This window comes from Peptoniphilaceae bacterium AMB_02 (genome assembly GCA_036321625.1).
GTDB lineage: Bacteria > Bacillota > Clostridia > Tissierellales > Peptoniphilaceae > Microaceticoccus > Microaceticoccus formicicus.
Window position 1 is genome coordinate 980,001 of sequence record CP143259.1, and the last position, 922,746, is coordinate 1,902,746.

Here is a 922,746-nt window from a genome sequence, read left to right on the forward strand (position 1 = left end):
GGGAGTGAAAATAAGTAGCGAAGAAGTAGACTCCATGCTGCCAAGAAAAGGCACTATCGAGTAATTAGTTACCCGTACCGTAAACCGACACAGGTAGGCGAGGAGAGAATCCTAAGACGCGCGGAAGAACCTTTGTTAAGGAACTCGGCAAAATGATCCCGTAACTTAGGGAGAAGGGATGCCGAAGAGTGTATAGACTATACGTCAAAAGCACTCATCGGTCGCAGAGCATAGGCCCAAGCGACTGTTTACCAAAAACACAAGTATCTGCTAAATCGAAAGATGAAGTATAGGTGCTGACACCTGCCCGGTGCTGGAAGGTTAAGGGGAAGGCTTAGCTTCGGCGAAGGCTAGAACTTAAGCCCCAGTAAACGGCGGCCGTAACTATAACGGTCCTAAGGTAGCGAAATTCCTTGTCGGGTAAGTTCCGACCCGCACGAAAGGTGTAACGATTTGGGCACTGTCTCAACAAAGGATCCGGTGAAATTGTAGTATGCGTGAAGATGCGCATTACCCACGACAGGACGGAAAGACCCCGTAGAGCTTTACTGCAGGCTGACATTGGATTTTGGAGCTAAATGTACAGGATAAGTGGGAGACGAAGAAGTGAGAGCGTCAGTTTTCATGGAGTCATCCTTGGGATACCACTCTTTTAGTTTTAAAGTTCTAACCAGATATCTTGAATCAGATATTGGGACACTGTCAGTTGGGCAGTTTGACTGGGGCGGTCGCCTCCTAAAGAGTAACGGAGGCGTTCAAAGGTCTGCTCAGAATGGTTGGAAATCATTCACAGAGTGCAAAGGCAAAAGCAGGCTTAACTGCGACACCAACAAGTGGAGCAGAGACGAAAGTCGGACTTAGTGATCCGGTGGTACCGCATGGAAGGGCCATCGCTCAACGGATAAAAGCTACCTCGGGGATAACAGGCTTATCTCCCCCAAGAGTCCACATCGACGGGGAGGTTTGGCACCTCGATGTCGGCTCGTCTCATCCTGGGGCTGGAGTAGGTCCCAAGGGTTGGGCTGTTCGCCCATTAAAGAGGCACGCGAGCTGGGTTCAGAACGTCGCGAGACAGTTCGGTCCCTATCCGTCGTGGGCGTAGGAAATTTGAGAGGAGCTGTCCTTAGTACGAGAGGACCGGGATGGACAGACCTCTGGTGTACGAGTTGTTCCGCCAGGAGCAGAGCTCGATAGCTAAGTTTGGAAGGGATAAGTGCTGAAGGCATCTAAGCACGAAGCCCCCCTCAAGATGAGATTTCCTTATAGAATCCACACAGAAAATGTGGTTGATAGGTCAGATGTGTAAGATGAGTAATCATTTCAGCTAACTGATACTAATAAATCGAATACTTGACCGGAAATATGTATTACTTTAGAAGTGAGAGAAGAGAAGTTAGAATAAGACTAACGAAAAATGCAAACACTTCAAAAATCTATCAAGAGAGAAGGAGTTAGAGTTGAAAACCAACTAGTGACAACTCATCTCTAAGAAGCTTGGCGCCGATAGCAGGAGGGATACACCTGTCCCCATCTCGAACACAGAAGTTAAGTCTCCTAGCGGCAATGGTACTAATTTGGTGACGAATTGGGAGAGTAGCACGGTGCCAGACAAACAGGTAGGCTGAGAAGCCTATCTTTTTAAAGAGGCAAGGCTAGCCTTTAAGAAGATTAAGGGCTAGTGAAACCCAGCCTGAATAATCCTAGGTAGCTCAATGGTGGAGCACTCGGCTGTTAACCGATAGGTTGTGGGTTCGAATCCCACCCTGGGAGCCAATAAGCCGGGGTGGCGGAACAGGCAGACGCACAGGACTTAAAATCCTGCGATCCCAAAGATCGTATCGGTTCGATTCCGATCCTCGGCACCATTAGTAATATATCGCGGGATGGAGCAGTCTGGTAGCTCGTCGGGCTCATAACCCGGAGGTCGTAGGTTCAAATCCTGCTCCCGCAACCATTAAACTAAATAGTTTACCATTTAAACGTGGCGGAGTAGCTCAGTTGGCTAGAGCATGCGGTTCATACCCGCAGTGTCAGGGGTTCAACTCCCTTCTCCGCTACCATTTTTTTTACAAGGCCCTATGTGACTAGTTGTGAGAGGTAAGTCGTGAGTGGTGAGTACGAGTTATTAAGAATACTAGAACAACTGGGTTAAAAAAACAATGTAGAAGAGAGTTATGTATTAAAGGTTTTACCAACTACTAACTACCAGCTACTAACAACTACATCACAAGGCCCTATGGTCAAGTGGTTAAGACATCGCCCTTTCACGGCGGTATCCCGGGTTCGAATCCCGGTAGGGTCACCATTTTTTTATAGTAGACAATGTAACTCGAATTGCTTATATTCTACTCTCATCCCGGGCGCATACCCTTCCCGCAAGATTTCACAAATGAGAAGATATTTGGAAATCATCCGGTTGGGCACAAGAACCTTTGAAAAAAGCGTTCAAAGGTAGCTCTATGAGCTCTGCGCATATAAGTTATATTGTAATAGTAGACAATGTAACTCGAATTGTTTTTATTCTAATATCATCCCGGGCGCATAGCTCAGCTGGGAGAGCACCTGCCTTACAAGCAGGGGGTCATAGGTTCGAGCCCTATTGCGCCCACCATTTTAGATTTTTACAATCAAATAAAATTATCTTAAAAGAACTACAATTTATTTAATTATGGCCTGGTAGTTCCCGGTAAGTTTCTAGCCCATCGGGAAAAGCGTCCCTCTTGGGAAACTGCGGCGCGAGACCTACCGCCACTCACTATCGTTCATGGGGTTAGGGCTACGAGTTGGTCCAACTGAACGCTTGATTTATACAATCAAATAATATAATCTTAATAGAACTACAATTAATTTGCTATGGCCTGGTAGTTCAGTTGGTTAGAATGCCAGCCTGTCACGCTGGAGGTCGAGGGTTCGAGTCCCTTCCAGGTCGCCAATTTTTTACTTTTATACTACATATGCGGAAGTGGCTCAGTGGTATAAGCTGAATTCGAGATGAATCGAGCATAGGATTTAAAGCGAAGATGAATCCGAAGATGCTTAGTCTTCAGTTTTTTCTGAAAAAAACGGAGCCTAGTAAAAGTAATTTGAAATCATAGATTATTATATAGAAATAGTTATTTACTACATATGCGGAAGTGGCTCAGTGGTATAAGCTGAATTCGAGATGAATCGAGCATAGGATTTAAAGCGAAGATGAATCCGAAGATGCTTAGTCTTCAGTTTTTTCTGAAAAAAACGGAGCCTAGTAAAAGTAATTTGAAATCATAGATTATTATATAGAAATAGTTATTTACTACATATGCGGAAGTGGCTCAGTGGTAGAGCATCGCCTTGCCAAGGCGAGGGTCGCGAGTTCGAATCTCGTCTTCCGCTCCATAAAAACTCAGAGAAATCTGAGTTTCTTTTAAATATTGTTTTGTGCCACTAGCTTAGCTGGATAAAGCATTCGGCTACGAACCGAAAGACCGGGAGTTCGAATCTCTCGTGGCACGCCAAAAAAGACCATATGGTCTCAGACTGAAGACAAACCCTGATTAAAAATCAGGGTTTGCTCTATTTTGACAAATCTATTAGCAAAGTTCAATATTTTTCTTAAAACACCATTATTTTTGGGTGGCTTTTTATCTCTTTTACTTAAGATTATTGCTAATTTTTTCATATTTAGGGTCGCAAAAGTAAGTGCTGCTTTCATATCCATTTTCTTTATACCTACCATATTGGTATATCTAAATCCATGATATTCCTTTGCACTCCCAAATTGCCTTTCTATTGTTTCTTTTCTCTTTTTATATTCTGCTTTCCCTTTATATGTATACCGGTATTCTTCTGAGATATCAAGATAATCTTGCCAGATATGTCTAGTTATTATCTTTTGGTGTTTTTTACTACTTGTACACCTTCCTAGGTACCCACAGTTTACACAGATCTTTGGGTTGCTCTTGTACTGCCTATATCCTTCTCTATTTGTGGTTGAGTATTCTAATACTTCATTTGCTGGACAAAGGTAACAGTTGTAGTATTCGTCATACACAAAATCTCTTTTGTAGAATGGGTTTTCTAGTTTTGCTTTTGTTTTTTGCCTGGTGTATGGAAATACTGGAAATACGCCACCATCTAACAGTTCTTTCGCTATTGCCGGGAATTTATAGCCTGCATCCATAACTAGTTTTTTAGGGTTCAATCGTTTTAACTTTTCATCAAAGAAATCTTTAAATGTTGTTCCATCGTGTAAGTTTCCAGGATATGATTTAAAACCTAATATCCATCCATTTTTATCACATGATGTCTGTACGCTATATGCAAATACTTCTTTATGTTCACCTTTATGGAATAGTCCTGCTTCAGGATCTGTTGTGCTTTTTGTTACTTCTTTTAGTTCTTCATCTTTATCTTTAGGATCAAATGGCTTTTTATCATGTTTTTTTTCTATCTTCGTTTATTTCTTTTTCTAACTTTTTTTGATAGTATTTTACCTCTTTTTTCACTTTTACTTTAACAACCTTATACTTATTGGCATGTGCTTTAACATGTGTTGAGTCAACAAATTGGATATTTGTATCAACTAAGCCTTCTTCAATGGCTTGTAGTAGTATGTTTTGAAAAATATCTTCAAATATGTTTGTATCTTTAAATCTTCTTCTGTAGTTTTGACTAAAAGTTGTGAAATGAGGTATTTTATCGTAAAAATCAAAACCTAAAAACCATCTGTAAGCAAGATTTACTTCAATATCTTTAATTGTTTGTCTCATGCTTTTTATGTTGAAAAGGTATTGGATTAAGGTAATCTTAAGCAAAACAACGGGATCTATACTAGGTCGTCCGTTATCAAGACAGTACAAATCTTCAACTAATTCATATATGAAATCAAATTTAATGTATTTATCTATTTTTCTAAGTATATGATCTTCGGGAACCATTTGATCTATTGAAATCATTTGAACTTGATCAACTTTGTTTTTAGAATTTTTAAATAGCATATTAACACCTCTCTCTTAGTGTTATATATACCCAAAACGGCTTAAACTACACATAATATGGCATTTTTAGAACAAAAAAAGCACAGCTAGAAATTTTTTTTAGCTATGCTTTGTCAACAGTCTGAGACCATATGGTCTTTTTTTATACCGGTGGTTTATCACAAATATGAGAAGGATAAATTGCATTGGATAGTGATATAAATTGTACTAAGTTGAGATTTATTACAATAAATGTTTAAAAAGATTTTTTTTGGGAATATATAACTATGTAGTGATATCCGGTGTGATTCGGATTATTTAAGTACTAATATGTACTACAGAAATATTCTAAAAAGATATATTTCATATTATATGTTTAGATTGTTTTTTTTAGGGAATATATAACTATGTAGTGATAAATATAGGTGGTGAATATGAATAAGAGCTATGGAATAGAAAGTGATATTAATCTTAAATTATGGGTTGTAAGTAATAGGTTTACTCTAGGAATCCATCGAGAACTACTTAAGACTTTTAAGAAGTATGGGTTATCGACTTCCCAATTCGCAGTTCTAGAAGTCCTTTATCATAAAGGGGATATGACTGTTGGAGAAATAATAGATAAAATACTAATATCCGGAGGAAATATTACTCTAGTAATTAAAAATTTAGAACAGAAGAATTTTCTTACAATTCATCCTGATTGTGATGATGGTAGAAAGAGAGTTATTTCAATAACAGATGAAGGCAAAGAAATTGTGTCAAAGGCTTTTTTAGAACATCTTGAAGTTCTAAATAATCTATTAGAAGTTTTTGATAATGAAGAGAAAGAGTGTTTGATAAAATTATTAAAACATGGTTATGAATACAGGAGGTAATTTATGGGAGCTGTAAAGATGGTTGTAAGAGGTGTACCTGCTAGAGATGGTGCAGGTGTTAATCTGGTAAGGGTACTTGGGAGAGGTACTGTAGTAGATTTTGATCCCTTCTTAATGTTGGATTCATTTGATAGTAGAGATCCTGACGACTATATAAGAGGATTTCCAATGCATCCTCATAGAGGAATTGAAACACTAACTTACTTGGTTAAGGGAGAAATTGATCATGAGGATAGTTTAGGCAATAAAGGAAAAATTCTTGATGGATCTGCTCAGTGGATGACTGCAGGTTCAGGAATAATGCACAAGGAAATGCCGCAACCTTCTGATAGAATGCTTGGAATACAGTTATGGATAAATTTACCAAGTGGTGAAAAACTTACAATTCCAAAATACTTCGATATACAGGAAGCAGATATTTCTAAAGGTAATTTTGATTTTGGGGTTATTAGGGTTATTTCTGGCGAATTACTAGATGTTAAGGGATTAAAGCCTAATCATCTAGAAGTAGATTTTTATGATGTAGAATTGTATGAAAATGAAACCATTGAAATACCAAAAATAACTGAAAAAAATGCATTTTTATTTTTACTTGAAGGAGATGTCGAAATAGATAATGAAAAATACTTTGAGAAATCAGCCCTTTTATTATCAGATGAATCATCAGTGAGTATAAAAGCATCAGGTTCAAATGCAAGGATTCTTTTTATTCAAGGACCACCGGTTAAAGAACCAATAGCATGGGGAGGTCCTGTAGTAATGAATACTCAAGCTGAGTTGCAAGAAGCTTATAGAGACTTAAGAGAAAATACATTTATTAAGCATAATATTTAAAAAGAAAAAATTTATAAAATATGGAGGAAAAAGATGACAAATTTATTAATCGTATACTATAGCCAAACAGGACATAATTTTGAAATGGCAAAATGGGCAGAAGATGAAGCAAAATCGAAAGGTGTAAATATTAGACTTAGAAAAGTAAGAGAATTAGCCGATAAGGCAAACATGAATCCGGCTTGGGAGAAGTATCTAGAGGATTCACAAGATATTGAGGAAGCATCCAGCGAAGATTTGGAATGGGCAGATGGAATTTTAATTTCTACACCTACCAGATTTGGAATCGTACCTGCTCAAATGAAATTATTTATAGATTCTCAAGGTGGACTATGGGCGGAAGGTAAACTAACTAATAAAGTAGTGTCTGCAATGACTTCTGCTCAAAACAATAATGGTGGACAGGAAATGACTTTAATGTCAATTTACGCTAGTATGATGCATTGGGGAGCAATAATTGTTCCTCCAGGATATACTGATACAAGTATTTTCAAAGCAGGTGGAAATCCATATGGAACCAGTGGAACAGCTACAAATGAAGGATTTGCAAATGATTTAGAAGATGCTGTTAGACATCAAGTTAGCAGATTAATAGAGATTACTAAGAAATTCAACGAATAAATAATAAAAGTCCCCTATTCCTTTACGGAATAGGGGACTTTTATTACAAGATTTTAATTTAGATATAATTAAATCATTTCAATAAATGCAGCAATACGAGTATTTAATTGACCGACATCGGATTGTGAATAATCTGTTTCCACACTCATGTATGGTACATTATTTTCTTCGTCAGATAGTCTTTTAATCTTTAATGATTCTACCTGGAACGGTTGGCAAGCTTGTAGATGCATGTCAATTACTCCGTCGACTTTATATTCATTAATTAGTCTGGATAATAGTTCTCTTCTATTTGGGTTAGGAGAGATGCATGCACAACCAATATTTATATACTTTTCTGCAATAGCATCATACATGTCAACACCCTCATCTATATGTACATTTCTATCTATTGCTTTTGCACCACCACAGTTTTCAAATGCTACTACCACACCACCGTTTTCTTCGACTGCTTCAATTACTTTTTCAGTAGCTGCGCCTATAGGACAACCTGTGATAAGTATCCTAGGTTTACCACTTATGTGCTTGTGTTCAGATAAGATCTTTTCTTTTAATAATTTTAGTTCTTGTGGAATAGATGCTCTATCAAAGTGAAATTGTATTCCGTTAAGTACATGCCAGAGTTCCAGCCCCATAATTGGAAGTTCATCTTCTTTCATCATCGAATAAAAATCTTTTACAGCACTTCTCTCTGCATTTTTTATTCGGATGCCTTCAAGTAATCTTTCTTCTGTAATTTCTACTCCAAATTGTTCTTCCAAAACTTCTTTTAATTTAATAATCTCAGATTTCCAAAGTTTGATGCTCTCATCAGTTTTTTTGTTTGGGAGTTCCATAACATGAACATTGAATGTTTCTCCAAGATATTCATACATTTTTTTCTTTCCGTCACAGGTTGTTTCTCCAACGACTAAATCAGAAAAATAGAAGAACGGACATTTATCAGTTATGGCAAATCCGTAGCTTGATTTTATAAGCGGGCATAGGTTTTTAGGTAAGTCTTTTTCAGCAACTGGGATGGTTTCGTCGCTTGTAGAACATAGAGAAACAGCCGTAGCTCCTATAGCCAGTGCTAATTCTTGAGGAAAGAAAGTACAGAACACTCCTATAACAGGAATATCTTGTTCCTTGATTTCCTTTACTTTTAAAAATGCATTTTGTCTACTTTCTGCAAAATCATTAAATATCTCTGGTAATTCTTTTTTAATATCGATCATATTGTACCTCTTTTCATAAATTTTTCTAAACCAATCATTGCAGCACCAATAGCACCTGCATATTTCCCAATGGGATCAGATAATATTGGTTTTCCAATTTTTCTACTCAAACTTGCTACAAAATCGTTATTGCAAGCAAGCCCACCAGTAAGTGCAATATCATTTTCAATACCCTGTCTTTGAGCCAACTGTACGACTTTTTGAACAACCGAATCCACAATACCTGCTGCTATATTCTCTCTTTTCTCACCACTACCCATTAAACTGATGATTTCCGATTCAGCAAAGACGGTACACATTGAACTTATCTTAATCAGTTCTCCTTTAAGTGCCAAATCAAATAATTCATCAAGAGTAATTCCGAGTCTATTGGCCATTATTTCAAGAAATCTACCTGTACCTGCGGAACATTTGTCATTCATTATAAAATCATTAACATACCCACCTTTAATAGATATAACCTTTGTATCTTGTCCGCCTACATCAACAACTGTCAAGTTATCAATGCCGTAAATATCAACGGCACCTTTTGCATGACAGGTGATTTCGGTTATTATCTTATTAGAGTATGGAACGCTGACTCTACCATATCCGGTTGATATAACTCTTGAATCTTGATTAATCTCGATATTATGCTCTTCTTTCAAAACATCGAGTATCTTCATAGCAGTTTCTTTGCTATTCCAACCGGAGGGTAAAATAAATTCTAAGGATTTTCCACCCCGAACAGCTACCTTACTTGCAGTTGATCCTATATCAATCCCAATAAAATTCACTGTACCAACCTCCAAATGGTATTATAACATAAATAAGATGGATAAATTCAAACGTATGATTCAAAATTTTTATGAGGTGATAAGGAAGTCTTATATTGACAAATAAATAAAGGAGCTGATGTAAAACAGCTCCTTAGATTCAAAAGACTCTTTCGTAGAGATAGGTCAAGTCTTATATTATTACTTATTATCTTATTAATTCTGACATACTAGCTTTTTATTCAGATTTATTTTTTATAAGGGGTTCTTTACCTTGTACTTTTGGAATTCCGATTCTGACATTAACCATATCATCGTACATAGGTCTTGTTCCTTGGTTTATGCCTACATCTCCTTGGAGAGATAGATAAATAAAAACGTCGGTTTGATCCCAGTTATAAACAGGTTTCATTAATCTGCATAATTCTTTTGATGCAATCATTAAAGATTCATCATAACTTTTACCTGTAGCATTAACATACCAATGTGATATAGTTTCAGTAATCGGCCAGTTAAGTTCCAAGTTTTTTATAATGCTTATTTTAGTAAGTACCTCACCGCATATTTCTATACCGGTACCGCAGATTTCACCATCTCCCATGGTTGCGTGAAGATCTCCCAATTGGAAAAGAGCTCCTTTCACTCTAATAGGAAGATAGACTCTTGATCCTTTTTTGATTAACTTGCTGTCAATATTACCGCCGTGATTATCTGCGTAACCACATGCGATACTTCCGGTTTCGGGTGCGGTTCCAATGACACCTACCATTGGATTTATTGGCCAATAGATATCATTATATTTTGCATATCCATCTTCTATAGGTATTACTTTTGTTCTAACCTCACTACCTTCATGTAGTGGACCGGAATTCGGGATGGAACAGGCAAACCCTATTGAACCAACAGTTATATCAAGTATATCGACTACAAGTACATCTCCTGGCTCGGCATCTTCGATATAGACCGGACCTGCAGCCGGATTTGCTTTAGTAAGGTCGAGTTCATGAACAAGTTGATTTTCAGAGCTGATTTGTCCACCAAAACAGTCTAGAGTTTTAAATAAAAGGATATCTCCTGGTTTTGCTCTTTCAATAGGTTCATTATCTTTGGAAAAATTGTACACCGACTTATCAATAATTTTCAAAACTTTCACTCCTTTAATTTTATTGTACGAAGTCATTATTTTACATTAATATATCATAAAGTTAATATAAACTCAAAATCTAAGAAATTAATTAGATAATTATATAGTGGATTAATATACTATTGTAATATCTCTATAGATTTAACGCAATAAATCTATTATAAGTAAAATAAAAACAGCATAATTTATATGCTGTCCAGACTGAAGACAAACCCTGATTAAAAATCAGGGTTTGCTCTATTTTGACAAATCTATTAGCAAAGTTCAATATTTTTCTTAAAACACCATTATTTTTGGGTGGCTTTTTATCTCTTTTACTTAAGATTATTGCTAACTTTTTCATATTTAGGGTCGCAAAAGTAAGTGCTGCTTTCATATCCATTTTCTTTATACCTACCATATTGGTATATCTAAATCCATGATATTCCTTTGCACTCCCAAATTGCCTTTCTATTGTTTCTTTTCTCTTTTTATATTCTGCTTTCCCTTTATATGTATACCGGTATTCTTCTGAGATATCAAGATAATCTTGCCAGATATGTCTAGTTATTATCTTTTGGTGTTTTTTACTACTTGTACACCTTCCTAGGTACCCACAGTTTACACAGATCTTTGGGTTGCTCTTGTACTGCCTATATCCTTCTCTATTTGTGGTTGAGTATTCTAATACTTCATTTGCTGGACAAAGGTAACAGTTGTAGTATTCGTCATACACAAAATCTCTTTTGTAGAATGGGTTTTCTAGTTTTGCTTTTGTTTTTTGCCTGGTGTATGGAAATACTGGAAATACGCCACCATCTAACAGTTCTTTCGCTATTGCCGGGAATTTATAGCCTGCATCCATAACTAGTTTTTTAGGGTTCAATCGTTTTAACTTTTCATCAAAGAAATCTTTAAATGTTGTTCCATCGTGTAAGTTTCCAGGATATGATTTAAAACCTAATATCCATCCATTTTTATCACATGATGTCTGTACGCTATATGCAAATACTTCTTTATGTTCACCTTTATGGAATAGTCCTGCTTCAGGATCTGTTGTGCTTTTTGTTACTTCTTTTAGTTCTTCATCTTTATCTTTAGGATCAAATGGCTTTTTATCATGTTTTTTTTCTATCTTCGTTTATTTCTTTTTCTAACTTTTTTTGATAGTATTTTACCTCTTTTTTCACTTTTACTTTAACAACCTTATACTTATTGGCATGTGCTTTAACATGTGTTGAGTCAACAAATTGGATATTTGTATCAACTAAGCCTTCTTCAATGGCTTGTAGTAGTATGTTTTGAAAAATATCTTCAAATATGTTTGTATCTTTAAATCTTCTTCTGTAGTTTTGACTAAAAGTTGTGAAATGAGGTATTTTATCGTAAAAATCAAAACCTAAAAACCATCTGTAAGCAAGATTTACTTCAATATCTTTAATTGTTTGTCTCATGCTTTTTATGTTGAAAAGGTATTGGATTAAGGTAATCTTAAGCAAAACAACAGGATCTATACTAGGTCGTCCGTTATCAAGACAGTACAAATCTTCAACTAATTCATATATGAAATCAAATTTAATGTATTTATCTATTTTTCTAAGTATATGATCTTCGGGAACCATTTGATCTATTGAAATCATTTGAACTTGATCAACTTTGTTTTTAGAATTTTTAAATAGCATATTAACACCTCTCTCTTAGTGTTATATATACCCAAAACGGCTTAAACTACACATAATATGGCATTTTTAGAACAAAAAAAGCACAGCTAGAAATTTTTTTTAGCTATGCTTTGTCAACAGTCTGAACAGCATAATTTATATGCTGTCATGTGTTTAGTGGTGGAGGCGGTGGGAGATTATACCATATTCCTATAAAGCATTCATATTGCAATATTCTTGAAGTCATTTTATTATAAAATATGTTTTAAATATGCTATTACAAAAATTGTTCTAAAACTACAACAGCATCTTCTTTCATTTCTGGCATAACATGTGTATAAATATCCGATGTGGTCCGGAATTCTTTATGTCGCATTAATGTCTGAACAGTTTTAAGGGGTACGCCAGCTTCAAATAATCTTGTGCAGTAACTATGCCTTATGCTATGAAAATCTTTTTCCTCTATCCCTAATTCTTTACATAGTTTTTTTACTCTTCGAGCGGGCCTCTTATGTTCAAAATAATTTCCTACATCATCTGCAAAAATAAGATTATTATTTTGATACTCTCTTCCTATTCTCAGTTTATGCTTATTTTGTTGAATTCTATGTTTTTTAAGAAGCATATCTATTGATTGGGGAAGAGGCACTATACCTTCAGAGCCTTCAGTTTTAAGTTCTTTTATTACAGCTTTTCTAGTTTTTATTCCATTATCAAAATTATACTCAAGTTGATATTGTTTATTTACATTTATACTACAATCAGTAAAATCATCCCATGTTAGAGCTAGTGCCTCTGACAACCTTAAACCTGTAGCGAAAGTAACTCTAATCATAAGATCTAATGCAGTATCTTCCAGAGCATCTATAATCATCCTTTGTTCTTCAGAAGTGAACACATTGTAATTCTTTTTCTTTTTTACCTTAGGAAATCTTAAGCCTTCTGCTGGGTTTTTTATTAATAGATTATCATGAATGGCAAATTTTAAACTAGCATTAATGTAAGTAAAGATTCTTTTTACATTGCTTGCAGATGTTTGTGTTAACATTTCATTCATGATCTCTTGTAGTCTAAGAGTTGTTAAGTCTTTCGTTTTTATAGAATTAAGAGGCGCCTTATTAATCCAATTTCTATAAGTGGTTTCGTATCTAGCAAAACTGTTACCTGAAATTTCATTTATTTTAAAAGCATACATCCATTTATAGAAAAAATCTGAGAATACAATTTCATCATCGTTATATATGTTTTGGTCAATTAGCACCTGGGCTTTACGCATTTTATCAGCTACTACAGAACGTTTAGCATTTCCAAAGGTTTTTCTTATCTGCTTTCCATCATTATCATAACCGATTGTTATTTGACCAACATAATAGTCTTTGCCATTTCGTTTTTGTTTTGATATCGTGCCTTCACCATATCCACGTTTCGCCATAATAAACACTCCTTATTTAATTAACTAGGATAATGTGTTATAATAATATATGCTTTATTGGGGTTAACACTCCAGTTGTCCCTCACTCTGCGCCAACAGGATGGGGGATTTTTATTTATTAATTGGTAAGTTCTAATACTTCATATTTTTCAGTCTTTACGTTATAAGTAATACTATATCTCTTTCCTTCTTTTGTTTCTGCTGTATATTCAATTTCCAATGGCTCTAGGTCAGTGTCTAACCCTGTATTTGGACCAAATGCAGAAAAATTAGGAGAAGTTTCTCCTGGTAACACAGTATCATAATTAGAGTAGTAGGTTTTTTCGTTTTTATCTTTCAATAACATTACTATACTAAAATTAGTTATAGTATGTTGGCTATTATTAGTAAATGTACCTTTACCATATACATTTCCTGCAGAATCTGGTTCTTCTAGCGTGATAGTATAAGGTAATTCTTCAACTTTCACAATTGGTTCTATACCAGTATCCATTTCATACCAGTCACTTACTTGATACTTTTTAGTTTTGAAATCATAAACTACTTGTTTAGAATCATCACCACGCTTTATAATGTAGGTCAGAGTTAAATATTCAAGATCATCAACTAATCCTGTACTGGGGCCAAAACTACCAAACTTTGCAGATGTTTCATTAGGTCTTACAGTATCAAATGTATTGTAATATGATTTCTCGTTATTATCTTTCTTTAAAACTGTAATATCATAAGAAGTAACTATATGATTGCTATTATTTGTAAAAGTTACTTCAGCATAAACATTACCTGCAGAATCAGGTTCCAATAAAGTTATGTCAAATGGAACTTCTTCAACCAATACTGGTGCTTCTTTTTTTCTTCCTTTGGTTCTTCCTTTGGTTCTTCTTTTACTTCTTTCTTAACCTCAGCCTTTTTTTCTACTTTCTCAGTCTCAGTTTCTTCTTTTTTTGGTTCTTTAGCCGGCGCTTCATTGCCCCCACATGCTGTTAGGATAAGTGACAATCCTAAAATAAGTAATAGTTTTTTCATGTTATTCCCCCTATAGAATATAATTTATTTAAACTGCTTACGCAGTTTTAGACTAATTAATAAAAAAATCTAAAGAATCAACTTTTATTTGCAGCAATCCTGCTATTTGTTGTTTGGTTAAGCCTTCAAGTTCTGTTTTATCTAATGTTATATTTAAAATTCTGATAGCAAAGTAATCTGCTTCTTTTTCTAATTTGTTTTTTATAGTAAATTTACTATATGCTGCATCCATTATATCTACATGTAATATTGCGTGACCCAATTCATGAGCCAATACATATTTTTCAAAAATAGCAGGTAAATTATCTCTAATTAAAATTGTCTCTACTCCGTCTATATTTCTTATGTAGAATGCATCTGAACTTGAAAGCAGTACATTCTTTGAATTATCTTTTATAGTTACAATGCCTAAATAGTCTAAGATGTCATTAATATCATTGGATCCTACTTCTTCAAGTAAACCTTCTATAATTTCATCTATCCAATAATAATTAGTACTCATTTTATTTCTCCCTTAACTTGTACTCGTTTCCGGCCATACGAATAAGCTCTAATACTTTATTAGCATATTCAATTTTATCTGAATCTGAAAGTTTTTCGATATCTAATCCTGTATAAGCAAAAATAACATTTTGCTCTAATAGAAATTTGACTGCATCCTCTGCTGTCGTGAATTCGGATACTGGTTCTTCTTCAACATCTTCCCATCCCATCAAATATGCGGGGGAGCAACCTAGTGCTTTTGCGAATACATTCACTTTTGATATGTTCAAGTCTATAATGCCACTCTCGATTTTTGAAATAGTCGCCCTATTGTCATATCCAGCAAGTCTTGCAAGCTCATCTTGGGACAAACCAAGCTCTAATCTTCTATTTTTAATTCTTTGCCCTAGCATCTTTATCACATCCTCGTAATACATATTATAAGCTAAGAGTAATTTAAAAGCAACAAAAAAGTAAATATATGTTGACAATAAAGCACGTTGATGTTATTATTAAAGTGTGAATATAAAGCAACATTTTTGGAGGTGAGCAAAATGAATTTAGAATCCTTGAATTACGTGATAGACAACTCAGGTATAAGCATTACTCTATTAGCAAAGAGACTAGGAATTAGCAGGCAACAGTTATACAAAAAATTATCAGGAGATGTAGAATTTAAGGTATCAGAAGCCAATGATTTAGCAGATATTCTACGATTAACAAAAGATGAAAAGGAGAATATTTTTTTTGCCAATCATAGTGCTTAAAAGGAAACATTATAAAAAGACTTTATCTATACTGAAAATGAAGGATTAAGAGGTATTTAATAAAGGGGGTGCAGAGATTGAATCAAAATAATGAGTATCAAAAAGTAAAGACCGCAGAAAATGTATTAGTAATAAGGACTATAGTAACAATAGGGGAAGGTACTGAAGAAAACCCCAGTAGATATTGCTATCAATACTGGAGTTTAGAGGGTGAATTATTGGCAGAGCGAGATACCATTAAATAGGAATTTAGATTTTATTAGTTTTTTCGTCGGATATTACTTGAATCTCAGACAAAAGATTATCTCTTTCATGAGGGATAATGTACCATTCTTTGATAAGTAATTCAACTAGTAAAAGTAGTTTTCTCAGCTTCACTAGGCTCTATTGGAATTATTTCATTTATGTTTTTTTCCATATGAGCGCCAATATTTCCTACTTTGCGGATAGCATCGATACCGGACCAAAGTTTATTGTCGACTTGATCTTTAATCGAATTTATTTCTTCGGCTAAGGTTCTTTTATTAACATTAAAAACATTTCTAATCATGCCCTGTATGCACCTTCGTGATAGAGTAGCAGAGGCTTTTGGACTTAAGTTAATAATTTTATGAGCTTCTTCGTAATCTTCTCTAATTGCTTGAGGTACGTAATCAGGATAGTTCTTGGCTTTAGAGCTTGGATAAAAAAAGGATTTGTAATTATTAGAGAACTGTTCACCTAGACCTTCTATTTTTATAGACGTTTTAAGGCAAGCAGGGCACTTATAGAAGATAACTGCAATTGAATCTGTTTTAAGATTGGAAGGGATCCATTCTAATGTAACACCATCAATTTTAAATGGTGGCTTATTTAAGTCTTTTGAGCCTGAAATTCCCATTCCATGTACTTTAAAACCTAGCATTGAATAATAATAAGTATCATCTGTCAAAGGAAAAGTACTATCACAAAAAGGACAGATAAAAGAACGGGGCATATAATCACCTCCAATCTATTTATAGTATTTAGACAATATCATTATACCACATATAGTGGTAAGACTGGAAGTGAAGACTATATGTTATGCAAAATGAAAGAATTAAGAATAAAGAGAGGGTTAACGCAAAAAGAATTAAGCGATTATGTTGGAATAAGACAAACCGCTTATAGTAACTATGAGCTGGGGATTAGAAAAATGTCAGTAGATATAGCTAAAAAGATAGCAAAAGTATTAGAAGTAGATTGGTGGGTTTTATACGAATAATAGGAGGTGTAAAAATGGAAAAAATTCTCATAGACATAAAAGAGTTCACGGAATTGACAGGGATTGGCGATGATAAAGCTAGAGAACTAGCTAGAAGAGAAGACTTTCCTAAAATCCGTGTAGGCAATCGAACTAAAATAATTGTCAAAGAACTAGATAAGTGGTTTATGGACCGGAAAGGCGAAATTTTCTGATGTGTGAAAAACTTGAGGAACACAGAAATCAAATCAGGCAGGAATTCCAGAACTGCAGGAGCATTTACGAAGTTTACAGAATTAGTATAGGGCTGCGACAAGTTTATCCATATTGGTTAGTAGATCAGGAGAGATGCAGACGAGTTCTGGAATTCACAATAGATTCTAAAACAAAAAACAGGAAGGTGACAAAATGAAAAAAAGATATACCTGGAATCCATGCAAATGGTATCAGTGGGCTATTGGAAGTGTTATCTTTGCCGGGCCTATCGTGCTCTTAATGTGGTCAATGTATGTGTTGTTGTGGGCAGCAAGCTTATGAAAAAGGATTTTTTAGACACCAGGCTTAAACAAAAAGTCGAACAACACACATACGCATGCAAAAGGATTAAATCTGCATTACGAGTTGTTGATTATTGGAAAACTATTGCAAAAGAGACACTTACAGAAATTGAAATGATAGAAAAAGAAACCCGCTAAGCCTGGCAGCTAATAAAGCGGATTTCAAATACTACTTATGCTAATTATAGCATGTTTGAGGAGGAAAACACAAATGCAAATAATTTTGAAAGAACTACACTTGCAGAACTTTAAAGGGATTAAGGACTTAAAAATCAACTTCCTAGGCGGAGTTAACAAAATCCAGGGGAGAAATGGTACTGGTAAAACAACACTGTTCGATGCTTATATGTGGCTGCTGTGGGGAACTGACAGCCTGGACAGGACAGATTTTGGAATAAAGACGTATGTAAAGGGTGGCGATACACTACACGGAGTCGACCATACTGTCACAGGAGTGATAGAAGTATACGGACAAGAGATAAAGCTGTCTAAGACATACAAAGAGGTATGGACTAAGAAAAGAGGGTCCACAGAGGCAGAGAGGACTGGAAATACTACAGATTATTATATAAATGATGTACCACTTAAAATGAAAGACTATACTGACAGGATTAGTAGTTTAATAAGCAAAGATGATTTTAAATTGTTGTCTAATCCACTTCATTTTAGTTCTAACTTAAGTTGGAAAGACAGAAGAGACGTACTGTTTCAGTCGTTTGGTAGTGTAACTGATGATGAGATTATACAAGCTAATCCAGATTTAAAATATTTGAATTTAGATAATTACAGTATAGACGAAATTGCAGCAATGAACAAAGCTACTAGAAGCAGGCTGAACGACGAACGAAAAGAACTGCCCATAAGGATTGATGAACTATCTAAGTCTAAAAAGGATTATGATTATGAAGCATTAGAATTTCAAAGAAGGTTTTTACAACCTACCCTAGAGGGGGTTATTAAAGAAATTCAAGGAATTGCTAAAAATTCAGCAGAATTAAAAGCAACACAAGATCAAATTCAAAAGCTATATGATGAAAAGACCGAAATAGAAGACCAGGTAAGCAAAGAATATCTGAAAGCATACGACGAGTACAACGAAGTTCAAATGCAAATCAAAGAAAAGCAAAATGCACTAGAACTAGCTAAACAAAGAGAATCAGTAAAAGAAAATAAAATAAAACTGCTAGATTATGAAATTCAAGAACACGAAAAAAAACTAGAATATTTGCGAGATGAGTGGATTTCAAAGAATGCAGAAGAATTTGACCAGGATACCTTGTTATGTCCAACTTGTAGGCAAGAATATCCTGAGGATAAAGCATTAGAGTTACAAGAGATGTTTAATCTAAACAAATCTAAAGAACTTGAAAGAATTACCGAAAAAGCAAACAAAACAAAACTGATAATCGATAAAGCTAACGAACAGAAGATAGAAATCAATGCAGAACACCAAGAAAATATTGTTCTGGAAGAAATTGAATCACTTCCAAGGCCAGAAAAAGTATACCCACAAAGATACTACGATATAGACAGCAAAATTAAAGACATCTCACAGAGCGAAAAAACAGCTTCTAGGGACACAAAAGACTTAGAGGATAGGAAGGCTAGGATAGAAAACGAAATAAGGGAACTGGATGTGAAACTGACTTCCAGGGAAGAAAATGAATCAATAGACAGACGCATAGAAGAGTACAAGATAAAAGAAAAAGAAATAGCACAATTATACGAAGAAGCTGAAAGAATGCTTTACCTGGTAGAAGAGTATCTGAAAGTTAAAGCTGAGCTTGTTAGTAATTCTATAAACAGCCATTTCAAAGGTATAGAGTTTAAGTTATTTGATGTACAAGAAAATGGCGGGATATCTGAAACGTGTGAGCCACTTATTGATGGAGTTCCATACAGTGATGCTAACAATGCGGCAAAGATAAATGCAGGACTAGAAGTTATAAAAGTGTTGTCCAGGATAAAAGAGTTATCAATACCGATTTTTATAGATAATGCTGAATCGGTAAACGAGATATTAGAGACTGAAAACCAACAGGTTAGATTAGTAGTAAGCAATGATAATGAATTAAAGATAAATTAGGAGGTTTGAATATGTTAGATGTAGATTTAATGGATATTGGTGCTAAAATAATGGGCATTTGTGATAATGAAGGACTGCAGTATGATTTCTTAATGCATAATTTTCCTATAATTGCAAGAATAACACCCACAGAACAAAGACTTGACCAAATGACGTTATTAGACGATGAAGATGAAAATGATTTTGTAAATGGAGAAATACTTTTTATTTTTGCTGATGAATTAACAGTTCAAATAAAGAATGATTTTATAATTTCTGATGATTTGATGAATAAACTAAAAAATAATGCAAAGAAAATGCATTATATATTTCTACAGAAGTATTTTAAGGATAGAAAAGAACGAGAAAACAATAAAACTAAAAACATAAATATTACACCACTGCAAATCCAGGAGGCTAAATAAAATGACAAATATAGTAAAAGCAGAAGACAAATTTATAACTGAAAAATCAATGACGGATGTTGTTCATAACAGGATTATTTCACTTCAATCTCAAAATGCAATAGATATGCCTACAAATTACAGTTTCAGCAATGCTCTTAAGTCAGCGTATTTGATACTTTCAGAGCAGAAGATGACGGATAAAAAAACTCCGGTTCTACAAGGGTGTAGTCAAGAGTCAGTGGCAAATGCATTATTAGATATGGTAGTTCAAGGATTAAACCCAAGCAAAAATCAGTGCTACTTTATACCTTATGGAAATCAATTGACACTTCAAAGGTCATACCTAGGCACTATAGCTCTTACTAAGAGACTTCCAGGTGTGACAGATGTAAAAGGTTATGCTATTTATCAAGCTGATAAATTAGAATTAGGCTTTGACTTCGTTACTGGAAAAACTACTGTAAAAGAGTTTATTCCGTCTACTGATAGAGATCCAACAAAATTAAAAGGTGCTCTGGGATTAATCATTGGTGAAAAAGACATCTTGCATGTAGAGTACATGGATATTAATCAAATCAAGGCTGCATGGTACCAGGGCTCAATGAAAGGCAACTCAGGTGCTCATAAGAATTTTAGTGATCAGATGGCGATTAAAACAGTTATAAATAGAGCTTGTAAGACTTATGTTAATACAGCTGATGACAGTGATAAGATAGCCCCTCTTATGAGCAAGTCTATTGAAGTAGTTGACAACGAAATGCAACAAGAGATAGAAGAAAATGCTGGAACTTTAGAAATTGAAGGGGAAATAGTTGATGTTGAAACCGGTGAAATATTAGATACTGAAGATACAAAGAAAGCACCGTTCTAATGAAGATTACATTATTAGCAAGTGGAAGTTCCGGAAATGCTTATAAGGTCAACACAGGTGAGACTACACTCTTAATTGAGTGTGGTCTGCCTTACAAAAAACTACAAGAAAAACTAAAGTACAAGATGACAGAATTAGATGCATGTTTAGTAACTCATGAGCATATGGATCATGCAAAAGCAAGTCAAAAACTTATTGAGAATGGCATTGATTTATACATGACAAATGGCACAGCAGAAGCTTTGAATTTAAATGGCCATAGACTTCATACATTTAGTAAGAATAGTATTGGATATGAACCAAAGGAGATTAAAGACACTACAGTTATTGCTTTCAAAGCAGTTCATGATGTAAGAGAACCAGTCAATTTCTACATTAAGGATAATACCACTAATGAGAAGGTGGTATTTATAACAGATACTGCTTATATACTTTACAAAATACCACCAGTTGACTATTTGATGATTGAGTGCAATTATGTTCAATCTATCATTGATGAAGAGGTTCAAAACGGAAAGATACATTTAGATTTAAGAAATAGAATTGTTAAGAATCATCTAAGCCTTGAACGGCTCTTAGATTTCTTTAAGAATTATAATTTAAGTAAAACTAAAGCTATATATTTACTACATTTGAGTTCAAATAATAGTGATCAAAAAATGATTTATAATGCAGTTGCTAAGGCTACAGGTAAACAAATTTATTTTAGTTAGGAGGTAAAAACATGGCATATGAAGGTTGGATTAAAATTCATAGAAAGATTTTAGAAGATGCAACTGTAATGAGAGATCCTGAGCATTTTACTATTTGGATGTTTTTGCTTCTTAATGCTACCCATACACAGATGGAAAAATATTTTAAAGGAGAAAAAATAATACTCCAACCTGGACAGTTAATAACTGGTAGGAAATCTATTTCAAAACAGTGCAATATTTCTGAAAGTAAAATTCAAAGAATTCTTAAATTATTTGAGAGTGAACAGCAGATTGAACAACAAACAACCAACCTAAATCGTCTAATTACCATACTTAGATGGAATGAGTATCAACAAAGTGAACAGCAAAGTGAACAACCAGTGAACAACAAAAGTAATTTTTTAAGTTGTAGTGAAGATGAAATTAAAAAAACACCAAAAAGTGAACAACAAATGAACAGCCATGACACAGTAACACCAAGCGATACAGAAGATAGTACTATAAATAGTGAACAACCAGTGAACAACCAGCGAACAACCAGTGAACAACCAGTGAACACAAACAAGAATGTAAAGAATGTTAATAATGATAAGAATGATAAGAACATCATCAATAGCATCACCCTTGATCGCCCGACCGGTGCCGACCCGGCAAATCATAATGCTAGTGTTGATGATGATTCTTGTTTTGAGATTATTAAAACTAGGTTTGAGGTTGATATTAAAAATGAACCAGCAGATCCCAGGGATTATGTAAGCATAACTAGTGCGATTAGGGATTATCCCGCTGAGTTTATTTTGCAAACAATACAAAGCTTAGTTGATCGTGGTGTTAAGAATATCAAGTCTTTTAATTATGTTGCTAAAGTCTTGGAAAGTGCTTGGGAAGAAAAGAACAAGCAAGCTAGGAAAAAGAAAAATATAATAAAACACGAAGAAACAACGATTGATGGTGAAAACTTTGATGACTTGTTAAAGCGAAAACAGAAAGAATTTCTACAAAACCATTTGGAGGGACTAAGTGAAAGAACAGGAGATACAGAATCAAATTAAAGACATAATAAATCGCTATTATGGCTGCTGCTGGAGAGCGAATGCGGGAATCTTTAAAAGCTTTGACTGTAAAAGAATTGTACATGGACTACCAAAGGGGTTTCCGGATTTGTTTGGATTTAGGAGAAGAGACGGAAAAATGTTTTTCTTGGAAGTGAAATCGAAACGAGGTAGAAGGACGCCGGAGCAAAAGCAATTTGAAGAGTTACTAAAACAGCATGACAATATCCTATATGGAGTGGTTAAAAGCCTGGATGAAGCTTTGAAGGCTTTGGAAGTGGGAGAGTATAAGGGGTGATGATTTGAACGTTATTGATTTAAAAAAGCAAAGAGATGAAACCTTTAAGGTGTGGTTTGAACGTTGGTGGAGAAATGAAGAGATAGAAAAGAAAATTATAATTGCTAACGCAAAAGGATATACGAAATATGAGCATAGAGCGAATATGAAACAACATCAAAGGCTTACTGATCCAAATTTTAAAAATGCAGTTCGTGATAAAATTGCAGGTATTAATGTATATGTAAATGTTGAAAATATCGGGACAATATTTGATGTGCTAGTGTGTTCTGTTTATTTTAAATGGGAGGACCAAAAATGAATAATGTAGTGCTAATTGGGAGGCTCGTAAGAGATCCAGAACTAAGATATACGCAATCAGGAACAGCAACAGCTCAATTTACTTTGGCGGTTGATAGAAATCTATCCAGAGAAAAAAGACAAGAGATGGAATCAAAAGGCCAACAAACTGCTGATTTTATTAGGGTTGTAACTTGGGGGAAAACAGCTGAATTATGCGGAAACTATCTTTCTAAAGGCAAAATGACTGCAGTTACTGGCAGAATTCAAACTGGTTCATATACAAACCAGCAAGGACAGATAGTATACACAACAGATGTAATTGCGGAAAATATAAAGTTTCTTGAATGGGGAGAACGGAGTGAAGAGCCAGCAACTAACAACGATAATGATTTTGTGCCATATAACGATAATAGCAAAATACCATTTTAAATACAGAATATAAAATGAAAATTAGTAAGGAGCAAAAGCATGAGAAAAGAAGAATGGAGAAGAAGATTATAGGAAGTGTAGAGTTTATTTGGATTGGATTTTAGAGGGGTAAAAGCGTGGAAACTATTATAGAGTGTATAGTTTATATACTTATATTGATGTTGTTTAGCTGGATTATAGACAAATATCCAGAGTTCGTATTTTTGATATTAATATTAATAATGTTCATATTATTAAAAAGCGTAGTAGCGATATATATTTAAAATAGGAGGATATTGGAGGGGTAGTTATGAAAAAATCAGTAGTAGATAGATTTTTAGGAAAAAAAATTAAGGTTAAATGCCAAGGTGGTAATGAGTATACAGGAATATTAGAAAAAGGGGACTTGTACGAAAAAGGATATTACCATTGTATAAATGAAATTAACGGACTTGATAATCACTGGTTTAGAAGCAGTCATATTAAATCTATTTTGATAGGAGATATACAACAAGGAGAAATAACTAATGATTGACTTTGAAGATTTGATTAGTAGAAAAAGAATAAGGTTTGAACTTGGAGAGTCAACTTTGCCTAAAAAATATAGGGATTTTTGTGTAAAAGTAATAGATGACGAAAAACTAACTCCTAGAGTATGTATATCCAGTCCAAGTGAAGATTTGAAAAACTGGATTATCGATTGTTGGGGCATTGAAGTTAAAGACAATATTGGAATTGCAACACAAACTATGATTATTGACGGGAAAAAAGATATTAAAGACGACCTAGAGGATAGGGAAAAGTTTATAGAGTTTATTTCCGAAATAATAAAAGAGGGAGTATTAAATGTTATAGATACTTATAATGGAGGGATTTAAGATGACATTGGATATTAACAAATTACATCAATCTATATTTTGGGTATTATGCAAAGAATACAATGGAGAAAAAGCATGGCAACAATGGCAGTCATTGGAAATATTTATGAAAATATAGATTTGTTAGAGGTGGGAGAATGCAAGAATTAATCAAAAAAATAGAGCGATATAACGATAATAGCAAAATACCATTTTAAATACAGAATATAAGATAGATTTAATGGAGGAGAAGAAGAATGAAAGTTTTTATAGTCATGGATACAACGGAAAATACTGGTCGAGAGTCAATTATTGGAGTGTTTGAGTCATTAGCAAATGCAAAATCTGCACTTGCTGATTATGTGTTAAACACAGAAAATGACAGAATAGAGCCTTGCTATGTGGATATTGTTGGAATTGAGGTGGAAGAATGATAAGAATGAGTAAAAACGCACCTTTTAGCAAACAAGAGTTAATAGATTTATTAAATTTAATTTTAGAAAAAGATGAGATTTGGCAAAGAAACACAACTATAAGATTTATAGAATCTAAGCAAGAAAAATTATTTAAAGATGTTGATAAACTACTAGAAGAACAAAGAATTTTAAATATAAAATATGCTACTCAATACAAAAAATGGAAGCAGATAGATAATGAAATTAAGAAGATTTATGCACAAATTGACGAAATTGGGGATTGTTGGAAAGTGGTTGAGGTGGGAGATGCAAAAATTAATTAAAAAAATTGAACAATGGGCAATTGACAGAGAAATTGATAAAAAAAGGAACAGTATGCGAGTGGTGTTATAAAAAAGAACGAGAAGAGGAGAGGGCAGTAAATCATGAATAATGTAGTACTAATTGGAAGATTAACTAAGGATCCAGAGTTACGATATACAACTGATTAGAAATAGTATTAAATGAATATGGACTATAGAGGAGGATTAAAAAATGACATTAACACAAGAACTTAAAAACGTAATAAAACAAGCAGAAGAAACACTTGAAGAGCTTTACGAAAACATCGAAGAGATGAAAAACAGGCTTGAAGAGATGGAGCTTGAGGAGAAGTGGGAACAAGAGCAAAAAACAATTTATAACTTGGAAAAAGGAGATACGTACTGGTTTATAGATGGATTTATACCGTTTTTAACCTTTTGGAAAGACAACAGCACAGACATCGCTCAATTGACACATGGCAATATCTATTTAACCGAGCAAGATGCTAAAGATGAAATCAAAGCAAGAAAACTTATTGCAAAAGCTAAGAAAAGCCAGAAAGGATTTAAGCCTGACTGGGAAAAGGACGATGAAGAAAAACACTATTTGTACTACAACCATTATCTGGTGATTGAAACTAGTACGTATACTCACAACGTACCTACCAAGCTAGGGTATTGGAGCGATTTTTACGACATGAGAAACTTCGTAAACGAAAACAAAGAAGACCTAATCTGGTTCTTTACAGAATATACAGGATGAAAGAGGATGAATTATAGAAAGTAGATAAAGATGACTAAAGAGGAACTATGGGATTTAATAACACTTAATAATAGAATCAACTCTAAACTTAAACAACTAGAGAATTTGAAGTATTTAAGAGAAGCCTCAGGATCCTTAGATTATTCAAAGGACCGAGTACAGTCGTATCCAATAAATAGAATAGAGAAACTAACTATAAAGATATTAGACCTCGAGAATGAAATAAACAAAGATATTGATGAGCTAGTTGATATGAAAGCAAGAGCTAGAGAATGTTTTCAATTGTTAGAAGGCAAGTATAATCTCATTATGGAACTTAGATACATGGAGTGTCTCGAATGGAGAGAAGTCGCAAGAAGAAGTTATTACTCGGAAAAGCATGTACATAAAATACATGGACAAGCTTTATTGTTAATCCAAGGGTATAAAGATGATACTAAATGATACCCTGACCTGTGCTATTATGATAGTGTAATATAGTTTAGAATCATACACCTTTCAATTTCAAACGCATCGTTCACTCCTGAATTTAAAGATTCTAAACTAAGATAGGCACACTATATCGGCGCATATAGTGTGCCTATTTATATAGGGACATTATGGGTCGTATACATCAAACTTAGAGCAGGGGCGGGAGCTTATGTATAAATGCAAAAAGGTTAAGCATTTTAAGTATAAAAAGGTTAGGCGAGGTTGGATTGTAATTAATTGTAAAACTGGATGCCATGCACATTTTAAATCAGAGTATGGGTGCTATCTTATTATCAAATTTATTTTAGCCGGGGTGTATCCGGACAACTCATACTTGCAAGAGAGCTTTGAACGATTAAAGGACTCAAAACAAAGAAAGCCGGGGTATGTGAACAATGACAAGACCAGACAGAAGAGGAGCGCACCGCTCGACGTTAGAAAGAAATAAGAAAAGAATTTTTGCAACACAAAATACATGTGGAATATGTGGACATCCAGTTGATATGAAGATTAAACCTCCGGCACCTTTAGCTCCTTGTATTGACCATATCATACCAGTGTCCAAGGGTGGACATCCTTCAGACATTGATAATTTACAACTTGCACATTGGAGTTGTAATAGACAGAAGTCTGATAAGCTATTTAGGAACTCTGAAAAAGTAGTAATAGGGAACCGTAATTTACCACAGTCAAAAAACTGGGCTGCTTATCGGAGCAAAAGTTAATAGGGGGCATACCTCCCTCCCCATGCGAGGGAGCGGACTTCATGCCGTCACTGTACATATTTTCTCGTGAAAGGATAGACTATGATTTACAAAGGACTAGAATATTTAAGAAATAAACTAAATAAACACAAAATACGTGTTGAAATGCGATACAAGCAATACGACATGACATATCAAGAACAGATGATAGGATTAACTATTCCTCCGGCACTGAGAGCACAATATAAGGCAACAATTGGTTGGAGTTCAAAGGCTGTAGATTGTTTAGCAGATAGATTAGTCTTTAGAGAATTCGAAGACGATAATTTTAATTTAAATGAAATATTTCAAATGAATAACCCTGATACGTTCTTTGATTCGGCGATTTTATCTGCTTTAATTTCTTCATGTTGTTTTATCTACATTAGCCAGGGTGAAGAAGACTTTCCGCGGTTACAAGTCATTGAAGGCTCTAATGCAACAGGAATATTAGATCCAATAACTGGTTTGCTCACGGAAGGCTATGCAGTCTTAGCGAGAGACGAATACGGCAATCCGTATAAAGAAGCTTACTTCACAGATTTGAGTACAACTTATTATGAAAATGGGAAAATGACATTGTCCATACCGAACTCGGCTTTTTATCCTCTATTAGTTCCTATCATTCATAGGCCCGATGCAGTTAGGCCATTTGGAAGGTCTAGGATAACCAGAGCTGCAATGTATTATCAAGCTTATGCTAAAAGAACTTTGGAAAGAGCAGATATAACAGCTGAATTCTATAGTTTTCCTCAAAAATATGTTGTCGGTATGAGCCAAGATGCTGAACCAATGGACACATGGAAAGCAACTATAAGCTCAATGCTACAGTTCACAAAAGATGATGAGGGTGAGAGTCCTAAACTAGGACAATTTACGCAACCAAGTATGTCACCATTTACAGAGCAGTTACGAACTGCGGCGGCTGGGTTCGCAGGGGAAACAGGACTAACTTTAGATGATTTAGGCTTTGTATCGGACAATCCAAGTTCAGCAGAAGCAATTAAAGCTAGTCATGAAACATTGAGAGTTGCAGCAAGAAAGGCACAGAGGAACTTTGGAAGTGGATTCTTGAACGTTGGATACTTAGCAGCTTGTTTAAGAGATGATTTTCCATACAAAAGACATCAACTCTATTTAACCAAACCTAAATGGGAACCCGTGTTTGAGCCTGATTCTTCCACGATTGCATTGATAGGAGATGGAGCGATAAAGGTCAACCAAGCGGTGCCGGGATATTTTGGGAAGAGCAATTTGAGGGATTTAACAGGCATTGAGGGAGCGGAATAATGAAGAAGGTGATATTCCTTTGTGGACTCATAGGTGCGGGGAAGACAACCTATGCGTTAAGCAATTACGACTATGTGACGGACATGGATTGCTTGCCAGAGTTTTCAAGAAAGGAAGACCAAATCAGATGGACGATGAATTTATTAAGAGAGCATGATGTGGTTTGCCACATCACTTGCTTACCAACCAAAGAGGAGTTGCACGCATTTCGAGGGATAGAAAGTGAAATTCATTGGATTAAAGCCAGTCTTAATCAAGCGAAGACAAATATTCTTATCAGGAATCGTCAAAGGGATATGGAGAATTTACAAAGAGTTTTTGATGCAAATGAGAAATATTTCAAGAGAGCGGTTGGAACGCAAAGAAAAATGAAGATTATAAATGTATATGGAGCTGAAGAATGAAAGATATAACCCCTGAACTGTTAGAAAAGATTGAGGACTCATTTCTTGAAAAGTACAAAGTTAATAGTAAAATTAAGATAATAGAGGGTATAATTAAATCAAAGCAAGCAACACATAAGGATTCAAATGACTATGCAATTGAAGTTGGGAAAATGCTATCTGAAGTATTTAAAGAACAACTTTCAGCGGAAGTACTCCCAGATGGAAAAATGTACTACAATATTGCTAACAGGATACTGAATAAAACACTAGGCAATAATTATAATTTAATAACCGGTGTCAGCGAAGTGGTACAAAAAGACTTAAATACTAAGGCAAATATAGGTTTAAATGCAGTAAAACCTCCATTAAATCAAAGTAGGATTGATGGCATCATAGAGAGAGTATCCAAAGAAGATGATTTTGATAAAATAAAATGGATACTAGATGAACCGGTTATAAACTTTAGTCAAGCGATAATTGACGATACAATTAAAACAAATGCAGAATTTCAATACCAAGTAGGGTATAAACCCAGAATTGTTAGAAAAGTAGTCGGTGGTTGCTGTGATTGGTGCCAAGCAGTGGCCGGCACTTATGAATATCCACATGAAGTGACAAAGGATGTTTATAGAAGACATAGATACTGTAGGTGCACAGTTGAATATCTACCAGGAGATGGTAGAAGGCAAAATGTTCACAATAAAAAATGGATAGAAACTGAAAATAATGATAAAATTAATAAAAGAAAAGAATTGTCAGATTTACCGAAAGTATTAAAAAAAGAAAACCTCCCAACAGAAAACTTTACAAGAGGCTCTGGTAAAAATTATCCGATAAAATTTGTTGGATCAGATCATGTAAAATTTGATTCTGATTTAGTGGAAAACATTACTGTAATTGCAGGAAACGGAGTTAGCAATGAAATAAGGGAATCTTTAACATTGCAAGAGCATTATGGACAGCCAAAAACTAGATGGCAAAAACTAAGTGGAATAAGCCATATTCGATACAAAGGTAAAAAAATCAAAGCTGAAATACATTGGTATGAAGCAAATGGTAATAGACATGAGGTAAAGATAAAGAAGGTGTTTAAGGATGAAGGTTAAGTATATAAAAAAGAGTGACGGAATATCACTTACAAAAGATAAAATTTATGAATGCCTGGGTTACGAACAGGGATTTATAAGAGTAATAGATGATACTGATGAAGATTATCTTTATGACCCCGATAATTTTGAAATAATAGATGATGAAACAAATGACTAAAGCACGCTAACAAAAGTTAGTGGTGCTTTTTTATTGGAGGAGATGTTTAAGATGTGGCAAAGACTAGACTAGGCAATCAAATACCAACGCAGTCGGTTATTTTGCCTTATAGAAAGAGTAAATACAAAGAAGCAATAGAAATCTATGAACAGTCAGGGAGAACGGCACAAAAGTGGCAAATTGACCTTACAAAACATATACTGGCTACAAATAAAGATGGACTATGGACACATACAAAGTTTGGATATTCTCTACCTCGTAGAAACGGTAAGAATGAGGTTGTGGCTATTCGAGAACTATACGGACTTATGAAAGGTGAGCTAATTCTTCACACAGCACACAGGACAACAACTTCACATGCTGCTTGGGAAAGACTTCTCAGAATGCTAGACAAAGCAGGCATAGAATATGATTCACTTAGAGCAATCGGAAGAGAAAGAATAGAACTACCTGACACAGGTGGAAGGGTTGAATTTCGTACCAGAACAAGCACAGGTGGTTTAGGAGAGGGTTTTGACTTGTTAGTAATAGACGAGGCTCAAGAGTACACAGACGACCAAGAATCGGCTCTTAAATACGTTGTAACAGATAGTCAGAATCCACAGACATTATTTTGTGGAACTCCTCCAACTCCTATTAGTTCAGGAACTGTATTTACAAATTTAAGAAATTCAACACTGGAAGGTAGTACTCCTAATGGTGGTTGGGCAGAGTGGGGAGTTGGAGAGCAATCAGATATCAGAGATAAAGAATTATGGTACTTAACAAACCCAAGCTTAGGAACAATCTTCACTGAAAGGTCTATTGAAGATGAAATCGGTTCAGATGAAGTAGATTTTAACATTCAAAGGCTAGGTTTATGGATTAAATATAATCAGAAATCTGTAATAAGTCAGACAGAATGGGAGTCGCTACAAGTTAAAAGATTGCCAAAACTCGAGGGCAAACTATTTGTAGGAGTCAAATATGGTCATGATGGTGCAAATGTCGCCATGAGCATTGCCGTTAAAACTGCAAGCAATAAAGTATTTGTTGAGTCAATAGATTGCCAATCGGTTAGAAATGGAAATGCCTGGTTACTTAATTTTTTAGGCCAAGCAGATGTTCAGACGATTGTCATAGATGGACAAGGAGGTCAGCAATTATTAGCAGCAGAACTCAAAGAACAAAAGATAAAAGGGTTTATATTACCAACAGTAAAGGAAATTATATTAGCAAATAGTAGTTTTGAACAAGGATTGTATCAGCAGTCCATATGTCATAAAGGACAGCCGTCATTGTCGCAAGTGGTTACGAACTGTGAAAAAAGAAATATAGGTTCAGGCGGTGGATTCGGATATAAGAGCCAGTTTGAAGATTACGACATATCACTTATGGACAGTATGATACTTGCTCACTGGGCATGTAGTGAAGCAAAACCACCAAGAAAACAAAAAATTAGGTATTAAAGCACTTAAGTTGTTCGGAAATTTCGAATAACTGAAGGTGCTTTTTTTATACAAAAATATTTACGTTGCCAAACGGAAGGAGTTATTAAATGGATTTTAAAGCAATTGAAACACAAGAGGAACTGGACAGGATCATTGGAGAAAGACTGGCAAGGGAAAGAGCGAAGTCGAGTGCAGATTATGACGCACTTAAAAATGAAAAGCTGCAGCTTGAAGGGGAGCTCACAACACTAAAAGCTACTCTTGAAACAACAAACACTGAATCACAAGGATTAAAAAAGCAGATTGAAGAGCTTAATGGTAAATTATCCGGATACGAAACGGAACAAATAAAGACTAAGATAGCACTTCAGCATGGTTTACCTTTTGATTTAGCTAGTAGACTTGTTGGAACTAGTGAAGATGAAATCAAATCAGATGCATTGAAGATGTCGGAATATCTGACAAGTTCAAAACCTGTTCCACCTTTAAGAACGACTGAACCAGAAAACGAGGGAAATGACCCTTACAAAAATTTATTAAGTAATTTAAAAGGAGAATAATAAAATGGCAGTATTAAGCAAAGGAAATTTATTTGACCCTGTAATCGTGCAGGACTTAGTTAGCAAGGTAAAAGGACATTCATCATTAGCAGTTTTATCAGCAAAAGAACCACTATCTTTTAATGGTAATAAGGAATTTATATTTACTATGGATTCCGAAGTAGATATTGTTGCAGAAAATGGAAAAAAATCACATGGTGGTGTTAAAATTGAGCCTAAAATAGTTACACCATTAAAAGTTGAATATGGTGCAAGAGTTTCAGATGAATTCATATATGCATCTGAAGAAGAGCAAATTAATATCTTAAAAGCATTTAACGATGGATTTGCAAAGAAAGTAGCTAGAGGTCTTGACCTTATGGCTATGCATGGAGTAAATCCTAGGACCGGGACAGCTTCAACTGTAATTGGTACAAATCATTTCGATGCTACTATCACCCAAACAGTTACATTTGATGCGGCACAGGTGGAAGAAAATATTGAAGCTGCTGTTGCGATGATTCAAGGTGCTGATGGAGATGTTACAGGTATGGCAATGGCACCTGCATTTAGTGGGGCATTAGCAACACTAAAAGTAAATGGAGTAAAACAATATCCTGAACTGGCGTGGGGTTCTAATCCAGCAGCAATTAACGGATTAAAAGTTGATATTAATAGAACTATATCTGATGGAACAGACGTAAAAGATAGAGCGATAATAGGGGACTTCCAGGACATGTTTTCTTGGGGATATGCAAAAGAAATACCATTAGAAGTAATTAAGTATGGTGATCCTGACAATTCAGGAAATGACCTTAAAGGTTATAACCAAGTATACTTAAGAGCAGAGGTGTATCTCGGATGGGGAATTCTAGACGCAGATAGTTTTGTTAGAATTGTAACCGTATAGGAGGTTCATAATGCTATATAAAAACATAAAGACAGGGGCTATTATGGATAGCCCTTGTGAAATTAAAGGTGGAAATTGGGAAAAAGTTGAAGATAAGAAAGTAGAATCTAAACCAAAGACAACTAAGAAGTAGGTGATATCATGACTACATTTGCAACAGTAGATGATGTTACTACTTTATGGAGAGAGCTTAGTAATGAAGAGATTGAAAGGACTGAAGCACTACTAGAAGTAGTATCCGACACACTAAGAATAGAAGCTAATAAAGTTGGGAAAGATCTTGACGAGATGAGAAAAAGCGAATCGTTCGCAAATGTTCTTAAAAGTGTTGTTGTAGATGTTATAGCAAGAACATTAATGACTTCAACTAATCAAGAACCAATGATACAGAGTTCAGAAAGTGCTTTAGGATATTCTTATTCTGGAACATTTTTAGTACCTGGTGGTGGGTTGTTTATTAAAAAGCAAGAACTCGCTAGGCTTGGACTGAGAACCCAAAGATATGGGGTGATTGATTTTTATGGGGAAGATTAGAGGAATAACAATCAAATTAATATCAAAGCAAATAACAGGTCATGACCCTTTTGGTGCTCCAATACTATCAGATGTCCCCATAATGGTAGACAATGTTCTAATTACACCAACAACATCAGAAGAGATTATTAATCGTCAAGAACTCTATGGAAAAAAAGCGGTATACACTTTAGCAATTCCAAAAAGAGATACAAATAAGTGGGAAGATGTAGAGGTAGAGTTCTTTGGAGAACGTTGGCGAACATTTGGTATACCAGAAGAGGGTATTGAACACCTAATACCTCTTGATTGGAATAAGAAAGTGACGGTGGAGCGTTATGAGTAATTTAAAGTTTGAGCTTAATAGTGCGGGAGTTAGAGAACTCTTAAAGGGATCTGAAATTCAGACCGTGCTAAATGCTAAAGCATCTGAAATAAGAAGTCGCTGCGGCAATGGATATTCTCAAGATTCACATGTTGGAAAAAGCAGAGCAAATGCCATGGTTTGGGCAGAGTCTTTTAAAGCAAAAAGAGATAACAAGAAAAACAATACACTTTTAAAGTCGGTGAAATAAATGATTGAGTTAACTATATTGAATTATTTAAAAATTAAATTATCACCTATTCCAGTTTATTTAGAACAGCCGACTGAAAAACCAAAGCAATATGTAATGTTTGAAAAAACAAGCAGCAGTAAAGAAAATCATTTAAAAGCTTCAACATTTGCATTTCAATCTTATGCAGAAAGTTTATATAAAGCAGCAGAATTAAATGAAATTGTAAAAGACAAAGTAGAAGAAATGATTGAATTAGATAAAATCAGTAAAATAAAACTTAACAGTGATTATAATTTTACTGATACAGAAACCAAAAGGTACCGATATCAAGCGGTATTTGATATTAATCATTATTAGATTAGAAAGGAATTAAATAGATGACTGATCAAAAAAATGTAACGTATGGGAAACCTAAAGTCACTGGAGCGGTGTTCACAGCTCCACTTGGAACAGCCTTGCCAACTAATGCTACAACAGAACTTGCAGAATCATATAAGGCTTTAGGCTATGTTTCTGAAGATGGCTTAGTGAATAAAAACACTCCCGAGTCAGACAAAATAAAAGCTTGGGGAGGAGATGTTGTACTAGTAACACAAACTAACAAAGAAGATGTATTTACTTTTAAGTTAATAGAAGCGACTAATGCAGAAGTATTAAAAAAAGTATATGGAATAGAAAATGTAACAGGAGATTTATCTACAAAAACCGGGCTAAAAATAACAGCAAATGCAAAAGAACTTGAAGAGCATGTACAAGTCTTTGATATGATTTTAAAGGGTGGATTGCTTAAGAGGATTGTTATTCCAATTGCTAAAGTTGCAGAAGTAGGAGATATATCCTACTTGGATAATGATGCTGTAGGATACGAATTAACATTACAAGCGTTGCCGGACGAAAACGGAAATACGCATTATGAATATATCCAGGACCCTAATGCAGTTTAGGAGTAAGTTATGATAAAAGGGAAAACAAAATCCGGTTTTAAATATGAAGTAAATTCTGATAGTTTAAACGATTATGAGCTAATAGAAATAATTGCAGAAGTAGATGTTAATCCTCTTTTGCTCCCAAAGTTAATTGTCAAACTACTGGGAGTAGAACAAAAAGACAAACTAATTGAACATATAAAAGCAAAGTCAGAAAATGGAATAGCAACTGCTGAAGCAATGGGAAATGAAGTTGCGGAAATATTTGATAATGTGAAATTAAAAAACTCTTAGTCCTCGCTCATATTTTAAACAATCACGAAGATATCTTTATCTGCGATATGGCAGAAACTTACAATATTTACGATTATAAGAAGCTACCAGCGTTAAAGGTGGCTTCTTTTTGTGTAGGTCTAAGAGATGATTCAAGAGTTAAGATGAAGCTTGCAAATACTAAATTAACAATAGAGCAATCTCTTTTAATGTCTATATTTGACCAACTGAACATTTTAATCTGGTCAAAAACTAAAGATGGGAGCAAGGGTAGGAATGCTCCAAAGTCTCTAATTATGTCATTTAAAGATTCTGATAATGACGAAATTAAGTATCTTACGAGCGAGGACTTTATGAAAGCAAGAAATAAATTACTAAGAAAGGACTGATTAGATGGCAACGGAAATTGGTAAAGCCTATGTGCAAATAATTCCATCTGCAAAAGGAATAAAAGGTTCTGTATCTAAAATATTAGATCCTGAAGCTAAAAGTGCAGGTCAGTCCGGAGGTACTGGACTAGGCTCTAGCTTAGTTGGAACTGTTAAAAAAGTAATTGTAGCAGCTGGAATTGGTAAAGCGTTAATGACATCGCTTAATGAGGGAGCTAATTTACAACAATCACTCGGTGGAATTGAGACCTTATTCAAAGATTCAGCAGATACAGTCAAGAAGCATGCTGAAGAAGCCTACAAGACAACAGGCATTTCAGCTAATGCATACATGGAAAATGTAACTGGTTTCAGTGCTAGTTTGCTCCAATCACTTGGAGGGGATACTGCCAAGGCAGCTAAGATATCTAACATGGCTATGATAGACATGGCGGATAACTCCAACAAAATGGGCTCATCAATGGAGTCAATACAGGTTGCATACCAGGGTTTTGCAAAGCAAAATTATACAATGCTTGACAACCTAAAGTTAGGATATGGTGGAACTAAATCCGAGATGGAAAGACTCTTGGCTGATGCAACAAAGCTAACTGGAGTAAAATATGATATTAATAATCTATCAGATGTCTATGAAGCAATTCATGCAGTACAAACAGAATTAGGAATAACAGGAACAACAGCACTTGAAGCAGAAGAAACATTCACTGGATCATTTAACGCAATGAAAGCAGCAGTATCAAATGTACTTGGCGCTTTGTCCCTGGGTGAAGGTTTAAGACCAGCATTAGAAGGTTTAGCTGATACAGTTATAAATTTCTTTTTCGATAACTTGATACCAATGATTGGAACAATACTGATGTCACTTCCGGAGGCTATTTTTGTATTTGCAGAGGCTATAATTCCAAGACTTGTTGAAGTTGGCAAGAATATTCTAGACGGTCTTGGGATTGGAGTCGGTGAGGGGTTTTCAGAGATGGTAAGTACAATCTCTGAATCAATCAATGCCTTGGTAGAATTTATTACTCCATTAATGTCAGGTTTTATAACTGGACTTGTTAGTACAGTTCAACAGTATTTGCCACAGATTAAAGAAATATTTAATAATACATTTGAATTGATTAAAACAATAGTTAAAGCAGTAACAGACTTTATAATGAATACGTGGTCCCAACATGGCGAAGCTATAACCAATAGGATAAAAGCTATTTGGGAAGGTATTAAGACAATAATTGACGGATCAATAAAAATGATCCAAGGTATCGTTAAAACCATTACAGCATTAATTAAAGGTGATTGGCAAGGTGCGTGGGAAGGAATTAAACAAATTGCATCGGGTGCTTGGGAACAGATTAAAGGAATTGTCAAAGTAGCGATTAATATTGTTAAAGGTGTCATAGACGGTGGAATGGCACTAATAAAAGGTGTTGTGGAAAGTGTCTGGAATGCAATAAAAGGTGTTACCTCTGCTGCCTGGGAAGATATGAAGTCTAAAGTATCAAGCATTGTTGATGGTATTAAATCTAAAGTATCTTCAGTCTTTGAAGGCTTAAAAGGTACAGTAACAAATATTTGGAATTCTATAAAAACAGCAATCACTAGACCGATTGAAGCAGCTAGAGATGCTGTTAAAGCTGCCATTGATAAAATTAAAAGCTTCTTTAACTTTAGTTGGAGTTTACCACCTTTAAAATTGCCAAGAATAAGTATATCAGGAAGATTCAGCTTAAATCCGCCAAGTGTTCCAAGCTTTGGTATATCTTGGTATAAAGAGGGTGGTATCTTCGATACCGCAAGCATCATAGGAGTTGGAGAAGCAGGTGAAGAGGCAGTCCTACCTACACACAAGCTTGATAAGTTTTTAAATGAAGCAGTGAGAAGAGTCCAGTGTGGAGATATGGGGATGACAGTAACCCTTGATTATATTGTCAACCTATTAGAAAAGATACTATCTAAAAACAGCAATGTATATATTGATAAGTACAAGCTTATTGGTGAAATCCTGGACGAGGTAGACGCTAGGCTTGCAGATAAGCAAGATATTAACGACCTCGCATTTGGAGGTGTTTAATGGTAACTATAGAATATAACGGAATAACAAATAAAAAATTTAATTTAATTGTTACTGAGTTTGAACAAAGAAAAAGAGCAGAAGAACATATCATAGAATATGAAGTTGAAGGAAGATCTGGAAGTATTGTTGATAGGTTAGGAACATATAAGAGTTATACCAGGTCATTCCAATTCGTGAACTACAAAAAAGATAACTATCAGAAAATTCATAAATGGCTGTCCGGTTCTGGAATTCTTAGAACTAGTGAAGATGAAAATGGATTTTTCTATGCAGATGTTATTAATGTTATTGATAGGGATTATGTTGGCCAATATAACGGGACTACAAATTTAATTAATGTAGCATTTAAAGTAGAGCCTTTTTTCTATTTTAATAAAGGACAATACATTTTAGAAGCTTTAGGCACTAAAAAATTAAATAATATTGGTTCTATTTATTCTGAACCAGTAATTAAAGTATTTGGCAATGGCACAGGCGAAATATCGATAAATGACAAGGTTTTGAGACTTACTAATATTAATGGATACCTAACAATAGACAGTCGACTACAAATCGCACATAAAGATAAGTTGCCAGCAGGAAGAAATATGGTAGGTGATTTTCCGGTCTTTAAAGAAGGAGAAAACATAATATCGTTTAATGGCGGAATCAGTAAATTAGAAATACAACCAAATTGGAGGGAGTTGTAATGATTAGATTATTTAATAAATCAGAAACTGATTTTAATCACAATGAACATATCCTCCAACCTTTGAAATGTGAAGTTATCGAAGAGGAAAACGGTCAATTTGAACTAGAGTTTGAATCATTACTAAATAATAAAATTGAAGTTGGTAGTATTATAAAGGCACCGACACCACGCGGTGAACAGCTTTTTAGGGTTTATAAACCTACTCATACATTAACAAAAACATCAGTAAGAGCAAGACATATATTTTATGACTTGCTCTCTAATTTTTTAGAAGACAGTAGACCTACTGCAACTAACGGGAGTGGAGCATTAGCAAGCATATTAGATGGAACGCTTTATCCACATAGATTTACTGGATTTTCAATACTAAGTAATATAGCTACTGCATATTATGTTAGAAAAAATCCAGTTCAAGCAATTTTAGGTCAAGACAATTCGCTGATTAATAGATGGGGTGGATACATTAAACGTGATAACTTTAATATCCGTCACATTGTTAATGGTAGGAATTATGGTTACGAAATCAGATATGGGAAAAATCTACAAGGGATAAGACAAGAAATAGATGACAGTAAAGTTGTCACGAAAATAATGCCAACCTGGGTAGTGGACAATGTGGTGCAAATGCTACCTGAAAAGTATATTGATAGTCCTCTTATAGAAAGTTATCCTTACCCTAAAGTCGGAGAAATTAGAATAGATGTTCCCGAAAGTATAACAAATAAAACAGAATATGTAAGGCAAGAAGCACAAAAATATTTCACAGATTATAAGATAGATAAACCACTAATTAATTACAAAATAGATTTTATAAGTTTAAGAAAGATATCAGAGTATAAAGATTATGTGTGGCTAGAGGAACTAGATCTCTATGATGAGGTTAACGTCATTGTTCCTAAAATGAACTTAGATCTAAAAGCTAATGTAATTAGTTATTCTTATGATTGCATTTCTGAAAGATTTAATAAAATTGAAATTGGAAACTTCACGAATTCTCTTGCAAAAAACACTTCGACACTAATCAAAGAAATAGATAATAAAATTGATGTAAAAGCGAGCGAGCTTGAAGCTAAGCAAAAAGAAGCCACGGATAAAATATCAGGAGTCACGGGCGGAAATATTGTGATAAGAAGTACAGCAGATGGCAAGCCCTTTGAGATTTTAGCCATGGACACAGCAGATATGGCAACAGCAAAAGAGGTTGTAAGGATCAACAAGAATGGAATAGGTTTTAGCCACAATGGAATATTGGGTCATTACAGCGTAGGAATTACGATAGATGGGCATATTGTAGCAGATTTTGTCGATGTTGGTACAATGACAGCTAACATTCTAAAATCAGGTATTCTTGCAGATTTAAAAGGTAAGTTTTTTATGAATATGGAAACTGGTGCTTTAAATCTTGGGAATAAGATCACTTATAACCCAGATACAAATGAATTTAAAATCGATGGTGCTCTCTTAGTTGAAATGATCAGAGGAACTTATTTAAAACTTAGTGGTAAAAACATTTCACTTGATGGCGACACTCAAGTACTTGGTTCTTTCTCTGTTCCAGGTTCATCCCTTTTTGGAACTGTGGATGCTGAAACTATAAACGTAAAAAATATGAATGCTTCAAATTTAAATAGAGGTACTGTCGGTACAAGCGTTAATAATTTAAGTGGTCATATGAGCAATACAAGTTATAGTGCAAGTATGTCAGGATCAAGTACAGGATTTAACGCAAATAGTTCAGATGTTGAGTTCGTATATGGTTCAGCACCAAGGCTGGTTGTTAAAGGTCGTATTGATGCAAATCCGCCGAATGGGCATCATACCTTTGAGCTTAATGGTATGAGCTTGAGCAATGTGTATGGAAGTTGTTCTATCAAACCCGCTGGCGGAGCTGTTACAAACTGTGAGGGTGGTGGAGCTTGGAAATTCCCAGGAGTTTTCACAAGCAGACTGCAACTAAATAGTAAAGAAGTTTATGTTGACGGAAATGGATTTTTGAAAGTTTAAGAGGTGAAATATGAGATTTGAAATTGTTGGTAAAAACTTAACGTTCGAAGAAGGTAAAATCGGAGAAGTGCAAAAGGTAAAGAGCTTAATGTTACAAACACAAACCTTGTCTCCGCCTTATGACGTGGTTCGAGGTGAGTTTTTGGTTGAGGGTGCAGAGTTAGAGGGATACATTAATGAGGGATTAACTTATGAAGAAATTGCCGAGTTAAAATTAAAAGCATTGCTAGAAATAGACGTTACTCCCTTAGATGCTCACCAATTTGCAAATATTGAAAAGCAGGCAATAAATGCAATTTCAGAAGTGAGAAATGCAAGAGAAGACGTTGATGTAGCGAAAGCAGAAATTAAGCAAGAAACAAAAAACTTAGTCACTCTTGCAAAAGCGGAGATTGAAGAAGCGGCAAAGAGTACGATTCTAGAAGAAACTGAAAAAGTAAGAAAGCAATTAAGAAATCTTGTCAAGATTGTTGATATTCCAACTGATAAGCTAAATGACTTAATTGAAATATATGACAAATGGGAAGAATCAGAAAATGTTGAAGTTGGTGAGATTAGACATTATGAGGGGAAGCTGTATGAAGTAATTCAAGCCCATACAACACAATCAGACTGGACGCCGAACGCAACTCCTGCACTTTGGAAAGAAATTGCTCCGGAAGTGACAGAGGACGGAGAGGAAATAATACCCGAGTTCGTGCAACCTACTGGGGCGCATGACGCATACAAATTAGGTGACAAAGTTATATTTGATGGCAAGGTTTACAAAAGTAAAATTGACAATAACGCCTACAGTCCGTCAGCATATTCAGCCGGTTGGGAAAGGGTGATTGAACAATGAGTCTATCACACGTAGGAATTAAAGATATCACAATCAACTTCGATGAACACGAACTTGAAGATTTGGTTATCGTACAGGGGGACACAGGAACAAGGGGATTTAGGGTTACTTTGACCAACAACATGGGAGAAATAATCCCAGCGAGTACGAGTTATGAGCTTAGATTGATTGGAGTTAACTCTAACTATCCCGATAAATCGTATTATACAGTCGCAGAAATTGAAGATGACAAATACCTTGCGCGAATAAGTTCAGATATGGCTAGTGCGAAAGGGATTCTAAGCATACAACTTGCATTGTACGAAGGAAGTACAAGGCTTATCCATACTCGAATTTGGGACTTGCAAGTTAATAAAGCACTTTCACAAGGTGGAGAAGTTGGTAAGGACTTGGTTGTAGACTTTACTTTACTTTCAGAGGCAATTGCGCGAACAGAAATGCTTGAAGGGGAATACAACGCGAGTCTTGCGCAACAGGAAGTCATTAAAAGCGATATCGACACTAAGCACGGCGAAGTAACAACAATGCACACCGAACTACAAACCACTCTCGACAAAGAATTAGAGCGACAATCCGCCGAAACAGCAAGAGCAACAGCAGAGGAAGCAAGAGACACAGCCGAGACTGCACGAAAAGAAGCAGAGACGGACAGACAAGGCAAGGAAGCTGCAAGACAGTCGACTGAGGCTGGTAGAGTTAGTGCAGAAAATACAAGGCTGACAAACGAAGATGCAAGGATCGATGCTGAAAATGCAAGGATCGATGCTGAAAATGCAAGGAATACCGCAGAAAATTTAAGGGCAACAGAAGAGACTAAAAGGAGAAATAATGAAGTATCTAGACAAGATGCTGAAGTAATTCGAGAGCAGAACGAAGAAACAAGGGTGACAACGCAATCCCAGAGAGATAGTATATGGCAATCTTGGCAAGGCTTAATCGAGGAACAGACTTTACCGCCAGCGACAGATATGGTTGCGGGAGTTTTAAAGATTGATAAAGCAGGGCAAGATACGGCAACTTCAACAGACACGTTTAATGCATTAAAAAATTTGGTTCAAAATGGACAGATTCCTAAAAACGCTATTAAGTTTAATTTAAACGAGGATTTAAACAATTATATTGAGGTTGGGTTTTATTATACCGACATATCGGTAGTTGCAAACAGCTTAGCAAACAAGCCTACAGATATTGCGTTTGGGATGACAGTTCTTAAAACAGCGGGCATTGTTCAGATTGCATATGAATACTCACAAAATCCAGAAAAACGAAATAAAATGTTTATCCGAGCATATTATAATCACTCAAACAAATGGAACGATTGGTGGGAAGTTGCAAGTCTACAAGAAGTGCAAAACTTATTAAACAATAAAGTTGACAAAGCATCGGGAATGGGATTATCCCAAAATTCATACACCACGGTCGAAAAACAAAAGCTTTCTGGGATTGCGTCAAGTGCGAATAATTACACACATCCAGCCAGTCATGACGCTAGTATAATAACCGAAAGCACAACAAGAAGATTCGTATCTGACACAGAAAAAAACACATGGAATGCAAAAATTGGAAGTCACGGGAGTATTGTAATTGAGAGAATCGCTGTAATCCAAGCGGGTGAGAGTACGGCGGAGATACCAAATAATACACTTATATTGGAGTTGGAGGTGGAGTAATGGCTAAGTATTACTATGAGAAGTGGACAATAAAGTGGAAAGATCCGATTACAGGTAGAATACTTGTGCCTAAATCAAGTTCACGTGTGGTATGGTTTGACTTTACGGAAAAACACCATACTTTACAAGCTCAAGCAGGCGATGTAGTTAAAGCTAGATATAACAACACATATATATATGTATACGTTGTAGAAGTGTTATCTACAGATTTAAACGTAAGATTCCGAAACATGTCGGATTTACCAATACTTGACAGATTTGTGAAATTAGAACTAATTGAAACTATAATCGCAGATGAAAGCGAATATCCCGAAGCATCAGTCGTTGAAGGAATGTATTTGCTTATTCGAGGCGAAAAAGCCTTTCCAACGCTTAAAATAAACGGCTTAAACGTGGCGAGTGCAAGGCTTAAGCTAACATACGGAGATTTAAACATAGGAAATGTTTATTATAAGGACTTAAATGGAGAGGTAAAAAATCTAAAGTAAAGTAGGTGAGGGTTATAGAGTTTGCAAAAATGGCTATCGAAAATGGAGTAGTGACAACAATTGCAATTGTCTCCATTTTAATAGTTGTCAAGTCGTATTTTGATTTTTTGCCCGAGATAAAAGAATGGCGAAAAGAGAGGGTAAACGCAGAAGAACGTGAAAAAACAATGTTAGATGCAATTAAACAAAATTCAATTGCAATGCAGAACATGACAACGACTTTAAAAGAAATTGCAATAACATTAAGAAACTTAGAAGAAGATAGAAAACTTGGAATTCAAAGCACAATCGGACTTGGCAAGATTATAGAGGTAATAATGCTGGATACCAAAGATACAAAAGAGGATGTAAAAAAAATCGATGATAAAGTTGATAGACTACACACGCAAGTCGCTAGAGCGAATGCGAAAATGGAGTTATTATTGACAAATAAAGGTGTAGATATTAACGAAATTGAAAAGAAAATTAATGAGTAAAGGAGTTCATAAAAATGACAAATAAAAAAGAAATTACAGAAATTGGGAACATCGTAGAAGTAATTAAATTCGATAAAGAGCTATACAAAAAGAATCTAGAAGAATACGACTGGGATTCTGTAGAAAAAGAAGATGGTAAAGGAGATAATATAGATGCAAAATCTTAATATCAAGCAGTTAATGATACCTTCTAATAGATATTGGTTAAAATCTCCTTTCACAATGCAGCCTAAAGGGATAACAATCCATAACACTGCTAATTCCGTCAGCGCTATCAGAGAAGCTTCCTTTTCGGCTGGCAATGATTGGGAAGTTTCTTCGCATTACTATGTCGATGAAAGTGAAGCAATACAGTCTTTGCCTCTTAATAGAATTGCTTGGCACGCATCTGATGGGAGCGAAGGTTTTGGAAATCGCAATACGATTTGTATTGAGATTTGTAGAAGTACTGGAGACTTAGAGCAATTTAAGCAAGCGGAATTAAATTCGGTTAAATTAACATTAATGCTGATGAAAGAGTTTAATATTCCTCTAAGCATGGTAAAAAGACACTATGATTATGCAAGAGATAAAAAATATTGTCCGCACAAAACTATGGATTTAGGCTGGCAGCGATGGCTAAACTTTATACCTAGTATAGATTCTATAAAAGTAGATAAAACAGCTGATTTTATCGAAAGAATAAAGTTAGGTGCTATTTCAGGGTGGAAGACACATGAAATATTACCATCGCTAACAATTGCCCAGGCTATTTTAGAGAGTGCATCGGGAACATCTGAATTAGCTACTAGGGCAAATGCAATTTTTGGAATCAAGGCACACACAGATCCAAAGTGGCCAAAGACATACGAAAAAGACACTCAAGAGTGGGTTAATGGAAAACTTGTAACAGTAAAAGCTAAGTTCAAAGCCTATAATAGTTGGGATGAAAGTATAAGAGATAGATTAAAATATTTAGTAACAAGGAATATATCAGGTAAATATATCTATGCTGATGTAGTGGGTGAAAAAGATTACAAAAAAGCTGCACAAAAAATATATAAGGCTGGATATGCAACTGACCTACAGTATCCATTTAAATTAATCAAGATTATTGAACAATATAATTTACAAAAATATGATAATATAGCAATTTCAGAGGAGAATAATATGAAAACTAATAGAATAGTAATCGGTTACCAGAATGATGGTGATTTAGCAAATGCCCTTGCCTTACTAAATGTGTTAGGTAATAGGGCATTATTAATTAAAGGAACAGATTTAACAGAAATAAAAGCACCTGAAATTATCCAGGTAGGTGGAACAGAAATAAAAGGTGCAACTAAAATAATAAAGGGTGCAACTAGAAAAGAAACACTATTAGAAATATCAAAACATTTGAAGGAGAAATAAAGTGAGAGAACTATTATTACAAGAAATATTAATACCGGTTATAACAAGTATAGTACTTGCAGGACTATCATATCTAATAGCATATACAACAGGAGTTCTTTCTAATATTAAGGATAAGAGGGTAGCATATCATTTATTCAGAGCTACAGAGATAGTAGAGCAAGCAGTAAGGACTGTCAATCAGAATTGGGCAGACCAAATGAAACAAGAAGGTAGCTTCAATAAAGAATCTGCAATGAAAGCATTCCAAGAGGCTATGAATTTATCTAGAAATCTAATCAGTTCAGAAACACAAAAAGTTATTGTAGATGCACATAAAGATTATCAGCTTTGGTTGCAAACTCAAATTGAAAAGCAAGTAAGCTTATCGAAGGCTAATAAAGAGTTAATATTAACAGAATACGAAGAAACTAGGCCATAGTAAAGTATAGCTTGGCATTAAAAAACGGCTTACAGGGCAACCTGTAAGCCGTTTTTTATTCGTTATAATGAATAAATTTCAATACATCAATTATTATGAAAATATGTTTAAAATATGCTATCAACTCACTAAAACTCCGAGAATGTCAGATAATTATGAGAGAATTAAATTTACTGAAAAGCTATTTTCTAACGTTTTAGAAAGTTATAGCAAAATATAAAATAGTATGGTGGAGGCGGTGGGATTTGAACCCACGTCCGAAAACACTTCTTTGGAAGCTTCTCCGAGTGCATTCAGTTTTTTAGTATTCCCATCCATAAACTCCAACTGAAAGGATTTTATTTCAGGTAGCTTCATATTTTCCGTTTATGACTCAAAGCTTTGTCATACGCGGTTCCCCGTTAAAGTTGAGACCAGCTATGGGTCACGGGACTCCCATAGGTGATCATATAGCTGCTATTAAGCAGCTAATGCAAAATTATTTTTTTCTGCGTTTAAAATTTAGTTGTCAATTTTAACGATGTTTGACGGCATCGACTCGCTACTTCCATCTCTGTATCCCCGTCGAAACCAGGTTCGCCCCCTTGTGTATATATTAACATAATATTACACTTTTGTCAATTCAAGATGTTTTTATCCTATATAAATTTATAATTAATTTTCATATTTTTACATAGAATCTATGAAAACGTGAAAATTAAGTGGTATATTAATATACAATTGGTTAAATATGGGTATATATTATATAGTTGAGTACGATAATTAGATAAAGTGGTATTTTGAGAAAATATGAAGTTATATTTTCTTAACATTGCAAATACATTAATTTTATCAATTTTTGATATTTTAAGAATATGAAGGAGGATCAGATGGGAAAAGAGGGCTTATTATTTCATTATTCGGAAGATTTATCATTATATGCACATATTTACCATGAAGGTAAAAATGATAAATCTTATGAATTTTTAGGTGCACATTTTATCGATGATGAAGGGCGAGATGATGTCGTTAGATTTGCTGTATGGGCACCAAATGCAAAGTTTGTAAATCTAATAGGTGATTTCAATGAATGGCATGAATTTAATTTACCTATGAAGAGAATTTCAGGTAGCGGAATATGGGAGATTACAGTTCAAGGGGTAAAAGTATTTGATGCATATAAATACAGAATTGTGACTCAAAATGATGAGATTAGGTATAAAGCGGATCCTTATGCTTTTCACGCTGAGGAAAGACCGAAGTCTGCATCGAAGGTTTATGATATTAGGAACTATGAGTGGAATGATTTGAAGTGGAAAAATCGTATGAAGAAGATCGATTTATATAACACTCCAATATCTATTTATGAGGTAAATCTTTCTTCATGGAAGAAGCATCCAAATAATGCAAACTATTCGTATATTGAATTGGCAGATGATCTTGTAAAGTACGTCAAAAGTATGGATTATACTCATGTTGAATTCATGCCGATTACAGAATATCCGTATGATGGATCTTGGGGGTATCAAGCACTAGGCTATTTTGCGCCTACATCGAGATTTGGAACACCTAAGGATTTTATGTATTTAATCGACCAACTTCACCAAAATGGTATTGGTGTAATAATAGATTGGGTTCCAGTTCATTTTTGCAAAGACGATCATGGTTTAGCTAGATTCGATGGAACTAATTGTTATGAGAGCGTTAATGAAGAAAAAGCAAATAATATTGCATGGGGTACATTAAATTTTGATTATTCGAAAAAAGAAGTCGTCAATTTCTTAATTTCGTCTGCATTGTTTTGGCATGATTACTATCATATTGACGGTATAAGAGTCGATGCAGTTGCATATATACTATATACAGATTTTAGTAATCCTAATTTAAAAAATGAAGATGGTACAAATATAAATAAGGAATCTATCGAATTTATCAAGAAACTCAATACCAAGGTATATGAGTACTTCCCTAATACGATGATGATTGCTGAGGAATCTACTGCGTATCCTCATATAACTATGCCTATTGACAAAGGTGGATTAGGTTTTAGTTTTAAGTGGAATATGGGATGGATGAATGACATAATAAAGTATATGAATATGGATCCTATATTCAGGAAAGACCATCACAATGCGCTAACATTTACAATGACATATGCTTTTTCAGAAAATTATATTCTTCCTTTTAGTCATGATGAAGTTGTCCATGCAAAAGGGTCTATGTTAAATAAGATGTTTGGAGATTATAATAATCGTTTCAAACAACTACGACTCCTATATACTTATATGTTCACTCATCCGGGTAGAAAACTACTCTTTATGGGAAATGAGTTTGCACAATACGATGAATGGGACGAATGGAGTGAACTTAGTTGGGAGTTATTAGATTTTGAGTCGCATGCTAAAATGCAGGCTTTCGTTAAAGATTTGAATAAACTTTATAAAAAGGAAAAGGCATTATATGAAGTCGAAAATAGTTTTGACGGATTTAATTGGATAGAACATGAGAATGCCAAGGAGTCAATAATAGCATATGAAAGAATTGATAAAAAAGGAAACAAAGTAATATGCGTTTTCAATTTTACACCTGTAGATAGACCGGCTTATCCAATAGGAGTAGATAAGAGTGGTAATTACAGTATAATCATCAATTCTGATCATAATAGGTATGGAGGGGATACAAAAAGGAATAAATACTTTAGATCTATAGATGAACCGATTCATGGAAAGGATTATCGAATTAATGTAGATATTCCGGCTTATGGAGGTTTTATTATCAAACGGAAGATCAAATAGTGTATGCAAAGTTAAGGAGGGAAGGTATTATGAGAAATAAAAACAAAGTTGCTGCAATGCTCCTGGCAGGCGGGCAAGGATCACGATTAAAAGCCATGACTAGAGATATTGCTAAACCGGCCGTACCATTTGGAGGTAAGTATAGAATTATCGACTTTGCCTTAAGTAATGCTACAAATTCTGATATTAGAGACATAGGAATCCTCACGCAATACAAACCGTATTATTTACATGAACATATAGGTATCGGATCCAGTTGGGATTATGATAGAAACTATGGAGGGTTAAGAATTCTTTCGCCTTACTCAACTGAAGCGGGAGGAAGATGGTATGAAGGAACTGCTAATGCAATCTATGAAAATATTGATTATCTAGACAAGATAGGACCGGAATATGTATTGATATTATCAGGTGATCACATCTACAAAATGGATTATAATAAACTATTATCTTATCATAAGCAAATGGGATCGGATGTAACAATTGCCGTAATGGAAGTTCCTTGGGAGGAGGCATCCAGGTTTGGTATAATAAATATAGATGAGGAAAATAAAATTGTAGAGTTTGACGAAAAACCTGAAGTTCCAAAGAATAATTTAGCATCTATGGGGATATACATGTTCAACTGGCCGACTCTTAGAGCTGCTCTAATCAGTGACAGTAAAGATGAGAATTCTAAGCATGATTTCGGTATGAATATTTTGCCAGGTTTATTAAATAACGGACATCCTATGTATGTTTGGAAATTTGATGGTTATTGGAAAGATGTAGGAACTGTTAAATCATATTGGGAAGCCAATCTAGACTTATTAGATCCTAATAATAGTTTAAATGTATACGATAAGAGTTGGAGAATATATACAAGAGGTAAGAACTTGCCACCTCATTATGTATCAAATAATGCTATTGTTAAATCAGCGTTGGTAAATGAAGCTTGTGAAATATATGGTAATGTTGAAAATTCCGTACTATTTTCAAGTGTTATAATAGAAGAAGGAGCCAAGGTGTACAATTCAGTTCTATTACCAAATTCCATTGTACGGAAAAATGCAGTTGTTTATAATTCAGTTATCTTGGATGGAATTGTGATAGAAGAGGATGAGGTAATTGGAAAAGAAAATGATGAACATGTATATCTAATCTCTGACCAAGGAATAAATGTCGAATAGGAGGTCAATATGGAAAAGTGTATAGGAATTATTAATAGTGGAATAAATGCGGGTACTTATGGAACTTTATGCGAAACAAGACCTGATTATATGCTTCCATATGGAGGTAGATATAGAATAATAGACTTCTCATTATCTACTATGACCAACCATAATATATCAAATGTCGTAGTATATGGTGGGAAACATATTAGGTCTACCTTGGATCATTTAGGTATAGGTCAACCTTGGGAGTTAAATAGAAGAAGAAATGGATTGGTTATCTTTCCGCCCGTATATGATTCAGATTTAGTCCAGCCTACAAATATTGCGACATATTATAAAACTCTACCGTTTTTTGAGTATTCTAATTTGCAAAAAATATATATGGATGATCCTATGACCATTATTAAAATGCAAATGGACGAAGCATATGAGAAATTCATTGAGGAAGACCTGGATGTTCTATTGTTTTACAAGAAACAAATAGATACAGAAGGGAAATATTTGAATGCTCGCAAAATGACAGTTGACAATGATGGGAAGCTTTTAAATATAGGTCTAAACCTAGGAACTCAAGACGAATTCAACCTATTCTTAAGTAAGTTTTTTATTAAGAAAGATGTTTTTATTAAACTCGTAAAGGAAGCTGTAGAAAAAGCAAATGCTTTAACTTTAAGACAAGCAATTTTAAACAATAAGGATAAACTAAAAATAGATATATACCATATTGATGGACATGTTGAAGTAATTCGAGACCTTTCTTCGTATTATGATGCAAATATGAATCTATTAAATAAAGATATATATCATGAAGTATTCTTTGATAAAAACTTGATATATACTAAATCCAAAGATGAACCATCAACTCTGTATAAAGACTATAGTAGAGTTAATAATTCTCTGATTGCTAACGGATGTATTATAGAAGGAGATGTAGAAAACTCTATATTGTTTAGAGGTGTCAAGATAGGAAAAGGAACCATAGTTAGGAACTCAATAATCATACAAAAAACAGAAATAGGCGAAGATTCTGTCGTTGTAAATGTTATTTCGGACAAATACGGTGTAATTGACGATGGAGTAACAGTAGTAGGACATCCAAAACAACCATATGTTATTAGAAAAGGTCAAAGGATAAGGAAGGTTGAAGAATGAGAGTTTTATATATCGCATCGGAGGCATATCCCTTTATCAAGACAGGAGGACTTGCAGATGTAGCAGGTTCACTTCCGATAGCATTAAATGCTAAGGGTGTAGATACAAGGGTAGTAATGCCGCTATATAGCAAAATAGATCAGAAGTATAGAGAAAATATGAAGTTTCTCGGTTACTATTATGTAGACCTAGATTGGAGACATCAGTACACGGGAGTATTTGAACTGGTTCATGAAGGTACAGTTTTTTATTTCATAGACAATGAACAGTACTTTGGTAGATATAACCTATATGGCGAAACTGACGATGGAGAAAGATTCATATATTTTTCAAAAGCGGTCGCATTATTGCCGAAGTTCTTAGACTTTAAACCGGATATTGTACACAGTAATGATTGGCATTCGGCAATGGTTAATGTATTCGTTAAAGACTTTGCAAAAGGCGATGATTATTATAGAAATATAAAATTATTATTTACTATTCACAATTTAAAATATCAAGGTTTATTCCCTCCGACTCTATTACAATTGGCAGGTCTATCACCTGAGTATTTTAGCGAGGATGGTCTGAAATTTTATGATGTTATTAATTTTATGAAAGGTGGAATAGTTTTTTCTGATGCTTTTAATACAGTATCGGGAAGTTATGCATTAGAGATTAAAAACAGTTATTTTGGTGAGACTTTGGATGGGGTTATCAGGAGATATGAATATAAATTATCCGGAATCGTAAATGGTATAGATTACGATGTATGGAATCCTGAAACTGACTCGTTTATAGATTTTAATTATTCAGCTAAAGACTTAAATGGTAAGTATAAAAATAAGAAGGTAATTCAAGAGATGTTTGGTTTACCACAGAGAGAAGATGTGCCTATTATATCTATCATATCCAGATTGGTTGAGATGAAAGGAATAGATCTGGTATCTTATATTTTAGACGAATTATTACAAGAAGATGTACAGTTTATCGTACTAGGAACGGGTGATAAGAAATACGAAGACATGTTAAGATATTTCGAGTGGAAATACCCCGATAAACTCGCAGCGAGGATTTATTACAACAATGATGAATCTCATAAAATCTATGCTGGAAGTGATTTCTTGCTTATGCCATCTCTTTCTGAACCATGTGGAGTATCACAACTTATTGCAATGAGATATGGAACCGTCCCTATTGTTAGAGAAGCAGGAGGATTAAAAGATACTGTAATTCCTTATAGCGAGTTTAATAATGAGGGCACTGGATTCAGCTTTGCAAATATCAATGCCCATGATATGTTATTTACCATTAGACGAGCTTTATCCTATTACCATAGTAGTGAATTTGAAACCATCATCCGTAATGCAATGAATGAACAAAATAACTGGGAAGAATCCTCTAATGCATATATAGAATTATATAAAAGGATCTGAGGATCAATGAGATTAGATAGCCATGATTTAAAAGAAAAATTAATCAATTATTTGTACTCTATTAGAGGCAAAGACTTAAAAACGGCATCAGAAGAAGATGTCTATATAGCTTTGAGTTTTATACTAAGAGAGATAATAGGGATGAACTGGGAAAACTCAAAGGTTAAATATAATAATCTAAAAACCATTTATATTCTGTCCTTTGAGTATTTGCCAGGCAAATTGTTAGAAAAGAACTTGATATATTTAGGTTTAAAAGAAAATATAGAAAAAGTTTTATCTGAAATAGGATATAGCTTGGACGATATACTACGCTATGAATCCGAAATGGGGATAGGTCATGGAGGACTTGGCGTTATTTGCGATGCTAATATTGACTCTTTATCCACATTCCAATTCCCGGGATTTGCTTATGGGATGCGTTATAAAAGAGGATTAATGATGCTGAGATTGGTGGATGGACTTCAAGTTGAAGAACCGGATAATTGGCTGAAGAACTCGAATGTATGGGAGTTAAAAAAACCATATAGTCATGAGATAAAATATAAAGATTTCAGTGTTAAAGCACAAGCCTATGATTTTCCATACCTGGGTTATGACAACTCTTCCGTAAATACACTTAGATTATGGGATGCTGAACCAATTCAAGATTTAAAATTCGATTCGTTTTCTAAAGGAGATTTAATCGATGCATATGATAATTATGTTCGAGCGAGATCCATATCTGAGTTTTTATATCCCAATGATTCTACACGAGCGGGCAAAAAGTTTAGGCTAATGCAGGAATACTTCTATGTATCTGCAACCATGCAAGACATTATAAGAAGGTATTTTAAGTATAAAGACGACTTGCTGCAAATGGGTAAGAAAATATGCATTGAAATCAATGATACACATCCAATTTTGGTAATTCCTGAGTTTATGAATATATTGAACCGTGATTACGGTATAAGCTTTATGAAAACACTTGAAATTGCAAGAAACCTCTTTAGCTACACAAATTATACGGTATTGTCGGAATCATTTGAGATTTGGGATATGGCATTGATTAATGAAACTATTCCTCAGCTTGAAAAAGCGATATTCTTTTTAGATGAAAGCTCAAAAAAGGAATTTAGGCAAGCTAATATAGATGATGAATTAATTAATTCAATGAGTATAATTAGAGATGGATATCTTCATTCTGTAAATCTCGCTACTTTTGTGTGTCGTAAAATAAATTCTGTTTCTAAAGCACATGAGATAATATTGGAAAAAGATAATTTGAAAGGGTATTATAAATACTATCGAAATAAATTTGAAGTAAAAAATGGCGGAATTAACCACAGAAGATGGTTGAGTGTCGGGAATCCTAGACTATCTAAACTCCTCAACGAAACAATAGGGGATGGATACCTCAAAGACTCTTCAAAACTCATCGAATTAATGGAATATAAGGATAATCTTGGTTTTTTAACAGAACTTGAAAGAGTTAAATTAGAGAATAAGACTGAGATAGCAAATTGTATTAGAAAAGAACTAAAAATCAACATAAATCCTCATTCTATATTCGATATGCAAATGAAGAGATTTCATGAGTTTAAAAGACAGCTTTTGAACGCACTTAGAATAGCCTATGATTATTTTAAACTCAAAGAAAATAGCAATTATAATATAGTGCCAAGGACCTACTTTTTTGGTGGAAAAGCAGCTGCAGGTTACTATACTGCTAAAGAAATTATAGCGTTTATTAATGCTCTTATGAAATTAATAAACAATGATCGATTTATCAAAGATAAAATTAAAATTGTATTTATTGAGAATTATAATGTAGATAAGGCAGAATACCTATTTAAAGCCGGGGATATAAATGAAAGTATAGCAACAGCTTCAAAAGAATCTCTCAGTCTTTCTACTATAAAATTTATGCTAAACGGTGCTGTAACAATAGGCTCTAAAGATGGACTAAACATGGATGTACTAAAAAAGATTGGACCATCTAACTTTTTTGAATTTGGGATTTCTAAAGAGGAAGCCCTGGATATTTCCTTAAATGGAGGATATAATGCATATGAGTATTATAATTCATCGCCTAAAATAAGGAATCTAATTAATAGATTAAATAATCTACCCTATAGTGAATTTCCTTTTGACTTTAAGGTAATACACAATTTATTAATTAAATATAATGACAGTTTTATGGTCTTGAAAGATTTCTTATCCTATGTTGAGGCACATGAGATGATAGATAAAATTTATATTGACTATAATAAATGGAATCAAATTGCACTGACAAATATTGCTCATTCCGGTTTGTACTCATCTGACAGGACGATACTGGAATTTGCAGACAGAGTTTGGAGAATTAACAATGAACACATTCATACAACCTAAGCATAATAAATTAGGTATAATTTACAGTACTTCATCTACCAAATTTAGAGTATGGGCACCGATTAGGAATAAAATAAAATTGTTGATTTATGAAAACTATAATCATGTGAGAAGAAGAGAATACCCAATGTACAAAGATACAAATGGGATATTTTCTGCGGAAATAAGCGGAAATCTCGATGGTAAGTATTATACCTACTTAATTGATGACATGTATGAGGTAACAGACCCGTATTCGATAGCTTCGTCAATCAATAGTGAGAAATCTGCTATTATAAATCTTGAATTAACTGATCCAGAAGGCTTCAGGGAACATGCAAGTCCTAATATTAAATACAAAGAAGCCATTATATATGAAGTCCATGTAAAAGACTACTCGGTTTGTATGTCGTCGGGAACTCTCAATAGAGGTAAATACTTAGGGTTTATCGATAATAAATCAAACTACAAAGGATTTAATACCGGGATAGAACATTTGAAGGAACTTGGAATAACTCATGTGCATTTGTTACCTATCGCAGATTTTATTACGGTACGGGAAGAACCGGGTAAATTTTTAAATAGTGATAACTATAATTGGGGCTATGATCCTGAACTTTATAATGTTCCTGAAGGCTCATATTCTTCAAATCCCTATGATCCGAAAAGTAGGATTTACGAACTTAAAAAACTGATAATGGAGCTGCATAAAGCGGGGATCGCTGTTGTTTTGGATGTAGTATACAATCACACTTACAGAACCAATGATTCTAATTTCAACACTCTTATGCCGGGATATTATTACAGAAAGTTTAACGGCGCATTTTCCAATGGATCGGGATGTGGAAATGAACTTGCCACCGAGAAAACCATGACGAGAAAATTCATCATAGAATCATTAAAATATTGGCAGGACGAATACCGAATAGACGGATTCAGATTTGATTTAATGGCACTTATAGACAATGATACCATATACGAAGCCATAGATGAACTACGGAAACATGACCCTAATATACTAATTTATGGGGAACCTTGGACGGCTCAAAGTTCGCCTCTACCTCTAAATAAAAGGTCGGGATTTGGCTCACAGAGAAACCGAAATTTCGGAATATTCAATCCTTATTTTAGAGACGCGATTAAGGGAGATGGAGATGGAGTTAATCGTGGGTATGTTCAAGGTGATGGTAGCCTAAAGAATAAAATTGAAACCGGGATAATAGGTTCAATTAATATGGACAAAGACCATATAGGATTTTGTGCTGAACCTGATGAAACTATCAATTATTATAATTCACATGACAATTTAATTATCACAGACAAATTAAAGCTTTGGTTTGGAGATGTTCCTGAATTGGAGGATATGAGTATGCTTTCTATGTCCATTATTATGACTTCTCAAGGTATACCTTTCATCCATGCCGGCAATGAATTTTTACGTGATAAAAAACTTGTAAGTAATAGCTATAATTCTGATTTAAGCGTAAACGGAATAAATTGGGAGAATAAGAAGAAGTATTTAAATATATTTAAACATTCAAAAGACATTATAGCAATACGTAAACAATACCTCGATTTTTTCACTTTAAATGCATCTGAGATAAGACGTAGTATAAGGTTTGTACAAGGTCTACCTGATCATGTAATTGCTTATACCATTAAGAGGAAGGATGCAATACTCTTGATAATTCATAATTCCGGTTGGGATAAATTTACTCTTAATATTGCAAATACCATTGAAAAATTAAAAGTAACGAACAAAAACAATAAATATAAAAAAACAGAGATATTTAATAAAACCGGAAAAGTTAACAAAATAATAAATGATATAACAAAATATAAAATCGATAGAATATCTACCAGTATAGTGAGCATTGAAAATGAGTAAATTAAACTTAAAGCATGAGGATGTATTGAAATTTAGCGATGGTTATTTTGGTGGTAACCAAATTTGGTTTAGTGATAGATATGGTAAAAAACATCATAGTAGAACAGGTTGTGGTATCGTAGCTGCTGCTAACAGTATGGTTTATTTAGCTTTTACCAGAAGTGAATACAGAGATTTATATCCATTTGAATCTTTAGATAAAAAATCATTCTCAGAGTTTATATTATTGTTATCCCGATACATTAAACCTAGAATTTATGGTATACCTACTACATCGATTATAATAAGAGGTATTAAAAGATATACGAAGGGGCATGGGGTGAGTATAAGCAATCATAATTTATCGAAGATTACCGATAAAAGAAGAATTATAGAATTCATAAAAACAGGTTTAGAGATGGATACACCGGTATTAAATGTTAACTGGAATCATAAAAATAAAATACTACACAATCATTGGATAGCAATAACCGGGATCAATGAAAACCTGAATCAAAATAATATAGTTTTATCGAGTTGGGGAGAAAAGTATGAGATAAACATGAATGATTACTTTTTCAATACTATTTATAATGGGCTGTTATACTTTATATAATGATAAAATAAGGGGGCTAGAAAAATGGACTATATGAAAAATTATTTAGAATGGATGGAGAATCCTATTTTCGACGAAGAAACCAAAATAGAACTAAAAGAACTTACCGATGAAGAGGAGATAAAAGACAGGTTTTATCAAAACTTGGAATTTGGAACAGCAGGTTTACGTGGTAAAATTGGAGCCGGAACAAATAGAATGAATCAATACACGGTAGGATTAGCAACCCAAGGGTTTGCTGAAACCATTCTAAAGAGGGGCGAAGAAGCAAAAAAGAGGGGAGTTGCAATTTGTTACGATGTAAGGCATAAGTCAAAAGAATTTTCCGAACTTGCCTCAAGTATCTTTGCTGCTAATGGGATCAAAGTATATCTATATAAAACGATTAACCCAACTCCTGTTTTATCATATACGATTAGAAAACTAAAAACAATTGCCGGGGTAATGGTAACCGCAAGTCATAATCCAATGGAATATAATGGATATAAAGCATATTGGGAAGAAGGCTCACAAATTTTAGAAGGACTGGCAGACGAAATACTTAAAGCTATAGAGGAATTGGGTAGCTATGATAAAGTCAAAAAGATTCCGTTTAATGATGCTATGGCCAGTGGAATGGTAGAGTATATAGACGATTCAGTATATGAATCATATATAGAAGATGTATTAAACTACTCCATAAACGAAGATATAGATAAAAATGTAAATATAGTCTATTCACCACTCAATGGAACCGGTAATATTCCGGTTCGAGAAGTGCTTAGAAGAAGGGGATTCACAAATATCAATATAGTTAAAGAACAGGAATTGCCAGATCCGGATTTCACGACGGTAGGATATCCTAATCCTGAAGATCCAAAGGCATTCAAACTTGCCATTGAACTAGGTAAAAAAGTCAATGCAGACCTCCTACTAGCAACAGATCCGGATTGTGACAGAGCAGCAATTGAGGTATTAAATAAAGATGGCGAATACGAGTTTGTTAATGGTAATAAAATTGGTGCTTTATTAATAAACTATATACTAAGTCAAAGAAGCAAATTGGGCAATTTGCCAGAAAATGGTGTAATTGTAAAATCAATAGTTACTGGAGATTTATCAAAAGCAATAGCAGATGAGTATGGAATAGAAGTGGTTGAAACATTGACCGGATTTAAGAACATAAGCGGTAAGGCAAATGAGTATGACATAACAGGAGATAAAAAGTTTTTATTCGGTTATGAAGAAAGTATAGGATACACATATGGAGACTCCGTTAGAGATAAAGACGCAGTGAATTCATCGATGATGATTGCTGAGATGGCAGGATATTATAAAAAACATAGTCAATCGTTGCTTGATGTTCTAGAAGATCTCTATAAAAAACATGGTTACTATAACGAGGATTTAATATCAATTGTATTGACTGGACTAGACGGACAACAGAGAATCAGCAGAATAATGGAAGAATTTAGAAAAAATCCTATTCGAGAATTAAATGGTATAAAACTAGTTAAAATCATTGACTACTTAAATGATGAAACCGGAAATCCGAAATCCAATGTATTAAAATACTACTATGAGGATGGAAGTTGGTTTGCATTAAGACCATCGGGTACAGAACCAAAAATAAAACTTTATATCTACTCAGTAGGAAAAACATTAGAAGACAGTGAAGATAAGATTAAATGCATTAAAGAAGTGGGAATAAATAAAATTGAATCTGTAGAATAATAAAAACAGAGTGACTTATTTTTAAGTCACTCTATTCTTATTAGCTCTTCTAAAATCTTGAATGACAATTGCTTATTCAATATAGAGAGAATCTGCAAAATAAGCAAATAAAAAACCCTCTTGCTGTGCAAAAGGGTAAATCTATCTAGAATTCTCTTGGAGTATCTTCTTTAATAATTTTTCCGTTTTCATCATAAGACATTCTAGTTAAGTTGATAAGGTATGGAACATTATCAATCTTTCTACACTCTAGAAGAGTTACAACTTTAGAATTGTCTTTAGTGGTTTTATATCCTTTTTTCATGATTTTCATAATAGAATAAGGATGCTCTGGTTCTTTAAGAGTAACTAATGAAGCTCCTTCTTGCTCAAATGCTTTTTGGATTACAGCTTCGAAATCAACATCATCACCTAGACCAGGAATTAAGTAATATTTTGCAGCTTTATCTATTGATTCTTCGTTTTTAACTTGAACAGAATCGTATTGACCTTTAGCTATAGCCATACAAGTAGCCATGAAAACTCTAACTCCTGATGATCTATGTCCTGAAACTATTAATGATTCACCGTTATCGATAGCTTCTTGGATATAGTTACCTTGCTCTTCTGTGATAAAACCACTATCAACATTCTTTTTCAACATTGCATGCATATAAAAAACCTCCTAGTTTTATTTAAGGAAACATGTTCCTCTTATATAGTTTAAAGGAATCAATATAGAATATTATAAATTGACCCCCACATCATCATTCATTATACTACATATTTGCATTTAATGAAAGAGTGAAGTATTATTAGAAGTGACAGTAATTAAATTTGATTAATAATTTTAAAAATGGAGATATCGGATGCAATCATTAAAAGAACGAATACTTAGAGATGGAACTGTATTAGATGGCAATATCTTAAAAGTAGACAATTTCATAAATCATATGATAGACCCGGGTTTATTTATGGAAATGGGCAAGGAATACTACGACTACTTCAAAGACAAAAATATAACCAAAATAATTACTATTGAAGTTTCCGGTATTGGACTTGCTGTAACTACAGGATATATTTTTCAGGTACCTGTACTATTTGCCAAAAAGACGATTTCCAAAACACTATCTGAAAACTGCTATGAAACTAAGGTTTACTCTTATACGAAAAAAACCACATATACAGTAAGAGTTGATAAGAGGATGCTTAACAGTGGGGATAATGTGCTTATAATAGACGATTTTTTAGCAAATGGGGAAGCATTAAAAGGTCTGATAGATATAGTTGAACAGGCGGGAGCCAAAGTGGCAGGTATAGGAATAGCGATTGAAAAAGGATTCCAAAAAGGCGGAGAACTAATAAGATCTGAAGGATACGATTTAAAAAGTTTGGCTATAATAAAAGAGTTCAAAGATGGAAGTATAATATTTGACCAAAATAAGTAAGGGTTGTTTCAAAATAGTTCTAAATAAAAGGACCTATCACAATGATAAGTCCTTTTTTATGATCAAATCATAACTAAATAATACCTAACTTAGAGGGATTTAATCCCATTTCTATAAACTAAAAGGATTGTGTCAGAGTTTATGTTATTCTGTCACGCTACCTATTTAATTAAATTCCGGTACAAGCTCCGGAACAGCTGGAAACGGTAAACTTGCTACCCGTAGGTGTTATTGCCAAACCTCCAAGAGCCGTTTCTCTTAAACTTGCCGGAAGCGAGTTTCCAACAGAATACATAGCTTCTACAACTTCGTCAAATGGAATAATAGATTTTACACCGGCCATTGCCAAATCACAAGAGATTATAGCATTGGTTACTCCGGAAGCATTTCTAAGAGCACATGGAAATTCAACCAAGCCTGCAATTGGATCACATACCAATCCAAGTATATTTATTATTGCAAATGATGCTGCATTTATAGCCTCATCCACACTGCCTCCATTTAATTCCACCAATGCTGCTGCCGCCATAGCTGATGCAGCTCCTGTCTCTGCTTGACAACCACCTTCTGCACCGGAGATAGTAGCATTCATCGCAATCATTCCACCTATAGCTGATGCAGTTAAAAGACCGTTAATCATTTCGTCATCAGTTAAACCCTTCTTGTTTTGAAAGGTAACCAATGCTGCAGGAAGAATACCTGAAGCACCCGCAGTTGGAGCGGCTACTATTTTTCCCATAGCACCATTTACTTCTAAAGTAGATAATGCCCTAGCCATAGCTTCCAAGACAAAATCATCAGAAACTGCTTTACCCGAACTTCTGTAATCATTAACTCTTTTTCCGTTACCACCTGTGATACCGGACATAGTTATGACTTCATTTTCAATACCCCTAGTTGAAGATTCTTTCATAACCTGATAGCTTTCTCTAAATCTTTCGATGAAATAATCTCTGTCTTTTCCGGTATCTTCGACTTGTTTCCTTAAAACAGCTTCGCTAATATTAATATTTTCATCATGACAAATTTCTAATAATACTTCTGATTTATTAAACATAATTTACTCCTTTATAATGGCTTAATACCGATAATTCTTGTTATTTCAGGGAATGATTTTATAGATTCAATAACATCATCGTTGAAAGTTTGATCTAATTCCATGACCATCTGAGCAATTTTTTCATCTCTTGTAACTCTTAAGCTGGCAATTGAAATATTATTTCTGGTAAGCACTAATGAAATCGCAGCTATCATGCCAAATTTATCTTTATATTCTGCAACAATTGTAGGGTATTCTCCGGTAAATCTTACATTAATACTGTTTATATCAATAATCTCAATTTTACCGCCACCAATCGATGAACCGGTTATATAAAACTCTTCACCTGTTTCAGGATCTTCAAACAATACTTTTATAGTATTAGGGTGTACATATCCTAGGTCAATAGTTTTGAACATATAGTCTATACCTTTTTCTTTAGCATCTTCTAAAGATCCAACGAGTCTCTCATCATCTGGATCGTAGCCTAAGACGCCACCGACCAGTGCTCTATCGCTTCCATGACCTTGATAAGTAGTTTGGAAACTGCCATGTAGATAAAATGTAACCTTTTTTATTTCTTTACCATATATGGTTTTGGCCATCTTACCGATTCTGGCAGCACCGGCAGTATGAGAACTAGAAGGACCTATCATAATAGGGCCCATTATGTCAAAAATATCATATTTTTTCAATTAAAACACCTCCAGCTTAATTTTAACATATATTGTTCGTATGTACCATGAGTATAATTCAAATAAAAAAACTGCAAATTAATGCAGTTTATATCTCATCATCATACCATTTACTTCTTTCATTGTGAATATTGTATTTTCCGAAATGTGGGTTCTTGGGTATTATCATGGCAGCAATAAAATATATAATTACAGGAAACCCACTAAAACTCATAAGTACCCACACAAGCCGAATTATTGTTGGATCGATATTGAAAAATTCACCAATACCTCCACAAACACCAAATATTTTAACATTACTATTGGATCTTCTAAGTACTTTCACAGCAAATCTCCTTTCCGAATATAATATATTTACAGCTCAAAATTTTAAGTTTTATGAAATTTAAAGGAAATGATTAAGTTAAGTTTCCTTTCGTATACTTTCAAGTATCTTCTTAATATATTATAGCATTGATAATGTCATTATATCATAACAATCTTGTAAGAATATCGGATTATATTTTAAATTATTCTTAAATATGGTAATATGTATTTGAGGTGATTTTATGGAGAGGTTTTTTAAGACTCTTGAAGGCATCTTTACTATTAAAGTATTCGGTGATTTTCAGCTTTATGAGTTGATATCTACTATATTTAAATATATATTTGTATTTATAATATTTTACTTTATTTATAATATTATAAAAATGATTTATTTAGATATTTCAAGCGGAGAAAACATTGGTAAAGAATCTGATACTTATTTAAAACTTATAAATAGGAAGGAACAACTGCCTTTCAAAGTTATGGAGCATTATTATCTATCGAATAGTGTGAATATCGGTAGAGAAGACTCCAATGACATAGTTATTAAAGATAGATTTATTTCCAAGAGGCATGCTCACATCGTGAAAGATGAGGGGATTTACTTCTTAGAAGATTTAGGGTCTGCAAATGGTACTTTTTTAAATGGACAAGAAATTCATGATGCTATTGAATTAAAAGATAAGGATATCATCGATATTGGACAAGTTGAATTCTTGTTTGTAGATGGTGGTTATTATGAGTAGAATAAAAAGTCCTGGCTCGGCAATTGAGCTGAGATCAAAGAATAAAACAAATGTAATTAATATAAAATCTCTAAGAAAGCTAATCTTTATTTTTCAGGTTTTAGCATTAATTACCGTACTCTTCTTACATCCTGAGGTCAGCTATACTAATAGAATTATATTTGCCGTTGTTTTAGTTGGGGGAGTATATGCAGCCAATTTCTTTAATCCTAGAATAACCAATGGAGACAATTATATTCTATTGATAGCTCTACTCTTGTTTTCAATAGGATCTATAATGATTTATAGATTAGAGCCGACATTAGCTGTGAAACAGGTTATCTGGTTAGGTGCCGGTCTTGCAGGATTTTTTGCCACATACTTTATTTTGAAATTTTTAAAGGGTTGGGAAAAGAGAGGTCTATTATATTTTATTGTCATACTTGGATTATTCGTGATAACACTTGTTTTTGGTTCAGTTAGAGGTGGAGCTCAAAACTGGATAGTAATCGGTGGTGAAAATGGATTTATGATACAGCCTACTGAGTTTATCAAGATTGTACTTGTATTCTTGGTTGCTTATAATTACGCAAATTATAATAAAGTTTCGGAAATTACTATAAAAAATTACAAGGTTGGCAGTTATCTGTTAATGGCTGCAGTTTATATCTTTATAGGTATGTTATTCCTACAAGCGGAACTTGGAACTGCACTTATTTTTTATGCCCTACTATTCATTAATCAATTTATTTATGAAGAGAATAAAAAACAAATAATAATAAATCTTGTGCTTGCGATAGTTGGGGCTGTAGTTGCATATATACTTTTTGACCATATCAAGGTAAGAGTAAACACCTGGCTGGATCCATGGAAAGATATAGATAATACCGGCTATCAGATAACTCAATCATTATTTGCTATTGGCAGTGGAGGTTTTTTTGGAGCAGGCATAGGAATGGGGAAACCCGACTTAATACCTAGAGCTTACACTGATTTTATTTTTTCTGCAATTTGTGAGGAAATGGGAATATTTGCCGGTATTGGAGTTATAATGCTATTCTTAATCCTAGTATACAGAGGATTTAAAATTGCACTATCTCAGGAGAATAAGTTCTACTCCATAGTTGCACTTGGTATTTCGATAAACTTTGCAATACAAGCGTTCATAATATTTGGCGGGGTAATGAAATTAATTCCTCTAACGGGTATAACTGTGCCTTTTGTAACTTATGGCGGAAGTTCAATTTTAGCAAGTTTTATAGCATTAGGCGTTTTACAGTACACTTCTGAAAATATAGTGAGTCTGGAGGTGCCAGATGCAAAAAGAGAATAAAAGAATTATCATAATTCTTTATGCTATGGTAGCTATGTTCATTTTTATGGTGCTTTATTTGGCATACTTCCAAATTGTAAAATCAGAAAAAATAGTCAATAATCCTTACAACTCAAGATTATGGGTAGATGAAACCAAGTATAAGAGGGGTAAGATAACCGATAGAAATGGAATTGTCATCGCTGAGTCCATAAATCAAGAAAATGGTGAACAGAAGAGAAATTATCCTTTTGCGAGTTTATTCTGTCATGTTCTTGGTTATACATCAAAAGACTATGGCAAGACCGGTTTGGAACAATCATTTAATTCAGAACTGTTAAATATGACTAGGACTACGCCGATAGATGATATTAAAAACTTGGTGATTGAAAATACAATAGGTAATGACTTAAGAACTACCTTGGATGTAGAACTACAATCACATGCTAGTTCGCTACTGGAAGGTCATAAAGGATCCATTATAGTAATGAATCCGAAAACTGGTGAAATTTATGCGATGTTTGCCAACCCGACCTTTAATCCAAACACCATATCTGAAGATTGGGAGTCGCTGATAAACAATTCAAATTCACCATTATTAAACAGATCTACTCAAGGTCTTTATACGCCCGGTTCAGTAATTAAAATTATTACTGCTACAGCGATTATGGAATCCACTGATACTATTGATTTAAACTACAACGATCAAGGCAAAACTGAAATAGAGGGATATACTATCAATAATTTTGAACATCAAGCTCATGGAGACATAAATATGATGTGGGCTTTGGTTCATAGCTCCAATACCTATTTCGTAGATAAGGCTATAGAAGTTGGATCACTGAAGATGTCCGATATCTTTGAAAGATTTATGTTCAATAGAAAGATTGGTTTTGACCTGCCTGTGGAAGTATCCAAATCACCGTTCAAAGACGGAATGAGTAAAACGGATTTGGCTGCAGCTGCATATGGACAGGGAACTACGCTTGTTACTCCATTAAATATGGCTATGTCAGTATCTGCTATAGCTAATGATGGTAAAATGGTTAGGCCTATACTAGTCAACAGGATAATCAAAAAGGACGGGGAACTAGTTAGAGATGTAAATACTAATGTGCTATCAGAGGTAACTACTCCTGAGATAGCAAATACACTCAAAGAGTATATGAAGACAGTTGTTGAAAACTATCATACTGCTCAGATTCCTGGTCTTGAGTCGGGAGGAAAAACTGGTACAGCTGAAACAGCATCGGGATTAACTCATGCATGGTATGTAGGTTTTGCACCGGTAGAAGATCCGAAATTTGCTGTTGCAGTAGTACTGGAAGAGGATGGTACATTAGGAGGAACAACAGCGGCGCCTATTGGGGCCAGCATGCTACAAAAAGCTTATGAAATAATTAAATAAAATAAGGAAGGTTGCCGCTCAGCAACCTTCCCTTGTTTTTTATAGGAATTTGTCCTTAATATTAATCCAATACCATCTTGGATTAAATACCAATTTATTAATATATCTTTTCGCTATTTTAAACTCAAACTCTTCAGCTATTCCGGTATCTGTAACATTTCCATCGGTTATAAGTTGGAGATTTTTTAAGTCATCTACATCGGGAACAATTTTCAAGATGCTGGTATCCGGCATTACAATTGAGTTCATAAGAGATCTGTATGCTCTCGAATTAATAGGAGCAATTGGAGCTAATTGATACCCTTTTAGTTCATGGTATAAAACCGAGCCACCAACGGAAAAATTATAAGCAGTACTACCCGAAGGTGTAGAAATGATAAGACCGTCTCCGGCAAATCTTTCCAAATGATAATCATCAATATAAACATCTAAATGAACTATACTGCTATTTTTTGATTTTATAACAAATTCATTTAAGGCATATAGATCATATTCATTTGTTTTCGGTTTTCCAATGCCTTGCAGTAGAGCAAGTTTTGATATGCTGTAATTGTCGTTAATAAAATCGTCTATAAAAGTATCTATTTCAGAAATCAATATCTCCTGATAAAAACCAAGATGTCCCGTGTTTATCCCTACAAACGGTACTTGGGAAAACTTTGAATCGTGGACCGCTCTTAAAAAAGATCCATCTCCACCTATGCAAATGTTTAATAATGCATCTTCGGAAGGGTTATAGATTACACTATACCCTTTATTTAAAAGCTTACTTACCAAAACATCTTTTATTAAGATGGATTTGGTATTGATATTAGAGAAAATACTTATTGTTTTATCCATAATTAATGACCTCACTTCTTATATAAGATTATATCATTAGAGATGTTTAATTAAAAGGAATTAGATAAGACTGAAAAATATACTATTACAGAATTTTAACAATTGTTAAAATTCTGTTCTTAGTGATGCTTAATATCTACAATATAGTATACATCAGACATACAGATACTATACCGCGATAAATCACAAAAAGACTTAGAAAGTATATTAAATCATAAATAGTTTAGATAGCAGTCTTAGTGGAAAATGATTTCATTAAACTTGAAAGATAGGAAGAGATAGGTTATAATAAAGTTGTTCTCAGATAGATTGTTAACCTGAATAAATAAAACCTACGCTAATTATAAGGGACAGCCGAAGTTTGAGAGTGGATGACATGCCGTCTATGAACGGACGTCAGCAAACGATTGACAGCTAACCCACCTTCACATACAGAAGGTCTTTAATTTAAAAGGGTTAGCAATCACTGAGAATGTGCATAGAACTCGATTGCCGATTTAAATGGTAAGTTGACAGTTTTGTAAGCAAATTATAACAATGGGGAATAGACCAATTTATTAAAATCAAATCATTTAAAAACCAATATTTAGATTTACTATGCGAGTCTATTTTTTATTGCTAAAATGGTAAAAAGAACTTTCCCGCACATTATTAATTTGCTTATGTAACTGACAATTTACCAAAAAAACAGCAGATGAATTCATGCATATAAAATATTAACTAGGGGGTATAGTATGAAACGAAGATGGATAATGCTTCTAGCATTAGTACTAGTTTTCACGATGGTATTTGCAGCTTGTGGACCTAAACAGGAAGCGCCAACTGAAGACAAGAAGACTGAAGAAACAGAAAAACCGGCTGAAGACGCTAAAAAAGAAGAGCCTAAAGAAGATGAGAAAAAGGAAGATGAGAAAGAGCCGGCTGAAGAACCTAAAAAAGATGGTGACTACTGGACAAAAGCAACTCAACCTGACCTTAATCCACAATTAGCTACAGGTAGAGGTAAAGAAACTCTAGTAGTTGGCTCTGCACAGTTTAATGGAGTTTTCAACCCATTTTTCAGAGATACTTCATATGACCAAAACATTATAGATCAAATTTTTGATACAACACTCAAAAACGATCCTGAAGGAAACATAATCGATAATGTTTGTAAACTTGATATAGTATCAGCTACAGAGTACAAACTTACTATTTTACATGATGTAAAATTCTCTGATGGAAAACCTGTTACAGGTGACGATATTAAATTCGCATACCTATTAGCGGGACATCCAGATTTTGATGGAATTGCTAACTTTGACGATGCTAAAATCGTTGGATATGCAGCATACCAAAAAGGTGAAGCTGAAGATATCGAAGGTATCGTAGTTTCTGAAGATAAAAAAGAAGTAACTATTACTCTAGAAGAAGGTAATGTACTGTTCAAATTTGATACATCAGTTCCAATTTATCCTTCACACTACTACGCACCGGACGGAAAAATTGACATAGCTTATATTAGAAGCTTAAATGAAGCACCAATGGGATCTGGCCCGTACAAATTTGTATCTTATACAGCAGGTCAAGAAGTAGTTCTTGAAGCTAACGAAGATTACTGGCAAGGAAAACCTCAAATTCCTAATATAATATTCAAAATAATTTCTTCATCAGCAGAACTTTCATCAGTTCTTACAGGTGATGTTGATATTATGGAAATAAATGCTACAACTGACAATAGAATGGAAGCTGAAAAAGCTGGATTCTTAGATCTATGTGTTTACCCAACAAATGGATACGGATACGTAGGAATGAACCAAAAAGCTAATCCAATTTTAGCTGACAAAACTGTTCGTCAAGCGATAGCACACTCAATTAACAGAAAAGGCGTTACTGAAGCTGTTTATGGTGAATTCGGAAATGAAATTAATATAGTTCAGTCAAGAGTTTCTCCATACTTTACAGATGAAGGCGTTAATAAATACGAATTTGATTTAGCAAAGGCTACTGAATTATTCAAAGAAGCTGGTTGGGAAAAGAATGCTAACGGAATCTTAGAAAAAGATGGTCAACCTCTAAAAATCAACTTCTTAGGAATGGAAGACAACCCAGTACAACAAATACTTGTACCTGAAATGATTAAAGACTTCAAAGAAGTTGGAATCGACTTTAGCGTTGAGTACGTAGACTGGGCAACTCTATCAAATAGAGTTACAGAACAAGAAGCTGAAATGTGGTTCATGGCATGGGGACTTTCAATTAACCCTGACAATGCTAATATCTATGGAACAGACAGAGACCAAAATAGATTAGCATACTCAAACCCAGCATTAGATGCTCTTTATAAAGAAGCATATAAAGAGACTGATGAAGCTAAAGAAAAATCAATTTGGGGCGAAATCTATAGAACAATCAACGAAGATGCTCCTGCAATTCCAATCTATCAAAGATCTGATATGATAGCTGCTAATACAAGAGTTCAAAATCTTGTAGCATCTCCATATTATAGAGTTTATTGGGATCTATGGAAAGCAACAATCGAGTAATTAATTAATTAACTTTGAACGAGCCCAATTCGTTTGGGCTCGTTTATAACTTAGGAGGTCAAAATGCTTCAATACATAGGAAGAAGATTAATACAAACTATACCTATGCTAATAGGTATTAGTTTAATACTATTTATAGTATTCTCTTTAATGCCTTCAGATTTTATTGATTTACAATATGCCAATGTAAAAATATCAGCTGAAAGGCTAGCAGAGATTAAAGAAAAACATGGTTTGAATGATCCAACTCATATCAGATACTTCAGATGGGTGTCTAATATGTTAAAAGGAGATTTTGGAGAATCTTCTCAATTTAAAAAACCGGTAACTACAGTAATTGGAGATTATATATGGAATTCATTTTTACTAGCTGTAGTTGCTCAAATTTTAGCAATCTTAATAGCCGTCCCCATTGGGATTTATTCTGCCGTTAAACAATATTCTATATTTGATATGTTATTTACGGTTTTTGCACTTATAGGAATTTCAATACCCGCATTCTTCTTCGGCCTTGTTTTGCAGAAGATTTTTGCGGTGGATTTAGGTCTATTACCACTGATTGGAATGAGAACAGCAGGTTCAAAACTTACAGGATTTGCTGATGCGCTTGATGTAATGAGGCATATGGTATTACCTGTAGTCGTACTAACTCTGATCAGTGTTGGAGGTCTAATGCGTTATACCAGAACTGCAATGCTTGAAGTAATAAGACAAGACTATATACGTACAGCTAGAGCAAAAGGTCTTTCTGAAAACGTTGTTATCTACAAACATGCATTTAGAAACGCTATGATTCCACTAATAACTCTTTTAGGATTTATGCTGCCGGGACTTTTTGCCGGTGCCATACTGACAGAAAGTATCTTTGGTTGGCCGGGGATTGGTAGAGTCGCTCTTCAATCAATTAACCAAAGAGACTACTTTTTCCTTATGGCATTTAATGTCTTGATGTCAGTGTTAACCTTGGCAGGAAACCTGTTAGCAGACTTACTTTATGCTGCAGCCGATCCTAGAATTAGATTGCAATAATGGAGGCCTGAGATGACAGATATAACAAATAGAGATAAAAGAGAACAGAAACAAATAATCGAATCTCCTTGGCGTATGGCCTTTAGGAGACTTAGAAAAAATAAGCTGGCTATGTTCGGGGGACTAATTTTAGTGGCCTTAATTTTGGCTGTTATCATAGGACCAATGTTCATGGATTATACTGTAGAATACACAAGCTTGGTAGATAGATACAAAGCACCATCTGCGGAGCATAGGCTTGGTACCGATGAAAATGGTAGAGATATTCTATACAGATTATTAGTCGGTGGAAGAACTTCTATGATGGTTGGGATTGTAGTTATACTTATCCAGGTATTCCTTGGAACTTTAATCGGTGGTGTTTCAGGATTCTATGGTGGATGGGTAGATTCAATTCTAATGAGATTTGTTGATATTGTAATGTCCATTCCGACATTCCCACTATTGATTGTATTAGGGGCTCTTATGAGCGACTTGAAAGTCGACCCTGGTAAGAGAATCTATGTCGTAATGTTTATAATAGGTATAATTTCTTGGCCGGGTCTATCAAGACTTATAAGAGGTCAAATCTTATCATTTAAAGAACAAGAATTCATTTTGGCTACAGAAGCTTTAGGAATTAAAGACAGTAATAAGATTTTAAGACACTTAATACCAAATGTCGTCCCTACAATTATTGTAAATGCTACGCTTGGACTTGGTGGAGCTATAATGCTAGAATCTGCACTTTCATTTATAGGACTTGGAGTTGCACCGCCGTATCCAACTTGGGGAAATATGATACAAGCAGCTAACCAGTATATAAATATGTCTCAAAGACCTTGGCTATGGATACCGCCCGGAGTATGTATTTTCTTAACGGTAATGGCTATTAACCTATTCGGAGACGGTTTAAGAGACGCTTTGGATCCAAAGTTAAAAAGGTAGGAGGACAATATGACTGAAAATAAGAATATTGTAGCTTACAGTGGCAGACCTGCTACTGAAGATACATTAGTACAATTCAATAATCTCCATACATTTTTCTATACTGAAGGTGGAACTGTAAAAGCGGTTAATGGAGTATCATATAATATTAAAGAAGGCGAAACAGTCGGAGTAGTAGGAGAGTCAGGATGTGGCAAGTCGGTTACTGCGATGTCGTTGATGGGATTAATTCCATATCCACAAGGACAGGTAGTAGAAGGTAATATATACTTTGATGGTAAAGATGTTACTAAATTCACTACAGATGAGTTTAGAAATCTTCGAGGTAATGATGTTGCTATGATTTTCCAAGAGCCGATGACTTCATTAAATCCCGTATTTAAAGTTGGTGCTCAAATTATGGAAGCAATCATGCTTCACCAAAATTTGGATAAAACAGCAGCAAGACAAAAAGCTATTGAAATGATAGAGCTGGTAGGAATACCAAGAGCAAATGAAATTGTTGATGCATATCCTCACGAATTATCTGGAGGAATGAGACAAAGAATTATGATTGCTATGGCACTTTCCTGTAATCCTAGACTTTTAATTGCCGATGAACCGACAACTGCACTAGATGTTACAATTCAAGCACAGATTCTTGACCTTATGAGAGATATTAAGAAAAAGCTTGGTACTTCAATAATGCTAATAACTCATGACCTTGGTGTTGTAGCTGAGATGGCGGATTTTGTGGTAGTAATGTATGCAGGTAAAATTATAGAACAAGGTGATGTTAGAAGCGTATTTAAGAATCCTAAACATCCTTATACAGTTGGATTGCTCAATTCCAAACCTGTTGTAAATCAAAGAAAAGATGTTCTATACTCCATTCCGGGTCAAGTACCTAACCCAATAGGAATGCCTGATAATTGTTATTTCCATGAAAGATGTTCAGAATGTATGGAAGTATGTACACAAAAGATACCTAAACTTAAACAGGTAGGAGATAATCACTATGTAGCATGTTTCTTATATGGGGAGGAATCTGAGAATGACTGATACTTTAATAAAAGTTGAAAATCTTAAAAAGTACTTTCCAATCTATGGCGGATTCTTCAAAAAACATGTAGGAGATGTAAAAGCTGTAGACGGAGTATCTTTTGAAATAAAAAGAGGGGAAACACTGGGTCTAGTAGGAGAGTCAGGATGTGGAAAATCAACCGTTGGACGTACTTTGATAAGATTATATGAAAAGACTGGCGGAGATGTTATAATCGATGGGGTAAATATCCATAATTTATCCAGAACCGAACTTAGAAAATTTAGACCTAATATACAAATGATTTTCCAAGATCCATACAGTTCCTTAAACCCAAGGATGACTGTTGGACAGATTGTTGGAGAAGCGTTAAAAGAACACGGAATCGTAACTGATCCTAAAGAGATTAGAAAAAGAGTTATCGAGACTCTACAAGAATGTGGATTGGCATCATATCATATAGACAGATATCCTCATGAGTTCTCAGGCGGTCAAAGACAGCGTATAGGACTTGCGAGATGCTTGATTTTAAATCCTAGTTTTATAATAGCGGATGAACCGATATCTGCGCTAGATGTTTCTATTCAAGCTCAGATAATAAATCTAATGGTTGAACTACAAAAGGAAAGAAACTTTACTTATCTTTTCATTTCTCACGATTTATCAGTAGTTGAACATATTTCAGATAGAGTGGCTGTAATGTACTTGGGTGACATAGTTGAACTAGCAGGTAGAGATGACTTATATCAAACACCACTACACCCTTATACACAAGCATTATTATCTGCAGCTCCAGTGCCTGATCCTGATGCAGAACTAAATAGAATTATCCTAAAAGGTGATATTCCATCACCTGCTAACCCACCATCAGGTTGTAAATTCCATACCAGATGCCCTGTTGCAATGGAAATCTGTAAAACAGTAAAACCGGAATTTAAAGAATATGACAAAGAACACTTTGTAAGTTGTCATTATGTAGATAAGAATTATAAGGAGAAATAGTTTGAAATTTTTTACCAACCCATTTGATTATGAGGAAAGAGAAAAGAGAAGAAAAGAGCTCGAAAAATATAAAAATTTGAAAATGCAAGGTAAATTAACCAAAAAAGAGTTTTGGGCACTTTGTAAAGCTCAGTATGCAGTAATCTTTCCTGTAGTAATTGGGATAAATATATTTTTCTTCTTAGTAATCTTAGCTATTCTTAAGCTTTGGTGGAAAGTTTAGTAATTTAATAAGAATATTAATAAAGTGGAATAATTTACTATATTCCACTTTTTATTATAAAATCAAGGTTTTACGAACATATTACTTATATTATTAGTTGATGCAGTAAATAAAAGTAAAATATAAGTTTAATATTTGATAATTAGATAATATAATATAGTTTAAACAAATTATACTATGGGTATACTTATATTATAGATATATAAATATTAAGGAGTGATGAACTGTGAATTTAAGAGATATTTTAGAGGCTAAAAGAAAAGAGAGAGAAAGAGCTTTAAGAAGAGAAGAAATGCGAAAGGTTAAAAAAGTTGCAGCAGGAACTATTGTAGGTTCAATTTTAGGTGCTGCAGCTGGTATATTATTTGCACCTAAAGCCGGAAAAGAGACAAGAGCAGACATCAAAAAAATGGCAGAAGAAGGATTGGAAACTGCACAAGTTACGCTGAATGAAACATTAGATACAATTAAAGAAAAGTCTTCCGAAGCCGGCGATCAGATTAAAGAAAAATCTAAAGAATTATCTGATACTGTTAAAATAAAGTCTAAAGAATTAACAGAATCAGTAAAAGATAAGTATCAAGAATTTACTGATAGAAATATGATCGATATAAGTGATGCAAAAGATGAGGCAAAAGAATTAGTTGAGGATGTAAAAGAAGACATTAAAGATGGTCTTGAAAAAGCTAAGGAAGTAAAGAAAGATGTCAGCGAGGAAGTCAAAGATAAGGTTGACGAAGTCAAAGACAAAGCCGAAGATTTAAAAGAAGAGGCCAAAGATAAAGCTGAAGATGTTAAAGATGATGTTAAAGACGGCATCGCAAAAGGTGCTGAGAAAGTAGAAAAGGCTGCTGAAAAAGTAAAAAAAGACATGTCTAAATAATGGAATCGAAAAATAAAGGAGTGATTTTATGGGTATGAGTATAACCGTAGGAGATTTATTCCTAATACTTTTATCATTAGCAGGTATTGCTGCACTTACGTATTTAGCGATTCTGTTTGTAAATCTAACCAAAACTGTTAAGTCAATTAATACCTTGGTTAAGAATAACGAAACTGAACTTGACACTGTAATCAAGAACCTACCCGGTATTACAAAGAATATAGGAGAGATAACTGAACAAACTAATGCAATGATTGCAAAAGTTGAGCCTGATATTTCCTCCATTACCAATAAGGTATCCGGAATTGTCGAAAAAGCTGAATCTGCTACCGGAAGTGTTACAACTACAGTGGATTATCTTTCATCATCCGTTGTCGATACCGCCGATAATATCAAATACGGTATCAACTCTGTAACAGATTACTTAGCTTTATTCTACGAAATAATTCAAGTGTTAAAAACTGCTCTTAAGAAAAGATAGGCCATGAAAATCAAATACTGATTTATTAAAGTTATGATTTATACGATAAGAGAGCTTTTAAGCTCTCTTTATTGCTTAATATGAGTATTTATAGTAATATAAGATAATGGTATCATTAGAGGTGTAAAAATGAAAATTAAATTTATAATAAATCCATCTTCCGGATTCCAGGATCATGAAACACAATTAAACAAAATCTCTGATTTAATTGCTGTGGATCATATAGTTGACAAGTATTTTACAGAAGAAAAAGATGATGCTAAAAATGAAGCAATTAGTGCAATTAAAGACAATTACGATCTGCTCATTGTATCCGGTGGCGATGGAACTGTAAATGAGATAGCTAATGCGGTAGGAATAATGAAATCTAAAATCCCCGTGGCAATTTTACCCAATGGTACTGTTAACGATTTCGCGAAGTATCTAAATAATCCGACAGATCCTCTTCAATTTGTCGATATGGTGTTGGCTCAGAAGACTGTAGATGTAGACTTAGGATGTATCAATGGATATTTTTTTGCAAATGTAGCGGCTATAGGAACGATTTCAGAAATAGCACATGATGTAGATAAGGAAACCAAAGCGATACTGGGTAAGCTAGCATACTATATAGAGGGAATTAAAAAAATCCCCGATATTTTTTCGAAGACTACCAATTTAAGAATTGAAACGAGAGATGCTGTATATGAGGAAGATGCCATTGTTGCTATAATATCAAATACTGCATATATAGGCGGTTTTAAAAATTTAGCTCCTAGAGCGCAGATAACGGATGGATACTTTGATGTTATAGTGATTAAGAAGACGGATTTATTAGGTGCTACCGACGTCTTTATTAAGACACTTACCGGAGATCATATAGATAACGAAAATGTATTGTATTTCCATACAGATAATTTAAAAGTAACAGGACTATCCACTGAAGATATACCATTTGACATCGATGGAGAATATGGAGGGATACTCCCTGTAGAATTTAAGGTAATACCTAGGCAGTTTAGAGTGATAATTGATGTAAAGCTTGAAGGAGAGTGAAAGAATGTCATCACCAACAATTAAAGATGTAGCTAAGTTAGCAGGGGTTTCGATTTCAACTGTTTCGAGAGTTATGAACGAATCAAAACCCGTAAGTCCGGAATCCAGAAGAAAAGTTGAAGATGCTATTAAAAAATTAGATTTTAAGAGAAATGAATTGGCAAGAAGTTTAGTAATGAAAAGATCTAATGTTATTGGAGTCATAGTAAAAGATATTGGAATACCATATATGGCTCAAATAGTAAGAGGGGTAGAGGAAGTAGGAAGAATGTATAAGTACGACATACTACTATCTTCATCATATGGTGATTCTGAGCAAGAAAAGAAACTCGTTGACTTCTTGTTTAGAAAGCAGGCAGAAGCAATCTTATTGGTAACAGAGAATGTAAATGCTGAAGTTGTGGTTAAGCTTAAAGAAAATGATACACCATTTATACAATTGGATAAATTCTATGAAGGTGACTTCTATACAGTAAGTATTGATTACTCAGAAGCAGCTTATAGAATGACAAATTATCTTATTGAATTGGGGCATAGGGATATCCTATTCATTAAGGAATTTAATAACAGTAAAGTAGGAAATGAGAAGTATAATGGTTATAATAAAGCCATAAAAGAGCATGGATTAAAGACGCATAGCATTACGGTTGAAAGTAACGAAGTCTCGGATGGCTATGATTTAGGCGATGAAATCGTCGACATAGTAAGCAAAGAAGATATTACGGCTGTTTTTGCAAGTGAGGATAATCTGGCAATAGGATTTATAAACTATTGCTATGATAAAGCTATAACAGTGCCTGATGAATTAACAGTTGTAGGATTTGGAGATGAATATCTAGCATCAATTTATAGACCAACTATAACAACAGTACAAGAACCATATTATGATATAGGTGCAGTTGCTATGAGAAGATTGATAAAAGCACTTAAAAAAGAGGAAGCAATAGATAAAACTATCTACTTACCAACTCAGATAATGCAAAGAGAATCCAGTTCTGAAGTTTAAAAAAATAGCATCTTAGCTTAAGCTAAGATGCTATTTTTCATCATATTCAAAATAAAGGATTTAAAGATTTTATTTATAGGTACATACTGCATATCGGTATTATACACGAAATAGAAATGTCTTTTTAAATTTAAGTCCTTAAGTTTATATTTTTTTATTTTATTATTTTCTACTATTGAATCGGCTTCAAATTTAGAAATAACGCTGCAACCCAAGCCACATTCAACCATCTGTAAGATTGTAGAAGGATCTTCAATTACTGCAAATAGGTTTAATTCAGAAACATCAATACCTAAACGGTTTAACTCATTTTCCAATATTGATCTGGTACCGGAACCTTCTTCTCTCATAATTATTGGATATTTTACAATGTCATCCAAACTAATATTCATGTCTTTGTCATGTCGAACGCTAAGTTCTTCAGATGCCACCAAGACTAGTTCATCTTCCATAAGTTGATGGTAAGAAAGTTTTGGAGAATCCACTTTAATACCTACGAAACCAAAGTCTGTTTCACCAATCATAAGCCCATCCAGTACCGTTTGAGAATCGTCATTTACGAGTGAATAGCTTACATTAGGATATTTTGCCGAAAAATCCTTTAATAGTTTAGGTAATAAAAATTTTCTGGGAACAGAACTTGCATAGATATTTAAGTGACCTTCAGTATTTTGATTATACGACTTTAATTCTGAAGTCATTGTCCTATATGCTAAAATAATGTTTTTTGCATGCTCATAAAGAATATTACCTGATTTTGTCAAGGTTACATTTCTCTTAGTCCTAATAAATAATACAGTGTCTAACTCTTTTTCTAAATTACTAATATGATTTGAGACTGTTGGCTGAGACACGTAGAGCATTTCAGATGCTTTTTGTGAAGCTTTTGTTTTCAACAACAGCTACAAAAGTTTCTAATTGTCTTATATCCATAATATCATCCTCCAATTTACTATTAGTCAAAATTATATAACATATTAAATGTATTATCAAATTAGTTATGAGTTTAAAACTATGAATGGGGTATATATTCAATAAATACATTGGAAACGATTGATTTTAACAGTGATATTTGATAGAATATCTATAAGGTATTCATTTAAAACAAATTAAGGGGGTAAAATAAATGGTAGAAAAAACTATTATTGTAAAAAATGAAACTGGACTTCATGCTCGCCCTGCAGCATCCTTAGTTCAATTTGTTAAGAATTTTCCAGGATCAGTTGAAATTGTAAAAGACGGAAAAGTAGCAAATGCAAAAAGTATATTCAATGTAATGTCGTTGGGAATCTCAAAAAATACTGAAATTATTGTAAGAGTTAGTGGAGAAAACGAAGAAGAAAATTTAGAGAAACTAGTTGAGTTTATTGAAAAATTAAGTGAATAAAACGATGATAGGATGTTTAAAATACATCCTATTTCTTTATAGAATTATAGGGGGTAACTTGTGACTGAAAGAATAGTAAAAGGTATAGTAGCTTCGGAAGGCATAGCAATTGGGAAGGTATATAAATTCGAGAAGGTAAATCTACAAGTACCAACTCATACGATAGTCGATGATGATATTGTTTCTGAAATTGATAAATTTAAGGAGTCTATAGATTCTTATATAGGGTATCTTAATCTTAAAATAGAAACAAATCTAAGTCAAAGTGAAATCTTTATGGCACATATAGGTATGCTTGAAGATCCCTTTTTGATAGAAACTACAGAAAATAAAATAAAAGATGAAAAAATGAATGCAGCAATGGCTTTAAAGGCTACAGCTGACGAAATAATTTCAATGATGGAGTCACTTGAAGACCCTTATTTAAAAGAAAGAGCGGCAGATTATAAAGACATAAAAACACAATTATTACACAGAATTTTGGGTATAGAAGTACCCGATTTATCTAATATGACTGAAAGGGCAATTATTGTAGCGGAAGATTTATCACCTTCTGACACTTCTACTATGAACGTGGATCTTGTAGAGGGCATAGTAACCGATTTAGGTGGAAAGACTGCACATACATCAATAATAGCGCAAACTTTAGGGATACCTGCACTTGTCGGTTTAGGTAGTATTTCTAATAAGCTTAATAATGGACAAGACATAATTGTCGATACTGATAAATCCATATTGATTATAGACCCTTCTGATGAAACTAAATCCTGTTACCTGAAAAAAGCTGAATTAATGAAAGAAGAAAAAGCAAGACTTGAAAAATACATGTTCCAAGAAGCGATAACCACAGACGGAAAAGATATAGAAGTATTTTGCAATATAGGGAATCTCTCCGATTTAGAACTTGGAATATCTCAAGGAGCTGAAGGAGTAGGACTGTTTAGGACGGAGTTTCTATACATGGAAAGTACGAGTTTTCCGGATGAACAGTCGCAATACGAAGTGTATAAAAGTGCAGCAGAAATGCTTAAAGGTAAGCCTCTTACTATAAGGACTCTAGATATAGGTGGGGATAAAGGTCTGCCTTATTTTGAATTTCCTAATGAAGATAATCCATTTTTAGGATGGAGAGCTCTTAGGATTTGTTTTGATATGCCGGAGGTGTTTAAAACTCAACTAAGGGCAATTTTGAGAGCCTCAGCGCATGGAAAAGTACTCATACTTTTACCTATGGTTATAAGTGTAGACGAAATCAAAGAAGCTAAAAAGTATATTGAAGAGTGTAAAGCGGAACTTAAATCAGAGAATATTGCTTTTGACGAAAAGATAGAAGTAGGAATTATGATAGAGACACCTGCTTCGGTAATTGTAGCAGAAGATTTAATTAAGTATGTTGATTTCTTCTCAATAGGAACCAATGACTTAACACAGTATATGTTAGCTGCAGATAGAGGAAATCAGAAAGTATCCAATTTATACAATAGTTATAATCCTGTCGTTTTAAGAAGTATAAAAAGAGTTATTCAGGCATCGCATGATGCGGGTAAATGGACCGGTATGTGTGGTGGATTTGCAAGTGACACAAAGGCTACAAAGCTTCTACTAGGCCTTGGATTAGACGAATTTAGTGCAGTAGCAGGTAATATAGCAAAGATTAAAGATGTAATAAGGAAAAATTCCATAGAAGAGAGTAAGAAATACGCAGATCACATTCTTAGTTTAGAATCTACTTCGGAGATAGAAGAGTACATCGAAAAATATAGTTAATAGTATTCTAGACAAAGACCGGATATTCCGGTCTTTTTATTTAGTGGCAACCTAATACTTAGGAAAAAAAGAAGGAGTAAGAAATGTTAAAGCTTCTATTGACAAGAAACCAAGAAGAAAATATACGATATATTTATAATGACATAAAGAAAAACTTAGAAAATGGGATAGTATCATATCTATTTGTTCCTGACCAATACACCTTGCTTTCAGATATCAATCTGATGAATGCACTAGGCGTTGATTCTATTATCGATGTCAAGATTAAGAGCTTTACAAGTTTTTCGAACGAAATCCTTGAAAAATACGGCGGGATTAAAAGAGACATAATTTCAGATTCAGGAAAATCAATGCTAATTAAGAGCATACTCATTGAGCATAGTTCAGATTTGAAATTGTATTCTAAGAATATCAAGTCGAGAGGTTTTGTCGGTGAGTTAATTCAGACGATTAATGAACTTAAAGAAAATAATATCAAACCTGATGATTTAAAAGAGAAGATTAAAGCAGGTAATATAGACGCTAATTTGGTAAAAAAGCTGGAAGATCTCATCATCGTATACGAGGCTTATAATGAAAGACTGAAAGACCATTATATAGATAATAATGACAGACTTGAGATATTGAGCGAAAAACTTGAAGACGCTAGAGAATTAAGCGATTATAAGTTTTATTTCACTTACTTCCACGATCTTAATGCGAAAGAATTAAGTATTATAGATAAGCTTGTAAAGCTTGGAGTAGACATTACATTTTCATTAATACTGGATCCGAGGATACCTAAAAATGGGCAAATTGATTCAGTAGACGATGGGGAAATCTTTATCACGACATATAAGCTCTACAATAAACTGTATAAGACTTGTGAGAATTGTACAGAAGTTATTAATCTTAATCTTGAGCACGATGATGAATTCAGCCTTCTGGCCAATAATCTATTTTCATATAAACCTGTGACATTTAAACATGTTCCAAAAAGCATTTTTTTATACGATGCAGCATCTACTGAAGATGAAGTCAGGTTTTTGGCTGAAACCATAAAAAAAGGCGTGATTGAAAATGGTGATTGTTTTTCGGATTTCAGCATTATTACAACTGATGAGAGTGAATACGATAGATTAATTTCAAGGGTGTTTTTTGAGGAAAACATACCCGTTTTCTTGGATAGAAAGAAAAAATTGTCTAATAATCCAATAGCCAAACTTCTCATCTCGATACTCAGCTTGGTGGGGAACAAACTTAACCAAGATGATGTAATGCATATTGTAAAATTTTGTTTTATAAAAGATTATAGAACTGATGTGGAATTATTTGAAAAGTTTATTAAGTCAAGAAAAATACGTGGAAATATGTATTTCGAAGACAAATACTTTGAGGTAGACAAGGAGTATTTTGAAAATTTAAGCCCTAACTCTAAAGGGGAAGTAATTAGACTTTACGAGTCAACTATTAAAATCAGAGAGATGTTTATAGATTTAATCGATGATTATTACTTAGGACATAAAGAGGTTAAAACAATAAATGAGCATATTAAAAATCTATTTAGGTTCTTAAATAGCGATACAATAGGAAGAGCAATTAATGATTTTATTGAATCGCAGGAAGAAGTTCAAGAACTACATTCTCAAAACACACAAGTATGGGATATGTTTATTTTTGCTATAGATCAACTTTCTGAAATATCGGGAGACTTGTCTGTTAACTCGGATCAGTTTACTCAGCTCCTAAAAGACGGATTGGAAGAACAAAAAATAGGGATTGTACCTCCATCACAAGATGTCGTATTGGTAGGAAGCATATTAAGAACCAGAGCAAATGATTCGAAAACAGTATTTATAGTTGGATTAAACGATACCTATATTCCTAGACGAATTTCCAGTGCGGGAATTATTTCAGATGAAGATAAATTAAAGCTCTTGGAATACGACATTGATTTGCCAATAAAGGAAATTGAGTATAGACATGAGGAAATGCTGAGTCTTTATTTGAATATTCTACGAGCTGGTAGAGTTTTATACATGACAAGATCTACGATGAACTCAGCAAACGAGGTCATGTCTCCTTCTATCTATTACAAGCAGATACTAAAGATTTTGCCAAATATAACTAGAATAACGAGCTATGATTTTATGGATAGGATTAAATATTCAGAAGGATATATGGTAAAAAGATTAATTGCAGATTTAAAAGATATCAATAATCAGCAAAAAGAGGTTAAGGGCGACCATTATAAATATTTAGGGCTTTATAATTATTTGAATCAAAACAACTTGCATTATAATAAATTAAATGGAATGAGATTGGGTCTTCAAAGCAGTGAACTGGAGAGACTGACTACAAACACTTCAGAAAAGCTATTTGAAAGAGTAAAATCCATGTCTATCTCCAGAGTTCAGACATTTTCAAGATGTCCTTATAAACACTTTATAAGATACTCTATAAAACCTAAAGAAGAATTAGATTTTGATATAGATTATTTTGAAATAGGAAATCTAGCACATGGCGTTATGTCAAAATATATTAGAGATTACAAAATTAATCCGGCTAAATATAATGTATTAGAAAAAGAGGATTTTAATGATATAGTGGAAAGCTATATGGCGGATGATATTAGGACCTTAATAGATAATCAAAGAAAAGAAGATCCTAAAAATAAAATCATCTTAAGTTTTGCAAAAAAGAGTATCTCAATGGGTGCCTACAATGTAACCAGACAATTGTCATTGAGTTCATTTACTCCAAAGGTCGATGAGGTGGTATTTGGTAAATCAAGAGAAATCCCAGGCTTGATAATCGACATAGGTGACAAAAGGGTTATTCTGGAAGGGATTATTGACAGAATCGACAGCTTGGAAGTGGACGGCACAGAGCATCTCATGGTTTTAGATTATAAAACCGGAAAGCAGACATTTAATTTAAGCTTAGCACTAGCAGGAATTGATGTCCAGCTGCCAATATATTTGAAAGCTGCCCTAAATGACACTTCAAGCGTGAATCCTAAATCACCTGCAGGATTTTTCTATCTACCGATAAGAGAAGAGCTTATTAACACAGAAATTGACGACGAGGATGAGATTCTAAAACAAGTACTTCAAGAGTTAATGATGGATGGTGTCGTTATTAGAGATGAAGAGATTATAAGGTCCATAGATAAGGATATAGATACTAAGTCTTCGGTAATCAGATTTAGGGGTAATAAATCAAAATTTATGGAAAAGGATAATGTTATAGAAGGACCAATGCTACATGAACTTTTAGATGATGTTGTCAACAATACCATAGAACAAGTTAAGAAGATGATAGCAGGGGATATTAGAGCATTTCCATATATCCAAAACAATATCAGTGAATGTGCTAATTGCGACTATGACAAATTCTGTAAATTCTCACTGAGAAAACTAAAAAAATACAGACATATTGCAAATAGAAAATGGGACGAATACAAGGTGATCGATGATGAGTGAGATTAAATTTACAAAACAGCAGCACGAATCGATTTATTCCAGGGGAGAAAATCTATTAATCTCTGCAGCAGCGGGATCAGGTAAAACTCTGGTTTTGGTAAAGAGGATTATCAGCATAATGCTTGAAGAAAAAGTAGATATTGACAAAATGTTGATAGTTACTTTTACCAATGCAGCTGCAAATCAGATGAAGGAAAAGATTAGGGAAGAAATTGAAAAGCTCCTTGAAGATCAAAAAGAAAATACACCTTTTTTACGAAGACAATTAAGAAGATTAAGTTATGCGAATATATCGACTATGCATTCTTTTTGCATAGATTTATTAAGGAAAAACTTTCAATACCTGGGAATAGATCCTAATTTTAAAATAATCAATACTGCATCGGAAGTAGTATTGAAAGACAGAGCACTGGCTGATGCACTTGAGCTTGAATACTTGCAAGGAAATGAAGATTTCAAGACATTTGTTGAAGCATACGGAGGGAGAAAAGGAGAGAGGATTTCAGAAATTATTGAGTCGCTCTACCTAAAGATACAATCTGAAATAAATCCTATAGAGTGGTTAAATGAAAATGTAAGCAATTTAAATACTGACGAGATTATTGAAACGGTAATTAAATATATTGGAGAGAATCTAAAAACAGCTAATGAAATAATCCACGAAGCAATTCGTATCGCTGAACACCCCGAGGGGCCTATTAATTATTTAAATGCACTAGAGGATGATTTAGGGCTTATAGAAAGACTTTTAAGCTTCAATGGAACAGGTGAATACGATAATCTGATTAATAGTCTGAAAAATATTGTTTTTACTAGACTAAGTTCGAAGAAGGCTCAAAACGAAGAATTAAAAAACAAGGCTAAACAATTAAGAGATGAAGCAAAGAAGCTTTTGACAGAACTCAAAGATGATTTCGGTTCAAAGAACTTTGACAGAATTGACGAAGAAGTTAAATTATCACAAAAATATTTGACGGTAATAAATAGAATAATTATAAACTACCACACTAAACTCGAAGTGCTTAAATCGGAGAAATCAAGTCTTAGCTTTTCTGATGTGGAGCACTTAAGCGTTCAGTTATTGGAAAATGAAGAAATCAGGAGTAGTATAGTTTCTGCTATAGAGTATATTTTCTTTGATGAATATCAGGATATTAATCCTCTACAGGAGCATATTATAGAGCAGCTAAAACGTGATAACAATCTATTTTTCGTAGGCGATATCAAGCAGTCCATATATAGATTTAGATTGTCAGATCCGGGACTTTTTAATGCGAGATATAGAAGGTATAAATCAGAGACTGCAGATGGCAGATCTATAGATTTATCTCAAAATTTCAGATCCAGTCCGGTGATTTTAAAATACCTTAATTTTCTCTTTAGCGCTCTTATGACTGATGATCTTGGAGAAGTTGATTATAAGGCTGAAGGTCAGGCTTTGGTTCCCGGTCGTGAAGATTTGATAGAAAACGGATTTGTGTCTGTGGTTATAAATGAAGATTCCAAGGATGAAAATCCCAATGATATAAATCCGAATGCAGAATATGTAGCCAAAGAGATTAAACATTTAGTTAATGATTGTGGGTACGAATATAAAGATATAGTCATACTGCTTAGAACTGTAAGAAATAGAATCGAAAAGTATGAGGATATACTACGTAATAACTCAATTCCATATTTTTCAGATTTTATAAATGTTAGTTTAAATGATCCGGAAGTAAGTATTTTTATAGATATGCTTAGAATAATAAACAATTACAGAGATGATATGGCGTTGATATCATGCCTCCTAAGTCCAATGGGTGGTCTAGATGAGGATGAAATTGCAACTATAAGAATGATGGATTCTAATGTAGAATTTACTGAATGTGTCGAGAATTATGCTGTTGATATAGACGATGACATATCTTCAAAACTGCATACTTTTTTCGAAAAACTGAAAAGGTATAGAGTAGAACTCAGTAAATACAAACTTTCCGATTTCGCTTACTATTTAGCATCTGATACAGGATATATTTCTTATCTGGAAGCTATGTTCTTGGGGGATCAAAAGATTCAGAATTTAATGGCTTTTATACTTAGAATTGAAGAGTTTGAAGATTTTTCGCACTCTGAACTATCCGGCTTTTTAAATCATGTGGACAGACTTTTAAAATCTCCTTCAGAATCTCTTGAACCTACTCAGCTTTTATCCGGTGCTGATAATGTAGTTAGAATCATGTCTATTCATAAAAGCAAAGGTTTGGAGTTTCCCGTAGTATTTATAGGAGATATGGAAAGACAATTGACTCTGCAGGAACTTAAAGATCCATTTATAGTAGACAAAGAAATGGGTATAGGGACAAAGGTTGCAAATCTGGAACTCGGATCAATTTATTCCTCAACCCATAGAAAACTCATTCAAAGAAAAATGTATGATGAGATGAAATCTGAAGAGATGAGACTTTTATATGTGGCAAGTACGAGAGCTGAAGAAAGATTGTACATGGTTGGAAAAGTTAAAGATCTTGAGAAGTATATAAATAAAAGTATTACAACACCATTAAATGTCAATATCAAGAGGTCCAAATCCATGTTGGACTGGGTTTCATCGATTGCCTTTAGGGATGCTGTACATCAAGACGAAATAATTGCGTTTTCCGATATAGAAGAGGAAACTGATTATTTTGTAGGGGATGAGAACAAGAATAAGTACAAACTTGAATTAAACCGATTTGGTAGATTAGATACTCTTCAGATAAAAGAAGAAATTACAATCGATAATCTTCCGATAAGTGAACTGAAAAGAGAAGAGTATGAGGAGTTAAGTAAAGTTTTCTTGTTCAAATATCCAAATGAGAGAATGATAAATACACCTTTCAAAAAGACGGTTTCTGAAATAACGGCGAAAAACATAAGTAAAACCGACGATACTACTGATTTTCCAAATTATTTTATACCCGAACGTTATGAGATAATGAATAAGGTTCCCAAACTGCTTATGTCTGAAGAACTCGTTTCGAGATCTCAGTTGGGGACTCTAATACATTTCATATTTCAGAATATATCGATTAAAGCTCATACAATAGAATCCGTAAAAGATGAAATTCAAAGGATGTTTTATATTGAACTGTTAACTGAGAATGAAGCTAAGCTGGTAGATCCTAATATATTTGTTAAGTTTTTCAGTTCAAAACTTGGGAAAAGAACCATAATGAACTCGAATACTTTAAAAAGAGAAACTGCTTTCACGATGAGATTTGAGGATATCTTTTTAGATGGTCAAATAGATTGTTATTTCATCGAAGATGGCGAAATAGTCTTATTTGATTATAAGTCGGATAGTACGATTTCGTTGTCAAAATACGAAACTCAGCTGGGTCTCTACCAAGAAGCCTTGGAGAAGGCAACGGGACTAAAGGTTAGAGAAAGGTATATTTATTGGACTTCTCACGGAAAAGCTACAAGATTATAAACTTGTAAATAAAAAAAGTTAATGATACAATGATTCCACTAGGGGTGCCTTACGGCTGAGAACTTATGTAACCCTTTACCTGATCCGGATAATGCCGGCGTAGGGAAGTGCTTATAACTATTAGACCCCATTCTTTTTGAATGGGGTTTTATTATTAGGAGGAATAATGAATAAAAAAACAAGGCTTAGAATGATAGTTGAAGGAGGTATTATGATTGCGCTGGCATCGGTATTGAGCATGGTAAGACTATACAAAATGCCGCAAGGCGGTTCTGTAACAGCAGCTTCCATGATGCCTATAATGTTGTTTGCAATGAGATGGGGAGTTCCTAAGGGAGTTTTAGTCGGAACTTTATATGGTATTTTACAATTTATTTTTGAACCATATATGGTCTCACCGATACAAATGCTCTTAGATTATCCTATAGCTTTTGGTGTTTTGGGACTGGCAGGAATTGTTAGATACTCACTTAAAAACAATAAACAAAGAGTACAATGGGTTGTTTCCGGCTGTGCACTTGGGATGTTCTTAAGAACAGTATCACATGTCATATCGGGAGCTATCTTTTTTAAAAAATATGCGGGAGTAATGAATCCCTGGCTGTATTCAATTCAGTATAATGCATCATATATGCTAGTCGAATTAGTTATGACTTCGATTATTATATATTTTATTTGGCAGCCGATAGAAAAAGCGGCTCCTGCTGTTGATAAATAAAGCATTATCTATTAATATCTTAATTATAAAGAATTATTAAATTCAGCCGTATTAATAATAATATGATATGATATTAAAAGTGGTGGTGGTTAGTACTATGAAAAGAAAACTGATTGTTTTATTTCTACTGTTTTCATTCTTATTAAATACTGTTGCATTTGCAGATAAGGAAATCCCAATAACAAGAGTCTCAGGCAGCAATAGATTTGAAACGGCAGCAAATATAAGTAAAAAGACTTTTGAAAAGTCAGAATATGTATTTTTGGCCAATGGTTACAATTATGTGGATGCATTGGCAGCATCGAGTTTAGCAGCTCAGCTAAAAGCACCTATACTTTTAACTGATAAAAATGAATTACCCAAAGTTACCATCCAAGAAATGGAAAGACTTAGTGTCAGTAAGGTAATAATACTGGGCGGTACGAGTACGATTTCTTCATCAATTGAAAACAGCATAAGCTCAATGGGTTATGAAGTATCCAGAATCGGTGGTGTAGACAGATACAATACATCTGAACTGATTTTTGAAGAGTTGGTTAAGCATACCGAAATTTTCGATTGTATGATAACTACAAATGAAATAGATGCTCTTGCATCAAGTGTAGTCAGAGGGGATAATATCCCACTTATAATGATAAATAAATACTCTCCATCTAAATTTGCTATTGACCTGAAACTCAACAAGATAGTTATAGGTGGGGAACTTCAAATTGATAGTAATCTATACTCAAAACTAAATGCTTCAAAAAGGATAAGTGGTTCTAACAGATACGAAACAGCCATGCAGTTAGCTGAAGGTATTCAAACTGATACTGCAATTATAGTTAATTCTACGAATTTAGTAGATGCTTTTACAGCTTCATCATTTGCAGTTGCAAATAAATATCCGATACTGTTAAGTGCTCAGGATAAAATAGATAAAAAGACAAAGAAATATATTGAAGACAAGAAATACAATAATCTCATCTTAATTGGTGGAGAAAATATGTTAAGTAGTAATCTACTACTTGAAAACAAACCTGAAAGAGTTCCAAAAAACAATAAGATAAAAAGAAACTCAAGTGGACGATTTGATATAGATTATGCTTATTTCGGAGGTTTTAACTCAAATGGTACCGAATGGTGGTTTAAACATCCTACATCCTACTATAACGGAACCAAGGCAACTATTGAAGATTATAGAAGAGTTGTTGTAGATAAGCATAATGCACTTTGGCAGGCGCCTGAAACCGGTAAAAAGACAGTATATCTTACCTTTGATGAAGGTTATGAGTACAATAATAATACTGCCAAGCTCTTAGATATTGCAAAAGAAAAAGGCGTAAAATTCACTTTCTTCCTGACCGATGCTTATTTAAATCAAAGTCCTGAGGTAGTTAAAAGAATGGCCAAAGAAGGACATTTGGTCGGCAATCACTCCATGAGACATGACAAAGGTTCAGTTTTAGCCAATGTCTCAGTGGAATCAGTAATCGATGAGTACAATCTTCTAGAAGTTAAATATGAGCAACTAACCGGAATGAAAATGAGTAAATACATGAGACCGCCTTATGGCGATTATTCTGAAAAATACCTAGCAATCCTAGATGAATTGGGATATGTACCTGTATTTTGGAGTTTTGGTTATCATGATTGGGATATACATAATCAGCCTGGTCATGCATTTGCTCTTGATAGCATACTTAAACAAATACACGATGGTTCTATTTTATTACTTCATACGGTTTCAAACACAAATATTGAAATAATGCCAAAACTTATCGATGAAATAAAAGCTAAAGGTTATGCAATTGAAACGATTGATAAGATAGATTTAAAGAATAAATAAATCTGAAACTCGAATTATTGTACACCGGGAGGTAAAGTACATGAAAAAACTATTGTTTGTGATTTTACTCTGCTTTGCACTAGTCGGATGCAATGATAGTTCAACTAAAGATACTGAAACGAGTTCCGAATCAAGTGATAAAGTGGAAAAAGAAGAAAAAGCTGTAGATATTTTAGATGACTTAGATAGTGAAACTGATTCCGAGGATGCGAAGGAGGTAAGTAAATCTGATAAAGTCGTGGATCCTAATCGATTACCTGAAAAAGTAGGGAAGTACAAAGATTTTAACGATATGGTTACTTATGCGGAAAACATAGTTATAATAGAATTTATATCGGATAATGGAATTGAAGATAAAAACCATAACTATGAAGTTAAAATTACTAAAGTTATCGTAGGAGATGCGAGTGAAGAGGACACACATACATTGTCACTAAATACGGATACTATAATGGGAAGTAGAGAATTCAAGGATGGAGACAGTGCATTATTGATGTACAAGGAAACAGAAAACAATGTCTTGGTGCCTATGGATCCTGATTTATCGATGTTTGTGATAGAAAAGCGCAAAATTTTGTTTGATAAAAACACTGTAAAATTATTTAGAGCTCCTATGTCCGCTACACTACCACTCAATCAAGTAATCACTAAAATCAGAACCGGTGAATAAAACAAAAAGCCTCAAATTGAGGCTTTCAGACTGAAGACAAACCCTGATTAAAAATCAGGGTTTGCTCTATCTTGACAAATCTATTAGCAAAGTTCAATATTTTTCTTAAAACACCATTATTTTTGGGTGGCTTTTTATCTCTTTTACTTAAGATTATTGCTAACTTTTTCATATTTAGGGTCGCAAAAGTAAGTGCTGCTTTCATATCCATTTTCTTTATACCTACCATATTGGTATATCTAAATCCATGATATTCCTTTGCACTCCCAAATTGCCTTTCTATTGTTTCTTTTCTCTTTTTATACTCTGCTTTCCCTTTATATGTATACCGGTATTCTTCTGAGATATCAAGATAATCTTGCCAGATATGTCTAGTTATTATCTTTTGGTGTTTTTTACTACTTGTACACCTTCCTAGGTACCCACAGTTTACACAGATCTTTGGGTTGCTCTTGTACTGCCTATATCCTTCTCTATTTGTGGTTGAGTATTCTAATACTTCATTTGCTGGACAAAGGTAACAGTTGTAGTATTCGTCATACACAAAATCTCTTTTATAGAATGGGTTTTCTAGTTTTGCTTTTGTTTTTTGCCTGGTGTATGGAAATACTGGAAATACGCCACCATCTAACAGTGCTTTCGCTATTGCCGGGAATTTATAGCCTGCATCCATAACTAGTTTTTTAGGGTTCAATCGTTTTAACTTTTCATCAAAGAAATCTTTAAATGTTGTTCCATCGTGTAAGTTTCCAGGATATGATTTAAAACCTAATATCCATCCATTTTTATCACATGATGTCTGTACGCTATATGCAAATACTTCTTTATGTTCACCTTTATGGAATAGTCCTGCTTCAGGATCTGTTGTGCTTTTTGTTACTTCTTTTAGTTCTTCATCTTTATCTTTAGGATCAAATGGCTTTTTATCATGTTTTTTTCTATCTTCGTTTATTTCTTTTTCTAACTTTTTTTGATAGTATCTTATCTCTTTTTTCACTTTTACTTTAACAACCTTATACCTATTGGCATGTGCTTTAACATGTGTTGAGTCAACAAATTGGATATTTGTATCAACTAAGCCTTCTTCAATGGCTTGTAGTAGTATGTTTTGAAAAATATCTTCAAATATGTTTGTATCTTTAAATCTTCTTCTGTAGTTTAGACTAAAAGTTGTGAAATGAGGTATTTTATCGTAAAAATCAAAACCTAAAAACCATCTGTAAGCAAGATTTACTTCAATATCTTTAATTGTTTGTCTCATGCTTTTTATGTTGAAAAGGTATTGGATTAAGGTAATCTTAAGCAAAACAACGGGATCTATACTAGGTCGTCCGTTATCAAGACAGTACAAATCTTCAACTAATTCATATATGAAATCAAATTTAATGTATTTATCTATTTTTCTAAGTATATGATCTTCGGGAACCATTTGATCTATTGAAATCATTTGAACTTGATCAACTTTGTTTTTAGAATTTTTAAATAGCATATTAACACCTCTCTCTTAGTGTTATATACACCCAAAACGGTTTAAACTACACATAATATGGCATTTTTAGAACAAAAAAAGCATAGCTAGAAATTTTTTCTAGCTATGCTTTGTCAACAGTCTGAAAGCCTCAAATTGAGGCTTTTTTATTTTGATATAGTATTTGTAAAAGCATATTTCGAATCGAGTGGAACCGGTTCGTCAATTAACATACTTCCTAAACAGACTTCTCCATCATATATAACTGCAACCTGTCCGGGAGTTATTCCTTTGAAGGGTTCAAATTCTAAGAGTGCTCTATCATCAGATAATAAGTTCATACTGATTTCTACATCGGGCTGTCTGTATCTGAATTTTGCAGTAAGATTTTTACTAACAGGTTTTTGTCCTGATATCCAATGTATATTGTCTGCATATAAAGCTACAGAATAGTTAGCCGGGTGTTGTTCTGATTGAGCAACATAAACTTCGTTTTTTTCCAAGTTCTTACCTACGACAAACCAAGGCTCACCTGAGCCGATACCACCTATGCCAAGTCCTTTTCTCTGTCCATTGGTGTAGTGAATAATTCCGGAATGATCTCCGACTTTTTCCATCGAATCAACATCTATAATATCACCCGGCTTAGTGAATAAATACTTGTCTAAAAACTCGTTAAAATTACGCTCACCTATAAAACAAATCCCAGTAGAGTCTTTCTTTTTAGCTGTAACCAAATCATTTTCTCCTGCTATTTTACGAACTTCGGTCTTTAGTAAATCTCCGATGGGGAATATGGTTTTATTCAACGCTTCTGAAGTTATCCTGGATAAAAAATAGGACTGATCTTTAGAAGTATCACTACCACGAAGGAGTAAGCCTTCTTTTTGATTGACTCTAGCGTAGTGTCCCATGGCTATATAATCGCCTTCAATAGTCATTGCATAGTTTAGAAATGCGTTAAATTTTATCTCTTGATTACACATGACATCCGGATTGGGTGTTCTACCTCTCTTGTATTCACTTAAAAAGTAAGTGAATACGGTATTCCAATATTCTTTTTCAAAATTTATAGTATAAAATGGGATGCCAAGCTGATGAGCAACTCTTCTTGCATCATCTGCATCATCCGTTGCAGTACATACACCATCAGGGTCTAATTCATTCCAGTTTTTCATAAATAGACCTATAACTTCATAACCCTGTTCTTTAAGAAGTAGTGCAGCAACTGATGAATCAACTCCGCCACTCATACCTAAAATAACTTTTTTCATATTATCACCTTCTTTGTAACTATGTGTATTATATAAAATGAAAGTTTAAATAGCAAGTAAGAGATTTTTTGAAAATGTAATGTAATATAAAAAAATCCCTAAAAACTACTAATTAATACTTAATTATGATATTATTTAATTGTAGAATTGTTTTAATGGAGGCAAAAAAATGAATAAAACATTTATAAAAATTTTCATAGCTTTATTGATAGTTTATTTAATAGGAGCAGGTGTGTTTACAATTATGACCTACCCAAATACAACTGTATCCGGAGAGGATAAGAGTTTTAGCCGTTTGGACAATGCCCTTTACAGGGATTATCAATCCAGAAAACTGGAAATTAAAGGACGCAATAATAAAACTGCAAACTTAAATGCACCTCAGATAAGTTATACTGAAACTGTAAAGTCAGGAGTTAAAATTAACCAAAACCAGTTTATCTGGCCGGTAGCAGTTTTTCAAAATCATGTCCACAATCCCGAATATGATTATGCTTATAATGAACAGCAATTGGAAGATTTTATCAACGCTTCAGATTTAATGAAAGATGCTAAACTACCTGAAAATGCAAGTCTTCATGTGGTTAATGGAAAATATGAGATAAATGCGAGTAATCCGGGAGATACGCTTGATTTAAAACTTGCTAAAGAAAAAATAATCAGTGCATTTTTATCCGGAGAGAAATCCATTACTCTGGAAGATGAATACCTCAAACCGGAAATTACGGAAGACAGTGAAGCACTTAAGAAGAAAATGGAAGATGTCAATAAGATAATCACCATGAAAATCAGCTATGATTTTGGTGAAGACAAAGAGGTTTTAGAAGGTGAGAGATTATTAGATTTTTATAAATATACAGGTGAAAAATACGAGCCTATACGTGAACAAGTGCATGAATATTTAAGACAACTTGCAATAAAATATGATACCTATGGTGAAAATGTGGAAAGAAAATTTGGAAGCTACAGGTATTGGTCAAATTACGGTTAAAGGAGGAATCTACGGATGGCAAATGGATGTAGACGAATCTACAAATGAATTGATGAAAGTATTAAGTGCATATGAATCAAAGGATTTGGTACCTGTTTTTCTAAATGAAGGACTACAAAGAGGACTAAACGATATAGGAAAGACTTATATTGAGATAGACATAAACAGACAACACCTATGGTATTACAAAGATGGAGAATTGATGACGAATACTCCAATAGTTACCGGCGATCCAACGAGAGGAGTCGCAACTCCTAAAGGCGTTTGGAAAGTATGGTCAAGAGAAAAAGATAGATCTTTGGTAGGTATAGTTCCTGAAGGCTCAGCAGATTATTCTTCTTATGTTGATTTCTGGATGCCTGTTAACTGGAGCGGTGTTGGAATACACAATTCCAGATGGAGAACCGAGTTTGGAGGAGGGATTTATAATGGTAGCGGTAGTTATGGATGCATAAACTTACCTTATGATCCTTCTAAGATAATCTTTGACAATGTAGAAATAAATACTCCGGTAGTAATATATTAATAAAACCGTAGTATTGAAACAAAAGTTTTGGGCTGCAGATAAAATAATAAAGAATAAAGATAATGAAAAAGTCGGGAGATTATCCCGACTTTTTAGTATTAGTTGTCCAGTAAATCTGTCAGTTCTGTCAATCTGTCTTCTTTGAGCTTATGAGCCATTGTTCTGGCAATATTTCTGAGTCCAATGATATCTTCGTCACATGCAGCGCATTTTGCTTCAACTACTTCAGGAATCATATCATATTTTCCTTTTTCTCCAAATTCCTTAAGTGCTTTTACAGCTCCACCGCTCCAGCTATAGGATCCGAACACGCCAAGTACATGATTTTCAATTTTGTTCATATCTAGGATATTAACAAGTTTGGTCATAAGTGGGAACATGTAGTTATTGTAAGTACAAGATCCTAAGATTAAACCTTTGTATCTCCAGATTTCACTGAGTATATATGATTCATGTGTTTTTGAAACATCAAAAACTTTTATATTACTTATACCTTGAACAGCAAGTTCTCTGGCGATAACTTCAGCCATTCTTTGAGTATTTCCGTACATGGATCCATATACTATAATTACTCCTTCTTCAACTTCGTATCTAGACCATTTGTCATAAAGCTCTATTATTTTTTCAGGATGAGATCTCCAAATAGGACCATGTACCGGACAAACCATAGATATTTCCAAACCGGCTAATTTCTTTAAAGCAGATTGTACTTGCTTGCTGAACTTTCCTACGATATTAGAAAAGTATCTTCTGGTTTCAGAATGGTAGAAGTCCAAGTTGATTTCATCGTCAAAAATAGTTCCGTCAAGTGCACCAAAACCACCAAAAGCGTCTTGAGAGAAGAGAATCTTGCTCTTTGGTTCATAACTAACCATTGATTCAGGCCAATGTACCATTGGTGTAGTATAAAAAGTTAAAGACCTGTCGCCAAGATCCAGCGTCTCTCCGTCCTTTACTTCCAAGATGTTTTCAGTTATACCATAAAATTCTTCAAGATATTGAATCGTTCTCTTATTTCCAACAATTTGCACATCGGGGTAGAGTTCTCTAATTGTAGAGACTGCTCCGGAGTGATCGGGTTCCATGTGATGGATGACTAGGTAATCCAGATTTTTATCCCCGAGAGCTGCTCTAAGTTTTGCAGTAAAATCTGAGACCTTAGTTATTTTAACTGTATCGAGAAGTGCAGTTTTTTCGGCATTGATGAGGTATGAGTTATATGATACACCATTCTCAAGCGGCCATAGATTTTCAAAAAGATGTGTATCTCTGTCGTTAACACCAACATAGTGTAAAAAATCGTTAATTCTTACGGATATTAGTTCCATTGCTACCTCCTATATTTGTCTTATATTATAATTGTATAATAAATAGCATAAAAAGCAAGTGAGATATTAAATAAAAGAATTATTTATGACTTGTCTTTGAATTTTAAACGAAATTATTGTATAATATAACAAACTTATATTTAGAGGAGAGGAGTTAATATGAAAAGATTTTTTAGTATTATTATAGCGATTGGAATTATGGCATTACTACTTGTCGGTTGTGGACAAAAGGCTGAAGATAAGCCAAAGACTGAGGACAAATCAAGTACTGAAACTACCGAAAATAAAAAGGAAACAGAAAGTACTGAGGACAAAGATACTTTTGTCGTAGGAATGGAAGCGGCTTATGCACCATTTAACTGGACACAAATAGATGACAGTAATGGAGCTGTTCAAATTGACGGATTAAAGGAATATGCCGGTGGATATGATGTTGAAATAGCTAAGATTATAGCCGAGAAACTTGGTAAAAAACTAGTTATAAAGAAAATGGAATGGTCAGGATTACCATTGTCAATATTATCAGGTAAAATTGACGCTGTTATAGCTGGTATGTCTCCTTCTGATGAAAGAAGAGAACAGATGGATTTTACAAACCATTATTATACTTCTGATTTAATAGTAGTGGTCAAAAAAGGTGGGCCATTTGAGAAAGTAACCAGTATAAAAGAATTTAAGGATGCTAAGATTACAGCTATGCAAGGTACAATTCACTATAATGTAATTGATCAATTGGAAGGTATTCTAAAACTTGAACCAATGGACGATTTCCCTGCAATGAGAGTGGCATTAGAAGCAGGTAAAATCGATGGTTATATTAGTGAAGTACCTGAGGGGAAAAGTGCTAGTCATGCAAATCCTAACTTCACTTATCAAGAATTAACTGAAGGTTTTGAAGTAAAAAATCCTGAAGAAGTATCAATAGCTGTTGGTGTAGCAAAAGGTAGTGATTTGGTAGAAAAGATAAATAAAATATTATCTGAAATTTCCGAAGAACAAAGAACAGAAATTATGAATCAAGCTATAGTAAATCAACCTGCAATGAACTAATGGAGGGTAATTAATGGACTTTCAAATAGTCAAACAGATTGCTGTGAATAACTGGCCCATGTTTCTGAGAGGAGCATGGGTCACTCTCTATATATCTATAATATCTACTATAATCGGAACTATGATTGGTTTTGTCGTAGGTGTTGTAAAAACTGCTCCAAAACCGAAAAAATTATTAGGTAGGATAATTCTTAAAACAGTTAAGATAATATTTGATATTTATGTAGAGGTTACGAGAGGAACTCCGATGATGGTACAAGCCATGGTATTTTTCTATGGAATGCCATTATTATTAGGAATAGACATACCTCCATTTGCATCTTCGTTAATAATCGTTTCTGTCAATACAGGAGCGTATATGGCAGAGATAGTTAGAGGTGGTATTATCTCGATAGACAAAGGTCAGTTTGAGGCCTTTGATGCACTAGGGATGAATCATGTACAGGGGATGTTATATGTAATACTCCCTCAAGTTTTACGAAATATACTACCTGCTACGGGTAACGAATTTGTAATTAATATTAAAGACACATCAGTATTGAATGTAATTCAAGTAACTGAACTGTACTTTCAAACGAAATCTATTGCAGGAGCAAACTTTAGATATTTCGAAAGTTTCTTAATAACTATGGTAATATATCTTGTGATGACATTTACTGTTACGAGAATATTAAGGATGATAGAAAAGAAACTCGACGGACCTGCAAACTTTATTATGTCCGGAAATCAGATGCAAGTAGTAGTACCGGAGGTGAAACCACTTGAAAGAGAATAGTATATTAAGAGTTGAAGGATTGACAAAATCTTTTGGTGAACACCCGGTACTAAAAGGTATCAATTTTGAAGTTGTACCAGGTGAAGTAGTGTGCGTTATCGGTTCATCCGGATCCGGTAAGTCGACACTATTAAGATGCATTAATAGACTCGAAGAACCAACAACGGGTAAGGTATTTTTTAACAATTTAGATGTGGTAGAAGACCAGGAAGAAATTGGAAACTTTCGAAGTAAAGTTGGGATGGTTTTTCAAAACTTCAACCTTTTTGCTAATATGACCGTATTAAAGAATTGTACTATTGGTCAGGTTAAAGTACTAAAAAAAGATGAAAAGAGCGCCAGAGAAACTGCGTTGAGATTTTTGGAACTTGTTGGAATGGCGGCTTATATAAATGCAAAGCCAAAACACCTATCAGGTGGTCAAAAACAAAGAGTTGCTATTGCCAGAGCACTAAGTATGGAACCAGATTTAATGCTTTTCGATGAACCAACTTCAGCACTTGATCCTGAAATGGTAGAAGAGGTTTTAAAGGTTATGAAGGACTTGGTGGATTTGGGCATGACTATGATCGTAGTTACCCATGAGATGGAATTTGCAAGAGATGTTTCTTCTAGAGTTATTTTTATGGATGATGGTGTTATCTGTGAAGAAGGGGATCCGAAAGAGATATTTACAAATCCGAAAAATGAAAGAACTAAAATTTTCTTACAACGTGTATTAAAATAATTGTTACGATAATGTAATAAAAGGTGTTATAAAAAGACAAAAATCAATATGGCGTTGTAACCAATTTGTAACCTTTGTAAAATACTTGTATTGAGAATTGCGATAAAAACAAAATAGTTACAAAAATGTTACAAAGTAATTAAAGTATATAAAAAAACAGTCTATAAAGGCTGTTTTTTTGTTTTTTCACCTGCTTTAATTGACTGGAAAATTTACTTAATCTAAAATATTTCTGTATGGAGGTTGAATAAATGAGAAAAATTTTAGTTGGAGTCTTAGTACTCTTTTTATTTATCACACAGATAAATTCGATTGCTTTAGCCGATTCCGGAGAAAGTGTAATAATAAATACCGAAAACGACGAAGCATCTCTTATTAGAAAAATATCCAATAGGTCTGCACAAGCAGATTCTAAAATCTTCCTAACATCTAATACTACTTTCGCAGATAGTTTAGTAGGTGGAGTACTGGTATCAGAAAAAAATAGCAGATTATTTTACTATGAAGACATAAACTCAGACGTTGATCTTGATATGTTAAATAGTGCTGAATCTATAAGTCTATTAGGCGGTAAGGATAGATTAAATGCCGAAGAAATCGAAAAATTAGATAATTACAAAGAGAGAATCAGTGGCAGTGACAGATATGAAACAGCAGTTGAAATATCGAAGCAATTGGGTACTGACAGAAATTTAATAATTGCAAGTGGGGATGTATTTCCTGATGCCTTATCAGCTACAGCGCTGGCAAAGGTAGAGCATAGAAATATTTTATTAGTTTCAAAAGATACACTTCCTAAGACAACGGAAGCTTACTTAAGAGAATATGGAATTGGTAAAAATATAATATTCGTCGGTGGTGAAAACACCATAAGTAGAGAAGTGAAAGAGCAAGTTGTTAGAATTGTAAATCCTGATTTGAATATTGATGCTGTAACACTAGCGGGTAAAAACAGATACGAAACATCTTTAATGATAGCTAATAGATTTAAAAATTACAAATCACTTGTTTTAGTAGATGGAAACAATTATCAGAAAGCGCTGATGTCATCAGTACTGGCTGCTAAAGAAAATTCTCCTTTAATATTAGCAGACAAAGGAAGAGTAGATATTTCTTCAGTTCTATATCTAACTACTAATGCGAAACAGGTTTATGTCTTTAATAGTATAGGCAATATTGACTACGATTTAGTAAAAGCATTCCACGATTATTATTCAGATGGAGAGAATGTGATTGAGGATTTAAACGGTCAAGAAGTTCATATAGAGAGTCTAAAGGCAAGTGAATCAGCGGCTGAGAGTGAAGCTATTAAGGAAGAAAAAACTGAAACTGAACCGGCTGACGAACCTAAAGAGAGCGCTGAAGATAAGAAAAAAGAGGAAGCAAACAATAATATAGTCATGCCATCAGGAGATATTATAAATCCTGATAATAAAACTATAACTTTAAAAGACGGAACCGTTAGAAAATATAAGCAAATCATTAGGATGAATTCAACATCTTATGATGCTTCACCTGAATCGAACGGACCTTGGGGACCGATAACTGCTCTTGGTACAAATCTTAGACCGGGTGTTGTTGCCGTAGATCCTAAAGTAATACCTCTAAAGACGGAGTTATATGTAACTTCAACTGATGAATGGCCATCTTATGGTATGGCTATTGCAGAAGATACCGGTGGTGCTATAAAAGGTAATAAAATTGATTTGTTTTACGAATCTTCAGAGACTGTACATAAGTACGGTAGAAGAGATGTAATTGTATATGTATTAGAAGATTAAAACCGGCATATGCCGGTTTTTTTACTTAAGCTTACAATACTGTAGTGTTTAAGTGATAAATTTAGGTTATAATAGTCATGAACAATGAGTTAGGAGGAAATTATGTTTAGAAAATATAAAAAGTTAATCATATGTTTGTTAGCTATGCTGATTTTAATCCCTTCAACGGCATTTGCTATAGATACTGAAGTAATCGATGAAAAGTGGGGTAAACCTATATATGTCTATGGCTCAGGTCTTAACGAAGAAGAAATAAAATCTACAGCTAAATTACTTGGAATAAGTGATTTTAATAATGTTAATATCAAACATGTTACAGGTGAAGACGAGATTAAGTACTTAGGTCAAGGTAGTGGAGATTCCTCTGCAATGATTTCATCTGTTTTGGTAAAGAAAACAGATGAAAAATCCGGTATTAGTGTAAAAATACAAACGCCGGATAAAATAACACAAATAACTGAGGATCAGTACAGAAATGCAAGTATCACTGCCGGCGTAAATAATTGCGATATCGTAATTGCTTCATTGAAACCAGTAACAGGAGAATCGGCTTTAACGGGTATTTATAAAGCTTTTGATGCCAATGGAGAAACTCTTGATATAAAAAGGATGAAGGTGGCTCAAATCGAGCTGTCGACAACTAATGATATTGCACAAGAGAATAAAGAAAAACAAAATTTCAGTATCAATAAACTTAACCAAGTTATAATCAATATCAAGCAGGAAATTAATAATTATTACAATGAAAATGGGCAGAATCTTGATGCACAACAAATCGAAAAATTCATTCAGGATTCTATAAAAAAATATGATCTTGAATCTGTTATGACTTCAGATCAAGTTAAAAAACTTACTGAGCTATTTAATCAGTATAAAGAAACTGATGCTGTTGATAGTGAAGAAGTAAAAGAACAATTGGGTAAATTAGCCGGTGAAGTTTCAACAAAGGCTAAAGAAATTTTTGAAGATGCCAAAGAAAGCGGACTTTTAGATAAAATTGCTGAGTTTTTCTCAAGAATATTCAAAGCAATATTTAGCGCTTTCAAAAAAGATAATTAATTACGATTAAGTATAAAGTTAAAGTGAGAACGCAGATAAGTTCTCACTTTTTTTGGTATGACGGGCATGTCTCAATGCTGGGGTGAAATTCCCTAAAGAGCGTAGTTATCGACGAATCTGATAGCGACTTGCAAGCTTCATATCGTGAGATGTGGGGGAGAAGAAGCAATAGCGAAATCGTGGCTTGACGGACAGGAACAGGATATGAGGCGTAAAAGGTGGGCAAGTTGGCCAAAGGCAACAAAGTCCCGAAAGATAACCGTAAACCCAAAGCGTAAATCCTGCAAGTAAACGATGAAAGTACTGAGACTTATCCCGTGAGGTCTCATAGACGAAAAAGTAGTAACAACGAACTATGAGAAGTCAGCAGAGGTCATAGTACCGTGTGAACGGGAAGGACTGAACAATTAATCGCACCAAGTAAAATGTATGTGGATTAGGAAAATTTGACAAAGTACAAACCATAACGTATACGTGGTTCAAGGCTTGAAAGATAAAATATACTAATCCTGCGGAAAGGAGCAAAGTGCAGCAATGGAAAGAAAGCTAATTGACGAAATTCTAGACAGGAAAAATATGTATGCAGCCTTAAAACAAGTAGTATCAAACAAAGGAACATGCGGAATAGATGGAATAACCGTATTGGAAATAGAGGCATACATTAGAGAAAACTGGAAAGAAATAGAAAAGTCAATAAGAGAAAGAACATACAAACCACAACCAGTATTGAGAGTAGAAATCCCAAAACCAAATGGTGGAGTTAGGAAACTAGGTATCCCAACAGTAATGGACAGAATAATACAACAAGCAATAGTCCAAGTAATAAGCCCAATATGTGAAAAAGAATTCTCAGAATATAGCTACGGTTTTAGACCAGGTAGAAGTACACAAATGGCAATAGAACAAATACTATACTACCTAAATGAAGGATATGAATGGATAGTTGATATAGACTTAGAGAAATTTTTCGATGAAGTGCCACAAGATAAACTGATGAGTTATCTGCACAACATAATAAAAGACCCTGATACAGAATCACTGATTAGGAAATACCTAAAAGCAGGAGTAATGAACAAAGGTCAATACGAAGAAACAAAGAAAGGAACACCTCAAGGAGGAAACCTATCACCACTACTAAGCAACATTATGTTAAATCAACTAGACAAAGAACTAGAAAAAAGAGAATTAAGATTCACTAGATACGCAGATGACTGTGTGATACTAGTCAAAAGTGAGAATTCTGCCAAAAGAGTTATGAGAAGCATAACAAACTGGATAGAAAAGAAACTTAGTCTAAAAGTGAATGCCACAAAGAGCAAAATGACAAAACCAATAAATCTAAAATATTTGGGATTTGGATTTTGGAAAGACAAGCAAACACAAAGATGGAAAGCAAGACCACATCAAGACTCCATAAGGAAATTTAAGGACACGATTAAAACGTTAACAAAGAGAAGATGGTCTGTAGACTTTTCACTCAGACTATCAAAACTAAATGACGTCATACGTGGATGGGTAAACTACTTCAAAATAGGGTCTATGAAATCAGCAATGAATGAGATTAGTGAGAGATTAAGAACCAGACTTAGAATGATTATCTGGAAAATGTGGAAAGTACCAAGTAAAAGACAATGGGGACTACAAAAGCTAGGAATAGGAAAAGATCTAGCGAGATTAACCTCATATGTAGGTGATAGGTACTACTTTGTATGTACTAAAACATGTGTAGTTAGAGCAATAACAAAAGAGCTACTAATCCGACGAGGATTAGTAGACCCTTATGACTACTACATGAGAAATTGTTAGAATTAATTGAACCGCCTAGTGCCGAACGGCATGCTAGGTGGTGTGAGAGGGGCTACTAGTTAGCCTCTACTCGATTTTGTGTTCTAATTATGATAATATATAGATACTATCACAAATATTTAAAATTTAAACTTAAGAATAGAGTTTAAACTGTAAAAATCGAGATCATTAAAAATTAGAAATTGTGCAACCAAAACATATATAAGTTGTCTATATGGGTGAGGAGGGGATATTATGAAAAAACCGGATGAAGAAATGTTAATAGATTTATATTGGAAACGAAATGAAGGTGCGATAATAGAGACTCAGCGCAAATACGGAGCTTATGTAAGAAAGATTATTAATAATATACTTAAATTGAATAGTGATGTAGAAGAATGTGTCAATGATACTTATTTAAGTGTATGGAACGATATACCAACAACTATTCCGCTAGTTTTTTCATCATATATTGCCAAAATATCCAGAAATACGGCCATCAATAGATACAATAGTCAAAGAGCACTTAAAAGGGGAAAGGGAGAAGTAGATTATGTTTTAGATGAGCTTTCAGAACTGATTTCAGGTAAAGAGGATGTAGAAAGTACCTTTGACTATAATGAATTGGTCAGACATATAAATGAGTTTCTATCTTTTCAGCCTGTAGAAAAACGAAAATTATTTGTGCTTAGATATTTTTATACCGAAAGTATAAAAGACATTTCTGAGCGAACAAATTTTACTGAATCTAAAATCAAATCGAGTTTGTTTAGAATCAGGAATGAACTAAGAGATTTCCTAATCAGTAAGGGGGTGGAGCTATGAAATCTATAGATATTTTTAAGGCCATAGGAGAAATTGATGATAAGTTTGTTGCTGAAGCTATGGAACATAAAAAAGTTGAAAAGATCTCTTACCGTAGAACATTTGCTATGATTGCCGCTTGCTTATTGTTAATGGTCGGTGTTTATGCAATCTACAATATTATAAATAAAAAAGAAGACATAGTAATAAGAGAAGAAAAAATAGAAGAAAAAGCAGAAACTGATGATATCAAAACTGACAATAAGGTAGATGAGAAGGATGATGAGATTTCTGAAAAACCTATAGAAGTAGTTAAGAGAAAACCGTTACATGCAGCAGAGTATTTTCAAGGGATGGGAAGAGAATCGTTTTTTGCTAATATACCTGAGGATCTAATAGATTCAAATCCATGGAAATCCGACATAAAAATTGATGAACTGCCTGTCTATACACCTAAATTCGTAGTATTCAATGATGATGGAAGTGTAATGCCGCCAAATACTGTAAGGATGAAAGAGAAATTACTTACCGTCATAGAAAGACTGGGATTTAACCAAGATGAATTCGAAATAAGTTTAAACGAAGAGAATCCTGAATATATAAAGAGTATAATAGAAGAGTATAAGAATAAAGGTAAAAATGCACCGTATCATATTTATGGTAGTAGTTTTTATGTAGCAGCAAATGATGATATTGAGATTTCTATATCCAGCAGTATGAAAGCCAAGATATCTTTTAAGAATATGCCTAAAATGGATGAAGTTAATTTGGACGGTGTAGAATCTGAAGTAGAAAAACACAGAATTGTCGCAGAGTATTTAAAAGAAAAGTACAAAGATGTTATGGCTTATGATAAACCCGAAGTAGCTATAAATTCAAAAGGATTTAATATAGATGGTATAAAGAGATTTGATATGGATGTATACGATGGTGCAGGAAGTGATATAAATAGAATTGTAAATTACTCACTAAAGAGTACTTATCTTGGTGCCTCTTTAGAACATGGACTCGTTGCAATCCATTTTGATAATTTCGATGATTATGAAGTTTATGACAATTATCCGGTAATTGATGTCGAATCCGCAAAGACAAAACTTTATGATGGAGATTATGTATCGAGTAATTTTGAAAAAATTGATAAATCAAATAGTATCATAAGTGTTTCAATCGTATATAAAGGCTTGCCACATAATCCTCAGATTCCTTTTTATAGATTTGTAATGGACATGAATACCGAAGAAAATGGATACAAGGTTTATTCTGCATACTATGTCTGTGCCATAGATTCATCATTCTTTAAAGATGGAGAAGTCTATAAGGGAGAGTTCAATTATTAAGTAAAATATGGAAATAAAAAAGGAATCCTGTTCTTCCAGGACTCCTTTTTTATTGAACTGCTCAAAAAAACGGTATAGCTTATGCCATACCGCGATTTAATAAATGTAACAACTACATTGGTCTTTCTACTTTTCCTGATTTTAAACATCTAGTACATACATTTATTCTTTTAACTGACCCATCAACTACAGCTCTAACTTTTCTAATGTTTGGAGCCCAGGATCTATTTAATCTTCTATGTGAGAAAGTAATTTTGTTACCGAATTGTCTAGTCTTTCCACATAATTCGCAAGTTTTTGACATTTCAACACCTCCATTAAAAATGTTCTATAAAGACTTTAATAATTATAGCATAAGAACATATTACTTTGCAAGATATTCTTTTGACTGGTATAATAATATTGTGAAAATATAAATTCTGAAATATATTGATTGGAGGATGGCGATGACATCTAATTACACTAACAAATATGGAACGATTACCATTAACGATTCAGTAATTGCTAATATAGCATCAGAAGCTGCAATGAGCAGCTATGGTATAGTAGGGCTGGCATATAGGAATGCTACTGATGGACTTATGACCCTATTAAAAAAAGAAAATATGTCAAAAGGAGTTAGAATTGAGAGTAATCCTGATGGCATAACTATACATTTAGATGTTGTGCTGGAATACGGAATTAGAATAGGAACTGTAACCGAAAATATAATTGATACAGTTAAGTACAAGGTAGAGAATATTACCGGGGTGACTGTTAAGCACATTAATATTTATGTACAGGGTATAAGAATATAGTGGTGAGGTAGAGTAATGGTGATGAAAACTATTGATGGACAGATGCTTAGTAGGGGTTTTAGAGTATCTGTACAAATGTTAGAAAACAAGAAAGAAGAAGTCAATGCATTGAATGTATTTCCGGTTCCTGACGGAGATACAGGTACAAATATGTCTTTGACAATAGCATCTGCATTAAAATCGGTAAATGCTGTAACTGACTTAACAGTTGGTAAAGTTTCAAAAGCTGCAAGCTCAGGATCCTTAATGGGTGCCAGGGGCAATTCTGGAGTAATTCTTTCCCAGCTTCTAAGAGGTTTCAGCATGGGATTAACAAATCTTGAAGAAGCGAATATAACCGATTTAAATAGAGCTTTTAATGAATCTGCTCGTATTGCTTATAATGCGGTTATGAAACCCACTGAAGGTACTATTCTTACAGTCGCCCGAATGATGGCGGAATTTTCTGAAAAAAACCATAATGATTACGATGATATAATGCTGTTTTTTCAAGATGTTATTAAAGAGGGATATAGAGTATTGGACTTAACTCCTGATATGCTACCGCAGTTAAAGGAAGCAGGGGTTGTCGATGCCGGTGGTAAGGGTTACCTAATTATTTTGGAAGGATTGTTACAAGGATTGATATCTGATGATTATGATTACAAACCAACCGTAGATAGTTTTAATACCTTTGCCAATAAAGCTCATTCTGAATCAGAGAATATCGAATTTGGTTATTGTACTGAATTTATGATTAATAGAAGCGACGGAAAGTATCTTGAATTGCGTGAGACTTTATCTAATTATGGAGACTCTTTGATAGTTGTCGCAGATGATGAAATAACCAAAGTTCATATTCATACTAATAATCCCGGAGAAGTGCTAGAGCTGGCTCTAAAAATTGGACCACTTTCAGATATTAAAATTGATAATATGAGACTTCAAAATGAAAAGCTCCAAGATGCCGGTATGTATGAAGATAAAAAAGAAGTTGAAACTGAAAAAAGCGAATATGCATTTATTGCGGTATCATCCGGTGATGGTTTAAATGATGTGTTTAAGGACTTGAATGCTAAGAAAGTTATATCCGGTGGACAAACTATGAATCCGTCTACGGAAGACTTTCTAAAGGCTATGGAAGAAATTAATGCCGAGAATATTTATATACTTCCAAACAACAAGAATATAATTCTTGCAGCTAATCAAGCGGTTGAATTAACAGACAGAAACGCCTTCGTAATAAAGACTACGACTATACCTCAGGGTTTTGCTGCACTATTGAGTTTTGATCAAGATGCATCGGTAAAAGAAAACTTAAAAAATATGAGTGAAGCAATAGAGGAAGTAAAGACTCTTCAAGTAACTTATGCAGTTCGTGATTCAGAAAATAATGGCATAAAGATAAATAAAGGAGATTTTATCGGCTTATTAAATGGCAATATAGTTCTTAGTACTTCAGAAATCTTAGAAACTTGCCTAAGTTTGGTCGATAAGTCTATTGATGAAGATGATTCACTAATAACTATATTCTATGGCGCAGATACAGACGAAAAGGTTGCCGAAGAACTCGTCAAAAGAATTGAAGAAAAGTATGGTGATTTTGATGTGGAACTGGTCAAAGGAAACCAACCTGTTTACTATTTTATAATTTCAGTAGAATAAATGTTTAATAATATAAAAGGAGTTGGCCCTAAAAAGGCCACTCTTTTAAATAATATGGGAATATATAATCAAAGCGAGTTAATCAATTTATTCCCAAATGACTATGAAGACAAAAGAAACGTCTCAATCCTAACAGAAGACACAGGAGATAGAAAAGCTCTATATAGACTATGTATCAAATCCAAAACAAAGCCAATCAGGACGGCTAAAGGAACGCTAACATCCGTAAAAGCATTTGATGAGTCGGATAAATGTGAAATTATATATTTTAATGATATTTATAGTCCGAGAAAACTGGAACTAGATGTGTATTATTATTTTTATGGCAAGGTAGTTAGAAATGGTAATTTAAAAACCATCTACAATCCTGAAGTATCTACCGAAAAAAATTTCGAGTTTGGACTTGTTCCCATTTATCCCTTGACTAAAGGACTATTTCAAAATGAACTAAGGAAATTCATTGAACAAGCCTTGAAAATAACGAATGTAAGGGAGTTTCTCTCTGAGGATTTGTTATTTTTGAGAGGACTTATAAAACTAAATGAAGCTTATAAAATGATACATAGTCCAAAAAATTACGAGGATATTGTAAATTCGAAGAAAAGGTTTGTTTATCAAGAACTATTCTTATTGATACTGTCTTTGAACTATATTAGAGAAATGAATGTTTTGTCGAATTCAGCTCCTATTAATACGAATAAAGAAAAGGTCATTGATTTTATAGATAGCTTAGAGTTTACTCTAACCTTAGATCAAAAAAAAGTGGTAGATGAGATTTTAGAAGACATGAGTTCGTCCAAACCAATGAACAGACTACTACAAGGTGATGTGGGATCCGGAAAGACGATAGTTGCGATATTAGCAGCTATTTACTGTGTAAATAATGGATATCAATGTGCATTTATTGCTCCTACTGAGGTCTTGGCAAATCAGCATTATTATAATTATTGCGAAAAACTCAAAACTATCGGTATCAAGTCTTCGGTATTAACCGGATCAATATCTGAACGTGACAAGAAGTCACTTAAGAGCATGATTGAGGATGGAGATATAGATATTGTATTTGGCACACATGCACTGATTCAAGAAGATGTAAGTTTTAAAAAGCTGGGCTTGGTAATCACTGATGAACAACATAGATTTGGTGTTAAACAAAGGGATAATCTTATTTCAAAAGGAGATAATCCTCATGTTCTGGTTATGTCAGCTACTCCAATACCAAGGACATTGGCGCTAACAATATACGGGGATTTAGATTTATCCACTATCAATGTACTTCCCAGCGGTAGACTGCCGATACAAACTTTTGCTGTTAATATGTCTTATGAAAAAAGGGTTTTTTCTTTTATAAAAAAAGAGATCCAAAGTAATAAACAAGTATATATTGTCTGTCCGACAATTGATGACAACGAACTAAATTTAAAATCCGTTTACGATATCCGGGAGAGATTAATACAATATGGACTTGATGAACATTCTGAGGTTTTGCATGGGAAATTACCAAAACAAGAGCAGCAAGAGATAGTTGATTCATTCAAAGATAAAAAGATCTCCATACTAATATCTACAACGGTAATTGAAGTAGGAATAGATATTCCAAATGCTTCAACTATAGTGATATATAATGCTGAGAGGTTTGGACTTGCTCAACTGCACCAGTTAAGAGGCAGAGTAGGAAGAGGCAGGCATCAATCGTATTGTATACTGATATGTACTTCCAATTCGAAAAGTGCAAGAGAGAGAATGAAGGTACTTGAAACTAGTAATGATGGATTTATTATAGCTGACAAAGACTTGGAACTGAGAGGTCCGGGAGAAATTTTGGGGTATTTTCAGCATGGCAGTTCAATACTGAATGATCTAGATTATAACTTCAAAAACATCTTGGAATGGGCGAATAAAGATGCTAAACGATTAATTGAAAAAGATCCGACTTTGGAGTTGGAAGAAAATTCAGAGATAAAAAATAAGATAAATGATGTCATAAGCAAGATAATTAGAACAAAATCATTGAATTAGCTTTATTAATTTGAAGAATTCTGATATTATAATAAGAGGATAATTATGCGAATTATTGCCGGTAAAAAAAGGGGACGAAAACTTATTTCCCCAAAAGACAAAACAGCAAGACCAACCGAAAATAGAATTAAGGAAGCACTTTTTAATATCATTTCTGATAGCATAGATAATGCTGTCGTCTTAGATTTATTTGGTGGTAGTGGTGCACTAGGCTGCGAAGCACTTAGCCGTGGAGCAAAAAAAGTCTATTTCAACGAATTAAGGTCTGAAAATTATAAGATTATCAAGACTAATCTTGATAATTTGGATTTTAATGACTCTGCAATAGTCAATAGGGGAGACTATCGTAATTACCTAAAAAAGCTATCAGGCAAAGAAGTGTTCGACATAGTATTTTTAGATCCTCCATATGGAAGAGGATTTGAGTTTAAATCATTGGAGTTAATCCGTGAGTATGATATTTTAAGCCAGAATGGATTTATTGTACTTGAAACAGATGAACATATTAAAGAACTAAAGGGATACGATATTATTGATGAGAGAAGATATGGAAATATTTACCTTTTCTTTCTGAAAAAGGAGGTTTTTGATGATAGCAATATACCCGGGTAGTTTCGACCCAATCACATATGGTCATCTTGATATAATAACCAGATGTTCTAAAAAATTCGATAAAGTAATCGTGGCTGTATTAAACAACCAAAACAAAAAAGTTGTATTTTCTATAGAAGACAGAGTTGCTATGATCAAAGAATTAACATCAGAATATCCAAATGTTCAAGTTGACAATTTCGATGGTCTTTTGATAGACTATGCTAAAAAGAAGGAAGCAGATGTAATTATTAGAGGACTTAGAGCCGTTTCAGATTATGAGTATGAAATGCAGATGTCATTATACAATAAACAGCTTTATCCGGAGATAGAAACTATGTTTTTAGTATCCGATACTAAGTACTCATATTTAAGTTCAAGTATAGTAAAGGAAATAGCTTCCTATCATGGAGATATTTCAAGTTTTGTTCCGCCACTTGTAGAAGTGAAAATAAATTCAAAATATAGATGTGAATAGGGAGGATTTTAAAATGGATATAGTTCAATTAATTGAAGAAATTGAAGATTTAATCGAAGATGCCGGTTCAGTACCATTCTCAAAGAAGGTAATGGTTGATGCAGATGAGTTATATGATATTATTCATGAAATGAGACAGAATTTACCTGAAGAAATCAAACAAGCTGCTTGGATAACTGAAGAGAGAGAAAGAATACTTAGTGAAGCACAAAGAGAGGCAGATGTAGTTATCTCAGAGGCTCAGAAAGAATCTGAAAGAATAGTTGATGAAGCAAGACAAAAATTTGAAGGAATGGTTAATGAGCATGAAGTAGTTATTGAAGCTAGAAACAAAGCTCAATCGCTACAAGCGAAAGCAGAACAAGCTGCCAGAACAATGAAAATTCAAAGTATTACTTATGTAGACGATATCTTAGCACAAACTCAAGAAAGACTAAAAGGCGTTTTAAACGTATTGGAAGAAAACAGAGAAGAGCTTAGAAAGAACTAATATAAGCAGCTAATCATCACTGATTAGCTGCTTTTTAAGTGTATTGGACTTTTTAAAAAGTCTTCATTTACTATTCTTATACCATGCAGTAAATTATAAAGATTACTAGCTCTTAATTCTAATTCCAAAAGTGGATTATTACATTCACTATAGAAATCAGAAAACTTTGATACCAGTGGCAACTGAGATGAGTCTTTGAGTAAGCTAAGAATCTTTGCACCCATTTCGTTAAAACAAAGTGGTCTAATATATAGATTATCATAATCAAAGCTCATGTCAGAACTTATATTTAAGAGGTAGTTAAGGATGAACCTCTTTATTCTGGAAGCAGTGTATCTTCTTGAAGTAAGTTTATCTATCAGTTCTTTTAAATTTGAAGAAGTTTTGAGATTATTTATAATTAGATTATCCATTCCGGCTTCAAATCTTGAAATAGTACATAAATTTCTTTTTTCAACAAATACAGTAAATAAAAGGAGATTGAACAATAATTCCTCTGCAAAAACATTATTTGCAGGATTCAAGCTTTCAAGTAACTCATATACAGAACCGGGAACATAATCTCTGACAGATTTAAAATCATTTTTTGTAATTATTGCATTTCTAATGGCGGTTGCAGAAATAAACTCATCATCAGTCGAAAGAGATAAATAATCAGCTCCCTTTCTCTTTATTGTTATGGGTACTAAATTTGAATTTTTAGCCGCTTTAATATACTCAATTGCCAGTATGTCGTTGGAATTGATACTTGGCAATTCTATATTTTTGCTTTTTGCTGCTTTGATGATTGCATTATTGCTGGCTGATGAATAAGATAATCCTAAATCCATACCTTCGTTTAAATAAGTACTATATTCACTTGTATTTATAATGTTTACAATACTTTTTAAAGTCTCAATGGAGCCGATTTCAGATCCGAATACCAGATAATCTACAATGTTCAATCTTTTAATTATTTCTATAGCGCCTGATGCAAAAAACTCGGCACTTTTAAGAGTAAAATAAGTGGGAAGCTCCAGAATTAAATCCAGGCCGTTCTCAACAGCGTTTCTTGCCCTTGTATATTTATCTAAAATTGCCGGTTCTCCTCTTTGAACAAAAGACCCTGACATAATGCCTATCATTGAATCGATACCGTATTCATTCTTTGCTTTGTAAACTTGATATAGATGCCCATTATGTAATGGGTTATATTCACATACTATTGCTCCTATTTTCATAATACACCTCATGTTGATTATAACATAGTAGTTATATTAATATTATATAGTATAATATATCTCAAAGTTTTACAGAATTTTAAATTTTTTTCAGTCAAGTCCAAATTAGTGTGTAAATTGTTTTATCTTACCTTTTGATTAGCAGTTTCATTTTTTTGATTTGTTGTAGATTTGGAGCCTGAGGTATTACATCAGCCACCCGAAGGGCTTGGCCTTATGGCAAGTACTTAAAAAATGGTACACTAAAAAAACGAAGGATAATTACACCATTTTGTTGTGAGTTTATCGCCTTCGGTGGTTAACACTTACCGTTTTTTAAGTTCTTGGTGCAAGGCTGGCGGTGCATTAGCTTAAACTCAGACTTATGCAACTACCTTTGTAGGTTCAACTTGTTGAAGCTCGGCTTGATCTTGTTTGGATTCATGGTATTCATGCATATCCAACCATATTCTCCCGCTACTCCATTTCTCATCTAAATCAATTAATATTGCCCCAATTAAACGGTTCATGGATTCATCGTTTGGGAATATTCGTATTACTCGTTCTCTACGACGAATCTCTTGATTTAGACGTTCAATGATATTTGATGTCCTTAATCTTTTTCGATACTTTATTGGAATATTTAATACTTGGGTTATGTCGTCAAAACCAGCATCTAGTAATTCCATAGCCTTTGGTGCAGTATTTGAGTATTCATCAAGGATATCATTTAATACTGTTCTGGCAACTTCTGTAGTTGGCGCATCATAAAGCTCTCTTAATCGATTTTTTATCTCAGGCTGTAGTCTAGTAGGACATACATCAAGTATGTTTCTACTAAAATGTGTTTGACACCTCTGCCATGAGCTGCCTTGAAACTCTTTAAGGATTGCAGATTTTAAGCCTTTATGTGAATCACTAACAACTATATCAACATTTGATAATCCTCTATCCTTTAATGATGAAAAGAAGTTTCTCCATCCTAGTTCAGTCTCACTATCACCACACATAAAACCAAGAATTTCACGGATACCGTCAGAGCGAACTCCTATTGCAATCATTAGAGCTTTGCTTCTAACTTTTCCTGCATCTCTTGATTTTAAATACATAGCATCAACTACGATAAAAGGATATTGTGACTCTAATGGTCTGTTTCGAAACTCATCAACTAAAGGATCCAAGTTTGAACAGAGGTTTGATACTGTTGATTTTGAAAATGATGTTCCACATAATTCTTCGGTGATTTTTGTTACTTTTCTTGTGGAGACACCCTGGATTACCATCTCCATCATAGCCAGTACAAAAGCTTGTTCATTTCGTTGATATCGATTGAATAAATCAGGAGAAAACTCACCACCCCTAACTCTTGGTACTAGCAATTCTAACGTTCCTACACGAGTTTTAATTTGTCTAACTCTAGAACCGTTCCTGTAACATGTACGTTCTTCAGTACGTTCATAAGGCTCAGCTCCGATTGCCTCAGTAACTTGAGCCTCTAAAACTTGGTTTAAAATTGATTCTAAGAGTTTTGCAATAGCATTTTCTTTAGCTGAAGCTGAAAATAAACCTTTAATTATTTCTGAATCTAGTGTAAAATATAGCCAGACCATCTCTTTTACCTCCTGGTTAGTTTTGTGGTGAAACTATTATACCAAAAGGTTGGGGATGGTTTATATTTTTTTGTAAAACTAATTTACACCATTATATAGACTTTATCTTTTTTTCAAATATGATGTCTAAAAATATTGATTTATTGTATCATTTAGTATAATATATAATAGGTGAGAGACAAAAGAACTTATTTAGGAGGTAATTCTTTGAAAATACTTGTAATTAACTGTGGAAGTTCATCGCTTAAATACCAACTGATGGACATGGAAGATGAAAGCATAATTGGTAAAGGATTAGTTGAAAGAATCGGTATTCCTGGTTCAAGAATTATCCATAAAGTGGATGGTCAAGAAGATTATGTAGTAGAAGAACCTATGGAAAATCATAAAGATGCGATAAAGTATGTTTTTGATGCTTTAACTCATGAAAAATACGGTATAGTTAAGTCACTAGACGAAATAACCGGTATTGGACATAGAGTACTTCATGGTGGAGAGAAATTATCAGAGCCGGTAATTGTCACTGAAGAAGTTAAAGAAATAATAAGAGATCATATCAAATTTGGTCCTCTTCATAACCCAGGTAACCTAATGGGAATTGAAGCATGTGAAGAAATAGTACCTGGAAAACCAAACGTAGCTGTTTTTGACACTGCATTCCATCAAACTATGCCTGATTATGTGTACATGTATCCAATCCCTTATGAATATTATAAGAAATATGCAATAAGAAAATATGGTTTCCATGGAACAAGTCATAAATACATTTCATACAGATTACCTGAAATCATGGGAGTAGACAGAGAAGACATGAACTTTGTTTCTCTACATTTAGGAAACGGATCAAGTCTAGCTGCTATAAGAAAAGGAAAAGTTTTCGATACATCAATGGGACTTACTCCACTTGAAGGATTGGAAATGGGTACAAGATCCGGTAACGTAGACCCAACTGTAGTTACATTCTTAATGGAACAAGAGAATTTAACTCCACAACAGATGAATGAAATTTTAAACAAAAAATCAGGTGCTCTAGGAGTATCAGGATTGAGCTCTGACTTTAGAGATCTTGAAGACGCTGCACATGAAGGACATGAAAGGGCAGAATTAGCACTTGATATGTTTATAATCAGAGTAAAGAGATTCTTAGGGGCATATATTGCAGAATTAGACGGTTGTGATGCAATAGCATTTACAGGCGGAATCGGCGAAAACTCAAAAACAATTAGACATTTAGTTTGTAAAAACTTAGAACATATTGGAATAGAACTAGACCAAGAGAAAAATGATGTTAGAGGTAAAGAAGCTTTAATTTCAACAGAAAACTCTAAGGTAAAAATTTATGTAGTACCTACCAATGAGGAATTGATGATTGCTAGGGACACTAAGAGTTTAATCAGCTAATTTATAATTGACATATGTGAAAGCTAATTGTATAATATATTAGCTGCTTTCATATAATAAACAACTAGATTAGCTTAGTCATAAATTAGTGATGTTGTAATATGTTGGCTATATTCACTAATAGGGAGGTGTCAAAATGGCTGTACCTAAAAGGAGAACATCCAAAGCGAGAAGAGATAAAAGAAGAGCATCGTCTTATAAATTACCAAGGGTTACAATAACAGAGTGCCCAAACTGCCATGAGCCTAAATTGCCTCATAGAGTGTGCAGAGCTTGTGGTTACTACGATGGAAAAGAAGTTATCGTTGTAGAATAGAAAGGATAGTGGGCACACTATCCTTTTTATTTATAAAAAAATAGTTGAGGTAGAAATGAAAATAATAATAGATACTATGGGTTCTGATAAGGGAATGGAAGTAATTGTCAAAGGTACATTAGATGCAATGGCCGAGAAAGATTTTTATCCCATATTTTGTGGACCTGAAGAAGAGTTAGTGAAGTTTATTCCAAAAGAATTAATCGAAAATGATAAGATTGCTATTATAAATGCTGAGGATGTAATCGAAAATACTGACGAAGCAGCATTAGCAATAAGAAGAAAAAAAGAATCATCTATGGTCAAAGGTCTTAGAAGTTTAAAAAATGATGAAGCAGATGGCTTCATATCGACTGGAAGTACAGGCGCACTACTTGCAGGTGCAACCTTAATAGTTGGCAGAATCGAAAACATCGATAGAGCTGCTTTAACAGTTTCCATTCCGGGGGTTAAAAATCCGACAATAGTTCTGGATGTTGGAGCAAATATGGACTGTACACCTGAACTTATAAGGCAATTCGCTATTATGGGTACCTGTTATGCAAAGACTGTTTTTAATAAGAGCAATCCAACTGTCGGACTTCTAAATATAGGTAGTGAGGAAGGCAAGGGGGACACACTTACTAAAGAATCATTTCAAGTACTTTCAAATGAAAAATTGAACTTTGTAGGCAATATTGAACCTAGAGATATACTGGATAATGATGTAGATGTCATTGTGACAGATGGATTTAATGGAAATATTATGATTAAGACCATTGAAGGGGTAGCATCTACTATGATGCAATTATTAAAAGAAGGTATTATGTCATCTACAATGACTAAGATTGGCGGAATGCTTGTCAAACCTGCACTTGGTGGCATTAAAGAAAAACTGGATTATAGGAACTTGGGCTCAGCTCCAATGCTAGGGTCTAAAAAACCTGTGTTCAAGGCTCATGGCAGCTCGGACAGTCTTGCTATCAAGAATGGTATTTTTCAATTGATAAAATTTATTGAAGATGATGTAATTAACGAAATTACTGATATTATGAGGGGGGGATCAAAATGATAGAAGATAGAATATATGAGATCATCAAGGAGCGATTTGGAATAACTGAAGTTTCCAATGATATGGTTTTAAGAGAGGATTTTGATGTCGATTCCATTACTCTTTTAGAGTTAATAATGGATGCTGAAGAAGAATTCGGCGTTGAAATAGAAGATGAAGATCTCGCAAAATTTATCACTGTTGGAGACATAATAGAATACTTTAAATCCAGATAGGAAGTACAAAATGAATGCGACAAGAATAAAACAACTTAAAGATTTTGAAAATAATATCGGTTATAAATTTAAGAATCTGGAAGTCCTAAATCTTGCTTTTACACATAGCTCGTTTTCCAATGAGCATAAAAACTTTTCCGATCATAATGAGAGACTGGAGTTTTTAGGAGATTCCGTTGCGAATTTAGTAGTGACCGATTTATTATTTCAGGAACTTGGCAGTGTACCTGAAGGAGTAATGACTAAAATAAGAGCGACTATCGTATGTGAAAGCTCATTTGCATGTGCTAGTAGAGAATTAGGGATCCCCAAGTATTTATTATTGGGTAAAGGGGAAGAACTTAGTGGTGGTAGAGACAGAGCCTCTCTATTAGCAGATGCATTTGAAGCTTTTTGCGGCGCCCTTTATTTGGATGCCGGTTTTATAGTGGTAAGAGAATTTCTCTTGTCAAGATATAAGGACAAAATCCTAAATGATATAAAAAACGATAGGGTTTCAACGGATTATAAAACTACATTGCAAGAATTTTACCATAAAAAGTATAGAGGAAAAGTTAAGTATCGATTAGTGAAAGAAGAAGGTCCTGATCATAATAAGGTTTTTCATGTGAATGTAGTCTCTAATGATAAGACCATTGGTAGTGGAATAGGTAAAAGTAAAAAAGAGTCCGAACACAATGCTGCAAAAGATGCATTGGTGAAACTGGGTTATTTAAATGACTAAGAAAAAATATATTATTCCTATTTTTATTCCTCACATGGGTTGTATGAACGACTGTATTTTTTGTAATCAAAGGAAAATTACAAAGATTAACAGTGCAGTAGAACCCGGCTTTATCAAGGAAGAAATAGAAAAATATCTGAAGTATTTTCCTGAAAATGCAACAGATATAGAGCTTGCGTTTTATGGAGGAAGCTTTACAGGTCTTGGAACCAATACAATGATTTCTTATCTGAGTGCAGTTAAACCATTAATAGAAAGAAAAATGATCAGTTCTATTCGATTGTCTACAAGACCTGATTATATAGATGAGTTTAGACTTGAAATATTAAAACAACATAATGTAGAAACAATCGAACTAGGTGTACAATCGATGGTGGACAGCGTACTTGAATTTAATAAAAGGGGTACCTCATCATCTGATGTAGTAAGAGCCGTTGATCTGATAAAAAGATATAAATTTAAATTAGGATTACAAATGATGACGGGGATGGCAGGTTCTTCAAAAGAAAATGATATTTATACTGCTGAGAAAATAATATCTTTAAATCCCGATTTTGTAAGAATTTATCCTACTATGGTAATAGAAAATACGGAACTTAAACATCTATATGATTCAGGTAAATATAAACCTATGGAGCTGGACGAACTCATTATCCACTTGAAGGATATAGTGTCACTTTTTGAGGAAAACAAGATTAATATTATCAGAATAGGTCTGCCTGAGGATGGAGATTTTGAGGATACTGATTTTATAGGACCTTCTCATCCATCTCTTAGACAGATTGTTTATGGTGATTTATTTCTCGATGCTATTAAAAAAGAGCTGGACAAGCTAGATATCAAAAATAAGTTAACCCTTTATTCAAATAATTCGGAATTATCTTATCTCGTCGGCTATGCTGCTAAGAATAAAAAATATTTAAAGAGTATTTTTACAAGCGAAATTAGTTTTAAAACGGATAATTTAAATGATGGTTGTTTTATACTAGAACAAGACGATAATATAATTAAAATTGATATGAGTAATTTTTATAAGAATAGAAACAAAGAGGTTGGAATTGAGACTAAATAAATTAGAAATACATGGATTTAAATCATTTGCAGATAAAACTGAATTAGTATTTGACAAGCAATTTTCTGTTATAGTTGGACCAAACGGAAGTGGAAAATCGAATATTTCTGATGCTATTAGATGGGTTCTTGGAGAACAAAGTGCAAAATCACTTAGAGGTTCTAAGATGGAGGATGTCATCTTTACCGGAACTGAGAATTCCAAACCTATGAATTATTCTAAAGTTTCAATCACTTTTGATAATGCCAAAGGGATGCTACCGGTGGATTATAAGGAAGTTGTAGTATCCAGGAAAGTTTTTAGGGATGGAGATTCGGAGTACACAATAAATAAAAATAACTGCCGGTTAAAGGATATCAGAGAGCTATTTATGGATACCGGAGTAGGTAAAGAGGGGTATTCAATAATTAGTCAAGGAAGAATAGATGAAATACTAAGCTCCAGACCTGAAGAAAGAAGACTAATATTTGACGAAGCTTCTGGAGTTGCCAAGTTAAAATACAATAAGGAAGAATCTGCAAAAAAGCTTAAGAAAACTTTAGAGAATTTAACTAGAATCAAAGATATAATAAATCAATTAAAGGATAGGACCAATTATCTCGAAAAAGAATCTCAGAAGGCTAAAGAAGGACTTAAGTATATCGGTGAGTTGGAAACACACCAGCTCAGCTATTATAAAAAGTACTTAAGGGATTCTGAAGGAGAGATGAAGTCTATAAAACATAAGTTTGAAGAATTGGGTGATTCAAAGGACATATTAACTAAAGATTTAGAGTCTATCAATGAGTCAATCAATCCTTTAAAGACATATATCGAATCGCTTGAAAGTGAGTTAAATAACAAAAATTCCGTATATGAAGAGATTACAAATAAGATAACTTACTTGGATGCGCAGTTGATAGTCCTGAAAGAAAAGATAGGATTAAAAACAAGAGAACTAAATAAAGCTGAACACGAGATCTCTTCAGAAAAGATGTCCATTGAAAAAATCAATAAAACAATTGATAATGAAGAGATTAAAATAAGTGAACTGAATTCAAAAATAAAATCGACTGAAGAATTGTACAATGAAAAACAGTTGCAACTCGAAGATGTCGATAATCGAATTATAGAAATAAAGAAAAATCAGCAAGAAATTGTTGAAAAAATTAGTAAATTTAATCAAGACTTATCTGAAATGCTATTGGCGAGAAATACCAATATCGGTTTATCAAAAAACTTTATACAGGATCTTGAAAAACTTAACAATGAGCTTAATGAATTAGAGATAAATAAAAAAGACATAGAGGAAAGTCTGCTAAATCGTGAAATTTCATTAAAAGAGCTGGTTAAAGAACGGGATTTAAGGCTTAAACAATTTGAAGATTTGAAAATCAAATATTTAGGTTTAGAAAAAAAGATTTCTGACCTGGTATTTAAAGAAACTAAAATTACAGCTCAAATTCAACAACAAAAATCAAATCTTGAAATTATCAAAAATATACATTTAAACTATGAAGGATTCAATAAATCGGTACAAAGACTTATTAAAGCCGGTCGTACTAATCCGGAAGTGAACAAGAGAATAATCGGTACCCTTGCTGAGCTCATCACTGTTAAGGATGAGTATCAAAAAGCAATTGAATTTGCACTGGGTCAATCACTTCAAAATATAGTTACAAATACCGGAGAGGATGCAAAATACTTAATATCCTTTCTGAAGTCTAATCGTCTAGGTAGAGTTACTTTTCTTCCTATAGATAGATTTGAGAAAAAGTCACGCAGCTTGCATGAACTCGATACCAAGGACTATTTAATAGTTGCATCGGATGCAGTTGAATGTAGTGATAAGATTAGAAATATCATAGAATACCACCTTAGCAGAACTCTCATAGTCAGAAATATGGATGAAGCATTAAAGGTATCATCTATTAATAAAAATAACCGTATTGTGACGCTTGAAGGAGATATTGTCAATACATGGGGTTCAATGATTGGGGGTTCGGTTTACAAAGGTACCGGTACTAGCCTTATTAATAGAAAGTCTGAAATGGAAGCGTTGTGCAAGAGCATTCTCGAATCTGAGGAAGACCTCATCTCAACTAAAAGGGAAATTAAAGAGATGACTGAAGAGCTTGATCATTTGAAATCAAATTTAAGCCAATTAGACAATGCTCTTAAAATGAGTGAAACTGATTTAGATAGACTTAATTCCGATATCAATGAGAAGTCCATAAAGTTTAATCTATGTTCAGATAGAATTGAAGATATAAGTCTTGAGATTAAAAATAAAAAGGAACGACAGGCCAATCTTTCTAAAGTCAGTGAGGATGAAATCAAGGATTTAGAGCTAACAATAAAAAAACTTAATTCTGAAAATGAGTCTATAGATAATGATAAACGTAAACTATACGATGCTAAAATGAATTTGGATGTCGAGTTATTACAGTTTAATAACGAAAAAGAACTGCTGAAAAGAGATAGATTAATCTCCGAAAATACTATTGAAGACAGTAAAGTAAATTTAGAGTACACTCTAAATTCAATTGAGAGAAATGAACAATTTGTAATTGATTGTGACTCTGAGATTAAAACTCTAGAGAAAAATCTAACTGATAATAGTCACACCATTTCTTTAAGTAAGACTGAATTGGAAACTATCGATACTGAAATTGAAAACCTTAAAGCTGAGCTAAAAGAGGAAAAAATAAAGTATGATGAAATAGTTGAAAATAGACTGAGTATAACATCGGAAATCTCAAAATTAGATCTCGATATTACAAGGATTCAATCTCAGTTAAATTCATTAAATGAAAGAATTCAAAATAGAAAAGAGTCACTTATTGAAGAGTATTCATTTTCGGAAGAAGAATTGGAATTCAGACTGGATTCGCTGGTTGAAGTAAAGACGAATCAGAATATGATTAAAAATCTAAAGAATAAGATTAGAGATATCGGACATTTCAGCTATGATTCAATAGAAGAATTTCAAATAGTAAGTAATGAATATGAATTTTACAAAACTCAAAAGGATGATCTATTGAGTTCAAAAGCCGATATAGAGGAAATTATACAAAAATTGGATTTGAAAATTATCGATACCTTTAATGAGAGTTTTTCAGATATCAACGAAAGATTTAATAATATATTTTCGATACTTTTCAAGGGTGGAAGAGCAAGGCTCGTATTAAATACCGGCGATGTTTTAAGTTCAGGAGTTGACATTGAAGTTGAACCTCCAGGAAAAAAACTACAGAACCTATCCTTATTATCGGGTGGTGAGAGAGCCTTAACTGCAGTTGCGTTATTATTTGCTATCTTTGAAACCAGACCGGCACCTTTTTGTATACTGGACGAAGTGGATGCTGCCCTAGACGAGTCAAATATTGCTAGGTATGTTAATTATCTTAAATCCTTTAAGGGAATACAGTTTATTATTATAACGCATAGAAAGCTTACCATGGAAATAGCAGATATATTGTATGGTGTAACCATGGAACAAGAAGGTATATCCAAAATGTTGACCTTATCATTAGAAAATGCTTAGGAGGAAGATATGTTTAAAGGTTTTTTTAATAGAAACAAAGATGAGCAAGAAGAAAAAATCGAAGTCGTAGATGATGGAGAAAAAGCCATGGAAGTAGAGGAGAAAAAGGGGTTTTTTTCCGGATTTCTTAAAGGCTTAACAAAAACCAGGGAGAATATTTCAAAAAAGATAGATAATATTCTGGCGGGATTCACCTCAATCGATGATGAATTGTATGAAATGCTAGAAGATACTTTGATTCTTTCCGATATCGGCGGACAAACTACTATGGAACTCATAGACAGACTAAAAGATGTGGTAAGGGAAAAGAGAATTACCGATCCGTCACTGATTAAAGGCGAGATGAATAATCTTTTAAAAGAGATTATGAATACCGGACAATTGGATAATACAATGAATATCGAGGATACTCCTCTGATTATTTTGGTAGTCGGAGTCAATGGAGTAGGTAAGACGACTACAATCGGTAAATTATCTAAGAAATATAAGGATTCCGGCAAAAAAATCTTAATAGCTGCTGCCGATACTTTTAGGGCTGCTGCTATAGATCAGTTAGGAGAGTGGGCAAATAGAGTTGGGGTTGAAATGATATCACATAGTGAAGGAGCTGACCCGGCTGCTGTTATCTTCGACGCAATCGCTGCGTCGAAATCCAGAAAATCAGATATTATAATTTGTGATACTGCAGGAAGATTGCATAATAAAAAGAATCTAATGAATGAATTAAACAAAATCCACAGAGTTATAGAAAGGGAGTATCCTGAGGCAAGATCCGAATCGCTATTGGTTTTAGACGCTACGACAGGTCAAAATGCCATGAATCAAGCAAAAGAATTCAATCAAGTTGCCGATATCTCAGGTGTGGTATTGACTAAAATGGACGGTACTGCTAAGGGTGGAGTAGTGGTAAGAATCCAAAACGAAATGAATATTCCAATAAAGTATATTGGTCTAGGAGAAGGAATTGAAGATTTAAGAGAGTTTAATGTCAATGATTTTGTAGATTCCATAATTTCTTAGTAAACAAAAAACTTGACAAATGTCTTATAAAGGATTAAGATATTAAGGTCAAGTTTTTTAGTTGACCACTGAGAGGTGTGTATTATGGACGATAGAATGCAAGTAGTATTATTGCTGGACTATTATGGGAAATTACTTAGTGATAAACAATATAATGCGATGGTATCTTACTATTACGAAGACTTATCACTTATAGAAATAGCAAATAATCAGGATATTACCAAACAAGCAGTTTCCGATCTAATTAAACGCTCTGAGAAGAGATTGTATGAGATAGAGAAAGAACTGGGAATGGTTAAGAAAAATTCTGAAATTAGAAATAAATTGAGAGTTTTAAATACGCATTTGAGCGATATAATCGACTTAAATGAGGGTGAAGAGTTCACCGATACTCTTTCTGTTATTTCTGATTCACTAAATGAAGTTATAGGAACAATATAATTACGGGAGGTGTATATTATGTTTGAAAGTTTAGCTGAAAAGTTACAAGATATTTTTAGTGGACTTAAAGGAAAGGGCAAACTTTCAGAAAAAGATGTTGAACTTGCTCTTAGAGAGATAAGAATGGCTTTGCTCGAAGCAGATGTCAACTATAAAGTTGTAAAAGACTTTGTAAAATCTATCAAAGAAAGAGCTATAGGAAACGAAGTAATGGAAAGCTTAACTCCCGGCCAGATGGTAATTAAAATAGTTAATGATGAGTTGACTAATTTAATGGGTGAAAAGGAAGTTAAATTAAATATTTCTTCATCTCCGCCAACTGTGATATTATTATGTGGGCTACAAGGTGCCGGTAAAACAACTCATGCGGGTAAGCTGGCATTACATTTAAAGAAACAAAACAAAAGACCGCTACTCGTAGCTTGTGACGTTTATCGTCCGGCTGCTATTAAACAATTAGAGGTCGTAGGTAGTCAAGTTGGAGTGCCTGTATTTTCAATGGGAGATAAGATAAATCCTGTTGATATTGCAAAGGCGGGATTGGCTGAAGCTAAAAAACAATCAAACGATGTAGTTATTATAGATACAGCCGGAAGACTTCATATCGATAACGAGCTAATGGACGAGTTATTAGGTATTAAAGAGGCTACAAATCCCGATGATATATTGTTGGTTGTAGATGCAATGACCGGGCAAGATGCGGTTAATCTAGCTGAAACCTTTAATAATCAATTGGAGATTTCAGGTGTTATATTGACCAAGCTTGATGGTGATGCCCGAGGTGGAGCTGCTCTATCAATTAGACAGGTAACATCAAAGCCGATAAAGTTTATCGGTGTAGGTGAAAAACTAGATAATATTGAACCTTTTTATCCTGACAGGATGGCTTCGAGGATTCTAGGTATGGGCGATGTATTGACCTTGATTGAAAAAGCTCAATCGGCAATCGATGAAAAAAACGCCAAAGAACTTGAAGAAAAAATCAGATCACAGAGCTATTCTTTAAATGATTATCTACAGCAATTAGACCAGATGAGAAATATGGGGCCTCTTGAAGATATATTGGCTATGGTACCCGGTTTTAATTCAAAACAGTTAAAGGGTTTAAATATTGATGAGAAAGATCTCAAGAGAATAGAAGCTATGATTCAGTCCATGACAATGGAAGAACGTGAAAAGCCTGAAATCATCGATAATAGTAGAAAAAAACGAATTGCCGACGGTTCAGGAGTAACTACAGTAGATTTGAATCGTTTCTTAAGACAGTTCAAAGAGACAAAAAAAATGATGAAAAGATTTACCAGTATGGAAAAATCCATGAAAAAGCGAGGTAAATTCAATTTACCTTTCTTTAAATAAATAAAATTAATTTTAGTATTTAGGAGGAAAGAACATGGCAGTAAAAATTAGATTAAAAAGAATGGGTGCTAAAAAAAGACCTTTTTATAGATTCGTTGTTGCGGATTCTAGAGCACCAAGAGATGGAAGATTTATTGAGGAAATTGGATACTACAATCCACTAACTGAACCTAAAACAGTAAAAGTAGATGCAGAGAGAGTAAATTACTGGATTTCTGTAGGTGCTAAACCAACCGATACAGTTAACAGATTATTCAAAAACAATGGCGTATACGAAGCTAAAAAAGAGGAAGTAGTAGAAGAAGTAAAAGAAGAAACTAAAGAAGAAATAGTAGAGGAATAATATTGCTATTCATTCAGGAGGCATAAATGAAAGATTTAATATTGAATATAGCTAAACAATTAGTTGACAATCCTGAAAATGTTATAGTAGACGAAAGTAGAGAAGGAAATATTCTAACAATTAGGATTAATGTTGATCCATCCGATATGGGAAAGATTATTGGGAAACAAGGCAGAATTGCCAAGGCGATCAGAACCGTAGCAAAAGCTGCCGGAACTAAAGAAAATCTACAAGTAAATATAGACATAGTAGACTAATGGATTATATAAAAGTAGGACAAATTATTGGGACTTTCGGGATAAGAGGTGAGATTAAACTCTTCCCGATCACTTCCGATATTAATAGATTCGATAGACCTGTTGAATATTATATCGGAATAGACGGTCCGACTGTGACAGTTGGAAAGTACAGACAAGACAAGAATATACTGATTATTAAGTTCAATGAATTTGATAATATAAACCTTGTGGAACAATACAAAGGAGAATATCTCTATATTTCCTCTGATGATTTAATGGAACTAGAGGAAGATCAGTACTATCATCATGATATCTTAGGACTTAAAGTCTATGAGAATACTGAGCATATAGGAGAGATTATAGATATTATTGAGAATCCAAGTAATGACATCTATGTAGTTAAAACTACCGAAGGCAGGGAGTTTTATTTGCCTGCGGTTAAACAGTTTATCAAAAAAGTAGATTTAACCAATAGATGCATGGAAGTTAAATTGATTCAAGGTATGAAAGATGAGATTTGATATTATTACAGTTTTCCCATCTTTTTTTGAGTGCTTAAATGAATATGGCGTCATAGGCAAGGCAATTAAGGATTCAAAAATTGAAATTAATGCAGTTAATTTACGAGACTATTCTAATAATAAACATAAAAAAGTGGATGATGAAATCTACGGAGGTGGGCCTGGGATGTTAATGACACCCGAGCCCATATATAATGCCATTCAAGATCTTAAGATGGACAATTCCAAAGTGGTATTTTTGTCGCCACAGGGAAAATTACTGAATCAGCAGATGGTGGAAGAGTTTTCGGAAAGTGACCATTTGATATTACTATGTGGACATTATGAAGGTGTAGACCAAAGAATCATAGACAATTTTATAGACTATGAGGTTTCTATCGGAGATTATGTTTTGACAGGTGGTGAAATACCTGCTATGGCATTTATCGATGCCGTGTCAAGATTTATACCTGATGTGCTTGGCAATGAAGAGAGTGCAATATCTGATTCATTATATGACGGTTTGCTAAAATATTCGGTTTACACTAGACCAAGCGAGTTTATGGGGCATAAAGTCCCTGAAGTACTACTAAGTGGAAATCATAAGTTAATAGAAGAATGGCGTAGGGAAAGCTCCTTAAAAAATACTGAAAACAAAAGACCTGATCTATATAAGAAGTATAGTAAAGGTGAATAATTATTTCGCTTCAATTTGTAATTTTTTATTTGAAGTTGGAAAATGAATATGGTATAATAGCAAAGGTGAATACACACATCTCTTGATGGATTTGAGGTTGCCGAAAGGTTTCAATGAAGTGTGATGGAGATGGAGGAAAAAAACGCGGAGGTGCAAAATGTCAGTAATCACAATGAAAAGCTTATTAGAAGCAGGTGTTCATTTCGGACACCAAACTAGAAGATGGAATCCTAAAATGGCTAAGTTCATCTTCACTGAGAGAAATGGTATTTATATCATCGATCTTCAAAAAACAGTAAAGAAAATGGAAGAAGCTTATGCAGTAGCTAAAGAAGTAGCTGAAAATGGTGGTACAGTTCTTTTTGTAGGAACCAAGAAACAAGCTCAAGAAGCTATTGAAAATGAAGCAAAAAGAAGTGGTCAACACTTCGTAAGCCAAAGATGGTTAGGTGGAATGTTAACTAACTACAACACTATCAAAAAAAGAATTGATAGACTTCATGAACTTGAAAAGATGGAAGAAGATGGAGTATTTGATTTACTTCCTAAGAAAGAGGTTATGGCTCTTGTTCACGAGAGGGATAGACTTGAGAAATTCTTAGGTGGAATTAAAGAAATGAAAAAACTTCCTGACCTAATGTTCGTTGTAGATCCGAAAAAAGAGAAGATTGCAGTTAATGAAGCTAGAATCTTAGGAATCCCTGTAATCAGTATAGTAGATACAAACTGTGACCCTGATGAAGTTGATTATCCAATTCCTGGAAATGACGATGCAATCAGAGCAGTAAAACTTCTAACAGGTACAATTGCCAATGCGATAATTGAAGGTAATCAAGGTGAGCAATTTGACGATTACGATAAACCTGAAGCTGATGAAGTTGAAGATATAGAAGAAATTGAAGAAGTAGAAGAAGATACTGAAGACGAAGAATAAAAATGAAAGGGTAAGGGTTTAAAGAGTTTTTCTTTACTCTTACCTTTAATTATATAGGAGGAAAAAAATGGCATATACAGCAGCAGATGTTAAAGAGTTAAGAGCTAAAACAGGAGCAGGAATGATGGATTGTAAAAATGCTCTTGTTGAAACAGATGGTGATATTGATAAAGCAGTTGCACTTTTAAGAGAAAAAGGACTTGCAGGTGCTGAAAAGAAAGCCGGAAGAATTGCTTCTGAAGGTATAGTTGATTCTTATATCCACGGTGGAAGAATTGGTGTTTTAATTGAAGTAAACACTGAAACTGACTTTGTTGCAAAAAACGAAGACTTCAAGAGATTTGTAAAGGATATGGCAATGCAAGTTGCAGCATCAAATCCAAAATACGTTTCTAGAGAGGAAATACCGGAAAGTGTTGTAGCTAATGAAAGACAAGTACTTGTTAATCAAGCTATGAATGAATCTGCAGAGAAAAACATCCCTGAAGATAAAGCTAAGATGATTGCAGAGAAAAAAGTTGAAGGAAGAATGGAGAAATTCTTCGAAGATGTATGTATACTAGACCAACCATTCATTAAAGATCCGAGTAGAAAAGTTGGAGAAATCCTTACTGAATTAATAAGTGTGATTGGCGAAAACATCAAGATTAGAAGATTTATGAGATACGAAGTTGGCGAAGGATTAGAAAAGAGAGAAGAAAACTTTGCAGAAGAAGTTGCAAAACAAATAGGATAATAATTAAATTGGAGAACACTGGTTGTTCTCCATTGTCTTAATGTGATAAAATAATACTCAAGGGATGTACTCTAGGAGGATATACATGAATGGAAGTTATAAAAGAGTAATTCTTAAATTAAGTGGAGAAGCTCTTTCGGGTGGCAAAGGTCATGGTTTAGATGACAAAACTATAAACAATATCTGTTCTAAAATAGTTGAAATTAGCAAAAGGGATGTTCAAATAGCAATAGTTGTAGGTGGGGGGAATTACTGGAGAGGTAAATCCAGTACCATGATAGATAGATCTACATCTGACAATATGGGAATGCTTGGTACCGTAATCAATGCTCTTAGATTGCAAGCTTCACTTGAAGAAATGGGTGTAGAAACTCGTGTGCAAACTGCTATTGCTATGCAACAGGTAGCTGAACCTTATATAAGACGTAGAGCTTTAAGACATCTAGAAAAAGGAAGAATAGTTATTTTTGGAGCAGGATCCGGACTACCATACTTTTCTACTGATACCACAGCGGCATTAAGGGCTGCTGAGATTGATGCAGATGTTATACTCATTGGTAAACAAGGTGTAGATGGTGTATACGATGATGATCCGAATATTAATCCAGATGCTAAAAAATTCGATGAATTGACATATATTGACATACTTAATTTAGGATTGGGTATAATGGATTCTACAGCAACATCTCTTTGTATGGATAATAATATACCTCTTCAAGTTTTCGGTATAGATGATCCACAAAATTTAATCAGAATTTTTGATGGTGAAAAAATAGGAACAATTATTCGTTAGGAGGAATCACATGTATAAGCCGGTTATTACTGAATTAGAACAAAGAGCAAAAAAGACTATCTCAGCATTGAAAGAAGAGTTAACTCAAATAAGAGCTGGAAGAGCTAACCCTGCATTAGTTGAAAAGATAACGGTAGATTATTATGGAGTGCCGACACCATTACAACAAGTTGCTTCCATTTCAGCTCCGGAAGCCAGATTACTTGTAATCCAACCATGGGATGTAAATATTATTAAAGAAATCGAAAAGGAGATTCAAAAATCTGACCTAGGTATTACTCCGTCAAATGATGGAAAACTAATTAGATTACCTTTCCCTGTACTTACTGAGGAGAGAAGAAAAGATTTAACTAAGGTCGCCAAAAAGATTTCTGAAGATTCCAAAGTTGGATTGAGAAATTTAAGAAGAGATGCAATGGATCAGATTAAAAAAATGGAAAAAGAGAATTCTCTTCCTGAAGACGACAGAAAAGTTGCCGAGAATGAGGTTCAAGAAGTAATTGACTCATATAATAAGCAAATTGATGAAATCCTAAAAGCTAAAGAAGATGAATTAATGGAGTTTTAATTAAGTTCTCGAAGTTGGGTTAAAATCCAACTTCGAGATTATTTAATAGATTTCTAATACCAGCAAGTGGAGGTTATACTAATGAATGACAACAATACAAAGAAATCGGGTTTACCTAGACATATATGTATAATAATGGATGGAAATGGTCGTTGGGCTTCAAAAAGGTTTATGCCAAGACAATTAGGTCACAAAGCAGGTATGGATAGAGTTATCGATATTGTTGAATATTCTAGTAATTTAGGTATTGAATACCTTAGCCTTTATGCGTTTTCAACTGAAAATTGGAAAAGACCTGCCGAAGAAGTAAATGCCTTAATGGAATTGCTGGTAGTTTATATTAGAAATCAATTAAATAGTCTCAAAAAAAACAATGTAAAAATCCATATAATGGGGGATAAAAGTGCTTTACCCAATATAGCGAGACGTGAGATAGAAAGATCTATCAAAGAAACTGAAAATAATACAGGAATGGTACTTAATTTGGGTATAAATTATGGTGGAAGGGATGAAATTATAAAAGCCTGCAAAGAACTGTATAGACAAGTTCAAAACGAAAATATGGATATTGAAAAAATAGATGAAAATATGTTTTCGAATTATCTATATACTGCCAATCAACCCGACCCTGACCTTTTGATCAGACCCGGATCTGAACAGAGGCTTAGTAATTTTATGATATATCAGACTGCGTATACTGAACTTTATTTTACGGATGTACTATGGCCTGATTTCGGTAAAACAGAGCTAGATGAAGCAATTGATGAGTATAGAAAAAGGAAAAGACGATTCGGAGGACTTTAATGAATAAATTTCTAATACGCACGATAAGTGGAATAATTATTTTATTAATGGTTATTTTCTTCACTACAAGTGGTGGGAAAATGTTGCTTGTATCCGTTCTTTTGCTGAGTTCAATTGCATCTTTCGAAATGAACAAAGCACTCAAAAGGATAGGAATCAATTATCCGCTTATTGGGCAGCTGATTATTGGCTTTATCATAAATTTATTGGCTTATTACCATGAGTTTAAGTATCTTTTAATATTTTTGGCTTTCGTTGTTATATACGCGTTTATATCAGCTGCAGTAGGAAACAAGTACAGTTTTAACGATATGAATGGTTATCTATTTTCGATACTGTATGTAAACTTCTTGCTAAGTTTTATATTATTACTGGACAAGAAGGAGTATATTTACGTCGTATATTGCTGTGCATGGGGTACTGATACATTTGCTTATATTTTCGGAGCATTATTTGGAAAAAACAAATTGATTGAGAGATTAAGTCCTAATAAGACGGTAGAAGGTGCATTGGGAGGCATCTTGGGTTCCATAGTATTGGTGCTCTTAATAGTGTATTTAAGAGGCATGGAACAACCTATTATTTGGGCTATTTTTGCTGCAATCGGATCGGTGATTTCGCAAATAGGAGATATTTGTGCATCCGCTATTAAGCGTAAAGCCGGTATTAAAGATTATGGAAATATAATTGTTGGACATGGTGGTATACTGGACAGATTTGATTCGGTATTGTTTACGCTGCCCATTGTCTATATACTAAGTATTATTATAGGAAGGTGAGAAATGAGTTCTATTATATTAACGACAGTAACATCCGTAGTGGTTTTTCTGTTGGTTATTCTTATACACGAATTTGGACATTTTATAATTGCAAAAACAGTTGGCATACAGGTAAATGAATTTTCTATTGGAATGGGACCAAAACTATATTCTAAAAAGAGTGAAGAAACTCTCTATTCAATAAGAGCACTTCCAATAGGTGGTTATGTTGCTATGGAAGGAGAAGATGAGGAAAGTAATAATCCAAGAAGCTTTAGTAACTCTTCTGTTGGAAAAAGACTGGCTGTAGTTGTAGCCGGTGCTATAATGAATTTTATTCTAGCTTTTGTAGTACTATTTATTATGGGAATGATAATTGGTACTCCTGTAAATAAAATAGGTGGTTTTGTTGAGCCGTCGAATGCGAAAGAAGTGGGATTACAAGTAGGGGATAAGATTATTGCAGTTGACGGTGTTAAGACCAATAGCTGGGAAGCTGTAATAGAGAATATAAATAAAACAGATAGTAAAAGCTTAGAAATTACCGTCCAAAGAAATAATGAAGATCTAAAATTTGAAGTTAATAGAGATAGTGAAGGTAAAATAGGAATAATAAGAGCGTCCGAGAGATCAATTTGGGGATCTATGAAATATGGTTTCACAACCATGAAATTGCTTTTGAATGAGATGATAAAATTCCTGAGTAGACTCTTCACTGGAAAAGTAAGTATTAATGAAGTTTCCGGACCAGTAGGAATCATAAGGGAAATAGGTTCAGCGGCAAGAACCAGTATAATAAATGTTATGATGCTACTTGAATTTATTAATATAAATGTCGGATTTTTTAACTTATTACCAATACCTGCACTTGATGGGTCAAAGGTTGTCTTATTAATTATAGAATCCATTAGAAAGAAACCAATCCCTGTTGAAAAAGAGGGTCTAATAAACTTGATTGGATTTGTGTTTTTGATAGGTTTATTAATAGTAGTCACCTTTAAAGATATTATTCAAACCGGAATATTTGGAGGATAGATTGATTAATAGAAAAAAAACAAAACAAATAAAAGTGGGAAGTGTATTAGTCGGTGGTGATGCACCGATTACAATACAGTCCATGACGAATACAAATACCTCAGATATAGAAGCTACTGTGAATCAAATACTCAGAATGGAAGAAAAAGGCTGTCATATTGTTCGTTCGGCAATTAACAATCTAGAGGATGCCAAGGCTATAAAAGTTATAAAGGATAGAACAAATATACCTTTTATAGCCGATATTCAATTCGATTACAAGCTGGGGTTGATGGCTGTTGAGCATGGATGCGATTGCCTACGCATTAATCCCGGTAATATTGGAGCAGAATATAAGGTAAAAGAAGTAGTTGATATTTGCCGTAAATACGATGTTCCGATAAGAATTGGTGTAAACTCAGGCTCACTATCTAGAGAAATCATTGATAAATTCGGTGGCGTGAACACCGATAGTTTGGTTGCAAGTGCAATAGATCAAGTTCAAATGCTTGAAAAATACGATTTTGACAAAATTAAAATCTCTATAAAATCAAGCAATGTAAATACTATGATAGAGTCATATACTAAACTATCGAGTCTGGTAGACTACCCACTACACCTGGGAGTCACTGAAGCAGGACCTGTTTTGAAGGGGACGATAAAGTCCAGCATTGGTATCGGAACACTATTATATAATGGTATCGGCGATACTTTTAGAGTGTCATTGACAGGTGATTCCGTCCAGGAAGTAGTTGTTGGCAGAGAGATTCTTAAATCATTAGGACTTCTCAAAGAAGGCATAGATTTGATTTCTTGCCCTACATGTAGTAGAACAAAAATAGATCTGATTGACTTAGTCAATCGTGCTGAAAAAAGACTTGAGAATTTAAATAAGGTTGCAACTATCGCGATAATGGGTTGTCCCGTCAATGGACCAGGGGAAGCAAGAGAAGCCGATTTAGGAATTGCTTGTGGTGACGGATATGGAATACTATTTAAAAAGGGTAAGGTAATAAGAAGAGTTGAAGAAAAAGATTTACTCGAAGCTTTGATTAATGAAGTAGAAATGTTGTAGGTGGAATATGAAAAACTCAGAGTTCTGGAATAAAATAGCAAAAGAAGTTCCATCAATAGTTAATATTGATAAAGTTCAATACGATTCGCTTGACAATAGACTGATAATATCTTTAATCACAACGTCTGACTATGACAAGTCAGACGCTGATTTTATAGAGTCTAAAGTAAATGAAGCGATACCAAATTTAAAAATAACCATAAAACATGAGCTAAATAATAGGCAGAGACTAAGTGCCTCTTATATTGAAGCTCTTTTTAAGTCATATACAGGAAAATATCCTTGGCTTAATCATAAGGAGAATGAATGCTGTATAAAACTATTGGAAGATGAAGTAGTACTCGAGGTTCCAAATAATACTCTAGCTAATTTCATAAATAAGAAGAGAATTATAGAATGTTTAAAGGACGATATTTACAAAGACTGCGGGAACGATGTACAGGTGAAAATTGAGCTGGTAAAAGGCTTGGAAGTTGAAGAGTTCTTGGAGTTGACCGATAAACAGGAACAGGATATCTCCAAACTTATTTTATCCCAGAAGCCTCTCAAACAACCAAAGAAGGCTAGCGAAAAATCAGAGTCTGATTTCTATATTGGTAAGAAAATAAAAAACGAACCTCAAAACATCGATACACTAAATCAAGATACTCACTGGGTAACGATTGAAGGAACCGTATTCAATATAGAGCATAGGGAGATAAAAGATAAGAAATACATTGTAAATTTCCACATTTACGATGAAACGGGTGCAACATCCTGTAAAGCTTTCTGGTCGGAGGATTCTTTTAAAAAGTTCAGCGAGAATGTCAATGAAAACTCAAGGGTATTAGTAAACGGGAAATACGCTATGGACAGTTACGAGAAAAGGTATATAACGACCATAAACAGTATTACTCTAACCAAAGAACGTACAATACTTGACAATTCAGAAGTTAAAAGAGTTGAGCTTAGGGTTCATTCGCAGATGAGTACCTTGGATGGATTTGTTAAAATAGATGAGCTTTATAGTAAATTGTCAAAATGGAACCATAAGGCTGTAGGAATAACAGACAGAGATGTGGTACAAGCTTTTCCTTTTGCAATGGATCAAACCGATAAGACTGGGATTAAGACGATTTACGGCTTGGATGCCACTGTAGTTGAAGACTTTCTACCCATAATAAATAATACCAATGGTAAAGAACTAAATACCGACTCCTATGTCGTATTTGATATTGAAACGACGGGTTTATCACAATTGTATGATTCCATTACGGAAATCGGAGCGGTCAAGGTTAAGAATGGAAGAATAATAGAGCAATTTGGGGAACTTATAAAGCCTGAGAGGCATATTTCTGACAAAATAGTAGAGCTGACCGGTATAACAAATGAGATGGTTGAGAATAAACCTCTGATAGACAGTATACTGCCCAAATTCCTTGAGTTTTGTGAAGGTTCAACATTGGTTGCACATAATGCTGAATTTGATATTAGTTTTATAAGAGAATTTTCATACAGATTAAACTTAAATTTTAATTTACCATATATTGATACATTATATCTTTCAAGATTTTTAAATCCTGATTTAAGAAATCATAAACTTGATACATTGGCTAGAAAATATGATGTAAAGCTTTTAAATCATCATAGAGCTGTCGACGATGCTATGGCTACCGCAGAAGTATTTATTGCGATGCTAAATGATTTAAAAGACAGGAATATAGCTGTGGATGAAAATATCAATACTCATGAGACTGAATGGCCCAGAGCTGCAAATAAAGAAAATAATATGCTTATATTGGTAAAGGATACAATTGGCTTAAAAAATCTTTATAAGATTGTATCACATTCAAATACAGTTAATTTATATAAGACTCCAAAGGTCTTAAAATCATTTTTAGATTCTCATAGAGAAGGTTTATTAATAGGTTCGGGAAACTTGCTGGGACCATTGATCCAAAATATATTTGGTAGAGCAAGTGAAGAAGAAATAGAGCAGACTGCTAGTTATTTTGATTTTTTAGAAGTTTTTCCTCTGGATAATTTTGAACATCTAGTAGAAAATCCGGAATCAAGATACGCTATTAATTCACTTGAGATTATCAAAGATTTAAATAGAAAAATAATTGAGCTGGGCGAAAAACTAGATATTCCGGTAGTTGCAACAGGTGATGTTTACTACTTAAACTCCAAAGACCATTTATATCGCAATTTAATAAAAACAGTACAATTTACAAGAAGCGTAGATTTGTCTAAGAATTTATACCTAAAGACTACAGAAAAAATGCTTAATCAATTTGAGTATCTTGGTAGAGAGAAAGCTTATGAAGTCGTAGTTAAAAATACAAATTTAGTAGCTGATATGATTGAAGAGATAAGACCTATTCCAAAGGGGAAATATCCACCTAGAGTTGAGGGGTCTGATGAGGAGTTAAGAGAGCTTGCCTATAAAAATGCTAATGCAATTTACGGTGAAAACCTACCTCAAATAGTCGAAGAAAGGCTTGAAAAAGAGCTCAATTCAATCATTAATAACGGGTACTCAGTCCTGTATATTATAGCTATGAAACTAGTTTTAAAATCAAATGAAGACGGATACGTCGTCGGTTCAAGAGGTTCTGTTGGAAGTTCATTTGTCGCAACTATGGTTGGAATAACAGAAGTAAATCCGCTAGTAGCTCATTATATATGCAAGCATTGTAAGTATTCCGAATTTATTACGGATGGGAGTTATGATTCTGGGATTGATATGCCGGATAAAATCTGTCCTGAATGCGGTCAACCGTTGGAAAAAAATGGTCATAATATACCTTTTGAAGTATTTTTAGGGTTTGAAGGAAATAAAGAACCTGATATCGATTTGAATTTTGCAGGAGAATATCAGGCTAGATGCCATAAATATACCGAGGAACTCTTTGGGGCGGACCATGTATTTAGAGCTGGTACCATAGGTACAATAAAAGAAAACACAGCTTATGGATATATAAAAAAATACAGTGAAAAAATAGATAAAACTTATAATCCTGCTGAAATAGCTATGTTACAACATGGTATAGTCGGTGTAAAAAGAACAACCGGACAGCATCCGGGAGGAATCATAGTAGTCCCGAACAATATGGAAGTTGAAGATTTTACTCCGATAAGCTATCCCGCTGATGATCCTTCTTCGGGTGTCATCACAACTCACTTCACATATAAATCTGTAGAGGATACAATTCTTAAACTGGATTTACTAGGGCACGATGTTCCAAGTATTATCAAGATGCTATCTGATTTGACCGGTGTTGATGCAAACAATATACCTCTTAACGACTCTGAGACTATGGAGATATTTAGATCTACAGATTCACTAAATATTATAGAGGATTTCAGCAATAATACCGTGGGAAGTTTAGGCATACCGGAATTTGGAACCAGTTTCGTAAGACAAATGTTATTGGATACAAGGCCTGAGAAATTTGGGGAATTGGTTAGAATTTCAGGACTGTCACATGGAACTAATGTATGGCTAAACAATGCACAGGATTTGATAAGACAAAACCAAGCGGTACTTGGCGAGGTAATATGTACGAGAGATGATATAATGACATTCTTAATACAAAGAGGCTTGGAAGATAATATGTCATTTAATATCATGGAAAATGTTAGAAAGGGAAAAGGACTTAAACCTGAACATATTGAAGCAATGGGGAAAATTGATTTACCTAATTGGTATGTCGACTCTTGTATGAAGATAGAATACATGTTTCCCAAGGCTCATGCAGTAGCATATGTTCTAATGTCTTATAGAATAGCGTATTTTAAAGTACATCATCCGGAAGCTTTTTATGCAACATTTTTCACGATAAAACAAAATGATTTTCCGGGATCATTAGTGTTAAAAGGCATGGAATCTGTGAAAAGAGAGATGGAAAGAATCAGGAGTTTGGGCATGGAAGCATCTCCTAAAGAAAATAGCCAGTATAGCGTCCTTGAAGTTGCAGAAGAGATGTATGCTAGAGGAATAAAAATCAGCAATGTCTCACTTGGAAAATCAGGAGCTACAAAGTTTTCAGTTTCAAAAGAAGGAGAAATCATACCACCATTTTGTGCCTTAGAAGATGTTTCAGAACAGTGCTCGATAGAAATACACAATGAATTTAAAAAATCTCCATTCATTTCAATTGAGGACATGGTGAACAGGACAAGAGCTAATAAGACTGCAGTTGAGTCTTTAAGAATAAATGGAGTTTTGGAAAACTTACAAGAGACAAATCAAATTGATATGTTTTCTATGTTTGATGTGTAAGTATTCAGTTTTATTGCATATTTTCATAAAATATCTTATCTTTGACACCTAAAACAGCAAAAAACCTCTGTAAACATTAACAAATCAATGCTTTCAGGGGTTTTGATTTTGACTTTTTCCTGTAGTTCTACAAACCCTTTTTTACACCCGAAATAAGGGAATCTATTTCTGCGACGGTTATAAATCTTTTCGAAAAATCAACTCCAACTGTTTGACCTAGTTTCTCAATTATCTCATTAAAACAATCGAACATATAGTAGTTTTCGTCTAAATGAGTTCCTGTAATTTCACGCATTTCTTCTATAGCCTTCTCAATGCTGATATTTGATCCATCTAAATCTTTTTCTAAAAGTCTTAGTAAAACCAAAGTCACAAAACATATTAGAAAATGAGATTCTATTCTGTCTTTTCTCGATAAATATACCGGTCTTGCTTCTAATTGAGACTTTGTAATTTTAAACGACTCTTCTATCTTCCACAATCCGTGATATGCTTGGACTATATCCATATCCTTCATATCTAGTTCACTGGTATTTATGATGTAGTATCCATCATACTTTTCTTCTTCTTTAATTTTTTGAATGTCTAAAAAATCATTCTTCTTAGTCTTTAATATTTCACCGGTTTCTAGATCAATGAACTCCTTCTTAATATACTTGTAAGCGCTGGAATTTGGTCTATCAATACCTTTCTCAATTAACTTTAATGTCTTAAGAATAGTTCTTTCTCTATCCATCCTAGACTTCTTAGCATATTTTTCTGAATAAAATACAACTTGTTTCTGATCTATAGGAACCTTTTTTCTTTTGTTATGAATATCTGTAACCCAAATATCTTGAGGCACAATCCTTGATTTAATTTTGAACTCATCTGAATTATCAGAATAACCAGTTTGATCTAAAACAAAATCTTTCAGTTCTCTTGACGCACCTCTAACAGACCCGGAAAATATATAGCCATTCCCTTTAATGATATTGTAAGCCATGTTTTCACCACTATTCATAGCCTTATCCGCAACAACAATGACCTTACCAAGATTAAAATGTTTTTTCAACTTATTCAATGAAGGCATGAGAGTGATACTATCATTTGTATTACCTTCAAAAAGTTCATAGGAGATAGGAATCCCTGAATTATCCATTAAAAGACCCATTTGAATAATAGGATTAGGTCTATGCTCTTTAGAAACACCTCTTTTTCTAAAATCATCCTCATAAGGAATCTCAAAATAGTAATTAGTAACATCATAGTAGACTTTAGAAAGATCTCTACCATAGTATTGAATAATATTTTGATGAATCCATAGAATTAAATCATCCTTGTAAGGATAAAACTTAGATAAAGCTCTATAGACATCGTGAAGACTAAAATCGAATTTAGTAAAAAAGGAATTGATATAGTCAAAAGAAGCCTTTTTAGATGATGGATATAGAGATCTAGTAAAAACAAGTAATTGGAATACATGGTTAAGCAAAAAATCAGTACCGGAAGTTTTTTGTCTATTATTCCAAAACTCATGAATTTTAAGATTGTGGTAGAAATGAGATAATACAACATATCCTAAGTTTTTTCGATTAACCACATTAGACTTAATTACCTCTTTAGAATCAAAAGTGAAACTAAGCGGCAGATTAGCTAATCTCTCTTCTTCCGTTAGTCTAGCAGCAACTTCTTCAAAATGAGCAATAGGATCTTCATATTGGTCTAATAAATCCTCTAAATACCCAACTTTCATAACAGATTTATTTCTAGATTTTTTAGTAACAGGGTCACGATAGCCTTTAATAATGGTGAGATAAGTCTTACCATTGGCTCTTTTATCCTTTTTAAGAAACATCCAAATCACCACGCTTTTTTATTTAATTATACCACAAATCCCAACATATAACAACCCCAAAAAGTATTAAATTTGACATAAAAAAATCGCTGCACACATTGCAACGTCTAAGATATATAGGTTTAAAATTTTAAATTAGGTGTCAAACAACAGAGACAAATCAAATTGATATGTTTTCTATGTTTGATGTGTAAGTATTCAGTTTTATTGCATATTTTCATAAAATATGTTATAATATTTCTAATGTTAGGAGTGGGGGTTTCCCACTCTTATTTATTTAATAAACCGGAATAGGAGGGGATTTTATTGAGTAATTTGGTGAAGAAACTTGAGCCTGAAATTCAGAGAATCGTTGAAAAGCACAATTTATTTTATGTCGATACAGTTTTTGTCAGAGAAGATGGAAATAATATTTTAAGAATCTATATAGACAAAAAAGGTGGCGTAACCTTGGATGACTGTCAAAACGCAAGCAATGATATTAGTGATTGGCTTGACGAAACAGATCCGATTAAAAATTCATATTTTTTAGAAGTATCTTCGCCGGGATTGGATAGACCTATAAAAACGGATAGAGACTTTGAAAGATGCATTGATGAAGAACTCGAAGTCAATCTTTACAGTCCCCTAAATGGAAGTAAAAAACTTGTTGGAAAACTATTGAGTTTTGATAAAGACTCTTTTAAGTTAAATACAGGTGGCAATTCAGAAATTGAAATTAAAAGGTCACAAGCATCAAAAATTGTAAAACACATTAAGATAGGCGGTTAAGAAATGAATAAAGATTTTATACTAGCTCTTGAGGAAATAGAAAAAGAAAAAGGTATCTCAAGAGAGTCCATATTTGAAGCACTGGAAAAAGCACTTATAAAAAGCTATGAAAAAAACTTTGATAATAATGCAAATGTAAGTGTTGAAATAGACAGAGATAATGGTAAAATTAAGGTTTTCTCGGTGAAAACTGTAGTTGAAGAAGTCGTAGATCCGATAACTGAAATCGAACTGAGTGAAGCGAAGCAAACAAATATGGCATATGAAGTAGGGGACACTATATCACTTGAAGTAACTCCTATGAATTTTGGAAGAATTGCAGCACAGACTGCAAGAAATATTGTTATACAAAAAATTAAAGACATGGAAAGAGATATCATTTACAGTGAGTTTGTAGATAGGGAAAGAGAACTTGTAAACGGATCGATACAGAGGATAGATAGTGGATATTTATTTATCGATTTAGGAAAACTCGAAGGAGTTGTTCCGCCAAATGAACAAGTTCCCAATGAAGTTTACAAAGTAAACAGTAGGATGAAGTTTTATATCTCAGAGGTAAAAAATACAACCAAAGGGGCTCAAATTGTTCTTTCAAGAGCATCCTCCGGTCTAATTATGAGACTTTTTGAACTTGAAGTTCCGGAAGTTAACGATGGAACTGTCGATATATTTTCAATATCAAGAGAAGCCGGATCAAGGACAAAGATAGCTGTCTTTACAAAGGAAGAAGACGTAGATCCGGTAGGAGCATGTGTTGGATTCAAAGGTGCCAGAGTAAAGGCCATAGTTGATGAATTAAATGGAGAGAAAATAGACATCATAGTTTGGGATAAGGATCCTAAAATCTTTATTAAAAACAGTCTAAGTCCTTCAGAAGTAATTGAGGTCTATATCGACAATGCCGGTAAGAGTGCACTAGCCATTGTACCTGACGAACAATTATCACTAGCAATAGGAAAAGAAGGTCAAAACGTTAGACTTGCAGCTAAACTGACAGGATGGAAAATCGATATAAAAGGTAAATCCAATCTCGAAGAGTTAAAAGAATCAGGTGAATTAGACAAGTTTAATTCTCAAGAAGCTACAAAAGAGGAAGATGTAGTACAAGAAGATGAATTAAGCTTTGAAGTAACAGATGAAGTGGATTTATTCGAGAACGAAGATCTTGAACAGGGTGAATAACAGATAAATTATTTATACAGGGAGCTTGAAATGACAGGTAAAACAAAAAAAGTACCGATTAGAAAATGTGTGGGCTGTCAAGATAGTGGCTCAAAAAAAGAACTTATCAGAATAGTTAAAAACAAAGAACTTGGAGTAGTCGTCGATAAAACAGGTAAGTTAAATGGACGAGGTGCTTATCTTTGTAAAAACATAGAATGTTTAGAACTTGCTATTAAAAAGAGAAAGCTGAACCACGCTTTAAAATCTGAAATATCTAATGAAGTTTATAAGGAGATAAGAGATTATGTAGAGAGCGAAGACTAGGACTAGGGGGTAGTGTATGAAGAAATTAAGAGTCTATGAATTAGCTAAGAATCTAGGGATTCCTAGTAAAGAATTAGTTACAAAACTAAATGATTTAGGTGTATCAATCAAGAGCCATATGTCCGTGCTTGAAGGTGAGGAACTGGAACTTGTAGAAGAACTTTTAAGCGAAACGGATAAGAGCGAGGAAGCCGCAAAAAGTAAACAAGAGAAAACTAAATCAAATCAAGAACAGAACAAAGAGTTAAAAGATAAACCAAGAAAACACAAAAGTAGAGATAGTAAAAAGCAATCAGAAAGAGGTAATCATATAAAGAAAGATAATATTAAAAAAGACAAAGTAAGTACAGAAGTTCATAAGAAAAATGAAACTGTAGAGAAAGAAAATGAAGAAAAAGTAATCGAGTTACCTGCAAACATTGTGCTTAGAGAATTTGCCGAGTTAATAGGTGTAAACACAAATCAGGTAATTATGAAGTTTATAGATTTAGGGATAATGGCAAGTCAAAATCAAGAAGTTGATTTCGACTCAGCATCATTAATTGCCGAAGAATACGGTTTTACTGCTGTTAAAAGCAAAACTGAAGGTGAAGAGCTTTCCAGTGAGTTTGATTTAGACTTTGAGGATAAAGAAGAGGATCTAAAATTAAGACCACCTGTAGTAACTGTAATGGGTCACGTAGATCATGGGAAAACATCATTATTAGACAGCATCAGAAAAACCAAGGTAACAAAATCAGAAGCCGGTGGTATAACTCAGCACATAGGTGCTTCTACCGTATCTGTTGATGGAAATAAAATAGTATTCCTTGATACCCCGGGACACGAAGCATTTACCTCCATGAGATCAAGGGGAGCGCAAATAACTGATATCGCAGTACTAGTTGTTGCTGCTGACGACGGTGTAATGCCGCAGACTATAGAGGCTATAAACCATGCAAAAGCAGCAGAAGTTCCTGTAATTGTAGCAATAAATAAAATTGACAAAGAAACTGCAAATCCGGACAGAATTATGCATGAACTTACTGAACATGGTCTGGTACCGGAAGAGTGGGGTGGAGATGTTATTACCATTCCCGTATCTGCTAAAAATGATACAGGAATTGAAGATCTTTTAGAGATGATTTTAATGGTCGCAGAAATGGAAGAACTCAAAGCAAATCCAAATAGAACTGCAATAGGTACAATCATAGAGGCTCAGCTTGATAAAGGAAAAGGTCCTGTTGCAACTGTTTTAGTTCAAAAGGGTACTTTGAGATTTGGAGATATAGTGGTTTCCGGTGTTACTCACGGAAAGATAAGAGCGATGTTTGACGACAAAGGTAAGAGGATTAAGAAGGCAGGACCTTCCATCCCGGTACAAATATTAGGTCTTTCAGAAGTTCCTGAATCAGGTGACACTCTTTATGTAGTTGAAGATGATAAAACGGCAAGAAATTATGCCAATTCACTCAAGGATAGAATCAAAGAAGAAAAGGTTAAAGCCAGTGAAAATATTTCATTAGAGGCTCTTTTTGGAAAGATTAAAGAGGGTGAAATTAAAGATCTTAATCTGGTTATTAAAACTGATGTTAAGGGTACAATAGATGCAGTAAAGAACTCGCTTGAAAAATTAAGCAATGAAGAAGTAAGAGTTAATATAATACACTCCGGTGTAGGTGGAATAAGTGAATCTGACGTTCTACTGGCAAATGCATCCAATGCCATTATTATCGGTTTCAATGTAAGACCTGGACAAATTGCAACCGAGGCAGCTAAGAATCAAGGTATAGATATAAGAACCTATAGAGTAATCTATGATGCTATAGACGATATCCAAGCTGCTATAAAAGGTATGCTTGCACCTAAATTTGTTGAAGATGTAATCGGTAGAGCCGAAGTAAGAGCGGTTTTCAAAGTTCCTTCAATCGGTAATATCGCAGGAATCTATGTGTTAAATGGTAAGATTACCAGAAACTCAAAGATACGTCTTCTTAGGAATGATGTCGTCATAACTGAAGCTGACATTAACTCACTTAAGAGATATAAAGACGATGTAAGAGAAGTAAATACAGGATATGAAGGTGGAGTAGGTTTAGAAAACTATAATGATATCAAAGAAGGAGATATCATCGAAGCCTTCGTTATGAAAGAAGTGGAGAGGTAAACTATGAAAACTAAAAGGGTCAATAGAATAGCTGCTGAAATTAAAAAAGTAATTTCGGAGTTGATTTTGGATTCTTTAAGAGATCCTAGAATATCCGACATGACGACAATCTCTCATGTAAAAGTTTCTAATGATCTAAGTTATGCAGATGTGTATGTATCTGTGCTTGGTGATGAAAAAATCAAGCAAGACAGTATTGAAGGTTTAGAGAATGCCAAGGGATTTATCAAGAAGGAACTTGGGCAAAGACTTGATTTAAGACATATACCTGAAGTTAGGTTTAAGATTGACGATACTGTTGAAAGAGGATTGCATATAGAAGAATTGATTTCCAAGCTTAATGACAAGAGTCTTCAAAATGAATAAGCTAAACTATACTGATTTTTCGAATCAATTTAAGGACAAAATAATAAACTCCAAGAGCATCGGCATTTGTTGTCATGTAAATCCCGATGGTGATGCTCTTGGATCCATGCTGAGCTTATATGGAGCTTTAATTCAGCTTAATAAAAATGTCACCTGCATACAATCGGACGATATCCCGTCATATCTAGATTTTTTACCGGGACTGGACAGACTTACTCCATATAATGAGGATATGGAATTTGAAACACTTATGATTGTAGACTCCAGTTCTATTGATAGGATTGGCGATTGTATATCAATTTTCACTAATTGTAAAACTTCAATTTCCATAGATCATCATGTAACTAATGACAATTTTGCAGATTTAAACTTTGTGGACGAAAATGCGAGTTCTACATCGGAAATCGTATATAAGATCATTAATTGCATGGATATACCATATAATGCAGATATGGCAACCAACTCATATGTTGGTATATTAACCGATACTAATAGATTTTTATATAAAAATTCAGATTCAAAGACATTAAGAGTTGCTGCAGACTTGATTGATTTAGAGTTTGATAAAGATGAAATTCATTATAGATTGTTCCAAAAAAATTCAAAGGCATCCTTTTGTCTAACAGGTGAAGTTATTAAAAACACAGAGTTCTATTATGACAATAGATTAGCTTTATGTATAGTATATAGTTCAATGCTGGATTCTTGTAATGCCACCATAGAGGATACTGAAGAGAAAATTAATTTATTGAGAGATATAGATGGTGTAGAAGTAGCTTGTTTAGTTAAACAAATAGCTAAAGATGAATTCAAAATAAGTATGAGAAGTAAAAGATATGTAAATGTTGCTGAAATATGCGCTGAATTCAACGGTGGTGGACATATCCATGCCGGTGGATTTTCCTATAGCGGTACCAGTGAAATGCTAAAAAGAGATTTGATGAAGAGGTTCGATAATATTGAGTGGAATAAAGGTTAAATCCGGGATAATTAATGTATATAAGGACAAGGGCTACACCTCACATGATATTGTCCAAATTTTGAGAAAACTACTCAATCTTAAACGAATTGGCCATACGGGAACCCTTGATCCGGATGTTACAGGAGTCTTACCAATATGCATTGGGAGAGCTACCAGGCTGGTTGAATATATACAAAATGACGGAAAAGTTTATAATGGAACTCTTAAGCTTGGTATAGCTACTGATACCCAAGATATATCAGGAAAAATAATCGAGCAATCTGATAAAAGGATTACTCAAGCCGACTTTGAATTAATACTAAATAAATTCATAGGAGAGATTGAACAGATTCCTCCTATGTTTTCTGCAGTTCATTATAAAGGGCAAAGACTTCATGAACTTGCCAGAAAAGGTATTGTTGTCGATAGACCTGCCAGGAAAGTATACATTAAAGATTTAAAAATTCTGGATTTTAGTTTTCCGTATGTTAAGTTTGAATGTGCCTGCTCTAAGGGGACTTATATACGTACTCTTGCCGATGATATTGGAAGAGAACTGGGCTGCTTTGCGACACTGTATGATTTAGAGAGAATAGCTGTTGGTGATTATAGAGTGGATGAGTCAATTTCCCTTGACGAAATACGTAAACTCGTAGAAATAGATGATTACAGTTTTATAAGTGAGATGGATACATGTATTAATAATCTCGAAGCTATATATCTCGATGACAAGTATTATTTTGCACTTGTTAATGGTCAGAGAATTAACATGGAAGATGAATATAAGCCCAATACCCTACGTATTTATTGTAGAGATAGATTCATAGGTCTTGGCAAATATTTTAAAGACAGCGGGAAAAATTATATTAAGATTGAAAAAATGCTGTATCAGGAGTAATTATGAAAATAATTAATCTAAATAATAATATGCCCTATAATAATCCTACTATTATTGGATTGGGGAATTTTGATGGTATTCACAAGGGACACTTGGAATTAATGCATGAAGTTATTAACAAATCCAAAAGTTCAGATCTGGAATCATCGGTTATTTTATTTAACACCCATACTGAAGTTGTGATCAATAATAAAATAAATCAAAGTCAATTGACATCCCTTGATGATAAGATAGAAATACTGAAAGAAATTGGCATGGATAATGTTTTTATAATAGATTTTTCTGCTGAATTAAGAAATATGACGGCAGAAGGTTTTGTTTGTAAAATACTGGTTGATTTATGCAATGCGAAAGCCATCGTTGTCGGAAAAGACTATACTTTTGGTTATAATGCTTCAGGAAATGTTGAAAAACTTATAGAATTGTCAAAAGATAGATATGAAATTAAAATTATTGATGATTACAAGATAGACGGTTTTAGGGTTAGCAGTTCCAGTATAAGGAGCTTAATTGAAGATGGTAATATCGAATATGCCAATAAATTAATTGGAAGAAATTACAGACTTAAAGGTAAGGTAGTTAAGGGTGACGGAAGAGGTAAGAATCTTGGTTTTCCTACTGCAAATATAAATTTAAACTTCAATTACTTGGTTCCCAAAGACGGTGTTTATTTGAGTAATATCATCGTAAAGGATAAATCTTATAGAAGTTTAACCAGTATAGGCTATAATCCTACTTTCAACGGCTCTACTTTGCGAGTAGAAGTTTATATAGATGAGTTTGATGAAGACATATATGGTGAGGATATAATCCTATATTTTGTAAAGTATTTGAGACCAATGATAAATTTTAGCTCTATCGAAGAATTAATCGATCAAATGAATCTGGATTTAAATCAATTAAGAGGATAAAAAAGTTTACATTAGTGTTTATTAATGATATAATATACAAGATTAATACGATGGCGTTGTTACTGGATTAATCACCGTGACAATAGCTGTACGTGAATATTAGGAGGATTAAATGATTACAAAAGAACAAAAAGAAGCAATAATTAAAGAGTATCAAACCAAAGAAGGAGATACCGGATCACCTGAAGTACAAATAGCAATTCTTAGCCATAGAATCAACTATTTAACTGAACACTTAAAGAAACACAAAGACGACCATCATTCAAGAAGAGGAATGTTTAAGCTAATAGGTCAAAGAAGAGGACTACTTAAATATCTACAAAATAGAGATATTGAAAGATATCGTACTCTTATACAAAAGTTAAATATCAGAAGATAATAAGAGCGGCGGTATTGACCGCTCTTAATTTTATTGTAAGGAGGTAATAATGATTAGAGAATACACATATAATCTCCAAGGAAAAGATTTAGTTGTAACCATTGGTAAAGTTGCAGAACAAGCTAATGGAGCATGCCTGGTCAAAATGGAAGATTCTGTTATTATGGTGACTGCAACAGCGTCTGACAAACCAAGAGAGGGTATTGACTTTTTCCCTTTGAGTTGTGATTTTGAGGAAAAACTATACTCTGTTGGTAAAATACCCGGCGGATTTATTAAAAGAGAAGGACGTCCAAGCGAACATGCAATTTTAACATCCAGACTTATTGATAGACCTCTAAGACCACTTTTCCCTGAAGGATACAGAAATGATGTTCAGGTAATAGCTACTGCATTATCAATTGATTTAGAGAATTCACCGGAAATGCTATCTATGATAGGATCATCTATTGCACTTAGTATTTCAGATATACCTTTTATGGGACCTACTGCAGCTGTTACCGTTGGTTTAATAGATGATAAATTCGTAATAAATCCTACAACAGAGCAGAAACAATCATCTAAATTACATTTAACAGTAGCAGGAACTAAAGATGCGATCATGATGGTTGAAGCGGGTTGTAATATCTTAACGGAAGATCAAGTTCTAGAAGCCATTTTATTTGCGCATGAAGAAATTAAGAAGATTTGTGACTTTATACTTACAATTCAAAATGACATTGGACTTGAGAAAAAAGAAGTCATTATAGAAGAGATTAACCATGATTTAAAAGATAAAGTCGTATCATTTTCATATGATAAAATGAGTTCCGCTTTAAGAAATGCTGATAAAACACAAAGAGAAGAGCAAGTTAATATGGTTATAGAAGAAACACTTGCTAATTTTATTGAAGAATATCCTGAAAATGAAAAGGAAATTAAGGGATTTCTTGAAGATGTCATGAAAGATGAAGTACGTAGAATGATTCTTGAGGATCATGTACGTCCTGACCATAGAAAACCGGATGAGATTAGAAAGATATCCAGTGATGTCGGATTTTTACCTAGAGCTCATGGTTGTGGACTATTCACAAGAGGACAAACTCAAGTTCTTTCAATTACAACACTTGGAGCTCCAAGTGATGTTCAAGTGCTTGATGGATTATCTGAAGATGACAAGAGATATATGCATCAATATAACTTCCCACCATATAGCGTTGGAGAAACAAGACCTCTAAGAAGTCCTGGACGTAGAGAAATTGGTCATGGAGCTCTTGCAGAGAGAGCATTATTACCGGTAATACCTGATGAAGCAGACTTCCCTTATACAATAAGAGTCGTTTCTGAAGTATTAAGCTCAAATGGTTCCAGTTCTCAAGCCAGTGTTTGTGGATCTACATTGTCACTACTGGATGCCGGTGTTCCTATTAAAGGTAATGTCGCAGGTATTGCAATGGGTCTAATAAAAGCTGAAGATTCAGACAATGTTGTTATTTTATCTGACATACAAGGTCTTGAAGACCATCTAGGAGATATGGACTTTAAAGTAGCAGGTACTAAAGAAGGAATTACTGCAATACAAATGGATATTAAGATTGCAGGTATTGATAAGACAATCCTTAAAGAAGCATTAAGCAAAGCCAGGGAAGGAAGACTTTATATTCTAGGTAAAATGGAAGAAGTAATCGATACGCCTAGAGAAAGCATATCCGATTATGCACCAAGGATATTTAATATTAAAATAAATCCTGATAAAATACGAGAAATTATTGGACCTGGCGGAAAGACTATAAATAAAATCATCGATGAGACCGGTGTAAAAATTGATACTTTTGACGATGGCCAAGTTGTAATTACTTCTGACAATAATATTAACGGATCCAGAGCAATAGAGATGATAAACGAGATTATCAAAGAGATTGAAGCCGGAGAAACTTATCTTGGGAAAGTTACCAAAATTATGAATTTCGGTGCTTTTGTTGAAGTGTTACCGGGAAAAGAAGGTCTGGTTCATATTTCTCAATTAGCTCATGAGAGAGTTAATAAAGTTGAAGATGTATTAAAGGTTGGGGACGAAATAATGGTTAAGGTTACTGAAATAGATAAACAAGGAAGAGTTAACCTATCAAGAAAAGCCTTATTACCGAAGCCGGAAATTAAAAAATAATCAAAAAAACATAGACTTCGGTTTATGTTTTTTTATTAAGGAGAATAAATTGAAAATAGAAATAATTAATAAATCAAAATTTGGTTTACCTAAGTATGAAACATCAGGATCAGCAGGTATGGATCTCATAGCTAATATTGATGAGCCTATCGTTCTAAAGCCTTTAGAAAGACAAGTTGTACCGACGGGATTATATATATCATTACCGGAAGGATATGAGGCTCAAATTAGAGCCAGGAGCGGTCTTTCTTATAAACATGGCATCACTACTGCTAATGGTATAGGTACTATTGATTCAGACTATAGAGGCGAAATAGGTGTTATTTTAGTTAATCTATCTAATGAAGAATACACAATTAACTCAGGTGACAGAATTGCTCAGATGATAATTGCAAAATATGAGAAAGCAGAATTTATAGAAGTTGAAGAATTATCGGAAACTACAAGAAATGATGGCGGATTTGGTCATACCGGTTACTAACTCCACTTTGCTTATGTTATAATAAGAAGTAAGCATAATTTAGTTCTTAAATGATAATGTGAGTATTAGTTTTTATGCTTTAACTAATTATTATTTCATATACTAAATGTATTTTATTTATAGAAACAAATTGGAGGGGGTGCTATATGGCAGTTAAAAAAAAGAATGAAAAATTCAAACTACCGGATGTAAAATCCGTTAATCCAAAAACTATAATTATTGCAGCAATAGCCTTGACGGCATTTTGCTATTTATCTGTACTTACCGGTAGTTTGGGAGTAGTAGGTAAGTTTATTAAGCTTAAACTATTCCAGGCAATAGGTTTAGGTTCGTATTTTTTACCTCTCATTATTTTGATAAATTTAGTATTGGTTTTAGCCGGTTTGGTTAAGAAAGTTAAGATAAAGAATATCATTTTTGTTTACCTATTATCAGCCGTGGTATTATTGATAATAGACATGAATACATCCTCAGGCTTAACTCTTTCTTCAAGAATAAAAGAAAACTTGCTATTAGCAGAACTTAACAGAGGATCAGGAGTCATAGGAAGTGCTATAGGTTATGTGGTTCTGAAATATATAGGTAAACTTGGTGCATATTTAATTTCGGCAGTAGTTTTATTTTTTTCATTACTATCTTTTATTAATCTAAGTATAAAAGACTTCTTTATTGAAACAGGGATACTGACTAAGAAATTAATAAATTATCTTAAAGAGATGATAGATAAAAGAGCTGTTAAAGATCATAATGAGCAGGATGATTATTATATTGAAGAGTATGTAGAAGATGAAGAACCTGTATTTAAAAATGTTCCCGAAAGACAAGAGCTTCTAATCAATAATCATGATTTAAAAGAGAATAATGTCAATAAAAAACAGATGTCTGTTGAAGATTTTAATATAAAAATTGATAAAAAAGCAATAAATTATAAATTCCCTCCATTAGAACTATTAAAATCTAAACAAGTTTCTAATGACGATTCTTATATTGATGAAATAAGAAAGAATGCTCAGTCTATCGAAAAAACTATGAAGAGTTTTAAGATAGACGCAAAAGTAGTTCAAGTTAATAGAGGTCCTAGCGTGACATGCTATGAACTTCAACCTGAAGGTGGTGTCAAGGTATCGAGCATAGTAAATCTGGCTGATAACTTAGCTTTAAGCTTAGCAACATCGGGTATTAGAATAGAAGCACCAATACCCGGAAAATCTGTAGTCGGTATAGAAGTTCCTAATGAAAGTAAAGACGATGTCTATCTTAAAGAAATCATAGGTTCTAAAGAATTTAGAGAGAGTAAATCTGCTATGCCTTTAGCTCTTGGAAAGGATATTTCCGGTAACCCTATAATATCTGCAATAGATAAAATGCCGCATCTTTTGATTGCAGGCGCGACAGGATCCGGTAAGTCTGTATGTATTAATACCTTGATAACAAGTATACTCTATAAATCGTCACCTGAAGACGTTAAACTAATACTTATAGATCCCAAGATGGTCGAGTTAAACGTATATAATGGAGTTCCGCATTTGGTGATTCCGGTTGTAACAGATCCTAAAAAAGCAAGTGCTGCACTGAATTGGGCCGTTAAAGAAATGGATAGACGATACACAGTATTTTCTGAAAATTCAGTTCGAGATATTTCTTCTTATAAAAACAAATTCAAAGATAGTGAAGAAGAAAAGGAAAATATGCCTTATATAGTTATTATAATCGATGAGCTTTCAGATCTGATGATGGTAGCAGCACAAGAAGTAGAAGATCATATATGTAGACTCGCTCAAATGGCCAGGGCATGTGGTATACATTTAGTAGTTGCAACTCAAAGACCTTCAGTTGATGTAATAACAGGAACTATCAAGGCTAATATACCTTCCAGAATTTCTTTTGCGGTATCGTCTCAAATAGACTCCAGAACCATTTTAGACATGGCGGGTGCTGAAAAATTACTGGGAAAAGGTGATATGCTTTTCTATCCTTATAATTTCAGAAAACCACTGAGAGTTCAAGGAGCATTTATTAGTGAAAAAGAAGTAGAGAATTTAGTGAATTATATCAAGAGTCATGCTGATGTTCAGTATGATAAGGAAGTAATAACTGATATTGAGCAGCAACAAAAAGAAGTAAAAAGATTGGAAGAACAAGACGAACTATTGGCTCAGGCAATTGATATAGTACTGGACGAAGGTCAAGCCTCAGTCTCCTTAATTCAAAGGAAATTAAGAGTGGGATATGCAAGAGCCGGTCGAATAATTGATGAAATGGAATCTCTTGGCGTCGTTGGTCCTTTCGAAGGCAGCAAGCCTAGAAAATTACTCGTATCATATAATGTATTAACAGAAGGTGAGAATAATGAATATAGCGAATAAATTGACAGTTTTTAGGATAATATTGGTACCCGTACTGGTAATATCATTAATGGTATTCGGGATGGATAAATACATTTCACTAATCATTTTTGTAGTTGCAGCGCTAACAGATACACTGGATGGTCATTTCGCTAGAAGTAGAAATCTAATAACGACATTTGGAAAATTCCTAGATCCACTTGCCGATAAATTACTTGCGCTCAGTGCTTTTATTATGTTTGTCGGCATGGGAATTCTACCGGCATGGGGTGTACTCATAATTGTTGCTAGAGAAATTATAATTACAGGATTTAGAGTACTCGCAGCTTCAAATAATATAACCATTGCCGCAAGTCCTTTTGGAAAAATAAAAACTGTAACACAGTTCTTATGTATTTGCTTGATACTTGGAAATTTCCACTTTGGAATTAAATTGGATTTAATTGTGTTTTACATTGCGGTCATATTTACAATACTTTCAGGAATTGACTATATCATTAAAAATATTAAAGTATTGGATTTAGATAATATCTAATATGAACATAAATCTTGAGCGAGATTTATACATTTGACAATTATATATATATCGTATACAATAAATCCGAACATAAGTTCTGAGGAGGTTATAACTTTTTATGGATAATAATGATAAAAAACGAGCTTTAGATCTAGCCTTTGCAAAAATAGAGAAACAATATGGTAAAGGTGCCGTAATGAAACTTGGAGAAACTCCTAAAATTTCAATTGATTCCATACCAACCGGTGCTATAAACTTAGATATTGCACTTGGGATAGGTGGTGTGCCTAGGGGAAGAATAATCGAGATTTATGGACCTGAGTCTTCAGGTAAAACTACCGTAGCTCTTCATGTAGTTGCCGAAGCACAAAAGCTTGGAGGAATTGCTGCATTTATCGATGCTGAACATGCCTTAGATGCTGTATACGCTGAAAAACTTGGCGTAGATATTGATGAATTGGTTGTTTCACAACCTGATACAGGAGAACAAGCACTGGAAATTACTGAATCTTTGGTTAGAAGTAATGCAGTAGACCTTGTAGTTGTTGACTCGGTAGCAGCACTAGTGCCAAGAGCTGAAATTGAAGGTGGTATGGGAGATGCACATGTTGGTCTACAAGCTAGGCTTATGTCACAAGCTTTAAGAAAACTGGCAGGTGTTATTTCAAAGTCCAATACAACGGTAATCTTTATAAACCAATTAAGAGAAAAAGTAGGTATAATGTTTGGAAATCCTGAGACAACTACCGGAGGAAGAGCTCTTAAGTTTTATTCTAGTGTAAGACTGGACATTAGAAGAATTGACTCTATTAAAGATTCTGACAGTATTATTGGAAATAGAACTAGAGTAAAAGTTGTTAAGAATAAGGTTGCGCCTCCTTTTAAGCAGGTAGAATTCGATATAATGTATGGACAAGGAATCTCAAAATCCGGTGTCCTTTTGGATACTGCAGTTGATATGGACATTATAAGTAAAGCTGGATCTTGGTATAGTTATGGTGATGATAGGCTAGGGCAGGGGAGAGAGAATGTTAAGAAAACCCTGGAAGAAAATACTGAGTTATATCAAACAATTGACAAGCTGGTAAGAGCAAAAAGCGGCATAGGTTCTGAAGATATAGATACGGAAACAGTAGAAGAGTAAACTGTAAAATAAGAATTTTCTTGCATTGCATCTTTGTGAATATAATGCCATTTCACTTAAAACAGTTAAAATAATTATTGTGTTGAATAATAAATATAGGTTCTTTGTCAAATAGTGTTGGTATATAAATTAATCACAAACTATGGTTCTTTGTCAAATAGTGTTGGTATATAAATTAATCACAAACTATTAATGTCAGGCAGCGTTAGCTGCCTGACGTTTTTTTACACTTACAGTGTCTTTTGGTACTATCATTTTCTTGCAAATTAATATTCGATTCCTAAAATGATAGTACGACCTGTATCCGAAAGCAACTCTTTTTAAACACTTAATAAAATTATTAATACCTTCTAAACATCCATTTGTAACATTCACTTCTAAGCAATTTTTTACGTACTCAAAGTCCTTTAAAAGCGTGTTAATACTAGTTTTCATAGCATCTGATACCTCATCTGAATAATATTCTAAATGTGCCTTTAAGGAGGCAATATCTCCGTTTTCTACATCCTTTAAAAGAATCTGATAACAATCATAAGTATTTAGAAGTGTTTTGTTGACACTAATACTATCCATAACTACATCTCTAGCACTTTTCCATCTTTCAAAATGTATCCACTTTCTAAAACGTGTAGAATTAAGCTTTAAATAAGGCTTTTGTATCAGCTTCCAATACCTTTTTAACCTTTTGTATTCCATAGAATACTTAGAAAAACCATTCATAACTTCTATTCTTGTTTTGTTCAATGCTCTAGATAAGTGGTTAACTATATGGAACTTATCAAATACTATCTTAGCATTAGGGAAAAGATCAGAAATTAGACTAATGTATGGCTGATACATGTCTATACATATACTTTTAACTGATTCTCTAGCACATTCACTAAACCTAGAAAAATAGCGTTTAAGATAGTGTAATTGCCTGTTTTCAACAATATCGATAATATCATGAGTAATAGCATCACAGAAAATAAAGCTCATAGATCCTTTAGCGGTTTTTGTGGATTTAAACTCATCAAAACATAAATGTTCTGGTAAAAACTGATAATTAGGCTTAAACTGTTCAAAAGCTTGATCTACACATTTAGACACCGTAGAATGAGAAACATAATGTAAACTAGCAATATCTTTTTCACTTACTTTCATGGTCAAATTAGTTGTAATATGAGCTTTTACTCTATTAGAAATAAAACAATTCTTTTTAACAATATCAGTTTCAGCTATAAAAGTAGAATTACACTCCTTACATAAAAATCTCTGCTTTTTAAGTCTCAAGAAAGTAGGTTCGCCATTAAAAGGAAGAAGTTTAATATCAGAAGACTTAGTGCCGTGTTTAATAATGCTTGGGCTATGCACGTTACCACAAACGGGACAAACAGAAGCATTATAGGTAAGCCGGCCAAAAATCAAATTGTAAGAGATATTCTTCTTTTTAATCTTCTCGACATTTTCAAAAATCTCAATATTTTCATCTTTTAAATCTAATAAATTTAAGATATAATTACTAATAGACATAGTGGCCTCCTTATTTTTTTGTTGTAGTGATTAAATTATAAAGGAAATTGGTCACTATGTCTTTATTTTTTAAAAAGAAAATAGTGCCAGCAAAGAAACTAATATTTCTTCACCAACACTATAAATTATAGAGCCTAAATATAAAAAAGGCTCATTATTGAGTCTTTTTTTATTTAATAAATTACTATAGAATAGGATTTTACCTTATAATAAAACAAAATTAATTATATAAACCAATTTCTTAAATTCAAAACTATCTCAGATAAATGGGTAAACATCAAGATGGTATCTTGACATAAGATAATAAAAGGGATAAAATTAAGTAATGAACAACTATGTTCAGTTATTTATCGTAATTTGAAAATTTAATAAGGAGGTGTATTATCATAGGTGATTATTTAACAACAATTCTTGCTGCGCTTGTCACATTTGTAATAGGTTGTGTGATTGGTGTTTTTTATAGAAAAAATATTGCAGAAAAGAAAATTGGAACTGCAGAAGAGCTTGCAAATCAAATATTGGATGAAGCCAACAGAACTGCAGAAAATTCAAAGAAAGAAGCAATTTTAGAAGCTAAAGACGAAATTCACAAACTCCGAATAGAACAAGAGAAAGAATCTAAAGAAAGACGTTCTGAAATTCAGAGATTAGAAAAAAGAGTAATTCAAAAAGAAGAATCCATAGATAAAAAATCTGAAGCATTAGATAAAAAAGATGAAAAATTAGAAAAAGGATTGAAAAAGTTAGCGGATAAGGAGAAAGAGTATGAAGCATTGTTCCAAAAACAAGCTGAAGAACTCGAAAGAATCGCTGAACTTTCTAAGGATGAAGCTAAAGAAATTATTTTAAATGATGTTCGTAAAGATACTATACACGAATCGGCTATGATTATTAAGGAAGTTGAAGCTAAGACTAAAGAGGAATCTGAGAAAAAAGCCAGGGAGATTATCTCTACTGCAATTCAAAGATATGCAGCTGACCATGTTGCAGAATCTACAGTTACAGTAATATCTCTGCCTAATGAAGAGATGAAAGGTAGAATCATCGGTAGAGAAGGTCGTAATATTAGAGCATTTGAGACCTTAACAGGTATAGACCTTATCATAGATGATACTCCGGAAGCGGTTGTATTATCCGGTTTTGATCCGATTCGTAGAGAAGTTGCCAGATTGGCATTGGAAAAACTGATTGTAGACGGAAGAATCCATCCATCTAGAATTGAAGAGATGATCAAAAAAGCAGAATCTGAAGTTGAAGCTACTATTAAAGAAGCCGGTGAAGATGCTTGTGATGAAACAGGTATATTCGGTATACATCCTGAGTTAGTAAAACTATTGGGTAGACTTAAATACAGAACCAGTTATGGACAAAATGTGCTTAAGCATACCATAGAAGTATCCATATTATCGGGCATGATTGCAGCTGATTTAGGGGCAGATGTAAAAGTTGCTAAACGAGGCGGCTTACTTCATGACTTAGGAAAAGCTATAGACCACGAGATGGAAGGACCTCATGTTGAACTTGGTGTTATGATGGCCAAGAAATATAAGGAATCTAAAGAAGTTATACATTGTATAGAAGCTCATCATGGCGATGTAGAAACTGAAACCATTGAGGCATTAATAGTTCAAGCAGCTGATGCAATTTCGGCAGCGAGACCTGGAGCTAGACGTGAGTCTCTAGAAAACTATATAAGAAGACTTCAAAATCTTGAAGAAATTGCCAACTCTTTTGAAGGCATAGAAAAATCTTTTGCAATCCAAGCAGGTAGAGAACTTAGAATAATGGTTAAACCGGAAGATGTCAGCGAAGATCAAATGGTTTTAACTGCAAGAGATATAGCAAAAAGAATTGAAGAAGAATTAGAATATCCTGGCAATATTAAAGTAAATGTCATAAGAGAAACAAGAGCAATTGATTATGCAAAATAAAAACTAAAGACGGTTTATCCGTCTTTTTTTATTTTGGCAAAAATAAGTAGAAATGATTTGACAGGAGAGAGAAATCTATGATATTATAGCAATATAAAACATTGCACAAAATAATAATTTTGTGCAATAATGATTAAAATAAAATGAGGAGGTAAAAAACCATGGTCCACCCAATTATATTATCGGATTTTCTGGATTATATGAAAACAATAAAAGGTTCTTCAGATTTAACTATAAAAGAATACGGCTATGACATTTCCATCTTCCTCAAATACATGAAAACTAGATTTAACGGTCTGAGTTATGGTGATTTAGAAAATTTAGAAGAAATCGAAATTTCCGACGTCGATAAGACCTTCATAGAGCGCATTTCGATAACTGACCTATATTCTTACCTATCATACCTCGATAAACGCCGTGACAACGCTCCTAGGACGCGTGCACGCAAAGTATCGGCTTTAAAGTCGTTTTATGAGTTTCTATATGTGAAAACAGACCAAATTTCGGTAAATCCTACAGAAAAACTCGAATTACCAAAACAAAGCATAAGAAATCCGGTATATTTAACTTTAGATGAATCCAGAAGACTACTAGATCAAGTTAGGAAACAAAAAAATGATTTTATCATGAGACGAGATTATTGTATGATAGTTATATTTCTTAATTGTGGGATAAGACTATCTGAACTCGTAGGTATAAATATAGATAGTGTTAAAAATGATATCCTAACAGTAATCGGTAAAGGCAACAAAGAACGTACTGTTTATTTAAATAGAGCCTGTATTGTAGCTGTTAATCAGTATATCGCTGTAAGACCAAAGGTTAAAGACGAACCTGCATTATTTTTAAGTAAAAGGGAAAAAAGAATTAGTACGAGAGCTGTTCAGTACAGGATAGAAAAATACATTACGGAAATTGGTCTGGATCCTAGATTATACTCAGTGCACAAACTCAGACATACTGCTGCAACACTTCTCTATAAATACGGCGAAGTTGATATACGGACATTACAACAAATATTAGGACATGAGTCTGTAGCAACAACGCAGATTTATACTCACTTAGATGATGAGACATTAAAGAATGCAGTTAAAAAGAATCCGCTTAATAATTTGTTATAAAAAAAGACAATGGTATAAACCACTGTCTTTTTATTCTATTACCGGGAGTATTAAACTTTGACCGGGAATTAGATTTGCATCACTTAGATTGTTAATCTTTCTGATTTGATAAATATATTCGCGAATATCTATATTGAAATTTTCAGATTTTGCGATGTCCCAAAGAGTATCTCCGGACTTAACTATAATTGTATTATAATCTATTTTTTTGTTGGCTTTTGCACTATTTTGCAAGAAAAACATAAATATAAGTGCTAAAATAATTGTTAAAACCAGTAAAAAAGTATAAAATCTAAATCTATTCTTTATCCTATATGTTTTTTTAGTCATGCCCTACCTCCTATTTTAAGAACATCTGTTCGTTAAGTATAGTATACACGAATGTTTGTTCGGTGTCAAGAAAAATAGAACATTTGTTTGAATATTTGTTTGGATTATGATAAGATAACTGTAACGACATGAATATTAGATTAATTTAGTGATAAATATAAACTAAAAGGAGGTTTTTTTGTGTATTCAGATCTAAAAGATATACAAATCGATATATTTAAATTTATTAAGTATAAGATTGCTGAAACCGGATTTCCACCTTCCGTAAGGGAAATTGCAACCGGTCTTGGTATAAGAAGTACATCTACCGTTCATAATCACATCAATATACTCGCAAGCAAAGGATATATAAGAAAGGCTGATTCAAAAAATAGAGCAATAGAAATTTTGAGATTTGAAGGTGATTATGAGTTTTTACCTAAAAAAACAATGGATGTACCAATTGTAGGTAGAGTAACTGCCGGAGAACCGATTTTGGCCATAGAGCATATAGAGGACACCTTCCCTATTCCGTTAGAATACACCGAAGGTTCTGATGTATTTATATTAAATGTATCCGGTGAATCGATGATTGAAGCAGGCATATTAGATGGAGATCAGATAGTCGTCAGACAACAAAACTATGCAAAAAACGGAGATATCGTGGTCGCACTACTAGATGATTCGGCAACTGTAAAAAGGTATTTTAAAAAAGATGATCATATAGTTTTAAAACCTGAAAATTCAAGCATGGAACCAATAATCGTACAAGATGTAACTATACTCGGAAAGGTAATTGCTCTTTATAGATTTAATATTTAATAAAAATCTCTTCTTCTATCAATTGATAAAAGAAGAGATTTTTTTATAAGAAACCTTTTGATTCAAAATCTTCCAATACATGAACGAGTGCAAATTTACACTGGTCATAAGAAAGTCCACCTTGATAAAATGCAATATATGGTTCTCTTAGTGGTCCATCGGCGCTAATTTCAATAGAAGAGCCGTCTATAAAGCCTCCTGCCGCCATTATGACCTCATCTTCATACCCAGGCATACTCCAAGGATATGGTGTTACATGAGAGTCTACAGCAGCAGCTTTTTGAACTGCCTGACAGAAAGTAATTACTTTTTCAGGATCGTTAAAGATTATTCCTTGTACTATATCGGACCTTTCTTGATTTATTTCAGGGACGATAGCATAACCCAGTTTTTTAAATACATATCCGAAAAGTGAAGCTGCCTTTACTGCATTATTAACAACAATAGGAGCTAAAAAAAGACCTTGTAAGGTTGTTCTGGTTGTACCGAATGTCAAACCACAGTCTTTCCCTAAACCGGGTGCAGTAAGCTTATTTGCACATCTTTCGATTAGTTCGCTTTTTCCAACCAAGTATCCTCCTGATAGCGCAATGCCACCTCCGGGATTTTTGATTAGACTTCCTACAGTGATATCTGCACCAACATCAGAGGGCTCATCATAAGAAGTAAACTCACCATAACAATTGTCTACCATTACTATTGTATTTGGACTATATATCTTAACTTTTTCAATTGCTTCTTTGATATTAGAGATAGTTAAGGCAGCTCTGTCAGTGTATCCCATAGATCTCTGGATTAGAACAAGTTTGACATTGTCTAAGAGCTTAGTATTTATGGATTCTATATCGAGCATTCCGTTTTTTAACGGTATATCACTATATATTACGCCTTTTTCCATAAGATTACCGGGCTCAGAACCGGTTATTCCTATAACTTTTTGTAAGGTATCATACGGTTTATCTGACAAAGAAAGCATTTTATCTCCGGATAGAAGAAGTGCATCCAGTACAAGAGAAAGTGCATGAGTACCTGATGCAATAGATGGCCTTACAAGAGCGTCTTCAGTATTAAAAATCTTGGCATAAATACTTTCAACTTTTTCCCTTCCCGCATCTCCATAACCATAACCGGTATTCCAGTGAAAATCGGCATGTGAAAGTTTAACGGATTGCATTGCTTCTAGTATTTTTGCTTGATTGTATTCGCGTACATTATTCATTTTTTTAAACTGGTCTAGCAGCTCTGATTCGGCCGTGTTAATATATGACCAGTAGTTTGATTTAAATGGGTTCATTTAATCTCCTTTAATCATTTTTAAACATTTATTGATTATTGCATCAAGATTATCATTTCTTTCTATATCAAGAATGATTTTTGAAGGCTCTCTTCTAAACCAGGTCAATTGTCTTTTAGCATATCTTCTGGAATTTCTTTTTAAGAGATCTACAGCCTCATCATAATTTAGTTCATTTTCAATATAGGATACTATTTCCTTATATCCTATCCCTTGCATTGAAGTTAGGTCTTTACTATAACCCTTATCCAATAAGTCCTTAACTTCGTCAACAAGTCCATTACTAAGCATTATATCTATTCTTTTATTAATTCTTTCGTAAAGTTCTTCTCGATCTCTATTTAATACAATGTATTTAAACGAAAGATTATCATGGTACTCTCTGTTATAATCATTATATGAAGAAAAAGGTTTAGAGGTTTGGTCGAAAACTTCCAGTGCTCTTATAATACGTACTTCTTGGTTTGGATGGATTCTATCCGCACTGATAGGATCCACTTTTGAAAGGATATTATGAAGATAACCGGGACCATGCTTTAGGGACAAATTATTATAATAATCTCTTAAATGCTGATTTGGCTTCGCTATATTAAAATTGAGTTTGTAAATCAAAGACTCTATATATAAACCCGTTCCACCGACTATAATTGGGATATTTTTATTTAGGTTTATCGATTCAACAATACTACTTGCATCTTTTTTATAATCGTCAACTGTATAATCTTCATTTGGATAAACTATGTCAAGCAGATGGTGTTTTATACCTTGAGATTCTTCTTCTGTAACTTTTCCCGTTCCAATATCCATGTATTTATAAATCTGCATGGAATCAGCAGATATTATTTCCGTATCTAATATCTTTGCAAGCTCTATACTTAATGTAGTTTTTCCTATTCCAGTAGGTCCGGTTATTATAATTAACTTATTGGTATCTTTCATTTTATTCTGGAAAACTCCTTCTCCAACAAGTTTTGAGAATATACGATATAAGTTGGCCTTCCATGAGGACAACTAAGAGGATTATCGCATTTACTCAAGAGTTCTATCAGCATCTCAACTTCTTCTTTAGATATCCTATCACCTGATTTTATAGCTGTTTTACATGATTTTTTTATGATGATTTCTAAAATATACTGTGAATTTGCAGTTTTCTCAGATCTCAAAGCATCAATAATATCCGTAAACAATCTCTTATAATCGACGTCTACACCTAGAATAGGAACCTCTCTTATAAGAATTGTACCGGTTCCCATAGCATCGATAAAAAAACCCGTCTTTTCAAATTCACTTGCAAATTCCGAGAATAAATCATAGTCGGATGAAGTAATATTTAGCATTATCGGTGTGAGTAGAGGTTGTCTGTCTACTGAGTTTTGATTTATTTCACACAATAATTTTTCGTACATAACTCTCTCATGTGCTGCATGTTGATCCATAATAATCAGTGACTTGGTATTATAATTTTCAAATAAGAGATAGGTATCAAAAATAGTGCCTTTGTAGTTCAGATTATTTAAATCTTCATTAAAAGGGATATCCGTTGTTTCGCTGTCTATATTACTAATAATATCTATTTGTTCTATTGTTACTTCAATTGGGTACTCTTCGGTAACTGTTTCCTGACTTGCTTCTAAATCAAGGACAACTTCTTCTACTTGAATTTCATCTAAATCTTCATCCTGTGGTAGCTCGTTATCGTAATTATTTTCTTCTATATAGAATTTATCCTCTTTATTATATTTATCTAAAAGGTCCTTGTATTTGTCAACTTTACTATAATCACTAAATAGTTCAGTTTTCTGAGCAGTGTTTTTTTGAAAGCCAGTAACTTGTTTAAGCTGTTTAGGAATCAGTGCCTCTTTAACCGATAGTTCTAATTGAGATAATAGTTCATCGATTTGTCTAAACTTGATGATTTGTTTATTAGGATGCACATTGACGTCAATATTATTGGGATTTGTTTCAATAAACAATTGAAAAGCAGGAAATTTACCATTAGGTATTAGGTGACGATATTGTTTTTCAATAGTTCTACTGATTTCGTTTTCTTCAATATATCTACCATTAACGTAGATGTATTGAAGGGCTCTATTCCCTCTGTAGTATCTATTATCAGTAACAAATCCGGTATAAGTATAATTATCTGTTCTCCCGTTGATTTCAACAAAACTTTCTGTAAAATTACCACCAAGTACATCTGAAATCGAAGCAAGATGATTGCCGGAAGGTATGGTATGAAAGATGATTTTCGAATCTCTAATATACTTGATAGAGATATTTCTATTACCCAGTGCGAGTTTAGACATAAGATCATTTATGCTGTTTGCTTCGGCTACCGCAGATTTTAAAAACTTTCTCCTGACAGGGATACTTTCAAACAAGTTTAAAACGCTAATAATCGTACCTCTGTTCATAGCTATTTTATTTTTGGATACGATATTAGAGTTCTTAAATACGACTTTAGTTCCAAGTTGTTCTTCCTCGGTTCTGGTTTTTATTTCAACATCTGCAGCAGCTACAACAGAGGCCAGTGCTTCACCTCTAAAGCCCATGGAAGTAGTATTATATAAGTCATTAAAAGAATTGATTTTAGAAGTTGCATGTCTTTTAAAAGCAAGCTCTATTTGATCTTCCGGTATACCATAACCATCATCCGAGACTATAATACTATCTATGCCACCATTTTTAATCTCTACCAAAATGTTTCTAGCTCCTGCATCAATAGAGTTTTCAACCAATTCCTTCACTATTGAAGAAGGTCTTTCAATGACTTCTCCGGCTGCAATTTTTTGAACTGTTTCATTATCTAATAATTTAATCATTTAAATCATCTCCAATAAGTTTGGATTCGTCTATAATTTGAGATAGTTTATTTAGAGCGTCAATCGGCGATATATGATCTATATCTATAGCAGATATAGATTTTATAAATGCATCTTTCTGGTAGCTTGAAAAATCAACCTGTACGCTGTCCAGTTTGTTTTTATTGATTTCAAAAGAACTTGTCTTTTCAATTGATTTTAATACAGTTTTAGCTCTATTGGTGATTGTCTCCGGAAATCCAGCCAGTCTAGCTACTTCAATGCCGAAACTACGACTAGAACTTCCCTTTATTATTTTATGAAGGAAGATTATACCGTCTATTCCTTCTTCGACTTGTACACTTAAGTTTTTTACTTGCGACAATTTTTCGTCCAATTGGGTTAATTCTTGGTAATGAGTTGCAAATAGTGTTTTTGATTTAATTTTAGAAGCTAGATGCTCAACGATTGCCCATGCTATACTCAAACCATCGAATGTACTTGTTCCTCTACCTACTTCATCAAGTAAAATCAAACTTTTCTTTGTTGCATTTTGAAGAATATACGACATCTCCTTCATCTCAACCATAAATGTACTGTCACCAAAGAGGATATTGTCTGAAGCGCCGATTCTAGTAAATATCTTATCAACAATACACAGATCCGCACTTTCCGCTGGTACAAAAGAACCTATCTGAGCCATTATAACAATAAGCGCAATTTGTCTAAGGTATGTTGATTTTCCGGACATATTTGGACCGGTTATTATTTGAATGAGATTGTCTTCAGCACCAATTTCCACATCATTAGGTATGAAGTTTAAATCTCCAATTATTGTCTCGATTATCGGGTGTCTACCCTTTAAAATATTGATTGTATTGCTATTATTAAAGCTAGGTTTAACATAATTGTTTGTTTTAGCTATGATAGCCAGTGATAAAAGTGCATCTATAATCGCGATTTGGTGACAGACATTTTGTATCCTCAATAAAGAAAGTAGTATTTTCTCTCTAATATCGTTAAATATCTTCTCCTCAAGGATTATAGTATCTTCTTCACTTGTAAAAATCATACTTTCTATGACTTTGAGTTCATTGGTAGTATATCTTTCAGAGTTTGTAAGAGTCTGTACTTTGTGGTAATTCTCAGGAACGAGATTGGAATTTGATTTTGTAACATCAATAAAGTAACCGGTTTTCTTATTGAATACTATCTTAAGACTTCTAATTCCGGTATCTTCTTTTTGTTCCATCTCATATTGAACTAATCTTTCTTTACCCTTGATACTGGTATATCTCATTTCATCCAGTTCTTTAGAATAACCTTCTTTTATCATCCCACCTTCTTTAATACTTGTAGGTGGATCGTCAATTATAGACTCGGATATTAGTGTAAATATGTCAGTTAATTCATCGATAGTATCTCCATGTGATTTTAAAATCTTCATAGTTGATTCCATCAACAATTTTCTCAGTATAGGCAAATGTTCTATAGATAACTTTAATGCAATTAAATCTTTTGCATTAGCTCTAGAGAACGATAGTTTACCTATTAATCTTTCTATATCGTAAATGTTTTTTAAAACAAGATCTAATCTATTGGCAAGGTTTTGATCTTCTAAGAAAGCATCTATTACATCTTGTCTTTTTAAAATCTTGGAGATATCCAATAGTGGATTTTCAACCCAAGATTTAAGCATTCTCAATCCCATTGGAGTTGAGGTTTTGTCCAATACTTTAATCAGACTGTAATCACCGTCAGTACGATTTTGAGAGATCTCTAAATTAAATCTGCTTCTGGCATCTATAGCCAAGTAGTCTTGAGGTTTTATAAATATTGGATCATTTATATGCGCCAATTCGTTTTTTTGATATTTGTATACATAATCAAGCAGAATAGTCATGCTTATAGTTGCAAATGGCTTGTTTTTAAATTTAGACTCGACGACGCTTTTTTTGAAATATTTGACTAATTTATTATGATAGTCCTCAGGCGACTTTAAGTCCAGCTTATAATATGTCAGAAAAATTCCTTGTAGTGAGGACAATAACTTAACTATATTATTATTTAATTTTGAATCTTCATTGATTATAATTTCTGTTGGATTAACCTTTGTGATTTCATTTTCCAGATAATTCACAATATCATTTTTATCGGTATAAAGCTCGGTGAACTTTACTTCTCCGGTTGAAATATCTATATAGGATATACCTAAGCCGAGCTCATCTAATAATATGCACATCAAAAAATTGTTTTCTTTTGAAAACATTTCACTGTCTATTATAGTTCCTGGCGAAATTACTCTAACAACATCTCTATCTACAATGCCTTTTGCTAGACTGGGATCTTCGATCTGTTCACATAATGCAACTTTTAGACCATTGGATACCAGTCTATTTATATAAACATCTGCTACATGATGAGGAATTCCACACATAGGAGCTTTTTCCTCTAGACCGCAATCTCTTTTAGTAAGAACAATATCCAGTACTTTGGACGCTGTAAGAGCATCATCAAAGAACATTTCATAAAAATCACCAAGTCTAAATAGTAGTATGGAATCTTGAAATCTTTCTTTTATATCAAAATATTGTTGCATCATCGGTGTTAACTTAGATCTGTCAATATTATTCAATTAGCTCTCCCTCCAAGGCAAAAGAGTTATAATCAGTAATTTTGACATTGACAATTTCTCCAATATAGGATTCCTGACCTTTAAAATGAACTATACGATTGGTGTCAGTACGTCCGGTTAATGTAGATGTATCATTTTTACTCGTGCCTTCTACGAGCACTTTTTGAACTGTATTTAGATACTCAGAGTTCTTCTCGTAGCAAATGTCATTAACTCTATCCAAAAGTTTTTGGAATCTCTCTGAGGTAATATCCTTATCTACTTGGTTATTCATTTTTGCTGCTGTGGTTCCTATTCTTCTGGAATATTTAAACATAAATGCTTGATCGAAACGAACTTTTTCAATCATATTCATAGTATCATTGAAATCTTCATCTGTTTCTCCAGGAAAACCGATTATCAAATCTGTAGTAATTGCTATATCAGGAATAGCTTCCCTAAGTTTAACTATTTTTTCTAGATACTGTTCAGCAGTATATTTTCGATTCATTTCTTTTAGGATTCTAGTCGATCCCGATTGAAGAGGCAGATGAATATGCTTACATATCTTCTCTGTATTTTTCATGATTTCTATTAATTCATCACTTAAATCTTTAGGATGACTGGTCATAAATCTTATTCTTTCAATACTGTCAATTTTACTTATATTGGTTAATAGTGAGGGAAAGTTTGTACATGGATGTAAATTCTTACCATACGAATTAACATTTTGTCCAAGTAGGGTAATTTCCTTGTATCCTTCTTCTCCTAGTTGTGTTATTTCTTTTAGGATGCTCGATTCACTTCTACTGCTTTCCCTTCCCCTGGTATAAGGAACTATACAATAGCTGCAGAAATTATCACATCCATAGATTATATTTATATAAGCAGAATGCTTGTCTTTTCTTATAGCTTTTTGAAGTTCATCTATATCATCTACATCTTCAACATCGATAACTCTTTCGTTATATGTTAAATACTGATTTAATAAATACGGCAGCGATGAAAGATTTTTTGTTCCGAATACTATATCAACATGTTTGAATTTGTCTCTAATAACTTCCCTGGCTTCATCAATCTGCATCATACATCCACACACAGCAATAATTAGATTCGGATTTTTTTCTTTTAGAGCTTTCATAGCTCCCACATGACCATAGACTTTTAATTCTGCATTTTCTCGAATAATGCATGTATTGTATATGATTAAATCAGCATCATCGTATTTGTCTGTCTCTATATAGTTTAAATTATGAAGCATATATGACATTCTTTCAGAGTCATGCTCATTCATTTGACAACCATATGTTTTAATTATATATTTTTTAGTTTCCATCATATACCTTTCAATACAGTAGTTTAGTAGATTATAAAATAATGTAAATAAAGACAAATTAGTTAACTAACTTGTCTTTATCACAGATTTAAATTCAAATTAAAATTACTCTTCTTCTGTTAAATTATCAAAGTCTAACAGTGCTCCGATACTTGTATCAAGTTCTTGATTTCTAAAACCTTCAACCTTCTCAAAAGAATCATCTCTTTTTTCTCTTCTAGGTCTTTGAGTTTTCTTTTGTTCTTCTTGGACTGGTGCTTTTACATCCTTTGAAGGTTCTTTAGTTTCCTTTATACTTAATGCAATTCTCTTTTCTTCAGGATCTATATCAAGGATTTTAACTTCAACCTTGTCGTCAATATTTAATTCATCAGATGGTTTTTCAACATGCTCATCACTGATTTGTGAAACATGGACAAGTCCTTCAACACCTTCACTTAGTCTAATGAATGCACCGAAATCAACAAGATTAACAACTGTACCTTCTACAATATCCCCAACAGCATTGTTTTCAAGGAATGATTCAAAAGGTTTCTTTTGCAATTGTTTATAACCCAATGAAATTCTATTTTTCTCTTTATTTTTTCTAAGAACAATAACTTCTATTTCATCATCCTTATTTAGTACTTCGTTTGGATGTTTAATTCTATTCCAAGAAATGTCTGATACATGAACAAGTCCGTCAACGCCACCAAGATCAACGAAAGCTCCAAAATCGGTTAATCTAGCAACTTTACCTGTAACTACTTTATTTACTTCAAGAGTATCCCAAATGGCATCTATTTTCTTTTGGTTTTCCTCTTCTTCAATAACTCTTTTTGACACTACTAGTCTACGTTTTTTCTCATCAGCACTTATGATACGGCATTCCATATCTTGACCGATAAATTGTTTTAAATCTTGTACAAAAGTAGTTGTAATTTGAGAACCCGGTAAAAATGCTACTATTCCCATAACAGTACCCAATAAACCACCTTTTACTTCCTTGGTTACATGTACAGTTACGGTTTCTCCTGCTTTGTAGGAATCAAGTAATTTTTGCCAATTCTTAAGACCTTCAACTCTTCTTGTTGACAATACTACATTACCGTCACCATCATCTAGTTTGATAACATAGACTTCAATTTCTTGACCTTCTTCAAATAAATCTTTTGGTTTTGCATCTGGATCTGTTGAAAGTTCATCGAGCTTTACGATACCATCAGATTTATAGTTAATATTAACTATAACCTCATCGTCTGTAACATAGATGATTTCTCCCTTTACGATATCTTTCGGGTAGATCCTCGTCATACTACCGTCAACTTGCTCCATAAACTCGTCTTTACTATAGTTTTCCATAAAATTTGCGACCTCCTCTATAATCCAGCTAGGAGTAGATGCTCCCGCTGTTATCCCAATACTATTGTACTTAATAAACTCATATAAATCAAGGTCTTCGTAAGATTCTATCAAATATGTGTGTTTACAATGCTCTTTTGCAATATTATAGAGCTTTTTAGTATTGGAACTGTTTTTTCCTCCAATTACAATCATTGCATCTACCGTTTTGGACAGTTCCATACATGAATCTTGTCTTTTTTTGGTAGCATTACAAATAGTGTTGGAGACAATAACATTGTTATTATTATCTACTATTATATCAGATATTCTCTTAAAATTATCAAATATATTCGTAGTTTGTGAAATTAAATAAATTTTTTCTAGATTTTTTATCTTCAAGGCTTCTTCTTCGTTTTCTACAATGATGGCAGAATTCGAAACATGTCCATTTAGTGCAATAATTTCTGGATGTTCTCGGGAACCGAAAATCACAATTTGGTAACCATTATTATAATGATCTATTATCTTATCATATATACTTAAAAGTACAGGACAAGTACAATCAATCACAGTATTTCCTTTTGTTCTTAGTAATTCTTTATCACTGACTGAAGCGCCATGTGACCTGACAATTACATGCTTATTGATTGGAATATCTTGATCGTATTGCATTAATCCCTTCTCAGCCATTTTTTCTGTTACATGGCGATTGTGAACTAAATCCCCGGAAATATAAACATCTTTATATTCGGACAGTGTATCTTCTGTCATTTCTACCGCTCTTTTGACTCCGAAACAAAAACCTGCATTATCTGCAATTTTAATTATCATTACCTATTCCTCAATCTTATATATTGCTTTATAAATGTCTTCTGAAATATGCTGATTTATGTTCTCAGCGCTTAAATCATAATCTTCAATATGAATTATATCTCTAAAAAAGACATCGACTCTTGAAAAAAACTTGTAATCAGTGACAATATTTACCGGTTGAATATCACTTTTTCCTCTTGAGGCTAACAAGCCTACTCCCGGTTTTATATTATCTAATGAAACCGTAGTAACTCTTGTTCCTTCAGGAAATATTCCCAAGACTTTATCGTTTTTTAGAATTCCAAGTGCATCTTTTATAGCTTTAAAATCTGCTTTACTTCGATCGACAGGAAAAGCTCCAATTTTTCTAAATAGCCAATTTGTAAAACTATTTTCGAAAAGTTCTTTTTTTGCCATAAAGGATAATTGCCTATTAGTTGTAACTGCAAGAATTACAGGATCTAGCAGACTATTGTGATTAGAGCAAAGTATTAATCTACCTTCAGGAAGTTTATTATTACCATGTATTTTAACTCTAAATACTATTTTTACTATAATCGATATGATAAAAACTAAAACATTATATAGCATTGTTTTCTCCTAATATACAACCTAGCATTTTATCAATGGTCTCCTTTATTGTTAAATCTGTAGAGTCGATTATTGTTGCGTTCTTCGGTATCACAAGTGGTGAGATTTCTCTATTCATATCATAAGCATCTCTTCGTATGATATCTTTTAAAATCTCTTCATAGGTATCTGAACTGGAATCCTTATACTGAAGATGTCTTCTTCTCGCTCTTTCTTGTTCGCTGGCCGTTAAGTAAAACTTAAATTCAGCATTAGGAAGCACAACTGATCCTATATCTCTTCCGTCTAAAACTATATCAGTATTATCGGAAATCTCTCTTTGAAGTTCAACTAAAAATGTTCTAACACAATCATAACTAGAAACCAGAGAAACATTTCTGGTTACTTGTTTTGATCTTATATCCATATTGGTTTCAGAATCCAAGAGTTTAAACTCATCTTTTAGAGTTCCATTTTTCTGTATCAGTTTACATACCAGGTCTTTATTTGTTAAATCTATCTTATTATTTATTAAATAAAGTGTGATATAACGGTACATTGCACCGGTATCCAAATACTCATATCCTAGTCTATTTGCTAGTTTTTTAGCTATTGTACTCTTACCGGCACCTGATGGACCATCTATAGTTATTGCTGTCATTAATTATTATCTCCTTTCGAATGTGTTCCGGCGACATAAGCGGTTGAAAAAGCAATTTGTAAATTATAACCGCCTGTATTTGCATCTACATCAATAATTTCTCCGGCGAAGTATAATCCTGCTACTATCTTACTTTCCATGGTAGAGGGATTAATCTCATTAACATTTACTCCGCCACGCGTAATAATAGCTTCGTCAATAGGTCTTAAAGAACTAAAAGTCATTTTCATAGACTTAAAAACTTTCAACAAACTGATTCGTTCGGCCTTTGAAATCTGATGTACCGGTTTGTCGGGATTTATTCCAGACAGTTCGAGAATTATCGGTATTAAAGAACTTATTGTCAAATCAGAAAGTGCATTTTTAATAGCTTTATTCTTATATTTCTCAAAATCCCTTAATATTCTTTTATCCAAAATATCTTCGGCCAAAGCGGGCTTTAAATCCAAATAAAATTCGTAATCATGCTTAGGTTCAATATGATTACTAAGAGTTAGAACTATTGGACCAGATATACCATAGTGTGAAAATATCATCTCTCCAAATTCAGAGTATATCTCTTTATTATTTTCTACTAATGACAATTCAACATTTTTAAGACTAACACCTGTAAGAGATTTTACCCATTTTTCTTTTATTTCAATTGGGACTAAAGAAGGAAGCGGTTTAATGATTTCATGTCCAAGACTTTTTGCTAATTCATATCCGGAACCATCCGATCCGGTTCTAGAATATGACATGCCTCCGGTTGCGATAATACAGATATCAGAAATAAATTCTCCATCATTTGTATTTATTATAAAATTATCACCGGTCTTATTAATTCCGGTTACCTTTGTATTGAACACAACTTCAATCTTTCTTTTATTGAGTTCTTTCCTTAATACATCAATTACATCAAAGGCACTATCCGTTTCCGGAAAGACTCTATCCCCTCTTTCAGTTTTCAGCTTTAATCCATTTGTTTCAAAAAAATCAATTAAATTCTCATTAGTAAAAGTAAAAAATGGACCATACATAAATTCACTATTGGATATAATTTGAGATATAAAGTCTCCAATATAGGAACTATTTGTAAGATTACACCTGCCTTTGCCAGTTATTGCAAGTTTTTTTCCTAATCTATCATTGGATTCCAAGATTATGACTTTATTGTCTTTAGTTTTGGCATTAATTGCAGCAAACATACCTGCCGGACCGCTGCCTATAATTGTTATTGTTTTCATCAGTTGAGCCTTTCTATTGCGATGAGTTTTGGCGGATGATTCTTTTGGTTAATAAAATTAAAGTTCATAGCATTGAACTGCTTTTGATCCAATCCGTTAATAAATTCAATTAAGTCAGAGTACTCCTTTTCTCCACCTGCATGACCGGTATATGCGGTTATGAAAACCAGTCCATTTTTATTCAAAAATTCTTTCAAGATGGTATTTAAGCTTGTAATAGTTGATATTGAAGAGGTTTTAATGCTTTTATCTCCCCCGGGCAAATAACCTAAATTATAAATGACCAGGTCAACTTTTGAATTAAGATATTTACCGACATTCATATGATCGTCTAGGATTAATTTATATCTCGCCTTAGAATGCTCTTTTGATAAATACTTTTTACTATTATTTATTGCATTTTCTTGTATGTCAAATCCAAATAAAAATGCATCAGGATACTTAGTAAGTAGCTTAAATGCATCATTCCCGTTACCTAGGGTCATGTCCACGATTATATTGACATCTAAACTGTAATTATCTAATAAAAAATACATTAGTTCGGTTGCATTTGGTTGAAGGATACTATCCATGCTTACATCCTTTACAAGTTTTAACATCCAGTACAAACAAATCCTCATGAGATGTTGGTATAGTAAAATCTTTGAAGTATTCTCTTGTGAATATCTTTGTATATTTTACACTTAAGGTATAATTTAGTGATCTTATAAAAAAGTCTATCTCCTCATCATTTAGTGAGTTGCATGATAGATGTTCTATGATTGCATATTCATCACAAAAATTGATAAAAGCAAATGAAATCATCATATCATCTTTGATCAATACATAGAATTTCGGTTTAAATTCTATGTTTAAATCAAAGGTAAAACCTTTATCATTGACTATTTCGTATATTTCATCTAACTTCGCAAGTCTTACTTGGTACATTATAAATCCTCCAGGTATTTTATTTCAGATTCAGTTAAAAGTCGAAACTCACCGGTTTTTAAATCGCCAATGGACAATTCTTCAATAGCAACTCTCATTAAATCAATAACCTCATAACCTAAGGCTGCAAACATCTTTCTGATTTGTCTGTTCCTGCCCTCGGATATATAAACTCTATATCGGAAACCATTTTTACTTGGATGTACTTTAATTTTTGCTTTGCAGATATATTTATTGTCAATCATAACTCCGCTTTCAAGTTTTTTTAAATCCTCGCTATTAAGTTTTTTATCGATAGACACTATATACTCTTTAACTATATTGTTTTTTGGGTGAGTTAATTTATAAGTTAGATCGCCATCATTAGTTAACAAAAGCAGTCCATGTGAATCGACATCTAATCTGCCTATAGGATAAACAGTATTGTACTTTTCCGGAAGTAGGTCTATAACAAATTTATCATAATGTGGATCATTAAGTGATGACATATAACCAATAGGTTTGTTTAGCATTAAATAATCGTTATTATGAATAAGATTAATAATTTTATTCGATACTCTAACTTCATTAACTGATGGTTCTACTTGAGTTGCAGGATTACTACATACTTGACCATCCACAGTGACTAAACCATCAAAGATTAATTCATCGGCTTTTCTTCTTGAACAGTAGCCCGATCTTGCAATATATTTATTAAGTCTCATTAATATCACTATCCGTTGCACTGATTTGATCTATAGCATTTATATTCGGTAATTTTTCGATATTTTCCAATCCGAAAACCCTTAAAAATTCATCTGTCGTTCCATATATTATTGGTCTACCGATTCTGTCCAGCTTTCCTAGTTCTTTTATGAGACCTCTTTCTAAAAGGGTATTTATACTGCTATTACTCTTTACCCCTCGTATTGATTCTATCTCAACCCTCGTTACAGGTTGCTTATAAGCTATAATTGATAGAGTCTCCATAGCAGAATTGGATAGCTGTTTTTCATCTTCTTCAATCATAAGTTTTTTTATATACTGATTGGCACTGGAAATAGTTACTAATTGGTAGCTATTATTTATTTTTTTAATGCAAGTTCCCCTTTGATTATTTTGAAATTCATCGATTAGCTCTTCCATGAGAGTTGTAGCTCGCGTTTTTGTAATCTCAAGTATTTCTGATATACTCTCAATTGAAAGAGGATCTCCCCAAAAAAATAGTAGCGCTTCAATTATTGACTTATATTCTCTATCATTCATCTTCATATTCTACATACCTCAAAGATATCTCATCCTTATTTTGATCCGCTTTGATTCTGTTTTGTCTTACCAATTCCAGAATAGCTATAAAGATGGTGATAACTTCTTGCTTACAAGAATCACTTTTAATAAGTGAACTCAAGCTGATTTTTTTTGATTTTCTTACCAGTTTTGTAATCTTACTGATATAATCCTCAATGACATACTCATCTCTATTGATTATCTCCTGATCGAAAATAATCTCATCATCTTTAAAACTGGATCTTTTTAAAAGCTCAGTAAAAACGTCTTTTAAAATATTTATATCTTCTTCTAAATTTATATTTATTGTTTCTGTTCTAATGCTCTCTTCCCTAAGCTTTGATAATTGTAAGCTCGATTTTTCTTGCAAGTCTTTTAAGAAGGTTGAAATCAGTTTTACCTTCTTGTACTCAATTAGCCTTTGAACAAGTTCATCTCTGGGATCACTCTCTTCCTCTTCATCGTCTAAATTAGGTATTAATAATTTTGATTTTATTTCCAAAAGAGTTGAAGCCATTACGATAAACTCAGCGATATTTTTTGCATCGGTACTTATTTTTTCAATATGATTGATATACTGTTCTGTAATTTCTTTAATTGGTATATCATATATATTTATTTTATTCTTTTCTATCAACTTTAAGAGAAGGTCCATAGGACCTTCATATTTTTCAATATTTACTTCAATCATTTTATTATAAAACCTGCTGCTATATTTACAAAAATTCTAAAAATAGTTTGAACAACTGGACCGATAATCGTATTAATTGTCCTTGTAAAAACTAAAAACAAAAGTAAGAAATAAAAGTATTTTTCATACATGTAAAATTTAACTTGAAATTGCGTTGGGAAAAACGAAACTACAAGTTTTGAACCATCCAGTGGCGGTAATGGCAATAAATTAAACACTGCAAAAGAAATGTTATATATAAGTAATAGAGCGAAAAACTCTGAAAACAAAACATTACTTTTATGATACAGTGTGTATACATATCCGAAAGAGGCAAAGAAAGCTAATACAAGATTCATACTTACTCCTGCAATAGAAACTAATATTATGCCCAAACGGCGAGGTTTAAGTCGATTAAAGTTTATCGGTACTGGATTTGCCCAACCGAATTTAAATATTAGCAATGATAAAACGCCAGGTAAATTAAGGTGTGCAAGAGGATTTAAGGTTAATCGACCCATCCTCTGAGCAGTATCATCACCAAGTGCTAATGCCATATAACCATGAGCAAGTTCATGGAGTACGATAGTAATTAATAGTGCTACAGCTGTGACGATAATTGTCTCTATATTGAGATTACTTAGATTCATTTTTATTCCTTAAAATCTCTAAATATTGTGCACCGATAATTGCTTTAGCATCAAATAATTCATAATTGTGTAGTTTTTCTATTAATTCATTTAAATCTATTTTGACTATCTCTAAAAATTCATCTTCATCACAGACCATGTCGGACGGAATTAAGTCACTTGCAACAAAAACATTGATTCTTTCATCTGTAAATCCAGGTGATGTATAAAAATCATAAATATATTCTATTTTATTAGCAGTATATCCGACTTCTTCTTGTAGTTCTCTAAGAGCAGCTTCTTTCGGGTCTTCACCTGACTCTACCAAACCGGCAGGAAACTCAAGAACAACTTTATCGATGGCTTTACGGTACTGTTTAACCATTAGTACGGAATTATCGTCCATTATCGGTATTATAACTACACTGCTTCCGTGTTCAACTATTTCTCTTTTAGAATATTTTCTATTTGGTAACTCGACCGTGTCCACTCTCAGGTTCAATATTTTACCTTCATAGACACGTTCTGATTTCATTGTTTTTTCTTCGTAATACATACTAACTCCTTAATACTACTCTTTTTGTGCGCTATTTAGTTGTTCGGTAGCGCTAGCTAATACAGATTTTGTTATATTTTTACCACCGATGAGTCTAGCGACTTCATTAATTCTCTCGTCGTAATTTAGGACCTTTAGAGATGTTTTTGTTAGACCGTTTTCGGTGTATTTATCTATTAAAATATGATGCTTACCTCTAACCGCAATTTGCGGTAAATGGGTAACCAGTAAAATTTGATAATTTTGAGCAAGTTTGGATATAACTTCACCGACAACTTGTGCTGTTATACCACTGACGCCTGTATCAATTTCATCCAAAATTAAAGTATCGATTGTATCTTTTTCAGCAGTAATTATCTTTAGTGCCAGCATAAACCTGGATAATTCTCCTCCCGAAGCTATATCAAAAAGGGATCTGGGGTTTTGACCTAAATTAAATGATGCCAAAAAGTTGATGTCATCCATACCTTTTTTATCTATTATATTTTTTTCAGAAAAAACAACCTTAAAAATTGAATTATCAAAATTTAACTGTTTTAATTCGCTTTGTATTGCTTTTTCAAACTTTGGAAGCATTGGCTTTTCTTATATCAGAAATATGTTTTGCTTTTGTGTGAATTTTGTTCTCAATGTCTTTAAGTAGAAGCTTTAAATTAATTAAATTTTCATCTTTTTTTTGGTATGAATCCAATTCCTTACGTGCTTCCTGTTCAAAAGAGAGAATTTTTTCGATGGAATCTCCGTATTTTCTCTTCAGGTTCTCAATAGATGTAATAATAGAATCCAGCTCGAATAGTCTTTCTTCATTATCAGATAAACTATCGTGATAATCTATTATTTCAAATTTTAAGTCATTGACAATAGATTCTAAGTCCACCAATTGCTTCAATATCGAGTTTAATGAGTCATCATATTTAAGAATTGAATTCAGTTCCCCAATTGAAGAGGATACCAATGAACTTATATCTTTTGAATCGTAACCTTCTGAGAGAAAAAATGATTTTATCTTTTGCATTGATTTAGAAATATCATGACTATTAGATAATTTTCTATGCTCAATGACAACCTCGTCAAAGTTTAGGTTATCAAGATGAAAAGAGGAAATTTCACTTATTTGATATTGTAAAACGTCAATTCTTCTCTGTGTTTCAGAAGGGTCAATATCAAGTTTATCAATTTCTCTTAGAATTTCTCTTTTATTACTAAGCAGTAAATCAAGCTTTGAAAGTTCTTCGTCAAACTTATCGTCAGCCAATGAATCAATAATCTCAATATAATTCTTCTTATCTAATAAAATTTGACTGCTATGTTGTGAATGAATATCAATAACTGAACTCATAATATCTTTAATGGTTGATAAATTAGTTTGTCTACCATTTATTCTAGCTATTGATTTTCCGTTTTTATATATTTCTCTTGTTACAATTACGAAATCTTCAAGTACCTCAATACCAAACTCTTCATGCAAACGTGTTCTAATATTTTCGCTTAAATTAAAGACTCCTTCGACTACAGCAGAATCCGAGTAGCTTCCAATCAAGTCTTTATTAGCTCGAGCACCGAGCAGTAATTCAACAGCTTCAATAATTATAGACTTCCCTGCTCCGGTTTCACCTGTTATTATATTGAGTCCGTTTTCAAAATTTGCACAGGTTCGTTCTATAATTGCAAAATTTGATATAAAGATTTCATTCAGCATTTTATTTCACTATGGATTTAATTGAGTCAATTATTGAATCAATTTGTGTTTTATCATCAACAGCTATAAAGATAGTATCATTACCGGTTATAATTCCGGTAATACCTTTTAATTTTGCATTCGTTATTGCAAGTCCACAAACTGTAGCAGTATTAGATATTGTCTTTACTATAATTAAATCTTCATTTCTTTTTATTGATAATACAGCAGATCTAAATATTTTTTCTAGTCTTTCATTTAGTGAATCATGAACTGTGTCAATAATGGCATATCTATAATCTCCGTCAGAAGTTTGAACTTTAGAGATTCTAAGCTCTTTTATATCTCTGGAGATTGTTGCCTGTGTTGCTCTTACACCATTGTCTTTAAGGTAATCCGACAATTCTTCCTGAGTTTGAATTATGTTTTCTTCAATTAAATCTAATATCAATCTTTGTCTAGTATATTTCTTCATTGTCCCTCCGAATGATAAATGATACCTTTACTTATCATTTATATACATTAATATTTGTTTTAATTCTTCAGTATCTCTTTTGAATACTATCGATAATTGTTTTAAGCAGTTTAAAGCTTCATTATAATGCATTTCTGCAAGATGCCTACCTTCTGTCATTCCAAGAGAAGTGACAACGGTAATTTTTCCTATTTGTATATCTCTTTCATAGTCCATCAAATCATCTAAGATTTGGAACATCAAACCCAAATGGTAAGCAAAATCACTGATGTACTTCTGTTCAATATCTGAAGCTCCACCAATAATAGAACCTGATACTAAAGCAGCATTGAACAAGTCAGAAGTTTTTCTGTTGTACATATTGATGAGTTCGTCTAAAGACAAAAGTCCATCCTCAATATCTATTACCTGACCGAGTATCATTCCATCAATGCCTGATCGCTTGGAAATCAAATTCATGGCTTTTAGTTTTCTATCGCGTAAATCAAAGTCTTTTGTATTTAGAGTGTCATTTAACATAATCGTATATGCATGAGTGAGCAAAGCATCGCCTGTTAATATGGCAGTTGCTTCGTCAAACTTCTTGTGAACGGTTTGTAAACCCCTACGATAATCATCATTATCCATAGATGGCAAATCATCATGTATCAATGAGTAATTATGGATTAATTCAATTCCCAAAGCAAAGCTAAGTACATCATCATATTCAGTATTATACATAGAATACGAAGTTAGCATTAGAATTGGTCTTAATCTCTTACCACCTGATAATACACTATAGGTAATTGACTCTTTTAATCCATTATCTCTATGAATATTATCACAAAGAGCAACAAGAGATTCTTCAATTATATTTTTATACTTATTAATCAATTTGATAACCACCCATACTTTCAAATTTTCCGTCTTTGTATACTTTTAAGTTCCCTATTTCTGTATCCAGTACGTCTTTTAGGGAAATATAAAGTTCCAAGCCTTCGTTATATAAACTGATATTGTCTTTTAAAGGCAGGTTCTCATCTTCTAAAAGTCTTACTATCTCCATTAATCTGTTCAAATTTTTTTCGTAATCGATTAATTCTATTTTCATTTAGACTCCTTTGAAATAACCTCGGCAGTGAAACTGCCATCTTTCAGATAAATATCAACCTTATTTCCTATTTTTATTTTGTCTATACTATCTATAATTTCTTCATTAGATAAAGTTAAACTGTACCCTTTATCGAGCATCTGTTTATTGTCATAATATCTTAATTTATTGTACAATGTTTCCAAACTGTTATTCTTAATAAAAATGTTTCGCGTTATTAAGTTCGTTAAATCTTTTAGGCGTATATCTAAATCTGTTTTTTTATTTTCTAGTTTTAATATGGGTGAATTAAACTTCAATTCTTTTTCAATGTACTCATATTGGTTGTATTCATTATTAATTCTCGATACAATAGCATTAATTAATCTTTGGTTAAGAAATTCCAGTTCACTTCTTAAATTCTGTATATCCGGAGCTACCAGCTCAGCTGATTCAGTAGGAGTTGCTGCCACTATATCGGATACAAAGTCTGTAAGAGTTGAATCTACATGATGTCCTATTGCCGACACCACAGGTATCTTCGATTTATGGATAAACCTTATTAAATCTTCATTATTAAACTCATTAAGATCTTCAAATGATCCTCCACCACGTGAAATAATAACAAACTCCACTAAATTATTGTTGTCAAAAAAATTAAGAGCTTCTATAATCTCGGGAACAGCATTTATGCCTTGTACTGAAGCAGGATATAAATAAAGTTCACAAATTGGGTATCTCCTTTTTATAACATTTAAAATATCCCTTAATGCAGCTCCGTTCAGTGAAGTAATCAAACCGATTTTTGAAGGAATTTGTGGGATGGTTTTCTTAATACCGGGTTCAAAAATTCCTTCTCTTTGTAATTTTTCTTTTAACTTTAAGAAATTCTGATATAATTTCCCATCACCACCGGTTTCTACATCTCTAACTATCAATTGGTATGAACTGCCTAAGGCATAAGTAGCAATTGAACCTGTAGCTTTAATGAGTTGACCGTCAGAAATCTTATCAGTTAAGTTTAAACTATAATTTCTAAACACAATACATCTTAGAGAGGCTTTTTCATCCTTTAGATTAAAAAAAATATTTCCACCTGAGTTAGCAAGATTAGATACTTCTCCTTCTACTGTTATATTTGAGAGAAATGACTCTCTTTTCAGTAGACTGGAAATATAATTGCTTAATTGACTGACTGTAATCGATATACTCATTTTTTATCTTCTAAGGATCTATAATATGAACCTAAGACTCCATTAATAAACCTATAGGATTCTTCAGTAGAGTACCTTTTGGCCATATCTACAGCTTCATTTATAGATACCCCTACAGGTATATCTTCAAGGTTGTTTATTTCATTAATGGCAACTCTTAGAATTGCCAAGTCAATTCGCGGTATCCTACTAGTTGTCCATCCTTTTAAAAACTTCTCAATAATTGTATCAAGATTATCTACATTGGTGATTAAAAGATTTAATGACTTGTCTATAAATTCTCTATCATCTAAATCTATCTTTTCTTCTTCCAATAAAAGTTCTAAATCATTTAAGTTATATTCTTGATTTATATCCATTTGGTACATATACTTCATTACAAATTCTCTAGCGTCTTTTCTACTCATTAGTAAATTCCAATCGTTTTATTAAACTATGCCATTAATAATTAAATTAACTTCTACTACCTCTAAACCGGTCATAGTTCTTACTTGATCGATAATTGCTTCTTGAACATCTTTTGCAACTTTTGGTATATTATGATTTACATCAATCAAAAGAGTTAGCTCAAGATATATTTTATTATCGATTATTTCCATTTTTATTCCTTTATTGTCTGCTGATTGTTTAGTATAAGAGAACGAATCTTCATTAAAGCCCACAACTTCATGAACACCTTCAATATCTAAAGCAGCTAAACCAGCAATTTTTATTATAATAAAATTTGAAATTTTGACAGTGCCATTTTTATTCATAATAATCCTCCTCTTTTTTGTATATTGTATCAGATTTTGTATAATTTTTCAATTGTTACAAAGTCTAGACAAGATTGTAAAAGAGGCGTATTTACGCCTCTTTTGCTAATTTTATTCATTTGATTCGTCTTCGTCCTGATTATAATATTCCATATCATCTTCAAACTCATAAAACTCATCGTCTAGGTCCAAATCATCGTAATCTTCGTCTATTCCGAAAATCTCATCTTCCATGTCAGCAAGATCTTCATCTACATAAGTTACATATTCTTCTAATTCATCTTGAGCTTCGTATAGATCTTCCATAGCTTCAGCCATCTCTTCTAAAGTTTCAATAATCTGTACTAGAACTTTACCCTCTTTAGAAGCATTTTCAAGCTCTAAACCGTCTGCCAAACCTCTTAGATAAGAAATTCTTTGATATAAATAATCCATTTTTACCCCCTAATATTATTAAACTCTTGATAGATATTCATTTGTACGAGTATCTATTTTTATTATGTCTCCATTATTAACAAATAACGGAACTTGTAGTACTGCACCGGTTTCAACCTTAGCTGATTTTGTAGCTCCTGTTGCAGTGTCACCTTTTACTCCCGGTTCAGTTTCAACAACTTCCAATTCTACAAAGTTCGGTGGACTTACATCAAAAGCCTTACCTTGATAAAATCTAATTGTAGCAGTATCATTCTCTTTTATATACTGCATAGCTTCTTCGACTAAAACTTTATCAATAGGTAATTGTTCATATGTTTCATTGTCCATAAAGTAGTAGAGTTGATCGTCATTGTATAAGTACTGCATCTCTTTGTTTTCAATTCGAGCTAGTGGATATCTGTCACTCGGATTAAAAGTGGTGTCTCTGGTCCCTCCACTCATGACAGATCTTATTTTCGCACGAACAAATGCTGCGCCTTTTCCCGGCTTTACATGTTGGAAATCTATAACTTGAAATACGTCTCCGTCCATTTCAAATGTCATACCTTTTCTAAAATCATTAGGTGAAATCATTTAATACCTCCTTGGCATTTAATATCATAATTATTATATCAATTTAATGAATAATTCTCAACAGATTTAAGCTATAAGCTTTTGGTAATCTATGATTTGAGGACTTTTATAGCTTCTTCAAGTGATACAGTATTTTGTTCGCCTGTTGTCATGTTTTTCAAAGATACAGTATTATCATTCAACTCATTTTCTCCTATGATAATAATATACGGAATATTAAGCTTGTTTGCATAAGATAGTTTTTTTCTAAATTTTCCCTCTTCGAAATAGACTTGACCTATAATATCGTTATTTCTTAATTCATTTAGAACTTCTATACCTCTTTCGTAGCAGTTCTCCATTGGAAAAACAATAACATCCGATACAGGTTTTACCGGTAAATTTATCAAATCAGCATCTTTTAACTGATAAAATAGTCTGGTTAAACCTATACTTATTCCAACACCTGGCAATGACTTTTTGGTGTAATTGGATGCTAAATCTTCATACCTACCACCTGAACAAACACTTCCAATTGACTCATAATTATTTAAAAATGTTTCATATACAGTTCCGGTATAATAATCTAGTCCTCTCGTAATCGACATATCCAGTTTAATATTCTCGTCAGGAAGATTATAAAGTCTCATATATTTATATACATCTCTGAGTTCTTCGACACCTTCCATAAATAATGGGTTATCAATATTAAGACCTTTTAGATGCTCAATAGTTTCAGTATTAGAGCCTTTAAAAGTTATAAAGTCGAGTACAACTTCAACCTTTTCTTTAGAATTAAGTATTTCAAAAAGCATTTCCCTCATATCTTCTTCGGTAACTTTAGCTATCTTGTCTATGGCTCTTAAAACTGCTGTAAAGTCCATTATGCCATGGTGATTCAAAAAACCGTTAAGGACTTTCCTATTATTTATATGGAATCTCAAATCAGTAAATTGTAATGATTTAAAGATATCATAGATAACTACTGGAATCTCTGCATCATTTCTTATATCAAGAGTTTCGTCACCTATGATATCAATATCACATTGATAGAACTCTTTAAATCTTCCTCTTTGGCTCCTCTCTCCTCTATATACCTTTCCAATATGGTATCTTCTAAATGGAAATTCGAGCTCGTGATAGTGTTCTGCAACATATCTGGCTAGAGGAACGGTTAAATCGAATCTCAACGCCATATCACGAGAACTGCTTTCGATATGAAAAACTTGTTTTGATGTTTCTCCTCCACCTTTTGCCAACAATACTTCAGTTTTTTCAATAATAGGCGTATCGATTGGTAAATAAGAATATTTTTTAAAACATTCTTCAATATTTTTTTTCATTCCATTAAATAAGATTTGATCTTCAGGCAATAATTCCATAAAACCTGAAAGAATTGACGGATTTACAATTGTCATAATATCACTCCCCTAGTCTATTAATATAATACTTCCCAGATCAACAAGCTTTTCATCTTTTGGATAAACAGCTTTTATTTTAAGATCATCGAGAATAATCTTCAAGAATTCACCATGCTCATAAAGCTCTAAATCGCCTGATAGTAATAAGGTATCAGGGCTAATCATTCCTCCGGTGCCACCGATAAAACCGGTATCATATCCCTTAAGTTCTATACCACCTGGTGGAATAAGATAAGAATTTAAACCTTTTGAGATTATGGCTTTATGAATACCTTTGTCTGATGTTACTATTGTATCACAATTAAGTATTAATGTTGAGCATTTACTATACCCTTGCTTAACAGGTAAATGTTCAAACTTTAGATTATTAAACCACCTAATCAAATCATCTGAAGTGTAGTTATTATGTATAAAATAATTACCTATTCTAGATACATTTAATAGAGAATCATATGGATACATCTCCCCTAAAGCATCATTACTTGGAATAATATCTATGGGATAATTAGATAGTAAATCCTGATAATCAGAAAACACATTAACATCAACCATAAAGACGTTTGAATTAATCGGATGAATGCTCATATCCGGATGATCCGAAACCGGATTAGGCAATGATTTATTGTCTACAGACTCAATGATATTAATATTCAAATTTGTTATAAATAATCTTAACTTATCACTTATTTTATTGCTTATTAATATAGTTTTAATATTTTTTTTAGTTATAAATGGATTAATTTTACATTTCATAAAATTTACACCTCTTAACGCTTGACATAAATTATAGCTTATTGTATATTAAATAGGCAAGCAATGATACTTCAAGAAATTAAACACTCTTGTGTTTGTATAATTTCATAAAGTAAATTAATTGTTAATTCTATGTATGCGGAAGTGGCTCAGTGGTATAAGCTGAATTCGAGATGAATCGAGCAAAAGATATAAAGCGAAGATGAATCCGAAGATGCTTAGTCTTCAGTTCTTTCTGAAAAAAACGGAGCCTAAATAAAGTATTACAAGGGTTAATCCCTTATTCTACTATAAATGATATTAATTATTTGCGGAAGTGGCTCAGTGGTAGAGCATCGCCTTGCCAAGGCGAGGGTCGCGAGTTCGAATCTCGTCTTCCGCTCCAATATGGCGGCATAGCCAAGTGGTAAGGCAGAGGTCTGCAACACCTTTACCCCCAGTTCAAATCTGGGTGTCGCCTCCAAAAAACCCGTTAAACTGATGTTTAACGGGTTTTTGCTTGTAAAAATGTTCATAAAAAAAGAAGCGATCTCGCTTCTTTTTTTGAGCACAATAAAAGCCCCTTAAATAAGGGGCTCACTTCTAATATTATAATGTTATTATAACTTTACTACGTTAGAAGCTTGAGGACCTTTTTCGCCTTCTGTAATTTCGAATTCTACTTCTTGTCCTTCGTCTAGAGTTCTGAATTCACCTGTATCTTCTAAAGCTGAGTAGTGAACAAAAACGTCCTCTCCTTCTTCAGTAGAAATAAATCCGTATCCCTTTGTTGCATTGAACCATTTAACAGTTCCCTTTACCATTTAATACACTCCTTCAAAATAAAACTATTGTGACTGTTGCCACCGTGATTACTATAACATAGAACAACTACAAATGTCAAACCTTTTCTTAGATAATATGGTTAAATTTAATATTACATAGGTTATTATATTTTGTTAAAAGATATAAATAAATAAACTATAAATAGCATTAAAATTGGAGAGAAAGAAATAAACTCTTCAAATAAACTTATGTAATTATTAAAAGTTAGTTATTTTTTCCCATAGTAGTCTAAGATACTGATCTGTCCGGATATTTCATCACTATTCTCTCTTATTCTGACCTTGAGTCTATGTTTTGACTCAATAATGTCTATGATTTTATAGACTGGATATACCAATAGAATTGCTATGATAATAATCAGGAAACTAAATACTTGCAAATCAATTTTCGGCATATAAACTACATTCGTGCTGTTTAATTTGTAAAACAATAAGACCACTGAGAGTCCCATAAAATTATATACAAAATGTCCGATAATAGCCGGAATTATTGAATCCGATCTATCACAAATGTAGACTAAAAATACCGACAGCAGAAATGGACCAATGAAATTCTTTAAACTATAGTGCATTATGGCGAATATCAGGGAAATAACCAAGATGCGCGGTAACAAATTATATTTCCTAAATAGTTTACTTAGTATTCCTCTGAAGAAAAACTCCTCACAGATAGCAGGTATTACTGCGTATATTAATATTATTATTAAACAACTGCCGATACTGATATTCTGTATAAATTCATAAGAGATGTTTTGCCAAATGAGTATAGTTTCTTTATTAAAAATATAATTGATTATAGCAATCAATGGATATGCAAAAATCACCACAGTGATGGAGTACAAAACCATGTCAAGTGAAATCATGTGCAGCTTAATTGAACTGATTAAATCAAGTTTGTAATGCTTTAAATAAATTATCCCAGGGACAAGTAAAAAAAACAATTGGTAAAACAAAAATCCAAACAAGATATTTATCGAATTTAATTTGCCACTAATAAAAATAAAAATTATATTTAATATTAATATAAATAGATTTACTATGAAGATACTATTTTTCTTTAAATCAAGACTCATCATCAAAGGTGAAAATATACGGAACATTTCTATAATAATCCCCATAGTTTAGTCCATAACCGACTATGAATACATCTTCTATTTCATAACCTACAAAATCTGCCTTAATATCTTCGGTTCTTCTGGAGGGCTTATCTAGTAAGACACATGTTTTTATCGATTTAGGATTTCTTTTTTCTAGATGATCGACTACGTATTTCATTGTTTTACCGGAATCTAGTATGTCATCCACTAAAAGAACATGTCTGTCAGCAATGTTTTCTCTTAAATCATTTACTATTTCAACAAATCCTGAAGAAATTTTTTCGTTATCATAGGACGAAGTTGTTATAAAATCAATGGTAACCATGGAGTTTAGGCTTCTAACTAAATCCGAAGCAAAAATAAAGCTACCTCTTAATAGTGAAATTACAACAAAACTTTCAGAGCCATAATAATCATCTATCTCACTAGCCAATTCGACAATTCTATTGTGAATTTCATTTTCGTTAAATAAAATTATTCGTTTTTTTTCCATTATTTCTGCGCCTTTCGCTCTTTAGATTTCATGATACGACTTATATCTTTTAATTCACGTAATTCCAACAATATTTTATTAAGAGTATATTGAATACTGACGAGTATCATGATAAATAAAAATATAATTATAAACCTAACACTATCCATCTGACCACCTCTAATATATTATATCAGAGATGGCTATATTTGGATAATTTATTTATTAATTTCAAACAATTTTATTAATTCTCCGGCCATATATAGCGAACCAGTAAATATGACCAAATCATTAGTATTTGCTATTTGTTGACTGAATACTACCGCATCCTCAAGTTTGCTAAATGTATGATAGTTGACAGATGGGAATAAATCTTTTAATTTATTTTCAGGCATTGCCCTTTCATACTCAATTTTAGTGAATAGAACGACATCGGCCATGCCTATAAGTTCCTTAAGATTAGGTCCAATATCTTTATCCTTCATAATACCTAGACAGATAATTAGTCTTTCCCTATCTATGTGATTAATATTCTTAATTAGAGAATCGAAACCATGTTCATTATGAGCTCCATCTATTATGGTTATAGGTGATTTTTTTTCTATGGTCATCCTTGCAGGCCATTGAATATTTGATATGGCATTTTTAATTATATCATCATTGATGTTCAAATCAATTGATTTTATAGTCAATATGGCTAGAGATGCATTATATACTTGATGAATTCCAATTTGACGAATATGGTACTCCTCACCTGAGTAAATAAAATGACTGCCATTTAAATCAGAGGATATTATTTTTATATCATTCATGTCTAAAAAACAAATTTTAGAATCTTGACTTTCGGCTTTGTTTCTAATGATTTCATTTATTTTATTCGAGTTAAAATATGAAACGACTACTGAATTCTTCTTTATAATTCCTGATTTTTCAATAGCAGCTTCTTCTGCTGTATTTCCCAATCTTTCTCTATGATCAATTGAAATAGGTGTAAAAACTGAGGCAACTGCTGTTTTGATAATATTTGTAGGGTCTACTCTGCCACCTATGCCCACTTCCAAAACCACAATGTCTACATTGTTTTCTTTGAAATACAACATTCCAAGTGCGACAGTAATTTCAAAATATGTCGGTTTCAAGTCCTTATTTTCATGTAGAACATCTTTAATCCTAGTAATATAGTATGCAAATTCATCATCTTTTATTTGATTATGATTAATCTGAAATCTTTCATTTATAGAAAGAATATGCGGTGATGTAAACAGTCCGGTTTTATACCCTCCTGATTCTAAGATACTAGAAATAAAGTTTGCAGTAGATCCTTTTCCATTTGTACCTGTTAAATGTATAAATTTTAAAGCATCTTGAGGATCTCCTAGTAGTAATAGGAGTCTCGAAATAGTATCGAGACTCCTATTATGCCCTCTTTTATCATCCGAATCAATAAATTTTAAGGCATCATTATAGTTCATTTTTTTTATTTTCAACCTCTTTAATACTTTGGTTAATATCAGCTAATAGGGATTCATATTTTTCCAGTTTATCTTTCTCGGCTTGTACGACATTTTCAGGAGCTTTACTAACAAAGGACTCGTTATTTAATTTAGAAGAAGCCCTTTTTATTTCTGATTCAATAGTTTGTCTTTCTTTATTAAGCCTTTCCAGTTCTTTTTCATAATCGATCAGACCTTTTAACGGAATGAAAAGCTTATATCCACTTTTTATAATTGATATAGCGTCTTCTGTATATTCCGAGTCAGTTAGATGTGAATTTTGTATATTGGCTAATGAGTGAAGCATAGCATCATTGCCTTTAAAAGTATCGATATACTTTTTATCATTTGTGTAAATATATATATCAGACTTTTTAGATGGATGGATATTCATTTCCGATCTAATATTTCTAATAGATTTAATCGCTTCTATCATAGTTTCAATCTCAAATTCATCTTTCTCAAAAAGGAGATTCTTATCATATGCCGGCCATTGTGCATTAATTAAGAGACTATCAATATTAGGTAGATACGAATAAATCTCTTCTGTAATAAACGGCATAAAAGGATGCAGTAATTTTAATATATTTTTCAATACATATAATAGAGTGGTTTTAGCTGCTTCTTTGCTCTCTTGGTTATCAGAGAATAATCTATTTTTAACTAATTCAATATACCAGTCACAGAACATATCCCATATAAAGTCGTGTAGATTACCTGAAGCAATACCTAAATCATATCTTCCAAGATTTAATTCGACATTTTCTATAGTGTTTTGTAATTTGGTAATAATCCACTTATCTGAAGTTTCCAGTTTGACTTTATTAATATCATCAGAGACATCATCATCCATATGCATTAAAACAAATCTGGACGCATTCCAAAGTTTGTTAGCAAAATTTCTGGAAGCTTCGACTTTTTCGATATAGAATCTCATATCATTCCCCGGTGTATTACCGGTAACAAGCATAAATCTAAGTGCATCAGCACCATATTGATCTATGACCTCTAAAGGATCTATTCCATTGTTTAAAGATTTACTCATTTTTCTTCCCAATGAGTCTCTTACCAATCCGTTAAAGTAAACATCCTTAAATGGTAGTTCTCCCATTTGCTGAATAGAAGAAAAAACCATACGTATAACCCAGAAGAAAATAATATCATATCCGGTAACCAGAACATTTGTCGGGAAAAACTTCTTCAAATCTTGAGTATTTTCAGGCCAACCAAGAGTAGAAAATGGCCATAGAGCAGATGAAAACCAGGTGTCTAAAGTATCAGGGTCTTGGATAAATCTATCACTGCCACAATTTGGACATACATCGGGCATTTCTCTGCTTATTATGGTTTCATTGCATTCAGTACAATAATATACCGGCAATCTGTGTCCCCACCATAATTGTCTAGATATACACCAATCTCTTATATTATCAAGCCAATTTGTATAAACTTTTCCAAATCTATCCGGATATAATTTTAATTCACCATTTGTATAGGCTTCTTTCGCAGGTTTGGCAAGTTCTTTCATCTTGACAAACCACTGTTTTGAAATTAAAGGTTCGATGACGGTATTACATCTTTCACAATGTCCTACTGCATGACCATGATCTTCAATTTTCACTAGAAGGCCTAGTTTTTGAAGATCTTCCACAATCATTTTTCTGGCAACATATCTGTCTTTACCAGAGTACTCTCCATAACCATCAGAAATCGTAGCATCATTTTCAATAACTATGCATTGACCTAGATTATGTCTGTCACCTACTGCAAAGTCATTAGGGTCATGTGAAGGAGTAATTTTTACTGCTCCTGTTCCAAATTCTGATAATACATATTCATCGGCAATAAGAGGGATTTCCCTATCGACAAGTGGTAAATTCAATTTCTTGCCTATTATATCGACAAATCTGTCATCATTCGGATTTACTGCTACTGCAAGGTCACCCAACATAGTTTCAGGTCTGGTTGTGGCAATCATAACAGAGGCATCTTCCCCAATTATTGGATATTTTATATAGTATAATTTTCCATCCTCATCAACATGTTCAACCTCTATATCTGAAATTGCAGTTCCACAAGAAGGACACCAATTCACAATACGGTCTCCTTGGTATATCAAACCTTTATTATATAATCTGATGAAAACTTCTTCTACTGCCTTCGAGAGATGTTCATCAAGTGTAAAACTATCTCTACTCCAGTCGCAAGAAACTCCTAATCTTTCTAATTGATTTTTAATATTTCCGCCATATTTATGAGTCCAATCCCAAGCTTCTTTAAGAAATTCTTCCCTGGTCAAATCTTCTTTTTTTATGCCTTCATTTTCCAGTTTGGCAACTACTCTAGCTTCTGTAGATATACTCGCATGATCAGTACCTGGAACCCATAGTACTTCATATCCTGCCATCCTTTTCCATCTTATAAGTACATCTTGCAATGTATTATTTATTGCATGACCCAAATGTAGATTTCCTGTAACATTTGGGGGTGGCATTACAATACTATATGACGGTTTGTCACTGTTTGCATCAGCTATAAAGTGACCGCCCTCTTTCCATGTTTTATAAAGCCTGTCTTCAAATTTATCAGGTTCATATGTTTTACTAAGTTCTCTTATTTCTTTCATGTATCCTCCTAAAATAAAAAAATAGCCCTTCGTATAGGACGAAGAACTTTCGCGGTACCACCTATGTTCTGCATAATGCAGCACTCAATGTTAAAGACTCAAAGGCGACTTCACAAAACTCTTCCGAAAAACTCTCACCACACGTTTTCTCTCTGAACGGTTTATCTTGTTACTACTCCTCATCAATGTCCATATTCATAATATGAGTTAAGTATATTATTCATGAAATAAAAAGTCAAGAAAATCATCAGATTTAGTAAATATTGGGCAAGAATTATGTTCACAAGTGATTTTATAGGATATAATATAGTAAAAGAGCAATAAAATATTAAAAAGGGGTGGCAGATGAAATCTTTAACTATTTATATACTTAGTGATTCTATTGGAGAAACCGCAGAACAAACTGTTCGAGCTTCAATAGCACAATTCGAAAATTTAGAACATGAAATCAGGAAATTTTCTCACATAAGAAGTGTCACCATATTGCATAATATACTTGATGAAATAGTTGATATGGAAAACACCATTCTTTTTTATTCACTAGTAGATGAAACCCTACTTAGTGTAATTAAGAAGTTTTGCGATATTAACAATATTGCAAGTGTTGACGTTCTAACCCCATCTATTATCGCAATAGAGAGAGTTACGAATCTTAACCCATCTACTATGCCGGGGGCACTTAGAAAACTTGATGAGAACTACTTTAAAAGAGTAGAGGCGATTGAATTCGCGGTTAGGTATGATGATGGAAAAGATCCAAGGGGACTATTAATAGCTGACTTAGCTATCATTGGAATCTCAAGAACTTCTAAGACTCCCCTATCCATGTATTTAGCAAATAAGAACTACAGGGTAGCAAATATACCACTAGTACCTGAAACAGTTCCACCTGATGAGCTGTTCCAAATTCCTACTAAGAAAATTGTAGGACTTACAAATTCTCCGGAAAACTTAAATAAAATTAGAAAGGAAAGATTAAAATCATTAGGATTGCCATTGGGTTCATCCTATTCTAATTTAGAGAGAATCTTGGAAGAAATAGAATATGCTCATGTTATTATGAAAAAAATTGGATGCCCTATCATCGATGTATCAAATAGAGCAATAGAAGAAACAGCTGATATTATACTGACTTATCTGAAAAAAGCAAATAAAGCTATTATATAATATAGGAGGTAGAGTATGACGAAAAAATATGTTTATGACTTTAGAGAAGGCAACAAGGATATGAAATCACTACTAGGTGGTAAGGGAGCAAACTTAGCAGAGATGACATGTTTAGGATTGAGAGTTCCACCGGGATTTACTGTAACCACAGAAGCTTGTAATAGGTTTTATGACGAGGAAGAAGTGTTATGGGATTCTTTAAAAGAGGAAATAAAAACCCATATTCACGATATTGAGAATCAAATAGGCAAGAAATTTTCAGATGAAAACAATCCCCTACTCTTCTCGGTCAGATCAGGCGCTGTATTTTCAATGCCTGGTATGATGGATACCATTTTAAACCTAGGTCTAAATGACAAAGCAGTTATAGGTTTAGCCAGATCTACTGGAAATGAACGTTTTGCTTATGACAGTTACAGAAGATTCATCCAAATGTTTTCTGATGTAGCCATGGAAGTTCCTAAATCTTTCTTTGACAGTGTATTGGAAGAAGTCAAAGAAAAAGTAGGAGCAGAAAAAGATACAGATCTTAGTGCTGAAGACTTAAAGCTTATAGTCGATCAATTCAAGAAGATTTATGAAAGAGAAATCGGAGAAGCATTCCCACAAGATCCGCTTGATCAATTATATCTTGCAACTCAAGCAGTATTTAAGTCATGGAATAACTCCAGAGCTAGAATTTATAGAAGACTTCATGAAATACCAGATAATTTAGGAACAGCAGTAAATATACAGTCTATGGTATTTGGTAATATGGGAGACACATCGGGAACCGGAGTTGCATTTTCAAGGAACCCGGCAACAGGTGAAAATGAATTATTTGGAGAATTTTTAGTAGATGCCCAAGGAGAAGATGTTGTTGCCGGCATCAGAACTCCTGAGGAAATTCATGAATTAAACAGAATCATGCCTGATGTTTATAAACAATTTTTAGATACGTCTGAAAAACTTGAAAAACATTATAAAGACATGCAGGATTTAGAGTTTACCATAGAAAACGGTATACTTTATATACTTCAAACCAGAAATGGAAAGAGGACAACTCAAGCTGCCATCAATATTGCAGTTGATATGGTAAATGAAGGTTTGATTACAAAAGAAGAGGCTATAATGCGAATTGAACCTAATTCATTATCACAATTACTACATCCAAATTTCGATGAAAAAGAATTAAAAGAAAGCGAAGTAATTACAAAAGGTCTAGCAGCTTCTCCTGGAGCAGCTTCAGGCAGAATCTACTTCAGTTCTAAAGACTCTGTAGAAGCTGTTGAAAGAGGAGAAAAAGTAATTATAGTTAGACAAGAAACATCTCCGGAAGATATTGAAGGAATGATAATAGCTGAAGGAATACTTACATCACGTGGAGGAATGACTTCTCATGCCGCAGTAGTTGCAAGAGGAATGGGTAAATGTTGCGTTGCTGGTGCAAACGAAGTTAGAGTTGATGAAGCTCAAAAGATTATGAAAGCCGGAAACAAAGTCTATAAAGAAGGTGACGTAATCTCACTAGATGGAACAACAGGATATGTATACAACGGAGAAATTAAAAAAGTAGATCCTGAATTAGCCGGAAGTTTTGAAATCTTCATGGGCTGGGTAAACGAGCTTAAGAGATTGGAAGTTAGAACCAATGCCGACACACCAAGAGACGCAAAAGTAGCTCTCGCATTCGGTGCTGAAGGTATAGGATTGTGTAGAACAGAGCACATGTTCTTCCAGGAAGACCGAATTTTAGCCGTAAGAGAAATGATTCTGGCAAAAAACATTAATCAAAGATTAAAAGCACTAGAAAAAATTCAACCAATCCAAAAAGACGACTTTTACAATATCTTTAAGACAATGGCCGGTAAACCGGTAACAGTAAGATTACTTGACCCTCCACTACACGAATTCATTCCATCTTCCGAAGAGGATTTAAGAAAACTTGCTGAAGATTTAAATATGGATTTCAATAATATACTGGACACAGTAAAAGAACTTAGAGAAGTCAATCCTATGCTTGGTCATAGGGGTTGTAGACTTGCTATCACCTATCCTGAAATCTACAGAATGCAAGTTAGGGCGATTATGGAAGCTGCATTACAGCTCAAAGAAGAAGGAGTTGAAGCTGTAGTCGAAATAATGATTCCACTAGTAGGAGAAAAGAAAGAATTAGAATTTGTTAAAAGTGAAATAGTAGATGAAATTGCTTCAGTATTCGAAGAAAATTCAGACAGAATAGATCATAAAATTGGTACTATGATAGAAGTACCGAGAGCAGCATTACTTGCAGACCATATAGCTGAGGAAGCTGAATTCTTTAGTTTTGGTACAAATGACATGACTCAAATGACATTCGGGTTCTCAAGAGATGATGCCGGTAAATTCTTATCAGAATACGTTGAAAAGAATATTCTTCCTAAGAGTCCTTTTGAAACACTGGACAAGGATGGAGTTGGAATACTACTTGAAATAGCTGTTGAAAAAGGAAAATCAACCAGAAGTGATATACATTTAGGTGTATGCGGTGAGCACGGTGGAGATCCTGATTCAATTGAATTCTTCAACAAAATAGGATTAGACTATGTCTCCTGTTCCCCATTTAGAGTTCCAATAGCAAGGCTTGCTGCAGCTCAAAGTAATTTAAAATCTAAAGAATAAAGTAAAAAACAAAGAGAGCTTAACCGGACGGTTAAGCTCTTTTTAAACGTAAATCTATTTGAATAACTATATCAGCATTAACACCAAGACCAATATACCAACTATGATTCTATAATACCCAAACAATGTAAAATCTTTGGACTTCACATAATCTAAAAATTTCTTGATGGTAAAGTAAGCAACAACAAAAGAAACTATCGAACCTAATAGAATCAAAAGCCATTGATAAGAAGTATAGCCACCAAAATTTTTAACTACCTTCAATAAAGTTGCTCCAAACATGGTTGGAATAGCCAGGTAGAAAGAAAATTCAGTTGCAATTAATCTGCTGCTTCCAAGAAGCAATGCTCCTATTATTGTAGCTGCAGATCTTGAAGTTCCGGGTATCAATGCCAAACATTGAAACATACCTATCAAAAATGCTGTTTTATACCCCATTTTATTAAATGACTCAATTACAGGTACAGTATTCTTGTTTCTTTTCTCTATAAGGATAATAACTATTCCCCAAAAGATAAGCATTATTGCAACTGTAATTGGATTAAAAAGATACTTGTCTATTAAATCATCAAATAATAAACCTAGTACAACAGCCGGGATTAGTGCAATGATGATCTTTTTCCACAAGGATAATATCTCCTTATTACCATCTTTTAAAAGATAGTATATCTTAGACTGAAGATTTAATCTATCGAAGTTTCTTTTAATATTATCACTTAAATATGCCTTAGAAAAGGGATTTAATTTATTAAAACTTACTACCACCACAGACATAATAGCACCAAGCTGAATTATTACCTTAAATGCATTTGAAAATTCTGCAGGAGATAATTTTATAAATTGATCTGCTATAATTAAATGCCCCGTACTACTTATAGGTAGAAATTCTGTTATCCCTTCAACAATTCCTAATAAAATTACTCTAATAAAATCCATATTTTCACCTCACAAGTGATATAATAACATATGAGTTAACTTATGTTAAGAAAATATATTTAAAAAGGTGATATAATGAATAGAAAAATACTTTTAATAGAAGATGAAAAAGGAATATCTTCAATAATCAGTTCTTATTTACAAAAAGAAGGATACGAAGTTTCGCAAGCATATGATGGTGGCGAAGCTTTAAAATACTTTACAACACATGACTTCGACTTGGTTATCTTAGATAGAATGCTACCATTAATCAGCGGTGAAGAAGTTCTAAAGACCATTAGACAATTAAGTGATATACCTGTAATCCTCGTTACCGCTAAAGTTGAAGAGATAGATAAAATTGAAGGTTTCCAACTAGGTGCTGATGACTATGTAACTAAACCCTTTAGTCCCAAAGAGTTAATGGAAAGAGTCAGAGCAATCTTAAGGAGAATACGTAAAGATCCGGTAAACACAAATATACTTAGTTTTGATAATGGTAGACTGATAATAAACTTGGATAACTATACCTGTAAAGTAAATGGTAATGAAGTTACACTTACAAATAATGAATTCAGCATCCTGCAGGTTTTGTTTTCAAAGCCCGGCAAAATATTTACCAGAGAAGAAATAATCTCTATCGCTTTTGGTGATGAATACGATGCTTTTGACAGAGCTATAGATACGCATATTAAGAATATCAGACAAAAAATTGAAGAAAGTCCACGAGATCCAAAATATATTAAGACTGTTTATGGTGTTGGTTATAAAACAGGAGAATCACTATGAAACTGAAAAACAAATTATTACTATACATGTTTCAAGGAATAATTATAGTGATAATTGTACTTGGTATACTTTTTAACTTTATATTTGACAAGAACTTCAATTCGTATCTTTTTGATGTAAGACAAGACAGATTTGATCAAATAAAGTCACAAATTGGTTTACTATTAAAAATGAGTGATACAGACACTTTGATAGCAAGCCTTTCAGGGTACGCCGAGATGGAAGATATTGAAATAGAAATATTAGACAGCAATAATAAATCTTTGTATAAGTTCAACCCATTAAAAGAAGATAGAGAATTGATACAAAAATCTTATGAAATGCAAGAAGGTGGTAAAAAAATCGGATCAATTGTTATCTCGTATTATAATGACGGTTTTTTTGACGATATTGCTATAAGTTTTAAGAAGAATATTTTCATATCGCTATTATTGGCCGGACTGGTAGCTGTTTTTGCTGGTATGGTTGCCTCTTCTTTCATTTCAAGAAAAATGAGCAATTCGATTTTGGATATAAGTAAAATGGCTATGAATTATAAGAGTGAGAAATATGATCATATAGATGTAAACACAGATATAAAGGAACTATCCGATTTATCTGACAATATGAAATATTTAGGAGATTCTTTAAACAGACAAGAAATGCTTAGAAAGCAATATGCTCAAGATATCAGTCATGAACTGCGTACCCCATTGACTAATCTACAATTACAAATCGAAGCAATCAATGACGGTATAATTGAATTGGATGAAAACTCTCTCTCTACAATAAAAGAGGAAATAGTTCATTTGAATAAATTAATTGAACAGCTTAGAATGAGTTTTGATGAAAGTTCTAAATTATCAAAACTTAAAATTGAAACATTTAGTCTGTCAGAGATGCTTGAGAACACCACAAAAACTTTGACAACGACGGCAAATAAAAAAGGTGTTAACCTAAAATCTGATATTGCAGAAGACATAAGTATTACTTCCGATCCCGATAGACTGGTTCAAATTATGTACAATCTAATAAGTAATGCACTAAAAGCTTCTAGTGTAGAATCAAGCGTTATAGTAAAATTGGAAAAATTGAAAAACAATGTCAAAATTTCTGTGATTGATGAAGGCATTGGAATATCAGAAGAAAACCTAAAGAAAGTTTTCGATAGATTTTTCAAAGCTGATACTTCCAGAAATAGTCAATATGGAGGGTCAGGTTTGGGCCTAGCCATCACTAAAAAAATGGTAGAAACACTCAATGGAAAAATCTATGCTGAAAGTGAACTTAAAAAAGGCAGTACCTTTACTGTAGAACTACCAATAAATATAAATATTAAAGCCGGAGATTAATCTCCGGCTTTTTATTAAAATTTCTTTCTACTACCAGGTTTTACAAGCTCTACCCCGTCGTCACATAATGGACATTCTTCATCAAATGTTTTGATATCTAAATCAATTGCAGAGTAAATAGGATATTTATCAATTTGTTTTAGACCGCTTCTGTTAACCATGCATGCTAGTCCTATTACTTCAACACCATAGTTCTCAAGAGCCTTAATAGTTTCAAGAGATGATTTACCTGTAGTAACTACATCTTCGGCAATTAGTACTTTTTGACCTTCTTTAACAGTAAATCCTCTTCTCAGTGTCATTATGTCATTTTCTCTTTCGGTGAACATTGCAGGAAGTCCCAATTGTCTTCCAAGCTCGTAACTTACCATAATACCACCCATTGCAGGACCGATTACTACATCTGCTCCAAGATCTTTAACTTTATCAGTAACAATACTCAACACTTCCGCAGCTTTGTCCGGATACATCAATAACTTAGCACATTGGACATATCCGTCACTATGCTTCCCTGAAGATAATAAGAAATGACCTTGAAGAAAAGCTCCACATTCCAATAATAAATTTTTAACATCAACCATTGATACTCCCCCTTATATTATCCCTTTTATTTCATCTAGATTTTTAATACCTTCATTTTCCATAAACTCCTCCATACCCTGGATTATCTCTATCATTACCTTAGGATTGATAAAATTCGCTGTGCCGACTTGAATTGCAGTCGAACCAGCCATGATAAACTCTATGGCATCAGCAGCATTCATTATGCCTCCCATACCTACTACAGGGATACTAACGGACTTATAGACATCTCTGACCATCCTTAAGGCTATTGGTTTTATACAAGGTCCTGATAGACCGGCAGTTATATTATCGAAAACTGCTTTTCTCCTTTTTATGTCTATAGCCAGAGCATTAAAAGTATTCACTAGTGAAAGTGCATCAGCGCCGGCTCTTTCACATTCAGTAGCAACTCTAACTAAATCATCCGCATTGGGAGATAATTTTACCATAATCTTCTTGGAACTTACCTTTTTAATTTCGCTCACTACATAAAATGCAGATTCACATTTAATTCCGAAGGCCATTCCACCCTCTTTAACATTTGGACAAGATATATTAAGTTCGATTATATTGATATCTGTATCTTCCAGTAATAATGCACCATTAACATAATCGTCTATATTATTTCCACCTAGGTTAACTATAATCTCTGACTCGAAATTTTTCATAAAAGGTAGATCATTTTCGATAAATGATTTAACAGAAGGGTTTTGAAGTCCTATACTGTTCATTATACCGGCTGCAGTCTCGTGAATTCTTTGTCCGGTATTTCCCTGTTTTGAATGATATGTCAATCCCTTGGTGGAAATACCTCCAAGTGCATTTAAGTCTAGATATGGTTCGAATTCCCTACCAAATCCAAAAGTACCTGATGCAGCTATTACAGGATTTTTTAAACTTACTCCACACAAATCGGTTTTAAGCATCGAAAAACACCTCCGAAGAAGTAAATACAGGTCCGTCTACACATACTCTCTTCATTCCCTCTGTTGTATTCACTGTACAACCTAAACATGCTCCAATACCACAAGCCATGTGGCTTTCTAATGATAATTGAAGTTTCTCTTGATCCGAAACATTTTTTAGTGCATTTAACATGGGATTAGGTCCACATGCGTATACTTGATCATATTTATCATCGTTGTAAATCTCAAGCACATTCCCTTTATGCCCAACCATTCCTGTATCTGAAGAAAGGTAAATATTATCGACATACGGGCTCATTTCTTTAATAAAATAATCATAATCCCTAAAACCTGCATAAAGATCGACTTGACAGTTCAGTTTCTTGGCCAGATACAGCATCGGCGCAATCCCTATTCCCCCACTGACAATTGCAACTTTCTTATAATCGCCAAACTCGAAACCATTGCCCAATGGACCAAGTAAAGAGATTTTATCTCCTTTATGAAGGTCTTTTAATAATTTTGTTCCTGTTCCAACGACCAAGTACAAAAATGTTATCGTATCTGCAGTGATATCGCATATACTAAAAGGTCTAGACAATAATGGATGTAAATCCCAGTTCTTTAACATATAAAACTGACCAGGTTGTCCTTCAAAATTTCCACTTAAAACCAATTTGTATACATCATCACCGACTCTTTCATTAGATAAAATTTCCGCTTCTACATAACTATCTTTTTTCGCCATATATATCCTCCCTCATCGTAAGAGTAGCCTCTCTAGCATACTCTCCAACTTTAGAGTCTCCGTCTTCATGTTTCTTGAAATAGGTTATTATACCTCTTGAAGAATTTACTACTCCACCATTAAAATTGTTTAGATAATTTCGTATATCTTCACTGCTTGCTCCTTGATGACCATAACCTGGTATCAAGAAAAATGAATTCGCATATCTTTCTCTTATTTCAACAGCTTCTTCAGAGTGAGTTCCACCAACGACAAGACCAAGTGCAGAGTATCCTGATTTACCCACTGCATTCTTTCCGATTTCCACTAGATTATCACCAATTGTATAATATAGAGGTCTGTTATCGTGTTCTAAATATTCTATATCCTTAGCTCCAGGGTTTGAAGTTCTGAGTAGCACGAAAACTCCTTTTTCTCCGGATTCCAAATAAGGCATGTATGGAGTGATGCTGTCAAAACCCATGTATGGATTCAAAGTTATAAAATCTACTGCAAATTCTGATTCGAAATGAGCTTTTGCGTACATTTTTGCAGTTGCTGCGATATCCCCTCTTTTTACATCTCCGATAGTCAGTAAATCTTTAGTTCTAAGGTATTCAAGAGTTTTAACATAGGCAGACATCCCTTCTAACCCATAAGCTTCGTAATAAGCAATTTGAAGCTTGTAGATGCCGGCAATATCATAAGTAGCATCTATAATCTCTTTATTGAATCTAAACATTGCATCAGCAATGGATACATTACTTCTCATGCTTTCAGGAACATAATTATAATCCGTATCTAAACCGACACATACAAAGCCTCTTTCTTCAACTCTTTCATATAATTTATCTATTATCATTTTTGCCTCCATCATACATTATTTTTCCATGCCTAATAGTCATCTCTATATTACCTTCAAAATCATATCCATAAAAAGGTGAATTTTTACTCTTTGATTTGAAAGTAAACTCGTCAATTTTTGTCTTTTTATTTAAGTCAACTAAAACCAAATCTGCCAAAGCTCCAACTTTAATTTCTCCATGATCTACATTGAGAATCCTGGATGGATTATAAGACATCACTTTTGATAATAATTTTAAGTCGATTAAACCTTTAGCAACAAGTGTTGTATAGGAAATCATAAATGCTGTTTCCAGACCTATCATACCCGGAGCACCCTTTTCCTTATCCTCTTTGGAATGAGGTGCATGATCTGTGGCAATAGCATCGACAGTTCCATCCAAAATACCTTCTATAATACTTCTCGTATCGGAGAGTTCTCTAATCGGAGGATTAACTCTATAATCGACATCGTGGAGTAAAATGTGGTGAGGGGTAACTTCACAGGTAATATTTGCACCGTACTGTTTACCTAGCCTAATAGCATCGATAGAGTCTTTTGTGCTTACATGACTGAAATGAATTTTACAGCCGGTTGCTTTTGATAAATATACATCTCTTATCGTTATTAAATCTTCAGCTATTCTATAGTCAATTGGAGAAATCTCAGGTTCTTCAGCATGTATCATAATTCCTATATTTTTTTCTACTGCTTTTAAACAAGCTTCGTACATCAGTTTATTGGATAGTACTCCTTTTCCGTCATCAGAGATAAACTTTACACTATCGTCAAAACTGTCAAAATCGGTAAGCTCTTTGCCTTCGAGTCCTTTAGTTATAGTTATAATCTGGTGTAAATCAACTAAATCCAACTCTTCATTTCGTTTAATAATATCATTATAGATCTCAACATTGTCGCATACGGGTTTTGTATTACCCATCGCATAAACTCTAGTGTATCCGCCTTTCAGAGCAGCATGTGAACCGGTCTTTAAATCTTCCTTATAAGTAAATCCCGGGTCTCTGAAGTGAACATGTAAATCCACAAAAGACGGCATTAATACCTTATCTTTTGCATCGATTACTATATCGGCTGACATATTTAGATTAGGTTCGATACTCTTGATATATTGATCCTCAATTAGAAGGTCGGTGGTATAATCATCTTTATGGTCGACAATCCTACAATCCTTAAATAATATTTTCAATTTACTCCTCCATATTCAGCAAATGATCACAGTAAGCACATTTATAAATGGTCTTGTCCTCACTGACCAATTCAAATTTTTGAACTACATCTCTTTCACTACTTGTAATACATCTTGGATTCTTACATTTAAAAATACCTTCAAACATCTTTGGCAAATCAACTTCGATTTTTTCTTTTATCATTTCATCTTCTATTATATTAATAGTAAGATTTTTATCAAGAATTCCCAGCGCTCTTAAATCTAAATCAATTTCATTTTCAATTTTTATTAAATCTTTTCTTCCAAACTTTTTCGAATCTGCGTTGATAATGAGAGCTACTCTAAAATCAGCTTTATCAAGTTCCAATAATTTAAAAATTTCATATCCATTTCCCGGTGAAATATGGTCTATTACGATTCCCTTTTTTATGCTTGTTATACTTAACATACTTCGACCCCCATCAATTTTATAATTAAAGCCATTCTAGCATACATACCGTATTTAACTTGTTTAAAATACATAGCTCTTGGATCGTTATCAACCTCTACAGATATTTCATTAACCCTTGGCAGTGGATGCAGAACTATCATATCATCTTTTGCTTTTTTCATCTTTCTTGGAGAGAGTATATAACTATCTTTAAGTCTTACATAGTCTGCTTCGTTGAAAAATCTCTCCTTTTGTACCCTTGTCATATATAGTATATCTAATTGATCTATGACATCTTCCAGTTTTTCAACTTCAACATAATTATTTGAATTTTCATCAAATGCCAGTGTTTTTACATAATTGGGAATTTGGAGCTCTTCAGGTGATATTAGTACAAATTTATTTTTTTTGAATTTATTCATAGTCTTTAAAAGCGAGTGAACGGTTCTACCAAATTTTAAATCGCCACAAAGACCTACTACTAAATTATCAAAAGTACCCTTAGATTCCATTATCGTCAATAAGTCTGTTAAAGTCTGTGTTGGATGATAATGTCCTCCATCCCCTGCGTTAATTAGAGGAACAGAGGTATAATTTCCAGCAAGTTGTGCTGAACCTTCTTTCGGATGTCTCATAGCAATTATATCTGAATAAGCACCAACAGTTCTTATCGTATCAATTAAACTCTCTCCCTTTGAAGTTGAGCTAGATGCACTTTCTGAGAAACCTACTATCCCACCACCCAATCGAAGCATGGCAGCTTCGAAACTAAGCCTGGTTCTAGTAGAAGGCTCAAAAAAAAGAGTCCCTAATATTCTACCATTACAAACATTAGAATAATTATGTGGACTCTTAACTATTTTTCTGGCTAATTCAATAATTTCATAAATCTCATCAACATTTAAATCATCTGGATTGATTAAGTTTCTACCTTTTAACATTTTCTAGTCTCCTTTTCTTTGTTAATAGGATAACATAGAATTTCCCTATGGGTGTCTAAGTATCCTTTTTGAACTCACTGGTTCAAATTAAAGGCAATTCCTTCTTCTGCTATATTAACATAAGAAATGAAATGATGTCAATCTTAAAGTAGGTATTTATTAATTATAACTGCGACTGCATCTCTGTCATTGGTGGTAGTAATCTCATCAGCATACCTAATGACAGTTGGCATGCAATTAGACGGCGAAATCCCTTTACCTGCGAATTTGAGCATTTCAATATCATTCTCACCATCACCCATTGCCAAAATAGAATCTCTATCGATATTGTATAATTTTGCTATTTCCTTCAGAGATTCACCTTTGCCGACATCTTTACGAAATAGTTCCAGACAAAATGGTAGAGAGAATACTAAATTCAAATCATTTGAAACCTCCGACAATTGATTCTCTTTAACATTTATCAATTCTTCATATTCGTTTAGAAAAGCCATTTTGATAACCCTATTAAACAAATTGTTTGTTTTCAAGTATTGAATTGTATTTCCCATATGGATTAGAGGTCTTTCAGTAAATTTTTGTAAGATTTTAGCAAATGGATGATTTATATCTTCAACATAAGTATCATTATCGATGAAAATCGCTAAGATACCGGGTACAGACTTAGCTATATCTATTATTTTTTTAACCATATCAGCATCCATAAAATGCTCTATTATAATCTCACCTGTCCCGGACTTAAATATTACATTTCCGTTCATTGCACTCATATATCCATCAAGTCCAAGCTTCTTGGCAAAATTATTTAAAGTAAAAGCATCCCTGCCTGAGACAAGTGAAATCTTTATACCTCTTGCTGTTGCATCATTAATAGCCTTACGATTAGCATCTGAGATTTTACCTTGTTTATTTAATGTCGTGCCATCCATATCTAAGGCCAGTAGTTTAAATTTCTTCATCAAATTTCTCCTTTTTATGTTTTAAAATATAAAATATTTATAATAAAAATCGTATTTTACAATTATATCATAGTTTTTAATAAAAAAATGCTAAAGTATGGAAATTTTGGGTATAAGTAATCTAAGGAGGGATTGGTAAATGACTAAAGAAAATAAGGACAAATTTGTAGAAAGCATGGAACCGAATGAAGATACTCAAACAGACATCTATAGTAATACTGAGTATGTCAAGCCTGACTCAAATGTTGCCGTTCCAACGGAAGCAGCTGTAGAAGAAGCAAAAGAATGGGTAGATGATATCAATCAAAAATAATGAGTAAAGACCATCTTTGGAGGCAGTGCGAAATAATCTCTGTAAATTATTTATTTCCTATAATTAGTTAATGTTTATGAGGGTGGATTTTACTGCCCTCATTATTTATTTATATATCAAGCTTGATATATTGTCAATTTTTTCTTTGCAGAGCCTGAGGTAAATAATAAGAGGAGCCACCGAAGGGGACCATTGATAAGGGTTCTAAAAAATGGTACACTAAGCCGACGAAGGCAAAATACATACTTATCAGTCTTTGCTTCGCCTTCGGTATTTACCTTGCACCATTTTTTAGGTTCTTTGTCAATGGTGGCGGAGTGTGTTAGTTCTCTAAATCATGCATTATTCTCAATTCTCCTACTATTGATCCCCAACTTCTTAATGGAATATTCCATTTCTTTGCAATTATATTTGTAGCTAAGTATAGTGCTTTCATCAGTGACGTAGCACTTGGGAATACTGATCTATTACGGTTTAACCGTCTGTATGAGCTATTTAAACTCTCTATAGCATTCGTAGTATATATTATTTTTCTAACTTCCTTAGAATACTTAAAGATTGGCGTTATTGAATTCCACTCCCTTTCCCATCTATCCATTGATCCTGGATATTTTTTATCCCATGCTTCAGCTACTTTCAAACGATTCTTATTTGCTACTTCTTCGTCAGGTGCGTGATATATTGTTTTTAAATCATTTGCAAATTGTTTTCTATCTTTGTACGATACGTATTTTAATGTGTTTCTTACCATGTGAACTATACAGGTTTGCCACTCAGCTTTTGGATATGCCGCTGATATGGACTCTTCTATACCTATTAGTCCATCTGAACAGATGATGTAGATATCTTTTACTCCTCTGTTTTTTAGGCTATTTAGGACTCCTAACCAGTATTTACTACTTTCGTTTTGTCCTACATATATTCCTAATACTTCTTTAAGCCCATCTTCGTTTATTCCGAGTATTATATATGCTGCTTTCTTTGATATTAAACCCTCTTCTTTAACAGAAAAGTGAATAGCATCAATGAACACTACAGGATAAGTCTCTGACAGTGGTCTTTTTTGCCAGTCTTCTATTTCCGGCAGAATTTTGTCGGTTATGTCTGAAACCAGTCCATCACTAACTTCAAATCCATAGATATCATAGATTTGTTCAGATATTTGTCTAGTACTCAAACCTCTTGCATACATTCCTATTACCTTATTTTCTATCTCAGATATGTCTTTTTGTCTCTTTTTTACAATTTGAGGTTCAAAGCTTGAGTCTCTATCTTGAGGTACTGATATTTCAGATTCACCCATACTTGATCGTATTCTTTTAGTTTTGTATCCATTTCTAGAGTTTTCATTGTCACTTCTTTGGTTTGTTTCATATCCTAAATGGTGCTCCATTTCGGCTTCTAACATGCTTTCTATAGTATCTCCTAGTAAATCCTTAATAGCATCATGTATGTCCTTTGCTGACTCAATTTCATACTCATTGATTAGATAAGATATGATTTCTTTTTTTCCTTCACTTAATTTTTTTCTTCTTGCCATTTTAAAAAGCCTCCTATGTTATTTTTATTTTAACTAATCATAGGAAGCTATTCAATATTTACAGACTTTTTTTCGCAGTCTCTCTTTGGATGGTCTTTTTACACGTTTATATTGAGTTCTAACTGTAATTCTCTTATTGATTTATGGGAAATTTTACTTTCATCTACTTTAAGTAAATTAATTATCTGATTAAGTTTGTTAATGCTTGGTACCTCTATTTCAGCATAAGGATATGGATAAGTGTCTTTGTCCCAGATATCTATGTCAATTCTACAATCTTCCAACATATAAGAAATTCGATGCTTATATCCCCTACTATGCTCAGCATAACCTAAATTTTCCAAAATCTTTATTGTATTTTCAACGGAATCTATGCAGGTAGTATACTCATTATTTTCTCTGAGTTCTTTATTTTCTATCTTCTGTTTAAAAGTCAAATAATAGATTTTTTCATTATTGATATTATTATGAGTGCATCTGATTCGCAAATAAGATCCATCTGGAATTTCATTTTTTGAAATAGAATGAAAAAGTATATTTTCTTGATTTTCATCAGCTATCTTCTCTGCATTAAGACTGATGAGTTCTTTTTCTAATTCTTTAGGATCGATTTCGAGTAGTTTTACTTCCAATTCTTTTTCCATTTAATCTCCTCTAATCAAAATAGGTTTAAAATTAAGATAATCACTTGAGATACATTTATACTCAATGCCTTTAATATTGCCTTCTACGACTCCTGATAGACCTTCAGAGTGCAAATGTCCATATAGGCAGGTTTTAACGCCATACTCTTCCAATATACCTGCGAATTCGTTTGGTTTTTTATCTTTACTAAATGGTGGATAGTGTAGCATGGCAATAATCTCTCCATCCTTTTTTATACTGTCTAAACTAAGTTTTAGCCTTATTAATTCGCGTTTAAACACGACCTCATCTTCTACTGTGAATTCAGGATTATCACGTGACACCCATCCCCTTGCACCGATAATATTATATTTTTCGACATAGTAAGAATTATTCTGAAGGAATTCAATAGTTTCAAATCCTAAATTACGTAGCTTTTTCAATGACTGCCACCAATAGTCGTGATTTCCTTTTAAGATTATCTTTTTGCCCGGGAGGTTTTCAATCCTAAGCAAATCGGAATAAGCATCTTCTAATTTTAATCCCCAAGAAATATCTCCGGGTACCAGAACTGTATCATCAGCTTTAACAAGCTCATTCCAATTTGTAAATATTTTATTTTCGTAATCATACCAAGATTTACCAAAAACACTCATACATTTTTCGCCTGTATGATCGAGATGTAAATCTGCTATTGCATAGATCATTTTATTCACCATTAAATTCTTATTATATTATAGTCGTGATTTAAATCTTTTAAAATATCAATATCGGAACTTGAATTACTAAAGTATATAACCTGAGTATTCTCAGAAATTAAACTTAAGTATTTTAAAACCTGTTCTCTCCTGTCATTATCTAAATGATTAGTGACTTCATCAAGTATCAAAGGATGCTTGGAATCAGTATTTCTACTGATATTTAATGCTATGCTGAGGGCTAAATAAACTGTTTGTATGGTTCCGGTACTGAGTGAGTCAATTTCTACAAAATTATTAAGCTTATTATCATATACCAAAGGCAATAAGTTCTCGTCAATAATTAATTTTGTGTACTTGTCATCAGTAAGAAAAGAAAGTATATTACCTGCTTCATTAGATATATTAGAATTTATCTTCTTACTGAACTCAGAAGATGCAAATCTGATAGCATCCAATATGGTTTTGTTAATAATAACTTCTTCTTCCATATTATTTTTTTCAATATGAAGTTCTTTTAACTGTTCATTATAGCTTCTTATACACTTGATTGAATTCTCCAGGCTCTCTATTTCAAATTCTATTTTGCTGAGATTACGCTTGTTTTCTGCAAGACTTTGAGTTGATAAATCATATTTTTCTTTTGTGAATACATCCCATTCCACTAAAGGAGTAAAATTTAGCTCCTCTATCATTTCTTGAGATTTCATATTTATATTGGATTCTATCTCTGAGCTAAGCTTTGTATTAAGATGATTAAAATAGTCTTTTATGCTTTTTACATTTCTTTTTCTAAGTATATCGCTTTTTTCTTTTTCCAGCCGTGATATTTCAGTATTTAAAGCTTCTATTTCGTTTTTTGTCTCCATTGTACTTTCATCACTTTTGTTTGTTTTGTACTTTGAATTATAAAATAATAATCCAATAAAGGTCAGATTTAATAATAAAAAAGCAAGAGACTTGTGGAATAGTGATAGTTTGCTAAATAAGATCACTATATTAATTACGACTAAAAATATAGTTTTCAAATAAAAGAAGCTATTATTTTTACTTGGTTTAACCACTTCCAATATATCTTTTTTATATGAAATTGCTTCAAGTAAATAATTCTCAATTTCAAGTAAATAATTGTATTCATCTAGATTTAATTCATCTTGAGGCTTACTTATATAATTGGATTTTTGATTATTCACTATTTTATTTGATTTACGATTTTTTATAGAATAATCATATAACTTTTTAGAGTAAAAGTAAATTCTCTCTAACTCCTTTTTTTCATTTATTAAGCCTATTCTCTTTGTTCTTAGATCGTCTAAAGTTCTTATGGAACCGTAAAGGACAGACAGCTTTTGATTTAAAGCATCGATTTTTTTGTTAATAATTCCCATTTCTTTGTTGGAAATTCTGTCTGTACCAATTTTTTCCAGCTCTGTATTAAGTTTATTTACTGTTTTACTTATACTTAAATCACTAAGGTTTCCATAATAATTATTTAGTAAATAATCTTTTAGGAGTTCATTATTACCATTATAATTCAGCAAATTGATTAGCTGTATATTCAATAATCTATCGAATACGATAGAATTCATGTTTAAAAAATAATTGCCAATATCTCTAGTATCAGATGAAGCTAAATCGACTTCTGTACCATTACTTAGATTACGGATCTCAAAAATATTTGTGTTAAAGTTATGATAAATCAGATACTTTTCATTATTGTATAATACTTCCATAGATCCATGATATGAGTCATTAAACCAAGGCTTATACTTTATGTGTTCCAGTTGATCTATGATTATTCTCGAAGTTTCAGGTTTGGCAAAGCCATAGAACATTGACTTTATAAAGCGATGAATTGTCGATTTGCCGGCTTCATTATCCCCAATGATAATATTTAGTCCATCAGAGAGTTTGATATTAGTATTGTTGAACTTTCCAAAAGATGATATTAATAGTTTATTTAACATTAACACAACTATCACCTATTATCATACTTAAGCCTTTCTTTAAAGCTCGTTCTTTAATTGAATCATCAATATTTAAATTGTTAATGTATTTTGAAAATTCGTTAAGATATGGATCCTGGTCCATAGATTTTCTATACTGTTCAATATAAGTATTATTTATAAATTCTACATAATAAAAACTATCCATTAATGATTTTAAGATATAATCCAGTTTAATACTTAACTCTGCTGAAATAACTCCATTTAAATAGATTCTAAAAAAGTCTTTATCATTGCTGATATTTAGTATTTCATGGATGAATTCTTCTTCGTTACTATTCTCATCAAAAGCGTAAGTATGAGTAGTGAACTTTCGTTTAGAAAAAGGGATAAAGTTTTTTATGCAAGCACCTTTATTTACATCAATTATAATAAAACCCTTCTCACCTTGTTCTCCAAAATCAAGAGGCTCGGGAGAACCTGAATAAGCAATGTTTTCTGCTAAGTCCATAAAACTATGTATATGTCCTAGTGCAATATAGTCAAAATCAGTTTTATTTAGTGAGTTTATATCAAAATACATATAATCCTTATCGGTACTCGTTAAATTACCGTGTAACATTAAGATATTAATATAATTATGGTCCAAGTCTATATTACTAACTTTTATTTCAGAATAAGAATCCTTCATCCAGCCAATTCCATAAACTCTGGTTTTTAAATCTTGAAATTCTATATATTGGATTCTATCTGAGCACAATAAATATACATTTTTTGGTGCTTGTAGTTGTTTATATATTGAGTTTTTAGAAAATGAATCATGATTTCCCGTAAGTATTAGAATTCTAAGGCTTTCATATCTACTAAACAAATCGTATAGTCTATATAATTCACCCAAAAGGAAGTATTCGCTCTCAAACAAGTCCCCAGCAATTAGAACAAGGTCAACTTGATTGATTTTGGAATAATCCAAAATCCTTTTAGTAGTTTCCCATAGTTCATTTCTTCTTGAAACTGCATACTCGGAAGGATAAGTTGAATTTAATAATTGTTTTTCTAAATGTATATCAGAGGTGTGAAGAACTTTAACCATACCAATCTTCTTTCTTGTTTAATAGATTTTTAATATTAATATAGGTCTCTTTAGCACACTTATAACCCTCATTATACTGAATGAGAATCCTTGAGTAATTAAGATCGAATGAATTTTGGATGACTTCATTTTTAGGATATATAATAACGGCATCATCATTGTATGCCATAAAGTCGAGTATAGTCTTTGAATCTGTATACTTTCTATGATTAGTTCTCATAACGTCAAGAACATTAGGATAATTCTTAAGTCTATCTTTAAGATCATCAGTAATATCATAAGGTTTATGGAGAAAATCAGGTTTCCTAGTCATTACAACTACAGACCTTTTATAACCCAGCCTTAAACTTTCAATAATAGGAAGTCTATCAGAACAACCTGAACTAAAATAATTAAAATGATCAATTGTCACGGGCTTTGAAAAAATAGGATTAGCACAGGAAGCGGAAACCATTTTAAACAAAGAACTGCGGTTTTCAGATTTGTTAGCATTCAAAAAAATTAAATCACCACTATTTGCATCTGTTGCGGGAATCAAGAACTTAAACTTTGATGTAGAAAACTCATCAAAGTCCAATTCGGTTAACATGCTATCCAGGCCTGTCAGAAAATCGAACATGTTAAGAACATTATCAGTTGTTTCACTATCCTTTCGTAGATCCATGTAGGATTTATTTAGAACCACTGATAAAATTCTTTTATATTGCTTGCTTATATAATTAATCCCAACAAAGGCACCCGCTGAAACACCTATAGTCAGGGGAAAAGTTAATTTTTTTTCTAAAAAATAATCTAAAACTCCAGCGGTAAAAGCACATCTGGCGCCCCCACCTTCTAAGATTAAAGATACGCCCATATCTCTCATTTATCTCACATCCTAATTAAGTCTCATTATACTTATATAGTCTTGAGTATCCGTTTTCATGTCTGATAATAGAAATACTACCATTATCAGATTTAAGTTTAAAATAAACATCTTTTGTTTCAAACAGTGCACAAATAAAGGCTCTAATTACCCCATCATGGGTTATAATCAAGACACTTTCATTATTATTTATTAATTCTTTGTAAAGGACAGATACTCTCTCTAAAAGCTGTTTCTGGCTTTCTCCATTTGGCAAAACAAAATTATAGGGATCATTATACCAATCTGTGAACACATCTCTATATTTCTCTTGAGCACCATCGATAGATGCTCCTTTTAACACGCCAAAATTAAACTCATTAACTCTTTTGTCTATAGAGTGTTCAATACCTGTAATTCCTAAGTATTCTAAACTCTGCTTTGTACGAAAATATTCACTTATTATTACTTTTGTAAAACTATACTTCTTAAGAATCTTAGCAGTATTTAACATTTGTTTTTTACCAAGTTCAGTTAACTTAGTAGTATCATTACTGAAAATTGATTTTATATTATCTTCAGTTTCTCCATGTCTAATTAAAATTATATCCAAGTTTTTATCCCCCAAAGTATGATCAAGGAGACCACTTCTGTAATTTCGATACCGGCTCCTATAATATCCCCAGAAACATAGTCTATCTTTTTAATACTCCATCTGGCTAAGATTTTAGCAGTTAATATACTGGCGATGAGTGAAAGCACATAAAACACATTGAAAATCGATAGAGTTACTGCAAAAGCTAGTAGGAGAACAGGTTCATACAATCCTATACGAGATTTAGACATTATATCAGCCAAACCACCATAACCGGGTTTTCTATAGTTATTAAGTAGATGAATCCCGGCAAATCTTGCATTTATAATAGAAAGCATTATCAAAGCCGGGTAAGCGCTATGTGAAATATATAATGAATATTTAAAGAGTATTATAAGCACAATAGCAATAACACCAAAAGCGCCAATTCTACTATCTTTCATAATTCTTTTGATGTCTTCCTTACTATGAGCACCTAGTAATCCATCAGCTGTATCAGCCAATCCATCAAAGTGTAATCCGCCGGTAACCAGGAAATAAATCACCAGAGAGAGAATTGTTGAAACTCTAAATTCTGTAACAGGTACTATTAAAAAAGGAAATACTGTAAAAAAGCCGATAATTAAACCAACAATAGGATAAAAAAGTATCGACCTTTTAATATTTAAACTATTAAATTCTACTTGTTTTGGTATTGGTATTCTCGTTAAAAACTGAATTGCCAATACAAACCCATCTATCATTTTATTTTTACCTCTATACCTGCTACCATAAAGTAAACTTCATCTGATTCTTTGGCTAAAAAACTATTGACACGACCTTGAATATCTCTAAATATTCTGGCTATTTTATTTTCAGGTACAATGGATAAACCCACTTCATTGGATACCATGATTAGATGAGAATCAGTTTCTTTTATGAAATCTATAAGTTTTGACAACTCCAGTACTATATCGGATTCAATCTTTTCTATTATACTTGAATCGAAATCTTCTAAATTATGAGTGTGTTCAAACATAATATTAGATATCATATTTGTTACATCATCAAGTAAATATTTCTTTTCTGTACCGGTGCATGTTGAGATTGAGCATGTTTCTTCATGAGTTCTCCAAACTTTGGGTCTTTGTTCTCTATGTTTTTTTACCCTGTCTTCCATTTCTTCGTCTGTTATACATGCAGTGGCGATGTAACAAACCTCTGTCTCATTTTTTATCAATGATTCAGCGAAGGTACTCTTACCACTCCTCGCTCCGCCAATTACAAGGGTGATCATTATTTCTCAAATTCATCCTTTAATATTTCATACAATATTTTTGCCTCTTCTTCAGTCATCGTAATGCCTTTGCTCATCTTTTTATGATCAGGATCCCATTCTCTGATATCGTATTTTGGGTCTCTTTCATTCCAACTAACGAGATTGAATTCTTTCCTCCATCCCTTAGCATTTTCAGATAAGACACCTATTTGTTCAACAACTTCAAATTTAAATTCTGCCATTTTTTACTCCTTAATTTATATAATTGTCTTCTATTGGTAATAGAGCTAAAAAAAGTTGTTCTAATTCACTTTTTATAGACTCTAAATCATTTATAGTTTGATTTAATTGAGTTTTTTTTGCATCAAATTGTTTTTCATCTTCAATTACGTCGATAATATTGGTTGGTAAATATGATTTTAGTTTGTTTGAATTAATGCTATTGTCAATACTATCCGAAACTAAATTTTTAAAATTCAAGGATTCATTACTTATATCCCTTGACCACTCTATATCAGTCCATTTATTTATTATGGATTTATAATCAGGATGAAGTGTGGATATAATTTTATAAATATTATTCATGAATTCATCAATATTTTCTAAATTATCATCATTATTTATACTAGAAATGATTTCATTTATTTTTAATTTTAGGAATTTTGCTAAAACACCAATTGAGTAAAATTCTTCATTGGTTATCTTAAAAATATGATTGACATCGACTTTATACCCTGATGATAAAGATTCAGACAATAATTCCAAACTTCTGTTTGTTTTTGTTAACTCATATTCAAGGACAAACCTTTTGAGTTCTAAGGGACCAAATTCATAAATGTATCTTATGATTAACTCTATAATAGCATAATTTAGAGCCAAGTTCTCTTTTTTATTCGGGTTATTTACCCAATTATTTGATTGTTCATTATTTTTACCAAAGAGCTCTTTCAAATGATCCACCTCCTACTATTACTCATTTTATCATAAAAAGCCTAATATATACACCTTTATGCTAAAAGTGTTTATTATTTATATAAATTTTAGTTCATATAGGACATAAATGGAAAACATTCTTATTATCAGGAATAGAAATTTAATATTTTTTATGATAATATATCTTAGAGGTGATTAAAATGAAACATAGTAAAATTGTTAGAATAGCTGCAATTGTTTTAGCACTATTAATGATTATTCCCGGTATAGTACAAATTTTTAGATAAAATGATATTAAAGAATATTGATTACGATTCTTCTACTTCACTGTTCCAAATAACAATAGATGACTTAATATATCATTTAACTTATGAACAGATTGAAGAATTAAATTTATCTGAGGATACAGAGCTTGATGACCCATTAGTTATAAAAATAACAAGTTTTTCTGACTATAATTTGGCAAAATCATCTGCTCTGAAATATGCAAGTCGTAGAACGATGTCTTCATATAAACTCATGTCTTACCTTGAGAGAAAAGGAATTGAGAAAACCGCAGTTGACAAAATTATAGATGAATTCTCTAAAATTGGTCTACTGGATGATAAAGCTTATGTAAAAAATTATATTCAAGATAAAAAAGAATACAACCGAATGTCGAAGAAAATGATAAAATACAAGCTTTTACAGGAAGGCTTTGACTCTAAGCAAGTAGATGAGCAATTACATGAATATACTGAGGAAGAAGAGCTTTCTAATGCGTCATATTTATTAGAAAGTAAATATAAGAATATTGAGAGTAACGATTATAATGCTAAAAATAAGGCTTACCAATATCTTTATAGAAAGGGTTTTTCTAACGACATAATTAATAAGGTTATACTGGAGGCTGAAGATTGAAGTATTATGTGTATATATTAAACTGCTCTGATAATACTTATTATACAGGTATTACCAATAATCTGTTGGAAAGAATAAAAGTCCATAATGAAGGCAAAGCCTCAAAGTATACAAGAGGAAGAATACCTGTAGAATACGTATACATCGAAGAAGTACTGGATAAAAGCGAAGCATTAAAAAGGGAAATAGCTATAAAAAAACTGCCAAGACCTAAAAAACTTGATCTTATAAATCAGAATACTGATAAGCTGGAGAAATATAATAAAAGTGCCGATTAGAAAATCGACACTTTTATTTAGTGTGAAATTATAAAATTCATAGGTATAATCTCTTGATTTTTAATAGTTTCTTCCCAAACAGTAGCTTGCTCACCCATTATCCATTGAGCCATTATTATACGATCATTTTCGTTAATTTTAGCCGACATTAAACTTTCATTACTTATTATGCCATCATTCAAATCAAAAGCTAATAATTCATTATTATTTTGAACGATTAGCACACTTTTATCCGGAGATGTATAAGCATCGATTGCTCCTGGTAATTTAGTTCTTACAGCATCCCAAGGCACTGAAAGTGATTCCTGGTCTATTAAGTCTATTGTGGGAATCAGATTAATTCTAAACTCTCTGGTTTGAAGATTATTATTAACTCTCATATTAATATTCGAAATAAAATTCCATCTATCATTAGTTCTTTTTATTCCAATATTTGAAAAATCTAAATCGTCAAGTAAATCTGCTTCAATAGTACTTGCACTAAGGATTTTTGCAGTTTCATCCTTAAATGTTTGTATGCCCAATTCACCTGCAATATCCAATATGCTAAGTTTGGTATTGTCTGACAATTTATTTAAATCGTAAATACCATATGTCCTTTCAGAACTTATATAGTCATATATCTCCAGTGCAACATGATCTTTTCCTAAATAAATAATAGAATTATTGTTCTTTTCTCCCAATAAGTATCTACTGCTTTCTTTATTTCCTACTGCAAGTGAGTAAGAAAAAAGTATATCTCTTGTACCTCTATCATCTATAATATGCTCTTGACCTACCATCCAAAAACCTGTAGTTCTTGGTATTAAAAGATTTTTAATAGAATAAATAAGTGGTTTATGCTTATTATTTCTTCTAAATAATACAGTTCGATAAGTATAATAACTATTTCCGTTCTTATCTTTCCTAGGGGTTTTAATACCTAATAATAGAGCGATGTCATTTTTCTTATCTTCAGTAGTATTATCATCGGAACTTTTTTCTACTACTAATTCTTTTACATTAGCAACTATCTCTTTTGAGACCTCGGTAGATGCTTTTTCAAAAACAAATAGTATACCGTCGTAAAAAAATGCTATCTCTTTTTCGTTAATAACAAAGATATCTTGATAAAAATACTGACCGTCAGTAACGGTAAATACCGTCCCTTCCCCTTTAATGTATTTTTCAGTTTCTTTTATTTCTTTACTTAAGTCTTTAATTAACTCAGAAAAGTTCAGATATCTGGTTTTAAAATTTGGTTTAGCAGTATATCTGCTTTCAAACTTTACTATTTCATCCGATAAATAAAACCACTCGGTTTTAGAATATTTTTCTAATATATCTGATTCCAAGTTCTCCGGTACGACCTTGTCTTTTAATTTCCAGGTGCCCTTAATCATTAGATTTCGATTATTTGGCTTTCTTATATCATCAGTGACTCCTTCGAATTTTACTTTTTCTATTAATCCTGTACATGCAGATAAGGTCAAAATCATAGTTAAGATTAGAATTAATTTATATAATTTTCTCATCATCAATTCCTTTTGGAAGGGAAACTGCAATTTTCGTTCCTTCTCCTATTTTACTTTCAATAATCATTTTGCCATCGTGCAGTTTTACTATTTCCTCACATATTGATAGTCCTAGACCTGTATGCGAATTACTATCTCTTCCTTTATAGAACTTACCCGTAATAAGAGCAATTTCTTCTGAATCAATTCCGATACCTGTATCTATTACCTCAATGATGACTACATCGTCTTTTTCGAATAAGTTGGTAATGACGACTCCCTCATTCTCAGTAAATTTTAGTGAATTATCGAGCAGGTTTATCAATACTTGACGTATTCTATTTTTATCTACAACTGCCTTTGTGTTTTCGTGATCATAGTTTAATATCATGTTAATTCCGGAGTTTTTAGCCCTAGGCATTAGCTGCTTATTAATTGACTTTACAAGTGAAGTTAGATTTACAATTTCTTTGTTTAAATCGATTCGTCCCGCAGTAAATCTCGAAAAATCAAGCAATTCTTCTACCATGCTCTTTAATCTATCCGATTCTTTTTCAATAATAATAAGACCTTCTCTAGTTAGAGAATCTTCTTCCACTTCGTCTTGCAGAGTAACTGCCCATCCTTTAATGGATGTCAAAGGAGTGCGGAGTTCATGCGAAATTGAAGAAATAAAGTCATTTTTCAGCTGTTCTTTCTTGTTGATATTATCGGTGATAAAGTTCATAGTACTTGCCAGCTTGCCGATTTCATCATCACTGCTTTCATCGGCTCTTTCATTAAATTTACCTTCGGCCAATTTTGAAGCAACCTGAGTTAATTCATTAATCGGTTTTACTATCGAATTTGCAATTATGAAACTGACGATTATCATAGCTCCTGTTAATACAACACCAAAAATAATAAATATATAGTTTCTCTTTAAGATAATATTATCTATTTGTCTTAGTGATGTAATCAGTCTGATTATTCCGACTTGTTCAGTTCTATTATATAGTGGCGAGGAATATGACATTACATTATAATCATCATATGAAGGTACATGTACGCTTCTCCCCTCTTTTCCTCCTCTAGCCATATTGACATCGTCAGTGTCGATTATCTTACCAACTGAAGTAGTTCCAAGATTGTCCAATAGCACTCTACCGGCATTATCCAAAATTTGTACCTGTGAAACATTTTGTCTATAGTATTGATCTCTGTCTTCCAATATGGACTGTTCCAAAGTATTATCAGATAGATAAGATAGATATAGTTCCGCACTATATTTAGCTTGGCTTCTAAGTATCCCTTCAACTGTGGAATAATAATAGTATCGTACTGAATACATTAGGAATATTTCAAATATGAAAATTGAAATAATAAACAGAAATAGATAATTTCCTACAATTGTATTCTTTATACTACCACCATGGGTCTTTTTGTTTAATTTTGCTTCCACCTATAACCAATCCCCCAGACAGTTTCAAGATATTCAGGCTTGCTCGGATCATCTTCAATCTTCGCTCTGATTCTTCTTATATTAACGTCTACTATCTTAGTTTCTCCCACATAATCAGGTCCCCAGGTCAAATCTAATAACTCACTCCTACTGAAAGCCTTACCCGGGTTTGCAATAAATAAACTGATTATAGAGAGTTCAGTTGGAGTCAATTCGATTTCCTTATTGTTTTTATAGAATGATCTGGAATATCTGTCGAGTTTAAACGGACCATCATTGATTTCGTCCTTATTTTTAACTGATACATCAAGTCTCCTTATTAAGGACTTAATTCTGAGGATTAGCTCCTTAGGATTAAATGGTTTAACCATATAATCATCTGTTCCGCTTTCCAGACCGATAATTTTATCAACATCTTGCGTCTTTGCGGTTAGCATTATTATCCCAAGCTTAGGGAATTCCTTTCTAATTATTTGACATACTTCATACCCATCTATTCCCGGTAGCATGATATCTAAAATTACCAAATCGGGATTTTCACTCCTGACTAGTTCTACACCTTGCTCACCTGTCTCTGCTTCAATTACTTCAAATCCTTCTCTTTCTAGATTTATCTTAGTAAACTTTCTTATGCTTTGTTCATCTTCAACTAATAATATTCTTCGTTTCATTTTAACTCCCTTGTTTGTCAATTACATCTAAAACACTTTTAGCTGCGCCTATAATTCCGGAATCATTTAAGAATTTTGCCGGAACTATTTTTATGCCTTCTGGTCTATTACATTTTTCATTAAATCTCTCAAGTAGCAATGACCACCACTTCTCTCTGGAATTAATAAAACCGCCACCCAGAATGACACCTTCCGGATCATGACAATTTTTAATACTCACTAAAAAAGTAGCTAAATCGTCAACAAACTTGTCCAAAGCGGCTCTAGCTGATTCATCACTCTCTATTTTACTAATTATTTCATGTCCGTCTAAAATATCATTTGTTAACTCCTCATAATTGATAGATAGCGCCGAACCTGCAATATATTTTTCTGCACATCCTAATTGTCCGCAATTACAAGCTCTACCATTTGGGTATAGTATCATATGCCCCAATTCAGCGCCTTGGTAATTAGCTCCTAGCCATAACCCCATAGCCTCATGATAGATTGCACCACCCAGACCTGTGCCTAGAGTAAGCATTACAAAACTCTTTAAATCCTTGCCGGATCCAACCCATTTTTCACATAGAGCAGCCATATTTGCATCATTTTCTATTCTCAGTTCTTTTCCGGGAAAGTACCGACTAAATGTCTTGTGCATATTCAAGCCGGTCCAGCCTTTAATATTACCTGCAAATTCAACAATACCATCGTCGGAATTGATAAAACCCGGGGAAGTTATTCCAATGCCAATGATATCGTCTTCCATAATGGATTGAACAGCTTCTACGATTCTCTTAATAACGACATCTCTACCTTGACCAGCAAGTGTCTCGAGAATTATATTATTACAAATTTTACCGGTATCATCTACAACCCCGGCATTTATCTTTGTGCCACCCAAATCAACACCAATCACTCTTCTCATAAATTCCTCCAAGTCCTTTAATTTAGGTATTAAACATTCCCAATAAACTCTCTAAGTATTGAGCTTTGGGGTACTACACTATCATTATCTATAGTTATGAAATAGTTTAAAAACCTTTGTAATCTTTTTACATCCTTGTAACATTCATAACTATTGTCTATATCATCAAATAAATCTATCACATGTTTTTTTAATATGGCAATCTCATATATTAAAGCAGAATCCAAATGGTAATTAGCTTCATCTTGGAATGGGAAAATCCATTTTTCTTCGCCTTTTAATACTGATTTCCATAACTCAAAAGTCTCAACCGCCGAATAACCTCTGAAGTTGGAATCTCTTACAAGTCTTCTTAAAAGTCTAACATCAGTCGCTGATATCCTATTATGTTTATCAAGGTTTAATTGAGTAAGTGCACTTATATACACCTTATACTTATTTTTACCCGGAACATCCTGAGTTAACAGCGGATTTAATGCATGAATACCCTCAATAATTATGGGATGATCAGAATCTGTGAAGATAAACTGATTTGATTTCTCTCTTTTTCCGGTATGGAAATTATAATGAGGTAATTGTATAGTCTTGCCATCCAATAATGCTAATAAGTCATCATTAAAGTACTTAATATCAACAGCATGTATGGTTTCAAAATTTGGATTTCCATTTTCATCCAGTGGAGTATTGGCTCTTTCTAAAAAGTAATCATCCACTGATATGGAAAAAGGTCTTTTACCTCTTACAGCCATTTGAACCCCAAGTCTATGCGCTGTCGTAGTCTTGCCGGATGAGCTTGGACCGGCTATTAATACAAAGTTTATCTCCTCATCTGATATTATTTCATCAGCAACCTTTGAAAGTTTATTCTCAAAATAAGCTTCAGATACTTCAATTAAATACTGGTAATCATTTTCGAGAATTGCCCTATTTAAATTTGATACATAACCAATACCCAATAAATCTGTCCATTTTTTAGAGCCCGAGAATACCTTTGCTAAACTTCTCTCTTCATAAAAAGTAGGAACCTTATCATTACTGTTGGGTGAAGGGAACATCATGACAATTCCGGGATAGTAAAGCTTTAGATAGAAATCTTTAGCAAAAGAAGTTGAAGGTGCTAAATATCCATGGAATGAAAATACATAGTCACCAACATAGTAAACGTCAACCTCATCTATGTCCAAAGTTTCAAGCAGTGCAACTTTTTCCACATACCCTTCAGCGGTAAAAAGTTTTAATGCAGTTTTTTTATCTACTTGTTTTCTCTCTATTACGAGATCTTCTTCAATAATCTCTCTCATTTTTTGAGTTAGGGTGGATACGAACTCATTATTTACATCAGGACCGTTTGAGAATTCAACATATAGTCCTCCACCAATGAAATGCTCAACTTCCAACAAAGTAGCACTGTCAATTTCCTTTAAAGCAAGAGCGAGAACTAAAGTCATAGTCCTGGTTAAAATTTTATAGCCATCTTCATTTGAAGATGTAAGTAAATCTACTTCATCTCCGTCGTTTAAAACTTGATTTAAATTGTAGACGGTATTATTGACAATTGCGCCAAAATATTTGTGATAATCATCCGAATAGTTTGCTTTTAATAATTCATAAATACTTTCACCATTGTAGTCTATTTCATTTTTATTTAAAACTACCTTCATAAATCCCTCCGATTATTTTGCGTTCCATTTTTTCATTATAATATTTGGAATCAAGTTTAAATGCTTTTCCATTCAAATAACTCATGTCATCTTCTAATCCATCCAAAACTAATTTATAAGCAATTAAATACTGATTATCCAATCCAAAATCATCAAACAATTTCTTATTTACGTCTTTTCTGCCATATTTTCTATCCCCAATGATAGGATGATTTATAGATGCCAAATGAGCTCTAATTTGGTGTGTTCTGCCCGTTATTAACTCAGCTTCGACTAAACTATAGTTATTCCTTGTAAAAATAGGTCTAATAAGTGTTTTTGCCTCTTGGCCTTCACTTTCGTCGGTATGCATTCTGTTTTTAGTTTCGGATTTAACCAAATTTTTATCTATTATTAATTTCTCATCCAGTATGCCAGATACTATAGTTCTATATACTCTTCTGAGAAGTCGGCTTTTTATTGCTGAATTAACATCTTGTAAGGACCTACTGTTCTTACACCCTACCAACATGCCTGACGTGTTTCTATCCAATCTATTTGCAAAAGCAGGTACAAAAGACTTTTCAATCCTTGGGACATACTCAACTTTTCTTATTAGATCTTCAACATATGCATCCAGTAGTGTCTTTCCGTAGTCTTCAGCTGAGGCCGGATGTGTAAGCATTCCTACCGGTTTATATAGTATGCTTATATTTTCGTCATCATATATATAATCGATTTTAATATTGGTTTTAGTACTATATTCTTTCTTGTCGATATACTGTTCCAGTACTTCATCATAAATATAGATATTTACGATGTCACCTTCTCTCAGCATGAAATCAGGCGTAGTTCTTTTTTTATTAACTTTAATTCTTTTAGTACGAATAAATTTTTGTAGTAATGATGCAGGTGCCTTATTTAAATATTTACTTAAAAATCTATCCAGTCTTTGATTGTCATCATTTTGTTCTATAATTATCTCTCGCACTTTTATCTCCAATCATATTTGTGGTATAATCATTACTGTATATATTAATATTATACAACAAATTGCACATTAGTACATTTTTTGAGGTGAGTTTATGAAATTTCTAAACTGGATGATAGATACGGTTTATGATTTATTTGAGTACTTAATAATGCTAGCAGTTGTAACTATAGCAATATTTATAATTTTTTGGAGATTGGACGGCTTATTCGGTAGTACTTTATCTATAGTCTCTAAACCTAGTCAAGTGGTTGAGAGCACGATTAAAACTACTAAAGAAAGCGTGTCTCAAATTTTGAATTCTACATCACTTGAAGGTGAAAAACTGACGGTAAATATTCCCGAAGGAACAAGTTCAGAAGGAATCGCCAATATCCTCTTTGAATATGAGTTGATTAATAGTAAAGAGGATTTTATCAAAGAGTTTGATTCTAAGTTTACTCAAGATAGTTTACCTTTTGGAAGTTTTGAATTTGAAATTGGTTCATCGCTAGAAAAGATATTTGAAGTACTGGAAAAGAAGTAAAATCCGAAATATCGAATAAAAGAATTATAGGATATAAAAAGACGAATCATATGAGTCCAGTAATATGTTTCGTCTTTTTAATACCCACTATTTACATAATTGTCAATCTTGGAAAGTCTTGGCGTAGAATCATATACACCTTTGGACTTCAAGATTTCTACTACTTCATCATTAATGCTGTGAAGTATTGCCCTTTCATAATTTAAAATTACTATCTCAATTAGATTATTTATTCTTGAAGAATTTATAATTACGGGATAGGATATTATATTCTCTTTGTCAACAATTTTTAGTAACTCCAAAATTACTTTATCTTTTTCTATGTAATAATTACTAATCTTGCTTTTATTAACTTCAGTAGATTTTCTTTGCTTTTTTGTATTTAATGCATTATTTATCTTGACCCTATAATATTTTGCCATGACATTATAATACTGGTAATTATACATACATTTTTCAATACTGTTTAAAACCTGAAATGGTTTCATGTTAAGATTCTCAATTAGGAGATAGTTTTCTAATAGAAAGTTTTTTTTGTTTAATTCGTCATTTTCCAATTTGTCGATTAGTTCATTTCTCTTGGCAAAAAACACATCTAATACCTTCTTGTCATAGTCAAACACATAATCACCCTCTTTCAGAAATAATAAGAGCACCAATGAAGATTGTACCAAGAACTTCAACGATGCTCTTAAAAATATTAAACTTCTAATTCTACAGAGTTCTCTCTAAATTCTTCAGGCATTTCTTCAAGTGTTTTATTCATGCCCATTAAAAACTCAACATTGAATTCTTTAGAGATTTTATTAAGTCTTTCTACTAGCACCAAGAAAGTGTCTAAGTTAAAGTTTATAATATCATATATACCGTCAATGTATATTTTTTCGATATCATAATCTCTAGAAATTATTCCACATAAGAATCCATATAGTTCTTTAGAATTGGAAATGTCAAAATCTCTTGCATTAATAAGTCTTACTGTATGATCGAGGGTAAAAATATGTGAGTCATCCGTATCAATAAATGCTATGTTGCCATGTCCTTCTGCTTTGTCCTTATTGGCTCCATCGATTAACCACTTAGTTTTTCCACTTCCCTCAGGTCCTAAAACAAATTTTACCATTTTAAATCTCCACCTTTCGAATTCAATATTATTTAGTCTTTCTATTATTATACCTCTTTTGGAACTAAATAATCAAATAAATCGCCTTGATAGAAATTATTCAGTTCCATAATATTAATTATTTCATCTTGTATTTTCCACCAACTAGTCGACCAATTTGAAAATAAGCTATCTTCCAATGGCGATCTACCAATCAGTCTTTGGACAACTACTTCAGGGGATAAATACCTTAGAAACAAAATAACTCTTTCTATATACTCTTCTTTACTGATTAAGTCTAGTTTATGGTCAAGGTATTGTTTTCCGAATTCAGTATTCTTAAGGATATACAGTGCATGAAGTTTTATTTGATCAACTTTTAAAGCTGATACAATCTTAGAAGTCTCAATTGTATCTAATATTTCGTCTCCCGGTAAACCAATTAAAACATGAGTACAAATATCAATACCATGTGATTTACACCTGTTAACAGCATCTATAAACTCAGCTAAACCATGTCCCCTATTTATTCGGTTTAGTACCTTATAATTAGAAGTTTGAAGTCCAATTTCCATAACTATATCCAAATCATATTCAAGCTTAATTCGATTTAAAAAAGCAAGCTGATCATTCGTAATACAATCAGGTCTGGTTGATATATAGATTGCAACAATATCATCGGATATCGAAGAATAAATTGATTCTTTAAAAATACTAAAACTCATATAAGTATTTGTGTAGTTTTGGAAATAAGCTATAAATTTATTCGAGTTGTATTTTTTTGATATATATTCTTTATTGGTTTTTAATTGATTTTTTACATCCATAGCAGGATCTAAATTTTCAAAAGATCCTCCTTCTTCACCACAAAAATGACAGCCTATATTTTCCTCATCTCTGTTGGGACATGTACCGCTTAATTTTATCGGTAATTTATAAACCTTTTCACCATAACGTTTTAGAAGATAATCAGAGTATTTATTGTATCTAATTTTCATTTTCTTTCATAAAGTCGAGTACTTCTTTGGCATGACCTTTTGCTTTTACTTTTCTAAATTCTTTGATTAGATTTACGTCTTTATCGAATATAAATGTAGACCTCTCAGTCCCCAAGGCTGTCTTCCCAAACATATTTTTTTCTTTTATTACTTTTAGTTCAGCATGTAATAACCTTTCAGGATCACTTAATAGCTCAACTTTTAAATCATGCTTATTGATAAAATTAACATGAGATTTGACAGTATCCTTGCTGATGCCTACAATAGTTGTTTCCAGCTTTTTAAAATCTTCTATGAGTTCACTGAACTCTTTAGCCTCACTGGTTCAACCCGGTGTATTATCTTTTGGGTAGAAGAATAACACCAAATTTGTACCCTTATAATAATTTAAGCTCCTAATTTCATTGTCTTGATTCAATAATTCTATGTCTTTCATAGAGCCTCCCAATTTGGAAATATCTTACTTAGCTCGTGGAAAATACCTTCATTGTCATTTGAATACATAGAGATTCTATCAGCACTTGATATTGCTTCTGGTTGTGCGTTTTTCATGGCTATACCAAGACCGGAGTTTTTAAGCATGGTGATATCATTAACTTCATCTCCAAAAGCTATTATCTCCTCCAGTTTTATATTTTTATAACGCGCCAAACGCTCAATAGCAGACCACTTACATACACCGTGTTTCATGACTTCTAAAATACCATGTGTAGATTTCTTAGAAGACATAATATGAGTTGTAATCTGATTAGGGAATAATTCGTTTATTCTTTTCTCTAATTCTTCCAATTTTTCAGTATAATCAGTAAACACAACCGACAGAACCGATGCTACCTGAAAAGGATCACAGAAGTATCCGACCCTATTTAAGTCCCTAACTATTGTATTTTCGAATTGACTTATATCGTGATCTTCAACCACTAATAAATCAGAACCTTCTCTAAGGGCATCTATATAAACAAGTGCATTCATATCTTTAGTTTTACCTGTTTCAATGATACCTGATACAATATCAATATCTATATATTCAGTAAACAGAGCTTTTTCTAAATAAGCATCATAAATAGCGGCACCGTTATTTGCAATGATTATCCTATTATCTGTTAATCCTCTGGTTAACAATTTTGCAAAATCATAATGCCTACCTGTGGCTATAACAATTTCAACGCCTTCATAAGATAATTTGTTCAGTATATTTGCAGTATTAATGTCAATGGACTTATCGGATCTAAGCAGTGTTCCATCTAAGTCCAAACAAATCATTTTATACAAAATACCACCCCTAAGTGGACATCTATTCCGTTTCTAATTCTTCATCATCTCCGAAAATTTCAAAGAACATTCTGGATACCTCATCAAACTCTTCGTCAGATTCGATATTTTCAAGGGTGAAGTCTCCACTATCATCACCATTCTCAAGATACCTATAAAGAAGTACCTGTTCATCATCAATTGTTACAAGTGCAATATATTCTTTATCATGCAAATCGAATATACCAAGCACTACGCATTCCAATTCACTGTCGTCGTTTAATGTTAACATTATCGTCTCTATATCTTCAAAATCTTGATCAAAATGATCGTGGTCACAACCCATTTCTGCACAATTGTGATTATTTAACTTTTTGTCATCGTTTTTCATTTTAAAACCTCCTCATACATAATAAATACCCAAAGTTTAAAAAATATATACATAAATTAAATAGAAGGTTAAAATTAATAGAATTTTTCTACTTTATAATCCTTTTGAAGTTCAATGGTTTTATTTAGGTATAATTCTTGTTGTTTAATAGCGGTATATTGTTTTAACATATCTTCCTTAGCTTCCTCAAATGTTATAGTAGATGGTTCTTTTCTATCGTTTACTTTAATAATATGGTAGCCAAACTGAGTTTTTACAGGATCAGAAATGGTACCTATTTCGATCTCTTGACAAACATCATCAAATTCTTTAACCATTTGTCCTGGAGAGAAAGTACCTAAGTTACCGCCTGCTTCTTTTGAAGGACAATTGGATAATTCTTTAGCTAGATTTTCAAAAGACTCACCTGCTTCTATTCTGACCTTAATTTTTTTAGCTTCATCTTCTGATTCTACTAAAATATGTGAAGCATTCATCTGCATTGGTCTTGTAAAATGTTGTTTATGGCTTTCATAGTACTCATTCAGTTCTTCATCGGTTATCTTTATATCTTTAAAAAGATTAGCAAGTGCAAATTGTTTTAAAATATTAATCTTTGCCAATTCAACTTCTTTTATATATGCAGGATCCTGGTCAAGTTTTTTAGCAATTGCATCTAGATAAAGCAACTCTTGATTGACAAGTTCATCAGTAATTTTACTGAAACCTTCTTCATTACTAAACTGAATTCTAGCTTCAGGACTTAACATATTAATAAAGTTTTGTACATCATCCTGAGTAATCTCTAAATTTTCTACTTTTGCTCTAATATTATCTGTTGTCATATTATTCTCCTCTATCTTTTTAATTTGATTCCATCATTGAAAAACTCAATTTTTTTATTTTTATATAGCTTTCCGATAGCTTTTTTAAAAGAAGACTTACTAATTCCAAAAGTTTTTCTAATTTCATTTGGACTGCTCTTGTCGTTAAAACGTAAAAATCCATCATTTTTAACTAGTTTAGAATAGATCTTATCTGCGTCATCATCTATAACCATGTGGGCTCTATCCCTTAAAGACAGATTTAATTTACCATCATCTGTAATAGATATAACTCTAGCTCTTAAAGATTCTCCTTCTGTAACAACACCTAATAAATCTTTATTGTGTACGAGCCCATCGTATTTATTATCCACAGCTACAAAAGCTCCATAGTCTCTATTTACGCCGTAAACAGTACCTGTTATCCAATCATTCTCTTTGTAACAATCATTAGGCACTAGGGATTCTTTAATTCTCATTGTGGCACATAATCTATTTGATTTGTCTACATAAAGTCCAAAAAGATAGTGCATTCCTTTATGTGGTTTAAAAGTGACTTCCTGGAATGGCAAAAATAAATCTTTTTCTAAACCCCAGTCAAGAAAAATTCCTATCTTTGAAATTTCTTTTACTTCTAAAACTTTCAGCTGGCCAAGTTCAATTAATGGCGTCTTCTTTGTTGCGATGTATTCACCGCGGTCAAAATTATAGACAAAAACATTAAGTTCTGTATCTATTATATCATCATTTCCTAACTCAGAAGCCGGAAGTAATAACTTTTTATTCTCAGAAGTTACTAATATTGCTCCTCTATTATTTTTTGTCTTAATTCTTGCTTTATAGCTTTTACCAAGCATTTGTTTCCTTCTTTCTTAATTCCTAATTTTGCAAATTTATTGGATTACTCCTTCAATAAGCAGTAATAATAGCGATGATGTCATCGCTATTATTAGAATTTATCATAATATATTTTATCCTCAGTGATACCCTTAGCATTAAGGGATTCAACAATTGAATCAATCATAACCGGACTACCACAGAGATATGCTGTATAATTTCCACCCTGTTCGACATACTTATCTATAGAATTATTAACTCTTCCTTTGTCTCCTTCCCAACCCATTTCATCAGTTACTCTGGAAAGAGTCGGCATGAACTTGAAATCATATAATTGATTTTCCAATTCTTTAAGTTCATCAACCAGGAATAAATCTTCAGGTGTTTTAGCACCGAAATAGAATCTAGCCTTACGTTTTATGTCATTATCACGCATATGGTAAAGTATAGACAATATTGGTGCCATACCGGTTCCGGCAGCAACTAGAATCATCTCACCACCGTCATCTTCATTGTAGTAGAAATCACCATAAGGCCCGTTTATATTTACAATATCATTTTCATTTAGATGATAGTGTACATAAGTAGTTGCAATACCACCTGTATAACCTATAAGGAGCTCTAAATGACCATGATCATTGGCTGAGGATGCTATTGAATACGCACGATAAACTTCTTCATCATTGCCTTCATAAGCAGGTGCCTTTAACTGAACATACTGACCCGGTTTAAATATAACTTCCTCTCCTTCAGGTAATTTGAATCTTAATTTTTTTATAGTTTCAGTCATTTGTTCAACGGAAACTACAGTAGTGTCGAATTCCTTTACATTGAACAACTCTTCAGGTATTTTTATCGTAATGTCTTCTTTTACTTTGAGCTGACAAGAAAGTCTAGTGTTACTTTCAAGTTCTTCTTTGGTTAACCATGGAGTCTCAGTAGCAAGTACAGGACCACCGCCACTTAAGACTTTTACTTTACAATATCCACATGTGCCTTTCCCGCCACAAGCAGAAGGTATAAAAATCTTTTGATTGATTAGCGTAGATAAAAGAGATGATCCGGCTTCTATAAGCATGGGCTCTTCATCGTTTATCTTTAAGTTAACTTCACCATAGTCAGCAATATAATTATCAGCAAGTGTAAGTAGAATAGCAAGTATTGCCGATATTATTGAGACTACAGTTACTGTTAATAATATAGTATTCATATAGCCTCCTATGATATTTGAACTATTCCTGAGAATCCAATAAATGCCATTGCCATTATACCGGTAATAATAAGTGTAATAGCAGATCCTCGTAACCCGGCAGGAAGAGTCGCTTCATTTATCCTTGATCTGATACCCGCCATAGAAACAATAGCCAGAGCCCATCCTACACCTGATCCAAGTCCAAAGAAAGCTGTTTGTAGGAAGTTGTAACCTCTAATAACCATAAATAATGAAACTCCCAGTATAGCACAGTTTACAGTGATTAATGGTAAGAAAATTCCAAGAGCATAGTATAGATTTGGTAGATATCTCTCCAAAATCATCTCTATCAACTGTACAAAGGCTGCAATTATTAAAATGAAAATAATAAATCTTAAATATTCTAAACCAAATGGTAATAGAATATAGTAATATACCAAGTAGTTTAAAATTGTAGTAAATGTTAGTACAAAAGTAACTGCAATACCCAATCCTAGTGCTGTAGGAACCTCTTTAGATACAGCTATAAAAGAACACATACCTAAAAAGTTACTAAATATCATATTACTGGTGAATATTGACGCGAAAAATATAACCATTGGATGAACATCAATCATTTCGTACTAACCCCCTTCTCCTTAGAAATCTTATACTCGGTTGCAATCCATATAATAAGAGCCAATATGAAAAATGCACCCGGCGGCATTATCATCATAGTCCAAGCTGTCCAATTAGCAGGAGTAACATTAAAACCAAACATAGTACCAAAGCCTAAGAATTCTCTAACTACAGCTATAATCATCAGTACAGCGGTGTATCCCAAACCGGCTGCAGCACCGTCTATTAAAGAAGCAATCGGTGGATTAGAAATAGCAAATGCTTCAGCTCTACCCATTATAATACAGTTTGTTATTATAAGTCCTACATAAGGACCTAGAGCTTTACTCATCTCAGGCATATAAGCTTGTAGGAAAATATCAACTATAATAACATAAACTGATATAATAAGCACTTGAATCATCATTCTAATATGACCAGGTGTACGATCTTTAAGCAGTGAAACGGTGAAGGATGATAATGCAGTTACAAATGTTAAAGCAATTCCCATTATTAACGAGTTTAGCATTAAGTTTGTTACAGCAAGAGCTGAACAAATTCCTATAACCTGAAATACTATCGGGTTTTCAACAGCTAAACCATCTTTCATTATCTTTTTAGGGTTTAATTTTTTTGCCATTATTCAACTCCACCTCCCGATATAAACTCAATTAAATCTTGATTAAGCATATTTTTGACAAAAGTAGAAGTTTGAGTAGCTCCGGCAATGGCATCAATATTTCCTCCAGGTGCCGGTCTATTTACAATTATTTCATCACCGACTTTATTGGTGATATCTACATTTCTAAACTGTTCTTTATAGGGGGCTTCTCCAATTCTTCCGCCAAGACCGGGAGTCTCGGCTTGATTAATAAACTCTATACCGGTTAAATGTTTTAGATCTTTGTCTACTCCAATATATCCATCTATACTACCCCAAAGCCCAGGTCCATCAAATGGAACTGCGTAAGCTTTTGTTTCGTTGCCTTCTTTGAGAACGTAAACGACTTTATCTTCCTTATATTTTTTTTCTTCAATATTCTCTTCAAATTTTTTAGAGACTTCTTCAACGGAATCAGATTCGTCGTACATATCAAAGACATAGAGGATTTTTCTGTGAAGTTCAACTTTTTTATTTAATTCTATAGCAGCTTTTGACGTCTGGTTTAAAAAGGATAGTACCAAGGTAAAGACAGCTGTTACCAAGACCATAAAAACTACAGGATAAACAAAAGATTTCTTTTTCATTGAGCTGCCACCTCTTTCTTTTGTTTAGCTTTTTGCTTTTGAGCCCTTACTGCATAATCAATAATAGGAGCAAATGTATTTCCTATTAGGATGGCAAACATTACACCGCCGGAGAATAATGCGAATCCCCTTATTATTACGGTTACGATTCCAATCAATATACCATAAATCCATTTCCCGATTGGTGTTTTGGCGGCAGATATAGGGTCTGTAGCCATAAATACAGTACCGAATACGAAACCACCTAGCAACATTCCTTCAATCGGATTAGGCACTGATTTTACACCCATAAAGTTAAACAATAAGGTAATAGCAGTAAATCCAATAACTGAACCTGCCATAATTTGCCAAGATGCAACTTTCTTATAAATTAAATAAGCTGCGCATAGCAATATTAAAATCTTACTCGTCTCACCTATTACTCCACTGACATTACCAAACAATAATTCAGTAAAAGTCATACTTCCACCTTCATTTCTGAATAGAAGCATTGGAGTTGCAGTAGAAACACTGTCAATTTGTTCGAACATCCAAGTTCCAAAGCCACCGGGAAAATCACCAAGTTTTGCAAAATTATTCCAATGAATAGTTAATGGTTCCGGGAAGTTGATGTATATAAAAGCTCTACCGACAATGGCAGGATTGAAAATATTTTTACCAAAACCCCCGAAGACCATTTTCCCAAAGAACACACCAAAAATAATTCCAATTATAGACATCCATACCGGAAGTGAAACCGGTAATGTCATAGTGTACAGTATAGCTGTTACTAAAACAGCTTCAGAGATTTTGTTTTTCTTGTTAATCTTTATTTCAAAGATATACTCAGTTAATATAGCAAAGGCTATATTAACGATGGTTAAAAACAAAACTCTCCAGCCTTGGAAATATATAGATACAATTAAAACAGGCAACAAGGCTATCAATACTGTTCTCATCATCTTTTGTTTAAGAAAATATTTTTCTATAAACTCCATACTCATACCCTCCTATCTTATATTTATTTTCTTCTCATACGATTGAGACAATAATTCAGAACTAAATAAATATTTACCCGTCATTTCATTTGTTATTATCGGAATATCATATAAAACAGAAATTCTCAACAATGCTTTTACATCAGGATCATGAGGCTGTGCTTCTAGTGGATCCCAAAAGAATATAAGTAGATCGATTTCATTTGTAGCAATTTTAGAACCTATCTGCAAATCTCCTCCAAGTGGTCCACTCAAATAACCAAATACATCCAAACCAACTTTTTCAGATATAATTTTAGAGGTTGTTCCGGTGCCGCATAAAGTATGGTTTTTTAAAATATCCTTATACTCTACTAAAAACTCAACTAGCTCATCTTTTCTATTATCATGAGCTACTATTGCTATTCTTTTTTTTATGGGCACTTTTACAAACGTGCTAAAATTATTTAAATTATGATTTTCGATAATATCACCCCATTAAAAATAGTTTGTATAAATTGCAAACTTACAAAAACAAATCTATCACTAAATTAACTTTTCGTAAGTAAAACCTTCACCTACAACTTCATTTACATTATTGATAATAACAAATGCACCAGGGTCAATTTCCTTTAGATACAACTTTGCTTTGATATATTCATTTTTTGACAGAACAGTAGATATAACCTTTTTGGGTTCGTAAGAAAAACCGCCTTCTGCGTGGTATATAGTCGTACCTCTTCCAATTTCTTTGTTGAGATAGACATTTACCTGGTCAAACTTACTGGTAATTATCATCATTTCAATTCTAGTATTAAATCCGGATATGACTTTTCCTATAATTAAACTATTAATCATAATGCCTAAAATAGAATACATTCCTATTTCCAGACCTACTATATATGTAGCCACTAGAGTTATTACAAGGTCAGCAATAAGGACAGCTGTACTTAAGGATATATGATAAAACTTATTTAAAATCATTGCGACTATATCTGTCCCACCCGTAGAAGCATTTTGATTAAAAACTATACCGATACCGAATCCTACAAAAAGCCCCCCAAATATTAAATTTAAAAAAACATTATCTACAACAGGTTGAGATACAGGATAGACTTGTTCAAAAACTCTGATAAAGAATGAAAGCATAACACTTGAATAAATAGTATAACCACCAAACTCTTTTCCTATGAAAATAAATCCTAATAACAATAGTATAAAGTTAATTATACCTATAGCCAGTGAAACCGGTAATCTGGGAAACAAGGACTTAATAATTACAGTTAATCCCGTAGTTCCACCAGGTGCTAATTTTAGAGGAATCCAAAGATAATAAATTCCAATAGCAATGACAAATACAGCAATAGTTATAAGTGCAATTCGTTTAATAAAAGAAAACATCAATTTCCTCCACTATTATAATAATTATATCAAATATCCAAATATTAAGATACTTATATACACCATATTGAAATACTCAATATATATTTTAAAAATAATATTATTAATCTATCGATTTAATCAGTAAACCTATTCCTGAATGTAGTTCTATTGTTGAGTGTTCCTTTATAATATAATTTGATACACCCAAAGTCGATCCGAACTCTATCGGCTGTTTTGTTAAATCGTAATAAAAGCCATTTAAACTAACTACGATACCTTCCACAGAGATTGGTATCAATGAATAATAGTAATTGTCTTTCTCTATATACATTTTAGTTTTAATTCTACTAATAATATTCTTGTCGTTTACTACAGTGATTTCTAAATTTTTACTAGAATATTTAAAAATCGTTAAAATATTAGAAATTGAATGATCCAGTCTAGACCCAATACCGCCAATAATAACGGCTTCTGTAAAAGAATTTTCGACTAGATACTCCAGAGCTATTTCTAAATCTGACATATCTTTCTCAGATGGATACTTAATAATTTTCAAATCTTTTGGAAGATTCTTCACTGTATTTTTATCAATAGAATCAAAATCTCCAACGAGTAAATCAGGCTTTAAATTGAGAATTAGTGAATTATCATATCCACCATCGGCAGTAATTATATAGTCGAATCCTGATATAATCCGCTCGTATATATCAGGATTCTCAATACTACCGGCTCCTATAATCAAGGCTTTTTTAGCTTGTATTTTATCTGACATATTTACTAAAAATACTATAATATTCTTGGATTCTCGATGTAATATCATCTGCTTTAAAAACATCTGAGCCTGATACGATTAATTCTGCACCTCTATCTATTACATTTTCAACATTTCCTGTTTTTATTCCACCATCAACTTCAATTATGAAATCCAAATTTAAATCTTCTTTTATTTTCTTTAAATCGCAAATCTTTTCATCCATAGCTTTAATATAGGATTGTCCTCCAAAGCCTGGATTGACGGACATAACTAAGACCAAATCCAAATCTTTAATTATATACTCTAGCACATTTAAAGGAGTTGAAGGATTTAAAGAAATCCCTGCCTTGATACCCTTAGCCTTAATTTCCTGTATAGTCCTATGTGGATGAATCGAAGCCTCATAATGGAAAGTTAAAATATCTGCACCTGCATCCACAAATGCGTCAATATATCTTTCAGGTTTTTCAATCATTAAATGCACATCAAAAACCATATCTGTCAGTTTTCGAATAGATTTAATAATCCCTGGACCATAACTAATATTAGGCACAAAATTTCCATCCATGACATCTAAATGAAGATATTTGATCTTGTTTTCGTTTAAAACTTTAATATCTTTAGATAAATTTGTAAAATCCGCCGATAGCAGCGATGGTGCTAATTCAATCATCTAATACCTCCTATTTTTTTTAATTTCATTTATGAAAAGAATATAACTATCATATCTTGACTGATAAATACTATTTCCTATTTCTTCTTTTACAGCACACTCAGGCTCATTTATATGCATACAATCCAAAAACTTACATTTATCTGCATACTGATTGAACTCTATAAAATAATCCGATAAATCTCTTTCGTCTAAAATAAAATCCAATCCAAGCGAACTAAAACCCGGAGTATCAATTATATAGCTGTCTTTTTCAAGTGGAATAAGTTCCACATGTCTAGTCGTATGCCTTCCCCTCTCGGTTTTTAAACTTACACTTGAAGTTTTTAAATTTATATCCGGATTAATCTTATTTATTAAGGTAGATTTACCCACTCCGGAAGGACCCGAAACCGAAGTTATTCTTCCCACTAAACTTTCTTTTATAGACTCAAGATCACTATAATCGGTTTTACCTACTACATATACTGTATACCCAATATTTCTATACATTTCAACATATCGATTAAGTATTTCATCACTATCTAAATCTGACTTTGTAAAACATATACTTGAGTCAATTCCAAAGTAGTTCGTCATAATCAAGTTTTTGTCTAGGAGATAGGTATTTAACTCAGGCTGCTTAATGCTAAACACGATAAGAGCTCTATCAATATTAGCAACTGCAGGACGAATGAGTTCTGTTTTTCTGGGATACACAGTCTCTATATAACCTGTTTGATCTTCACTTGATATCCTAATTTCAACCTTATCTCCTACTACGGGACTGATATCTTTCTCTCTGAACAATCCCCTAGCCTTACATTTTATTACTCCAATTTCTGTATCAACATAATATATTCCACGAACCAGTTTGATAATTGTACCTTTCAATTACTCCCCCCTACTCTTCGCTTACTAAGGTACCGTCATAGTAAACTTTAAAATGTGAATCGAGTACATCCTTTATATTCAGTTCAAAAGCACCGTTTGAAGACAGATGATCTTTGTTGTAAACCTCTACTTCAGAACCATCGACCAGTTTTGTAATCTTTAAATTAAAGAACTCTTTAGTCGTAGAAGGTGGTACTTTGAATTTATATAATTTGAAATTTTCAACAGTTCCGTCTGTTAAATCTATAGTTCCTTCAGGTAATTTAAATGAGTCGTCATCTTCCTTTTCTTTTCCTTTGCTGATTATCAAATCTATCTTAGTTTCAGGTGCAAGGCTAAGACCCGCATTATACGATTGCCACATAACAGTTCCTTCCGGATAATCATTGCTGAATCTTCTTTCGATATCCCCTTGTTTCAGATTATTATCAACGATACTTTGTATCGCTGCAGCCTCTGCAGATCCTAAAAGAGACGGCATTATAACAGGTTTAACTTCCTTACCCTTACTAACTGTAATTGAAATCTTGGTCTTTGTACTAACAGGCTCCTTAGGAAGAGGATATTGGCTAATAATCTTTCCGCTAGGTATTGAATCATGAAAAGCAGACTCCTGAGAGTTTATAATCAAACCCTGAGCTCTTAGAATATTTTCTGCCTCGATGAGTTCTTTGTTGATAACATCAGGCATCTCTTTTTCTTCGACTCCATCGCTTATTACTATTTCAACAAAAGCCCCTTCTTTAACTTTAGTATTTGGATCAGGTTTTTGACTAATGACATATCCCTTAGGAACCTCTTCATTGTGTTTCCTTATTATATTTCTCTCAAGTTTATTGTTTAGGATTAAAGTTAGTGCCTCAGCTTCTGATTTATTTAAAACATCAGGAACACTTACTGTTTTTTGGAACATCGTGTCTCTTAGATTCCTAACTATAAAGAACCCTGAGCTTACTAGTACCAAGGCAAGTAAAATCGGTAGTAGTGTTGTTAAAAATATACTTTTTTTCTTCTTAGGCTTTTCAGTCTCTGCTTTGCTACTTGAAGTATAAACTGCAACATTCTCCTTCTTATTATTTTCAAGGATTTGTTTATTTCTTCTCTTTACCCTATCGGTATCTTGTCCAGTTCTAATTTCAAGTATATCTTTTGAACGCAGTGCTCTTATTAAATTCTGAGCGCTTGAAAACCTATCTGTAGGCTGCTTCTCAAGACATTTCATAATAATGCCGTTTAGACGATTACTAACTTTTTCATTGATAAGTACCGGTGGATTAACCCTGTCTTGTATGTGTTTTAGAGCAATCCCAACCGAATTTTCTGCATCAAAAGGTACCGTACCGGTCAGCATTTCGTACATGACAATCCCTAAAGAATAAATATCTGACTTATGATCTATAAACTTCCCCTTTGCTTGTTCAGGTGAAATATAGTGCACTGTTCCTAAAATAGAGGATGTATAAGTAATAGTTGCAGAAGTTGAAATTCTAGCAATACCGAAATCTGTAACTTTTACAATACCATCATCGGTAATCATAATATTTTGGGGTTTTATATCTCTATGAATTATTTTCTTTTTATGTGCAGCCTCAAGAGCTGCAGCAATTTGAATAGAATAGTTAACAGTTTCCAAATTGGAAAGATGACCTTTTTCGACTATTATATCTTTCAAAGTCTTTCCGTTGATATATTCCATTACAATATAATGAATCCTTCTATCATCGATTTTTTCAGATCCAACATCATATACATTTACTATATTTGGATGTGAAAGACTTGCAGCGGACTGCGCTTCCATTTCGAACTTTCTAGAAAATTCCGTATCTTCTACAAATTGATCTTTCAGTATCTTAACAGCAACCAATCTTTTAAGTAATAAATCTTCGGCTTTGTAAACTAATGCCATGCCTCCGATTCCTACTCTTTCAATTAATTTATATCTGTCGCCTAATATTACACCGATCAATTATTTCACCTCTTTTCCGCTACGACAACTGTAGAATTGTCATAGCCGCCCGAAGCATTGCTCATATATATGAGCATATCAGATTTTTCCTCGGGACTTATTTTCATCTCTAAAACTTCTTTTATGCGATTATCATCGATGCCATTCGTTAAACCATCAGAACATAAAAGAAGGATATCCTTGCTTTTGATTTTGACATGATGTAAATCAACAATTAATTTATTATCTCCACCAAGAGCTCTGGTAATAATATTTTTTTGTCTTGTATTTTTAGCTTCTTCCTCAGTTAAGCTTCCGGATTCAATTAAATCGGCAACAAGAGAATGATCTCTTGTGATTTGCTTGATTTTACCATCATAAAGATAGACTCTACTGTCACCAACATGACCAATATACACATTATCATCAATACAGATAGCAGCATCACAAGTTGTTCCCATATTTGCATATCTGGAATCTGAGATAGATTGTTCATATATTTTACTATTTGCATAAAGTAGAGCATGATTTATTAAATCTAGTTTATTATCTATTGAGTGGAAATTCTGACTAATATAATAATTAATGGAATCGACCGCAAGCTTAGATGCGACTTCACCGGCCAAATGTCCCCCCATTCCATCAGCAACCACAAAAAGATAATAATCATCTGTTTTATTAATTAATAAACTATCTTCATTCAAATCTCTACATTTGCCTATATCAGTTTTGCCCCCGAACTCCATAATAATCACCTCGTAAACAATTCATATTTGTTTCGTAGCTGTCCACATGCAGCCTCAATGTCCACTCCTTGTTTTCTACGAATAGTGGAGTTGATGCCTAAATCATCTAATTTTTCTTTAAACCTTTCAATATCTTTATCATCGACTGGTTTTTTATTGTATTCCTCAATCTTATTTAAAGGTATTAAGTTTACATGTGCATCTAAACCGGCGCACATCGACTTAACAGCTCTGGCATGATCGTACGAATCATTTTCATCTTTTAAAATTACATACTCATAACTAATTCTACGGTTAAGCTTCTCTTGATAGTATTCAAGAGCAGATTTTAAATCTGTTAACTTATTGGCTTTTGCAATCGGCATAATATTTTCTCTTTCTGATTGTATGGCATTATGCAATGAAATTGCCAAATTAACCTGTAGTCCGGTATCAGCCAGCTTGCGAATTCCATCCACGATACCGCAAGTAGAAAGTGTAATATTTCTGATGCCTGTATTATGTCCGTCAGGATCATTAATCAATTTTATAAATCTTATAACATTATCAAAATTATCAAAAGGCTCTCCAATACCCATTAATACAATATTATCTATTCTCTTCCCCATATGTTTTTCTACTTCATATACTTCACTTAGCATCTCGGATGCGGAAAGATTCCTTTTAAAACCACTTTTAGTCGACGCACAAAAATCACAGGACATTCTGCAACCAACTTGAGTGGAAATACATATTGTATTATTAGTCTTGGATTCCATGTAGACTGCCTCGATGATATTATTGTCATACAATCTAATTATGAACTTCTTTGTTTTATCTATCTTAGATGATAATACTTCAACTATATCGATATTTCTAATCGTAGTAAATTCATTTAATTTACTTCTTAAGTTTTTTGAAAAAACAGTGATATTATTAATATCGTTTTGTTTTTCATTATGAATGAACTTAAAGACTTGTTTGGTTCTAAATTTATTTTCATCAATAGATAAAAACAAATTCTCTAATTCTTCTTTGTACATTCCTTTTAAATCTAATGTATTCAAATTTTCACCCCATTTAGTATAACATATGTATACTTTCTATCGTTTTATGGCTTTATAAACCTTGCTATAAAGAATCCATCTGTATTGTCTTTACTATTGAATAACTGTATTCTATTTAATGAATTTCCTTTATAATCAAAGTAGGATTTTTCCATATTCAATTCATTTTCAATAAAATCAGCTTGCTGTTCATTTTCTAGATATCCGTATGTACAAGTACTGTAAACTAAAACACCATTAGGTTTTAAGTATTTAACAGCATTAATTAATATCGCTCTTTGTAAATCACGTAACTCTCTTATGGTCTCCATGCTCCTTCTATACCTGATTTCAGGCTTTCTGGCAATAAGTCCAAGTGCAGAACAAGGCGCATCTACAAGCACATAATCAAACTCTTCTTTCATTTCAGGTTGATAAATAGAAGCATCAAATCCACAAAGTTCATAATTACTAAATTTAATTCGATTAAAATTCTGTACTATTTTCTTGTGTTTAGAAATGTCGATATCATTAGCTATAATAATTCCAGAATCCTTGAGATACTCGGCAATTAATAGCGATTTAGTACCAGGAGCTGCACAAAGATCAAGAACTTTCGAACCGGGTCTAGGATCGAGAACTTGTACCGCAAGCGTACTTCCCTCCCCCTGTATGCTGATTATGCCTTCACGATATAACTTCGTATTATGGACCGATTCAGGGTTTTGAATTAGCATGTTAATGTTTGTAATATCTGAGTTTTTTGGATTCATGCCTAAACTTTGAAGTTCTTCAAATACTTCATTGGAATTCATCATATTTTCATTAATCCTAATTGAAAAAGGTAACTCATTATAAAGGGAATCTAGTAATGAATCAAAATCATCATTATAATTCTCTTTGATATATTCGACTATACCAGCATTAATATTATATTTTATCTCTAAATCTTTAGTTGAATCTATAAGTTTCGATATCTCAGCTTTATTTCTGGATATATTCCTTAACACCCCATTAACATATCCGGATAAGTTCCACTTTGTCAGCTTCTTGGAATGATTTACCGCTTCATTAATTGATGCATGGTCCGGAATTGAAGTTAAAAAAATCATTTGATAAACAGCTATTTTCATTATTATGAGTATTTTAGGATCTATTTTTTTGAGTTTGGTTTTAGAATACATGGATATGATATATTCTAAAGTGTACTTTCTTTCCAATACTCCTAAAACTATTTTTCTTAAAAGATTAAAATCTCTTTTATCTTCAAACTTATCAACATATTTATTAATTAAGTCATCAGAATAGCTTTTGCCAAACTCAACCTTATTGATTATTTCAAAAGCTATTCTTCTGACATTCAATTTTACTTCCATATCTAATCTCTACGCCTATTTGAAAGCGCTAGAAGTCTTAGTAATTGTAATACTGAAACTAAGGTTGCAGCTACATAAGTCATTGCAGCAGCTCCCAAAACTTTTTTTGAAGCTTGAATTTCTTCACTAGAGATATACCCACTTTCGAGTTGTGCCAATGCCCTTTTACTTGCATTAAACTCTACTGGAAGGGTAATAATTTGGAAAAGTAGTACTGCTAAAAACAAATATATACCAATATTTATTAGGAACGGCATACTTAAGATTAACCCCATCATAACGAGTATCCATACTATATTACCGCTAAAAGCCGCGACAGGTGCAAGTATTGATCGGAAATTTAGAGGAGCATAACCGGTAGCATGCTGGATAGCATGTCCTACCTCATGTGCTGCAACACTAACTGAAGCTATGGAATCTCCTGCATATACTTCCTTGGATAGCCGTACAGCTCTTGAACGTGGGTCGTAATGGTCTGATAATGTACCCGGAACCATTTCAACCGGTATATCATAAAGTCCTTGACTGTCCAGTATTCTTCTAGCTACTTCAAATCCTTGAATACCGGTACTATTTCTTACTTTAAGATATTTATTAAAAGTCGACGTAACTCTCATCTGAGCAAATGCCGAAATTGCTATAGCGATAATCATCAATAAATAAGTTGAATCCATACCCATTCCATATCCGGAATAATAACCTAACACAGAATCACTCCTTATCTCAATTTTACTTTTTCAATCTGGTTTCCCTTTAAATAATCTGAGACTGACATCCTCTTCTTACCGGGAAACTGTATTTCTTTCATAACCAAACACTTGTCATTGCAATTAACGAAAATTCCTTCTTCATTAACTTTTATGATTTGACCCGGTTCGTTTTCAGAAAACTTTTCAACAATATCAAAATCATGAAGTTTTACTGTTTGGTCATTGTATTCAAAAAATAATTTTGGCCAACTATAAAGTGCCCTCATTTTATTATTTATCACAACAGCATCTTCATTAAAATCTATCTTTCCCATATCCTTGGTGATAAAGCCGGTGTACGTGGCTTCCTCTGAGTTTTGTATCATTCGATTAGAGAATAAATCATCAAAATTTCTCAATGTATCGACTAAACAAATGCCTCCTAACTCGCTTAAATCTTCACTTAGGGAATTATAGTTGTGATTTTTATCGATTTTAAGCTTACAAATCTTTAGTACATCTCCTGAATCCATACCGCTGTCTACCAACATAATCGATACGCCTGTTTCGTCATCTCCATTTAATAATGAATGATTTATCGGAGAAGCACCCCTATACTGAGGTAAAATAGATGCATGGACATTTAGAACCTTATCCTTAAAAGTGTTAAGAAAAGATCTACTTAGAAATTGTCCGAAGGCAACTATTATAATAAAATCAGGATCCACGCTTTTTATCATTTCTATAGATTCATCCGAGTTTATATTATCCGTACTAAACACCGGTAAGTCTTCATTTATTGCATATTTCTTTACTGCTACAGGTAGTAGTTTACCTCTACTTCTTTTTTTGTCCATTTGAGTGATAACCAGCTTAATATCAAAATCCTCGGATTTTTGTAGATGCTTCAGTGGACCAATAGCGAACTCAGGATTTCCAATATATACGATTTTACTCAATTTCATCGCTACTTTCATCATCTTCTTCGTCATAGAAGACCTCTTCAATAAAGATGTCTTTGAATAACACGCCATTTAAGTGGTCTACTTCATGACAAATGACCCTTGCCATTAAATCTTCGGCTTCCAACACCTGTTCTTTACCATCTCTATCCAGGTATTCCACTTTTAATTTTTGAGGTCTTTTAACGGTTCCTCTAAATTCAGGAATAGATAAGCAACCTTCAACTGCTATTTCTTCACCTTCTTCATTTGAAACAACCGGGTTAATCATTGCCACCGGACCTTCTCCAATATCTATTACTATAACTCTTCTCAGTGTTCCTACTTGCGGTGCTGCAAGACCAATGCCCTGTGCATCGTTCATAGTTTCAATCATATCATCAATAAGTTCATTTATCTTGTCATTTACTTCACTGATTTCTCGAGATCTTTTTCTTAAAATCGGATCTCCATCAATCCTAATATTTCTTAAAGCCATATACCCTCCTAAAATAATGAAATCGGATTTATCATAAAAAATATTTTATAGCCATCACCTATAAGATTTTTATTTCGAATTATATATTCGTCTAAAACCCGTTTTATCATATTTAATTCATTCTTTGTCTTAATTACTATATTGAATCTGTACATATTCCTAATCCTTTCAATAACGGCAGGATTAGGACCTATAATTTCATAATCTTTAGTTATTAAATTCTCTCTTATAATTTTAATAATCTCAAAAGATCTTTTGGATGCTTTTAATCTATCTTGATGTATCACCCTAATTAAAACTAAATTTTGAAAAGGTGGATACTTGTATTCTCTTCTCATTTTAATTTCGTCATTATAAAATTCATCATAATCATGGTCCATAGCATTATAAATTGCATAATGATTTGGTTGGTAAGTTTGAATAATTACTTTACCCTTGTCATCGCCTCTTCCTGCTCTACCGGCAACTTGAGTCAATAATTGAAATGTTTTTTCTTGTGATCTATAATCTGGAAGATTCAGAGTCAAATCAGCTGCGACAATACCTACTACAGTAACATTTTTAAAATCAAATCCCTTAGAAAGCATCTGTGTGCCGATTAAAATATCTATCTCTCCATTTGCCATTTGTTTATAAATTCTGCCATAGCTGCCCTTTTTGCTCATGGTATCCATATCCATTCTGGCGATTTTGGCATTTGGAAATACCTCTTTTGTGTATTCTTCTAATTTCTGTGTACCAGCTCCAAACTCTTTTATGGCATTACTTCCGCAAGATGGACAAATAAGCGGTTTATTTGCGGTTTTTCCACAAAAATGACATATGGAAATTCCTTTTGATTTATGGTAAGTCATAGAAACGTCACAATCATCACATCTTTGATTATAACCACAATTTCGGCAAAACACATATGAAGTATGTCCTCTTTTATTTAGGAAAAGAATTATCTGTTTCTTATCAGCCAGTGCCAATTCTATTTCTTCCCTTAGCGCATCTGAAAACATTGTAATATTGCCTTTTTTTAGTTCATCTCTCATATCTACAGTAATAACTTCAGGGAGCTCATTTTTGTTGGCACGACTACTAAGCTCCAGTAGCTTATATTCACCGATTACAGAATTATAGTAAGACTCAATACGTGGAGTTGCAGTTCCTAAAACCACATTACAATTATTATAATGTGCACGAAATCTGGCTATATCAATAGCATCGTATTTAGGGTTCTTCTCGCTTACATAACTAAGCTCGTGTTCCTCGTCTATGATAATCATACCCAAGTGTTGGAATGGTGCAAAAACAGCCGATCTGGTACCAACTACGATTTGAACCATGCCCTCTTTTATCATTCTCCATTGGTCAAATCTCTCGCTAATCGAGAGCCTACTGTGTAATACAGCAACCTTTTTACCAAAACGACCGGCAAACCTGGCAATAGTTTGAGGTGTCAACGAAATCTCAGGTACTAAAATCATCACCTGCTGTCCTTTATCCATAATCGCCTCGGCTAAATGCAGATATACCTCAGTTTTTCCACTACCTGTTACCCCTTTGAGCAAATAGGTAGTATTACTACCGTCCATGATTTCATCAAATACCCTCTTTTGATCTTCATTTAAAACATGCGAAGAATATTTTTTTATCTCTTCGTCTAAAACTTCTCTAAATACTCTTTTCTCAGTGATAGAAATTAGCTTCTTTGACTCAAGAGCTCTAAGGCTTGACAGAGAAGAATTTGTAGCTTTTAAAACTTCCGTTAATTCGCAGGAGTTTTTGCTGCTTAAATAATTCAAAATTTCAAGCTGTTTATGAGCTCTTAAATTTATACTTGTGAAATCCGAATCAATGAGTTTTACAATTTTAATATATTTAATATTAGCATCTTTTGTAAACTCATATTTTCTTGAAATAGCACCCTTCTCGACTAAATCATTTATCTGAGTTCTGGTCATATTAGGAAATTCATTTTTAACGTCTTCATAACCCCTTGGATTTGACAAAAACCTTAAGAATTCATCAGTATCGTTTTCAATATTAGAGTAAAACACCTCATTTATTGTAACAATATCTCCAGGAGGTAAGACAGTTTGAAAAGAGCTTGACAAATCAGACAAATACTCTTCACACATAAACTTCGCAATATCTATGAGCTCTTGATTTAATATGGGACTATCTTCTATCGGTTTAATGATATCTTTAACTTTATAGTCTTCATCTAATTCACTATTTATTTCAACAACCAGTCCAACAGTAGTTTTATTTCCTCTACCAAATGGGACAAGCACTCTCATCCCTATTTCTATCTCTTCTAATAGCTCAGAGGGGATTCTGTAGGTGTAATATTGATCTGTCATTCTGGTTTTAGATCTTAATACTAATTTTGCGTACAAAACTCCTCCTATTTATATTAAATTCAGAATTTCATCAGCCAACTCATACTTACTCATCAGTGGTAGATTTACAATCTTTTCACTGGAAATTATACTGGCAATATTTGTATCTACGTTGAAACCTGCCCCTGGCTTACTGACATCATTAGCGATAATATAATCCAAATTTTTTTTCTTTAATTTTAAGCTGGCATTTTCTATCAAATCATTAGTCTCAGCTGCAAATCCAATGACAAGTCGATCCTCTTTAATAGAAGCAAAATGACTGATAATATCCTTGTTTTTAGACAGTTGTATCTCAGGGATGCTGCTGCTCTTAATCTTAATGTGAGTTTTATTAACAACTTTATAGTCTGCAGGAGCTGCAGCCATTATCAATACTTCATTTTCCAGAAAAACATCATTGATAGCAGTAAATAAATCATCAGCTGACTTAATATCGATGCTTCTTATACCACCGATTTTTTCTAAATTTGAGGGACCGGAAATAAGTGTTACTTCTGCTCCTCTATTGCGTGCGACCCTAGCAATAGCATAACCCATTTTCCCGCTTGAATCATTAGAAATATACCTAACTGGATCAATTCTCTCAATAGTTGGTCCTGCAGTAACTATAATTTTTTTACCCTTTAAATTTTTTGGAGTTACAAAGCTCTCTAAATAATCAATGATTTGAACGGGTTCAGCCATACGACCATTTCCGTATGTATTACAAGCTAAAAATCCCGTTTCCGATTCGATAAAATAGTATCCACGATTTATAAGATCACTGATATTTTTTTGTGTGGCAAAATTATTCAGCATATTCGTGTTCATTGCTGTGGCAAAATTATAGGTTTGACACATGCTAAAAGTGTAGTTGTCAAAAGATTGTCTGCGATCCCATAAGCTACCTTTGCGATAGTGTTTGCAGTTGCAGGAGCAACCAGTACTAAATCACAAGCTTCTGCCAGTGCAATGTGCTCAACATCATAATCAGATGACTCTTCAAACATTTCTACATGAACCTTACATCTAGCCATCGTTTGAAAAAGTATTGGAGATATCATCTCAGTGGCAGCTTTCGTCATAATAACATCGAGAACTGCACCTTTTTTCTTTAATCTACTAATCAAGTCCAGAACTTTATAAATCGCTACACCACCGGTTACGCCCATTAAAATTCTTTTGTCTTTTAACATCTTATTTAATACTTTCTAAATCTGTTGTCTCATAACTTATCTTACCTTGCATCAACTCCTCAAGAGCAATTGTCACAGGCTTTTGTGAAGCAGTTTCAATTAATGGTTTTGATTTTTCTACAAGTCTTTTTGCCCTTTTAGAAGTAATCATAACTATGGCATATCTACTGTCGTTAATTTTTCTTAATTCCTCAAAAGATGGATTAATCATAAGTTTCCTCCTTCAAATATTCGTCTAGTGATAAATTATTTATAACCCTTAAACTCTCAGCATCGATAATACTATTTATATGTGCTACCGCATTTTCCACAGTATCATTTATAACAGCATACTGATACTCATTAATTTTAGAGATCTCTCCTCTTGCATTATTCAAGCGTAATTCTACCTGCTCAGCTGACTCTGTTCCCCTATGAGTTAACCTACGCTCTAATTCACTCATGCTGGGTGGTAATAGGAAAATAAAGACTCCATTAGGATAATTCTCTTTAACTTGTAATGCTCCTTGGACATCAATCTCAAGGATTATTACCTCGCCATTATTAATACCGTCCATGACAAAATCTTTTGGTGTTCCGTAGAGGTTTCCGTGTACTCTGGCATACTCTAAGAACTTATCCTCTTTTATTCCTTTTTCAAACTCTTCTTCCGATAAAAAGAAATAGTCATCTCCGCTTCTTTCCTGTGGTCTTTTAGGTCTGGTAGTTGCAGAAATTGAGTATTTAATCTTATCATTACCTTTTAATAACGCCTGGCATACGGTTCCTTTACCAACCCCTGAAGGACCGGAAATTACCATCAAAAATCCCTTTTTCTTCATTCATCTTCCCCTTTACTGCTCATATCTTTCATTTCAGATAACCTGGTATTTAGTGTATCGGTTTGAATTGCAGATAAAATTATATGTTTACTATCCATTATAATTACAGCTCTGGTCTTTCTACCGAATGTTGCATCAATTAAATTTAAGGAATCTCTATTGTTCTGGACCATTCTCTTAATTGGTGCGGAGTCAGGACTGATAATTGCAACTATCCTATCCATATGAACATAATTCCCATATCCTATATTAATAAACTCTTTTTGCATATATGCTCCTATTCAATATTTTGAATTTGTTCTTTTAATTTATCGATTCCTACCTTAACGTCAATAACATCATCAGTTATACAGACATCGCTTGATTTCGCACTTATTGTGTTAATTTCCCTATTTAACTCCTGAGTAATAAAATCCAGTTTTCTACCGATAGCAGAGCTGGTTTCAAGATTTTCTCTAAATTGAGCTATATGAGACTTTAGTCTCACTAATTCCTCATTTATATCCGATCTTTCAGCAAAGAAAACAACTTCAGAATTGAGTTTTTCAAACTCATATTCTCCGTGATCATCGACAAGAGCATGAACTTTTTCAGTTAATTTTTCTCTATATTCATCAATTACAAATGGAGCACGTTTTTCGATATTTTTAACTTTTTCTTCTATATAGGAAATATTTTCAGCTAAGTCTATGTATAAAGCTTCACCTTCTCTTAATCGCATATTATATAAGGCATCCACCGCTTGACTTACTGCATTGCATACAACCTCTTCAACTAGATCCAAATCCAATTCTTTTGGTTTAAACTCAATTATCTCGTTATTAAGTAGAATATGCTCCAGTTTTAATTTATGATCTAAACCTAGATGATCCATTAGCATTTCCAAATTATCTTTCATAAGCTTGGCGATATCTTTATCCACTACAACATCTGATTTGGATTCCGAAGTATTTTCATCTTTGATATAGACATCCACACGACCTCTAGAGATTTTTCTCTTAATAATGTTCTTTATTTTTTCATCTAAAAACATTAAATATACAGGCATTTTTACTTGTATATCTAAGTACTTATTGTTTACAGATTTTATATCAGCATTAATACCTATTATTTCGTTGGAAGCAGAACCTCTTCCATATCCTGTCATTGATTTAATCATATTTGTACCTCCACAATTACTATCATAAACATCATGCAATAAATAGTCAATTATTTATTACGAAATCGTAACAGTTTTTGATGGATTTAATATATGTTATACTAATAATAAATATTTTAAAATGAAGGTGAAATATGAGTTTTGATGGAATAACTACAAGATCGATTATAAGTGAATTAAGTAAAATGGTTGGAGCAAGGATAAATCGAGTAAACCAGCCTGAATCACTGGATATAATACTAATACTACACAAAGGTGTTACTAAGAACCTGCTTTTAACTGCAAATTCAAATGTGCCCAGATTTCATATAATTAATGATACACCAAAAAACCCTATGACCCCGCCTAATTTTTGTATGGTTTTAAGAAAGCATATACAAGGCGGAATAGTAAAGTCAATTTCACAGTACAAGCTCGACAGAGTAGTAAAATTGGAAATCAGTACCTATGATGAAATGGGTTACCCATGTGTAAAATCTTTGGTTATAGAAATCATGGGCAGGCATTCCAATATAATTTTGCTTGATGATAATAATAAAATAATAGACTCAATAAAAAGAGTAACAATGGATATGAGTCGAATAAGGCAAATACTGCCTGGTGCAACATATAATATCATCGAAGATGATAAAAAAGATTTGCTTAAAGAAGATGTACTCCCATCTCAGTTATTTGATTTTACAAAAAGTAATGCAGCTTATAAGTCTTTTTACATGAATTACACCGGACTTAGTCCGCTAATCAGCAAAGAAATAATCTATAGATCCGGATTAGATGTAGATATAAAATTAAATAATCTTGAAAAATTAGACATTGAAAATATTGACAATGAATTTATTAAAATCAGAAATCTAATAAGAGACAAGGACTTTAAGCCCTATCTATTACTCTCTTTAACCGGAGACAAAGCTGTTGGCTTCTACCCTATTGAGATAAATCATTTGGGTGGACAACTTACGACTAATGAAACCATGAGTCAGGTTTTGGAAGAATACTATGGAACTAAAGATAATTCAGATAGATTAAACCAAATGATCTCCAATATTTTAAAGGTGGTAAATAATAGGATAAAAAGATCTCAAAACAAATTGATTCAGCAAATATCAGAACTGGAAGAATCTCAAAATAGAGATATCTATAAAGTATATGCAGATCTTATATCAGCCAATATTCACTTAATAAATAGAGGCGTGGAATCAGTAAAACTGCAGAACTTTTATACTGAAGACCTAGAGACATTAGACATACCTCTTGATATTAAACTAAGTCCTCAACAAAATGCGCAACACTATTATAAAAAGTACTCAAAACTAAAGAAAACAGAAGAAGTGCTCTCCGATGAAATCCCAAAACTTAAGGAGGAAATAAACTATTTAAACCAAGTAAAATTGACACTAAGTTCCATAACAGAAGTAGATGAAATCCAAGAAATCAGAGAGGAATTATCAAAAGGCGGATACCTGAAACTTAGTAAAGCAAAGAGCAAAAATAAATCGTCTGCGCCTTCAAAACCTCTTAAATTCATTACTTCAGACGGACTAAACGTATATGTAGGTAAGAACAATAGACAAAATGATGAACTGACATTAAAATTTGCCTCAAAATCGGATTTGTTTTTCCACGCTCAGAAAGTTCCCGGAGCACATGTAATACTTAAAACGGACTCAAAGGAAATATCTGACAAATCAATATATGAAGCAGCATATTTAGCAGCCAAATATAGCAGTTTGAAAGATGAAAATCAAGTTATGATAGATTATACAGAAAAGAAAAATGTCTATAAAGCAAAGGGGGCAAAGCCGGGAATGGTTTACTATAACGACTTTAAATCTATATTAGTAGATTTAAGCGATCAGAGTATATTAAGAGGTATTGAGATTAAGTAATAAATGAGACTCAGGTTAATTAACCTGAGTCACTTTTTAACAATCTGTAATTATAGAGCATAATGAGATAAAAAACTATCCTCTTGTCTCGATAGATATATTATCGTACCCATCGATTTCATGTATCTTTACAATAACAAATTCCGACTTGGAGGTCGGTATGTTTTTACCAATGAAATTGGGCTTTATCGGTAACTCTCTATGTCCTCTATCGACCATTGCAACCATTTCGATTTTTCCCGGTCTACCTATCCTGCTAATGGCATCCAATGCAGCTCTGACTGTTCTACCGGAGGAGATTACATCGTCAACGAGTATTACCTTTTTACCGTCAATACTTATATCACAATCGCTTGTCACGGCATCTGTATTTACTTTTTTATCGTCTCTATAAGCTGAAATATCCAAGAAAAAGCAAGGTAGTTCTACTCCCTCAAAAGCATAGATATTTTCCGTTAATCTTTTAGCAATAGGATATCCTCTAGTCAATACTCCTAAAAATATAATATCTTCCGTACCTTTATTTTGTTCCAGGATTTCATGAGAAATCCTTCTTAAAATTCTATTAAATCCTTGTTCGTCAACAAATGTTTTCGTATCCATTTTTATACCTCAAATTCAATTTTTCCAAGGAAGATCTAAATTGTTCGCCTGGTTTAACGGTAAAGCACATCGGCTTATTTAAAATAGGGTGATTGAATTCTAAATAGTAAGCATGTAATAAATGATGCTCAGTATTTATTTTTTCTTTCTTGTACCCATATACCTTATCACCGACTATTGGATGGCCTATGAACTTAAGATGGACTCTTATTTGATGTGTTCTTCCCGTATGAAGTGATATATCTAATAAACTATAATCACCATTATAATCAATAGTACTATACTCAGTCAATGCAGGTCTGGAATTAACATCAGTTACTTCCATTTTAGTCCGGTTTGTCATCGATCTTCCGACTGGTTTATCGATTAAACCGCTGACAGGGTCTGGTCTACCATGTACTACAGCCAGATATTTTTTAACTATTTCTCTATCTTTAAACATCCTCTTAAGAATTTCGTGTGTATCATTGTCTTTAGCAATTATAAGTAGACCGGTAGTGTCTTTGTCCAATCTATGTACAATACCCGGCCTATCTGAACCACCAAGATCAGATAGCTTTTCGGTGTAGTTTAAAAGAGAATTAACTAGTGTTCCGGATCTATTTGACATGCTTGGATGAACTACCAGGTCATGAGGCTTATTGACTATAATTATATAATCGTCTTCGTATACAATATCAAGAGCTATTTCTTCAGGGGTTAAAACAATACTCTCATCTTCGATATGACCGATTATTTTATCCCCTCTAACTAATTTATAGCTAGGTTTTACTGCTTCTTCGTTAACTACAATATTTTTATTCTTTATGTTTCTAGTTACCATAGATCTTGAAATATTCAAGGCTTCAGATAAAAATTTGTCTATTCTTTCAAGATTGTCATCTTCAATAATTTTATTTATATTCAATTCTATACCCCTATATTCTCAATCTGCCAGTCGATAGCTTCCATATCATTTTTAACTAAAAAATTGTTTGCAGCCGAAAAATGAGAACATCCTAAAAAACCCCTATGTGCAGAAAGTGGAGAAGGATGTGTGGATTTCAGAATTAAATGATTATTGTTTGTTATTAACGAAATCTTATCTTGTGCATGTCTTCCCCATAACAAAAACACAATCGGTTTATCTCTATTGTTGAGCTCCATAATTATCCTGTCTGTAAAATAGTTCCATCCTATTTTACTATGAGAATTAGGAGAACCTCTTCTTACAGTAAGTGTGGTATTTAATAGAAGTACACCTTGTTTTGCCCACTTTAAGAGGTAACCATTATCTGGAATATAACATCCTAGATCTCTGTTTAACTCCTTGTAAATATTTAAAAGTGAAGGCGGTATTCTTATCCCGGGTTTAACAGAAAAACTGAAACCATGAGCTTGACCTGGACCATGATAAGGATCCTGTCCTATTATTACGACTTTTGTGCTATTAAAAGGAACTTCCTTAATCGAGCTGAATATCTCATACATATCCGGAAATATCTCATAATTTTTATATTCGTCAATTAATAGTTTTCTAAGATTTTTATAATACGGCTTATCAAATTCATCAAATATTAAATTGTCCCAGTCATTTCCAATGCTTACATTCATTTTTTACCTGCATCCTTATCAAAAATTACAATCAGCATAATTAAAACTGCACCAATTACTACACATATATCCGCCACATTAAATACGGGGAAATCATAATAACCCCAAAATCTCACAAAGATAAAATCAACTACATATTCTCTGATTATCCTGTCTATTAAATTGCCAATTGCACCTGCAACTACAAAAGACAGTGATAATTTCATTAGAGTGCTTGTAGTATGATAATTTTTAAGCATATAGTACACAATAAAAGAACAAACTGTAATGGTAATTATTATAAAAAAGACCGAGCGACCTTGGAGTATACCAAATGCTGCACCTCTATTTTCAACATAAGTTAGTTCTAAAAATTTATCTATCAATACTTTACTTTCATTTCCCTTAAGATAATTTACTGCAAAGTATTTAGTTATTTGATCCAGTATTATCAATACTGCAATTATTAAAAAATAAATCATCGCATTAACCCTTTTTGTAATATTTTATAAATATTCTACCTTTTTTACTATTTCCACCAATACTTTCAAGCACGAATCTACCGATTCCGGAAACCGAAATCTCATCATTTTCTTCTATTTTTGCATCAACAGAATCATTAATTTCATGGTTTAACTTTACTTTTCCGGATTTAATATGCTTTTGTGCTTTATTTCTGGAATAGTTTAGCATAAGCGCAATTAATGCATCTAATCTTAGGGAAGAAATAGAACCCGATTTTAAATTAATGTCAAAGCTTGGTTCATGTAAAAAAGGTATATCTTTGATTACCGGTCTAACAGCACTATTTTTTATGCTTGTAAGACCATTTTTTACATCGTCAACAACATCTTTTAAGATCGCAAATTCTAACCTGTCATCACAGAAGACTATATCGCCTATTTTACATCTTTTAATCCCGAGACTTAACAAAGCTCCCAATACATCTCTATGTTCAATAGCCTGATGAATGGGTTCAATATAAAAAACTTTTACCGCATCTTTCTCGTCTCCTACAATTATAACTTTTCTTTCAGTATCAGCTCCAGGCTCAACTATAGAAAAATCAATATCCATGTTTTTTAGAAGTTCACATGCATATTTAAATTCGGTAGGAGTTAAAAAATCAGTATTAAAAGACTTACTACTCTTTAAGTAAATAGCGGCTTTATATAGTATATCTTTAATCGTCTTTTTGGTATCACGATCTTGTATATAGTTTAAACTATTAGTCAAATTTCTCAATATTAACTCCAGTGCAATTTAAAAAGAGGACTATAACATCCTCTAGTTTTAAATATTATAATTGGTAAAATCCTTTTGCTTGGATTTGTTCTTTTAGTTTACCATCTATTTCTACATCTTTTGGAGCAATTACAAATATATCTTTTGTCACTTTTTGAATCTTGCCATCCAATGCATAAATGCCACCACTTACAAAATCGAAGATTTGTCTCTTTTTATCCATCTCAAGCATCTCTAGATTAAGTACTACAACTCTTCTGGCAACAATATCATCGATTATATGTGGTCCATCATCAAAAGTTATAGGTTCATGAATATTTATCTTAGTTCTGTCAATAGTACTTGATTGTAAGCTCACAATATTACTCCTTTTAGGTATTGGTTTTTCGTATGTTGAATAACTTTCATCTTTTGCAGTCTCAGTAGCAGAAGAAACATCTGAGATTTTCTCAGTTTCGTAACCATCGTCTTTATAATCATAGTCATCATCGTAATATTCTTCTTCTATTCCTATAACACTTTTTATTTTATCAAATAATCCCGCCATATTAATCCTCCCATTTAGTAAATCCTATCTCCAAACAAGTATGAGCCTATTCGAATCATATTTGAACCGTTTTCAATTGCCACTTGATAATCATGGCTCATACCCATAGATAAGTATTCCATCTTTATATTATTATAATTGATACTCTTAATATCTTCAAATATTTCTTTAAGTTTTTTAAAAACCCATGCTGTATCTTCTGGTTTTTCGTAATGTGGAGCCATAGTCATTAGCCCTTTAACCTTAATATATTCAAATCCTTCTATATAATCCAGGAAATCTTTTAAATCTTCTACATAAATTCCGGATTTTGTATCTTCCTTAGAAATATTTACCTGTATTAGTACATCTTGTATTATACCTTCGGACTTGCATCTTTTTTCAATTTCCTTCACCAATGACTTTCTATCTACCGAATGAATCAATTTAACTCTACCAATGATATCTTTTACTTTATTTGACTGTAAATGTCCTATCATATGATAATTTACTCCATCCCCTATTTGATCCATCTTAGGGACAAGCTCTTGAACCTTATTTTCTCCGATATCTTTTATTCCTGAATCTATTGCTTCTATAATATCTGGTACGGGTTTTTGCTTTGTAACGGCAATTAATGTTATGCCTGAGTCTTCAAAACTACATCCTTTTATTTCCTCTATAACTTTTTTTACATTTTCAATATTATCTTTAATCATTCAACCACTCCTTAACATGTATAGATTTATCGTATATTATCTTACCGCATCTCCAATCTTCACTCTATTAGGGCGGATAATTACTTCGTCATAAGCCCTAAGAGTATTGACCGATTCCTCATTGACCTTTATTTGACCATCAATACCGGCGCTTACATAGGTTTTGTTACCGTCATCCTTTATTACTTCCACGGGAACAGATTCGACATATCCACTACGATTTACTTTCATGACCATTTGAATTCCGTCTTTTTCAAAAACCGATGAACTGGGTAATTGATAACTCATTTTTTTATCAAGGATTACAGAAGATTCTAATATTCTAGTATTTTCTATCAAATCATAACCACTATTGAATACTGCCTTGATTAGCATATCTTTGTCCGACTTTGTCAAATCCAAAATCTCCCCTGTTATGACAGATTCTTCATCTACTTTAATTGAAACCTTATCTCCCTTTTCAGGAATCGATTTGGGATCCGATAATTGTATAATTGCATAATATATATTATTATTTACAATCTTAAAAGAGTTTTTAAGAACTTTTATATTCTCTTTTACTTGAGATGGTAGTTTAAAGTCCGAAAGTTCAAAACTGTTAAGCAAATTTAAGTCAAATATTTCCTCATATCCGTCCAGTGAGTCATAGAAATAACCTGCAGTCTTTGAATACAATTCAGAATTATTTTTGTAATCATTATCAAATAACTTGCCAATTTTTTTCTTCATGTTTTGCTTATTTATCAATGGCGTCTTAATAATAGAATTATTTCCCAATAACCTAAGCCTTTGAGTCTCCGCATCAATATTAGGAGTTAACTCTTCAGTACTATCTTCTGAAAAATTAAAACTTTCGGATGCTACAGTACCTATTCTGGTACCTACGGGAATTCTCCCCCTTAACTGAAGAGAATCAAATCGTGCTAATCCGTTAAAATCATAGTATTCTTCATCATAAAAAAAGTAGATTTTCCCCAAATATTCTTCAGAATATACATTTCCTGCGTCTATTTCAACTATGGCAAATTTATAATATTTACTATATAAATTGAAACCTATAATAGAAACGATAAACATAAATATCAAAACTGTTATTATTTTTTGACCGTTTCTCTTCATAATCACACCTATTATTTATATTAATATAATACTTCCCTTTTCTTATTTCGCTCCATTAATCTTTCAACTGAATCTGAAATAGAATAATCATTGAATAAAATATTATATATTTCTTCTGTAATTGGCATCTCAACATCATTCTCTTCTATAAGACTCTTAACAGCCTTACATGTCTTAATGCCTTCAACAACCATATTAACCTTTTTTTCAGTCTCTTCTATGGAATGGCCCTGACCTATCAGTATACCGGCTCTTCTATTTCTACTATGCATACTCGTGCTGGTAACTATTAAATCTCCCATTCCAGTTAATCCATAGAAAGTCTCGGGTCTTCCTCCCAATGCAATTCCAAGTCTTGCTATCTCATGCATCCCTCTGGTCATTATAGCGGCCTTTGTATTATCTCCAAAACCAAGTCCGTCTGCAATACCCAATCCCAATGCTAAGATATTTTTAGTTGCACCGCCTAATTCAACGCCTATGATGTCTTCATTAGTGTATACTCTAAAATCTCTATTCATAAAAACATCTTGAACTGTAGACATTGCACTATTGCTTAGTGAAGCCGCGACAATTGCAGTTGGCATTTTAATTGCAACTTCTTCGGCATGAGTCGGTCCCGATAGTGCAACAAATCTATTTACATCAAAAAACTCACCAAATATTTCTGAAATTCTTTTATTCGTACCTATTTCTATACCTTTAGCAACATTAACAAAAAGGGCTTGGTTATTAAAAACACCGCTGTTTTCAGTGAGTATAGTTCTTATGTTTTGTGTAGGTACGGCGAAAACAACAATTTCACATTCAGATATATCTGCAATATTAGTAGTTGCTATAATTTCACTATTAAGGGTAATATCTTTTAAATAACGACTATTAGCATGATATTCATTTATCTCTGATGCATTTTCACTATTTCTCATATACATAGTGACATCATTGCCATTATCAGCTAGAACCATTGCAAGAGCAGATCCCCAGCTCCCTCCACCAATTATTGCAATTTTCTTCATAGCTATTTCTCCTTAAATTTTATTTTGTTTTCTGTTTTATTGAGTAGACGTACAATATTTGTTCTATGCTTGTAAATTGCAATTATAGCCAAAAGTAATATTACATAAAATGTATAGGGTTTGGTCTTGAAAGCTAAAATATACGCACAAATAGGCGCTGAGGCTGCTGCGAGTACTGAACCGAGCGACACATATCTGGATATTGCTACAGTGATTATAAATATAGCAATTACTATAGCAAAAATTCTTATATCAAGATAAATCAAAACACCTGCAGATGTTGCAATTCCTTTGCCACCTTTAAACCCAAAAAAAACAGGCCAATTATGTCCTAATATAACACCTACGGCAGCATAGTATACAGAGTACTGGTCTCCAAACTTATCTGCTAAATAAAGTGCCAGTACTCCCTTTAATAAATCCATCAGTAGCGTCGTCACGCCAATAACAGGACCAAAAGACCTAAGTGCATTTGTTGCTCCTGCATTACCACTTCCCATTTTTCGTATGTCCTTATTCAATAATACCTTGCCTAGAATATAAGCAGCGGTGAAATTTCCAATCAAATAAGAAAGTATAAAAAATAAAAGATTCATTATTCGCTCCTGGATCTAAGTTCAAAATTCAAAGGTGTACCTACAAATCCAAACTTTTGTCTTATATTATTTTCAAGATATCTCATATAAGAAAAATGCATAAGTTCCGGTTTATTAACAAACAATAAGATTTTTGGAGGTCTAACACTTGCTTGTGTAGAATAGAATATCTTTAATCTTTGTCCTTTATCTGTTGGAGGAGGCGTTCTGAAGACTGCTTCACTAATAATTTCGTTTAAGACCCCAGTACTAATTCTTAAATTGTAATTGTCATTGACCATATTTATTAACGCAAAAATATCATCTACCCTCTTACCGGTTTTTACAGACATAAAATGTACCGGGGCATAGCTAATAAAACCCAGCTTATTACGTACATTTTCTTCATACTTTTTCATGGTATTGGTTTGTTTATCGATTAAATCCCATTTATTGACAATTATTATGATAGCCTTACCTTGTTCATGGGCGTAGCCAGCTATCTTTGTATCTTGTTCAGTAACGCCTTCTGTCGCATCTATTAATAATAGACATATATCAGATCTATCTACCGCAGATAGAGTTCTTATAACAGAATACCTCTCAATTGCATCTGTTATAGCTCTTTTTCTTCTTAATCCTGCAGTATCTATAAAAAGATACTCTACCCCATCTCTCATAATATAAGAATCGATAGCGTCTCTTGTCGTACCTGCAATATCCGTTACAATCATCCTATCTTCATCCAGTAGTCTATTTATAAGAGAAGACTTACCAACATTTGGTTTTCCGACAATGGCTACTGAAATATCAGTACTCTCCTCATCTTTTCCAGATTCCGGCAAAAAGGTCAATATCTCATCCAGCAAATCACCCAATCCAAAAGCCTGTTCGGCAGAAACTACCATTAAATGTTCAAATCCAAGTTCATAGAACTCATATACATCAGTAGGAGTATTATGCGTATCAATTTTATTGACGACGACGATTACAGGTCTACCTGATTTTCTAAGTATCTCTGCAATATCACGATCTTCTTGCATAATCCCCGATTTTCCATCGACCACAAAAAGAATTAAATCTGAAGTATCAATTGCAAGCTCTGCCTGCAGTTTAATATGTTTAGAAATAATATCATCGTCATCAGGCACATATCCACCTGTGTCGACTAGCATAAAATACCTGCCAAGCCATTCAGCTTCTCTATACAAACGGTCCCTGGTAACTCCCGGTGTATCTTCTGTAATTGCTTCTTTTTTTCTAATTAGTTTATTGAAAAGAGTTGATTTTCCGACATTAGGTCTACCAACTACACTCACTATAGAATTTCTCAAAATTTCACCTCTAATTATTTATAATAAATAAATCTGCAAATATATGCAGTTACTATATCTTATCTTCTATTATACTAGATTTTATGTAAATTTAAAACAAGCAGCAATGCGCTGCTTGTTTTATTGGGATTATTTATATAGTGGGAAGTTTTGAAGCATATCAAGAACTTTTTTCTTAAGTTCTTCTTGTGGTGCTTCGTTCTTAAGAGCTGCAACAATTATTTTTGCAATCTCTCTGAATTCATTCTCTTTAAGCCCTCTTGTAGTCATTGCAGGAGTTCCTAGTCTGATTCCTGAAGTTACGAATGGACTGTTCTTTTCGTTTGGAATTGTGTTTTTATTAGTAGTAATATTTACACTCTCCAAAATAGCTTCTGCTTCTTTTCCTGTATGTCCAACAGTTGTAACATCAACTAGTAGTAAGTGGTTATCAGTACCACCTGAAATTAATCTCAATCCTCCATTTACAAGCTCTTCAGCTAATGCTTGAGCATTATCTAGGATTTGTTGCTGGTATACTTTAAACTCAGGTTTTAAAGCTTCTTCGAAACATACAGCTTTACCGGCAATTATATGCTCAAGTGGACCACCTTGTAGTCCAGGGAAAATTGCTTTATCTAGCATTTTTGCATATTCTGCTTTACAAAGTATAGCCCCACCACGAGGTCCTCTTAGAGTTTTGTGTGTTGTAGTTGTAACAAAGTCAGCATATGGAACCGGATCCGGATGAAGACCTGCAGCTACAAGACCTGCGATATGAGCCATATCTACCATGAAATAAGCTCCGACTTCATCGGCTATTTCTTTAAATATCTTAAAATCGATTTTTCTAGGATAAGCACTCGCACCGGCAACGATTAGTTTAGGTTGCTCTTTCTTTGCAATTTCTCTAACTTCATCATAGTCAATTACTTCAGTTTCAAGATTTACTCCATAGTCAACGAAATTGTAATAAAGTCCGGAAATATTAACAGGTGATCCATGAGTTAAGTGTCCACCTTCAGATAATTTCATTCCAAGTACTTTATCACCAGGTTTTAAAATTGATAGATATACACCTAGATTGGCATTAGCTCCTGAATGAGGCTGAACATTCGCATGATCTGCTTTAAACAGTTCACACATCTTGGATATAGCTAAATCTTCGATGACATCTATAAATTCACAACCGCCATAATATCTTTTTCCTGGGTAACCTTCAGCATACTTGTTGTTAAGTGGTGATCCTAAAGCTTCCAGTACCGGCTCAGAAACAAAGTTCTCAGACGCAATTAACTCAACATGTTCATTCTGTCTGGTTATTTCCTTCAGAATGTTTTCATAAACAATTGGTGATGCTTCTTGTAACTTCTTAAATTGCATAAACTTCCTCCTGTATTTAAGTTCATTTATTTCAGCTTTTGCTGATTATTCTATTAATCCTCATCATTTCTGCATCTTGTGTACCTAGTAGCTTATCAATTATTTTAAGAATAAGAAGAGATATTAAGAACCCTAGAATTCCAAATAAAAAACTATACAACTCTAAATTACTTAATCCCTTTTCATTCATAATATAATACGATACCGCAATACCTAAGATGAACATAATTAGAGGAATAACATACAAAACTATAGTATATTTGACAACTCTCTTGTTGTTGGCTGCCAATTCTACACCGTCTCCGGGTTTGGCATTGACCTCATTTGGCAGATTTACAATCATAACCGGTGTATCACAACCACCACATGTTTTACATCCACCGCCACAACCAGATGTACGACTGACAGCAACTTTGGCCATTCCATTATTAACAGATAAGACCTTTCCGACTTTATTCATACTTCTCCTCTTTCAGCAGTTCCTTTACTACTTCTGATGCTATTATTAAGCCGGCCACCGGAGGAACAAAAGCGGAACTGCCCGGACTTCGATCATTCGTGCCAGTTATTTTAATAGCTTCCTCGTCTGACCAAACGACCTTTAATCCCTTAATATTTCTGTCCCTTACTTCTTTTCTAATAATCCTTGCCAGCGGGCACACTTTAGTATCTTCAATGTTTGAAATCCTAAATCTAGTAGGGTCGAATTTATTACCGGCACCCATAGAACTTATAATGGGAATACCACTTTTAAATGCCTCTTCAATCAATAGGATTTTAGATTTAACTGAGTCAATAGCATCAATAACATAATCGTACTTTTTGAATTCAAAATCTTTGTTAGATTTTTCATCAAAATATTTTACCATTACAATTATACATGTTTTTGGATTAATTGTCAACAGTCTGTCTCTTAATGCCTCAGCCTTATTCATACCTATAGTATCATAAGTTGCTTGTATTTGTCGATTAAGATTAGTCAACTCAACAATATCGTTATCAACTATCGTAAGATTTCCCAGTCCGCTTCTTATGAGAGCTTCAGCAGTAAAAGAACCTACTCCTCCAACACCAAATATAATCACATTCTTATTGGATAATATCCGTGAGCTGTTTTCACCATACAATCTATCAAATCTTTCAAACTGAGTGACCATATTATATTTTCTTTACATGGATTTCCTTAAGCTGTTCGTCACTTACAGGTGATGGTGCACCTGTTAGAAGACATGTAGCTGATTGTGTCTTAGGAAATGCAATTACATCTTTTATATTATTAGTACCGGCAAAAAGCATAACCAATCTGTCAAATCCATATGCTATTCCACCATGAGGAGGTGTTCCATAGCTAAGAGCTTCTATAAAATAACCGAACTTTCTTTGGATGTCGTCCTCGTTTAAGCTTAATGCTCTAAACACTCTGTCTTGGAGTTCTGAATTATTGATTCTAATTGATCCTCCACCAATTTCCTCACCATTTATAACTAAGTCATATGCTATTGCACGACACTTTTCAGGTGCAGTCTCCAATAAATCAATATCTTCAATATTTGGATGAGTAAATGGATGATGCTTAGCAGCATATCTCTCTTCTTCCTCATCGTACTCGAACATAGGGAAATCAATAACCCATGTAATAGCATATTCTTCGTCATTTAGAATATCTAAGTCTCTTGCAATTTTAATTCTTAAATTACCAAGTGATGCATTTGTAGTTTCAAAATCATCTGCCACGACAAAAACAAGTCCATTATTATCTATATTAAATAGTCCTTTGATTGCAGCAATATTCTCTTCGGTTAAAAACTTACTAATCGATGAGGTCATTTCTCCTTCGTGGAATTTAATCCAAACTAGACCTTTTGCACCATAATCCTTTACAAAATCAGTTAGTTTATCGATTTTCTTTCTGCTGAATTCCGTTTCATAATCACCGATATTAAAACCCTTTATAATTTTGCCATCTTCCAAAGCTGTTTTAAACAGTCCAAACTCGGTATTTTTAAATACCTCTTCCAGATGCTTAAGTTCAAATCCAAACCTTAAATCAGGTTTATCTACGCCGTATTTCTCCATCGCTTCACTATAAGGCATCACTCCAAATGGAGTAGGCAAGTCTATCCCCTTGATTTCCTTAAACATTTTGCATACAAGCTTTTCATTTATATCCATAACATCTTCAGCATCCACAAAAGACATCTCAATGTCAACTTGTGTAAATTCAGGTTGCCTATTTGCTCTTAAATCTTCATCTCTGAAGCACTTCACTATCTGATAATATCTATCCATTCCTCCAACCATTAAAATTTGTTTCAATTGTTGTGGTGACTGTGGAAGAGCATAGAATTTATTTGGATTAACTCTGGAAGGCACTAAATAATCCCTAGCTCCTTCAGGAGTTGGATTTGTAAGGAATGGTGTTTCAATTTCTACAAAATCATTGTCATATAAAAAGTCTCTGATTACCTTTGCAAGCTTAGCTCTTAATTTTAAATTCTTTTGCAGACTCTCTTTTCTCAAATCTAAATATCTATATTTCAATCTCATTGATTCAGAAGCATTGTCATCATCTTTAACATATATAGGAGGCGTATTGGCTTTATCCAGAATCTTAAGCTCTGTAACTATTACCTCTATATCCCCTGTAGGCATTTTGGGGTTTTTAGACTCTCTCTCAGATACAACTCCTCTGACAGCTAATACATATTCACTACGAATATTTTCTGCAATATTATAAATCTCAGGAGTAGTTTCTTTTTTTATTACTACTTGAGAGATTCCTGTAGTATCTCTTAAATCTATAAAAATTAAAGCTCCAAGATTTCTTTCTTTAGCTACCCATCCGTTTAAAACTACCTCAGAACCAATATCAGCAGCTCTTAAATCACCACACATATTAGTTCTTTTAAATTTCTGTTCCATTGTTTTGACCTCCTTAAGGTTGATAGTCATATCTCTACATCCTATATTTTATATCAATTGAGAGAGTAAATCAATAACTTTAAACCAAGATTTCTTAGTTTACCATTTACATATTTCATTTGTTTAATTATACTATAAGTACAGACCCAATTTTATAAGAAGATGAGGTGTACGAATGAAAATTTCAATTCATATGATATTAGAAGAATTATCTGAACTTAAGCCCGAGTCTGTTATTAATTTTCAAACTTCTTTTACTTCATATAATTTGCTGGAAACTTTTCCAGATGAAAACGATGTTCTTCACATTTGTGATGTAACAAAATTTGTAAGCATGAACAATATAACCGAACGTAAGACATTTGTACTTATAGATCCTTTAAACATTATGGAAGAAGTTGAAGTATCTAATAAAATCAATGTAATTGCAATTAAAGACAACATTACTCAAGCAACACTAATAAACAAAATTATACAAATTTTTAATAAGTATATAAATTTTGAATTGACTTTAACTTCATATCTTCATCAAGGTGTGTCCCTAGAGAAAATACTCAACTTTATTTACAAAAGTGTCGGTATTGAGATGCATCTAAATGATTCAAGAGGTAATGCACTTTACAGGAACAGCAATGCATATAAGTACTATCCGCAGACAATTTTAATTTCGAAAACAGTAAGAGACGGGAAAAAAGCTCTGGGTTCACTTGCATTAATGAAAAGTAAGGTCTTAACTGAAGATTATCAGATGTCACTTTTCAATATTATAAGCGAAATACTGGATAAAAAACTTGATTTGTACTTTAATGACAAAAGAGATGCTTATCTTGATTTAACCAAGATGGTCTATGATAATCTTGCTAATTCTTCACCTCTTGATGTTGAGCAAGTATCAAAGAAGCTAGAAAATCTAGGATGGTCAATAAACCATAACTACAGATTATTCTTGATATCATCTCAAAGATACGAGAGTATTCAATTAGTAATTGATTATCTTACAGATCAGTACAAAAAGGATACATTATTATTTAAACATGAGGGCAAATACATCCTTTTAGTCAACGATAATAAAGTGGATAGTGATATATTGATCTCAGAACTAAGACTGATGATAGATTCAAGATCCGATTTGAAAATTCTTGTATCAATTGCATTTAATAATATACTAGAGGTCTCTAAACACTATAGATTTTTATGCATGTTGGTATCAAAAATAGATTTTGAACTGGTTGATTTATCTGTAGACACAATAAAGGTACTTTTAATTTTATCTAAAGGTATCGAAAATAATGTATTTATTAATTCTGAAATAAGAAAACTTAAAGAATACGATTCTGATAGCGACGGAGACTTATTAGAAACACTGTATGCATATATTTGTTATGAAAGAAGTCTAGTAAGAACCGCAGAAAAACTCAATGTTCATAGAAATACCGTCGTTTATCGAGTTAACAGGATTAATGAAATCATCAATCTTGACCTGGACAATCCACTTATACGCTATCACACCATCATTTCTATTCTCTTAATTGAAGGTGAAGGATTACTGAAATATAATTAAAAAAATTCCTTAAGAAGTCGAGCTTCTTAAGGAATTTTTAATCTATAAGGTCAAGATATCTTTCTATTGGCACATCTCTAACTATTTCAGTTATGTCAATACTTTCCATTTTTAAAATCTTACTCAATAATGAAGAAGAATAATGTGCAGCTTCTTCAACTGTGTTACCCTGTGTTATCTTACCCGTCATAAAAGACGAAAAGATATCTCCGGTACCAGCAAATTTATATGGGATAACTTCGTATTTTATTCTGAAGGGTTCGCCGTCTAAGTTTAAGCCATAGACATAGTATTCTCCATTGATTAAAACACTGGTTAATACCGCAGATTTCAATCCTAAACCATTAAACTTATTTAACCACCTAATCGCAGTACTTTCTGATATAGTCTTTGAAGGCTTCTCATCCAATAAAAGCGCTGCTTCTGTCACATTAGGCAGAATGATATCGGAATGTGTTATCATTTTCTTCATATGATCTATAATCTCTAATGGTAAACCATGATAAAGCTCCCCGTCATCTCCCATTATAGGGTCGGTTATTATCAACGGCTTCGTTTTTTGATATGATAGAAGTTTTTCTATTATCTTAACTTGCTCTTCAGAGTTGATAAAACCGGTTACGATAACATCAAATTGAAAATCCAATGTCTCCCAGATTTCTACTGTATTTCTCATATAATCAGTTAAATCATGAAGTTCTGAGATTTTATAGTCAAAAGTATTAGATACTATTGATGTAGGTAAATTGCTTATATCCAGCTTCATTTTTGATAGTATGGGTATCATAGTTGATAATGCAATCTTTCCATGACTCACAATATCCCCTATCAGTAAAACTCTCTTCATTAAATCCCTCTTTTCTTACTTTCATCAGTATTTATAATATCACAATAGTAATCTTTTTACACCAATTTAAATAAAATATTTAATAATATAAAAAATAGATTATTTATAAATACTCCAAGATAATCTTCCAAGCTTCATATAAATCATCCAAGCTGTACCTTGCATTTGCAGCGGAAGTTGAGGGTAGTTTAACAGCTTCAAGTTTCATCTCCTTAGTGACTGTTAAATATGATTTGTTTCCATTACAAAAAATTTTAACAATATTTGAAGAGTATAGGATATTTTGTAAATCTGAAGCTTTGACTACTTCTAAATCTCTATCCATAGAGCCTTCTATAATTGCAGTCGATACAGCATCATACAAGGCAATTTTATTACGCAATAATAACTCCTTCTTTTCGTCTAGGGTATTTGGAACTTCTCTATCAAGTAATTTAGCCAAAAGCTTCCAAAATCTATTTTGAGGATGTCCATAATAAAAACCCATCTCTCTAGACTTTAATGATGGAAATGATCCTAATATAAGAATTTTGCTGTCCTCATCAAATACAGGCTCAAAACCATGCTTAATCTCTCTCATATTTTGCCCTTACCACCACGGGTATAGAAGTTTCTATATCAAACTCACTTTTATCAAAACCTCCAAATACCTCTATATCTTTAAATCCGTTTTTATTCAATATATTTAGCATATCTTCTATGAGTAATGGGTACAGTATTTCATCGTTCTCCAATCTATTTCCGTCTACATAAAGCAAAGTATTGAATCTTATTTTTTCACCTTCTCTATAATATCTACGTTCGAAAGTCAGCTTATCAGTTTTAATATCCGGCAGCGATCCAAGATACTCTTCTTCCTGCTTTAAAAAAGGAACGAAATTAATCCACTGCAAAACCAAATAACCATTGGTAATTTTCTTTTTTACTTCAGATATAAAATATTCAATCTCATTCAAATCAGATAAATGAGGAAGTGAATTTCCTATGCAATAAACAAGATCGAAATGACCATCAATTTCTGATACATCAAGCATATTCATTACTATAGCATCCACTCCGTTTTGATTTTTGGCTATATCTATCATTTCTGCTTCTAAATCAATTCCCAGTACTTCCTTACCTCTCTTATTTAGGTTTTCAGCAACCTTTCCTGTTCCACATGCAATATCCAGTACCTTTATACCTTTAGCCGATTCATATAAAAAATTTATTTGAGCATTCGAAGGTCTAAAAATTTCTTCATAATACTTTACAATGGAACTATAAAAATCACTCATTATTTGTCTCCTTCCTTAGATTTTCTCAACTCTTACTTGTATTTCCGTAACAAATTCACTGATTCTAGACGTACTGTGGATGTCTAATCTATAAATTTCGATTACAGGATATATAATTTTAAAACCACTTTCAGAAATATTCTCTAATAATTCCTGATATAGTGTATCACCTTTCTCATATTCACCTTTATAAATAATGGTCGCATAATGCCCTTTAGGTAGAACTGCATCATAGTCTTCTTCATTATCATCGAGCAGAAAGAATACATTCTGATAATCCGAAAACTCTCCTCTTCTGATACCACTTCTGGTAATCATCGCTCCCATATCTTTACTCGCAAACAACATAAGACTTGAATCATCTCTACTTTCCAGTTTTCTAAAAGCTAGATCTATCTCTTCATCAGACTCAAAATCTCCTTCTATAAATATTATTTTGCGATCACCGATATCTTTGAAGATAACAGATTCATATTTGTCAAATTTTCTTATATCCTTTAATGACTTTAATCGCATTTCCAAATACTTTTTTTGTTTTAACAATGGAGTGATTTCTTTCTCTATGAAATTTATTTCACTTACAATTAAATCAATACTACGATCCAAAGATCTATTGTCTATATAATCTTTGATTTGATTAATCGTAAAACCCAGCTTTCTCATGTCTTTTATTATATTTAACTTCCACACATCATCCAGTCCATATATTCTATACCCATTATTTGCTCTTTTAGGATTAAGTAGACCTTTTTTTTCATAATGCCTTAATGAATCAGAACTTAGGTCATATATTTTACTTATTTCTCCAATTTTATATTCTTTTTTCATAGTTTTAACACAACCTCCTTGACCTTGGTACTGCTCCAAGGTTTATTATATATTAGTGAGTAATTATAGTATAGTACAATTTAAAACTTTACTATAAATCTCGAATTATAAGAAAGGATGTTTTTATGCAGTACCTAGGAAGCTCAGGCCCCGGACTGAGACGACAGTTTTATAAATATTTACTACCATCAATCGGGGCGATGTGGTTCTTTTCAATCTATACCATGATTGACGGCATCTTTGTAGGAAAAGGTGTTGGACCAAATGCATTAGCAGCTGTAAATCTTTCCATGCCTTTTATTAGCACAGTATTTGCTCTGGCATTATTATTCTCAGTTGGAGGCTCTACACTTATTACCTTTAACCTTGGAAAAAGAGATTACAATAATAGTAATAAAATATTCACATTGACATTAATTCTAGTAATGATAGTAAGTATCTTTATTTCACTTATAGCATTAATAAATTTAGATTCTCTAGTAAATATGCTTGGATCATCAAGTCAGACTGCCCCATACGTTAAAGATTACTTAAGGATAATTATTATATTCAGTCCATTTTTTATGCTTGCCTATACTCTGGAAATTTTAGTAAAAGCAGATGGAAATCCCGGACATTCACTTATATTAGTATTTATATCAGCTGTGATAAATATAGTTTTGGATTATGTACTCGTTATCAAATATAATTATGGAATAAAAGGAGCAGCAGTAGCGACCGGTATATCACAAATGATTGCCTGTATCGGTTATTTGACTCATTTTATCCTTGGTAAAGCTCAGTTAAAAATCGTAAAACCTGATTTTAGCTTTGATTATATAAAATCTATAATAAAACTGGGTTTTCCTGAATCTTTAACCGAGTTTTCAGGTGGATTTGCAACATTTATGTTTAACTTTGCAATCATCAGATACCTTAACAGTGATGCAATAGCTGCTTTTTCTGTAATCATGTATATGAATAATCTGGTTTTATCTACTATGGTTGCAATAAATCAAGGAGTACAGCCGCTTATAAGCTTTTATCATGGGAAAGCCGATGGACAGTGTATTAAAAAATTGTCTAAACTTACAATAAAATCAGCTATAATATGGAGTCTGTTTTTCTTTATACTTTCCAGATTATTAACTGCTGAGATAGTGTCATTATTCATATCACATGAAAACACCGAACTATACAATATATCAGTGCAGGGATTAAAACTGTATAGCTATAGCTTCTTAATAGCAGGATTTAATATAATAATTTCCGGCTTTTTAACAGCTATTAAAAATTCAGGTTCAGCAATGATCGTTTCAACACTTAGAGGATATGTTACCATTTCGTTTACCCTTCTTGTACTCCCAATCATGATTGGTTCTCAAGGCATTTGGCTATCAGCGATAATCAGTGAGTTATTAACTATAATTATTTCAATAATTATTTTGCGTAGAGATTTACCGAAACTTAGAACTTCTATGAATAAATTTAGAGTGAAAGCACCTGTAGTACCTGAACTCAATACGCAATAATTAAAAAGAGAAAAACTTAAATAACAAGTTTTTCTTTTTTTGTTTCTGTTCATCTGAACTGGCAACAGTCCTTTAATTTGTTTTTAAATCAATATAAGCTTTTATAATATTAATTTAAAGATAAATCCTTAATTTCCTAACTGGTGCGAAAAATCGAAGCCTGTGAGGTTTGCATATCATTATAAGGTTCTTTGTCACAATATCCAATGACATGCTCATCCTATCCATTTTAATTTGCTTAAAAGGGATTTGGCATAGAACTTAGTTAGTCATTTTATAATAATCTGTAATATTACTGAAATATTATTTTTCGGTATCCATGCATCAATAAATAAAAAGACTCAAAAAATATTTAAAACCTAAATTTGAGGTATAATATAAATATTAATTATATTATCTAAAACAGGAGCTATTATGAGATATAGTGCTGACAACAATTCAATCGACCATATTTCACTACTAAGTGAATTAATTGAGTTTCCTTCGATAAATCCTCCGGGAGATGAGGAACAGATATCCGAGTTTATTTACGAGTTTATGACTAATAATAAAATAGAAACAATTCGTGTCCCGGTAACAGAGAAAAGGAATAATATTATTTCAAGACTAAAAGGTAAAAACTCGGAGAACGGAATTATCTTTACCGGACATATGGACGTTGTTCCGGTCAGTTTAGAAGAAAAACAGAAATGGATTTCTGAACCTTTCACTCCTAAAATTAAGGAGAATAAAATCTATGGCAGGGGTTCTTGCGATATGAAATCAGGACTTGCTGCTGCTATGATATCGATGGTACGATTAGCCAGATCCAATACCATACCTGAACGAGATAATTACTTGGTTGCAACAGTGGATGAAGAAGATTCTATGTTAGGTTCAAAAGAATTATGGAATCATCCTCTTTTATTGAATGCTACTGAAGTTATAGTCTGTGAACCTACAAAGTTGAAAGTATGTACAGCCAGCAGAGGTAGAACTTATGGACTTATAACCGTAAAGGGGCAAACCGGTCATGGTAGTAGTTTTAAAAAAGAAAATAATGCAATACTGATAGCAAACCTAATAATTGAAAAAATGCTCCAAACAAATTTTGATGAATTTGCAAATCCGGAATATGGAGATTCGTTTTGGCAGCCTCTTGCCATCAATGCAGGTGTTGAACCTTGTGTTGTACCTGATATTTGTACTATGAAAATAGACGCACGATTAACAATAGGCCATAATCCGAAAGATATTTGGAGTAAATTAAACTCCATATTAAATGAAATCTATTCAGTTTATCCTAATATTAACATAGAATACAATATAATTGACGAGCGTGAGCCATGGGAAACAGATAAAAATAGTAAATTATATAAAAAGGTTAAAGATACTTTTAACGAAATGGGTTTACCCTTAGAGACCGATTATTTTCCCGGAACTACTGATGGAACAATCCTTAGAAGAGCAAATAGAGAGGTTCTGATAATAGGACCTGGAGATTTGAAATATGCTCATAGAGAAAATGAACATATATCTATAGCTGAATATGAGCTTGCAATTGAAATGTATTATAAGATTATGCAAAAATAAATTGAATAGGCAAACAAACCTCTCAAACCATGAGAGGTTCATTCTTTTGTCTACTATAACTTTGGGGAGAGTTATAATAATTATCATTAGCTTAATAAATGATTGTACAACAGCCTTATTGTATTATGGATATATGTTCTTGTATTTGATATAATTGTTGTGGAAATTTATTACAAAGTGATCTTCTATCTATAATTTGATAAATTATGAATACTTAGTTTTATTGCGAATGGTAATTTTTCTAAAAAAGATATTTAAAAATGTTTAAAATAAAAAGAGCTTGCACATATACAAGCTCTTTGATATGGTCGGAGTGACAGGATTTGAACCTGCGACCCCTTGACCCCCAGTCAAGTGCGCTACCGAACTGCGCTACACCCCGACAACAAATATTATTGTACTACATTTTAGTGTTTTTGTCACTTATGAATAATCAGTTAACATTTGAGGTGTTTTTATGAATAGTTCTAATAGATACTTATTAATCGAAAAAATAATGAATTATCTGTTCTTTATTACAATATTCTTTATCCCCATTGAGATATCAATTGATTTACATATAGGGAAAGTACTCTCTCCGTATAAAATAAGCCTTGCAATACTTTGTCTTTTGTATCTATACATAATGATAAGATATTGGAATTACGAAAAATATAATATCAGCAATTCTGTCATTAAACTTATTAACAATTATAAATTCACCTTATTATTTATAATTCTTTACTTTGTCTTTGACTTGGTTTCCCTACTTTGGACTAATGATATTAGATTTGCCTTAAAAAAATATATTACTATAATACCGATGATTGTAATCTTTGGTTATGCAACTCTCTATTTATTTAAACCTTATGTAACAAATAAAATGAGATTTCAGAGAACCAGAAAAATTTGTTTGGTTTTAGGAATAGTAGCACTCTCTATGTCTATGGCAACTTGGATAATTTATTTTATCTATAACAGAACATATTTTATACTTAGAATGTCCTTAAGCCATGATTATAACCAGTATATCTTATCGATACTTTTTGGATATATCTGTGGTGTATTTTATATATTTACCATGAAAAAAACAAATTATTCAATAATATCCTTTTTTGCTTATTCATTGGTAATCCTTCCCCTATTTCAAATATCGGGGTCAAGACGGACAATGCTTATTTATATACCGTTATTCATAATTTTTACACTATACCTATTATTTAAACTGTATAGATTAAAAATGAACAAAAAAATATTAATGAGCATTTTGATATCAATTCTAATTTTAATACTGAATTTTTCAATTATAAAAGGATATGAAATCCATGCAGGTAAAGTATATGAAAGGCTATATCAAGAAGCTTTGGATAGTGGACTAGAACCTGTATCTGCTGCTAAGAATAGACAGGAAGGCATAATTCAGGATTTCAGATTGGAAAAGGATTTAAAATTCAAATCTGATACGATAAAATCAGGTGAAGCATTGAGTATTAGAAATACCTTATGGAAAATTGCAATAGATGAAATCAAGAGTTTTAATACTAGAGAATTTTTAATCGGAAAAGGTGCATCACATCAAAAAGACTTATACAGAACCGAGAAAGCATTAAATATATTGTACCCTGATGAGATGCCAGAAGAAATTTCCGGCTTCAAGCATCCACATTCAATGGTTTTCGTAGAATTATTAAATGGAGGAATCATCAAGCTTTCCATATGTTTAGGTATTATAATCTCTATACTAGTATACTCAATTAACCTAGTTAAGAAAAAATACTTTGTAGGTTTAATATTAGTCCTTATATATGGAGCTATTTTATTGTACAGTCAGCTCATAGACTCTATATATGGAATCCCTGAAAACAGATTGACATGGATATACTTCATTATAGTTATGGGAGTAATAAGCTATGAAGAAGAAGATCAACTAAATTTTTTAAGTTCAAATTAATTTAAAATCCCCAAAGTTCTATGAAAATGAACTTTTGGGGATTTTCTAATATCTTTTGAACTTTATTTACTAAGTACCTCTCTGGCTTTTTCTAACATAAACTCATTAAAATCTATACCATCAATTTTTATTATCTCAGGATTCATATAATCGATCATAACTTTGAAGAAGTTAACTATTAACACATTATCTTCAACATAGTAAGTATCAAAATGACCGGGAACAAATGCTACTTCCAAATTTTCTATTTGAGTGTTTTCTTTGAATTCATCATATAATACATCTAAATTTAGAAGTTTTATAGGTTTCAACATAGCTCTCATATTATCAAGATCTTCCATCATCCATAGATTATTATTCCAAAATCTGGAATCTTTTTTACTAGGATTATTTAGTCTTTCACGATTCATAATCGCAGACAATACACTTCTAAATGATTCTGCACTGAAATCTTCAGCATAAAGTGGCTTCATTTCATCCTTTTGCGATATTTCTACGAAATATGAATCCGCTACCTTGCCTTTACTGCTGCTTGTTTCCCAAAAATACTGCATCAACTCAATAATCTCATAATTAATCTTTATACTCTTTAACATAAGACACCTCTTTTGTATTGTTATATAACTTTTTCCATAGATAGTATATAGCAAAACGTTATCTAACTCAATATTTAATTTTACACAAATAATACTGGACATTATTACAAATAATTAATATAATCTCTATATCGTTTAGGAGTTGATTATATGAGCAATAAGAGAAAAGCAGATATATTTTTAATATTGGTTACCGCATTTTGGGGTATTTCTTTTTATTTAACCAAAGTAGCCCTAATAGAAATGGGAGTATTTACTCTAAATGCGTTTAGATTTTTATTGGCATTTGGTATTGTTTTTATTTCTTTAATGAAAAAAACTTTAAGTGTAAACTTTCAAACACTTAAATACGCTGTATTGTCGGGCATACCGGTTGTAATCTCATATATGGCATACTCATATGGTATATTGAACACCAGTATTTCCAATGCCGCTTTTTTATGTTGCATGGCCGTTTTATTTACTCCAATCTTTAGTTTTTTAATAGACGGTACAGTACCTAAGATTAACTTTATGATAGCACTCTTGATTTGCATCCCGGGTATTGCATTTATAACCATGGACGGCACGCTTTCATTTTCAAAGGGCGATATTTTTTGCATACTATGTGCAATGTCCTATGCCCTAAGCATAATAATAGTTGAAAAAGGCGTTAATAAGAGTGAAGTAGATGCATTTAATCTGGGCGTTTATCAGCTCGGATTTGTAGGAATTTCATATCTAATCTTAGCCTTTATATTTGAGAAGCCAACCATGCCGACTACATTATCTACATGGACAAGTGTTTTATTCTTAGCCATTTTCTGTACGGGTTTTGCTGTAATAGTTCAATCCATAGCACAGAAACATACTACAGCTTCAAATGTAGGCTTAATATTTACTCTGGAACCAATTTTTGCTTCAATATCATCGTACCTAATACTTGGTGAAATTATGACAAGTGCTCAAATGATTGGTGCCTCAGCCATCATCTTATCGATATTTATACTTGAATTTGATTGGGAAAAACTTTCACATTTAAAATATTTACAAAATCGAGTTGGAGATAATTAATTATCTTAAATACCCTCCGCTCAAACCACCGTATGTACACTTCGCGAATATAGCGGTTCTATAGTTTAATCCTACTTAATTAAAATAGCTAACTAAGGATATAACTTTAATTAGCTATTTTATATTTATAAGGGTTCAATATTATATACCTTGTGGTTATACTCAATCTTTCCTTCGTATTTATCTAGAATTTCACTATCATATATTAATAAATAGACCATCATATCTTTCATTTTTAAATAATCTTCTAGTGATTTTATTGCGATTTCAAGTGCCAATTGTTTGGGAAAACCGAAAGCACCTGCTGATATTAATGGGAAAGCAATACTATTAAATCCATTTTTTGCAGCTATATCCAGAGAATTATTATAAGCCGTCCTAAGTATTTCCTCCTCATCGCTAATACCACCATTCCAAATAGGACCTACTGTGTGGATGATATACTTTGTAGGTAAATTATAAGCCTTAGTCATCTTTGCTTCTCCTATCCCACAACCATTAAGCTTTCTACATGCATCAGCTAACCTGGGACCCGCAGCTCTGTGAATCGCTCCATCCACTCCTCCCCCTCCGGAAAGTCTGGTATTTGCAGCATTTACTATAGCATCAACATTGATTTTTGTAATATCGCCATATACGATTTTTAAACTCATGATATCACCTCTGACTAAAATCGATTTTATTAATATTTTTACAATATGCCTATTTCTTATTTACCCAATATATATTTTTTTCAAATAAAAACATAAAAAAGCTACCTTGATTTTTAAGATAGCTTTTTGGTAGTTATTAATTTTCTTAAAGCAAATAGTGCACATTATTTTCTCTGTCCGTAAGATTTAAACTTTTCAGCCATTAATGCCATTTCAGCATCATCCAGAATTACTGGCTCACCTATAGATTTAGCTCTATAGTATATTTCAGAACAGTACTCTATCTCTTCAATGATATTGAATGCATTAAGTAAATCATGAGCACCTGCAAGTATTCCATGGTTTGCCAGTATAACAGCTCTTCTATCTTCCATTGCTTTTAAAGCATTTTCAGCCAATTCTCTACTTCCAAATGTAGCATAATCAGCACATCTCACGGTAGGTCCGGCAACTGCAATCATATAATGTGATGCAGGCAGTTCCCATCTAAGTGTTGCCAGTACAGTAGCAAAAGTAGTATGTGCATGAATAACTGCATCGATGTCATCTCTATTATCATAAATAATCTTATGCATATACCACTCACTAGAAGGTACTTTATCTCCCTCTATGATTTCATTGTCAGCATTCATTATAACTATATCTTCAGGTTTTATTTCGAAGAAATCAATGCCGGATGGTGTAATTGCCATTGTTTTGGCTTCCCTGTCATACACACTTAGATTTCCTCCGGTACCCTTGGTTAGATTATACTCAACTAATTTCTTGCCATATTCTATTAAGTCATATCTTGCTCGTTCCATTAACATAATGTATCTCCCAAAATTTTATTTGTACAAAAACTTTTTTCCATTCACCCAAGTTTTATGTTTTCTATGTTATTTAATTATTTTTTGATATACCATAATGCAGTTGGCATTATTTGGCATCCCCTCTCTACGTTGCTAAAACCAATATCTCTTAACATTTCCTCTATTTCATCAACTTCCAAAACCCTCATTTTTTTTGATTGGTATCGATATGTCATTTCAATTTCATCGGGGTTTGCTCCTAAGTTTAATGCAAACTCGTACCAGTAATCCAGAAACTCGCAAGTGAAAACACTTAATACTAAAATTCCGTCATCATCTAAATTTCCATAGATAGTTTTCAAAAATTCATATGGATTTTCCGTAAATTGAAGAACGAGTAAACATAAACACAATTGAAATTTATCTTTTATATTCAACTCTTCAAACTTAGCATTTACTAGTTCTATATTATCTAAATTTGAACTATTGATATCTTCAGAAACCATTGATAACATTATCTCACTTGGCTCAACAACTACAATCTTTGATTTATCATATAGTGAAATCAGGTTTTTAACTTCATAGCTTTGAGAACCTATTGCATATATGTTTTTAACATTCAGGTCTTTGCCTTTTAAAGGCAAAATTGCATTAAAAACAATATCCAACATTAAATTATACCCGGGTATTTTTCTTTGAATATCCTCTAAATAATAGACATTGAATTTCTTCATTTAGTCTCCATTAATAATAATTCAAATGCAAATACTTAACATACTGCTGAAAATTTGTTGACTTATCAAATAAAGTAAAGAAATTTGATACGGTATTAATTTACTAATATTTCAAAAGCCATTAGTTTCATCTATTTCTTAATCTATTCTCCAAATCAGCAATACTTATCCCTAGAACCGGATGCACTACATCAGGTGCTATTTCAGCGAAGGGTATCAGAACAAAATCTCGATTCTCCATATCACCATGAGGTATTTCAAGCAATTCATCGGAATATACTAAATCATCCATCATAATAATATCTATATCAATGAGACGTGGTCCCCAGCGATATGTTTCTGTACGACCAAGTTTAACTTCAATAGCTTTGATTTGTTTTAGTAATTCTCTCGGTTCCAGTTCTGTTTCAATTTGAACCATGCCATTGAGGAAGTCTGGTTGATCTTCAACTCCGTATGCAGAATTACTTAAATAACCTGATGACTTAATAAATTTAGAATTTTTAAGCTTTTTTAGTTCTTGGATTACATTATCAAGGTTCTCTTTAAGATCTCCAAGATTTGAACCTATTGCCAAATATGCTGTTCGTGATTTTCTGTTTTTATTCATCTATATCTTTTCTAGCATACGCATATGCATTGTGATTGTGTATGCTCTCTTCTGATTCAGTATAAACTTCATAATAATCAATGCCTTCAATTTCTCTAAGTGCTACAACACAGTCTCTCGTAAGATCTTCTACGAATTTTGGATTATTATATGCAAATTCAGTTACATACTTTTCATCCGGTCTTTTTAATACCGGATAAAGTGGAGTTGAAGCACACTTTTCTATCAAGTTTACAATATCTTCAATCCATATTAATCTTGTCGTATTTATGGACACCGTTGTATAAGCACGCTGATTGTGTGCCCCTGATTCGGAAATCTCCTTGGAACAAGGACAAAGTGTTTGCACCGGTACCGTTACTAAAAGCGTAAACTCAAAATTGTTTTTATGATCAACCTTTCCTATCATTTCACAATCGACATCGATGAGACCTTTACTTTTTGTAACCGGACTCAACTTTTCTATAAAGTATGGGAAGGATATGGAAATATAAGCTGCTTCAGCATGTAATTTATCTCTTAGTTTTGTCAATAAACTTTCTAATTGTCCCAGATTTATGTACTCTATTTCATTTACTATTTCTACAAATCTAGACATATGAGTACCTCTGTCCTCCATAGCCAAGTCAACAGAAATATCAAATTCAGCAACAGTTTTTTGAGACTCCAGTCTTTTGTCTTTTACAATTAGCGGATGACGAAGTTTATTAATCCCTACTTGATTTAAATATACATTTCTTTGATCTTTTTGTGATTGAACGTCTTTCAATTATTTGCCTCCATAAACAATTCCTGAAGTTTTAGTTTCCCATACTTCTATCTCATACAATTCTACATTTTCTCTTTTTACCATAGGATACAACTTTTCCCATATATATTTAGCTATATTTTCAGCTGTCGGATTTTCCAAAAAGTCATTTAAATATTGATGGTCAAATTCAATTAAAATCTCATCATTTACCAAGTGTTTTAACTGAACAAAATCAAATATCATATCTTCATGATCCGGTTCCCCTTTAAGTTTTACCACTAATTTATAAGTATGACCATGTAGTCTTTCACATTTCCCGTGGTACTTTGTTAAATTATGTGCTGCATCAAACTCGAATTCTTTTATCAGTATCATTTAAAAACTCCTCCCGTAAACATATTAATTATATATTACCATAGATATAACTTAATTCTCTTTTAAAAAGTACTACTTTAATTAAAATAAGCGTATATTTAGCTTCGTCAATCTACACTAATATTACTTTTTGTAATTCTATATAAACAAGCCTTGTCAAAAATAAGTGCATACAAAAATAAAACAGCCGTCTAGGCGATTTCTTGAGTCAAGTCCAACATTGGTTTAATTTAAGATAAACCGACATTAATATCCTAACTCAGTATCAATTATAATAGGAATAATATTTTTATGCCTGTTCTTTGCAATTTTAAAAAAGTAGTTACACATTCTATCTTTTGAATTGCAATCCGTACAATATCCCAGCTTAGAACAAGGAAGGTTTTTCCCGAGCCTTATAGCATTCTTGGGGGCTGCTATAGTTTTTACTCTATGAATTAAGGAATGTTCATTTTCAACAATCTTATTGGTCCCAAATACCAAGTAAATGGTTTTATCAGGTCTCATAAGATTTCTTACCCTGTTTCCATAGCCATCGACAAAGAAAAAAACACCCTGAGAACTCACAGCACTGGCACTTGATATATAGATATCGGAACTATCAGCCGCATCGATATCGTCACCTTTCCAGTGCCAAGATACTCTACTTCCCCTATCAACAAGTTTATCGTATAAACCAAGCTCATCTATGGTCACAGATCCACCTATGCCAATACTGTTATCTGAGATTACGGAAAGCAAGTAGTTCACCGCTTCAACACTTTCTTTAAAGTATAAAGGACTGAAACCATTATACTTCAAACTATTCATTAATCTTTCTATTCTTTCATACATCAATTAATCACCATATTATTTTATTAAACCTTATCCTTTTTAATATTTTATTGCTTATTTCTAGAAATTCCCTTATAAAATCATGCTAAATCTAAATTGAAAGGGTACTCGTACAAAACTCAACTATAGTATAAATTATATTGTTAATTAAAGCTAGAGCAACTGTTCTAAAACACGGTAAAATAGTTACAGATAATTTTTTTTATACTTCGACAATGTCATTAAAATCAGCAATAAACTCGTCCATGCTTCTTTCTTTTAAATGATACCTTAAGGTATTAAATCCAAGTTCTTTAGCCGTTTGCAAGTTTTGTTCAAGATCATCAATAAACAAGCACTCACTTGCTTCAAGTTCAAACTTATCGAGTAGGAGCTTGTATATTTCAGGATCCGGTTTGCCGACCTTAAAATCGCAGGAAATTATCTCTCCCTCAAATAAGCTCTTTCTCTCTTTATCCCATTTCAGTTCATAATAATCAGGACTATAGTTAGACAGTAAATACAGTTTCATCCCCTTAGACTTTTGCACTTCGTAAAAGTCAAGCAACTCTTCATTAAAAACCATATAACCCCACCATGTGTTAAGAATCTTATCTATAATATGGAACTCGGATTTTCTAAGTTTTGATTTTACACTTTTAGCGATTTCGCTTTTAGTAATTAAATCTCTATCCCATTTATACCATTCTTCACCTTTAAATAGCACAGATGCAATCTCCTGAGCCCTTTTCATGTCATCTGTATATTTTAAAACAATGATTTCAGGATTAAATTCCAGAATTACATTTCCAATGTCGGATATAATATTTTTAATCATGTACAGCACCTCTTTTCTTTATGTCGTAATCGTTATCCTTCTAAATATTATACTATAGAATACTAGACTTTATGGATTATTATATTTGAATTAATTCATAAGATTGACTAAAAAAATCTAAAGTGATTTTTAATGTAGCGAGTAGGAGATGTCGCCTTCTTGTAAATCTCTCCCTCAGACAGCACAGCTGACAGCTCCCTTTCCAGCCTAACCAATTGAGATGCACATCGAGATTCTGGTAGGCTTCATGCAAAGAATTCCCAAGAACGAAGTGATTGGCTAGAATTCGACTGCCGTCAGATGGAGGCTATGTGATTGGGTAGAATTCGACTGCTAAAAGAATGAAGCTCCCAAAGACTAAAATACACCATTGATAATGGTAGAAATAACACTAGTCAAGGGATTAAAACCAATTATTTTAATCCCTTGACTACTATCTGAAATAGCAAAGTTTATGCTATCTTTATTTATATCGTAACAACCAACTATTATCATGCACTTGCTTTTAAATAAAGTAGTAGCAGTTCTACGCCTTAGCCATAACATACTGACCTATTGCTTGTATAATAGTTAACGGAAACATCAAAGCTAAACCTAATCTCTTATCACCGTATTTATAAAGAATATATCCCGTAACTATCATCATTAATCCTATTACAATAATCCTTGCCACCAATGGTATTCGGTAATCTGCTTTGGGAGCAAGAAAAAATGCCCAAAATACGATAGTAATGATTACCCCAAGGATTCCAAGCGTAATAGCAAGTACTGAGTTAATTGGTTTTAGAACTCTCCAAATTGCTCTACCAACTGCTACCCACAGTACAAGTTCTGCAAAAAAATTTAAGCTGCCAATAATCCACTGTAAATATACAAACATAATATTACCTCCTATGTTATATATACCCCGTTTTGTTTAGTAACTATCCAAAAATTTTCACGCATTATTGCAGCTATAAAACTCGATGCTTACTGTTGCTCCATTAAAATTTTCATTATTCACTATATTGATATTACCTCCATGTTTTTCAGCAGCTTTTTTAGCCATATATAAACCAAGACCGTAATGTTTACCTGATCGTTCTTTTTGACTTGTGTAGAACTCTGTAGTCGCATATTTTAACTCTTCCGGTGAAAAACCGTATCCCCTATCTATAATAGTAAAAGCCATTCCATTTGATTTAAGTGATTTTACCTCCATAGTTATTGTGTCATTTTCCCTTGAATATTCAGCAGCATTACTGATAATATTAGAAATAGCTCTAAATATCAGCATTCTATCTCCATAGAAGGATTTAGGCAAATTAGATTCTACTAGATCAAATATTAAATTCTTAGTTTTACACATTGCCTTTGCATCTATTTCAATTTCATAGACTAAATCCTTAGGATTAAATTCTTTTAGATTCAAATTATCACTGGTATAGGAACTGCTAACATCCATTAAGATTTTGATATATTCTTCAATTCTAACTGAACTTCTTTGTATATAGTTTAAAAGCTCGACGTCGTTTTCGTTTAAATCCGACTCTAATAGTAGTTCACTATTGCCTTTAATAATTGTGAGTGGTGTTTTTAAGTCATGTGCTATAGCAGATATCTGGCTTTTTTTATTCCTTTCAATTTGCCACTGCTCATTAAGTGATGAAGCTAAACTACTTTTTAATCTATTTAATGATTCCAGCACTTCATTTATTTCCCTAATTTTACTTGATTTTATTACAAAATCTAATTCACGATTTTGAATATATTCGGTAGCTTCATTTAAAGGAGCTAGCTCAGTTTTTAGTCTTTTGCTAAATCTATATGCTATTACAATACCAATAATTACCGTGCCTAAAACAGAAAAACCAAGAAGTAATACCTCGGGTTTGGGGAATAGTTTATGAAGCTGAGGGTTTGCAAAATGAGCATTAATATCGTATCTGATAATAATTCTACTCCCATCATCCCTATCAATAATGTAGTACTTGTTTTTAGGTAAATTATCATCTCTGTCAATACTGTCTTTTAATATACTTAGTGTTCTATTAGACATATTTGTCTCTAAGATAATGCCTTCTTTACTCAATATTGCATAAGTTGATGTAAAAGGTATTAACTCTTTTTTAAATTCACTGCTACTTGATAATGTATCCTTCAATCTAATAATTTCTTGTTCTGTGTAGTTTGCAGGCAAAACAATTCCATTGTTAATTGCGAGACTAAGCGAAAATACCGTTACTATGGCTAATATGATGATTGCCAATGAAAATCCCATTAAATACTTTAAGAAAAACAAAGTGATGCTCGAGTTTCTTTTTTGTTTTATCTCCATATATAACCTACTCCCCATATAGTTTCTATAGGACACTCCAAATGAAGCGTAAACTTTTTACGTATGTTTTTGATATGAACTCTAATCGAAGTTATATCACTGTCTGAATCATAACCAAAAACCTCTTCCAATATTTGTTCCAAGGAAAACACTTGACCTCTATGTCTTGCCAAAAGCTCACAAATCTCATACTCGCCTTTAGTTAGAGGCAATTTTTCATCGCCTATAATAACCGACTTTTCCAATAAATGGAAACTTACATCTCCTAAGACTAAGTAATTTAGCTTTTCTCTTTTTTCTCTTCGCAAATGAGCTTCAACTCTTGCCCTTAGTTCCGAGATTCCAAAAGGTTTTTTTATATAATCGTCCGCTCCCAAAGCAAGTCCTTCAACTATATCCTCTTCATCCGTTTTAGCCGTTAGAAATAGAATTGGACAATCTATTTTATTTCTTATTTCTTTACAGAAAGTAAAACCGTCTATCTCGGGCATCATAACGTCCAGTATCAATAAGTCTATGGACTCCAAATCTGAAGCATCCAAGCATTTAGGATTACTTTTAGTAATTATCGAATGCCCCTCTTTAAGTAATACCCTTTCAACCAGCTTGAGTATTCCTTCATCATCGTCTATAATCAATATTTTTGCCATTCTCGAAACTCCTCATTTATCATATTACTATTTTATCATTTATCGCCTAAACTATCATTACCATCCCATTTTTTCGCCCAAATGACAAGAACAATCATGAGAACTGTTGATGTAATTATTAGATTAATTACTGCTTTAAAAACCAGGGGATACTGAAAAATTGATACTTGCATTTTATTAGACTCAAGGAATATACTGCAAAATCTCACTAGTGTGCCCCATGGTAATATATTCCATATCCCGTCTCCTAACCCTGTTAGAAGTAATGCCGAAAGTAAAGAACCAACGATTCCTGTAATTATTCCTGCGCTTTTTCCAGCATTATAAGCTATCAGATAATGAATTAAATAAATGGGTAATGTTGATACAAACACAATTAAGGCTAACTGAAAATAAATTAATATTTTAAGTATATGATTACCTTGTAAGTTGAATATTATACCAAAACCCACCACTGCAAAAATCGTTGCCGGTAAACCATAGAACAGCAAAGCAATAAGTTTTGAAATATGTGCTCTAGGCTTCGATTGACTTATTAATAAAAACTGGAAATTACCGGCTTGTTCTTCCATTTCACAAGAAATAACAGTTATTAGTCCTATTAAAAACGGAAACGATAAAGCTAATACTTGAATGTATGCACTTATCTTATCAAATTCATCCCAAGCGGAGTATTTATAGTAAATCGCAAAAACCCCTATAACCAATGCCGGGATAATTACATGTATCCAAAGTAGTTTAGAATGATTAATCTTATATATTTCAGACATAAAATTTTTAATAAAAGCTCTCATATTTAAACCTCTTTATATTTAAACCAAAAACCGGTAACAGTAATCATAATTATATATGCAAAAACACTGATTACCAGTCCCATAGGTATAACGTCGGAATCCATTAAGTAACTCCCGTTTTCTACCCATAAACCATTTGGATGTATTCCTAAAATTGGACACATTAATCTAGATGGGATAGCAAAGGGCATCCACCATTTGTTTGTAGTTGAAAAAGTTATTGCCATACCAATATTGAAAAATATACTTACCAATAATGTAGTATACGGACCAACCATTTCAGTAATCCACATCCAAAGGGGAATTTGCCATGCAAAACATATAAACAGCACAAGACTTGCGTAAAAGCTCTGTAAAATCGTAATCTGTTTATCTAACACAAGTCCAGTGGTAGAAATTAAAATAAAGAATACCAACACAGTTATAAAAAGATAAACTGTATTTAAAATGACTTCTGCTAACCAAAGCTTCTCTTTTTGGACCACAACACCAAACATACCATGTCTATTATTCCTTTTTTCCGATGCAGTAGAAAAACATGTAACAATTGTAATAGTAGCTGGAAGTATTAGAAAATACCACCAATTATAAGATCCATTTTGTACATTTGCAGAATTAAGCAGTAATGATAATAGGATTGTAATTATTGGTGCAATAATTAATAATTTAATTCTAAATTTTCCCTTTTGTTTTAGTAACTCTGCTCTTAGTAAATTAAACATTATCTTCACCTGCACATTTAACTATATCCATAAACAAATTCTCTAAATTTAGCGACTTATCAATCGCATTCTCATACCACAATTTTCCCTCTACTATTATTCCAATATGATCAGCAATATTCTCTACCTCCGAAAGTATATGACTGGAAAGAATTACAGTAATTCCATTTTTCGGAAAAGATCTGATTAGTTCCCTTAGTTCGATTATCCCTATAGGGTCAAGTCCATTAGTCGGCTCATCGAGAATTAACAGCTTGGGATAATTAAGAAGTGCAATGGCAATACCGAGTCTTTGCTTCATACCCATGGAAAACTGACTTGCTTTTTTCTTCCCAGCATCCTTCAAATCTACGACTTCTAATACTTCTTCTATTCTACTATCAGGTATTCCATAAATAAGCGCTCTGACTTTTAAATTTTCTCTAGCAGTCAAATTCTCGTATATAGGTGGTGATTCAATAAGCGCTCCTATATCGGTCAGCACCTTTCTTTCCCACTCTTCACCCTTATAGTATATTTCTCCCGATGTTGGTTTTAACATACCCGTTAACATCTTAAGCAATGTTGATTTACCTGCACCATTTGGACCAAGTAATCCATATACTGAGTTTTCTTTTACATTTATAGAAATATCTCTCACAGCATACTGATTCTTATACATTTTGCTAAGTTTTTCCGTAAATAATATTGAATCCATTTAAAAATCTCCCTTCTTATTTCGTAATTTCATATTACTAAACATTTATAAAGATTCTATAAATAGATTCGAATTTAAAAATATTTCTAAAAAAATGACGACAGAGAATTTTTCTATCGTCATTTTATTCCTCTATTAAATTTTTATTCCAGTATCTAACTAAAACTGGAACTACTTATACTAGATACTTATCTAAAGGTTGATTCATCAATGCAATAATCATGAAATCAAAGCATCTCAACATAACCTTCACTACCATTGATACGAACAATTTGACCATCTCGAATTATTTTGGTTGCATTTTCTACACCAACCACACATGGTAGACCATATTCTCTGGCAACCACTGCTCCATGAGTCGTAAAGCCACCTACTTCTGTCACTAAACCCTTAATGGAGGAAAATAAAGAAGTCCAACTTGGATCGGTAAATCTGGTAACCAAAATATCACCTTCTTCTAGATCAGCTTCTTCTACTGACAAAATTACACGAGCTCTTCCTTCAATAACACCGGAAGATACAGGAATTCCAGTAAGTGAGTTTTCAGGAGTATCTTTTGAAGATACACTTACTTGAGGTACATGTCCTTCTGATGTAATTACTCTAGGAGGAGTAAGTTTTTCAAAATGGGTGAATTCATTTTTTCTTTTATTTATTAACTCATAATCAACTTTTCCCGTTTCAACAGTTTTGTGTAGTTCATCAAAATACAAGTAAAATATATCTTCCTTGTCAAGAATTATTCCATTATCAAGAAGATTGTCAGCTATTTTAAATAAAACACTTTTGTATAACTGATAACGTCTAACTATATAATATTTGGGATATTCACGGCAACCTAAAAAGTTGCGTAAAATAGAAATATCACGTTTCATTTTTTTTGCTTTTTTGTTCCCTCCGGGTAAGTTTTTTAAAAGCATTAGAACTTCTTTTTCTTTTTCAAAAGCTTCTATTTCACCCGAATGAAACCTTTCAAGATGTTCACCTCTTCTTAAGATTCTTATATTGCTAAGAATAATAGGAACTAATTGTGTAGGTCTTTCTTCAAAACGATATTTTGTGATGTCAATTTCTCCAGGACATCTCATACCATATTTTACAAAAAAGTTATTAAATTCGCTTTCAATCTCTTCCCCACCATTTAGTTCTCGCATATTAATAAAAAAGTCGTCATCATTTGGTTCTTCGGATAGATATTTTATAATCTCAGGATAGTCTCGGATTTTATCTGATAAATCACAGAGTGCTAAGCCCATCTCTGTTGTCACATTGTGTTTAAGTGATTTTGAGATTTTATCGGCGAAATTTTTCTCTCCCAACCACCTTTCAGCATTTTTGTTGATTGATTCGTTAGCGAAAATAGCGGCAATAATAGCACCAAGCATTTTAGGATGATATGCAGCTGCCAAAAGCTCTTTTTTATCATTACTAATAAAGTTTAAAGCGTCTATACCAGATAAAGAGGATAAATCTTTTTCCAATGATTTCAACTGTTTCTCTAAATCTTCGATTATTTCCTCAATGATTTTAGAATCATTATTTTTTCTAATTCGAATTGTTTCAAAAATGGATTCAACATTAAATATTCCACCTTTTATATTTCTTTTACCTTTAGGTAAACTGCTTTTAAATTCAGCATCGCTTATTAAGTTGATAATAGCTTTTTGAATCAGTAAATCCTGCTTACCTGTTGCCATTATTAATCTTTTTCGGCCAATAGCAGAAGATAGATCATGAGTGGCATCTGCGTATAGTCTTCCACCAACTCTGGTTAGTTTTATCTCAGATATCAATTCAAAAAATGACATTCCCAATGGTTTTATTGCATCAGTCATCATTTGAGTATGACCTGTAGAGAAATAGACACGAGGTTTTTCTAACCCCATAGCATCTGGTATAGGAAATAGAGTTGTAATTGCACGACTTTGAACTATATATAACTTACCCTTTTGATAACACCATTCTATATCCTGTGGGTATTTGAAATACTTTTCTATTTTCCTACCTACATCATATAATTCCAAAATGGATTCATCACTTAAAACCTGATTGGATTGTTTATCTTTAGAAATTTCTCTACTTATTGTGCCACCATTTTTTAGGGCATCTATTATAGTTTCTTGTTTTCCTATTGCTTTCGAGATAATTACCCCATCTTTTACTTTATATATATCCGGATTCGTCACACCCGATACCATGGCTTCACCAAGTCCAAATCCCGCATCAATACTCATGGTACTACGATCTGAAGTCAAAGGGTCTGCAGTAAACATTATCCCGGAAACTTCAGAAAAAACCATTTTTTGAATAACTACTGCAAGCATAACTAAATCGTGCTCAAATCCCTGTTCTATACGATAAAAAATAGCTCGTTCACTATATACTGATGCCCAGCATTTTTTAATGGCCTGTAAGATTTCATTTCTACCTGTCACATTTAAAAAAGTATCCTGTTGTCCTGCAAATGATGCAGTTGGTAAATCTTCAGCAGTTGCACTTGATCTCACTGCAAAAAATTCATCGCTCTCATACTTTAAAAGCTCATTTAATATCGCATTTTCTATATTTGGGGGTATTGTAATTGATTCTATTTCTCTACGTAATTGTAAACTTATTTTCGATATTTCTTCGCGATTTTCTTTTTTGAATTCTGCCAATACATGTAGTAAGGACTGTATATACTTGTTTTCTCTTATTACCTCGATAAAAGCATCCGTAGTAATACAAAAACCATTTGGTACATTTACTCCGAGAACTTTAATAAGTTTCCCTAGATTAAGTCCCTTTCCACCTACTCTACCCAAATCATCTGATTGTATTTTTGAAAAATTAATAATATAAGGATCCATTTCAACCTCCATAGTTTTGAAATATATGTCCGTTCATTACATAATATATTAATTATACTTCTATGTCAATAGATTATGAAATATTTATTGAATTATTTCATAATGATGTTATAATATATATGGTGATGCAATTATGGAAAATAAAATGAATGGTTATGAGAAAAGAACACAGAGAAAAAAAGAGTCTATCCTTCTAGCTGCTACGGATCTTTTTCTCCAAAGAGGTATTTCAGATGTTAGTATTGTTGAAATTGCTGCTAGCGCTAAAGTCTCTCAAGTTAGTATTTACAATTATTTCGGAGATAAAAACAATTTAGCTAAACAAGTATTTATACATTATATAAATCGTATTGTTTCAGAATATGATGAATTATTAGATAGTAATCTACCCTTCTCTGAAAAACTTGAACAGATCATGTTAAAAAAGCAATCTGCGATTCTATCCATGACCGAGTCTAATTTTGGGGAACAAGCCTTAAAAGATCAAACTTTAAGAGATATTTATGCTGAAGCTTCTTCAATTCAAGCAACTAGTATTTATAAGAAATTTATCCAAGTCGGAAAAGAAGCCGGTGCAATAGATCCAACCATAAGTAATGAAGCTATTCTCGATTATTTATTATCATCCGCAAGTATTATGCGTCAATCAGACTACTATCAAACCTCAGCAAAATATAAAGAAGACATACTGAAATTATTTCTTTACGGTATTATTAAAAAATAATTATAGAACTTGGATTTACAATTAAACAATAAAAATGAAGGACTAGCTCATTACTAGTCCTTCATTTTATTATCATTTTAACCTATTTCTATGAAGTTTTTGTAGTATCCATATTTATGTCCGCTAATCTTCAAATATTTCAGAATTAAGTATTTCAATCGTTTTGGAATCATAATTAATTATACCTTCATCCCTCATTTTGGACAATTCTCTAGATAGTGATGTTCTTTGAACACCTATTCTTTCTGCGAGTGCTTTTTTTGTCATATTTAATTTTATATGATTGGAATTTTGTTTTATTCTTTCAAAATTCAAGAAACTTATTATGCTCTCACGAATCGTTCTATTTACAAAATGCTTAATCCTATCACTTAAAATAACTGTATTATCTGAGACATATTGAAGGTAGCTCTTAAGAAAATCCTGGTTTTCAGAAAATAGACTGAAGAGTCTACTTACTTCTATTTCTAGTATAATAGATGCCTCTTTGGCCGTTACAGTCATTGGAAAATTTGGGTTTTTAGAAAATAATAAATTACCACCTAGTATATCACCACCAAAAAACTCTGTTATTGTCATTAGATTACCGGCTTCATCTATTCGCTCTATAACCACCTTACCCATCAATATAATTTCAAGTTTTGAGCAAGGATCACCTACAAAATGAATAATATTATTTTTTTCATATTTGTTTATACGAAAGCTTCCATCAGTTATGTAAGAATTAACATCCTCCAGACTTATGGATTCTAAAAGTTCAACTTTTTTAATCAGTTCAATATATTTTTTCATCATTACCTCCAAAGTGTAACATTGGTAACACCTTTTTCTAAATACTATCATTATACTATTAATATATCAATTAAAACATTTTGCTTAAACTTTATGAGATGTTTTATTTGTTCAATAATTTATATAGAATTTATGAGGTGATAAAATGAAGTACATAATCAATACTATTAGAATACTTTTCTTTGCACTTTTCTTTTATCTTATGATAAATGGAAAAGCCGCTCTTTGGTTAGCATTGTTTTTGGTCAGTTTAGTTTTAGCATTGGTTTTTGGTAGAATTTATTGTGGATATGTATGCTTAATGAATACACTTATGATTCCAACAGAATGGATATCAAAAAAACTAAAACTTCAAACTCGTAACACTCCCCGTATACTAAAGAGCGGATATTTTCCATGGATATCTCTTGCTGTAAGTGTTGCCTTAATTATAATTTCAAAAAGAGTACTTCAAATTGATTTTCCAATTCTACCGATATGGTTAGTTCTTTCCGTACTCATAACACTAAGATACCATCCTGCGGTTTTCCATAATCTAATATGCCCTTTCGGTGCTTTACAAAAATTATTTGGACGTTTTGCTAGATTCTCTGAAACGGTGGATAAGGATGCCTGTATAAACTGTAAACTTTGTGAAAAAGTTTGTCCTTCTAATGCCATCATGGTCTACCCTGTCGATAAGAAAGCAGCTATAAATAAGTCCATTTGTCTTCAGTGTACGAATTGTAGACAGATATGCCCAACAAAAGCAATTTCTTATGGGAAATTTACGAATTAATACTTATCGGTTGCATTTACAACATATGATTTTACCTTACTATGATATGATAAATTAGAAAAGTAAATAATTAGAAAAGGAGAGTTAAAATGGTTGAACAAGTATTTGAATTATCAAAGGGAAATGAAACAGTAATAGAAAAAGTTGTATTCGATGAAAATGTTCACTATCTTCACATGGTTTTAAATAAGGAAGATGGACTACCGGAGCATTTTTCTAACTCAAATGTATATATGACAGTTGTTAGAGGAAAATTATCGATTAATCTTGATGATCAAGAAATGCATGAATACGAAGCCGGTACACTTCTTAAAATTCCATTCCAAACAAAAATGCATGTAAGAAATTTAAATGAAGAAACATTGGAGTTGATTATTGTTAAAGCTCCGGCTCCAAAAAACTAAAAAATTAATTTTTTAAAAACCGAGTACTCTAAATTTATAGATTACTCGGTTTCTTTGTACTAGGCTTAAGTTATAAAACATTACTAATACTTCTCCAAATTTAATACCTTTTTATACCTAAAAAGACGACAGATAAACTCTATCGTCTTATAAAAAGCTTATTAAATTTATATCGCCGCTAAAATGCGATAATAAAAGCATTCATATCGTCTGTCATACTTTTTATTAGTGATGAGGCCTCTGTATTTCGAAGCATTTCAACTTTATCTTTAAGCATCTTGGATTCATGTTGTGAGAAGAACTTATCTAACTGTTTTCCTCTTTCTAAAATACTGGACAATAAGAAATTATCATCACTTATATTGCCATCTTCTAAGATTTCGTCACGTAATTCTCTGACTGTAGATTCTACTTCTTTATCATTAGGAATAAAGAGAATTTTATCCCCTAATATTCCGCTTTTCTCTTCCCTAGTAACACTACCTTTCGCCGCCAAACTATTTGAAATAGATTGTAATAACTCATCAAAACGATTTGAAAAACCCATAGTGTAATCTTCTAAAATCTTCTCCGGTTTCAAAGATCCCTTATCTTTTAAATATTCATATATAGGTCTCAGAAATTCTAAATTTCCAGGTAAGTCTCCAATTATTTTAACCTTTTTATCATCATCAATACTAATAGCTTCACTAAATCGTAAATCTGAAATAGCAGCAACTATCAAACTTATAGCAGAATAATTTTGCGTAATTGCAGGAAATTTTCCATTCTCATTTAAAGTAAGAAGGGTATACTTTTCTGCAATAGATAAACTACTCATCACTAGTGCCTCCCTTATATTTATTCTTTAGACTGCTACATCTTAAGTATCGATTCGTTCATATTACTTCTTAGATTAATCCTATGTAATGATAACTATTATCATGTATCAAATACCCTTCACATTACTATTTTAAACATTATTTTAAAAAATCAATTGAAGTTTATGATTGATTTAGGGACCTCTTGTTAAGTTGTCTCATGCATACAAATTAGTTGTGTTAGATTAGTCGTGAATGTAATTATAACAGTTAAAATTCTGTAAATTCCTTCTTTATGAATCTCTCCCTCCAGCACAGTAAGCAAAAAGTTATTGAATTTATCTGACTTTGGAAAATTTTTAAGAAAAATCCATTTATAGTTATGTGAGGTAAAGATTACATTCTTTCAAACGATACGGTATTGAACTCTATTAACAAATTTTATGTAATTAAAAAGAGCACTCATACTATAAGTGCCCTTTCTCGTAATGTTATTTCTATTAAGAATCCTTTTTCTTTACTGGAATCCAAATTTCACTACGGTAGTCTGAATTTTCTGTATTAGGACTCTCGTTCCACAATATTTCAGGTCCTTCTATTACTTCATAACCTGAAGACGGAAGCCACTCTGAGTATATTCTTCCCCATACATTCTGAAGAGTTTCAGGGAATGGTCCGATCGACTCAAATACTGCCCAAGTGCAAGCATTAATTTTTAATACATCATAATCTGCTAATTCAGTATTTGAAGCCAAAACTCCGATATAATGATCCAACTCACCAGTTTCTTGCATTCTATCTTCTGAAAAATTAATAGAAGCACTGATGATTCCTTTTGGTTCTACATTTGAGATTTCTTTTAATTGCATAACGACTTCTGGTGTTAATAATTCTGTCATTTTTGCAATCTCTGGATTAATGCCACCAAAAACAATTGGAACTCTCCTTTTAAAACCAACTAACATAAAAGGTCCTTTTTCTACTATACGATAATTCATTTCACATCCTCCTTTGATTGATATTTGAAAGGTCATTCGAGGATAAGCTTTTAATTTTGTATTCTCAAATCTTGCATCAGAAGGGAGAATCCCATGCAAATTATAAAAAGCACGTGAGAATGAATCCGCAGAATTATAACCATATTTGACAGCTACATCAATTATTCTTAAATTTTTATCTTTTAAATCAAGTGCAGCCAACGACAGTCTTCTTCTCCGAATGTATTCAGATAAGCTTATACCTGCTAAAAATGAAAACATACGCTTAAAATGATACTCTGAACAGATAGCAATTTTAGATACTTCATAATAATCAATATCTTCTGTTAAGTGATCTTCAATATAAGCCAATGCGTTATTCAGGTTAACTATTGTATCCATTAAATAACCTCCTTTCATTATCAATATTACCAAAGGTTTCGTTTTTATATCCGACTATCTGTGCACAATATTGTCGGATCAGTTTTTATACATGATTCTAATTTTATCTTAAGAATATTAATTTATTAGTATAGAACATCTCGTCACTTATACTTTTACTATCAAAAATTTTCTTTAATTCTGATTTTCATACTGTATCTTTTCTATATATTATAAACTAATAAGCATAAACTAAACCAGTTTATTGTTTGCTATGTGAAAAATAAGGAATCATCATAACAAAAAAATACTCCAAGCAAAGAAACTGCCTGAAGCATTAATTTTAGCGATTATATCTCTACCACCATTTTTGAAACGAAAAACACATAAGACTTATTTAATCTATAGTACTACTAGCCCAAAGGTCAAAATAGATACATACCTTTTCAATATATCTAAAACGCCATAAGAATATCCATAGTAAACTGCAATTAATATAATATGTGGAACCAATAATACTAAACAAATCGATATAACTAACCAATTCTTTTTAACAAATAATAAACCTGTGATAATCAACCATGCCCAAATGCAGAATGGTATGACACCTAAGTAAGTTGCAAAATCAAAATTTCCTTCTTTAAGTCCAATAAACTTACCAATATTATCAGAAATTGAAGGGTTCATTGTTAAGCCTATGAGGCGGTGCGAAATAATCTCTGTAAATTATTTATTTCCTATAATTAGTTAATGTTTATGAGGGTGGATTTTACTGCCCTCATTATTTATTTATATATCAAGCTTGATATATTGTCAATTTTTTCTTTGCAGAGCCTGAGGTAAATAATAAGAGGAGCCACCGAAGGGGACCATTGATAAGGGTTCTAAAAAATGGTACACTAAGCCGACGAAGGCAAAATACATACTTATCAGTCTTTGCTTCGCCTTCGGTATTTACCTTGCACCATTTTTTAGGTTCTTTGTCAATGGTGGCGGAGTGTGTTAGTTCTCTAAATCATGCATTATTCTCAATTCTCCTACTATTGATCCCCAACTTCTTAATGGAATATTCCATTTCTTTGCAATTATATTTGTAGCTAAGTATAGTGCTTTCATCAGTGACGTAGCACTTGGGAATACTGATCTATTACGGTTTAACCGTCTGTATGAGCTATTTAAACTCTCTATAGCATTCGTAGTATATATTATTTTTCTAACTTCCTTAGAATACTTAAAGATTGGCGTTATTGAATTCCACTCCCTTTCCCATCTATCCATTGATCCTGGATATTTTTTATCCCATGCTTCAGCTACTTTCAAACGATTCTTATTTGCTACTTCTTCGTCAGGTGCGTGATATATTGTTTTTAAATCATTTGCAAATTGTTTTCTATCTTTGTACGATACGTATTTTAATGTGTTTCTTACCATGTGAACTATACAGGTTTGCCACTCAGCTTTTGGATATGCCGCTGATATGGACTCTTCTATACCTATTAGTCCATCTGAACAGATAATGTAGATATCTTTTACTCCTCTGTTTTTTAGGCTATTTAGGACTCCTAACCAGTATTTACTACTTTCGTTTTGTCCTACATATATTCCTAATACTTCTTTAAGCCCATCTTCGTTTATTCCGAGTATTATATATGCTGCTTTCTTTGATATTAAACCCTCTTCTTTAACAGAAAAGTGAATAGCATCAATGAACACTACAGGATAAGTCTCTGACAGTGGTCTTTTTTGCCAGTCTTCTATTTCCGGCAGAATTTTGTCGGTTATGTCTGAAACCAGTCCATCACTAACTTCAAATCCATAGATATCATAGATTTGTTCAGATATTTGTCTAGTACTCAAACCTCTTGCATACATTCCTATTACCTTATTTTCTATCTCAGATATGTCTTTTTGTCTCTTTTTTACAATTTGAGGTTCAAAGCTTGAGTCTCTATCTTGAGGTACTGATATTTCAGATTCACCCATACTTGATCGTATTCTTTTAGTTTTGTATCCATTTCTAGAGTTTTCATTGTCACTTCTTTGGTTTGTTTCATATCCTAAATGGTGCTCCATTTCGGCTTCTAACATGCTTTCTATAGTATCTCCTAGTAAATCCTTAATAGCATCATGTATGTCCTTTGCCGACTCAATTTCATACTCATTGATTAGATAAGATATGATTTCTTTTTTTCCTTCACTTAATTTTTTTCTTCTTGCCATTTTAAAAAGCCTCCTATGTTATTTTTATTTTAACTAATCATAGGAAGCTATTCAATATTTACAGACTTTTTTTCGCAGTCTCGCCTATGATGAACATTATTATAGATAGTAAAGTAATCGAATAAAAAACCGTTCTAGAATTTATACTCTTTCCAGCATATCCTCTACCCATTGTTAACATCCTTTCTTTTTTTCATTTAATATCAATTTACATTTTCTCTAGAATTGTCTTCTTCATTGTTCTAATATTGTTTTTTAATAAATGAACTACTATTCCTTTTCCTTCGATAACGATTCAATCGTCTCCACATGAAGCGAGTGAACACTAAGTATGCGTAGTCAACCTATCTGTTTGTGGAAACATATCTATGAACCTTTTAACGATAGGTAGGAGTTATCGTTAAAAGGTTTCATCCCGACAAACCAAACTTGTAATTGTTAACTCTTAAGGAAAATAAAGTAAATTATTCTCCTTAAGAGTATTTTTAATACTAAAGCTTAATACAAAGAGTAGCTATGTAGTCATTTCCATATTTTGACAATCTATTTCTTTCATCACATGATTCATAAAAATCTAGCATAGCAAGACCATTTTTAAGTTGTCCTCTAATTTGAGATTCTAAGGTATGACTAAATTCATATCCATATTCTGGATTTATTTTTATCTTACCTTCTTCCTCTAGTTTTCTAGAATTAAATGGTATTGAATACTTTAAAAATAATTCTTCATCAGGTTTATCCCACACAACGTCGGCATCATACATATAAATCCATGGGTTCATGAAACCTACCATTAATAAACCACCTTTTTTCAATACCCTTGAAGCCTCCTTATACACATTTTCTAAATCCTCAATATAAACATTTGAAACTGGATTAAAAACTATATCAAAGCTTTCATTCTCAAATGGAAATGGTTTAGTCATATCTCCTTGAACTGTATTGATTTTCAATCCTTCCCTAGTAGCAACCATATCATCTTTTTCTAATTGTGATTTAGAAAAATCCATTATTGTTACATCATAACCTTTTGTAGCAAAAGCTGGTCCTTGTTGACCACCACCACAAGCCAATCCTAATATCTTTTTTCCATTGGATTTTTCAAACCATTCTTCTGGAACTTTTTTACCAACTGTAAGTCCTACTGATAAAGGATTATTTTTAACTTTCTGAAATTCTTCATGTGACCATGGTTTAGTATAGTCGTTTTTTACATTGTTCCATCTATCTTCATTTAATTTTATATAATTATTCATCTTATAATCTCCTATGATTTTATTTTTGTTATCGATTAAAGCTTAATATGATGCCATTACATTTTTCTCACCTTGCTAAATTCATACAATTATCGGGATGTATGGAATTGATGCGCATAATTTTAAAAAGACATCCACTATTTCACTCTTTTCACATCTACAAGTGTCGTTAACCATAGAAAACCTATTATCCCTTGTGCAATTAGCAAGGAATAACAGAAACACTAAGCTGTTCTTACACTTAGACGATTCATGCATTACGACATAATCAACATCAGGTATATCAAACATGTCCTTAAAAAATAATTATCCCCCATCGCTTCATTGCAACAATATACTTTTCCATCCGTGTCAAATACATTAATATTCTCATTTTGACAGTATGATATTCTGGGCTGAAAAAAAGCATATTATTCTGTTTAAATTCGTTGATTTTTTTCTCCACACACCATATCAATACAAGCATTTACATCGATGTAATTTTATTGGATTTTTTTGTACCCTCCCATGGTATCATCAATAAAGAAGAAACGCTTGTGAAACTGCTTGAAATGGAGGATTCTTACGCACCCACTCTTTGTAGCAACGCTATCGTCTCCACATGTGACATCACTAGTATGGGAACATGATTTGTCTAAGTGGTTATTAGTATAGGAAGACAATTCAGCAGAGTCTTTCCCTATAGTTTTTTTCTTTGCATTTTTTCTAGGAGATTTAAAGTCTTCTCCATTTAATCCATCTTTAAAGCCAGTCTTATATACAAAGGTAAGCTTATATGGATCTACATTCCCGTTTTCATCTATTTCTCCAACAATTACCTTCTCTACAATACTTTCAAATACATACCTATCAAACTCTTTTAAAATTTCCTTTCTTTCCAGCATGGTTTTAAAAATCTTCATCCTACTCTTTATTTCATTATTATTTTCTAGGCTATATTCTAAGGCTTCTTTGTCCTTATTCTTTTCTAAATACTCCTTCTGAAGAGCTATATACTTTTCTTCATATAGATCTTCGTCTATTTTTTCTTCTAGTCTTAAATCTACTAAAGAATTTTGCTTATTTAAAAGATGGGCTACTTCCCTATCTAGCTTTTTAATGTTTTTCTCAAGACTTTTATCATTTAGGCTAGCTTCAACTAACTCTAGAAATCCATTTACAATATCCTTATTATTTGAGGTAAGCTGCCTATAGCTCTCTAGAAAGGCTTTCTCTATTGCTATTTCCTCTATACCCTTAGAATTAGGGCAAAACTTTTTCCCCTTCTTAGTTCCTCTTACACATTGCCAAATGGTCTTCTTGTATTGGGAATTACTATGCCAGGACCTTCTAGATAAATTCGAACCACAGAAGCCACATTCTAATAGGCAGGAAAAAGCATATTCCCTACTGAATTTGTCTCTTTTTCCATTCTTTGAGCCTACAGTATTTCTATTCTTAGCCCTTCTAAGTCTAATAGCTTGAACTTTATCAAAGTCCTCTTCACTTACAATCCCTTCATGGTGGTCTTTTATATAAAACTTATCTTCTTCACCAAAGTTTTCTAGTCTTCTTTTAGTAATAGGATCTAGGGTAAAGGTCTTTCCCATTAAAAGATCTCCCTTATATTTTTCATTTTTTATAATTCCCAGTACAGTGGTGGCTGACCACTTACTAGAGCCTCTAGGAGATCTGTATCCAAGGTTTTCTAACTCACTGCATATTACACTTCCCCCTGCTCCTTCTAAGTATCTCTTAAAGATATACTTTACTATCTGGGCTTCATCTTCATTTATGGATATAGTTTTATTCTCACTATCATAATCATAACCTAGACAACCATGAAAGCCTACTAGTTCCCCTCTTTGCATTTTCATCTTTAAGCCTTTCTTAACATTGGCAGAAATGTTTTCCACCTCTTGCTGGGCAACAGAGCTAAGTATAACTAAAAGTAATTCTCCATCCATGGTTAATGTATTAATATTTTCTTCTTCAAAAAATACTGCTACATTGATTTCTTTTAAGCGTCTCACATACTTTAGTGTATCTAAAGTATTTCTAGCGAATCTAGATATAGATTTTGTAATTACCATATCTATATCTCCATTCATGCAATCATTTATCAGTCTTTGAAAATCAAGTCTTTTATCTATTTGAGTGCCAGTAATAGCTTCATCAGCATAGACCCCAGCCATGGTCCAGTCAGGATTTTCATTGATCAATTCTGTATAATAGTTTACTTGGGAATGATAACTTTGAAGCTGATCTTCACTATCGGTACTAACCCTACAATAGGCTGCCACTCTTTTTAAATTTATCTCTATTCCATTTCTTCTACCGTTTAAAAGACCTTCCCCTTTTATTACTTCTACCTTCTTCATAATCTCACCTCACTTTTGTATTCTTCTATACAATCCTATTCTACCGCGACTAGTTAAATTTAGCAGGTCAAATCTGAAGAAATATTATATTTTTCCATAAGAAGTTTTTTAATCTTAAAATATTCTTGTTTATTTATTAGCTTTTCACTTAATAATTACCTGAGCATGGCAAGCTGGATGCTATATTCTAATATGCAATTCATCTATTCTTCCTCCTTTAAAACTGCCACCAAGACTTTCTTTGTTTTCATAGGTTTACTTAAGTCCTCCTATATATAACAGTGAAAATATGACTATCTTGATTCGCTATTTTAAAAAAGTTTTTAGAAGATTAAATAAAAAATGGACACAGAAAAAGCGGCTAATCCACGCTGACATTTCTTCCAAAGTGCGGTAATATTAGAATATAAATTAAATACTTAGCTTAATACCTGCTTTTAAAAACTTTAATGAGCAAGCACAGTAAGTGTACGGACACTTACGAGAAAATTGATGAAGCGAACCCTTTTAGGTTCGCTTCTTTTTATCCAATTTTCTACTTGTTCCTATCGGAATGATTTAGGGGTCACCCCTAATACCCTGTTCAAAAATAAAAATAAAAGGAGGATTTATATGACAAACAGATATAGAAATGAAAGAATTGAAATCAAATTAACCAAGGAAGAAAAAGAACTTTTTATGAAAAAGCTTGAACTCAGTAAATCAAAATCAATGGCTCATTTTATTAGAAAATGTGTACTTGAAGCACCTATCTTTGTGATTGATATGAATATCTTTAGAAATCTACAAACTCTTATAGGAAAGAATTCAAATAACATCAATCAAATTGCAAAGAAAGTTAACAGTACAGGCATAATATATAGAGAAGATATTGAAGATCTAAAAAAAGAGAATGATGATATATCGAAGGAGATAATAAGAATCCAAAATATTTTATCTAGAAAATATATTAATAAGTTTATGTAAACAACTGAGTATAATTAAAAATCTTCTTCAAATATTCTCCAAAAATAGATGAAACTAATATATACAATAATTACAAAAAAATTTTAATAGATAACTAATAAATATGGGTCTTGTTGATAATTAAAAACCAAATTATCCACAAGACCTACATTTCTACTACTCGATTATATATTCCAAAATATTAACCATAAAATCTTTATAGCTTAATTTTTTGTGAACAAATCTACATAAATCTAAAACTTAAGCATATATATTTATTCTTTAAAATTAAATAGAAAAAATTTTAAAATTTATTAAAACTCATTAAGAGAATGGGTAGAAGACAAGATCTTTCGCCTGTCACATATAACTATAAAACTACTTGTTCCTCTATAAATTCTTCAAAACTGTCTATATCGTCAAAGGCTACTTCATTGCCTAGAGCCTCAAAATGTTTCCTTCCACATTTAATTTTAGCACTTTCCAATGGCCTTAGAGCATCAAACATAATATCAGCCTTGGTTTCCAAAACAAAGTAGAGCTTATCCTTGCCGTCTATTTCAATAAGCACTACCCAATCAGGGTTATAAGTACCTAATGGGGTTGCAATAGTAAACCAGTTCGGTAACTTTGCGTAGAGCTTAATATTTTTGTTGTTCTCAAAGCTGGTAGCAAAGCTTTCTTCGTTAGCACTATCATAGACCACATACTCATATACAGACTTCTTGCTTTCTATCATATTCTTAGATAAGTAGCCTGTAAGCTCCTCTGTTTCAAAGAGTTCTTGAGCATAATACTCGTCGTCACCTATCTTGGTGTATTTAATACCATCAACTATCATATGCCTCATTTTAGCTGATATTATCTGGACTACCTGCTCCATATACCTTTGAGGATTTTTCTTGAACAAGTCAATAGTCTTGCTTCTTAATAGTATCTCCACAATAGTTTTCCTTGTTAGATTAGTTTCATTCTGCAAATAGGCAATAATATCCGGTATATTTCCCTGTAAGTTGTTCAATCCTACTGCATATCTATCTGATTCCTCAGCTACTACACCACCAGCACTTATATCAAGCCCAGCTTTGGTATATATAAGCTTTGCAGAGCTTACAGATAAGCTGGTCTGCATTTCTTTGCAACATTCGTCTATTAGCTTTTCGCTGTCAAAGTCTACAGAATAGGTGGTCCTGTACTTAATCCTATCCCATAAATCCTTAAACTCAGGGTCAAGGTAAACCTGTTTATTCAGCTTGATGGTCTTCTTATCGCTATTATTCTTAATATTAAGAGTACTACAAACTTTTCTTGCAAGAGCTGTAATCTCTGCTTTTATAGGTTCAAATTCTTCAGATATCTTTATGTCATTATTCTTTATGGCAATCTTCAGCTCATCTTGTACCTTTCCTGCCTCATCAATATATCCATTGTCTAAGAACTGTTTATAGATAGCTTCTGAAGCCTTTTGTCCTAAGTATTTCTCACTTCCATCATCCTGCTTTACAGGGATGTTGGCGAATAAATGACTTTCCACTATACCAAACTTGATACCTGTTTCAGTTTCGTATTCTTTTTGTAGGGCCTCAGCAAAGTCCTCGTAGCTTTCGTTAGCCATCACTGTTAGGGTATTTATTGAAAATCCATGTTGACGCTCGCCCTCTTGATTCACGGCAAGGCGTAGCCCACGCCCAATCTCTTGACGCTTTTTAACCTCACTTTTAGTTTCATTAAGAGTACATATCTGAAATACATTTGGATTGTCCCAACCCTCACGAAGTGCAGAGTGGGAAAATATAAATCTTAGCTTAGTATCAAAGGATAGTAAGCGTTCCTTGTCCTTCATAATCAAGTTGTAGGCATCCTCGTCAGCTAGTGTTTTCCCACTGGTATCCTTTAAAACACCTTTTCTATCAGCTGAAAAATAACCATTATGGACATCTTCGGCAGCAGTATCCAAGTCAATATCCTTAAATAGGGTATTGTACTTAGGCTTTTTAATAAGGTCAGCATAATGTTTCTCAAAGAGTTCAGCATAAATACCTTTTTGAGGGTTACCATCCTCATCATAATAGCGATAGTTGGCAACACGGTCTATAAAGAAAAGACTTAGCACCTTAATCCCTTGCTTATTTAATACCAGTTCCTTATTTAAGTGTTCCTCTATGGTTTTCCTTATCTGTTGCTCCTTTATAGCCAAATCATCTACATCACCAAGAGGCTTTCCTATACGTAAAATATCTGCTTTACTTGTAAAATCAACATATTCATTTCCTTCTTCACAATAAATCTCATTGACAATATATCCTTCGTAGACATCACGACCTTTAGACTTATCATAAAGGTCATCTCCTTGTCTTACTACCACTGGCTTACGCTTAACTACACCTTTCTTATCTTTAACATCCAGCTCTATTTTTGCTGTTATAGGAGACTTCTTATTGTTTACGGATAAAAGCTTCAAGTATGCCTCATTGTGGTAGTCCTTAGTTTCAAAACCCGCAACTTCAATTTGCTTTACCAGCTCTAAATTATAGCTATCTACCGCGTCCAGCTTATAGACAAGATTATGTTTTTGCACATGTGTAGCAGAATACCTTAAAGTACATAAGGGGTTTAGTGACTTAATAGCTTCCTTAGACTTGGGAGTAGTGTCTACCGATTGTGGCTCGTCTATAATGACAAAGGGGCGAGTTTCCTGTATCAATTCAATAGGCTTCATACCGTTTAATCTATCATTAGGTCTATGAATGATATTAGCCTTGTTTTCCTTAGTTGGGTCAGTAAAACTCCTTCTAAAGGCGTCTATATTGATAACCATAATCTCTATATTATCGCTTACTGCAAAGCTTCTAACCTGTTCTAACTTACCACTGTCATAGACAAAGTAGTTATATATTGTATTGTCATACAAATCATTGAAATGATCTTTTGTAATCTGTAAAGACTTGTAAACACCTTCTTTAATAGCAATGCTGGGAACAACAACAATAAACTTGGAAAATCCATAATTTTTATGTAGTTCCAGTATTGTACGTAGATATACATAGGTCTTTCCTGTACCTGTTTCCATATCTATATCAAAGTCATACTTTCCAGCTTTTAGGCTCTTTGTTTGTGCTAGACCATTCCTTAGCTGAATTTCTTGTAGGTTCTTAAGTATTTCTTCTTCGTCAAGCTCAAGCCTGTTACCAATACCATTGGTACTATCATACATGCCTATTTGTCCACTATAGGGTGCTACGGTAAAGTTTGTCTGCATTGGGGTTTGACCTCTAAACAAATCAACAACGGAAGCTATGGCCTGCTGTTGATATTCAAGATTCTTATCAAATTTCAGTTTCATTTAGTCCATACCTCCCTATATTGTGATAAATTCTTCAATTCCGCCAGCTTTAAGTATCTCCTTGATATTGGTCTTGTTACTGTCTGACTTAAATCCATTGTCCTTAAATACAACTCTGCTGCTCTCAGGTGATAGTTCCTTTGATTTTGCTAAAATCCCCCTAGCAACTTCTGTTGTAATCTCGTCATCAAGACAAATCATAAGCATACCAAAGCCGATAGAATAAACCTTCTTCTGAGCAATAGTAAACTCATAAACAGGATATGTTAAGTCAAGACCGTATTTAAGCATTATCTCATAGACTACATCTAGTTCTGTTCTACCTTCCACATAGTTATCTAAATAATCCAATAAAGATTGTTCCAAATCATCATAGTCTGGTTGCCACTTGCGGATATTTGAGGTGTCAAGCTTCAAGACCTTAAAGCCTATATCAAGATCTTGTGCTTCTAGTCCCTTTTCTTCCTTGATTTTTTCACCTGCACGACGAATACGCTCCTTACCAATCTCACAGATATTCATATAGCCAGCTTTATAAGCTTCATCTTTTTCATCTGTTGGCTCGGGAAGTTGAACCATAATAAACTTACGATTGCTACCGTCTTCAGCATTAAGCTGCATTGTAGCGTGGGCGGTGGTGGAGGAGCCGGAGAAGAAATCGAGGATTATATCACCATCTTCTGTATTTACAAAATTAATAATTCTTTTAATTAAATTAACTGGTTTTGGATAATCAAATACCTTATCATTAAATATTTGTTTTATTAGTCCCGCACCGGATGAGGAACCTATATCATCAATAATGGTGGTAAATAGCTTTGTATTTGGATTATCGGAGGTTGGTTCAAAGATTTTTTCGTATGCAACCCAATCTTCATCCTTACTTTTAAACTCAACTCTTCCATTTTTAATTTCCTCAAACATCTTTTCTTTACCCCAACGCCAGCAACCTTCCTCTCCTGAAGGAAGCATTGGAAAATTATCTTTACCATCCGGGTCTGGAATAGGATAAAATAAATTAGGTCTATCAGTGCGTTTACTATTTTCTCCCCACTTTCGTAATAGTTGTGTTCTGTAATTTAACTTCTTAACCTCGTCGTAAAATGGATAATTATCATCCTCTTTCAACTCTTTTCCTGATATATAAAGCGAACTCTGCTTTGCATAACATAGAATATATTCGTGAACTATTGCATAATATTTGCTGTCTTGTCTACCACCACTACCTTTTCTAATAAAGGCAGATACAAAGTTATCTTCTCCAAACACCTCATTACAAATCTTCTTTAGGTTATCAACTTCATTATCATTAATACTAATAAAAATAACGCCATCATCAGTTAGTAGGTTTCTTGCAAGTCTTAATCTTGGATACATCATATTTAGCCAGTCAGTATGATAACGACCACTTGCTTCTGTATTTGTACTTAGTCTATTGCCTTCACTGTCGACCTGTCCTGTAATTCTCTTGTAGTTCTCAAGGCTATCATGAAAATCATCCTTGTAAACAAAGTCTTTTCCAGTGTTGTAGGGCGGGTCAATATATATCATCTTAACCTTGCTATGGTAGCTCTTTTGTAAAAGCTTTAGTACTTCTAGATTATCCCCCTCTATATAAAGGTTTTGAGTTGTATCCCAATCCTTGCTTTCCTCTTTACAAGGTCTTAATGTTCCTAGGGAAGGTGTTTGAGATAAACGTAAGGCTCGTCCTTTGCCATTCCAAGTAAAGTTGTAGCGTTCGGTGCTATCTTCCACATAGTCACCTAGTACCTGCTGTAGTTTTTCAAAGTCAACCTTGTCCTCCGTAAATACGTCGGGAAATATTTGTCTTAACTTCTGAATGTTCTCCTCTGCTATGTCAGGGGTATTGCCTTTAAGATTTGTTTCAATCATATCGTATCTCCTCCAAGTAATTTATTTTTGTTCTGCTCCAATTTCTTTATTTCTATGTTCAGCTCCATCCTACGATTAAACTGACTTTCTTTTTTCAGCCTAGTTCGTAAGCTTGTAATCTCTTGTTCTATATTTTCTATTTGAGCTGAAAGCTCTCTTGCCTCAGCACCTGTTATATTGTCATCCGTCGGCATAATAGCTGATAGGTTATAAATACTGATAGTATCAATAATATCGCTATAAAGCGTATAGAAGTTTGTAAACCTCATTTGCTTTATATCAAGCTTAGCGAATAAAGCACTATCACTCTCTAGCCAGTCAGTGGCTATAAACTCTTCAATGGTATTCTTACTACTATCACTTTGGTTAATCCTCTGGTGAGCTACATAAAGCTTTCTTTTGTCTTCCAGCTTAAAAATCAGCAGCATAGGGTAGGGTATAGTTCTCATAATAATTTCAGCTATTCTTTTAAGCTTGTAATCTTTATGCACAAGAACTTCTATAACCTCAATCTCAGGATAGTCTCGCACTTCATCCTTATAGGCTGGTATATTTATAGTTTCAGGTTTAAGGCAGTTGATCCAAGTTATCTTGCTTATAGTATCTGTAAATAATGACTTATCGCTAGTAGACAAATCAGCATTTTCGTAGAATAGCTTTTTATAAATAGTATTGTCGATAAAGCAACTGTCAGGGATCTTTAAAAAATTGTAAGTATCCATAGCTTCACCCCCTTAAGCTTTCAAGACTAAGAAAGTAATTAGCTCAAAGTCCTCAATACCATCAAATAGGCTTCTCTGCATTGTAGTACCACCTTTAGAGAAAAGACTGGCTACTCCAATATCCTGCTTCTTACCTATTAGGTTTTCAATGGAAGCCTCCAATAAGTCTGAATAATGCTTCATATTTCGACCATCATTGGTTTCCTTGTTAAATTCCTCTACCAGCTCTTTTAACACTTGGTCTTTACCTGAGCATAGCTTTTTATAGTAGTCTAATATCTTCTTGGCATGAAGGAAGGATAGCTGAACCTCCCCATCATCTGTGATATAGACCATATAGTAAGGAAATAAAGGATTCTGCTCTTTAGTTTGGTCCTTACCCATAACTTGTCTTAGCGTAAATATAACTCCCGGCTTAACAACATCGCTAATGCTTTCGTCAATTTTAGCAACAGCATACATTCCATTTGGTGCTTCATCTAAGGTTTTTCTCTTGGTTTTCATATATTCCATTAGTTCAATCTTAAAGTCGTTAAAGGTCAGGTCTGTAATGGATATAGCCCCTGATATATCTTCTAGGTCTACAACCTCGTTCTGTAGCTTTTTAAGCTGCTTCTTACGGTATTCAAGGTCTTTCATTTCTTTGCTTGGATTGTTTTCTATAACATTTTCCTCGCCTGTGGCTGATACATCTAATAAAACCATTCTGCCTTTCACACGCTGTTGAAGGTTTATATACTCGTCTAAGTCCTTGGTTGGCCAAAAGTTTACCAGCTTAATATAATTGTTTTGTGACCCTATACGGTCAATACGACCAAACCTTTGGATAATCCTTACTGGATTCCAGTGTATATCATAATTTACAAGATAATCGCAGTCTTGTAGGTTCTGGCCTTCAGATATACAGTCCGTTGCAATAAGAATATCAATATGTTCATTAACCTCTGGATATACCTTAGAACACTCCTTAGAAATAGGGGAAAACAGGGTCAGAACAGTATTTATATCAGTCATCTTGATCGTCCTTCTTAGTTCTTTTGGTATCGGCAAGGTTGAATGGTTATCTCCACTTCCTGTTACGATAGCAGAGTAAATACCCTCGGTGGCAAATTCCTCAGATAAATGCTTATATAAGTACTTAGCTGTATCTGCAAAGGCTGTAAATACTATAACCTTCTTATTATCTGGGTTTATAGGGCTGTTAATCTTATTTTTTATTATGTTCTTAAGCTCTACCAACTTTGCGTCTCGATCGGGTGTTACATTCATAGCTTCCAAAAGAATAGTTTCCAGCTTGTACTTGTCTGCTAAAAGGTCTTGTTGCCACTTTATAAGGTCCATATCCTGTAATAAAACCTTGACATTGTTACCAAACATCAGGTTGTCATATTCAGGGTCATCTATATCTATATCACTAATATCCATCTCAGCATCATAATCCAGCCGACTTTGCTCTATGGCCTCAAGGGTTTTGTCTATCTTATAAAGAATATTCTCAACAGTTAAAGCAAAGGAATTGATTGAGCTTTCCATTCTTTTCAATATTCCAACACGCATTAGACCAACTAAGCTTTGCTCCCTATCAGTCTGTCTAAAGACACTATTGTTCGTGCCAACTGTCATATCATACTTTCTCTCATAAGCAGCTCTCTTCTCGGGAAGAACATAGCCCAAGGGTGAATAGACACACAGAGTAAGCTTTTTAATAAGTCTATTGATTTCCTCTATAGGTGGAAATTCACCTTTAGTATCAATGATAGGATACCTGTTCTCAGGGGTTAGTCTGGTGGGGAACTTGCCTATTTCTTCTAAGTTGTAATACTTCTCTATATGCTTTCTTGAACGGGCAATAGTTACTGTATCCAAAAGCTTAAAGTAGTCTAAGTCCATCATATTGACAAAGGTTTCTGTTGTTCTTTCAGGGTCAGGAAGTTCAGACCACCTATTAAATACAGCTTGAGCCTTCCTAAGTATAAGTTCAAGGTTATCTAAACCAACACTGGCAAAGGCGTCATTTCTGCCCTCTGTGATAAAGGCTATCTGGTTCTTAATATCGTTCATCTTATTGTTTACAGGGGTTGCAGATAGCATTAAAACCTTTGTCTTAACGCCAGCCTTAATTATGTCATTCATAAACCGCTCATAACGAGTGATACGGCCTTTGACTGGTGGATTGTTCCTAAAGTTATGGCTTTCATCGATTACAACAAGGTCATAGTTAGACCAATTAAGGGTAGCAATGTTAATCTCTCCTGAGTAGCCACTTATCCTGCTAAGGTCAGTATGATTTAGAACATCATAATTGAACCTATCACCAGAAAAGATATTCCGTTTATCGTTCATGGTATATACAGTCCAGTTTTCACGAAGCTTCTTGGGTGCGATAACTAGAACCCTGTCATTTCTTAGTTCATAGTATTTTATTACAGCTAGAGCAGTAAATGTCTTACCAAGTCCAACACTATCGGCTATAATACATCCGTTGTACTTTTCAATTTTATCGATGGCTCCCATAACACCGTCTTTCTGAAATTTATACAGCTTATTCCAGACTAGGGTCTCTTTAAAGCCTGTACGACTTTTAACAATATTGTCTTCGGTTAGTTCGTCAAGGTAGTTATTGAATATATTGTAAAGAGTAACAAAGTAAATAAACTCAGGATTATTCTCTTTATAAAGGATACGCATTTGCTCAAGAACCTTATCTTTTACATCTTGAACGGCAGTGTCATTCTCCCACAGTTCATTAAAGGCTTGTAAAAAACTAATAGTATAGTCCTTGCCATATAAACACATATTGCTGTCTAATCTGTTGGAAGAAGTGATACCCAGTCCAGCAGAAGTAAAGTCTACTGTTCCATTTATTGAGACATTATCTTCAGGGTTCTCTATGTAAACCAGCCTTGGTTGAGCTGGATTCGCTTGCCTTAAAGACTTGATTTCTGCTTTCTTTTCTAGCCACTGGGCACATTCTTTGGCTATGGCCGCCTGCTTCATTTCATTTCTAAGTTTTATTTCAAATTCATTTCCTGACATTTTCTTTTCGGGATTACGCTCTATGTAATACTCCCGAATAAGCTCTTGGTCCTTATGTACAAAGGTAGGCTCTGTAAATATGAACCTCATATTCTCTATCTTGCTAAGTTCCTTTTTAAGTTCTGCATAGGCATAAATTGTAAAGTAAGCGGATATAACAGATAGCTTTGAACCCTTATTTAGTTCCTCTTTTAACTCATCTACAATCCTATGTTTCTTATTATCCAAAACCTTAGGTGGCTTCATATAATCAACCCTCCGACCCTATTTTATCTATCCCACTATTATCTGGCTTTTTCTTAGTCTTTCGCCTGTCTGCAGGTTTCTCTGCGTCCTTAGGGATAACCCAGACATCACTAAGCTTAAATGCTCCTTCAATCCTGCCTTCCTCACAAAGTAGTTGAACTCTCCGTCTTGATATATTCCACTTCTCAGCTACTTCCTTGGCTGATAAATAATCCATATAAACACCTCCAATTAAAGAAGTCCTTTTATGATATTATATTCCACCGTACGAATGATATCAAGTATAACGATTTACTTTATAACTACTTCAAAACAAAAGTGCTGTCATAACATTCTTACTCCATTCTAACCCAATACGGTAAACCACCGTTTCAGCTTTTATATTACATGAAAATAAAGTGGTTTTTTATTATCCCACTAATATCAATATAACTCTATCATTCTAACTAATCTCTATATAGTTAGGTTGTCATTTTGATAAGTCTAGACTTTTCTTTTTTACCATTCTAGAATTATCAAAATCACCATTCTTGACTTGTCCTTTTGACAAGTCTGAAAGAATAAATACAAAAATCAGCAAAGTTTTTATCCTTGCTGATTCTCACTTTTGTCTTTATTTTCTTGTGTCTCCACTAACTAGGTCAACCACCACTGAAACATTAAAATACTTTTTCAGTACCTTTTTCTTAAAATTATGCTCATCTTCTATGAATTCAAAATGGTCATGAAAGAGCTTGAATCTCAGGATTTCTACGAAATTTCCCTTTGTAGTAACGCTATAGTCTCCACATGCCTCGAGTCGACACTATGGATAAAAAGACAACTTTTACGTTTTCGCAAACATATCATAGGCTTTTTTAGCTTTTTCTTCGTATTTGCAAACATATCATAGGGGTTTTTATACTAGTACGTATTAAGAAACATATCGAATATTTCAATATTTCTATGTAATACACACTCTGAAACTATTCCGCTTAATCTTTAACCTTTCTATATTTTCCATAGAAAAATACCAATCAATACAAGTAGATGCTTATATATTTTTACTGTTTATATACTGTTCATTTGCCTTTAGCAACTTCTTATAGTATTCATCATAGCTTTTGCTAAATTTTCTAATAAGTGGAATTGCTATTTCATAATATTCATTTTCTTTCATAAAGATTTTCATCTTATCCTGAATCTGCTTCATCATGCTATTTTGATACTCTTCACTGTTTTTATAGCTTTCATATTGAGAAATTACATCCTCATTATCTTTTATCCACTTTTCTGGATTCTCAATGGCATCGATTTTAGCCTGATTTACATCCTTTAAGGTTTTCATATCATAGGGTGAGCTAATCTTCTCAATGTATTTTTTCTCTTCTTCAGTTAATTCAAACGAAGGAAGCCTATCAAGATAATCTATATATTTATAAAAGGAATTCTTTCCATCATTATTCTAATGGCTCATTTAAAAATGGTTGGTAAGCAGCAAATATCATTTGTCCGAAATATCCTGGAAAAGCATTTTCTAGTTTTTCATAGATAGTTTCTTCCGCATCAAGCGATGAAACCTTCTCATTAATTAGTTCATTACTTTCACCTTTAACAATCATTTCTAGTATTACTTTCCTTTTTTTATCAAGTTCTAATTGACATTGCTTTTTTCTTAAGACAGAAGACAAAGTATCCCCTCCTGAATTTATACACTGTTCAATATCTGATATACTCATTCCTAATTTTCTAAATATAGATACCTTTTTCAAAATTTCCAAATCCTTAGTACTATAGTCTCTATAACCATTATCAGATTTCTGAGGATTTATAAGTCCCTTATCCTCATAATATTCTATTGCCTTCCTAGTTAATCCCGTTATTTTTTGAATTTCACTTCTTAACATGGTTATCCACCTCCTTTGATTAAAGGATAACACTGTCCCCAACGGGCAGGTCAAAACCTATATATTAAATAAAATTTTACTTATACTTTTTCTAAGCTTATATATCTTCATTTATTGAAAACTTCACTAATTACCTCTTTAATACTCCTCGTCTACAAAAAAATCTCCTGCTCCATCATACATAGGAGTCGTCGATACTCCATTCGGTCCTAATGTAATTAAATAATTAACACCTGTTTTAACGTCTACAACAGTGTATAGTGTAACCAATCCTACATGGTCGTCTGACTTTTTTATAAATCTTTTTTCTTCTTCTCTTTTATTTCCAAACATTATTTCTTTCCTCCAAAAATCTAATTTGTAATATCTTTCTCCACTACTTGGTGCTACAACCTTTTCATAATATTAATAATATATATAAGTATTTGAAATATTTTTCACCTACTATATATATAATTTTTCATACTTATATTATACACAAAAAAGACCCTACCTGCTCATAGAGTCTTTAATCTATTTAACTTCAATTTTTATCCCTGACTTAAATTCAACTAGGATTGTATCTCCATTTATCTCAATACTTTCGATTAGTTTTCTTACTAGAACATCATCAAACCTATCAATCCTAATTTCTTTTTCTTCAAGAAATTCTTTCATCTCTTTTAGTCTTTCTTTTAAGTTTTCATTTTCTGCCTCTTTAAGCATTATTTCACTTTTTTCGCCTCTTAATTCTTCTAACCTTAATGCTAAATCTGTATAATCTTCCTTTGCATTTGCTTTTTTCAATACTTCCTTTTGAATGTCTAGCATCTTTTGATCAAGCTTTATTATCTCATTACCTGATTTTTTTATTAAGGCTTTTTCAATATTACTTTTTATAATTCTCTTTATCTGTTCTTTTCCATCAATTATTTTATTAATTGCTTCTAGCACTTTTTCTTGAATTAATTCTTCAGATAAAGTTTCTGCATCACATGTATGAGGTCCTTCTTCTATTCTTGTTAAGCATCTCCAGACTGGTACTTTTACTCCCCTATTTGTATACACTACACGTCTATAAATTTCTCCACATTTCCCGCATTTTATTAGACTTGATAGTGCATACTTGCTGCTATAAATTCTTTTCTTATTACTACCTTCATTAATATTTGCCCTTCTAGTTAATTCTTCTTGGACTTTCATAAAAATATTTTTTGGAATAATTGCCTCATGACTATCTTGTACATAGTACTGAGGTACAATTCCGTCATTTTTTACCCTTGTCTTATTTAGAAAGTCTACGGTATAAGACTTTTGAAGAAGAGCATCTCCCATATATTTTTCATTTGTGAGAATTCGTCTTACACTTGATGGAATCCATTTTTTTCTTCCAGCACCTGTAAGAATATTATCTTTTTCAAGACCTTTTGCAATATCTCTTAAACTTGATCCTTCTAAAAATTCTAATTTATCCTACTCCTTCACTCCATCCATACCGTTGACACGACCTACCAAAATATCCAAAGTGTTGCTACGACCTTTCCTAAATATTCATAGTGTTGCTACAAGCAAGTATTTAGAAGATATTTATGACCACTAATTTCATAGTTTTCAAACTCAAAAATTGAATCTAAAAATCATAAACCTATTGATTTCAAGCCTTTTAGAACTACTTTACTCGCCTTCCCTTGTCATCAATACTAGAGCCTCAACGTGTGATACCTAGTCTATTTCAAGAACAAGTCCAAGAACAGCTACAAGCATTGATTCTTCCAGCCTTTTCACGGAGTTGCAACTTATTTGACATCTAATCTGCTGTTTCTCCTAATTAGGCTATTTAAGTTTTACTGCTAAAAGTAAGCCGAGTTTATTTATGAATGTAAATTCTGCTCATATCCGATTCCCCATCTCCTTGAGCCATGCACAGATATTCCCAGCCGTATCTTTCATAAAAATTCGTATGGTCTGTCAACAGATAAATTGGAGAAATCCTTTTTTCTTTATTATCAGCGACTACAAAGTCGAGAAGCTTTCCCGCTATTCCTTTGCCTCTATATTGTTCCTCGGTATAAACTGCACAGACATTTGGAGTTAAGTCTTTTCTATCATGGAAATCATTCTCGATGACTCCCGCTCCAGCAATGATTTTTTCTCCATCCAAACATAAGTACCACTCCTGGATAGGATCTTCGTTTAATGCTGCTTCCATGCTGTCAAGATACGCTTCAAGCGGCACACCCCATTTCTCATGGAACCATTTTGCCGCTTTCTCCTTTATTTCAGGCTTTTCTGTTAATTTCACAATTCTGTATTCGTTCATGATAGACCTCCTCATTGAGATTCCTTATTTCTTCTTTGAACTATATTTCTTACTACTTCGCCGCGTTCCATCATCGTCAGTTACAATATTGCTTCTTTTTTTCTTTTCTTCCTGAACAGCCCTATACTCACTCTCCGTTATAATCGGCGTATGACATTCTTTCATCTGAAATTCGTATTCATGTGTTGCAGAGTCCAAAAGCGAGACTGTACCCGTGTACTTCTCATTTTCAAGCATTTTCTCTATCGCTCGCTTATTCCATTGTTCCTTACCGGCAGGAGACGGAATGCCAGCTTCTGACAACTTCTTAATAATGCCAAGCACGCTGGCGCCATCAAGATACCATCTGAAAATGTCCCGCACAACCTTAGCCAGTTCATTGTCAATTACAAGTTCGCCATTTTCATTTTTTGCATAACCGTACAGCTTTCGCTTGTATAATCCAGATGTTCCATTTGCTGCTTTCATGGCAAGTCCCATGCGGATATTTTCGCTTCGACTCTCATTTTCAGCCTGAGCAAAAGATTCCATCACCGAAATCATTAGATTGCTGTCAACCTCATCGGTATCTAGATCCTCCTGTTCAAATATTACTCTGACTCCTGCTGCCTTCAATCTGTTAAGTGCAGAAAGTGTCTCAACGGTATCCCTGCCAAACCTGCTAATGCTTTTTGTCAGAACGACAGAGATGTTGTGAACTTCACATTCTCGGAGCAGTCTTTCAAATTCACGTCGAGGAATTTCTCCCTTCGCTGATGCGATATCGATGAATACATCTGCCAGTCTCCATTGACCGATATTCGCAACCGCTCTTGTCAAAGCAGAAATCTGTGCTACAAGGCTATAAAGCTGTTCTTTTTCATTTGTACTGACCCTGCAATATATTCCAACCTTCTTTTCCAAACGGTCATTCTTTGCCGGGATATACCAAATCTTTGAATCCATCAGCTCACCTCCACATCATTAATTAGCTTAATCATATCGCAATTTTGTTCTAATGATAAGTAGGCAATTTATGTTTGCTAAATGAGCGAAAACACAATATATTGCTTGCGCACTTTTGCAAATCACTATATATTGCGTGACATCAATACCACGCACTCAACGTGAAGTTTTTAGGCTATTTCACACTTTTCAAAAATACAGTAAAAATGCTATGTTTATGCTGGTTTGATATCCATCCTGTCCTCTCGCCAAATGATTCTAAATTAGGCTATTTTCGATTCTTACTTCTTTGAACTGTATTTTTTACTTTTTCTTTGGACTCCTTCTTCGCTTTTTGTAACATTACTCCGATGCTGTTTTTCAATCTGCACCGCTTGGAAAGTTTCCTTTGAAACTATTACAGGATTGTTATTCTCTGCCCGATAATATGAATCGTGTTTTCCATTATCCAGTAACCGAACGGTACCCGTATATTTTTCATTGCTGAGCATTACGTCAATTGTTCTCTTAGGCCAAGTCGTCTTTCCGGTAGGGGACTTGATTCCCAATCGTTCCAGTTCCTTTGCGATACCTAAAACACTCTTACCCTGAAGATAGAGGTTATATATTAAACGAACATTTTTTGCCTCTGACTCATTAATAACCAGATTACCATCTCTATCATTGTTATACCCATAGCATTTTCTGTTATATAACTTCGAAGTACCTTGTGCCGCATGTTGTTTGATGCCCCATTTAATATTGTCGCTGCGTGATTCATTCTCTGCCTGAGCAATTGACTCTATAATTGAAATCATAAGGTCGTTATCTGTATCTGCTGTATCAAGTACTTCCTGTTCAAATATGACCCGAACGCCGAGCACCCTAAGCTGATTCAACGCATCAAAAATCTCTACTGTGTCTCGACCAAATCTGCTGATGCTCTTGGTTAGAATAATTTCTATATCACGAGATTTACAGTCCTACAGCATACGAGAAAACTCTTTGCGGGAAGAACCTGTCTTGCTTGAAGCAATATCTATATACACATCTACTAACAACCATTTGGGATTAGCTGCTGTCAATCTTGTTAGCGCCGATACTTGGGCTGTAAGACTTTTTAACTGATCAGCACTGCTTGTGCTCACACGACAATAGATACCGACTCGCTTTTCTCGTTTCGGAGGTATTGGTGGGATAAAATGTATGGTTTTATTATCAGCCATGATAAAACCTCCGTAATTTCAAGTTTATTATTAAACTAAATCCACTGTATAAATGCTGTTTTGTCTTCACTATTGTAACCTGCTTGCCTGTAAAAATTTAACGTACTTTCTTTCTTGGAACCGGTAAGCAACATTAATTTATAACAATTCTTTTTCAATGCAATTTCTTTTGCATAGTTTAGACATTTTGTTGCAAAGCCTTTTCCTCTATATGCTTCGTCCGTAACAACATTTTCCACTAAAGCATATGCCTGCTGGTTATGTGTAAGGTTAGGGATTATCACACATACACACGAAGATATAATCTTCCCACCTTCTTCTGCAACTATAATATGGTGGTCTTTATCATTAATAATTCGATTCCAAAGTTCCATAATCTCAGGAGTTTTTTCAGATATAGGATTATTATGTAACTGTGTATACAATTTCATCAAACCATCAAAATCATCTTTAATTACTTCTCGTACCATATACTCCTCCACAAATCTAAATTTATCGAACTGCTGCTAATATCCCTATTAATATTAGTCTATTTTCTCTTTACCATTATGGCTAATCAACATATAAGCATATTTCGGACAAGTTAGTTAGCCTATCTGCAACCTTTTAACACCAACATTCAGCCTGACCACACAACCTCACCAAAAGCCGAAAAAACATCTAACCCGACCACTCGCGAAGGGTGACATCTAACCTGACCACTCGCGGGGCACTGACATCTAAACCGCTCTGTCACAAGGAAATTTGCTTGTTTCGACCTGTTCCCACGAAGCAAAAATCACGCAATTTCTGAGCAGTGATTTTCGACCACAAAACCCCGAAAAGCCCTTATATCAAGCACTTTTACACTTTTACTTATCAACCTTTGACATCAATACCAGACACTCAACGTGTTTCGTAAAAGGAAACATATCTACTGGTTGAACTTCATCTATTCTATACTTGGAAACTAATACATCCAAATCTCTTACTAGTGTGTCGGGATTGCAAGAAACATAGATGATTTTTTCAGGAGACATTTTAAGTAAAGCATCCAAGAACTCCCTGGTAGACCCTGCTCTTGGAGGATCCATTATAACTTTGTCAAAATGCTCATTTATATTTTCCATTATATACTCTGTAGCGTCAGCGTTTATAAAATTTATATTCTCTTTACTATTTATCTTTTTATTAATATTAGCGTCTCTAACGGCTTTTTCATTATTTTCTACACCAATAACTTCTCTAACATATTTAGATACTATCATACCGATGGTTCCAATACCGCAGTAAGCATCCAGAACTCTATCACCTTCTTTAAAATCACCAAGTTCAATAACCTTTTTATATAGGAATTCAGTTTGTACTGAATTCACCTGATAGAAAGAACTCGGTGAGATTTTAAACTTTAGACCCAATAGAGTATCATATATAAATCCCGGTCCATAGATGGTTTCATACTTCCCTTCCAGTACTACAGACGATTTTCGTTTATTGTAATTGACTACTATGGTGGTGATTTCCGGATGTTTTTTTACAAGTAACTTTACAAAATTCTTCTTCCCTGTAAAATATGTATTTGCAAGTACTAAAATAACCATAACTTCCTTCGAATTATGACCTCTCCTTATGAGTACATGCCGAAGCAGTCCTATCTCATTATCTTCATCATAAGGTTCCATTTTATATCTTTTAGCAATTTGCAGAATGGTTTTAAAAATCCTTTGAGATACTTCATTCTCTATTAAACAATCCTCGACTTCCACGATTTTATGTGATTTCTTAGCATAAATACCAGCCAGAACATCGTTTTTACCCTTCTTTTGATACGTCCTCAAAGATTTATTCCTATAGTAATAAGGATTTTCCATAGAAATAATCTCTTTAGGGATAAATCTGTCTTTAAAAATGTTCTTTATATAATCATCTTTATATTCATTTTGTTCGGCTGTACTTTCGTGCGAAAAGTCACAGCCTCCACATATATCAAAAATTTTACATTTCATAATTACTCTCCACCTCTAAATCATACTAAAAATCATCAATGTATATCCCACTATATTTATTAGTGAATGCAGCATAATGGATGCCCAAACATTTTTATTCTTTACATAAAACATGGTAAGAACTGTTGCAGGGACTAAATAGTAGAAAAACTCCGGTGCTCTTACTATATGGATCCAATCAAATAATACTATTGAAACCACTATCGACAATATGTACAAATACACATTCTTAGATTCTTTAATCATAGCATATCTAAAAGTCATCTCTTCAATGATAGGAGTGAAAATGCATCCTTGAATTACTGCTAAAAAAGTCGGAATGGCCGAGATTTGCTCTTTCACGTTTTCACTATTCTCCGGCAATATATTTAAATTCCATTTTGTTACTATCAATACTAAAATAGAACCAATTATAAGATTTAATCCAAGCCAGAATAATAAACTCATATAGTAATTTTTATCTCTGAGTTTAGCCTGTAGAAATTTTTGTAATTCTACAATCAATTCCTTTTTAAACAAAATTAATACCACAATGAAAAGCAGTAGATAAACTAAAAAAGATGCCCAACTATCTGAAACAATCGGAGCTATAAGTTCCCATAAGCCAAAGTTAATCAAGTAAAAAAGAGCTATTAGGATAATATCTTTTTTTCTAAATGACAAAAAATTCATTCGATACTCTCCAGTCATAATTATATTTGGTTTTATTGTCTATCAATAATTTCATTTATTTGTTTATTGTAGCCTACGATGTATTCTATAAACCACATTTTTTGAAATATCACAGTATGCCTTTTGCTTATATACAGATTATAACATTTAATCATAAAACCGAGTAGGTATTATCAATTTACTTTCTCATATGTACGATATGTAGTTTATCTCCGGATGTTTAAATTCAATTAAACAATTTTTCATGTATTAGTTATAAAGGTCTACTAACCTATTTTGCTTAGTAGACCCTTTTCATTTATATTACCAGATATGATTTATTGAGTATTAAGTTACCCTGTCTCCATTACATTAGTTTGGTATTGTAAATATTCTCTTATTTCAAACTTTAGCTCATAAAGTTTTTCTAGTCATCAAAGGTTTTTTTATCCATACACGAATTATCCCTTTTTATTCATTAATTTTATTCCGATTATAGCGGATAACAGTGAAACTAATAACATGCATATAATAGGAATCATTTCTAATTGTCCGTTAATAACCGAGTTTCGAAGATAGTATAAGGGAGATATACGTGCGACAACCTTCATCCAGTTCGCCATATGTTCAACCGGGAATAGAGTTCCCGAAAACAAACTCAAAGGAAATACAATCCCTGTTGATAAAGTCCATACATATCCTTCATTCTTAATTAAAGCTGATAATAAAATATAAAAGCCTGTAGAAATAAATAGTGTCGTTGTAAATATAATACCAAGAGATGGAATGCTAGTTTTACCTAAATCAAATCCTGCCAATTTATAAAAACCAAGTATCAATAAATTTGCTAACTCATAAACAAAAATTATTGCTAAACTCTTACCTAAGATATATGAATTAAGTTTTGTTTTGGAATTCTTTACTCTTATCAGTATCCTATTCTCTTTTTCTCCAATTAATAAAGTTGCAAGTAATCCCGCTGCAGTTAGTAGTTTAAATAGTATTACCCCTATTGAATAACTAACTTTGGGTTTTTCAACAAAATGCTCGTTCTGCATACTGTTATTCTCTATAAATGGTATAAGAGAATTATTTGGTATGCTGCTATAATACTTTTCAATTTCTCCGTTACCGTCAGTCTTGATAACCAGTGTTCCTTGTGAAAGACCAAGAAAATAATCTTTTTCAGATTCTTCAAGCTTAATCATCTTGACTTTAGATAATCTGGGAGCTTTTTCTCCAATATAACCCACTACAGGAACATCTGAGTATGCAAGTGTAATACTGATGAGCAAAATCATCAATATTGGCATGATAACCATCGAAACGATAAAACCTTTTGTGTTTCTCAAGATCCTGAAAGTGAACTTAAATGATTGAACCATTTCTGATCCTCCTTCCTATCATAGAAATACATGCTCTTAGAAATATTGAGATAAATGCTATCCATATCAGAAAATCATTTCCCCAATTAAGATTAATCAAATCTTTGAATATTAACTTATTTGCCATAGTTAAAGGAGATAAGTACATTAGAACATTAGCATACTTAGTATTTGCTAAAACTGAAGTCAAGCTTAAAGCTCCACCAAAGAATCCCATCATCATAACCATCATTAAAATTGTATTAGACAAAATTGCTCTGTTTTTAACTATAATACCTATAAACAATCCCAAAACAATACTAATTATAGGCATACATAAAAACATACAGGTAGATTTTATCGGAAACTTAATATTGAATAGTATCCAGAATCCAAGCATATTAAATGCAATTATAATAATAGCAAAAATATAATGCACAATAAACTTCGTAAATATAAAACTCACTTTGTTTACTACCCTATCCCAAATATGAAGTCTTCTTTCTTCAAAGATACTGAGACCTGCCAGAATTGCATACATCATTAACATAAAATTCAATTCACTGACTGCAAACTGTAGTTTCGATTCTAATATCAACGCATTATATAAAACAATTTCTTTCGTAGAGTTTAATACCTCTGTAGTCTTCGTAAATTGTGATAAATAATTCTTTGTACCTTCACTCATAATGAAAGTAAGAAAAAGTGGTAAAATCATTATGATGAAATAAGCCGGATTTTTTAAAATACCCTTTATTTCTTTCCTAAACATATTATTCACCACCTTTATTTAAAACCTTCATAAACACATCATACAAATCAGATTTTGTATCTTCTTCATTAGATATGCTCTCTATTAGTTTTCGTGTTTCTCCCTCTAAAATGAGTTTCCCCTTATCCAGAAAAATAATTTTATCACATAGGTACTCAACTTCCTCTAAATAATGGGATGTGTATATTATATTTAACCCATTATTTTTAAAATCTCTAAGGTATTCCAATATTTCTTTTCTTGAAATAGGATCAATACCAACGCAGACTTCATCACAAATTAATAATTTGGGATTATGAATGAGTCCTGTAATTAAGTTTAACTTACGTTTCATTCCTCCTGATAAATCACTAGCTTTAGTTGATATCTTTTCTTTTAAACCAACTGCTTCAATTAATCTTAAACTTCTGTCCCTTGCATCTTTTTTATTCATTTTATATACCGATGCAAAAAACAACATATTGTCCATCACGGAAAGTTCAGGGTAGATTGCCAGCTCTTGAGGTACATATCCTATATACCACTTACTTAAATCATAATATTTCAATTCACCTTGAAATGATAAATTCTTTGTAATGCAATTAATTAGCGTACTTTTCCCCGCTCCATTGACTCCCAGTATTCCATATACATTACCATCTTCAAATTTATATGAAAAATCTGTAAGTGCAAATAAATTTTTGTATTCTTTTGTTACATGACTTAACTCAATCATAATAATATCTCCTTTGTCTTTTTATTTGTTTTATAGATTTTATTAAAGCAATATTTCCAATAGTCGAAATGATTAAAACTACGTATTCTTATCAAGCTTTTAAAATTCGTCTTCAACAATATGTTTAAACATTAATTCCATTTTGTTTTGAAACAGCTATAAGAAAAGATGACACTGATAGTTAGTTATATCTAACCTTATAATATATTTATTCCCCTTTCCAAACAATTTCAATAACAAGTTTACTCTTTACCGGCAAATATATTACTTAAAAATTGTATTTTCTATATCTTTTAAGATTCATCATTTTCTATTAAAGCACTGTCTTCCATTGCACAAACTCTATTATAAATATCTTTGAGGTATCCTACCCCATATTTAATATTACTCTTATTACATTATTTTAATGAATAACATTAACAATATATTCATTGAAATAATTATACTTCTTTCAAAAAACAAAGTCAATGAATATATCTTGTTTTATATTCATTGACTTTACCAATGATAGTTGATAGTATATTTATATAAGTTTTAATTGGAGGTTAAGATGCCTGTTAGTTTTACAAAAGAAGAAAGAGATATTTTAAGAGATAAATTTTACGAAAAAGGATATGATTTACTAAAAACATTTGGGTATAAAAAGTTAAAAGTCTCTGATATTGCATCTACTGTTGGTATTGGAACTGGAACATTCTATAACTTTTTTAAGAGTAAAGACGATTTTATCATATGGTTAATAAGTAAAATAAAACAAAAGTCTTTAAATCAATTCTTAACACTTTCGGAGAATTACGAGGATGGAATCCCTATGAAAGCCATGGAACAATATCTGTTTGATACTATATCCAACTATAATATTTATAGATGCCTCACCCAAGATGATTATGATATATTACAAAAAAAATATGGATTGCTTGATGACAGGAAAGAAAAAATAGTAGAAAATGGTAAATTCATTATGGAGAAACTTGCTACTTCAAAACCCTTTGAAAATTTTCTTTTATTTTCTGAAGCTTATACAATTATAATTATAGGAACTTCTGACTTAAATAAATTAGATTCAAAATACACTGACGAAGTGATTAAGAATTTAATCCATTCTGCATGTCAGTTTTTATATTAAAAATAACAAACACGAAATTCGTCCTACTTAGTAAATTGAAACTGTATTGTGGCCAATGACTTAGCCTCCATCTGACGAGGGAGGTGAGTCCCTAAGCGACTCGGAGGGAGAGAAATCAAAAAAAGCGATATCTGTTCATCGCTACAATAGAAATCTATACTCTTATATCTTTTCTTAAATTAAGTTTCTTACAAAGTATTTTCAAGAATAAAGAAATTGCTAATAATAAGACTCCATTAAGATGAAGCCGGAAATTATAAAACAAAATAGGAATCTCCAAGTGCTAAGACAAGAAATTGTTAAATCTCTTATAATTAAGTTGTTTCTATTACATAAGTAACAAAATAAATTAAAATCCTAACAGTTACAATGTATACCTACACTTGTATATTTGTTTGAAATATATCTGCTTTTACTGATAGTTAGCCGAGAACATATAATATATGAGACAGAGTCATTTTATTTAAGAACATTAGAAACGACAGTTCTTGATCTAATGTGTTAACTATAACTAGTAATTAAAATATGTTATTTACATTTTTTATAATTTATTTGAACTATGTGATCAATCTATAACCAGTTTAATGACTAAATATAGTACTAAAAAACTTCAGGCAGTTCGTACTGCCTGAAGTAACAAGTTTATGATTTAGTTGGTTAACAACATCATTTAAAGAAAAATTCTTAATTTTCTTGATTATAATTCCTTTTCTTTAAAATAACCTACAACTAATACAACAATATTTATAACACAAATAATCATCAATTTGATATCGATTGTGTTAAATGCAGGGTTTCTTCTACTGAGAATATTAACAAACATTACAAGATATAACCATGCAAGGTAGATATAGTATTTATTATTTAGCTTAAAAGTATTTATGAAAATCATAAAGATTAAAACTGTTAGTAGAAGTACGAATACAATTGCATAATAAAATATTGCAATATGATGCTCCGACATACTTTCAAAAGAATATAGGAAGAAATTTATCATATTCAATAAATATGCCATTATGATAATGGATATAGTTATAAATACAGCATTTTTATAGACATTTTTCATTTTACAAAGCTCCCTATTTTAAAGATTAATGGTCGATATATTCTAAGATAATCACTCGTTAAATAATCTATTTCTAATTCTTAGTTCTTAAATCATGTTTTTTAGTCCATTTACATTATTTAGACATATTATTAGTCCATTATATTTGGTTCAATTAATTTTATAAAAGACACTGTATCTAATTTACTATAAACATTTTTAATCTTTTCTGATAAATTATATACATATTATATATTATAGTATTCTTTAAGCATTTTTGCCAGTTTTTAAACTCTTTCAATACACCTGTTACAGGTTAAATTTTATCGGAAATCATGTGAGCAATTGAATAAATAACTAAGTCCACTAAATTAGCTTTATTATTGACTAACTTATTCGGATTGATTTTATTGTATTAATAAAAAAAGACTTTCCACATGGCTTGAGTAGAAAGCTTGGATAACTTAAAATTTTTTCTAACTTATATTTTTCATCTTTAGTAAGTAAGCCCGCATCTCTTGTTAAAGTAGCTAGGTCACAGCTTATATAGTATATTTTTTCTGCATTTAATTTAAGCAGTCCGTATTTTGAGTTTTTGGCTAGGCCTACTCTAGCAAGGTTAGGGTCATCTCATATTGAGAAATATAATTATTTAAACCTAAAGCTTCAAGAAAATTTAGAATTGATTTCGCCTGCTTATCTATATTTAGTAAGGTAATTGTTGAAGATTCTGTATTGTTTGCTAAATCAGCCATTATACTCGTTCCTATCCCCTTTCTCCTAAATTTTTTATCTACTGCTATTTGGGCTATATCTCCTGAAAGTTTATCGATAATACCATATCCTACGATTTTATTATCTATTTCCACAACTGAATTTAAAAAAGATATTGCTGTTGAATTTATAGAATCTATAGAGTTTTGCCAAGATGGAATAAAATCCCAAAAGTCTATAACTTTCTTAAAATCCAAATTGTCCAAATGTTTGGTTTCGTATTTAATGTCTAGTTTTATATCTGTTTTATTCATTTTAAAACACTCTAACTCTCTTCTGATTTTAAAATTATTATTTTTGTAAAGTTCTAGTGCAGAGTCGTTGGTCTTTATTACTTCTAATAGATATTGTTCTGCTTTTATATTTTTTATTAACTTTTTTGTATAGGAAAATAAATTGTTAATAATTCCCTGTCTTCTATATTCTTTTAAAACTCCTGTTCCAAGATCGTAGACTGTCAATTTACCTTCAAAAATTCTAATTCCATTTAGAATAAATCCAATTAATTTGTCATCTCTAAATGCCCCTACAGAGATTTCTGATACGTAACCTCTTCTTATTAACATTTGGTTAAACTTTTCTAAAGGCATTTTCATCTTTATTTGATAGTCTGAAAATGCATCAATAAATGATTTATGAATCAACCTTATACTGGTATTTTCCAAAGTTTTAATTATATACATTATACAGTCTCCTATTTATTCAAATATTCATTTTGTAATATTGACATTTGAATAATGTCGTGCCATTTGCCATCTCGAAATACACTTTCTATAAAAATTCCTTCCTGCTTAAATCCTAGTCTCTCATACAGTTTTATGGCTCTTTCATTAAATGAAAATACCCTTAAAAATATCCTATGTAAATTCATCTCTAAAAAACCATAATCAAGCAATAACTTCATAGCCTCGGTACCGTACCCTTTTCCCCATGATTCTTTGTCACCTATATCAATGATGCATTCTGCATTTTGATTTTTATAATCTATATTGATTAAAGAAACAACACCGATAGGTTTATTATTTTCTCTTTCTATAACTAAATAACACTTCGATAGTTGAGAACCTAGGATAACTTCAGTTACAAAATTTTTCGTCTCTTCAATATTATAAACATCTAAATCAGTAGATGTATAATACATTACTTCTATATCATTTCTCCACTGGTTATAAATATCTATGTCTCCCTCTGCCATTTTTCTTAACATTAATCTTTTAGATTTAAATAACATATAGCCTCCTTTAATTTAAACTGGTGACAATAACTTCTCTAATGAAAAAATTAATATATCTATTTGTTCTTCCACTTGAGTAACATTGGTACCCAAGTTGAAAGTGTCTAATATTAATCCATTAAAAAATGAGATAATATATTGTGAGATTGATTTAGATGACATATTTGCTTTAAAATGTCCATCTTTTATTCCATCGTCGATAAATTTTTCCATTGAAGAAATTAGTCTATTGTATCTATCTAGTATAAAATGATTATTTTTATTTTTTTCTTTTCGATAGTTAGTTAAAAAATATTCAGATTTACTTAGTAAAAATCCGCTGTCATTATTTAGGATATTTCTTTGTTGAAATCTAATCCAATCCAACAACTGGTCCCAAAATAATAAGTCTTTCTTACTTTCAAAGTATTCTACATCCTTCTCATCTTCTAGCTTTAGAATTTCCTCAAATACGTGTTCAATGTTGTCAAAATAAGCATATAATCCTCCTCGCGATATTCCCGCTTCTAGAATTATATCTTGCATAGTTGAATTTACAAATCCCTTTTTTATAAATACATTCTTTGCAGATTGAAGTATTGCGAGCTTTCTATTTCTTTTATATTGTTCATTTACTCTAGGGGACATATTTTACGCTCCTTATATTATAATAAATAAAATAGACACTAGTGTCGTTTTTATTATTATAAACGATACTAGTGTCTAAATCAATATTTTTATTGGCTCTATAATTTATAGTATTGTTGAAGAAATATTGGTTTCTTTGCTGGCATTATTTTCTTTTAAATAAATAAAGACATAGTGACCAATTTCCTTTATAATTTAATCACCACAACCAAAAATAAGGAGGCCACTATGTCTATAAGTTATTATATCTTAAATTTATTAGATTTAAAAGATGAAAATATCGAGAATTTTGAAAAGGTCGAGAAGATTAAAAAGAAGAATATCACTTACAATTTGATTTTTGGAAGGCTTACCTATAATGCTTCTGTTTGTCCCGTTTGTGGTAATGTGCATAGCCCAAGCATTATTAAACACGGCACTAAGTCTTCTGACATTAAACTTCTTCCTTTTAACGGCGAACCTACTTTCTAGAGACTTAAAAAGCAGAGATTTTATGTAAGGAATGTAATTCTAATACCAAAAGATACATTAAATGTAAAAAATATCAGACAGCTGACGCTGCCTGACGTTAATAGTTTGTCATTAATTTATATACCAACACTATTTAACAAATAACTATCTTTTATTAATGTTATTTGCATTGTTTTTTTCATTTATCAAGCGTAGGCAAGCCTGGTACGGAGATTCAGAATCATTCGGGACAACATCTGGTAAAGTTCCAAATTCTACATTACTTGAACCATCTTCATTTATTCCATATCCCATTCTATAAAAAAAGACTAATCCCGAATGAGGCAAAGCTGTCATCATTGGTGTTCCGCCATTGTATCCATCTCCGCCTGTTTGATAGCCCACTAAAGTTGCAAATCCAGTGCGTTTTGCAAACTGTGCGAATGCTTCTATGGAAGAAAAAGTATTAGAATCTATCAAAAGATAAATATCTCCTGAAAACGTCTTTTTCTCAAAAAGTGGTTGGACACTTATTTCACTTTCTACATAGCCACCAAATTGCTGTGCATCTTCAATATTTAAATTTGGATATTCTTTGAAATTTATTTCCTCAATAACTTCATCACCCAAGTTCTGATAATAGTTTTTTACCCAGTCATCATTTTTTATAAAGACTTTAGTATGGAAAGTCTTAACCTCATCTATATTTGGAGATACAATATTATTCATCCAATAAAAATCTCCGCTATCATTTGCATGACATCTAATAATCAAGTCTTTATAGCCTTCTCTTTCAAGTTTTTTTAAATAATTCAATAAATATTGCGAATCTCTTTTTATATTTTTCACAGAAGGATAAAACACTTCAAGAAAGGCTGTTGTTTCATCAATAGTATCAGTTTTAATGTTTGAACTTATATTCCACGATAAAATCCTTTGAAAAATATGTATTGGCATTCCTTTTCTCATATATCCATAACTTTCCAAGGCTTGCTCATTCTCAAGAGCTTGACGTTGGTATGTTAAATTGTAATCTTCCAGAAGTTCGTCATCTATATCTAACACATATTTAAGCCTGAAAAATGTATTTGCATCAAAAACTATTAAATGTCCAATATAATTCATTTCTTTTATTGCTTCATTAATTATTTGATAGAATAATTTAACATCAATCGAGCTTCTGTCTTCAATTTTTTTTCGATATATTCTTTTAACCTCTCCAATATCAATCCCTAGTTTTCTTTCTGCTACACCAAAATATGGATACCTGGCCTCTAATGTCTCCCATAAAAAATCATAATCTTCAAGGGCTTTTTCTTTTGTAAATTCTCTCACTGTCGGTGGTGGATTTAAATGCTTGTATATCGGTATTAGTAGATTAAAATAAAAATATAGGCAATAAAAATCAAAAAAACCATCGTAAATATTTTCTTTAGTTTTGCTTTGATACCTATCTCCCCTTTACATTTATACTTTTATGATAAAGAATATATATTCTAATTATAGTATTCTTTAAGCATTTTTGCCAGTTTTCTAAACTCTTCAAATACATGTGTTACAGGTTTAATTTTATGTGTATACTAAACATTTATATATATATGCAAGACATAGAGGGCGACCAAACGGTCGCCCTCGCAATTTCTTTGATATATGAAACGGGAATAAATCTTACACATTATTTATTTATCATGGTTTCCGACCCATCTTTTTCGGTTATATAGATTGTAGATGGCAGTTTATCAAGACTGTCACCTATAATAAAGAGTGAGCCTCCATCAGAAAGATTGTATTTATAAACATAACGCCCACTTCCAATATCTTCGTGCGGAAACTGATCAAAATCTTCCCACGATAATTTATCAGTTCCTTTGATCTCTCCAATGACGGCAATATATGTTCTAGATAGTGTATTCATAAAAACCATCGTTCCGAATATTAATACAATTAAGACTGTCACTAACAGAAACCATCTCAGTTTTATCCTCTTGTTCATCGCTCTTCCCCTCTTTCCGATTTCGTAATGACATAATTGTTCTACTTTCTACACTTTACTACATTCTCTCCAGCCTTGCTATCGCCTCGATGTGCCCTGTCCATGGGAATAAATCAAAGGGTACTACTTCTCCAATTCCCCATCCACTTTCTTGAAAGCGAGATAAGTCTCTTATGAGAGTTACTGGATCACAGCTGACGTAGACGACTTTTTCTACTTTTGATTCGGTAAGTGCATGGATTAATTTTTCATCGAGTCCAGCTCTGGGTGGGTCGACAAATACACCTTTGGGATTATACTTTTTTAAAATTTCATCGGGGCGTTCTTCGGCTTTTTCTGCAAAAAATCGTGTGTTTGTCATTCCGTTTAATTTTGCGTTTTCCTTTGCCCTTTGGATGGCTTCTTTTTGAATTTCAATACCAATTACATTGGCACCACGTTTCGCTGCTTGTAACGCGATCGATCCAACACCGCAGTATAAGTCTAGAATCGTTTCATTTTCTTGGATATCCATTTTTTCTATAGCTTCTGTAAACAGTTCTTCTGAAATTAGTATTTTTTCTTCTATATTTTTCATTTTCTGTTTTCCTTTCTTTCTGTTTTTAGGCAAAGAAAAAAACAGTAAACCTTTTTTGATTTACTGTTTTTCACTTATTACATTATTTAATTGTCATATAAATTTATAGCAGGAATATAATCTAAATAATTATCTTTTAATTTTTGAATTCATACCAATATCACTCCTCAATAGGAGGGTACTTGCACTTACCATCATAAGGAAATTCTAATGTATCAGCTAAGGATTCTAGGCGATAATTTTTAGCCTGGGTGGTGAAGAGCTTAAAGTAGAGGCTGTCCCTTCGTTTCATGAGGTTCTCATGACTGTCAAAGGCTTCCATCTGTCCCTGATTGATCAGGAGGATGCGGTCACAGAACACGGAGGAGGACATGCGGTGGCTGATGTAGATGGCGGTTTTATCCTTGACCAGGTTGTTGAACTGCTCATAGATTTCCGCCTCCGCCAGGGGATCTAAGGCGCTGGTGGGCTCATCGAGAATGACCAGGTCCGCCTTTTTATAGAGGGCTCGAACGATGGCCACCTTCTGCAGCTGTCCACCGGAGATCTCCACCCCTTCCTCATGGAAACTCTTGCCTAGGTAAGTATCTAAGCCATGGGGCAATTCCTTGAGCTTCTCGGCCAAGCCAACCTGGCGAAAGAGCTCCTCCGCTTCCTGACGCTTGGACTGATTTTGATAATCTTCTCCCAGAATGTTTTCCGCCAGGGTGAAGTTCAGCATCTGGAAATCCTGGAAGATGGCGGAGATTCGATTCATGTAGCTGCTATAGTCATAGTCCTCGATGTTGTGCCCATTGATGAGGATCTCCCCTTCCGTCACGGGGAAGAATCGGCAGATTAGTTTGATCAGGGTACTCTTGCCGGCGCCGTTGAGACCCACCACGGAAATCTTTTCCCCGGCATTGATTTCAAAGGATAAATTCTTTAAAATCATCGCCTCTGTCTTGGGGTAGGCAAAGCTGACGTTCCTAAACTCCAGCTTCTCAAATTCCCCTAGGGGCAGGCTGCCGCTCTGGCGATCCTCCGGCAGAGCCAGGAAGGTTTCAATGGGCTCGATGAAGTGGATCTGGTTGCTGATGTCCAGGATGTTCTCCAGACCCGCTTTGAAATGGGTGGAGAAATTCACGGCCGATCCCGTATACAGGCTGAAATCACCCATGGAGATGAGGGATCCTGCCACTTGGCCCAACACCCGGGCACCGGCATAGAGGATGATGCCGCCGCTGATGAAGTAGTTGATAAGGTGGGACAAGCTGGTATAGATCCCCTGAAGGCCGTTCATTTTGATGAAGTCATGCATCATGGTGCGGTTATAAACCAGGATGTTGCCCGCGAGCATATTGGACATGTCGTATAGTCGCACGTCCTTTTGGGTGACTATTTCATGCACCGTGGACATGTAGTAATTGAGCTTGCGGTTGATGGGCAGGATGGATTCTAAGGTGGTTCGGAAGAGCTGAGCCTGCCGGATGACCAAAAGGCTGATGAAGATTTGCAGGACGAAGGCACCCACCAAAAGGAGGGGGTTTAAGCGGAAGAGCAAGAGGGATAAGCCGATTAAGATGAAGCCATGCTGCAGAATGCCAGTGATGTTGTTCATCAGGCGATCCACCGCTCCTATGTTCATGCCCATCATGGCCGCTTCCTTCATTTCCAGATAGTCCGGATCCTCCAGGTAGTGGTAAGGTAGGCTCATCATCTTTTCGGAGAAGAGCCGTTGGACTAGGAGGTTGACCCGCTCATTGCCTAGGGTCACCCCTCGCCTCACGGCGTTTTCCAACAGCCGCAAGAGACCCAGAGCAACCACGATGACCCCTAAGACCAGGAGTAACCTCTCCACCGGCCATTGATTGTGCACGCCGTCAATGAGCACCTTGGGGATATACAGAGCCACCAGGGTTCTTAAGGAAATCAGTAGGGTTTGCCCCACCACGGCTATGAGGTACAGCTTGTCCAAGCGACCCATGCGTTTTAAAAAAGACCAGACCATTTTAAACTTCTTCATTTGCGGCCTCCTTATAGTACTTGCCCTGAACCCGGAACATATTGGCATATAATCCATTCTTGGCCATGAGCTCCTCATGGGTTCCCGCCTCGGCAATATCCCGTCCGGCCAGGAGAAGAATGCGGTCACAGAATCGGGTAGAGGCTAAGCGATGGGAGATATAGAGTGCGGTCTTGTGATTAACCAAGTCATTGAACTGAGAGTAAATGGCTTGCTCCGCCAAAGCATCCAGGGCTGCGGTGGGCTCATCCATGATGACCATGTTGCCATCCTTGAAGAGGGCTCTGGCCACTGTCAGCTTCTGAGCCTCTCCGCCGGAGAGATTCAGGGCATCATCGTAGACGTGCTTATTCAGCTTCTGTTCAAGGCCTTGGGGCATCTCCAGAACTCGCTCCTTGAGTCCGGCCATATCCAGAGCTTGCCAAACGGGCTCATCCCCCTGCCCCAGCTCCTTGAGTCGCTCCTCTTCGATGATGATATTGGTCTTGACATCAAAGGGCAGTACCACCACATCCTGGAACACGCAGGAGAACATGGCGTAAAGTGCCTTTTTACTAAAGCGACTCTGGGGAATATCGTTTAAGAAAATCTCCCCTTTTTGAGGGCGGAATAAGCCGGTCAAGAGCTTGACCAAAGTGGTCTTACCGGCCCCGTTGACCCCGACTATGGCCAGCTTTTCCTCCGGCTGGATGGTGAAGCTTAAGTCCTCAAACACCGGGGTGTCCGAGCCGGGATAGGTAAAGCCGACGTTTCGGAATTCCACCTTGAGGGGGCCCACCAGAGGCTCATTGATATCCCCCAGTCCATCGCCCAAATCCGAGGCAAGAAACTTTTGAGCCGCATCCACATAGCGGGATTCCGCCTTGACCTTAGAAATATCATCCACGGTTTCGGTTAAGAGCAGGCTCAAGGTGGCCGCTGCGGATAAGAGCATGGCAAAGGTGGCCACGGGCATGCCTCGGCGGGCGCCATAGATCAAGCTGCCGTAGAGCAGCATATCGCTGATGATGCCGGCCAAAACCGCCCACAGCCCCCATTTAAACTCCTTGTTTTGATACAGCGTTATGAGATCCATAATCCGACCGATCTCCTGCTTGTAGCCCTTTTTTAAAAGATCGGCCAAAGCGAAGATGCGGATGTCCTTGCCAAAGGTGAAATCCGAGGTCTTAAAGGCATAGTGGGAGACGCGACGCTGGGCGCTTTGCTCCTTTTTGCGGCCTTCAAACCTCATTTTCTGAGCCGCATTGCGAACCCAATAGGCCACCCCCACGTGAAGCATCAGACCAAGCAACACCAAGGGCTGGTACCAGGCGATGAGACCGGTCAACAGCAGGATGGAAATCCACACCGCCGGCATTTTAAAGGCCATGTGCAGGAGATATTCATAGCCTGTGTTGTTGCTGGAGGTGCATTGTAAGGTGCTCTCCACGCCATTGAGAAAAGCTTCGTTCTCCCAATAGGGGTAGTCCATCTCCAGGAGCTTGCGATCCAGTTTAGCCATGTAGTTGAGGCGCACCAAGGAAAAACGACTCTTGGAATAGCCATCGGCCAAAGCCATCATGGAAGATGCCACCACCATGATGACAAAGTAAACCAAGGCCAGAACCAACAATTGGTTTAACCCGCTCTTCACCACCAGGGCAGAGATGATGCGCTGTTGAAACAGCACCGGAAAGTAGTTCACCACCACAGCACCCAAGGTTCCCAAAACAATACTCACCGTCAGCCAGGGATTCTCCTTGTGCATGTTCTGCAGGGCTCCCAGCCAAATTCGCCAGAGAGATTTCACCTGCTCCTTTTCTTTTAATTTCCCCATATAATCCCCTCCTATAAAAGATCGTCGAGCTGATCCCTCAGCCGCCGGATCGTCTCCAGATTTAGTCTAAAGTATGGCCTCTTATGATCCTCACTAATTCTGACTTTCAGCAGTTCCACGTTTACTAAGCTGTTGAGATGATAGGACACGGTACTGGGCTTTAAATTTACCAACCGAGTCAACTCACTGAGATAGAACTCCTCATGCTTACAGGCCAAAAGCAATTGATAACGCACTGGGTCCCCCAAAACCTTTAGTAAATTAGCCTTGGCAGGAATGGACAGGCGATCCGCCTGTTGCTCCACGATATCCAATGCCAGCATACCAATGGTCATCACCGAGGGATCCAGGCCGATGTCCACGAAGGAAGCCCTATTGGGGTAAATGATGGCGATGTAGAGAGCATCCACGTCCAAATTCCCCTCGTTCAGGCCCTCTCCCGCCAACCGGGTAAAATCCGACGCCTGAAAGGAGGCGACTGCCCGCTCAAAGATTGACCAGACGTCCCCAACGTTTTTTCGGATCACTTCCACCACGTCACGGAGGAAACTCTCCAACATGACCAAGCGCTCATCAAAGTGAACATACAAGTCCAAGGAATAGGCTAAAAACTTAGGATCGTCCGTCTCCTGAGAAAAAGCGGCATAGGCATCCTCCAGGGTCACCGTCTCCGGATCAAGCTCAGGAAATTCACTCTCCTCATCGGTTATGAGGCTACTGAAAAAAAGCTGTTTCTTTTCCGCCGGACTATTAAAACAGCCTCTCTTTTCATAATCCATAAACAGGGCTACGGATTGAAGGAGACTGCAATGGCTGACAACCACTCCCTTATAGAACTTCTTGATAAGCTCTCCGGCCGGGTGTGAATCCAGCAAGTTTCGAGTCTCTTCCACCACGACTTTCTCAAACTTTTTAAAGGCCGCGATATCCCTAGCCAGTTGACTGTCCTTGTCCACGGCCCGACTCCTCAAGAGCTCATCGTCCTCCAAGGCCTTACGAACCAAGGCCTCCGCCTCCAAATACCAGTGAGGCTCAGCCTCAGGTTTCAGATTTCCCCACTCATCTTTTATTTTCATCGAACGCCTCCTTTTAATTTTATCTAAATATAGAATAGACCACCTTTAGATAAATGTCAACTAATGGATTCAACTTTCATCTAAATCCTTGTTCATGATTCTTTTACGGACCTTGGGATAAATTAAGGAATGCAAGTCAAGTCCGATGTTGTGTGTTGGTACATTAAGCAGCATCTGAGTTGAATGTATCAGCAGCAGTAGGTAGAGACGAAGTTTTCGATGGTAAGGATAGATATCGGCGGCCCGTCTGCCAATCTTCATGTATGTCCATTAGGACTGCTCCAATCAAACGATGCAACGAATCCTCGTTTGGGAAGATTCGGATCACTCGCTCTCTTCTGCGAATCTCCTCATTGACCCTTTCGATAGCATTGGAAGTACGTAGTCCATCCGGTCACATCCTGCGTGGTGCATTTATAGTTCCCCTTTTTGGTTCTAATCTTGTTCTCATCTGCATCCAGCATATAAATCTTTTTCTGCTTCTCTCCCCATGTTCCATCTTCCATAATCGGGCGCATGGTCATCATCATGTGGCAATGCAAGTTCCGTTGATGCGTGACCGGATTTTCAGAGTCATGGATAGCAAACTGTACACACATTCCATCATCCACAAAATTACGCTTCACATAATCCCTCACTACTTCAGTGGCAAGCTCATAGCTCCATTCATTGGGAATAGAAATCTTGTATGCCCTCGTAAGCTGTGCCTTTGAATTATTTTTCTCACGCATTTACACTGATTTCCACAATACAGAAGGGTCTGCATATTCCTTCGGTGCATTCTCCGGTAGCACAACCTCACTATGCACCAAATCCTCACTATACTTGGGATAATAATATGTTCCGTCATATTCAGAGTACATGGTGGTACGGCTGATATATGCTGACCTATCAACTGCGGATGAGCCACCACTACACTTTGCTCCCCTGCCTATGATAGCAATACGGGTACTTAGGCTTTTTACAGTCATAGCAACACCTCTTTTCTGCGTGGACTATGGCTGACCGATACTGTGGACTTTGCGGTATCGGCTGACTTTGTGGGCAGTGAAGCTCCGCTCTTTGGAGCTTCACTGAACGCAAAGTATGCAAATGGGTAGGTGCGCCCTCTGCACCGAAGGGAAAACGCAGTGTTCCCTTTTGACTGCCCTCGGCAGGCAATAGCTGTCTGCAAGATCCCTCGGAGAGCGCACATACCATCCGTGATGGTATATCTGTGCGCAACGAAAAAATTTCGTTGAATGGTTTTAGGCACTTTCGCCCTTGCCAGCACCTTCATCATTAACCACCTCACTTTCCGATTTTGCAAATGCACTGCCACTCTTTTCAGTATTTTCCTTTTTCACGATTTCAATAATGCGCTGGCACTGCTCTGACTTGATTGCAGATGCAATAATGCGGTTCAACTCCAACTCGTCAAACTGGTAGCACTCGGGAAAATATTTGTGAACAATACCACCCATCATGTACTTATGCTGATTTTCCTCTTTTCTCTTTCTTGATCCCTCTTTCCTCTTAGCTTCTGCCAACCTCGCCTTGGCTTGTGCCAACTGCTCCTCTGCTCTTAAAATCTCTGCTGATTTTTCATTGTTCTTTATCATGTTTTTCATTCTCCTTTTCTTCATTTCGGGCAACAAAAAAGGCGGTCATGGTTTTGACATTCCATGCCACCTTTTGGTGTTCGATATTAAATTAAAGTGCGGTGAAACCTGAAATTTTCATCTCTCTATTTATCTAAAATCTTATCTAATTCCTCAATCATAATCTTCTGATTAAACAATGCATTTTCGCAATGAAATTTACCCTTGAAACATTTGATAATTGTATTCGGATAATATTTACTAACATATTTTGCAGATTTTTTTGCAAGCATTTCATTAGCTGCTGTTCCATGAAAGAAATATACCACTGTATCAGGAGTATGTATGCTTTGGCTTAACTTGAAATTAGCTATGTCTTCTATACTTTTATCTACTGTTGTATCTGACATATTATCAATCACTTTCAAAAAGTATTCCAGATTATCTTCCGAAATAATTACTTTTGTAGCCCGCTCTACTGTTTTCTTATCACGTTGCCGTGATTTATGAGTAATATCCACATAGAATTTTTTCATAAATTCTTTCATCAGACTATTATATGATACTAAAGGTGAGCCGTCAAAAATCACTTTATCAAATATTAATCTATTATTCTGCCACAATATTGCGGTTAAGACTCCACCCATTGACATGCCATACACAGCGTATATATCTTTCCCATAGCGAGAAAGAATATAATCTTCAATTTCCTTTGCATCTGACGCAAAAGAAATAAAATCTTCTTTAACCTCTGGATTATGCCCTGACATAATAGGCACAATAATATGAAACTTATCTTTGTAGTATTCGATATACTTGTTCCACACCTGCCAAGGGCACTGAAAACCATGTATCAAAATAATTTTTCTATTGGTAATATTACCAAATTCAAGAACTTTCATATGCTAATACCTCCGTAGTATTCAAATCTTACCCTTTCATTTTAATTGGCGAAGACGAATATTTTTTATATCATCTTTATACTTCCTTAAATCATTTTTGTTGAAACATTTTCCATGTGCAGGATAAATCAATTCGACATCTTCTTCAAATAATTTTTTCCAAGACTGTTCAAACTCTTCCTTATTTTCAATCCAAATAATCAATCTCTTCAAACTTGGAAAACCGTTCATAGCGGCATCTCCACAAAAAGTCATGTTATCTTTTCTTAATGATATAGAATCTTTAGTATGCCCAGGCGTAAATAAAATCTTTCCTTGCAGTAATTCTTCTATTTCAGCTTTATTTATATCACTTATCTCTATGAACCGATTATCAAATCTTTCCTCTATACACGGAAAACGATGTTCAGCTTTTCCAACTACCCCCATAAACTTACAAAACAACCATGCAAGAAATGTACTACAACCACCATCAAAAGAATTTTGACCTCTCTTTAGTGGCTTCTGCTGAAATAAAGACATATAGTCCACTTTTTTCTTTTTTATTCATATTTTCCTCTAGCTTTCAAACCTTTTACTTATTAAAGATTATTATATCAAATAAAGCATGATTTATCAGCCTGTTATAACTAGAAAGTTTTCTAGCATAGAAAAAAGCACTTCTGATTCTTAGATCAAAAGTACTTTCAATATTTTCAAATTAAATCATTTTAAAATGCTCTAAAGCCTCTCTGATCTCTTCTTCCTTTTCAGGTGGACAATTTGGAACAATTGGATTTTCTTTTTTAGATACATTATAGTTTTTGCCAACTTCCAAGCCACATTTTCTTTTAATCTGTGAGATATACAAATTAGAAACCTTCATATCGTTCTTCTTTAAAACATAGTCCTTAATTTCTTCATAGGTCGCTTTGCTTTCAGAAGCAGTAATATCTAGCTCGTCCATATCTAATTTTACTTTTATATGTTGGTCGACATCTAGTTTGGACAAAAGTGCTACTGACTCCACATGCATAGTCCGCGGAAACATATCAACTCCGACAATCTCCTCAATCGCAAATCCACCATCGGTCAATAATTTTATATCTCTGGATAGTGTTGCAGGATCACATGAAATATAGATGATTCTCTTAGTTGTGGATGTGATAAGATTTTCTATCAGCATCTTGTCTATTCCGGCTCGTGGAGGGTCAAGAACGACCGTGTCGGGCTTTTTGTTGTGGATTATATCCATAGTGTCTCTATTGGCATCGGCTGCTTTAAAAAGGATATTATCAAGTCCATTTCTCTTAGCATTCATTTCGGCGTCCTTTATTGCTTTTTTTGTAATCTCGATTCCGTATAGATTCACAGATCCTGATGAAAAGAAGCAAGTTGTCGTACCTATTCCGCAAAATAGGTCTAGCAAGTATTCAGAATGTTCTCTTTTTATAAACTCTAGTGCTTTAGCATAAAGTACTTCTGTCATTGTATTGTTGACTTGTGTAAAAGATTCCGGCGATACTTCAAATTCTAAATTGCCTAAGTAATATTTCAGCTTTTTATCTCCATGTTTTAAAACATACTTATACTCTTTAAATCTCCTTTTTTGATATACTTCATCTCTCTGATAAACTGAAACAACTCTAGGAAGACTCTTTAATTCACTATATAATGAATCTGATCCATAAAAGTTAGGAACTTTAGAGCCTGTAATTATCATCAATTCATCATTTTTATTTGTTCTTATTATCAGCTCTACGATTGGATATCTATTATTCGTCTTTGCATCAAATATCTCTTTATGTTTTAAAATGACTTTTTGAATCTTTGGTATTATGTTTCTTATAGATGTTTGAGCAATTGGACAATCCTCAATTGGGCAGTGATCTTTAGATCCTCTTTTGAAGTATCCCAATAAACCATTCTCATCAAGTTTTAATGTTATTTTATTTCTATATCCTTCCGTTTTAGGAGAACCTAGTATTTCAATATCTTTTTTTATTCCTGCCATCTTCTCAAGATTGTTTTTGACTAAATTCTTCTTAAGTTCCAGTTCTGCAGTGTATTTAAGCTCTTGAAAAGAACAACCTGAGCATTCTTTCGCATAAGGACATACAGGTCTTATCCTGTCTTCTGATGTGCTAATCAGTTCAGTAATTCTGCCTTTAAAGTAATTTTTCTTTTTTTCGGTGATCTCCACTTCCACTTCATCTCCTGGAAGTGCATTGGGTATGAAAATAACGGCGCCATCATACTTGGATACGCCGTCAGAGTCACGATTGAGATCAAGTATTCTAACTTTGTATCTCTCTCCTATATTCATTTTTTCTCCTCAATTTATAACGATTTATCTTTTATGTATTTTTTATACTTCCATCTTGTGGCAACCCGGGATTTTGAGCTCCAACTAAAACACACTCAATAATCCCGGTATCTACCACTTAATCAAATATTTATTTTATACTGTCTCTATTAATTGGCATTGACATACATCTTGGGCCGCCTCTACCCCTTGATAATTCCCCTGCCTTAATGGTATGAAGTTTTACACCGTTTTTATCCAATAATTCATTTATTACAGTGTTTCTCTCATAGACTATTACTTCTCTAGGTGCGATGGCAAGTGTATTGTATCCATCACTCCACTGCTCTCTGTCAGCGTCCAGGATTCCTCTTTTTCCCTGTCTAATCATAGTTATTTCGTCTATGCCCAGCTTATCTTCTAAAGCTGATTTAAGATCTGTATTTAAAAGTTTTGTATTTATTTCGTTATTTTTATATGTTAATTCATATATCTCAAGATTTTCTTCCATTCCCGGATATACTGTAAACAAATCTTTATCAACCATGGTAAATACAGTATCCAAGTGCATGCATGCCCTTCTTCTAGGAAGAACAAAACAAAGAATTCTTTCAAATCCTTGATCAGAACTTAGAATATTTTTAGCAAAGATTTCTATAGCTCTCGGTTCAGTTCTCTGAGAGATTCCGACTGCAAGTACCTTGTCTGACAAGATAACAATATCTCCGCCCTCAAGGCTGTATTTCTTGTCTTTTTCGTACCAGAACTGAGGACGATTTTTCCCAAATACCGGATGATGTTTAAATACCAAGTCGCCAAAAATAGTTTCTCTCTGTCTTACATTACTCCACATACTGTTCATGCATATACCGTTACCTATTAATGCAAAAGTATCTCTGGTGAAGTATAGGTTAGGCATTGGCAGTGTAACAAAAATATCTGTTAGACTCACCATTTCTTGTAATCCTTTTCCTTGGAAAACCGGAAGCTCATCTTTTCTAATTCCCTCTACCATTTTAGCAACAAGTTCATTATTGTCTTTGATATTATTTAGTAAATCTTCTACTAATTCTATCTCTCTAGGACCTCTAATATTCGCTTCATTTATAAACTCAGATATAAACTGATTTCTTATCTCATCGTTTATCAGCGACTCACTCACCAAGTCTTCTATATAGAAAACCTCTACACCATTGTCTCTTAATACTTGAGCAAAACCGTCATGCTCTTTTTGAGCTTGCTCCATGTAAGGGATTTCATCAAATAGTAAATCCTGCATAAGATCAGGGACGATATTTAAAAGTTCTCTTCCCGGTCTATGAAGAATTATTGAGTTCAACTTACCGATTTCTGAAAAAACATTAATTTTACTGTTCAAAGCTTTCCTCCATTAACTAATTTTTGCTGAATATATAATCTACTTCTTCCAGCATTGAAATTATATTTAAATCATATGGACATCTGGATTCGCATTCACCACATTTTATACAGTCTCCTGCATTGGGGTCAAACGAATTGTATCTCTCAGTTGCCCATTCTTTTAGATTATATCTTGTATAATATCCTTCCATAAGGAAATTCGTAGGAATATCTATACCAACCGGACAAGGTGCACAATAACCGCATCTTCTACAAAAATGGCTGCCAAGATCTTCTACTTCTTCTTGAAGAACTGCTCTTTCCTTTTCATTTAACGGGATAAACTCTTCTCCTACGGAAGCGTTTTGCCTAACTTGTTGAACAGAATCCATTCCCGGTATAAGAGATGTAATAAAATCTTGTTCAAAAGCAAACCTTAAAGCAAGATTTTTATTTATTATTGCACCACCTGCAAGAGGCTTCATAATAATAACGCCCATGTCTTTTTCGCTAGCGAGTCTTAGATACTCTTCAGCTTGTCTTTCGACTGCATTGTAAGGAAACTGAATCGTTTCAAAAAGTCCTGATTCAATTATCTTAGGTAACAATCTTTATTATGGCTCGTTATTCCAATATGAACTATTAAACCCTTTTCTTTAAGTTCAAGAGCAGCACTATATGCACCGTCTTCACCTATTAGAGTCTCGTACTCTTCTTCAGATTTAACATTGTGAAACTGAAATAAATCTACGCTCTCTACACCGAGATTGTTTATACTGATTTTAAACTCCTTATGTAATCCTTCAGAAGTCCTTGCCATACTCTTAGTAGCTAATATGAAATTCTCTCTACCGTGAACTTTCAAAGCTTCGCCAATTAATTCTTCAGAAATAGTATATCCACGAGCAGTATCGACAAAATTGATACCCTTGTTAATCAGCTCACCAAAGATTTCGATTACCTCTTCTTTGTTTTTCCTTTGGATTGGGATTCCTCCAAATCCAATAACAGAAACCATCAAATCGGTACTCCCCAGTCTTCTTTTTTCCATTAATATTCCTCCTTTCTTAATGAATTTTATTTTTTTCTTAACAATATAATGATATTATAAAATGCCGAGTTAGTAAAGTATTTAATCAACAAACTTTTTATTATTCTGTAACATTCTTTAACCACTTCCCTGAAATATATCTTGGAATTAACATTATCATCTTAATTATCTCCTCTATCGATACGAGGACAAATATCATTTCAATAGAAAGCTTAAATACAAAGGTTCCAATTAGTGCAACCGGGATAGCATATATCCAAATAGTAATAAGCTCGTAAATAAGGGGTACCTTTGAATCACCGCCACCTCTAAATACTCCAATTACAAACATTGCATTTATAAACCTGAATAATATGAAAATTCCTCTAATTATAAGTAGATTTACGGAAACATTCTTCAAACCCGGTTCAAGACCAAAGTACAGTAACAATAATTGATTTGGGAATAATATCAAAATTAATCCTGAAACAATACCAAACAAAATCGTAATCTTCATAAACTTTGAGGCATATCTTTTAGTCTTCTCATACTCTTTTGCTCCAATCATCTGCCCGATTATTATGGCAGCAGCTGCACATAGTGAATTGGAAAGAATAAAAAACACATTTTGAATCGTATTGGTTACCTGTATTGCAGCCGCTCCTTGTTTTCCGGTTCTCGCATAAATTGCAGAAAAGAAAAGCTGTGCCAAAGACCAAAGAGTCTCCGCCAAGATAACCGGAGTTGCAATCTTAAGGTAAGTACCAATGCATTTTCTATCAACGCTTTTGGCTATTTTATAGTTAAACTTAAATACTACATCAGGACCTCGAAGAATAATTATCGACAAAACTATCTCTATGATCCTTGCAATAAGTGTCCCTAGGGCTGCACCTGCCACTCCCATCTTTGGAAATCCAAGCTTACCAAAAATAAATATATAATTAAATATAATATTAGCAAAAAAGGATATGACGGAAATAATAACCGGTGACTTTGCATCTCCGGAACTTCTTAAAGCAGTTGTAATACCGAAACTTATACCTGTAATAATAAATGTAAAAATAATTATATTTAAATATATCCCTGCAAGTTCCCTTACTTCACTTTCATGTGAAAATAATAGGAGCAGCTGTTCTTTAAAGATAATAGATCCAAGTGTAAAAATTACTCCAACACTAAAAACAGACACCATCATTATAACAAAATGCCTATTGATATTATCTATATCCTTTTTACCATAGAATTGTGTAATGAAAATGGAGGATCCACTACAAATTCCAAAAACGGTTACCATAAAAAAATACATATACTGGTTTACAAGACCTACTGCAGCAATAGCAGCATCACCCAAGGTTGCAACCATAACAGTATCTGCCATATTTAAAGTGGTAGCAATAATCCCCTGAAACGCAACAGGAAGGACAATTGTAAGTATTAAATTAATAAATTTTTTGTTTTCACTTGTTAGCATTTCTTCACCACTTTTCTTAAAATCAATATCTATTATTACAAAAGGAAAGCCGTTAAGCTTTCCTAAGACTGTTCACAAAGCACATTATAATACTTCTATTTAATTCTTATAAAGTTTTGCTCTTCAGAGCCTCCCTAAGTCAACGGAGTTGACAGCTCACCGGGGGAGTTGGATAGTCGTGAGAGAAGTCGTGAGTTTAAAATATAGCAGTAGAATTCTACGCATTCCTCTTTGTATATCTCTCCCTCAGTCAGCTGAGCTGACAGCTCCCTCGTCAGATGGAGCCGATAAAACATAAAGCGACATCTCTTCGTCGTTACTTCTAAAATCTAACTTCTCACCTCAAATCTCTTACATCTGATTTTTATGTAGGCTTCATGCAAAGAATTCCCAAGAACGAAGTGATTGGCAAGAATTCTACTGCCTTCAGATGGAGCCGATAAAGAATTCTCTTAGCCTCCCTCTGACGAGGGAGGTGGGTCGCCAAAGCGACTCGGAGGGAGAGATTTATCCAAAAAGCGACATCTCCTCGTCGCTTCCTTAAACCTCAAACCTCTTTCCTCACGCCCTATACTATTTCCTTTATAAAACCCTAGCCTCGCCTCTGTAAATCAATCCTGCGATTGGGTCTACAGTTATAGTTTCACCATCTTCAAGTACATTTGTGGCATCTTTTACTCCTACTATAGCAGGTTTTCCGAAGTGTAGTGCTACGATAGCTGCATGTGAAGTAAGTCCACCTTCCTCAACTACTATAGCTTTACATCTTTCAATGTACTCAACTAAATCTTTATCTGTAGATCTTGCTACTAGAATCATTCCATCTTCAAATTTACTTTGTATTTCCTCTCTAGTGCTGCCTATGCAAACAGATCCACTTACAGATCTCTTACCAATTCCAAGACCCTTGGCAACAATATCTCCAACTGTGTGTACTTTTATTAGGTTAGTGGTTCCCCCAACTGCTACAGGGATACCTGCTGTTATAACTATTAAGTTTCCTTCTTTAACATATCCGGCATTAAGTGCAGAATGAATTGAGCTTTCAATAACTTCATCTGTTAATTCGGTTTTCTTGGATAAGACAGGGAAAACTCCCCAAACTAAGGATAAACTTCTCATTACCTCTTCGGTATAAGTTGCTGCGATTATCGGTGCATGAGGTCTAAATTTAGCGATGTGTTTAGGTGTTCCACCTGTAGCTGTCGCTGTCAATATAGCAGCTGCACCTAATTGTTCAGCGATATAACAACTGGAACGAGAAATTGAATTTGTAGTAGTATTGATAACCCAGTCTTTTCTGGCATTTACAGAATCCAAAAACTCTTTTGATTCCTCAGTGGTAAGGGCTATATCATGCATAGTATGAACAGCTTCTAAAGGATACTTCCCTGCTGCAGTTTCACCTGAAAGCATAATCGCATCAGTACCATCAAGAATCGCATTCGCAACATCCGTTACTTCCGCTCTCGTTGGTCTCGGGTTTCTGATCATTGAGTCAAGCATTTGAGTTGCGGTGATTACAGGTTTTGAAGCCATATTTGTAAGTCTGATGATTTTCTTCTGAACAATAGGCATGGTTTCAGTTCTTATCTCGACCCCTAAATCTCCCCTGGCAACCATTATTCCATCAGATGCCTGGATTATTTCTTCTAGATTTTCAACACCTTCTTCGTTCTCAATCTTGGCAATAATACCAACATTGGCACCATTATTCTCTTCCAATACTTTTCTAATATCCAAAACGTCTTCAGCTTTTCTGATAAAGGAAGCCGCAATAAAATCTACACCATGCTTTATTCCAAATTGTATATCAGAAACATCTCTTGGGGTCATGGCAGGTAAATTAATTGACACAGAAGGAACATTTACACCTTTTTTATCCTTAATAACTCCATAGTTTTTAGCCATACAGACTATATCAGTTCCGTCAGCAACTTCTATTACTTCCAGCTCAACAAGACCGTCGTCTATAAGTATCCTATCTCCTATTTTTACATCCTTTGGAAGTCCTTCGTAAGTAATAGAAACAATATCTTGATTTCCGTCTACTTCTCTGGTTGTCAGCGTAAACTTGTCACCTAATTTAAGATTTACTTCACCTGTTGAGAAGTTTTTTAGTCTTATTTCAGGCCCCTTAGTATCAAGCATGATAGCAACTGGAACACCTAGTTCTTCTCTTGCCTTCTTGATATTGTTTATCCTTACTTCATGTTCTTCATGAGAACCATGCGAAAAGTTTAACCTGCAGACATTCATCCCTGCATTCATCAAATTCTTTAACATCTCTACTGAATCCGAAGCAGGTCCAATAGTACATACTATTTTTGTTTTCTTATCCATATACCCTCCTATTATTTACTCATTAAATGGATAACTCTCTGGCTATCTCGAACAGCCCGGTATTTAATTTATGCTCGATACCGACCGCTTCTATTAAATCCATCTCAAAGACTTTATTGCAACTCATACCGAGTGCCAATCCTGATTTTTCTTCCATTAAAAGCTTTACAGCTCTATTTCCCATTTGACTTGCAAGTAATCTGTCAAACGCCGACGGGTTGCCACCTCTTTGAATATGTCCTAAGACAGTGACCTTTGTGGTTACATCGGTTTTTTCTTGTACCTCTTTTGCCAATTCATAAGCATTACCGACGCCTTCAGCCAAAATAATAATATGGTGTAGCTTTCCTCTTTTCTTACCGCTTATAACCTTATCAGTTATTTCGTCAATATTAAAGTCAATTTCAGGAACTACTATAGACTCAGCACCACCTGCTAGTCCTGCATAAAGTGCTATATCACCACAATGTCTACCCATGACCTCTATCACATTTCCTCTACCATGAGATGAAGAAGTGTCTCTTATCTTACTTATTGCATCTACTACAGTTTCTACAGCGGTGTAAAATCCGATAGTATAATCGGTATACCCCATGTCATTATCGATTGTACACGGAATCCCAATAGCCTTGATTCCCTTTACACTTAACTCCTTGGCTCCTCTGAAAGAACCATCTCCACCCATTACAATTACGCTATCAATACCGAAATCCTTTAAGATATCTATAGCTTTCTTTTGTCCTTTTTCCGTCCTGAAATCTTCGCTTCTTGCACTACCGAGAATCGTACCTCCCCTTTGGATAATGTCAGCAACCGAAGAAACATTCATCTCGTAAATATCTCCTCTGATTAAACCGTCAAATCCAAATCTGATTCCCATGACTCTGATACCGTTATATACACATGTTCTAACGATAGCCCTGATACAAGCGTTCATTCCGGGAGCATCTCCACCACTTGTCAACAACCCGATTGTCTTCATAAATTCCTCCAATTATTGTAAAATCACATTCTTTGAACCATAACTCATCTTTAAACTTTCTATTAACTCCCTATTTTCTACATCTACCCATAAGTTCTCAGCAGTACACTCAGCCACCTTCTCTTTTGCATAATAGATAATGACAGGTGATTTGCCGGGATACTTAGATAGTAAATCAATAAGTCCCAATTTCTTCTCATCGTTCTTTTCCACAAACTTTAAATATACCGATTTAATATTTTCTTCCGCTTTAGAAATTCTATCTAATATCATTTTCGGATTTTCATTTTCACTTATGGTAAGTCTGCCCTCAAGTTTAACCACGGTATCTTCCTTTAAAATCGTTCTATACTCCTCAAACAGCTTTGGAAATACCACTATTTCGATAACACCAAACTCGTCCTCTACATCAAGGAAACTCATCTGTTGATTTGTTCTTGTAATCTTGTCATTTCTTGCAGTAATCAGACCGACAACACAAACTCTTTTATTATCATATTTGTCTTGTAGTTCTTGAAAATCATCAATTTCTGTAATAGTTGACATTTTAAAAGTAGAATACTTTTTAATACTATTTGAGTAAGAACTTAGCGGATGATCGGTTATATAAAGACCTGTTAGTTCTTTTTCCATTTGCAATAATAAATTATTACTGAACTCAGGTAAAATAAACTCAGGTTCCAAATTATCTTCTTCAGGTATATCATCCAGTAAAAACATCTGACCTTCAATATTTCTCCTGGAATCATTCAGTACAGAATCTATAGTCTTTTCAAACATTGAAATCAAAGTAGCCCTATTTATACCGGTCGACTTAAAAGCACCAACCCTTATCAACGACTCTATAGCCTTTTTATTAATCAAATGTCTGTTCTCTTTGTCCATCCTCTGCACAAAATCAATAAAACTGGTAAATGGACCGCCTGACTTCCTGCAATTTATAATTGCATCTACAAAAGCTGCCCCCACATTCTTAACTGCTACCATTCCAAATCTAATTTTAGATCCATCTACAGAAAAATTCTTATACGAGTGATTTATATCCGGTGGCAATATTTCAATTTTAAGCCTCTTACACTCTTGTATATAAAGTGATATCTGAGAAGTCTGACCCATAACGGATGACATAAGTGCAGCCATAAACTCAGTAGGATAAAAAGTTTTTAACCATGCAGTTTGCATAGCCACATAGGCATAAGCCGCAGAATGAGATTTATTAAAAGCATACTTTGCAAAATCTATCATCAAATCATAAATCTTATTTCCGCTTTTTTCATCAACACCACGTCTAATGCAGCCATCAACAACAATATTACCGGCTTCATCGACTTCACCATATATAAACCTCTTACGCTCCTCCTCCATGACATGCATATCTTTTTTACCCATTGCACGCCTTAACAAATCAGCTCCACCAAGAGTATATCCTGCCAATTTTTGAACTATTTGCATAACCTGCTCTTGATAGACAATGGTACCATAGGTAACATTGAGTATAGGCTCTAAAGAAGGATGGATGTATTTTATATTGTCAGGATTGTGTTTACAAGCAATATAAGTTGGAATCTCGTTCATAGGACCAGGCCTGAACAGGGAGTTTGCAGCAATTAAATCATCAAAAACCGATGGCTTAAGTTCCTTCAAGAAAGCTCTCATCCCTGCCGACTCAAACTGGAATATTCCAAGAGTCTCTGCATTGGTAAACATCTCCATGACCTTAGGATCGTTTAAATCAATTGCATTTATATCAATTTCCACGCCGTGTACATTCTTAACCAGTCTTAGAGTATTATCTATAACCGTTAGAGTTCTTAGACCAAGGAAATCCATTTTTAATAACCCAAGCTGTTCAAGTTCTATCATATTGAACTGAGTAGTCAAAACATCTTGGTTTCTGGATAGAGGCACATAATCTGTAACAGGATCTTTTGAAATAACGACACCTGCTGCATGAGTAGAAGTATGTCTTGGCATACCTTCTATTGCATTGGCGTAGTCGATCAGCCTCTTTATCTCTTCATCCCCATCATATTCAGCTTTAAGCTCTCTACTTAACTCGAGTGCACCATCTATAGTAATCCCCAGCTGCATAGGTATCATCTTTGCAATCCTGTCTACAAGTGCATAAGGCATATCGAAAACCCTGCCTACATCCCTGATTGCTCCCCTTGCAGCCATAGTACCGAAAGTGACAATCTGAGCCACATGGTCTTCACCGTATTTCTTTATAACATAATCTATTACTTCATCTCTTCTCTCATAACAAAAATCTATGTCTATATCCGGCATAGAGATCCTTTCCGGATTTAAAAACCTTTCAAAGAGCAAATTATATTTAAGAGGGTCGATAGAAGTTATATCGAGCGCATAGGAAACAATACTTCCTGCAGCTGAACCTCTACCAGGTCCAACAGGGATATCCTTCTCTTTCGCATACCTTATAAAATCCCATACGATAAGAAAATAATCCACATATCCCATATTCTCGATTACTTTTAACTCTGTTTCTGCCCTGTCCTTTATATCATCATTTAACTCACCGTATTTTTTAAAAAGTCCATTATAAGTGAGTTCTCTCAGATAGCCCTTATTGTCAAAACCTTTAGGAGCTTCAAAATGTGGTAAATGAAGTTCTCCAAATACAATCTCCACATTACATCTATCCGCGATACTAAGAGTATTCTCTAAAGCACCGGGATACTCTCCCAGTATTTCATACATTTCATCATAGGTTTTTAAATAGAATTCTTCAGTAGGAAATTTCATCCTGTTTGGTTCATCCAGAGTTTTTCCGGTTTGAATACAAAGCAGTACATCATGTATAGTAGAATCATTTTTCTCTACATAGTGAACATCATTACTTGCAACCATAGGTATCCCGGTTTTTTTATGAATTTCAAATAGAAGTTTATTAACTAATTTTTGTTCACTTATTCCGTGATCTTGGAGCTCCAAAAAGAAATTATCCTCTCCAAAGATGCTTCTGTATTCTAAACTCACCTCTAAAGCATCCTCAAACCTGTCAGATAATAATAATTGCTGAATTTCTCCGGCTAAACAAGCGCTGGTTGCTATTATACCCTTACTATACTTGGACAGGATACTTTTATCTACACGAGGTCTGTAATAATAACCATTTACATATCCCTCGGATACAATTTTCATTAAATTCTTAAAACCTTCATCAGTTTCTGCCAAAAGTATAAGATGATGCTGCTCTTTATCTACAGTACTCTTATCGAGATAACTTTTTTCAGCCACATACACTTCGCAACCGAGTATAGGTTTTATATTATGTTTTAAACATGTCTTATAAAACTGAATAATACCAAACATTGAACCATGGTCGGTGATTGCAAGCGAACTCATTCCTTTCTTGCTCGCACTCTTTACCAGCTTCTCGATTGGCGAATAACCGTCTAATAAACTATATTCAGTATGGACATGAAGATGTGTAAAATCATTCATAGATTTCCTCCCATTGATATTTTATCACATCTACCCTAATAAAGCTTTCCCATTATCTATTTTATATGCTAAAATATAGTAGATTATAAATTAAATAATAAAGTCCAAAAATCTTATCATAAAATGGAAATTTAATGAATAGATTTTTTTATTGTGACTTGAGAAAGGATGAATAAATTGCTTAAGGATTATGTATTAGTAACAAATAACAAAAAAGTATACGATACCTACTCAGACGAATTCAATGTTGAACATATAGAAGGTATGGATTATAGCGCTGTGCTGAATAGATGTAGAGAGCTTATACATACCGGATACATCATGGAAACCCATCCCCTATCAGGTAGTATAAAGCCTAATGAGACACCGTTTAAAACAGTCTTATTATCAGCTCCGTCAAGTGATGAGATAAGTACAGATACTCAGAGTCTTCTTATAATAGAAGATGCCATTGCAACATATGAAAAATTCTTGTTAAATAGACCGACTCCAAACTGGATTGGTAGAGCAGTAGAAGATTTTATGACCATAGATCTTTCGTTAATAAAACCGGTAATGGAAAAATTATTTTAACCGAAAAATGTTGAGGACTAAGCCTCAACATTTTTATTTTTAATCTCATCGGCAATAGAAATAATCTTATTCATTCTATTGTTAACAGTTGACTTGGCAACAGGCTTCTCTAACATCTCACCTAAGAACTTAAGCGACTCCTCCGGATACTCCAACCTCAGTTCTGCCAATTCTCTAAGGTTTGGCGGCAAATCATCCAGACCTTTTTCTCTTTTTATTAACTCAATCGCATCTATTTGTCTAACAGCTGCATCTATTATTTTACTTATATTTGCAGTTTCTGCATTTACAATACGATTTACATTATTTCTTAAATCCCTCATAACTCGAACATTTTCCAGTTCAAGTCTTGCATTATTTGCTCCTATTAAGCTTAGAAACTCTGTAATGATTTCGCTATCCTTTAAATAATACACGAACTGGCTTTTTCTCATAGTCAATCTTGCTATTATATCGAGTTCCTTTGAAATATCTATAAGCAAATTACCGGTTTGCTCTGAATTTACTACAATCTCAAGATGGTATGTCTTGTTAGGATCCGTTACAGAACCTGCACCTAGAAACGCACCTCTTAGGAAAGCCCTCTTGTCAACTATTGATGTCGGATAAAAATTCTTGTCCGGATTCATCACTGAATCAAGTGCAAATAGTGAAGGATCAAAACCTGTATCCTCTAATAGAAACCTTGATATCTCTTCATCATTTATATGCAAAATATAAAAAGATTTTTTTCTAAGCTGATCATTTCTGGTTACCCTGATTTCTGAATCATATCCATACAAGGACTTTATAATCCTAAAAATCCTTCTGGCTGTTGGACTGCTCTCTGTTGCAAACTTAAGAGTTAATTCATCCCTAAAGGATATAGTGATAGTTGCATTAGTTCTGACCAAAGCTGCCAATTCAGACAAATTACAGGATTTAGAACCGGTTTCTAAATTAGCAACCTCGTTCTTTGTGTCGACTGAAAATGACATTTTGTCACCTCATTTCAAAAATTTCTGGATAACTCCACGGCTTTTCTTACCATATTTTTTTCTGCTTCGTGCTTAAGTTTCTCTATTACCTTTTCGGAATCCATAAACACAGCTTCCATAAAACCTTCTTCTTTTTGGGGTGTTGCTCCAATAGTTTCTTTAGAAGTCATTAAATAATAGTGAACAGTTTTATTAACCCTTTTACCATTACCATGTACATAAGTGTACTTTAAATAGCCTATATACTTTTTTATCTCTCCAACTACGCCAGCTTCTTCGTAGACCTCTCTAATAGCTGCTTCTTCACTGGATTCATTTCCTTCTAATCTCCCTTTTGGAAGGACCCAGTCTCCTTGATACTTTCTTAAAGTAAGGACAGTATCGCCTACGACTACAACGCCACCGGCACTAATCTCTTCCATTTCTACCTCCATTTGATGATTTACTTCCAAATTAATTAATAATTAATCGCATTGAAAATTCTTGATACAATACTATTATTATACACCAAATCGGCTCACTGTCCAATGTTCAAATGTATCTATAGCATCAAAAAACGTTAATTTTACAAATTATTAAACTCCTTAAGTAATTAATCGAACCTTCTTGTCATCTTATAACTTTTTGTTATATATTCACGTTAATAAATAAACGTTATCTTGAAAATCAAGAGCTTAAGTGATAATATGGTTAATATAAAATACTATTGGATGTCAATTTAACAAATGTTAAAGAATAAATCTTTTTTATTTTATTGTAAAAACCTATTCTTTGACAGCTTATGACATCTATAACAGGAGGATATATGGACAAAATATTAGAGTATACATTGGAATTTATGAAAAAACTTCTTTTAACCCCCAGTCCTACAGGCTATACAGATGAAGCCATTGAGCTTGTAAAAAGTGAATTTGAAAAACTTGGTATTGAAAACCACTTAACCTACAAGAGAGCTTTAGTTGCTACAATCCCCGGAGAATCCGATGATGCTATAACTTATAGCGGTCATGTAGATACCCTCGGAGCGATGGTAAAACAAATTAAATCAGACGGAAGACTAGTTTTCCATAGGATTGGCGGCTACCCTTTCAACACCATCGAAGGCGAATATGTAGTTGTAAAAACTATGAATGGTGACGAATACACAGGTACAATTACCCTGAACAACTCATCCGTCCATGTTCATCCTGAAGAAATATCCAAATGCGAAAGAAACGCCGACACCATGTCAATTAAACTGGATGAATTAGTTGAAAATGATGAAGATGTAAGAAAACTAGGTATTGAAATAGGAGATTTTGTATTTCTAGATACAAGAACAGTGTTCACAAAAAGCGGATTTATTAAATCAAGACATCTTGATGACAAAGCCGGAGTCGCTTGTATCCTGGGCTTTGCAAAGGAATTAGTTGAGAAAGGTATAAAACCAAAAAGAACAATAAACTTCTTAATCTCCAACTACGAAGAAGTCGGCCATGGTGCAAGTGTAATCCCTGAAAACACCAAAGATTTTATTGCCGTAGACATGGCAGCCCCTGACACCGGTCAAAGCTCTCTTGAAACTCATGTAACTATTTGCGCAATGGATTCAAGCGGCGCTTACGACCTTCACATCCGTAACCAACTAGTAGAACTTGCAAAAAAAGCTGATATAGACTATGTAATAGACATCTATCCCTTCTACGGTTCTGACGGATCTGCAGCACTAAGAGCAGGCCATGAAATCAGAGTCGGCTTAATCGGCCCCGGAGTTTCAAGTTCTCACACATTTGAAAGAACACATAAAAAAGCAATAGAAAACACAATTAAATTAATGCTGGAATATGCGCTGGCGTAAACAAGTAGAGCATCGTTAAAAAGGCGATGCTCTTTTATTATTTATGAAGTGGATAAGTTGGTGTGTGGGTAATTAGTTGGAATTTCCCAAATTCCTTCTTGGTATATCTCTCCCTCCGACTTTGTTTCACAAACCCACCTCCCTCGTCAGATGGAGGCTCTCAAAGACTTATTTCATGTCAAAATGTCAAATACATAAATAACAAATAGAGAAGGTAAAACTCTTATGTATACCTGTCCTTTTTTAATAAAGCGCTGATAAAAGATCAAACAGATTGGCAGTCACTTAGCCTCCATCTGACGAGGGAGGTGGGTCGCCTAAGCGACTCGGAGGGAGAGAAATACAAAAAGCGACATCTTCACGTCGCTACCTTAAAAATCTTTCTTCAATATCACTCCCCCATGCAACTCTGAAATATAGAACACTTTATGCTATTATATAGTTATGACAATAATAAACAAATCATGAAATGGAGGAAATAATTGCTTGATTATAACAAGAATAACATTAAACTAGCAAAAGATTTAAGGAAAAACATGACACCATGGGAAAGGAAACTGTGGTATGAATTCTTAAAAGATTACCCATTAAGATTTCAGCGACAGAAGGCCATTGGCAATTACATAATTGACTTCTATTGCGCTAAAGCAAAACTTTGCATTGAACTGGACGGAGGAGAACATTATCAAACAGAACAGCTAGAAAAAGACAAACGACGTACTCTTGAGTTAGAGAGTTTCGGTTTAACTGTCTTCAGGATAAGCAATCTGGATATAGACAGAAACTTCACCGGTGTTTGTGAGGCGATAGATAGAAGGGTTAAAGAAGCTTCTCTTTCGGTGGATTAAGTAGTGGTGATGGTTTGGTATAAAATATAACAGTTGGAATTCTGTAAATTCCTTCTTGGTATGTCTCTCCCTCAGTCAGCTGAGCTGACAGCTCACAGGTGGAGGTGGATAGTCGTGTGGGTTTGGGCGTGAGTTTAAAATATAGCAGTAGAATTCTTTGAATTCTTCTTTGTATATCTCTCCCTCAGTCAGCTGAGCTGACAGCTCCCTCGTCAGATGGAGCCAAAAGAGAATTCCCAATAACGAAGTGATTGGCTAGAATTCGACTGCCGGCAGATGGAGCCTAAAAAATTAAAAGCATCGCCTTTCGGCGATGCTCTATTTTACTTTTTCAATTATTTTTCTACTGACTTCTTCAGCATTATGTCTAACATAATTGTGCTTAATATCGACAAAGTCCCCGGTTATAACCTTCGTACCCATATCTTCAATTATTTTAATTTCTTCATCATTTATATACACAGGAGATGAAGAATCCTTATATTTATACTTTAGTTTTACTTCTGCCGGTATCTCAGTTGTATTCACCAAGATATAATCGATAAAATTCTTGCCACAATGAGTTATTATTGCCTTTAAATGATCATATGCTGAAAAATTGTCTGTCTCACCTGCTTGGGTCATTACATTGCAAACATATACTTTTTTTGCCTTGGATTCCATAATTGCATCTCTTAAATCTTCAACTAAGAGATTCGGAATAACTGATGTATATAGTGACCCCGGACCTAAGACGATTATGTCAGCTTTTTTTATATCCTCAAGTGATTCAAAAGGTGGTTTTGACAGTTCAGGTTCTAGATAAACCCTTTTTATCCTGCCTCCCGACTTCCTGGTCAAAAAGGTAATATTCGACTCACCTTCTATCACTGAACCATCTTCAAGTTCTGCATAAAGAGTAACATCCTCCAGAGTCATGGGGAGTACTTTTCCGGTTATAGCAAGTACTTTAGACGCTTCCTTAAGTCCTATTTCAAAATCACCGTAAATCCCATTTAATGCAGCTATAAATAAATTACCAAAGCTCTGCCCTGCAAGTCTGCCGCAGTTTTCATCAAATCTGAATCTCATAAGCTGTTCCATTTCATTTTCCGAATTTGAAAGTGCAATCAAACAAGCTCTAATATCTCCGGGTGGTAGCATTCCCAAGTCTTCTCTTAAAACTCCGGAACCTCCCCCATCATCTGCAACGGTTACAATTGCAGTAATGTTTTTTGTAAAATTTTTCATACCGTACAATAGAACTGATGAACCGGTTCCACCACCCACTGTTACTATTTTTAAATTATCATGACTCATTACCAATACCTCTCATCTCTGTGGGAAACAAAAACTAAATCATATTTCTCTTTAATCAATTCCCCCAGTTTTTCTGCTATTGCTACAGATCTATGTCTTCCGCCCGTACACCCGATACCTATTATAAGATTTCTCTTACCTTCTTTTTCATAATATGGCACAGTAAAATTGAGCAATTCCATAATCTCATTTAAAAACTTGTCTGTTACATCATATGAGAAAACATAGTCGAACACTTCAGAGTCCTTGCCTGTTTTTTCTTTAAGTTCTTCAATATAATAAGGATTAGGCAAAAACCTTACATCAAAAACAAGATCTGCATCCAGCAAAATACCATTTTTAAAACCAAAAGAAACTATGGAAATTATCATAATGTCCTTTGTGCCTTCTACATTGTAGAGCTCAGATATTCTGGCTTTTAACTCTGCCAATTTAAGCTTAGAAGTATCTATTATATAATCTGAATTCTCTCTAATGTTCTCCAGCGCTTGTCTTTCTCTATCTATTCCATTTAAAATATTTCCCTGTCTCTCCATCGGATGCGGTCTTCTAAGCTCTTTGTATCTTTTTACAAGAACTTCATCTGATGCATCCAAAAAGAGAACACTAACATCAAAACCGGCTTTCTTAAGATCCTCTATGGATTTTGTAAGATTTTCTAAAAATCCAACACCTCTAATATCAAGCCCTACAGCCAATCTTTCTATAACTATCTCAGATCTCGAAGTGAGCTCTGCAAAACTCATTATCAATAGAGGTGGTAGATTATCCATACTGTAGAACCCCATGTCCTCCAGTATGTTCAATGCAGATGATTTACCTGCTCCGGACATTCCTGTAATTATTACTATTTCCATAATGCACCCTCCTCTAAAAAATATTATTCAACAATATTTATAATCCTATCCTTTGGTACCCCGGTATTCTTAATCCTCTCTAATGCATTAGTTAGATCACCGACATTTTCAGGTCTATGAGCATCGCTTCCAATACTGAACATCACATTCGTTTTAAGTGCCTCAATAATACCTTCTTCTGTTAAGCAGCTATGGCTGGAATTAATCTCCAGAGCCGTTCCCTTCTCTTCGCAGGCTCTTGCCAGTTTTTCGGTGTCAACATTAATCTTGGAACCTGGATGGGTTATTATATAAATAGGATATTTATTTACAATATTAATCAAACATTTTGTACTATGCTTAGCAACCAGTGGTTTTAAAAACCTCAATATTTTTGAAATTGGATTTAAAATAAAGAAAACCCAGAACGAATAGAAATCATCAGGTATGATACCGTAATGAAAACCTACCGAAACTCTGTCAAGCATAGCAATCTCTTCATCTCTTAAATCAATTTCCCCATTAAAGCTGGTTACATTGGATTCACAACCCATCAATATATTGATGTCGTCAAACTCCTCATTAAGCCTATCTATTTCTTCTCTTATCTCTTTAAACTTATCTCTTCTAACACCAAACGCAATATGTCCCGGACCATGATCGGTTATTAAAATCTGCTTTAACCCCTTATTTCTTGCCGCCATTACTACTTCTCTAATTGTACCTTTGGCATGTCCGTTTCTACTGTACTCAGTATGCATATGATTATCACTTAATACCTTCATTACCTAATCTCCGATAATCTTAATCTCTGTTTCCAGTTCTACACCAAATTTTTCTCTTACTACATTTTGTACATGCTCAATCACATGAGAAACCTCTTCAAAAGATGATTCCCCGTCAGAAACAATAAATCCGCAATGTTTTTGAGATACCATTGCATTCTTATATCTATAGCCTCTCAAACCACTGTCATCGATTAATTTACCTGCATAGTATCCTTCAGGTCTTTTGAATACGGAACCTGCGCTTGGACGATCCAGAGGCTGTTTTTCATTCCTTTTATTATCCAAATCTTTGTAGTTGGCATAAATTTCATCGTAGTCCCCATGTTCAAGTTTAAAAGTAGCTTCAAGCACGATCAAACCCTCATCATGAACCCTGGATCTTCTGTATCTGAAATTCATTTCCTCAGCAGGTATATCTACGATATTATTATCCTTGTCTATAGCTTTTACACTTACACATATATCTTTAATTTCCCCGCCATAAGCTCCTGCATTCATTGTAATTGCTCCACCTATATTGCCGGGTATCCCTGAAGAAAACTCCATGCCTGCCAGGCTTCTTTCAATAGCTGCAATAGAAGTCTTGGTCAATTGAGCACCGGCTTGAACAGTCAGTACATCGTCATCAAAACTAAGCTCAGACAAATTGTCAGCAATTTTTATAACAACTCCACGAATTCCTGTATCCTTTACGAGTAAATTGGAGCCATTTCCAATTACCATAAAATTTATCTCATTTTTTCTTAGAAACTCTACAAGTCTTCTCACTTCATCATAACTATGCGGAACAACCATGTAATCGCATGGACCGCCTATCTCAAAAGTAGTATGGTTTTTCATCGGCTCATCCACTAAAACATCCCCGACTTTCAAACCAACTAATTTATTATAAATACTTTCCAATATATCCTCCTGTACAAACCCTTATAGGGAATTATCGCTATTTAATATATACAATTTAAAGTAATTTGTCAAAGAACTTAGTTCTCTTTAAAATACTCCAACACTTCTCCTACTTGATATAGGGATCCGAAACAAATAATACTGTCTTCAGGTTTTGCCATACTGATTGCAGCTGTCAAAGCAGCTTTGGTTGAACCCATTGCAACAGCTTCTCCGCCTTTCATAACTATCTCATTCTTTAAATCCAGACTGGACAATGCTCTGTCACTATCAGGTCTGGTCGTATAATATATTTTAGCAAGCGGAATAGTCATTTCAATACTCTTAATATAATCCTTATCTCTCAAAGTCCCAAAGACAAATATATGCTTTTTATCGCCGTAAATCTCCTTAAGCGTATTAACCAATGACTCCACACCTTGAACATTATGCGCACCGTCAACAATTACGATAGGATTACTTGATAATAATTGGAACCTGCCTTTAATTAGTGCCGTTTTCATGCCCTCTTTTAAGTCGTCTTCGCTTATAGGATAGCCTGCTTCTATTATTTCATCAATAGCCATCAGAGCAAGAGAAGCATTATAAGGCTGATAATCACCAATCATTCTTATTTTTACATCATTATGATTTTTAAATGAAAAAGCCTGTCCATGAATGTCAATCTCAGTTACATCTACAAGATTTTTATCTAGGTACTTAACTTCAACATCATTCTCTTCAGCAGTCGAATTCAAAACACCTAAAACTGCATCTTCTTGCGGATAACTCACTACTCTTGAGCCTTTTTTAATAATCCCCGCCTTCTCATACGCAATCTTCTCGATAGTATCTCCTAAATAATCTATATGATCTATACCTATATTGGTTAAAATAGCAACCAGTGGCGCATCTATAAAATTCGTGGCATCAAGTCTACCGCCCATACCAACTTCCAGTACTGCAAAATCACAGCCTTCCTCAGCAAAATAAACCACTCCAAGAGCAGTTTCAGCTTCGAAAGCAGTTATTTGTATATTGTGTTCTTCACTTGCAGTCTTAATCCTCTCTAGTATCTCACCAATTCTATCTGTGTCTATCTCCTCATGATCGATGACAAATCTCTCGTTAAACCTTAAAATCGAAGGAGATGTATATATTCCAGTTTTATAGCCGGCCTTAGTTAGAACAGATGAAATATATGTGGCAGTCGAACCCTTTCCATTTGTACCAGCAACATGTATAAACTTCAACTTCTTATCGGGTCTGCCCATTACTTCCATTAACTTTTTTATATTATCTAAACCTAAAATAAAACCAAGATTTTTTAAATCATCCAAATAATTCATAGCACCATTAAAGTCCATAAATTCACCCCCATCAATCAAATGATTATTATACTTACCTATATATTATACCCTTTTTTGATGATTTCACCTAACATTGTGAACTACACTAAAAAGGATTTACTTCTCAACTTTCTTGCGTTAATAAATTTTGTGTTATCTTTAAACTAAAGGGTATATAGATAACAAAGGAGGTCAATCATGAAAAAACGTATATTAGCACTAATTATTGTACTTAGTATGATTATGACAATCATACCCGTTCAAGCTGATCATTATGAACCGATGGCCAGAGAATTTAAATTTGAACGTATCTCCGGAAAAAACAGATATGAAACAGCGATAAAAATCGCCGAAGAAATTCCTGCTGAAAAACAAAAGGAAGTTGTTTTAGTAGATGGTAATGGTTATGCTGATGCCCTCACCGGAGGACTATTGGCAATCCAAAGCAACGCCATAATACTGCTTGCAAATAAAAACAACCTTCCTAAAGAAACTAAAGACTACATTATCAACAATGATATTTCTAAAGTTACTATTCTAGGTGGAGAAAACTCAGTGTCAGCCAAGGCTGAAGCCGACATTAAAGCACTTGGGATTACAACTAAAAGAATTGCCGGAACAAACAGATTTGAAACCTCAAACAAAGTTTACGAAGAGATATCTAAACTTTTTGGACTCGAGTCTTTACCCGTCGGTAAATATGGTTTAGTAGATGGATATAGCTATGCCGATGCACTAGCAGCCACACCATATATGGCATCCTCTAAAGATGAATTAAAAGGAGCCTTACTACTATACCATACTGGAATGCTCCAAGACTCCAGCGGACTTGTATTCGGAGGTCCTGATCGTGTCCCCGACTTTCCGAATATATTAAAGAGATTTTCAGGATCCGATCGATACAAAACTGCAGCTGCAATAGCAGATATGTATGACAAAGACAATGGTAAGTGGACAGGATATGAGCCAAAGGAAATATTTATAGCAAGCGGACACGACTATCCTGACGCTTTAGCAGCAGCCCCACTTATCAATGCAAGACAAGGAGTACTTCTATTGAGCAACAAGCACACACTCGATGACAGTACCATAAACTACATTTACTATTCTAACATTGATAAGATAACAATAATCGGAGGAGAAAACTCCGTACAGGATGTCATCATTGAACAAATAAAACACATGAAAATTAGCTCACTTAAACAATATACAAACTCAAGATTTGGATTCAGACTCATCTATCCCGACTCATTAATAAATAATATTGTGGAATCAGAAAACGGTGACGGAATAACCATGTATGCAGAACACTTCACCGTAAGAGCATATGCCGGATACAACATAATGGAATACGACTTAAGAAAAGAATTAGAGATAAATGAACGATACAAAGATATGATAATAACAGAAGACATTATTGACGGATACAGCGGCTATGATCTTCTTAAATCAACCGCAACGGGATTTCACCATATTAAAACAGTACTCGTAGATGATACTATCTACACAATTGAAGTAGAATCAAGAATCCCGTTTGGATCATATAGTGTTGTAGAACAATTACAAATAGAATTACTTATGAAAGGATTAAGAATCAAGTAGTACTTTTAAAGTGAAGATATAAATCAAACCAAGGGCATCCCCTGCTGGCAATTACGAGAAGGATAAGTTATCTATAGTAATTAGGAGAGGTGTCCTTGGTTTAGTTTGGGGGTTGTGTGGATATTGTTGTAGCTCTTTGGTAGCCTCCCTCTGACGAGGGAGGTGGGTTTGCGAAGCAAACTCGGAGGGAGAGAAAAACTAGGCTACCATTACTCTAACCAAAATCTACTATCTCTGAATGTAAACTATACATTATAACATTGCAGCGAAAACAAACGCGGAAGTTTGGATAAAGTTGTAAGTTTAGTCGTATTGTGGGATTAATTTAGAATAAAAAAGTTGAATTCTTTTATAGTATGTCTCTCCCTCAGTCAACGGAGTTGACAGCTCCCTCGTCAGATGGAGCCTTTAAAAAATCGAAGTAATTGGCAAGAATTCGACTGCCGTCAGATGGAGCCTAAAGAGAATTACCATATAAAACTTAATTAATAAGAAATCGAGTGCTTTAAAATTAAAGTGAGGGCTTTCACTTAGCCTCCGTTCCCAGCCTAACCAATTGAGATGCTCTTCGAAATTCTGGTAGGCTTCATGCAAAGAATTCCCAAGAACGAAGTGATTGGCTAGAATTCGACTGCCAAAAGATGGAGCTTAAAAAACATAAAGCAACATCTTCACGTCGCTACCTTCATTCCTTTAATCCTCCCACCCCCCAAAAAAACAAACCCTGATAAAATGGCTCTATAATTTATAGTGTTGGTGAAGAAATATTAGTTTCTTTGCTGGCACTATTTTCTTTTTAAAAAATAAAGACATAGTGACCAATTTCCTTTATAATTTAATCACTACAACAAAAAAATAAGGAGGCCACTATGTCTATTAGTAATTATATCTTAAATTTATTAGATTTAAAAGATGAAAATATTGAGATTTTTGAAAATGTCGAGAAGATTAAAAAGAAGAATATCTCTTACAATTTGATTTTTGGCCGGCTTACCTATAATGCTTCTGTTTGTCCCGTTTGTGGTAACGTGCATAGCCCAAGCATTATTAAACACGGCACTAAGTCTTCTGATATTAAACTTCTTCCTTTTAATGGCGAACCTACTTTCTTGAGACTTAAAAAGCAGAGATTTTTATGTAAGGAGTGTAATTCTACTTTTATAGCTGAAACTGATATTGTTAAAAAGAATTGTTTTATTTCTAATAGAGTAAAAGCTCATATTACAACTAATTTGACCATGAAAGTAAGTGAAAAAGATATTGCTAGTTTACATTATGTTTCTCATTCTACGGTTTCTAAATGTGTAGATCAAGCTTTTGAACAGTTTAAGCCTAATTATCAGTTTTTACCAGAACATTTATGTTTTGATGAGTTTAAATCCACAAAAACTGCTAAAGGATCTATGAGCTTTATTTTCTGTGATGCTATTACTCATGATATTATCGATATTGTTGAAAACAGGCAATTACACTATCTTAAACGCTATTTTTCTAGGTTTAGTGAATGTGCTAGAGAATCGGTTAAAAGTATATGTATAGATATGTATCAGCCATACATTAGTCTAATTTCTGATCTTTTCCCTAATGCTAAGATAGTATTTGATAAGTTCCATATAGTTAACCACTTATCTAGAGCATTGAACAAAACAAGAATAGAAGTTATGAATGGTTTTTCTAAGTATTCTATGGAATACAAAAGGTTAAAAAGGTATTGGAAGCTGATACAAAAGCCTTATTTAAAGCTTAATTCTACACGTTTTAGAAAGTGGATACATTTTGAAAGATGGAAAAGTGCTAGAGATGTAGTTATGGATAGTATTAGTGTCAACAAAACACTTCTAAATACTTATGATTGTTATCAGATTCTTTTAAAGGATGTAGAAAACGGAGATATTGCCTCCTTAAAGGCACATTTAGAATATTATTCAGATGAGGTATCAGATGCTATGAAAACTAGTATTAACACGCTTTTAAAGGACTTTGAGTACGTAAAAAATTGCTTAGAAGTGAATGTTACAAATGGATGTTTAGAAGGTATTAATAATTTTATTAAGTGTTTAAAAAGAGTTGCTTTCGGATACAGGTCGTACTATCATTTTAGGAATCGAATATTAATTTGCAAGAAAATGATAGTACCAAAAGACACTGTAAGTGTAAAAAAACGTCAGGCAGCTAACGCTGCCTGACATTAATAGTTTGTGATTAATTTATATACCAACACTATTTGACAAAGAACCGATAAAATCAGGGTTTGTCTCATTTAAGCTTCGGTTTCCACCTCTGCTTTATATTTTAATATTCTTGTTCTGCCATTCTCTTGTAAGTTGCGTATCTTTCTTTCGCATCTTCTTCAGCTTGAGCGAATAATGCTTCAGCATCTTCAGGGAATGATCTTTGAAGTGAAGTGTATCTAACCTCAGATCTTATAAAGTCTTGGAATGATCCTGTTGGCTCTTTAGAGTCAAGAACAAATGGATTCTTTCCTTCTTCTTTAAGTCTTGGGTCAAATCTGTATAGGTGCCAGTAACCAGCTTCAACAGCTAACTTCATGTGTTTTTGAGCAGTTCCCATACCTGTTCTGATACCGTGGTTAATACATGGTGAGTAAGCCATTACGATAGATGGTCCATCATAGCTTTCAGCTTCATGCATAGCTTTTAGAGTTTGGTTCATGTTAGCACCCATAGCTACTTGAGCTACGTATACATAACCATAAGTTGCAGCTATTAAACCAAGGTCTTTCTTTCTAACTCTCTTTCCTGATGCAGCAAACTTAGCAACAGCAGCAGTTGGAGTAGCTTTTGATGACTGACCTCCGGTATTTGAGTAAACTTCTGTATCGAATACAAGGATGTTTATATCTTCACCAGATGCGATTACATGGTCAAGTCCGCCAAATCCGATATCATAAGCCCAACCGTCTCCACCAAGAACCCATACAGATCTCTTGATTAGGTAGTCTTTTCTTATTGAGATTTCGCTTAAGATTTCGTCAGCTTTTTCATTACCGGTTTTCTTGTCAAGTAATGGTAGGATTTCTCCAGTAGCAGCTTTAGAACCTTTAGCGTCTTTTATGTTTTCAATCCATGCTTTGAATGGCTCGTTTAGTTCAGAGTCAAGTCCAAGCTCTAGGAATTCTTCCATTAATAACTTGATCTTTTCTCTAATCTTTCTTGATGCTATAGCCATTCCATAACCGTACTCAGCATTGTCCTCGAATAATGAGTTAGCCCAAGCAGGTCCTTTTCCTTCAGCATTCTTACAGTAAACTGTAGCTGGTGCTGAAGCTCCCCAGATTGATGAACAACCTGTAGCATTAGCTATAAGCATTCTATCTCCAAATAATTGAGTCATAAGTTTAGCATATGGAGTTTCTCCACAACCAGCACAAGCTCCTGAGAACTCTAGTAATGGTTGTCTAAACTGGCTACCCTTAAGCATAGTGTCAGGGAAGAACTCATCTTTGTAAGTTATATTTTCAACTGCATAGTTCCAGTTGTCTTTTTCTTTATTGTATTGCTCTTCGAAAGGCTTCATGATTAGAGACTTTTGTTTTGTAGGACAAACATCAGCACAGTTTCCACATCCTGTACAGTCTAGTGGGCTTACTTGCATTCTGAATTCTACATTTTCAAGTCCTTTACCAATTGCTTTTTTAGTTTCGAATCCTTCAGGAGCATTAGCTTTTTCATTTTCATCTACTAAGAATGGTCTAATTACAGCATGTGGACAAACGTAAGCACATTGGTTACATTGGATACAATGCTCGATTTGCCATTCAGGTACTGATAATGCAATACCTCTCTTTTCGTAAGCAGCTGTTCCTTGTGGGAACTCTCCGTTTTCTCTTCCAACGAACTTAGAAACAGGAAGTGAATTACCTTCTTGTCTATTGATGTTTCTAGCAACTTCTCTTACGAATTCAGGTAGATGTGATAGATCTTCTTCAGGATCTACAGCATCTTTCCAAGACTCAGGAATTTCAATCTTAACTAGAGCGTCGATTCCTTTATCTACTGCTTGGTAGTTCATGTTGACAACATCTTCACCTTTTCTGCCGTAAGCAGCTACTATAGATTCTTTAAGAGCTTTAACAGCATAGTCAAGTGGAAGAACTTCTGATAATTTGAAGAATGCAGATTGCATTATCATATTAGTTCTTGAACCTAGTCCAATTTCAGAAGCGATTTTTGAAGCATTGATAGTGTAGAATTGGATATCATTATCTGCCATGAACTTCTTCATATTTGCAGGTAGATGAGTATCTAATTCTTCTTCATTCCATAGTGTATTGAATAGGAATGTACCACCTTTTTTAAGACCTTTTAGAAGATCGTATTGGTGAACATAAGCTTGTCTTGAACAAGAAATGAAGTCAGCTTCATCAATTAAATAAGTTGATCTGATTGGTGAATTACCAAATCTTAAGTGAGACATAGTAACTCCACCGGACTTCTTAGAGTCATAATCAAAGTAAGCTTGTGCGTACATGTCAGTACCGTCACCGATAATCTTGATAGCTTGCTTGTTAGCTCCAACAGTTCCGTCAGATCCGTATCCCCAGAACTTACATCTAATAGTTCCTTCGCTTGAAGTATTAATAACTTCTTCTATCTTAAGTGATTTATTAGTTACATCGTCCTCAATACCAATTGTAAAATCATCCTTAGGCTCATCAAGAGCTAAGTTTTTAAATACTGCATTGATTTGAGATGGAGTAGTATCTTTAGAACCAAGACCGTAAATACCACCAACTATTAGAGGTTGGTTTTCTGCTCTGTAGTATACGCTCTTAACGTCTAAGAATAGAGGCTCTCCAATAGAACCTTTTTCTTTAGTTCTATCAAGTACTGCTATCTTCTTAACAGTCTTAGGCATAGCTTCTAAGAAATGTTTAGTTGAGAAAGGTCTGTAAAGTCTTACTTTTAATAATCCGACTTTTTCGCCTTTAGCAGTTAAGTAATCTATAACTTCTTCAGCTGTTTCAGTTATAGAACCCATACATACTATAACTCTTTCAGCATCCTCTGCTCCGTAGTAGTTGAATAGTGAATAGTTTCTTCCGGTTAATTCACTTACCTTATTGAAGTACTCTTCAGTAACTCCTACTATATCAGTGTAGAAAGGATTTGAAGCTTCCATAGCTTGGAAGTAAATGTCAGGGTTTTGAGCTGTACCCATAGTTTTTGGATTTTCAGGATTAAGTGCTAAATCTCTAAATCTGTTGATAGCATCATAATCTACCATTTTTGCTAAGTCATCATAATCAATAACTTCGATTTTTTGAATCTCATGACTTGTTCTAAATCCGTCAAAGAAATGCAAGAAAGGAATTCTTCCCTTAATTGCTGAAAGGTGAGCAACTGTAGCTAGGTCCATAGCTTCTTGAACAGAACCTGGAAGCAAGAAGTGCAAAACCTGTTTGTCTAGTAGCCATAACGTCTTGATGGTCACCAAAGATACTTAATGCATGTGATGCAAGTGCTCTTGCAGATACGTGGAATACTCCAGGTAGTAACTCACCTGCGATTTTGTACATGTTTGGAATCATCAATAAAAGTCCTTGTGATGCAGTAAAAGTTGAAGTAAGTGCTCCGGCTACAAGTGAACCGTGAACAGCACCTGCCGCACCTGCTTCTGATTGCATCTCAGAAACTAGAACTGTTTGACCAAAAATATTTTTTCTACCATTTGCTGCCCATTCATCAACATACTCAGCCATATTAGATGATGGAGTTATAGGATATATAGCTGCAACCTCACTGAAAGCGTATGCTACGTGAGAAGCGGCCATATTACCATCCATCGTCTTAAATTTCTTACCCATAATATGTTCCCTCCTGTTTAGGTTTTTGAGGTGATTACATGTAATATGTAACTAATTAACCTCTTTTTTTGTAATTATCCTCACCTTATAAGTATATAGAATTATCAACTTGGTGTCAATCGATTTACCTTAAATTACGCAAGTTAAGTGTCAATCTTTTTCATTTATAACAGTAAACATTATAAAAATCAGATTTTCGTAACTCAAAAATTTAAGATTAAAAGTTAAAATTTTGAAATATTTATAAATATATAACATACTATATTACTAGGAATTTAGGTGAGTAAAGCGTGAATATTTAAATAATATTTAATTATTCTCGCTTATTTTAATTATTTGCCTCTTCGTTCTTTTTCTTCATATCTTCTATCAATCTATTATTTAGTTCGATAGCAGCATTATATCCCAAAGATTTCTGTCTTGTATTTCTAATAGCCACCTCGACTATCATAGCAACGTTACGACCCGGTTTAACAGGCACATTAATAATCGGAAGCTTCATACCGAGTATTTCAGTAAACTCTTCATCAAGACCAAGCCTGTCATATTCTTTATTATCATCCCAAGGCTCCAGATGAATAACCATATCAATCAATGTCGATGTCTTTACAGAACCTACCCCGTATAGCCTTTGAATGTCGATAATACCAATACCTCTAATCTCCAAGAAGTGCCTTATATTTTCAGGACAGCTTCCTCTAAGCCCTGTATCCAATTTTATAATATCTACAACATCATCGGCTACAAGTCTGTGCCCTCTTGTCACAAGGTCTAGCGCAGTTTCAGACTTACCGACAGAACTGTCTCCCGTTATCAGAACACCCATACCATAAACCTCGAGCAAATCTGCATGAACGGTTATTTCTTCTGCAAGCAATTCATCCAGCACCGTAGCTATCTTGGAAATCAGCTTGGTAGTTGGAAGCTCTGAACGCAGAATAGTCTTATTATAGTATTGTCCTATTTTTAATATCTCATCATTAATCTCTTTTCCATGTGAGAAAATGATGGCAGGTATTGGATAGGAAAGTATCCCTCTAAATCTCTCGTATCTTTCTTCGGGATCCAAATCCATATAATACTCGTGCTCAACTTTTCCGATTATCTGCAGCCTTTTATATGGAAAGCCTTCCAAATATCCTGCTAACTGTAGTCCCGGCCTATTAACTTCATCATTACTAATCTGTCTATCGGCAAAATCAGAGCTTGTAATTATAACCTCTAAACCAAGAGCTTCAGCTAATTTTGCAATGCTTATACTTTTCATCCAATCACCCCTTTGCAAAGAAATCTATAATATTTCTTGCTACTTTTTCAGTCATCTTGGGTACTTCTTTTAACTCTTCCAAACTTGCTTTTTTAACATTCTCAACCGACTTAAAATGCTTTAAAATCTCCGTTCTTCTAGCTTTACCCACACCGGGTATTTCATCCAAAACAGAATTTACCAATTCCTTTTCTCTAAGCTTTCTATGATAATTAATAGCAAACCTATGAGCCTCCTCTTGAATCGAATAAAGAAATCTATAAACAGGAGAACTCACCTTCAAGCCAATCTCCTCTCCTCTGTAGAGGATACCCCTGGTCCTGTGTTTATCATCCTTGACCAGTCCTGCAACAGGAATATTCAGATTAAACTCATCCAGAACGCTTTGAGCAATTGATACCTGCCCTTTTCCACCATCCATTATGATTAGATTTGGAAGTCTTCCAAAACCCGTGTTATTATTCTTTACCATCTCCTTGAGCCCTCGTGTCAACCTTCGCTCCAGGACTTCTCTCATACTTCCGTAGTCATCAGAACCAATAATGGTTTTGATTTTGAACTTTCTGTACTCCTTAGAATCTTTACTTCCATTAGTAAAAACCACCATAGATCCAACAGACTGAACACCTGAGATGTTTGAAATATCATATGCCTCAATTCTTTCAGCAGAATCAAGCTCCAACATTTCTACAAACATCTCGTAACCCAGCGGTACGACTCTTTCTCTCTTCCGCTGTTTCTCTTCATATTTCAACAAGGACTCTTTAGCATTCTTTCTAACTATTTCCAGAAGATCTACCTTCTCTCCTCTTTTTGGCTCTCTTACATTGACTTTAGTGCCTCTCTTGCCCGACAAAAAGTCCTCAATTGCAGTACTGTCACTTGGCATATGATCTACCAAGATTTCCTTAGGTATATAAGAAGCATCCAAGTAGTACTGTTTAATAAAAGAAGAAATAATCTCTCCATGCTCTTCCCTAAAATCGTCCTTTAAAATAAAATGCTCACTGTCTACAATCTTAGCAGATCTCATAAAGAAAATCATAACACATGCATGCCTGTCACCTCTGGCAAGTGATATTAAATCAATATCTTGATCTCCTGCCTTCGATATCCTCTGCTTCTGCATCAGCACATCTATCTTTTGAAGATAATCCCTATACTTTGCGGCAACCTCAAAATTCAGCTCGGCAGCCTTTATCTTCATTTGCTCGTTTAAGTAATCAGTAAGCTTACCGGTTTTTCCCTTTAAGAATTCCACAATTTCATCTATATAACCCATGTATTTTTCTTCATCAGCTAAACCGACACATGGTGCTGGACATCTTCCGATATAATAATTTAAGCAAGGTCTTTCCAGACTCGCACCTTTATCAAAATCTAAATTACAACTCCTGATAGGATAAATCTCATGAAGCATATCGATTATTTCATTTACCGCAAAAGCATTCGGGTATGGACCATAATAGATTGCTCCGTCGTTTTTAACTATCCTGGTTTTTAAAATTCTAGGGAATTTTTCATTCGTAACTTTTATAAAAGGATAGGTCTTATCATCCCTTAAAAGTATATTGTACTTTGGTTTCTTCTCTTTAATGAGATTTGACTCTAGAACCAGAGCCTCCACCTCATTGCCCACTATGATGTATTCAAAGGAAACAATCCTCTTTACCATAGCCACAACTTTGGGATGCTTGTTTTTATCATTGTTGAAATAAGACCTGACTCTTTTCTTTAAAGAAATGGCCTTACCAACATAAATTACCTCATCGTCAATATCCTTCATTAAATAAACTCCCGGCTTATCGGGCAGTTTATTTAATTCCAGACCTATATCAAATGTCAATTATCTCTTCACTTCTTCCGTAGCTTTTTTCAAATATGCCAAATCAGAACCTGTTAAATGACTTTCAACTAAATCATATACCCTCTTATTGTAATCATTAAGCCATTTTAGTTCGTCATCAGTAAGTAAATCTACCACAACAGGTCTTGTATCAATTGGACAAATAGTTAATACCTCAAAGCCTAAGAACTCTCCAAACTCATTCTTTTCAACCTTTTCAACTACAACCAGGTTCTCAATTCTGATTCCATGAGAATCATTGATATACACTCCCGGCTCAACTGAAACAACCATTCCCTCCTCCATCTTCACATCGAGGAATCTAGTTGAAATACTCTGTGGTCCTTCGTGTACATTCAAGAAATATCCAACACCATGTCCTGTTCCATGTGCAAAATCAATTTTATGTTTTAACATTGGAAGTCTCGCAAAAGCATCCAGATAATAGCCGGTAGTTCCGGTTTTGAAATATGCATCACTCAGTGAGATATGAGACTTAAGCGTCAAGGTATAATGATACTTTTCGTCTTCAGTAAGATCCCCAAGAGCAATCGTTCTGGTAATATCAGTTGTTCCGTCCAGATACTGCCCGCCACTATCCACTAGATACAATCCACTCGGCTTAAGAATTACCGGATTTTGTTCATTAGGACTATAATGAGGCATTGCAGCATTTTCACCATATGCTGAAATAGTATTAAAACTCGGTTCAACAAAACTCTCTTGTTGACTCCTAAACCAGTTAAGCTTTTCTGCTGCCAAAACTTCATTTACAGTGCCGGTCGGAGTTCCTGTTTCTAGCCAGTTAAGGAATTTAACCATTGCAACACCATCTTTAATAAATGCATTTCTCATATGATCAAGCTCAGTGGAATTCTTCACAGCCTTATGTTTTGCAATTATACTATCAGTCTTTACCAATCTGACATTTGCATTAATAGAATTAATTACAGCTAAATTTACGGTTTTAGGATCAAATATAAGATTTGACTTTCCCGGTATCTCTTTTAAATGTTCAAATATTTCATCATATGGTTTCACCAAAATATCATTAGCTTCCAAATGTTCGTTTAACTCATCAGTAAGTTTTTCTTCATCTATATATAAATACGCCTTATCCTTTGAAATAAGTGCATAGGAGAAAACAACCGGATTGTACGCTACATCATTCCCCCTGATACAATAGAGGTAAGCAATATCATCAAGAGCGGCTATTAAATTGTAATCCGCATCTATTCTATACATTTCATCTCTTAGCTTTTCGATTCTTTGCTTAGCGGAAGTTCCCGTATATTTTAATTCATGCACATATGCCTTATCACTTGGTATTGACGGACGATCTTTCCACATATCGGATATAAAATCCAAATTGCTGATTAGCATTCTTTGATCCAGAGCTTCCAATAACTCCCTATACAATTTGAAAGATATTGTATTTCCGTTAAATCCAATTTTCCCACCAACCGGTACCTTGTTTAACAAATACTCAGTAACAGTTGGAAATCCCGGCACTCCCATCTTATAAAGTTCAAATCCCGTACCTGACAACTCATAAGCAGCCTGTATAAAATACCTACCATCAGTCCAAAGTATTGCCTCGTCCTTGGTTATAACAACAGTACCTGCAGAGCCTGTAAAACCGGATATGAACTCTCTCGTCTTATAAAAATCTGCTAAATACTCAGATTGATGCGGATCTGAAGTAGTAACCAGATAAGCATTTATCCCTCTATTTGCCATTAATGTTCTTATTTCCCTAAGCCTTTTATTAATCACTTTATCCTCCAAGTATTGAATTCTATGTATTAATTATATACCAATAGTATAAGTTCATCAAATAAATAAAACCCCTAGAAAATATTGATTATTAGTACTTTATTAATACAATTATTTTAAGAAAATTAATGCTAAATTGTATTTAGATCTTTAGAAGTAAGGCTTTAAATGTAACGACGTGAAGATGTCGCTTTTATTATAAATCTCTCCCTCCGAGTTTGTTTCACAAACCCACCTCCCTCGTCAGATGGAGGCTATGTGACTGCCAACCTGTTCGGTCATTTATCGGCTCCATTTGGAAAAGGAGTCGAAACAATAAGAGTTTTACTTTCTCCATTTGCTATTTATGTATTAGTCATTTCCATATGAAATAAGTCTTTGAGAGCCTCCATCTGACGAGGGAGCTGTCAGCTGTGCTGACTGAGGGAGAGATGTACCAAGAAGGAATTTGAAAAATTCCAACTGCTACATTTACACTCACGACTAATCCCACACAACCATCCAACTCCACCGGTGAGCTGTCAGCTCTGCTGACTGAGGGAGAGATATAAAAAAAAGAATTCGAAGAATTCTACCCTTGTATTTCAGACTTATCTCTAATCTCTCACAACTACATAACTCCTCGGGAGAGACATACAAAGAAGGAATTTGAAAAATTCCAACTGCTACATTTACACTCACGACTAATCCCACACAACCATCCAACTCCACCGGTGAGCTGTCAGCTCTGCTGACTGAGGGAGAGATATAAAAAAAGAATTCGAAGAATTCTACTGCTATATTTAAACTAACAACAAACCCCACGCCACTTCCACCCCACCCAACTAAATATGGATTTTGCACCAAAAAAATTAGACAGCATACTAACTGTCTAATTCATAAAACTTCTATTTTTATCTAATTATAGTCTTTACCCTTATCTTAATTCACTCTTCAATAAATAACCTTCAAGTTCACCTACTTTTACATGTTCCCATTCAACGTCCTCAACGGTTAAACTCTCAAGGACTATGACATCTTCGTCTTTAAGTGGATTAGCGATGGTAGCGGCATTTTCGAAGGTTGAAGCTCTAAGAGAAGTCCCTTCATTTTTAACTTTTTTTACTTGAAGTTCTTCAAGATAAGTAGAATTTACATATCCGGAATCTTCACCAATTTTAACAGAAGCCCAATCTCCGGTTACATTTAAGACTTCAACTATCTCATCTAAATATAACTGCCTTATAACACTGCTCTGTTCACTGGCTACAAATCTCATATTTAATATGTCTGCAGTAACTTTAGAGTACTTTTTAGTAGGTTCTTCAGGCTCTTCTTCAGGTTCAGTCTCGACTTTGGGTTTTTCTACCTCATTAAAATCGGTTTTCTCCTTATCTTCCTTTTCCTCATCTTTTGATTCTTCTTTTTCATCTACTTTATCAAATGCAGTTTTTACAACCTTGTCTTTTCGCATTGATTCATAGGGTTCTTCTACTTTTTTTGCAACACAACCGGTAAAAACTATCAAAAACGAAATAATGAGTATAATCAATTTTCGCATTTACTTTTCACCCCATCCCAATCTTTTAAATATTCTTGCAAACACGCCCGGCTTTTTATTTTTTTCCTTTTCTTCCTCAAAAATTATCTTCTCATATGCAGAGCTTATAAACTCATCACTGATTACCTTCACCGGATTTACCAGTGCAACTCTTTGAAACTCATCAGCTCCCAAGACCTTTCTGAACATTTCAAGCTCTTTTGATACTTCAGGAGTTCTCCATGTGCTGCGATGAGCATCAGTTGCAATAAAATGAACCATATTGCGTTTTAATAGAGTCATAATAGTTTTGTATTCATCAGAGTTTTTATCCCTGGATATACTGCTTATGTTTACCTGCATCAAACAGCCGGACTTAATAAAATCCAAAAGCCAGTCTAAATCATCTTGAACATACTTGTATCTCTCAACATGAGCCAAAATAGGTATATAACCCTTTAGCTGTAATTGATAGATTAAACTACGTGCATAATGAGGTTTAGTTAGAAAAGGTAATTCTATCAGCACATATCTACTTCCGTTTAAAGAAGATATCTCTCTTTTATCAAGTTTAGTCAAGGTACTTTCATCCAAGTAAATCTCATTACCGGGATAAAAAGAAAAAACCAAACCTTGTTTCTTACACTCTTCATTCAAGAGTTTAATGCCATCTTTTATCATCTCAGCCGTAACATCATACTTTTGAGGATAATGATGACTTGTACATATTACACCCTTGTATCCTGATGCGATATACTGCTTAACCATTTCCATAGAATCCTCTATAGATACAGAACCGTCATCCACTCCGGGTATTATGTGATTATGAATATCGATCATTTTAATAACCTAATAATAATTATAATAATTCTTGGCACCGCGTTTAGTTGTAATATCAACCTTGTTTAACACAGCCCCGATTATCTTTCCTCCTACATGTTCTACTCTATTGATTGCCCTTTTGATATCTTCTGTTCTGGTCTCATTTTGAGCAATAACAAGTATTACACCATCTGTTATTGTACCAAGAATCGAAGCATCCGATAGAAGTCCTACCGGCGGAGAATCAAATACAACATAATCATAATCAGCTTCAAGCTGTTTAACCAGCGCCTTCATAGCCTCTGTTCCCAACAACTCGGCAGGATTTGGAGGAATAGGCCCGGTTAATAAATAATCCAAAAACGGATGATTAGAATCCTTTATTATAGCCTCTTTATAATCAATATGTTGAACTAGAACATTAGTTACACCTATATTATTATCGACTTTCGCAACCTTACCGACAGAAGGGTTCCTAAGGTCACAGTCGACTAGAATTACTCTCACATTTGTTTGTGCAAAAGACTTACAAAGCCTTACAGCAACACTAGATTTTCCATCAGAAGGATCAGAAGAAGTAATTACGAGTGACTTATTCTTTTTATCTACTTCCGAAAACTGTATGTTCGTTCTAAGAGTAACAAATGCTTCATCGAGCACCGAACTTTTTCCGTAGTAATTATGTTTCTTACTCATTTAACCCTCCAGATTTAACATTAGGAATAACCCCTAAAACAGTCAAATTAAACTCCGATGTAATCTCTTCAGGAGATTTAATTGTAGTATCCAGGGTCTCTTTAACAATCGCAATACCAACACTTATAAACAATCCAAGAATCAAACCGATAGCTGTATTTCTTAGTACACTCGGCTTAATAGGTTTTTCAGGGAGCTCTGCAGCATCAAGAATCTGAACATTGTCTATATTCATTATAACCTTGATAGAATCCCTAAAAATCTCGGACGTCTCATTTGCAATATCTACAGCTCTACGAGGTATGGTATCAATAACCTTAACGGTAATTACCTCAGTGTCTTTTACAGTCTGAACGGACACTGCCTTGGCAAGCTCTTTAACTTCGACATTCAAATCCAAATTGTCTATAACTTGTTTTGCAATACCTCTTGATTTAATAATCTCACTATAAGTAGTGACAAGCTTCTGGTTCAGCTGTATATCACTATATTTAATCATATCTGAATTTTCTTGACCATAATCCTTTGGTTTACCAATGACCATGGTAGTGCTTGCCTCATATTGAGGAGTAATTAAAAATTTACTCACTCCAAATGCAGCAGCTCCAAACAACAAGGTTAGAAATATTATAAATAGTATTCTCTTTCTTATCCCATACCAAAGCTCTAATAAGCTAATTTCTTCCATCTATTCACTCTCCCAAAACTTTTTATAAATCCCACTTACTAAGTATATAATATTCAAAAGATGAATTCAATTAATATTACAATAATTTAACTGATATTTGTCATTCATGCTCTAATATTACTTTTGCTTAATATTTTTGCTTATTTTATTAGCATCTGCACTAATTAATAATATGTAAAAAGCCATAACTAATTCCAAGCATGATAAAGCTTGCAATTAAATTTCCCTGCGCATTTACTTGTAGTGCGTACTTCATTCCCATGTTGACAAATACCATATACACCCACTCAATGCCCCCATGTTACTATAATCCGTCACAATTTCCACCGGTATCGAACCGCGAGACTCAATTACCGGTAGTATTGTCATAAGTATTATTTTAAGTATTATTTATTGTATATTATTTATGTTATTAACAATAAATAACAACAATTTATTTTGTTTAACCTATCCTTTATTTTATCTTTATTCTATAATCTTTAATAAATTGCTTAATATCATTGATTTCATCAATTTTAAGAATAAAAAGCATAACAATATAAGTTATAATACCAATACTCAATTCGATAAATAATAGAAATGAACTAATTGTTGTTGAACAAAAATATTTATAAAATAAAATAGACATCCCCATTATTACACCTGAAACAATAATTTTAAAATATTTTGAATAATTTCTATAGTAAGTTTCCTTGTTAGTTATTAGTTTATCTGTTCCTTTTTTCATTAATACAGCTGATATTGTTGCAGAAATACTAGTAGCAAGTGCGAGACCACCAATTCCCATTAATTTTGAAAGAATAATATTTAGGATGATATTTATAACAACTGTAATTACAGTATTTCTTACGGGTGTTTTTGTATCATTATGTGCATAAAGTATTCTTGAAAATACTTCTCTAAATGCTAATCCTCCGGCTCCGAGAATATAAAATTTTACAGCTATATGTGTCATTTCTAAAGCATTCTCATCAAATGCACCTCTTAAAAAAAGTACACTTGTTATCTCTTTACTTAGTATAGCTCCTCCAATCATAGTTGGTACTATTAAAATTGTTATAAAAGACACATATTTATTTATAAGTTTAATTAGTTCATTGTGTTTTTTGCTAGTAACTAAGTTAGATAGTTTAGGATACATTAATGTAACTAAAGGAATAACAATGATTCCTTGAGTAAAATAATTTAGTCTAATTGCATAACTTAATGCTGATAATGCACCTACCTTAATAGTTGAAGCAATCGTTCTGTCTACAATTGTATTCAATTGATTCGCAGAATTTCCTATGATAACAGGAATTGATAGGAAAAACATATACTTTAAATTTTCATCATTTAACTTAATTCTTAAAGTATGTTTATACTTAACCTTATGTAAAGAAGGTAATAAAAGAATTAATTGTAATCCATGACCTAGAAGTATCCCATATGCAAGCATAGTTATCGAAGTTTTAGATGATAAAACTATCCCAAGAATAATTGACAAATTCAATGGAATACCAATCATTGATGGAATGACAAACTTATTATTAATATTTAAATACGGCACTAATATGCTAGTCATGCCTAGAAACAGAATGCTAAAAATTGCAATTCTAGTAAGATTTATCGCTAATAAAAATGTTTGTTCATTAAAACCAACTGCAATGATCTTTACTAATGGTTTTGTAAACAAGTACAGTAAAATAGAAATAATTACTGTAAGTATAAATGTTACGTTAATCAAGTTCGAAGTATATTTTTCAGATACTATCTCGCCATCTGCGTCTTTAATCTTGTTATAGACTGGTATAAAACTAACAGCAATGGCAGAACTAAATATACTGAATATATGAACTGGAAGAGTCATAGCAACTAAAAATGCATCAGTAATGAAAGATGCTCCATGATAATTTGAAAGCACTACTTCTCTAAAAAATCCTAGAACTTTAGAAAATATCTGTACTATTATTAACAATATCCCTGTAATTGCCATACTTATCTCTCTTTATCTTCAATTATTTTATCCCTGTAACTATCCAATTTCAGAAGAAAGTCCTTCATTTTACTTTCCCATGACAAATTTTCATAAGCAAATTCTTTTATTTTTTCTTTATAATCTGGTGTACTACTAGAGATTTTATCATAAAATTCTACTATTTTATTTATATCAATATCGCTATTATCATTAGGAAATTGTAATGCATACTCGAATTTTCCGGTTATATCAGGATCATTACCTGCATAAATAAAAGGTAAACCAAATGCACAGTACTCACGAATTTTTAGTGTAACTGCCTCATCTAAACCCTTCCTATAAATTCCTAAAGCACCTATTCCCATATTCATTTTAGCGTATTCATCTAATAACTTGTCACCTTCACAAATTCCTAAGAACTTTACGTGATTTGTTAAATTCATTCTTTCAACCAATCTAATGAGATTATGATATTCTGGACCCAGCCCTATTATTCTAACTTCAATTTCTACAGAATTATTAGAATCATAATAACTCCTTAGTCCCCGAATAATCCTATCATATCCATGCCAGTTTGAAATGAGTGCAACTCCTGATAATATAAGCTTGTTCGTCTTTTTGTTATTAACTTCAAAACTCTTATTCATAGAAATTCCATTTCCAATATAAATAGCATTCACTCCGAAAATGCTATCATATTTTTTTGTAGTTAAAGCTAAATAATCAACATATTTATTTAAATTCTTGCTAAAAATGCTATCAATTTTCCGTTTAATAGGGTTAAGCTCTAATTCATATGGATATGATGGAATTTCTACAACAATTATTCCGTTTATTTTACTTCGAACAGATTTTAAAATACTTATAAAAAAGGGTTCAGATAGATTGTACCTAATATATAGAATACGTGGATTCTGTGATACTATTTCTGAAACTATTTCTTTTACAAAACCTATTCTTCTATAATTCTTTAACATTCTCTTTATTCTATATGGTTTAATTAACTTTTGGCTTTCTTTCTCATATATAATTAAACCATTTTTGTTAAATGTTAATAGTTTTGTTGAATAACTAAGGCTTTCTAAAGCATCAAGTTGTCCTAGTATTTTATTGTTTACTCCTTTGTAATTTTTATCATCAATACCTACAAATGATAAATATAATAAATCAAGCATAATATTCCTCTTTTCATAAAATTATCTAATTACTATTTTCAATCCATACTTTTTTGCACAGTAGACGCCTAAGCAAAAAAATATAAGCTTTGTACTTAGAAGATCCCCACTTACCATCGAATTTAATACTGAAAAAGAAAATATTGAAAATACATATAATAACGAATAATCACTGAATATGTTTTTATAAAAGTATCTTAACGAAGAAAAAATAGTATAAATTATATATGTACCAAAAAGCCATCCTCCCTCAACCAATGCTTCTAATATAATATTATGGGGATAAGTCAAAAAATAATATGGACTATAACGATAAAATTGCCCTATACCTATTCCAAGGGGATACTTGGAAATTAAATTAATGCATAATACATACATTTGCATCCTATAGTTTCTTGATAAGTTGCTTTCACTATTCCCTATATATCTAGAAAGTAATTCCTTAGGTAAAAAACGGAACATGATAATAAGAACAACTATAATTATAGGAATTACATAAAATAACCTAAAGTTTTTATTCCTAACATCAAAAATAAAAGTCAAAATTATCAAGCATAAAAAAAGAGAAATCATTGGACCTAGTGATAATGTTCTTATCATCGCAAATATAGGTATAATACTAAATAATAAAAACTGAAATATAGAAATCTTATTAGTTAAATACAGTAAATATAAATATATAACGGTAATGCCTATTTCTCTACTTAACCAAATAGGATTGCTCCCAAACAAACTCAATCTATTGTCTTGAGCTTTTTGTCCTAAACCTATACTTAATAATGCTAAAATAAATCCCCATAAAGCAAGTAATTTCATAAATAAGAGAATATTTTCTTTAATATTAAATAAGTTAACTCCTATAAGCGTAAATGAAAAAGTATATATAATAATTCTTGCTAATTTAAACGAATCTATAGGATTGATTATTGAAGTAGGTATTAATAAAATTAGTATCGGTAAAATTACTGAAAGACCAATGCTTAAATTTCTTTTTAAGACAATTGAATTAAATATAACCAAAACTAAAACTATTCCTAATATAAGATAATCAATTGTTAATCTTTTGCCTAATAGCATTTTATCAAATATATTAAGTGGAAAAAAAATTGATACTAAAAGCACAGATAATTTATCGATTAAATTAGAAAGTCTTATATCGTGTTTCCTATTTAAGGTTTCATTTTTCAATAGATATCACCTTTTTGTTTGTTTCTTAAAAAATTTTGATATATAACTTTTTTTGCAATTGGTGGCATTGATATAAATGTTTTCATACCTAATGTGTAAATAATTTGTTGGATTTTGTTAATCATCTTGTTTTCATACATCTCCTTGTATATAAATCCAATATTTTTATAATATGACTTCTTGCCCCTTCGTTCATACATATCTCTCCCACTTTGCATCAAGCATAATACTTCATCTATATTAGCAATTTTGTATCCTGAATACAGTAATCTCACCCAAAGATAATAATCTTCAGCTAACAATAATGGTACATATCCACCAACATCTAGTATATGGTTTTTTCTAAACATAACTGTCATATGATTAATTGGACATCTTTTTTTAGCGTAATTATAAACTTCATCTTTATCCGTTGGCATAACTTTCTTTGCAATGACATCTTCTGGACCTTTATCGAATTCTATAATATTTCCACCTACCGCAGATATATCTTCGTTATTTAGCAAATAATCTAGTTGAAGTTCAAATCTATTCTCAACAGCAATATCATCGGTATCCATCCGAGCTATTAAGTCATAGTTGCACTTTTTTAATCCTATATTAAGAGCTTTCCCTAATCCTACATTATTTTCCAATTTATAAGTTTTTAATATAGATGGATATAATTTAGTGTATTTTTCAATCACTCCGTATAATTCTTCAGTTAATTTACCATCTTGTATAAGTATTACCTCAGTTGGCTTTATACTTTGAAATTTTAGAATACTATCTAATGATCTTGAGAGATACTCTGGTTTCTCATTTATATATACAGACATTAATACCGAAAAGTTCATTTTTTCCTCCTCACATATATTTTGTTATAATTACAGCTTAAATTGATCACTTTTAAACTTAAGAACAAATCTCATTATTATAATTAACTCATAGTCTAAGATACTCAATATTAATAAGATTAATACCCATATTTTAAATCTTAATTAATAATCAGGATTTGTGGAGAAATTAACACGTTGTAATAACTCATAAATCCTGTATCAATAATTTTCTAAATCTATTTTCTATGGCTCTTGCATCGTTATAAATAATATTTATTCATAAAACTCACATTTTACAGTTTGATAAAAAAACGTTAATAATTTTATATTTCTAAACGCCATATACATCTATTATAGGTTATTAGTTTTACAACATTTCATTGATTTCATTAGTTTTTTAATTATTTAAATGTATAATTTAATGAGTGCTTAACAATTATTTACCATTATCTTTATGTCCCTTTCGTAATAATACAATTGGAATTGACATAAAAGATAAATATGTATCAGTAATTATGTTCATTCTTCTAAAATATTCCCCATCGTACTCAGCTTTTTTGACTATATCTATTTCATCTCTACCATTTATTTGAGCAAATCCTGTGATTCCAGGTAATATTTCATATGCACCAACCTCTTCTCTAGCTTTAATTAATTGAACTTCTTCATATATTACGGGTCTTGGTCCTACAAAACTCATATCTCCTTTAATAATATTAATAATTTGAGGAAGTTCATCTATACTGGTTAAACGTATGAATCTACCTAGTTTTGAGATATATTTATCAGAATCTTTAAATTCGCGTGTTGACTTATTTTTTGGCGCAGATGAAGACATACTTCTAAACTTATACATCTCAAATGGTTTTTTATGCTTTCCACAACGAACCTGTCTAAAAATTGCTGGACTCTGTGGTTCTTCTAGTTTGACCAAAAACCATATAATTAAGAATAACGGAGAAATAATTATTAAACTTGGAATTGCAATTAATAAGTCTAAGATTCTTTTAATGTACTTTCTATATATTTTATTCATATATTCCTCCTGTTAATGATCTAACTATAATGTTTTTGACAAAATTATTTTTATTGTCGTTTATGCTAAACTTATACTAAAACATCTATAAATATTAACTCCATTAGATTAGCATCATAGGTTCATCTATTTTCATCTCGTATATGATATAATTAATACAAATTTCTATTTATAGGATGGTTAAGAATACGGTCCAATCTACATAAAAAAATTTTTTCAAATGAGCTTTGAAATAGTTTATTTAAGGAACCTATTGCTTAAAAGCCTTAAAAATAATCTTTAATTGGAATTTTATAATTCGCTAAAAATGAATTACCTTTTTGATTCTTAATTGGTAAAGTAATCTATGCTCTAAAATTCATTTAGTTGTTATTATTTGATATATCTTTTATCAACTTACTAACATTACCTATACTACTTTCTTCAAGCACATACATGTATAAATTCCAACCAGGCATTGCATATGATGGAAGTCCTGATTGAGAGTTCCCTTTTACTTCCGTTGTATCTATTTTCCAAGAAGTAGATGTTTCTAATTGACTGTTAACTAGTTCAATTATTTTTTCTTTCGGTATATTTGTTTCCGATGAGCTCATGATTACTTGTAATACATCTGCATAATTCAATAGAATTTTGGGTGAAAGCATTTTTTCTATTATCGCTTTAAGTATTCTTTCATGGTTTCGCCCTCTATCTATATCACCATCTTTAAATGAATACCGTTCCCTTGCAAAAGCAAGAGTTTCTTCACCATTTAAATGTAGTGTCCCTAGTGGAAATGTATACTTCCCGCTAGAAGAAGTAAATGCTTGATTATTATGAATATGAATTCCTCCAAGTACGTCTACAATTCTAACCAGAGAAGAGAAGTTGATTCTGGTATAATAGTTTATATCGATATCAAATAAGTTCTCTAGAGTTTGAACTGAGCTGCTAATTCCGTATATACCTGCATGAGTCAATTTGTCTTTTTCGTTGTTTCCTCCACCTGCAATTGGCACATAAGAGTCCCTAGGCACAGAAACAATCAGTATCTTTTTAGTGTTTGGATTGACTGTTAATAATAAGTTGACATCTGATCTTGATACTGATGATAAACTTCCATAAGTGTCAATTCCACTTATATACATGACAAATGGATTCATTGACTTTACATCTTTTACAATTGGCTTTGTTGCTATGGATATCTTATTTGGAGCGACAATCCTTGTTTTTTCACTGAAGCCAGGTACTTGCTCATCTATAAGAGATCTGTAAGTTTCGTTAAGTAATAAGACTTTTGATTTGTCTAAAATTATTTGGTTTGCACCTTCGACATAGTCATTACAGTCAACTGTTGATATGCTGGTGTTTTTAAGTTCTGTTATTTGTTTTAAGTAAGCATCTATATTGTTTTGATCTTGCTTAGTAGGTTTCAAAACTTTTGCTGCTGCTATTGCATCTAAATCCTTTATTTCTGAATCTTTTAAAACGACAAAAGAAAATGCTATCTCTTCTTTCATAGGTTCTTCAGTTATTTTACCAAGTGAGTCCATACCGGTTTTAAGTGCATATGTTGTATATGCGTTCGCAAGTAAAATAATAATAATAAATGCATTCGTGATGTATCGAAACCACTTGCTTTTCATCTTTTTAAAGGTTAAATAACCAAAAAGCACTTGTATAAGTATTAGTGCCCCTATCGTTATTAATCGTATTCTTGATGGAAGTAATTTATAATAAATAATTATAAAAGACAAGCTAAATGCCACTAAGAGATTTAATAGGTATAATAATAATCCTATTTTATTGCGTCTGTTCAATATTAGTCACCTCTTATTTTGCTCCTCTTCCTAGAATAGCAATTGAAACTGTTTTAAATAATAGTCTAAAGTCCATACCAAATGACCAGTTATCAATGTATTCTCTATCCAACGAAACTACTTCTTCGAAATCTTGTATATCGCTTCTTCCACTCACTTGCCACATGCCGGTAATTCCGGGTTTCATGGCAAGTCTGGATTTATGATGCATTTCGTATTTCTCATATTCATCAAGGGTTGGTGGTCTGGTTCCAACCAAACTCATGTCACCTTTGAGTACATTCCAAAACTGCGGAAATTCGTCAAGGCTTGTTTTTCTTATGAACTTTCCAATAGGTGTTATACGTGGAACATTTTCCATCTTGAACATATGCCCTTTCATCTCATTATGTTTCATAAGTTCTTTTTTTCTTTCTTCTGCATCAGCATACATCGATCTGAATTTATAAAAATTAAATATCCTTCCATTTCTACCTACACGTTTTTGTTTAAATAGTATTGGACCTTTTGATGTAAATACTATTAGCGGAACGATAACGATAGATATGATAAAGGTAAGTATGAGTCCGACAATTGCTCCTACAATGTCTAAGAGTCTTTTTAAGAAGAGGCCTCTGTCACTGGCATAGTTTATGTAGCTTGTAAGTATGCTCAATCCGCCTATCTCCTGCACTTGTGCATGTTTGAAACCGGATACCAATTCTTTAAAATGGTAGTGTGCGGTAACTCCCATAGAGTTTATGTCTTTCATAAAGTCCATTATCGACTGTGAATAGTTGATTCCTAGAATGACTACTTCGTCAACAGGTTCGTCTAAAACGTATTTTAATATATTTCTTTCTCCATAAATTAGATTATCGACATTATTGACTTCATCATTGTCGCTGCCTATTATCCCTACTCCAATAATGGAGTAGTTTCTGTCAATTCTATCTTCTAATTTTTTAGAGTTTTTTTCTATATCATCATAATTAGTAACAAGTAGTATTTTTTTAGCATCCCCATGTTTTTTTGATTTCTTTATTATATGTTTTAATAAAACTCTTGTAGCATAAACAATGGCAAAACTAATTAAAAACCATATAATCAGAAGAAATCTCGAGAACGAAACACTTACTTTCATTAAGAAGAGTATTAATGATGTCAAAACAAATACATGAAAGGTAAGTATAAAGCTCTTGCTGAACTCAATAAAATAGCCTCTATTAAGAATGTCACGGTAATTTTCATAAAAAAACACTATTGTGACAACTAAAAAAGGGATTAATATCGCTAAATAAATATAGTGGTCCTTATTTATTAAACCACCATATAAATTCTTTATTGAATATGCTATAAACAAGGCAATTAGAAGTGAAATGATATCGCCTATTAGAAATCTCCAATTACTTAATATTCCATTTTCATGCTTCTCGTACATGATTCTCTCCTTTATATTATAAAGCTTATCTTTATTATTCAAAAAATTTATTAAATTAAAATAAACTTTTGATTTGTCATAAATCGTAAGTGTATACTAATTATTATCATAAAATAATACTATTTATTAATAGTCGTATAAATACTAACATAAATGTGGAAATCTTGCAAATTTTCGCAGTTATACTAATCTCTTTATATTCCCTTAAATATCGTATAATATCGCCTCAAAACCTTGCAATATTCACACTTAGGTGCTTGTTTAGGATATGTCATTATTTATCTGTATATGCAGAATACAGATATTTTTTTACATTGTCACTGAATCTTTTATTTCATCTATCTTGTCAACAGTTAGTGTTTATTCATCGATATTGCTTTAACAACATCTAAACTCCAACATTATAAAGATCTTTATTTTGCAGGATTTATTTTATATTTGAAAACGATATTTGATACTAACGGATCAGTAGCATGAATCGATATTTCATGTTATGTTATAACTATTTTCTCTTCAACTGATTTTTTAAACAAAGTTTCATTTTTTCACTCTAATTTTCAATCAAACACGTTGATTTAATAACTATCGTCTTTATGGCTTGTTTTAAATTTAATTACATTTTTATAATAATTTGTTCAGTTTATATTAAGTTGAGTATTCAAAACCATTTATTAATTATTGATTTTAACATTATTTTGATAATTTTTCTTGTTATATATTATTCAAGTTTATTTAAGTCTACTATTAACTGCTTGCTATTTAATCCTATTATTACTATAATATTTAGTGAATTCAATTAGAAAGAGGGTTTTTATGAAGTTAGGAATAGTAGGTCTTCCCAATGTTGGTAAAAGTACATTATTTAATGCAATTACTGAAGCAGGTGCAGAGGCCGCAAATTATCCATTTTGTACAATAGATCCTAATGTGGGAGTTGTTGAAGTACCTGACTCTAGATTAAAAGTTTTGTCTGACATTAGTGGCTCAAAGAGAATAATCCCTGCAGTTATAGAGTTTTTCGATATTGCAGGTTTGGTAAGAGGTGCCAGTAAAGGTGAAGGCCTCGGTAATAAGTTTCTATCACATATAAGAGAAGTCGACGCAATTGTTGAGGTTATAAGATGTTTTGATAGTGACGATATCGTCCATGTTGATGGAAGTATTGATTCAATGAGAGATATCGAGACTATAAATTTAGAATTGATTTTTTCTGATTTAGAAATGATAGAAAGAAGACTGGAAAGAACTTCTAAAGCAGCAAAGGCTGATAAAAAGCTTAGACCGGAAGTTGAGCTTCTCGAAAAAATTCAAGCGGTTTTAGAACAAGGTCAATCAGCTAGGGTTTTAGATTTAAATGATGACGAAAAGAAACTACTAAAAGATTTTAATTTACTTAGCTTGAAACCAATTATATATGTGGCAAATGTTTCTGAAGACGATGTAGCTGACGATGGTGCAAGCAATCCTCATGTAAGTGAAATCAAAAAATTTGCAAAAGAAGAAGGTTCCGAAGTTGTTGTTATAAGCGCTGATATCGAACAACAATTAACCGGACTTTCTGATGAAGATCGTCAAGAATTTTTAGAAGAAATGGGTTTGAAAGAATCCGGCTTAAACACTTTAATCAGATCAGGTTACAGTTTATTGGGTTTGATAAGTTTCTTAACCACCGGAGAGCAAGAAACCAGAGCCTGGACAATTAAGAAAGGCACTAAAGCAGTTGATGCTGCCGGAAAAATCCACACCGACATCTCAAGAGGCTTCATCAGAGCCGAAACCATCGGTTTCGATGAACTTGTAAAACACGGTTCCATGCTCCACGCCAAGGAAAAAGGCGCTGTCAGATTAGAAGGTAAAGAGTACATCATGCAAGATGGTGATGTTGTGCTGTTTAGATTTAATGTATAGTTTTGATTTAAAGGAATCCTTTGGGTTCCTTTTTTGATTGCGATTAAGTTTTGCAGTGCACACATTTACCTTTATGTATGTAGAGGTCGTCGAATTCTAATTAATCACTTCGTTGTTGGGAATTCTTTGCATGAAACCTACCTAAAAAGCAGATGTAAGAGGTTTGAGGTTAGATGTAAGACTTTATATGTAACGACGTGAAGATGTCGCTTTATGTTTTATTGGCTCCATCTGACGAGGGAGCTGTCAACTCCGTTGACTGAGGGAGAGATATATCAAAAAGGAATTCGCAGAATTCTACCTTTGTATTTCAGACTTATCTCTAATCTTACACTACCATACAACTCAACCGGTGAGCTGTCTGCAACAAGTATCAAAGGAGATAAGAAGAAGGAATTCTCAGGAATTCCTACTATTCGTGGTTTTCTCTCCCTCCGAGTCGCTTAGGCGACCCACCTCCCTCGTCAGAGGGAGGCTAAGAGAATTCTTTTTTTATCGGCTCCATCTGACGAGGGAGCTGTCAGCTGTGCTGACTGAGGGAGAGATTTATTAAGAAGGAATTTAAAAAATTCCAACTAATATATTTTAAACTCACGACCAAACCCACACAACCATCTAACTCAACCGGTGAGCTGTCAACTCCGTTGTCTGAGGGAGAGATATATCAAGAAGGAATTCGCAGAATTCTACCTTTGTATTTCAGACTTATCTCTAATCTCACACAACTTTCCAACTCCACCGGTGAGCTGTCAGCCATGCTGACTGAGGGATAGATATACAAAGACGGAATTCTTAGAATTCCAACTGCTGTATTTACACTCACGACCAAACCCACACAGCCATCCAACTCAACTGGTGAGCTGGAAGTGACAAGTAGCGAAGGAGAAGAAAAGAAGGAATTATTGAATTCCAACTATTTATATATTTCTCTCCCTCCGAGTTTGCTTCACAAACCCACCTCACAAGTTTAGATGTGAGAAGTTAGAGGTTTGAAGTTAGATTTTAGAAGTAGCGACGTAGAGATGTCGCTTTTGTATTTCTCTCCCTCCGAGTTTGTTTCACAAACCCACCTCCCTCGTCAGATGGAGGCAATGCGGTTGCCAATCTGTTTGTTCTTTTATTGGCTCCATCTGACGGCAGTCGAATTCTAGCCAATCACTCCGTTCTTGGGAATTCACTCTTGGCTCCATCTGACGAGGGAGCTGTCAACTTAGTTGACTGAGGGAGAGATATACCAAGAAAGAATTTGAAGAATCCCAACTGCTGTATTTACACTTAAACCGCTAACTCACCCCAATAAAAAACTCCCCTGTTTTTATTTAGGGGAGTTTTCTTTTGGTTTTAATTTGACTTTAGGTGGTTTAATAGTTCTTCCAAGTCTTCCGGTGTGTTGAGGTTTCTAAACATTTTTAAGTCCGGATCGAATTTTTTTGCTTTTTCTTCATCTATTAGTTTAAATCTTGATACTGCCACCAGGTCGCTGATTCTGTATTTGCCTTTTCTTATGTTTTCTTCTATTTTCCCTAGGAGTGCTTTACTGTATATGGCATTTAGGGGTTCTATATGATTTCCTTTTGTGGTGATTACACCGTCTTCGTCTTGGTATTCTTTGTCCAGGTATTTTATGAATTCAAGGTTTATATAGGGCATGTCGCAAGCCATTACAAATATCAGATCGTCTTTGGCGTGGTGTAGTGCGGTGTGAATTCCTGAGATAGGTCCGAAACCCGGGTATATGTCAGATATGGTATTTACTTTGTATTTTTCGTATAGTTCGGGTCTGTTTGTAACTACAGTGATCCCATCAAATATGGTACTCAGGATTTGAATTGTTCGTCCAATTAGTTTTTCGCCATTTATTTCCAGTTCCTGCTTATCGAATTTCATTCTCCTGCTTTTACCGCCTGCCAATATTACTGCATTTTTACATTTCATATTTCTCACCTACTAAACAAAAAGCTGAGAGTAAACTCTCAGCTTTCTTATCTTATTTCCCTTTTTTCTTAAGGTTTCTGGCAATAAGTGCATCCAGAACAAGTTCGTAACCATCTGCTCCATAGTGTAATGATCTGTTAACTCTGCTTATAGTGGCAGTAGAAGCTCCGGTTTCTTTTTCAATTTCGTTATAAGTTTTTCTGATTTTTAGTAGTTTAGCTACTTCCAGTCTTTGCGAAATTGAGTTAAGTTCTCTAACCGTACAAACGTCTTCAAAGAATTTGTAACAGTCTTCCTTCGTCTCGAGCATTAGAATCGCATCAAAGAATTCATCTAATTGATCTGATCTGTATTTTGGATTTGTTGTCATTGCTCCACTCCTTCGTTAAAATAGACCTACTATCTCACCATCTTCTTTAATATCTATATTGTTAGCAGCAGGTACTTTTGGTAATCCCGGCATTGTCATTATGTCTCCGGTAAGTGCAACTATGAACCCTGCTCCTGCACTGACTTTTATGTCTTTAATACTGATTTTAAATCCTCTTGGTGCAGCAAGTAGTGTTGGATCATCTGAGAATGAGTATTGGGTTTTTGCCATACAAATTGGCATATTTCCAAGTCCCTGATCCTCGATTTCTTTTATTTTCTTATCTACGGCTTTAGAGTATTCTACTCCGTCTGCTCTGTATATTTCAGTTGCTATAATGTTTAGTTTTTCCTTGATAGGTAGATTTACATCGTATAATGGTTTAAAGTTACTCTCTTTTGTTTCGATAGTTTCAATTACAGCTTTTGCTAAATCAAGACCACCATCTCCACCTTTTGCCCAAACTTCACATAGAACAGCTACTGAACCTAATTCTTTTGTTTTCTCTATTACATAATTAAGCTCTGCTTCGGTATCTGTTGGGAATCTATTTACAGCAACTACTGCTGGAACACCAAATTTATTGATGTTTTCAATATGTTGTTGTAGATTTGCGTAACCTTTTTCAAGTGCTGCAAGGTTTTCTGTTCCCAAATCTGCTTTAGCAACTCCACCATTGTGTTTTAATGCTCTTACTGTAGCAACTATTACTGCAGCAGATGGCTTTAAATCACCAAATCTAGCTTTTATATCAAAGAACTTTTCTGCTCCAAGGTCTGCACCGAATCCTGCTTCTGTGACTACATAGTCTGCAGTTTTAAGTCCAAGTTTTGTGGCAAGCATAGAGTTGCATCCATGAGCTATATTAGCAAATGGTCCACCATGGATAAATGCAGGTGTGTTTTCCAAAGTTTGTACTAAGTTTGGATTTACAGCATCCTTCATTACAAGTGCAACTGCACCTTCAGCTTTTAGATCTCTCGCAAATATTGGCTTATTATCTGTACTGTAGGCTACTAATATGTTTCCAACTCTCTCTTTTAAATCCATAAGATTTTTACTTAAGCAAAGTATTGCCATTATTTCAGAGGCAACGGTAATGTCAAATCCGTCTTCTCTTGGTACTCCATTTGGTTTACCGCCTAGACCAACTACTATATTTCTTAGAGCTCTATCGTTCATGTCCAGAACTCTCTTCCAGATTATTCTTCTTGTATCTATTTTTAATTCGTTACCTTGTTGTAGGTGATTATCAAGAAGAGCTGAAATTAGGTTATGTGCAGTAGTTATGGCATGAAAATCACCGGTGAAATGCATATTAATGTCTTCCATCGGTACTACTTGTGCATGTCCACCACCTGCTGCTCCCCCTTTAACTCCGAAGCTTGGTCCTAATGATGGTTCTCTTAATGCGGTTATTGTTTTTTTACCCAATTTGTTTAAAGCCATGGATAGTCCAATATTAACAGTGGTTTTTCCTTCTCCTGCTGGTGTTGGATTAATTGCGGTAACAAGGATTAGTTTCCCATCCGGTTGATCTTCTTTTCCATATAATACATCCAAGTTTACCTTAGCTTTATACTTACCATAATGAATAAGATCTTCCTCGTTTAGTCCAATCCTTTCCGCAACTACAGAAATCGGTTCCATTATGGCTTCTTGAGCAATTTGTACATCTGTTTTCATCGAACCCCTCCTAATAAAAAAGTGATATTATGTTGTAAATAACTTAGTACTTTACATGAACATAATATCACTTTTTAAAACTATTGCAAGCTAAAGCGACCAATATCTTTTCTATAATAAGAGTTAGTGAACTTTATTGTATCAATATTTTCATATACGAGACTTCTGCACTCTTCTAAAGTACTACCAATTGCTGTTACAGACAATACTCTTCCTCCAGATGTCACAATGCTTTCATCTTCAACTTTTGTTCCGTTGTGGATGACAAATAGTTTCTCGTCTACATCGGCAATCTCATTAAGTCCTGTTATCTCATATCCGGTCTTATATGTTCCGGGATAACCGCCTGAGGTTATGATAACCGTCATTACAGTATTATCTCCAAACACAATGTCCTCTTGTTTTAATTCGCCTTTTGAGGCTTTGAATAGGACGTCATATAGATCCGATTCCATTCTAGGTAGTAATACCTGTGTTTCAGGATCGCCGAATCTCACGTTAAATTCCAAAATTTCAGGGCCCTTATGGGTTACCATAAAGCCAATGAATAGGATTCCGCTGAACAATAAGTCATCTTCTTTTAAACCCTTTTCTATCTGAGGAATTATTATATTTTCTATTTCATATGTGGTCTTTTCATCAATTAATATATTGGGCGAAAAGCATCCTACACCTCCGGTATTAGGACCCTCGTCATTTTCGTAGATTTTCTTATAGTCTTTTGCGGTATTGAGCGTGAATAGTTTACCATTTGAACATATGCAAAATACAGATGCTTCATATCCATCCAGGAATTCCTCTATGATTATGGTTTTTCCTTCGCTTCCAAATTTCTTTTCTACAAGTATATCTTTCAATGTATATAGTGCCTCTATGGGCGTCTGACAGATTACAACTCCTTTTCCTGCACATAATCCGTCTGCTTTAATTACAACAGGGTAATCAAAGTTTTTAAGCGCCTCAACTGCTGTATGATAATCGTTATGTTTCTCATATCTGGCAGTAGGTATGTTATGTCTCATAAGAAATTCTTTTGAAAAACTCTTACTACCCTCTAACTGGGCAGATACTTTATCAGGTCCGAATATCAAGAGTCCTTTTGATCTGAATTCATCTACAATGCCTCCAACCAATGGATCTTCTGGCCCTACCACTGTTAAATCTATTTTTTCTCTGAGTGCAAATTCACTGAGTGCTTCTATTTCGTTTACATTTATCTCAAGATTTGTTGCAATCATTGAGGTTCCGGCATTTCCCGGAGCACAAAATATTTGTTTTACTTTATCTGATTCGCTCAATTTTCTACAAAGTGCATGTTCTCTTCCACCTGAGCCAATAACAAGTACTTTCATCAAAATCCTCCTAATGTCTAAAATGTCTCATGCCGGTAAATACCATGGCAATATCATTTTCGTCAGCATATTCTATTGTATCTTTGTCTTTGATTGATCCGCCAGGCTGAATAATTGCCGTTACCCCGTATTTTACAAATTCGGCAATTGAATCTGCAAATGGGAAGAATCCGTCTGACGCAACTACTGCACCTTTAGCTTCTTCTCCAGCCATATCAAGGGCATGTGTTGTTGCAAAGAATCTATTTACATCTCCTATACCGAGACCTAAAGTCATACCATTTTTAACTATTGCTATGGCATTAGATTTAAGGCATTTTACAACTTTATAAGCGAAGATAAGGTCTTTTAATTCGCTTTCATTCGGTTCTCTTTTTGTGACTGTTACCAGTTCATTGTATAGGTCATTGTCCTTTTCTTGAATTAGGATTCCGCCTGAAGCCCTTGTAAAGACAGTGTCGGCTTTTTCTTTTTGTCCCAAAGTGCTTATTTCAAGTACTCTTAGGTTTGGTTTCTTCTTAAATACCTCAACAGCTTCAGTTTCAATTTTTGGAGCTATGATTATCTCCAAGAAAAAGGAAGTCATCTTTTCAGCTAATGCTGCAGTTACAGGTTCATTTAGTACTATTATGCCTCCAAATATGGATTCACTGTCTCCCTCTATGCATTTGTCATAAGCTTCTTCTATATTATCCGATGTTGCTATTGCACATGGGTTCGTATGTTTAATTCCTATCGCGGTCGGTCTATCCATAAAGTCAGTTATAAAGTCAAGTCCAGCAGTTATGTCTAAAATATTGTTATACGATAATGCTTTTCCCTGTATGATTTTTGCATCATTTAAAGTACCGTTAACCGCGTCCGATTTGTAATAGGATGCACATTGATGAGGATTCTCACCATATCTTAGGTCACTGTCTTTTATAAAGTGCATAAATAATTCTTCTGGATTTCCCTCTGCTGTTTCGGACATAAAATAATTAGCTATGGCTATATCATATGCTGCTGTTCTCATAAATGCTTTTTTTGCTAAATTCATTTTAAATTCGATACCTGGGTTAGGGTTGGATTTTAATTCATTTATTACTTCATCGTATTGTTCACTCGATGTCACTATCATAACATCCTTGTAGTTTTTGGCAGCACCTCTAATCATTGAAGGCCCGCCGATATCTATTTTTTCTATGATATCTTGTTTTGTAGCATTGGGGTCTTTTACAGTTTCTTCAAATGGATACAGTATATTAACTACCATATCAATCGGTCTAAGATTATGTTCCGCAATAGTTTTTTGATGCTCTTCTTCTTCTCTTCTGAATAGAATTCCACCAAATACTTGAGGACTTAAGGTTTTAACTCTTCCGTCTAATATCTCGGGAAAACCGGTTATTTCAGTTACGTCTATCGCTTCTATCCCGGCTTCTCTAAGGGTTTTTAAAGTCCCTCCGGTAGATACTATGTCCCAGTCAAGTTTTACTAATTCTTTTACAAAATCTACCAGACCGTCTTTGTAATAAACACTAATCAGTGCAGTTTTCTTCATCATACTCTCATACCCTCCAATTTATTCACATATATCGGCAATGACTCTAGGTAAGAGTCTATGTTCTATTATGTGAATTCTGTTACTTAGACTTTCTATATTGTCGTCATTATATACATTCGTCATTCCTTGGGCAATTATTTCGCCTGTATCACATCCTGTGTCAACATAGTGGACAGTTGCACCCGAGGTTTTGTCTTTTTCTCTTAGGACAGCCCTATGAACATTATCTCCATACATCCCGATTCCTCCATGACGTGGAAGAAGTGCGGGATGGAGGTTAATGATTTTTTGTTCAAATGCATTGACAAACTCAGCAGGGATTACTTTCATAAATCCCGCAAGAATTATCAAGTCAATTTCTTCTTTTAATAGAAGCTCCTTAACTTCCAAATAGTCTCTTTCTTTTGTTTCACCTGTAAATCTTGAAACATGAACCGGAATACCGTGTTTTTTAGCTCTTGTTAAACCGTAAGCCTCAGAATCACTCGATATTACTAGCGAAATGGATGCATTAATTTCTCCTCTTGCTATGCTGTCAATTATAGCTTGAAGATTGGTTCCGCCTCCGGAAATAAATACTGCTAACTTTTTTTTAGGGCTGTTTTTCGTTTCTGATTTCATTATAATACTCCTGTTTATTCAGGTAGGTTTAGTATGTTTATTTTTTCTTCACCTTTTACGATTTCTCCAATTATCGCGTATGCTTCTCCGGCTTTTTCAAGTTCAGCTTTGACTTTTTCCAAATCATTTTTATCAAATACGGCGATTAGTCCCATTCCCATATTAAATGTAGAGTACATTTCAAGAGTAGTCACTCCGCCCCATTCTTTTAACAGGTTGAATATTTCAGGAACGGTATGGTTTTTTAAGTCGATATTTGCACATAAGCCTTCGGGTACTATTCTAGGAATATTCTCATATAGTCCTCCGCCTGTTATATGGATATAGCCATGTACATCAGTTGCGGCGTTTATGGCTTTTACAGCATGATGGTAAATTTTGGTTGGTGTTAATAATTCTTCTCCAAGTGATTTTTCAAGGTTGTCGAATTTTTGGTTTAAGTCAAATCCCATTTTTTCAAAGATGATTTTTCTGATTAATGAAAAACCATTACTGTGAACACCTGACGAAGGTAGTGACAATACTACGTCACCTTCTTTGATCTTTGTACCGTCAATTATTTTGGGTTTTTCTACTACTCCTACTGCAAAACCTGCCATGTCATATTCGTCTTCATTGTAGAAACCCGGCATTTCTGCTGTTTCTCCACCGATTAATGCCATTTCGGAAAGGACACAACCTTCAGCGACACCTTCAACAACTGATGCCATTTTATCTGCATCTAAAAGTCCTGTTGCGATATAATCCAAGAAAAAGAGCGGTCTTGCCCCTTGGCATAATATGTCATTTACACACATAGCTACACAGTCTTGCCCGATGGTATCATGCTTGTCCATCATAAACGCAAGTTTCAATTTTGTTCCTACGCCATCAGTTCCGCTGACCATGACAGGTTCCTTATAGTCTTCAATAGGTAATCTGAAAAGTCCTGAAAACCCGCCTATCGAGGATAATACATTTGAGTTCATAGTTCTTTGAACTATTTTCTTGATTTTCTTTACCTCTTCATATCCCGCTTCCCTATCTACACCTGCTGATTTGTAATCAATTGACATTTTAATCCTCCAATTCTATCGGGTATCTATCGTTGATACATCCGGTACAATATTTGTTTTTATCGCCAAAGGCTTCAAGTAGTTCATCAATTCCAATGTATTCCAAACTGTCTGCTTCAATTATTTCTCTTATCTCTTCAAGATTATGACTTGCTGCAAGCATGTTCCCGGTGACAGACTGGTTTACACCAATTTTACAGTTGTAGAATACCATTGGAGATGCTATACGTACATGTACTGATTTTGCTCCTGCATCTCTAAGCATCTTTACAGTTCGCTTCATAGTAGTACCTCTTACGATTGAGTCATCTACAACCAAGACATCTCTTCCCACTATTACTTCTTTAAGTACATTCAGTTTTATTCTTACTTTATCTATTCTCTTTTCGTAACCCTTCTCGATAAAGGTACGACCTATATATCTGTTTTTGATGATTCCCATTCCGAAAGGTATCTTTGAACCTTCAGCATAACCTATTGCCGCAGTGGTCCCTGAATCAGGTGCTCCAATTACAACATCAGCCTCTATGTCATTGGCTTCTCCCAGAATCTTGCCTGAATTGTATCTCATTCTATAAACGGTAACACCGTTTACTATTGAGTCCGGTCTAGCATAGTATATCCCTTCAAATATACAGGACTTTCTGCAACATGGTTCAAAAATTTGTATGCTTCTCGGGTTTTGATCTTCGATTACGAGCATCTCTCCGGGCTCGATTTCTCTTATGAATTCACCACTTACTGCATCAAAACTGCAGGTTTCACTTGCCAGCATATATCCATTATTAAGACTGCCGAAAACAAGTGGTTTGATTCCGTATCTATCTCTTGACCCTATGAGTATGTCATCTGTCATAAGGATGAGCGCATAAGCTCCTTTAATCATCTTTAGAGTCTCGGATATGGCTTCGATTACATCCCCTTTGTAGTTGAGTGCAATCAGATTGGCTACAACCTCAGTATGCGAGATGTTTTCGTAGTCAACACCTGCTTTATCCACTATCTCTTTTAATTCGTCATAATTTAGCAAAAAACCGTCAAAAACAAGAGCCATTGCACCATGATTATATCCCAATACTTTTGGATCCAATTGCAGTGTAGGTATTTCTTTCTGACTATTGCTGACATGTCCTATCGCAGTTTTTCCTCTTAATAATCTAAGTATGTCCTCATTAAGCACATTGGTAACAAGCCCATGACCTTTCTCATAATCAATATATCCATTATGATCTGATGCTATACCGCATCCATATTCTCCCCTATGCTGAAGTGAATACATTGCGAAATAGGTAATCATTTGGGCATTTTGGTCTTTTACTGATACTCCACAGATTCCGCCCATTAAACTTGACCTCTCTCCGTTCGTAATTTGTTGTCTATTTTAATTATTTTTTCATTCATTTCTTTTTTAAATTCTATAAGTTTGTCGGATATTTCAGGGTATTTAATACCTAAGATTTGCAATGCTAGAATTGCCGCGTTTTCAGCTCCGTTAATTGCTACTGTAGCAACCGGAACTCCTGAAGGCATTTGAACAACTGATAATAAAGAGTCAAGACCATCCATAGTAGATGATTTGATTGGAAGACCTATAACCGGTATAGTGGTTATACCTGCTATAACTCCAGCCAGATGTGCCGCTTTTCCCGCACATGCAATACATACTTCATAACCATTCTCCCTTAACGAAGATGCAAAATCATGTGCAAGCTTTGGTGTTCTATGTGCAGAGATAATTCTCCACTCAACTTCAACACCATATTTTTCTAATAATGCTACCGCTTTTTGTACTACCTCTTTGTCACTTTCACTTCCCATTACAACTGCAACTTTCATAGAAACCCCTCCAAATTGTAATCAAATATAGAATTATAAAAATAAAAAAACAATTACTTTTTACTGATTTTTTATTTCTTTAATATCTCTTATTATACCATAAATAATACCTATAGTTTTTAGACCGGCTATTTGATAACGATTTCTTTTATAATATTATTTATTTTTTTGTTTTCCTATGATTAAAAAAATGTCAGTACATCATAATTACCAAAAACCTGACGCATCTTCCCCTTATTTATTTTAAAAGAATACCAGGTCAGCTATTCTAACAAGGTACAAAGAGGGTCAGGCTTGACTTAATTGACTTTTTCGTATATTCCTGCATGTTGTTTCACTATATAATCGCTTTCGTTAGTTTATTTATCCATTTTATCGTATTTATACTAATTGTCGTTTATCTATTTTTTATTATCTCCACCATTTTTGTCTTATTATTTTATGCTTTTGTTCAGGGTTCTCAAGTATTACTCCTACCAACGATAAATAATGAGTACTACTTATTTCTTATTATTTGGTTTAGCTGCCATTTAAACTATAGAATTCCTTATGGTAAAAAACGCTAATGGAGCTGATTTATTAAAAAATTTAAATTCTATTAGCAGTAGTATGGTTATACTTGATTATGTATATTAATATATTATAGTTTAAATAAGTGTAGCCTGACCCCGTTTGTGACCTCATATCCATGCGAAAAGGAGCTGTTTTGAATAGCTCCTTCTTTGGTTTTATATTCATTTTGGTTGCATTAACTATTTTAGGTTAGACTAGTTAAGCTGAAGCTGTTTTTCTGAAGCAAATAGTGCTTCCACAATAAAGTCGGCGTTTACAATTTCTATGCCTTCGTAGATTGAATCTTCAGCTACTCCATTATGCTGCATGCATGCTGAACATACTGCAATTCTTCCACCTGCTTGCAAGTAAGCATCTAGCAGCTCTCTTACCGGTTTGAATGGTGCACCGATATCAATTTTATCGGCATATCCTTTTGAAGCTAGAGATACGGAGTCTGATAATAATAGAATCACCGTATTTTTTCCGCTCTCTACAGCTTTAACTCCAACCGTAAAAGCAATGGTCACATTGTTTGAGTCTCTCTCGTGAGCAGTTAGTGTAATTAATAAATCAATATTTTGCATTTATACCTCCAAGTATTATTTATATTTAAACCTTCCGGTTTATTAATATCTATACATCGCGGCAACACCCGCAGAAAAATCTGTTAGTTTATCATCAACCAATACTACTTCCCCGTCAGTAAGCATTACATCCTGTACAAGTTTATCTGCATCCAAGACGTCCATGCCTCCGAGATCAAGGTTTATAAAGAGAGATCTTAGCCTTCCGGATTCTGATTCTTTCATGATTTCTTCAATTTTTTCTGATCCTCTTCCTTGAGCTATTTCTGTGTTCAAGTTTTCAATCCTTTTGCTTATCTTGTCGATATATAAAGGAAGAAGTTCATCTTTTAATAGATTTGGTAAATCGTTTAAGTGGATAGAATCAATCGGTTTACTAACCGTTCTGGAGATTTTTAGTGAGTTATTGGCTATGTCTCTAAACTCCGAAACTATCTCAATTGTTCCGAATATCATAATCGGAACATCGCTTTCTTTGAGCATCTCAGAGAGTCCTTTAGCTACGTATCTGAGATATTTAGTAGTTTCTTTTTCTTGTATTTCTGATTTGGATTGATGCCCTTGGAAAGATGCACCTGCAGCTCTGCTTGAGTGTAAATCAGTTTGTATGTCTTTATCGTCAAATAACTCATCAAACTTTTGAATGACATTTGGAGTCTCTACTTCTACAATACCTTCACTGTCTCCGTAAAATAGTTTAAATCTATCTTTTGAAATATCAAGTATATAGGTTTCGTTCAAGAATTCGTAATAGTTCATCAATGGAAGTAGATGAAATCTGTCGCTGATTACTACTCTTTCAGGTACGATACCTTCAAGTTCCAGTACTTCCGTACCTTCTTCTCTAATAAGGACAGCAAGTCCATCGAGTGTTCTTACCCAGAAATCTTGATCTTGATATAATTCAGTAGCTTCTTTTAAGAATTTATCAGTTTTATTGATGTCTAAAAGCTGTTTTAATCCATCTTCTACTTCTGTTAACAGGTTTTTAAATCTTATCCTGTCCTGTTTGTTCTCCGGAGAACTTCTGTGTGTAGGTAGATATATACTTACAAAAACTCCACCTTTCATTTTTGCTAATTTTTCAATATCAGTTCTCTTCATATTGGCTCCCTTCTAATAAACAGTTCAATTTGCAAGAAAATTAGATACATTATTTATATACCCAATTTTTCATATAATACTTTTACTAATTAGTTTATTCTAATTATTTAATGAAATATAATAAAATAAAAAGACAAATGGTATTGAACTTTTACTAATTCAACTTACTCTTCTTTAACAACTTTTATATCCTTCTTAAAATGATTTAAATTTATGCAAGGCGTTTTCTAAATCCTTATCACTTGGTCTTTCCTTATTTATTCCTCCAATAAATCTAAGTGGTCCAAAGGTGTCATAGCCTAAGCATTGAAAAGTCATGTCTATATCCAGCCCCAAATTTTTAAATACTCTCACAGCTTTTTCCATAAATATCTTATTTAATACTCCGCTGGTCAGAATAATCCCAAGCTTTTTGTCTTTTAATTTTTGTGAATTGCTTTCTATAAATTTAATAATCTGTTTCGACATGGAAAATGCATATACTCCGGATGCGAATATTATTCCCTCATAATTATCTAAGTCTTTTGTGTCGGCTTCTTTGATTGAAACACATTCAAAGTTTAGTTCTCTACATAGATGTTTTGCAACTTTTTCAGTATTTCCGTGATGTGCTGAAAAGTAAATTATTAGCGTTTTCATTTCTCTTCCCCCATATTCTTAAATAAAGATTAATGTCCAGGTTATTATATGTATTATACCCATATATGGTGTTTTTACGTTATTAGTAAAAATTAAAAGACTTCCAGGTGTTAAACGGAAGTCTTAAATTATATTTAACTATTTATTTAATTTTATAGATAAGCTTTTATACCAGTATATTTCCTCTATTATCTTTAAATCTGCCGAATAAAATAACTACCGTGTCGATTATCCATCCAAATCCAAATAATCCTGCAGTAAAGAAATATAATATTCCCTTAAGATATCTTCTCACATAGAAGTGATGCACTCCGGAGAATCCGAAAAATAGGCATAGCAGTAATGCCACATACTTATTCTTGTCACTAGGAGTTTTTATGTCAATAGATTTTTTGCGTGGAATTGAATTTTCAAATATTGTATCATTGTATGCAGGTACCGGGTTTGTCGGATTGACAATGTATATATTTGTACTATTATCGGTTACATGATGGTTCGGTCTTTCATAGTTTAATTCTGTTTTACAGTACTCACAAAGTCTAAAACGACTATCATTTTCTGCTCCACAATTTGGACATTTCATATGAATTTACTCCTTTTACTACATTCTTAGTCTAATACAATAGTATCATATACTCATTTAAATTCCAATACTTTGGTTTATTTATTATTCAATTCACAAATTCTATTGAATTCAATAAAAGAAGAAAGTTATCCATATAAAGCTCATAAGCTTTTCATTGCTATTCCACTAATCCTTCGGGCTTCTTTTTGAATTTATAGTAATAGTATATGCAGGCTAAGAATAGGATTATAGCAACAAATGAAGTTCCCTCAGGACCAAACTGGCCCCCTGTAAAGATCTCATTTGTCCCTGTATTGTTAAATTTAAGCATTGAATCACCAATATTTCGACCACTTATATTTTGGCCGAAAATTACTCCTTGCATATAGTTCCAAGCAGCATGTGCAGCTCCTGCATACCAGAGACTGCCGGTTGCGTATACCATAAGAGCAAATACTATTCCAACTAAAAACAGATTTACAACCGAAAAGAAATTTACACCATCATTTGCGAAGTGCAGCACAGCAAAAACTGCTGAAGGTAAGATTATACTTGGTAAAAATCCCCATTTATCTTTGATAACTCTCTGCATTAATCCTCTTGTCAATAGCTCTTCAGTAAAACTCTGAATTCCAAATGCAGGTATATAAATGAGTATATCCAGTAATGGTAAACTGCCTGGACCGACATAAGTTAAGTTTTTAGTTAAAAGTGCAAAAACCATATAGGATACGAATAAAACGGTTCCTGCGACATACCCCAATGCAGTGTTTTTTACTGTATCAGGTCTTTTCATCCAAAGCTTTGACCTATCCAGCTTTAGTACATAACGACTAAATAATAAAATAGTTACTAAAGTAATTATGTCAAAGAATAGAGAGATTTGGTTACCTCGAATAGTATTTATCAAATTATATTTGTTGAATATATAGCCCGATATTAACGATCCAACTAATACACTTAAAAAGAATAGAAAAATAAATAAAATCACTAAACCTAAATCAATATACCATTTTCTTTTCATTTATGTCTCCTGTTGATTAATTTTCATATCATATCATTTATTATTCTAACATACAATTATGTTTAAAATGTGGTTAAGGAGTGTTAAATCGTCGAAAAATGTTGCATTATGATTTTGATGATAGCAAGGGATTAGGGATAAGTATTAAGTATAAAAGTTGGAATTCTTCAAATTCCTTCTTTATGTATCTCTCCCTCAGTCTGCTGTCGCAGACAGCTCACAGGTGGAGTTGGATAGTCGTGTGGGATTGGTCGTGAGTCCAAAATATAACAGTAGAATTCGACTGCCGTCAGATGTAGCCGATAAAAGATCAAACAGATTGATAATCAGATAGCCTCCCTCTGACGAGGGAGGTGGGTCGCCTAAGCGACTCGGAGGGAGAGAAATATAAAAGGCGACATCTTCTCGTTGCTACATTAAACCTCTAACCTCAAACTCAAACATCTATCTTTATAATACGAGAACATGGATTAATTATAACTGAGCAAAAAGCAAACAAACCCTTTTAAAATTGGGTTTGTTTGCCTTTCGGAAGGAAATCGGTGTTTTCCTTTTTATTAAATTCCAACAGTTTTTTGAAGGTTGTGTGTATAATCACTATCTGTATCCATTTTTTCTATGTCTCTTGTGGTTACAATATTTGATCCTGTATTTGCTACATTTTCAATAATTATAGTTCCTATTTTTATAGGCGCTTCCAGCTCTATACTATTAATTTCTTTCATAACGTCAAATATCTTGTCCTTTGGAATTTCGGTGTCTGTCTTAACAGGTACAAGATTTAAAAACCCGTTATGGACTCTGACGGTTGAAGTTATATGCCTCCTGGGATCTGTCATTTCTTGAATGGCATAAACGTCTCCCCTTTTGCATTTACTGCCATTGACGATTATTTCTTCTCCTTCGATTGCTTCAACACTCAATTGGCATCCCATAGGACATACTATACATATGAATTCTCTTTTTGTAATTTTACTCATATTCCTATCACCTCTACTGTTAATTCTTCCTTAAGATCGGCAATTTCTTCCGGTTTTAGTGGTATGTTTATCATTTCAGATGGAATCATAGTTCTCATCTTTTTGCTTTTAATTATTTTATTCCCACTTTTTATCTCTAGGGTGACATTGGAGTATATGTTTTTAGATCTCATATATAGGTTGGCACCGTCTTTTCCGCCACTTATGATTTTGTTGGGTACGATGTATGAGATGCCGTCTAAAGCTTTTGTTTCTATAAGTAATTTATCTTCAGAATCATCAAAACCCTTAATATAATTTGCTGCATTTCTTCCTGCAACTCTACTCTCCTGGGTTACAAAGTCAACTATATCATGGACATGTAGTACATTACCACAACTGAACACACCTTTCATGCTCGTTTCCATATTGGACTTTACACTAGGTCCATTTGTAGTTTTATTAAGTTCAATACCTGCATTTACAGTAAGTTCATTTTCAGGGATTAGTCCTATTGACAATAGTAAGGTATCACATGAAATATGTTCTTCTGTTCCCGGTATCGGGTTCCATTTTTCGTCAACTTTTGATATTGTAACTCCTTCGATTCTATGCTTTCCGTGGATGGTACTGATATTATGACTTAAGTATAGTGGTATTCCATAGTCGTCCAAACATTGGGCTATATTTCTATTTAGTCCACTGGAATGAGTTGATATTTCAACAACACATTTTACTTTTGCACCTTCCAAAGTCATTCTTCTTGCCATGATAAGTCCTATGTCTCCTGAGCCGTAGATTACAACTTCTTTTCCGACCATAAGACCTTCCATGTTAATAAGTCTTTGTGCCATGCCTGCTGTATAGACTCCTGATGGTCTGTATCCACCTATTCCTACAGCTCCTGCTGTTCTTTCTCTACATCCCATGGCAAGAATTATTGACTTTGCTTCTATCATGATAAGGCCGTTATCCGTCATGGCGATAACTTCTTTTTCTTCACTTATTTCAAGTACCATGGTATTTAGCAAATACTCTATATTATTTTCTTTTACTTGTTTTATGAATCTATGGGCATATTCAGGACCTGTCAATTCTTCTTTAAATTCATGAATTCCAAATCCGTTATGAATACATTGATTAAGTATTCCGCCTAATTCCCAATCCCTTTCAATTATAAGGATTGAGTCGATTCCATTTTTTTTGGCTTCAACTGCTGCTCCAAGTCCGGCAGGACCGCCTCCGATGATAACTAAATCGTAGTTTAACATAATTTACTCCTATTTCTTCAAATGCCTAATTACTATTTCAGATCCCAGTAAATCTTTTTTAATTTCTGTCGGATCTACTTTTAATTCCCTAGAAAGTATTTCAAGTACTCTCGGTCCACAAAAACCGCCTTGACATCTTCCCATTCCAGCTCTTACTCTTCTTTTAACACCATCAACCGTCTTGGCTCCCCCCGGTCTATTAATGGCTGCAATTATTTCAGCCTCAGATACATTTTCGCATCTGCAGATTATTTTACCATAGTTCGGATCTTCTTCAACTAGTTTCATCTTTGTTTTTAAATCAGATCTTGCTATTGATGGTATAGAATTTCGTTTAGGATTATAGTTTTTATTAGGCTCAGGATTCATTCCCAATGAAAGTAGTATGTCTTCAACGTATTTTGCTATCGCTGGAGCGGAGGCAAGTCCCGGTGACTCTATTCCTCCACAATGTACTACTCCGTCCATCTTCTTAGATGGATATATCATAAAGTCGCCGGTATTTGGTTTAGCTCTAACTCCGGTAAAAACTCTTATTGTCTTCCTCAAGTCAAGTCCCGGAACTGATTTTCTACCAAGCTCGTCTATTTTCTTAAGCGACTCAGCTTCAGTTGTCGTATCTTCAACTGTAGATACTATATCTGCCGTAGGTCCAATCATGCTGTTACCGTCATATGTCGGCGTTACAAGTACTCCTTTACCTTTCTCCGTAGGTGTTTGAAACATAACTATGTTTAGAAAATCCGCCTTAGTTTTATCTAAGAGCCTATAAACACCCTTTGTAGGTATTATATAAAAGTCGTCATCACCTGCCATATTGGCAACCTTATCAGAATACAGACCAGCAGCATTTATAATGTATTTTGCTTCAAAGTCACGATTATTTGTTTTTACTAATATGGTCTCACCTTTTTTTTCTAGATTTACCACTTCTGTTTCGGTGAAAAGCTCTACCCCATTGTCAATTGCATTTTCGATCATTGCATATGTGTAGTTAAAAGGATCTACAACTCCTGCTGTCTTGCAGTAAAGAGCTCCTACTACATTATCTGCTATCTTAGGTTCTATTTCTCTAGCTCTATCTGCATCGATAATCTCCAGTTCAGGAACTCCATTTTTTATACCTCTATTGTAGAGTTCTTTTATTGTTTCCATTTCATCTTCACTGAAAGCGAGAACTAAAGAACCTGTCTTTTTAAAAGCAAAGTCCAATTCTTCGCTTAATTCGGGGTACATTAAATTGCCCTCGACATTTAATTTAGCTTTTAAAGTACCAGGAATATTATCATATCCACCATGAACTACTGCCGAGTTGGCTTTTGTAGTTTCTTGGCATACTTCAATATTCTTTTCCAATAATGCTATCTTTAGATCATATTTTGATAATCTTCTGGCGATACTGCAACCTATCGCCCCACCACCAATGATTAATATATCGTACATAATTTCCTCCAATTGCAATAAGGTAGTCAAGCTTTTAAACCATTTAATAAAACTCTATTTGACCTTATTGATCTTCTTTATCTAACCATCCCATTGTTCTTTCAACAGCTTTTTTCCAGTATTTATAATTTTTATTTCTGACAGCTTCGTCCATATTCGGTATAAATGTCTTGTCTACAATAAAATCAGTGTATATGTCGTTCATATCTTTCCAGTAACCAACTGCAAGACCTGCAAGGTAAGCGGCTCCAAGCGCTGTTGTTTCCAGAGTCTTTGGTCTATGAACTTCAGTGTTTAACATGTCTGCTTGGAACTGCATTAAGAAATCATTAGCAGATGCTCCACCGTCTACTCTTAAATTCTGTAGATCTATGCCTGCATCTTCTTCCATGGCTTCTATTACATCCTTGGATTGATATGCAAGTGACTCAAGTGTTGCTCTTACAAGATGCTCTCTTTTTGTACCTCTTGTAATTCCAAATATTCCACCTCTTGAATACATATCCCAGTAAGGTGCTCCAAGACCTGTAAATGATGGCACTACATAAACTCCATCAGTATCTTCTATTTTATTTGCATAGTATTCTGATTGAGGTGAATCGTAAACCAGTTTTAATTCATCTCTTAACCACTGAATCGCAGCTCCAGCAATAAATACCGATCCCTCAAGAGCATAAGATACCTTTCCGTCAATACCCCAAGCTATAGTTGTTAATAATCCGTTTTGTGATTTGATAATTTTTTCTCCGGTATTCATTAGTACGAAACAACCTGTTCCATATGTGTTCTTAACCATTCCCGGATAAAAACAAGTTTGACCAAATAGTGCCGCTTGTTGGTCACCTGCTATACCTGATATTGGTATTTCGGCTCCACCATAAGTTTGAGGGTCTGTATGACCATAGATTTCTGAAGAGTTTTTAACTTCAGGAAGCATGGATTTAGGAATATTTAATAGTTCAAGAATTTCATCATCCCATTTCAATTCTCTAATATTGTATAGCATAGTTCTTGGAAGCATTGGAGTAATCTGTTACATGAACTTTACCTCTGGTAAGGTTCCAAACTAGCCAAGTATCGATAGTACCAAAAAGCAGCTCTCCACTTTCAGCTTTTTCTCTGGCACCTTCAACATTATCCAATATCCAAGCTATTTTGGTTCCTGAAAAGTAAGCATCCACGACTAAACCTGTTTTTTCTCTGATTTTGTCTTCCCAGCCTTCATTTTTCAGTTTCTCACAGTAGTTGGCCGTTCTTCTACATTGCCATACTATTGCGTTGTATATCGGCTTTCCGGTGTTTTTGTCCCAAACGACAGTTGTCTCTCTTTGGTTTGTTATTCCAATTGCTGCTATTTGATCAGGTCTGATGCCTGCCATTTCAAGAACTTCTCTTGCTACCCCACTCTGTGATCCCCAAATTTCCATAGGATCATGCTCAACCCAACCAGGTTTTGGGTATATTTGTTGAAATTCTTTTTGAGATACTTTTATTATTTCTCCCTCTTTATTGAAGATTATTGCTCTGGAACTTGTCGTCCCTGCGTCAAAAGATAGTACATATTTTTCTGTCATTTTTTCCTCCTCATATTAGATTCCGACTAAAATATTGCTGTAAATACGAATGCTCCAAGTACTCCGCCAAGTATAGGACCAACTATCGGTACTATTGCATATCCCCAGTTTGGATCTTTCTTACCTCCTACCGGTAAGAAACTGTACGCTATTCTAGGTCCTAAGTCCCTAGCCGGATTAATTGCATATCCTGTTGCTCCACCTGCAGATACCCCAAGTGCCACAATTAGTAATGAGATTGCAAATGGTCCAATACCTGCACTCAATTCGTTAGCATTGATAGTTAATATACCCAGTACCAGGAAGAAGGTACCAATCATTTCAGATAAAATGTTTCTCGGTTTATTGTCGATTGCCGGACCTGTCGCAAAAATACCCAATTTGTCTTCGTTTGTTTCTCTCCAGTGTGGTGAGTATACCAAGTAAACTAAAACTGATCCCATTATCGCACCAAGCACTTGTGCAATTATGTACCCGGGTACCAAACTCCAGTTTAAATCTCCAATAGATGCCATCGCAATTGTAACCGCAGGATTTAAGTGAGCTCCGCTTATATTACCTACTGCATATACCCCAAGCATAACTCCAAGACCCCAACCAAAAGTAATCGTCAACCAACCTGCATTTTTTGAGTAAGATTTGTTTAAGTTTACAGAAGCATTTACTCCTACCCCAAAAAATATCAAGATCATCGTTCCTACAAATTCTGCCAAATATAAAGACATATTATATCCCCCTTAGTTTATATTATAAATTTATTGCAATAAATTATAAACACATAAACATATAAAAAAGAGTATAAAAATTTGGTTTGAACCAAACTCTTATACTCTACATTCAAATTTTAAAATTATTATTTAGTTTTTATTGAAAACGATAACACAGATTTCTAAAAAATATGAATACGTTTTTATGTATCAAAAATATATTCATTCGCAATGACAATTTATTCTATATGTTTTTCATTATATTAGAACAATAAATTAATGTCAAGTGATTTTTGAAAATTATTTCTTAATCTAAAATAAGATCGCTACAAGATGTTGAAATTGCAGATGCTCCACTATTTAGTATTTCATATCCCTCTTGCCTTTCAGTAATTAAACCCCCTGCAATTATTACTAATTTAGGAAATCTCGACTTTAGTTCTATAATTACCTTCGGTAAATATGCCGGCATAATTTCTATTGCATCCGGATCTAGTCCATTTTTTAAATTATCAATGAGTATATTTTTTGATTTCGAATCCACTAAAAAAGTCCGATGTATAACTCGAATATTTAGCTGATTAGCAACTTTAACCAGATTGGATTTTGTTGTAATGACACCACACTTTCTATTGAAAGTATTGGCAATATAATCAACTACAGCCGGCGTGCTTGTCATACCATTGACCATATCGATATGTAAAAAAGGAAACTTACCATGTTCTATGAGTTTTTCAACTCTACTTTTTACATTTGCAATATTTGCATCCAGTAAAAAAACTACCTCATCCTCGCTCTTTAAAGCTATCTTATATGTCTCTTCATCAGTTATTGCTATAATTATCGGATTGTCTTCCAATTTCAGCTTTAACTCTTCTCTTCTCAGCATTTAATCACCTACTTTTATTTTATAATTTAATTTTAATTTCTAGAAAACGTTTTATCAATTGCTGATTTGAACAGATACTGTTAATGAGTTTGTAGAAATTAGTGTACAATCCAATTTTTATGATATATACGATTTATTATTTGATTATATGTACTCCATTCTAGATTGTCAAGTTGTTATATATTATAAATATGTATTGTCTTCATTATCTTTTGTAAAACTTTGACATAATAATATTTAATTGTATGTGCTTTATGTAAAAATATTTTTTGCTTTTTTCGTCCCTTTTCGACCTGAAAGAATCAATAACACGCAATTTTTTAATTTTTAAAAGTTCAAATACGAACTTATTATCTTGACTAATGAGATGAAGTATTATAATATTATTGATAATTGTTATCATGTGTTAAGAAATTTTTATAATTTAGTTTTTGTACCAAATGTTTTTAATTTACTGATAAAAAATAAATCATAAAAGGAGTTGGTTAAAATAAATTCATCCATAAGAAATAATCATGAAAAAAACATAAAAAACGCTTATAAAAAGAGCATTTCCATCTATGATGAAATATTAGTTGGAAGAAAATGGTGGAGCAAATTATACTTAACTACTTTTTGGGGCGGAATAAGCGATATGGACATAGCCATAGAATTATTAAACAGAATCCCAAAAGATTTTACCGGCAAAATATTAGACATACCCGTTGGCACAGGAGTGTTTACAAGTAATTATTATAAAAATCTTAAAAATGCCATTTTAGTCGGAGTTGATTACAGTTTAGATATGCTTGATAAATGTAGAGAAAACATGAAACATAATTCCGTACTCATAGAGCTATTTCAAGGAGATGTTGGAGCATTAGAATTTGAAGATGCAAGCTTTGATCTTCTAGTATCAATGAACGGATTCCATGCATTCCCCGATAAAGAGAAAGCTTATGATACAGTACTTAGAGTTTTAAAGCCGGGCGGAAGATTTTTAGGTTGTTTCTATATTAAAGACCAATTACGAACAGGTGATTTTATAGTTAATAATTTCCTGGCTCCTAAAGGATGGTTCTCTCCTCCTTTTGAAACAAAAGAAAGTTTACTTAATAGACTAAGCCGCGATTATGAATTAATATGGCATGTGGTAAATGGATCAATAATTAGTTTTGAATGTGTTAAGAAGTAAATTGGAAGTCGTGTGCTGGAGGTAGCGACGAAAAGATGTCGCTTTATGTTTTTTAGGCTCCATCTGACGGCAGTCGAATTCTACTGTTATATTTTGGACTCACGACCAATCCCACACGACTATCCAACTCCACCTGTGAGCTGTCAGCAGTGCTGACTGAGGGAGAGATATAAAAAAAAGGAATTCAAAGAATTCTACTGCTATATTTTGAACTCACGACCAATCCCACACGACTATACAACTCCACCGGTAAGCTATCAACTCAGTTGACTGAGGGAGAGATATAATACGAAGAATTTGAAAAATTCAACCTTTATATTTCAACTTATCTCTTACAACTATTAGACTCACGACCTATCCCACACAACTACCCCATAAAAAAACTTAAAACATCTCTTTTGTTTTATACAACCGGGAATTTTAGTACGATTTCAAAGCCGTTTCCTTTTGTTGACGATGGATCTACTTCTACTTCAATATTTAGCATTTCGGCGTATTTCTTGACCAGATATAGTCCAATTCCAGTTGCGCTTTGTCTGTTTGGATGGGTTCCTGTAAATCCTTTGTCGAAAATAAATGGTAGATCTTGTTTTGGCACGCCGCTTCCATTGTCTTTGATTGAAAGATGAATTTTACTCTCCGGTTCACCAGTCATATAGCTTTTTAGTTTTATTATTCCCTTATCCTGAGATGTGTATTTAACGGCATTACTGATTATCTGAGATAGGATAAATTTCAAGATTTTTTCATCGCTTGTAATTTTAAAAGATATTAATTCATTTTCAATTTTTATGTTTTTCTCTTCAATGATTCCACGAAAATCTTCCAGGCTTTCTATTACGCTGTCTTTTATATCCATCTTAGTAAATTTATAATCCATATGATCAGCTTGAAGTCTTGCATAATAGAGGATACGATCTACATCATTTACTATGGTTTGGCGTACATAATCCATTCTATCATAGACATAATCAGACATTTCGTCCCTTCGATTGTCCAGGACAAGTGTTGCAAGTGATATTGGAGTTTTTATCTCATGAGTCCATGCTTCTATGAATTCCTTGTAATTTATCAAATCCGTTTTAGTTTCTACGATTGTTTTAGATTGCTCTCTAAGTTTATTTGAGATTTGCTTTATTGTTGGATGCCAAGTCTCATTTATTATGTTTAATAATTCACTTTCAGATTTATCTTCAGGATTATTTATAAATAATTGTATCATCCGAATTTTTTGTTTTTCTTTTCTAATTTCAAACCATATTCCAAATATTAATATAATGACAGAAAATAGTATTATTGAAGTGATTACACTCCAAAATCCTCTAGGACTAGTTATCCATGTTATTATAAGCATGAATATATCGGTTAGTATCAGTAGGATTATCCAGTTTTTATCAACAACTATTTTGTTTTTATCACCTGTCATTTTCTTGCACCTCTAGTTTATAACCCTTCCCTCTAATGGTTTTAATTATTTTACTTGCTCCGATATTATTCAAACTCCCTCTAAGCCGCGTCATGTTTACTTGGAGGATGTTTTCATCTACAAACTCTTCCGTGCCCCAAAGTCCTTGAAATATTTTTTCTTTTGTAACCTCGTTAGGATATGATTCCATAAGTATTTTTAGTAGTTTTCCTTCTGTTTCAGATAATATAATATATGAATTCCGGTAAATCAATTTATATGTATCGATATCCAGCACATATTCTCCTACTTGGATCATACTTTTTACCTTACCATAGTTTTGAAGAAGTCGTTCTACTCTTGCGATTAATCTTTCAGGATTGCACGGTTTTGTTAGAAAATCATCTGCACCCAGCCCAAGTGCATGTAATTCATCGGACAGTGTATCTCTGGAGGTAAGTATCAGTATCGGAAAGGACGATCTGGCTTTTAACCATTTACATAATTCAAATCCTGATTTATTGGGCAGGTTAATGTCCAGTATTGCAAGATCCGGTTCGAAACGTAAAATTTCAGTCTCAGGCGCATCAAAGGAAGAGATGCTACCTGTGGTATATCCCTTCCTTTCAAAAATATTGACAAGTTCTTCTCGCAGATAAATATCATCTTCAATAATAATGATTTTACTCAACGATTACACCTCTTTTTATCATTTCCAATTCCCTTATTTCTTTATCACTTGCTCTTTCAACCATATAGATGTATATACACTCTATTATTATAAACGATATTGCCGTAATAGTGATAAATATTATAATCGGTTTAATAGGAGTTCCATAAGGAAGTCTTAGAAAACTTACAAACATCGACCATACTCCGAATATTGTATTAAATATGGCGAGTGTTATTGCAATGCCAAAGAATATCCTAATCTGTGATCTGGCTGATTTACTTAGCTCTACAACGGTCGCTCCCATTTTTAGAAGTGTTATATATCTATGCTTGTCAGTTCTTTGTTGAATCAGGTATTTTATCCCTATAACGGTATTTGCTATAACCATAAATAGTGCACCTAAATAAAGCGTGATATATCCGGCTGTTACTGCGTAAAAAATCTTTCGGCTGGCTCCCCTTAATAAGTCTCCATACACTAAATCCTTACCATCCAGTATTTTATCCATTTTGTCACTTATTTCAAAATAACCTAATTTTTCGACCATATCTTTTTTTAATATTATATTCCAGCAATAAGGTTCATTTGAGTCAGCCCATTTTTTATAATCTTCATCAGTAACAATAAATGATCCCAATAGTGTTAATTCCCTATCTGCAAATAATCTATGATGTCTTACCTTTGGGATAACATCGTATCTTTGACCATCTATAGTTACATATACACCTTTATCTAAACCTAAGTTCATCATTTCTATTATGCCCGCTCTCTCTACGAAAGAAGTATAAAAAGCAACTTGGTTTGATTCCAGTTTTAGCGGATCTTCACCAATAGTTTTAAGTAATTGATTGTATGTCGAGAGTGAAATTACATAGTCTCCGGTTTTGTCTTTAAATCTTTGTAAATAACTTTCGTCCTCTTTGCCAGTGGATATCTTTGAAAATACCTCAGCTGTATTACCCCATGTAAAATCAATGGAATTTTCTCTTTTGCTTAATATTTCACCTTCTAAATCGTAGGTATTCGTTCTCATTTGACTTGCATAAACAGGATAATATTCGCTTACTATGGATTTTGCTTCGTCAGTATTAAGTGCCTCTCTAATATTTTCTTCAGTTCCATAAACAGAATAATCAACTGTTCTTTCCGGTGCTACTACTTGTGATAATACTATGCTAATCCCAAAGGATACACATGCAATTGCGATAAATAATAGTAGTGAAGATATGGCTAGCGCTTTATACTGATGTATTACATGTTCTTGTATCTGTCTTCCTGTAAATGTATACAGACCGGAATTTGAAGAGCTGTTTTTTCTTATATGATGCCCTATTAATTCACCAAGTCCACGGAAGAATAGAAAGGTTCCTGCAATTCCCAGTATTATTATGGGTAGAAATAATGTAAAATTCGTTTTCAACCTGCTAATTCCCAAAAAATACGCAGTTATTAGAACCAATATCCCAATAAATAAATATATTTTGCTACTTTTTCTTTTTGCAGTCTCTTGTCTTTCCGGTGAATCTGAATCCATAAGTTCTTTAGGATCTTTTTGGGTTATCTTAATGCTCAAAATCAACATTGCCATTACTTGAATGATTACAAAGCCGGCTACTGTTCCAAGTATTGCAAAACTAGAAAAAGTTATACTATGTCCAATTATTCCAAAGCCAATTATCTTAGCAGTTACCAAGCTTATTAACTCCGTCAGTAATATTGTTATCGGTAATCCAATTATCAATGATATAATACTATTTACTAAAGTTTCCCCCATTAACATCCCGAACAAGGTAATTCTCTTCATACCATGCATCAAATATAGTCCAAATTCTTTTTTTCTATTGTCCAATTGATAACTATACGCAAAGTAAACGAGGAAGAAAACGAAGAATAGTGAAACTATATATACTATTGGAATTAAGCTTAGTAGTTTCTGTACGGCATCACTTTCAAATTTTCTTAAAAACTTAATCACATCTTGATCACCGAGTGACAATAGAGTGTAGAAAGCAATTATAGCAATTATAAGCGAGCCAAAAAACAAGCCGTTATTCTTGCGGTTTTTAATGACATTACGTCTTATATATTTAAAGAACATTTGCACTTCCACCTCCAAGTTGTGCCATTACAGTTACAATACGCTCGTAAAACTTCTCATTGGTTTCAGTATCAATATTCTTTCTAAGTTCGTGAACCTGCCTTCCATCCTGAATAAAAAGTATCCTGGAGCAGTAACATGCTGCATTTGCGTTATGCGTAACCATCATGATTGTTTTTTGGTTTTGTTTATTTATTGCAGATAGTTTTTCCATAAGTATCCTGGAGTTTTTGCTGTCCAATGCCCCCGTAGGTTCATCAGCCAAAACAATACTCGGATTTGAAATTAGTGCTCTTGCTGCAGCTACTCTTTGCTTCTGTCCACCGGACATCTGCGATGGAAACTTTCGTAATACTTCAACTATATCCAATAGTTTAGCAATTTCTCTAAGTTTATCTTCCGCTTGTAATCCCGTTAAACCATGTAACAAAAGTGGTAATGTGATATTTTCACTTGCAGTTAAATTGTCTAGGAGTTCAAATTCTTGGAAAATATAACCTATTTCATTTCCTCTGTAATCTGCCAACTCACTTCCTTTAAAAGTAGATATATCCTTACCTTCCATAAGAATTTTCCCGGATGTCGGTTTAATCATGGTTGATATACAGTTTAGGAGAGTAGTTTTCCCTGAACCGCTCGGTCCCATGATTCCGAGAAATTCTCCTTCCAGTACATCAAAGCTTATTCCTCTAAGGGCTTCCGTTCTGTTCTCACCTTTACCATAGTTTTTTGTAATATTTTCAACTTGCAAAACTCTTTTCGTGTTCATGTTTTACTCCCCCCTTAATGTACTTTTATTATAACTTGATTAAATGGAGAATAACACTTACAGATGGTGTAAGGTTATGAGGTATTAATGTAAACTGCAAATACAAAAGTCAATTTACTCACACCCGGTTAAATATTGGAGCTTTCTTTTATGATATGAACCTATAATAAACTATTCTGATTCTAGCATTTTTAGAGCCTTTAGCTTTTTCAAATACTCCTTTTCCATCTGCTCTTTTTTGTCTGCACTTATTTCACCGGATAGTTGAGAAATTAAGCTCGATATCTCAATTTCCAATATCATCTTTACCTCCTCATTATTCCTATCTAATTGGTTTGGTTTAACCAGTATAGACTCTTTGTATTGGCTGTAGTTACCGCTGAACTGTTTAATCTTTTTATCTTTTATTATTAGAAGTTCATCTGCTACTTTATCAATAAACCTCACATCATGTGACACGATGAGAACTGTTCCATCATAGTTTACGAGTAGTTCTTCGATTACTTCCATACTGCTAATGTCCAAGTAATTAGTAGGTTCATCCAAGATAAGGAAGTTTATATCTTCCAAGATTATCTTAGCAAAAGAGACTTTTACCCTTTCCCCACCGCTAAGAATACTAAGTCTTTCATGAACCACATCACCTCTTATAAGTAGTCTTGCCAGGATTAATCTTGAAAAATCCATGCCATGGATGTTGTTTTCCATTACATTTTCCAATATCGTCTTGTTCTCATCCAAAATGGACATGGATTGGCTAAAATATCCAAATTTCACACCCTTACTGATCTTTATATTTTCACTATTTAAAATCATGTTAATAAGCGTAGTCTTTCCGCTTCCATTAGGTCCTATCAACGCAACTTTTTTTCCATTATAGATACTGAAACTTGAATCATTAAAGATTTGTACATTGCCGAAATACTTATTAATCCTACTACCTGACACCAAAATCTTTGAATAGGGTTGAGAATTTTCTAAAAGTTTAATCTTTATAGTACTTTCTTCTTTTGGTTTTTCTTTAACTTCTAATTGATTTATTCTACTTTGGATGGCTTTTGCAGAATTTTCCATCTTTTTTTTATTGGATTGTCCACCCATTTTATGGAGTCTTGCTTCAGAATTTCCCATTCTCTTAGGTACTTTTCGTATTTTTCCGGACTTTTCTTTTATATTTCTTTTTACTTCTGTTAATCTGTTTTTTTCTTTTATAAATTCATTATATTCAAATTCACTTCTTATTAGTTCTGCTTCCTTAAGCGACAAATACATACTGTAATTTCCATTGTAAAGCTTGCATTTTCCATGGTCTATTTCAAGTATTTTATTGCATACACTGTCTAGAAAATGCCTATCATGAGATACAACTAATATTGTCTCGCTGAAAGCTTTAAATTTTTTAATTATCAAATCTATACCGTCAATATCTAAATTGCAGGTTGGTTCATCAACTAATAGTAGATTGGGTTTGGATTGAAAGCCTTCCGCAAGTTTAAATCTAGTTTTCTCTCCACCACTCATATTATCTTTCCATACATTATCTACTTGAAATATAGATTTATATTCACCGCTGATAGTCTTATTCATAGGTTCTCCCAATTGAGATACATACTTTGTGTTTTTATCACAAACTATGAGATTTCCACTATCATACTCCATCTTTCCAATAATTATTTCCAGTAGTGTGGTTTTTCCCACCCCATTTACGCCTACTATTCCTATTTTATCTCCTTGAAAAACTTTCAGTTCGTCTATATCAAGTAATAATCTATCTCCAAAATACTTCTTTAATTTATTTATTTTAATTAATAGCATAAAAAATCCCCCTTATACAGTAAGAGAGGATAGTAATCATAGTTAAATATAAAATTGTACACAAAGGTACCCTAATACAAACTATCCACTCATAAAATAGGCATAAGAATACAAGGCATGTTTCTAGTCCTGTATTTTCTGCTCTTTAGTTTACTAATGGATTATCTGTACATTATTCTGAATAGTTCTCCTTTGTAATTTGGATTTGATAGATAGTATATTTCTACTAAAGATTATTATATCATTAATACGGCTTATAGTCGAGATTCATTATTAACAAGTCTCTTTTATTAAGATTTTGGATAATAAATTTAGAACTTCACGACACTTCTTCGTTTATTATAGAGTCAATTAAATAATGTACAATTTACAATCTGAGATAATAGAATTTGGCTAAAGTAATTGCAGCCTGAGTTTTCTCTCCCTCCGAGTTTGTTTCACAAACCCACCTCACATGTTTAGATGTGAGAAGTTAGAGGTTTGAAGTTAGATTTTAGAAGTAGCGACTTGAAGATGTCGCCTTTTGTATTTCTCACCCTCCGAGTTTGCTTCGCAAACCCACCTCCCTCGTCAGAGGGAGGCTCTCAAAGACTTATTTCATATCAAAATGTCATATACATAAATAACAAATGGAAAAGGTAAAGTTCTCATGGTTTCGACTCCTTTTCCAAATGGAGCCGATAAAAGAACGAACTGATTGGCAATCACTTAGCCTCCATCTGACGAGGGAGGTGGGTCGCCTAAGCGACTCGGAGGGAGAGATTTTTAAATGAAGGAATTCACAGAATTCCAACTGTTATACTCATACACACCTTCATCTACTAAAAAACTCCCTATCCTACCACTTCTCAAAACAAAAACCCCCTCGTTAGAGGGAGATTTTTAGTTTATTGCTTCTAACAAATCACATGTAAAGTCGTATTTACCTTTTATTTCTAAGAGGTCATTTTTATATTGTTCTTTTTGAGCATCTGTTAAGGCTTTAAATGGTCTTCTTACACTTCCTACATCTAATCCCATCCAAGAAAGTCCTAATTTAATTGCTGCGTAATAATCGTATTTTAAAGAAGTCATGATTATATCTACAGCCATGAGCTGATAGTCTTTTGCCGATTCTATCTCTTTGTTTTCCATGGACTCATATATCTTTATAAATAAGTCCGGAAGCATAGAATAGAAAGAGCCTATCAGTCCGTCTGAGTGGTGTAATAGTCCTGAGATTGCCATTTCATCCGAGCCTGAGTAGACCATAAAGTCTTCGCCCAATTGAGCTTTTATTAGTCTTATTTCAAAATGGTTAGTAGCAGTATATTTTATTCCTTTTACATTTTCAATCTCTGCAAGTTTGTAGATCATGTCAAGACCCATTAAACCGGCTAGTGGTACATTGTAAACTATCATAGGTAATGGTGTTGATTCAGAAATGTCTTTGTAATAATTAAAGATACTTTCGTTATCGAATCTCCAATAAAAAGGTGGTACACTGGATATTGCGTCTGCTCCATTTTCATGGGCATGTTTTGCTATATCGATTGACATTTTTGTTCCAATGTTTCCTACATGAACTATTACAGGGATTCTTCCATTTACTTGATTACACACTATCTCTGTAAGTTTTTTTCTTTCATCGATGTCCATTAAGAATCCTTCTCCGGTACTTCCACCGATGTAAAGACCATTAACTTTCTTATTTATTAAAAATTCCACCAAGTCTCGGGTTTTCTTTTCGTCAAGTTCTTCATCTTGATTGAATGGTGTAATCATTGCAGGTATTACGCCTTTTATTTCTCTTATGTCGAATTTAGCCATCTTTTACGCTCCTTAATCATATAAGTGACAAGCTACCAAATGTTCTTGTCCTTTATCCAGTAATTTCGGTACTTCCGTCTTGCAAATTTCCATTCTTTTACTACATCTTGGGTGGAATGGACATCCTGTGGGTTTGTTAATCGGTGAAGGAACATCTCCTTCCAAGATTATTCTACCTTTGGATTTACCAACCACAGGTATTGGTATAGCTGATAGAAGTGCTTCAGTATACGGATGTAAAGGATTTTTGTAGAGCTCTTCACTCTTCGATACTTCAACTATATTGCCTAAGTACATTACGATAATTCTATCGCTGATATATTCTACAACAGATAGGTCATGTGCAATGAAAATATAAGTCAGATTCATGTTTTCTTGTATTTCCTGCATCAAATTTAGTACTTGAGCTTGTATAGAGACGTCTAAAGCCGATACCGGTTCATCCAGTACAACTACTTCCGGTGATACGGAAAGTGCTCTAGCTATACAAAGTCTTTGTCTTTGTCCCCCCGAAAACTCATGGGGGTATCTGTATATATATTCAGGCTGTAAGTTAACCGTTCTAAGCCTATCTATCATTATTTGCTCACGTTCTTCTTTAGATGAATAACCATGTGCTTTAAGAGGCTCTTCAAAAGCATCGTATATTTTTTTCATTGGATTTAAGGAACTATATGGATCTTGAAAAACCATTTGGACTTGTTTTTTAAATTCAAATAATTCTGCCTTGGTGAACTTTGTGATATCTTGCATATTTCCATGCATATTGAATCTTACTTCTCCACCGGTTGGCTTTTGTAACATCATTATGCTCTTGCCTAGAGTAGTTTTACCACATCCTGATTCACCAACGATTCCAAGTGTTTCTCCTCTTGTTACTTTAAAAGAAACATTGTCAACTGCTTTGATATCGGCTACCTTGCGTTTTTTTATGAATCCTTCATAAATTGGAAAGTAAGTTTGTAAATTATTAACTTCAAATACTATATCATTATTCATTTTCATTTACTTGCTCCTTTTCCCCTTCTAAAAGTATACATCTAGCGACATGATCTCCATTCACTCTAAATAATGGTATGTCTTTTAGCATGCACTCCGGTTTAAATTTTGGACATCTATTTGAGAATTCACAACCCTTTACATAGTCTGTTGGGTCAGGAGTTTCCCCGGGAATTGTCGCCAATTTTTGATTCTTGGAAAGTCCAGGTACCGGTACAGATTTAAGTAGCGCTTTTGTGTATGGATGTACGGGATTTTCAAATACATCCTCAACTTGACCATACTCAATAACCCTACCCATGTACATTACGGCAACTTGATCTGCAACTTCTGCCACTAATCCCATATTATGAGTAATAAGTATAACTGATTTACCATCCTTATCTCTCATGTCTTTCATTAAGTCCATAATCTGAGCTTGTATCGTTACATCTAAGGCAGTGGTTGGTTCATCCGCTATTAAGAGATCCGGGTTATTAACCATAGCTATCGCTATCATAACCCTTTGTTTCATACCACCGGAAAATTGATGCGGATAGTCGTCGAATCTCTTGGTAGGTTCAGGAATACCCAATTTTTTAAGCATTTCTATACCAATTTCTCTAGCTTCTTTTTTGCTAATTTTTTTGTGTTGTAAAATATTTTCCATTATTTGTGAACCTATTGTATAAACAGGGTTTAATGACTGCATAGGGTCTTGGAAAATCATACCTATTTCAGCACCTCTTAAAGCACGCATTTGTCTGCCAAACGGTTTTAAGTTGAGCAAGTTAACATTGTTGGAATCTGTAGAATTAAACCATGATTCTCCTGTAGAGACTCGACCATTTGCTGGTAGAAGATTGATTATACTATGTACTGTAACAGATTTTCCACAGCCTGACTCTCCTACTATTGCAAGTATCTGTCCTTTTTTAACATCTAAAGAGACGTTTTTTACTATTTTAACTTTATTTTTTCCTACTTTAAATTCTGTGCTTATGTTTCTTACTTTTAAAATATTTTCCATATTCGCCTCCTAGTTCTTAGGGTCTAGTACATCTCTTAGACCATCGCCAAGGAAGTTTACACTCATTACAAAGATCGAGATTACAGCACCGGGAATTATCCATTGCCACCAATATTCCTGAATTACCAGGATGCTTTTAGCTGCATTTATTATCGTTCCCCATGTTGGTACATTGGTAGGAACACCTAGTCCGAGGAATGATAATCCTGTTTCTTCCAAGATGAAGAAAGCTACGTTGATTGTGGTTGCTACAATTATTGGACTCATTGTATTCGGTAATATTTGCTTAAACATTATAGGAAAGTCTTTTATACCAAATGCTTTGTTAACTTCAACATATGTTTCTTCTCTCAATCTTAGTACTTCATTTCTAACTATTCTAAACACCGTCATCCAGCCAATAACAGTAAATACCAAAATCATATTTGTAACACTTGGACCAATTGTGGTTACCAGTACCATAACTAGGATAGTCATAGGAAAGGCTTGGAATACTTCTGATAATCTAACAAATATTTTATCTACCCATCCTCTAAAATATCCTGTAATAAGTCCCAAAATAGTCCCTATTATAGAGGTTGTTAATGCACTGACTGTTCCAATCATGATTGACATTCTACCACCGTATAGCAATCTTGAGAATAGGTCTCTACCTGTTGAGTCTGTTCCAAATAGATGCCCATTTCCGGGTGGTTGATTTAAGATGGACATATCTATAGAATTCGGATCATGCTTAGTTATGAATGGCGCAAATATAGACATTAGTGCAAATAAAATAACTACAATTAAACCAATCATTGCAAGTTTATTACTAAGCATCTTTTGTATGGATCTTTTAGCTAGAGATGACTTGTTTGTATTTTTTACTTTTGTTAATTCTGTCATGACTACCTCCTTAATCCAATCTGATTCTCGGGTCTAACCAAGCACTAATTACATCTACCATAAATGATATTACTAACATTACTACCGCTATTAATAGTGTGGTAACCATTATAATAGGATAATCTCCGGATGTTACCGCTCCCATTAGTGTTGATCCGATTCCCGGCCAGTTAAATACTGACTCTATAACGACGGAACCACCTATTAAACCCGGTATTCTAAATAATATAGTTACCAGTATCGGACCCATAGAGTTTCTAAATGCGTGTTTTAAGTACACTTTCCATTCGGGGATTCCTTTACTTCTTGCTGTCTTAACATATTCTTTATTAATTACATCCAGCATAGAGTTTCTCGTGTATCTCAATACTGTAGCAATCATACCTAATGACAAGGCAGTTGCAGGCAATATTAAGTTTTTAAGTTTATCTAAAAAGCCTGTTGAGCCATATACATTTCGTCCTCCAACAGGAAGCCATCTGAGAGATAATGCGAAAATGGCAATCAGAATAATTCCAAATAAAAATTGAGGAATTGATTGTCCTATAACTCCAATGACTCTACCAATATAATCTACTATCCCATTCTGATTTACTGCTGCAAGTATTCCCAGCAATATGCCAAGAACCGAAGATATGATTAAGGCAGATATTGCAAGCTCAAGAGTAGCCGGGAGTTTCTGAGCTAGTACTTCAGAAATTTTTGCTCCATTTATAATGCTATAACCAAAATCACCTTTTATAATGTTCTTAACCCATCTTCCATATTGGACTAAGTATGGGTCATTTAATCCATACCTTTCTCTTAATGCTTCTTTCATTGCAGGATCTTGAGCTGCTTCCGGAGGCACTAAATAGTTAATAGGATCCGTTGGCATAGCCTGAAGTGCAAAAAATATTAATAATGATATGACTAGAAGCATAGGTATCATAAATAGCAATTTTCTTCCGATATACTTTAACACTTCTCATCCTCCTTTTTGGAAAAGCGAGCAATTGATGTTTCAATTGCTCGCATTATTAATTACTTAAGTTCCCAGTTTTCAAATCCGATATCAGTTGCAAACCATGGGTTACCAAATTTAGCACCTTTAGTGTCAACTTTATCGCTATTTGTGAATATCATGTTCTTTAACATAAATATAGTCATTTTTGATAAATCCTTAGATTCAATTTCTTGAAGTCCTTTTAGGATTTCAGCTTTCTTAGCTGGGTCAGTTACTTGTAATAATTCATTATATAATTCGTCATATTGTTTTCCAGCATCACCAATTAGTTTAGGGAAGTTACCGTGAGTTGATGCATATTCTCCATACCACTCATCATAACCAAATGCTGATAGTCCTTTTAATGCAAAATCATAGTTTCTTATATCGAATAATTCTTGAGTCGCATCTCCTGCAAACTTTTGAACGTTTACTGATATTCCAACATCCTTAAGGTTTTGAGCTATAGAATTGTATAGGTCAACTGATGATTGGTCTGCCATGTAGTATCTAAACTCTAATGGTTTATCGTCTTTGTAGTTAATCTCTTTTAATATTTCTTTTGCTTTTTCAGGATTGTATGCATATTTTTCTAAATCGCCATTATTATTTGCTGAATCTCTACCAGGTACACCAAATGTAGATACTTCTGCTAATTCCGGGAATAGGTTCTTTGCAAAGTTTTCTCTGTCTATAGCATAGTACATTGCTTCTCTAAACTTTGGATTCTTAATGTATTCGTTAGCAGGTCTTGTATCATTTCCTGTATAGTTGAATACTAAGTAGTAGTAGAATAAAGTGTCTACTGCTTGAGATTGCCAGTTTTCATTTTTAGAAATTGAAGAAATTTCAGCGGGTACTTTAGTGTTAAAGAAGTCTGCTTTGTTTCCAAGAACTGCATTTAATTTAGCATCAGATGGAACAATATTTACAACAACTTTTTCAATTTTTGGTTTAGTTCCTTCATAGTTTTCGTTTGGAACAAGAGTTAAATATGAATCAGTTACAACTTCATCAACTTTGTACATACCATTTGTTACAGGCTTTTTCCAGAATTCTGCAGTGTGATATTCAGTCATATCAACACCTTCAAAACCATGCTTTGGAAGTATAGCAAACTGAGAAAGAATTCCTACCATATTTCCAACTGATTGAGTAAGTTTAATAGTTACATTATTTCCATCTACTACAATACCTTTAACTTCTGTTTCACTGCCTTCTTTAAATTCCTTAGCACCTTCTATTTTAGTAAATGCTGCAGTATAAATACCGTTGATTTTAGCACCTTTAAGAGCACCTTCAATAGAGAATTTTACATCTTCTCCGGTTAGTTCTTTGCCATCAGACCATTTTAAGCCATCTTTTAAATTAAACTCGTAAGATAATCCGTCATCTGCCATTTTGTAATCTTGGATTAAATCAGGATTAAATTCTGATAGGTCGCTGTTAGCTTTGAAAAGTGATCTAAATGATATAACTTTGTAAAGGTCTCCTCTATTCCACCATGGAGTGTCAAAATTCGTTCCTTCACCTTGTTTATCATACAATGTAGTCAATACCTTGCCATCTGTACTTGGAGCTCCGGATTTATCTCCTTCAGTTTTGTTTTCAGTTTTTGTACCACCACATGCACTTAAAAGCATAACCAGTGCCAATAATAATGCTAATATTGATTTTTTGTTCATGTCTTCCTCCTAAACTTTTTTTATTTCTTCTACAAATCTTTCAGCTATTTGCTGAGGTCTTGTAATGGCTCCCCCCACTACGACAGAGTGAGCTCCAATTTCAAGCATCTTTTTAGCTTGAGTTGGTTCAATTATACATCCTTCTGCAATAACCGGAACATTCGTATTTTTTACAATTTCTTTTACTAGTTCAAAATTGGGCATTGAAGCATCTTTTGATTCTTCTGTATAGCCACTGAGAGTTGTTCCTATAAAGTCAAATCCCAATTCTGCTGCATTTAGCCCTTCTTCCAAAGTGGCACAATCAGCCATAAAAAGTTGATTTGGGTATTTTTTTCTTACCTCCTGGAAAAACTCATTTATTATACTTCCATCAGGTCTTTTCCTCAAGGTAGCATCAAGTGCTACGATTTCTACTCCTGCTTTCACTAGAGAATCTATTTCCTCCATAGTAGCAGATATAAAAACACAACTATCCGGATATACCTTTTTTATTATTCCAATTATCGGTAAGTCGATTACTTCTTTTATTTCCATTATATCCCTAACTGAGTTTGCTCTAATACCACAGGCTCCAGCTCTTTGGGCAGCAATAGCAAATAATGGCATTACACCTCCAGTTTTGCTATACATAGCTTCATCATCAAGTGCTTGGCAAGATACTATCAAGCCATTTTTTATTTTTTCAATTACCCTATCATTTTGCAAACCATCACCTCCTCCGGCCACATTGGAGTATCTCTCCATATATTTTCTGTTCTATAGGAGTAACGCTCCACTTATCCTATATAATACCAGATTATGCAAAGGTTTGCAAGTAATTTTTAAAAAAATCGAAAAATTATTTCGATTTTTAGTCTTTTCTTTTGTTTAGTATCGCCATTGCCGATTTAGATCTTGCAGAAAGATATTTTTCTTTATCGGTCAATGAATATGCTGTACAAAGTATATCGATTATATATAGTTGAGAAATTTTTGCACTAAGTGAACCACCTTCAAGCAGGGATTCTTTCTTGGAAGTTGTAAAAATTATATCTGCTAATTCACCGACAGGAGAAAGCAAGTAATTTGTTATTACTACTATATAGGCCCCATTATCTTTAGCAATTTTAAGTGCATCATAGATATCAGCTGTCGTCCCTGAGAGGCTGAATGCTATAACCATGCACTCATCGTCAAGTATTGCTGAATTCATTGCTTGAAAATGCGAATCAATTATTGCTTTAGTATGCAAACCGGCTCTAAAAAATGTCATTTCTGCTTCTTGAGCCGCCAATCCACTTGCTCCAATCCCATAGAAAAAGACTTTTTTATACTCTTTAATCTTTTCTACAAATTTTTTGATTTTATCACTATCTACTAAAGATTTTGTACTTTCTATGATCTCTTTATAATTTAACGCGATTTTTTCAATATAATTATCTGAATCATCATATTTCTCAGAGAAATCTTCCTTAGCAAGGTCCATCTTCAAGTCCTGGAAACCGGTATAACCAACTTTTTTATAAAATCTTACTACTGTTGCATCCCCAACTTTTATGTCCTCGGTAAGCTGTTTAATAGACATAAATACTACATTTTCACCATTATCCTTTATATAATCAGCAACTTTCCTTTCAGATTTTGTCAAACTAGGATATATGCTTTCTACCTTATCAAAGTACCCCATGATTTATTCCTTTCCTTGTTTTATAGTGATGCAAAGCTCCATACGAAGCTGCTAAATTACCTGCTTTTGCAAATTCTATTTCCACTTTTTCATATGTTAATGGGAGCATATGTTCTTTAAGGTATTTTCTGATTATTGGCTCCAGATATTCCCTCTGCTCCATAATACCTCCACCTAATAATACGACTTTAGGGTCTAGGATAAAAGTTATATTAGCTATTCCCATACAGAGATTATTCATAATCCTGTCAATTGTCTCTATTGCTTCTCTTTCACCTGCTTTTGCACATCTAAATATATACCTTCCATCAGCTTCAAGATTTCCTGTCTTCTCTCTATATAGCGAAACAAGTGCTGAAGTTGAGGAAATATCCTGGAAGCAGCCTCCTTCCATTTTCATATATCCTACTTCCATAGCAGTATAATTAGATCCTCTATATATAATGCCGTCTTTTATGAAAGCTCCGCCTATTCCTGTCCCGACAGCAAGCATAAGAACGGCATCTTTATCTTTAGCAGCTCCAAAACTATATTCTCCAAGAGCAGCGCAGTTCACATCATTATCTATTTCACAATCAAGTCCATACTTTTCCATAATATGTTTTTTCCAGTTAAAGCCCTTATAATTTGGAATTGTATTTCCGGCGTGAATTATTGTTCCTGACTCAATATCCACTACTCCGGCTGAGGAAATTGCTACTCCTTGTAATTCGTAATTATCTTTATACTTCTCTATTATCGAATCTACATTTTTTACTATGTAATGGCCACCTCGACTTCCTTCAGATTTTGTCTCCCCACTTTCTATAAGATTATTATTGAAAAGACCGTATTTAATATATGTTCCACCAATATCCAAAGCCAAAATATTCATAGATTTCCCTCCCTACTTTCCTATAAAATAACATATATCTATTAACTTTGCAAAAGATATCATCATAGGATTTTAATATCTTTACATAATTTTTATGTATTATTTTACTGTATTAATAATAAAGTTTAAAAATAATGAGTATGTTATAATATATTTAGGTGATTTTATGAAATATAAAAACCCATATATGAGGAAAATTAAAAATACCCATCTCCTCTTAGTGTCTTGTAATTTTTGTAAGACACCTTTCTTGATATACCAAAAAGGCGGCAGGGGTAATTTAATTAAAATTCAAAGGGATAGGATTGTGGAGTCTGAATTCGATATTGATGAGATGGGAAACGGTCTACGTTGCATTAATTGTGGGAAGCATTTAGGATCCTTGAGGGATTACTTTGGTGTTCCATCGTACTTTCTGATTCGAGGAACGGTAAACACTAGAAGAATATGAGTTTTAAATTGAGAATTGTCTCTAAAAGATAAATGCTTCATGGAAAATATCTCCATGAAGCATTTTAATTCTATTAAATAAGTTATTTAAAACGAATATCTCATGTAGACTATTGTTCCGGTTTAGCCTCATTTTTAATAAATGATTTAGCTATAAGTATAATCAACAAGATAGAAAAAAGTACGATGAGCTTTATATTTTTTAATTCAAAGGACATATATAGATTGTTCGCATATATTAAACCTATTACTGCCAGATATATTTTATGTAGTTTCAAATAATCAAAGGCTAATATAAAAACCAAGAAGTAAATAACCGTAGATATTGCAATTAGGGAAATGTATAAAAAATACACATCATCATTTATAGAAAAAAATAGTAGTTTTGTTATTAATTCGTAAATATACGTATTCACGGCAAATAAGAGCATCGTAAATACTACATTAATAAATATTTTATTTTTCATTCTATAACCTCCTATTTCTTTATAAGATATCATATGTCATTTAACAAAGCAATGATTTCTATCATCTTTTTGTCACAATAATACAAAAGAAAAGCCGGGGTAAAATGGTACTGATATATGAAGTGTATTTATCATCTTATTAGATATCAATTCTGCTGTTTTAACTGAAAAAGGCATCGTAGAACTACAGAAAAAAGTAAAAACCAAAACCTCTGTAAGCACTGAATTATCAATATTTACAGATGTTTTGTTACTGCTTTTGCTGTCAAAGATATGATTATAGCATAATTGATTAAATAAGTTCTATAATTTCCATTGAAAAAACCACCGAATTTATCGGTGGTCTAATCCTTGAATTATTGTTTTTATTCAAATTCTATAGTTCCGGGTGGTTTATCTGTAATATCGTATAGTACTCTAACCACACCAGGTACTTCATCGCAGATTCTCTTTGAGATTTTTCTTAATAGTGCATGTGGGATTTCGTGCCATGTTGCTTCCATTGCATCTTCTGTATCTACTGCTCTTAACATTATAGCATATGAATAGCTTCTTTCTCCGTCAACTTTTCCTACTGCTTTGAAGTCCGGAATTGCAGCAAAATACTGCCAGATTTCAGTGTTTAAACCGGCTTTTTGAATCTCATCTCTGTAAATAAAGTCTGCTTCTCTTAAAATTTCGAGCTTTTCTCTTGTAACTTCTCCAAGGCATCTAACGCCAAGTCCAGGACCGGGGAATGGTTGTCTTCCTACAACTTCTTCAGGGATTCCAAGGTCTCTTCCCACTTGTCTTACTTCTTCTTTGTATAGGGTTCTTAGAGGTTCTACCAGTTCAAAGTTTACATCCTCAGGAAGACCGCCTACATTATGATGGCTCTTTACGAGTTTATCTCCTTCAGTACCGCTTTCTACGATATCAGGGTAGATTGTTCCTTGAACTAAGAAGTCATATCCTTCGAGTTTTGCTTGTTCTTCTTCGAAGACTCTTATAAATTCTTCACCTATTATCTTTCTTTTCTTTTCAGGGTCATTTACTCCTACCAACTTGTCTAAAAATCTGTCAACTGCATCTACTACTACTAAGTTGATGTGGAATGTATCCCTAAATACTCTTTCAACTTGTTCTTTTTCGCCTTTTCTTAGTAGACCATGATCAACGAAGACACATGTCAATCTATCTCCTATGGCTTTGTGAACAAGTACAGCACATACAGCAGAGTCTACTCCTCCGGATAGTGCACATATAGCTTTCTTGTCCCCTATTTGTTCTTGCATTTCCTTAATGGATTTGTCAATAAATGCTTGCATATTACCTCCTACATTGAAGTATAGTTTGGAGATTCTTTAGTGATTGTTATATCATGTGGATGGTTCTCGATAAGTGATGCTGAAGTGATTTTAACGTATTTTGTATTTTCTTGAAGCTCTTTGATGTCTTTTGCTCCAACATAACCCATACCAGCTCTAAGACCTCCTACCAGCTGATACACAACTTCTCCAAGAGATCCTTTATACGCTACTCTACCTTCTACTCCTTCCGGTACTAATTTATCTGCTCTTTCCTGGAAGTATCTATCTGTGGAACCGGCTTTCATAGCTGCTATAGAACCCATTCCTCTGTATACTTTAAATCTTCTTCCTTCATAGATTTCCATATCTCCAGGGCTTTCAGTAGTTCCTGCTAAAAGTGAGCCAAGCATTACTACATTGCCTCCTGCTGCTATCGCCTTGGTAATGTCTCCTGAGTATTTAATCCCTCCGTCTGCTATGATAGGGATATTGTATTTTTTACCCACTTCATAACAGTCTATGATTGCTGAAATTTGCGGTACTCCGATACCGGCTACTACCCTAGTTGTACAAATCGATCCAGGTCCGATACCAACTTTAACACAATCTGCTCCAGCTTTGATTAGTGCTTCAGTAGCTGCTCCGGTTGCAACATTTCCAGCAATTAGCTGTAAGTCAGGAAATTCGGCTTTTATCTTTTTAACTGTATCCAGTACTCCTTGAGAATGTCCGTGAGCAGTGTCTATTACTACAACATCCACTTTTGCTTTTACAAGTGCGGCAATTCTATCAAGAACATCTTCAGTTACTCCGACAGCAGCTCCTACTAGAAGTCTACCTTGCTCGTCTTTTGCTGAATTAGGATATTCTATTGATTTTTCGATATCTTTTATAGTAATTAAACCTGTTAAGTGATTATGATCATCAATTAAAGGTAGTTTTTCAATTTTATGTTTCTTTAATAGGTCTAGTGCTTCATCCATCGTAATATCTGATTTTGCAGTGACCAAGTTTTCTTTAGTCATTACATCATCGATAATTTTATCGACATTGTTTTCAAATCTTACATCTCTATTAGTAATAATACCAAGTAAGACTCCATTTTCATCAGTTATAGGAACTCCGGATATCTTATAATGTGCCATTAAATCCATGGCATCTTTGACTTTGTGAATTGGTGATAAAAAGAATGGGTCGGTTATTACACCGTGTTCAGATCTCTTAACTCTATCAACCTCGACTGCTTGCTGTTCGATAGACATGTTTTTATGAATAATACCTATTCCGCCTTCTCTGGCGACTGCTATAGCCATTTTTGATTCTGTAACAGTATCCATTCCGGCACTCATAATAGGAATGTTTAGAGTGATTTTATTAGTTAGTTTTGTAGATAAATCTACTTCTTTCGGTAATACCTTTGAGTGATCAGGAATTAGCAGTATATCGTCAAATGTGAGTCCTTCGCCTACGTACTTCATAATATTTTCCCCCTTGATATTATATTGAATTTTTGTCTCTTATAGAATTATAATACAAATCGATAGCTTTGTATAGTTGACTATGTGAAAAAAATCAGTAATTTTTTGTTTGCTACAATACCCTTAAGTTATTCTGTTTAGATAGTGATATAATTTACAGAACAATACAAATTTAATGGTCTGTTTTTATTATTTATAAACAAGATAATAAAAAAAGGAACCCCTAAAAAGGAGCTCCCAATTATTTAATTACATCATTCCCATGCCGCCCATGCCGCCCATTGCTGCAGCTGCTGCCATCGGGTCATCTTCTTCTATATCTGCTACTGCTGCTTCAGTAGTTATTACCATTGATGCTACTGATACTGCGTTTTCAAGAGCTGATCTTGTAACTTTTGTAGGGTCTACTATACCTGATTTGAACATGTCTACGTATTCTTCAGATACAGCGTCAAATCCCATTCCCGGTTCCAAACTCTTGATGTGTTCAGCGATTATTGAACCTTCAAGACCTGCGTTTATAGCTATTTGTTTTACAGGTTCTTCAAGAACTTTGACAATGATGTTAACACCAGTTCTTTCATCGCCTTCAGTTTCGTCGATTAATTTGGAAACTGCAGGTATACAGTTAAGAAGTACTGTTCCACCACCGGCAACCATTCCTTCTTCTACTGCTGCTCTGGTTGCTGCAAGTGCATCTTCAATTCTTAGTTTTCTTTCTTTCAGTTCTGTTTCAGAAGCTGCTCCAACTTGAATTACAGCAACACCACCTGAAAGTTTAGCTAATCTTTCTTGAAGTTTTTCTTTATCAAAGTCTGATTCAGAAACTTCTAATTGTGATCTTATTTGAGAAACTCTTTCTTCAATTTTCTCTTGTTCTCCTGCACCATCAACGATTACAGTGTTTTCTTTAGATACTGTTACTCTTCTAGCATTACCTAAATGTTCAACTGTAGCTTCTTTTAGGTCATATCCTAAATCTTCAGTTATTACAGTTCCACCAGTTAGTATAGCAATGTCTTGAAGCATTTCTTTTCTTCTGTCGCCAAATCCCGGAGCTTTAACTGCAACTACATTTAGAGTTCCTCTTAATTTGTTTAGAACTAATGTAGCCATTGCTTCGCCTTCAACATCTTCTGCGATGATTAGAAGCGGTTTGCTTTGTTGCATTATTTGCTCAAGAATCGGTAATATTTCTTGGATATTTGTAATCTTCTTATCTGTAATTAGGATAGCAGGATTTTCTAAATGTGCTTCCATTTTGTCTGCATCTGTAGCCATATAAGGAGAAACATATCCTCTATCAAATTGCATACCTTCAACAACTTCTAAAGTAGTTCCCATGCTTCTTGATTCTTCAACGGTTATTACGCCGTCTTTGCCAACTTTATCCATTGCTTCTGCAATAAGTGCTCCAACGTATTCTTCACCTGCTGATACGGCACCAACTTGTGCGATTTCATCATTTGTTTCGATATTATGTGAGAATTTTTTGATTTCTTCAACAGCAGTGGTCATCGCTTTTCTAAGACCTTTTTGTAATACCATTGGGTTTGCGCCTGCTGCTACGTTTTTTAAACCTTCTCTTATAATAGCTTGAGCAAGTATTGTTGCAGTTGTAGTTCCGTCTCCGGCTACATCATTAGTCTTAGTTGCTACTTCCTTTACTAATTGTGCACCCATGTTTTCGAATCTGTCTTCAAGTTCGATTTCTCTTGCAATTGTAACACCGTCATTTGTGATAAGTGGTGCACCGAATTTTTTATCCAAAACTACATTTCTTCCTTTAGGTCCAAGAGTAATTTTAACGGTATCAGATAATTTATTGATTCCTCTCTCTAAACCTCTACGAGCTTCTTCTGAAAATTTTATATCTTTAGCCATAAATAAGCCTCCTATTTTAATTTATTTAAAGTAATTGATTTTTAATTAGTCTTCTACTACAGCCAATACATCAGATATTTTAATAACAGTTAGGTTTTTTCCGCCTAATTTTACTTCAGTACCTGCATATTTAGTGTATATAACTTTATCTCCAAGTTTTACTAAATCTTTTTTCTTGCCATCATTTAGTAATTCTTCACTTATTTCAATAACTTCGGCAAATTGTGGTTGTTCTTTCGCTGATGAAGGAAGTACTAATCCCGGAAGCTGTTTTTTCTTCTGCTTCTACAAGTTCAATAACAAGTCTTTCTCCTAATGGTCTTAATTTCATATATATCCTCCTAATATTGGTCTTTTAATTTTGTTAGCACTCAATCGTTGCGAGTGCTAATAATTACAATACAATAATAAATCATCGATGCTATTTTTTCAACTCTAGATATTAGCTGTTTTATCCATATAATCGATGATTTATGTTTATTTTCTGTATTATTCTTTATTTATCTATTGATTCTCATAGTAATTGAATTTTACTCTTTAGTTTATTATGCCTTACCTATTGCATTGTCTCTACCGTAGTAGAATAGATATTGCTGAGCATAGCCTGCATTTTTACCGAATAGTGCGTTAGCATACTCTACAACTTCTTTAGGTTTTACTTCTTTATTAATAAAGAGTGTTTCCATTACCCTCTTAATCCAAACATCCACAGGAAACACTTCCGATCTTCCAAATGCAAATAGCATGATGCAGTCTGAAACTTTGGGCCCTACACCGGGGAGTTCTATAAGTTTCTTTCTTAATTCTGTAGTTGAGAGTTCTCTAAGCTTATTTTCTGCAAAGTCCGGTTGTAGCAGCATTCTTGATGCCTCAACTATTCTTACATCCCTAAATCCTACCCTACATTTTTCTCTTAAATCCAGTGGATTAGCATTTGCCAGAATTTCTTTTTTAGGGAATGAATAGTACTGTCTATTTTCATCTTCACCAATTTTTTCTCCATATAGATTAGATATTTTTTCAATGGAACCTTTTATTCTCGGTATCATATTATTCGCCGATATTATAAAGGAAATAATGGTTTCGTATATGTCTTGGTTAAGTATCCTTATTCCATATCCATATTCGCTTGCAGCTATTAAATCTTCGTTTATAGGCAGTTCGCTCTTTATTTTTCTATAATCGGTTTCTAAGTCAAAATATGAATACCATAATTCTTTAAATTCAACTTCGTTTGTACCATTGATTATTACATTTCCATCTATATTTTTAACATTAATTACTCTATTAAAAGCTATTAATGTATAACTCTCGTCTTCTTCTTTATACCATCTAAAAGCTTGACCGCATTCGAGTATATGTTTTGGATGAAATTCATCATGCGAAAAAATCACCTTGTTGCCTTCATATGAGAGTTTTAATTTATTCATCATAATCCTCCAGCATTGCAGAAAGTTCAAACCATTCATTAAAGAGCTCGTCTTTCAACTCTTTCAATTCATCTAATTCTCGATGAAGTTTTAGAGATGCTTCATAATCATTATATATATCAGGTTCAAATGCTTTCTCTTCAAGTTCTTTGATTTTTTTATCCAGTTCTTCTTGTTCTTTTTCAATTGATTTAATGTTTTTTAGAAGTTCACTCTTTTTCTTTTTTATCTCAGATGCTTTTTTCTTCTCTTTAACTATTGCAGTTTTAGTTAATCCGCTTCCTTCTTCATCTGATTGTATTTTACTCTCTTCAACCTTTTGAACATAATAATCGTAATTACCATAGTAAACAGTTGCATTATCAGGTTCTATCAGTATGATTTTATTTGCTACTTTGTTTAAAAAGTATCTGTCATGGCTGATTACTAAAAATGTATCATCGTATTTATTTAGTGCATCCTCTAGGATTTCTTTTGATTCTATATCCAGATGGTTCGTCGGCTCATCCATGAGTAGAAAGTTAGGTTTCTTCAGCATTAATTTCAGAAGCGATAATCTACCTCTTTCTCCTCCACTTAAGTCCATGACATTCTTAAAAACTTCTTCACCTTGAAAGTTAAAAACTGCCAAGTAATTTCTGGCTTCTCCAATGGTCATATCCGGATATGTATCCAGGATTTCATCTATTACCTGAACATCATGTAGGTTTTCCAAAGTTTGGTCATAATACCCCTTAATTACATTGGAACCGATAATCACTTCTCCTGAATCAGGACGCATTTCGCCAACTATCATTTTAATGAGTGTTGATTTTCCAATGCCGTTTGCACCAATTACTCCTATTCTATCCTTTTTGAAAACATCTATATTTATGTTTTCCAGAATTTTTACACCATCGAAGGATTTAGAGATATCTTCCAGTTTTGCCACTTCGTTTCCACTTTCTACATCGGAGCTGAAGTTAAGTTTAAAAGCATCACCTGCTTCGTAAGGTTTATCGATAATTTCCAACTTATCTAGCTGTTTCCTTCTGGATTGTGATTGTTTGATATACCTGTCACGTCCGTAGTTGGCAAATCGCTCTATGATTTCCTCTTGTCTTCTAATCTCCTTTTGCTGATTTTCATAAGATCTCTTCATTATCTCAAGCTCTTTTTTTCTCGTTTCGACAAATTTGGTGTAATTTGTATTGTATACCTTAAGTTTTTTATTTTCTAAATGGAAAATTTTGTTTGCAACTTTATCTAAAAAATATCTGTCATGGGAAATCATAATAACTGTTCCTTGAAAGTTTATTAAAAAGTTCTCCAAAAAGTTTATCGCATCCATATCCAAGTGGTTTGTAGGTTCGTCCAATAGTAATATATCAGGCTTTTGTAAAAGTAAAGTAGCCAAGTGTAGTCTGGATTTCTGTCCTCCACTTAGTTTTGAGACTTCCTTTTCAAAATCAATTTCTTCAAATCCCAATCCCTTTAATGTTCCTTTTATTTCGGATTGGAAACCATATCCGTTTTCTTCTTGAAACCTTTCGGTTAGTTTTGAATATTTATGCATGATGATTTCAAGGTCTTTTTCATCGCTTACCTCTCCCATCTCGATTTCAAGCTTTCTTATTGATTTTTCCATTTCAATGAGATGCTCAAACTTTTTAAGACAGGTTTCATAAACCGTTAAGTTGTCCTTTAAATCGATATTTTGAAGTAGATATCCCATGCTCAAGTCTTTCGCTTTATATATTTCTCCGGAATCTTGATTCAAGTCTCCATAGATTATATTCATCAGTGTGGTTTTTCCCGAACCGTTTGCACCGATTAAGCCAATTTTATCTCTCTTGTTTACATTAAATGAGATGTCTTCTATTATTTTTTCGGCTAGAAATGATTTTTCAATTCCGCTTAATGATAGTACTACCATATTAACTCCTTTGGTATTTAGTAGCTTTTTATACACATATTTTATTATACTTGTTTTGAATACATAAATAAAGACAAATTGACGAATCAATTTGTCTTTAGATTTGTAATATTTACTTAACGCCTGGATAATCCTTTGGATTATTCATGTAAAATGTAAGTGTATACAAGCTTTCATCCAAGTGTACATTTTCCAGTATAACATCGTTCGGTAATTTCAAGTCTACAGGCGCAAAGTTCCAGATACCTTTTACATTATGTTCAACCAGTACATCACATATGTCTTGTGCTTCCTTAGATGGAACTGCCAGTATGGCTATGTTTACATCATTCTTTTTCAAGAAATCTTCCAGTGTATCTGCTTTTCTAATTTCAACTCCCGCAACTTTTTTCCCGACCATTTTTGGTGCTTTATCAAAAAGCCCGATAATCTTAAAGCTGGAGTCTTTGAAACCTGAGTATTGCGTTATTGCTTGTCCAATATTTCCAATACCTATGACAATAGCATTATAGTTTTTGTTGATACCGATAATTTTTTCGATTTCTCCGCTTAGCTCTTCCACATTGTATCCGTATCCTTGTTGACCAAAACCGCCAAAGTGATTTAGGTCCTGTCTTATCTGTGAAGCTGTAAGTCCTGTAATATTGCTTAGTTCTTGAGATGATACCCTAATAATTCCTTTACTTGCAATCATGTTTAAGTATCTGTAATATTTGGGCAATCTTTTTACAACAGCTGCTGAAACTTTTTGCTCTCTTCTCATACCGTACCTCCGTTCATTATTGACGAGATTCCTCTCATCAATATGTATTATTGTTATTATACTGTTAAAGTTATACCATGTCAAGGTAGACTGGATAATGAAAGAACTATACAAGTTTATTGTCATATATAATAAGTATATAATTATCTTATCATTTTATTCATATAATTGCAATAAAAAAGACAAGATAATTCATCTTGTCCTTTTAAATTATTGATTTGTATAACTGTTTACTTAACCGGCATTCCGTAATACTCAGCAAGCAGTTTCGCAGTTTTTTGTGCCATTTCAATCTTGAATTCTCTGTCCATTAAAAGTGTACAGTCATCTTCATTGGTATGGAAACCATGTTCTACAAGCATACTATGTGTAGCTTTTGAATGTCTAAGAACGCCATACCAGTTAGCACCGCTTCCGTCTTCATCAAACTTGTATTTAACACCTCTATTAGTATGTCCGAAATGTTCTGCAATCATAGTGCAAAGTTTTTCAGCTAAATCTTTTCTTGGAGAGGTCGTACTGTCAAATATCTCAGTTCCTCTGGCTTTTTGATAGTTTGGAGTGTTCCATGCAAGTGCATTGGTATGAAGTGATAGTAAAAGGTCATATCCCTCTCCCATTGCACCCCTTTGTTGAAGGCTGATGCCATTCGTTGAAGAATACTTACTTCCTATTAAGCTTCTCTCTTCTGCTTCTATATCATTTCTGGTTGTTTTAACATCAAAACCATATTTTTCAAGTTCATTTTTTAATATTAGTCCGTACCAGTACATTGCAGTACCTTCAAAGTAACCTTCAACGATGCCTTTGTTGTAATTTACACCATGTCCTTGATCGAGTAAGATTCTGATAGGTCTGTCGGCTGTAGGTACTCTTTTTTCAATATGAAGAACAGGTACTTTAGGTACTTCTTTCTTTTTATCCGGAGTTTTTGCATCATCACCAGGTTTTGGTTTCTCTTGAGGTTCAGGGTTTTTTGAAGGAGGTTTATTTTCTTCTACGATTTTGGATGAGTTAAGTTGTACAATATCTTTTACATTAGCTAAAATTTCCTGTGCAACTGAGTTGTTTCCACCAAATATTATCGCACTTATTGTATCTCCTTTTTCCATTATTGCTTGTATACCTGAATTCAAGCTATTAGGAGGCGTTAAAAGAAGTGGTGCATTATTTGCTGCGGCGACCGGACCACCAGCTAATGCATCAGGGAAATCCTGTCCATTTGCAATAGTTATAGTTTTAGGATTAGGATAGAATTTATTGGCAAAATTAAGAGATGTTTCATACCTGTTTTTACCACCTATTCTTACTACCTTTAACCCCATGTTCTCGATTTTCGTTTTTACTGCATCACTTACACTATTGGTTCCACCAACAATTATAATCTCCTTAACACCATAAGACTTTAAGGTATTTACAGTGTAGTCTCCTATACCTGAAGGATCGGTGTATATTATAGGGTAACCCATCTTTCCGGAATATGCTCCGGCAGATAGTGCATCTGGATGGTCATATGCATTTACTACTATGGCCTTATTGTATTTTTTTAATTCAGATAGTTTTTTGGCAATTTCAAGTGCTGTAGAGTATCTATTGTTACTGGATATTCTTCTGGCAGCAATCCCATTATCTATTAGTTTGTTGGCAACTTTTCCGGATACTGAATTTTTACCGCCTATTATTACAACTTCTTTAACACCCAGTCTTTTTAATTCTGCCAGTGTATTATCTCCAATCTCATCTTCTGAAGCAAAAAGTATTGGACCTTCAATAGCAGATGCATAAGATACCCCTGCAAGTGCATCCGGGAAATTATAAGCATTTACCAATACAGCTTTTTTGGCGGAATCAAAATTACCGCTACTTATTTGAATTGCAGTCATAAATCTGTTTGAACCTGCTAATCTAATTGCCGTACCTACATCGGATAATTGCACTGCAGAAAGTGAAACTTCGTCAGGATATTCCGCATCTACGATTGGAAGTGCAGAAAGATGCACATAGTCCGCTTGAGAAAAATCGTCCACTACTGTTATTTGTTTCTCTACAGTTTTCCCTTCGGATTCAAATACAGCTGTATAGTTTCCAACAGCAGGAAGTCCGTCAAAGTCAGTAGTAGCAGTTATCGATAAACCGTCATTAACTACATTGTAATTATATGTGCCTGTATCTCCTGTTATTTTAGCATTCACATATACTGCATTTCCGGAATTATCATAAAATCTAACTTGTCCTAAAGCGTTCATAACATCTGATTGTTTAATCGTAATGCCGTCACTTAAATTAGAAGCATCAAGATAAGGATAACTTTGTTCAGGAAAGACTTCACTTATATCTGATACTACTTTAAATGAGCCATAAAAATCAGTTCCCAAATACTTAACGCCATCAATACTTACATAAGCTAACGTCCAGTATCCAATTTGTTCGGGATTATATGAAAATTCGTAATTCCCGCTATCTTCATTAAGTACTAAAGGTATGTCCACAACTTCCTTATCGGGTTTTACGTATCCAATATATACCTCGGAATGTTCACTCGATAAGTTTTTTATCCTACCTTTTATTTCAGAACCTGTCACGGCGATTGACTTGCTTAATTTAAAATCACTTACTAATTCTTCAGAAGGTTCTGTAGTTTCTATTCCTAATTCGTTTATGTTAGCAAATCCTTCTTTGACATCTGCTCTTACTATATTGGCAGATCCAAAAATCATAAATACCGCTAACAGTAAAGCGGTGATCCTTTTAAAACTATTGGTGACCAAAAAACATCACTCCTTATTATAATTAATGATTATTTAAACTTAGTAAATATATTATATATCATCATATAAAACAGTACTAATATAATTATGAAAAATCATATATTTTTTGATAAAAGTTACAATTTTGTAATCTTTGAGTTGTAATTTATAACATTAAAAAACGCATTTGTGTTTGATAACTGTTTTTTACAATTTTTTTTGTTAAGATTAATGAACTTTTATAATTGACATATAAAATTCATTTTTAAAAGATTTTTTTGAAATTTATCTTTTTTTATAGTATTATATTATATGGAATTTTAATAAATGTTTCTTGGGAATTATTTGTATTATAATTGAGTTCAGGAAATTATAAACTTTATAATATTTAAAACGGAGATGTGATTATGTATAAAACGGAAATTGCTTTTGTTGAAGCTGTAAGAGAAAAAAATCATGAAGATGCTGTTAGGCACTTTGAAAATATATTTAAAAGTCTTTTAAATTTTTATGAAACCAATCAGCGTGCTGTAAAAAACCATTTAATAAATTTGAATGGAATTTTATATAAATCTTATAAGGATGATACTGATTTAGAAAAAGTATTTCAAAAAAGATCTGAAATCAATGAAGTTATCGAAAAAGCTGAAGATATCAATGATTTAAGAAATAATTGTCTAAAGATGATCAGCGAATACATCGAACTTTTCAATGGGGATACAATTAAAACAAATAATAATACTGTTAACGAAGCTATCAACTTTATGAAAGAACACTTACATGAAGATCTGTCATTGGGAGTAGTTGCAAATAAGATTCATATAAGCAAGTCTTATTTATCTTCATTATTAGCTAAACATACTAAATCCAGTTTTCCTGAGTTAATGACAGAAATGAGAATAAATAATGCTAAATACCTACTTAAAAACACCAATAATTCTATATTGGATATTTCTTACAAATGTGGTTACAATAGTCAATCTTATTTTTGCTCTACTTTTAAAAAAGTAACCGGTCAAACACCAACTGATTATAGAGAGATTGATCATATTTAAAAAAACAGCACCTCAAAAGGGTGCTGTCAGACTGAAGACAAACCCTGATTAAAAATCAGGGTTTGCTCTATTTTGACAAATCTATTAGCAAAGTTCAATATTTTTCTTAAAACACTATTATTTTTTGGTGGTTTTTTATCTCTTTTACTTAAGATTATTGCTAACTTTTTCATATTTAGGGTCGCAAAAGTAAGTGCTGCTTTCATATCCATTTTCTTTATACCTACCATATTGGTATATCTAAATCCATGATATTCCTTTGCACTCCCAAATTGCCTTTCTATTGTTTCTTTTCTCTTTTTATATTCTGCTTTCCCTTTATATGTATACCGGTATTCTTCTGAGATATCAAGATAATCTTGCCAGATATGTCTAGTTATTATCTTTTGGTGTTTTTTACTACTTGTACACCTTCCTAGGTACCCACAGTTTACACAGATCTTTGGGTTGCTCTTGTACTGCCTATATCCTTCTCTATTTGTGGTTGAGTATTCTAATACTTCATTTGCTGGACAAAGGTAACAGTTGTAGTATTCGTCATACACAAAATCTCTTTTGTAGAATGGGTTTTCTAGTTTTGCTTTTGTTTTTTGCCTGGTGTATGGAAATACTGGAAATACGCCACCATCTAACAGTTCTTTCGCTATTGCCGGGAATTTATAGCCTGCATCCATAACTAGTTTTTTAGGGTTCAATCGTTTTAACTTTTCATCAAAGAAATCTTTAAATGTTGTTCCATCTTGTAAGTTTCCATGATATGATTTAAAACCTAATATCCATCCATTTTTATCACATGATGTCTGTACGCTGTATGCAAATACTTCTTTATGTTCACCTTTATGGAATAGTCCTGCTTCAGGATCTGTTGTGCTTTTTGTTACTTCTTTTAGTTCTTCATCTTTATCTTTAGGATCAAATGGCTTTTTATCATGTTTTTTTCTATCTTCGTTTATTTCTTTTTCTAACTTTTTTTGATAGTATCTTATCTCTTTTTTCACTTTTACTTTAACAACCTTATACCTATTGGCATGTGCTTTAACATGTGTTGAGTCAACAAATTGGATATTTGTATCAACTAAGCCTTCTTCAATGGCTTGTAGTAGTATGTTTTGAAAAATATCTTCAAATATGTTTGTATCTTTAAATCTTCTTCTGTAGTTTTGACTAAAAGTTGTGAAATGAGGTATTTTATCGTAAAAATCAAAACCTAAAAACCATCTGTAAGCAAGATTTACTTCAATATCTTTAATTGTTTGTCTCATGCTTTTTATGTTGAAAAGGTATTGGATTAAGGTAATCTTAAGCAAAACAACGGGATCTATACTAGGTCGTCCGTTATCAAGACAGTACAAATCTTCAACTAATTCATATATGAAATCAAATTTAATGTATTTATCTATTTTTCTAAGTATATGATCTTCGGGAACCATTTGATCTATTGAAATCATTTGAACTTGATCAACTTTGTTTTTAGAATTTTAAAATAGCATATTAACACCTCTCTCTTAGTGTTATATATACCCAAAACGGCTTAAATTACACATAATATGGCATTTTTAGAACAAAAAAAGCACAGCTAGAAATTTTTTCTAGCTATGCTTTGTCAACAGTCTGACAGCACCTCAAAAGGGTGCTGTTATATTTTACTATTAATTATTACTTGTAGCTTTTTAAGATCATAATTTACTACCAGTTCGTCAGGAAAGTCAATTTCTTCTAAAAGTTCCATAGCAAGTTCCAAATCTCCTACACTTTTATAAAAATGCGAATCGCTCGACATAATTATATGAACTCCTTCAATTGCACAAAGTTCAAGCAGTGTAATGTAATTTTCTCTACAGTTTAATCTGAAGCTAGTCGGTTTGAGCGAAGAATTGTTCAGTTCTATGCTTACATTGTGATATTTCATTTCTTTAACTACTGCTCTATAATCTACAGGATAATAAGAATCGTCCAAGTGCCCGATTATTGATACACAGGGGTTATTAATTGCCCCAATAACTGCCATCGTATTATCTATCTTAGATCCCGGTTTTATACATGGTTTGTGCAAACTTGCAATACAATAATCCATATGCTCCAATACATCCTGCTCTGCAATATTACCGTTATAATCTATTATATTGGCCTCTATTCCCTTCAAAACTCGAACACCTTCACAGTATTCCGGAATTACCTTCTGATTTAAGAAATATAACGGACTTAACATTTTACCCATACCATATCCGTGTTCGCTAAGACCGATAACTTTAAGTCCTTTATCTTTTGCTTCTAAAATATTTTCTCTTGCAGTGCTATAAGCATGACCGCAAGTCAATGTATGACAATGTAAATCCATCAAATTTTTCATTTTTATCACCTATAGTTTTAAATTCGGAAATACTTTTAAATCAAGTTCAGATCTTTTTCCCGCTATAAAATCATAATACCCTGCACAACCTATCATAGCAGCATTATCAGTACATAGAGAAACAGGTGGAAAGTAAAGTGTTACTCCTTCCTCGTCTGCTCTTTTTTTAAGTGCTTCCCTAAGACTGCTATTGGCAGCTACCCCGCCTGATAGTACAAGTGTTTTGTATTTTAACTCATTTAAAAGTCTAAAACTCTTTACTACAAGTACATCTATGACTGCTTGTTGAAAAGATGCAGCTACATCTTCTATTACTATCTCTTCATTTTTTTGTCTCTTCTGATTGATATAGTTAAGCACAGCAGTTTTTAGTCCACTAAAAGAAAAGTCATATGAACCGGGTTCAAGCATAATTCTTGGAAAATCTATACTCTCAGGGTTACCAAGTTTTGACAATTTATCTATTTCAGGTCCTCCCGGATAACTTAGTCCCAATGTTCTTGCTACCTTGTCATAGGATTCTCCGGCCGCGTCATCTCTTGTCTGTCCTCTTATAATATATTCATTGTAGTTTAATACCTCGATTAGATAAGTATGTCCTCCCGAGACAATAAGACCGACAAATGGAGGTTTCAAATCCGGATGAGCTATATAATTAGCACAAACATGTCCTTGCATATGATTTACGCCGTTTAGCGGTATATCAAGTGACAATGAGAGTGCTTTTGCAGCAGAGACTCCTACTATTAAAGCACCGATAAGTCCTGGACCACATGTGACAGCTATATGATCGATATCACTTAGTTTTATTTTTGCTTCTTTTACTGCCGTTTCTATTATTTTGTTAATCATCTCCAGATGAAGCCTGGAAGCTACCTCAGGGACAACTCCTCCAAATAGTCTATGCGTTTCTATCTGAGATGAAATAATATTGGACATAATCTCTCGTCCGTTTTTCATTATTGCCACAGAAGTTTCATCACAAGATGTTTCTATAGCAAGTGTTAATATATCCATTTTTAATCCTTTCACTCTATGTCTTCTATTACTAGCCACATTATTAACGCATCTTCACCAACATCTCTATAATAACCCTTTCTGATTGCAGAAGCTTCAAAACCAAACTTCTCGTAGAGGTTTATGGCATGCTCATTTGACCTTCTGACTTCCAGTGTCACTCTTTTTACTCCCTCAGAGACAGCCATCTCTATTAAGTTTTCAAATAGTAGAGTACCATATCCCTGTGATCTATAATCCGGGTCTATTGCAATATTCATGACATGTGCTTCATCATGAACAATCCAAAGTCCATAATAACCTATAATATAATCATCTAATGTTAGTACTTTATATCTGGATAGTTTATTTTCAGTTATTTCCTTTAAAATGCTCTGCTTGGACCATGGTGTAGTAAATGACGCTTTTTCAATCTCATGAACTCTCTGTATATCTTCAACTTTCATGTTTTTGAAACCTATCTTCAACACATCACATCCTTTTTTCAAGATCTCTTTGGGCTTGTGATTTTCTTACATAATTAGGTAATATGTCGTCTAAGTTTTTTTCATATCCACTCTTGTATTTTTCAAGTGCGATTTCAGAAATATTTCTGGCAATGATATTGTTAGATGATGGTCTAGCAAACATAACATTCTCTAAGCCTTTCAATTGTTCATAACTTTCGTTTGAATATTCGCCTATAACAGTGATTGCAGCATACTTATCTTTTAATCTAGTAACCAATTCATCCATATAAATAAGTTCATCATCTTCAATCCTCTTAATTATCCCATTTTCTTGAGAAAAAACCCCATAATAAGTTCTTCCACCTCTAGCATCCAGTACAGGCATTATAATTCCTTCATTATAAATATTGTAAGCCAAGGCTTCAAGTGTTGAAACTCCAATTACAGGTTTTTCAAAAACTTGTGCAAAGGTCTTAACCGTAGTCATGCCAATTCTAAGACCTGTAAAAGATCCGGGACCAATTCCGACAGCATATAAATCGATATCGGAAAGTTTTAATCCTAAATCCTCAAGTAGCCTTTTTACCATCGGGACTAGACTTTCGCTATGTGTCTTTTCTTGATTTACACTATAATCCCCTATGACTATTCCGTTTTCTGAAATAGAACAACTTGAAACCATTGTCGATGTATCTATTGATAATATTTTCAAAGTATTTCTCCTCGTATCATTCAAAATCTATTCCATCTATATCTACCAGTCTAGTACCATCTTCAGCCAATTTTATGGTAATTTTAACTACATCCCTTGGAAGATATTCTAATGCTCTTTCCGGCCATTCTATAAAGGTAATAGAATCTTCAGGATAAAAGTACTCTTCGTATTCAAAACTTTCTATCTCTTCCGGACTTTCAAGTCTGTAGAGATCCAAGTGATTGATAATCATATCCCCATTATATATATTAACCAATGAAAAAGTTGGTGAAGTTGGAGTTTCTTGAACATTCAATTTGTTTGCTATTAAGCTGACTAGAGTTGTTTTACCGGCACCTAAATCTCCATTTAATGTATATACTTTGCCATTTTCTAAATACGGAATTAATTTGTCAGCCAACCACTTCATATCCTGCACGGATTTTATGATAATTTGCATTTTTAAATCCTTTCAGTTTAATACAATTTAATTTAATCAATAAAATTATACTATAAAAAATCCGGAAGCATCAGTGATTTCAAACCACAAATGTACCCGGATGCATATGCAAGTATAATTATTGATTTGATAAAATAATCTTGTTTAATAATTATATCAATTAAAGTAATTTGTATCAAGAAGATAGGAATTAAAAAAGTAAGCTTTCAACTATGGAAAACTTACTTTTTACAAAGCTATTATTATCCTTTTCTCACGAAAGGAATAACTCTCTTATACAAGAGCAGAGTGAGTATGGAAGTCAGAATACCCTTTAGAATATTAAACGGAACTATAGAAAATAACATCAAGGTCTTATAATCTTTTACCAGTGGATTCATTTTCTTAACCATATTTGCAAAGGCTTCTAAATCAATCCCCATCAGTTTGCCGTAGAGTGGGAATATTACAAAATAATTACTTAAAGTTGCAATAACACTCATTGTGATAATCCCTACTATTAATGCTGTAATAGCGGTCTTAAAGGTTTTTCTTCTGGAATAGATAATTCCTGCAGGTACTACCAGTGCTGAAGACACGATAATATTGGAAAGTTCTCCGACATATTGTGTACTCGTTCCATTAAATAGTGTTTTTAGTGCAATTTTTAAAACCACAACTAAAAATCCTGCCAAAGGTCCCAGACCAAACGAAGCAATCAATGCTGGCATTTCGGATACATCTATATCCATAAATGGCGGTGCAAAAAATACCGGCATCCTTGCGTTCATCAACACAAATGATACAACTCCCATAAGTGCAACATTCACCAGTGTTCTGATTCCCATTTTCTTGTTTGTAGAATGATAATCCATCATTATCTTTCCTCCTTATAATATAGGGGCACAAAAATAGCCCCTCTTCGGGGCTCCTTATCGTCCTATAAATAAGGTTATCTTCTTTCATCCAGACTATACTGTCGGTTTCGGAATTGCACCGAATCAGCCAAAAGGCTCGCGGACTTTTACCGCCGGTGAGGAATCTAACCTCGCCCTGAAGATAATTAGATTATATCACTAAATTCGAGAAAAATCAAATCCGATCATTTGTTTAAGGATTAATTCTAAGTATAAAAAAGCCGAATCTTTTAATTTGGAAGATTCGGCTTTTAAAAATTGATTAACTATTTAATTTCAGAAACAGAGTTCGAACCACCAACTACTGTAATTCTAAGAACATTATTCGCTCTAATATAAGCATTTACTTCAGCGTTCGTATTGTTTTTATCCGTTAAGATAATAGGTGCAAACTGGTTATTAAGTATTCCACTTGCTACAAGAGCATCGGCAAATACTTGTCCGCTTGTTAATATTATCTCATCTGAATTTGGAGCAAATTTACGAGCAACTTCAAGAGCTGTCTGGTATCTGTTTTGACCTGAGATACGCATTACATTCTTAACTTTAGTCTTTAGCTCATCCTCAGCTTTTTTATTCACAGAATTTTCTCCACCTATAATATATACATTTTCAATATTCACTTCAGTTAAAACACTTTGTGTAGCACTATTTAAATCACTTGAACTAGTGAATAGTATTGGTGCATCTTCTTTAAATGCTGGTGATCCGGCAGATAGTGCATCGGCAAATTTTTCATCATTTCCACTGACTATGATGGCGTTTTTAGATTTTGATGATTCCAATACAATTTTTGCGATTGCACTTGCAGTTTCATATCTGTTAACACCTGAAATTCTCTCTACCTCTAATCCTTTAAGTGCTGATTTTACATCATTTGATATTGAGTTTTCACCACCTACGATTATAGCTTTTTTGGCTCCAAGCCTTTCTATCTCAGATTTAACTACTTCAGGAATCTCAGTTTTCTGAGTTAAGAGAATAGGTGCTTTATATAGTTTTGATAGAGAAGATGCAGCCAATGAATCTGCAAATATTTGACCACTTGCAAGGACAACCACTTCTGAATTGTCATAGAAGTTTCTACTCACATCTACAGATGTTTCATATCTGTTAGAACCACTGTATACAGTAGTAGGAGCAATCTTTTTAACATTTGTATCTACATCATTGTTGATAATAGCAAAACTGTCTACAAGCTTGATTTTACGCTCCTCACCTAGTTTTCCTTCAATTTGATATAGTTCAGTTGTAAGTTTATTTCCATCAACGCTGTATTTCGCAAAGTTTTGAACTGTGGAATCCCTAAAGTTAGAATGTGAGTTTTCAAATCTCTCACTCTTTTGTGGTTGCTCTCCATAAGCAAATAATCCATTGTATTCGTTTACAAGTTCTTCAGTTAACCAATTTAATTTTGGTCTAACCTTTTTAATATGTTCCAAGCCTTTGCTATATATATCATCATAAGCTTTAGTTCCTCCGGTATTCGGAAGTACGAAAGTTGTTCCCTTTGGATCAGTTAGTGTTTCTAAGCCGTCTACAACAGTTGGAGTATCAGCTACCACACCATTGAACACGCTTTGAGTAGATGGAACAAATGATAATGATTTAGTTCTGGACATTACATGGTCATGCCCTTGTAGTGCTAAGTCAACATCGAGTTCATCTATAAGTTTCATAAACTCTTCTTTTACTGCTTGAACATCTGAGTCTTGAAGAGAATGATAACTCTTTGAGAAAATTGGCTTATGGTAGTTAAGGATTATCCATTGAGCACCATTTGCCCTTGCTTCTTTAATATCCTTTTTCATCCATTCTAATTGTTCTTGGCCAATTGCCTTCTTAGCTTCGTTTTTATTGTCATTGGTGTTTAATATTACGAAATGTACTCCGTTATAATCATAAGAATAGTATGATCCACCATCTATTGGTCCTTCTGCAGGTACATTAAAATGCTCATTAAACTTATGTGTAAATCTTTCGTTTCTGTTTAGTGCATATTCGTCGTGGTTTCCAGCAACTGGAGCTATTGTTGTACCAAGTAATGATGCTCTGGATTGCTCAAATAAATCAACCCACTCGTCTTCAACTTCAGCGATTTCAACTATGTCTCCTGTGTGAATCACAAATTCTGCATTTGGTGCAGTTTCGAGTGCTCTCTTTAGAGTGTCTGCTCCATATCCTGCTTCATCAATCAGATTTTGGTTCCAGTAAGCATTTTGTGTGTCTGTATAGTGTAGGAATGTAAATGGCTTTTGAGAAACTGCTGAAGTTATAAAAGTACCAACCTCGCTCTTTCCTTCACTTTCACTTCCTACTTGATAATAATATCTCGTTTCAGGCTTTAATCCTTTTGCTTCAGCCTTATATGAATACTCTTCGATTTTAGTTACATCAATTCCGATAGTCTCGTTGTCACTATCGGTAATTTCGTAGGTATGATCCCATTCTCCACCTACTTTGCCTTCATCAGTAAAGTATCTTTTTACTGATTTATTAGTTTTGTCAATAAGTTGGAATATGAAATATCCATCTTTATCTCTTTCAACATAATGAGATACAACTTTATCAGCAACAGCCGGGTAAGCTTTTGCATTCGACATATCAGATTTTTCAGAAACCCATACATGTGATTCCAATTTGTCAGTTGTAAACCAATTGAATGCTCTACTTGTTCTTGTGTCGTTTTTAAATGTAGAAACTATTCTGTTTGGCTTATTGCTCTTTTCATAAGCCTTAACTTCAGGCTTATCTACGGAAGAAAGCTCTACACCTGATTTTTCGATTTGATCAGTTCTGTGAATCTGAGCATCACGACTTGCGGTATTCTCATCTAAAACTACAACATTTTCTTGGACCGCTTGAGTAGCGTATCCTGTTTGAGGCATGATTGCTATCGTTTGTAGGGAAATCAATAGCGCCAATAATAATGAACTAAATTTTTTAATCATAACTCCTCCTTAGTTTTTAATCATACTAAGTCTAACAGAGAAATGTTAAATCTATATTTGTCTTTTGTAATGGTTATATGTTGCTAACTTTTAGGCATAAAAAAATCTACCTACAATTGTAGATAGATTTTTATGGTCGGGGTGAGAGGATTCGAACCCCCGGCCCCATGGTCCCAAACCACGTGCGCTACCAAACTGCGCTACACCCCGCCATCAAGTCAACAAATAAATTATAGGCCATAAATTCATTTTAATCAATCGTTGTATTTTATGATTTTACATATAATTACCTTTATTTTTACATATATTCTTTATTTTTCTATGTTTTTCTAATTTTTCTATTTTTTTATCTTCATTATTTTTTAATATTTTTTATATAATTTAAACTAAAATATACATGTTTTTCACTGTATTTGCCAACAATTAGAATACCATGTTATAATTAATACAATTGCTAGTCAAAATCAAGGAGGTTATTATGAAGGATATTAAGATAAGGGATTTAGCTTATGTTGGACTTTCGATTGCTCTTATCACCTTAGGAACCATGGTGATTCAAATTCCAATTCCGGCTACAAGTGGATATATACATGTTGGGGATGGAATTATACTATTAGTTGCAGTTACTTTTGGTGCTAAATACGGTCTAATTGCAGGTGGAGTCGGTTCTGCGCTTGCCGATATAATTAGTGGCTACACAATTTGGGCTCCTTTTACTTTAATAATTAAGGGAATCATGGGTTATGCTATGGGAACAGTTTCAAAAAGTGATGGACAATTGTCATTTACATCTTCCAGATCATATCTGGGATCTATTATCGCAACTGTAATTATGGTATTTGGTTATTTTGTTGCGGGATCATTCCTTACAGGAACTATGAGTGCAGCTCTATTATCTGTGCCATGGAATGCTCTTCAAGGACTTGGAGGAATTGTAATTTACGTATTTATAGGACATCTATTTGAAAAAGTGGATATTAGAAAAAGTATTAAATGGAATAAGTAATGGACAGCCATAGGCTGTCCATTGCAGACTGTTGACAAAGCATAGCTAGAAAAAATTTCTAGCTGTGCTTTTTTTGTTCTAAAAATGCCATATTATGTGTAATTTAAGCCGTTTTGGGTATATATAACACTAAGAGAGAGGTGTTAATATGCTATTTAAAAATTCTAAAAACAAAGTTGATCAAGTTCAAATGATTTCAATAGATCAAATGGTTCCCGAAGATCATATACTTAGAAAAATAGATAAATACATTAAATTTGATTTCATATATGAATTAGTTGAAGATTTGTACTGTCTTGATAACGGACGACCTAGTATAGATCCCGTTGTTTTGCTTAAGATTACCTTAATCCAATACCTTTTCAACATAAAAAGCATGAGACAAACAATTAAAGATATTGAAGTAAATCTTGCTTACAGATGGTTTTTAGGTTTTGATTTTTACGATAAAATACCTCATTTCACAACTTTTAGTCAAAACTACAGAAGAAGATTTAAAGATACAAACATATTTGAAGATATTTTTCAAAACATACTACTACAAGCCATTGAAGAAGGCTTAGTTGATACAAATATCCAATTTGTTGACTCAACACATGTTAAAGCACATGCCAATAGGTATAAGGTTGTTAAAGTAAAAGTGAAAAAAGAGGTAAAATACTATCAAAAAAAGTTAGAAAAAGAAATAAACGAAGATAGAAAAAAACATGATAAAAAGCCATTTGATCCTAAAGATAAAGATGAAGAACTAAAAGAAGTAACAAAAAGCACAACAGATCCTGAAGCAGGACTATTCCATAAAGGTGAACATAAAGAAGTATTTGCATACAGCGTACAGACATCATGTGATAAAAATGGATGGATATTAGGTTTTAAATCATATCCTGGAAACTTACACGATGGAACAACATTTAAAGATTTCTTTGATGAAAAGTTAAAACGATTGAACCCTAAAAAACTAGTTATGGATGCAGGCTACAAATTCCCGGCAATAGCGAAAGAACTGTTTGATGATGGAGTATTTCCAGTATTTCCATACACCAGGCAAAAAACAAAACCAAAACTAGAAAACCCATTCTACAAAAGAGATTTTGTGTATGACGAATACTACAACTGTTACCTTTGTCCAGCAAATGAAGTATTAGGATACTCAACCACAAATAGAGAAGGATATAGGCAGTACAAGAGCAACCCAAAGATCTGTGTAAACTGTGGGTACCTAGGAAGGTGTACAAGTAATAAAAAACACCAAAAGATAATAACTAGACATATCTGGCAAGATTATCTTGATATCTCAGAAGAATACCGGTATACATATAAAGGAAAAGCAGAATACAAAAAGAGAAAAGAAACAATAGAAAGGCAATTTGGGAGTGCAAAGGAATATCATGGATTTAGATATACCAATATGGTAGGTATAAAGAAAATGGATATGAAAGCAGCACTTACTTTTGCGACCCTAAATATGAAAAAGTTAGCAATAATCTTAAGTAAAAGAGATAAAAAGCCACCCAAAAATAATGGTGTTTTAAGAAAAATATTGAACTTTGCTAATAGATTTGTCAAAATAGAGCAAACCCTGATTTTTAATCAGGGTTTGTCTTCAGTCTGATGGACAGCCATAGGCTGTCCATTGTTTATTACTCGAGTACAGGCTTTCTTTTTTTTAAAATGACATTGAGTCCTAAAACTCCTAAAGTTATTATAATCATAACTCCATAACTTATTAGTAGTTCTCTATTTTCTGCACCGGTATATACTACTTCATTAGCTTTTACATACCAGTATGCCGGTAGAAATGATGCTATTCTTAATACACTTTCACTTAGCAGTTCTTTCGATACAAATATCCCGCTGATAAATGATGATCCCAATCCGATAATTGTTATGGCTCCATTTACTGCACTCTCATTTTTTATATTATTGGATAATAGATATCCTATTGCGGTGATAGGTAGTATGAATACAAACGAATTGATCATATATTTCAGCAGTTCATTAAAGTCTCCTCTAGTAAATGCTCCATAGGCAATTAGATTAATAATTAACCAAAGTGCTAATACCGATACGAGTGATGCCATATATAGCGGTATTGTATACTTTTTCCTGTGAACTCCCGATACTTCTATACGATTTATTACCTCTTGTTTGTTGAAGTTTTTCAGCCCAATGAATACTGCGTTCATTATTAATGTCATTAGCGGATAGGCAATTACTCTATATATTACATTTAATATCTCTGAATCTATACCACTTGACTTATTAATTGCGTAACTTAATTTGGTTGGTTCAACCATGATTTTTTCAAGCACTCCCGACTTTTCAGGTAAATACTTATCTGCAGTATTCAGATTATTTAAATATTCATTTATCGTCATATTGATGAGTATACCGCTTGTGTTTTGATTACTCCCATAATACTTTAATTTAAAGCCTTTATCTATTACCAATACATAGTCAGTAACTCCATCTATTAATTGTCCTATCATTAACTCGTAATCGTCCTCAACAGTTCTGGTTTTATATTTTTCGTTCAGGAATTCAACCAACTTAACTGCTCTTTTATTGTTTACATCTCGGTTAACGATAGTAATTTTATAATTGTCTTTAATTTCATAATCTTCTTTTGGTGCTGTGACTACCATCCCAAATAACATAATTAAAAATATTATGAAATGTACTCCCAAGGAAGGTGTATTTCTAACAAGAACCCTAAAATAAGATTTAAATATGCTCATATTCCCGCCTCCTAGCCAGAATCGATATTACTACCACTAATACCCCTATGCCTATAAGCAAATCTTTAAAGTATTTGAAATAGTAACCGGTACTTTCAAAATAATACATAGAACTAAATAGATTATAAATAATAGTTCCCGGGTTAATTCTTGCAAACAAAGGTGCCTTTGAAGCTATTATCGATCTTATGTCTGATGACATCATACCGGCAAAAAATGAACTAGCTATATAAACACCAATCGTAATAGCCAATTGTGTGTCCATTTTAGCATTTATTAATAATCCTATAGCTGCCCCTATTAATAGTCCAAACAAACTTGAGAACACTACACTGTTTATCAGAAGGAGATACATACTTCCAAAGTCTACACCTAGTACAAATTTCATAAAGATGAGTACGACAGAAGTTTGCAATAAACTTATTAATAATGCGGCAAGTAGCATCGTTACTAATATTTTAAGCTTGGAATTAGGAACGATATTATATCTAATAGCTTGCGGAAATCCCCCTCTTAACTGAACCATGTTGACAGCTGCAAGACCTGAAGATGCTGCTCCTAAACATACCATTCCTACCAAGGTATAAAAGAAGCTGTTCATTTGACTTTTCTTGGATATATCGAAGCCGTTGTCCATATGATTGATTTCTTTTTGAAGATCCTTTCCGAGTTCTTCAAATGAAGTATTCGGATTTTCTTTCATAATAGCTTCAATAAGTCCGTATTTATTATTTATTGTATTGGCAGTAGTATAGATAACGGTATTATCTATTATTTTATTCCCAAGTACCGCTTCTATTTTTCTATTACCTTTTAGATAGCCTGATATACGTCCGGATTTAATATCACTTTCATAGTCATTTGTCTCAACTATATTAAATAGATTTTTACCATCTTCATCCTCTAAATCTTTCAATATTTCTGCATACATCTGACTTTCCACGCCTATTGCTAGTGTTTTGAATCTGTCTGCCTTTTCGATATTTGAAAAGGCAAAATGCATCAATAGCGATAGTGCAATGGGAAATGCTAAGTTCCAAAACATGATTTCCTTTATTCTGATGTTTTCTTTAAAATAGTACTTGAATAGGTTTTTAAACATTATCCCTCAACTCCTTACCTGTGATGCTTAAAAATACATCGTTTAGATTAGGCTCTTTCAAGTTTAAACTTCCATAATAGACATTACTATTCTTTAGAAGGTTTATTATCGTTCCTATCGCAATATCATTTGATATCGATACTTCTAATGTTCCGTTTTCATGTGCTATTCCTTCTACGAATTCTATATTTTTAATTTTTTTAATATTTTCCTCATCTATATTATGGTTTTTAATTATAAGCTTATCGCTCAATCCTACAGCTTTTTTTAATTCCTCAGTATCACCTGTTATTAGGTTCTTTCCTTTATCCATTATGGTAATATTTGTACATATCTGTTCTACTTCTTCCATATAATGAGAAGTATAAACTATGGTTGACCCCATTTGATTAAGTTTTTGTATCCCTTCTAGTATATTATTTCTACTTTGAGGATCTACTGCTACTGTTGGTTCATCGAAGAATATCAGTTCAGGTTTATGCGCAATACCGCATGCTATATTTAGTCTTCTCTTTAAACCTCCACTTAACTTTTTAGGGGTATATTTTTGAAAACTTGATATTTCTACAAAATCCATAGCTTCCTCAACATATTTTTTTCTAAGCTTTGCATCTTCAACATAAAGTCCACAGAATAAGTCAATATTTTCTCGAACTGTTAGTTCTTCCATTACTGCAACTTCTTGAGGGACATACCCTATTCTTCTTTTTACTTTATAGTTAATAGGAGACATCACTTCTCCAAATACTTTAATACTACCACTATCATATTTTAATAATGAAAGTATACTATTTATTGCTGTTGTTTTACCTGAGCCATTAGGACCTAATAAACCGTAAATTTCACCCTCTTTTACAGATAAATTGAAATTATCCAAAGCCGTTAGCTCTTTATATCTCTTTATTAAATTAACTACTTCAATTATCATCTATATCCCTCCTATGATTGTATTATATCCCTCAATTGTTTCTATTATAAGTGAGTACTGTCATAAGATGATAATTACATTTGTCATTTTTTTCTAAAACTATTTGAATTTACTTATTTATATGTTATCCTCTAATTATGGTATACTAAATAAAATTCAGTGGGGATATTTATGAACAAAAAAATTAGCATGATGTCAATATGGTTTGTTTTAATTCTTATAGTAAGTAAAAATAGTTTTAGTGAATATTCGGTCGTAGTAGCATCACTTGGGCTTATGCTTGTTGCTTTTATTGACTCTGTAAAGCACAAATATATTACCTATTTTGCTATAATTTTTGTAATCGCTATTTCTTACTACCTACCTGAGATTTTTATTTTCTACCCACTTATTATCTATACCTTGGAAATACAGTCTATTAGAAACATCATAGTATACTTGCTACCTCTTCTGGCATTTGTATTGTTCAAAAAAATATACTTGGTTCAAATTTTGATATCATTCTCACTTACCATGGTCTTTTATTATAAAGATTATATTTATGAAAACCTTAGTAGTAGGTATAATGATTATTTTGGACGATCTAGAAAACTACAAGATGATTTAACTTCCTTAAATAGAGAATTACAGGAAAGCCAAAACAGAGGTATTTCGATTGCTCTATTAGAGGAGAGAAACCGAATTGCAAGAGATATCCACGATGGTGTGGGTCATATGATTTCAAGAGGAATCTTGCAATTGGGAGCTATGATAGTAAGTTCAAAGAATGAATCAGAAAAAGAAAAACTGGAGGAACTAAATCTAACCTTGAAATCTTCGATGGAACAGCTTAGGAAGAGCGTTCACAATATAGTAGAAGAAAAAATAAACTTAGAAAATTCTCTTGAAGAGATTGTTTCCAAATTTACTTTTTGTAAACTGGATTACCATTATTCATTAACACATGAATTCGAAACAAAGGATATCTATTCTATTATATTTATTATCAAGGAGGCTCTTAACAATATTACGAAACATTCCAATGCCTCAAAAGCTTCCATTTCAATTCGTGAATCTAAAGATTATGTTTTTTTATTAATTTTAGATAACGGAAAAGTTTCCGGCGATATCAAATATGGCATGGGCATTTATTCAATCTCAAATAGAGTTAAGGATATGAATGCCAACTTGGATATTTCTACTGTGAACGGATTCAGAATTTTTATTACTATTCCTAAATAAGGAGGAGAAATAATGAAAGTATTAATTATAGATGATGATAAACTGATAACCCATGCCCTAAAAACCATTATTGAGATGGAAGAGGATATGGAGGTAGCAGCACTTGGATTTAGTGCTGAAGATGCAATAAATCTGTATGATGTACACCGTCCTGATATTCTTCTTTTAGATATACGCATGAAAGATAAAAGTGGAATTGATGCATTTAAAGACATTATTAAAAAGCATCCTGCGGCAAATATCGTTTTTTTGACAACATTTATGGATGATGAGTATATAAAAGACAGCTTAATGCATGGTGCAAAGGGATATCTGCTTAAATCTGAATTTGAGAATATTGTGCCTGCAATAAGATCGGTATATGCCGGACAGAGTGTGTTTGAATCTAAAGTAGCTTCTAAGATTCCTGATATTCTAAATACAAGTCCTAAATACGATCCTGATTTGTCCGAAAAAGAACTGGAATTACTAAAATATATATCTGAAGGTTTAAACAATAAAGAGATTGCAAATGTGATGTACTTAAGTGAAGGTACTGTTAGGAATTATATCAGTGTTATTCTGGAAAAATTAAATCTACGCGATAGAACACAGCTCGCTGTCTACTATCTAAAAGGTCAATAATACTCTGTTCTATGAAAGGATTATATGAACGACTTATCTATAAGAACTCAAGGGTCGATAAGTTTTACTTGATTTTTACGAAGCCTGTTATGATTCCGGAAAGCTGAATCTGTATCATAAATCAAATAAAAAAGCTGTCAATTCCGCTATGGGTTGACAGCTTTATATATTTAATTGTATTCTCTATTTCGATTTATTATTATTGGTTAATTTTTTATATTTCTAATTCAGTTGTCAACTGCTAATACCTTTTATCGAAATATTTGTTTATTCGGTAGTCCGCTTGTTTCTGCGAAATACCTAAAGAAAAATTCTTCTTGTCCCAAGGGACTCACCTCCTATATATTCTTGATAATTTTATACCCTTAATATTTTAATTTAAACATTTTTATAAATAACAACTATTTTTTTAATATCATTAATATAAAGATACTAAATCTATGGATTTACCGATAATATTTAAACCTTAAAGTATTTCTGTTTCCAAAAATAAAAAAGGGCTTATCTATAATACATAAGCCCAGTATTGTTTAAATTATGCTTCGCACTATCTTCTTCTAAGTCTCTCTCTTTCTTCAAGAGCTCTTCTTCTTGCTTCAGAGTAAGATGAGTCATCAGAATCAAGCTTATTTATCCATTGTAGCGACTTTCCTGTTCCCTTTACTACCGCAGATACAGGTCCATCTGCAAGTCTTACACTGATGCCGATTCTGTCCTCTATTCGCCTATCTAAACCGGGGATTAGGGAACCTCCGCCTGTCATTAATGCTCCTCTTTCAAACAAGTCAGCCGCAAGTTCAGGTGGAGTTTTATCAAGTACATAATGAACTGCATCAACTATATTGTCCAAAGGTTTTTCAAGTGCTTCACTGATGTCAGTTGATGTTACAAATACATGCATGGGCAGTCCATTTATTAAATTTCTGCCTCTTACTTCATATAGTTTGTCATCAAGCTCATTAGGCATAGCATTTCCAATATTTATTTTAATATCTTCTGCTGTTCTTTCACCGATTAGCATATTGAATTTTTTTCTTATATAATCGGCAATAGCCTCGTCACATTCATCTCCTGCAACTTTGATAGACCTGTTAATTACAATACCTCCAAGTGCAATAACGGCAACATCGGTAGTTCCTCCACCGATATCTATAATCATATTTCCGCCCGGATCTGCAATGTCTACCCCAGAACCTATTGCTGCTGCAAGGGGTTCTTCTATTAAATAGGTCTTATTCGCACCTGCATTCCTACTGGCTTGTAAAACCGCTCTTTTTTGAACCTGTGTGATCTGACTGGGTACACAAATAATTACATTAGGTCTGACCATCGTTCTTCCTGTAGCCTTTTGGATGAAATATTTAAGCATCTTTTCCGTGGCGTTAAAGTTTGCAATGACTCCGTCTTTCATCGGTCTGGTAGCAACAATATTTCCTGGAGTTCTTCCAAGCATCTTTTTGGCCTGTGACCCTACTGCTAATATATTTTTTGAAAATGTATCCATTGCTACTACTGAAGGTTCATTCAAAACAACACCTTTACCCCTAACATATACCAATACGCTAGCGGTTCCCAAATCAATAGCTAAATTTTTTCTAAAATACGGCATAAACTTCCATCCTCTCGACAATAACGATGTTTCAACTTTAATTTTTACTTATTCTTTAATTATAATACCATATATACTCATCCATATGCAAGAAATCAATATATATAGGGAATTTCGCAAGTTTTTTAAATATGGTATTTTACACAAAAACATAACTATACCCCGATTATAATCGGGGTAAAATTATTATTTCAGGTATTTTTTTAATTCTTCAACAGCATCCAGTCTTTCCCATGGCAATTCCAAATCATCTCTTCCGAAGTGACCATAAGCAGCTGTCTGTTTGTAAATTGGTCTTCGTAAATCAAATTTGTCTATAATTGCCGCCGGTCTTAGGTCGAAATGCTCTAGTAAAATCTTTTCAATTTCTTCATCAGACAGTTTACCGGTGCCAAATGTGTCAACATAGATTGATAGCGGCTTGGCTACTCCTATTGCATAAGAAACTCCTATTTCCAGCTCATCAGCCAAACCTGCAGCAACTAAGTTCTTTGCAGCATGTCTAGCGGCATAGGAAGCTGATCTATCGACTTTAGTAGGGTCTTTACCAGAGAAAGCTCCTCCACCATTTTTAGCAAATCCGCCATAGGTATCAACAATTATCTTTCTTCCTGTTAATCCCGAGTCGCCCATAGGACCACCAATTTCAAATCTTCCGGTAGGATTGATGTAGTAATTTGTATTTTCATCAAGCAGTTCTTCCGGTAATATAGGTTTTATAACTTTTTCCAATACATCTTTTCTTAGTTGGTCTGTTTCTATTTGCGGTGCATGTTGAGACGATATTACTACTGAATCAATTCTTATCGGTTTGAAGCCCTCGTATTCAACGGTAACCTGACTTTTACCATCAGGTCTAAGGTATCCCAACACACCTTCTTTTCTAACTTCAGAAAGCCTTCTGGAAAGTTTGTGAGCTAAAGAGATTGGAAGCGGCATATATTCAGGGGTTTGATTGCTCGCATAGCCAAAGACTATTCCTTGATCTCCCGCTCCTATTTCATCATATCTGTCTGTAGCTCCCTCCTTAGCTTCCAAGAGCTTTGTCAACACCAAGGGCAATATCAGGTGATTGTTCGTTTATAGCTACAAGTACAGAGCAGGTATCTGCATCAAAACCATATTTTGCTCTTGTATAACCAATTTCTCTAACTGTGTCTCTAACAATATTTTGTATATCTACATATGTTGTAGTTGTGATTTCACCAAGTACTAATACCAAGCCTGTAGTAGTTGTGGTTTCGCATGCAACCCTTGCATTAGGGTCTTTTTCCAGTATTGCATCCAGTATTGCATCTGATATCTGGTCACATATTTTATCAGGATGTCCTTCAGTTACTGATTCTGAAGTAAACAAATGTCTTTTCATCAAGCACCTCTCTATTAATAATTATTTTTCTATTTCCTCAACGAGACAGACGCAATAAGCTTCCATCCCTTCTTCTCTTCCAACAAATCCAAGCTTTTCAGTTGTAGTGGGTTTAATTGAGACCAGGTCTCTGTCTATCTTTAATACCCTTGAAACATTTTCTCGCATTTCATCAATATATGGACTTAATTTTGGTCTTTGAGCGGTTATAGTACTATCTATATTTATAATCCTGTATCCTCTATTATGAATCAATTCACTTACTTTTTCAAGTAATAGTAGTGAATTTATATCTTTGTATTCCGATTCGGTATCAGGAAAATGGTAACCAATATCTCTTAATGCCAATGCCCCTAAAAGTGCATCCATAATTGCATGCACTAGTACATCTGCATCAGAATGACCCAATAGACCTTTTTCATGTTCTATTTCTACTCCGCCAAGTATCAGTTTCCTGCCTTCTACCAATGCGTGTACATCGTATCCATTACCTATCCTCATTATCTTCCTCCTGAGCTAAAATATTTGCTAATATTAAATCCTCATCAGTTGTAATTTTGATATTATTATAATCCCCCGAATGTACAAAAACCTCTTCTCCTATGGCTTCGATAAGTGAAGAATCATCTGTTATTTTTGGGGAATTATATTCGACAGATTGATAAGCTTTTAAAATCAATTCATAGTCAAAGATCTGAGGGGTCTGTACCATGTAAAGTCGACTCCTTTCCGGAGTCGACTTTACTTTCATATCATGTGTTATAATTTTAATTGTATCTTTGGCAGGTACTGCACATATGATTGCCCGATGTAAATCGGTAGCTTCTATCATTTCGTCTATTAGCTGCGTCTTAATAAAAGGTCTGGCTCCATCGTGCATTAAAACAATATCGGTATTTTTATCTATGGCTTTGATTCCATTGAAAGTAGATTCTTCTCTACTGTCCCCACCAAAAGTAAGTGTAATTGTTTTGTTGGATTTGATTGACTTTAACAGTTCGCTTATATCTTTTTCTTCGTCTTTCCTGATTACGAGTACAATTTTGTCGATATATTTGGATTTTATAATCTTCCGTATGGTTCTTTCAAGTACTGTCATTTTACCGACTTTTAAAAATTGTTTGGTAATCCCAATTCCCATACGCGAGCCGCTTCCCGCAGCAGTTATAATTGCATTTACATATTTGTCTTTATACATTTTTCTCCTACTTTGGTCTTGCAAATATCATTTTACCTGCTGAAGTCTGTAGTACGGAAGTTACTACTACAGTGATATTTTTGCCTATCAATCTCTTGCCGTCCTCAACGACTATCATAGTACCGTCTTCGAGATAACCAAGTCCTTGATTGGCTTCTTTACCATCTTTTATGACGGTCACATTCATTTCCTCTCCCGGTATGACTACCGGTTTTACTGCATTGGCAAGTTCATTTATATTTAGTACTTTTATACCTCTAACTCCTGCAACTTTGTTTAGATTGTAGTCATTTGTAATAACAACGGCTTTTAGATCTTTTGCCATACTAAGTAGTTTTGTATCTACTTCTTTTATTTCATCATATGTTTCAGACCTTATTATTACCTTAACATCTTTCTGACCTTGTATCTCTTTTAATATATCCAGTCCTCTTCTACCTTTAGCTCTTCTTAAATTATCTGAAGAATCTGCAATATGTTGTAGTTCTTCTAAAACAAATGTAGGAAGTACTATTGAGCCTTCGATAAAGCCTGCTCTAATAATATCGATTATCCTGCCGTCTATAATGACAGATGTATCGAGAATTTTAAGATTTTCTTCAACCTTTTTATTGTTTTCAGGGTCAAGCCTAATAGTTTTTTGTCTGGTAATCAAATCCGTAAAATCTTCTTTCCCTTTTAAAGCCATTCTTATACCTAAGTACCCAAAAGCAAAGTATAGTGCAACGGATATTATAGTCCCAAATACCGATCCAAAGACAGGTATAGGCAAGTCTTGTATGGGCTTACTAAGGAAATTTGCAATCATTAATCCTATAAGTAGTCCTAAACTCCCAAATAATATGTCACGTGACGGAATCCTCGTCAGTTCCGCTTCGGCTTTGGATACTACATCATTTAGTTTTTTAAGGAATGTCGATGATAATAAATAAAATATGAGTGCAAATAATAAACCCATTCCTATAAATGCAGCAACCCTTAATTTGTTATTTGTTATTTCTATTATTTTCCATGAATTTAATCCATACATTATTAAGACTCCGACGAGGAATCCTGATAATGCAAGGATATAATTCATTAATCTTTTTAACACATTTTTATCCTCCTATTCTTAAAAATTATATATTGCATCATCTATTAACTTCTCCACTTCTTCCGCAGTTTGGTCATTGACGATTACAAACTCTGAAACCAACATCTTTCTTGCCGAGTTTAGCATCTTCTTTTCACCGGCTGAAAGTCCTTTTTTATAATCTCTTATAGATAAGTTTCTGACAACTCTAGCTATTTCAAAGATATCCCCTGTTTTAATCTTATCTAGATTTTCTCTATATCTTTGTGACCAATTATCAGGCATTTGAGTTCCTTTTCCTTCTAATACCCTAATAACAGGCTCAAGTTCTTCTTTCTTAAATACTTCTCTAACTCCTATTTCGGCTATCTTATCTATCGGAATAGAAATCTTAATATTTCCTATCGGCATTCTCAATATAAAATATTTTTTAACTTCTCCAAGTATCTCTTTTTCTTCAATTGCCTCAATGGTTCCGGCACCATGTAATGGGTAAACAACTTTATCTCCTATATTAAACACGATAACCTCCTATAATTATACAAATATCAACCCTTTATATCATTATACCCCAAACGGCAAAATTAGTAAATTATTTATTATATACAATTAAAATATAAGTGTCAAGAATATATTTGAGAAAAATCATATTTTCTTATTATTTATATTAAAATACTGCTCTTATTTAAGTACTTCGCCTATTACTTCACTGATATGACTCTTTTTTACGATTAAAAAGTTATTATATTGTGATTTTATATCATTTAATTCGGAACAGTATGCTTTTTTATAGCCAAGCCTTTCGAGTTCCATAATCCTCTTTTCTAGCTGCTGAACCGGTTTAAGTTCACCAGTCAAGCCAACTTCAGCGACAAAAGCCGTCCTGTTATCAACGGGTTTATTTGTAACGGATGATGCAATCGACATTAGGATAGCAAGGTCTGAATCCTGTTTCTTTAAACTAAGTCCACCTGTTGTTTTAATTATTACATTCTTGTCATATAATTTTATGCCTGCCCTTTGTTCCAGAATTGCAATGATTGTATTTAATCTGTCTTTATTTAAGCTGTCGGCTATTCTTATAGGATATGGTTGAAATGAAGAAGATATAAGCGACTCTATTTCAACGGCAATATATCTGCTGCCTTCTTTAGTAACCGCAATCGCAGAACCTGCTATGTCGGAATCTCTTTTGGTTATAAATTCCTCTGATGGATTTTCTACTTGCTTAATACCATTTTCTTGCATTTTAAACAGTCCTATTTCGCCTGTTCTTCCAAATCTGTTCTTTGATGTATAGAGTAGTCTTAAATCATCGGAAAAATCAGACTCAAGTATTATAACGGTATCCACCATATGTTCCAGAGTTCTAAGTCCTGCCATTTCATCTGCCTTAGTCATATGTCCTACCATTATTACTGCTCTAGGTTTGCTTGGGTTTTTCGCAATCTCAATAAGTTTTGAAGTGCATTCAACAGTCTGTACAGGTGAACCTTGTTTGGAACTGAACTCGTCCAGAGTAAATGTTTGAATGCTGTCGATAAAGACAATATCCGGGTCTATTTTGTCTATTACATCAACTGCTCTGTCCAGCGAATTTGTAGATAATAACCATATATTTGGCGGTATATCTTCCATAATTCTTATTGCTCTGGATTTTATTTGAGACTCACTTTCTTCTCCACTTATATACAGTACCTTCAATCCCTTGTCGGCAAAGTCATTGGATAATTCAAGTAATAATGTCGATTTTCCCGAACCGGGTTTGGCCGTAAGTATACTTACACTGTCTTTTACCAATCCACCACCTATTACTCTGTTAAACTCTTCAATACCGCTGATGTATTTTGAACTTGTATTTATACTTACTTCCGACAGTCTGCTTGCTTTAACTGTACTATTTGTAGCATTTTTGTTCTTAGTTTCTAAGACTTCGACTTCTTCAATTGTTCCCCACTCATTACAAACAGGGCATTTTCCTATCCATCCTGGAGCTATATGTCCACATGATGAACATTCATATCTGGTTTTTTTCTTCATTTTCTCCCCCATTCATACATTTTACATTGTATCACAAATAAGATGTGTTTTGCATTACTTTACTGTAAGATTGTGAACAAATTAAAGCTGTGCCCTAAGATTAGGTCACAGCTTTAATATCGAGGATTAAACTTTCTTATAACTAGGTTTATCTTCAGTGACATCTATTAGAATTTTGTCGTTTTTTTCAATATTCTTTTTTAAGATCTCATCTGAAAGCATGTCTTCTATTTCCGTACCTATATATCTTTCAATAGGTCTTGCTCCAAATACTCTATCATAGCCTTTCTCAGCAATGAGTTTCTTTAATTCCTCAGAATACTCAACTTCTATATCTATATCTTTCAATCTTTCTACCATCTTGTCAAGCAATAATGAGGCTATTTTTTCAATCGCACGACTGTTTAAACTATTGAAGACTATAATATCGTCCAATCTGTTTAAAAATTCGGGTCTGAAGGTTCTCTTTAATTCTTCATTGACAATATCTACAATTCTTTCGTATTCACTTTTATCCTGGTCTATTAAATTGGAGAATCCAAGAGTTCCTTTTTTCTCCAATAGATTTGCTCCAACATTTGAGGTCATTATGATGATTGTATTTTTGAAGTTTACTGTTTTGCCTTTAGAATCGGTTAATCTTCCATCATCGAGTATTTGAAGCATCATATTGAATACATCAGGATGAGCTTTTTCGACCTCATCAAAAAGTATGACTGAATATGGGTTTCGTCTTACAGCTTCCGTTAATTGTCCCCCTTCATTATAGCCTACATATCCGGGTGGAGATCCTACCAATCTGGAAACAGTATGTTTTTCCATATATTCACTCATGTCTATTCTGATTATTGCATCTTGATCTCCAAATAGAACCTGTGCAAGTGATTTTGCAAGGTATGTCTTACCGACACCTGTTGGACCTACAAATATAAACGAGCCAACCGGCTTGTTCGGATCCTTCAGTCCTACTCTTGCCCTTTTTATTGCCCTTGAAATGGCATCAACAGCTTCGTCTTGACCAATTATATACTCTTTCAGTAGGTTTTCCAGATTTAGATATTTTTCAGTTTCCTGCTCAGTCATTTTAGTCACAGGTACTCCTGACCAATCAGAAACTATACCTGCTATATCATCAAATCCTACTTCCATCTTTTGATTTTGTTTTTTCTTCTTCCATTCCTCTTTAGCTTCTTTAAGTTCGTTTTCTACTTCTTTTATTTTATCTCTTACAATGGCTGCTTTTTCAAAGTCCTGGATAGTTACTGCTTGTTCTTTTTCTTCTTTTAAAGACTCCATCTTAACTTCTAAAGTTTTTAAATCCAGTGGTCTGATAAAGCCTAGAACTCTGATTTTAGAAGCCGCTTCATCTATTAAATCTATTGCCTTATCCGGCAAGAATCTATCAGTTAAATATCTGTCTGATAATTCGGATGCAGCAATAATAGCCTCATCATTTATTATAACTTTATGATGAGATTCGTATTTATCTCTTATTCCCTTGAGGATTGCGATTGTATCTTCAACGGTTGGTTCATCTACCATTATCGGCTGCAATCTTCTTTCCAGTGCTGCATCTTTTTCTACATTTTTCCTGTACTCATCTATGGTAGTCGCACCGATTATTTGAAGTTCACCTTTTGTCAACACGGGTTTTAGAATATTGGATGCATCAAGTGCACCTTCTGCAGATCCCGCACCAACTACTGTGTGAAATTCATCTATGAAGAGTATTATATCTTCTCTATCTTTTAATTCATCGATAACACCTTTGAGTCTTTCTTCAAACTCACCTCTATACTTTGTTCCAGCTATTAAACCGCCCATATCAAGACTTAGGATGATATAATTCTTTATTATATCCGGTACATTTCTCGATTCTATCTTTTGAGCAAGTCCTTCAGCAATGGCAGTTTTACCAACTCCAGGTTCTCCAATTAAGACAGGGTTATTCTTAGTCCTTCTAAGCAGAACTTGTACAATTCTCTCAATCTCTTTCTCACGACCTATAACGGGATCGATCTTTCCGTTGCGCGCTTCTTCATTAAGATTTTTGGAATATTTTTCCAGTAAACTTTCTTTTTTATTGGCTTGTTTGTTTTGTTCTATAGCCACTTTGGGTTCACCCAATAATTTACGAAGATTTTCTCTTACTTCTTCTGAACGTACTCCGCACATAGTCAAAAGTGTATTCGCAAATGAGTCGGTTTCCTCTAATAAGGATAGTAAAATATGTTCCGATCCCAGGTAATTATGACCAAGACTTCTTGCTATCTCTCTACTGTTCTCAAATATCTTTTTCACTCTCGGAGTTAATCTATTGGGATAAGTTTGTGCATCTCCCGTACCTATATTGCTGATTATAAATGCTTTTACTGCATTATAATTTATACCCGCTTGGCTAAGAGCTTTGGAATCAATGCCACCCGATACGATATGAGCTAATAATAGATGCTCGGTACCGATATAATCATGTCTAAGTTGGTATGCTTCTTCAGAAGCCAATGCCAGTATTGAAGCTTTGTTTCCTGATTTATTATTCTCCATGCCTTTCCACCTCCTTGAAGTAATTGGCAATATACTCACTACGAACTGAATCTTCTGTTCCAATTAAACCGGTGTCTTTTTTATACTTCAATATATTGTTTTTTTGTACATTGAACATTAAGTCTGTTACTTCCTTGATGTTTAGACCTTCATAGATTTTTTGACATATACCTACTCTTATAAATGACAGGCATGTCAAAGCTTCCTCTTCAGGTAGTAGTTTTGCATATTTTAAAGTTCCCAGACTTCTAAAGACCCTGTCCTTGAATAGTTCATTGTAGTTTCTTAAAAATTTATCTCTTTCCTGTCTTTCATTTTCTATTATCTTATTTACAAGCAATCTAAGTTTATAGATTACATCTTCTTCCTGCATACCAAGAGTCCTTTGGTTTGATATCTGAAAGATATCTCCTTCCGAAGACGAGTTTTCGCCATATATTCCTCGAACGGTCAAACCCAGTTTTCCAAGACTGTCGATTAATCCCGGCATATTACCGCTATGTTTAAGTGCAGGTAGATGCATCATCACTGAAGCTCTCAATCCTGTACCGGTATTTGTTGGACAACTCGTCAGATACCCAAATTCCTTATGATAAGAAAAGTCAATTTCTTTCTCCAGGCTCTTAACAATATTAATGGCGCGATTAAAAGCTGAAAGTTCAGCTTGTCCAGGTTTCAATACCTGAAGCCTTAAATGATCTTCTTCATTTATTAGGATATTGACAGATTCGTCTTGACTTAAACAAAACGAAGAAAACTCAATATTTTTAATCATTTCAGGACTAATTAGATGATTTTCCATTAGTACCTTGGAATAGTCTTTTATATCCTTAAGATTTAAATGTTTATACTCTCCAGGATAAATTTTTTCAACTGCTTCAGAGATTGTTTTATTGACTTTTTCAGCTTCTTCCAGTGAAAAACTATTCGTGAATTTAATTCCCTTTATGTTTCTGGCAAGTCTTATCCTGGTACTGATTACGACATCTTCATTATCACCTACTGCAAATCTCCATCTACTCATTTTCAGCACCCTCTATAACGATTAATTCTTCACTGAGCCTTTCAATTTCATCTCTCAAACTTGCAGCCAACTCGAACTCTTCTTTTAGTACCAAGTCTTCAAGCTCTATTTTTTTCTCAAGTATTTTCTTTTGAAATTGTATAATTTTTTCAAATCTTTCAGGATGAACACCGAGATGTTTATATGATCCATGAGTAGACTTAAGGATTTCGACTATTTCATCATAAAATGCAGTATAGCAGTGCTCACAACCAAATTTTCCGGAACTGACTATATCTTCTAAATGCATATGGCATTTAGGACATGGTTCAGTGGATTTATTTTGAGATACGACCTTTTGCTCTATGACAGATCCCAGTAGATCTGAAAGTACATCGTCAAAAAACTTAAAATTCTCTAAATCAGTATTATTCTCAGCATGTTCATTGATTATTTTTGAATAACAATCAAAGCATAGATTTAGTCTCTTTTCTACATTTCCAATATTGATTATTATTTCAATTGTTGCATCATGGTCACACTTATTGCATTTCATGATATCACCTCGATTCTCTTATCTTAAAAATACAAGCAACATATTCTTCATTATCTCAGCTCTAACGGTATTTCTTAAACTTCCCGGCACACTTGCGAGCGAGATATCTTCTGTAGAATGAATCATCAAATGGTATTCTCTAGGGGTTATTATCCCTTCGTCCAGTAGTGATTCAATAATCATTCTAGCTTTGTCTTTGGTAATTTCAGATCCTATCGTTTCACTTAGGAGAAGATCTATGACAGAGCCTTTCTTTCTAGTGAGCTTAATAATCTTTATATACCCTGATCCGCCTCTTCTACTCTCAATAAAATAACCTTTATATGGCGTAAATCTGGTAGAAAGTACATAATTAATCTGAGACGGGGCACAACCGAATTGTTCAGCTAAGTCATTTCTGCCAATTTCAATTATCCCTTCGCTTTCTTCAAGCAATTCTTTTAAAAATCTCTCAATATGATTTGTCAAACCGCTCATTTTTTTCACTCCCAAGTCTTTGACTTACTTTGACTTTATATTTTAAAAAAATAGACTTTTATAGTCTCTTATATTATACCATCTTTGACCTATGAACACAAATATGTTTTTATTTAATATTAAAATCAAGTTTTGTATGTAAAAAAACTAAAGCCATATCGGAACGCCGATATGGCTTCGTATTATACTCGTTTACTTTTTCTTCTTCCTATTAACCAAATTATTACGTAGATTACTATTCCTACAATCAGAACAGAGGCTATGCCGATAGGGTGAGAAATGTACTCAATGAATTCCCCCATGCTGGCAATTTTATATATTGCCAGTCCTATTACTGCGACTCCATCAATTATAACCGCTTGATCGCCACTCATTTTTTTCTTTACTTCAAATCTATTACCATCAAATATCTCCGTAACCCAACCTGTTATGACTTCATTTCCACTCTTAGAAGAATAAGTGATTAAATCTCCTACCTTTAACTCGCTTGGTGTGGTTTCTTTAACTATGATGGCATCATTTCTCTTAATGGTAGGACTCATACTGTCCTCACCAATGACATACATCTTATATCCTAATATGCTCGGTTCTTTTCCTTTTACGAAAGATACTCCATTCATTACTATGATAAAGGACATGGCTAGAATGAATAATACGAATAGTACATTTCCAAAGCATCCGAAAACCCTACCCAGTATATTACCTGCAGCTTCTTTTCTCTGTTCAGTTTTTTCCAGTTCCATTTCTTTAAGTTCTTCTTCCGCTTCTCTAAGTTCTAGTTCTTCCTCTACTTTAGATGCATCGATGTATGTAGTGGCATCATTCTCGACATTGTCTACATCATCTTCAATATACTCTGATTCAGTATACTCTTCCACAATAGGCTCATCAATAGAATCTGACTTTTCCTCCACTATTTCACTTTCCAATTCAGATTTATCATCAAATTTATCAGGGCTGTTTATAAGTCTTGTTTCCTGTCCATCAGTTATAATTTCTTCTTCAGATTTTATATCTTCATTTATATCTTGTACTTCTTTTTCATTATTAGACATTTTTTCACCACCATCATTATATGAATACTCTATATTAATGATACAATGAAAAGGCCACATAGTAAAGTCATTATCAAGATAAAAATTAAAGCCCCGGGTTTCGGGGCTTTAATTGGTACATTATTCTGCTTCTTCCTTAGCTTCTTCTATTATTTTTTCAGCTATCATTTGTGGAACTTCTTCATATCTTTCAAATTCCATAGTGAAGTTTCCTCTAGCCTGAGTCATTGATCTCAAGTCAATAGAGTACTCGAATAGTTCTGAGTGTGGAGCTTCCGCTACTACAATTTGTGTTCCGTCTTCTTGTGGTTCCATTCCAAGTATTCTACCACGTCTCTTATTCATATCTCCCATTACATCTCCCATGTAATCTTCAGGGATATTAACTTCAACTTTCATGATAGGTTCAAGAAGTATTGGTTGAGCTTCTTCCATACCTTTTTTGAATGCCATGGAAGCTGCTATTTTAAATGCCATCTCGTTAGAGTCTACAGGGTGATAAGATCCATCATAAAGTGTTGCTTTGATATTAACAACAGGATATCCTGCAAGCACACCTTTTTCTAATGACTCTCTTATTCCTTTCTCAACTGCAGGGAAGAAGTTTCTAGGTACGGATCCACCGAATACTTCTTCTGTAAATTCAAATTCTTCTGCACTTGGCTCAAATCTTACATGAACATCACCGTATTGTCCTGCTCCACCTGATTGTTTCTTGTGTCTACCTTGAACATCAGATTTACCCTTTATAGTTTCTCTATATGCAATTCTAAGTGGCACAGTTGTAACTGCTACCCCAAATTCATCCTTAAGTCTGTCTATAACTGCTTGCAGCTGAACATTTCCTTGTCCACCTATTGTAAGCTGTTTTGTTTCAGAATTTCTTTGTGAGATGAAAGTTGGATCTTCGTCTTGCATTCTTTGAAGTGCAGGTCCGATTTTGTCTTCATCGTTTTTAGATTTAGGTTCTATTGCAAAATAAAGATTTGGCTTAGGGTATTTTATTCTCTTATAAAGAGTTTTATTTGCCTTATTGCTTAATGTATCACCCGTTTCGGTCTTGCTTAATTTAGAGATTGCAGCTATATCTCCTGCAACAACTTCATTAGTTTCCATTTGAGTTTTACCTCTTAGATGGAATAATCCACCGATTTTTTCAGTTTCGTCTTTAGATGCATTGTAGATTTCGTCATCTTTGGACAGTTTACCTGAAACTACTTTGAAGAGTGATATTTTACCAACGAATGGGTCTATAATTGTCTTAAATACAACACCTGAGAAAGGTTCATTAGCGTCAACTTTTCTTGCGTCGCCTTCTTCAATTCTAAATCCGATATTTGCTCTTTCATCATTTGGAGCCGGCATATAGTCGATAATCGTATCTAATAAAATATCAAGTCCTGCACCGGTGTCGGCAGATCCGGCTATAAGTGGAACTGCAGTACCTTCAAGTAATGCAGCGGTTACTCCTCTCATGAATTCCTCATGAGTAAATTCTTCGCCTGCAAAGTACTTTTCCATTAATTCGTCATCTGTTTCTGCAACTACTTCAGTAATCTCTGTGAATACAACTTCTACTTCATCTAATCTATTTTCAGGAATAGGTACTTCTACTCTCTTAGCTCCATCATATTCATATGCTTTTTTATTTAATACATCTATAAGTCCTTTAAATCCTTCACCTTCACCTAATGTGATAGTAAATGGTATAACTTTTTTGCCGAAATCTATGTGTAAATCGCTAACAACTTTAGCAAAGTTTACATTTTCTTTTTCCATTTTATTGACGAATATGATTCTAGGTAGGCTAATTCTCTCGCAGTAGTCCCAAACTTTTTCAGTTCCTACTTCTATACCAGCAGATGCATCTACTAGTAATAGTGCAGCTTCGGCAGCTCTTAATGCTCCATTTATTTCACCTACGAAGTCAAAATATCCCGGTGTATCAATAAGGTTAATCTTCATGTCTTTATATTCTATCGGCACTACTGAAGTAGACATAGAGATTCCTTTATTTATTTCTTCTTTTGTAAAATCTGATACTGTATTTCCGTCTTCTACTTTACCCTTTCTGTTAATTGCTCCTGTGCTGAAAAGTAGAGCTTCTATTAGTGATGTTTTTCCGGACCCACTATGTCCTACAAGTGCTAAATTTCTAATCTTTTCTGTACTATAAGCTTTCAACTTATTTCCCCCTAACTCTTTTATCTTGATAATTTAAATCTCACGCTTATTATTATAACATGAAAACATTTGCATGTCATCTGTTGTTTGTATAAGTTTTAATTATGCTTTAATTGCTATGCTTTATCTTAGTATTTAGTAGTTTCATAAACTATCTAATTAAATAATTATAGCAAAAAAGCACTTAACAGAAAGCTGCGCAGTGCTTTTTTGCCGTGGATATAAAATGACTAAGTTATTAATCTATTTTACATTAACCGATTTAACAAAAATCATATATAATTATATTTTTACCATATACTACTAAAGGGTTTTAACAAATTAAATATCAGTAGGATTTCTAAAGATAAACTCACCGTCACCTTTATTGCCTAAAAACTCATTGTCTTTAGCAATCAGCTTTCCTCTTGAAAATACGAGATGAATACCGCCTTGTACCTCTAAACCCTGATAAGCTGTGTACTCACTTGATCCACGTATGTCAGCAGCTGATATTTTCGATTTAGAAGAAGGATCTATTACAATGATATCGGCATCAGTACCGACAACTAAGGATCCTTTTTTCGGATACATTCCAAATATTTTTGCCGGATTTGTGCTCATAATTTCAACAAATCTGTTTAATGTAATCCTTCCTTTCATAACACCTTCAGAAAAGATTACTCGAACCCTCTCCTCAACCCCGGGTATACCACCGGGCGCTTTAGTGAAATCATCTAGGCCCTTGTTCTTTTCGGCAATTGTAAATGGACAATGATCGGTTGCAATTACATCTACTACGCCATTTGCTACGCCCTGCCAAAGTATTTCCACATCTAATTCGGATCTTAGAGGAGGTGCACATAGATATTTAACTCCCTCTCCATTACCTTTCTCAAAATAAGCCCTATCGTCTAGATATAGGTATTGTGTACAGGTTTCACAGTACAGATTTTCTTGACCGCTTTCTCGTGCAAATTCTATCCTCTCCATTGCTTCCACCACTCGAAGTATGGACAATGTATAGTGGAGCATCTTCAGCCATCAAAGCTAAATTTATCATTGTATCTACCGATTCTGCTTCTGTTTCATTTGGCCTTGATAATGCGTGATAAATCGCATCGGTTCTCCCGGTATTTATAAAATAGTTTCTTAGATAGTTTGTCATTTCATCATTTTCGCAGTGTACAGTAAGAAGTCCACCTGCATCCTTCATGGCTTCAAGCAGCCTATACATATCTGAATCACCAATTTTAAATCCATATGTCGAATACGCCTTAAAACTTGGGATTCCTTCCTCCCTTACTATCTGCTTTAATTCTTCCAGGATTTGATCATCTACATGTTGAATAACACCATGAAAGCCGTAGTCTATGACAGATTTTTTAGCTTTTTCATGGTATTTTTCTATTGAATAATGCAGATTACTACCTTCGGGACCAAAGCCTATATGATCCAATATAGTAGTTGTACCACCAACTGCTGCAGCCACAGTACCTGTATAAAAATCATCAAGTGATCTAAATTCATGGGATTGCTGAAGCTCCATATGTGTATGTGAGTCTATCATTCCAGGCATAACATACATACCGGAAACATCATAAACCTCGTCATAAGACTCCAGATTATTGCTAAAGTCACCTATTGCCATAATATAATCATCGACAATTAGTAAGTCCGCTTCTATCGTCTGTTCATCGTTTACGATTATCCCATTTTTAATTAATTTTTTCATCTTAATCTCCCTATAGTCGCAAAATATAATCAGTATTCTTATTTATTAAATAACTTTTATTATTTTAAGTATTACCTGTGCAATCAAAGCTGATCCAATATATGTTCCTAGCATTACAAATAGTGCTACAATTGCAATCTTCCATCCAGTCTTTTTAAGTCCATCAAGGTTCTTTCCTGTATAGATTCCGGCATATGCAAGAATAGGTGTAGTTAATGCCAAGAAATCTACTTTACCTGTCAATTCAGAGATTTGAGCTGAAAATGGAAATCCCGGAATTGTCATTATGGTCGCTAGTGTTACTATATAAGCAACGGATGGAATCTTTATGGGAACCACTTTTGCTAAGGCTATCCCGATGAATGATACTGCAACTAAGATAAGTATGCCCGGCAATGCTTCAATTGGGGAAATCTTAGGACCGACTAAATTACCAACAAGAGTCATAAATGCAGTAATAAGTAATATAATTAGTGAATCTTTTAATTTCATTTTCGGTCCTCCTCTATATTATTCTCTCTTATAGGATCTGCACCATACTTCATTCTATATACTTTTTTGTATAACCATTCTGCAAGCGGTAGTGCAATCCAAATTGACATATAAATCCCATCAAGTCCTGATAATAAGTTACTTGAAGCTCCAAATGCCTGAAGCTCGGTAGCCATTTGTGGGAACATCTCAGACAATGATCCGACAGAAGCTGTCATCATACTTGCAGAACCTACACCCGATGCCATTGCAAGTGCATATGGATGGAATGGTGTGTAGGCAGCTAATACTGAAGCCAGAATCCCTATAAAGATCGTTCCAAACACCGTACCGATGATGTATACCCCTAGTACTCCTTCTCCTTCTGGTGAATCCAATCCAAATCTTTCACCTATTAATGCAACATTAGGCTCCCTTGCTATGGAGTGAGCAGCACCTATTGATTCTCTCTTTAGACCAAATAAAACCGCAATTGGAACACCAAGTAATACAGTTCCTATATTACCTAGTTCTTGTAGTATTAAAGCAGGGCTCGATTTAATAATTACAGGTATGCTTGGACCTATTGTAGTTCCGTACTTGGCCATTAATAGCATAAGTGTTACTCCTATTAAACTTCCTGCATCTTCCATGTCTTTTTCATTGGCAATTTTAGCAAATTTTGGCGTTAGCAAAATTCCCAGTATTAATGCATATAACATTGGTAAAAGTACAATCGTTCCAACACCTACTTGAGTTTTAAACGGTCCGATGAATTCTGCTATGATTACCAGTACTAATACCATTGCATGTAATTTTATATTACGCATACTTACTCCCCCTTAATCGTTTAGAAAATCTAAAGCAGTTTGAACAAATAATGATGATCCTAAATACAAGTATGATTCATCCAAATCAAATCTTGCATTGTGATGAGGAATTGGATTTTCATCCAGTTTGGGATTGGATAAGAAGAAGAATGTACCTGGAACCACCCTTAAGAATTCGGCCATATCTTCACCGCCCATTATAGGCTTTGTCAAGGTGGTTATCCCATCTTCCGGAAGTATCTTCAGCGCTGATTTTTTAAAAAACTCAGTAAAATCAATATCATTTATCAGTACCGGATATTTAAAATTGTATTCATATTCAATTTTTGCTCCGAAAGAACCAGCTATACCTTTTGCAATTTCTTCAATTCGTCTAGCCATATATTCTCTAACTTCTTCATTGGTTGCTCTTGCAGTTCCCTCAATTTCAACTGTATCAGGTAGTATGTTTTGATTGAACCCTCCATCGATTCTGGTAACGGATAATACTGCAGGTTCAGTTGCACTTACTTCTCTGGATACTATCCTGTTAATTGCATTTACAATCTCACAGGCTATGGATACGGAATCAATAGTGTTTTCAGGATATGCACCATGTCCGCCTTTTCCAATTACTTTTACAAAAAACCTATCCATAGAGGCCATAAGTGGTCCATATGCAATTCCGATATGTCCCTTAGGTACATTTGGATTGATTATTCCTGCATGCAGTCCTATAACTGCATCTACATCAGGATCTTTAAGTGCCCCTCTTTCAATCATCGGCTTTGCTCCACCAGGGTATTCCTCGCCCGGTTGGAATAAAAGTCTAATATTACCTTTAAAGCTGTCACTATTTTCCTGTAGAACGCGTGCAGCTCCCAGTAACATAGCTGTATGTGCGTCGTGACCACAAGCATGCATAAACTGGTTTGTAGATGCAAACTCCAATCCCGTCTCCTCAGTTATAGGAAGTGCATCCATGTCCGCTCTTATTCCTATAGTCTTGCCTTCACCCCTTCCACGAATAGTACCGACTACTGCACTGATATCTTCATAGACTTCATGTTCAATTCCAAAACTTTTCAATGTTTCTGTGACATATTTTACCGTCTTCGGAAGATCCAATGCTACCTCAGGTATTCTATGAAGATCTCTACGATATTTTATAATATCGTCTTCATAGGCTTTAACCTGTTTTACAACATCCATATTCAAACCACCTGCCTTTCTATACAGTCTTTAGAATTTCTAAAAGAACTGCATAAATTCTATCTACAGATTCGATATCCACCATCTCAAGTGGAGAGTGCAGATACTTTATCGTAGGTCCAATACTGATAATCTCTGTTGTATCCAATTTTTGTGAAAGAACACCTGCTTCAAGTCCTGCATGAAGCGAAGTTATTTCGGGTTTGCTACCAAATTTTTCATACGCTTTTAATGCTGTTTTCAGTAATTTTGAGTTTGGATTGAATCGCCAAGGTGGATAGTAACCTGATGTTTCTATACCGAAGCCCAGAGTATCCGTAATATGACAAATCCTATTTACTATCTCTTCTATTTCAAAATCATATGATCCTCTTATTTCAGAACTTAGAACCACATATCCATTTTCCATTCTTATTTTTCCGAGATTTGAAGATGAACTGACAACTCCATGAAGATCGGAGTCCATGCTGTTAATCCCAATTGGACTAAGCATAAGATAGTTTAAAAGTTTTAATAATGTATCGACACTAAAACCATTCTCAAATACTCTATCCGATTTTTCGATTTTTATATCTATATCCTCTTTGGAATATTTTTCTCTAATTATTTCCAGATATTCACTAGATGAATTTCTTATATTTTCAATCAAATCGTCATCAGCTTGGAAATAGAATTTTGCATCTCTTGGTATCGCATTATAGTTATTTCCGGCCTCTATAGATAATGGCAGTATGTCTGAAGGCAGTCTATAAAGTGCACCTGTTAAAACCTTTACTGCATTCGCTCTACCCTTTTCTACATCCTGTCCGGAGTGTCCTCCTAACATCCCCGAAATCTTCAGGCAATAAGTGCTGAGGTCTATTTCTACCTCGGCTGAATCTAGTGCACAAAAAACATCTACAAGTATCCCTCCTGCACTCCCGCAAACTATTGTATTTTCTACTGAGTTGTCTAGATTAATAACTCTTTTTCCTAGAATATGTGACTGATCTATAGTATATGCACCTTTAAAAGTTGTTTCTTCCTCTACGGTAAATACCATTTCTAGAGGCGGATGAACAGCCGTCTCATCGTCTAAAATGCTCATCATCATCGCCACGCCTATGCCATTGTCTGCTCCTAGAGTTGTAAGCTCATCTGTGCTTAAGAATCCATCTTTTAAAGCTAGTTTTATTGGATAATTATCAAAATCAAAATCAAAGCCTTCAGCAACTTCACATACCATATCTAAGTGTGATTGGATAACTACGGGAGACTTATTTTCTAAACCATTGCCATCCTTTTTAATTATGAGATTGTGATTTTTATCCTGTATAATTTCAAATCCTAATTTGCCGTATCTATCCTTCAGATAATTTGAAATACCTTCTTCGTTGCCACTACATCTTGGAATTCTGCTTATATCATAGAAATTCTTTAAGACCTGAGATTTTAAAAAATCCCTATCCATCGTATTTCACCCCTAAACAAATCTATTTACTATATTATAGTTCAAATGTGATAAAGTTTCTATTAAAAATTAGCTAATACTTATCAGTTTTCGTCAATCTAATTTAATTTTATGAAACTTTCTCTATTAAATAACCGGCAATCTTAATTATAAAGTCTTTTGGCAAATCCTCATCTAGATCTATCCACATAGTAGCCTTGCCTGAAATATATGGCTTTAATTCTTCATTAAACTCTGAATCCTTCGGCATCGGGTATATTGCCAAATGGTCTTTCCAGCCTGAGATATAAAATGCAGTTTTTCCGCTCCTTACTTTGTAACCAATAATCCCGTAGCTTAACACTTCCTCTAAATCATAATGCTGAAGTATTAGATTTCTCAGTTCATTGAACTTTTCTTTCGCTTGGGTAGGTATTGCCTTGATATATTCTTCAACACTTTTAGGTTTCGACTCTTTTTTTGCATAGAGTTTATATGACTCGGTTAACATTTTTTCCAGTATTTTTATGTCTATATCGGGAAGTTTATTTACATATAGACATGAAAAGCTCGTTTTATATTTTCCCAATTCAGATAATAGTCCTACATATCTGTCAAAGCCCTCATTAAAGTAAATTGTGATTTGAGATTTTCTTGGACTAAATCCAAGTATAGGCATATCTCCTTCTCTACCGGACTCGTATTTGTAATGATACGAACCAAAGCCGATGATTGATGGACCCCAAAGTACGGGTGACTCACTCGTTATATTTTTCATGATTTCAATTAAAATACCGGCTTCATGCCTTCTTTTTTCAGATAAAGATTCTAAATATTCTTCTAATGAATATTCGCCTGGTTTTGTTTTATTTTCAGTACTCATCTTTCATCCCTTCTTTATTTTCCAGCATTGATATTTAATCATCTTATACCCTAATATATCTCATACAAACTAATAATAATTGACGATATTGCATTTTAAATTATGGACGAAAAAAGAGCCATGTTCGAAATTGTTATTTCGACATGGCACCTTTTTCGGGTATGATTGGTGAGTAAATTTATGACTAATTTATTTATACTAGTGCAGCTCCTAGCTCTCTGCACTTTGCAATAGCTTCTTCATTTGGAGCATCATATGCAGGAAGTGGTGGGTAAGCTAGATTGGCTTCTGCTTCAACACATCTTTTTTCCCAGTCTTCCATCCATTCTCCATTATTCCATTCGTAAGAACCGAATATTGCAATTTTTCTGCCCTTTAAATCCTTTTCACAATCTGTGAACATTGGATCAAAGCTCATTTCTTCAAGTACTTCATCTCCCATTGCAGGACAACCAAATGCTATAGCGTCGAAATCATTCATCATTGAAGCATTAAAATCATCAGAGAATATTAATTTTGCTTCTCCACCGGCTTCTATAATGCCTTCCACAACCGCATCTGCCATCGCTTCTGTATTACCGGTTCCTGTCCAGTAAACTACTGCAACCTTGCTCATTCAAATTACCTCCATAACTGATGTTATAATTATTCGTATACTTTAACTACATTCCTGAAAAACTTGACATTCAGAATTTATAATGTCGTCAGAATACGATTTAAATTTTTCTATGATCTCAAAGCAATTATAACCCTTGAGATATAGATTCATAAAGCATTTTTGACAATGATTATACTCATTAAACAGTTTACAAGCTTTTTCTGTATCATCATATACTTTCCAATGTCCCAGTTGTCTAAAGCATTTCCCTTTATTCTCTATAAATCCTTTGACATCTCGTATTGGATAACCAAGTAATAAGCCTATCTCATGAGGAAATTCATCAGAGACTAAAAAATGGTTTTTTATTCTATTTAAAATACTGTCTATGTCTGTGCTCGAATAACCTAGACTATGTAAAAAATCTAGTGTTTCAGGATTATTTAGAGTGTCTTTAAGCATTTCTTCTCTATAGACATAGATTAGGCCGCTCCTACATGTCTGTTTTAGAATGCAAACTTTTAATCCGATACTTCTTAATTTTTCATTCCAATGAAACACCTTTTGCTTAATGCATTTATCTCCTTGTCGAAGTGTAAACATACTAGCAACTTTTTTACCAGCAAGTGTAGGCGCACAACATTTAATTAAATATGTCTCCATAAATTCACCTACAAGCTAATTGATAATCATTATCTCTTGTTAGAGTATACTAACTCTCTTTAAATATGTCAAGCATTATTTTTATTTTATTTATTTTTGCTAATTTCCATCAAAAAAGAGCCGTACGGCTCTTTTTAATACCAACCTCTTAATTTCATTACATGAGCGAGTTTCTTTATGGAATATACATACGCAGCTTCTCTCATGGAAATCTTTTGATCTTCTACAACTTCCCATATTGCATTAAATGCATCTACCATCATTTCTTCTTCTTTTTGATATACTTCCTCATCTGTCCAATAGTATCCATATAGATTTTGAACCCATTCAAAATATGACACTGTTACTCCACCCGCATTTGTTAATACATCAGGGGTTACTACAATATTTTTTTCTTTTAATATTTTGTCCGCTTCTGGTGTGATTGGACCATTAGCTGCTTCACATATTAGTTTTGCATTAATTTTTCCTGCATTGTCTTCATTAATTGCATTTTCTAAAGCAGCAGGTACTAAAATATCATACTTAGCTTTCCAAAAATCTTCGACACTAATCTCAACTGCATTTTCAATACCGCGCAGTGTACCGTTCTTTTCCTTCATTTCTTCAAGTTCTTCAAAGCTAAATCCGCTATCTCTGTATATCGCATACTCCCCAACTTCTCTATCATATTCAAGAATTGAAGTTACATGAGCTCCTAATTTTTCCAGGTTTTTAACGGTAAAGCTACCAACATTTCCAAATCCTTGAACTCCTACTTTAGCTCCTTCCATGTCAATGCCATGCTTTTTAGCTGCTTCTCTCGCAATTACAGCAACCCCAAACCCCGTTGCTTCAGTTCTGCCTTTGGAACCTCCGAACTCGACAGGCTTACCTGTAAATACTCCAAGATTTTGTTCTCCTGAAAGTAGGTTATACTCATCGGCCATCCATGCCATTATCTTACCACTTGTATTTACATCCGGAGCAGGTACATCAATTTTTTCACCAAGATACTTGTACATAGCCCTTACATAACCTCTGGAAAGTCTCTCAAGTTCTCCTTCTGATAAGTCTGCAGGATCTACGGTGACTCCACCTTTACCTCCACCATATGGTATACCGGTAATGCAGGCTTTAAATGTCATCCAAACTGATAGTGCCTTTACTTCATCTAAATTCACTCCGGGATGATATCTTATACCACCTTTATTAGGTCCTACTGCATCATTATGTGCCGATCTGTAACCCTTAAATACTCTAAGACTACCATCGTCCATCTTGACGGGTATGGAAACTTCAATAACTCTTCTAGGCTCTTTTAATAATTCATAAACCGCAGGATCAAGTCCCAATAAATCACATGCTTTTCTTATCTCAAGTCTAGCGCTTTCTAATGGATTATATTCACCACTCATAATTTTTCTCCTTTACTCTTTAGTCTTATTAATGAATTAGTTAACTATTGTTTAACTATATTTATTATATCCATTTATAGAGCTAAAGTCACCATTTTTATTAATTACACATAAATTTGTCCATTTTATTAAAAAATATCTATATGTTATTATATACTTAATATAAAAATTAATTGGAGGAAAAGATGAGAATCGATTGTCATGTACATTTAAGTTCACCCGATTTAATATCGAATTGGAAGGAAGTTGCTAAGGAAGAAGCTTACTTCGGTTTACTTAGCAATAGTAAGGTCAATAGATTTGCAAATGCAGATGATATAATTAAATACCTAGATAAGAATGAAATAGACAAAGCTGTTGTATTCGGATTTGCTTTTGAACATGCTCATAATATAAGATTGGCAAATGAATATGTAATAGAATCCGTAAAAAAGTATCCCGACAGATTGATTGGTTTCGGTGTCGTTAATCCAAATCAAAAAAACCTAAGCGAAGAGATAGACTTTTGTTTAGAAGCTAATCTTAAAGGTTTCGGTGAATTGTTTCCTACAGGTCAAAAATTCGATATAGCTGATTATAATACCATGGCGCCACTTGTCAGAAAATGTATGGAGTATGATATCCCTCTTTTAATCCACGCTAATGAACCCATTGGTCATTATTACCCCGGTAAAACGGATACGACTCTAAATCAGCTATTGAGTTTTTCAGAAAACTTCCCCGACCAAAAGATTATCTATGCCCACTTTGGAGGTGGTTTATTATTCTATGAATTGATGCCTGAAATTAAGGAAATTCTCAAGAATTCTTACTATGACACAGCTGCTGCACCATATTTATACGATATAAAAATTTACAGTGCTATACAAGCCATGGATTTAAGTGATAAATTATTCTTCGGAAGCGACTTCCCTCTTCCATGTGCCGAGGAAACTATAGATAAATTAATGAAAAGCGAATTAGTCCAAAGTAATCTGGACAAGGTATTCGGTCAAAATTTATTAAATATATTATAATCGAAATTTATGTTTTACCCTTGGAATACGATTATAGACTTAGAAGTAGTCTCAGGAATTTCTATAAGGTAATATAATTGATTTTAAGGATAATTATTCGTTAAGGAAAGAATTTTAGTATATTTATACAAAACCCTAAATTTATTCAGTCTGTCCATTCTGTATTTGATTGTTTATTTAATATATTAAATTACTTTAGATTGAGTTTGGTGTTAATTGAAAGATTATATTTTAAGAGGTGCATATGCACCTCTTAGTTGTTTAAGTATTTTTTAAATTTTTCTTTAAATATCTCAAATTCTTTGAGTTTTTTCTCACTTTTTATCATTGGTAGATTTACTTCTACATTCATAATTGCACCTTTTAGTCCTATTTCTGCCAACATTAATCCCATCTGAAGATCGGTATTGCATGCGGGGTTTGTATTTCCCTCTAGTATTTTGCCTATTTCAAGTACTCTATTGCAATTAAAACTCGCATCCATTGGAGCTCTTGCTGCAGCGACTCCGGCGTCTTCAATTGCAATCTTTCTTTGGTTTTTTTCTTCATCTGTTGATTTTGGAAGTTTATAAGCATTTACAATTTTAAGGTATCCCTCTCTGTCAGCAATCGTTCCGTTTAATAGCGCAAGTCTTAAATTTTCAAGCTCTTCTATATATTCATCCAGCTGCTCTGAACTTAATCCAAAGTCTTTTTTGAGTGAAAGTTTGGCAACCATCCCCATAAGTCCCGCCGCCATGGCGCCAGCCAGAGCTGATGAACATCCACCACCGACGGTTACATCATCGGGATCCAGTATTAAATCCAAAATATCTTTATAGTCCATTTTTACCTTCCTGAATTAATTATAAGTTTTTAATGATTTGCTATAAGCTAGATAAAACTCATTTAGAGTTTTTTCTAGCTTTTACATCAATACAGTAAAATTTAAGGAGCAGATAATCTGCTCCTTATAATTACATATAAAATTGTTCTGCTGAGAAGTCGTCTGTCAGTTTAATGTAGAATTGAAGTAATTCAACAAGTGCATAAACAGGAACAGGTCCAACCAATTCAGAGTTAACTATATTTACATTGTATCTTGTAAGTTCACTCTTAATAGTTTCAAATACTCTATGGATTGCAGTTTTTTCATAGTTTGTAAGGTTCATTGAAACTTGAACTTGGTTTTGCTCAGGTATATCAAGAGCTATGGCTCTTACATATTTATATCCGCCTGCAGCTTCTCTAACTGTTTTAACTATTTTCTTTCCGATTTCGATATCAGTAGTGTCAAGATTTATATTGAAAGCGATTAATGGGAATCTTGCACCGGTTACTGTAGCACCACTTTTTGCATTGAATGCAAATGGTCCCTCATCCGGTCTCCAAAATTCATCTTTCATCTTTTCTTCTAATGCTTCATATTGTCCTTTACGAATTTTAGGTAAGCTCTTTCTGTCAGGATTATCTGTAGCATCTTCATAGTAATAAATAGGCACTCCAAGTTCATCACCCATGTATTTACCATATCTCTTAGCAATTTCTACTGCTTCTTCAGTAGTGACATTTTTGACAGGTATAAATGGTACAACATCTATAGCGCCTTGTCTTGGATGCGAACCTTGGTGAACTGTCATATCTATCAGTTCTATTGCTTTTTTAGATAATCTCTTTGTTGCCTCAAGAACTGCTTCAGGTTCTCCTTTATAAGTGAATACTGATCTATTATGATCCTTGTCACTATTTGTATCTAGAACATCGATTCCTTCAACTGATGTTAGTGCTTCTTTTACAGCATTTACAACATCCATATTTGTTCCTTCACTAAAGTTTACTTCTGCCATTAATACTTTCATTGAAAAACCTCCATATTGTTTTTTCTTACTAATTGACTTTTACTGCATATTTACCGATATTAAAATTATATCAGTTTTTTTACTTTTTGTTAAGTACTTTTCGGGATATTTATTCGTTTTTTAATCATAATTATGATTGACCTAGTTATATACAATGAGATATTATTATATTAACAGAATTATTGAGTTAAATTTTATACTCAAAATTCAAATCAAAGGAGGGTGTTTATGTCATTTGAAACAATTGAAAACATTCTTCCGTAAACGTGAACTCAACTATGACTCTTGCTTTTGCAGGTGTATTATTGTTGATAGGTTACGCTGTAAGAAACAAGGTAAAGGCACTGGAAAAGTATTGTATTCCTGCTCCGGTTGTTGGTGGATTTATCTTTATGTTCATCACATTCATTGGTCACAAAACCGGTAGTTTCGCTGTAAACTTTGAAAACATTTTCCAAAGTACCTTTATGTTGGCATTTTTTACTACCGTAGGATTAGGGGCTAGTTTATCACTGCTTAAAAAAGGTGGAATCTTACTCGGAATCTACTGGCTTACATGTGGTATTATTTCTATTTTCCAAAATATTATTGGTATAGTGATTTCAAAAGCTATCGGACTCGAAGCGCCATACGCATTACTTGCCAGCTCAATCTCTATGATTGGTGGACATGGGGCTGCACTTTCCTATGGAAACACATTTGCTGATTTGGGTTATCCAAGTGCACCGCTAGTAGGTGCCGCAGCGGCTACATTTGGATTAATTTCTGCAGTGCTAATCGGTGGTCCACTAGGAAGAAGATTAGTAGAAAAGTACAATTTAACCCCTGATGAAAGCGAAACTTTTGATGAATCAGTAACCGAAATTAATGTCGGTACTACATCGGGATTGACTTCACTTGATATTATCAAAAATGTCGTGGCAATATTCGTATGTATGGCTGTTGGTACAGTGATTTCCGGTTGGATTGGAAAACTTATTAATATGGACTTCCCTACATATGTTGGTGCGATGTTTGTAGCGGTAATCCTAAGAAACCTAAACGAGAAATTCAGCTTCTACAAATTCGATTTCCCACTTGTAGACGGCATTGGAACTGTTATGTTGAGTATGTACTTATCACTTGCTCTAATGACTTTAAAACTATGGGATCTTGCAGGTTTACTTGGAGGAGTACTTATAGTTGTAATTGCTCAGGTTCTATTCTTGTCACTAGTTGCTTACTTTATAGTCTTTAGAATCTTAGGTAAAAACTACGATGCTGCAGTAATGTGTGCTGGTCTGTGTGGTCATGGACTTGGTGCAACTCCATCAGCCATCGTAAATATGACTGCAATAAATGAAAAATACGGTATGAGTAGAAAAGCTATGATGATTGTTCCAATAGTTGGAGCTTTCCTAGTCGATATAATATATCAACCAACGGTAATATGGTTTATTAAGACCTTCGTTAAACCGATGTAAAAAAATCCCCGATTAAATCGGGGATTTTAAAATTCTATACCACTTCTGGCTTCTACACCTTCATTATAATAGTGCTTGATTTCCTTCATCTCTGTTACCAGGTCGGCAATTTCTATCAATTCATCGGGAACATATCTTCCTGTAAGAACTAATTCAATTGCTTTAGGTTTTGATTTTACTATTTCAATTACATCTTCCAGCTTTATCAGATTAAAAAATAGCGAAACATTTATCTCATCTAAAACTACTACATCATATTCCTCGGAATCTATAATTTGCTTTATTTCTCTTAAACCTGCTTCAGCCATTTCAATATCTTCTTTAGTGGGTTTGTTTTTAATAAAACAGTCTCTACCGTACTGTTTAATAACCAGTCCCGGTAAATAATCCATAGCTTTTAGTTCCGCATAGTCCATTCCTTTGATAAACTGTCCGATATAGACTTTTTTACCTGCACATATTGCTCTAAGTGATAAACCCAATGCTGCAGTGGTTTTGCCTTTACCATTTCCGGTATAAATCTGTACATATCCAGTTTCCATCTCAACCTCCGCTACATATATTTTGTATCCATAACTCAAATGAGTATATCTATAAGCCGTGTTCTGTCTAGGATAATCATCTATCTAGGCTTAAAGTTACCAGTAAGCTCAAGCAATCTACCTTTAGGATCACAGACGAGCAGCCTGCTTTTACGATCCGCTTTTGATTTTGCACCGGATGGGGTTTACATGGCCGCAAAGTCGCCAGTGCGCCGGTGAGCTCTTACCTCACCTTTCCACCCTTACCCGGCCTATAATACTGAAATCAAATTTTTATAATTGTGTTTTTAATTTCAGTATTATAGACCGGGCGGTATCTCTCTGTTGCACTATCCTTAGGGTCGCCCCCACTGGACGTTATCCAGCATCCTCGCTCTATGGTGCACGGACTTTCCTCGTATATACGCGATTATCTAATATACTCACTTGAGTTATGGATACAATCTGTTACCTTTATTTTATCACATAGGCTTTACTGTATCAATTCTATTAAAAAACATGTCTTTGATCCGGTTCATGATATATTTCAATGGGGATTTTATTTTCCAAAGCAGTTTCCAAATAGTCTTTTATCTTTTGGACTACGGGGTATTCTGAATTATAATGACCCACGTCGATTAAGGTTAATCCCATATCAAGCGCATATCTATATTCATGGTACTTGATATCACTCGTAATTAGTGCATCAACTCCAATTTCTCTGCACCTGTCTATCATAAAACTTCCTCCGCCGCCGACCACTGCTATGGAATTTATGATTTTATCAGGATTTTGGTAGAGTATGGCAAAGTTGATGCCGAGTCTTTCCTTTACACGCTTTGCAAGTTCTCCGGCTCTAATTGCTTCTATTTCTCCAAATTTTCCCATTCCAATGCCATCTCCTTTATCATCCAAGATATAAGGAAGGTCGTATCCTATAGCTTCAGCATATGCATCATTTACTCCTCCGGGTGCCATGTCCAGATTGGTATGGGCTGCATAAACATTAATACCGGACATTATAACCTCTTTAATCGTCCTTGGCAGCATGGTGGAAAAATCTATGTTCGGAATAGGTCTAAATATAAGAGGATGATGATTGATTATCAGATTACATCCTAAGTCGGAAGCCTTTTTTACAACCGCACTCTCACAATCAAGAGCGATAAGTATTCCGTTAATCTCATCATTTCTATCACCTATCTGTAAACCTGAACTGTCCCACTCTTCTTGAAGATGAAGAGGTGCCCAGTTTTCCATTAATTCGATTATTTTATATAATTTCATAATAATTTAATGCCTCCGCTATTATTTCAAGCTCTTCAACTATTTCATCTATTCTTACTTGAGATTTATTTTTCATTGTTTGAAGTTCTTTAAACAGTTTCTCGAACCTGTTTTTTTCGTCCAGTAGATGCTTCCTCAAGTTCTCATTTCTATTTTCAAGGAGTAATTTGCCGTATTTATAATGAGATTTAGAATTGTATAATTCATTGTTTCTTTCAGTGGCTAAAATATTGTAAAATCTATTGTTTTCGTATACAAGAGCTTCATTTATGATTTTATATCCATTATCATGTAAATAAACCCTCAACTCGTCAACCGTTGTATTTGGTTGAAAGATGAAGGTTTTTATCTGTTTAGCTTTATCACTGGCTTCTTCCAGGATTTTTATAATCAATCTGGAGCCCATACCGGAAATCACTACGACATCCGGATATGGCTCTGTGATTTTTGAAAGTCCATCTGATACAATTGTACTTATATTATTAATTTCAGGATTCTCTTCGAGTTTTTTTACTAATTTATCGAGTGATTCGCGGCTGATATCGGTCGCTATAATCTCTTCACATCTACCTGATTCAGCCAGTAAAATCGGCAGTATACCATGATCAGTTCCGATATCGGCGACTATTTTACAAGACGGAATCATTTGTAGTATCTCTTTAATCCTCTTAGATGCATTTAATTCAATCATTCAAGAAAATCCTTTAACTTCTGACTTCTACTAGGATGTTTAAGTTTACGAAGAGCTTTGGCCTCAATCTGTCTGATTCTCTCTCTGGTAACATTAAACTCTTTTCCGACTTCTTCCAGTGTTCTCGGTGTGCCGTCTATTAGCCCGAATCTTAACTCCAATACCTTTCTCTCTCTTTCGGTAAGTGTCATAAGAATTTCAGCTAATTGTTCCCTAAGCATAGTATAGTTAGCGGCTTCATCCGGCGCAATTGCAGTTTCATCTTCTATAAAATCTCCAAGATGACTATCTTCTTCTTCGCCTATCGGTGTTTCAAGAGATACCGGTTCTTGAGCTATTTTTCTGACTTCTCTAACTCGACTGACTTCTATTCCCATCTCTTCGGCTATTTCTTCATTGCTGGGATCTCTTCCAAGTTCCTGTATCAATTGTCTTTGAACTCTAACCAGCTTATTTATAGTTTCAACCATGTGAACCGGAATTCTAATCGTCCTGGCTTGGTCTGCAATTGCTCTTGTAATGGCTTGTCTTATCCACCATGTAGCATAGGTACTGAACTTAAAGCCTCTAGTGTAGTCAAATTTATCGACTGCTTTCATAAGCCCCATATTTCCTTCTTGGATAAGGTCTAAAAACTGCATTCCTCTACCGACATATCTCTTGGCAATACTGACTACAAGTCTAAGATTTGTCTCAGCCAGTCTTCGTTTTGCACGGACATCGCCTGCTTCCATTCTCTTTGCAAGTTCTACTTCTTCTTCACCGGTTAGGAGAGGAATTTTACCGATTTCTTTCAAATACATTTTCACAGGATCATCTACATTCACACTGGCTAAATTTGTAGCATTTTCTAAAAGAGGTTCTTTTTCTGAGTCTTTGACTATCTCTTCATCATCTTCATCGTCATCATCTTCATCATCAAGATCCAAATCGTCATCATCGATGTCGATTTTTTCTCTTTCTATCTCATCCTCTTCTTCTATTTCTATTCCCATTAAAGTTAATTTTTGTTTAATATCTTCAATGTCATCTTCACTTAAATCTACGATATACTCTTGGGCTTCAAATTGTGAGACGGTTACGATATCATTATTATCGTTACCAATCTTAACTAAATCCTCTATAATTTGATTTTTAATCTCATCATAGTTCTCGATATTTAAATTATCAGTCAAAAGTCATCCCCCCCTAATTAAACTTACCTTCCGGTTTTCAACTCAACTTCCACTTCTTTTAATCTATCCATCAATAATATTAATCTTTTCTTGATTTCAGTATCCATATCATCAGCATCAAGAGCCAATATCATGCTGATATCTCTTTTTATATCTTCTCTTAATCCTAATAGTCTATTATATTCCAATCTCTTAATAAGTTCAAATAAGATTTTCGATCCGCCTGTTTCAAATTCAGGCACATCGTCTTTACTTAGGTCTTTAATCAGCTGCTTTGTAAATAATTTTTGAGGCAGTGAGTTTATCATTTCTTCTATGGAGACTTTATCTTTTCCCAATTTATATTGAGCATTTATATAGTCAGTAATTTCACTTAACCCGTATTTTTCTAATAAACTTAAATAGTATTCCAGTTCGTCATAGTATCTTTTATCAGCAGCTGCAAAAGTAATGCATTCTACCAGTAATACCGGTAAAACTGATTTCACCTTTTCTTTTTCCTCAGTCTTAATAAATCTGGGTCTGTCCAGTTCTACTTTAGCAATATCTTTTCGAAATGAACTAGGGTTAATCTCCAATTTTGAAGCAATCTTGTTGATATATTCGTCTCTTACAACCTCACTGTGAATATTCTTTAAGTATTGTCCTAATTCAACTATCAGATTTCCCAATGAAACAGGATCATTTGTATCGTATCTACTGATAATTAAATCCGTCTGGAAGTCAATCGGATTCATAGCATTTTTAATCTTAGCTTCAAATGCTTCCTTTCCGAACTGTTTAACATAATCATCAGGATCATAGCCATCATCAAGCTTTATGATTCCGGGATAGATATTGATGTTCTTAAATATCTCAATGGCTCTTTCAGTTGCCTGTAGTCCCGCTTGATCTGAATCATAGCATAGATAGACACTTTTGCCATACCTCGCACAGAGTTTGGCCTGGTTCTCCGTTAAGGCAGTACCCAGGTTCGCAACCGAATAATCGATGCCTTTTTGATGTAGTCCTATTACGTCCATATACCCTTCAACCAATACGATCTTATCTCTGTAATTAGAATTGTGAATTTCATTCAATGCATATAGATGCTGACCTTTATGATATATCGTACTTTCAGGTGAATTTATATATTTCGCATAATCTTCCCCAAGTGCTCTCCCACCAAATCCGATGATTCTCTTCCTAATGTCGATAATTGGAAACATCAATCTGTTTCTGAACTTATCAAAATAGCTTCCGTTTTTTGAGATTCCTATTAACCCCAGATGTTCCAGATCCTTTGGATTGTAACGAAGTCTCATCATATGAGTGTATAGCATATCCCAGGAATCAGGGGCATATCCAAGAAAGAATTTGTTGATATACTTGTCTTCAATACCTCTCTTTCGCAAATAATCCCTTGCAAATTTATTCGTTATCAATATCTCAAAGTAAAACTTTCTTACTTCTTCATTGATTCTATAATACTTTTCAGAGTCAATCTTCTCTCTTCTTCTCTCCATAGTATTATCTATAGTTATACCCAATTTATCGGCAAGATACTCTACCGCTTCGGCGAAACTCATATTATTTCTTTTCATTATGAAGGTCAGTACATCACCGGACTCTCCACAACCAAAACATTTGTAGAATTGTCTCTCTTCAGAAACTACAAAAGATGGCGTTTTTTCCCTATGAAAAGGACATAGTCCCTTGAAATTTTTACCCGTTCTTTTTAATTCTACATATTCACCAATAATATTTACAATATTTGCATTTTCTTTAATTTTTTTTACTGTATCATCTTCAAAAAACATCTTATCCTCTTTTCCAAAAGATAATTAAATCAATCTCTCATATCCCATGACTTTGGGATAAACAATTCATTAAATATATACAACACGTATTTATCTGTCATTCCTGCAATATAATCGGATACTATCTCATCATCCGATTCAGGTTCATAGTTTGAATTTTTGTATATCTGTAAATGTGTTTCCGGTAATCTACTCAAATCTCTTTTATAATAATTGTAAATCTCAGATATGATATACTCTGCTTTTTCAGCATCTTTTTTTACTATATTATTATAGTATACTTTCTCAAACATAAATTGTCTAAGTTTCATAGTTGCTTCAAAAACCGAGTCACTCATAGCCACTATATTTTTGTCAAAGCTATTGTCAACCAAATCAAACACCATGGTATTTATTCTTTCTCCATGAGAATTTCCCAGGATAGAAATTGCATCATGTGGCAAGTCCGATTCACATATTATACCTGCTCTTATCGCATCGTCGATATCATGATTTATATAAGCAATTCTATCTGAAAACTTGATTAGTTTGCCCTCTAAAGTCGAAGCCTTATTATCGCCCGTGTGATTAATTATTCCATCTCTTACTTCGTATGTTAAGTTAAGACCAGTTCTATTGGGTCCTGACTCTAAAATATCGACAACCTTTATGGATTGTTCATAATGTCTAAATCCTTTTGGATTTAAGCCATTTAGTACATCTTCTCCAATATGCCCAAATGGCGTATGTCCGAGATCATGCCCGAGTGCAATTGCTTCGACTAAGTCTTCGTTCAGATTAAGTGCCTTTGCAAGAGTTCTTGCAATCTGCGCTACTTCAAGCGTATGAGTCAATCTGGTTCTGTAATGATCACCATCAGGTGAAATAAAAACCTGAGTCTTGTGTTTCAGTCGTCTAAATGCTTTTGAATGAAGTATTCTATCGCGATCTCTTTGAAAACATGTACGTATTTCACACTCCGTTTCGGGTCTTGACCTTCCCTTTGTTTCCGATGCCTTAGTTGCATACTCCGACAGATACATATTTTCTCTTAATAGTAAACTCTCTCTGATGTTCATGATATACCCTCCGATTTACATATACCCAGTTTTTAGAATTTTCTACATATTTTTGTATAAGAATTCTCAAATTAAATTGTTTATGCTTTAATGGGTATATATAAAATAATAGGCAAGCTTATTTATTATATCAAATATTATGTGTTTTTAAAAATCAATAATATATTTTGTATAAATTTGCAAAGGAGGTTTAGTAATGAAAGTAGCATCCCATTGGAAAGAACTTAAAAATAATTACTTAAATTGTGAACTCTGCCCACATTATTGTGTGATAGCTCCAGGTGATTTAGGGAAATGTAAAGTGCGTAAAAATATTGATGGAATACTATATACTTTAAATTATGAAAAAGTTGTATCATATGCCATCGATCCAATTGAAAAGAAACCATTGTCAAACTTCATGCCCGACAGTATGATCAGTTCAATCGGTACATATGGTTGTAATCTCGTATGTGATTTTTGCCAAAATTACCAATTAGTAAATTTCAATAGCGAAGTTGCCTCCACGTCTTCAATGTCTATATTGGATATGGTTTTAAGAGACAGGTCTGTCGGACTTGCATACACTTACAATGAGCCGACTATTTGGTATGAATATGTTCTGGAAACCGCTAGGCTTATAAAAGACTATAAGCTTATTAATGTATTGGTTACTAATGGATATATAAACGAAATCCCTTTTAAGGAGTTGGCTCCTTATATTGATGCCATGAATGTAGATTTTAAATTCTTTAAACCGATTGATTATAAAAACATATGCGCAGCAAGTCCCGAGCCTGTAATCAATACTATTTCTCTTGCTGATTCACTTGGTATACATGTCGAGATAACGACTCTGTTAATCTCCGGGCTTAATACATCTGAAGAAGATATCAACGGACTTGTCGATATGGTAGCTGAAATAAACCCATCGATACCTCTTCATCTGTCAAGATATTTTCCTGCCTATAAGAGAGTCGACCCACCAACTGATATGAACGATCTCTACAGAGCTTATGGCATTGCAAAACAAAAACTGGAACATGTCTATCTTGGTAATGTATAAATTAGAAAACCCTTAAATATTTGATAGAGATAGAAAATAATCAATTCTAATACCATTCAATAAAATCAATTACAATTACAAAGGAGTGTTTATATGAATTTGTTGAAAGCTTATTTAGTCCCGCATCCGCCGATTATAATGAAGTCCATTGGCGGAAGTGATTCTGAAATCTGTTGCAACACCATAGATGCGATGAATATAATATCTAAACAAATTGCAGAGCTTAAGCCTGACAATATTATTATTATTTCTCCACATGCTCCTCTTTTCAGAGATGCTGTTACAATTATTTCAAATAAAGAAATGACCGGTGATTTCAGAAGCTTCGGGCATCCCGATATTGTTTTTTCCTTTTCAAATAATGTCAAATTAGCCACAAATATATACATGGCTGCCGAAGAAATGAGCATACCCAGTGTTTTGATAGAAGAGGACAATTATGGTCATGATTTTAAATTAGATCATGGTATCATGGTTCCTTTAAGTTTCATCACAAGTGAATACGAAAATTTTAAACTCATTCCTCTAAACTATGGATTGATAGATCAAAAGGCTCTGGTTAAATTCGGATCGGTTATCAGAAATGAAGTAGAGGTTCTAGGTGAAAAAACCGTATTAATAGCAAGTGGAGATTTATCTCATTCGCTAATTAATCGTGGACCTTATAGTTATACACCGGAAGGTCCGGAGTTTGATAATAGAATTGTAAAATCAATTACAGAATCCAATTTATCTTCTATACTTAATTTTGATGAAAATTTCGTTGAAAATGCACATCAATGCGGATATAACTCACTTGTAATTCTTGAAGGTGTGCTAAAGGGACTTAATTATAATTCAAATTTGCTTTCTTATGAAGGACCTTTTGGCGTTGGTTATGCAGTTGCAGAATTTAATCTAAATGGAGAGGTTGAATATACCATGGATCCTTATGTAAAACTTGCTAGGGATACTATTGAAAACTATGTAAGAAATGTTACTATTCCTAAGCTTCCGAATGACCTTCCTACTGAGATGCTGGATGAGCGAGCCGGAGTTTTTGTAACCATCTATAAAGATGGTGATTTAAGAGGTTGTATAGGAACTATAAGCCCAACCCGAGAAAATATTGCTATGGAAATCATACAGAACGCTATCTCATCTTGTTCCAAAGATCCGAGATTTTATGCAGTTAACATTGGTGAGCTTCCATATCTCAGTGTATCGGTAGATGTATTAATGCCCGCTGAAGATATAGAATCAATAGCTGAGCTTGATCCTTCCAAGTATGGTGTAATTGTAAATAAGGGTCATAGAAGAGGTCTGCTTCTACCTAATCTAGAGGGAATCGACAGTGCTGAAGAGCAGGTCGATATAGCATTAAAAAAAGCCGGGATACACCCGACAGAAGATTATAAATTAGAAAGATTTGAAGTGGTGCGGCATAAATAGCCGCACCTTTCATTACATCTTTTTAATTCCTTCAGGAAAATGATCTTCTAATATCTCGACAACTTTCCCGGCAGTTCCTTCGATAGTGCTATTGGAAACATCTATTATACTACAGCCTATCTTGTTCATTACCTTTAATGCATACTCTAGCTCTTCTCTTATCCTCTCGTCATTTGCATAATTTGCACTGCTATCAAGTCCCAATGCTTTAAGTCTTTCAATCCTGATTTCGTTTAATTTGTCAGGATCTATTATAAGCCCAATAATTCTGTTAGGATCAGCCTCAAATAGCTCTTTAGGCGCTTCTATTTCGGGCACCATGGGTACATTAACTACTTTGTATCCTTTATTTGCCAAGAACATAGAAGTAGGTGTCTTGGAAGTTCTGGAAACTCCAATCAGGATGACATCAGCCATCATAATACCTCTAGGATCTCTTCCGTCGTCATATTTGACTGTAAATTCAATTGCAGCTATTTTGTTAAAGTAGTTATCATCGAGTTCACGTATACCGCCAGGTCTTTGTGTAGCTTGTTCTCCAAAAACTTGTTCAAACTGCTTAATCGGTCCACCCAGTATATCGAAAACATATATCCCGGCATCATTGCCTTTTTGTATTAAATAGTTTCTTAAATCTTCAAGTACGATAGTTGAGATTACTATTTCTCCCTTTTTCAAGAAAACAAAGATGTCATCTACTTGTTCTTTGCTTACTATATTGGGATATCTCACAACATGATATCTCTTCTTTGGGAACTGCTTCATAAGTGCATGAACTACGTGCTCACCCGTTTCTCCCAGGGAGTCGGATATCACTCTAATATTCCAATGTTCCATATTTTACCTCCCTTAAGATATAGTACATTATTTCTCTTTAACGATTACGCTAGGTATAAACAGTCTAGTCACTACCGAGTATATTCTGCCTAAGATTGCCAATCTGTTATTTCTAATATTCTTATCGTCTACCATTACCATGATATTATCTAAGAATGAGTTTATCGAATCTGTAATAGAATCAAATTTATCCAGTGCAAAATCATAGTCTTTTTTATCTATAAGTTCTTCAATCTCGGTTACTATTGATAGATTATTGTAAAGCTCTATTTCCGGTGGGTCTAGAAGCATATCTGTATCTATATCAAAAACTTCATGTCCCTTTGCAATATTTTCAAGTCTCGTTAAGGTTATAATAACCTCAGGATCTTTTTTCTCAATCCATTCATTGACAGCTTTGACTCTTTCTGCGGTATGATAGATATTGGATATGTCTACATCAAAACATGAATCTACTACATCATACCTGTTTCCTTCATCTATAAACTTGACTCTCATCCTCTGTTTTATAAAATCGATAATCTCTTTTTTGACCGTCTCGTAATCGAATACCAATCCTTGATCTTCTAAATAAGTGTAAAGAGAATTTCTAATTATATCTTCAAAGTCAAAGTCCAGTTTATTTTCAATTATTATATTTATTATCCCAAGAGCGGCACGTCTAAGTGCAAACGGGTCTTGAGAACCTGTAACTCTTATACCTACGGCGTACATTCCCACAATGGTATCAACCTTGTCAACTATACTTAATATTTTACCGGCGGTACTCTTAGGTAGTCTGTCTCCTGCAAATTTAGGTAGGTATTGTTCCATTATAGCAGTTGAAACTATCGAATTTTCTCCCGATTTGCCTGCATATATCATTCCCATGACTCCTTGCAGTTCGGTAAATTCTATTACGAGTTTAGTTACTAAGTCGCATTTTGAAAGAAGTGCAGCTCTTTCAGTATTTTTAATAGTTTCTTCGCCTACAGCTAATTGTTCACCCAATAATTTGGATAATCTGACCAATCTCCTTGATTTATCGTATATAGTTCCAAGCTTTTCATGAAAAGTAGCTGTTTTTAGAATTTCTAAATACTCTTCGAGGGATTTTTTCGTATCTTCTTCATAGAAGAACTTTGCATCTGCAAGTCTAGGAGCAAGAACTTTTTCATTTCCCTTTCTTACTTCATCTATGCCCTTGTCTCCACCATTTCTTACCGTTATAAAATATGGCAGAAGGTTTCCTTTATCATCAACTATTGGGAAAAATCTCTGATGATCTTTCATTGGAGTAATTATTACTTCTTTTGGTAATGATAGGTATTCTGCTTGAATATTTCCAAGTAGCGGTGTTGGAAACTCAGTTATATTTATGACCTCTTTAAAGAGATTTTCATCTTCGAAGAGATTACCGCCCTTTTCTTTTGCCAATTTATTTGACTGGTGAAGTATTATCGTTCTTCTATCTGCTTGCTTTAGAATTACTCCGTTTTCTTTTAATAGATTTTCATAATTTTCAATTTTATCTACTAAAACTTCACCACCGAGATTTCTATGCCCTCTGGTGATATTACTAACAGGAATTCCTTCAAACTCAAAAGGAAGTACTTCGTCATTATATAAAGACAATATCCATCTAATCGGTCTTGCGAATCTAAAGTTTTTTGCCTCCCCATCTCATAGTCTTTGGAAAGACGATTGATTTTATTATACCGGATACTTCTTCTTTTATTAACTCAGATACGGGTTTTTGTTCAACTTTCTTCTCTACAAAAACATATTCTTCGTTACCAACTAAATCCAGGGTTACATCACTTTCTTCTTTACCTTGACCTCTTAAGAAGCCCATTAATGCTTTCGTAGGTTTACCGCTTTCATCGTATGCTATCTTCTTTGAAGGACCTTTGACTTTATGGCTTGTTTCATCTGTTTCTTGAACAATTCCCCTTACAAATGTAGCAAATCTTCTAGGTGTAGATTCCACCTCGATACCGTCAAAAACGACTTTATTTTCATTTAATAATTTTTCAAATGCTGACTTAAGCTGTTTTTTTGTGGATTCAACATAAGCGGCAGGCATTTCTTCTACTCCGATTTCCAATAAAAAATTATCTTTCAACTTCTTCTGCCTCCTTCTTTAACATTGGGAATCCCATTTGTTCTCTTTTATCATAATACTGAACAGCTACCAGTCTTGCTAAATTCCTTACCCTTTGAATATAATGCGCTCTTTCAGATACCCCAATCGCACCCCTGGCATCTAACACATTAAATGTATGAGAGCACTTTAGAACATAGTCATATGCAGGATATATTAGGTTTTCCTCTATATTCACTTCAGCTTCTTTTTCGTAAATATTGAATAAATTCTTTAGTACCTCTATATCTGCAGTGTCAAAACTATATACAGAGTGTTCGTATTCAGGTTGTTTAAATATATCTCCGTAAGTAAATTGACTATTCCACTTTATATCGTAGACATTGTCGACATCTTGTAGGTACATCGCTATTCTTTCAAGTCCATAGGTAAGTTCTCCCGATTCGGGATCGCAGTTTATTCCACCGATTTGTTGGAAATAAGTAAATTGCGTAATTTCCATACCATCAAGCCAAACCTCCCAGCCTAAACCCCAAGCACCAAGAGTTGGAGCTTCCCAGTTGTCTTCGACAAATCTTATGTCATGAATACTTGGGTCTATCCCTATAACTTCCAACGAATGCAAATATAAATCCTGTATATCTTCCGGTGAAGGTTTAAGGATAACTTGAAGCTGATGATGTTGATATAGTCTATTTGGATTTTCTCCGTATCTACCGTCGGCCGGTCTTCTTGAAGGTTCTACATAGACCGTATTCCACGGCTCCGGACCTATTGCCCTGAGGAATGTATGCGGACTCATAGTACCTGCACCTTTTTCTACATCATAAGGTTCCAAGATAATACATCCTTTATCTCCCCAGTATTTTAATAAATTAATCATCATGTCTTGAAAATACATATATACTCCCCCTAATTATCGCTATTATTTTATCAAATTAACGATTTTTATTCAATATAAGACTTAAAATCACTGATGTTGATTGAGAGTTTATATTAAATAATTTTTGATTTATCCAACCATTTCACTATATTTAATTTTTGTATATCCATGTTTGTCATTAAGTATTCGAGGCTAATCCTCGTAAGTTTTCTATAATCTATTTTATTACCGTTCTGATTTAACCCGGTATTATCTTTCATCGGAAGATAAAGTAGTCTACCTAGATAAATCAACTCTTCTCTAGTAACTGAATTATATTTATTTAATACTCCACATATACTGCAGGTAGCCCCACCGGATGATGATGCAATAGTATACAATTCCGAATTTTTATTTCCGCATTTAATACATCCATTAAGATTTGGTCTAAATCCCATAAAGGATGAATACTTCATAAAGAATGCAATAAGCGCAGGTCTTAAAGAGTCATTGTCCTGTTTTAATATCCTTAAAAACTCTTCCAGTAATCTGTAAATGTCTGGTTCCGGCTGTTCAACCGGCATTGTCGCCTCGAGTAATTCCGTTATCAATGCAGAGACCGTTAGAAGTTCCAATGATTTTGTTAAAAAGAAATTATTGCTATTAGGGATGCCATCAACTATATAGTAAAAGCTCTTCCCTTTATTCAGATTATAAGTTGAATACCCGTATTTATTTGTTATCGCCGATAGAGGACTGTTCTTTCTATAAGCGCCTTGACACATTATCTTTATCAAACCCAATTCATGTGTAAATACAGTTATTATTTTGGATGTATTTTTGTATTTGAGTTCATTTATAACAATGCCATGGATATCATTCAAATTATTTGTAACCAAAACCCTTGACCCTATCTTCCTTGCTTCTCCAGTCTTTTGTAATTTTTACCCAAAGCTGAAGATTGACTTTTGTGTCCATCAGTCTTTCTACATCTATCCTTGCCTCGGATCCGATTTTCTGAATCATACTTCCGCCCTTGCCTATCACCATGGGTTTATGGGACTTTTTTTCCACATGTATATTTGCTTCTACATCTATTAAGTTTCTACCCTCTCTTTGCGATACAGATAGGACTTCGACTGCAATTCCATGCGGGATCTCTTCTAGCATATTGAGTAGTATTTTTTCTCTAATAAGTTCTTGTATAATTGCTCTTTCCGGTTGATCTGTAATCATATCATCAGGGTAGTACATAGGTCCTTCAGGTAGTTTTTCTTTGAGTATTTCTAAATACCTGTCCAAATTCTCTGAATTGAGTGCAGAAATCGGAATAATTTCATCGAATATATCGGTTTTATTATACTTATCGATAAGCAGAGCTAAGTTCTCTTCAGTTTCCAAGTCAATTTTATTAATTAAGAGAATTTTAGGAGTATCGATGTCTCTTATTTCATTGATTACATATGAATCCAGCTTTCCAAAAGCCTCTCCAACTTCAACCAACATGGTTATTACGTCTACATCTTCCAGTGTAGATTTTGAAACTTTTAACATATACTCTCCGAGCACATTTTTTGGCATTTGAATGCCGGGTGTATCCAGAAAGATTATTTGTGACTCCTCATCAGTATAAATCATTTGTATCTTATTTCTCGTCGTTTGTGGTTTATCCGAGATTATAGATATTTTTTCGCCAATAATTCGATTAAGTAGTGTTGATTTACCAACATTTGGTCTACCTATTACCGTAACAAATCCCGATTTGAAACTCATTTATTTCCCCCTTTAAGTCCTTTACATCATTAATTTAAAAACTAAAACGGTTACTGCTATGCCGAGCACCGCTCCCATTATAACTTCACTCGTTTGATGTATCTTTCCTTCTACCCTGGATTCTGCAACCAAGAATGCTAAAAGATATCCCAAAATGACAATAATTCCACTATTTGTCATAAAACCGATAATTGTAGCAATAGCAAACGATAATGCCGCATGTCCGCTTACTGCTCCTCCTTGCACATGGGTGCCTCTACCTTTGTAAAACTTACTCTTTAAAAGCACTGTTATGAGTAGGACCAATACGATAATTATAAAAGTCATATGTGTCGTTGATCTTCTAATTCTTAAAAATACATTTTGCGAAAAGTGGATAAATTTGTCAAAAAATATCAGATATCCCATAAAAACCGCATTGATAGCAGATACCAGAACTGCTCCTGCAGCAACATCTTTTGCTATCTTTGCAATTGGACTATATTCTGACGTTGCCAAGTCCACACATCTTTCTACAGCTGTATTGATTAGCTCAGTTACAAATACCAGAGTAATAGTTAGAGCTAAAAGTGCCAGTTCTATCTTAGATACATTAAAGAACATCGTTATTATCAAAACAACTATTGCCGTAATAAGATGAAACTTCATATTGTATTCTTTAGTTACCGAATAAATAAGTCCATCAATAGCAAAATTAAATCCACTTATTAATTTACCTTTTTTTTCCTTATCATCGTTCATATCAAACTCCAAGTCTTTTCAAGACACTTTTTTCTTTGCTTCTCATCTCTCTTTTATCTTCGTCAACCATATGATCGTAGCCGAGTAAGTGGAACATGGAGTGGACAACCAAGTAGATTATCTCCCTTTTGGAACTATGTCCGTATTCTATCGATTGTTCAATAGCCCTTTTATAGCAAATTACAATATCGCCAAGAAGTCCGTCTTCAATAGAAGGATCTTCAATTAACGGAAAGGACAGTACATCTGTTACTGAATCTATACCTCTATAATCTGCATTTAACTCTTTGATTTCGTCTTCTTCAACAAAAGAAATCGAGATTTCAAAATCACCGCTTAGATTATCCTCTTTTAGCGATTCTTGAACAGCATTATTTATCATATCTTCCAATTCACTATCAGGACTGAATTCAGCAACTCTAGAATCTATATATATATCCATTATTTCCTCTTCTCATACATTTCATAGGCGTCGATAATCTTTTGTACTAATGGATGCCTTACAATATCATTTCTGGTAAGGTTGATAAATGCAATATCATCTACTTTGGAGAGTATCCTCTGTACAGTTACCAAGCCTGATTTTCTACCAGGCGGTAGGTCTATCTGCGTAATATCTCCGGTTATGATTGCTTTAGAGCCATAACCTAGTCTGGTTAAAAACATCTTCATTTGCTCATTTGTAGTATTTTGTGCTTCATCTAAAATTACATAAGCACTGTCAAGCGTTCGGCCTCTCATATATGCCAGTGGTGCTACTTCTATCAAACCTTTTTCAAGTAGTTTTAAATAATTTTCATATCCCATGATATCAAATAATGCATCGTATAATGGTCTAAGATAGGGATCTATTTTTTCCTGTAGATCTCCCGGTAAAAATCCCAATGTCTCGCCTGCTTCCACAGCCGGTCTGGTCAAAATTATTCTATTTACTTCTTTATTTCTAAAAGCTGTTACTGCCTTAGCCATTGCCAAATAAGTCTTTCCGGTACCTGCAGGTCCAATTCCGAACACGATGTCTTTTTCAGCTATAGCATCCAGATACTGTTTCTGCCCCAGTGTTTTGGGTTTTATGGGTTTCCCATTGGAAGTTACACATACGATATCTTCCAGTATTTTCTTTATACCTGCGGATTTACCTTTCTTTACCATCTCTAAAGTATATCTAAGAGATTGATCGTCGATTTCGCCTTTAGAATAGTAGATATTCTCTAAACTCCTAATTACATCCTCTGCAGCCTTAGTCATAACTTCATCGCCCGTTATTATCAGCCCTGCTTCATCTTGAGATATCCTTACCTTGAGTTCAGATTCAATAATCTTTGCATTTTCATCCAGGTTACCAAAAATTTCCCTTACAATCGGTCTGTCTTCGACCGGTATTTCTAATTTATATATAAAGATCACTCCTTAATTTCAATCTAAAAAAATATTATAATTTATTTTTCCATATTCTATTATTATATCATAAATCCCATATTTTCACCATTTGAAGAACACAAAAGGGACAGCTATTCGCTGTCCTTTCGTTTTTCTATTAATCAATGTCTCCTCATGCTTTTAGGTTTACCAAAGATCTCTGAGTAGACAATTGCCCTTCTTATTTCACTTTTACCGGTACCACCTCCGGCAAATCCAAATAGGTTCAAACCTACAGCGGGTTCTGAAGTTTCTTGAATGTTCTGAACTAATAGTTCGTCCCCAATCTCAACTTTTTCAGAGTGATATGCTTTAGCAGCTTTTCTTTTATGATCCATATCGTCTTCGTCATATCCACGCATGTGCATGCTGTAGCCTTCCAGGGATTGACCTTCTGCGGAATGTTTGTGCGTTTCTTTTTTCTCAGCTTTTTTATTTTTAGGTTTTGTAGCGGTAGTCGGGTTAAAAACATCTTCCCAATAACCTTTTTTCTTAGCTGATTTTTGATTGTCTGATTTTTTGGATTGCACGAAAATACTTCCAAAAATCTCTTCATATTGGTCTCCCATATTGCTTGCAATTCTTTTTGCTTTTTCAATAGAATCACTCTGACTTTTATTGCCTGATTTGGTCTTTTGCTGATTATATCTGTTTTTATTCCCGAAAATCAGTCTGAGAACAGAAAAAATAATTAGGATTGTAAAAAAGTTAAACCTCATTTTCTCACCACCTTTATTCGGTGAAACTCATTATTTAGAGTCACTGCCCTTACTTTCTTTATCTGCTCCCAAATTTGAAATAGAATCTCTCATTTCAGTATCTGCTTTGACATTCATCATATTATAATAATCCATAACGCCTAATTTTCCTGTTTTTAAAGCTTCTGCCATTGCCAATGGAACTTGAGATTCAGCTTCAACTACCTTAGCCCTCATGCTTCTAACTTCTGCAAGCATCTCTTGTTCTTTCGCAACAGCCATTGCACGTCTTTCTTCCGCTTTGGCTTGAGCAATTCTCTTGTCAGCTTCAGCTTGATCAGTTTGTAGTTTTGCTCCGATATTTCTTCCAACGTCAACGTCTGCAATATCGATTGAAAGTATTTCAAAGGCAGTACCTGAGTCAAGACCTTTACTTAAAACTGTTTGCGAGATGGAATCAGGATTTTCCAATACTTCTGTATGGCTTCTAGCACTACCTACCGTAGTTACAATACCTTCTCCAACCCTTGCAATTATTGTCTCTTCACCGGCACCCCCGATTAATCTGTCTATATTGGCTCTAACAGTAACTTTAGCCTTTGCTATAACTTCGATACCATTCATAGCTACGGCTGATATCTGAGGTGTTTCAATTACCTTAGGATTAACGGATACCTGAACAGCTTCCAATACATTTCTACCGGCAAGATCTATTGCGGCAGCTCTTTCAAATTCAAGTTCGATATTTGCTCTTTGAGCAGCGATTAAGGCATCTACAACGGTATTGACATTACCACCCGCCAAGTAATGAGCTTCCAAGGTATCTGCATCAAGACTTAAACCCGCTTTAGTTGCTTTAATAAGTGGGTTGACTATTCTGGATGGAACAACTCTTCTAAGTCTCATACCTATCAAAGTCGAGATTTTAACCTTAACTCCTGAGAAGAACGCTGTAATCCAAAGTCCTACAGGTACCATAGTTAAAAAGATCATTAAAAATACAATTAATAAAAAGGCAATTCCTACAATTGGAATAAAATTCGTTGGCATATTAAGCCCTCCTTACAAAAATTTTTGTTCCTATAACTCTTATTACTTTTATATCCACACCTTGAGGTATAAAATCACCTTCGGTAAGTGCGTCATATCTAACTCCATCGATGTCTATTGTCCCGGATGGACGCAGTATTGTCATACTCTTTCCTTCCTTGCCAATAATATCAAAGGTGTTGATAGTTTCAGGTTTTGCACTCTCAGTATCCAAGTTTTTCCCGAGTACAATTTTCTTCATCAGCGGACTTTCAAATCCCTTCTTAACGACTATTATCGCTACTATTGCAGCTATAATTATCGCAATACTCAGAGACAATAAACCTTGAGTAATGTCTTTCATAGCCGATACAAGTCCCATCACCAATAACACGATTCCGCTAATTCCGGGAAGTCCAAATCCCGGTATGAGCATCTCTATAAATATCAGTATTCCTCCAAGTATAAAGAGAACCAGTGACATCCATTCGGCATTTCCGCTAATTATATTACCTGCAAAGAATAAACCGAAGCCCAAAATGCTTAGAACGCCACCTAAACCGAATCCCGGCATAAATAGTTCAACTACTGCACCTACAAAACCTATAATGAGTAGGAGTGTGTTGATTATTGGATTGGTTAATATATCTGCAATTCTGTTTTTAGCGGATATCTTAGGTTCAACAATCTCTGCACTGGCTTTATTTTCTGTACTTAATATTTCATTCACTGATTCTGCTGAATAATCAATGAATTCCAGTTTTTCAGCTTCTTTTGTCGTCAAGTTCAGCAGTCTTCCCTTTTCAATTACATCCTTTATCTCTATAGATGAATCAGCCATGGAAGCAACTATCTGTTCATCCCTGTTTCTGTATTGAGCAGTATCTCTTAGAATACTGACCCAAAGCGAAAGAGTTTTTTCATCTCTAGGAATTGTTTCAGCTGACCCGATGGTAGCTGTTTTACTCATAACTAGTTTTTCAGATGCCAATGCAATTAGAACACCAGCCGACTCTGCCTTATTATTTACATAAGAGACGGTTGGAAGACTGGTCTTGATAATATCGTTTTTTATTCTCTCGGCAGAGTGGATAAATCCTCCATAGGTGTCTATATCAAATATGATTATAGATGCACCTGAAGTTTCAGCCTCTTTTATTCCATCATTTACAATAGACTGAGTTACACCATTAATATTACCCTTAACCGGTATTAAATAAACAGATTCTGCATCTGCCAGTCCTATTGTTGAACTTATTAACATTAATAGAACAATAATAATAATCCCATATCTCTTTTTCACTTGCTCACCTCCTCAGTTTTTATTGTTAAACCGGATATTTGTATTCGATTTTCTATTCATTAAGCCTTATTGCAGTCCTTCATTTATTCATAAGTTAGCAGAATACAAGAGTCCTGCAATAAAACCAGTTTACCAAATATATTATTGAGTTTTATAGAACATTAATATAAAGTAAACTAATTTGTATAGTAAACTACTCCTATACAATATTTATACCCTAATTATATCCTATATTTAAGTAAATATAATAATTTTATGAAATCTTAACAATTAAAAACAAATAAAAAAATACCATTGCAAATAATTTGCAATGGTACCATCTTCATGCCAATAACAACTAGAATTTTCTTTTTTTTCTTCTAGCAGCTTCAGATTTTTTCTTTCTTTTTATACTTGGCTTCTCATAGTGTTCTCTTTTTCTATACTCAGAGAGAACTCCGGAGCGTGCACATTGTCTTTTGAATCTTTTGAGGGCGTTCTCTAGCGATTCATTTTCCCCAACTTTAATCTCAGTCATTAAATATCCCTCCCCTCGTAGTACAAGAGTGCTTGTATTACTAAGTATAATACCTAGATATTATACCCTAATAATTTAAATGTTGCAAGTCATTTAACCGGGTGGCCACTGTAAATTTCTTCCGGCTAATACATGATAGTGTAGGTGTCCCACAGTTTGACCTCCATGCACACCACAATTATTAACTATTCTATAGCCATCTTCGTAAAATCCCTGTTCTTTAGCGATTTTAGCAATGACTTCAAATATTTTGCCAATTACAAAACTATTCTCTGAATTAACCTCATTATTTGAACTTATATGTGCTTTAGGAATTGCTAATAAATGAATTGGAGCTTGAGGATTTAAGTCCTTAAAAACCACCATATTATCATCTTCATAAATCTTGTCGGCAGGTATGCTACCATCTGCAATACTACAGAAAATACAATCCATTATTTCACCTCCATCCATCAGAGCGAATGAATTACAAAAGCTTTCCAAGCAATAAATCCTCTCTTCTTTCCTCTATTATAACAGTTTTTATCTGTCCTTCCAAATCTTCGCCGGAGTTGACACCGACTTTGACATAATTTGTAGAATAGCCTTCTACGACATTTCCGGCTTTAGTTTCAAAAAGGATTTTAAGTTTCTTTCCGATTAAAGAATCTAAGAATTCTTCCGATTTCCTGTCTGCCAATTCAATTAAAGTATTAGATCTGTCCTTTTTAATCTCACCATGAATTTGATCTTTAAATTTTGCAGCGGGCGTTCCCGTTCTAGGTGAGTATCTAAAGGCATGTACCCTTGAAAAACCAATATCATTAACCATTTTAAGACTGTCTTTAAAGTCTTCATCAGATTCGCCCGGAAATCCCACGATTATATCAGTAGTGATTCCGGCATCCGGATAGTACTCTCTAATAAGTTCAATCTTTTTAGTATAGTCTTCAGAATTGTACTTTCTATTCATCCTCTTTAGGACATTGTCCGAACCTGATTGTAATGATAGATGGAAGTGATCGCAAAACTTATCCAGCTTGGATATTCTCTCCATAAATGGTCTAGTTATAATATTTGGTTCCAGTGAACTCATCCTAATTCTTTCAATACCGGGTATCTTATCGACACCTTCTATAAGCTCTATAAGCGCTTCTGATTTTCCATGGTCTAACCCGTAGGAAGCTACATGTATGCCCGTTAATACCACTTCCTTATACCCATTTTCTGCAAGCACGGTAGCTTCACTGATTACTGAATCCATATCCCGGGAGGTTATAGGTCCCCTTGCATATGGAATTATGCAGTAGGTACAAAACTGATTGCAACCTTCTTGAACTTTAATATAGGATCTTGTTTTATCACTGTTCTCAGTGATTTCAAGAGGTTCGAAGTCCTTGCCGGGCTCAAGTTTTTTAACTAAATTTATTTGAACTTTATCCCTCATTGCAAGCTCACATAATTCCACAATTCTACATCTGTCTGTAGTACCTAGAATTATATCTATATCGCCTATTTTTTCGATATCCTCAGGTGATATCTGTGAATAACATCCGACCACTGCAATAATTGCTTCCGGGTTTTCTGTCTTTGCTCTTGAGATAAACTGTCTTGATTTTCTGTCACTTAGATTCGTAACAGTACATGTATTGATTATATAAATATCTGATATTTCATCATTTACAACTTCATATCCGCTGTTAGTAAACAATTCAGCCATAGCTTCTGATTCGTATTGATTTACCTTACAGCCCAAGGTCATTATTGAGACTTTCAAATTTATTCCCCCATATCTCCAAGTTCATACTGAATAATTGAAGTCAGAACTATAGCAGCGGTTTCAGTCCTTAGAATTCTTGGGCCAAGAGAAATTATTGCTGCTTTTTTATCTAATAGATACTCAATTTCAGAAGGATCAAATCCGCCTTCAGGACCAATTACAAGTCCGATACGTTTTGGTTTATTTTCTTCTAAATATTTTTTCAGTGTATTCTTTTCTTCGTTTTCATATGCTACCAGGAGATTCTCTTCATCTATGTCTTTTAAATCGATGATATCATTAACAACCGGGATATCATCTCTTCTACTCTGTTTAGATGCCTCTTTAGCTATAGCATTAAACCGCTGTATTCGTTTTTCTTTTCTTTTGTCATCGAGTTTTACTATCGTCCTTAAGGTATTGATTGGATAAATTTCCCTTATGCCAAGCTCTACAGCTTTTTGTATTATCCAATCCATCTTTTCGCCTTTAGCAAGAGCTTGATACAGTACTATATCAATTTCAGACTCACTGCTCTTTTTGCATTTTTCTATGGGCATAACTGTTAAATGGTCTGTTTCAATGTTTTCTATTTCACATATATAACAGCCATTTTCACCAACAATTTCTAAGCACTCTCCTATCTTCATCCTCAAGGATTTACAGATATGATTATAGTCCTCTCCATATATATTAAATTTTTCATTAAGCCTCATAAAATCATCAGTAAAAGATCTATGCATTTATATACTCCGCTAAAATCGCAGTCCAACCTGAATCACGATTTAACTCCAATACCCTGTACCCTGTGGAATTAAGTTTATCTATGACCATATCCGTGTTTTCTTCTATTATTCCTGAAAGGATTAGTTTTGAACCTGTTTTAAGATTATTATGAAGATAATCTAATAACTTAACTATCACTTCTGCAATTATATTAATTAGTGCATAGTCGTATTTACCGTCAAGTCCTTCAGTGAGATCTGCTTCTTTGGCTATAATTATATCCGAGCAATTGTTTAAATCTGCATTTTCCAAAGTCGTTTTTACACATACCGGATCTATATCTATTGCCGTTACTGATTTCGCACCTAGTTTTGCTGCAGCAATTGAGAGAATACCCGATCCCGAACCGATATCGAGTATGTCCAGTCCGTCTATTTTCTGTCTTTCCATTATTTTAAGACACATTGCAGTAGAAGCATGGGTTCCCGTACCGAAAGCCATTCCCGGATCTATGTCAATTACTATCTCTCCATCATTTTTTTCGTATTCTTCCCATGAGGGTTTGATTACTATAGACTCGCCAAGCTTAAGCACTTTAAAATACTTTTTCCATTCATTTGCCCAATCCATATTATCGAGTATTTCTTCACTAATAATCTTGACATCTGCATCCAATCTTTCAATATACTCGTGAAGTTCAGCTCTGATATATGAATTATAATCATCTATATTAAAAAAGACTTTCAAATTTACGGAATCTCCCGGCTTTTCCTCAGGCAAATCGATGAGTTCCCATCCGGTTCCGCTTTCGTACATGTCGAAAATTAACTTATCGTCTTCTACATTTACGCCGTCAATTTCATACTCATAAAGCTTATCTATTAACAACTCTTCTATTTCTCTTGGCGTTTCAAGAACGACTTCAATCCATTTCATAATGACTCCTATTCAAAAATATCTTTGACCTTATCAAAGAAATTCTTTTTCTTTCCTTTAGTTTCTACTCCTTCAATTTCATCGAATTCTTTTAGTAGTTCAATCTGTCTTTCAGTCAGTTTTTCAGGCGTTACTACCTGTGCAGTAATATAGATATCCCCAACGGCTGAAGATCTCGGACTCGGTACTCCTTTGCCCTTTAATTTGAATATCTTGCCGGACTGAGTACCGCTCGGTATCTCTAATTTTTCCATTCCGTCAAGTACAGGTACTTCTATCTCATCTCCCAGAGCCGCTTGAGTAAATCTTATAGGTAGTTCATAGAAAATATCCAATCCTCTTCTAATAAAGAACTCATGTGGTTTTACAGAAATTCCAACATATAAATCTCCATTAGGTCCACCGTTTACTCCGGCATGACCTTCGCCTGATACTCTTATAACTGTTTCATTGTCAACGCCTGGTACTATTTTGACATTTATTTTTCTGTTCTTGACTATATAACTGTCGCCATGACACTTTTCACAGTGCTCTTCAATTATCTCTCCCGTTCCATTACATTCCGGACAAACTGAAGTTCTTACAAATCTGCCAAATGGAGATTCTTGTGTAAAGCTTACCTGTCCGCTACCATTACAAGTTGGGCATGTTTTCTTTTCGGTTCCGGGCTTCGCTCCCGTTCCATCACATACATCACAGGTTTCCCTTCTTCTAATGCTTATTTCTTTCTCAGTACCGAAGACGGCTTCATTGAATTCTATAGTGATATAGGTCGAAATATCTTCGCCCTTGTAAGGTCTATTGGCTCTCGAACCGGTAGTACCTCCCGAATAACCGCCAAAGAAATCATTAAATATTGTTCCAAAAATATCTTCAAATCCGCCACCGTATCCCGGACCGCCGGTAGTACCTGCCCCTTGGAATATAGCATCGCCATAAGTGTCGTATTTCGATCTCTTATTAGAATCACTTAATACTTCATAAGCTAAATTTATCTCTTTTAATTTTTCACTTGCATCTTCGTCATCCGGATTTAAATCCGGATGATATTTTTTTGCAAGTCTTCTATATGATCTTTTTATCTCATCATGAGTTGCAGTCTTTTCAACCTCAAGAATTTCATAAAGATTTCTCAAATTCTCACCATTCCTTCAATTTTAAAAAATATAATATTATTTCAGCTTACAATATTTTTACACAAATAATAATCATTGTCAATTGTTCACAAGTTTATTAATACATAAGTAAAAAAAGGTGAGACGCAATGCATCCCACCTCCATTTTATGACTCTAAAATCTTACTTTTCGTCTTCGTCAACTACTTCATAATCAGCATCAACGACATCTTCTTCAGCTTTAGCACCTTCAGATCCCTCTGCACCTTGTGCTTCACCTGTGTTTTCATATAGTTTTTGAGAAATCTTGTAGAACTCTTGAGTTAGAGCATCAGTTTTAGCTTTGATATCTTCTACATTGTCAGTTTCAAGTGCTGTTTTTAACTCAGCCATTTTTGACTCTACTGCAGATTTTTCATTGGCATCTACCTTGTCCCCAAGATCTTTAAGTGATTTTTCAGTTTGGTATACTATACTTTCACCATTGTTCTTAGCTTCGATTAACTCTTTTTTCTTCTTATCTTCTTCTGCAAATTGTTCTGCTTCTTTAACTTTTCTGTCTATTTCGTCATCTGACATCTTAGTAGAAGCTGTAATGGTAATCTTTTGCTCTTTTCCTGATCCAAGGTCTTTAGCGCTAACATTTACTATACCATTTGCATCAATATCAAAAGTAACTTCAATTTGTGGAATTCCTCTAGCTGCTGCAGGAATACCTGTCAATTGGAATCTACCTAGAGTAGTATTGTCTGCTGCCATTTCTCTTTCACCTTGTAGTACATGGATGTCTACAGATGTTTGTCCATCAGCCGCAGTTGTAAATATCTGACTTTTCTTAGTAGGTATTGTAGTATTTCTTTCGATTAATCTTGTAGATACGCCTCCAAGAGTCTCAATTCCTAAGGATAGAGGAGTAACATCCAGTAATAGCAAGTCTTTTACTTCTCCCGCTAAAACTCCACCTTGAATTGCTGCACCGATAGCAACACATTCATCTGGGTTGATATCCTTTTGAGGTTCTTTTCCTATTAAGTTTTTAACTGCTTCTTGTACTGCAGGTATTCTTGTAGAACCACCTACTAATAGTATTTTCTCTATATCACCAGGTGTAAGATCGGCATCTTTAAGTGCTTCTCTAACAGGAGTCATTGTTTTATCTACTAGATGTGCAGTAAGCTCTTCAAATTTAGCTCTCTTAATATCCATGTTCAAGTGAGCAGGAACACCGTTTATTGCAGTTATAAATGGAAGGTTGACATTTGAAGTAAGAGTTGTTGATAACTCTTTTTTAGCTTTTTCAGCAGCATCTTTAAGTCTTTGTAATGCAGTAGCATCTTGTCTTAAATCAATGCCTGATTCCTTCTTGTACTCATCAGCTATATAGTCAATTAACTCTTGGTCAAAATCGTCTCCACCAAGTCTGTTATTACCTCTTGTAGAAAGTACTTCAAATACTCCATCACCGACTTCAAGTATTGAAACGTCAAAAGTTCCTCCACCTAAGTCGTATACCATGATTTTGTGTTGATCATGTTCTTTATCGATACCATAAGCTAATGCTGCAGCTGTTGGCTCGTTGATGATTCTCTTAACTTCAAGGCCTGCTATTTTTCCTGCATCTTTAGTAGCCTGTCTTTGAGAGTCAGTGAAATAAGCAGGAACGGTTATTACAGCTTCTGAAACAGTCTCACCAAGATAATTTTCAGCATCTGTTTTTATCTTTTGAAGAATCATTGCAGAGATTTCTTCAGGTGTATAGTTCTTTCCGTCTATTTCTTTTTTCCAATCAGAACCCATCTCTCTCTTGATTGACATAATAGTTCTGTCAGGATTTGTTATTGCTTGTCTCTTAGCTGTTTCACCGACTAATCTCTCTCCATCTTTTGCAAACGCAACGATTGAAGGAGTAGTTCTGTTTCCCTCAGCATTAGGGATTATTATTGCCTCTCCACCTTCCATAACGGAAACTGCGGAGTTTGTAGTACCTAAGTCAATTCCTATAATTTTACTCATATTGTAGTCCTCCTGATATTTAAGTTTAGATTATTTGTATTTTAATTTATTTTTATTTACTTACTTTTACCATACTTGCACGAATTACTCTATCGCCTAATTTATAACCTTTTTGAAAAGTCTCCGTAATTATTCCGGACTCTCCATCATAATCTTCCATAACTACGGCATTGTGAAGATTCGGATCGAATTTTGCTCCATCAGAAGCAATCTCCTCCAAGCCTTGAGCTTCGAGTGTTTTCATTAAATCCGCTCTAATCAAACTAAAACCCTCTGCTATACTTGGATTATCAACACATGACTCTATCGCTCTGTCAAAATTATCGAGTACAGGAAGGAGTTTTTCTATAAGGGATTCTGTAGCGAATCTAATCATTTGAGCTTTTTCTTTATTAACTCTATTCCTATAGTTATTAAAGTCTGCTTGTAATCTTATTAATGCCATTTTTAATTCTTCAGCTTCGTCTGAACTTGAGGCTTCATTTGTTTCGTCTACTTCTGCTTCTTCAACCGTGTTTTCTTCTGTCTCTTCAGTCACATTTTCCTCATCTTCGACTACTAATTCTTCGTCGACCAATTCAGAATCATTTTCTTCATATTTTTTGTCTTCTACCAAACCGTTCACCTCATCTATTCTCTATTACTAAGGGACTCTAATGCTTCAGTCAGCGATAATATAGTCATTATAACTGCGCTGTAGTCCATTCTCTTAGGTCCGATGATTCCGATTCTTCCATGTATATTATCTGAAAGTCCGTAAATTGATGAAACAATCGATAACTCAGTCAGCAGTTCCAGTTTATTCTCTTCACCGATGCTGATCTTCAGTCCTTCTTTATCATCGTCCATAATTGCATCTGCCAATCCTTCCCTGGCTTCCAAGAAATCCACGAATTCCCTTGCCTTATCTATATCTTTATACTCCGGATAATTGAATATATTTGCAACACCGTCGTATATTATTTGAGTTTGATTCATCTCATCTATCTGTGATACGAAAATATTCTTCAAATACAATAAGTACTTTGAATATTCGCCTTCACCCTTAGAAATGAGTTCATCAATCTTATCGGGAACTTCGGACAATTTCTTTCCAACCAGTTTAGAATTAATATAATTATTTAAAATATTTATACTAGAGCTTTTTATAGGTTCATCCAAATACATCGTATGATGCTTAACATCCTCATTGTCGTATACTATCAGCAGTACCAATGTCACGGGTGTTAAGTCGACCAACTGCAATTTCTTTAAGACTATATCAGTCTGTCTGGAAACTATCGCCAGTGCAGTATACTTAGTTATATCCGAAAGAACCTTAGCAGAATTCATTATTAAAGATTCTATAGCATCAAAATCTTTATCTAAGAGTATAGAAATCTCTGTTTTTTCAAGAGCTTTTTCCAAAAACAATTCATTTAGTAGATAATTGACATAATGTCTATATGCCTTGTCAGAAGGAATTCTACCCGAAGATGAATGAGCTTTAACTAAGTAACCAAGCCCTTCCAAATCAGACATTTCATTCCTTATGGTTGCTGAACTTACCCCTAAATCATATTGTTTGGATATAGTCCTTGATCCAACGGGTTCAGCACATAGTATATAGCTGTTAATTATCGCATACAATATGCTCAGCTTTCGTTCGTCTAACATGTCCTCACCCTGTCTTTTAATTTTGTTAGCACTCAGTCGCTCCGAGTGCTAATAATATAATACAAGAATTATTTACCTTTGTCAACACTTATTTTAAATTGTTTATTAGTATCGAATAAGGCTGATTAAAATAAAGGAAGTGTCCGGAATTATTTAAATTCCGATTCACTTCCTGTTGCTTTTTTCTTCTTGATTTTGTTATGTGAATTATTAAATTTTTTAATAAAGCTGATTTATTATCCCCTTATCAATTTCATAGACATGGTCGCATAATAATTTAATATCATCAGGGTTGTGGCTGCATAGAAGCATTAGTACACCCTCCTCTTTTAATGAGGTAAACAGCTCTCTCATTTCTTTAACTCCGTCATTGTCAAGTCCGTTCATCGGTTCGTCTAATAGGAGAATATCTGGTTTTTCCATAATGGCTTGTGCAATTCCAAGTCTTTGTTTCATTCCCATAGAGTAGGTTCCGACATTCTTTTTGAGTTTTGGATCAAGCCCCACTCTTTTTATACTTTCTTCTATTTCACTTCTCGTGATTTTTCCTTTTATTTCTGCTAATAACTGAAGATTTTTCACTCCAGTATAATTCATTAAAAAACCTGGCGTTTCTATTATTAGTCCTATCTCTTCAGGAAAGTCTATATCTTTTCCTACTACTTTTCCATTTACATGTACTTCACCACTTGTAAGTCTTATTAACCCACATATGGATTTGAGCAGTACAGTTTTTCCGGATCCGTTTCTGCCTATGATTCCATAGATTTTTCCGGATTCGAATTCTAAATTTATATCTGTCAATACTGTATGGCTTCCGTATTTTTTGTATGCGTTTATTACTTTTATTTCACTCATTTGTCACCTCAATATATTTCTGGATATGTTTCTATCTCTTTGTTTTTTAGTGTTATATCAGCAAGTATTATCAGTCCGATTATTACTGTAACCATTATTATGAGTGGTCCCCAGATATTAGGTTTACTGGACATTCCGCTTCTATCGTATATAGCTAGATTCATCCATGTTACAGGGAAGTATTTTTGTTCAAATTCCATTCCCATACTCCATACATAGGATGCGGAAAAGACGTATAATACCGAAGCCAATAGGCCAATCTTATTGGTTCTAAAGTGTAGTGAGATATTGTAGATTATCAGCCCTACAAATGTGCATTGGAGTATGCTTATGATTATCGATAATGACATCGCTGTTATAGGGTTAAACTGCCTCATTATATAGCCGTCTATGACCACTAACGCTCCTCCTGCATAGGTTTTAGACAGTGTATGCATCACTCTTCCCCAGTCATTAATAAAGGTGGTTTTTGTGATTAGAAAAAGATATATAAAAAGTACGTATCCCAGTATATAAATCGTCGATGCAAGTAGTATATAAAGAACCTGCCCTCTATTCCACGAGCTTCTTCCGCTTCTTATTATTTGGTTATAAGTTAGATTGTTCATAAATGGTGCATCCATAAATAGTAATATAGCTCCTGACATAATCCAAAGTATCATGCTGTAGTTGGATGCTACGAATACATATAGGTATGGGCTAATCCTATATCCTATCGAGGTTGTAAATTCTGATACAGGACTGGTTACAAAGTATGCTCCTATCATTTGATAGAGTAGTAGCGCCCATATTCTTTTATCTGTAATCCATGTTCTAAACTTCATCCTCATCAGTAGTATAGATTTGTTTTTCTTCATCATTCTTTTACCACCTTTTTTATATTGCTACTTATCAGTGTTGCAAGTAATGTAATTAAAACTAATGTGATTACAAGAGATGCCAGAAAACTAAAAAGTGGATTTACAATTTTTAAAGATCCTAACATGAGGTCATCAAATCTCACTTTAAATAGTTTTATGAACACATCGTTTAAAAACAACATTGTAAATACAGAACCTATTAAAGATAGGTATTTATTATTTGTAAGTGTGGTAAGGTAGAGTGAGTACAGTGCCCAAAAGGAGAAGTTTAATGCATATAGTATGATTACAAGTGTTATAAATATTTCAGGTTTCGTTTCTGATAATGAATATAGTCCCCATGTATGAAGCACAGGATTATTTGAAGCAAAGGGAAGTAAAAATGAAAATAAGATGGTTAGGAAAGAATATCCTATTGTGGTAATCAGAAATGTGCTTAATATAGTCGTACTTATTTTGGATGCTATATATTTGTCTGTACCCGTTCTTACTACTCTATATTTTAAAAAGCCTGTTTTGTAATCATTTATAAAGCTATCTATATATGGTATTAAAGTTATTCCCATGCTTAGTGGTAGGAGAGGTCCAAATAGATAGAGTTTACTTAAGTAGATTACGCTTCCATGTATCATATGAAATAGTCCTTTCCCTTGTGAGAGAAAGTTTATTTCTTGTGAGGTTACTATATATCTAAAAGCGATAAAGAAGATAAGGGCAAGGAAGAACCTAAGACTTAGTACTGTTTCTTTTAAATCTTTTATTATTACTCTCATCTAATGTATCTCCTCTCCTGTGTATGCATTGTAAAACTTATATATTTTATCAGTAATAGTTTTATCTCCAACGTCAACTTCTTGGGTTATTACTACCATGTATTGTGGGAAGATTTCCATATGAAAATCCCGGTCATTCATTCTTTTAAAATCTTTTATTTCATCTACATAATTTGTCGTATAACACAACGAAATAGACGTGATTTCCGGTTCTTTTACACCGATTAGTTGCTCTAATTCTTTCTTTACATTTCCCAAAATTTCTTCACCGGATATTAATTTTTCGTCTTTAAGAATTTCCGTTGTTTCCATGTCGTATATTAAAGTTAATTTACTTAAACCGTCTTTATCAAATAATAAATGTAAGTCCGTTCCAAATCTTGTAGAATTTGTTCGAGAATTCGATAACATACCGTTATATACTTCAATTCGATCAAATTTCTTTTTAAGGCTAACAATATATACATCATTAATTTTATCGGTTTCTAATAGTTTAATTGTTCCATCTTTAGTTACTCTACTTTGAACCTCTTCATTTTGTACTTTTACAAATTCCTCTATAGTTTTTTCATCTATACCATATATTTCATTGATTTCAAAACTTTCAAACCCTAGTTTATTTGTCAATTCAGTTATTTTAGTTGACAATGTTTTTATATCCATAAATTCCAGTTCTTTATTTTTATGTGTTTCGTTAATTATGTAGCCTGCTAACCTTGAAACTGCAATATTCCTTCCGGACTCAAAATTAATAGTATTTCCATCTACTCTAATCTCTTTAGAATCCTCGGTTCTTGCAATATATCCATATCCTTGTGAATTATCTTCCAGCGTGTATTCTTTTCCTTCAAACAGGATTTTAGTTAGTATTTCTTTATCATGCTTTAAAAAGTTTATTTTGTATGTCTTTGCTGAATCTTTTTTTCTAAACTACTTGTATCTATGTTCGTGTCAAAAACTTCTGTTTGTTTGTCTTGTTTTTGAGTATTACTGCTTTGTTCTTTTTTAACTTCTTTCTCTACATCATTACTATTACCGTTCATAGCTTCAGGTAAGCAAGCTGTTAAGCTAAGTATGAGTGCTATTGTTATAATTAGTTTTTTCATATACGCTCCTTATAACAAGCAGACAACAAATTAACACGTCGTCTGCTTGTTTTTTAATAATATTTGTTTAAGGTGCCCAGTAGCCTCTCGCATACATTGAATTATAGATAACATCAGGGTTAGTATATAACCTATATGCAGCCCCAGGTATATTCATTCCAGGTAGATAAGCTAAATCTCGTCTCGCATTGCCTGTTAAGGTGACATACTCAGTAGCATAAGCTCCATAAGATGTTCTTATTCTAAAATTTATAGCTCCTCCATTAAGATTAGATGCAGTCATAACTACTAATCCTGTAAGATTATCTTCTTTTAATACTGCATTTGTGCTCTTTGTTTCACCACTTCTTAAGTAAAACTCAAAAGCATAATATGTCGCCGCTTTTGCATTCAATGCGCCTGCAAACAAAATAACCATTACTAATACTAAGCTTATTACTCTTTTGTTTTTCATTTAATTCTCCTTTCATTGTTATTTATTATATCCGATATCTAATCCACCTCGCCTATTCAATCTCCGTTCTTATACCTAGCAATAATCATAATTTCACCCATTTCTTTGTTTTTAAGTAAATTCCTTACTTCTTAAACTAGATTTTATTTTATCTAAAACAAGTAGTATATAAACCAATCCAAAAGAAACCATAACAGCGGCTGCAACAATTCTGATTTTCATAAACAAAAAATATAATACTAAGTCTAGTATTAATATCCGTCCTACCATATTCTTTGAATTCTTTATCTCTTCATCTGTCAAAGGTTTATTAGTTCTCACCCTGGGAAATAAACGATAAATCAGAACGGTTATAAATAGATGTGCCTAGAGTAAGCTAAGTATATCTATGACACTTAGAATCCTGAGCAAGCTACTAAAAATAAGCCACCACACACAACCCCACAGACTGCTCCAGCAGGTATATTTACGACGCCTATGGCTCCACAGTACACCCCACATGCTAATGCTTCACCCATCCAGCAAAGAGTTTGTGGAAATGAAGGCCATGTAAATCTTTGCCCAATATCATAACCAGTGATATTTCCTTTCTCATCAATGGCAATATACACTCCCGAAGAAAACTCTTCAATTGCATTTTCAGTCAGGCATATTTTATTAGATATATGAGATACTAAATAGTCAAGGTCCGGTAAGTACATAAATTGTACAAACACTATATCCCCACTATTATTTTGGAAAAGTCTATGAAGGAGCACTACCTTGTCGTTCGTTAATTTATCAGTTATTATAATTGATTCAATATCTTGACGTTCAATATTTGCATATTTATTGTCTGCTAATTTTTCTTTGAATTCCTTTGAATTCTCATTATTCATAACTTTTTCATATAATTTATCACTTTCTTCGTCTGTTAGAATTCTGCTTTCTAGATTATATCCACTTTTATGAATTTCTCTGTCTACAAATTTTTTTATCCCACGTATTTTCGTAGTAGCATAAGCTTCACTACTTGCACAAACGATTATTAGAGCTAAAATTATTGACAGTAATTTTTTCATTTATCTACACTCCCATTCTTAATAAAATCATCTACTAGAGAATATTTTTGCATGCCTACCAACCTTTTAATTTCTTCTCCTCCTTTGAATTTAATGATTACCGGTATATGACTTATATTTTCTATCTTATATTTATTATGGAACTCTAATAAATCACTTTCTACTTTACCTGTTAAGTCAACCTCTGCTATAGGATATTTTTTATGTTTGTTCGCTACTCTATGATAAATATTCTTCATATCTTTACAGTATTTGCAGTTTACAGATGTAAATATCAGTGCTATCTCATCGTTATTTTTCAATAAACTGAAAGTATCTTCTAATCTGTATCTTGGAATTTCTTCATTTGTTCTATTTGCCCATACTATAGCAATTGTAATTACTACACATAATAGTGATATATATTTATATTTTCCTTTTAAAAATGGCGGGATTTTACGTGTTACAAATATACAAGGCAATGCAAAAAGTAAAAAACCAATAAATGGTACTAAAATACCTATTGATGCTGATGTATAAATCGATTGTTTTTGGTATACAAAAGTATAAACTGCTGCCAAAGGCATAAAAATTAGCCCCCCAAAAGGTAACCAAAGGTAAGATTCTATAGCTCTTTCTTTTAATGCACTTTCATTAGTCATTTAATCCCTCCCAATCTAAAATATTTAACTATTCTAAAATATTTAACTATTTTTGTTTTTCTAAATTTTCCTTTTAATTGCCATATTTAGGACAACCTATCTAATCCACCTCGCCTATTCAATCTCCGTTCTTATACCTAACAATAATCATAATTTCACCCATTTCTTTGTTTTTAAGTAAATTCCTTACTTCTTAAACTAGATTTTATTTTATCTAAAACAAGTAGTATATAAACCAATCCAAAAGAAACCATAACAGCGGCTGCAACAATTCTGATTTTCATAAACAAAAAATATAATACTAAGTCTAGTATTAATATCAGTCCTACCATATTCTTTGAATTCACTATCTCTTCATCTGTCAAAGGTTTATTAGGACTCACCCTGGGAGATACCCTATATATTAGAATGGCTATAATAAGTGTTACTAGAGTAAACAAGGAATAGTAAGACGTGAAGAAAATTACTTTATCAATAATAAAAGAACATAAGATTATTGATATAACAGATAGTATAGTGCATACAGTCCTCGTTTTTGCATGATAGCCACCTGTATAGGACCTCAAAGGGTAGATGAAAACAATAAGAAGTATCGTTTTCCCAGCAATTCCCAAAAATCTCGAAATAATTAAAATCAAGAATAAATTCAATAATGTAAGCCCAAGGCTTTCAATAGCATATTCTATTTTATTTATATCTCTAGCATCTAGCAGATTATTATTTATCAGATATCTAAACCAGCTTTGCATTAATTTTTAGGGAATTTAGGTTGATATGCAATAGCTATACATGTACTTCTTGGAAGCTATTATAAAAATCAATTCTAATAGTTTAATTATTAATGAACTGAAGTAAAACATTACATCACCTCAAAGCTTATTTAATTTCAATTTTAGTATAACATAATATGTATGTTACTATTCTTGACTTGTCATAAGATGCTTTTTAGTTGTCATTAAACGCAAAAAAGAGGATTTTTTTCGAATCTCCTCTTTTTTATAAATTTCTCCTCTTTTTTTATAATTACTAAGTATTGATAATTAGTTTTATTTTTGCATTTAAAGTATGGTCGTTTTGCACAAGTACAAATGTACCATTATATTTTTTTACTATTTCGTCTATCCTTTTTAAACCGTAGCCATGCCCTGTATCATTTTTAGTCGTTGTGATATACTTTGCGTCTTTTATTTCTAAATCATGTTTAACAGGATTAGTAACTTCTATGATTAGCAGCTGCTCTTTAAGTGTTATTCTTATATCTATCCATCTATTGACCTTTAGTTTTAGGTTTGCCTCAATAGCATTGTCTAAAAGGTTTCCCAACAGTACAAAAAAATCATATGCATCCATAAACGGATTAGCAGGGACAAGTATGTCCAGATTAGGCTTTATATCCTGTTTCTTCATTTCACCTATTTTATAGTTGAGCAAACTGTCTACATCCCTATTTGAGGTATTTACATACGAAGTTCCTAATTCAGATATATAGTATTTATTCAATACCTGCTGTATTTCATCTATTTTATTACCTTCTACCAAGTCATTTATCATTATTACCATATTCTTAAAATCATGTCTCAATTTCATAGTCTTTTCATTTTGATAATTCATAAGATCCAATTCTTTTTTATAAAGCTCATTTTGTATGCGAATAAATTCCATTTCATACTTATCTTTTGTGGATTTAATTATCAAACTATAACTATAAAGAATTATTATTATAATCATCAAGCCCAATGATCCTATCAATAGCCTGGTTATAGGATGTTCCAAAGATTGAATCATAATAATTGTCAGTACAGTTATTAAAATATATGGAAGTAATAACATTATTCGTCTAGGATTCTTTTCAATGTTCTTGATTCCATATATTTTAAATCTTTTTATAAGAAAATATATCAGCAGTCTAAGTATTAAGACTAATATAAAGGCAAAATATGTTTCTATTTGTGGTGTTCTAAACCAATAAAAATCAAAGACCCCCGAAATCAGCACCATTAAGAATTCAGATACAGTTAAAGTAGTCAATATAATAATTGCTGTATCTATTCTCATGGAGATGTCACAAACATAGACATAGGTTAATAAATATATGGAAGCAGAAGTAGTAATAAATTGTATTATAGGTATTTTAACAAGCAAGAAAACAAGTGTATTAATAAAGAGGTGTATAGTATAATACAAAACCTTATATTTAATGCCCTTTGACTCAATCAATATTGCATCCATAGTAAGCATTAGTATTAAAGTTCCAATTACCTGAAAAGCTAGAAAAAACATTGTAAACTGATTCATTCTATTCTCTCCATTACATCATGATAGTATTTTCTGCCTATCTCGAAAGATTCACCATTTTTTAGTATGACTCTGTCACTGGTCATGCCTGAGATTTGACCGATTTGGACTACTGTGTTTTTGTTGATCCTAAGAAACTTTCCCTCAGGAAGTTCGCTGCAAACATGACTCAGACTTCCATTGAACTCATAGATTGCATCTATGGTTATAAGCGATACCCTTCTCACGTTGACGGTGAAATAAACTATATCCTTAACCAATACCTTTTTTTCTATTCTGTCTTCTACAAATGTATATATTAAATCACTACTAACTATAATATTCATTAGTTTATCCAGTTCTTTATAGATGCTTTCACTATCAAAGGGCTTCACAATATAGCCTAAAGCCCAATTATCATAAGCCTTTGGCATGTAGCCGGCATGGCTTGTAATGTAGATTATTTGAGTGTAGTAGTTATTAAGTTCAATCCTTAATTTGTGTCCAAGTTCTATTCCGTTTAACTCTCCCATTTCAACATCAAGGAACATGGCATCGTATTTAAAGCTGGGATTCTGTTCCAGTTCTGCTTTATATGAATTTAGAAAATCCTCCGCTGATTTAAAGCCATCAACCGAGATATTTAGGTGTTTTTCAACTGAGTATTGATTTATTATCTCATAACTCTTTAAGATGATAGAATTATCATCATCGATCACTGCTATATGCATAATTACCAACTCCTATGATAATTAAATCAAAATAATTAATTGTACATAAATATTTTATAATTTTACTCAAACTATTTCAACAAAAAATCTATTCGATATATCCATCCCGCTTGGGGTAAATGCAATTCTTTCATCGGTCATAAACATATGTCCTTCTCTTATAAAAAGATCAATATACTTTTTATATTCACTATAAAAATCTACGCCAAAGATTTTAATGTATTCTTTTAAATTAATACCTTCGACGAGTCTAAGCCCCATTAAGATATAGTCTGTTTTTAGAGAGTCATAGTCCATCAATTCTCTCTCTTCTATAGGTTTATCCGTGCCGCTTAGTTTTTGATATTCATTGATATTTACTATATTGCTGTATCTGTAAGAATTGTAGAAGGATGAACTTCCCAAACCCAGTCCTATATATTCATCGAGTTTCCAATACTTGGTATTATGAATTGATTCAAAGCCCGGTCTGGCAAAATTCGATATTTCGTATTTGTCGTATCCTGATTTTGATAATAATTCAGATGCAGCATAAAACATTTCTCTATCCGTCTCTTCATCTACAAGTTCCAATTGGCCTATGTTTACGAGTCTCGACATATGAGTGTTAGGTTCGAGTATTAAGCTGTATAGAGACAGATGTTTCGGAGATAATTCTATTGCCTTTTTAATATCCTCCAAGCTCTCTTCTATATTTTGAGTTGGAATTGCATTTATTATATCTATACTGATGTTTTTAAATCCGAATTTTCTTAAATTTAAAATACTACTTACTGCTGTTTCTGAGTCATGAGATCTTCCCAGTACTTTTAACAGCCTGTCATTAAAGCTTTGTACTCCCACCGACGCTCTATTTATTCCCATGCTCAAATAGCTATTAATAGCTTCGTCAGTGAGGTGCTCAGGATTTATTTCGATAGTGATTTCACTTTCACTTGAGACCTCAAAATTATCTTTGATGGATTTCATAATTTCAGCCATCAACTCAACCGGAATATATGAAGGTGTTCCTCCTCCCAGATAAATGGTGTCGACAGGTATTTTCTCGTCAGTATTGTAAATTACTATTTCCCTTTTAAGAGCTTCCAAGTACGGTTTCATTCTCTTTTCTTGATTTTGATAAGACAAAAAGTCGCAGTAATAGCATTTTGAGCTGCAAAAAGGAAAATGTACATATAATCCTTTGGGTTTATTCTTTTGAGTAAGCAAAAAGGCGTCGAATAAACGCCTCTTTTCATTATTTTTCATCATATTTCAATACCGCAAGGAAAGCTTGCTGAGGTACTTCCACAGATCCAATCTGTCTCATTCTCTTCTTTCCTTCTTTTTGTTTTTCCAATAGTTTTTTCTTTCTGGATATGTCCCCACCATAACATTTCGCCAATACGTCTTTTCTTAGAGCTCTTACAGTCTCTCTAGCAATGATTTTTGAACCAATGGCAGCTTGGATAGGTACTGCAAATTGGTGTCTTGGGATTTCATCCTTAAGTCTCTCGACTATATTTCTGGCTCTTTCATATATTTTCTCCTCATGAACTATAAGTGAAAAAGCATCTACCAATTCTCCGTTTATTAGGATGTCGAGTTTTTCAAGTTCAGCTCTTTGATATCCTTTAAGCTCGTAGTCTAGAGACGCATAACCTTGAGTCTTTGATTTAAGAGAATCGAAAAAGTCATATATTACTTCATTTAGCGGAAGCACATAATTCAGAGTGACTCTTTTTGCATCGAGGTATTCCATATTTATAAAGGTTCCTCTTTTATTCTGGCAAAGTTCCATAATAGGACCGACATAGTCACTTGGTGTCATGATATGCGCATCCACTATTGGCTCTTCCATGTATTCAATCTCCGTTTCAGGAGGTAGATTACTCGGGTTTTGAATCGTCAACATCGTGCCGTCTTTTTTATAGACATTGTAGATTACAGAAGGTGCTGTAGCTATGATGTTTAAGTCAAATTCTCTATCCAGTCTTTCCTGTATGATTTCCATGTGAAGAAGTCCTAAGAATCCGCATCTGAAACCGAATCCGAGTGCAACAGATGTTTCAGGTTCGAAAACTATGGAAGCATCATTTACCTGAAGTTTTTCTAGAGCTTCCCTAACATCTGAAAACTCCTCGCCTTCCGCCGGATAGATTCCGCAGTAAACCATCGGGGTAACTTTCTTATATCCGGGTAGCATTTCTTCGGCCGGATTATTTTTGTCTGTTATTGTATCTCCGACCCTTGCATCTTTTACATTTTTAATACTGGCAACTACATATCCAACATCTCCTGCTTCAAGTACATCCAAATCCACTCTACCCGATGCATTGTATCCGACTTCTGTTACTTCAAAAGACTTTCCGGTCGACATCATTTTAATCTCCATGCCCGGTTCTATCTTGCCCTCCATTACCCTTACGAATGCAACTACACCTCTGTAAGAGTCATAATAGGAGTCAAAGATAAGAGCTTTTAAAGGAGCATTTATATCTCCTTCAGGAGCAGAAACATTTTTTACTATATCTTCAAGTACATCCACTATATTGAGGCCTTCTTTTGCAGAGATTAGCGGTATGCCTTCAGTGTCAAAGCCGGTTATAGTTTCTATTTCTTCTTTAACTCTGTCTATATCGGATGAAGGCAGGTCTATCTTGTTGATGACAGGAAGTATTTCCAAATCCTGGTCTAGAGCCAAATAGACATTTGCCAGAGTCTGAGCTTCTACTCCTTGAGTAGCATCTACTACTAGTATGGCTCCTTCACAAGCTGCCAAACTTCTGGATACTTCGTATGTAAAGTCTACATGACCCGGAGTATCTATAAGATTGAGCATATATGTTTCACCATCTTGAGCTTTATAGAATAATTTTACTGCTTTAAGCTTGATGGTTATTCCTCTTTCTCTTTCGAGGTCCATACTGTCCAGTACTTGCGATTCCATTTCTCTTTTAGTCAACATCCCGGTATACTCTATCAATCTATCCGCCAATGTTGATTTTCCATGATCTATATGTGCAATTATGGAGAAATTTCTAATATTTTTTCTTTCTACTTTCAAATTAATCCCCCTAATTTAATATTCCAAATTTGCTGAATGGGAATAATCTAAATATCGAAACTCCCATCACTTGATTTACATCTATCGGTCCAAATGACCTACTGTCGTTGCTTGCGCCCCTGTTGTCACCCATTACAAACACCTGTCCCTCTTCTATATCCCATGAAGAAATATCTCTGTAAGGATGCGTCGGATTATCTATGACGTATTTTTCGTTCAAGACCTCACCATTTAAATAAACCTTACCGTCTATCAGTTCAATACGGTCTCCCGCAACAGCTACTACTCTTTTTATATAGTTCTGATTTACTTTATCAGGTGCATGTATAACTAAGATATCTCCACGCTTTACTTCTCTCCAATTTAAAGAAATTTTTTCGGTTATTAATCTGTCTCCATCATCCAATGTCGGAAACATGGACTTACCGTCTACAAGTGTTATATTAAAAACGAAAAACCTTAGTATCAAGGCTATAATTACATAAATAACCAATCTTCTAAGCCATGAGCCCAGCGATTCATCATTTTTAGTTTTATTGATGTCATACTCTTTTCCTTCCATAATTTTCCCCCATATTTTATCCATTACTTCAGTATATATTATATTATAAACTAATTAAATTCTATTAATATTACATTGAGATTATACCATAAGGACACTTTTCAAGCTATAAATAATTAATGAATGAAGTTTAAGATCTTTGAATTTTTTAATTTCTTAATATTTTATCTTGCTATTTTCAACCTTTCATGATAGAATACTTATGCTAAACTTGAGGAGGTGAAATAATGGCTAATATAAAATCAGCACTTAAAAGAATTAAAGTTAATAAGACTAAACATGATATAAATAAGAGCATCAAATCAGAACTCAAGACCTATATTAAGAAATTAAATCTTGCAATTGAAGATAGCAAACTAGACGAAGCAAGAGAATTATTAAAAGTTGTAGATAAAAAGCTTAAAAAAGCTGCACTTAAAAATATTCTACACAAGAACGCTGCTGCGAGACAAATGAGAAAATTATCTCATAAGTTAAATAACAAATCAAAAGAAATAGCATAAAAACTTCCAGCAGGAAGTTTTTTCTATTTCCGGCATTACTTTCTTAATTCAGTAGTAATCCTCGATATTAAATACAGCATATTGTTTTCGAAGTCCCCTACTGAAGACTTTAAGTTTACCTCTATATCGTATAGTTCCGTGTAAATATTAAAAATTGTTTCTCTATTTATTCTGGCTTCAAATCCGTTCAGCTTACCAAATTCAAAGCTGCTTATTCCCAATTTTTTCATAATGTCGGGATTTTTATAATTTTTAATTTTATATTCCTTAATATAGAGCAGGTTTCTAAATAATCTGATAATCATATAAAAAGCAAGGTAATTATCATCTTTGCCCGTATTTAGATTTAGAAAAGAATTAATTGCCTTTGTAGTATTGCCCATACATATTGCGTCCGTCATTTCAAATATATTCTTTTCTACGCTGGTAACCAATAAGGAGTCTACTGCAGCCTTATCTAATCTTTTACCACTTGTTATAGACGAGGTCAATTTATCCAGTTCGTTTTGAATATCGTAAAGATTTTTGTTCAAGTCCGAGTTTAAGTATCCTGTTCTATCGATGATATAGTTTAAAATATCGGTTTTTACTTTTATTCCTTTTGAATTTATTTGTTTGGCTATAAAACCGTAGAATTCTTTCCTGTTTAATTTAGACATTTCAAAAATTAAAGAGGATTTGGAAATCTTTTTGTAAAATCCGCCTTTAAACAATTTCCCGGACTCTGAGACTATGATGAGGATTACGCTATCATCGAGTTCATCAGCATATGTAGCCAGTTCATCATAAAAGTCCTTGTACCTACTCATTCCGTCTCTAGATAGATCAAGTCCTCTCACTTCTACTATTCTATATCCACCGCCAAAAGGTATAGTCTCACAGGATTCTATGATTGTTGAAATCTTAGGTTCCTTAAATTCAATTTTTTCATAATTAAAATCTTCAAAACCGCTTGTCAAAGTTTCTGTTTTTACTACATCGATAAAATAGTCTATAAGAAATTCCTCTTCTCCATAGATTATTACAAGTCCGTGTAATTCATTTTTTTCAAGCATGCCGATAGCTTCTATATAATTCATAATTTTCTCCATTTTTCAAATTTAAAACTAGTACAAAAATAATTCGTAAGCGTGTAGAAATACAGTAACCCTAAGTACAGAGATGGCTCCGTCAGATAATCCACTGCAGTTTTCTTTCTCGGTAGATGATTTTCTATTTGATAACCCATTCTGGTTGAAATTATCCTTATCCTACCGTCCTCATCAGTTCTGTAAATCCTGGATTTTAAGTCTGTTAAATCATTTAACACAGCCTTCGACGGGTGATTATAAGGATTGTCTCTTCCAACTGATATTATAGCATTACTTGCGGAAACTTTCTTTAAAAAATCTCTTGCGGAAGATGTATCAGAGCCGTGATGGGCAACTTTTAATATATCTGCCTTAATATCATGTTTAACTAATTTAGATTCCGACTCACTTTCTATATCACCTGTAAACAGTATCGATAGATGGTGATGTGATAATTTTAAAACATTGGATCTGTTATTCGAAGATATCCCGGTTCTACCATCATTTACCACATCTATCAATGCATTTCCAATAGTGAATTTGTTTCCGGTATATAAACCAAAAGCATTATCGAATCTTTCAGTTATTGAATCGTCAGAACTCAAAATATTATGGGCTCTGTTTTCTTGGTACATGTACTTTAGATTACCACTGTGATCTGCATCGTCATGAGATATGAAAACAAGGTCAACTGATGGGACTCCGTTTTTTATTAAGTATGGTTTTAAAATATATTCGTATACCCTGTCTGAACCGTCATAATGACCGCCTGTGTCTATCATGGCTGAATGAGCTTTAGTTCTTATGAGAGCTGCATCCCCCTGTCCTATATCTATAAAATCTATATAGAGAGGATCCAGGATGATATTTGTAATACTAAACGCCATTAATAAAGATATAAAAACTTTGATTATATTAGATTTAAATCCATAACTCAGATTTCTAAATTCATACCTTCTTGTAAATATTAAAATCATCAAAATATATAATGCAATTAACTCTAAGCCCGGGGACGCCATTTTAAGATTAGTAAACTCGATAAAGTCCATAGACTTTATTATTGATTCAATTATACCAATGATGGTATCTATAAAATTCCCGAGGATAAATGATAGCGTGGTTGAGATTAAAGATACTAGCAGTTTAATAAATACCGAGACCAGAGCAATAGTAAAAAGTGGGACTACTAATAAATTGGCAAGCAGCGTCAACAAATTGAATTCATTGTAATAGAATATTATGAGCGGGAATAGTGCCAAGTTTATGATTATGAGCATTTTAAAGCTCGTCATAATTTCAAAATCCGCTGTATCTATTATATTGAAATCAGGATAGAAATATATAATAGCTATCATTGCCATAATTGACATTAGAAGTCCAATATCCAGTACTCTATATGGATTTAAAAGGACTATAAAAAAAACTGCAAAGGCCAGTGATTTTCTTGGATTATAGCCCTTATGCAGTATGGAAGCCGACATTCCTATACTTATCATTAAAAAACTTCTTATTGCAGAAGCCTTATAGGCTATAATATGTAAGTAAATCGCTAAGATGGCCAGAGTTATTATCAGTGAATAGTTTCTTTTTATCCCTATAAGTCTGAATATACTTAAAATAAATACACAAATAATTCCCATATGCAAACCGCTGATTGCCAATAAATGAGATAATCCGAGTTTCCTAAAAGACTTAACACTGCCTCCCTCATCTGTGTTTTTACCGAGTACTACGCCCGTCATAAGATTTGAAGCTTCTTCTGACATGCCAAGAGGTAGATTGCTTGATATAAAATCTTCTGCACTTCTCCTGATTCTAAGTCCTATGCTTGGCTCTATATCGAGCTTCTTTATGTCTTTCTCATCTACACTTATACCGGTCGAAATTCTCCTTACTTTTAAATAATCTCTGTAGCTGAAAAGCTTTGGGTTCCCCGATTCAGCTATTGTCCTAATTTTTCCAAATGCCTTTATTGTGGTTCCTATCTCTAGCTTGGATTCGCCTTTAAGGTACAATAAACATCTTTCATTAACTTTTCTGTCACCCACATATGATATTTTTATATAATAGGAGGAGTATTCATCTTCGGTTTTTATCACTTCTTCTATGGTTCCAATTATATCAACTGTCTTTTTATCATAGTCTTCAAGTATAGAGCTGTTCTCGGACAGATTCATAATTAGGAGTCCCAGTGAAAATGAAACAGCGAAAAACAGTAATAATTCACTTCTGGAATAAAGAAATAATGCCGCACATGCGAAGAGTATTGCGATAAGCCATATGTAATTGATCTCTAAATAATAGGATGTAAGTGAACCTAGAAAAATTCCGATTGCACTAATCTCCATAAATCTCTTCATCTAATCACTCCAGTATTAATACTATCTATGATTATATCATTCATTGGGAAATAAACTTTCCAATAATTAACTATATTTAGTACATAGACTTAATAGTCATATCAGTTATAATATGATACAATAAAAATAGATTTTAACCGATTTAGAACGATATAAACACATATTATACATAGAGGTGAAATAGATGAAGCTATATTTCGAATTTCCATTTTTAAATACAATGAATGTAACTGTTAAAAAGAGAAAAACATTAAAAAATAAATTGCATCTATCTACGAATGAGACTATTTTCTCACCACAGGCTCCAGGAGTGATTCCTTCTGATATAGGTACCTTTGATGATATTCCTGTAACGGAAGTATATGTAGAAGAAGGCGAGATTTACCATGTGCTTGAAGAAAAGTCACGAAAATCAAATTTCGTACAAAATGTTGACTTAAGCCATAGACTTGATATTATGCAGCAATATGGAGCTGCCATTATATACAGTTTGGCTTTTAGTAAGCTACTGTCTATTGATACTGAAAGCATTACTATCGATGAGAATCAAATGCGGATATCAGTTGATCTCATCGACAGCTCTGTAGATATCAAAAAAATGCTGACATCAGTAATGAAGGTAGTAAATTCTATAATTGATAATTCCCTGGACATAAAGATATCGGAAATAAAAGACGAGTATTCTGCTACCATTGATTCACTAGGTACTATTAAGCTGCTTTCCCCGGTACCTACCAATACTTCCGAGATAAAATCTACGGTAATCACTTCTTACAAGCTAAACGACGGATTGCTGGATATTTATTTACTGGCAGGAAAAAGAGCCATGGATTATCTATTTGATAGGATGAATTATATTAGACAGATAAGAACTCTTTTAAATGTAGATGATAGTTCTGTTATTTCGTTTATTAAACAACTTGTAAATGAAAGCGAATCATTACATTCTGAACTTTCGGAACTGAGAAATTTTGTTTACATGTCTTATATAAATGAACTTGAAATACCAAGCTACAATATAGAAGACTATTCCATAGTAAATCACTATGTTCAAGATCTTGATATAGCTGATTTGACTGATTTTATCGATTTATTACCTGCAAGTATCTCAATTGTAGCAAAGAATGAAGGCGAGTTCTCAGGTTTCTGTACATCCAATAAAATCGACGGTTTTGATATAATGAAAGTATTTGATGCAGTTAAGGAGGTTTATCCTTTCGAAATAAATCTTTTAAATGGATACTACAATGGTAGAATTATGACTCAGTACCTGGAGAGATTTTTAGATGCATTCGATAGATACTTAAAAGAAATGCTTACAGATTTTATTGAAAATCCTGAAACTGATGAACAGCTTGAAATCGAAAATACCGGCGAGGAAATTGAAATCGAAAATGAAATGATGGAAGAATCTGATGATGAAGTATCAGATGTTGATGAAGAAGATAATAATAAAGAAGAGGTTGATGAATAATAAAAGAGTGTCAGAACAGTTAGGTTTCTGACACTTTTTATTTTTCATCATCTTAAAAATCAGTTTAATTTCCTAAAATTTTTATTATCCTACTATACAAATTTTACAGCTGTTCCATAGACTATTACTTCTGCAGCTCCTTGCATTATAGCTGATGATGCATATCTGATATTTATTATAGCATCTGCACCAAGTGTTTCTGCTTCTTCTACCATTCTCTTTGTAGCAATGGCTCTCGCTTCGTCCATCATTTGAGTATAGGCCTTTAGTTCCCCTCCTATAAGTGTCTTAAAACCCTGGCTGATATCCTTGCCTAGATTTTTAGACTGTATCGTACTTCCTTTAACGATTGAAATTGTTTCCAACTCTTTTCCGCTTACAAAATCAGTATTTACTAATATCATCTTCTTCTCCGCTCCTTATTTCCTTAATTCTTTCGAATAAATTGTTAAGGCTTACTCCTATAAAAAACAGTGGAATCATAGCCAGAACATATTTCCATGGAGAGCTAAATAAATGCATAAAAACACCGATATAAACTACTTGAGTAGCAAATAACAGTAGTGTAATAAATACAGGTGCTATGATTTTAATATAATGTTCTCTCTTCATTTTTTTCTCCATCTAATACCTAAATTAATTATAACACGAAATGCCATTGGTTTTCGTCTTTTTATAATTCTCACCAAAAAAGACAAATCAAATGAATTGATTTGCCTTTTATTTTAATGCCCCTGCTGTAAATCTCTCTTTCTGTAGGAAATAAAGCCTATAATTGTCAACAGAACAAAAATTATTAGTAAAACTCCCTGATTAGTCCAGTTAATCTCCTCCAGAGGATGCCCTGATACATATCCGTATGGCGTTAGTTTCCTAATCCATTCAGGAAAACCTGCAATTGTTCCGAAGTATACCGCTATAAAGGAATAACCAAGATAGAGATAAGAGAGGGATGTAAGTCTTGGTACAAGTCCTATTAAAAGACATGAAAGTCCGATTAATACCCAAATCGCCGGCAAGTACAATAGTGCAGCAATTATAAAATCTTTTAATGGTGTAATATTCGGCATTACAGCAGAACCTACTACCCAAAAGCCATAGGCCGATATAATTTGGTATAGAACCGAGGTCACAATTGCAATGCTGAGGTATGAAGCCATCTGTGCATTTCTGGAAGTTGCCTTAGTTAGTACATTCTCCATCATACCGCTTTTTTCTTCTGTAGAAAGCCTAAGTATGAAGTTTAAAATCGGTATGGATCCTAACAATGACATTATAGCAATCAATAGAACAGTAAACTGTTCCGTAAAAGAAGCTCCACTTGATTGATCGAAAATTGCTTTAAGCATTTCACTGCTTTGAATATAGCCTTCCAGATCTCCAAATACCGATCCATACATGGCAGCTAGTAGAAAGATAGTAAATGCCCAGATAATTATTGAGGTCTTCAGTAGTTTTAGTGCAAGTGATAGAGGTCCTCTTAATAATGGACCGGCATGCCTTCGTCCGGCTCTTACAGCAAAAACACCACTGCCTAAATCTCTTTTACTATTGATATATAATGCGATTAGAATAACTATTATTGTAATTATTTTTAAGACGATAATCGGCCAAAAATAATCATTTACAAAGTTCTCAGTTCTCAGTATTAAACCCAGAGGAGAGATAAGTGATAAAACTTCATTGCCCACATCACCTAGAGCTCTTAGTACATATATAAATAGCATAAAGAAAAAGGACATTCCCATAGCGGTTCTATTGTTTCCCGTCAACTGACAAAATAGAAGAGTTGATGCTGCAAAGAACATCCCTATTACTCCCAAGGAACTTGCAAATACTAAGCAGCCAACAGTACTCATCCCCTCTCCTCTAATTGCGACTAACCCAATAAATGTCAATATGGTAAGTACCATATTTGCCAATATTGCAACTGCAATGACTGCCAAAGGACTGGCAAGTCTACCAACGGGCAGTGATCTTACAACTTCCAATCTGCCTAATTCTTCGTCTTGTCTGGTATGTCTATTGACTAGAAATATATTCATAATCCCTGCAATCATTACCGAAAACACGAGCATATAATTTGCATATGCTGCACCTAAAGTATAGTTTGCTTCACCGTATACAGGTCCAACGATAGCTATCATCGCCGGATTTTTCATTAACTCAACCATTACAGTTCTATCGGTACCTGTTGTAATGAACATATTATCAAAAACCGGTACTAGAAGTATCATAAAAAGAGCAGTAACAATTATCCAGATAGGTAGTCTAATCCTATCTCTCCTTAGTATAAATCCGGACAAGGTAGTTGCATTTTTATAGGAGTCCCTACTTAGCATTACTATCCCCTCCCGAATAATGGCTCATGAATAATTGTTCCAGTGTTGGTGGCATGCTTTCCAGGTTTACGATATCATATGCGGAAAGTTTTGAAATAATATTTCCGATATTCTCTCCATCTACGCTAAAGCTGACACCTTCTCCTTCAGTTCTATAATTATAAAGATGCTCGATCTGAGATAGTTCATCTATCGGTTTTTTTGTCACTACGTGAATATTTGTTCTGGTTAAATGCCTTAATTCGCTAAGTGTTCCAGTTTCAATAATCTCACCCTTTCTTATAATACTGACTTTATTACATAGTTTTTCAACTTCAGACAGTATATGACTTGAAAGAAGCACGCTCTTACCTGCATCAGTTGCTTCTTTTACATAGCTTTGAAATACCGATTCCATCAGTGGATCCAGTCCTGATGTAGGTTCATCCAGTACATACAGGTCTGCATCAGATGCAAAAGCTGCTATTAGAGCTACTTTTTGTCTGTTTCCTTTTGAATATGTCCTACACTTTTTACTTGGATCCAAATCAAAATCCTTTAAAAGTTTGTCCGTGTATTTCTCTCCATTACCGCTTCTAAGCCTTATGAACAGGTCTATAACCTCTCCCCCAGTAAGATTTGGCCATAGGTTTACATCACCAGGCACATAAGCTATTCTCTTGTGTATCTCAACAGCATCAGTCCATGCATTTTTCCCAAATACAGTGGTGGTGCCCTCATCAGCTTTTATCAGTCCCATTATAACCCTAATTGCCGTAGTCTTGCCCGCACCATTAGGTCCGATAAATCCATGTATCTCTCCGGGATTGACGACCAAATTCAGTCCATTAAGTGCAGTAACTCTCCCAAATTTCTTAACTACTTTTTCCATACTAATCATCGACATCACCACTACCCCCTTCATGAGTATAAAATATCTTCTTTAGATTTAGCATAATTTCATCAAATTCATCCCAAAGATAATCATCTTCGAGTTCAGCTAAAGGTTTGTCTCCAATCAGTGCTATCAGTTCTTGAGAATAACCTTCTATTAACCAATTGATATACCTCTTTACATCTTCAGGCTTAATATCACTTCTAAAGCAAGAATCAACCTTAGAATTTCTTATTTTAGAAAGTATTACTTCTCTTTTCTTTGCCATCTCAGATACACATTCTGTAACTTTTTCAGTTACATTTGAATTTTCAGGATGCAAAAATATCATAGTGAGAAATTCAAATACACTTCGGTCTCTCGTGTAAGCTTTAAGCTTAATTTTTGTAATAATTCTGTACATTTCAATATAGTCTACATCTTCAATAAACTCATCCGAGTTTTGATAATACTCGTCAATATACCTGTCGCAGTATTCTATTAAGTATTCATAGAGTCCGGCTTTTGTACCAAAATAATGAAAGACCATCCCCTTCGAAATACCTGCAGCTTTTGCAATTTGTTCTACAGAAGTCTTAGCATAACCGTACCTGCCAAACTCGCCAAGTGCGGCTCTAATAATCCTATCCTGTTTATCTTCCGGAATCGTCAAAAATTTAGTATAAATAAGTATCACCCCTTAAACACATAAACCGATTCGGTTTATTTTATTATATCCCAATAAACCGAATCGGTCAATAGATTTCTATTCTATTTATCTCTCAGTCCAAAAACATAGTCCTTGGCTTCTTTTAGTCCTACTTTACTATGCTCTCTAACAAGTTTAACTGCGCTTATCATTTCCTTTTTCTCTATTAATCGTATTAAATCATTCATTACATCATCAGTTAGATGTATACCTGAGGTATGCGATACATTAGCTCTGCTTTGATTTCTTAGGGTATTCTGATTTAAAGTATTTCTATTATTTAAATCCTCTTGACGATTAAATAGATTGCTACCTCTTCCGGTATTCTGACTTCTTTCATACTCGTATTCTAAATGATTAATTTTTATCTTTTGTTTTATGATTATAAAGACTAAAATGATATTTATTAACAATGCTATTATTAAGAAAAGTAATATCGAGTCTAATTTTTCACCTCCTTTACTATATATACCCTAAACTTTTGAATAATCAGGTATAAAAAAAGCCCATATTCCAACCGGAACATGGGCAAAGACTATTTCTCTTTATATTTTTCAATTCCGAGCTTTAATAATTCAATAGCTCTTTTTATCTTATCCTCTGAAACTGCAAAGGCGAGTCTGACTTGTGATTTTCCCCTTTGGATTTCACGATAAAAGCCGCTTGCAGGTGCCACCATGACAGTTTCTCCACTGTCTTCAAAATCAGTTAACAACCACTGCGCAAAATCATCCGTATCTTCTATCGGAAGTTCAGCTATGGTATAAAAAGCTCCTTCAGATTTATATGTTTTAACACCTTCTATTTTTTGAAGTTCACTATAAATCAAATCTCTTCTCTTATTGTATTCTTCATTAACATCCTTTAGATAATTGTTTTGCATATTATACAGTGCAACTGTTCCTATTTGTTCAATATAAGGTGCTGCAAGCCTGGCTGTACATAGTTTGAATGCAGCTGCCATTATATCGGCATTCTTGGACATAATGGCTCCTATTCTCGCACCACATGCACTAAACCTCTTAGATATACTGTCCAGGATTATAGTTCTGTTTCTAATCCTCTCTATATCGTAAAAGCTTGTAAATTTCCTTCCGTCATATATGAATTCTCTGTAGATTTCATCGGCAATTATAAATAAGTCGTGTTCTTCTGCCAGTTTTGCTATTCGTTCAAGCTCTTCTTTAGAATAGACAACCCCCGTCGGATTCCCGGGATTACAGAGCAGAATTGCTTTTGTATTCTCCTGAACAGCTTTCTCCATCACAGAATATTCAGGAAGTGCAAATCCATTCTCTATATCCGTTGGGAAAGTTGATATACTAAGACCTGCTTCAATTACATAGGAGTCGTAATTTGAGTAATAAGGATCAGTAGTAAGTATATTGTCGCCCACATCCGTTGTCATCAAAAGTGAAAATAACAGTGCTTCACTTGCGCCAATAGTTACTGCAACCTCTTCGGTTTCAAAATCAAGACCGAGAGATGAGTAATACCTGCTTATAGCACTTCTAAGTTCATCCAAACCCTTTGCAGGGGCATATACTATTGTCTTCATATCTATATCCCTAACGGCTTCTAAAAACTCAGCAGGTGTTTCTACATCGGGTACTCCAATATTAAGATGATATATTTTTTTACCGTTCTTCTTTGCTATATCAGCATATGGAACTAATTTTCTAATAGCAGAATACTGCATTGAATTAACTCTATCGGATATTTTCATATATAACAACTCCTTACTTGCGGTTATATTTCTTGATTGTTTCAAACAAATCTATAGCCGCTCTTCTTGGTCCTTCTTTTTCCATTCCGACGATTCCCAATTGAGTATTCAATACTCCTATTGGTATATTATTTTCGAAAAGTACGTCAAAATACTTGTCGATTAATTTCAATGTTTCCTTTTTTCTCTGATGTGGTCCAAATGGGTTTGCAAAGAAAGATGAGGTCAGGCCGTTTTCAGTAGTAGTTCCCTTGGCCATTCTCATTCCCGCTACAAACAAATCCTTAGCATCCGTTTCATCATCAAAAATACTTACCGCACTTTCATTCTCGTCTTTTGCATCATAATTATTAGCGTACAATAATAAGTCTATAGGATGACCTTTTGAAATCTCTTCATATGTTGCTACAGGAGTGATAAGTCTGGCATTAATCCTGTCAGGATTCATAAATATAGATCTATCCAATTCTTTAAATGCATAACCGGCTTCTAGGTCGTCGAGCCTTACAAATGCTCCGATTTCTGTTCCATAACCTTTTATAACATTTCTTTCGAGCACGAAGGTACCCATATCGTCAAAGATTATTGTCATGTCAGAAATATATTCGTTGGCAAGTCCCCTGAACGCTTCAATGCTCTCACTCTTGCCAGCACCTGAGTCTCCAACGATTACTACATTGGCTTTGCTACCATCCTTCAGTTCAATATGGACCATAGCTCCATGTATTGGAAGATTTCCTTTTCGTATTTGGTATAGATTATGAAGTGTAAGTATCATCTTTTTCATATAACCGAAATAGTCATGTTTCTCATCTGCACTCACATATCCAACCAAGATCTCATTATCCTTATCCTCAAAGAATCCGCTTACAACTTCATCTCTATGGTCTTCTGCTCCAAATACCAATAATAGGTTTGGTTTGCATCCTGAGATTTCATAATCTTTTGGAAGTTCGAATAGATTTGCCAATGAAACTCCATGGGTTAAGTAATCCCTTTCTATAAATACATAGGCTAATAGATTTCCTACTTTTGCAGGATAGCAGAAAAACCTGTCTGCATTTATGCCACATCTTCTAAGGGGATTGATTTCGAGCTCGTCAAAATAACCGTCTCTTGTATTCTTCTTAGGATAGGTAATGAAAGGCGATTGAAGAACTATCTCCTTGATAAACGGGATGTCCTGAAGTATCTCATACCCTTTTGGAACCGGCCAAATTGCATCATATACAATCATACCGACATTAGCTCCGGCAGGTACCTGTCTATAAACCGTCGGGGTAGTTAATGAGATATTATTGGTTATTTTTCTATATAGTGTAATCATCAATTTGTCGAATTTTTCTTTAGCTTCCATAAAAGAGGTATTTAGAATTCCGTCAGTGATTTTAACATCATGCACTATGGCATATCTCTCTAAATTCCTCCAATATGTATAAACTTCCTCTACAAATTTTCTAAGTTTTTCTCTGTTAGAATATACATTTTCAAATTCATCAAAACCATTGTTGATTTCTCTAACATCCATAACTACTAATAACTTACATAGCTGAGTTATTTTAGAGATTAATTTATCCAGATCTCTTTCCTTTAGTAATTCCACTATAAATTTATAAGATCTGCTTTCTCTTTTCTCAGCATATCTTAAATAATGTTCAAGTACTGATCTAAATCCTTCGCTATTTAATACTGTCTCCTCAGTATCACAATACCTTTGAGAGAAATTGATTAATACTTTATTCTTGCTCAATGCCCATTCTTTTTTCATCATGATCTCCCTTCATGTTTTTGCTTTTAACTATTATACCATAATCTATTAAAATGTATAGATTAAAGATAATTTTATTAATTATTCACACTATTATATTACTAATTTAAAACTTTATGGTATAATAGTTAGAAGTATAATAAGGAAAACAGTTTTCCTTAAATCCTGCTCGTAAAAATAAAATGAGAGTAATTGGAGTTACTTAATTTATTATTGAGGGTGATGATTATTATGAGAAGAAGAAAAGATGAATTAAAAAGAGTAGTTATCAAGGTTGGATCCTCCTCCATTACACATGAAGATGGGTCTATAAATCTTGCAAAAATTTCGGATTTATGCTGGAACTTAAGCAATCTGAAAAATCATGGAGTCGAAGTGGTTTTAGTGACTTCCGGTGCAATAGCCGCAGGTGCAAAATGCCTGAATTTGAAGGAGAGACCTAAAAACACGAGTCAAAAACAAGCTGCTTCTGCTGTTGGGCAAGTTGCACTAATGAATACTTACAATAAGGAACTTAGAGAACATAATTACCAAGTAGCCCAATTATTATTGACAAAACAGATTGAAACAGATGTTGTAATGCGTGAAAATGCAGTTAATTCCTTTAATGAACTACTAAAAATGGACTGTATACCAATTATCAATGAAAATGACGCCGTATGTACTTTCGAGATAGAGTTCGGTGACAATGACACTCTATCTGCAGTAGTTGCCAGACTTATCAATGCAGATCTATTGATTATGCTCTCTGACATCGACGGACTCTACGACAGTGATCCAAATGTCAATCCGGATGCACAACTGATTAAACAAGTTGATAAGATAGATGAGGATTTACTCGGAATGGCATCGGGGTCAACATCAAATCGTGGCACCGGAGGAATGGTAACCAAGCTAAATGGTGCTATGCTCTGTATGGAAAGAGGAATTGACGCTATGATTGCTAATGGTGAGAATATGGATATTATTAGAAAGATATTCGAGGGTGAAGAAGCTGGAACACTCTTTAAAGGAGCTGATATAAAATGCTAACCGATATTGGAAGAAAAGCTAAAGATGCCTCCTATGAACTGGCAGGATTGACTACAGTTCAAAAAAACCGGATATTGGAGAGGCTTAAAGAAAATCTACACAAATATAGAGATGATATAGTAAAAGCAAATGAGATCGATATGAGAGAGGGAAATGAAGCAGGACTTTCAGGTGCGCTACTTGATAGATTGTTTATTGACTATGACAGAGTAGACGGTATGATTAGCTCCATCGATGTTGTCATCGATTTACCGGATCCGATTGGAAATACCAAGGAAATGAAGAGATTGCCGAATGGACTTCTTATCGGAAAGAGAGCAGTACCGATGGGAGTTGTGGGTATAATCTATGAAGCAAGACCAAATGTTACTCTCGATACCTCAATCCTTTGTTTAAAATCATCTAATGCACTTATTTTAAGAGGCGGAAAAGAAGCTATAAATACTAATATTGCTATAGCTAAAATTATAAGACTTACCATTGAAGAGTTGGGTTTCAATCCTGATTATGTACAGCTAATCGAAAATACAGATAGAGAGTCGTCGATGGCATTGATACAGCTTAGCGATTACCTGGATCTTCTAATTCCAAGAGGAAGCAGTGGTCTAATCAAAGCTGTAGTTGAAAACTCTACCGTACCGGTACTTGAAACCGGCTCAGGAAACTGTCATGTATATGTAGATGAATCTGCAGATATTGAAATGGCACTCAATATAATAAAAAATGCCAAGACTCAAAGGACAGGAGTATGTAATGCCATGGAGTCATTGCTCGTTCATAGGAGTATTGGAAGGGAATTTTATGACGGCCTACAAAGTATCGTGGATGAATTCGGTGTTATTGTCCATAGCAGTGAAGAGGCTTTACCTCTGATTAAAGGTGCTGTTCAAGCTACTGAAGAAGACTACTATACTGAGTATTTGGATTATGAATTCTCGATGAAACTGGTTGATGATTTAGATGAAGCCATAACATGCATTAGAAAATACAGTACCGGTCATTCAGAGGTAATAGTAACCGAGAGTTACGAAAATTCCTTAAAATTCTTGGATGCTGTTGACAGTGCCTGTGTTTATGTTAATGCATCCAGTAGATTTACTGACGGCGGTGAATTTGGTATGGGTGCAGAAATGGGTATTTCTACTCAAAAACTGCATGCAAGAGGTCCTATAGGATTAGAAGAATTGACTTCTACAAAGTTCATAATCCTTGGAAATGGACAAGTGAGATAAAAAAAGAACTCCGAGATTTTAAATCTCGGAGCTTTTTTAATGGCGGGAGTACGTGAGAATCGAACTCACCCAAGAGGCTCTGAACCCCTCGCGCTGGTTTTGAAGACCAGAGAGCCCACCAGGACTCATCTACCCCCATACAATTAGCACAATTATGTATTATACATTAAGATTGAATTAAATGCAAGATAAAAACAGGTACTTTTGTATTAAAAAAATTCTAAGAAAGGCGATTATCTCGCCTTTATTAATTTATCCGGAAAATCCATGAAAATCTATGTTATTTAAAATTATTGAGAAATTTCGTCTCCAAAGTAATAGCCTTCTCCCCATTTGGTTTGTATATACTGCTCTACATCTTCTTCGTTTTCGATTTTTTCTCTCAATCTTCTTATGTGAACATCTACAGTCCTAAGGTGACCTTCATAGTCTTCTCCCCAAATCTTTTCTGCCAATTGTTCCCTTGAAAATATTTGTCCGGGATTTAAAGCAAGTATAAACAAAAGGTCAAATTCCTTACCTGTAAGATCTATATCTTCACCTCTAAGTCTTACTTTTCTTCCAACTATATTGAATTCAAAGTCTCCACTTTCAATCACTTGAGCTTTAAGCTTGGCTTCCTCTTCTCTTTTCTTAGATTCGCCAACCCTTCTTAAAACCGATCTGATTCTGGCTTTTAATTCCAATATATTGAATGGTCTGACTATATAATCATCGGCACCGTATTCAAGCGCTAAAACTTTTTGAATATCCTCAGAAACTTTTGTAACGACTATAGTCGGGATATTTTTTATTTCATTCATTTGTTTCTTTAGATCGAGGCCTGTACCGTCAGAAAATATCATATCTATTAAAGCTAAATCATAATCATGCTTTTTTATCTTCTCAATAGCTTCTTTTACGGTAACAGCCTTGGTAATCTGATAGTTTTCCGTTTCAAAGCTATATATTAATTCTTCGGTATAAACTTCATCCGGATTAACCAGTATTATATTAAGACTCATAATATACCTCCTAGAGTAGTTTACGTCCTTCATCAGTTCTGGTTGTTATTCCTCGTTTGTCCATTAACTCCAAGATTGCAACGGCGATCTTTCTATTTGTGTTCAGCTTATCTCTGACTTCAGAAATACTTATTTCATCGCTCTCTTTAAGCCATTTTATTATATTGCTTATAGCAGAGTTCAAGCTTTCCGATTTTATTATTACATCTTCTTCCAGCCTTATCAGAGTTCCAGAAGCTACCAAAGAATTAAAGACTTCGGTAATCTCAGGTTTTTGTATCTTGGAACCTTTAAAAAGCTCTTCTATCTTTGGACTGACTATTGCATCGCCTTCATATGCTTTCATTATTATATCTTTGATCTCTATCTGTTTTTCATTATACCCTATTTTAAAATTCTGAAGCTTCCAAATATTCGTTTTTATCTTCCACTTTTGAATTATCGGTGACAATATCCAGGTATAATTCACCAACTCTTTTATTGGTTTTTCCCAGATATTTACTTCTGATTTCCTCTTTACTCATTCCTATTCTTAGAGGGTATTTATCGTGGTATTCTGCAATATCACTTTCGATTTTGGCTACTATGTCCTTTAAGAAATCAGTATGGATTACATGAGTTTCCTTGGTCAGTTTAACGACCGATACCTTCCCCTCTGCTTCTAAAGTCTCTATTTCACTTTCAATAAGTTCCAAATGACTTGATCTAAGAGCTGCTATTTGATTAGTACTTGGGTAACTTGCGCTATGCTCTTTGATTACGGCTTCTGTAATATCAATAGATTCACCACTTCCCATAATTTCAAGAAGTCTTAAATCATCTTCATTAAATCTCTTTTTCTTACTTGGATTGGAGTCGAGTATCCTTCCTCCACCTATGGTTATCATAGGTGAAAATAATCTTAATATGAATTTATCACCTTTTCTGGCAACAATCTCCTCTTCCAATCTAAGCTGAGCCATAGCTGTATCATTTGAACTCATTTCATCTCTATCCAATAAAACTACTCGACAAAAAACTTCCTGTGTACCGATATATAGTCTTAGTCTGGTTCTATTGGATATGTCAAACATCAAATCTATAGTCTTTAATTCAACATCTATCAGCGATGTAGGAACCATGCTCCCTTCCGGTGCAATCATAATCCCTCTGGGAACTTCCTCTTTCTTTACTCCGGCAAGATTGAGTGCAACTCTTTGCCCTCTTTCAGCCATTTCAACATCACTGTCATGTACTTGTATACTTCTAATTCTGGAAATCTTTTCGGATGGATAAAGTTGTACCTCATCACCGTTTTTTAATGAACCGGATAAGAGTGTCCCCGTGACCACTGTCCCAAATCCTGAGATTGTGAAAGATCTATCTACAGGAAGCCTTGGGATATCGTCGACTTTATCTTCTTCAATTGCACTGACAATTCTGTCAATTTCCAGTTTTACTTTTTCAATACCTTCACCTGTAGTTGAAGATACTCTTATAATGGGCTTGCCTTCCAAAAAGGTACCTTCTACTTCTTCCATGGTTTCTTCTTCTACAAGTTCAAGCCATTCTTCTTCTACTTTATCTATCTTTGTCAGTACGATAAATCCATTTTCTATTCCCAATAGATTCATGATTGCCAGATGTTCTTTTGATTGCGGCATCATACCTTCATCTGCAGCAACAACCAGTATTACAACATCCATACCTACTACACCGGCAAGCATATTTCTAATGAATTTCTCATGCCCGGGAACATCTATTATCCCGGCTCTTTGTCCACTTGGTAGGTCGAAATAAGTGAAACCAAGCTCTATAGAGATTCCTCTTTTTTGTTCTTCTTTTAATCTATCAGTATTTCTACCGGTAAGTGCTCTGATAAGAGTAGTCTTACCATGATCAATATGGCCGGCAGTTCCTACAATAAAATTTTTCATTTTACGACTCCAATTCAGAGATGGCTTTGGCAATAATGTCTAATTCTCCATCGTCTATTGTCCTAATATCTAAAATAACTTTATCTTTAATAATTCTCACGATTATAGGTACTCGATTTTTTCTAAGTCTCTTTTCGATATATTCAGTAGAAATGACTTCCGAATCAATGGAAACTGCATATGACGGCAATTTCTCCAGCGGAAGGCTTCCTCCCCCTACTTCAGATTCGACTTCTATGACATCGAATTTCAAATTGCTTCCTGTTTTTTCCAACTTATTTTTTAGAATATTGGCTCTGTCATAGAGTTCTTTATTCGTGTATGTCAACATTCTAAGTGTTGGAATTTTCTTGATCGCTATCTCTTCATCCAAGTAAAGTCTCAATGTAGCTTCAAGTGCAGATATCGTAAATTTATCTACCCTTAATGCTCGAGTCAATGGATTTTTCTTTAATGCCTCTATGATATCTCTCCTACCGATTATAATTCCGGCTTGAGGACCACCTAGTAGTTTGTCACCGCTAAAAGAAACGATGTCTACACCTTTTCTTATAGAATCTTGAACTGTAGGTTCGTATTCAATGCCATATTTGGAAAGGTCGATTAGTACTCCCGAGCCCAGGTCTTCTATTACATATATGTCATGAGCATTTTTAAGTGAAGATAATTCGTCGGAATCTATGCTTTCTGTAAATCCTAAAATTCTATAATTACTAGTATGAACTTTTAAAATTGCAGCGGTTTCTTCATTTATTGCATTTTCATAGTCGCGAAGATGTGTTTTATTGGTAGTCCCCACTTCTACAAGATGAGCACCACTTTGAAGACATACATCAGGTATTCTAAATGCTCCTCCTATTTCAATTAGTTCGCCACGACTGGTAATTACTTCTTTACCATTTGCCAAAGTTGAAAGGATTAGCATCACGGCAGCGGCATTATTGTTAACCACCATTGCCGATTCTGCGCCTGTAATCTTTACGATTATATCTTCAAGATGTGAATATCTTTCTCCTCTTTCTCCTTTTTCCAAGTCATATTCCAAATTGGAGTATCCTGAAGATACCAATTCTATCCCCTTTAAAACTTCACTTGGCAGAGGAGATCTTCCTAAATTTGTATGAATAACTACACCTGTAGCATTTATAACTTTAATCAAATTATGTTCTTTGCCGGCTTCTATAAGACCTGCAATACTTTGATTTATATTATCTATTTTATTGGTTAGCTCTTCACCGGATAGTCCATCCTTAATATCAATCCTTAAATTGTCGAGAGCTTCTCTTATCGATTCTAAGACGATTTTCCTGGAATTTTCCTCTATTAATTTTTTAATTTCAGCATTTTCCAGGAGCTCATCTACTTTTGGCAATCGCTTGAATAATGACTGCATATGTTCACCTACTATTCTATAATAATATAATGATCTTCTTTTTCTATAACTCTTCCTATAATTCCAAATTTAAGCGGATTATCTACAAGTCTTTCCAATAAAATCTCAGCTTCTCTTTCAGGAAGACTTATCATCAATCCTCCCGATGTCTGAGGATCAAATAGTACATCTTCCATGTCGGTTTTTATATCTTTGAGAAGAGCTTTTTCTCCTACAAATTTTCTATTATCATAACTTCCTGCGGGCACAAGTCCCATTCTGGCGTATTCAAGTGATCCACTCAGTATAGGTATTGACTTAGAGTCTATGGTTATGGTTACATCGCTACCTTCAGCCATTTCAAGTGCATGGCCTATTAATCCAAATCCGGTAATATCTGTACAAGCATTTACTGTAAGATCTTTAAGCGCAGCCTGTCCAAATTTATTTAATGTCGTCATAGACTTAACAGCTTCAAGGTAGATATCATCGTCTTCCTCTAAAATGCCTCCCTTTAAAGCAGTGTTTATTATTCCTACACCGACCGGTTTTGTTAGAACCAATACATCACCCGGTTTGGCCCCACTATTTGTCAGTACATCCTTAGGGTGTATGACAGCACTTACTGAAAGTCCAAATTTAGGTTCATCGTCTTGTACGGTATGTCCACCGACAACCAATGTTCCTGCTTCCAGACACTTGTCAGCGCCGCCTTTTAATATCTCTCCAAGTACATCCGGACTCAGACAATTTGGAAAGCAAACAATATTCATTGCAAGTAAGGGTTCAGCCCCCATTGCATATATATCTGAAAGAGAATTTGCCGCTGCTATTTGTCCAAATGTATAAGGATCATCGACTATGGGTGTAAAAAAGTCCAATGTCTGTATGAGCGCCAAATCGTCCCTCAGTTGATAAACTGCAGCATCATCTACATGCTCCACTCCTACCAGGAGTTTTTCATCGGTTACCTTCGGTATCTCTTTTAATACTTGAGATAATATGTCTGGGCCGACTTTAGCCGCTCAACCGGACGTTTTTGCATACTGTGTTAGCTTAACTGTTTCATCTTTCATAGTCTCACCTACTTTACTTTTATATGGTCCTTAATTCCTTCAAACATCTTTTCGCCGATCCCATTTATATTCATAATATCTTCTATCACAGTAAATTTTTGAGTTTCTCTATATTCTATTATCTTATCTGCCGTCTTGGGTCCAATCCCGTTCAGCTTCATTAGTTCCTCTTTAGCTGCAGTGTTTATATTCGTCTTATTGGAAGATTCTGTAACCGGGTCCTCTGCCGACACAATGCCAACAACATCATCGTGAATTGACGGGATTATTATCTTCATTTCGTCTTCCAGTTTTAAAGCCAGATTTACTTTGTTCGTTTCAGCACAGTCTGTTAGTCCTCCTGCCATTTCGACCGCATCGTTTAATCTATCGCCTTCATTAAATTCATAGATGCCCGGCTTTACTACCTCCCCGGCGATATGAATAATAAGTTTTTCATCTTTAGCGGCATCATCTTCAGCAATTTCAGAAATCTCGGTATTAACAAATTTCTCTATATTAAGTTTTTTAACACCAAAACTGTCCTTATAAACCGTAAGGATGGCAATTATACCTATTATTGCTAATATCAGCAATTTTTCCGTCTTGCGTTTAAGTTTCATTTTTACCCTCAATTTATATATATATTACCCATTTGTTACAAAATCATAACAATTAATTTGAAATATTATTATTCCTTAAATAATAGCACTTAGTAATTTTAACGGATATACGCTTTTTTTGCAAGTATAAGACCGTTGTATTATCTAATTTATTGCAATTTACATATTATAAATAATATTTCCCGATTCAGCTTATATGACTATCATATCATAATAATTAACAAAACGTAATATATTAAATGCTTACTGTAGGAATTAATTACTCAATAATTAAATTTTGCTAATAATAAACTTACCAATCAAAATATTGAAAAAATCCTTAAAGTATTTCATTGGATTTTCATTTTGCATTTTCCATATTCTTTCGATACACAAAATCGAATAGTATATTTAATTTATAATTATTATCATTTATTGAGATATATTTGTTTTAAGTTTATAAAATTATTATAAAGACTAAAATATATCGATACTATATGTTATGATAATACACAGGAGGTGTATTAATGGATAATTCTTTAATTAGACGACATTGCAAAGATGATATGAAAGGTAATTGGTTTATGGCAGTAGTTATGAGTATTGTGCTGTCGGTTATTTCAATGATTATCAGTAGAGTCTTAATGCCGGTTATGCCATTTAGTGTAGATCCATTTGCTAATATTGACTTTACTGATCCGGCTCAACTCGAAGCTATATCGGCCGTTTCAAAAAGTACGACTATAATTTCAAGCTTTGCTTCAAATATGCTAATAAGCATAATTACATCGGTATTCGCTCTTGGTTTTTCATGGTCTTTTCTGGACCTGGTAGATCAAAGTATATCGGGCGAAACTCCTAAGCTTAAACTGGAATTATTGTTTAGTGCTATCAATAGAAATGTATTTAAAAATGTTTTGATACTGGCTATTAGTTATATTCTTACAGTCCTTGCCTATTTCTTACTGATAGTTCCCGGAATTGTATTATCGCTATTTTTGACACCGTTGCCATTTTTATTAAAAGATAAGCCTGATATTTCAGTAGGGGCAGCCTTTTCTGAATCATTCGAATTGATGAAGCGAAATGTAGGTAAATTATTTAGTCTATATATCCCTTATATTATTGGTTTTATAATTTATATAATCGCAGTCATTGCAATTATGTTTAGCTTTATTACAGGCGAATCGCATAATTTTATGGGATTATTACTAGGCATTATTTTAGTCACTATAATTTCAGTAATTGTCGGGGTTTATATTCACATTAAAATTCAAGTGATAAGTTCTCAGTTCTATAGAAGACATCTCGCACCGAGATCTTTAGAAGAATCTAATATCTATTTTGAGCAATAAAAAAAGTCCATCCGGACTTTTTTTATTGCTCAAAATTAAAGAACAGCTACTGCTTCTATTTCTATTAATGCGTCTTTTGGGAAGCTTGGCAACCTGAACTAAAGCTCTTGCAGGTTTATGATCTCCAAAGAACTCTGTATAAACATCGTTTATAGCTGCGAAATCGTTGATGTCTTTAACAAAAACTCCGACTCTTGCTATATTTTCAAGTTTTCCGCCACCTGCTTCTACAATTGCAAGTAGATTTGATAAGCTTGCTTTAGTAGCTTTTTCAACGCTATCAGTTACCAGTTCTCCGGTTGCCATATCAATTGGAAGCTGTCCTGATACATAGATAGTTCCATTTCCTTTTGTTCCTTGTGAATAAGGTCCTATCGCTGCAGGTGCCTTGTCTGTGTGTAAAAATTCTAATGCCATTTAAAACCCTCCTAAATTTATTTTGACCACAACCTTTCAAGGTCGTAATACTCTCTGTCCTCTGTTGTAAATATGTGTACTATAATATCTGAAAAATCCAGCAGTATCCAATTGCCTTCACGATAGCCTTCTATCCCCCTATGTTCAAAACCCATTTCATTCATAACCTTCTCTACTTCATCTGCTATGGCTTGAGTTTGATTTCTGGAGTTTCCAGTAGCTATAACAAAATAATCTGCAATAGCTAAACCGGGGTCAATCGGTATGGTCACAATATCTTTGGCAATCTTATCTTCACATGCTTTTACAACCGCTTCAAGTTTTGTCAATTACTCATCTCCTTAATGTAATAGTTTCTACTTAGTATAGTAAGCGGATTTATAATTCTGCCATTGTCGATACAATGTAGTAAGCTTGTATCCAGGGCTTTTATTACAGCGAGATTGAGATCTTTAAATGCCAGTTCTCTGATTTCCATGGCAGCTTTATAATCCCGTCCCGGCTCCGCTGCATCTGCTACCAGAATTATCTTCTCGAGTAAGCCCATATGAGGTCTACCCGTCGTATGGTAGACAATGGAATTGATTATGTCCTCATCGTCTATTCCAAATTCTTTTCTCGCTATTTCAGCAGCCAGTGGAGCGTGAATTATAGGTCTATAAATCTCGATATCCTCTTTTAAAATTATATCAGAAACATCGTATCCCTTCAATAAAAGCTTATCTTCTCTTCCCTTGGCTGAGTCGTGAAGTATCGCTGCCAGTTCAGCATTATAAATACTGTAATCATAATGTTCAGCCAGCTTTTTGCTCAGCTCTGAAACCCTTATGCTATGCTCATATCTTTTTCTGCCTATTTTATTCTCTATATATTTTCTAGCTCTTTCAATAAGATTCTCATTCATCATATAGTCCATTTTTTTCTATAATCTCTATTACTTCATTTGGCGTCATATAAGCTATGCTTTTGTGTTCTTTTACCCTGGTTCTGATAAGAGTCGAAGATAATTCTATCAAGGGCATATTTAGGTAATGTATTCCCTTTGACCAGGTCTTGAACTTTTCAACCAGGTCTACAAGAGGCTTCTCGTCTCTAGAAATTCTATCGATTACAATAAATTGAATCAGTTGCATTAATTCTTCAAATCTATACCATGACTCTATACTTCTTAAAGAATCCCCACCTATTATAAAATAATACTCGTTCTGTGGATTGGCTGCACAGAGTTTAGACATTGTATTATAGGTGTAGTCAGGTTCACTTCCGCCATGTTCTATAAGTGATAAATCAAATCTTGAATCATTTTTTATAGCAGTATCGACCATTTCCGCCCTGATTTTCTCATCAGTGATTTTTTTATTTGTTTTATGTGGCGGATTTTCTGACGGAAGAAATAAAATCTTATCCAATTTCATTTCATCATGTATGAAACTCGCCATGATTAGATGACCATTGTGAATCGGGTCAAAGGTACCGCCAAATACTCCAACTTTCATAGTTATCCCCACTCTATCTAATAACGGTCATATGGAGATTTTCCATTATATCGAATGCTTTGTTCTCAAGTTCTCTGTCATAACTTCCTACAGCCTTACTGTCTATGGTGATAATCGCTTCCGGATTTGCAGACTTCGCTATAACTGCATTGGAAATGATACAGATATTGGTTACAAGACCAACAAACTCAATCTCTTCGAATTGGTTCTCCAGTATATAGTCACCAAGCTCATAACTTCCAAATGTATACTTCTCAAATGATCTTGCATTCTTTAGAAGTTCTCCTGTTTTCCCGAATAATTCCCATCCTTCAGTACCTTTAATACAATGTGGTATGGGCAGGTTTTTACCTTCATTGGTTTCAATATAATCTTCAAAGTGAGTGTCATATGTACAAACGACCTCATCTCCATTGTCCAAGTAGTTTTCAATCTTTTCAACGATTACATCATCGAGTAATTCGGCTCCTTCATAACTCAGATTACCTTTGACAAAGTCGTTCTGAAAATCAACAACTACCAATAATCTCTTCATCAATATCCCCCTTAGTGATGTGCTTTTCTCTTTGTTACGCTAACTTTTGTGATTTCATTATCCTTAATTTCTGTGACGGTATATTCTAAATCATCAACTGGAACTGTAAGGCCTTCTACTATGCAGACCCTCTTGTCATCTGCAATATTTGTTATAGTCTCTCTAAGCGTTTCTCCATACTCTTTATTTACCTCATATCCAGTCTTAGTCTTAACTTTATCAAGTGAGTCGTCTCCTTCAAATGTAAATTCCTCTCTATTTGAGGTTAGTTTTACATTCGGCAACAAGTACCTGAATATTACGAATACAACCAGTATCGAAACTGTCCCCATCAATAGATCCAGCATTGAATCTGCATAAATAAGCATCTTTCTAGCGATTACGAATAGAATCAGCTCTAAAATCGCAACCATTGAGTGGTTTATAAGCATGAGCATAAGCTCAACTCCAACTACCAGCAAAAGTACATGACCCAGGAAATCTTTAAACAGTCCATAAGATGCAACCGAAGGAGTGTTCCAGATTGTCGGAAAATACCATATTAAATCCTTAAGTGAAAAAACAACTCCAACTGCAAGAAGCAGTGTCAAAACCATCTCTATAATAAAGGTTGTCTTTCTAAGTGCATTTAGTATTTTAGTTCTCCCCATTTTCATCCCCTCGATCCAGTAGTTTTTTGTATTCTCCATAGCCTTCTTTTTCCAAGTCATCATAGGATATAAATCTAAGCGAAGCCGAGTTTATACAATATCTTAGACCACCTTTATCCTTAGGTCCATCCTCAAATACATGCCCTAAATGGCTGTCGGCATCTGAACTTCGAACTTCGGTCCTTACCATCCCATGACTTTTGTCTTCGACATAATTTACCTTGTCTTTCTCAATCGGTTTAGTAAAGCTTGGCCATCCGCATCCTGCATCGTACTTATCAGTAGATAGAAAAAGCGGATCTCCCGACACTATATCCACATATAACCCCTTTTCAAAATTATCATGATATTCATTTTGAAATGGCCTTTCTGTACCGTTTTCCTGAGTTACATGGTACTGAATAGGAGTTAGTCTTTCTTTAATCTCTGAATAATTGGAAACATGATCATCAGGTATATCCGATAAGTCTACATGACAATACCCACCCGGATTCTTGTCCAGATAGTCTTGATGATATTCTTCGGCACTGATATAATTGTTGAGTTTTTGTACCTCAACAGCTATAGGTTTATCGTATTTCTCCTGCTCCTTATCGATGAACTTATTTATGATTTCAATATCGGCATCATCGGTATAGTAAACACCGGTCCTGTACTGTCTCCCCCTGTCGTTTCCTTGCTTGTCGACCGATAAGGGATCTATGATTCTAAAAAGATACTCCAGTATATTCTCAAGTTTTATTATTTTAGGGTCGTATACTATATGAACCGCCTCGGCATGGTCGGTATCCTTCAGCTTACGATAATCCGTTTCCTCTGTCTTTCCATTAATATAACCAACCTCTGTTCCCTCTACGCCTTTTATCTTTGCAAAATAAGCTTCAACTCCCCAGAAACAGCCGCCAGCTAGGTATATTTCCCTTTTGTTCTCTCCTTTAATCAATTTTACAGTATTACTTTCTATTTTTCTCACTTCCTTTTTTTGGTATATACTCCAGAAAACAGCTACTACTAATAAAATTACCAATATTAGAATTTTTTCTTTCATTATGCCTCATTCCTTATTTTGTTTCTTATTCTCATTACTTTAGAATAAGCACTGGATGCTAAAAACAATCCTATTGAAATGGCTCCTGATATGATTGCAGCATTTAATCCTTGTTTAAAAGCTTCATCATAATTATTCATAACTACATTATACATCATAAAGTACATATTTAACCCCGGTACCAATGGAATTATTCCCGCCAGTAAAAAAACAGTTGCCGGTAGTCGATGCTTCCTGGAAAAATACTCTCCCAATAAACCGATAAATATTGATCCGACAAGTATACCGATATGTCCGGCGTCCAAATACTTCGAAGAGTACATAAAGATTACCCAACCGATCGCCCCACCCAGAGCACAAGCCGGTATAGCTCTCATCGGTACATTTAAATAATACGCAAAGCCTAGAACTGCAAGAAATCCAAGAAGAAATTGATAAGTTATATACATTACATTACACCTCCCAGATACATGTAGATCCTCATGATCATACCTACGCCAAGTCCTAATGCTATTGCAATAAATAGTGCTTGAATAAATCCGATTAATCCGGACATCAAGTCTCCATTCATGAAATCTCTTACTGAATTGGTCATCACAACCCCAGGGAACAATAACATAATCGAACCGATTATTACGACATCGAGTTTATTAACCAAGCCCAATTTATGAAAGATAACCGCAACAGTAGATACAACCAAGGCTCCGTAGACCGTTTCCATAAAGTATTTTCTACCTGAGTCTCTTGTTATTATCAGTACATACTGCCCGGTTAAAACGGCTATAAAAGCTATTAAACCTTCTATAAAGGTACCGTCCAGAGCCAATGTAAACATTGCAGAACCGAAAGCAGCAGCTGCTACCTTCTTCTTGCTGTCATATGGTCTAGTCGATTCTATCTCGTCCAAAATCTTATCGGCTTCCGATAAATCTAAGCCATTATTTACAAAGTTCCTTGTAAAATCATTTGTCTTGGAAATCTTATCCAGGTTAATCGTTCTGTCTTTAATTTTTTTAATAGATGTTACATATCCCTCATAGTAGAATGAAATCATTATAGACGAATATGTAGAAGCAACCTCTACTTCATCAATATCATCACTCGTAGCAAGTATTCTGCTAACAGTGTCTTCAACTCTATATATTTCTGCTCCATTCACTAAAAGAATTTCCCCTGTCCTCATAGCAAGCTTCATAAAAAGCTCTGCTTGCATTCTATCACAGATTTTTACCCCGATTGATCTCACCTTCATTCCTAATCTACTCAATTAATTTTAACATATTTAAATCAAGAGTGAAAGTCACCCGGTACGGATAAATCAAATAATGGTTTTATAAATAAAAAGATAAATAGATGCACCAAAAGCCGCATCTATAATAATTTTAATTCTCTTAACGCACCTAAAAAATAAGGCATCTGTATTCTCCACCATGGCCAATCATGATCTACATCGTATCCCCAATAATCTATCCATGCGGGTATTTGTTTAAATTTGAAAGCTTCTTCCATTTTTCTAGTATCTTTTATACTTTCTTCTTCCCATCTTCCTTGACCGGTACATACTATTATGGTGCCTTCTCTGTACTTGTTTATAAACCATGGATCGTTTAGATTCCAAATATAGTCCACCGGTGAATTCTCATACACATTTTTATCACTATAGTCTCCCACGAAAAACCTGGCATCATAGACACCACTAAGAGCAATTGTAGTATCAAATAAATCCGGATGTCTTAAAAAGAAATTTAATGCATGGTATGCTCCCATACTGCAACCTGTAGCAATAAATCCACCATAATAATTCAATTTGGCTTTAATATATCCTGTCAATTCGTGAACGATATACCCATCATATCTATTATGCATATCAGCCCTTTCATAAGGCGATTTCCAATTAGATAAAAAAGCTTCAGAGTCAACCGATTCAGGAGTAAAAACTTGTACTATACCATTGTCTATAAACCATCTAATCGCATCAATCATTCCAAAATCTTCATATTCATAAAATGAACCTCCTGATGATGGGAACACTATAATGGGCTTACCTGAGTGTCCGTAATGCCTAAAATGCATTCCTCTATTTAAGTAGGCCGAATGAAAACTGTTTTGTTGAATCTGCATTATTCACCTCTAGTCTTAAGGATTTCATCGAGCATCTTAAACATATACTCTTCCTCTTTAGTCCTGAAAATTACGCCGATATCCCCCATAACGGCAGCAAACACACCAGGTATTGAGTCAATTAACATAATCTCTTCAGTATATCTGTAATAAAGATCTTCTATTGTATTTGCATAATTTCTAAAATTTTTCCTGCCGACATATGCACAATAATATGGTCTTGTTATATTTGCATTAAACATATTATCGATCATTAGTCCGGCATATAAATCATAGATGTCAATATCATTTGCGAAATTAAACATATCAGTTGTTCTACCACCGGGTACTCTGCAATTGATTTCAAGCGCAACCAAATCACCGGTTTTTGCTTCTTTGAAAAATTCTATATGGAAAAACTTCTCTCTCAAATCAAAGGCTTTTACAATTTTTTCTCCGGCTTCAACTACATCTTCAGGTATACTTCGTGGAATATAATAGTACATATCCATATTGTACCTAACTATATCAAGTACTGTTGAATTATATACAAGAGTTGAATTAAATACCTTATCGGCATTTCTATTGGTTAAACCGTCATAAGTTACAATTTCACCATCTATAAATTCTTCCATTATGAACTCTTCATTATGGCCCAGTTTAAAGAATTTAATGAGTTCTTCATCGTTTTTAATTTTATAAGTGTTTCCTGCACCCACACCTATATCAGGTTTGGCACATACAGGGTAACCTACTTCTTCGATAATCTCTCTCGCTTCATCGATATTCTTAAAAACTCTTCCCCTTGCAACTTTTATACCTGCACTTCTGAATACTTCCTTCATACTTGACTTGCGTTTCACTATCTCTATATCGTCATTGTTTAAGCCAAATACGTTGAAATCCGTCCTAAGTGCAGCATCAAGCTCCAACCAATGTTCATTAAAGGACTCTATCCTATCTATCTTCCCATACTTATGCGTAAAATATCCACATGCTTTGAGAACTTCATCATAATTTTCTAGATTATTTACTCTATAGTACTCTGTAAGATTTTCCTTAATTATTTCACTTAATTCATCATAATGTACATCTGCTATTCCGAGTACTCTTATTCCTTTTTGATTCATCCTAACTACAAATCCCTCATAGTTCTTTGGAAAATGCGGAGAAATAAAAACAAAGTTCATAATTACACCCCCTTCAATACTTGAATTAAATAATATCATCATTTTCTGCTTTTGTCTATTAAACAGGCAAAGTAAAAACCAACCCCGAGAGGTTGGTTCCTTTTATTGCTCAAGAGCATATTCTCTAAGTTTAAAACTTCCTGCAGTCAAGAAGACAAATCCCATCAGTAATAATACAAATACTCCCGGAAACATAGAATTTTTATCGAGTATTTCTATACCCCAATAATAAGGGCTTAGTTTTCCGATAAATTCTGCAATTGGTATTTCAAATCTCTTTAACTCATAAAACATAACCATAAATGCAGATCCAACAGATACTATAATTGGTATTGTACTTGCAAATATCTGATATTTAACCAGTCTGAAAACAGCTAATGACAAAGATATAGAAACAAAGCACATGCATGATATCATAGCTATCAATATAGGATACGAACTGATAGTAAAGTTCATAAATACACTGGATATGGTGATGGCAAGTATATTTAGTACTATCATGATTATCAAATTTGCAGTTATAATAGAAAATATATGAAAAAAATCGGTATTTGGCGTTGTAATCATCCTCTTTAATACATTGTTTTTCTTTAGATTCAGAAGTTCCGTAATTAATTGATTAGAGTTCATCATGATAAATATCATAATCATAAGAATAGCCATAAAATAATTACCATCAATCAGCCTTTCATTATCTCTTATACTAATCAAGGCGTCAGGCATTATACTATTAACGGAATCAATCCCATTTTTTTCAAGATTTTTAGCTATGATTATTTTATTTTTATAATTATTAAAAAATCTATCAATCCTTTCGTCCCTACCGTCTTTTAGATTGCTCTTAATAATTATTTTAGGATTTTCACCCTTTATTAGTAATTCTTCAAATTTATCTGGTATAAAATAAGCATTTGTGATTTTCCCGTCTTTTAAATTGGATATTACTCTTTCCTCGCTATTAATTGCAATATCTGCTATTTTATTTTCTTTTATTTCATTTATAAGTTTACTATTATCGCTTATAAAATGAACTACGGTATTTTTTTGGATATTACCCGATGTTGCCATATTTATTATGAACATTACAAAAAGCGGCATCATGAGAAAATTCAGAATTTTTGCAGGTTGATGTGTAATAATTTTCATATTTGATATTACTGCATTTACGAATCTCATCATATTTTCACATCCTTTCTCTTATTTACATATATGGCGCCTATACAAACAAATGCCATAGAAATTGCTATTCCCAGGAAAACATCAAAGATCATTGAACCAAATCCCGAATCCACCGTTTTAAATAGTCTATATATCCTTTCATTTATTCCAATATCCAGTAAAAGCTTAAATAACGGATTGGGCTTTTCTATGCTATTGAGTATATGTCCGAGACTACTTGTAAGAGCAACAATAATTATCAATAACGATATAACAACATTGGACACAGACGATGGTACAATTTCACTTATGAGTGATCCAATAGATGTTGCGAGCATGGAGGTAACAAGTACCGCTATTAACAGCAATCCCGGATTTCCACTAAATCCCCACCCCAGCAATCTGGTAATGATAATATAGACCAAAAAAGCGAGCGCAAAAACAATTGTATTTCCAATATAGTCTATAATATAAACACTGGAAGGCTTAACAGGCATAGATGCCATACGCTTATAAAATCCTTCGTATTTATTATTACCATGAACTGTTATCAAGTTTGAAATCCATATGAGTATTAAGAAAGAGATTGAGTTCAGGGTAGCTTTCTCGTAAGAGTTCAGAATTACTTTGGTTTCTATATATTCGGATTCCATGTTTAGAGTTTCGTTCTGTATCCGTTTATTAGACTCAGTCAAAGCATCTATATCCAGGTCCGGATTACTGTTTTTTGCTTCTATCATCAAATCTCTTTGTATAAGCGTAGTTAGAGTACTTTCAATTATACTCGACATAAACAGACCAGCTCTAAATGATGCCGATCTTGAATTAGTTTTAAGATATAGTTTTTCAAGTTTTTGGCTTCTGACAAAATCTTTAAATCCCTCGTTAATTTCAAGCACAAAATCAGCATCGGTTTTATTATCGACTACATCTATATATTTTGAGATTTCGGGATCTTGTAAAATCTCAATTAGTTTGTCTCCATATTCACTACCCTCTCCATCGATGTATAAGGAGTTTTTTAGATATTCCATATTTTTTGGACTATGACTCCTTTGCGAGTAACCGTTGATAAAGGCAAATAGTAAAGGCAAGATGAGAAGTGCTATAAGCATCATTGGAAAGGTTTTTAACGCTATAACCATCATAGATTTGAAATAATCCATCATCTTCATACTCGTCACCTAATCCCTTAATTTCTTACCTGTAATAGATAAGAATACTTCTTCAAGCGTTGGTTCATCTACTCTGTATCCTTTAATAATATAACCCGCTTTTTCCATGGCAGATATGAGAGTTGAAGTTAAAAAGACTTCCTTGTCGATTTCCAGCTTTAACTCATTGTCGACCAGTATTGCATTTTTGATTCCCTTTATCGTTTTGACATAGTCTATAATACCGTCATCAGGATTCAGAATCTCAAGCACTAATAAATTTCCATCTGCTATCATGCTTTTTATCTCCTCACTGTCACCTTTTGCCACTTCCCTGCCTAAATCCATAATAAGGATATTCTTGCATAGATGTTCCACCTCTTCCATATAATGAGAGATATAGAGTATTGTGGTGTTTTTATTGCGATTGATTTCTTTAATGAAATTAAATATATGATTACGCGACTGAGCATCTACTCCTACAGTGGGTTCATCCAGTATTAATAACTCCGGTTCATGCATAATTGCAACACCTAGATTGAGTCTCCTCTTCATTCCTCCGGAATAAGTCTTGACTTTCTGTTTCTTTTTATCCTCAAGTCCCGATAATTCCATAGCCGTTTTTATCATCTGATTCTTTTTACTTCCGCTTATACCATACAGACTTGCAAAAATATCTAGATTATCAATGGCACTTACTTCTTCTATCAAACCAATTTCCTGAGGCACCAGTCCCATAAGTCGTTTTGCCTCTATCGGATTTTTCTCAATATCAAAGTCTCCAATTTTTATACTTCCCGTATCAGGTTTTAATAAGCCTGTTACCATATTTATTAAAGTCGTCTTACCTGCTCCATTCGGACCCAAAAGCCCGTAAATACTGCCTTTTTTAATATTTAAAGATATATTATCAACAACTATTCTCTTACCGAATCTTCTACTTAGTGAATCAACGCTTAGTATATTCATTAGAATCCCTCCTGTTAATTCTAATTCTATCAAATAAAAAACTCCCGTAACACTGTCGGGAGTCACAATTGTGCATGACTTAAGTCATATTAATTTGTTTTTGTACATAAAGACTGCTATTTGAGTTCTATCTCTAAGTTCCAGCTTTGAAAGTATTACGCTTATATTGTTCTTAACAGTACCTTCGGAAAGAAACAGACTTTCAGAGATCTCCTTATTAGATAGTCCATCAGCTATCAATTTCATTATCTCAAGTTCACGATTTGTGATATTGCCTTGTTCAAGTAATCCCGTATTCGGAGTTAAGTCACATTGTGCTGCGAGTATCTCAGTGGTCATCTCAGGATGAATTATTATATTTCCAGATAATGAAGCTTTGATGGCAGAGTATATCAATTCCTCCGAACTATCCTTTAACAAGTATCCTGATGCTCCCAGCTTAAGTGCAGACTCTATATATTCTGAATCTTTAAAAGTAGTCAAAATAATTATTTTTATGTCCTCATCATACGACTTTATGAGTTTCGTGCCTTCTATACCATCGTGCTCAGGCATCCTGATATCCATTAGAACCACATCAGGTTTATTAGACTTAACCATCTCATAAGCTTCTCTTCCATTCGATGCCATCCCAATTACTTCTATATCTTCAAAGTTCATAAGCAGTATTTGAAGTCCCTGTCTAATCAATTTTTCATCGTCCACTAATAATAGTCTTATCTTATTCACTAAAATACTCCTTTTTAAATCTGGGCATTACTACTCTCATAAAGAACCCCTCGCCTATTGTACTGCTGTATTGGATGTTTCCACCAACTTCAATTACCCTCTCTCTTATTCCTCGCAAACCGATATTTTCTACAATCTCATCAGTCCCCAAACCATCGTCCTTTAAGGTAAGTATGAGTTCTGATTGACCATAGTTCATAAATATATTGATTGTCTTTGGTTTCCCATGTTTAGCAGAGTTGGACAGAAATTCCTGAACTGTTCTGTAAATCACGAGTTCTCTTTCTTCACCGATTTCCCATATATTTTTAGAAACCCCAAAATTGACTATTATCGAAGAAAGTTGAGAAAAATTGCTTATTAATTCTTCGATGGCAAATTGAATGCTCTTTGCTGAAATCTCAGATGGTTTTAACTCGCTTAAAGTCTGTCTAAGATTACTTAGTGCATCTTTTGAGAACTCGGTAAGCGTCTGTGCCATCTCGCTCGTCTTTTCGGAATTAACCACGCTCATTTTTTCTATTGCTCTAAGATTGATTACAATTGTGGACAGCGCATGACCTATGCTGTCGTGAAGCTCCCTGGAGATTCTATTTCTCTCTATAGTTGTGTATAGTTCTTTCATCGTATTCATACTGCTTTCCACCCTATCCAGCTCTGTAGTAAGCTTGTTATTGGCTTCGCTCAATCTATAATTATCAAACATATAATCCTTTTTTTGATTTACTTCATCATTAAGTATGTGAATTATGATTATAAATATAGCTGAAAGTAGTAGTGCGGGTATGGTGTTTAGAAGAGTATCTCTCATGGAGTAAAGATAAATTAAGTGACTTATTACTATCGGAATATATTTTTGTCTTTTAAGGTAGATTATAGAATCATAGCTAATAATAAATAAGACATATACGGGTATCATATACCCCATATAAGCAGCCATAACCATAAGGACTATGTCTATTGGCAGGGTATAGATAGCTATTTTATCGATATTAATATGCTTGGCTTGATAGACTCTAATTTGAACGACAACTACATAGATTAATAAACCTATGATTAATGGTACAGTTACGGTATAGTCAGGTACCAATAAATCGTAGATTATAGCCAGTAGTATTAAATATTTAAAGTATATTCTCAAGCCATTCATACATATCACCATTTCCTGTAAATAGTATATTTAAAAACCGGCAAACAGTCAATTTCAAAAGACCATTTGCCGGCTCTTTCTATTTTTCAAAAATCATTTTTATGGCTTTAAAGAATTTAACTCTATTTCCATAGTTTAGTGACCCCAGTCTGTATATCTTAATTGAAAGATATGCCAAGAATGCTGTTGTCAATAAAAGCAGTCCGAATGAAATCAGGATTTCTATGAGTGGAATGGATACGAGTGAGTATCTTGCAAACATAGCCATAGGCGAACTAAAAGGAATTATAGAAGCAAGCCTTGCTACTAAACTCTCAGGCATATTTATGGCAAAATTGGTTACAAAGTAAACCAGTACAAATATGATAGTAACGGGACTTATAGAGGTGCTTACATCTTCAACTTTCGATACCAATGCACCCAGTCCGGCAAATAGGAACAGGTACATCAAATATCCCAAAAACGTAAAGGCAAGCAGTACCAGTAATCCGTCAGGAGTAATTGTAAAGCCTATTGATTTAAGAAAACCTTCGGGATAACTGGCTTTATTCAGAAATAGTCCGATATAAACTGCACAGTAAATCAAACCAATCTGTATTATAGCAACAATAGAGGCAGCTATTACCTTGCCTATGATTAGTGGAGTCGGCGATGTGGAAGTTATCAGTAATTCCATTGTCCTGTCGCTTTTTTCTCTAGCTACCGACGTCGCTACTATTGATCCATACATGATTACCGCCATATATGTCGTAATCATAGAGAGATAGACCGTTGCAAAACTCGTCATAGAATCCCTACCGAGGATTATATTATTAAAATCCAGTTCAGTATTATAGGCGCTGTCAACTTGTACGGGATCAAGACCGCTGGATATTAGAAGTTCATCTCGGTTATATTTCTTAATCAGATCCAGCATATTGCTTACACTTCTATTATTAACTCCACTGTCAATTGCATAATGACTTAATTTTGTGCTTGAGTCAATCACAAAAGCCCTTTTAATTTCACCGGATTGAACCTTTTTCTCTATTTCATCTCTATTTTCAGTAAATTCATATTCATCAGGAGCATTTTCCTTTAGAAACTCTTCTATCTTTTTGTCTGCTGTATAAACCATTATACTGTCTTTCTTTCCATTCGAAAATGCAGAAATCCCTTCACCTTTTGTCACTAGATTGATGATAGTAGGAATGGATGTGGCAATTAGAGATAAAACGATAAAAAATATCGTCGTTCCTATAAAAGACTTCTTCCTAAGATAAGTCTTTACTTCAAAGTTCAATATATTACCCAAGTTTTTCATTTTCATCACCTACTGTCCTGATAAAGATATCTTGTAAGCTAGGTTCGTAGACCTCAAACTTCTCTATTTCTAAATTGTTTTCGATTAATTCACTAAGCAGTTCTCTCGAGGTTTTGCCCGCTATAAGTTCCAGTATGACTGATTTTTTATCTTCCGTAATTCTAATCGAGCTGATTTTTTCCATTAAGAAAGCCTTCAATCTTTCATTGTCCATATTTACTACAGAAAGCCTTAGTTTATTCGATCTAAGGTTTTTCTTTATCTCTCTTAAATCACCATTCAACACGATTCTTCCATTGTCTATAAGCGTAATCTCGTCACAGAAGTCTTCTACATATCCCATCTGATGACTTGAGAATATAACCAGTTTTTCCTTTGTTATAAACTCCATTATTATATCTTTAAGTGCTTGCGAGTTAACAGGATCAAGTCCACTGAAAGGTTCATCGAGTATTAAAATGTCGGGATCATTTAGAAAAGCTTGTGCAATTTGGATTTTTTGCTGATTTCCCTTTGATAGTGTCTCCAGTTTTTTCTTTTTGTATTCTCCTAGTCCAAACCTGTCTACCCAGTATTCAGCTGATTTTACCGCATCAGATTTCTTGGCACCTCTAAGTCTTGCAAAGTATATCAGCTGCTCCAGTATGGGTTCTTTGCCGTACATTCCTCTTTCTTCAGGAAGGTACCCAACTCTATTTTTATTGGGATTAAAAACCTTACCATCCAGTAAAAAACTGCCGCTATCCTGTCTGAACACTCCCATTAATGCTCTTATAGTAGTTGTTTTTCCTGCACCGTTTCTTCCAAGATACCCCATTGCCTTGCCGCTTTCAACGGTAAAACTCACATCATGAAGTATCTGCTTTCCGGAGAAACTTTTATTTATATCTATTATCTCTAGTTTCATATATACCTCCTCTACTATTAATTCTAATATGAATCAAAACATATTTAAACTGTCTGAAGTCACTGGTCTATATTACTTTAGTCATAAATTTTCTGAAATACCTATACATTTGAATCATTTTGTGTTTTCAAGTAAATCATCGGCAATAATGTATAATTCTTCCCTATTAATATTGTGATTGTAAGAAAATATCTTATAATCATAATCTTTATAATTAAAATTCACTAAATTCTTGTCATAGATATAACTAACGGGAATATTATTGATGATCGTTGAAGAATCTTTGCCTTTTAAATCCGCTTTATAGGTGAATATTGGAGGTTTGGTTATAACTATCTTAAATCTTATTTTATCATCCAGCTTATGAACTGATTCAATCTCAATATAGGGGTCTCCTGAACCTAGAAAAAATTCAGAATAATTATAACTTACTTCCCATGGTAATTCAGAATTTAAAGTGAGTAGTTTGTCTCCAATTTTACTTATTAATTCATCCTTGGTAATACTTCTCGAAACTACAGTGTTTTCTATTTTAATGTCTTTAGGTATGTCCATTTGAAAAACAGAATCGGGTATCAGGGTTTTATCATCATACTCGAGGGTTTCACGTACAAATAATGTATCCATATCATTAGGCATTACTCTTTCGGATTTCAATATTCTATAGCTTTCCTTGTCAACCCAGAGCTCAACTTTTTCATACTGACTATTCGATATAGTATAACCGGTTTCAAGGATTTTTATTTCTGTGTTTTCGTTTTTATTATCCTTTAAAGTATACTCGATATGAAGAGTGTCTCTACCGGCAATTTTCTCATTTCCAATAATTTTCATATCGTGGGTCTCTGCCAAATTCGATACCTCATTTATGAATATATCTTTTATACTCGTTAATACGAGTTCAACATAATTCGGACTAATGGGAGTGCTGTTATACTTTTCCTCACCAAGGGCATTTGTACTTTTTGTTTTCTCAATCCCATCACTGTAAATGCTGATAAATCCCTCTTCTTCATTGTATTTTATACTATGTTTGTATTCATATCCATTATCAGTCTTTTTAATCCATCTCTCTATAATGGTATAATTGGTTTCTTGTCCCTTGGTTACATGTCCGATTCTCTCTTTGGTGTAATAGGATTTTGGAAGATCAGATTCTTTAACAAATGTCTCCAGTACTATAGGTGAAATAAGAGTTCCCGTAGTCTTACAGCCTGAAAGCATAATACTTAAGAAAATGCATAATACAATAATCTTTCTATTCATTTCGATTTCTATTTAACTCTATTACAATAGTTAAATTATCCTCCTCAGAATAAAAGTCAACCTCGCCATCATGCTTATCAACTATTAATACTACAATCGATAAACCTAAGCCTATTCCTCCTCTTTCTTTACTCCTCGAATCATCTAGTTTATAGAATGGATAGGATATCTTCTTGAGTTGCTCCTCGCTTAGTCTTGCTGTATCGTTCTTTACTATGATCAACATTTTATCTTTTAAGTCACTATATCTATTTTTAATAGCCGGGTCCAAATGATCGGGAAGCTCATACTCTTCGGAATAAACGCCCAGACTGATTCGTCCACCCGGCTTGCAGTATTTAATGGCATTGATAACTAAATTTCCGATGACCCTATCCATTTGATTTACATCCAGATTGTATTCCCCTTCTATTTTTACATCAATGTCAGAGGAAAGTCCTGCATTTTCTATGAGGTCTTTATATCCAAAAAACAGGGTATCTATCGCTTCTTTACCGTCTACCGTTACAGGTTCAATTTCTCCGCCCGATTGAAGCAAATTGTAATTCATTAAATTATCCAGCATACTACTCATCAAGTCGCATTTTTCAATAATCCCATCAAGTTTTAATTTATCACATTCACCATTTTCACGAATGAGTTCAATATTTGTCCTTATTGCAGTTAGAGGCGTTTTTAAATCGTGTGATATAGCCATTACCATATAATTTCTCTCTGCATGATCATTTCTTATCTGATATGATTTATCTCTAATATCATCTCTCATTCTATTAAAATTGCTAATGATAGCACCAATTTCATCGTCATCTCTACTGCTGATTTTTACAAATCTGTCCGAAGCAAACTCGTTCATTGCAAAGACCAGTTTTTGTATGGGTTTATTTATCCTGTTTTCTGTAAATCTATTGGCAAAAATAAAAAGTAATACCAATGAACCGATAAATACAAAAATACCGGTCATAATAATATTGTTTACTTTATTTATAAACTCTACTCTGTGTATTGCAATATTGTATACTCCAATTATTTTATCATTTCGAAACACGGGTCTTTTAATGCTGTCATTGTCAAGTTCATAGACCCTTTCATATAAGCCTTTAAGCAAACTGTCCTTAGACTCTGTTCTGTTAAGTTCATTGACATTCTCTAAATTGGACTTATAAATCAATCTACCGTCATAATTGTAAAGAGCTATGTCTACCAGATCTCTGTCTTCACTTTCTATCAAAGCGTCAAAATCATGCTCACCTTCATAGAGAGATTCGTCGTCCAGTATTTTGCTGTATTTTTGTATTAGAAAGGTATTTGTTATATAGTCTCTTACCCTGGCCTCTCTATTGTTTTTTATAATCATAAGGCTCGACAAAAGAGCTATAATAATGGGCAGCAGTATAACCACCACATAGGATCCCATTATACTCCGCTTAATTCTCATACTCTCACTCCAATAAATCTATATCCCTTTCCCCAAATAGTCTCAATAAATGTCGGTTCTTTCAAATCTTCTTTTAACTTTTCTCTTATTGATTTAACATGAACTGTAATCGTATTATTGCCCTCCAATTCCTTTTCAGCCCATACAATCTCATATATATCTTTTTTTGAAAGTACCTTGTCTTTATTTTTTATCAGTAATGACAAAATTTCAGCTTCTTTAGAAGTGAAAATCAGTTTTTCTCCATTTAGGTAAAACTCAGAACTCATGGGATAATATTCTAAACCTCCTAGAAAATTTATCACTTTGTTTTCAGTTTGCTGATAACCTGCAGCCTTACTCAAATGATATTCTATTCTGGTTTTAAGCTCAGTTAAACTGAAAGGCTTGGTAATATAGTCATCCGCTCCCAGTTCAAAACCTTTAACCTTATCTGAAACAGCTATTTTGGCACTGATTATTATTACTGGTACTTTTGACTTTAATCTGAACCTCTCCAAAAACCCATAACCATCTAAATCAGGCATCATCAAGTCCAAAAGCACAATGCTTATATCATGTAATTCAGAATCTTCTAACGCTTCAAATCCCGTAGAAGACCAAACTGTTTTATAACCTGCATTCTCAAGAAACTCTTTAACCGGTGCAGCTATGTGATAATCATCTTCGACAATCAATACTGTATCCATACTATCCTCCCGTCTATCGGTATATATTATTCACTACATTGATATTATTATACAACTTTTTAAAAATCAAACATGCTTTTTAATCAAAACTTTATTAATTAAATATGGCAAATTAAACATTTCCCCTATGTACCTATTATACTTCAATTCTCCCCAAAAAAACTCTAATATTCATAAAAACAATATGCTATAATAAGATAAATGAAAGTTTTCGAAGAAAACTTACCCAAAGCTTTCTCAAATCTAAAGCTTAAAAGATTTTATATTCAATAAAATAATTCGGAAGTGAAATATGTCTAAATTCTCGAGAATAAAATCCGAATATAAGAGTATAAGCAAATCAATACCTGCTCTTATAAAATATCAAATCATTACAAATCTATTATTATTTGGTATAATAGTCCCCTTGTTCTGGTCTGTCTCCAAAATCCTGATTGAGAGCCAGGGATTTGTAGCAGTCAGTAATAGTGCATTACTCGAATTTCTACTAAGTAAGTACGGTTTCATCTTTGTCACTCTGCTATTTGTAATCGCAATTAGGTGGATGTTTACATTTCATTTCATATCAATCGCAGGTTTTGATGTAAAGCGAAGTATGAAAGAAAGCAGTAAAATGATCAGGAAAAATATACTTAAAATAATAGTTACAATGCTTTTATTTATTTTAATAACTCTTCTGATTGTAATACCGGTGACTCTTCTGTGGTTGCTTTTAATTACTACCATGATAAAACATGTCGGTTTGACATCTGATGCAGGCCGAATACTGTCAATGATAATGATATTAATTCAAAATGCCATAATCGGTTTGAGTTACTTACTCGTAATCCTTTCGCAAGTCTACTTACTTACCAGATTGTTTTACCGATTTGTTTCAAAGGATGAAGAGTTGGAATATCTTGCGCATGAATATCCTCATATACCGACTAAAACGAAGTTGACTTTTATTGACAAGATATTAAAGAGAAGAAAAACACTTATCGCATTATTCCTATTAGTTTTGATAATGATAGCTGTTCCAACGGGGCTTTTCTTCCATGAGATTTTTATGGAGAAGTCTGCCATACAAATCGTAGGACATAGAGGCGGAGGAGTACATGCTGCTGAAAACAGCTTGGAAGGAATAAATAAGGCCATTGAAAAGAAAGTCGATTGGTCTGAAATTGACGTTCAAAGGTCGAAAGACGGTGTATATATATTAAATCATGATGATACTTTCAAAAGACTTGCAGGAGTTAATTTGAGAGCATCAGACATGAATTACGATGAAATTAAGAAGCTTGAAATTAGAAACTTAAATAATCCCGCTATGAAAAATGTATCCGTTCCAAAACTTGAGGAGGCCTTGGATCTTGCAAAGGATAAAATAGGATTATTCATAGAACTGAAGGGAAAGACAGCAGATATTAAAATGGTCGATGATGTTGTAAAGATGGTTAAATCCAGAAATATGATAAATCAAACCGTTCTGGTTTGCTTTGATTATAGTCTCGTGACTTATATAGAACAAAAGTATCCCGAAATCAATTCCGGTTTCATTTACTTTTTGGCAATAGGCGATGTCAGTAAATTGGAAGGTGATTATTTAATCTTGGAAGAAGATGCTGCATCGGATAGTGTAATTGAAAAGATAAGCAATGCCGGAAAAAAATCTGTCATATGGACTGTAAATACAGCAGAGTCCATCGACAAACAAATCAGATCTTATGCAGAGGCCATAATAATCGACCAGTTGGATTTAGCCAAAAAGACTCTCGAAGAGTATAATAAAAGAGATGACAGGGATATTCTAAGAGAGATGCTCTTGCTGCCAAAGGAAGATAAATAATCAATTTAAACTTTAACCTGTATTTGTTTTTTATCAAATCAGGTCCATAAATTACTAATAAATGTTAGAACAATTTGGTAAAACCAATAGAATGTATCATGTAAACAAAAAAGGTCAGTCTCAATTACAAATCTGTGTTTGTAATTGAAGCTGACCTGATTTTTATTTACATACTCAAGCCCAAATAAATACATTTTGAGAATGAATTTAATTAAATGCTTCTATTTTTTTACTAAATGCTTAACTCCATGGTATTTAAGGAGCTGTTTCCAATCTTATACAATTCGTAATAGGTTCTCTTGGCTCTTAAAAGCTCTTCATGTGTTCCCGTTTCTTGGACGCCCTCTTCAGTTAAAACTATAATCTTATCAGCATTTTTAATTGTAGATAGTCTATGCGCAATAGTTAGTGTAGTTCTGCCTTTAGATAGCAATTCAAGCGATTGTTGGATGATTTTTTCGCTGGTATTGTCGAGAGCAGATGTAGCTTCATCCAAAATTAGTATTGGAGGATTTTTTAAGAATACTCTGGCAATACTAATCCTCTGTTTTTGTCCTCCTGACAATTTAACTCCTCTTTCACCGACATAGGTATCAAAACCATCCGGAAGATCCATAATGAAATCATACGCACCGGCAAGTTTAGCTGCTTCTTCTATTTCTTCAGGGCTCGCACCTGGCTTTCCATATTCTATATTATCATAGACCGAGCCTGAGAACAGGTATACGTCCTGAGCGACCATTCCTATTTTACTTCTAAGGGATTTCAATTTTATATCTCTAATATCTATTCCATCAAGTGTAATGCTTCCTGAGGTGACATCATAGAATCTGGGGATAAGATTGCACACCGTTGTCTTTCCTCCACCAGAAGGTCCAACTATGGCGATGTTCTCACCCGCCACAATATCCAAGTTTAAATTCTTTAACACCATCTCATTATGATTCTCGTAGTTGAAGGACACATTATTAAAAGAGATATTTCCTTTTACGGTATTTAATTCTATTGCATCTTCCTTATCCGTAATATCAGGTTTTTCATCCATAATTTCGAAGAATCTGTCTATGCCAGTCATACCTCTTTGGAACTGCTCTGTGAACTCCACTATTCGCCTCACTGTCATCAGTAGCGTAGATACATATAGTACATACGCAAATAAATCACCGGGATCAATTCTTCCCAAGATAATAAATATGCCACCAAGCACGATAACGGATAGATTCATGAGGGCATCGAATGTCCTGTTTACAACCTGAAAACCCGCCATATTTCTATAAGTTCTCTTCTTGATATTGAGAAAAGTATCATTGTCTTTCTCAAATTTATCCTTTTCTATTTCCTCTCCTGTGAACGACTTTACAACCCTTACTCCAAGCAATGAGTCTTCAATACCGGCATTCAGCTCTCCTATATGCCTTCTCTGGTCCATAAATGACCTCTTAAGTTTTGTTCTGTAGGAAGTTGAAGCTAGTATCATCATTGGTATAAGAGCAAAAATAACCAGAGTTAATTCTACATTTATACGCACTAAAATTATAAATGATATCAGAATTTTAATGCCTGCTATAAAAAATTCTTCGGGGCAGTGATGAGCAAATTCAGTTATGTCAAATAAATCTGCTGTTATTCTACTCATTATATGCCCAACCTTAGTATTATTATAAAAGTTGTCGGATAGAGTTTGAAGATGAGAAAATAAATCTCTTCTCATATCCTTTTCAATCCTGGCTCCCATGACATGACCGATATTTTGCATATAGTATTGAGCAAATATCTCAACTATTCTCAATACCAAGTAAAGCATGCCCAGTTTTCCTATCAATTCAAATGTCAGTGCAGCTCTATTGGTCATTGCAGTATTCGTTAAATGTCTGAAAATCAGTGGGAACACCAATTCACAAACAGTTGTAAGTGCTGCAAAAAATAAGTCTATAAATAAAATTGATTTATAGTCGTTAAAATACGGTATAAATCTTCTAATCGTTCCTTTTGTGTTTTCTTTCAAGACTACCTCCTATTAACAATATAAATCGGTGCGAAGTATCGCACCGATTATTTTATTCTCCTATTTCGTGAACTACAGGATTTTCTAAATTGATTGCTCTGTCCGCTTCTCCCCATGAAGAAATGAACCATTCATTTTTAACTGGCAGATATGTTAGATTGAATCCCGTAAGTTGTGTTAATTCGTATGGTTGGTATCCATCTTCCATCGATTCGTCTTTTGGATATTCAGTGGCGTGGAACTTTAGATTCCCACCGATATATGCCGTATAAGAACCATTTTCGCCTGAGTTAACTACGAATGAACTCGCGTCATACTGAAGTTCGTCATATACTCTATAGTAAGTCATACCATTATCGATTCCTCTTTGGAGTATATCTCTAGTTGTACTTAATTCAGGTTCTATAATGGTAGTAAATCCATCCATGCTCATATTTCTTCTAGCCATTCCGTCTTCCTTAAGCATTTTCTCGATTCTTGACATGATATGGTTCATAGTTCCCTCATTATCCATATCCACATATAGGCTAATTAATGTTTCTCCGGATAAAGTCATCTCTTTAGAGAATCCCATACCCCATGGGTATTCAATACCTATTTTTATTCTGTCTCCGGAAACCACGGATTTTAAAGGTATCTGATTATACTGCTCGACCGTAAGATTAGTATTCTCGTCATTGATGTAGACCATTGCCTCTTTTTGGGTGGTATCAATATGAAACTCGGTTTCCCCTTCCCACTTGCTGTCCTGTACCGGAGTTTCTACCGGTTTATCTTCAGGTATTGTTTCCGGCGGTTGCTCCTGAGGTTTTCCTTCAGTTTCTACATCGTTGTCTTGTGTTATCGGTGTTAAGCTTGAAAGACTTACGATTAGGTTTCCGTCTTGTAAGTTTTCATTGGTTGGTGATAAATTTATTTGATATTTTTCACCATTCACTTTATTTTCGACATCATACAGGCCGGGTAACAAGACCATGTTTTCACTGTTTCCGCTGATTTCCTTATCCATCAAGGTGTACTTTGCATCTTCCGGTGCAGTCACACTTAATTGTAAGGGATCTACAACTACTTTGTAATCTTTGAAGAACAAAAACTTTTTGCCCGTATTTTCAAGTCTGTATGCTCTATTGCTCTTATAGTTTTCATCTATCCCTAATTTTGAAGAATCCTCTTTAATTGCACCTATCAAAGACGATCTGTAAATCTGATCACTTTTCATAAGCTTTGAAAATGGCTTTAATGCATCTTCATTGATTGCTACATTCTCATTTGAACTTACTACCAGATTTGTAAGTGATTGAGTGTTCTCTTCAGTGATAGCATTTTCGAATTTGGCTATAACTCGTTTTTTATCTGTCAGACCTGAAAGTGTAGCATATAAAAATGTGCAAACTGCCAAGACAATCAAAGTTGGAATCAGTAGATTAGACCACTTAAAAGGCTTCTTTTCATCGACTTTTTTCTCTTTACTCTTTTGCACATCTGAATCAGTCTCTTCAGGGGCTTTTTTCTTTCTAGCTGAAGATCTGACCTTTCTATTTTCCATAGAACGATCCGCTTCATTTCCTACTTTTAACTTTTGAGTAAGAGTCAAAGCATCATCACTTTCTTCAATTTCCGGTTTTTCGATTTCATGATTAATATTATCGGCTTTTTCCTTAGATTCCCTTATCAATCTCTTTTTCTCATCAGATAAAACTACTCTATTTTCAAATCTGGAACTCTGTTCATACTCTTCTATCGATGGTAGCAGAACTGTATGATCTTTGTTTTCTTGTTCCTGATTATTCCCCGGCTTAAATGCTTTGTCAATATTGCTATCTTTATTGACCACTTCAGTTTTATCTTCTGTATTTATCTTTTCATCAGTCGTATCGTAATTAAACATTTCACTTATGACTTTTTTAGACTTACCGAAAAACGAAGGGACTTCCAGTTCAGATTCGCTGAACTCTTTATCATCATTTTCAATCTTAGCAAAAGTCTTCTCGCTTTCACTGCTTTTAAAGAATCCTTCCGTTTTTTTCGTATCGGTTTTTACTTCTTCTTTACTGCTGTCAATTACATCATCGTATAATTGATCGTATGGTTTCTTATAGTCAAATTTAATTTTATCAAATTCCGATTTGTCAAAGTCCGATTTGTCAAATTCAGGTTTTTCCGACACTGGTTTACCTGATTGTACAGCCTCTATTTTAGTACCACATTTTTTACAAAATTTATCTCCCTCAGCGTACTCAAAACCGCAATTTGTACAGATAGGATCTATTGTGTGATCGACTTCCGTTCCACATTTTTTGCAAAAATTGTCTGTAGCGTCTACTTCAAATCCACAATTCTTACATTTAGTCATTATTCTTTCCCCTTCATTTCACGTATTCCAAAAAACGACAGTACTTTATCCAGTCCACTTGTCTCTTCGACTGCTTTTTTCTGTACCGGATTTTCAATATAATAGAATCTAATATTGGTATCCCCCGTTTCAGGTGAATATAAGTTTGATCCTTCAATATCTTTAAAAGCAACTTTAAAATTTACCGACAAATCAGTAATATTATCAAGTTCCCTATTGCTATCTTCAGGATTATAATTTAAATATTCACTCATCTAAAACACCTCATCTACTTCCTGAATACCGCCACATGCTCTGCAGAACTTATCATTTACAGGTATTATAGTATTGCAAAATTCACAATTCTTTAATTCAGAATAATAACCGTCTAAATTCAAACCGCAATTAGCACAGAATATTGACTCTTCGTCGTAGTTTGATTTACATCTTGGGCATATCATTTCATCCCTAGTCGGAATTTTCTCCGCCTTCTCATTATAAATCTCGCTTTCTATCTTAACAATTTCATTTGAGATATTAATAAACTCGTCTCTGTCTTCATTTTTATTTAAGTAACTTTTATGTGTTAATTGACCAAGCTTCAAGTAATTTTCAATTAATTTCTTATCCCTATCCTCCATTATTTAAAGCCTCCTTATATTCAAACTTATTATTAATATAATATCATATGTATATGTATAAATAAAGGTCAAAGTAGAAAGTCATCACTAACAACAATCTACTTTTAACCTTTTATGCGATTATTTATTCTTTAATAATGTCTCAAGTTCTCTTACTTGATTTTCAAATACTTTCATTGCAGAGATAATCGTCTCTTTTTTAGAAATATCAGCTCCTGCCTTTTTAAGCTGATCAATCGGATAATTATTTCCACCGTCTTTTAAGAAATCGAGATACCTTTCAAGAGCATTGTCTTCTTTATTTAAGATATTCTGGCTCAGCATAACAGCGCATGAGAAACCTGTGGCATATTTATACACATAGAAATCAGAATAGAAATGCGGTATTCTCGCCCATTCCAATTGAATTTCTCTATCTATATTTACAGCTTCCCCAAAATACTTCTCATTTAGTTTATAGTAAATATCATTAAACACATCTAGAGTCAGAACCTTGTCCTCTTCCAATAGAGCATGTGTAGATTTCTCAAACTCTGCAAACATAGTTTGTCTAAACACTGTTGACTTGAAACTCTCAACATAGTGATTTATCAGATATAGTTTCTCTGCATCATCTTTAGCATTTTTTATTAGATAATCCAGCAGTAGCAACTCATTTGTTGTGGAAGCAACCTCAGCGACGAAAATCGTGTAACTCGAATAGATAAACTCGTTATTCTTTCTGGAATAATAACTATGCATCGAATGTCCTAACTCATGAGCAAGAGTAAATAAAGAGTCCAAATCATCAGTATAATTCATCAATACATATGGATCACTCTTATATTCACCCCAAGAATAAGCACCACTTATTTTACCTTCCCTAGGATATACATCTATCCAGTTTTCTTCAAAACCTTTCTTAAGTGTTTCAATATACTCTTCTCCAAGCGGTGCAAGTGCCTTAATTATAATCTCTTTCGCATCCTCAAATTCGATTTTTGAATCAAAGTCACTAGTCAGCGGTAGATATACATCATACATATGTTGTTCATCGAGTTTAAGATACTCTTTTCTAATCCTGTAATAATCGTGAAGAACAGGAAGATAATCGTTAATAACTCCAAGGAGATTATCATACACCTCTACATCTACATCATCTTTAAAAAGCATCATCTGAAGCGAAGAATCATACTTTCTAAGCTTTGCCTGTAAGGCAGTATTATTGATATTGGAGTAGAGCATAGAAGATATGGTATTATCTATCATACCAAGAGTCGAATACATTTTTGTAAAAGCCTCTTCCCTTACTTCCCTATTCTTATTTTTAAGAAGATTTACATAATTTGCACTTGTAAGCCTTATATTGTCCAAGCTTTTAATTCGAGGGAATACCAAATCCGCATTCATTAAGAGATAATAGGAATTAGAAGGTCCCTCTTCCAACTTTGCCATAGCTCCCATAATATATTCTTCCTCTTGACTAAGAGTATGAGGCTTAAATCTAAACATCTTATCTAGGTAGGATCTGTATAATTCTAAATCATTGTCCACTATCAGCTTATCTAATTCATCCTCTGTTAACATCAATAAATTAGGCTGGAAGAAAGACCCCGCGGTAACCAGTTCATTATTCAAAGCTTCAGTTTCAAGCGCTATCGTCTGCCCAAAACTCTCTCTACTATCCTCATCCCTCTTCATATGAGCATAGACATACAGCCTTTGCATCAACTCAGCAGAGTCAGCCATTGCGGTAATGATCTCTTTAAAATTCCCCGAAAAATCTCCCTTTAAATCCCCGATTTTCTTAATTTCATCCTTTACCCTTTCAACATCCTCGTAAAATGATTTTTCATCACTGTAAATCTTACTCAAATCCCAATTTGTTTTTTCCATACTTTCTCCTTTTTATCTATAATAATATTTTATTTATTGACATAGTGATTTTATTCGCTAATTTAAGTAAACCCAGCGAAACGATTTTAAATTTTTCTGACTTTGGAAGGTTTTAGTAGAAAAAACTACCACTCAAAAAGCGATATCTCCTCATCGCTACCACCAGTTCACCTACGTACATATTTTATCTTTTTTTCAAATAAAAGCGACATCTCCTCGTCGCTACCTTCAGTACACCAATGAGAATATTTTGGAGTCATTCTGACTTTGGAAGGTTTTTGTAGAAAAATCCATTTATTGTTCTGTAAGGTTTAGATTCTATTCTTTCAAGCGAAGCGGTATTAGAATCTCTGGAAGAGCAATAAATGGCTTTTTCTTAAAACCTGGAACGGAAGAAAAATTTAAAAACTATTCGCATCTTTTAGTGAGTCTATAAACTCTCTTCCCCTCTTCAGCATTTCCTTCATAACTCTAATCCTCGCATAGTACTTATCATTTCCTGGAATTACTATCCATGGAGTATGATCAGTTGATGTCCTGGCTAGCATATCATCATATGCTTCGATGTATAAATCCCACTTCTCCCTATTTCTCCAATCTTCAGAAGTTAACTTATACTCTTTCCCAAGGTCCAGGAGCCTTTCATTAAATCTCTTTAATTGTTCCTTGCTGTCAATGGCTAGGAAAAACTTAAGAACGAGCACCCCAGATTTCTTTAAAAGCTTCTCTGTTTCATTGATTTCCCTATAAGCACGTTTCCATTCAAACTCACTGGCAAATGATTCGATTCTTTCGACAAGAACTCTACCATACCATGATCTGTCAAATATTACCATTCTACCTTTAGGAGGTATTACATTCCAGAATCTCCACATGTAATTATATGAGTTCTCCAACTCTGTGGGCGCAGATATGGGCACTACATCATATCCTCTAGGGTCAAAGCACTTGGTAAGCCTTTTTATCGCCCCACCCTTGCCGGCAGCATCGACACCTTCAAAGATTATAATTGTAGGAATTTTCTTTTTGTGGAACTCATAGCCGAGGGAAGCTAAACTCCCTTCAAGTTTCTTCTTTTCCTTTTCATATTCTTCTCTTGTAAGATATTTTGAGTAATCCAAATTTTCTATTATTTTTTCTGACTTAGGAAACTCTATGCTATACGGTTCAGAAATACTTCCCGACTCCATATATTTGAAAATTGTCTTTTTAATTATATCAATTGAAATCCCGAGCACTTCATATGATGCCTTTTTCATAGACTCAGACGGAACTAAATGCCATTTTGACCCCTTGAAATTCGTCTTTTCAAGGACATCGTTGAAATGCTGCTTATACTTGTCATAGTCTGCTCTCTGCCTTAAATCTCTGTCTCCTACGAGCACCTTTTTAAACTCGTCTTTCTTATATGAGTCTATTCTCTCAGCTTGTGTCTTCTGGGTGATATTAAGGAAAAACTTTAAGATAAGAGTGCCATCATCGGTCAATTGTCTTTCTATCGTCTCCAATTCCTCAAGATAAGTTTTAAATTTCTTATCGGATATCTTGTAATTGTCCATGATATCGTAGTAGAAACTTCTATCAAATACTGCTATATCCCCCTTAGCCGGTATACGCTCCCAAAATCTCCATAAAAAAGGCTTGGCTTTTTCTTCATCAGTCATAGCATCAATGACATGTACCTTAGTGTACTTATTATTTACTTCTCTCACCAAATCATTGATGACATAACCTTTTCCCGCTGATTCCCATCCGTCAATCAGGATTATAACAGGTATTCCAAACTCTTTTAGTTTTCTCTGAAGCAGTCCGAATTCCTCTCTTAAGTCGGAACCTTTTTCATTTTCATACTTATATTTATATTTTTCAAAATCAAATGAATTTAGCATAGTTCGCCTCCTAATTTATATACTTATTATAACCTATTCACAGAGATTATTAAAACCGGATGTTTATTTAAGCGAATTTAGCTTTGACCATAAAAAAGCAGCCAAAATGACGGCTGCCTTATAATATTATTGATTTTTATCTTCTGTAATGCTTTGAAGAAGTGTTTCTTTAAGTTTTCCTTCAAGTTCTGTAAGTTCAGCTTCAACTTGCAGTCTCTTCTGTCTTCCTTCTCTTTGTATTTTTAGAGTTTCTTGTATTGTCGTAATTAAATCCTCATTGACTTTTTTAAGTGTCTCGAATTCTACTATTCCTCTTTCTGATTCCTTTGCAACGCCGATTGTATTCTGTTTAATCATTTCGGAGTTTCTGCGTAGTAATTCATTGGTAGTTTCAGTTACTGCTTGCTGCATCTTTAAAGCACTGTCTTGTCTATGCAGCCCAAGCGCTATAACAATTTGACTCTTCCAAAGCGGTATGGTGTTTAGTATGGCAGTTTGAATTTTGTCTACAAGCAGCTTATCATTGTTTTGGATTAGTTTAATTTGTGGTGCTGTTTGAATTGCAAGCGTCTTGCTCAACTTTAAATCATGAAGTTTTCTGTCAAATCTATTTAAAGTTTCTTCAAAATCACTGACCAATTGTGCATCCATCGGCTCTCCACTTTGCAGTGCCTCTTCTCTTAATTTAGGCAGTGTAACATTTCTTGTCTCAGCAAGTTTTTCTTCTCCAGCAATTATATATAGCTGAAGATCGTTGAAGTATTCGAGGTTTTTTTGGTAAAGGGTATCGAACATTGCAATGTCTTTTAGCATTTCAAGTCTCGCTTTGTCCAATTGTCCTTCTATTTTGTCTATCTGGATCTCCATGACTTCGTACTTGCCCATCATTCTTTCAATACTTGTTTGAACATTTTTAACAAATGGAAGATTGCTGAAAAAACCGCCTTTGTCCGATATGTTTTCAATCTCCATACCTTTGACTTTTTCCATAAGTTCAGTCATCAATACTCCAACTTCACCTGCGTCTTTAGCCTTTATATTTGATAGTATGGTATCAGAAAATGCAGACAGGTTTCTTTGAGCACCTACGCCGTATTGTGTTGATAGTTGTGAATCCAATAGATTTATTCCAGATTTTAATTCTTCGATTTTATTACGATCTTCCGGCGTCAGATTTTCTATCTTTTGAGAAATTTCAGCGACTTCTTCCTTCTTTTCTCTTTCCATCTTCTCAATTGCATCTTTTTGCTTAGCCAAGTCTCTCAGGGTTATTTCAGAATTCCCTTCGTCTATTTTTTTAATCTCGTCCATTGTTCCTCCTCATTTTTATATTTATTATTCTTCTGTTCTAAGAGTATCTTCTAGAACTTTAACATCAGCCTCTATGTCCATCATATCATTTTGCATTAACTTTACAAATTGTTTATTAAATGCCTCATTTAATATTTCAAGAGCTTTTTCTGTTTCCAAATACACCTTATTAATTTCTTCAGTATCCAATCTGGTTTCTACAAATCCAATATACTTGTTCATAATCCCTGCAGCTGTATCCAAGTAATAAGTCAGATATCTTCTGGCTTGCCTTATCTTTGAAGGATTTTTTCTAAGATGTTCAAAAATAGTAACTCCTGTATGGAATAATTTCTCCCCGTTAATTCTTATCGATTCATGCTTAGCTTTTCTGTAGCATTTTTGTATCTGTATGAGATCTTCATAAGCATCATTCATCATACTTTTCAGTTCATGTTCATCAGTAAGTATTCCAACCTTTAGAGTTGGTGGTTTCTTCAGTTTCTTAACCTCCGGCTCTGCACTTAACACTTTCTCTACAGAAAAATACACACCGTATCCAAGTACGGCTGCTAAGAACCATCCAATATCGTAAGCTGCCGTAACTGAACGAAATAAAACAAAGGTTATAATTCCGGAAGCAATCGCAATCAATTTAGCGTATCTATTCAAATATGTCATCCCTTTCAGTCTACATAAATTATCAAGTCTTTGATACAAAAAAACTTCTGTTTCTCCTTATATCATAACATATCTACTAATACATTTACCCACTATTTTATAATTAATTCATAGTTTTTATTCTTACAATTATGTCACAAAAAAAGTACCCATATCTTAAAAGGTACAGGTACTCTAATTTGAAGCATTATTTTAAAAATTTATCCAGTATTTTTTGAATCTCTTGAATTTTTCTTTCCTTATCTTCCTGATTATCAGATTCTATCGAACTTAGTACGCAGTGATTGAGATGATCGTGAAGGATTATTTTATTAACCGATTTTATGATGGCCTCGGTCGCAAGTAGTTGATTGGATATGTCTATACAATATCTGTCCTCTTCCACCATTCTAATTATCCCTTCTATCTGTCCTCTTGCAGTTTTCAGCCTCCTCAATACTTTGTCAGGATCACTTTTCATTATTCTACTCCGACTACTTCGTATCCTGCATCCTCAATTGCATCAGTTAACACCTTTATATCAAGTGAGTCCGGCATCTCCACTTCAGCTTGAGCTCGTTCCAAATCTACAACTGCATGAACTCCTTCGATTTCGTTTAAGACTTTGTCAACTCTTCCTGAACAATGTCCACAACTCATTCCTTCGATTTTTATTATTTTTTTCATTTTACCATTCTCCTTTTTCTCTTCTATACTTTTATATTCTATATTTACAACATTATCGATTTTATTTACAGCTCTCTGAGGTTTGAAACTATTTAATCTTAGTGCATTAGTAACTACAAATATTGAACTTAAACTCATAGCAGCAGAAGCAATCATTGGATTAAGAGATATTCCGAAGGGCTTATAGAAAAGACCTGCAGCTAACGGTATACATAGTACATTGTAAAAGAATGCCCAAAACAAATTTTGTTTTATCGTAGTAATAGTCCTCTTACTAAGCTCTACTGCATTGACCACGTCTACCAAATCACTTTTCATCAGAACTATATCTGCTGCATCCATGGCAATATCAGTTCCGGCGCCGATTGCTATTCCCACATCTGCTCTTGCAAGTGCCGGTGCATCATTGATACCGTCACCAACCATTGCAACTTGAACGCCTTTTTCTTTAATACTCCTAACCATTGATTCTTTATCTTGTGGCATTACTTCGGATATTACATCATCAAGCTTCAATTCACGTCCTATTGCCTCGGCAGTAATCTTATTATCTCCGGTTAGCATATATACCGAAAGTCCACTTTCATGCATCATCTCAATAGCTTCTTTAGATGTTTCCTTTATCTTGTCAGCAACTGCAACCAGTCCGATAATATTTTCGGCATCAGAGAAATAGAGAACCGTTTTACCTTCTTTGGATAATTTATCCGCAAGTTCGTTACTGCCCGATAATTCAATCGATAATTCTCTCATATACTTTAGATTACCGGCATAATATCTGACTCCGTTTACAATTCCTTCAATCCCCTTGCCGGGATGATTGTTGAATTCCGATGCATAAGCAGCTTTTATCCCTCTACTTAAAACATATTCTTTTATAGCAAGGCTTAGCGGATGTTCCGAAGGTTGCTCCAGTGAACCTATAATATTTAAAAGTTTTGATTCCTCTACTATGCCTGTGTTGATGATGTCTGTAACTTCCGGTTTTCCCATGGTAATCGTGCCCGTCTTATCTAATACGACTGCCCCGATATTATGAAGTGTTTCCAGGCTTCCAGCCGACTTAATCAAAATGCCGTTTCCAGCCCCTTTGCCCGTTCCAACCATAATTGCTACTGGAGTAGCAAGTCCAAGAGCACAAGGACATGATATTACCAATACGGAAATCCCCATTGTAAGCGCAAATTCAAATCCCGATCCGAGCACCATCCATACAATTGTCGTAATAATGGCAATTACAATTACAATCGGTACAAATACCAAACTTATTTTATCTGCAATCTTTGCAATTGGAGCTTTCGTTGCATTTGCATCTTGAACCAGTTGTATTACTTTGGCAATGGTAGTATCTTCACCGACTTTTTCAGCAACAATTTTTAAAGTTCCCGTCTTTAAAATGGTAGATCCTATAACAGTGAAACCACTACTTACCTCAACCGGAATACTCTCGCCTGTAATGGATGAAGTATCTACCGATCCAATACCGTCGATTACTTTTCCGTCAACAGGTATTGCGCTTCCGGGTCTGACAAGCAGCGTGTCACCTACAACCACTTCTTCAATCGGTATTTCCGTCTCAAGATTTCCACTAATCCTTATTGCAGTCTTAGGAGATAAATCCATGAGTTTTTTAATTGCATCCGTGGTTCTGCCTTTAGATTTGGCCTCTAAATACTTACCCAAAGTAATAAGCGCAAGTATCATGGCAGCAGACTCAAAATAAAGACTGTGCATGTACTGGTGTATAATATCCATTTGACCATGCCCTAAACCGTAAGCGAGTTTGTAAATTACGAAAAGTCCATATACAAAAGCTGCACTGGATCCAATCGCAATAAGCGAATCCATATTTGGATGCTTTTTATAAAGCGCTTTAAAACCGTTTATATAGTATGCCCTATTGACATACATGATCGGCAATGTCATAAGCATTTGCGTAAAAGCAAAGATAACACTGTTCTCAGGTCCTTCAAAAATTGAAGGCACGGGTAGTCCAATCATACCACCCATTGAAATATACATAAGTGGTATCATAAAAACAAAGGAGACCCAAACTCTAAACCTCATTGACTCGTATTCTTTTTGAATAATATCATCTTGTCCACTTGCTTTTACAACTACATTTTTTGAAACTTCTAACTTATCTATAGCATCATATCCTGCATCTTTTACAGCATTGATAATATCTGATGAACTGACATTGTCCTTGTAATCCACGCTCATACTATTTGTAAGTAGGTTAACTGAAACTTCATCTACTCCATCTATTTTGGAAACTGCTCTTTCAACAGCTGAAGAACAAGCAGAACAAGTCATGCCACTTACAGAAAATTCAGATTTCATATACCCCCACCCCCTCTAGGTGTTATTGTAGCATAATTAATAACTATTATCAATACCTTTATTTTTTTAAGTATTCGTATAATTCACACTCATGCTTAAATAGCGGTAATGAGGTATTTAAATGAAGTTTTACAAGTGAGGGCTGCTCAAGAGAAATGGACTTTATAAAATCAGTATCCAGAAATACTTCCTTTTCATTTCCCTCTTTGACTTGTTTCCCCGATTTAAGAAGGTAGATATAATCGCACATTTCGTATATAAAGTTCATATCATGACTTGATATTACAAGTTTTATCCCCGATTCCATGAGTTTATAGAGAAGTTTTTTCATCCCTTCAACCATCTTTGGATCCAAGCCGGCAGTAGGCTCATCCATAAATAATAGTTTTAGATTCATAACTAATAAACCTGCCAGAGCAACTCTCTTCTTCTGACCATAACTTAAAAAGTTGACCGATTTTTCTTGGATATCTTTTAAACCTGTTATGGTCAATGCTCTTTCTACCTTCTCTTCAATTTCCTCTTCTGAATGTCCAAGGTTTCTAAGTGCAAAACCTACATCTTCCTTTACCGTTGAATAAAATATCTGCCTATCGGGATCCTGCATCATAAGATTGACTTCACTTCTGTATAATCTCATGTATTTTGAATTGTATTCGATGTCATTTCCAAGGTATTTTACAGTGCCGGAGGAAGGTTTAAGTATCCCAAGAATATTAAGTAAAAGAGTAGACTTCCCCGCTCCATTCTCACCTATTATTCCAATGCAGGAACCTTTGTCAAAGTCCATGCTGATATCGTCTAAGGCAAGAGTTCCATCAGGATATATGTATTTTAAATTTTCTACTTTTAACATTCTACTTCCTCCTCTGCCGATTCATTTCCCAATCTTAATTCCATTGCATTTTTCCAATCGTCGAAGCTACTCATTATGCGAATAAAAAGTGAACTCGCCAAAACAGCTGATGATTTTAGCCAAAGTCTTCTATTCTTGTATCCGGTTCTTAATGTTATGGCATCTTCCATCTCTTTCATCTCTTTAAAAAACACTGATATGAATCTGTAGATCAGAACCATCTGCTGAATTATGACATCTGGTATCCTAATTAATTTATATCCTTTTATTTGTTGATGAAGAGGCGTAGTAAGCGAAATAAAAAAGGTGGAACTTATTGCAGACAAGGTTCTAAACAGTGTATTTACAGCTACTGAAAAGCCTATCTTGCTGATTCCTATAAAATATTTACCTAAATTAAAACTATAAAAATAATTATTGCTGTCTTTGGAAATCCCAATTATCATGACTATTATGCTCATGATAATGAATCCAAGTGGTATTTTGTAAATTCTCAGTATAATTCTTGGAGATATACCCGCTATCGGTATTAACAATATCATTATCAAAACTATTATTCCAATTTGTACATATGTATTGTTTGTAATTAAACTGATGGTGAGCATAAGAATGCCCACCATCATTTTAATTCTGTAATCTATATTAGTAAATTTGTTAGAATTTGAAACGATATCAATTATTGACATGAGTTTTCCCTTTTTTAAATCCAAAATAGTATCCGATAAGTACTGCGCCTATCGCCGCTTGAGATGCAAATAGCATCGACTCGATTTCGCCACTTGCAGGTTCGATAATCGGTTCAAACCACTGCTCATACCAAGGGTTGTTTTCTGTTATCGCATCTTCTGCTGCTCCGTCTGCGCCACCAAATTCTGCACCTTTATTCATGTACAATGGTGCAATAAATAACACTATAAGTGTTATTATCAAGATTATTCTAGTAGACTTTTTCAATTAGATTTCCCTCCCCTTCATAATGAGCAATTCTTTCAAATATCAATGCTGTAAGAATTCCCTCTGCTATAGCTATAGGAACTTGAGTGAAGGCAAATATTGTCATATATTTTCCTATTTGTACCATCATATTGTCAGCCGGAAATGCAACACCAAGCTGTATGGATGTAACTACATAAGTAATTAAATCTGCGGCTGCAGCTGCAATACCTACAGAAACGAAGGTATTTACTTTTGCTTTCTTAAGTAATTTAAAAACTGCATATGCAACGAAGGGACCTACTATTGCCATCGAAAAAGCATTGGCTCCCAAAGTAGTCAATCCACCATGTGCCAGCAAAGTAGCTTGGAATAAGAGTACTATTACCCCCAGTATTACTATAACCCATGGTCCAAAGAGTATTGCTCCAAGTCCTACCCCTGTAGGATGTGAGCATGATCCTGTTACCGACGGAATTTTTAAAGAGGATAATAAAAATACAAATGCTCCTGCCAATGCCACCAGCAGTTTTTTATCGGGATGTTCTTTTAATAATTTTTGCAATTTATTAATGCTTATAGCCATAAAAGGTATCGATACTACCCACCAGCCTATAGCCCATCCCTTTGGTAAAAATCCTTCCATAATATGCATTGCAAATGCATCTTGAGGTATCATAGTCACTAAGTACAATAGTGATATGATAAATAGTACTTTAAAACTTTTTTTCACACCATCATCTCCTTTTGGTGTAGAAGATAAAAAACCCAACCTATGGTTGGGAAAGCTAAGTAATCTTCCCACCGAAGTATTACAATAGTATTAGGTATCCTGGCTCAACTTCATCTCAAACGACGCCTTCCCTTTCAGTGGCATATGTCGTTCAATCCGTATTACAGTAGCGGGGGCTGCTAAGGTATCTAACCTTATTCCCTAATGTTGTTGTATAACTATATTATAACAGAATTGGCATTACTATTCAAAAACTTTTTACGATAAATACCCGAATATAAGCGTTTTTGTTTATCTTGTTCAATATCTGTTTTAAGTTTAAATTAAATGACCGGTTCCCTAAAATTAAGAAACCGGTTGTTAAAATAATTATAGCTCATTAGCATTGAAGGTATCTCCATCTTGTATTGTACCTTTTTCATAACCTTTCATGAACCATCTCATTCTTTGTTCACTCGTACCATGAGTAAATGTATCTGGATTGGCTCTTCCTGCCATACTTTCCTGTATGGTATCGTCACCAACTGCCCCGGCAGCTCTAATTGCTTCTTCTATATCTCCTTCTTCTAGATAGCCCTTACCCTTAATATGCTTTGCAAATACACCTGCATAGTAATCTGCTTGAAGCTCCATCCTAACCGACAGTTCATTATATTGCTTTTGACTTAACTTTTGTCTATATTCATGCACCTGTTGGAGAACTCCAAGTTCATTCTGAACATGGTGACCAACTTCATGCGCCAACACATAGGCAAAAGCAAAATCACCGGGTGCTTTAAACTTCGACTTTAATTGATTATAAAAACTCAAATCGATGTATACACTTTTATCGGCACTACAGTAAAATGGTCCTACTTGCGAACTTGCAGCTCCACAACCACTATTAACACTTCCAGAGTAAATTACTAATTTAGGTAGAGTGTAATCTACATTTGTGCCTTTGAACATCTCTGTCCATACATCCTCAAGATCCGCAAATACAGTAGATGAAAATGCTTTTAACTCCTCTTCTTGTTCAGTTGCCTGATAATCGACATTTTGAGTTTGTTGAGTTTGGCTTCCTCCCATCATGTCGAGCACTGAGTTTAAATCTCCCCCGGATAGCAAGAATACAAGTAAGAGTATAACCAGAGAACCTCCGCCGAGTTTCATACCACCTCCGCCGAATCCTCCACCAACAGGTCTTTGACCTCTTCTGTCTTCAACATTTGAACTTTGTCTTCTTCCTTGCCATTTCATATTATACCTCCACAATCATTCCTAATTAATACCTCATCTTATTTATACCCAATTTCAAAATTTATCACATAATTATGTTATTCTTATATATAATTAAGAAATATTTAGGATTATTACAAGATTGTAGGATAAAATTCTAATATAATACTCTTTAAATAACAATAAATGTGATAGAATATAGTTATAACAATCGGAGGTGCTTTATGAAGATACTTTTAACTTCTGACTGGTTTGTGCCAGCAGTTAATGGTGTAGTAGTTTCGTTTATGAATTTATATAGAGAATTAAAAAAACAGGGTCATGATGTAAAAATATTAACTCTATCAAAATCAGATGACTCTTATATCGATGGTGATTTTTATTTTGTCAGATCATTCGGCATAAAGGTATATCCCGACGTAAGGGCGACCTTTGCCTTTAATAGCAGAATTTTAAATGAGTTAATCGACTGGAAACCTGACATAATTCATAGTCAGTGTGAATTCTTTACTTATACATTTGCGTATAGGATCGCTAAAAAAACAGGTGTACCCATAGTACACACCTACCATACACTATACGAGTACTATACTCAGTACGTCATACCTAATAAAAAACTTGGCAAGGCAATGGTATCTAAAATTATGAGATATAGGCTGAAAAATGCTGAAACCGTAATAGCCCCAACAAAAAAGGTAAAAAACACCCTATTATCTTATGAATTGAATGATAATCTGGTAATTATTCCTACAGGTATTGATTTAAGTCGATATAATAAAGTAGTCTCTAAAGAGCGTAAAGATGAAATCAGATCATCTTTAAATATCCCTGAAGATAATAAAATACTAATAAATATCGGTAGAGTTGCCGAAGAGAAAAACTTAAAAGAACTCGTAGATAATTTCGGTATGCTGCTACAAGTATACGATAAAGTTAATTTTGTAATTGTCGGTGACGGCCCATATATGTCTGAATTAAAAGAGTATGTACAATCGAAAAAATTAATGGGTAAAATAATCTTTACCGGAATGATTAACCCCGATGAAGTTGTAGACTACTACCAAACCGGAGACATCTTTATATCTGCATCTGTTAGTGAAACCCAGGGCTTAACATATGTAGAAGCATTAGCTAACTGTCTTCCTGAAGTATGTAGAGAAGACGAAGCAATAGACGAAGTAATAGAAAATGGCTATAATGGATTTACTTATAAAAATGAAGCTGAATTTATCGAATATGCAAAGAAACTGCTAACCGATGATGAGATGAGAGCCGAGTTTTCTAGAAACGCCAAAGAAAGCAGCGAAAAATTCAGCAAAGAGAATTTCGGACTTTCTGTCTACAAAGTCTATGAAGATACCATAAAACGCTTCAATCCCGATAAATATAAAGTAGATCTTCAAGATATGATTAAAAATATAAAAATTAAAAGCCAGCGACTAATAAACTGGAATAAAGATGAGTAATCAAAACTAAAAGTAAAAAGTAGTGTATCAGAATAAACTAAATTCTGATACACTATTTTTTTTATGAAAAAGGTGCAACCTACCATGAATTTTCTTTAACCCCTTTATTTATAAACAAATAAATCCCCAAAAATCAAACCTCTAATTATCATCATTTATACATTTTCTCGTTTTATCATTTCCCTATATTTCAACGCTAAAACGGGGTCAGGCTTTTATTTCTACTATTTTTTGTATAATTATAATGTGTATCCTAATGTCTAGTTTTATCATATGTTGTTTTATCTACGTTTGTCAAGCATTTATTTATACACTATATGGTATATGCATCCAAAAAATAAAATAATAGAAGCCTGACCCCCTTATTTTTGTGAAGGTTATAGTGTATGTTTTTATATTTAATATAGTTTTTTGATATGATTTTATTGTATTTAAAAAGGACTTATCGTTGTGATAGGTCCTTTTTAAATTTATTATCTTTTTGAAATAGTTCTATTTATTTATGTTTATTTACTTCCTATTATTTCAATTATCATCGGATATTCTACTAATTCACCGTCGAATGAATAGGCTTCTAGTAAAACTCTTTCAGTTTCGTCCAATCTACTTTCATCAGCGGTGTATATGGTTGCAATAGTATCTCCAAGTTCGACTGAATCACCGGTTTTCTTATATATATTTACCCCGGCTGTGAAATCCAGTACATCATCCAGTTTGGTTCTTCCTGCTCCTAGGAGTGAAGCTGCCAATCCTATTGACTCGGTATCCATTGATGTTATGACTCCGGTTTTTTGTGCTTTTATCTCTCTTTTAAATTCAGCTTTCGAGAAAGCTTCTAAATCATCAAAAACCGTAGTATCTCCACCCTGTATTTTAACGAGTTCAATAAATTTATTATATGCGGACATATCTTTTAGAGATTTTGCTGCATTATCTCTTGCTGTTTCCAATTCTTCTATACCTGCCAAGTAGATCATTTGGGCTGCAAGTTCCAAACAGATGATTTCGAGATCCTTAGGACCTGAGCCTCTTAATGTATTGACTACTTCTACGATTTCATTCCTATTACCTACAGCTTCTCCCAATGGTACATCCATATTGGTAATAAGTGCTACGGTATTTTTCTCAGCAGCCGTTCCGATATCGACCATATGCCTTGCAAGGCTTTTAGCATCTTCGATATTTTTCATAAATGCTCCACTGCCCATCTTGACGTCGAGGACTATCGCATCTGAACCTGCTGCCAGTTTTTTACTCATGATTGAAGCGGCAATAAGAGGTATGCTGTCTACGGTAGCAGTGACATCTCTTAATGCATATATTTTTTTATCTGCAGGTGCCAGATTTCCAGATTGCCCTACTATGGATACACCTATCTTATTTACAATTTGAAAGACTTCCTCTGGATCAATTTCTGTTTTAAAACCCGGTATGGATTCCATTTTATCGACGGTTCCTCCGGTATGTCCAAGTCCCCTACCTGACATTTTGCATATCTTGACTCCTCTTGAAGCGGCTATCGCAGCCACAATGAGTGTGGTCTTGTCTCCAACTCCACCGGTTGAGTGTTTGTCTACAACTACACCTTCAATTCTACTCATGTCAATGATATCGCCTGAATCGCGCATAATAAAAGTCAATTCAGACAATTCATCGTCCTTCATACCGGTAAAATAAATTGCCATCAAGAGTGCCGATACTTGATAATCGGGTATCTCGCCTTTTAAGTATCCATCAATTATAAAAGTAATTTCCTCTTTTGATAATTCATGTCCTCTCTTCTTCTTGTCGATAATGTCATAAGCACGCATTGTATCACTCCAAATCCGATGGTCCAAAGCTATATGGTAAAAGTTCACTCAATTTCATTATTTTGTACTCGTCCACTGATTTTGCAAGGATAATTTCAAACTCTTCAGGATTCGTGAATTCAACTAGAACCTGTCGACAAACTCCGCATGGTGTTACAAAATCTATAATATTCGATTTACTTCCCCCAAGGATTACAATTCTCGAAAAATTTCTATGTCCTTCACTTACTGCTTTAAAAACTGCAGTTCTCTCTGCACAATTGGTAGGACTGTAAGCTGCATTTTCTATATTTACGCCTGTATAAAGCTCTCCGGTGGCTGTTTCTAAAACTGCAGAAACATTAAACTCGGAATAAGGAGCATATGAGTATTTAATATTATCTATTGCAAGCTGTATCAGTTCCCTAATATGATCCGTCATCACTTAAACCCTTTGCAATTTTAACGATTCTACTCGTACCAAGCCTATCGGCTCCGGCTTTTATAAATGCCTCTGCATCTTCTAGTGATGAGATTCCTCCTGCAGCTTTAATTTTTACATTTTCAGAGATATGCTTTTTAAATAGTATGATGTCTTCGAGTTTTGCTCCTGATTCTGCAAATCCGGTAGATGTCTTAATATAATCAGCACCCGTTTCAGATATGATTTCACACATCTTAATCTTTTCAGCTTCGGTCAATAGAGCAGTCTCTATTATAACTTTTAGAATTCTTTCGCCGCAAAATTCCTTAATCGTTGAAATTTCAGTCTTAATCTCTTCATACTTTTTATTTTTTAAATCCGCTATATTAATAACCATGTCGATTTCATCAGCGCCATTATTTATTGCATCGACTGTTTCATATACTTTTGCCTCTGTCGTTTGATACCCCAATGGAAATCCAATTACAGTACAAATTACAGCTCTGCCTTTCAAGGTTTCATAAGCTCTGTCTACATAAGATGGCGGTATACATACAGATGCTGTTTTATATCTGATTGCATCTTCCAGTACCACTAAAATATCTTCCCAAGTTGCCGTCGGCGACAGCAATGTATGATCAACTTTTGATAATATTTTTTCTATTCGCATATATCCTCCTTAAACTCTTATTTTGAGTTTAATACATACAAAGTTTTAAGTCAAATTGATTCCAAATAAAAAGGCATCCCCGAAGGAATGCCTAATACATTCTAATTATTTTTCGTATGGTTCAAATCTAGCTGTGAAGAATCTAAGTTGTTTTGGTTCATAAGTGAATCTTAATGGCTTGATGTCTTCTTTATGCTTGAATAATTTGATAACAGCGTCAGCTACAACGTCCATATGCTTGTAAGTGTAAACTCTTCTTGGAATTGTAAGTCTTACTGTTTCAAGCTTTGGTCTATGATGTTCGCCGGTTTTGATATCTCTACCTGCAGATACTATACCTCTTTCCATAGATCTTACTCCTGATTCTACGAAAAGTGAAGCTGCTAATGATTGTGCCGGGAAGTCATCTTGCTCTAGATGTGGACAGAATCTTCTAGCATCTAGGAATACTGCGTGTCCACCAACAGGCTCAACTATTGGAACTCCAGCTTCTTTAAGAAGTTCGCCTAGGTATCTAACTTGAAGAACTCTGTGTTGGATGTATTCGAATTGCATAGCTTCTTGAAGACCGATAGCCATTGCTTCCATGTCTCTACCAGCCATTCCACCATATGAAGGCATTCCTTCGTAAACAACTACTAATTCTTTAGCTTTTAAGAATAATTCTTCATCTCTCATCGCTAAGAATCCACCGATGTTAACGATACAGTCTTTCTTACCTGACATAGTAGCACCGTCAGAATAGCTGAACATTTCTCTTACGATTTCTTTTATTGTCTTGTCTGCATAGCCTTCTTCTTGTTCTTTAATGAAGTAAGCATTTTCAACACATCTTGTAGCATCAAAGAATACTTTGATTCCGTGTTTTGCAGTAAGTTCTCTAACTTCTTTCATATTAGCCATAGAAACTGGTTGTCCACCGGCTAAGTTTACTGTAACTGCTAAACAAACATATGCTATATTTTCAGCACCTTTTTCGTTTATAAGGTTTTCAAGTTTTTTAATATCTATATTTCCTTTGAAAGGAATGCTTAATCCTGCATCATGAGCTTCGTCTCTAATGATATCTACGAAGATACCGCCATTGTGTTCTTGGTGGAATCTTGTAGTTGTGAAGTACATGTTTCCAGGTACATATTGTCCAGGTTTAATTGCTATTGAAGATAGGATATTCTCAGCACCACGTCCTTGGTGAGTAGGTACTAGATGAGGGAATCCGAATATGTCTTGAACTGTTTCTTCAAGATGTTTGAAGTTTCTACTTCCTGCATATGCTTCGTCTCCAACCATCATTCCGCCCCATTGCTTGTCAGACATTGCGTTAGTTCCACTGTCTGTAAGTAAGTCTATATATACATCTTCTGAAGGTAGTAAGAAAGTATTGTAACCAGATTCCTTCATTACTCTTTCTCTCTCAGCTTTATCTACCATTTTTACTGTTTCAACAACTTTTACTCTGTACGGTTCAGCGGGATATTTTTTGTAATCCATTTAAAAAGACCTCCAATTAAAATTTTATGTTGCGATGCATTATGCATTACGCTTTATTATAGTATATACTCTATGAAAACATTTGTCAACAAAAAATTAATCTTTTTTCAAACTTTTTCAAAAAAAGACGAAGTTTGAAATCTTCGTCTTTTGCTTAGGCTAAACTCTATTTATTGTCATATAATTCATGATAGAACAAGTTTTTTTCACTTATTAATAATTCTACTTTTATTAAATCGTTTTTTTTTATTGCCGCACATGTCCCACAAGAAGAACTGAATCTTCTGGGAACAGGCATAAGTTTTACATAAATATTGCTGTTTTTTAACTCTTTTTCAAACCTTAGAGCTTCACTTATAGTGTCAAATGTAAAATAATAACCAATTTCCATTATTTTTTCCCAATTATCGTATAATAGTCCCCGGTTTCTTTTACATCCACATTATATCCATTTTCTTTTAAGTATCTGCTAACATTCTCTTTAGATACATTGGTGTCAACTAAAATTTCCAATTCCGCATTACCTTCTTTTACAGCATTCATTGTCCTAATTACAGGTTCAGGACAGGAGTAACCCCTAACATCTATTTCTTTCATACTATCCCTCCGCTCTTTTATTAGTATAGATATATGCAATAATCGTACATAGAATCAAACCGATAATAACAGCTATTCTTCCGTTTAAAGGTGCACCTTTAGGGGATGCAGCAAGTCCAAAGTTATGAGCTATGGCAGCTCCTATCAATAGTCCAAAAATTGTAATACCGGCATCTGCATCTCCATCTCCTGCAAGTATGGTCTGTCTAATAGGACATCCGCCTAGAAGAATACCTGCAAATCCAACAAGTGTCATACCTAAAAAGTTCCAAATATGTTCAGAATGTGCAACTGGTTGTCCTTCGAAGCCCAATTTAAAGCTTCCGCCAAAAGTCAGATTTCCTATAAGTGCAGCTATAAAAATACCAATAATACCGTACATAAAGTGCATGTCTTTAATCAGGAATAAATCCCTAAATGCTCCTGCTGAACAAACTCTGGTTCTCTGTAAAAGTATGCCTGTGATAATTCCGGCTACCAGTGAAATAAGGATTGGTGCATGCATAGAGCCAGGCCCTTCTTCAGAAAATAGTATGAATTCGAGTTTCAATACTAGAAAGACTAATAGCATAACAGCAAATAGCGGCATAATATATCCTACTATTTGAAGTTCTTTCTTATTTCTACCAAGAGTATAACCATTTTTCAAGAAATAAAGTCCTACCATTATTCCAACGACAAATCCTAATGTTCCTATAAGTGCGTTTAAATCACCATTTGCAAGTCTTAGTATCATTCTAAGTGGACAACCTAAAAATACCAAGGCTCCAATAGCCATAAATACTCCAAGCAAAAATCTTATAAGTGGAGATGATCCTCCTCTGGCTTTAAAATCTTTGCTGAACATAGATGAAGCAAAAGCTCCGAAAACAAATCCGATAATCTCAGGTCTTATGTATTGCACTGCGGCCGCTCTGTGGAGTCCGAGAGCTCCGGCAATGTCTCTCCAGAAACAAGCAACACAAATCCCCATGTTTCCGGGATTACCTTGTTTTACTAAAAACACAGCCAAGAGGCCTATGATTCCACCGCCCAGCAGCATCTTCAGTTTTTCATTTTTCATATTACTACCTCCTTAGTATTTGTATTTATATCAATATCTATTATATCTCTATTTTTCAGTTTCCTTTATTCGTTTTGTTTATGCTATTATTAGCATTTCTTATGAAATGAATATTTTATTTTAATATATATCCTGCTTGCGATGCATTATCGATTTTTCTATGTTATAATTATACATATATTTAATGCATTAAATATGAATTAGTAATTATCAGCTTTTTATCTATCATTAGGACATTTTTATACTTACAACGAGATAACTAATTTATATTTTAGAGCATTGTTTCGTTTTGGATATACTTTGATTTTTATACGGAAAGAGAGATAATATGAGAATAGTCAGAAAGTCATTAAGCGATCAGATATACGAGATATTAAAAAGAGATATTCTTACCGGTAAGATAAAATTCGGTGAGATGCTTATAAATCGAGACTTACAAAATAGATTTGATGTAAGTTCAACTCCGGTTCGGGATGCTATCTTAAAACTACATACAGATGGTCTCATCGATTCTATTGAAAGAACCGGATCAAAGGTAATAGATTTTACACTGGACTTTGCACTAGAGGTCAATGAAGTCCTAATGTATATTGTACAATGGGGTATGATTTCCGCTTTTAAAAAAGGAGACATCGATAGTATATCGAATGAAACTTTCCAAAATATAGAATTTCAAAGGGAACATTTAGGAACAGAAAGATATTTTGATTATGATTATAAATTTCATAAGACATTTGTCGATCATTCTAAAAATTCCAGATTAATAAAACTCTTTAAAGAATACAATGTACTACATGAAGTTCTGGTCAGAACTTTTTACACGCCTCAAAATACCGCCGATAAACAAGGTGTATCGATTCAAAAACACGTTGATATTGCCAATGCCTTTAAAAATAAAGATATTGATTTGGCAATAAAGCTTACGGAAGAACATTATCACCTGGCAGAGGAATTATTTAAAGAAAATCTAAAATAATAGATATCGAATAGGGGGAATTCTATTGAAATATATATTACTTTCATTGATTCTTTTACTCACTGCTTGCACTCCAAAAGCAGCTGATGAAAAAGTAAATACAACTCAAAATATAGTCGATACCAAAGAAGATAATAAAAGTACCGATACTTCAAAAAATGATAAAGAAACAGATGTCAAAACCGACGAAAACCTTGATAATCAAACAGCCGAAGTTAAGGAAGGTAGTGCTCAAAAAGTTGATATATCTCTTAAGCCAAATGAAGCCGGTAAAATCATGGTTTTAATGTATCACAATATCGGAACTGAAGAGGAAGAGTGGGTAAGAACTCCTGAGAATTTTAAAAAGGATTTGGAAACCCTTTACGAAAAAGGATATATTCCAATTAGCTTAAAGGATTATGTAAGTGGTAATATTCATACACCTGCAGGAAAAACACCCTATGTTTTAACTTTTGACGATACCAATGAGAACAACTTCAGATATCTTTCGGACGGCAGCATCGATCCTAATTGTGCAGTCGGCATACTTTTAGAATTTGCAAAAAAACATCCTGATGTTAAGCCTTATTGTACCTTCTTTGGAAATGGCGAGATTCCGTTCAGAGTTACCGGCCAGGAAAAAGAAAAAGTTAATTTCTTAATTAAAAATCATATGGACCTTGGAAACCATACTGTCAACCATCCTGATTTAACAGAGATGAAACCTGAATCTGTACTATATGAAGTCGGACGACAAGCGAAATATCTAACTTCACTATTTGATGGAAACTACGAAGTAAACACACTTGCACTCCCCTTTGGATCAAGACCTACTGATTCTGAGGCCGAAGCAAAAATCTTCAGTGGAGAATACGAAGGATTTAATTATAAGAATATAGCCGTACTGAATGTAGGTTGGGATCCTTATTTTTCTCCATATCATACGGAGTTTAATCCTCATCATATCCATAGGATAAGGGCAAGTGAAATACATGTAGATGGAGTAGGACTATACGATTGGTTAAAACATTTTGATGAAAATCCAGAAGCAAGATTTATATCGGATGGCTTTCCCAATATAGTAACCATTAAATCCGATGCTGTAGATCAAATTACGAATATTGGTGAAAGAGAACTATTTATTTATTAATATAGAAAAGAGAGGTATATGAAAAATATAAGTGTTTCTACTAAGATAATCATCTCTACTTATGAAGACGAAAATAGACCTGGTAGTTTTGGTCCGGGCATTGTATATCTTTTAAATGGTATCAAAGAAACCGGATCAATGAATCAAGCCACTAAAGAGATGAATATGGCATATAGTAAGGCTTGGAGAATAATCAAAGAGGCTGAAACAATGCTTGGCTTTAAACTCCTGGAACGTTATACAGGCTCAAAAGGATCTACACTTACAAAGGAAGCAGAAGATATTTTAGAACTCTATGAAGAAATAAAAAGAGAAATAGATGCTGCAGCCAATAATGTTATAAAAAAATATCAGAGTAAATAAATCATCCGCTTGGTAAGCAAATATCATTTGCCAAGCGGATTTTTTTGTGCCCTATAAGGTATTTATCAACATCTCGGATTATCAGAATTTTAGGTGTTTTAATTAATTTCATATGATCAAACATAGTATTTACTCATTATAAATGTACCAAAAAAATAGGAGCTGTAAAATTCATACAGCTCCTCTACTTACTCATCTACTACTGATTCTTCGATGTCTTCAGGTATATCTACCTTGGCTTTTTGAATTCTATTATCCTCTACTTCTACGATAGTAAAAGTCAAGCCATCGACTACTACGCTTGAGTTGTCACCTGATTCAGGTATATAACCCAGTTCTGTTATCATAAGTCCTCCTACAGAATCGTAGTCCTCCGTCTGTTCATCTAGATGCAGTCCAAGTCTTTGATTTAAATCCATAATCGAAAGTGAACCTTTTACTAAGAAAGATCTGGAATTCACTTGAGTTACCTCAGGATCATCGTGATCGTACTCGTCATCAATCTCTCCTACGATTTCCTCTATCAAGTCTTCCATCGTTACAATTCCTGAGAATCCGCCATATTCGTCAATTAGTATTGCAATATGGTTTCTCGATGCCTTAAGATCCATGAATAAATCGTTTATATTTTTTCTCTCATGTACAAAATATGCCGGCCTTATGATCTCTCTTAAGTCAACTCCTTTGAAGCCTTCTTCATATGTCGATTTTAAAAGGTCCTTAACATATAAAATACCTATGATATTATCGACATTGTCTTCGTAGACTGGTATTCTTGAGTATTGAAGCCTCATTAATTCTTCGAGATAATCTTCCAGCGGATCATTTACATCTATCATAAAGACTTCCGTCCTGGCTGTCATAATCTCCTCAGCCAGTTTATCGTCAAATACTATTATAGAATCAATCATATTTTTCTCAACGGGATTAATAACACCCTGTTCTTGCCCCACATTGACGATGGCTTTAAGGTCCTCCATTGTAACTTTTTCTTCCACGCCCTCTAAACTAATTCCCATAAGTTTCAAAACGAAGTTTGTAGACACGGAAAGAAGTGCTACGAAAGGTCTGGTAATTTTCGAGAAGAGATTTATTGCACCAACTGAAAACATTGCAAATTTTTCAGATGACTGAAGAGCAACTCTCTTTGGTACCAGTTCTCCAAATACAAGTGTGAAAAACGAAAGTATTATCGTTACGACAACAAGCGCAATTCTCTCAGAGTATATAACTCCAACATTACTCAGGAAATTTCCAAACTTTTGAGAGATTCCCGTTGCAGCATATGCAGCAGAAAACAGGTTTGCAAATGTTATTCCAACTTGTATTGTAGAAAGGAATTTCGATTGTTCCTTTCTTAAATTAAGTATTAATTGTGCTTTTTTATTACCCTTCTCTGCTTTTTCATTTAATCTATTCCTGTCAACAGCAATCATTGCCATTTCAGAAGCAGCAAAAAAAGCATTTATCATGGTAAGTATAATAAGTAGTAATATTTGAAAATATATCGCCGGTCCGGAATCGGGATCCATTGCGTTCATTCCTCCCTAAATAGACACATAATGTATCAAAATGTTAATTGTAGTATTTAATAAATTCAAATTTATTTTATTGTAGATTTTCTCTGACTGATAATTGAACGTTTTTTGAATTTCAATACTATCCATACAATAATATCACAAATAAAGTACTATTATCAACTATAAAAATATTTCAGGTTCTTTTCTAGGCTCTGCAAAGTTTTCTTCTAAATGAGCTATGAGTTTAAGTAATGCTTCATCATCTGCAAATCTAACATTGGTCGGGCATCTCTTGACACATGCCATGCAGTGCAGACAATCGATTATCATCTCTTTTGGAAGTTCTCCATCAGGATTGATTATCCCGACGGGACAAACCATACTGCATACTCCGCAGCTTATACATCCGTCGCTTGGGTATGGAGCCCAAGTACTTACTCCCACTCCTTCACGGTATGGATAATCACCGGGGATCTTAGGCGGGATGTCATCAGGCGTCAATAATTGTAAAATGTCTACAAATGCATCTACCATTTCCAAATCCGCTTCATCCGGTCTGCCGCCTGCAATTTTTGAACTATAAGTATGCTCTGCAACAAATGCAGCTGCAGCAATGACATTAAAATCTCTTTCAGAGAGCATCTCATACATTTCGAAAAGTGCATCATCATAATGTCTATTACCATATACTCCGATAATTATCGCATAGTTTTCGTCTCCATAAACATCCTCTAATCTATCAAAATAAACATCGGGTACCCGTCCTGCATATACCGGAAAAGCGAATAAAACCATCGTTTCATCGTCAAACTCTAAATTCGAAGCACTTTTACCGGTTGTTAATTCAATTATTTCAGAATCTTCAAAATGTTTTGAAAATCGTCTTACAACCTTTAATGTACTTCCGGTTGGACTAAACACTAAAGCTACAAGTTTTTTGCCAATCATTAGAATTTCCTTCCTCCTCCACCATAAGTTCTTCCACTTCCGGTTGAAGATGACCTCGTGGTAGTTCCACCTCCACCTCGCCATCCTCCGCCTTTACCGGTATTACGCGGAATTACTCTGGTAACAACTCGGGTGTCTAACAATTTATCATCTAACGAAGCAAAATTCACTATCGAATTATTCCTAAAACTAAATTCAACCGGCTGAGTCCTGGCTTTGTACTTAGATTTTACTGCACCAAAGAAACCTCCACCTGCACCAATTGCTCCCAGAGCACTGATACCCATATCAAGAGGAGATAGATAATTACCCCTTAAATAGACATTAAGCTTCTTTAAATAGGCAACTGCCGAATCATAGTACCTGCCGTCTTTTAACCCATTGTCGAAAACTGAATCCAAAAGTCCCTCTACTTTGGAATCGTTAATTTTATCCTTGCCTCTTCCTTCGGTGATGATAAATATCTCCCTATTGTCCATATCGTACATTACGAAGACTCCACTGCCATTTGATCCAAAACCATTGTTTTCATAAAAATAATCACTGTATTGCATCGTGGTCATGCCATTTGTACTATTTGTAGTTCCAATACCGATATCCAAATCGTATTTTGCACTCATCTCTTCTGCTATTTTGGTTAAATCTTCGAGTTCGGATGAGCTGAAGAGCCCTGCATTATCGATTACTTTAACGATACTTGAAGCACTGGCTCCGGTACATAAAATCATTAATATCAATGCGCTCATGAACAGTCTCTTTATAGTTACCATATCAGTAAACCCCCTATCAATAAGACGGCAAGTACAGCTGCAAAGATTGCAACCGCATTTACGGAAAGTTTCTTATAATCCAGTGGAAGCTCCCCAAATGACTTTCCGGTCTGTCCATTTACAGCATATATATAGGTCTTACCGCCAAAATTATATGTTAAAATCCACACGGGTAAGAGTATATAAGTCCATCTATTTATCTTAGCATTTACTTCGGATTTTTTTATATCTACCGAACGATATCTCGAAACAGTGTCCTTTAGTAGATTATTGGTATAGATTTCAGCTCTGTCTTCCACTGTTTTCTTTAGATCATCCGATTTGATATCGTATTTTTCCGAAAAAAATCCATTTAAATAGGATACATCAAAGTCAACTGCTTTAGATTCATCATATGGAGTTATCGTTTTTAAGAGGTCGTGATCTATCTTTTTAAGGGCTATTTCCGTAATATTTTCCACTTTTATATCGCCCTGTCTACTGATATCGAATTTTTTGTATTCCGTATATTCCGTGTCTCCTACTCTCCATACTCGCACTGCCGTCCCTGTTCCTTGATAATCTACCTGTGCGTCTGTTTCAGCCATCCAGTTGGGAACATATAGACCTGTCATCTTTTCAAGCTGTGATTTACTATAGAATTCTTTAGGAACGAACTTGAACTTTTTGGACCAATTTATAAATTTATTTAACGCTTTTTCCTTATCAAAAGTAAAAGGGATGACTTTGTCCGGTCTAAACTCTCCTGATATCCTATCTGTCAAGATAACGGGATTATGACAATAATAACAGAATGTCGTAGAAGTCGTTTCTTCCGTTACCACATTTGCACCACAACTGTTACAAGTATACTCTGATAAATGCTCCTCAAAAGCACTTTGTTCCGTTTCAAACTCTTCAGTATGTTCATGATAATGATCGTGTTGATGTTCGTGATCATGCTCAGTTTCCTCAAACTCACCTTTAGTAAGCACCTTCAGCTCTTCATTTGTAAACTCACTCAAGCAATAATCACATTTGTTTTTTTGTATATTCGGTTCAAAATGTAATGGCCCGCCGCAATTAGGACATTTGATGGTTTTAGTACTCATTTATTTCACCCTCTCATACTTAAAATATGGATACTTTTTAGTTTTGCATAAGCTGTTTATATCTATTTATATTTTCTTCTGACAGGAACTCAAATGCAGCATTTATTTCTTGGAATTTAGTGGTAGCATCAGGACTTGGATTCAAATCTGGATGATAGGTTTTTGCAAGTTTCCTATAAGCGAGTTTTATCTGATAAAAATCAGAATTATGTGGTACACCTAAGGTGTCACATGCCGCTTCAAATTTCTTTTTAAATTCGTCTAGAGGATGTTGATAATATCCTCCTCCCGTCTGTCCGGTATAACCACCTGTATATCCGCCCGTGTAGCCACCGGTATAACCTCCGTAACCTCGTCCTCTTTGAGCTTGTTCGAAAAATTCTCTAAATACCTGCTCCCACATTTCCTCTTCTTGTCTTTGTCTTTCCTGTTGTGCCCTTCTATAGTTTTCTTCCTGCATCTCTCTGTATGCTCTACCATAATCTTCAAAATTCGAATGTACTTTTTTTCCCGTTTTATAATATTCAGACTTATCGTTCAAATACTCGGTTACTGTATACTGCTGATACCTTAGGAATGATATGAACTTTGAACCAAGTAGAGGAAAGACTATAAAGAATATTATAGCCAGGATTACAGCCGGATGTAGAAGTAAAATTAAAAATGGTGAAAAGAAAATAAATAAACACCCCACCAATAGTAGTGAAATAATTATTCTCTTGATTCCCTCTACTATTCCGACCAAGAAGTCCAAAATTATAATAAAGACTTCAAAAAAACCATATAAAAAAGCTGATAATCCGCTTAAAAAACCACCGTAAAATCTACTTATAGGATTCAATACGCCACCCCTAATAACCTCTATTTTTTCTATACTCTTCTAAATTAATACTGTCTTCAATTTCAAGATCTCTAAGTCCTGCCAAACCTTCTAAATGGTGTACAAATTCATGTACTAGAGTCTCTCTCAGTTTTTCTTTTAATTCATCTTCCGATAAATAATGAAAAACTCTTTTAAAGGATCCATAATATATTTTTATATATCTACCCATACCCGAGCGATGATACTCGCCCAAGATGAATAAATCATTATAAATAGCATCCTCACTTATCTTCTCATCAGGAAGCAGTACTATACCGCCATTTAACTTATTAAAAAATTCACTGGGCAGTTCTTCGGCAATCTCGTCCAGAATTTCGTGCATCCTATCTATGGAGATAAATTCATTCATAACTATTCTCCTCTAAAACTAACTAATACTCCTTGAGTGCTCTGTCTATTCTCCTTTGTGCATCCTTTTTGGCTTGAGTTTCTCTCTTGTCGTAGAGTTTTTTACCCTTTACCAATGCTATATCTATTTTCACAAGTCCCTCTCTAATATTTACCGAAAGAGGAACTATAGTATAACCTGCAGTTGTGACCTGCCCAAATAATTTATTTATTTGTGCTTTATGAAGGAGAAGTTTCCTTGTTCTAACCGGGTCGAGATTGTATATATTGCCATGATCATAAGGGCTTATATGCATCCCTTGTATAAACATCTCTCCATCAACAATCGTACAGAAAGCTTCTTTTATCGAGACTTTACCTTGCCTAATCGACTTTACTTCCGTACCACTTAAAACAATTCCTGCTTCATAAATATCTTCAATAAAATACTCATGTCTAGCCTTTCTATTATTTGCTACTACTCTATTTTTACCCTTTTCTTTACTCAAAATCCTCACCACTTTACTAATTCAAAATTAATCTCACTTCTAGTCTCGTTAACTCCCACGACTCTTATTCGTATTTTATTACCCAGTTTTATCTGTCTTCCTGTTTTTTCTCCGAATATCACATATTTATCACTGTCAAAATAGTAATAATCGTCATTTAAATCTCTAAAATGTATTAAACCTTCAACAGTATTTTCAAGCTGTACAAATATACCGAAAGAGGTTAGAGAACTTACGATTCCATTGAATTCTTGTCCAATAAACTTCTTCATATATTGCATCTTAAGAAGTGATTCAACTTCTCTTTCAGCTTCTTCAGCATTTCTCTCCGTTTCAGAAACATGTTCGGCAATCTTATCAAGTCTTTCGATATCCTTTAAATCATAATTCATGTTCAAACTCTCATCTACAGCATTTTTGAAAAATCTATGAATTACAAGATCTGAATACCTTCTTATCGGTGCCGTAAAATGAGTATAATGTGTTGAAGCTAGTCCAAAATGTATATCAGCCTCACTACTGTATCTGGCTTTTCTCAAAGACCTTAAAAGTAGAGTTCCTATTATTGTTTCCTCAGGTTTTCCATCAACTTCCTTGAGGAGCTCGCTGAAATCTTTGGAATGAATCTCCTTGCCCTTGAAACGGTAACCCAAATTATGCATTAATACTTCAAAAGATTTTATTCTCTCACTGGAAGGCTCCTCGTGTATTCTATAAATAAAAGGATAATCCATATAACCAAAATGACTTGCAACCGTCTCATTTGTAACTATCATAAACTCTTCGATAATCCTATTTGCGACTCTTCTCTCCAAGACACCAACGTCTATAACTTCGCCTTCATCGTTGAATTCAAAATGAGTTTCTCTCAGATTAAAATCGATGGCTCCTCTTCTCTCTCTCATTTCCTTTAATATAATATAAAGTTCTTCCATGAGTTTGAGGGACATTTTTAAATCTTCGTCACCATATACATCATTTATCCCCTCAAGCAAATCGGAAACATCGTCGTATATCAGCCTGAAACTGCTCTTTATAAAGGATTTATAGAATTTATAGTCCTCTACCTTTCCCTCGCTGTCAATTTTCATCTCCACCGTATGCGTAAGTCTGATTACATTAGGTTTTAAACTGCATAATTCGTTGGAAAGTTCTTCAGGCAGCATTGGAATTACTCTATCGAGCATATATACGGAATTCCCTCTTTTATAGGCTTCTGCATCTATCGCTGTACCCGGCTTAACATAATTGGCTACATCAGCTATATGGACGTATAAAATATAATTATCCCCATCTTTTTTTATCGATATTGCATCGTCAAAATCTTTAGCATCTTCACCGTCTATGGTAACTACAAAGTGATTTGTGAAATCTGTCCTACCTACAAGTTCGCTATCTTTGACTTCTGACCCAAGCCTTCTTGCTTCTTCAATGACTTTTGCCGGAAAGATATAAGGGAGGTTGAATTGTCTTGCAATAGAGGTAATCTCAATTCCCTTCTCGGTTTTATGCCCAATTACCTCTGTAACGACACCTTCAGGGTTTTTATCTCCTACTGCTCTCTTTTGTACGACGACTACAACCTTGTCATGATGTTTTGCACCTTTCAGGTTTTCAGGCTTAACAAATATATCTGTTGAAAACTTCGAATTGTTCGGTTCTACAAAATAATACTTGCCCTCTTTTACCAGGGTTCCTACAATTTCAACTCCATTCTCAGAGAGTATTTTAATTACCTCTCCCTCTCTCCTCATACCATCTTCGGCATTTCTGGTAATCCTGATTATTACTTTATCTCCATGCATAGCACCTTTTATTCCATTTGGTGGAATGAAAACGTCCGGAGAAGAAGGATCTGAACTTTCAAAAAAACCGAATCCGCCGGCATTTCCAATAAATTGACCGACAAGTGCATTTTCGTTCATGTCAACCGGTAGATATTTACCTTTTTTTGATAGATAAACACTGCCATCTTTTTCCATATCTATAAGTGCCTTGAAAAAGCTCCTATAGTCGTCGACATCTATAGCAAAATTCTTGGCTAATTGTTCTTTGGTCTCTCCCATGTACTCACTCGAGTTAATATACTCCAATAATTTATCTTTTAAACCCATTTTACTGTCCTTTCATCACTAAAATTAACTAATAATCATACTGTATTTATTATACCCTATTTACGCTATTTAATAGCTATTTTAAAAAATCCGGCTCTTTTTTTAATATATTTTTAACTAATCATTTAATATGTAAAATAAAAAACGGCCATTCGGCCGTTACAGACTGTTGACAAAGCATAGCTAGAAAAAATTTCTAGCTGTGCTTTTTTTGTTCTAAAAATGCCATATTATGTGTAGTTTAAGCCGTTTTGGGTATATATAACACTAAGAGAGAGGTGTTAATATGCTATTTAAAAATTCTAAAAACAAAGTTGATCAAGTTCAAATGATTTCAATAGATTAAATGGTTCCCGAAGATCATATACTTAGAAAAATAGATAAATACATTAAATTTGATTTCATATATGAATTAGTTGAAGATTTGTACTGTCTTGATAACGGACGACCTAGTATAGATCCCGTTGTTTTGCTTAAGATTACCTTAATCCAATACCTTTTCAACATAAAAAGCATGAGACAAACAATTAAAGATATTGAAGTAAATCTTGCTTACAGATGGTTTTTAGGTTTTGATTTTTACGATAAAATACCTCATTTCACAACTTTTAGTCAAAACTACAGAAGAAGATTTAAAGATACAAACATATTTGAAGATATTTTTCAAAACATACTACTACAAGCCATTGAAGAAGGCTTAGTTGATACAAATATCCAATTTGTTGACTCAACACATGTTAAAGCACATGCCAATAGGTATAAGGTTGTTAAAGTAAAAGTGAAAAAAGAGGTAAAATACTATCAAAAAAAGTTAGAAAAAGAAATAAACGAAGATAGAAAAAAACATGATAAAAAGCCATTTGATCCTAAAGATAAAGATGAAGAACTAAAAGAAGTAACAAAAAGCACAACAGATCCTGAAGCAGGACTATTCCATAAAGGTGAACATAAAGAAGTATTTGCATACAGCGTACAGACATCATGTGATAAAAATGGATGGATATTAGGTTTTAAATCATATCCTGGAAACTTACACGATGGAACAACATTTAAAGATTTCTTTGATGAAAAGTTAAAACGATTGAACCCTAAAAAACTAGTTATGGATGCAGGCTACAAATTCCCGGCAATAGCGAAAGAACTGTTTGATGATGGAGTATTTCCAGTATTTCCATACACAAGGCAAAAAACAAAACCAAAACTAGAAAACCCATTCTACAAAAGAGATTTTGTGTATGACGAATACTACAACTGTTACCTTTGTCCAGCAAATGAAGTATTAGGATACTCAACCACAAATAGAGAAGGATATAGGCAGTACAAGAGCAACCCAAAGATCTGTGTAAACTGTGGGTACCTAGGAAGGTGTACAAGTAGTAAAAAACACCAAAAGATAATAACTAGACATATCTGGCAAGATTATCTTGATATCTCAGAAGAATACCGGTATACATATAAAGGGAAAGCAGAGTATAAAAAGAGAAAAGAAACAATAGAAAGGCAATTTGGGAGTGCAAAGGAATATCATGGATTTAGATATACCAATATGGTAGGTATAAAGAAAATGGATATGAAAGCAGCACTTACTTTTGCGACCCTAAATATGAAAAAGTTAGCAATAATCTTAAGTAAAAGAGATAAAAAACCACCAAAAAATAATGGTGTTTTAAGAAAAATATTGAACTTTGCTAATAGATTTGTCAAAATAGAGCAAACCCTGATTTTTAATCAGGGTTTGTCTTCAGTCTGAAACGGCCATTCGGCCGTTATTTACTTAAAAGAACTTTCCACCGTAGGTTAGTATTAACTCTGCGAAAATAAGAGCAACTACAGTCATAAGTTTTATTAATATATTTAGTGATGGTCCAGATGTATCTTTGAATGGGTCACCTACTGTATCACCGATTACGGCAGCTGCATGCGCTTCACTACCTTTACCGCCATGAGTTCCACCTTCGATGTATTTCTTAGCATTGTCCCAAGCTCCACCTGAGTTAGCCATGAAGATAGCCATAAGAACACCTGTAACAAGTGATCCTGCGAGTAGACCTCCAAGTGCTTCCAGCACCTAGTATAAATCCAACTCCTACAGGCACTACTACTGCCAATAGTCCAGGTATAATCATCTCTCTAAGAGCAGCTGCTGTTGATATATCAACGCATCTCTTATAGTCCGGTTTATCAGTTCCTGCCATAATTCCAGGGAACTCTCTAAACTGTCTTCTAACTTCTTGGATCATGTCATTAGCTGCAGTTCCAACAGCATCCATAGTAAGTGCTGAGAATAGGAAAGGTAGCATACCTCCTATGAACATACCTGCAACAACTTGAGGTTGAGCTATATTAATAGCGTCTAGTTTAACTACTTGAGTATAAGATGCAAATAGTGAAAGTGCAGTAAGTGCTGCAGATCCGATTGCAAATCCTTTACCGATTGCTGCTGTAGTATTTCCAACTGAGTCTAATTTATCTGTAATATTTCTAACATCTTCTGGTAGTTCACACATCTCTGCGATACCACCGGCATTGTCTGCGATAGGACCGTAAGCGTCTACTGCTATAGTCATACCACTTGTTGAAAGCATTCCGATTGCAGCTATTGCAATACCGAATAATCCTTGAATTGGATTAGAATTTCCACCCATTGCTAGGAACGAAACTATAATACCAACTGCTATTATCACGATAGGTCCTGTAGTTGATTTCATACCTACAGCAAGACCTGAAATGATATTTGTTGATGGACCTGTTTCAGATTCTTCAGCTATCTTTCTTACCGGCTTATGAGAATCAGATGTATAGTATTCTGTAAACTGAGAAATAATTAATCCTACTGCAATACCTGCTACTACAGATATAAAAGGACTAATTGATTCCAATAAGTATCTGCTTAGGAAGAAAGTTCCTATAACTGTTATAATTGCACTTGCAAAAGTACCTGTATTAAGTGCTTTTTGTGGGTCTTTGTCGCCTTTAACTGTAAATACAGCAAGGATTGAAGAAATAACGCCCAGTGCCGCAACAGCTATTACAAATGCAACACCATTTGTGCCTGTATAAGCAATAATTCCAAGTGTAAGACCTGATAATATAGCTCCTACATATGACTCGAATAAGTCTGCTCCCATTCCTGCAACGTCACCAACATTGTCTCCAACATTGTCTGCAATTACAGCAGGGTTTCTTGGGTCATCCTCAGGGATTCCCGCTTCAACTTTACCAACAAGGTCCGCTCCAACGTCTGCAGCCTTAGTATAAATACCGCCACCAACTCTGGCGAATAGAGCTATTGATGAAGCACCAAAGCTGAATCCTGTGACAATTGCCGGATCTTTGAAAATCATGTAAGATAGAGTAATTCCTAAAATACCAAGACCAACAACGCACATACCCATTACTGCTCCACCTGAAAAAGCTACATTTAATGCACCTGCCATACCTTTTTCTCTAGCTGCTTGAGCTGTTCTAACATTGGCTTTTGTAGCAGCAGACATTCCGATAAATCCTGCAGCTGCTGAGAACAATGCTCCTGCAACGAATACTATTGCAGTATTAAAACCTATAGTAATACCTAATATAAGTGCTACAACTACTACGAATATTGATAGAGCTTTGTATTCTCTAGCTAAGAAAGCCATTGCTCCCTCGTGGATATAACCACTGATTTCCTTCATCCTATCAGTTCCGACAGGAAGGTTTGCTATTGCAGCTGATTTGCTAAGAGCAAAAATTAAAGCTAGAGCTCCAGCTCCAATAGCCAGATAAAAGAATAAATTTGTATCCATTTTCTCCCCCTTATTTTATTGCTGCAACTAATACAGCTGTTATAATAAAGACGCTAAAAGCGCTTACTATTATTCTGTTTAATAAAACTTCTTTTGACTTTTTGCCACCTCTACCAAATATATTGGTATCTCCACCTGATATAGAACCCATTCCTTGAGTCTTAGGTTCGGTCATCATAACAGCTCCTATTATAACTAAACTTGCGAGCATTAAAATAATTGTCAATATCTGCTTCATATTTACACCTCCCAATCGAGAATCTTTTTTACCTTTACCAAGAGATTTTATCACATTTCACATCTTTAATCAAGGATAAAACCTCTAATTACCACTATTTAAAGTCTTTCATATAATCCCTGTAATTACTAGTTGTAAATGTTTTCATAAAAAAAGACGACCTATAAAAGTCGTCCTTTCATTCAATTATTTGTCTAAATTATAAAATGTTTTAATCCCGTCGTATCTGCTATTGAGTCCTAAATAATCTTCAATTCTTAGCAATTGATTATATTTTGCAACTCTATCAGTTCTACTTGGAGCACCTGTTTTTATTTGACCCGCATTTGTAGCAACAGCTAAATCTGCAATAGTAGTATCTTCTGATTCTCCGGATCTATGTGAGATAACAGCAGTATAACCATGTCTCTTGGCAAGTTCAATTGCGTCAAGAGTTTCAGTAATAGTTCCGATTTGGTTAAGCTTAACAAGTATAGAATTAGCTACTTTGTTATCAATACCTTTTTGTAGTCTAACTGTATTTGTAACAAATAAATCGTCGCCTACCAATTGGATTTTATCTCCAAGTTTTTCTGACAATAATTTCCATCCTTCCCAATCTTCTTCATCTAAACCGTCTTCGATTGAGATTATAGGATATTTTGAGGTTAAGTCAACATAGTAATCTACCATTTCATTAACGCTTAATTCTCTGTTTTCACCTTTAAGAACATATTTTCCGTCCTCATATAATTCAGTAGCTGCAACATCAAGCGCTAAGCATATATCAGTTCCAGGCTCATAGCCGGCTTTTTTAATCGCTTCAACTATAGTCATCAATGCTTCTTCATTGCTGCTAAGATTAGGTGCAAAACCACCTTCATCACCAACTGAAGTAGCAAGACCTTTTTCTTTTAATACAGCCTTAAGATTATGGAAAACTTCAGCTCCCATTCTTAGAGCTTCTTTAAAATTCTTGGCACCAACAGGCATAACCATAAATTCTTGAATGTCTACATTATTGTCTGCGTGCTCTCCACCATTTAGTATATTCATCATTGGAACAGGAAGGGTTTTAGCATTTGATCCTCCAAGGTACTCGTAAAGCTCCATATTATGCTCTTCAGCAGCAGCTTTAGCAACAGCTATGGATACTCCAAGAATCGCATTAGCTCCAAGTTTGCCCTTATTGTCGGTATCATCTAATTCTATCATATACTCATCTATACCTACTTGGTCTGAAACTTCCCAACCGATTATTTCATCAGCTATGATTTCATTAACATTTTTAACTGCTTGCTCAACGCCTTTTCCAAGGTATCTGCTTTTATCTCCGTCTCTTAATTCAACAGCTTCAAATGCACCTGTACTGGCTCCCGATGGTACAATCGCTCTACCGAAAGCTCCCTCTTCAGTAACAACTTCTACTTCAACAGTAGGATTTCCTCTTGAATCCAAAACTTCTCTTGCATAAACATCTACTATTAAACTCATAACTATTCCTCCCTTATAATCAATGATCTACCTGTCATTTCAGCAGGTTGCTTTAATCCCATTATATCTAAAATTGTAGGTGCAATATCCGCCAGGATACCTTCTTCCAATTTTATATCGCCTTCTCCTATAACTATGAAAGGAACCGGATTTGTGGTGTGTGCAGTGAAAGGTCCACCTGTTTCACTATCAATCATCTGCTCACTATTTCCATGATCGGCAGTAACTAGAAGTGTATAACCATGCTTTTGAGTCGCTTCTACAAGTTCTCCCAAGCAGGTATCTACAGTCTCAACAGCTTTTACTGCTGCCGGTATAATTCCGCTATGACCTACCATATCGGAGTTTGCAAAGTTTAGAATTATCAGCTGATAATCTTCAGTATTAATTCGGTTTACAGCTTCATTTTTTACCTCAATTGCAGACATTTCAGGTTTCAAATCATATGTCGCAACCTTAGGCGACGGAATTAATACCCTATCCTCACCTTCATTAGGTATTTCAACGCCGCCATTGAAGAAAAAGGTAACATGCGCATATTTTTCCGTTTCTGCAATTCTAAGCTGTCTATAACCATTTTTAGATATATAATATCCCAGTGTATTTTCATAAGTTTCCGGTGGATACGCAATATTTACTCCTTTTAGAGTTTTATCGTATTCCGTCATAGTCGTATAATGAAGATTCTTTAGTACTACTTTCCTATCAAAACCTTCAAATATGGTATCGGTAATGGCATGTGATAGTTGTCTACCTCTATCCGGTCTGAAGTTAAAGAACAGAACCGAGTCTCCATCTTCAAGCATCTTTACAGGCTTATCGTCTTCAGTCAGTACTATAGGAAGAACAAACTCATCTGTTACTCCTTCATCATATGATTCCCGAACTGAACCTACAGGATCAACAGACAATTTACCTTCACCAAGTACTATTGCATTATATGCCATTTCAGTTCTTTCCCATCTTTTATCTCTATCCATGGCATAGTAACGACCGGTTATGGTGGCAATCTTTCCTACTCCGATTTCCTCTATTTCATCGACCAATTCCTGAATATGAGTGGCGCCTATAGTCGGAGCAACATCACGTCCATCCAAGAAAGCATGAATATAGACGTCATGGAAATCATGAAGCTTACATAAATTCAGCAATGCATATAAATGAGTATTATGAGAATGTACCCCACCATCCGATACAAGTCCCATAAGATGAAGGCTCTTACCCGCTTTTTTTGCATGTTCTACTGATTCTACTAATGCGGGGTTAGTGAAAAACACACCGTCATTAATCGCTTTTGAAATCTTTGTCAATTCTTGATAGATAATTCTACCTGAACCTATATTTAAATGACCTACTTCGGAATTACCCATTTGCCCTTCGGGAAGTCCTACTGATAAACCACTCGCTGATAGCGTGGTATGCGGATAGGTCTTGATCAAATTATCAAATACGTGTGTTTCCGCCAACATAACGGCATTTCCGGGATAATCCACACCACATCCCCATCCATCAAGAATAATAAGCATCGCTTTTTTCATCATATCCTCCAGTTAATAGTTGACCAGAGCCGCAAAACTGTCAGCTTTTAAGCTTGCTCCTCCAACTAATCCTCCATCAATTTCTCCGGTTTCCATAAACTCCCTGATATTGTCAGGTTTTACACTTCCACCATAGAGTATTCTAATACTTTCTGCAGTCTCTGAGTTGTATAACTCACTAATCATCTTTCTAATGAACACTATCATCTGTAGAGCATCTTCAGTAGAAGCCGTCTTACCGGTGCCTATTGCCCAGATAGGTTCATAAGCAATTACAACCTTGGCTGCATCTTCAGCTGAAATCCCTTTAAAATCTTCAATTAGTTGAGTTTTAACCTTCTCTTCCTGAACACCTTTTTCTCTTTCTTCAAGAGTTTCACCACAACAAAGTATAGGTGTAATACTATGTGCAAGGGCACTGATTACTTTTTTATTAATCATTTCATCGTCCTCTTTGAAAATCTCTCTTCTCTCAGAGTGACCGATTATTACATAATCCACTTTTAAATCTTGAAGCATAGTCGGAGATACTTCTCCGGTAAAAGCTCCACTTTCTTCAAAGTACATATTCTGAGCACCTAATTTAATGTCCGTACCCTTAAGAAGCTTAGAAAGTTCACTTAAGTGTACAGATGGTACGCATATAAGCTTTTCTACATCATCATTAAATTTATTTGAAACTAATGCTTTTGTAAACTCGACAGCTTCCGATGTTACAAAATTCATCTTCCAGTTACCCGCAATTAATGGTTTTCTCATTGCTACCCCCTATGCATTTTCAATAGCCGCTACGCCCGGTAATTCCTTTCCTTCCAAGAATTCTAAGGATGCTCCTCCTCCGGTGGATACATGAGTTATTTTGTCTTTATATCCTGCAACTTCAACTGCAAGAGCTGAATCTCCTCCTCCTACAATTGTAACCGCATCCGCTTCAGCCAATGCCTTTGCAATGGCAAGAGTTCCGTTACTGAAAGGCTTAACTTCGAACACTCCCATAGGTCCGTTCCAAACCACTGTCTTAGCCTTAAGAATTTCCTCTGCGAACAACTCTGCAGTCTTAGGTCCAATATCCAGCGCTTCTTTGTCCTTTGGAATGCTATCGATATCTACGATTTCTGTCACTGCATCTTTATCTATCTCATCAGCTATAACGCTATCAAGTGGAAGAAGCAGCTTAACTCCGCTTGCCTTAGCTTTTTTCATGATTTCATTCGCAAGATCTATTTTATCTTCTTCAAGTAGCGATCTTCCGATTTCCTTTCCTAGTGCTTTTAGGAAAGTATATGCCATACCCCCACCGATAATTACAGTATCTACCTTGGTTAGCAGATTTTCTATAACACCGATTTTATCACTTACTTTTGCTCCACCGAGAATTGCTATAAACGGTCTTTCAGGGTTCTCAAGAGCTTTACCCATAACCGACAATTCCTTTTCAACCAACATACCAACGGCCGATGGAAGTATTGAAGAAACACCTACATTTGACGCATGAGCTCTATGAGATGTTCCGAAAGCATCATTTACATAGATATCTCCAAGCTTAGCAAGCTGCTTAGAAAATTCTGCATCATTTTTTTCTTCTTCATTTCTATATCTTGTATTTTGTAGTAGGCAAACATCTCCCGGTTTCAGCTCATTTACTTTAGCCACTACTTCATCATCTACTACTACATCACTGGCTATGAAAGCAACATCTTTTTTAAGGAGTTCTGAAAGTCTTTTCGCTACAGGTTCCAATGTAAACTTTGGATTAGCCTCTCCCTTAGGTCTTCCTAGATGTGACATTAAAACTACAACTGCACCATTATCCATCAAGTACTCAATAGTTGGAAGAGCTGCACGAATCCTTACATCGTCCGCAATCTCGCCTTCTTTTTCTTTAGACATCGGTACATTGAAATCCACTCTGACAAGCGCCTTTTTACCATTAAAATCAAAATCTTTCAAAGTCTTTTTATTTAACATAATCCATCACCTCTTGTAAAATTTAAAGCCCAGCTAAGCCGGGCTTTACCTGAGAATACCAAACTTATGAGGTTTAGTTCCTATTAATATACTACGATTATTTAGTAGCTACAAATCTAGCTAAATCAACAACTCTTTGTGAGTATCCCCACTCATTGTCGTACCAAGAAACTATCTTAGCCATATTGCCATTAACCATAGTAAGATCTGCATCAACGATTGAAGATCTTGGATCTCCTTGATAATCGATAGACACTAGAGGTTCTTCAGCAAAACCTAGTATACCTTTTAGATTGGTTTCACTAGCTTCTTTAAGTGCTGCATTGATTTCCTCTTTAGTAGCTTCTTTTTCAAGTTCAAACACAACATCAACTATTGAAACAGTTGGGGTCGGAACTCTTACTGCGTAACCATTAAGTTTTCCTTTAAGTTCAGGAAGTACTAATGCAACAGCTTTGGCAGCTCCTGTGGTAGTTGGAACCATGCTAAGTGCTGCAGCTCTAGCTCTTCTTGGATCTTTATGTTTATTGTCATGAAGATTTTGGTCATTGGTATAAGCGTGAATTGTAGTCATTAAACCTTTAACAATACCGAATTTCTCCATTATTACTTTTGTAAATGGTGCTAGACAGTTAGTAGTACATGAAGCATTTGAAATAATATTGTGATTTTCAGGATCGTATTTGTCTTCGTTTACACCAAGTACGATTGTAATATCTTCACCTTTTGCAGGAGCAGTTACTATTACTTTTTTAGCTCCGGCTTGAATATGCTTAGAAAGTCCTTCATAATCTCTAAAGGCACCTGTTGAGTCTATTACAAGCTCTACTCCAAGTTCTTTCCAAGGTAGGTTTACCGGATCTCTGTCAGAAACAATTTGAACTCTCTTTCCATTAATTATAAAAGCATCTTCTTCAACCTCAATAGTTCCATCAAATTTGCCATAAAGAGAGTCATACTTGAAAAGTCTTGCTTCAGACTCTAAATCTCCAAGTATATTGATTGCTACCAGTTCAACTTCCTCAACCTTATCCTCAAATAAAATTCTAACAACATCTCTACCTATTCTTCCAAAACCATTTAATGCAACTTTCATTAACTAACCTCCTTATATTATAGCTTTCGCTATTTTAGACATTCCATAACAGCTTTTGCACAGTCTAAATCCATTATAATATAGACATCGGATCTGACCTTGCAAAGCGACACAATTGCCTCAGCTTTTTCGCTTCCTGGAAGCAACTGCAATAGCAGTTTTCACCTTCTTGTAACCATCCAGACTCAGTCCTATGGAACCTGTTTCGTAGATTATATTTCCATCCAGGTCAAAATAATTACCAAAAGCCTCGCTAACTGCTCTTTCCCTTTCCAACAATTCAACATTGTTGGAACTCAAACCTCTTCTCTGTGACATTATGTCAGCTCTTCCCACGCCAAATATCAGCAAATCAATCTCGTTTACTAAACTATTATACCTTTGTATCTCTTCATCCTGCTCTATACCTTGCATCAAATCGCTATCGATATAGTCGGGAAAGTTAATAATAAAGTAATCTGCCCCCAGTTTATCTGCCAGGATTTCTACTATAGAGTTTGCTTGATACTTGTACTTCCTGCCAAGACTTCCTCTCGCCGGAACTACTATTGAGTCGGGATAGGATCTGTCAACATTCATACCATCAACTAGTGACTTCATAGTACTGCCACCTGTAATCCCAATAACCTGTTTGTTTTCCAAAAAATCGTGGATATAAATTTGGGCTCTACTTGCAAATTGCACCTCATTTAAGACACCTGCCACAGAAGCATCTATAATGTGAACATCGGTAATGCCCAAACTCTTAATTAGAGCATTTCTTATCGAGGATAGGTTTTTGAACTCATGAGCATACATTTCACTCATTCTTAGTACCTCAAGCCCCTCCTCTGTAATATACATACCCATTTCCGAGGTTTTAATATATTTAAATTTTTGTAATATTTCCGATTGATTCCTGACCTGGCGTTCATTTATATTTAAAATCCTTGAAATAGCACGCCTTCCAATAGGTTGATTACCTGAAATAACCTTTAGAATATCAATTCTAGTTAAATACATTTCCGCCATTTCGGGAATCAATTTCATCAAATCTGAAATTATCATGCAACCTCCGGGTTCTTTTTGTCCCAAGTGATTAAATTTTATCCCACCGACTCCATATCTTTACATAAATAGTATAGCATATAATTTATAAAAGTAAAAGCTAATTTATAATAATGAGGTTTTAGTAAACTCCTTCTGTCATTAATCTAGTATATACCCCATCTATTAAATATTTTTAAAATATATGTTTTATTTATAATTAGGTAAAAATCAATTTCATAATAAAGACCTTCGCATTTACGCAAAGGTCTTTAACACCATTTGTATGATCAAGCTGTCTTCTATATTTCGAATATCTCTCGATATCTATCTTCCGAACTCTTACTCTGTATTTTAAAGTCGACGATTTTGTTAGGAAGTTCACCGAGTATTGAAAGAGCTTCAGATTTTGATATATCTTTTGTATTGACCTCTATGCTACTACCCTCTATCTTAAATCTCGTATCCGTTTTAATCGATTCATCTACTATGTCCTTTTCAAAACTGAATATAACTCTCTCCTCCAGCTTTAACTCCTCATACATAAGTTTTCCGTCTTTCAAAAAGTATACCTTGCTCGTCATCATATCTATCTCAAATAGATTATGAGATGAAATGAGTATGGCAGTCCCTTCGTTTGCAATATCTATAAGTAATTTTCTGATTTTCACTATATTTGAAGGATCCAGCCCGTTCATAGGTTCGTCCAGTATCATAAGCTTAGGTTTTATGACTGAAGACAGTGCAATCAGCAAATGCTGCTTCATCCCAAGCGAATACTCTCCAACTTTCTTCCCAATATAAGACTCAATATTAAATTTTTCTATAGTTCTTTTTACAGTGCCTTTGTCTATTTTATAGACATTCATTAGGATGTTGAAATGATCATATCCTGTCAAATAGGGATAAAGCACTCTTTGGTCTGGAAAATAAGACATATCTTTATAATTTGAAATATTGGAGTTATCCGAATTAAATACCGTGATCTTTCCGGATGACTTAGGTATTAAATTTGAAATTGCATTTAAAAGAGTTGTCTTACCGCTACCATTAGGTCCCACAAGCGCATAGATTCCCGGTGAATCGATTTCTAAATCAATACCTTTTAACACCGGCTTAGAACCATATTTAACGACTAAATCGGTAATTTTTAAAATACTCATATCCTTCTCCTCTCCTTTCCGGAGTATAAAACGCAGCCTATTATCATAATAACTATAGAGATGATTATAATTGTAATACATCCTCTGTAAAAACTTATTCCTGTATTTTGGAGCTGTGATGCCAGTTTATTATTTACGATATCACCCGGATTTAAATAAATAAATGGATTCAATGAATTAGGCAAAAACTGTCTGCTTATATAAAAACCTAATCCCGCTATACCCATGGTCAATACTGTATTCAAATAAGTATTTTTAACTCTTAGCGACAAGAGATTGGACAGTGACTGTAGGAAAAGCAGTATTAGTAAGCCCAAAACAAAGTATTGGAACAACACCTCGGACCTCGGCATCCACTCAAAACTTCCACTTCTTCCCATATAATTAAATACCGGATATCTGCCATCTCCAATTCCATATATTGCACTTAGACCTAAAAAAGCTAGCAATTGTATACATATATAGACTATGGATGATTTTATCACACTACTTATCCAAGATACGAAGTATATATACCACTTCTTTATCGGCATCAGATTATAGAAAAGCTCTGAATTATCATCCTTAGTCTTCTTTGTAAGTCCGCCCCCTGTGAGGATTATAGCTGCAAGAACCATAACTAGAACCACATTCTCCCTATATGCATAAAGATAATATCCTATCGCAGACTTATCATAACACTCTATAACCTCACTATCATTATGGAAATGAAAAACCTCCAGTGACTTACTCGTAGGCAGTAGATTTCTATCCTCCATATATTTCAATTGAGTTTTTGCATATTCGTATCTTGTGTTGTCGAATTTATGCTCTGATTGATACGAAAAAAGTACATTTTTGTCAACCACCAAATCATAAGTATCTTTTTTCGCTGCAATATCTAAGAATTTGTTCTGCTGTGCATAAAACTCTGTCGCACTTTTTTTATTATATGCGACAAGCCTCTTAGCCGCATCATAATATATACTATTTAAATGAGGCCCCAATAAATTCCATCTATGGGATTCTTCTTCATAGGCTTCAGTTTTATCATTTTCTTTCAGTTCATTAATCCTGGCTAAAGCCTGTTCTTTACTAGAATCATATGCACTTTGTTTAACTACTACATCCATTTTTAATTCTTGTATAAAAGCCGTTTCGGTTTTCAAGTATTTCCTTCCGGAAACTTGGTCTACTACAACCCCAAAACATAATGCAAATAGCAGTATCCAAACTAAAGATCCACTAAGTTTGTTGTTTAAATCATTTATAATAAGTGATCTTGTTTTTAATTTTAGCCTTCCCGACACCGTTTTAATAAGTCCAGTTCTAAAATCTTTTAAAATATAATTCAAAACAATTACTATAAGTATAAATACCAGGATAAAAAGTAGGGAAAGAATTGATTTTTCTGCAAGCATCCATCCATTTTCTATGGATAGATAAGCCACCGGCGAGTATATATTAATCCTCGCATTTTGTGACAATACATTTATCATATATAAGAGCATGGTTATAAGAACCATCGATATACGCATTTCTCCGATTATCTTTAAGAACAGGAAGTACACAGTTAGAGTCGCCAATAGGTATAGTGCAAAATATAATTGTTTGGAAAGCACAACATTCCATATCTTAGAAATAGTTCCTGTTTTCTCAATAAGTACAGGATAATCAAACTCTCCTAAAGCCCCTCCCTTAAGGTAATAGACAATAAATACTGCAACACTAAACAGTACGATATAAACTAATACATACGATAAAAATAAAATGAATTTTCTAAACACAATCTTAACCCATGCTATGGGCATAGTGTTTTCAAGCATATGCTCTTCTACCACTTCTTTCATAATGAGCACGAAGAGAAATATAAAAAATAATACTGCAGGTATCCCCAAGTAGATTACTGATAATTTATGTAATGCTTGCATTGGAGTATTAAAACTGTTTTCCCTTACATATCCGTATCCAAGCCTTTGTATTTCACTGTTCTGAACTATATAAAGATCCGGTTCCCCCGGATAAAAAGCTTCTATCTCTTTCCCCAGTTCACGAAACTCTAATACTTTTTCGTCATACGCAATCCTGGCATTTACAATTTCCAAACCGGTTGATTTTTGATTTGACTCAGCAATCGACTTTTGGCGTAGTTTATTTTCTATATCTTTTAAATGTAAATAATCTTTCCCAAGTTTAAGTTTGCCAAAATAATTACTTATGCTGCCGGCTACATCGGCATTCGTTTTGGATTCAAACCTGCCTATCTCTTTTTCAAGTGAATTGATTCGAAAAAACATAAATAAGATTATTAAAAATAAAAACACCAGTACCAGTAATGGATCTTTACGTCTATAGCTTTTTAATAGTTCTGTCTTCATATGCCAAACCTCCAATTAAATGGGTATATATCTTATTTATTTAATTAAATATTATAAGCATTTCTGAAAAATTGAAATCCTACTCTAATTCTAACACAATACTATATGGGCAACCCATATCAGTTATATAACCACCATAAAATCCTTTGTAAAGTCCAGTGCCATCATCATATCCATAGTAGTATCTATTCAGTCTTCCACCCCATCCCATATCGCAGTAATCTATATACAGCGGGGGTATATGATTATAGTACCTTTCAATTTGAATATACCTTTTAGCTTGAGGCATAATCGATTCTTCATTTGCGTTAAACGCTAATGCAGAGCTTCCCATTATCGCAGAAAAAACTAAAACTAATACTAGCATATAAACCAATCTTTTTTTCATTTTTTTCTTCCTTTCTATGGTTTCTCAACACTACCTATATAATAAGATATATACCCAATTGTATTCTAATATATATATATATATGTCAAATGCACATCCGGCAGCCTAATATGCATTTGAAGTCGTGATATGTTTTTTAATTATCATCTATTTACACCTACAATGGAATACTTTATCGCTTAAGTTCTGGATTATATTCTGACATGCCTAGTTTTAATTAAAGTGGGTCTTTAGTATTGATTAAACTATTCCTGATTTAAGTATTTAAATAAAGTCTTTCTTTGTATCTTTCTAAGTTTATTTACTTCATTGTACACCGGTTTTATTCTCTTCTAGAAATAAAAAATCCTTTTTCCTTCAACTCTATAGTGTTTTTTATCCCTTCGGCAATCATCTATCCAGTCGAGCTTCTCCCGGTAATTATAAAATCTTTATAAAGAAATCATATCAATATCATAATATGATACAATACAATTATTAATTACTGGAACGCTTATTAAATATATACAGTTTTTTGTTACACTCTAATAAATTCAAACGCTAGGTCTATTTTGCATTTTAGCTGGCTTAGATAAAACTATTTTACTTATTCTACATAAGGAGGCTATTGTGAAAAAAATAATTGATTTTTACGAAGAAAAAAGAAATCTGCTCAATATGATTATACTAATGGTGGTGATTTTAGGATCTTTCTTCCCTTACTATGGTAGAATTTTATTTGGGTATTTGGTACCTGCCTACCTATTTCTATCACTATTGTTTTTTATTTATAAAAAAAGAGTTCCGGAATCAATAATATTTATATCCTTATTTGCTTTAATCATTTACTTTAGTATTAAAAATGCATATATTGTTTTATAAAGCATTTTTAAAAATACTTTTTTAAAAACTGACTAAATAATCAAACATTTAAAAAGCATTAATGCTTATGATAGAATTATCTCTAGATAATCTATAAATATAATAAAACTTATCTTTAAATCAAGGTGCCGGTGATGAAATTATTTTTCATAACCGGCACCTTAAATCATAGTAGTTTTTATTAATCCTGTGTTATTAATAACTCGCCTTCATATGGTTTTAAAAATTTTTCAAGTTCTTGGACGGAAGCTCCTTTGTCCAAGTACATATTTTCATCTTTTGCAGACAGTATTACAGGCATTCTGTCGTGAATATACGCCATCTGATCATTTGACTCGGTCGTGATTATTGAGTATTGATAGACCAAAACTCCGTCTATATTCATGGTTTTATAGATTCCCGCCATTGAAAATAAATCTAACCCGCTTGGTTTAATCCTATTTCTCACTTTTTTACCATCTATGGTCTCCCACTCATAAAAAGAGGTCGCAGGTATTATACATCTACTCGTCATAAACGGCTTTTTAAAAGTTATCTTTTCACTTACGGTCTCTCCTCTTGCATTTATAAGAGGTCTTTTAGAGAAAGTAGTCAAAAATCCCCAGTCCATAAATCTCAATTTTCTATCCATGTCCAGAACGGGACTTTTATTCATTGGGAATATTTCATCTCTTCCGTCATATTCCAAATCTTCCATTTGCATCTTATAGTGTTTTAATATTGCAAACACATCTGCATCTAGTGAATATCTTCCACACATATTATAAAAAAGCAGTGCACGTCAAATAACGCAGCACTGCTGTCCTCCTTATTTTAATAATTCTTTCGCTTTAGCATATACATGTTCAGTGGTGAAATTAAATCTCTTAAATAATTCTGCCCCCGGCGCTGATGCTCCGAAGTCGTCTTTGGATATAACTATACCGTCTTTAACATATTTATGCCATCCCATTGATGAAGCCGCTTCAACGGATATTCTGTTTCTGATTTCTGAAGGCAGTACTGACTCTTTATACTCTTCGTCCTGCATTTCAAACACTTCAATAGAAGGCATTGAAACTACTCTGATTCCATATCCTTCAGATGCCAATGTTTCAGCTGTTTCATATATCAGTCCAACTTCTGAACCTGTCGCCATCATGATTAAATCTATCTTCTCGCCAAAATCTTTTAAAACATATGCACCTTTATGTGCGTCTTTCCCTGTACTGGGAAGGTTTTTTAAGCCTTGTCTGGTAAGTGACAGTGTTGTCGGTCCGTCAGTTCTTCTTATAGCATAGCTCCAAGCTGCAGCTGTTTCTCTGGCGTCACATGGTCTAAAGTTCACAGTATTTGGTATGGATCTAAGCATTGGTAATTGTTCAATAGGTTGATGAGTCGGTCCGTCTTCTCCTACTCCTATGCTGTCATGAGTAAATACATATATTACTCTTTGGCCCATAAGTGCCGACAATCTCAGTGCAGGTTTTAAATAGTCACTGAAAATCAGGAATGTTGCACAATAAGGAATTACTCCACCATGTAGTGCAAGTCCATTTGATATAGCTGCCATGGCATGCTCTCTAACTCCAAAGTGAACATTGCTTCCCGCATAGTTTTCTCTTGAAAAACTGTCTCTGTTTTTCATTTCTGTTTTATTCGAAGGTGCCAGGTCTGCTGAACCTCCAAATAGATATGATATTTTGTCGGCAAGTCTATTTAATACTTCTCCTGAAGAAGCTCTTGTCGCCATATCTTTTTCAAAATGATAGAATTCTTCAGAGTCCATATATTCTTCCGGAAGTTCACCATTTAAAGCCTTCATAACTTCTTCATACTTTTCAGGATATTTACTCTTGTATTCTTCTAAAAGTTTATTCCACTCTGATTCGTATACTTCTCCTTTTGCTGCCAGTTCACTCATATGAGCCCTGACTTCTTCAGGCACTACAAATTCACCTTCTTCAGTCCAGCCTAGGTTTTTCTTAAGTCCAATTACATTTTCTTCACCCAGTGGCTCTCCATGAGCAGAAGCCATTCCTTCTTTTGCAGATCCGTAACCTATCTTGGTTCTTATTTCAATCAATGAAGGCTTGTCTGATTTCTTGGCATTGTTAACAGCTTCTAAGATTTTATCCAAATCATTTCCATCCTCAACTAATTGAGTATGCCATCCTAATCCGTCATATCTGGTTCTTACACTTTCTGTAAATGCAAGCGAGGTATCCCCTTCTATGGTTATATTATTTGAATCATACAGTACAATCAGTTTAGAAAGTCCAAGATGACCTGCCAGTGATGATGCTTCATTGGTGATTCCCTCCATTAAACATCCGTCACCCACTATTGTATATGTGTAATGATCAAAAAGTTTTATATCATCTGTATTATAAGTTTTTGCCAAATGAGCTTCTGCCATCGCCATACCGACTGCCATTGATAGACCTTGTCCCAGCGGTCCGGTAGTAGCTTCAACACCTATAGTATGACCGTATTCCGGATGTCCCGGAGTTAAACTGTCAAGCTGTCTAAAGTTTTTTAACTCCTCCATGTCAAGACCATATTCAAATAGATGTAATAGTGAGTAGATCAGCGCTGATCCATGTCCTGCTGACAGTATAAATCTGTCTCTGTTCGCCCATTTAGGGTTTTTAGAATTATGCTTCATTACATCTGCCCATAGCGTATATGCCATAGGTGCTGCTCCAAGTGGTAACCCCGGATGTCCCGAATTTGCCTTTTGTACTTGCTCAGCAGACAATACTCTTATTGTATTAATTGATAGTTCTTTTATATTCATTACCCGCCTCCATGATAATTATCTTTCCTCATATCAGTTTAACAGTATTAGTTAAAGTCTGCAAGTAGAACGGTATATATTAAATATATTTTTAATTCTAAACATTGATTCTGCTTTTATTCTCCAAATTTATTTATATTGTAAAATTCGGGAATAGGGTACTTGAATTCGAACATATGTTCTTGTAGAATATAGTTAAGAACTAAAGGGAGGTGAATTATGCATAAGATTTTTCATATAGATGTAAATTCGGCATATCTATCCTGGGAAGCTGCCTATATGATGCAAAGAGGTGCCGCTGTCGACCTTAGGGATATTCCGTCAATAGTAGGTGGTGATATCGAAAAGAGACATGGTATAGTGCTTGCCAAGTCTATCCCTGCTAAAAAATACGATATCCAGACAGGAGAATCTGTAGCCTCGGCAAAGATAAAATGTCCAAATCTCGTAAGTGTCCCTCCCAATTATGAAAGGTATATCATTGCGAGCAATGCACTTGTAGATATAGTCAAAGAATACTCTCCCCTGGTTCAAAGGTATTCCATTGATGAGATGTTTATGGACTATATTTCAAGTGATGGAGATCCTCTCGCCACTGCTCATATGATTAGAGAGAGAGTAAAAGAAGAGCTTGGCTTCACTGTAAACATCGGAGTAGGCGACAATAAACTCCTTGCCAAGATGGCATCCGATTTTCAAAAACCCGACAGAGTGCACACCCTATACAGAAATGAAATCAAAGAAAAACTTTGGCCTCTTCCGGTGAGAGATCTTTTTATGGTAGGTTCCAGAACAGAAAAAAAGCTGATTTCAAGAGGAATTGAAACCATAGGAGATTTAGCAAATCTAAGCAGAGATTATATAGAAGGATGGCTAAAAAAGCCTGGGCTTACCATATGGGAGTTTGCAAACGGCATTGAGTCATCAAATGTCAGAGTCGATTCACTTCCAATAAAAAGCGTCGGCAATTCAACGACTATTTCTTTTGATGTCTGCAGTGGAAAGGAAGCCTTGATGGTCGTATTGGCACTTTGCGAGATGGTCGCATTAAGGCTTAGAGCCATATCCATGAAATCTTCGGTCATCCATGTAGGCTATAAAAACAGTGAATTCCGACATTATGGAATGGAGAGAAAACTGTACTCACCTACAAATGCAACTGAGTCGATTTATAATATGGCCAGAAAAATTTTCAGAAAGATATGGACAGGCGAACCAATCAGACATATATCTGTTAGAGCAGGTAGACTTACAGATGATAAGGCAGTCCAGCTTTCCCTTTTTGATGATTACAAAAAAGACTATGATAATTTAGACGAAGCCATAGATTCCATACGCTTAAAATACGGTCTGAAATCCATACACCGTTCAATATTTTTAAACTCGGGGATTTCGCCGGTTATTGGAGGGGTTATAGAGGAAGAGGAGTATCCGATGATGTCGAGTTTGCTTACTTAAGAGTTTGGGGAATATAGAGATTAGAAGATTAAAAGATAAAAGACATGGTGTCGGAATAAGTTGTAATTTTTCTTCCGTTCCAGGTTTTAAGAAAAAGCCATTTATTGCTCTTCCAGAGATTCCAATACCGCTTCGCTTGAAAGAATAGAAGGGCAAAAAGTTTTTAAATTTTTCTTCCGTTCCAGGTTTTAAGAAAAAGCCATTTATTGCTCTTCCAGAGATTCTAATACCGCTTCGCTTGAAAGAATAGAATCAAAACCTTACAGGACAATAAATGGATTTTTCTACTAAAACCTTCCAAAGTCAGAAAAATTTAAAATCATTTCCCTGGGTGTACTGAATGTAGCGACGAGAAGATGTCGCTTTTATATGATATGTTTTTACAAACGACTTCAAGTCGAATAAATTTAAAATCGTATTGCTAGGGTGTCGCTTTTTGAGTGGTAGATTTTTCTATTAAATCCTTCCATAGTCAGAAAAATCACAACATATCCCTCTTTTGGATAAAAAATCTCTTTTTTATACATGGGGACCGAAGTTACATATAAAGATTTTTCTTTGATACCATAGGCCCCACGTCCGATAAGATCACATCTCCCCTACAATAAAACTTAAAAACCTTATATCAAAACTTGTAAATCTCAGCTAAATTAACCACAAAAAAAGGATTTGATTTTATGAAAGTACTTATGAAAGAAATTGAAGTAATTGCTTATTTTAATCTCAAGGGATTACCTAATCCCATACGTTTTAGAATTGATTCTCCTGAAACCTCCTCTCAGGAAGTCATCTCAATTGACAGCATCCTACACATCGAACAGACTAAAAAAGCCGGAGTTTTGATGCTTAGGTATGATTGTCAAGGGATTGTAAACGGGCTTATGAAGCCTTTTCAACTCGTTTACGAAACTACTAAGTATAGATGGTATTTATTTAAAATTTAGTCCAAAACCCGGATTGAGATGCTTTTCGAAATTATGATAGGTTTCATGCAAAGAATTCCCAAGAGCGAAATGATTGGCTATAATTCGACTGCCAAAAGATGGAGCTAACAAAGAGCGACATCTTTTCGTCGCCACTTCTAAAATCTATCCTAACACATAATGTTTCTTACCTCTAAATCTGTGAGGTGAATCGCCTACGCGACTCGGAGGGAGAGAAAAGCATAGATTGTAATTACTTTAGCTTTTTTAGTCACTTCGTTTAAAATTTATATGATTATTTAGATTTTGGAATCAATCATAGAGCTGTGGGGAAAGTTGTGAGTTTAGCGGTAGTTAGAGATAAGTTTAAAATATAGCGGTAGAATTCTTCGAATTCGGCAGTGCGAAATAATCTCTGTAAATTATTTATTTCCTATAATTAGTTAATGTTTATGAGGGTGGATTTTACTGCCCTCATTATTTATTTATATATCAAGCTTGATATATTGTCAATTTTTTCTTTGCAGAGCCTGAGGTAAATAATAAGAGGAGCCACCGAAGGGGACCATTGATAAGGGTTCTAAAAAATGGTACACTAAGCCGACGAAGGCAAAATACATACTTATCAGTCTTTGCTTCGCCTTCGGTATTTACCTTGCACCATTTTTTAGGTTCTTTGTCAATGGTGGCGGAGTGTGTTAGTTCTCTAAATCATGCATTATTCTCAATTCTCCTACTATTGATCCCCAACTTCTTAATGGAATATTCCATTTCTTTGCAATTATATTTGTAGCTAAGTATAGTGCTTTCATCAGTGACGTAGCACTTGGGAATACTGATCTATTACGGTTTAACCGTCTGTATGAGCTATTTAAACTCTCTATAGCATTCGTAGTATATATTATTTTTCTAACTTCCTTAGAATACTTAAAGATTGGCGTTATTGAATTCCACTCCCTTTCCCATCTATCCATTGATCCTGGATATTTTTTATCCCATGCTTCAGCTACTTTCAAACGATTCTTATTTGCTACTTCTTCGTCAGGTGCGTGATATATTGTTTTTAAATCATTTGCAAATTGTTTTCTATCTTTGTACGATACGTATTTTAATGTGTTTCTTACCATGTGAACTATACAGGTTTGCCACTCAGCTTTTGGATATGCCGCTGATATGGACTCTTCTATACCTATTAGTCCATCTGAACAGATGATGTAGATATCTTTTACTCCTCTGTTTTTTAGGCTATTTAGGACTCCTAACCAGTATTTACTACTTTCGTTTTGTCCTACATATATTCCTAATACTTCTTTAAGCCCATCTTCGTTTATTCCGAGTATTATATATGCTGCTTTCTTTGATATTAAACCCTCTTCTTTAACAGAAAAGTGAATAGCATCAATGAACACTACAGGATAAGTCTCTGACAGTGGTCTTTTTTGCCAGTCTTCTATTTCCGGCAGAATTTTGTCGGTTATGTCTGAAACCAGTCCATCACTAACTTCAAATCCATAGATATCATAGATTTGTTCAGATATTTGTCTAGTACTCAAACCTCTTGCATACATTCCTATTACCTTATTTTCTATCTCAGATATGTCTTTTTGTCTCTTTTTTACAATTTGAGGTTCAAAGCTTGAGTCTCTATCTTGAGGTACTGATATTTCAGATTCACCCATACTTGATCGTATTCTTTTAGTTTTGTATCCATTTCTAGAGTTTTCATTGTCACTTCTTTGGTTTGTTTCATATCCTAAATGGTGCTCCATTTCGGCTTCTAACATGCTTTCTATAGTATCTCCTAGTAAATCCTTAATAGCATCATGTATGTCCTTTGCTGACTCAATTTCATACTCATTGATTAGATAAGATATGATTTCTTTTTTTCCTTCACTTAATTTTTTTCTTCTTGCCATTTTAAAAAGCCTCCTATGTTATTTTTATTTTAACTAATCATAGGAAGCTATTCAATATTTACAGACTTTTTTTCGCAGTCTCTCGAATTCCTTTTTATATCTCTCCCTCAGTCAGCACAGCTGACAGCTTAGAAAGTCAACCAAGTGCAACACTTATTTATGATATACTTCCATTGGTGATTTCCAGTTTAAACACTTTCTAGGACGGTTATTAATCAACCCAACTACTTCTTGAAGCTCTTCTTCAGATAACTCATGAAAATTATATCCTTTAGGATAGAAAAATCTAATAATATCATTTGTATTCTCATTTGTTCCTCTTTGCCACGGTTTGTGAGGTTCTGCGAAATATACTAATGTTTTAAGATTTTTTTCTAAATCCTTAAATTCTGAAAACTCAGATCCATTATCGAATGATATACTTTTAACAACTTTGCCCTGCATTGCTTTTTCAATAGCTAAACGGGTTGTGTTAACCTTTCGTGAATCGACTATGGTTGCTACTAATAGTCTTGTTTTTCTGTCTACTAATGTTACCAATGCTCCTTTACCTATACCTCCATAAACAGTATCACCTTCCCAATGTCCAATAGTTTTTCTTTCTTTTATTTCTTTTGTCCATTCTGGGATAATACGATCTGGATGTATCGTATTGTAAGTATTATCTTTCTTATTCTGACGTTTACCACGTCTTCTCAAGTTTTTCTTAACACATACATCAGGTAATTCGTTTCTCTTTAGATATCGATAAATAGTGGATATTCCAACCTTTAGACCAGGGTGATCAATCATTAATCTTTTAGCAATTTGTTCTGGAGACCAATACATTGAAAGCTTATCTACTACATAGATGTACTTAATACTTCCTGCTACTAATGCATATCTACGATTTTGCCTGCGTCTATGAATAGCTAAGCATTGGGCTCTCCAAGAATTATATTGGTATTTATTATTACTAGGCCTTCTAGGCTTATACTTTGTGCGATTTCTGCTTATCTCTCTACTAATAGAAGATACATTTCTTCCTAGAAAATCAGCAATTTTTCTCATGCTATGACCCTTTGATAAAAGCTCCTGTAGGTATTCTCTTTCTTCTTGCGTAAAGTGAGAGTATGATGACATATTTTCCTCCTAAGAAAATTGTATGTGGTGATTACATTTTACACGAGTATGACAATGTTGTCTTTTATTTCTTATAGGTGTTGCACTTCAAATGATAACATAAGCAGCTCCCTCGTCAGATGGAGCCACAAAAGAACGAAGTAATTGGTTAGAATTCGACTTCCGTCAGATGGAGCTAGAAGACTTCTCAAGCGCAGAATGATTAGTAAGAATGCAGTAGTTCAAAAATAGAAGTGTTGGCAATCACTTAGCCTCCCTCTGACGAGGGAGGTGGGTTTGCGAAGCAAACTCGGAGGGAGAGAAATACAAAAAGCGATATCTCCTCGTCGCTACCTCAAAATCTAGCCTATCAAAAAAAACGGCCAATTGGCCGTTTTTTACTTTAAACTTACATTCTTCTTAATATGCATTACATCATAATATGAGATGAGTCCGCTTAATATGATGATTGCCATCCCGATATAGCTCGTCTGTTTTAAACTTTCTCCAAATACAAGTCTTCCGAGTATTGTCGAGATAATAACCCCTACATAGTCAAATATACTGATTGCCGATGCATCTGTAAATCCATAAGCAGTTGTTACGAAATACTGTCCCATGGCTGCGAACACACCGATCATGAGCAGCTGAAACAGCTGAAGCGGTGTTGGTATTACAAAGTTCATAAGCATAAAAGGTAGCGAGAATATACAGGAAAGGAAGGAAAAAATAAAAATAATCGTCATTCCCGATTCCTTATTCGATTTTCTTGAAATATAGCTTACGAGTACATATGCAGATCCGGCAAAAAATGCTGCCGACAATGCAACCAGTGACGGAAAGATTTCCGAATTAAACTGGGGATTTATTATTATTAAAGCTCCGACAAAAGCGAAAATCAGTGCCAATATACGAACTTTAGTAATATGTTCCTTTAAAAATACAACTGCAAGTATTGTTACCGCAAATGGCGCCAGTTTTAATAGTGATTGTGCATCTCCCAAGTAAAGATTATTGGTGGCATAGAAAGTCGTAACTACCCCCATAAACCCAAACATAGATCTGAAAAGAAGTAGGTGCCTGTTCCCTTTATGACCAAAATACAATGATCCACTTTTCTTTACCCAGTAGGCAGCGATAAATAGCATGACAAAATTTCTAAAGAAAACCTGTTCCATCAGTGGTATTTTCCCACCTGTCATCTTAACCATAACGCCCATCAGTGAAAATGATGCGGTAGATGCAATTAAAGACAGAATTCCTTTCGTTCTATTATCCAATATCTACAACTCCTTGTTCTCTTTTTCATCCTCTGCAACTTGAAGTATATTGTCTTTATAATATGCTGACCTGGAAGGTAGATTACGCTTCGCAAGTCTTTTTTCAGTAAATTCTCTAATCAGTGAATAAATCAGTACAAAGACCGGAATTCCTATCAGCATTCCCAAGAATCCGAATAGACTACCACCGACTACAATTGCAAAGATTATCCAAAATCCTGACACTCCCAGGGATTCACCGTGGATTCTCGGCGCCAATAGATTTCCGTCAATTTGCTGAATAACCAGTGCAGCAATTACAAACCAAACTACCTTAATAGGAGATTGGAAAAGTATAATAATCGCTGCAGGTATAGCACCAAGCCATGGTCCTATCCATGGAATCATATTGGTAACTCCAAGCAAGAATGCAAGTAATCCGGCATACTGTACCTTCATTATGAGAAGTACTATGAAAAATACAATTGCAACTATAAGGGTATCCAAACCCTGTCCGAGCAAAAATTTCTTCATCAAATTATGCATTCTGGAAGCTAAGTTTATAGTATAATTCGCCTTATCTACACTCATCCACGAATAGAGAATCATTTTGGACTGCGCAGCAAATTTTTCTTTTTCAATCAGTATATAGATTGAAATAATAAATCCTAAAATAAAGCTTGTCACTTTGGACATAGTGGAACTAATAAAAGATCCTACGACAGGCAACATGCTCTTAATCATATTGTTGATATTTCCCAAGAATTCTCTGGCTTTCTCGTTGAATTCATCTATAAACTCTTCGCTTAAATTCAATTTTTCAAAGGTTGCTTCCGCCCAGTCAATGACTTCCGAAATATACCTTGGAGTATTGTCTATCAAGTGACTTATGGATTTTACGGCTTGCGGTACCGCATAATTCATAATCGCAAATATAATTACCAAAATAGTCAAATAGGTTAATGCAATGGCTATGGCTTTTCTACGCTTCTTACTTAATCTTAGAAAAGGTCCACGTTTTAATAATATATGTTCATAAAACCTAAGCAAAAAATTAAGTATATATGCAATAGCTCCTCCAATGAAAAATGGACTTAGCATGCCGAGCACTTTATTTATCCCATTTAATACTATTCCAAATTGGTTGAAAATTACAAAACATGCTGCACTCGCTATTATGACCAAAAAAGCATATACAGCAATTGTAGTATATTTTTTATTCCAATTAAGTTTCAAAATTATTCCACTCCCTCTCTAAAAGAGTTATGTATTGATTATACACCATTTAATCATGTATCTACAATATTTAAAGATTTTAGAGCTAATTGTTTTAATAGTATCCGTTATTATTAAAACTTTTCTTTGAAATTTAAAGTAAATAAAAAAATCGTATCATCTACAAATTAAAATCTATCTCCTTTGAAAACTTGACAGGAGATAGATTTTTGATTTAAAAAAATTGTTACAAACGGATTTTCCTACACTTTTATAATTCTCTTAAAACTATAATATTTTTTTTACCCTTCTCTGCAGTTCCGGAACTACTTCTTCCTCAAACCAAGGATTTTTACCAAGCCATCTAAAATTAAGAGGAGATGGATGAACTATCGGAAAGTATTTTGGAAGATAATCCTTGTAAGCCTTAACAGTTTCAGTTAAATTCTTTTTTACATCCTTACCTAAATAATATTTCTGCGAGTACTGACCGGTTAAAACTATCAGCTCTACATTGGGCATAAGATTGAGAAGTTTAGTATGCCATTTTGCAGCAAAACCTCGTCTGGGAGCTTTATCTCCTGATTTACCCTTTCCCTGATAATAAAAATCCATTGGTAAAAGTGATATTTTGGTTTTATCTCTGAAAGTCTCTTCATCTATTCCAAGCCACTCTTTCAGTCTATTTCCACTTTCGTCCTGCCATGCAATACCGGCACTTTGTGCTTTGATACCCGGAGCTTGACCTATTACTACGATTTTAGCTTTTTCATGTGCAACAAATAAGGGCTTATACCCAAGTTCTTTAAAATGAGCATTTTCGGGGTCTTCTTGGATTTCACTTCGAATCTTATCTATTTGATTCATAATCTTCCTCCTTAGTATAGTTTATGCATCACAATAAAACATATTTTCCGTATAAATAAATTTCACCAAACCATATGTTTGGTGAAATCTAAGTGTTTCAGGTGCTTTGCCCGATATGTCTTCAGTTGAAAGTTCAATCTAGTATTTTATTTGCTATTAATTATATACCCAATATTTCTAATATTTAGCAGAATACTAAAATGCCGGAACTATTGCTCCTTCATATTTTTCTTTAAGGAAGTCTTTTACCTTATCAGTATGAAGAGCATCCATTAGCTTTTTGAATTTTTCTAGGTCTTTATCTGCGGTTCTAACAGCGACTAAATTCGCATATGGTGAATCAACCTTTTCCATAATCAATCCGTCTTCTACAGGATTAAGTTTTGCCAAGATAGCAAAGTTGGAGTTTATAACAGCTGCATCAGCATCTGTATAAGCTTTAGCAATTGACGCTGCTTCTAGTGCAGTAAATTTTAGATTCTTAGGATTATCTGTTATATCATTTTCAGTTGCATTTACATCGCTTGGATCTTTTAGTTTAATAAGTCCTGCTGACTCGAGAAGTAATAATGCTCTGGATCCGTTTGAAGGATCATTCGGGATTAGAATCTGTGCTCCATCCGGAAGTTCTTCCAATGATTTATATTTGTCAGAATATAGTGCTATAGGCTCAATATGAACATTTCCTATTGATACCAAATCCAAGTTTTTAGACTCTGTCATATCCTTAAAATATGGCTCATGTTGGAAGAAGTTTGCATCTATCGATCCATCTGCCAAGGACATATTTGGGGTTACATAGTCGTTGAATTCAACTATTTCAACCTCTACTCCTTCTTTTGCAAGATCGTCTTTTATTAATTCAACTATCTCAGCATGCGGTACCGGAGTTACTCCAATTTTGATTACTACCTTTTCTGCTTTGTCGTCTTTCTTTTCTGTTTCTGCCTTATCGGTAGTTTCGACCTTATCAGTCTTTTCTTCCACTTTCTTTTCTCCACCTGTACAAGCAGTAAGTCCTAATGCCAGTACTAAAACCAATAACAAAATTTTCTTCATAATTCCCTCCTGTTTATCTTTTATTCAAATATATAGAAATCCTAGTTCCAACAAATTGAACTATTTGAACTAGTACTACTATCACTATTACAGATGCCCAAAGTATATCCGTCTCAGATCTAAAGTGTCCATATCTTATTGCCACATCTCCAAGTCCACCGCCACCGATAGCCCCTGCCATTGCAGAATAACCGATTATATTTATTATCGTAATCGTAATCATATTTACCAGTGAGGGCAATGCTTCTGGTATGAGTACCTTTAATAAAATCTCTCTCTTACTTGAACCCATCGCTTTAGCAGCATCAATGACACCCTTATCCACCTCGATAACCGCCTGTTCGAACATTCTGGCTACAAAAGGAGTCGCCGAAATTGATAGTGGTACTATAACAGCCTTAGTCCCTATGGTCGTTCCAACTACTAGTCTGGATAGTGGAAATAATACAAGAACCAATATGATAAATGGTATGGAACGCATCAGGTTTATTATTCCATCTAAAAATGTGTATAATTTCAGATTTTCCGAGATTCCGTTTTTTCTAGTGGCGACCAGTATCATACCAAGCGGAAAACCAAGTAGTACAGCGATTAATGTTGAAAATGTAACCATATAGATGGTTTCAAACGTAGCTTTTAAAATCAAATCCGTCATCTTATCGCCTCCACATTTATTCCCTTGGCTCTTAAGTCATTCAGTGCCGTAAAAATCTTTGCTTCATCTCCCCTTAGCTCAAGATGTAGATATCCTACACTTGTGTAGTGGAGCTTATTGATATTTCCCGACAGTATATTGACCACTATTCCATAATCCTTGGCCATAGTCGATACTATTGGTTCTTTTGCAGTTCTTTCATCAAAAGTCAGTCGCACCAATATTCCTTCAAAGTCATTGGAATCATATATCTCATCTTTAACTTCAGACCTCAACCCTTCAATAAAGGATAGAGTTCTACTCTTCTTAGGATTTCTAAAGAGTTCTTCTACAGTATTTTCTTCTATTATTACCCCATTTTCCATAACTGCTATCTTATCGCATATATCCTTTGCGACTTCCATTTGGTGGGTAATCATAATAATCGTAAGTCCAAGTTCCTTAACCGATTTTCTAAGTAAATCCAAGACAGATTTAGTATTAGCCGGATCCAGAGCCGAAGTTCCTTCGTCGCTTAATAGGATTTTAGGTTTTGTTGCCAAAGCTCTGGCAATTGCAACCCTCTGTTTTTGACCACCTGACAGTTGTGAAGGATAGGAGTTTTTCTTATCTACCAAGTCGACGAATTCCAATAATTCATTGACCCTATTTTCTATATCCTTTTTATTCATTCCTATTATTTCAAGAGGATAGGCTATGTTTTTCGCAACAGTTCTTTGATGAAATAGATTGAACTGCTGAAATATCATACCTATTTCTTTTCTATGCTCTAATAATTCCCTATCATTCATAGCCGTTATGTCCATGCCGTCTACAACAATCGTGCCCGATGTAGGTTCTTCAAGCCTGTTGATACATCTTACGAGCGTGGACTTACCAGCTCCACTCAAGCCTATAATCCCATATATTTCACCCTTATTAACTTTAAATGAAACATCGTTTAAGACTTTGAGAGTTCCGCTTTCAACCTCAAAATCCTTGTGTAAATTCTCTACAACTATCATATGTCCTCCAATAATAAAAACCTCTACAATGAGAGGTTTATAAAACTATCTCATCTTCCGGAATTAGCACCAAATCTAATTGGTTGCCGGGTATCATAGGGCCGGTCCCTCCACCACTCTTGATAAGATTCATATTCAATTCTATTTCATCTGCATAAAATGCTTGCAATTAAAATCAATTTTTACTATCATACAACAATAAACTTAGCTTGTCAAATGTATTGACCCATTAAAGCGAATGCTTATAAAAAATGTTAATTTTTTTATAATTATGTTCGGATTTATTTTGTGCAAATTTTTTAATTCATAACTCCTGTTCGGCTAGCTGAGGAACGGATATACTTTACGAAAGTATTAAATGTAGATGAACTAGCTATTTTCTATTTCCTTAGCCAGTTTGCTTTTTACGAGAGTTTTGTTTTTAATTTTTCTCAATAGTTCAAATGGATTTAAGCTATACGATAGACGCTGTTTACAGTAATTGACCCATTCAATAAATGCGAATAGCAGAATTAGAATTCCTACTATCGTTGAAAACCAGTGACTATGCGTTAATAATAGCACCGGCAAGCCTAAAGACAAAAGCACACTATCAATTAAACTCAACACTTTGTAGATGCGACCTGCTTTTTCTACAAATGTTTTACGAACTGTAATCCTCTTATATAAAATCCACCAATAAAAAGCCCCTTGAACGAGAATAGCACCTAAAACAAAAAGCGGATATACCATGGATTTCATCAAATAAGTTCCTGTTTCAAGCTTTGAAAATCTAAAATAGCAAAACCAGAACACGACTACTGCAACAACCTCGCCTGTATATAATCTTACCAATTCTTTTTTTATCCGATTTTTTATGTGTATTTCCCCTATGACTGACTGAATTGTATCACGGTAATAAATCATATACAATTTTTTAACAGTAGAACCTTATCATTTACAGCTTTTCAATGTCTAAAAATGCTACCGGTCTTTTATATAGTTCGTCTTTTATTCAGATAATCATAGCACACTAAGTTCCAAATAGATACTATTGGCATTCTCAACAAGTTCTTCTGAATAGCAGGAGTCTTCAGCTGCAACTGTATATAATATGCTGTTATAGCTCATCTTTATCGACCTTTTTAGGTATTCATCGACCTTGGATCCATTTATGCATCCCACAGCTATATAATTGATTTTTGAATCTTCCATGGCAGCATCCAGGATTAGATTTGAAAGCATCTCCTCTTCCCCGGGTTTGCATAAATAGTATGAAACATATCTATAATCGAGTTCCCTTCCCTCAGCCGGCAGTACCGGGTATCCATATAATGGTAGTAAATGCCTAATATACTTGATATAGGCATACTTTCCTTCGTAGGCATGGAGGATCTGTTTTTTATCCGATCTGCTCTTCAAATATAAGGCGCATAAAATTTCATCACCTTCTGAAACTATTCTAAAGTTCTTATAATCGAGATTGTCAAAATCCAGTTCAGGATATAGGTAAAAGTCCTTGCCATACTTATAATAAAAGCTTTTGAGTGCGTCTATTTCATTTTTTCTTATAGGTCTTATACCGGTAATTATCTTTTTAAAAGGTCTTACTCTCGGTATAATCCATACTCTATAATCAGCTATTCGCATATACTCAGGGAAGTTCTTTCGCTTCTTGCTTACCAGTTTTTGAAACACTTCATTGTCCGACAATATAGTCGTTATAATGTATTTTGCTCCATTTTCTGAAATCCAATCCATCATAATTGAGTATGCATCTATCAGCCTAAGAGTTTTTCTTCTAAAGTCGGGACTGACTCTTAATCCGCTAAGATATGCGACTTTCTCCAATCTTCCGCCTATATACATATTGCTTACATTACAAACCCCAAACCCCGCCAGTGAATCGGTATTTTTATGCCTACAGCATAGGATTAAGGTCTCGTCTCCGTCTTTATAGAAGGATTCCACAGGATTTTTCCCTCTTGTATAAAGTATCTGTAAATCCCCCTTAAAATCAGGGTTTCTTAAAAGGGCATCTATGTCCGCATTATCTTTTATTGTTGCAGGATAAAAATAAAACTCATCATTTCGGATATTCATCTAATCCATCTCCTATTGGAAGCATCAGTTTCTCATCTATTTCTTTTTTTAAGTTGAAGTTTTGAGATAAAAACACAAAAGTAGTAATAATATCCTTGTATCTCCGTATTGCATTTAGAGTTCTCTTGGGCAGCTTGCTTAAGCTGAAGTATCTATGTCTTATTTCTCGACACTTTTCAGTAACTCTACCTTCCATGTCACCTTTGACGATATATGGGATATTCCCATAATTATAGCCGCTTTGTAGCCACCATTCGGGATGAACCAGTCTATTTTCACTTAGAAGTCTATCGTGCAAACCGGTTCCTGGAAATGGCAATAGGTGATTGAAAGCCACGAAGAAAAAATCATGTTTTGCTGCAAATCTCAATGCAGCTTCATAATCCTCTTCAGTCTCATAATCATAACCAAAGACAAATGTAGCATAGATTCCAATCCCATATGAGTGTATCTTCTCTGTGAGATAATCTCTTTCGTCAGATTGAAAAGCCCAAGATTTATTCATTTGTTTTAATATATTAGGGTTCATGGACTCAAATCCTATTAAAACAACCATGCATCCACTTCTCTTCATCCATTTTAAAAGTTCATCATTTCTGGCCATGGTAAGCGAGCCTTGTCCCGACCATCTTATCTTTAGTGGTACAAGTGCTTTAAAAAGCTCGATTGCAAACTCTTCATCTGCTACTATATTATCATCCACAAAAAAGATATATTTCTTTCCGCTCGATTTTATATCGTTTACTATATCTTCAATATCCCGTCTATAGTATTTTTTCTTGTAAGCTGATGTTATAGTGCAAAACTCGCAATTAAAAACGCATCCTCTACCTGTTTCTATAAGAGCTAAAGGAGAGTATTTCTTATTTCCGTATATTCTCCTGTCCGGAATCATCCCCTTCTTAAATCCGTTCTCACCATAGTAGAACTTTTTCAAGGTGCCATTTTCTATATCGTCCAATAGTTCATCGATGATGAGTTCTGCATTGCCTATTACTACTGAATCTCCATTTTTTATTGATTCTTCGGGCATGAGAGTTGGATGATAACCTCCATAGATGACCGGAATTCCCCTTTTACTATATTTATTTCCTATTTTGTATGCCCTTCTGGCAGTGTACATTTCTACAGGAATTATAACTGCATCGGTATCCTCTTCATAATCTATAAGTTCAATCCTGTCATCATAGAAGACCATTTCAGCTCTTTCGTTAATCATGGATGCAAGAGTACTTATGGTCAAAGGTTCCATCAATCTCCACGTTTTTATATAGGGCTTTCCTGATTTTTTACCGATTGCAGGAAGTATAAGTGTAATTTTCATTATTTTCCTCCAAGGATCATTCCCTGTTTTTTATAGACTTCCTTTCTAAAAAGAGGGTTATATGCCATATATACTCCAAGTCTATAGATATTTCTCATATTGGTCTTTAAATCCAATGCTCTTAAAAATATGGATTTCGGCTTGTTAAATTCCTTCCTGCACATAAATCCAAGTTCTGTCAACTCGTCAGGCGTCATATTTTTAGGAATGTATGGAGCATGATTAAATCTAAAATCATCGTGAATCCACCACTTCCCGTCATATAAGAGTCTATTTTCCGACTTCAATCTGTCATACAATCCTGTGGAAGGATAAGGCATAATTACATTAAATGCAGCAAAGGCAAACTTATTTGCAATTGCAAAATCAAGAGTTTCTTTTATGGATTTTACAGTATCATTATCATGGCCTATTGTAAACGCAGCCCATGTTTGATGCCCAAAATCTCTTAATATCTCTATCGACTTTTTATAAAATGGATCTCTTGTATTTCCCTTCTTGTCCATTTCAACAAGAGAGTTTTGAACGATTGACTCAAAGCCAATTACATTTCCCAAGCATCCACTTTTCATCATCAGCTCCATAAGTTCTCTATCTTCGAGCATACTTATCGAAGCTTGTGACACCCATTTAATCTTTAGTGGAATGAGAGCCTTAAAAAGTTCTTTCGCTTTCTCATGATTGTATACTATATTGTCATCTACAAAAAATACTCTTTTAAGATTTTGGCTTTTGATTTCGTCTACCACATCTTCTATAGCTCTACAGTGGTGTTTGCCGGAGAAAAACACTGAACTTGCACAAAACTTGCAACTTCCACCGCATCCTCTGCTAAACTGCATTAAAGATAATTTGAGATAACCCTTGTTTTTAAATATATCTCTCCTGGGAAATACTCCATCCTGTACCACTGTGGTTCTTCCTATATACCTAGCCTTTAATCTATTGTTTTTTGCATCCTCTATAAGCTCCTTCCAGACCGTTTCGGCATCTCCTATTACTACAGAATCCGCATGTAATTCCACTTCCGAAGGCAGTAGTGTCGGATGCATGCCTCCCATCACCACTTTTACTCCACGTCTCCTAAATTCAGAACTTATCTCATAACTTCTCTTGGCAGTAAAAGTTTCGACTGTTATTGCCACTAAGTCAGTGCTGGCATCATAGTTTATTTCTTCGCATCTGTCATCATAAAATACTATATCTACATCCTCGGGTGTAAGTGCTGCAAGGATTCCAATTTGAAGCGGTTCCATTCTTCCCTCATCCACATAGCTGCCACTCATCATTCTACCCATATTCGGTTTAATCAACGTCAGTCTCATAAATTTACTCCTTGCTTTTTGTGGATTTCTCTTCTAGAGACCAGATTTGTCATGAGAAATACCAGTGGATGTATCCTATTCACATTATTTGCCAGCCTTTGGATTATGGATTTATATGAATAAAACTCTGACCTAAGCATATATGCACCTTTTTCAAGTTCTGTTTCCGTCATGTTTTTAGGTACAATCATACTCATTCCATATTTATAATTTGGATTTAGCCACCATTTTTCCATGGTTAATCTATTTTCGTTTTTTAACCTATTGTATAGTGGAGTTCCCGGCATTGCCATAAGCGGGTTAAAGTTTGCCAAATAGAATTTATGTTTATTGCAAAATTCCTTTATCTCTTCAAATGAATCGATATCGTCGTAGTCATAACCCAGTACAAAAGTCGCATAGATTGCAATTCCATGCTCATATATTTTAGCAATCTTTTCATCATAGGATCTCTTTATATTAACACTCTTTTTCATTAGTTTTAAATTTTTATCTCTTAGACTTTCAAAACCTATTAAAAGAAGTATGCAGCCAGACTTTTTTATTAGCTTCAACAATTCTTCGTCATCTGCAACATCGATGCTTATTTGAGCTGCCCATTTGATATTTAAAGCTTCTATGCCTGTTAAAAGAGCTATCAAATCTTCCCTGTTATGGAGCAGATTGTCATCTGCAAAAAATATAAGTTTAAGCTTCCTGTTTTTAATCTCCTCTATGATTTGTGCCGAAGACCTGTATCTAACTTTTTTATACATGGAACTTACTGAGCAGAATTCGCAGTTATACTTGCATCCCCTGCTTACTTGCACAGCTTTTAATATGGGATATTTTTTATCTTCAAATATCGAGGTATCGTAAACTGTATTTTCAAAGCTTATAAATTGACTGATATAGTTTCTTTTATAAGCTCCATCTTCCAAATCAATTATAAACTCAGGCCAAGTGTCTTCAGCATCTCCTACAAATACGACATCTACGTACTCCGATGCTTCACCGGGCAGAGATGAAGAGTGAAATCCTCCAAGTGCAGTTTTTACACCACATTTTCTTGCATATTTAGAAATATCATATGCTCTTTTTGCAGTAAAACTGGATGCTGTCATTATTATCCAGTCATAATCTTCAACATTATAGCTGTCCCCGAGATTCTCATCTTTAAAATCTACGTGAAAATTATCCGGTGTGAGTGCTTTAAGAATTCCGAATGCCAGCGGTTCCATGGCATCACTTCTTGGAACTCCACCGATTGAGAGCTGCAAAAAGAGCATCTTTATATTATTTTCCATCACGTTTAAAAACTCCATTTAATTGGTCTGTTCGCTTTCTCATTCAATATCACTTATATCTATCATCTTTTCTCTCGTAAATTCCTCAAGTTTATCCGCATAATGTCTGTAGGCCAGATTGGTCATTATAGATAATGGAATCCCAAGATGAGGTCTAAGAATTCTATTTTTTATATGATTAAGTGTATAGGTATCTCTCCAGGCTCTTATAAGTCCATCATTTAACTGCTTTACAGTCATATTCTTCGGTTCAAAAACCACATGTTCAACATCATACATTGCCCAATGCCTATCAAAAATTCTGTTTTCTGCTTCTAATTGAGCGTAGAGTGGTGTCTTTGGAAATGGAGTCAAAACAGAATACCTCGGTAGATCTATCTTTAGCTTTTCTACCATTTCTACAGTTCTGTCAAAGATATCCGGATTATCTTCATCTGAGCCGAAACAAAAAGTTCCATTAATCATAATGCCTGCATCATGCATTTTCTTCATCATTTCAAAATAATCTACATTCTCATTTCGGTATTTATTCATAGCTCCTAAAGAAGAGGTCGCCACCGATTCAAAGCCTATAAGTAGACCTTTACAACCGCTCTTAACTAAAAGATCAAATAATTCTCTATCATTTACGACATCTGCAGTAGTAAGTCCGAACCACCACTTCTTAAGAGGTATGAGTGCTTTAAACAGCTTAATTGCAAAGTCCCTATGCGCTATTAGATTCACATCTATAAAGAGAATTGTCTTAGTTCCTATTTTTTCAATTTCACTTACGATCTCCGGTATAGGCCTCTTATAGACATTTTTACTGTGAAGAGCATTTACAGCGCAAAAAGTACATTCATTGCTGCATCCCCTACTAGCTTCCAGTGATGAGGAGGTGATGTATTTCCCTTTTTGAATCAAACTTCTCATTACGGGTCCAAAGGATCCATTTTCATTTAACTTACCATGATAGAACCTTTTTATATCTCCTCTTTTGATATCCTCCATCAGTTGACCTATTACACCTTCAGCAAAGCCTATGATAACGGCATCTGCATGCTGAATAGCCTCTTCGGGTAATAACGTGGGATGCACTCCGCCGAGGATTACAATTTTACCTTCTCTTCTATATTTGTCTGCATATGCATAAACTCTGGGTGCAGTCCCGGTGATGGCCGTCATAAACACGATATCAGCTTCCAGATCACTTGGAATTTTCTCTATGGTTTCATCATATATGCGAACGTCATTTTCTTCAATTTCAGACAAAAGACCTGCAATTGTCGTCATTGTAAGCGGTGCATAGTGTATAGCTTTTTTAAAACTGCCGGTATATCTATGCATTGCCCCGGCAGGTGATGTTATCACTATTTTCATTGTTTAAAATGAAGTGACCTTTAAAAGCCACTTCCAGTCCTTTCTCACTATATAATGGGCTAAATTTTATGTCCCCTAATTTCATTTTTTCACTTTTCTTACTAAAATATTCTTCCCATGGATCCTCGGTTATTATGAATACTTTTACATCTCCAATTTGTCCAAGTTTCCTTGCATAGTCATAATGAAAATTCTCTCTTAGTATGGTATCTACTTTAGATTTAAATCCTGCCACATTAAGAGGAGGGTTTTGCATAAATACGCAGTATGACATGGGATTTATTCCAAAAGGTGCGAGAACTGCAAACCCTTCTACTTCCAGTCTTTTAAATAATTCACCTACATGGATTTCATTTATCTTTTCTCCATAATAATCACTTATATGTGCTTCCTTGCCTAAAAACTCTATTATTGGCAGTCCCTTATAATGACCACTGACTTTTATGAGATCATAGAGCCTGTACCTGTATAAACCCCCGGAAGTGGTCAGTAGGACACTATAAGTGTTTCCGGAAACCAGATTATCAGGCAGAAATATCTCACCTGTTTTTAAGTCCATAAACTCAAAGAAATGTGATTTATAAGATAAAACCTTACCAATCCCTTCCAGTGGAAATGAAATAATTCCCTCTGTAGCCAACAGTCCCTTTCCTTGAAATAGGGTCTTTGGAAAAAGCTTTTTTAAATCTTCCGCCATCTTCCTAGAAAATCCATCTTCCCAACAGCTTATAAGCTTTAAATTAGGCCAAAGTTCATTATAGTCATGTCCACTGAATCCCTTTAAAATCTTTGCTCTGGAAACTGTTTTATTATTGGATTTAAATCTCATAAATTCACCATTTGACAGTTTCATCTCTCCAGTTTCAAAAGCTCTGATTAATTGTCTTTTATACAGCTCCAATTCAGAAAGCAGAACGCTCAAAAAGCTTGGATTCCATATCGATATAAAACTCAAATCTTCTGCCAGTACTAAATAGTATAGAGTCAAAGTCGCAAAATCTTCAGCCCTCAAATGTTTAACCTCATTTGGAACTGCAAACACCCTTGATAGGAGTATGCTTTGTAATTTATTGAAATATCCGCTATCTTCTTCAAATCCAACAGGTATTTTTATTGGGCTGTACTTTTCATTTTCTATAATTGGTGAAATAGACCAATAATGCTTTCCCTTCTGAATCTCAGGATAATTCATGTATAAATCATAGAGCCATGGTTCTACTCCATTCATAAACTCAGATTTTAAACTCCCGGTATACGGTATATACTTGCTCGGACTACTCGATCCGCTAGATTTTTCATAAAGAAGAATCTTCTCATCTAATAGAGTCTTTTCCCCTGTTTCGTATTGACAAGTAATAAAATCTTCATGGCTGTCATAATCGCCAATGGGTACCACATTAACATAATCCGAAATAGAATGTATTCCTTTAAAATCATACTTTAATCCAAACTCTGTATTCTCATTTTTCCTAATTATCGATAGGAGTTTCGATTCTTGAACTCCCATAAAATCTTCTATACCAGAATTAAAACTGCGATAAGCACTTTTAGTACTATGCTTAATTAATGAATGCTCAATCATCTTTCTCTACCATTTTATAAAATGCAGCCTTCATATTATCCGGTTTGAATTCAGCAATACAAACGAGTTCATCTCCATTGATATATCCCGGATTCGCCTTAACAAAAAACTGAACCTCTTTTTTCCTAAGAGCCTTATGATCCGCATCGGAAACGCCCGTCCTGACATAGTCATTTTTGCCGGTATTTTTTATTATTCCAAGCTCTTCATCATAATCAATTCCATATAAATACCCAGCATAGAGCTTCATTAAATCTCGTTCTCTATCCGGGGTCTCCACTTTATAATTTGGATAATACTCATTTAAATATAATGACATATACCTATAAGTCTTATGTCCCTTACAAACCAAAAACCAATATAAACTTCCCAATTCATCCATATACTCTTTAACAACACGAGAAAAAGTTCTCTGGAGTCCCAGTGACATAGCCTGTGAACTATGAACAATCGTATCCCCCGAGAAAATCCCATATACATCTTCACCATTATAATTAAACTTCAATAACTTATAGGTCGAAAAACCGTAAATCTTACCATCTTCTATAAGTAGAATTACACTATCCTTCTTCAGTAAATCATCCACAAACTTATTAAAATTCAAATTCTCATAAGACTCTTCCATCAGAAAGTACATTTCATCTATTTGAAACTGTTTTAACTCTTTAGGTATTACAACTTTAGTCTCCATATTCACTCCTGAATAAATAAATTCCTATTAACAATTATATCATATTGTTTTATGTGAGCGATACAAGTATTACTCCCCCAAGAACAAAAAACCTAGGCTACAATTACATAAGATAAATTGGTCTTGGAAACACACATGGAAGTGTGGGCACTTCCTCTACTTCTTTAATAGTATTAATTGTCTAATTGGTTAGTGGTGTAGATTGGGCGTGAGTTTAAAGTATAAAGGTAAAATTCTTCGAATTCTTTTTGTATGTCTCTCCCTCAGTCAGCGAAGCTGACAGCTCACCGGAAGAGTTGGATAGTCGTGTGAGATTGGGCGTGAGTTTAAAATATAAAGGTAAAATTCTTCGAATTCTTTTTGTATTTCTCTCCCTCAGTCAACCGAGTTGACAGCTCCCTTTCCAACCTAATCAATTGAGATGCTTTTCGAAATTATGATAGGTTTCATGCAAAGAATACCCAAGAACGAAGTGATTGGCTAGAATTCGACTGCCAAAAGATGGAGCCGAAAAAAACAAAATACAAATTAATCTTAAAGAATGTAGTTTTTGAAGATATTGTGTAAGTCTTTGAGAGCCTCCATCTGACGAGGGAGGTGGGTCGCCTAAGCGACTCGGAGGGAGAGAAAATACAAAAAGCGACATCTTCTCGTCGCTACATAAATAGTCTAATTTCTAACCTCAAACCTCTTACATCTGCTTTTCTGGTAGGCTTCATGCAAAGAATTCCCAAGAAAGAAGTGATTGGCTAGAATTCGACTGCTAAAAGATGGAGCCTATATAGAAACACGAGAGCGGAGATAATTCGATTGCCAAAAGATAGAGTTTTAAACAAAAAACAGCAGAGGAACTTTCTTCTCTGGTAGAGTTTATTAACAATCAAAGAGCTGTCGTTAGACAGCTCTCAGTTTTAATTATTAGTATTCGTAGATTAGGGTTACTGTTGCGTTGACTTTTAGTTCTCCGGGCATGAAGCTTGTTGATGATTCTTCGGCTTGCTTCATATTCATGTCATAGCTTGGAAGTGGTGAGAATCCTCTGCTTCCCTCTACAACTTCTACTGGTCCTTTGATTTTTATTTTCATGCCATCCGCTAGTGCTTGGGCTTTTATTTGTCCTTTTTCAATGGCATCTTTCATTGCTTCAACATAGATGTTTTCTCTTTCTTCGTCTGTAATACCGAAGGTCATACTGTGTGAGCTATTGGCTCCATTATCTACTGCTATATCCATGATAGCTCCTGCTTTTTCCATATCTCTTACAGTAACATTTATAATATGCTGTACATTATATCCTACAATTTTTGAGTAGGTTTCATGGTCGTATTGCGGATACATATTATAACTTGAAGTTTGTATATCGGCATCAGCTATACCATTGTCTTTTATGGCTTTCAATAATGCATTCATCTTGGTAGTATTGTCTTTTTGTGCATCTTTTAGGTCTTCAGCATTTGTAGTAATGCCCAAATTCAAGTATGCTATAGACGGTTTAATGGATTTTGTACTTTCACCTGTAACTGTTAGATGACTCTTGCTTTCAGCTTTATCAATTATCACTTTCGGCTTTTCCTCACTTGCTACTTCCTTCTCTTCAGTCTTGACTTCATTTTTATCTGGTTGAGCACCATTTACCGGTTTACAACCCACAATAGCTAATCCAAGTAGTAATAATACTACAAGTATAGAAATATTTTTGGATATTTTAGTAGTCATTTCGTCCCCTCCTTTTAAGACCATCTTTGGTCTTCTACATATAAAACGTATAAGTCATTTTATTGTGACAATCTTAAGTTCTTTTTATGAAACTATGCTTACAACTTGGACATGTCACTTTTAATTTCCCTTTTCCTCTCGGTACTCTGAGTTCTTCCTTACAATTAGGGCAGGACATATAGACATAGTCCTTAGTTCCAAATAAGCTTCTTTTCAGTTTTAAAAATGGGGCGATAAACTTTCTTTCCATTTCAAAATATGCAGCCTGTTGCCTTCTCATCTTCGGAATATCCTTAGAAAATATTCTCATATATAGTAGTATCAATATCACTAAACCGATTAGACTTGCGATTTGACTCCCCGGAACATCCAATATTCTAAGTAATATGGTAATGACCATACTGGCTATAAAAAATATTTGCAGCCTTCTTCCTAAGAGATCAAGTCCGTTACGACCTCTCATAAATTCCATAATTTTGTACTTTAAATTATTCAACTAATCAACTCTCCTAATATCTTCGAAATATCTCCATAAATTACATAGTCAGCCAATCCGTCTTGAGTAGTCGGCTCCATATTCATCAGAATCAGCTTGTTTCCATTATAATACCTCAGTAATCCGGCAGCAGGATATACTACCAGTGAAGTCCCTCCTACAATAAATATATCGGCATTACTTATGGCTTCAATTGCACGATTAAATTTATCCATATCGAGTGGTTCTTCATATAATACTACATCAGGCCTAACGATTCCTCCGCAGGAATCACAATGATCTATCCCCTCTACTTTTAAGACATAATCCTGATCAAATGTCTTATTACAATCAACACAATAGTAATCGATTAAATTACCGTGGATTTCTATAACATTTTTGGAACCCGCCATCTGATGTAAGCCATCGATATTCTGCGTTATAACTGCATTTAGTCTACCCTCTTCCTCGAGTTTTGCAAGGGCTATATGTGCTGCATTAGGTTTTGCATCCGGGTATATCAGATTCTTTTTATAATATTCGGCAAACTCGTCAGGATGAAACTTAAAAAAGGTGTGACTGAGCATGTATTCGGGAGAATAATTCGTCCCACTTTTTTTATTATATAGTCCCGTGCTGGATCTGAAATCCGGAATATTTGAAGCTGTCGATACACCGGCTCCTCCAAAAAACACTATATTTCTTCCATTTTTCAATATTTCTTTTACTTCGTTTAAAACTTTATCCATTGCGACCTCCTCTTAGTCAACAAGACGGTGCCACTCTGTTCATAGCTATTTACTCTTCACCATAAAACAGTTCCCATTCGCTTCTAACAATAGAAAAAACATATAAATCCCGATACTCATTTCTGAGTTTTTGATGCTGTCTTAGAATACCGTCAAATTTAAAACCCAATCTTTTAGGTATTCCTTGAGATTTATAATTTGTATCTGCACACATTATTGTAATCTTGTTAAGTCCATATACCTTAAAACCCATGTGCATTACGTTTAGAGCCATTTTAGTCATAATACCTTTTCCCGTAAACTCAGGAATAAGCCAATAACCAATCTCACCCCTATCGTCGTATCGCGATAACCTTATACCGCACATACCAATTAGTTTGTCTTTATAATATATACCCCCTTCAAAGCCCATACCCTTCAAAAACATATCTTGCCAGGTATTTATTGCCTTTTTCTCGGATTCAAGAGTAAGTGTGGTAATAAAATCCAAGTATTCGCTTAAATAATCGGCATTTTCTTTCATGGTATTATATAGCATTTCAGCATCTGTAATTGGTATTACTCTAAGTTCATAATCTTCAACTTTTAAAATCATATTATTAAAAATACCGGAATGGAGTTAAACTCTCGCCATCCCATGTACTTATAGCCTCCATAAATTTATCTTCTAAAAATAATTTCATACAATCGTCCATGGACATAGATTTATTTTCTATATTCAAAAACTCTTGCAAATCCATCCAATAAACCTTGCCTTCATGCGTTGATTCAATCAAATTTCCTTCAAATTCATTGGAATAATATAAAAGTCCAATCTGTTTAGAATCGTCAGCCAGATTAATCCAGTGAACAAACCCTTTAAATCTCGGATTCTTTATAATAAGTCCCGTCTCTTCATATACTTCTCTAATTACAGAATCAGTCAGTGATTCCATAGACTCCACATGGCCCCCGGGAAAAGTAAGCCCTTCCCACCCTTCCTTGACCGTCTTGTCCAAAACTACGACTCTATCTGTATCAATATCATGTATCATACACATATTCATAAGTTCAACTTTCAAAATATCACCTCTATTGAATACAATCTCTATTTATAATATATACCATATGATGAGAATTTGAAAGAAAAGTATTTAATGGAACTACTATTTATAAATAATTAAATACTTTCCTTCAAACGGATAAAGTTTTACTTATTCTAATAAATGCCTCCTGTTTTTGAAAAACAAATAAGTAGCGCATATGGGAACTAAAATTAACCAAATGGGTGCGAAAATAATTCTTCCAAGCTCCAAATCCATCAGAAACATAGGTAAGATAAAGCCCCAAAAATTAAATAAAATATGCAATATTATAGCATACCTCAACCTATTTGTTTTCAAAGTCAGCTTTGCCCAGATAATTCCTAAGACAAAAGTCGAAAACATCTGAGGCAGTCCTTGAGAAATCAAATGAATTAATCCAAAAAAAGCAGCTGATAACAATACTGCTCCTCGTTCACCATATTCCAGAAGACGGTTAAGTACCATTCTTCTAAATAAAATCTCCTCAAAAATCGGATTAAATATCAGTAATAAAAATATGGTATACCACTGCTCTAAAACTGACATACTTGGAATTGATTTCACAGACTGAATACCTACTAAAATCAAAACAGAACTAAAGAAAAAAGAAATAAAAATTCCAAACCCTGACTGAATTACTATAATCTGTATCAAACGCTTTAATGGATAAGACCTGCTTCTATTTAAATCAGTGAATTTAACCCTTCTTAAAATCAAGTAAGATACGGGCAACACTATAAGATAAGGCGCTACAATCGTCCTTAGTATCTGTTCAAATATTGGAGATATCCTTGGGATTATATTTGGTATAATCCCAAATATAATGACTCTAGATAATAACACCCAAACAAATATGGATATAGAAACCAGAATTGCTGAATTATACTTTGTTTTCAACTATACACCTCCAATATAAAAATCCATTTGCATTATAGAACTGTTTTTTAATAAATTTCAGCTCTACTTAACTCGTCAAATTTTTATACTCAATATCTAAATCCTATCATCATTAACCTTTCACTTAGCTAAATAAATGCAGTTTCTCAAATTGTAACTATCATTATATCACCCTTAAGTAAAATAAGTATAAATTTATTATTGATATACTATTTGAATTATTGGGTATAGTACTTATAGAACTTTTTTTGGAGGTTGACGTGAAGAAATATATAAAAAAACTTTGGAAAGATATTGAATATGATAGTGAATCAGTTAAAACTATGTGGAACAACAGAGCTGAATCTTTTAGTAAAAAAGCCGATGACGAAGAGCATTATGCAGATATTAAAGGTCTGGTAAATAGACTGGACAATCCTAATGAAGCTAGCGTTTTAGATATAGGTTCCGCCGATGGAAGACATAGTATTGAATTTGCAAAGCATACAAATAATGTACTCGGAATCGATATTGCAGATAATATGGTAAAAATAGCGGTAGAAAATGCATTGAACTCGGGCATAGAAAATATTGAATTTAGAAATCTAAGCTGGGAAGATGCTGATATAAAGAAGCTGGATTGGAAAAATAAATTCGATTTGGTTTTTGCAAATTTCTCTCCTGCAATCCACAGCAGTAAGGCTGTATTAAATATGACAAAAGCTTCAAAACAGCTTTGTTATATCAGTCAGCATGTTCAGAGAATAAATACTTTGAGAGATGATATCTTGGTAGAATTCGGTGATTATAAAAAATCTACCATGATGAGAGACAAGATTATAGCTGCCTTTAATACGCTTTGGGAAAAAGGTTATCTTCCCGAATTGACTTATGATAGGCGAATCACAAAAGCAGAATTACTACCTGAAGATTTTGAATCCTTTATAAAATCCTTGGATCTCAAAGAACCCGAAAAAGCTCTGGAGTATTTGAAAGGAATATCTAAAAACGAGAAACTTGAGTATGAGATCATACATCTCAATGCAATTATGATTTGGGATGTAAGAAATAAGTAAATTCTAATATATTAATGACCTCTTTAACCGGATTTAGCCGATTAAAGAGGTCATTGTTCTTAAAGCCTATTTACTTTGTGTATTTTCCTCCGCGTGATTGAATAATCTCGTCCTATCAAGACTCCATATTCTGTCGCTTACCTCGCCTGGATTCAATTTGTCCATTTCAGCTTCCATTATTGTAACTGAAGCATCCATTATATCTATATGATGTAATAATTGTGCCTCTATGAACATCGGCGTAACCACAGCCCCAAACTCAGGTCTTCCATGATGAGAGAGCAATAAATGCCTAATTAAATTTTTCTTACTCTCAGACAACTCATATGGTTCCAACATCAATAGACCTATTGGAATATGTCCCAGGAGTGAATTTTCAAGAGTATAGTCCTCGGGCATTCCCATCTCTGAAACTCTGTAACAGTTTACCTTGCCGATATCGTGTAAGATGACACCTGCAATCACATAATCAAAATTCACATGGTTTTTATACACGGATCTAAGTGCCAATGCAGATGCTAACATTCTGTAGATATGGTATCCGAGACCATTAAGATAATCATGGTGCACATTCATCGATGCGGGATAAGATATGAGCTTATCGACATAGTCATTAAATATCGAATTGACAAAAACTCTGAGCTCAATATCGTTGATTTGCTCAATTCCATTTATAATATACTGTTTTATCTCATCATAATCTATGGGTGCAGTAGGCATGTATTCCGAGATATTGAACTCTCCGTCATTTGCCTTTCTTATCATTAACTTGTCAGACTTGTCTACATTAAACTGTTTTGAATCTCTGAATAATTGACATTTTCCTCTGGCTACTACAAAACTTCCATTTCTTATATCTAACGCATCTATTTCGCTTTGACTAGTTTGCCAGATTTTAACATCTATCTTGTCTTCATTATCGTATATCTTTAAAGAAATGAAGTTTTCACCATTAGAAGTAGTTCCCTCTTTTATATCTGAAACAAATCCAACTATATATTGATTCCCTTGACCTATTACTAAGTTCTTTATTTTGGTTTCCATAATTACCTCCCTGATACAATAAAATTATATACAATTTTATCATATCTTTAGTCTTTAACGAAAGTCTATCTATTTTAGAAGTAGGAATTCTATGAAAATCCAGATATTAGTACTTTTCTCTCCCTCCGAGTCGCTTAGGCGACCCACCTCACAGTTTTAGAGGTAAGAAGTTAGAAGGTTAGAGGTTAGATTTTTACTGTAGCGACGTAAAGATGTCGCTTTTTATATTTCTCTCCCTCCGAGTTTGCTTCACAAACCCACCTCCCTCGTCAGATGGAGGCTCTTAAAAACTCACAACAAAAACCTATAAAAAAGGTAGCGATGAAGAGATGACGCTTTTTGTAAAGAAAGTCTATCTATATAAAAAAAGAGCCAAACGGCTCTTTTCTAATAAGTTTCTTTAAATATTTCAAAATGATCTTGAGGATGTGCACATGCAGGACATAGGTTTGGAGCTGATTTGCCTTTGTGGATGTATCCGCAGTTATTGCATTTCCACTCAACTGTTTCTTCTCTTTCGAATACTCTACCTGCTTTAATATTGTCAAGAAGTTTTTGGAATCTTATTTCATGTCTTTCTTCTACTTCTGCAATCTCTCTGAATACATGTGCTATTTCTTTAAATCCTTCTTCTTCAGCGATGTCGACAAACTTCGGATATAATTCAGTATGCTCTTCATTCTCGCCGTTTACAGCAGCTTGAAGATTTGATGCAGTATCTGCAAAGTTTACAGGATAAGCTGCTTCTATTTCAATCATTTCGCCTTCTAAATCATCCCTTAAGAATTTATAGAATCTCTTAGCATGTTCCTTTTCATTTCTTGCAGTTTCTTCAAATATCATTTGAATTTGAACATATCCATCTTTTTTTGCTTGACTGGCATAATAGGTATATCTCATGTTTGCTTGAGACTCACCTGCAAATGATGCCAATAAGTTTTTTGCTGTTTTTGTGCCTTTTAAACTCATAAATTTCCTCCTCCTTCTTCAAACTCCCTACCCAAGGCGTTCAAAGATTTTATTTACTAAGCTCTTGTTACACTGATTTTGACAACTTTGCCGTTTAAGTCTAATTCTTCACCGTCCAAGTCGTCTGTTTTTATTATATTAATTGCCAATATCTCATCTTTGATAAAGTCCATATGCGTTTCTACCGCTTCTTTCACTTCATCATCAGAAGTATACTCAACAACAATATTATCTATTACATCAAAATCATTTGATTTTCTTAGCTGCTGAACTTTAGAAATGAATTCTCTGGCATAACCTTCTAGAACTAATTCCTTAGTTAGTGTAGTATCCAGGATGACAAATACATTTCCTTCCATAACTACATCAAAACCCTCTTTGGCACTTACTCTTATGTCCAGGTATTCTTTAGGTATGGACATCATCTCTCCGCCTAGTTCCAGCTCCAGGTTTCCACTTTCAGCTTTTTCAATCAATTCAATTGGATTTGCTGCATTAAGCAGATTTCCGAATTCCTTAATATTTTTACCAAGGATTTTACCTGCAACCTTGAAGTTTGGTTTCAGATTATAGTCCATAAACTTGCTTAAGTCAGTCATAAAGGTAACTTCTTTAACATTAAGCTCTTCTTTTATTAATGGAATAAGGTCACTGATTAATTCCTCGTATTTTCCGTCAACTACCATCTCACCAAGTGGCTGTCTGACTTTTATTTGAACCGCTTCTCTTGAAGCTCTTCCAAGAGTTACCAGTTTTCTTACGAGGTCCATCTTTTCTTCTAGATTTTTATCTATTAATTTTTCATCAGCTTCAGGTAACATTTCAAGATGAACTGATTCACTTCCTACTAGATTATTATATAGCTCTTCAGTTATAAAAGGAGTAAATGGAGCCATTAATTTTACAATACCAACCAGGATTTCATAGCAAGTAGCATATACCGCTTTTTTATCCTCATCCATTTCAGGACTCCAGAACCTTCTTCTATTTCTTCTTATATACCAGTTAGAAACATCTTCAATTACAAATTCAGATACCTCTCTTATAGCTTTTGTATATTCAAAACTATCCATATCTTGGTGATAGTTTTTAACAAGTGAATTGAATTTTGAAAGTATCCATCTATCTATTTCAGCTCTATCTTCAACTTTAATATCATAATCCCTTGGATCTATATCATCTGTATTTGCATATAGCTGGAAGAAATTATAAACATTTCTTAAAGATCTAAAGAATTTACTCTCTACTTCTCTCAATCCATCTACGTCAAATTTTGTTGGTACCCATGGAGGAGATACTGACACGGAGTAAAATCTCACGACATCCGCACCATATTGGTCGAATAACTCTATTGGATTTAGAGTATTTCCTCTGGATTTTGACATCTTCTTACCCTCTTTGTCGAGAATAAGATCATTTACCAGCACATTCTTATATGGTGCTTTTCCGGTAGTTAATGTAGAAATTGCGAGAAGCGAGTAGAACCAACCTCTTGTCTGGTCTATACCCTCATTGATAAAATCTGCAGGGTAAAAGTCGTCAAAATTATCATAATTCTCAAATGGATAATGATGTTGAGCAAAAGGCATGGCACCAGAATCGAACCATACGTCAATTACATCTTCTTCTCTGGTCATACGACCGCCACAGCTACACTTTAGATGTACATCATCTACATAAGGTCTGTGAAGTTCTATAGACTCATCTATATCTTCAATCGCTCTTTCTACTAGTTCAGCTCTTGAACCTACACTAGTAACTTCTCCACATTCTTCACATTTCCATATCGGGAAAGGTGTACCCCAGTATCTAGATCTTGAAATTGCCCAGTCGTTTAGGTTTTCAAGCCAGTTTCCAAATCTCTTTTCTCCGATGAAATCAGGATACCAATTTACTCCATTATTATTCGCAATTAATTGATCTTTTAATTTAGTAACCTCTATATACCATGAAGGTTTTGAATAATAGATTAGAGGAGTATGACATCTCCAGCAGTGCGGATAATTATGTTCTACTTTTTGTTTTCTAAGTAGTTTGTCATTCTCTCTCAGATACTGAATAATATCTGGATCTGCATCCATTACAAACTTTCCGTCCCAAATAGATCCGACAAATTTACCTTCATCGTTGACCGGATTTATCATTGGAAGATCATATTTTCTACCTGTCTGATAGTCGTCCTCACCAAATGCCGGTGCAGAGTGAACAATTCCAGTACCGTCTTCTATGGTTACATAGTCAGCCAAAGTTACTATAAATGCCTTTTGATTTACAGGGAAGAACGGAAGTAATTGTTCATACTCAATATGTTCTAAATCTTTACCCTTAAATCTCTCGACTATTTCATAACCTTCACCGATTACTTCATCCACAAGTTTTTCAGCTAGGTAATAGTATTCGTCATTGTATTTAACCTTCACATAATCTACTTCAGGATGAACAGTTAGAGCCACATTTGAAGGTAGAGTCCATGGTGTGGTTGTCCAAGCTAAGAAGTACTCATTGTCTTTGTCCTTGCGTTTAAACTTAACATATACAGTCTCGGTTTTAATCATTTCGTAGCCTTGAGCTACTTCATGAGAAGCAAGTCCGGTTCCGCATCTTGGGCAATATGGAAGGATTTTTGCACCTTCATAGATAAATCCCTTCTTAAACATATTGTCAAGAAGCCACCAAACAGATTCTATATAGTCATTTTCAAGAGTTACATACGGATTGTCCATATCAGCTAAAAATGCCATTCTTTCAGACATCTCTCGCCATAGTTTTTCATATTTAAAAACGGATTGTTTACATTCTTTGTTGAACTTCTCAACACCGTATTCTTCAATTTCCTTCTTGCTTTTTAGTCCAAGTTTCTTCTCAACTTCAATCTCTACAGGCAGACCATGTGTGTCCCAACCTGCTTTTCTGTTGACTCTGTAACCCTTCATGGTCTTATATCTACATGTCAAATCCTTAAGAGTTCTCGAGATAACATGATGTATACCTGGAGTTCCGTTCGCTGTCGGAGGTCCATCATAGAAAATATACTTATTATCTCTCGGTCTTTCTTCCACCGATCTATGTAATAGATCGATCTTTTCCCAGTATTTAGATGTTCCCATCTCCCGGTCTTTTACCGGCAATTTTGATAAGTCTTTAAATTTTGTCATTTTCCCACCCTTTATAATAAAAAAACGTCCCTTATTCAAGGGACGATATAATCGCGGTACCACCATTGTTGCAGCAAGCTGCCTCTTTAGATGCTTAACGGGCATTAGTCGCAGTGGTTTTTATCCCACTGAGCTCCGGGGTGATCTTCAATTAGTCTAGACCAATGGCTTCCACCAACCGCCACCTCTCTTTAGGTTTCAACAAATCTACTCTTCCCTTCAACGCATTACAAAATAATTATATAGATATTGTCACTTGATGTCAAATACTTATAGCTGAAATAACTGTTTCATTACAAAAATATCTAATAAAAAAATACCTACTATATTGTATTTCGCACCTAAGCTCTACTAATCATTCATTTAATAATTATAAATTGATATTTTAAATACTTTTTAATACTTATAGGTGTATACTATATACATAAAATATTAACATAAACAGAGTAGGTATAATTGCGTTAAGTGCTCTCGGATGGGATGTAGCCGAGGGACGAAATGAAATTTCATGCGTTAATTTGCCGCTTCCGCTGTTCTTTTTTTGATGCCGGAAGCAGGACTACCAAAATGGTTGTCCTCTTTTTTTTATGTACAGGAGGTGTCTATGTATAAGAAGCGATTTTTAATTATTTCGCTTATCGCCTTTTTACTTATTGCGATTTTTAAGCCACTTGGTTTAAATCAAAATCAGGCGATAGTGCTTGCTTCACTCGTTACGGCTGTAATTCTTTGGGCAAGCAATGGTCTACATAAGAGTATCGTATGTGCACTTTTGATATTATCTTTTAGTATCTTTTCTAATACTAAACTCTTGAATATCATAAGCTTTGTGTATTCAGATACGATGCTGCTTATTATCTTCACCACATTATTATCAGTGGGAATAATGAATAGTGGTGCAATTAATGGATTTATTGAGAGAATTTTTTTAAAAACCGGAAACAATATTTTTACAATTCTTTCAATCCCCTATCTCTTGGGTATAGTTTTGGTGTTCATCATACCCCAAGCATTTGCAAGAGTTATAATACTGGGAAGTATTTACTCTTCACTGATTACCTACAGAGACGAAAATGAACAAAGAGCGAAAAGAGCCATACTGTTTAATGTATTTTTTGCAATTACCATGACCTATATGATGTTTATAAATGGTGATATTGTATTAAACGGAGCAGCCCTTGGATTCTCTACAGAAGCAGTAAACGCTGAACTTAATCAGTTTAAATGGTTCACACTTATGGCACTGCCGACACTTGTCGCATCGGTTTTATCGATTGTACTATTGCGATTCATCTTTAAAGATGATTTAAAGTATTTTAGTTCTGATATGATAGTAAAATCAAAAACTGAAAATATTGACAAAAGCAGCAAGCTCGCAGTAATACTATTGATGGTGGTCGTAATCCTTCTTTGGATATTTGAAGATATTCACCATATAAAACCGTGGATAGTTTCGATGGTTGCTACCATTATCATGTTTGCCATGAGATTATTAAAAAAGGAAGATTTGAAATCAGTAAATCCTCATTTCTTACTATTTTAAACCACAGTATTCAGCATCGGTAAGGTCTTGGGACAAGCGGGAATCACTGAAATCATATTCCAGAAACTAAGTTTAATTTTGGCAAATCCCAATAGTCCCTTATACTTATTGCTAATAACCATCGTCGTAATGGTGCTTCACTTATCAATCGGTTCATCGGTAGCAACCATGTCTGTCGTACTGCCAATACTGGTTCCAATGGCAGAAAGTCAAAATATAAACGGAATTGTGATTACCTTACTAACCTATATCACTGTAAATGTTCACTTTTTATTGCCCTTCCATCATGCTACAATGATGATAGGATGCGTTAGAGAATATTATCCGGATAAATATATGACAAAACTCGGAGCATATATGTCTGTTGGCGTATTGGTATTTATATTCTTAATATACTTACCTTGGTGGAAACTAATGGGATTATTATAGAGGAGAAAACATGAATAAAGCTATATTTAAATTTAAAGGTAAAACTATGACCGGCGATAAAAAAACTGTAATTTGTAGGATTTTAAATGTCACACCTGACTCATTTTCAGACGGTGGAAGGTTTTTCCAAACAGAAGATGCTGTAAGGAGAGCTCTTGAACTAATTGAAGAGGGAGCTTCCATATTGGATATAGGAGGCGAATCAACCAGACCTGGATCGCATTATATAGATATCCAAGAGGAGATTAATAGAGTCGTACCGGTAATTAAAGCCATAAGAGAAGTATCGGATATTACAATATCCATAGATACATGGAAATCAGAAGTTGCAAAAGCCACCATAGAAGCAGGTGCAGATATAGTAAATGACATAACCGGATTCCTGGGAGATCCTGAAATGGCAAAAGTGGTTGCTGAAACAGAAGCTGGAGCCATTATCATGTTCAACCCGGTAATTGCCCGACCTGAACACCCCAGTTCTAAAAACTTTCCTAAATTCGGCGGAGAAAACGCATTTACCGAAGCTGAACAAGCACAAAATCTCGAATTGGAAATCACAGAACTGATGAAAAGGTATTTTGAAAAATCAATTGAAAGAGCGTCTCTTGCAGGAATGGATAAAGACAGAATGATGCTGGATCCTGGAATCGGTTTTGGCTTGACTAAGAAAGAAAATCTGATGCTGATAAAAAATATAAATCAGATTCATGAGATGGGCTATCTCTCCTTCCTGGGTGTATCCAGAAAAAGATTCATACAGAACATCCTGGAAGAAAATGGTTTTAATACAGATATAGATACAGAAGAAGGATTTGCTAACAGAGACCAAGCCTCATCTTATATCTCAACTATTGCCGCAATCAGCGGAGTTTCAGTAATAAGAGTCCATGATATCAAAGACCACAAAATGGCACTTGCAATAGGCAGCTCCATAGCCTTTGCAGAACTGGAAGAAGATAAAATATTTGCACAATATAAAAATGCTTAATAAAATCCCGGCTCAGTGCCGGGATTTGTTGTGAGTTTGGTGGTAGTTAGAGATGGGTTTAAAATATAAAGGTAGAATTCTTCGAATTCCTCTTTTATATGTCTCTCACTCGAAGAGTTGAGAAGTTGTCGGTTGTGAGGGATTAGTCTTTGAGAGCCTCACTCTGACGAGGGAGGTGGGTTTGCGAAGCAAACTCGGAGGGAGAGATTTACTAAAAGCGACATCTTTTCGTCGCTACATTAATAGTCTAACTTCTTACCTCTAACAAACCTCTGTTTTTAATAAGGGCACTTCCTCTATCTCTGAAAGTCTTAATTGCTGAAATGGATAGTCGTGTGGGTTTGATCGTGATTCTAAAATATAGCAGTAGAATTCTTCGAATTCCTTTATTATATGTCTCTCCCTCAGTCATCGCAGCTGACAGCTCCCTCGTCAGATGGAGCCGATAAAAAAGCGACATCTTTTCGTCGCTACATTAATAGTCTAACCTCAAAACTCTTATGAACAAAAAACTTCTACACAGAGAACTACCACATATTCTTAATTCACAATCGAGTAGAGGCTAACTAGTAGCCCCTCTCACACCACCTAGCATGCCGTTCGGCACTAGGCGGTTCAATTAATTCTAACAATTTCTCATGTAGTAGTCATAAGGGTCTACTAATCCTCGTCGGATTAGTAGCTCTTTTGTTATTGCTCTAACTACACATGTTTTAGTACATACAAAGTAGTACCTATCACCTACATATGAGCTTAATCTCGCTAGATCTTTTCCTATTCCTAGCTTTTGTAGTCCCCATTGTCTTTTACTTGGTACTTTCCACATTTTCCAGATAATCATTCTAAGTCTGGTTCTTAATCTCTCACTAATCTCATTCATTGCTGATTTCATAGACCCTATTTTGAAGTAGTTTATCCATCCACGTATGACGTCATTTAGTTTTGATAGCCTGAGTGAAAAGTCTACAGACCTTCTTCTCTTTGTTAACGTTTTAATCGTGTCCTTAAATTTCCTTATGGAGTCTTGATGTGGTCTTGCTTTCCATCTTTGTGTTTTCTTGTCTTTCCAAAATCCAAATCCCAAATATTTTAGATTTATTGGTTTTGTTATTTTGCTCTTTGTGGCATTCACTTTTAGACTTAGTTTCTTTTCTATCCAGTTTGTTATGCTTCTCATAACTCTTTTGGCAGAATTCTCACTTTTGACTAGTATCACACAGTCATCTGCGTATCTAGTGAATCTTAATTCTCTTTTTTCTAGTTCTTTGTCTAGTTGATTTAACATAATGTTGCTTAGTAGTGGTGATAGGTTTCCTCCTTGAGGTGTTCCTTTCTTTGTTTCTTCGTATTGACCTTTGTTCATTACTCCTGCTTTTAGGTATTTCCTAATCAGTGATTCTGTATCAGGGTCTTTTATTATGTTGTGCAGATAACTCATCAGTTTATCTTGTGGCACTTCATCGAAAAATTTCTCTAAGTCTATATCAACTATCCATTCATATCCTTCATTTAGGTAGTATAGTATTTGTTCTATTGCCATTTGTGTACTTCTATCTGGTCTAAAACCGTAGCTATATTCTGAGAATTCTTTTTCACATATTGGGCTTATTACTTGGACTATTGCTTGTTGTATTATTCTGTCCATTACTGTTGGGATACCTAGTTTCCTAACTCCACCATTTGGTTTTGGGATTTCTACTCTCAATACTGGTTGTGGTTTGTATGTTCTTTCTCTTATTGACTTTTCTATTTCTTTCCAGTTTTCTCTAATGTATGCCTCTATTTCCAATACGGTTATTCCATCTATTCCGCATGTTCCTTTGTTTGATACTACTTGTTTTAAGGCTGCATACATATTTTCCCTGTCTAGAATTTCGTCAATTAGCTTTCTTTCCATTGCTGCACTTTGCTCCTTTCCGCAGGATTAGTATATTTTATCTTTCAAGCCTTGAACCACGTATACGTTATGGTTTGTACTTTGTCAAATTTTCCTAATCCACATACATTTTACTTGGTGCGATTAATTGTTCAGTCCTTCCCGTTCACACGGTACTATGACCTCTGCTGACTTCTCATAGTTCGTTGTTACTACTTTTTCGTCTATGAGACCTCACGGGATAAGTCTCAGTACTTTCATCGTTTACTTGCAGGATTTACGCTTTGGGTTTACGGTTATCTTTCGGGACTTTGTTGCCTTTGGCCAACTTGCCCACCTTTTACGCCTCATATCCTGTTCCTGTCCGTCAAGCCACGATTTCGCTATTGCTTCTTCTCCCCCACATCTCACGATATGAAGCTTGCAAGTCGCTATCAGATTCGTCGATAACTACGCTCTTTAGGGAATTTCACCCCAGCATTGAGACATGCCCGTCATACCAAAAAAATCCCGGCACAACACCGGGATTTTTTATAATTTTCTATCCTATTAAATACTTTCCAATTTGAGACATAATCTCTTCCAAGTTGTCTCTGTCTTCGGGTGTAAATCTGTCCTTAATCGGAGAGTCCAAATCCAAAACTCCTACTACCGTATCATTTAAAATAATGGGTATTACCAGTTCGGATTTAGAAGCGGAGTCACAGGCAATGTGTCCTGGGAAGTTATCAACATCCTCAACTAGGAAAGACTTTTTTTCACTCACGGAGCTGCCGCATACTCCTTCTCCAACCTTAATTCTATTGCATGCCGGCAGTCCTTGGAAAGGTCCAAGGACTAGTACATTTTCTTTTATCAAATAAAAACCTACCCAATTCAAGTCCTTTAAAGTGTTCATCAAGATTGCCGAAATATTCGACATATTGGCAATCGGGTCAGTCTCTTCTGAAAGCTGCTGCGAGATAAGTTCTCTAATATAATCATATACTTCACTATTAGTCATATTATCAGTCGGCTTTAATCGATACATACTAACTCCTCCACTATAATCCTAATCTGTCCTGCTCTTCCCTAAGTTTAACTATTAGAGAATCTTCATCCAGTTTTACCATATCGTATCTTATTATTTCGTCTTTTTTAACATCTACCAGAAGTTCTGTTTTCTTGCCTATGAGCGCAATAGGTAAATAGTTTCCACTTTTTTGCTCCTCATGCGTGACCAGAGTTCCATAGACCTGTTTACTTCCCATACCTTCCAATTTCTCACCTTTTTTAAGATCTCTTTTAGCTACGGTGACAACATCGGCAACCTGACCTTGCAGTGGTACAATGGTAGGTTCTTTTTCAACGATTGCATCATAAATCGTAATAGGAGTTTCCAAACTGGTCAAATGATATGGTCTGTATAGAGAATAATTTGGTCCATCTCCCATCTTGAGGTATTTCATTAGCTCCTTAACTTCTTCAGCTTCGGAAGTTACAATCGCAAACACTCCCGGGGCCATCCCAAAAGCAAAATCCACTATCCCGTATTTATTTAAAACACCGCCCTGCGACTTCAATTTAAATACATTTGCTATCTCTTTTGGATTGGTAGTCACACCATGGCAGCCCATAATATCGGGTACGAATCCAAGTGCATTTGCCACGGAGTTCAGTTCTATCATAGTATTTGTACCATCGATAAAACTGGTTAGGATTTTAGGATACAGTCCTTTTTTTAGTGCTTCTTCTCTAACATCATCTTCCGTGATGTACTTGTTCATAGGATTATTTTTACCCTTTCCTACAGCTAAAAGCTCAAAGCCTAGACTTATTGCAAAGTCTGCCAGCTCTACTATGGCACCCGGCTCGTCACCTGCCGATCCTGTATAAACAACATCGTTCTTCTTAGCTATCATATTTAAAATGGGACCGACTACAGCATCGCATTCTACATTTAGCATTATTACATGCTTCCCGTTATTCAATGAATCATATGCCATCTTTGCTCCAAAAGGAGGATTTCCGGTAGCATCTACCATTGCTTCAATTTTTTCCAATTTATAACCCAACTCATAATCTTCTGAAACGATAAATTTGTCTTTTTCAATGGCAAGTTTAGCTTCAGTTAGAGAGTTGGTCCTGATGATGTCCTGTCTATCAACACCCGCAGTTATAAGCGCTTCGTATGCCTTTTCAGGTACTTCATCAACTATAAGTGAAGGTCTCATCCCGTCTATCCTCGACATTTGATGAATAAGACCTCGTCCCATTTTCCCGACGCCAACCAAACCTATCCTAACTTTATCGCCCATTAAATTGAGTTTTGTTAGTTTTCTCTTCATTCTAAACATATATTTCTCCTTTATAAAGCATTTGCTGCAGCATATGATGAAGCCCATGCCCAGTGCAAATTAAAACCACCGCAGTCGCCGTCAATATCCATTACCTCACCGGTAAAATACAAACCCTTTATAAGTTTTGATTCCATCGTAGTAGGATCAATTTGAGTTGTATCAACACCTCCGGTCGTCACTTGAGCACCGTCAAATTTCCACGGACCTTTAATTTCAAAGGTACAATTTTTTAATTTAAAACACAATTCCTGTACCTCTTCATACGACATAGATGAAGCTCTCTTCCTGCTGTCGACTAATGATGGTACTACATAATTAATTATATTTTTGTGAATGGAACCTACCAGAGCTTCCAACACATTTTTATCTCCTGCAATAGAAAATCCGTAGACGTATTTTATAACCAGTTCCTCAAGACTCAGTTCCGGAAATAAGTCCAGCCTAAATCTTGGATTTCCGCTCTTTTGGAGTATTTCTATTGCTCTCCCGGATAATTGCAGTACGGCAGGACCGGATATCCCATAATCTGTAAACAATACTTCATCCAAATCATAAGCTATATTTTCATCTGCATCATCCAAGTACAAACCTGCATCAAATCTGGTTCCCGAAAGTTTCTTATTGGGATTTTTAAGCTCCATCTGCACAATAGAAGGCCCTATGGGAATTATATTGTGTCCGAGCTTTTTTGCAAGTTTATAGCCGCTACCGTCCGATCCGCTCTTTGCAAGCGTACTTCCTCCTGTAGCCACAATTACACTGTCTGTTTTATATACCCTTCCATTCGTACAAATAACTTCAAATTCATCATTATATTTAATATCACCGACTTCACTATTATAAAATATCTTAACTCCATTATTTCTACAAGCCATAAGCAGCACTTCCAGTATCGAGCTCGATTGGAGAGATCTTGGATAAGCTCTGCCTTTACTTAGGAGTTTATTTACAATTCCATAATCTTCAAACCAATCTACAGCATTATTATAATTGAATTTAGAAATTGCAGAATAGGCAAACTTTTTATTTTTGCCATGGTATCTGTCTATAGTGATATCAGTATTTGTGTAATTACATCTTCCATTACCTGTTGCCAGCAGTTTTTTACCGGGTCTATCATTTCTTTCCAAAACGATAACCTCTATGCCCTTTTTAGAAGCCTCTACTGCTGAGAATAGTCCGGCGGCACCGGCACCAATTATTATCATGCTATGCCTCCAATAATTTATTTAATTACTTTACCATATAATTTTACCATATCAAAGGAAAATAGTCATGATTTTTTATCGATATTCGATAAATTCGTTTACTGCAACTCATATGTTTGGGTTATCTTTTATTTGAAAGCTAAATTGTAAATCATTTGTAACTACTTTTATTTTTTGTTATGGTATCATGTATATAGACATTAATATAGGACGGTAACCGAGCCAACGTTTTTGTTCATCCTCCCAAAGAATACAAAGACTACCATCCTATATAAACTTAGGGACTGTTGATATGCAGTCCCTTTTTTGTCATCCTTTTTTCCAAAATCGGAATTTGTATTATGCAACCCTAGTCATTAACCTTAGATTTAGACAAGCAAAAAGCAGATATCGATCGATATCTGCTCTTTTTACGCTTAGTTTTAATGTATTATGATTTAAAATACCCGACTATCTAAAATCGAATAGTTTAAAGTATAATTTTAAATCCGGTCTATTAAACCCCTGCTACTCTATCTTTTAATACATCAAATAATTTTTCTTTATCTTTTTCAGGATGTCTCCTTGAAATATTTTCAAGTGCTATTTTTGCCCCAAAGTCCATACCTTGGCAGCCTGCCAAAAGTATTAAGTCTCCTTCTTCTACCAGATCCAAAACCTTATCGATTGCAGGAGTCAGCTCTTGATAAAGTTCATAAGGAATCTTAGCAACATCCATTTTTTCTTTAAATATAGCTTCTTCACCTTCTGATACCACATCATGGTCTTCAACTATCTCGACACTCTTGGTAGCAATAAAGGTGTCGAACTTCACTCTGTCTGACCATTCAATAATGGTATCTACATTCTCACCATTTACTGTTACTCCTCTATTACCTCTTATTGCATAAAGCATATGTGCCTTATTATAGGACATCATAGATAAGGTCTGAAGTGTCATGGCTATATTTCCCATATTAGCAAAATGGTCATCTACTATCATATATTCATCATCATAGATTAATTGGAATCTTCTCTCAATACCATAATAGCTTTCAATTCCCTTAATGATTAAATCCATATCCAGACCAAGTGCGATAGCCATGGAGATAGCTGAGATTGAGTTTACGACTGAATGATAACCTGCAACTTTTAATTCTACAGGATACTCACCTTTTGCTGCTCTACCTTTTTTAGTCTCAAAATCCCTTGAAACAACAAGAGTATACTTTCCAAAACCTGTAGAGATATCGATGTCTTTTGCATATACATCTGCAGTATCATCTACATCACTGAAGGTAATAACCTTACCCGGACACTCATCTATCAGACTCTTAACATGTGCATCTTCAAGATTTAAAATTACAAAAGCATCTTCCTTACATTCAGTTATCAGCTTTTTCTTTTGTTCGAAATAAGATTCAAAAGTTCCGTGTTGATCTATATGTTCTCTGGTGATATTGTTCATACATACGACGTCAAATTCCGTACCATGTACCCTATACATCTCTTGAGATATAGAAGATACTTCCATGACTGTAGTTTCAATACCTGCATCCAAAATCTCCTTAAACAGACCTTGAAGTTCTAAACTCTCAGGTGTGGTCAGCTTTGATGGAATCTCTTTGTCTCTTATTTTATACATTACCGTTCCTATCAAGCCAGATTCAACTTCAGAAGTTTCTAAAATACTCTTTAACATCATGGATGTAGATGTTTTTCCGTTTGATGCTGTGATTCCAATAAGAGTCATATCCTTAGAAGGATGGTCGTAAAGATTGCCAGAAATAATCGCCAAGGATTTTCTATTATTAGGTGTTTTGTAAACCGGTATATTTAAATTATCTATATCTTTTGTAACTACGACAGCAATGGCTCCGTTTTCTATTGCATTGTCAATGTACTTATGCCCGTCAGTTTGTAAACCTTCGATTGCAACAAATAATCCACCCGGTTTTATCAGCTTTGAATTATAGTTGACATTGGTGATTTCAAGATTATCGTTCGTATTGTACTCCGTTAGAATTTCTACTCCGTTCAATAAATTTTTTATATTCAAGATTTCACTCCTCTTTGTATTAATCAAATAGATTATACTCAATATATAGAAAAAGGGCAAATGATAAAGTTCAAAATATTATTGTTATAATTTTGAATATTGGGTATATATATCTTGTATGAAAATAAGAAAGGAGTACAAAATGCCAAAATTAGAATTGTATATCAAACCAACATGTCCATATTGTATGAAAGTAGTCAGATTTTTAGAAAAAAATAATCTGGATATTCCATTACTAAATATAGACGAAGACAATAAATATCGTGAAACCTTGGAATCTGTTGGTGGAAAGGTTCAAGTTCCTTGTCTGTTTGTAGACGGTAAACCAATGTATGAATCTTCAGATATTATCTCATATCTAAAAGACACATTGGTGAAAGGACAATAATAATTAATAATTATATGAAAAGCCCGATTTTCGGGCTTTTATAATACAGTAAAGGAGGAATATTGTGACGGTTAACTATCAGGATGTGCTGGATTTTTGGTTTGACGAGAAAAACATACCGCTCCAGTTTAATGGTGGTGAAGAATTCGATAATGAGATAAGGTCGAGATTTCTTAAAACTTGGGAAAAAGCATCAGAAGGTCTATTGGTCGATTGGCGTGAAACATTGAACGGCAGACTTGCGGAAGTAATAGTGCTGGATCAATTTTCACGAAACCTTTGGCGAAATGATATTAGGACATATACACAGGATAAAATGGCGATAGCTCTTGCACAGGAAGCACTTAAACACCCTGACTATCCTACTCTTGATCCCATGATGAAAAAATTCTTCTTACTTCCCTTTATGCATTCCGAGTCGCTTGAACTCCACGAATGGGCGAATAAGTATTTTCAACTTCTCGGTGACGAGAACACCCTTTATTTTGAGGAACTCCATCTGGAAGTATTGAAAAAATTTGGTAGATACCCTTATCAAAACGCTGACTTGAATAGAGAGTCGACTCCCGAGGAATTAGTAGCACTTAAAGAAGCAGCAGAAAAAGGCGGTTTTTATAGACCTAAAGAATAAATCCGGTTAATAAAATACCGGATTTATTCATAAAGTCTTTTGCCTCGTTTTTAACAATGATACTAACTTGAAAGAATGTTATTATATATGTTAATATTAGAATAAGAAAAGATAAAAATACAGGAGATATTTAAAATTTACCAATTATTTTGAATGTTTCAATGAAAAATATAAACGTAATAATGGCAGTACTTTTATGTTTGGATTAGCTACATAAATTAAACATAATTAATATTTCCTAAAATTTGATTTAGTATTTTAAAAACCAGGGAGGTTATCACATGGAAATTATGAAGGAGTCAGTCAGCGGAACCCTTCAGTCAAATGACTGTTTGGTCAGAGTATTACCGGGAACCGAGGGTGTCGATTTGAACCTGTCCAGCTCTGTAATGAAGCAATTTGGAGATCAAATCGAAAAAGTCATTATGGAAACTCTAATTGAGATGAAAGTCGAAAATTGTAAGATTATCGTTGAAGACAGAGGTGCACTTGACTGCACAATAAAAGCAAGAGTAGAAACGGCGGTGAATAGATCAAATGAGTAGAAGATCACTTCTTTTTATGCCCGGTAATAACCCGGGAATGCTAATCAATGCTGATATTCTTGGAGCCGATACAGTAGTTTTCGACCTTGAGGATGCAGTGGCACTGGATGAAAAAGATGCAGCCAGAACACTTGTAAGGAATGCATTAAACACCTTAACTTTTAAACATAGTGAAGTAAGCGTACGTATCAACCCTATAGACTCACCATACTGGGAAGCGGACTTGGAGTATATCGTTCCTGCTATGCCTGATTCTATCGTAATTCCTAAAGCTTCTACCGAAGCAGTACCCATGGTAGAACAGAGAATTGAAGAATTAAGAGCAAAATACAATGTAGAAAAAGAAATAGATACCATATTATTGATTGAATCTGCAAACGGAATAATGGATATTCAAAACATCTGTAAATCTTCCAAACTTTTTACAGGATTAATCCTAGGTGCAGAAGACTATAGTAGTGATATGGGAGTTGAAAGAACAAAAGGTAATAAAGAAATCGAATATGCAAGATATGTACTGGCAACCGCTGCCAGAGCTTTTAGAGTTGACGGCATTGACACTCCATACACCGATGTTGACGATATGGAAGGATTAATGGAAGATACCGGATTTGCAAAGAGCATAGGTCTTGGCGGAAGACTTTTAATCAACCCAAGACAAGTTGAATACGTTCATAAGGTCCTCTCCCCAACTGCTGAACAAATAGAAGAGGCAAGTAATATCCTTACTGAATCTGAAATAGCTAAGAAGCAGGGACTTGGAGTTTTCAGCTATAAAGGAAAAATGGTCGACCTTCCTGTAATTAAGAGGGCTGAAGCAACTATTGAAAATGCTAAGAAATGGGGGCTTATAAAATGATAAATTCAGTTGGTAGAAACGGATTAGACAGACCATTTGAGGGTGCATTTGCAAATGTAGTACCCGCAGTTTATGAAATAAAAAAAGATAGAAACAATAAACCCACTTTTAGTAAATCACTTGATGAAGTATTGGATAGGCTTCCTCTAAAAGACGGAATGACCCTAAGTTTTCATCATCACTTGAGAAACGGTGACTATGTACTGAACATGGTTATGGAGAATATCCATAAAAGAGGATTTAAGGACATAAAAATTGCAGCAACATCCATCTTCCCTTGCCATGAACCACTTGTGGAAATGCTTGAAGATCAAACTGTTACTAAAATATATGCTTCCTATTATTCCGGTCCCGTTGCAAAAGCTGTAAGTGTCGGAAAGTGTAAAGATATATGTGTGGTATCAACTCATGGTAGTAGACCAAGAGCAATACTTGAAGGTGAGCTCAAAATCGATATAGCCTTTATAGCATCCCCTGCTGTTGACAAAGAAGGAAATATCAGTGGTTCAGATGGACCTTCTTCCTGTGGTGTATTGGGTTATGCCATTGCTGATGCCGAGTGTGCAGAACATGTAGTAGCACTTACTGACTTTATTACTGAAAAAGTGGAAAAAATTGAAATACCCGCATTTTTAGTCAATGAAATCATAGAACTCGAAAGCATTGGAGATGCTGAAGGTATAGTAAGTGGAACGACCAGGATAACTAAAGACCCGGTCGGTTTGAAAATAGCAAGAGATTGTGCGACACTTATTGAACATTCAGGACTTTTAAAAGACGGTTTCAGCTTCCAAACAGGAGCAGGTGGTACATCACTGGCAGTTGCATCTGAAGTTAAACTTCTTATGAAAGAAAAGGGAATTAAAGGTAGTTTTGCTTCAGGCGGTATCACAGGATATCTGGTAGAGATGCTTGAAGAAGGATTATTTGAAGAACTCTACGATGTTCAGTGCTTTGACCTGGCAGCTGTTAGATCCATTAAGAAAAATGAAACTCATCGCAAGATGTCGGCTAATGAATACGCCAATATAAATAATGAAAACAATATAGCTTCCAAACTGGATGTAGTTATATTAGGGGCAAGTGAAATTGATCTCGACTACAATGTAAATGTAACTACCGGTAGTGACGGAATCATCCTGGGAGGATCAGGAGGACATGCTGATACTGCAGCAGGAGCAAAACTGTCTATAATAGTATCAAAGCTTGTAAATGCAAGAATAAGCTGTTTAGTAGATAAGGTTATGACGATAACAACCCCTGGAGAAACTATTGACGTACTTGTTACAGAAAGAGGAATTGCCATAAATCCTAAACACGCTGACTTAATCGAGAAGTTAAAAGAAGAGACTAATCTTGAAATACTTCCTATCGAAGAATTAAAGAGAATTGCCGATGAACTAACAGGCATACCTAAGAAATTTGAATCTACATCAGATATAGTAGCCATCTCTGAATATAGAGACGGAACCGTACTTGATGTTATTTATAGGGTCGAAGAATAGTCTTAATTTTCATCACACAAAACCTATAGAATTCTTTTATTCTATAGGTTTTTAATTAGACTTGAAGGATGTGGTTAATTGGATTATAAGGAAAACTTAAAGGAATATATAAAAGAACATTTAAAACCCGTCATCTTTGATGATGTGAAATTATTGGAAGTATCCAAAGGTAGAGTGGTAATCTCACTTGAAGTGAATGAGAGACTCTTCAATGCTTATGGTATAGTACATGGAGGTTTATTATTCACCCTATGCGATACTTGTGCAGGAATAACCGGAAACACCCTTGGCAAAAAATCAGTAACACTACAAGCCGGTATTAACTATATCAAATCGGTTAATACAGGAAGTATAAGAGCAATCTCCGAGGTATTGCATAACGGAGGTTCAACCATGGTCATAAATGTAAAGGCCTATAATGATGACGATCAGCTACTAGCTGACTCTAATTATACTATGTATGTAATAGATAAATAATAAAAAGAGGTGATGTTTTAAAAATGGAGTATAGAGTTGAAAGAGATTCGATGGGTAAAATCAATGTACCAAAGGATGTTTACTGGGGAGCTCAAACCCAGAGAAGTTTTGATAACTTCCCACAAGGTGTTGAGACCATGCCTTTAGAGGTGGTGCATGCACTGGCAATAGTAAAAAAAGCAGCAGCAACAGCAAATAATCATTTTGGTAAATTAGATAGTAATAGAGCAGAAATAATAGGAAGGTCTGCAGATGCAATAATTAAGGGAGAACTAGATTCACACTTCCCTCTATCCGTTTGGCAAACAGGAAGCGGTACTCAGACCAATATGAATGTCAATGAAGTAATTGCACATCACGGAAATGAACTTGCGGGAGTTAAACTGCTTCACCCAAATGACCATGTCAACATGTCACAAAGTTCAAACGACACCTTCCCTACAGCAATGCATGTATCAGCATCACTAATGATAATAAGAGAACTATTGCCCTCATTGGAACATGCCATAGAGATTTTAGACGATTTAGAGAAGCAGAATGAAGGGATAATTAAATCAGGAAGAACGCATCTTCAAGATGCAACACCAATAGCTTTTTCACAAGAGATTTCAGCTTGGAAACATATGCTGGTAAACTCCGAAGAAATGATAAAAACCTCACTTAATTTCCTTAAAGTCTTGGCAATTGGCGGAACTGCAGTAGGAACCGGATTAAATGCTCCCAAGGATTTCGGTGTAAAAGTAACTGAGATAATCGAAGAAATCACAGGAATTGACTATAAAAACTCCACTAACAAATTCCATGCCCTAACATCATTCGATGCTCTGGTAAACGCACATGGAGCATTAAAAGCACTTGCAGCCAACTTGATGAAGATAGGAAATGATGTAAGATGGTTAGCGAGCGGTCCCAGAGTTGGGATAGGCGAAATAACAATCCCGGAAAATGAACCCGGCAGCTCCATAATGCCCGGCAAAGTCAACCCCACACAGGTTGAATCATTGACGATGATTGCAGTCCAAGTCATGGCAAATGATACCGCAATCGGAATAGCAGCATCCCAAGGAAACTTCCAGCTAAACGTCTACATGCCGGTAGTCATCTACAACTTTTTACAATCAGTAAAACTTTTATCTAAAGGATTAAACGGCTTTTGTAAAAACTGTCTAATCGGATTAAAACCTAAGAAGGACAAAATGTGGAGAAATGTTAAGAACTCACTGATGTTAGTAACATCACTGGCACCTCAAATAGGCTATGATAACGCAGCAAGCATTGCAAGATATGCTCACGAAAACAATATAACCCTAAAAATGGCCGCCAGAGACTTAAACCTCCTATCCGAAGAAGACTACGACAAACTAATAAAACCTGAAGAAATGGTATAAGAAAAAGCACGGGAAACCGTGCTTTTTTGTATTGAGATAGGTAGTTGAGAATTTGCAAAGCGACTCGGAGGTGGCGAAAAGCTTACCCTTGCTTAAAAGTAGCGGAGCTGCCTCAGCTCCATTTTTGTATCTATATAACTATGAGACATGGAATCACTTATGCAACTAATTTTGACCACACAAACATAGAAGTGAAGGGCACTTCCTCTACCTCATTCATAGGTTTTTGTTGAAAGTCCTTGAGAGCCTCCCTCTGACGAGGGAGGTGGGTTTGCAATGCAAACTCGGAGGGAGAGAAAAACCTAGACTGCTATTACTTTAGCTTCATTGTAGTGCCTCAGATTGAAAATATATATTATTAAATTGGTTTTGGAAACAAACGTGGAAGTGTGGTAGAGTTGTCAGTTTGGCAATAGTTAGAGATGAGTTTAAAATATAAATGTAGAATTCTTCGAATTCTTTAATGTATCTCTGATTGACAATTTACATAATTAAATTGGTCTTGGAAATACACATGGAAGTGATGGCACTTCCTCTACCTTAATCCATTAAATTCCACAACTATAAGACAAACAAAAAAGGAAAAGCACATTAAACGCTCTTCCCTTTTCCTATCTCTAATTTAATTTCTAATTTTTCCTATTAACCCAATCACTATAAGAACCAACGTATATTTTCGGTTTAACGCCGATTTCATGTAAGAATGCTGCATTTACAGTAGCTGACATTCCGGATCCACAGTATAGTACTACATCCTTGTTCTTATTTAACTCCTTAAAATGCTCCTCAACCTTTTCTATCTCAGGAAGCTCTCTCGTCGCCAAATTTGTATAGCAGTAATTACCAGCTCCGGGGATATGACCGGGAACATGGTCCACATCGTCTTTAATTCCGTCGTATCTTTCGCTGTCTCTACAGTCTATGAGCACCAAGTCATCTGATGTAGAGTTTTCATTAATAAAGTCAAAGTCTACTATACTTTGATAATCTACCTTAAGTCCTTGTCCAAGGACATGCCTTAAATCAACTTCTCCCGATGAAGTTTTGAATCCACTTTCTCTGTAGCCCTCAAGACCTTCATAAAGGACATAAGCCTCTTGGACTCCAATGAGCTTCATCATCCACCACGCTCTGGTCGCATTCATTAAATGAGAATCTGAATACACTAAAACCGGAGTATCAACTCCAATCCCCATTTTAGAAATACCAACCATGAAATCCTCCATATCTGGAAGTGGTCTTCTCCCCCCATCTTCATTTGGGTCTCCTGAAAGATCAGCTTCCACACTTAAAAAATACGCATTTTTTATGTGCTCTTTCAGGTATCTTTCATAGTTTTCTACACCTGAACTCTCAGTAATGTGTAGATATACAGTATCTTCCGGAAGTTTTTCCAAATCTTCTGAATTAATAAATACTCTCATGCTTCCACCTTTCCCCTAGTTTATTCTTTCTGGTCATCTTTCGTTACACACTGTCCTCTATTATATCATATGAATGTATTAAGGTAAAAGTTAGAGGTGATTGGGTTTGTTTAGGTGGGGTTTGATGTTGGGTGAGCATACTATTTTTAATCTTATCAATTTTATAATCGTTCTTAGTTTCTGTAAATTGTTACTAATTCTATTTATTAACGGAATAATCTAATATTTAATTCAAATATCGCACCGAATATCATATGATATTCGGTGCAGATTCGATTCCGAGATTATCTTAAACTTGAGACTGATTGTTTTCATTGTTTCGTAAAACTAAGGAACTACTCATATAAATACTTCCTTTATTCGGAAATTGTCATTCTTTAGTTTTTTATAATTGTGAACATGTCATAACAAAAATTATATCAGATGCAATAACGACAAAATAGCATCGCTTTTATAATTATCAAATAAAAATCTAATCGAATTATACATATAATTTAAAGCACCTAGACTAAATAAAAATGTCCAAAGTCTAAGTGTTTTTATTTCTATAATTATTTCTAGCTTTTTAACTTCATTCGATTAATGATAAAACTTCAAAATGGATTTTCATTGCTATTCATATTGATTTTTATAGTTGTTTTGGAATGTTGTGTCTTTCCTGTTTCAGTTCCAAAATTCAATGATTATTAAGCTTTATTGGCGTAAGTAATTATATTTTTGTTCTCTTTTTGTAAATGCTTCCTCCCCACCCTCTAGAATATCAAAAATATGCTCGCGTATCCCTCTAGTTTCTAATATATAATCATTGTTATCATTATATTCCTGTGTATTTTCTAATGATCCATTAATATATTGAAATATCATATTATTTCTATTCTTTTCAAGTTCGTTGTGCTGATTTGCCACTATTATATTCTCTGCATCTGATCCTACAACAATATTTGGGTTATGTGTAACAACAATAATCTGTCGTTCTTTTTTCGTGTCAAGAAGATATTTTCTTAGTTCATGATAGATTGCTTTGTTGTCTAAACTATCCTCAGGTTGATCTATTAGTACAGGCTTTTTGTCGTCACTAAACTCTAATAGTAACTTTAAGATTACAAAGGATTTTTTACCTTGAGACATGTTAGAAAACTCATCATTTTGATATGTGATAATATAATTCACATTAAACCAGTCCGTTAAAAATAGGTCTTCTATAAATTCTTCTAGATTTTTATTGGCTCTATAATTTATAGTGTTGGTGAAGAAATATTAGTTTCTTTGCTGGCACTATTTTCTTTTAAAAAAATAAAGACATAGTGACCAATTTCCTTTATAATTTAATCACCACAACAAAAAAATAAGGAGGCCACTATGTCTATTAGTAATTATATCTTAAATTTATTAGATTTAAAAGATGAAAATATTGAGATTTTTGAAAAGGTCGAGAAGATTAAAAAGAAGAATATCTCTTACAATTTGATTTTTGGCCGGCTTACCTATAATGCTTCTGTTTGTCCCGTTTGTGGTAACGTGCATAGCCCAAGCATTATTAAACACGGCACTAAGTCTTCTGATATTAAACTTCTTCCTTTTAATGGCGAACCTACTTTCTTGAGACTTAAAAAGCAGAGATTTTTATGTAAGGAGTATAATTCTACTTTTATAGCTGAAACTGATATTGTTAAAAAGAATTGTTTTATTTCTAATAGAGTAAAAGCTCATATTACAACTAATTTGACCATGAAAGTAAGTGAAAAAGATGTTGCTAGTTTACATTATGTTTCTCATTCTACGGTTTCTAAATGTGTAGATCAAGCTTTTGAACAGTTTAAGCCTAATTATCAGTTTTTACCAGAACATCTATGTTTTGATGAGTTTAAATCCACAAAAACTGCTAAAGGATCTATGAGCTTTATTTTCTGTGATGCTATTACTCATGATATTATCGATATTGTTGAAAACAGGCAATTACACTATCTTAAGCGCTATTTTTCTAGGTTTAGTGAATGTGCTAGAGAATCGGTTAAAAGTATATGTATAGATATGTATCAGCCATACATTAGTCTAATTTCTGATCTTTTCCCTAATGCTAAGATAGTATTTGATAAGTTCCATATAGTTAACCACTTATCTAGAGCATTGAACAAAACAAGAATAGAAGTTATGAATGGTTTTTCTAAGTATTCTATGGAATACAAAAGGTTAAAAAGGTATTGGAAGCTGATACAAAAGCCTTATTTAAAGCTTAATTCTACAGGTTTTAGAAAGTGGATACATTTTGAAAGATGGAAAAGTGCTAGAGATGTGGTTATGGATAGTATTAGTGTCAACAAAACACTTCTAAATACTTATGATTGTTATCAGATTCTTTTAAAGGATGTAGAAAACGGAGATATTGCCTCCTTAAAGGCACATTTAGAATATTATTCAGATGAGGTATCAGATGCTATGAAAACTAGTATTAACACGCTTTTAAAGGACTTTGAGTACGTAAAAAATTGCTTAGAAGTCAATGTTACAAATGGATGTTTAGAAGGTATTAATAATTTTATTAAGTGTTTAAAAAGAGTTGCTTTCGGATACAGGTCGTACTATCATTTTAGGAATCGAATATTAATTTGCAAGAAAATGATAGTACCAAAAGACACTGTAAGTGTAAAAAACGTCAGGCAGCTAACGCTGCCTGACATTAATAGTTTGTGATTAATTTATATACCAACACTATTTGACAAAGAACCTTTTTATTTTGGTTAAAAGTAAGAGATGTATTTGAAAAAATACCACTTAGCATTTTAATTTGTTCCTCTTTATTATTAGACATCATTATGTTTTTAAAAGTATCAGGCAGTGCGAAATAATCTCTGTAAATTATTTATTTCCTATAATTAGTTAATGTTTATGAGGGTGGATTTTACTGCCCTCATTATTTATTTATATATCAAGCTTGATATATTGTCAATTTTTTCTTTGCAGAGCCTGAGGTAAATAATAAGAGGAGCCACCGAAGGGGACCATTGATAAGGGTTCTAAAAAATGGTACACTAAGCCGACGAAGGCAAAATACATACTTATCAGTCTTTGCTTCGCCTTCGGTATTTACCTTGCACCATTTTTTAGGTTCTTTGTCAATGGTGGCGGAGTGTGTTAGTTCTCTAAATCATGCATTATTCTCAATTCTCCTACTATTGATCCCCAACTTCTTAATGGAATATTCCATTTCTTTGCAATTATATTTGTAGCTAAGTATAGTGCTTTCATCAGTGACGTAGCACTTGGGAATACTGATCTATTACGGTTTAACCGTCTGTATGAGCTATTTAAACTCTCTATAGCATTCGTAGTATATATTATTTTTCTAACTTCCTTAGAATACTTAAAGATTGGCGTTATTGAATTCCACTCCCTTTCCCATCTATCCATTGATCCTGGATATTTTTTATCCCATGCTTCAGCTACTTTCAAACGATTCTTATTTGCTACTTCTTCGTCAGGTGCGTGATATATTGTTTTTAAATCATTTGCAAATTGTTTTCTATCTTTGTACGATACGTATTTTAATGTGTTTCTTACCATGTGAACTATACAGGTTTGCCACTCAGCTTTTGGATATGCCGCTGATATGGACTCTTCTATACCTATTAGTCCATCTGAACAGATAATGTAGATATCTTTTACTCCTCTGTTTTTTAGGCTATTTAGGACTCCTAACCAGTATTTACTACTTTCGTTTTGTCCTACATATATTCCTAATACTTCTTTAAGCCCATCTTCGTTTATTCCGAGTATTATATATGCTGCTTTCTTTGATATTAAACCCTCTTCTTTAACAGAAAAGTGAATAGCATCAATGAACACTACAGGATAAGTCTCTGACAGTGGTCTTTTTTGCCAGTCTTCTATTTCCGGCAGAATTTTGTCGGTTATGTCTGAAACCAGTCCATCACTAACTTCAAATCCATAGATATCATAGATTTGTTCAGATATTTGTCTAGTACTCAAACCTCTTGCATACATTCCTATTACCTTATTTTCTATCTCAGATATGTCTTTTTGTCTCTTTTTTACAATTTGAGGTTCAAAGCTTGAGTCTCTATCTTGAGGTACTGATATTTCAGATTCACCCATACTTGATCGTATTCTTTTAGTTTTGTATCCATTTCTAGAGTTTTCATTGTCACTTCTTTGGTTTGTTTCATATCCTAAATGGTGCTCCATTTCGGCTTCTAACATGCTTTCTATAGTATCTCCTAGTAAATCCTTAATAGCATCATGTATGTCCTTTGCCGACTCAATTTCATACTCATTGATTAGATAAGATATGATTTCTTTTTTTCCTTCACTTAATTTTTTTCTTCTTGCCATTTTAAAAAGCCTCCTATGTTATTTTTATTTTAACTAATCATAGGAAGCTATTCAATATTTACAGACTTTTTTTCGCAGTCTCTTATCCTTCTACTAATTGTGAGTATTCATAAATATTATCTTCTCCGAATATTTTTTGTAAGTAATCTACAAACTCTTGTTGTACTGGTATAGTTATTAATAATGCTAATCGTTTCTTAGCTCGAGAGCATCCTACATAGAATAGATTTCTATTTCGAATATATGCATCATAATCTTTTTCACTTAATCTTTCTGGATCCTTATACAAAATTTTTTCAAACCTATAATTATTCCAACCTTTACCCATAACCATTAATACATTATCATATTCAGCACCTTTTACCCCATGATTTGTTGCGTAAATAGAATTTTCATTAAGAAAACCCAAAGCTTTTACGACTTCACTATAATTTATTTGATATATACTATCGTTCTTTGATTTTTCTTCTGAACTATTGTAATCATTATATTCTGTCAACACTGAATCAGGTAAAGGAATAATTTTACTATCATCTACACATTTAATTACGTCATAGATAGTTTTATCTCTTGAGCGTTTTAGTTCCAAATAAAATTTTTTCCAATTCAGCTTAGAATTTCTAGTCACTAAAGGTTGTCTTCGAATGCCTAAAATCTCAAACAATTTTTTAACGTTATTTTCATTCAAAGCACTATATATAGGCTCAATATATTGATCACTGAAGTTCCACCGAGGGTAGAATATTGCCTTACGGAATTAGGTCAAAGCCTTCTTCCTGTTATTGAATCCCTGAGAATTTGGGGTATTGAGTATAAGAAAAGCATTAACCAATAACATTATAAAAGGAGAGTCCCTCAGGATTCTCCTTTTGTGTTTCCATCTATTAAGTAGTCTCGCTAAGTTCTTTTTTGTATAATTCATTAATCTTATTAGCTTTACTTCTGATAATTAAATTAGTAATAAATAATACTATATAGATGCCAAGTAATGCCCATGATTTTTCTAGCCATTTATCCATATACTTCCACGCCACATCTGAGAGAATTCCAGTAAAAAGCATCATAGTAAAAAATCCAATTATATAGAGAATAATTAACCTGTCAATAATATTACCTATGATTTCATATAGATTTTAATAATAGATGGGATAGTTTAAACGAAGTTAAAACAATTGAGTTCTATATCCCAAAGCCCATCATCCTATTTGTAATTTTTTCTAATCGTTCATCAAAACTTTCGTTTTGGAATTGCAGCTCCCCTTCTACTTTTCCATCCTTCATCATCAACACTCTGTTTGATTTTGCAGCGACCTTTGAATCATGGGTTACAAGCATGATTGTCATTCCATTATCGTTTAGCTCCTGGAATAAATTCATGATTTCTTCCGAGTTTTTTGAATTTAATGCCCCGGTTGGTTCGTCGCCGAATAGAATTTCAGGCTCGTGCAAAATAGCTCTGCATATGGATGCCCGTTGGAGCTGCCCGCCAGATACATCTTTTATATTCCTGTTTTCCAATCCCGATATACCTACAGAGTCCATTAGATGTTTTGCACTTGAAATTAACTTTACTTTATTTTTTCTATTTTCGTCATAGCTGGGAAGTATAATATTATCTAATACGTCTAGGTTTTTCAGCATGGTAGCTTCTTGGAATACGAATCCCATTTGTAGCCGCCTAATATCTGCTACTTCCTCTTCATTTAGTTTCGATAAATTACTTCCATTAAACAACACTTCACCAGAACTGATATCATCCATTCCGCTTATGGAAAACAGTAAGGTAGATTTTCCTGAACCAGACGGTCCCATTATGGTGAGAAACTCTCCCTTTGTAATATTCATATTTACTCCATCTAAGGCAACGGTTTTATTTTCACCTTCTCCATAATATTTAACTATATTATTAGCTTCTATTATATTTTCCATTTATTACTCCTTTATATAATCAGAAATTTTCATTTTACTAATGGATTTTACCCCAAATGATGAAGCCAGCAAAACGAAAAATGCCAATGTTAACGGTGCTAAAATAAGCACAAAAACATAATTCAGAGAAAATTGTAAATCAGCTACACCAAATGCGCCCAATAGTGCACTTGTGAGAGTTTGTCCCAATGTGCCAGCTAAAATTGTCCCCATAAGAACCCCAAAAATTAGTAGAAGTATCGAGCCTATATGGTATTGAAACTTTATATCTTTAGATGAAAAGCCTAAAGTTTTTAATATGGCAATATCTCCCCTCTCCTTAGAAACTAGCATTTTCACAAACAAAACTGTATTTAAAAACACTAGGAATATTGCAAACATAATACCCACATAAGATACCGTACTTATTGATTTTATTGTAGAACCAAATACCTGATCAATATTTTCTTCTATTCCTGTAATTTTGGCGTTTTGGAATTTAGATTCATATTGCTCTACCTTGTCTGTAACATTTACACCTTCATTAAAGGTTACTGGAATACTAGTCCACAAAGACTCTTTTTCATCATCAACAAATGTTGCATGACCAGTTTTACCCCCATTTGTAATGTCTGAGTATATTCCCGTTATCAGCAATTCCTTTTCCATTCCATCTACTATTAAGGTGATTTTATCCCCTATATCCTTTTGCAATTCTTGAGCATTCAAGTGAGAGATGGAAATTTCTCCATCTGAGGTTGGAAATTCACCCTTAACATATTTGGGAATAAACTTACTTTGATCCCCTAAAACGACCTGTAATCTTCCCATTACGCCATCATCCAGCTTCATTTCATACTTTTTCCCATGCTTTATAGTGTAATCTGACACTTCCTTATCAACATTTAGAGCATTTAAAATATCACTGGTTGTATTTTTCATATCGCCGCTTTCCTGAATAGTAATTAACAAGTCGCTCTTACCAATCCCCATATACGATACAAAGTTTTTTGAGCTAATCGTGCTATGGATATTCCTAGGTAAAACCATAATAAAGGTTGAAAGTATCAATACAAGTATAAATGTAATATAAAGTTTTTTCCGTGTACTTATCCTTTTTACACCTAGAAATACATCGGATGAAATTAATTTTTGATTCTGCAACTTAAAGCCTTGCTTGCCAATTTTACGTTTTATTGTAGCTTCATTCCTTAAGGCTTGGGTTGGGCTAAATTTTTTCAAGACATTCAATACTCGATTTACATACCCTATTGATAGGATAAAGACGAATAAAGACAGTAAAAATCCTACAATTAGACTCATACCTGCACCTCGTCCACCACCTAAGTTAAGGTATATGGGTTCTAGGAAAAAGTCCATCAATACTAGTGATAGTATAAAGCCTAATATGCAACCAATTATGGATATTGCTAAATATCTTCCTAGGTAGATTTTCTTTATTTCAGAATTCCTAATGCCAATGGCTTTCATAACACCGATTTCTCTAAATTCATCTTCTATTTTTGAATTTAACGTGAAATTTATACACAAAAAGCTGATAATTATTAATAAAAAGCTAATTAAAAATAGAACCGCAATCATAATCCCGTCACTTATTGCATTGATAAGTTTAAACAGGGAATGTGTGATCGTAGGTCCATTTGATTCTAAATTTGCACTGGCGTATTCGCCTTCAAATTCTGTTATCGTACTTACATCTTTAAGTAAAAATTCTACTAGGTATTCCACACTCCCAATAGATTTAAGTTTTTCAAAATCACCTTCATTTATTAAAAATCTCTTGGAAGATGAAAGTGTTGAGTTCATTTGAGAGTCCCTAATTGGTCCGACGACATTAAACTCCTCGCCATTTACAACTATTTTATCATTTATATGAATTTCACCACTTAATATGTATGCTAAGGGAACGTAAATTTCCCCAGATTTAGGATTTGCTATTTCATTGTCTAATGTAAGTAAAAAATCAAAGTTTTTATTTTGGAAAACAAAACCATTGTCTTGTGAATTGTTGAGAAATCTTTCTCCGTTAATATAAATGTCACTACTATCTACATTTAAAAATACTTGAACTTGATAATCTGAAATTTTATCGTTGTTTTTTGCAAAATCGTCCATTCTGCTTTTGTTGAAATCGCCAATGTGCATCTGAAGGTAATGGGGTGTTTTTGCTACCTCTAGTAGTTGGTTTATGGAAGAGTTTAAGTTGACAAAGATAATTCCAGAAATACTTAATAAAAAGCTATTAAACAAAATAAATAATAGTATGGTAATACTATTAAATTTACTTGATTTTATATCATTCCAAATAATCTTTTTATACATAATATCTCCTATCTTATATTTATTACCTAAATTCCACGTGTGTTTTTTATTAGCTTCAAAAATCACTATTTCACGAAGAATTTAGACTGCTTCTCACGCATTGTAACATTATTTACGATGGTTTGTCAAATTAAGTGCAACACTTCGTGTTGAAAAACCTCTAAAGGTGTTTTCCAGTCAAGACACTTTCTTGGCCTTCCATTGATTTTAAGCAAAGCATCAACGAGTTCGTCTTCTGTGATCTTTGCCAGATCGGTCTTTTTCGGGAAGAACTCACGTAGTAAACCGTTACTGTTTTCATTGGTTCCTCGTTGCCAAGCACTATAAGGATCGGCAAAGTAAATAGGAATGCCATAGGTATCTTTGATTTCCTCGTGACATGCGAATTCCTTTCCTCGATCTGAGGTAAGGGTTTTAAGTGATTCTCCCATGAATCTCCATAGTGTCTCTATGCTTTTCATCATGGAGGCAGCTGTACGATCAGGCATCTTAAAGGCTAGAAATAAGCGACTTCTCCTTTCGGCAAAAGTGGCTAAACAGCCTTTACTCTCGCCTCTGGAGGACACCATAGTATCAGCTTCCCAGTGGCCAATGGATTGTCTATTCTTGACCTCTTTAGGTCTTTTGTGAATCGAGGTACCCACCCGAAATCTACCTCGTGTTTCTACTGGTTTTCTGCGTTTTCCTTTATGACGCAGCACGGTAAGATTCACGCGAAGAACGCCGGAGTAGATCCATCGATAGATCGTTTTAACACACAACTTACCAGAAGGAGACGGCCTACAATCTGTTCTGGTGACCATGTGGCTTCGAGTTTTTCTTCAATCAGACGGATCAGTTCGTGAGTTGCTTTGCCTTTACGGCCTACCTGGTTTCGACATTGCAAGTATTGCTGATGTGCTGCTTCAGCTTCATAGAAATGATCTTTGAAGCGGCGAAGTTCTCGACTTATGGTGGAAGGACTTCTAGATAGTTCTTTAGCGATAGTGCGAATGCTATGACCTTGCTTATGTAAAGTATCTAGTCGTCCGCGTTCAAATGGTGTAAGATGGTGGTAACTCATTAGGGGGCCCTCCGTGAATAGTTTAGTGGTAAATCTATTTTACACGAAGTTTCCTAATGAGTTTTAACTTTTCGGACTGTTGCACTTAATATTACAATCTATCATATTAAAAAAATAGACCCCTCCATATAGGATCTATTCTAATTTCTAAACTCATTATTGTTTTTTACTTCTATGCTTCTTTATATACTTTTTGTTATTTAGATTTAATTTAGCATTTCCAATCTCTTCATCACTAAAATACTCCTGATTATACACAATGCGTAAATTTTTCTCTAATTCACCTTCGTCAAACCAAGGCGTTCCAGTTTTAGTCCTAGGCATTCCATCTCGCTACGTCCACAGCCATTATAACTTCGCCAAACTTTCAGACTTTGAAGCCACAGTTGAACTGCCAGTAAAGGTTCTTCAAAGTCTAAATGACGATACCATAAAAAAATTTTAAAAAAATAAATTTTAGTTTTTAACTTGCTAGCATAAATTTGCTGGCAAGTTTTTTATTTTTTCATCATCTTGTTCATTTGTTAAGTCCATGTAAAATCTCTTGGCATATGAATGTATTTTTTCTTATAGGGTATATTAAAAATAATAGTAAGAGTATTTTAATAAAAATTTTTATCAGATGAAAGTTTAAAAAATATAAAAAATTCAAGGAGCCAGATATGAAAAGAAAAACTTTTCTAACTTTAATAATTGGACTAACCTTTCTTCTAACTTCTTGTAAGTTTATAGACCAGGCAGTGGAAGATACCTTTGCCCAGCAACCAGAAAAACTAATAAAAGACCAGGCAGATGAAGAAAAATTCTTAGGAAAAATTAAAGGAGCCTTTTTTGATGCAAGTAATGAGAGAGTTTCTTCCTTCTATATAATTGAAGATGCAGAAGATAAGATGGGCTTTGAATTTCCTACGAAATTAGCTTCCTGCTTCCGCACTTACCTAATAGACAATGATATTAACCACTATCTAGCCAAAGAAGAAGTAGAAGAAATTCTTAGATCCTATAAGGCTGACAACCTACTTTTAAATAACGACAATCTCCACGCCCTAATCGAAGACCTAAGGGACCAAGTAGGGGCCAAAGATTTTTATATCTATAAGAAAAATATTAGGGTTTATAATCACAGCCTCTATGTCTATGTAATAGACCCTGAAAATCAAAATCACGTCGACTTGTATTACTATAATTTGTCAAATGACAGCTGGCATATTATTCCAGAAAAAATTAAAGCTGATGTTGACCCAATGGAAAACTCAATCTTGTTATCTGAAATAAATTTTTCTTCCTACAAAAAAATGGTAGATAAAGGAATTGAGCTTTTAAAAGAAATTGGCGACTACAATGAATACAATCTAATGACAGACGACCTTGGCTTTGATTCAATTTACACACCCTACAATGGACCTGACTTACTTTTTAAGGCAAGACTCCAAGGCTCAAGAGAAGACTACGACCTAACCTTTGATGCCGATGGAAATCTAATAGAGAAAGAGAGGCGTTAATATGGCATTTCTATTTTTACTGTTGTTTTTTATGTATATCTTTCCAGTATTTTTTCTCGGAGTGCCAGTTTTAAGGACGACTCCAATCTTTGCTACTATACTATTGGTCCTTGGCATAATTCTCTGGTCAATTCAAACTTATAAGATTTCAAAATTTATAAGTCTGCCAAATAAACTAGCCAAGAAACACCTAAGGGTCCAAGAAAATGGCAAGCCAGTTCAGGCTAAAATTTTGGCCTCTGAAGACTCAGGCTTTTTAGAGGGAGATACTGAGAAAAAACTCTTGGTCAGCTTTCCAAACCTAGCTGGCAACCAAGTTAAAACTTATATTAGCCTAGTTGATTCAAAGGTCCACGAAAGAAGATTTGAACCAGGCAAGGACCTTGACCTAAGATTAAATCAAAATGGCTTTGACCCTCCCCTGACTCATGGAGGCGGCCAGTACCAAACTATTGTTAGACCTTGGGCTTGGATTTGGCTGATCTTTAATATTGTCTATATGATAGGGCTTTTTCTCCTTTATTATTATTTCCAAAGCGACGGCTACGGCTGGAGATTTTTAAATCCCTTTAACTCCTGGCTTTGGGCTCCCCTTACTGGAATCTTTATGTTAAGTGTTTTCCAAGGAGCCCTAGTTAACGAAGATATTGTAGAGGCCTCCTATCAGTTTAAGTCTTTTAAGTCTCGCAAGGACTTTGGCGAGCTATTATTGTACGGCCAAGTGACCCAAGGAGAAATAATGACCTATGGTCAAACAGGTCTTTATATAAACGAGCAACCACAAATCCGTTTTAATCTAAGATTCACTAACGCCCAAGGAGTTCAAGTAGTAAAAACCTTTAAGACCACAGTTCTCTTAACAGACCTTGGCCAGCTAAAACTTGGAACAGTAGAAGTCCTTTACCTGCCAAGAAGAGATGATATATTTATGGCCCAGTATTTAGAAGAAGAATAAATTTAAATTCACAACTTGCTAGCACTAACCTGCTGGCAAGTTTTTTTGTAAACGATAGATTGTAATATTAAGTGCAACAGTCCGAAAAGTTAAAACTCATTAGGAAACTTCGTGTAAAATAGATTCACCACAAAACTATTCACGGAGGACTCCTAATGAGCTACTGCCATCTTACACCATTTGAACGCGGACGACTAGATACTTTACACAAACAAGGGCATAGCATTCGTTCGATCGCCCAAGAGCTATCTAGGAGTCCTTCCACCATTAGTCGAGAACTGCGCCGGTTTAAAGGTCAGCCCTATGTAGCCGAAGCTGCACATGAGCAATACTTACAAGCTAGAAAACTAGTTGGCCGCAAGAGCAAAACAACGCCAGAGCTCCTAGAACTCATCCAACAAAAACTCCAGGACACCTGGTCACCTGAACAGATTGTCGGTCGTCTTCTTTCTGGCAAGTTATGTTTTAAAACGATCTATCGATGGATTTACTCTGGCATTCTTCCCGTGGATCTTGAGGTCTTGCGTCAGAAAGGAAAACGAAGGAAGCCAGTAGAAACACGAGGTAAATTTCACCTTGGTACTTCCATTCACCAAAGGCCTAAAGAAGTTAGGAAAAGGACATCCATTGGCCACTGGGAGGCCGATACCATGGTGTCCTCCAGAGGCGAGAGTAAGGGCTGTTTTGCTACCTTTGCGGAAAGAAGAAGTCGTCTATTTTTAGCTTTTAAGATGCCGGATCGTACAGCTACTTCCATGAAAAAAAGCATTGAAAAACTATGGAGGTATATGGGAGAATCTCTTAAAACACTAACATCGGATCGAGGGAAGGAGTTTGCATGTCACGAGGATATCAAAGATACCTATGGCATTCCTATTTACTTTGCCGATCCCTATAGTGCCTGGCAAAGAGGAACCAACGAGAACAGTAACGGTTTACTACGTGAGTTCTTCCCGAAAAAGACCGATCTGGCAAAGATCACAGATGATGAACTCGTGGATGCTCTGCTTAAAATCAACAGAAGGCCAAGAAAGTGTCTTGACTGGAAAACACCTTTAGAGGTTTTTCAACACGAAGTGTTGCACTTAATTTGACAAACCATCAAACAATCGAGTAGAGGCTAACTAGTAGCCCCTCTCACACCACCTAGCATGCCGTTCGGCACTAGGCGGTTCAATTAATTCTAACAATTTCTCATGTAGTAGTCATAAGGGTCTACTAATCCTCGTCGGATTAGTAGCTCTTTTGTTATTGCTCTAACTACACATGTTTTAGTACATACAAAGTAGTACCTATCACCTACATATGAGCTTAATCTCGCTAGATCTTTTCCTATTCCTAGCTTTTGTAGTCCCCATTGTCTTTTACTTGGTACTTTCCACATTTTCCAGATAATCATTCTAAGTCTGGTTCTTAATCTCTCACTAATCTCATTCATTGCTGATTTCATAGACCCTATTTTGAAGTAGTTTATCCATCCACGTATGACGTCATTTAGTTTTGATAGCCTGAGTGAAAAGTCTACAGACCTTCTTCTCTTTGTTAACGTTTTAATCGTGTCCTTAAATTTCCTTATGGAGTCTTGATGTGGTCTTGCTTTCCATCTTTGTGTTTTCTTGTCTTTCCAAAATCCAAATCCCAAATATTTTAGATTTATTGGTTTTGTTATTTTGCTCTTTGTGGCATTCACTTTTAGACTTAGTTTCTTTTCTATCCAGTTTGTTATGCTTCTCATAACTCTTTTGGCAGAATTCTCACTTTTGACTAGTATCACACAGTCATCTGCGTATCTAGTGAATCTTAATTCTCTTTTTTCTAGTTCTTTGTCTAGTTGATTTAACATAATGTTGCTTAGTAGTGGTGATAGGTTTCCTCCTTGAGGTGTTCCTTTCTTTGTTTCTTCGTATTGACCTTTGTTCATTACTCCTGCTTTTAGGTATTTCCTAATCAGTGATTCTGTATCAGGGTCTTTTATTATGTTGTGCAGATAACTCATCAGTTTATCTTGTGGCACTTCATCGAAAAATTTCTCTAAGTCTATATCAACTATCCATTCATATCCTTCATTTAGGTAGTATAGTATTTGTTCTATTGCCATTTGTGTACTTCTACCTGGTCTAAAACCGTAGCTATATTCTGAGAATTCTTTTTCACATATTGGGCTTATTACTTGGACTATTGCTTGTTGTATTATTCTGTCCATTACTGTTGGGTTACCTAGTTTCCTAACTCCACCATTTGGTTTTGGGATTTCTACTCTCAATACTGGTTGTGGTTTGTATGTTCTTTCTCTTATTGACTTTTCTATTTCTTTCCAGTTTTCTCTAATGTATGCCTCTATCTCCAATACGGTTATTCCATCTATTCCGCATGTTCCTTTGTTTGATACTACTTGTTTTAGGGCTGCATACATATTTTCCCTGTCTAGAATTTCGTCAATTAGCTTTCTTTCCATTGCTGCACTTTGCTCCTTTCCGCAGGATTAGTATATTTTATCTTTCAAGCCTTGAACCACGTATACGTTATGGTTTGTACTTTGTCAAATTTTCCTAATCCACATACATTTTACTTGGTGCGATTAATTGTTCAGTCCTTCCCGTTCACACGGTACTATGACCTCTGCTGACTTCTCATAGTTCGTTGTTACTACTTTTTCGTCTATGAGACCTCACGGGATAAGTCTCAGTACTTTCATCGTTTACTTGCAGGATTTACGCTTTGGGTTTACGGTTATCTTTCGGGACTTTGTTGCCTTTGGCCAACTTGCCCACCTTTTACGCCTCATATCCTGTTCCTGTCCGTCAAGCCACGATTTCGCTATTGCTTCTTCTCCCCCACATCTCACGATATGAAGCTTGCAAGTCGCTATCAGATTCGTCGATAACTACGCTCTTTAGGGAATTTCACCCCAGCATTGAGACATGCCCGTCATACCAAAAAAGCACTCATCTAGAGTGCCTCCCGTAACGATTTTTTCATAACCAGCGGAAGCAGCAAAAAACCGCATGAACAATCATTTCCTTCTATGGCAACATCCCATCCACAGACACTTAACGCTCTTTGCTTACTCTGTATATTACATTAAAGATATAACCTAAAGTAAAAAATGTCAAGAAAAAACATGCCCCTAGCCAATAGAGACTAGGAGCATATTAATATTAGTTTAATATATCATCTGTTAAACTTGCTGGTCCACCAACTAGGGTTAAGTTCATTCCCTTTACATATTCACTTACTACGCTTGGCATAGCATTTTTGCTAGTAAGGACAAGGGGAGCTTTTTTAGCCCTTGATAGGGAGGAAGCCACAAGAGCATCTGGGAAGATTTCTCCAGATACTAGGATAGCTTCTTTAGCATCCTTATAAGCGTATTTTGCTACTTCTACAGATGTAGCATATCTATCCATACCTGAAAGTCTAGTTACAGATTCTTTTGTAAGTTCTTTTTCTTCTATATCTTGAGAAACAGAATTTGGACCACCAACTATAATAATCTTATCAAGTTCAGTATCTACAAGCTTTTTAATACCTTGAGGAAGAGCTGATTTTCTAGTCAAAAGGATTGGTTTTACTTCTTTTGCAGCTAGAGAGCCTGCTGAAAGAGCATCTGCAAAGCCTTCACCTGAAGCTAGGATAACTTCTCCATCAAGTTTAGTGATTTCCTTTAGCTTTTTATAGATTAAAACTGAGGTTTCATACCTGTCTTCACCTGCAAGTCTTTGGTATTTGTAGCCTTTAGCTTCTATATCTTTTTCTAAATCTTTTGATAAGGTATTTTCTCCACCAACTAAAACAAGTTCTTCTACTCCCAGTCTCTTTAGTTCAGCTTCAAGACCAGCACTAAGTCCATCTTTATTAGAAAGTAAAACTGGTCCATCATAAGCTGCTGCTAACGCTGAAGATACTAAAGCATCAGCGTAGATTTCCTTGCTAGCTAAAACTACTGTTTTTGCCTTGTCAAAGCTCTTTTCGCTAAGCTTTATAGAAGTTTCTAACCTGTCTTGGCCGGAAATTCTATTATCTTTTACATTTGGTTCAGTTTTGTTGTCTCCTGAACCATCAGAAATATTTGAATAATTTGGTTTTTTTGCCCACTTCGCTTCAAGCTTTACATCGCCTGAAAATGGTTTTGATAAATCCACTTTTTGTCCATTCAAGTACCAGCCCATAAAGATATATCCCCTTCTCACAGGGTCTTCTATAACTTGACTTAATAGACCATTTTTTGCTTCAACTTCTATTATGTTACCAAAGCCATCATCAAGGCTGATTGTGTAAACAGGTGTTTCAAATCCAAAATTGATTATTCCTGAGTAAGTTCCATAGAGCTCAAATGGCATGGCATCTGAAACTATAGTACCAAGACTAGAGAATGGTACCCTTACCGTCATACCTTGCTTATAAAGATCTTTTGCTATAGTCACCTTAATATTTTCACCATCAGATATTACTTCTATTCCTTTGGAATTATTTTCCGTTACAGCTGCATTATATAGGTCAACTGCATCTCCAATTTCAAAATACTCAGATATACTAGGATCAAGTTCAGTGTTTCCATCAATGCTAATCTTCTCTCCATCTGCAAGGATGACTGGGTTCTTAATAGTAAATTCGATATTATCATTGCTTTCAGTCTTAGAAATAACTTCTGCTTCTAAATCAGTCTCTTGTCTATCTAAGACATAGAAACCACATGCTCCATTTTCTCCTAAGTTCTTCAATACTGAAAGATCTAAAATCTTGTTTTGGGTAAAATTCACTGTTTCTGCGCAGATATTAGCCATAGGACTAAAATCTGAAATCTTATTTAAATAACCTTTAATATCATTTAGCTTTGTCATATTAGCAAGAACTGAAATATCTTCTACTTGGTTAACAGCAAAATTTAACTCCTTCATTTCTGTCATATTCGCTAAAGCAGATATATCTTTTACTTTATTTTTATATAAGTATAAAGTACTAATTTTAGTTAGATTCTTTAAAGGACTTATATCTTCTATGCTATTTCCCCTTAAAACAAGAGTTTTAAGATTAGTTAAATCTGCTAGTGGACTAATATCACTTATATAAACTAGGTCTTGTAAATATAAAATTTTTAAACTTTTCATATCCTTTAAAGCTGAAATATCAGTTAAAGTATTTCCACTAGGGTCTGGTGCATCATAAGGACCAGTATAGGCACCATTCATTTGAAATTCCTCTAAATTTGGTTTTTTACCTATTCCATCAAGTGATTTAATAACATTGCCACTCATTCTTAAAATCTTTAAATCTTCAAGCTTTTCAAGAGGGCTAATATCTGAAATTTTATTGTTGTCTAGATATAGCACTTTAAGCTTGGTCATTCCTGCTAGGGCTGAAATATCAGTAATTTGGTTATCAGTAACTGTTAATTTTTCTAATTCTGTAAAATTTTCAAGACCACTCAAACTTGTTAGACCATTTGATGTAACATTTAGATCTTTCATCTGAGTCATATTTCTAATTATACTTAAATCAGTTAAATCATTGCTCTTTAAATACAATTTAGTAACTTTTGTTAAGTTTTCAATTAATGCTATGTCTGGTGCATGAAGGCTAGATAAATGCAAGTCTTCTACGTTCACAGCAGTTTCAAGTCCCTTTATGCTAGTTGCATTTACAGGATTGAAGTCAGCGTCAAAAAGTGGACCAACTCTCAAATTCTTAATATTTTTCATATCCCCAACAGTTGGTTCATAGCCAGCAGCTATTTGCTCTTTAGTTATCGCCTTGCTAGGGTTAAATAAGTTGGTCTCGTCTTTTAAGTTATTAAGTACTTCCTTCATAACATTTGGATCTTCAAATACCACCTTGCTATTGTCATCTACTTGAGCTGCTAGGGAAGAGTTTAACCCAAAAGATAACCAAAAGACAAGAATTAACAAAAATGATAAAAATTTTCTTTTCATTTAATCACTCCTTATATAATAATTTGAACATACTACAATTATATGGTCTTGTTAGTTTAGAGTCAATTAATCTTTTTTTACATTAAATTTTGTAGAAATTTATAAATTTCTTGAAATCCTAGATCTTACAACACCTATTGCACCCATCACTAATATGATACGTTCCCCACAACAAAAGTCTTAAGTATTATCACTTGGTTTTACAAACAAATAGATAATGATTACTTGCCCCTAATAATTCTTCTTTGTCGCAATGAGCAAGGTGCCAATCAATATATCTTTCATAAGACAAGTCACTCATATTATCAATTTGTTTTTGTAACAATTCAGAAAATCCACTGGTAGCAATTCTTCTAATGATTGTAAGGTTTTCCATTTCAAGCATTTCAATACATTCTGATAAGGTAAAGAATATAAAAGGTCTGTTAATAAGTCTTTGTGAGTTAGGGTTATATCCTTCTGTTTCAAAATAATTTGATTCATAAACCATTTCCGTCATCGGAATCATATCATGGTTGATAAAGGATACTAGGATATAACCTCCATCCCTAAGAACACGCTTTGCTTCTTTAATTGTTCGTTTTCTATCTTCTTCCTTAGACAAGTGATACATCGGACCAAAAAGCAGGACCAAGTCAAAATAGTTATCCATTAGCTCGGTCATGTCTAGTGAACTTTTATTTTTAACTGTAACATTATGAAATTTATTATTTATAATTTTTTCTTTTAATTGATTATAGTTAGTAGTTGCAGGTTCGTAAGCGACAACTTCATTTACTCTTTCAGCTAAAGGAATAGTATAAACTCCAGTCCCTGCTCCAACATCTAGAATTTTTGAATCTTGATTAATAAGATTAGAAATTTCTTTTAATGTTGTAATCTTTTCAACTTGCCCTGATTTACTAAAAAGTCTTTTTTCTTCATCAAAAAATTTATATAACTCCTCATTTCTTTTTAAGTCATCATCTATTTTTGCAATTTCTTGAATATCCATATCATACTCCTTTTACTTTTTTGTAGAGTGTCAAAGCTGTGTATTCATCGTTTTTTCATGCCGTTGTCATAATTATGACACGAGACCCACAAGCAGGATCAAGTATCTTACCTTCAGTTGGAGCGAGAACTTCAACCATATATTTTACAACCGTTGAAGGTGTAAAAAACTCTCCTCCACCTTGACCTTCCTTAAGAGCAAATTGACCTAAAAAATATTCGTATACCTCACCAAAAATATCGGTTTCAGTATCTGTCGGAATATCTTCAAAATTCTTTAAAAGATCTGGTATTACACTTTTTCCTGTTGCTTGATCGACCAAAGTGTAGTATTCGTCTTTAGGAAGAACATCATTTAAGTCTGAAACGTATTTCTCAATTTCTTCCATTGCTTCTTTTATAATTTTTGCAAAATCTGATTCCTCCGGAAGATTTAATAAGTAGTCATATCTTGCAACATCTGGAAGATAAAATCCACATTCCTCAATGGCAATCTCAGAAATAGTTCTCTCAACTCGAGTTCCTTTTTCACTTTCGTAAATCTTTTTTATATCATCTTCGTATTTTTTATATTTACTGTCTACAAATTTCAAAAAGATAATACCTAGTATTGGAGTTGCATATTCAGAGGCTTTAAGACCTGAGTTCGCTCTTAGATTATCAGCAGTGCTCCAAAGATTATCTTTTAAAGTTTTTAATCCTTCATTAGTCATCTTTTACCATCCTTATTCTCAACGTTATTATCTCTCATATATGCTACAATATCCCCTACATCACATTTCAAAGCCTTACAAATTTTCCCCAAAACATCCATACTGACCGTTTGATTTTTCCCTAGTCTTGCTAAAGTCGCAGAAGATACTCCAATCATTAAACGAAGATCTTCTTTTTTCATGTTTTTCTTTGCGAGTAACTTCCATAGTTTTTCATAATTAAAATCGGACATATTAATCCTTCTCTTTCTTAGAGTTCATTCTTTATTATTCTAAAGATTATTATACCATATCCGCTATTTATTCAAAGCTTAAACTCTACTCTTGTATTATTTCTTTCTCTTTATAACATTATCCAATTCGTACTTGCATTGGTTAAAATATTCTACTAAGTTCATCAACATTACATTGAAATGATAATATTCTCCAAATATCTTTATTTAATAGTGCTATGATTTGTTAATTTAAATTATCAAAAACCTGCTTACACAAAAATACTTCAAGCAGAACGAGCTACCTGAAGTAAAAAGTTAGTGATTTGTTTGTATACCAACATTTGATAAAGATGCAAAATAATTAAAACCCATAAACAAGCTCTTTTCTTTTGGAGTAAAAAAGCGACTAGATTTTCTTTTTCTAATCGCTTAGGTGTTAATATTCATTTATTGTGCTAATTGATAAACTACAATATATTGTTACAAATCAGAAGTTGTGCCACTTGGTGTTTGCGTACTGTCCGGTGATGTCTTTTCCATCCAACCAAATCATATTTGGTGAACCCTCATAGTTGCCAACTATTTTGATGAAATTAATCGATTCTTCGCTGAATCTAGACTTTAAGTACTTTACGAATAGCTTTTCATCAGATCTATTTGTTTTCTTCCACTCATAGAAATCAACTACGAGCTCATCAAAATGATTCCATATATCATTTGATACTTGATATAGAGATACCTCAGCATCTGCACTTAGTAAAATCATTTTATTTTCTGCCACGCCTTGTCTGATACCTCGCTTTTCTCATACTTGTTTTCTTAAATTTTGCACTCTATTTTATTCAATCAAAAATTTCTGTCCAAATTAGAATAATCTTGAAATTTTCAAAATAACCCTAAGTAATATACCAATTATTGAATTCGTACTTTATGGAAGGTCTAAAGCCTTTGAATTAAAGAAGTTGCTGCTCCTAACATACAGAATAGCATTTTGATATACATCAACGCCATTCCCATGCTAAGAAGAAATGTCAGAAAAGGAGTCAGTATTGATAAGATATAGGTTACGGTTGCCCACACTTCTAGGTTTGTATCAAAAACAATCTAATAGTGCACAATTTCAAATTGAAGATAATGCAGTATACTAAAAGTAATAGCAGCCTGTCTTTTCTCTTCCTTCTTGCGTAAAGTGAGAGTAGAATGACATATTTTCCTCCCAAGAAAATTGTATTTGGTGATTACATTTTACACGAGTATCACAATGTTGTCTTTTATTTCTTATAGGTGTTGCACTTCAAATGATAACATAAGCACCTCCCTCGTCATAGGGAGGCTCTCAAGGACTCATCTCTTAGTACAACCAAACTCACAATAACCCCTCTTCCCACAAAAAAACAGTAGATCCGAAAATCTACCGTTTTTACTCTAATAATCAAATTCTATTTTAACTTTACCTTCTTCCATATTGACTTCGTTGAAGACTTCTATTAAGTCGTAACCGTAATCGCCGAGGTTTCTAAAGATGGTTGAAACATTGATTATGGTTATGAAGGTGGGTATTGATTCGTATGATAGGAGGTCCCATAGGGCATCCAGGTTTTTCCCGTAGTAATCGGGGAGTCTCAGTTTTTCCTGAAGGTATTCATGTGTTGATTCTCTGTCCTTCATCATTTTTCCGTCTAATGTTATTCTCTTCATTTTATCTCCTCGCCTAGGTTAATCGAATCTCAGTTCTTCGAAAGTGTTGTAATGATCCGGTGAATAGAAAATTAATCCGTCGTTTGAATAGACGAGTCGTTCAGCACCTCTATGCCCTCCGGAGTAGTTGACATCGCATTCATAATAGGTTCTGCCGGATTTATTTGGTAGTTTCTTTTCTCTATTGCCAAATCTGTCACCTCCGATGACTCCCTTATCGGTTACATCCCAAAGGTTTCCTTCTCTACTTTCCCAGCCCAGTTTTGCAGCTTCGCTTTTGGTTAGGTAATTTTGAGGTAATTCGCCAAATTTATGGATGTACTCAGCGACTTCCTCTTTCTCATAGTAACTTTTACCCTGAACTACCGAAGCTTCTTCAGCTTTATCTTCTTGTTCTACTTCTTCACTATCCGCATAATCCGTTTTTTCGTCATCCTCTTTGTCTTCCGGTTCATCCAAGTTGATGATATCCTCTTTCGCAGTTTGTGTTTCTGTCTGTTTGATACCGAAGTAGCCGCAAGCTGTACTAAAAAGCATGAATAATGCTAAAATTAAAACCAATATCTTATTCTTTTTCATAATTATCTCCAAACACCAAATTAAAATATCTTACAAGTTCACTATAAGCGTATTCTTCCGAAAATTCTCCCAGTCCGTCCAAAATACTCTTATAATACCACTTGTGTAATTCCTTGTCCTTCTCATTAAATCTATCCCAAACATCGCTGCCGGTTCTGGTTTCATCAAAGTAGATATCTCTGAGATTGGCCAGTTTATCGGCAAGCATGACTATCTTAGCTTCTCTTGGGGCGTTTTTTAAGGATTCGATCGTTTCTTTTTTTCTCGTCATCCAAGTATCAGAAGGGTCTATGCCCTCTCTTTTGTCCTCAGTTTCATGTTCGATAATCTTTAGAACTCTTTCACCGAATTTTTCCCTTATTTCATCTTCGCAGACATTTGGACAGTCCTCGAGTGTGTCATGTAAGAGTGCCGCAATTATTATATCTTCGTCATTGGTTAGAGTTGTTGTGATTTTTGCCACCTCAAATGGATGAAAAATATAAGGTATACCGGTTCCCTTTCTATATACACCATAATGCGCATTGGTCGCAAATTCAATGGCTTCATTTATTTTGCTGTATAGTCCATTTTCTCTCATAATATCCTCCCGGTTTATTATACGACTTCTATCAAATTTCCTCCCAGTTCTCCGGCTAATACAGGATCACATGTAGTAAAGATGACCTGATAATCATTGGAGAATTCCTTCAGCATCTCTATTGACTCTTTTCTTCTATTTATGTCCATATCATTTAAGACATCGTCGAGAACGATAAAACTGTTCTTTGGAAAAAGATTTTCTAAAAGCGATAGTCTAAGCGAAAGAGCTATAGTGTCCTTAGTTCCTTTTGATAGATGATTATATTTTACAACATGACCCTCACTATTTACAAACTCAACTTTCAATTCATCTTGTAATTTATTGATTCTGATTGAGTCTCCAAGTATCCTCTTGAGATATTTTTGCATGGATGAATACAGACCGGAAATTGGATTGGATTCCATTTCTCTTTTGGTTTCATGGAAAACATCCCTAATTCTTTCCAGTGCGTTTAATCTATTTAATAATCTTGTAAATTCCTCTTCCTTATCAGCTAAATCTCTCTTGAGCTCCTCATATGATATCTCGGGAAGATTAGCTTCCGCTTTATTATACTGTATTCTGATATCAGTTTCTGAATTAAGAAGTTCGGAATATCTGGCATTTACTCTTTTTGCCCTGTCAAAGAATTCATCTGCAGAAGTAAAACCTTCGGGCAGTTTCTTAAGGCCGTTTAACTCCCTATTAATGCTCTCTCTTTTTACATAATTCTCGCCATGCATTAGAATCGCATTATCCACCGATGTGTATTTTTCTAAAAGCGCTGTAAGTTCTTTCTGAGTTGTTGCAGTTTCAATTTCGAGTTTTCTAATCTCTCTGTCAATTAGCACGAGCTTTGAATCTACTTCCTCTTTAGAACGAAGTTCCTTGACTTCCTCCAGCTTACCGAATTCGGATTTCATCTCTTCCAAGTTGCCGGTCCCGATCAGCATATCCTTTTCTTTATCTAATAATCTAATCTTATTGTCAAGTTCCACTTTTCTCTCATATTTGAGCTTGGCTTCATCTAGTGTATCTACATTCATGGATTTGTATATCTCGTTTAATCTTTTCTTATACTCGGTATTCTCAACGATGATGCTGGTTACATCGAGTTCTTTTAACTTGACTTCAAATTCAACTATATCTTTTACTACCAGCTTTAAGTATCCGCCTAAATCAAAATTCTCACTGTTTAAGTACTCTAATTTCTCATTCATTGCATCGTATAGGTTAATGTCCTGGGCAATGCTCTCATCAAGTACTTCCAGTTTGGCAGACAGCTGAGATGCGGATAGTTTTCCGTTATTTATAAGTATATTTCTCTCCAGGTTTTCAGCTTCTTTAAGTAGTTCCTGTTTAATATTTTGAAGTGGTTCACGCTCACTTATTAGTTTGGTGCGTTCACCCTCATTTTTTTCAATCTTAGAGAGTATTTCTTTTAATTCATTTCTTCTTTTTTGTGCTGAAATTTTTATAAGTTCCTCATTCAAGCCCTTTTGTTCTATACGCAGTTTTTCTAGTTTTTCGACATCAGTGGCTTGCTTCTGCTCTAATGCAGGCCATTTTGAAATCACCTGTTTGAGTTCGGTCTCTACCTTCTTAATATCTAAAAGGTCCCTTTCAAGCTCCGACCTCTTTCGTATGTCTTCCGATGAATCGTCAAAAACTTTCTTTTGTTCACTGATTGTTTTTAATTCTTTAGATACTTTTCCCAGTTCTTTGGTGATTTGTTCAAAATATTGCTCGCTTTTAAGTGCATTTTGCATATCGTTTTTCAAGTACTCTTTATTATAATACGATTGAAGTATCTGCCCGATATTCTTCTTATACGGATTGTTAATGCCCCTATTATTCTTAGGTCTCACGGACTCAATATCCCAACTATTCGTAAGATTACTGATTCTGTCATTAATACCTTCTTCAAGTTCGTCAATAGAGACTCCGTCCAGTTCCATAACTGCTTTTGACAGAAAATTTACTACATCTGTTTTAATCTCATCTGTTGTAAATATTGTAACTAAGGGACTTGGATACTTTTGTGATGAAAACAAAATATATCTATAGGTAGCAGATCCAAATTCAAATAGATGATTTAAATTCATATTGATATTGTCTTGATCGTGTATTCTCTGTCCTGTTTCACTCACTAGCTCAGAGTGCATTTTAGCTCCCCATGACTTTTTTAATTGGTATTTTTTGTTGTTCACTTCAAAGACAATGGTACTGTCAATGGTATCCGAAGAATTTACCGGAAAATAATTGGCGATAAATTCTTTATCTGTAGTTCTGTTTAGTTTTGCATTTTGAAAAAGAGTATTATAAACTGCATCGATAATAGTAGATTTTCCGGCTTCATTCTTTCCGTAGAGTACATTCATTCCGTCCACAAATTCGTATTCTCTACTTCTAAGACCTGCGAAATTATCAGTTTTAAATTTCTTAAGCTTCATCTAAACACCTCTTCTACTATCTTCAATCATCTCAAAAGCTATCTGTAGTGCTTCTTCATCATTTCCAAGTTTATTAAGCATTTTGTGAGGAAATGAACCTTCTATAAAATAGTCTCCTATATCTTCTTTGGTAAGTCTGATTTTCAGTTCATCATCGGCCACATCCAAATAAGCCAGGTAGGACTTCAGCTCATCGTATTTCACGTTTTTAATTTCATAAAAGTCTCTGTCAAGCATGCCCGAAATCTTTACCCTAAGTAATTTATTGGCATTTTCTCCGTTTGAATACATGCTGATCAGCGATTCTAAATCCTCAATCGAATCTATTTTAAGACTTATGTCCTCAAATCTATACTCTCCGCTGATGTATCTACTTGAATTTATATTCTTGTTCTCGTCTATCTCTATCAAAAAGCCCGAACCTTCGTATCTATAATTCATACCGTCAGGCTCATGGGTTCCGGCATTGTAGATTCTGTCTTCACTCGGTTTTCCGTCTGCCGGATATGGCACATGTGTATGCCCTATTAACCAAACATCCATCGGTATGGAAGTAAGTTCTGCTCTGGACATGTAAAAATAGTTCCCTTCCAAATCAGGAGTAATGCCCTCGAATGCACCATGTGCAATACCGATATTAATCCTGTTTTCGTCCGGTTTTTGAGTCGAAATCCACGCAATATTATTAGATTTGGAATGTTTACTGTCACAGTGAGCAGGATATACTACTGCATTGTGTCCGTACTCGGATAAATCATATGGTTTAAATTCCTTTAAAAGTATGACTTCATCTGACATATGGTCTATGAAGTTTTTCCAAAGTTTTTCATTTCCGCTATAGTAATCGTGGTTTCCCGGCAGCACTAAAACCACGCCGGTAAATCTGTTTAATTCATCCAATGCTGCTTTTACGAGCTTTTCCGGTATATTTAAGCTATTGAAAAGATCGCCTGCAACTACAAAAAGATTAGCAGCATTTTGATTGGCAAACTCTACCATCTTCCTGATTGAACCAAGCCTTGCATCTATTAATTTATCTCTTATATCATCCGGGTATTTCGCAAATTTCATACCCAGATGATTGTCAGAAGTATGAAATATTTTTATACTCATATTACCTCCAGCAGATTGTAAATTTCAGTTAAGTTTTCTATATTATAAGTTGCAATACTGCTCTTGTATCCTTCGGGATTAAAATATACACTGTCTATACCCACACTTGAAGCTCCCCTTATATCTGAGCTTTCAGAGTCTCCTATCATCAATAATTCACCCTTTGAGTATGGCTTAATTCTGTCTATTATCTTTAGAAAAAATCTGCTATCAGGTTTACTGTGCCCGATTTCTTCCGAAATAAAGTAATCATTAATATAAGGTTTTAGTCCCGATACTTGAACTCTCCTAATCTGCACATTATAAAACCCGTTGCTTGCAATATATAATTTATAATCACGAGACAAGTTTTTACATAATTCTAGAGCTCCCTCTACGGTGTTTTCTGATTCAGATAGAGTGTATAGAAAGAATTCGCCCATCTCTTTGGGGTTGGCATTGGACTCCATTTTTTCTATCAATCTTCTGAATCTGTCAATTTTTAACTTATCCATCGTAATCGTACCGGCTTCAAGCTCACTCCAAATCTCCTTGCTTATCTGCCTATAGTATTCGATAGCTAATTCATGATCATTTATATTAAATTCAGTTAATGTCTTTCTTATTACATGATGCTCGGATGAACTGAAATCCAGCAGTGTATTATCGGCATCAAAAAGTAAATGCTTATATTTCTTAACCATATGCCACTCCTATATAAAAAGAAGCTGAATTATATCTTCAGCTCTTCTTCAACTTTTTTTGCTCTTGCAATCCAGGTATGATTTATTTTAACTTCCTCTATTCGTCTAATTTTCTCCATCAACAGGTCCGGATTTGATTTAATCTCCTCTAGCTTGTCAGATATGGACTCATAGCTATAGTCAACACAAAAACCTATGTCGTTTTCACTTACAAAATCGGCGCTGGCGGTATCATTTGATACAAGAATAGGAAGATTATTTCCCATATATTCAAATAATTTATAAGGTACCGCAAAGCTTAGATATATATTTGGTTTTAAAGTCAGCACACCTAGATTTGACTTGTCGAGCTCTACTTGTAAATCATCACCCGATAAATGGACTACTTTTATATTATCATTTAGTTTAGGATATTTATCTTTTTGTCTATCCCATTCTCCTTTACGACAGCAAATGGTAAGCTTTATTTCTTTTATTTCGTTAACGGCTTTTATAAGTTCCGATAATTCGTATATGCCACCGATTCCCCCCACATAAATCAATTTAATTTCGCTGAGGTTTTTATGAGTTGTCGTAGTCTTTTCGAAACCCGGAGGTAATGGTCTGGATATTTTTCGTAAATCTTCAGGCAAATACTCATTCATAGCCATATGAGGTAGGTACAGGACATCCAGATACTTCGAGTATTGTCTAAGATCGTATTCATACATCTTGATAGCCAGTAGATATTTCAAGCCCTTGACTGAGTTTCTGTAAAGCGGAAACTTCCAGTGCATATCCCTGTAAAACAGTCCTATCTTTTTTCCCTTCGCTTTTAAGTACTTAAAGAAACCAAAATCCAAAGTCGGATATGTGGGAAGGTGATGACTTTCAGTTAACAGAGTCGGCATAGTCGAGCTCTCAGAATACATAAAATCATAGCTTAAGCCATCATTTATCTTTTTCTTAATCTCGTCTATCTGCCCGGCTCTAGTCTTAGCATCACCCATGACAAAATCTACTTCATATCCGATTTCTCTAAAAGCTTCGAGCATTTTAAATGGTCTAATATGAGAAGCTGATTTCATCTCAGGCATTATTTTATTTGGTACATGAAATATCATTCTTGCCATAATTCACCTCATATATTTTGAGAGATAATACTTACTATCCTCTTTGCCGCATCTCCACTACCATATATATTTTCTTTAAAGTCTCCGGTCTTTAATCCGCTAAAAGCATCATAGATGTCAGCTCCACTCACAAGTACATTTATACCCTCATCCACCAGCTCTATCCAGCTCGTATCCGGCATTAATACCAGAGCTTTTTTACCGGAAAAATAAGTCTCCTTTTGATAGCCTCCACTGTCAGTAATCGCAGCATATGCATGCTGTGTAAGTCCCATAAGTTTTAAATAGTCAATTGGAGGCACGACTAATATGTCCTTCAGCATTGAGCTAAGTTTAAACTCTTCGATTCTGGCTTTGGTTCTGGGATGAATTGTAAAAACTATTGGAATCTCACGTGCGATTCTTCCTACTCCATTTAGTATTTCAGTTAAAGTTTCTCTATCATCCACATTAAAATCTCTATGCATCGTCATTACAATGTACTTCCCTGGCTCAAGTCCAAGTTCTGAGTGGTAGCTTTTATCAAATGTCGGTCTCATTTTAAGGAATATATCATACATTACATCCCCTGTGAAATGAACACCTTCTCTGATCCCCTCGGCTTCAAGATTCTTCATACCCCATTCACTAGGTACAAATAAATACTTTGAAATTCTGTCTGTTAGCACTCTGTTTATTTCTTCCGGCATATCCTTTGGATGCTGTCTAAGACCCGCTTCAATATGGGCGACACCTATCTTTAGTTTGGCAGCAGTAAGAGCTCCTGCCAAAGTCGAATTTGTGTCTCCATATAAAATTACAAGCTCAGGTGACTCCTTTAACATAAGCTCTTCCAAAGCAATAAGCATTTCCCCGGTCATCTTTCCATGACTACCACCTGAGAGTCCCAGGTTATAATCGGGTTTCCTCATGCTCAAGGTTTCAAAAAAACTACCCGACATATTCTCATCATAGTGCTGACCGGTATGCACTAGAATCTCATTAATTCCTTCTACTTTATTAAGCTCATGTTGTACTATCGCCTCTTTAACAAACTGAGGTCTCGCACCGACGATTGACATTATTTTCATTTATTCACCTTTTTTTTTCCTTCGTTATATTTCTTAGCCAAAATATTTACATTATCGTATTGTGGCTTCAACTCAACTTGTTCAGGTTTTAGTTCGTATTTTTCAGCCAATGACTCGTCTACCTCTTTTTCAGACATCTTTATTTTCTCCGGATACCTAAAATAGGAATCGGCATTGGGAATTGCTTCACTAACATCCATTCTGTCATCATATATAAATGAAGTTTTTACATTCGCAATCGGATACATTGGCAGCTCTTCATATAAAAGTTTTTGTACTTTATTATATGCAATTTGTGCTTCTATATAGTCCTCTTTGCCATCTGCTTCGTCTAATAATTTGATTATATCTTGATTGTAGTAGCCTGAATAATTGTGACTTCCATCTTTCTCAAAGAACTTTCTATAAGCATCAGGACTCTTCATACTCTTATACTTGTATAATGCATAGTCAAATAAATCAGTGTTTGCATCTACAAGTCCTTCAAAATATTCTTCTTCAAAAAGAGGCGCAATTTTAAAATTGAGTTCTTGAGTTCTGAATAGTTCCTGAAGTGTTATTGCAATCCTCTCTTGAAACTCGCCTTCTTCCATCTTAAAACCGAAATGAAGTACTTCCCCTCCATTTTCTACTTGGTATCTTCTAAGTTGATTAGCAGTCTCACCTGTTTGAGCATTAAAATACGCATTTTGAGGTGAGGTGTACTTAGTAGTAATTCCAAAAATTGAATCAGCTGCTTTAGTGTAATTAGTCATACCAAAATATCCGGTTAACGAATTAGGAGTTAACATATCTGCAACTAAATGCCTAAGCTCTGGTGTATTCACATGTTTTCTTTCAGTCTTGAACACCATTGCTATATCATAACCTTCTTCAAATATCTCATTTTTGTAAAGTTCATTTTTAAAAGATAATGTGTCATTTGGCAGTATATAACCCACTTGCATATTATAATCAAGTAAATCGTATCTATTGGTATAAAAATTGGCTGAGGATCTAAGTAATATTTTTTCAAATTGTGGTTTTTCGTATATGGAATTTTCAAAATAAACCAGTTCAATTACCTCTGTATTGTATTTTTCATCGATTCTATATTTACTAAATGCATATGCTGAATTTCCGATTAGCATTTCAGTTTCATTTGGAGAAAATTCTTCTTTTTCTTTTCCTTCGTAAATATGCTTAGGTAAAATCTTTATCTCAGATAGTTTTTGCAAGATGGATCCTGAGTATCTATCAAGTTTGAGTTCAACAGTATTGCTATCGATTTTATTAATCAAAATCGGATTCCCATCAAGGTACATATAATCGTTATAAACAGTATCTCTATTATCTATAAGGTATTTGTAGGTATAGATGATATCATCGGCAGTCATCTCTACTCCATCATGCCATTTAATTCCTTTTTTTAGTTTAATTGTTACCTTCTTATTGTCAAATTTTACATCTTCTGCAAGGATATTTTCGATTTTATCTTTATACTCTTCTGTTTTAATATCAAATAGCGGTCTATATAACATAGAGATTATTTTTCCTGAGGTAGGGTTATCACTATAAAATGGATTCATATTGCCGATAAAACCAATCATTCCGAAAGTCAATTCTTCAGGTAGTTCACGATGATAAGTATACTCTCTTTGGAAGATTCTTCTTCCAATCGCGAAGTCTGTTTTTTCAATTTTTTCCTGCTTTAATTCATTTCCAATTTCTTCAGATGTTCTGGTTGTATCCCTTCCGGCACAACTTACAAATGATAACATTAGAATAACTATTAAAAATTTATATAAATACTTTTTCATAATGATTCCTTTCTTGAGGTTTATAGTATACTAATATAATATAATAGATATAGATACTATACAAGGTCTTTTATATTTGAGCTTTTGTGATATAATTTAATTAGCCAAAAGAAACGAGGAATTATAAATGATAAACTTAAATTTAATGAATCTTTCGATTCTCTCTATAAGTATAATAACAGCTATTTTAGGTACTGTATTATTTAAAAAAGCAGCAGGCAACTTAAATCCTGTTACAATTAACCCAATCTCAGGTGCCTATTATTTTTTACTATTATTATCAGTTCTCGGTACCACTTTGTTTATGGTAGGAATAACTCACCATACTTCAAGATACATGAAACACCATGATATGAAAATAATAGCTTGGCTAACGGTACTTGTCCTTTTCATTGTATTTCCAGCGATTATTATAGCATTAAATAAAATTTTCAAATTTGATACCAGTAGGAATACGGATTATTTATTGAAAGAAGTTTCAATTCATGAAGCATCAAATGCTGAATTTATCACTATGGTTATTGCGACAATAGTCGTAGTAGGGGCTGTAATCTATACCTATGTAACTATCGGCATACTGAACAGTCCTATATATAATATGATAATTGGAACAGATCCTGTTGAACTTGCAAAACTTAGAAATATGGCTGATGCAGGATTTCCAGGCAATCAATATATAAAAAATATATTTGCCATCGCATTGACACCATTTATATCTTATATAGCTTATATCTATATGAGAAAAACTAAAGAAAAAAGGTGGATAATACTTTTTGTAATTCTATTCATAGCTTCGAATCTTATAGCCTTTTACAATATACAAAAAGCTCCCATCATTATATACTGGGGTAGTTTTGTAATACTGTCTATATATTATGGAGACAAAATCAGCTTAAAGCATATACTGGCAATCGGTATAATATCTGTTATTGCTATTATCGCTATGTATACTGTTATAACGGATGCCCCTTTAAAGAAAACTCTAAGTTTTAATGGACCGATGAATAGAATAATTATGACTACACCTTCAGCATATATACTACATTTAGAAGTATTTACTTATAGGACAGACTTGTTAAACGGTGCTAGCCTTCCAAATCCAATAGGAAGACTTCTCCTCGGCCATCCATCTGTTATTAGAAGTGGTAGGGTAGTCATGGAAACTATAAACTTCCTAGGTATAAGACTTGGAACTTCAGGTGTATATAATGGATTATTCCTGGGCGAGGCATTCGCAAACTTTGGAAAATGGGGAATATTTGCATCTATGCTTCATATCCCTATAGTATTCTTTGTAGTGAATTTAATATTCAACAAACTTAAAAAAACACCTATAACTGTAGCACTATTTACTTTTTGGACAGTTAATCTATTATTTACTTTGAATGGAGGATATACTGATTATATATTTTCTATGATTTGGACACTGGTAACTTTAACCGGAGTTGCAATGTCCGTGTTTACTTGGTTATTACGAAAGATTAGGATTTAAAGAATTTAATAACTTTGATCTTATTATAATTGATAATCATCATAATACCTTTTTCTTGTAATAAAAAGAGCTTGGGTGGAAAAATTCTTTCCATCCAAACTCTTTTTTTATAGTATTTCTTCAAGTCTATCAGTTAATCTGTTAAAATCAAAATCCTCAGCTGCAATTAGTGCATTTCTACTGTATTCATTGTATTTATCAGCTGACATATTATAAAAGTCAAGTATACCTTCTGCCAGATACTTTGGATCAATAGGTTTTACTGTGTACCCTGCTCCGTATTTTTCGAGTAGGTCATGTCCGCATTCTACATTAGAAATTGTAGGCTTACCTGAAGCAAAATATTCGAAGAGCTTATTTGGACTTAGTCCGTACTTAAACAGTCCGGGTAAATGTGCGAGTGATAGGATATTTAAATCTGCACGACTTAGGATATTGGGTATATAGTCTTTCTTGACCTTTCCCATGAACTTAACATTTTCCAGTTTATGTTCCTCTACATAAGCCTTAAGATTCTCCTCTTCGGTACCATGTCCAAATAGGTATATATTTATATTATCTTTACCGGCATCTCGTATTATCTCAGCTGCCTTTACAAGAGAATCAACCGCATTGGCTCTTCCCATTGCTCCTGTAAATACAACTTTAAAGTCATTACCTGAATACTTAGGATTGTCGTAGTAATTTGAAATCTTTTGCTTAAAGTCAAATAAGTCTATTCCATTATTGATGTATCTCACTTTGGAACTGTCTATTCCAATATTCTCAACGTATTCGGCACCACCGGGAAAAGTAAATATTAGATTATCGGCTGCAGTATAAGCATTTTTTTCTATCATATAGAGTATTTTTGCTACAGGATGATTTTTTGAAAATTTTCCCATTGCAACAAATGTTTCCGGCCAAAGATCCCTGGTTTCAATTAGTAATTTGGCATTTTTCATTTTTGCTATTTTTTTAGCAGCTAACCAAGCCAATGGATGAGGGCCTGAAGCATAGACGACATCGCAGTCCCCAAAATCCACATATGACTTTTTTACTCCAAAATAGTATTGGAGCATATTTTTTACTCTAGCTCTTCCATTGCCAAAATAATCACTGGTTTTTATAAAAACAAATTTAACCCCCTCTATATCTTTAATAATATATGGCGAAGTTCCATCTGTATTGTTTATATTTGTATTGTGTATAGTTGAAGCTGTAAATACCGTTACATCATAACCTCTTTCGATAAGCTTTTTGGCAAAATTAAAATGCCTTAAATACTTACCTCCTTCCGGAGGTTCGGCATAATGATTTACAATCCATACCTTCTTCATAATGACTCCTCTATTTTTTAATCTAAATCAAATCACATATCAGTAAATATTATATAATACACATTTGGTTTAATCAAATTAATTGTGCATTAGGAATGTAATTAAATATTTAACACAATTCCCCTAAGTTTTGCAATATGTTAGTAACAAAAGTCAATTTATGTATATCTTTATTCTTTTAAACCCATTAGTAATGGGTATAATAAAATTGAAAATGATTTCCCATCGTTTTTATACTATTTGAATGGAGGAAAAAAATGAAGAAACTTCAAAAACTAGGTAGAGCTTTGATGAACCCGGTAGCTGTACTACCGGTAGCAGCGATACTTATGGGTTTAGGTTATTGGATAGACCCTAATGGCTGGGGTGGAGATAGCCAGATAGCTGCTTTCTTAATTAAATCAGGTGCGGCAATACTTGATAATCTTGGAATTATATTTGCAGTAGGGGTAGCTTACGGTCTGTCTAAAGACAAGGACGGAGCTGCTGCATTTAGTGGACTTGTAGCATTTTTAGTTGTAACCACATTATTATCTCCGGGTGCAGTTGCACAGCTTAGAGGAGTAGCACCTGAAGAAGTACTTGTAACTGAAGGATTTGGTAAAATAAACAATGCCTTTATTGGTATACTATCAGGTATCATAGCTGCATTATGCTATAATAAATTCTCAGGAGTTAAGCTTCCTGAATTCTTAGCATTCTTTAGCGGAAGAAGACTTGCACCAATTATGACTTCTTTCTTCATGTTAATCGCATCGGGAATACTATTCTTCTTATGGCCTGTAATTTACGGAGGACTTGTAACTTTTGGTGGTGGAATTCAAAAGTTGGGTGCTATAGGTGCCGGAATTTATGCTTTCTTTAACAGACTTCTTATTCCTACCGGACTACATCACGCACTTAACTCTGTATTCTGGTTTGACACAATTGGAATCAATGATATCCCTAACTTCCTTGGCGGAGTTAAATCGACAATTCCCGGAGTTACAACCGGTATGTACCAGGCTGGTTTCTTCCCAATAATGATGTTCGGTTTACCGGGAGCAGCATTAGCTATGTATCAAACTGCTAAACCGAATAAAAAGAAAGTTGCACTTTCACTATTGACTGCAGGAGCATTTGCTTCATTCTTTACAGGAGTTACAGAGCCTCTTGAGTTCGCATTTATGTTCTTGGCTCCAGGACTATATCTAATCCATGCAATTCTAACCGGAATTTCAGTATTTATTGCAGCTACTATGGGCTGGATGGCAGGATTCGGATTTAGTGCCGGATTTGTAGATATGTTCTTATCCGCAAGAAACCCTCTTGCAACACAGTGGTATATGCTAATCCCGTTAGGACTAGTATTCTTTGCAATCTACTACTTTGTATTTAGATTTGCTATAACTAAATGGAATCTTAAAACTCCTGGTAGAGAAGATGATGAAGACGATATGGCCGGAGAAGGTAAAGAACTTGCAGCAGACACTGATTTTAAAGCCATGGCTTCAACAATCCTTGAAGGACTTGGAGGAGCAGAAAATATCGAATCACTTGACTACTGTATAACTAGACTTAGAATGGAAGTAAAAGACAGATTATTAGTAGATGAAGGTAAAATCAAGCAAGCTAAAATCTCAGGTGTAATAAGACCTGCCAAGAACTCTGTTCAAGTTATCGTAGGTCCACAAGTACAATTCGTAGCCGATGAAATGAGAAAAATGTTATAAAATAAAACAGAAAAGTCGCTTCGGCGACTTTCCAGACTGAAGACAAACCCTGATTAAAAATCAGGGTTTGCTCTATTTTGACAAATCTATTAGCAAAGTTCAATATTTTTCTTAAAACACCATTATTTTTGGGTGGCTTTTTATCTCTTTTACTTAAGATTATTGCTAACTTTTTCATATTTAGGGTCGCAAAAGTAAGTGCTGCTTTCATATCCATTTTCTTTATACCTACCATATTGGTATATCTAAATCCATGATATTCCTTTGCACTCCCAAATTGCCTTTCTATTGTTTCTTTTCTCTTTTTATATTCTGCTTTCCCTTTATATGTATACCGGTATTCTTCTGAAATATCAAGATAATCTTGCCAGATATGTCTAGTTATTATCTTTTGGTGTTTTTTACTACTTGTACACCTTCCTAGGTACCCACAGTTTACACAGATCTTTGGGTTGCTCTTGTACTGCCTATATCCTTCTTTATTTGTGGTTGAGTATCCTAATACTTCATTTGCTGGACAAAGGTAACAGTTGTAGTATTCGTCATACACAAAATCTCTTTTATAGAATGGGTTTTCTAGTTTTGGTTTTGTTTTTTGCCTTGTGTATGGAAATACTGGAAATACTCCATCATCAAACAGTTCTTTCGCTATTGCCGGGAATTTGTAGCCTGCATCCATAACTAGTTTTTTAGGGTTCAATCGTTTTAACTTTTCATCAAAGAAATCTTTAAATGTTGTTCCATCGTGTAAGTTTCCAGGATATGATTTAAAACCTAATATCCATCCATTTTTATCACATGATGTCTGTACGCTGTATGCAAATACTTCTTTATGTTCACCTTTATGGAATAGTCCTGCTTCAGGATCTGTTGTGCTTTTTGTTACTTCTTTTAGTTCTTCATCTTTATCTTTAGGATCAAATGGCTTTTTATCATGTTTTTTTCTATCTTCGTTTATTTCTTTTTCTAACTTTTTTTGATAGTATTTTACCTCTTTTTTCACTTTTACTTTAACAACCTTATACCTATTGGCATGTGCTTTAACATGTGTTGAGTCAACAAATTGGATATTTATATCAACTAAGCCTTCTTCAATGGCTTGTAGTAGTATGTTTTGAAAAATATCTTCAAATATGTTTGTCTCTTTAAATCTTCTTCTGTAGTTTTGACTAAAAGTTGTGAAATGAGGTATTTTATCGTAAAAATCAAAACCTAAAAACCATCTGTAAGCAAGATTTACTTCAATATCTTTAATTGTTTGTCTCATGCTTTTTATGTTGAAAAGGTATTGGATTAAGGTAATCTTAAGCAAAACAACGGGATCTATACTAGGTCGTCCGTTATCAAGACAGTACAAATCTTCAACTAATTCATATATGAAATCAAATTTAATGTATTTATCTATTTTTCTAAGTATATGATCTTCGGGAACCATTTGATCTATTGAAATCATTTGAACTTGATCAACTTTGTTTTTAGAATTTTTAAATAGCATATTAACACTTCTCTCTTAGTGTTATATATACCCAAAACGGCTTAAATTACACATAATATGGCATTTTTAGAACAAAAAAAGCACAGCTAGAAATTTTTTCTAGCTATGCTTTGTCAACAGTCTGAAAAGTCGCTTCGGCGACTTTCTCTTTTTATGGAGGTCGTATGAAAAGATTATTTGATTTAAATCCGTCTGATATCCCAGGAATTAAGGCAAGAGATCTATTGAACAGCATAAAAGCATGTGAAGGTAGAGCTTTTGTTTCAGAGGTAATAGCGCCCTTCCCTGCTGTACTTGGTGATATTTCAAATCCCGAACTCGCAGCAGCATTCGGCGCGGATATAATTCTTCTAAATATGTTTGACCTTGAAAAAGCTTTCATCTTCGGAATAGATGCTGTTAATCCGATAGAAGCAGTTTTTAATCTTACAGGCAAAATAGTCGCTGTAAATCTTGAACCTGTTGACGATACTGCAGAGCTTTCAGTTGAGCGTAGTCTGGTAAGTCCCGGTAGGACTGCCGGCATAGAAAATGTAAGAAAACTTAAAAATATGGGTTGTAAAATGATAGTATTGACAGGAAATCCTGCTACAGGAGTAACCACCGGACAAATTGCAAAATCAATTTCCCAAATAAAAGAGGAATTCGGAGATGAAATAATCGTCATTTCCGGTAAGATGCATAATTCCGGAGTTGCAACCGAAACCGGCAGCTCTCTTATAGATATACCGTCTATTGATATGCTCATAGATGCGGGCTCAGATATAGTCTTGCTACCTGCACCCGGTACCATCCCCGGGTACTCATTAGCGAGAGTATCTGACTTAATCAGCCATGTCCACAGTCGTGGCAAACTTGTCATGACTGCTATCGGAACTTCACAAGAAGGATCTGATCTCCAAACGATAAGGTCTATTGCTATAAATGCTAAGATGGCAGGTGCAGATCTCCATCATATAGGCGACTGCGGTATGTCTCCCGGTATTGCAAGTCCCGAGAATATCATGGCATACTCCATAGCCATCAGAGGCAAAAGGCATACCTATAGGGTTATGAGCAGGTCTGTAAATAGATAGGCACAATATGTGAACAAGGATTTCTAAAATCCATTTATAAAAAAACTCCAAGCAGTTTTCACTGCTTGGAGTTTTTATCTACTAATTGTTTTATCCCAGTCCTTATTTAGCTTTTATCCAACCTAAGTCTATCCAATACTGTAAATCTCTTTCGGGTTTCTTCCCATGTGGAAGTTTCTTTAATACTCCCTTTTGCATCATTTTAGACATTTGAAAGTATAATCGTGCTTTTATACCCATAGGTCTTGGGGAAATATCTGTAAATTTCCGAGCAAATGAACGCAGTTCTGACTCGAATTTTTCTCGTCTCTTTTCTGATATTTCACCCCATTTAACTCCCTCCATCATACCAAAGCCAATTTTCTCAATTCTCGAAACTCCAAGCCACTCCATGGATATTATGACATCTTTTTGTGCTGCTCTATTAGGAGCTCCTATGCTCTGTGTAATGATGACTGCAGTTTTATTGAACATTTCAGGCTTAGGTCTGTGCGCAAACCAATGGACGCCAAAATGGTCAAGCAGTGATTTAATATGTCCGGGTGCCCTAAGTACATATACGGGATAAGCAAATATGATAAGATCGGCATCTATCATTTCATTCCAAATCGGACCTACTTTATCATAATGAGGACAACTACCCTCATCTTCTAAAAAACATCTTTTACATCCCGTACAATAATCAGGTCCGTCTTTTGGCAAATAAAACTCCGTGAGACTTTTTGGCTTTAGTTCATCCAAAAAGATTTCTTTTAGATTATATGTACATCCCTTAACTTCTGTTCCGGTTATTACTACGCATTTCATTTTTTCACCTCTTATACGATTAGAGCAATCAATAATCGCTTCTGCTCTATTAATTACCCTAAAACAATCCCCTAAAACAAATGCAAAATCGTCGATATAATTATACTCAGTGAAAAATTGAATTTCTGTTTTAAATATTTCACCTTCATGATAGAATATATAGGTTAATAAAGTGTGCGGAGGAAATATGAGTATTTTACAAGTTACAAATTTAAGCCATAACTATGGCGGAAGAGAAATTTTAAGGGATGTTAATTTTCGGCTGCTAAATGGTGAGCATGTGGGTCTCATCGGTCCTAATGGAGAAGGAAAATCATCTTTTTTGAATATAATAACAGGTAAACTTCAGCCCGATGTTGGAGAAATAAAATGGGCGAAGAGAGTTAGAGTCGGGTATTTAGACCAACATTCTTATCTGAAAGAAGATATGACGATTAGGGATGTCTTAAAAGATGCTTTTGCTTATTTGTTTGATATAGAACGTGAAATTGAAGAAAGCTATGCTGAAATGGTCAATGTAGATGAAGATAAAATGAATGCCTTATTGGAAGAGGTCGGTACTCTACAAGATATACTGGAACATCATGACTTTTATCTTATAGATGCGAAAATTGACGAGGTTTCCAGTGCCATGGGAGTAGATGCTTTGGGCTTGGATAATCCCGTTAATGGTCTAAGTGGTGGTCAGAGGTCAAAGGTACTATTATGTAAGCTGCTATTAGAAAAGCCGGACATACTGCTACTTGATGAGCCCACAAATTACTTGGATGAGGAGCATATAGAGTGGCTTAGAAGGTATCTAAAGGAATACGAAAATGCTTTTATACTGATTTCACATGACATCTCATTTTTAAACTCCGTAATCAATTTAATCTACCATGTAGAGAATATGGAACTTAACCGATACGTAGGCGATTACGATGACTTTTTAAGGCTCCATGAAGAAAAACAGAGACAACTAAAGGCTGCATATAATAGACAACAACAGGAAATCAGTCAACTTAAGGATTTCGTTGCACGTAACAAAGCCAGAGTAGCCACCAGAAATATGGCAATGTCTAGACAGAAAAAGCTCGACAAGATGGATATTATAGAACTGCCTAGAGAAAAAGCAAAACCCGAGTTCAGGTTTTTAACCAAATCAGCTCCGGGTAAATTGATTTTTGAAACTAAAGATCTAGTAATAGGATATGATTCACCTCTAACCAAGCCCTTAAATCTTAGGATGGAAAGAGGTCAGCGTATAGCTGTAATTGGAGAGAACGGTCTTGGAAAAACGACTTTGATAAAAACTCTCCTTGGTCTTATCCCACCTATCTCGGGCAATATTGAAAATGGTCAAAATATAGATTTTGGATACTTCGAACAAGAAGATTCTTCAGACGGATCCAGAACTGCCATAGATGAGTTATGGGATGAGTATCCTTCACATACTCAAGCTTCCATCCGATCCATGCTTGCGAAATGTGGTTTAACTACTGAAAACATGGAGGTCCTTGTAAGAGTTTTAAGTGGAGGAGAAAGATCTAAGCTTAGACTTTGTAAGATACTAAACAGACCGACAAATGTTCTCGTACTGGATGAACCAACAAATCATTTAGATCCGAAAGCTAAAGAAGAACTTAAACGTGCTCTAAAGGAGTACAAAGGCGGAATCTTTTTAATCTCTCATGAGAAGGATTTTTACGAAGAAGTCTCCAATGAGATATGGAAAATGAGCGACTTTATATAAATACTTTTAAGGATAATTATATATATTGTAAACACATTTATTTATGATTAGCAATAATAGGAGGAGATTTTTTGATATATGTAAATAATTTGGGCGTGCGTTTCCCGGACAGGATACTCTTTGATGATGTCAATTTGACATTCTCACCGGGAAACTGCTATGGAGTAATAGGTGCCAATGGAGCCGGTAAGACAACTTTTTTAAAGATTTTGTCCGGAGAAAAAGAAGCTACCTCAGGTGATATCACTATTGCCAAAGACAGTAGGATGAGCATACTAAAGCAGGATCACTTTGCATTTGACGACTATACCGTCTTAGACACGGTAATAATCGGAAACAAAAGACTATATGATATAAGAGAAGAGAAAAATGCCATCTATGCTAAGGAAGATTTTAATGAAGCCGATGGGATTAGAGCATCGGAACTAGAAGCTGAATTTGCAGAATTAAACGGATGGGAAGCAGAATCAGAAGCGGGCATTCTACTTCAAGGACTCGGAATCGAAAACTCACTTCACGAGAAGTATATGAGAGAACTCACCGGTAACGAAAAGGTCAAAATCCTCCTGGCACAAGCATTATTTGGCAATCCTGATATACTGCTTCTAGACGAGCCTACAAATGATTTGGATATAAAAGCCGTACTCTGGCTAGAGGATTTTTTATCTACTTTTGAAGGGATTGTAATTGTAGTAAGCCATGACCGTTACTTCCTGAACGAAGTTTGTACCCATATGGTGGATATCGACTTTGGCAAAATTAATATTTTTACAGGTAACTACGACTTTTGGTATGAATCAAGTCAGTTAGCTCTTCAGATGGCAAAGGACAGAAATAAAGCAAAGGCAGAAAAGATAAAAGAGCTCCAAGCTTTTATAGCTAAGTTCTCAGCCAATAAGAGCAAGTCAAAACAAGCTACCAGCAGAAAAAAACTACTCGACAAGATAAGCCTTGATGATATCAGACCGTCCACCAGAAAATATCCATTCGTAGGTTTTACACTTAGTAGAGAGGTCGGAAACGAAATACTAAATGTTGAAAACTTGACAAAGGTAGTGGACGGAACGGTCCTTATAGATAAACTCAACTTCAGAGTCAATAAAAACGAAAAGATTGCTTTTATTGGAAACGAATTGGCTATAACCGCCCTATTTGAAATATTGGAAGGTTATGATACTGATTTTAAAGGCGAATTTAAATGGGGACAGACTATTACCCATTCCTATTTCCCTAAAGACAATAACGAATTTTTTGAAAATGTAGACCTGAATCTAATAGACTGGTTGAGACAATACTCCGAAGAACAAAGTCAGATATATCTTCAAGGTTTTCTCGGAAAAATGCTGTTCTCAGGTGATGATGCACTAAAGAAAGCAAAAGTACTATCAGGTGGAGAGAGAGTAAGGATGATGTTTTCCAGAATGATGCTGACTCCTTCAAATGCTCTTATATTTGATCAACCCACAAACCACCTGGATTTAGAGAGTATAACAGCAGTTAATAATGGGCTTATTTCCTTTAAAGGAAATATTCTCTTCACATCCAAAGACCACCAATTTATAGATACTATCGCAAACAGAATAATCGAGATACTTCCCGATGGAAGCACAAGAGATAAAACGACCGGCTATAATGAATATCTGGAAGAGTACTATGTAAAACAATAGAACCCCTGTTCTGGGGATAAAAAAAGACAAACCCAAATTAAACCGGGTTTGTCTTTTGTTATATGGATTTTAAAGGTAGCGACGAAAAGATGTCGCTTTTTGTATTTCTCTCACTCGATGAGTTGAGTAGTTGTCGGTTGTGAGGGATTAGTTTTAAAGAGCCTCCCTCTGACGAGGGCGAGATACACAAAGAAGAATTCGAAGAAGTCTACTACTATATTTTAGACTCATCTCTAACTACCGCCAAACTGACAACTCTTCCCCCCCTTCCACTTTTGTGTGGTCATAAATTAGTTGCATAAGTGATTCCATGTCTCAATTGTAACATAGGTACAAAAATGGAGCTGAGGCAGCTCCGCTACTTTAAAGCTAGAGTAATGGAAGCCTTGGTTTTCTCTCCCTCCGAGTCGCTTAGGCGACCCACCTCCCTCGTCAGAGGGAGGCTCTCAAAGACTTACACAATATCTTCAAAAACTACATTCTTTAAGGTTAATTTGTATTTTGTTTTTTCCGGCTCCATCTGACGAGGGAGCTGTCAGCTATGCTGACTGAGGGAGAGATATAAAAAGAAGAATTTGAAAAATTCAACCATTATATTTAGACTCACGACCAATCCCACACGACCACCCAACTCCTCAGCTAATCCAGCTCCGCCCTTTATTACAACTGAATCAATTTCTCGTATTTAAGGTTAACTTCGCTTGGGATTTGATGTGTTATTATAAAAATGAATTTATCTTTTATTTCCATAATTTCTCTAAAAGCATAAAAAGATGCGAAATTCAGAGTAATTATGAATTTCACATCTTCTGATTTACTATCTATACCAGATTTATAATAAGCTATTATTTTCTTAGCTCTAAAATGATATCTTTAAGTAGTTCAGGATCAACAATTTGATATAATTCTTCTCCCGATTTACCTTTTGAACCAAATGCAATCTTAGGATTATTCGCAATGGTCGGATCTTCCTTATTGGTAAATGCCCCAACATGAACTTGACTCGGCTTTAATTCACTTTTTATCCATTCCAAATTATGAGTTCTGACTCCACCTGAAATAAATTCTATCCTGCCGTTTGAAGCTTCTATCAATTTATCTAGTAATTCCCGACCTTCTTCCAGGGTGTTGGCTTGACCTTTTGTCAGTATCCTCTTAAAACCAAGTTCTATTAAATCTTCCATGGCTTTAAAGGGATCAGGTACCACATCGAAAGCTCTATGAAATACAGCTTCGGCTTCGCCTATTACATCGATAATTCTCTTACATGCACTTTTATTTACAGTTCCATCCTCATTCAATATCCCAAAAACTATACCCTCTGCTCCATTGTCAGCAAAGAATTTAGCATCTGTAATCATGACTTCTATATCTTCGTCACTATAGTAATATCCACTTTCTCTGGGTCTAACCATTACCATAAGTGGGATATTAATAAGTTCTTTAGCTCTTTTAAACATTCCATACGATGGAGTTAGGCCTCCCAAACACATTGAAGTAGTAAACTCAACTCTATCTGCACCGAGTTTTTCAGCCAATATAGTATCGTCGACACTACCACAACAAACTTCTATTAACATATCTCACCTCTTTTTTTTATAATGATTGGTTGCTATCATTATATTTACTAAACATATTATTTTATCATTTGATGTAATAATCCACCATCAATTAATATATCCGAACCAGTAATAAAGGATGCTTTTTCGCCTTTCAAAAATTCTACTGTATTTGTAATTTCTTCAGGCTTACCAAATCTTCCTATAGGAGTAATAGCAAGCATTTGGTTCATGATTTCAGAAGCTTCTTCCATTGCAGCTGCTGACATTGGGGTTTCTATAATTCCCGGAGAAATAGACAATAGTCTTGCTCCCTTGGCACCGAAATCCATGGCAAATTTTGTAACCATTAGGTGATTACCTCTTTTACAGAAATTATACGCTTGATTAGGATCGTCCAGATAGAATTTTAGAACTTTGTAAGCACCTTCCAAATCTGGTTCTGCCAAGTACTTGTCATATATTTCATTTGGTGGTACGACATAGCCCATTATTGAGGCTATCAGTATCAACACCGTATTCTGGGTTGCATATTCAAGAGTGGTGTCCAATACTTTTTTAGCTCCTAAAAGATCTATTTTAAATACCTTCTCTCCCGTCACACCAACGCCGCTTATACCTGCCGCATTTAAAACACAACCTAAATCTCCTTCCTTAGTTATTTCTTCAAATAATTGTTCTACTTCCTCAGGTTTAGATATATCAGACACCTTATAATTTGCATCAACACCTAAATCTCTCAGCTCTTTACATTTTACACTTAATTTTTCTTCATTTCTGCCGGTTATATATAGTTTTTCTCCTACAAATTTTTTGGCACATTCAAAACCTATGCCACCACCGCCACCGGTGATTAGATTTACTTTAGACATATTATTCTCCTTTCATTTTGTATACCACTTATATTACATATACCCAAATAGCAGCCATAATAAATAAATGCTTCTTTAATTATGATTTATACTATGGTATTATATAAGGGACATATTTTGTCATTTTTAACGATTCTCTTAAATATAGAAAGGAAATCATCCATGAAATCATTAATGATACAGGGCACCACTTCTTCCGCAGGAAAAAGTACCATAGTTACAGCATTATGTCGAATATTTGTTCAGAAAGGTATTGATGTCTTTCCTTTTAAAGCACAAAATATGAGTAGAAATTATATGCATACAAATACAGGCAAGAGGATTTCCTCTGCCCAATTCGTTCAAGCACATGCTGCTAGAATAGAGCCGTCTGAATTAATGAATCCCGTTTTATTAGTACCGGAAACCGATGTAGGATCCGAAGTGGTAATTCTTGGTAAGAGTTATAAGTACATGAAGGCCAGGGAGTACTTTGAATACAAAAGTGAATTAAAAGAAAAGATAAAAGAAATATATGACGAAATCTCATCAAAGCATGAGTTAATAGTAATCGAAGGCGCAGGTTCTCCTGCAGAGATAAATCTAAATGAAAATGACTTCGTCAACACGGGTATGGCAGAGATTGCAGATGCTGATGTACTGCTTGTCACTGACATTGATAGAGGAGGCAGTTTTGCGTCTCTTTACGGCACGGTAATGCTTCTAAAAGAAGAAGATCGTAAGAGAGTGAAAGGATTTATTATCAACAAATTTAGAGGTGATAAATCACTTCTGGACAGTGGTCTTAAGATGATAGAAGAACTCACAGGTATACCCGTAATTGGAGTAATTCCCTATACTCATCTGGAGATAGTAGATGAAGATTCTCTTATTGAATACAGAAAACATGCTCATTGCTGTTTTGATCCGGTAATGCTGGAAGATGAAATCGAAAGATTGGCGGGAATCGTCACAGAAAATATGGATATAGATAAAATATTAAAAATGTTAGAGGAATAATATGATTGTTTACACGGCGATTATTGCCGACTGGTTGTTTGGAGATCCTGTGAATTTTCCACATCCGGTTCGACTAATGGGAGCAATAATATCTCTTGAGGAAAAGATAATAAGAAGATTTTGCAAGACTGCCACAGCTTTAAAGCTGGGCGGTCTATTTATCGTAGCTTTAAATATTGCAATATCCTTCTTTGGGATACACTATCTCATACAGCTTTTCGATTTTAATAAATATCTTCAGCTGGTAATAAAGATTCACCTCGCTTATACAACAATCGCCGCAAAATCTCTAGGTAAAGAAGCGTCAGAAGTAAAAAAAGAAATGAAAATCTCCTTAGAACGTGGAAGAAGCAGACTAAGATATATAGTAGGAAGAAATACCGATAAATTAAGTCAAGCAGGTATTATCAGAGCTTGCGTTGAGACTATAGCGGAAAATACTTCAGATGGAGTTATTGCACCGATATTTTATTTGATTTTCGGAGTACCTTTCGCATTCGCATATAAGATGATAAATACCATGGATTCAATGTTGGGATATAAAAATTCCAAATACCAGGATCTGGGTTATTTCCCTGCCAAAATAGATGATTTGGTTAATATTATCCCAGCCAGACTCACATCACTATTAATGATACTCTCCTCAGTGTTCTCATTCGACATGAAAACCGGATTTAAAACGACAATGAGAGATCATAAAAAACATACCAGTCCAAACGCCGGCTACCCTGAGAGTACTGTTGCAGGACTTTTGAATATCCAACTTGGCGGTGGTTCTTTTTATGAAAATATATATATTGAAAAGCCGTATATTGGAGATGCTATCAGACCTGTCAGAGCTAAGGACATAGACGATACGATCAGGATAATGTATAGATCGGAAATACTGTTTATGATTTTATATGCAGCTTTCTTATTTATTACAAAGGTTGTGATTAAATGATTCACGGTGCAGACATATTGAGCTATAAAACTGATAAAGACTTGATTGATTTCAGTAGCAATATTAATCCACTGGGTTATCCTACAGGACTTATGGATTTTATCATCTCTGAATTCGACAATGTTAAATCTTACCCTGATATTCAGTATAGGGAACTTAGAGATTCTCTGTCGAGATACTTGAAAACAGAAGCCAAGTATATAGTCCCCGGTAATGGAGCGATGGAAATCATAGATGGAGTTCTGTCTAAATTCAATAGATGCATCATACCCTATCCCTCCTTTATCGAGTACGAGCTTAGAGCTAAAGAGAATAATTGTGAAATAGAATTTATCGCTCCTAATCCTGACCTATCTTTAAATGTGGATATTTTAAAATCCATAATAGAAAATTGTTCAGATGACGGATTTAAAAACTGTTTGATAATAGGAAACCCTAATAATCCGACAGGTTATGTTTTAAGCTTGGAGGAGATAAAAACCATACACTCCCTATGTATAGAAAATGAAGTTACACTCATCTTAGATGAGGCTTTCTTCGAGTTTACTGATTCTAATTATGACACAGTGGAATATGCGAATAGCATGAATTATAAGAATATCATAATAGTCAGAGCTGCTACCAAGTTCTTCGGACTACCAGGAATCAGACTAGGATACGGAATTATGAATGAAGACAATGTAAACTTCCTTAAACATTCTTTAAACCCATGGAGTGTCAATTCATTTGCCGAATCTGCCGGACGTTATATCTTTAATGACAGAGTATATATAAAAGAAAGCGTGGAATACATAAAAAAAGAGCGTGAATTTTTATATGACCAAATCTCAAATCTAAATTCTTTTAAAATATTTAAAAGCAGATCCAATTATATGCTGTTAAAAGCTATGAAAAATGATGTTAATGAATTATTTGATTTTCTGCTCCAAAATGGTATCCTAATCAGGCTATGCAGCACTTTTAGAGGATTGGACAATACCTACATAAGAATTGCAGTGAAATCTCATGATGATAATTCATATCTAATAAAAAAATTAAAGGAGTTCTACAATGCAAAATAGTTTTAAGTTTTTTAGAAATACCGACTGTATGTACTTCCCATGTCACAAGGTAGAAGATGATTCTGAATTTAACTGTTTATTTTGTTACTGCCCTCTTTTCTTAATCGAGGACTGTAAAGGAAATCCAAAATGGAATTACGGATTTAAAGACTGTTCAAACTGTCTCGTACCACATAGACCTTCAGGTTATGACCACATAAATAATATACTTAGAGAAGAAGTGTTTAGTAAAGCTGTAGAAAAAGAATTTGAAAAAAGAAAAAACGAAAAATAAAGTTATCAGTAATGAATATTCCTAACTGCTCAGACTGTAAAAAGCCCTAATTGAGAATAGGGTTTTTTTAATGTTTAAGATTGTCTTAAAGTTAGATATAAGGGTTTTAGGAATTAAGGATGAGGAAGTGCCCCCACTTCCACGTTTTTAAAAAGAAGTTAGACTATTAATGTAGCGACGAAAAGATGTCGCTTTTTGTTAATCTCTCCCTCCGAGTCGCTTAGGCGACCCACCTCCCTCGTCAGAGGGAGGCTATGCGATTGCCAAACGATTCGATCTTTTATAGGCTCCATCTGACGAGGGAGCTGTCAGCTACGCTGACTGAGGGAGAGATATACAAAGAAGAATTCGAAGAATTCTACCTTTATATTTTAAACTCATCTCTAACTACCTCCAAACTTACGACCAATCTCACACGACTATACAACTCCTCGGGCGAGATATACAAAGAAGAATTCGAAGAATTCTACCTCTATATTTAAATCCTATTCTAATTGTATATTTTAATTTAATCATTTATGTACATTTTAATTGTATTATTTACAATTTTTCTATATGAGAACATTACTTATCAGGAATCAAATATTACATAAAATTATATTAGTAAAATATAATACAAATTAATCTAGGTTCATAAAATACATAAATAAATAATCTTCTGCAAACATTTTCTTTGATAGTGAATATCCTTCCCTATTTTGTTTTCATCTTAGATATGTTTATGGACTTTTATTTCACTAAATTATTTATTACTTTTCAATTAGGAAATATTTTGTAAACGGAGTATATCCTACTATTTTTGTCAATTTTATAGTTTATGGTAAAATATATCTCTTGTAATTTTTATATCCTGGAAACTTTTTCCGAGCTATTTTTTATGTAATTATTTTTAACGATATCATATATATTTATACATTTATTCATGTCTTGAATTCACACTAGTCTCGTATAATCTGATTATTACTAGTGTACTATCTACTTTACCATGCAACCATAGGTATATTATTCATTTTTCTATTGACATTTTTCACAAACCATTGTAACATTTTAATATCGAAACTAAGAAAGGAGATAAAGATGAGTTATAAATTGGTGTATAAACCATTGACCGACCCACAGAGGAAAGTCATTGGTGAGATTTTAAAGAGGTATGACTTAATTGACTTTTCCGTATTTATATGCGTTATTCCCTACTATTTTCTCACCTTTCGTATTATATCTATGCTTATTTTCGTATGATTATTATATGGAATTATTTATGCTAATTACTTCTTCAATCAAAATCCATTCCCATTATACTTCTATTCTCCATAATTCTTTTAGTATACCCCTTCTAAAATTAATTCTCAATTCTCGTGAATATCCGTACAAAATATTTTATAAGCAGTCATTCAAGTATCTTAATCTCAGGTTACGGCAACTTCTCATTAACTATCAATTGAATATTTCAACTTATTATATTAATACATGTATTTATATAGTTAATGTGTGTATCTAGCTTATTTGTATGATTATATATAATTTATTGTAAATATATATGTAAATTACTTTAAAAATGTGTAGCCTGACCCCGTTTATTTTGTATAATTATTCGCTGTGTTGGGATTTTTGAGTGTATTTAACTCTTACGGCTGACCCCTTATTTTTATGAATTGGTTAAGATGAAAAAGGACCTATCGACGTGATAGGTCCTTTGTTTAATAAATCTTACTTTTGATTATGCTTGGAATTGTAGATTTCCTTATATATTTCATCTACTAATGCGAAGTTTTTGTTTATGTCATAGGTGTCCAGCACGTATTGTCTGGAGTTTATTTTCATCTGATTTAATAGTTCTCTATCATTATACAATTTCTTTAATGCTTCGGTAATAGCTCTACTGTCTTTTTTAGGAACTGTTATGCTGGAGTAACCCGGCTTAGTTGCTTCAGGAAGTCCACCGACATTTGAAACTATGGTTGGTGTTCCGCAAGCTCCTGCTTCTACTGCTGCAACTCCAAAACTCTCGCTATCAAGTGTTGATGGAAATACTGCAATATCCATCTTGTTAAACGAATTAACAACCCCATCTCTGTCCAGGAATCCTAAGAACTCTACTTTTTCTTCAATGCCAAGTTCTATAGCAAGTGCCCTCAATTCATCTTCTTGTGGCCCTTTTCCTCCCAGAATTAGTTTCGTATTTTCAGCACCTGTTTCCTTAATAAAATCGCTATAACCTTTTATTAAATACTCGATTCCGTACTTTGGATAAAATGATTTTATTGTACCAATAGTAAAGTCCGAAATAGGATCTATGTCCAGTGGTTTATAGATACCTGTGTCTACTCCGAATGGCGTTACGCCTATCTCTTTATCTGTATATTTTGCAGTTTCTTCTCGCATTGCATCAGAAGTTGAAAGTAGGATGTCTGCATTCTTAAGATTCCATTCCAGCATTTTTCTTTGAAGGGTGCCTGAATTAGGAAAATCATAAACATCAGATCCCCAAACTGAAAGGATATAAGGATGCAAATTTAATAGAGAAGCAAGTAATCCGTAGCTCGTAGCATAATGAGCGTGAATTATATCCGGATTTTCCTCTTTTATTATACGCTTAACTCTACCTATTTTAGTTATATAATTTAACAGCTTGTTTATATGGCTTCTGTCTGTTAAATCCTCTATCCCTAATGAATACACCTTAGTGTTAGGTATTTTACCATCACCTAATGAAACTACTATGGTAGAGTAACCTATTTTAGTAAAGTGTTCACACCACTTATGAGTATGTACGCTAGATGCGTCAGCTAAATAACAAATTTTCATTAATCATTCCCCATTAATTTCTTTTATTATATATTTATCTTATTTTTTACATTATAAATCAATCTCTAAAACTACTGCTATTTAATTATATCATTCTTTAAAAATTTATCCAATTTTAAGAGTTTGTTAATCGAGAACTAAAAAATCTCCGGTTTTAAGTATGCCGGAGATTTATTGAAAACACAGTATGTTCTTGGCTAAATTAAGTCAAATATCTAAGATTCTTTAGTTTTACTCAATATCTTTTTTGTTTCTTCTATTTGTTTTTTTACAGCTACCGGTGAAGGTCCACCGTATACAGCTCTTCTGCTTAAGGATTTTTCTAGGGAGATGGCTTCGAAGAGGTCAGTATCAAAAACTTCTGAGAATTCTCTATACATTTCTATACCATAATCTTCAAGATTCTTTTTCTCTTCCGAAGCTTTCTTAATTATACCTCCTACTATCTTGTAAGCATCTCTAAATGGCATACCTTTTTCAGTTAAATAATCTGCCAAGTCTGTAGCTACAATGTATCCATTATTCGCTTTAGCCTTCATAGTATCGGAATTAACTTTTAGAGTATCGATCATACCTCTGGTGACTTTAAGCGTTTTGGAGAGTATGTCAATTACTTCAAAAACACCTTTTTTATCTTCTTGCAAGTCTTTATTATATGCCAGAGGTAAACCCTTCATGGTAGTAATCATACCCATGGTAATCCCTATCACAGTACCTGTTTTTCCTCTTGTAAGCTCTGCCATGTCTGGATTTTTCTTTTGAGGCATTATAGATGAACCCGTCGTAAATGCATCATCCAATTCTATATATCCAAACTCCTGGCTTGACCATATTATAAGTTCTTCACTAAGCCTTGAAAGATGCATCATGGTCATAGATGCACAGTACTCTGTTTCAATTACAAAGTCTCTGTCCGATACTGCATCCATGCTGTTTAGCATGGGTTTGTTAAATCCGAGGAGTTCAGAGGTTCTATGTCTGTCTATATTATAGACCGTCGTAGCAAGTGCCCCCGCTCCAAGCGGCGATTCATTGAGTCTGGTTTTAGCATCTCTAAACCTGCTCAAATCCCTGATTAACATCTGGCAATAAGCCATCAAATGATGTGCAAAAGTCACAGGTTGAGCTGCTTGTAGATGAGTATAACCAGGCATTATGCTGTCGATATTCTGCTCTGATTTGGCAATAATAGATTCGCAAAGCATTACAATTTCCGACTCTATTTCAGTTATCAAATTTCTAAGATATAGTCTAAGATCAGTAACTACTTGGTCATTTCTCGATCTTGCAGTATGAAGTCTCTTTCCGGCATCGCCAATTCTCTTCGTAAGCTCGGTTTCAATAAACATGTGAATGTCCTCTGCCTTCATGTCTATTTCCAAGGTTTTATTCTCAATATCGCTTTTAATCCCATCCAAGCCGTTTATAATAAGTTCCTCATCCTCTTTTGAGATGATATCGCATTCTGATAGCATTTTTGCATGTGCCTTCGATCCTTCTATATCCTCGCGAAACATTACATGGTCAACTCCAATAGATGAGTTGTACTCGCTGGCTATTGAGTCCAGCTCTTTAGAAAATCTTCCACTCCAGATACCCATTATTGCCCCTTTCCTCTACTTGTTCTTTTTCTCGTTTTTTATTCTCATCATGGTTTGAACTTTTATTGGAAGTGCATAGAGATTTACAAATCCTTGTGAATCAGTTTGATCATAAACTCCGTCCTCACCAAATGTCGCAAACTCTTCATGGTAAAGAGTATATGGTGAACTTGCTCCAGCATTGATGACATTTCCTTTATAAAGTTTCAGCTTAACACTTCCTGTTACAGTCTCTTGAGTCACATCCACAAATGCTGATATTGCCTTTCTAATAGTCGAGAACCATTGTCCATTATAGATAAGTTGTGCTAATTTATTTGCAATTTCAATTTTATAATGCATGGTATCTCTGTCTAAAGTCAATGCTTCCAAGGAATGAATGTGCATGATAGAGAATTGTAGCTCCGGCATTTTCATAAACTCCTCTGACCTTCATGCCGATAAGTCTATTTTCAACTATATCATCTATGCCGATACCGTTTTTCCCGCCTACATCATTAAGATATCTAACTATATCCGAACCCTTCATTTTTTGACCATTAACTCCAACCGGTACACCTTTTTCAAATTCAACGGATATATAAGTAGGCTCATCAGGAGCATCCTCAGGATTTACACTCAATGTCAACATATTATTCCAATTTGGTTCTGCTTCCGGATCTTCCAACTCCAATCCTTCGTGCGATATATGCCAAAGGTTTCTGTCTTCCGAGTAACTTGAATCCCCTGCTCTCTTTATTGGAATACCGTGTTCTTCAGCATATTTGAGTTCATCTTCTCTGGATTTTATCTCCCAAACTCTCCAAGGAGCAAGTATTGGGATTTCAGGATCAAAAGCTCTAATTCCAAGCTCAAATCTGACTTGGTCGTTTCCTTTTCCTGTACATCCATGTACTATGGCATCTGCATTTTCAGCATGAGCTATTTCAACGAGTCTCTTTGCAATTACAGGTCTAGCAATTGCAGTACCCAATAAGTAATCACCTTCATATTTTGCACCGGCTTTTAGTGCCACAAATGCAAAATCATCTATAAATTCATCAATTAAATCTTCAATATACAGTTTACTGGCACCTGAAGCAAGTGCTTTTTCCTCCAAACCATCAAGCTCTTCTTCCTGACCTAAGTCTGCTGCTACGCAAATAACTTCACATCCGTAGTTTTCCTTAAGCCAAGTGATGATAATTGAGGTATCTAATCCTCCCGAATACGCTAATACAACCTTCTTCAAATTCAATTTTTCCATCTTTTTACCCCCGTAATATAATAATAAAAAAAGTCTCTTTTCCAATTGGAAAAGAGACGTAGATACGCGGTGCCACTCCTTTTGATGAGATAAACTCATCCACTCAAGCCTTTTAACGCAAGGTATACGTATACCGCTTACTTAAAGCTCACGGTATATTCTCCATGTTCCTACTTCATACAGCTTCACGATAACCGGCTCCCACCTATCCGGTCTCTCTGGAATCATCCACAGTACTACATACACTTCATCGAATTAGTAATCATTATAATGCATTTGCTTTTTGTTGTCAACACTTTAATACTTTTATTTGCTTTGTAGTTAATTGCAATATCTTTATTCAAATTTCCTTTTTGGGCGTTTTCCATAACTTTTATCTCTTATAGCATACTAGACAATTACCTCTTTAAACTTCGTCAAAGTAAATCTCTTTATATCTTTTTTCAGCACCATGATTCTCTTTTCTAATATCTAAAATATCTGTTACTGCAGCTACTTTTTGCACAAATTCCGATAAATCTGCCCCGGCAGGATACCATATTTCATCATTCATAATTTGATAATCATACTCAAGCACTGCCTCTTTAGCTTTGTCAACATCGCTTACTTTAAAACAGTACATCGTCTCAAAGTACTTACTTATATCTTCCCTTAGAATTTTCCCATCTTTTAAGAAAATTATATCATTAATTAAAAGATCGATTTCCGATAGATTATGTGATGACAATAAAACACAAGTTCCCTCTTGAGCCATCCTTTTAAGTTCGCTTCTTACTTTTATTACCATACTCGGATCCAGTGCATTAAAAGGCTCATCAAGTATATACACCCTAGGTTTACTGATTATTCCCATAGTAAATAGTAGTTGCTGCTTCATCCCCATTGAATAACCTTTAACCTTTTTATCTAGAAAAGATCCTATCCCTAATACATTTACCGCTTCTAAAAGTCTTGATTTAGGAAGTTTTCTTATATTGCATATATATTTTAAATGATCCATGGCTGAGAGCTCTTCATATAAGGCCGAACTATCCGTCATATATGAAAGTGTATTGTAGACATTAAAGTCCTTATTCGATTGACTCGTAATCAGAACACTTCCACTATCTTCATTTAACAAGTTAGAGATAATATTTAGAAGAGTTGTCTTGCCGCTACCATTAGGCCCTACCAATGCTACGATACTACCCATATCTATATCAAAACTAATATTATCAAGAACTTGTAATTTCCCATAAGACTTGCTTAAATTAACTACTTCAATACCTTTCATCATATCCTCCATTATGAGTATCTCTTTTTAAAAACGTAATCAGTTATAGCCAATAGTATAATGCTCCAAACCAATTGAATTATCATGCAAGCATAGGGTTTCAGCAATATAGAATCGTATCTTATATAAGCTTCCACCGGATGTAATAAAAGGAGAATTAATAGCTGTAAAAGGTAAAACTCCGGTACCTCCAGATAATACAGAAGTACTTAGAAAATACCCAAATAAAATGATTATGATTATTATCAATTTTTTCATACTTATACTCTTAATATACATTGAAATTATTAAACTTACTGATGCTAATAATATTATAGAAGATATGGTTATTAAAACCAGTTCAGTATTTTCAATAATAATATTTTTAAAATTGATATCTATTTTAAAATTCTCTATTGGTGATATCTTTCTATCTTTAAAATATCTTAAATTATGTATATAAATTTCAGATTCCTTTAATTTTGGATTAAATGGATCTATATAGGGATTATCGTCTTTATATAACTCATTATCATAAGTGATATTCTTAATTAAGCTATAATTTATCACAGGGAAATCAGTCTCGTTTTTAACTCCCATTGTTGTCATTAATAACAACATCACTATTATTGCCATTATAAACACCAGTACACTACTAAATACTTGCGATAAATAAGTTGAAATCATGATTTTAGTTTTTGATATAGGTTGAAGAATTATAAAGTTAAAACCTCTATTTCTTTTGTCATCCTGTGAAATCCCTTCCCATACGACCAGCCCTATTATCAGTAGAACTAAAAGAATAAGACCGGTCTTAAAAATACTATTTACTATAAAACCTGAAGAATTGTGATAAGGTAAATAACTTAGATATCTTGATACATACTCCTCAAAACCTGTATCTTCGTGAAAAATAGTAAAGGAAGTATCTGATTTTGATAATGGCATATTTTTGTGTCTGGAGTTTAATTCTGAGTATATGTTTTCCTCAAAAATTAATGAATTTTTATTATATCTCAGTTCTTTTAGATAAGGTTCTTTATTCTTGAAGTCCGTTTTTATATTTAAAAGTCTTCTGTCAATAAAAGCCGATTCATCACCATTTTTCATGCGCTCATAAATAGAATTATACTGATCAAGTAAGATCTTATAATCTTGATCGTAAACATTTGCATTGTATAGCTCTTCATTACGAAGGATTGTGCTTTTTACTTTATCAAATTCATTAATCCTTAGATTATCATATGTTTTTATATGATGCACACTAATCCCTATTAGCAACACGGTTATAATAGAACTTAATAAAATTAACTTTCTTCCTCTAATCATTTTTAAGATTTCAAATCTAAACTGGGTAATAAATTTTCCATAAGTTTTCTCTTTTTCATATTCCCTAATAATATCAACTGTACTTTTTCCTGTTAATCTGCTCGAAAAGTCATATTTATGTCTAAATCTATTTGTTAAGAATATTATTAGTATGAATGATAATATACCGACAATGAAACCGATAATTGAAAACCACGAATTCAGTAAAAATTTATATGGATATTGTAAAAATATAGGAAGTGGAGGTAATTTATATCCATAGATTTTTTGCCAACTGTTTATATACGGAATGCTTAAAACATGAAGAATGACTGCAATTCCACATGTGATTAATAATATAGCAGTTTTACTTTTAAAGATTTCTGATGCAAAAGCCATAAAACCTACAAGCATGAAAAGATAACCTAAAAAGTTTAGATTCAATACTAATAAAACATTCCATAGTGGTTTTAAAATATAGTTTTTATCAATTTGTTCACTTGCAATACTTTCCCAGTTAAACTTAAAAATTGGGAGTTTATAATTCATTGGTCCAATCTCAATAGGGTAGTCAAAACTTCCCATCCCATCTCCAAAAACCATACAAATGAATATAGCGCTTATAGAAAATATTAATACGAATACGATTAGATTTATTAACGATACAATGCACTTGCTTATTAAAATGTGTTTTTTATCTTTAGGTTGTAAATATCTTATTTTACTTAATCCTGATTGTTTATCACCTGTAAAAATATCAGAAATAAGTATTATTAAAAAAACTGCAAAAAATACACCATATAGTTTCTTGCAAGAAGAGAGTAGAAAATTAGTTCCTTTTAAACTAAACTCATCATCTTCATATGAAAAATTATTCTCAATTAGATTTCTATGTAAATTGAGATCCCTTTCTATTTCAAATGGGGGTATATCTAAAGATGGTCTAAACTTTCTTTCTTTATAAATATCATAGTTTTCATAAAACGAGACTATTCTATGAGATAAATCCATACCCTCTTTACTTCTATGCCATAAATTTATATCTCTGATTGATTCTTGTAGATTTGTTAGTGGTTCCAACATCCATTCTATCTGCTCATTTGATAGATTTTTCTTGCTTAGATTTCTGTAGAACAACCCGGAATGTTTACTCATTTCGCTATAGTATCCATCGTATTTTTCAAAAATTTTAATATATATTTGTTCTGACGAGATTTTATTTGAAGCGAATAGTACACCGGATAGCAGTAAAGAAATTATTAAGAAAAGTATTAATCTCTGGACTGTTAAACTGCGTTTTAAATCCAGTTTTAAATTTGCCATACTTACCTCCTATTGAAAAGATTAAGCGTGGAGTATTAATAATAGTTAACGCTTGTATCTATCTACTAATCAGGTTAAGAACAATCATTACAAATCAAACCGCTAAAGCTAGAGCAGCTATTTGTATAATCATAAATAGAGCAATTACAAATATCAATATTCTACTTTTACTTCAATTTTTTAATCATGTGATCCTACTCATTTTCATCCACCCTTAAAGCTTTCATGACAAATGAGTCTCTTCTAATCTTTTAACATAATAATATCATATGTCTTTTTTTTGACAATTAATTATATTTAATAATTTTATGTTTTTAAAAATATACTCTATTTCTGATAATAGAATATCAATAAGGCAAGACCAGTATATACACACCGGAAATGTTCGATTCTATGCCATCAGTTTCACAAATTTCGCCTTCAAAATCAACTTCCCATTTAGCTTTATTATGATTAATTTTCTTGCTTTTAATATCCAAAAATCCTCTTAATTTACCTTCTCTATACCTAAGTTTTTCCGAGATGGAGAATGAACTGTCATAATATTCTGTTACTTTGATAGTTTTACAAAAGTTTTCCATACTGTCTTCGTTCTTTACTTCATCAGCATTTACCGTAAACGGATTAAATAGAAATAATACCACTAATAGTAATGTACATATCTTCTTAGAATGTTTTTTCATTTTTCCTCCTTTATTTGTACATAAATGTTTTAATGTTGATAAAAGCAGTGAACTTAAAATACTATAAAACTATCATTTTACCAGTTCCAATAATGCTTTTATCTCGTCACCATCTTTACTTGTAATCTTAAGTACGAAACTTTTAGAGTTTTCGTAAAATCTTAACCTGACTTTCTCATTAGGTAGAATTTCTTTTTTGTATAGTACTTTGATTGTAGAGTTTATCAATGTATCGGAACTAAAACTAGGAATAATCCTTTCGAGCCAGTTGAAGTATACTGCATTATTAACATGATTATTTGAATCAATATCCTCATGTGTAGGTGCAACAAAGGTCTGTGTACAATATATATCCGGCATATCAATTATCGGTAAATAGATTTCGAGTTCCGACCTTTTTAGTTTTTTTACATCTAAAGTCAGGTCTTTAGGTAATCGTATTATTGATCTTGTATTCACATCTATTAGAGACCACACTGCATATGCTTCCAATAATAAGCTGCCTTCTGAGTTAAATGCACTATATTTCCTAATTATAAAGAAACTGACATGACCTATTATCTCGGTACTTATTGTTATATTATCATAGATTTTTGGTAATTCTGAAAACTTTATATTCCAAGATAAAAGTACCCAGTTGAAATTTTCATCCATTTTCCATTCAGACTGATAGTGTAATGTCGATGTTTCTACCAATTCTTCCACTAGTTTTTGCAAGCTGAGTTTTCTATCTGTAAATATCTTATAACCGGCTTCCGGCTTTCTTTTGTAGTTTGTTTTAGTGTTCATAATAAAACACTCGAAACCGCAATACCGATTTCGAGTGTATTTTCACCTTCCTTAAATCTTAGTATTCTTATATTATTCTGCAGGCTCAAATTTCAGTTCAGGTGGTATCACTTTGAACATTTGATCTTCAAGCATGACTTTTACTTTTCCGTCTGTAAGTGCCGCTCTACCTTCATTTGAACTGAAAGTCGCATTGACTGTAAATTCATAGCCATCATCTGTTTTATTGACTCCGGTTACTTCATAATTTTCCGCTTTAAGTGCTTTACCACCCATTGCCTCATTGTACTCTCCGTAAGTCACCTGTCTTTCGCTTCTCTTAGTTAGTAGATAGGTTTCATCATAATAGGTATTGCTTAGAGCTGACAAATACTTAGCTAGTGCTGCATATGGACTTCTGCCCAGTATGTCCCTTAATGAAGCTTCTCCCCCATCTCTCTCATTTTGTAACATATCCATATTGAAATCGGGTAGGTTTGAAGGGTCCAGTGTCTGATTTGCACTAAATTTTGTCGTCTCTATAAAAGTCCTCGGGTCATATTCATTTACAGCATTCCAAACCAAGTATTCATCTATTCCCAATTCTATCCCGGCTTTAACTTGCTGTGCTATAACCTCCGGTGTGTAGTCTATATGTCCATCCACCCATGGAGCTGTAAAGCCTTGTATCCATGGTCTTATTTTTGCAGGTTTTTCAATTGAAGAGTTTTTCTCGAGTGCTTCCCTAAGCGACTGATTGAATACACCATACGGATGAGCATCAGGGTACTCATATCCGTACCAGCCCGTTGAATAGTGACTAGGATAAATCATAGGACTTATTATATCTACTCCATTGGCAATCTTTATCCAAGTCTGACCGATGTCTTCCGGTTTATCTTCCCAACTCTTGGTTATTATACCGAATACTGCTGCACCGACTTTAACACCATAAGGTTCAAGTTCCTGCTTTGCATACATTATAAAGTCATGAATATTGTCGTCTTTTCTCTTTCCGTCTCTACCCGGGAAATTGACAATTTCATTATAATATGCTGCATTGTCGGGGAATCTAATATAATCGAAGTGAATCTCTTTAAATCCTCTGAGTGCAGCTTCTTTTGATGCTGCAAGTACATAATCCCAGACAAATTTGTCATACTGGTTTACCCAAGGCATCCCTTGATTATCTGTATACTTTCCACCTTCATTTAATTGCATCGCATGTTCAGGTTTTATCTCAGGAAGTACAAAGTCTTTGAAAACAACTATACGAGCCATAGGATATATGTCGTGAGTTTTCATGTATTCCAATAATTTATTAAAATTATCTGATGATGCCGGCATTACAGTATCGAGCTGATTAAATACTTCGACATCCGAATTCCAAGTTAAATATCCATCATCACTCTTAATATCTATAACTAGAGCATTTATCTCAGTTTGATTACATATGGCAAGGATTTTTTCTAAATTGTTTACATTTTCAAGTCCTGCAGGCTCTGAAGCTACTTCGCCCTTTATATACTTGATATACTCTTCGTACAATTTAATATTGTCTTCAGAAAACTCATATGCTGCAGTAGTTTGAGTAACATAAAGTCCTTTAACATTCTTGTCTTCAGCTGTTTTAGTCTCTAACGGAAGCGGGACATAAAACTCCTTATACTTTTCTTTCCTCTCAGCTTCGAGTTTCTGTCTTTCTTCCTCACTTATTTTTTTATCTTCTTCAGTTTTTTTATCTTCATCCTTATCTTTAACAGGTTCTTTGTCATCGGGCTTTTTCGTATCAGTATCTTTGCCTTTGTCATCGGTGTCTTTCTTATCAGTCTCGACCGTTCCTGGTTTAGTCGTATCACCGGTTTTCGACTTACCAAAACTGCTTATCCCTCTGACCAGCAAAAATAAAAGCACTAAAACACCTACTATCACTGCCGTTGCAATAATATTGGTTTTTCTTGCTTTTTGCCTTCTTCTTTGTCTTGATTCTTCAGTTCTGTTCATATTGTCTCCCATCATATCTTTTGATATAAGCTTATTATACAATATTTGTTCAGATATAACAAACTATAATACTCTAGCCGGCATCAATATATTGCAATTTGTAGTTGAATAAGAAATTAATATTTTTTATCAAATAGGTGTGATATGGTTAATTAATTAAATCCCTATGGTTTATTTCTGATAAATAGGTTATAATATATGTGATAATATTTCCAAACTTTTGTAGTATTAGGAGGTAAAGCATTGAATTCAAAAAGTAAAGATACTCTTATAGTCGGACTCGCATTATTTGCAATGTTTTTTGGAGCAGGAAATCTAATTTTTCCACCAACCTTGGGTTTATTGAGTGGTGATAAATGGTTTCCGGCCATGTTGGGCTTTATGCTCACAGGTATTGGATTTCCGGTTATAGGAGTAATAGCAACTGCTAAAGCCGGAGGACATATAGAAGATCTTGGCGATAGAGTTGGAAAGGTTTTCTCTAAAACTCTAGGTCTATTGATAATGCTATCTATCGGCCCTCTATTGGCAATACCCAGAACTGCAGCAACCACTTATGAAATTGGACTTAGACCACTTCCCATAAATATAAGTCCCGCTGTCGGTTCAATAATATTTTTTGCAATTGTACTTTACTTTGTACTAACGCCCTCCAAGCTGATAGACAGAATAGGCGGCGTCCTTACACCTGTATTGATTATCGTACTATCAGCAATGCTGGTTAAATCATTTATAGATCCAATAGGTGTTCCAACAGACGTGAATGCCGTACGTACTTTTAAGATGGGTTTTGAAGAAGGATACCAAACAATGGATGCCATCGGTTCAATTATTTTGACCATTGTGGTCATCGAAGGTATCAAATCCAAAGGGTATTTAGAGCATAGAACAATTCTAAGCATGACAATTATAGCAGGAATAATATCTGCTATAGGTCTGTCTCTGGTATATGGCGGATTTGTATATGTAGGAGCCACTACAAGCTCTGTGGTTTCAAGCGATATGACTAGAATAGAGCTGCTTAACTTTATTGCCAGATCTCTCTGGGGTTCTTTTGGAGCTATTGTTTTGGGGATAGCAGTTGCACTCGCTTGTTTGACAACTGCAATTGGACTTACAGCTACAGTCGGTGCATTTTTCTCCGAATTAACTAAAAATAAGATATCCTATAATGCAATGGTTATCGGAATAAGTGTATTCAGTGCTGTAATGGCGACAATCGGGGTAGATTCAATCGTTTCTATAGCAGTGCCAATACTGGTAACAATATATCCTATGACCTTGGTCCTTATAATTATGTCACTATTCGATAGGTTTTTGAATAGAGCATCATATATCGGTGCCGTTTTGGGAGCTTTTATAATAGGTGCAATTCAAGGTATCTCTTATACAGTCCCAAAAGTAGCGGCAATACTGAATGCTTACTTCGGCCATTCCGTATCATATGCATTTACCAACTTTTTTGCGGTATCCAAGGATTTTATGAACTCACTGCCTTTTGCAGAACTTGGATTTGCTTGGTTAGTTCCAAGTTTATTGCTTGGATTGATATTTAGATTTGTCTCCGGTTTCATCTATAAATCTAATAATGTTACAAAGAGCACATTTTAAACTATCATGAATTTCCATACCGGTAATCATATTTAAAATTATCAGTATTTATAAGATTTTAAAAATTAGGCATTATCAAAACTCCTCGTTTTGACAATGCCTTTTTATTACCCGTAAATAAATCTATTTATATTCGTATAGCTCTTTATACCTTTCTTCAGCTCCGATTTCTTCTCTGCGTATAGAAAAAATTGTGCTAATATCCATTATCCTTCTCATTATCTCCGAAAATTCTATATCTTCGCAAGTTAAGACGATTTCATCCCCTCTTGACTCCATATTTTTCTCTTCGAACTCGTTAACTATCTTTTCAGCATCTTCAACCTTTAAGTAGTACTTGCCCTTTCTATAAATCGATATATCTTCTTCTATAAGTTCTCCATTTTTTACAAAAACAATATGATTTGTCATATGATCTACTTCTGATAGATTATGTGAAGATAGTAGGACGGTCTTTCCTTCCTCAACAAAACCTAGTAAGATTTCTCTCACCTTTATTATTGTACTTGGATCCAAACCATTAAAAGGTTCGTCCAAAACTAACAGTTTAGGATTATTAATCACAGCCATTGTAAAGAGTAGCTGCTGCTTCATGCCCAATGAGTAATCTGAAACTTTCTTATTTAAAAAATGGGTTACACCCAAGTACGAAGCCGCTTTTTCTATTGAATCTCCCCCCAGTTTATGAGTCTCGGCTACATACTTTAAATGATCGAAACCCGTCAAATGATCGTACAATACATTATTATCTATAAGATAGGAGTAGTCGTAAAATATAGAAACATCATTATTGGGTTTTCCGAGTACTTCAACGCTCCCGGAATCAGCTGAAAGAATATTGGCTATGATATTCATTAGAGTCGTCTTGCCGGAACCATTGGGTCCAACAAGAGCAACAATGCCGGGTTTATCTATTTCTAAGTTGACTTTGTTTAATACTATATGCTTACCATATGATTTGGTAATGTCGTTAACTTTTAGTACAGCCATTATCTAATACCTCCATTACTTTCTTTTAAATACCGTTTTATATGTGGTAATACCTACAAAAATCAACAATATACTGCAAGTTATAATTATTGCAATCGTAGATATCGGGGCTAATAAACTCTGATTGCTTACCATCTCAGCTTCACCCGTTGCTATATACTTGGGATTAAGCCATAAAAACAGTCCTGAAATTGCATTAGACATATTAAATAAGCTCAGAAGATACCCAACACCCACTATTAAAATCGAAACCGTACTTACTATCCACCTGCTTTTAATAAACAAAGATATCAGATTAGATATAGCAATTACCAGCACTGTTCCCAATAACAGTAAAGTCAGCATCTCTATATTTTCATCTACTATATCTCTAAAACTATAAGCTACTATACGCTCGTCCTTTTGAGGTTTACTTTGATTTACCGTTAGTAAATCGCTTCTCAGCCCATGCATTTTCCCGTCTTTGACAAATTCATTATGGTACTTAATTACAGGATAATCAGGCTCAAATCTCCCTCCCATTGATTTAATAATAACAACCGACAAACACAGCGAAATCGCTACCGATAATATTATTATCGTAGTCTTTGCCATAATCTTTGATATATAGATCCTCCAAGATTTTACAGGCTGTATATTCAGTAAAAATATTGACTTGCTTTTATGTCTCTCATCGGATATTCCCGTTCCGACTATAAGTAACAAGAGTAGTGACATAGAACTTAGAATTAGACCTGAAAATAAATTATATATAGTATAATCAATACTTTTATGGTAAGGGATTGTAATTTCTCTAATTAAGAAATAGTCACCGATAGACCTGGGATAATCAAATGGTGTTATCATTCCAGTTCTAATTTTGGATAAAGTAGTTTCTTTCCCTCTTGATTCAACTTCGTTTAACAGTGATTTTTCTAATCTGGCTGTGGTAGGTGTAAATCCAAATCCAGAATATCCTTGATGCCCTTCTATTAATTCAAGATTATAAAGTTTCAACAGTAAAAAACCTCTATCGTCATGCTTTAAATTTTCAGAGATTTCTTCCAAAATTTCAAGATTTCTTATATGGTTATTTTTGCTGGGTCCTTCATTGCCTTTTATCATTTCTTCTTCTAACATCTTGCTAAACTCAATGCTTGAGATAGTACTATTCCTAACTTTTTTGTACATAGAAAAATTATTTACAGCTGAGAAAGTTACCAGACCAATAAATAGTAACATAGTTATTATAACCATTCTGTTTTTAAGTATCTTTTTGATTTCAAAAATGTAATTCGGAAATGGTCTTATACTTTTTCTTTCAAATCTCTCCATCTTTTTTTCAATTTTATAATTCAAACTGAAATTCTTAAGATTTTGAACTTTTGGGTTCTCAGAAAGTTTTATAGTTCCCAGCATAATAACACCGGAATAAATTAAGCATACAATTAGCATAACTAAAAAATGTACCCTATAAGCATTCGACATTTGTATGGAAAACGGATAGAATAGTGGATTTAGATGAAAACCAAGTTTATTAATTGCCCCTCGCATAATCTGAGAATTATATGAACGAGTAGTTATATCATTTAAAAACAAAAAAGCAGGTATTATGACTGCACTCACTACCAGACCATCACCCATAAGATTTCCGGTTAAAAGCACTATAGACGAAATAAATATAGCCAGTATAAATACAACAAATACATATCTTAATAATATAATCCCTATGGAAATAAGTGTTATTGTATCTTTAAAACCAACTAAAGTATTTGGCACCGGATAATTTACAGTCCCTGAATTTTTGAACACCGCAGCTAGAACAAATGAAAAGACTAATATGAGTATGTATATTATTGTTATAAATAAGGTACTTACGGTAATCTTTGATATATTTCTCCTAAGTTTACTAATAGGTTGAACCCCTCTTAAAAAGTCGTTCTTTTTATTGACTTCTCCTAATAAAAACTGAGATGCAAAAAATATAATGAAAATCAGTATTGGCATTCCACTTAAATTTACAGCTACACTTTTGGCAAAGTTAAAACCACTTAATGAATACTCAGGGTCTTCATATGGAAGTCCTCTCTCACTAAGGTTTTTTACCCAGGTTTCTTTTTGTAAGTCAGCTATAGTATCTAAAAAAAAGCGAGAACTTTTTTTGTAGTCCCGATACTCATGATATACTCTATAAAACTCAGTCATCTTATGAGGAAGCTCTTGGTAGTCATCACCATCAAGAGTCAAAATCACCGAATCAACTGCAGCGGTTAATTTTTTATTGTAAACTAAGTACTCATCTACCTTTGCCATAGTATGTCCCAGTTCGAGTATGGTTTTCCTTGCTTCGTTCGCTTCTTCTTGCAGTTTTCTGTGATATGTTGAATACTCTTCTAAAACACGACTTCTTATTTGGTGCTGATTAATACTATTGTATCCAAAATTAAGAACAGAGACCAAAATAGAAATTATTACCCCGACAATAACCAGTTTTGATTTTAAAAGATTTTTAAATTCGAATTTTAATTCAGTCATTTAATCCTCCTTCTATAAAGAAATAGAGTAATTATATTTTGATATATATATCATTGTTCTTTTGCTGTATGCATTATCACAACTTGTTGGATTAGTCAAACCTTTAAAAATAAACATCAAAACTATGCCAATACATTAATATTTACACTTGGCATATTTGATTAAAATTTCATAATCGTCTTTTAAGTCCCTAAATCTAAAATTAAGAAATTAATCGGTACAATAATGGTATAGTCGTTAAGATCTGCCGAATAGCTCCTTATACCTCTCTTCTGATCCTACTATCTGCCTTTGAATATCTGTAATCTCGTACTTTTTAGAGATTCTATCAATGGCTTCTTGTAAGTTTAATTTACCGAGTTCAAATATTATTTTATTGCCTTCCATTTGAAATTCGTCTCTCGGTAACTCGATGGGATTACCATTTGTTTCCACTCTAATTTCATATCTCCTTCTTTGATAGTCAGAGATATTTTCCCTTAACACTTTCCCATCTTTTAGAAATAGAATATCAGACGTAAGCTGATCTATTTCTGCCAGATTATGAGAAGATAATAGGATGGTTTTTCCAATATTTCTAAGATCCGTTATTACTTCTCTAACTTTTATTATTGTGGTTGGATCCAATCCGTTAAACGGCTCGTCAAGAAGCAGGAGATTATGATCAGGAAGGAGTGTCATGGTAAATAGAAGCTGCTGCTTCATTCCAAGTGAGTATTCCTTAACTTTTTGATTTGAAAATCCCGTTATTCCCAAGATTTCTGAACATTCTTCAATTCTATCTTTCGGTAGTCCATGTACATCGCTGATGAACTTTAAATGGTCAAGTCCTGTTAGATATGGATATAGTACCGTATTGTCTATCATGTACGAAAATTTCTCATAGATTTTTGTATTTGTATTTACTATATCGTAAATTCTCACTTTACCGCTATCAGGAGTTAGAAGGTTTGAAATTATATTTAAAAGTGTGGATTTTCCCGAACCATTTGGTCCAACTAACGCAGTTATCATTGATTCATTTAGTTCAAAGTCTATACCTTTTAAGACCTTTTTTTTCCCGAAATTCTTTTTTATTCCATCTACTTCCAAGACTTTCATCTTCTTCCTCCTCTTGCCATTCTTTTAAATCCTACTAGTCCTATTAAAACCAATAGCAGACTCCATGCCAGAAGTACTATAATTCCCATGGGAGCATGTAAATATCCGATATCATATCTAAGAGACAGTCTGCCGTATACCACAGAGTATGGATACAACCACTGGAACGGAAGTAATCCGCTTATGAGACTATAGGTATTAAAAGTCAGTATATATCCCAGCCCACATATTAGAATCAGAATCGTTCCGCTAAGCCAACGATTAGTAATTATTGTAGACATGGCATTTCCTAAACTGATAATAAAAAGACCTATTGCCAGCAAAAGTAATGTGAGTTTAAGATTTTGTTTCCAGACAGGTGTATATTCTACTTTTATGGTTTCACTTTGATTAATTTCTTTATTTTCAATTTTACGCCCAAATTCATCATTAAGATTTCTCTTACTGAACTTTCTAACTTCTTTCGTTTCACTTGGTTTAGCTGAAAAAGTTTGAATCGGATAGTTTGCATCGTATAACTGCCCTATTTCCATTCCGTACCCCAACCATGTAAACCAAGACATCAGAACCAAAACTGCAAAGAAAACTATCATTATCTGTTTGCTCATAAAGATTTTTAATCTTTCCAGCGGCTGCATCAAAATTATCCTGAGCGATTTTCTCTCTTGCTCTCCGGTAAATCCATCGGTCAGCAACAAGCCTGTAGCAACAATCAGTATGACAGCTCCTATCCCGCTATAGAAGTAATTACCTACCATATGCATGGATGGATGGTATCTTTTTGAGTGTATAAGATAGTTTTGAAAATCGTTTAAGGTATTGAATTCATCATAAGGTGTTATTCTGATAGGAAATTCATTTAAAAGTTCTGATAGATGATTACCTTCACAGTTTTTCTCTTCTTGATTTACGTTTAACATAGTAGTCTCGTAAGTAAACTTATCTGAATCAAAGCCTCGAAATCCAAAAGAATTATTGGCAAAATTAGTAATTAAATTCTTATTTACTTTTGTTATCTCTTCTTTATCTTTTATAACATATGCACTTATATAGTCTTTAATTAATTTACTTTCAACAGGATCTTCATTAACACTGTTTTCTAATTGTGATTTTGCATTCAAAATCCTCAAATGAACTGTTTTCCCATATTCTTTTTGTTTAATAATCCCATAGCCCGAAAAGGCTATTAAAAATATAAAGAGATAGAGTATCAATTCATTTCTTCTTTTAAGCTTTAAAATCTCAAAATTAAGTAATGGAAATCTACTAATCTTACTTGTCTTCCACTTTTTTAATAATAGTTTTATATCGCCTTCTTTTTTTCTTGTAAATAGGGATTCGATAAATTTATTCTTCTCAAGTTTTGCAGCCAAATACAATATCGGGAAACCTAATAATATAGGTATTCCGAATAATAATGTAGTTTTTAAATCAAGGTAATCCGCAAGTAAATTATACTTTTCACCCAGTAGCGGAAAAGGTATAAACTTCTCCAAATGGGTAAGTGATAATATCACGTTATTGATATACGATATGATTGCAATGCTCACAAATCCCGAAAAGAGAACAAGTCTTGTTTCTTTAAAAACAATTGTTAGGAGTGCCAAAATTGAAAATATAAAAAATGCATATGCTGAGAACAGATATATCCATCTAAATAATAATTCCATAACTGAAATCTGTCCCAAATAGCTTTCATCAATCAATCTTAGGTTTTCAGGTCTCACCCATGCCTTGTAGTTGCTGAGGACTTCAGGATAATCGTAATGTCCCAGACCTGTACCAAATAGCTTACCCAGTATTAGACTTGTTAATGTCACCACTATTAGAAATAGTGAGAGAATTATTGTTAATAGAACAGTTTTGGCCAAATACGCCTGGAATCTACTTCCAGGATCCATCTTTCTAAGTTTTTCAACGCCGAGTTCTTTTTCTTCAGTAAAGATTCTCGAAGTTAAAACCAGGTAAGCCAGTAAAAGAGGTAAACCAATGATTCTGTTTAAAGTAATTTTTGCTAAATTAAAACCTGAAAGACTTAGGTTTGGATGTTCAAATGGATAGTTTTTGTCTACTAGAGTTTGGTTGAGAAGTTTTTGCTTTAAATAGTTAACTGAACCACTAGCCCTATTTTCAATACTAATCGACTTATCAAATCTTGTTATCTCGTCACTATAGAGCTCCATAATGCTAAGCAAAACAGCAGGAATTTGATCAGCCTTTTCTACATCTTCGGAAAGCTCAAATAGCTTCGTGAGATTCTCACGAAGCTTAAGCAAATTGTTTTGAATTCTGTTAAGTAATGGTATTCTCTCACTGGGAACTCGAGCTATAAGCTCTGGGTCATCAAAGTAAATAATTGATTTTTCAATATTATTATATAATTGTCCATACATTTTATAAAATGTATCTATATATAAAAATTGGTTTGAATAATTGTACAAAAAACTCATACAGGAGATGAATATTCCAATACCTATTAATATTGCTATTATTTTTGTCCGAAGAAGTCTTTTAAATTCAAATTTTAAGTATTTCATTTACTACTCCTTCTTAATATAATGTAAACAATTTGATTTTATTAAAACACAAAACTAAGATTTGTATTCTAAGTAAGTGTCTCCATTTTTATACCTAGCAATATGCATTTTTAGACCACCTTTATTAATCATAATTCTATTATCTTAGGTATTACATATAAGATTTTAATCGTTTTTTCTCATTAGCCATTTATACTAACTCCATTATATAGAATTGTGTTTTCAATGACAATTTTATAACCATATGATATCAATAATTTATCCAATTAATATAATCTCTAACATTTTCTATTATCGATTGTGATTTATCATCCAGATAGTAAGACAAATTGCACAAAAAAACACTTCAGGTAAAGTTTTTCACCCGAAGTGTTTATATTTTTTTATTGATTTGTCAACCAACGATTTTTAACAAATAGTTTCTTATTTACTTTTATTACCAATTATATCAAATACAGTATTTAATACTATTCCAACTATAGCTGCAAAGCTGATTCCGGACACCATTATGGTTTCAGTTATTTTAATACCGGGCATTATTCCTGTTAAGGACTGGATTTGACTGCTAAATAGTCCCAGTATCAAAATGCTCGCCATGACGATGATGTTCTTTAGGTTAAATTTAACTTCATTTGTTCTTATGGTCTTGACACCTACAAGGGCTATCATGCTGAAAAGTACTACTGAGATGCCTCCCATTACAAATACGGGGATGGACTGAAGCACTCCTCCCAGTTTTCCTACAAAGGATAGTACTATTGCGTAGACTGCTGCAAGCCTCAATAATGAAGGATCGTAGTTCTTGGTAATGGCGAGTACTGCTGTATTTTCACCATAGGTAGTATTTGCAGGTCCTCCTACAAGTGATGCAAACATGGTTGCTAGTCCGTCTCCAAGCAGGGTTCTGTTTAAGCCCGGATCTTTAAGGAAGTCTTTTCCTACTACTTGTCCATTTGTTTTGATGTCTCCAAGATGTTCCATAAATACTGCCAATACTATAGGTGCTATTGTCAGTATTGCAGGTAGACTGAATTTAGGAAGTGTCATATTAGGCACTGAAAACAGTGCTGCGTTTGCAATAATTCCGGTATCTACCTGATTTAAGGCAAGTGACGCTGTGTAGCCTACTATGACTGCTATCAGTATTGACAACTGTTTTACAAATCCTCTTGTAAATTTCTGTATCAATAGACAAGTACCAAGTGTTAATGCTGCAATCAGATAGTTTCCACTAGCCATATTCACAGCTGTTGGAAGTAGGTTTAGTCCTATTACAATTATCATCGGTCCTATGACCTGTGGTGGTAGTACTTTATTGATGTTCTCAGTTCCTATTCTGTTAATCACAAATGAAATGAGCACATAAATAAGACCTGCGACCAGTATGCCTCCTTGTGCATACGCCAAGTCTCCGTTATACATTTCCTTTACTTTAAGTATTACAGGAATAAATGCAAAAGATGAACCTAGGAAAACAGGTACTTTTTTTCCCGGTTACAAAGTGAAAGATAAGAGTTCCCACACCTGCCGATAATAATGCAACTGTAGGCGATAAGCCTGTTAGAATCGGAACTAATACTGTAGCTCCAAACATTGCGATAAGATGTTGTAAGCCTAGAATACTCCTTTTTATGCTCTCAAAAGCCTTAGGAACATTCCTTAATCCCTCATGTGCACGATCTGTCATTTTTTTCTCCTTTCCAGCCTCTCGGGACTGATTTAAAGTAGTGTTAAATTCTTTATCTTTTTAATTTTATCACTTGTCAATTTAAAAATCAAGTTTTATTTGACCTCATTGTAAATCAATTTTATAATTAAAGGACAAGAAGGGATTAAGGGTGATATATTTGTACGAAACAATTAACTATAGTTCAATCGACAATAAGGAATTGGAATCTTTTATTTTGATAGATGTTAGAACGGCTGAAGAACATGCTTTAGAGACTATACCGGGTAGTATAAATATGCCGATTTTCAATAATGAGCAGAGAGCTGAGATTGGGACGGTTTATGTCAATGGTGATGTGATGAAAGCCAAGGCTCTTGGGTTAAGATATGCCGGAGCAAATGCCGAAGAGATGTATTTGAGATTACATAGTTTGGTGGATAATTATGATAAACTGATTTTATACTGTGCCAGAGGCGGTTTTAGGTCTTCTGCTCCTGTCAATTTATATAAGAGTTTAGGACTTCCTATTTTCAAGCTTGAAGGTGGATACAAGAGGTATAGGCAGTATATCAATTCACATTTACCGGAGATTATTTCTCAAAAGAGCTTTATCGTTTTGTATGGAAATACAGGATGCGGTAAGACTGAATTGTTAAAAGAGCTAAAAGATATGGGTGCACCGGTTATCGATTTGGAAGATTTGGCAAATCACAAAGGCTCACTTCTAGGTACTATAGGTGAGGCACCTCAACCTACTCAAAAGATGTTTGACAGTCTTTTGTATAATGAATTAAAGTCACAAGATTCAGATGTGTTTTTTATCGAAGGTGAGAGTAAGAGAATCGGAAAACTCTTCCTCCCCGATATGCTTATGGATAAGCTACATTCGGGAATTAAGGTTAGGGTTGTTTCATCTTTGGAATCCAGGATAGAAAGAATAAAACAGGAATATGTACACGACAATGATCTCGAGTTATCAAATACTATCTCCTTACTAAACAGATATATCAGTTTAGAAAAAATAAACGAGTTTAAGGAAGACATCTATAAGCACGATTATGATCATGTTATAAGAGAACTCATCATTAATTATTACGATATGAAATATGCATCCAAAGATAAGGTTTTTGAGTTTGAAGTTGATAATGATTCAGAAGATGCTGCTAATAAGCTTATGGAACTCTTGAATTCAATAACCGGGTAATTTTTGTATAAATTTCGTTTTCTTTTTTGAGATATTATCATAATTTTAGGGTATGAATAATATAGGATAAGAGGAGGACGGTAATGAAATTACTTAAAAAGATAAAGTTAATAAAATCCCTGCAGCTGCCGAAGCTTGCTAAAATCGGTTTTTTATCGAGTAAAATCGGTATACGAAGGGCTCGAGGCAAAGATTTGTTTATGCGAGATTATAATGAGGAAGAAAATAAAAAAAAGTGAAATTCACTATTGGTGGATTTCACTTTTTGTTTCTGCCAGTCTTCTATAAATTGTGTTTGCATCTTCAAAGTGGAACTTACTTCCTGCATCATATGGCAATGCTCCTAGAGTTACAAGTATATACTGCTCTCCATTTACAATGGCGGTAGATGCAAGGCAAAGACCCGCTTGTTCGGTATAACCGGTCTTCCCTCCCAGTATCTTATAACCTTCGCTGTTAACTCCCTGCATGTAAGCAAGAACGGAGTACATCATATATACTCCCTCCGGATGTTCTTCCGTGTCAGAAGATATATAGAATGGTTTGGTAAATATCTTATTAAAGGTCTCGTCTCTTAATCCATATCTTACAATTTCAGCCATTTCTTTGGCTGTTGAATAGTTTTTAGGATCATGTAGACCTGATACATTTGTAAAATGTGTTCGCCTTAATCCGATTTCTTCGGATTTTTTGTTCATCTTTTCAACATGTGCTGCTTCAGAGCCGGAACAACCTTCTGCAAGTCCTACAGATGCTTCACCACCTGATGGTAGCATTGTTCCATATATTAGATCTCTAAGGTTTATTTTCTCTCCGGGTAGATAACCCGCCATGGATGCATCATCTGCAATCATATTATTATAGAGCTCATCTGATATAGTATGCACTTTATCGTAGTCTTCGATATTATCTATTGCTACCAATGTAGTCATCATTTTAGTCAATGAGGCAGGATATACTACTTCATTTTCCTTGATGGCATATATTATTTCACCGGTTTTTGCGTTCATTAAACAAACATTATTACTATATAGGTCTTTTTCAGATAGTTCCAGTTTAGTTATCTTTTTATTTTTTGCGGAGATTACCTTACTGAGTTCTGATCTTATTTTTTGAATTATTTTCTCACTATATATTGATCTGTTGCTTTCGATAAATATTTCGGTCGGTTTTTCTTCTTTATCAGCATCCGTGTTTTGCGTAAGCAAGTTTATACCGTAACCTTTATCTACCAATATAAAAGCACCGCTAAGAATAATTGTTATGACGCATATGATTGCGATTATTTTATTTCTTATATTTTTTGATTTACTTTTCATTCATTTCCCCTAAATCCGTTTTTTACTAGAGTTTGGTTTTATGATATGTTTATGTACTCTAACCACCATATTATTATAACATATATATGACTTATGTGAACGCAGATATGTAATTTATGCCGATTTTTTTTGAGTTTTTTGATTGATTTATGTGTTATAAGATTTTAATTAAGGCATTTTATTCTCCATAATATATAAGCGAGTAACTCGATTAGTTTTAATAAACGTATGAGTCTACTCGCCTTTGGTTTCTGTTTTCATTTTATTTTATCAATGCTGCTTTATTCAGTTTTATTTCCAGTCCTACATGCTGTCCTTCAACTGGGCAAAATGCTCCATCAGGTAAATCAACTCTAATGTCGCTAAAATGCTGGGTGGAAATATCTCGGTTTAGGATTACTATATTGCCCTTTACTTCGGGAATCACTCTTTTAACTGTAAATGGTTTAAAGTCTTCGTCTCCGGTTCTTAAGTTTAAATCCGAAGCTTTGATTCCTATATAATTGGCACCTTCTACATTTCCTTCAATATATATTCCAAAATCTTCAGCAAATACTCTATTTCCATCCTCTGTAGAGAGTTTACTATGATTGTCAAAACCAACAAGCATTGAATTTTCAATGGTTTTGGGGTTTAAAAATACAGATTTTTTATCTGCAAATACTTCCATCTTTCCGTGATTTAGAACGACTACTTCGTCACATATTCTATAAACTTCATCTCTATCATGTGATACCAGGATTGTAGGGATATCATACTCTCTTATCATTCCTATTATCTCTTCTTCCATTCTCCATCTGAGCATTCCGTCCAGAGCAGAAAATGGTTCATCGAGGAGTATTATCTTAGGGTCCGTTGCAAGTATTCTTGCCATTGCAACTCTTTGTTTCTGTCCTCCTGATAGTTGAGACGGGTATCTGTCAGCCAAATCTCCAATATAAAAAGAGTCCAAGAGAGATCTGGATATGTCTTCTTTCTTTTGATTATCACCTATAATAGCAAATTTGACATTTTCAATTGCCGTCATATGAGGAAAGAGAGCATATGATTGAAACATATAACCGGCCCGTCTTTTTCTAGTGGGTAAGTTGATGGAGTTTTCAGAGTCAAAGTATACAGTATCTCCAATAGAAATAAATCCTTCTTCAGGCGTCAAAAGTCCAGAAATGCATTTTAAAGTCATGCTTTTTCCACTTCCCGATGCACCAAGGATTGCTATGGTTTTTTTGTCGGTTTCAAAATCCATATTTAGATTGAATTTACCTAGTGTTTTATTTATTTTTACTTTTATCATTTTCCATCACCACTGAATCGTTCACTTTTTACATAGAAGTTAGACCATGTATTTAATAATACCATCATTACCAAGCTTATTCCAACTATTATTAATGCCCATTTAAATGCCAGTTCTCTGTTTCCACCTTGTACTGCCGTATAGATTGCAGTAGACATAGTCTGAGTTCTTCCGGGTATATTTCCCGCTATCATAATGGTAGCTCCAAATTCACCTAATGCTCTTGCAAAAGACAATATGATTCCGGCAATTATTCCGGGTCTGGATACTGGAACCATTATGCTCCAAAATATTCTTCTTTCACTTATGCCCAGTGTTCTGGCAGCATAAATTAACTCGGGATCCACTTGTTCAAAGGCTCCTAAGGCGGTTCTGTACATCAGAGGAAAAGAAACGATGGTAGCAGAGATGACCGTAGCATACCAAGTAAATACGATGTCGATGTTTAATTTTTTAAGTATTGCTCCGAAGATACCATAGTTTCCAAAAACTATAAGGAGGAAAAAACCCACTACCGTTGGTGGAAGTACCATCGGCAGTGTGAATATCCCGTCTATAATCCCCTTAAGTTTTTTCGTCTTCATAACATATCTGGCAGCATATATCCCTAAAAAGAAGGTTAGCAATGTTGCCAATAGTGCTGTTCTAATCGATATAAAAAAAGGAGACCATTCCATGATTTTACCTATTTAGCCTTATTGAATCCGTATTTTTCGAATACTTTTATAGAAGAGTCGCTTTTTAGGAATTCAATAAATTCTAATGCAGCTTCTCGATTGGCAGATTCTTTTAATACCGAAACAGGATAGACTACAGGTTTATGTGATCCTTCAGGTGCAGATGTAACTATGTTTACATTATCACCTTCTATTAGAGCATCTGTTTTATAAACAAGTCCAGCATCGGCTTCACCTGATGCAACCCAGCTAAGTACTTGTCTTACATCTGAACCATAAGAAACTTTTTTCTTTACTTCATCAAGTATTCCAAGATGATTAAGTATTTCTTCTGAGTATTGACCTACAGGTACTCCACCAGGCTCTCCCAGTGCTATCGTCTTTACATTTTCGTTTAATACGTCTTCAATTTTTTCGATTTTCAAATCGTCTCTCTTCTTGGTAGTTATTAATACTACATCGTTTACTAATAGATCTGATGCATCTGCTTCATCTACTTTACCTTTTTCGATTAAAGCTTTCATCTGTTTTTGAGCCGCTGAAGCAAATACATCTACTTTTGCTCCCTCTTCTATCTGGTTTTGAAGAGTTCCCGAAGCTCCAAAGTTGTATGTGATTTTAACATTTTTATGTTCAGTCTCATACATTCCTTTAAGTTCATTTAATGCATCTGTTAATGAAGCTGCTGCAGAGACTGTAAGTTCTACTACTTCACCTTCTTTAGTTTCTTCCTTAGGTTCTTCCTTTGCTTTGTCCTTTGTTTCTTCAGCTTTTTCTTCTACTTTTACTTCTTCCTTTTTCGCTTCTTCTTTGGCCGGTGTACAAGCACCAAGAACAAGGGTAAAAGCTAGAAGCATTACTACTAAATACTTTTTCATTTTACTTTACCTCCTTATTTTCTTGCACATTCTGCACCACGTCCTGTAAGTATTTCCAAGGCATGGTCCAATGTATTAAAAAACAAGCTTATATTCTCATCGACGGCTTTGGGACTGCCAGGGAGATTTATAATCAATGTGTTTTTCCTAATTCCTGCGACTGCTCTTGACAGCATTGCTCTATCGGTTATTTTAAGGCTTTCCATCCTCATCGCTTCCGGTATTCCGGGTACTTGTCTTTCGACTACATCCAGGGTGGCTTCAGGTGTTATATCCCTTGCGGCAAATCCTGTACCACCGGTTGTCAATACAAGGTTTATTCCCAGATCGGAGTATTCTATAAGTTTATTTGAGATTGTCTTTCTATCGTCCGGAATTATATCTTTTACTCTTATTTCATAACCCGCTTCTTTAAACCTGCTTTCGATTAATGGGCCGCTTTTATCTACTCTATCTCCTACGGCTCCGCTGTCACTTATGGTTAGAATCGCAAGTGTGTACTTAGGATAAGATGATACATAGATTTCATCACCGGTTTTTATTTCTCCACCCACTATTACTCTTGCAAATATTCCTTCTCTGGGCATTATACAGTCTCCCACTCTGGTCCTTATCTCGCAGCCGTGGTGACATTCTTTGCCGATTTGAGTTACCTCAAGTTCCACTTTTCCGCTCTTTAAGATGGTACCTACAGGTAGTTTTGATAGATCTATTCCTTCTACCAGAATATTTTCTCCAAATGCTCCATTCTCTATTTCAAAATCTGCCCTGGCTTCGAATTTCCTAACGGAGTCATATGACAACAAACTTATTTGTCTATGCCATGCTCCGGCATGTGAGTCGTTTTCTACTCCATGTTCTTCTATAAGTATGGCGGATTTAATGTCAGTTTTTGGGATGCCCTTAATATCGCTTATGCATACAGCTTTTATTGTTCCCATTCTATCCTCCGATTTGATTCATTCTTTTATTTTCTGTGTGTTCGGTTTTGTGTCCAAGCATATGTGCTTTGGGTTTGTCGTAGATTATTTCAGCTAGTTTTTCTGCGAGTTCATCGACAGATAATTTGTTTATAAAACCACTAATATCTACACCATAGTCATAATGTAGACATAGTTTTAAAAAACCTGTCGAGCTTAGTCTGATTCTATTGCAACTACCACAAAACTTTGAATTGAGTGCTTCTATAAAGCCTATATATCCTTTGAATTTGTCAAATTTAACATAGTTCGCCGGTCCATTTCCGAGTTTTCCTTGGTATGCTTTGGCGAGGCCGTATTTATCTTCCAATATACTCATAATGAGTTCTGATGAACTTCCACTGTATTCCGTTCCTTCTCCTATTGGCATGAGTTCTATAAATCGAACGGATATGGGTTTATTTCTTGCCAGATCTGCTAATTTGATAATGTCTTCAGGTTTTATAGGCTGTATCGGTACGGTGTTTATCTTGAGGTTCTCATATCCCAATTTTATTAATTTGTCTATACCGTCCAAGACCGTGTCTATCTTGTCAAATCTGGTAAGTCTCCTGAATTCTTCTGCATCCATGGTGTCCAGACTTACATTTATTCTGTCTATCCCTGAATCTACTAATTCGTTTGCCATTTTCCCGAGCAGTACTCCATTTGTCGTAAGGGTTACTTCTCTTGTCCCGGGTAGCGCTTTTAATTCTCTTATAAACTCAGGCACTCCCTTTCTGACCAATGGCTCTCCGCCTGTCAATTTAAAAGTGCTAATTCCTATTTTTATAAATGCACTACAAAGTTTGAGTATCTCCTCATATCTGAGTATGTCCTCATGCTTAAGAAGCTCTATGCCCTCTTCAGGCATACAGTAAATACATCTTAGATTGCATCTGTCTGTTAAAGATATTCTTACATAATCGATAACTCTACCATATCTGTCTTTCATATGCTCACCACTATCTAAAGAAATCGCCTGATTTCCCTCCGGATTTATGTTCCAGTTTTATATTTCCTATTTCCATCGATTTATCTATTGCCTTACACATATCGTAAATGGTCAATAGTGCTATCGAGCATGAATGTAGTGCTTCCATCTCCACTCCCGTTTTGCCTGTGGTCTTTACTGTTGATTTAGCTTTAATAATTCCAAGTTCACTGTCTATTTCAAAGTCTATATCCACTCCGGTAATCATAAGTGGATGACACATCGGAATGGAAGTGCTCGTAGTCTTGGTAGCCATTATACCGGCTACTCTTGCAACTCCCAACACGTCGCCTTTTTCTATTTTATTGTCCAATATATGTCTCAGTATTGTATTTCCTACTTTTATGGTTCCCGATGCTATGGCAACTCGCTTAGTCTCATCTTTATCTGAAATATCTACCATTCTGGCATTGCCGTCTTCATCAAAATGCGTTAATTTATCCATTTAAGCTCCCTTTCCGAATGAACACTCAGGGTATGTGCAGTCTTCACATTCGAGGCATAATCCTCCATGTCCGAGTGTAGAGATTTCCTCTTTAGTAACAGGGTCACCGGCAGCAACCCTTGGAAGAATTAAATCAAATACTGTTCTTTTACAGTACATTACGCATCCCGGTAACCCCATAATCGGCAGTCCTTCACTAGTATATGCCAACATAAACATCGCCCCCGGCAGTACAGGTGCTCCATAACTAATTATCCTGTCTGCGACTGATTTTATAGCTGCAGGAGTTTTGTCATCCGGATCTACGCTCATTCCGCCGGTGCAAATCAATAGGTCTACACCCTTTTTGAGTATAGCCTTTATCTTCGCGGATATGTTTTCAGGATTATCATCGCTTATCTCATGTTCAACGACTTCTATATTATATGCTTTTAATTTATCTATTATGACCGGAGTAAAAGTATCTTCTATCCTTTTATGATACACTTCATTTCCGGTAGTAACTACGCCCGCGTTTAATTTTTTAAATGGCAATAGCTTTAATATCGGGCTGTCTCCCACCTTTTCTTTAACTTCTATCATTTTTGATTCTTCTATGACAAGGGGAATAATTCTCGTGCCCAACAGCTTATCTCCGGCTTTGACGGGCATATTATTATGTCTTGTAGCTATCATCATTTCATCTGATGAGTTGACCACAAGGAGTTTTTCAATATCTACTTTGAGCAGTCCGTCTATTTCTGCAAATAGGTCTATCTTCCCCTCTTTGCATTCTGAAGCTCTGATATTATCATTTATGGTTATTTCTTTTAAGTATTCTGCGGCTTCATTTTCATGTATCATACCTTCGGTTTGTTCCCAAACATATAATCTATCTTTACCCAGTTTTAACAATACAGGTATATCTTCTTCTTTAACGATATGTCCTTTTCTGAATCTTGCCTTTTTGGTAACGCCTTTTACGATTTCGGTTATATCATGACAGAGGATATGTCCAACTGCATTTTTTGTCTCTATTTGTCTCATGCTTCCTCCAGTTATCTTCATTATTCTCTATGTAGAATAATACCTTAATTTAGTAAAGTAGTCAAGATATAGTATATAAGTCATTTATTTATTTGTATTATTTTATAACGATATTTAGATATTTTATTATATTTTTAAAACTTTTTTATTGGGGTAATATAATACTAAGAGCCTGGTTTAGCATCAAATTAAAATCGCATTTATTTTTTACATAATTTTAACATTGATATGATACTTTCATTCTATACATTATATAAAGGTGGGTTTTTTATGGATAAAAACTTTAATTACGATCTTTCTTACACACAAAACAGAGAATTATCATGGCTGGAGTTTAATATCAGAGTACTTAATGAGGCACATGATCCCGAGGTGCCGAGTCTAGAAAAGCTTAAGTTTATTTCTATTTTCACAAGTAATTTGGACGAATTTTTCATGGTTCGTGTCGGTTCACTGTTTGATTTATCAAAGCTAAAAAAAGAGAGACTTGATGATAAGACCGGTATGACCTATACTGAACAATTATCTGAGATTTTTAAAAAGATGCCGGAGCTATATAGGAGGAAAGACCAGGCTTATAGCGATGTGGAGTCACAACTTAGGTTTCAAGGTATTTCAAATCTAAAGTATGAAGAGCTTACAAAGGAAGAAAAAAAGATAGTGGATCTGTATTTTGACAAATCAATACTACCCATACTATCTCCTCTTGTCTTAGATTCACATCATCCTTTCCCACATCTCAGCAATAATACTCTAATTATTGTTGCAAATATGAAAGATGACACAAATCAGGCCTTCACGGGATTGATTCAAATGCCTGTAATCTTGGAAGAATTATTTTACTTACCGGGTACAGGCGTGCGTTATATTCTCACTGCCGAAATAATTCGAGCGAGATTGTCGGATATATTTAATTTCAAAATTATCGATAATGCAATTATTTCGGTTACGAGAAATGCAGATTTAAATCTGGAAGAAGATTTTGATGACAATGACGAAGATTTTAGATTGTACATGAAAAAGGCTTTGAAAAAGAGGAGCCGTCTTGAGCCTGTAAGGCTTGAAATAAACGGCAAACTACAAAAGAACACAGTGGAGTATTTAAAATCGAGACTCAATCTTAAGTCAGAACAGATTTACTATAGTGAAAGTCCTTTGAAAATGGATTATGTGTTTTCTCTTTTTGGTAAATTACCTCTTCCGCTGGAGAAGACTACTACTTATAAACCTTATACACCCGTATATCCCGTAGATTTGAACCCTAGTAAGAGTATTATTAATCAAGTTGTTGAAAAGGACAGATTACTTTTTTTCCCATTTGAATCAATCGATCCCTTTCTGTCTCTATTAAAGGAAGCTTCTAATGATCCCTATGTTATTTCAATAAAAATTACCATCTACAGGCTGGCCTCGATTTCAAAAGTTGCAGAGTATCTTGCACATGCTGCTGAAAACGGTAAAGAAGTTGTGGTTATAATGGAGCTTAGGGCAAGATTTGATGAGGATAATAATATAAACTGGTCTGAAAGATTGGAGCAGGCGGGCTGTACTGTTATTTACGGTTTTGAAGATTATAAAATACATTCTAAAATATGTTTGATTACAAGACATAAAGACGGAGTGATAAGCTATATTTCACAATTCGGAACCGGAAATTATAACGAAAAGACAGCAAAACAGTATACCGATTTATCACTTATAACGAGCGATTATAATCTCGGTATGGATGCTCAAACATTTTTTAGAAATATGATGGTCTCCAATTTAGACGGTCAATACAATCACCTTCTGGTTGCACCTTATTCTTTAAAGCCGAATTTGGTACATTTAATTGATGAACAGATAGCATTGGCTAAATCCGGCGAAAATGCTCTCATTAAGATTAAGTGTAATTCCGTAACTGAAAGAGATATTATTGATAAGCTCTCTGAGGCTTCTAATGCCGGTGTTAAGATTTACATGAATGTTAGAGGAATTTGCTGTATACTTCCTGGAATCCCGGGCAAAACTGAAAATATCCATATAACGAGTATCGTGGGAAGGTACCTGGAGCATCCAAGGATTTATATATTCGGTGAAGGTGAAAATCCAAAGGTATATATCTCCTCTGCAGATTTGATGACTAGAAATCTTACCAGGAGAGTGGAGATAGCATGCCCAATTTACGATCCTATTATAAAATCTAAAGTCATCGATATCGTGGACCTTCTTTTAACTGACGACAAAAAGTCCTCGGTACTTAAGCCTGATGGTAGTTATGTAAAGGTAAGTGACGAACCGAGTATAAGTTCACAAGATTATTTTATGGATTTGGCAGTAAAGTCCTCTAAGAAAAAACAGGATACACAGAAGGTTCAAAAGACTAAAAGAACAGTCACTAGCGAGAAGATCATTGTGAACAAGGAAGAAATTGTCACTGATGCTATATCAAAGATGTCGCTGTTTGAGAAATTTAAACTATTATTTTTAAAGAAATAAGAATATATAATAACCCTAAAAAAACACTATGTTGTCACTTTAAATGAAGTATTATATAATTAGTATTGTAATTTAAGATGATAGTAGTGTTTTTTTTGAAAGTGAGATTAATAATGACGGGTAAAAAGATTTTACAGGTTTGTTCGTATTATGAAGATATTTGGATATATAAGAGCTTGTTTGATCGTTTTGGAAGCCAAGGGCATGGACTACGATCTGCTTTTTTTTAAAGCTAAGGGAAAATCACTGCCTCCCTTGCCTGAAAACACAATCCTTTCTCAAGCTTTTAATTCAATAGACAGATATGTTTTTTCTGTCAAGCATAGAAAAGTCTATAATGATATTGTGACTAAACTCAATCCCGATAATTATTTCATGTCTCATGCTCATTCGCTAATGTCTAATGGTTATATATCTTATAGGTTAAAGCAAGATTATTCTATACCTTATATTGTTGCGGTTAGAAATACTGATATTTTCACTTTCTTCCGTTTAATGCCTCATCTGATACCTTTGGGAAGAAAGATAATGAATGATGCTTATAAGATAATCTTTATTTCTCCTAAGTATAAAGATTATATGCTGTCAAGATACATAAAACCAAAGGACCTCGAATCTATAGACAAAAAGTCAATTGTAATTTCAAATGGTATAGACGGATTGTTTCTGGAAGATTATGAACCTAAAGATAATCTTATAGAAGATACTATCAGGCTGATTTTTGTTGGAAGAGTTGATGATTCAAACAAGAATGTTAGAACTTTAGTAAAGGCTTGTGATTTTCTTTTATCCAAAGGACATAAGTTAAAGCTCACTCTTGTGGGCAGATTGGAAAAAGATATTTATAAAAAATTTATTCTAAATAGAGATTATATAGAATATCTGGGAACTCAAGATGTTTTAGGTGTAAGAAGCAGTTTGAGAAATTCCGATATTTTTGTTATGCCTTCCAAGCATGAAACCTTTGGACTCGTCTATGCAGAAGCTATGAGTCAAGGTCTTCCCGTAATCTATACTAAGAACCAAGGTTTTGACGGTTATTATCCTGAAGGTCAAGTTGGATATCATGTGGTTCATAATGACTCTAAACAAATTGCCGATAAGATTCTAAAGATAGTGGATAATTATAATACTATGTCTAAAAATGCAATAATCGGTTCAAAGAGATTTAATTGGGACAGTATCTCTGATGAATATATTATGATATATAAAGAATTACTTGAAGATAAATAATAGATAGGTGAATTATGAAAGTTTTTATGATTTCTCAAGGTTATCCGTCAACTGAATATCCAATGAATGGTATCCATCAATTTGCCTATGCAAAGGCTCTAAAAAAACACGGAATAGACGTAGTTTTTTTAGCACTGGATGTAAGGTCTTTTCGCAGGAAAAGAAAATGGGGTTATGAAGCTTTGAATTTGGACGGAATACCGGTATATGCTCTAAATATACCTCTTGGTAGGATAAGTCCAAAGCTAATGGGCAAGATTTCTTCTTTCGGTTTTACTAAATTGATGAAAAAGGTAATTGCAAAAGAAGGTGAGCCTGATATTCTTCATTCTCATTTTACTGAAACTTCCTATGCAGTTGCACTTTCAAATAAAGGTAAGTATGCGTATATAGTTTCAGAGCATTCATCTGCTGTAAACAAAATTAGTAAAACAGAAATACCTACCGAGCTGTACGATACTGCCTATTTCACATATCATAATTGTGACAGATTGGTAGTAGGTAGTCCGGTGTTCCAAAGCAGAGTCGAAGAGCTTTTTGACATCTTACCGATATGTATCCCAACCATTGCCAATACTGATTATTTTAACTTATCGGATTTTACTCCCGAAAAGTACAGAGTCGTATCTGTTGGTAATCTAAAGGAAGCGAAGGGTCATAGGGATGTTATTCAGGCCTTTCATAAGGGTCTAAAGGGTGTCGATGCAAGTCTTGTTATAATCGGAGATGGAGAAGATCGACGATTTTTAGAAACTATGATAACTGATTACAATGAACAAGATAGAATTACTCTTTTAGGTCAAAGGGACCTGGCTTTTATAGCTAAAGAATTTTCGCAAAGCAGTCTATTTGTTCTTGCATCTCATAGTGAAACTTATGGTAAAGTTTATGTTGAAGCAATGAATGCCGGTCTTCCAATAATTACTACAGAAAATGGTGGAAGTGAGCAATTTGTTAAATCCTTTAATGGTGTAATAGCCAAGGTTAAGGATACTGAATCTCTATCAAGCGCCTTTGTTTACATGTATGAGCATAGGGATAGTTTTGACAAAGAAAAGATAAGAGAATTTGCTCAAGAGAACTTTTCAGAGGATGTTGCAACAGACCAACATATCAAACTTTACGAAGAACTACTTTCGAGCTATAAATCATAATTTACTAAGTTAAATGTTTTTTATATTAGATAATAGCCATTAAATTTGGTATAATAAATGCTGAATCATTTTTATAATAAAAGTTCATTTACGTAACTGAAAGATGGTGTATATTTTGAAACTTGTAACAATAGTTATGCCCACATATAAAAGAGATCTTATATACGTAAAAAGAGCTGTTGAATCGATATTAAGTCAAACCTATACGAATTTAGAAATAATAATTGTTGATGATTCTCCTGACTCATATAGTAAAAGAGACGAAATCGAGTCTTATATCAACAGTATTAATGACCCAAGGATAATTTTTATAAAGAACGAAAAAAACCTGGGTGGATCACTTGCCCGCAATGTTGGAATCAATATGGCAACGGGATACTATACAACATTTCTGGATGATGATGATAGGTACTTGCCGGAAAAAATTAGCGCCCAAGTTGAGTATATGGAATCAACAGATCTAGATATGTCCTTCTCTAATATATTGATCATGACAATGAATGAAAAATTGATAGATGTAAGAAATTATGATAATGTATCTTCTTTTGAAAATAAGGAGTTTATCAAGTATCATCTAATGAGGCATGCTACCGGCACACCTACTTTTATGTACAAAACTGAGAAACTTCAAGAAATCGGCGGTTTTGACGATGCTATAATGGGTCAGGAGTTTTACCTGATGTTAAAAAGTATCGAAAAAAACCTGGCTATAGGCTATTTAAACAGATATGATGTAGTAGTATATAAACACAAAGATGATGCAATTTCAAAAGGCGAGAATAAAATAATAGGTGAAAACCTACTGTACGAAAGAAAGAAGAAGTACTATCATCTTTTCACCAATTCCGAAATAGCTTTTATTAAAATGCGTCATTATGTGGTATTAGCTATAGCTCATAGACGAAATGGTAATTATTTAGGATTTTTCTTAAACCTCGTTAAAGCATTTATCTGTTCACCTCTTCAAATGCTAAAAGAAGGATTTAAGTTTATAAAAAAAGTAATTGAACAAAGACGTATTTATTCTTCAAATTCAAATAGCAATGATTAAATATTAAAGGTAGCGCGCCAGAATTTAGTTGATTCTTACACCCTACCTTCTAAAGAAGCGGGATCAGGTTAGTTGTGAGTTTAAATATAAAGGTAGAATTCGACTGCCAAAAGATGGAGCCGAAAAAAACAAAAACCAACTAACCTTAAAGAATGTAGTTTTTGAAAATATTGTGTAAGTCTTTGAGAGCCTCCATCTGACGAGGGAGGTGGGTCGCCTAAGCGACTCGGAGGGGAGAAAAACCTAGACAGCAATTAGCTTAGCTTCTTTATAGTACCTCCTATTGAAAATGTACATAATCAAATTGGTTTTGGAAACGAACGTGGAAGTAGGGGCACTTCCTCTACCTTATTAAGATAGTTATGGGTTTGCGAAGCAAACTCGGAGGGAGAGAAAATACAAAAAGCGACATCTTCTCGTCGCTACTTAATAAATATAATTTCTTACCTCTGTTTTAGTTAATATAATACATAAGAAAAAAAGACCTACCACTCTGATAGGTCTTTTAGATTTTAATGTGCTATTTATAAGTCTATGCTTTAAAGAAAGCAGCATATGCTTTTTTAGTCATGTAAGCGTCAGCTTTGCTGAGAAGTTCCATTGGTGCATGCATGCTTAGCATTGGGGTACCGCAGTCTACAACCTCAGCGCCAAATCTTGCCAGGATATAAGCTATGGTTCCTCCACCACCTTGATCTATTTTCCCAAGTTCTCCCGTTTGCCAGATGACATTTCCATTGTCGAAAATGCTTCTGATTTCTTGCATGAATTCTGCATTTGCGTCATTACAGCCGCCTTTTCCTCTTGCTCCTGTGTATTTACTGATGCAGATTCCTCCACCTATTCTCGCTGCATTTTGTTTTTCAAGTACTTCAGGGAAGGAAGGATCCATTCCTACAGTAACATCACCGGATAGGACCTTTGATTTACTAAGTGCTCTTCTGGCTTCAAGCATTGCATTATTGTTTTCCAAGCTCAATAATTCTGCCACCATGTTTTCGAAGAAATATCCGTCCATACTTGTATTTCCAACAGATCCTATCTCTTCCTTGTCTACAAATAGACCAACGGAAGTGATTTCCGGATTTTCCATCTCCAGTATAGCTTCAAAACCAGCATATGAACATACTCTATCGTCATGTCCATGGGCTGCTATCATTGCTTTGTCAAGTCCTACATGTTTAGCTTTTTCTGATGGAACTATTTCCAGTTCTGCTACTTGGAAATCCTCTTCGATAATGCCGTACTTTTCATTGAGTAATTTCAGTATATTGTCTTTAACTTTTGTTTTGGATTCTTCGTCTTGATTTCCATATGAGGAATGTCCGAAAACTACATTAAGTTGTTCTCCGGTAACTCCTTCAGCGAGTGTCTTTGCCATTTGATCTTTTGACAAGTGGATTAATAAATCATTTATATAAAATACCGGGTCGTCTTTGTCTTCTCCGATATTTACAACTATCTCTTCTCCGCTTTTAGTATAGATTACTCCATGTAATGCCAGAGGAATGCAAGTCCATTGGTATTTTTTAACTCCACCGTAGTAGTGAGTCTTTAGTAGTGCAAGATTTTCCTCTTCATATAGTGGATTAGGTTTTACATCAAGTCTTGGGACATCTAGATGCGCTCCTACTATTCTCATACCTTCTTTCAAATCTTTACCCAATACCATTAAAACTGCTGCTTTGTTTTTGTTATTGTAGTAAATTTTCATTCCGCTTTCTAGTTTGCCTCTACTTAATGCATCTTCTAAGGATATAAATCCTCTTTCTTTTGCCTTTTTGATTATATAATCTGTAGCTTCTCTTTCCGTTTTAGAAGCATCCAAAAAATCCATGTATCTCTGTCCATATTCCATTATTTGATTATTTTCGTTTGCATCAACTTCATTCCAAACGTTTTTTCTTTCGTAACTTAGTTTCATAAGTCCTCCTAATTTTGATATATTATTGACTTTATTGACAATAACTATTTTAACATAAAAAGGTTTTTATACCAATCATAAATATACATTATTCTTTTTTGTATTTACTTATTTTTTTGATAAGTCTTGAAGTCTTATCGCTTATATGTTATTATTTTATAGCTTATGTAACAAGTGTTTGCTTGGCACCCACTTAAAAAATCAAGAAAGAAGGAAAAAAATGAATTCAAAAAAGTTATCTAAGGCAGCTTTAGTAGCTGCAGTCTATGTTGTGCTAACTTGGGTATTACCCATGTTTAGCTATGGTCCCATCCAATTCAGGTTCTCAGAAGTTCTGACTCTATTGGCATTTTACAATCCGATGTATATCTTTTCCATCACAATAGGGGCTGCAATCTCAAATCTGATGAGTCCTCTTGGTATTATTGATGTCTTCGTCGGAGCGTTTCACAGTTTCTTGTCGGTTTATTTTATCAGTAAATCCAAGAATATTTACATCGCAAGTTTATTCCCTGCTCTTTTTTCATTTATCATCGGTGCAGAAATCATAATGGTATCGGCTGAGAAGTTGAGCTTTTTTCTAATCACCGGTCAAATTATGCTCTCAGAGCTAATTATTGTTACTGTTATAGGTGTGCCTTTAATTAAGTTAGTTGCAAGGAATGAAAAATTAACAGAACTCTTAGAGTTTCAAAGATAAAAGGTTCTATAATTTTGGGTGTTGGTGGTGAAAATCTAATTTTCACCCTGGCACCTTTTTCTTGTAATAAAAAGACAAAGTGACCAAGAGCCAGGACAATTTAATCACCACAAAAAATCATCAGAATGGAGGTCACCATGTTTTTTACTAATTATAACTTAAATTTACTAGGTTTTGATGAGGAGACCATAGAAATCTACAACCAAATTCGTTCGGTGCTAAAGAAACGAGTTACATATCGGCACCTATTTCGTAAACTCTTAGGTTCTAGGGATTTTGTCCCTGCTACGATAATGCGGATTCTTCTCGGATAATTAAACATGACACGAAATCTTCAGATATTAAATTACTCTCAATCAATGGACAACCTTCTCTCCGACGCCTCAAAAACAGCGCTTTACTGCAAATAATGCTCTTTTACTATTACTACTAAAACAAATCTGGTAGAACCAAGTTGTTTTATCTCCAAGAGAGTAAAAGCTCACATAGTAGAGAATTTGACAAACAAGATTAGTGAAAAGGACATTGCGCTAGACATTCCATGGAATATCAAAAACTAAAACGATACTGGAAGATAATCCAGATGAACTACAAGGATTTGGATTTGGCGAAGCACTCGAAATGGTCGCACTTTGGAACCTGGAAGAGTGAACGAGATATTGTTCAAGAGAGTATAGCGGTAGATGAGTTGCCAAAAGAGACATATTATTCCTATCAGATTCTACTCATCGATATTAAAAGCGGAAATGTAGCAAGTCTACGAGCACAATTAGAAGCTTATCTTCTAATTGTAAGTAATCACATGAAAATTTGTATTAAAACACTAATTGAAAATTTCAGGTATGTAAAGAACAGTTTGGCGACTCAGATTACAAATGAATGCTTAGAAGCAATCAATTATTTAATTAAATGCATAAAGCGAATTGCATTTGGTTATCGATCTTATTTCCATTTTAAATAGGATCTTAATTATCAAAAAGCAGATTGCACCTAAAAAAATACCTCAGGCAGAACGCGCTGCCTGAAGTAAAAAGTTTGTGATTTAATTGGATACCAACACCATTTGACAAAGAGCCAAAACATTTTGACTAATTCATTTTTTACCAATTGATTAATTCAAAAACGGTTTCGTCCATTATGGAGTTAATTCCCCCTAGGATAGTTATCTTTCCGGCTCCGAGACCACTCATATATTCTCTTACTCCTTCAGGGATTTCGTCTTTCTTAATCAATATCATTGGAGACTTAATTTTGCCAGCTATTGGTCCTGCTGTGAGTGCATCAACTGCATTTATCCCGTTTGCAATAAAAGGATTCTTGGATGTATCGATGTATTTCTGGTTAATTAACAACGAAGTTTGGAATCTATCTGATCCACCAATTCTCTCTGTACTTATATCCATTGACTTAAGTTCATCTGCTAAACCGATTTCAATCGTACTTTCTCCACCTATAATTACGGCATTTGATACTCCATATTTCATTAATGTAGATTTAATATCTGAATCCAATGATTTTCCGTCGGTCAATATTACAGGGATATTCTTTTGTTTGGCAATTCCCGAAATACTTATTGCGTCTATTTCTTTGTACCCATTGACTATAAATACTTCAGAGAATTTATTATGCTCATATACTTTATCGGCGATGTTAACCGATGTAATATATCTATTTTTTCCATATATTCTTTCTGCATTTATAGACATCTCTTCAGATAGAATATCTATTACTCTTTGACCTATTGTGTTCTCTCCCCCGATGATAAATATATTATCAGGACTCAATCTCTTGATCTCAGACAATACTTCCTCACTTAAATTGTCTTTTTCTGACAATAGAACAGGTCCATCGTATTTATTTGATAGAGGTGACATTACCAGTGCATCGGTATAAGCATGACCGGCTGTTATAAACACGGTATTAGCACCTTCAGGGTAATATTTTTTGCTCAATTCTATTGCAGTTTCAAATCTGTTTTTCCCGCTTATTCTAATATAGCTGTCATTTTCTTTGATTAGGTTTACAGCTTTATAGGCATCGGGTAGTCCATATCCGTATCCCATATTCGGTGATTCAGGATATTCCCCATCAGTAAGTGGTACGGCTGAGGCTATCATTGCCTTTTCAATTTTCATTGGGCTTGCATTAGGATTATGCTGTTTCATAAGTGCTGCTAATCCTGATATATGTGGTGTAGCTATTGAAGTTCCATACATTTTTGCATAACCGTTATTAATTATCGCAGCTCTGATATTATTGCCCGGTGCTACAAGTTCAGGCTTGATTATTTTTTCGCTACTGTCAAATGCAGACGGTCCTCTTTTCGAAAACTTCGCAAGTTTTAAGTCGTCGTCTATTGCACCGACTGAAAGTGTATTTAGCAAGCTGGCAGGGTTTTCTATAGAACCGGGTTTTGCAACTGAATCTACTGAATTGCCTGCTGCAAATACCGGAAGTATACCAACAGATTTCCATGCCACTACTATATCTTTAAACCATGGATTTGCAGATGATTCACCGCCCCATGAATTGTTTATTATGTCCGGCGCTTTGTTCGGATCTCCACCCGGCGCAAGCATCCATTCTGCAGCCTTAATTATATTTGCATTTGTAGTGTTTTTATCTGCAAAAGCCCTTGCAGCAATCCATTTAGCTCCCGGTGCTACACCTACTAAAGGTGAGTTCTCACCGGATCCTGCCACTGCAATACTCACTATTGCCGTTCCATGGGAGTACTCATCAGTTGGCAGTTTAGAATCTCCAACTAAATCGAGCCAGGAATCCTCAGGATTTACTTCTCCTGTTTCTATATTGTATCCTCGCCATTTATTTTTAATTGCCGGATGAGTCCAGTCAACTCCAGAGTCTATAAATCCAATGGTAATTCCGCTACCATCGATTCCCAGGTCGTGTTTTACCCTATCTATCTTCATTTCATGATGATTCCACCCGGTCTCACCTGATGGAGTTGAAAGACTTGAAATACTCGATAATTCCATCTCTACATTATCATTTTTATATATTTTAGAAACTTCTGGCAGTTTGCTTAGCTCATTTATTATGTCTATATCCGCTTTTACATGGATTGCATTTGTTATAAAAAATGGAGAGTATTCTTTTACTTTTCCCGTTTCCAAATTATCTTTAAGTAGTTTAATACATCTTTCCTGATTACTGTTAGCGGCTCTTCTCAATTCGTTAACATAATCAGTCCCTAGGTTCTCAGGTTCAGAATCACGGATTGCAATATCTCCCGACAGATGTATATTTTCGTTTAAATAAACCAATACATCCAAATACCCTTTAGAGTTTCTATCTATATCTAAACTTATCTTATTATATTCTTCATTATTTGCAGATACTATTAAAGTACTTAAACTTAGTATCACAGCCAAAAATATACCAAATAAAGTCTTCTTCATCTAAACCTCCCATAAACATTGATTAATTAATCACGGTTTTTATTATATCATAAATTAAATATATTCGCTCATATTCTACACAATATAACTATCTGTATATGAAATCATTTCATTTTGTTTACAATTACAATATTAATAAATTACCATGCAATTTGGCTGATTAGATTAACTTAACTATGTCACTTGATTAATAAACCTGTTTATATACTTGTGGTACTTAACTATATTACATTTTTGTAATACTATTGTATTTTCAACTATTCAATAGCCTTAGATGCATTGTAACTTTTTTGTAACCTTTATTTTTAGTCAAATGATACAATTTAAAAAGTTACAAAAGTGTAACAATTTTTGTTTTTTTCATTAAAAATAGTGTACTTTCGATACTTTTTTTCAATTTTATTGTATAATTTTATGAGTTTGATTGACTAAGTTTCTATATGAATATAGAATTTAATTATGATGAAAGGATGATTTATTTGAGATTCGGAAAATATTCAAAGATAATTATTATTGTACTTATTATCGCTTCGCTATCAATAGTTACAGGATTTACACTGTTGAACGGTTCTAATATCGAAGAGATTGAGGATAGAGAAGTAGATACACAAGTTATCAATAGTCTTATTAAAGAAAGCTCGTTATTAAATGATGAGAATAAACTGGTTAGTGTTTATTATAAAGGAAAAGAATATAAGGTTTCTTCAATCAAGAATTTAAAAGAGTCATTGGAGGAAATAGGAATAAAACTAAGTGCAAATGACTTGGTATTTCCCTCTAAAGATGTAGATCCAAACAGCATTAATTATTTACTTATTACAAATTATGAAGAAAAGACTGAAGAAGTAGAAAAACCTATACCTTTTGAGACTATCGAGACCCAGGATGATAATATCCTAAAGGGTGAACAAGTTGTAAATGTTGAAGGTGAAGAAGGTTTATTAAAAGAAAAAGTTCTAAAGGTTTTTAGAAATGGTAAATTAATTAGTGAAAAGAAAGTATCAGAAGAAATTATAAAGCCTGCAGTTAATAAGGAAGTAGCGATTGGCACTAAGGAAGTTGAAGCTACCAACCTTGCAGAAAACCATAATAATAGCTCAAATCAAAGTTCTGATTTGGGATTTAGTTATAGCTACTATATAGATGTTCAAGCAACCGCTTATGATGCAAGTGTTGCTGACGGTATCCCCTATACCGCCACAGGCACCATAGCTAGACCGGGCGTAATAGCAGTAGATCCAAGTGTTATACCACTAGGAACCAGAGTATATATTGAATCCCTGGATGGTTGGCCAAGTTATGGATACGCTGTCGCTGAGGATACGGGATCAGCAATTGTAGGTCATATAGTAGATTTATTCTACGATTCTCACCAAACTGCTTTAGATTTTGGTAGAAGATCGGTAAGAGTATATATTTTAGATTAGAATACTACTCCCCCTTTTTTTGCAGATATCAATTGATGTCTGCTTTTTTTGTTTATATTTCAAGACTTTTTTTATAGATTTGATTTTTACTTATGCCATGTTTTTCTGCTATCAGTTTAACTGCTTCGGATTTCTTCATCCCCTCATCCAAGAGTTCTTTTAATTCAGATTCTATGTCGATTTCCGGTTTGCTGATTTCATAACGGTTCAAAACCATTGCAATCTCACCCTTTACTACCCTCTCAGAAAAATGGTCTATCGCCTGGCTTATGCTCCCCCTAAAATGTTCTTCATGAATCTTGGATATCTCTCTTGCGATAAAAATCTCTCTGTCAGAGAATAATTCCCCCATGGTTTTTAAAGTATCGAGCAGCCTATTAGGTGACTCGTATATAATTGTCAATCCGGGATATTGTGCAGTAGTGATAAGAGTTTCTTTTTTCTTGTTTAATTGTCTAGGCAAAAATCCTATAAATTGAAATACACTGCTATCAAATCCAGATAAAACCACTGCAGTTAGTGCTGCATTTGCTCCCGGAATGGCAATGACTTCCAGATTTGATTTATGTACTAAATCCACAACCACAGTGCCCGGATCTGAGATCCCCGGCATACCCGCATCTGTTATCAAGCCTATGTTAAGCCCACGATTCAGCCATTCAATGACATTTTCTGAACGACTCATTTCATTATGTTCATGATACGATACGAGTTTCTTTTTTATATTAAAATGATTTAATAGCTTTTGACTATGTCTGGTATCTTCACATAATAATAAATCGACTATTTCAAGTGTTTCTATAGCTCTTTGAGATATATCCTTCAAATTTCCAATCGGCGTCGGTATTAAATATAGTTTCCCCTTATCTGTCATAGTATATCTCCTTAATCTCTTTAGTGTATTTTCCTGCTTCATCGTAGATGTATAGTGGACTTTCTATCGTGAAGTTTTTACCGCCACCATGAATAAATTCAACAAGCACGAATTTGGCTCTTGAATCTAGAAAAGAATGAACATTTCTTAAACGTGAAGGTTCCAGATTATATTGTCTGGCATAGTCTATTATGTCTACAAGTCTATTTGCTCTATTTATCAAAAATAGTTTACCCTTATTTTTAAGATGCTTTTTAGAGAACTTAAAAACCTCTTCAAGCTTAAGACTCACTTCGTGAAAAGCTATTAACTTTGCCTCATTTTTATTTTTTATCCCTCGACCGTATTCTACATATGGAGGATTTGTAATTATATAATCAACCTTTTCCTGATCTATCACATCATTTATGTCCATATTTATTATCTTCACTTCCCCGTCGAGCTCATTTAATTCAACTGATTTATTTGCAAGAGCACATAAGGAGCTCTGAATCTCATAAGCATAAACCCTCTTTGGTTTATACAAATAATGACATCTCAGCGCGAGTATCCCCACCCCTGTACCTATATCAATAAGTGTTTTACCCTCTTCCATTTCGGCAAATGATGATAATAATATCGAATCGGCACCATATTTGTAAACATCTTCACTTTGTATAATCACATAATCAGTCCCGGGAATAAAATCTCTACTCTCCATCTTTCCTCCACTTAATCCCCAATATATTTTCCATTCTTAACATCAGTAAAATGCATCTAAAACTCCTTAATTCGTTCTCACGGATACCATTATATCAGAAAACAAATAACTCCCCAAATGAAGTCAGACCACACATAAGTTTTATCTCATACTAAGTCTGATATCACAGACAACTCTATCGTCAGTTGGAGCCAAAAGATCTCGAGTACAGAATATTTAGCAAGAATTCAGCATTTGAAAAATAGAAGTATGGCAATCTCTTAGCCTCCATCTGACGAGGGAGGTGGGTCGCCTAAGCGACTCGGAGGGAGAGAAAACCAAGGCTACCATTAACTCCAGCTTAGAAGTAGCGGAGCTGCCTCAGCTCCATTTTAGAATCTATATTACCTTTGAGACATGGGATCACTTATGCAACTAATTTATGAAGACATAAACGTGGAAGGGGGTAGAGTTGTGAGTTTGGCGGTAATGAGAGATGAGTCTAAAATATAGCAGTAGAATTCTTCGAATTCCTCTTTGTATATCTCTCCCTCAGTCAGCGTAGCTGACAGCTCCCTTTCCAACCTAATCAATTGAGATGCTTTTCGAAATTATGATAGGTTTCATGCAAAGAATTCCCAAGAACAAAGTGATTGGCTAGAATTCGACTGCCAAAAGATGGAGCCGATAAAAAACGACATCTCTTCGTCGTTACTTTAGTAATAATACCTTAAACCTCTAACTTATTCCCTCTGTTTTAGGTAATATAAAAAATAAGAAAAACCCTAATTTTAGTTAGGGTTTTTCTATAGTCTGCGGCTCATCATGAGGATGCACCGTTTTAGTTTTTTAGGAGCTGTTATTTACAGCTACTTAGAGTTTTATGGAAATGGATTTAGTCTTTATCTCAAAAATGCTCCTACAAGCAGTCCGTAATAGTTTCCTATTACATAGCCCAATGTCCCTACCAGTAGTGCAGGAACTATTAATTCAGTCCATCCCTTAGATACTGCCATGGCAGCTGCTGTTGTCGGTCCTCCGACATTTGCATTGGATGCGATTATTATTTCTTCCAGACTGAATTTAAATATTTTACCGAATATTATACTTACTATCATATTAATAAGAACTATAATTAGTGCAAATAATAATAGTAGTGGAGATTCTCTGATAATAAGTTTTAATGAAGCAGGAGCTCCAATTACTGTGAAGAACAAGTAAATTAGGAATGTTCCTATTTCTTGACTTCCTTGTATTTTTTCAAATTGCGGTGCGAAAATAGTTGCAAGTATCATTGTAAGTGTGGTAATTATTAAATATTTATTACCGAAGAACAAACTCATAGCTTCTCGTACTTTTGTAGAGTCTCCTATTGCTGATGATAGTGTATTGGCTATCAATGTAGACACTGTAACTATTGTAAAAGCGATTGCAATATTAGCAGCGATATCAAATAGCGAAATTTCTTTTGCTCCCCAATACTTAGCTGCCAGTGTCTTATTATAATCTTTTTCTTTATCTGAAGAGTTTTCGATTCTATCGATTAGAGGTGTACGGAATGAGTTACGGAAAAATGCGATAGCAGGCATTGCAACCAGTGCAAAAAAGTAAAGTGCCATTAGCAAGTTATCCGCTACTAATGCTGCGGAAACCGTTGCACCATCAACTTTGAAACTTTCAGACATTGCTACAAAGTTTACTGATCCGCCTGTGTATGTTCCTACGAACATTGGTGCAATATTTGATAAGTTAGGTATAGCATTTTTTAATAAAAAGAATGCTACTATACCTCCAAGTATAGTTCCAATACCACTTAATAGATATATGATTAAAACCCTACCGGATTCTTTCCATATCTTTTTGATATTTGCTCTAAATAATAGTAATGGTACAGCCAGCGGAACTACATATCCCCATACATTGTCATAAACCGGTGAATCTGCGGGAATGACATTTAAATTTGATAATACCAGCGCAATTAAAAGAGCTAGTATACAGCCTGTTACTTTGTTTGCCCAATCATATCTTTGCTCTAGATAGATTGCTGTAGCAGATGCAACAGCCAGTACAGACCAAAGTGCCCAAGTATTATCAGGACTTATAAAACTCGACATAAAATTCTCCTTTCAAACCACTTACATAGTTTAAAGTTTATCACTTTATAGGTCATATTGTAAAGAAATTTAGTCAGTTTATTATTTATTTTATTTTCTATTAATTTTTGTTTAAGTATTTTGAAATCAAAAAAAGCTCTCACTGAGAGCTTTTTAGTCATTTGTTTATGTATTCTGAATTATTCAGCGTGGATAGAATCAGTAGGACATACTAATACACATGCTCCACAATCTGTACACTCTTCTGCGTCAATTACGAAGATATCGCCTTCAGAAATACAATCTACTGGACATTCAGGTTGACATGATCCACAAGCTATACAAGTTTCATCAATTCTGTGTGCCATTAATTAACACCTCCTTTATTTTATTTCAAGTATATTATATACCATTGCTGCCTTAAAATCAACTAGTCTTCATCGTACACAAATTGTATGTCTTCGGATTCTCTGTAATATTTCATATCCTTCTCTTTTGTCACTTTGACATCGTTGATAGAATATGTTCTTATCTCTTCAATACCGTCAGCTGTTGCTAGTTTTACTTTGATAAGTTCCAATAGAACATATGAATCTATTATAGTACCTCTACCCTCTTCAGTTTCTACTATCATTCCCACAGGAGGTATTTTCTTCAAAGATTCCTCGTAGGTATCCTGCTCGTATTTCAAACAGCACATCAATCTACCACATAGTCCTGAAATTTTGGATGGGTTTAAGGATAGTGATTGTTCTTTCGCCATTTTAATGGACACCGGAGAGAATTCGCCCAAAAACTTTTTACAGCAAATAACTCTTCCGCAAGGTCCAAGACCACCTGTTATCTTAGCTTGATCCCTTACGCCAATCTGTCTTAATTCTATCCTGGTTCTAAATATAGAAGCCAAATCCTTTACTAAATCTCTAAAGTCAACTCTTCCATCAGATGTGAAGTAGAAGATTACTTTATTATTATCAAAGGTATATTCACAGTCTACAAGTTTCATATCCAGTTTATTTTCTTCTATTTTTATTTGGCAAATATCTATTGCATCTTTTGCTTTTGCTTTATTCTCTTCATGAATCCTGACATCTACATCGTCTGCAACTCTAATAACCGGTTTTAATGGTGCAACCAGTTCACTTTCGTCTATTTGCTTTTCTCCAACTACACAGGTTCCGAACTCAATACCCCTAGCAGTTTCGACTATTACATTTTGTCCAACTTCAATATCTATATTAATCGGGTCGAAATAATATATTTTCCCGGATTCTTTAAATCTAACTCCTATTACTTTATTCAAGATTTCCTCCATATTGCTTTTTTAAACTACAATTTATTTAAATCCAATGCTATTCTTTCTACTGATAATAAAAAGTTAACATTATTATACAAGTTTTTTTGCACTTCCATACATTTCACAATTACCTCATTGAGTTTATTATGATCTATATTTCTTTGAGAATAGTTTTCACTGATTCTCCTACTCAAATCCTCATCTCTGATATCTATTTGGTTAAAGAATGATATCATCCCAAGATACTCTATTATTACCGAAAAGAATTCCGCGCCATTATCCTTGTTTTCTTCTATCTCTTTCCTATGTTCGGCAATATAATTAATTTTACCTGCAATAAGGGCATCTATTAAATCGTATACAAAATTATAGTCTATATTTTGTGATTCTCCGGTTTCGCTTCCAAGTCTTATCAATTGACATCTTGAAAGTATTGTAGGTAAAAGTCTTTTCGAGGATTTTACTATGAGTATTATTTTACCATATCTCGGCATATCTTCAAGCAGCTTAAGCATGGCATTGGAAGATTCGACTCTTAGCTTATCCGCTTCATATATTATAGCAGTCTTGTATTTATTCTGAAAAGGTCCAGTTCTAAAAAAACTTATCAAATCTCTAATTTTATCTATAGTTATGGTTTTACCATCGGGTTTAATTATAGATAAATCTCTGGCATTTCTTTCTTTTGTGATATCAGAATTTAAATCATTTGTGTTTATATCATTGTATTTACTTATAAAAATAAGTGCTTCATTCAGTGCATCATCTGCATTTAAGCATTCAAATATATAGGCATGAGAAACCGTACCTGCCTCTAATTGCTTTTCAAGTATTTCCAGGTCAGAATATGTCTGTTTCATTACATCTTTCTCATGTCTATCATTGGCATAACAAAAATATTGGCATCAGCAATATCATCGTCAGGATTTCTTTTAGAGCTTTTTAAAATCGTACTCCTTATAATTTCAACACATTTAGCTACCTTTTCTTTTTCGGCTCCAATTATGATAGTGGTATTACCCTTTTTTCTAAATCCACCTGTAGAGCTTAGTTTGGTAGTATTAAACTCACTGTCTGATAGTTCTTTAGATACTTCATTAATAAGTTCATCACTTATTATAGCAAGTATTAATTTCATAACTATCCTCCTTATTATACTCTTATATAATCTTCTATATTCAATATAAATACTGTAGCCCCACCTATTTGAACTTGCATAGGTAACGGAACATAAGCATCCCCCGGCATTGAAACATTCAATAATGTCGTAGTGGTTCTCCTTGAGCTGCAGTTGTCTTTTATTAACTCAAGCGCTCTGTCCACTCTATCTTCTTCAACTCCTAAGAGCAGTGTAGTATTTCCCGCTTTTAGAAATCCACCTGTAGAGGCAAGTTTGGTAATTCTAAACTCATTCTCCATTAAATCATCCATTAGCATATGAACATCTTCATCTTGCACGATTGCAATTATCAGTTTCATTAGCTCCCCTCCATTTATTTAATATTATATCGATTACGTCTTTCGTAACTTCTTCTTCACTTTTTGAAGCATCTATCTTAACTATATTATACACTTTTTCGAATTCTTTATAAATCACTTCATATCCATCATGTATGCTTTTATGGAAATCATCTTCCAAGTTTTCCATCCTATCCTTTGTATCTCTTTTGCCTCTTCGTTTCAATGCCTCTTCGAAGCTTATATCAAAATACAGTGTTAGATCAGGCAGTAGACCATTCATAGCAAAATCGTTTACTTCTAATATATTATTTATACCCAATTTTCTCCCAATACCTTGGTAAACTAGTGAAGAAAGTACGTACCTGTCACAGAGAACATATTTGTCCTCTTCCAAATTCGTTTTAATTACTTCTTCAACTATTTGCGCACGAGATGCAGCCATTAATAAGGCTTCTGTCCGAGGCGACATATTACCCGTCTGACCAAGCAGTAATCCTCTTATCTCTTCACCTATATCTGTACCTCCGGGTTCTCTGGTTAATATATGTGCCACACCCATTTCACCCAAGATAGTGCTGACATTTTTTGCGATTGTACTCTTGCCGCATCCGTCAGGTCCTTCAAACACTATGAACTTTCCTCTCATATTACACCCCTACTATATCTATCATATCTTTATTTAATCCCACAATTGAGATCCCTTTATCTTTATACTTTTCAACAATTTCTACATGCTCATCGGTAATCAACTCTCCTGGGGCAAGTTGCGGTATTCCGGGAGGATACGGAATGATGTAGGATGCTGATACAGAGCCTACTGATTCCACCAATTTTACAGTTTTATTCTCAGAGTTAAAAGCTTCGTAAATCGGAATAATTTGTTTCGGTTCAATAAGTTTCATGTCCAAGTCTTCTGTCTCATCATAAGTATTATTGGACGCAATTTCTCCTAGTGCATCTTCAAGATACTTGAAATCGTCTTCTGTATTCATAACTGATGTCACTCCTATGACATACCTAAAATCAGCATATTCCATATTTATATTATAATCCCTATGGAGTATGTCTATAAGGTCAGTTCCTCTTATCCCTTCAATCTCAAAATGTATTTTTGTAATATCTCTGTCATAAAATAGACTTTCCGATTTATTACCGAGAAGTTTAATTCTATCTATTTTAGATATACTCTCATTAAATCTATTTATATTACCAATCAGTGTATCTAGGTCCTCTCTTCCTTTAAAAGAATCCATATAGGCAACAGCTTTTTCTATTGAAGTCATAAAAATGTAAGAAGGAGAGGTCGTTTGAAGCAGTCTCGAAACGGACCTTACTCTATCAATATTGACTCTATCTGAGCATATATGCAGCACTGCTGTTTGTGTTAGAGAAGGAAGAGTTTTATGAGCAGAATGTATTACCATATCAGCCCCGAGTTCAATCGCAGATTTAGGCAGTCTATCTGAAAAGCTCAAGTGCGGTCCATGTGCTTCATCTACGATTACGATTACTCCATTTTTATGTGCTATATCTATTATCTCACATAAATCCGAACAAACACCATAAAATGAAGGATGTAATAAAACGCAGGCTTTTATCGAGCGATTGTTTTGAATTAACTCCTTGAATTTGTGAACATCAATTCCTCCGACCAATTGAATACTACTGTCATACTCAGGCATTATATACTCAACATTTAAGCGTCCAAGTATGCTGCCATTATAAGCTGAAACATGTGAATTCCTTTGGATTAATACGGAATCTCCCGGTTTAGTTACACTCATCATCGCTATATGAATCCCACTAGTTGACCCGTTTACTAGATAAATGCTCTCTTTAGATCCATATACTCGGCTCACTTCTCTCATAGATTCAAATATTATCTCCTCAGGCTCATGAAGATTGTCAGTACCAAATGTCTCTGTGGTATCAAATGAAGGTAAAATATTAAAGTCCAAAAACTGATTCGTTCTCTTATGGTGACCGGGTAGTTGAAAATATATTGTATTTTTAGAAGATATATCTAATAATCTATCATAAATTGGCGTTTTAATGGTTTTCACTCTCTTCCGCTAAATAAATTTACTGCAATTTAAAATTTCTTATTTATAACTATCTTAATTATAATAGTAAACAGAATTATTACAAGTTTTATATTCAATTTACTAGGTCAAAGAGCGACTTTTCCCTAATTAGAGGTATTTATTTAATGAAAGCTTCAATAATAGTCTATATTTTATCAATATCTATTTATTACGATTAATTCACATTTATTATAAAGGCTGCCTTATTCCTTGACCCTCTTTATCTGTTTCGATATAATTAAAATTACCAAATATTTTTTTAACAAAGGGGGAGTAATAATGAAAAAAATATTAGCATTAGCTATGGTATTTGTAATGGTACTTACATTTGCTGCCTGTGCAACAAAATACAAAGAAGGCACTTATGAGGGTGAGGGTAAAGGATATAGTCCTGACGAGAACATAAAAGTTAATGTAACTGTTGGTGAAGATGGAAAAGTTAGCGAAGTTAAAGTAGTTAGCCATTCAGAAACCGATGATATAGGCGGTATTGCACTTGATTCACTTTCAAAAGCAGCTGTTGAAAAAAATGGTGCCAAAGTAGACACTATTACAGGTGCAACTGTTACAACTGATGGTTTTAAAGCTGCTGTTAAGCAAGCGTTGGAAAAAGCAAAATAAGATCTATTTGCTAAAATTAGAAAAACAAAAGGAGCTGTTAAAACAGCTCCTTAAACTTTTAAGGACCTATTACAATGATAGGTCCTTTTTTGACGATTAAATTAAAATTAATGGGAACTGTCTTAAAATTTAACCCCATATCAAGCACCTAAATTTTTAGCAAAAAAGGATATAAGTTAAGCCATAGCCAAGCATATTGCTTCAAACATATGTATATTTATGCTCTCATGAGCTTAATTACAGTGCTTTCGTATTTGTCAAATGAATAAGTAACCAAAACAGTTTAAAAAAGTGTACCCTGACCCCGTTTTTTTTTTAAAAAAGAAGGTAGTGTATCTGATTTTGTTTGTTTTGACACTACCTTTACTTATTTTATTTTTCCACATGCCAATCGTATACAATTTTCCCTAAATCTGCCAAGACATTGGACGCATAGGATAAGTTATTTGTAAATGCTGCGAAAATATAGGGTTCGGTATCATACACTATTCCGATATCGTTGTAAAAACCGTCATAATCACCTGTTTTATGTGCAATTTTTACTCCCTTTATCTCCCTTGTGAAATATTCGTTGTAGATAGTATTTTTCATATCATCAAGCAGTTTTTGATAGTATGGATTATTGTCCTCGTTGTTATATAATCTTTCCAGTACCATCTGACTTTCGTTTGGAGTTATATAATTTCCGTTGTATGAGCTGATTCCATATACTCTGGCTAGAGTGTCGAGTAGGTATTCGGCATGGTATCCTCCCAAAAATCTATACATCATATTAGTTGCTACATTGTCACTATGTGTTATCATAAGTTCGAGTAATTCTTCAATCGGATAACTGGAACCTATTCTTTCACCTTGCAAAATTCCTGTACCACCTTCTTTGTCATTTGCATAATATGTGAGTTCCATACCCAAATCCAATTCTTCTTCAAAAGCTAAGTCATAAGTCAGCATACAAATCGGTACCTTCATAACAGAAGCAGCCAAAAATACGTCATCAGGATTTATTCTAAGCTCCACTCCTGTCTTTAAGTTTTTATATACAAATCCGATATCATTAATATCTATGCTATTTTTCCTTAGATAAGTTTTTATCTCATTGTCTAATATTCCGGGGTTTTTATTTATTTTGGGCTTTTGTTTTTCCTCATCTATTTGATTTTTTAATTCTTCATCAGATTTAGCTTCAGTATCATCTATTTCCTCTGTATCCTCGTCTGCCATTGCACTTGTCTTTGAATCGTCTTCAGTAGTTTCAAGTTTTGGAATTTTTTCAAGGAAGATTTCTTTTATAAAAAATAAGGACATAGCTATTATAAAGATAGCCATAAGGGTAGATAATGCTATAATGAGATTTTTCTTTCTTCTTTTTTCTCTAATTCTTCTGAGTTTTATATCATGCCTATACTTTTGTTTTATCAGTCTATGCATCCTATTCTGTTTTATTTTCTTTTTCCTTGATTTTAAAGCCAATATAATCATCCCTTATTAAGTATTTTATGTTCGTCTGATTTTATACTAGTTTAATTATATTGTATAGCAAGAGTAGAACTATATCAAGGTATTGCATAGATTAGTACAGTTTAGTAAGCTTGTTACATTTTGGAGTTAAAAGGTATATAATTATAGTATATCTTTACGGAGAGGATGTGAACTATGGAAATTATAGCAGCTATAATAGGTATAGTACTAATGCTGATCATTGCAAAGGTACTGTCAGTATCTATGAAAATAATATTAAAACTATTGTTAAACAGTCTGGTTGGGGTTGGCCTTTTATTGGTTTTTAATCTATTAGCCGGTTTCTTCTCTTTGAGTATAGAGTTTAATTTTATAAATGCTCTTGTCGCCGGATTTCTTGGTTTCCCTGGGATTATCTTGCTTTTACTACTCAATAGATAGATTTTTTAGCACTTTTGCTTTAAACTAGACATCATCTATCTTATTTGGTATAATACACTATATGAGCCTAATTTAAGATATTAAAGGGGGAATTCCTATGGCAGAAATTAAACTTAACGTAGAATTACGTGAAGGTATAGGTAAAAATAAAACAGATAAATTAAGGGCAGAAAAGATTGTTCCGGGAGTTGTTTACGGAAAAGGAGTTGAACCTAAGACAATATCTATTTCTGAAAAAGAATTACACAAGGTATTCTTAAGTGCTGGAACTAACACAATAATAGATTTAGTATTGGGATCTGAAAATTTACCTGTTCTATTTAAGGAAGTTCAAAAACATCCTTATAAGAACAGATATACTCATGTTGACTTCTATATGATCGACATGAAGGAATCACTTAGAATTCAAATTCCAATCATTCTTGAAGGAAGAGACGATATTATACTTCAACCTTCAGTTTTAACACAACAATTAAACGAAGTAGACATCGAATGTCTACCGGTTGATATCCCTCAAGCAGCAGTATATAATGTTACTGAAATGCAGTATGGCGATCAAGTTCTAGTTAAAGATCTAGATATTTTCTCTAATGAAAAACTTACATTCTGGACAGATGCAGAAGAACTTGTTGCAACTCTACAAGAACCTAGAGAAGAAGTCGAAGAAGAAGAAACTGATGAAACAATCGACGCTGCTGACGTACCTACAGTTGATGAAACTGAAGATGAAGGCGCTGAAGAGGCTGATGAGTAATCAAAAATAAAAAGAGTCGTTAATAGTACGACTCTTTTTTGTTATACAATAAATAATTAATAGGAGGCTTGAAATGAAAATTGTATTATCAAAAGACTTTGAAGTTAAGGTTCATTTCGTACTTGAAGACGAAAAACTAACAATGCTAAGCGATGCAAAGAGAGATTATGCAAAAAACACTCTTGAATTTAAAGGTGAGAAAAAATCTGTCTATGCTGATTTGGGGCCTGGCTCCGATAATATCGTAGTTGTAGGTCTGGGCAAGTATGAAGATCTCAATCACGATGTTTTCAGATTGGCCGCAAATATTGCAGCAAAAACACTTGAGACTAATAAAGTCAAAGAAGCAAGTGTGATAATCAATAAATACGATGGTTATTGTACGAGAAAAATGACTAAATCATATATCGAAGGTTTCCTTCAAAACGATTATATCTTCGATGAATATCTAAGCAAAAAAACAGTAAAGAATGTCGAAACTATAAGCATAATCCCAATAGAAGGCAAGGACGAATCAGCAGAGCTTGCACTGGAGGAGACTCTTGGAATAATGGAAGGTGTAAACCTTACTCGTAAGTTAGTCAATACTCCCTCTATGGACATGTATCCGGAAGTGCTTGCAAAAATTGCTGTAGATGAACTTTCCGGTCTTGGCGTTGAAGTTGAAGTTTTTGATAAAGATAAAATAAAAGAACTGGGAATGGAAGCATTCCTTGCGGTTGCAGAAGGTTCAGAGAAAGAGCCTAAATTTATAGTAATGAAATACCTTCCAAAAGGTGAAGACAAGCCTGCTATTACTCTTGTCGGAAAAGGACTTACCTATGATTCAGGCGGATATGCTATAAAGCCTGCAGATGGTATGTATACTATGAAAGCAGATATGGCGGGATCAGCTTCAGTTGTAGGAGCAATCTATGCTTTGGCTAAGAATAAAACCGAGAACAATGTAATTGGAATTATTGCTGCATGCGAGAACATGATTTCCGGTGGTGCATATAAAAACGGAGACATCATCGGTTCTATGAAAGGCACTACCATAGATGTTGTAAACACCGATGCTGAAGGTAGACTTACTCTTGCGGATGCAATCTATTATGCAGCCACAAAGGTAAACAGTTCTTGTATAATTGATATAGCTACGCTTACCGGTGCTTGCGTAGTAGGTTTAGGTGAATACACTGTCGGTGCTGTTACTAATAATAAGGATTTATACAAAGAAGTAAAAAAAGCATCCAAGAGATCCGGTGAACACTTATGGTTGTTCCCATCCTTCGATGAGATGAGAGATTTGTTAAAAGCTGATTTCGCAGATCTTAAAAACTCTACAGGCAGATGGGGCGGTGCTATTACTGCGGGACTGTTCTTGGAACATTTTGCAGAAGAAAAACCTTGGGTTCATCTTGATATTGCAGGTCCAGCGTATTCCGATAAGGGCTGGGGCTATCTTCCTAAAGGCGCAACCGGAATTCCGGTTAAAACTCTTTACGATTTTGTTGCTAGAAAAGATATGCCGATTGACGAAAAATACCACAAGAATTAATAAGACAAAAATCCGATTTCAAACCAGGTTGAAATCGGATTTCTTTTAGTATTGGATAAGAAATAGTGGCGTTTCCACTTCAGAATAAAGTTTTAAAAATCCATTTGCATTTTCGATTAATAGGGCATCATTTTTATTTAGAACACCCGATTCGTTTTCAGTTTCAAATCTAATATCGCTATCAAAGCTCTGTATTAGATAGTTTTTTGAAGTAAGGGTTAAAACTTTTACATCCCTTAGTACAAAAGATTCCATCTGTGCATTCAAACCCTCTTTAAAAATCAAATTATAATCTCTGACTTTACTGTATCCTGTAACAGCCTCACTTCCATTAAATCCATAAACTTCGTATGGACTTAGTTTAACTTCACTACCTTCAACATCCAAGACGAGTTCACCATCAACAGGTGCTATATATCTCTTGAATCCCGTATAATCAGAAAATACTGATTCATCCAAGTCACAAGTAGCTGTCGATATCCTAAGGTCAAAGTTTCTCTTCCCCACTTCTGCACCTTTAGGTACTATGATTATCTCGGAGGTGGTTCCTCCTGACCATGTACTGGTTTTAAAGTCCGACCATTTTACTATACTGATTTTCATTTTATCACTCCTCGATAACTACTATACCCTTTTTATCGATATTGAAAGCATTTATTTGCCAACTTGGGAATGCAGATTTCAGATACTCGCTTAGTCCATCAAAAACGGCTGTATTATCTGCAGTTGTGATACACATCATAGTTGGGCCCGCTCCACTTAGATAACATCCTATTGCTCCTAGTTTGATAGCGGCTTTTTTAACTTCGTCGTATCCCGGTATGAGTGATTTTCTATATGGTTCATGAAATCTGTCCTTAAGTCCTACTCTTATCTTTTGCTCATCAAGCACTTCAAGCGCAGGTACAAGTAAACAGGCTCGGCTTACATTATAAATTCCGTCTGCTCTGGATATAACCCCTGGCAGTATCTCTCTTGCTTTTTCAGTGGCTAATTCAAAATCCGGTATAATCGTCAAAAACTTCAAGTCATCGTGAAGCTTGTGAATGGTGTAATAGACCTTGCTTTCATCCATTACCGATACTACTAAATTACCGAAGATCGCCGGTGCTACATTGTCCGGATGCCCTTCTATATCGGTGGCAATGTCTAGTAAAAAGTCTTTGTTAATCTCGCCTCTTATTCTATAAAGTGCTGCAGCAACCCCTGCAACAACACAGGTTGAAGAAGAACCAAGCCCTCTGGCCATCGGAACCTCTGCATTAATCTCAACTTTGATTGGTTCGGGTTCAAGCCCCAGTCTCTCATAGGCACGTTTGAATGCTTGATATACTAAATTATCTTCATCGAATGAATCGGCATGGCTAAAAACAAATTCATTCTTCATTTCAATCGCTAAACCAAAAACATCAAATCCGGGGCCAATATTTGCACTTGTAGCTGGGACACTAATCCTTAACATATTTTTTCTCCTGTATAATTTCTAGTATAGATTGTCTCATTTCATCCGGTTTATATACATCTTTATGTTTGATTTCGAGATACGGCAATTCTTTTAAAGAGTCCGGAATCTCTACCTTCATTTTTTCTGATAGTAATCTTAGTGAGTCAAATTCCAAATCAGGAACATCTTCTCCAATTGAGCTTAGTACCTTAGCCGGAAACTTAAACGGACTTGCAGTTGATGCCACTAGCATATGAGTCTTATCCCCGGTCGTTTCAATATATCTTCTAGCTGCAAAATAAGCTACTGCTGTATGAGGGTCGATTGTGTAATCACCATCGTAAACTTCTCTTATTGAGTTTGAAACATCCTCTTCGCTTGCAAATGCTGCAAAGAATTCGCCTTCTCCAAATTCATCCCATAGATACTTTTTGTTCTGATTCAGCTTTTTCATTGCTTCGGACACTTTTTTATAATCTCCATCCGTAATATGATAGAGGAGTCGTTCTAAATTGCTTGATATTAGAATGTCCATAGAAGGTGAAGATGTTAGGAGCAGTTCTCTTTCCTTGTCATACTCACCTGTTTCAAAAAAGTCGGTCAAAACTTTATTGTCATTTGAAGCAACTATTAGTTTATTTATGGGTAGTCCCATTTGCTTTGCATAGTACGCAGCAAGTACATTACCAAAATTACCGGTAGGAACAGCTACATTTATTTTACTATCATTATTGATTATACCCTTTTCTACAAGTCTTAAATATGCATTGATATAGTATACAATCTGAGGTATCAATCTACCTATATTAATGGAGTTGGCAGATGAAAAATTAAAGCCCAGTTCCATAATCTTGTTTTTAAAATCCTCATCTGTAAAAATATCTTTAACACCTGATTGAGCGTCGTCAAAGTTGCCATCTATGGCTATAACATGAGTATTACTACCTGCGTGAGTTACCATCTGTAATCTTTGTACTTCACTAACTCCGTCTTTGGGATAATAGACCATTACATCTATGCCATCCACCTCATTGAAACCTTCTAGAGCTGCCTTTCCTGTGTCACCCGATGTAGCAACCAGTATTAGAATCCTATTTTCGTTTCCTAATTTTTCTAAAGATGCTTTTAATAAATGTGGCAGTACCGAAAGTGCCATATCTTTAAAAGCCAATGTCCTACCATGATAAAGCTCAATAAAAGTCATGTCTCCAATGGTTTTAAGTGGTGTAACTTCAGTTGGAAACTTGCCGTCATACGCAGCTCCGGCTGATTCTTTTAATTTGCCTAGTCCAAGTTCTTCAAAATACAATCCCAGTACATATGAGGCAAGTTCCCGATAGGACATATTCATTAAGTCTTTTAAATCCATGAGCTTAGGAAATTCTTCAGGTATATATAATCCTCCATCAGGTGAAATTCCACGCACTATAGCTTCTGCAGCACTGACTGATAAGTTCTTATTTCTTGTGCTGTTATATCTCATTTAGTAGTCCTCACTCTCAAGTCTAACCACACTCGCATTCTCGTCATTTGCCAATTTTTCCTGCACTTCCGCAAGATTTACTCTTTTAGTTACTATTACTTTTGGATTTTCATTTAATTCTCTGTCTTTTAAATCATCAAGGTCAACTTTTCCATCGTCGTATCTTACATAAAACTCACCGCTTATACTATTGGAGTCAACATCTCTTCTTAGTCCGATTCCATATGTTTCAGGTTTTTGGTTTTGTAATACTATATCCATACAATCTGTAAGTACTGCATTGGCAGTTGGAAGCATGCCGGCACCTGAACCGTAAAACTTGAGCTCCCCTACCATATCACCTTGCACTGTTATAGAATTATATGCTTGATTGACAGATGAGAAGTAGCTGCCACTATGAACTGCAACAGGCTGTACTACAGCTTTAACCTTGTCATCTTCCACCCAGGCATCTCCTATCAATTTAATGACTCTACCTAATCCTTTAAGTAAATTAATATCCAGTGCATTTAATTTCGATATACCTCCCATGATGATTTCATCTTCCATAATAGGCTGTTTGAATGCAATAGTTGATAATATTCTCAGTTTTCTCATAGTATCGAAGCCGTCAACATCACTTGAAGGATCGGCTTCTGCATATCCAAGTTTTTGGGCTTCTTTCAATACATCAAAATAATCCGCTCCGTCTTGAGTCATATTGGTAAGTATATAATTGCAAGTACCGTTCATTATTCCTCTAACTCTTTTTACATCATTAAGTTTTATTACATCGTATAGAGGTTTTATAATCGGGATTCCTCCTCCAACACTCGCTTCATATAAAAAGTTCAGTCCTTTTTCTTTTGCAAGTGCAGTGAATTCCTCAAAGTATTGACTAATAACAGCTTTATTAGCAGTAACAACATGTTTACCAGCATTAAGTGATTCGGTTATCATTTTATAAGCCTCATCAATACATCCGGTTAATTCGATAACTATGTCAATCTCAGGATCATTTACTATATCTAAATAATCCAAAGTATAAGCTGATTCATTTAGTTTAACTTCCCTTGTCTTAGAGATATCTTTTACCAAGGCTCTTTTAACGACAAGCTCGACACCAAGGTATTTCCCAAGAGAATCTGATTTTTCTCCAATAATCTTCGCAACACCTTGTCCCACAGTTCCAAAACCCAATAATCCTAAATTTACCTTTTTCATCCTCATCTCTCCTTCTTTAAATAATTATTTAAATGCTCCATAAATAGCTCTAACAGCTTTTTCAAAATCTCTAGTCTCTATTCCTATTATTATATTCAATTCGCTTGAACCCTGAGTTATCATCCTTACATTTACTCCGGCTTCATAAAGCGCTGTAAAAATCTTGGCTGATGTTCCCTTAGTTTTGACCATCCCTCTACCAACCACAGTTAAAAGTGCCATTCCGGGGTATACATTGACTGTATCCGGATTACAATATATCTTAATTTCTTCCACTATCTTCTTCTCTTTGTCTTTAATTTCAGAATCTGCCACAATAATAGAAATTGAGTCGATACTGGAAGGGATATGTTCTATAGAAATATCATTGGCTTCAAAAATTGAAATAAGTTTTCTTATAAAACCTTTTTCAACATTCATAAGGGTCTTCTCAACGGAAATGACCGTAAAACCTTTTTTTCCTGAAATGCCCGTTATACTACCCTGTTTAATCTGATCAAAGTCATCATGTACTATCATCGTACCTGGTGCTTCAGGTTCATTTGTGTTTTTAATTTGTATGGATATTCCTTTTTTTCTTACAGGAAATATTGCCTCTTCATGAAGTACAGGTGCGCCCATGTACGATAATTCTCTTAATTCTTTATAAGTAACTAAACCCATTGGCTTTGCATCCTCTTGAATTTTAGGGTCCGCCATTAAGAACCCGGATACATCAGTCCAGTTCTCATAAATTGATGCTTCTACTCCATTAGCTACAATTGAGCCTGTTACATCTGAGCCTCCTCTAGAAAAAGTAATAATCTGGCCATGTCTATTTGCTCCATAAAACCCGGGGATAACTGCTCTTTCAACATCTTTAAGTTTTTCAGAAATAAGCTCTTCAGACTTATCATCATCAAAAACACCATTATCGTTAAATCTAATAATTTCTGATGCATCTATAAAATCTATACCTAGATAGTCAGCTAATAATAACCCATTGATATACTCGCCTCTACTGGCAACATAATCTCTGGAAGCTCCTTTAGATATATTTTCTTTGACTTCACTTAAAATAGGGTTAATGTCAATGCTTAAGTCCAGATCGCTACATATTTCAGTATATCTGGATTCAATAAGCTCAAACACCTCCTCAAAATTAAGATCATGAGATGACAACTGATGACTCATCAGTAGTAAATCAGTAATCTTATGGTCCTGTGAATGTCTTTTTCCCGGAGCAGATACTACTACAAATGCTCTTTCAGGATCTTGTTCAATGATAGATCTTACTTTTTTGAATTGTGATGAATCTGCCAGTGAACTTCCACCAAATTTTACAACTTTTTTCATCTTTATACCTCCATATGTTAAAAGGCACTCGTCCTCCAGGACGAGTGCCCAATGCATCGTTTCCACCTAATATATCAGTAGTAGCTATAACGTGGCTATCGCAACTCCTTATATGGGAGCGAGCTTAAAGGTGGTTTTCTAAATCCAGCATCCGGGAAATTTTCCAGCCAAGAATCTCCTTCTCTGTGAACCTTATGATTTATACTCTTCCTTGTCTATGCTTTGAACTATTTTAATACTTTAACCCAGCAATGTCAAGTGTTTATGCAAAATATTTTATTTTTAACGATTTTTTATCATATTTTTTGTTTAGCCACTTAACAATATTGACCTTAATGATTCTGTGATGTATACTATAGCTAAGGAGGAAACCAATGAAATGTCTCATATTAAGTAAATTATTTACTACAATTGATGAGCTTGATAAACAGCGTAAAATCGTCAGCTCTAAAATAGGAAAACCTGATTTAACTTGTTCAGAGCTTGTTTTTATAAATGCAGTTTTCGAAAACCCCAATAGCAACGCAGTCGAATTGTCTAAAGAACTTATGGTCACCCGAGGTGCAATTACTCAGTGGGGAAATTCACTCGAAAAAAAGAATCTTGTATCAAGATTCCTAAAAGATAGTAATAAAAAGGAAAAATATTATACATTAACTCCAAAAGGTGTCGAGGTAGTTAATAGCTATCGTGATTATCATAAAATTGGAAATCATGAAATATGTAAGTATTTTTCAAATCTAAGCAATGAACAGAGGTCTACGATAATGGATTTTTTAGATTATATTGCAATGCTTGAGGTTTGTGAGTTTGATTGCATGCATTCAAGTGAATGTATGGCTGATTTAGTATAATATACTGGGAGGGAGTATAATGTTGGAATTAATTGATATCTGTTACGAGGTGGAAACTGAAAATGGTAACGGAAAAAAACATATTTTAAAGAATATCAATTTAAGTATTGAGGATAATAAATATGTAGTTATTACAGGTCCAAACGGAAGTGGTAAATCTACTTTGGCAAAGCTGATTATGGGTTTAGAGAAGCCTACTTCAGGTAGGATAATTTTTGACGGTGTCGACATAACCAAAATGGATATCCATGAGAGAGCTAAGCTTGGAATAGGCTATGCATTTCAAGCTCCGGTTAAATTTAAGGGTTTGATGGTAAAAGATCTTCTTCGTATTTCTCATGGAAGAGATATCACAAGCGATGAAGCATGTGTGTACTTATCCGATGTAGGACTCTGTGCAGCAGATTATATTGAAAGGGAATTAAATGACAGTCTTTCCGGTGGAGAGTTAAAGAGAATTGAAATCGCCACACTCATGGCGAGAGAGGTCAAACTTACTATCTTTGATGAACCTGAAGCGGGAATAGACCTGTGGAGTTTTAATAATCTTATTTCCATATTTAGGAGACTCAGAAAGAAAACAGAAGGAAGTATAATCATAATTTCACATCAAGAGAGGATATTAAATATAGCAGATCAGATTGTGCTTCTACAAGATGGTGAAATTAAACGAATAGGAACTCATGATGAAATATATCCTATGTTAATGGGACATCCTGACGACTGTGAATGCTGCATAAGGGAGGTTGTTATATAATGAAAATCGCCGATCATATACTTGAAGTTGTTGCAGATTTAAAGGGTAAACCTCAAGGTGCGCATAATATAAGATTAAATGGTAAAACGAGTAGTAGACAAAGCACAAAGAATATTGAGATTGTAAATAAAACCGATAACCCGGGTATAGATATAATTATAAAGCCGGGTACAGTAAGTGAATTCGTTCATATCCCGGTAGTCATTGATACCGGTGGAATTACGGAAATGGTATACAATGATTTTTATATAGGAGAAAATAGTGATGTCGTAATAGTAGCAGGCTGCGGAATCCATAATGACGGGAGTCATCTAACTCAGCACGACGGTATCCACACTTTCTATGTAGGTAAAAATTCCAAAGTAAAATATGTAGAGAAACACTATGGCGAAGGTGGAGGTACAGGTGAAAATGTCCTAAATCCTATAACAGTTATTCACCTCGATGAAGGCAGTTCTATGGAAATGGAAAGTGTTCAAATAAATGGTGTAGACTCCACAAGAAGAGTTACTAAGGCAGATCTCGCAGACAATGCATCTCTTGTCACAAAAGAAATCATAATGACCAGTGGAACTCAGTTGGCGACCACCGATTTTCAAATAGAACTCAATGGTAAAGGTTCCAGTACAAATATAGTTTCTCGTTCAGTGGCAAAGGGAAAATCAAGTCAGGTTTTCACCTCTATTATTAACGGGAATAACGAATGTATCGGACATTCTGAATGTGATGCCATAATCATGGATGAAGCTACCGTCAAAGCAGTTCCCGATGTAACTGCGAAACATGTTGATGCAATGCTGATTCATGAAGCAGCCATAGGCAAAATAGCCGGCGATCAGATTAATAAGCTTATGACTCTGGGCATGAGTGAAGAAGAAGCCGAAGAAGAAATCGTCTCAGGCTTTCTAAGATAAAATAAGTGAGATAAAATAAAGAGCTACAAATAGCTCCTTAAATTAAAGTAGCCCTATCGCAATGATAGGGCCTTTTTTTCATAATTTATTAATCTGTAAAAATACCTAATTTAAAGTAAAGACTAAACACGTTTCTCATAAAAAAGAAGGTAGTATCAGATTTTAGTTTAACCTGACACGACCCTCTTTATTTTTATAATGCTTCATTCACCATTTCAATAACTTTTTCTATGGCTTCGTCAGCTGTTATTTCGGAGTTTTCTCCTTCTCTTCTGGTGGAGAATTCAACTACTCTCTCTCCCGCTTTTTTACCTACTGTGATTCTTAGCGGAATCCCTATTAGGTCTCTGTCTGCAAATTTAACTCCTGCTCTATCTCTTCTGTCATCAAGCAGTACTTCAATTCCTTTTGATCTGAGCTGTTTGTATATTTCTTCAGAAAGACTGTTTTGCTCTTCGTCTTTGGAATTTATAACTGTAATTATTGCATGATATGGAGCTACTACCAATGGCCAAATAATACCTCTTTCATCGTGGTTTTGTTCAATAATGGCAGTAACAGATCTGGTTATACCTATACCGTAAGAACCCATCATGAAATGTTTTTCGACTCCGTTTTCGTCTAGGAAAGTTGCGTTCAAAGGTTTTGAGTATTTCGTACCGAATTGGAATATATTACCTACTTCAATTCCTCTTGCAAATTTTAGTTTACTGCCGCATTTAGGACATTTATCCCCTTGCTTAGCCAGTACTAAATCTTCTGCAATCTCACCTGTAAAATCTCTTCCAAAATTGACGCCTGAAATATGATGATCCGTCTTATTTGCTCCCACTACCAGGTTTTTAGACTCGGCAATTCTCTTATCCACAATGATTCTTACTTTTTCTTTAAGTCCTACCGGTCCGGTAAATCCAGGCTCAGCTCCGGTTATCCTTCTGATTGTTTCATCTGTTGCCATTTCAATCTCATGTTCAGGAACTTCTAGATAATTTGCAATTTTGGTCATATTAAGTTCTCTGTCTCCAGGAATAAATACCAGTACAGGTTCTCCACTTACTTCAAGGTCTATAGCCTTACAAGTTTTTTTACGGCTAACTCCCATAAAATCAGCTAGAGCCATAATCGTAGTGGCATCAGGTGTATGAACTACCTTCATCTCTTCCATTTCTTCATCGGCATCCACAGGTGTAAAGATAACCTCAGCCTTTTCGTCAGTCGCTGCATAATCACAAGAATCACAATAGGCAATCTCACCTTCTCCAACCTCTGATAATGCTATGAATTCATGGGATTTATCTCCACCCATAGCACCGGAATCACCTTGAACGATTTTATATTCGAGTCCTAGCTTATCGAATATAGCCTCATACGCTCTCCACTGAACCATATAGGATTCATCTGATGACTCTTGATCGGCATCAAAACTATACGCATCTTTCATTAGGAACTCTCTTGCTCTATTTATACCAAATCTAGGTCTTTTTTCATCTCTGTACTTGGTTTGAATTTGATAAATTGTAAGTGGCAATTGTTTATATGATCTTATCTCGCCTTTGACAAGTGTAGTAAAATACTCTTCGGCAGTTGGCCCTAAACAGAACTGTCTATTGTTTCTGTCGTATAATTTAAACATCTCAGGACCGTAAACATCCCATCTTCCCGAATCTTCCCAAATCTCTTTTGGCTGAATTGCAGACATAAGTATTTCTTGCGATCCACAATCATCCATTCCCCTTCTTACAATTTCTTCAATCTTTCTTACTACTCTGTAACCAAGAGGTAGGTAAGAATAGATTCCCGATGCCGATCTTCTTATCATTCCCGCTCTAAGTAATAGTTTGTGACTTTCTACTTCTGCTTCTACAGGATTCTCCTTAAGTGTCGGCATATAAAATTTTGACATTTTCATAATATCCCTCCAAAAAAATAACTCCCGTCTACAAGAGACGGGAGATAACTCACGCGGTACCACTCTAATAGAGCTGTAAAGCTCCACCTTTAACAGCTATAAGGCGCTGACCCAACTGCTCCAAGACGGGTTCATGTACTATTTGATAAAGAGCTCACACCATCTCTCTTCTCGCTTAATCACTAGTTCACATTACTATTTCTTTTCATCGCATAAATATAATATCATTTATGATTTACTTAGTCAAATTAATAGTGTTTTTTATTTAATAAACAAACAATTAAACAATCTCTTTAGCTTTATTCTCAGATAAGAAACCCCGATAGTCTTCCTTATCGAGGTTTAATAGTATATTATTCTATTACGTATTCCTTAGCCAAATTAAACATCTCAACCCATGTTTGTCCGGGATTTAACTTAAGTGGATTGCCTTCAGAATCCTTGTATTCTGTCTTTGACTGTCTGTCAGCTTTGGACCACTCAATTTCAGTTACAATGCCGTCTGAAATATAATAACCCTTTCCACTTCCGATATTGCCGACGGTTCTATGTACACCGTTAGGATAATAGCCCATCTCAACCAGTTGAATTACTATATTCTTTGCTTTGATTTCTGTTCCATCCAATTCGTCTACATGCTGCGTTCCTGCAACATATCTGTCATAGGTCTTGGTATTTTCATCATACTTAAATTCCACAGCTGTGGATGAACTGAAATTCAAGAATACTCTGGTAGCAGGCTCTCCCTTTGGAGTAGTATCTTCAAGATTAAACTCAAATACACCTTTAGCTTCTCCTGAATGGAAGCCCATATTTTCAGCAGCCTGTCTTGCTGCAGATGTTGATGAATATGCATTGTGCGGAGCGACTTTCCCTTTGCTACTGTCCCTCCATATATAAGATCCGGCAACCTTCATTCCATCGATTTCATCGATTCCAAGATCATATACATCATAGTCTGCATCATCAGATCCGCCATACCTGGTAATAATACCGTCATATTCCATAAGACTGTTTATAAAGTATGGTCTTAGAGATCTGACCGGCCCTATTGATTCAACATCATTTGCTAAAAACAATGCCAAGTATCTGGTAATATTGCTCTCAACTTCATACTCGTAAATGGTTTCAGCTTTAGATAAACCCGACTGTGGTCTAGCTTGAACATGATTGTCTATCATAAAACCTATAACTCTGTTGTTTAAAACTTCTTTATCCACAGGAAGGCCTGATATTGGCGATTTCGGAGCATTTTTAAGCTCTTCTAATCTCTTGGCTTCTTCAGCAGCTTGTCTTTCTTCTTCCTCTTTTTTCTTCTTTTCTTCAGCTTCCTTTTTCTTTCTTTCCTCTTCTGCTTTATCTACTACTTCTGCATCTTCAGTCTTTTCTTTCTCTACATCTGCCGGTTTATTACATGCAGTAAAAAGCAAAAAAGTCGAAAGCAGAATAATTAATATTCTTTTCATATAGACACCTCTCTTCTGATTAATTATAACATATTTGGAGTTGGGTATCTATAAATACACTCTGATTTTTCTAAGTCTATGTTATTCAATTAACATTAATGAGTCGTTTTTTTATGTCTCTTGTTTTTAAAACACTACATACTTATCTATGGGTACTTTATGATTCTACTACTGTATGGTACAATAATATATAATATAAATAAGAACGAGTAGGAGGTATTATATGACTTTGAATTTATGGAATGATTTGATAAAGCTTAAGGAAACTTGTGAAATAGTAGATCTCTCACATCCAGTTGCTGCTGAAACTCCGCACTGGGCAGGATTTGATGCCGTTAAAGAAAGAGTTGTATACAATTTTAAAGAACATAGATTTTTAGCCAAGGAGTATACTATCGTAGGACAGTATGCAACGCATATCGATGCTCCTGTACATTTCTACGAACCGGGTAGATACCTTCATGAGCTAGAACTATCCGATGCAATTCTCCCATTAGTGGTAATAGATAAATCAGCAGAAGCAAAGGAAAATGCGAATTATGCGATAAACAAACAAGATATCATCGAGTTTGAAAAAGTATATGGCGAAATCCCGGAAGGTTCATTCGTTGCTCTTAGAACAGATTGGTGTAAGAGAGTTGAGAATTTCGACAATATTGACGAAGATGGTGTTTCAAATTATCCGGGATGGTCTCTTGAAGCTTGCAAATACCTGATTGAGGAGAGAAAGGTAAAGGCAATAGGACACGAGACTTCCGATACCGACGCAAGCATGCTCAGTAGAGAATCCGGCTGGCTGGACGTTGAAACTTATGTACTGTCCAAGGACATCTACCAAGTAGAACTTATGGCAAATCTTGACAAAATGCCGGCAGTCGGCGGCGTTATAATTGTAGGTTATCCTAATATTGTAAACGGAACCGGCTTCACCGCCAGATGTATAGGAATTAGGCCAAAATTAAATGAGTGATAGAAATTAAAAAACCCCGTTTTAAACGGGGTTTTCAGTTATTTTTTGATAACTTTCATTACAGAATCATTTCCGGAAACGGTTAAGTCGAGTTTTAAAATATCGTAATCGTCTATGTTTGTAACCACTACCGGCGTATGTGTGGAAGGAACTTTGTCTTTTATTAAATCAAAGTCTACTTCTAGTATTGGGTCTCCGGCTTTTACTTTATCTCCTTTGGATTTTAACGGTTTGAATCCCAAACCTTTTAGTCCTACTGTATCCATCCCAACATGTACCAGTATTTCACATCCGTCATCGGTAGTAATTCCGAATGCATGATGTGACTCATGAAGTATTGATATTACTCCATCAGCAGGACTTTTGACTATAGAGTCATCAGCTTCCACTGCAAATCCGTCACCCATCATTTTTCCTGAGAAAACTGGATCGTCAACATCTTCCAGTTTTATTAGTTTTCCATCGATTGGTGAAAATATTTCAACTTCTTTAGGTTTCTTTTTAAAAATATTAAACATATACATCCCCCTTTAGTTTTAAAATACCCAAAAGCCAATTATTAAAACATTCTATTATTTATTCTTGGCATTTCTTATACTTAAACCTATTTTTTCTCTCTTTCTGTCTATACTTATTACAGATACCTTTATAACATCTGAAACTTTCAAAACATCTGACGGATGTTTAATATATGAGTTTGAAATCTCGGAAATATGAACAAGTCCATCCGTTCCTACGCCAATGTCTACAAATGCTCCAAAATCTACGACATTTCTTACCGTTCCGGATAATATCATTCCTTCTTCTAAGTCATCCATGGTCAGTACATCTGATCTTAAAACCGGTGCCGGCATCTCTTCTCTAGGATCTCTTCCGGGTTTTTTAAGCTCGTGGATTATGTCCTTAAGAGTTGGTATTCCTATTCCTAAATCTTCAGATACCGTCGCTACGTCTATTTTGTCCAGATCCATCTCCATGACTTTTGCAGCTTCAGCATAAGATTCTGGATGTACTCCGGTATTATCTAGCGGATTATCCGATTCGGGAATTCTAATGAAACCTGCACATTGTTCATAGGTCTTAGGTCCTATTCCCTTAATTGTCCTTAATTCATTTTTGGTTTTGATAAGTCCTTTTTCTCTCTTATATTCAAGAATATTTTCAGCGATTTTTGCACTTATTCCCGCAACATATTTTAGTAATGCACCTGAAGAGGTATTTATATCAACCCCGACGGTATTTACGCAGGATTCAACAACTCCTTCGAGAGCTTCATCGAGTTCTTTTTGATTTACATCATGCTGATACTGACCTACTCCTATATGTTTAGGTTCTATTTTTACAAGTTCCGCTAAAGGATCTTGAAGTCTTCTTGCAATTGAAATTGCTCCTCTGATAGTTACATCCAAATCGGGAAATTCCTGTCTCGCTAGTTCTGAAGCCGAGTAAATAGAAGCACCGGACTCATTTACAATGACATATGCCAGTTTTCTGTTCGATACTTCCCTAATAATATCAACCACAAAAATCTCGGTTTCTCTACTGGCAGTTCCATTTCCCAGCGCTATTAATCCGACATCGTATTTCTCTATAAATTCTAACATCTTCTTTTTCGATTCTGAGATTCTTTCAAATGGTTTTACCGGAAATATTTGTGCACTGTCCAAATATTCACCGAATTCTGATATCACGGCAAGCTTACATCCAGTTCTAAATCCAGGGTCCATTCCGATTATAGCTTTGCCTTTAATAGGACTTTGCATTAGATAAGGTTTTAAATTATATGAAAATACTTTTATGGATTCACTGTCGGCAAATTCTTTTAATTCTTTTCTAATCTGCGTTTGAATTTGAGGCAGTATCAATCTATTGTATGAGTCTATTATCGCCTCATCTATTATATCTTTATAGAATCCTTTAGTGTTCTTATTGTAAATTCTTCTGATTTTATTTAAGTTGGAATCATCTTCAAGTTCTATTTTGATTCTGAGTTGATCTTCTTTCTCTCCTCTATTTATAGCAAGTATTCTATGAGCTGCTGCTGATCTTATTTTTTCGGAATAGTCGTAGTAATTGCTGTAAACTCCATTTTCTTCGGAGGAGTCAGTCTTTTCACAATTGATGATTCCCGTCATCATTCCTCTATCTCTGATATATCCTCTTATATCTGCGTTCTCGCTGACATCGCCTGCAATTATATCCTTTGCATAGTTGATTGCTTCTTCAGCGGAATTAACTTCCAATTCTTCATCTATAAATGTAGAGGCGTATTCATTTAATTCTTCCATACTCGACTCATTTAAAAGAATAAATTCGGCCAAAGGTCTTAAGCCTTTTTCTTCAGCAACTGTTGCTCTAGTTCTCTTCTTCGGTTTAAATGGAAGGTATATGTCTTCAACCTCTTGTAGGGTTTGAGCAGTGTGAATTTTTATTGTTAACTCATCATCTAATTTACCTTGATAATCTATTAGTCTAATTACATCCTCTTTTCGCTTTTCAAGATTTCTATAATAATTAAGTTTAGAATCGAGTTCCCTTAAAATTTCATCTGTTAGATTGCCTGTTACTTCCTTTCTGTATCTCGCTATAAAAGGTATGGTATTTCCTTCGTCGAGTAATTCAACTGATTTTTCAACTTGTTCTTTCTTAAGTTTCAGTTCATCGGCGATTTTTTCTAAAATATTCATTATTGCCCCCTTAACATTTGTATCTTTCCACTCATCCCATAATATGTATCAAAACAGGGTAAATACCCTGTTTTGTTAGTTGTTTTTAAGTTTTAACCTGCATTGACATTTAGGTATTCGTTAATAAACATATCTATATCTCCATCCATAACCGCTGAAACATTACCTGTCTCAGCTTCCGTTCTATGATCTTTTACCATTTGATATGGATGAAATACATAGGATCTAATCTGAGAACCCCAGCCAATTTGAGTATATTTCCCTTGTATATCCTCGATTCTCTCTTTTTGTTCCTCTTCTGCTATCTGCTTGAGTTTTGCATATAGCATTCTCATTGCAGTTTCACGGTTTGAGATTTGAGATCTCTCAGATTGACATTGTACTACTACGCCGGTTGGAATATGAGTAATTCTAACGGCTGAATCAGTAGTATTTACATGTTGTCCCCCTGCTCCGGATGCCCTGTAGGTGTCGATTTTCAAGTCAGAATCGTTAATATCCACTTTATCGGTAGGATTCAATTCAGGGAAGACATCAATACTTGCAAATGAGGTATGTCTACGACTGGAGGTATCAAATGGTGAAATCCTAACCAGTCTATGAACTCCCTTTTCACTTTTCAAGTACCCATATGCATTGTATCCATTTACCATAAATGTTACTGATTTAATTCCACCTTCGGTATCGGAGTTATAGTCAGTTATAATCTGTTTATAACCCTTATCCGATATCCATCTGGAATACATTCTCAGTAGCATTTCCGCCCAATCCTGAGCTTCCAAACCGCCAACACCGGCATGAATAGAAACTATGGCATTATTTGCATCGAATTCTCCTGACAGGAGCGATTTCAATTTAAACTGGGACATCAGTTTTTCTGCCGCCTTTGTTGAAACTTCAAGTTCTTCCAAGAACTCAAAGGACTCTTCTTCAATAATCATCTGAGTCATTATTTGTAAGTCCTCGAGTTTATCGTGTATCTCTTCATAATCATCTGTTATATCTTTTAAACTCTTGAGTTCGGAGATTGTCGCTTGAGCAGCATCTACATCATCCCAAAAGCCTGTAGCTGTAGTCTTCTCCTCTAGCTCCAATATCTTTTTTTTCTTATTGGCGATGTCAAAGTGAAACACCCAATTCTTTTATTGTTTCTTCAATATGAGAGATTCTATCTCGTATTTCATTGATATCGTTCATATATTCACTTCCTTAGCTGGTAATTCTATTTGTACTTTGATAGACTATTCGTTCTTACCACAGCATCTCTTATATTTCTTTCCACTTCCACATGGACAGAGTTCATTACGTCCAATCTTTCTTCCCTTGACTATGGGTTTTTGTTGTTCATCTGAAGTTCTGGTCGGTTTTGCCACAGCTTTTCTTTCCATTCTTTCAGGATTTTCTACATGGTAAAGCATCCTGATTGTATCTTCTATGATGGAATGATTCATATCTTCGAACATGTCGTAACCTTCTTTTTCATATGCTCTTACAGGGTTTTCCTGTCCATATGATCTAAGCCCTATACCTTGTCTTAGCTGATCCATTGCATCTATATGATCCATCCACTTGCTGTCTACGACTTTTAATAGGATGATACGCTCTATTTCTCTGAAGGCTTCTGAGCCGATTTCCTTTTCTTTTTCTTCGTACAGTTTTTTACTTACATCCAGGATATAATCCCTAAAACTGTTTCTATCAAAATCACTGATAGAAGTTATCTTAAGAGCTCCTTTAGGCAGATAGATATTGCCTAGATAGTTCAACAGTCCTTCTGTTTCCCATTCTTCAGGTCTGTCGGCAGATGCAAATGTCATCATGGCTCCGTCTACAAGCTGCTCCAACATTGTCATTATATTGGATTTCATATCTGCACCGTCAAGTACGGATTTCCTCTCTTTATAGATAACATTTCTTTGTAGGTTCATAACATCGTCATACTCAAGGACATGCTTACGAATACTAAAGTTATTTGCCTCTACTTTTCTTTGAGCTCTTTCAATAGCTCCGGTTAAAACCTTAGCCTCAATCGGTTCATCCTCAGGGAAAGTATTTCCGCCAATAAATCTCTGTATTGATTCTCCCCCGAATAATCTCATTAAATCGTCAGATAATGAAATAAAGAACTTCGATGAACCAGGGTCTCCCTGTCTACCGGATCTACCTCTAAGCTGGTTATCAATACGTCTGGACTCATGTCTTTCAGTACCTATGATAAACAGTCCGCCTGCATCTATTACTTTTTTTGCATTTTCATCTGTTTCTACTTTATATTTGTCTTTTAAGCTATTATATACTTTTCTTGCAGCAAGTATTTCTTCGTCTTTAGTTTCAGCAAAACTGTCGACTTCTTCAAGGATTTCATCAGAATATCCTTCTTTTTTCATTTCCAGTTTAGCTTTTACATCTGGATTTCCACCCAGTACGATATCCGTACCACGTCCTGCCATATTGGTTGCGATTGTTACTGTATCAAATGTTCCGGCTTGTGCAACAATTTCAGCCTCTCTATCATGATGTTTTGCATTTAGCACATCATGCTTAATCCTTCTTCTCTTAAGCATATTACTGAGTTCTTCGGATTTTTCTATGGATATTGTACCAACCAGAATAGGTTGTCCGGTTTGATGAACTTTTTCTATCTCATCAACTATGGCTCTTAGTTTTGCCTCTTCATTTATATATACAACATCGTCCAAGTCTTTTCTTACTACGGTCTTATTTGTCGGTATCTCGACAACGTCCATATTGTAAATTTCTGAGAACTCGGATTCTTCTGTCTTAGCTGTACCGGTCATGCCTGCCAATTTAGAGTACATTCTAAAGTAGTTCTGGAAAGTGATGGTAGCAAGAGTCTTGGACTCGCTTTTTACGGATACATTTTCTTTGGCTTCTATTGCCTGGTGAAGCCCGTCGCTATATCTTCTACCTTCCATAATACGTCCGGTAAACTCATCAACTATAAGTACTTCTGAATCCTTTACGACATAATCTATATCCAAGTGCATGGTATGTCTTGCTTTCAATGCTTGATTGATATGGTGAGCTATCTCCATGTTTTCAGGATCTGATAGGTTTTCTATGCCAAAGTACTTCTCAGCTTTACCGGTTCCTTGCTCGGTTAAGTTGGCAGTCTTTTTTTTTTCATCTACTACAACATCCACTGTTTCTACTTTAATTTCTCTGTCGAAAGGATCGACCTTATCTTCGCCCGGTTCGAGTTTTCTCATAGAAAGACCCTTGGCAAAGTTATCTGCTTGTTTGTAAAGGTCTGTGGATTTGTCTCCTTCTCCAGATATTATAAGCGGAGTTCTGGCCTCGTCTATAAGTATGGAGTCAACCTCATCGACTATCGCATAATGAAGGTCTCTTTGAACCATTTCTTCCTTGTAGACAACCATATTATCTCTTAGATAATCAAATCCGTATTGGTTATTCGTTCCATAAGTTATATCACATGCATAGTTTTCTCTTCTTTCATCATTAGTAAGTCCATATATAATACAACCTACTGATAATCCAAGAAATTCATAGACTTTTCCCATCCAGTCACGGTCACGCTTTGCAAGGTAGTCGTTTACTGTAACTATATGCACGCCTTTTCCTTCCAGTGCATTTAAATACGCAGGCAGTGTAGCTACAAGTGTTTTTCCTTCACCTGTCTTCATTTCTGCTATTCTACCTTGGTGTAGAATTAAACCACCGATTAACTGCACTCTATATTGCTTCATCCCAAGAACTCTATAGGACGCCTCTCTAACTACGGCAAATGCCTCAGGTAGAATGTCATCCAGAGTTTCACCTTGACTTAATCTATCCTTGAACTCCTGTGTCTTTGCCTTAAGCTCATCGTCGCTTAAAATTGACATCTCTGAATCCAAGTTCATAATGCTATCTATTATCGGGTTAATTTTCTTAATTTCTCTTTGATCGGAAGTTCCAAATATCTTTGCTAATAATCCCATTTTATCACCTCTTAATAATCTTCCACTCTTAATTTTACCACTTATAGTCATTAAGTACAAACAAAAAAGACACCACATAGGGTGTCTTATATTAGTGTTTATTAAAATTCAGGCTCTATCAAGCCATAGTTTCCGTCTTTTCTTCTATAGACCACCTGTACTAAATCAGTTTCAGCCTCCAAGAATACGAAGAAATTATGCCCCAATAGTTCCATTTGAAGTATTGCTTCATCGACAGACATTGGTTTTAAACCGAATCTTTTAACTCTAACTACCTGTGGTTTTTCTGAATAACTATCTACTTCAGGGGCGGTATCGGCAATGCCTTCGAATCTGATTGTCTCTCCTCCTGAATATCTCTTTTGGAAGCTTAGTCTTATGCTTCCTGATCTGTGCTTCAAGTGCATCCACTGCTCTGTCGAGTGAATCCATAAACTCTGCGGTATTTTCTTCGGCTCTAAGTATTGTACCGGGTAAGAAAATTGTAACTTCAACAATCTTTTGGTTCTTTACTATACTGAATGTAACATTCCCTTCGATATCTTCTTGGAAGTACTTATCCAGTTTAGAAAGTTTTCTTTCAGCCTTTTCTCTTAGCTGACTACCCACTTCAACATTTTTACCATTGTATTTCAATCTCATTTTCCTGCCTCCTTTAATAAAGAAAAATCTTTATTACTATTATAATAATACCCAAGTATGGACAATACTAACTATTAATGTAAACTTATCTAGATTTTTATAAATTAATTAAAATTTTAAATGAACTTTAATTAATTTCATCATATATTAAAAGGATATATGATTTATGAAAAAATCAAAATGTATATCTATCTATGTATATTATGAATATCCACTATGTGGATAACTTTTCAACATTGCTGTGGATAATGTTTATAACTTTGTGGAAAACTTGAAATTAACTAATTTAAATTCTGCTTAAATATGGATAAGTGGTTTTTTTAATAATTTTTTTATATGCATAATGCAATTTTCATCTCCTGGTCTTATGAATAATCTTTGAATTTTATCCTTTATATAGTTCTTTATATAAATTCATACACTATATATAGTTATTGACAGTTTAATTTGTGACATACTATTTTTACCCTATAATAGATTCTAAAAAATATGTGCATAGTTTTAAATATATTCATTGATATACATTTTTGGAAAGAGTCTCTAAAAATGCATTCTATTTACTTTGATACATCATAAACTCATTAAATCTTATCGACAATTTTATGGAATTACCCACAGTTCGTATTCTATTTTTAGTGTAATAATGTTATGATATAAATTGTGGAGGTGCATATGAAAAAAATCAATATTGACACATTAAACGAATTTAGATTTTTAAGTGGTTTAAAAATCTCACAAGATGAAATGAACTTGGCTTTTAAGGTAAGTAGAACAGATGAAGAGTCCAATACCTACAAATCCTGTATACATCTACTGAATACAGAAGATGATTCTATAATCAAATTAACATCTGAAAATCTTACCGGACCTTTCGATTTTCTGAATGACTCAAATATAATATTTGCTTCGGATAGGGGTTCATCGGAAAATAAAAAAAGTGATGATAGTAAAAAAGAAAAACACACAAAATTCTACAGTATTAATATAGGTGGCGGAGAAGCTTCTCTATATATGGATATTCCTAAAGATGTGGTTGATTTCACTCCTATAGACGAGTCAAAATTCCTTATTCAGTATAATTATGTTCCGTTCGTAGAAGATGACTCTATAGACTCTGATGATTACCTAGTTTTTGATGAGTTCCCTTATAGATTTAATGGTAAAGGTTATATAAACAAAAAGAGAACGAGACTTGCAGTATACGATAGGGATAAATCCGAAGTTATCGATATAACCGATGAACTTACCAATGTCAGTTTTGTAAAACTTAACAAATCCAAGACAAAAGCCCTTTTTACAAGTAATAGATATACTACCAGATTTAGTTTTAAGTCTGATTTAATGGAACTTGATTTGAGCACCAATAAAACAGATTTGCTCTTAAAGGATATAGAAGGATTGTGTAATCCGGATTATTTTGGAGATAAAATAGTTTTCCAATCAAGAGACAGATCAGTATACGGTTTAAATACGAATCCCGGTATCTATTTTTATGAAAATGGAGAAGTCAGATTAATGACCCCATCTTTTGATAGTAATTTCGGTAATTCTCTTGGGACAGACTTAAGACTGGGTTCAAATGACGATCCTATTGTCTATAATGATAAACTATACTTCCTCTCTACCGATAACGATGTGATTAATATGTACCATATGGATTTGAGTGGAAATATTGTAAAAGTAACCAATTCAAACGGCTCCATAGATGATTTTATAGTAGTATCGAAAGGCATCTATACAATCTATATGGATGAGAATTCGCCTCAGGAAATACATTTGTTTAATGACGGTTTTAAAAAATTATCTGATTATAATGGTTTTCTGAAGGATTACGAGATTTCTAAAGTCGAAACTTTTGAATTTTCAAATGACGGAATAGACTTCTACGGCTATGTCATCCCTCCTATCGCGAAAAAAGATAAGAACCCTGCAATCCTGTCGATACATGGAGGACCCAAAACGGTCTTTGGAAAGGTACTGCATCATGAAATGCAGTTATTGGCTTCACTTGGCTACTATGTTTTCTACATGAATCCAAGGGGATCTTGTGGTAGAGGTAATGAGTTTATGGATATTAGAGGTAAGTACGGTTCTATAGACTATGAGGATTTAATGAAATTTACTGACGAAGTGCTCACTAAGTACGATGACATAGACTCTGAAAGACTTGGTGTTATGGGAGGCTCCTATGGAGGTTTTATGACGAACTGGATAATCGGTCATACCGATAGGTTTAAACGAGCTTGTACTCAAAGATGTATTTCCAACTGGATCAGTATGTATGGAACTTCAGACATAGGTTTCTACTTTGTAGAGGACCAAGTAGATGGTACACCATGGAGAGATTTTGAGAATATGTGGAATATGTCTCCCTTAAAATACGCAGATAGAATTACTACCCCCACTCTTATAATCCATGCCGATGAGGATCATAGATGTCCACCCGAGCAGGGACATCAGATGTTTTTAGCTTTAAATTATCATGATATAGAGACTAAAATGGTGGTATTTAAAGGAGAAAATCACGAACTATCAAGATCCGGTAAGCCTCTTCATCGTAGGCGAAGATTAAATGAAATAGTAGAATGGATGACTAAGATTTAAATTAATCCACAAAAAACGCTGATTTCATGAACTAAAAAACGGAATGCATTGTTTCCTACTCGCATTCCGTTTTTATATGGCTCTATAATTTATAGTGTTGGTGAAGAAATATTAGTTTCTTTGCTGGCACTATTTTCTTTTAAAAAAATAAAGACATAGTGACCAATTTCCTTTATAATTTAATCACTACAACAAAAAAATAAGGAGGCCACTATGTCTATTAGTAATTATATCTTAAATTTATTAGATTTAAAAGATGAAAATATTGAGATTTTTGAAAATGTCGAGAAGATTAAAAAGAAGAATATCTCTTACAATTTGATTTTTGGCCGGCTTACCTATAATGCTTCTGTTTGTCCCGTTTGTGGTAACGTGCATAGCCCAAGCATTATTAAACACGGCACTAAGTCTTCTGATATTAAACTTCTTCCTTTTAATGGCGAACCTACTTTCTTGAGACTTAAAAAGCAGAGATTTTTATGTAAGGAATGTAATTCTACTTTTATAGCTGAAACTGATATTGTTAAAAAGAATTGTTTTATTTCTAATAGAGTAAAAGCTCATATTACAACTAATTTGACCATGAAAGTAAGTGAAAAAGATATTGCTAATTTACATTATGTTTCTCATTCTACGGTGTCTAAATGTGTAGATCAAGCTTTTGAACAGTTTAAGCCTAATTATCAGTTTTTACCAGAACATTTATGTTTTGATGAGTTTAAATCCACAAAAACTGCTAAAGGATCTATGAGCTTTATTTTCTGTGATGCTATTACTCATGATATTATCGATATTGTTGAAAACAGGCAATTACACTATCTTAAGCGCTATTTTTCTAGGTTTAGTGAATGTGCTAGAGAATCGGTTAAAAGTATATGTATAGATATGTATCAGCCATACATTAGTCTAATTTCTGATCTTTTCCCTAATGCTAAGATAGTATTTGATAAGTTCCATATAGTTAACCACTTATCTAGAGCATTGAACAAAACAAGAATAGAAGTTATGAATAGTTTTTCTAAGTATTCAATGGAATACAAAAGGTTAAAAAGGTATTGGAAGCTGATACAAAAGCCTTATTTAAAGCTCAATTCTACAGGTTTTAGAAAGTGGATACATTTTGAAAGATGGAAAAGTGCTAGAGATGTGGTTATGGATAGTATTAGTGTCAACAAAACACTTCTAAATACTTATGATTGTTATCAGATTCTTTTAAAGGATGTAGAAAACGGAGATATTGCCTCCTTAAAGGCACATTTAGAATATTATTCAGATGAGGTATCAGATGCTATGAAAACTAGTATTAACACGCTTTTAAAGGACTTTGAGTACGTAAAAAATTGCTTAGAAGTCAATGTTACAAATGGATGTTTAGAAGGTATTAATAATTTTATTAAGTGTTTAAAAAGAGTTGCTTTCGGATACAGGTCGTACTATCATTTTAGGAATCGAATATTAATTTGCAAGAAAATGATAGTACCAAAAGACACTGTAAGTGTAAAAAAACGTCAGGCAGCTAACGCTGCCTGACATTAATAGTTTGTGATTAATTTATATACCAACACTATTTGACAAAGAACCTTTTATATTTAATTATTCAATTTATCTGCATTATCAGCTTTAAGTTTTTTATCTCCACCAAAGACTGCCAATAGTACAGAAGCAGTTATTATGCATATTATTGCAATGGATTTTTGCAAGGTCAAAACCTCCGAGAAAAATACAAGCCCGAGTACAATACTGGTAAGGGGTTCAAATGTACTTAGTATGGAAGTTTTTTGTGATCCAATCAGTTTTATACCTATCTGGTAGAACACAACTGCAATTACCGAAATTGAGACTGCAAATCCAAAAGTTAAAACCCAGGTTTCCAAACTGAAACTGTAGACAAAACTTTGGGTTAATAGTGAGAATACCAGTGCTATAAAGGATGAAAGAATTGCCATATAAAAACAAATCTTGAAAATATTCATCCTATTTAAACCGCTCTTATCCAGGTAAAATGAATAGACTGCATAGGTAATCCCTGAAACAAAGGCAAGTGTAAATCCTATAAAGCTGTCAAGCTGGTCTATATCCATTATCATAAAGATTCCGATCATTGCGATTATAACGCTTATGAGTTCTATTCTATTAGGTTTTAATTTGTAAAAGTAAGCCAGTCCAATCATAATAAAGACCGGATAGGTAAAGTGTAATGTGCTGGCAGCTCCCACAGAGATATAATTATAGGAACTGTAAAGCAGTAGCGGTGTAGTCGAATATCCGAGTACTATTATGAGAAGTTTTTTAAACTCTGAAACACTAAGGCTCATATCCTCGCATCCCGTTTTAATCGCAGCTATATAGAGTATAGGTGTAGGCAGAAAAAACCTGTAGAAAACTAAGCTTATAGCATTTCCACCGCGTGCATATATCATTTTTGCAATTAGAGGTGTTACTCCAAAAATTATAGCAGAGGCTATTGCATAAAAATATCCTCTCTTGCTGTCTATATTTACTTTTTCCATCTATTTCTCCAAATTAAATTCATTAAAAATCAGCTCTCATGAGCTGATTTATCATCTTTTATATATATACTTTTCTCATCGATGACTTTGGTATTCCAATATTTTCTCTATACTTTGCCACCGTTCTTCTGGAGATGTCAATACCTTTCTCATTGAGCATCTCTGTAATCTTAGCATCACTAAGCGGCTTCTTCTTGTTTTCCTTGTTTATTATTTCTTCTATCATTGCCATTATAGCAGTTGAGGACACATCATCTCCTGAATCTGTTTTCATCTCTGTGGAGAAGAAATACTTCAGTTCCAGTATCCCCTGAGGTGTATCGACGTATTTGTCAGTCGTAGCTCTACTGATGGTTGACTCATGTAAGTCCAACTTTTCTGCAACTTCCTTTTGACTCATCGGAGCCAGGTACTTCCTTCCCTTGTCAAAAAATTCGACTTGGGTTTCCACTATAACTTCCAAAATCTTTAGTATAGTAGACTTACGCTGCTCTATACTCGAAATTATCCACTCAGCTGCATTCAGTTTTTTGGATAGAAACTTTACAGCTTCTTCATCACCTTCTGATATCATCTTCCTATAACTACTGCTTATATGAATTTGAGGAAGATATTCATCATGCATTATTATCTGATATTCTTCATCTACTTTTTCAATCGTTGCATCGGGTACGATATACTTTATTGGCTGATTGGTATTATAAGATGCACCCGGTTTCGGATTCAGTGTTTTAATGTACTCAACCTTCTCAAGTACCTCTTTTATCGAAATGCCCAGAGTTTTACTGATTACATTCATTCTATTGTACGCAATATCTTCCAGGTGATTTTCAATCAATTGTCTTGTAATTAAATCATCTGATTTAATCTGATGTAATAAGCACTGTTCAAGAGTTTCGCATGCTATCCCCTTAGGTTCAAACTCTCTGATTATTTGAAGAACATCCTCGATATCTTCTTCTGCGACTCCCATTTCATTTGCTATTAGAACGGGTTTTGTTCTAAGATATCCATTGTCGTCCAAATGGTCTATTATCTCTTCACCTATTCGTCTTTCCATATAACCTATATCTAGAACATTCAATTGAAATAATAAATCATCTTTCAAAGTCGAACTCTTAGAACTGAAATCCAGAAATGAATACTCCTGATCTTCTCCCGAGGACGAAGCTCCTGAAGGCATTGGATAGTCGTATCTATTGGCAAGTTCAAGTAAATTTTCTCGCTCCGTCTTCTTATTCATATCCTCTTCTATACTTCTGGTCTGTTCAGTCTCTTCAAGTTCCATCATGGGATTTTCGAGTGCTTGTTCTTTTAGAAAGCTCACTAAATCATCCATGGAAAATCTTAGAATTTCAATGGATTGCTTTAATTGTGGCGATAATATCAGTTCCTGTTTTTGATCTAAAAAAAGTTCTACTCCGTGACGCATAATATCATCCCTTTTGAAAGCAATAATTATAATTATTGTATTATTTGTCTTTTATATACTTATAATTATATTCTATAAATTCGAAAGTTTCAATTCTATAATCATTTACACCAGATGTTGTAAATTTAATAAACTCTTTATTTAACCTAAATAAACTATACGGTTATTTCTTAGATAATATTGTTTTTATCTAGTTTTGCCGATATAGGACAATTTAAAACTCAGATTTTATTTTCTTTATGGATTTCTACCAGTGATTAATTCTTTACCTAATTTATATGAGAAGTCAACTATGAGTTCAGATACATATGATCTTAACTTGAATATCCAATACTCAAAAAAACACCCCTATAACAAGACTTTATTTCGTCTGTTCTAGGGGTTTATAGTACTATCAATTATTTTACATATCTCTTGTCAGGATTTTCGTCATAGTATTTAATATAATCATAAAATTTTCTATCTGTTGCTACGCCGGGTACACTTATTCTCGGTATGATGTACTTTTCTTGATTAAATCTTCCCGGTGCTAATGTAGGATTAGGTACTCCGCCCAATATTATCTTATTCTCATAATTAATCCCATTATGTTCGCCTTTTTTTACTCTTTGATGCTCATCCTCACTTAGGCTTACACTGTATGGAATTGAAAATATATTTATATTGTAGTCGGTATTAATATAGCTTTCCAAATTATGTTTTTGAAGAGCAATCTCTTCTTCTATTTTATCAGGATGCTTACTAAAATCCTCATGAGTTAAAGTATGATTACCTACTATCATTCCAGATTCAATTATCATATATAACTTCTGCGAGATAAAATCTACCTGTCCAAATGGATATTTACTACTCACAAATATAGTTGCTTTTGCATTAAAGTTAGGAAGTTCTTTTTCCAATTCTTTTAAAACTGAGAATGCACATATCTTATTTAAGCTGCCGTCCCTGTTTAAAGCGATTTTACTCGGGGTGCCATCGTCAAAAGTCAGCACATAAGGTGTGTATCCCTCTTTTATATCGATATTATTATTATAATAGTCTTCTATTGAAATAGGCAGATATCCTCTATTATATAGATTTATAATATCAGCTCTTATTGCCCCTTCAGTTCTGCGATACCTGTCATTGTAGTAGTTAAGATCATGATACATCAAGACCATTATGTCTCCTTCATGATTCTCTGTCATTTTATCAGGTAGTTTTGTATTTTTTATGTTTTTATTGTCAAGTCCATAGATCTGGTGCATTACCGATTCTTCTATGGATTCTTCACCACCTAAGATCTGTACTTTTGAAAAGTTATAATTCTTTAAAAAGTCTAAAGCGTAAACATTAACATAATTTTGATTGGTCAAAAGAACATTCGATTCTTCAGAAGCAGCGAGCATGGCATCGGTGTAATTTTCACCATTGCATAAGGTCAGTTTTAAATCCTCATTATTATACATCGCAAAGCACTTAGCCGAAATCTCATATGGATTTATTCCCGTAATTTTTTCTATTGGACTTGAGTCCATATCCAATTCACCGACTTGAATAAATTGTCTACCATAGTATCTTAACGGCAAATTATCACCTACCAGTAGCATCGGTATCTTTTTAGATATCGCAATTTGATTGGCACTCACAATATTCTGAAAGTTTTTTCCCGATACCAATACCATTTGAGAATCTAAATCGTATAGGGCTTGAAGTTTTAAGAGAATCTTCTCCGAAGTCTCATACCTGTCACTACCTGATATTCTTTCAATTTCTACATCCAAACTGCTTAGCTGTTCTTCATTTACTGTTTCATATCCTCCAATTACTATCACTTTTTTAGGCTTTAGCCTCTTTATTTCGTTTAGTGTTTCAGTAGGCATTTCTTTTTGATTCGTAAGCAGTATTGGACTTCTAAGATTTCGAGCCAACTGCGATGAGGAAATCGCATCTGCAAATGCTTCACCACTGGCTAGAATTACAGTGTTTGAATTTTTATAGTTTTCTTTTGAAAGTTTAACAGCTGTAATATATCTATTCTCACCGGATATTCTATAAATATCAGTATAAAAATCATCAGCCTGTACTGTACTGTTCATTAATAAGATAAGTACCAAGACTGCTATGTATCTACTTAATTTATATTTCATTGATTTCTCCTTTAAGGTTAATCTACTCCTCTTTATAATAACATAAGTTACTTTAGAATGCCTTAACTTTACATAAATATAATATTCCATTATGGTTTTAATGCTGTATCTAAATTCATAATACATCTGTTATTCTTGACTTTTAGATAATTTTTGTATATTATTATAATAATTTACTATAATACAGTTTTAAAGTCAGTTGTGGAGTCAGCTGATTTAAATTTTAGGAGTGATATTATGATAAAAGTTGGAATTCTCGGATCCAGTGGGTATGCTGGAGCCGAACTGGTTAGACTTTTGATACAGCACGAGGATGTTGAGATCGTATTTGTCGATTCAAAGGACTCAGAGGATGTTTTGTTTACCGACCTGTATCCAAATCTATATAAGCATATAGATAAAAAGTTTACTTCATTGGACATCTCGGATAATCCATATTTTGATGAGATAGATCTGCTTTTCTGTGCACTACCTCATGGATTGACTCAAAAAGCCGTAAGTGCTGCTTTTAAAAGAGGTTTGAGAATAATCGATCTATCTGCTGATTTTAGATTGTCCGATCCCGCGGTCTATGAAAAATGGTATGATACTGCACATATTGCAAAAGATGAATTAAAAGAGGCTGTTTATGGACTGCCTGAAATCCATAGAAGTGATATCCCCGGTACAAATCTCATAGCAAACCCGGGATGTTATCCTACTTCTATTATTTTAGGCTTGTATCCGTTATTTAAAGCAGGACTAGCCCCAAAAGCACCGATTATTTCTGATAGCAAATCAGGTGTCTCCGGTGCAGGAAGAGGACTCAGAGACGGAAATCTATATTGTCAAGCGACAGAGAATATAAGTCCATATTCAGTAGGAACTCATAGGCATATACCGGAAATAGAAGAGCAATTGACAAAAATATCCGACAATCCTGCCAAGATACTGTTTACACCTCATTTGGTCCCAATGCAAAGAGGAATACTATCGACAATTTATTTAAATAATGAATTCAGCATAAGCGAGGAAGATTTACTTAAACTTTACGGCGAAACCTATAAATATGAAGCCTTTATTAGGATTCTGCCACCGGGTAGTACTCCCAAGACTAAGGCTGTAGCCGGATCAAATTACTGCGACATTGCAATCAAGGTAGACGAGGTTACTGGTTATATAGTAATAATGTCTGCTATTGACAATCTGATTAAAGGAGCCAGCGGTCAAGCCCTTCAAAACATGAATCTAATGTTTGGTTTAGACGAGTCTAAGGGATTGGAACAACTCCCATTATGGCCATAGTTTTCTAATCAAATTTACTAAAGGAGTTAATTATGAGAATAGAAGATGAAAAAAAAGCCCAGATTTTGATGGAGAGCTTATATTATATTAAAAAATTTCACAATAAAATTGTAGTAATAAAATATGGCGGTCACGCCATGATAAATGATGAATTAAAAGAGTCTGTAATTAAGGATATTGTACTTTTAAAATACATCGGAATGAATCCTGTTATAGTACATGGAGGCGGACCTGAAATATCCTATTACATGAATTTAAAAGGTCTTACACCTGAGTTTGTAGACGGTTTAAGGGTTACGACTCCGGAGATAATGAAAATTGCTGAAATGGTATTAACCGGCAGCATCTCACCAGATATTGCTGCACTATTTAATGCAAATGATGTACTCAGTGTAAGTATAAGCGGGAAAGACGGCAAATCGATTAGAGCAAAAATCAAAGATCCTAAGCTAGGACTGGTTGGAGAAGTAACCAGGATAAATACAAGATATATACTGGGACTGATCGAGGATGGTTATCTACCGATTGTCTCTCCTATTGCATATGGTGAAAACGGATCGAGTTTGAATATAAACTCTGACGAGGTGGCAAGGAGACTTGCTGCTGCTCTAGGTGCAGATAAATTGATTATGATTACTGATGTAGACGGTGTAATGAGAGATTATAAAGATCCAAGTTCTTTAATCCCGAGAATGACTGTAGCAGATGTTGAGAAAGCTGTAGAAGAGGGAATAATCTGGGGCGGTATGATACCTAAACTGGAATGTTGTACCGGCGCAGTCAAAGGCGGAGTCAGAAGATGCCATATTATCAATGGCAAGATTCCACACTCAATACTATTGGAGTTATTTACAAAAGAAGGGATTGGAACCATGATCACCGATAATCAAAGAGGAGTTTAATGGAGGTTATGATGAAAAAGAATACTAAGGAACTAAAAAAGATAAATACCGAACAATTAATTGAAGATGGAGAAAACTATTTAATGAACACCTACGGGAGAAATCCTATTGTTTTCGTAGATGGATATGACTCAACTCTAGTCGATTCTAAAGGAGATGAGTACATAGACTTCTTATCAGGGATAGCAGTAACCTCCCTTGGGTATAGCAATGAAAAGGTAAAGGAAGCTATGAAGTATCAAGTTAATACCCTCGTTCATACTTCCAACTATTTTTATATCGAACCACAGGTTGAGCTAGGTAAATTATTATGTGAAAACTCATTTGCAGATAAAGCGTTTTTCGGAAATTCAGGTGCTGAAGCTAATGAAGGGGCTGTAAAACTTGCCAGAAGACGAGCTTATAATAAATACGGTGCTCATAAACATGAAGTAATTGCAATGAAGAGCTGTTTCCATGGAAGAACACTGGCAACTTTGAGTATTACTGATAGTGAAGTCTATAGAAAAGGCTATGGACCACATCCGATGGGATTTATTTTCACACCCTTTAACGATGTAGAAGCTTTAAGGAAGGTTATCGGAGAGAATACTGCTGCAGTAATTCTCGAGCCTATACAAGGTGAAGGAGGAGTAAATCCGGTAGATGCAGAATTTTTAAAAGTAGCACGCGAGCTCACAAGTGAGTACGACTGTGCACTAATATTCGATGAGATTCAGTGTGGAATGGGTCGTTCGGGTAAATTATTTGCACATCAGCATTATGGAATAGAACCAGATATCATGACGCTTGCTAAAGCACTCGGCAATGGCGTTCCCATAGGTGCCATCCTGGCAAAAGGTGACTTCGCAGATGTATTTACACCCGGAGCTCATGGAACTACATTTGGTGGAAATCAAATCGCAACTGCAGCTGCACGCGCCGTAGTCAAGGAAATGCTAGATAGAGATATTCCAGGCTTAGCCGCTGAAACCGGAGAATACTTCAAATCTCAACTACTTAAATTAAAAGACGAGTTCAGTTTCGTAAAAGATGTAAGAGGCATGGGCTTAATCCTGGGAATGGAACTCGAGATTAAGGGAGCTCCAATCGTCAAGGAGATGCTCAGCAGGAAATTTGTAATAAACTGTACTCATGACTATGTACTTAGATTTATACCGCCACTAATAATAACCAGTGAAGAAATAGATTCCATGATAGAAAACTTAAGGGAGATTTTTAAGTCACAGTAAAAAGGGCTAATTAGCCCTTTTTAATTTTGCTTATAATTTTCAATATACCATTCATTTGCCTTTAAAAGCTGCTCATGGTATTTTTCATACTCAGGACTAAGTTCTCTTAAAGCCGGTACGAATTCTTCCACAAATCCCGCACTTTGATAAAATCCATTTAAATACTCCATCAATCTGTACATGGGACTGTTTTTATATTCATCAGAATTTTTATACTCATTCCAAAACTCTATACTTTCAGCATTTTCCTTAAAGAATTTATTGGGGTTTTGAACAGCTTCCTCTTTCCCATTAATAGTTTCCATAATCATCTCTTCCGTAATACTCGATGTCTGCTCTTCCAAGTATGCTTTTAAATCCTCCGGAAGTTCTAAATTGGGACAATTATCCAAGAATTCTATAATCCTTTTATATGCTTTTTCCTGTTTGACAGTCTCTATAGCAGTATCAAGGTATTTGGAAAAATTGTACATGATGAGTACGCCAAAATACCCCGGAAATGCTTCAAGAAGTCTTTCTCTAATACTGTATCCCCTTTCAATACCCATGAGTTTAGCTTCTATTTCTTCATAATTTTGATTTAAGCACAAATCATCTAAAAGTTCTTTTTTAGCTTTTTCCCTTTTGATATCCATATCTCTTCTCTTTGCAATAGAGGATAATATATCTGGATTGTCATTAGAAAGTATCAGTTTGATTTCATCGATTCCAATCGATAATTTCCGCAACACCGAAATCCTTCCTAAGTTTTCCAAATCTTTTTCACTGTATTCTCGGTAACCATTTTCCAGAACTTTGGGCTCCAATAAGCCTTTATTTGTGTAATAGTCTATGGCTTTTTTGGTCAGTCCCGTTTTTTTACTGATTTCATTGATCAACATATTATCACCTCATATATATAGTACACCGTCCCCTTAGAGGATGGTCAAGAGGTATTTTAAAATTATACTGCCACGTATTTTCTGATTGCTTTTTTATTTATAGCTCTTGCCGGAGATCCTACAGCAGTCACATACGCAGGTATATTGTCGAGCACGACTGAATTTGCACCGATTTTAGCATATTCTCCTATTTCTATATCCCCTAAAACAGCCGTACCGGTTCCTATTAAAACACCGTTTTTAACCGTTGGATGCCTTTTAACTCCCGCTTCCACCACCTATGCCGCCAAGGGTAACTCCATGAAATAGAGTAACATCATCTCCCACTATTGCTGTTTCACCTATCACGATTCCCATGCCATGATCCATTAGTATCCTTCTTCCAAGCACAGCTCCCGGATGAATTTCAATACCTGTAATTCTTCTTGCCCTATTCGATATTATAGATGCAAGTATATATCTCCCCTTCAAAAACAATCGATGAGCTATATAATGATAGGCTTGTGCTTTAACTCCGGGCGTAAAAAACAAACTTAAAAACAGTGATTTCGCTGCCGGATCCTTCTCGACAACATTTTTTGCTAATTCCAGTACATAATTAAAGAATTTCCTCATTTTCACTCACCAAACAGTTCGGTACTCAGATATCTTTCACCGGTATCCGGCAGCACCGTAACTATCCTACTCCCTTTCATCATATTTTTTGATAGCTCTATAGCTGCATATACATTGGCTCCTGATGAAATACCGCAAAGTATGCCTTCCTTTTTCGCCAATTCCCTAGCCGTCTCAAATGCATCTTCATCTTTAACTCCTACTACCTCACCTACTACTGCAGCATCGTAGATTGCAGGCACAAAATTCGCCCCTATTCCCTGAATTCCATGTGGATTCGGTTTCGCACCTCTAAGTACCTTTGATTTTTCAGGTTCAACAGCTATTATTTTAATCCCACTAACTACTTCCTTCAGTCTTTTTCCAACTCCCGAGATAGTACCCCCTGTTCCGACTCCGGCTACAAATGCATCTATATCTCCTTTAGTATCTCTTAGTATCTCCATCGCAGTATACTGAATATGAGCTTCTCTGTTTGAGGTATTTTCAAATTGATAGGGCATGTAATAATCATTTTCTTTGGACAATTTTTCTGCAAGTTTAACCGATCCTATCATGCCCTCTTCTCCCGGAGTCAGCAGTATCTCAGCTCCATATGCCATAATCAGTTTTCTTCTTTCAATGCTCATCGTCTCCGGCATAACCAGTAACACCTTATAGCCTCTAATTGCTCCTACCATGGCAAGTGCTATCCCTGTATTGCCGCTTGTCGGTTCAATAATCACCCCACCCGGTTTTAAGACTCCTGAGTCTTCAGCATCCTGTATCATCTTTAGAGCTGCTCTGTCCTTAATACTTCCTCCGGGATTACGCGATTCTATCTTTACAAGTATCTCTACTCCATTTGTACCTAAGCTGTTTAATCTCACCATAGGTGTATTTCCAATAATTTCAGTTACATTCTTATAAATCATAATTCTCTCCTCAAAATAATAAAAACCTCTCTCCTCGTGTTATTACACAGAGGCGAAAGGTTCGCGGTTCCACTCCGTTTAGACTGCAATTTATTTGCAGTCCATCTCTTGAGTACTTTATACTCCAGCTCTATAACGGGAGCTCCCGTATCATCTACTTAATTCGAATCAAAGCTCATTGGTGCACTTCAGATAGCATTTATATAGACCTTTCCACCTACCGGTCCTCTCTGGGTAAAAATTACAATCTTACTTTACCAAGTCAACGCCCTATTAATGATTGATTATAATATTTATTTTTATAAATGTCAATCCTTTTTATCCAAGAAAAAAGCACCCCTACCAGTGGTAAGAGTACTGTGGTTTTATTCTTCTTTTTCCTCAACTTTCTCTATGAAGCTGCATAGATCAATTGCTCTTTCCGCATCTTCTGGATTTACATAAAGATCATACACTTCAAGTGCACCGCCGGGATATAGATCAAATGGCAGTCTGTTTCCGGTATTGATTAAGCAAGGGATATTGTTATTTTCTAGGATTTCCTTAAGCATCTCTACATATATTCTAGTTCCGCTAAAAATCTTTACGGTATCCATAACTGCTCTCCTTTTCCATAAAATAATTATTATCTATAATTTATATACCCCATATCTCTTCTATCATATCAGCAGTTTCAAGCATCATGTCAATACATCCCAAGTCCTTTATATCGTCACAGATTACCGATCCGTATCTTTTCTCGAATCTAGTCATAAGTTCTGAGGATTTTGAGGCCAGAATTTCATTTTTATGAGGTGCAGAATGATTTGCAAATGCGGTTGAAAAACCCATCACAGAACCCGTCAATATCCCGCATACCGACTTTACCGCCATTCCTCCTCCAAAACCCGTTGCCATTCTAAGTTCACGGTCCGATAACTTTAAATCATAGTACTCGTTTACACTGCGAAGCATGACCTCCGCACAATTATACATATGAGGTGCACCCGTATTCCAATCAGCAGTATATTTCTTTACTACATCTCTAAGCATTTATGTTCTCCTCCTGTACATTTTGTAAATTACTTTCTACAGCTCTAATTCTACCTATTATTGAGACAAGATAAAGTATTAATGCTAACCATACAAATACGAAAGTGATAAGATTCGCTTTGGTAAATTCCTCACCATATATTAGTACACCTACCAATAATTGCAATGTGGGATTTACATACATTAATATCCCGGAAGTTGCAAGTGATGTGGTCTTCATTCCCTCTGCAAAAAAAATTAGTGGTATGGATGTTATAGCACCTGAAAGCGGAAGAAGTAATATTTTAAAACCGGTCAAAGCCTCAAAGTTCACACTTCCGGAGCTCGTCTTCCAAATCATAATAAGTATTGCAATGGGGAGTACAGCAAGGGTTTCTATAAATAAGGCAATATCACTGTCGCAGTTTATTTTCTTTTTCAAAGCTCCATAAATCGCAAAAGATCCTCCTATTGCCAATGCAAATACAGGTACTTTTCCATATGCTGTTATAGAATAACCAACCCCTATGGCTGCAATAAGCACTGAAATCCACTGTATGGCTATCAGTCTTTCTTTAAATACTATATAGCCGATGACTATTGCCATTATTGGATTCATATAATAAGCTAGACTTCCTTCGAGAATATGCCCGCTATGTATGGCTATTATATATAGTCCCCAGTTAATGGTTACCATGACTCCTGCAAGCGCAAGTATCGTGAACTGTTTTTTGTTCTTCAATACCCTGGCTACCTTACCTAGATTCTTTTTATATAAAATTATAATCATGCAAAACACAAAAGACCATAATATCCTGGATGCCAATACATAAATAGAATCCACAGATGAAAGCTGTTTCCAGTAAATGGGCAATAACCCCCATAATACATAACAGCTTAGTATATACAAAGTTCCTTTTCTCATAATTCTCCCTCAGCGCTTTTATTAACTAAATTATACCATATATTATAATGTCTAAAACGATTTGTATAAATTTAAAATTCGTCTGATATTTCCTTTGGATTTATAAGGGTATTATCAATTCCGATATTGAGTTAAGAATCATAAAAAAGAAAAGAGGATGTACCTATAGTGGTCACATCCTCTTAATTAATTACTTTTAAAATTATAGACGGGAATCAATCTGTCAATTATTTCAACCGTATCATCTATGGCTTCTATTATACTTTCCATTGGTTTGTAAGCATCCGGATCTTCATCCAAGGTTGCCTTTGAAACAGAGGTAGTATATATACCCTCCATTTTATTTTTAAAGTCCTCCAGTTTAAAGCTGTCTCTTGCATCTTTTCTACTCATAAGCCTACCTGCTCCATGAGGTGCTGAATTATTCCATACCGGATTTCCCTTGCCTCTACAAAACAGCGAACCGTCTCTCATATTCATCGGTATCAGTACAAGCTCGCCTTTCTTAGCTGAAATGGCTCCCTTTCGTAAAATCATTTCATCTAAGTCTATATAATTGTGAATAGTCTCAAAGCTTTCTCTGATTTCCAACCCCAGCCCCTTGGCAATTATTTCAGTTATCGTCCTCCGATTGAGTGAGGCATACTTTTGAACCAGTTTCATATCATGAAGATAATCATCCATATTTTTGTTCTCAAGATACATCAACTGCTTTTCGGTTCCGGAAATCTTCTTTTCAAATCTCCTTAACTCTTTTTTAAGATTTACCTTCGGATTTAATTCCAGTAATTCCTTTTCCTTTTCCTCTTTTAAATTCTCCATGGTAGTTTTTATGGCAAGCCTCTGATAGTGTTCAGCTACTTGAGATCCTAAATGTCTGGAACCGGTGTGTACTACCAAGTATAAAACACCATTTGAGTCTTTACCGACCTCAATAAAGTGGTTGCCTCCGCCAAGAGTTCCGACTGAATGTATTGCTCTTTCATAATCAATGTATCTAAGCGCTCTTAATTTCTTAATATCCAGTTCTCTCATATTGGGGTGCACTTTATTTCTGATATTGAATCCTGCAGGGATTTCTCTCCTGATAAATGAATCCAGTTCTTCAAAATTAATATTGGAATTGGCGAGTTTGGACGTCAGCATACCGCAGCCAATATCTACTCCTACCAGATTTGGCACCACTTTATCGCTAATGGTCATAGTCGTACCAATGACACATCCCAATCCGGCATGACAGTCAGGCATTATTCTAACTATTTGACCCTCTACCATCTTGTGATCCAAAAGGTTTTCTATCTGAGACAAAGTCTCCCGATCTACATCACTTGTAAAAATAATGGCATCTGTATACCTACCTTTAATATCGATAAACCTACTGATTATATTCACCTCCCAAAATGATTATTATTAATCTAAAACTCCTTATATCTATCTTATACGATTTTAATACAATATTCAAATCCATACTAAATATGAGAAATATGGTCATTACCACTTAAATTTTATTGGAAATAATTATATCCATTATTTTTTTCAATTAATTTTAATTCGATATTTTTATTCATATCTCAACATTACTTGACTTAAGTTTGGAAATATCATATAATCTAAGTGGTAACTACCACTTACTAAGGAGGTATTTTATTTGTTTAAATTTGATGAAAGTACGCTTGAAAAATATGGTGCAAAAACCACCTATGATGAAATAATACAGCAGCCTGAGCTATGGAGGGAGACAAAAAGCATTTACGATGAAAATATCGATGCCATAACTGCTTTTTTGGATTCCATAGTTTCAGACCAAGAGCTTAGGGTTATTTTTACCGGAGCAGGAACCTCAGAGTATGCAGGAAATTTAATATGTGATTATTTAAATTCAAAAAGATCATACTCTTTTGAGTCTATCGGTACAACCGACTTGGTTTCAAATCCGCATTTATACTTTAGAAAAGAGGTTCCAACTTTACTGGTTTCTTTTGCCAGAAGTGGAAACAGCCCTGAAAGTTTAGCAGCTCTTGATTTGGCCAATAGCCTTGTAAATAATATCTACCATTTGGCAATTACCTGTGCACGCGAGGGAAAACTTGCAGTAAATCTAAGCGATAAGGATAATGCATATGTGCTTCTAATGCCGGATAAGTCAAATGATCGTGGTTTTGCAATGACAGGTTCTTTTACCTGCATGGTTCTAAGTGCACTGCTTATTTTTGATAAAGCAGCTAAAGCTGAAGTGAATTCTATAGTCGAGAATATTATAGATGCAGCTGAAGATGCAATTTCAAAACAGGATAAACTCGAAGAAATTGTAAGTTTTGATTTTAATAGAATAGTTTATCTGGGTTCAGGACCTCTTTATAAACTTGCAAATGAGGCAAGGCTTAAGATACTTGAACTGACAGCCGGTCAAGTAGTGACCTGTAATGAAAGCAGCATGGGTTTCAGACATGGTCCCAAGTCATTTATAGATGAAAACACTTTTATCGTTTCATTCCTTTCAAGTGATGACTATACTAGAAAATATGATTTAGATATTTTAGAAGAAATATATGCAGATGGTATTGCTAAAAAAATACTTTCCCTTTCATCCATGGATCTCGATTTGAAATGGGACAATTTAAAGCTGGATATTTCGAATAATATTCCTGATGTATACCTGGCACTGCCATATGTAATAATTGCTCAGTTAATTGCACTTATGACAGCTATAAGAATTGGAAACACTCCCGACAATCCTTCTAAGACGGGAACGGTAAATAGAGTTGTCAAGGGCGTAATTATTCATGAATTATAAAGGAGATACTATGAGATATTCTGAAAACAAATATCATCTACTGGAAAAACTATCCGATAAAAATGGCATTATTGCTGCACTTGCAATAGACCAACGTGGAGCTATGAGAAGTATGATTCCTAATCTTGAAGGAGAAGAAAGGGATTCTATAATAAGAGATTTTAAAAAGAATGTTTCTGAGATACTCACTCCGTATTCATCTTCAATTCTACTGGATCCCATTTACGGTCTTGATTCCATAGAAGCAAGAGATTCGGATGCCGGTCTGTTGATGGCATATGAGGTGACTGGTTATAGGGATGATCTCAGAAGGCCTTCCCTACTGGAGGATTGGTCCGTCAAAGGACTAAAAGAAAAAGGTGCTGAAGCTATTAAAATACTATTGTATTATGATGTGGATGACAGCAGAGAAAACAATGAATTGAAAGAGATTTTTATTGAAAGAGTCGGAAGTGAATGTTTAGGTGAAGATATACCTTTCTTTCTGGAGATAATAACTTATGATAAAAACATTCAGGATTCAAAATCTAAAGAATTTGCAGTTCTTAAACCTCATAAGGTAAATAAGGCCATAGAAGAGTTTGTAAAACCTCGATACAATGTCGATGTTTTAAAACTTGAAGTACCGGTCAATATGAAATATGTGGAAGGCTATGGAGAGGACTTTGTTTATACCAAAGAAGAAGCTGCCATGTATTTTAAAGAACAATCAGATCTTTGTAGCATACCTTTTATATTCCTAAGTGCAGGTGTAAGTACTGATTTATTCCTTGAAACGCTTAAATTTGCACATAATGCAGGATCACAATTTAATGGAGTACTTTGCGGTAGAGCTACCTGGGCAGGCGGTTTACCGGAGTTTCTAAAGGATAGAGAATTGGGAAGAGAATGGTTACTAAATACCGGAGTAGATAATATAAATACACTAAACGAAGTTCTAAAGTCTACTGCCGTATCATGGAAGAAAAACATTGGCTAATAAGGATTCTCTTTATATTAAGCTATATAATTCTCTCCTTGACAGTATAAATTCTATGAAGCCCGGAGAAAGAATGCCTTCCGAAAGGACATTATGTGATGAATATAAGCTTAGTAGGACTACAGTTAGAAATGCAATATCTGAATTGGAGTCAAACGGTTATGTCAGTAGGGTTCAAGGAAAGGGAACTTTCGTTAGAGCTCAAGATTTGCTTAAGCATAATCTTTCAGACTACTACAGCTTTACCGATCAGATTAGGAGTTTAGGAAAGACACCCAAATCTGAAATACTCGATTTCCATATAAAAAAAGCCAATTCTGAAACTGCAAAAAATTTAAATATCTCTGAAGATGAATTGGTCATAAGATTTGTAAGACTTCGTAAATCAAATGATACACCCATGATGCTCGAGACTACTTATCTTAAGTATGAAGATTTTACCGAATTGACCAAAGTTCATTTGGAACAAAAACCATTGTACGAAATTTTTGAAAATGATTATAATAGAAACATTTATAAGGTAAACGAAATGTTCTCGGTTTCCTTGTTAAACAGCGAAACTTCTAAATTATTGGGAGTAAAGAACAAAGAACCTTGTTTGGCAATCACCAGAATAAGTACCGATGAAGATGAAAATATCATTGAATACACGACGAGTTTAGCTAGATCTGATAAATTTGTCTATCAAACTGAATACTACCCCAAGTAATGAAAAAAGGAGTTTATACGATAGATAAACTCCTTTTTTCATTTATTTTATTGTGCTTATAAAGTCTTCGATTAGGTTTAAAACTACCTGTCTTCTGTATTTTTCAGTGGATCTTTTGTCATCTATGGGGGTAATTATACCATTATAGAAGTCCATGATCTTTTTTGTTTTTGATTTTAGTTCACTTATTTCAAGTCCAATGAGTGTTTTCTCAAATTCAACATCTCTTACTATGACATTCTTAACAGCTCCTATGGCCATCCTGATATCTTTAACTATACCGTTTTCGGTATTTGCTACGCCAACAAAATCCACCTTGGATATGGAACACGCAGATCTGGGCCCTACTTTTTGATAGTATTCATTATTGTATTTGAGGTTTTTAAATCTTATCGCTCTGACCAGTTCATTTGATTTTAAACTCGTTTTTCTTGCATCAACTATAAAGTCGGTAATTGGAATTTCTCTACCGCCTTCTACGCTTTCAAGTTCCAGAACTGCATCAAATGCGTAAAATAGAGGGAGAGTGTCCCCAACGGGAGATGCATTGCAGACATTTCCTATAACCGATGCCATATTTCTAAGTGCAGGTGAAGCGACTTCCTCTACTATCAGTTTCAACAGATTGGGTGTATATTCATTTTCCAGTATCGTACTATAGGTGACACCCGCTCCTATTCTCACTTCATCGGATATTTCATAATCTACTATTTCAGCTACTTGGTTTAAGAATAGATAATTTGGAGTTCTGTTTCCTCTAACCATAAGATCAGTACCTCCGAAGTAAGGGATTACTTCTTCGTCTGCTCTCATTTTAAGTGCTTCAGACCATGTTTTCGGCAATCTGTTGTCTACCATAGTCCTTCACCTTCCTTTGAAGCCATTTTAACAGCATCTACAATCATATTATAACCGGTACATCTGCATAAATTGCCTGAAAGTCCCGTGCGTATTTCCTCTTCGGTAGGTTTCGGATTTGCTGAAAGTAATGCCTCGGTAGCCATGACCATACCCGGAATACAAATTCCGCATTGCACCGCACCTGATTTGGCATATGAATCGCTTATCATATTAAATCTTTCAGGTCTTAGCTTTTTAAAGCCTTCTATCGTTATTATCTCTTTACCTGCTATCGATCCCAATGCTACCAGACATGAATCAAACAGCTTTCCATCTACAAGTACTGAACAGGCGCCGCATTCTCCTTCACTGCAGCCTTCTTTAGTACCTGTAAAACCGAATTCTTCTCTTATAACATCCAGTAATCTCAATCCTGAAGGAGAACTCGAAACTACTTTATTGCCATTTAATACAAATTCAATCATTTCTATTCTTCCCCCATTCTCTCTATAATATACTCAGGTGTAACAGGGATTCTATATACTCTTTTATCAATTGCTGATTCTACTGCAAGTGCAAATGCCGGTGCAGCGCCGTCATGTGGTATCTCTCCGGCGCCTTTCCCACCATATGGGCCGAACTCATAAGGATTGTATACAAAATCTATATCGAAGTTCACTGTATCTAAACTCGTAGGAATCATGTAATTAGACATGCTCTTCTGCATTAGATAGCCGTCCTTGGTCTCCATTTTTTCCATAGATCCATAGCCGAGTCCCTGCAATAAACCCCCTTCCATCTGACCTCTTAAAATTAAGATATCAGCAGGTGTTCCTACATCAAATATCGCCCAGACTCCAAGGAGTTTTGTCATACCGGTTACGGTATCGAGCTCTACTTCAACTACATTGACTGCCCACGAATAAGTCGGGTAAGCATCTCCACAGAATTTTTCCATATCCCATGGTATTACATCTGCTTCATCTCTGTAATGCTCTTCAATCAATACCTCACCATCCCTCCATTCTTCCTTAAGTCTGGCAGCTGCTCTTTCTACTAGCCTTCCCACAACCATCAGTGATCTGGAAGCTACGGTAGGTCCAGAGTCCGGCACAATTGATGTATCGGGTTGTATAACTGAAACTCTATCGAGTGGAATCCCAAGTACATGTGCCGCTATTTTACTGAATGTAGTCTTTATTCCTTGTCCGATGTCGGTATTGCTCACTCTTATCTCTACATTGTCATCTTCGGTTTTTACTAAATGTATTACAGATTTTATAAAATCACTTTCCGCAGAACCTGTAAAGCCGCAGCCATGTAGAAATACTGTAAAGCCGATACCTTTTTTGTATCTTCCTTTTTGAGTCTTATACTCTTCATATTTTCTTAAATAATCGGATTTCTTTTCTATCTTTTCAACCATTTCGTCGAGCAGTACGGGCTCTCTGAATTTTCCACCTGTGATGGTGTCATCACCAGTTTTTACGAAGTGCTTCTGCTTGAATTTTAAAGGATTTTCCCCCAATCGTTTTGCAATATGATCCATGTGAGATTCTATTGCATAGATTGACTGAGGAGCTCCAAATCCCCTAAAGGCTCCGGTTGGTACGGTATTTGAAAGAACTATTGCTCCTCTGACTTTTATATTCGAAATCTTATACACTCCGGCTGCACAGATAATTCCCCTTTGAAGTACTACGCTTGAAAGTCCGGGATACGCTCCGCCATTCATAATCATATCAATATCCATTCCAAGGATTTCTCCGGAATTTGACATGGCTGTTTTTATTATCGTTCTGGACGGATGACGTTTAGTTGTTACAGTCATATCTTCACGTCTTTTAAAGATAACTTTTACCCTTTTACCCGTCTTATAGGCTGCCAGTGCAGTTTGGCATGCAAGAATGGACGGATAGTCTTCTTTCCCGCCAAAACCGCCACCTGTTATCATCTGTCTTATTCTAATTTGGTCTTTTGTAAATCCAAAAGCATGTTCTATCGCTTCATTTACATAGTAAGGACACTGCATTGAACCATCTATATTCATGATGCCGTCTTCATAGTATGCTATCATGGCTTGAGGTTCTATATATGCTTGCTCCTGATATCCGGTTCTAAATACTTCCTCGATTACATAGTCTGCATTTTCAAATGCCGAGCCGGGATCTCCATATTCGTACTTGTATTCATGAGCGATGACATCGCTTATTTCATAGTCCAAAATCGCTTCCACTTCTTCATATTCAACAATTACTTTAGCTGCCAGTTCATCGGCCTGAAGCTGAGTTGGAGCCAGTACCATCAGTATAGCTTCTCCGACATAGTTAACTTCGGATTCTGCAAAAATAGGTTGATCATCCATTATGACCTGAATCCTGTTTACCGCTACTGCATCTTGATAATCTACATAGTAACAACCATTAGGAAGTTCAGGTTTTTGTATGCTCAGAATTTTAGCCTTGGGCTTTTCAGATCTGACCATCTTCCCATATAGGAATTCACCCTTAATATCGTCGGTATAAAGAGCTTCCACCACTAAATTTAATATCATGGTCTTTTTTCTTTACTGCTTTAGATATTTCGTGCATAAAATCTCCTCCCTAAATAACGGGTACTTAAATTTTTTCTGTGAGGAATTGAATTTTTTCTTTACCATTTCTTATTGCAAGTATCTCGGCTGCTATCGATATTGCTATCTCCTTAGGCGTTCCCGTTGCAATATTTAATCCTACCGGCATATTGAGTTTCTTGACTTTATCAACGCTTACACCATCAGATAATAATCTGTCCCTCGTAAGTTTTACCTTCTTCCTACTACCCATAAGTCCAAGATATTCAAACTCACTTTCTATTACTGCCCTTAAAACCTCATAATCATAAGAGTGGGATGGAGTCATTATAATTATATACGCATTTTTTAGTGGGATTTCTTTTGAAAGATTGTCAAAAGGACATTTTATCTTATTTACATTTTCAAAAGCAGGGTGATCAAGATACTGCTGTCTATCGTCAACAATACTTATCTCAAAGCCTAAATCCTCAACCACTCCTACAAGAGCTTGTCCTACATGACCCGCTCCAAAAATGACCAGTGATTGTCTATTGTGAAAGTACTTAACATATCCACCTGTCCTGCCTCCACAGATCATCCCAAGATCTCCAGATTCTGAAAGGTCATGGCTAAAGCTGAAGTTCTCGCCCGGATCCATCTTTTCAAGAACTTCCTGGGTTACATTGTATTCAAATGAACCTCCACCAATTGTCCCGAATGTACTGCCATCAGGATATACAAGCATCATCTCTCCCTCTATTCCGGGTGATGATCCTGTATTTTCCGTGAGTATTACCAGTGCAACTTTTTTGTTTGATTCAATACTTTTTTTAAGTTCGCTTATGATTCTATAGCTCATTAATTCCTCCAAATATACTCAAACTCATCGACATCAAATAGTCCTCTATCAGTAAGTTTTAGACTCGGTATCACAGGCAAGGCCATAAAGGACAGTGCCATTAGCGGATCCATTTCACGTTTAAAACCGATATCATAACATATTGCCAATATACTCTTGAGTTTCTTATTTACTGTATTAATATCAGATGTAGACATTAATCCGGCTATTTCAAGTGGTAAACTTTCTAAAAGCTCACCGTCTTTTACTACGACTACCCCACCCTCTAAATCTTTTATGAACTCTATAGCGGCGAGTATATCTTCATCATTGCTGCCTATAATAATCAGATTGTGAGAATCATGAGCAATGGTCATGGCAAGTGCACCTTTAAAATCACCAAAGCCGGTAATGGCTGAAATTCCTACATTTTTTTCTCCAGTATGCCTATTAATCACTACAAGTTTTTTATACCCATTATCATAGACTATATCTCTTATTTCTAACGGTTTTTCAATTATAATTTTATCAGTAATCAAACTGTCCGGTATTGCTCCGATAATATACATTTTTTCATCAAAATACTCAGAATTTAACTTGAGGTCTTCTATTTCTATATCTGCAATGTTTACCGATTGTCCGACCTTTGACTCAGTTTTTATAGTTTTATTCTCATATTTCCATTCGTCTATGTTGATACCCGAGATATAAACAGAGTCTATATCAAAGTTTTCGAGGTCATTTAGCACTATAAAATTGGCCTTATAATGTGGAGCTATGGCTCCAATTTCTTTTAGTCCATAGGCATTAGCAGCATTAATCGTAGCCAGTTTGATTGCGTCAATGGGGTTTAATCCTTCAGATATTGCTATTCTTATATTATTATCTATACTACCTTCGGATATTAAGGATTCGGGATGTCTATCATCGGTACAGAAAAAGCATCTGTCAATATTTCCCGGAGTAATACCCTTAAGGAGAGTTTTCAAATTCTTTGCTCCTGTTGCTTCCCTTAGCTGAATATACATGCCCAGTCTAAGCCTTTCTTGCATCTCTTCAAGCGTGGAGCATTCATGATCTGTTTTTATCTTACCTGCAATATATGCATTTAATTCATAACTGCTTATGATTGGACCATGACCATCTATCATCATATCTTTAAAGCTTTCCAATTTATTAATAACTTCCTGGTCGCCTTCAATAACGCCCGGGAAGTTCATCATTTCACCTAATCCAAGTACCCTTTCATGTCCAATATATTTTTCCAGGACATCACTTTTTAATACTGCTCCGGATGTTTCGAAGTCTGTAACTGGAACGCAGGAAGGCATCATAAGATAAACTTTAAGCGGTAATCCTTCCGTTGATTCCAACATATAGTCAATTCCGTCAGTGCCTTTAACATTTGCAATTTCATGGGGATCTGCAATAATCGTACCTACTCCCCTTTTTAAGATTGTTTTTGAGAACTCTACGGGTGACACCATCGAGGATTCAATGTGTACATGTCCGTCTATTAATGTAGGCACCACGGTTTTTCCATTGAGGTTTACATTTTTGAGTCCATCATATTCACCAATAGCAATAATATATCCGTCATGAACAGCGATATCCCCTTCGATGAATTCTCCGGTGAATACGTTTGCAATCAATGCATTCTTATAAACTATATCAGCTTTAACATCTCCTCTAGCTATCTCTATTCTCGTCTTTATGTCCGGCATATTATCACCTCTTTTATATTTTAATAACCGGCACTCAGATATTAGAACTATCAGAGTGCCGATTATTATACCTTAGACATTTTTTAAGTTAGTATAGATTTTAATATAAATATTACAGCCAAAATATACATCAGTATTGATACATCTTTAGCCTTACCGGTAAGTACTTTTAATAATACATATGATACCATACCAAATACGATTCCTTCAGCTATACTGTACGCAAATGGCATCATTGTAATGGTCAAGAATGCGGGTATTGCTTCAGTGAAATCTTTGAAATCGATATCTTTAATTGGTTCCATCATGAACAATCCTACTATGATTAATGCAGGTGCTGTCGCAGATGCAGGTACGATTGCAAATATCGGGAAGAAGAATAGACTTAGGAAGAAGAAAAATCCTGTAGATAATGCTGTAAGTCCCGTTCTACCTCCATCAGCTACTCCCGATGCAGACTCTACATAAGTAGTAACTGTACTTGTACCCAATAGTGCTCCTACCGTTGTACCCACTGCATCGGCAAATAATGCACGACCTACTCTTGGTAGTTTTCCGCTCTCATCAAGCATGTCAGCCTTTGTCGCGACTCCAATCAAGGTACCGATGGTATCGAAAATATCTACAAAGAGGAAAGTAAACACTACTACCAGCATCTCAAATGTAAATATATTTGTAAATTCCAATTTCATAGCTACTGGAGCTATTGAAGGTGGAAGTGATACGATACTTGTCGGTAATTTCGTAACCCCAAGTATAATTGCAAGTACTGTGGATCCCAGTATACCTGCCAGTATTGCGCCTCTAAACTTCATTGCCAATAGTATTCCCGTGATAACTATTCCAAAAAGAGTTACCATTACCTCAGGCGATTTTAAATTACCAAGCGTGACTATCGTGCCTTCTCCTGCAACAATAAGTTTAGAGTTACTAAAACCTATTAATGCAATGAATAGTCCAATTCCAACAGAAACTGCTTTCTTAAGAGTCATCGGTATCGCATTAAATATTGCTTCCCTAATCTTAAATAATGACATTACTAAAAATATAAGCCCCTCAAGAAAAACTGCTGTAAGTGCAAATTGCCAAGTATGTCCGCCGCCTAGAACGACTGAATATGCAAAGAATGCATTAAGTCCCATACCGGCAGAAAGCGCAAAAGGATAATTCGCTCCAAAAGCCATTAAGAGTATCGCGATAACCGAAGCCAGTGCAGTTGCGGTGAAAACTCCACCCATATCCATGCCTGCATCACCAAGTATTAGAGGATTTACTGCAAGTATGTATGACATAGTCATAAATGTGGTGATCCCCGCCAGTATTTCCGTCGTTACTGAGGTGTTGTTTTCCTTCAGTTTAAACGTCTTTTCCAAAAACGTGTTTTCCATTTTTCTCCTCCATTCTTTTTTATTCTAAATTATAGATAATCTTCGTCCCTCCAAAAACCTATCGACTATATTCCTATCATCGCCACGATAGATAAACATCTCCAGCCTTTCTTTAAGTCCGGCACTATCTTTAAAATTATAGGAATTATCATCAATTATAAGTGCATCAAAACTATATCCGTTTTTGAACGAACCAACATCACCAAAAAACTTCCCGCCACCACGTGTAGATAGATAAAATACATCTTCCACACTGAGGATATCACTTTCATCACCACTATAAAGACTAAGGATTTTGGAAGCTTTGATTGCATCTACCATTACATCATTAATCTTTAGTGAATCCCCGGCAGCTATATCTGAACCCAGTCCCATATTGACACCGAGATTCATCATTTTTTTAGTCTTCATTATACCACTTGTCAAATTCATATTTGACGAAGGACAGTGTGCAATGAAGATACCTTTACCTATTATTTCAGCTAATTCTTCCTCAGTATTGTAAATTGAGTGAGCCATTATTGTCTTGGAATTTCTTACAAGTCCTCTTATAGTATACGCATCTAAATAATTTTTAGACTCCGGTACAAGTTCTTTTACCCATTCCACTTCTTTTTTATTCTCATTTAAATGAGATTGTACGGCCAAATCTCTCTCCTCGGCTAACTGCCCCAGTAATTCAAGCAATTCATCAGTGCATGATGGAATAAATCTCGGTGTTATAATTGGCTTTATCCTGCCGTCTATGGACTTATACTCATTAAGAATTCGCATCAGAGCATCCATGGATTGATCCTTGGTCTCCTGCAGATCACCAATGGAGTTTCTGTCCATATTTGTCTTACCTACATAGGCTGATAGACCTGCCTCTTCCAGCATTTTCATGAGCAGTATTGTAGCATCTGCATGAAGTGATGAAAAAATACAAGATCTCAATGAACCAAATCTATATAAATCGTATATCAGATGAGAAAAAATACGCTCGGCATATTCTAAATTGGCGAATTTTTCCTCTTCTGGATAGGTATACGCCTTTAGCCAAGGTAGTAATTCGAGGTCAAGTCCCAGTCCCATATTCGCATATTGAACTGCATGTAGATGAAGGTCAACAAAAGAAGGAATAATCAGTTTGTCTCCATAATCCAAAACTTCCAAATGATTATATTCCATAGGCAATGTTTCATATATTCCACTTACTCTTCCATTTACAACTACTATATAAGAATTCTCATATAGCTCTAGATTCCCGATTTCAGGAATATGGATTATATTACCTTTAACTGTAAAATTCATAATGTTCTCCATTATAATTTTTATGCTCTATCGCTAAAACATTTAGTAGTAGAGTATAACTTCTATAATCACATCATTTAAAGTTTACCCTAAATAAACTATCTCTACATCAAGGTATCCCAAATCAATATCGTTTAATAAGGATTGATAAAAGCTTATTGAGCTTTTATTATTACAATACTTCCTTACTCTATTATAGCATTTATTGTTCATAAATGCATTTGTTTTGTCATTTTGTCCTATCATGATGAAGATACATTATATTTTATTGACTAATTGTTCTAAGTGTAGAATAGTAGTATTTTTTTCTCATTCACTGTAAATCAAGAAAAGCCCACTTATTAAGTAAGCTTTTTTACACTATTCAATTTTATCTTTATCACCTTTGCTAATTACATTTACAACATGTTCACTTACTTGTTCGAATCCATTGGCTAAATTATTAGCTTTTTGGACGGCTAAGAGAATATTTTCATATCCTGTACATCTACACATATGATTAGCCAGTTCTTTTCTGAGTTCTTCCTTCGTATAATATTTCTTCCTTGCAATAATTTCGGTAGCAGAGACTATAAATCCTGGAGTACAAAAACCGCACTGAACAGCGGCTTCATCTACGAAAGCTTGCTGCACTATAGATAATGTACCATCCTTTAGGGTTATTCCTTCAGTTGTCCATATATCCTTATCTTCAGCCCATATGGCCAAATATATACAGGAGTTGTAGGATACTCCATCTATTAGTACTGCACAAGCTCCACATTCTCCAACCTCACAGCCCTTTTTTACCGAAGTAAGACTAAATTCATTTCTCAAAAAGTCTGTAAGCGAAGCTCTGACATCTACCATTTTTACAACGGGAACACCATTTACCCTGCATTTTACAAGCTTGTATTGAGGTTCATAGTTAAGTGCTTGTTCTTGTCTGGGTGCATAAGGTCCATAATCTGAATTATGCATTTTGTCCTCCTTTGTGTTCTGCTAAAATAACTCTTAAGCATCTCGCAGCTATTTCATATAGAATTTGAGTTCTAAAGTCTTTAGAGGCTCTCCAAGAATCTCTCGGTTTTAGTTCATCCAGAGCGAGTTTAGAAAAAGATCTGATATTTTCTTCATTTAGTTCTTTTCCCTTTAGAAATTCTTCTGCCTTATAAGCTCTTACCGGAACAGGTCCCGCAACTCCATAAGCAGCTCTGATGTCTTCTACTAGATTGCCTTCTGAAAACTTCACATTTATTGAACAAGTAGATGTAGCTATATCCATAGCATTTCTCATGGCATATTTATAATAATGTCCATAATAGTTTTCATAGGATTCTCTTCTTATTTTAACGGCGGTCATTAATTCATCAGACTTTAAATCCACCTTACCAATTCCTAGATAAAATTCCTTTATTGGAATTTCTCTATATCCATTTTCACCCTTTATTTCAATTATCGCATCAAATGCAAATAGTGTTGGAGCTGAGTCTGCAGATGGAGCACCATTGCAAATATTTCCACCAATTGTAGCTATATTTCTAAGCTGTGGACCTCCTGCGGTATCAACTGCTTCACCGAGAGTTTTACAGTATTTTTTAACCAAATCATTTTCGGTAATCTCAGTAAATGAAGTTAATGCTTCTATTTTTAAACTGCCATCTTCTTCAAGGCTCACTCCTCTGAGTTCATCAATTAGTTGAAGAGAAATGAGTTCTTGTCCCGCCATTTTTCCTTCGCGAATTTTAACCAATACATCGGAGCCTCCCGCTATAAAAATAGCTTCCGGATTTTCCACCTTCAACTTTATAGCCTCGTCGATTGTATAAGCTTCATATATCCTTTTTATATCGTACATTACTCCACCTCCAATTGATTGTCGATTAACCCGGCTTCTTTAAAAAGCGGATACAGGACATGCGGTGTCAATGGACACTGATTTACTCCTATTCCCGTTGCATTTAGGACTGCATTTCTAATTGCAGGTGCCGGTGAACATGTTGGAGGCTCTCCTAAGGACTTCGTTTTAAAAGGAGAGGTTGGCTCTGGATTCTCTATAAAGTAAACCTCAAGCTCCGGATGGTCCATCGTTGTGGAAAGCTTATAATCAAGTAGATTATTATTTAGGATTCTGCCTTTTTCATTGAATTTCAGTTCTTCTGACAGAGCAAATCCTATAGCCATGGACATACCGCCATGAACTTGTGCTTCAGCTAATCTAGGATTTATCAAGTTCCCACAGTCATGCACATTTATCAATCTTAATATTTTAACCTTTCCAAGCGAAATATCCACTTCAACTTCTGCAAAACTACAACCGAAAGAGTAGGCGTTGTTTTTTATAGTATAGGTAGATTCAGCTGTAATGTATTCCGAGTCTTCCGGCCTATAAAGTGTTCTGGTAGCAAGTTCTCCAAGTGTCATGAACTCTTTCCCATCAGTTTTCCTGATAATTTTTCCACCTACTATATTCAGGTTATGTGGAGTGACATTTGTTAATTGATAGGCTCTTTCTATAATCTTATCCCTCAAGATTTTTGCTGTTTTTGTTATTGCAAAACTTGCCATATATGTTTGTCTTGATGCATAAGCACCAAGTCCAAAAGGTGTTACGTCTGTATCTTGTGTTGAGATAATGTGGACATCCTTTAATCTTAATCCTACTGCATCTGCAGTCATTTGGCTAAAAGCTGTATCTGCTCCCTGACCAATTTCCGTTTCTCCAAGCTGAACTTGAATAGATCCGTCCTGATTAAGTACCATACGGCAAGACGAGGATTCCAGTGATATTGGATAAACTCCGGTATTATACCAAAATACTGCAGTTCCTATTCCCCTTCTAATATTTCCACTCTGATTTTTATATTCTTCCACTTTTTTATTATAGTCAATGGCTTCCATTCCAACTTTTAGACATTCTCTAAAGGAGTCTTCGTAGTTTACATTTTTCGAAAAACCATCTTCGTATCCCTTAGGCATAATGGTCTGAAGTCTATATTCCAATGGATCTCTTCCGAGCACTTTCGCTATATCGTCTATATGAGATTCCCCGGCAAACATGGCTTGAGGAATTCCGTAACCTCTCATTGCTCCGGCAACAGGCAGATTTGTATAAACTGTATATGCATCTCCCTCTATATTTTCGCAAGGATATAATTGGTGGAAACAGCCTAAACATTTACCTGCAACTGAATGCCCATGAGATGCATAACCTCCATTGCCGGAATAGATTTCTATTTTTCTCGCTGCAAAACTTCCATCTTCTCTTATATAGGATACGATATGAAATTTCATCGAATGTCTGGTTCTCGAGCTTACGAAGGTTTCTTCTCTCGATGACTCCAGTTTAACCGGATGTCCTCCGACTTGGGTTGTTAAAAAGGCACAAAGCGGCTCATAAAGAGCGTCCTGCTTATTGCCAAATCCTCCACCTATATAGGGTTTAATAATTCTAACTTTTCCCCATGGTATATCCAATGCTTGCCCGCAAATTCTCCTAACTATATGTGGTATTTGAGTCGATGCAATAACTACGATTTTACCGGCTTCTTCATATGCATAGGCTATATGGTTTTCTATATGGCAATGCTGAACTATTGGTGTTTCATACCAACCTTCAACAACTATCAGTCCATCTTCTTTTATTGCTTCTGCAAAGTTTCCTCGTATATTTTTACTATGTCCAATAATATTATTTGGGCTATCCTCGTGTATTTGAATCTTACCTTCTTTTAATGATTCAACAGGATCAAATATAGTTTCATACTCTTCGTATTCAACCACAATCAATTCAAGAGCTTGCTTGCATGCTATTTCGTCCTTAGCTATTACTACTGCTATATCATCTCCATAATACCTGACATGCTCGTTTAGAAGTCTTCTGTCGGCTTTGTCCTGATTAGACGGATCTGTTGACCATGGGTGTCCGGCAGTTGGGAAACCATGTTTTGGAACATCAAAACAGGTGATTATTTTAATGACCCCTTCGACTTTTTCTGCTTCAGTAGTATCTATAGAAATTACTTTTCCATGTGCTATTGTTGAGTGTAATATTTTTGCTGTATAGGCATTAGATACTATTAAATCTTCCGTATATCTTGCTCTACCTGTTACCTTGTCGTACGCATCTACTCTATTGACGTTTTTTCCAACATACATTACATCTCCCCCCTTCTTCATATAATTTAAAACCTTTTTCTCATTATAATACTTATAATTCAGTTTAGATTACAGATAAAAAGTAAATCAATATTTATCTATTTAATATAATTGATTAAATTCAAGCTGACAAACACTACTTTGTACTAAATACATAAATACTCTTAAACCTTAAGTCTACTTTATAAAATATTTGAGACATCCCTAATTTCTTTCAACACCAAAGAGATTAGCTATAGTATCCGGATTCAATTAGTTCCAAATTATATAGCTAATGGTAGATATGTAAAAGATACTCCAAATATCTTTGGCGATATAAAATCAGTGAATTAAATGAATATCATTAGTAGCGAGTTTTAGTTTGAAAACAACTAGAATTGTTGTATACTTATTGTTTCAAGAGACAATTCAGAGACATCAAAATATATTAGCATAGCAATGTTCAAATTCATCAATAAGCTATGATTAAATATCGATGATAACGATTCCAAATTTAAAATATTACAATGCTCAAATAATGTTATTTAGCTATTTAATGGTAAATAGTTCCGTCTTTGTTTAGTTTATCATCTTTTGCTCTTCTTTTCTATATTTTTTGATTGATTATCTCGTAAAACAGCTAAATATTTAGAAAAATTTATATCCTCAAAAATTCTTTAAAATATCTTTATAGGTCTATTTACACTATGGGTATCATGCCAAGACATCAAAAAGCTCACGTCAAGTGTGAGCTTTTTGATATTATTGTTTTCCATATATTATTGCTTTTCTTCAAATTGATCTCTTTCTTTTTGCTCCTGTACCAATGTCGTCTTAGGCATAAGGATATTTAAGAAGAATACAATTGTTGTAGCTATAACTACAGGAGATGCACCGAACACCATTTTGAACCACTGAGGGAATTGTTCCATAGCAGCATTGTTTCCGGTTAATCCTACACCAAGTGCTACAGCCAGTCCAACGATTGTAAGGTTTCTGGTAGTCATTTCTCCTTGAGTTATAAGTCTCATACCTGTCATTGTAATCATGGCAAATACTGATATAGTAGCGCCGCCAAGTACAGGATATGGAACTGTAGTCATCAATGCTCCAAATTTTGGAACTAGACCTGCAACAAGTATAAATGCACAAGCTATTTTAAATACATATAAGCTTACTACTTTAGTCATCGATACTATACCAACATTCTGGCTGTATGAAGCTGTTGGAAGTCCACCAAATGCAGAAGCGATTACAGAACAGATACCGTTTCCTTTAATAGCACCGGCTAATTCATCATCGGTCGCTTCTCTGTTTAAACCACCCATTGTGGTAGCTGAGAAGTCTCCTACTGCCTGAACTGAGTTTACTATATACATAACCACCATCGAAATGACAGCCGTTGAATGGAATTCATATCCGAAATAGAAAGGTCTAGGTAAACTGAACCAACCTGCTGCATTTAAGTTTTCAAAAGAGACCATTCCAAGTGCTAATGATGCTATATAGCCTGCAATCATACCTATTAGAATTGCCGCTAATTTAATCATACCCTTACCAAACATATTACATAGAAGTACAACTACAAGAGTGAATATTGCAACTCCCCAAAACTTCATTGCTCCGAATTCCGGATGCCCTACTCCACCTGCCATATAGTTTATTGCTACAGGATAGAGTGATAGTCCTATAGTAAATACAACTGTTCCTGCAACTATAGGCGGAAAATATGATCTGATTTGTTTAATAAATATTCCTACGAAAATTGAAACTATTGCCCCTACTAATTGAGCTCCAAATACTGCTTTGATACCGTAAGTCGAACCAATAACGGTTAAAACGGGTATGTATGAGAAGCTTATTCCCATTATTACCGGTAGTTTAGCTCCAAATCCTAGTACCGGTACTAATTGTAAAAATGTAGAAAATGCTGCTACAAGCATTCCCACTTGAATCATCATTACTTTTTCTTGAGGTGTTAAGCCTGTAACACCTGCTATGATTATCGATGGTACAATGTTTCCTACCAACATTGCCAATACGTGTTGTAATGCAAGTGGTAGGGCTTTGGTAAACGACGGTTTACCATCCAGTTCAAATACCGAGTTACTATAAGTTTTTTCCATTTTTACTCCCTTTTTCTTCGGAAAGAGCAGATGTCTGCTCTTTCCTTTATTTTTTATAATTAAAAGCAACAATGTCTTACATGTATTAAATAAGACTTTACTTAGGAGGTTCCAGTCTTGCCGGTTTATATGCATTTCCCATGTATAGACATTGTACTATTTAATTCTAATTACATTTGAGGCCAAATCTTAGCTGCGCCTTCTCTTGATCTAGCTAATATTGCTTCCTCATCTAAGTTTACAAATTGTCTATCCTTTAGTATAAGTTTACCGTTGATTATTACATCATTGGTCAATCTTCCCGTCATACCGAATAGAGCATGTCCGTAGAAGTTGTTTCCGCCGAATGGAGTCAATGGATTGTATTCCAATGTAATAATATCAGCAGCGGCACCTTTCTTAATTACACCAAGTTCCGGTCCACCAAGTACATTTCTGGCAATAACAGGATTGTTTATAAATTGCATAGTCATGGTTTGCATAAATCCTACTGTTGGATCGCATAGATGGTGTCTATGAAGTATATTTGCAACTTTCATAGATTCAAACATATCATGTGTATATGCATCTGTTCCAAGTCCCAATCTCAAACCCATTTCAAGCATTTTTATTGCTGGAGTACAACCTACTGCATTACCCATATTTGATTCAGGATTGTGAACACAGTTTGTGTCGGTGTCTCTTAGGATTTCCATTTCTCTAGTATTGATATGGATACAGTGAATAGCTAAACTCTTAGGTCCTAGTAGTCCCCAATCGTTAAATCTTTCAACTATTCTCTTACCATGAGTTTTTAAACAGCTCATTTGGTCTTTGATACCTTCAGCTACGTGAACATGGTATCCTGCATCTACGCCTTCCATTGCAACTCTTGCTTTTTCTAGAGTTTCATCAGATACCGTAAACGAAGCATGTAGACCAAACATTCCTTTAATCATATTTTGGTCGTCACCTTGATAAGCTTTAATAAAATCTACGTTTTCTTTAATCTGTTGGTTGGTAATTTCTTCTCCGTCTCTATCTGATACTTCGTAGCAAAGTGAAGTTCTTACTCCTATATCCTTAGCAACTTCAGCAATCTTAAATAGTGATCCTTCTGTATGATATGGACTTGCATGGTGATCTATTACGGTTGTAGTACCATTTCTAATAGATTCCATATATGTTGTATACGCATTTAATTCTGTATCTTCAAGAGTAAGTTTCTTGTCCAGGTTCCACCAAAGGTTTTCAAGGATTTCGTTGAAGTCTCTTTGAGGTTTGTCTACTGCCATCCCTCTTGCATAAGCACTGTAGATATGAGTATGAGCATTAATCATTCCGGGCATTATAAGTTTGCCATTTACATCAAGTACCTCTTCTCCTGGGTATTTGTTTTTTAAATGCTCAAATTCACCAACTTCTTCAACTAATCCATCTTTTACATAAACTGCACCATTCTCAAGAAAAAGGTTTTCAGAGTCATTTGTATACAGTCTACCATTTCCAATAATCATATAGATCTCCTTTCATATTTCACCACCATCACCCGATATCACGGGTGATGGCAGTGTTATTAAATTCTAGTGTTTAAGGTAAAATGCATAATCAGATAATAGTACATCCAAGAATGCTGCCAGATTTGCATCCAGTTTTCCATCACCTAGTTTGTGCTCAAATATCTTCTTATCAGCGTCTCTAACCTTGAAAGTATCTTCTGATAGTCTTAGGAATCCAGTATTTGTTGAGTCAACAAAGTCTTCCTCTGTCCAGAATACTGTAACCTTATCTTTGTACGGATCACCTGCATGTGGACAGAATACTCCACAGTTACCACATTCGTTACACATACCGTCTATGTGTACTATTTGATGATCATTGTTGAAACCTTTAACTTTTATAGTAACATTTGCTCTGTTAGGGCAAACTTCTGTACAGATTTCACAGATTTCATCGCACTTAAGACATCTTTCACCTTCTTGTTTACCTTCTAGAGGCATTTCCAAGATACCACGTTTAGCATAGATAGTCTCTTCAGTTTCAGGAACTTCAACCTTAACAAAGTCGTTTTCAAGTGATTCTTTAGCAAGTATATCCAAAGTTACAGCCTTGGCATCAGCAAGGGCTTTAACTATTGTCGATGGCCCGCTCTTACAGTCACCTATTACATATACTTTTTCTACTGAAGACTCTCTTGCATCGTTAAGTACAACTCTTCCTCTTTCGTCAAGATCAATTCCGTTTCTTTCGAAATCAGAAACGTCAACTTTTGCTCCGGTTGCTCCAATAACTGTATCAAACTGCATTTCTACAAATTCACCTGTTCCAAGTACTGCTTTTCTTCCACTTGCATCAAATTCGCCAAGTTTCATTTTTTCACAGGTTAGAACTCCATCCATGTATTTTGTAGGTGCTAATAATTCGAATATTTCTATTCCTTCTTCTTTAACATCATTGACATCTTCTTGCATTGCAGGCATGTAGGATTCAGTTCTTCTGTATACTACAGAAACTTTTTCTACTCCGTCTTGTCTATGAGCAAGTCTAGCACAGTCCATAGCAACGTCTCCTGCACCTACTACTGCAACAGATTTTCCTAAATCTAATCCATTTTCGTTCTTAGTTTCCCATAAGAAGTCAAGTGCATCAACTACATTTTCAGTTCCTTCTTTAACAGGAGAGTTTCCACGTTTCCAAGCTCCTGTAGCAACTACTACATAATCGTACTCTTTCTTAAGTTCGTTTAAATCGTAGTTAGGATCGCATCCAAATTTAAATTCTACTCCATTAGCTACTGCTAATTGGTAATCTCTTTCGATAATATCATAAGGAATTCTGAATTCAGGAATTATATAATTTACGATACCGAAAGGCTTATCTCTTTTTTCAAGTACTGTTACATTAACTCCGTTTCTTCTTAGGTATAGAGCCGCAGCAATTCCTGCAGGTCCTGCACCTACGATTCCTACATGAGCTTTTGTTTTAAGTTCTGAAGGTTTGATAGCATCTATTAGTGCTTTTTGAGCTTCATCAGTTGCTATTTTCTTCATACTTCTAATTTGAAGTGATTTTTCGTAGTCCACTCTTGTACATTTTTCTTGACATGTATGTGAACATAGTAGTCCAAGAATTGAAGGTGTAGCGTTGTCTATTGCAATTACTTTCATTGCTTCGTCATATTTTCCATCAGCTACCAGTTTTAAATACTCAGGAATCTGTTGGTTAATTGGACATCCACCATCTTTACATGGTGCCTTGAAACAATCCACTAGAGGTAGTTCTGTTTCTGTCTTTCTTGAACTTACTTTTTCTCTATAAAGTTTATGAGTTCTATCTGCATTTAAGATATTCTCTTTAACTTTTGCAAGGGTATCTACATTGATTCCATCGTAGTCTTTTAATACATCTTCACTTACTTTTGCAAGTTGATAGAATCTCTCGTATCCACCCGGTTTAAGTATGGTTGTAGCCATTGTGATAGGCTGAATTCCGGCTTCTAATAGTCCGGTAATATTAAGTGAATCAATACCTCCTGAATAAGATATCGGAATACTACCACCAAACTTCTCAGAAATCTTATATGCCAAGCTTATTGACAGTGGTAATAATGATCTACCTGACATATACATTTCTTCTGATGGAAGTTCGTTTCTCTTAACATCTACAGGACAGGTATTGGTGATTTTCAAACCGAATTTAAGATCATTTTCTGCTGCTACATCTTTTAATCTTTCGATCATCAAAACTGCATCTTCATATTGAAGGTCATGAGTAAAGTGGTGATCGGTAAAGGAGATGTAATCGTATCCTAAATCATTAAGTGTCTTTCTAGCATAATCATATCCAAGCATGGTTGGATTGAATTTTACGAAAGTGTGAAGATTTTTAACTGTTAATAGATAGTTTGCAATCTTCTCGATCTCATCTTTTGGACATCCGTGAAGAGTAGATAATGTAATGGAGTTTGATACTCTTGGAGATATCTTCTCTAAGTGCGTCTTATTGAACACCTTGAATTTGTCCAGGTTGTTTTCCAAATACTCGTAGCAAGCTTTGAATACTTCAGTTCCTGAAGCATCTTTTAGGCCTTCGATATAATTATCTATCTTTTCACTCTTAATACCTTCTAGATCGTATCCAACACTCATATTATAAGTGAAGTCTTTCTCTTCTGTTATTCCAAGTTCAGTCGCAAGTAAATGTATTGCAAAGTATGCTTTTACATATTCTGCGAATGCTTCTTCAACTTTTAGCTCAGTTGACCACTCACAGTTGTAACACTCGTCTTCTGCAAATATACAAGGTCTTGCAACTGCTTGTTGTATTTGCTCTCCGTCCATAATTTGAACTGTTTTAATTTCTATAAATCTTGCTCCTGCAAGGTATGGAAGCTATTATATTTTGTGCTAATTGAGATTGTGGTCCTGCTGCCGGTCCTACCGGTGTAGATAATCTTTCGCCGAAAACAGTCATAAACGATTTGGCATTTTGATAAAATTTGTCTTTTTTTACTCCAAAAATAGTACCATATTTCTCATATTCCTCAAGACTCCATTCGATTAGATGCCCGAAGGAAATCGGTCTCATAAATTCACTCATGGTTTACCCCCTAATTACCTGACTATCCAGGTTCCTGTTTGTCCTTTTAATCCATCCCCTGCTTTTTCAAGAGATGTTATCAAAGTCTTTCTACCCTCTTTTGATTCTGCAAATTCAATAGCTGCCTTGATTTTTGGAAGCATAGAACCTGCTGCGAATTCGTTCTTTTCAATATACATTTTTGCATCTTCAACACTCAACTCGTCAAGCCAAGTTTCATCTGGTTTTCCAAAGTTGATAGCAACTTTTTCTACTGCTGTTAATATTATTAATGTATCAGCGTCAACTGTTTGAGCCAGTCTTACTGAAGTAAGGTCTTTATCTATAACTGCATCTATTCCTGTCAGCTTTCCGTCTTGATAAACAACAGGTATTCCTCCACCTCCTCCGGCTATTACGACCGTTCCGGTATCTACCAAATAGCTTATTGCAGCACCTTCGATTATATCGATCGGATGAGGTGAAGCTACTACCTGTCTATAACCTCTTCCGGCATCTTCAGCTACCGATACCCCTGTCTTTGCAAGTGCATCAGCTTCCTCTTTGGTCATAAAGCTACCGATTGGTTTAGTAGGATTTTTAAATGAACTGTCTTCTATATCAACCAGCACTTGAGTTACCATAGATACTACATTGATATCCAGATTTCTCGATTTAATCTCGTTATGTAGTGCACATTGCAAGTGAAATCCGATATAACCCTCGCTCATTGCGCCACATTCCGGGAATGGCATTTCAGGGATCGTAGGATCTGTTTTAGAAGCAGTATCCATAGCTTTTTTAATCATACCGACTTGTGGTCCATTTCCATGACATATAGTCACTTGCACTCCACTTTCTACTAGGTCTGCAATCGATTTCGAGGTCTCAAGAACTGCAGCCTTTTGCTCATCAGGTGTATTACCGAGAGCGTTTCCACCTAGGGCTATTACAACTTTTTGTTTCATGGTTAACTCCTCATCTTTATGGAGGGGAGAATAATCTCCCCTCTCATTATTCTTTCTGTACTATATTACTCAGCTACGTATGCAGTTGGTAGAGCTGCATAAACTGCTGCACTTTGTACTAAGTCGTCTTTCCATGTAACTTCGTTTGGAGCATGTGCTTGAGCTTCAGCACCAGGACCAAATCCAATAACAGGAATATTATGTCTTCCCATGATAGCTACACCATTGGTTGAGAAAGTCCATTTGTCAGTAAGTGGTCTAGCTTTTCTCATTTCGATTTGGCTAGCAGGACCTTGTCTCTCATCTCCATATAGTCCTTTATGAGCAGCTTCTAAAGCTTTAGTTACTTTATGATCTTCTGGAATTACCCAAGTTGGGAAATATGCGTCTTGCTCATATGATAAACCTGTCCAAGATGGTCTAGCGTATTTGTATAGAGAAACTTTTGCACCATGCTTTTTAACTGATGGTAAGTTTTCAATTTCTTCTATACAGTATTCCCAAGATTCACCAGCTGTCATTCTTCTGTCTAGAGAGATAGAACATGAGTCAGCAACTGCACATCTTGATGGTGAAGTGTAGAAAATTTGTGAAGTAGTAACTGTTCCTCTTCCAAGGAAGTTAGCTTCTTTCCACTCAGGATTGTATTTTTCGTCAAGCATTTTTACAAGTCCTTTGATTTCAACGCCTTCAGCTGGGTTTTCGTTTAATGCTTCAACTTCTTTAAGAATGTCAGCCATCATGTAGATAGCGTTCTTTCCTCTTTCAGGTGCAGAACCGTGACAAGATACTCCTTGTACGTCTACTCTGATTTCCATTCTTCCTCTTTGACCTCTGTAGATTCCACCATCAGTTGGCTCAGTAGATACTACGAACTCAGGTCTGATATTTTCTTGCTCGATCATGTATAACCAGCAGTTTCCGTCACAGTCTTCTTCTTGAACAGTTCCTGTAACTAGTACTCTGTATTTATCGTTTAGAAGATCAAGGTCTTTCATTATTTTAGCGCCATATACTGCAGAAACAATTCCGCCTAATTGGTCAGAAGTTCCTCTACCACCGATAGTAGTCTCATCTTCGAATCCTTCATATGGATCGAATTCCCAGTTGTCGATATTACCGATACCAACTGTATCTATATGAGCGTCAAATGCGATTTGTTTTTCTCCTGTACCCATTTCTCCAAGTACATTACCTTGCTTGTCGATCCAAGCTTTGTTGAATCCAACTTTTTCCATTTCTTCTTTGATTCTTTTAGCTTTATCGCCTTCCTCACAGCTTTCTCCTTTAAGAAGGATTAAGTCTCTAAGGAATTTAGTCATATCTGCTCTATAACTTTCAGCTTGTGCTTTTATAGCTTCAAAATCTAAATTTAATTCTGCCATTATATAAATCTCTCCTATTCTTGTTTTATATTATTAGTCTATTATTTTACTCTTGGTACTGCAGCGTCTTTAAGTTCTTTAAGTGTTTTTTCTGCATTTTTCATTTTTTGTAAGAAGATCATAGCTGCTATTACATATGGCTTATAGCTTGCTTCTTTGTATAGAGGTATTCTATATCTGTCAAATACAGACTCGTCAACTTCTCCTTCTTCACAGCTAAGTCCTGTGATGTCTGCTGGTAGACAGTGCATGTAAAGAGCTTTTCCGTCTTTAGTAAGTTTCATTAATTCTTCTGTACAAGCCCAATCTTTATGATTAGCATTTTCTTTTAATAATTCTTGCTCAAGTACGTCTATTTCGTCAAATTTGCCGTCTCCGTAAAGAACAGTTCTCTTTTCCATTGCTGCAAATGGTGCCCAGCTCTTTGGATAAACAATGTCAGCGTTTTCGAAAGCTTCAGCCATACTATTTGTTTTGCTGAATTTTCCGCCGTATTGCTCAGCATTTTTCTTAGCAATTTCTTCAACTTCAGGCATTACTTCGTATCCTTCCGGATGTGCAAGTACAACTTCCATACCGAATCTGGTCATAAGTCCTATGATTCCTTGAGGAACTGATAGTGGCTTACCATATGATGGAGAGTATGCCCAAGTCATAGCGATTTTCTTACCTTTTAGGTTTTCTACTCCACCAAACTCATGGATAATGTGAAGCATGTCTGCCATAGTTTGAGTTGGATGGTCTATATCACATTGTAGGTTAACGATAGTTGGTCTTTGCTCTAGAACCCCGTCATTATGTCCTTCTTGAACATATTCAGAAACATTCTTCATGTATGTGTAGCCTTTCCCAATATACATGTCATCTCTGATACCGATAACATCTGCCATGAATGAAATCATATTTGCAGTTTCTTTTACAGTCTCACCGTGAGCGATTTGTGATTTTCCTTCATCTAAATCTTGGATCTCTAATCCTAGCATATTACATGCTGATGAGAAAGAGAATCTGGTTCTTGTAGAGTTGTCTCTGAAAAGTGAAATTCCAAGTCCTGAATCAAAGATTCTAGTTGAAATATTGTTTTCTCTTAAGTCTCTAAGTGCATCCGCTACTGTAAAGATAGCTTCTAATTCGTCTTGTGTTTTATCCCAAGTGTGTAAAAAATCCTCATGATATAGGTTTGCGTAATCCAATCCACTAAGTTTTTCAAGTAATTGCTCAAAATTCATTCTTCATTCTCCTTTTTATTTTTATTATTTTTATTATTTTTATTATTTTTATTATTTTTTATAAGTTTGGGTTTTTCCCATTCCAAACAATATCTCTGTAGTTCTTTGCATCTGTATCTCCTTCAGTACTGAAGAATAATACAACTGAGTTTTCGTCCAGTCCAAGAGCTTCTTTGAATTCTGCCAGTTCAGGTTTTTCCATGATTTGCGATACAACGCCTAGAGTTGCAGCTCCACTTTCTCCGGATATAACTCTCTTGTCATCTCCAAGTGGATTTCCTAATACTCTCATTCCGTGAGCTGCTGAATCGTCCGGTACTGATAGGTAATGTTCAGCATATGAAGAAAGTACATCCCAGCCGATTGTACATGGTTCTCCACAAGCCAGTCCCGCCATTATTGTGTCCATGTCGCCAGTTACAAAGTGTAATTGTCCATCATCCGCTTTAGCTGTCTTAAATATACAATTTGCTTTCTCAGGCTCTACTACTGTAATTACAGGTTTGTCATCTCCCTTATATACTGAGGAGAAGAATCCTGTAACAGCAGATGCCATTGAACCTACTCCTGCTTGTAGGAATATATGAGTCGGCTTAACTCCTTTAGCTTCAAGGTCGAGATAAGCTTCATAAGCCATTGTAGTATATCCTTGCATAATCCAAGTAGGAATATCTTCATAGCCTTCCCAAGCAGTGTCTTGTACCATTACATAACCAAACTCTTCTGCTTCACTATTACATAATCTAACGCATTCGTCATAGTTCATATCTTTGATTTCAGCTTTTGAACCACAAGCTCTAATATTTTCAAGTCTTTCAGTAGCTGATCCCTTTGGCATATAAACTATAGACTTTTGTTTAAGTTCCATAGCAGTCCAAGCTACTCCTCTACCATGGTTTCCATCAGTTGCAGTTATAAAAGTTACATCTCCTAGTTCCTTTTTAACTTCGTCTGAAATTAATTTTGAATATGGAAGATCATCCAAGTCCTTTCCAAGTAATTCCGCAATATATTTACCTATTGCATAAGATCCGCCAAGTACTTTAAACGCATTTAGACCAAATCTATAAGATTCATCCTTGATAAATGCATTCTTTAATCCTAGATATCCCGCTAAGTTTTTTAATTCTACTAGTGGTGTTTTTTCATACTGGTCAAAACTGGAGTGGAAAGCAAGTGTAGATTTAGCTACATCTTCATTTAAAAATTCTAATGGTGCTTTCTCTCTCTTACTTAGATCGTGAGTGACTACTTGATATTTTTCTGCCATTATCTCAACCCTTTCTTATGTTTGTTAATTTCTATCTACGACTACATAATGCAACATGCGTGCCAAGTTGTAAAATTTATTATATTTTATTAATTGTTTTTAAAGAGATTTTTGATTGAATTTATCCCGAAACAAGCATTGAATACTAAAAAATAATCAAACTCATTAGTTTTCTTGATGATTTCAAGGTAAAAATAAAGAACCCTAATTATCAATACGATAAATTTTATCGTAATGATAATCAGGCTCTCGAAGATATCATTTTCCCACATTCTTGGAAATTTATTTTTTATCAATTTGATAATTGTTTGAATTCATGCGATTTAAGCCTATCATTAAAGCCTCCAAAACTGCACCACCTATATTTCTGGCTTTATCGGATATCGTAAAACAGTACTTTTCAGCATCATCTCTCGGATCTATATCAGCTATCTTCGTATGTTTTCCAACCACTGCGCCGTCACGAATCATACCTCTTACTACTCCATCTATGTCGGCTTTTACTTCGACATCGTTTGCACACGCAATGACGTCTCCTTTTTTAACTCTTTCGGTTATATCTTTTACTACCTTGATGGTTGACTTCATAGGCGAATAATAAACTCTTTCATTATCATATCCTCCAATCAGTCCAGGTTTATGTGTATTTTCAGCAGCGAATCCCTCGAATATTATTCTTCCCAGATTATGTCCTCTATTAGTTTCAATTACATAATCCACATCGCGGCCGGCATAATATCCCGGTCCTAAGGCAATAGTAATCGGTGCCATATTTCTATTGGTTCCTATATTTTTCTTTGCAATCGTGGCGTCTATCACTGCAATGGGTTTTATTCCTTCTATAGAATTTCCTTCTACATCCTCTAATACAGGGATTATTCCCTTATTTATAGTGTCTAATGCTTCAGAGATGTCTTTAACCCTTTTTGCAGTCATATCTTCAACCTCGGTCAATCCGCTAACCATAGCTTCAGCAACAGATACTGTTCTTCTTATGCATAATGGATTGCCACTCTCCAGAACCAAGACGTTAAAACCGGATCTATAAAGTTTTTGAATGCAACCGGTAGCAACATCTCCTCCGCCTCTTACTATCACTATTTCTTCAATAATCATACACAATACCTTTCGTAATCTTCCATATTATCAATATCTATACCTTGTAGACCATCTTCAATTTCTATAAATTCAACATCCGGTAGATGCTTTTCAATAATCAGCCTGCCCCTTTCCTCTCCTTTTAACGCCATTAAGTCTTCCTTATATATAGAAGAGAATATCACAGGGCTTCCTCTCTTGGCATTATATACGGGTATCACTATACCTTTATCTGTTTTACCGAATTCCTCGATTAGTTTTTCAATCGTTTCAGCTTTTAGAAAGGGTTGATCGGCCACAAAAAACATTATAGCATCGAAGTCTTTCAGCTCCTGCATGGCCAGTACTATTGATCTACTTTGTCCCAATTTATAGTCTTCGTTTAGAATAGTCATAAAACCATGTTTTTTGCCGTAGTCGAGGATTTCTTTATCCTTAGAAACCAGTACAACTTTATCTAATTTTGCCTTACTTACTTCTTTAATAATGTATTTATACATCTCCATTCCCTTTACAGGGAGTCTAAGCTTGTCCGTTCCCATTCGCTTAGACATCCCCGAGGCTTGGATTACTGCACAAATTCTCATTTTTTAGCCTTTTTATAGAAAGTGTCTTCCATCGGTAATTTAGTCCTAAATATTCCATCTTTCTTATAGTATGCATTCTGAATTGCTGGTGCTGCAGGAATTGCCGCAATCTCACCGATTCCCTTTGCACCGTAAGCCAAGTCTACATCATTATTAGCTTTAAATATTACTTTTATTTCAGGTGCATCTGTTGCTCTAAGCAGTCCAAGAGTTCCGTATTTAACCTGAGGTATTCCGTTTAATAGCGGGAAGTCTTCAGTTACGGCATAGCCCATAGACATTAGTACCCCACCTTCAACCTGCCCTTCTGCAGTCGTTGGGTTAATTATTGTTCCTGAGTCATGAGAAGCCAGTACTTCTATGACTTTTCCTTCACGGTCTATAACTACAACTTCAGTAGCATATCCATAGGCTACGTGGCTTACAGGATTTGGTTTTGGTGATCCCATCGGATCAGAATCAAATGAATACTCTCCGTAGAATATCTCACCATTTAATTCGTCCAATGTCTTTGTTTTGAGAGCTTCTCTAAGTTTATTTCCAGCAGCTTTTACAGCTTCTCCTGTGAATACAGTCTGTCTGGATGCAGTCGTTGTTCCCGAGTCCGGTGTAAGTAGGGAATCAGGATGATCTACTACGATATCTTCCGGTTTTAATCCGGTCGAATTTATAGTCATCTGATAAATAATAGTCTGAAGTCCTTGTCCAATAGCTCCTGCTGAAGTTCTAATATGGACCTTACCGTCTATAACTGCAAGTTTACATCTTCCTATATCCGGAACTCCAACACCAAGACCTGCATTTTTCATTGCACAAGCTATACCTACATAGACATCGTCTCTTTTTGACATCTCCTTGTAGTAGTCTTCAACGGCCATAATAGTTTCGTATATGGAAGTTCCCTCATCAGCTATCTGTCCATTAGGTAATGATTCTCCAATTCTTACTGCATTTCTCTTTCTCATTTCCCATCCGGAAATACCAACTTGCTCGGCTAAATCATTGATACATGATTCCATTGCGAAGCAAGATTGCGTTACTCCAAATCCTCTAAATGCTCCTCCCGGAGGATTGTTTGTAAAGTAGGCTCTTCCTTCTATGTCTACATCTGTAAAACTATATGGTCCTCCTGCATGAGTACAGGCCCTTTGTAGAACCGGTCCGCCCAGCGATGAATAAGCACCTGTATCTGATATGATTTCGGCTTTCATTCCTTGTAGTTTACCGTTTTCATCACATCCAACTTTCATCGTAATCCACATAGCATGTCTCTTAGGATGTACATTTATACTCTCTTGTCTGGATAGGAGAACTTTCACAGGTTTCTGGCTAAGATAAGCCATAAGTGCTGCATGATGCTGTACCGACATATCTTCCTTACCACCAAATCCGCCACCCACATATGCAGATTGGATTCTTACTTTCCCCTCTTCCAAACCCAACATATCTGTCAGTTCTCTATATTCGTCAAATATACCTTGTCCACTTGTTATTACTCTAACTCCTCCGTCTTCAGGTATGGCAACTGCAGCTTCCAGGCTCCATGAAAGCATGCTCAGTAAACGGTACCTGGAATGTATGCTCAGAGAAGTATTTAGATCTTGCAAATGCAGCTACTACATCTCCACGTTTAAGTGCTTGATGGCTCATAACATTGTTTACAGGGATGTAGTGACTACCAAATTGTTTAAAGCCCTCACCATGAATCTGCGGAGCATCATCCTTCATTGCCTCGAAAGGATTATTTACAGGTGGTAATTCTTCATATTCGATCTCTACTGCACCGGCTGCTTCCTCAAGCATTTCTTTGGTTTCTGTAACGATAAGTGCCACAGCATCGCCTATAAACCTGGTCTCTTCCCCGACTGCAATCATTACGGGATAGTCTTTCTGAAGGTGACCTATATATCTGTCTCCAGGTATGTCATCAGCTGTATACACTCCAATAACGCCATCCATTTCAAGCGCTTTGGATGGGTCAATCGACAGAACTTTACATCTTGCTGCCGGCGGTCTTATAGCTTTTCCGTATACCATTCCCTCTACTTCATAATCATCTGCGTATTTCGCAGTTCCTATAGTCTTAGGTATTGCATCTACACGCATTGTTCTCTCGCCGATAGCTCCAGTATCAGTATTTTCCGGCACTTCATTTCCGGTCCTGATAAGTTCTGCAGCAATTTCTATGGCATCAATTATTTTGATATAACCTGTACATCTACAGATATTACCTCTTATTGCCTTTTTAATTTCATCTCTTGCAGGATTATTGTTCACATCTATCAATACTTTTGCAGCCATTACCATCCCAGGGATACAGAATCCGCATTGAACAGCCCCGGCTTTTGCAAATGCATAACCGTAAACGTCTCTTTCTCTTTCTGACAGTCCTTCGATTGTGATAATCTTCTTACCTTCAAGTTTTGATAATTTCATTATACAAGCACGTATGAGTTTCCCGTCTGCAATTACTGAACAAGCACCACACGCACCAGCTGCGCATCCGTCCTTTACACCCTTTAGTTTAAGTACTTCTCTCAAATAGTCTATGAGTTTTAAATCTTCCTCATGCTGATACTCTACTCTGTTTACGTTTAAATTAAACATAAGCTCCCCCTTTATAATTATGATTTGGTATCGTTATCAAATATATTAAATGCAAGTTTTATACCAATTAATCGATACACAAATTCTTCACATTATACTACTTTTAGTATATTAGTTTAGATTATACTCAACTATTTTTCTATATAATGTGGCTATTCCGATTCCCAGTTCTTTTGCCATTTGATTTTTTCCTTCTGTTGTATTGGGGTATAGTTTCATCGCCTTTTCTATCTCGTTCATTTCAAGTAATTTCAAGTTTCTAATCTTATCATCCAAGGAATCATTCTCAGGTTCCGGATGAAGTATCCCTCTAGGAAGGGTGTCATCATCAAGTATTCCGTCATCCATCATATTTACCATAAATTCCACGACATTCTCAAGTTCTCTGACATTGCCATACCATGGGAATGCCTTTAGTTTATTCATAGTTTCGGGAACTATGGTCTTGATTTCTTTGTCCATAAGTGCTGAGTATCTCACAGCAAATTCTCTGACCAAGATTTCAATATCTTCTCCTCTGTCTCTAAGCGGCGGTATGACTATAGGTATTACATTTAATCTATAGTACAAATCTTCTCTAAATTTCTTCTCTTCAATCATCGCTTTTAAGTCTTTGTTGGTAGCTGCAATAATCCTAATATCTAGAGGGATTACACCATTTGAGCCTATTCTGGATATCTTTCTCTCTTGGATTACTCTGAGTATTTTCGTCTGCAGGTAAAGCGGCATGTCCCCAATCTCATCCAAGAATATTATCCCCTTATTGGCAAGTTCAAATTTTCCGATTCTTCCATTTGGATCAGCTCCTGTAAAGGCACCTTTTACATAGCCGAAGAGTTCACTTTCAAGTAGTGCTTCAGGTATGGCAGCACAGTTTATGGCTACAAATCTCTCATCAGATCTGTTAGAGCTCTTCCAAATTGCAGTGGCAACCATTTCCTTTCCGGTTCCACTCTCTCCGGTTATAAGGACTGTAGATTTTGAGTTTGCAATTTTTTCTATACTCGACTTTAGATTGTTTATCTCCCTGCTGTTTCCAAGGATAAGTTCTGTCCCGCTGGCGTGAACAGTCGTGGTCATAGAGTATATATCGGACGATACTTTTTTACGTTCTTTAAACAGGAGTATCTTTTTATACATTTGATTATTGCTGATCTCGTATATATCTCCGTATACAAAATACCTGTTACCACTGAGTTTAATCTTATACTCTTTATAGTTGTTTACGGTATCTCCAGTTTCCTCTAATTCTATTTTTTCATTTTCTATTATTCGACTAATTCCAAGCTGCTTCTTAGCACTTGGATTAATCATATTTATATTATCATCATTGTCTATTATAATTGCACCTTGATCCATGTTTTTCATTATCAGACTGAGCATTTGTACCATCGCTTTTTTCTCTTCATCTTCGATAACTTCTATTACCTTAAGAGAAATAAAGTCCGCTATCTGATCAAGGTATTCTATGTAGTAATTAATATTCTTAAGTACATACTCTCTCATTTCTTCCGTTGTGCACACCATTCCGATAACCCCGAGTATATCTCCGTGGACATTGATTGGGGTTGATATCTCAAGAGTTTCTATACAATCGTGTTTATTTGGACAATTTTTACAGAGTTTATCTTCTCCTGGCTCCGTTATTATCATTCTCTGTCCGGTTTTTAAGACATGTTTGTAGATTTCTCCCCAATCGGATATATTGTCTCCAACAAAGTCTTTAAAAAATCCCGTTCCTGCTATTCTCGTTAGTTTATAATTTATTATTTCGACATCTACTTTTGCTATCTCAGTAGTAATTTTAGCGTATTTAGCTATTATATCTTGGATTTCTATCAAATCAAACATACTAACCCTCCATAAGATTATTTAGTATTTTTCACAACTCTAATGTCAATTCCAGCTATTTCATCCACAATATTTTTATATATACAAAATCTCTTCCATTTTTATTATATCATCATTTAGAGAATTTTTTTAATATATGTTAATTCTTTATATATTTTGTTAATAATATTTTACTTATTTTCTTTTGTTTGTCAAAGAGATTTAAAGGGTAATATATTATTATAGACTTAATTTGTATTGAAGGTGGTTTTATGATTGATAAATCGAATAAAAAACAATATTTTTTAGAATACTTTAAAATACTTATTAGAAAGGTAAAAACAGGTGACCTAGTCAGTTCAGGTGCAATGCTCGCTTATTTCTTGCTTTTCAGCATGTTTCCTTTTCTGATGTTCTTTCTTAATATCCTTGCATTTCTAGTTGAAGGACGAGAGTCGGAAATCTTTAGAGTTCTTAAATTTTTGCCCGACAATGTTATTTCAGTTATCAGACCTGTTATCGTAAGTTTGATTAATTCCAGTAGTGGTACGCTCTTATCCATCACACTTATTATTGCATTATGGTCAGGCTCTAACGGGATAATGAAGCTCATACGCGAGATAAATAATGCATTTGGTCATGAAGAAAGTAGGAGCTTTATAAAAGATAGAATTATAAGTATTCTGTTCACCATTGCTCTTTCTCTTATACTCATACTCATGATTTCAGGTAGGGTCTTCGGAAATGTAATCATCAATGCAGTTTATTCTTTTATAGGTCAAAACGAATACATCGGTATATTGTGGAATTATTTTAGATCCCTTGTTCCGTTATTATTTATGGTACTGGTCTTTACACTACTGTATAAGATTGCCCCTAATAGAGGACCTAAGACCAAGATTAAGCTTCTAGATGTTATTCCCGGTTCTATATTTACTAGTTTTGCATGGATAATACTGACTATCGCATTTGCTTACTATGTTGATAATTTCGGTAATTATGACAGGACCTACGGAAGTATCGGAGGAATTATCGTATTGATGACTTGGCTGTATCTTTCCTCTATGATAATGATTCTAGGAGCCTATATTAGTTCAGCTTTGATTGAAGTTAAAAACATGAAGGATTATGACAAGACTATACATGCAAGTATTAAGAAAACTAAAAAAGCTCGTAGTCATTGAAAACTACGAGCTTTTTTCTATTTTATTTACCTTTTATTTTTGAACTGTATAGTTTATCTACAAAGACTGCTATAGCATTGTCTCCGGAAACATTCGCTGCAGTTCCAAAACTGTCTTGGGTAATATAAAGCGTAATCATAAGTTGTTGTAATACTTCTGTTGTGATTCCAACCATTGGTAGGAATGGAAGTGCTGCCATTATAGCTCCACCAGGTGCTCCAGGTGCTGCTACCATCGCTATACCAAGCATAGCAATAAATCCAACAATCATGGTAACATTATGTGGCATATTGTTCATTAGAAGTACAGCTGTAGAACAAGAAGTAATTGTAATCATGGATCCTGCAAGGTGTATTGTAGCTCCTAGAGGAACGACGAAATTACGTATATCTTCAGAAACGCCGTTTTTCTCAGCACATCTTAAATTTACAGGGATAGTTGCTGCAGAACTTTGAGTTCCGATTGCAGTCATGTATCCAGGAATTTGGTTTCTAATAAGTGTAAACGGATTCTTTCCTGCATATGTTCCAAATACGATAAATAGTAATGAAACATATAGAAGATGCATTATAATTACTATTATAAATACTTTCCAGAATACTGATAGTACACTAAATACTGATCCTGAGTAACTCATATTTGCAAAGTTACCGGCAATATAAAGTGGTAGTAGCGGAATTATGATAGTATTTAATACTTTAACGATTATTTCTCCAAAATCTGAGAATGCTTCGTATAGGACCTCTCCTTGTCCTTTTGATCTAAGCCATGAAATACTTAGACCCATCATAAACGCAAATACTATAGCTGCAGTTACATCCAGCATTGGTTTAAGCGGGATTGTAAAGAAAGGTGTTAAACCTTCTCCTGCTTCTGAGATTTTCTGAACCAGTTCAGCAGTAATAAATGATGGGAACAAAGTTGAAGCTACTATATAAGCCAATGTTCCTGCTACAAGTGTGGAACCGTAAGCAGTAAGAGCAGTAATTCCAAGTAATTTACCGGCTCCTTCTGTAAGATCCGCAATACCTTTTACAACGAATCCAACGATCATTAGCGGGATTACAAAGTTTAGGAATCCGCTAAATAAGCTGGAAATTGTTATCAAAACTCTTAACAACGCGGGCGGTATGAACTTTAATTGCCCTAGGATTATACCTACGATAATTGCAATGACGAGTTTAGAAACAAGCCCCAGTTTGAATGGTTTGTTTGCCATTTTAAATCCTCCTTAAATAATAATTATACCTCATTATATCATAAGTTAGTGACTTTTAATACGATTTGTTGAGAAAATATCACAATTATTAAGATGGTTTAATATTTAATTAATCGATTCTTCTTCCCGATGTTAAAGCCATTATCTCGATTGTTTTAGGTTTGGATTTTTTAATTTCATCAGTCAAATGTTTCACTGTGGCACCTGTAGTAAGAATATCATCTACTATTAAAATCCTTTTCCCCGATAGATTTAAGTTTTTAAGTTTAAAACTCCCGATTAAGTTTTTCATCCTCTCAGATGAAGTTAATAGATGCTGAGGAGGGGTGTTTTTGATTTTCACTACCACCTCTGTATCATAGGGGATTCCGGATAACTCAGAGATCCTCTTTGACAAGAGCTCCGATTGATTAAATCCCCTTATATTCTCAGCTCTTCTATGCATCGGTACCGGTATAATAAAATCTATACCATCCAGTATTCCGGACGATTTAGCTCTGTCATACATAATCTTACCAAGCGATTTATAGAGATAGGCTTGACCTTTAAACTTAAATCTATCAATTATGCCACTCAAAAAATTATTTAGAAAAAGCGTATAATTAATTTTAACATCCGCCTCGTCGAAGTAAGACATGTCAACATAGTCCAGTCTTTTATTGCAATCATGGCATATGCCGTTTATATCAGCTACTTCATACTTACATAGGGCACATTCTTCTTCTGATATATACAATAATTCATCAATAATTTTCATTATATTTCTCCGAACAATTCAGCTTTTACTTTCATCCTATATGCTAAGGAAGAGTTTCTCTCTGCAATTGTATTATTGTCTATCATCCTCTTTAATACCTGCTCGTCTCCCACGAGGACTACGAGTTCTTTTGCTCTGGTTATTGCAGTATAGATAAGATTTCTAGTCATCAGCATATAGGGTCCCGGCATTATCGGTATTACTACAGCTTTAAACTCTGAACCTTGTGACTTGTGTATGGTGATGGCATAGCTAAGCATCAATTCATCTATATTCGTCTTTTCATATTTCGAAATCCTGCCGTCGTCAAATCTGATTACCAGAGTTCCTGTTTCTGCATCTATATCAGTGATTAAACCCATATCTCCATTGAATACGCCTTCCTGCTTGATTCCGTATTCATCAGTGTACTCCATACTGTAATTATTTACAGACTGCATAATCTTGTCTCCAACGCGGTAGACTTCATCCTTGAATTCTATTTCTTTTTTGTCTGTTTCAGGATTTAACGCACTTTGAAGGTATCTGTTTAACTCTTCAGTACCAACCAAACTTCTTTTCATTACCGACAGGACTTGTATGTCCTCTACAGAATTATATCCATAGAAGCCCGGTAATCTTCTCTTTACTAAATCTACAATGGTATCTGCAGTATGTTTCATTGAACCGGTTCTGATAAAGAAAAAGTCTTTACCTTTTTCATTTACTTTTGGAAAGAGTCCCGTATTAATAAGATGTGCGTTGGTAACAATATTACTGTCTTCGTCCTGTCTATATATGGTGTCCAGTGTTATCGTCTTTGCATAGCCCGATTCTATAATATCCCTTAATACATTTCCGGGTCCAACAGAAGGCAGCTGATCGATGTCTCCTACAAAAACAATCGAGGAGCTAACCGGTATTGCATCTACGAGTCTTGCAGTGATTTCGATATCCATCATGGAAGCTTCATCTACTATGATAATGTCGCCCGAAATCGGATTATTTCTATCATGCTCAAAAGTAAGGTATCCGTCGTCCTGCTTTGTATATTTTAATAATCTGTGGATTGTCGATGCCGGTATCCCGGTACTTTCTTCCAGTCTCTTAGCAGCTCTACCGGTTGGCGCACAAAGAACTACCTTATTTTCAATTGCACTTGCAATATCTACAACGGATTTTATAATCGTGGTTTTTCCCGTACCCGGTCCACCTGTTATAACTGTGACTTTATTTTTAAAAACTTCTTCAACTGCAGACTTTTGCTTAATATCCAGTTCCAGCTTATGGTCGACTTGAATATCCTTTAACTCAAAAGCTTCATTTTTCTTTAGATGAATGGACTGAATTAGCCTGGTTGCAACTAAATCTTCAGCATTATAAAGAGCTTCATAATAAATTAATTCCCTTCCATTTATGCTATCCTTTACCAAACTTCCGTCCATTATTTTTAACAGCATGACACGCTGAACTGATTCGGAAGGTATCCCAAGCATTTCTGAAGTTCTGACAACTAGATCATCGGTGTAAAGAAAGCAGTCTCCATTATTGATTGACGCCTGACCTAGAGTGTATTTGATTGCAGAGTAGATTCTAAATTCTGAATCAGGTGCTACCCCATTTTGAATAGCTATCCTGTCGGCTATTAAAAACCCGATGCCTCTGATATCTTCGATAAGCCTGTATGGATCGCGCGTCACCTCTTCAATGGTATCTTCTTGGTATCTCATGTATATTCTGGTTGCTTGACCTATAGTAAAACCCATTTCTTGCAGAAACAGAATTATCTCACGACTGTTTTTTTGCGACGCCAAACTTTCGGCAATTTTCTTTATTCTCTTCTTCCCTATCCCTTTAATCTCAAGTAATTTATAAGGGTCTTCTTCTATTATTTCAATAGCATTTTCACCTAAGTGATTTACAATTTTTTTAGCCGTAATCTTACCTATATGAGGTATCAGACCTGAAGATAAATATTTTATAATTCCTGTTTTGGTTTTAGGCATTGAAATACGAGCAGTTTCTACCTTAAACTGCTCTCCATACCTTTCGTGATAAACTATCTCGCCACATAAGACAAAGTTTTTATTTATTTCCGTGGCGGGCAATGGTCCGACCACCGTTATCTCTCCATCTTCAGTTTCAAATCTGGCAACGGTGTATCCGTTCTCTTCATTTCTATAGATTATAGAATTAATTATTCCTTCAATTTCCAGCATTACAACCTCAACTATCAATTCAAATTTATAAAAAAAGAGAATCTTAAGCAAAACAATTCATAAGATTCTCGATCATTTATTAGTCTGTAATTCTATCTATATTTGCTCCTAAACCTCTGAGCTTACCAACTATATTATTGTATCCTCTATCTATATGATAGATATCACCTACCGAAGTAACTCCGTCAGCAATAAGTCCGGCAAGAACAAGTGCAGCGCCGGCTCTTAAGTCTGTGGCTTTCACATTTGCTCCTTTAAGTTTAGGAACACCTGCAATCCTCGCCTCTTTTCCTTCGGTTACGATCAATGCACCCATCTTTTGTAATTCGGCTACATGCATGAATCTATTTTCAAAAACCGTCTCCTCAACCTTTGATATACCTTCACAAATTGTCATAAGTGCCATAAATTGTGCCTGCACATCAGTTGGGAATCCTGGATATGGAAGAGTTTTAATTCTGGTTCCCCTTGGTCTATCGGGACCTACAACTCGAACCTTATCTTCATTTTCGAATTCAGTAATAGTACAGCCTATCTCTTTAAGTTTTGCAATTACCGGTCTGATATGACTAGTTATAATATTGTCTATGGTGACATCACCTTTAGTAATTGCAGCTGCAACCATAAAAGTAGCGGCTTCAATTCTGTCAGGGATAATCTGGTGAGTACATCCTCTTAACTTGTTAACGCCTTTGATTCTGATAGAAGAAGTACCTGCTCCCTTTACATCTGCACCCATTTTATTTAAAAAGTTTGCTAAATCGACAATTTCAGGCTCTTTGGCAGCATTTTCTATAATCGTCTCACCCTTAGCATGAGTCGCTGCCATCATGATGTTTTGGGTAGCTCCAACCGATGGGAAATCCAGGTAAATTATGTCCCCAATAAGTCCCTTCTCAGCCTTCGCTCCAATCACGCTGGTATTCTCAACGATTAATGCACCCAGTGCCATAAAACCCTTTAGATGAAGGTCTATAGGTCTGGATCCTATAGCACAACCTCCTGGCATATGAGTCTCAGTTCTTCCGAGCCTTGCAAGAAGCGGTCCCATAACCAAAAATGAAGCTCTCATCTTGCTCATAAGAGCATATGGTGTTTGATATGAATTTAAATTTGCTGAATTTATTCTAACTGTATTTTCATCTAAATATTCTGTTTCAGCTCCAAGCTCATTTAAAACCTGAAGTATAACTTTAACATCCGCTAAATTTGGAACATCTTCCAGGATAATATCCTCAGTTCCCAGAAGTGAAGCCGCGATAATCGGCAAAGCTGAATTTTTAGCTCCATCTATTTTAACATGCCCCTTTAAAGGCTCACTCTTCCTTACTATAATCTTCTCCAAAACTAACCTCCGTAATCCTTCCTTTATTCACGCCTATTATTATAACATATTTTCAAAATATACTCATCAAATTTATAACCCACAAAGCGGGTCAGGCTTCCATTATTTTATTTTTTGCATATATATCCAATTAAATGTATAGCTCATTTAGTTCAAATTTTATTTCATTATATATATTTAATAAACCACTATCTATTAATCCACGCAAAAACTCACTTCTTATCCCCGATATTCGCGATCTTGATACATTGATGTTGTTTGAAATGCAATTATCATCCTCATCGCAGAATTCATCACAGAGCAGGACCATTAACCTCCTCTTATTTGCTAGACTAAGATGCAGTCTTTTTTCCTTGTTGTAGTTTTCTAAAATACTTTTTATTTCTTCTGATGCTATAGTCCTTTTTCCCTTCGATTCGACTTTATCTTCTATGTAGATCTCTGATTTACGCTCTTCTAATTCTCTACCTTTTAGATACTGCGCCTTTACATGGTCTTCATTTACTTCACCCAGTAACCATAGATATTCGGGCAATACTTCGTTTACATTTCTATCTATTATGTCAAACAAATAGTGGACATCGGCTATATTCTTTTTACTCGGCTTTAGTATCTCCATGTGACTTGACCATCTATAATCATTTAAATCATCGACTATGCCGGCTTTTTTTGGATTGTTGTTAATATAGGCAATTAAAGAAAGCAAATACGCATCGTCTGCAACAGGTTTAGATTTAAACCTTTGATGAAATACATGTCCTATAGAATTATATTTTTTATTAAAGTACTGAGTGTAGGATTGCTGGATTCCTTGCATGGTCTTAGATAGATCAACTTCACTTTGTTTGATAAGCAAGTGAACATGATTGTCCATAAGACAGTATGCTAGTAATTTAAACATATGACGATTCTTATACCTTTCGATTAGCTGTAGATACCTGATTCTATCATTGTCCTCATTAAAGATATCTTCTTTGTTATTACCTCTTGCAATGACATGGTGTATCATACCGGCTTGCTGAACTCTAAGTTTTCTTGGCATTTTATCACCTCTTATATAGAGTATAACATATTTATACATTTTTTAGTAGAAATAAAAGCCTGACCCCATTTTGTTGTTGGTATTGTCGCGTTTATCGAAATGGTAAAATGTATAAAATAAAGAAGAGCTGATGTTTTAGCTCTTCTTCGTTTTGGTATTTATTTGGTTTTAGCCATTTTTTGCTATTATTTCCTTAACCTTCATAAGTCTTGTTATCGTAGCTCTTTCGTTTTCGTCGAGTTTCATACGGATATACTTTATGGTTTCTTGAAGGTCAGGGATTGTCCTATGTTCTAGGGCATTTACACGCCTTCTTGTCTTTTCTATTTCATCGGCCATTAGTTGGCATGCTTTCTCAACTTCTGCAAGTTCCAATAATTTTTTCATTATATTATTGAGTTTGAGTATTGCATCGTCAAGTTCTGCTGATGTATGGGCATAACCGTATGGGTAGATATTAGCATCTTCGTCGTCACCGGTGTTGAATGTCATCACCGGTATATTAACACTCATGACGTTTTTCTGCTGTATATCAACTGTTAGGTTTTGCTGTGGAAAAGATACGGCTTCTTCGAGCATTTCAGGACTCATGACAGCACTGGCTAGTAGAAAGTCTTTGAATGAATCTCCCAGCTCCTTTTCAACGTCCTCACGGAGGCTTTTGTTGTGCCTTACCAATTCTATAAATCTTCTCATGAGCTCGTCTTGCTTGTCTTTAAGGAGCTTATGTCCTCTTTCGGATGTTTTGAGTCTGTTTTTCAACATCGTCATCTGCATCCTGGTAGGATTTACATTGAGCTTAGCCATCTAATCAGCTCCTTTAAGCTTTATTGTCCATGTATTTTTCAATATACTCGTCTCTAATTCTCTTAAGTTCGGTTCTAGGAATTATCTCAAGCAGTTTCCATCCAAGATCAAGTGTATCAATGATAGATCTATTTGTGTAGTATCCTTGGTCTACGTATTCTTTATCAAATTCAGTTGCGAATTTTGCGAATGCTTTATCTGCATCTGAAAGCGCTGAATCTCCAAGTATTACTGCAAGTTCTCTGGCTTGTATACCTGCTGTATAAGCCGCGTAGATCTGGTTCATCGTATCTGCATGGTCTTCTCTGGTCTTGCCTTTTCCTATACCCTTGTCTTTAAGTCTGGATAGTGAAGGTACTATATTTATCGGAGGTTCAATTCCTCTTTTGTATAGTTCTCTGGATAGTATTATCTGTCCTTCCGTGATATATCCTGTAAGGTCAGGAATTGGATGTGTTATATCATCCTCAGGCATTGTCAGTATCGGAATCTGAGTTATAGATCCGTTTTTACCTTTGATTCTTCCCGCTCTCTCATATAGAGATGCAAGGTCCGTGTATAGGTATCCCGGATATCCTCTTCTCCCCGGTACTTCCTTTCTTGCTGCAGATACTTCCCTCAGTGCCTCTGCGTAGTTAGTAAGGTCAGTTAAGATTACCAATACGTGCATTCCTTGTTCGAAAGCAAGGTACTCCGCACAGGTAAGTGCCATCCTCGGTGTTGCTATCCTTTCTATCGCAGGGTCATTAGCAAGGTTCATAAATAATACAGCTCTGTCTATCGCACCTGTTTTTGTAAAGTCATCTATAAAGAACTGAGCTTCCTCGAAAGTGATACCCATCGCAGCAAATACTACCGCAAATTTGTCCCCTTCGCCAAGTACTCTTGCTTGTCTTGCAATCTGAGCCGCAACATTATTGTGAGGTAGTCCTGATCCTGAGAATATAGGAAGTTTCTGTCCCCTAACAAGTGTATTTAGACCATCTATACATGATAGACCTGTCTGAATAAACTCTTCAGGATAGTCTCTGGATGAAGGATTGATAGGCGCTCCGTTGATGTCGAGTCTCTTGTCCGGAATTATCGCAGGACCATCATCGATTGGGCTTCCAAGTCCGTCGAATACACGACCGATCATGTCTGCAGAAACTCCAAGTTCAAGAGGTTTACCAAGGAATCTTACTGAAGTGTCTTTAAGGTTAATCCCTGAAGATCCTTCGAATAGCTGAACCATCGCTTTGTCGCCGGTGATTTCAAGAACTCTACCACGTCTTTTCTCTCCGGTTTGCATTCTAACTTCAACCAGTTCTTCATATTTAATTCCCTCTACTCCCTCAACAACCATTAGAGGACCTACTACTTCTGTTATACTTCTATAATCTTTAAGCATTTGGGATACCTCCCTTTGCAATCAACTCTTCCATTTCTTTTGTTAATTGATCCTTAATTGCATCAATCTCTTCCAATTTGTCTTCAGGAGTATTTTTACTTCTCGTAATTCTCTCTCTGACAGGAAGTGCAAGTATTTCGTTCAAATAAACTCCTTGAGCTAATGCTCTATTTGCTTCGTGACCGAATTTAAGGATTAATTGCATCATCTTGTTTTGTTTTTGTAGTGAACAATAAGTGTCTGTTTCGTGGAAAGCATTTTGCTGAAGGAAGTCTTCTCTAAGTGATTTTGCAATCTCAAGTTTAAGTTGGTCTTCTTCAGATAATGCATCCCTACCTACAAGTCTTACTATCTCTTGTAGTCCTGACTCTTCAGATAATAGTGCCATAGCTTCGATTCTGTGTTTTGCAAACTCAGGATCTATATTTTGGTCAAAATACTCATCCATCTTGGTTTGATATAGTGAGTATGAGTTTAACCAGTTAATAGCCGGGAAGTGTCTTGCATATGATAGTGCATAGTCAAGTCCCCAGAAAACTTTTACAATTCTAAGTGTCGCCTGAGAAACCGGCTCGGAAATATCTCCACCCGGAGGTGATACCGCACCTATAGCTGTAAGAGCTCCTTCTCTGTCGTCATTACCGCTTGCAATTACCCTACCTGCTCTCTCGTAGAATTCAGCAACACGAGATGCAAGATAAGCTGGATAACCTTCGTCACCGGGCATCTCCTCAAGACGTCCAGACATCTCTCTAAGTGCTTCCGCCCATCTGGATGTAGAGTCAGCCATTAGAGCTACTGAATATCCCATATCTCTAAAGTATTCTGCAATTGTAATTCCGGTATATATTGATGCCTCTCGCGCAGCAACAGGCATATTGGATGTATTCGCGATTAGTACAGTTCTCTTCATTAGAGACTCGCCTGTTTGCGGGTCAATAAGTTCAGGGAACTCCATTAGTACGTCGGTCATTTCGTTTCCACGCTCTCCACAACCTACGTAAACTACTATATCCGCATCCGCCCATTTAGCCAACTGGTGCTGAACTACTGTTTTACCAGAACCGAATGGTCCCGGAATCGCTGCAGTTCCACCCTTTGCTACCGGGAAGAAGGTATCTATAATTCTCTGACCTGTAACTAATGGAATATTAGGGTCGAGTTTTCTCTTATATGGTCTTCCCTGTCTAACAGGCCATTTTTGCATCATTTGTAATTTGTATTCTTTGTCACCACTGACTGTAGCTATGTCATCAGCAATTGTGTACTCTCCGGATTTGATATCTGTTATCTTACCGGAAACACCATGAGGTACCATTATTTTATGCCTTACTACGGCATTTTCTTGAACCTCTCCAATTATATCTCCAGGAACTACTTCGTCTCCTACTTGTTTAACAGGTTCGAAATTCCACTTTTTCTCTCTATTCAGTCTAGGTACTTCCACACCTCTTACAAGGAAGTCCCCGGCTGCTTTTCTAAGTTCTTCCAGTGGTCTTTGAATTCCGTCAAACATCTCTTCAATAAGACCCGGTCCCAATTCTATCGATAATGGAGAACCGGTTGTATAAACATCTTCACCCGGACCTATTCCGGTTGTTTCCTCATATACCTGAATAGAGGCTTGATCGCCTCTCATCTCTATAATTTCGCCGATGAGCTTATTCTCTGATACTTCTACTACGTCGTAGACGTTGGCCTCATCCATCCCCTCGGCTACTACAAGTGGACCTGAGACTTTAATAATTTTTCCAACTTTCAATATAAGCCCTCTCCTTTATAAAATATTTGATCCAACCGCTTTTTCAACATTCTTGTTTATTCTGTCCATACCGATATTAAGCGTGCCCTGATTGCTCGGTATTAGAATAATAGCGGGTATTAACTCGTCATTGTATCTATTTATAGTTTCCGGTATCATGCTTGCTAATTGCTCAGTGATGTATATAACTCCATATTCATCTCTGGCAAGAGTGTCTACAAGCTTTCTAGTTTCGTTAGCTTCTATAGCTGTAAAAACTCTTACTCCCAAAGCCTTGAAAGCTAAAACCGAATCCTTATCTCCAATAACTGCAACTTTATACATAAATATCACGCAACCTTTCCCTTATAAACTCAGGAGAAAGCTTATTTAGTTTAGAGACCAGTATGATTCTTATATTCTTAATTTCAGTTTCCTTGGCAAATATATAGGCCAAGATTACTTCCGGTCCATAACTTATAAGTTTAGTATCTTTCATGAAATTTAATTGGTAGTCGTCCATAGCTTTTTCAAATTCGGATAATCTACCGGTTTGTTCATATGCTTGGAATCCTTTATACAGTGATTTACCAATATCTTTTAACTTAAGCTTTTGTACTATACTGTCTATTGGTTCAAAATAAATCGCTTTTAGCTGATTGACAGAAATATTTCCGCCCTCAACCAAAACTGCATCTGCAAAATTCAGATCTTTATCTTGTTTCTTCATTCTGAAAATCGCTTTAATATTGCTGAAATCTATATAGTCTTTAGCATATTTAATAAATCTCTCGGACTTCGTTTGATTTGCCATTTTTAGCATGGTTTCGTAAAAATGGAGGTCTACTACCAGCTCCACGTACTGAGGATCTGTTGTAGTTTCAAACATACTGACAATATCGGTAGCGATATTATCGTAATATCTGTCTATGCCTTTTCTATCTCCGGCATCAGCTTTAGATTCTATACGATTAATATCTATTTTTCCTATATCGATTAGAAGCTCATCGGATTCTCTACCTAAAATATGATCCTTAAAAAGCACTTTGAAGTTATGTGCATCGTATTTTAATGAAGCAAATTCTACTATCTCGGGATATGGAGAAATCTCCTTTACATCCCTGTATAGTTTCTTAATTTCATACCCCAATGCCTCTTCATAATCTTCAGGTCTTTCAAGCTTATTAAAGGAGTTTGCGTAAGCAGTCTCATTTAAAACTCTTAAGACTTCATCCATGTCTTTAGCTTCAACCATTCTGTTAAACTGGTCTTTAGTTAGGAGTTTTGATTCCAGAACTCTGATTCTGGTAGAGCTCTGAATAAAATCTTCTCTTTTCATAATCTTACTCCTTTCCATCGAATAGTATCTTAGCTATTTCTCCTTCTAAATCGAGTCGATTAAAGTCTACTAAATCATTGAAATTATGATTTATAATAGTTTTTCCTGCCTGTATCGCAAAACCTGACTCAACAGTTTCACTATCTGAGACTTTTAACTTCGAATCCTTAAAAAGACTCTCTCTCCCCTTTTGAGGAATAATTATTTCATCACCACTTAGCTCCGATAATTTTAATCTATCGTCTACAAATTTCTTATATTCATCATCGCTTAAATTCATAAGCTTTTCTTTTGACAATTCGAACACCTTGTCCATAACCCTTTGCTTTGCACTTAGCTGTTGATCTCTGGACTTTAAGGATGCTGTAGAGACAATCTTATCTTTAGCTGCAACAGCTTCCTGTTTTGCTCTTTCAAGTATTCTATCCTTGGTTCTGATAGCTTCATCAACTCTGGCCTTGATAATCTTTTCTATCTCAGCACCTGTATTGACTTTTATTTCAGCTACTTGCTTTTTTGCATCTTCCAGTATTTTTTGGGTAATGTTCTCTAGGTTTGACATAACATCACATCCTTAGTTTTCTAGAATTTCACCTGGTTGAGTAAAATAAATGACATAACGAATGCAAGAATAGCGTATGTCTCAACCATTACGGCATAAATAATACCCTTAGTTTGCTGTTCTTCATTCTTTGCTAGTATTTGCATACCTGCTACTGATACTTTACCCTGAGCAATAGCTGATAGTAATCCTACAAATCCAATTGGCATAGCAGCCATCATAATGTAAAGACCCTCTTGTAGAGATAATCCGGTATTTAGTCTAGTCATGATAATCAGTCCGATTACGAAACCGTAAAGTCCTTGTGTACCCGGTAATAGCTGTAGTACTAAGGATTTACCGAACTTTTCAGGTTCTTCAATAACAACTCCTGCAGCAGCTTCCCCTGCAATTCCTACCCCTTTAGCTGAGCCGATTCCTGAGAATAATACAGCAATTGCAGCTCCTAGCGTAGCAAAAACCAATCCGCCGTTTTCTACTAAAAATTTTCCAATTAAGTTCACTTCACCCATTAATAATTCCTCCTATATTCTTATTTAATATTAATGTATTTTGCATCATTTTTAAATAAATTAAACGCCTTGCCTCCACCTTCATAAAACTTACCGAAAAACTCTACATAAGTAAGTCTTGAAGTATGAACATATGCAGACAATAAACTTAAGAACGCATTGAACAGATGTCCAAAGACAAATACTACCAGTCCTATTGCAATTCCAATTATATTCTTAGGCAACATACCTATGATCATGTTTATTGCAACCGCTATAAATCCACCGGCAAGTCCCAATGCCATTAATCTTGAATACGATACAAAGTCACCTACATAAGATGAGATTCCATATAATTCATATAATCCTCCAACCAGTCTTCCGACAGGGCTCTTGGAATCTCTTGCACCGAATAATACTATACCGACCATTCCTATAATCATAACCCATTTTGCTATATTCCCAACGCTTGAAGGAACAGAAGGTACCATGCTTCCGATTAAAAATACAATTGCACCCATCAATGCCATATACCAGAATAATACATCATAAACAGCATCCATCGGTTTTCCATCTCTAATCTTCATATATGCCTGTATTGCCATCGCATAGAATAGATGAACTCCACCGAAAATTACAGAAATCATCAATAAGCGTATCGCTTCATTCTGCGTATCGATTAACTTAAACGGCAACGACATACCAAATGCCGAACCGTAAACGAGTCCCCATACTATCGTACTTATACTTAGGAAGAAGAAAAATCCTACGAATTTCCTAAGGTTAGGTTTGAGATTAAATGCCTTTAAAGCTATCGTCGTTCCAATAAGAACGAGCACACCATACCCTACATCTGCCACCATCATTCCGAAAAATACCCAGTAGAAAATCGCAAAGAAAGGAGTGGGATCGATTTCGTTGTACTTCGGTAATGCATACATCGTTGTAATCGACTCAAATACCTCATTGAACTTATTATTCTTTAATAAGATCGGAATATTCGGATCATCTCTTTCGGCTTCTTTAATCTCTACATAGTATCTGTTTCCCAGAGTGTCACTTAAAACTTTTTTAAAGTTTTCCACCATATCAGTAGGTACATACCCCTGTGTAATGTTGACATCGCTTAATCTGGCAAACTTTTCAGATGCAGTAAGCTTTAATCTCTGGTTCATCATGTACTCATATGCAAGTTCCAGTTTTCCCAAATGGACAGTATAATGATCCAGTTGTTTCTCTAAATCCACTTTTTCTTTATCCAGGTTCGAAATTGAATTTTCGTGTTTTGATATCTCTTCGCTGGCTTTTTTCTGTCCTTCGATATCAATTTTGTTAAAACCGTTTTTCCTCAAAGTTTCAATAGTAGCATTGTATTCGTCATTGACAGTCATGACCACTACATATTCAAATGCTTTATCTTGAGAAACTTCTTGTAAATGAGTATACTTCAATTTACTTAACTCAATTTTGGTCTCTTCCAATTGCTTTAATGGAATAGTCCCTGCAAAAATCTTTGTGTCTTCGCCATCAGAAATATCCGAGATTTCTACATCTAGGTCATTCCAAGGCATTAGGTCTTCTATCTGTTGCTTTAAATTATTCGTATCTTGAGTGATCTCATCCAGCCTATTAGTGACTTCCTTTAGCTTATAATATAGATTCTCGTACTCTATATTTTTAGCTTCCACTTTCAAGCTGTGGCAATGAATATGTTTTAAGTCCTTGTTTTAAGGCCTTCAACCCTTTTAGCTCACCCGCTCTAGGCTTTAATACATCAATCATCCAGCTAAGCTTTGAGACATCCTCTTGATTCTCTTGAATCGATCCTGGAATCTGTATCATATCAAGATCATTAGATTCGGATAATTCGCTGGTATCAGCAAAGTGAACATACTCAAATCTTTGTAGTTCATCTAGTAGAGACTTTCTGTCCTCTTCAAAAGCAAACAGATTAAAACTACTCATATTAACTATTGCCATCTGATTTCACTATCCTCTCTACTATAATGCTTGCAGCTTTTTCTAGTGCAGTGTCCGATATATTGTCCAGTTTTTCAGACATATCTTTGCCGCTATTTAGAAGAGGCATTGCTAGTTCTTCGCCTTCTTTTTCAGCTTCAGATTTTAGTTCCCTGGCTTCATTTACTGCTTTATCGTAAATGTTTCGGTACTCTTCTTCAGCTTTTTTTCTGGCAGCTTCTATTTGCTCATTTGCTTCGGCCTTTGCAGACATAATAAGCTGTTCAGCTTCCTGCTCTGCCTTCTTTACAAGCTTTATCGCATCCATAGACTTCACCTCCATAATTAATTTGCGCATTCATGAAACTTAAATAAAAAGATATCGATTTCACAAACAACCCATAACTTTGATAAATAGAGAAAAGGCAAACTCTCCCCTATTTTAAATCTATATCCATTATACATCCGTGCGAAGTAGTTTGCAAGTATGATTATATGAGTATCAAGGCAATTTATCAGGTTTTCCATAACTTAAGGTGTTAAAGTTAGAAAAACCAATGCTTTACTTGCCTTCTACTTCGCTTAATTAATAATGTATAATATTATAAAATGACTAAACTACTTCGTTCCGAATAGTCTGTCTCCTGCATCACCTAGACCCGGTAGTATATAACCATGATCATCTAGTTTCTCGTCAAGACCTGCAATATAAATATGAACATCAGGATGATCCTTCTCAATTACGGCAACTCCCTCAGGTGAAGCTATAATATTTACGAGTTTAATATTCTTGCATCCTCTGTTTTTCAAAAACTGTATTGCAGCAGTTGCTGATCCTCCCGTTGCAAGCATTGGATCAAGCAAAAAGATATCTCTTTCAGATATATCGGTAGGTAATTTACAGTAATACTCTACAGGACTTAAACTCTCAGGATCTCTGTAAAGACCGATATGACCAACTTTAGCAGCAGGCAGTATACTAAGCATACCGTCAACCATTCCAAGACCCGCCCTTAAAATCGGAACTAAACCAAGCTTTTTACCCTCTAATTTATAGCCCGTAGTTTTTTGAAGAGGTGTTTGAATTTCCATTTCCTTAAGCTCAAGATCTCTGGTTACTTCATATGCCATAAGCATGGATATCTCTTTAACCAGCTCTCTAAAATCCTTAGGTCCCGTTTCAACATCTCTTAAAAGAGTTAATTTGTGTTTAATTAGTGGATGAGTAAAAACTGTTACATTAGACATTGTATTCTCCTTTTTCAATCGCTGTTATTTTATTAATTCTATTTTGATGTCTTCCGCCGTCAAAAGAACTCTCTAGGAAATTATCTATAATATCTTTAGCAATTTCTATTCCAGTAATTCTTCCACCTAAGCAGATGATATTGGCGTCATTATGTTGTCTGGTCGCCCTGGCTGTAAAACTGTCAGTACAGTGTGCCGCTCTAATTCCCTCTACTTTATTACATGCAATACTTATGCCAACCCCGGTACCACATATGGCAATCCCAAGATCCACTTCTTTACCTAGAACCGCCGTGGTAAGCTTATAAGCATAATCCGGATAATCTACGGATTCCAGTGAATGAGTGCCATAGTCTATAATCTCTATTCCCTTAGCCTCAACATGCTTTTTTATTTGCTCCTTTAAATCATATCCACCGTGATCGGCGGCAATACCGAGTTTCATATTAGCTTCCCTCCAATTTTTTAACTAATTTAATTATCAGTTCTTTCAATTCATTTGCTGTTAATTCATATTCTTTTAAATCTCCGCCATACGGGTCTGCAACATCGCCCGCTTTACCGGTTGTAAACTCTTTCAAACTATATATATTATCGAGACCCAGTTCCGATTTTAATAATCTTGATTGATCCTCAGTCATTGTAAGAATAAGTTCATAATCATCCATACCAGACAAGCCTTTAGATACATGATTCGCAATATCTATTCCCATACTATCCATTACGGTAATGGCATTTTTGGCAGCTCCCGAAAAACTTGGAAATAGTCCCATCGAGCTTGCGGTATAGTCTTTGGCTATAGAATTAAAAATCCCCTCCGCCATCGGCGATCTGCAAGTATTTCCGGTACAGATAAAAGCTATTTTTTTCACTTTTCTATCACCCTGTCTCCGGCAGATTTTTTTAATCTATTCATAATGGCAAAACCAAGTCCAGTCTCTTCGACTCCTTCAGCCAGTATTATATCCACACCCATTCTATCGAAATCCCTCAGCTTGGAGAATAAAACTCTTGCCATTTCATCCAAATCGTAGATAGAACCAACATTTAGTATTACATCCCCATCATAAAGAGGCATATTTTCTGTAAAAGTCATTACTCCAACTTTTTTACCTTCCTGTTTAAACTTGGCTATGTCTTCTTGCATCCTTGTTATTAAATCCGGAAGCTTTACGCTATAAACTAAGAGTTCGGCCTTAGGTGCATAATGCCTATATTTTTGTCCGGGAGATCTCGGCGTTTCACCGTCTTTAACTAAGGACCAATCGTAGTTGATATTGGGAATAATACCGCTTATGGTATCATATCCATAGTATCCCGGTCTAAGTATCTTTGGATTTACATCTACTACATCTACTACAGTGGACTCGATTCCAATCTTACATCCTCCACCATCTAGTATCATATCGATTTTACCGTTCATATCCACAAATACATCTATGGCATTTGTCGGTGAAGGTTTACCACTAAGATTGGCGCTTGGTGCTGCAATTGGTGTCCCCGACAGTTTAATCAATGTCTTAGCTATCTCATTATCCGGCATTCTAATTGCGACTGTATCTCCCCCTGCCGTAATAATATCAGGTACAATCTCACTCTTTTTAAAGATTATAGTTAGTGGACCAGGCCACAATTTCTCCATCAACATCTTTGCATTGACGCTGATTTCACTTACAAGGGGCACTACTTCATCAATAGATGAAACATGTAATATCAATGGATTATCAGAAGGTCTACCCTTGACTTCAAATATCTTTTTGACCGCATCGGGATTGAGTCCATCAGCAGCCAGTCCGTATACTGTTTCGGTCGGCATAGCAACCAGTCCACCATTTTTTATAATCTCTGCTGCAGTTTCTAATTTTCTTTTATCATTTTCTAAATCTAAAATATCGACTACCTTAGTCTCCACATCCGTCTCCTTATTTAAATACTGCTCATATAGGCTATAACTTGGGTCCATATGGATTACAAGTTCAATACCCGTTTTGTTTAAGACTTTTCGCTCAATACCGTCGATGATATCGTGGATTTCCACTACGGAGATATCTATGGGTATTTCAACATGTACCGATGCTATAATCTTACCTCTTCCATAATTATGAATTATCAAATCATGATAACCCTTGATGTACTTACCCTTCTCAATCTCCTTAACAATAGATTCGATTTGTTCTTCATCAGGTTGCTCCCCAACCAGAATTGACACAGTGGATCTTGCAAAATCCAAACCCGTTTTAAAAACCAGAAATGAAATCAATAGCCCCGCAATTCCGTCGAGGTTTTTACCTGTCCACACAGAAATAATGCCTGCTAATAAAATACCGGTCGTGGCTACAACATCGTTCAAACTATCCTTAGCTACTCCGTCGTTTAGAGTAGAATTAAACCTCTTAGCAAGCTTTGTATTATAGAAATACATATATACTTTTGCAATATTTGAAAAAACCAAGACTCCTATTGCCAGTGCACTGAAATCATAAGCTTCGGGATGTCTAATTTTTGAAATGGAATTCTTGAAAAGTTCAAACCCTACGTACATAATAATCATAGACACAAAAAGCGATGCTATATACTCAAATCTTCCATGTCCTTGTGGGTGCTCCTTATCTGCCGGTTTTTTACTCGCCAAAGCTCCTATTATCGCAATAACAGAAGTAAGTGAATCGCTCAGGTTATTGAACGAGTCGGAAATTATAGAAATACTGTTGGTAATAAAACCTACCACCAGCTTTGAAGCAAATAAAATTAGGTTAAGAGCAAGCCCCAAAGATCCGGACAGAGATATATACTCCGACTGAACGATTGGGTCATCTGTATCCTTATATCTTTTTATAAATAATTTCGCTAAATAATCTATCAATTATATACCTCATTTTTGTCTTATATCATTAGAGAAAACTATTTATCTATAATAATCTCCTATATAAATTATATATTTAAACTTGAATAGATACAAGTATAATCGGCTTAATTATGGGAAATAATAATTATATAATAAAAATCATTTGTATTTATCCCTTAAATAAAAAATTGTATCCACCATCTTTAAAACACGGTAAATTCACATTTTAAAATCAGTAAAAAATCAGATTTAACTCAAATAAAAATAAAAGTTTCAAAAAGCGTGACGACTTTTGAAACTTTTACTCTTAACCACTATTCTGTTTTACTATTAAACCGCTTAATCCTTTTTCTAATTTCTTCAAAACTCATATCGAGCTTATCATTTACTATAAGTGATGCAATACCATGTGCAAAAACGAATTGTTCAAACTTTTTATTATCCTTTTTCTCTTCATTTAATAATTCAGTAAAAATGTCGTTTTTGCCATCCAGTTTTTTAGATTTACTATACAGCTCCTTGAAGTTTCCCAAAAACAGTAATGAAAATAAATTCCTCTCTTCATATGCAAATTTCACATATTCTGAGATGGCAGTCTCCATACTCATGCCCGAATTAAATCTGTCATTGAATTCTCTATGAGTTTTATTGTAAATGGCGATTTTCAAATCATCCATATTTTTAAAATAAGAGTATATAGGCTGTACCGAGCAGCCCAAGGATTTTGATACAACACCAGTGTTCACAGAGTCAATCCCAAATTCTCTGGTAATTTCAAATGCCTCGCTTAAAATCATCTCTCTTGTAATCTTTTGTCTTGGTATTTTACTCACCTCACTATTTGTCTTTAAACCTATCCATAAACCCATATTTGTTCATTCTGTCATAAAGTGCCATCTCGGCATTAATGAGTCTAAATTCTTCAGTACAGAATAATATAACTACAAGTCCAAGTGCAAAACCACTATTATACGTGTTCATCCATCCATGTATAACCGCCAGATTAGGCGTAATTATTCCATATATTAATCCTAAAACTATCGTCTGTCTTAATCCAAATTTTTCAGTAACCGGTGATATACCGCTTCCCACATAAGTCCCCATCATTGTAGGTCTAGCAGCTATTTTGGTCATAGCTCCGGTGAGAAATCCTCCGCCTGTAACAATGCCATTTACTCCTCCGATTAAAAATCCTCCACCTACCATACCAATGATAAAAGGATAGATATATCTTGGAATCAAACCAATTACTGAGAATGCAGACATGGTGAAAATACCCGCCCACATCTCGCCATGCATTTTTGCTCCGGGCATTATTAAAAAATAAAGCAATCCTATTAAACCCAGAAGACCAGCACTTGTTATTGCAACATAAAAACCATGCGATTTAACATAGTCTCTTTTGGGGTTCTCTTCGATTAAAAGCTTAAGTGAATACACCAGTCCGCCATGACCTATAACCCCTATAATAATTAAATATAAAAACAATAATACCATGCTTATTACAAGCGGCATGCTATATGATTGGTCGACAAAAGGAGGATTTTCATAAGGACCATGTCCAAGACCTATCCCTTTAAGTAGTGAATTCATCAGTATCGCCACTACTCCGGCTGTAAATCCTCCAACATACATTGATTTTCCTCTAATCAAAACCTTCATAAGTTTTGCAAAATAAGCTATTAGAATTCCGGTAATAAAACCTACGATAATACCGAAAATAATCGCAAATAAACTCCCATAACCTAAAAACTCGTTGTGAAAAGCCAGGACCGAAACTATGGGTCCTACTGCAGATGCATAACAGGCCATCGGTGAATGAACCGAAAGCTTGTCTTTAGTTAAAAACGCATAGAAGTAGACTCCTAAAGTCAGTGGCAGCATGTTGAAAATTGTCTTTCCAAAAAAAGAGTAACCGAATACCATCAGTATTCCCGATATCTCTCCGGAACCGATTCTCGTTCTGGTTAAGACAAATAATGCAAGACTGATTACAACTGCCAAGCCCGAATTCACAAATGCCGCACCTATTCCACCTATATAAAAAGCGTCTGTATCTACAAGACCATGATGTATTATTAAAGCCTTCAATCCGTTAAGAATTTCGGAAGGAGTTGAAAAGTAAAATCCTATGCCTATTGAAAATACCGCAAAGCCAAATAGCACAAAGTATTTTATCAGCTCTTCCCTTTCCAATCTATTATTAACTAAAAGCCTCATATTAACTTACTGCAGCCAGTTTCTTTGTCTGGTCTTCTGTAATAAGTGAGTCTATCATCTCCTGGATATCTCCATTTAAGAATGACTCGAGCTGATAAATGGTCATATTTATTCTGTGATCGGTTATTCTACCTTGAGGGAAATTATAAGTTCTAATCCTCTCGGATCTGTCACCTGTACCGACTTGAGATCTTCTATTCTCAGAGATTTCAGCATTTTGCTCTTCAAGCATCTTATCATAAAGTCTGGTTTTCAAAATCTTCATAGCCTTATCTTTATTCTTAAGCTGTGATTTTTCATCCTGACACGAAACTACGATACCCGTAGGTATATGTGTAATTCTAACAGCTGAGTCTGTAGTATTAACTGACTGTCCACCATTTCCAGAAGATCTGTAGACATCAACTCTTAGATCCGATTGATTTATTTCAACATCGACATCCTCTGCTTCAGGCAGTACTGCAACAGTTGCTGTTGAAGTATGGATTCTACCACTTGATTCAGTGGTTGGAACTCTTTGAACTCTATGCACTCCCGACTCGTATTTCAGCATCGAATAAGCACCTTTACCATTGATCATAAAGATGGCTTCTTTTACACCGCCAACTCCTTGATCACTAAAACTCATTACCTCGGTTTTCCAGCCTCTGGAATCAGCATACATTTGATACATCCTATACAGATCTCCTGCAAAGAGTCCGGCTTCGTCTCCACCTGCTCCTGCCCTGATCTCCACGATAACATTCTTATGATCATTAGGATCCTTCGGAAGTAGAAGGATTTTAATCTCCTCTTCCTGTACTTCTAGAGCCTTGGATCTTTCATCGATCTCTTCCTTTAATAGCTCTTTCATATCATCGTCAGACGCTTCATTTAGCATCTGCTTGTCCTCTTCGATAATCTTATCATTATCTATATATTCTCTTGCTATATCGATTATAGGTTGAAGATCGGAATGTTCCTTACAATACCTTTGCCAAGTAGGCATATCCTTCATAACTTCAGGATCTATTATCTTCTGTTCCAGTTCATTGAACCTCTTCTCAATAGCCAGTAACTTGTCTTTCATATTTGTTCACCCCTATTTTTGTATGAGAATAAAATAATGATACCATGTCCTAAAATATTACATATATCATTTATATTTACCTTAATTACTTTTAAAAAATCTCTCAAATTGTACTATCTCTTAATTGCCAAAATTAACAATTTATAAATAATATAACCTATTCCACCTGCAAGTATAAGCCAAATGGGACTTACTTTTAAGTAGATTACAAGCACCGCAACGATTAGCACAAATACGAATTGTATTAATTTAAAATTACTTTTCGTAGATAGTATTAGAACTGAGGATGCCAAGAGTGCTACCACCGCTGCTCTAATACCTTTAAACATGCTGTCGACAAACTTCAAATCTCTAAAACCCGCAAAAAATGCGGCTATAGCAAGCATTATTAGGAATGAAGGAAGTATTGCCGCTACAAGGCATACCAATGCTCCCATAAAACCTTTCAGTTTATATCCTATGAAAATACTCATGTTTGCAGCCATAACTCCGGGCGATGCTTGAGCCATGGCAATTACATCTAAAAAATCGTCATCCGTCAACCATTTTCTATTTGTCACAACTTCTTTTTCGATGATGGGTATCATTGCAACACCACCGCCAAATGTGAACATCCCTATTGATAAAAAAACCTTAAACATTTGAAATAACATTATAACATGTTCTCTTTCTCATTTAAATTCCATAAGCCAATAAACCAATAAGTGCCGCCACCCCGATTACTTTAATGGGATGCCATTTTCTAATATGTGCTAAATAAAAAGATATTAAAAGTATGATAGCTGTACCGCCATCTATTATACTACTCCCTACTACGGAAAGCAGTCCTGCCAATATAAGCCCGACTACAACCGGTTTGAGACCTGTAAAAAACCAGCCCATATACTTGTTACCGGCGAGTTTCTTAACAGCCAAGTAGAATATAGACATAACCACAAAGGACGGTAATGTAACTGCAATCGTCGCCACAAGTGAACCTAAAACGCCATGTATCTTAAAGCCTAAATAAGTAGCCAAGTTAATAGCAATCGGTCCCGGAGTCATTTGTGATACCGCAATTATATCCACCAGTTCAAGTTCAGTCATCCAGGAATTATTAATAAGCACCTCTTGTCTTATCATTGGAATCATTGCATAGCCTCCACCGAAACTAAATGCACCAATTTTTAGAAATGCGATAAATATATCTATATATTCACCCAAATAATCACCTCGATTGTACTATTCTAACCAGCTAATCTACCGACAACCACCCTATCAAGGCCATTGTAATCTTTTATCAATTCTATACCGGTGAAATTACTATTTTTCAGCAAATCTCTAACAGCTTCACCTTGATCAAAACCTATCTCAATTATAATGATACCCTTTTTGTTAAGATAATAAACTGCTTTATATATAATTTCACGAATAATATCCAATCCGTCATCACCCGAAAAAAGAGCGTTCTCCGGTTCATAGGATAGCTCTTTTTCAAGTTTATCTCGTTCATTTTCACTTATATAAGGCGGATTGCTGACGATCATATCAAATTTTAGACCTTCAACAGCCTCATATAAATCAGATTTTCTAAAATCAATACCACTGATATTATTCAAGCTCACATTCCTATTGGATAGGTCTATACACCGCTCAGATATATCTACTGCAATAATCTCAGCCACTGTGTGCTTTGCAAGTGATATTGCTATTATACCCGTTCCGGTTCCTATCTCCAGTATCTTCATACCGGGTTTAGTTAAAGCTATCGCTTTTTCTACGAGTATTTCCGTCTCCGGTCTTGGAATTAAAACTCCCTCTTCAACTTCGACTTCAATATCATAGAACCACCATTTGCCAAGTATATACTGAAGAGGTATATGCTTTTTTCTCTTCTCTATTAAGTCGAGCATCTTTTCAAGCTCATCCGGTTTTAATTCTCTATTTGGATTTAAAAGTAATTCTTCCCTCTTATATCCATAAAAATGATTTAGTGCTATCGTTAATTCATTTTTATCCCATAATTTGAAAAGATCAGAAATTACCATTTGTCCAACTCCGGATTTTCAGGTATTACTTCCTTTAAAGCCGTTATCGCAACCTCTATCATGTCATCAGTCGGCTCTTTAACTGTGGCAATCTTTTGAATGAAAAGTCCGGGGTAAACCAAAGCTCTGGCAATCGGATTATCAGATCTTCCCAGAACCTTATTAACCTCATATGAGATACCCACAATGAGCGGTAGTGCTGCCAATCTAGTCAGCATCCTGACCCATGGATTTGGCCATCCGAAAAAGGATAGTACAACTATGGATATCAGCATCACGGAGAACAAAAAACTCGTACCGCATCTTGGATGAAGTCTAGGCTGAACTCTAACATTCTCAACTGTCAAATCAAGTCCTTTTTCATAACAGAATATGGACTTATGTTCTGCGCCATGGTACATAAACACCCTTTTCATATCTTCCATTAGTGATACAACTGAAATATATGTTAGGAATATGGCGATTCTTATCAATCCCTCTATTAGATTTAAGGCAACTGAATTTTTTATATAATTTTTGAATAGCGAAGTAACTGTTGTAGGTATGAAGAAGAACAGAACTAAAGCTACAACCACGGATAGAACCAGTGCAAAGACTTCCATGACCCTGTCCGTCTTGTCCTTAAAGATTCTCTCCATAAGTCCATCGCCCTTTTTTTCATTAGACTCGTCTTCTTCCTCTTCATAAAAGGATGCCGAATACATCAGTGCATCTGTGCCGATTCTCATCGCATCAACCAGACCAACCATTCCTCTTATAAAGGGAAGTTTTCCTATTTTTAATGAGATGCTTTTAGTTTTATCTACTTTAAGCTCAATTTCGCCATTCGGTTTTCTAACGGCAATTGAAGTTAAAATGGGACCTCTCATCATAATCCCTTCTATCAGAGCTTGTCCTCCGATACTAGTCTTTCTTTTTATTGTATTGTCTGTCATAATTCTCCATTATCCTTATAACAAAATAAAGGTTAGTGAAATCCACTAACCTTTTTTAGACCTAAGAAATTAATCTCTATTATATTTCTTCTTAAATCTCTCTACTCTACCACCACGCTCAACAAATTTCTGTCTTCCAGTGTAGAATGGATGACATTCTGAGCAAATCTCTACTTTTAGGTTTTCTTTAGTGGATCCTGTAGTAAATGTATTTCCACAAGCACAAGTAACTGTTGCTTCGTGATATTCAGGATGAATTCCGTCTTTCATTATTTTCACCTCTTTTAAAACAAAATAATTCTTACTAACTACTGAATTATAACACGAGTTGACATCTATTGCAAGATTTTTTATAAACTTATTTTAAAGTATTTAATATTTTTTCCTGCTCTTTATTTATACCCAATAAACCCTTGCCTTAAATATTTATCTATCGGCTTAAAACTCATTAAAGTATTCACATCACATGCATAAGTGCATGTGAATGCAGCAATTACACGTATTACTCTTAATCAAAATTTAAACCATATTATCTTATATTGCAAAGATTTTCCAAAATTAAATCACTCACGGAAGAAGGTCCTCCAATTACAGTTATATCTTTTATACCCGTATCAGTTAAATAGGATTTCACTACTCCCGGCAGTTCAGTCTTAGAACTTAACAGAATAGCCCCACTATTCTTACCTGCTAAAGGACCTGCTGTAAGTGCATCTACAAAATTGCTGCCGTCCGTAATAAAAGCAGATTTGATATCTGTAAGTCCTGATTTTGCAATGCTGACAGATGTATCGTATCTATCCTTGCCATAGAATCTTGTAACCTGCACGCCAAGAGATTTAAGCTCTTCTTCAACCTCATTTGAAACCGTATTAGGTCCTCCGGCAATTACAATTCTATCTATACCCCAATCCATAATTGACTGTTTTACAAAAGTATCGATTCTATCTCTTCCTATTAATAATATTGGAGACTTTTGACTTATTGCAATAGGCGTTAGCGCAAGAGCATCAGGATAGTTTTCACCACTGGCTATACAAATGGTATTGGATTTGTAACTATCCCTTAAAACTGTAGCGATTTCTACCGAGGTTTGATATCTGTTTGTACCGGATATCCTTTTTACATTATATCCATTTTGAGTGAGTTTCTCGGAGACTCCCATGCTTATGCTGTTTTCTCCTCCAAGTAGAAGTACATTGCTTGGATTTAATCTTTTTATCTCTGATAGTATATCATCCGGCAAATTATCTTTACCTGTAATCAAGATAGGCGAATTTAATATACTTGCAAGCGGCGCTCCTGCAAGTGCATCAGGATAATTGTGTGCATTTGCAAGAATTACCGTATCTGCGGAATCGGCGTATGTTCTACTGATGGCAGTTGCAGTTTTAAATCTGTCAGAACCAAATACTCTCTCAACTCTGCATATCTCAGGTTTTTCCGTCCTGCTTCCATATAATACCGATATATCATCGAAGAACAAGCTGCCCTTCGTATTATTGTATGCACTATCCGGTTCACATACCATTCTGATTCCCCAAACCAGTTCATAAGGATGTTTTGAGCTTGAAGGTATAGGTATCTCCACATACTTCCATCCCGTCCAGTCGATATACACTTCTCCAATATAATCTAGAGGCTTAAGCTGCATTCTGAGCCACATTCCACTGCCATTTCCATAAACCCAAGTACCGATCGCAGTCGGATAACCCTCAAGCTTTCCATATCCATTACTTGGACCGACTTCTATCGCAACCACTCCTGTAGCAGGTCTTGTCTCAAAATCGTAATCTATGCGCAGAGACCCTTCACCCGATTTGATATACTCAGGATTTGTATTAATAGAAGCAGATGCACTGCCGCCCCTTCTTCCATTGTCATTGAAAAATCTCCACTGCCAATTATCTTTAGCCAGTTCCCTATCAAATGAGTTTAAAAGAACAGGCTCCTTACCTATTTCAACAGGTATATCTACGCTAAGGTTTCCATAACTCACTTTGATGCTTCCCTTTGCTTTACCACTGCCTGCAGTAAATACTCCGGTTGATGAAATACTGCCTATATCTGCATTATCTACTCCGTAAGTGAGAAGTGAAGCCGGTATCAGAATTCTCCTATTTCCGGCTATTCCATAGATTTCAAGCTTTTCCACTTCATTTAAAGCAAAATTCAGCACCGGTTTTGAAGCTTCTATCCCGGTTATAGTACCGTCTACTTTTATATTGTACCTGGTACTGATTCCGCTTGGGTTATGTTTTATTGTAACAGTCCCCGTTCCATTCACGAGCCCTGCAGTAAATTTCCCGCTTGCATCCACACTTCCTATATTTCCTTCTACTGAGTAGCTTAAATCATCAGCACTTATCGCCACAGGATTATAGGAATTGTCTGTAGCCTTAGTGACCAGATTTATAGACTCTCCAAGAAAGACAACCGAACTATTTGAAAAACCGTCCCCATATACATGAAGTTTCTGAGCGCTGTTCCCATTCTGACGTGGTCTTACAAATAGCAGGGCATTACTATTAGATCTCTCCCTACCATCTGAAGGTTTATTTAAAAGAGTTGCATTTTCGTCTCCCGGCAGTGTTACATAAATAGTAGATGAGCCGCCACCATCAAAATTGTAAAGATTCGGATATGATTTACTCTTGGCATAATCCACCATATGTGAAAACCTCATACCTATGGCATGCCCCGCTCTCCTACCGTCACTTAGCATAAACTCAGTATTTTCATTGGAAGCGGTCAGCAAACCGGTTCTGGGATGAATATCAGAGGTATTGTAGTAAGTCTGGTTGTGCTGACCGTTTTCCATAAGGGTCATATAAATACCTATGGCCGATTTAACATTTGCCCAGTTTACATCTTGTGATTTATTCACAGCTGATATGCTCACATTCTGTCCCGGCTTTAATTGTGATATATTTTTAAAATTAGCCGATTTACTGCCTGCAGAGAGTACAAACTGACCTTTTCCAATTTTAGTCTGCTGCGTGCCTTGTACATTATTGACACTTACGACAGTCGTCTGTACTGTAGACCCAATCACAATTCCCGTATCAGATTCAGAATTTGCTTTTAAAACAACTTCGACTCCGGCTGCTTTTGATTTTGTGGAATCGCTAAAACGATCTGTTTGCAAGTAGACAGCTGTATCATTCGACTTTCTGTCTCTATTTAAATATGTCACAGATATATTCTTGTCTCCAGCCTTTGCCACTATGTCAAAATCAGCAGTTCCCGTTACTACTTTTCTGTCATGAGTATAGCCGAGCGCTTTTTTATATGCCGGTGAATAATGATGAAGTATTCCGGCATCAATCATAATCCCCTTTGGCACTCCTGTTGAAGTGTCGTAACTGTCACCATTAATCGCAAAAATAACTCTGTAACCACTCTCTTCAGCTGACCTTACAAGAGACGAAAGTCTGTCTCCACCATATATATAAGGACCAAAACTCGAAATAACTTCTAAATCATTGGTAGAATAATTGGTATCTATCAGATGAGTTTTTTGTATTCCTACATTATTATTTGAATTGATATAGGTCCAGTTTACACCGGGATATATCTCCCTAATAAAAGCATCCCTAACTTTTCCAATACCGGTTATTGAAGTGCCCGGAAGTATTTCGGATGCATGTGATGAAACGCTTAAAATACTAAGACAAAATAATAGAGCTATTAATTTCCCTATATATGTAAATCTAATTTTTTTCAAAGATATTCCTCCCAATACAATAATTTGCAGTATCTAATTATCTATTTTATCATATAGTAATTGTATACTACAAATTCAGACCCTTGGACCGAAAGATAGTTCTAAAAACTTAGATGTACTAGTAAAAAAATCCAATCAATTATAAAAATACCCGGCAATTAATTGCCGGATACTATTTTAAAAACTTATTCTATTATCGTTTACTATGCTTACAAAATTCTGGTTTGATTTTGTTTTAGCAAGTGTATTTATTATTGTTTCTGCTATGTCGTAATTGGTAGAATTCGAGAGCGCTCTTCTAATCTTTCTCATCGCTTCTAATTCATCTGCCGATTGAAGCAGTTCTTCTCTTCTCGTGCCCGATTTGTAGATATCAATTGCCGGGAAGATTCTAACATTGGATAATTCTCTATCCAGATGAATCTCCATATTGCCCGTTCCTTTAAATTCTTCGTAGATAACATCATCCATTCTGGAACCGGTATCTATGAGGGCAGTTGCTAAGATTGTAAGAGAACCGTTGTTTTCAATCTTTCTCGCAGCTCCAAAGAATCTCTTCGGTTTGTGTAGCGCCATCGGATCAAGTCCGCCTGACAGAGTTCTGCCGGATGCAGGTGATGTAATATTGTAAGCCCTTGTAAGTCTTGTAATACTGTCTAGAAGTATCATTACATCCTTGCCATGTTCAACGAGTCTTTTGGCTCTTTCAAGCACTATTTCAGAAACTCTTACATGATTTATCGGTAGTTCATCAAAAGTAGAGGCTACTATCTCGACTTTTTCACCAATTACAGACCTCTCCATATCAGTTACTTCTTCGGGTCTTTCGTCTATAAGTAATACTATGACATACATTTCAGGATATTGTTTTACAACTGAGTTTGCAATCTGCTTGATTAGAGTCGTCTTTCCTACTTTAGGTGGAGAAACGATTAAACCTCTCTGTCCTTTACCGATTGGTGAGATTAAATCTATCAATCTCGTAGAGAGTTGAGCAGATCCACCTTCTAGAATTATCTTTTCTATGGGATAAATAGGTGTTAGATCTTCAAATTGAGCTCTATTTCTTGCAAATTCAGGAGAGTCACCATTAACGGTTTTTACATATATTAATGGTCCAAACTTCTCCGATTCCTTCTTTTCTCTGGTAAATCCTTCTACATAATCTCCTGTTTTGAGTCTAAATCTTCTGACTTGCATTGGAGAAACGTAGATATCATCATCGCCGGAATCGAAATTGTCCGATCTTAAGAATCCGTAACCGTCTGAATGAAGATCCAGCACTCCCGAGACAGGGAGTCTGTTTTTATCTCCTTGCGACGTAGATTCACCCGTGTCTATTGCAGTTTCAGATTCTTCCGATTCATCTACAACTATCTCAGGTGCAACTTCATCATTTTGTTTGCTGTTTTCAGCAGTTTGTTCGATAATGGCTTCGATTAATTCATTTTTTCTATATCTGGTTATACCGGGTACCCCGAGAGCTTTTGCAATTACTCTTAAATCATCCAGTTTTTTATCCGCTAATACTTCTTCGTTAATTAACATAAATCACCCTATAATCTTATTATGGGAATCATATTTTGTCTTTCAGCATACTCAGGTTTTCTCGCAACCTTGTGAATAGCATTAATAAATCTAATAGTTCCTGTTTCTGCTCTCATTACCACTGAATGAGTTTTCACTTGACCTTTTGACACTTGCATGACTCCTCTTAGGAAGTCACCGTCTGTAACACCTGTAGCTGCAAACATACAGTCCTCACCTTTTACAAGGTCGTCCATTTCCCAAATTCTGTCAACTATTTCTATCCCCATTGCTCTACATCTTTGAACTTGTTCTTCGTTTTCCGGAACGAGTTTTCCTTGGAATACTCCACCCATAGCCTTAAGTGCAGCTGCAGCAATAACTCCTTCAGGGGCTCCTCCAATACCAAGCATCATATCGACACCTGCTTGTGGGAAGCAAGTAGAAATCGCAGTAGCAATATCGCCGGCACCGAACAGTTTTATTCTGGCACCGGTTTCTCTGATTCTATTTATCAACTCAGCATGTCTGGGTCTGTTAAGCACTGATACTATAAGCTCTGTAACGTCTTTATTAAGCGCTTTCGCAAGCCTTCTTATATTCATTTCAACCGGTAGGTCAATATGAACAGCATCTATTGCATCAGGTCCGGCAGCCAATTTATCCATATACATATCAGGTGCATGAAGAAGAGTTCCTCTAGGTGCAGCAGCAATAACAGCAATCGCATTATTAGCTCCATTTGCAACCAACTCAGTACCGTCAACCGGGTCAACTGCAATGTCGACTTTCGGACTATTCGCTTCCGCTCTACCGACATGTTCTCCTATATATAACATTGGAGCTTCGTCCATTTCTCCTTCACCGATAACGACAATACCGTCCATGTCAAGATCTTCAAGCATGGATCTCATTCCATCTACTGCAGCTTGGTCAGCCGCAATTTTATCTCCTCTACCAAGGTGTTTAGATGCCAGTATTGCAGCAGCTTCAGTTACCCTGACTAAGTTTAAAGGTAAATTTCTATCCATATTTTCCTCCTCATTGTATGTAAGGATACTTTCGTATCCTTTTGAGTCTTTCTGAGATTCACCAAATCCTAAATTTAGCTTTGGTGTTGTTTTTTATATTTTTTAGATGATTTTCGTAATGCGCCAAATCATTATTAAATATCAGTTTAATTTAGAACTACTTTACGCCTTCCCAATCTTTAAGGAATCTTTCAATTCCGATATCAGTAAGCGGATGCTTAAGCATTTGTTCAAATACCTTGTAAGGTATTGTCGCTATATCAGCACCTGTTTCTGCAATTTGCGTTACATGAAGAGGATGTCTTACTGATGCTGCTATAATCTCAGTTTCAATTCCGTAATTATAGAAAATCTCGGCTATTTGCGCTACCAATTCCATTCCATCAGTACCGATATCATCTACTCTGCCTAGGAAAGGACTTACATAAGTAGCACCGGCTTTTGCTGCAAGAAGTGCTTGATTGGTAGAGAAGATAAGAGTAACATTTGTCTTTATACCTTCTGATGTAAGCACGCTGCACGCTTTCAATCCCTCTTTAGTCATTGGAAGCTTGATAACAATATTCTCGTGTATCTTGGCAAGTTCTCTAGCTTCTTCAAGCATACCTTCCGCTTCTACAGAAATAACTTCCGCAGAGATAGGTCCATCCACTATACTCGAAATCTCTTTAATTACTTCCTCGAATACTCTGCCTTCCTTAGCAATAAGTGAAGGGTTTGTAGTTACTCCATCCAAAATACCCCATGAAGCAACTTCTTTAATTTCATCTATATTTGCAGTATCAATAAAAAATTTCATATATTCTCCTCTATGCTTTATTTATAGATCCGAAGATCTCCATTTTTTCTTTTACTACTTCTTTGATTGCAGCAGTTCCCGGTGCAAGTAGTTTTCTAGGGTCAAACCCCTTACCTTCTCTATCTTTACCTGCTTCAATATACTCTCTGGTAGCAGCCGCAAATGCCAATTGACATTCAGTATTTACATTTATCTTGGATACTCCAAGTGAGATAGATTCCTTAATCATCTCTTCAGAAATACCGGTTCCACCATGTAGTACTAATGGCATATCTCCGATTTGCTCTTGAATTTTTGCAAGTGCATCGAAGTCCAATCCCTTCCAGTTTTCCGGGTATTGACCGTGAATATTTCCAATACCTGCCGCTAGAAAATCTATGCCCAGTTCGGAAATTCTCTTACATTCCATTGGATCTGCAATTTCACCGGATCCTACAACACCATCTTCCTCTCCACCGATTGCGCCTACCTCTGCTTCAACGGAGATTCCTTTAGAATGTGCCAACTCGACAATTTCCTTGGTTTTTTCAACATTCTCATCTATTGGATAATGAGATCCGTCAAACATTACTGAAGTAAATCCGGCTTCGATTGCTTTTTTAGCTCCATCGTAAGAACCGTGATCAAGATGGATTGCAACCGGTACAGTAATATTTAATTCTTCAACCATTCCTTTAACCATGCCGACAACTGTTTTGAATCCACCCATGTACTTTCCGGCGCCTTCTGAAACACCTAGGATAACAGGGGATTTCATCTCTTCTGCAGTCTCAAGAACCGCTTTGGTCCACTCCAGGTTATTAATGTTGAAATGTCCAATTGCATACTTGCCTTTTAATGCGTCCTTTAACATTTTTTCAGCTGATACTAACATCTAATTACCTCCTAATATATTTAATTAATTAATGTTCTACGGAAAAACATAAGCTACTTAGCTCTAATGAAATAATACAAACGAAATAATCGAACTAAGCTAACGTATTTCACATCTATAAATAATCATACTAAATAATAGAAATTCGCTAACTCTACTATTACAATTATAACATAATTTGTAATTAAGATATAGTTTAGAATATACCTAAATGATAGAAAACCTATACATAGCTGAGGCCTATAGGTAATCTATAGGCCGGCTTTTTATTTAATTTATTTATCTCTGAAATCTTTAGCACTCTCTACCAAGCTTGTGATAAGCGGGTGTGGTCTATTTGGTCTGGATAAAAATTCCGGATGGAATTGTGCACCCATAAACCAAGGATGATCCACAAGTTCAAAGATTTCCATATACTTTTCATCAGGCGAAACTCCCGATGCAATTGCTCCGGTATTTATTAATTTATCTAAATACCTTAGATTGAACTCATACTTGTTTCTGTGTCTTTCATATATTAACTCATTATTATATATGCTTCTAGCTTTACTTCCTTCTACAGTCTTGCATGGAAGAAGTCCCAATCTTCTATCGTCTTTATCGCCATCTTCTCTAGGTGCATGAATAACATCGTCATCTCCTGAAGAGATGCTATCGCCTTTCACAGTCTCAAGCCCTGCAACATTAATCATTAAATCAAGTATTGCAGCATGCATTCCCATGCTTATTCCCAAGAATGGGACTCCGTGTTCTCTGGCATATTTAGAAGAAAGAATCATTCCCTTAAGACCTCTGTCTCCAAAACCAGCAGGGATAATGATAGCATGACTGTCTTTTAACTCTTCTTCATAATTATCAACATTTATCTTTTCAGCATCAATCCAGTTGAAGTTAATATTGACATCATTGGCAATACCGGAATGATTAAGTGCTTCGACAAAAGATATATACGCATCTTTAAGATCGATGTATTTAACTACCATAGTTATATTGATTTCATCTTCAATATTCTTAATTCTATCGACAAGTTCCTTCCACTCAGTCAAATCAACAGGTTTGGCATCCAAATTCAAATGCTCTACTACAAGATCTGATAAGCCTTGCTTCTCAAGCATTAGTGGAATCTCATATATGGAATCTGCATCACTGTTTTCAATGACTTCTTCCGGTTCAAGGTCGCAGAAAAGAGCAATCTTTTCTTTTGAAGCCTGATCTATTTCATGCTCGGTTCTTATAATTAAAAGATCCGGCTGAATACCGACACTTCTTAGTTCCTTAACGCTGTGCTGAGTCGGCTTTGTTTTAATCTCTTCAGATTTTGTTAGATAAGGTAGTAGTGTTACGTGAATATACATAACATTTTCTCTTCCGATATCCTTTTTAATCTGTCTGATAGCTTCCAAGAAAGGAAGTCCTTCAATATCTCCGACAGTTCCACCAATTTCGGTAATTACGACATCTACTTCCTGTTCGCTCGCAACTTTTTGTACCCTATCTTTTATTTCATTGGTAATATGTGGTATAACTTGAACGGTTCTTCCTTCAAAATACCCGTCCCTCTCCTTATTCAAAACAGCTCTATACACCATTCCGGTTGTAATATCGGAATGTTTATTTAAGCTTACATCAACATATCTCTCATAATGACCGATATCAAGGTCGGTTTCTGCTCCATCATCAGTAACGAAAACTTCACCATGTTGAAGTGGGCTCATGTTTCCCGGATCAACATTTAGATATGGGTCAAACTTTTGCAACAGTACTTTTAATCCACGATTTTTCAGCAATCTTCCAAGTGAAGCGGCTGTAATTCCCTTTCCTAAGGACGATACAACGCCACCGGTAACAAATATATACTTTGTATTCAAATTATACCTCCTGATAATACTTCCACCCTTTATTATACCAAAAAAAATATATCTATGTAAAGAACCACATTAAAGACTTGATAAAAAAATTTTTCAAATCATATTATACCTTTATTTTTTTCGTATTTTCTCTTTTTTATTCTGACCAATTGAATCCTTAAAATAATAATTATAAACACAGACATATAGGGAATTAACTCTAAAAGTTCGGGTTTTAAATTAAAGAGAGATTGATGATTCGATAATGTGAACATAAAAGACAGAACCACCGAAAAAAATCCTGACAATAGAGCCGAACCGCTGCTCATAACATCAATTGCAAGTCCGATAAATCCTCTTCCGGCCACCATGTCCCTCGAAAACCATGGCAGATATCCAAGCGTTAGTGATGCCCCTGCCATAGAAGCCAAGACAGAAGATATTAGCAATGAAATTAGCCTATACTTATTTATGTTTAAACCGCTGATTTTTGAAAATTCCACGCTTTTACCAACCGAAAAAATCCTAATTCCCAAGACGGTCTTTTCGTTGAAAATGTAGATTATGAAAATGGATAATATCCCTAAAATTGATGATATATTATAGTAGATTTCCTTCCCCATTATACTTACTGAATGTCTTGCGAAGGGTATAGTCTGAAGAGAAGTTGAGATCCCTCTGTCACCGAGCAAATTCAATAATATCGAAGTAAGTCCCATGGCTATGAGATTATAAGCAATCCCTGCCAAAATGGAATTAACCTTCAGTTTATTGTCTATAAAATACAAAATAAGACCTTGAACTAAACCCAGTACCATAGTTAGGATGAAAGCCAGAATTGCATTTTGAAAAAAGTGGCTGAATACTACTGCAAAAAAAGCTGAAATAGTCATAAGCCCTTCGATTCCGACATTGAAATAGCCCGACCTGGATGCGACATTTGCAGAAAGTGCTGCAAATAAAATCGGAGTTTGAATGATTAATAATGTACTTAAAAGCCCAAGATTTATCCCGGTCATAACTATCCCCTTTTAAAAAAGAAATCAAATACTTAATATAGATAATGTATCACTTGCTCCAGATTTAATCAATAGATACGATGAAAATACTCTATTTTATATCACTTTTAGTAAGATATCCACTTAGGTAGACAAAGCTAATCAAACATGTTATACTATAAATGTAAATTAATTGAATATAATCAGGAATTGAGTGAGAATCTCAAGCAGGTCCGCTACTGTGTGTCATTATGACGAGTCAGATACTGATATATTGGATTATCCTTGCGGGAACCAAGGATGATTATTTTAATACCCATGTTCCCATGGGTTTTTTTATTTAAACCCTAAATAATTATACTGACAATCTCCCAATGAAAAAGCACATGATATCCTTGGCTTTGTGTGCTTTTTCTACCTCACATAGAATAAATCCCACATGGATTTGTTAACATAAAAAAGCTGTTTCTGTTAATCCCCTTTTGAAACAGCTTTTTTGTTATTTTCTATACAGCTTCAAACTGACTATTATATAGATCGAAGTAGTATGATCCTTTAGCCAAAAGATCTTCGTGATTACCACTTTCTACAATATCCCCATCTGCCATCACTAATATCAAATCTGCATTTTTAATGGTTGACAGTCTATGGGCAATTACGAAAGAGGTTCTTCCCTTTGTCAATTTATCCATAGCTATTTGCACCATTCTTTCAGTCCTCGTATCCACAGAACTCGTCGCCTCGTCCAGGATAGTTAGCGGTGCACCATGAATCATTGCTCTTGCTATTGTTATCAGCTGTTTTTGACCTGCTGATAAAGAGTCCTTATCGCTCAGTATTGTTTCATAACCTTTGGGAAGTGTCTTAATAAAGTGATCAATGCCAACTGCTTTAGACACTTCAATAACCTCTTCATCGCTTACATTCTCTTTATTATATACGATATTTTCCCTAATGCTACCTTCAAAAATCCAAGTATCTTGAAGGACCATACTGAATTGGTCTCTGACATTTTCTCTCGGCACTTCTCTTATTGATTTTCCATCTATCAATATATCTCCATTCTCGATTTCATAGAATCTCATCAGCAGGTTTACGATAGTCGTTTTACCTGCACCTGTCGGTCCGACAATTGCGACTTTCTGCCCCGCTTTGATACTCGCCGAGAAATTGTTAATGACGGTTTTTTCAGGTGTATATCCGAATTTGACATTTACAAAATCGACATCTCCTCTTATATCCTCTAATAAACTAGGCTTATCTTCTTCATTTGACAATTCACTCTCTTCCAAGAGTTCAAAAACTCTTTCCCCGGATGCCGCCGTCCTCTGCAGATTATTGAAGGACTGAGCAAACTGGGATAGTGGTTGAGTGAATAATCTAATGTAGATAGTAAATGCTACGATGACACCGAAAGAAATGATCCCGTTCATAGCAAGCGTTGCACCGACGACACATACCGCAACATATCCAAAGTTTCCTATAAAACCCATCATCGGCATCATTAAACCGGAAAGAAATTGAGATTTCCATGCGCTGTCGTAGAGTTTAGTGTTGATTTCCTCAAAAACATTTTTTGATTTTTCCGAATAATTGTATACCTGTACGACATTGTGCCCAGAGTACATCTCCTCGATATGTCCATTGATTGCACCTAAGTCTTCTTGCTGCTTTTTAAAATAAGTTTGAGTTTTACTCATTATAAAAGCCATTAGTAAAATCCCTGCAATACCCGATACTATCGCGGTTAATGCTAAAATCCAGCTATTGTAAAACATCATCACAATCGATCCAAAAAACATAGCAAATGCCGTAACCAAATTACCAACACTCTGCCCTAAGGTCTGTCCAACAGTGTCCACATCATTGGTAACCCTACTTAACACATCGCCATGACTTGTATTGTCAAAGTATTGGAGAGGTAATTTGTTAATCTTACTCGATATATCAGATCTCATTTTTCTTGAAATCCTTTGGGTTACAGTTGACATAATAAAGTTCTGTGCAAAACCTAGGATTAATGAAACTGAATAGAATATTATGAGAATGAAACCCACTCTGCCAACCGCATCCATATCTATTCCCTGAGATACTTGCACACCATCCACTATTCGTGGTAATCCAAGTAAGATTATATCTGTCATTTCTCTAAGCTTATTCGGTCCGAGAATCTGCAGTAATGTACTCACCAGTGAAAAGATGAGAGCTATTAATATAGCAGGTACATAGTTCTTAGCGTATTTTATTAATTTTATTAAAGTGAGGCTAAAGTTCTTCGGTTTTTCGATTACAGCGCCACGTCCGGGTCCCATCATCGGTCCCTTAGGTCCTTTGTTTTCACTCATGCGGACAACTCCTCCTCACTCAATTGAGACAATGCGATTTCTCTGTACACTTCACATCTCTCAAGTAGTTCATAATGCTTTCCTATTCCTACAATTTCACCTTTATCTACCACCAGTATTTTATCTGCATCCATAATCGTGCCGATTCTCTGAGCCACTATAAATGTAGTAACCCCTGAAGTTTCTCTTTTCAAAGTACTTCGGAGAATCCTGTCAGTTCTATAGTCAAGAGCAGAAAAACTGTCGTCAAAGATATAGAACATAGGTTTTCTGGCTATGGCTCTGGCAATAGAAAGTCTTTGTTTTTGACCACCTGATAGATTGGTACCGCCTTGAGTGATTTCCGAATTATACTCATTACCCATGTTTTCTACAAAGTCCTGAGCTTGCGCTATACTTATGGCTTTTTTTACATCTTCCATGGTATTGTCTAAGGATTTGTCACCAAAATTTACATTGGATTCTACTGTCCCCATAAACATAAAACTCTTTTGAGGTACATAACCTATCATTCTTCTTAGTGCATCTAAATCATATTCCTTTATCTCGACACCATTTATAAATATCTCACCTTCGGTAGCGTCAAAAAACCTTGGAATCAGATTGATAATTGAACTCTTTCCACTGCCAGTTGACCCTATAAAAGCTATGGTTTCTCCCCTATTTGCAGTAAAACTTATATTGTGAAGTACATAATCGGAAGCATCCGGATATTTAAAAGATACATCTTTAAATACCACTTCTCCCTCGTAACCCGGTAATCCTTCCAAGACATCTCCCGATTTTATTCTAGCTTTCGTTTCCAAAACTTCGTTAATTCTCTTAGCAGATACCGATGCTCTAGGTGCAAGTATAAATACCATTACAAGCATCATAAAGGAAACAATGACCTGCATTGCATAGGATGAAAAAACTACCATATTTGAGAAAATATTTAATTTATCCATCATTTGAGCACTATTGATTAAAACAGCTCCTATCCAGTAGATAATAAGGGATAGTGCACTCATCATAGTTGTGATTACAGGCATCATTATAGCCATTGCCCTGCTGGTGTAAAGCTGAGTATCGGTCAGTTCATTATTTGCTATCTCAAATTTATTTTCTTGATATACTTCGGCATTATAAGCTCTTACAACAGGCAGGCCGCTTAAGTTTTCTCTCATGACGCGATTTATATTATCAGTTAAGCTCTGCATGATCCTAAACTTAGGATACACGAAATACATGACAGTTGCTATCACCGTTATCATCACAAGTACTACCAATCCGGTCGCTACAGTCCATTCAAAGCCTTTACCAGCAATTTTACTAATTGCCCATACGACCATAATAGGAGACTTAATCATAAGCTGAAGTCCTATAGTAATAATCATCTGGATCTGAGTTACATCATTTGTAGATCTAGTAATCAGACTGGAAGTTGAAAACAAATTGATTTCCTCCATAGAGAAAGAATCAACTTTGGAAAACAGCATACTCCTGAGCCTTGCCGAGAATGAAGCTGCAATTTTCGAGGCCAAATACCCAACTGTTACTGCAGATATAAAACTTCCCAATGCACAAATAAGCATTTTTATACCGGCAATCCAAATCTGAGACATTTCACTGCCTGGAGTTTGAGTAAGTCTTGTTATCTCAGACATATAATCCGGAAGTTTTAAATCGAGCCAAACCTGTGCAACGATAAAAACAAGCGCAAAAAAGCCCATGAAAAGCTCAGTTTTATTTAATTTTTTCAATATTTTTATCATAATAACTCCTCAAAATATAATGGAAAAACCTATTCCATATCTTCACTATTCCTTCTACTCATAATTTCCGATAATCGTCCGAGGATTCTCACATATTCACTTGCATCCTTTTCTCCAAGTTCTTTTAGATTTTCTGCAGTCTTTTTAATCATCGTATCCATATGTTTTTTTGTTTCTTTCTTCCCTTTTTCCGTCATCTCTATAAGAATCTTTCTTCGATCAGAAGGATCTATACTCCTTTTAATAAAACCCTTGTCTTCAAGTCCATTAAGTGCTGCAGCTACTCTTGCAGAACTGATATTAAGTTCCTCGGATAAATCACCGGGGCTTATTTTCTCATCCTTACTAAAAGCTAAACAGGCCATAATGCTCTTCTCTCCATGCATAGCATCAGTAATCTTCTTTTGTGGCTTTGATTTATATAGCCTTTGCATATATTCTAAGAGTTCTCTTGCCAAAATTTCGTAATCCATAATCCACCTCCTAATTACCTAACACTATTAGTATTATATATCTATTAGCTAATTTGTCAAGTCTTTTACTATGCAAATATTAACTTCCAAAGCTTTCAAAAATAAAAAAGATGGAAAATCCGAAGATTTCCCATCTTACTATTATTTGAAAGCATTTTGAGGTGCCCTATCGTCAAAAGGCGCTCTTTTGGTTCCGATTCCATGCTCATCTATATGATTGAATATACTTTTAAAATCACGCGTGTAACCACTGTGCCCCGTGCATACGAGATTTACATCCACTTCTTTTATCCTGTTTTTAAACTCAACAAGTGATTGCCTTAACTGTTTTGAATTCATATTAAAGAAATCAAAAAATGCATATCCTCCATTTTTATTTATGGCAAGAGAGTCACCGGTAATTAAAACCTTGTCGTCTACCAAGTAGCTAGCATGTCCAGGTGTATGTCCCGGAACATAGAACACTTCAATTTTAATCCCCTCTATATAGATAGTCTCACCATCTTTTAAGCAGCAGTACCTTCCGCTATATACAATTGGGTTTTTTATCCTCAGTGGTCCAAACACGAATCTCTCCTCTTTTCCAAGTAGCATATCCTCTTCGTTTTCGTGTATATATACACATGCATTCGGAAAAATTCTTGTACCTTTATCGCTGATTCCTCCGGCATGATCCATATCTGCATGGGTTATTAAGACCGTTTTTATTAATTTAGGATCAACACCTATTTTCACAAACTCCCCTTCCAAATCAGGGAAAGTTTCGTATCCTGAATCAAAGGCTATGGTAGTACCATTTTTAGTATAGAACCATATATTGACATCCCATTGTCTTATGCAGCTTACATTCTCCGATATAACCGAAGTATTTGCAGGGTTGAGCATACCCGTCCCCTCCAGCTTTCTGGGTTTTATATTATGTGCAAAAAAATTAATTATGCTCATTTTTCTATCTCCTAAATTATGTTTTAACCAATTCGTTAAAATCGATTATTCTGGTGCAGAGCTTGTTTAATAATGCCTTATCGTGACTTATGACCATCAAACCGATTTTTTTGCTATCACAAAGCTCGGTTATCGTCTTCCAGATATTTGCCTGGGTTATACCGTCAAGCATCGTAGTAATCTCATCTGCAATTATAAATTCAGTCCTTTTATCAAAAGCTCTTGCCATACAGAAACGCTGAAGTTCTCCTCCTGAAAGCTCAATCGGCCATCTGTTCAACCAATCATGGGATATCCCAAATTTTTCCATAATATACTCTTTTTCAATATCCGATTCTTCCAAAACTTTATGGATTTTCCATCTGGGATTGATGGATTTTTCAGGATGCTGATGAATCATTTGTACGGGATTGAATTTTAATTTATCATTTTGTAATTTTTCATTTACATAGATTCTTCCTGTTCGCATGGGCAGGTATCCTGCGAGCACTTTACCAAGTGTCGTCTTACCGGAACCACTATATCCTCTAAGCCCAATTATCTCGTCTTTTTTTATTTCAATATCCAAATTTTCAAACAGGATACTATTTTTATTATAACCAAAACTCAAATTTTCTCCAATTAGACTCATCTCGCCACCTCCATAAAATCATTGATGGGTTGAGCTGCCCATAGATGCTCAGTATAATCATCTATTTCATTATTGTTTAGAATATCCTCGGGTTTTTGTACCGAAACTACCCTGCCGTCTTTAAACACTGCTATCTTGTCTGCAACCTCCATTGCGCTCGGCATATCATGAGTAATAAAGATAACACTAATGCCCCTCGATTTAAATAATCTAAACTGGTTAAGTATCTCTTCCAGTGCTGCAGGATGTATCCCCGGAGTCGGTTCATCCGCGATAATCAGTTCAGTTTCTTCACCATAGCAAGTCGCAAAAAGTACTCTCCTAAGCATCCCACCGGATAACTCATATGGATACAAGTCGCATACATGTTCTTTTAGAGAGAATAGCTCAAGCAATTCAACGACTTCACTTTTGGACATCTTTTTACATATATTTATCTGATTGGCAATAGTCCTCGTAGGATCCAGATACTGTACAGATTGAGGAATAAATCTAATCTGTTTACCTCTAAGATTTCTCAAATCAAGAGAATCTATTCTCTTACCCTTGTATTTCATCTCATAGTTAACTATGGCATTTCCCGGAAGAACATCAAGTACCGCATGTGCAAGTAAGCTTTTTCCTGAACCGCTGGCTCCTACAATCGCTACAATTTCGCCCTCGTTTACTTCCAGGTTCAAATCAGATACCGGCTCAATAATTCTCTGTTTAGTACCCTCATAATACTGGATAAATCCTATGGATAGATTTGAAATTTCCAGTAATGGAGCTGGTACAACTATTTTTTCAGTATTCATCATAACCTCCTCTATTCATGTGACTTTACAGGGTTTAAGAGCAGTTCGAGTTTCTCTCCTATGACCCCAAAGCACTTGACCAACATTATTAAGAGAATTGCGGGCAGTAGTATCAGCCACCATGATCCTGTGGAAATATATCCCATACCTTCCGACAATATGATTCCCATGGCAGGAGTTTGAGGAGATAGACCAAAGCCCAAAAAGGTCAGTGCTGATTCGTGAAGTATGACATGAGGAAATAGAAGGATAAATCCGACTATTGCCTGAGGTAGAAGATGAGGAAGTATATGTTCTTTGAAGATTTCAAATCTACCCGCTCCCATCTGTCTGCTAATCTGAATATAGTTTTCTGATTTTACCTGCATAATCTTCGATCGAATCAACCTCGCAAGCGATGGCCAGTGAGTCAGTCCCACTCCGAGTATGATTCCTTTTTTACCTCCACCTACCATAAATGATAGTAAAACCATGAATACCAAATGCGGCATTCCAATGAATAAATCTATAATCCACGACACAATACCATCCAGGAATTTCCCTCCAAGTGCCGAGATTGAGCCAAGAGTCAGTGCAATGGCAACACTCACCACCGAGGTCAATAATCCGATTGACATCGAAAGCTTAAGACCATAAATCGATCTTGCAAACATGTCTCTCCCTAGCCAATCAGTACCGAATAGATGTGTCATTGAAGGTAGGACATTTTTAGATTTGACATCAGTACTTAGCAGTTTTTCAGGAATCAAAAAACTAAGCAGTATTATAAGAGATATAAAAACTATCGAAACCCCTATATTTAAAAGCATCTTTTGTCTATTATTCCATTTTTTAGCTATACTATTCATATGCAGCCTCCTTAATACGAGGATCGACAATTTTCGCGAAGATATCTGCAATAAAATTACCAAAGAAAACAAATAGTGAGCTAAAAACTATGGTTCCCAGAAGTAGAGGCAAATCCCCTTTCAAACCTGCTGTTGTCATTACCGAACCCAGTCCATGATATGCAAAGACTATCTCAGCAAGAGCAGATCCTCCAAATAGTTCACTGAAATATGAGAACTGAAGCATCAGTACCGGAATAATCGTGTTTCTAATACAGTGATGACTAAATAGTTCCCATGTACTCTCACCTCTTGCTTTGGCGAAGAGTATATATTCGCTATCAAGTACTTTGAGCATCTCTTCCCTGGTATGCATTGCCACATTTGCAATCCCCAGAAAACTAAGGGTTACACAAGGGAGGACAAAATGATGCAGTCTCTGAGCAAAAGTAACATCCTGTGAAAGTATGCCTATTGGTGAAGATAATCCAATTGGAAATATCTTAAGAATTACACCGAAAACAACTAAAAAAATCAAACCTATTACATTTGATGGTATGGATGCCAGTGTATAACAGTACCATTTGATTATTTTATCAGCCATCTTACCGGCTCTAAATGCTGCAACAGTTCCTAGTACATAGCCGACGATTCCGGACAATACCCATGAAGTCATCATCAGTATCAGGGAATTTTTAAAAGCTTCACTCACAACATCAAGTACCGGTGCTTTATATAGTCTGCTCATTCCAAAATCACCTTTTATAAGTGAAAGTATCCAGTGGAAAAACTGTTCGCTCATAGGCTTATTTAATCCCCACTGCTCCTCCACTTGCGCGACTTGTTCAGGAGTTGCATGAGTTTCTGCACCCAAGTACGCCTGTACAGGATCAATTGGAGAATAATGAGCCAGAGTAAAAGTTAAAAGGGCTAGCCCCAAAATTAAAAGAATCATTCTAAAGAGAATAATCGATACTTTTAACAATGCATTATCCTTTATCAAAATTAACCTCCTTTGGTCCATAATATACATGAATTGACCAAAGAGAACGCTCCTTGGTCAATTCATATGTTTAAAACCATCTATTTAAAATTTAAATTCACATTTAATACTGATACTAATCGAAATAAAAATTATTTCCATCCCCAAGTGTCCATATCATTAAACAAACCCCACTCATGTCCATGGGCATGAACTTGTTGTCTGCCAAGATCTAAACCTTCACGTACAAAATACACATGATCGATTCTGGTTAGCCAGATCATCGGAGCACTCATATTGCCTGCAACGCCTGAGTTTGTATCCTTGTCCCATTGAACCTTTTTCCAGTATTCATAGGATTCCAAAATATTTGCACTCTTCATTGCTTTCTCAAGATTTGCATCGACATTAGGATCGCTGAACTGAGGCATATTATTATATCCAACATCAATTAAATCACTTGAATAGTTATTATGAAGGGGACCCGGATGATGTCTTCCGCCGCCCCATAGGACAGCATTTGCTTTACCTATTTTAAAAATTTCATCCCAGCTGCTTCCAACTGCTTCTATATCAACTCCAAAAGCTTTTGCTTGGTCTGCAACCCCTATGGATAAATCGGATCTCAATTGATCTTGAGCATTGTAATACAGTTTAAACGATGCTTTTTTACCGTCTTTTTCAACGATTCCGTCACCATCTGTATCACTCCATCCATCCTCTTCTAGAATCTTTTTAGCAGCTTCAATATCACCATCTTTAATAGCAATATCTTCATTAAACCACGGAAGTCCATCACATACTGAAAATGCAGGCTTTCCGTAACCGCTAAGCGCAAGTTCACATAGATCATTCCTACTTAAACCGACATTTAGTGCTCTTCTTATTGCCACTTCAGAAGTTACATCATTTCCTACTTCAACCTCTACTCCATGGATTAAACCCTTGTTACCTGATGGAAGAGTTGGTAAAGTAATACCTCTTGAGTCAATGGACTCGCAAGCCTGAACCACCATTCCATCAATTTTCTGGTCGGCATATCTCGGAGGAGTTACACATATATCTAGTTCTCCAGTCTTAGCAGCAGCAACTGCAGCATCTTCTTTAAGAAGTAAGAAGGTCAACTTTTTAAAGTTAAGTGGCTTGTGATAATGAGGATTAGCCTCCATTATAACCTGCTCTCCCTCTCGATATTCCACAACCTTGTAAGCGCCTGAACCTATCGGGTTCTTAGTATAGTTCTCATCATAATGATTTGCAGGAACTATAGGTATCTCAGTAACTTGACTTACAAAAACACTCCTAGGTTCAGTCAGCTTGATAACCACCTTATTTTCATCGGTCTTTTCAATGCTCTCCATGAAAGACAAATCAAACGCAATCCCATCTTCCTTAAGCATTTCATAAGTAAATACTACATCTTCAGCCTTTACAGGATTTCCGTCTGAAAACTTCACATTAGGATTTAGAGTAAAACTCCACTCAAGTCCGTCTTCAGTTATACTGTAATCCTCAGCCAAATCGCCAATTAAATTTAGATCCACATCATACTTTAATAGCGAACTATGTGTCAGCCTGTGCTGTTGGTGAGATCCATACCTCTGCTTCGGATCAAACTTTCCCGAATCAAAAGAAGTCCCAACAGAAATAACAAGCTCATCCTTTTTCTCCTCGGTCTTCTCTTTAACCTCTTCCTTAGGCTCCTCTTCCTTCGCCTTCTCTTTCTCATCACCTTCAGTCTTACCGACTTCCTCAGTAGGCTTCGCCTTATCATCAGCAGCCTGCTCACTCTTACCACATCCATACAAAAATACAGACATAGCAATTATCGTCAACAATAAAACTACTCTATTAACTAACTTCATGTTACCCTCCTGTTATTGTTTTAGTTAGAAAAAGCTAACATATTCATGTTAGCATAGACTAACGAGAATGTAAATAGGGGGATGGGGAAATAACTGCAAAAAGAGGGTATTTAATAGTAATTATTAATTAAATACCCTTTTTTTTGCAGAATGATTGATAACCATAAGAAATTACACTACTCTCAAACAACGTGAAGTAACAGACGCCATGGGCGACGTTTGATAACCATAAGGTATTACACTACTCTCAAACGCTTTATTTGTTGTCGAGAGCGCAGCACAAGTTTGATAACCATAAGGTATTACACTACTCTCAAACCGGTATCAGCATCTCCAAACACAAACATACGTTTGATAACCATAAGGTATTACACTACTCTCAAACTAATAAGCATAGCTTCAGATGGTAGAGTCAGTTTGATAACCATAAGGTATTACACTACTCTCAAACTTCAAAGATTTTAAGACAGATATTTAATAAGTTTGATAACCATAAGGTATTACACTACTCTCAAACGCAAGCTTGGTTTGTTCTTCGTTTGTGTAGGTTTGATAACCATAAGGTATTACACTACTCTCAAACATACAGAAATCAGTAATGCTGTAATTAAGAGTTTGATAACCATAAGGTATTACACTACTCTCAAACTTTGTCATAGTCGTATTCGCCTAACCTGAAGTTTGATAACCATAAGGTATTACACTACTCTCAAACGCGCCTTGCGCTGTTTTTGCTGCGTATGAGTGTTTGATAACCATAAGGTATTACACTACTCTCAAACCCTACCTTATAATGTACATGTTTTATTTCGTTTGATAACCATAAGGTATTACACTACTCTCAAACGTTCCGGTTTAGGTTCTGGCTTTGGCTCTGGTTTGATAACCATAAGGTATTACACTACTCTCAAACCTGTTAAGGTGTTTATTGAATTTGCTTTCAGTTTGATAACCATAAGGTATTACACTACTCTCAAACATACCTGCGTGACTGCACTATTAGCAAGGTGTTTGATAACCATAAGGTATTACACTACTCTCAAACTATCGATTCGTTGATCGAAACATTTGAAATGTTTGATAACCATAAGGTATTACACTACTCTCAAACAGCAGCTTCTTTGACTGGGTTGACCAAGGAGTTTGATAACCATAAGGTATTACACTACTCTCAAACTGCTATGGGGTATTGAAAAAGCTATTATCGGTTTGATAACCATAAGGTATTACACTACTCTCAAACCTAAACCGTTAGCCTTTAAGTGTTCTATAAGTTTGATAACCATAAGGTATTACACTACTCTCAAACCCATGCCAATACCAAGTAGAGTATCTTCTAGTTTGATAACCATAAGGTATTACACTACTCTCAAACACTCACTAGACCTACTACGTAGGTCCGTTGTTTGATAACCATAAGGTATTACACTACTCTCAAACCTCAAACCTCAAACCTCAAACCTCAAATAATAAGTCCAAAGATAATAAACTTGATTAATTTGAGGTTTGTTCCAGAGTGCATTTCTGCTTGTCCACTACAACAAAGGTAATTCTTAGGTTTTTTATCTTTAATATATTTCACATAAATCCTCATCTATAGTATATCTCTTTTCTATCAATTTTGAAACCGCTCCACCATATCTTTCAATAAATATCGCATTTATATTTCTAACAGACAGTTCTTTTGTAAAATCACACCATTCAATATCAGAAAATAAAGATCTGGTATTTAAGTATACTATGGCAGATGGCATTAAATAGTCTTGAACAATAAGGGCATGTTCTAATAGTCTTTCTATAATATCTTTTCCTGTATCCTCACAAAACTTAACCCCTGTTAGTTTGAAAATATCTTCAATTTCTATAGAACAGTCAACTTCAAGTCCTATGCTATTATTAAAGATTATTTCATTAACAAAGGAGAGAATTGAACGCTCTAATTCTTGAAACCTATCGAACTCAGAAGAAATCACATCTCCTTTTAATTCAGCATAAAGTTTGTTTATAATTTTTTTATCATTTATCGATATTAAAAAAGGGCTTCGTACAAGATATAGTTCACTTGAAATTTTAACTTCTTTTAATTCATTTATGAGGGTAAACCCTCCCTCTAATCCTGACAACTGATTGTCTATATCCATTAGAATTCTTCTGTATAATTTGGGGTTCTCAATAATTATTGTGTTTAATCCCTCTATTTCTATGTTAAAATTCCACTCACGATGTGTTAATATCATAGAATCACCATCCTGTCGTCAGTATCTAGAGTTTCATTTTCAACTTCTCCCACCAAAGTTTGAATATTAGCAAATTGTTTCTCTGTCACAGATAAAACTTGAACAAGCCCTTTGGGTGGTTTCACTTTTTTTACCTTTTCAATTATCGATCTTTCAACACTCGCGTTCAATGCCAGCCGTACATAAACTGACTCCTGCATCATAAAAAATCCAAGTCTTATAATTTCTTTTCTGAATTTTCTGTACTCTTTCAAATCCGAGGATGTTGTCGTTGGTAAATCAAAAAATACTATTATTCTCATATATCTATAACTCATACTGAATCCATTTTATTTTTGTCAAATCTTTATATAAAAGAGCATCCATAATTGATTTCGTATATATGCTAATGGCATTAGTAAGCACTTGTCTTTTATTATTAACAAAAACGTCTTTATGTAATACCGATTGCACAATACGCTTTTCCTCCTTTCCAAAAGCACCAAATTTATTATCATATACAATGACATCGACAATTGGTCTCACTGGCTCCATTAAATCTGATGATAAGTTAAAAGGATTATGCTGACTTTTATGGTGAATACCTAGTTCGGTTAAATAACCACAGATTTTTATTTCTCTATTAAAACATGATAGGATGATCTGATAACCATAGTCTAATGCTGCATTTGTTACAGTTTCATCTCCCCGAATAAATTCATTAGAGAATAATCCGGCAAAATACACTTTCGCTGAAAGACCTTCTCTATTTGTCTTATCATCAAGGGCAATATCACTTAGGTATGAACTTAGTAGGTCTATATAGTATTTGTCACATTTTTTAGCTATCAAAACTTGCCTCTGGTTAAAGATTTTTTGAAATATTATATTGCTCCATAGCGCTTTCATGAATCCATCATCCCAATTAAATTGGGTAATTATCTTCTTACTGCAATCATGGCAACCATGATAAGGTAACAATTCAGATATTGGATTGTGTTTTTCATCACATATAACCACTCTTATTTTCTGTTTTGAAAGTTCTGAAAGTAGAGCAGTTGTCACAGATACCTGAGTAGTTTCAATCATAAGTAGTCCTACTTCACTTAAGTGAATCCTGGTGGTATGATCCTTAGACCTTACCACCAAATGATTCATCCTTAAGTCAAGTTTCGATCTTTTAGTTATATGAACTGTTCTCCAAGTCATATTCTATTCAACACTTTCTTGTTAGAATAAAGACCCGTAACTGAATCATTAATTATAATTAATTCAGATTTTGTAATATTAGAATTAATTTTAGTCCTTCCTGCACTTTTGCCTTCACCTAATAGCCTTAAATCTACTCCAGACTTGCACCCATTTCTAAAATAATTATGAATTTCAAACAGTACTATACATTTTTCACTTTCATTAAGCTTTTTAAAAGTACTTCTTCTTATTTTTAACTTTTCAAATAAATTAGTTGGTCTTTCACTAAAGGGTCCTTCTGATAATAGATATAAGTATTCATCGTATAATGAAAGTAATTCTTCGGCTGTAAATACCTCTTTTTGTAGGTTATTATCTGAATCAATTACCAATCTTTCTTTGATAACTCTTCTAAATATTTCTGCGTTATTCTCACTTAGCTCTATTTCTTTAGCCAGGGAAACTAAAATTGATTTATCCGATCGTCCATTTAAATATAACGGAAAACCGTTATACAATACTTTGCTATTCATTTTTATTTTCTTTTCAATGATTCTAGGATTAATCAGGTTAAGTATACTAGTGCAATACATTTCAAGGTCACTATTATTCTTAATAACTCTTGAGTACTGAATATGAACTTGTTCTAGAGTGATTTTTTTCTTATTTTTTACTAGATGTTCAACCAAAAAGAAAAATGCACCATATATATTGGTATATCCACCATACTTACTAAAGTCATGTAATCTTTCATCACTTACTTTAATTGGTGAGAGTAGAGTATTTACATTTGTTTTTCTGCGTAATGTCGCATCAAAAAGTTCCCCCTTATGTTCCACGGGCATTCGGGTAACATTAACCGTGGGTCTTTGCAATGTCTTTTTAATGAAAGGAAGATGGTAGTCTACATCCCAAGCGACATATCCATTTCTTTCAACTTTATTGTTAAAGAATCTTTCAAGATTATAAAATCTTTCTTTTCCTTTATCTCTGTTAGTTTTGATATAGTTGTATGGATTTGCAGTAAATTTTGTATGATATGCATTTCCAGCTACTATGTTTAAAAAAGCATCATGAGCATGATGAAAATTGTTTAGTTCTCTACATTTTAATAAGTCAAATTTGTGCCTAAAATCACTTACTACTCTAGATTTGGTATAAATAATTTCTGTATCAGGATATATTCTTTTTAGTAACTCAGCAACTGCTTTAGTAGATTGACCTGTTTCTACTAGTTGTCTATTAATAAATCCTGCAAGCTCCTCATTAGTTAGAGGTTCTTTTCTAATAAGTCTGTAGAACTTATTTGCAGTAATAAATCCTTGCTCTTTTAAGCTGAACCAGAATCCTGTCATGTCTTTCCTTATATTATTTGGAATCGGATATTTGTCCTGTTTTATCTTCTGATTTATTTCTTTTTTTACAAGTACCAAATTGTTTAAGCTATCGTCTTTCGTTAGTGATCTAGGATAAATATGATCTATATCATATAGCATAAGTGCATTATCTTTTTCATTAATAATCATTTCTAGATCTATCTTTTCACCAGAGTACATGCATCTACCTTTTTGTGTGTAATATAGATATAGAGCTTTTGCTCTTAAGTTTCTATCATCATAATTTTCCAGCTCTTCAATAAATTGACTTACATCCTCTTTACAGTTCTTATAAAGACTAATCAGGTCATTACGTCTGGAATCTTTTCTTTCCTTAACAAGATCAGGACTTCTGGTCATCTCAACAAAGATACGCTTAGGTGGTGATTTTCTTATTTTACTAATCTCTTTGCAAATAGTTATGGCTTGCCATACAGTTCTTTTTACACTTGGTGATAAATAAACATCTTCCATTAAATTTTCGTAACTTATCTTACCAATTTCTTCTTCCACATCGTTCATTTTTTCAAGTTCTTCTTTAAAAGAATATTTCGAACTTAGTAACTGCATTAGATTATCATTAGTTTTTTCTAATGCATCGATAATACTTTCAAAAATCTCTCCAGTTTCAAAACTAGTTCCCTTAACTTCACATAAAAATTCTTTAGAAAGCCTTCCCCAGCCAGTAAAGTTCTTTCCATTAATTTTTCTAAGTTGTTCTTTCGAAAGTTCACCTTTGTATTTATCATTGATTTTTTTTCTTACTATTTTGCCTCCGGATTCAAATATACATTTCCATAATATTATTTCTTCTACCATTCCTTTACCTGGTTCAAAGTCTAGTTTGTCTCCAATAATTTCTTTAAAGATATGATATGAGTTGAGTGATGATTTAAAATCTCCATCAATTCCTGATATAATGACATCATCAGCATTGTCTAAGCCGTTTATCTTAAGATAGCTGCGCAGTTTCTTTTGAGTAACTTTCTTATTTGTTTTAAACAGTTCGTTGTATATCTTTATTTTTAGCTCTACTGTTATCGGCTTCCCATCTATTTTTAAGTTATTTAACTCGTTTAGAACTTCAAATTTTTCATACAATAAAGAATCCTTTGGAATTACATCAGCACCAAGTACATACGTGCATTTGTTTGTCATCCTCCTTATAAATCTTTCTGCTGATGCTTCTTCGTCTACGACTTCTTCAAAGTTCCAAGGTAGTATCTCTTCATCTCTTTTCTTTACAATCCATGCATTCCCTGTTCCCCCGTTATATTTTGAATGAAAAGCATTTAAAGGTCCCACATAATATGGAATTCTAAATGTCATAGTTTTTTGAATCTTTTCTATTACTGATAAACCTGTCTCATCTTTCTTTTCAAGAAACGGATGATGTTTTGAAGCATTTTTTAGTATAATATCCAGTTCAGTTTTATGAACTTGATATGGTATAACGCTATTGTCCGCAGTTCTTAATTTTGGTAACGCTGCTTTTTCATCAAGTCTATTTATTATTCTTTCAAAAATAACTGTATCTTCTGAATTAACTTTTAAGCTCTTTATAATTTTATTAAAATATGAATTAACTTCTTCCTGATTACATAAAGTATCAGCTTTCTTCCTCCCTTTATAAAGTGTGCTGACAACATATGATGCATAATTGTTTTTTATATTTGGACTATTAAAGCAGTTATTGTATTCATCTTTCTTATATTTTTTTATAAGGTATTTTAAGTCCACTAAATCTAAACCATGTTGTGTATAGCTATCTATCTTAGCATCCGAAATATATGAGTGAGACTCAAGAATACCGGACAATATCATCCAGTCATAAACAGCTTTAAGGTAATCTAGTAGGATAATGTTTTCATTTAATACTTGTTCATACATATCATGCTCGTCGTCAAAGGCAGCCGTTCTGAAGTCTATGTCTTTTTTCTCTGCTTCATCTAGTTCAGGGTCATTGAATAGTTGAGAAAGTTTTCTTTTGCTACCTATCATCACACTTAAAATATCCTTAAACTGTTTGTCTTTAGTTTCACATACATCAGCTAATAAATTTGATTTATCTCTCAAGTTTAAATCTTTATTAATTATGATTTTTTCTATTTCTACAAATTTAACTCTCGGGATTTCAAAACCAAACTGATCAAAAAGATAGTCTGACAACTTAGAAAATATTCCATCAAAAGCTTCATCAACCGAAAAATCTTGACCCTCAAAAAGAAAATGACCTCTATTTTTAATAATATGATGCAATGCTAGATATATTAGTCTTATATCTTTTTTGTCCTGGGATTCCATTAAATCTTTTCTTAAATGATATATGGTTGGATAAATATCGTAGTATTCTTTGTCAGAAAACGTACTATCATTAAATAAGGTATACTCCTCTTCAATAATCTTATCTTCTAAATGGAACTTACTCTCCTTTAGTCTCACAAAAAAAGTTGGATCAACTTTATATATCTCTTCAGCAAAAAGCTCTTGGAGTATACTGATTCTTTTCCTCTTCCTTTGATACCTGCGCCTGGAACTTCTATGAACTCTTCTAACCTCTGCAGTTTTAGCTTCTTCAAATAATCTAGTTCCCCACATATCTTTCTTATTAAATCTTTGTAGCTTATATCTATCGTCAGTTACTGCCCATCCTACTGAACTCGTGCCTAAATCTAAGCCTAAGAAATAATCTTTTTTACTCACTTGCATTCCCTCCCCATTTAGTATATAATAGTAAATAGCTTGATAACCATAAGCTATTACACTACAAGTTCAAACAAAAATTTATTCAAATCGCCTGAAAAGGCCTACAAAATGTAGACATAAGACTCGTAAGAGTCTTTTTTGTTTGCCATATTATAATTTTATTAACACTTTTATTATCTGTATTCCGTAATCTTGTTGTAAAAAGCATTGCAAACGTTTATATATATCATACCAAATCATACACAGAAAATACAATTTTCTGATAAAGTCTATATAATGGTGTAAATTAGTTTTACAAAAAAATATGAACCATCCCCAACCTTTTGGTATAATAGTTTCACCACAAAACTAACCAGGAGGTAAAAGAGATGGTCTGGCTATATTTTACACTAGATTCAGAAATAATTAAAGGTTTATTTTCAGCTTCAGCTAAAGAAAATGCTATTGCAAAACTCTTAGAATCAATTTTAAACCAAGTTTTAGAGGCTCAAGTTACTGAGGCAATCGGAGCTGAGCCTTATGAACGTACTGAAGAACGTACATGTTACAGGAACGGTTCTAGAGTTAGACAAATTAAAACTCGTGTAGGAACGTTAGAATTACTAGTACCAAGAGTTAGGGGTGGTGAGTTTTCTCCTGATTTATTCAATCGATATCAACGAAATGAACAAGCTTTTGTACTGGCTATGATGGAGATGGTAATCCAGGGTGTCTCCACAAGAAAAGTAACAAAAATCACCGAAGAATTATGTGGAACATCATTTTCAAAATCAACAATATCAAACCTCTGTTCAAACTTGGATCCTTTAGTTGATGAGTTTCGAAACAGACCATTAGAGTCACAATATCCTTTTATCGTAGTTGATGCTATGTATTTAAAATCAAGAGATGCAGGAAAAGTTAGAAGCAAAGCTCTAATGATTGCAATAGGAGTTCGCTCTGACGGTATCCGTGAAATTCTTGGTTTTATGTGTGGTGATAGTGAGACTGAACTAGGATGGAGAAACTTCTTTTCATCATTAAAGGATAGAGGATTATCAAATGTTGATATAGTTGTTAGTGATTCACATAAAGGCTTAAAATCTGCAATCCTTAAAGAGTTTCAAGGCAGCTCATGGCAGAGGTGTCAAACACATTTTAGTAGAAACATACTTGATGTATGTCCTACTAGACTACAGCCTGAGATAAAAAATCGATTAAGAGAGCTTTATGATGCGCCAACTACAGAAGTTGCCAGAACAGTATTAAATGATATCCTTGATGAATACTCAAATACTGCACCAAAGGCTATGGAATTACTAGATGCTGGTTTTGACGACATAACCCAAGTATTAAATATTCCAATAAAGTATCGAAAAAGATTAAGGACATCAAATATCATTGAACGTCTAAATCAAGAGATTCGTCGTAGAGAACGAGTAATACGAATATTCCCAAACGATGAATCCATGAACCGTTTAATTGGGGCAATATTAATTGATTTAGATGAGAAATGGAGTAGCGGGAGAATATGGTTGGATATGCATGAATACCATGAATCCAAACAAGATCAAGCCGAGCTTCAACAAGTTGAACCTACAAAGGTAGTTGCATAAGTCTGAGTTTAAGCTAATGCACCGCCAGCCTTGCACCAAGAACTTAAAAAACGGTAAGTGTTAACCACCGAAGGCGATAAACTCACAACAAAATGGTGTAATTATCCTTCGTTTTTTTAGTGTACCATTTTTTAAGTACTTGCCACAAGGCCAAGCCCTTCGGGTGGCTGATGTAATACCTCAGGCTCCAAATCTACAACAAATCAAAAAAATGAAACTGCTAATCAAAAGGTAAGATAAAACAATTTACACACTAATTTGGACTTGACTAATTTTGATAAAGTCTATATAATGGTGTAAATTGGTTTTACAAAAAAATATGAACTATCCCCAACCTTTTGGTATAATAGTTTCACCACAAAACTAACCAGGAGGTAAAAGAGATGGCTCAACTAAATTTTACACTAGATTCAGAAATAATTAAAGGTTTATTTTCAGCTTCAGCTAAAGAAAATGCTATTGCAAAACTCTTAGAATCAATTTTAAACCAAGTTTTAGAGGCTCAAGTTACTGAGGCAATAGGAGCTGAGCCTTATGAACGCACTGAAGAACGTACATGTTACAGGAACGGTTCTAGAGTTAGACAACTTAAAACTCGTGTAGGAACGTTAGAATTGCTAGTACCAAGAGTTAGGGGTGGTGAGTTTTCTCCTGATTTATTCAATCGATATCAACGAAATGAACAAGCTTTTGTACTGGCTATGATGGAGATGGTAATCCAGGGTGTCTCCACAAGAAAAGTAACAAAAATCACCGAAGAATTATGTGGAACATCATTTTCAAAATCAACAGTATCAAACCTCTGTTCAAACTTGGATCCTTTAGTTGATGAGTTTCGAAACAGACCATTAGAGTCACAATATCCTTTTATCGTAGTTGATGCTATGTATTTAAAATCAAGAGATGCAGGAAAAGTTAGAAGCAAAGCTCTAATGATTGCAATAGGAGTTCGCTCTGACGGTATCCGTGAAATTCTTGGTTTTATGTGTGGTGATAGTGAGACTGAACTAGGATGGAGAAACTTCTTTTCATCATTAAAGGATAGAGGATTATCAAATGTTGATATAGTTGTTAGTGATTCACATAAAGGCTTAAAATCGGCAATCCTTAAAGAGTTTCAAGGCAGCTCATGGCAGAGGTGTCAAACACATTTTAGTAGAAACATACTTGATGTATGTCCTACTAGAACTACAGCCTGAGATAAAAAATCGATTAAGAGAGCTTTATGATGCGCCAACTACAGAAGTTGCCAGAACAGTATTAAATGATATCCTTGATGAATACTCAAATACTGCACCAAAGGCTATGGAATTACTAGATGCTGGTTTTGACGACATAACCCAAGTATTAAATATTCCAATAAAGTATCGAAAAAGATTAAGGACATCAAATATCATTGAACGTCTAAATCAAGAGATTCGTCGTAGAGAACGAGTAATACGAATATTCCCAAACGATGAATCCATGAACCGTTTAATTGGAGCAATATTAATTGATTTAGATGAGAAATGGAGTAGCGGGAGAATATGGTTGGATATGCATGAATACCATGAATCCAAGCAAGATCAAGCCGAGCTTCAACAAGTTGAACCTACAAAGGTAGTTGCATAAGTCTGAGTTTAAGCTAATGCACCGCCAGCCTTGCACCAAGAACTTAAAAAACGGTAAGTGTTAACCACCGAAGGCGATAAACTCACAACAAAATGGTGTAATTATCCTTCGTTTTTTTAGTGTACCATTTTTTAAGTACTTGCCACAAGGCCAAGCCCTTCGGGTGGCTGATGTAATACCTCAGGCTCCAAATCTACAACAAATCAAAAAAAGAAACTGCTAATCAAAAGGTAAGATAAAACAATTTACACACTAATTTGGACTTGACTTTCTAAACTTTATTATATTTCCTATCTTTCTAATTGGTATCTTATAATTACTGAACAACTCTATTTCAGTTATCCAGTCATATAAACCCAACTCTATCAATAATCCAGTTATGCCTAAAAAAACAAAAATCCCAAAATATGGTGCTATTCTATGTGATAAAATTCCTCCAAGAGTTTTATAATAGTTTAGGAAAATAAACATCCCAATAACACCAAACACAACATAAAAAACAGAAAGTATCTTCTTTATCATTTTTTCTTTTTCTCCTCAGCTTTGTAGCTTTAATCCCAATTTATTTGGGTTCTTTGTCAAATAGTGTTGGTATATAAATTAATCACAAACTATTAATGTCAGGCAGCGTTAGCTGCCTGACGTTTTTTTACACTTACAGTGTCTTTTGGTACTATCATTTTCTTGCAAATTAATATTCGATTCCTAAAATGATAGTACGACCTGTATCCGAAAGCAACTCTTTTTAAACACTTAATAAAATTATTAATACCTTCTAAACATCCATTTGTAACATTCACTTCTAAGCAATTTTTTACGTACTCAAAGTCCTTTAAAAGCGTGTTAATACTAGTTTTCATAGCATCTGATACCTCATCTGAATAATATTCTAAATGTGCCTTTAAGGAGGCAATATCTCCGTTTTCTACATCCTTTAAAAGAATCTGATAACAATCATAAGTATTTAGAAGTGTTTTGTTGACACTAATACTATCCATAACTACATCTCTAGCACTTTTCCATCTTTCAAAATGTATCCACTTTCTAAAACGTGTAGAATTAAGCTTTAAATAAGGCTTTTGTATCAGCTTCCAATACCTTTTTAACCTTTTGTATTCCATAGAATACTTAGAAAAACTATTCATAACTTCTATTCTTGTTTTGTTCAATGCTCTAGATAAGTGGTTAACTATATGGAACTTATCAAATACTATCTTAGCATTAGGGAAAAGATCAGAAATTAGACTAATGTATGGCTGATACATGTCTATACATATACTTTTAACTGATTCTCTAGCACATTCACTAAACCTAGAAAAATAGCGTTTAAGATAGTGTAATTGCCTGTTTTCAACAATATCGATAATATCATGAGTAATAGCATCACAGAAAATAAAGCTCATAGATCCTTTAGCGGTTTTTGTGGATTTAAACTCATCAAAACATAAATGTTCTGGTAAAAACTGATAATTAGGCTTAAACTGTTCAAAAGCTTGATCTACACATTTAGACACCGTAGAATGAGAAACATAATGTAAATTAGCAATATCTTTTTCACTTACTTTCATGGTCAAATTAGTTGTAATATGAGCTTTTACTCTATTAGAAATAAAACAATTCTTTTTAACAATATCAGTTTCAGCTATAAAAGTAGAATTACATTCCTTACATAAAAATCTCTGCTTTTTAAGTCTCAGGAAAGTAGGTTCGCCATTAAAAGGAAGAAGTTTAATATCAGAAGACTTAGTGCCGTGTTTAATAATGCTTGGGCTATGCACGTTACCACAAACGGGACAAACAGAAGCATTATAGGTAAGCCGGCCAAAAATCAAATTGTAAGAGATATTCTTCTTTTTAATCTTCTCGACATTTTCAAAAATCTCAATATTTTCATCTTTTAAATCTAATAAATTTAAGATATAATTACTAATAGACATAGTGGCCTCCTTATTTTTTTGTTGTAGTGATTAAATTATAAAGGAAATTGGTCACTATGTCTTTATTTTTTAAAAAGAAAATAGTGCCAGCAAAGAAACTAATATTTCTTCACCAACACTATAAATTATAGAGCCTTTATTTGTGTATTACCATTTGGAAGCATTCAGAGCACAAAAGAACTGAGCTTTGTTGTCGAAATAATCTATATTTATATCTTTACAGTAATCAGATAAAAGTACTTTCTCATTATAATCTATACCTATTTCAACACCTTCAACTTTTTTTAATAATTCTTGCTTTCCTATTGGAAATGATATAAAAGATTGTTCAAGCGCTTTTATAATATTATGATTCTTTGCTCTATACATTTAGATCCCTCATTTCTTTTAATCTCACTTTTAATATGATTTGATTCATTAAGCATATACTTTTTTATTAATATTTAGTGGCGCTATAAAATTTTAAAACTATTAATAATTTTTGTTCTTAATAAATATTTACAGATTTAGTAATAATTTTTATCAGTCAATGCTACAGCTCTAACTGGAGAGCCAGTGCCATTTCTAATTTTTAAAGGTAACCCAAAATACAAAAATCTACTGCCTTGTAATTCATTTAAATTACATAGGTTTAAAGTGAAAGTTATATTATATTTAGCAAATACTAGATACGCAGATTCTTCTGTGTTGTTAGGAAAGACATCGATAGATGGGCTATCTATTCCAATATTAACTATTCCATTTGCTGCTAAGTACTCTGCACACTCATATGACAATCCAGTATGCTTTGCTTTTAAACCGCTATAACCATACACTGGATATGTCCTATTATAGTGACCAGTATATAATAATAAAATATCACCTTTGATTAATTCCAGTCTATGATTAAGCAAACTATTCTTAACATCTTCCACTTCTATTAAGTTAGGGTGCCTTTTATGAGAAACATTTATACACATACCACTTCCATAAAAATTCTTAAGGCTCATATTGTCTATTGATTGTCCTTTAGAATCAAAAGCTGAAGGTGCAATTGAATGAGTTGCTACTCTTTCTGATATTAGTAAATTTCTAGCTGAAAATCCAAGTGTTGTCGATCCAGTTACTTTCATATTTTGTTTATGCGTTTGGTTTATCATAATAAACGTTTTTTGACTTCCAATATCACTTGGCATTTCTTGATAAATTTCTTGCGTAAGATCGATAAGTTTGTATTTCTTATTAAATTTCATTTCACACCTTGCATTTCATTATTTCAATATTAATGGTAAGTTACTTTATTACAATAATAATACTTCACTTACTATTTGAAAATTAACCTTGGTAAATATAAGGTAATACTAGGGATATACGTAATAATGATTAAAGCTAATATACTCAAAATTACCCATATCCAGACTGTTTTCATTAAATCTCCCATTGGGATTTTAGTAATTCCAGAAGCAATAAATAAATTTAGCCCAAAAGGAGGGGTAAACATACCTATAGCACCATTTACAACCATTACCACTCCAAGATGTACTGGATCTATATTAAACTGTATCGCAATTGGTAAGAAAAGTGGTGCCATTATTGTAATTATTGATGCCGGATCTAGGAACATTCCTGCTATAAGCATTATTACATTCATAAGCAATAAGACCATATACTTATTATTTGCGAACACCATTATGCCTTTTGCTAAATTTGTTGGTACCTGGTATCTAGTTAAAACCCAAGCAAATATACTCGCCCCTGCTAATAAAATCATATTTTGTGCTGTAGAGATTGCAGATTCATAGCTTACATTAAATAGCTCTTTAAAACTGAGTTCTCTATATATAATACAGCTAACAAAAATCGAATAGATCCCTGCTATTCCAGCCGATTCCGTAGGGGTAACAAAACCTCCATAAATGCCTCCAATTATTATAATAGGTATCCCGAGGACCCATATTGCTTCTATTAGCGAATTCCAAATCTCTTTAAAACTTGACCTTTCCTTCAATGGAACTTTATTTAATTTAGCATAGATATAACACCAAATCATAAATATTCCTCCATATATTACACCTGGTAGAAACCCCCCCATAAATACTTGTCCAATTGAAACTCCAGTAACTGATCCATAAACTATCATACCAATAGATGGTGGTATGATAACCGCAACAGATGAAGCTGCCATAATTAAGCCAATAGTAAATCCTTTTCCATAACCAGACTCAACCATTATTGGCATCATTATTGAACATACTGCAACTACTGTGGCTGGAGCAGAACCACTTACAGCTCCTAAAAACATACATGTAATAACTACTGTAAATGCTAACCCTCCTCTAACATGACCAACTACAGCATTTACAAATTTTAACAACCTAGGAGCTAAACCACCTTGATTCATTACATTTGCAGCGAATATAAAAAACGGTACTGCCATTAAAGAAAACTTGTCAACTCCCGAAAACATTCTCTGAACAAGAATTATCGGATCCAAACTAGTAAACCCAGCTATAATAACAGAAGATGATAAAGCTAAAGTCATAAAAATCGGTAGCCCAATTACTAAAAAAGCTATGAACAAAATAAATAGTAATATTATCATAATGTTTTATACTCCTCTTCTGTCAAGTGATTATTATCTTTATTGGTAATAATATAAAACGTTTTGCGAACTGAGTACAATAAATACATAAACATACTAATTGGAAGACATAAATATATAATGTACATTGGAAGATTACCCATTGTTGCTGATACTTGCCCTGATTTTCTTGTTGCTACTACATATATTATCGAATAGTATAGGAAAATTGATGAAAATAATATTCCTATACAGTTTTGAAGTATTAACAAGTATTTTAAGTACTTCTTATTGATGGTATGATTAATAATATCCACCGATATATGAGAGCCATTCTCCACACAAAATGCAATTCCTATAAAAATAATCCAAACTATGAGATACCTCAAGGTTTCCTCTACCCAGAAAATTCCAGATTTAAAAAAATATCTAAGAATAACATTAACGAATAGAAGTGTGCAAGTAAATAACATACAACTCCCTAGAAATATTTTACCTACTCGTTCTACTATCTTCATTTTTTCACCTCTTTTAAAGAGTAGTGTGTTAGTAAAAACTTAAGTTTTACTAACACACTTCATTTTATTTAGTTGCATCCACAACTTTATCTAATAGCTCGCCTCCTACTATATCTCGAGCAACTTCATATACAGACTTTACTGCTTCTCTCATTTTTTCTCTTTCATCATTATCTAAGTAAATAACTTTCGTACCAGACTTTTCAATCTCTTCTAAGTACTCTTTCTCAATATTCTGAATAGCTACTCTCTCAAGGTCTGTAACATTTTTAGCAACCTTATCTACTAGTTTTTGGAGATCTTCAGGCAGATTCTTGTAAAAATCATTACTCATTAATAGTAACTGTGCCAGATATGCATGTTCAGAATATAAAAGATAATCTTGTACTTCATAGAGTTTTAATGTGGCAACTGTAGCTAAAGGATTTTCTTGACCATCAACTGTTTTTTGTTGAAGAGCATTATAAAGTTCAGTATAATCTATTGGAAGGGGGTTAGATCCTAGGCTTTTAAATTGTTCCATAATAATAGGACTTTCCATCGTTCTCATCTTTAACCCCTTAAAGTCAGCCAAGTTTTTTATTTCCTTACTTGATGTAAAGTGTTTAAAACCATCTTCACAAATAGATAAACCACGAATTCCTGTAGGCTCTAACGTATCTAATAACTCTCTCCCAACATCACCGTCAAAAATTTTATATGCTGTCTCTCTATCAGGGAATAGGAATGGAAGATCCAAAATTTGTAGAGATGGTGCGAAACCTGTAATCCTTGCTGAGGGTATGATTGACATTTGTTGTGTACCCATTTGCATTCCTTCATACATATCAATATTAGAGCCTAATTGCCCGGCAGCGAATATTTCAACAGTAATCCTACCATTGCTTTCTTCTTCTATTTGCTTCTTAAATTCATCTGCAATATTAGCTTGCGGCGTATCAGGATTGAATGGGTGTCCGAAAATAATATTATATTTTTTGTCTGTATCCTCAACATTTTTCTCATTATTATCTTGTGCTTCATTTTGTTTTAAATCAGTTTTCTCAGCACACGCTGAGAGACCGAATATAGTAACCACTATAAAAGCTATCAATATTAAAAATTTTTTCATCTAAGTACCTCCTATATAATTGAATTCTTTATTTAATTTTTACTTATACCATGTAATCTAGCAGTAATTTTTTCCATATAATTCACTTTCATCAGCGAAATCGTTATCTTTAATTACATTCTTTATAAATTTCTATAGTGATTATAAAACAAATTGATTATCCTGTTATTTATATGCATTATAGTCTTCAATACCTAATCCAATTCCTTTTTGATCCGGATGAGCTGCTCCACGATGTCTATATGACCATATAAAATTATTTTGTACCGTCTCGGTTCTCAATTTATCAATAATTTGAGGGTATAAATCGGCCTTTATCATCCATGGTATACCAAGGGGGGCTTCAGTTATGATTGTTCCATCAGGATTTACAATCATGCTTCTACCTATGTTAGTTCCTGTTGTATTAATATCTACACTACTTGATGCAACAACATAAACTTGATTACAGTATGCTCCAGCTTTATTTGTAATCTCCCACCCTCTATCATATGGAGACATATAATGAGTAATTCTAATAATGATATTCGCACCATTATATGCCGCTTCTCTCCAAATCTCAGGATAGTCACCATCTGCACAAATAATCATTGCGATTTTGGAACCTTTCGGTCCATCGACAACTGGACACTTACTTCCAGGATAAGACCAATCAACTGGCGAAAACTGATTCATTTTGCAATACTTAGATACTATCTCCCCATTACTGTTTATTAGTATAGCCATATTTCTATATCTATGACCTTCGTACTCATCTACAAGTATGCTAAAAACTCCCCATACATTAAGTTCTCTACACTTATCTTGAAGTGTAAGTACTTCAATCGAGTCTAATTTTAGTAACGAATCTTTCCAGTTTGGACCTATTCCTTGTAATCCGAACTCAGGTGTTACAATTAAATCAACACCAGGAAATCCACCAACTGCTTTTTCCATCCATTCACACAATTGACTTAAATTATGCTTCATATCTGATGGTTTTTGAGCAGTTTTTGGTGCAATCTGTATTACAACTGTACTTAGAGACTGCACGGTAAACTCACCACTAATAGAATAAGCATTTCCAATGTTCAATGGTATTTCTCCTTTCTTTAAATCTTATTCATCCCTGTCTTTACTTAACTTTATTTTGTGTATCTCCTCCTCCTATCCATGGATCTACACCATCTTCCCACGCTTTTATATAATCATTAATTTTTAATAACTTGGTAAAAATGCTCAAATCATTTAATCCATACTCGTGCATTTCATCTGTTTTTGAATGAACACCATCTGTAAGAGTAATCACTTTATAAGCCTTAGCGAGACCATCTGTAGCTGTAGATCTAACACAAACATTTGTCCATACACCTGTTAAAACTATTGTATCTACTCCTTCTTCTCTTAGATATAAATCAAGGTCAGTATGTGCAAATCCACTATGTCTTCTCTTTTGAACTATATATTCATTATTCTTCGGTTTTAACTCTTCTATAAAATCTGATCCCCAAGTTCCTTTAACTGCATGTACAGGCCTTACTTTGAAATCAGCGTCATCCTCTCTATGTGCTTCTTGGATATGAACAATTTTAATATCTTCATCATCTCTTGATCTTATCCATTCTAACAACCTCTTAATGTCTGGAACGATTTTCTCACCGTTTTCACATCTCAACGGTGCTTTTTCTCCAATAAAATCATTTAGCATATCTATCACTAAAACTGCATGTTTTGCCATTATATTTTCTCCTTATCCAGTATTAAAATTCTATTCTACTATAGGTCCTAGTATCTCATAATTATCAACGTCAAAGATTCCTTTGTCTGTCAACTTCCATTTTGGACTTGTTGATAATGATAAGAAAGAAAGATGCATAAACGGAGCATGAACTCCACATCCTAACTCTGTTTTGGCTAAATTTTCCAAATTTCTAACCTTTTCAGCTAGTTCAATTCCATTTAATTCATCGGTAATTAATCCTCCAACCCTTAGTGGTAAATCATCAATAACTCTACCTTTGTCAGCCATTGCTATTCCACCTTGGTTTTCAATGACTCTGTTGATTGCTATCAGCGCATCTTCATAATTAGTTGCTACAACCATAATATTATGAGTATCGTGTCCTATAGATTCTGCAATCGCTCCGCTATTAAGTTTAAAACCTTTAACAAAACATTTACCAATACCATTTCCTCTACCATATCTTTCGACATTTAACATTATAAGAGTATCTTTTTGGATTGAAGCTTGAACTATACCATTTTGACTAGCTAGAACTTCAGTACTCTTTCCAGATAGGTTTTGATCCGGAATGAGTTCAATGCATCTCACTGTCGGATTGGATTTATCTGATTTAATATATATTTCTTCTAATGAAACAAATTCCCTTTTTACTGAATTTTTAACTGTATCTGGATAAGTATATTCCGGTATATCGATTAGTAATTGATTATTATATGCTACAAGTTTCCCGTCCAAAAATACACCTTCAACAGTCATTGATTTCAAGTCACTTATTATAGCTAAATCTGCAAACTTCCCAGGAGCTATAACTCCAACATCTTTAAAGCCGAAATATGTTGCAGGATTAATCGTTACCATCTGTATTGCTTCTACAGGATCAACTCCCTGAGCAACTGTCCTTCTAACAATTTCATTCATGTGTCCCAACTCATACAAATCACTAGATACCATATCATCTGTTGCCAAAATGCAACGTCTTGAGTCGAGCTTCTCTTCAGTGACTGCTCTTATGCATTCAGCCATATTTTTTTGAGTTGAACCCTCTCTCATAAAGACATATACACCCTGCCTTAACTTTTCAACACATTCATCTTTTGTTGTAGTCTCGTGACATGAGCATTCTCCACCTGTTGCAAGTATATGTGCTGCTAGTTCATTTCCAAAAAGTTCAGGAGCGTTTCCGTCTACAACCATTCCCTTACTTGCAGCATACATTGTAGATGCCAATAAATCATCATATACTTCTGGAGTTTTATCATAAACATGTTGAGCCAAACTAACACCTTGTAGTTCCCCTATGCCTATGATATTGTTATAATCTAACAAATCCTCCATATCCTTTGAGCTAACATCTACGCCTGGTGTTTCATATCCCGGACAATCCGGAACTAAAGCCGGAACAACCAAATGTACTTTATTTGGTACGGTATTAATTTCATCCGCCATTGCTTTCATCCCAATAGGTCCGAGCGCATTTCCAATCTCATGCGGATCAGCTACAAGAGTAGTTGTTCCTGATACGATGGATAATCTTGAAAACTCTGTTACTGTTAACATACTTGATTCGAAATGCATATGTGAGTCAATAAAACCAGGGGATATATATTTCCCTCCCATATCAATAACCTTTGTGTTTGGACCTATAAGTTTTTTACAGTTTCCTATCATTAGGATGTATTCGTCTTTAATAGCGAGGTCACAGTTTTGAATTTCTCTTGTAATTACATTTATGACTTTACCATTTTCTAGAACAGTATCAGCAAAATCATTTTCTCCTAAGAGAACATCAATCAGTTTTCTATATTTTATTCCTTTTTTTATAAATTCCGTTTGCAATCACTTCACCTCACTTAGTTAATATTATCAACTATCCCCACTATCGATGCATCTATTGGCGTTTCTCTATCGTTACAAGATAGTCTGGCAGCAGTTCCACTACTGACAATTACTATTTCACCAATTCCAGCACCTACAGTATCTACACATACGAATGCGTTACCTTGATCTTCATATGCTTGATTTATGGGTTGTACAATCATTATTTTATAACCAACTAATTTTTCATTTTTCTTAGTTGCTATTACAGTGCCCTTAACTTTTCCTAACATCATATTCATTCACCAACCGACTTATATTGTATTAATATAGATTTTTCCTTAACGTAGTCTCTAGCTAGAGGGGTTAATTTAGATCCAAAATCTAAAATCAGTTTATTTCCATTAATAATCTTCTTGAGATCATTAAGTGTAATATAACTTCTCAATCCGACATTAGAGTCTCTTTCACCATTCTGCATAATAGAATTTTTATAAATCGACTCAATGTCAATTACCCCAAATTCATTTAATGACTTTTTGATATCTTTAATCTTGTGTTTAAGTCTATTATTGCCCAGTTTACTATCTAGTAGATTTAATTCAGAAAAATCAATTAGTAACTCTTTTTCATTTAAGATATGTTCTACAATACATTTTTCAACCAGATTACAACTATAGAGTCCTGAAAGATTTGACAGAACCGATACATGTGGTTGAATTAATAAAATTGTATTATACTCGTTCGGATTATTAATAACCTTACTACTATTATCTAAGTCAAAAGAACTAAAGTAATCTACCTCTTGAAAACATTGCAATTTCTGACTAATATCAATTGAATTATGATTTTTGACACTGTAATCAATAACGAGCATTTTTTGCATATTTATCCTCGTTTCTGCCTACAATCATTTAATTCTTATTTGTAGTTTTCTAATATTTTCTTCTCAACTTCTACATGTGGTCTTGGTATTACATGAACTGAATGTAGTTCCCCTGCCGCTCTAGCTGCCTCTGCTCCAGCATCAACCGCAGCTTTTACTGCTCCAACATCACCTCTAACCATTACAGTAACAAGACCAAATCCAATTTTTTCATATCCAATTAGATTTACATTTGCTGCTTTAACCATTGCATCTGCAGCTTCAATAGCTCCTACTAATCCTTTTGTTTCAACTAATCCCAATGCTTGTCCCATTATAATCCTCCTAATTTACTTTTTTATTTTTTATTTTGTGTTTTTGTCAGTTTCAATAACGTTTGAGATTTCTTCTTTTTCTTCTGAATCTAAACCTTCTTTGTTTTTTAAGTTGTTTTTAAACTTTTCAATAAGTTTTTCCAATTCATCATTCGGTCTAGGTATTACCGAGCTATAAAGTACAGTTCCTATGCGTGTAGCAGCATCATTTGCAGCATCTATAGCTGCTTGAACCGCTGCCACTTCTCCAGCTATCTGTATGTTAACACCCACTACTCCTCCACTACCGATTATATTTTCCACTCCTAAAAGAGAAACTTCGGCGGTTTTACAAGCAGCATCAAGTGCCGTTACAGCTGTCGCTTTACCTACAACTTCGATGGTTCCTAATGCTTGTTTCATATTACCTCCTATAACCTACTTAATTCTTCCAGGCTAAGTCGTCCTTTATTTAGCTTGCCATTCGAATTATGTATTGTCATGTTATTGTCTTGTGTAGAATTTATTACTAAATTATCAAATGAATATCTTTTACTCATATTTTTCTTATTATCTACACTTTTATAACCCAATTCGCTTGTAATCGGTGGAATTACTGAACCATCTCCAAATATCTTCTCTAATACTTTCATTGCTAATTCACTTGGCATTTTCATTCCCCCTAATACAATTTATTAACTTCAGTATGTGGTCTTGGTATGACATTAGCAGAGATAATTTCTCCCAATCCCCTAGCAGCATCACTTCCTGAATTTACAGCAGCTTGAACAGCTGCTACATCTCCTTCAACACTAACAGCTACAACTCCAGAACCGACAAATTCGATATCGACAATTGTTACACTTGCAGTCTTTACCATCGTATCCGCAGCTTGTAACGCCGATACCAAAGATCTAGTTTCAACAATCCCCAAAGCTTCTCTTATCATTTATTACCTCCTTAATACTCACTAATTGATGCCTTATGATATAAGTCATTACCTGGATCCGGCATAGTTGCATCAATTCCAAATTTATCGGTTATGCCTCTTGCCACATGTGTTGGCTCTAGGGGAGAACCTTTTGCTCCAGTTACAATAACATTGTCTAAACTGGCTTGACTTCTAGTAGTGATGGCCCATTCAACATCTGAAGATGAAAAAATATCAACATCTTTATCTACCACAATTACATTTTTCACATCTGAAAATGTACCAAATGTTCCAAGTATACATGTTTTTCCTTCTCCACGCTGTGTGTTTTCTATACTAACTACAGCATTAAACCTATATCCGCCACCTTCCGTAATGTAAACATCATGGACTCCAACAAGTCTTTCAAGATTTGAATATAATTCCACTTCCCTTGTTAGTCCATTGGTTAAATGCTCTTCCCTACACGGGAATGCTACTTGGTAAATTGGATTATTCCTATGCATAATCGTATCCACCTCTATTATTGGGTGTAATGCTTTTTCACCATAATATCCCATCAGTTCACAGAAAGGACCTTCATACTCAAATCTATTAGCTCTGACTTTTCCTTCCAATACTATTTCACAGAAAGCAGGTACCAATAAGTCTTTTGATTTACATTTTACAAGTTTTAGCGGTTCTCTTCTTAAGGCAGAATCAACCATATACTTATCTATATCAAAAATATTAGAATTGATTTGACTAGCCAAGCAAGTTTCTGCATCGTACCCCAAGAAAATTGCCACATCTAAATCCTTTCCACTCTCCATAGTCTTCTCAATAATTTTATTTAACCTAGGTGATGCAACGAGTAGACTTAACTGATTTGCACCATTAAACTGTAGTCGTCTTATTGATGTTAAGTATTTACCGGTTTCAGGATCTTTTACAACTAGAACACCTGCAGTTATAAAAGCAGCTGAATCCTTTTCATGGAACTTTGTGAAAGGTATTACAGCATCTAGAGAGATCCTATTGGATATAATATTTTCATAAATAGGTCCATCATTAACTATTTCGTAAGGTTTTGGATTTATTATTGCTTTGGAAATTTCTTTAATCCTTTCATCGTGATTAAATTTCAAGAGTGAAAAAAACAACTCCCTATTTCCATAGAGTCCACCAATAACCCTGTTTTTATGATCGACATTTTCAAATAGAGTAGGCACTTTATTATCGGTTTGCTTTAATATTTTTCCTAGTTCAAAGTCTTTTTTTACCTTATCTTTTATCACTCTTAGTTCATTCTTGCTTTCAAGTTCAGATATTAAACTCCTAAGCATTTGTCTTTCCATATTTTTTCCTCCTTCCTTTCTATAATCCATCCCATCTTCTTACAAGACTATTTTCAATACCCATAACGTCTAGTATCCTACCAGTTGTATTGACTATTGAGTCTTCCAAAGATTCAGGTTTTGTATAAAAACTTGGTATAGGAGGAAATATAGTTGTGCCTAACTCTGATAATTCCAGCATATTTTTTAAATGGATTGTGTTAAAAGGAGTTTCCCTGACAACTAGTGTTAGTTTCTTTTTTTCTTTCAAAATAACATCTGCTGCTCTTGTAATCAAATTATCCGACATGCCATTGCTGATTGCGGCAACCGTTCTCATGGAACATGGAGCAATTATCATTCCGTTTACTTTGAAAGAACCACTTGCTATACGAGCACCTAAGTCTCCAATATCGTACATATAATCACATAGAAAGCTTAAATCTTGCAAATTCATATTAAGCTCTTGCTTTAGAACCACCTCTCCCATATGACTCGCTACAAAATGAGTTTCTACTCCTACTTTTTTTAATGCTGCTAGGATGGATAATGCATAGATAGAAGCACTACCCCCAGTTAATCCAACTATTATCTTCACTTTTACCTCCTTTATTCGGTTGCGACATAATAATTTGCAAGTACCATGCCAAATTAAAAAAGTTATTTACTTTTCTTAAATGTTCAATTTTAAACATTTATCTCTTCTTAGACAACATTTTTAAAATTTAATCACTATAAATAATTATAAAAAAGTACTGATTTGAGTGAAAATTACTTGGTTTTATTCAAACTTTTTGCAGTTGCTCAATTATAAATAATAAATTTTATTTTAAATTATTATTTTCATGTTCATAATTACTTATTTGATATTATTTTAATAGTTTTTAATTAAAAACAAGCGACAAATTGGAAAACATTTCCATATTCATGAAATCCTTTCCGTTTTATCACTTGTTTATTTTTTGTATTATATTTATTATGACTTTAATTTATTTAATGTCTCAATAATCGCATTCATCGTTCTTAACTTGAAAATATTACAATTATATTATTTCTATAAGCAACTATCTATAAACTCGAATAAAAGACTATATTTCTAAAAGACACTTGAAAATAATAATTTTACTATTACATGTTATATTTTACCATTATCTAGTAAATTAAGTTCCTCTTTATATATTTTTAGTTTATTTCGTATTGTTCTTTCCGTAACCCCTAAAACTTTTGCCGCACTTACTCGGTCGTAGTCATATTGTTTTAGGGTTTCTAATATAATAGTTCTTTCTGCATCTTGAAGGCTGTCTCCTAAAAAAATAGGAATTAATTTCTTTGCTATTCTATGATTATGATCCTCGTCTTCTATGAAATCTTGCTCCAAGTCAATCTGATCTAAAACTCCATCATTTGAAAGAGCAATGGCTCTTTCAATTATATTCTCCAATTCCCTGATATTCCCCGGGAAACTATATTCGGATAGTTTCTTACAAAATTCATCAGAAATATTATCTATTTTTTTACCTAAAAGAGTGCTGTATTT

852 protein-coding genes, 14 tRNA genes, 2 rRNA genes, 2 other RNA genes, 19 pseudogenes, 1 CRISPR repeat array, 7 riboswitches and 5 other annotated features (2 of these 902 running past the window's edge) are annotated in these 922,746 nt (G+C 34.4%); of the genes and pseudogenes, 252 read left to right on the forward strand and 637 right to left on the reverse strand.

Annotated features, from left to right (window positions below; genetic code table 11):
- From VZL98_04700 to VZL98_04750, 11 genes are all read left to right on the forward strand, one after another.
- Positions 1-1,358 (forward strand): 23S ribosomal RNA (locus VZL98_04700); it begins 2,282 nt to the left of the window's first position.
- Positions 1,359-1,493: 135 nt separating this feature from the next.
- A 5S ribosomal RNA gene (rrf, locus tag VZL98_04705) occupies positions 1,494-1,610 on the forward strand.
- Between the two features lie 88 nt (positions 1,611-1,698).
- Positions 1,699-1,773: transfer RNA gene (locus VZL98_04710), tRNA-Asn, on the forward strand.
- A 4-nt stretch (positions 1,774-1,777) separates the two neighbouring features.
- Positions 1,778-1,865: transfer RNA gene (locus VZL98_04715), tRNA-Leu, on the forward strand.
- A gap of 12 nt (positions 1,866-1,877) precedes the next feature.
- Positions 1,878-1,954 (forward strand) — tRNA-Met (locus VZL98_04720).
- A gap of 29 nt (positions 1,955-1,983) precedes the next feature.
- A tRNA-Met gene (locus tag VZL98_04725) sits at positions 1,984-2,060 on the forward strand.
- Between the two features lie 170 nt (positions 2,061-2,230).
- Positions 2,231-2,305 (forward strand) — tRNA-Glu (locus VZL98_04730).
- Positions 2,306-2,535: 230 nt separating this feature from the next.
- Positions 2,536-2,611, forward strand: a tRNA-Val gene (locus VZL98_04735).
- A gap of 244 nt (positions 2,612-2,855) precedes the next feature.
- Positions 2,856-2,932, forward strand: a tRNA-Asp gene (locus VZL98_04740).
- Between the two features lie 368 nt (positions 2,933-3,300).
- A tRNA-Gly gene (locus VZL98_04745) sits at positions 3,301-3,375 on the forward strand.
- Positions 3,376-3,417: 42 nt separating this feature from the next.
- Positions 3,418-3,494, forward strand: a tRNA-Arg gene (locus tag VZL98_04750).
- Positions 3,495-3,511: 17 nt separating this feature from the next.
- Here the strand turns inward: VZL98_04750 and VZL98_04755 are convergent.
- Positions 3,512-4,976 (reverse strand): annotated as a pseudogene (locus VZL98_04755) (IS1182 family transposase).
- 413 nt (positions 4,977-5,389) lie between these two features.
- Between VZL98_04755 and VZL98_04760 the strand changes: the two are divergent.
- Genes VZL98_04760 through wrbA form a run of 3 tightly spaced genes read left to right on the forward strand, consistent with a single transcriptional unit; the run spans position 5,390 to position 7,288 of the window.
- Positions 5,390-5,833, forward strand: a complete 444-nt coding sequence (locus tag VZL98_04760; GenBank protein ID WVH64242.1) for a MarR family transcriptional regulator — start codon at positions 5,390-5,392, stop codon at positions 5,831-5,833.
- A gap of 3 nt (positions 5,834-5,836) precedes the next feature.
- Positions 5,837-6,667 carry a pirin family protein gene (locus tag VZL98_04765; protein ID WVH64243.1) on the forward strand — a complete coding sequence of 277 codons (831 nt, stop codon included), beginning with the start codon at positions 5,837-5,839 and terminating at the stop codon, positions 6,665-6,667.
- 33 nt (positions 6,668-6,700) lie between these two features.
- Positions 6,701-7,288, forward strand: a complete 588-nt coding sequence (gene wrbA, locus VZL98_04770; protein WVH64244.1) for an NAD(P)H:quinone oxidoreductase — start codon at positions 6,701-6,703, stop codon at positions 7,286-7,288.
- Between the two features lie 68 nt (positions 7,289-7,356).
- Here the strand turns inward: wrbA and VZL98_04775 are convergent, their stop codons facing one another.
- The 9 genes and pseudogenes from VZL98_04775 to VZL98_04815 form a co-directional block, all read right to left on the reverse strand.
- Positions 7,357-8,505, reverse strand: coding sequence for a double-cubane-cluster-containing anaerobic reductase (locus VZL98_04775; GenBank protein WVH64245.1), 1,149 nt, complete (start codon positions 8,503-8,505; stop codon positions 7,357-7,359).
- Positions 8,502-9,281: an acyl-CoA dehydratase activase gene (locus VZL98_04780; protein WVH64246.1), complete on the reverse strand. Its 780-nt coding sequence runs from the start codon at positions 9,279-9,281 to the stop codon at positions 8,502-8,504. Before VZL98_04780 ends, VZL98_04775 begins: the two co-directional genes overlap by 4 nt.
- Before the next feature lie 217 nt (positions 9,282-9,498).
- Complete coding sequence (locus VZL98_04785) at positions 9,499-10,404, reverse strand: acetamidase/formamidase family protein (protein WVH64247.1); 906 nt, start codon at positions 10,402-10,404, stop codon at positions 9,499-9,501.
- 133 nt (positions 10,405-10,537) lie between these two features.
- Positions 10,538-12,065, reverse strand: a pseudogene (locus VZL98_04790) (IS1182 family transposase).
- Positions 12,066-12,321: 256 nt separating this feature from the next.
- Positions 12,322-13,476 carry a site-specific integrase gene (locus tag VZL98_04795; GenBank protein ID WVH64248.1) on the reverse strand — a complete coding sequence of 385 codons (1,155 nt, stop codon included), beginning with the start codon at positions 13,474-13,476 and terminating at the stop codon, positions 12,322-12,324.
- Between the two features lie 118 nt (positions 13,477-13,594).
- Positions 13,595-14,311, reverse strand: a complete 717-nt coding sequence (locus VZL98_04800; protein WVH64249.1) for a hypothetical protein — start codon at positions 14,309-14,311, stop codon at positions 13,595-13,597.
- On the reverse strand, positions 14,284-14,502 hold the full coding sequence (locus tag VZL98_04805) for a hypothetical protein (protein ID WVH64250.1): 219 nt from the start codon (positions 14,500-14,502) through the stop codon (positions 14,284-14,286). The genes VZL98_04800 and VZL98_04805 overlap by 28 nt, the downstream gene beginning before the upstream one ends.
- A gap of 52 nt (positions 14,503-14,554) precedes the next feature.
- On the reverse strand, positions 14,555-15,004 hold the full coding sequence (locus VZL98_04810; protein ID WVH64251.1) for an ImmA/IrrE family metallo-endopeptidase: 450 nt from the start codon (positions 15,002-15,004) through the stop codon (positions 14,555-14,557).
- Between the two features lies 1 nt (position 15,005).
- Positions 15,006-15,398 (reverse strand): helix-turn-helix transcriptional regulator, encoded by a 393-nt coding sequence (locus VZL98_04815; GenBank protein ID WVH64252.1) that lies wholly within the window; start codon positions 15,396-15,398, stop codon positions 15,006-15,008.
- Between the two features lie 141 nt (positions 15,399-15,539).
- Here VZL98_04815 and VZL98_04820 point away from each other — a divergent pair, with 141 nt between their 5' ends.
- Both VZL98_04820 and VZL98_04825 read left to right on the forward strand, forming a co-directional pair.
- On the forward strand, positions 15,540-15,752 hold the full coding sequence (locus VZL98_04820) for a helix-turn-helix domain-containing protein (protein ID WVH64253.1): 213 nt from the start codon (positions 15,540-15,542) through the stop codon (positions 15,750-15,752).
- Between the two features lie 77 nt (positions 15,753-15,829).
- The gene (locus tag VZL98_04825) at positions 15,830-15,997 is read left to right on the forward strand and encodes a hypothetical protein (protein ID WVH64254.1); all 168 of its coding nucleotides are present in this window, start codon (positions 15,830-15,832) and stop codon (positions 15,995-15,997) included.
- Positions 15,998-16,098: 101 nt separating this feature from the next.
- Here VZL98_04825 and VZL98_04830 read toward each other — a convergent pair whose 3' ends face one another.
- Entirely contained in the window at positions 16,099-16,656 is a 558-nt protein-coding gene (locus VZL98_04830) for a DUF4145 domain-containing protein (protein ID WVH64255.1), read from the reverse strand.
- Positions 16,657-16,821: 165 nt separating this feature from the next.
- Between VZL98_04830 and VZL98_04835 the strand changes: the two genes are divergently transcribed.
- The 44 genes from VZL98_04835 to VZL98_05050 all read left to right on the forward strand — a co-directional run bounded on the left by VZL98_04835 (position 16,822) and on the right by VZL98_05050 (position 45,694).
- Entirely contained in the window at positions 16,822-16,995 is a 174-nt protein-coding gene (locus VZL98_04835; GenBank protein WVH64256.1) for a helix-turn-helix transcriptional regulator, read from the forward strand.
- Between the two features lie 14 nt (positions 16,996-17,009).
- The gene (locus VZL98_04840) at positions 17,010-17,189 is read left to right on the forward strand and encodes a helix-turn-helix domain-containing protein (protein ID WVH64257.1); all 180 of its coding nucleotides are present in this window, start codon (positions 17,010-17,012) and stop codon (positions 17,187-17,189) included.
- A gap of 225 nt (positions 17,190-17,414) precedes the next feature.
- Positions 17,415-17,669, forward strand: coding sequence for a hypothetical protein (locus VZL98_04845; protein ID WVH64258.1), 255 nt, complete (start codon positions 17,415-17,417; stop codon positions 17,667-17,669).
- Between the two features lie 73 nt (positions 17,670-17,742).
- On the forward strand, positions 17,743-19,617 hold the full coding sequence (locus VZL98_04850; protein ID WVH64259.1) for an AAA family ATPase: 1,875 nt from the start codon (positions 17,743-17,745) through the stop codon (positions 19,615-19,617).
- Between the two features lie 11 nt (positions 19,618-19,628).
- Complete coding sequence (locus VZL98_04855) at positions 19,629-20,021, forward strand: hypothetical protein (GenBank protein WVH64260.1); 393 nt, start codon at positions 19,629-19,631, stop codon at positions 20,019-20,021.
- A gap of 1 nt (position 20,022) precedes the next feature.
- Positions 20,023-20,874, forward strand: a complete 852-nt coding sequence (locus VZL98_04860; protein ID WVH64261.1) for a recombinase RecT — start codon at positions 20,023-20,025, stop codon at positions 20,872-20,874.
- On the forward strand, positions 20,874-21,587 hold the full coding sequence (locus VZL98_04865; GenBank protein WVH64262.1) for an MBL fold metallo-hydrolase: 714 nt from the start codon (positions 20,874-20,876) through the stop codon (positions 21,585-21,587). Before VZL98_04860 ends, VZL98_04865 begins: the two co-directional genes overlap by 1 nt.
- Positions 21,588-21,598: 11 nt before the next feature.
- Positions 21,599-22,621 (forward strand): hypothetical protein, encoded by a 1,023-nt coding sequence (locus VZL98_04870; protein WVH64263.1) that lies wholly within the window; start codon positions 21,599-21,601, stop codon positions 22,619-22,621.
- The gene (locus VZL98_04875) at positions 22,590-22,919 is read left to right on the forward strand and encodes a VRR-NUC domain-containing protein (protein WVH64264.1); all 330 of its coding nucleotides are present in this window, start codon (positions 22,590-22,592) and stop codon (positions 22,917-22,919) included. The genes VZL98_04870 and VZL98_04875 overlap by 32 nt, the downstream gene beginning before the upstream one ends.
- A 4-nt stretch (positions 22,920-22,923) precedes the next feature.
- Entirely contained in the window at positions 22,924-23,220 is a 297-nt protein-coding gene (locus VZL98_04880; GenBank protein ID WVH64265.1) for a hypothetical protein, read from the forward strand.
- A complete protein-coding gene (locus tag VZL98_04885) occupies positions 23,217-23,630 on the forward strand; it encodes a single-stranded DNA-binding protein (GenBank protein WVH64266.1) in 414 nt (137 codons plus the stop codon). Before VZL98_04880 ends, VZL98_04885 begins: the two co-directional genes overlap by 4 nt.
- 289 nt (positions 23,631-23,919) lie before the next feature.
- Positions 23,920-24,144, forward strand: coding sequence for a hypothetical protein (locus VZL98_04890; GenBank protein WVH64267.1), 225 nt, complete (start codon positions 23,920-23,922; stop codon positions 24,142-24,144).
- Entirely contained in the window at positions 24,137-24,487 is a 351-nt protein-coding gene (locus VZL98_04895) for a hypothetical protein (GenBank protein WVH64268.1), read from the forward strand. Before VZL98_04890 ends, VZL98_04895 begins: the two co-directional genes overlap by 8 nt.
- A gap of 236 nt (positions 24,488-24,723) precedes the next feature.
- Complete coding sequence (locus tag VZL98_04900) at positions 24,724-24,900, forward strand: hypothetical protein (protein ID WVH64269.1); 177 nt, start codon at positions 24,724-24,726, stop codon at positions 24,898-24,900.
- Positions 24,897-25,205: a hypothetical protein gene (locus tag VZL98_04905; GenBank protein ID WVH64270.1), complete on the forward strand. Its 309-nt coding sequence runs from the start codon at positions 24,897-24,899 to the stop codon at positions 25,203-25,205. The genes VZL98_04900 and VZL98_04905 overlap by 4 nt, the downstream gene beginning before the upstream one ends.
- A 211-nt stretch (positions 25,206-25,416) precedes the next feature.
- A complete protein-coding gene (locus tag VZL98_04910) occupies positions 25,417-25,947 on the forward strand; it encodes a hypothetical protein (GenBank protein WVH64271.1) in 531 nt (176 codons plus the stop codon).
- A 30-nt stretch (positions 25,948-25,977) separates the two neighbouring features.
- Positions 25,978-26,391: a hypothetical protein gene (locus VZL98_04915; GenBank protein ID WVH64272.1), complete on the forward strand. Its 414-nt coding sequence runs from the start codon at positions 25,978-25,980 to the stop codon at positions 26,389-26,391.
- 196 nt (positions 26,392-26,587) lie between these two features.
- Entirely contained in the window at positions 26,588-26,866 is a 279-nt protein-coding gene (locus VZL98_04920) for a hypothetical protein (protein ID WVH64273.1), read from the forward strand.
- Entirely contained in the window at positions 26,814-27,143 is a 330-nt protein-coding gene (locus tag VZL98_04925; GenBank protein WVH64274.1) for an HNH endonuclease signature motif containing protein, read from the forward strand. Before VZL98_04920 ends, VZL98_04925 begins: the two co-directional genes overlap by 53 nt.
- 81 nt (positions 27,144-27,224) lie before the next feature.
- On the forward strand, positions 27,225-28,451 hold the full coding sequence (locus VZL98_04930) for a hypothetical protein (protein WVH64275.1): 1,227 nt from the start codon (positions 27,225-27,227) through the stop codon (positions 28,449-28,451).
- Positions 28,451-28,855 (forward strand): hypothetical protein, encoded by a 405-nt coding sequence (locus VZL98_04935; protein WVH64276.1) that lies wholly within the window; start codon positions 28,451-28,453, stop codon positions 28,853-28,855. The genes VZL98_04930 and VZL98_04935 overlap by 1 nt, the downstream gene beginning before the upstream one ends.
- A complete protein-coding gene (locus VZL98_04940; GenBank protein ID WVH64277.1) occupies positions 28,852-29,943 on the forward strand; it encodes a hypothetical protein in 1,092 nt (363 codons plus the stop codon). The genes VZL98_04935 and VZL98_04940 overlap by 4 nt, the downstream gene beginning before the upstream one ends.
- Positions 29,933-30,103, forward strand: coding sequence for a hypothetical protein (locus VZL98_04945; protein WVH64278.1), 171 nt, complete (start codon positions 29,933-29,935; stop codon positions 30,101-30,103). The genes VZL98_04940 and VZL98_04945 overlap by 11 nt, the downstream gene beginning before the upstream one ends.
- 53 nt (positions 30,104-30,156) lie before the next feature.
- Positions 30,157-31,551, forward strand: coding sequence for a terminase (locus VZL98_04950; protein ID WVH64279.1), 1,395 nt, complete (start codon positions 30,157-30,159; stop codon positions 31,549-31,551).
- Between the two features lie 89 nt (positions 31,552-31,640).
- Entirely contained in the window at positions 31,641-32,093 is a 453-nt protein-coding gene (locus tag VZL98_04955) for a DUF4355 domain-containing protein (protein ID WVH64280.1), read from the forward strand.
- Positions 32,094-32,097: 4 nt separating this feature from the next.
- Complete coding sequence (locus tag VZL98_04960) at positions 32,098-32,982, forward strand: phage major capsid protein (GenBank protein ID WVH64281.1); 885 nt, start codon at positions 32,098-32,100, stop codon at positions 32,980-32,982.
- A 10-nt stretch (positions 32,983-32,992) separates the two neighbouring features.
- Positions 32,993-33,115: a hypothetical protein gene (locus VZL98_04965; protein ID WVH64282.1), complete on the forward strand. Its 123-nt coding sequence runs from the start codon at positions 32,993-32,995 to the stop codon at positions 33,113-33,115.
- A gap of 8 nt (positions 33,116-33,123) precedes the next feature.
- On the forward strand, positions 33,124-33,516 hold the full coding sequence (locus VZL98_04970; GenBank protein ID WVH64283.1) for a phage Gp19/Gp15/Gp42 family protein: 393 nt from the start codon (positions 33,124-33,126) through the stop codon (positions 33,514-33,516).
- Positions 33,503-33,841: a hypothetical protein gene (locus VZL98_04975; GenBank protein WVH64284.1), complete on the forward strand. Its 339-nt coding sequence runs from the start codon at positions 33,503-33,505 to the stop codon at positions 33,839-33,841. Before VZL98_04970 ends, VZL98_04975 begins: the two co-directional genes overlap by 14 nt.
- The gene (locus VZL98_04980) at positions 33,834-34,070 is read left to right on the forward strand and encodes a hypothetical protein (GenBank protein WVH64285.1); all 237 of its coding nucleotides are present in this window, start codon (positions 33,834-33,836) and stop codon (positions 34,068-34,070) included. Before VZL98_04975 ends, VZL98_04980 begins: the two co-directional genes overlap by 8 nt.
- Positions 34,071-34,409, forward strand: a complete 339-nt coding sequence (locus VZL98_04985) for a hypothetical protein (GenBank protein WVH64286.1) — start codon at positions 34,071-34,073, stop codon at positions 34,407-34,409.
- 20 nt (positions 34,410-34,429) lie between these two features.
- On the forward strand, positions 34,430-34,996 hold the full coding sequence (locus tag VZL98_04990; protein WVH64287.1) for a phage tail protein: 567 nt from the start codon (positions 34,430-34,432) through the stop codon (positions 34,994-34,996).
- A 9-nt stretch (positions 34,997-35,005) separates the two neighbouring features.
- Positions 35,006-35,272 (forward strand): hypothetical protein, encoded by a 267-nt coding sequence (locus tag VZL98_04995; GenBank protein WVH64288.1) that lies wholly within the window; start codon positions 35,006-35,008, stop codon positions 35,270-35,272.
- Positions 35,273-35,319: 47 nt separating this feature from the next.
- Complete coding sequence (locus VZL98_05000; protein ID WVH64289.1) at positions 35,320-35,640, forward strand: DUF5361 domain-containing protein; 321 nt, start codon at positions 35,320-35,322, stop codon at positions 35,638-35,640.
- Between the two features lie 4 nt (positions 35,641-35,644).
- Entirely contained in the window at positions 35,645-37,708 is a 2,064-nt protein-coding gene (locus VZL98_05005) for a hypothetical protein (GenBank protein ID WVH64290.1), read from the forward strand.
- Entirely contained in the window at positions 37,708-38,400 is a 693-nt protein-coding gene (locus tag VZL98_05010) for a hypothetical protein (protein ID WVH64291.1), read from the forward strand. The genes VZL98_05005 and VZL98_05010 overlap by 1 nt, the downstream gene beginning before the upstream one ends.
- A complete protein-coding gene (locus tag VZL98_05015; protein WVH64292.1) occupies positions 38,400-40,406 on the forward strand; it encodes a phage tail spike protein in 2,007 nt (668 codons plus the stop codon). The genes VZL98_05010 and VZL98_05015 overlap by 1 nt, the downstream gene beginning before the upstream one ends.
- Before the next feature lie 10 nt (positions 40,407-40,416).
- Entirely contained in the window at positions 40,417-41,247 is an 831-nt protein-coding gene (locus VZL98_05020) for a carbohydrate-binding protein (protein WVH64293.1), read from the forward strand.
- Positions 41,244-42,917 carry a hypothetical protein gene (locus VZL98_05025; GenBank protein WVH64294.1) on the forward strand — a complete coding sequence of 558 codons (1,674 nt, stop codon included), beginning with the start codon at positions 41,244-41,246 and terminating at the stop codon, positions 42,915-42,917. The genes VZL98_05020 and VZL98_05025 overlap by 4 nt, the downstream gene beginning before the upstream one ends.
- Complete coding sequence (locus tag VZL98_05030; GenBank protein WVH64295.1) at positions 42,917-43,405, forward strand: hypothetical protein; 489 nt, start codon at positions 42,917-42,919, stop codon at positions 43,403-43,405. The genes VZL98_05025 and VZL98_05030 overlap by 1 nt, the downstream gene beginning before the upstream one ends.
- A gap of 29 nt (positions 43,406-43,434) precedes the next feature.
- Positions 43,435-43,881, forward strand: a complete 447-nt coding sequence (locus VZL98_05035) for a hypothetical protein (protein ID WVH64296.1) — start codon at positions 43,435-43,437, stop codon at positions 43,879-43,881.
- A 14-nt stretch (positions 43,882-43,895) separates the two neighbouring features.
- Positions 43,896-44,048: a hypothetical protein gene (locus tag VZL98_05040; GenBank protein ID WVH64297.1), complete on the forward strand. Its 153-nt coding sequence runs from the start codon at positions 43,896-43,898 to the stop codon at positions 44,046-44,048.
- Positions 44,035-45,273: a glucosaminidase domain-containing protein gene (locus VZL98_05045; GenBank protein WVH64298.1), complete on the forward strand. Its 1,239-nt coding sequence runs from the start codon at positions 44,035-44,037 to the stop codon at positions 45,271-45,273. Before VZL98_05040 ends, VZL98_05045 begins: the two co-directional genes overlap by 14 nt.
- A 1-nt stretch (position 45,274) precedes the next feature.
- A complete protein-coding gene (locus tag VZL98_05050; protein ID WVH64299.1) occupies positions 45,275-45,694 on the forward strand; it encodes a hypothetical protein in 420 nt (139 codons plus the stop codon).
- A gap of 227 nt (positions 45,695-45,921) precedes the next feature.
- Here VZL98_05050 and ssrA read toward each other — a convergent pair.
- Positions 45,922-46,278, reverse strand: a transfer-messenger RNA (tmRNA) gene (gene ssrA, locus VZL98_05055).
- Positions 46,279-46,563: 285 nt separating this feature from the next.
- Between ssrA and glgB the strand changes: the two genes are divergently transcribed.
- Genes glgB through VZL98_05095 form a run of 8 tightly spaced genes read left to right on the forward strand, consistent with a single transcriptional unit; the run spans position 46,564 to position 58,737 of the window.
- Complete coding sequence (gene glgB, locus VZL98_05060) at positions 46,564-48,468, forward strand: 1,4-alpha-glucan branching protein GlgB (GenBank protein WVH64300.1); 1,905 nt, start codon at positions 46,564-46,566, stop codon at positions 48,466-48,468.
- A gap of 29 nt (positions 48,469-48,497) precedes the next feature.
- Complete coding sequence (locus tag VZL98_05065) at positions 48,498-49,637, forward strand: glucose-1-phosphate adenylyltransferase (GenBank protein WVH64301.1); 1,140 nt, start codon at positions 48,498-48,500, stop codon at positions 49,635-49,637.
- 9 nt (positions 49,638-49,646) lie between these two features.
- The gene (glgD, locus tag VZL98_05070; protein WVH64302.1) at positions 49,647-50,774 is read left to right on the forward strand and encodes a glucose-1-phosphate adenylyltransferase subunit GlgD; all 1,128 of its coding nucleotides are present in this window, start codon (positions 49,647-49,649) and stop codon (positions 50,772-50,774) included.
- Positions 50,771-52,189 (forward strand): glycogen synthase GlgA, encoded by a 1,419-nt coding sequence (gene glgA / locus VZL98_05075; GenBank protein WVH64303.1) that lies wholly within the window; start codon positions 50,771-50,773, stop codon positions 52,187-52,189. Before glgD ends, glgA begins: the two co-directional genes overlap by 4 nt.
- 6 nt (positions 52,190-52,195) lie before the next feature.
- A complete protein-coding gene (gene glgP / locus VZL98_05080; GenBank protein ID WVH64304.1) occupies positions 52,196-54,562 on the forward strand; it encodes a glycogen/starch/alpha-glucan family phosphorylase in 2,367 nt (788 codons plus the stop codon).
- On the forward strand, positions 54,540-56,429 hold the full coding sequence (gene pulA, locus VZL98_05085) for a type I pullulanase (protein ID WVH64305.1): 1,890 nt from the start codon (positions 54,540-54,542) through the stop codon (positions 56,427-56,429). Before glgP ends, pulA begins: the two co-directional genes overlap by 23 nt.
- Positions 56,422-57,024 (forward strand): hypothetical protein, encoded by a 603-nt coding sequence (locus tag VZL98_05090; protein WVH64306.1) that lies wholly within the window; start codon positions 56,422-56,424, stop codon positions 57,022-57,024. Before pulA ends, VZL98_05090 begins: the two co-directional genes overlap by 8 nt.
- Before the next feature lie 24 nt (positions 57,025-57,048).
- On the forward strand, positions 57,049-58,737 hold the full coding sequence (locus VZL98_05095) for a phospho-sugar mutase (GenBank protein ID WVH64307.1): 1,689 nt from the start codon (positions 57,049-57,051) through the stop codon (positions 58,735-58,737).
- Between the two features lie 145 nt (positions 58,738-58,882).
- On the opposite strand, the gene VZL98_05100 is transcribed toward VZL98_05095, so the two are convergent.
- Positions 58,883-59,389, reverse strand: a complete 507-nt coding sequence (locus VZL98_05100; GenBank protein WVH64308.1) for a hypothetical protein — start codon at positions 59,387-59,389, stop codon at positions 58,883-58,885.
- 196 nt (positions 59,390-59,585) lie between these two features.
- Here VZL98_05100 and VZL98_05105 point away from each other — a divergent pair, with 196 nt between their 5' ends.
- Entirely contained in the window at positions 59,586-60,164 is a 579-nt protein-coding gene (locus VZL98_05105) for a xanthine phosphoribosyltransferase (protein WVH64309.1), read from the forward strand.
- Between the two features lie 169 nt (positions 60,165-60,333).
- Here VZL98_05105 and sdaAA read toward each other — a convergent pair whose 3' ends face one another.
- The 3 genes from sdaAA to VZL98_05120 all read right to left on the reverse strand — a co-directional run bounded on the left by sdaAA (position 60,334) and on the right by VZL98_05120 (position 62,223).
- Positions 60,334-61,221, reverse strand: coding sequence for an L-serine ammonia-lyase, iron-sulfur-dependent, subunit alpha (sdaAA, locus tag VZL98_05110; protein ID WVH64310.1), 888 nt, complete (start codon positions 61,219-61,221; stop codon positions 60,334-60,336).
- An 11-nt stretch (positions 61,222-61,232) separates the two neighbouring features.
- Positions 61,233-61,898: an L-serine ammonia-lyase, iron-sulfur-dependent subunit beta gene (gene sdaAB, locus VZL98_05115; protein ID WVH64311.1), complete on the reverse strand. Its 666-nt coding sequence runs from the start codon at positions 61,896-61,898 to the stop codon at positions 61,233-61,235.
- An 88-nt stretch (positions 61,899-61,986) separates the two neighbouring features.
- Entirely contained in the window at positions 61,987-62,223 is a 237-nt protein-coding gene (locus tag VZL98_05120; protein WVH64312.1) for a PspC domain-containing protein, read from the reverse strand.
- A 223-nt stretch (positions 62,224-62,446) separates the two neighbouring features.
- On the opposite strand from VZL98_05120, the gene VZL98_05125 reads away from it, so the two are divergent.
- Genes VZL98_05125 through VZL98_05135 form a run of 3 tightly spaced genes read left to right on the forward strand, consistent with a single transcriptional unit; the run spans position 62,447 to position 65,649 of the window.
- Complete coding sequence (locus tag VZL98_05125) at positions 62,447-62,950, forward strand: FHA domain-containing protein (protein WVH64313.1); 504 nt, start codon at positions 62,447-62,449, stop codon at positions 62,948-62,950.
- Entirely contained in the window at positions 62,943-64,262 is a 1,320-nt protein-coding gene (locus tag VZL98_05130) for an FtsW/RodA/SpoVE family cell cycle protein (protein ID WVH64314.1), read from the forward strand. The genes VZL98_05125 and VZL98_05130 overlap by 8 nt, the downstream gene beginning before the upstream one ends.
- Positions 64,246-65,649, forward strand: a complete 1,404-nt coding sequence (locus VZL98_05135) for a penicillin-binding transpeptidase domain-containing protein (protein WVH64315.1) — start codon at positions 64,246-64,248, stop codon at positions 65,647-65,649. Before VZL98_05130 ends, VZL98_05135 begins: the two co-directional genes overlap by 17 nt.
- 39 nt (positions 65,650-65,688) lie before the next feature.
- Here VZL98_05135 and VZL98_05140 read toward each other — a convergent pair whose 3' ends face one another.
- The gene (locus tag VZL98_05140) at positions 65,689-66,489 is read right to left on the reverse strand and encodes an NAD(+)/NADH kinase (protein ID WVH64316.1); all 801 of its coding nucleotides are present in this window, start codon (positions 66,487-66,489) and stop codon (positions 65,689-65,691) included.
- A gap of 734 nt (positions 66,490-67,223) precedes the next feature.
- On the opposite strand from VZL98_05140, the gene VZL98_05145 reads away from it, so the two are divergent.
- The 10 genes from VZL98_05145 (at position 67,224) to VZL98_05190 (ending at position 76,621) form a co-directional block, all read left to right on the forward strand.
- On the forward strand, positions 67,224-69,014 hold the full coding sequence (locus tag VZL98_05145; GenBank protein WVH64317.1) for an ABC transporter substrate-binding protein: 1,791 nt from the start codon (positions 67,224-67,226) through the stop codon (positions 69,012-69,014).
- 63 nt (positions 69,015-69,077) lie between these two features.
- Entirely contained in the window at positions 69,078-70,043 is a 966-nt protein-coding gene (locus tag VZL98_05150) for an ABC transporter permease (GenBank protein ID WVH64318.1), read from the forward strand.
- 12 nt (positions 70,044-70,055) lie between these two features.
- Complete coding sequence (gene opp4C, locus VZL98_05155; GenBank protein ID WVH64319.1) at positions 70,056-70,970, forward strand: oligopeptide ABC transporter permease; 915 nt, start codon at positions 70,056-70,058, stop codon at positions 70,968-70,970.
- A gap of 9 nt (positions 70,971-70,979) precedes the next feature.
- On the forward strand, positions 70,980-72,011 hold the full coding sequence (locus tag VZL98_05160) for an ABC transporter ATP-binding protein (protein ID WVH64320.1): 1,032 nt from the start codon (positions 70,980-70,982) through the stop codon (positions 72,009-72,011).
- A complete protein-coding gene (locus VZL98_05165; protein WVH64321.1) occupies positions 72,004-72,993 on the forward strand; it encodes a dipeptide ABC transporter ATP-binding protein in 990 nt (329 codons plus the stop codon). Before VZL98_05160 ends, VZL98_05165 begins: the two co-directional genes overlap by 8 nt.
- Before the next feature lies 1 nt (position 72,994).
- On the forward strand, positions 72,995-73,216 hold the full coding sequence (locus VZL98_05170; protein WVH64322.1) for a hypothetical protein: 222 nt from the start codon (positions 72,995-72,997) through the stop codon (positions 73,214-73,216).
- A gap of 226 nt (positions 73,217-73,442) precedes the next feature.
- Positions 73,443-74,099 (forward strand): YtxH domain-containing protein, encoded by a 657-nt coding sequence (locus VZL98_05175; GenBank protein ID WVH64323.1) that lies wholly within the window; start codon positions 73,443-73,445, stop codon positions 74,097-74,099.
- A 28-nt stretch (positions 74,100-74,127) separates the two neighbouring features.
- A complete protein-coding gene (locus VZL98_05180; protein ID WVH64324.1) occupies positions 74,128-74,580 on the forward strand; it encodes a hypothetical protein in 453 nt (150 codons plus the stop codon).
- A 129-nt stretch (positions 74,581-74,709) separates the two neighbouring features.
- Positions 74,710-75,615, forward strand: a complete 906-nt coding sequence (locus tag VZL98_05185) for a diacylglycerol kinase family protein (protein ID WVH64325.1) — start codon at positions 74,710-74,712, stop codon at positions 75,613-75,615.
- 4 nt (positions 75,616-75,619) lie between these two features.
- Complete coding sequence (locus VZL98_05190; GenBank protein ID WVH64326.1) at positions 75,620-76,621, forward strand: LacI family DNA-binding transcriptional regulator; 1,002 nt, start codon at positions 75,620-75,622, stop codon at positions 76,619-76,621.
- 17 nt (positions 76,622-76,638) lie between these two features.
- Here VZL98_05190 and VZL98_05195 read toward each other — a convergent pair whose 3' ends face one another.
- Complete coding sequence (locus VZL98_05195; GenBank protein WVH64327.1) at positions 76,639-77,517, reverse strand: selenium metabolism-associated LysR family transcriptional regulator; 879 nt, start codon at positions 77,515-77,517, stop codon at positions 76,639-76,641.
- A 230-nt stretch (positions 77,518-77,747) separates the two neighbouring features.
- On the opposite strand from VZL98_05195, the gene VZL98_05200 reads away from it, so the two are divergent.
- The 7 genes from VZL98_05200 (at position 77,748) to VZL98_05230 (ending at position 89,909) form a co-directional block, all read left to right on the forward strand.
- A complete protein-coding gene (locus VZL98_05200) occupies positions 77,748-78,008 on the forward strand; it encodes an HPr family phosphocarrier protein (GenBank protein WVH64328.1) in 261 nt (86 codons plus the stop codon).
- Positions 78,009-78,068: 60 nt separating this feature from the next.
- The gene (ptsP, locus tag VZL98_05205) at positions 78,069-79,775 is read left to right on the forward strand and encodes a phosphoenolpyruvate--protein phosphotransferase (protein ID WVH64329.1); all 1,707 of its coding nucleotides are present in this window, start codon (positions 78,069-78,071) and stop codon (positions 79,773-79,775) included.
- 83 nt (positions 79,776-79,858) lie between these two features.
- A complete protein-coding gene (locus tag VZL98_05210; GenBank protein WVH64330.1) occupies positions 79,859-83,239 on the forward strand; it encodes a PD-(D/E)XK nuclease family protein in 3,381 nt (1,126 codons plus the stop codon).
- Positions 83,232-86,693, forward strand: a complete 3,462-nt coding sequence (addA, locus tag VZL98_05215) for a helicase-exonuclease AddAB subunit AddA (protein ID WVH64331.1) — start codon at positions 83,232-83,234, stop codon at positions 86,691-86,693. Before VZL98_05210 ends, addA begins: the two co-directional genes overlap by 8 nt.
- A 30-nt stretch (positions 86,694-86,723) precedes the next feature.
- A riboswitch (TPP riboswitch) is annotated at positions 86,724-86,816 on the forward strand.
- Between the two features lie 43 nt (positions 86,817-86,859).
- Positions 86,860-87,411, forward strand: coding sequence for an energy-coupled thiamine transporter ThiT (gene thiT, locus VZL98_05220; GenBank protein ID WVH64332.1), 552 nt, complete (start codon positions 86,860-86,862; stop codon positions 87,409-87,411).
- A 97-nt stretch (positions 87,412-87,508) separates the two neighbouring features.
- The gene (locus tag VZL98_05225; protein WVH64333.1) at positions 87,509-89,239 is read left to right on the forward strand and encodes a cell wall-binding repeat-containing protein; all 1,731 of its coding nucleotides are present in this window, start codon (positions 87,509-87,511) and stop codon (positions 89,237-89,239) included.
- 40 nt (positions 89,240-89,279) lie between these two features.
- Positions 89,280-89,909, forward strand: coding sequence for a hypothetical protein (locus tag VZL98_05230; GenBank protein ID WVH64334.1), 630 nt, complete (start codon positions 89,280-89,282; stop codon positions 89,907-89,909).
- Positions 89,910-89,934: 25 nt separating this feature from the next.
- On the opposite strand, the gene VZL98_05235 is transcribed toward VZL98_05230, so the two are convergent.
- Complete coding sequence (locus VZL98_05235; GenBank protein ID WVH64335.1) at positions 89,935-91,398, reverse strand: IS1182 family transposase; 1,464 nt, start codon at positions 91,396-91,398, stop codon at positions 89,935-89,937.
- 146 nt (positions 91,399-91,544) lie between these two features.
- A complete protein-coding gene (gene mnmA, locus VZL98_05240) occupies positions 91,545-92,651 on the reverse strand; it encodes a tRNA 2-thiouridine(34) synthase MnmA (GenBank protein ID WVH64336.1) in 1,107 nt (368 codons plus the stop codon).
- A 169-nt stretch (positions 92,652-92,820) separates the two neighbouring features.
- On the opposite strand from mnmA, the gene VZL98_05245 reads away from it, so the two are divergent.
- Entirely contained in the window at positions 92,821-93,642 is an 822-nt protein-coding gene (locus tag VZL98_05245) for a peptidoglycan binding domain-containing protein (protein ID WVH64337.1), read from the forward strand.
- Positions 93,593-94,168: a L,D-transpeptidase gene (locus tag VZL98_05250; protein WVH64338.1), complete on the forward strand. Its 576-nt coding sequence runs from the start codon at positions 93,593-93,595 to the stop codon at positions 94,166-94,168. Before VZL98_05245 ends, VZL98_05250 begins: the two co-directional genes overlap by 50 nt.
- 98 nt (positions 94,169-94,266) lie before the next feature.
- On the opposite strand, the gene VZL98_05255 is transcribed toward VZL98_05250, so the two are convergent.
- The gene (locus tag VZL98_05255; GenBank protein ID WVH64339.1) at positions 94,267-95,496 is read right to left on the reverse strand and encodes an FprA family A-type flavoprotein; all 1,230 of its coding nucleotides are present in this window, start codon (positions 95,494-95,496) and stop codon (positions 94,267-94,269) included.
- 159 nt (positions 95,497-95,655) lie between these two features.
- Between VZL98_05255 and VZL98_05260 the strand changes: the two genes are divergently transcribed.
- The 8 genes from VZL98_05260 to VZL98_05295 all read left to right on the forward strand — a co-directional run bounded on the left by VZL98_05260 (position 95,656) and on the right by VZL98_05295 (position 104,814).
- A complete protein-coding gene (locus VZL98_05260) occupies positions 95,656-96,546 on the forward strand; it encodes a transporter substrate-binding domain-containing protein (GenBank protein ID WVH64340.1) in 891 nt (296 codons plus the stop codon).
- 13 nt (positions 96,547-96,559) lie between these two features.
- Positions 96,560-97,321: an amino acid ABC transporter permease gene (locus tag VZL98_05265; GenBank protein WVH64341.1), complete on the forward strand. Its 762-nt coding sequence runs from the start codon at positions 96,560-96,562 to the stop codon at positions 97,319-97,321.
- Positions 97,308-98,048 (forward strand): amino acid ABC transporter ATP-binding protein, encoded by a 741-nt coding sequence (locus tag VZL98_05270; GenBank protein WVH64342.1) that lies wholly within the window; start codon positions 97,308-97,310, stop codon positions 98,046-98,048. Before VZL98_05265 ends, VZL98_05270 begins: the two co-directional genes overlap by 14 nt.
- 251 nt (positions 98,049-98,299) lie before the next feature.
- Positions 98,300-99,829, forward strand: a complete 1,530-nt coding sequence (locus VZL98_05275) for a cell wall-binding repeat-containing protein (protein ID WVH64343.1) — start codon at positions 98,300-98,302, stop codon at positions 99,827-99,829.
- A gap of 102 nt (positions 99,830-99,931) precedes the next feature.
- Complete coding sequence (locus VZL98_05280) at positions 99,932-100,888, forward strand: DUF1002 domain-containing protein (protein WVH64344.1); 957 nt, start codon at positions 99,932-99,934, stop codon at positions 100,886-100,888.
- Between the two features lie 534 nt (positions 100,889-101,422).
- Entirely contained in the window at positions 101,423-102,694 is a 1,272-nt protein-coding gene (ltrA, locus tag VZL98_05285) for a group II intron reverse transcriptase/maturase (GenBank protein WVH64345.1), read from the forward strand.
- Positions 102,695-102,928: 234 nt separating this feature from the next.
- Entirely contained in the window at positions 102,929-103,498 is a 570-nt protein-coding gene (locus VZL98_05290) for a sigma-70 family RNA polymerase sigma factor (GenBank protein WVH64346.1), read from the forward strand.
- A complete protein-coding gene (locus VZL98_05295; protein ID WVH64347.1) occupies positions 103,495-104,814 on the forward strand; it encodes a hypothetical protein in 1,320 nt (439 codons plus the stop codon). Before VZL98_05290 ends, VZL98_05295 begins: the two co-directional genes overlap by 4 nt.
- A 112-nt stretch (positions 104,815-104,926) precedes the next feature.
- Here VZL98_05295 and rpmB read toward each other — a convergent pair whose 3' ends face one another.
- Complete coding sequence (gene rpmB, locus VZL98_05300; GenBank protein WVH64348.1) at positions 104,927-105,118, reverse strand: 50S ribosomal protein L28; 192 nt, start codon at positions 105,116-105,118, stop codon at positions 104,927-104,929.
- A 142-nt stretch (positions 105,119-105,260) separates the two neighbouring features.
- Here rpmB and VZL98_05305 point away from each other — a divergent pair, with 142 nt between their 5' ends.
- From VZL98_05305 to VZL98_05330, 6 genes are read left to right on the forward strand one after another with little or no spacing between them, the layout of a single operon-like run.
- Positions 105,261-105,611 (forward strand): Asp23/Gls24 family envelope stress response protein, encoded by a 351-nt coding sequence (locus tag VZL98_05305; protein WVH64349.1) that lies wholly within the window; start codon positions 105,261-105,263, stop codon positions 105,609-105,611.
- A gap of 21 nt (positions 105,612-105,632) precedes the next feature.
- Positions 105,633-107,255: a DAK2 domain-containing protein gene (locus VZL98_05310; protein ID WVH64350.1), complete on the forward strand. Its 1,623-nt coding sequence runs from the start codon at positions 105,633-105,635 to the stop codon at positions 107,253-107,255.
- Positions 107,256-109,274, forward strand: coding sequence for an ATP-dependent DNA helicase RecG (gene recG, locus VZL98_05315; GenBank protein WVH64351.1), 2,019 nt, complete (start codon positions 107,256-107,258; stop codon positions 109,272-109,274).
- 45 nt (positions 109,275-109,319) lie between these two features.
- Positions 109,320-109,886 (forward strand): 16S rRNA (guanine(966)-N(2))-methyltransferase RsmD, encoded by a 567-nt coding sequence (rsmD, locus tag VZL98_05320; GenBank protein ID WVH64352.1) that lies wholly within the window; start codon positions 109,320-109,322, stop codon positions 109,884-109,886.
- Positions 109,864-110,343 carry a pantetheine-phosphate adenylyltransferase gene (gene coaD, locus VZL98_05325; protein ID WVH64353.1) on the forward strand — a complete coding sequence of 160 codons (480 nt, stop codon included), beginning with the start codon at positions 109,864-109,866 and terminating at the stop codon, positions 110,341-110,343. The genes rsmD and coaD overlap by 23 nt, the downstream gene beginning before the upstream one ends.
- A 13-nt stretch (positions 110,344-110,356) precedes the next feature.
- Positions 110,357-110,833 carry an ATPase gene (locus VZL98_05330; GenBank protein WVH64354.1) on the forward strand — a complete coding sequence of 159 codons (477 nt, stop codon included), beginning with the start codon at positions 110,357-110,359 and terminating at the stop codon, positions 110,831-110,833.
- A gap of 23 nt (positions 110,834-110,856) precedes the next feature.
- Here VZL98_05330 and VZL98_05335 read toward each other — a convergent pair whose 3' ends face one another.
- Both VZL98_05335 and VZL98_05340 read right to left on the reverse strand, forming a co-directional pair.
- Positions 110,857-112,053: a nucleotidyltransferase gene (locus VZL98_05335; protein WVH64355.1), complete on the reverse strand. Its 1,197-nt coding sequence runs from the start codon at positions 112,051-112,053 to the stop codon at positions 110,857-110,859.
- A gap of 362 nt (positions 112,054-112,415) precedes the next feature.
- Positions 112,416-113,642 (reverse strand): IS256 family transposase, encoded by a 1,227-nt coding sequence (locus VZL98_05340; protein WVH64356.1) that lies wholly within the window; start codon positions 113,640-113,642, stop codon positions 112,416-112,418.
- 207 nt (positions 113,643-113,849) lie between these two features.
- Between VZL98_05340 and VZL98_05345 the strand changes: the two genes are divergently transcribed.
- The 23 genes from VZL98_05345 (at position 113,850) to VZL98_05455 (ending at position 137,495) form a co-directional block, all read left to right on the forward strand.
- The gene (locus VZL98_05345; protein ID WVH64357.1) at positions 113,850-115,043 is read left to right on the forward strand and encodes an acetate kinase; all 1,194 of its coding nucleotides are present in this window, start codon (positions 113,850-113,852) and stop codon (positions 115,041-115,043) included.
- Positions 115,044-115,179: 136 nt separating this feature from the next.
- Positions 115,180-115,359, forward strand: coding sequence for a 50S ribosomal protein L32 (gene rpmF, locus VZL98_05350; GenBank protein ID WVH64358.1), 180 nt, complete (start codon positions 115,180-115,182; stop codon positions 115,357-115,359).
- Positions 115,360-115,414: 55 nt separating this feature from the next.
- On the forward strand, positions 115,415-116,410 hold the full coding sequence (plsX, locus tag VZL98_05355) for a phosphate acyltransferase PlsX (protein WVH64359.1): 996 nt from the start codon (positions 115,415-115,417) through the stop codon (positions 116,408-116,410).
- On the forward strand, positions 116,407-116,625 hold the full coding sequence (locus VZL98_05360) for an acyl carrier protein (GenBank protein WVH64360.1): 219 nt from the start codon (positions 116,407-116,409) through the stop codon (positions 116,623-116,625). The genes plsX and VZL98_05360 overlap by 4 nt, the downstream gene beginning before the upstream one ends.
- Before the next feature lie 10 nt (positions 116,626-116,635).
- Positions 116,636-117,349: a ribonuclease III gene (gene rnc / locus VZL98_05365; GenBank protein WVH64361.1), complete on the forward strand. Its 714-nt coding sequence runs from the start codon at positions 116,636-116,638 to the stop codon at positions 117,347-117,349.
- Positions 117,350-117,383: 34 nt separating this feature from the next.
- The gene (locus VZL98_05370; GenBank protein WVH64539.1) at positions 117,384-118,421 is read left to right on the forward strand and encodes a radical SAM protein; all 1,038 of its coding nucleotides are present in this window, start codon (positions 117,384-117,386) and stop codon (positions 118,419-118,421) included.
- Positions 118,408-121,947 (forward strand): chromosome segregation protein SMC, encoded by a 3,540-nt coding sequence (gene smc / locus VZL98_05375; protein ID WVH64362.1) that lies wholly within the window; start codon positions 118,408-118,410, stop codon positions 121,945-121,947. Before VZL98_05370 ends, smc begins: the two co-directional genes overlap by 14 nt.
- Before the next feature lie 9 nt (positions 121,948-121,956).
- Positions 121,957-122,967 carry a signal recognition particle-docking protein FtsY gene (gene ftsY, locus VZL98_05380; GenBank protein WVH64363.1) on the forward strand — a complete coding sequence of 337 codons (1,011 nt, stop codon included), beginning with the start codon at positions 121,957-121,959 and terminating at the stop codon, positions 122,965-122,967.
- An 84-nt stretch (positions 122,968-123,051) separates the two neighbouring features.
- Complete coding sequence (locus VZL98_05385) at positions 123,052-123,408, forward strand: DNA-binding protein (GenBank protein WVH64364.1); 357 nt, start codon at positions 123,052-123,054, stop codon at positions 123,406-123,408.
- A gap of 15 nt (positions 123,409-123,423) precedes the next feature.
- Positions 123,424-124,767: a signal recognition particle protein gene (ffh, locus tag VZL98_05390; protein ID WVH64540.1), complete on the forward strand. Its 1,344-nt coding sequence runs from the start codon at positions 123,424-123,426 to the stop codon at positions 124,765-124,767.
- Between the two features lie 34 nt (positions 124,768-124,801).
- Positions 124,802-125,110, forward strand: a complete 309-nt coding sequence (gene rpsP, locus VZL98_05395) for a 30S ribosomal protein S16 (protein WVH64365.1) — start codon at positions 124,802-124,804, stop codon at positions 125,108-125,110.
- 26 nt (positions 125,111-125,136) lie between these two features.
- Positions 125,137-125,367: a KH domain-containing protein gene (locus tag VZL98_05400; GenBank protein WVH64366.1), complete on the forward strand. Its 231-nt coding sequence runs from the start codon at positions 125,137-125,139 to the stop codon at positions 125,365-125,367.
- Positions 125,367-125,870: a ribosome maturation factor RimM gene (rimM, locus tag VZL98_05405; GenBank protein ID WVH64367.1), complete on the forward strand. Its 504-nt coding sequence runs from the start codon at positions 125,367-125,369 to the stop codon at positions 125,868-125,870. The genes VZL98_05400 and rimM overlap by 1 nt, the downstream gene beginning before the upstream one ends.
- Positions 125,860-126,546 carry a tRNA (guanosine(37)-N1)-methyltransferase TrmD gene (gene trmD / locus VZL98_05410; GenBank protein WVH64368.1) on the forward strand — a complete coding sequence of 229 codons (687 nt, stop codon included), beginning with the start codon at positions 125,860-125,862 and terminating at the stop codon, positions 126,544-126,546. The genes rimM and trmD overlap by 11 nt, the downstream gene beginning before the upstream one ends.
- Before the next feature lie 157 nt (positions 126,547-126,703).
- On the forward strand, positions 126,704-127,480 hold the full coding sequence (rpsB, locus tag VZL98_05415; protein ID WVH64369.1) for a 30S ribosomal protein S2: 777 nt from the start codon (positions 126,704-126,706) through the stop codon (positions 127,478-127,480).
- A gap of 67 nt (positions 127,481-127,547) precedes the next feature.
- The gene (tsf, locus tag VZL98_05420; protein WVH64370.1) at positions 127,548-128,216 is read left to right on the forward strand and encodes a translation elongation factor Ts; all 669 of its coding nucleotides are present in this window, start codon (positions 127,548-127,550) and stop codon (positions 128,214-128,216) included.
- A gap of 85 nt (positions 128,217-128,301) precedes the next feature.
- A complete protein-coding gene (gene pyrH, locus VZL98_05425; protein ID WVH64371.1) occupies positions 128,302-129,009 on the forward strand; it encodes a UMP kinase in 708 nt (235 codons plus the stop codon).
- Positions 129,010-129,019: 10 nt separating this feature from the next.
- On the forward strand, positions 129,020-129,577 hold the full coding sequence (frr, locus tag VZL98_05430) for a ribosome recycling factor (GenBank protein WVH64372.1): 558 nt from the start codon (positions 129,020-129,022) through the stop codon (positions 129,575-129,577).
- 81 nt (positions 129,578-129,658) lie between these two features.
- A complete protein-coding gene (locus VZL98_05435; protein ID WVH64373.1) occupies positions 129,659-130,381 on the forward strand; it encodes an isoprenyl transferase in 723 nt (240 codons plus the stop codon).
- Positions 130,381-131,160, forward strand: coding sequence for a phosphatidate cytidylyltransferase (locus VZL98_05440; protein WVH64374.1), 780 nt, complete (start codon positions 130,381-130,383; stop codon positions 131,158-131,160). Before VZL98_05435 ends, VZL98_05440 begins: the two co-directional genes overlap by 1 nt.
- Before the next feature lie 3 nt (positions 131,161-131,163).
- Complete coding sequence (gene rseP, locus VZL98_05445; protein WVH64375.1) at positions 131,164-132,174, forward strand: RIP metalloprotease RseP; 1,011 nt, start codon at positions 131,164-131,166, stop codon at positions 132,172-132,174.
- A 4-nt stretch (positions 132,175-132,178) separates the two neighbouring features.
- Positions 132,179-133,228: a flavodoxin-dependent (E)-4-hydroxy-3-methylbut-2-enyl-diphosphate synthase gene (gene ispG, locus VZL98_05450; GenBank protein WVH64541.1), complete on the forward strand. Its 1,050-nt coding sequence runs from the start codon at positions 132,179-132,181 to the stop codon at positions 133,226-133,228.
- Positions 133,229-133,235: 7 nt separating this feature from the next.
- Positions 133,236-137,495 (forward strand): PolC-type DNA polymerase III, encoded by a 4,260-nt coding sequence (locus tag VZL98_05455; GenBank protein WVH64376.1) that lies wholly within the window; start codon positions 133,236-133,238, stop codon positions 137,493-137,495.
- Positions 137,496-137,622: 127 nt separating this feature from the next.
- On the opposite strand, the gene VZL98_05460 is transcribed toward VZL98_05455, so the two are convergent.
- Positions 137,623-139,332: an IS1634 family transposase gene (locus tag VZL98_05460; protein ID WVH64377.1), complete on the reverse strand. Its 1,710-nt coding sequence runs from the start codon at positions 139,330-139,332 to the stop codon at positions 137,623-137,625.
- 306 nt (positions 139,333-139,638) lie between these two features.
- Between VZL98_05460 and rimP the strand changes: the two genes are divergently transcribed.
- The 14 genes from rimP to recA all read left to right on the forward strand — a co-directional run bounded on the left by rimP (position 139,639) and on the right by recA (position 153,885).
- Positions 139,639-140,103, forward strand: a complete 465-nt coding sequence (gene rimP, locus VZL98_05465; protein WVH64378.1) for a ribosome maturation factor RimP — start codon at positions 139,639-139,641, stop codon at positions 140,101-140,103.
- A gap of 3 nt (positions 140,104-140,106) precedes the next feature.
- A complete protein-coding gene (gene nusA, locus VZL98_05470; protein WVH64379.1) occupies positions 140,107-141,285 on the forward strand; it encodes a transcription termination factor NusA in 1,179 nt (392 codons plus the stop codon).
- 30 nt (positions 141,286-141,315) lie between these two features.
- Entirely contained in the window at positions 141,316-141,591 is a 276-nt protein-coding gene (locus VZL98_05475) for a YlxR family protein (GenBank protein ID WVH64380.1), read from the forward strand.
- A gap of 16 nt (positions 141,592-141,607) precedes the next feature.
- Entirely contained in the window at positions 141,608-143,737 is a 2,130-nt protein-coding gene (gene infB / locus VZL98_05480) for a translation initiation factor IF-2 (GenBank protein WVH64381.1), read from the forward strand.
- A 3-nt stretch (positions 143,738-143,740) separates the two neighbouring features.
- On the forward strand, positions 143,741-144,103 hold the full coding sequence (rbfA, locus tag VZL98_05485) for a 30S ribosome-binding factor RbfA (GenBank protein ID WVH64382.1): 363 nt from the start codon (positions 143,741-143,743) through the stop codon (positions 144,101-144,103).
- The gene (locus tag VZL98_05490) at positions 144,096-145,082 is read left to right on the forward strand and encodes a bifunctional oligoribonuclease/PAP phosphatase NrnA (protein ID WVH64383.1); all 987 of its coding nucleotides are present in this window, start codon (positions 144,096-144,098) and stop codon (positions 145,080-145,082) included. The genes rbfA and VZL98_05490 overlap by 8 nt, the downstream gene beginning before the upstream one ends.
- Positions 145,063-145,962, forward strand: a complete 900-nt coding sequence (gene truB / locus VZL98_05495; protein WVH64384.1) for a tRNA pseudouridine(55) synthase TruB — start codon at positions 145,063-145,065, stop codon at positions 145,960-145,962. Before VZL98_05490 ends, truB begins: the two co-directional genes overlap by 20 nt.
- Before the next feature lie 2 nt (positions 145,963-145,964).
- Complete coding sequence (locus tag VZL98_05500) at positions 145,965-146,873, forward strand: bifunctional riboflavin kinase/FAD synthetase (GenBank protein WVH64385.1); 909 nt, start codon at positions 145,965-145,967, stop codon at positions 146,871-146,873.
- A 112-nt stretch (positions 146,874-146,985) separates the two neighbouring features.
- Positions 146,986-147,252, forward strand: coding sequence for a 30S ribosomal protein S15 (rpsO, locus tag VZL98_05505; GenBank protein WVH64386.1), 267 nt, complete (start codon positions 146,986-146,988; stop codon positions 147,250-147,252).
- Between the two features lie 49 nt (positions 147,253-147,301).
- A complete protein-coding gene (locus VZL98_05510) occupies positions 147,302-149,398 on the forward strand; it encodes a polyribonucleotide nucleotidyltransferase (GenBank protein WVH64387.1) in 2,097 nt (698 codons plus the stop codon).
- A gap of 49 nt (positions 149,399-149,447) precedes the next feature.
- Positions 149,448-149,879: a dUTP diphosphatase gene (gene dut, locus VZL98_05515; protein WVH64388.1), complete on the forward strand. Its 432-nt coding sequence runs from the start codon at positions 149,448-149,450 to the stop codon at positions 149,877-149,879.
- 146 nt (positions 149,880-150,025) lie between these two features.
- Entirely contained in the window at positions 150,026-152,245 is a 2,220-nt protein-coding gene (locus VZL98_05520) for a DNA translocase FtsK 4TM domain-containing protein (protein ID WVH64389.1), read from the forward strand.
- Entirely contained in the window at positions 152,229-152,759 is a 531-nt protein-coding gene (gene pgsA, locus VZL98_05525) for a CDP-diacylglycerol--glycerol-3-phosphate 3-phosphatidyltransferase (GenBank protein WVH64390.1), read from the forward strand. The genes VZL98_05520 and pgsA overlap by 17 nt, the downstream gene beginning before the upstream one ends.
- A 100-nt stretch (positions 152,760-152,859) precedes the next feature.
- A complete protein-coding gene (gene recA, locus VZL98_05530) occupies positions 152,860-153,885 on the forward strand; it encodes a recombinase RecA (protein WVH64391.1) in 1,026 nt (341 codons plus the stop codon).
- Between the two features lie 195 nt (positions 153,886-154,080).
- On the opposite strand, the gene VZL98_05535 is transcribed toward recA, so the two are convergent.
- Positions 154,081-155,397, reverse strand: a complete 1,317-nt coding sequence (locus VZL98_05535; protein WVH64392.1) for an ISL3 family transposase — start codon at positions 155,395-155,397, stop codon at positions 154,081-154,083.
- 386 nt (positions 155,398-155,783) lie between these two features.
- On the opposite strand from VZL98_05535, the gene rny reads away from it, so the two are divergent.
- Both rny and VZL98_05545 read left to right on the forward strand, forming a co-directional pair.
- A complete protein-coding gene (gene rny / locus VZL98_05540) occupies positions 155,784-157,328 on the forward strand; it encodes a ribonuclease Y (GenBank protein ID WVH64542.1) in 1,545 nt (514 codons plus the stop codon).
- 161 nt (positions 157,329-157,489) lie between these two features.
- Entirely contained in the window at positions 157,490-158,449 is a 960-nt protein-coding gene (locus tag VZL98_05545) for a tyrosine recombinase XerC (GenBank protein ID WVH64393.1), read from the forward strand.
- Between the two features lie 30 nt (positions 158,450-158,479).
- Here VZL98_05545 and VZL98_05550 read toward each other — a convergent pair whose 3' ends face one another.
- Complete coding sequence (locus VZL98_05550) at positions 158,480-158,779, reverse strand: LysM peptidoglycan-binding domain-containing protein (protein WVH64394.1); 300 nt, start codon at positions 158,777-158,779, stop codon at positions 158,480-158,482.
- 180 nt (positions 158,780-158,959) lie between these two features.
- On the opposite strand from VZL98_05550, the gene lexA reads away from it, so the two are divergent.
- Entirely contained in the window at positions 158,960-159,580 is a 621-nt protein-coding gene (gene lexA, locus VZL98_05555) for a transcriptional repressor LexA (protein ID WVH64395.1), read from the forward strand.
- A gap of 43 nt (positions 159,581-159,623) precedes the next feature.
- Here the strand turns inward: lexA and VZL98_05560 are convergent, their stop codons facing one another.
- From VZL98_05560 to VZL98_05695, 28 genes are all read right to left on the reverse strand, one after another.
- The gene (locus VZL98_05560) at positions 159,624-160,874 is read right to left on the reverse strand and encodes a methionine gamma-lyase family protein (GenBank protein WVH64396.1); all 1,251 of its coding nucleotides are present in this window, start codon (positions 160,872-160,874) and stop codon (positions 159,624-159,626) included.
- Positions 160,875-161,813: a tRNA (adenosine(37)-N6)-dimethylallyltransferase MiaA gene (miaA, locus tag VZL98_05565; protein ID WVH64397.1), complete on the reverse strand. Its 939-nt coding sequence runs from the start codon at positions 161,811-161,813 to the stop codon at positions 160,875-160,877.
- Positions 161,810-163,696: a DNA mismatch repair endonuclease MutL gene (gene mutL / locus VZL98_05570; GenBank protein ID WVH64398.1), complete on the reverse strand. Its 1,887-nt coding sequence runs from the start codon at positions 163,694-163,696 to the stop codon at positions 161,810-161,812. Before mutL ends, miaA begins: the two co-directional genes overlap by 4 nt.
- Complete coding sequence (gene mutS / locus VZL98_05575; protein WVH64399.1) at positions 163,689-166,310, reverse strand: DNA mismatch repair protein MutS; 2,622 nt, start codon at positions 166,308-166,310, stop codon at positions 163,689-163,691. The genes mutL and mutS overlap by 8 nt, the downstream gene beginning before the upstream one ends.
- Positions 166,303-167,625 (reverse strand): tRNA (N6-isopentenyl adenosine(37)-C2)-methylthiotransferase MiaB, encoded by a 1,323-nt coding sequence (miaB, locus tag VZL98_05580; protein ID WVH64400.1) that lies wholly within the window; start codon positions 167,623-167,625, stop codon positions 166,303-166,305. The genes mutS and miaB overlap by 8 nt, the downstream gene beginning before the upstream one ends.
- Before the next feature lie 105 nt (positions 167,626-167,730).
- Complete coding sequence (locus tag VZL98_05585) at positions 167,731-169,779, reverse strand: bifunctional 4-hydroxy-3-methylbut-2-enyl diphosphate reductase/30S ribosomal protein S1 (GenBank protein WVH64401.1); 2,049 nt, start codon at positions 169,777-169,779, stop codon at positions 167,731-167,733.
- A gap of 3 nt (positions 169,780-169,782) precedes the next feature.
- Positions 169,783-170,352 (reverse strand): lysophospholipid acyltransferase family protein, encoded by a 570-nt coding sequence (locus VZL98_05590; GenBank protein WVH64402.1) that lies wholly within the window; start codon positions 170,350-170,352, stop codon positions 169,783-169,785.
- Positions 170,342-170,992, reverse strand: a complete 651-nt coding sequence (gene cmk / locus VZL98_05595; GenBank protein ID WVH64403.1) for a (d)CMP kinase — start codon at positions 170,990-170,992, stop codon at positions 170,342-170,344. Before cmk ends, VZL98_05590 begins: the two co-directional genes overlap by 11 nt.
- Complete coding sequence (locus VZL98_05600) at positions 170,992-172,218, reverse strand: NAD(P)/FAD-dependent oxidoreductase (GenBank protein ID WVH64404.1); 1,227 nt, start codon at positions 172,216-172,218, stop codon at positions 170,992-170,994. The genes cmk and VZL98_05600 overlap by 1 nt, the downstream gene beginning before the upstream one ends.
- Entirely contained in the window at positions 172,218-172,817 is a 600-nt protein-coding gene (locus tag VZL98_05605; protein ID WVH64543.1) for a class I SAM-dependent methyltransferase, read from the reverse strand. Before VZL98_05605 ends, VZL98_05600 begins: the two co-directional genes overlap by 1 nt.
- Positions 172,783-173,145 (reverse strand): hypothetical protein, encoded by a 363-nt coding sequence (locus tag VZL98_05610; GenBank protein WVH64405.1) that lies wholly within the window; start codon positions 173,143-173,145, stop codon positions 172,783-172,785. Before VZL98_05610 ends, VZL98_05605 begins: the two co-directional genes overlap by 35 nt.
- Positions 173,145-173,849 (reverse strand): pseudouridine synthase, encoded by a 705-nt coding sequence (locus tag VZL98_05615; protein WVH64406.1) that lies wholly within the window; start codon positions 173,847-173,849, stop codon positions 173,145-173,147. The genes VZL98_05610 and VZL98_05615 overlap by 1 nt, the downstream gene beginning before the upstream one ends.
- Complete coding sequence (gene scpB, locus VZL98_05620; GenBank protein WVH64407.1) at positions 173,839-174,396, reverse strand: SMC-Scp complex subunit ScpB; 558 nt, start codon at positions 174,394-174,396, stop codon at positions 173,839-173,841. The genes VZL98_05615 and scpB overlap by 11 nt, the downstream gene beginning before the upstream one ends.
- Complete coding sequence (locus VZL98_05625; protein ID WVH64408.1) at positions 174,383-175,102, reverse strand: segregation/condensation protein A; 720 nt, start codon at positions 175,100-175,102, stop codon at positions 174,383-174,385. Before VZL98_05625 ends, scpB begins: the two co-directional genes overlap by 14 nt.
- Positions 175,099-175,731 (reverse strand): site-2 protease family protein, encoded by a 633-nt coding sequence (locus VZL98_05630; protein WVH64409.1) that lies wholly within the window; start codon positions 175,729-175,731, stop codon positions 175,099-175,101. Before VZL98_05630 ends, VZL98_05625 begins: the two co-directional genes overlap by 4 nt.
- Positions 175,718-176,266, reverse strand: coding sequence for an NUDIX hydrolase (locus VZL98_05635; GenBank protein WVH64410.1), 549 nt, complete (start codon positions 176,264-176,266; stop codon positions 175,718-175,720). Before VZL98_05635 ends, VZL98_05630 begins: the two co-directional genes overlap by 14 nt.
- A 15-nt stretch (positions 176,267-176,281) precedes the next feature.
- Positions 176,282-176,842, reverse strand: coding sequence for a hypothetical protein (locus tag VZL98_05640; protein WVH64411.1), 561 nt, complete (start codon positions 176,840-176,842; stop codon positions 176,282-176,284).
- Positions 176,826-177,965: an AAA family ATPase gene (locus VZL98_05645; protein ID WVH64412.1), complete on the reverse strand. Its 1,140-nt coding sequence runs from the start codon at positions 177,963-177,965 to the stop codon at positions 176,826-176,828. The genes VZL98_05640 and VZL98_05645 overlap by 17 nt, the downstream gene beginning before the upstream one ends.
- Position 177,966: 1 nt before the next feature.
- A complete protein-coding gene (gene argR / locus VZL98_05650; GenBank protein ID WVH64413.1) occupies positions 177,967-178,419 on the reverse strand; it encodes an arginine repressor in 453 nt (150 codons plus the stop codon).
- A 27-nt stretch (positions 178,420-178,446) separates the two neighbouring features.
- Entirely contained in the window at positions 178,447-179,292 is an 846-nt protein-coding gene (locus VZL98_05655) for a polyprenyl synthetase family protein (protein ID WVH64414.1), read from the reverse strand.
- Entirely contained in the window at positions 179,285-179,509 is a 225-nt protein-coding gene (gene xseB / locus VZL98_05660; GenBank protein WVH64415.1) for an exodeoxyribonuclease VII small subunit, read from the reverse strand. The genes VZL98_05655 and xseB overlap by 8 nt, the downstream gene beginning before the upstream one ends.
- A complete protein-coding gene (gene xseA, locus VZL98_05665) occupies positions 179,506-180,702 on the reverse strand; it encodes an exodeoxyribonuclease VII large subunit (protein ID WVH64416.1) in 1,197 nt (398 codons plus the stop codon). Before xseA ends, xseB begins: the two co-directional genes overlap by 4 nt.
- On the reverse strand, positions 180,699-181,109 hold the full coding sequence (nusB, locus tag VZL98_05670; GenBank protein ID WVH64417.1) for a transcription antitermination factor NusB: 411 nt from the start codon (positions 181,107-181,109) through the stop codon (positions 180,699-180,701). The genes xseA and nusB overlap by 4 nt, the downstream gene beginning before the upstream one ends.
- A 21-nt stretch (positions 181,110-181,130) precedes the next feature.
- Entirely contained in the window at positions 181,131-181,457 is a 327-nt protein-coding gene (locus VZL98_05675) for an Asp23/Gls24 family envelope stress response protein (protein ID WVH64418.1), read from the reverse strand.
- A 111-nt stretch (positions 181,458-181,568) separates the two neighbouring features.
- Entirely contained in the window at positions 181,569-181,892 is a 324-nt protein-coding gene (locus tag VZL98_05680) for a hypothetical protein (GenBank protein ID WVH64419.1), read from the reverse strand.
- 18 nt (positions 181,893-181,910) lie between these two features.
- Positions 181,911-182,468: an elongation factor P gene (efp, locus tag VZL98_05685; GenBank protein WVH64420.1), complete on the reverse strand. Its 558-nt coding sequence runs from the start codon at positions 182,466-182,468 to the stop codon at positions 181,911-181,913.
- Between the two features lie 89 nt (positions 182,469-182,557).
- Positions 182,558-183,865: a histidine--tRNA ligase gene (hisS, locus tag VZL98_05690; protein ID WVH64421.1), complete on the reverse strand. Its 1,308-nt coding sequence runs from the start codon at positions 183,863-183,865 to the stop codon at positions 182,558-182,560.
- Between the two features lie 12 nt (positions 183,866-183,877).
- Positions 183,878-184,621 carry a hypothetical protein gene (locus tag VZL98_05695; GenBank protein WVH64422.1) on the reverse strand — a complete coding sequence of 248 codons (744 nt, stop codon included), beginning with the start codon at positions 184,619-184,621 and terminating at the stop codon, positions 183,878-183,880.
- Positions 184,622-184,931: 310 nt separating this feature from the next.
- Between VZL98_05695 and VZL98_05700 the strand changes: the two genes are divergently transcribed.
- Both VZL98_05700 and VZL98_05705 read left to right on the forward strand, forming a co-directional pair.
- A tRNA-Gly gene (locus VZL98_05700) sits at positions 184,932-185,006 on the forward strand.
- Between the two features lie 4 nt (positions 185,007-185,010).
- Positions 185,011-185,084 (forward strand) — tRNA-Cys (locus VZL98_05705).
- Positions 185,085-185,220: 136 nt separating this feature from the next.
- On the opposite strand, the gene VZL98_05710 is transcribed toward VZL98_05705, so the two are convergent.
- From VZL98_05710 to VZL98_05730, 5 genes are all read right to left on the reverse strand, one after another.
- The gene (locus tag VZL98_05710; GenBank protein WVH64423.1) at positions 185,221-185,424 is read right to left on the reverse strand and encodes a cold-shock protein; all 204 of its coding nucleotides are present in this window, start codon (positions 185,422-185,424) and stop codon (positions 185,221-185,223) included.
- A gap of 230 nt (positions 185,425-185,654) precedes the next feature.
- On the reverse strand, positions 185,655-186,308 hold the full coding sequence (locus tag VZL98_05715; protein WVH64424.1) for a CPBP family intramembrane glutamic endopeptidase: 654 nt from the start codon (positions 186,306-186,308) through the stop codon (positions 185,655-185,657).
- 199 nt (positions 186,309-186,507) lie between these two features.
- Entirely contained in the window at positions 186,508-187,035 is a 528-nt protein-coding gene (gene hpt / locus VZL98_05720) for a hypoxanthine phosphoribosyltransferase (protein WVH64425.1), read from the reverse strand.
- A gap of 197 nt (positions 187,036-187,232) precedes the next feature.
- A complete protein-coding gene (locus VZL98_05725) occupies positions 187,233-188,486 on the reverse strand; it encodes a folylpolyglutamate synthase/dihydrofolate synthase family protein (protein WVH64426.1) in 1,254 nt (417 codons plus the stop codon).
- Positions 188,476-191,133 carry a valine--tRNA ligase gene (locus VZL98_05730; protein WVH64427.1) on the reverse strand — a complete coding sequence of 886 codons (2,658 nt, stop codon included), beginning with the start codon at positions 191,131-191,133 and terminating at the stop codon, positions 188,476-188,478. The genes VZL98_05725 and VZL98_05730 overlap by 11 nt, the downstream gene beginning before the upstream one ends.
- Before the next feature lie 31 nt (positions 191,134-191,164).
- Positions 191,165-191,328 (reverse strand) — a binding site (T-box leader).
- A 150-nt stretch (positions 191,329-191,478) separates the two neighbouring features.
- Between VZL98_05730 and VZL98_05735 the strand changes: the two genes are divergently transcribed.
- Complete coding sequence (locus VZL98_05735) at positions 191,479-192,300, forward strand: pyruvate, water dikinase regulatory protein (GenBank protein ID WVH64428.1); 822 nt, start codon at positions 191,479-191,481, stop codon at positions 192,298-192,300.
- Between the two features lie 15 nt (positions 192,301-192,315).
- Positions 192,316-194,940 (forward strand): pyruvate, phosphate dikinase, encoded by a 2,625-nt coding sequence (ppdK, locus tag VZL98_05740; protein ID WVH64429.1) that lies wholly within the window; start codon positions 192,316-192,318, stop codon positions 194,938-194,940.
- Between the two features lie 66 nt (positions 194,941-195,006).
- Here the strand turns inward: ppdK and VZL98_05745 are convergent, their stop codons facing one another.
- The gene (locus VZL98_05745; protein WVH64430.1) at positions 195,007-195,876 is read right to left on the reverse strand and encodes an undecaprenyl-diphosphate phosphatase; all 870 of its coding nucleotides are present in this window, start codon (positions 195,874-195,876) and stop codon (positions 195,007-195,009) included.
- A 75-nt stretch (positions 195,877-195,951) separates the two neighbouring features.
- On the opposite strand from VZL98_05745, the gene VZL98_05750 reads away from it, so the two are divergent.
- A complete protein-coding gene (locus VZL98_05750) occupies positions 195,952-196,644 on the forward strand; it encodes a response regulator transcription factor (GenBank protein WVH64431.1) in 693 nt (230 codons plus the stop codon).
- On the forward strand, positions 196,641-197,975 hold the full coding sequence (locus tag VZL98_05755) for a HAMP domain-containing sensor histidine kinase (GenBank protein WVH64432.1): 1,335 nt from the start codon (positions 196,641-196,643) through the stop codon (positions 197,973-197,975). The genes VZL98_05750 and VZL98_05755 overlap by 4 nt, the downstream gene beginning before the upstream one ends.
- A gap of 14 nt (positions 197,976-197,989) precedes the next feature.
- Here VZL98_05755 and pyrE read toward each other — a convergent pair whose 3' ends face one another.
- The 8 genes from pyrE to VZL98_05795 form a co-directional block, all read right to left on the reverse strand.
- Positions 197,990-198,556 (reverse strand): orotate phosphoribosyltransferase, encoded by a 567-nt coding sequence (gene pyrE / locus VZL98_05760; protein WVH64433.1) that lies wholly within the window; start codon positions 198,554-198,556, stop codon positions 197,990-197,992.
- 12 nt (positions 198,557-198,568) lie between these two features.
- The gene (locus VZL98_05765) at positions 198,569-199,465 is read right to left on the reverse strand and encodes a dihydroorotate dehydrogenase (GenBank protein ID WVH64434.1); all 897 of its coding nucleotides are present in this window, start codon (positions 199,463-199,465) and stop codon (positions 198,569-198,571) included.
- Positions 199,458-200,192: a dihydroorotate dehydrogenase electron transfer subunit gene (locus VZL98_05770; GenBank protein ID WVH64435.1), complete on the reverse strand. Its 735-nt coding sequence runs from the start codon at positions 200,190-200,192 to the stop codon at positions 199,458-199,460. The genes VZL98_05765 and VZL98_05770 overlap by 8 nt, the downstream gene beginning before the upstream one ends.
- Complete coding sequence (pyrF, locus tag VZL98_05775; GenBank protein ID WVH64436.1) at positions 200,176-201,033, reverse strand: orotidine-5'-phosphate decarboxylase; 858 nt, start codon at positions 201,031-201,033, stop codon at positions 200,176-200,178. The genes VZL98_05770 and pyrF overlap by 17 nt, the downstream gene beginning before the upstream one ends.
- Positions 201,020-202,222: a dihydroorotase gene (locus tag VZL98_05780; protein WVH64437.1), complete on the reverse strand. Its 1,203-nt coding sequence runs from the start codon at positions 202,220-202,222 to the stop codon at positions 201,020-201,022. Before VZL98_05780 ends, pyrF begins: the two co-directional genes overlap by 14 nt.
- A 1-nt stretch (position 202,223) precedes the next feature.
- A complete protein-coding gene (locus VZL98_05785; GenBank protein WVH64438.1) occupies positions 202,224-202,652 on the reverse strand; it encodes an aspartate carbamoyltransferase regulatory subunit in 429 nt (142 codons plus the stop codon).
- Positions 202,646-203,575, reverse strand: a complete 930-nt coding sequence (gene pyrB / locus VZL98_05790) for an aspartate carbamoyltransferase (protein WVH64439.1) — start codon at positions 203,573-203,575, stop codon at positions 202,646-202,648. Before pyrB ends, VZL98_05785 begins: the two co-directional genes overlap by 7 nt.
- 143 nt (positions 203,576-203,718) lie before the next feature.
- Complete coding sequence (locus tag VZL98_05795) at positions 203,719-204,534, reverse strand: Cof-type HAD-IIB family hydrolase (GenBank protein WVH64440.1); 816 nt, start codon at positions 204,532-204,534, stop codon at positions 203,719-203,721.
- A gap of 139 nt (positions 204,535-204,673) precedes the next feature.
- On the opposite strand from VZL98_05795, the gene VZL98_05800 reads away from it, so the two are divergent.
- Complete coding sequence (locus VZL98_05800) at positions 204,674-204,847, forward strand: DUF3787 domain-containing protein (protein ID WVH64441.1); 174 nt, start codon at positions 204,674-204,676, stop codon at positions 204,845-204,847.
- 322 nt (positions 204,848-205,169) lie between these two features.
- Here the strand turns inward: VZL98_05800 and VZL98_05805 are convergent, their stop codons facing one another.
- The 11 genes from VZL98_05805 to VZL98_05855 form a co-directional block, all read right to left on the reverse strand.
- The gene (locus tag VZL98_05805; GenBank protein WVH64442.1) at positions 205,170-206,387 is read right to left on the reverse strand and encodes an IS256 family transposase; all 1,218 of its coding nucleotides are present in this window, start codon (positions 206,385-206,387) and stop codon (positions 205,170-205,172) included.
- A 98-nt stretch (positions 206,388-206,485) separates the two neighbouring features.
- Positions 206,486-207,031 carry a class IV adenylate cyclase gene (locus VZL98_05810; GenBank protein ID WVH64443.1) on the reverse strand — a complete coding sequence of 182 codons (546 nt, stop codon included), beginning with the start codon at positions 207,029-207,031 and terminating at the stop codon, positions 206,486-206,488.
- Entirely contained in the window at positions 207,032-207,718 is a 687-nt protein-coding gene (locus VZL98_05815; protein WVH64444.1) for a metallophosphoesterase, read from the reverse strand. It lies immediately after the preceding gene.
- Between the two features lie 11 nt (positions 207,719-207,729).
- On the reverse strand, positions 207,730-209,676 hold the full coding sequence (locus VZL98_05820) for an AAA family ATPase (protein ID WVH64445.1): 1,947 nt from the start codon (positions 209,674-209,676) through the stop codon (positions 207,730-207,732).
- Complete coding sequence (locus VZL98_05825; protein WVH64446.1) at positions 209,666-210,748, reverse strand: exonuclease SbcCD subunit D; 1,083 nt, start codon at positions 210,746-210,748, stop codon at positions 209,666-209,668. The genes VZL98_05820 and VZL98_05825 overlap by 11 nt, the downstream gene beginning before the upstream one ends.
- On the reverse strand, positions 210,741-211,613 hold the full coding sequence (locus tag VZL98_05830) for a patatin family protein (protein WVH64447.1): 873 nt from the start codon (positions 211,611-211,613) through the stop codon (positions 210,741-210,743). Before VZL98_05830 ends, VZL98_05825 begins: the two co-directional genes overlap by 8 nt.
- A 16-nt stretch (positions 211,614-211,629) precedes the next feature.
- Entirely contained in the window at positions 211,630-212,205 is a 576-nt protein-coding gene (locus tag VZL98_05835; protein WVH64448.1) for a histidine phosphatase family protein, read from the reverse strand.
- Positions 212,196-212,930, reverse strand: a complete 735-nt coding sequence (gene cobS / locus VZL98_05840; protein WVH64449.1) for an adenosylcobinamide-GDP ribazoletransferase — start codon at positions 212,928-212,930, stop codon at positions 212,196-212,198. Before cobS ends, VZL98_05835 begins: the two co-directional genes overlap by 10 nt.
- Complete coding sequence (cobU, locus tag VZL98_05845; GenBank protein WVH64450.1) at positions 212,927-213,463, reverse strand: bifunctional adenosylcobinamide kinase/adenosylcobinamide-phosphate guanylyltransferase; 537 nt, start codon at positions 213,461-213,463, stop codon at positions 212,927-212,929. The genes cobS and cobU overlap by 4 nt, the downstream gene beginning before the upstream one ends.
- On the reverse strand, positions 213,463-213,687 hold the full coding sequence (locus tag VZL98_05850) for a PC4/YdbC family ssDNA-binding protein (GenBank protein ID WVH64451.1): 225 nt from the start codon (positions 213,685-213,687) through the stop codon (positions 213,463-213,465). Before VZL98_05850 ends, cobU begins: the two co-directional genes overlap by 1 nt.
- Before the next feature lie 10 nt (positions 213,688-213,697).
- Complete coding sequence (locus VZL98_05855) at positions 213,698-214,396, reverse strand: hypothetical protein (GenBank protein WVH64452.1); 699 nt, start codon at positions 214,394-214,396, stop codon at positions 213,698-213,700.
- Between the two features lie 270 nt (positions 214,397-214,666).
- Here VZL98_05855 and VZL98_05860 point away from each other — a divergent pair, with 270 nt between their 5' ends.
- Both VZL98_05860 and VZL98_05865 read left to right on the forward strand, forming a co-directional pair.
- Entirely contained in the window at positions 214,667-215,278 is a 612-nt protein-coding gene (locus VZL98_05860) for a regulatory protein RecX (GenBank protein ID WVH64453.1), read from the forward strand.
- On the forward strand, positions 215,275-215,556 hold the full coding sequence (locus VZL98_05865; GenBank protein WVH64454.1) for a GIY-YIG nuclease family protein: 282 nt from the start codon (positions 215,275-215,277) through the stop codon (positions 215,554-215,556). Before VZL98_05860 ends, VZL98_05865 begins: the two co-directional genes overlap by 4 nt.
- Positions 215,557-215,573: 17 nt before the next feature.
- Here the strand turns inward: VZL98_05865 and VZL98_05870 are convergent, their stop codons facing one another.
- The 6 genes from VZL98_05870 to VZL98_05895 are packed head-to-tail and all read right to left on the reverse strand — an operon-like array spanning position 215,574 to position 222,702.
- Positions 215,574-217,073: a hypothetical protein gene (locus VZL98_05870; protein WVH64455.1), complete on the reverse strand. Its 1,500-nt coding sequence runs from the start codon at positions 217,071-217,073 to the stop codon at positions 215,574-215,576.
- Entirely contained in the window at positions 217,054-218,490 is a 1,437-nt protein-coding gene (locus VZL98_05875; GenBank protein WVH64456.1) for a HAMP domain-containing sensor histidine kinase, read from the reverse strand. The genes VZL98_05870 and VZL98_05875 overlap by 20 nt, the downstream gene beginning before the upstream one ends.
- Positions 218,475-219,161: a response regulator transcription factor gene (locus tag VZL98_05880; GenBank protein WVH64457.1), complete on the reverse strand. Its 687-nt coding sequence runs from the start codon at positions 219,159-219,161 to the stop codon at positions 218,475-218,477. Before VZL98_05880 ends, VZL98_05875 begins: the two co-directional genes overlap by 16 nt.
- A gap of 1 nt (position 219,162) precedes the next feature.
- Positions 219,163-220,071: an ROK family protein gene (locus tag VZL98_05885; GenBank protein WVH64458.1), complete on the reverse strand. Its 909-nt coding sequence runs from the start codon at positions 220,069-220,071 to the stop codon at positions 219,163-219,165.
- A 29-nt stretch (positions 220,072-220,100) separates the two neighbouring features.
- On the reverse strand, positions 220,101-221,732 hold the full coding sequence (locus VZL98_05890) for a nucleoside kinase (GenBank protein ID WVH64459.1): 1,632 nt from the start codon (positions 221,730-221,732) through the stop codon (positions 220,101-220,103).
- Positions 221,713-222,702, reverse strand: coding sequence for an RluA family pseudouridine synthase (locus VZL98_05895; protein ID WVH64460.1), 990 nt, complete (start codon positions 222,700-222,702; stop codon positions 221,713-221,715). Before VZL98_05895 ends, VZL98_05890 begins: the two co-directional genes overlap by 20 nt.
- 94 nt (positions 222,703-222,796) lie before the next feature.
- Here VZL98_05895 and VZL98_05900 point away from each other — a divergent pair, with 94 nt between their 5' ends.
- Entirely contained in the window at positions 222,797-223,228 is a 432-nt protein-coding gene (locus tag VZL98_05900; protein ID WVH64461.1) for a hypothetical protein, read from the forward strand.
- 77 nt (positions 223,229-223,305) lie between these two features.
- Here VZL98_05900 and VZL98_05905 read toward each other — a convergent pair whose 3' ends face one another.
- From VZL98_05905 to VZL98_06060, 32 genes are all read right to left on the reverse strand, one after another.
- Positions 223,306-223,851 (reverse strand): DUF6648 family protein, encoded by a 546-nt coding sequence (locus VZL98_05905; GenBank protein ID WVH64462.1) that lies wholly within the window; start codon positions 223,849-223,851, stop codon positions 223,306-223,308.
- Positions 223,852-223,928: 77 nt separating this feature from the next.
- Positions 223,929-224,351: a hypothetical protein gene (locus tag VZL98_05910; protein WVH64463.1), complete on the reverse strand. Its 423-nt coding sequence runs from the start codon at positions 224,349-224,351 to the stop codon at positions 223,929-223,931.
- A 47-nt stretch (positions 224,352-224,398) separates the two neighbouring features.
- On the reverse strand, positions 224,399-225,328 hold the full coding sequence (locus VZL98_05915) for a TIGR01212 family radical SAM protein (protein WVH64464.1): 930 nt from the start codon (positions 225,326-225,328) through the stop codon (positions 224,399-224,401).
- Positions 225,318-225,764: a peroxiredoxin gene (locus tag VZL98_05920; protein WVH64465.1), complete on the reverse strand. Its 447-nt coding sequence runs from the start codon at positions 225,762-225,764 to the stop codon at positions 225,318-225,320. The genes VZL98_05915 and VZL98_05920 overlap by 11 nt, the downstream gene beginning before the upstream one ends.
- Positions 225,761-226,591, reverse strand: a complete 831-nt coding sequence (locus VZL98_05925) for an HAD family hydrolase (protein WVH64544.1) — start codon at positions 226,589-226,591, stop codon at positions 225,761-225,763. Before VZL98_05925 ends, VZL98_05920 begins: the two co-directional genes overlap by 4 nt.
- Positions 226,592-226,622: 31 nt before the next feature.
- Entirely contained in the window at positions 226,623-226,970 is a 348-nt protein-coding gene (locus VZL98_05930; protein WVH64466.1) for a DUF1292 domain-containing protein, read from the reverse strand.
- Between the two features lie 74 nt (positions 226,971-227,044).
- Complete coding sequence (locus VZL98_05935; protein WVH64467.1) at positions 227,045-227,794, reverse strand: peptidylprolyl isomerase; 750 nt, start codon at positions 227,792-227,794, stop codon at positions 227,045-227,047.
- Positions 227,795-227,805: 11 nt separating this feature from the next.
- Positions 227,806-228,630: a S1-like domain-containing RNA-binding protein gene (locus VZL98_05940; protein ID WVH64468.1), complete on the reverse strand. Its 825-nt coding sequence runs from the start codon at positions 228,628-228,630 to the stop codon at positions 227,806-227,808.
- A 92-nt stretch (positions 228,631-228,722) separates the two neighbouring features.
- Entirely contained in the window at positions 228,723-229,820 is a 1,098-nt protein-coding gene (locus VZL98_05945; protein ID WVH64469.1) for an FAD-binding oxidoreductase, read from the reverse strand.
- Positions 229,821-229,828: 8 nt separating this feature from the next.
- Positions 229,829-230,419, reverse strand: coding sequence for an Rnf-Nqr domain containing protein (locus tag VZL98_05950; protein WVH64470.1), 591 nt, complete (start codon positions 230,417-230,419; stop codon positions 229,829-229,831).
- Positions 230,416-231,039 (reverse strand): Rnf-Nqr domain containing protein, encoded by a 624-nt coding sequence (locus VZL98_05955; protein ID WVH64471.1) that lies wholly within the window; start codon positions 231,037-231,039, stop codon positions 230,416-230,418. Before VZL98_05955 ends, VZL98_05950 begins: the two co-directional genes overlap by 4 nt.
- Positions 231,039-231,647, reverse strand: coding sequence for an FMN-binding protein (locus VZL98_05960; protein ID WVH64472.1), 609 nt, complete (start codon positions 231,645-231,647; stop codon positions 231,039-231,041). Before VZL98_05960 ends, VZL98_05955 begins: the two co-directional genes overlap by 1 nt.
- Positions 231,644-232,624 carry an RnfABCDGE type electron transport complex subunit D gene (locus tag VZL98_05965; protein WVH64473.1) on the reverse strand — a complete coding sequence of 327 codons (981 nt, stop codon included), beginning with the start codon at positions 232,622-232,624 and terminating at the stop codon, positions 231,644-231,646. The genes VZL98_05960 and VZL98_05965 overlap by 4 nt, the downstream gene beginning before the upstream one ends.
- 12 nt (positions 232,625-232,636) lie before the next feature.
- Entirely contained in the window at positions 232,637-233,047 is a 411-nt protein-coding gene (locus tag VZL98_05970) for a methylglyoxal synthase (protein ID WVH64474.1), read from the reverse strand.
- Between the two features lie 102 nt (positions 233,048-233,149).
- Entirely contained in the window at positions 233,150-234,004 is an 855-nt protein-coding gene (locus tag VZL98_05975; protein WVH64475.1) for a YitT family protein, read from the reverse strand.
- 103 nt (positions 234,005-234,107) lie between these two features.
- Positions 234,108-234,806, reverse strand: a complete 699-nt coding sequence (locus VZL98_05980) for a thiamine diphosphokinase (protein ID WVH64476.1) — start codon at positions 234,804-234,806, stop codon at positions 234,108-234,110.
- Positions 234,748-235,413, reverse strand: coding sequence for a ribulose-phosphate 3-epimerase (gene rpe / locus VZL98_05985; protein WVH64477.1), 666 nt, complete (start codon positions 235,411-235,413; stop codon positions 234,748-234,750). The genes VZL98_05980 and rpe overlap by 59 nt, the downstream gene beginning before the upstream one ends.
- On the reverse strand, positions 235,414-236,286 hold the full coding sequence (gene rsgA, locus VZL98_05990; protein ID WVH64478.1) for a ribosome small subunit-dependent GTPase A: 873 nt from the start codon (positions 236,284-236,286) through the stop codon (positions 235,414-235,416).
- A 10-nt stretch (positions 236,287-236,296) separates the two neighbouring features.
- Positions 236,297-238,252, reverse strand: coding sequence for a Stk1 family PASTA domain-containing Ser/Thr kinase (gene pknB, locus VZL98_05995; GenBank protein ID WVH64479.1), 1,956 nt, complete (start codon positions 238,250-238,252; stop codon positions 236,297-236,299).
- 5 nt (positions 238,253-238,257) lie between these two features.
- On the reverse strand, positions 238,258-238,977 hold the full coding sequence (locus VZL98_06000; protein WVH64480.1) for a Stp1/IreP family PP2C-type Ser/Thr phosphatase: 720 nt from the start codon (positions 238,975-238,977) through the stop codon (positions 238,258-238,260).
- A gap of 5 nt (positions 238,978-238,982) precedes the next feature.
- On the reverse strand, positions 238,983-240,023 hold the full coding sequence (gene rlmN / locus VZL98_06005; protein WVH64481.1) for a 23S rRNA (adenine(2503)-C(2))-methyltransferase RlmN: 1,041 nt from the start codon (positions 240,021-240,023) through the stop codon (positions 238,983-238,985).
- 44 nt (positions 240,024-240,067) lie between these two features.
- Positions 240,068-241,378, reverse strand: a complete 1,311-nt coding sequence (gene rsmB / locus VZL98_06010; protein WVH64482.1) for a 16S rRNA (cytosine(967)-C(5))-methyltransferase RsmB — start codon at positions 241,376-241,378, stop codon at positions 240,068-240,070.
- Between the two features lie 2 nt (positions 241,379-241,380).
- Positions 241,381-242,085, reverse strand: a complete 705-nt coding sequence (locus VZL98_06015; GenBank protein ID WVH64483.1) for a zinc metallopeptidase — start codon at positions 242,083-242,085, stop codon at positions 241,381-241,383.
- Between the two features lie 11 nt (positions 242,086-242,096).
- On the reverse strand, positions 242,097-243,059 hold the full coding sequence (gene fmt, locus VZL98_06020; protein WVH64484.1) for a methionyl-tRNA formyltransferase: 963 nt from the start codon (positions 243,057-243,059) through the stop codon (positions 242,097-242,099).
- Positions 243,019-243,507, reverse strand: a complete 489-nt coding sequence (gene def / locus VZL98_06025) for a peptide deformylase (protein WVH64485.1) — start codon at positions 243,505-243,507, stop codon at positions 243,019-243,021. The genes fmt and def overlap by 41 nt, the downstream gene beginning before the upstream one ends.
- Positions 243,508-243,515: 8 nt before the next feature.
- Complete coding sequence (gene priA / locus VZL98_06030) at positions 243,516-245,894, reverse strand: primosomal protein N' (GenBank protein WVH64486.1); 2,379 nt, start codon at positions 245,892-245,894, stop codon at positions 243,516-243,518.
- A 12-nt stretch (positions 245,895-245,906) separates the two neighbouring features.
- Complete coding sequence (gene coaBC, locus VZL98_06035; GenBank protein ID WVH64487.1) at positions 245,907-246,710, reverse strand: bifunctional phosphopantothenoylcysteine decarboxylase/phosphopantothenate--cysteine ligase CoaBC; 804 nt, start codon at positions 246,708-246,710, stop codon at positions 245,907-245,909.
- Entirely contained in the window at positions 246,707-247,075 is a 369-nt protein-coding gene (locus VZL98_06040) for a flavoprotein (GenBank protein ID WVH64488.1), read from the reverse strand. Before VZL98_06040 ends, coaBC begins: the two co-directional genes overlap by 4 nt.
- Before the next feature lies 1 nt (position 247,076).
- A complete protein-coding gene (rpoZ, locus tag VZL98_06045; protein WVH64489.1) occupies positions 247,077-247,286 on the reverse strand; it encodes a DNA-directed RNA polymerase subunit omega in 210 nt (69 codons plus the stop codon).
- Entirely contained in the window at positions 247,279-247,896 is a 618-nt protein-coding gene (gene gmk, locus VZL98_06050) for a guanylate kinase (GenBank protein WVH64490.1), read from the reverse strand. The genes rpoZ and gmk overlap by 8 nt, the downstream gene beginning before the upstream one ends.
- Complete coding sequence (locus VZL98_06055; protein ID WVH64491.1) at positions 247,893-248,165, reverse strand: DUF370 domain-containing protein; 273 nt, start codon at positions 248,163-248,165, stop codon at positions 247,893-247,895. The genes gmk and VZL98_06055 overlap by 4 nt, the downstream gene beginning before the upstream one ends.
- An 8-nt stretch (positions 248,166-248,173) precedes the next feature.
- Positions 248,174-249,055: a YicC/YloC family endoribonuclease gene (locus tag VZL98_06060; GenBank protein WVH64492.1), complete on the reverse strand. Its 882-nt coding sequence runs from the start codon at positions 249,053-249,055 to the stop codon at positions 248,174-248,176.
- Positions 249,056-249,189: 134 nt separating this feature from the next.
- On the opposite strand from VZL98_06060, the gene VZL98_06065 reads away from it, so the two are divergent.
- Positions 249,190-250,941 carry an NFACT RNA binding domain-containing protein gene (locus tag VZL98_06065; GenBank protein ID WVH64493.1) on the forward strand — a complete coding sequence of 584 codons (1,752 nt, stop codon included), beginning with the start codon at positions 249,190-249,192 and terminating at the stop codon, positions 250,939-250,941.
- 75 nt (positions 250,942-251,016) lie between these two features.
- Here VZL98_06065 and pyrR read toward each other — a convergent pair whose 3' ends face one another.
- From pyrR to aspS, 15 genes are all read right to left on the reverse strand, one after another.
- Complete coding sequence (pyrR, locus tag VZL98_06070) at positions 251,017-251,544, reverse strand: bifunctional pyr operon transcriptional regulator/uracil phosphoribosyltransferase PyrR (protein WVH64494.1); 528 nt, start codon at positions 251,542-251,544, stop codon at positions 251,017-251,019.
- Positions 251,522-252,451: an RluA family pseudouridine synthase gene (locus tag VZL98_06075; GenBank protein WVH64495.1), complete on the reverse strand. Its 930-nt coding sequence runs from the start codon at positions 252,449-252,451 to the stop codon at positions 251,522-251,524. The genes pyrR and VZL98_06075 overlap by 23 nt, the downstream gene beginning before the upstream one ends.
- A gap of 2 nt (positions 252,452-252,453) precedes the next feature.
- Positions 252,454-253,137 (reverse strand): uracil-DNA glycosylase, encoded by a 684-nt coding sequence (locus tag VZL98_06080; GenBank protein ID WVH64496.1) that lies wholly within the window; start codon positions 253,135-253,137, stop codon positions 252,454-252,456.
- Positions 253,134-253,598 carry a signal peptidase II gene (gene lspA, locus VZL98_06085; GenBank protein WVH64497.1) on the reverse strand — a complete coding sequence of 155 codons (465 nt, stop codon included), beginning with the start codon at positions 253,596-253,598 and terminating at the stop codon, positions 253,134-253,136. The genes VZL98_06080 and lspA overlap by 4 nt, the downstream gene beginning before the upstream one ends.
- A gap of 4 nt (positions 253,599-253,602) precedes the next feature.
- On the reverse strand, positions 253,603-254,361 hold the full coding sequence (locus VZL98_06090; GenBank protein ID WVH64498.1) for a YlmH/Sll1252 family protein: 759 nt from the start codon (positions 254,359-254,361) through the stop codon (positions 253,603-253,605).
- Positions 254,362-254,416: 55 nt separating this feature from the next.
- Complete coding sequence (gene sepF / locus VZL98_06095) at positions 254,417-254,908, reverse strand: cell division protein SepF (protein WVH64499.1); 492 nt, start codon at positions 254,906-254,908, stop codon at positions 254,417-254,419.
- A 14-nt stretch (positions 254,909-254,922) separates the two neighbouring features.
- Positions 254,923-255,606 carry a YggS family pyridoxal phosphate-dependent enzyme gene (locus tag VZL98_06100; GenBank protein ID WVH64500.1) on the reverse strand — a complete coding sequence of 228 codons (684 nt, stop codon included), beginning with the start codon at positions 255,604-255,606 and terminating at the stop codon, positions 254,923-254,925.
- 36 nt (positions 255,607-255,642) lie between these two features.
- Entirely contained in the window at positions 255,643-256,725 is a 1,083-nt protein-coding gene (locus VZL98_06105; GenBank protein WVH64501.1) for an HlyD family efflux transporter periplasmic adaptor subunit, read from the reverse strand.
- A gap of 20 nt (positions 256,726-256,745) precedes the next feature.
- The gene (locus VZL98_06110) at positions 256,746-257,741 is read right to left on the reverse strand and encodes an NAD(P)H-dependent glycerol-3-phosphate dehydrogenase (GenBank protein ID WVH64502.1); all 996 of its coding nucleotides are present in this window, start codon (positions 257,739-257,741) and stop codon (positions 256,746-256,748) included.
- Between the two features lie 2 nt (positions 257,742-257,743).
- Positions 257,744-258,337 carry a glycerol-3-phosphate 1-O-acyltransferase PlsY gene (gene plsY / locus VZL98_06115; protein ID WVH64503.1) on the reverse strand — a complete coding sequence of 198 codons (594 nt, stop codon included), beginning with the start codon at positions 258,335-258,337 and terminating at the stop codon, positions 257,744-257,746.
- A complete protein-coding gene (gene der, locus VZL98_06120) occupies positions 258,337-259,650 on the reverse strand; it encodes a ribosome biogenesis GTPase Der (GenBank protein ID WVH64504.1) in 1,314 nt (437 codons plus the stop codon). The genes plsY and der overlap by 1 nt, the downstream gene beginning before the upstream one ends.
- A 129-nt stretch (positions 259,651-259,779) precedes the next feature.
- Positions 259,780-261,012: a serine hydroxymethyltransferase gene (gene glyA, locus VZL98_06125; GenBank protein ID WVH64505.1), complete on the reverse strand. Its 1,233-nt coding sequence runs from the start codon at positions 261,010-261,012 to the stop codon at positions 259,780-259,782.
- 31 nt (positions 261,013-261,043) lie between these two features.
- The gene (locus VZL98_06130) at positions 261,044-261,472 is read right to left on the reverse strand and encodes a SoxR reducing system RseC family protein (GenBank protein ID WVH64506.1); all 429 of its coding nucleotides are present in this window, start codon (positions 261,470-261,472) and stop codon (positions 261,044-261,046) included.
- On the reverse strand, positions 261,465-262,169 hold the full coding sequence (locus VZL98_06135; GenBank protein WVH64507.1) for a tRNA threonylcarbamoyladenosine dehydratase: 705 nt from the start codon (positions 262,167-262,169) through the stop codon (positions 261,465-261,467). The genes VZL98_06130 and VZL98_06135 overlap by 8 nt, the downstream gene beginning before the upstream one ends.
- A gap of 1 nt (position 262,170) precedes the next feature.
- Positions 262,171-263,934, reverse strand: coding sequence for an aspartate--tRNA ligase (gene aspS, locus VZL98_06140; GenBank protein ID WVH64508.1), 1,764 nt, complete (start codon positions 263,932-263,934; stop codon positions 262,171-262,173).
- Positions 263,935-264,109: 175 nt separating this feature from the next.
- Here aspS and VZL98_06145 point away from each other — a divergent pair, with 175 nt between their 5' ends.
- Positions 264,110-265,495 carry a helix-turn-helix domain-containing protein gene (locus VZL98_06145; protein ID WVH64509.1) on the forward strand — a complete coding sequence of 462 codons (1,386 nt, stop codon included), beginning with the start codon at positions 264,110-264,112 and terminating at the stop codon, positions 265,493-265,495.
- A 37-nt stretch (positions 265,496-265,532) separates the two neighbouring features.
- Here the strand turns inward: VZL98_06145 and VZL98_06150 are convergent, their stop codons facing one another.
- The 4 genes from VZL98_06150 to VZL98_06165 all read right to left on the reverse strand — a co-directional run bounded on the left by VZL98_06150 (position 265,533) and on the right by VZL98_06165 (position 268,447).
- Positions 265,533-266,342, reverse strand: coding sequence for a bifunctional hydroxymethylpyrimidine kinase/phosphomethylpyrimidine kinase (locus VZL98_06150; protein WVH64510.1), 810 nt, complete (start codon positions 266,340-266,342; stop codon positions 265,533-265,535).
- A gap of 103 nt (positions 266,343-266,445) precedes the next feature.
- The gene (locus VZL98_06155; protein WVH64511.1) at positions 266,446-266,922 is read right to left on the reverse strand and encodes a DNA-deoxyinosine glycosylase; all 477 of its coding nucleotides are present in this window, start codon (positions 266,920-266,922) and stop codon (positions 266,446-266,448) included.
- Positions 266,909-267,619 carry a class I SAM-dependent methyltransferase gene (locus VZL98_06160; protein WVH64512.1) on the reverse strand — a complete coding sequence of 237 codons (711 nt, stop codon included), beginning with the start codon at positions 267,617-267,619 and terminating at the stop codon, positions 266,909-266,911. Before VZL98_06160 ends, VZL98_06155 begins: the two co-directional genes overlap by 14 nt.
- A gap of 15 nt (positions 267,620-267,634) precedes the next feature.
- Entirely contained in the window at positions 267,635-268,447 is an 813-nt protein-coding gene (locus tag VZL98_06165; GenBank protein ID WVH64513.1) for a MerR family transcriptional regulator, read from the reverse strand.
- A gap of 125 nt (positions 268,448-268,572) precedes the next feature.
- Between VZL98_06165 and VZL98_06170 the strand changes: the two genes are divergently transcribed.
- Both VZL98_06170 and VZL98_06175 read left to right on the forward strand, forming a co-directional pair.
- Entirely contained in the window at positions 268,573-269,958 is a 1,386-nt protein-coding gene (locus VZL98_06170; protein ID WVH64514.1) for an MATE family efflux transporter, read from the forward strand.
- 414 nt (positions 269,959-270,372) lie between these two features.
- Positions 270,373-271,530, forward strand: coding sequence for a M20 family metallopeptidase (locus VZL98_06175; GenBank protein WVH64515.1), 1,158 nt, complete (start codon positions 270,373-270,375; stop codon positions 271,528-271,530).
- A 305-nt stretch (positions 271,531-271,835) separates the two neighbouring features.
- Here VZL98_06175 and VZL98_06180 read toward each other — a convergent pair.
- A tRNA-Pro gene (locus VZL98_06180) sits at positions 271,836-271,912 on the reverse strand.
- Between the two features lie 119 nt (positions 271,913-272,031).
- Positions 272,032-272,154: a hypothetical protein gene (locus tag VZL98_06185; protein WVH64516.1), complete on the reverse strand. Its 123-nt coding sequence runs from the start codon at positions 272,152-272,154 to the stop codon at positions 272,032-272,034.
- 595 nt (positions 272,155-272,749) lie between these two features.
- Here VZL98_06185 and VZL98_06190 point away from each other — a divergent pair.
- Positions 272,750-273,460 (forward strand): hypothetical protein, encoded by a 711-nt coding sequence (locus VZL98_06190; GenBank protein WVH64517.1) that lies wholly within the window; start codon positions 272,750-272,752, stop codon positions 273,458-273,460.
- Positions 273,461-273,522: 62 nt separating this feature from the next.
- Here VZL98_06190 and VZL98_06195 read toward each other — a convergent pair whose 3' ends face one another.
- Positions 273,523-274,056, reverse strand: coding sequence for a hypothetical protein (locus VZL98_06195; protein ID WVH64518.1), 534 nt, complete (start codon positions 274,054-274,056; stop codon positions 273,523-273,525).
- Positions 274,057-274,206: 150 nt separating this feature from the next.
- Here VZL98_06195 and VZL98_06200 point away from each other — a divergent pair, with 150 nt between their 5' ends.
- Positions 274,207-275,109 (forward strand): DMT family transporter, encoded by a 903-nt coding sequence (locus VZL98_06200; GenBank protein WVH64519.1) that lies wholly within the window; start codon positions 274,207-274,209, stop codon positions 275,107-275,109.
- 125 nt (positions 275,110-275,234) lie between these two features.
- Here the strand turns inward: VZL98_06200 and VZL98_06205 are convergent, their stop codons facing one another.
- The 15 genes from VZL98_06205 to ppsA all read right to left on the reverse strand — a co-directional run bounded on the left by VZL98_06205 (position 275,235) and on the right by ppsA (position 288,703).
- Positions 275,235-275,762, reverse strand: a complete 528-nt coding sequence (locus VZL98_06205; GenBank protein WVH62303.1) for a macro domain-containing protein — start codon at positions 275,760-275,762, stop codon at positions 275,235-275,237.
- Positions 275,763-275,926: 164 nt separating this feature from the next.
- Positions 275,927-276,571, reverse strand: coding sequence for an L-fuculose-phosphate aldolase (locus VZL98_06210; GenBank protein WVH62304.1), 645 nt, complete (start codon positions 276,569-276,571; stop codon positions 275,927-275,929).
- A 77-nt stretch (positions 276,572-276,648) separates the two neighbouring features.
- Positions 276,649-277,287, reverse strand: coding sequence for a methyltransferase domain-containing protein (locus tag VZL98_06215; GenBank protein WVH62305.1), 639 nt, complete (start codon positions 277,285-277,287; stop codon positions 276,649-276,651).
- A 127-nt stretch (positions 277,288-277,414) separates the two neighbouring features.
- Positions 277,415-277,897, reverse strand: coding sequence for a 2-amino-4-hydroxy-6-hydroxymethyldihydropteridine diphosphokinase (gene folK / locus VZL98_06220; GenBank protein ID WVH62306.1), 483 nt, complete (start codon positions 277,895-277,897; stop codon positions 277,415-277,417).
- The gene (gene folE2, locus VZL98_06225) at positions 277,890-278,666 is read right to left on the reverse strand and encodes a GTP cyclohydrolase FolE2 (protein WVH62307.1); all 777 of its coding nucleotides are present in this window, start codon (positions 278,664-278,666) and stop codon (positions 277,890-277,892) included. The genes folK and folE2 overlap by 8 nt, the downstream gene beginning before the upstream one ends.
- Positions 278,667-279,023 carry a 6-carboxytetrahydropterin synthase QueD gene (gene queD / locus VZL98_06230; GenBank protein WVH62308.1) on the reverse strand — a complete coding sequence of 119 codons (357 nt, stop codon included), beginning with the start codon at positions 279,021-279,023 and terminating at the stop codon, positions 278,667-278,669. It abuts the gene before it with no gap.
- 246 nt (positions 279,024-279,269) lie between these two features.
- On the reverse strand, positions 279,270-279,857 hold the full coding sequence (locus tag VZL98_06235; GenBank protein WVH62309.1) for an LUD domain-containing protein: 588 nt from the start codon (positions 279,855-279,857) through the stop codon (positions 279,270-279,272).
- A 202-nt stretch (positions 279,858-280,059) separates the two neighbouring features.
- The gene (locus VZL98_06240) at positions 280,060-280,674 is read right to left on the reverse strand and encodes an HAD family phosphatase (GenBank protein ID WVH62310.1); all 615 of its coding nucleotides are present in this window, start codon (positions 280,672-280,674) and stop codon (positions 280,060-280,062) included.
- 526 nt (positions 280,675-281,200) lie between these two features.
- Entirely contained in the window at positions 281,201-281,554 is a 354-nt protein-coding gene (locus tag VZL98_06245) for a YrdB family protein (protein ID WVH62311.1), read from the reverse strand.
- 57 nt (positions 281,555-281,611) lie between these two features.
- Positions 281,612-282,991, reverse strand: coding sequence for a HAMP domain-containing sensor histidine kinase (locus tag VZL98_06250; protein WVH62312.1), 1,380 nt, complete (start codon positions 282,989-282,991; stop codon positions 281,612-281,614).
- Positions 282,982-283,641: a response regulator transcription factor gene (locus VZL98_06255; GenBank protein ID WVH62313.1), complete on the reverse strand. Its 660-nt coding sequence runs from the start codon at positions 283,639-283,641 to the stop codon at positions 282,982-282,984. The genes VZL98_06250 and VZL98_06255 overlap by 10 nt, the downstream gene beginning before the upstream one ends.
- A gap of 35 nt (positions 283,642-283,676) precedes the next feature.
- Positions 283,677-284,435 carry a lantibiotic immunity ABC transporter MutG family permease subunit gene (locus VZL98_06260; protein WVH62314.1) on the reverse strand — a complete coding sequence of 253 codons (759 nt, stop codon included), beginning with the start codon at positions 284,433-284,435 and terminating at the stop codon, positions 283,677-283,679.
- A 2-nt stretch (positions 284,436-284,437) separates the two neighbouring features.
- Positions 284,438-285,157 carry a lantibiotic immunity ABC transporter MutE/EpiE family permease subunit gene (locus tag VZL98_06265; protein WVH62315.1) on the reverse strand — a complete coding sequence of 240 codons (720 nt, stop codon included), beginning with the start codon at positions 285,155-285,157 and terminating at the stop codon, positions 284,438-284,440.
- On the reverse strand, positions 285,150-285,854 hold the full coding sequence (locus tag VZL98_06270) for a lantibiotic protection ABC transporter ATP-binding protein (protein WVH62316.1): 705 nt from the start codon (positions 285,852-285,854) through the stop codon (positions 285,150-285,152). Before VZL98_06270 ends, VZL98_06265 begins: the two co-directional genes overlap by 8 nt.
- Positions 285,855-286,081: 227 nt before the next feature.
- Positions 286,082-288,703, reverse strand: a complete 2,622-nt coding sequence (gene ppsA, locus VZL98_06275) for a phosphoenolpyruvate synthase (GenBank protein ID WVH62317.1) — start codon at positions 288,701-288,703, stop codon at positions 286,082-286,084.
- Between the two features lie 133 nt (positions 288,704-288,836).
- Here ppsA and VZL98_06280 point away from each other — a divergent pair, with 133 nt between their 5' ends.
- Positions 288,837-289,427 carry a TetR/AcrR family transcriptional regulator gene (locus VZL98_06280; protein ID WVH62318.1) on the forward strand — a complete coding sequence of 197 codons (591 nt, stop codon included), beginning with the start codon at positions 288,837-288,839 and terminating at the stop codon, positions 289,425-289,427.
- Between the two features lie 123 nt (positions 289,428-289,550).
- On the opposite strand, the gene VZL98_06285 is transcribed toward VZL98_06280, so the two are convergent.
- Positions 289,551-290,219 carry a Crp/Fnr family transcriptional regulator gene (locus tag VZL98_06285; protein ID WVH62319.1) on the reverse strand — a complete coding sequence of 223 codons (669 nt, stop codon included), beginning with the start codon at positions 290,217-290,219 and terminating at the stop codon, positions 289,551-289,553.
- Positions 290,220-290,364: 145 nt separating this feature from the next.
- On the opposite strand from VZL98_06285, the gene VZL98_06290 reads away from it, so the two are divergent.
- On the forward strand, positions 290,365-290,997 hold the full coding sequence (locus tag VZL98_06290) for a 4Fe-4S binding protein (protein ID WVH62320.1): 633 nt from the start codon (positions 290,365-290,367) through the stop codon (positions 290,995-290,997).
- An 89-nt stretch (positions 290,998-291,086) separates the two neighbouring features.
- On the forward strand, positions 291,087-291,401 hold the full coding sequence (locus VZL98_06295; protein ID WVH62321.1) for a cupin domain-containing protein: 315 nt from the start codon (positions 291,087-291,089) through the stop codon (positions 291,399-291,401).
- Positions 291,402-291,579: 178 nt separating this feature from the next.
- On the opposite strand, the gene VZL98_06300 is transcribed toward VZL98_06295, so the two are convergent.
- The 6 genes from VZL98_06300 to VZL98_06325 form a co-directional block, all read right to left on the reverse strand.
- Positions 291,580-292,221: a GPP34 family phosphoprotein gene (locus VZL98_06300; protein ID WVH64545.1), complete on the reverse strand. Its 642-nt coding sequence runs from the start codon at positions 292,219-292,221 to the stop codon at positions 291,580-291,582.
- Between the two features lie 480 nt (positions 292,222-292,701).
- Complete coding sequence (locus VZL98_06305) at positions 292,702-293,580, reverse strand: AraC family transcriptional regulator (protein ID WVH62322.1); 879 nt, start codon at positions 293,578-293,580, stop codon at positions 292,702-292,704.
- 381 nt (positions 293,581-293,961) lie between these two features.
- Complete coding sequence (locus VZL98_06310) at positions 293,962-294,246, reverse strand: hypothetical protein (protein ID WVH62323.1); 285 nt, start codon at positions 294,244-294,246, stop codon at positions 293,962-293,964.
- A gap of 315 nt (positions 294,247-294,561) precedes the next feature.
- Entirely contained in the window at positions 294,562-295,779 is a 1,218-nt protein-coding gene (locus tag VZL98_06315; protein ID WVH62324.1) for an IS256 family transposase, read from the reverse strand.
- Positions 295,780-296,270: 491 nt separating this feature from the next.
- A complete protein-coding gene (locus tag VZL98_06320) occupies positions 296,271-297,035 on the reverse strand; it encodes a class I SAM-dependent methyltransferase (GenBank protein ID WVH62325.1) in 765 nt (254 codons plus the stop codon).
- A 482-nt stretch (positions 297,036-297,517) separates the two neighbouring features.
- On the reverse strand, positions 297,518-299,398 hold the full coding sequence (locus VZL98_06325) for a recombinase family protein (protein WVH64546.1): 1,881 nt from the start codon (positions 299,396-299,398) through the stop codon (positions 297,518-297,520).
- Positions 299,399-300,007: 609 nt separating this feature from the next.
- On the opposite strand from VZL98_06325, the gene mobC reads away from it, so the two are divergent.
- The gene (mobC, locus tag VZL98_06330; protein WVH62326.1) at positions 300,008-300,361 is read left to right on the forward strand and encodes a plasmid mobilization relaxosome protein MobC; all 354 of its coding nucleotides are present in this window, start codon (positions 300,008-300,010) and stop codon (positions 300,359-300,361) included.
- Between the two features lie 349 nt (positions 300,362-300,710).
- On the opposite strand, the gene VZL98_06335 is transcribed toward mobC, so the two are convergent.
- The 19 genes and pseudogenes from VZL98_06335 to VZL98_06425 form a co-directional block, all read right to left on the reverse strand.
- On the reverse strand, positions 300,711-303,683 hold the full coding sequence (locus tag VZL98_06335; protein WVH62327.1) for a DEAD/DEAH box helicase family protein: 2,973 nt from the start codon (positions 303,681-303,683) through the stop codon (positions 300,711-300,713).
- 15 nt (positions 303,684-303,698) lie between these two features.
- On the reverse strand, positions 303,699-305,576 hold the full coding sequence (locus VZL98_06340) for a site-specific DNA-methyltransferase (protein ID WVH62328.1): 1,878 nt from the start codon (positions 305,574-305,576) through the stop codon (positions 303,699-303,701).
- Entirely contained in the window at positions 305,573-306,298 is a 726-nt protein-coding gene (locus VZL98_06345) for a DUF4391 domain-containing protein (protein WVH62329.1), read from the reverse strand. The genes VZL98_06340 and VZL98_06345 overlap by 4 nt, the downstream gene beginning before the upstream one ends.
- 12 nt (positions 306,299-306,310) lie before the next feature.
- Positions 306,311-309,580, reverse strand: a complete 3,270-nt coding sequence (locus VZL98_06350; protein WVH62330.1) for a helicase-related protein — start codon at positions 309,578-309,580, stop codon at positions 306,311-306,313.
- Between the two features lie 4 nt (positions 309,581-309,584).
- The gene (locus VZL98_06355) at positions 309,585-309,797 is read right to left on the reverse strand and encodes a helix-turn-helix domain-containing protein (GenBank protein ID WVH62331.1); all 213 of its coding nucleotides are present in this window, start codon (positions 309,795-309,797) and stop codon (positions 309,585-309,587) included.
- Between the two features lie 816 nt (positions 309,798-310,613).
- A pseudogene (locus VZL98_06360) lies at positions 310,614-311,466 on the reverse strand (MerR family transcriptional regulator).
- A gap of 138 nt (positions 311,467-311,604) precedes the next feature.
- Entirely contained in the window at positions 311,605-311,799 is a 195-nt protein-coding gene (locus tag VZL98_06365; GenBank protein WVH62332.1) for a DUF6440 family protein, read from the reverse strand.
- 180 nt (positions 311,800-311,979) lie between these two features.
- The gene (locus VZL98_06370) at positions 311,980-312,648 is read right to left on the reverse strand and encodes a zinc ribbon domain-containing protein (protein WVH64547.1); all 669 of its coding nucleotides are present in this window, start codon (positions 312,646-312,648) and stop codon (positions 311,980-311,982) included.
- Positions 312,631-312,897: pseudogene (locus VZL98_06375) on the reverse strand (recombinase family protein). The gene VZL98_06370 and the pseudogene VZL98_06375 overlap by 18 nt, the downstream one beginning before the upstream one ends.
- Positions 312,898-313,312: 415 nt before the next feature.
- Positions 313,313-313,765, reverse strand: coding sequence for a GNAT family N-acetyltransferase (locus VZL98_06380; protein WVH62333.1), 453 nt, complete (start codon positions 313,763-313,765; stop codon positions 313,313-313,315).
- A 24-nt stretch (positions 313,766-313,789) separates the two neighbouring features.
- Entirely contained in the window at positions 313,790-314,710 is a 921-nt protein-coding gene (locus VZL98_06385; GenBank protein WVH62334.1) for a recombinase family protein, read from the reverse strand.
- 281 nt (positions 314,711-314,991) lie between these two features.
- The gene (locus VZL98_06390; GenBank protein ID WVH64548.1) at positions 314,992-315,450 is read right to left on the reverse strand and encodes a recombinase family protein; all 459 of its coding nucleotides are present in this window, start codon (positions 315,448-315,450) and stop codon (positions 314,992-314,994) included.
- Positions 315,424-315,915: pseudogene (locus tag VZL98_06395) on the reverse strand (recombinase family protein). Before VZL98_06395 ends, VZL98_06390 begins: the two are co-directional and overlap by 27 nt.
- 35 nt (positions 315,916-315,950) lie before the next feature.
- Positions 315,951-316,385, reverse strand: coding sequence for a GNAT family N-acetyltransferase (locus VZL98_06400; protein ID WVH62335.1), 435 nt, complete (start codon positions 316,383-316,385; stop codon positions 315,951-315,953).
- 381 nt (positions 316,386-316,766) lie between these two features.
- Positions 316,767-317,900, reverse strand: coding sequence for a 23S rRNA (uracil(1939)-C(5))-methyltransferase RlmD (rlmD, locus tag VZL98_06405; protein WVH62336.1), 1,134 nt, complete (start codon positions 317,898-317,900; stop codon positions 316,767-316,769).
- 15 nt (positions 317,901-317,915) lie between these two features.
- Positions 317,916-318,572 carry a type II CAAX endopeptidase family protein gene (locus VZL98_06410; protein WVH62337.1) on the reverse strand — a complete coding sequence of 219 codons (657 nt, stop codon included), beginning with the start codon at positions 318,570-318,572 and terminating at the stop codon, positions 317,916-317,918.
- Positions 318,573-319,012: 440 nt separating this feature from the next.
- Positions 319,013-319,936: an ABC transporter permease gene (locus tag VZL98_06415; GenBank protein WVH62338.1), complete on the reverse strand. Its 924-nt coding sequence runs from the start codon at positions 319,934-319,936 to the stop codon at positions 319,013-319,015.
- Positions 319,920-320,687 carry a hypothetical protein gene (locus VZL98_06420; GenBank protein ID WVH62339.1) on the reverse strand — a complete coding sequence of 256 codons (768 nt, stop codon included), beginning with the start codon at positions 320,685-320,687 and terminating at the stop codon, positions 319,920-319,922. The genes VZL98_06415 and VZL98_06420 overlap by 17 nt, the downstream gene beginning before the upstream one ends.
- A 1-nt stretch (position 320,688) precedes the next feature.
- Entirely contained in the window at positions 320,689-321,402 is a 714-nt protein-coding gene (locus VZL98_06425) for an ABC transporter ATP-binding protein (protein WVH62340.1), read from the reverse strand.
- 550 nt (positions 321,403-321,952) lie between these two features.
- Here VZL98_06425 and VZL98_06430 point away from each other — a divergent pair.
- Positions 321,953-322,528 carry a TetR/AcrR family transcriptional regulator gene (locus VZL98_06430; protein ID WVH62341.1) on the forward strand — a complete coding sequence of 192 codons (576 nt, stop codon included), beginning with the start codon at positions 321,953-321,955 and terminating at the stop codon, positions 322,526-322,528.
- A 697-nt stretch (positions 322,529-323,225) separates the two neighbouring features.
- Here the strand turns inward: VZL98_06430 and VZL98_06435 are convergent.
- The 4 genes from VZL98_06435 to VZL98_06450 all read right to left on the reverse strand — a co-directional run bounded on the left by VZL98_06435 (position 323,226) and on the right by VZL98_06450 (position 326,208).
- Positions 323,226-323,594, reverse strand: a complete 369-nt coding sequence (locus VZL98_06435) for a hypothetical protein (GenBank protein WVH62342.1) — start codon at positions 323,592-323,594, stop codon at positions 323,226-323,228.
- 584 nt (positions 323,595-324,178) lie between these two features.
- A complete protein-coding gene (locus VZL98_06440; GenBank protein WVH62343.1) occupies positions 324,179-325,030 on the reverse strand; it encodes a GNAT family N-acetyltransferase in 852 nt (283 codons plus the stop codon).
- 11 nt (positions 325,031-325,041) lie between these two features.
- Positions 325,042-325,578 carry a GNAT family protein gene (locus tag VZL98_06445; GenBank protein WVH62344.1) on the reverse strand — a complete coding sequence of 179 codons (537 nt, stop codon included), beginning with the start codon at positions 325,576-325,578 and terminating at the stop codon, positions 325,042-325,044.
- Between the two features lie 15 nt (positions 325,579-325,593).
- Positions 325,594-326,208, reverse strand: coding sequence for a TetR family transcriptional regulator (locus tag VZL98_06450; GenBank protein WVH62345.1), 615 nt, complete (start codon positions 326,206-326,208; stop codon positions 325,594-325,596).
- Between the two features lie 228 nt (positions 326,209-326,436).
- Here VZL98_06450 and VZL98_06455 point away from each other — a divergent pair, with 228 nt between their 5' ends.
- Positions 326,437-326,679 (forward strand): hypothetical protein, encoded by a 243-nt coding sequence (locus VZL98_06455; GenBank protein WVH62346.1) that lies wholly within the window; start codon positions 326,437-326,439, stop codon positions 326,677-326,679.
- A 144-nt stretch (positions 326,680-326,823) separates the two neighbouring features.
- On the opposite strand, the gene VZL98_06460 is transcribed toward VZL98_06455, so the two are convergent.
- The 19 genes and pseudogenes from VZL98_06460 to VZL98_06550 form a co-directional block, all read right to left on the reverse strand.
- On the reverse strand, positions 326,824-327,993 hold the full coding sequence (locus VZL98_06460) for a S41 family peptidase (GenBank protein WVH62347.1): 1,170 nt from the start codon (positions 327,991-327,993) through the stop codon (positions 326,824-326,826).
- Positions 327,994-328,333: 340 nt separating this feature from the next.
- Positions 328,334-328,651, reverse strand: a complete 318-nt coding sequence (locus VZL98_06465) for a hypothetical protein (GenBank protein ID WVH62348.1) — start codon at positions 328,649-328,651, stop codon at positions 328,334-328,336.
- 58 nt (positions 328,652-328,709) lie between these two features.
- Positions 328,710-329,261: a methyltransferase domain-containing protein gene (locus VZL98_06470; GenBank protein WVH62349.1), complete on the reverse strand. Its 552-nt coding sequence runs from the start codon at positions 329,259-329,261 to the stop codon at positions 328,710-328,712.
- Between the two features lie 127 nt (positions 329,262-329,388).
- The gene (locus tag VZL98_06475) at positions 329,389-331,233 is read right to left on the reverse strand and encodes an ABC transporter ATP-binding protein (GenBank protein WVH62350.1); all 1,845 of its coding nucleotides are present in this window, start codon (positions 331,231-331,233) and stop codon (positions 329,389-329,391) included.
- Complete coding sequence (locus VZL98_06480; GenBank protein WVH62351.1) at positions 331,220-333,049, reverse strand: ABC transporter ATP-binding protein; 1,830 nt, start codon at positions 333,047-333,049, stop codon at positions 331,220-331,222. Before VZL98_06480 ends, VZL98_06475 begins: the two co-directional genes overlap by 14 nt.
- 11 nt (positions 333,050-333,060) lie before the next feature.
- A complete protein-coding gene (locus VZL98_06485) occupies positions 333,061-334,125 on the reverse strand; it encodes a winged helix-turn-helix domain-containing protein (protein WVH62352.1) in 1,065 nt (354 codons plus the stop codon).
- Between the two features lie 223 nt (positions 334,126-334,348).
- Positions 334,349-334,510: pseudogene (locus VZL98_06490) on the reverse strand (transposase).
- Positions 334,476-335,096: pseudogene (locus VZL98_06495) on the reverse strand (MobA/MobL family protein). The pseudogenes VZL98_06490 and VZL98_06495 overlap by 35 nt, the downstream one beginning before the upstream one ends.
- 276 nt (positions 335,097-335,372) lie before the next feature.
- Positions 335,373-335,726 (reverse strand): hypothetical protein, encoded by a 354-nt coding sequence (locus VZL98_06500; GenBank protein ID WVH62353.1) that lies wholly within the window; start codon positions 335,724-335,726, stop codon positions 335,373-335,375.
- A 125-nt stretch (positions 335,727-335,851) separates the two neighbouring features.
- Complete coding sequence (locus VZL98_06505) at positions 335,852-336,607, reverse strand: alpha/beta hydrolase (GenBank protein WVH62354.1); 756 nt, start codon at positions 336,605-336,607, stop codon at positions 335,852-335,854.
- Between the two features lie 36 nt (positions 336,608-336,643).
- Complete coding sequence (locus tag VZL98_06510; protein ID WVH62355.1) at positions 336,644-337,129, reverse strand: hypothetical protein; 486 nt, start codon at positions 337,127-337,129, stop codon at positions 336,644-336,646.
- 178 nt (positions 337,130-337,307) lie between these two features.
- Positions 337,308-338,912 (reverse strand): 23S rRNA (uracil(1939)-C(5))-methyltransferase RlmD, encoded by a 1,605-nt coding sequence (gene rlmD, locus VZL98_06515; protein WVH62356.1) that lies wholly within the window; start codon positions 338,910-338,912, stop codon positions 337,308-337,310.
- 130 nt (positions 338,913-339,042) lie between these two features.
- Entirely contained in the window at positions 339,043-340,269 is a 1,227-nt protein-coding gene (gene arcA, locus VZL98_06520) for an arginine deiminase (GenBank protein ID WVH62357.1), read from the reverse strand.
- Between the two features lie 16 nt (positions 340,270-340,285).
- Positions 340,286-340,858 (reverse strand): 4Fe-4S dicluster domain-containing protein, encoded by a 573-nt coding sequence (locus VZL98_06525; protein ID WVH62358.1) that lies wholly within the window; start codon positions 340,856-340,858, stop codon positions 340,286-340,288.
- Entirely contained in the window at positions 340,843-341,301 is a 459-nt protein-coding gene (locus tag VZL98_06530; protein ID WVH62359.1) for an aldo/keto reductase, read from the reverse strand. Before VZL98_06530 ends, VZL98_06525 begins: the two co-directional genes overlap by 16 nt.
- Before the next feature lie 100 nt (positions 341,302-341,401).
- Positions 341,402-342,754 (reverse strand): MATE family efflux transporter, encoded by a 1,353-nt coding sequence (locus VZL98_06535; GenBank protein WVH62360.1) that lies wholly within the window; start codon positions 342,752-342,754, stop codon positions 341,402-341,404.
- Positions 342,755-343,336: 582 nt separating this feature from the next.
- Entirely contained in the window at positions 343,337-345,097 is a 1,761-nt protein-coding gene (gene pyk / locus VZL98_06540; protein ID WVH62361.1) for a pyruvate kinase, read from the reverse strand.
- A 22-nt stretch (positions 345,098-345,119) separates the two neighbouring features.
- Positions 345,120-346,079 carry a 6-phosphofructokinase gene (gene pfkA, locus VZL98_06545; GenBank protein WVH62362.1) on the reverse strand — a complete coding sequence of 320 codons (960 nt, stop codon included), beginning with the start codon at positions 346,077-346,079 and terminating at the stop codon, positions 345,120-345,122.
- A 12-nt stretch (positions 346,080-346,091) separates the two neighbouring features.
- Positions 346,092-349,547, reverse strand: coding sequence for a DNA polymerase III subunit alpha (locus VZL98_06550; protein ID WVH62363.1), 3,456 nt, complete (start codon positions 349,545-349,547; stop codon positions 346,092-346,094).
- 168 nt (positions 349,548-349,715) lie between these two features.
- Between VZL98_06550 and VZL98_06555 the strand changes: the two genes are divergently transcribed.
- A complete protein-coding gene (locus VZL98_06555) occupies positions 349,716-350,120 on the forward strand; it encodes a GrdX family protein (GenBank protein WVH62364.1) in 405 nt (134 codons plus the stop codon).
- Between the two features lie 17 nt (positions 350,121-350,137).
- On the opposite strand, the gene whiA is transcribed toward VZL98_06555, so the two are convergent.
- Together whiA and VZL98_06565 are read right to left on the reverse strand one after the other, a co-directional pair.
- Entirely contained in the window at positions 350,138-351,097 is a 960-nt protein-coding gene (gene whiA, locus VZL98_06560; protein WVH62365.1) for a DNA-binding protein WhiA, read from the reverse strand.
- A 14-nt stretch (positions 351,098-351,111) separates the two neighbouring features.
- Positions 351,112-351,519, reverse strand: coding sequence for an NUDIX domain-containing protein (locus VZL98_06565; GenBank protein ID WVH62366.1), 408 nt, complete (start codon positions 351,517-351,519; stop codon positions 351,112-351,114).
- 383 nt (positions 351,520-351,902) lie between these two features.
- On the opposite strand from VZL98_06565, the gene VZL98_06570 reads away from it, so the two are divergent.
- Both VZL98_06570 and VZL98_06575 read left to right on the forward strand, forming a co-directional pair.
- Positions 351,903-352,934, forward strand: coding sequence for a M42 family metallopeptidase (locus VZL98_06570; GenBank protein ID WVH62367.1), 1,032 nt, complete (start codon positions 351,903-351,905; stop codon positions 352,932-352,934).
- Positions 352,935-353,416: 482 nt separating this feature from the next.
- Entirely contained in the window at positions 353,417-353,782 is a 366-nt protein-coding gene (locus tag VZL98_06575; GenBank protein ID WVH62368.1) for an endonuclease domain-containing protein, read from the forward strand.
- 318 nt (positions 353,783-354,100) lie between these two features.
- Here VZL98_06575 and VZL98_06580 read toward each other — a convergent pair whose 3' ends face one another.
- The 5 genes from VZL98_06580 to VZL98_06600 form a co-directional block, all read right to left on the reverse strand.
- Positions 354,101-355,081: a YvcK family protein gene (locus VZL98_06580; protein WVH62369.1), complete on the reverse strand. Its 981-nt coding sequence runs from the start codon at positions 355,079-355,081 to the stop codon at positions 354,101-354,103.
- On the reverse strand, positions 355,081-355,938 hold the full coding sequence (gene rapZ, locus VZL98_06585) for an RNase adapter RapZ (protein WVH62370.1): 858 nt from the start codon (positions 355,936-355,938) through the stop codon (positions 355,081-355,083). Before rapZ ends, VZL98_06580 begins: the two co-directional genes overlap by 1 nt.
- A gap of 23 nt (positions 355,939-355,961) precedes the next feature.
- Positions 355,962-356,702 (reverse strand): PHP domain-containing protein, encoded by a 741-nt coding sequence (locus VZL98_06590; protein WVH62371.1) that lies wholly within the window; start codon positions 356,700-356,702, stop codon positions 355,962-355,964.
- A 3-nt stretch (positions 356,703-356,705) separates the two neighbouring features.
- Positions 356,706-357,608: a UDP-N-acetylmuramate dehydrogenase gene (gene murB, locus VZL98_06595; protein ID WVH62372.1), complete on the reverse strand. Its 903-nt coding sequence runs from the start codon at positions 357,606-357,608 to the stop codon at positions 356,706-356,708.
- A gap of 77 nt (positions 357,609-357,685) precedes the next feature.
- A complete protein-coding gene (locus VZL98_06600; protein ID WVH62373.1) occupies positions 357,686-358,954 on the reverse strand; it encodes a folylpolyglutamate synthase/dihydrofolate synthase family protein in 1,269 nt (422 codons plus the stop codon).
- Positions 358,955-359,134: 180 nt separating this feature from the next.
- On the opposite strand from VZL98_06600, the gene VZL98_06605 reads away from it, so the two are divergent.
- Both VZL98_06605 and VZL98_06610 read left to right on the forward strand, forming a co-directional pair.
- On the forward strand, positions 359,135-360,538 hold the full coding sequence (locus VZL98_06605; GenBank protein WVH62374.1) for a cell wall-binding repeat-containing protein: 1,404 nt from the start codon (positions 359,135-359,137) through the stop codon (positions 360,536-360,538).
- A gap of 869 nt (positions 360,539-361,407) precedes the next feature.
- On the forward strand, positions 361,408-362,724 hold the full coding sequence (locus VZL98_06610; GenBank protein ID WVH62375.1) for an ISL3 family transposase: 1,317 nt from the start codon (positions 361,408-361,410) through the stop codon (positions 362,722-362,724).
- Positions 362,725-362,830: 106 nt separating this feature from the next.
- Here VZL98_06610 and nifJ read toward each other — a convergent pair.
- The 15 genes and pseudogenes from nifJ to VZL98_06685 form a co-directional block, all read right to left on the reverse strand.
- Positions 362,831-366,365, reverse strand: a pseudogene (nifJ, locus tag VZL98_06615) (pyruvate:ferredoxin (flavodoxin) oxidoreductase).
- Positions 366,366-366,693: 328 nt separating this feature from the next.
- Positions 366,694-367,632 (reverse strand): HPr(Ser) kinase/phosphatase, encoded by a 939-nt coding sequence (hprK, locus tag VZL98_06620; protein WVH62376.1) that lies wholly within the window; start codon positions 367,630-367,632, stop codon positions 366,694-366,696.
- Positions 367,633-367,636: 4 nt separating this feature from the next.
- A complete protein-coding gene (gene uvrC / locus VZL98_06625) occupies positions 367,637-369,478 on the reverse strand; it encodes an excinuclease ABC subunit UvrC (GenBank protein WVH62377.1) in 1,842 nt (613 codons plus the stop codon).
- The gene (locus tag VZL98_06630; GenBank protein WVH62378.1) at positions 369,479-371,254 is read right to left on the reverse strand and encodes an aminopeptidase P family protein; all 1,776 of its coding nucleotides are present in this window, start codon (positions 371,252-371,254) and stop codon (positions 369,479-369,481) included.
- A 916-nt stretch (positions 371,255-372,170) separates the two neighbouring features.
- Positions 372,171-372,794: an SH3 domain-containing protein gene (locus tag VZL98_06635; GenBank protein ID WVH62379.1), complete on the reverse strand. Its 624-nt coding sequence runs from the start codon at positions 372,792-372,794 to the stop codon at positions 372,171-372,173.
- Positions 372,795-373,613: a CpsB/CapC family capsule biosynthesis tyrosine phosphatase gene (locus VZL98_06640; protein ID WVH62380.1), complete on the reverse strand. Its 819-nt coding sequence runs from the start codon at positions 373,611-373,613 to the stop codon at positions 372,795-372,797.
- A 9-nt stretch (positions 373,614-373,622) separates the two neighbouring features.
- Complete coding sequence (locus tag VZL98_06645; GenBank protein ID WVH62381.1) at positions 373,623-374,291, reverse strand: CpsD/CapB family tyrosine-protein kinase; 669 nt, start codon at positions 374,289-374,291, stop codon at positions 373,623-373,625.
- Positions 374,284-374,979: a Wzz/FepE/Etk N-terminal domain-containing protein gene (locus VZL98_06650; protein WVH62382.1), complete on the reverse strand. Its 696-nt coding sequence runs from the start codon at positions 374,977-374,979 to the stop codon at positions 374,284-374,286. The genes VZL98_06645 and VZL98_06650 overlap by 8 nt, the downstream gene beginning before the upstream one ends.
- A 454-nt stretch (positions 374,980-375,433) precedes the next feature.
- Entirely contained in the window at positions 375,434-376,954 is a 1,521-nt protein-coding gene (murJ, locus tag VZL98_06655; protein WVH62383.1) for a murein biosynthesis integral membrane protein MurJ, read from the reverse strand.
- A gap of 2 nt (positions 376,955-376,956) precedes the next feature.
- Complete coding sequence (locus VZL98_06660; protein ID WVH62384.1) at positions 376,957-378,111, reverse strand: glycosyltransferase; 1,155 nt, start codon at positions 378,109-378,111, stop codon at positions 376,957-376,959.
- A gap of 21 nt (positions 378,112-378,132) precedes the next feature.
- Positions 378,133-379,299, reverse strand: a complete 1,167-nt coding sequence (locus VZL98_06665; GenBank protein WVH62385.1) for an O-antigen ligase family protein — start codon at positions 379,297-379,299, stop codon at positions 378,133-378,135.
- Positions 379,296-380,135, reverse strand: coding sequence for a glycosyltransferase (locus VZL98_06670; protein ID WVH62386.1), 840 nt, complete (start codon positions 380,133-380,135; stop codon positions 379,296-379,298). The genes VZL98_06665 and VZL98_06670 overlap by 4 nt, the downstream gene beginning before the upstream one ends.
- A gap of 418 nt (positions 380,136-380,553) precedes the next feature.
- Complete coding sequence (locus VZL98_06675; protein ID WVH62387.1) at positions 380,554-381,153, reverse strand: sugar transferase; 600 nt, start codon at positions 381,151-381,153, stop codon at positions 380,554-380,556.
- A 362-nt stretch (positions 381,154-381,515) separates the two neighbouring features.
- Positions 381,516-382,955: an LCP family protein gene (locus VZL98_06680; GenBank protein WVH62388.1), complete on the reverse strand. Its 1,440-nt coding sequence runs from the start codon at positions 382,953-382,955 to the stop codon at positions 381,516-381,518.
- Positions 382,956-382,968: 13 nt separating this feature from the next.
- On the reverse strand, positions 382,969-384,375 hold the full coding sequence (locus VZL98_06685; GenBank protein WVH62389.1) for a sugar transferase: 1,407 nt from the start codon (positions 384,373-384,375) through the stop codon (positions 382,969-382,971).
- An 813-nt stretch (positions 384,376-385,188) separates the two neighbouring features.
- On the opposite strand from VZL98_06685, the gene ychF reads away from it, so the two are divergent.
- Entirely contained in the window at positions 385,189-386,283 is a 1,095-nt protein-coding gene (gene ychF / locus VZL98_06690) for a redox-regulated ATPase YchF (GenBank protein ID WVH62390.1), read from the forward strand.
- A gap of 1,341 nt (positions 386,284-387,624) precedes the next feature.
- Here ychF and VZL98_06695 read toward each other — a convergent pair.
- From VZL98_06695 to VZL98_06790, 20 genes and pseudogenes are all read right to left on the reverse strand, one after another.
- On the reverse strand, positions 387,625-388,218 hold the full coding sequence (locus VZL98_06695; protein WVH62391.1) for a molybdenum cofactor guanylyltransferase: 594 nt from the start codon (positions 388,216-388,218) through the stop codon (positions 387,625-387,627).
- A gap of 52 nt (positions 388,219-388,270) precedes the next feature.
- Positions 388,271-388,588, reverse strand: a complete 318-nt coding sequence (locus VZL98_06700; protein ID WVH62392.1) for a YerC/YecD family TrpR-related protein — start codon at positions 388,586-388,588, stop codon at positions 388,271-388,273.
- A gap of 15 nt (positions 388,589-388,603) precedes the next feature.
- The gene (locus tag VZL98_06705; protein WVH62393.1) at positions 388,604-390,274 is read right to left on the reverse strand and encodes a formate--tetrahydrofolate ligase; all 1,671 of its coding nucleotides are present in this window, start codon (positions 390,272-390,274) and stop codon (positions 388,604-388,606) included.
- 80 nt (positions 390,275-390,354) lie between these two features.
- Positions 390,355-391,626: a phosphoribosylamine--glycine ligase gene (gene purD / locus VZL98_06710; GenBank protein WVH62394.1), complete on the reverse strand. Its 1,272-nt coding sequence runs from the start codon at positions 391,624-391,626 to the stop codon at positions 390,355-390,357.
- Between the two features lie 10 nt (positions 391,627-391,636).
- Positions 391,637-393,172 carry a bifunctional phosphoribosylaminoimidazolecarboxamide formyltransferase/IMP cyclohydrolase gene (gene purH / locus VZL98_06715; protein WVH62395.1) on the reverse strand — a complete coding sequence of 512 codons (1,536 nt, stop codon included), beginning with the start codon at positions 393,170-393,172 and terminating at the stop codon, positions 391,637-391,639.
- Between the two features lie 18 nt (positions 393,173-393,190).
- Positions 393,191-393,793, reverse strand: a complete 603-nt coding sequence (gene purN, locus VZL98_06720; protein WVH62396.1) for a phosphoribosylglycinamide formyltransferase — start codon at positions 393,791-393,793, stop codon at positions 393,191-393,193.
- 14 nt (positions 393,794-393,807) lie between these two features.
- Complete coding sequence (purM, locus tag VZL98_06725; GenBank protein ID WVH62397.1) at positions 393,808-394,848, reverse strand: phosphoribosylformylglycinamidine cyclo-ligase; 1,041 nt, start codon at positions 394,846-394,848, stop codon at positions 393,808-393,810.
- Between the two features lies 1 nt (position 394,849).
- Positions 394,850-396,190 carry an amidophosphoribosyltransferase gene (gene purF, locus VZL98_06730; GenBank protein ID WVH62398.1) on the reverse strand — a complete coding sequence of 447 codons (1,341 nt, stop codon included), beginning with the start codon at positions 396,188-396,190 and terminating at the stop codon, positions 394,850-394,852.
- The gene (purE, locus tag VZL98_06735; GenBank protein WVH62399.1) at positions 396,190-396,684 is read right to left on the reverse strand and encodes a 5-(carboxyamino)imidazole ribonucleotide mutase; all 495 of its coding nucleotides are present in this window, start codon (positions 396,682-396,684) and stop codon (positions 396,190-396,192) included. Before purE ends, purF begins: the two co-directional genes overlap by 1 nt.
- A gap of 767 nt (positions 396,685-397,451) precedes the next feature.
- Positions 397,452-397,823: a DsrE family protein gene (locus VZL98_06740; GenBank protein WVH62400.1), complete on the reverse strand. Its 372-nt coding sequence runs from the start codon at positions 397,821-397,823 to the stop codon at positions 397,452-397,454.
- A 42-nt stretch (positions 397,824-397,865) separates the two neighbouring features.
- Positions 397,866-398,927, reverse strand: a complete 1,062-nt coding sequence (locus VZL98_06745) for a hypothetical protein (GenBank protein WVH62401.1) — start codon at positions 398,925-398,927, stop codon at positions 397,866-397,868.
- 195 nt (positions 398,928-399,122) lie between these two features.
- Entirely contained in the window at positions 399,123-399,566 is a 444-nt protein-coding gene (locus tag VZL98_06750) for a flavodoxin domain-containing protein (protein WVH62402.1), read from the reverse strand.
- Between the two features lie 166 nt (positions 399,567-399,732).
- The gene (locus VZL98_06755; protein ID WVH62403.1) at positions 399,733-400,149 is read right to left on the reverse strand and encodes a TM2 domain-containing protein; all 417 of its coding nucleotides are present in this window, start codon (positions 400,147-400,149) and stop codon (positions 399,733-399,735) included.
- Positions 400,150-400,309: 160 nt separating this feature from the next.
- Positions 400,310-401,155 (reverse strand): type II CAAX endopeptidase family protein, encoded by an 846-nt coding sequence (locus VZL98_06760; GenBank protein WVH62404.1) that lies wholly within the window; start codon positions 401,153-401,155, stop codon positions 400,310-400,312.
- A 557-nt stretch (positions 401,156-401,712) separates the two neighbouring features.
- A complete protein-coding gene (locus VZL98_06765) occupies positions 401,713-402,135 on the reverse strand; it encodes a DUF1667 domain-containing protein (GenBank protein WVH62405.1) in 423 nt (140 codons plus the stop codon).
- Positions 402,132-403,385 carry an FAD-dependent oxidoreductase gene (locus VZL98_06770; protein WVH62406.1) on the reverse strand — a complete coding sequence of 418 codons (1,254 nt, stop codon included), beginning with the start codon at positions 403,383-403,385 and terminating at the stop codon, positions 402,132-402,134. The genes VZL98_06765 and VZL98_06770 overlap by 4 nt, the downstream gene beginning before the upstream one ends.
- Positions 403,386-403,394: 9 nt before the next feature.
- On the reverse strand, positions 403,395-404,828 hold the full coding sequence (locus VZL98_06775) for an NAD(P)/FAD-dependent oxidoreductase (protein WVH62407.1): 1,434 nt from the start codon (positions 404,826-404,828) through the stop codon (positions 403,395-403,397).
- Between the two features lie 64 nt (positions 404,829-404,892).
- A pseudogene (gene glpK, locus VZL98_06780) lies at positions 404,893-406,402 on the reverse strand (glycerol kinase GlpK).
- 26 nt (positions 406,403-406,428) lie between these two features.
- The gene (locus tag VZL98_06785) at positions 406,429-407,127 is read right to left on the reverse strand and encodes an MIP/aquaporin family protein (GenBank protein WVH62408.1); all 699 of its coding nucleotides are present in this window, start codon (positions 407,125-407,127) and stop codon (positions 406,429-406,431) included.
- A gap of 289 nt (positions 407,128-407,416) precedes the next feature.
- Positions 407,417-407,998 (reverse strand): glycerol-3-phosphate responsive antiterminator, encoded by a 582-nt coding sequence (locus VZL98_06790; protein WVH62409.1) that lies wholly within the window; start codon positions 407,996-407,998, stop codon positions 407,417-407,419.
- 481 nt (positions 407,999-408,479) lie between these two features.
- On the opposite strand from VZL98_06790, the gene VZL98_06795 reads away from it, so the two are divergent.
- On the forward strand, positions 408,480-409,172 hold the full coding sequence (locus VZL98_06795; protein WVH62410.1) for a class I SAM-dependent methyltransferase: 693 nt from the start codon (positions 408,480-408,482) through the stop codon (positions 409,170-409,172).
- 403 nt (positions 409,173-409,575) lie between these two features.
- Here VZL98_06795 and VZL98_06800 read toward each other — a convergent pair whose 3' ends face one another.
- From VZL98_06800 to VZL98_06910, 23 genes and pseudogenes are all read right to left on the reverse strand, one after another.
- Entirely contained in the window at positions 409,576-410,598 is a 1,023-nt protein-coding gene (locus VZL98_06800) for a HAMP domain-containing sensor histidine kinase (GenBank protein WVH62411.1), read from the reverse strand.
- Positions 410,588-411,268, reverse strand: a complete 681-nt coding sequence (locus VZL98_06805; GenBank protein ID WVH62412.1) for a response regulator transcription factor — start codon at positions 411,266-411,268, stop codon at positions 410,588-410,590. Before VZL98_06805 ends, VZL98_06800 begins: the two co-directional genes overlap by 11 nt.
- Complete coding sequence (locus VZL98_06810; GenBank protein WVH62413.1) at positions 411,261-413,348, reverse strand: ABC transporter permease; 2,088 nt, start codon at positions 413,346-413,348, stop codon at positions 411,261-411,263. The genes VZL98_06805 and VZL98_06810 overlap by 8 nt, the downstream gene beginning before the upstream one ends.
- Positions 413,338-414,117 carry an ABC transporter ATP-binding protein gene (locus VZL98_06815; protein WVH62414.1) on the reverse strand — a complete coding sequence of 260 codons (780 nt, stop codon included), beginning with the start codon at positions 414,115-414,117 and terminating at the stop codon, positions 413,338-413,340. Before VZL98_06815 ends, VZL98_06810 begins: the two co-directional genes overlap by 11 nt.
- Before the next feature lie 171 nt (positions 414,118-414,288).
- The gene (gene abc-f / locus VZL98_06820; GenBank protein WVH62415.1) at positions 414,289-415,932 is read right to left on the reverse strand and encodes an ABC-F type ribosomal protection protein; all 1,644 of its coding nucleotides are present in this window, start codon (positions 415,930-415,932) and stop codon (positions 414,289-414,291) included.
- 882 nt (positions 415,933-416,814) lie between these two features.
- Positions 416,815-417,741, reverse strand: a complete 927-nt coding sequence (locus VZL98_06825; GenBank protein WVH62416.1) for a dihydrodipicolinate synthase family protein — start codon at positions 417,739-417,741, stop codon at positions 416,815-416,817.
- Positions 417,742-417,753: 12 nt separating this feature from the next.
- The gene (locus tag VZL98_06830; GenBank protein ID WVH62417.1) at positions 417,754-418,746 is read right to left on the reverse strand and encodes an oligopeptide/dipeptide ABC transporter ATP-binding protein; all 993 of its coding nucleotides are present in this window, start codon (positions 418,744-418,746) and stop codon (positions 417,754-417,756) included.
- Positions 418,733-419,749, reverse strand: coding sequence for an ABC transporter ATP-binding protein (locus VZL98_06835; protein WVH62418.1), 1,017 nt, complete (start codon positions 419,747-419,749; stop codon positions 418,733-418,735). Before VZL98_06835 ends, VZL98_06830 begins: the two co-directional genes overlap by 14 nt.
- A gap of 9 nt (positions 419,750-419,758) precedes the next feature.
- Complete coding sequence (locus VZL98_06840) at positions 419,759-420,634, reverse strand: ABC transporter permease (protein ID WVH62419.1); 876 nt, start codon at positions 420,632-420,634, stop codon at positions 419,759-419,761.
- A 10-nt stretch (positions 420,635-420,644) separates the two neighbouring features.
- Positions 420,645-421,598, reverse strand: coding sequence for an ABC transporter permease (locus tag VZL98_06845; protein WVH62420.1), 954 nt, complete (start codon positions 421,596-421,598; stop codon positions 420,645-420,647).
- Positions 421,599-421,657: 59 nt separating this feature from the next.
- Entirely contained in the window at positions 421,658-423,304 is a 1,647-nt protein-coding gene (locus tag VZL98_06850) for an ABC transporter substrate-binding protein (protein ID WVH62421.1), read from the reverse strand.
- Between the two features lie 9 nt (positions 423,305-423,313).
- On the reverse strand, positions 423,314-424,012 hold the full coding sequence (locus VZL98_06855) for an N-acetylmannosamine-6-phosphate 2-epimerase (protein ID WVH62422.1): 699 nt from the start codon (positions 424,010-424,012) through the stop codon (positions 423,314-423,316).
- Positions 424,013-424,157: 145 nt separating this feature from the next.
- Complete coding sequence (locus VZL98_06860; protein WVH62423.1) at positions 424,158-424,973, reverse strand: MurR/RpiR family transcriptional regulator; 816 nt, start codon at positions 424,971-424,973, stop codon at positions 424,158-424,160.
- The gene (locus VZL98_06865) at positions 424,960-425,847 is read right to left on the reverse strand and encodes an ROK family protein (GenBank protein ID WVH62424.1); all 888 of its coding nucleotides are present in this window, start codon (positions 425,845-425,847) and stop codon (positions 424,960-424,962) included. Before VZL98_06865 ends, VZL98_06860 begins: the two co-directional genes overlap by 14 nt.
- 560 nt (positions 425,848-426,407) lie before the next feature.
- On the reverse strand, positions 426,408-426,764 hold the full coding sequence (locus tag VZL98_06870) for a hypothetical protein (GenBank protein WVH62425.1): 357 nt from the start codon (positions 426,762-426,764) through the stop codon (positions 426,408-426,410).
- A 365-nt stretch (positions 426,765-427,129) separates the two neighbouring features.
- A pseudogene (gene guaA / locus VZL98_06875) lies at positions 427,130-428,080 on the reverse strand (glutamine-hydrolyzing GMP synthase).
- Positions 428,080-429,531: an IMP dehydrogenase gene (guaB, locus tag VZL98_06880; GenBank protein ID WVH62426.1), complete on the reverse strand. Its 1,452-nt coding sequence runs from the start codon at positions 429,529-429,531 to the stop codon at positions 428,080-428,082. The pseudogene guaA and the gene guaB overlap by 1 nt, the downstream one beginning before the upstream one ends.
- Before the next feature lie 249 nt (positions 429,532-429,780).
- Positions 429,781-431,415: a chaperonin GroEL gene (gene groL / locus VZL98_06885; GenBank protein WVH62427.1), complete on the reverse strand. Its 1,635-nt coding sequence runs from the start codon at positions 431,413-431,415 to the stop codon at positions 429,781-429,783.
- A 45-nt stretch (positions 431,416-431,460) separates the two neighbouring features.
- A pseudogene (locus VZL98_06890) lies at positions 431,461-431,746 on the reverse strand (co-chaperone GroES).
- Between the two features lie 214 nt (positions 431,747-431,960).
- Positions 431,961-432,848, reverse strand: a complete 888-nt coding sequence (locus VZL98_06895; protein WVH62428.1) for a DNA glycosylase — start codon at positions 432,846-432,848, stop codon at positions 431,961-431,963.
- Entirely contained in the window at positions 432,838-434,760 is a 1,923-nt protein-coding gene (locus VZL98_06900; protein ID WVH62429.1) for an ABC-F family ATP-binding cassette domain-containing protein, read from the reverse strand. The genes VZL98_06895 and VZL98_06900 overlap by 11 nt, the downstream gene beginning before the upstream one ends.
- Positions 434,761-434,872: 112 nt before the next feature.
- Positions 434,873-435,523, reverse strand: coding sequence for a redox-sensing transcriptional repressor Rex (locus VZL98_06905; GenBank protein ID WVH62430.1), 651 nt, complete (start codon positions 435,521-435,523; stop codon positions 434,873-434,875).
- Positions 435,524-435,753: 230 nt separating this feature from the next.
- Entirely contained in the window at positions 435,754-438,291 is a 2,538-nt protein-coding gene (locus VZL98_06910) for a cell wall-binding repeat-containing protein (protein ID WVH62431.1), read from the reverse strand.
- 386 nt (positions 438,292-438,677) lie between these two features.
- On the opposite strand from VZL98_06910, the gene VZL98_06915 reads away from it, so the two are divergent.
- Positions 438,678-439,325: an AraC family transcriptional regulator gene (locus VZL98_06915; protein WVH62432.1), complete on the forward strand. Its 648-nt coding sequence runs from the start codon at positions 438,678-438,680 to the stop codon at positions 439,323-439,325.
- A 26-nt stretch (positions 439,326-439,351) separates the two neighbouring features.
- Here VZL98_06915 and VZL98_06920 read toward each other — a convergent pair whose 3' ends face one another.
- The 9 genes from VZL98_06920 to VZL98_06960 form a co-directional block, all read right to left on the reverse strand.
- The gene (locus VZL98_06920; protein ID WVH62433.1) at positions 439,352-440,773 is read right to left on the reverse strand and encodes an IS1182 family transposase; all 1,422 of its coding nucleotides are present in this window, start codon (positions 440,771-440,773) and stop codon (positions 439,352-439,354) included.
- 188 nt (positions 440,774-440,961) lie between these two features.
- On the reverse strand, positions 440,962-441,675 hold the full coding sequence (locus tag VZL98_06925; GenBank protein ID WVH62434.1) for a phosphatase: 714 nt from the start codon (positions 441,673-441,675) through the stop codon (positions 440,962-440,964).
- A gap of 9 nt (positions 441,676-441,684) precedes the next feature.
- Complete coding sequence (gene tsaD, locus VZL98_06930) at positions 441,685-442,692, reverse strand: tRNA (adenosine(37)-N6)-threonylcarbamoyltransferase complex transferase subunit TsaD (GenBank protein WVH64549.1); 1,008 nt, start codon at positions 442,690-442,692, stop codon at positions 441,685-441,687.
- An 11-nt stretch (positions 442,693-442,703) separates the two neighbouring features.
- Positions 442,704-443,159: a ribosomal protein S18-alanine N-acetyltransferase gene (gene rimI, locus VZL98_06935; protein ID WVH62435.1), complete on the reverse strand. Its 456-nt coding sequence runs from the start codon at positions 443,157-443,159 to the stop codon at positions 442,704-442,706.
- Positions 443,160-443,163: 4 nt separating this feature from the next.
- Positions 443,164-443,853 (reverse strand): tRNA (adenosine(37)-N6)-threonylcarbamoyltransferase complex dimerization subunit type 1 TsaB, encoded by a 690-nt coding sequence (tsaB, locus tag VZL98_06940; protein WVH62436.1) that lies wholly within the window; start codon positions 443,851-443,853, stop codon positions 443,164-443,166.
- Positions 443,854-443,869: 16 nt separating this feature from the next.
- Positions 443,870-444,295, reverse strand: a complete 426-nt coding sequence (gene tsaE, locus VZL98_06945) for a tRNA (adenosine(37)-N6)-threonylcarbamoyltransferase complex ATPase subunit type 1 TsaE (GenBank protein WVH62437.1) — start codon at positions 444,293-444,295, stop codon at positions 443,870-443,872.
- A 242-nt stretch (positions 444,296-444,537) separates the two neighbouring features.
- The gene (locus VZL98_06950) at positions 444,538-445,152 is read right to left on the reverse strand and encodes an ECF transporter S component (GenBank protein ID WVH62438.1); all 615 of its coding nucleotides are present in this window, start codon (positions 445,150-445,152) and stop codon (positions 444,538-444,540) included.
- A 72-nt stretch (positions 445,153-445,224) separates the two neighbouring features.
- Positions 445,225-445,339: riboswitch (FMN riboswitch) on the reverse strand.
- Between the two features lie 118 nt (positions 445,340-445,457).
- A complete protein-coding gene (locus tag VZL98_06955) occupies positions 445,458-448,142 on the reverse strand; it encodes a cell wall-binding repeat-containing protein (GenBank protein ID WVH62439.1) in 2,685 nt (894 codons plus the stop codon).
- A gap of 133 nt (positions 448,143-448,275) precedes the next feature.
- Positions 448,276-448,352: transfer RNA gene (locus VZL98_06960), tRNA-Pro, on the reverse strand.
- 268 nt (positions 448,353-448,620) lie between these two features.
- On the opposite strand from VZL98_06960, the gene VZL98_06965 reads away from it, so the two are divergent.
- Entirely contained in the window at positions 448,621-449,148 is a 528-nt protein-coding gene (locus VZL98_06965; GenBank protein ID WVH62440.1) for an ECF transporter S component, read from the forward strand.
- 148 nt (positions 449,149-449,296) lie between these two features.
- The gene (locus VZL98_06970) at positions 449,297-450,760 is read left to right on the forward strand and encodes an IS1182 family transposase (GenBank protein WVH62441.1); all 1,464 of its coding nucleotides are present in this window, start codon (positions 449,297-449,299) and stop codon (positions 450,758-450,760) included.
- 28 nt (positions 450,761-450,788) lie between these two features.
- Here the strand turns inward: VZL98_06970 and VZL98_06975 are convergent, their stop codons facing one another.
- The 3 genes from VZL98_06975 to VZL98_06985 are packed head-to-tail and all read right to left on the reverse strand — an operon-like array spanning position 450,789 to position 453,916.
- Positions 450,789-451,886 (reverse strand): ABC transporter permease, encoded by a 1,098-nt coding sequence (locus VZL98_06975; protein ID WVH62442.1) that lies wholly within the window; start codon positions 451,884-451,886, stop codon positions 450,789-450,791.
- Positions 451,873-452,988, reverse strand: coding sequence for an ABC transporter permease (locus VZL98_06980; GenBank protein ID WVH62443.1), 1,116 nt, complete (start codon positions 452,986-452,988; stop codon positions 451,873-451,875). Before VZL98_06980 ends, VZL98_06975 begins: the two co-directional genes overlap by 14 nt.
- A complete protein-coding gene (locus VZL98_06985) occupies positions 452,981-453,916 on the reverse strand; it encodes an ABC transporter ATP-binding protein (protein ID WVH62444.1) in 936 nt (311 codons plus the stop codon). The genes VZL98_06980 and VZL98_06985 overlap by 8 nt, the downstream gene beginning before the upstream one ends.
- Before the next feature lie 171 nt (positions 453,917-454,087).
- Between VZL98_06985 and VZL98_06990 the strand changes: the two genes are divergently transcribed.
- Both VZL98_06990 and VZL98_06995 read left to right on the forward strand, forming a co-directional pair.
- Entirely contained in the window at positions 454,088-455,137 is a 1,050-nt protein-coding gene (locus VZL98_06990; protein ID WVH62445.1) for a histidine kinase, read from the forward strand.
- A 12-nt stretch (positions 455,138-455,149) separates the two neighbouring features.
- The gene (locus tag VZL98_06995) at positions 455,150-455,761 is read left to right on the forward strand and encodes a response regulator transcription factor (GenBank protein ID WVH62446.1); all 612 of its coding nucleotides are present in this window, start codon (positions 455,150-455,152) and stop codon (positions 455,759-455,761) included.
- 547 nt (positions 455,762-456,308) lie between these two features.
- Here VZL98_06995 and VZL98_07000 read toward each other — a convergent pair.
- From VZL98_07000 to VZL98_07110, 23 genes and pseudogenes are all read right to left on the reverse strand, one after another.
- Positions 456,309-457,370 carry a rod shape-determining protein gene (locus VZL98_07000; GenBank protein WVH62447.1) on the reverse strand — a complete coding sequence of 354 codons (1,062 nt, stop codon included), beginning with the start codon at positions 457,368-457,370 and terminating at the stop codon, positions 456,309-456,311.
- A gap of 186 nt (positions 457,371-457,556) precedes the next feature.
- A pseudogene (gene metK, locus VZL98_07005) lies at positions 457,557-458,739 on the reverse strand (methionine adenosyltransferase).
- 21 nt (positions 458,740-458,760) lie between these two features.
- Positions 458,761-459,240 (reverse strand): 2-C-methyl-D-erythritol 2,4-cyclodiphosphate synthase, encoded by a 480-nt coding sequence (gene ispF / locus VZL98_07010; GenBank protein ID WVH62448.1) that lies wholly within the window; start codon positions 459,238-459,240, stop codon positions 458,761-458,763.
- Positions 459,227-459,937 carry a 2-C-methyl-D-erythritol 4-phosphate cytidylyltransferase gene (gene ispD, locus VZL98_07015; protein WVH62449.1) on the reverse strand — a complete coding sequence of 237 codons (711 nt, stop codon included), beginning with the start codon at positions 459,935-459,937 and terminating at the stop codon, positions 459,227-459,229. The genes ispF and ispD overlap by 14 nt, the downstream gene beginning before the upstream one ends.
- Before the next feature lie 7 nt (positions 459,938-459,944).
- Positions 459,945-461,030, reverse strand: coding sequence for a PIN domain-containing protein (locus VZL98_07020; protein WVH62450.1), 1,086 nt, complete (start codon positions 461,028-461,030; stop codon positions 459,945-459,947).
- Between the two features lie 18 nt (positions 461,031-461,048).
- Positions 461,049-461,531 (reverse strand): CarD family transcriptional regulator, encoded by a 483-nt coding sequence (locus VZL98_07025; GenBank protein ID WVH62451.1) that lies wholly within the window; start codon positions 461,529-461,531, stop codon positions 461,049-461,051.
- Positions 461,532-461,690: 159 nt separating this feature from the next.
- A complete protein-coding gene (radA, locus tag VZL98_07030) occupies positions 461,691-463,049 on the reverse strand; it encodes a DNA repair protein RadA (GenBank protein WVH62452.1) in 1,359 nt (452 codons plus the stop codon).
- Positions 463,050-463,175: 126 nt separating this feature from the next.
- A complete protein-coding gene (locus tag VZL98_07035; GenBank protein WVH62453.1) occupies positions 463,176-465,593 on the reverse strand; it encodes an ATP-dependent Clp protease ATP-binding subunit in 2,418 nt (805 codons plus the stop codon).
- Positions 465,583-466,617 carry an ATP--guanido phosphotransferase gene (locus VZL98_07040; protein ID WVH62454.1) on the reverse strand — a complete coding sequence of 345 codons (1,035 nt, stop codon included), beginning with the start codon at positions 466,615-466,617 and terminating at the stop codon, positions 465,583-465,585. The genes VZL98_07035 and VZL98_07040 overlap by 11 nt, the downstream gene beginning before the upstream one ends.
- Positions 466,610-467,152, reverse strand: coding sequence for a UvrB/UvrC motif-containing protein (locus VZL98_07045; protein WVH62455.1), 543 nt, complete (start codon positions 467,150-467,152; stop codon positions 466,610-466,612). Before VZL98_07045 ends, VZL98_07040 begins: the two co-directional genes overlap by 8 nt.
- 18 nt (positions 467,153-467,170) lie before the next feature.
- Positions 467,171-467,629 (reverse strand): CtsR family transcriptional regulator, encoded by a 459-nt coding sequence (locus tag VZL98_07050; GenBank protein ID WVH62456.1) that lies wholly within the window; start codon positions 467,627-467,629, stop codon positions 467,171-467,173.
- Between the two features lie 182 nt (positions 467,630-467,811).
- On the reverse strand, positions 467,812-468,684 hold the full coding sequence (locus tag VZL98_07055) for a hypothetical protein (GenBank protein WVH62457.1): 873 nt from the start codon (positions 468,682-468,684) through the stop codon (positions 467,812-467,814).
- 120 nt (positions 468,685-468,804) lie between these two features.
- A complete protein-coding gene (gene fusA / locus VZL98_07060; GenBank protein ID WVH62458.1) occupies positions 468,805-470,868 on the reverse strand; it encodes an elongation factor G in 2,064 nt (687 codons plus the stop codon).
- A gap of 321 nt (positions 470,869-471,189) precedes the next feature.
- Positions 471,190-471,840 carry an amidohydrolase family protein gene (locus tag VZL98_07065; protein WVH62459.1) on the reverse strand — a complete coding sequence of 217 codons (651 nt, stop codon included), beginning with the start codon at positions 471,838-471,840 and terminating at the stop codon, positions 471,190-471,192.
- Entirely contained in the window at positions 471,788-472,582 is a 795-nt protein-coding gene (locus VZL98_07070; GenBank protein ID WVH62460.1) for an amidohydrolase family protein, read from the reverse strand. Before VZL98_07070 ends, VZL98_07065 begins: the two co-directional genes overlap by 53 nt.
- 45 nt (positions 472,583-472,627) lie before the next feature.
- On the reverse strand, positions 472,628-473,074 hold the full coding sequence (locus VZL98_07075; GenBank protein ID WVH62461.1) for a DUF340 domain-containing protein: 447 nt from the start codon (positions 473,072-473,074) through the stop codon (positions 472,628-472,630).
- Positions 473,071-473,883, reverse strand: coding sequence for a DUF3100 domain-containing protein (locus VZL98_07080; GenBank protein ID WVH62462.1), 813 nt, complete (start codon positions 473,881-473,883; stop codon positions 473,071-473,073). Before VZL98_07080 ends, VZL98_07075 begins: the two co-directional genes overlap by 4 nt.
- Before the next feature lie 12 nt (positions 473,884-473,895).
- The gene (locus tag VZL98_07085; GenBank protein ID WVH62463.1) at positions 473,896-475,074 is read right to left on the reverse strand and encodes a M20 family metallopeptidase; all 1,179 of its coding nucleotides are present in this window, start codon (positions 475,072-475,074) and stop codon (positions 473,896-473,898) included.
- 19 nt (positions 475,075-475,093) lie between these two features.
- Positions 475,094-476,524, reverse strand: a complete 1,431-nt coding sequence (gene pepD, locus VZL98_07090) for a beta-Ala-His dipeptidase (protein ID WVH62464.1) — start codon at positions 476,522-476,524, stop codon at positions 475,094-475,096.
- 109 nt (positions 476,525-476,633) lie between these two features.
- Positions 476,634-477,386 carry a DUF1801 domain-containing protein gene (locus tag VZL98_07095; GenBank protein WVH62465.1) on the reverse strand — a complete coding sequence of 251 codons (753 nt, stop codon included), beginning with the start codon at positions 477,384-477,386 and terminating at the stop codon, positions 476,634-476,636.
- A 193-nt stretch (positions 477,387-477,579) separates the two neighbouring features.
- Positions 477,580-478,002, reverse strand: coding sequence for a flavodoxin (locus tag VZL98_07100; GenBank protein WVH62466.1), 423 nt, complete (start codon positions 478,000-478,002; stop codon positions 477,580-477,582).
- Positions 478,003-478,044: 42 nt separating this feature from the next.
- The gene (locus tag VZL98_07105; protein ID WVH62467.1) at positions 478,045-478,647 is read right to left on the reverse strand and encodes a DUF3793 family protein; all 603 of its coding nucleotides are present in this window, start codon (positions 478,645-478,647) and stop codon (positions 478,045-478,047) included.
- A 134-nt stretch (positions 478,648-478,781) separates the two neighbouring features.
- Complete coding sequence (locus VZL98_07110; GenBank protein ID WVH62468.1) at positions 478,782-480,044, reverse strand: Glu/Leu/Phe/Val dehydrogenase; 1,263 nt, start codon at positions 480,042-480,044, stop codon at positions 478,782-478,784.
- Positions 480,045-480,229: 185 nt separating this feature from the next.
- On the opposite strand from VZL98_07110, the gene VZL98_07115 reads away from it, so the two are divergent.
- Positions 480,230-481,060, forward strand: a complete 831-nt coding sequence (locus VZL98_07115) for an amidohydrolase family protein (GenBank protein WVH62469.1) — start codon at positions 480,230-480,232, stop codon at positions 481,058-481,060.
- A gap of 253 nt (positions 481,061-481,313) precedes the next feature.
- On the opposite strand, the gene VZL98_07120 is transcribed toward VZL98_07115, so the two are convergent.
- Complete coding sequence (locus VZL98_07120) at positions 481,314-481,886, reverse strand: cyclodeaminase/cyclohydrolase family protein (GenBank protein WVH62470.1); 573 nt, start codon at positions 481,884-481,886, stop codon at positions 481,314-481,316.
- Positions 481,887-482,016: 130 nt separating this feature from the next.
- On the reverse strand, positions 482,017-482,898 hold the full coding sequence (ftcD, locus tag VZL98_07125; GenBank protein ID WVH62471.1) for a glutamate formimidoyltransferase: 882 nt from the start codon (positions 482,896-482,898) through the stop codon (positions 482,017-482,019).
- Between the two features lie 278 nt (positions 482,899-483,176).
- On the opposite strand from ftcD, the gene gltS reads away from it, so the two are divergent.
- A complete protein-coding gene (gltS, locus tag VZL98_07130) occupies positions 483,177-484,361 on the forward strand; it encodes a sodium/glutamate symporter (GenBank protein WVH62472.1) in 1,185 nt (394 codons plus the stop codon).
- Between the two features lie 26 nt (positions 484,362-484,387).
- Here the strand turns inward: gltS and cobO are convergent, their stop codons facing one another.
- The 7 genes from cobO to VZL98_07165 all read right to left on the reverse strand — a co-directional run bounded on the left by cobO (position 484,388) and on the right by VZL98_07165 (position 490,892).
- Positions 484,388-484,942 carry a cob(I)yrinic acid a,c-diamide adenosyltransferase gene (cobO, locus tag VZL98_07135; protein ID WVH62473.1) on the reverse strand — a complete coding sequence of 185 codons (555 nt, stop codon included), beginning with the start codon at positions 484,940-484,942 and terminating at the stop codon, positions 484,388-484,390.
- An RNA gene (gene rnpB, locus VZL98_07140) (RNase P RNA component class A) lies at positions 484,940-485,328 on the reverse strand. Before rnpB ends, cobO begins: the two co-directional genes overlap by 3 nt.
- Positions 485,329-485,392: 64 nt before the next feature.
- A complete protein-coding gene (locus VZL98_07145; GenBank protein WVH62474.1) occupies positions 485,393-486,169 on the reverse strand; it encodes a Nif3-like dinuclear metal center hexameric protein in 777 nt (258 codons plus the stop codon).
- Positions 486,156-486,860, reverse strand: a complete 705-nt coding sequence (locus VZL98_07150; protein WVH62475.1) for a class I SAM-dependent methyltransferase — start codon at positions 486,858-486,860, stop codon at positions 486,156-486,158. Before VZL98_07150 ends, VZL98_07145 begins: the two co-directional genes overlap by 14 nt.
- Positions 486,857-488,035 (reverse strand): RNA polymerase sigma factor RpoD, encoded by a 1,179-nt coding sequence (rpoD, locus tag VZL98_07155; GenBank protein WVH62476.1) that lies wholly within the window; start codon positions 488,033-488,035, stop codon positions 486,857-486,859. Before rpoD ends, VZL98_07150 begins: the two co-directional genes overlap by 4 nt.
- A 23-nt stretch (positions 488,036-488,058) precedes the next feature.
- Entirely contained in the window at positions 488,059-489,834 is a 1,776-nt protein-coding gene (gene dnaG, locus VZL98_07160; protein ID WVH62477.1) for a DNA primase, read from the reverse strand.
- 29 nt (positions 489,835-489,863) lie between these two features.
- The gene (locus tag VZL98_07165; GenBank protein WVH62478.1) at positions 489,864-490,892 is read right to left on the reverse strand and encodes a deoxyguanosinetriphosphate triphosphohydrolase; all 1,029 of its coding nucleotides are present in this window, start codon (positions 490,890-490,892) and stop codon (positions 489,864-489,866) included.
- A 196-nt stretch (positions 490,893-491,088) separates the two neighbouring features.
- Between VZL98_07165 and amrS the strand changes: the two genes are divergently transcribed.
- Positions 491,089-491,937: an AmmeMemoRadiSam system radical SAM enzyme gene (gene amrS, locus VZL98_07170; protein ID WVH62479.1), complete on the forward strand. Its 849-nt coding sequence runs from the start codon at positions 491,089-491,091 to the stop codon at positions 491,935-491,937.
- Between the two features lie 93 nt (positions 491,938-492,030).
- Entirely contained in the window at positions 492,031-493,368 is a 1,338-nt protein-coding gene (gene amrA / locus VZL98_07175) for an AmmeMemoRadiSam system protein A (GenBank protein ID WVH62480.1), read from the forward strand.
- Between the two features lie 12 nt (positions 493,369-493,380).
- Here the strand turns inward: amrA and VZL98_07180 are convergent, their stop codons facing one another.
- The 36 genes from VZL98_07180 to lepB form a co-directional block, all read right to left on the reverse strand.
- Entirely contained in the window at positions 493,381-494,205 is an 825-nt protein-coding gene (locus VZL98_07180; GenBank protein ID WVH62481.1) for a pyruvate, water dikinase regulatory protein, read from the reverse strand.
- Positions 494,206-494,232: 27 nt separating this feature from the next.
- Positions 494,233-495,819: a glycine--tRNA ligase subunit beta gene (glyS, locus tag VZL98_07185; protein ID WVH62482.1), complete on the reverse strand. Its 1,587-nt coding sequence runs from the start codon at positions 495,817-495,819 to the stop codon at positions 494,233-494,235.
- A gap of 25 nt (positions 495,820-495,844) precedes the next feature.
- Positions 495,845-496,309: a glycine--tRNA ligase subunit beta gene (locus VZL98_07190; protein ID WVH62483.1), complete on the reverse strand. Its 465-nt coding sequence runs from the start codon at positions 496,307-496,309 to the stop codon at positions 495,845-495,847.
- Positions 496,299-497,189 carry a glycine--tRNA ligase subunit alpha gene (gene glyQ / locus VZL98_07195; GenBank protein WVH62484.1) on the reverse strand — a complete coding sequence of 297 codons (891 nt, stop codon included), beginning with the start codon at positions 497,187-497,189 and terminating at the stop codon, positions 496,299-496,301. Before glyQ ends, VZL98_07190 begins: the two co-directional genes overlap by 11 nt.
- A gap of 95 nt (positions 497,190-497,284) precedes the next feature.
- Positions 497,285-498,034, reverse strand: a complete 750-nt coding sequence (recO, locus tag VZL98_07200; protein WVH62485.1) for a DNA repair protein RecO — start codon at positions 498,032-498,034, stop codon at positions 497,285-497,287.
- Position 498,035: 1 nt separating this feature from the next.
- Positions 498,036-498,923 (reverse strand): GTPase Era, encoded by an 888-nt coding sequence (era, locus tag VZL98_07205; GenBank protein WVH62486.1) that lies wholly within the window; start codon positions 498,921-498,923, stop codon positions 498,036-498,038.
- Between the two features lie 21 nt (positions 498,924-498,944).
- Entirely contained in the window at positions 498,945-499,664 is a 720-nt protein-coding gene (locus VZL98_07210; protein ID WVH62487.1) for a diacylglycerol kinase, read from the reverse strand.
- A gap of 1 nt (position 499,665) precedes the next feature.
- On the reverse strand, positions 499,666-500,106 hold the full coding sequence (gene ybeY, locus VZL98_07215; protein ID WVH62488.1) for an rRNA maturation RNase YbeY: 441 nt from the start codon (positions 500,104-500,106) through the stop codon (positions 499,666-499,668).
- Entirely contained in the window at positions 500,106-501,062 is a 957-nt protein-coding gene (locus VZL98_07220; protein ID WVH64550.1) for a PhoH family protein, read from the reverse strand. The genes ybeY and VZL98_07220 overlap by 1 nt, the downstream gene beginning before the upstream one ends.
- Before the next feature lie 143 nt (positions 501,063-501,205).
- Positions 501,206-501,802 (reverse strand): hypothetical protein, encoded by a 597-nt coding sequence (locus VZL98_07225; GenBank protein WVH62489.1) that lies wholly within the window; start codon positions 501,800-501,802, stop codon positions 501,206-501,208.
- Positions 501,803-501,832: 30 nt separating this feature from the next.
- Entirely contained in the window at positions 501,833-502,831 is a 999-nt protein-coding gene (gene floA / locus VZL98_07230) for a flotillin-like protein FloA (GenBank protein ID WVH62490.1), read from the reverse strand.
- 1 nt (position 502,832) lies between these two features.
- Positions 502,833-504,113, reverse strand: a complete 1,281-nt coding sequence (locus VZL98_07235) for an NfeD family protein (protein WVH62491.1) — start codon at positions 504,111-504,113, stop codon at positions 502,833-502,835.
- Between the two features lie 337 nt (positions 504,114-504,450).
- Complete coding sequence (rpsU, locus tag VZL98_07240; protein ID WVH62492.1) at positions 504,451-504,630, reverse strand: 30S ribosomal protein S21; 180 nt, start codon at positions 504,628-504,630, stop codon at positions 504,451-504,453.
- A 93-nt stretch (positions 504,631-504,723) separates the two neighbouring features.
- Entirely contained in the window at positions 504,724-505,065 is a 342-nt protein-coding gene (locus tag VZL98_07245; protein WVH62493.1) for a histidine triad nucleotide-binding protein, read from the reverse strand.
- Between the two features lie 31 nt (positions 505,066-505,096).
- Positions 505,097-506,386 (reverse strand): tRNA (N(6)-L-threonylcarbamoyladenosine(37)-C(2))-methylthiotransferase MtaB, encoded by a 1,290-nt coding sequence (gene mtaB, locus VZL98_07250; protein ID WVH62494.1) that lies wholly within the window; start codon positions 506,384-506,386, stop codon positions 505,097-505,099.
- Positions 506,387-506,388: 2 nt separating this feature from the next.
- The gene (locus VZL98_07255; protein ID WVH62495.1) at positions 506,389-507,111 is read right to left on the reverse strand and encodes an RsmE family RNA methyltransferase; all 723 of its coding nucleotides are present in this window, start codon (positions 507,109-507,111) and stop codon (positions 506,389-506,391) included.
- Complete coding sequence (prmA, locus tag VZL98_07260; protein WVH62496.1) at positions 507,104-508,030, reverse strand: 50S ribosomal protein L11 methyltransferase; 927 nt, start codon at positions 508,028-508,030, stop codon at positions 507,104-507,106. Before prmA ends, VZL98_07255 begins: the two co-directional genes overlap by 8 nt.
- 8 nt (positions 508,031-508,038) lie before the next feature.
- Positions 508,039-509,166, reverse strand: a complete 1,128-nt coding sequence (gene dnaJ / locus VZL98_07265; protein WVH62497.1) for a molecular chaperone DnaJ — start codon at positions 509,164-509,166, stop codon at positions 508,039-508,041.
- A 162-nt stretch (positions 509,167-509,328) separates the two neighbouring features.
- Positions 509,329-511,158: a molecular chaperone DnaK gene (gene dnaK / locus VZL98_07270; protein ID WVH62498.1), complete on the reverse strand. Its 1,830-nt coding sequence runs from the start codon at positions 511,156-511,158 to the stop codon at positions 509,329-509,331.
- 52 nt (positions 511,159-511,210) lie between these two features.
- Positions 511,211-511,774 (reverse strand): nucleotide exchange factor GrpE, encoded by a 564-nt coding sequence (grpE, locus tag VZL98_07275; GenBank protein ID WVH62499.1) that lies wholly within the window; start codon positions 511,772-511,774, stop codon positions 511,211-511,213.
- 14 nt (positions 511,775-511,788) lie between these two features.
- A complete protein-coding gene (gene hrcA / locus VZL98_07280; GenBank protein ID WVH62500.1) occupies positions 511,789-512,814 on the reverse strand; it encodes a heat-inducible transcriptional repressor HrcA in 1,026 nt (341 codons plus the stop codon).
- Positions 512,815-513,033: 219 nt separating this feature from the next.
- Positions 513,034-513,672: an ATP-binding cassette domain-containing protein gene (locus VZL98_07285; protein WVH62501.1), complete on the reverse strand. Its 639-nt coding sequence runs from the start codon at positions 513,670-513,672 to the stop codon at positions 513,034-513,036.
- A gap of 8 nt (positions 513,673-513,680) precedes the next feature.
- On the reverse strand, positions 513,681-514,532 hold the full coding sequence (locus VZL98_07290; protein ID WVH62502.1) for a hypothetical protein: 852 nt from the start codon (positions 514,530-514,532) through the stop codon (positions 513,681-513,683).
- Entirely contained in the window at positions 514,529-515,305 is a 777-nt protein-coding gene (locus tag VZL98_07295; protein WVH62503.1) for a hypothetical protein, read from the reverse strand. Before VZL98_07295 ends, VZL98_07290 begins: the two co-directional genes overlap by 4 nt.
- Entirely contained in the window at positions 515,306-515,953 is a 648-nt protein-coding gene (locus tag VZL98_07300; GenBank protein ID WVH62504.1) for a hypothetical protein, read from the reverse strand.
- Positions 515,954-516,198: 245 nt separating this feature from the next.
- Positions 516,199-516,411 (reverse strand): hypothetical protein, encoded by a 213-nt coding sequence (locus VZL98_07305; GenBank protein ID WVH62505.1) that lies wholly within the window; start codon positions 516,409-516,411, stop codon positions 516,199-516,201.
- Positions 516,412-516,478: 67 nt separating this feature from the next.
- Positions 516,479-516,865 (reverse strand): hypothetical protein, encoded by a 387-nt coding sequence (locus VZL98_07310; protein WVH62506.1) that lies wholly within the window; start codon positions 516,863-516,865, stop codon positions 516,479-516,481.
- 111 nt (positions 516,866-516,976) lie between these two features.
- Positions 516,977-517,219, reverse strand: a complete 243-nt coding sequence (locus VZL98_07315) for a hypothetical protein (protein WVH64551.1) — start codon at positions 517,217-517,219, stop codon at positions 516,977-516,979.
- 41 nt (positions 517,220-517,260) lie between these two features.
- A complete protein-coding gene (locus VZL98_07320; GenBank protein WVH62507.1) occupies positions 517,261-517,926 on the reverse strand; it encodes a putative immunity/bacteriocin fusion bifunctional protein in 666 nt (221 codons plus the stop codon).
- Complete coding sequence (locus VZL98_07325) at positions 517,923-518,567, reverse strand: thioredoxin family protein (protein WVH62508.1); 645 nt, start codon at positions 518,565-518,567, stop codon at positions 517,923-517,925. The genes VZL98_07320 and VZL98_07325 overlap by 4 nt, the downstream gene beginning before the upstream one ends.
- A 173-nt stretch (positions 518,568-518,740) precedes the next feature.
- A complete protein-coding gene (locus VZL98_07330) occupies positions 518,741-519,316 on the reverse strand; it encodes an accessory gene regulator B family protein (GenBank protein WVH62509.1) in 576 nt (191 codons plus the stop codon).
- A gap of 277 nt (positions 519,317-519,593) precedes the next feature.
- Positions 519,594-520,862 carry an ATP-binding protein gene (locus VZL98_07335; GenBank protein ID WVH62510.1) on the reverse strand — a complete coding sequence of 423 codons (1,269 nt, stop codon included), beginning with the start codon at positions 520,860-520,862 and terminating at the stop codon, positions 519,594-519,596.
- A complete protein-coding gene (locus VZL98_07340) occupies positions 520,859-521,572 on the reverse strand; it encodes a LytTR family DNA-binding domain-containing protein (GenBank protein WVH62511.1) in 714 nt (237 codons plus the stop codon). Before VZL98_07340 ends, VZL98_07335 begins: the two co-directional genes overlap by 4 nt.
- Before the next feature lie 66 nt (positions 521,573-521,638).
- Entirely contained in the window at positions 521,639-522,820 is a 1,182-nt protein-coding gene (hemW, locus tag VZL98_07345) for a radical SAM family heme chaperone HemW (GenBank protein WVH62512.1), read from the reverse strand.
- Entirely contained in the window at positions 522,810-524,618 is a 1,809-nt protein-coding gene (lepA, locus tag VZL98_07350; protein ID WVH62513.1) for a translation elongation factor 4, read from the reverse strand. The genes hemW and lepA overlap by 11 nt, the downstream gene beginning before the upstream one ends.
- A 10-nt stretch (positions 524,619-524,628) precedes the next feature.
- A complete protein-coding gene (lepB, locus tag VZL98_07355) occupies positions 524,629-525,180 on the reverse strand; it encodes a signal peptidase I (GenBank protein ID WVH62514.1) in 552 nt (183 codons plus the stop codon).
- 227 nt (positions 525,181-525,407) lie between these two features.
- Between lepB and rpsT the strand changes: the two genes are divergently transcribed.
- Positions 525,408-525,683: a 30S ribosomal protein S20 gene (gene rpsT, locus VZL98_07360; protein WVH62515.1), complete on the forward strand. Its 276-nt coding sequence runs from the start codon at positions 525,408-525,410 to the stop codon at positions 525,681-525,683.
- Positions 525,684-525,718: 35 nt separating this feature from the next.
- On the opposite strand, the gene holA is transcribed toward rpsT, so the two are convergent.
- Together holA and VZL98_07370 are read right to left on the reverse strand one after the other, a co-directional pair.
- Positions 525,719-526,762, reverse strand: coding sequence for a DNA polymerase III subunit delta (gene holA / locus VZL98_07365; protein ID WVH62516.1), 1,044 nt, complete (start codon positions 526,760-526,762; stop codon positions 525,719-525,721).
- Complete coding sequence (locus VZL98_07370) at positions 526,759-529,113, reverse strand: DNA internalization-related competence protein ComEC/Rec2 (GenBank protein WVH62517.1); 2,355 nt, start codon at positions 529,111-529,113, stop codon at positions 526,759-526,761. The genes holA and VZL98_07370 overlap by 4 nt, the downstream gene beginning before the upstream one ends.
- A 184-nt stretch (positions 529,114-529,297) precedes the next feature.
- Here VZL98_07370 and VZL98_07375 point away from each other — a divergent pair, with 184 nt between their 5' ends.
- Positions 529,298-530,587, forward strand: coding sequence for a hypothetical protein (locus VZL98_07375; protein WVH62518.1), 1,290 nt, complete (start codon positions 529,298-529,300; stop codon positions 530,585-530,587).
- A gap of 92 nt (positions 530,588-530,679) precedes the next feature.
- Here VZL98_07375 and VZL98_07380 read toward each other — a convergent pair whose 3' ends face one another.
- The 8 genes from VZL98_07380 to VZL98_07415 all read right to left on the reverse strand — a co-directional run bounded on the left by VZL98_07380 (position 530,680) and on the right by VZL98_07415 (position 537,985).
- Positions 530,680-530,991, reverse strand: coding sequence for a YbjQ family protein (locus tag VZL98_07380; GenBank protein WVH62519.1), 312 nt, complete (start codon positions 530,989-530,991; stop codon positions 530,680-530,682).
- Complete coding sequence (locus tag VZL98_07385; GenBank protein WVH62520.1) at positions 530,972-531,199, reverse strand: hypothetical protein; 228 nt, start codon at positions 531,197-531,199, stop codon at positions 530,972-530,974. Before VZL98_07385 ends, VZL98_07380 begins: the two co-directional genes overlap by 20 nt.
- 113 nt (positions 531,200-531,312) lie before the next feature.
- The gene (locus VZL98_07390; GenBank protein ID WVH62521.1) at positions 531,313-532,929 is read right to left on the reverse strand and encodes a hypothetical protein; all 1,617 of its coding nucleotides are present in this window, start codon (positions 532,927-532,929) and stop codon (positions 531,313-531,315) included.
- Positions 532,919-533,815 carry an ABC transporter ATP-binding protein gene (locus VZL98_07395; protein ID WVH62522.1) on the reverse strand — a complete coding sequence of 299 codons (897 nt, stop codon included), beginning with the start codon at positions 533,813-533,815 and terminating at the stop codon, positions 532,919-532,921. Before VZL98_07395 ends, VZL98_07390 begins: the two co-directional genes overlap by 11 nt.
- On the reverse strand, positions 533,802-534,455 hold the full coding sequence (locus VZL98_07400) for a TetR/AcrR family transcriptional regulator (GenBank protein ID WVH62523.1): 654 nt from the start codon (positions 534,453-534,455) through the stop codon (positions 533,802-533,804). Before VZL98_07400 ends, VZL98_07395 begins: the two co-directional genes overlap by 14 nt.
- 98 nt (positions 534,456-534,553) lie before the next feature.
- The gene (locus tag VZL98_07405) at positions 534,554-534,904 is read right to left on the reverse strand and encodes a hypothetical protein (GenBank protein ID WVH62524.1); all 351 of its coding nucleotides are present in this window, start codon (positions 534,902-534,904) and stop codon (positions 534,554-534,556) included.
- A gap of 122 nt (positions 534,905-535,026) precedes the next feature.
- Positions 535,027-536,217 (reverse strand): pyridoxal phosphate-dependent aminotransferase, encoded by a 1,191-nt coding sequence (locus VZL98_07410; protein WVH62525.1) that lies wholly within the window; start codon positions 536,215-536,217, stop codon positions 535,027-535,029.
- Positions 536,218-536,230: 13 nt separating this feature from the next.
- A complete protein-coding gene (locus tag VZL98_07415) occupies positions 536,231-537,985 on the reverse strand; it encodes a phosphoenolpyruvate carboxykinase (protein WVH62526.1) in 1,755 nt (584 codons plus the stop codon).
- Positions 537,986-538,216: 231 nt separating this feature from the next.
- Between VZL98_07415 and proB the strand changes: the two genes are divergently transcribed.
- Complete coding sequence (gene proB / locus VZL98_07420; protein ID WVH62527.1) at positions 538,217-539,017, forward strand: glutamate 5-kinase; 801 nt, start codon at positions 538,217-538,219, stop codon at positions 539,015-539,017.
- On the forward strand, positions 539,011-540,249 hold the full coding sequence (locus VZL98_07425) for a glutamate-5-semialdehyde dehydrogenase (protein ID WVH62528.1): 1,239 nt from the start codon (positions 539,011-539,013) through the stop codon (positions 540,247-540,249). The genes proB and VZL98_07425 overlap by 7 nt, the downstream gene beginning before the upstream one ends.
- 40 nt (positions 540,250-540,289) lie before the next feature.
- Here the strand turns inward: VZL98_07425 and VZL98_07430 are convergent.
- The 7 genes from VZL98_07430 to VZL98_07460 form a co-directional block, all read right to left on the reverse strand.
- Positions 540,290-540,386: transfer RNA gene (locus VZL98_07430), tRNA-Sec, on the reverse strand.
- Positions 540,387-540,539: 153 nt separating this feature from the next.
- Positions 540,540-541,253, reverse strand: coding sequence for a response regulator transcription factor (locus tag VZL98_07435; GenBank protein WVH62529.1), 714 nt, complete (start codon positions 541,251-541,253; stop codon positions 540,540-540,542).
- A gap of 10 nt (positions 541,254-541,263) precedes the next feature.
- Positions 541,264-541,599 (reverse strand): SelB C-terminal domain-containing protein, encoded by a 336-nt coding sequence (locus VZL98_07440; protein ID WVH62530.1) that lies wholly within the window; start codon positions 541,597-541,599, stop codon positions 541,264-541,266.
- A 43-nt stretch (positions 541,600-541,642) separates the two neighbouring features.
- Positions 541,643-543,169 carry a selenocysteine-specific translation elongation factor gene (selB, locus tag VZL98_07445; protein WVH62531.1) on the reverse strand — a complete coding sequence of 509 codons (1,527 nt, stop codon included), beginning with the start codon at positions 543,167-543,169 and terminating at the stop codon, positions 541,643-541,645.
- Position 543,170: 1 nt separating this feature from the next.
- Positions 543,171-544,541 carry an L-seryl-tRNA(Sec) selenium transferase gene (gene selA / locus VZL98_07450; protein ID WVH62532.1) on the reverse strand — a complete coding sequence of 457 codons (1,371 nt, stop codon included), beginning with the start codon at positions 544,539-544,541 and terminating at the stop codon, positions 543,171-543,173.
- Positions 544,542-544,573: 32 nt separating this feature from the next.
- Positions 544,574-545,617, reverse strand: a complete 1,044-nt coding sequence (selD, locus tag VZL98_07455) for a selenide, water dikinase SelD (GenBank protein ID WVH62533.1) — start codon at positions 545,615-545,617, stop codon at positions 544,574-544,576.
- A gap of 8 nt (positions 545,618-545,625) precedes the next feature.
- Positions 545,626-546,219 carry a helix-hairpin-helix domain-containing protein gene (locus tag VZL98_07460; protein ID WVH62534.1) on the reverse strand — a complete coding sequence of 198 codons (594 nt, stop codon included), beginning with the start codon at positions 546,217-546,219 and terminating at the stop codon, positions 545,626-545,628.
- A gap of 506 nt (positions 546,220-546,725) precedes the next feature.
- Between VZL98_07460 and VZL98_07465 the strand changes: the two genes are divergently transcribed.
- Positions 546,726-547,553: a hypothetical protein gene (locus VZL98_07465; protein ID WVH62535.1), complete on the forward strand. Its 828-nt coding sequence runs from the start codon at positions 546,726-546,728 to the stop codon at positions 547,551-547,553.
- A gap of 35 nt (positions 547,554-547,588) precedes the next feature.
- On the opposite strand, the pseudogene VZL98_07470 reads toward VZL98_07465, so the two are convergent.
- The 21 genes and pseudogenes from VZL98_07470 to VZL98_07570 all read right to left on the reverse strand — a co-directional run bounded on the left by VZL98_07470 (position 547,589) and on the right by VZL98_07570 (position 565,749).
- Positions 547,589-547,970: pseudogene (locus VZL98_07470) on the reverse strand (RidA family protein).
- Positions 547,971-547,987: 17 nt separating this feature from the next.
- On the reverse strand, positions 547,988-548,299 hold the full coding sequence (rsfS, locus tag VZL98_07475; GenBank protein WVH62536.1) for a ribosome silencing factor: 312 nt from the start codon (positions 548,297-548,299) through the stop codon (positions 547,988-547,990).
- Positions 548,296-548,886: a bis(5'-nucleosyl)-tetraphosphatase (symmetrical) YqeK gene (gene yqeK / locus VZL98_07480; protein ID WVH62537.1), complete on the reverse strand. Its 591-nt coding sequence runs from the start codon at positions 548,884-548,886 to the stop codon at positions 548,296-548,298. Before yqeK ends, rsfS begins: the two co-directional genes overlap by 4 nt.
- Entirely contained in the window at positions 548,867-549,466 is a 600-nt protein-coding gene (gene nadD / locus VZL98_07485) for a nicotinate-nucleotide adenylyltransferase (protein WVH62538.1), read from the reverse strand. The genes yqeK and nadD overlap by 20 nt, the downstream gene beginning before the upstream one ends.
- A 13-nt stretch (positions 549,467-549,479) precedes the next feature.
- A complete protein-coding gene (locus VZL98_07490) occupies positions 549,480-550,001 on the reverse strand; it encodes an isochorismatase family cysteine hydrolase (protein ID WVH62539.1) in 522 nt (173 codons plus the stop codon).
- 11 nt (positions 550,002-550,012) lie between these two features.
- Entirely contained in the window at positions 550,013-550,651 is a 639-nt protein-coding gene (locus VZL98_07495; protein ID WVH62540.1) for a hypothetical protein, read from the reverse strand.
- On the reverse strand, positions 550,638-551,699 hold the full coding sequence (gene msrB, locus VZL98_07500) for a peptide-methionine (R)-S-oxide reductase MsrB (GenBank protein WVH62541.1): 1,062 nt from the start codon (positions 551,697-551,699) through the stop codon (positions 550,638-550,640). The genes VZL98_07495 and msrB overlap by 14 nt, the downstream gene beginning before the upstream one ends.
- Positions 551,699-552,148 carry a threonine/serine exporter family protein gene (locus tag VZL98_07505; protein WVH62542.1) on the reverse strand — a complete coding sequence of 150 codons (450 nt, stop codon included), beginning with the start codon at positions 552,146-552,148 and terminating at the stop codon, positions 551,699-551,701. The genes msrB and VZL98_07505 overlap by 1 nt, the downstream gene beginning before the upstream one ends.
- Positions 552,148-552,951, reverse strand: a complete 804-nt coding sequence (locus tag VZL98_07510) for a threonine/serine exporter family protein (protein ID WVH62543.1) — start codon at positions 552,949-552,951, stop codon at positions 552,148-552,150. The genes VZL98_07505 and VZL98_07510 overlap by 1 nt, the downstream gene beginning before the upstream one ends.
- Positions 552,952-553,070: 119 nt before the next feature.
- Entirely contained in the window at positions 553,071-553,820 is a 750-nt protein-coding gene (locus tag VZL98_07515) for an alpha/beta hydrolase-fold protein (protein WVH62544.1), read from the reverse strand.
- Positions 553,820-554,989: an ATP-grasp domain-containing protein gene (locus VZL98_07520; protein ID WVH62545.1), complete on the reverse strand. Its 1,170-nt coding sequence runs from the start codon at positions 554,987-554,989 to the stop codon at positions 553,820-553,822. The genes VZL98_07515 and VZL98_07520 overlap by 1 nt, the downstream gene beginning before the upstream one ends.
- A 102-nt stretch (positions 554,990-555,091) precedes the next feature.
- Complete coding sequence (locus VZL98_07525; GenBank protein ID WVH62546.1) at positions 555,092-556,168, reverse strand: ABC transporter permease; 1,077 nt, start codon at positions 556,166-556,168, stop codon at positions 555,092-555,094.
- On the reverse strand, positions 556,165-557,322 hold the full coding sequence (locus VZL98_07530) for an ABC transporter permease (GenBank protein WVH62547.1): 1,158 nt from the start codon (positions 557,320-557,322) through the stop codon (positions 556,165-556,167). The genes VZL98_07525 and VZL98_07530 overlap by 4 nt, the downstream gene beginning before the upstream one ends.
- 9 nt (positions 557,323-557,331) lie before the next feature.
- Positions 557,332-558,270: an ABC transporter ATP-binding protein gene (locus tag VZL98_07535; protein WVH62548.1), complete on the reverse strand. Its 939-nt coding sequence runs from the start codon at positions 558,268-558,270 to the stop codon at positions 557,332-557,334.
- Between the two features lie 84 nt (positions 558,271-558,354).
- Positions 558,355-558,999, reverse strand: coding sequence for a response regulator transcription factor (locus tag VZL98_07540; protein WVH62549.1), 645 nt, complete (start codon positions 558,997-558,999; stop codon positions 558,355-558,357).
- Positions 558,992-560,149, reverse strand: a complete 1,158-nt coding sequence (locus VZL98_07545; protein WVH62550.1) for a sensor histidine kinase — start codon at positions 560,147-560,149, stop codon at positions 558,992-558,994. Before VZL98_07545 ends, VZL98_07540 begins: the two co-directional genes overlap by 8 nt.
- Before the next feature lie 79 nt (positions 560,150-560,228).
- Positions 560,229-561,452 carry an ABC transporter permease gene (locus VZL98_07550; protein ID WVH62551.1) on the reverse strand — a complete coding sequence of 408 codons (1,224 nt, stop codon included), beginning with the start codon at positions 561,450-561,452 and terminating at the stop codon, positions 560,229-560,231.
- Positions 561,436-562,359 carry an ATP-binding cassette domain-containing protein gene (locus tag VZL98_07555; protein ID WVH62552.1) on the reverse strand — a complete coding sequence of 308 codons (924 nt, stop codon included), beginning with the start codon at positions 562,357-562,359 and terminating at the stop codon, positions 561,436-561,438. The genes VZL98_07550 and VZL98_07555 overlap by 17 nt, the downstream gene beginning before the upstream one ends.
- A 114-nt stretch (positions 562,360-562,473) precedes the next feature.
- Positions 562,474-563,625 (reverse strand): hypothetical protein, encoded by a 1,152-nt coding sequence (locus VZL98_07560; GenBank protein ID WVH62553.1) that lies wholly within the window; start codon positions 563,623-563,625, stop codon positions 562,474-562,476.
- Positions 563,618-565,060 (reverse strand): HAMP domain-containing sensor histidine kinase, encoded by a 1,443-nt coding sequence (locus tag VZL98_07565; protein ID WVH62554.1) that lies wholly within the window; start codon positions 565,058-565,060, stop codon positions 563,618-563,620. The genes VZL98_07560 and VZL98_07565 overlap by 8 nt, the downstream gene beginning before the upstream one ends.
- Positions 565,057-565,749 carry a response regulator transcription factor gene (locus VZL98_07570; protein ID WVH62555.1) on the reverse strand — a complete coding sequence of 231 codons (693 nt, stop codon included), beginning with the start codon at positions 565,747-565,749 and terminating at the stop codon, positions 565,057-565,059. Before VZL98_07570 ends, VZL98_07565 begins: the two co-directional genes overlap by 4 nt.
- Positions 565,750-566,041: 292 nt before the next feature.
- Here VZL98_07570 and VZL98_07575 point away from each other — a divergent pair, with 292 nt between their 5' ends.
- Positions 566,042-567,577, forward strand: coding sequence for a glycerophosphodiester phosphodiesterase family protein (locus VZL98_07575; protein ID WVH62556.1), 1,536 nt, complete (start codon positions 566,042-566,044; stop codon positions 567,575-567,577).
- Between the two features lie 232 nt (positions 567,578-567,809).
- On the opposite strand, the gene VZL98_07580 is transcribed toward VZL98_07575, so the two are convergent.
- The 15 genes and pseudogenes from VZL98_07580 to VZL98_07650 form a co-directional block, all read right to left on the reverse strand.
- Positions 567,810-569,582, reverse strand: coding sequence for an ABC transporter ATP-binding protein (locus VZL98_07580; protein ID WVH62557.1), 1,773 nt, complete (start codon positions 569,580-569,582; stop codon positions 567,810-567,812).
- Between the two features lie 52 nt (positions 569,583-569,634).
- Complete coding sequence (locus VZL98_07585; protein ID WVH62558.1) at positions 569,635-571,935, reverse strand: zinc-ribbon domain-containing protein; 2,301 nt, start codon at positions 571,933-571,935, stop codon at positions 569,635-569,637.
- A complete protein-coding gene (locus tag VZL98_07590) occupies positions 571,935-572,189 on the reverse strand; it encodes a hypothetical protein (GenBank protein ID WVH62559.1) in 255 nt (84 codons plus the stop codon). Before VZL98_07590 ends, VZL98_07585 begins: the two co-directional genes overlap by 1 nt.
- Entirely contained in the window at positions 572,190-572,555 is a 366-nt protein-coding gene (locus VZL98_07595; GenBank protein ID WVH62560.1) for a zinc ribbon domain-containing protein, read from the reverse strand.
- Positions 572,556-572,675: 120 nt separating this feature from the next.
- Positions 572,676-574,430 carry an oligoendopeptidase F gene (gene pepF / locus VZL98_07600; protein WVH62561.1) on the reverse strand — a complete coding sequence of 585 codons (1,755 nt, stop codon included), beginning with the start codon at positions 574,428-574,430 and terminating at the stop codon, positions 572,676-572,678.
- A 401-nt stretch (positions 574,431-574,831) separates the two neighbouring features.
- A complete protein-coding gene (locus VZL98_07605) occupies positions 574,832-576,319 on the reverse strand; it encodes a hypothetical protein (GenBank protein ID WVH62562.1) in 1,488 nt (495 codons plus the stop codon).
- A 126-nt stretch (positions 576,320-576,445) separates the two neighbouring features.
- On the reverse strand, positions 576,446-577,630 hold the full coding sequence (locus tag VZL98_07610; protein WVH62563.1) for a toxic anion resistance protein: 1,185 nt from the start codon (positions 577,628-577,630) through the stop codon (positions 576,446-576,448).
- 24 nt (positions 577,631-577,654) lie between these two features.
- Entirely contained in the window at positions 577,655-578,281 is a 627-nt protein-coding gene (locus VZL98_07615) for a 5-bromo-4-chloroindolyl phosphate hydrolysis family protein (GenBank protein WVH62564.1), read from the reverse strand.
- Positions 578,282-578,477: 196 nt separating this feature from the next.
- Positions 578,478-578,750: a metal-sensing transcriptional repressor gene (locus VZL98_07620; protein ID WVH62565.1), complete on the reverse strand. Its 273-nt coding sequence runs from the start codon at positions 578,748-578,750 to the stop codon at positions 578,478-578,480.
- Entirely contained in the window at positions 578,750-581,299 is a 2,550-nt protein-coding gene (locus VZL98_07625; protein ID WVH62566.1) for a heavy metal translocating P-type ATPase, read from the reverse strand. Before VZL98_07625 ends, VZL98_07620 begins: the two co-directional genes overlap by 1 nt.
- 58 nt (positions 581,300-581,357) lie before the next feature.
- On the reverse strand, positions 581,358-582,155 hold the full coding sequence (locus tag VZL98_07630; protein WVH62567.1) for an energy-coupling factor ABC transporter ATP-binding protein: 798 nt from the start codon (positions 582,153-582,155) through the stop codon (positions 581,358-581,360).
- On the reverse strand, positions 582,149-582,841 hold the full coding sequence (gene cbiQ / locus VZL98_07635) for a cobalt ECF transporter T component CbiQ (GenBank protein WVH62568.1): 693 nt from the start codon (positions 582,839-582,841) through the stop codon (positions 582,149-582,151). Before cbiQ ends, VZL98_07630 begins: the two co-directional genes overlap by 7 nt.
- Before the next feature lie 28 nt (positions 582,842-582,869).
- Positions 582,870-583,109, reverse strand: a pseudogene (locus tag VZL98_07640) (energy-coupling factor ABC transporter substrate-binding protein).
- Positions 583,093-583,821, reverse strand: a complete 729-nt coding sequence (locus VZL98_07645; GenBank protein ID WVH62569.1) for an energy-coupling factor ABC transporter permease — start codon at positions 583,819-583,821, stop codon at positions 583,093-583,095. The pseudogene VZL98_07640 and the gene VZL98_07645 overlap by 17 nt, the downstream one beginning before the upstream one ends.
- 74 nt (positions 583,822-583,895) lie before the next feature.
- Positions 583,896-584,071: riboswitch (cobalamin riboswitch) on the reverse strand.
- 119 nt (positions 584,072-584,190) lie between these two features.
- Positions 584,191-585,060, reverse strand: coding sequence for a neutral zinc metallopeptidase (locus VZL98_07650; GenBank protein WVH62570.1), 870 nt, complete (start codon positions 585,058-585,060; stop codon positions 584,191-584,193).
- A 203-nt stretch (positions 585,061-585,263) separates the two neighbouring features.
- On the opposite strand from VZL98_07650, the gene VZL98_07655 reads away from it, so the two are divergent.
- Positions 585,264-586,505 (forward strand): glycosyltransferase family 4 protein, encoded by a 1,242-nt coding sequence (locus VZL98_07655; protein ID WVH62571.1) that lies wholly within the window; start codon positions 585,264-585,266, stop codon positions 586,503-586,505.
- Positions 586,506-587,011: 506 nt separating this feature from the next.
- Here the strand turns inward: VZL98_07655 and VZL98_07660 are convergent.
- From VZL98_07660 to yedE, 7 genes are all read right to left on the reverse strand, one after another.
- Positions 587,012-588,316, reverse strand: a complete 1,305-nt coding sequence (locus tag VZL98_07660; protein WVH62572.1) for a thymidine phosphorylase — start codon at positions 588,314-588,316, stop codon at positions 587,012-587,014.
- Positions 588,317-588,320: 4 nt separating this feature from the next.
- Positions 588,321-588,737, reverse strand: a complete 417-nt coding sequence (gene cdd, locus VZL98_07665; protein WVH62573.1) for a cytidine deaminase — start codon at positions 588,735-588,737, stop codon at positions 588,321-588,323.
- A complete protein-coding gene (gene deoC / locus VZL98_07670; protein ID WVH62574.1) occupies positions 588,721-589,389 on the reverse strand; it encodes a deoxyribose-phosphate aldolase in 669 nt (222 codons plus the stop codon). The genes cdd and deoC overlap by 17 nt, the downstream gene beginning before the upstream one ends.
- Before the next feature lie 105 nt (positions 589,390-589,494).
- Positions 589,495-590,880, reverse strand: a complete 1,386-nt coding sequence (locus tag VZL98_07675; protein ID WVH62575.1) for a tyrosine phenol-lyase — start codon at positions 590,878-590,880, stop codon at positions 589,495-589,497.
- 166 nt (positions 590,881-591,046) lie between these two features.
- The gene (locus tag VZL98_07680) at positions 591,047-591,271 is read right to left on the reverse strand and encodes a DUF3343 domain-containing protein (protein ID WVH62576.1); all 225 of its coding nucleotides are present in this window, start codon (positions 591,269-591,271) and stop codon (positions 591,047-591,049) included.
- Positions 591,271-591,477: a sulfurtransferase TusA family protein gene (locus tag VZL98_07685; GenBank protein WVH62577.1), complete on the reverse strand. Its 207-nt coding sequence runs from the start codon at positions 591,475-591,477 to the stop codon at positions 591,271-591,273. Before VZL98_07685 ends, VZL98_07680 begins: the two co-directional genes overlap by 1 nt.
- A gap of 1 nt (position 591,478) precedes the next feature.
- Positions 591,479-592,540, reverse strand: a complete 1,062-nt coding sequence (gene yedE, locus VZL98_07690) for a YedE family putative selenium transporter (GenBank protein ID WVH62578.1) — start codon at positions 592,538-592,540, stop codon at positions 591,479-591,481.
- Positions 592,541-592,868: 328 nt separating this feature from the next.
- Between yedE and VZL98_07695 the strand changes: the two genes are divergently transcribed.
- Genes VZL98_07695 through VZL98_07705 form a run of 3 tightly spaced genes read left to right on the forward strand, consistent with a single transcriptional unit; the run spans position 592,869 to position 595,011 of the window.
- A complete protein-coding gene (locus tag VZL98_07695; protein WVH62579.1) occupies positions 592,869-593,516 on the forward strand; it encodes a GntR family transcriptional regulator in 648 nt (215 codons plus the stop codon).
- Positions 593,517-593,541: 25 nt separating this feature from the next.
- A complete protein-coding gene (locus tag VZL98_07700; protein ID WVH62580.1) occupies positions 593,542-594,648 on the forward strand; it encodes a polysaccharide deacetylase family protein in 1,107 nt (368 codons plus the stop codon).
- A gap of 18 nt (positions 594,649-594,666) precedes the next feature.
- Positions 594,667-595,011, forward strand: a complete 345-nt coding sequence (locus tag VZL98_07705) for a LysR family transcriptional regulator (GenBank protein WVH62581.1) — start codon at positions 594,667-594,669, stop codon at positions 595,009-595,011.
- A gap of 188 nt (positions 595,012-595,199) precedes the next feature.
- On the opposite strand, the gene VZL98_07710 is transcribed toward VZL98_07705, so the two are convergent.
- From VZL98_07710 to rnr, 8 genes are all read right to left on the reverse strand, one after another.
- Complete coding sequence (locus tag VZL98_07710; GenBank protein WVH62582.1) at positions 595,200-596,552, reverse strand: hemolysin family protein; 1,353 nt, start codon at positions 596,550-596,552, stop codon at positions 595,200-595,202.
- A 159-nt stretch (positions 596,553-596,711) separates the two neighbouring features.
- On the reverse strand, positions 596,712-597,479 hold the full coding sequence (locus tag VZL98_07715; protein ID WVH62583.1) for a 4Fe-4S binding protein: 768 nt from the start codon (positions 597,477-597,479) through the stop codon (positions 596,712-596,714).
- On the reverse strand, positions 597,479-598,249 hold the full coding sequence (locus VZL98_07720; GenBank protein ID WVH62584.1) for a TPM domain-containing protein: 771 nt from the start codon (positions 598,247-598,249) through the stop codon (positions 597,479-597,481). Before VZL98_07720 ends, VZL98_07715 begins: the two co-directional genes overlap by 1 nt.
- Positions 598,243-599,340: a hypothetical protein gene (locus tag VZL98_07725; GenBank protein WVH62585.1), complete on the reverse strand. Its 1,098-nt coding sequence runs from the start codon at positions 599,338-599,340 to the stop codon at positions 598,243-598,245. Before VZL98_07725 ends, VZL98_07720 begins: the two co-directional genes overlap by 7 nt.
- A 37-nt stretch (positions 599,341-599,377) precedes the next feature.
- Positions 599,378-600,181: a J domain-containing protein gene (locus VZL98_07730; GenBank protein ID WVH62586.1), complete on the reverse strand. Its 804-nt coding sequence runs from the start codon at positions 600,179-600,181 to the stop codon at positions 599,378-599,380.
- A 10-nt stretch (positions 600,182-600,191) separates the two neighbouring features.
- The gene (locus VZL98_07735; protein WVH62587.1) at positions 600,192-600,572 is read right to left on the reverse strand and encodes a metallopeptidase family protein; all 381 of its coding nucleotides are present in this window, start codon (positions 600,570-600,572) and stop codon (positions 600,192-600,194) included.
- A 22-nt stretch (positions 600,573-600,594) separates the two neighbouring features.
- Positions 600,595-601,059 (reverse strand): SsrA-binding protein SmpB, encoded by a 465-nt coding sequence (gene smpB, locus VZL98_07740; protein ID WVH62588.1) that lies wholly within the window; start codon positions 601,057-601,059, stop codon positions 600,595-600,597.
- A gap of 5 nt (positions 601,060-601,064) precedes the next feature.
- Positions 601,065-603,173, reverse strand: coding sequence for a ribonuclease R (rnr, locus tag VZL98_07745; GenBank protein WVH62589.1), 2,109 nt, complete (start codon positions 603,171-603,173; stop codon positions 601,065-601,067).
- Positions 603,174-603,519: 346 nt separating this feature from the next.
- Between rnr and VZL98_07750 the strand changes: the two genes are divergently transcribed.
- Positions 603,520-604,923 carry an IS1182 family transposase gene (locus VZL98_07750; protein ID WVH62590.1) on the forward strand — a complete coding sequence of 468 codons (1,404 nt, stop codon included), beginning with the start codon at positions 603,520-603,522 and terminating at the stop codon, positions 604,921-604,923.
- Positions 604,924-604,947: 24 nt separating this feature from the next.
- Here the strand turns inward: VZL98_07750 and VZL98_07755 are convergent.
- The 11 genes and pseudogenes from VZL98_07755 to VZL98_07805 all read right to left on the reverse strand — a co-directional run bounded on the left by VZL98_07755 (position 604,948) and on the right by VZL98_07805 (position 618,205).
- Positions 604,948-606,958, reverse strand: a pseudogene (locus VZL98_07755) (sodium-translocating pyrophosphatase).
- Between the two features lie 10 nt (positions 606,959-606,968).
- The gene (gene secG / locus VZL98_07760) at positions 606,969-607,196 is read right to left on the reverse strand and encodes a preprotein translocase subunit SecG (protein WVH62591.1); all 228 of its coding nucleotides are present in this window, start codon (positions 607,194-607,196) and stop codon (positions 606,969-606,971) included.
- A 186-nt stretch (positions 607,197-607,382) separates the two neighbouring features.
- A complete protein-coding gene (gene eno, locus VZL98_07765) occupies positions 607,383-608,669 on the reverse strand; it encodes a phosphopyruvate hydratase (protein WVH62592.1) in 1,287 nt (428 codons plus the stop codon).
- A gap of 2 nt (positions 608,670-608,671) precedes the next feature.
- Positions 608,672-610,210, reverse strand: coding sequence for a 2,3-bisphosphoglycerate-independent phosphoglycerate mutase (gene gpmI, locus VZL98_07770; protein WVH62593.1), 1,539 nt, complete (start codon positions 610,208-610,210; stop codon positions 608,672-608,674).
- A gap of 9 nt (positions 610,211-610,219) precedes the next feature.
- Complete coding sequence (gene tpiA, locus VZL98_07775; protein WVH62594.1) at positions 610,220-610,966, reverse strand: triose-phosphate isomerase; 747 nt, start codon at positions 610,964-610,966, stop codon at positions 610,220-610,222.
- A gap of 9 nt (positions 610,967-610,975) precedes the next feature.
- Positions 610,976-612,175, reverse strand: coding sequence for a phosphoglycerate kinase (locus VZL98_07780; GenBank protein ID WVH62595.1), 1,200 nt, complete (start codon positions 612,173-612,175; stop codon positions 610,976-610,978).
- Between the two features lie 97 nt (positions 612,176-612,272).
- Positions 612,273-613,271, reverse strand: a complete 999-nt coding sequence (gap, locus tag VZL98_07785) for a type I glyceraldehyde-3-phosphate dehydrogenase (GenBank protein ID WVH62596.1) — start codon at positions 613,269-613,271, stop codon at positions 612,273-612,275.
- A 120-nt stretch (positions 613,272-613,391) separates the two neighbouring features.
- Positions 613,392-614,318, reverse strand: coding sequence for a sugar-binding domain-containing protein (locus tag VZL98_07790; protein ID WVH62597.1), 927 nt, complete (start codon positions 614,316-614,318; stop codon positions 613,392-613,394).
- A gap of 281 nt (positions 614,319-614,599) precedes the next feature.
- Complete coding sequence (locus tag VZL98_07795; GenBank protein WVH62598.1) at positions 614,600-615,460, reverse strand: ABC transporter ATP-binding protein; 861 nt, start codon at positions 615,458-615,460, stop codon at positions 614,600-614,602.
- The gene (locus VZL98_07800) at positions 615,457-617,817 is read right to left on the reverse strand and encodes a hypothetical protein (protein ID WVH62599.1); all 2,361 of its coding nucleotides are present in this window, start codon (positions 617,815-617,817) and stop codon (positions 615,457-615,459) included. The genes VZL98_07795 and VZL98_07800 overlap by 4 nt, the downstream gene beginning before the upstream one ends.
- 79 nt (positions 617,818-617,896) lie before the next feature.
- Positions 617,897-618,205: a hypothetical protein gene (locus tag VZL98_07805; GenBank protein ID WVH62600.1), complete on the reverse strand. Its 309-nt coding sequence runs from the start codon at positions 618,203-618,205 to the stop codon at positions 617,897-617,899.
- A 609-nt stretch (positions 618,206-618,814) separates the two neighbouring features.
- On the opposite strand from VZL98_07805, the gene VZL98_07810 reads away from it, so the two are divergent.
- Positions 618,815-619,066, forward strand: coding sequence for a hypothetical protein (locus VZL98_07810; GenBank protein WVH62601.1), 252 nt, complete (start codon positions 618,815-618,817; stop codon positions 619,064-619,066).
- A 181-nt stretch (positions 619,067-619,247) separates the two neighbouring features.
- On the opposite strand, the gene VZL98_07815 is transcribed toward VZL98_07810, so the two are convergent.
- Together VZL98_07815 and tkt are read right to left on the reverse strand one after the other, a co-directional pair.
- A complete protein-coding gene (locus VZL98_07815; GenBank protein WVH62602.1) occupies positions 619,248-619,826 on the reverse strand; it encodes an SOS response-associated peptidase in 579 nt (192 codons plus the stop codon).
- A 48-nt stretch (positions 619,827-619,874) separates the two neighbouring features.
- Positions 619,875-621,845: a transketolase gene (gene tkt, locus VZL98_07820; protein ID WVH62603.1), complete on the reverse strand. Its 1,971-nt coding sequence runs from the start codon at positions 621,843-621,845 to the stop codon at positions 619,875-619,877.
- A 219-nt stretch (positions 621,846-622,064) separates the two neighbouring features.
- On the opposite strand from tkt, the gene VZL98_07825 reads away from it, so the two are divergent.
- From VZL98_07825 to VZL98_07835, 3 genes are all read left to right on the forward strand, one after another.
- Positions 622,065-623,303: a DNA polymerase IV gene (locus VZL98_07825; protein ID WVH62604.1), complete on the forward strand. Its 1,239-nt coding sequence runs from the start codon at positions 622,065-622,067 to the stop codon at positions 623,301-623,303.
- Positions 623,304-623,307: 4 nt separating this feature from the next.
- Positions 623,308-623,451, forward strand: a complete 144-nt coding sequence (locus VZL98_07830) for a hypothetical protein (protein ID WVH62605.1) — start codon at positions 623,308-623,310, stop codon at positions 623,449-623,451.
- Between the two features lie 529 nt (positions 623,452-623,980).
- On the forward strand, positions 623,981-624,247 hold the full coding sequence (locus VZL98_07835) for a hypothetical protein (GenBank protein ID WVH62606.1): 267 nt from the start codon (positions 623,981-623,983) through the stop codon (positions 624,245-624,247).
- Between the two features lie 677 nt (positions 624,248-624,924).
- Here the strand turns inward: VZL98_07835 and VZL98_07840 are convergent.
- The 22 genes from VZL98_07840 to VZL98_07945 form a co-directional block, all read right to left on the reverse strand.
- Positions 624,925-626,142: an IS256 family transposase gene (locus tag VZL98_07840; protein WVH62607.1), complete on the reverse strand. Its 1,218-nt coding sequence runs from the start codon at positions 626,140-626,142 to the stop codon at positions 624,925-624,927.
- Positions 626,143-626,295: 153 nt separating this feature from the next.
- On the reverse strand, positions 626,296-627,264 hold the full coding sequence (locus tag VZL98_07845) for an IS30 family transposase (protein WVH62608.1): 969 nt from the start codon (positions 627,262-627,264) through the stop codon (positions 626,296-626,298).
- Positions 627,265-627,641: 377 nt separating this feature from the next.
- The gene (locus tag VZL98_07850) at positions 627,642-628,523 is read right to left on the reverse strand and encodes a DMT family transporter (GenBank protein WVH62609.1); all 882 of its coding nucleotides are present in this window, start codon (positions 628,521-628,523) and stop codon (positions 627,642-627,644) included.
- Between the two features lie 3 nt (positions 628,524-628,526).
- The gene (locus tag VZL98_07855) at positions 628,527-629,738 is read right to left on the reverse strand and encodes an AI-2E family transporter (protein WVH62610.1); all 1,212 of its coding nucleotides are present in this window, start codon (positions 629,736-629,738) and stop codon (positions 628,527-628,529) included.
- A gap of 267 nt (positions 629,739-630,005) precedes the next feature.
- The gene (locus VZL98_07860) at positions 630,006-630,584 is read right to left on the reverse strand and encodes a uracil-DNA glycosylase family protein (GenBank protein WVH62611.1); all 579 of its coding nucleotides are present in this window, start codon (positions 630,582-630,584) and stop codon (positions 630,006-630,008) included.
- Between the two features lie 195 nt (positions 630,585-630,779).
- On the reverse strand, positions 630,780-631,643 hold the full coding sequence (locus tag VZL98_07865; protein WVH62612.1) for a MetQ/NlpA family ABC transporter substrate-binding protein: 864 nt from the start codon (positions 631,641-631,643) through the stop codon (positions 630,780-630,782).
- A 13-nt stretch (positions 631,644-631,656) separates the two neighbouring features.
- Positions 631,657-632,298, reverse strand: coding sequence for a methionine ABC transporter permease (locus VZL98_07870; GenBank protein ID WVH62613.1), 642 nt, complete (start codon positions 632,296-632,298; stop codon positions 631,657-631,659).
- Complete coding sequence (locus tag VZL98_07875) at positions 632,295-633,302, reverse strand: methionine ABC transporter ATP-binding protein (GenBank protein ID WVH62614.1); 1,008 nt, start codon at positions 633,300-633,302, stop codon at positions 632,295-632,297. The genes VZL98_07870 and VZL98_07875 overlap by 4 nt, the downstream gene beginning before the upstream one ends.
- A gap of 47 nt (positions 633,303-633,349) precedes the next feature.
- A riboswitch (SAM riboswitch) is annotated at positions 633,350-633,431 on the reverse strand.
- Between the two features lie 240 nt (positions 633,432-633,671).
- Positions 633,672-634,136, reverse strand: coding sequence for a hypothetical protein (locus tag VZL98_07880; protein ID WVH62615.1), 465 nt, complete (start codon positions 634,134-634,136; stop codon positions 633,672-633,674).
- 168 nt (positions 634,137-634,304) lie between these two features.
- Positions 634,305-635,384: a hypothetical protein gene (locus VZL98_07885; protein ID WVH62616.1), complete on the reverse strand. Its 1,080-nt coding sequence runs from the start codon at positions 635,382-635,384 to the stop codon at positions 634,305-634,307.
- Positions 635,368-636,708 carry a radical SAM protein gene (locus VZL98_07890; GenBank protein WVH62617.1) on the reverse strand — a complete coding sequence of 447 codons (1,341 nt, stop codon included), beginning with the start codon at positions 636,706-636,708 and terminating at the stop codon, positions 635,368-635,370. Before VZL98_07890 ends, VZL98_07885 begins: the two co-directional genes overlap by 17 nt.
- Positions 636,708-638,033, reverse strand: a complete 1,326-nt coding sequence (locus VZL98_07895; GenBank protein WVH62618.1) for a radical SAM protein — start codon at positions 638,031-638,033, stop codon at positions 636,708-636,710. The genes VZL98_07890 and VZL98_07895 overlap by 1 nt, the downstream gene beginning before the upstream one ends.
- Positions 638,030-639,319 carry a radical SAM protein gene (locus VZL98_07900; GenBank protein ID WVH62619.1) on the reverse strand — a complete coding sequence of 430 codons (1,290 nt, stop codon included), beginning with the start codon at positions 639,317-639,319 and terminating at the stop codon, positions 638,030-638,032. Before VZL98_07900 ends, VZL98_07895 begins: the two co-directional genes overlap by 4 nt.
- A gap of 39 nt (positions 639,320-639,358) precedes the next feature.
- Positions 639,359-640,681 (reverse strand): radical SAM protein, encoded by a 1,323-nt coding sequence (locus VZL98_07905; protein ID WVH62620.1) that lies wholly within the window; start codon positions 640,679-640,681, stop codon positions 639,359-639,361.
- Positions 640,641-642,188, reverse strand: a complete 1,548-nt coding sequence (locus VZL98_07910; protein WVH62621.1) for a GH3 auxin-responsive promoter family protein — start codon at positions 642,186-642,188, stop codon at positions 640,641-640,643. The genes VZL98_07905 and VZL98_07910 overlap by 41 nt, the downstream gene beginning before the upstream one ends.
- Before the next feature lie 67 nt (positions 642,189-642,255).
- Complete coding sequence (locus VZL98_07915; protein ID WVH62622.1) at positions 642,256-642,954, reverse strand: hypothetical protein; 699 nt, start codon at positions 642,952-642,954, stop codon at positions 642,256-642,258.
- Between the two features lie 918 nt (positions 642,955-643,872).
- Complete coding sequence (locus VZL98_07920; GenBank protein ID WVH62623.1) at positions 643,873-644,670, reverse strand: SIMPL domain-containing protein; 798 nt, start codon at positions 644,668-644,670, stop codon at positions 643,873-643,875.
- A 73-nt stretch (positions 644,671-644,743) separates the two neighbouring features.
- Positions 644,744-645,166: a hypothetical protein gene (locus VZL98_07925; GenBank protein ID WVH62624.1), complete on the reverse strand. Its 423-nt coding sequence runs from the start codon at positions 645,164-645,166 to the stop codon at positions 644,744-644,746.
- The gene (locus tag VZL98_07930; GenBank protein ID WVH62625.1) at positions 645,163-645,894 is read right to left on the reverse strand and encodes an NAD-dependent protein deacylase; all 732 of its coding nucleotides are present in this window, start codon (positions 645,892-645,894) and stop codon (positions 645,163-645,165) included. The genes VZL98_07925 and VZL98_07930 overlap by 4 nt, the downstream gene beginning before the upstream one ends.
- A gap of 49 nt (positions 645,895-645,943) precedes the next feature.
- Positions 645,944-646,489 carry a GNAT family protein gene (locus VZL98_07935; GenBank protein WVH62626.1) on the reverse strand — a complete coding sequence of 182 codons (546 nt, stop codon included), beginning with the start codon at positions 646,487-646,489 and terminating at the stop codon, positions 645,944-645,946.
- 4 nt (positions 646,490-646,493) lie between these two features.
- Positions 646,494-646,955 carry an NUDIX domain-containing protein gene (locus VZL98_07940; protein ID WVH62627.1) on the reverse strand — a complete coding sequence of 154 codons (462 nt, stop codon included), beginning with the start codon at positions 646,953-646,955 and terminating at the stop codon, positions 646,494-646,496.
- Between the two features lie 132 nt (positions 646,956-647,087).
- Positions 647,088-647,855, reverse strand: a complete 768-nt coding sequence (locus tag VZL98_07945; protein ID WVH62628.1) for a type II CAAX endopeptidase family protein — start codon at positions 647,853-647,855, stop codon at positions 647,088-647,090.
- Between the two features lie 260 nt (positions 647,856-648,115).
- Here VZL98_07945 and VZL98_07950 point away from each other — a divergent pair, with 260 nt between their 5' ends.
- On the forward strand, positions 648,116-648,910 hold the full coding sequence (locus tag VZL98_07950; GenBank protein WVH62629.1) for a class I SAM-dependent methyltransferase: 795 nt from the start codon (positions 648,116-648,118) through the stop codon (positions 648,908-648,910).
- 66 nt (positions 648,911-648,976) lie between these two features.
- Here the strand turns inward: VZL98_07950 and VZL98_07955 are convergent, their stop codons facing one another.
- From VZL98_07955 to ileS, 3 genes are all read right to left on the reverse strand, one after another.
- Positions 648,977-649,954: an HD domain-containing protein gene (locus tag VZL98_07955; protein WVH62630.1), complete on the reverse strand. Its 978-nt coding sequence runs from the start codon at positions 649,952-649,954 to the stop codon at positions 648,977-648,979.
- Between the two features lie 387 nt (positions 649,955-650,341).
- On the reverse strand, positions 650,342-650,923 hold the full coding sequence (locus VZL98_07960) for a rubrerythrin family protein (protein ID WVH62631.1): 582 nt from the start codon (positions 650,921-650,923) through the stop codon (positions 650,342-650,344).
- A 56-nt stretch (positions 650,924-650,979) separates the two neighbouring features.
- On the reverse strand, positions 650,980-654,078 hold the full coding sequence (gene ileS / locus VZL98_07965; protein ID WVH62632.1) for an isoleucine--tRNA ligase: 3,099 nt from the start codon (positions 654,076-654,078) through the stop codon (positions 650,980-650,982).
- Positions 654,079-654,113: 35 nt separating this feature from the next.
- Positions 654,114-654,310, reverse strand: a binding site (T-box leader).
- Between the two features lie 208 nt (positions 654,311-654,518).
- A riboswitch (THF riboswitch) is annotated at positions 654,519-654,613 on the forward strand.
- Positions 654,614-654,682: 69 nt separating this feature from the next.
- Between ileS and VZL98_07970 the strand changes: the two are divergent.
- A pseudogene (locus VZL98_07970) lies at positions 654,683-656,050 on the forward strand (SLC13 family permease).
- Between the two features lie 10 nt (positions 656,051-656,060).
- Positions 656,061-657,038 (forward strand): dihydropteroate synthase, encoded by a 978-nt coding sequence (gene folP / locus VZL98_07975; GenBank protein WVH62633.1) that lies wholly within the window; start codon positions 656,061-656,063, stop codon positions 657,036-657,038.
- Positions 657,039-657,663: 625 nt separating this feature from the next.
- Here folP and ltrA (VZL98_07980) read toward each other — a convergent pair.
- From ltrA (VZL98_07980) to VZL98_08000, 5 genes are all read right to left on the reverse strand, one after another.
- A complete protein-coding gene (gene ltrA / locus VZL98_07980; GenBank protein WVH62634.1) occupies positions 657,664-658,935 on the reverse strand; it encodes a group II intron reverse transcriptase/maturase in 1,272 nt (423 codons plus the stop codon).
- A 520-nt stretch (positions 658,936-659,455) separates the two neighbouring features.
- On the reverse strand, positions 659,456-659,944 hold the full coding sequence (locus VZL98_07985) for a GAF domain-containing protein (protein WVH62635.1): 489 nt from the start codon (positions 659,942-659,944) through the stop codon (positions 659,456-659,458).
- A gap of 13 nt (positions 659,945-659,957) precedes the next feature.
- Complete coding sequence (locus VZL98_07990) at positions 659,958-661,250, reverse strand: NAD(P)-dependent oxidoreductase (protein ID WVH62636.1); 1,293 nt, start codon at positions 661,248-661,250, stop codon at positions 659,958-659,960.
- An 11-nt stretch (positions 661,251-661,261) separates the two neighbouring features.
- On the reverse strand, positions 661,262-662,461 hold the full coding sequence (locus VZL98_07995) for an aminoacetone oxidase family FAD-binding enzyme (GenBank protein ID WVH62637.1): 1,200 nt from the start codon (positions 662,459-662,461) through the stop codon (positions 661,262-661,264).
- Between the two features lie 496 nt (positions 662,462-662,957).
- Positions 662,958-664,499, reverse strand: a complete 1,542-nt coding sequence (locus tag VZL98_08000; GenBank protein WVH62638.1) for a Mur ligase family protein — start codon at positions 664,497-664,499, stop codon at positions 662,958-662,960.
- Positions 664,500-664,641: 142 nt separating this feature from the next.
- Here VZL98_08000 and VZL98_08005 point away from each other — a divergent pair, with 142 nt between their 5' ends.
- The 7 genes from VZL98_08005 (at position 664,642) to fumC (ending at position 670,292) form a co-directional block, all read left to right on the forward strand.
- On the forward strand, positions 664,642-664,887 hold the full coding sequence (locus tag VZL98_08005) for a glutaredoxin (protein ID WVH62639.1): 246 nt from the start codon (positions 664,642-664,644) through the stop codon (positions 664,885-664,887).
- Positions 664,888-664,951: 64 nt separating this feature from the next.
- On the forward strand, positions 664,952-665,518 hold the full coding sequence (locus VZL98_08010; GenBank protein ID WVH62640.1) for a DUF924 family protein: 567 nt from the start codon (positions 664,952-664,954) through the stop codon (positions 665,516-665,518).
- 281 nt (positions 665,519-665,799) lie between these two features.
- Positions 665,800-666,063 (forward strand): citrate lyase acyl carrier protein, encoded by a 264-nt coding sequence (gene citD, locus VZL98_08015; protein WVH62641.1) that lies wholly within the window; start codon positions 665,800-665,802, stop codon positions 666,061-666,063.
- A complete protein-coding gene (locus tag VZL98_08020) occupies positions 666,056-666,922 on the forward strand; it encodes an aldolase/citrate lyase family protein (GenBank protein ID WVH62642.1) in 867 nt (288 codons plus the stop codon). The genes citD and VZL98_08020 overlap by 8 nt, the downstream gene beginning before the upstream one ends.
- A complete protein-coding gene (citF, locus tag VZL98_08025) occupies positions 666,919-668,427 on the forward strand; it encodes a citrate lyase subunit alpha (GenBank protein ID WVH62643.1) in 1,509 nt (502 codons plus the stop codon). The genes VZL98_08020 and citF overlap by 4 nt, the downstream gene beginning before the upstream one ends.
- A gap of 78 nt (positions 668,428-668,505) precedes the next feature.
- Entirely contained in the window at positions 668,506-668,904 is a 399-nt protein-coding gene (locus tag VZL98_08030) for a PaaI family thioesterase (protein ID WVH62644.1), read from the forward strand.
- Between the two features lie 23 nt (positions 668,905-668,927).
- Positions 668,928-670,292 (forward strand): class II fumarate hydratase, encoded by a 1,365-nt coding sequence (gene fumC, locus VZL98_08035; protein WVH62645.1) that lies wholly within the window; start codon positions 668,928-668,930, stop codon positions 670,290-670,292.
- 629 nt (positions 670,293-670,921) lie between these two features.
- On the opposite strand, the gene VZL98_08040 is transcribed toward fumC, so the two are convergent.
- On the reverse strand, positions 670,922-671,716 hold the full coding sequence (locus VZL98_08040) for a rhodanese-like domain-containing protein (protein ID WVH62646.1): 795 nt from the start codon (positions 671,714-671,716) through the stop codon (positions 670,922-670,924).
- Positions 671,717-672,409: 693 nt separating this feature from the next.
- Positions 672,410-672,886 (reverse strand): AAA family ATPase, encoded by a 477-nt coding sequence (locus tag VZL98_08045; protein WVH62647.1) that lies wholly within the window; start codon positions 672,884-672,886, stop codon positions 672,410-672,412.
- Between the two features lie 189 nt (positions 672,887-673,075).
- On the opposite strand from VZL98_08045, the gene VZL98_08050 reads away from it, so the two are divergent.
- Positions 673,076-674,407 (forward strand): ISL3 family transposase, encoded by a 1,332-nt coding sequence (locus VZL98_08050; protein WVH62648.1) that lies wholly within the window; start codon positions 673,076-673,078, stop codon positions 674,405-674,407.
- A gap of 441 nt (positions 674,408-674,848) precedes the next feature.
- Here the strand turns inward: VZL98_08050 and VZL98_08055 are convergent, their stop codons facing one another.
- The 7 genes and pseudogenes from VZL98_08055 to VZL98_08085 all read right to left on the reverse strand — a co-directional run bounded on the left by VZL98_08055 (position 674,849) and on the right by VZL98_08085 (position 681,704).
- Positions 674,849-676,066 carry an IS256 family transposase gene (locus VZL98_08055; protein WVH62649.1) on the reverse strand — a complete coding sequence of 406 codons (1,218 nt, stop codon included), beginning with the start codon at positions 676,064-676,066 and terminating at the stop codon, positions 674,849-674,851.
- An 82-nt stretch (positions 676,067-676,148) separates the two neighbouring features.
- A complete protein-coding gene (locus VZL98_08060; protein ID WVH62650.1) occupies positions 676,149-676,754 on the reverse strand; it encodes a 3'-5' exonuclease in 606 nt (201 codons plus the stop codon).
- A gap of 196 nt (positions 676,755-676,950) precedes the next feature.
- Positions 676,951-677,085, reverse strand: coding sequence for a hypothetical protein (locus VZL98_08065; GenBank protein ID WVH62651.1), 135 nt, complete (start codon positions 677,083-677,085; stop codon positions 676,951-676,953).
- 160 nt (positions 677,086-677,245) lie between these two features.
- Positions 677,246-677,995: an ABC transporter ATP-binding protein gene (locus VZL98_08070; GenBank protein ID WVH62652.1), complete on the reverse strand. Its 750-nt coding sequence runs from the start codon at positions 677,993-677,995 to the stop codon at positions 677,246-677,248.
- Between the two features lie 3 nt (positions 677,996-677,998).
- Entirely contained in the window at positions 677,999-680,317 is a 2,319-nt protein-coding gene (locus VZL98_08075; GenBank protein WVH62653.1) for an FtsX-like permease family protein, read from the reverse strand.
- A 125-nt stretch (positions 680,318-680,442) separates the two neighbouring features.
- Positions 680,443-681,380 (reverse strand): annotated as a pseudogene (locus VZL98_08080) (IS30 family transposase).
- Positions 681,381-681,536: 156 nt separating this feature from the next.
- Positions 681,537-681,704, reverse strand: a complete 168-nt coding sequence (locus tag VZL98_08085; GenBank protein ID WVH64569.1) for a hypothetical protein — start codon at positions 681,702-681,704, stop codon at positions 681,537-681,539.
- Between VZL98_08085 and VZL98_08090 the strand changes: the two genes are divergently transcribed.
- From VZL98_08090 to VZL98_08105, 4 genes are all read left to right on the forward strand, one after another.
- Entirely contained in the window at positions 681,640-681,825 is a 186-nt protein-coding gene (locus VZL98_08090; protein ID WVH62654.1) for a hypothetical protein, read from the forward strand. The genes VZL98_08085 and VZL98_08090 overlap by 65 nt on opposite strands.
- 217 nt (positions 681,826-682,042) lie before the next feature.
- Positions 682,043-682,882 (forward strand): hypothetical protein, encoded by an 840-nt coding sequence (locus VZL98_08095; GenBank protein WVH62655.1) that lies wholly within the window; start codon positions 682,043-682,045, stop codon positions 682,880-682,882.
- 1 nt (position 682,883) lies between these two features.
- Positions 682,884-683,837 (forward strand): hypothetical protein, encoded by a 954-nt coding sequence (locus VZL98_08100; GenBank protein WVH62656.1) that lies wholly within the window; start codon positions 682,884-682,886, stop codon positions 683,835-683,837.
- A gap of 155 nt (positions 683,838-683,992) precedes the next feature.
- Positions 683,993-684,931 carry an IS30 family transposase gene (locus VZL98_08105; GenBank protein ID WVH62657.1) on the forward strand — a complete coding sequence of 313 codons (939 nt, stop codon included), beginning with the start codon at positions 683,993-683,995 and terminating at the stop codon, positions 684,929-684,931.
- An 89-nt stretch (positions 684,932-685,020) separates the two neighbouring features.
- On the opposite strand, the gene ltrA (VZL98_08110) is transcribed toward VZL98_08105, so the two are convergent.
- From ltrA (VZL98_08110) to VZL98_08180, 15 genes are all read right to left on the reverse strand, one after another.
- Positions 685,021-686,292: a group II intron reverse transcriptase/maturase gene (gene ltrA / locus VZL98_08110; GenBank protein WVH62658.1), complete on the reverse strand. Its 1,272-nt coding sequence runs from the start codon at positions 686,290-686,292 to the stop codon at positions 685,021-685,023.
- A 525-nt stretch (positions 686,293-686,817) separates the two neighbouring features.
- Positions 686,818-686,911: riboswitch (THF riboswitch) on the reverse strand.
- Positions 686,912-686,995: 84 nt separating this feature from the next.
- Positions 686,996-689,767 (reverse strand): cell wall-binding repeat-containing protein, encoded by a 2,772-nt coding sequence (locus VZL98_08115; GenBank protein WVH62659.1) that lies wholly within the window; start codon positions 689,765-689,767, stop codon positions 686,996-686,998.
- A 190-nt stretch (positions 689,768-689,957) separates the two neighbouring features.
- Positions 689,958-690,761, reverse strand: a complete 804-nt coding sequence (locus VZL98_08120) for a class I SAM-dependent methyltransferase (protein WVH62660.1) — start codon at positions 690,759-690,761, stop codon at positions 689,958-689,960.
- Between the two features lie 55 nt (positions 690,762-690,816).
- Entirely contained in the window at positions 690,817-691,473 is a 657-nt protein-coding gene (locus tag VZL98_08125) for a type I restriction-modification system subunit M N-terminal domain-containing protein (GenBank protein ID WVH62661.1), read from the reverse strand.
- On the reverse strand, positions 691,470-691,706 hold the full coding sequence (locus VZL98_08130; protein ID WVH62662.1) for a helix-turn-helix transcriptional regulator: 237 nt from the start codon (positions 691,704-691,706) through the stop codon (positions 691,470-691,472). The genes VZL98_08125 and VZL98_08130 overlap by 4 nt, the downstream gene beginning before the upstream one ends.
- Before the next feature lie 469 nt (positions 691,707-692,175).
- Positions 692,176-692,469 carry a hypothetical protein gene (locus tag VZL98_08135; protein WVH62663.1) on the reverse strand — a complete coding sequence of 98 codons (294 nt, stop codon included), beginning with the start codon at positions 692,467-692,469 and terminating at the stop codon, positions 692,176-692,178.
- Positions 692,470-693,113: 644 nt separating this feature from the next.
- Positions 693,114-693,386 carry a barstar family protein gene (locus tag VZL98_08140; protein ID WVH62664.1) on the reverse strand — a complete coding sequence of 91 codons (273 nt, stop codon included), beginning with the start codon at positions 693,384-693,386 and terminating at the stop codon, positions 693,114-693,116.
- An 18-nt stretch (positions 693,387-693,404) separates the two neighbouring features.
- Positions 693,405-693,965 (reverse strand): ribonuclease domain-containing protein, encoded by a 561-nt coding sequence (locus VZL98_08145; GenBank protein ID WVH62665.1) that lies wholly within the window; start codon positions 693,963-693,965, stop codon positions 693,405-693,407.
- Complete coding sequence (locus VZL98_08150; protein ID WVH62666.1) at positions 693,952-694,545, reverse strand: HD domain-containing protein; 594 nt, start codon at positions 694,543-694,545, stop codon at positions 693,952-693,954. Before VZL98_08150 ends, VZL98_08145 begins: the two co-directional genes overlap by 14 nt.
- 17 nt (positions 694,546-694,562) lie before the next feature.
- Positions 694,563-696,980, reverse strand: coding sequence for an AAA family ATPase (locus VZL98_08155; GenBank protein WVH62667.1), 2,418 nt, complete (start codon positions 696,978-696,980; stop codon positions 694,563-694,565).
- On the reverse strand, positions 696,981-698,093 hold the full coding sequence (locus VZL98_08160) for a metallophosphoesterase (GenBank protein WVH62668.1): 1,113 nt from the start codon (positions 698,091-698,093) through the stop codon (positions 696,981-696,983).
- Positions 698,090-698,776 (reverse strand): YjjG family noncanonical pyrimidine nucleotidase, encoded by a 687-nt coding sequence (locus VZL98_08165; GenBank protein ID WVH62669.1) that lies wholly within the window; start codon positions 698,774-698,776, stop codon positions 698,090-698,092. Before VZL98_08165 ends, VZL98_08160 begins: the two co-directional genes overlap by 4 nt.
- 29 nt (positions 698,777-698,805) lie before the next feature.
- Positions 698,806-699,888: a glycosyltransferase gene (locus VZL98_08170; protein WVH62670.1), complete on the reverse strand. Its 1,083-nt coding sequence runs from the start codon at positions 699,886-699,888 to the stop codon at positions 698,806-698,808.
- Positions 699,889-699,896: 8 nt separating this feature from the next.
- Complete coding sequence (wecB, locus tag VZL98_08175) at positions 699,897-700,958, reverse strand: UDP-N-acetylglucosamine 2-epimerase (non-hydrolyzing) (GenBank protein WVH62671.1); 1,062 nt, start codon at positions 700,956-700,958, stop codon at positions 699,897-699,899.
- The gene (locus VZL98_08180) at positions 700,955-702,718 is read right to left on the reverse strand and encodes an ABC transporter substrate-binding protein (protein WVH62672.1); all 1,764 of its coding nucleotides are present in this window, start codon (positions 702,716-702,718) and stop codon (positions 700,955-700,957) included. The genes wecB and VZL98_08180 overlap by 4 nt, the downstream gene beginning before the upstream one ends.
- A 166-nt stretch (positions 702,719-702,884) precedes the next feature.
- Here VZL98_08180 and VZL98_08185 point away from each other — a divergent pair, with 166 nt between their 5' ends.
- Entirely contained in the window at positions 702,885-704,249 is a 1,365-nt protein-coding gene (locus VZL98_08185; protein WVH62673.1) for a hypothetical protein, read from the forward strand.
- Between the two features lie 107 nt (positions 704,250-704,356).
- Here the strand turns inward: VZL98_08185 and VZL98_08190 are convergent, their stop codons facing one another.
- Positions 704,357-705,568 (reverse strand): glycosyltransferase family 4 protein, encoded by a 1,212-nt coding sequence (locus VZL98_08190; GenBank protein ID WVH62674.1) that lies wholly within the window; start codon positions 705,566-705,568, stop codon positions 704,357-704,359.
- 257 nt (positions 705,569-705,825) lie between these two features.
- Here VZL98_08190 and nagE point away from each other — a divergent pair, with 257 nt between their 5' ends.
- Positions 705,826-707,280 (forward strand): N-acetylglucosamine-specific PTS transporter subunit IIBC, encoded by a 1,455-nt coding sequence (gene nagE, locus VZL98_08195; protein ID WVH62675.1) that lies wholly within the window; start codon positions 705,826-705,828, stop codon positions 707,278-707,280.
- Positions 707,281-707,443: 163 nt separating this feature from the next.
- Here the strand turns inward: nagE and VZL98_08200 are convergent.
- Positions 707,444-708,775 (reverse strand): annotated as a pseudogene (locus tag VZL98_08200) (IS1182 family transposase).
- A 164-nt stretch (positions 708,776-708,939) separates the two neighbouring features.
- Between VZL98_08200 and VZL98_08205 the strand changes: the two are divergent.
- Complete coding sequence (locus tag VZL98_08205; GenBank protein WVH62676.1) at positions 708,940-709,851, forward strand: haloacid dehalogenase-like hydrolase; 912 nt, start codon at positions 708,940-708,942, stop codon at positions 709,849-709,851.
- Between the two features lie 102 nt (positions 709,852-709,953).
- Here VZL98_08205 and VZL98_08210 read toward each other — a convergent pair whose 3' ends face one another.
- Positions 709,954-710,658: an NAD(P)H-dependent oxidoreductase gene (locus VZL98_08210; protein ID WVH62677.1), complete on the reverse strand. Its 705-nt coding sequence runs from the start codon at positions 710,656-710,658 to the stop codon at positions 709,954-709,956.
- Positions 710,659-710,845: 187 nt separating this feature from the next.
- Here VZL98_08210 and VZL98_08215 point away from each other — a divergent pair, with 187 nt between their 5' ends.
- Positions 710,846-712,390, forward strand: a complete 1,545-nt coding sequence (locus VZL98_08215; GenBank protein ID WVH62678.1) for an ABC-F family ATP-binding cassette domain-containing protein — start codon at positions 710,846-710,848, stop codon at positions 712,388-712,390.
- 71 nt (positions 712,391-712,461) lie between these two features.
- Positions 712,462-714,057, forward strand: a complete 1,596-nt coding sequence (locus VZL98_08220; GenBank protein ID WVH62679.1) for an ATP-binding cassette domain-containing protein — start codon at positions 712,462-712,464, stop codon at positions 714,055-714,057.
- Positions 714,058-714,902: 845 nt separating this feature from the next.
- On the opposite strand, the gene VZL98_08225 is transcribed toward VZL98_08220, so the two are convergent.
- Positions 714,903-715,637, reverse strand: coding sequence for a copper homeostasis protein CutC (locus VZL98_08225; protein WVH62680.1), 735 nt, complete (start codon positions 715,635-715,637; stop codon positions 714,903-714,905).
- Between the two features lie 56 nt (positions 715,638-715,693).
- Positions 715,694-716,488, reverse strand: a complete 795-nt coding sequence (locus tag VZL98_08230; protein WVH62681.1) for an SDR family oxidoreductase — start codon at positions 716,486-716,488, stop codon at positions 715,694-715,696.
- Positions 716,489-716,662: 174 nt separating this feature from the next.
- Here VZL98_08230 and VZL98_08235 point away from each other — a divergent pair, with 174 nt between their 5' ends.
- From VZL98_08235 to VZL98_08255, 5 genes are all read left to right on the forward strand, one after another.
- Positions 716,663-717,487 (forward strand): cobyric acid synthase, encoded by an 825-nt coding sequence (locus tag VZL98_08235; GenBank protein WVH64552.1) that lies wholly within the window; start codon positions 716,663-716,665, stop codon positions 717,485-717,487.
- Between the two features lies 1 nt (position 717,488).
- The gene (cbiB, locus tag VZL98_08240; GenBank protein WVH62682.1) at positions 717,489-718,430 is read left to right on the forward strand and encodes an adenosylcobinamide-phosphate synthase CbiB; all 942 of its coding nucleotides are present in this window, start codon (positions 717,489-717,491) and stop codon (positions 718,428-718,430) included.
- Positions 718,427-719,491, forward strand: a complete 1,065-nt coding sequence (locus VZL98_08245; GenBank protein WVH62683.1) for a histidinol-phosphate transaminase — start codon at positions 718,427-718,429, stop codon at positions 719,489-719,491. Before cbiB ends, VZL98_08245 begins: the two co-directional genes overlap by 4 nt.
- A complete protein-coding gene (locus VZL98_08250; GenBank protein ID WVH62684.1) occupies positions 719,481-719,765 on the forward strand; it encodes a cysteine-rich small domain-containing protein in 285 nt (94 codons plus the stop codon). The genes VZL98_08245 and VZL98_08250 overlap by 11 nt, the downstream gene beginning before the upstream one ends.
- A 260-nt stretch (positions 719,766-720,025) precedes the next feature.
- Positions 720,026-720,247 carry a hypothetical protein gene (locus VZL98_08255; protein WVH62685.1) on the forward strand — a complete coding sequence of 74 codons (222 nt, stop codon included), beginning with the start codon at positions 720,026-720,028 and terminating at the stop codon, positions 720,245-720,247.
- Between the two features lie 1,225 nt (positions 720,248-721,472).
- On the opposite strand, the gene VZL98_08260 is transcribed toward VZL98_08255, so the two are convergent.
- From VZL98_08260 to VZL98_08300, 9 genes are all read right to left on the reverse strand, one after another.
- The gene (locus tag VZL98_08260; GenBank protein ID WVH62686.1) at positions 721,473-722,570 is read right to left on the reverse strand and encodes a glycosyltransferase; all 1,098 of its coding nucleotides are present in this window, start codon (positions 722,568-722,570) and stop codon (positions 721,473-721,475) included.
- Positions 722,571-722,785: 215 nt separating this feature from the next.
- Complete coding sequence (gene argH / locus VZL98_08265) at positions 722,786-724,171, reverse strand: argininosuccinate lyase (GenBank protein WVH62687.1); 1,386 nt, start codon at positions 724,169-724,171, stop codon at positions 722,786-722,788.
- 15 nt (positions 724,172-724,186) lie between these two features.
- Positions 724,187-724,513 (reverse strand): hypothetical protein, encoded by a 327-nt coding sequence (locus tag VZL98_08270; GenBank protein ID WVH62688.1) that lies wholly within the window; start codon positions 724,511-724,513, stop codon positions 724,187-724,189.
- A complete protein-coding gene (locus VZL98_08275) occupies positions 724,503-725,417 on the reverse strand; it encodes an argininosuccinate synthase (GenBank protein WVH62689.1) in 915 nt (304 codons plus the stop codon). Before VZL98_08275 ends, VZL98_08270 begins: the two co-directional genes overlap by 11 nt.
- Before the next feature lie 49 nt (positions 725,418-725,466).
- Positions 725,467-725,677: a binding site (T-box leader), on the reverse strand.
- A gap of 146 nt (positions 725,678-725,823) precedes the next feature.
- The gene (locus VZL98_08280) at positions 725,824-726,690 is read right to left on the reverse strand and encodes an ABC transporter ATP-binding protein (GenBank protein ID WVH62690.1); all 867 of its coding nucleotides are present in this window, start codon (positions 726,688-726,690) and stop codon (positions 725,824-725,826) included.
- Positions 726,691-726,729: 39 nt separating this feature from the next.
- The gene (locus VZL98_08285) at positions 726,730-729,300 is read right to left on the reverse strand and encodes an ABC transporter permease subunit (GenBank protein ID WVH62691.1); all 2,571 of its coding nucleotides are present in this window, start codon (positions 729,298-729,300) and stop codon (positions 726,730-726,732) included.
- A 347-nt stretch (positions 729,301-729,647) separates the two neighbouring features.
- Entirely contained in the window at positions 729,648-729,983 is a 336-nt protein-coding gene (locus VZL98_08290; GenBank protein WVH62692.1) for a hypothetical protein, read from the reverse strand.
- A 72-nt stretch (positions 729,984-730,055) separates the two neighbouring features.
- Positions 730,056-730,772, reverse strand: a complete 717-nt coding sequence (locus VZL98_08295) for an acyl-ACP thioesterase domain-containing protein (GenBank protein WVH62693.1) — start codon at positions 730,770-730,772, stop codon at positions 730,056-730,058.
- 72 nt (positions 730,773-730,844) lie between these two features.
- The gene (locus tag VZL98_08300) at positions 730,845-732,797 is read right to left on the reverse strand and encodes a putative glycoside hydrolase (GenBank protein ID WVH62694.1); all 1,953 of its coding nucleotides are present in this window, start codon (positions 732,795-732,797) and stop codon (positions 730,845-730,847) included.
- A gap of 201 nt (positions 732,798-732,998) precedes the next feature.
- Between VZL98_08300 and brnQ the strand changes: the two genes are divergently transcribed.
- The gene (gene brnQ / locus VZL98_08305) at positions 732,999-734,366 is read left to right on the forward strand and encodes a branched-chain amino acid transport system II carrier protein (protein ID WVH62695.1); all 1,368 of its coding nucleotides are present in this window, start codon (positions 732,999-733,001) and stop codon (positions 734,364-734,366) included.
- Between the two features lie 123 nt (positions 734,367-734,489).
- Here the strand turns inward: brnQ and VZL98_08310 are convergent, their stop codons facing one another.
- The 6 genes from VZL98_08310 to VZL98_08335 form a co-directional block, all read right to left on the reverse strand.
- The gene (locus VZL98_08310; GenBank protein ID WVH62696.1) at positions 734,490-735,356 is read right to left on the reverse strand and encodes an ABC transporter ATP-binding protein; all 867 of its coding nucleotides are present in this window, start codon (positions 735,354-735,356) and stop codon (positions 734,490-734,492) included.
- A 15-nt stretch (positions 735,357-735,371) separates the two neighbouring features.
- On the reverse strand, positions 735,372-737,870 hold the full coding sequence (locus tag VZL98_08315; protein ID WVH62697.1) for a hypothetical protein: 2,499 nt from the start codon (positions 737,868-737,870) through the stop codon (positions 735,372-735,374).
- 237 nt (positions 737,871-738,107) lie between these two features.
- Positions 738,108-738,971 (reverse strand): ABC transporter ATP-binding protein, encoded by an 864-nt coding sequence (locus tag VZL98_08320; GenBank protein ID WVH62698.1) that lies wholly within the window; start codon positions 738,969-738,971, stop codon positions 738,108-738,110.
- Positions 738,968-741,508 (reverse strand): ABC transporter permease, encoded by a 2,541-nt coding sequence (locus VZL98_08325; GenBank protein ID WVH62699.1) that lies wholly within the window; start codon positions 741,506-741,508, stop codon positions 738,968-738,970. Before VZL98_08325 ends, VZL98_08320 begins: the two co-directional genes overlap by 4 nt.
- A gap of 423 nt (positions 741,509-741,931) precedes the next feature.
- On the reverse strand, positions 741,932-742,957 hold the full coding sequence (locus VZL98_08330) for a solute carrier family 23 protein (GenBank protein WVH64553.1): 1,026 nt from the start codon (positions 742,955-742,957) through the stop codon (positions 741,932-741,934).
- A complete protein-coding gene (locus VZL98_08335) occupies positions 742,941-743,195 on the reverse strand; it encodes a solute carrier family 23 protein (GenBank protein WVH62700.1) in 255 nt (84 codons plus the stop codon). The genes VZL98_08330 and VZL98_08335 overlap by 17 nt, the downstream gene beginning before the upstream one ends.
- 160 nt (positions 743,196-743,355) lie before the next feature.
- Between VZL98_08335 and mnmH the strand changes: the two genes are divergently transcribed.
- Entirely contained in the window at positions 743,356-744,381 is a 1,026-nt protein-coding gene (gene mnmH / locus VZL98_08340) for a tRNA 2-selenouridine(34) synthase MnmH (protein ID WVH62701.1), read from the forward strand.
- An 83-nt stretch (positions 744,382-744,464) separates the two neighbouring features.
- On the forward strand, positions 744,465-744,620 hold the full coding sequence (locus tag VZL98_08345) for a hypothetical protein (protein ID WVH62702.1): 156 nt from the start codon (positions 744,465-744,467) through the stop codon (positions 744,618-744,620).
- A 6-nt stretch (positions 744,621-744,626) separates the two neighbouring features.
- Here VZL98_08345 and VZL98_08350 read toward each other — a convergent pair whose 3' ends face one another.
- From VZL98_08350 to VZL98_08385, 8 genes are all read right to left on the reverse strand, one after another.
- Positions 744,627-745,700, reverse strand: coding sequence for a serine hydrolase (locus tag VZL98_08350; protein ID WVH62703.1), 1,074 nt, complete (start codon positions 745,698-745,700; stop codon positions 744,627-744,629).
- Positions 745,701-745,962: 262 nt separating this feature from the next.
- Positions 745,963-746,994 carry an ATP-binding cassette domain-containing protein gene (locus VZL98_08355; protein WVH62704.1) on the reverse strand — a complete coding sequence of 344 codons (1,032 nt, stop codon included), beginning with the start codon at positions 746,992-746,994 and terminating at the stop codon, positions 745,963-745,965.
- Positions 746,991-747,671: a molybdate ABC transporter permease subunit gene (gene modB / locus VZL98_08360; protein ID WVH62705.1), complete on the reverse strand. Its 681-nt coding sequence runs from the start codon at positions 747,669-747,671 to the stop codon at positions 746,991-746,993. The genes VZL98_08355 and modB overlap by 4 nt, the downstream gene beginning before the upstream one ends.
- A gap of 8 nt (positions 747,672-747,679) precedes the next feature.
- Positions 747,680-748,549 carry a molybdate ABC transporter substrate-binding protein gene (gene modA / locus VZL98_08365; protein ID WVH62706.1) on the reverse strand — a complete coding sequence of 290 codons (870 nt, stop codon included), beginning with the start codon at positions 748,547-748,549 and terminating at the stop codon, positions 747,680-747,682.
- Positions 748,550-748,563: 14 nt separating this feature from the next.
- Entirely contained in the window at positions 748,564-749,490 is a 927-nt protein-coding gene (locus tag VZL98_08370; protein ID WVH62707.1) for a molybdenum cofactor synthesis domain-containing protein, read from the reverse strand.
- Position 749,491: 1 nt separating this feature from the next.
- Positions 749,492-750,463, reverse strand: a complete 972-nt coding sequence (moaA, locus tag VZL98_08375) for a GTP 3',8-cyclase MoaA (protein ID WVH62708.1) — start codon at positions 750,461-750,463, stop codon at positions 749,492-749,494.
- A 10-nt stretch (positions 750,464-750,473) separates the two neighbouring features.
- Positions 750,474-750,947, reverse strand: coding sequence for a cyclic pyranopterin monophosphate synthase MoaC (gene moaC / locus VZL98_08380; protein ID WVH62709.1), 474 nt, complete (start codon positions 750,945-750,947; stop codon positions 750,474-750,476).
- Positions 750,948-751,973 (reverse strand): molybdopterin-binding protein, encoded by a 1,026-nt coding sequence (locus tag VZL98_08385; protein ID WVH62710.1) that lies wholly within the window; start codon positions 751,971-751,973, stop codon positions 750,948-750,950.
- A 270-nt stretch (positions 751,974-752,243) separates the two neighbouring features.
- On the opposite strand from VZL98_08385, the gene ppk1 reads away from it, so the two are divergent.
- From ppk1 to VZL98_08405, 4 genes are all read left to right on the forward strand, one after another.
- The gene (gene ppk1, locus VZL98_08390) at positions 752,244-754,451 is read left to right on the forward strand and encodes a polyphosphate kinase 1 (protein ID WVH62711.1); all 2,208 of its coding nucleotides are present in this window, start codon (positions 752,244-752,246) and stop codon (positions 754,449-754,451) included.
- Positions 754,452-754,601: 150 nt separating this feature from the next.
- Positions 754,602-755,684, forward strand: a complete 1,083-nt coding sequence (locus tag VZL98_08395; GenBank protein ID WVH62712.1) for a glycosyltransferase family 4 protein — start codon at positions 754,602-754,604, stop codon at positions 755,682-755,684.
- 14 nt (positions 755,685-755,698) lie between these two features.
- Positions 755,699-756,838: a glycosyltransferase gene (locus VZL98_08400; GenBank protein ID WVH62713.1), complete on the forward strand. Its 1,140-nt coding sequence runs from the start codon at positions 755,699-755,701 to the stop codon at positions 756,836-756,838.
- 115 nt (positions 756,839-756,953) lie between these two features.
- Positions 756,954-757,889: a glycosyltransferase gene (locus VZL98_08405; protein WVH62714.1), complete on the forward strand. Its 936-nt coding sequence runs from the start codon at positions 756,954-756,956 to the stop codon at positions 757,887-757,889.
- A gap of 532 nt (positions 757,890-758,421) precedes the next feature.
- On the opposite strand, the gene VZL98_08410 is transcribed toward VZL98_08405, so the two are convergent.
- The gene (locus VZL98_08410) at positions 758,422-759,813 is read right to left on the reverse strand and encodes an aminopeptidase (protein ID WVH62715.1); all 1,392 of its coding nucleotides are present in this window, start codon (positions 759,811-759,813) and stop codon (positions 758,422-758,424) included.
- Between the two features lie 220 nt (positions 759,814-760,033).
- Here VZL98_08410 and VZL98_08415 point away from each other — a divergent pair, with 220 nt between their 5' ends.
- Positions 760,034-760,513 carry a QueT transporter family protein gene (locus VZL98_08415; protein WVH62716.1) on the forward strand — a complete coding sequence of 160 codons (480 nt, stop codon included), beginning with the start codon at positions 760,034-760,036 and terminating at the stop codon, positions 760,511-760,513.
- A gap of 541 nt (positions 760,514-761,054) precedes the next feature.
- A complete protein-coding gene (locus VZL98_08420; GenBank protein ID WVH62717.1) occupies positions 761,055-761,474 on the forward strand; it encodes a transposase in 420 nt (139 codons plus the stop codon).
- Positions 761,475-761,613: 139 nt separating this feature from the next.
- On the opposite strand, the gene VZL98_08425 is transcribed toward VZL98_08420, so the two are convergent.
- Positions 761,614-763,935, reverse strand: coding sequence for a S8 family serine peptidase (locus tag VZL98_08425; GenBank protein WVH62718.1), 2,322 nt, complete (start codon positions 763,933-763,935; stop codon positions 761,614-761,616).
- 440 nt (positions 763,936-764,375) lie between these two features.
- On the opposite strand from VZL98_08425, the gene VZL98_08430 reads away from it, so the two are divergent.
- Positions 764,376-765,362, forward strand: a complete 987-nt coding sequence (locus VZL98_08430) for a 3D domain-containing protein (protein ID WVH62719.1) — start codon at positions 764,376-764,378, stop codon at positions 765,360-765,362.
- 52 nt (positions 765,363-765,414) lie between these two features.
- Here VZL98_08430 and rsmI read toward each other — a convergent pair whose 3' ends face one another.
- The 10 genes from rsmI to VZL98_08480 form a co-directional block, all read right to left on the reverse strand.
- Positions 765,415-766,236 (reverse strand): 16S rRNA (cytidine(1402)-2'-O)-methyltransferase, encoded by an 822-nt coding sequence (rsmI, locus tag VZL98_08435; protein ID WVH62720.1) that lies wholly within the window; start codon positions 766,234-766,236, stop codon positions 765,415-765,417.
- The gene (locus tag VZL98_08440; protein ID WVH62721.1) at positions 766,226-766,936 is read right to left on the reverse strand and encodes a methyltransferase; all 711 of its coding nucleotides are present in this window, start codon (positions 766,934-766,936) and stop codon (positions 766,226-766,228) included. The genes rsmI and VZL98_08440 overlap by 11 nt, the downstream gene beginning before the upstream one ends.
- Positions 766,937-767,817: 881 nt before the next feature.
- Positions 767,818-769,029, reverse strand: a complete 1,212-nt coding sequence (locus tag VZL98_08445; GenBank protein ID WVH62722.1) for a DUF819 family protein — start codon at positions 769,027-769,029, stop codon at positions 767,818-767,820.
- A 179-nt stretch (positions 769,030-769,208) separates the two neighbouring features.
- A complete protein-coding gene (locus VZL98_08450) occupies positions 769,209-769,376 on the reverse strand; it encodes a 4Fe-4S binding protein (GenBank protein ID WVH62723.1) in 168 nt (55 codons plus the stop codon).
- Positions 769,377-769,438: 62 nt separating this feature from the next.
- Positions 769,439-770,311: a stage 0 sporulation family protein gene (locus tag VZL98_08455; protein ID WVH62724.1), complete on the reverse strand. Its 873-nt coding sequence runs from the start codon at positions 770,309-770,311 to the stop codon at positions 769,439-769,441.
- A 26-nt stretch (positions 770,312-770,337) separates the two neighbouring features.
- Entirely contained in the window at positions 770,338-771,165 is an 828-nt protein-coding gene (locus tag VZL98_08460; protein WVH62725.1) for a hypothetical protein, read from the reverse strand.
- Positions 771,165-771,443 carry a cyclic-di-AMP receptor gene (locus VZL98_08465; GenBank protein WVH62726.1) on the reverse strand — a complete coding sequence of 93 codons (279 nt, stop codon included), beginning with the start codon at positions 771,441-771,443 and terminating at the stop codon, positions 771,165-771,167. Before VZL98_08465 ends, VZL98_08460 begins: the two co-directional genes overlap by 1 nt.
- A 14-nt stretch (positions 771,444-771,457) precedes the next feature.
- On the reverse strand, positions 771,458-771,784 hold the full coding sequence (locus VZL98_08470; GenBank protein ID WVH62727.1) for a cyclic-di-AMP receptor: 327 nt from the start codon (positions 771,782-771,784) through the stop codon (positions 771,458-771,460).
- Positions 771,753-772,412, reverse strand: coding sequence for a dTMP kinase (tmk, locus tag VZL98_08475; protein WVH62728.1), 660 nt, complete (start codon positions 772,410-772,412; stop codon positions 771,753-771,755). Before tmk ends, VZL98_08470 begins: the two co-directional genes overlap by 32 nt.
- A gap of 1 nt (position 772,413) precedes the next feature.
- Complete coding sequence (locus VZL98_08480) at positions 772,414-773,829, reverse strand: aminotransferase class V-fold PLP-dependent enzyme (GenBank protein WVH62729.1); 1,416 nt, start codon at positions 773,827-773,829, stop codon at positions 772,414-772,416.
- Positions 773,830-774,129: 300 nt separating this feature from the next.
- On the opposite strand from VZL98_08480, the gene VZL98_08485 reads away from it, so the two are divergent.
- Positions 774,130-774,471 (forward strand): FMN-binding protein, encoded by a 342-nt coding sequence (locus tag VZL98_08485; protein ID WVH62730.1) that lies wholly within the window; start codon positions 774,130-774,132, stop codon positions 774,469-774,471.
- Positions 774,472-774,843: 372 nt separating this feature from the next.
- Here VZL98_08485 and VZL98_08490 read toward each other — a convergent pair whose 3' ends face one another.
- On the reverse strand, positions 774,844-775,941 hold the full coding sequence (locus tag VZL98_08490; protein ID WVH62731.1) for a serine hydrolase: 1,098 nt from the start codon (positions 775,939-775,941) through the stop codon (positions 774,844-774,846).
- 183 nt (positions 775,942-776,124) lie between these two features.
- Between VZL98_08490 and VZL98_08495 the strand changes: the two genes are divergently transcribed.
- The 3 genes from VZL98_08495 (at position 776,125) to VZL98_08505 (ending at position 778,664) form a co-directional block, all read left to right on the forward strand.
- Positions 776,125-776,370, forward strand: coding sequence for a pro-sigmaK processing inhibitor BofA family protein (locus tag VZL98_08495; GenBank protein ID WVH62732.1), 246 nt, complete (start codon positions 776,125-776,127; stop codon positions 776,368-776,370).
- 97 nt (positions 776,371-776,467) lie between these two features.
- Positions 776,468-777,124 (forward strand): 50S ribosomal protein L25, encoded by a 657-nt coding sequence (locus VZL98_08500; GenBank protein WVH62733.1) that lies wholly within the window; start codon positions 776,468-776,470, stop codon positions 777,122-777,124.
- 73 nt (positions 777,125-777,197) lie between these two features.
- Complete coding sequence (locus VZL98_08505; GenBank protein ID WVH62734.1) at positions 777,198-778,664, forward strand: leucyl aminopeptidase; 1,467 nt, start codon at positions 777,198-777,200, stop codon at positions 778,662-778,664.
- A gap of 45 nt (positions 778,665-778,709) precedes the next feature.
- Here the strand turns inward: VZL98_08505 and VZL98_08510 are convergent, their stop codons facing one another.
- Genes VZL98_08510 through VZL98_08530 form a run of 5 tightly spaced genes read right to left on the reverse strand, consistent with a single transcriptional unit; the run spans position 778,710 to position 784,129 of the window.
- Positions 778,710-779,267 carry a HutD family protein gene (locus VZL98_08510; GenBank protein WVH62735.1) on the reverse strand — a complete coding sequence of 186 codons (558 nt, stop codon included), beginning with the start codon at positions 779,265-779,267 and terminating at the stop codon, positions 778,710-778,712.
- A gap of 4 nt (positions 779,268-779,271) precedes the next feature.
- Complete coding sequence (thrB, locus tag VZL98_08515) at positions 779,272-780,126, reverse strand: homoserine kinase (protein WVH62736.1); 855 nt, start codon at positions 780,124-780,126, stop codon at positions 779,272-779,274.
- Positions 780,113-781,591, reverse strand: a complete 1,479-nt coding sequence (thrC, locus tag VZL98_08520) for a threonine synthase (protein WVH62737.1) — start codon at positions 781,589-781,591, stop codon at positions 780,113-780,115. The genes thrB and thrC overlap by 14 nt, the downstream gene beginning before the upstream one ends.
- Complete coding sequence (locus tag VZL98_08525) at positions 781,592-782,794, reverse strand: homoserine dehydrogenase (GenBank protein WVH62738.1); 1,203 nt, start codon at positions 782,792-782,794, stop codon at positions 781,592-781,594.
- Between the two features lie 24 nt (positions 782,795-782,818).
- Positions 782,819-784,129: an aspartate kinase gene (locus VZL98_08530; protein ID WVH62739.1), complete on the reverse strand. Its 1,311-nt coding sequence runs from the start codon at positions 784,127-784,129 to the stop codon at positions 782,819-782,821.
- A gap of 374 nt (positions 784,130-784,503) precedes the next feature.
- Here VZL98_08530 and VZL98_08535 point away from each other — a divergent pair, with 374 nt between their 5' ends.
- The 3 genes from VZL98_08535 to VZL98_08545 are packed head-to-tail and all read left to right on the forward strand — an operon-like array spanning position 784,504 to position 786,654.
- Positions 784,504-784,983, forward strand: coding sequence for a MarR family transcriptional regulator (locus VZL98_08535; GenBank protein WVH62740.1), 480 nt, complete (start codon positions 784,504-784,506; stop codon positions 784,981-784,983).
- A 19-nt stretch (positions 784,984-785,002) separates the two neighbouring features.
- The gene (locus VZL98_08540; protein WVH62741.1) at positions 785,003-785,740 is read left to right on the forward strand and encodes an ATP-binding cassette domain-containing protein; all 738 of its coding nucleotides are present in this window, start codon (positions 785,003-785,005) and stop codon (positions 785,738-785,740) included.
- Positions 785,740-786,654 carry a SufD family Fe-S cluster assembly protein gene (locus tag VZL98_08545; protein ID WVH62742.1) on the forward strand — a complete coding sequence of 305 codons (915 nt, stop codon included), beginning with the start codon at positions 785,740-785,742 and terminating at the stop codon, positions 786,652-786,654. The genes VZL98_08540 and VZL98_08545 overlap by 1 nt, the downstream gene beginning before the upstream one ends.
- A gap of 193 nt (positions 786,655-786,847) precedes the next feature.
- Here the strand turns inward: VZL98_08545 and VZL98_08550 are convergent, their stop codons facing one another.
- Positions 786,848-788,563 (reverse strand): proline--tRNA ligase, encoded by a 1,716-nt coding sequence (locus tag VZL98_08550; protein WVH62743.1) that lies wholly within the window; start codon positions 788,561-788,563, stop codon positions 786,848-786,850.
- A gap of 30 nt (positions 788,564-788,593) precedes the next feature.
- Positions 788,594-788,781 (reverse strand) — a binding site (T-box leader).
- A gap of 135 nt (positions 788,782-788,916) precedes the next feature.
- A complete protein-coding gene (locus VZL98_08555; protein ID WVH62744.1) occupies positions 788,917-790,029 on the reverse strand; it encodes a DUF3048 domain-containing protein in 1,113 nt (370 codons plus the stop codon).
- Between the two features lie 223 nt (positions 790,030-790,252).
- Here VZL98_08555 and VZL98_08560 point away from each other — a divergent pair, with 223 nt between their 5' ends.
- Entirely contained in the window at positions 790,253-790,999 is a 747-nt protein-coding gene (locus VZL98_08560; GenBank protein ID WVH62745.1) for a cyclase family protein, read from the forward strand.
- A gap of 38 nt (positions 791,000-791,037) precedes the next feature.
- On the opposite strand, the gene VZL98_08565 is transcribed toward VZL98_08560, so the two are convergent.
- The 6 genes from VZL98_08565 to raiA all read right to left on the reverse strand — a co-directional run bounded on the left by VZL98_08565 (position 791,038) and on the right by raiA (position 798,293).
- Positions 791,038-791,517: a PTS glucose transporter subunit IIA gene (locus tag VZL98_08565; GenBank protein ID WVH62746.1), complete on the reverse strand. Its 480-nt coding sequence runs from the start codon at positions 791,515-791,517 to the stop codon at positions 791,038-791,040.
- A 54-nt stretch (positions 791,518-791,571) separates the two neighbouring features.
- Positions 791,572-793,686, reverse strand: coding sequence for a Tex family protein (locus VZL98_08570; GenBank protein ID WVH62747.1), 2,115 nt, complete (start codon positions 793,684-793,686; stop codon positions 791,572-791,574).
- A 92-nt stretch (positions 793,687-793,778) separates the two neighbouring features.
- Positions 793,779-794,883 (reverse strand): peptide chain release factor 2 gene (gene prfB, locus VZL98_08575; protein ID WVH62748.1). Its coding sequence is split into 2 segments (ribosomal slippage): positions 793,779-794,807 and positions 794,809-794,883, totalling 1,104 coding nucleotides; the frame shifts between segments, so codons are not numbered across the junction.
- Between the two features lie 44 nt (positions 794,884-794,927).
- Positions 794,928-797,651: a preprotein translocase subunit SecA gene (gene secA / locus VZL98_08580; protein WVH62749.1), complete on the reverse strand. Its 2,724-nt coding sequence runs from the start codon at positions 797,649-797,651 to the stop codon at positions 794,928-794,930.
- Between the two features lie 101 nt (positions 797,652-797,752).
- The gene (locus tag VZL98_08585) at positions 797,753-797,893 is read right to left on the reverse strand and encodes a sigma 54 modulation/S30EA ribosomal C-terminal domain-containing protein (protein WVH62750.1); all 141 of its coding nucleotides are present in this window, start codon (positions 797,891-797,893) and stop codon (positions 797,753-797,755) included.
- Positions 797,894-797,954: 61 nt separating this feature from the next.
- Positions 797,955-798,293: a ribosome-associated translation inhibitor RaiA gene (gene raiA / locus VZL98_08590; protein WVH62751.1), complete on the reverse strand. Its 339-nt coding sequence runs from the start codon at positions 798,291-798,293 to the stop codon at positions 797,955-797,957.
- Positions 798,294-798,965: 672 nt separating this feature from the next.
- Here raiA and VZL98_08595 point away from each other — a divergent pair.
- Complete coding sequence (locus tag VZL98_08595; protein WVH62752.1) at positions 798,966-800,897, forward strand: S9 family peptidase; 1,932 nt, start codon at positions 798,966-798,968, stop codon at positions 800,895-800,897.
- Positions 800,898-801,110: 213 nt separating this feature from the next.
- Positions 801,111-802,427: an ISL3 family transposase gene (locus tag VZL98_08600; GenBank protein ID WVH62753.1), complete on the forward strand. Its 1,317-nt coding sequence runs from the start codon at positions 801,111-801,113 to the stop codon at positions 802,425-802,427.
- Between the two features lie 59 nt (positions 802,428-802,486).
- Here the strand turns inward: VZL98_08600 and VZL98_08605 are convergent, their stop codons facing one another.
- The 3 genes from VZL98_08605 to VZL98_08615 all read right to left on the reverse strand — a co-directional run bounded on the left by VZL98_08605 (position 802,487) and on the right by VZL98_08615 (position 806,968).
- Positions 802,487-803,407, reverse strand: coding sequence for a DMT family transporter (locus tag VZL98_08605; GenBank protein WVH62754.1), 921 nt, complete (start codon positions 803,405-803,407; stop codon positions 802,487-802,489).
- Between the two features lie 58 nt (positions 803,408-803,465).
- Positions 803,466-804,839 (reverse strand): RNA polymerase factor sigma-54, encoded by a 1,374-nt coding sequence (gene rpoN, locus VZL98_08610; protein WVH62755.1) that lies wholly within the window; start codon positions 804,837-804,839, stop codon positions 803,466-803,468.
- Between the two features lie 398 nt (positions 804,840-805,237).
- Positions 805,238-806,968 (reverse strand): cell wall-binding repeat-containing protein, encoded by a 1,731-nt coding sequence (locus VZL98_08615; protein ID WVH62756.1) that lies wholly within the window; start codon positions 806,966-806,968, stop codon positions 805,238-805,240.
- Between the two features lie 237 nt (positions 806,969-807,205).
- Here VZL98_08615 and argC point away from each other — a divergent pair, with 237 nt between their 5' ends.
- Genes argC through VZL98_08630 form a run of 3 tightly spaced genes read left to right on the forward strand, consistent with a single transcriptional unit; the run spans position 807,206 to position 810,386 of the window.
- Positions 807,206-808,252 carry an N-acetyl-gamma-glutamyl-phosphate reductase gene (argC, locus tag VZL98_08620; protein ID WVH62757.1) on the forward strand — a complete coding sequence of 349 codons (1,047 nt, stop codon included), beginning with the start codon at positions 807,206-807,208 and terminating at the stop codon, positions 808,250-808,252.
- Positions 808,253-808,284: 32 nt separating this feature from the next.
- A complete protein-coding gene (gene argB / locus VZL98_08625) occupies positions 808,285-809,154 on the forward strand; it encodes an acetylglutamate kinase (GenBank protein ID WVH62758.1) in 870 nt (289 codons plus the stop codon).
- Positions 809,155-809,165: 11 nt separating this feature from the next.
- Positions 809,166-810,386: an aspartate aminotransferase family protein gene (locus tag VZL98_08630; protein WVH62759.1), complete on the forward strand. Its 1,221-nt coding sequence runs from the start codon at positions 809,166-809,168 to the stop codon at positions 810,384-810,386.
- A gap of 20 nt (positions 810,387-810,406) precedes the next feature.
- On the opposite strand, the gene VZL98_08635 is transcribed toward VZL98_08630, so the two are convergent.
- The 8 genes from VZL98_08635 to VZL98_08670 all read right to left on the reverse strand — a co-directional run bounded on the left by VZL98_08635 (position 810,407) and on the right by VZL98_08670 (position 816,124).
- Entirely contained in the window at positions 810,407-811,267 is an 861-nt protein-coding gene (locus VZL98_08635; GenBank protein ID WVH62760.1) for a MerR family transcriptional regulator, read from the reverse strand.
- Between the two features lie 62 nt (positions 811,268-811,329).
- The gene (locus VZL98_08640) at positions 811,330-811,542 is read right to left on the reverse strand and encodes a hypothetical protein (protein WVH62761.1); all 213 of its coding nucleotides are present in this window, start codon (positions 811,540-811,542) and stop codon (positions 811,330-811,332) included.
- Complete coding sequence (locus tag VZL98_08645; GenBank protein WVH62762.1) at positions 811,526-811,882, reverse strand: hypothetical protein; 357 nt, start codon at positions 811,880-811,882, stop codon at positions 811,526-811,528. The genes VZL98_08640 and VZL98_08645 overlap by 17 nt, the downstream gene beginning before the upstream one ends.
- Before the next feature lie 2 nt (positions 811,883-811,884).
- Positions 811,885-812,796, reverse strand: coding sequence for a cysteine synthase A (gene cysK, locus VZL98_08650; GenBank protein WVH62763.1), 912 nt, complete (start codon positions 812,794-812,796; stop codon positions 811,885-811,887).
- A gap of 45 nt (positions 812,797-812,841) precedes the next feature.
- Positions 812,842-813,071 (reverse strand) — a binding site (T-box leader).
- A gap of 90 nt (positions 813,072-813,161) precedes the next feature.
- Positions 813,162-813,392: a hypothetical protein gene (locus tag VZL98_08655; GenBank protein WVH62764.1), complete on the reverse strand. Its 231-nt coding sequence runs from the start codon at positions 813,390-813,392 to the stop codon at positions 813,162-813,164.
- Between the two features lie 40 nt (positions 813,393-813,432).
- A complete protein-coding gene (locus tag VZL98_08660; GenBank protein ID WVH62765.1) occupies positions 813,433-813,828 on the reverse strand; it encodes a C-GCAxxG-C-C family (seleno)protein in 396 nt (131 codons plus the stop codon).
- Positions 813,821-814,732: an EamA family transporter RarD gene (gene rarD / locus VZL98_08665; protein ID WVH62766.1), complete on the reverse strand. Its 912-nt coding sequence runs from the start codon at positions 814,730-814,732 to the stop codon at positions 813,821-813,823. The genes VZL98_08660 and rarD overlap by 8 nt, the downstream gene beginning before the upstream one ends.
- Before the next feature lie 186 nt (positions 814,733-814,918).
- Positions 814,919-816,124 carry an RtcB family protein gene (locus VZL98_08670; protein ID WVH62767.1) on the reverse strand — a complete coding sequence of 402 codons (1,206 nt, stop codon included), beginning with the start codon at positions 816,122-816,124 and terminating at the stop codon, positions 814,919-814,921.
- 256 nt (positions 816,125-816,380) lie between these two features.
- Here VZL98_08670 and VZL98_08675 point away from each other — a divergent pair, with 256 nt between their 5' ends.
- From VZL98_08675 to VZL98_08685, 3 genes are read left to right on the forward strand one after another with little or no spacing between them, the layout of a single operon-like run.
- Positions 816,381-817,526: an SIS domain-containing protein gene (locus VZL98_08675; GenBank protein ID WVH62768.1), complete on the forward strand. Its 1,146-nt coding sequence runs from the start codon at positions 816,381-816,383 to the stop codon at positions 817,524-817,526.
- Positions 817,527-817,536: 10 nt separating this feature from the next.
- Positions 817,537-818,505, forward strand: a complete 969-nt coding sequence (locus VZL98_08680) for a tagatose 1,6-diphosphate aldolase (protein WVH62769.1) — start codon at positions 817,537-817,539, stop codon at positions 818,503-818,505.
- Positions 818,498-819,214: a GntR family transcriptional regulator gene (locus VZL98_08685; protein WVH62770.1), complete on the forward strand. Its 717-nt coding sequence runs from the start codon at positions 818,498-818,500 to the stop codon at positions 819,212-819,214. Before VZL98_08680 ends, VZL98_08685 begins: the two co-directional genes overlap by 8 nt.
- Before the next feature lie 42 nt (positions 819,215-819,256).
- Here VZL98_08685 and VZL98_08690 read toward each other — a convergent pair whose 3' ends face one another.
- The 23 genes from VZL98_08690 to VZL98_08800 form a co-directional block, all read right to left on the reverse strand.
- On the reverse strand, positions 819,257-820,072 hold the full coding sequence (locus VZL98_08690; protein WVH62771.1) for an FAD binding domain-containing protein: 816 nt from the start codon (positions 820,070-820,072) through the stop codon (positions 819,257-819,259).
- Complete coding sequence (locus VZL98_08695) at positions 820,066-820,539, reverse strand: (2Fe-2S)-binding protein (GenBank protein WVH62772.1); 474 nt, start codon at positions 820,537-820,539, stop codon at positions 820,066-820,068. Before VZL98_08695 ends, VZL98_08690 begins: the two co-directional genes overlap by 7 nt.
- Before the next feature lie 2 nt (positions 820,540-820,541).
- Positions 820,542-822,608, reverse strand: a complete 2,067-nt coding sequence (locus VZL98_08700) for a xanthine dehydrogenase family protein molybdopterin-binding subunit (GenBank protein ID WVH62773.1) — start codon at positions 822,606-822,608, stop codon at positions 820,542-820,544.
- A gap of 64 nt (positions 822,609-822,672) precedes the next feature.
- Positions 822,673-823,467, reverse strand: a complete 795-nt coding sequence (locus VZL98_08705) for an XdhC/CoxI family protein (protein ID WVH62774.1) — start codon at positions 823,465-823,467, stop codon at positions 822,673-822,675.
- On the reverse strand, positions 823,467-825,170 hold the full coding sequence (ade, locus tag VZL98_08710; protein ID WVH62775.1) for an adenine deaminase: 1,704 nt from the start codon (positions 825,168-825,170) through the stop codon (positions 823,467-823,469). The genes VZL98_08705 and ade overlap by 1 nt, the downstream gene beginning before the upstream one ends.
- A gap of 83 nt (positions 825,171-825,253) precedes the next feature.
- On the reverse strand, positions 825,254-826,558 hold the full coding sequence (locus tag VZL98_08715; GenBank protein WVH62776.1) for an NCS2 family permease: 1,305 nt from the start codon (positions 826,556-826,558) through the stop codon (positions 825,254-825,256).
- 24 nt (positions 826,559-826,582) lie between these two features.
- The gene (locus VZL98_08720; GenBank protein ID WVH62777.1) at positions 826,583-827,851 is read right to left on the reverse strand and encodes an amidohydrolase family protein; all 1,269 of its coding nucleotides are present in this window, start codon (positions 827,849-827,851) and stop codon (positions 826,583-826,585) included.
- Positions 827,852-828,211: 360 nt separating this feature from the next.
- Positions 828,212-828,811 carry a xanthine dehydrogenase subunit XdhC gene (gene xdhC / locus VZL98_08725; GenBank protein WVH62778.1) on the reverse strand — a complete coding sequence of 200 codons (600 nt, stop codon included), beginning with the start codon at positions 828,809-828,811 and terminating at the stop codon, positions 828,212-828,214.
- Positions 828,804-829,688, reverse strand: a complete 885-nt coding sequence (xdhB, locus tag VZL98_08730; protein WVH62779.1) for a xanthine dehydrogenase subunit XdhB — start codon at positions 829,686-829,688, stop codon at positions 828,804-828,806. Before xdhB ends, xdhC begins: the two co-directional genes overlap by 8 nt.
- A complete protein-coding gene (gene xdhA / locus VZL98_08735; protein WVH62780.1) occupies positions 829,688-831,988 on the reverse strand; it encodes a xanthine dehydrogenase subunit XdhA in 2,301 nt (766 codons plus the stop codon). The genes xdhB and xdhA overlap by 1 nt, the downstream gene beginning before the upstream one ends.
- 758 nt (positions 831,989-832,746) lie before the next feature.
- The gene (locus VZL98_08740; protein ID WVH62781.1) at positions 832,747-834,093 is read right to left on the reverse strand and encodes a nucleobase:cation symporter-2 family protein; all 1,347 of its coding nucleotides are present in this window, start codon (positions 834,091-834,093) and stop codon (positions 832,747-832,749) included.
- A gap of 170 nt (positions 834,094-834,263) precedes the next feature.
- On the reverse strand, positions 834,264-835,589 hold the full coding sequence (gene ssnA / locus VZL98_08745; GenBank protein WVH62782.1) for a putative aminohydrolase SsnA: 1,326 nt from the start codon (positions 835,587-835,589) through the stop codon (positions 834,264-834,266).
- A 66-nt stretch (positions 835,590-835,655) separates the two neighbouring features.
- The gene (gene ygfK / locus VZL98_08750; protein WVH62783.1) at positions 835,656-838,412 is read right to left on the reverse strand and encodes a putative selenate reductase subunit YgfK; all 2,757 of its coding nucleotides are present in this window, start codon (positions 838,410-838,412) and stop codon (positions 835,656-835,658) included.
- Positions 838,413-838,425: 13 nt separating this feature from the next.
- Entirely contained in the window at positions 838,426-838,671 is a 246-nt protein-coding gene (locus tag VZL98_08755; GenBank protein WVH62784.1) for a hypothetical protein, read from the reverse strand.
- A gap of 14 nt (positions 838,672-838,685) precedes the next feature.
- Positions 838,686-839,618 (reverse strand): carbamate kinase, encoded by a 933-nt coding sequence (gene arcC / locus VZL98_08760; protein WVH62785.1) that lies wholly within the window; start codon positions 839,616-839,618, stop codon positions 838,686-838,688.
- A 65-nt stretch (positions 839,619-839,683) separates the two neighbouring features.
- Entirely contained in the window at positions 839,684-841,003 is a 1,320-nt protein-coding gene (locus VZL98_08765; protein WVH62786.1) for a YgeY family selenium metabolism-linked hydrolase, read from the reverse strand.
- 41 nt (positions 841,004-841,044) lie between these two features.
- Entirely contained in the window at positions 841,045-842,232 is a 1,188-nt protein-coding gene (ygeW, locus tag VZL98_08770; protein ID WVH62787.1) for a knotted carbamoyltransferase YgeW, read from the reverse strand.
- A gap of 58 nt (positions 842,233-842,290) precedes the next feature.
- The gene (dpaL, locus tag VZL98_08775) at positions 842,291-843,502 is read right to left on the reverse strand and encodes a diaminopropionate ammonia-lyase (GenBank protein ID WVH62788.1); all 1,212 of its coding nucleotides are present in this window, start codon (positions 843,500-843,502) and stop codon (positions 842,291-842,293) included.
- A 282-nt stretch (positions 843,503-843,784) separates the two neighbouring features.
- Positions 843,785-844,618 carry a selenium-dependent molybdenum cofactor biosynthesis protein YqeB gene (yqeB, locus tag VZL98_08780; GenBank protein WVH62789.1) on the reverse strand — a complete coding sequence of 278 codons (834 nt, stop codon included), beginning with the start codon at positions 844,616-844,618 and terminating at the stop codon, positions 843,785-843,787.
- Complete coding sequence (locus VZL98_08785) at positions 844,615-845,187, reverse strand: nucleotidyltransferase family protein (protein ID WVH62790.1); 573 nt, start codon at positions 845,185-845,187, stop codon at positions 844,615-844,617. Before VZL98_08785 ends, yqeB begins: the two co-directional genes overlap by 4 nt.
- The gene (locus VZL98_08790; GenBank protein ID WVH62791.1) at positions 845,184-846,740 is read right to left on the reverse strand and encodes a molybdopterin cofactor-binding domain-containing protein; all 1,557 of its coding nucleotides are present in this window, start codon (positions 846,738-846,740) and stop codon (positions 845,184-845,186) included. Before VZL98_08790 ends, VZL98_08785 begins: the two co-directional genes overlap by 4 nt.
- Positions 846,700-847,794, reverse strand: a complete 1,095-nt coding sequence (locus VZL98_08795; GenBank protein ID WVH62792.1) for a 2Fe-2S iron-sulfur cluster-binding protein — start codon at positions 847,792-847,794, stop codon at positions 846,700-846,702. The genes VZL98_08790 and VZL98_08795 overlap by 41 nt, the downstream gene beginning before the upstream one ends.
- A 111-nt stretch (positions 847,795-847,905) precedes the next feature.
- A complete protein-coding gene (locus VZL98_08800) occupies positions 847,906-849,645 on the reverse strand; it encodes a sigma 54-interacting transcriptional regulator (GenBank protein ID WVH62793.1) in 1,740 nt (579 codons plus the stop codon).
- 251 nt (positions 849,646-849,896) lie between these two features.
- Here VZL98_08800 and VZL98_08805 point away from each other — a divergent pair, with 251 nt between their 5' ends.
- Positions 849,897-850,808 (forward strand): YihY/virulence factor BrkB family protein, encoded by a 912-nt coding sequence (locus VZL98_08805; GenBank protein ID WVH62794.1) that lies wholly within the window; start codon positions 849,897-849,899, stop codon positions 850,806-850,808.
- A 22-nt stretch (positions 850,809-850,830) separates the two neighbouring features.
- Here the strand turns inward: VZL98_08805 and VZL98_08810 are convergent, their stop codons facing one another.
- From VZL98_08810 to cas9, 47 genes are all read right to left on the reverse strand, one after another.
- Positions 850,831-852,027: a dicarboxylate/amino acid:cation symporter gene (locus VZL98_08810; protein ID WVH62795.1), complete on the reverse strand. Its 1,197-nt coding sequence runs from the start codon at positions 852,025-852,027 to the stop codon at positions 850,831-850,833.
- A 109-nt stretch (positions 852,028-852,136) separates the two neighbouring features.
- Positions 852,137-852,784, reverse strand: a complete 648-nt coding sequence (locus tag VZL98_08815) for a ComF family protein (GenBank protein WVH62796.1) — start codon at positions 852,782-852,784, stop codon at positions 852,137-852,139.
- On the reverse strand, positions 852,784-854,982 hold the full coding sequence (locus tag VZL98_08820) for an ATP-dependent RecD-like DNA helicase (protein WVH62797.1): 2,199 nt from the start codon (positions 854,980-854,982) through the stop codon (positions 852,784-852,786). The genes VZL98_08815 and VZL98_08820 overlap by 1 nt, the downstream gene beginning before the upstream one ends.
- Positions 854,983-855,061: 79 nt before the next feature.
- Entirely contained in the window at positions 855,062-856,327 is a 1,266-nt protein-coding gene (gene murA, locus VZL98_08825; protein WVH62798.1) for a UDP-N-acetylglucosamine 1-carboxyvinyltransferase, read from the reverse strand.
- A 130-nt stretch (positions 856,328-856,457) separates the two neighbouring features.
- Positions 856,458-857,408, reverse strand: coding sequence for a transposase (locus VZL98_08830; GenBank protein WVH62799.1), 951 nt, complete (start codon positions 857,406-857,408; stop codon positions 856,458-856,460).
- A gap of 129 nt (positions 857,409-857,537) precedes the next feature.
- Positions 857,538-858,176: a V-type ATP synthase subunit D gene (locus tag VZL98_08835; protein ID WVH62800.1), complete on the reverse strand. Its 639-nt coding sequence runs from the start codon at positions 858,174-858,176 to the stop codon at positions 857,538-857,540.
- A gap of 13 nt (positions 858,177-858,189) precedes the next feature.
- Positions 858,190-859,566 carry a V-type ATP synthase subunit B gene (locus VZL98_08840; GenBank protein ID WVH62801.1) on the reverse strand — a complete coding sequence of 459 codons (1,377 nt, stop codon included), beginning with the start codon at positions 859,564-859,566 and terminating at the stop codon, positions 858,190-858,192.
- Entirely contained in the window at positions 859,559-861,328 is a 1,770-nt protein-coding gene (locus tag VZL98_08845; GenBank protein ID WVH62802.1) for a V-type ATP synthase subunit A, read from the reverse strand. Before VZL98_08845 ends, VZL98_08840 begins: the two co-directional genes overlap by 8 nt.
- 15 nt (positions 861,329-861,343) lie before the next feature.
- Positions 861,344-861,652 (reverse strand): V-type ATP synthase subunit F, encoded by a 309-nt coding sequence (locus tag VZL98_08850; GenBank protein ID WVH62803.1) that lies wholly within the window; start codon positions 861,650-861,652, stop codon positions 861,344-861,346.
- On the reverse strand, positions 861,645-862,646 hold the full coding sequence (locus VZL98_08855; GenBank protein ID WVH62804.1) for a V-type ATP synthase subunit C: 1,002 nt from the start codon (positions 862,644-862,646) through the stop codon (positions 861,645-861,647). Before VZL98_08855 ends, VZL98_08850 begins: the two co-directional genes overlap by 8 nt.
- 4 nt (positions 862,647-862,650) lie before the next feature.
- The gene (locus tag VZL98_08860) at positions 862,651-863,208 is read right to left on the reverse strand and encodes a V-type ATP synthase subunit E (protein ID WVH62805.1); all 558 of its coding nucleotides are present in this window, start codon (positions 863,206-863,208) and stop codon (positions 862,651-862,653) included.
- Positions 863,209-863,228: 20 nt separating this feature from the next.
- Entirely contained in the window at positions 863,229-863,702 is a 474-nt protein-coding gene (locus VZL98_08865; GenBank protein WVH64554.1) for a V-type ATP synthase subunit K, read from the reverse strand.
- 38 nt (positions 863,703-863,740) lie between these two features.
- Positions 863,741-865,387, reverse strand: coding sequence for a V-type ATP synthase subunit I (locus VZL98_08870; GenBank protein ID WVH62806.1), 1,647 nt, complete (start codon positions 865,385-865,387; stop codon positions 863,741-863,743).
- A complete protein-coding gene (locus tag VZL98_08875) occupies positions 865,377-865,679 on the reverse strand; it encodes a hypothetical protein (protein WVH62807.1) in 303 nt (100 codons plus the stop codon). Before VZL98_08875 ends, VZL98_08870 begins: the two co-directional genes overlap by 11 nt.
- Positions 865,666-865,986, reverse strand: coding sequence for a hypothetical protein (locus VZL98_08880; GenBank protein ID WVH62808.1), 321 nt, complete (start codon positions 865,984-865,986; stop codon positions 865,666-865,668). The genes VZL98_08875 and VZL98_08880 overlap by 14 nt, the downstream gene beginning before the upstream one ends.
- A gap of 290 nt (positions 865,987-866,276) precedes the next feature.
- A complete protein-coding gene (upp, locus tag VZL98_08885; protein ID WVH62809.1) occupies positions 866,277-866,906 on the reverse strand; it encodes a uracil phosphoribosyltransferase in 630 nt (209 codons plus the stop codon).
- Positions 866,899-867,351, reverse strand: coding sequence for a ribose 5-phosphate isomerase B (gene rpiB / locus VZL98_08890; GenBank protein ID WVH62810.1), 453 nt, complete (start codon positions 867,349-867,351; stop codon positions 866,899-866,901). The genes upp and rpiB overlap by 8 nt, the downstream gene beginning before the upstream one ends.
- Position 867,352: 1 nt before the next feature.
- Positions 867,353-867,778 carry a low molecular weight protein arginine phosphatase gene (locus VZL98_08895; GenBank protein WVH62811.1) on the reverse strand — a complete coding sequence of 142 codons (426 nt, stop codon included), beginning with the start codon at positions 867,776-867,778 and terminating at the stop codon, positions 867,353-867,355.
- Positions 867,775-869,769, reverse strand: a complete 1,995-nt coding sequence (locus VZL98_08900) for an L-threonylcarbamoyladenylate synthase (protein ID WVH62812.1) — start codon at positions 869,767-869,769, stop codon at positions 867,775-867,777. The genes VZL98_08895 and VZL98_08900 overlap by 4 nt, the downstream gene beginning before the upstream one ends.
- Before the next feature lie 296 nt (positions 869,770-870,065).
- Complete coding sequence (locus tag VZL98_08905; GenBank protein WVH62813.1) at positions 870,066-870,620, reverse strand: TetR/AcrR family transcriptional regulator; 555 nt, start codon at positions 870,618-870,620, stop codon at positions 870,066-870,068.
- Positions 870,589-871,971 carry a DUF1576 domain-containing protein gene (locus VZL98_08910; protein ID WVH62814.1) on the reverse strand — a complete coding sequence of 461 codons (1,383 nt, stop codon included), beginning with the start codon at positions 871,969-871,971 and terminating at the stop codon, positions 870,589-870,591. The genes VZL98_08905 and VZL98_08910 overlap by 32 nt, the downstream gene beginning before the upstream one ends.
- A 1-nt stretch (position 871,972) precedes the next feature.
- Positions 871,973-873,040 carry a peptide chain release factor 1 gene (prfA, locus tag VZL98_08915; GenBank protein ID WVH62815.1) on the reverse strand — a complete coding sequence of 356 codons (1,068 nt, stop codon included), beginning with the start codon at positions 873,038-873,040 and terminating at the stop codon, positions 871,973-871,975.
- A 113-nt stretch (positions 873,041-873,153) separates the two neighbouring features.
- Complete coding sequence (locus VZL98_08920) at positions 873,154-873,681, reverse strand: chromate transporter (protein WVH62816.1); 528 nt, start codon at positions 873,679-873,681, stop codon at positions 873,154-873,156.
- Between the two features lie 34 nt (positions 873,682-873,715).
- A complete protein-coding gene (locus VZL98_08925) occupies positions 873,716-874,243 on the reverse strand; it encodes a chromate transporter (protein WVH62817.1) in 528 nt (175 codons plus the stop codon).
- A gap of 23 nt (positions 874,244-874,266) precedes the next feature.
- The gene (gene prmC / locus VZL98_08930; protein ID WVH62818.1) at positions 874,267-875,067 is read right to left on the reverse strand and encodes a peptide chain release factor N(5)-glutamine methyltransferase; all 801 of its coding nucleotides are present in this window, start codon (positions 875,065-875,067) and stop codon (positions 874,267-874,269) included.
- Positions 875,061-876,002: a DUF1385 domain-containing protein gene (locus VZL98_08935; protein ID WVH62819.1), complete on the reverse strand. Its 942-nt coding sequence runs from the start codon at positions 876,000-876,002 to the stop codon at positions 875,061-875,063. The genes prmC and VZL98_08935 overlap by 7 nt, the downstream gene beginning before the upstream one ends.
- Positions 876,003-876,071: 69 nt before the next feature.
- Entirely contained in the window at positions 876,072-876,272 is a 201-nt protein-coding gene (gene rpmE / locus VZL98_08940; protein ID WVH62820.1) for a 50S ribosomal protein L31, read from the reverse strand.
- A gap of 259 nt (positions 876,273-876,531) precedes the next feature.
- The gene (locus VZL98_08945) at positions 876,532-879,729 is read right to left on the reverse strand and encodes a cell wall-binding repeat-containing protein (protein ID WVH62821.1); all 3,198 of its coding nucleotides are present in this window, start codon (positions 879,727-879,729) and stop codon (positions 876,532-876,534) included.
- A 177-nt stretch (positions 879,730-879,906) separates the two neighbouring features.
- Positions 879,907-881,271, reverse strand: a complete 1,365-nt coding sequence (gene rho / locus VZL98_08950; GenBank protein ID WVH64555.1) for a transcription termination factor Rho — start codon at positions 881,269-881,271, stop codon at positions 879,907-879,909.
- 14 nt (positions 881,272-881,285) lie between these two features.
- Positions 881,286-882,287: a class II fructose-bisphosphatase gene (gene glpX, locus VZL98_08955; protein ID WVH62822.1), complete on the reverse strand. Its 1,002-nt coding sequence runs from the start codon at positions 882,285-882,287 to the stop codon at positions 881,286-881,288.
- A gap of 157 nt (positions 882,288-882,444) precedes the next feature.
- Positions 882,445-883,086 carry a fructose-6-phosphate aldolase gene (fsa, locus tag VZL98_08960; protein WVH62823.1) on the reverse strand — a complete coding sequence of 214 codons (642 nt, stop codon included), beginning with the start codon at positions 883,084-883,086 and terminating at the stop codon, positions 882,445-882,447.
- A gap of 10 nt (positions 883,087-883,096) precedes the next feature.
- Positions 883,097-883,960 carry a class II fructose-1,6-bisphosphate aldolase gene (fba, locus tag VZL98_08965; GenBank protein WVH62824.1) on the reverse strand — a complete coding sequence of 288 codons (864 nt, stop codon included), beginning with the start codon at positions 883,958-883,960 and terminating at the stop codon, positions 883,097-883,099.
- A 275-nt stretch (positions 883,961-884,235) separates the two neighbouring features.
- Positions 884,236-885,828: a CTP synthase gene (locus VZL98_08970; protein ID WVH62825.1), complete on the reverse strand. Its 1,593-nt coding sequence runs from the start codon at positions 885,826-885,828 to the stop codon at positions 884,236-884,238.
- Positions 885,829-885,926: 98 nt separating this feature from the next.
- Positions 885,927-886,826 (reverse strand): ABC transporter permease, encoded by a 900-nt coding sequence (locus VZL98_08975; protein WVH62826.1) that lies wholly within the window; start codon positions 886,824-886,826, stop codon positions 885,927-885,929.
- A 144-nt stretch (positions 886,827-886,970) separates the two neighbouring features.
- Positions 886,971-887,095: riboswitch (cobalamin riboswitch) on the forward strand.
- A gap of 216 nt (positions 887,096-887,311) precedes the next feature.
- Complete coding sequence (locus VZL98_08980) at positions 887,312-889,150, reverse strand: ABC transporter ATP-binding protein (GenBank protein ID WVH62827.1); 1,839 nt, start codon at positions 889,148-889,150, stop codon at positions 887,312-887,314.
- On the reverse strand, positions 889,147-890,904 hold the full coding sequence (locus VZL98_08985; GenBank protein WVH62828.1) for an ABC transporter ATP-binding protein: 1,758 nt from the start codon (positions 890,902-890,904) through the stop codon (positions 889,147-889,149). Before VZL98_08985 ends, VZL98_08980 begins: the two co-directional genes overlap by 4 nt.
- Before the next feature lie 29 nt (positions 890,905-890,933).
- Positions 890,934-891,377: a MarR family transcriptional regulator gene (locus VZL98_08990; GenBank protein WVH62829.1), complete on the reverse strand. Its 444-nt coding sequence runs from the start codon at positions 891,375-891,377 to the stop codon at positions 890,934-890,936.
- Positions 891,378-891,518: 141 nt separating this feature from the next.
- A complete protein-coding gene (locus VZL98_08995) occupies positions 891,519-892,322 on the reverse strand; it encodes an MBL fold metallo-hydrolase (GenBank protein WVH62830.1) in 804 nt (267 codons plus the stop codon).
- Positions 892,323-892,338: 16 nt separating this feature from the next.
- Positions 892,339-892,953, reverse strand: coding sequence for an ATP-binding cassette domain-containing protein (locus VZL98_09000; GenBank protein WVH62831.1), 615 nt, complete (start codon positions 892,951-892,953; stop codon positions 892,339-892,341).
- On the reverse strand, positions 892,950-893,750 hold the full coding sequence (locus VZL98_09005) for an ATP-binding cassette domain-containing protein (protein ID WVH62832.1): 801 nt from the start codon (positions 893,748-893,750) through the stop codon (positions 892,950-892,952). The genes VZL98_09000 and VZL98_09005 overlap by 4 nt, the downstream gene beginning before the upstream one ends.
- Before the next feature lie 11 nt (positions 893,751-893,761).
- Positions 893,762-894,598, reverse strand: coding sequence for an ABC transporter permease (locus tag VZL98_09010; protein WVH62833.1), 837 nt, complete (start codon positions 894,596-894,598; stop codon positions 893,762-893,764).
- Positions 894,591-895,580: an ABC transporter permease gene (locus VZL98_09015; protein ID WVH62834.1), complete on the reverse strand. Its 990-nt coding sequence runs from the start codon at positions 895,578-895,580 to the stop codon at positions 894,591-894,593. The genes VZL98_09010 and VZL98_09015 overlap by 8 nt, the downstream gene beginning before the upstream one ends.
- A 131-nt stretch (positions 895,581-895,711) precedes the next feature.
- A complete protein-coding gene (locus VZL98_09020) occupies positions 895,712-897,424 on the reverse strand; it encodes an ABC transporter substrate-binding protein (GenBank protein WVH62835.1) in 1,713 nt (570 codons plus the stop codon).
- Positions 897,425-897,576: 152 nt separating this feature from the next.
- Positions 897,577-898,865: direct repeats of the CRISPR family, unit length 36 nt; unit sequence GTTTGATAACCATAAGGTATTACACTACTCTCAAAC.
- 127 nt (positions 898,866-898,992) lie between these two features.
- On the reverse strand, positions 898,993-899,661 hold the full coding sequence (csn2, locus tag VZL98_09025) for a type II-A CRISPR-associated protein Csn2 (protein ID WVH62836.1): 669 nt from the start codon (positions 899,659-899,661) through the stop codon (positions 898,993-898,995).
- Positions 899,658-899,978: a CRISPR-associated endonuclease Cas2 gene (cas2, locus tag VZL98_09030; protein ID WVH62837.1), complete on the reverse strand. Its 321-nt coding sequence runs from the start codon at positions 899,976-899,978 to the stop codon at positions 899,658-899,660. Before cas2 ends, csn2 begins: the two co-directional genes overlap by 4 nt.
- Positions 899,968-900,849: a type II CRISPR-associated endonuclease Cas1 gene (cas1, locus tag VZL98_09035; protein WVH62838.1), complete on the reverse strand. Its 882-nt coding sequence runs from the start codon at positions 900,847-900,849 to the stop codon at positions 899,968-899,970. Before cas1 ends, cas2 begins: the two co-directional genes overlap by 11 nt.
- Positions 900,846-904,910 carry a type II CRISPR RNA-guided endonuclease Cas9 gene (gene cas9, locus VZL98_09040; GenBank protein WVH62839.1) on the reverse strand — a complete coding sequence of 1,355 codons (4,065 nt, stop codon included), beginning with the start codon at positions 904,908-904,910 and terminating at the stop codon, positions 900,846-900,848. Before cas9 ends, cas1 begins: the two co-directional genes overlap by 4 nt.
- Positions 904,911-905,281: 371 nt before the next feature.
- Here cas9 and VZL98_09045 point away from each other — a divergent pair, with 371 nt between their 5' ends.
- Together VZL98_09045 and VZL98_09050 are read left to right on the forward strand one after the other, a co-directional pair.
- Positions 905,282-906,508 (forward strand): IS256 family transposase, encoded by a 1,227-nt coding sequence (locus VZL98_09045; GenBank protein ID WVH62840.1) that lies wholly within the window; start codon positions 905,282-905,284, stop codon positions 906,506-906,508.
- A gap of 383 nt (positions 906,509-906,891) precedes the next feature.
- Positions 906,892-908,119 (forward strand): annotated as a pseudogene (locus VZL98_09050) (IS256 family transposase).
- 252 nt (positions 908,120-908,371) lie between these two features.
- On the opposite strand, the gene VZL98_09055 reads toward VZL98_09050, so the two are convergent.
- From VZL98_09055 to VZL98_09140, 18 genes are all read right to left on the reverse strand, one after another.
- Entirely contained in the window at positions 908,372-908,641 is a 270-nt protein-coding gene (locus tag VZL98_09055; GenBank protein WVH62841.1) for a hypothetical protein, read from the reverse strand.
- 98 nt (positions 908,642-908,739) lie between these two features.
- Positions 908,740-910,056, reverse strand: a complete 1,317-nt coding sequence (locus VZL98_09060) for an ISL3 family transposase (protein ID WVH62842.1) — start codon at positions 910,054-910,056, stop codon at positions 908,740-908,742.
- Between the two features lie 147 nt (positions 910,057-910,203).
- On the reverse strand, positions 910,204-910,425 hold the full coding sequence (locus VZL98_09065; protein ID WVH62843.1) for a hypothetical protein: 222 nt from the start codon (positions 910,423-910,425) through the stop codon (positions 910,204-910,206).
- Between the two features lie 137 nt (positions 910,426-910,562).
- Positions 910,563-911,288, reverse strand: coding sequence for a cyclase family protein (locus tag VZL98_09070; protein ID WVH62844.1), 726 nt, complete (start codon positions 911,286-911,288; stop codon positions 910,563-910,565).
- 71 nt (positions 911,289-911,359) lie between these two features.
- Positions 911,360-912,637 carry a TRAP transporter large permease gene (locus VZL98_09075; GenBank protein ID WVH62845.1) on the reverse strand — a complete coding sequence of 426 codons (1,278 nt, stop codon included), beginning with the start codon at positions 912,635-912,637 and terminating at the stop codon, positions 911,360-911,362.
- A 561-nt stretch (positions 912,638-913,198) separates the two neighbouring features.
- Complete coding sequence (locus tag VZL98_09080) at positions 913,199-914,245, reverse strand: TRAP transporter substrate-binding protein (GenBank protein ID WVH62846.1); 1,047 nt, start codon at positions 914,243-914,245, stop codon at positions 913,199-913,201.
- 165 nt (positions 914,246-914,410) lie between these two features.
- Positions 914,411-915,319, reverse strand: a complete 909-nt coding sequence (locus tag VZL98_09085) for a nitrilase-related carbon-nitrogen hydrolase (protein ID WVH62847.1) — start codon at positions 915,317-915,319, stop codon at positions 914,411-914,413.
- 40 nt (positions 915,320-915,359) lie between these two features.
- Positions 915,360-915,962, reverse strand: a complete 603-nt coding sequence (locus VZL98_09090; protein WVH62848.1) for an isochorismatase family cysteine hydrolase — start codon at positions 915,960-915,962, stop codon at positions 915,360-915,362.
- Positions 915,963-915,992: 30 nt separating this feature from the next.
- On the reverse strand, positions 915,993-917,804 hold the full coding sequence (locus VZL98_09095; GenBank protein WVH62849.1) for an adenine deaminase C-terminal domain-containing protein: 1,812 nt from the start codon (positions 917,802-917,804) through the stop codon (positions 915,993-915,995).
- Between the two features lie 14 nt (positions 917,805-917,818).
- Positions 917,819-918,079 (reverse strand): EutN/CcmL family microcompartment protein, encoded by a 261-nt coding sequence (locus VZL98_09100; protein WVH62850.1) that lies wholly within the window; start codon positions 918,077-918,079, stop codon positions 917,819-917,821.
- A gap of 2 nt (positions 918,080-918,081) precedes the next feature.
- Positions 918,082-918,669, reverse strand: a complete 588-nt coding sequence (locus VZL98_09105; GenBank protein ID WVH62851.1) for a hypothetical protein — start codon at positions 918,667-918,669, stop codon at positions 918,082-918,084.
- 35 nt (positions 918,670-918,704) lie between these two features.
- Positions 918,705-918,986: a BMC domain-containing protein gene (locus VZL98_09110; GenBank protein WVH64556.1), complete on the reverse strand. Its 282-nt coding sequence runs from the start codon at positions 918,984-918,986 to the stop codon at positions 918,705-918,707.
- A gap of 27 nt (positions 918,987-919,013) precedes the next feature.
- Positions 919,014-919,385, reverse strand: coding sequence for a BMC domain-containing protein (locus VZL98_09115; protein ID WVH62852.1), 372 nt, complete (start codon positions 919,383-919,385; stop codon positions 919,014-919,016).
- Between the two features lie 8 nt (positions 919,386-919,393).
- On the reverse strand, positions 919,394-919,633 hold the full coding sequence (locus tag VZL98_09120; GenBank protein WVH62853.1) for a hypothetical protein: 240 nt from the start codon (positions 919,631-919,633) through the stop codon (positions 919,394-919,396).
- Positions 919,634-919,644: 11 nt separating this feature from the next.
- Positions 919,645-919,908 carry a BMC domain-containing protein gene (locus VZL98_09125; protein ID WVH64557.1) on the reverse strand — a complete coding sequence of 88 codons (264 nt, stop codon included), beginning with the start codon at positions 919,906-919,908 and terminating at the stop codon, positions 919,645-919,647.
- Between the two features lie 14 nt (positions 919,909-919,922).
- Entirely contained in the window at positions 919,923-921,230 is a 1,308-nt protein-coding gene (locus VZL98_09130; protein WVH62854.1) for a UbiD family decarboxylase, read from the reverse strand.
- 19 nt (positions 921,231-921,249) lie between these two features.
- Entirely contained in the window at positions 921,250-921,807 is a 558-nt protein-coding gene (locus VZL98_09135) for a UbiX family flavin prenyltransferase (GenBank protein WVH62855.1), read from the reverse strand.
- Between the two features lie 537 nt (positions 921,808-922,344).
- Positions 922,345-922,746: the 3' portion of a sigma-54 dependent transcriptional regulator gene (locus VZL98_09140; protein WVH62856.1), read on the reverse strand. The gene runs 984 nt beyond the window's last position; the window shows 402 of its 1,386 coding nt (coding positions 985-1,386); its start codon lies off the right edge, out of view; the stop codon is at positions 922,345-922,347.

What these genes read in the sequence shown, in the direction of transcription:
- VZL98_04760 (WVH64242.1), top strand. Translation starts at nt 5,390, where the DNA reads ATGAATAAGAGCTATGGAATAGAAAGTGATATTAATCTTAAATTATGG.
- VZL98_04765 (WVH64243.1), top strand. Translation starts at nt 5,837, where the DNA reads ATGGGAGCTGTAAAGATGGTTGTAAGAGGTGTACCTGCTAGAGATGGT.
- wrbA (WVH64244.1), top strand. Translation starts at nt 6,701, where the DNA reads ATGACAAATTTATTAATCGTATACTATAGCCAAACAGGACATAATTTT.
- VZL98_04775 (WVH64245.1), bottom strand. Translation starts at nt 8,505, where the DNA reads ATGATCGATATTAAAAAAGAATTACCAGAGATATTTAATGATTTTGCA.
- VZL98_04795 (WVH64248.1), bottom strand. Translation starts at nt 13,476, where the DNA reads ATGGCGAAACGTGGATATGGTGAAGGCACGATATCAAAACAAAAACGA.
- VZL98_04805 (WVH64250.1), bottom strand. Translation starts at nt 14,502, where the DNA reads ATGAAAAAACTATTACTTATTTTAGGATTGTCACTTATCCTAACAGCA.
- VZL98_04810 (WVH64251.1), bottom strand. Translation starts at nt 15,004, where the DNA reads ATGAGTACTAATTATTATTGGATAGATGAAATTATAGAAGGTTTACTT.
- VZL98_04815 (WVH64252.1), bottom strand. Translation starts at nt 15,398, where the DNA reads ATGCTAGGGCAAAGAATTAAAAATAGAAGATTAGAGCTTGGTTTGTCC.
- VZL98_04820 (WVH64253.1), top strand. Translation starts at nt 15,540, where the DNA reads ATGAATTTAGAATCCTTGAATTACGTGATAGACAACTCAGGTATAAGC.
- VZL98_04830 (WVH64255.1), bottom strand. Translation starts at nt 16,656, where the DNA reads ATGCTAGGTTTTAAAGTACATGGAATGGGAATTTCAGGCTCAAAAGAC.
- VZL98_04835 (WVH64256.1), top strand. Translation starts at nt 16,822, where the DNA reads ATGAAAGAATTAAGAATAAAGAGAGGGTTAACGCAAAAAGAATTAAGC.
- VZL98_04840 (WVH64257.1), top strand. Translation starts at nt 17,010, where the DNA reads ATGGAAAAAATTCTCATAGACATAAAAGAGTTCACGGAATTGACAGGG.
- VZL98_04845 (WVH64258.1), top strand. Translation starts at nt 17,415, where the DNA reads ATGGTATCAGTGGGCTATTGGAAGTGTTATCTTTGCCGGGCCTATCGT.
- VZL98_04850 (WVH64259.1), top strand. Translation starts at nt 17,743, where the DNA reads ATGCAAATAATTTTGAAAGAACTACACTTGCAGAACTTTAAAGGGATT.
- VZL98_04855 (WVH64260.1), top strand. Translation starts at nt 19,629, where the DNA reads ATGTTAGATGTAGATTTAATGGATATTGGTGCTAAAATAATGGGCATT.
- VZL98_04860 (WVH64261.1), top strand. Translation starts at nt 20,023, where the DNA reads ATGACAAATATAGTAAAAGCAGAAGACAAATTTATAACTGAAAAATCA.
- VZL98_04865 (WVH64262.1), top strand. Translation starts at nt 20,874, where the DNA reads ATGAAGATTACATTATTAGCAAGTGGAAGTTCCGGAAATGCTTATAAG.
- VZL98_04870 (WVH64263.1), top strand. Translation starts at nt 21,599, where the DNA reads ATGGCATATGAAGGTTGGATTAAAATTCATAGAAAGATTTTAGAAGAT.
- VZL98_04885 (WVH64266.1), top strand. Translation starts at nt 23,217, where the DNA reads ATGAATAATGTAGTGCTAATTGGGAGGCTCGTAAGAGATCCAGAACTA.
- VZL98_04890 (WVH64267.1), top strand. Translation starts at nt 23,920, where the DNA reads ATGAAAAAATCAGTAGTAGATAGATTTTTAGGAAAAAAAATTAAGGTT.
- VZL98_04895 (WVH64268.1), top strand. Translation starts at nt 24,137, where the DNA reads ATGATTGACTTTGAAGATTTGATTAGTAGAAAAAGAATAAGGTTTGAA.
- VZL98_04900 (WVH64269.1), top strand. Translation starts at nt 24,724, where the DNA reads ATGAAAGTTTTTATAGTCATGGATACAACGGAAAATACTGGTCGAGAG.
- VZL98_04905 (WVH64270.1), top strand. Translation starts at nt 24,897, where the DNA reads ATGATAAGAATGAGTAAAAACGCACCTTTTAGCAAACAAGAGTTAATA.
- VZL98_04910 (WVH64271.1), top strand. Translation starts at nt 25,417, where the DNA reads ATGACATTAACACAAGAACTTAAAAACGTAATAAAACAAGCAGAAGAA.
- VZL98_04915 (WVH64272.1), top strand. Translation starts at nt 25,978, where the DNA reads ATGACTAAAGAGGAACTATGGGATTTAATAACACTTAATAATAGAATC.
- VZL98_04920 (WVH64273.1), top strand. Translation starts at nt 26,588, where the DNA reads ATGTATAAATGCAAAAAGGTTAAGCATTTTAAGTATAAAAAGGTTAGG.
- VZL98_04925 (WVH64274.1), top strand. Translation starts at nt 26,814, where the DNA reads ATGACAAGACCAGACAGAAGAGGAGCGCACCGCTCGACGTTAGAAAGA.
- VZL98_04930 (WVH64275.1), top strand. Translation starts at nt 27,225, where the DNA reads ATGATTTACAAAGGACTAGAATATTTAAGAAATAAACTAAATAAACAC.
- VZL98_04935 (WVH64276.1), top strand. Translation starts at nt 28,451, where the DNA reads ATGAAGAAGGTGATATTCCTTTGTGGACTCATAGGTGCGGGGAAGACA.
- VZL98_04940 (WVH64277.1), top strand. Translation starts at nt 28,852, where the DNA reads ATGAAAGATATAACCCCTGAACTGTTAGAAAAGATTGAGGACTCATTT.
- VZL98_04945 (WVH64278.1), top strand. Translation starts at nt 29,933, where the DNA reads ATGAAGGTTAAGTATATAAAAAAGAGTGACGGAATATCACTTACAAAA.
- VZL98_04955 (WVH64280.1), top strand. Translation starts at nt 31,641, where the DNA reads ATGGATTTTAAAGCAATTGAAACACAAGAGGAACTGGACAGGATCATT.
- VZL98_04960 (WVH64281.1), top strand. Translation starts at nt 32,098, where the DNA reads ATGGCAGTATTAAGCAAAGGAAATTTATTTGACCCTGTAATCGTGCAG.
- VZL98_04965 (WVH64282.1), top strand. Translation starts at nt 32,993, where the DNA reads ATGCTATATAAAAACATAAAGACAGGGGCTATTATGGATAGCCCTTGT.
- VZL98_04970 (WVH64283.1), top strand. Translation starts at nt 33,124, where the DNA reads ATGACTACATTTGCAACAGTAGATGATGTTACTACTTTATGGAGAGAG.
- VZL98_04975 (WVH64284.1), top strand. Translation starts at nt 33,503, where the DNA reads ATGGGGAAGATTAGAGGAATAACAATCAAATTAATATCAAAGCAAATA.
- VZL98_04980 (WVH64285.1), top strand. Translation starts at nt 33,834, where the DNA reads ATGAGTAATTTAAAGTTTGAGCTTAATAGTGCGGGAGTTAGAGAACTC.
- VZL98_04985 (WVH64286.1), top strand. Translation starts at nt 34,071, where the DNA reads ATGATTGAGTTAACTATATTGAATTATTTAAAAATTAAATTATCACCT.
- VZL98_04990 (WVH64287.1), top strand. Translation starts at nt 34,430, where the DNA reads ATGACTGATCAAAAAAATGTAACGTATGGGAAACCTAAAGTCACTGGA.
- VZL98_04995 (WVH64288.1), top strand. Translation starts at nt 35,006, where the DNA reads ATGATAAAAGGGAAAACAAAATCCGGTTTTAAATATGAAGTAAATTCT.
- VZL98_05000 (WVH64289.1), top strand. Translation starts at nt 35,320, where the DNA reads ATGGCAGAAACTTACAATATTTACGATTATAAGAAGCTACCAGCGTTA.
- VZL98_05005 (WVH64290.1), top strand. Translation starts at nt 35,645, where the DNA reads ATGGCAACGGAAATTGGTAAAGCCTATGTGCAAATAATTCCATCTGCA.
- VZL98_05010 (WVH64291.1), top strand. Translation starts at nt 37,708, where the DNA reads ATGGTAACTATAGAATATAACGGAATAACAAATAAAAAATTTAATTTA.
- VZL98_05015 (WVH64292.1), top strand. Translation starts at nt 38,400, where the DNA reads ATGATTAGATTATTTAATAAATCAGAAACTGATTTTAATCACAATGAA.
- VZL98_05020 (WVH64293.1), top strand. Translation starts at nt 40,417, where the DNA reads ATGAGATTTGAAATTGTTGGTAAAAACTTAACGTTCGAAGAAGGTAAA.
- VZL98_05025 (WVH64294.1), top strand. Translation starts at nt 41,244, where the DNA reads ATGAGTCTATCACACGTAGGAATTAAAGATATCACAATCAACTTCGAT.
- VZL98_05030 (WVH64295.1), top strand. Translation starts at nt 42,917, where the DNA reads ATGGCTAAGTATTACTATGAGAAGTGGACAATAAAGTGGAAAGATCCG.
- VZL98_05035 (WVH64296.1), top strand. Translation starts at nt 43,435, where the DNA reads ATGGCTATCGAAAATGGAGTAGTGACAACAATTGCAATTGTCTCCATT.
- VZL98_05040 (WVH64297.1), top strand. Translation starts at nt 43,896, where the DNA reads ATGACAAATAAAAAAGAAATTACAGAAATTGGGAACATCGTAGAAGTA.
- VZL98_05045 (WVH64298.1), top strand. Translation starts at nt 44,035, where the DNA reads ATGCAAAATCTTAATATCAAGCAGTTAATGATACCTTCTAATAGATAT.
- glgB (WVH64300.1), top strand. Translation starts at nt 46,564, where the DNA reads ATGGGAAAAGAGGGCTTATTATTTCATTATTCGGAAGATTTATCATTA.
- VZL98_05065 (WVH64301.1), top strand. Translation starts at nt 48,498, where the DNA reads ATGAGAAATAAAAACAAAGTTGCTGCAATGCTCCTGGCAGGCGGGCAA.
- glgD (WVH64302.1), top strand. Translation starts at nt 49,647, where the DNA reads ATGGAAAAGTGTATAGGAATTATTAATAGTGGAATAAATGCGGGTACT.
- glgA (WVH64303.1), top strand. Translation starts at nt 50,771, where the DNA reads ATGAGAGTTTTATATATCGCATCGGAGGCATATCCCTTTATCAAGACA.
- glgP (WVH64304.1), top strand. Translation starts at nt 52,196, where the DNA reads ATGAGATTAGATAGCCATGATTTAAAAGAAAAATTAATCAATTATTTG.
- pulA (WVH64305.1), top strand. Translation starts at nt 54,540, where the DNA reads ATGAACACATTCATACAACCTAAGCATAATAAATTAGGTATAATTTAC.
- VZL98_05090 (WVH64306.1), top strand. Translation starts at nt 56,422, where the DNA reads ATGAGTAAATTAAACTTAAAGCATGAGGATGTATTGAAATTTAGCGAT.
- VZL98_05095 (WVH64307.1), top strand. Translation starts at nt 57,049, where the DNA reads ATGGACTATATGAAAAATTATTTAGAATGGATGGAGAATCCTATTTTC.
- VZL98_05100 (WVH64308.1), bottom strand. Translation starts at nt 59,389, where the DNA reads ATGCATGCAATGTTGAAAAAGAATGTTGATAGTGGTTTTATCACAGAA.
- VZL98_05105 (WVH64309.1), top strand. Translation starts at nt 59,586, where the DNA reads ATGCAATCATTAAAAGAACGAATACTTAGAGATGGAACTGTATTAGAT.
- sdaAA (WVH64310.1), bottom strand. Translation starts at nt 61,221, where the DNA reads ATGTTTAATAAATCAGAAGTATTATTAGAAATTTGTCATGATGAAAAT.
- VZL98_05125 (WVH64313.1), top strand. Translation starts at nt 62,447, where the DNA reads ATGGAGAGGTTTTTTAAGACTCTTGAAGGCATCTTTACTATTAAAGTA.
- VZL98_05130 (WVH64314.1), top strand. Translation starts at nt 62,943, where the DNA reads ATGAGTAGAATAAAAAGTCCTGGCTCGGCAATTGAGCTGAGATCAAAG.
- VZL98_05135 (WVH64315.1), top strand. Translation starts at nt 64,246, where the DNA reads ATGCAAAAAGAGAATAAAAGAATTATCATAATTCTTTATGCTATGGTA.
- VZL98_05140 (WVH64316.1), bottom strand. Translation starts at nt 66,489, where the DNA reads ATGGATAAAACAATAAGTATTTTCTCTAATATCAATACCAAATCCATC.
- VZL98_05145 (WVH64317.1), top strand. Translation starts at nt 67,224, where the DNA reads ATGAAACGAAGATGGATAATGCTTCTAGCATTAGTACTAGTTTTCACG.
- VZL98_05150 (WVH64318.1), top strand. Translation starts at nt 69,078, where the DNA reads ATGCTTCAATACATAGGAAGAAGATTAATACAAACTATACCTATGCTA.
- opp4C (WVH64319.1), top strand. Translation starts at nt 70,056, where the DNA reads ATGACAGATATAACAAATAGAGATAAAAGAGAACAGAAACAAATAATC.
- VZL98_05160 (WVH64320.1), top strand. Translation starts at nt 70,980, where the DNA reads ATGACTGAAAATAAGAATATTGTAGCTTACAGTGGCAGACCTGCTACT.
- VZL98_05165 (WVH64321.1), top strand. Translation starts at nt 72,004, where the DNA reads ATGACTGATACTTTAATAAAAGTTGAAAATCTTAAAAAGTACTTTCCA.
- VZL98_05180 (WVH64324.1), top strand. Translation starts at nt 74,128, where the DNA reads ATGGGTATGAGTATAACCGTAGGAGATTTATTCCTAATACTTTTATCA.
- VZL98_05185 (WVH64325.1), top strand. Translation starts at nt 74,710, where the DNA reads ATGAAAATTAAATTTATAATAAATCCATCTTCCGGATTCCAGGATCAT.
- VZL98_05190 (WVH64326.1), top strand. Translation starts at nt 75,620, where the DNA reads ATGTCATCACCAACAATTAAAGATGTAGCTAAGTTAGCAGGGGTTTCG.
- VZL98_05200 (WVH64328.1), top strand. Translation starts at nt 77,748, where the DNA reads ATGGTAGAAAAAACTATTATTGTAAAAAATGAAACTGGACTTCATGCT.
- VZL98_05210 (WVH64330.1), top strand. Translation starts at nt 79,859, where the DNA reads ATGTTAAAGCTTCTATTGACAAGAAACCAAGAAGAAAATATACGATAT.
- addA (WVH64331.1), top strand. Translation starts at nt 83,232, where the DNA reads ATGAGTGAGATTAAATTTACAAAACAGCAGCACGAATCGATTTATTCC.
- thiT (WVH64332.1), top strand. Translation starts at nt 86,860, where the DNA reads ATGAATAAAAAAACAAGGCTTAGAATGATAGTTGAAGGAGGTATTATG.
- VZL98_05225 (WVH64333.1), top strand. Translation starts at nt 87,509, where the DNA reads ATGAAAAGAAAACTGATTGTTTTATTTCTACTGTTTTCATTCTTATTA.
- VZL98_05230 (WVH64334.1), top strand. Translation starts at nt 89,280, where the DNA reads ATGAAAAAACTATTGTTTGTGATTTTACTCTGCTTTGCACTAGTCGGA.
- VZL98_05235 (WVH64335.1), bottom strand. Translation starts at nt 91,398, where the DNA reads ATGCTATTTAAAAATTCTAAAAACAAAGTTGATCAAGTTCAAATGATT.
- mnmA (WVH64336.1), bottom strand. Translation starts at nt 92,651, where the DNA reads ATGAAAAAAGTTATTTTAGGTATGAGTGGCGGAGTTGATTCATCAGTT.
- VZL98_05245 (WVH64337.1), top strand. Translation starts at nt 92,821, where the DNA reads ATGAATAAAACATTTATAAAAATTTTCATAGCTTTATTGATAGTTTAT.
- VZL98_05250 (WVH64338.1), top strand. Translation starts at nt 93,593, where the DNA reads ATGTGGAAAGAAAATTTGGAAGCTACAGGTATTGGTCAAATTACGGTT.
- VZL98_05255 (WVH64339.1), bottom strand. Translation starts at nt 95,496, where the DNA reads ATGGAACTAATATCCGTAAGAATTAACGATTTTTTACACTATGTTGGT.
- VZL98_05260 (WVH64340.1), top strand. Translation starts at nt 95,656, where the DNA reads ATGAAAAGATTTTTTAGTATTATTATAGCGATTGGAATTATGGCATTA.
- VZL98_05265 (WVH64341.1), top strand. Translation starts at nt 96,560, where the DNA reads ATGGACTTTCAAATAGTCAAACAGATTGCTGTGAATAACTGGCCCATG.
- VZL98_05275 (WVH64343.1), top strand. Translation starts at nt 98,300, where the DNA reads ATGAGAAAAATTTTAGTTGGAGTCTTAGTACTCTTTTTATTTATCACA.
- VZL98_05280 (WVH64344.1), top strand. Translation starts at nt 99,932, where the DNA reads ATGTTTAGAAAATATAAAAAGTTAATCATATGTTTGTTAGCTATGCTG.
- ltrA (WVH64345.1), top strand. Translation starts at nt 101,423, where the DNA reads ATGGAAAGAAAGCTAATTGACGAAATTCTAGACAGGAAAAATATGTAT.
- VZL98_05290 (WVH64346.1), top strand. Translation starts at nt 102,929, where the DNA reads ATGAAAAAACCGGATGAAGAAATGTTAATAGATTTATATTGGAAACGA.
- VZL98_05295 (WVH64347.1), top strand. Translation starts at nt 103,495, where the DNA reads ATGAAATCTATAGATATTTTTAAGGCCATAGGAGAAATTGATGATAAG.
- rpmB (WVH64348.1), bottom strand. Translation starts at nt 105,118, where the DNA reads ATGTCAAAAACTTGCGAATTATGTGGAAAGACTAGACAATTCGGTAAC.
- VZL98_05305 (WVH64349.1), top strand. Translation starts at nt 105,261, where the DNA reads ATGACATCTAATTACACTAACAAATATGGAACGATTACCATTAACGAT.
- VZL98_05310 (WVH64350.1), top strand. Translation starts at nt 105,633, where the DNA reads ATGAAAACTATTGATGGACAGATGCTTAGTAGGGGTTTTAGAGTATCT.
- recG (WVH64351.1), top strand. Translation starts at nt 107,256, where the DNA reads ATGTTTAATAATATAAAAGGAGTTGGCCCTAAAAAGGCCACTCTTTTA.
- rsmD (WVH64352.1), top strand. Translation starts at nt 109,320, where the DNA reads ATGCGAATTATTGCCGGTAAAAAAAGGGGACGAAAACTTATTTCCCCA.
- coaD (WVH64353.1), top strand. Translation starts at nt 109,864, where the DNA reads ATGATAGCAATATACCCGGGTAGTTTCGACCCAATCACATATGGTCAT.
- VZL98_05330 (WVH64354.1), top strand. Translation starts at nt 110,357, where the DNA reads ATGGATATAGTTCAATTAATTGAAGAAATTGAAGATTTAATCGAAGAT.
- VZL98_05335 (WVH64355.1), bottom strand. Translation starts at nt 112,053, where the DNA reads ATGAAAATAGGAGCAATAGTATGTGAATATAACCCATTACATAATGGG.
- VZL98_05340 (WVH64356.1), bottom strand. Translation starts at nt 113,642, where the DNA reads ATGGTCTGGCTATATTTTACACTAGATTCAGAAATAATTAAAGGTTTA.
- rpmF (WVH64358.1), top strand. Translation starts at nt 115,180, where the DNA reads ATGGCTGTACCTAAAAGGAGAACATCCAAAGCGAGAAGAGATAAAAGA.
- plsX (WVH64359.1), top strand. Translation starts at nt 115,415, where the DNA reads ATGAAAATAATAATAGATACTATGGGTTCTGATAAGGGAATGGAAGTA.
- VZL98_05360 (WVH64360.1), top strand. Translation starts at nt 116,407, where the DNA reads ATGATAGAAGATAGAATATATGAGATCATCAAGGAGCGATTTGGAATA.
- rnc (WVH64361.1), top strand. Translation starts at nt 116,636, where the DNA reads ATGAATGCGACAAGAATAAAACAACTTAAAGATTTTGAAAATAATATC.
- VZL98_05370 (WVH64539.1), top strand. Translation starts at nt 117,384, where the DNA reads ATGGGTTGTATGAACGACTGTATTTTTTGTAATCAAAGGAAAATTACA.
- ftsY (WVH64363.1), top strand. Translation starts at nt 121,957, where the DNA reads ATGTTTAAAGGTTTTTTTAATAGAAACAAAGATGAGCAAGAAGAAAAA.
- VZL98_05385 (WVH64364.1), top strand. Translation starts at nt 123,052, where the DNA reads ATGGACGATAGAATGCAAGTAGTATTATTGCTGGACTATTATGGGAAA.
- rpsP (WVH64365.1), top strand. Translation starts at nt 124,802, where the DNA reads ATGGCAGTAAAAATTAGATTAAAAAGAATGGGTGCTAAAAAAAGACCT.
- VZL98_05400 (WVH64366.1), top strand. Translation starts at nt 125,137, where the DNA reads ATGAAAGATTTAATATTGAATATAGCTAAACAATTAGTTGACAATCCT.
- rimM (WVH64367.1), top strand. Translation starts at nt 125,367, where the DNA reads ATGGATTATATAAAAGTAGGACAAATTATTGGGACTTTCGGGATAAGA.
- trmD (WVH64368.1), top strand. Translation starts at nt 125,860, where the DNA reads ATGAGATTTGATATTATTACAGTTTTCCCATCTTTTTTTGAGTGCTTA.
- rpsB (WVH64369.1), top strand. Translation starts at nt 126,704, where the DNA reads ATGTCAGTAATCACAATGAAAAGCTTATTAGAAGCAGGTGTTCATTTC.
- tsf (WVH64370.1), top strand. Translation starts at nt 127,548, where the DNA reads ATGGCATATACAGCAGCAGATGTTAAAGAGTTAAGAGCTAAAACAGGA.
- pyrH (WVH64371.1), top strand. Translation starts at nt 128,302, where the DNA reads ATGAATGGAAGTTATAAAAGAGTAATTCTTAAATTAAGTGGAGAAGCT.
- frr (WVH64372.1), top strand. Translation starts at nt 129,020, where the DNA reads ATGTATAAGCCGGTTATTACTGAATTAGAACAAAGAGCAAAAAAGACT.
- VZL98_05435 (WVH64373.1), top strand. Translation starts at nt 129,659, where the DNA reads ATGAATGACAACAATACAAAGAAATCGGGTTTACCTAGACATATATGT.
- VZL98_05440 (WVH64374.1), top strand. Translation starts at nt 130,381, where the DNA reads ATGAATAAATTTCTAATACGCACGATAAGTGGAATAATTATTTTATTA.
- rseP (WVH64375.1), top strand. Translation starts at nt 131,164, where the DNA reads ATGAGTTCTATTATATTAACGACAGTAACATCCGTAGTGGTTTTTCTG.
- VZL98_05455 (WVH64376.1), top strand. Translation starts at nt 133,236, where the DNA reads ATGAAAAACTCAGAGTTCTGGAATAAAATAGCAAAAGAAGTTCCATCA.
- VZL98_05460 (WVH64377.1), bottom strand. Translation starts at nt 139,332, where the DNA reads ATGTTTCTTAAAAAGGATAAAAGAGCCAATGGTAAGACTTATCTCACC.
- nusA (WVH64379.1), top strand. Translation starts at nt 140,107, where the DNA reads ATGAATAAAGATTTTATACTAGCTCTTGAGGAAATAGAAAAAGAAAAA.
- VZL98_05475 (WVH64380.1), top strand. Translation starts at nt 141,316, where the DNA reads ATGACAGGTAAAACAAAAAAAGTACCGATTAGAAAATGTGTGGGCTGT.
- infB (WVH64381.1), top strand. Translation starts at nt 141,608, where the DNA reads ATGAAGAAATTAAGAGTCTATGAATTAGCTAAGAATCTAGGGATTCCT.
- rbfA (WVH64382.1), top strand. Translation starts at nt 143,741, where the DNA reads ATGAAAACTAAAAGGGTCAATAGAATAGCTGCTGAAATTAAAAAAGTA.
- VZL98_05490 (WVH64383.1), top strand. Translation starts at nt 144,096, where the DNA reads ATGAATAAGCTAAACTATACTGATTTTTCGAATCAATTTAAGGACAAA.
- VZL98_05500 (WVH64385.1), top strand. Translation starts at nt 145,965, where the DNA reads ATGAAAATAATTAATCTAAATAATAATATGCCCTATAATAATCCTACT.
- rpsO (WVH64386.1), top strand. Translation starts at nt 146,986, where the DNA reads ATGATTACAAAAGAACAAAAAGAAGCAATAATTAAAGAGTATCAAACC.
- VZL98_05510 (WVH64387.1), top strand. Translation starts at nt 147,302, where the DNA reads ATGATTAGAGAATACACATATAATCTCCAAGGAAAAGATTTAGTTGTA.
- VZL98_05520 (WVH64389.1), top strand. Translation starts at nt 150,026, where the DNA reads ATGGCAGTTAAAAAAAAGAATGAAAAATTCAAACTACCGGATGTAAAA.
- pgsA (WVH64390.1), top strand. Translation starts at nt 152,229, where the DNA reads ATGAATATAGCGAATAAATTGACAGTTTTTAGGATAATATTGGTACCC.
- recA (WVH64391.1), top strand. Translation starts at nt 152,860, where the DNA reads ATGGATAATAATGATAAAAAACGAGCTTTAGATCTAGCCTTTGCAAAA.
- VZL98_05535 (WVH64392.1), bottom strand. Translation starts at nt 155,397, where the DNA reads ATGTCTATTAGTAATTATATCTTAAATTTATTAGATTTAAAAGATGAA.
- VZL98_05545 (WVH64393.1), top strand. Translation starts at nt 157,490, where the DNA reads ATGGTCCACCCAATTATATTATCGGATTTTCTGGATTATATGAAAACA.
- VZL98_05550 (WVH64394.1), bottom strand. Translation starts at nt 158,779, where the DNA reads ATGACTAAAAAAACATATAGGATAAAGAATAGATTTAGATTTTATACT.
- VZL98_05560 (WVH64396.1), bottom strand. Translation starts at nt 160,874, where the DNA reads ATGAACCCATTTAAATCAAACTACTGGTCATATATTAACACGGCCGAA.
- miaA (WVH64397.1), bottom strand. Translation starts at nt 161,813, where the DNA reads ATGAAAGATACCAATAAGTTAATTATAATAACCGGACCTACTGGAATA.
- mutL (WVH64398.1), bottom strand. Translation starts at nt 163,696, where the DNA reads ATGATTAAATTATTAGATAATGAAACAGTTCAAAAAATTGCAGCCGGA.
- miaB (WVH64400.1), bottom strand. Translation starts at nt 167,625, where the DNA reads ATGGAAACTAAAAAATATATAATTAAAACATATGGTTGTCAAATGAAT.
- VZL98_05585 (WVH64401.1), bottom strand. Translation starts at nt 169,779, where the DNA reads ATGATAATTAAAATTGCAGATAATGCAGGTTTTTGTTTCGGAGTCAAA.
- VZL98_05590 (WVH64402.1), bottom strand. Translation starts at nt 170,352, where the DNA reads ATGCTATATAATGTTTTAGTTTTTATCATATCGATTATAGTAAAAATA.
- cmk (WVH64403.1), bottom strand. Translation starts at nt 170,992, where the DNA reads ATGACAGCAATAACTATAGATGGTCCATCAGGTGCCGGTAAGAGTACA.
- VZL98_05600 (WVH64404.1), bottom strand. Translation starts at nt 172,218, where the DNA reads ATGAAAACAATAACAATTATAGGCAGCGGTCCGGCAGGTATGTTTGCT.
- VZL98_05605 (WVH64543.1), bottom strand. Translation starts at nt 172,817, where the DNA reads ATGTTAAAACTTGTAAAGGATGTAAGCATGGATAGTATCCTTCAACCA.
- VZL98_05610 (WVH64405.1), bottom strand. Translation starts at nt 173,145, where the DNA reads ATGTACCAAGTAAGACTTGCGAAGTTAGATGAAATATACGAAATAGTC.
- VZL98_05615 (WVH64406.1), bottom strand. Translation starts at nt 173,849, where the DNA reads ATGAGACTTAATAAATATATTGCAAGATCGGGCTACTGTTCAAGAAGA.
- scpB (WVH64407.1), bottom strand. Translation starts at nt 174,396, where the DNA reads ATGAAGATGAATGATAGAGAATATAAGTCAATAATTGAAGCGCTACTA.
- VZL98_05625 (WVH64408.1), bottom strand. Translation starts at nt 175,102, where the DNA reads ATGATTGAAGTAAATATTGAAAAATATGAAGGTCCTATGGACCTTCTC.
- VZL98_05630 (WVH64409.1), bottom strand. Translation starts at nt 175,731, where the DNA reads ATGAATCTAAGTAATCTCAATATAGAGACAATTATCGTCACAGCTGTA.
- VZL98_05635 (WVH64410.1), bottom strand. Translation starts at nt 176,266, where the DNA reads ATGTATTACGAAGAAAAAACAATGAAATCAGAACGTGTCTATGAAGGT.
- VZL98_05640 (WVH64411.1), bottom strand. Translation starts at nt 176,842, where the DNA reads ATGCTTCCAAAGTTTGAAAAAGCAATACAAAGCGAATTAAAACAGTTA.
- VZL98_05645 (WVH64412.1), bottom strand. Translation starts at nt 177,965, where the DNA reads ATGCTGAATGAAATCTTTATATCAAATTTTGCAATTATAGAACGAACC.
- argR (WVH64413.1), bottom strand. Translation starts at nt 178,419, where the DNA reads ATGAAGAAATATACTAGACAAAGATTGATATTAGATTTAATTGAAGAA.
- xseB (WVH64415.1), bottom strand. Translation starts at nt 179,509, where the DNA reads ATGAAAATAGAATTAATCGATTACGAAAAAAATTTGAACAGATTAATG.
- xseA (WVH64416.1), bottom strand. Translation starts at nt 180,702, where the DNA reads ATGAGTATATCGATTACAGTCAGTCAATTAAGCAATTATATTTCCAGT.
- nusB (WVH64417.1), bottom strand. Translation starts at nt 181,109, where the DNA reads ATGAGTAGAAAAGACGCTAGAGAATTTGTAATGAAGTATATGTACCAA.
- VZL98_05675 (WVH64418.1), bottom strand. Translation starts at nt 181,457, where the DNA reads ATGAATAAAAATGGCACTGTCAAAATTTCAAATTTTATTATAATAAAA.
- VZL98_05680 (WVH64419.1), bottom strand. Translation starts at nt 181,892, where the DNA reads ATGGATTATTTATATCAAAGAATTTCTTATCTAAGAGGTTTGGCAGAC.
- efp (WVH64420.1), bottom strand. Translation starts at nt 182,468, where the DNA reads ATGATTTCACCTAATGATTTTAGAAAAGGTATGACATTTGAAATGGAC.
- hisS (WVH64421.1), bottom strand. Translation starts at nt 183,865, where the DNA reads ATGACAATTGTAAATCCGTCAATTCTTTCAGGTTTTATGGAATTATTG.
- VZL98_05695 (WVH64422.1), bottom strand. Translation starts at nt 184,621, where the DNA reads ATGAAATGTAAAATTAATCCATTTATAACTAAAAAAAATATTAAAACT.
- VZL98_05710 (WVH64423.1), bottom strand. Translation starts at nt 185,424, where the DNA reads ATGGTAAAGGGAACTGTTAAATGGTTCAATGCAACAAAGGGATACGGA.
- VZL98_05715 (WVH64424.1), bottom strand. Translation starts at nt 186,308, where the DNA reads ATGATTTCACTTGACATGGTTTTGTACTCCATCACTGTGGTGATTTTT.
- hpt (WVH64425.1), bottom strand. Translation starts at nt 187,035, where the DNA reads ATGGAAAAAAAACGAATAATTTTATTTAACGAAAATGAAATTCACAAT.
- VZL98_05725 (WVH64426.1), bottom strand. Translation starts at nt 188,486, where the DNA reads ATGAACTATAATGATGCCTTAAAATTTATTGATTCGGATGATAAAAGA.
- VZL98_05730 (WVH64427.1), bottom strand. Translation starts at nt 191,133, where the DNA reads ATGAAAGAAATAAGAGAACTTAGTAAAACATATGAACCTGATAAATTT.
- VZL98_05735 (WVH64428.1), top strand. Translation starts at nt 191,479, where the DNA reads ATGAAATCTTTAACTATTTATATACTTAGTGATTCTATTGGAGAAACC.
- ppdK (WVH64429.1), top strand. Translation starts at nt 192,316, where the DNA reads ATGACGAAAAAATATGTTTATGACTTTAGAGAAGGCAACAAGGATATG.
- VZL98_05745 (WVH64430.1), bottom strand. Translation starts at nt 195,876, where the DNA reads ATGGATTTTATTAGAGTAATTTTATTAGGAATTGTTGAAGGGATAACA.
- VZL98_05750 (WVH64431.1), top strand. Translation starts at nt 195,952, where the DNA reads ATGAATAGAAAAATACTTTTAATAGAAGATGAAAAAGGAATATCTTCA.
- VZL98_05755 (WVH64432.1), top strand. Translation starts at nt 196,641, where the DNA reads ATGAAACTGAAAAACAAATTATTACTATACATGTTTCAAGGAATAATT.
- pyrE (WVH64433.1), bottom strand. Translation starts at nt 198,556, where the DNA reads ATGGTTGATGTTAAAAATTTATTATTGGAATGTGGAGCTTTTCTTCAA.
- VZL98_05765 (WVH64434.1), bottom strand. Translation starts at nt 199,465, where the DNA reads ATGCTTAAAACCGATTTGTGTGGAGTAAGTTTAAAAAATCCTGTAATA.
- VZL98_05770 (WVH64435.1), bottom strand. Translation starts at nt 200,192, where the DNA reads ATGGCGAAAAAAGATAGTTATGTAGAAGCGGAAATTTTATCTAATGAA.
- pyrF (WVH64436.1), bottom strand. Translation starts at nt 201,033, where the DNA reads ATGATAATAGATAAATTATATGAAAGAGTTGAAGAAAGAGGCTTTGTA.
- VZL98_05785 (WVH64438.1), bottom strand. Translation starts at nt 202,652, where the DNA reads ATGTTAAGTATAACAAGCATAAAAAAGGGAATCGTAATAGACCATATT.
- pyrB (WVH64439.1), bottom strand. Translation starts at nt 203,575, where the DNA reads ATGTTAAAAGGTAGAAACTTAATCAATCCAGATGATTTAAATGTTGAT.
- VZL98_05795 (WVH64440.1), bottom strand. Translation starts at nt 204,534, where the DNA reads ATGAAGAAATTTAAACTACTGGCCTTAGATATGGATGGCACGACATTA.
- VZL98_05800 (WVH64441.1), top strand. Translation starts at nt 204,674, where the DNA reads ATGACTAAAGAAAATAAGGACAAATTTGTAGAAAGCATGGAACCGAAT.
- VZL98_05805 (WVH64442.1), bottom strand. Translation starts at nt 206,387, where the DNA reads ATGGCAAGAAGAAAAAAATTAAGTGAAGGAAAAAAAGAAATCATATCT.
- VZL98_05810 (WVH64443.1), bottom strand. Translation starts at nt 207,031, where the DNA reads ATGGAAAAAGAATTGGAAGTAAAACTACTCGAAATCGATCCTAAAGAA.
- VZL98_05815 (WVH64444.1), bottom strand. Translation starts at nt 207,718, where the DNA reads ATGATCTATGCAATAGCAGATTTACATCTCGATCATACAGGCGAAAAA.
- VZL98_05820 (WVH64445.1), bottom strand. Translation starts at nt 209,676, where the DNA reads ATGTTAAATAAACTATTAATATCATCTTTTGGAAAGTTCAACAATACT.
- VZL98_05825 (WVH64446.1), bottom strand. Translation starts at nt 210,748, where the DNA reads ATGGTTAAAGTTCTTCACACCTCTGATATACATTTAGAAAAACAATTA.
- VZL98_05830 (WVH64447.1), bottom strand. Translation starts at nt 211,613, where the DNA reads ATGAGAGATATGGGCGTATCTTTAATCTTAGAAGGTGGGGGCGCCAGA.
- cobS (WVH64449.1), bottom strand. Translation starts at nt 212,930, where the DNA reads ATGATAGATGGGTTTGTATTGGCAATTCAGTTTTTAACGAGAATACCA.
- cobU (WVH64450.1), bottom strand. Translation starts at nt 213,463, where the DNA reads ATGATCACCCTTGTAATTGGCGGAGCGAGGAGTGGTAAGAGTACCTTC.
- VZL98_05850 (WVH64451.1), bottom strand. Translation starts at nt 213,687, where the DNA reads ATGGCAGAATTTAAATTTGAAGTTGTTGAACAAATAGGTGTCTTATCT.
- VZL98_05860 (WVH64453.1), top strand. Translation starts at nt 214,667, where the DNA reads ATGATATTAAAGAATATTGATTACGATTCTTCTACTTCACTGTTCCAA.
- VZL98_05870 (WVH64455.1), bottom strand. Translation starts at nt 217,073, where the DNA reads ATGATGAGAAAATTATATAAATTAATTCTAATCTTAACTATGATTTTG.
- VZL98_05880 (WVH64457.1), bottom strand. Translation starts at nt 219,161, where the DNA reads ATGAAACGAAGAATATTATTAGTTGAAGATGAACAAAGCATAAGAAAG.
- VZL98_05885 (WVH64458.1), bottom strand. Translation starts at nt 220,071, where the DNA reads ATGAGAAGAGTGATTGGTGTTGATTTGGGTGGCACAAAGATAAATGCC.
- VZL98_05890 (WVH64459.1), bottom strand. Translation starts at nt 221,732, where the DNA reads ATGAAGGTAGTTTTAAATAAAAATGAAATAGACTACAATGGTGAAAGT.
- VZL98_05900 (WVH64461.1), top strand. Translation starts at nt 222,797, where the DNA reads ATGAAATTTCTAAACTGGATGATAGATACGGTTTATGATTTATTTGAG.
- VZL98_05910 (WVH64463.1), bottom strand. Translation starts at nt 224,351, where the DNA reads ATGGTAAAATTTGTTTTAGGACCTGAGGGAAGTGGAAAAACTAAGTGG.
- VZL98_05915 (WVH64464.1), bottom strand. Translation starts at nt 225,328, where the DNA reads ATGAAAATTAGATACAATAAATACTCTGATTATCTTCTAAAACGTTAT.
- VZL98_05925 (WVH64544.1), bottom strand. Translation starts at nt 226,591, where the DNA reads ATGATTTGTTTGGACTTAGATGGAACACTGCTTAGATCCGATAAGTCC.
- VZL98_05930 (WVH64466.1), bottom strand. Translation starts at nt 226,970, where the DNA reads ATGAAAAACGATGACAAAAAGTTAAATAATCACAATTGTGCAGAAATG.
- VZL98_05935 (WVH64467.1), bottom strand. Translation starts at nt 227,794, where the DNA reads ATGACAACAGATAATATTAGAGCAAAAGTAGAAAATTTAGAGATTACT.
- VZL98_05940 (WVH64468.1), bottom strand. Translation starts at nt 228,630, where the DNA reads ATGCTTGGTAAAAGCTATAAAGCAAGAATTAAGACAAAAAATAATAGA.
- VZL98_05945 (WVH64469.1), bottom strand. Translation starts at nt 229,820, where the DNA reads ATGAATACTATATTATTAACAGTAACTGTAGTCTCAATAATATCGGCA.
- VZL98_05950 (WVH64470.1), bottom strand. Translation starts at nt 230,419, where the DNA reads ATGATTGATGTTCATCCAATGGTTATATTTTTCGCGTCAATATTCACC.
- VZL98_05955 (WVH64471.1), bottom strand. Translation starts at nt 231,039, where the DNA reads ATGGCAAAAAAATTAAACCCTAAAAAGATAATGAAAGATGGTTTAGCT.
- VZL98_05960 (WVH64472.1), bottom strand. Translation starts at nt 231,647, where the DNA reads ATGAAAAAGAAATCTTTTGTTTATCCTGTAGTTTTTATGGTCTTGGTA.
- VZL98_05965 (WVH64473.1), bottom strand. Translation starts at nt 232,624, where the DNA reads ATGGAGTTTATAGAAAAATATTTTCTTAAACAAAAGATGATGAGAACA.
- VZL98_05975 (WVH64475.1), bottom strand. Translation starts at nt 234,004, where the DNA reads ATGTTTTCTTTTATTAAACGAATTGCACTTATAACTATTGCTGTATTT.
- VZL98_05980 (WVH64476.1), bottom strand. Translation starts at nt 234,806, where the DNA reads ATGATATTACATCGAGAATCCAAGAATATTATAGTATTTTTAGTAAAT.
- rpe (WVH64477.1), bottom strand. Translation starts at nt 235,413, where the DNA reads ATGATTGAATTAGCACCATCGCTGCTATCGGCGGATTTTACAAATTTA.
- VZL98_06000 (WVH64480.1), bottom strand. Translation starts at nt 238,977, where the DNA reads ATGGAGTTCGGGGGCAAAACTGATATAGGCAAATGTAGAGATTTGAAT.
- rsmB (WVH64482.1), bottom strand. Translation starts at nt 241,378, where the DNA reads ATGGAAGTAAAATTGAATGTCAGAAGAATAGCTTTTGAAATAATCAAT.
- fmt (WVH64484.1), bottom strand. Translation starts at nt 243,059, where the DNA reads ATGACGAAGAAGATGATGAAAGTAGCGATGAAATTGAGTAAAATCGTA.
- def (WVH64485.1), bottom strand. Translation starts at nt 243,507, where the DNA reads ATGGCTTTAAGAAATATTAGGATTGATGGAGATCCGATTTTAAGAAAA.
- coaBC (WVH64487.1), bottom strand. Translation starts at nt 246,710, where the DNA reads ATGAACACGAATATGCTGAATAATTTTGCCACACAAAAAAATATCAGT.
- VZL98_06040 (WVH64488.1), bottom strand. Translation starts at nt 247,075, where the DNA reads ATGTTAAAAGACAAAAGAATTTTAATGGGCGTAACCGGTGGTGTAGCG.
- rpoZ (WVH64489.1), bottom strand. Translation starts at nt 247,286, where the DNA reads ATGATTAATCCATCTTTTGAGGAATTAAGAAAAATTAACGACAGTAGA.
- gmk (WVH64490.1), bottom strand. Translation starts at nt 247,896, where the DNA reads ATGAAGAAAAAGGGATTTTTGATGGTAATTTCCGGTCCTTCAGGGGTT.
- VZL98_06055 (WVH64491.1), bottom strand. Translation starts at nt 248,165, where the DNA reads ATGCAAAAAGAGTTTATTAATATAGGATATGGGAATTATGTTCATATG.
- VZL98_06060 (WVH64492.1), bottom strand. Translation starts at nt 249,055, where the DNA reads ATGATTAAATCAATGACAGGATATGGAAGAGGTTCTGCTTCCAACGAA.
- VZL98_06065 (WVH64493.1), top strand. Translation starts at nt 249,190, where the DNA reads ATGAGTTTTGATGGAATAACTACAAGATCGATTATAAGTGAATTAAGT.
- pyrR (WVH64494.1), bottom strand. Translation starts at nt 251,544, where the DNA reads ATGGATACGAAAACATTTGTTGACGAACAAGGATTTAATAGAATTTTA.
- VZL98_06080 (WVH64496.1), bottom strand. Translation starts at nt 253,137, where the DNA reads ATGAATGTAAGCATTGGAAATGACTGGGACAATTTAATATTTGATGAA.
- lspA (WVH64497.1), bottom strand. Translation starts at nt 253,598, where the DNA reads ATGATTTATTTTTTAATAATTGCAGTATTGATAATACTGGATCAAATA.
- sepF (WVH64499.1), bottom strand. Translation starts at nt 254,908, where the DNA reads ATGGCGGGATTATTTGATAAAATAAAAAGTGTTATAGGAATAGAAGAA.
- VZL98_06100 (WVH64500.1), bottom strand. Translation starts at nt 255,606, where the DNA reads ATGATTAAAGATAATATTGAAAATGTAAAAAAAGTTATAGAGGAAATA.
- VZL98_06105 (WVH64501.1), bottom strand. Translation starts at nt 256,725, where the DNA reads ATGAAGAGAAACGGTCAAAAAATAATAACAGTTTTGATATTTATGTTT.
- VZL98_06110 (WVH64502.1), bottom strand. Translation starts at nt 257,741, where the DNA reads ATGAAGAAAATTGCAATAATTGGTGGAGGGAGCTGGGGATCTGCTCTT.
- plsY (WVH64503.1), bottom strand. Translation starts at nt 258,337, where the DNA reads ATGAATCTTTTATTTTTTATACTTTCTTATTTGATTGGAAATTTCACC.
- glyA (WVH64505.1), bottom strand. Translation starts at nt 261,012, where the DNA reads ATGCAATTTAAGAAGTTACAAGAAGCATCACCAATTGTTTATGAAAAC.
- VZL98_06130 (WVH64506.1), bottom strand. Translation starts at nt 261,472, where the DNA reads ATGAATAAAGTCGGAAAGGTCTTATCTGTTAATAATGGAATGGCCAAA.
- VZL98_06135 (WVH64507.1), bottom strand. Translation starts at nt 262,169, where the DNA reads ATGGTCACTCAGTTTGAAAGATTTGATAGATTGTATGGTGAAAACAGC.
- aspS (WVH64508.1), bottom strand. Translation starts at nt 263,934, where the DNA reads ATGGAACAGAAATTTAAAAGAACTAATATGTGTGGTGATTTAAGAGCT.
- VZL98_06145 (WVH64509.1), top strand. Translation starts at nt 264,110, where the DNA reads ATGAAAATTTCAATTCATATGATATTAGAAGAATTATCTGAACTTAAG.
- VZL98_06150 (WVH64510.1), bottom strand. Translation starts at nt 266,342, where the DNA reads ATGAAGAGAGTTTTACTGATAGGGGATATTGTGAGTCATGGAAAGATT.
- VZL98_06155 (WVH64511.1), bottom strand. Translation starts at nt 266,922, where the DNA reads ATGAGAGAGATTAAGCATGGTTTTGAGCCTGTATTTGATGAGGACAGC.
- VZL98_06160 (WVH64512.1), bottom strand. Translation starts at nt 267,619, where the DNA reads ATGAGTGATTTTTATAGTTCCATTGTAAAGTATTATGAAGAAATTTTT.
- VZL98_06165 (WVH64513.1), bottom strand. Translation starts at nt 268,447, where the DNA reads ATGAAAAAAGAATATAAAATTGGAGAAATAAGTAAAATATATGACCTA.
- VZL98_06170 (WVH64514.1), top strand. Translation starts at nt 268,573, where the DNA reads ATGCAGTACCTAGGAAGCTCAGGCCCCGGACTGAGACGACAGTTTTAT.
- VZL98_06175 (WVH64515.1), top strand. Translation starts at nt 270,373, where the DNA reads ATGAGATATAGTGCTGACAACAATTCAATCGACCATATTTCACTACTA.
- VZL98_06185 (WVH64516.1), bottom strand. Translation starts at nt 272,154, where the DNA reads ATGTATAGATACAAAAGACAAAGTATTGCAAGGCTTATTTTATACGGA.
- VZL98_06190 (WVH64517.1), top strand. Translation starts at nt 272,750, where the DNA reads ATGAACAAAAAAATATTAATGAGCATTTTGATATCAATTCTAATTTTA.
- VZL98_06195 (WVH64518.1), bottom strand. Translation starts at nt 274,056, where the DNA reads ATGTTAAAGAGTATAAAGATTAATTATGAGATTATTGAGTTGATGCAG.
- VZL98_06200 (WVH64519.1), top strand. Translation starts at nt 274,207, where the DNA reads ATGAGCAATAAGAGAAAAGCAGATATATTTTTAATATTGGTTACCGCA.
- VZL98_06205 (WVH62303.1), bottom strand. Translation starts at nt 275,762, where the DNA reads ATGAGTTTAAAAATCGTATATGGCGATATTACAAAAATCAATGTTGAT.
- VZL98_06210 (WVH62304.1), bottom strand. Translation starts at nt 276,571, where the DNA reads ATGTTAATGGAACGAGCAAGATATGACTTAATAGAATATGGCAAGAAA.
- VZL98_06215 (WVH62305.1), bottom strand. Translation starts at nt 277,287, where the DNA reads ATGAAGAAATTCAATGTCTATTATTTAGAGGATATTCAAAGAAAAATA.
- folK (WVH62306.1), bottom strand. Translation starts at nt 277,897, where the DNA reads ATGAATAAAAACAGAAAATCACGAACAGCATATTTGGCAATAGGTTCA.
- queD (WVH62308.1), bottom strand. Translation starts at nt 279,023, where the DNA reads ATGATACTGATAAAAGAATTCGAGTTTGATGCAGCACATAATTTAACA.
- VZL98_06235 (WVH62309.1), bottom strand. Translation starts at nt 279,857, where the DNA reads ATGTATGAAAGAATAGAAAGATTAATGAATAGTTTGAAGTATAATGGT.
- VZL98_06240 (WVH62310.1), bottom strand. Translation starts at nt 280,674, where the DNA reads ATGATTAAAAATATTATATCCGACATTGGAAATGTAATTCTGGAATTT.
- VZL98_06245 (WVH62311.1), bottom strand. Translation starts at nt 281,554, where the DNA reads ATGTTTGTATATTTACAGTGGATTATTGGCAGCTTAAATTTTTTTGCA.
- VZL98_06250 (WVH62312.1), bottom strand. Translation starts at nt 282,991, where the DNA reads ATGGAGATAAAACAAAAAAGAAACTCGAGCATCACTTTGTTTTTCTTA.
- VZL98_06255 (WVH62313.1), bottom strand. Translation starts at nt 283,641, where the DNA reads ATGGCAAAAATATTGATTATAGACGATGATGAAGGAATACTCAAGCTG.
- VZL98_06260 (WVH62314.1), bottom strand. Translation starts at nt 284,435, where the DNA reads ATGAGAGCTTTTATTAAAAATTTTATGTCTGAAATATATAAGATTAAT.
- VZL98_06265 (WVH62315.1), bottom strand. Translation starts at nt 285,157, where the DNA reads ATGTTTAATTTACTAAGAGCAGAGTTACTAAAACAAAAGGGAAAATTT.
- VZL98_06270 (WVH62316.1), bottom strand. Translation starts at nt 285,854, where the DNA reads ATGGATTCAATATTATTTACGGAAAAACTTAGCAAAATGTATAAGAAT.
- ppsA (WVH62317.1), bottom strand. Translation starts at nt 288,703, where the DNA reads ATGGATCCTTATATTATTAATTTTTCAAAAATACAATCAGATGATTTG.
- VZL98_06280 (WVH62318.1), top strand. Translation starts at nt 288,837, where the DNA reads ATGGAAAATAAAATGAATGGTTATGAGAAAAGAACACAGAGAAAAAAA.
- VZL98_06285 (WVH62319.1), bottom strand. Translation starts at nt 290,219, where the DNA reads ATGAAAAAATATATTGAACTGATTAAAAAAGTTGAACTTTTAGAATCC.
- VZL98_06290 (WVH62320.1), top strand. Translation starts at nt 290,365, where the DNA reads ATGAAGTACATAATCAATACTATTAGAATACTTTTCTTTGCACTTTTC.
- VZL98_06295 (WVH62321.1), top strand. Translation starts at nt 291,087, where the DNA reads ATGGTTGAACAAGTATTTGAATTATCAAAGGGAAATGAAACAGTAATA.
- VZL98_06300 (WVH64545.1), bottom strand. Translation starts at nt 292,221, where the DNA reads ATGAGTAGTTTATCTATTGCAGAAAAGTATACCCTTCTTACTTTAAAT.
- VZL98_06305 (WVH62322.1), bottom strand. Translation starts at nt 293,580, where the DNA reads ATGGATACAATAGTTAACCTGAATAACGCATTGGCTTATATTGAAGAT.
- VZL98_06310 (WVH62323.1), bottom strand. Translation starts at nt 294,246, where the DNA reads ATGAACCCTTCAATTTCTGATAATATTGGTAAGTTTATTGGACTTAAA.
- VZL98_06315 (WVH62324.1), bottom strand. Translation starts at nt 295,779, where the DNA reads ATGGCAAGAAGAAAAAAATTAAGTGAAGGAAAAAAAGAAATCATATCT.
- VZL98_06320 (WVH62325.1), bottom strand. Translation starts at nt 297,035, where the DNA reads ATGAATAATTATATAAAATTAAATGAAGATAGATGGAACAATGTAAAA.
- mobC (WVH62326.1), top strand. Translation starts at nt 300,008, where the DNA reads ATGACAAACAGATATAGAAATGAAAGAATTGAAATCAAATTAACCAAG.
- VZL98_06335 (WVH62327.1), bottom strand. Translation starts at nt 303,683, where the DNA reads ATGAAACTGAAATTTGATAAGAATCTTGAATATCAACAGCAGGCCATA.
- VZL98_06340 (WVH62328.1), bottom strand. Translation starts at nt 305,576, where the DNA reads ATGATTGAAACAAATCTTAAAGGCAATACCCCTGACATAGCAGAGGAG.
- VZL98_06345 (WVH62329.1), bottom strand. Translation starts at nt 306,298, where the DNA reads ATGGATACTTACAATTTTTTAAAGATCCCTGACAGTTGCTTTATCGAC.
- VZL98_06350 (WVH62330.1), bottom strand. Translation starts at nt 309,580, where the DNA reads ATGAAGCCACCTAAGGTTTTGGATAATAAGAAACATAGGATTGTAGAT.
- VZL98_06355 (WVH62331.1), bottom strand. Translation starts at nt 309,797, where the DNA reads ATGGATTATTTATCAGCCAAGGAAGTAGCTGAGAAGTGGAATATATCA.
- VZL98_06365 (WVH62332.1), bottom strand. Translation starts at nt 311,799, where the DNA reads ATGTTTGGAAATAAAAGAGAAGAAGAAAAAAGATTTATAAAAAAGTCA.
- VZL98_06370 (WVH64547.1), bottom strand. Translation starts at nt 312,648, where the DNA reads ATGAAAGTCCAAGAAGAATTAACTAGAAGGGCAAATATTAATGAAGGT.
- VZL98_06380 (WVH62333.1), bottom strand. Translation starts at nt 313,765, where the DNA reads ATGAACGAATACAGAATTGTGAAATTAACAGAAAAGCCTGAAATAAAG.
- VZL98_06385 (WVH62334.1), bottom strand. Translation starts at nt 314,710, where the DNA reads ATGGATTCAAAGATTTGGTATATCCCGGCAAAGAATGACCGTTTGGAA.
- VZL98_06400 (WVH62335.1), bottom strand. Translation starts at nt 316,385, where the DNA reads ATGGTACGAGAAGTAATTAAAGATGATTTTGATGGTTTGATGAAATTG.
- rlmD (WVH62336.1), bottom strand. Translation starts at nt 317,900, where the DNA reads ATGAAATGTAAAATTTTTGATATATGTGGAGGCTGTGACTTTTCGCAC.
- VZL98_06410 (WVH62337.1), bottom strand. Translation starts at nt 318,572, where the DNA reads ATGAATTTTTTGTCATTTAGAAAAAAAGATATTATCCTAATAGCTCTT.
- VZL98_06415 (WVH62338.1), bottom strand. Translation starts at nt 319,936, where the DNA reads ATGGTTCAATCATTTAAGTTCACTTTCAGGATCTTGAGAAACACAAAA.
- VZL98_06420 (WVH62339.1), bottom strand. Translation starts at nt 320,687, where the DNA reads ATGTTTAGGAAAGAAATAAAGGGTATTTTAAAAAATCCGGCTTATTTC.
- VZL98_06425 (WVH62340.1), bottom strand. Translation starts at nt 321,402, where the DNA reads ATGATTGAGTTAAGTCATGTAACAAAAGAATACAAAAATTTATTTGCA.
- VZL98_06430 (WVH62341.1), top strand. Translation starts at nt 321,953, where the DNA reads ATGCCTGTTAGTTTTACAAAAGAAGAAAGAGATATTTTAAGAGATAAA.
- VZL98_06435 (WVH62342.1), bottom strand. Translation starts at nt 323,594, where the DNA reads ATGAAAAATGTCTATAAAAATGCTGTATTTATAACTATATCCATTATC.
- VZL98_06440 (WVH62343.1), bottom strand. Translation starts at nt 325,030, where the DNA reads ATGTATATAATTAAAACTTTGGAAAATACCAGTATAAGGTTGATTCAT.
- VZL98_06445 (WVH62344.1), bottom strand. Translation starts at nt 325,578, where the DNA reads ATGTTATTTAAATCTAAAAGATTAATGTTAAGAAAAATGGCAGAGGGA.
- VZL98_06450 (WVH62345.1), bottom strand. Translation starts at nt 326,208, where the DNA reads ATGTCCCCTAGAGTAAATGAACAATATAAAAGAAATAGAAAGCTCGCA.
- VZL98_06455 (WVH62346.1), top strand. Translation starts at nt 326,437, where the DNA reads ATGTCTATAAGTTATTATATCTTAAATTTATTAGATTTAAAAGATGAA.
- VZL98_06465 (WVH62348.1), bottom strand. Translation starts at nt 328,651, where the DNA reads ATGAACAAGAGGATAAAACTGAGATGGTTTCTGTTAGTGACAGTCTTA.
- VZL98_06475 (WVH62350.1), bottom strand. Translation starts at nt 331,233, where the DNA reads ATGAAGAAGTTTAAAATGGTCTGGTCTTTTTTAAAACGCATGGGTCGC.
- VZL98_06480 (WVH62351.1), bottom strand. Translation starts at nt 333,049, where the DNA reads ATGGGGAAATTAAAAGAAAAGGAGCAGGTGAAATCTCTCTGGCGAATT.
- VZL98_06485 (WVH62352.1), bottom strand. Translation starts at nt 334,125, where the DNA reads ATGAAAATAAAAGATGAGTGGGGAAATCTGAAACCTGAGGCTGAGCCT.
- VZL98_06500 (WVH62353.1), bottom strand. Translation starts at nt 335,726, where the DNA reads ATGATAAAGAACAATGAAAAATCAGCAGAGATTTTAAGAGCAGAGGAG.
- VZL98_06505 (WVH62354.1), bottom strand. Translation starts at nt 336,607, where the DNA reads ATGAAAGTTCTTGAATTTGGTAATATTACCAATAGAAAAATTATTTTG.
- VZL98_06510 (WVH62355.1), bottom strand. Translation starts at nt 337,129, where the DNA reads ATGTCTTTATTTCAGCAGAAGCCACTAAAGAGAGGTCAAAATTCTTTT.
- rlmD (WVH62356.1), bottom strand. Translation starts at nt 338,912, where the DNA reads ATGAATATAGGAGAGAGATACAAAGTTAGAATACTTGATCTCAATCGT.
- VZL98_06530 (WVH62359.1), bottom strand. Translation starts at nt 341,301, where the DNA reads ATGGAAAAAAGAAGACTGGGGAGTACCGATTTGATGGTTTCTGTTATT.
- VZL98_06535 (WVH62360.1), bottom strand. Translation starts at nt 342,754, where the DNA reads ATGCTAACAAGTGAAAACAAAAAATTTATTAATTTAATACTTACAATT.
- pyk (WVH62361.1), bottom strand. Translation starts at nt 345,097, where the DNA reads ATGGATAAGAAAACAAAAATAGTATGTACTATTGGACCTGCTTCGGAT.
- pfkA (WVH62362.1), bottom strand. Translation starts at nt 346,079, where the DNA reads ATGAAGACAATCGGGTTGTTGACAAGTGGTGGAGATGCTCCCGGAATG.
- VZL98_06550 (WVH62363.1), bottom strand. Translation starts at nt 349,547, where the DNA reads ATGAATGATTTTACACATCTTCATGTCCATACTGAATATAGTTTATTA.
- VZL98_06555 (WVH62364.1), top strand. Translation starts at nt 349,716, where the DNA reads ATGAATAAATTGCTTAAGGATTATGTATTAGTAACAAATAACAAAAAA.
- whiA (WVH62365.1), bottom strand. Translation starts at nt 351,097, where the DNA reads ATGTCATTTTCAGTCGACACAAAGAACGAGGTTGCTAATTTAGAAACC.
- VZL98_06565 (WVH62366.1), bottom strand. Translation starts at nt 351,519, where the DNA reads ATGGAAGAGATTAGTGCCGGTGGCGTTGTAGTCGTAGGCGATACTGTC.
- VZL98_06570 (WVH62367.1), top strand. Translation starts at nt 351,903, where the DNA reads ATGGACAAAATATTAGAGTATACATTGGAATTTATGAAAAAACTTCTT.
- VZL98_06580 (WVH62369.1), bottom strand. Translation starts at nt 355,081, where the DNA reads ATGAGTCATGATAATTTAAAAATAGTAACAGTGGGTGGTGGAACCGGT.
- rapZ (WVH62370.1), bottom strand. Translation starts at nt 355,938, where the DNA reads ATGGAAATAGTAATAATTACAGGAATGTCCGGAGCAGGTAAATCATCT.
- VZL98_06590 (WVH62371.1), bottom strand. Translation starts at nt 356,702, where the DNA reads ATGAAGGTATTAAGTGATAATCATATGCATACTGAGTACAGTAGAAAC.
- VZL98_06600 (WVH62373.1), bottom strand. Translation starts at nt 358,954, where the DNA reads ATGGACTTTAATGGTGCTATGAATTATTTGGATGATTTAAAAAATCTT.
- VZL98_06605 (WVH62374.1), top strand. Translation starts at nt 359,135, where the DNA reads ATGAAAAAACGTATATTAGCACTAATTATTGTACTTAGTATGATTATG.
- VZL98_06610 (WVH62375.1), top strand. Translation starts at nt 361,408, where the DNA reads ATGTCTATTAGTAATTATATCTTAAATTTATTAGATTTAAAAGATGAA.
- hprK (WVH62376.1), bottom strand. Translation starts at nt 367,632, where the DNA reads ATGAAAAGTATAAGCATTGCAAAATTAGCTGAAGCTCTTGGTTTAGAG.
- VZL98_06635 (WVH62379.1), bottom strand. Translation starts at nt 372,794, where the DNA reads ATGCGAAAATTGATTATACTCATTATTTCGTTTTTGATAGTTTTTACC.
- VZL98_06640 (WVH62380.1), bottom strand. Translation starts at nt 373,613, where the DNA reads ATGATCGATATTCATAATCACATAATACCCGGAGTGGATGACGGTTCT.
- VZL98_06645 (WVH62381.1), bottom strand. Translation starts at nt 374,291, where the DNA reads ATGAGTAAGAAACATAATTACTACGGAAAAAGTTCGGTGCTCGATGAA.
- VZL98_06650 (WVH62382.1), bottom strand. Translation starts at nt 374,979, where the DNA reads ATGGAAGAAATTAGCTTATTAGAGCTTTGGTATGGGATAAGAAAGAGA.
- murJ (WVH62383.1), bottom strand. Translation starts at nt 376,954, where the DNA reads ATGGCAATTACAGGGATATTGTTAATAATAGTACAGATATTTTCTAAA.
- VZL98_06660 (WVH62384.1), bottom strand. Translation starts at nt 378,111, where the DNA reads ATGCTTGATTTATTATATTTATCATTTGTAGGTATTGATGATAAAAAT.
- VZL98_06670 (WVH62386.1), bottom strand. Translation starts at nt 380,135, where the DNA reads ATGAACTTTTCGGTATTAATGTCTGTATATATAAATGAGAAACCAGAG.
- VZL98_06675 (WVH62387.1), bottom strand. Translation starts at nt 381,153, where the DNA reads ATGAATAAAATATATAGAAAGTACATTAAAAGAATCTTAGACTTATTA.
- VZL98_06685 (WVH62389.1), bottom strand. Translation starts at nt 384,375, where the DNA reads ATGTACGAGAAGCATGAAAATGGAATATTAAGTAATTGGAGATTTCTA.
- ychF (WVH62390.1), top strand. Translation starts at nt 385,189, where the DNA reads ATGAAGTTAGGAATAGTAGGTCTTCCCAATGTTGGTAAAAGTACATTA.
- VZL98_06695 (WVH62391.1), bottom strand. Translation starts at nt 388,218, where the DNA reads ATGAAATGTAAAAATGCAGTAATATTGGCAGGCGGTAAAAGCAGGAGA.
- VZL98_06700 (WVH62392.1), bottom strand. Translation starts at nt 388,588, where the DNA reads ATGACAACAAATCCAAAATACAGATCAGATCAATTAGATGAATTCTTT.
- VZL98_06705 (WVH62393.1), bottom strand. Translation starts at nt 390,274, where the DNA reads ATGAAAACAGATGTACAAATTGCTCAAGAAGCCATAATGGAACCGATT.
- purD (WVH62394.1), bottom strand. Translation starts at nt 391,626, where the DNA reads ATGAAAGTACTTGTTATTGGCTCAGGTGGAAGAGAACATGCACTTTGT.
- purH (WVH62395.1), bottom strand. Translation starts at nt 393,172, where the DNA reads ATGATGAAGAAAACTGCACTGATTAGTGTTTATTACAAAGACGGTCTG.
- purN (WVH62396.1), bottom strand. Translation starts at nt 393,793, where the DNA reads ATGAAATCAGAAACGAAAAACAGCCCTAAAAAAAAGTTAGCAGTATTT.
- purM (WVH62397.1), bottom strand. Translation starts at nt 394,848, where the DNA reads ATGTCAATTGATTACAAATCAGCAGGTGTAGATAGGGAAGCGGGATAT.
- purF (WVH62398.1), bottom strand. Translation starts at nt 396,190, where the DNA reads ATGGGCGGAATCTGTGGAGTATCAGTAAAAGACCAAAATGCCCAAATG.
- purE (WVH62399.1), bottom strand. Translation starts at nt 396,684, where the DNA reads ATGAAAGTTGCAGTTGTAATGGGAAGTGAAAGTGACAAAGAGGTAGTA.
- VZL98_06740 (WVH62400.1), bottom strand. Translation starts at nt 397,823, where the DNA reads ATGCAAAATATTGATTTATTAATTACACTAACTGCTCACGAGAGAGAC.
- VZL98_06745 (WVH62401.1), bottom strand. Translation starts at nt 398,927, where the DNA reads ATGAAGAGAACTGATATTGAAAAATTAGCAAAAATGAAAGGTGGAGTT.
- VZL98_06750 (WVH62402.1), bottom strand. Translation starts at nt 399,566, where the DNA reads ATGAAAACGCTAATAATTTACTTTTCAGCACATCACGGAAATACTGAA.
- VZL98_06755 (WVH62403.1), bottom strand. Translation starts at nt 400,149, where the DNA reads ATGAAATGTCCAAATTGTGGAGCAGAAAATGATAGTCGTTTTAGACTT.
- VZL98_06760 (WVH62404.1), bottom strand. Translation starts at nt 401,155, where the DNA reads ATGAAAAGAAAATGGTATATTGATTTAGGTTTAGTGATTTTATTTATT.
- VZL98_06765 (WVH62405.1), bottom strand. Translation starts at nt 402,135, where the DNA reads ATGAGTAAAATTACAAAAAGAGAATTCATATGTATAGTATGTCCTATG.
- VZL98_06770 (WVH62406.1), bottom strand. Translation starts at nt 403,385, where the DNA reads ATGTTAAACTACGATTTAGTTATCATCGGAGGCGGTCCTGCCGGACTT.
- VZL98_06775 (WVH62407.1), bottom strand. Translation starts at nt 404,828, where the DNA reads ATGTACGATATATTAATCATTGGTGGTGGGGCGATAGGTTGCAGTATC.
- VZL98_06785 (WVH62408.1), bottom strand. Translation starts at nt 407,127, where the DNA reads ATGTCTTTATATTTGGCAGAATTTGTAGGAACGATGATCTTGATATTT.
- VZL98_06790 (WVH62409.1), bottom strand. Translation starts at nt 407,998, where the DNA reads ATGCTGAGAAGAGAAGAGTTAAAGCTGAAATTGGAAGACAATCCGATA.
- VZL98_06800 (WVH62411.1), bottom strand. Translation starts at nt 410,598, where the DNA reads ATGACAGGTGATAAAAACAAAATAGTTGTTGATAAAAACTGGATAATC.
- VZL98_06810 (WVH62413.1), bottom strand. Translation starts at nt 413,348, where the DNA reads ATGTTCTTTAAATATATAAGACGTAATGTCATTAAAAACCGCAAGAAT.
- VZL98_06815 (WVH62414.1), bottom strand. Translation starts at nt 414,117, where the DNA reads ATGAACACGAAAAGAGTTTTGCAAGTTGAAAATATTACAAAAAACTAT.
- abc-f (WVH62415.1), bottom strand. Translation starts at nt 415,932, where the DNA reads ATGCTATTAATTAAAATAAATAAATTAAAGAAGTATTTTGGAGATAGA.
- VZL98_06825 (WVH62416.1), bottom strand. Translation starts at nt 417,741, where the DNA reads ATGGCTAAATTCGACATAAGAGAAATAAAAGGCGTAATACCTGCAATG.
- VZL98_06830 (WVH62417.1), bottom strand. Translation starts at nt 418,746, where the DNA reads ATGAAAATGAATAATGATATAGTATTTGAAGTTAATAATTTACAAACT.
- VZL98_06835 (WVH62418.1), bottom strand. Translation starts at nt 419,749, where the DNA reads ATGGAAAATATTTTAAAAGTAAGAAACATAAGCACAGAATTTAAAGTA.
- VZL98_06840 (WVH62419.1), bottom strand. Translation starts at nt 420,634, where the DNA reads ATGACAGAATTAACAAAAGTAAAAAATACAAACAAGTCATCTCTAGCT.
- VZL98_06850 (WVH62421.1), bottom strand. Translation starts at nt 423,304, where the DNA reads ATGAACAAAAAATCAATATTAGCATTATTATTGGCACTGGTTATGCTT.
- VZL98_06860 (WVH62423.1), bottom strand. Translation starts at nt 424,973, where the DNA reads ATGGGGTACTTTGATAAGGTAGAAAGCATATATCCTAGTTTGACAAAA.
- VZL98_06865 (WVH62424.1), bottom strand. Translation starts at nt 425,847, where the DNA reads ATGAATATTTTGGCTTTGGATATTGGTGGAACATATATTAAATACGGT.
- VZL98_06870 (WVH62425.1), bottom strand. Translation starts at nt 426,764, where the DNA reads ATGAAAAATAAAATATTTATTAATGTAGTATTTACGATGCTCTTATTT.
- guaB (WVH62426.1), bottom strand. Translation starts at nt 429,531, where the DNA reads ATGAAGTACGTAGGCGAAGGACTCACATTTGACGATATACTGCTAATT.
- groL (WVH62427.1), bottom strand. Translation starts at nt 431,415, where the DNA reads ATGGCTAAAGATATAAAATTTTCAGAAGAAGCTCGTAGAGGTTTAGAG.
- VZL98_06895 (WVH62428.1), bottom strand. Translation starts at nt 432,848, where the DNA reads ATGATGAATAAATTAAAACTCTCATATGAAGGCAACAAGGTGATTTTT.
- VZL98_06900 (WVH62429.1), bottom strand. Translation starts at nt 434,760, where the DNA reads ATGGTAGTACTATCATTAAGCGGAATTGAAAAATCATTTCTAGCCGAA.
- VZL98_06905 (WVH62430.1), bottom strand. Translation starts at nt 435,523, where the DNA reads ATGAGAAGAGAGCAAAAAGTTTCAGCAGCTGTTGTAAAAAGATTGCCC.
- VZL98_06915 (WVH62432.1), top strand. Translation starts at nt 438,678, where the DNA reads ATGTATAAAACGGAAATTGCTTTTGTTGAAGCTGTAAGAGAAAAAAAT.
- VZL98_06920 (WVH62433.1), bottom strand. Translation starts at nt 440,773, where the DNA reads ATGATTTCAATAGATCAAATGGTTCCCGAAGATCATATACTTAGAAAA.
- VZL98_06925 (WVH62434.1), bottom strand. Translation starts at nt 441,675, where the DNA reads ATGAAAAATTTGATGGATTTACATTGTCATACATTGACTTGCGGTCAT.
- tsaD (WVH64549.1), bottom strand. Translation starts at nt 442,692, where the DNA reads ATGGATATATTAACACTTGCTATAGAAACATCTTGTGATGAAACTTCT.
- tsaE (WVH62437.1), bottom strand. Translation starts at nt 444,295, where the DNA reads ATGCAAATTATCATAAAATCCGTGCAGGATATGAAGTGGTTGGCTGAC.
- VZL98_06950 (WVH62438.1), bottom strand. Translation starts at nt 445,152, where the DNA reads ATGATGGATTATCATTCTACAAACAAGAAAATGGGAATCAGAACACTG.
- VZL98_06955 (WVH62439.1), bottom strand. Translation starts at nt 448,142, where the DNA reads ATGATTAAAAAATTTAGTTCATTATTATTGGCGCTATTGATTTCCCTA.
- VZL98_06965 (WVH62440.1), top strand. Translation starts at nt 448,621, where the DNA reads ATGAAGGATATTAAGATAAGGGATTTAGCTTATGTTGGACTTTCGATT.
- VZL98_06970 (WVH62441.1), top strand. Translation starts at nt 449,297, where the DNA reads ATGCTATTTAAAAATTCTAAAAACAAAGTTGATCAAGTTCAAATGATT.
- VZL98_06975 (WVH62442.1), bottom strand. Translation starts at nt 451,886, where the DNA reads ATGAGCATATTTAAATCTTATTTTAGGGTTCTTGTTAGAAATACACCT.
- VZL98_06980 (WVH62443.1), bottom strand. Translation starts at nt 452,988, where the DNA reads ATGTTTAAAAACCTATTCAAGTACTATTTTAAAGAAAACATCAGAATA.
- VZL98_06985 (WVH62444.1), bottom strand. Translation starts at nt 453,916, where the DNA reads ATGATAATTGAAGTAGTTAATTTAATAAAGAGATATAAAGAGCTAACG.
- VZL98_06990 (WVH62445.1), top strand. Translation starts at nt 454,088, where the DNA reads ATGAACAAAAAAATTAGCATGATGTCAATATGGTTTGTTTTAATTCTT.
- VZL98_06995 (WVH62446.1), top strand. Translation starts at nt 455,150, where the DNA reads ATGAAAGTATTAATTATAGATGATGATAAACTGATAACCCATGCCCTA.
- VZL98_07000 (WVH62447.1), bottom strand. Translation starts at nt 457,370, where the DNA reads ATGCCGTATTTTAGAAAAAATTTAGCTATTGATTTGGGAACCGCTAGC.
- ispF (WVH62448.1), bottom strand. Translation starts at nt 459,240, where the DNA reads ATGAGGATAGGTAATGGATACGATGTACACGCATTGGTAGAAGGCAGG.
- ispD (WVH62449.1), bottom strand. Translation starts at nt 459,937, where the DNA reads ATGTATAAAGACAAATATGTAAATGCAATTATAACTGCTGCGGGAAGC.
- radA (WVH62452.1), bottom strand. Translation starts at nt 463,049, where the DNA reads ATGAAGAAAAAAACCAGATATGAATGTTCATCATGTGGACATATAGCT.
- VZL98_07035 (WVH62453.1), bottom strand. Translation starts at nt 465,593, where the DNA reads ATGGAGAATAATAAATCAGGAAACAAAGCTTCAATACTGGCATTGGCT.
- VZL98_07040 (WVH62454.1), bottom strand. Translation starts at nt 466,617, where the DNA reads ATGAGTAGATGGAGATTTGCAGTAGGTGATAATGAAGATGTCGTAATC.
- VZL98_07045 (WVH62455.1), bottom strand. Translation starts at nt 467,152, where the DNA reads ATGAAATGCAATAAGTGTGACCATGATGCAACAATTGAAATAATAATC.
- VZL98_07050 (WVH62456.1), bottom strand. Translation starts at nt 467,629, where the DNA reads ATGAGCGGTTTGACAAATCATATTGAGAGATTTTTAAAAGAATTGCTT.
- VZL98_07055 (WVH62457.1), bottom strand. Translation starts at nt 468,684, where the DNA reads ATGTCTAATAATGAAAAAGAAGTACAAGATATAAATGAAGATATAAAA.
- VZL98_07065 (WVH62459.1), bottom strand. Translation starts at nt 471,840, where the DNA reads ATGGAGAGGATAGAATTTGCACGAGAAAGCGGTCAAGAAAATCTGTAC.
- VZL98_07070 (WVH62460.1), bottom strand. Translation starts at nt 472,582, where the DNA reads ATGAAAAAATTAATTAAAAATGGGATAATCGTAAACGATGAACAGACG.
- VZL98_07075 (WVH62461.1), bottom strand. Translation starts at nt 473,074, where the DNA reads ATGAAATTAAAAGATTCACTAATTATATTACTTATTACTGCATTTATG.
- VZL98_07080 (WVH62462.1), bottom strand. Translation starts at nt 473,883, where the DNA reads ATGCGTAATATAAAATTACATGCAATGGTATTAGTACTGGTAATCATA.
- VZL98_07085 (WVH62463.1), bottom strand. Translation starts at nt 475,074, where the DNA reads ATGGATGTTGTAAAACAGGTTAAAGCCTATGAAGACGATATTATAAAA.
- pepD (WVH62464.1), bottom strand. Translation starts at nt 476,524, where the DNA reads ATGGATAGGGATTTTTTAAAATCTCAGGTCTTAAAGAATTTCTATGAT.
- VZL98_07095 (WVH62465.1), bottom strand. Translation starts at nt 477,386, where the DNA reads ATGAGTACTGAAAATAAAACAAAACCAGGCGAATATTCATTAGAAGAA.
- VZL98_07100 (WVH62466.1), bottom strand. Translation starts at nt 478,002, where the DNA reads ATGAGCAAGGTTGCAGTAGTTTACTGGACAGGAACCGGTAATACAGAA.
- VZL98_07105 (WVH62467.1), bottom strand. Translation starts at nt 478,647, where the DNA reads ATGGAGACATATTTAATTAAATGTTGTGCGCCTACACTTGCTGGTAAA.
- VZL98_07110 (WVH62468.1), bottom strand. Translation starts at nt 480,044, where the DNA reads ATGAGTGGTGAATATAATCCATTAGAAAGCGCTAGACTTGAGATAAGA.
- VZL98_07115 (WVH62469.1), top strand. Translation starts at nt 480,230, where the DNA reads ATGAGAATCGATTGTCATGTACATTTAAGTTCACCCGATTTAATATCG.
- VZL98_07120 (WVH62470.1), bottom strand. Translation starts at nt 481,886, where the DNA reads ATGGACTATAAAGATATTTTGGATTTAATACTGGATCCCGATGATGTA.
- ftcD (WVH62471.1), bottom strand. Translation starts at nt 482,898, where the DNA reads ATGAAAGTATTAATGGCAGAAGTAAACTTTAGTGAAGGAACAAATATG.
- gltS (WVH62472.1), top strand. Translation starts at nt 483,177, where the DNA reads ATGACTCTTGCTTTTGCAGGTGTATTATTGTTGATAGGTTACGCTGTA.
- VZL98_07145 (WVH62474.1), bottom strand. Translation starts at nt 486,169, where the DNA reads ATGAAATTATATAAAATAATCGAATTAATGGAAAACTGGGCACCTCTT.
- VZL98_07150 (WVH62475.1), bottom strand. Translation starts at nt 486,860, where the DNA reads ATGATTGAATTAAATGCATCTAAGAGGATTAAAGAGATACTACAAATG.
- dnaG (WVH62477.1), bottom strand. Translation starts at nt 489,834, where the DNA reads ATGTTTTTTGAAGATGATACAGTAAAAAAAATTAAAGAAAATGCAAAT.
- VZL98_07165 (WVH62478.1), bottom strand. Translation starts at nt 490,892, where the DNA reads ATGAACATCAGAGAGAGTTTACTATTAAGAGAAAATATGTATCTGTCG.
- amrS (WVH62479.1), top strand. Translation starts at nt 491,089, where the DNA reads ATGAAAGTAGCATCCCATTGGAAAGAACTTAAAAATAATTACTTAAAT.
- amrA (WVH62480.1), top strand. Translation starts at nt 492,031, where the DNA reads ATGAATTTGTTGAAAGCTTATTTAGTCCCGCATCCGCCGATTATAATG.
- VZL98_07180 (WVH62481.1), bottom strand. Translation starts at nt 494,205, where the DNA reads ATGGAACATTGGAATATTAGAGTGATATCCGACTCCCTGGGAGAAACG.
- glyQ (WVH62484.1), bottom strand. Translation starts at nt 497,189, where the DNA reads ATGTATTTTCAAGACATGATGATTAATTTATTAAAATACTGGGGAGAT.
- era (WVH62486.1), bottom strand. Translation starts at nt 498,923, where the DNA reads ATGAGTTTCAAATCGGGATTTGTTACGGTAATAGGTAGACCAAATGTT.
- VZL98_07210 (WVH62487.1), bottom strand. Translation starts at nt 499,664, where the DNA reads ATGAACGATGATAAGGAAAAAAAAGGTAAATTAATAAGTGGATTTAAT.
- ybeY (WVH62488.1), bottom strand. Translation starts at nt 500,106, where the DNA reads ATGGATATATATATAGATTCTAGAGTTGCTGAATTCAGTCCTGATAGT.
- VZL98_07225 (WVH62489.1), bottom strand. Translation starts at nt 501,802, where the DNA reads ATGAGGTTTAACTTTTTTACAATCCTAATTATTTTTTCTGTTCTCAGA.
- floA (WVH62490.1), bottom strand. Translation starts at nt 502,831, where the DNA reads ATGCCAACGAATTTTATTCCAATTGTAGGAATTGCCTTTTTATTAATT.
- rpsU (WVH62492.1), bottom strand. Translation starts at nt 504,630, where the DNA reads ATGACTGAGATTAAAGTTGGGGAAAATGAATCGCTAGAGAACGCCCTC.
- VZL98_07245 (WVH62493.1), bottom strand. Translation starts at nt 505,065, where the DNA reads ATGGATTGTATTTTCTGTAGTATTGCAGATGGTAGCATACCTGCCGAC.
- VZL98_07255 (WVH62495.1), bottom strand. Translation starts at nt 507,111, where the DNA reads ATGCATAGATCTTTTACTGATGATTTTATGAGGCTTAATGAAAAATTT.
- prmA (WVH62496.1), bottom strand. Translation starts at nt 508,030, where the DNA reads ATGAAATGGATTGAAGTCGTTCTTGAAACGCCAAGAGAAATAGAAGAG.
- dnaK (WVH62498.1), bottom strand. Translation starts at nt 511,158, where the DNA reads ATGAGTAAAATTATAGGAATTGACTTAGGTACTACAAACTCCGCAGTT.
- hrcA (WVH62500.1), bottom strand. Translation starts at nt 512,814, where the DNA reads ATGTTAGACGAACGAAAGCTGAGCATATTGTATGCGATAATTAACAGC.
- VZL98_07285 (WVH62501.1), bottom strand. Translation starts at nt 513,672, where the DNA reads ATGAGTGAAATAAAAGTAATAAACGCATACAAAAAATACGGAAGCCAT.
- VZL98_07290 (WVH62502.1), bottom strand. Translation starts at nt 514,532, where the DNA reads ATGATGAAGAAAAACAAATCTATACTACTGATGAGGATGAAGTTTAGA.
- VZL98_07295 (WVH62503.1), bottom strand. Translation starts at nt 515,305, where the DNA reads ATGAGAGTAATAATAAAAGATTTAAAAGAAACAGTACTAAGTCTTAGG.
- VZL98_07305 (WVH62505.1), bottom strand. Translation starts at nt 516,411, where the DNA reads ATGAAAAAACTAATTATAACAATAGCACTCATACTTAGCTTAACAGCT.
- VZL98_07310 (WVH62506.1), bottom strand. Translation starts at nt 516,865, where the DNA reads ATGAAAAACAAAAGAGTAATAAGCTTAGTATTAGTAATGGTTATTTTG.
- VZL98_07320 (WVH62507.1), bottom strand. Translation starts at nt 517,926, where the DNA reads ATGAAAAAATTACTGTCAATAATTTTAGCTCTAATAATCGTTTGTGCA.
- VZL98_07325 (WVH62508.1), bottom strand. Translation starts at nt 518,567, where the DNA reads ATGACTAATGAAAGTGCATTAAAAGAAAGAGCTATAGAATCTTACCTT.
- VZL98_07330 (WVH62509.1), bottom strand. Translation starts at nt 519,316, where the DNA reads ATGCAAAGCTGGTTTAGATATCTGATAAATAATAATCTGCTAGATGCT.
- VZL98_07335 (WVH62510.1), bottom strand. Translation starts at nt 520,862, where the DNA reads ATGAATCAGTTTACAATGTTTTTTCTAGCTTTTCAGGTAATTGGAACT.
- VZL98_07340 (WVH62511.1), bottom strand. Translation starts at nt 521,572, where the DNA reads ATGCATATAGCAGTGATCGATGATGATAATTCTATCATCTTAAAGAGT.
- hemW (WVH62512.1), bottom strand. Translation starts at nt 522,820, where the DNA reads ATGAAAAATAATGAAAAGAGGCGTTTATTCGACGCCTTTTTGCTTACT.
- lepB (WVH62514.1), bottom strand. Translation starts at nt 525,180, where the DNA reads ATGGAAGGAAAAGAGTATGACATCAATAAAACTAAAAATGATGAATCG.
- rpsT (WVH62515.1), top strand. Translation starts at nt 525,408, where the DNA reads ATGGCTAATATAAAATCAGCACTTAAAAGAATTAAAGTTAATAAGACT.
- holA (WVH62516.1), bottom strand. Translation starts at nt 526,762, where the DNA reads ATGAATTATATAGAAGCTATCGGCATGCTTGAAAAAAATGAATTACAC.
- VZL98_07370 (WVH62517.1), bottom strand. Translation starts at nt 529,113, where the DNA reads ATGAAGAGATTTATGGAGATTAGTGCAATCGGAATTTTTCTAGGTTCA.
- VZL98_07375 (WVH62518.1), top strand. Translation starts at nt 529,298, where the DNA reads ATGAAGCTATATTTCGAATTTCCATTTTTAAATACAATGAATGTAACT.
- VZL98_07380 (WVH62519.1), bottom strand. Translation starts at nt 530,991, where the DNA reads ATGATATTAGTAAATACTGATTTTGTAAGCGGAAAAGAGTTGGAAACA.
- VZL98_07385 (WVH62520.1), bottom strand. Translation starts at nt 531,199, where the DNA reads ATGAAGAGAGAACATTATATTAAAATCATAGCACCTGTATTTATTACA.
- VZL98_07390 (WVH62521.1), bottom strand. Translation starts at nt 532,929, where the DNA reads ATGCTAAGTAGGGACTCCTATAAAAATGCAACTACCTTGTCCGGATTT.
- VZL98_07395 (WVH62522.1), bottom strand. Translation starts at nt 533,815, where the DNA reads ATGTCGATGATTAGTATGGAAAAAGTAGTTAAGAAATTTGGGAGAGTT.
- VZL98_07410 (WVH62525.1), bottom strand. Translation starts at nt 536,217, where the DNA reads ATGAAAATATCCGATAGAGTTAATTCAATGCAGTATTCTGCTATTAGA.
- VZL98_07415 (WVH62526.1), bottom strand. Translation starts at nt 537,985, where the DNA reads ATGAAAAAAGAATGGGCATTGAGCAAGAATAAAGTATTAATCAATTTC.
- proB (WVH62527.1), top strand. Translation starts at nt 538,217, where the DNA reads ATGAGAAGAAGAAAAGATGAATTAAAAAGAGTAGTTATCAAGGTTGGA.
- VZL98_07425 (WVH62528.1), top strand. Translation starts at nt 539,011, where the DNA reads ATGCTAACCGATATTGGAAGAAAAGCTAAAGATGCCTCCTATGAACTG.
- VZL98_07435 (WVH62529.1), bottom strand. Translation starts at nt 541,253, where the DNA reads ATGAGTCTTAATATAATACTGGTTAATCCGGATGAAGTTTATACCGAA.
- VZL98_07440 (WVH62530.1), bottom strand. Translation starts at nt 541,599, where the DNA reads ATGAAAGCATATGAAGGCGATGCAATAGTCAGTCCAAAGATAGAAGAG.
- selB (WVH62531.1), bottom strand. Translation starts at nt 543,169, where the DNA reads ATGAAAAATTTTATTGTAGGAACTGCCGGCCATATTGATCATGGTAAG.
- VZL98_07460 (WVH62534.1), bottom strand. Translation starts at nt 546,219, where the DNA reads ATGAAACTTAAACGCAAGACGGAAAAATTGCTGATATTAGCAATAATA.
- VZL98_07465 (WVH62535.1), top strand. Translation starts at nt 546,726, where the DNA reads ATGGATAATTCTTTAATTAGACGACATTGCAAAGATGATATGAAAGGT.
- yqeK (WVH62537.1), bottom strand. Translation starts at nt 548,886, where the DNA reads ATGGACTATATGATGAATGAGAATCTTATTGAAAGAGCTAGAAAATAT.
- nadD (WVH62538.1), bottom strand. Translation starts at nt 549,466, where the DNA reads ATGAAAGTTGGAGTATTTGGCGGTACCTTTGACCCGATTCACAATGGT.
- VZL98_07490 (WVH62539.1), bottom strand. Translation starts at nt 550,001, where the DNA reads ATGAAGAGATTATTGGTAGTTGTTGATTTTCAGAACGACTTTGTCAAA.
- VZL98_07495 (WVH62540.1), bottom strand. Translation starts at nt 550,651, where the DNA reads ATGGGGAGAACTAAAATACTAAATGCACTTAGAAAGACAACCTTTATT.
- msrB (WVH62541.1), bottom strand. Translation starts at nt 551,699, where the DNA reads ATGAAAGAAAAAATTCTAATATTGGTAATTTTATTAGTAGTAGCTGTT.
- VZL98_07505 (WVH62542.1), bottom strand. Translation starts at nt 552,148, where the DNA reads ATGTATATAACTTATCAATTTCTTCTTGGATTTCTTGCAGTTCTAGGC.
- VZL98_07510 (WVH62543.1), bottom strand. Translation starts at nt 552,951, where the DNA reads ATGAAGGTGAGATCAATCGGGGTAAAAATCTGTGATAGAATGCAAGCA.
- VZL98_07515 (WVH62544.1), bottom strand. Translation starts at nt 553,820, where the DNA reads ATGCAGATTCAACAAAACAGTTTTCATTCGGCCTACTTAAATAGAGGA.
- VZL98_07520 (WVH62545.1), bottom strand. Translation starts at nt 554,989, where the DNA reads ATGAACTTTGTTTTTATTTCTCCGCATTTTCCAAAGAACTATGAGGGA.
- VZL98_07525 (WVH62546.1), bottom strand. Translation starts at nt 556,168, where the DNA reads ATGATGAGATTCGTAAATGCAGTAATATCAAATATGAAAATTATTACA.
- VZL98_07530 (WVH62547.1), bottom strand. Translation starts at nt 557,322, where the DNA reads ATGAAGATGATGGATTATTTCAAATCTATGATGGTTATAGCGTTAAAA.
- VZL98_07535 (WVH62548.1), bottom strand. Translation starts at nt 558,270, where the DNA reads ATGAATATACTAAGCGTTGATTCACTAAGTAGAAGATTCGGTAAGAGA.
- VZL98_07545 (WVH62550.1), bottom strand. Translation starts at nt 560,149, where the DNA reads ATGAATGGCTTGAGAATATACTTTAAATATTTAATACTACTGGCTATA.
- VZL98_07550 (WVH62551.1), bottom strand. Translation starts at nt 561,452, where the DNA reads ATGAAAAACTTGGGTAATATATTGAACTTTGAAGTAAAGACTTATCTT.
- VZL98_07555 (WVH62552.1), bottom strand. Translation starts at nt 562,359, where the DNA reads ATGAAACTAGAGATAATAGATATAAATAAAAGTTTCTCCGGAAAGCAG.
- VZL98_07560 (WVH62553.1), bottom strand. Translation starts at nt 563,625, where the DNA reads ATGAATAGAAAGATTATTGTATTATGCATTTTCTTAAGTATTATGCTT.
- VZL98_07565 (WVH62554.1), bottom strand. Translation starts at nt 565,060, where the DNA reads ATGAGAATTAAGCGGAGTATAATGGGATCCTATGTGGTGGTTATACTG.
- VZL98_07570 (WVH62555.1), bottom strand. Translation starts at nt 565,749, where the DNA reads ATGGATACAGTATTGATTGTCGAAGATGATTATCACATAGCTGCACCG.
- VZL98_07575 (WVH62556.1), top strand. Translation starts at nt 566,042, where the DNA reads ATGTCTAAATTCTCGAGAATAAAATCCGAATATAAGAGTATAAGCAAA.
- VZL98_07585 (WVH62558.1), bottom strand. Translation starts at nt 571,935, where the DNA reads ATGACTAAATGTAAGAATTGTGGATTTGAAGTAGACGCTACAGACAAT.
- VZL98_07590 (WVH62559.1), bottom strand. Translation starts at nt 572,189, where the DNA reads ATGAGTGAATATTTAAATTATAATCCTGAAGATAGCAATAGGGAACTT.
- VZL98_07595 (WVH62560.1), bottom strand. Translation starts at nt 572,555, where the DNA reads ATGGAGGATAGGGATAAGAAATTAATTGAAAATTACTTGAAGCTTGGT.
- pepF (WVH62561.1), bottom strand. Translation starts at nt 574,430, where the DNA reads ATGGAAAAAACAAATTGGGATTTGAGTAAGATTTACAGTGATGAAAAA.
- VZL98_07605 (WVH62562.1), bottom strand. Translation starts at nt 576,319, where the DNA reads ATGCTAAATTCATTTGATTTTGAAAAATATAAATATAAGTATGAAAAT.
- VZL98_07610 (WVH62563.1), bottom strand. Translation starts at nt 577,630, where the DNA reads ATGGACGAGATTAAAAAAATAGACGAAGGGAATTCTGAAATAACCCTG.
- VZL98_07620 (WVH62565.1), bottom strand. Translation starts at nt 578,750, where the DNA reads ATGAAAAGTGATCCTGACAAAGTATTGAGGAGGCTGAAAACTGCAAGA.
- VZL98_07625 (WVH62566.1), bottom strand. Translation starts at nt 581,299, where the DNA reads ATGAAATCTGAATTTTCTGTAAGTGGCATGACTTGTTCTGCTTGTTCT.
- VZL98_07630 (WVH62567.1), bottom strand. Translation starts at nt 582,155, where the DNA reads ATGTTAAAAGTAGAAAATTTAAAATACATATATCCTGATGGAACTCTT.
- cbiQ (WVH62568.1), bottom strand. Translation starts at nt 582,841, where the DNA reads ATGTCAATAATTGATATCGTTTCAAATTCTAACAAATTTACTAATATA.
- VZL98_07650 (WVH62570.1), bottom strand. Translation starts at nt 585,060, where the DNA reads ATGAAATGGCAAGGAAGAAGACAAAGTTCAAATGTTGAAGACAGAAGA.
- VZL98_07655 (WVH62571.1), top strand. Translation starts at nt 585,264, where the DNA reads ATGAAGATACTTTTAACTTCTGACTGGTTTGTGCCAGCAGTTAATGGT.
- VZL98_07660 (WVH62572.1), bottom strand. Translation starts at nt 588,316, where the DNA reads ATGCGTGCTTATGACATTATCGACAAGAAGAAGAGAGGACATGAATTA.
- cdd (WVH62573.1), bottom strand. Translation starts at nt 588,737, where the DNA reads ATGACGGATCATATTAGGGAACTGATACAGCTTGCAATAGATAATATT.
- deoC (WVH62574.1), bottom strand. Translation starts at nt 589,389, where the DNA reads ATGCGAATAGAAAAAATATTATCAAAAGTTGATCATACATTGCTGTCG.
- VZL98_07675 (WVH62575.1), bottom strand. Translation starts at nt 590,880, where the DNA reads ATGGATTACAAAAAATATCCCGCTGAACCGTACAGAGTAAAAGTTGTT.
- VZL98_07680 (WVH62576.1), bottom strand. Translation starts at nt 591,271, where the DNA reads ATGGAAATTGGTTATTATTTTACATTTGACACTATAAGTGAAGCTCTA.
- VZL98_07685 (WVH62577.1), bottom strand. Translation starts at nt 591,477, where the DNA reads ATGAAAGAAATAGATGTTAGGGGTTACTCCTGTCCTGAACCTGTAATT.
- yedE (WVH62578.1), bottom strand. Translation starts at nt 592,540, where the DNA reads ATGAAAAATGAAAAACTGAAGATGCTGCTGGGCGGTGGAATCATAGGC.
- VZL98_07695 (WVH62579.1), top strand. Translation starts at nt 592,869, where the DNA reads ATGAGAATAGTCAGAAAGTCATTAAGCGATCAGATATACGAGATATTA.
- VZL98_07705 (WVH62581.1), top strand. Translation starts at nt 594,667, where the DNA reads ATGAAAAATATAAGTGTTTCTACTAAGATAATCATCTCTACTTATGAA.
- VZL98_07710 (WVH62582.1), bottom strand. Translation starts at nt 596,552, where the DNA reads ATGAACGCAATGGATCCCGATTCCGGACCGGCGATATATTTTCAAATA.
- VZL98_07715 (WVH62583.1), bottom strand. Translation starts at nt 597,479, where the DNA reads ATGATTGGCAAAAAACTTGTAGCTTTAGTGTTTAGTCCAACCGGAAGT.
- VZL98_07720 (WVH62584.1), bottom strand. Translation starts at nt 598,249, where the DNA reads ATGGTAACTATAAAGAGACTGTTCATGAGCGCATTGATATTAATGATT.
- VZL98_07725 (WVH62585.1), bottom strand. Translation starts at nt 599,340, where the DNA reads ATGAGTACTAAAACCATCAAATGTCCTAATTGCGGCGGGCCATTACAT.
- VZL98_07735 (WVH62587.1), bottom strand. Translation starts at nt 600,572, where the DNA reads ATGAATGAATTTATCTCCATAGATAGGATGCACGAAATTCTGGACGAG.
- rnr (WVH62589.1), bottom strand. Translation starts at nt 603,173, where the DNA reads ATGGGTTTAAAAGATAAATTATTGGAGTATATTAACTCGAGTGAGTAC.
- VZL98_07750 (WVH62590.1), top strand. Translation starts at nt 603,520, where the DNA reads ATGGTTCCCGAAGATCATATACTTAGAAAAATAGATAAATACATTAAA.
- secG (WVH62591.1), bottom strand. Translation starts at nt 607,196, where the DNA reads ATGAAGCAGATATTGACAATTATTTTAATGCTCGCAAGTTTAGTTATA.
- eno (WVH62592.1), bottom strand. Translation starts at nt 608,669, where the DNA reads ATGAGTTTAATAGTAGATGTTTATGCAAGAGAAGTTTTGGATTCAAGA.
- gpmI (WVH62593.1), bottom strand. Translation starts at nt 610,210, where the DNA reads ATGATGAAAAAAGCGATGCTTATTATTCTTGATGGATGGGGATGTGGT.
- tpiA (WVH62594.1), bottom strand. Translation starts at nt 610,966, where the DNA reads ATGAGAAAACCATTAATTGCGGGTAACTGGAAGATGAATTTTGTAACA.
- VZL98_07780 (WVH62595.1), bottom strand. Translation starts at nt 612,175, where the DNA reads ATGTTAAATAAAAAGACTTTGAAAGATTTTGATTTTAATGGTAAAAAG.
- gap (WVH62596.1), bottom strand. Translation starts at nt 613,271, where the DNA reads ATGAAAGTTGCATTAAATGGTTTTGGAAGAATAGGTAGAGATGTTGTT.
- VZL98_07790 (WVH62597.1), bottom strand. Translation starts at nt 614,318, where the DNA reads ATGATAATTTCAGATTTGATGAAATTGATTCCCGAAATGGCGGAAATG.
- VZL98_07795 (WVH62598.1), bottom strand. Translation starts at nt 615,460, where the DNA reads ATGAGTATTTTAAAAATTACCGATTTAGTCGTTAAATATGGTTCTAAG.
- VZL98_07800 (WVH62599.1), bottom strand. Translation starts at nt 617,817, where the DNA reads ATGAAGACAGAACTATTAAAAAGCTATAGACGTAAAGATCCATTACTG.
- VZL98_07805 (WVH62600.1), bottom strand. Translation starts at nt 618,205, where the DNA reads ATGAAAAAAAGATTGGTTTATATGCTAGTATTAGTTTTAGTTTTTTCT.
- VZL98_07815 (WVH62602.1), bottom strand. Translation starts at nt 619,826, where the DNA reads ATGTGTGGAAGATATTCACTAGATGCAGATGTGTTTGCAATATTAAAA.
- tkt (WVH62603.1), bottom strand. Translation starts at nt 621,845, where the DNA reads ATGAATATAAAAGAACTATCAATTAATACAATAAGAGTATTGTCTGCT.
- VZL98_07825 (WVH62604.1), top strand. Translation starts at nt 622,065, where the DNA reads ATGCATAAGATTTTTCATATAGATGTAAATTCGGCATATCTATCCTGG.
- VZL98_07835 (WVH62606.1), top strand. Translation starts at nt 623,981, where the DNA reads ATGAAAGTACTTATGAAAGAAATTGAAGTAATTGCTTATTTTAATCTC.
- VZL98_07840 (WVH62607.1), bottom strand. Translation starts at nt 626,142, where the DNA reads ATGGCAAGAAGAAAAAAATTAAGTGAAGGAAAAAAAGAAATCATATCT.
- VZL98_07845 (WVH62608.1), bottom strand. Translation starts at nt 627,264, where the DNA reads ATGTCATCATACTCTCACTTTACGCAAGAAGAAAGAGAATACCTACAG.
- VZL98_07860 (WVH62611.1), bottom strand. Translation starts at nt 630,584, where the DNA reads ATGAATCAAATAGATAAGATTCGAAGTGAAATCCAAGAAGACCCCGAA.
- VZL98_07865 (WVH62612.1), bottom strand. Translation starts at nt 631,643, where the DNA reads ATGAAGAAAATTTTGTTATTGGTTTTAGTACTGGCATTAGGACTTACT.
- VZL98_07870 (WVH62613.1), bottom strand. Translation starts at nt 632,298, where the DNA reads ATGACGGATTTGATTTTAAAAGCTACGTTTGAAACCATCTATATGGTT.
- VZL98_07875 (WVH62614.1), bottom strand. Translation starts at nt 633,302, where the DNA reads ATGATAGTTGTAGAGAATTTACACAAGGATTTTGAGGTTGAAAGCGGA.
- VZL98_07885 (WVH62616.1), bottom strand. Translation starts at nt 635,384, where the DNA reads ATGAATATCCGAAATGATGAGTTTTATTTTTATCCTGCAACAATAAAA.
- VZL98_07890 (WVH62617.1), bottom strand. Translation starts at nt 636,708, where the DNA reads ATGAAAATTACACTTATACTTCCTGCAATCGGTAAAAAATCAGGAAAG.
- VZL98_07895 (WVH62618.1), bottom strand. Translation starts at nt 638,033, where the DNA reads ATGAGACTGACGTTGATTAAACCGAATATGGGTAGAATGATGAGTGGC.
- VZL98_07900 (WVH62619.1), bottom strand. Translation starts at nt 639,319, where the DNA reads ATGGAAAATAATATAAAGATGCTCTTTTTGCAGCTCTCAATCGGTGGA.
- VZL98_07905 (WVH62620.1), bottom strand. Translation starts at nt 640,681, where the DNA reads ATGAAAATAGTGATAACATCACCTGCCGGGGCAATGCATAGATATACC.
- VZL98_07910 (WVH62621.1), bottom strand. Translation starts at nt 642,188, where the DNA reads ATGGGAGTTCAAGAATCGAAACTCCTATCGATAATTAGGAAAAATGAG.
- VZL98_07915 (WVH62622.1), bottom strand. Translation starts at nt 642,954, where the DNA reads ATGGAGACTAAAGTTGTAATACCTAAAGAGTTAAAACAGTTTCAAATA.
- VZL98_07920 (WVH62623.1), bottom strand. Translation starts at nt 644,670, where the DNA reads ATGACTACTAAAATATCCAAAAATATTTCTATACTTGTAGTATTATTA.
- VZL98_07930 (WVH62625.1), bottom strand. Translation starts at nt 645,894, where the DNA reads ATGGATAAAGTTTTAAACGAAGTAAAAGAAATATTGAAAAATGGAAGA.
- VZL98_07935 (WVH62626.1), bottom strand. Translation starts at nt 646,489, where the DNA reads ATGATTTTAAAAGTTGAAGATTATGAACTTAGAGTAATACCAATTACA.
- VZL98_07955 (WVH62630.1), bottom strand. Translation starts at nt 649,954, where the DNA reads ATGGAAACCAAAATAAAGAACTTAGTAATAGGTCAAGGGAATCAATAT.
- VZL98_07960 (WVH62631.1), bottom strand. Translation starts at nt 650,923, where the DNA reads ATGAGTTTAAAAGGCACAAAAACAGCAAAAAACTTATTGGCATCATTT.
- ileS (WVH62632.1), bottom strand. Translation starts at nt 654,078, where the DNA reads ATGACAAAATTTAAAGACTTATCAAAATTGCCGGTAAAAGACCGGGAG.
- folP (WVH62633.1), top strand. Translation starts at nt 656,061, where the DNA reads ATGAATAAAGCTATATTTAAATTTAAAGGTAAAACTATGACCGGCGAT.
- ltrA (WVH62634.1), bottom strand. Translation starts at nt 658,935, where the DNA reads ATGGAAAGAAAGCTAATTGACGAAATTCTAGACAGGGAAAATATGTAT.
- VZL98_07985 (WVH62635.1), bottom strand. Translation starts at nt 659,944, where the DNA reads ATGTATCGATTAAAGCCGACTGATAATATGACTAATAGTGAAGTATAT.
- VZL98_07990 (WVH62636.1), bottom strand. Translation starts at nt 661,250, where the DNA reads ATGTTTAGAATGAAGAGAAAACTAACAAAACTCAATTTAATGGGCGAT.
- VZL98_07995 (WVH62637.1), bottom strand. Translation starts at nt 662,461, where the DNA reads ATGATAATAATTGGTGCCGGTGCCGCCGGACTATTCTCAGCAGTAGAG.
- VZL98_08005 (WVH62639.1), top strand. Translation starts at nt 664,642, where the DNA reads ATGCCAAAATTAGAATTGTATATCAAACCAACATGTCCATATTGTATG.
- citD (WVH62641.1), top strand. Translation starts at nt 665,800, where the DNA reads ATGGAAATTATGAAGGAGTCAGTCAGCGGAACCCTTCAGTCAAATGAC.
- VZL98_08020 (WVH62642.1), top strand. Translation starts at nt 666,056, where the DNA reads ATGAGTAGAAGATCACTTCTTTTTATGCCCGGTAATAACCCGGGAATG.
- citF (WVH62643.1), top strand. Translation starts at nt 666,919, where the DNA reads ATGATAAATTCAGTTGGTAGAAACGGATTAGACAGACCATTTGAGGGT.
- fumC (WVH62645.1), top strand. Translation starts at nt 668,928, where the DNA reads ATGGAGTATAGAGTTGAAAGAGATTCGATGGGTAAAATCAATGTACCA.
- VZL98_08040 (WVH62646.1), bottom strand. Translation starts at nt 671,716, where the DNA reads ATGAGAGTATTTATTAATTCAGAAGATTTGGAAAAACTTCCGGAAGAT.
- VZL98_08050 (WVH62648.1), top strand. Translation starts at nt 673,076, where the DNA reads ATGTCTATTAGTAATTATATCTTAAATTTATTAGATTTAAAAGATGAA.
- VZL98_08055 (WVH62649.1), bottom strand. Translation starts at nt 676,066, where the DNA reads ATGGCAAGAAGAAAAAAATTAAGTGAAGGAAAAAAAGAAATCATATCT.
- VZL98_08065 (WVH62651.1), bottom strand. Translation starts at nt 677,085, where the DNA reads ATGGATAAATGGCTAGAAAAATCATGGGCATTACTTGGCATCTATATA.
- VZL98_08070 (WVH62652.1), bottom strand. Translation starts at nt 677,995, where the DNA reads ATGGAAAATATAATAGAAGCTAATAATATAGTTAAATATTATGGAGAA.
- VZL98_08075 (WVH62653.1), bottom strand. Translation starts at nt 680,317, where the DNA reads ATGTATAAAAAGATTATTTGGAATGATATAAAATCAAGTAAATTTAAT.
- VZL98_08090 (WVH62654.1), top strand. Translation starts at nt 681,640, where the DNA reads ATGCGTAAATTTTTCTCTAATTCACCTTCGTCAAACCAAGGCGTTCCA.
- VZL98_08085 (WVH64569.1), bottom strand. Translation starts at nt 681,704, where the DNA reads ATGCCTAGGACTAAAACTGGAACGCCTTGGTTTGACGAAGGTGAATTA.
- VZL98_08095 (WVH62655.1), top strand. Translation starts at nt 682,043, where the DNA reads ATGAAAAGAAAAACTTTTCTAACTTTAATAATTGGACTAACCTTTCTT.
- VZL98_08100 (WVH62656.1), top strand. Translation starts at nt 682,884, where the DNA reads ATGGCATTTCTATTTTTACTGTTGTTTTTTATGTATATCTTTCCAGTA.
- VZL98_08105 (WVH62657.1), top strand. Translation starts at nt 683,993, where the DNA reads ATGAGCTACTGCCATCTTACACCATTTGAACGCGGACGACTAGATACT.
- ltrA (WVH62658.1), bottom strand. Translation starts at nt 686,292, where the DNA reads ATGGAAAGAAAGCTAATTGACGAAATTCTAGACAGGGAAAATATGTAT.
- VZL98_08115 (WVH62659.1), bottom strand. Translation starts at nt 689,767, where the DNA reads ATGAAAAGAAAATTTTTATCATTTTTGTTAATTCTTGTCTTTTGGTTA.
- VZL98_08120 (WVH62660.1), bottom strand. Translation starts at nt 690,761, where the DNA reads ATGGATATTCAAGAAATTGCAAAAATAGATGATGACTTAAAAAGAAAT.
- VZL98_08125 (WVH62661.1), bottom strand. Translation starts at nt 691,473, where the DNA reads ATGACTAATGAAGGATTAAAAACTTTAAAAGATAATCTTTGGAGCACT.
- VZL98_08130 (WVH62662.1), bottom strand. Translation starts at nt 691,706, where the DNA reads ATGTCCGATTTTAATTATGAAAAACTATGGAAGTTACTCGCAAAGAAA.
- VZL98_08140 (WVH62664.1), bottom strand. Translation starts at nt 693,386, where the DNA reads ATGAAGAGAATAACATTAGACGGAAAAATGATGAAGGACAGAGAATCA.
- VZL98_08145 (WVH62665.1), bottom strand. Translation starts at nt 693,965, where the DNA reads ATGAAAAAGAATAAGATATTGGTTTTAATTTTAGCATTATTCATGCTT.
- VZL98_08150 (WVH62666.1), bottom strand. Translation starts at nt 694,545, where the DNA reads ATGAGAGAAAATGGACTATACAGCAAAATAAATGAAGCCATTGAATTT.
- VZL98_08155 (WVH62667.1), bottom strand. Translation starts at nt 696,980, where the DNA reads ATGAAGCTTAAGAAATTTAAAACTGATAATTTCGCAGGTCTTAGAAGT.
- VZL98_08160 (WVH62668.1), bottom strand. Translation starts at nt 698,093, where the DNA reads ATGAGTATAAAAATATTTCATACTTCTGACAATCATCTGGGTATGAAA.
- VZL98_08165 (WVH62669.1), bottom strand. Translation starts at nt 698,776, where the DNA reads ATGGTTAAGAAATATAAGCATTTACTTTTTGATGCCGATAATACACTG.
- VZL98_08170 (WVH62670.1), bottom strand. Translation starts at nt 699,888, where the DNA reads ATGGCAAGAATGATATTTCATGTACCAAATAAAATAATGCCTGAGATG.
- wecB (WVH62671.1), bottom strand. Translation starts at nt 700,958, where the DNA reads ATGAAAATAATGTCAATCGTCGGTGCGAGACCTCAGTTTGTTAAAGAG.
- VZL98_08180 (WVH62672.1), bottom strand. Translation starts at nt 702,718, where the DNA reads ATGTTATCATTTGTAAGTTGTGCCGGAAGGGATACAACCAGAACATCT.
- VZL98_08185 (WVH62673.1), top strand. Translation starts at nt 702,885, where the DNA reads ATGATAAACTTAAATTTAATGAATCTTTCGATTCTCTCTATAAGTATA.
- VZL98_08190 (WVH62674.1), bottom strand. Translation starts at nt 705,568, where the DNA reads ATGAAGAAGGTATGGATTGTAAATCATTATGCCGAACCTCCGGAAGGA.
- nagE (WVH62675.1), top strand. Translation starts at nt 705,826, where the DNA reads ATGAAGAAACTTCAAAAACTAGGTAGAGCTTTGATGAACCCGGTAGCT.
- VZL98_08205 (WVH62676.1), top strand. Translation starts at nt 708,940, where the DNA reads ATGAAAAGATTATTTGATTTAAATCCGTCTGATATCCCAGGAATTAAG.
- VZL98_08210 (WVH62677.1), bottom strand. Translation starts at nt 710,658, where the DNA reads ATGAAATGCGTAGTAATAACCGGAACAGAAGTTAAGGGATGTACATAT.
- VZL98_08215 (WVH62678.1), top strand. Translation starts at nt 710,846, where the DNA reads ATGAGTATTTTACAAGTTACAAATTTAAGCCATAACTATGGCGGAAGA.
- VZL98_08225 (WVH62680.1), bottom strand. Translation starts at nt 715,637, where the DNA reads ATGTTAATAGAAGTTTGTTGTGGTAGTGTCGACGATACTATATTGGCT.
- VZL98_08230 (WVH62681.1), bottom strand. Translation starts at nt 716,488, where the DNA reads ATGTCTAAAGTAAATCTAATCACCGGTGGCGGTGGTGGCATAGGTTTT.
- VZL98_08235 (WVH64552.1), top strand. Translation starts at nt 716,663, where the DNA reads ATGATACAGGGCACCACTTCTTCCGCAGGAAAAAGTACCATAGTTACA.
- cbiB (WVH62682.1), top strand. Translation starts at nt 717,489, where the DNA reads ATGATTGTTTACACGGCGATTATTGCCGACTGGTTGTTTGGAGATCCT.
- VZL98_08245 (WVH62683.1), top strand. Translation starts at nt 718,427, where the DNA reads ATGATTCACGGTGCAGACATATTGAGCTATAAAACTGATAAAGACTTG.
- VZL98_08250 (WVH62684.1), top strand. Translation starts at nt 719,481, where the DNA reads ATGCAAAATAGTTTTAAGTTTTTTAGAAATACCGACTGTATGTACTTC.
- VZL98_08260 (WVH62686.1), bottom strand. Translation starts at nt 722,570, where the DNA reads ATGAAAATTTGTTATTTAGCTGACGCATCTAGCGTACATACTCATAAG.
- argH (WVH62687.1), bottom strand. Translation starts at nt 724,171, where the DNA reads ATGGGTATCTGGAGTGGAAGATTTTCTAAAGAGCTGGACTCAATAGCC.
- VZL98_08270 (WVH62688.1), bottom strand. Translation starts at nt 724,513, where the DNA reads ATGCATTATAAAATTGAAATTGCAAATAAATTAGCACAACTTATCTAT.
- VZL98_08275 (WVH62689.1), bottom strand. Translation starts at nt 725,417, where the DNA reads ATGGAAAAATTGAATTTGAAGAAGGTTGTATTAGCGTATTCGGGAGGA.
- VZL98_08280 (WVH62690.1), bottom strand. Translation starts at nt 726,690, where the DNA reads ATGAAAGGTATTGAAGTAGTTAATTTAAGCAAGTCTTATGGGAAATTA.
- VZL98_08285 (WVH62691.1), bottom strand. Translation starts at nt 729,300, where the DNA reads ATGGCAAATTTAAAACTGGATTTAAAACGCAGTTTAACAGTCCAGAGA.
- VZL98_08290 (WVH62692.1), bottom strand. Translation starts at nt 729,983, where the DNA reads ATGAAAAAACATTCTAAGAAGATATGTACATTACTATTAGTGGTATTA.
- VZL98_08295 (WVH62693.1), bottom strand. Translation starts at nt 730,772, where the DNA reads ATGAACACTAAAACAAACTACAAAAGAAAGCCGGAAGCCGGTTATAAG.
- VZL98_08310 (WVH62696.1), bottom strand. Translation starts at nt 735,356, where the DNA reads ATGGCTGTACTAAAAGTTAACGACATTACCAAATCATATGGTAAGCAT.
- VZL98_08315 (WVH62697.1), bottom strand. Translation starts at nt 737,870, where the DNA reads ATGACTGAATTAAAATTCGAATTTAAAAATCTTTTAAAATCAAAACTG.
- VZL98_08320 (WVH62698.1), bottom strand. Translation starts at nt 738,971, where the DNA reads ATGAAAGTCTTGGAAGTAGATGGAATAAAAAAGAATTTCGGGAAAAAA.
- VZL98_08325 (WVH62699.1), bottom strand. Translation starts at nt 741,508, where the DNA reads ATGAAATACTTAAAATTTGAATTTAAAAGACTTCTTCGGACAAAAATA.
- VZL98_08335 (WVH62700.1), bottom strand. Translation starts at nt 743,195, where the DNA reads ATGACAGATCGTGCACATGAGGGATTAAGGAATGTTCCTAAGGCTTTT.
- VZL98_08345 (WVH62702.1), top strand. Translation starts at nt 744,465, where the DNA reads ATGAAATTACTTAAAAAGATAAAGTTAATAAAATCCCTGCAGCTGCCG.
- VZL98_08350 (WVH62703.1), bottom strand. Translation starts at nt 745,700, where the DNA reads ATGAAAAGTAAATCAAAAAATATAAGAAATAAAATAATCGCAATCATA.
- VZL98_08355 (WVH62704.1), bottom strand. Translation starts at nt 746,994, where the DNA reads ATGATAAAAGTAAAAATAAATAAAACACTAGGTAAATTCAATCTAAAT.
- modB (WVH62705.1), bottom strand. Translation starts at nt 747,671, where the DNA reads ATGGAATGGTCTCCTTTTTTTATATCGATTAGAACAGCACTATTGGCA.
- modA (WVH62706.1), bottom strand. Translation starts at nt 748,549, where the DNA reads ATGAAAAAGTATTTAGTAGTAATGCTTCTAGCTTTTACCCTTGTTCTT.
- VZL98_08370 (WVH62707.1), bottom strand. Translation starts at nt 749,490, where the DNA reads ATGGGAACAATAAAAGCTGTATGCATAAGCGATATTAAGGGCATCCCA.
- moaA (WVH62708.1), bottom strand. Translation starts at nt 750,463, where the DNA reads ATGAAAGACAGATATGGTAGAGTTATCGATTATGTAAGAATATCTTTA.
- moaC (WVH62709.1), bottom strand. Translation starts at nt 750,947, where the DNA reads ATGGATAAATTAACGCATTTTGATGAAGACGGCAATGCCAGAATGGTA.
- VZL98_08385 (WVH62710.1), bottom strand. Translation starts at nt 751,973, where the DNA reads ATGAGACAAATAGAGACAAAAAATGCAGTTGGACATATCCTCTGTCAT.
- ppk1 (WVH62711.1), top strand. Translation starts at nt 752,244, where the DNA reads ATGGATAAAAACTTTAATTACGATCTTTCTTACACACAAAACAGAGAA.
- VZL98_08395 (WVH62712.1), top strand. Translation starts at nt 754,602, where the DNA reads ATGAAGATATTTGGATATATAAGAGCTTGTTTGATCGTTTTGGAAGCC.
- VZL98_08400 (WVH62713.1), top strand. Translation starts at nt 755,699, where the DNA reads ATGAAAGTTTTTATGATTTCTCAAGGTTATCCGTCAACTGAATATCCA.
- VZL98_08410 (WVH62715.1), bottom strand. Translation starts at nt 759,813, where the DNA reads ATGAAACTAAGTTACGAAAGAAAAAACGTTTGGAATGAAGTTGATGCA.
- VZL98_08415 (WVH62716.1), top strand. Translation starts at nt 760,034, where the DNA reads ATGAATTCAAAAAAGTTATCTAAGGCAGCTTTAGTAGCTGCAGTCTAT.
- VZL98_08420 (WVH62717.1), top strand. Translation starts at nt 761,055, where the DNA reads ATGGAATATCAAAAACTAAAACGATACTGGAAGATAATCCAGATGAAC.
- VZL98_08425 (WVH62718.1), bottom strand. Translation starts at nt 763,935, where the DNA reads ATGAAGAAGACTTTATTTGGTATATTTTTGGCTGTGATACTAAGTTTA.
- VZL98_08430 (WVH62719.1), top strand. Translation starts at nt 764,376, where the DNA reads ATGAATATAGAATTTAATTATGATGAAAGGATGATTTATTTGAGATTC.
- rsmI (WVH62720.1), bottom strand. Translation starts at nt 766,236, where the DNA reads ATGACAGATAAGGGGAAACTATATTTAATACCGACGCCGATTGGAAAT.
- VZL98_08440 (WVH62721.1), bottom strand. Translation starts at nt 766,936, where the DNA reads ATGGAGAGTAGAGATTTTATTCCCGGGACTGATTATGTGATTATACAA.
- VZL98_08445 (WVH62722.1), bottom strand. Translation starts at nt 769,029, where the DNA reads ATGTCGAGTTTTATAAGTCCTGATAATACTTGGGCACTTTGGTCTGTA.
- VZL98_08450 (WVH62723.1), bottom strand. Translation starts at nt 769,376, where the DNA reads ATGGCACACAGAATTGATGAAACTTGTATAGCTTGTGGATCATGTCAA.
- VZL98_08460 (WVH62725.1), bottom strand. Translation starts at nt 771,165, where the DNA reads ATGAAACAGACATATTCTGACCTGGAAATACTTGAAAAGCAATTAGAG.
- VZL98_08465 (WVH62726.1), bottom strand. Translation starts at nt 771,443, where the DNA reads ATGAAATTAATACTTGCTATAATAAGTGATGAACTTATTAATGAAGTA.
- VZL98_08470 (WVH62727.1), bottom strand. Translation starts at nt 771,784, where the DNA reads ATGAAACTGATAATTGCAATCGTGCAAGATGAAGATGTTCATATGCTA.
- tmk (WVH62728.1), bottom strand. Translation starts at nt 772,412, where the DNA reads ATGAGAGGAAAGTTCATAGTGTTTGAAGGACCTGACGGATGCGGCAAG.
- VZL98_08485 (WVH62730.1), top strand. Translation starts at nt 774,130, where the DNA reads ATGAAAAAAATATTAGCATTAGCTATGGTATTTGTAATGGTACTTACA.
- VZL98_08495 (WVH62732.1), top strand. Translation starts at nt 776,125, where the DNA reads ATGGAAATTATAGCAGCTATAATAGGTATAGTACTAATGCTGATCATT.
- VZL98_08500 (WVH62733.1), top strand. Translation starts at nt 776,468, where the DNA reads ATGGCAGAAATTAAACTTAACGTAGAATTACGTGAAGGTATAGGTAAA.
- VZL98_08505 (WVH62734.1), top strand. Translation starts at nt 777,198, where the DNA reads ATGAAAATTGTATTATCAAAAGACTTTGAAGTTAAGGTTCATTTCGTA.
- VZL98_08510 (WVH62735.1), bottom strand. Translation starts at nt 779,267, where the DNA reads ATGAAAATCAGTATAGTAAAATGGTCGGACTTTAAAACCAGTACATGG.
- thrB (WVH62736.1), bottom strand. Translation starts at nt 780,126, where the DNA reads ATGTTAAGGATTAGTGTCCCAGCTACAAGTGCAAATATTGGCCCCGGA.
- thrC (WVH62737.1), bottom strand. Translation starts at nt 781,591, where the DNA reads ATGAGATATAACAGCACAAGAAATAAGAACTTATCAGTCAGTGCTGCA.
- VZL98_08525 (WVH62738.1), bottom strand. Translation starts at nt 782,794, where the DNA reads ATGAAAAAGGTAAATTTAGGATTATTGGGTTTTGGAACTGTGGGACAA.
- VZL98_08530 (WVH62739.1), bottom strand. Translation starts at nt 784,129, where the DNA reads ATGAAAAAAGTTGTAAAATTTGGTGGAAGTTCACTGGCAGATTCATCA.
- VZL98_08535 (WVH62740.1), top strand. Translation starts at nt 784,504, where the DNA reads ATGAAATGTCTCATATTAAGTAAATTATTTACTACAATTGATGAGCTT.
- VZL98_08540 (WVH62741.1), top strand. Translation starts at nt 785,003, where the DNA reads ATGTTGGAATTAATTGATATCTGTTACGAGGTGGAAACTGAAAATGGT.
- VZL98_08545 (WVH62742.1), top strand. Translation starts at nt 785,740, where the DNA reads ATGAAAATCGCCGATCATATACTTGAAGTTGTTGCAGATTTAAAGGGT.
- VZL98_08550 (WVH62743.1), bottom strand. Translation starts at nt 788,563, where the DNA reads ATGAAAATGTCAAAATTTTATATGCCGACACTTAAGGAGAATCCTGTA.
- VZL98_08555 (WVH62744.1), bottom strand. Translation starts at nt 790,029, where the DNA reads ATGAAAAGAATATTAATTATTCTGCTTTCGACTTTTTTGCTTTTTACT.
- VZL98_08560 (WVH62745.1), top strand. Translation starts at nt 790,253, where the DNA reads ATGACTTTGAATTTATGGAATGATTTGATAAAGCTTAAGGAAACTTGT.
- VZL98_08565 (WVH62746.1), bottom strand. Translation starts at nt 791,517, where the DNA reads ATGTTTAATATTTTTAAAAAGAAACCTAAAGAAGTTGAAATATTTTCA.
- VZL98_08570 (WVH62747.1), bottom strand. Translation starts at nt 793,686, where the DNA reads ATGAATATTTTAGAAAAAATCGCCGATGAACTGAAACTTAAGAAAGAA.
- secA (WVH62749.1), bottom strand. Translation starts at nt 797,651, where the DNA reads ATGGGATTATTAGCAAAGATATTTGGAACTTCCGATCAAAGAGAAATT.
- VZL98_08585 (WVH62750.1), bottom strand. Translation starts at nt 797,893, where the DNA reads ATGTCTGTCGATGAAGCAATACTTCAAATGGAACTATTGGGGCATAAT.
- raiA (WVH62751.1), bottom strand. Translation starts at nt 798,293, where the DNA reads ATGAGATTGAAATACAATGGTAAAAATGTTGAAGTGGGTAGTCAGCTA.
- VZL98_08595 (WVH62752.1), top strand. Translation starts at nt 798,966, where the DNA reads ATGAAAAAAATCAATATTGACACATTAAACGAATTTAGATTTTTAAGT.
- VZL98_08600 (WVH62753.1), top strand. Translation starts at nt 801,111, where the DNA reads ATGTCTATTAGTAATTATATCTTAAATTTATTAGATTTAAAAGATGAA.
- VZL98_08605 (WVH62754.1), bottom strand. Translation starts at nt 803,407, where the DNA reads ATGGAAAAAGTAAATATAGACAGCAAGAGAGGATATTTTTATGCAATA.
- rpoN (WVH62755.1), bottom strand. Translation starts at nt 804,839, where the DNA reads ATGCGTCACGGAGTAGAACTTTTTTTAGATCAAAAACAGGAACTGATA.
- VZL98_08615 (WVH62756.1), bottom strand. Translation starts at nt 806,968, where the DNA reads ATGAAATATAAATTAAGTAGATACATAGCAGTCTTGGTACTTATCTTA.
- argC (WVH62757.1), top strand. Translation starts at nt 807,206, where the DNA reads ATGATAAAAGTTGGAATTCTCGGATCCAGTGGGTATGCTGGAGCCGAA.
- argB (WVH62758.1), top strand. Translation starts at nt 808,285, where the DNA reads ATGAGAATAGAAGATGAAAAAAAAGCCCAGATTTTGATGGAGAGCTTA.
- VZL98_08630 (WVH62759.1), top strand. Translation starts at nt 809,166, where the DNA reads ATGAAAAAGAATACTAAGGAACTAAAAAAGATAAATACCGAACAATTA.
- VZL98_08635 (WVH62760.1), bottom strand. Translation starts at nt 811,267, where the DNA reads ATGTTGATCAATGAAATCAGTAAAAAAACGGGACTGACCAAAAAAGCC.
- VZL98_08645 (WVH62762.1), bottom strand. Translation starts at nt 811,882, where the DNA reads ATGAGGAAATTCTTTAATTATGTACTGGAATTAGCAAAAAATGTTGTC.
- cysK (WVH62763.1), bottom strand. Translation starts at nt 812,796, where the DNA reads ATGATTTATAAGAATGTAACTGAAATTATTGGAAATACACCTATGGTG.
- VZL98_08655 (WVH62764.1), bottom strand. Translation starts at nt 813,392, where the DNA reads ATGGATACCGTAAAGATTTTTAGCGGAACTAGAATATATGTAGAGATG.
- VZL98_08660 (WVH62765.1), bottom strand. Translation starts at nt 813,828, where the DNA reads ATGCTTAGAGATGTAGTAAAGAAATATACTGCTGATTGGAATACGGGT.
- rarD (WVH62766.1), bottom strand. Translation starts at nt 814,732, where the DNA reads ATGAGAAAAGGAACTTTGTATATACTAAGCTGTTATGTATTATGGGGG.
- VZL98_08680 (WVH62769.1), top strand. Translation starts at nt 817,537, where the DNA reads ATGAGATATTCTGAAAACAAATATCATCTACTGGAAAAACTATCCGAT.
- VZL98_08690 (WVH62771.1), bottom strand. Translation starts at nt 820,072, where the DNA reads ATGGTAGACAACAGATTGCCGAAAACATGGTCTGAAGCACTTAAAATG.
- VZL98_08695 (WVH62772.1), bottom strand. Translation starts at nt 820,539, where the DNA reads ATGATTGAATTTGTATTAAATGGCAATAAAGTAGTTTCGAGTTCTCCT.
- VZL98_08700 (WVH62773.1), bottom strand. Translation starts at nt 822,608, where the DNA reads ATGATATTAAATTTAGTGGTGGAAGCTCTTTATACCGACGATATTAAG.
- VZL98_08705 (WVH62774.1), bottom strand. Translation starts at nt 823,467, where the DNA reads ATGAGCTATAGAATCATAAGCGAACTTAAAAAAAGTATTGAATCAAAC.
- ade (WVH62775.1), bottom strand. Translation starts at nt 825,170, where the DNA reads ATGCCGGACATAAAGACGAGAATAGAGATAGCTAGAGGAGATGTTAAA.
- VZL98_08715 (WVH62776.1), bottom strand. Translation starts at nt 826,558, where the DNA reads ATGGAAAACACGTTTTTGGAAAAGACGTTTAAACTGAAGGAAAACAAC.
- VZL98_08720 (WVH62777.1), bottom strand. Translation starts at nt 827,851, where the DNA reads ATGAATTTTACAGTTAAAGGTAATATAATCCATATTCCTGAAATCGGG.
- xdhC (WVH62778.1), bottom strand. Translation starts at nt 828,811, where the DNA reads ATGCATAATTCAGATTATGGACCTTATGCACCCAGACAAGAACAAGCA.
- xdhB (WVH62779.1), bottom strand. Translation starts at nt 829,688, where the DNA reads ATGTACGATATAAAAAGGATATATGAAGCTTATACAATCGACGAGGCT.
- xdhA (WVH62780.1), bottom strand. Translation starts at nt 831,988, where the DNA reads ATGTATGTTGGAAAAAACGTCAATAGAGTAGATGCGTACGACAAGGTA.
- VZL98_08740 (WVH62781.1), bottom strand. Translation starts at nt 834,093, where the DNA reads ATGGAAAAAACTTATAGTAACTCGGTATTTGAACTGGATGGTAAACCG.
- ssnA (WVH62782.1), bottom strand. Translation starts at nt 835,589, where the DNA reads ATGATTATTGGAAATGGTAGACTGTATACAAATGACTCTGAAAACCTT.
- ygfK (WVH62783.1), bottom strand. Translation starts at nt 838,412, where the DNA reads ATGGACGGAGAGCAAATACAACAAGCAGTTGCAAGACCTTGTATATTT.
- VZL98_08755 (WVH62784.1), bottom strand. Translation starts at nt 838,671, where the DNA reads ATGAGTGAATTTATGAGACCGATTTCCTTCGGGCATCTAATCGAATGG.
- arcC (WVH62785.1), bottom strand. Translation starts at nt 839,618, where the DNA reads ATGAAACAAAAAGTTGTAATAGCCCTAGGTGGAAACGCTCTCGGTAAT.
- VZL98_08765 (WVH62786.1), bottom strand. Translation starts at nt 841,003, where the DNA reads ATGGCAGAATTAAATTTAGATTTTGAAGCTATAAAAGCACAAGCTGAA.
- ygeW (WVH62787.1), bottom strand. Translation starts at nt 842,232, where the DNA reads ATGAATTTTGAGCAATTACTTGAAAAACTTAGTGGATTGGATTACGCA.
- dpaL (WVH62788.1), bottom strand. Translation starts at nt 843,502, where the DNA reads ATGGCAGAAAAATATCAAGTAGTCACTCACGATCTAAGTAAGAGAGAG.
- yqeB (WVH62789.1), bottom strand. Translation starts at nt 844,618, where the DNA reads ATGATTATTGAAGAAATAGTGATAGTAAGAGGCGGAGGAGATGTTGCT.
- VZL98_08785 (WVH62790.1), bottom strand. Translation starts at nt 845,187, where the DNA reads ATGAGAATTTGTGCAGTAATCCAAGCCTCGGGGATGTCTAAGCGAATG.
- VZL98_08790 (WVH62791.1), bottom strand. Translation starts at nt 846,740, where the DNA reads ATGCTTTCATGGAGCCTGGAAGCTGCAGTTGCCATACCTGAAGACGGA.
- VZL98_08795 (WVH62792.1), bottom strand. Translation starts at nt 847,794, where the DNA reads ATGTTTAATTTAAACGTAAACAGAGTAGAGTATCAGCATGAGGAAGAT.
- VZL98_08800 (WVH62793.1), bottom strand. Translation starts at nt 849,645, where the DNA reads ATGTTTGATTTGATAGAAATCCAAGATATAATAGCTAAATACGCTAAA.
- VZL98_08805 (WVH62794.1), top strand. Translation starts at nt 849,897, where the DNA reads ATGATTGATAAATCGAATAAAAAACAATATTTTTTAGAATACTTTAAA.
- VZL98_08810 (WVH62795.1), bottom strand. Translation starts at nt 852,027, where the DNA reads ATGGCAAACAAACCATTCAAACTGGGGCTTGTTTCTAAACTCGTCATT.
- VZL98_08815 (WVH62796.1), bottom strand. Translation starts at nt 852,784, where the DNA reads ATGAAAATTATTGATGAATTATTGTATATATCAGAAGAAGAATGTGCC.
- VZL98_08820 (WVH62797.1), bottom strand. Translation starts at nt 854,982, where the DNA reads ATGCTGGAAATTGAAGGAATAATTAATTCTATAATCTATAGAAATGAA.
- VZL98_08830 (WVH62799.1), bottom strand. Translation starts at nt 857,408, where the DNA reads ATGTATAAATATGTTATACTCTATATAAGAGGTGATAAAATGCCAAGA.
- VZL98_08835 (WVH62800.1), bottom strand. Translation starts at nt 858,176, where the DNA reads ATGGCTAAGCTCAATGTAAATCCTACCAGGATGCAGATGACGATGTTG.
- VZL98_08840 (WVH62801.1), bottom strand. Translation starts at nt 859,566, where the DNA reads ATGCTTAAAGATTATAGAAGTATAACAGAAGTAGTAGGTCCTCTAATG.
- VZL98_08850 (WVH62803.1), bottom strand. Translation starts at nt 861,652, where the DNA reads ATGTATAAAGTTGCAGTTATTGGAGATAAGGATTCGGTTTTAGCTTTC.
- VZL98_08855 (WVH62804.1), bottom strand. Translation starts at nt 862,646, where the DNA reads ATGAAAAGAGAAGATTTTATTCAGAGCTCTACCAGAATCAGAGTTCTG.
- VZL98_08860 (WVH62805.1), bottom strand. Translation starts at nt 863,208, where the DNA reads ATGTCAAACCTAGAGAACATTACCCAAAAAATACTGGAAGATGCAAAA.
- VZL98_08875 (WVH62807.1), bottom strand. Translation starts at nt 865,679, where the DNA reads ATGGCAATAGTTAATATGAGTAGTTTTAATCTGTTTGCTTTTGAAGAG.
- VZL98_08880 (WVH62808.1), bottom strand. Translation starts at nt 865,986, where the DNA reads ATGGATGCGATAAAGCTTGTAAAGAAGGCAGAGCAGGAAGCTGAACAG.
- upp (WVH62809.1), bottom strand. Translation starts at nt 866,906, where the DNA reads ATGTCTAATGTAACAGTTTTTACTCATCCACTAATTAAACACAAATTA.
- rpiB (WVH62810.1), bottom strand. Translation starts at nt 867,351, where the DNA reads ATGAAACTCGGTATTGCCGCCGATCACGGTGGATATGATTTAAAGGAG.
- VZL98_08905 (WVH62813.1), bottom strand. Translation starts at nt 870,620, where the DNA reads ATGGGTTTATGGATAGGTTTAAAGACAAATAGTGAGGTGAGTAAAATA.
- VZL98_08910 (WVH62814.1), bottom strand. Translation starts at nt 871,971, where the DNA reads ATGAGGCTTTTAGTTAATAATAGATTGGAAAGGGAAGAGCTGATAAAA.
- prfA (WVH62815.1), bottom strand. Translation starts at nt 873,040, where the DNA reads ATGAAAGACAAGTTACTGGCTATTGAGAAGAGGTTCAATGAACTGGAA.
- VZL98_08920 (WVH62816.1), bottom strand. Translation starts at nt 873,681, where the DNA reads ATGTTTAAGGTTTTTTTATCAATAGGGATGTTCACATTTGGCGGTGGT.
- prmC (WVH62818.1), bottom strand. Translation starts at nt 875,067, where the DNA reads ATGGTAATTTCTGATCTTTTCAAATTATGGGATAAAAATGAATTAACG.
- VZL98_08935 (WVH62819.1), bottom strand. Translation starts at nt 876,002, where the DNA reads ATGACAGACAATACAATAAAAAGAAAGACTAGTATCGGAGGACAAGCT.
- rpmE (WVH62820.1), bottom strand. Translation starts at nt 876,272, where the DNA reads ATGAAAGACGGAATTCATCCTGAATATCACGAAGCAACAGTTACTTGT.
- glpX (WVH62822.1), bottom strand. Translation starts at nt 882,287, where the DNA reads ATGGATAGAAATTTACCTTTAAACTTAGTCAGGGTAACTGAAGCTGCT.
- fsa (WVH62823.1), bottom strand. Translation starts at nt 883,086, where the DNA reads ATGAAATTTTTTATTGATACTGCAAATATAGATGAAATTAAAGAAGTT.
- fba (WVH62824.1), bottom strand. Translation starts at nt 883,960, where the DNA reads ATGTTAGTATCAGCTGAAAAAATGTTAAAGGACGCATTAAAAGGCAAG.
- VZL98_08975 (WVH62826.1), bottom strand. Translation starts at nt 886,826, where the DNA reads ATGACCGGGATAAATCTTGGGCTTTTAAGTACATTATTAATCATTCAA.
- VZL98_08980 (WVH62827.1), bottom strand. Translation starts at nt 889,150, where the DNA reads ATGAGTGAAAACAAAGGACCTAAGGGACCGATGATGGGACCCGGACGT.
- VZL98_08985 (WVH62828.1), bottom strand. Translation starts at nt 890,904, where the DNA reads ATGATAAAAATATTGAAAAAATTAAATAAAACTGAGCTTTTCATGGGC.
- VZL98_08990 (WVH62829.1), bottom strand. Translation starts at nt 891,377, where the DNA reads ATGGATTACGAAATTTTGGCAAGAGAACTCTTAGAATATATGCAAAGG.
- VZL98_08995 (WVH62830.1), bottom strand. Translation starts at nt 892,322, where the DNA reads ATGAGCATAATTAATTTTTTTGCACATAATATAAAACCCAGAAAGCTG.
- VZL98_09000 (WVH62831.1), bottom strand. Translation starts at nt 892,953, where the DNA reads ATGAGTCTAATTGGAGAAAATTTGAGTTTTGGTTATAATAAAAATAGT.
- VZL98_09005 (WVH62832.1), bottom strand. Translation starts at nt 893,750, where the DNA reads ATGAATACTGAAAAAATAGTTGTACCAGCTCCATTACTGGAAATTTCA.
- VZL98_09010 (WVH62833.1), bottom strand. Translation starts at nt 894,598, where the DNA reads ATGAATAGTATAGCTAAAAAATGGAATAATAGACAAAAGATGCTTTTA.
- VZL98_09020 (WVH62835.1), bottom strand. Translation starts at nt 897,424, where the DNA reads ATGAAGTTAGTTAATAGAGTAGTTTTATTGTTGACGATAATTGCTATG.
- csn2 (WVH62836.1), bottom strand. Translation starts at nt 899,661, where the DNA reads ATGATATTAACACATCGTGAGTGGAATTTTAACATAGAAATAGAGGGA.
- cas2 (WVH62837.1), bottom strand. Translation starts at nt 899,978, where the DNA reads ATGAGTTATAGATATATGAGAATAATAGTATTTTTTGATTTACCAACG.
- cas1 (WVH62838.1), bottom strand. Translation starts at nt 900,849, where the DNA reads ATGACTTGGAGAACAGTTCATATAACTAAAAGATCGAAACTTGACTTA.
- VZL98_09045 (WVH62840.1), top strand. Translation starts at nt 905,282, where the DNA reads ATGGTCTGGCTATATTTTACACTAGATTCAGAAATAATTAAAGGTTTA.
- VZL98_09055 (WVH62841.1), bottom strand. Translation starts at nt 908,641, where the DNA reads ATGATAAAGAAGATACTTTCTGTTTTTTATGTTGTGTTTGGTGTTATT.
- VZL98_09060 (WVH62842.1), bottom strand. Translation starts at nt 910,056, where the DNA reads ATGTCTATTAGTAATTATATCTTAAATTTATTAGATTTAAAAGATGAA.
- VZL98_09065 (WVH62843.1), bottom strand. Translation starts at nt 910,425, where the DNA reads ATGTATAGAGCAAAGAATCATAATATTATAAAAGCGCTTGAACAATCT.
- VZL98_09070 (WVH62844.1), bottom strand. Translation starts at nt 911,288, where the DNA reads ATGAAATTTAATAAGAAATACAAACTTATCGATCTTACGCAAGAAATT.
- VZL98_09075 (WVH62845.1), bottom strand. Translation starts at nt 912,637, where the DNA reads ATGATAATATTACTATTTATTTTGTTCATAGCTTTTTTAGTAATTGGG.
- VZL98_09080 (WVH62846.1), bottom strand. Translation starts at nt 914,245, where the DNA reads ATGAAAAAATTTTTAATATTGATAGCTTTTATAGTGGTTACTATATTC.
- VZL98_09090 (WVH62848.1), bottom strand. Translation starts at nt 915,962, where the DNA reads ATGGCAAAACATGCAGTTTTAGTGATAGATATGCTAAATGATTTTATT.
- VZL98_09100 (WVH62850.1), bottom strand. Translation starts at nt 918,079, where the DNA reads ATGATGTTAGGAAAAGTTAAGGGCACTGTAATAGCAACTAAGAAAAAT.
- VZL98_09105 (WVH62851.1), bottom strand. Translation starts at nt 918,669, where the DNA reads ATGCAAAAAATGCTCGTTATTGATTACAGTGTCAAAAATCATAATTCA.
- VZL98_09115 (WVH62852.1), bottom strand. Translation starts at nt 919,385, where the DNA reads ATGAAACAAGCATTAGGAACCATCGAAGTTGTAGGTAAAGCGACAGCT.
- VZL98_09120 (WVH62853.1), bottom strand. Translation starts at nt 919,633, where the DNA reads ATGCCAAGTGAATTAGCAATGAAAGTATTAGAGAAGATATTTGGAGAT.
- VZL98_09130 (WVH62854.1), bottom strand. Translation starts at nt 921,230, where the DNA reads ATGGAAAGACAAATGCTTAGGAGTTTAATATCTGAACTTGAAAGCAAG.